Below are 729,106 nucleotides of genomic sequence, written 5' to 3'. Positions count from 1 at the left end.
TCAACTCACCATCGGTTGAAAACGGCCGAGTATTGTAGCGCCCCAAACCCAAGTTATCCACACAAGTATTGCATGCCGAGCCTCTGTGGATAACCCTCTGGTTTTTTATGCCAGAGCTCTCTGGACGAACTGGGGAAAAGAGCTGAAATAATGAAAGACGGCATTTTATACACCTATTTTTCACAGCTAGACTACTGCTTAAGAACCGTTTATCCACAGATTTTTTATTATTGCAAAACTATGAATATAAACGTATTTAAATGGTTATCCACAATTTCTATCCCCACTATTAATAACAGTAGTAAAAAAGATTAAAACAATAACTGTTAAAGGTACGATGTTGTGATCTGACATGAACATACCCGTTCATCGCAGCTACATATCCGAGGCTTTCTCAAGCCCTTTGAGGGATCTCCAGACAAAAAAATTGCACCAGGCGTACTAAAGCTCTACAATTTCCGGTCTTGAATTAGCGGCTCCCGGAACAGTTTCTTGCTGATCCGGGCTCCTGAAATCGACGTTCCGTCCTAAAACCACCTGGGAATAACGAGTTATGAAACGCACTTTTCAACCTAGCGTTCTCAAGCGCAAGCGTACGCATGGCTTCCGTGCACGTATGGCAACCAAAAATGGCCGTGCCATCATCACGCGCCGTCGTGCCAAAGGCCGCAAGCGTCTGAGCGCCTGAATCCGGATTGCGTGTGCTCCGTCAAGGCTATCCCCGGTGTTTACGACTGCTTAATGCTGGGGATTTTAGTCACGTTTTTGAACGCGCTGACCTGAAGGTTCACGGCAAAGGCATGATGGCTCTTGCTCGTTGGAACACACTCGGCCACCCTCGACTCGGCTTAGTGGTCAGTAAAAAAAATGTGAAGCTTGCCGTACAACGCAACCGTTTCAAACGCCTCGTGAGAGAGTCCATCAGACTGCGCCAGCATCAGTTTCCGACACTTGATATTGTCGTACTGGCAAGACGCGGCGTACACGATCTCGATAACGATACGTTACATCGTCAGCTACATGGCATGTGGAAACGGCTGCAACGTGAAGCGAAACAGCATGAGTGCATGGTTTCAACAGCATCAGAAAGTACTCAACGTGACGCTTGACGATACTACGCCGCCGCTCGACCTCGGCCTGCCGTTTGGCAGGCTTTTGTGTGTCATAGGTCGAGTAAAAAAGCATTGCGCCATTAGCATGTTCACCACCCAGCGGGCAGAACCCTCATGGACGTAAAACGACTTATCCTCGTGATTCCATTGGCCGTATTGGCCTATTTACTGATTGTTCAATGGAATCAGGACTACGGTCAGCCAATAGATACTCCGTCCTCCACCGAAGTCACACAGCGTAATACGCTGACTTCGCAAGAGGCTCAGGATGATGGCGGCTTGGCTATTCCGTCGAGTGCTTCTCAGAATGCTGACATTGAAGAAGGGATGTCAGCGGATGAAAGCACGACCAGCAGCCGTGACTTTATTGCTGTCACCACCGATGTACTTGATGTGCGCATTGACCCACACGGCGGTGATATTATTTATGCGGCATTACCCCAGCATAAATTTAGCCTGAATTCTGAACGCAATTATGTCCTGCTAGCGGATAATGAAAGCCTCAGCTACGTCGCACGCTCCGGCTTGCAGCTTAATGATCAGGCCAACCGGATTGTTTTCACGCCGGAAAACACGGAGTATCTGCTGGGTGAAAATGATGAACAGGTCGTTGTAAATCTGACAGCTGATGTTGATGGTGTTGAGATTACTAAACGCCTGACATTTAAGCGCAACAGCTATGCGGTTAGTGTTGATTATTACGTGACGAATAACGGCGAGTCTCCCGTTAGTGCACGTTTTATCGGGCAGCTGGTGCGCGATAACAGTGAAGACCCTTCTAGTGGCGTGGCCATGGGCATGAATTCCTATCTGGGCGCTGCCTTCTCAACGCCTGAATCGCGTTACGAAAAAATCGATTTTAGCGATATCCAGGAAAGCAAATTCTCCAGCCGCGAAGCGGAAGGTGGCTGGATTGCGATTATCCAGCACTATTTTGCTTCTGCCTGGGCACCGCCTCAGAATCAGCAGAACCTGTATTACGCCACCACCGATTCTCGCGGCCGTAATGTGGCGGCCGTCGCAGGCCCCACTCAGCAGATAGCACCCGGTAATGAAGCCAACCTGACCGCTACGCTATATATGGGTCCCAAGGTTCAGGACTACATGGAACAAGTAGCGCCGAACCTGGAACTGACCGTGGACTACGGCTGGCTATGGTTTATTGCTAACCCGTTATTCTGGTTGCTCGACAAGATTCATGACATCGTCGGTAACTGGGGCTGGTCAATTGTCCTGCTGACAGTGCTGGTTAAGATTGTCCTGTTCCCGCTCTCGGCCAAGGCGTATAAGTCAATGGCCCGTATGCGTAAACTCGGCCCGGAAATGCAGCGTCTTAAAGAGATGTATGGCGATGATCGCCAGAAAATGTCTCAAGAGATGATGAAGTTCTATCAGAAAGAGAAGATTAATCCGCTTGGCGGCTGTCTTCCGATTTTGATACAGATGCCTGTCTTCATCGCACTTTACTGGATGTTGCTGGAGTCGGTTGAGCTGCGCCATGCGCCGTTTATGTTCTGGATTCAGGATCTCTCGGTGAAGGATCCCTACTTCATTCTGCCGATTCTGATGGGCGCTTCGATGTTTGTTCAGCAGATGCTGAACCCGACACCGCCGGACCCGATGCAGGCCAAGATCATGAAGATGCTGCCCATTATCTTCACGTTCTTCTTCCTGTGGTTCCCGGCAGGTCTGGTCATTTACTGGGTCGTGAACAACATCATTTCGGTGGCGCAGCAATACTACATTACGCGCCAGATCGAGAATGATCCGAGCATCGGTAAAGGCAAACTCACCAAGTAGGCTACCTCGCCTGAACTATCTGCCTTGAAGGTCGATGGTTAAACCACCCAGACCCCCGCTTCGTGCGGGGGTCTGGCGTTTCAGGGCGGATAAATTCACAATATGACCACTCACCAACGGGGGCACCATGGCCGAATCACTTTACACACTGGACACCATTGCGGCACTGGCGACCCCACCGGGGCGCGGTGGCGTGGGTATTATTCGTCTCTCCGGGCCGGATAGCGCACGCATCGCAAGCTGCATGCTTGGCCACTGCCCTGCGCCCAGGCAGGCGCACTACGGTCCTTTTCACGGGCAGACAGAAGTTATCGATGAAGGGATTGCCCTGTATTTTGCCGGACCGCACTCTTTCACCGGTGAAGACGTGCTGGAACTACAGGGTCATGGTGGCCCGGTCATCATGGATCTTTTACTTGAGCGTAGCCTGCAGCTCGGCGCCCGGCTCGCGCGTCCTGGCGAGTTCTCCGAACGTGCCTTTCTCAATGACAAGCTCGACCTGGCCCAGGCAGAAGCGATTGCTGACCTGATTGATGCCACCTCCCGACATGCCGCCGAAAACGCTGTCCGTTCATTGCAGGGGGAATTTTCCAGGGTCGTGCATGCGCTTGTCCAACGCTTGATTGAACTGCGTGTATACGTTGAAGCCGCGATCGACTTTCCTGAAGAAGAAATTGATTTTCTCGCCGATGGCCATGTCGCTACCCACTTGCAGGAAGTGACAGACGCACTTGAAAACGTTCGTAAAGCCGCTGGGCAAGGTGCCCTGATGCGAGAGGGCATGAACGTTGTGATTGCTGGGCGACCCAATGCGGGCAAGTCGAGTCTGCTTAACGCCCTGACCGAACAGGATACCGCGATTGTTACCGACATTGCCGGTACCACCCGCGATGTGCTGCGCGAGCATATCCATCTGGATGGAATGCCACTGCATATCATTGATACAGCGGGGCTGCGTGACACGCCCGATGCCGTGGAAAAAATTGGCGTTGCACGCGCCTGGGCGGAAATAGAAAAAGCCGACCGAGTGCTGCTTTTGGTCGATGCTTCCACTACAGACGCCGTCGACCCCTTGGCGATATGGCCGGAGTTTGTTGAGCGCTTGCCAGAGCGTTCCCGGCTAACGCTGGTCCGTAATAAAATTGATACCAGCCAGGAACCTGCAGGCATTGACTTATCCACACCCCAACCAACGCTCAGGCTATCAGCCAAGACCGGAATGGGTGTGGATAACCTAAAACAGCACCTGAAAGATATCATGGGATATTCGGCTACCACCGAAGGACGCTTTTCTGCGCGCCGTCGCCACCTAGATGCACTGGATCGCGCCCGTGATGCCTTATCGACAGGTCAGGCGCAACTTAAAGGGTATGGGGCGGGGGAACTGCTGGCCGAAGATTTACGTGAAGCACAGCAAGCCCTCGGAGAGATTACCGGTGAGTTCAGTGCAGATGATCTTCTAGGCGAAATTTTTGGCAGCTTCTGTATCGGGAAATAACCCCTACTCTTCGACCAACCATTCACCATGGTACTGACATTGCTTCCCTAGTAGAGGCGTAATCTCCGCCATGGCACGTGCCAGTTGTTCATCCAGGCCCCATGGCGGATTAATCACTAACATCCCGCTACCGTACATGCCGTGGCTGTCTTCACTGGGAGTACGCAGTTTAAGCTCATTACGCCAGATCTTCCCGATGCGGCTGTTTTTCAAACCGGTTAACAGCGTGTGGTGGTGCCCAGCAGGGAGTAGTGGATACCAAATCAGCATGACAGCGTGGCGAGCTTTTGCCAGGCAGTACAGGGTCGTTTCCAGCACCTCCTGGTACTCCGCTTTACGCTCATAACTGGGGTCTATTAACACGCACAAACGTGGCGTTGCCACCGGCAAACGTCCGCTTAATCCTGTCAGCCCGTCTGCGTAAATACGCTGCGCCTGAGCGGGAAGCGCCTGCGTATTCAAGTGTTCGTGCTCACCAGGGTGAAGCTCAAACAATGTAAGGCGGTCTTGCTCACGTAGAGACTGTGAAAGCCACCAGGGAGATCCAGGATAGTGAGTGAGCTCGGCGGCACATGGCTGGGCCGTTTCCAGCGTATTGAGCCAGCGGCTTAACAAGGAATCTGTCACATCTTGCCGAGCCTGCCAAAGAGGCCAGATACCGTCGCGGTACTCTTGCAACCGCTGTGTCTCTTTGACGGCCAGTGGATACATGCCTCTTCCGGCGTGGGTATCGATATATGTAATGGCCGATTTTTTACGTAATAAATAATCCGACACAGCGTAAAGTGATAGATGCTTCTGCACATCGGCAAAATTACCGGCATGGTAAGCGTGTTGGTAGGAGAGCATGATTTTCCCTTTGAGCGTGGACAAACAGGCCACCAATGAAAAACCCGCTACTCAGGTAGCGGGTAACGTTGCTGTTCTGCCATGAGGCCAATTCAGCCGCTTTTTCAATTCAATAGCCTCAGTTCCACAACTATTTCCAAATGGTATCAGGGCTGTTGATAGTTACGTGCCGCATCCGTTGGTGTCAGTGTAATCTCGACACGGCGGTTCTGAGCGCGCCCCTGGTCATTATCATTACTGGCAACGGGCTGAGTTTCACCATATCCACGCATGTTAAGGCGCCCGGACGACACGCCGTTCTGACTCAGGTAGTTACCGACGGCTTGCGCACGGCGTTCGGAAAGGCGCTGATTGTAGCTGTCGTCACCCGTGCTGTCGGTATGGCCCGCAACATTCACCCGAGTATCGGTGTAGTTACGCAAGACATTAGCGACTTCATTGAGGGAGGAGCGCGCCTGTGTGGTCAGATCGCTTGAATCAAAACCAAAGGTGATGCTGCTGGGCATGTTCAGCACGATATCATCACCGCGACGATCGATTTCGATGCGCGAACCCTGAAGGTTCTGGCGTAGCTGTTCTTCCTGGCGGTCCATATAGGCCCCAATGCCCGCCCCGGCAGCAGCACCAACGGCAGCCCCGATCAGCGCACGGTCACGACGACTGGTGCTACCATCGCCAGAAAGCGCACCGGCGGCAGCGCCAATAGCCGCACCAATGCCGCCCCCGGTTGCCGTGCTGGAACGTTGCGTATTGCCGCCATAAGGGTCAGAGGCACAGCCGGCGACTAATAGTGCCGCGGCCAATGGGGTCAGTAGTCGATTGAAACGCATCTAATACTCCTAAATTCTAGTGAGCGTGGTCGTGGCCATGCGGATTACCAGAACATGGACAAATTAAAGGTCACTGATCTCTGCCAGTAACTCGTTCAAGAATAGTAGACCTTGAGGAGAGGCTCGAAGCCTTTCCGGCGATTCCTCTAAAAGTCCTTTTTTCGTAGCACTTTCAAGCGATACCTTCAGCACTTCAATCGGCTGGCCGGTATGCGTTCGCCAGGTTGACATTGGAACGCCATCCGTCAGACGTAAGGCGTTCATGGCAAACTCAAGGGGCAGTTCCTGCGTTTCCACGGCCCGCTTACCCGCCAGAAAACCACGAATGTCATCAACGCGACGCAAATAAGCATCCGGTTGGCGGGTTTTCCAGCGTCGTTCAATGGCTAAGTCGCCATCACGGGTAAGGCGACTTAGCTTACCGTGGGCACCGGCACCAATACCGAGATAATCGCCAAATTGCCAGTAGTTGATATTATGGCGACTGGCTCGCTCTGGCTGTGCATAAGCGGATATTTCATAGCGATGGTAGCCAGCGCGTTGAAGATGCTCATGTCCTAGATCCTGGATATCCCACAAAGTTTCTTCATGAGGCAAGGTCGGCGGGTGAGAGTGGAAAGCGGTATTGGGTTCAAGGGTCAACTGATACCAGGAAAGGTGCTCAGGTGATAGCGCCAACGCTTGCTCGATATCGGCCAAGGCGTCGTCAGGTGTCTGCTTGGGTAAACCGTGCATCAAGTCGATATTGAGGTTATCGAAGCCTGCCGTACGCGCCTGTTCAACGGCCTTGATCGCCTCTTCGCTGCCATGGATACGCCCTAACGCTGAAAGCTGTTCCGCCTGAAAACTCTGCACTCCCAGGGAAAGGCGATTAATACCGGCATCACGATACCCCTGAAAGCGGCTTTGTTCTGTTGTGCCTGGATTCGCTTCCAGCGTGATTTCAATGTCAGCGGCAAACGGCAGACGGGCCTCAATCGATTGCAGCAGCGTTTGATAAAAACGCGGAGAAAGAAGACTGGGTGTGCCGCCGCCGATAAAGATCGATGTCAAAGCACGCTCACTCACTAGCGGCAGATCATGTTCCAGGTCCTGTAACAGCGCTTCAAGGTAAGCGTCTTCTGGAAGCTCACGCTGATGAGGCTCATGCGAATTAAAGTCACAATAAGGGCACTTACGCACACACCAGGGCGTGTGAATATAAAGCGATAAGGGCGGTAACTGAGATGACCGTTCAGGCATGTACCACCCGTAACGTATCCACCAATGTCTGTAACGCACGTCCACGGTGGCTCAAACGGTTTTTACTCTCGGCAGGTAACTCAGCCGCGCTCATCCCCTGTTCAGGTAACCAGAAAAGCGGGTCATAGCCAAAGCCACCTTCACCGCGTGGAAGAGCCAGTATTTCCCCCTCCCAGCTGCGCTGAACAATCAACGGAACGGGGTCCTCTGGATGACGTAAATACACTAGCACACACCAGTAACGGCCGCTGCGCAACCCTTCTTCATAATGGCTAAGTGCCTCAAGAAGCTTGGCATTATTACGCTCATCACTCTTCGGCTCGCCCGCATACCGGGCGGAATAAATGCCCGGCGCGCCGTTCAGGGCATCCACTTCCAGTCCTGAATCATCCGCCAAGGCCGGTAACCCACTGGCCTGACTGGCCGCTCGCGCCTTGATCAACGCATTTTCCACAAAGGTCAGGCCAGTTTCCGGCACATCCTCTACACCAAAATCCGCCTGTGGCTGCACATTGATACCCAAAGGGGCAAGCAGTTGATTGAACTCACGCAGCTTGCCTGCGTTACCGCTGGCAAGCACAAGGGATTTGTCTGTCGTCATTGAAGTCTCCTGACATTTCATTACATACGTTGAGTAAAAATGAATTTCTGACAAAAATAATAATAAATATTAATAGCTTATAAAAAGTTAACTAAAAAATGCTATTTATATTCCAATACAGTTAGTAACAAATATTTACGTTTTGTAGTTTTTGACTAACACTGATTTAACTATTCACTCACCCTTTATTGGTAAGAGGTGCTAATAATGACACAACCGAATACGCGAGGGACTGTCTATCTCGTTACCGAAAAAAGTCCCCAAACTCAATTGTTTGTTGACTATCTCGGGGATAAGACAGGTTGCTGCGTACGCACGCAATCACCGTCTGCATCGCTGAAATCAGCCCCGGCAGGTAACGCATTAATACTGATTGATAGTGACCATACTGATATCGATGCCTTGGTCGAATGGCAGGAAAAACTGCCTTCCGACTTGGCGAGCGTGCCCATCGCCGCCCTCAATATCCATGATATCAACCACGCCCTGGAAACGCTTGCTTGCGCACAGCTGAAAGGCGTGTTCTATCGAAACGAGAGCCTTGATGTTATCTGTAAAGGCATTCACGCACTACTGGACGGTGAGCTGTGGATGTCACGCGAGCTGATGGCCCGCCTGATCCTGTTTTACCGCAAATATCAAAGCAATGCGTTTCGCCCCGCCTGCGGTCTGACCAATCGTGAAATGGAGATTATCACCTTACTCAGTGCTGGCGCTTCGAATCAGCAGATTGCCGAGAAACTTTTTGTTAGCGAACACACCGTCAAGTCTCACCTGTACAACATTTTCCGCAAAATAAACGTACACAACCGTATTCAGGCGCTCAATTGGATTCAGCAAAACCTTGGGCCAATCCTGCCCAATATTGATACCGCTCGCAGCTTGAAACACCAGCATATTTCATGACGGTCTCACGAGAGAGGAGCGGTTATGAGTCTATTACGTATTACCGCCTTATTGGCACTGACGACAGCGTTTATTGTGCCAGTTGCATGGGCACAAACCTTCGTTGCTGACGATGGCGTCACAGTGCAGGAGCAGGAGCAGGCCGATGTGAATGCCATTAACCAGCTGGAAAGTCCTGACGGGCCAGCTTTACAGCACCAGCCCAATGGTAGCAGTGAGCTAACGGGTGTCATGGTCGATCGCACAATCACGATGGCAGGAAAAACCTTCTACCGTGCCTTTAGCCAACGGGCCATGGATAACCGCATTATTGGTAACGCCACGATCACCATTCTTGAACGGCCCGATGCCCGCTGGGGCAGTCAGGTATGGATCACGGAAGGCAACCGAATGTATTTCCGTACACAGCTCTCCCCCAGGATCAACGAAGCGGACCGTGTTGCTGGGGAAGCCGTGCAAATTGTCGAAGAGGCGCTTTTGCGTCATCAGCTGACATCCGCCATCACCTCAGAGAAAGACTTGGGAAGAGAGGAGCTTTTCTAATGAAACCATTTGCCCACCTAAACCCTAGACAATGTGCGGCTATTGCCATCTTGATGGCCGCACCGGCGCTTGCCTCTGCAGGTGAGCTTGTTTATCAACCCATCAACCCATCATTTGGGGGTGACCCCTTTGTAGGTAGCTATCTGATTGGCAAGGCGCAGGCGCAGGATACGAACACCGACCCTAATGCTCGCCGCGCGCAACCAACATCCGCCACGGAACGCCTAATTCAAAGCCTGGAGAGCCGTCTTATCTCGCAATTGATTTCCGATGTCAGCCGGGGAGAAGTCCAGGAAGGCAGTTTTGACAGCGATGAGTTTGGCGTGGTGGTCAGCGATTCCAGCGGTGAGTTGGTTGTCAGAGTTGTCGACAAGGTGACAGGTGGTGTCACTGAAATCAGCGTTGGCGGCTTATTCAACCCTTGATTCAGATTGATTATCCAACCCTAAAACGCACGAAAATTAAAAAAATCAATAACCCATAAAATAGCGGATATATCAGGGGATCATCATGAAAATAATAGCGACCTTTCTCATGGTTGGCTTGCTGAGCGGTTGCGCCGGTATGGTCGCCAACTCGGAAAATCTGGAAGGCACCGAAGCAACGCTCACCCCTAGAGGGGCAACGTATCAGGATCTTGTTTCACTGCCACAACCTGCGGGGAAAATTTTTGTCTCGGTGTACGATTTCCGTGACCAGACCGGCCAATATCGACCGGCCCCTGCCAGTACATTTTCAACAGCGGTCACACAAGGCGCGGCAGCGATGCTCACCGGGGCACTGTCGGAATCAGGTTGGTTTATTCCGCTTGAACGCGTCGGGCTTCAGAACCTGTTAACCGAACGACGCATCATACGCGCAGAATTTGAGCGCTTCGGGCGGCCCGATACGCTTCCCTCTCTACGTTCGGCTTCCGTAATGCTGGAAGGCGGCATTATTGCTTTTGAATCCAACGTGCGTACGGGGGGGGCTGGCGCTGAGTATTTTGGTATAGGGGCGTCGGGGCAGTATCAGGTGGATCAGGTGACGGTGAATCTTCGTGCGGTTGAAATCTCCTCCGGAGAAATACTCGCTAATGTCACCACCACCAAGACCATCTACTCCAAGGAACTGCGAGCAGGCGTTTATCGCTTTATCGACTTTCGGCGGCTGTTAGAAGCAGAAGCCGGTATTACCACCAATGAGCCGGTGCAAATGGCGGTGATGGCGGCGATTGAATCGGCCGTCATTCACTTGATAGCGCGTGGGGTAGAAAACCGCCTGTGGAATTTAGCGCCTGGCGTCAATATTCAGGAAACACTCCTGGGAAGCTACCTGGATGCACCTATTCCCATGCTCTAACCAGTCTCATGTTGTACCCAGTCCGATGCTGTAAAAGGATTGCACTTTAAAAGCACGTAATCTGTAAGAATATCTAGAAATTTATATATGAAAAAATGGCGACCATGTATTCCATGGTCGCTTTTTTATCTCTGATGAAAAAACTAATACTTAAGCAACTATAAAAACCACCATAAATATAAATAAAAAAGTAAATATATCATCGCAATCATAACAAAACTTCTGATAGCGCTATTTTTAAAATCGCCCACACTCAACTCATGAAACACAAATTGATACATAACGTTTCAAAAGGACACCGTCATGGAACCGAACAATCATAAAAACAAAAGCAGGTCAGCTATTAAGGCAAAAAATATTGCCTTAATTTTAGCTGCGACGCTCTTTGCTGCAGCGGTTTCTGTCACTGTCAATGCTAGCCAGGGAGATGATATTGAAGGTCAGATTATTCAATATTCACAGAGTGCTGATAATGTCAGTATTATCCAACAAATTGGCAATTATAATAAAGCACAGGTTATTCAGTCGCATTCGGAACTTGGAAATATTGCTGATATTTATCAAAACGGTAACAATAATCAAGCCAGCATTCATCAAAGTAACGACAACAATATTGGCATTATATTTCAAGAGGGTAATAAACATAACGCTGAAATTACCCAGATAGGTGGATACGAAGGTAAAAAAGTTACTATAGAACAATTTGGCTTTGGCAGTGATATTTCATTTACTCAATTAGAATTAGGTAGTGGTCCAGACAGCATTAGCATCAAACAAGACAACCCACCGGGCTTTACGCGATCACTATCGATAACAGCTGGGCAGTATTCTTTTACTTCTCAGTCTCAGTGAACCACCAACGCAAGTCGATCGAAACCAAAGGGGAACAACAATGAAAACTCAAATGACAGCTATTGCAGCCGCTATTGCACTCTCCAGTAACATGGCTATGGCACAAACTACTGTTACATCTCCCAACAACTTGGATTATATTGGTGCTCAATCATCACCTCCCAGCTATGGTGTTGATAACAATAATAGCACTTTGGACGAAGGTGCATGGGGTTCTCCCGGCTTACCCTCACGTGGTACATTCACCGCTACCAACGGCATCAATAGTTTTGATGTCGAACTCGGTGCAATGGACGACAGTGGTGCAGCCGATGGCGAAAACGACAGCTTGATTGATCAAACAACACAATCGGGGGGAGCTGCTTTAGGCAATTCAGCCAGTGTGGTACAGATTAATGGTGATGAAAACGAGTCCAATGTAATTCAAAACCAGCAGGGTCAAGGAGACGCCTTAGAGGCTGAGGTTGTTCAAGATGGTAACAAAAACCGCTCAGATATCGATCAGGATCTAAGCCATGGTGCTATCGCCAAAGTCAAGCAAATAGGTAATGAAAACCTATCGCGCATTGATCAGCTCGGCGCTGATAGCAATGGTGCCGACGTATCTCAATCTGGCAATAGCCATCGCTCCATAATCGAACAAGGAACAAACCCAGGTGGCGCTCAAAATAATAATGCCTTCGTTTCACAAACCAACATGGAAAATCAAAGCTTTGTTCGTCAACAGTGGGACAACAACTACACCAGTGTTACTCAAAACGGCTCCAACGGCATGAGCCAAATCTGGCAACAGAGTGATGGTAACAAAGCTGTACTGATGGACACTGGCATGTACAACGAATCTTATATCCGTCAAGGTGATGCTGGCACCAGTGATTTAAACGAAGCCAATGTTACTCAGAGCGGAGCAAACAACAACTCTTACGTCTCTCAGTTAGTAGGTGATTCCAACGAAGCTGATGTGAATCAGCAGGGCAACGATGGTATGTCTAATATCTTCCAGGATGGTAGTAGCAACAAAGCAGATGTAATGCAAAGCAGTGATGGTGATATCTCTTGGGTAATCCAAGATGGTAATGATAAGTACGCAAAAGTTCAACAGGTCGGAAGTGGCGCCGATGGAGAATTCAACGAGTCATATATTTTACAGACCGGAAGTGGCGCACATACTGCTAATGTGTACCAGGACCACAACCCAAGCGGCGGCTGGAACAATGTTTCAACTATTACACAGCTTGGGTCAACAATTGGTAATGCTGTCGTCAATCAAAATGGCGCAGGTAACCAAGCTTCTACTATCCAGTACTAAGCTTAGGTTGCTTGATGCTCTTTTAAATCGCCCCTTCGGGGGCGGTTTTGTTGTTCTGAAACCATCATTTTATTTAACGGAGATATTTAACGTACTCCCTTTGCCTTGCGTTGAAGAGCGCGAGCGGTTTCCCCCTTTATTAACCGATACCTCGAGCCGTCCTTCGCTTAACGATTGAATTCTCCCTTGAATGGCATCCCCTTCATACACGTAGTGCGCTGGTGCCTGTCCATTTTCCTGATACGTTTGTGTATCGCCCTCGCGAGTCACTTGCCACTGCGCATTAAACGCCATGCCTGGTGTGCCAGTGATCTCAATCTGAATCTGCCCCATTGTTTCTTCCTTTACTGGTGCTGCGCCAAGCGGCAGCGATACCAATAAACCCGCGCCAATTAGCCAAGCGTTGATGTGTTTCATGTGCCCCCCAACGTAAAAAAGCCGCCCTGAACAGGCGGCTCTTTCAGTATAGCGCTCATTTGTAACATCACGTTACAGAGAGGCGATAATATTACATGGTGGCAAAGGCTTTTTCAGCCGCATCAAGCGTCAGTTGAATGTCTTCTGCGCTGTGCGCACTAGACATAAAGCCAGCTTCGAAAGCTGACGGTGCCAGATAGACCCCATGGTCCAACATGGCGCTAAAGAAACGACGGAAGGCATCCGGGTCACAGGCGGTTGCTTGCGCGAAGTTATCCACCCGCGATTGCGCAGTGAAAAACATCCCGAACATCCCGCCGGATGACTGGGTAATCAGTGCAACCCGGGCGGCATCCGCACGTTCCTGAAGGCCTTGGCAAAGCGTATCCACGCGTTGGGTCAGCGCATCATGGAACCCTGGCACCTGCAACTTGTTCAATAAGGTCACACCGGCCGCCATGGCCAGCGGGTTACCGGAAAGCGTTCCTGCATGGTAAATCGGCCCGAGCGGGGAGATGTTTTCCATGATATCGCGTTTACCACCAAACGCCCCGACCGGCATGCCGCCGCCAACAATCTTGCCAAGGCAGGTGAGATCCGGTGTAACACCATAGCGCGCCTGGGCACCACCCAGTGCAATCCGGAACCCGGTCATGACCTCATCAAAAATCAGCACGCTGTTATGCTCATTGCACACCTGGCGCAAGGTTTCCAGAAACCCTGGCTGGGGAGGGATGCAGTTCATGTTGCCTGCCACAGGCTCAACGATGATACAGGCGATCTGGTCACCGATTTCCTCAAAGCAGGCTTCGACACCATCGGGATCATTGAAGGAAAGCGTGATGGTATGTTCGGCCAATGCCGCCGGTACGCCTGGCGAGCTTGGCTCACCGTGCGTCAGGGCACCCGACCCCGCTTTGACCAGCAGAGAATCAGAGTGGCCGTGGTAGTTACCTTCGAATTTGACGATCTTATCGCGCCCCGTGTAGCCACGCGCCAGGCGAATGGCTGACATGGTGGCTTCGGTGCCGGAGCTTGTCATGCGCACCATTTCCATGCTCGGAATGATCTCGCAGATCAGGTCCGCCATGGTGGTTTCTATTTCGGTGGGCGTCCCGAAAGAAAGGCCATTATCCAGCCGGGCACGTACGGCGGCGAGAACATCCTGATCCGCATGACCAGTGATCATCGGGCCCCAGGAGCCGACGTAGTCCACGTAACGGTTGCCTTCAACATCAAACAGATAGGAACCCTGGGCACGTTCCATGAAAACCGGCGGGCGATGCATCCCCTTGAATGCACGTACCGGCGAGTTGACGCCGCCAGGAATATGGCGGCTGGCCCGTTCAAACAATTCTGCAGACGTAGTCATGGCGTCTTCTTCCTTATATCTCTTGGTCGGATCGAATCTAAATCAAAACTTGAATAACAAACCTGAATCAACAAAAACCGGACACTAATCCAACTGAGTCGAATCAAAAAAGTGGGCATTAAAAAAGCGATGAGGCAACGCTTGGCCCAGCGCAGGGTAATACCCATGAGACAAACTCTGCCAGGTAAAGTGCTGAGCCTGCTCACAGGCTGTCAGTAAGCGCTCACCTACCGCCAACCGGGCGGCCAGTGACGCTGCCAGCGTACAGCCGGAACCGTGAAACTGCGCTGGCAGGCGTGGCCACTGCCATTGGCGCGTGGTATCCGGGGTGTGCAAGGTATGCACTACCTTCTGTCGGTCGCTTTCCGGCAGCGGGGTGTCAGTGGCGGTGACTAACACCGCTCCACAACCTCGCTCCATCAGTGAAACCACGCGTGCCGTATCATTCGTGGAAGACGTTATGGTCGGGGTCAGACGTGCCAGCTCATTCCGATTAGGCGTCAGAACATCGACAAAAGGCAGTAAGTCATCCACATACTGTTGGCATAATCCGGCTGTGGATAACTCAGTTCCACCACCGGCTTTCAACACCGGGTCTGCCACCACCGGAATCCCCGGAAAACGACGTAGCACCTGAACAACAGCATCCAGAACGGCCAAGTCCGCGATTAACCCAAGCTTAATCGCGGCAACCGGCAGAGATTCCAACGCCGCCACCATGTCGAGAACGCTCTTGGCGTTTACCGGCAACACCTGCTGGACGTCCTGACAATTCTGCACAGTTAACGCCGTGGGCACTGTAACCGCCCAGCCACCGCTCGCCGCGATGGCTTCACTGTCCGCTATGATACCGGCACCGCCAGTAGGGTCATGGCCTGCCAGCACCAACACAACCGGAGGTAAAGAGCGTGACATCAGAAAGGTTTAAGCACAGCAAGAATAATGATGATGATCAATGCAATGACCGGTGCTTCGTTAAACCAACGGAAAAACACATGACTTTTTGTGCAGCGATCCTGAGCCAGTTGCTTCAGGTAAATCAGACAAACGTGATGATACGCCACTAACAGAACCACCAGTAACAGCTTGGCGTGCATCCAGCCCTGACTTAACCAGCTGGGCGTGAGAAATAGCATCCAGACACCAAAGATCAATACCACGATCATGGAAGGCGTCATGATACCGCGGTACAGCTTACGCTCCATGACCTTGAAGGTTTCGATACTGGTGGTTTCGCCCTTGTCGCGTGCCAGTGCGTGGTAGACATACAATCGCGGCAGATAAAACATGGCGGCAAACCAGGTTACCATTGCTATCAGATGAATCGCTTTCGCCCATAGATACATGTGAATTCCTCAAGGGTTGGGTCGCAGGTCAATGCCTGATACGTCAGTACACAAAAATGGCTGCCAGTATGGCATTGGGTATGCAGTAATCAACGCTATTTTACGTTGTTGCTACCTTTCTTTTGACTGCGGATCCGTATATTGATAGTACCGTTCGATAGCCCCCCGAGTAATGATACCTGAGATACGACGCTGTCTGGGACGATAACCATGAACAACATATAGGGCACCCAGCGCATTATTCTGAAGGCTTAAAAACGCTTCCGAAAGGGTTGCCTGCAAGGCAATGGGCGCCATTTCCAGGCGCTGGGCAGGAATTTCAAGGAGATCGATTTTCTCCTGTTCTTCAGTGACAGGGGCATCTTTCGCTTCCTGTTCTATCAGCCAGCGGGCCAGTTCGGCCGCTTTCAACGCCAGTACCGGCTTTTCCTTTCTGGAACGTTCAATCACCAGCCAGACAGGATTGCTTTCCAGCAGTTTACGCGCTTCATCGGGGGTGATCATTCGTTCTGTTCGTACCAGATTGCGTTCCATCACCGCTGGCACGGATACTCTCGACAGCGCTTGCATCAATGGCTGCTGCAAAGGGTGCATCCCATAGCGCAGGGTGCTGATAAAAAAACCTTCACAACCGGTGAGATGCCGTGATGTCAGGCAGGCCACAACAACAGCCAGCATGCCAGGCAACATGATATTCGGCGTATGAGTTAGCTCCAGCAGGGCCATTAAGGCCGCCAGCGGGGCTTGCAGCACAGCTCCCATCATGGCGGCCATACCCAGCATGGCAAAAATACTTGGGTCGGCGGCTTTATCGGGCCATAACCACATCCCCACAAGACCGCAAAGTGTCCCCATTGCCGCGCCAATCACCAGCACCGGGCCGATGATGCCAATCGGTATCCCACCTGCCACCGTCAATGAAGTCAGCACTAACTTAAGTACCACCAACGCCACTAATACCGAAATCGATAGCTGATTATTCAGCGCTGCCGCGACACTATCGTAACCAATTCCCTGTACTTCAGGAAAAAACCAGGCAGCAGCGCCTGTCAGTACCGCCACGGTGCCCAGCCGCCACCACAGTGGTTGCTGCTGCACCCACTGGCTACGTGAAATATGGATAAAAATACCGGCAAGAAAGCCGATCATCAGCCCCATGACCACAATCCAGGGCAGATTAAAGAAAGAGTCCAGCGCCACTTCAGGAATACTGAATGCCGGTGCACTGCCGTAGACAAGCTGCGCAACCAGAGCGCCCATGGTAGAGGCCAGTATCACTGGCATGAAACTCATCAGGGTGTATTCCATCATCACCACTTCCATGGCAAAGATGACGCCCGCAATCGGGGTGTTAAAAGAGGCAGAAATACCTGCAGCGGTTCCACAGGCCACCAGCACACGCAGGCTATTATTGGGCAACCGCATTTTGAGCCCCAAACCACTGGACGCGGCCGCTCCCAGATGAATGGCAGGCCCTTCCCGCCCGGCAGAAAGCCCCCCGAGCACAGACACTACCCCCACCCACCATTGATTCAGCCAGTTACGTAACGGAAAATGACCTTGATGATACGTTAATCGCTCAATCACATGACCCACGCCCAGTTTGCGGGCGGTAACTTTCTGGCGATAGAGAAAAACGCCCACCAGCGTTACTGCCACCGACGGTAATAAGGCCCGTAACCAGGGCGACAGTGTCTCAAACGCTTCCGGGTTGCCGTCAGGCATGAAAAGTCGCGCCCCGGTTTCCAGCAGCAACCGAAAACCCACCATTAACGCACCGGTAATCAGGCCGGATGCCAACCCCAGCACGCATAGCTGAGGCAGGGCATCAACATTGGCCAATTGTCGCCGAAAATTTTCAAGGCTGAAGTTCGCCCGAGAAAAACGTGCCACGCGCACTTTCCTTGTTATTGAATAACTGGCTATAGATAAAGAGTTGTTGATAACTGGCTGTCGGCATATCCAGCAAAAGAGCAAACGCCTCGGCTTGCTAGGGTCTGTTGACGTTTCATTCACGGCCGCGCTGGTGTCAGTTTTTATTCGGGGCAAGGCAGGAGGAGAGACGTTTGGTCACTCCAAATGAACGACGACTAACGCCGCAGCGGATAAAAACTGACCCAGCCCTTCGGGTTGCGCTTCAAAATGCACCATACTGCGTTGCGAAACTTGAGAAGGGAACCACCCTTAACGGCGTTCCGCGCCTTGTCTGGCACATTTTGATGCAGCAACGCGGTTCGTGATGAAACGTCAACAGACCCTAAGAACACCTGTTCTCTTGTAGCGACGCCTCTATCTCATCCATGCTCTTGTGTATCATAGTCTTTATAATGAGAACATACGTCTTTCACTACCAAGACCTGAAACGGCAAGGAGCAGATTGTGATTAAAGTGGGCATTGTGGGTGGTACCGGATATACCGGCGTTGAGCTTTTAAGACTATTGTCGCAACATCCCGATGTTAGCGTCGAGGCCATTACGTCACGTTCTGAAGCGGGTGTAAAAGTCGTGGATATGTACCCGAACATGCGTGGGCACTACGATACGTTAACCTTCAGCGAACCTAACGCAGACCAGTTGGGCGCCATGGATGCGGTATTTTTCGCCACGCCACATGGCGTCGCCCATGCGTTGGCCGGTGAATTGCTCGATAAGGGCACTCGCGTGATTGATCTTTCCGCCGATTTTCGTCTCCGCGATGCTGACGAATGGAGCCATTGGTACAACCAGCCCCACGGCGCGCCGGCATTACTCAGCGAAGCTGTCTACGGGCTGCCTGAAATGCACCGTGAGGCTATCCGCCAGGCCCGTTTAGTGGCGGTTCCCGGCTGTTACCCCACGGCCGTTCAACTCGGCTACCTGCCGCTGCTGGAAGCTGGCCTGATTGATCCACAACAGTTAATTGCCGACTGTAAATCCGGCGTGACCGGTGCAGGCCGGGGTGCCAAGGTAGGTTCACTGTTGGCCGAGGCCAGCGAGTCCATGAAAGCCTATGGTGCAAGCGGCCATCGGCATCTGCCGGAAATCCGCCAGGGTTTGGGCGATATCCATGGTCAGGCGGTGAATCTGACCTTTGTGCCCCATCTGACGCCAATGATTCGTGGCATTCATGCCACTTTATACAGCCAGTTGACGGCAGAACCAGAAGCGCTACAGGCACTTTTTGAAGCGCGTTACGCCAATGAACCCTTTGTGGATGTCATGCCCGCCGGTAGCCATCCGGAAACACGCAGTGTCAAAGGGATCAATACCTGCCGGATCGCCGTGCATCGACCAGAAAACAGCAACACCGTCGTCGTACTGTCAGTTATTGATAACCTGGTCAAAGGAGCTTCGGGGCAAGCCATCCAGAACCTCAATCTGATGTTTGGGTTTCCAGAAACACGTGGGCTTGAAGCCCCCGCTTTGATGCCCTGATAACGGCTCGGCAAAATATCTTTCCCAGTAAAAGTTGACCCTTTTACTGGGAATTATTCATAATAATATCTAATCCTCGAACGTCCGCTCACGGGAGGTATCCATGAGCAGTGCAGAATCCTTTGTTCCCACACCTTTGCTTCTTTCCAGCAGTGCCCGCACACGCATCAAGGCACTCATGGCAGAAGAAGATAATCCTGACCTCAAACTGCGTGTTTATGTTACCGGTGGTGGCTGTTCGGGCTTTCAGTATGGCTTTGATTTTGCCAATGATATTGCCGATGACGATACTGTCATTGAGTTTGGCGATGCGACCCTGGTAGTTGATCCACTCTCTTATCAATATCTGGTGGGATCAACCGTCGATTTTGAAGAAGGGCTCGCGGGTGCCCGCTTTCGGATCCAGAATCCGAATGCCACGACCACCTGCGGCTGTGGTGCCTCCTTCATGGTGTAAATTTTTGCTGACCACAGTATTGAGACACTCCGACTGACGGATTTCCGCATCAGGCGCTCGCCAGCTGACGGTACTGCGTGCACTTAGCGTTTACGCTATTCATTCCCCGTGACTTGACGCCATGGCGGTTTCTCGCCAAGGTTAAAAAGGTTAACAAAAGCCCAACGCACCAATTTATCAAGTCCAATTTATCAAGTGCTTATGCTGATAACTTTCGGCTCGGGTACAAGAAACGGGGAAACACATGAAAAAAACAGTCGCTTTCAACCTCTCTGAAACATTGTCTAAAAGCCTGATGGCCAGTGCCATTGCATTGGGCCTGGGTGGCTCAACACTGGCAATGGCTCAGGACATGCCTGTCGTCAATGTGGCCACCGATCCAAGCTTTGTTCCTTTCGAAATGATGGATACTGAAACCGGTGAAATGGTCGGTTTCGATATGGATATCATTAACGAAATTGCCGATCGTGCCGGTTTTGAAGTCAACCTGACGACGATGGAATTTGCGGGCATCATTCCCGCCGTGCAAACCGGCAGCCAGGAAATTGCCATTGCCGGCATTACCATCACTGATGAACGCGCTGAAATCGTTAACTTTTCCGACCCTTACTACGATTCCGGTCTGCGCATCATCGTTCGCGCTGACAATGACACCGTAGAAACCGTTGAAGATCTGGAAGGCATGTCGATCGCCACCAAGATCGGCTCGACAAGCTACGACTTCCTGCAGGAACAGTTCGGCGATGACGCTGACATCACGCCCTATCCCGGCACATCGGATATGTATATGGCCCTGCTTGGGCGTAACGTCGATGCCGCTTTCTACGACGCCCCTAACGTCGGCTACTTCTCCCAGACCCGTGGCGAAGGTCGCACCAAGGTAGTAGGCCCTCTCTACGAAGGTCAGCAGTACGGTATTGTCTTTAACAGCAACAGCGAATGGGTAGAACCGGCCAACGAAGCGCTGGCGTCCATGCGTGAAGACGGCACCTACGATGAGATCTACACGAAGTGGTTTGGTGAAACGCCCAACGAAGAATAATACGAGATAGCAGACGCAACCGGGGCCGGGGACATTCACTCGGCCCTGTGTCGTTTCAGGGTCTCTTTTCCTAAGGTCACTTCTCAGGAGATCACACGTGGATAGTACATTTGAGTTTGATTGGAGTGCCGCGCTCGGCTCGATCCCCCATCTGTTACCGGGGGTCCCATGGACATTACTGATTTCTTTCGGTGGCCTGGCATTCGGTTTCTTTATCGGTATCTTTTTTGGTCTGTTACGTATCAGCCCCATCCGCTGGCTACGTTGGCCTGCCATCGTGTATATCGAAGTATTTCGCGGCACCCCCATTCTGGTGCAGGTGCTCTTCATCTTTTACGGCCTTCCCCAGCTGCTGGGTAGCCCCATTAATGCGCTGACGGCAGGTATTGCGGCTATTGCGGTCAATTCCGGCGCTTACATCTCCGAAATCGTGCGTGGCGGTGTTCAATCCATGGAGCGCGGTCAACGTGAGGCGTCTCTTTCCCTTGGGCTGTCAAGAACCCAGGCATTTCGTTACGTCATCTGGCCTCAAGCCTTCCGGCGCATGATTCCTTCCCTGGGCAATCAGGGCATTATCAGCATCAAAGACACGTCCCTGTTCTCTGTCATCGGGGTAGGCGAACTGGTGCGTCAGGGGCAGATTTACATTGCTACCACCTTTACCGCAATGGAAGTGTATCTGATGGTGGCCATGCTCTATCTCATCATCACCTGGTCGCTCTCAATCTTACTGCGCCAACTGGAGCGCAGAGGCCTCGCGGGACAATAAGGACGCAGACATGAATGATACGACGCAGCCCATCGTCACCATGCAGCAGTTGAACAAACATTTTGGCAGCCTGCATGTACTCAAAAATATTGATATGAAGATTGTTCCCGGTGAAGTGGTGGTGGTTATCGGTGCCAGCGGCTCAGGTAAATCCACGCTGATCCGCTGTATCAATGGCCTGGAAGAATTTCAGACGGGAAGCCTCACCGTCGATGGTCATGAGCTGATGCCTTTTGGAAAAAGTACCAAGGCACTCCAGCAGATCCGCACCGAAGTCGGCATGGTATTTCAACAGTTCAATCTCTTTCCGCATCTCAGCGTACTCGACAACATTACCCTTGCACCAATGAAAGTGCGTGGCTGGAGCCGTGAAGACGCCGAAGAAACGGCCAGTAAGCTGCTGGAACGCGTGGGTATTGCCGACCAGGCAGAGAAGTCACCAACACAGCTCTCAGGCGGCCAGCAGCAGCGTGTGGCCCTGGCCCGCGCCCTGGCCATGGAACCACGTCTGATGCTGTTTGATGAGCCTACCTCGGCCCTTGACCCCGAGATGATCGGTGAGGTGCTTGATGCCATGCGCGAACTTGCCAAAGAAGGCATGACCATGGTGATTGTGACCCATGAAATGGGCTTTGCACGTGAAGTCGCGGATCGTGTGATCTATATCCATCAAGGGGAAATTACTGAACAGGGGCCACCGGAAAAGCTGTTTGATACGCCTCAACATGAACGCACTCAATCTTTCCTGGCTCGCGTCTTGAAGCACTGATTTTCGGAGCACTGATTCTTGAAGTAATGATTATAAAAGTACTGACGTTAGGGTCTGTTGACGTTTCATTCACGGCCGCGCTGGTGTCAGTTTTTATTCGGGGCAAGGCAGGAGGAGAGACGTTTGGTAACTCCAAATGAACGACGACTAACGCCGCAGCGGATAAAAACTGACCCAGCCCTTCGGGTTGCGCCTCAAAATGCACCATACTGCGTTGCGAAACTTGAGAAGGGAACCACCCTTAACGGCGTTCCGCGCCTTGTCTGGCACATTTTGATGCAGCAACGCGGTTCGTGATGAAACGTCAACAGACCCTAATAAAATCAGCGTTCTTTAATGCCCCTTGAAAGACGAAAAACCTGCCAAAAAACGCCTTATTTTTTCGCCTGTCCCCGTGACAGGCTTTTTTTGCCTGTGGATAATTATTTTTTACCTACTCGCTTGCCTCATCGCATACGCCTCTCTCACAGTGCTTATCGCCAATCCGGTAAAAAATACTGACATGTTCACAGCTGCGGTAACAACTCATGTATCCACCGGTGGACAAGCAGTGCTCAACTCGTGCTGTGGGTAACTTGCTATTCCATCCACAGGCTCAGCACCGCTTGTACGCACTTGCTACGCATGCCATCAACATGTTTTTCAACAATTTAAATCACTGAATAATATAGAATAAATTCACTTTTCCACGGTTTTTATCCACACCAGTAGTAACAACATTTACAGAAGTTCTTTTATTTAATCTTTATATTGTTATTAAAAGTAGCGTGAGATAGATAATCGGTATGTGGAAAAAACTGACGGTTACCCACAGGAGGTTTATACTGGCCAGCCAGATAACACCGACCTGACAGATATCACTTGTCACGTCGCCAAATATTCAAGATGAGGTGTCATGAATCATCCCGACCGCTTTGACGTGATTGTCATCGGCGGTGGCCATGCGGGAACCGAAGCCGCATTGGCCTCTGCTCGTATGGGCTGTCAAACCCTGTTGCTTACCCACAACGTTGAAACACTGGGACAAATGTCCTGTAACCCAGCGATTGGTGGCATCGGCAAAAGCCATCTGGTCAAGGAAATTGATGCCCTTGGCGGAGCAATGGGGCTGGCAACTGATCTTGGTGGCATTCAGTTTCGTGTACTCAACGCCAGTAAGGGGCCAGCAGTTCGCGCCACTCGTGCCCAGGCAGACCGCATCCGCTACAAAGCGGCAATTCGTGGCATGTTGGAAAACCAGCCTAACCTGACGATTTTTCAGCAGGCGGCAGGTGATCTGATTGTGGATAACCAAACGGGTGATAATGGCACCGTACGCGGTGTGGTAACTGAAACCGGCATCCGTTTTCATGCTGAATCCGTCGTGTTATGTACAGGCACTTTTTTAGGTGGTGTCATGCATATCGGCTTGGATCAAAGCCGCGGAGGGCGTGCTGGTGATCCGCCTTCCAATGCGCTTGCGGAGCGTTTGCGTGCTTTACCCTTACGGGTTGACCGGTTAAAAACGGGTACACCACCCCGTATTGATGCTAAAACCGTCGACTTTACCCAGCTTGAAGAACAGCCAGGCGATTGCCCAACGCCAGTGATGTCGTATCTGGGTAACCGGGAAATGCACCCCCGTCAGGTCAGTTGCCATATCGCGCAAACCAACACCCAAACGCACGACCTGATTCTGGCAAACCTTGACCGTTCACCCATGTATTCAGGCACCATTGAAGGGATTGGGCCACGTTACTGTCCTTCCATTGAAGACAAAGTGCACCGCTTTGCGGATAAGTCCAGCCACCAGATTTTTATTGAACCGGAAGGGCTGGATACTCACGAGCTATATCCCAATGGTATTTCGACGTCACTTCCTTTTGATGTCCAACTCCAGGTTGTTCGCTCGATAAAAGGGCTTGAAAACGCACATATCACCCGGCCGGGTTACGCCATTGAGTATGATTTTTTCGATCCTCGGGATCTTAAGCACTCGCTGGAAACAAAATTTATCCACAGCCTGTTTTTTGCCGGGCAGATCAATGGCACAACAGGCTATGAAGAAGCCGGTGCTCAAGGCCTGCTGGCAGGACTCAATGCTGCCAGGCGTGCCAAAGGCCTGGATGCCTGGTGGCCGCGTCGTGACGAAGCCTACCTGGGCGTGCTGGTCGATGACCTGATTACTCTGGGGACCAAAGAGCCCTATCGCATGTTTACCTCGCGTGCTGAATATCGCTTGTTGCTGCGTGAAGACAATGCCGACTTGCGCCTGACGGAAACCGGACACCAACTTGGTCTGGTTGATGAAACGCGCTGGCAGATTTTCAGCCATAAACGTGAAGCAATCGAACGCGAAACCAGTCGTCTGAATGCTACCTGGGTGCAACCTGGAACGCCGGCGGCGGAACAGTTAGCAGGCAAGCTCGAACGTCCACTGAGCCGAGAGTATCGGTTAACGGATCTGCTCAAGCGGCCTGAGCTGGTTTACACAGATATCGCTGAGCTTCCCGGGATAGATGGTCAGCCAGTAAATGACGTCACGGTGGCTGAACAGGTTCAGATTCAGGCCAAGTACCAGGGGTATATTGATCGCCAGCAAGATGAAATTAATAAACTCAAACGCCACGAATATACCCTGCTTCCCGCTGAGTTGGATTATCGGCAGGTAGAAGGTTTATCCAATGAAATTCGTCAGAAACTGATCGAAACGCGCCCGCAGACCCTTGGGCAGGCCGCGCGGATTTCTGGTGTGACACCGGCAGCCGTCTCAATTCTTCTGATTCATCTGAAAAAGCGTCGTCTTATTGAGAACAGTGAGGTAGCAGCGGGATGAATGTGCAACAGACGCTGATAAACACCCTGCCTGCAGATGCTCAAAAGCGGCTTGAAGATGGCCTCTCGACACTCAAGCTGAAAACAACGGCCCAGCAGCGTGAACAGCTACTGGGCTTGTTGGCGCTATTGCACAAGTGGAACCGGGCTTATAACCTCACGGCTGTGCGTGATCTTAATGAGATGATATCCCGTCATCTGCTGGACAGCGCATCTGTTGCGCCTTTTGTCAGAGGCCCGCGATTGCTTGATGTGGGGGCAGGTCCTGGGTTTCCCGGGCTGGTGCTGGCCATTCTCGATCCATCGCTGATGGTCACCCTGGTGGATAGCAACGGTAAAAAAGTGCGCTTCCAGCGTCAGGCAGTGATGGAGCTTGGCCTTCAGAACGTGACGCCAGTTCAAACTCGCGTTGAGCAATTTGCCGCTGGCACATTCGATCAGGTCATTTCACGAGCCTTTGCAAGCCTGGCCGATTTTATCGCTTTGACGCGCAAATTACCGTCTGCAGAAGGTGAGTGGCTGGCAATGAAAGGCCCTGGCGCGGATGATGAGCTCAACGCACTGCCTGACGACATTGCCCTTAAAACACGCCATTTATTGAACGTACCTTATGATGCTGCTCAGCGGCAGTTACTGATCCTGACCCAAAAGGAGTTGTGTAAGTGAGCCAGATCATTGCCCTGACTAACCAGAAAGGCGGCGTAGGTAAAACCACATCGGCCGTGAATCTGGCTGCAAGTCTCGCTACCCTGGGACGCCGTACCCTGCTTGTCGATCTGGATCCGCAAGGCCACGCCAGTATGGGCAGTGGTATTGACAAGCATGCGTTGGAAGTCAGCGTGTTGGACGTGCTGATCGGCGATGCGCAGGCAAAAGACGTCATTGTCAGTGGCCTTCCTGCAGGATTTGATGTGCTGCCGGGTAATGGTGACCTGACGGCGGCAGAAGTCGAACTCCTGGATAGCAATGAACCCCAGAGTCGTCTAGCAATAGCGCTCAAAGATGTAGCTGATGGCTATGACGTGGTGCTGATCGACTGCCCACCGTCACTCAACATGCTGACCGTCAACGCGCTGACGGCCGCCGATGGTGTGCTTATTCCGTTACAGTGCGAATTTTATGCCCTTGAGGGATTATCGGCCCTGCTGGATACCGTTGAGCAGATCAAGGTAAGCGTCAATCCGAATCTCGCCGTTTCTGGTATTCTGCGTACCATGTACGATAAACGAACCAGCCTGACCCGCGAAGTCGATAAGCAATTGCGTGATTTCTTTGGCGATACGCTGCTAAAGGCGACAATTCCACGTAACATCAAGGTCGCAGAAGCACCGAGCCACGGTATGCCGGTTACCAAATATGCGCGTTTATCGCGAGGTAGTCAGGCCTACAGGGTGTTGGCAAAAGAATTGATCAAGCGACTATCGTTGTAATCAATGATCGCTGTAACGAATCACTCTATGACGCAGTTAATCAATTTGTTGATCAACGAGGGAAAGCAATGACGCAAAAACGTGCGTTGGGACGTGGCCTGGATGCCCTGATTGGCGCTGGCGCTCGGCGTCGTGAAAGCCTGGATATCATCCCAAACGAGACGGTTCCCATACTGGAGCATGATGAGGCGCAAACATCCGACGCCTCAAAAGATGCCTCTGGTGTGGCGGGAGAGCGTCTTGAGCGTCTGCCTCTTGGTCAACTGATCCGCGGAAAGTATCAGCCACGGCGTGACATTCAGCCGGAAGCGCTCGAAGAGCTGGCGGATTCGATTCGCGCACAGGGCGTCATGCAGCCAATCGTTGTTCGCCCCATGGGCGAGGCACGTTACGAGATCATAGCGGGTGAACGGCGCTGGCGGGCCGCTCAACTGGCTGAGCTGGATGTGATTCCTGCTGTGATCCGGGATGTCAGTGATGACACTGCGCTGGCATTGGCGCTGATTGAAAATATTCAGCGTGAAAACCTTAATGCTGTGGAAGAAGCCATGGCACTCAAGCGTCTGGGTGACGAATTCGAACTGACCCAGCAGCAGATTGCCGACGCCGTCGGTAAGTCGCGTACACAGGTGGCCAACCTGCTGCGCCTGCTGGCACTCGACCCGGAAGTACAAACCTTGCTGGAGCGCGGCGATCTGGACATGGGCCATGCCCGTGCTTTGCTCTCACTGGAGCCGGCCCAACAACGCCAGGTAGCGCAGGAAGTGGTCAATAATGACCTGACAGTGCGTGCCACAGAGGCGCTGGTCAAGAAACGTCAGACCCAGAGTGAGCCTGCGCGCGCCCAAAGCCGACAGGCGCAATCTCCAGATGTGGCGCGTCTGGAAACACGTTTGAGTGAGCGCTTGGGGGCACCTGTTTCCATCCAGCACGGCCAGAAAGGCAAAGGCAAGCTCACGATTCGTTATACCAGCCTTGAAGAACTCGACGGCATTCTTGAGCATATTCAATAAAATTAGGATTATCATTGGGGAAGGCCAGAAATGTTGCCGATTTTTCCACCTTTGGTCGCAAGTTATCCGTCAAGTGAGTAAAAAGCGGTCCACTCTGGTTGAAGGGGCGATAGCGCTTCCCTATAATCGCGCAAGATTTGTGCAAATTGTGGTCATCACACTGGCGTGATGAGAGTGAACCTGGATCGCGGACCACAATCATGATGCAACGACAATTTAGAAAAGAAGTTCAACGTCGCCAATCCTATGTGTATCGATTGGCTGCTGCACAAGTCGGCACTACGTTAATTTTTGTACTTCTGGCTTATATGGCATCAGGGGTACCGGGGATTGCTTCCGCCCTGCTGGGGTGTATGGTGGCGCTAATACCACATATAGTTTTCGTTGCGCGCTCTGGTGTACTTAGCTATCGGTTAGGCGCTTCACAAAGCGCCAGACGCTTGTTGGGCGCAGAAATGGGTAAGTTTGGTTTGACGGCGGTTCTGTTCATTATGGTGTTCATCATAGTGCCTCCTTCAAACCCCGCTTTATTCTTTAGTGCTTATGTAGCGGTCGTTCTGACGCATTGGCTCGCACCCTGGCTGATGCCCAGGCATCGCTCAATTGATTGAGGTAACCGTTCTATGGCAGCAGGAAACGAAGTCTCGTCGACTTACTATATCCAGCACCACTTGCAGAACCTGACGTTCGGCAAGCACCCTGAAAACGGCTGGTCACTGGCAAGTTCAGCAGAAGAAGCTCGTGAAATGGGTTTCTGGGCAATTCACCTTGATACCATGGGCTGGTCAATTGCCATGGGGCTTCTGTTTATCTGGCTTTTCCGTAAAGCGGGTAAAGTGGCAACGACAGGTGTTCCTGGTGGTTTGCAGAACGCTGTTGAAATGGTCGTGGAGTTTATTGAAAACCTGACCCGCGCTACCTTCCATGGCAGAAATCCGGTTATTGCGCCCTTGGCGTTGACATTATTTGTCTGGATTCTGTTGATGAATACCCTGAAGATCATTCCGGTCGATTACTTCCCTGAGCTGTTTATGCGGCTTGGTGTCGACTATATGAAAATTGTTCCGACCACAGACCCGAATGCTACCTTAGGGATGGCATTAGGCGTTTTCTGTCTGATTATTTACTACAGCATCAAGGTTAAAGGCATCGGTGGTTTTGCTAAGGAGCTGTCGCTGACACCTTTCAACCATTGGGCGTTGATTCCTTTCAACCTTGTGCTGGAAATCATTGGACTACTGGTTAAACCACTGGGCCTTGGGCTTCGTCTATTCGGTAACATGTTTGCCGGGGAAGTCATCTTCATTCTGATTGCTTTGCTGCCATTCTGGGCAATCTGGTTACTTGATGTTCCATGGGCAATCTTCCATATTCTGGTGGTGACACTGCAGGCCTTCATCTTTACTACCTTATCGGTTGTCTATCTGAGCGCCGCACACGAGCACCATTAAACGAGCAACGCAAACGTTTTCATTAACCCCTAACCTTAATCAAACCTTGAAATCAGGAGTATCATCATGGAAATGGTTTATCTTTCTGCTGCTATCATCATCGGCCTGGGCGCTCTGGCAACCGGTATCGGCTTTGCGCTTCTGGGTGGCAAGCTGCTTGAATCCACTGCCCGTCAGCCGGAAATGGGTGATCAGCTGCAGACCAAGACCTTCATTATGGCGGGTCTGCTGGATGCGGTTCCGATGATTGGTGTTGGTATTGCCATGTACCTGATCTTCGTTGTTGCCGGTTAATTGATGACATGGCCGAGCGGATAACCCGCTCGGTTTTGTTTCACTCCGGTCGCCACGAAACTGTCAGAGGTACATCCCTGTGAATATCAACATGACGCTTATCGGGCAGACGATTGCCTTCGCGATCTTTGTCTGGTTTTGCACAAAGTACGTGTGGCCGCCCATCAGCACAGCGCTCCATGAGCGCCAGAAAAAAATTGCTGATGGTCTGGACGCGGCAAGCCGTGCTTCCCGCGATCTTGAACTGGCGCAGGAACAGGCCGCTCAAACTCTGCGTGAAAGCAAAGAGCAGGCTTCCCAGATTCTGGAACAGGCGAACAAGCGTTCTGCCCAGATTGTTGAAGAAGCTCGCGAACATGCACGTACTGAAGGCGAACGTATAGTCGCCAGTGCCCGTGCTGAAATCGAGCAGGAAACACAACGCGCAAAAGAAGAGTTGCGTGAACAGGTTTCTCATCTCGCGATTATTGGTGCTGAGCGTATTCTGGAAAGCTCTGTCGACGAACAAGCGCACCGCAAGTTGCTTGATGAGCTTGCTGCTGAACTGTAAGGAGGTGAAACATGGCGGAACTACTCACCGTCGCTCGTCCTTACGCTAAGGCGGCGTTTGAATATGCACGTGACAATAGCGCGCTGGATACCTGGTCTGAGGCGCTTGGCTTTCTGGGACAGGCCGTGGTGAATGAAGAAGTTCGCCATTTCCTGAGCAGCCCGAAGCTTGAAAACGCGCAGAAAGTCTCTCTGTTGGTGAGTGTGTTACCCAGCCAGCCGGACGAGGCTTTTGAACGCTTTCTTGCCAATCTGGCACGCCGGAACCGACTTGTTGCGCTGAAGGCTATCGCTGAGCAGTTTGAAAAACTGCGCGCCGAACACGAACAGCGTATCGACGTAACTGTGACGTCAGCCTTTAAGCTCGACAGCAAGCAGAAAACCAAGCTGAAAAACGCGCTTAAAAAACGTCTCAATCGCGAAATCTCTATTACCACTCTAGTGGATAAATCGCTGATTGGCGGCGTTGTCCTACGTGCCGGTGATACCGTTATTGACGGTTCGGTACGTGGACGACTTAACCGCCTTTCTGAAGCGCTGACCACTTGAGTCTGAGGGACATGGCATGCAGCAACTGAATCCTTCCGAGATCAGCGACATCATCAAGCAGCGAATTGCAAAGCTTGACGTCGCATCTGAAGCCCGTAATCAGGGCACCATTGTGGGTGTCTCCGACGGTATCGTGAAAGTTCACGGCCTCGAAGACGCCATGTTTGGTGAAATGATTGAATTTCCCGGCAGTATTTTCGGCATGGTACTTAACCTGGAGCGTGACTCCGTAGGTGCCGTTGTACTGGGCGATTACCTGCAGCTTGAAGAAGGCATGACCGTACAGTGTACCGGTCGTATTCTTGAAGTGCCGGTAGGTCCTGAACTGATTGGCCGCGTTGTCGATGCATTGGGTAACCCGATCGACGGCAAAGGCGAAATTAACGCCAAAATGACTGACGCTGTTGAAAAAGTTGCGCCAGGCGTTATCACCCGTCAATCCGTTGATGAGCCGATTCAAACCGGTCTTAAGTCTATCGACGCCATGGTGCCGATCGGCCGTGGTCAGCGTGAGCTGATCATTGGTGATCGCCAGATCGGTAAATCCGCCATTGCCATTGATGCCATCATCAACCAGAAAGGCAAGGGCGTGACCTGTGTCTACGTTGCCATTGGTCAGAAGCAATCGACCATTGCTAACGTTGTGCGCAAGCTTGAAGAGCACGGTGCGATGGAACATACCATCATCGTCGCTGCTGGCGCTGCGGATCCTGCTCCAATGCAGTTCCTGGCCGCCTACTCTGGCTGCACCATGGGCGAATATTTCCGTGACCGCGGCGAAGACGCGCTGATTGTTTACGATGACCTGTCCAAACAGGCCGTTGCTTATCGTCAGGTATCGCTGCTGTTGCGTCGTCCGCCGGGTCGTGAAGCGTATCCGGGTGACGTCTTTTATCTCCACTCCCGTCTGCTGGAGCGCGCTGCGCGCGTTAATGTCGATTACGTTGAGAAGTTCACCAATGGGGAAGTGAAAGGTAAAACCGGCTCCTTGACCGCGCTACCGATCATTGAAACCCAGGGTGGTGACGTATCCGCCTTCGTTCCGACCAACGTGATCTCAATCACCGATGGTCAGATTTTCCTTGAGACCAACCTGTTTAACTCCGGTATTCGTCCGGCGATTAACGCGGGTCTTTCGGTATCCCGCGTAGGTGGTTCAGCACAAACCACAATCATCAAGAAATTGGGTGGTGGTGTGCGTCTGGCGCTGGCTCAGTACCGTGAGCTGGCAGCGTTCTCTCAGTTTGCCTCTGATCTTGACGAAGCCACGCGTAAGCAGTTGGAACATGGTCAGCGGGTCACTGAGTTGATGAAGCAGAAGCAATACTCACCGATGTCTGTCGCCGATATGGCACTGTCACTGTATGCCGCTAACGAAGGGCATATGGACGACGTGGAAGTTAGCAAAGTACTGGATTTTGAAAGTGCCTTGCACGACTACATGAAGTCAGAGCATGCTGATCTGCTTGACAAAATCAACCAGACGGGCGACTACAACGACGAGATCAAGAGCGGCTTGAAGTCGGGTCTCGAACAGTTCAAGGCGACTCAGACCTGGTAAAGCGTCTGGCTCATCCGTGTGGATGGGCCAGCTTCCTTTTCTGAGAGCCACGAACGAAAGGTAGATCGCTATGGCAGCTGCAAAAGAGATACGCACCCAGATCGGGAGCATTAAAAATACGCAGAAGATCACCAGCGCCATGGAAATGGTGGCTGCATCGAAAATGCGTAAAGCACAAGATCTGATGAAGGCTAGCCAGCCTTACGCCAAGCAGATCCGTAACGTGGTGGCCCATATTGCCGATGCGAATCCTGAGTACAAGCACGACTACATGGTCGAGCGAGACGAAGTGAAACGTGTTGGTTATATCGTGGTCTCCACCGATCGCGGCCTCTGCGGTGGTTTGAACGTTAACCTGTTCAAATCTGTACTGAAAGACGCTGCAAAATGGCGCAACCAGGGGGCAGAACTTGAGTTCTGTGCGCTAGGAAGCAAGGCCGGCAGCTTCTTCAAGAAGTACGGTGGCAAGCTGGTGGCAGCCAAGAGTGGCCTGGGCGAATCGCCCACGGTCGAGAACTTGATTGGTAGCGTCACGGTCATGCTCGAAGCGTATGATTCAGGACGTCTTGACCGCTTGTTCGTGGTGCATAACGAATTCGTTAACACCATGACGCAAAAGCCGGTAACACGTCAGCTTCTTCCGCTTTCCACTGATATTGGTGGTAACGAGCAGGACGACGAAAACGCCCGTCCCGGAAGTTGGGACTACCTGTATGAACCAGATGCAAAGGCGTTACTTGATAACCTGCTGGTTCGATTCATCGAATCTCAGGTCTATCAGGCAGTCGTGGAAAACGGTGCTTGTGAGCAGGCGGCACGCATGATTGCAATGAAGAGCGCCACCGACAACGCGGGCGACCTGATCGACGATCTGGAAATGGTTTATAACAAGGCCCGTCAGGCCGCCATTACCCAGGAAATTTCTGAAATCGTCGGCGGCGCCGCTGCCGTATAACGCCTTGGAAGCTGCCTGGCATAGGCGCTTCCAGCAAAAGGTTTCATTTGCAGGTTTTTGAGAGGAACCAAGATGAGCGGACGTATCGTACAAATCATCGGCGCGGTGATTGACGTAGAGTTTCCGCGGGACTCAGTGCCCAAGGTCTACGACGCGCTGAACGTTTCGGGATCCGAGACGGTTTTAGAAGTCCAGCAGCAGCTGGGTGATGGCGTGGTTCGTACCATTGCCATGGGCTCTACCGAAGGGCTCAAGCGTGGTATCGAAGCCACCAACACAGGCGCAGCAATTTCTGTTCCTGTTGGCAAGGCAACGCTGGGCCGCATCATGAACGTGCTCGGTCAGCCGATTGATGAAGCGGGCGACATCGGTGAAGAAGAGCGTATGCCGATTCACCGTAAAGCGCCTGGCTACGCGGATCAGGCAGCATCTGAAGAGCTGCTGGAAACCGGTATCAAGGTTATCGATCTGGTTTGCCCCTTTGCCAAAGGTGGTAAGGTCGGTCTGTTCGGCGGCGCCGGTGTGGGTAAAACCGTTAACATGATGGAGCTTATCCGTAACATCGCGACCGAGCACAGTGGTTACTCGGTTTTCGCAGGTGTGGGTGAGCGTACCCGTGAAGGTAACGACTTCTATCATGAAATGACCGAATCCAACGTTATCGATAAGGTATCGCTGGTTTATGGTCAGATGAACGAGCCGCCCGGCAACCGCCTGCGTGTAGCGCTGACGGGCCTGACGATTGCGGAAAAATTCCGTGATGAAGGCCGTGATGTTCTGCTGTTCGTCGATAACATCTATCGTTACACCCTGGCGGGGACCGAAGTATCGGCCCTGCTGGGTCGTATGCCATCGGCAGTAGGCTATCAGCCGACGCTGGCAGAAGAGATGGGTGTTCTGCAGGAACGTATCACGTCCACCAAGACAGGCTCCATCACGTCTGTTCAGGCCGTCTACGTACCCGCGGATGACTTGACTGACCCGTCTCCGGCGACGACCTTCTCGCACCTGGACGCAACGGTCGTACTGGCGCGTTCCATTGCTGAGCTGGGTATCTATCCGGCCATCGATCCGCTGGATTCCACCTCACGTCAGCTGGATCCGCTGGTTGTTGGTGAAGAGCACTACGACATAGCACGTGGCGTTCAGGGCGTTCTGCAGCGTTACAAAGAGCTGAAGGATATCATCGCGATTCTGGGTATGGATGAGCTGTCTGATGAAGACAAGCTGGCCGTTTCCCGTGCGCGTAAGATTCAGCGCTTCCTGTCGCAGCCGTTCTTCGTGGCAGAGGTATTCACTGGTTCGCCCGGCAAATACGTATCGCTGAAAGACACGATTCGCGGCTTCCAGGGCATCTTGAACGGTGATTACGACGAGCTACCGGAGCAGGCCTTCTACATGGTCGGCACCATCGAAGAAGCTGTCGAAAAAGCCAACGAGATGCAGAAGTAATCCCGTTCACTAGGGGGATTCGCTATGGCGAATAGCTTCACTTGCAATATCGTCAGTGCCGAAGCATCCATCTTCTCAGGTTCCGTTGAGCAGGTGATTGCATCCGGTGTGATGGGCGACCTCGGCATTTTGCCGGGGCACGCCCCACTGCTGACTGAGCTTCAGCCGGGCCCGATTCGTGTCATCTTTGATGGTGGCAAAGAAGATAACTTCTTTGTGACCGGTGGTTTCATGGAAGTGCAGCCAGATGTCGTGACTATTCTGGCAGATTCGGCCTCTCGTGCTTCGGACCTCAGTGAAGCAGCGGCGGAAGAGGCGCGTCAGCAGGCATTGCGCGATATGAATGATCAATCTGCTGATCTGGATTATACGCGAGCTGCCGCCGAGCTGGCTGAAGCCGTTGCCCAATTGCGTACTATCCAGCAATTGCGTAAAAAGGCAGGCAAAGGGTAAGCCATTTTTTGGTGTGACCTGATGCGGTAATACACGCCCTTTAATCCCTTTACCGGGTTTAAAGGGCGTTTTTGTGTGTCTGTTACTATGGTGCCAATGACTGGCATGAAAATGATGGGTATGAAGATGATAATCAGCTTTGAAATCTTGAGCATTGTGGCATAAGGCCCGCTTCTCACTTTGCTGATAAGTGGTGCTCAGCGTCTGCTGTCCCACCCTCACCTGATGGCCTTTCCAGTGCGTCCTCAACGTTCGCGGTAGTCATGCTTTATTGCTTAAGCTCGCCAGGGCTTCTTTCACCGGGATGGCAGAGCATCCTGAAATGAACGTGCATGGCGAAAGATAATCCTGGATTTAGACGAACGTAAGAAAATTCTCAATAAAATATAGCGAAATTCTTACAGTTGGTATCCGTTTTTTTTGCTAAAGTTAAAAAAAGTAACTTTAGCTGCTGTAATAGAAAGTAAATATTAGCCATGTAAATATTAATTTATTTTAAATTTTATTTATTTAATATATGGAATGCTCATTTAAAGCGGAAAATTCGATGTTTATATTAAAAAGAAAGAGATTTTTTAATAAGCAAAACCTTGGTTTTACGATAATTGAATTATTGTTGGTGTCAGCGATTATTGGCATTCTTGCAGTTATTACAATTCCATATTATTTAGACTACACGCAAAAGGTAACTAATCGCGCATGCCTAACAAATGCACAATCTCTTGCTAATATTGTGAGAATGGAATCAATAATTATTAATAATTCAGGGAGTAATATATCGCCAAATGAAGTCCTGCCTGGTTGGGGTGAGGTTTGTGAGACGTTAGTCGTTGATAACTCCGGCACGGTTAATTGGGCGGCAAATGATTCAGGTGGATTAGGTGATTCAGGTATTATAATTACTGATTTTGATTCATATGTTGAGGCTAATCCTACTGCTACAGGACTTTCCAGCGAGGACATTACAGAAATTGACACAGAATCTCCTCAAAACAAGCCCGGATGGGTCATGAGAGTGCTTAAAAATTTTTTTCTGAATGAAAATTAGAAAATGGAAAGTGAGTTTTAAAATCACCAAGTAGTTGCTGAAGTTGCCTCTCCCACTCCCACTCCCACTCCCACTCCCCCAATGTCAGGATGGGTGTCACACCCTCTGATATGCTTTCTTAGATATTGTTCAGAGTGCCGAAGAAGAGACACTCATGCCTCGTTTTTCAGATGAATGCCGAGTGATCCTGCCCAGTAACAGTGGACGCCTCAAGAATGTAATACGCTACGATGAGGTGAATCATGACAGTTGCTTGCGTTCCAACTGCTCGTACAAAATCTGGTAGGGTAGCGACAAAAAAGGAGGTTTATTATGTCGCTGGATGATAAAAATTTACAGTCGTTCAAGGATGAAATCGTTCAGGCATTGGCTGATCAGACGCTGGACAAGGAAGCTATTGCTGAGCGTTTAAGCGAGGTGCGCTCTGCTGATATCGGCGAAATGCTTGATGTCATGGTTGAGGACGATGACGCCATATCTGCGGCCATCAGTGTGCTTGATGCACTTTCGCCAGAGCGGGCCGCGAATGTGCTCGGCTATCTCGATGGAGATAACCAGCTTGAAATAGTCGGTGGGCTTCAGGACGGCAAGGTACTGACGCTGCTTGAAGAAATGGGCTCAGATGAACGTGCTGACCTGTTTAACCTGCTGGATGAAGACCGTCGTGAAGCCCTGCTCAGGCGAATGGCGCACCGTGAACGGGAAGAACTCAAGCGTCTGGCCAGTTATGAAGAAGGAACGGCGGGCGCCATCATGACCTCTGACTATGTCGCCATAGCCAGTGGCATGACGGTGTCTCAGGCGATGATGCGAGTGCGTCAGACAGCGCCTGATGCAGAAACGGTTTACCAGCTGTATGTGCTGTCGAAAAATGGGCAACTGATCGGCACCATGTCGCTCAGGCAGCTGATGGTAGCGCGTCCTGGTGCGATGGTAGACGACATCATGATCAAGGATGTGATCAGTACACCGGTGGACGAAGAACAGGAAGAAGTGGCGAGGATTGTGGCCCGCTATGACCTGCTAGCCTTGCCGGTGATTGATGCCGATAACCGCATGGTCGGTATTGTCACCCACGATGACGCCATGGACGTTGCTGAATCGGAAGCCACGGAGGATTTCCATAAAGGGATGTCTATCGGTGCGCTGGAAGGCGGCGTTAGCCGAGTACCGCTTTGGAGTCTGTATCGCAAACGGGTGTTCTGGCTGGTTTTACTGGTATTTGCCAACCTGTTTTCCGGTGCCGGGATCGCCTATTTTGAAGATATCATTGCCGCTCAGGTGGCGCTGGTCTTCTTTTTACCGCTGTTGATCGGTTCTGGCGGCAACGCCGGTGCGCAGGCGGCTACCTTGATGGTGCGCGGTATGGCAACCGGTGATGTGGGCGTTAAAGACTGGGGAAAAATGCTCGGCCGGGAACTCTTGGTGGCTGGTTCTCTGGGGCTTACCATGGCCCTTGCCGTTGCCCCCATTGGGGTTTTACGCGGAGGTGAGGCCGTTGCAGTGGTGGTAGCGCTGAGTATGGTGATCATCGTTTTATTTGGCAGCTTGATGGGAATGTGCCTGCCCTTTGTGCTGGAGCGTTTCAAGGTTGACCCTGCCACCGCGTCAGCACCACTGGTTACCACTCTGATTGATGCGTCGGGTGTGCTGATCTATTTCAGCATTGCATCGGCCATTCTGAACACAGTGGTAATTCCCTAACCTGTTAATGAGATGCGCTGCTTGCCGCGCGGGTGATAAACAGGATTTCCACGTTTCCCAGCCATTCCACATCGCTGGCCATCGCTTTTAGCTGGCTGGCAAGGCACTGCGGAGGTTGCTGGACGGTGCCGCCAACAACCAGAGATACCGATATCTTGCCGTCCAGATAGTGAAGCTGAAGTTCGGTCAGCGTGCGCCATACCGGATGCTTGTACCAGCGTTCATTCAGCGTGGCTTCTACTTCCGGGCGTAACGGCAGGCCAGGCAGTCGGCTTGGGTCACCCTGGCCTGCATCATCTTCCGGGTCGATATGAAAAATGACATCGGTTAACGCCGGGAACTGGTCACGCAAACGGCGGCTCACCTCGTTGCCGATCTCGTGGGCTTCAGAGACACTGACTTTGGGGCCCACGACAACATGCAGGTCGACCATAGCCCAGCCCGCTGATTGGCGGGTACGCAGATCATGCACGCTATCCACGCCGGGAACGGTGCAGGCGACGTCGTGCATCTGTTGCTGGGCATCGGTGGGCAGCGCGGTATCCACCAGCTCACGGGCAGACTCCCAGAGTAAATCCCAGCCAACTTTGCCGACCAGTAAGCCCACAATTACGGCTGCCACGGCGTCCAGCCAACCCAGCCCGAACTGCGCCCCGACCAAAGCGACCAACACAACAGCGGTGGAAAGCGCATCACTGCGTGAATGCCAGGCATTGGCCTCAAGCAGTTTGGATTGCACCCGTTTGGCCACTTTCATGGTGTAGCGGAAAATCCATTCTTTACCCACGAGCGCCAACGCGGTGATGGCGATGGCCATCAATCCGGGGGCATTGATCTGGGTGCCACTCAGTAGGCGCTGAATGCTCGACCAGGCAATACCCCCGGCAACAAAGATCAGCACACTGCCTAATAGCAGCGTCGTCAGGGTTTCGATACGGCCATGGCCATAATGGTGATCTTTATCCGGCCCCTGGCGTCCATAATGAATCGCGGCGAGAACAAAACCGTCAGTTACCAGGTCAGACAGGGAGTGAATGCCATCTGCGACCAACGCTGCTGATCCGACCAACAGGCCGACGATAACCTTGACGGCACTTAATACGGCATCCAGCCAGGCGCCCACGATAGTGACGCGCTTGGCTTCGCGGCTCTGAATATCGTGATCCTGGGAAGAAAAATCAGCGTTGGACGACATACGTCACCTTGTAGGCTGAGAGGCGATGGAGGCCGCATTGTAGCGCACTGTCTCTCAAACCTCATGCTTGAAATAGATAGGCCGCTAAAGGCGGGAACGGACAATTTTAGCGAGGGCGTGTATCCTTGGGCGCTATCTGTCCTGTAAGGCAAATACTTCACTGGATGGTGCATAAGCCCCGGGGCATTATCAACCTTAAGGTTTCCATTATACAGGCAAGGTTTCAATGGATTGGTTACAGATTACGTTATTGGCAATAGTCCAGGGATTGACAGAATTTCTGCCGATCTCAAGTTCCGCACATCTGATTCTGGTACCGGTACTGACCACTTGGGAAGATCAGGGGCTCGCCTTTGATGTGGCACTGCATTTGGGCAGCCTCTCGGCTGTGGTGATATATTTTCGGCGCGAAATTTTTTCCATGATCGAGAGTAGCTTAAAGGCCCTGCGTGGCAAAGGAGTGGATCGGGACGCCATGTTGGCGCTGTGGGTGACGCTTGCCACGTTACCGGTGTGTGCCATTGGTTTTGTTCTGCATGATGTTATCTCAGGCTATATGCGTTCTACCCTGATTATCAGTCTTAGCCTGATCGTGTTTGGTCTGTTGCTGGGCTATGCCGACTGGAAACAGCGGGGTACACGCAGTGAATACCAGCTTGGTCTTAAAGACGCTGTGATCATTGGGTTTGCTCAGGCGCTGGCGTTGATCCCCGGTACCTCACGCTCGGGGATCACTATTACCGCCGCGCTGATGCTGGGAATGAACCGCGAGGCCGCCGCACGATTCTCCTTTCTGTTGTCGATTCCGGTGATTGTACTCGCTGGAGGACTGGAGGCGATAAACCTCGCAGGTCAGCCGGAGGCCATGGACTGGAATGCCATGATCATGGGGACCTTGCTATCCGGTATCAGCGCCTATGTGTGTATTCATTTCTTTCTTGCCTTCATTCGTAAGATAGGGATGCAGCCATTTGTGATCTATCGTGTGTTATTTGGGGTCTGGTTACTGTGGTTTTTCCACTTTTAACCCCGCGGATCTGATGTAAGGAAACTAAAATGAAGGTGAATACGCGTTTACTAAAATTTTCGGGGGTACTGTTTATTGCCCTCGGCGGATTAGTGGGATGTTCAGAAAATGATCGACCGCTGGACTCCCCGGTCCACTTTGAAGGCAGTATTTTTGGCACATTTTACCAGGTTACCATTGTTGACCCTCTAACCCAGGGCGAAGCGAATACCTTGGAAGAAGGATTTTTGGCAGAGCTTGACGATGTGGATCATGCAATGTCGACTTACCGAGATGATTCGGAACTCATGGCGTTCAATGAGGCGCCGCTCAACGAATGGCAGCCGCTTTCCAATGAGTTGATTGACGTTCTGGCGATTAGCCGTTCGGTGTCGGAGGCAAGTCATGGCGCCTTTGATATCACCGTGGGTGACTTGGTCAACTTATGGAGTTTTGGCCCCGAAGCACGCCCTGAAGAAGTGCCTTCAGACGCCGAGCTAGAAGCGCGAATGGCCACCATTGGCTATGATGCGGTTGAAGTGGATACCCAGCGTATGCAGGCGCAGCGCGTTCGCGATGTCTTTGCTGATCTCTCGGGTGTCGCCAAGGGGCATGGGACTGACCGTGTGGGTGCGTATCTTGATCAGCAAGGAATCGAAAATTATCTGGTCAATATTGGTGGTGAACTGTTGGCTCTTGGCCACCGAAACCTGGAAGAACAAACGCCGTGGCGTGTGGGGATTGAGGTACCACGTAATGGCGTGCCGGAAGCCCAGCATGTGATACCCCTTGAGAATATGTCGGTCGCAACCTCGGGTAATTATCGCAACTACTTTGAAGTCGATGGAGAACGTTTTTCCCATACTATCGACCCGCGTACTGGTCGGCCAGTGAAGCATCAGTTAGCGTCGGTTTCGGTATTCCACCCCTCGAATACCTGGGCAGACGCTTGGTCCACGGCTATTTCGGTAGCGGGTAGCGAGGAGGGCATGCAGCTGGCGATAGAAAATGATCTTAATGTACTGTTGTTGATTCGCGAGGATGACCAATGGAAAAGCCTCGCCAGCCCCGGATTCGCAGCGACTTTCGGTGAAACCCTGTTGGATGAGCTAGCTATTGACGTGGCGCTGCCGGCGCCCGATGTCACTGACGCCCAAACGGAGAAATAAGATGCTCAACGAGCTTGATGTCGTAATTCTTGCCGCCGGCAAAGGCACACGTATGCGTTCGCAAACCCCTAAGGTGTTACACACCCTGGCGGGTAAACCGATGGTCAACCACGTGCTGGAAACCGCGCAGTTACTCAATCCGCAACGTACGCATGTGGTGATTGGCCACGGTGCCGAACAGCTGCGTGATGCACTGAACGACTGTGCGGTATCGTTTGCCGTGCAGGAAGAGCAGAAAGGTACCGGCCATGCCGTGGCTCAGGCGCAATCCAAATTAGGTAGCGGCCATGTGCTGGTGCTGTATGGCGATGTGCCCATGATTCGCCGGGAGTCACTGACGGCGCTTCTCAGCCAGGTGAATGAGCAGAACATGGGGTTACTGACCGTGACGCTGGAAGACCCTTCCGGCTACGGACGTATTGTGCGCAATAACGCTGGAGAGGCAGTCGCTATCGTTGAGCAGAAAGATGCCAGTGACGAGCAGCTGGCCATCACCGAGTGCAACACTGGCATCATGGCGATGACCAGTGCGCAGCTTAAGCGTTGGCTGCCTCAGCTTTCGGCGGAAAATGCCCAGGGTGAGTACTATTTGACTGATGTGATCGCCATGGCAGCCAACGAAGGCATCAAAGTATGTACGGCCCAACCCGCCAGTGCGGTTGAAGTGGAAGGTGTCAATAACCGTTCACAGATGGCTCGCTTGGAGCGCGCGTATCAGCGGCAGAAAGCGGAAGCTTTAATGGCGCAGGGCGTTGCGCTGGCCGACCCGGCTCGCATTGATGTGCGTGGTACCCTGACCTGTGGGCACGATGTGTTTATCGATGTGGGCTGCGTATTTGAAGGTGACGTAACGCTGGGTGAAGGCGTGCAGATTGGCCCTTACTGTGTGATTAGAAACAGCACCATTGGCGCTGAAAGCGTGATTGACAGCCATAGTGTCATCGACACAACGGTAGCCGCTGGGTTAAACCAAGTTGGCCCCTTTGCACGGCTACGCCCCGGTACACGCCTGGCGGTAAAAGCCAAGGTTGGCAATTTTGTGGAAACCAAAAATGCCGATGTGGGGGAAGGCAGTAAGATCAATCATTTAAGCTATGTTGGCGATGCGCATTTAGGGCGTGATGTGAATGTTGGTGCGGGCACCATCACCTGCAATTACGATGGTGTTAACAAGCATCTCACCACGATTGACGATAACGCTTTCATCGGCTCGAATACCGCCCTGGTGGCGCCGGTGACCGTCGGAAAGGGGGCAACGGTGGGTGCCGGGTCAACGATTGCCAAGGATGTTACTGATAACGCCCTGGCAGTGACCCGCAGCCGTCAGCTGGAAAAGCTGGATTGGCCGCGCCCGGTTAAAAAAGCCAAATAAATCGGCAATTGGCGGCGTCAGTTCTCCACATAAAAATGCCCTGGCGGTTAGATATATGTCCTACCGTCAGGGCAATATGCGAGCATACCAATCAGTATTGCCGTTAAATCTGCCTACCTATTAACGCGTACCGAGCCCGGAAAGCGGCGAGAGAATATCCTTCCACACCTTTTCTTCCAAATGCGGCAACTGACTTTTCTCCAACTCAGTCAGGCCGTACCCATCCGGGTTTCTTAGAACGTCATCGAACTTGACGATACGGCAGTCGTAGCGACTACTGTTAAGCTTCTCATTTACTATATAGATAGGTAGGGCCTGAAGGTTCGTCAGCTCGAGCCTGGGTTCTTCGAATGCAGTGTGTGATGTAAACCTTTTAATATCGAATTTCACAATATAAGCAAGCTTTGAATTGCGGCTTTCCGGGTGATAGCTGACGAAGTCACCTAATGCGTAGACTACCAACGCATCCTGCTGGCCTTTACGCGGAACAAGCTCTGCTGGCTGGCTGACATGGGCGTGATTGCCAAGAATGGTATCAACGCCGCAGTCAATCACCTTATGGGCGGCCTCCCTGATATTGACGTGAGGGTACATCTCGAACTCCCACCCCCAGTGGCAGTAAGCAATAATCCATTCTGCACCCTTCGCTTTCGCCGCTGCCACCTGCTTTTTGATCAGCGAATAATCGGGGGCTGGGTCAGCATCGTTAAAGCGAACGACATTCACCAGATAGGGTCTGTCGGCGGGAATAAATTTTTCGTAGCCATTGAGGTCGAAGGTGTACGCCAGCAAGGCGACTTTGACGCCGCCTTTATCTACTACGACAACATCATCCTGCTCGGCTTGGCTCTTGGCGGTGCCCGAATAGTAGGCCCCCGAGTTTTCAAGAACCTCCAGTGTTTTCTCTACTCCGCTGACACACCAGTCCATGGCGTGGTTGGTTGCCGTGCTGAAGTAGTTGATTTTCGCTTCATAGCGGAATTTATCAAACATCTCCTGGGAGGTATTCATGCGAGCCGGTTGACCAGGCGCTTGCACGCGCCCCACGGGACTACTCTTATCAACGGTGGATTCCAGGTTGGCGCTGACAATGTCGGCGGTACTGTAGAAATCGGTTATTTCATCAAACAGGTGTGGCGTGTTTTCCGGCGTCAGAACGTCGACGGCAAGCAGGTCTCCCGCGCATGAAACAGAGACATGTGAATTGACGCCTTCTAGATCTTTGATCGTCGGATAGTCAGGAACCTGAGACGCAAAGAAGTCCTCTAGCGCTGACCCTTTCTCGGCTACTTCAAGCTGATTGAACCAGTAGCGGTAAAGCCACTTAAGTTTCTGGAAGGGATTGCCCGAAATATCGTACACACCCGTTTCAGGCTGCGGGTAATGGAATTCGTCGTAGAAAATATAGCTTGTCAGGAGAAGCGTCTGTCTAGCGATGTCGCGGAGAGTGGGGGGGACTCCAAACCCAGGGTCCAGAGGAAATTTATCAAGCAGATTCTCTCCATTTAATGCCTCAGGGTCAGCCAGTACTGGCTGAAGCATTGCCAAGACCTGCATGGGGCCCATTGCTACAATCCACTCACATAACGCACGAAAATATTTCTCCTCTTCAGAGCTGATGGTTTCGGGCATCTCCAGTTCGCCACTTGCTACGCCTTGCAGTGTTGCGGTTACCTCTTCTTTACTTTCCTCAAGGTAATTCTTAAGCATCAGCAGGATTTCTTTAATGTCTTCTTCATTGTCTTTATATTTTTTATATATTTCATGTGCTTTCATCACAACATCCTTTGTTGCTTTAGAGTTTTTTCACAGGTGAGCAGCCGTTCTAAATGAACGTGGATGTGCTTATCTAAAGGGCTATTGCGTGAGGAGCCCACGCCGAGTCAGTTCTGTCACTTCCCTGGCCTGCTCCAGTACTTGCTGCTTCCACTCAGTGGTATCGATGTAGAACGCATCGCGCAGCTGGCGCTTGATCCTCAAACGTTGGGCATCCTCGACGCCGGGGTGATTCTGCAACCATTGGTCGGCGCGTAGTGCCTTGAGCACGGCGGGGCCGGGTTTGGTGCCATACTCCAGCGTCATCCCGTTGTATTCAGCCTGTGGGCACTCCTCCATCACGGCCAAGTCCAGGGTGCCGTTGAGTACAGCGGATGAAGAGCTGCCATCCACACTGGTGGTGACTTCATCACCCCACCAGCGACGCGCCCGCGCGATATCGTCGGGGGTGTTGCGCCCTTTATAGATGCGTTCCCCCACTCCGCAGGGGCCAAGTCCGGTGTGCACATCAATCCAACCAATGCGCTGGCAGTGCCCACCCAGGCGGCGCAGAATCTGGCGCACCTGTTGATTGCTCCAGGTGGCTTCGGTGCCAGCGAAGAACAGGCCGTCAGGATGACTGTGTTGGCCGCGGGTGATGGCTGTCTGTAGTGCTTTCTTGCCGTGACGCAATGCATAGCCCACCAGGCCAAGGGTGCTTAACAGGGTGGGAGGTTGCTGCTGCGGGAGAAGTAATGAAGCAATGGAGCGGTAATCGGGGTTGTCGGGCAGCGGTTGGCCAAAGTCAATAAAGTTACGGTTGAGATCGACATTGTCTTCATTGACCCGGCGCAGCCAGGAAAAGCCGTAGGGGTTGATCGCATGCAGAAAAAGTACGGCCAGATCCTGATGACGACAGCGCTCCATCCAGTCGCTGTTGCGCAGATGGTCTACCTGAATGGCCGAGCCGCAGAAGCCCTCTACCCCATGAACACCACTGCTCAGTACCAGCAGGTTAGCGGCTGTCGGTGACCCTGATAGCGCCACATCAAGGGCCAGTTGCTCGCCCTCGCTACCAGTTAATGGATGAGGATGAGACTCAACCTCCAGGCCTGCGTCCGCGCAAGCATTGAGAAACTTTTGCCGCGCCGCCGTGTAGCTTTGTGAGAAGCTGGATACGTCCATCAAGGGGTTCCTGTTAATAAATGGTGGCAAGTTGAAATCACTTGATCAAGCCTGGCGGGCAGACGGTGATTCGATGGGAGAAGGCGTGTTGTCATTAAGCTCACGGCGGCTGCGTTCGGGGTCGATCAAGGCGAGACCGATTAAGGTGAAGGCCAGAAGGAGAATGCCGAATAACCCGATGGCCATTTCGAAACCAGCCGCCAGATCACCGTTCTGCCAGCTGATCGCCTGGCCGACTACGAGTGGGGCAAGCATGCCGGAACTGGTCAGCAGGGCGATATGAATGGCGAGCATGCTGCCGCGCTGCCGGGCCGGGACGATGAAAGCGACAATGCTGAAGCCAAAGGCTGACAGCAGGTTAAGCAGGATGCTTCCAGTAAGAAACAGCCCTAGCGTGACGGCCAGGCTGGTTGCCGTATAACCCATGGTGATATAGGCAGCAGCAGCGATCAGGCAGGCCACTAGCGGTGGAATCACCATGGCATTACGCACGCTGGCGCCGCGTTTCAAGGCGCGTTGCGACAGGCTGGAAACCAGTAAATTAATGAAGATCACGCCTAAGGTAGTGGCCAGCACCAGGTAACCGGATTGCAGAGGTGTCATCCCCAGGCCTCTCTGTAGGTAGGTTGGCAACCAGCTATAGAGCAGCGCGTTGGGCAGGTAGCTGCAGAAAGCGACCATGGTGATACATATAAAGGTACGATTGAGCAGCAGTTGGCGGTAGGGAAGGGCGGGAATGATGCCACCATCAGAATCTGTTGCATCGTCATGCTGGCCTTCACGGCCATACAGTTGCCACAGTACCAGCCAGATAAGGCCGATACCGGCGATAATGAAATACCCCGTGCGCCAGCCGTATTGCTCAATAATGGGAGGCAGCGCAAGCGCACCCGCGATGGCGCCAAGCATAATGGCAACCTGAATCAGCGCTGCGGGCAGTACCCGTTCGCGTGGTACGTACCATTTGAAGCAGGCGTGCTGAGTCACCGCTGTGCTGGGGCCACAGCCGATACCTAGCAGCATTCGGCTGGCAAGAAGGGTGAAAAAACTGGTGGAGAGCGCCGCGAGCAACTGAGCCGTCATGGATACAACCGACATCCCGGTGAGTATCCAGCGGCTCGACATACGGTTGGCAAGAAACCCCACCACGACGCCAGAGATCGAATAGAGGAAAAAGAACGCGCTACTGATCAAGCCAAACTGTTCAGGTGTCAGTTCCAGTTCGTCGATAATCTGAGGGCCAGCAAACGCGAAGATAGTTTTTTCCAACACGGTAATAGTGACCACTGCCATCAGTAGTGCAACGATCAGTAAGCGCCGTTTATCGGAAGTAGGGTGCATGATTATGGCCTTTTTATAGTGTTGGTTAGCAGTGTCTGGTATTAGAAGCGAACGCCGACACTGGCCTGGAACATGCTTCGGTCTGCGACGAGGTTGTAATCACCACCGCCGGTTCTCAGATAGCTGATATCAAAGAGGTAATGTTCCTGAAAGACCCCTTCCAATCCGAAGATGGCTCCGTAGCGACCTTCGGAAAAGACTCTGTCGTAGGAATACCCTTTAACGTCATAACCAAGTGATAACGACGGGGTCAGGTTGAGAGCTGGCAATACATTGGTATATTCGCTGGCCAGCTTGAAACGGGTTCCCCAGGAAAACGGCGTGTCAAACCCCTCCACGGCACACTTTTCGGCGGAGCCTGTGCACGCCGCATAGCTGTCATGGGCGGCGGTACCGAAGCCGGGTCGCCCATAACGGCGCTCGTCGGTGCTGGGCAGGCCATGCACGTATTTCATGCCCACTTCTGCCGACAGTTTCATTTCGCCGCCTAATACGTTCCCCAATGGGTGGCTGGCGCCGAGGTTAAGCTGGCTGACGCGGAAACGATCGTAACCGGGGGCGACATAGCCCGTCGGGGTGCTGGCGAGCTCGCCCAGAGGGCCGGTGCCACTGAGCAGGCCGGTGACGAAATCTGACCCGTTCCAGGCAATGGGTTGGTTCGGGCGAACGCTATATTCCGCATAAATCCCCGTACCCGCCGGAAGCCGCGTTTTGAAGTTAACGGCAACCATATCGATGTCGGTCGGGAAGGCGCGCTCGTAAACGGCCGAGATGCCGGTGGGTTCCGCCTGCCCCAGGTTGGCAGCGGCGGGCGTCAGTACCCCAGGTCCTGTGCGAACGACGTGGGTGAGTGGGTTTCGGCTGGTGTAATTGGCGTAATAAAGGCCGAATAGCCCGACGTCTTCCCATAAATAATGCAGGCCGATACCGAACTGATTGTCATCCGGGTAACGGTCTGGGCCACGTGTCACATGATCCAGAGGGTTGGTAATGGCCTGACCGTCAGTGGTACGAATTCGCTGACCTGCGAGCGCGCTTAATACGCTTCCGTTAAGCGTTAATTTATCGCAGCCGGGTTGGGCGTAATCGCTGGTCGAGAGGAAGGTGCCGCAGCCAGGTAGGACATCAGGACGGAAATCAAACTGCGTGAAAGCATCAACTTTCAGGTTGTCGGTCAGGGTCAGTTTGGCATAAAGCGATGGCATCGCGATGGTACGGGCTTCAGCAATTGAGCTTGATCGGCGTACGGCGGCGATATCAAAGGCGTTGACGGTATGCAGGCCACCCGCGATGGTGGTGGGCGTTACCCAAGGAATCGACTGGTTGCCAAGGCGGACATGAAGATCATGGCCTGCCGGTTGGAAGTCACTGTAGACATACGCATCATCGATGACCGCATTGGAAAACCGTCCCAGAGAGACGAACCCATCGTCGCTGAGAGGCTCGCCCGAACGATACCCGTTGTTGACGCTACCATGGGGAACATCATTGTGCTTTTGTGCGTAGTCATACCAGCCCTTTGCACTCACCAGAACACCGACATTACCGTGACTAAGGTCGGCTTGCAGATAAGCATCCGCTGATGTCGATACCGCGTCGCCGCGTTCGTAATTGAGGTTACCGTCACTGACGATACCCATGCCATTTTCAGGACTTGAAAGACGTTGGCTTGGGTTATCCGCTCGCCGAATGGTGCCTATAGATAGCGCTCCCTTCACGTTCAGGCGCGTATCGTCCTGCTGCCATTCGATACCCTCACCCAGCCCGGACTCAAGATCGCCGAAAACCAGTTCTCCGGCAATGACCGGTGCCGCCATACCTGCGCTGAGTAACGAGGAAGTCAGCCCGACGACGACCGGTTTGCTGACCATTTCCCACGTGTTATTTATTTTAGTTTTCACTGATAATCACCTTTCTAATATTTATCTCAGGTGATTTCAGTCTAGCGCTGAAGTTGCTATGTTGATGAGGCAAATGCCGACAGCAATAAAGCTGATATCGCCAAAAAAAATTACTGTTTTGTATCGCTTCAAGCCCGATGAAAACGCTGTTTGTCTATTTTTTATAGAATCCATGGTGTTTCTGCGCCGCCTGTTGATATGGCGTGCCTGGAAAAGAAAGCATAAAAGTGAAATGTTAAATAAAAGCCTATATCGCCAATAATAAAGCCAATATCGCCAGGAGAGCCCATGAGCGTTCGCATTGATTTATTACACGGCCCACACAACCTGGATGGCACACTGTTTAGCGTCATCGATATTTTGCGTTCGTTTAACAATCTCTGGCAGTTGCGTCATCCGGATAAACGGGGGGCTTTTTTTCACTGGCGCCTGATTGATGCGATGGGCAATGAGTTACCGATTCCGGATTGGTTGTCGACGATGCAATCACCGGCGCGTGGGCGTAAAACACTTCCCCCTTCGCAAACCGCACTCTTTGTGCCGGGCGTACAGATGAAAAGCGTGCCGGACATGAATCGCGTGCTGGATCAATGTAGCGCCGAGATGACTTGCATTGCGCGTTATCACTCTCAAGGGCGTGTCATCGCAGCTAGCTTTAATGGGGCAGTGATGCTCGCGCGGGCCGGGGTGCTGGATGGCCGACGCGCCACAGTCACCTGGATGATTGCCAACTGGTTTGCGTCTCACTTTCCAGACGTGCAGTTGGCGATGGAAGGTCCGGTTGTTGTTGACGGTCCGATATATACGGCGGGTGCCCCAGCGGCGATCTTCGATCTGATGGTAGAGTTGATTCGTCATTTTGCCGGGGAAGAGCTGGCGCAGATTGCGACCAATGGGTTGCTTTATAACCCGTTACGCTTTGAGCATTCCAGCCTGCATGCCGCTGGTATTTCGATGAAAACCCGCGACAGCGTGGTGTTCCGGGCCAAGCATTGGCTACTAAAACATATCCAGACGCCCTACAGTCTGGAGCGGGTCGCCGACGAGGTGGCAGCCAGCCCGCGCACTCTCCTACGCCATTTTAAAGAGGTAGAAGGAATGACACCTCTTGATTATCTGCATCGGCTGCGGGTTGAACGAGCCAAACAGCTACTGGAAGTCACTAATATTGACCTGACGGAAGTGATGGAATATTGCGGTTATCAGGATGCCAGTGCTTTTCGGCGCCTGTTTCGGCGTGCGACAGGCGTGACACCCTCGGAATACCGTCGCCGATATACGATGCGGATATCCCGCCGTTGGTGGCGGGCCGACGAGTCCAGGCCCGATGAAAGTGCGGATGATCTGATTAAAGATCTGGATATTGATCCTGCCGATAAATTGTGACGCTGGCCCTCTGGATCTCACCGCTTCATTGGCGGGTATTGCCTCTGTTGCCATCTTTGTTCTTGCTTATGCCTTGTTCATGAGTGAAGAACTGACTCACATGCGTAAATCCAAGCCTGTACTGGTGGCTGCCGGGCTTATCTGGACCTTGGTGGCGTGGGTCTATGTACAGGCAGGGATGCCCCATGAAGCAGAAACGGCCTTTAAGGAAACGCTGCTTGAGTACACTGAGCTGCTGCTGTTCCTGCTGGTGGCAATGACTTACATCAATGCCATGGAAGAGCGCCAGCTATTTTATTAGGCTATGCGGCCAGTATTGTGACTCACCTGTGGATTAATGCGGCACTGTTCTAACGCGGCTTTTTAGCTGGTGTAATACATTGGCGTAACAAAAAACGCCCCTTATCCGAGTTGATAAGGGGCGTTTTCACGTTCGGTTTCTGATGGCTTTATCCATCAGTGCGCCCGCCTGTGGCGTCGAGAGATATGGCTTATGCGTTATAAATCGTGTCCGGTAATGACCTTACAGATATCCGAGAAACTACGCGCCGTCGGGACGCTAGAAGACGCTACTTTCATAGTCGTCTTGTTACCCATGGCGTTTTGAATATCGGTGGCGGAAATAATCCCACGCACGCTTAACGTTTGATCGGCTTGATGTTCGGTGATTAACAGGTGCTGTTCCGCAAAGCTCTCCATGCAAAGCACCAGGTCTTCGATGGTTAATGAAACCAGTTGCTCAAGCGGCATTGCACTCAGCTTCTGCCATGGCGTCATGATCATCTCAGCGGTCACTTCGGCGCGATCAAGATTGCGCTGTTGCATTGCCAGGTTAATCAGCCGGGTACCGATAACCTCTTTGGCGGTGAGCACGCCAATGCAGTGATCCGTCTTGTCGAGAATAAAGAGCAGACGGATGCCACTATGGCGCATTTTCAAGTGGGCTTCATCAACCGGTGTTTCAGCATAAATCGATTGAGGCTTGACCTTGGAAAAGTCGGTCAGTACGGACAGCGCCGGACTTTCCAGGGTTAACGACCTCGCTTCTGGCGTGGTTAAACGCGGCGTTTCACCAAGGTGGATAAGCGGTTTGGGTGAGTGGACAATCATATTCATTCGGGGAATCTCCGTTATGTGAACAGACAGGTCGTTAAACGCTTGCCTGCCTCGTACTTTCACACTTGCACGGAATTCTTATGGGAACCTTAAGAGAAGGTTTATGGCTTCTTTTTATGTGGCTGGCGCTGTGACAAGGCATTCCGTAAAAAGGAGGCCCGTACGCGCAGTCCACCGTCCGGCGCATCATCAAGTTGCAGGTCGCCTTGATGACGTTTTACAAGGCGTTCGACGATCGACAGCCCCAAGCCTGCGCCAGCGTTAGGCCCTGCACGTTGAAAACGCTCCGTGACGCGACTGCGTTGATCGGCGGTAATGCCGGGGCCTTGATCATCCACGATCACCACGACACCTTGAGGCGATGCCTGAAGCATGACGGTGATAGTGCTTTCTTCAGGCGAGTGTTGAATGGCATTGCCGACCAGATTCTGCACGAGGGTTTCGATCGCACCCGGTTCTTCCTCGATTTCCCAATCTGCCAAATCGTCAGCGTCCAACAGCAGTTGCTGGTGATGTTCTGCTGCTAGTGGCAAGAGCTTCGCCAGGGTTTCGCGGGTTTCATGCAACACATCGGAATGGCGGTATTCGGGTAACGGTTCTTCTTCAGGGTCCAGGCGTGCCAGGGTTAATAGCTGCGAGACTAACCGGGTTGAGCGAGCAACGCCGCTACGCAAATAATGCAATGCCTCTTCCCGGTCCTCGGCATTATCGGCGGTCAGTGCGTTTTGCGCGTGTAAATCAAGCACGGCCAGGGGCGTTCGTAGTTCATGGGCGGCATCCGCAATAAAACGTTTTTCCCTGACACGCAGTTGGCGTAGCCGCTCCAGAAGGCGGTTGAGCGCCCCCGAAATCGTATCCAGTTCCTGAGGCAGAGGATGCAGCGTGAGCGGCTTTAAGTTGTGAGGGTCACGGCCCCGGATCTGCTCGGCCATGCGTGATAGCGGCGCTAATCCCCAGCCGATGGACCACCACAGCAATAATGACAGTAACGGTAGACCAATGAGATCCGGCAGTAAGGTACGTAAGGCAACGGCACGGATCAGTTCATCGCGTACGTCTTCTCGTTCGCCGACCACCACGCGTTTATTCGTGTCGGTAACCTCCAGCAGGTAGATACGCCAATCGATCTGGTCGACGGTGAGCGTTGAGTAACCCGCTGGCTGTTGATCAAGCGGTATTTCAGGCGCATTTGCCGAACGCAACAGAAGGCGGTCGCCTTCCCAAAGCTGAAAGGCCAGTTTGCTTTCATATCGATGGCCTGCAAAGCGGTTACCGGATTCCTCGGTACCTAGCAGCGCACCCTCTACGCTATTCAATAAAAGAGAACGATCACTATCGGGCAGTGGTGCCTCTAGTAGCCCTTCCAGCAAGCGGGCATTCTGTGCAAGGCTGGCATCATGAAGCTCTTCAATTTCGTGGGCGGCATAGCGATAGCTGATAAATCCGATGACTAGCATGCTGGCGCCGAACACCAGCAGTGCAAGCCCCAGGGTACGTTGACGAATGGAACTCATACGTTGGGCCTGCTCGGCTTATCCATGACATAGCCTATGCCCCGTACCGTGCGAATGACGTCAGGAAACAGTTTGCGACGTAAATGATGGATATGCACTTCGATGGCGTTACTCTCGATATCTTCTTCCCAGCCGTAAACCAGACGGTTCAGAGTGTCGCGGGTGAATACGCGCCCGGGGTGGCTCATGAACTCCTGCAGCAGGGTAATCTCGCGTCGTGAAAGCGTAATGACCTGATCCTGATAGCTGACGTTCAGCGTCTGCGGGTCCAGGCTAATTCCCCGGTAACTCAGCAGGCTACTGGTTTGTCCCTGGCTGCGGCGTAGCAAGGCTCTTAGACGCGCCTTTAATTCGGCGACTTCAAATGGCTTGGTCAGGTAGTCATCGGCGCCTGCATCCAGCCCTTCGATCCGGTTATCAACTGCGTCACGCGCCGTCAGCACCAGAATAGGTATCTGGCTGCCGTGGCGTCTGACCGCTTTCAGTACCTCCATGCCATCCAGTCGGGGTAATCCGAGGTCAAGTATCACCGCATCAAACGGCTCGTTCTCTTTCAGCGCATTGAGCGCCGTCGCACCGTCGCCCAGATGATCCACGGTATAGTGCTCAGGTTTTAACGCCAGGCGAATACCTGACGCGAGACTGGGATCATCTTCTACCAGCAAAATGCGCATAGGGTTCCTTGTTGTTTAAGCGCTGATATTAGCGGACGAATCTCATCATGACGCCCACTGTCAGCGAGGTTACTGCCTGGTTTCTGCCAATAATCGTTTCTGTCAATCATCGCCCTGGAAGTAAAGACTGTCGATCCCTTCGGAATTAATGGTCAGCGAGAAACTTCGATCCCCATCGTATTTCCTGATACGTTGGCTGGAATGATGTAACGAAAATGTGTTGTCAAGTGCGGGCATTTTTGGCAGTAATGGTAAGATGGTTGGCATGTCGGATTGAATTGCCGCGTTTAGTAGCATTTTCTTAGTCTTGGCGTTCTCGGTATACTAGTGTCATGCGCATATCTTGGCGTCCCGGCTGCCTGTGATTGGTGATAGCGCTGCCGCACGCAGGGGGTAAGCACAAACGTTTTATGACAATACTCAAGAGGTGGTGAGAGTGAAATTTAAGCTGATCATGAGCGGGCTGGCAGCCCTCAGCGTTATGGCGGGCACATCCAGTGTCTATGCCCAGGATGCTGCACGTGACGCCGTCGCTGAGCGCCTGGCGCCGGTAGGACAACTCTGTTTACAAGGCCAGGAATGTGGTACCGCGTCGGCGCCGCCGGCCAGCAGCGATAGTGGCGGTGGCGACATTGATGGTGAAGGCATTTACAACAACGTCTGTATGGCGTGCCATGAAACGGGCGCGGCAGGCGCACCGATCCGAGGTGACGAAGAAGCCTGGGCAACGCGAACCGAGCAAGGGTTTGCCACACTGCTGGATCACTCGATCAACGGTATTGGTGCAATGCCGGCGCGTGGCGGTAACCCCAACCTGTCTGACGAAGAAATGGAAGCAGCGACCAAGTATATGGTTGAGCCTGTCATGGATGTGTCTGACGTAGGCAGTGCCGCCAGTGAAGAAGACGCGGCACCTGCGGCAGAAGAAACAGCTGCCACAGACGAAGGTGAAGCAGCAAGTACAGAAGAAGCCATGGCATCTTCTGCTGAAGAAGGTGAAGGCGCTGCACAAGACGACATGGCCGTTGCGTCTGAAGAAGCGTCAGCAGGTGCTCAGGAAGCAGAAGCCGCAACTGCCAGCACGGATAGCGGGCTGGATGGTGAAGCGCTTTACAGCAGCCTTGGCTGTGTGGCCTGCCATGCAAATGGCGTTGCTGGTGCACCGCTGATTGGTGATGCAGAAGCCTGGGCGCCGCGTATCGAGCAGGGTACTGACGCGCTGTATCAGAGCGTCTTCAATGGCAAGGGTGCGATGCCTCCACGCGGTGCCAGCCAAGGGTCTGATGAAGAAATCATGGCCGTTGTTGATTACATGGTGTCTCAAGCAGAGTAATCGGTGACGTTGAAATAATATCCACAGGTGGGTGGCTTACACTCCCTGTGGATATCTTTTGCCTATGATTTTGTTTCTTCAGCCCAGCAGCGAGCGAATGCCTGCCAAGGCATCTTTGCCACGTGCCTGCTTTTTCTCCGGGTCTTCTTTATCCGCGCGGCCTTCCCATTCCAGGTCTTCCGCGGGCAGTTCATCCAGAAAGCGGCTGGGCTGGCAGTCCATCAGCTCGCCATAGGCTTTGCGCTGGCGAGCCAGGGTCAATGTCAAGGTGCGACGCGCGCGGGTGATGCCGACATAAGCCAGGCGGCGCTCCTCTTCCACCGTTCCCATTTCAATGGCGTTGCGGTGGGGCAGCAAATCTTCTTCCAGACCCATCAGATACACATGAGGGAACTCCAGCCCCTTTGAGGCGTGCATGGTCAAAAGCTGCACGCGGTCGGAGTCATCTTCTTCCGCCTGCTGTTCCAGAATATCGCGCAGCACCAGGCGGGATATTGCCGCTTCGACGCTGTCGGTTTCGGTGGCGGTGGAATCCGCATCGTCTTCCGGTTCGCGGTTAAGCGATTTTTCCAGCTGGTCGATCAGAATCCACACGTTGGCCATGCGCCGTTCGGCAATGGTCGGGGCACTGGCGTTCTGGTAGAGCCACGCTTCGTAGTCCATATCGCGCAACATATCGCGAATCGCTGCAATGGCGTCGCCTTTATCCATCCGCTGACGTACGCCATCGATAAAGTGGGTAAAGCGTGAAAGCCGTTCCACGGCACGGGTAGGCAGTGTTTGCTCCAAGCCTAACTCGTGACAGGCAGCAAACAGCGAAATGGAGCGCTCAGTGGCATAGTTGGCGAGTTTTTCCAGTGTACTCGGGCCAATCTCCCGACGTGGTACGTTCACAATGCGCAGAAAGGCATTGTCATCGGCAGGATTGATCAGCAACCGCAGGTAGGCCATGGCGTCCTTGATCTCGTTACGCGAGAAAAACGAGGTCCCGCCGGACAGCTTGTAGGGAATCTGATAGTGCTGCAGCTTGAGTTCCAACAGGCGAGCCTGGAAGTTACCCCGATACAACACGGCAAAATCCCGCCATTCGGCTTTTTCCTTGATGCGCCGAGTGAGCATTTCACTGGCCACTCGTTCGGCTTCGGCTTCTTCATGGCGGTTGACGACAACGCGAATGGAGGCGCCATCTCCCATGTCCGACCACAGGGTTTTTTCATACACGTGAGGGTTATTGGCGATCAGCGTATTGGCAGCGCGCAGAATCGTCCCCGTAGAGCGGTAGTTCTGCTCCAGCTTGATGACTTTTAAACGCGGGAAGTCTTCGCCCAGGGTGATCAGGTTTTCCGGCCGTGCGCCGCGCCAGGCATAAATGGACTGATCATCGTCGCCCACCACGGTGAAAGTGGCCCGTTCCGCCATTAACAGTTTTACCAGTAGATACTGGGAAACGTTGGTGTCCTGATACTCATCCACCAGCATGTAATGAATCTTGCGCCGCCAGCGGGCCAGTGCTTCCGGGTCGCGTTGTAAAAGAACCACCGGCAGCAGAATCAGGTCATCAAAATCCACCGCATTGTAGGCTTTCAGGTGGCGCACATAGGCTTCATACACCCGAGCGGCAAAATGCTCATCATCATCGGCTGCCAACGACAGGGCGTCGCTGGGCAACACCAGATCGTTTTTCCACTGGGAAATTTTGCCCTGAACCGCGTTGATCTGTTCAGCGTCGACCTGGGCATCCTTGTTCATCAAATCGCGCAGCAGCGCCTTGGCATCTTCCGGATCAAAGAGTGAAAAGCCCGGTTTGTAGCCCAGGGATTTCAGCTCGCCGCGAATAATCGTCAGCCCCAAGGTATGAAAAGTCGACACCGTCAGCCCATGGCCTTCCTTGCCCTGCAGCATTTTGCCGACGCGTTCCTTCATTTCGCGGGCGGCCTTATTGGTAAAGGTCACCGCTGCAATTTTGCGCGCGCTCATGCCGCATTCCTGAACCAGATAGGCAATTTTGGTGGTAATGACGCTGGTTTTACCCGATCCTGCGCCCGCCAGCACCAGGCAGGGGCCGTCGATATAGCGCACCGCTTCCTGCTGGCGTGGGTTCAGGTTTCGCAAGCGTTGGGCAATCGCGGGGTTCATGGCAGAATGCATCCTTTACATGTGGAAGGCGAACTAATGTCTGGAAGAACCAATGTCTGGAAGAACTAATGTTTGAAATTGCGCTGTTCGAGCCAAAAATGGCGCCTAACACCGGTAATATTATGCGCCTGGCGGCTAACAATGGCTGTCGTCTCCACCTGATCGAGCCGTTAGGGTTTGATCTGGAGGAGAAAAAGTTACGCCGCGCAGGGCTTGATTACCGTGATCTGGCCAACGTCACCCGGCACGCCAACATTACGGCGTTTGTGTCGGCAATGCAGGGGAAAACCCTGTGGGCGTTGACGACACGAGGCACACGCTACTATTCCGAGGCGTCTTTTGGCGCGGGTGATGTGTTGCTGTTTGGCTCGGAAACGGGCGGTCTTTCTGAACAGGCGCATGCCCTGATAGCGCCGGAGCAGAAATTACTTATCCCCATGCAGCCTAATAATCGTAGCCTTAACCTGTCCAATGCGGTAGCGCTGGTCAGCTACGAAGCATGGCGCCAGCGAGGCTTTGCCGGCGCCGTACCATCAACATGAACGATCAACATGAACCGTCAAGCTTGAAAAATGCTTATTTAACGCCATATTTGGCGCGATAAGCGCGAATGGCCTCAGCATGGGCTAGCATCTCGGGCCCCGCCTGCTCTTCCAGATAGGCAAGTACCTGTGCCAAAGTAACAATACTGACGACTGGCATGCCAAAGGTTGCTTCAACTTCCTGAATGGCACTCTGCTCGCCCTGGCCTCGTTCCTGGCGGTCAAGCGCGATGATAACGCCACCCGCGCGGGCACCACTGTGTTCAATGAGGGTCATCACCTCGCGAATGGCGGTGCCAGCGGTAATCACATCGTCGATAATCATGATATTACCGGTGAGTGGCGCGCCGACAGTATTACCGCCTTCCCCGTGGGTTTTGGCTTCCTTACGGTTAAAGGCGTAAGGCATATCAATGTCATGGTGGTCGGCAAGCGCTGCGGCGGTAACGGCTGCCAGCGGAATACCTTTATAGGCAGGGCCAAACAAGACATCGGCGCTCAGGCCGCTATCGACAATCGCCTGAGCGTAAAAGCGCCCAAGTTTGGCCAGTGCACGGCCGCTCTGAAACAGGCCAGCATTGAAAAAATAAGGGCTAACGCGACCCGACTTAAGCGTGAATTCGCCAAATTTGAGCACGCCCTGCTCAATGGCAAAAGCGATAAAATCGCGTTGATAGGGTTGTAAAGAGGCTGTCACTGTTATCCTCATGATTTTTTGTATGGGATTTACTCAAACGTCGAAACGTCGGGTATCATACAGCAGCGACGCTAAAGGGACGATCTATGAAAATTGCCAGCATCAATGTCAATGGTATTCGTGATGCCGTCGATCGTGGCTTCCTGGACTGGCTGGCTCAGCAGGATGCCGACGTGGTCTGCGTGCAGAACATCAAAGCGAAAAGTTTCGAATTAAGCGACCATATTCTCTATCCGGAAGGCTATGAAGGCTACTTTCTGGATGCCGAGGAGGATGGTTTTGCCGGTGTGGCACTTTATTGCCGCAAAATTCCCAAGGCGATCATGTATGGCCTCGGGTTTCCTCAGTGTGATCATGAAGGGCGCTTTCTGCAGGCGGATTATGACCGTTTCAGCATTGCCACTTTTTTGATGCCTGATGGCAGTGATCAAAAGGCCAAACAGGCGTTCATGGAGCAGTATCAGGAATACCTGAGCAAAATGGCCCGTAAACGCCGTGAATATATTATCTGTGGCACCTGGCATGTGGCGCATAAAACCATCGATCTGGCTAACTGGTCAGATAACCAGCTGACTTCCGGTTTCCGACCGGAAGAGCGCGCCTGGATGGATCAGGTGCTTGGCCCAACCGGGTTTATCGACACCTTCCGCGAAATTAATCGTGATGCGGGAGAATATACCTGGTGGCCGAAGCTTAATCAGGACGTGCCGCGCGAACGTCAGGAAGGCTGGCGGATCGATTATCAGCTGGTCGGCCCTAATTTCCGTCGCCATGTCGTGGATGCGTGGATTGATTACGAGGCGACGTTCTCTGAGTTTGCTCCGCTGATCGTTGAGTACGACCTGGCGCTGTAAACGACTTGCCCGCGTCGCTAGAAGCTAGAGTAATCAGCAAAGAGTCATCAGCAAAAGGCCAGCATCAAGCTGGCCTTTTGTGTTCCATCATCTCGCTATTTATTCACCACGCCACTTACTACTCACTATTCGCAGATTCCAAGTGCTTCGCGTTGATGGGCGCGCAGTTCCTCGCCGGCTTTTTCTGCCAGGTCCAGCATCGCATTTAGCTCGGCCCGGTTAAACGCACCGGCTTCTGCCGTGCCTTGCACTTCAATCAGTTCGCCGCTTTCGGTCATTACCACGTTCAGGTCGGTGTCGGCTTTGCTGTCTTCCGGGTAATCCAGATCCAGTACCGGGACGCCTCTATAAATGCCAACGGAAATGGCACTGACCATCTGTTTGAAAGGGTCGCCTTTAATCTTCTTCTCGCGCTGCAGGTAGCGAATGGCATCCACCAGTGCGACACAGCCACCGGTAATCGATGCCGTGCGAGTGCCGCCATCGGCCTGGATCACATCGCAATCTACCGTAATGGTGAACTCGCCGAGTTTTTTTAAATTCACTGCCGCGCGCAGGCTGCGACCAATCAAACGCTGAATTTCCAGTGTACGGCCCCCTTGCTTACCACGCGTCGCTTCACGGCCACTGCGGGTATGGGTGGCGCGGGGTAGCATGCCATACTCCGCCGTGATCCAGCCCTGATTCTTGCCGCGCAGCCAGCGTGGCACGCCCGCCTCCACGCTGGCATTACACAGAACCTTGGTATTGCCAAATTCCACCAGAACCGAGCCTTCGGCATGGCAGGTGTAATCACGGGTCAAACGAATCTCACGGAGCTGGTCGGCTTCGCGGCCACTGGGGCGAACAACATCAGGACGCATAGCTTCTCTCATCGTCTGGGGTAAAAATCAGATAACAAACACTGCAAAATAACTGCCCGATATTGTACACGTCTGCCACCGTAAGGCGTGCGATATCAGTTAGACTGACCGAAAAGATCGTCCTTACAGGAGCCAATATGGCCAACCCGCTTCACGTTCATAGCATGACGGCCTTTGCGCGCACCGAACAGGCCGCCCCGTTTGGTACGCTGCAGGTAGAAATTCGCTCGGTGAACCAGCGTTATCTAGAGCCACATTTCCGCCTGCCCGATGCCTTGCGTGAACTGGAGCCGGTGCTACGCGACGCTCTGCGCACGCGCCTGGCAAGAGGCAAAGTCGAGTGTAGTCTGCGTTTTGAAGCCACCGAAGCCAGTCAGGCTCCCGCGGTTAACCGCCAACAGCTGACGGCCATCGCCGATGCTCTGGCAGCCATTCAGGAGCAGGTGCCCAGCGCCGTGCCGCCTACCACGCTGGCGCTGCTTAACCAGCCGGGTGTGATGGAAACCCAGCATCTTGACCAGGATGCCATCAAAACGGCGGCTAAAGCACTATTTGACCAGGCACTGGATGAGTTGGTCGACGCCCGTGCGCGCGAAGGCGAGAAGCTTGCTGGGATGATCACCTCTCGCTTGGCGGCCGTCAGTCAGCAGGTGGCTATCGTGCGCAATCTGTTGCCGCAGATTCTAGAGCGCCAGCGCGCCCAGCTGCTGGAACGCCTGGACGTTGCTAAAACCGACCTTGACCCGCAGCGCCTGGAAGCTGAGCTAGTCCTGGTCGCGCAAAAAGCCGATGTAGACGAAGAGCTCGACCGTCTAACGGCCCATGTAGAAGAAGTCAGCCGTCAACTCGCCCAAAAAGGCCCTAAAGGTCGCCGCCTGGATTTTCTGATGCAGGAGCTCAACCGCGAAGCCAACACGCTCTCTTCAAAATCCGTCGTCGCGGATACCACCCGCTGCGCCGTAGAACTGAAAGTGCTGATTGAGCAGATGCGTGAGCAGATTCAGAATATTGAGTGAAGTCAACGGTTGTCTGCTTAGATATATAAAATATTGTTTTTAATTAATTTAATGTCAGTTGTTGCCTACGCTTGTCTATCAAAATCTAGCTTAAGCCACCGGTAATGTTGAGCGCTGGAGCTAATCGTGCCGACCCTGGCTTGGACGCGGCAGGTCGACACCATTAGCTGGTTATACCAGAACAGCTTTTGGGCGCCTTCGTCATCTTCGAGGTAACGTAGGTTGGCGTAGCGCCGTAACTGATCAATTCCTTGCGCCAAGGCATCGGCAATATAGGGCGACTTACACTCAATCACCGCCAGCGGTTCAGCCGTTTACGGCATTCAGTCTCCGGTAATCGGGCACCTGCCTTCAGCATGCTGTCTAATGCATCGGCGAGCTGTTGCGTCGATAGCAATGCGTGGCGTTCCAGCTCATCCAAAATCCACAGCACACCCCGCACCTCAAGCTGGCCTTGTTGCCCGGATTTGCGCAGCGCACCGTCACCGGTTAATAGCGGCCAGCGCCTCTCCCTGGCCAGAAAATAGCAGGACACATCGGCCAGAGAAGAGTTACCCAGGGTCTGGCGAAGTTCAAAAAGCGACACCACCTCATCGCCACTTAAGCCTTCTATCGTCAGCCCCAGATCCGTCAACTGCTGGCCGGGTGGCTGCCTTAACTCACGCCATACAAAATCCGTGGTAACAAAGTGATGGGGTAGTTCAAAAACGGTTGCCAGCAGGCCACTACGATGAAGATCAATCCAAATATTGGTATCAGAGACAAGTATTTTCGCTGACATGTGCACCGCCACCTGTCTGTCCGTTGGCCATTACCTCCTGGATATCCCCCAGGCCGGTATTGAGTAATTCCGCTGCCCGTGAGGGGGTCACTAACCCTTCTGCAAGTGCCCGATAAACCAGCTGCCGCAGGCGGTAAGAAGTCTCTGAGGGTAATGGGTTAGGCTCACTGGTGCGGTAGCCCTGCATTGACCAGTATTTGGCAGTGCTTTGATAGACGTTCGGGGTGATGATATTCAGGTCATGCAGGCGCCGTAGAATCGCCTGAATGGAAATGCCCCACTCCTGTTTGGCCAGCAAAAACTCATCAAATAGCACACGCTTGCGGTGCTCGCCGAAAATGGCGCGCACCTGGCTGGCAGGAAACAGAAAGGCACCGGCAAAGCGGTGGCAGTTGTTTTCCTCTTCCCGAGTGCCGTGAATGGCTTCGGGCATAGCCATCACTAGATGGCCCAGTTCATGGGCGAGATTAAAGCGTTGGCGTTCACCGGGGCGGTCAGTGTTGCTCACAATCACCGCATCCGCGCCCTCATTGACCAGCGCACACAGGCCGTCAAACTTTTGGTGGGCGTGCAGGCCCACGACCTTTATGTCGTTTTCTTCCAGGGTCTCGGTCAGGTTAGCAATCGGGTTTAGCCCCAGGTTCCAGGCATGGCGTAACGCCTCTGCCGCCTGCTCAATCTCTTCTGCGCTAGATACTGCAAAACGGCGATGCCATTGGGTAAAGCCACGGCTACGTGGCTCAGTCTCGAACACGCTTTCCGCCGCTAAATAGCGTTCAAGGTGTTCGCGTACCTGCTCTTTCACAGCTTCCTGCTGGCGTTTGCCAAAGGCGGAGTGCTTGCGGAAATCTACCGCCCCTAATGCCACGGAGTCAGGCCGGAAAAAATACTCAGGGCTTACCCCCAGCACATCGGCGAGCTGGATTAAGCGAGTGGAGTTGGGCGCGTCCTTGCCCTGCTCATATTTGGACAGAGCCTGCTTGGTAATGTCCCCCAGCTGGTCGGCCACCTGCTGCAGAGTCATGTTCTTGAGGACACGCGCACGATGCAAACGATCATGCAGCATGGGGCACCTTAGTGACGAGAAATTGAGTTGACAATTATGGTTTAAAATATAGTTCTGTCAACTCATGTAGAAGATCATTTGGGAGAGAAAAATCAGGCTTCTGCTAGATCGTGGGTATCAACCTTGACGCGGATTTTTCCGGTGAGTAGGTCTTGCATCAGGGCTTTCTTTAATAAAGTCAATTGCTTGACTTTATACACCTTGTTACTGATTTCGTTATCCAGTGCGGTTAGCAAGCCACACGGCCAGCAGGTGGACACTATGCGCTTATCCGTGCTGGCAGTTTGCAGATTACGACGAGTGTCATCACGATGGGTAGGAGCCCATCCATTCGTGACGTTGGTTTTAGGCGTTCGTTGGCTGAAATTAACAAAAGGTTGGAAAGGTAGCAACCTGACCTATTTCGCCCTTGTGCATCGCCTCTTGGACCTAGTCAAAATGCACTACATGCCCTGATACTGCCTCATACGTCGAAATGAACGGAAAGTGATCACAGCAGTCCTGTTGGAATAGCAGTTGCAGTGTCATATAGCGATCCAAAGGCAGGTTTTCATTTTTTCAAGGATGTGAGCCAGCTCTGGCAGTATTACGATGAGGTAGGTAACGGGCTTGAAGATATTGCCTATCCAGCCCTGCGTGATAGGATGCGTCGCGCTGAAAAGGGTGATCAAAACGAAGGCGGAAGTGAGTGACATGAGAACAGGTACAGACAATAAAAAACCCGCGCGATCTGAGCGTGACTGTCGTAACAGACATAGGCTTGGCGGGTATGTTAAATGAAACTCTAGAGGCCTCATGCTAGATATGCAAGGCATCATGTTTCTGCAAGGCGCTCTGCCATGACCCTATCTTATGAAAACCTGGACCCAGGTTTGACTTGCTGAGTAAGCTTTATACTCGGCTAGAATTATCAATCAATGTGAAAAAGATATTGGACAATATCAGGCCTTGCTTAGTTTGGTGCTTAAAAAGAGCCTATATATCGCTCTTCAATGTTTTATCATTTTCACCCCGTAATCAAGGGGATTGACGATGCCTTCCAGCTTGCCAATTTGTGACAGGTCCTGTTCCTTGATAACACTGTTGATATTAGCATCTGGAAAACGTAAGTTCTTGACCACATTGACTTGACACGGCATGCCTTTACCGTTGATATCCATCACCCAGGCAAGGAAACCGCCTGAAAACTTAGCTAGGCTGCCAATTGGGTACAGGCCATATATCTGAATATATGCCACTAATACCGCTTTGTCGTAGGCGGCGCCTGCCTCATGAATTTTGCGATAGGCATCAATGGGCGAGTAAGGCGGAACACCGTTACGAACATTCAGCCGCTTGTTAATGGCCTTTATGACTGAAATCAGCCGTACCAAGTCGGAAAGCTGGTTGTCGCTTTTGCCTGCAGGGTAACCCGTTCCATCCAGGCGCTCGTTGGCATTCTCAATCACATCGCGACAGGTTGGGCTGGGCTCCCAGCCAAGTTCATCAAGTTTTGCGAGCAACGCTACCACATGGCCGCTAAGTATGGCCTTCTGAGTAGGGTTCATTTTGATCTTGAGCGATGGCAACGCCGGGCCAACCAGCAAAGGCTTGCCCATGGTATGTAACAAGGCGCCGAGTATGGCTTCGCGAACGCGGGGGTCATGAGGGTCGCGGATCAGCAGGATGTCGGCTAGCTGACCGGCGACCTGCACGGCATGCCTTACCCAGTCAGATTCATCGTTTAAAAACGACAGCGCATACAGAAAGGTCTTGCGATCCTGCTCTACGAGGTAGCGCAGGGTATCAACGCAATCGTAGAAAATTTCGGTGGGAAACTGCTGGCGGGTTTTAATATACATCAACCCCACTTGAAGCTGGTGAGCCAAGTCCAGCATGCCGCGTTCCATGGGTGACTGGCGAGCGCGCTTGTCACGCTCGAGAGTTTCGCGTTGTTGGATCTTCTTCTCCTTGGCGCCGGGAATAAACAACGTTGAATGATAGGCGACCTTATCATTCGTACCGGTGCGGTAAGCGACTTCTCTTTCTGCCTCATTCACATAGTGGAATAGCACTTCGGTTTGCGCTGTCGATAAGTTGATGAACTCCATACCAACGGCTGCATACCCATTGTTGCCGAAAGGGCGTATGTGGCGGATATAGCCTTGCGCAAAAAAGCTATCACCGTTGGGAAATTCCAGCGTTATCCCCGGTATCGGCTGGTCAACATCAAGCGCGAGACTGTCAGCCAGTTCAACATCGACCATGCAGCCGCCAACCGACAAGTTGCGCAGCCTGCCAGGTACATTGAGCTCATGCAGGTACACTTCGATGCCTACGCGTGCCAGCATGCCAAGAATAAAAGGAATGCGTACCGCGCCTCGTTTTTCTTGAACAAATACTGAATCAGGCAACTGGCATTCGAGGCGATACAGTGTGCTGTCGGTTTTCAGCAGTTTGACCGGCACATTGCTGAGGCTGTAAGTTTCACGCTCACTACCGTGTGGCCCTTTTAGCGCTTCCAGGTCGAAGCCCAGACTGTCATGGGTGATATAGCGCTCAATATTTTCCCCAGCGTATTCCACCTTCAGGACCATGTGCCCGCTGATGGTGTTAAGCTCAGCCACTTCCGCTTTCAAAGCATAAGACATGTCTTTGCAATACACAGACAGAACATAGGAATGCTGAATCAGCGAGCGGATGATGGTCGCTGAAGGATTTTCGTAAGATGCAGGAGCTACCATCGAAAGTACCTCGGTTATACGCCTATTTTAAGTTATAGGTCTTATCTATATCGGGTATAAATTTTTGCTATCTACCCCAGTAGACTATATACACTTTAATTAGCAGGGCAATTATTACGTTTGTAATGTTTTGTGCGGGTTGCAAGCTGAGGTAACGCGACGTTGCTTGCTTCATGCAAGCGGTGCTTTATTTGTAAACGGTGCTTTATTCCTGACAGATAACGATTAATTATAATAGACCCGAAGGGGGGCGTATTTGGAAAACGAACTGTCATTACTGAACTCGAGTCAATTCGCTCCATACTTGAATCTCATAATGAAGAATTACAGCGACTGACCATGACGATGGGACATGAGGCCAGAAGCGGTCCACTTACTGGCCTATCCAACCGACGTTACTTTGATATTGCCCTTCAAGAGCTGCTTTCCTCGAAGCTGAGAGGTCGGGATTTTGCCGGACGCATTGGTGGAGACGAGTGTTCCTTACTGATGCCGGATGCCTCAATTGACGAGTCAATCAGCGCTCTGGAGCGATTGCGCCAAGCTGTTGAAATATATCGCTGGCAGCCTGTGCCGATTACTGTCAGCTTAGGTGTCACGAGCTACCTGACAGGGGATACTCGCGAGAGCCTCATAACGCGAGCTGATGCCGCCAAGCATCAGGGGCGTAATCTCGTTGCTAAGGGATGAAAAAGGAGCTTGCTATGCAAGCCAGAATGGCTGAGCTGAGTTCACGAGAAGCGACTGAGCTGCCTTATCGGATACGCGATGTGGCGATGGATGTCGGTTTGCTGATGGTCGCTACCGTCTTCATTCTGCTGGGCGCAACGGGGCTCCTTGGACATCTCGCGAGTATTGCTTATCCTTTAAGCGGGTTAATGGTGGCCGATGCGGCCTTGACCGGTTTTCTAGCGGGTCTGTGCTTGCTCGGCTGGTTGTTGCATCGTCGCTGGATCATCTATCTGGCGGCTGCACCCTTGGCGCTTATCACGCTTTATACCCTGTTGCACAATGTCCTGTCAGGCGGGGCCTGGGTAGGAACATCGTTGGTAACAGGCGGGCCAAGAATTCTATCGGCGGCAGCGTTTCTCCTTTTTCTGGTCGCTGTTTGCACAGCGCTGGGCATGAAACAGGCCTGGCAGCGGTTATTGTGGGCTGGGAGTGGAGCCCTGGCGCTGGGCGCGGGTAGCCTTTCTCTGATTTTGTTGTTGTTTCCCGCTAGTCGCCTTGGCTGGGCCGAAGGCTTTGCTTCAGCGCCCATTCTTGCCACGCTTTATGCGTTGCTTGGGGGCTTTGCCTTCGTCGGCGCTGCCTGGCGCGGCAGTCGTCAGTTGCTTCCCCTGGGTTGGCTGACGCAGTTCGCGGCTGTGTTTGGTGTGATGGTGAGTTGTTTGGCCTGGTACACCCTAAGCTGGAGCGCCCAGAGCAATATGCAACGTCAGGCCGCCACCTTATTGGATAACGCCGAGCACAACGCACGCCACGCCATGCAGGAACAACTGGAATTCATTCAACGCCTGGCCTGGCGGCAAGGACTGAACACTACCCTGAACGAATCGATCCGCTGGGAGCATGATGTTCAGACCTACTTCCAGCACACGCCATATCTAAAGACCGTTGCATTAATTGGCCCGACAGGGGAACTTGAGGCGCTGCGAAGATCAACTGAGCGCGATCAGGAAAGCCACTTGGCCGCGGAAGATTATGCGACCCTCAGTGATGTAATATTCTCTGAATGGCCAGAAATCTGGGCGTTTATGTTGGATAGTAAGCCGAGTACAGTACTGCTGATTTCTTCATTAGGTAACAACACTGATGGGCAGCTGGTCGCCGAGCTGGATCTGGCGGACTTGCTCAGACGTGAACTTAATGTGCCATTGAGCCTATTCAAGCTCACCGTTGGTGAAGGCGCACCTTATTTATCCTTAAGGCAGCCGGGAAGAGCTATCGACGACACCCCCCTTCGCCCTTTACCGCACTTGGAAGAGCGTCATGTTGGTCTGCCTGGCGGTGCCCGTTTAACGTTTAACGTTTATATGGACTCGGTGTCAGGCATGCTGCAAGCAAGTATCATGCCCGCTGGTTTTGCGATTGCAGGCCTGATACTTAGCTATCTGTTAGCACTAAGCCTGGGGTTGGTGAGGCTGATTCTCCAGCGCTCACGCGAGTTGCTGGTGGCTCGAAAGCAGCTTGAGGCACAGTATGATATCGAGCAGCGCTATCGTTCGCTTTATCTCTATCATCCTGATGGTGTCATATCGATAGACCGCGAAGGCCGGATCGTCTCCGCGAACGATGCCTGCAGCAGGATTACTGGGCGCTTAAACGATGAAATGCTGGGTAAGCATTTTACTGCGCTCCTGCAATCTCAGGATATCCAACATTTGCAGGCGCTCTATGTCGCCACCTTGGCTGGCCAGCCAAGCCGGGTAGAGTTGCAGATAAGGCATCAAGAAGGGCATCTGAAGTTTCTAGACCTGACCACCATGCCGATTATTGTCGATGGCGTAACGCAAGGTGTTTTCGGTATTGCGAAAGACATCACCCATCAACACGAGCAAGCCGCCCAGCTGGCCTACCAGGCCACGCATGACCTTCTGACCGGTCTGCCTAACCATAGTGTCTTTGATGACCGCCTGAACGCAGCATTTGCAAATGCGCAACAGACTGGAAAATTGCTGGTGGTCATGCACCTTGACCTGGATGGGTTTAGAACGGTCAATGATGGGTTAGGCCATCACATTGGTGATCAGTTGCTGATAGAGGTGGCCAGTCGGTTGCATCACATAATCGGGTCGTACGGGACGTTGGTGCGCCTGACGGGCGATGAGTTTGCGTTGTTATTTGCCGGGCTCGACGATAGTGAAGCAGGCATTGTCATGGCAGAGAGGCTGCTGAATTCGCTGCTAGCGCCTTTTCAGATAGAAGGCAAATCTGTCCATATCAGTGCAAGCATTGGCATCGCATGTAACAGCGAGAACGTCGAGCACGCGAACGAACTGATGCAGCAAGCTGATATTGCCATGGGGGAGGCAAAGCAACAGGGCCGTAATATCTGGCAATGGTATCAGGGCGATGTGCAACGAATGACCAGACAGTCGGTGCTGTTGCGACATGACCTGCATAAAGCGCTGAAAGATAACCAGTTTGAGATCTACTACCAACCCATTGTTGATGCGGGGAGCGGCCGGGTCCGGGGTCTGGAGGCTCTGATTCGCTGGCATCATCCTGAAAAGGGGATGATTTCGCCGGGTATGTTTATTCCCCTGGCTGAGCAGACTGGGCAGATCATTCCATTAGGGCGCTGGATTCTGCATCGTGTCTGCCAGGATGTCGCTTTCATGCAAACCCAAAAAAGCTTTGAAGCGTCAGTCGCCATCAATATCTCATCGTTACAGTTCCGGCGAGCCGGGTTCCTGGAGGATATGCAGCAGGCCCTTGATGCATCAGGTATAGCTCCTGAACTGCTGGAAATTGAGGTGACCGAAAGCGTACTGCTGGACGGTGCCGAGCAGGCGATTGATCTGATCAACCGGCTAAAGGTGATGGGAATCAAGGTCGCGCTTGATGATTTTGGCACGGGGTTTTCCAGTCTCAGCTATTTGCGCGACCTGCCGATTCATAAGGTTAAGCTGGATCGTGCTTTCATCAAGGACATCACCACCGATACACGTAATGCAGCTATCGTGCAGGGCATTATTACCATGGCGCATCACCTGAACTTGGTCGTTGTCGCCGAAGGTATCGAAAACCACGATCAACAGCAGGACCTGGTCCGTCGTGATTGTGATCTGCTGCAAGGTTTTCTTTTCGCCAGGCCTATGCCCAGAGAAGCCGTTCTTGCACTGCCAGAGGAGCTGCCTGTATCTAAAGCATGATGTCAGTCGACAACAAGACGACAGAAACGCTGCGATCAACGGCGCGTGATCGGCTTGCATTAGCCGCCATGCCTGAGTGGGGGATTGATTTGAGCAGATTCAGAATATTGAGGTGATAATAGTGTCATATAACACCAGTAGAGTCTGGTGTCTTTGCTTGCGTTGATAGGCCTCTACGCGAGGTAGTCTTGCAAAGTGGCCCTACCCCCTGTAAGGGCGTTTCTGTTATGCTGCTGCGCATTACTATCTGGCTTGACGTTTCTTGTATTCAACGGTGACCTCTTCATGGCAAAGCAACAGGAAGCAACGGATCTGCAGCGCGCTTTAAAAGCCTGCAAAGGTTCGTTTGTATCAGTAGGATTTTTCAGCATGTTTGTGAACCTGCTGATGCTGGTTCCCCCCATGTATATGCTGCAGGTATATGATCGCGTTCTGACCACCCAGAGCGTTGACACCCTCCTGATGCTGACGCTGGTCGTGGTATTCTTTTTCTTTGTAATGGGTGGGCTAGAGCTGGTGCGTTCGCGCATGCTGGTTCGCGTCGGTAATCGTCTGGATACGACGATCAATGAACGCCTGTATGGTGCGATGTTTCGTCGTAGCCTGATGGTTCCGGGAGCCCAAAGCGCTCAGCCGCTGAGTGATCTTACCAGTCTGCGTCAGTTTCTGACCGGTAATGGCCTGTTTGCATTTTTTGATGCGCCCTGGGTACCTATTTACCTGGGTGTTCTGTTCCTCTTTCACCCCTGGTTAGGGGTCTTTGCCACGTGTGCGGGGATTATTTTGCTGGTGTTGGCGATTGCCAATGAAAAATCCACCAAGAAACTCTTGGCTGAAGCCAGTGGTGAACAGATTCAGGCACAAAATCTGGCGAACTCGAATTTGCGTAATGCCGAGGTACTGCATGCCATGGGGATGTTGCCAGGCATTATGGGGCGCTGGTCAAAGCGGCACCATGAATACCTTTCAAAGCAGTCTCAGGCCAGTGACCGTGCTGGCGTATTGACCAACGCTTCTAAAGTTCTGCGTCTGCTGTTCCAGTCGCTGATTCTCGGGCTTGGTGCTTTTCTGGTGCTTCAGGGCGATATGACGCCCGGTATGATGATTGCCGGTTCGATCATCATGGGGCGCGCGCTGGCGCCGATTGACCAGATGATTGGCGGCTGGAAAGGCTTTGTGAATGCCCGTGGTGCCTATGAACGCCTCAATGAGTTGCTGAATCAGATTCCTGCTGAAGAAAAACGCATGTCGTTGCCTTCCCCGCGGGGTGATATCAGTCTGGAAAATGTTGCAGCTGCCCCTCCCGGTGTGCGTATGGCGACGATTCGCGGCATTAACTTCACGGTCGACAAAGGCGAGCATATTGGCATCATTGGACCTAGTGCAGCGGGCAAATCGACCCTGGCGCGGGTGCTACTCGGAATCTGGCCATCTCAGGTCGGCGATGTGCGCCTGGATGGCGGTGTGATCACTCAGTATAACCGGGATGAACTTGGCCCTCATATCGGCTATCTGCCTCAGGATATCGAGCTGTTTGACGGCACAGTTAGTGAAAACATTGCCCGCTTCGGCGAGGTTGATGCACACAAGGTAGTGGAAGCGGCCAGAAAAGCGGGCGTTCATGAAATGATTCTGGAACTGCCCAATGGTTATGACACCGTAATTTCTTCTACCAGCGGCGCGCTTTCAGGCGGGCAGCGCCAGCGTGTCGGCTTGGCTCGGGCGGTTTATGGCAACCCCGTTCTGGTCGTGCTGGATGAACCCAACGCCAATCTGGATGATGCCGGTGAACGCGCACTGGCCAAGGCGATTCAGCAGCTTAAGGAAGAAGGTACGACCTTGTTCGTTATTAGTCATCGCACCAGTGTCCTGAAAAACATGGATAAGCTGCTGGTGATGAAGGACGGTCAGGTCAGCATGTTTGGCCCTCGTGATGAAGTATTGGCACAGTTCGCCAAGAAGTCACGGGCGCAATTGAGTCAGAACGCCGCGCGTCTTTCTGCCATTTCTGGCGGCCGTGGCGAGGAGAAGTAACATGAGTAGCAAGTCTAATGTTCCGGCAACCTCTGAAATCGATATTACTCCGAAGGAGCCGGCAACGCTGGAGGGGGAAGCCAGTGAAGCGCTACCTACCAGTGATAAAGGCTACCGACGGTTGGGCTTTGCCATTTTGCTGGTTGCATTTGGTGGCTTTGGTGCCTGGGCAGTAACGGCGTCGCTTGCCGTGGCGGTGGTCGCACCGGGCAATGTGTCGATAGAGTCCTTCAAGCGTACGGTTCAGCACCTGGAAGGCGGTATCGTCAAGCAATTGCTGGTTCAGGATGGTGACCGTGTTGAAGCGGGCGATACCCTGGTGGTGCTGAGTGATACGCAAGTCAGTTCGCAGCTTGAAATTGCCCGTTCACAATATCTGATCAATCGTGCCATGGAAGCACGCCTGCTGGCTGAGCAGGAAAAAGCCGATACCATGACGGTGCCGGACGATCTGAAAAATGTAGATGATCCGCGTGTGAAACAGGTGCTGGCCGTTCAGCAAAGCCTTTTCATGGCACGTCGGCAATCACTTGACAGTACGCTGGAAGCCCTGGATGAGCAGATCGTGCAGATGCGTCAGCAGATTTCCGGCCTGGAAGAGCGTATTCGCGTTAATACCCAACGGGTAGCGTCTCTGCGCGCTGAAGCGGAAGATTTCCGTTCACTGTACCGTGAAGGGTTAGGTGATAATCAGCGTATTCGCGAACTTGAGCGCCAGATCCTTGAATACGAGGGAAACAGCTCGGAGTATCGCTCCAATATTGCCCAGCTGCGTTCACAGATCAGCGAAAACCGCCTTGAACGCGAGGTGCAGCAGCAGGAATTCAACAAAGAAGTGGGTGAACAGCTGCGCCAGGCACAAACACAGATTGCTGAAGCTCAGGAGCAGATGATCTCGCTGCAGGACCAGGTATCACGTACCGATATCATTGCGCCGGTATCCGGCACCGTGGTGGGCATGCAAGTGCATACGGTTGGCGCGGTCATCCGCAGTGGTGATGTCATCATGGATATTGTGCCGTCCAATGATGGCTTTGTGGTGGAAGCTCGTGTACCGACCCGGGATATCGATAATATTTATATTGGCCAGTTTGCGGAAATCCGCTTTAGCGCCTTCAATCAGCGTCTGACGGATTCGGTTGATGGCGAAGTGATTCATGTCAGTGCTGATTCTTTCGAGGATGAATCCACCGGCCAGCAGTATTACCGGGCCCGGGTGCGTGTCACCGATGATGGACGTGAAAGCATGGCCGAGCAGATGCAATTGCTTTCCGGGATGCCGGCTGAAGTCATGATTCGTACGGGTGAGCGCACCTTTGCAAGTTATATTGCCAAGCCGATTACCGACATGCTGGCTCGCGCCATTCGGGAGGATTAATGAAGCGCTTATGGACGACTTTTTCGTGGGTAGCACTGACGCCGCTGGCATTGGCCGTGGCAATGGCTTCTCATGCTCAGGAACCCGCAGCAGTCCCTGCTGGCGATGAAGCGCTGGCAGAACTTTCTGCCCTTGATAACAATCTGGCTGCCAATGAGCGCGGCTTGCCTTCGTTGCTGGCACTGTTTTCCCGTGCCCGTGACAACGATGCCGAGCTGACGCGTCAGCGTTATGAGCTGGAGGCTACCGAGGAAGAGCGCCCGATGGCGCGTTCTCAGCTGTTGCCGCAGATTAGCGCCAGTGGCGGCTATTTATGGCAGGATTCCACCAATGTTCAGACTGACCCGGATGGGTTTGGTCTGGATCAACCGGCGTCACGTCCGGGGCAGTTCGATGAACACTACTGGCGCCTGCAGCTTCAGCAGCCGCTGTTCAGTCTGGAGCGCTGGCGTGGGCTGGAAGTGGCGGATGCCCAGATCAGTGCGGCTGAGTTGCAACTAGCCGTCGTTGAGCGCGATCTTGCACTCAGTGTCAGCGAAGCCTATGTGCAGGCTTATCTTTCTTCCCAGCGTCTGGGGCTACTGGAATCTCAGCAGGCCTCGTTGGAGCTGCAGTTACGCCAGGCAAGTCGCGCTTATGACCTGGGTATCGGAAATCGCGTTGATTTGCTGGAAGCCCAGTCTAGGCTTGATCAGGCGATCGCTGACGCTGTTGAAGCAGAAAACGAACTGGATAACGCTTTAAGTGAGCTTGAACGTCTGACCGGCATTCGCCCGGCAATGCGTGGCCTGGCGGTGGGTGATTTGACGGATGTGTCCCTGACTCAGGAATGGAGCGCAGAAAGCGACTGGGTGGAAAAAATCAGTCAGAACGTTTCTGTGCAGCTGGCCGGCAGAGAGCAGCGGATTGGCGAAGCCAATACAAGTGTGCGCCGCGCGGGTCACTATCCGGAAGTCAATCTCAGCTTGAGCTATAGCGATCGCGACAGCGAAGATGAATTACGCACCAGCGAAGACTACACCGCTAATGTGGAAGTCAGCGTGCCGCTTTTCAGTGGTGGCCACACCAGTGCCAGCGTGCGTCAGGGTGAAAAACGCATCGAGGCGAGTAAGGCGGCGGTCGATCACGAGCGCAACCTGGCGATCCAGGAAGTGCGTACCCGTCTGCGAGCGCTCAACGGTGGTATTCGCCGCATGGAAGCGCTGCAACAGGCGATTGAATCGAGCGAGTTGTTTCTGAATGCAGCAGAACGTGGCGAGCAACTGGGCCTGCGTGATCTGGTTGATGTGCTGGATGCCCGTGCCAGCCTGTTTGATCAGCGTATCAAGTTTGTCGATACGCTGGGCAACTACGCACTTGACCGGCTCAGGCTTTATTCGGCGGCCGGCGAACTTGATGGTGAGGACCTCGTCGAAGCCATGCAACTGCTGATTTCAATGACGGCCAATGTCACCTCTGAACTGCAGCTGACAGCGGAATAACGCGCCATGGTGGCTGGCAAAACGTCGCAACACAGCGACTGGTTACGTCGTGCCATGCACATCCTGGATGTATCGGTTGCGCTGGTCAGTGCCTGTGTTGTCATTTGGCTGATGCCGCAGGCCAGCGGCAGTAGCGATTACCTCTTTCTTATCCTGATCGGTAGCCTTCTCTTTCCGGCCGCTGGCGAATTCCTGGGGCTGTATCAGCCCTGGCGAGGGCGTAGCCTCTATAACATGCTGGGCGTTTATACCCTGACATGGGCGGTGACGATTACGCTGTTGAGCCTGTTATTGACCATTCTGCAAAGCGTTCACCTGTATTCCCGCCTGTGGATGGGCAGTGCCGCATTGGCGGTATTATTGGTCGGCATTGTGACGCGTGTTGGGTTGTATCTCTATCTGCGCCACATGCGCGCGGCAGGGCGAAACCAGAAGCGGGTTCTGCTCATTGGCCACGAAGACAATCTGGCCTTGTTGGAGCGTAAGGTCATTGATACCCCGCATGCCGGTTATATCGTTTCCAGGCGTTATATCGATAGCGCAAATAAGCCGTTTCTGGTTGAGATCCGTCGTCTGGCCCAGGCGAGCATTTTTCAACGCGACTTCGATGAGGTCTGGCTGGGGTATCCGCTGGCCGATGGTGGGCGGGTGCGTCAGTTGATGGCGCTGCTGGCAGGTGTCCCGGTCACGGTGCGATACTTTCCGGAACAACCCGATATCCGCCTGCTTAATCACCGTATTACCCAGCTGGCTGGGCTGTACTCACTTGAATTGAATTATACGCCGCTGACCGGCCCGATGCGGGTGCTTAAAGTGTTGGAAGACCGGGTGCTTGGGTTGCTGCTGTTTATCGCCTTTATGCCCGTTATGCTAGCGGTTGCGCTGACGATACGCTGTAAAATGGGTGGGCCGGTGCTCTTCAAGCAGGAGCGCCATGGGCTTGATGGCAAGCGATTCAAGATCTATAAGTTCCGCACCATGACGCTGCATCAAAGCAAGCACACTCAGCAAGCCATTCATAACGACCCGCGTGTTACCCCGCTGGGGGCTTTTCTTCGCCGTACCAGCCTGGATGAATTGCCGCAGCTATATAATGTATTGCAGGGACGTATGTCGCTGGTAGGGCCGCGCCCCCATGCCATGGATCATAACGATCATTACAAAGATCACATTGATATTTACATGCAGCGCCACCGGGTCAAGCCAGGCATGACCGGGTGGGCGCAAGTGAACGGGCTGCGGGGTATTGCGGACGATGTGGCCCTGATGCAGAAACGTGTTGAGTACGATCTTTATTACATCGAAAACTGGACACTAAGTTTCGATCTTAAAATTCTGGCCATGACGCTTACCCGTGGTTTCGTCAACCATCAACCCTAAGTGCGTTATTCACGACCATAGTCATCGCTGTAACGGATGATATCGTCTTCCCCCAGGTAAGAACCTGTCTGCACTTCAATCAGCTTTAGAGGAATCACGCCAGGGTTTTCCAGCCGATGAACGGTGCCTAGCGGAATATAGGTCGATTCGTCTTCGGAAAGCAGGAAGCTGTGCAGTGACTCAATGTCTCCATGGCCCTTGCCCTGGGTGACCTGCGCGGTGCCTTCCACCACCACCCAATGTTCCGCCCGATGATGATGCATCTGCAGTGATAGCTTGGCGCCTGGTTTAACGACAATTTCTTTGACCTGAAAACTATCGGTGAGCGCCAGCGTGCGGTAGTAGCCCCAAGGGCGATACACCTGCTGATGATTTTTTGACTCGGTGCGTCCGGCAGCCTTCAATGCTTCGACAATTTTTTTGGTGTCTTGCGCCTGATGGCGGTCAGCCACCAGTACCGCATCCTCGGTTTCAACAATGATCAGATTGTTGACACCGACGGCAGTTACCAGGCGTGATTCACTATGAATCAGACTGCCATGGGTGTTGTGAAGCATTACATCGCCATGGGTCGCATTATCGTCATACTCGCCGGGAGTGGCTTTAAGTTCATGCAGGGCATCCCAGGCACCGATATCGCTCCAGCCCGGATTGACCGGGACCACTGCCACATTGCGCACTTTTTCCATGATAGCGTAATCGATGGAATCGCTCGGGCAGGCGGCAAAAGCCGCTTCATCAACGCGGATAAAGTCCATATCTTCACTGCGTAAAGCAAAAGCGCGCTCTGTTGCTTTTAGAATATCCGGCGCGTGTTCACGCAGGGCATTCAGGTAATCGCGAGCCTTGAACAGAAAAATACCGCTGTTCCACAGGTAATCACCGCTGGCAAGGTACTCGGCGGCGCGTTCAGCATCCGGCTTTTCAACAAAGGCGACGACGTCAAAGCCCTGGCCGCAGTCTGCTCCGCGTTTGATGTAGCCATAACCGGTATGCGCCCGCTGCGGCGTGATGCCGAAAGTGACCAGCTTGCCACTCGCGGCCAGAGTGCGACCTTTTTCTACCGCCTGCCTGAAGGCATCTTCATCCTTGATAACATGGTCTGCCGGCATCACCAGCATTTCCGCCTCAGGGTCCGTTTGAAGTGCCGCAGCGGCCGCCAGGGCAATCGCGGGAGCGGTATTGCGGCCGCAAGGCTCAAGGATGATCTGCGCCTCCTGGAAACCGATCTGATGCAACTGCTCGGCAACCAGAAAACGGTGGGTCTCATTACAGATGACCAACGGTGGCTGTGCGTTTTCGAGGTGCCTGACCCGTAAGGCGGCCTCCTGAAGCAGGCTTTGGTCATCAAGATGCAGGTTAAGAAACTGCTTGGGATATTCTTCACGTGATACAGGCCACAAACGTGAGCCCGAGCCGCCGGATAGGATTACCGGTATGATCATGCTGCCCTCGAAAACTGGTTGACGATGTTCTTATTGACGACGTTTTTATTGACGTAGTTAGTAAGCGGTTATTTAAAAGCGTTCGTTATGACGCATTAATTAGCATTAGCAGGATGATACGCGATCTCGCTTGTGTTGGGGAGCAATCCGCCAAGCTTCTCTGGTTTGTCTTGTGAATGTCACGGGTTGATGTAATCCATGCGGATGATGTTTCACTGACCCGCTATCGAGCAAAAAGTGTACCCCGAGCCTGACAGCAGGCTTGGGATTTTTTTATGAAGCTGTGTTTGTTCTGTTGGCTGGAGCCAACGCCATGCTTGCTTTAAGCTATAACGCTTTATTCCGCTCGACATGGAAAGCAGGTCATCATGCAAGAAGTCCCTAAATCGCACTTTCAGCACCTGCGTGTCGCTCTTGTGCATGACTGGCTGGTGGTCAACGGTGGTGCTGAAAAAGTGCTCAAAGGGTTGGCGGAGGTCTTTCCCCAGGCAGAAATTTTTACCCTGGTACATACGTTGGCTGATGACGCCGCGCCCTGGCTGAACCGGCACCGCATCCATACCAGTGGTTTGCAGCGCTTGCCTATGGTGAGTCGTTTTTATCGTCATTGCCTACCGTTGATGCCTTACGCTATTGAGCAGTTTGATCTGCGCGGCTTTGATCTGGTGATTTCATCCAGTCACGCAGTAGCCAAAGGCGTTATTACGCATCCTGGCCAGGCACATCTGTGTTATTGCCACACACCAATGCGCTACGCCTGGGATATGAAAGAAACCTATCTGGAAGACGCGGGATTTCGCGTACCCGGTATGGAGGCTTACGTACGTAAAACCCTCAAGCGCCTACGTCAATGGGATTACTTTACGGCCACTCAGGTGGATGCCTTCATGGCCAACTCCCACAATGTTGCCCAGCGTATCGCCAAGTATTATCGTCGTGACGCTGATGTGCTTTATCCGCCGGTGGATACCGAAAGCTTTGCTCTGCATGCCGGGCCGCGAGAGGCGTATTATCTGGCAGCTTCCCGATTGGTGCCTTATAAACGCATGGATCTGATTGTTCAGACGTTTGCTCAGGACCCGCAGAAACGTACGCTGAAAGTGGTGGGCGATGGACCGGAGTTCAAACGTCTTGCGCAGCTGGCAGAAGGCCATGAGCATATTGAGCTGCTGGGTTACCTGCAGGGAGAAAAGCTACACGATCTTATGCAGCGTGCTAGGGCTTTTGTGTTCGCTGCTGACGAAGATTTCGGTATTGTGCCTCTGGAAGCCCAGGCATGTGGCACGCCAGTGGTCGCATATGGCCATGGCGGCGCGCTGGAAACGGTCAAGGGTCTGGAGCATCACGAGGAAGCGACCGGTGTGCATTTTGGCCAGCAAACAGTCGCCAGCCTGGGAGATGCCATTGAGACCTTCGAGGCGCATGATTTTTCACCGTCCGTCTGTCGTCATCACGCCGAACAGTTCAGTGATGCCTGCTTTGCCCAAGGGTTGATCCGTCTAGTGGATGAAAAACTCACTGCAACGTCGAAAGAACACCACTGAAACGACGCGAATTGATGTCTCGAAAGGCTTCCCCGAAACCACAAGGAGTGACGCGTGATCAAGGCTGCCATCAAACGGCGACTGCGCCCCATCGTCAAACTGTTGATCCGCTATCCGCGACTCAGGCGTCTGGGTCAGCGTTTGTTGACCCCTTTTCCGAGACTCAAAGGCTGGGTTATCCGCCTGGTTCAGGCCGGACAGTACAGCGCAATGGCCGCACCCAACCGTATCGAAGGCTATGGCGAGCGACAGCAGCAGTTGATGAATGGACTCGAACAGCGCAGGAAGCCATCGACCCATGAATAACGTCATGCTTTATATTGCCGATCGCCGTCACGCCTCGTCACTCTCCGAGGAAGAAGATTGGTTGGCTGCATTGTCGGATGCCCTCGCGCAGGAGGGGCAGGCCGATATCGCGGCTGCTCACGTTTTGTTACTCGGGTTTGATCACGCGGCATTAATTGCCTGTCACCGGCATCTGTATGATCTTGGGATTGCTCCCGCGCGGTGTCACACGCTGCTGCCGGATCAGGAGCAGGTGCTAGCTGCCGTGAGTGACACCCTGGTGGATATTGTCGTGCAGCATATGGTGAAAGCACTGGCGCCGGCAGGAATAGTGAACATTGCCAACGGCGATACAATGGCCTTGTCAGCGCCAACCCCTTCATCGAATGATGCTGACAAACCGACCTTGGCCTTTGTCTCTCCCTTGCCCCCACAAGCGACAGGCATTGCCAGCTACAGTGCTGAGCTGTTGCCCTATCTGGCCGCACATTTCACCTTGACGCTGGTGGTCGACCAGCCTGAGCTGGACCCGGCGCTGCGCCAGGCGTACGCCTGTATGGATCCGGATGCGTTCAGCCAGCGGGCCAGCGAGTTTGATTATCTCCTGTATCAGGTGGGGAATTCGCTCTACCACGCCTACCAGTTTGGTTTATTGCAACAGCACCCGGGGATTGTGGTGTTGCACGATTACTTTTTGTTTGATGCTGTCTGGTGGCTGAATGAAAGCGGGTTGAAACCTGATGCCCTGACGCAGCAGCTGTATGAAGACCACGGTTATCCCGCCTTGCTTGCCCATGCCGACGCGGCACAAAACGGGCGTGGTGCTGAACAATACCCTGTCAATGGCTTGGTGACACGCCAGGCGGGTGGCTTGATCTATCATTCTGAGTTTGCCCGCTCATTGGCTGAACACTGGCAGCATGGGCATTTAGCGCCGACGTACCTGATTCCGCACCTGCGTCAACTTCCTGTCCCTTTTGACAAGCAGGTGGCACGCCAGTCATTGGGAATCCGTGCCGATGAGCGGGTCATTGCCAGCTTCGGTGGGATCAACCCCAAAAAGCTTACCCACCTGCTGCTGGAGGCATTTCTCGGTGATACTGATGAGCAGGCTCCACCACCGGTTGTCCGTGCAACGGATCGCCCCGTGCGTCTGGTGCTGGTCGGTGCCCAGCACAGTGGCGACTATGGTCATGCACTGACACGCTACCTCAAGCGTCATCCTTTTGGGCATCAAGTGACCGTCACCGGCTATGCCTCCCGCGAAACCTACCAGCAATGGTTGCAGGCCGCTGATATTGCCGTGCAGTTGCGCACGCATTCCCGGGGGGAAACCTCCGGGGCCATTTTTGATGCCATGGCGTATGGCGTTGCGGTCGTTGCCAATGCGCACGGCAGTAGCGCGGAGCTTCCTGAACACAGCCACTGGCAATTGGCCGATGAGCCAGAAACACAGTTATTGGCGTCGTTGCGCCAGGCACTGTGTCAGCTGTGCGCCGACGATGACGAGCGCGAGCAGCTCGGGCAGGCCGGGCGTGATTATGTTGCCACCATGCTGGCGCCAGAACGGGTGGCCGAGCAATATCGCCATGCCATTGTGGAAGCCCCCCTGAAAGCATCGCGCTATCGGTACGAACGGTTTCTCGATCAGCTGGCGGCCCATGCACCATTAACTACCGCGCTGCAAAAGCCGGAAACCGCCAAACAGCTGACGCAGGTGTTGAGCGAGGTCGATGTCACGCCGGATGAAAATGCGCCCCGATTACTGTTCGACGTCAGTACCATCGCCTGGGAAGACCTGAAAACGGGCATTGAGCGGGTTACACGGCGGATTGCTGATCACCTCTTGCGCCATCCACCTGCAGGCTGGCGGGTGGAGTTGATTCGCTGGGGCGGCGATGACTTTTATCTGGCGCGTGGCTTTGCCAGTGAGCAGCTGGGCCTGACACCGCCTGGGCCGGATATGCCCGTGGAAGCGCGCCCAGGAGATCGCTACGTGACCCTGGAGTGGGCTCCCCCGTTACTCAAACAGGCAGGCCATGTGATGCGCCGAATGCGCGCCAATGGCGTACGCTTTTATTTTACCGTTCACGATCTGCTGCCTTTATCGCTTCCTGAGTGTTTTCCCGAGCATATACCGGCCACCATGGACGAATGGTTTGCGTCGATCAGTGAGCTGGCCGATGGTATTACCTGTGTTTCCCGCCATGTCGCTGACGTGGTTGAGGCTGAGCTGGACCAGCGGGACCTGGATGAAAGGCATCGCCCCTGGGTTCAGCCTTTTCATCTGGGCGCGGATTTTCAGTCGCCGATGCGCAGCGCCGATGAGGCGTTAAGCAAAAGCGAGGAGCAGTGGCTTCAACCGCTTGAACACTGCCAGGGGCCTATCCTGTTAATGGTCGGCACGATTGAGCCGCGTAAAGGACATCGCCAGGTACTGGATGCCATAGAGCAGTGCTGGGCTGACAATGCGGCTATCAATCTGGTGATTGTCGGCAAGCAGGGCTGGCAGGTAGATGATCTGATTCGACGGATCAAACAGCACCCACGCCGAAACCGTCAGCTTTTCTGGGCACAGGGAGCCAGTGATACGCTGCTTGAGACACTTTATCAGCGCAGCCATGTACTGGTAGCCGCTTCTTACGGAGAAGGCTTTGGCCTGCCGTTGATCGAAGCAGCTCATCACGGCATTGCGATTCTTGCCCGGGATATTCCGGTCTTTCGTGAAGTAGCGGGCGAGTACGCGACGTATTTCCAGGCGGATACGCCGCAAGCACTGGCTCAGGCGTTGCAAGGCTGGGCGCGTGACTGGGAGTCCGGCCGTGTTGTCTCGTCTGAAGGCATGCCATGCCAGGGTTGGCAGCAGAGCAGCGAGCAATGGCTAGCGGCGTTGTTAAGTGATCATTACCCGTCATCAAATTCACCCATTTAAGGAGCCGTACCCATGGCATTGTCTGGTAACAGCGAGCCGCAATCGGCACTGAAACAACGGGTGCATCAGGGAATGAGCTGGTGGCGTCAGCATTTACCGTTAATTATTCTGCTAACGCGTCAGGAGTTGATAGATCGCCATAAAGGGTCGGTGCTGGGGCGGCTCTGGACGTTGCTCTCACCCTTGATCAATATCCTGGTGTTCGTGCTGATCTTTTCGGCCATCATGGGGGCACGTCTTGAAGGCTTTGGTGCTGAAGTCGAGCGATTTACCTACAGTATCTATCTGATCAGCGGGATTCTCGCCTGGACGGCGTTTGCCAAGAGCCTGAGCGCGATTACCAACCTGTTTATCGAGCGGGCCGGGATGATCACCAAGATCAACACCTCCCTGGCAGCGTTGCCACTCTCGGTGTTACTGGCGGAAATTGTCGTGTATCTCATCAGTATGGGGTTTTTCGCGATATTTCTGCTCATGATCGGCTTCCCCATCGACTGGCACTGGTTGATGATTCCCGTGATATTGGCCCTGCAATTGAGCTTTACCTATGCGCTGGGGTTCTCGCTCGCCATTCTGGCGGTCTACCTGAAAGATATCCGTGAAGGTGTCGCAGTACTTCTGCCAGTGTGGTTCTGGCTAACGCCGATTGTGTACGTTGACGATATTATTCCCAGCTGGGCGATGGGGCTGATCAGCCTCAATCCGATGTTTCAGTTTATTGATGCCTACCGCGAGTTGATTCTGTATCAACGCCTGCCAGGCATCGCGGGGCTGGCGACCATGCTGGTGGTAACCCTTGGGTTATTGTACGTCGCCTTCTGGTTGCTCAAACGCACCGAACGTGACCTGCGTGATTCGCTTTGATGGCGCCACTGCGCGTGTTATTAACGTTCAGCGCATCAGGAGATGACAGTGATAGTTGTTAAAAATCTGCATAAATCCTTCAAGCTATTTGCCTCACCACGGGAACGCCTGAAGGAAGCGCTGACGGGAAAAAGTCATCATTCCCAGCATGTTGCACTGGATAACATCAGCTTTGAAGTTGCTCCAGGTGAAGTGCTGGGTGTGCTGGGGCGTAATGGTGCGGGGAAATCCACCCTTCTAAAGCTCCTCACCGGTGTGCTGATGCCCGATGCGGGCACGCTGCAGATTGATGGTCGAGTGACCGGGTTACTGGAACTGGGTACCGGATTCAACCCGGAGCTCAGCGGCATTGATAACATCACCATCAATGCGCTGATGTTGGGAATGAACCACTCGGATATCGAGCATCATCGAGAGGCGATTATCGATTTCTGCGAGTTGGGTGAGTATATCCATGAGCCGCTACGCACCTATTCTTCCGGCATGGTCATGCGGCTTGGGTTTGCGATCGCCATTCACGCCGATCCGGCCTGTTTTCTGGTTGACGAAGCGCTCTCTGTTGGCGATGGCTACTTCCAGCAAAAATGCATTCAGCGCATTCGTCAGTTCAAACAGGAAGGCGGTGCGATTCTGTTTGTCTCCCACGACCTCAATGCGGTGAAGGTGTTATGTGACCGAGCGATTGTGCTGGAAGGCGGTTGCCTGATTCATGATGGTGACCCGGAAGGTGCGGTTAATCATTATAATCGCATCATGGCGGAGCAGGCTGAGGGCGATGATCTGCGCGACGGAGAAGCGGGCGCTTTCGGCACCCAGGAAGTTGTCGTGACGGATTGTCATATTCAGGGCCAGGATAGCGAAAGCCCAATGATCGCCAGTGGTGAAGTTCTCGAGATCCACCTGCACCTGAAAGCCAACGCTACGCTTGATGATATCGCCTTGGGGGTATTGCTGCGTGACCGTTATGGGCAGGATGTGTTTGGCCAGAATACCCACCAGCATAAGCAGACATTCAGTATGCAGGAAGGCGAAGAGCGGGATGTCGTCGTACGTATCAAGGCAGACATCGCACCCGGCAAGTACACTCTTTCAGCGGCGCTGCATTCCAGTGATCATCATCTGGATGACTGCTATTGGTGGCATGACAGCCTGGATACCTTTGAAGTTGCCGGTTATCGCTACAGCAAGTTTTCGGGTTTCTGTCGGCTGGATTGCACGTTTGAGATGGGATCTTCGGCATGACTGACCCGGAATTCGGCATGGATGCTTTGATTACGCGCCTCAAAGACCAGGCCGCCTTAGTTGATGCGCAGGACTCACTGGCGATCAAACGCTGGTTAACGCTATGGCAGACGCGACTGGCACCTATCTTGGACGAGTCATATCACCGGCTTTATGAGCCGCAGGCACCGCGACTGGCGGAGTTATTGAGTGCGCATCTTGAGGATGACCTTTTTGTCGAGCGTGCTTACCGGTTTTTGGTCGGACGCTCCTCGGACCAGCAAGGCGCTATCTATTATCGGCAGCTGGCGGCCCGTGAAGGACGGGTCGCGATGCTGATTGCCCTGTTGCAGTCCAACGAAGCGCAAGCCTATATCCAACAGCAGGGCCTGCAGTTGCCAGGCAGCCTGCGTCGACTGGAGCGTGGCTATCGGTGCCTGGTTGCTCTGCCAGGTGTTCGTCGCATCGGGCTCATAGCGTGGCGAGAGTTTGCGGGCCTGCTGTGGCGCAGCTACGAACAGCGCTGGCGAGAAGAGGCCGAGTATTACGACATTCTTGCCCACTACGGCAAGCGCCAAAAGGAGCATCAAGCGCTTGCCATGACGCTGGCGGAAATAGCAGATATTCAGCAGCATATCGTGGAACAGCTTAATGCTGCATCGCGTGACTCTTCCTCACAGCCTGTCGAATGGCTAAGCGTTGACCAGGCCGCTGCTATGGCAGAAATGCTGAAAAACGCTGAGAAAGCGTTAAGCGGCAAAGAAAAGGAGGCACCATGAAAATTCTGGTGACGGCGAATCACACGCCTTTTATTGCCGGTGGTGCCAATTACCATATTGAAGGCTTGGTCGCCGCGTTGCGGCGTTACGGTCATCAGGTGGAATGCCTGCGCCTGCCATTTCATTATGAAGAAGCGCAGATTGAACGCCAGATGGCGTTTGCTGAGACGCTGGAACTTAGCTCCCCGAATGATGTTGAGGTTGATCGTGTGATCAGCCTGCAATTTCCTACCTATGGCGTGCAGCACCCAGAACATGTTATCTGGTTGATGCACCAGCATCGCGTTTGCTATGAACTTTACGATCCTGCCTTGGCCAGCCCTGCCCTGGCGGCGTTAAAACCCCAGGTAGAAGCGTTTGATCAGCACCATCTTGGTCGTGCCAAGCAGCTGTTTGCCAACTCGCCCCGCGTTGCTGAGCGTCTGAAATACCATAACGACGTGACTGCAGAACCCCTTTACCACCCGCCTTATCAGGCCGAGCAGTTTACCTGTGGCGATGATTGGGGGTATGTGTTCTACCCAAGCCGCCTGGAGCCACTGAAACGCCAGTCGTTGCTGATAGAGGCGATGGCATTGACCCAGACCCCCGTGACCTTGCTGCTCACTGGCGACGGCAGCCAGCGCCATCTGCTCGAAGCGCAGATCGAACGTTTGCAGTTGGGGAACCGGGTGCGCCTGTTAGGACATATTTCCGAACAGGAAAAGCATACGCTGTATGCCCATGCGCTGGCCGTAGCATTCCCCACCTTTGATGAAGACTATGGCTATGTGACGTTAGAAGCGATGCTGGCATCCAAACCGGTGATTACCTGTACCGACAGTGGCGGCCCCACTGCCTTCGTGGAACATGCCGTGACTGGCTGGCAGTGTGACCCCACATCACAGGCATTGGCCGCTGCTTTGGATAGCGCCTATGCCAACCGTAATCAGGCAAAGCGCATGGGGAGGCAGGGTCGTGAGGCTTATCACGCCGCGCAGATCTCCTGGCATCAGGTTGTCACAAAACTCATGTATTAAAGAGGCGCTCAACCAATAAAAATGGCAGCGCCAGATATGTCATCAATTATTTTAACAATTGAAGCGTTTTGAAAGTTAACTGAAATCAGTGTCAAGCTTGAAAATTACCCTGCAGGTCAGGGAATTGTGAAAAAACGGCTTTCTTCTCAAGTGGCCCCTTGACCTGAATAGACAACTAATTAGAGTGATTAGCCAGCATTGATAGATAAATGTCAGCCATCAGAAAGGTATAAATGCATGCGAAGCGCACATGCTTGTTGCATCTTTGCCCAAGGTGGCTTTATAGTGATGTTATCGATCAGTGTTCGAAAACTGACTTAGCGCGATGTTGAAAAATCATGACGGTGACTCATGAAAATTTAACCTAGTAATTCGTACACATTCGATGCACTGCATTTTAATTACTGCCGTGCGTCAATAAATGGTTTTATAGCGTGCCGTGCGTACGCTAAATGTCACTGCTGACATTGACTTGGCTTTATGCGTGACATTACATTAGGCGAGTTCCACTAGGTTAAAGTAGTGCAGGTGTATCGGCTTCAGGCTTGGCCTGTTCGCTGAAAACCGCATTACGGTGAGGAACCCAACGAATACCTTGAGCGCTCAAGGTTGATAAGTGCCACCCGGTTTGGTGGTATCTTTCTTAAGCAAGGAGACTATAGTCCCATGGCAACACAAGAAAATTTGAATCTAGCTCAACAACTGTATGTCGCTTATTACGGCCGTCCTGCTGACGCCGCCGGCCTACAGTTCTGGGCAGAAGAAATCGAAGCCAACGGCATTGACGCCGCTATCAGCGCTTTTGGTAACTCTGCTGAGTACACAGAGCGCTTTGGCGATATGGGTAACGAAGCGCTGGTTAACGGCATTTATCAGCAAGCGTTTGGTCGCGATGCTGATGCTGGCGGCCTGGCTTTTTACACCGAGAAACTGGAAAGCGGTGAGCTGGACCTGGCAAACATTGCCCTGACCATCGTTCAGAACGCAACCGATACCGATGCACAAGACGCTTCTACGCTGGCAGCTAAAGTGGCTGCAGCTGATATGTACACCGAAGCTGCGGGTGAAGCTCATTCAGGTAACGCTGCTGACGAATATGCAGCTAACTTCTTGTCGACAGTAGATGTTGATACTGACCTTGATGCCGTGTCCATCAGTAGCGTTATTGCTGGTATTCCTTCTGGATCGGAAGAGCCGGAAGAGCCGGAAGAGCCTGCTACACCGGGTGAAACCATTCAGCACACAGCAAACGCTGATATGGTTGAAGGTACTGCCAACGACGATACCTTCGAAGCTCCGATCACCACCATCAATTTCGCTAACGGCAATACACTGAATTCTGGTGATATGCTTGACGGCGGCGCTGGTAATGACACTCTGAACGCTCAGTTGGTTGACGATGCTTTCGTTACCGGCTTCTCAGGTGCTGTTCGTCCGTCTACCGAAAACGTAGAAAACGTTGTTGTTAACGCCATTGAGACTGGAACAAACGGTTTTAGTACCTTTGCAGACAGCACGGTTACACTGAATGCTGCTGACATGTACGACCTGGTCAACGTATGGTCTAAAGACAGCAACGCGAACCTGGTGATTCAGGATGTCACCACCAAGACCAGTGATGGCGGTGTGCGTAACACTGACTCGCTGACGTTCCGCATGGACCACACGTCCAATGCTAACTCTGGTAACAGCAACCAGTCAGATATGACCGTCTATTTTGACGAAAACTATCTGCTGTCTGGTTCAGAGACTGAGTTCAACATCGAGCTGCGTATCGTTAATACGCTTGAACTGGCACAGAGCGATGATCCGCTGGATGGCTTCAGTGGCGTTGTTTTCTCTGTTGGTGACCAGGAAGTTAACGTAGATATTGAAGGTTCAGACACCTACCAGGATGTTGCGAATGCTATCAATGCTGAGCTGAACGAGCAGGGCATTTCCGGTGTTTCAGCAACTGTAATGCCTGAGCGTACAGCTGTTTTTACTGATGACATTGAAGGCTTCTCTCAAGGTCAGGTAGCTGGTAGTTACAGCCCGGTACAGCTGGTCAGCACAACAGAAGCCCTGTCTACAGGTCCGATCGAGCTGAACAGTAATATCGAAAACTTTGACGGTTTGAACACCTGGGTTCAGGGTGGCGAACTGACAACTGACAACCCGATCACTACCAACGTCGAGCTTTACAAAGCTGGCCGTGGTGATAACGGTGGTGATTTCTACGTTGGTGGTAAAGCTGGCGGCAGCATTGAAGTCTTCAACGTTGCTGTTCTGGGCGCTGATCATAAGCCTAGTGACATCGGCTGGTTGAACACTGGTCAGAATGAAGGCGGCATGGACACCGTCAAAATCTTCACTCATGAAGATTTTGTTGATGGTGAGACTCACGCTGACCTGACGATCCGCAACGGCTTTGATAACGATGCTGGTTTGGTGTCTACCGTTAACGCTGATGATTTCCTTGGCGAGTTCCTGACCATCGGTAACGTAGACCGTGTTGAGAACGTTGCTAATTTCTCTGCAACTGGCGGCGGCAATGTTGCTTACTTTGCTGATTACGCTACAACGTTGGATCACACCATCACCACAGGTGACGGCAATGACATGATCGACGTTATGCTGAGCAACACGGCGTTTGACTCTGGTTCTGAAACTTCCAAGACGTCTGTTGACATCACCTCTACTGGCGGTGATAACACAGTGATGTTGTCTTCGTCTGATGCTGAAAATGTCTTTAACCCTGTCGTTAATCTTGCGACTGTAACAACAGGTGCTGGTAAAGATGTCATCACAGGTGGCGGCAACAGCCTGATGGTTGAGTCCGGCGGTAATAACGATATTATCTACGCCGAAAACACTGGTATGAAAACCATGGCTGTTCTTGCAGCGCCTGTGGAAAGCGATGCCTTCTTTAACAGCGAAGGTGGCGTTAGCCTAGTTGAATTGCTTGACAATCGTGAAGTAACGGTTACGTTGCAGTTCCCGGGTGATCACGGCGCGGTTGACTCATACAACAACGGCATTGAGCGTACGGTAAAAGTGAATGCTCGTGAAGGTGTTATCACTGATGAGCGTGACCTTTACCAGGCTGTCGCTGATCTGATCAACGAAGACCGTGTGTTCAGCAGCTTAGCCACAGCAACTGTCACCAGTGAAGGTAATCTGGAAGTTAACTACCTGGTCGACGGTGAGACCGTTGCTGGTGATGAACTGGTTCAGATTGAAACTCGCGACGCTGATGATATTGAAAGCAACGACTTCAACAACAACCTGGTTAACGCACTGCGTGAAAAGTACAGCGACTCCACCATTGGCGCTGGCGACTTGGCGAGTGCCTACAGCGATGCTTCTGCCAAAGCCGCTGTAATGCTAGGTGATGAAGGTACTAACTCCTCTACTGGCGGTGTAAATACTGTTAATGCCGGTACTGGTAATGACGTTATCGTTCTGAGCTCTAACGACGATACGACTGATACCGTTGTGATTGACGCTGGTACTGACTTCGTCCGTAACACCATCGCTCACTTCAACGATGGCGACAATGGCGATGTGTTGGACTTCACTGCCTTCCTGGACAATGAAGCGTCTGCATCCGGCTCTACGGCGTCTCGTGACCGTGTTGCTACTGAGCTTGATCTGAAAGCCAACGGTGTTCACATCATCGATTTCGATGATCTGACGTCCAATACCACTAACTTCAATAACCTGACGGAAGCCCAAGTGGCTAACGGTATTGCTGACTTTGGTACTGGTGACATTGTCGGCAACGAAGCAAAAGCTATTGTCATGGTCGAAGGCGGCAACAGCGGTGTGTACAACGTCTACGAAGTGACAAGCGATGGTGATGACAACCAAGCTAGCCTGGTAGGCGTTATGGACTTTGGTGAGACTCAAGACTTCACCCTTGATAACTTTGCTTAAGTTGTCGCTTACTGAGGTAATTGCCTTAGGTAATCACTTCAGCTGAACGAAGATAGACCAATGAAACCCTCGGCCTAGGTCGAGGGTTTTTTTTCCTTTAAAAAATATTAACTTAAGCTCTATTATAGATGGCAGGTACTGTAAATGAGCCGGTAAAGAGGACATCATGACCCGATATGAACCGCTCCGCAGCAGCCAGCACGCGTCTGCAGGTTTTCAGCGAGCAAGGGATTACTCCCATGCTGCCCAAGACCGGGTAGCGCCCGTACTGATTGATGAGCTTGCATACCTGATACCCTATATGCCATTGGGCTTTGTGGGTGATTCAGAAGAAGCCTCAAGCTATAAACTGGTTGCAATACAAGGACTAGATGCTGCTGTTAACCTTTATGTGCACCCAGCAAGCCAAAAATGGTTGACCGGTTATACGCCTGCTTTTTATCGCGCTTATCCTTTTGCGCTAGGGGTTGATGAGAGCGCAAAAAGGCACGTATTGTGTTTTGATGTACTGAGTGGTTTGCTGCGTGAATCTGCTGGCCCGCAAGACACCGCATTTTTCGATGATCAAGGGAATCCAACCCAGGCGGTAAAAGATACGTTGGAGTTCCTTAACAACCGTGAAGTGGGTCTTAAGCGAACGAATCAGGCTGTTGAGGTTCTGAATCGACATAGTCTGCTTGAGCCATGGCCTATTACTATCCAAAAAGATAAAGGTAAAACGGATGTTAAAGGGCTTAGAAGAATCAATAGTAAGAAACTATTGGATCTGACCTCCGAGGCGTTGGCAGAGCTGAATGCCTGTGGCGCACTACAAATTGCCTATGCCCAGTTATTCAGCATGCCGCAGCTCAAACATCTGCAAAAACTGGCGCAATTGCATGGCACGGTCGAACCCTCTTTGGAAAGCGGTGAGCTTGATTCCTTTTTTGATAATGATGAAGACGACGATCTCACCTTCAATTTTGATGATTGATCCTGAATATACGATTCAACCCATTCACACCTCTATTTAACAAGGAGCCTTTCATGGCCGAAAAGAACGAAACCCAAGTCCTCACTATCGACGGTACTGAATATAACGTTGCTGATCTTTCTGAAAATGCTCGTAATCAGGTGATGAACCTGCGCGTGGCCGACCAGGAAATCAGCCGCTTGAATCAGCAGCTGGCGATTGTTCAGACAGCACGCATTGCCTACGCCAATGCGCTGAACGATGAGCTACCCAAGAAAGAAACGCACTGATCCAATGGTATCATTTGGTTAGATCGCTAACGCCGCCCAGTGCGGCGTTTTTTATGCGACAGTGGGCAAAGAAAGAAGCCATTTGCCGAGCTGAGAGTGGCGTCCACAGACGTTGTCGTGCCTAACCCTGAATATATAATTTCTAGCGAGCACCTTTTCCTTCAAGCCCTTCGGTCAAAAAAACTTTTGTTTAAGGGCGTGCAAGTCTCTTTGAGATAATCTATATTAACTAATGTAGATGGATCTTATGGGATTATTGGAGGGAAGAATATGACGCGCTATATAGCTGAAGAGAGCAGTACATACCCTTATGCGGCGATGACCTATGTGGAGGCCATTTTCCCTGATGGGTCTATTGTCTATGGCTCTGGGGCCTTGGTAGGCCCTAACGATATCCTCACTGCAGCGCATCTGGTGTTTGACTCTGCGCGTGGCGGACAAGCCAGTGAGGTGACTGTGATTCCAGGGTGCGATGGCAGCCGCTATCCATTTGATACATTTAAGGGAGCAAGCCTAGACTACCACGCCCTTGATTTGGAGGAGCCAAATTTCATCCTTCAGTCCGAAAGCCAGCATGATATGGCGTTGATTGGGCTTGAGTATGCCATTGGCGATACTCTTGGCTGGTTTGAGTTGGCTGCGTTTTCGGAACAGGCTGACTACAACGTTACCGGTTATCCTGGCGAGTATTACGGCGCTAATGGCCCCCGCCTGATTGAGTCGAGTGGCACGACCAGTGCGCATCATTATTATGATCTCATCATGTTGGAAGACTTTGAGATAAGCCGAGGCAGTAGTGGTAGCCCCGTCTGGTTAGAAAATGACGGCGCGCTTGAGTTGGCGGGTGTTGTGTCGACCCAGCGTTGGGCCGCTTTGGTAGACGCCAGCCAGAATCAACTGCAAGCCTGGATTAATGGCAATGACGGCTTGATCAAAGCATCAATGCCAGATCTCGATACGGCGGACGCCTCCGAAGATATGGCTGACGTTAGTATGTCTTCACATTCGATGAGTCCAGAACGACAGCCCGAACCCGAGCCCGAGCCCGAGCCAGAGCCAGAGCCAGAGCCAGAGCCAGAGCCAGAGCCAGAGCCAGAGCCAGAGCCAGAGCCAGAGCCGACACCTGACCCAAAACGCGAGCCAGAACCGGATGTCCGGCCCGCGACTGAACCGACCCCTGAAGCAGAGGTTGAACCGGCGCTTGAACCCGGCATCATGGAAACGTTTGTGGCGCAACTTAAAGCCAATGGCTGGGATTGGCCTGATGAGCTGAGTCGTGAGCTGGAAAAGACCGATACCTTGCTGGATTTTCCAGATTTGAAGGATACAGTCGACCCAATAGTTCGCCTGTATACAGGCATGTTGGGCCGCCCTGCTGACAAGCAAGGGCTTGAATACTGGGTCAAGCAGCTTAATGCAGGCAGTCGCCTGGATGAGCTTGCCAGGGACTTTGTTTCCTCCGCAGAATTTTCCTCAGTGGTTAATCAGTTCGGTGGCGGTGATGGCGGCTTTATTGATGCTCTTTATCACAACGTACTTGATCGTACGCCAGACAGTCAGGGTCGCGTTTATTGGCTGAATAGCCTGCTTAACAGCGGCAGTGCTGACGATAAAGCTGAAATAGTGCTTTCCTTCACCAACTCGGAAGAATATGTGCAAGCAAGCTATCCGCTTGTTCAAGGCACCAAACTGCTCACCTGGGGGGTTAACCTTGAGCGTATGAATCCAGATGCATTAGGTTTTAGTCGTAGCGGTGTTTCTGCTTTTGAAGAACCGCTTGCTGAGTCGGTTGTGCGTCTGTATCTCGGTGTTCTTGATCGTGAGCCTGATCAACAGGGGCTTGAATACTGGATCGAAGCGGGTGAGCAGGAAGGTGGGTTGGAAACGCTGGCGAACACTTTTCTGAATAGTGACGAGTTTCTGGGGGATGAGCCGCAGCTTTCAGTTGATAGGGTGCTTGACACGCTTTATCGGCAGGTTCTGGAACGCAAATCTGATGCATCGGGCAAGCGCTATTGGCAGGATAAATTTGAGCAGGAAGACATGGCGCTTGGCGACTTGGTGTTAGCGTTTACTGAATCCTCCGAGTTTCAGCACAACAGTCAGTCTGCGGTGGATAACTATCTTAAGAATAACTATCTTCAGGATAACCTTCAGGTGGATCTGGCAGGCGTGGAGACAGATTTGGCGTCTTATTTACTTGGATAATAACCTCTAAGCGTCAAACTACCTTCGGCTTTGAATACGAGGGTAGTTTGACGTGTCTCTAATAAGCTCCAAAATACCCGAAAATGTTGACGTTGATCGGCCAATGGCACTGAAGTTTAGCTGCTAAAATTAACGTTTTGTAACCTTCTGGGTTGAAAACGTTCTATGACACGTTACATTGGCGAAGAGAGCAGTGAATTTCCAAATGCTGCCATGGCTTATATCGAAGCCAGCTTTCCAGATGGTACACGCATTTATGGCTCCGGCACATTGGTGGGTCGTAACGACATTCTGACGGCTGCCCATTTGGTTTATGACCTGGCCAAAGGTGGGCAGGCCACCAGCATCTCAATTGCGTTGGGCCGTGATGCCAGCTCACGCCCTTTTGGCACGGTCAATGGAGAGCGCCTGGATTATTTTACGCTAACCCCGCGTGATGATGGCTTTTTATCAAAATCAGAAAGCGAGACAGACCTCGCCTTGATTGGGATTGCCGAGCCCTTGGGCGATACCATTGGTTGGCTGGGGTTAGATGGCCTGACGGCGGGTGAAACGTATCAGGTGACGGGGTATCCGAGTGATTATCGCGACAGCAGTGGCCCACGTCTGATCGAAGGAAGCGGCTTGGTTGTTCGTGACCCAGTGTATGATGTGGTTTCGTTGGATAACTTCGAAATCAGTGCTGGCAGCAGCGGCAGCCCTGTCTGGAGCATGTCAGGAGATAATCCACAGGTCGTTGGTGTTGTATCCACCAAAAGCTGGGCAACCTTGGTGGAAGCACAATATGCGACACTACAGTCATGGATTACGGGCAACGATAGTTTGATTGTTCCTTTTGATGAGCCCGAACCAGCGCCTGAACCCGAACCAGCGCCTGAGCCCGAACCAGCGCCTGAGCCCGAACCTGAGCCTGAGCCCGAACCTGAGCCTGAGCCTGAGCCTGAGCCTGAGCCTGAGCCCGAACCTGAGCCCGAACCTGAGCCTGAGCCTGAGCCCGAACCTGAGCCTGAGCCCGAACCTGAGCCCGAGCCTACACCACCTCCGCCCAGCGTTGATCCTGAGCAAGCGACTCTTAACGCCTTTGTCAATCTACTGGAAGATCATGGTTGGAACTGGCCCGATACACTCTCGATAGAATTGGCCAATACCGAGACATTGTTGCGTTTTCCAGATCTAAACGAGACGCTGGATCCGGTGATCCGTCTATATACAGGAATGTTAGGCCGTGCGGCAGATAAAGAGGGCCTTGAGTATTGGGTAACGCAGCTGAACACTGGCAATAGCTTGTATGACCTGTCGAATGGGTTTGTGGCCTCCTCAGAGTTTTCCTCATTAGTGGATCAGCTGGGAGGCGGAAACAGCGGCTTTATTGATGCGCTGTATCAAAACGTGTTGGGCCGCAGGGCTGATGGTGAGGGGCGGGTCTACTGGTTGAATACGATGTTAAATGACACGGCGGATAAAGCAGAAATCGCGCTGTCGTTTACAGATTCCAAGGAGTATGTCGCATCAAGCTACCCCCTGGTACAGGGTTCCAAGCTGCTCACCTGGGGGGTTAACCTGAAAGACATGAACCCCGGCGAACTTGGCTTCGAAAGCGGCATTTCTGCTGAAGAGCAGCAATTAGCGGCATCCATTGTGCGTCTTTATACCGGTGTGCTGGACCGAACACCCGACCGGGACGGTTTTGAGTACTGGCTGGAAGCTGGCCAGCAGGAAGATGGTTTGGTCACGTTGGCTGAAAACTTTCTACGCAGTGACGAATTCCTGGGTAGTGCCACCGAGCCAACCGCAGATCAGGTACTGGATACACTCTATCGCCAGGTGCTGGAACGTGCTCCGGACCCCGAAGGTGAGCAGTATTGGCAGGACAGACTGCAGGACGATAGTGTCGGGCTTGGAGATCTGGTGTTGGCGTTCACGGAATCCCGCGAATATCAGCAAAACAGCCAAACCAGGGTAGATAACTACTTGCAGGACAACGTCGAGAATGGACTCGTTGGCGTTACAACTGATCTGGACAGCTATTTGTTTGGATAGGAGGTTATCTGGTTAATCATGCTCTGTTTAACCGCTGGCTTAAATGAGGGATAACATCTCTTGAAAGGGTGTTATCCTTCTTTTTTGCTCGCATATTCAGTGTGTCGCGGTCATCAATACACTTCTCGCTATTGATGCAAACTTATCATAAAACCAAGGTGTAACATGCGTATAGTACTGATTCTGGCGGTTTCGCTTGCGTTAACCGGATGTATTAATGTGCCTTTTGTACCGCTTATCTAAGCAATTTTTCTGATCGGACTCTGACCGGGATGCGGGTTGCGCAGATGCGCGCGCTGCGCAACGCAAACGGTATTTGCTGGCTTGGTGATCGTGCCCGTTGTTACATGGTTTCTCCTTCTCCCTGTGCTACAGTCGGGCGCGTGGGTATGAGACAATATGCCCTTTAATAGTGCAGCAGCGTGGATCATTGTTTTGCTGTGCATGTCGGCCGCTTTATGTTCCTTCGCCAATAGGAAAGCGCTTCATGTCCCAAGGTACGCTTTTTGTTATTTCTGCCCCATCGGGTGCCGGCAAAACCAGCCTGGTGCGCGAACTGATCGAAAGTCTTGATGGCATTCAGGTTTCTGTTTCACATACCACCCGTGCCCGGCGCGAAGGCGAAGTGGATGGTGTGAACTACCACTTTACGGACGTGGACAACTTTGAAGCCATGATTCAACAGGGCGATTTTTTCGAGTATGCCCGTGTGTTTGATCATTACTATGGGACATCCCGCCAATCGGTTCAGGTGCTGCTGGATGCCGGTCAGGATGTGATTCTGGAAATTGACTGGCAGGGCGCGCGTCAGGTTCGCGAACAAGCCAGTGAAGCTGTTTCCATTTTCATCATGCCACCTTCCCGCTATGAGCTGGAGCGGCGTCTGGCCAGTCGGGGCACGGACGAACATGCCGTGATTGCTCGACGCATGCGTGATGCCGTGAGCGAAATGTCGCATTACGACGAATATAACTACCTGGTCGTCAATGATGACTTTACGACGGCCCTGGAGGAGTTGAAGTCATTGGTGATCAGCCGACGCCTGACACTGGCCTCAATGCGTGATCGGCACGCACCATTGTTGGCCGCGCTCTTGTCACAGCAACCCGGCGTCGAGTAATCTATCGGGTTCTGGATATCTTTTTATTCTATTTGGGTTGGTTAGCGCTGATATCGACGCGATATTACGCTGGCTGACTCGCCGCCGTTATTACAGGAAGGCGCTTTATTTATGGCACGAGTGACTGTTGAAGATTGTCTGGATCACGTTGAAAACCGCTTCAAACTGGTGATGATTTCTACCCAGCGAGCCCGTCAGCTAGCACGTGGTTCTCGTGAAGCCCATCTCCCTTGGGAAAACGACAAACCCACCGTATTAGCGCTGCGCGAAATTGCTGCCGGCCTGGTGGATCACAGCGTATTGGATGAGCCTGTCGAGGCAGCGCCACGACGCCAGGCCGTTGACACCAGCGTTTCTACTGACGACTGATAGCGATGTGAGGCGCGTTGCATGTTTACGATTGATGACCTGGCGGACCGCCTTGGGGGCTATTTACCCTCAGACGAAATTCAGCAGGTTAAACGCGCCTTCTATTACGCTGAGCAAGCCCACGACGGCCAGCGTCGCCGTTCAGGCGAAGCCTATGTTACCCACCCGCTAGCGGTCGCCAATATCCTGGCTAACATGCACATGGACCATCAAAGCCTGATGGCTGCCATGCTGCATGATGTAATTGAAGATACCGGTGTTGATAAGCCTGCGCTGGAAGCTCAATTTGGTACACCGGTTGCCGAGCTGGTAGACGGTGTTTCCAAACTGACCCAGATTACCTTCGAAGATAAAGCCGTTGCCCAGGCGGAAAACTTCCAGAAAATGGTGTTGGCGATGTCGCGGGATATCCGCGTGATTATCGTCAAACTGGCGGATCGCCTGCATAACATGCGCACCCTGGGTGCACTGAGACCTGATAAAAAGCGTCGTATTGCGCGTGAAACGTTGGAAATCTATGCCCGTATTGCGGGGCGTCTGGGCATTAATACCATTCGCGTGGAGCTGGAAGACCTGTCTTTTCAGGCGATCTACCCGATGCGCGCCGAGCGTATCAAGCAGGCCGTCTCCAATGCTCGCGGACATCGCCGGAGTGCCATGCGGGAGATTCAGGCAGCCTTGCAGCAAAGCCTGGATGATGAAACGCTAAACAGTACCGTGATGGGGCGACAAAAACATTTATTGTCGATCTATCGCAAAATGCGCGATCAGCGCAAACCCTTCGCAGAAATCATGGATGTGTTTGGGTTCCGGATTGTGACTGAGGACGTGGCCACCTGTTATCGCATACTGGGTGTCGTACACAATCTCTACAAACCTGTCCCGGGGCGCTTTAAAGATTATATTGCGATTCCCAAGGCAAATGGCTACCAGAGTTTGCACACCACGCTGTTTGGCCCCCGAGGTATGCCTATTGAAGTGCAGATTCGTACTCGGGAAATGGAAGCCATGGCGAATAACGGCATTGCCGCGCACTGGCTTTACAAAGCTGGCCAAACGGCGCATCCGATTGCCGAGGGGAGCCGCGCCCGCGCTCGCGCCTGGGTGAAGGGGCTATTGGAAATGCAGCGCCATGCAGGGGATTCACTTGAATTCATCGAGCATGTCAAAAACGATCTTTTCCCTGACGATATCTATGTGTTCACGCCAAAAGGCGACATCATGGAGTTGCCACAGGGCGCAACCGTGATTGATTTTGCCTATTTTGTACACACCGATATTGGTAACCACTGCATTGCCTGTCGGATTGACCGTAAGCTGGCGCCGCTCTCGACTCGACTGGAAAGTGGTCAGACACTTGAAATCATTACGGCACCCGCTGCACGCCCAAATGCCGCCTGGATGAATTTTGTCACGACGGCCAAGGCGCGCTCTGCTATCCGCCATGCGCTCAAGCATCAGCAGCAAACGGAAGCCATCCAGCTTGGGCGGCGCTTACTGAATAAATCATTATCTGTCTTCGAACTGAGTCTGGAAGAGCTGGATGACGGCGTGATTGAGCGCGTGTTGAAGGAGCTGGATGTTCGCGACCAGGATACGTTGCTTGAGTCTATCGGGTTAGGAGAGCGGGTAGGCCATGCCGTGGCACGGCGATGCGTGGACCTTGCCGAAGGCGAGAGCCTTCCCGCTCATCAGGCGTTGAATGGCGAACCGGTGATCATCAACGGCAGTGAAGGCATGGTGACCAGCTTTGCCCGCTGTTGTCACCCGTTGCCGGGTGATGCGATTATCGGTCATCTTTCCATGGGCAAAGGGCTGGTCGTGCATCGCGCCGAGTGCAGGAACATCATTGATAAGCATGACCCGGATAAATTGTTCAGCCTTGAATGGTCCACAAGCATTGAAGAAGATTTTCCGGTTGCGCTGCGCCTTGAAATCGAAAGTCGTCGCGGTCTGGTCGCAGAACTGGCCGGGCTGGTCACTGACGCGGGCGCCAATATCGAGCGTATTGACATTGAAGAACGCGATGCCCGCCTCTCTACGGTGAATCTGACGCTGGCGGTAAAGGGGCGTGTTCACCTGGCAAGCATCATCAAACGTCTTCGCAATCTCCCCAACGTGAGCAAAATTACCCGCTTGGGCAAGTAAGTCTTTTTTCCTGTTTTATTAAATCCCTCAAAATCCTTTAAGGAGTGCTCAATATGAGCAATAAAGCCGTTATTAATACCGAAAAAGCGCCCGCCGCGATTGGCCCCTACTCTCAGGCCGTAAAAGCGGGCAACACCGTGTATATGTCCGGCCAGATTCCGTTAAATCCGGAAACCATGGAAATTGTTTCTGACGACTTTGAAGCGCAGGCACGCCAGGTATTTACTAACCTGCAGGCCGTCTGTGAAGAAGCGGCGGGTTCGCTACAGGATATCGTCAAGCTGAACCTTTATCTGGTTGATCTTGGCAACTTCGCCATCGTCAACCAGGTGATGGAAGAGTACTTCACTGCCCCTTATCCGGCCCGCGCAGCGGTCGGTGTCAAGGCGCTGCCCAAGGGTGCCCAGGTAGAAGCTGAAGCCGTGATGATCGTTGGCGACTGAGCACGCTGATCAAGGCGCTGGCTGAGTCGCGTCCAGAAAGCCACCTTCTTTCAACACTTGCTGATAGCCTTCGCGATAGCTTGGGTAACGGAAGGTGTAGCCGCTGGCCAGCAGGCGTGTATTGTCACAACGCTTGCTGGTCCGGCGACGCAAAGGCGACTGCATGGTTTCCGTGGCTTCGACCTTTAACTGTTCCGCTAACCACATCATTACGTTATGCAGGGTTGCAGGTTCACAGTCGCTGCCGAGATAGACCTCCTCGACCGGCTGACCTTGCGCGTCACATTCGATCAGATGTTTCAGTATGCCCGCGCAGTCGTCGCGGTGAATGCGGTTGGAGTACATCATCGGTGTGATCGCGGCGACGCGGCCCTCCGCAACCTGGCGAATCAAACGGTCCCGTCCAGGTCCGTAAATGCCTGAAAAACGTAAAACCGTGCCGGGCAGTGTGTGATCAAGCAACGCCTGTTCGGCTTCATGCATCAATATTCCGGAGAAACTGGTCGAATCCGTGGGGCTTTGCTCGTTGACGACTTCGCCTTCCTGCTGCCCATGGACGCTGGTTGAGGACACAAAGAAGACCCGTTTAGGGGGCGTCTTGTGCTGTTCAAGAACGTTGAGAACGGCTTTTAGACCATCGGGATAGGCACTGCGGTAAGCACTCTCCTCAAAACGGTCCGCACTGACCGTATAGATGACGTAATCTGCCTGAGGAAGGGCTTCGGCGCTGCCGGTGAGAGTGTTCAGGTCAAGTGCCAACGGCTCAATGCCGCTGCCCTGTAAGGCCTCTGTTCGGCGGCGCGCGCCGATGACATGATGGCCTTCGGCGAGCAGTTCACGCCCAAGGGCGATGCCGATGTCTCCACAGCCGATAATCAGTACGCGTAATCCCATCTTGCTCACTCCTGCGATAAAGTATCCCTATTAGCGACCGCTTCCCTCCATTAGAATGATACGAAGGTTGGCGGGCGTTGGCCGGTCGGCCAGTAATAGACGTTGTCGCGCGGGTGACGACGACACACCAGTGACTGCCACGAGAGGATGCCACGGCGCCGCTATGACTCTAACAGAACTGCGTTATATCGTAACCCTTGCTCAGGAACGACATTTTGGTCGTGCTGCCGAGCGCTGTCATGTATCTCAGCCAACGCTGTCAGTGGCGGTCAAAAAGCTGGAAGAAGAGCTAGAAGTCGCACTGTTCGAGCGCTCCAAGTCGACGGTTCAAGTCACTCCGCTAGGCGAAAAAATCGTTGCCCAGGCGCAGCGGGTGTTGGAACAGAGCGGTCAGATTTTTTCGATGGCCAGTGCCGGGAAAGACCAGCTCGCCAACCCGTTGCGAATCGGGGCGATTTATACCATCGGGCCTTATCTGTTTCCTCACCTGGTGCCTGCGCTGGCCGAGGCCGTGCCGCAAATGCCGCTGTACATTGAGGAAGGGTTAACCGGTACCTTGCGTGCCAAGCTGCGTAGCGGTGAACTGGATGTGATTATCGTGGCGCTGCCGTTCAATGAAACGGATGTCGTGACGCGAGCCATCTATGAAGAACATTTTGAGGTGCTGATGCCAGCCAGCCATCCCTGGGTTGAGCGTCAGACAATCGAGAAAGAAGACCTGCTCGGTGAGCGGCTTTTGCTGCTGGGTGAAGGGCACTGTTTTCGCGACCAGATTCTGGAAGCCTGCCCGGCGATTACGCATCAGCTGAATAACCCGAATAATACTCTGATTGCAGAAGGCGGGTCGCTGGAAACCATCCGCCATATGGTGGCTTCCCGGCTGGGCATCACCGTATTGCCACAATCCGCCCTGGGAACGGACGCCTACGAACATAAATTACTGGTTAGCCGTCCCTTTGCGCCACCCGCGCCCGCCCGAACCGTCGCCATTGCCTGGCGAGCAAGCTTCCCGCGCCCGAAAGCGATTGATGCTTTGATCAATGCCATTGCGCAATGCCGTAAACCTCTATGTAAGCCTGGTACCGTGGGTGAGCCCGGCACCGTGGGTGAGCCTGGTACCACGGGTGATACGGGTAAAGAGATCGTCTCATGAATGCGCTACAAGCCCCGGTGACGGCGCTCAAGGGGGTTGGCGAGGCGCTGGCGCTGAAGCTTTCGCGGCTGGGTATTGAGCGGGTCAGTGATCTTTTGTTCCACCTTCCCTTGCGCTATCAGGATCGCACACGCTTAACGCCAATTGGCAGTCTGCGTGCGGGGCAGGAAGCCGTCATCGAGGGGGAAGTAACCGCCAGTGATGTGGTGAAAGGGCGACGGCGTAGCCTGCTTATCCGCCTGCGCGATGGCAGCGGCATTCTCAGCCTGCGTTTTTTCCATTTTGCGCCTGCCCAGCAGCAGCAACTCCACCCAGGCGTCACGGTGCGTGCGTTTGGCGAGGCGCGCGCCGGGGCGACAGGGCTGGAAATCTATCACCCGGAATACCGTCTGACCAGCGCGGGGGCCGCGCCGGTTGAAGAGTATTTCACCCCGATTTATCCCACCACGGAAGGGCTGAATCAGGCTCGCTTGCGTGCCCTGACCCAGCAGGCGTTGAGTCAGCTGGATAGCACGCCTGAGGCCTTGCCGGATGTGATTCCTGAGTCGCTACTGGCACGCTTCAATCTGCCGGGCCTGCATGCCAGCCTGCACTTATTGCATCAACCTCCACCGGATATCAACCTGGAACAGCTGGCAATGGGCCAGCATCCCGCCACGCGTCGACTGGCGCTGGAAGAACTGCTGGCTCATCAGCTCAGCCTGCGTGAAGTACGTTTGCGTATTCAGGCGGATGGTGCCCCGGCGCTACCCACCGGACGCAATCTGCAGATGCGCTTTTTGGCTCAGTTACCTTTTGCGCTGACTGGGGCGCAAGGCCGGGTGATTGAAGAAATCGGCCTGGATCTGGCGCGTTCAGCCCCTATGTTGCGCCTGGTGCAGGGCGATGTTGGCTCCGGCAAGACTGTCGTAGCCGCCATGGCGGCGCTCTCTGCGCTTTCCGGTGAGTGCCAGGCAGCCATGATGGCCCCCACCGAGCTGCTCGCTGAGCAGCACTATCAAGCCTTTAAGGCGTGGTTCGAGCCCCTGGGTATTGAGGTGGCCTGGCTGTCCGGCAAGCTCAAAGGCAAGGCGCGGCTGGATACCAAGGCTGCCATTGCGGATGGGCGAGCCCGTATGGTGGTGGGCACCCACGCCCTGTTTCAGGACGATGTGCACTTTCAGCGCCTGGGGCTGGCGATTATTGACGAACAACACCGCTTTGGCGTTCATCAGCGCCTGGCGCTGCGTGAAAAAGGCGAAGCGGGCGGAGGATTGACGCCGCACCAGCTGATCATGACGGCCACGCCCATTCCACGCACCCTGGCGATGAGCGCTTACGCCGACCTGGATGTGTCCGTCATTGACGAGCTGCCGCCGGGGCGAACGCCGGTCAAGACGGTCGTGGTCTCTGACGAGCGCCGCCCCGAAGTTGTAACGCGTATCCGCACCGCCTGTGGCGATGGCCGTCAGGCCTACTGGGTATGCACCCTGATTGAAGAATCGGAAGTGTTGCAATGCCAGGCGGCGGAAGTTACCCGTGACGAGTTGACCGAGGCGCTGCCGGAGCTGGCCGTCGGGTTAGTGCACGGGCGCATGAAAGCTGCCGAAAAGGCCGAGGTCATGGCGGCTTTCAAGCAGGGGGAATTGGATCTGCTGGTCGCGACCACAGTGATCGAAGTAGGCGTTGATGTGCCCAATGCCAGCCTGATGATCATTGAAAACCCCGAACGCCTGGGGCTTTCCCAGCTACATCAGCTACGTGGCCGAGTGGGCCGTGGCAATACCGAAAGCTTTTGTGTCTTGCTTTACCATTCGCCGTTATCGAAAAGTGCCCGCGAACGATTGGGGGTGATGCGCGATACCAATGATGGCTTTCGGATTGCCGAGAAAGACCTGCAGATTCGCGGGCCAGGTGAAGTGCTGGGCACGCGTCAGACGGGGTTGGCACAGATGAAAGTCGCTGACCTGGAGCGCGATGGTGATCTGCTTGACCGGGTCAGCGCCCTGGCGCGCACGCTCCAGCAGGAGCCACAGATCACCGCGGTGCTGGTACGCCGCTGGCTAGGCGAAGCGGCGGGACGTTACGGCCAGGTGTAACAGCCCGTTGTCCAGATATAGTGGCTCAGTCGCTGGTATTGGACGACCTGGCGGTGGTCAGTCGGTTGGCCGCATCCGCCAGTGGCGGCAGTTGCGAGGCAATCAGCCGGAGCTGGCTTTGCATCGGCCGGTAGACGTTGCCGGTAGTGTTGTTACGTGTCATGTCGTGATTGGTCGTGTCAGCCGGGTCGTTTTCGTCTTCTAAATGATCCAGCAGCCTTGCGATATCATCATCAATCGCGCTGCAAGGCTGTCCCTGTTCCAGCTGTTCGGCAATATAGCCCATCAGTGTACTGATGCGCTTGGCCACGGGGATCAAGGCGGTATCATCCTCGCCCTTTTCCAGTTGGTGGCGGTGAGCGCCGAGCGCAGATAAATGGCTAAGCAGGATGTTCGATAATAATAGAAAACGCAGCCCGCTATCCGCGTCCTGACGTCGGTAGTAGCCGGGTTCATGCAGCATATTGTTGACCTGAGTGGAGTAGGCCGCATCGCTGTTATGTGCGTTGCGCCGGGCCAGCCGATAGGTCAGGTCATCCTGTTTGCCAGTGGCATATTGTTGGATGATTTCATCCAGATAACGACGATGGCTGAGCATGACCTTAGCGGCGGTGCGGTAGAGCTTACGCCCTTGCCAGTCGGGAAAGATGAAAAAGATCGCCAAGGCGGCAATGAAGGCGCCAAGCAGCGTATCGAAAAGGCGTGGCCAGATCAGGTCGAAGCCGTCACCGACCTGATTGAACCCGCAGAGCACCAGTAAGGTGATGGAAGCGGTGGCCACCAGATAATGCCGTTCACGCGTGGCGAAAAACGCCACCCCAGCACCTACCGCGACCATGCTCTGGATGACAGGCTGAGGGAACAGGCTGATCAGTGCCCAGCCGACAATCAGCCCCAGCACGGTGCCGATAATGCGTTTGAACACAAAGCGCTGCGTGGTGGCAAAGTTGGGGCGGCAGACAAACAGCGTGGTCAATAAAATCCAGAAGCCCTGTTCTGGGTCCAGCCACTGCAGCAGCATATAACCACTGACCAGGGCGATCGCCAGACGTATCGCATGGCGAAAGGTTGGCGAGCCCAGGGTCAGGTTCAAGCGGATGCGTTGCCAGGCGTCTCCCAGGCTACCTGGGGAGCGATCAAGCAGGCTAGTGTCCTGGCGCGGCTGGTTGGCATCCGGGTTGTGGGCGCTGGCAATCTGCTTTTCGAGTACGGTGAGATTATCGGCCAGGGCATTGAGTGGCTGCATCAACGCCCGCCATTCGGGTTTGTCGCGGTCGCGCAGGTTATCGATGGATGCGCGTAGGTCCGCCAGGGCTTCTTCGCTTTGGCGATGGTCAAACGCCCGGTTAAGCAGTAATGACTTGGCCAGTTGCCGACAGGCAAGCCCCTGCTGGTCAAGAAGTCGCTGGCAGCGAAACAATACGTCGTGATGGAAAAAGGTTTCTGTCAGGGCGCTATAAGGGTAATGAGTCGAACTGGCCCGTTCGTGGATGTCCTGGGCAATAAAATAGATTTGCAGGTATCGGTTCAGTTTACGGCTGCCGCGCTGGCTTTCCATCCGTCTTAACAGCATTTCCTTGGCCTGGTTCAGGGCGTCAACTACCACGCCGTTCTGGCGTGCCAGGGCCATGCGGCGTGCTTCAATATCCACACCGCGCACGGGCTCGAACAAGGCAGACTTGAGCATCAGATACTTGCCGAGAGCCTTGTATAATCGCGCCATGCTGATTTTGACGGGCTGGCGGGAAAACAGCGCGCACCAGACCACCGAAATCAGCCCGTACCAGGCGGCACCTGCCAACAACAGCATCTGGCGCAGGGTAACGTCATCATCCACGCCGCCGTGCTGTTCAATGTTGATCATTGAGTAGAGCGACAGAATCAGCGTTGCAGAGGCTATCGTGGCGTAACGCTGGCCAATGGCTCCCAGCATGATCAGGCCGAACGTCGCGCCTGCAAGCCAAAGTGCCATCAGCCATGGCCAGGGGAAGATCCAGCGGATAATCCATGAGACAAGCGCAAAGCAGGCCAAGGTGACGGCCAGGGCGAGTAGCCGTCCTTGCCAGCTGTCATCGGTTTCGGCGAGGGCGCTGGCAATAATGCCCAAAAACAGCGGGATAACCAGACTGATATCGCCCCATACCGACATCAGGACGAGCGCCCCGCTGAAGGCGACAAAGACCCTCAGGCTGTAAGCAAACTTATCCAGTGTCCAAAGGCGGCGCAATGACAGGGAAATTCGCATGGGACGCTATGATGCACTCCATAATCAGGATGTTGGTGTTGCCAAACATCTACGTGGCCACAAACCCGCATCGTTTTAAACGAAAGGAGTACAGTATAGAGGGGACGGGAGCCAATCGCCACGCCGCCGACATTGCGGCGGCGCGGCGGGTTTGTTCAAAACGCGAACGGCTGGAATAAAAACTTACAGGTGTTTGAGTAACGATTGCAGCTTGGTCATATCGGCAGAATCACCCACAAGACGCACCTTATCGTTCATCATGCCATCCAGAAATGCTTGCTGAGTCGGCTTTTTTAAAACTGCCAGAGCCGTTTCTGCATCTTCAAAGCGCAGTTCCAGATCCAGGTCGACAGGTAGACCCGTACCGGAGGTGATGCCATCTGGCGACATGCGGTAGTAACGTGAAATGCTGAGATCTTCGGTTGCTACCCCCCAGTCTAACCGGCGCATGTGTTCAAGCTTTTCGCGAAAACGGGGCTTGCGACGCAAGGCGCGTTTCAGCAGCACGCTCAATAGCCATAGCACCAGTTTGAGTTTCATCAGGAAACGGCATCCTTGAGCGCTTTGCCTGGCTTGAACGCCACATTTTTGCTGGCAGGAATCTGCAGAGGGGCACCGGTCTGCGGGTTTTTGCCGGTACGCGCGGCACGTTCGCGTACGGTAAAGGTGCCAAAGCCGATCAGGGCAACATCTTCACCTTTGGCAACGCTGTTGGTGATTTCATCCAGCATGATGTTCAGAACCTGGCCTGCTTTTTCTTTTGACATGTCGGCATTCTGGGCAATCGCAGCGGCGAGTTCGGGCTTGCGCATTATTTATCTCCAATAAAGTCGTTAAAAAGACACGTTAAACGGTAGTTGAATTTGGCCGCGAAAAACAGCGGTCAAGTGTCATATTGTGTTTCTGTGGACCTCAACATTTTATCAACGCTAGCCTAGCAGCGCGGGCGCCGCTCTGGAAAGCGCCACTTTCTGACGCACACAGCTTCCTGTCAACGCAAAACCCACCAGGTTGCCGCGCTCATCTTCCGCCAATGCGGTGATGTTATGGCCGTCTGCGTCGATTTTCCAGTGAGCAGGCGTTGCTTGCGGCGGGTAAGCCACTACCGGTAGCAAGGGGGTTTTGACCACCACTGGCCAGGCACCGAAACTGACAGAGGTGGGCGTGCCGCTCAGGGTGTTGGCGAGGGCCTGGGCGCTGGCCTGCAAGGGTTGTACATACATGGCGTTAACGCCTTCAATGCAGGCGACATCACCCAGTGCGTAAATGTCGGGATGGGTGGTTTGCAGGGTTCGGTCAACCGTAATACCGCTGGCTGAAACGCTCAGGCCTGCTGTTTCGGCAAGCTTGGTGCGCGGTACCAGGCCCGTGGCCAGCAAAACAACATCAGCCTCGATTGAGCCGGGTACGGTTTTGCTGTCGGACATTGCGGGTGCCAGAGAAAGGCGCACGGTTTGCGTGTCAGCGCAGGTGATCGACTGAAGCCTTTGCCCCAGTGCCAGCTCAATGCCCGCTGTGTGGAAGGCATCCGCCAGCGCTGCCCCCAGGGTCTCAGGCAGCAGGCGTGGCAAGAGGGTGTTTTCCGGCGCCATCAGGGTGACCGAGTGGCCGCCAGCGTGAAGGTCGTTGGCAAACTCACAGCCCACCAGGCCTGCCCCAATAATCGCGATACGCGATGGCGTTGTGCCAAGTGTCGCATGGAAGCGGCGGTAATCGTCGAGATCATTGATGGTCACGCAGCGCGAAGCGCAGGTGTCTGGTACGTCAAACGGAATACGAGGCGCAGCGCCGGTCGCCAGCACCAGGGTCTGGTAGCGGTAGTGACTGGAAATGTTATCACCCATTGTCAGCTGCAGCTGGTGGGCTTCGGGGTCAATGGCGGTGACGTGGGCGCCCGCCAGCACTTCGGCATTCAGCGCTTCTGCCAGGGCATTGGCATCACGCTGAGCGAGCTGGTCGGGAGCCAGTTTTTTGGCAAAGCCGGTTGAGAGCAACGGTTTTGTGTATTCGTCACCGCGATCGCTGCTGATCAGGGTGATTGATCGCGTATCGCCTGTGCGGCGTAAGGCTCGGGCAAGGCCAATGCCCGCCATACCGGTGCCTACAATAACTAAATCGGCGTAGGGGGTAGACATGATGTTTCCTTCTGAAGGGGATTCACTCTGGCGCTATCGAGCCCACAGGTCGTATACAGCGTCATGTTACACTAGCGAATTTAAGGTGGGGCCTATCAATGCGATTGATAACCTCATGAAATGTGTGTCTGAAAGGACGGAGCCTTGAACGCAACGCTCGTGAAAGACCCTCGTTTGCCATCGGCGTCAATGACGCATCTGCCAGGTCACCGGCACCTGGAACAGCAACCTTCCTGCTGGATTCCCGCGCGGGCGGCGCTCCCTGCCATGACACCCTTCTGGTGGTCCTGGGTCGCGTCAACGGATTCGCTGACGGCGCGGTTGATTGCCGCTGGCGACCCGCGGCGCTTCAGTGTGCGCTTGCTGCACCAGGGCATTGGCTTCCCCTATGTGGATGAAGCTGCGGCACTCAGCCTGCCGCCAAGACGGTATGCCTGGCTGCGGGAGGTGGCTCTGTGTCTTGATGACACCCCCTGGGTGGTCGCGCGCTCGGTAGCACCGCTGGCCGAACTGCGTGGCCAGCGCCTGGAGCGCCTGGGGGAGCGTTCACTTGGCAGCTGGTTGTTCCAGCAGCCGGATTTACGCCGCGGGCCGATTGAGGTCACCCGCCAGATGCCCCGCTTTGTCGCGGCCTCGAGTCGATGGGGGCGGCGTTCGTGTTTCCGTCATGGGGGGCTGTCGCTGTTGGTGCAGGAATACTTTTTGACCTCCATGGCGGATGCACTGGAGCCGTCTTCGCGCTAGGCTACGCTTACTAGCGCCTTTTTGATGGAGTCAGCATGGATCGTTCGCTTCTGCGGCCCAGCGGGTTTGCCCGTGTGCCGGATTTTCTTCACCTTACTCGCCTGGATAGGCCCATTGGCACCTGGTTGTTGATGTGGCCGACGTTGTGGGCGCTGTGGCTGGCAACGGAAGGTGTGCCTGAGCGTTCGCTGTTATTGATTTTTGTGGCTGGCGTTTACGCCATGCGCGCCGCGGGCTGTGTGGTAAATGATTACGCTGACCGCCATTTCGATGGTCATGTGAAACGCACGAAAAACCGTCCGCTGGCGAATGGGCGAATCAGTGAGCGTGAAGCCCAATGGCTGTTTGTCGGCCTGGTTGCAGTGGCCTTTGTGCTGGTGCTGTTCACCAACCTGTTCACTATTCTGCTGTCGTTGGGCGGTGTGGTGCTGGCGTTTATCTATCCGTTCATGAAGCGCTATACGCATTTCCCCCAGGTGGTATTGGGGGCGGCATTTTCCTGGGCAATTCCCATGGCCTGTGGCGCCGTGCTGGGTTATGTGCCGCTGGAAGGCTGGCTGCTGTTTGGCGCTAATCTGCTGTGGACAGTGGCCTATGACACCGAATATGCCATGGTAGATCGCGACGATGATCTGAAAATCGGCATTAAATCCACGGCGGTCCTGTTCGGGCAGGCGGATCGTCTGATGATTGGCCTGCTTCAGATAGCCACACTCGGGCTTCTGGCGGCGGTAGGCTGGCGCTTAGCGTTGGGAGGTTTCTTCTGGCTGGGACTCGTCGCCATGGCCGCCACCTTTGTCCATCAGCAGGTGTTGATTCGTGGCCGTGAGCGCGACGCCTGCTTTCAGGCGTTTCTCAATAATCACTGGTCAGGGCTGTTGATATTTGCCGGTATTGCTTTGAGTCTGTGGCCATCAGCCGCTTAAAACAGGCCGTGATGTGGGCTTTGTCACGTAAATGTCATCAAGTCATGGTGTGATCGTCATGGAAATGTCTTGTTCAACACCTTGAGGCTTTGGAATGACCGCCAAGACCGTTTTGATTGTCGATGATGAAGCGCCGATTCGTGAAATGATCGCGGTGGCGCTGGAAATGGCTGACTATCGTGTGCTTGAAGCGGACAACGCCCAGGATGCGCATGCCATGGTGGTGGATCACCAGCCGGACCTGCTGCTGCTTGACTGGATGATGCCCGGCACCAGCGGTATAGAGTTGGCACGGCGGCTGAAACGTGAGGAAACCACGTCGGATCTCCCGATCATCATGCTGACCGCGAAAGGCGAGGAAGATAACAAGATTCAGGGGCTGGAAGCGGGGGCTGACGATTACATCACCAAGCCCTTTTCGCCCCGCGAGCTTGTTGCTCGTCTGAAAGCGGTTTTGCGTCGTACCACACCGCGCGGCGTCGAAGATCCGATTGAAATTGACGGTCTGCTTCTGGATCCGGTGGGGCATCGGGTCAGTGCCTATGGCAAGGCGGTTGACATGGGGCCTACCGAGTACCGTCTGCTACAGTTTTTCATGACCCACCAGGAACGGGCTTATACCCGTAGCCAGCTGCTGGATCAGGTCTGGGGAGGTAATGTGTACGTTGAGGAGCGCACCGTTGATGTGCATATCCGCCGTTTACGCAAGGCGCTGATCGATCATCATCATTTGATCCAGACAGTGCGTGGAACGGGCTATCGCTTCTCCGCTCGGGGGTAATTGTGCGTCTGTGGAGCGGTGAAGTATGGCGTTTACTCTGGCTATGTGCGCTGGGCACCGTTCTGGGTGCCATTGCGGGCAGTGCTGGCTTGGGTCTGGCATTTGGTCTGGCTTGCTGTCTTGGTTACCATCTCACTCAGTTACGTGCTCTGTACCGCTGGCTGACTCGCCACCCTCACGATGAGCCGCCAGCAGCCCCTGGCTTATGGGGCGAGCTGTTTGATCGCCTTTACCGTTACCAGAAAAGCCAGCGCATTACCCAGAACCGTTTGCGCGCCACCCTTGGGCGAATTCAGGAATCCTCGGAAGCCATGCGTGATAGCGTGGTGATGCTTGACCGTCACGGCGATCTTGAGTGGTGGAACAGCGCCGCCGGCCAGATGCTGGGTCTGAAGACGGCCCAGGATCGTGGCCAGCATATTACCAACCTCCTGCGCGACCCGCGTTTTATCAGCTACTTCAATGCCAAGCAATATGGTGAACCCTTGACGCTGACGTCTCCCATTGATGAGCGACGCATTCTGCAGTATCAGATCACCCTTTATGGTGATGATGAACGGTTGGTCATGGCACGTGATATTACCCGGCTTCACCGCCTGGAGCAGATGCGCCGTGATTTTGTCGCCAATGTGTCCCACGAGTTACGTACACCTCTCACCGTGCTGGCGGGCTATCTGGAAACCTATGCGGATCTGGCCGACCAGCTGCCGCCTCGCCTCGCCCGTAGTATCGGTCAGATGGAGGCGCAGACCACCCGCATGCAGAATCTGGTCAATGACCTCTTGTTGCTCTCACGTCTGGAAATTGACCAGGGTGGCGATGACCATTGCCCGATTGATCTGGCGCTGCTATTGAGAAAGGTCAGAGATGATGCCCTTGCGCTCTCCAAAGGCCAGCACGATATCTCTGTCACGATCGCAAGCGATGCGCAGTTGATTGGCAGCGAACAGGAGCTGCGCAGCGCCGTTTCCAATCTGGTGTTTAATGCCGTGCGTTACACGCCAGCGGGCAGCGATATTGCCCTGAGCTGGACGCTCGGTGAACAGGGGGCCTGCATTGCGGTGGAAGATAACGGGGATGGCATTGATCCGGTACATATCCCGCGCCTGACAGAGCGTTTCTACCGGGTCGATAAAGGGCGGAGTACCGCGACGGGCGGCACAGGGCTGGGGCTTGCGATCGTCAAACACGTACTGCTGCGTCACGATGGCAAGCTAACCATTGATTCGCGCCCGGGGGAAGGTGCGCGGTTTTCCTGCCACTTTCCCACGGCAAGGCTGGTGGTGCCGGTCACTGAAGAAGTGACCAGCGAGACGTAAACCAGACGTTCAGCGATCAGCCGAGGCTTGTCGCGGTTGGCGATAATGCGCATCCCACATCAGTACTGCCCCCGCCACGGCGCCTGGCAGCAGGAACAGGTTAGCCAGCGGTATCAGCGTTAATACCATCACCAGCCCCCCATAACTTAGGCTATGCCACCAACGCCCTGAAAGACGCGAACGCATGTCGGCAAAGCTGACCTTGTTATTATCCATCGGATAATCCAGGTAGGTGATGGCCATCATCCAGGCAGAAAATACTCCCCATAGAATCGGTGCCAGAAGATTTAATACAGGTATCCAGCTGATCACAAACAGCACTGCCACCCGTGGCAGAAGGTATCCCAGCTTGATCATTTCACGCTTGAGGGTATCCACTGCGGTGCGGGTCAGGCCGCGGTCATCGATGGGTTCCTTTCCGGTGGCCTTGACTTCCACTTTGGCGGCCAGAAAACCGTAAAAAGGGGCCGCAATCAGGTGAGTGACCAGCGTAAAGGAAAAAAATATCACCGCGATCAGGCTGATCAAAAACACTGGCCAGATCAGCCAGGACAGCCACTCCAGCCAGCTTGGAACCTGGCTCATCCAATAGGCCATCCAGCCGTCAAAGCGCTGCCATACAAGGCTGATCAAGCCAGCGTAGACAATGAAGTTGACCAGAATCGGAAAGAAAATATAACGCCGCAGGCCGGGCTGATAAACCCAGCGCGTGCCTTGGGTGATAGCCGTCAAGGCATTGATCATGAAAGGTTCCTCATGAAGATTTGCTCACAAAAAAACGGGCCGCAGGAATAATGCGACCCGTTATTGTACGGCTTTTGTTCAGCAAGTGCTGAGGTCAACGATGCTCAGCAAAGCATCAGGGCTTTTTATTCAGCACTGTCTGTTCAAGGGAACTTGGATCCGCATGGCGAATATCCAGCCCTTTGACCAGATACACCACATGTTCCGCCAGGTTATCGGCATGATCACCCACCCGCTCCAACGCACGCAACACCCACATCACGCTGAGGACCGAGGAGATCGAGCGGGCATCTTCGGCCATAAAGGTGATCAGGGAACGCATGGCGCTGCTGTACTCACCATCGACCAGTTCGTCTTCACGGACGACTTCAATGGCCAGCTCAAGATCAAAACGGGCAAACGACGTCAGCGCATCGCGTAACATCTTACGCACATGTTCACTGATATGACGTACTTCCACCATGCCACGTATGACGTTATTACTTTCGCTTAACGTGATGGCATTACGCGCAATTTTACTGGCTTCATCGCCGATTCTTTCAAGATCCGACGAGGCGCGAATCACCGCCAGCACCAGGCGCAGGTCGGATGCCGCAGGCTGGCGCCGGGCCAGTACGCGGGTGCACTCATCGTCGATCTGCATCTGCATATCGTTAACCTGGCGGTCGTTATCGCGGACCTTGGCGGCCAGCTTGCTATCGCCATCCAGCAATGCGGCCACGGCATCGTGAACCTGCTTTTCCACCAGGCCGCCCATGGCCATCAAGTGAGTTTTCAGTTCTTCGAGTTCCTGATTGAACTGGCGAGAGATGTGTTGGCTATGGCTTTCGCTATTAATTTCCATAAAGCGCTCCTGATGCGACTGCATGGTGATGAACAATGGGTTGTCGGGATTGCCGTATCCGGTCACCGATGTCCTTGTCAGTTGATGCGCCCGGTAATGTAATTTTCCGTAAGACGCAAACGTGGGTTGGTAAATAACTGGTCGGTTGGACCGTATTCAATGAGTTCGCCTTTGCTGAGAAACGCGGTGAAATCGGAAACCCGCGCCGCCTGTTGCATATTATGGGTGACCAGTATCAGGGTCAGTTGTGACTTCAGGTTGCGTATCAATTCTTCAATCTTCAGTGTTGAAATCGGATCCAATGCGGAGGCCGGTTCATCGAGCAGCAGAATATCGGGCTGAACGGCCAGCGTGCGGGCAATCACCAGACGCTGCTGCTGGCCGCCGGAGAGCTGCCACGCGGATTGATGCAGGCGGTCTTTTACTTCATCCCACAGGGCGGCAGACGTCAGCGCCCACTCGATAATGTCGTCCCGTTTGCGTTTGCTCAGCCGCCCTTGCAAACGCAGCCCAAACGCCACGTTTTCATAAATCGACATCGGGAACGGGTTCGGCGTCTGGAAAACCATACCCACCCGTCGGCGTAGTTCGGACACATCGATGTCAGGGGAATAGATATCAACGTCCTCCACCCTGATACTGCCCTGATGGGTGGCATCATCATTCAGGTCATGCAAACGATTGATGGCACGCAACAAAGACGACTTGCCGCACCCCGAAGGGCCGATAAAGGCCGTGACACGATGGCGCGGTATCTCCAGCGTCAGCTCATGCAGCGCTGTCTTGCCCGCATAGGCAAGACTGAAATCCTTGATGCTCACGCTACTTTTCCCGGCACCGGTGGGTGTCAAAGGCGTAGCGGTGGACGAATAGTGCGGCGCTAACATGGCTGTCCTCGCTGACGACGTAAATAATGACGCAGAAATATGGCAGTTAGGTTAAGCAACAGAACAATGGCAACAAGTAATAGTGCTGTCGCGTAGACCAGCGGAATCGCCATCTGTACATCGTCGCCGTGAAACGCGGTATCAAACAGATGATAGCCGAGGTGCATAAATTTGCGTTCCAGGTGCAGGTACGGGAACTCACCGTCCAGCGGTATCTGCGGTGCCAGTTTGGCAACGCCGACCAGCATCAGGGGAGCGACTTCACCGGCAGCGCGAGCCACGGCCAGGATAACCGCCGTTAGCATGGCGGGCATGGCCATTGGCAGCACAATGCGGGTCAGGGTTTCCAGCCGGGTAGCACCAAGAGCCAGAGCGCCTTCGCGCTGCGCATAGGGAATTCGCGCCAGGCCTTCTTCCGTTGCCACGATGACCACGGGGAGTGTCAGTAATGCCAGGGTCAGTGAGGCCCACAGCAGACCGCCTGTACCAAAGGTAGGAGACGGCAGGGTGTCATCGAAGAACCACTGGTCGACTGAACTGCCAATACCATAAACGAACACACCCAGGCCGAAGACGCCATAAACAATCGAGGGCACGCCTGCCAGGTTGCGTACCCCGATTCTGACCAGCCGGGTAAAACGGCCCTGGTGGGCAATTTCGTTAAGGTAAATGGCGGCCAATACGCCGAAAGGCATGACAATGACCGACATCACGATCACCATCAATACGGTGCCGAAAATTGCTGGCCACACGCCACCACCAGTATTCGCCGCACGTGGCCCTTCACTCAGAAATTGCCAGACGCCCTGCGACCAGTAGCGGGTTTTTTCAAGCCAGGACATGGCGTTAGGACGTTGCGCGCGATGAATGTTGTTCAGTGGTTGCTGTATCTCCTGTCCGCTGGCGCTTTCCAGCGTCAGGGTGGCTTGCGGACGGTCTGATTCGGGCAATGACAGGGCGGTGTTCAGGGCGCGCCAGGCCGCTTCACTTTCCAGGCGCTGGCCAGCCTCCTCATAGCTCGCTAAAAAACCAATGAAGTCTCCCCAGGGCGTGCGCTGCAGGCGTACCAGCTCCGAGGGTGTCTGACGGGAGACAATGGTGTCCACGTTGACCCAGCGCCAGCGCGCATCGTCGAGGTCACGGTTCCCGGTGAAGTAGAGCTGCTCCTTGCCTGCCTGATTCGGCAGTGGAGCGTCGCGCACGATTTCCCCGGCAACCACTTCGCCCGTCGTCAGTGTGGCTACTTCCAGCGTGGCTGGCCAGAAATGGCCCAGACCGCGCGTGAGCAGCAGGGTCAGCAGTAGCCCGAGCACCAGAAGCGACAGGGCAACACTGGCGGCACACAGCCAGGGCATCAGTCGGCTCATCCGCCACCTCCCATGCGTTTCAGGCGGGTACGTAGCCTCAGACGCACCGTTTCAGCCAGAGTATTGACCAGAAAGGTAAAGCCAAATAACAGCAAGGCGGCAAAGATCAGCATGTGGTAAGTGCTGCTGCCAGGGGAAGCTTCCGGCAATTCTATTGCAATGGCCGCCGCCATGGAGCGCATGCCTTCAAACGGACTCGCGCTGAGCAACGCCGTATTGCCACTGGCCATCAGAACGATCATGGTTTCGCCCACGGCGCGTCCGGCACCGATCATGACAGCAGAAAAGATGCCTGGCCCCGCCGCAGGCAGCGCCACTTTCCATAAGGCCTGCCAGCGGTCGGCACCAAGTGCTTGAGCCCCTTCAAGTAGTGACGTCGGGACATCCGAAAGAGCATCTTCGGCGAGTGCGTAAACGCTGGGAATCACTGCAAAGCCCATGGCAGCACCGACAATCAAAGCGTTACGAGTGGCGTAATCAATGCCCAGCTGCTGGTCGAGAAAACGACGCAGATCGACACCCAGTAAGGCTTGCTCGGCTAACGGCGCCGCCCATAAGACGAACAGGATCATCACAGCGAACCACGGAATCAGCCAGATCCAGGCGTGCCCAAAAGGCAAACGCTGGCGCCAACGCTTTTGCACAAGGTGCCATAGCAGCCCTGCCAACAGGGCGCTGATGGGTAGCCAGACAAGCAGCGCCAATGAGCTTGTCAGGTGGCGTTCCACCCAAGGGGCCAGAATCAGCCCGGCGATAAAGCCGATGACAACGCCAGGGATGGCTTCCATCATTTCCAATAGAGGCTTTATGCGTGTGCGCTGGCGCGCAGACATGTAAAGCGCGGTGTAAATGGCGGCACCCAGGGCGATAGGTAGTGCAAATAGCATGGCGGCCAGGGCGGCTTTCAGGGTTCCCCATGCCAAGGGAGAAAGCGAACGGATAAGCGACGTATCGTTTTGGGTCAGTAACGGAATGCTTTCCCACAGCAAAAAGACCCCAATCGCCAGGATAGCGGCCAGCACGGCGAAGGCGCCGACGGTAATCATTGCCGTAGCGAGACGGTCCAGCCGTTGGCGTTGCGGGCGGGTCGCAGTTAATAGCCGTGGTGGCTGATTCATGATAATGACATGGCGCGGGATAATGTCGCAGGAAGCGTAAGACGCAAACGTGATGTTGTTGAATAATCCATAGCGTAAGTCTTTTTTGTGACATTTAGATGACAGTTGATAGCCTGGCTAAAAGCTACCCGGTTATAAACGCCTGTTTTTAGTGGACCCGTTTTTAGTGAACCTGTTGTTGATGAAACTGTTGTTAATGAAACTGTTGTTGTTGAACCTGCTGACGCATCTGCTGGCGCACCGTTTCCGAGAGCGGTACAAACCCGGCCGCACGAGCAATCTGTTGGCCCTCAGGCGAGAAAATAAGCGCTAGTAACGCCCTTTCGGCCGACGGTAGCGCCTCTCCAGGGGGGGCGTTAACGTACAGATACAGGTAGCGGGAGAAAGGGTAAGCACCTGTTTGGATGGCATCTTCACTGGGCGCAATCAGCTTGCCATCGGCGTCAATCAGGCTAACCGCCTTAACACTGGGGGTCAGATGATGGTAGCCCGCGTAGCCCATGGCACCGGGCGATTCGCCGACCGCTGCGACGACGGCAGAAGCGCCGGGATGCTGACTCATTGAGCGAAATTCACCGTCACACAGAGCCAGCTGCTGAAACAGGCCGTAGGTGCCGGATGCCGTATTGCGGCCATGCAGCGCAATGGCGCCAAAAGGCCAGTCAGCAGTGGCATCCAGCGCTTCCCAGCGGGTAATGGGTATGCTCGCGCCGCACTCACGTGAAGACGAAAAGAGGGCGTCGACCTGCTGGCGCCTGAGCTCGCTGAGCGGGTTGTGGCGGTGGACAATAACCACCAATGCATCCCGCGCTACCTTGAGTTCCCGCGGTGGGTAACCATAACGCTCTATAAAGGTCTGACGTTCTTCCTGCGTCATCTGGCGTGACATTGGCCCTAATCGTGCGGTACCAGCCGTCAGCGCCGAAGGCGCATTAGCAGAACCACTGGCCTGAAACTGGATCGCCACGTCCGGATACTGACGCCTCAGGGCTTCACCCCAGCGCAGCACCAGGCCGGCCATGGTGTCTGAGCCAACGGCTCCCAACGTTCCGCTGACCGATGCGTTGGCAAATGATACGCCTGGCAGTAGCATCGACAACACGCAAAGAAGCGCGATGCCCCAGGACCGACGGGCAGATGGTAAAGATACAGTGCAGCGGTTCAAACGTAAGCCCTCATGTGGTTAACTGCCGCCATGTTATTGCAATGCACAACGATTTTCGCCTGAATACGTATTGAATGGCGGTTACGACAGTAAAACGGTTTATCAGGCACTACGCCAAAACAATAACCCTAAAAAGCGATTTTATTATGACTCTTTTGGATAACGAAGCAGATGATATTCCCGCGCCGAATGGTCAGCTGACCTTGAAATTACTGGCGTCGCGCCAGGATACGAATTTTTATGGCGATATTACGGGGGGCTGGCTGGTCAATCAGATGGACCAGGCGGCTGAGCTTGCCGCAGGTCGTGAAGCGGGAGGCCGCACCGCGACCGTTGCCATTGAAGCCATGGATTTTTTAAGCCCGGTTCGGGTCGGGTCGATGGTCAGTGTGTTTACCCAGGTGCGCGAGATTGGTCATAGCTCACTCAAGATTGATGTTGAAGTCTGGGTGCGGCCGCCCCATGGCCAGCGCCTTGATGAACGTCAGAAAGTTACTGAAGCGCGCTTCGTCATGGTGGCTCTGGATGATAATGGGCGTATCCGCTCAGTGCACGATACAATCTAACGTTTATCTGGAATTCAGTGCTTGTCTGAAACTCAGCGCTTGCCTGAAACGCCTCCCCTGAACAGAAAACGCCACCGCGGTTAGCGGCGGCGTTTACTCCATGCAAGGGATCAGATCCCCACACGCTCACGGTTTTTCAGGTAGGTGAACTCACCGCTATCCGTGACAGGGCGCACAAGCTCCTGGAACGCACGGTAGGAATCGTAGATTTTCTTGGATTCCGGATCGCTTTCGGTCTGCTCGCGAATCACCTCATTCGAGGATTCGTACAGCGCCTGCATGACATCTTCAGGGAAAGAACGCAGCTTGACATCATGCTCATTGACCAGGGTGTCGAGCGCCTGTGCATTGCGGTATGTAAATTCGCTGATCATCGACAGGTTGGAGGCGCGAGCGGCTTCTTCAACGACCGCCTTAAGGTCGTCCGGCAGCGCGTTCCAGGCATCCAGGTTGACGGTGCCTTCCAGGATGGCGCTGGGCTCGTTCCAGGCTGACGTATAGTAGTATTCCGCCACCTGATGCAGGCCAAAGGCCAGGTCATTGTAGGGGCTGACCCAGTCAGCGGCATCCAGCGCACCGGTTTGCATGGCCGTAAAAATTTCTCCGCCAGGAATTGTCACCGTGGTCACACCGATGCGGTTCATGGCTTCCCCGGCAAGGCCCGGCAGGCGAAGTTTTACGCCCTGAAGATCTTCCAGCGAATTGATTTCTTTTTTGAACCAGCCACCAGGCTGTGTGGTGGTATTGCCCACCGGGAACGGCTTGAGGTTGTGCTTGGCGTAAAGTTCATCCCACAACTCCTGGCCACCACCGTAGTAAAGCCAGGCATTGGTTTCCTGAGTATTCATACCAAAGGGAACCGCAGTGAAGAACTGTGATGCTGCGACCTTGCCGCGCCAGTAGTAGGACGCTGAATGGCCCATCTCAGCCGTGCCTGCGGCTACCGCATCAAATACTTCCAGTGCAGGTACCAGCTCACCCGCCCCGTGCACGCGGATGCGCATCCGTCCACCGGAAAGTGCCTCGATGCGTGCGGCGAACTCGTTAGCGCCAGTGCCCAGAGCCGGAAAGTTTTTTGGCCATGAGGTCACCATGTTCCAGGTGATGGTTTCCTGAGCATTGGCGGTTGAAATGAAAGGTGCGGCGGCAACACCCGCGGCACCCAGGCCAGCGGTTTTAAGAAAGTGACGGCGTTGCATAGTGAACTGAACTCCAATAATTTTGGTTTTTATAAAAATGCGCTGTGCGCGGTGTCCACCACTGAGTATGCGCTAAGCAGGTTTTGGAGGGCAAGCCGGGGGTTTTCTGTGCAAGCTATTGTCGTTCTGTGATCGCCGAAGTTTCTGAAGATCAAAGGGAAATCGAGAAATTAAGAAAAAACTAACATACAAGAGGGTTCATACCATCGGGGGGCTTTTGTGTATCAGATTCCAGAGTATGTCCACAGGTAATGTATTTGCCCCTGTTTGGCGGTAACACGCCACAACGAGTTGAGGGCCGCCAAGTAAATCAATTAACGATATGAGTTTACCTGATATCAGATCTTCCTCAATCAAACCGCTCGGCAGCCAGCTGATACCCAGGCCCGCCAACGTCAGTTCGCGTATCCCGATAGTAAAAGAAGTTTCACATATAAGCTCGATATCATAGCGTCGCTGAAGATTGAAAAGATATGGGCTTGCCAGAATACTGCCCATAAAACTATCAGCACTGTACCCGATCAGTGGCAAGTAAGCCTGATTCTCAAGGTTGAATAAAGGACGGCCCAGGCGATTTGATGCACAGACAGGAATTAATTGTTCTGTTCCCAGAGGAACGCGCTCCACTTCCCCTTTATCAAAGCTTAGCTGCGCGCCTTCCAATTCGCTGCACAGTAATAAATCAGCTTCGCCTCGTTGAAAATTACGGATGCATTCACTGCGATCAGAAGAACGCACTTGCAGGCGAGCGTCAGGCGCATTATGACGAAAATAACGCAAAAGCCGCGGTAAATAACTCACCGTCAGCGTGTGTTGGGTTGTCAGAATTGCGCGGGGGCCATGTAGGGCGTCCGCCCTAATGCGGCTACGCATCGCATAGAGGTGTGCCAACCAGTCTCGCATAGACCCTTCATAGGCTTTTGCATGGGCTGTCAGTGTCAATCGTGATGAGTGTCGATCAACCAGTTCAACCCCTAACCATTCTTCCAGTTGTTTTATACGTCTTGAAAATGCTGGCTGGGTGACATGCCTTAGTTCGGCGGCTTGAGAAAAGGTGCCCGCATCAATAAGAGCAAGAAAGTCTTCTATCCACTCAATTTTCATATGTAAGTTCTGGAATAGTGGTTAGTTTCAGGGTTTATTTCCTCGTATGCAAAAAATTAATCAAGACTAAGGATCTTGGCATTGGTTCACATTATGGGCAACTACTAATCTTCGAGAAGACCGGCTGGTGATGAACAAGCGTTCACAGTCCTATTGAATCGGTCACTTAGAGAGCACGCTTATGCAAACAACGACTCGCCTGGAGGCTCATATGCATCTATCCCGCTTTCCCCGTGTCCGGTTGGGCCACATGCCGACGCCTCTTGAACCGATGGATAACCTGAGCCGCCTGTTAGGAGGCCCAAGGCTGTGGATCAAACGCGATGATTGCACAGGTTTATCCACTGGCGGTAATAAAACACGTAAATTGGAATTTCTGATGGCGGATGCCATCGATAAAGGCGCTGATACGATTATTACACAAGGGGCAACGCAGTCTAACCATGCTCGCCAGACGGTGGCTGCTGCCTGCAAACTGGGCCTTGAATGCCATATTTTGCTGGAAGATCGAACAGGAAGTGACGATACCGCCTATAATTATAACGGTAACGTTTTTCTGGATCAGTTGCATGGCGCCACTGTCAGTAAGCGCCCTGGTGGTGCGGATATGGCGGCAGAAATGGAAACTTTGGCAAGTGAATTGAAAGCCAAAGGCAAGTCGCCCTACATCATTCCTGGCGGTGGCTCCAACGAAATCGGGGCTCTCGGTTACGTCAACGCCGCGCTTGAACTTCTTGCTCAAGCAAATGAAATGGGCCTTCAAGTCGATCATCTGGTGCATGCCACCGGTAGTGCAGGGACTCAAGCAGGTCTTGTGACGGGATTAGCGGCCTGCAACTCAGGTATTCCCGTTCTGGGGATTGGCGTCCGTGCGCCGAAAGATAAGCAGGAAGCCAATGTTTTCGCTCTGGCTCAGAAAACAGAAGCGAAGCTTGGTTTGTCTGGCGTCGTCTCTCGGGAAGATGTCGTTGCTAACTGTGATTATGTGGGTGACGGCTATGGCATCCCGACTGAAAGCATGGTGGAGGCAGTCACTTTACTGGCGCGTCATGAAGGCATTCTGCTGGACCCCGTTTACTCCGGTAAGGGCATGGCAGGCCTGATTGATCTGATTCGCCAGGGGCATTTCAAGAAAGATGAAAATATTGTCTTTTTACATACTGGTGGCAGTGTGGCGCTGTTTGGGTATCCCGAAGCGTTTGATTTTCCTGATTATAAGGGGTGATTAATATTTAACATTAAAAATTAGCATGTGAGTTTTTTAGAGAAGTTGTTTAAAAGCACTAATAAAAAATAACTATTAAATAATCATAGCACGCCGCCTAAAAAGTTCTATATAAACTAAGTTGGTTTTTATAGTGCGTAGGGAGTTTTTGGCAATGGATGTCAGATTTACAAAAACAGAAAGAGGTGTTGAAATGAAAAAAATCAGTAAAAAAACGAGCAATTATTCAGCTTCCGCTATTGCGTGCCTGTTATGCTTGACTGCAGTGCCAGCCTCCGCCCAAACAGCAATAAAAATTGCTCACCCCAATGTGCCGGATCACCCCATGGGGCAGGCATTCACCTATTTCGAAGAGCTTGTTGAAAGCCGGAGTAATGGTGAGTTTGAAGTTGATGTCTATCACAGTAGTCAATTCGGCAACTTTGATAGCGTTGTCCAGGGCTTGCAAACGGGGATGCTTCAAATGGGGTCTGCTTCCACCCCTAACCTGGCACCTTTTTCAAATGATTTCCTGATCTTTGATATGCCCTTCCTGTTCCCCAGTTATGAAGCGGCAGACATGATAACGGATGGGCCAATTGGCCGAACCGCCGCTCAGGCACTTTCTGAAACTGGCATTATCGGTTTGGGATATATTGACATAGGCTTTCGCCATATTTTCAACAATCAGCGTACTGTTGAAACCATATCGGATCTTGATGGGCTTAAAATCCGTTCAACGCCCAGTGATGCGCATATAGCAACGTTGGAGTCGTTAGGAATTAACCCTACACCGATTTCATGGAATGAAGTTTACACTGCTCTGCAACAAGGAACCGTCGATGGTATTGATATCGATTTGAACCTTGCCTGGTTTAATAATTTCCATGAAGTGAATAAAAACTTAACACTGGTTAGAAGTCTATATAGCCCACATCTGGTTATGATTAGCCAGAATTTCTATGAATCGCTTGATTCAAGTGATCAGATCATGATTGCAGAAGCCTTTGCTGAAATGAAACTTTATCAGCGTGAATTGATTCGTCAGAACGAGGAAATGATTCTCGAGGAGATGGAGAAAGCAGGCGTCAATATCGTAGAACTTAGCGAAGAAGAGCGTGCCGAATGGGCTGCCGCTACCGCGGGTGTCTACGATCAATTTGAGGAAGTAGTAGGTGCTGAGCTCATAGAGCGCGCTCGTGCCACCATGGCTGAATAAGATAAAGCTGCAATACGGCAGGAGCCTAAGGCTTCCTGCCGTATTTTTACAGTATTGAGTCTCATTAGGGGGCAATATGAAACTATTGCGCTTTATCGATCGGTTTGAAGAAATCCTGGCATCTTTGAGCCTTGCTTTTATGGTTGTACTTATCAGTTTTCAGGTGTTTTTTCGTTACGTTTTGGGAAACTCTCTGGGCTGGTCAGAAGAGCTTAGCCGCTACTTGCTTATCTGGGCTGTTTATATAGGTTGTAGCTTTGCCGCAAAAGAAGATCGCCATCTAGAAGTAACCTTTATTCGTTCGCTCCTGGGGCCACGCGGCAAGCGATTTATTATATCGCTTTCCTACATTGTCACCCTTGCTTTCTGTGGTTTTTGCGTTATTTGGGGCATAGAAATGCTTAACTTCCTTGAGCGTACAGGCCAGCGCACACAGACACTCGGTGTAAGTATTTATTGGGTCTATCTCTCCTTGCCGGTGGGTATGGCTTTGATGGGAATACGTATATTGCAGAGGTTGTGGCTTGTTGCTATCAAGGGGCAACTGCCCGACACCAATCTTATAGATAAAACACCCTAGGGGAATTATATGGACTTTACAGTTGTTATGATAGCAATAACACTATTGGTTCTTCTGGTGTTAAGTGTTCCCATTGGCGTTGCCTTGGGAATGACTGTCGTTGTTGGTATTTTTGCAAGTAATATCCCGGTTACTTTTCTCGCTCAACGACTGATTACATCACTGGATTCCTTTCCTCTGTTAGCGGTTCCCTTTTTCATCATGGCGGGAGAAATCATGCAAAAGGGCAGCATGGCAAAGCGTTTGCTGACATTTTCCCGTTGCCTGGTGGGACATATTACCGGTGGTTTGGCGCAGGTCTCGGTGTTGACCAGTCTGTTTTTTGGCGCATTGAGCGGCTCATCCCCCGCAACAGTGGCGGCTATTGGTGGGGTGATGATCCCAACCATGAAAAAAGAAGGGTATAGCAGTTCTTATGCTGCAGCGGTTAATACGTCTGCTGGGTGTCTCGGTGTGATGATTCCCCCCAGTATTCCCTTGATTATTTATGGCACAACCGCTGGCGTGTCGGTGGGTGATTTATTTATTGCAGGTATCCTGCCTGGTATTTTTGTTGCTGGCGTTCTTATGCTCATTTCTTATGTAATGGCGCGTTATCAAGGGCATGGTATTAAAGGAAACCGCCCCCCATTACGTGAAACCATGCAGGCTTTCAAGGAAGCCATTCACGCACTGATGGTGCCCGTTATCGTACTCGGTGGTATCTACGGTGGCATTATGACACCCACCGAAGCAGGTGTCGTTGCTGTTGTTTATGCACTTCTGGCGGAAGCTTTTCTGCTGCGTTCTTTGACGTTGGGCCATCTCTGGCAGGTATTGCGTGGCACCGCCCTGACCACTGCAACTATTTTTCTTCTCATTGCCACAGCCTCCGCTCTGGGGCAGTTGTTACTGTTCAATAATGTACCCAGCCAGATAGTCTCGTTGTTAACGGGGATTTCTGAAAACAAGTATATCCTTATGCTGCTCATTATATTACTAATGCTGATACTGGGAACCTTTATGGATGCATTGGCTAATATTCTTATATTAACACCACTGCTTTTGCCAGTTGCCAAACAAGCAGGCTTTGATCCGATACATTTCGGGATTGTCATGATTGTCAGTGTTGCTATCGGTTTTCTTACACCTCCTGTTGGTGTGAACCTTTTTGTTGGCTGTAATATTGCCAATATCAGTATTGAAAGATTAAGTATCGCTGTTCTTCCTTTTCTTGGGGCACTGATCTTTGCTCTGCTGGTATTAGCTTTTGTGCCGCAGTTAAGTCTGATTCTACTGGGCCGATAAACTGCCTACTTACACAATAGGTTGAGTAAAATGACAACTTTACCTGATGATCCGTTAAAAAAAGGACTGATTGATTTTGCCAGGCGGTTGCGTTCAGGGCATACGTCGGCCAGAGCCGTGACAGAAGCGTATCTTTCACGTATCGAGAGCCTGAATCCAACGTTCGATGCCTATATCCATGTGGATGCTGATCAGGCTCTTAAAACGGCAACTGCCCTGGATAGCTTGCTCTCAGCAGGTGTTGATCTAGGGCCACTAATGGGCGTGCCAGTCGCCGTCAAGGATCTGTTTGCGGTTGCAGGTATGCCGGTAAAAGCAGGCTCAAACCTGGATTTAAATGATTGCATTGGCTCTGAAGGGCCCTTTATCAAATCACTTAGGCAGGCGGGTTGCGTATTTCTTGGCAAAACAAGAAGCATAGAATTTGCGGCGGGTGCACAGAATCTGATTCATCCGACGCCCTGGAACCCTTGTGACATGAGCACACCCAGAACGCCGGGGGGATCCAGCCATGGTTCTGCAGTGGCGGTTGCCGTAGGACTGTGCGGCTTTGCTATCGGCTCGGATACAGGAGGGTCAGTCAGACAGCCAGCGGCCTTGTGCGGCATTGTGGGGTTGAAAACCTCATATGGCATCTGGTCGACGGAAGGGGTGTTTCCTCTCTGCCCCTCCATGGATACCGTGGGGCTGTTAACTGCCAGTGCTGAGGATGCTTCAACCGTATACACGGCGCTAGTAGATGATAAGGCGGCCTCTGCCGTAAAACTGGCTGGAGTTAGACTTGGCGTACCTGAACCGGAATGCCTTGACGCTATGGATACTGACGTTTCCGATAGGTTCGAATTATCTCTCCACTACCTGAAAGCCGCTGGCGTTGAGCTTGTTCCAATAACATGGCCAACAGAACAGGAACAACAGGATATCAAGGCAATTTATGCGGGTATGGTGCCAGCAGATCTTTTGACTACCTTAGGGCGAGAGCGTTTTCAGAGCCAGCGACATGCCATTGATCCTGTTGCGGTTCAGCGCCTTGAAGGTGGTGTGGAGTTAACTGCTACGGAGTACATTCGTTTACAGCGTATGCAAAAACGGCTGGCTGAGCTTGCTCATGATCGAATGCAGGGGCTCGATGGTATTGTAGGGCCAACTACGCCCCTGACACCTCAGCCAGTGAAAAACGTTAGCAAAAGTGTTTCGGCAGCCTCAGATTTTGTTGTGCGCAGCCTGAGCTACACCCGAGCGGCAAATGTCTATGATATGTGCGCAATCACAATACCAATACCAGGTGATCCAGGGAGTATGCCAGTGGGGTTGCAGATTACATGTGCACATCAGGAAGAAAATAAACTCTTGAGTCTTGCAAACTCTGTTTCGCATCTTTTCAGAAACTTGCCGTAGTCGGTTGGCGACCTATGATTGTAATGGCTCAGGCAGCGTAAGGCAGCGGGGGTGAAAATTACCGAAAGCAGTGCCGCAAAGTAGAGCGGCACGTGTTTCAAATACTTTTTCAGATGATTTTTCAGATACTTTTCAGGCGCATTCAAGACGGTGTCTGGGTATCTACTTACTGCCCGCTTTCCATTGAAAGCCAAAACCATAATGCTCATCAGCTGGCTTGTGGCTACTAAAGTAACTTACCTCTTTGGAGATGCTCAAATCGCCATTTTTGTTTTCCAGCATCGCGATCACACAGAAATTTTCGTTTCGGCCGCTGGCATCCATATGGATTTCAATTTCCGGCTGATCAGGCGCTTTAATTGATACCTGACCATTGGTTGCAGCCCAGTTCGCGGCGCCCTGGTAAATGAATGCAAACACCATGACGCGCTTGATCTCGCTCCATTGCTTGCCATTGATATAGAGGTTTTCCCCCTGATTCACAGAGCCCGTGCGATCATCCCCATCAAGAAAGATGTAAGGCGGTTGTTCCAGATTACCAAAGTGCTGTCCTAATGCCTGAACAATCCCCTTGGAGCCGTCCTTAAACTCAAACATGCAGCCAAGATCAAGGTCGATGCCGCCCTGCTTGCCCATCAGCGAACCCAATAAGCCCTTTTTGCCGGAACCTGCGCTCTGGTTCCAGTTAAGGTTAATATGGATTTTCCCGAAGGAGCTGGACTTTTTCTCCAGCGAAATGGTGTCGCCTTTCTTGTCCAGAGTAATCTTACTGAGGCTGACAGCAGGTTTTTCCTGAGGCTTTTCCTGAGCTTTAGAGGGCGTAGGCGCCGCTGACGGTGCAGGGCTCGGGGGAGGTGTCTGGGGAGTCGCAGCTTGATCAGGCGACCCCTCGACGTCAACGCCAAAGTGCTCAGCAAGGGGTGCCATACCGCCTGCAAAGCCCTGATCAACGGCTTTGATCTTCCAATCACCATTACGACGATACAGCTCGCAGACAATCAAGGATTTCTCGGGGCGTCCCGCGCCCTGGCCACTAAAATCAAATTGATCCGTATCGCCGGTAAGCTCAAAGCGGTAACCGTTCGATAACGCTGACAATCCCGGGTCAGCGGTCAGCACAAAGGCGATACGTTCGAGGTGGCTGGGTACTTTGCCAAGATCAACGGTAAAAGTGGCACCCTCTTTCTGAACCAAGGCGCCAGAGGGATGGGATGGCTGGTTAAAGAAAATGAAATCATCATCACTCGACACCTTTCCCGTGTTAGCCAGCAGAATGGCGGAGGCGTCGAGGCTTACGTCCTGCACATTACCGACAATCAGGCGAAAGGTGAGTTTTTCATTATCAAGTTTCGCGTTTTGCCCTGCGATCAGCGTAGTGGCCATGGAGTTATTCCTTGGTTCGTCGATTGGCATCTGATAGAGAAGAACGTTGATGCGAAAGCTGGCATCATGGTGCGAATTCTTCAGATCTGAATATGCTGCTACCCTAGCACTAAGTTAACAGGAGATTATAGATGAAACGCTTTGGATACGTCCTGATTGGAGTGATTGTCATCGCTATCGGCGCTGCCCTGCATTATGCCTTGCCACAGGTCGACGTGGTGCGCCTGATCGGCACTGACGTCAAGCGGGTTGATACCCAGGAAACCCCCACGGATGATCAATCCAGTGGGTCCGTCAGCACAACGGATGTGTATTTTGTGCTGACGGAAACCGAGCAGGGAGAGCCGCGCAACTACCGCAATGAAGATGCGATTATCTTCGGCAAGTTCGATAGCTCCAACCTGCATACCCGCGCCCGGTCGATCGCCCAGAACGAAGAAAATCTGGTAGCTGTTCGGCATTACGGCTGGCGCCTGCCACTGTTCTCGATGTTCCCGAACGCTGTCAAAATCTGGCAGGTTGAGCCGGGTTATCGTCACTTGCCACTGTTTAACATCGTCTTTCTGACGCTTCTGGCAGCCGGTATTGGCTACGTAGCGTGGCGTGCCCGCCGTGCCCTGTCTGCCCGCCGCGAGGCGAACGAGGCCGCCCGGATTGAACGCGAAGCGCAGGCAGAACGTGAGCGTATGGCCAGCCGTAACAATGATGAAAGCCAGCGCGCCCGCGATGAGTTTCTGTCTGATGATAATTCTTCGTCATGACAGAGTATCAGCTGGATACAGGCACTTTGACGCTTGCCGTTGACGACCATGGTAGAGACAGCAGGGGCGAGAAGCTTTTTCGGATCGCCGAGCGCCAGAATCCCAAGCGCGCTTTTCTGTTTGTGTCGACCGTGCTGGGCCGCCATATACCGGTCGCCACTGCCCGCCATCGTGCCGCTCTGGATCAGCTGGCCGAGAAGCTGCTTGAGTCGTTGGGAAGCGGGCCGGTACTGGTGATGAGCTATGCGGAAACCGCGGTTGGCCTGGGGTTGGGTGTCTTTGATGGTCTGTGCCGCAAACGTCCGGGGCTTGCGGCGGGATACCTGCCTACGACCCGCTTGTGCCCGGAAGGCGCGCGGCCCTGGTTGAACACCCGTGAAGAGCACTCACATGCGGTTGACCATATGGTATTGCGGCCACGGGAAGGTGTGCTTCCAGATGCTGGTGAGGTCACCCTGGTCCTCGTGGATGACGAAACAACCACCGGCAATACCTTTAAAGGGCTTGCCGAGGCGCTGCATCAGGCTGGCCTCGCGGTGTCGCACATCGTACTGGTCACGTTGACTGACTGGTCAGATAAAGGTTGTGTAACGGCTGTTGAAGAAGCGCTGCCGGGGGTTTCCGTCAGTGCGGTCGCGCTTCTGTCGGGGCGCTATGCCTGGTCATCTACCTCAGGCGTGCAAGCGCGTAAGCTTCCGCCGGGGTGCCCGGCGGGCTGTCCGCCCTGGGCACCGGACCCCAGGGCGACCTTCGGCGTGCCAAGAGCCGGGCTCAGCGCACATGCCATGGCAACGGACAAACTGGCCTGGGCCGACTATATCGACCGTGAACTGTGCCCTTTGCTCACTCCAAGGTCGCGAGTGCTGGTGATCGGCACCGGTGAGCATGTCTGGCACCCGTTTCTGGCCGCTGAACAGCTGGAACGCCACGGCCATGCGGCAAGCTTTATTTCTACCACCCGCTCACCGGTGCTGCCTGGGGCGGTGATCCAGCATCAGATAACGTTTCCCGATCATTATGGTATCGGCATCACCATGTACCTCAACAATGTTGACCCCGAAGAGTGGGACGAGATGATTGTGTTCACGGAAACAGGGCTTTCCGGTATTCCTGAGGCGCTGAAGGCGGCCCTGGGCCGATGCTGGGTTGTTGATGGAGTTCAGCAGATACACCTTATCAATGAAGGTGACATTTCATGATGGCACGCCACGCTTCGCTACCCGGCCAGCTTGAGAGTGGCCAGCGCCCGGTGCTTTTTACTGACCTTGACGATACCTTGTTCCAGACAGCGCGCAAAATGGTTGAACCTGTGTGTGAATCACGTCTCGCGGCAGAAGCCACCAACGGTCATCATTCCTACATGACGGCTTCCCAGGCAGCGATGACCACCTGGCTATTGAAGGCTACTTGCCTGGTGCCGGTGACGGCGCGCTCGACAGAAGCGCTCTCGCGGTGTCGAATCCCGTTTGACAGCTGGAAAATTGCGTCTAACGGCGCGGTGATTCTTGACCCTGATGGCAAGGCCGAGTTGGATTGGTCACAACACATAAGCCGCCTTTCAGGTGATTTTGAGGCTGGCCTTGAGGCGCTGAACACCGAGACATACAAACTCAACCCAGCGGGGCGTTTTCGGCACTGGATCGTGCGCGAGCAGGGGTGCCCCATCTATTTCTGCGTTAAATCCAATGGCGAGGAAACCTGGCTGGATGACCTTGAAGGGAGGCTGCGCGCCCTGGCAGGCGAGGACTTTGTCTACCATCGTAATGGGAATAACCTGAGCTTTACGCCCCAAGGCATTTCGAAGCGAGCGGCCGTGACCTATCTTATCGATATACGCCCGGAAATTCGGCACGGTATCATCCTGGCCATGGGGGATAGCCTGACAGATCTGCCGTTCATGAGGCTGGCCAATATGATGATGATGCCGCCAGCGTCGCAGGTCGCCAGCGCGATTGGCAAGGAGTAAGCATGCCAGAATCCCGTCAAGCTCTTCAGCACAGCTATGCCCCTGAAGACGTCACCTTTCTGCTTACCCCGATCCGTATCGCGCCGACCGATATTGCCGAAAAGGAGCGTCTGATCCAGGCCGGGCAAGCGCACTACTCTGAAATGATCTCGGAAGAACGTCGGCCGGATGCCCGCTATCTGGCGATTTACGAACAGGCGCTTGAACGCCATCTGGCCAGGATTGCCGATGATATTGCCCGCATTGCTCTGCGGATTCGCCAGGATATCTCCACGGGTGAGCTGTCCCCGTCGCTTTCGTTGTGCTCATTGGTGCGCGCTGGCATTCCCTATGGAGTGCTACTGCGGCGCGCTCTGGCGCATTTGGGAGTTGATGTCGTTCATTACGGCGTCTCCATCATTCGTGACCGCGGTCTTGATGCGGCGGCGATGGCCCACGTGTGCGCCGAACGGCCTGATGCCGATATTCTGTTCGTTGACGGCTGGACCGGCAAGGGCGCGATCTCAGGCGAGCTGACTGAGGCCTGGCAGGCGCTCTCTGGCCAGTCGCCGCGTCTTGTTGTGCTGGCGGACCCATCGGGCCACGCCTGGTTGTCAGGCTCCCATGACGACTGGCTGATCCCAAGTGGCATTCTGGGGGCCAACGTGTCCGGTCTCATCAGCCGTTCGATTCTGCGCCCTGACCTGGTCGCGCCGGGTGATTTCCATGCGGCCATGACGGTGGATCACCTTGCTGACATCGACTATTCCTGCACCTTTGTGGATCGGGTCATGGCGGGATTTGACGCCGTGCTGGCGCAGGCGACGCCTGCCGAGCGCGACCCGGCGCTGCGCGAGCGCCACCAGCGGCAGGCCGCCGAGTGTGTCAAGGCGATTGCCACGCGTCACGGCGTCGATAACCTCAACCGGGTCAAGCCTGGCATCGCAGAAGCCACGCGAGCGGTTTTGCGTCGCCGACCACGCAAAGTTTATCTGCGCGATGCAGAGGATCCGGATCTGGCGGCGCTTGTGCACCTATGTCAGCAGGATGGCATTGAAACACAAGTGAATCCTGATCTGACCGGCCCCTTCCGAGCCATTACTCTCATTGAGAAGGTGTCCTGATATGCACCGCTTTGATGCCTACTCACTGGGTGCCACCCTTTACATGCCGGTGCTGCATCCTCGGGTTGCTGATATTCTCCATGGCCGAGTACCGCCACCTGCCGCGTCGATCGTCTTGTGCTTTGAGGATGCACTGGCCGTTGGTGACGTTGCTGATGGCCTCCGGCGTTTTGACCAGCTGATGAAACATCTTCCTGAACACTTGCCGGTGCGTACTTTTTTGCGCCCCCGTGACAGGAATATGGCGCTTGAGCTGTGCGCACGGGCAGCAGGAACGGCGATTGAAGGGCTGGTCGCTCCCAAGGTCGTTCCGACAACATTGCCCGACTGGCTGGCGCTGACGCGAGAGGCTGGGCTTAACGTCATGCCGACGCTTGAGAGTGCCTGCTTCTTTGATCCCGGCAAGATAGGTGCCATACGCGATATTCTTGATGATCATCCAGACGATGCGGCTCGGCTCGCCGCCATTCGCCTGGGAGGCAACGACCTGTTGTCAACGTTGGCATTACGGCGTGAACGTGGCGTCACCTCCTGGGAAGGCCCACTTGGCTGGGTTCTCTCCATGGCCAGTAGTATTTTGATTGCAGCAGGCTACCCGGTCGCCGCCCCGGTCTATGACGTGATTGATGACCTTGAAACCTTGCGACGCGAAACGTTGCGTGACGTCGCTGCCGGGTTCATTTCAAAAACGGTCATTCATCCGGCTCAAACGCCAGTGATCAACCGTGCCTTTCAGGTATCGAGAGACGATGTTAAACATGCACAAGCGGCGTTGGATACTGACGCTCAGGCGGTTTTCAAGCTGGGCGGGGTGATGTGCGAACCTGCGACCCATTGCGCCTGGGCAAGGCGCACGATGGCGCGTAAGGAGATATTCGGGGTTGTTGGCGAGCCGACTAACGTTGCTACACTAGAAAAGATGGCTTTAAAACTCTGAACTCTACCCCCATTATCTTTACTAATTGACTATAAATTCAATGCGCATCACGTCGTCATTGAATCCATTGAACCAGCATCAGGAGCGCCATCACCATGGCAATTTCACTCAGCAAGGGCCAGACCATTTCTCTGGCCAAGAACAACGAATCAAGCTTGAGTAACGTCCTTATGGGGCTGGGTTGGGACCCGGTTAAGAAAAAAAGCGGCGGATTTCTGTCTTCACTGCTCGGCGGTGGCGGGGGAGGCGATATTGATCTTGATGCCAGCGTGATCATGCTGGACTCAGCCAAGCAACCGGTTGACACCGTAAGCTTCGGCCAACTGGTGTCAAAGGATGGCGCGGTTCGTCACGGCGGCGATAACCTGACCGGTGAAGGCGACGGCGACGATGAAGTTATCTATGTGAAACTGACAGAATTGCCTGCGAACGTTGTGCACCTTGTGTTTACGGTCAACAGCTTTCGCGGCCAGACCTTCAACGAGGTGGAAAATGCTTTCTGCCGTCTTGTAGATGAAGTCAAAAAAGAAGAGTTATGCCGCTATACCCTGACTGATCAAGGTGGCCATACTGGTGTCATCATGGCCTCAATGAGCAAAGGATCAGATGGCTGGAGCATGACCGCCCACGGTAAGCCATGCTCAGGACGCACCGTCAAGGATCTTGCTCAGGATGCTGTATCCGTCATCTGATCACAGGCCTTGAGGCTATATAACGACTCGACAGGAGAAGCAAAATGCCTATGAACTGGCTGAAAGATAACATCACCAAAGCGCGCGAAAACCTCACTGCTGAGGTCGCGAAATTCAAAAACCGGACGTTCATGGAAGCCGTTGTTGCTGGCTGTGCGCTGGTCGCCGCTGCTGACGGTACGGTGGATGCCTCCGAAAAGCAGAAGATGACGGCTTTTCTGGAACGCTCCGACGAAATGAAGCATTTCGATATCCGCGAGGTGATTGAGGTATTCAACAAAACGGTTGGCGATTTCGAGTTTGACCAGGCAATCGGCAAAGCCAATGCCTTGAAAACGGTCGCTAAGGTCCGTGATAAAGATGACCAGGCAAGAATGGTAGTGCGCGTTGTGTGCGCCATTGGTGCCGCCGACGGTGATTTTGATGCCGATGAAAGAGCCGTAGTGCGGGAAATCGCTCAGGAACTTGGCCTCAAGCCTGAAGAGTTTGATCTTTAAACGTCTCTTCCTCGGGCAGCAATAGGTTTAACGGCTGCCCGTTAGGCACTGTTTTTAAAGTGCTATTTTTAAAGTACTGTCTTTAAAGTACTGTCTTTAAATCACCGTCTGTAACCCACTGTCTAGAACAGACAGTCTGCAACGGACAGTGTGTCACGAACGGTCTATTACGTAGCGACCTGTCTTCAACCGACATCAATTTCAGGAATTTTCTCAGGAACCCGCATGCACGAGTTAAGTACTTACCAACTTTCCCTTATTGCACTTGGTGCCATTGCCTTTGGCGTCTGGCTGCTGATCAAGGGAGGGGACTGGACGGTTGATAATGCAGTCACAGTGGCAGGACGCTTGGGGTTATCCAAGCTATTTATTGCGGCCACTGTGGTGGCCTTTGGCACCTCCGCGCCGGAGCTTTTCACCTCGGTTAACGCCAACATTTCGGGGTTTCCCGGGATCTCGGTAGGTAATGTCATCGGTTCCAACATTGCCAACGTCTTCATGGTCATTGCGGTATCAGCGTTGATTGCACCGGTTGTGTTCAGACGTGCGGATGTGCGGCTTGACACTATCGTGATGCTGGTTGCCACCGCCGGGATGGTCGCCGCGATTCTCGCCGGTATTCTGCCCGTTTGGGGTGGTCTGGTGATGTTTGTTGCGCTTATCGGCTATGTTTTCTATCAGTACAAAGCCAGTAAGCTCGATGTCGATGAAGTCGAAGAGCATGATGCGGGCGGTCGCTATCCAGGCTTGATGCTGCTGGCTGGTATCCTGACCCTGCTGGTCGGGTCTGAGGTGCTGGTTCAGGGGGCCGTAGCCGGTGGGCTTGCCCTTAACGTTCCCGAAGCCGTCATTGGTATGACGATGATCGCTTTCGGCACCTCCCTGCCTGAGCTGACGGCTTGCGTTGCGGCCGCGCGCAAGGGGCACAACGATATGATCGTTGGCGGCATTATCGGCAGCAATATCTTCAATATTTTTTCGGTCATGGCTATTTCTGCCATCGTCAGACCCCTGTTGATTGATCCGCGCTTTGCCTCCCTGGATCTGGTCGCAGTGGTTGTGGTAACCCTTGTCTTTGCCGCCTTTCTGCTCTTTGTGGGTAAGATTGGACGTATCGCGGGCGCGGTAATGGCGTTTTGCTATGTAGCCTTTATTGTGGCGCAGTACACGGTGGCGGACAGCTTTGTCGCTATCGCCCCCTGATCTGCGGCTCATGATGATTCATACCTGGAAACATGCACGTTAAGCACGCAAGTTAAGAAAGTCACAGCACACGAAAGGAGACACGCATATGGCACTATCGCTTTCCAAGGGTGGCAACATCTCGCTGTCCAAGTCCGACCCTGGGCTCAAGAATATCCTGATTGGGCTTGGCTGGGACGAGCGTGCGACCTCCGGCAATGATTTCGACCTTGATGCCTCGGTCTTTATGGTCAACAGTGAAAGCAAGGTGCGTAGCGACGCTGATTTCATCTTTTACGGCCAGCTCAAGTCGGCCGATGGTTCTGTTGTGCATACGGGTGATAACCGCACTGGCGAAGGCGAGGGCGATGACGAGGCCATCGAAGTCAATCTTGACGGGGTGCCTGCTGATATCCAACGGTTGGTCGTCACGGTAACCATCCATGAAGCAGACAACCGTAAGCAGAACTTTGGCATGGTGCAGAACGCCTTTATCCGGGTCGTCAATAACGATACCAGTAATGAAATCGTCCGCTATGATTTGAGTGAAGACTATTCCACTGAAACCGCGCTGGAATTTGGCGAAGTTTATCGGCACAACGGCGAGTGGAAATTCCGCGCCGTTGGTCAGGGTTATGCGGGTGGTTTGCTGGCCATGTGCCAGCGTTACGGTATCAACGCCACAGCGTAATGACTTGACGCAATAACCTCACGCCTGGCGTTGGAATCAGCCAGGCGCTTTACGATTCAATCTAAAAACAGGAGTCAGATATATGGCAGTTTCTCTATCCAAAGGCGGTAACGTATCCCTTAGCAAAGAAGCCCCCGGGCTGAAAAACGTGGTCGTCGGCCTCGGGTGGGACCCACGGGTCACCGACGGTCAGGAGTTTGACCTTGACGCCTCGGTCTTCCTGTGTGGCGAGGATGGCAAAGTGCGTGCTGACACGGACTTTGTTTTCTATAACAACAAGGTCGGTGGTGATGGCTCGGTTGAGCATCAGGGTGATAACAAGACCGGTGAAGGTGAAGGTGACGATGAACAGGTCAAAATTGATCTTTCAAGTGTTCCCGCTGATGTGAAAAAACTCGCCTTCGCTGTCACCATCCACGAAGCTGAGAGCCGCAAACAGAACTTCGGCATGGTATCCAATGCCTTTATGCGCGTTGTGAATGGCGATGACGGCAAAGAACTGGCCCGTTATGACCTTAGCGAAGACTACAGCATTGAAACCGCCATGATCTTTGGCGAGGTGTATCGCCACGGTGATGAGTGGAAATTCAAGGCGATTGGCCAGGGCTTTGGCGGCGGTCTTCACCCGCTGGCAAGTTCTTTTGGGGTGAACGTCTAGTATTTGAACGTCCGCTCAGATTATCTGAATCAAAACGGGGTCTGCCATGCAGGCCCCGTTTTCTGTGTCGTGATGGATAAAACTCTTACAACGGCGTCAGCTTGGCAAAGCCGAGGACCAGCCATTTGACCCCTTCGCCTTCGAAGCTGACCTGAACCCGGGCGCGTGGGCCTTCCCCTTCGGCATTAAGAATGATGCCCTCTCCAAACACTGGGTGTTCAACGCCTTGCCCAACATGCAGGCTGGGTATATCACCGCTGCTTTCGATGCTTTGCTGGGTCAGGCCACCGCGTGAGGCCGTGACCGGCCGTGAGACCTGACCGCGCATGCGAACCTCTTCCAATAGGTGAGGCGGCAACTCTCGCAGAAAGCGCGATGGGCGCGGGAAGATTTCCTTGCCATGCATGCGGCGGGTTTCGGCGTGAGTCAGGTAGAGCTTGTGCATGGCGCGGGTGACGCCGACATAGCAAAGCCTGCGCTCTTCCTCAAGCCGCCCAGGCTCTTCCAGCGACATCTTGTGGGGGAACAGGCCTTCCTCTACGCCCGCAATGAATACCACGGGAAACTCGAGCCCTTTGGCAGAATGCAGTGTCATCAGCTGGACGCTGTCTTCAAACTCTTCGGCTTCGTGGTCGCCAGCGTTGAGGGCGGCCTCAGACAAAAAGGCTTCCAGTGCTGCCATACCTTCACCGGCTTCCGGGGTTTCGAAGACATCGCCTTGGGTGAAGGCGCGGGCGGCGGTTACCAGCTCTTCCAGGTTTTCTACCCGTGCCTGACCTTTTTCACCGCGCTCACTTTTGTGGTGCTCAATTAGCCCGGTGTGGGCGATGACGTGATCCATGATTTCATGCAGAGCGAGGCCGGAGGCGTCGTTGTCGAGCTGCTCGATCAGGTTGGCAAAGGCCTGAACGGCATTGCCTGCACGGCCTTTCAGAGTGGCATCCTGAAGGCTGTCATGGAGTGCCTGCCATAGCGAAATCTGCTGTTCACGGGCACGCTGACGAACGATTTCGACCGTGCGCGTGCCGATGCCACGAGTGGGCACGTTGATGACGCGTTCCAGGGAGGCGTCGTCATCGCGATTCAACAAAAGACGCAGATAGGCCAGTGCATTCTTGATTTCCAGCCGTTCGTAGAAGCGGTGTCCGCCGTAAATGCGATACGGCACGCCTTGCCGGATCAAGGTTTCTTCAAGCAGACGGGACTGGGCATTGGAGCGATATAGAATCGCGATCTCGCTACGTTGCCTACCGTTATCAACCTGTTCTTTAAGGGTATCAACGATAAAGCGCGCTTCTTCCAGGTCATTGAAGCCGGCGTAAATCGAGATCGGCTCGCCCTCGGCGCCGTCGGTCCACAGGCTTTTACCCATGCGGTCACTGTTATGGCTGATCAGGGCGTTGGCCGCTTCGAGGATGGCACTGGTCGAACGATAGTTCTGTTCCAGGCGCACCGTTTTGACCTGAGGAAATTCCTGCTCGAAGCGGCGAATGTTCTCAATTTTGGCACCGCGCCAGCCATAGATGGACTGATCATCATCGCCGACGATGGTCATTGGTACCTGCATGCCCGTGATCAGCTTGAGCCAGGCGTACTGCAAAGTGTTGGTATCCTGAAACTCATCGACCAGTACATGGCCAAAGCGCTCGCGGTAGTGGGCGAGCAGAGCAGGGTTGTCGCGCAGAAGCTCCAGGCTTCTGAGCAGCAGTTCGCCAAAATCGACCAGGCCGCCACGGTCACAGGTCAGCTGGTAGCGTTCGTATAGCTCGACCATCTGGCCCATGTAAGCGTCGCCCGCCACATCGACCTGATGGGCACGCAGCCCTTCTTCCTTGCAACCCGAGATAAACCCTTGCACCTGGCGGGGGGGGAAGCGTTCATCGTCGATTGAGTAATCTTTCAGCAAGCGTTTGACCAGGCGTAGCTGGTCGTCAGAATCGATAATCTGGAAGTGTTGTGGCAGCCGTGCATCCTGCCAGTGCGTGCGAAGCAGACGGTGGGCGATAGAGTGAAAAGTGCCAACCCAGACGTGGCGCAGGGAAATGCCCAGCAGCGCCTCAAGACGGGTGCGCATTTCGCGGGCCGCCTTGTTGGTAAAGGTGACCGCCAGCAGCGCATAGGGCGAGAGACCTTCCGCCTGCATTAGCCAGGCAATGCGGTGCACCAGCACACGGGTTTTGCCTGACCCGGCACCCGCCAGTACCAGGGAATTGCCTTGCGGGGCGCTGACCGCCTCGCGTTGATCCGTATTAAGCTGATCGAGAATCGCCGTCACGTCGTCCATAGAAGCCATTGCAGGGGTCGAAAATGAGCCTGCAGTCTATCATAAGGGCGGTGGACTGTAGCGCTGTGTCAGCCGCATTGATGTGCTTATGGGTCTTCAGAGAAGCGCAGCGGGTTCAAGCTCTTTTTCACCGCCTTGAGCTGTTCGGCAAGCCGCGGGCCACGGGTCTTGGCAACGCCCACCGCCAGCACGTCCACCAGCACCAGATGGGCAATGCGTGAACTCATTGGCGTATAGATTTCGGTATCTTCATGCACATCGATATACAGCGGCAAGGAGACCTCTTTGGAAAGCGGGGAGTCACTCGGGCACAGGCCGATTACCGTTGCACCGGCTTCGCGGGCCAGGCGCACGCTGGCCACCAATGCTTTGGTGCGGCCGGTCTGAGAGATGGCAACGACCACATCGCCTTCTTTGAGCGTCACGGCCGACATGTTTTGCATGTGCGGGTCCGCGTAGGCAGAAGTGGAAATCTGCAGGCGAAAGAACTTGTGTTGGGCATCAAAGGCCACGGCACCGGACGCACCAAAGCCGTAAAACTCGACGCGGTTGGCCATTGCCAAGGCATTTACCGCACGGCCTAACGCATCATTATCGAGGCGGTCACGCACCGAAAGCAGGGTGCCCACCGTGGAATCGAAAATACTGTGGGAAAACTCTGCCACTGAATCGCTATCGCTCATGGAGAACTGAGCAAACTGGCTACCCGTGGCCAGCATTTGGGCCAGCTGCAGCTTGAAATCCTGAAAACCATTGCAACCGAGTGCCCGGCAAAAGCGGACCACGGTAGGTTCACTGACTTTTGCTTCCGTCGCCAGGTCGACGATGCGCATATGAATGACTTCGTCAGGATTACGCAGCACAAAGCGCGCCACTTTCTGTTCGGAGCGGCGGAAGTGCTCCATACGGCGTCTCATTTCATCGAACAGGGCGCGGCTCACATTCAGCTCCTTTGGTGGTTAACAATTGTATCTTCGGCAACGTTTGTCTTGGGTTTTTAAAATGCGAATGATATTTCGCTATCTTAGAACGCTTGTAGACGCGATATTTTTTGACAGCAATAAGGCATTAAAAGAGCGTCAGTATGACTGATTTCAGGTCCAAAAAGGCGACTTTACCCTGCATGGGTTAGGCGTCGTTTAATCAACGTTAGTCAGTTTTTGCTGAAAGCTTCATCATTTTGTCAACTAGGTTATAGTAATAATTGAAGTGCCGCACTGCATCATGCTGTAGGCGTCATGGATAGTAACTGGCGTGGCAGGTGCAGGTGGACGTAGGCATTTCCACCTGGAGGAACGTCGATTATGCGAAACATCGAACGAGTCACCTCGGTCAAGAGCGAATTGCTCGATATTTTCATGAGTATGGAAGTGAGTGAACACGCAGAAAGGCGGCGTGCGTCTGCTCAGCGTAGCCTGCGTGCCCGGCGTGGCATAGAGCTGCATCGCGAATTTCAGCAACTCACTCAGGAAATCTCAGACTTGCCGGAAAACGAGCCGGAACTGCACTGAGACTCACCCGCTGCGAAGAAGTAGGAGAGTGAGTAAGCGAGTGATCCTACCAACAAAAACGCCCTGCCATTTGGCAGGGCGCAGAGAGGTATTCGCCTCAGCTGATCAGATAAAACCAGCGATAAACACCAGGACAACACCAATCGGTGCGACATAGCGCGCCACGATATTCCAGATGCTGATGCCCGTTGAGGAAAGCGCCAGTTCTTCTTCAACACTTTGGCGCTTCAGGCACCAGGCGACGAAGACAACAGCGCCCAGGCCTGTTAGCGGCAGCAGGATCTTGGCGGTAAAGGTATCAAGCAGGTCGAAAATATTCAGCCCGAAGAACAGTACGTCCGACCAGAGGTTGAATGACAGCAGTGCCGCTACCCCGAGTAACCAGACCGCCAGGCCGCTGATGATTGTCGCGGTCAGGCGTGGCAGTGAAGTGCGCTCTTCAAGCATTTCCACTGTGGGTTCCAGCAGGGAAATGGCGGATGTCAGTGCGGCAAATGTCAGCAGCAGGAAGAACATCAGCCCCAGTACGACACCGCCTGTCATGTTGCCAAAGGCAATCGGCAGCGTGACAAAGATCAACCCTGGGCCTTCGCCCGCGCTCAAGCCGTTAGCAAAGACGATCGGGAAAATCGCCAGCCCCGCCAGCAAGGCAATTGAGGTGTCAATCAGAATAACCGTGCGTGCCGTGCTCAATAAGTTGACGTCTTCACCGAGATAAGAGCCATAAGCCATCATGATGCCCATGCCTAGCGACAGGGTGAAAAATGCCTGGCCCATGGCCGCCAATACGACGCCACCGTCCAGAGCGCTCCAGTCCGGGCTGAACATGAAGGACAGGGTTTCACCAAAATAACCGGTGGTCATGCCGTAGCCAACAAGAATCAGCATCAGGATGACCAGCGCTGGCATCATTGAACGCACCGCGCTTTCAATGCCTTTGGTCACACCGCGTGCGACGATGCCGATGACCAGAAGCATGAAGATGCTATGCCAAAACAGTAGCATCCCGGGACTGGCCAACATGTTACTGAAGATGGCGCTGATGCTGTCAGCATCCTGACCGCTAAAGGTGCCGGTTACCGAGCTCAGCGTGTAATTAAGTGACCAACCGCCAATCACGCTATAAAACGATAGAATCAAGAAGCCCGCTAATACACCACTGAACCCGACGAGTGCCCAGGATTTTGATACACCGCTTTGTTTCGCCAGTTGGACCATACTATCGATAGGGTTTTGTTGGCCGCGTCGACCGATCATCCACTCTGAGAGGAGAATGGGCACACCCACGAGGGCGACACATGCCAGATAGACCAGTACGAACGCAGCCCCACCGCTTTCGCCGACAAGATAGGAAAAACGCCAGATATTGCCCAAGCCAACTGCAGAGCCTGCAGCCGCTAGCACAAAGGTCATCTTGGATGACCATTGCGCGTGCGCAAGTTTCGCCATACATCACCTGTTTAGTTGTTAGTTTACGCTTAGCTGTTAGTTACGTTTCGTTGTTAGTTAACATTTCGTTGCTAGCTTAAAGCGCTACGCTGAATGCTGAACATCTTGTCGGGAAATGTCGACAGCGACCGTCGAATAATCATTATTTCCCGATCATAACGGGCAATTTATCCGATCAACGCCGTGTATGCCAGTGATCCGGCCTAAAAAGAGTGTCTAGAAAAGAGAAGCTTGCTTTTCGTCTGCAAAAGCAGGCAGAGGGGGAAGCGCCGTCTGTGTTGCTAATTGTTGATAGAGGTCGCGCGCCAGGCTTGGAACGTGGCGATTATCCGCAGTATGCACAAATAAGAAAGGGGTTTTCCCCTGATTTATCCACAGGCTAAGCTGTTTTTTCCATGCGCTGAAATAATGTGTATTTATTGTCTTGTCAAGATGCCCAATAAAGCGTATGACCGGCTGATCTGCCGTGGAAAGCACGTGTAGTGGGAGTTTGGGCTTTTCCTGCTGGGCATGAGCGAGGCTTGGGTCATCCTTCGCGGAGGTGGAGAAAAGTGGACGAACATCCAGCATAACGCGGTTGACAGAAAAAGTTATCAACAATTGGTTGAGGCTCCGTTCCGCCAGGCCCTTGTGGAAAAATTCCGGGTGACGGACTTCCACTGCACAGGGTAAATGGGTTGGCCAAATGTTAAGTAGCGCTTCGAGGCGAGGAAGTTCCTGTGGGCCAAAATCACGCGGGAGTTGAATCATGGTGGGGCCGAGACGGCTATGCAGTGGTGTCAGCGCATCCAGAAACGCCAGCGCAGCCTGGGGTTCTGTCAGGCGTTGTTCATGGGTGATGCTGGCCGGTAACTTGAAGCAGAAGCGAAAGGCTTCGGGTGCCTGGCGTGCCCAGGCATCTAACGTTGCAGCGGAAGGTGCACCGCTGTAAAACGTCGTGTTTCCTTCAACAGTGGAAAAAACCGCCGCATAGTCACTCAATAAATCTGACTTGGCATGTTGAGGATAGAGGCTGCCGCGCCAGTCATGATTGGCCCACATCGGCAGGCCCAGGTACAAAGGTAGCGTCATGGTGTGATCAATTCAGCCGTTAATAGCCGGCTACTATAGCATCGAGTGCATAGCATTGAGTGCCTGACGTGAAAGTGGATGTTGAGGTATCGTCGAGAGGTGTTGGTAAAGGTGCTGAGGTCTTGAATGAGGTTAGGGAGTAGTCAGTGAATATGACAGCGGTGATTGGCGTCATGCTGGGCGGTGCGCTGGGCGGCATGTTGCGGATGTGGGTCGGTAATAGAGTGACGCATTATCTGGGGGGGCGTTTTCCCTGGGGAACCCTGGTGATCAATCTGTCATCGGCACTGCTGCTGGGGGCGGCTTTTGGCGTTTGGAGCGTGCAGGGGAGCACGCCCGATACCCTTGGCTGGAGCATTCTCACCGCGGGTCTGTTAGGCGGATATTCCACGGTGTCATCGCTGAGCCTGCAGGTGTTAACCCTGTGGCAGCAACGCCGGATGTCTGCGGTTTGCTATCTTCTGGCCAGCGTGACAGGCGGGATTGTCCTGGTAGCCGCTGGCCATGCCGTGGTTCAGGCAATGGTGGCATCATGAGCGGAGTATTGATCTATGCCAGCGTAGGCATGGGAAGCGCACTGGGCGCGGGGTTGAGGTATGTGATTACGCTGGGTGCCCTGGCAGCATTTGGTCCCTTGTTTCCCTGGGCGACTCTGGGTGTGAATATCCTGGGTTCGGCGTTGATTGTCGGATTATCTTGCCATGCACAGAATGTTCCGCAGGGGCATTTTGCTCGTTGGCATGGGTTTTGGGTGACAGGATTGTGTGGCGGTTTTACCACGTTCTCGCTGTTTAGCCTGGAAGTGTGGTGGCTTTGGCACAATGGGATGCCTTGGCTGGCTGCCGCGTATCTGGGGGCCAGTGTTAGTGGTTGGTTACTGGCAGCAGGCTGGGTGCATCATGTAATGATGGCGCAAAGAAAACGGGTGCCATAAAGGCACCCGACGCTGATAGGCGAAAAACGTTAATTCGATTCTCAGGCAGATTTACTGTCCTGCTCTACAATCACTTTACCCTCACCCTCTGGTTGCTTGGGTTGGGGTAAGGAAGGTAATGATTTAGCAAGCATTTCTACGCTGTGGCGATAGTAGAGCTGGCTCTTGTCGTGCTCACCAAGGCTTGCAAACAAACGGGCAAGCTCAGCGCATACCACCCCGTTGGGGCGCTGGCGTTGGCTGGCTTCAAAATATTCCTGTGCTTTTTCCCATTTGCCAGTGCGTAGTGAAAGGCGACCGCAGGTTAACAGCAACTCGGAGTCATTAGGCCGTTCCTGCAGCCATTTTTCTGCTTTGGCTAACTGGCGTGCGGCATCCACGTTCAGTAGGCCATAGCGAGTGACAAGACGGGCATCCCAGTGATTGTCCAGTGAATGGTTCAGCAGACGCTCGGCAATGACTTCCTCATTAGCCTGAATCAGTGCTTCACAATACAGAACAATCAATTCGGTATTACCGCGTAGGTAATCCGGCATGTCTGCCCACAGGCTACGTACTTCCTCGATATCACTGGGGTTATGGACTTCGAAAAGAATGATCTCGCGGTAAGCGCGGTATTCCAGCTGTTCGCGCTCGGTCTGGGAAATCAGATTCTTCGCCGCCAGGCGAGGAACCAGGCGACGCAGGCCTTCCCAGTCATTAACGCTCAGATGCACCTGCTTGAGCAGCTTGAGCACCTGAGGATGATTGGCCATCTTCTTGTCGAGGCGATTAAGAATCGCAAGCGCCTCTTCAGGCTGCTGGCGATCAATCATCAACTGAGCCTGCATCAGACCAATGGCCGTATCGGCACCGTCGGTGGTGAGTTGCGCCTGGTTCAGGTGCTCCTGTGATTTGTCGTAATTACCCTGGTAATGAGCAGCGAGGGCAGCCGACAAATAGTTGACCAACGGCGTGCTGGAATCATCCGCGGCACGTACCAGTGTTTTCTCGGCTTTTTTCCACTGACCATCAGTGAGTGCCACTAGACCACGTACGGTGCGTTTCATGGCGCGGCGGTTGCGGCCACGGCTGTTCCAGGTGCGAAAGCGTCCGACAGGTCGAATCAGACCCGTCAGCAGGCGTAAGGCAAAGTGCAACACAACAAACGCGGCAAGCAGTAAGACGAGACCGAACCAGAAAGACGTTTGAATCGACGTATCACCGACGCGTATCAGCCAGTAACCAGGCACTGACATCATCAGGTGCCCAAAAAAGGCACCGACGGCCAGACCGGCGACAATGAGGAGAACGAGTTTTCTCATGCCTCACCTCCGCGCGACTCAAAGCGGTTCTCGATAAACTCCGCCAGCGCCTGCTGTGAGCGGCTGATGTCCGGCAGTTCAGGGGTGACATTGGTTTGCTTGATCTCTTCAAGACGCGCGATAACGCCCTGGGTTTCGCTACGTGACGTGTCGTAGTAGCGGTTCAGCAGACCGAGTGCCTTGTCGATGCTGGCTTCAAAGAGTTCCTGCTCTTCCTTGAGAACCGCCAGCTGAGACTGTTCCAGAATCAGGCGCAGGCTCTGGCGCAGGTAGGACTCCTGCTCGGGCGTGATGAGCGTTTCCATGGCTTCATCATGGTCGCGAACGACGACCAGATCCTTAAGCTCTGAACCGAAGCGAGCCAGCTGGCGCTGGAAGGTGCCGGTGGGCGGCTCTTCGATACTGGAAGCGACTGCCTGCTCTTCGACTTCCTGGGCGAGCCGCAGCGAGGCGATGCGTTCCTGTTGAGCGTTCAGGGCCAGATAGATACCCGTGCGGTCAACGCGCGGAACGGCATCCAGTGCGGCCAGTTCACTGGCAATTTCACGACGCACCGAGGTCAGTGCCGGGTTGTTGGCGCTGACCAGCACGTTATCCGCCGTGCGTAGAAGGGCAGCAGCACCTTCCACGTCACGCTCCAGCTGGAGGCGCTGATTGGCCAGGCGCAGCAAGTAAGCTGCTTCGGCATGCAGCCATTCGCGCTCGTCGGCATCCTGCTCCTGAGATAGCTGTGCAAGGACTTGGTCAAGCGTGCCATTCACATCAGAGCGGTAGGCCGAAAATGCTTCCTGCATCTGGCTTGTCGTATTTTCAAGCGCCTGATTACGCTGAGCTTCACCGCTTTCCAGACGCTCGTTAAGGGCGGCGATATCTTCCTGAGTGGCACTGTTGCCAACCTGCTGGGCAAGCTCATCCAGGTGTTGCTGTTGACTCTCCAGGCGCAGCCAGCCTTGCCAGGTGATTAATGCCAGGGCAACCGCCAGAACAAGCACCAGCACAATCGCGAAGACGCCGCTTTTACTGCCACCACCTTTATTGCTACCACCTTGAGCTGGGGCGGCTGTAGGCGGTGGCGTTTGACTGCCACCTGATGACGCCGGTGTGCTGGCCGTGCTGCTACTTTTTGCGCCATCACCCGATTTGCTGGTGTCAGGTTTGCTGATATCAGGTTTGCTGGTGTCAGACTTGTTAGCGTCGGAGGCGGTGTTTCCAGCTTTGCTGGCTTCTGCTTTACCCGTCGTCCTGGAGGAGGTGTTGCTTCCTCCTTTATGACCACGGCTGTTCCCGCGGCGCTGTTGGTTGTTGTCAGCCGCCGTCGTTGATGACGCCGTTTGCTGAGCGTCGTCATTCAAAGCATCGGCGGACGTCTTTTGTGCGTCGTCCTGATCGTTTGTTTGTTTGCTCATCTGTCGCTAGCCCTTGTTAAGTTCCTTGATCGACATCGGCACCCGGTGGATTGCAGGTGCGAGTCAACGCGGCTGTCAGTGCAGCCGGAGTTGCTCCTGTTGCCACCGTTGTGGCACGAAACCCTAATCCTGCCGCTAGTGTAGCCAAACGGTGACTGGAAACGATTAGCGGTTGGTTCAAGGCTGCCTGATTTACCCATCTTGCCAGATGTTGCAGCAATTCGCCGCTGGTAACGATCAACGCCAGATAATTTCCTGACGTCAGCCGCGCAATACCTGCGACATCCGGCGGACGGTAAATGCGTTGATAAACCGCCGCGCGGGTCACTCGAGCGCCGCGTTCACGCAGAGTATCGGCCAATAAATCACGCCCTCCTTTGCCTGCGACAATCAGTATCTTCTGTTGATCAACGCGCTGCAATGATGGCAGTGCAAGTAACGCCTCACTGGTGTCTTCATCATGTGCGGCTTCCGGCAGGTGAACCCGCACGCCGAGCTGCTGATATAAGACACTGGCGGTACCCCGTCCAACGCTGTAGTAATCAATGCCCACCGGCAGTTGTGGCCAATACCGATCGAGTGACTGTTCCAGGCACTCGGCAGCAAACGGGCTGATCACAATCACTTTCTGAAACTGATCAAAGTCCAGCCACAGCGAACGTAGCGCGGCATCTTCCGGCTCTGGCTGTAAGGTTAATACCTCCAGCGGCTCAACCGCGAACCCGTGATGGGTGAGCGTATTGGCGAGTTTTTCGCCACGCTCACCAGGACGAGTGATCAGCACAGGTGCCATCACGGTGCGCCGTAAACCTCAGCGAGAATATCGCCGGCACCCTGCTCCAGCAGTTCTTCGGCAACGCGCATGCCCAATGCTTCCGGTTCATGCATGGAGCCTTTACCGTCCGCACGCAGTACTTCGGTGCCTTCGGGGTTGCCAACCAGGCCACGTAACCAAAGGGTCTCAGTGGCTTTGTCGAGTATTGCATGACCGCCAATCGGCACCTGACAGCCACCTTCCAGACGGGTGTTCATGGCGCGTTCGGCGCGGACCCGCGTGGCGGTATCCGGGTCATCCAGAGGCGCCAGCAGTGAAATTAGCTCAGGGTCGTGAAGCCGGCACTCGATGCCCAGCGCCCCCTGGCCGCACGCAGGCAGGCAGATTTCCGGCGGCAGGGCCTGGGCAATGCGTGCTTCCAGACCCAGCCGCATAAGGCCGGAGGTGGCAAGGATGATGGCATCGAATTCACCGTTATCCAGCTTGCCCAAGCGAGTTTGAACGTTGCCGCGCAAATTGAGAATTTCCAGATCCGGACGCCGCTCTCTCAGTTGTAAACCCCGGCGCAGGCTTGCAGTGCCAACGCGTGCACCCTGCGGTAGCTCATCAACGTTCTGATAGTGATTGGAGACAAAGGCATCAGTGGGATCGGCACCGTCCAGAATGACCGACAGCCCAAGACCCTCGGGAAAATGCATGGGGACATCTTTCATCGAGTGAACGGCAATATCCGCGCGTCCATCCAGCATTGCTTCTTCCAACTCCTTGACGAACAAACCTTTTCCACCAATTTTGGATAGCGGTGTATCAAGGATCTTATCGCCTTTCGTAGAAAGCGCCACCAGCTCGACATCAAGGCCCGGGTTCGCCGCCATCAGGCGGTCACGTACATACTCAGCCTGCCACAGGGCCAACTGGCTTTTGCGTGTGGCGATACGTAGCTTGGTGATGGGTTGCACGTTATTCTCCCTTGCCGCCATAACGGCTTATAAAAACAATAATAGCGCTAATCATAAAGCACTCGAAAGCCAAGGAAAAATCCGGTTGTCAGACATGCCGCTGATCAAGGTGACTCTGGTACACTTTCCGGCAACGATTATTTCAATATTTACGCAGGGTATAGCTGTCATGAGCCAAACAACCAATCAATCCTGGGGCGGTCGCTTCAGTGAACCTACTGATGCCTTTGTCGAGCGTTTCACCGCCTCCGTCACGTTTGATCAGCGTCTTGCCCATCAGGATATTCGCGGCTCTATCGCCCATGCCACCATGCTGGCGCGAATCGGCGTTCTCACCGATGAAGAGCGTGATACCATCGTTGATGGGTTGCATGAAATTCAAACGGAAATTGATAACGGTGAGTTTGAATGGTCAGTGCCGCTGGAAGATGTGCACATGAACATTGAAGCGCGGCTGACTGACAAGATCGGCATTGTTGGCAAAAAGCTACACACCGGCCGCTCACGCAACGATCAGGTGGCCACGGATATTCGCCTTTTCATGCGCGATGCCGTCGATGTGATTGAAGTGGAGCTGATTCGTCTACGCGAAGGGTTGGTCGAGCTGGCGGATCGTGAAGCCGACACCATTATGCCGGGCTTTACTCACCTGCAAACCGCCCAGCCAGTGACGTTTGGTCACCATTTGCTGGCCTGGCAGGAAATGCTGGCGCGTGACCACGAGCGCCTGCTGGATTGCCGCAAACGCATTAATGTGTTGCCGCTTGGGGCGGCCGCGTTAGCAGGTACTACCTATCCCATTGATCGCCACATCACGGCAGAGCTTCTAGGTTTCACGCGCCCTGCGGAAAATTCGCTGGACGCGGTGTCGGATCGCGATTTTGCGATTGAATTCACCAGTGTCTCCAGCATTCTTTTAATGCACCTTTCACGCATGAGTGAAGAGTTGGTGCTGTGGACCAGTGCCCAGTTCGATTTTATCGATCTGCCGGATCGTTTCTGCACTGGCTCGTCCATTATGCCGCAGAAGAAAAACCCCGATGTGCCGGAGCTGGTGCGTGGCAAGACAGGTCGTGTGTATGGCCACCTGATCAGCCTGCTGACACTGATGAAATCCCAGCCGCTGGCATACAACAAGGACAACCAGGAAGACAAGGAACCTTTGTTCGATGCGGTGGATACGGTGCGCGACTGCCTGAAAGCGTTTGCTGATATGATCCCGGCCATTGAGCCTAAAAAGGCCACCATGTTTGAAGCAGCGCGCAAAGGCTTTTCCACGGCAACGGACCTGGCAGACTATCTGGTGCGCAAAGGGGTCGCGTTCCGTGATGCCCACGAAATTGTTGGCCAGTCGGTGGCGTACGGGCTTAAGGAAGAAAAAGATTTATCGGAAATGAGCCTGGAAGAACTGCAACAGTTTTCCTTGACGATTGAAGCGGATGTCTTTGAGGTGCTGACGCTGGAAGGCTCGGTTGCGGCACGTAACCACATTGGTGGCACCGCGCCGGACCAAGTGCGCGCGGCGGCACAGCGCGCCCGTGAAGCACTTCATACGCTCAAGGATGCCCTATGAAAACACGCTTCGTATCACTGCGCTTTTTATCACCGCGCTTTGCCGGTGTGTTGCTGACAGGTTTGCTGATAGCACTATCGCTGGCGGGATGTGGACAGAAAGGGCCACTGTATTTACCTGACGAGGATGTGTCTGAAACGGATGTGTCTGAAACAGATGTACCTGAAACAGATGTGCCCGATACGCCCGCCGCTGAGCAGGAGGAATAATGGATCATTTTAACTATCGCGATGGTGTGCTGTACGCTGAAGACGTGCCGTTGTCGCGGATTGCAGCCGAACACGGCACACCCTGCTACGTGTATTCCAAAGCCACGCTGGCACGTCATTTTCGCGCTTATACCGAAGCGCTGGGCAGCCATCCACATCTGATCTGCTATGCCGTCAAAGCCAATTCCAACCTGGCGGTGCTGGGGTTGCTGGCGAGGTTGGGCGCCGGATTTGATATTGTCTCGGTTGGCGAGCTTGAACGGGTGCTTAAAGCCGGTGGCGACCCCGCCAAAGTGGTATTTTCCGGTGTGGCCAAGCAGGCGGGCGAGATGGCCCGTGCGCTGGAAGTGGGTATCAAATGCTTTAATGTGGAATCTCGCCCTGAGCTTGAACGCTTGAACGCGGTGGCCGGTGAGCTTGGCAAAGTGGCGCCGGTATCCCTGCGCGTCAACCCGGACGTGGATGCAGGCACGCACCCCTATATTTCCACCGGTCTGAAAGACAACAAGTTCGGTATTCCGGTGGAAGATGCGTTCAGCGTGTATCAGCTGGCAGCCAGCCTGCCACATCTGAATGTCGTCGGTATGGACTGCCACATCGGCTCACAGCTGACCGAAACCGCGCCGTTTATGGACGCTCTTGAGCGCCTGCTCGTGTTGATGGACCGCCTGCGTGGGCAGGGTATCGAGCTTGAACACCTGGATCTTGGCGGCGGACTAGGCGTGCCTTACCGCGATGAAAAACCCCCGCAGCCGTTTGATTATGCCAGCCAGCTGTTGTCCCGCCTATCCCGCTGGAAAGGCGAAGAAAACCTCATGCTGCTGTTCGAGCCGGGACGTTCCATTGCGGCCAATGCGGGCGTGATGCTGACTCGCGTCGAGTTTCTCAAGCCAGGCGAAACCAAGAACTTTGCGATTGTCGATGCGGCGATGAATGACCTGATTCGCCCGTCGCTGTATCAGGCCTGGCAGGCAATCGTGCCGGTCGATACGCGTGAAGCCCGGGAAGCCGCGCTTTACGATGTGGTCGGTCCGGTCTGTGAGACCAGCGATTTTCTGGGTAAAGACCGTGAATTGGCGATTGCCCAGGGCGACCTTCTGGCCGTTAGGTCCGCGGGCGCCTATGGCTTTGTCATGGCCTCCAACTATAACAGCCGCCCGCGCCCGGCCGAGCTGATGGTAGATGGTGATGTCTGTCATGTGGTACGCACCCGCGAACGGCTGGAAAGCCTGTGGGCGGGTGAATCGCTATTGCCGGGTGGTATTGGAGAAGGCTGATGCTGTTACACTTCACGAAAATGCACGGCCTGGGCAATGATTTTGTCATGGTGGATCTGGTGACCCAACGGGCGCGCATGACCGCCGCACAGATCAGCCAGCTGGCAGATCGTCGCTTCGGTATTGGCTTCGATCAGTTATTGATCGTTGAACCGCCACGCGATCCCACCATGGATTTCCGTTACCGTATCTTCAATGCTGATGGCAGCGAAGTAGAAAACTGTGGCAACGGCGCACGCTGTTTTGCCCGTTTCGTGCGTGACCAGCGGCTGACCCATAAACGCGAGATTCATGTTGAAACCGCCGGCGGGCCACTGGTCCTTAAGGTTCAGCACGATGGTCTGGTGCGCGTTGACATGGGGCGTCCGCGGTTTACCCCTTCCGCCTTGCCGTTTGATGCGCCGGGGGATCAGCCACTGCACCCGTTGGAAGTAGGTGATGACACCCTATCCGTCAGCGTCGTATCCATGGGCAACCCGCATGCCGTGCTGCAGGTGGATGATGTGCAGGATGCCCCGGTGGAACGGCTCGGGCCTGCCATTGAGGCGCATCCACGTTTCCCCAGAAAAGTGAATGTGGGGTTTATGCAGGTGGTCTCACCTAACCGGATCCGTTTGCGTGTGTTTGAACGGGGGTGCGGGGAAACTCTGGCGTGTGGAACCGGCGCCTGTGCCGCCGTTGCCAGCGGGATTCGTCAAGGATTATTGAAAAGCCCGGTGACGGTAGAGCTATCGGGGGGAGAGCTGACCATTGAATGGCCTGATCCTGAAGCCGCATTGATCATGGTTGGGCCTGCTACCCGCGTATTTGATGGCCGTGTTGTATTGAACTGAGCTGCCCCGACGATGACAGAAATGGACTGAAATGGAGAACGGTGATGTCTCAAGCCCCTGAGCCACGCAAGACGCTTGACCCGGAACAGGTAGCGTTCTGGTTGGCCCGTCATCCCGATTTTTTTGTGGGTCGGGAAGGCCTGTTGCAGCAGCTCAAAGTGCCGCACCCCAACCTTGATGGTGCGGCGGTTTCGCTGCTGGAACGGCTGGTGCTGGATCTACGCAGCCGTGCGGATACGGCCGAAGGGCGGTTGGAGCAGTTGCTGGAGACTGCCCGGCATACGGAAACTCAATACCGTCGGCTGCGTGAAACCCTGCTGGCATTAGTGGAGGCGCAGGACCGCGACATGTTGGCACAGGCATTGGCAACGCAGATGAGCGAACGCTTTGCCACGCCCGCGTTGTCGCTCTGGTGTCCGTCCGCGTTAAGCGATGAAGAGCCGACACCGCCGCAGCCGCCGCGCCATGTGCTGGATCAGCGTGCCAGTGCGCGACTGGCGGCGTTGCTGGATGGCCGCACCAGCCGCTGTGCCAAGCTGGGTGTCAGTGACTGGAAATGTCTGTTACCCCATGTATCACCGCCCAAAAAGGCAGGTTCCTGTGCGGTCACCCGGTTAAGTGCCGGGGAACCCATGGGCTACCTGTTGTTGGCAAGCCCCGACCCGGAGCAGTATCGCGCCAGCATGGATACGCTGTTCACTGAGTATCTGGGTGATATCACGGCACGTCTGCTAGTGCGCCTTGGGCCGGGGGCCTAAGCGATCTGTCATCCACAGGAGATCACGTGACGGTACTGAGTGAACAGATCAGACAGTTTCTGGAGGTGCTGGCCCAACATGCCAGCGCTGCCACGCTGGATGCTTACCGACGTGATCTGGCCGCGCTGGATGCCTTTGCTGATGCCCGTGGTATTACGGATGCCGCACAGCTGGATATCGCTGCGTTACGCGCGTTTCTCTCCAGTGAACGCAGCCGTGGGCTGGCACCCCGCAGCCTGGCCCGTCGCCGCGCCGCGTTATCGCGTTTCGCCGATGACTGCGTCACGCGTGGCATTCTGGCAGATAACCCGGTCAAACTGCTGCGCACTCCCAAGCAGCCCAGCCATCTACCGCGCCCACTGGATGTCGATGTGTTGGCGCATTTTCTCGACACGCCCCACGATGAAACGCCATTGGCCTATCGCGATCAGGCCATGCTGGAACTGCTTTACTCCAGCGGCCTGCGTCTGGCGGAATTGGCCGCGCTGGACATCAGTGACCTTGAGAAGCAGCGTGTGCGGGTGATGGGAAAGGGCGCAAAGCCTCGCCAGATGCCGGTAGGGCGCCGTGCCCAGCAGGCATTGGTAGCCTGGCAGCAAGTCAGGCCCGAGTTGGCAGTGGCGGGTGAAAATGCCCTGTTTGTCGGCCAGCGAGGTCGTCGCCTGGGGCACCGGGCCATTCAGAAACGCCTGGCCCAGCTCGCAATCGCACGAGGGCTACCGGAACACCTGCACCCACACCGGCTGCGCCATTCCTTTGCCAGTCATCTGCTCGAATCCAGCCAGGATCTGCGGGCCGTGCAGGAGTTATTGGGTCACGCCAATCTATCGACCACCCAAGTTTACACACGGCTTGACTGGCAGCACCTGGCGGCCAGTTATGACGCAGCGCATCCACGTGCTCGACGCCGTACCAATGCCACAGATTCACCGCCTGAGACTTGATAATGCTGGAAGCGATTACGTTTGACCTGGATGACACCCTCTGGGATAACCACGGCGTGATGGCGCTGACCGAAGAGGGCCACTACCGCTGGTTACTGGACAGCCTGGGTGCCTGGTTAGCGGCGCGTCATGCTCCGCCACTGGGCGTGAGTTATGCTGCGGGTCTGGCAGATTACCTAAAGCGTCGCCAACAGCTGGCAGAAGCCGTGCCAGAACGTCGCGGTGACTTCACCTGGCTGCGCCTGCGGGCACTGGAAGCCCAGCTGGAAGCGAACGGCATTGCGCGCAGCACGGCTTTAATGTGGGCAGCCGCTGCCATGAACGAATTCCATCGTCTTCGGGTTCAGGTGACTCCTCACCCGGAAGTCGAGCCGTTATTAACCACGCTGCGTCAACGCTATCGCCTGGCGGCCATTACCAATGGCAATATACATTTAAAGCGCCAGCCGCTGGCAGGTTACTTCCCTGTTGCCATTGCTGCCGGTGAGTTGCTTGCCCCCAAACCTGACCCCAAGCCGTTTCTGACGGCGCTTGCACGGCTTGGGGTGGCGCCTGAACAGGCCCTGCATGTGGGTGACTCGTGGGAGGAAGATGTGTTGCCCGCTCAGCGCCTGGGCATGCGCGCGGTGTGGATCAGTGAGCGTGATGATCAGGCCTTGCCAAAGCGCGTTGAACGTATTGCCCATGTGAAGGAGTTGGCCGAGCTCCTGAACTGGATTGAAAAACGCGCGTGATAGCCGACGGGCTAAGGGGTATGATTCATTTAGCGGACAGATTCAGCGGACAGGATGCACAGCTGGCGAGATAGTTATCAAAATAGTTATTCAAGACAGTTATTCAAGACAGTTATTCAAGATAGGCATCAAGCGTTATCGGGCAGTGCCAGCCACTGGTCAAGGCGTTTTGCAAGCGGGGCAAGGCCGTCTTTCTTCAGTGCCGAAAATAGCTGAACAGAGACCAGGTCTTCCCATTCGTGAAGCTGAGAACGCACTTTTTGCAGAGACGCATTGGCGGGCCCTTTTTTTAATTTATCGGCCTTGGTAAGCAGAATATGCACCGGCATGTTACGTTGGTCAGCAAAACCCAGCATCATCTGGTCGAACTCGGTAAGCGGATGGCGTACATCCATCAGTAGCACCAGACCGCGTAGGCTGTTACGTCCGCGCAGGTAATCGGAGAGGTGGCGTTGCCATTCCAGCTTGACGGCTTCAGGGACCTTGGCGTATCCATAACCCGGTAAGTCAACCAGCCGCTGAGTGGTGTTGTTCATCAGGCCGAAATAGTTGATCAACTGGGTACGCCCTGGCGTGCGTGAGGTTCGAGCCAACGCTTTTTGCTGGGTAAGTGCATTGATCGCACTGGATTTCCCAGCGTTTGAGCGCCCGGCAAACGCGACCTCTGCGCCACTGTCATCAGGGCATTTTGCAAGGGTCGGCGCGCTTGTCAAAAAGCGGGACGTGGTATAATTGAGTGCTGGAAAAGAAGCGGGTGATTCAGTCATCGGTGACATCCTGGCGAAAACAGAGCGCTGAAAAGCGCTATGAAGCGTAACATAAGCACGAAAAATACCCCTAAAGCAGGTCAGGACTTGCATTCCCGCCGCTGGGGTGATTCGTTATAATACGGTTTGTTTATATCTGCGACCTGGGGCGCTAGTGTACCATCGCGTTCTAACCGTCAGCGACAATTCACTTGGTGCGTTGTTTGCGGCAGGCAGAGCTGACCCTGGTAATTTGCTGAACCTGGGCAGCGCCCGGGATGCGTACCAGTCACCAACTAACGGCATAGTGGAATAGCAATGAGAAAGTTACTGGCAGGCCTAGCAATTACCATGGGTGCCGTTGGCACCGTTCAAGCTCAATCACAGGAATTACAGATCAACGCAGACCCGAATGCGGGTCGCGAACTGGCAACCAGCTGTGCCGCGTGTCATGGCCAGGAAGGTATCAGTATGGTTGGTGCCTTCCCTAATCAGGCGGGGCAGCAGATGTCCTATCTGGCCAAGCAGATCATGGACATTCGTGACGGTCGTCGTGAAGTGGCACAGATGGCGGGCCAGGTCGATGACTATTCTGACCAGGATGCCTGGGATGTCGCGGCGTATTTCGCCAATATGGACCCGAATATCGGGCAGGCCGAAGACGACGCCGAACTGCTGGCGCGTGGTGAAACTCTCTACCGTGCTGGCGACATGGGCAAAGGCATTCCAGCGTGTACGGCATGTCATTCCCCGACTGGCCAAGGCATCGGTACAGCGGTATATCCCGCGCTTTCCGGCCAGCATGCCGAGTACACTGTTTCGACACTGCAGGATTTTGCGGCAGGCGAGCGTCACAACGATCCTAATGCCATCATGCGTGATATCGCGTCGAAAATGAGCGATCGTGACATGGAAGCGGTCGCCAACTATGTACTGGGCTTGCACTGATTTTCATTAAGTCAGATTTATCAGATTTAATGGCACCGGCTCAGCGTGAGACGATGAGAGGCTGCTGATTGCAAAGGCAAACGGCAAATGAACCATAAGGCGGCGTGGGCGGTCTTATGGTTCACTCGTTTATGAGTTATGGGTTTATCTGCTGAGTGGAGAATATAAATGATGTTAAAAGCGCTGATGATAGCGGCGGCGGGTCTGGCCTTTTCAACGGCTGCCAATGCTCAGGAACTGGTTGAAGGGCAGCATTACGAACGCCTGGAAACCCCTGTAGAAACCGTGGTGGAAGACGGTCAGATTGAAGTCACCGAAGCGTTCTGGTTCGGCTGCCCGCATTGTTACCGCCTGCAGTCATCCGTTGATCAATGGTATGAAACACTGGAAGACGATGTCAGCATTGTCAAAATGCCTGCAACCATGGGTGGCGACTGGAACACCCATGCCACGGCATTCTATGCGGCCCAGCAACTGGGTATTGAAGATGAACTGCATGCCGATTTCTTCCATGCTGTGCACGAAGACGGTCAGACACTGACCGATACCGATGATATCGCGGCGTTTTTTGCTGACTATGGTGTCAGTGAAGAAGAAGCGCGTGACGCATTAACCTCTTTTGGCGTGCGCAGTGACGTCAGCCGTGCTCATAGCCGCATGCGTGATATGAAGCTGATGGGCGTGCCAGCGCTGATCATTGACGGCCAGTATCTGATCTCGCCCAGCAGTGCGGGCAGCCTGGCCAATATGCCGCAGATTGCTGATGCGTTAATCACGCGTATTCGTGAAGACCGTACCGAGTAACAGGATAGTCCAGGGCCTGTGTCTCGGCCGTGAAAAAACGTTAATAGGCCCGAACACGATCTGAATGGAGTGCTTGCTGATGAACCCACCGGATGCCCGGTCACCGTCGCTTGCCGATGGCCACCTGCGTCTGCTGACGTTCAATCTGCAGGTGGGTATTCAGACATCTGCCTATCACCACTATCTGACACGCAGTTGGCAGCACGTCCTGCCACATCCTGAGCGCAACCAACGTCTTGAAATTATCAGTGATGTGCTGGGGCGTTTTGATGTGGTGGGTCTGCAGGAAGTTGACGGTGGCAGTTTTCGCTCCGGCCGCGTCAATCAGGTTACCTACCTGGCCGAGCGTGCCGGTTTTCCTCACCATTTTCAGCAGCTTAACCGTAACCTGGGGAAAATTGCCCAGCACAGTAACGGCCTGCTTTCCCGTCTGAAACCGTCGCATATTGAAGAACATCGCCTGCCGGGCGCACTGCCGGGGCGTGGTGCCATTCATGCGCGTTTTGGAGACGGGCCTGATGCGCTGCATATATTTATCGCGCACCTGGCGCTGAGTCATCGTGGTCGGGTACGTCAGTTCAACTACCTGAGCGACCTGATCAAACCGTTGCGCCATGTGGTCGTCATGGGAGATCTGAACTGTACGCCTGAGCAGATTCACGCCCACGCGCGTTTCAGCGAATCCCTTCCGCTGCATCCGGTAAAACCTTTACTGAGCTATCCTTCCTGGCAGCCTCGCCGGGCGCTGGATCATATTCTTTTGTCGCGTAGCCTGGAAGCGGTTGATGTACAGGTGCTCGACCACCTCTTTTCAGATCATTTACCCCTGGCGATTGACCTCCCTCTGCCGGACGCATGTCTTGCCACACTGCGTGGTGCTTATCCCGCTAAAGTATGAGGTAAACGTCGAAATCACGTGAGAAATACCATGAAGACGGCACTGCATTGTTAAGGCAGATGCGGTATTGTCTGTTGCGCGGTTTTTTCCCCAGACGCTGGCTACGAGACACTTCCCATGTCGCAGACTTCACAACTCCCCCCTTTGATCAGTGCATTGGATCGCGCTTCAGAGTGGTTCGGGCGAACCCTGGCCTGGCTCATCATTCTGATGATGCTGGTCCAGTTTGCTATTGTGCTATTACGCTACATCTTTTCGGTCAACAGCGTGTTCATGCAGGAAACGGTGATGTACATGCATGCGGCCGTTTTTATGCTCGCGGCGGCCTATACCCTGCGCCACGACGGGCACGTTCGCGTTGATATCTTTTATCGCAAGATGGCGCCACGCGGTCAGGCGCTGGTCAATCTGTTTGGTATTCTGCTTCTGATGATGCCAGTCATGGTGTTTATCATCACTTCCAGCATGGGTTACGTCAGTAGCTCGTGGCGCATTCTGGAAGGCTCGCCCGACTACGGTGGTATTCCCGGTGTTTTTCTGCTGAAAAGCCTGATTCCTCTGTTTGCCCTGCTGATGCTGGTGCAAGGCGTGATTGAGCTGATTCGTAATTTTTATATTCTGACCGGGCGTATCGTGCCGCCTTCTACAGGCGAAGAGCATCTTGAGGAGCGTGTCTGATGATGGAATTTATGCCGCTCGTTCTGTTTGCTGTCATCTGTATTGTCCTGATGTTCGGCTTTCCCGTGGCGTTTTCGCTGTCGGGCACAGCGCTATTGTTCGCCGGTCTAGGCATGGGGCTTGAGTCCATTGGGGTTGATGCCAACTTTGATGGCGGCTACCTCGCTGCTTTGCCCAACCGGCTCTACGGCATCATGACCAACACCACCCTACTGGCGGTGCCGTTATTTGTGTTGATGGGGGTGCTGCTGGAAAAGTCAAAAGTCGCTGAAACCCTGCTGGATGCCATGGCGCTGCTCTTTGGTTCGCTGCGTGGTGGCCTGGGTATTTCCGTTACGCTGGTGGGCATGTTGATGGCCGCTTCCACCGGCATTGTCGGGGCAACCGTGGTGACCATGGGGTTGATGTCGCTACCGACGATGCTGAAGCGCAACTATTCCATGTCGTTGGCCACCGGAACCATCTGCGCCACGGGAACCCTGGGCCAGATCATTCCGCCGTCCATTGCACTGGTGCTGTTGGGTGATGTTTTATCGTCTGCCTATCAGCAGGCGCAGCTGGATATGGGGATCTTCAGCCCGAAAACCGTTTCGGTGGGTGACCTGTTCATGGGTGCGCTGGTGCCCGGATTAATCCTTGTCGTACTTTATATGCTGTATATCGCCTTCATTGCCTGGCTTCGCCCGCACCTTGCTCCGCCGGCGGACCGTCAGGAGCTGATGGAAGAGCTGGGTCATACCTCAGGTATCGGTTGGCTGCTGTTGAAAGGCTTGGTACCGCCGGTTGTGCTGATTGTGGCCGTATTGGGCTCGATCCTGACCGGCTTTGCCACGCCAACGGAAGCCTCTGCGGTGGGGGCCTTCGGTGCCCTGGTATTGGCGCTGGCCTATCGGCAGCTGGACTTGGCCACCTTGAGGGACGTTCTGCGCTCGACGGCCCATGTTACTACCATGGTGTTCATGATTCTGATTGGCGCGGCGCTCTTTTCGCTGGTATTCCGCGCCTATGGCGGTGAACATCTGGTGACTGAGCTCTTCGAAGGCATGCCGGGCGGTGTCGTCGGCGCCACCATTATCGTCATGCTGGTGATTTTCCTGCTGGGCTTTATTCTTGATTTCATCGAAATCACTTTTGTCGTGGTGCCGATAGTCGGGCCAATACTTCTTGCTATGGGGCTTGATCCCATCTGGCTGGGTATCATGATTGCGATCAACCTTCAGACCTCATTTCTGACACCGCCTTTTGGTTTCGCGCTGTTTTATCTGCGAGGTGTTGCGCCGCCTTCGGTACCGACATCGGCCATTTACCGTGGGGTGATTCCGTTTATCCTCATTCAGTTGGGCATGTTGCTGATGCTGGCGCTCTACCCGGGCTTGGCCACCTGGCTGCCAAGTCAATTTGGTTAAATCGGATGGACCAAACCAAGCGATTCCTCGCAGGCGAGCCACGTCGCTGTGCCTGCGAGGGTTGATGAAAGGTTTAAGTTGATGAAAAGGTTAAAAAGCTTTACTGAGTCGGGTATTGCACTATTGGGCATTACCCATTAAAAGTTAACAGTGGATTTTCACGCCGTCGCGTTGCGGTGGCGTTATTTCAACCTGAAAACAGTAATAAAAAGGGGTTCGTATGCAGCTTAAAACGTTGACCGCAGCAGTTGCCATGACAACGGCAATGTCGGCCGGCATGCTGGTAGTATCCAGCCTGGATAATCAGGCTCAGGCGCAGGAAACCTTCAGCTGGAAGATGGTGACCTCATGGCCGAAAAACTTTCCAGGTGTTGGCCAGGGGCCGGAACGTCTGGCCGAACTGGTCGAGACAATGTCGGATGGCCGTTTGACCATTGAAGTCTTCGGTGCCGGGCAGCTGGTACCCGGGTTTGAGGTCTTTGATGCCGTATCCGAGGGCACCGCCGAACTTGGTCACTCTGCTTCCTATTACTGGAAAGGCAAGGCGCCCGAAGCACAGTTCTTTGCGGCAGTGCCGTTTGGCATGAATGCCCAGGAAATGAACGCCTGGCTGCACTTTGGCGGCGGCATGGAACTGTGGAACGAAGTTTATGAGCCGTTTGGGGTCGATGTCATGGTCGCTGGTGCTTCCGGCGTTCAGATGGGCGGCTGGTACAACAAGGAAATCAACTCTCTTGAAGATCTTGATGGCCTGAAAATGCGTATGCCGGGTCTGGGCGGCGAAGTGATGAGCCGCATGGGCGTTGCCATCGTTAATATGCCGGGCGGTGAAATCTTCACGTCGCTGCAATCCGGTGCCATTGATGCCACCGAGTGGATTGGTCCATACAACGATCTGGCATTCGGCCTTCACCAGGCGGCAGATTACTACTACTATCCGGGCTGGCACGAGCCGACGGTGATGTTTGAAACCATCGTCAACGAAGAAGCGCTGGCCGAGTTGCCTGCCGACTTGCAAGCTATCCTGACGACGGCAGTGCGTGATATCAACGCCAACGTGTTGGATGAGTACACCGCGCGTAATAACGATGCACTGGAAACTCTGGTCAACGAGCATGAGGTTGAACTGCGGCGTATTCCTGACGAAGTACTGGCTCAGGCGCGTGAGCATTCAGAAGATGTCGTGGCTGAGCTGGCGGAATCCAGCGACCTGGCAACGCGGATCCATGAATCCTATCGTGCTTTCCAGGATAAAGTAGAAAACTATCATGCCATTTCCGAGCAGGCGTACTACAACGCCCGTAATCCGGAAAGTGATACCACCGAGTAAACACATCGGTGAGTCATGACGGCTGCCTTCGGGTGGCCGTTTTTGTGTCTGCACCGTTTTTATCTGCGTCGTTTTTATCAGCATCGTTTTTTCTCTGCAATGTGCCCCTGGCCTGGGTATGCTGGCCAGCACAATGGAACGTGAACAGGACCGTTTATGGCAATCAAGCAAGCTTCCCCATCAGTGAAAAATGTTTTAACCATCGCCGGGTCGGACCCTTCGGGTGGCGCGGGTATTCAAGCAGATATCAAAACCTTTTCCGCCCTTGGCACCTATGCCACCAGTGTTATTACGGCGTTAACCGCGCAAAACACCCAGGGCGTACGAGACGTTTTTCCGGTTCCGGCAACGTTTATAAGTGAGCAACTGGAAACCTTGCTGGATGATGTTGAACTCGACGCGGTAAAAATCGGCATGGTGGCCAGTCGTGACGTTGCCGAGGTCATTGCTGATGCGCTTTCTCAACATCGCCCGCGCTGGGTCGTGTTGGACCCGGTAATGGTCGCCAAAAGCGGTGATGTGCTGGTCGATGATGCCGGTATTCAGGCGGTGCGGGATATTCTTGTGCCATTGGCCGACGTCATCACCCCTAACCTGCCTGAAGCGGCAGTGCTGCTCGGCTGCGATACGCCCACGTCAGTGGATGAGATGGAAGCCATCTTGCCTGCATTGACGCGTCTGGGGGCACCTTACGTGATTCTCAAGGGTGGGCACTTACAAGGCGCTGATTGCCCCGACCTGCTGGCGACGCCTCAGGGCCACACCTGGTTACCGGCGCCACGTATTAATACGCAGAACCTGCATGGCACCGGGTGCACGCTGTCGTCAGCGGTGATGGCCTGCCTGGCTAAAAAGCCCGAAGATGCACCCGTGGAAGAAGCAATTCGCACGGCCAAGCAGTGGCTTCATGCCGCGCTTGAAGCCAGTGTTCGTCTAGAGGTCGGCAAGGGGCGCGGGCCTGTTCACCATTTCCATGAATGGTGGTAGTTCGGGTGAGTCGAAGTCGTGAATAGTGAGTGGTGAGTGGTGAGTGGTGAGTTGTAGGGTGGATTCCCGGCGTCATCCGCCATTCACACAGCTCGCTTCAAATAATGAAATTCAGGGCGGATGAACGACGCAATCCACCGTTTCCTCGGTGATTGTACGAAACATGAAAGGCACCGCTTGGGATTGAACAGGTGTAGGCTATGCGGAACTTATACGCTGAATAATGGTAGGTATAAGAGTCTTTCATTATCATCGGTGGAGGTTTTATGTGGATTCATAAAGGTTTTGCAGCTGTACTGACAGTCGGGCTGCTTCTGGCTACAACCGCTGTCGCACAGGCACAAACCGTTACCGAAAACGGTGAATCGTTTAGCCGTACGGTGGATGCGTATGGACAGCGCTATGAGTTGATTGGCAGCGGTGTATTCAAGTACATGATCTGGACAGCCTACGCAGGCGCCTACTATCAAGTTGAAGGCGAAACAGACCCCAAGCCGTTGGATGACATACCACGTCGACTGGAGCTGGCTTACTTTCATGCCATCGAGGCTGAAGACTTTGCTGAAGCCACTCGCGAAACGCTGGAAAAAAACCTGACACTGTACGAATTTAATCAGGTCAGAGACGATGTTGAGTTCATCAATGACAGCTACCGTAGCGTGTCGCCCGGTGACCGCTATATATTGAGCTGGGACGGTAGCCAACTGCGTCTCGCCCTGAATGATGAGGTCGTGTATACCGGTGATAGCGCCGAGGCGGCCAGTGCCATGTTCGGTATCTGGTTGGGAGAACGTCCGTTAGGCGAGGGGTTTCGAGATGCGCTGCTGGGGCAGCGTTAGGCGCGTTTTGCTGTCACGTAACGTGCCGTGGGCAGCCAGACAATGAGGAAATATGAAAGCATTAATTCAGCGGGTTAGCCGGGCCAGCGTTGAAGTGGACGAGCAGACCGTGGGACGTATCGGCCGTGGTTTGCTCGTACTGGTAGGCGTAGAAAAAAACGACACCGACGCACAAGCGGATAAACTGCTACACAAGTTACTGCATTACCGTGTCTTCAGTGATGCACAAGGTAAAATGAACCTGAATGTACAGCAGGCAGAGGGCGAGCTACTGCTGGTTTCCCAGTTCACCCTGGCGGCAGATACCCATAAAGGGCTGCGGCCGAGTTTTTCCAGTGCCGCCTCGCCGGAAGAAGGCGAGCGGCTGTTCAACTATCTGGTGGCCCAGGCAAAGCTAACCTCTACGCCTATCGCCACTGGTGAGTTTGGCGCTGACATGCAGGTTGCGCTGATCAACGACGGGCCGGTCACCTTTCTGCTGGAAAGTTAAGACGCGTCACTGTTTTCAGCTTCCAGCATGGCGGCTTCCATGGCTTCAAGCTCTTCCTCTGCGGCTAGCCAGCGCTGTTCGGCGTCGTCCAGGCGCGCTTTAATTGCAGCCTGTTTGGCCAGCACATCGGTCAGTTCCGCCTTGCGGCTGGCGTCGGTGTAAAGCTCTGGGTCAGCCAGTTGTTCCTCAAGTGCTGTCAGCGCTTTCTGCTCCTGCTCCATGGCGTTCTCGGCCTTGTCACGGGTCTTCTTCATTGGCCTGAGTTTTTCACGCATTTCAGCGGCGGCCTTACGTGCGGCTTTGCGGGCGTCACGGCTATCACCGCTGGCCTGCTGGTCTTGCCGGTCACTTTTGTCGCTTCGTGCATCGCGTCGTTGAGATTCCAGGCGCTCTTTCAGCCACTGGCGGTAATCCTCCAGATCACCGTCGAAAGGTTCGACCCGGTTATCCGCCACACGCCAGAATTCATCTACGCTGGCACGCAGCAGGTGACGGTCGTGGGATACCAGAATCACCGTGCCTTCAAAACTTGCCAGCGCTTCGGTGAGCGCTTCACGCATTTCTAGATCAAGGTGGTTGGTCGGCTCATCAAGCAGCAGAAGGTTAGGTTTCTTCCAGGCCACCAGGGCCAGTGCCAGGCGGGCTTTTTCGCCACCGGAGAAGGTGGCAACTTCGCCAAAGGCATCATCGCCAGCAAAACCGAAGCCGCCCAGAAAATTACGGATTTCCTGATCGCTGGCAGTCGGTGATAGGCGTTGTACATGGACAAAAGGGGTCGTGGTGATATCCAGGCTTTCCAGCTGATGCTGGGCAAAGTAGCCGATGGCCAGATGCTCACCCGGTGTGCGTTTGCCTGCCAGCAGCGGTAACTGGCCGATCAGGCTCTTGATCAGGGTGGATTTGCCTGCGCCGTTAGGGCCGAGTAGCCCGATTCGGCTTCCCGGCAACAAGGTCACGTTAACGTTATCCAGCTGAACGATATTGCCGTCGTTGCTCTGATACCCCAGCTGCGCCTGATCGAGCACCAGCAGAGGGTGCGAGGTTTTGTCGGCAGCCGGGAGGCGGAAGTGGAAGGGGGAATCTACGTGAGCAACGGCGATTTCGCCCATGCGTTCAAGCATCTTGACGCGGCTTTGCGCCTGACGGGCCTTGTTGGCCTGGGCTTTGAAGCGATTGATAAAGCGCTCAATCTCCTCACGCCGGGCTTGTTGTTTGGCGGCCTCGGCCTGCTGGAGCGCGAGTTTTTCAGACCTTGTGCGTTCAAAGCGCGAATAGTTGCCCCGATAGAGTTCTACACTCTGATGGTGCATATGCACAATGTGGTCACAAACGGCATCCAGAAAGTCACGGTCGTGAGAAATCAGCAGCAGGGTGCCGGGGTAGCGGGTCAGCCACTGCTCCAGCCACAGCAAGGCATCCAGGTCCAGGTGGTTGGTGGGCTCATCAAGTAGTAACAAATCGGAAGGCATAAACAGCGTGCGGGCGAGATTGATACGCATACGCCAGCCGCCGGAAAAATCCGATAGCGGGCGCTTCAGGTCCGCCTGCACAAAGCCCAGGCCCACCAGCAACTGAGCCGCGCGGGATTCCGCCCGATAGCCGTCGAGCGTCTCGATCAGGCCGTGGAGCTCCGCTTCCCGGTGGGCGGCACCGGAAGCTTGTGCGGCGGCCAGGTCGGCTTCTGCCTGGCGCAAGGCAAGGTCGCCATCCAGCACGTAATCGATAATGGCACGGTCGAGGGCTTCGACTTCCTGAGCCATGTGAGCAATGCGCTGGTTGCCACTTATTTCGATTTCGCCTTGATCGACGCCTAGCTCGCCAAGTAAAAGTTTGAACAGGCTGGATTTTCCTGTCCCATTGGCGCCAATAATGCCGGCTTTAACGCCATCATTGAGCGTGAGGTCAGCGTTATCGAGTAGCCGTTGTGTGCCGCGTTGCAGCGCGACCTGGCGCAGTGCGATCATGCGTTCTCCCGTAAAGAGGTTAGCGATTCATGGGCAATTCTACCCGATTGACAGCACTTCAGCAGGATTCCCTTTGGGACTTTGCACAGCGCTTTTATGCGTTGCCTGATGTAGAAGCGGCATGTCTGCGCCTGCAAAATGAAGATGGCGTGGATGTCTGTGAACTATTATTGCATTGTTGGTTGCTGATTTATGGCGTTAAGGCTAAACCGCAAGCGTTAGCCATTGAATGCCTTGAAAGAAGACGTTGGCAGGGCGAAGTGACAGCGGTGTTGCGCCAGTTGCGACAGGGGCTAAAAGACGATGCAGAGCGCGCTGGTGCTGAATCTGGGGTGGCAGAGCTGCGTGGAGTGATTAAAAAAGCGGAGTTACTGGCTGAACGTGAAAACCTTCAACGCTGGCAGCAGTGGGGGCAGTGCCATGAAAATGTGCTTGAAATGCTGCCCAGTAAACAACGAAGCCTGCAAGAAGTCGTGAATTTGCTGAAGTTAAGTATTTTTTCGCCGCAGATCGATCACATTGAGTGTGAAGGGGGTCAGGTCTCTGATGAGGTCGAAAATGCCTGGATCATGATTGTCTACCGGCTTGACCCCTTGATTCGAGCGCGCTAGCCTGAAAATCATTGGTTTTTAATTAATTGCAGTTTTGTCCGATGATATTCAGCGATAGGTTGTCGATTCAATAATTGTGAATAAACAATCAATAGGGTGCTACATTTGTTGATATCAGCGGAACGAGCGACAGTAACCTGACCAAAATCTTGTTGTTGGTTCATCAAGTATCAAGGCAGGTTCATGTGCAGGTAGATAGCGCACACCACTGGAATGGGGAATAACGCATGAAGGCAACTAAGTCTGTTACTACCAAGCTACTCACGACGGCAAGCGTCAGTGCCTTATTAATAGGGCTTTCGGGTGGTGCGTCTGCGGACAATTGGCGTTACGCCCACGAAGAATATGAAGGTGATGTTCAGGACGTCTTTGCTCACGCCTTCAAAGATTACATTGAAGATAATTCTGATCATTCCGTACAGGTATATCGTTTCGGTGAGCTCGGTGAGTCTGACGACATCATGGAGCAGACGCAGAATGGTATTCTGCAGTTTGTAAACCAGTCGCCTGGTTTCACTGGTTCACTGATTCCTGAAGCGCAGATTTTCTTTGTGCCTTATCTGTTGCCGACCGATGAAGAAACCGTTGTTAAGTTCTTCAACGAAAGTAAAGCCATCCACGAGATGTTCCCGGAACTCTACGCTGAACAGGGACTAGAGCTTCTCAAGATGTATCCGGAAGGTGAAATGGTCGTGACAACCGACGAGCCGATCAGCTCGCCGGAAGACATGAACAACAAGAAAATCCGTACCATGACTAACCCCCTGTTGTCGGAAACCTACGACGCCTTTGGCGCCACGCCGACACCACTACCCTGGGGTGAAGTCTATGGTGGCCTGCAGACCGGCATCATCGACGGTCAGGAAAACCCGATTTTCTGGATCGAGTCAGGCGGGCTGTATGAAGTGTCTCCGCACCTGACGTTTACCGGCCATGGCTGGTTTACTACAGCCATGATGGCCAACCAGGACTTCTACGAAGGCCTTTCCGAGGAAGAGCAGCAGCTGGTGCAGGATGCTTCAGAGCATGCCTATGATCACACCATTGAACACATCCTGGGGCTGGCTGACGAAGCGCTCGCCAAGATTCAGGAAGCCTCTGATGAAGTCACGGTAACGCGTCTTTCTGAAGAGCAGATCCAGGCATTCCGTGAGCGTGCGCCTCAGGTAGAAGAAGCCTTTATTGAAATGACCGGTGAGAGCGGTAAAGAGCTTCTGGATCAGTTCAAAGCTGACCTTGAAGCTGTTTCCAACGATTGATTCTATCGGAGTGATTTTGCCAACGCAGTACTGAATAAAGGGGCAGCACAAGCTGCCCCTTTTTGGTTCACGCAAGCATGGTGAACCATGTGAGAAGAAAAACAGTGCAGCGAAAACAGCGTGGTGAAAAGGAGTCTGGCGATGACTGAAGAAGAAGCCGAAAAAAATTATCGTTCTGGTTTGCCGGGGTTTCTCGGGGTACTTGATACCTTTATCAGCAAGCTGGAGGCGGCAATTCTGGCGTTGGGTGTCTTGTTGATGGCGCTTAATACGGTCACCAACGTGATTGCCCGGTTTGTGTTTGGTAACAGCATCATGTTTTCAGGCGAACTCAACCGCATTCTGATTATCATGATTACGTTTGCAGGCATTGGCTATGCCGCTCGCCATGGGCGTCATATTCGTATGTCAGCTATCTATGATGCACTGCCTGTCGGTGGGCGTAAGGTGTTGATGATCTTTATTGCCCTGTTCACCTCTCTGGTGATGTTTTTCCTCTGCTACTACTCGGTTTTTTATATTATTGATCTGCAAAGTAAAGGTCGTGTACTGCCGTCTCTGCAGCTACCTATCTGGATCATTTATGTCTGGGTGCCGCTGGGCTTTTTGATTACGGGTATTCAATACCTTCTGACAGCCATCAAAAACCTGACAACCCGTGACGTATATCTTTCGACTGGCGTTGTGGATGGCTACAAGGATACGGAAACTGAAGTCTGACGCAGGGGTCTGCACCAAAGGGGAAACACTATGACAACGATAATGGTCGTCACCATGATAGGCCTGCTGCTGCTAGGCTTTCCCATGATGATTCCACTGGTTACCGCTGCGGTAATCGGTTTCTATATGATGTTCAATGGCCTCGGCCAGATGGAGACGTTGATCCAGCAGATGATGGCGGGGATTCGTCCAGCGTCGCTGATTGCGGTACCCATGTTTATTCTGGCGGCGGATATCATGACACGCGGGCAATCCGCCAATCGCCTGATCGAGATGGTAATGTCGTTTATCGGCCACGTGAAAGGTGGTTTGGCCGTCAGTACGGCAGCTTCCTGTACGCTATTTGGCGCGGTTTCTGGCTCCACCCAGGCAACCGTGGTGGCGGTTGGTTCGCCGTTGCGCCCGAAAATGCTGAAAGCCGGTTATTCCGACTCGTTTACGTTGGCGCTGATCATCAACGCCAGTGACATTGCCTTTTTGATTCCGCCGAGCATCGGCATGATTATTTACGGGGTGATTTCCGGTACGTCCATCGGCGAGCTGTTTATTGCCGGTATCGGGCCAGGCCTGATGATTTTGATGATGTTCTCTGCCTACTGTATCACCTATGCCATCATCAAAGGCGTTCCCACCGAGCCCAAATGTACCTGGCGTGACCGTGCCAAAGCGGTGCAAATGGCGCTTTGGCCATTAGGTTTTCCGGTCATCATCGTCGGTGGTATCTATGGCGGTATTTTCAGCCCTACGGAAGCGGCGGCGGCCTGCGTACTGTATGCCATTCTGCTGGAGTTCGTGGTCTTCCGCTCGCTGAAGATAAACGATATTTATGCCATTGCGAAATCCACCGGTTTGATCACGGCGGTGGTCTTTATCCTGGTAGCAGTAGGTAATGGCTTCTCGTGGATTATCTCGTTTGCACAGATCCCGCAGGCCATTCTTGAGGCCGTCGGGGTTAATGAGGCTGGCCCCACGGGCGTATTGATCGCGATCTGTATTGCCTTCTTCGTGGCCTGTATGTTCGTGGACCCTATCGTGGTCATTCTGGTGCTAACGCCCATCTTTACACCGGCGATTGAAGCAACGGGCCTTGATCCTGTGCTGGTGGGTATTCTGATCACGCTGCAGGTGGCGATAGGGTCGGCAACACCGCCCTTCGGGTGTGATATTTTCACGGCTATTGCGATCTTCAAACGGCCTTACTGGGATGTGATCAAAGGTACGCCGCCGTTTATTTTCATGCTGATTACAGCGGCTGCGCTACTGATCATGTTCCCACAGATTGCACTGTTCCTGCGTGATGTTGCCTTCCGCTAAGCCGTTAACCGCCAAAAGGAGACAGGCTAATGTTCAACCGTATTCTTATCCCGGTAGACGGCTCCAAAGGCGCCTTGAAAGCGTTGGAAAAAGCAGTGGGGTTGCACAAGCTGACCGGCGCCGAGATGTATTTTTTGTGCGTTTTCAAGCATCACAGCCTGCTGGAAGCATCGCTTTCCATGGTGCGCCCCAATAGGCTGGATATCCCGGATGATGCGCTGAAAGAATACGCCACCGAAATTGCTGTGTATGCCAAGTCCCATGCTGTTGAGCTGGGCGTTGATGGCAGCCTGGTACGTGCTTTTGTCAAAGGTGGCCGGCCATCGCGTACCATCGTGCGTTTTGCACGCAAGCGGGAGTGCGATTTGATCGTGATCGGTGCTCAAGGGACGAACGGCGAGAAAAACCTGCTGCTGGGGAGTGTTTCCCAGCGCGTTGCCGGTGCGGCACATTGTCCGACCCTGGTCGTGTAATCGCCCCAACTTTTGGGACTAACCGTTGTCGTAAATAACACCCGCGGCCTCAGGAAGATGCACCCTGAGGCCGCGGGTGTTACGCTTTAAGACACTTTTTAGGTAGATAACGGTTAAGATAGATCTCTTTTTAGACAGACGTATTGATATATTCTGTTAACTACCATTTTTGATGTAAGGAACGCCATGAAAACGTTTTTTTCTACTGCACTGCTAAGTACTTTACTGGTTGCCCCGTTTGCCGCTGCCGCGCCTGAAACTGACGAAGAGCGCCTGGCTTACAGCCTGGGGGTAACGTTGGGGGAAAGCATGCAGGCAGATATTGCCGACCTTGATGTTGATACCTTCACGTCTGCGATGCGTGATGTGTTTGAAGGCAATGAACTGGCGCTAAGCGATGATGAAATGGCTCAGGCATTGGCAAGCTTCCAGGAACAGGCAATGGCCGAGCGTGAAGCAGAGACGGCGGCAGTTGCACAAGCCAATCGCGAGCAGGGCACGGAGTTTCTTGAAGAAAATGCCGAGCGCGAAGAAGTCGATGTCACTGACTCTGGCTTGCAGTATGAAGTTCTTGAATCCGGTGATGGCGCAACGCCAAGCGCGGAAGATACTGTCGAAGTTCATTATGAAGGCACGCTTCTGGATGGCACTGTGTTTGATAGTTCCATTGAGCGTGGTGAACCAGTGAGCTTCCGTGCAGATCAGGTTATCGAAGGCTGGCAGGAAGCGCTGCAAATGATGAGCGTTGGTGACACCTGGATGCTCTACATTCCCTCTGATCTTGCCTATGGCGAGCGTGGCCAGGGGCCGATCGGGCCGAATGAAGTACTGACCTTCCGCGTTGAACTTCTCGGCATCGAGTAACCACATCATGTTGAAAACCACCGGTAACGCCCCCTCAGCAGCAACCTGGCTTTTGTTAAGTGCCGCCCTTGCCAGCTACTCGCTGCCTGCGGCGGCTCAGGAGGATGAATCCGCGCCGGGTGCATTACCTGCCGTCAGTGCGGCGGAAACAGATGTCAGTGTGGTTGGGGTGTCCTCGGGTGGTTACATGGCCATGCAGCTGGCGGTTGCCTGGCCCGAGCGTTTTGCCGGTGTCGGCGTGCTGGCGGCAGGGCCCTGGAGCTGTGCTCAGGGCTCGCTCAGTCTGGCGCTGAATCAGTGCATGATGACGCGCCGTGGGCTGCCGTCGATTGATGCGCTGAATACCCGTTGGGCCAACTATCGCGAACAGGGTCAGGTAGGCAGTGAAAGCGCCCGCAGCGCATTGCGTGCCTATGTCTGGCACGGTGAAAGCGATAGCGTGGTTGACCCGGCACTAGGTGACCTGCTGGCCGAGCAGCTGCAGCAGTGGCTGGCAGATGAGGAACAACTCAAGGTGGCGCGCAGCCCTGAAACAGGTCACGGTTGGCCAGTGAAGCTGATGAATAATGCGGTGGCACTCTCACAGCCGTTAGGTGATTGCCAGTCGGGTGGCGGTAGCCACCTGCTGGCGTGTGAGGAAAATATTGCCGCCGATATGCTGAACTGGCTGCACCCTGATGCTGACTCGTCAACCTTGTCCTCCGCCGCCAGTGGTGAGCTGCTTGCCTTTGATCAGAGCGATTTCGATGCCAAGGGGCTGGCAGATAGTGGTTATGTGTATCTGCCAGAAGGCTGCCAGGATGGCAGTTGCGAAGTGACGATTGCCTTGCACGGTTGTCAGATGAACGCTGAGCAGGTGGGTGACACCTTTGTACGTGACACCGGCCTGAATGAGTGGGCTGACCAGCACGGGCGAATCATTGTCTATCCTCAGGCTGAAAGTACCTTAGCCAACCCGCAAGGGTGCTGGGACTGGTGGGGATTTGCGGAAAGTAGCTGGCAGCTTAACCCGCTGCATGACACTCGCCAGGGTTCTCAGGTGAGCGCTCTGATGGCGATGTTGACACGCCTGCAATCTTCCGCCGCCGAGACGGAAACCGATTAACTGCCCAGCGTGGCTTTTAATGCGCTGACCAGCGGTGCCGCGTTGGGGGCATACAGAACGCGTTCAAGAATCCTGCCGTCACGATCGACCACATAAAGCGATGAACTGTGGTCGATGGTGTATTCCATTGCTGAACTTTCTGCGTCGACCCGCCGCCATATCACGCCATAACGCTCAGCCAGCGCTTCCAGCTGCTGCTGAGAGCCGGTGGCGCCAACAAAACTATCGCCAAAAAAGCCCATATATTCTTTCAAGCGTTCCAGGCTGTCGCGTTCAGGGTCCACGGAAATCATCAGTGGCACCACGCGTGCGCGCTGTTCTTCCGTCAGCTCAGCAAGCGCCTGCTTTTTAATCGCCTGATTCATTGGGCAGACATCCGGACAATAGGTATAGCCGAAGGACACCACGGCGACCTGATCCTGTTCCAGCTGGGTCAGGGAAAAGTCTCCGCGTGTCGATGGCAGCTCAATGGGGCCGCCCGTCAACCCGTTGTTCTCCTGTTGAGCGGAAGCATTAGGGTTGAAAACATAGTGGTTAAGGCCAAAAGCACCGACAGCCACCAGAATCAACACAAATACACCGCTGCTAATCAGCAGTGTAAAGCGGCGGGAAAACCTCTGTGACATAACATCAGCTCCGGATAACATCGAAATCGAACCAGCTGCCCACACGACCATTGGGTGTATCAAGAATAACCCGGGCACGCCATGGCATCACGGATAATGTACAAACGCCTAATTGCCCTTGTCCATGAAAGTGACCATCCTGAGCCTTTGCCAGCGAAAAGCGATTGATCCCCATATCCATGCTGCGACCAATGAAGTCAACGTCGACAGCGCTAACCTCCATGCCTTGGGTGGTGACGGTGAGAGGGAGAATTTCAAGCGACTCGATACGCCCGTCAACATTTATCGAAAATGTCAGAGAGCCTGTATCCGCAAGGCTTACCGAGCAGGCTTCTGTATGCAGGTCGCATTCGGCTGAAGGCGGGTACCAGGTGATATCGCCATCACTGCGTAGCCAATGGGAAAACGCATACCAGCTTAGGGCGGCCAGCGCGATGCCTGTCACCAGGATAAGCACCTTGAGCACCGGAAACGGTTCGGCATTCGCCGTTTTTGAAGATGTGTTCATGGCAGGATCATCGTGACATCAAGCGTGGAATGGAAGTTACTCTTTTTTGAATGGTAACAGTAAACGATAAGACATCCCTGTGCTGGGATGTCGCAGGTGAGGAGAGTCACATGCAAGGGGTAGCGGGTCAAAGTATTACTGGGGCACTGGGCCCTTTGTTCCTGCTGATTCTGTTTGGTGCCGTGTTGAGTTATCGACGTTGGCCGGGAAGCGAGTTCTGGTCGCAGCTTGAACGCGTCATCTATTACGTGCTGTTTCCCGCGATGCTGGTGGGCACCTTGGCGACAGCTGATGTAGCGGCGGTACCGGTTGGCCGCCTGGCAATTACCCTGCTGGGGACGATCAGCCTCCTGGCGCTGCTGTTATGGCGGGTACGTGGCTGGATGCAGCTGGAAGCCGCTGCCTTTACCTCTGTCTTCCAGGGGGCGCTGCGCTTTAACACTTATGTGGGGGTGGCCGGAGCAGCCGCATTGCACGGCAGTGCGGGCGCCACCACAGCGGCGGTAGCAGTGGCCTTAATGGTGCCGGTGGTCAATGTGCTGTGTGTGGCCAGCTTCGTAGCAGCGGGAACACTGGGAAAAGCGAGCCTGCGCAAAAGTATTGCGGCGCTGGTGCAAAACCCGTTAATCCTGGGGTGTCTGGTTGGCATCGGGCTGAATGTGAGCGGTATCGGCCTGCCTGGCTGGAGCGAAGACAGCGTTACCTTGCTGGGGCGCGCCGCCTTGCCGTTGGGCCTGGTTGCCGTTGGTGTTGCATTGCGTCCGGCAGCCTTGCTACGCCTGGACCGTGGCGTGATGGTGACCAATGGCATCAAACTGTTGCTGCTACCCGCCTTGGTGCTTGTGCTGGCCTGGTTGGTTGGGCTGGATAACGTCACCCGGGATGTCGCATTGCTGTTTGCGGCATTACCCACAGCGACGTCGGCTTACATTCTGTCTCGTCAGCTAGGCGGTGATGCCGAGCTGATGGCCGCGATCATTACCGGTCAAACGCTGTTTGCCATGCTCACGCTCCCATTATGGTTGCAGCTGATAGCGGGGTAGAAGGGTCGGTAATCAAACGGTAAATAAAAGATATTCGCATTACTATTGACGGGGTAAATGAGAATGATTATATTGTGATGGTCAGCGTTTGATGAGCCGCTGGCAACCATGACACCCACAAGGTTAAGTGTCATTACACCTTATCCTGTCATGGTTTCTCCCTCTCATTGCTAGTCACGGTCTTTTTGCCGCCTCCTCTGGGGGCGGCCTTCTTTTTTTATACCCTTCATACGCGCTTGTCTCGTTATTAGACGAGGTAGATGATGCACGTCTTCAGCGTATTTATTTCTTTATCCATGCGGCCCTGTTTACAGTGTTTATTGCAAAGCACTTTGGAAAACGACCTGGTTAACGTCAAACAACGGGAGAGAACGTGATGCGTATTGCTGTATTCAGCGCCAAAGCCTACGACGAGACATTCCTGAATCGTGCTAATGCGACCAGAAACCACGATTTAAACTTTTTTGACGTACACCTGAACGCCGACACGGCTGCGCTGGCGCAAGGGTTTGATGGCGTATGCGCGTTTGTTAACGATCGCCTGGACGCTGACGTGCTGAATATCCTGCATGCGGGGGGAGTGCGTCTGGTGGCGTTGCGTTCGGCGGGTTTTAATCACGTCGACCTGACGGCTGCTGAGCGTCTCGGCATCACCGTGGTTCGGGTGCCTGCCTACTCGCCCCACGCGGTGGCCGAGCATGCGGTGGCACTGATTCTGAGTCTCAATCGGATGACATTCCGGGCTCATAGCCGGGTACGCGATGGTAACTTTTCGCTGGATGGCTTATTGGGCTTTGATCTTTACGGTAAAACCGTCGGGGTGGTCGGCACCGGGCAAATCGGGCTGATTTTTGCCGATATCATGCACGGTTTTGGCTGCCGCATTCTGGCGAGCGACCCGTTCAGAAGCGCGGATGCCAAAGCCTTTGTTGAATATGTGCCGCTGGAAACGCTCTACGCCGAGGCGGATATTATTTCGCTACATTGCCCGCTGACGCCTGAGACCGATCACCTGATTGATGGCGAAGCGATTGCCCGGATGAAACCCGGCGTGATGCTGATCAATACCGGGCGTGGGCGGGTAGTGGATACTCAGGCGGTCATTGGTGGCTTGAAAAGTGGCCACATTGGCTATTTGGGCCTTGATGTGTATGAAGAGGAAGAACAGCTTTTTTTCGAAGACCTGTCGTATAAAGTGATCGACGATGACCAGTTTATGCGCCTGACGACCTTTCATAATGTCTTGATTACCGGGCATCAGGCATTTTTCACCCATGAGGCATTGAGCAACATTGCAGAAACCACGTTGGGCAATATTGACGCCTTTGAAAGCGGCAGCGGCACGATGCACAGAGTGGTTATCGATCAATCTTAATCCTGAATGTTGCCATGCTTCAGCGGTTCAGCAGGCTTATTCTTCCCGGCGGTAAATCAGGTCCCATACGCCATGGCCGAGCTTTTCGCCACGGGCCTCAAATTTGGTCAGTGGGCGAAATTCCGGGCGTGGTACATAGGGCGCTGTCTCCGGGTCTGCGGTATTGGTGTAACCGGGGGCGGCTTCCATCACCTCGGCCATCCACTCGGCGTAGGCTTCCCAATCAGTTGCCATATGAAAGGTGCCGCCGGGTTGTAAGCGCGTGCGAATCAGCTCGACAAACGCGGGCTGCACAATACGCCGCTTGTGGTGTTTCTTCTTCGGCCACGGGTCGGGGAAAAACAGCTGCAGGGTGGTCAGCGAGCCTTCCGGCAGGCACTGTTCAAGCACGGCCAGTGCATCTTCGCGATAAACGCGCAGGTTGGTCAGGCCGCGCTTATCCACTTCATCCAGCAACTTGCCGACACCGGGGGCGTGCACTTCGATGCCGATGAAATCAGTGTCCGGATGGCGTTCGGCCTGCTCGATCAGCGAGTTGCCCATGCCAAAGCCAATTTCAACAACGCGAGGCGCCTTCCGGCCAAACAGGGCGTTCAGGTCCTGGCAGCCATCGGCAATCGTCAGGCCCAGGCGCGGCCAGACCTCTTCCAGGCCACGTGTCTGTGCGGGCGTCATACGACCGGCACGAATCACATAGCTTTTGATGCCGCGTCGGTGTAACGGCGCATCGGCATTTTCAGGGCCAGTGGTGGCCTCAGGGGAATGTTGGGAATCTGTCATAGTGTTTCTTGCATCGAGTCTCTTGAATCAAGCATTTAGCCGTTAATACGGCCTGCAAAGGGGGACGATGGGTCAGCGCTTTGGCGACGCGGCATACGGCCGGCCAGAAAGGCCTCGCGACCCGCCTGAACCGCCAGTTTCATGGCCCGGGCCATGCGTAGCGGCTCACGGGCATGAGCGATGGCGGTGTTCAGCAGCACGCCATCGCAGCCCAGCTCCATGGCCATGGCGGCATCCGAGGCGGTGCCGATACCCGCATCGACCAGCACGGGCACGTGACTCTGCTCGATAATCAGGCGGACATTATGCGGATTCTGAATGCCGTGGCCGGAGCCGATCAGCGAGCCTAGCGGCATGATGGCGCAGCAGCCCATGGCTTCCAGTTCGCGTGCCACAATGGGGTCATCGCTGGTGTACACCATGACGTCAAAGCCATCTGCCAGTAGCGTTTCGGCGGCTTTCAGCGTCTCAACCACATTGGGGTAGAGCGTATGATCGTCGCCCAGCACTTCCAGCTTGACCAGGTTGTGGCCATCGAGGAGTTCTCGAGCCAGCCGACAGGTGCGCACGGCATCCTTGGCTGTATAGCAGCCTGCCGTGTTGGGCAGCAGGGTATAGCGCTGTGGCGAGATCGCATCCAGCAGGTTGGGGGCGTCTGCTTCCTGCCCCAGATTGGTGCGGCGTACGGCAAAGGTCACAACGTCAGCGCCGCTTTCGGCAATGGCAGCCCCGGTTTCGTCGAAATCCTTGTACTTGCCGGTGCCAACGAGTAGGCGAGAAGAGAATTCCCGACCCGCAATCGTCAGCGGCGTGTCTGGGTGAAGCGGGTTATTAGCAAGGGTCATGCGAGCATCCTGTGAATAAGCCTTGTGAGTGAGCCCTGTCAATGAGCCGAAATGTGTCAGCTGCGTGAGGCGATGTCAGGTGTTCCGTTAGCCGCCGCCAATGGCATGCACCACTTCCACCTGATCCCCATCGCTGAGCAGCGTCTGGGCAAGCTGGCTTCTGGGAACGATTTCTTCGTTGACTTCGACAGCGATGCGTCGCCCCGTGAGGCCCAACTGTTCAATCAGTTGGGCCACATAAGTACCTGCTTCCAGCGCGTGGTCGTCACCATTAAGGCGGATGCTGATCATGGTCATGGAGAGCCTACTGCCTTGGTCGTTGATATCATAAGTGACAGATCGATGCGGCCTATTGTAGCGGCTTAACGGCCTGCAGACAGCCATTAACCGATGACAATAGATCACGAAGTAACCAGAACAGTGAACAACAGGAGATCAGTATGCTGCAAATCCATCGCGGGGCCTGGTGCGGTGTGGCGCTTTCAGGCGCATTGATGGTCATGCTTGGCGCCTACGCCGCCCATGGGCTATCGGCCCGAGTCAGCGCTGAGCTGGTCAGCGCCGTGGAAACCGGCGTGCGTTATCAGGCCTGGCATACCCTGGCCATCATGGTGGTGCTGGTATGGCGTAGCGTTCAGCCGTTGGCTGGCCAGCGCTGGGTAATAGCGTTATGGGCACTGGGCATGCTGTGTTTTTCAGGTTCGCTATATCTGATGGCGCTAGCCGGCCTGAGCCTCGGTATTGTGACACCTATCGGTGGCGTGCTGCTGATGGCTGGCTGGTTGGGCTTAGCCGCCACGGCTTTGCTAAGCCCGACTTAATGCAAGTCGCTTAAAAAAGTTCTTAAAAAAAGTTCTTAAAAAAGTGGTTAAAACATAAGTTTAACCCCGGCAACGACCCCAGTGTCTTCCGTGCTATCGCCACTAGCTCGGGAGAAATCTGCTGTGTCGCCGTACTCTTTCTGCCAATAAGCACCGACGTAGGGGGCGAAGCGGCGGGTGACTTCATAGCCTAGCCGCAGGCCAGCACGAACCGAGTTAAGCCCTTCGCCCACACCAAATTCTTCAACCTCGCTAGCGGCCACGGCAATTTCGGTGCGCGGCTGTAGGTAGAGCCGTTGAGTAAGGCGCAGATCGTATTCGCCTTCAAAACTGGCGGCGACATCGCCATCCTCACTCACTTGTATAGCAACGTCGGTTTCAATGCCGTAAGGCATCACGCCTTGCAGACCCACCACACCATAGATGCGTTCGGCGTGATCATTGGAGAACACACCGCCTTGGTAACCGATACCCCCCTGTAACTCCCAGAAATCAGCGACTAGGCGGCTATAGAGGAGTTCCAGGGACTCAAACTCAGCATCTTCGCCGTCGCCCTGGACATTTTCGCCTTCTGATTTCAGGTAAACGCGGTTGATATCGCCGCCGTACCAGCCCTGAAAGTCCCATACCACAGCCTCTTGGCCTTTATCGGGCACGCTATATTCAAGCCGGTCGAACAGGGCCATGCCCATGTTGTGTTCCTCGGTGGGCGCTGGCCAATGATCTGGCGCTGCATAGCCATCTTCGGCTTGAGCAGCGGTAGCAGCGACCATGCCGAGGGCGGCGCTGGCGAGGGTTAAGTAGCGCTTGGTTTTCATGCTGTCTCCTTAAGAAACCTGAACAACGCGGAACATACCGGCATCCATGTGATAGAGAAGGTGGCAGTGGAACGCCCAGCTGCCCTCTGCGTCTGCGGTGATCAGTGCAGACACACGCTCGCCGGGCTTCACATTTAGGGTGTGTTTGCGCGGAATCAATTCACCCTGGCCGTTTTCCAGCTCCATCCACATGCCGTGGAGGTGAATGGGGTGCTCCATCATGGTGTCGTTGACGAGGATGAGGCGCAGCCGCTCATCTTTCATAAAATGAATGGGGCCGGTCACCTCGCTAAATTTCTTGCCGTCGAACGACCACATATAACGTTCCATGTTGCCGGTCAGGTGCAGTTCAAGCTCACGGCCTGGTTCGCGGCGGTCTGGCCATGGTGTGAAGGCTTTAAGGTCGCGGTAGACTAAGACGCGTCGTTCGTCGGGGTCGATGCCGATGCCCGCTTGGTCGTAGCGAGAGCCGGGCTGGGCTTCACCAGCAAGTAGCATGCCATTTGCGCCGATTTTCGCCTGTTCCCCGGACATGCCGCCCATACTAGAGTGATCCATTCCCGCCATACTGGAATGGTCCATGCCTTGCATATTCGACATGCCTGAGTGATCCATTCCCGCCATGCTGGAATGATCCATGCCATCCATATTCGACATGCCAGAATGATCCATTTCCTCCATGCTGGAATGATCCATACCATCCATATTCGACATCCCTGAGTGGTCCACCCCCGCCATACTGGAATGATCCATGCCGCCCATGCCGTGGGCAGCCATGGCTTCCATGCCGCGATCGGCAATTTGACGTCGTTCAGGGATTTCAGCCTGCATGCCTTCTCGTGGAGCCAGAGTGGCGCGGGCATAGCCGCTGCGATCCATCGCTTCTGCGAAGATGGTGTATGCCCGGTCATCTTCGGGTGAAACAAGCACATCGTAGGTTTCAGCCACGCCAATACGAAACTCATCCACGGGAACCGGCTGCACCGGTTGGCCATCGGCGGACACCACGGTCATCTTCAATCCGGGTATGCGAACATCGAAGAATGACATGGCCGAACCGTTAATCACACGTAGTCGTATCCGCTCTCCAGCTTTGAACAGCGCATTCCAGTTTTCCTGTGGAGAGTGGCCGTTGAGCAGGTAGGTATAAGTACTACCCGTGACATCGGCGATATCCCGCGAACTCATGCGCATTTGGGCCCACATACCGCGCATTTCGGCGGTTTGTGAGAAACCCTTATCGCGAACATCAGCGAAGAAGTCAGCAATCGTACGCTCTTGGAAGTTGTAATAGCCTTCCATGGTTTTCAGATTACGGAACACCGACATTGGGTCTTCAAAGGTCCAGTCGGTAAGCAGTAGCACGTGCTCACGGTCGTAGCGGAAAGGCTCGCGCTTGGCAGCGTCGATAATCAACGGCCCTGCATGGCCAAGCTGTTCCTGCATACCTGAGTGGCTGTGGTACCAGTAGGTACCGTTCTGACGAACAGGGAAGCGGTAAGTAAAGGTTTCACCTGGTGCGATACCTGCAAAGCTGACGCCAGGCACGCCATCCATTTCCGGTGGCAGGATTAGGCCATGCCAGTGGATAGAAGTGGGTTCATCAAGCAGGTTGGTCACACGCAGTACGGCATCCTGCCCCTCCTGCAAGCGAATCATCGGGCCCGGGCTGGTGCCGTTGATGGTAATGGGCATCGCATCCTGACCATCAATGGGGTGTGATTCACGGCGAATGGCTAGCGATACCTCGGGGCCCTCTTCGATGCCCTGAGCATAGACATTGGTGCGCCCCCAGGGGGTTGCCCAGGCGGGAGTTAATCCCATTGCCGCAGCGGAGCCTAACCCTAAGGCAACGCCGCCTTTTAGAACCTGCCGACGAGAAAGTGGGTGAGAAATGATACTTGAGCGTGCCATGTGCAACTCCCATCAATGATGAATAGCGTTATCTTGATGGAAGAAGCTGAATCAGAGCTGAATAATGATTAATTGGTCCATTCGTTCGCTAAAGGCAAAGCAATTGTGACGCGCAAGCCACCCAGTGGGCTTCGTTCAAACTGAGAGCGCCCAGAGTAGCGAGAGATTAACTGGGCAAGAATCGAGAGGCCTAAGCCGTAACCGGGACGGCGTTCATCCAGCCGTGTGCCACGTTCACTCAGTCGCGAGAGATCCTCTTCAGCAACGCCGAGGCCGTCATCATCAATGGTTAGCATGAGTGTGGTAGCGGAGACGGTAATGTCGCAATTAACGCACCTACTCGCCCACTTTCCAGCGTTATCAAGCACAATGCCTAATATTTCAGAAAAGTCGTGGGCTTCAATCGGCACTTGGTCTTTCTCGCTTGCCGAGAGGGTTAGTTGAAACATACGTTCAGGGTAAAGGCCACGGAACATCTCTATCAGCCGTGAGCTATCTCGCGTGATGTTGGCCATTCGCCCTGCGTTAGGGCCTGCAATACGAGAACGGCGTAACTCAGCATCCAGTTGGGCATTAATGTCCTCAATACGGCTGAGTAGCTTGTGGCGTCGGGTTTCATCAATAGGTCGGTTGCCGCGTAGGACTTGGGTAACCGCTGCCAGCGGGGTTTTCAATGCATGAGAAAGGTTGGCAACTGATTCCCGCGAGCGCTGCAGGCGAAGATCAATGTCATCCATAAACCAGTTCAGCTGGTCAACTAACTCATCCAGTTCGGCAGGGGCGACTAATGAAAGGCGATCGCGCTGGCCCGCTCGCAATGATTCAAGCTGTTGACGCAGTTGCCAAAGTGGCGTGAGCCCACGGTTGACCGCCAACATGTTAAGTATGATGAGCATCACCAAAAGCACGGCGGCAATGCCACCTACCCACCAGTGCAAGGTCGCAAGTCCTGCTTCAACCTGAGAAAAATCTTCTCCCACCAGCAGCACACCGCGAGTGCCTTGCCATTCAAAATGGCGGCGGTAAACCAGTAAGTGCTGATTGTCATGTTTAACGTCTAACAGCGCATCGCCGTTTTCTTCCAGCAGCGGTGCCAGCTGCTGCCATTGCAGATTGGAGGCGCTCACCGAGCCGTTAAGGCGCAGCACGTATAAATGATGGAAGACTTGATAGCCTTGGCTAACCGAGTCAAGAGCGGCAGGCACGGCAGCCTCACCTTGTTCAAGCTGCGTGACGGCATGGTCGGCTTCGCGCTGAAGACGCTCACCCAAGAAATCCCGAGCAAGGTTCTGTAACAATACCCCATGCATTAACCAGGTAATTATCACCACTAATAGCGCCACACCACCCAGCCATGCGAGTAGTCGAATACGTAAACTGCGCCGATCAATGTGAAGCAAAGAAATACCCCTGGCCGCGGCGAGTTTGAATCACCGATTTACCGAGATAACGGCGCAGACGAGCGACATAGACTTCGACCAAGTTGGGCGCGGCGGCATCCTGCTCCAAGGCATAGAGCTGCTCTAGCAGCTGCTCTTTCGAGTGGATGCGATCCGGATGCAGCATTAAGTAGCGGAGTAGCCGAAACTCAGTCGCCGTTAGCGAACGCCACGCTTCTCCTTCTTGGCACACTCGTTGGCCTGCTCCATCCAGCGATACGCCGTTAAGCGTAATCACCTGAGATAACTGACCGGACTGCCTGCGAAGGAGAGCCTTCAGGCGGGCCATTAGCTCGGCTTCATGGAAGGGTTTTGTCAGGTAGTCATCAGCCCCTGTTTCAAGACCAATGACTTTATCTTCCCAGGTGTCGCGCGCCGTCAGGATTAAAATAGGGGTGTCGCGTTTTTGCCTGCGCCATTGGGCGAGCAGATCCAGCCCCGAGCCATCGGGCAAACCGACGTCTAAAATAGCCAGCTCGTAATGCTCAGTTGCCATAAGCGACTTGGCCGCTTTCACTGAAGCGGCCAAATCAACCAGGTAACCGTTGTCCTTTAGGCTCTCTGCCAAGCTCTCTGCTATTAAGTCATCATCTTCAAGTAACAACAGTTTCATGGGCAAACATCAGGTTAGAGAGAAAAATTGCCGTACATGCCGGACTCGTAATGACCGGGGATGTTGCAGGCATACTCTAGCTCGTTAGCATTATCAGGGACACTCCATAGCAGAGTCCCTGTCTCACCAGGCGCAATGGTGACGCCTGCCATGCTCATGTTGGCCATGTCGTGACCGCCGCCGTGTGACATATCCGACATGTCATGGCTTTCGCCATTCGCCATATCCAGCATCATTTGACGATGCTCTTCTTGGGCTTCTTTGCTACCAATCACAAATTCATGTTCTAAATTGCCGGTATTGGTAATTTCAAATCTAACAACTTCTCCAGCCGCCATTTCTAACGCTTCAGGATCGAACCACATATCGCCAGCTTCAAGGCTGATCGTGCGATCAACGTCAGCGTCGGTTAGGCCACTATCGCCACCGCCATGGCCGGGTGCAGCCCATGTAGCGCTTGTTACCAAACTTAGTGTAAGAGCAAACAAAGACGTTACTAACATGTTTTTGCGCATGGTTATTTACCTCAGAGGTGATTGTCACCTGTTCTTTATACGGTGTTAACCTGAAACGAGCCTGAACCCAACGGGAAAAACAAGCGGTGCCACCGCTTCAATCGTCAGCCAAGGGCGACAATACGTGTCACCAGGGTACGCAAATCACCAAAAAAGCCGCCGCTACGTGCTGGTCTTGTCGGGTCTGAAGTGATGGCGATGGACAGCTGCTGGTCTGGAACCACCACCAGCATCTGGCCGCCATAGCCACGGGCATAGGCCGCCTGCTGGCCAGCAAAGCGGGTAAGAAACCAGCCATAGCCGTATTGATCTCCCGAAAAGCGTGAGCGGCCACGGGGCTGCCAGGAGGTGTCAATCCATGCCTTGCTGACCAGTTGGTGTTCCTGTGTGCGCCTATCAGCCAGTACCCTATTGCCGATTTTTGCCAGCCCCAGCGGGCTAACCGGCATTTCGTTGCCCCCCATGTAATAGCCTTGAGGGTCGGTGACCCAGGGGGGGATAGTAATCCCCAGTGGGCTACCCAGCCAGTTGTTAGCCAGCCGGTGGAGATCTTTGCCACTGGCTCTGGCCAGGATAACGCCCAACAGGTGCCAGCTGCCGGTGGAGTAAATAAAACGCCCGCCGGGCTCATCCACCAGAGGGCGTGTCAGCACGTAGTCAACCCAGTCAGAACTGGCGACCCAGGCGCTGTAATTGGCTCCCGAGGTGCTTTCAAGGCCAGTTTGCATGCTGAGCAGGTGGCCAATTGTCAGGGCGTCACGGGCATCTCCGGTCAAGGGTCGCCCAAGAAGCGGTAAGACCCGCTGGTCGGTGCCTTCCAGAACCCCCCGTTCAATGGCGATGCCGGTCATTAGTGCCAGCAGTGTCTTGGAGGCCGATTTGATATTGGCAGGCTGTGTCATTGAAGGGCCGCGAAAGGCGTCAGCGAACAGCGGTTCTCCATGACGGTGAATCACCAGCGCATGAAGCTGTTCAAGGCGCCGGGCGTCATCGGCCACCTTGCCCAGGGTATCCTGCGCCCATGCCTGGCCGCCCAGCCAGGGCAGGGTAACCAGAGCGGCGGCGCCGCCAAGAAGTTGGCGTCGTGTCAGGTTGGCCATGTGATGACTCCCGGTAGGGTAATGTATCTGACCTGTCAGACACCTTGAACCGGTGAAGGTTTATCCGGCAGTGCGTAGCTCGCGGTAATGTGCGCGACGGGCTTTTGTTCATCGCTGACCGAGAAGATCTGCACCTCACCGACGGCCAGCCGCCGCCCGAGCTTGATTAACCGGGCGCGGGCGATAATGTCATGATCGCCTGATGCGGCGCGCAGGAAGTGGCAGTTCAGGTCACTGGTTACCGCCATGGGCTCAGGGCCGATCTGGGCCAGAATCGCCACATACAGCGCCACATCGGAAAACCCCATCATGGTCGGGCCAGACACCCTTGGGCCAGGGCGCAAGTGCTCGTTGCCGATGGTCAGACGTAAGGTGGCCGTCATATCACCGACGCATTCAATTCGCCCCATCCGCTGGGGAAAAACCTCATCCAGAAAGTGCTCTATCTGTTCCGCTGTCATCACAGTCATTGTTGTTTTCCTTGAGTGATGAAATACCATTAGGGGTGGGTGTTAATAACCGTTAACGTTAACGTCAACCAAGCATAAATAAAAACGCCCCAAGGTGCGAGCCTTGGGGCGTTGTCTTTCTTACGGCGATTACTTGGCCTTGTGAACCTGACGCCATTCGTGAAGCAGTGGCTCCGTATAGCCAGAAGGCTGCTCACGCCCTTTGAAGATAAGGTCCGAGGCCGCCTTGAAGGCCGTGGATGCCTCGAAATCAGCGCTCATGGCGGTGTAAGTCGGATCCCCCGCATTCTGCTCGTCCACCACCTTGGCCATGCGCTTGAGGGTGTCTTCCACGCGTGGCGCATCAACGATGCCGTGGTGTAACCAGTTGGCGATATGCTGGCTGGAGATGCGCAGCGTCGCGCGGTCTTCCATCAGGCCGACGTTATGAATATCCGGCACTTTTGAACAGCCAACGCCATGCTCCACCCAGCGCACGACATAGCCCAGAATGCCCTGGCAGTTGTTGTCCAGCTCCTGCTGAATCTCGTCTTCAGACCAGTTGGCGTTCTGTGCCACCGGCACGGTTAACAGGTCATCCAGGTAGTCTGGCTCGCCGTGGGTTTCCAGCTCGCGCTGAACATCTGTCACGTTGACCTGATGATAGTGCAACGCGTGCAGGGTGGCGGCGGTGGGAGACGGTACCCAGGCGGTGTTGGCACCGGCTTTCGGGTGACCGATTTTCTGCTCCAGCATGTTATGCATCAGGTCCGGCATTGCCCACATGCCTTTGCCGATCTGGGCACGGCCACGCAGGCCACAGGCCAAACCGACCTGGACATTGTTTTTCTCGTAGGCACTAATCCAGGCAGCGCTTTTCATGTCGCCTTTGCGCACCATGGGACCCGCTTCCATGGCGGTGTGCATTTCGTCGCCGGTGCGGTCAAGGAAGCCTGTGTTGATAAACACCACGCGGGAGGCCGCTTGTGCAATACACGCTTTAAGGTTGACCGTGGTGCGGCGCTCTTCGTCCATAATGCCCATTTTCAGGGTGTCACGACGCATACCCAGGATATCTTCCACGCGGCCAAACAGCTCGTTGGCAAATGCCACCTCAGCAGGCCCGTGCATTTTCGGCTTAACGATGTACACAGAACCGGTACGCGAATTGCGGGGCTGGTCAGCGTCTTTTTTCAGATCGTGCAAGGCCAACAGAGACGTGACCACTGCATCCAGAATGCCTTCCGGCAGCTCGTTACCGTCTGCGTCCAGAATCGCCGGTGTTGTCATCAGGTGCCCCACGTTGCGCACAAACATCAGCGAACGGCCGGGCAACGTCACGCTGTTGCCATCGGTGGTTTGCCAGGTGCGATCAGCGTGCAGCGAGCGGGTTTGAGTTTTGCCGCCTTTTTCGATCTGTTCCTGCAGGTCGCCTTTCATCAAGCCGAGCCAGTTGCTGTATACCCCGACTTTATCTTCAGAATCGACGGCGGCCACGGAGTCTTCACAATCCATGATGGCGGTCAGCGCGGCTTCCATCACTACATCTTTGACGTTAGCCGGGTCGGTCTTGCCGATCGGGTGAGCGTCATCAATCTGAATTTCCAGATGCAGACCGTTGTTGGCCAGCAGAATCGTGTCCGGTGCGCTGGCGTCGCCATTAAAGCCAATCAATTTACCGGAATCTTTGAGGCCGGTTTCGCGGCCACCCTGGAGAGTAACAATCAAGTGTTCATCACGAATCGCATACTTGATGGCATCCCGGTGTGAGCCGGTTGCCAGTGGAGCTGCCCGGTCAAGCACGCCACGTGCATAGGCGATCACTTTCTCACCACGTTTCGGGTTGAAAAGGGCACTTTTTTCAGCGCCATCGGCTTCTGAAATCACATCGGTGCCGTAGAGGGCATCGTAAAGGCTGCCCCAGCGGGCATTGGCCGCATTCAACGCGTAGCGCGCATTACTCACCGGAACGACCAGCTGAGGGCCTGCCTGAACGGCAATTTCACGGTCGACGTTTTCCGTGGTGGTCTTGACGCTGGCGGGGGCGCTGGCCAGATAACCGATTTCCTTCAGAAAGCGGCGATAAGCGGCCATATCGCTAACCGGGCCAGGGTGTTCGCGATGCCAGGCATCCAGCTTTTCCTGAAGCGTGTCACGTTCTTCGAGTAATACGCGGTTTTTTGGGGTCAAATCGTGAAACAGGGCATCGACACCTGCCCAAAAGGCCTCAGCATCAACGTCCGTGCCAGGTAATGCCTGCTCGTTGATAAAACGATCCAGGTCAGCGGCCACCTGTAAACGATGTCGCGTGATACGCTCGCTCATGAAATATCTCCTGTCTGTCAGGTTGTTGTGGCGAGCGGCAGGTGCCGGCCACGGAATGCATAAGGGTTCAATACGACAAGGCGTTTCAATGCTTTTTCAATATTGAAATGTATTTTATGGAAAATAATTCCATAACAGTGTTGTCATGTAAACAGCGTAGACAGTAAAGCACTGCCATGCTCGACCAAAAGATAAGTCAGTATAGATGTTTTCACGTGATTCCCGCGGTGGCTCGGCAAGGAGAGTGAGCATGCATTCAGAGGATTTTCAGCACCTGCCTGGCGTTTTTGCCAGCCCGCCGGATGAGCCAGCGCTCAAGCCGTTGCACCCGGGAAGTGTATTGACCCAAGCGGTTGAGGGGTATTTCATTCACTACGGTCTGGACACCCTGCTGGCCGACACTAGCCTGGTGCACGCAGGCTTCATCGAGACGGGGCGTTTTTCGTTGTGGTGCCAGGTGTGGAGCCCACCCGAACCGCTGGGAACTGCCTTTGTGACGCATGGCTACTTTGATCACATGGGGCTTTACCGGCATCTGCTGGAACGCCTTTTGGCAAAAGGCTGGCGCGTGGTGCTATGGGACTTGCCGGGGCATGGGCTTTCCAGTGGGCCGCGAGCGGCGATCGAAGATTTTGAAGACTATCAGCATTGCCTGAGCACCTTGCAAACGCGACTGCGTGCCGAATCACTGGCCCCTGGCCCCTGGCTGGGTATCGGTCAGAGCACCGGTGCCTCCATTCTGGCCACCGACGCCCTCATTCAGGGAAACCCTTCGCCCTGGGCGGGGCTGGTGCTCCTGGCGCCGTTGGTAAGACCCTGGGGCTGGACGCAATCAAGCTGGCTGCACTGGGTCGCCAGCCCGTTTATCAAGGAGATTCCGCGTAAGTATCGCGCCAACTCAACCGATGAAGCCTTTGCGTTATTTCTGCGTGAGCATGACCCGCTTCAGCCGGATAAAATCAGTGTTGGCTGGGTGAGTGCCATGCGCCGCTGGATGCCTAGGCTTCTGGCGTATGCGCCGGTCTCTGTTCCCACCCTGATTCTGCAGGGTGAGCAGGACCTGACGGTCGACTGGGAATGGAACCTCGGCGTGCTGGCGGAAAAATTCCCCGAGGCCGAGATTCACTGCCATCCTGAGGCGCGGCATCACCTGGTCAACGAAGCGGAGCCAATACGCCAGGTATTGTTTGATAGGCTGGATACGTTCATCGACCAGCTTTCATCATCGGTGACGGAACACTCGCATGAATGAAGGCAATTCAAGCGACTTGGTGTCGACGTGCTTCTTCCAGATCGTAGGCGTTTTGTAGGCGTAGCCAATAGCCCTCACTGGTACCTAGAACCTTGGCTAAACGCAAATCAGTGTCAGCAGTAATCGCGCGACGACCAAGCGTAATCTCACCGATTCGCGTGGCTGGCACCCCCATTTTGCTGGCTAATGCATTCTTGCTTAGCCCCATCGGCTGCATGAAATCCTCATACAATATTTCGCCAGGATGGATGTTAGGAAGTTTGGCCATAGTTGATCTCTCAGTGGTAATCAATGATTTCATTGCTAACCCCCCTTCAACAACCTGTCCAGTTGGCGGTAGCCGATGGCTTCGATCAGGTGTGGTTGCGTGGGTTTAGGCTCGCCCTGCAGATCCGCCAGGGTTAGCGCGACCCGCAGCACCCGGTGGTAGGCACGGGCGGAGAGTTTGAGCTTTTCCAGTACACCGGCAAGCCAGGCGCGTTCTTCATCGTTGAGGTCACAGGCGGCTTCCAGGGCTTTACCGCTGAGCTGACTGTTGAGTGCTCCGCGCGCCATTTGTCGTTCGCGGGCGGCCATCACGCGCTGGCGCACGGCGGCAGACGATTCGCCTTCGGTTTGCGCCGTGAGCTGTTCCGGTGGCAGCGCGGGGACCTCGACCTGCAGGTCGATACGGTCAAGCAGCGGGCCGGAAAGCCGCGCCTGATAGCGCTGAATCTGGGAGGCGGTGCATTGGCAGCGCTGTCGCGGGTCGCCAAGGTGCCCGCAGGGGCAAGGGTTCATAGCGGCTACCAATTGAAACTGGGCAGGATAACGGCGCTCGTGATTGGCGCGGGATAAATGTATCTCGCCAGTTTCCAGCGGCTGGCGAAGTACTTCCAGTACATGGCGTGAAAACTCGGGTAGCTCATCAAGAAACAGAACCCCCTTGTGAGCCAGGGAAATCTCGCCGGGCTTGGGTTTTGAGCCACCCCCGACCAATGCTGCTGCGCTGGCGCTGTGATGAGGTTGGCGAAACGGGCGTTGCCCCCAATGTTCATCCAGCGCCATGCCACAGACGGAACGCACCGCCGCGACGGCAAGGGCGTCTTCGTCGGAAAGCGGGGGCAGAATGCCGGGCAAGCGGCTGGCCAGCATGGTTTTACCGGTGCCGGGTGGGCCAGCAAACAGCAGGTTATGGCCACCGGCGGCGGCAACTTCTAGCGCCCGGCGAGCCTGTTGTTGGCCACGCACATCGGCAAGGTCGTCCATGGGGGCCTTGGCTTCAGGTGGTGCGGCCAGATGATGCGGGGCGATGGGTTGTTGACCGAGCAGGTGAGCAACCACGTCCCACAGCGTATCGGCGGGCAGCACTTTCAGCGAATCCCCCGCCAGGGCGGCTTCGTCAGCGCAGGCGCGGGGCACGATCAGTGCATTGCCAGCCGCTTTGGTGGCCAGCGCAAAGGGCAGAACGCCCATGACGCTTCGCAGTTTGCCATCCAGTGCCAGCTCGCCGGTACATTCCATGCCTTCCAGGGCTTCGACCGGGATCTGGCCGGACGCCGCCAGAATGCCAAGGGCAATCGGCAGATCGAACCGGCCACCTTCCTTGGGAAGGTCAGCAGGGGCAAGGTTCAGGGTAATGCGTCGGGTATTGGGAAAGTCGAAGCCTGCATTCACCAGGGCGCTGCGCACGCGTTCGCGGCTTTCCTTGACGGCCGCTTCCGGCAGGCCCACCAGCGTCAGCCCCGGCAAGCCGTTGGCGAGGTGAACTTCAACATGTACCGGTGGCGCTTCCAGCCCCAACCCAGCCCGTGTGGCGACAATCGCTAATGTCATGGCGCTCCCTCGCTCCATTTTTTATGCCGAAACCTCACCCTACGTTATCTTTGGCATGAAAAAATAGCGCCCTGTCTGTTTGGAAACGCTAGTTAATAATCTGGGCGGCTGTTTGGCGGCGGTGTTTGCGATGCCAGCGCGGTAACCAGTTCCCGGGCAAAACGTTGCGCGGAAGGCAGTGCCCCAAAGCTCCACACCGGCGGCAGGCGCAGCAGGTTGGCGTTTTTGACGCTGGGCAGGTGTTGCCATAGACCGCTTTCCGCCAGCGCGTCTTCTACGCCGATTGGCAATGGGTCAACAATAACCAGGGTTGCTTCGGGGTAACGGGCGAGCGCTTCGATACCGGATAGCGAAAACCCCCAGGCGTTGGTGGGCTGGTCCCAGGCGTTAGTCAGGTCAAGCTGTTCAAGCACAGCGTTATAGAGGCTGTTATCGCCAAAAACACGCACATGGCGGGCATCCATAAACTGCACCATCAATAGCGGCGCAGTATCAGGGCGCTGTTGGCGTAGCGTGCTCATCAGAGCGTGTGTGTCGTTGATCAGCTGTTCTGCCTGAGGTTGGCGCTTGGTTAATTCCCCCAGCTGACGGGTCAGGGTTTGCATTTCTTGCCAGGTATCGGTGCCGGGCGAATAGAGGGCGAACGAGGTGACGGGAGCAATTCGCTCCAGACGCGGCGTCAAGCTGGCGAACATGGGGGAAATCAGCGTTTGCGATGGCGGTGATTGCGCCATCAGTTCGACGTTAGGCTGAGTCCGCAGGCCGAGATCCGTCACGCTGGCGGGGATGCGTGGCTCGCCTACCCATTGATGGTAGTCACTCTGTTGGGCGATACCATTCACTGGCGCGTCAATCGCCAGCAGCGTCTCAGCGATGGTCCAGTCGACTGTCGCCCACTGTGCCTTGGCGTTCGAAAAGGGCAGCAGGCAAATGGCGAATAAACCGCAACGTGCCAGTAAAGAGAGCAGCGACAGGTGGCGCATGGTGGTGAGAGGTCATCCGGAAAATAAGCGTTATATTTAAACGGTAATGCGTATTGTTTGCAAGTTTGGGTTTACAAGACTGAGGACAGGAAAAATGCCCAGGCGCTAAGCCCGGGCATCGCGGTTTTCAGGGCGACCTAGAAACGGTAGTGCACGCTGGCCGTAATGCCGCGTTCGGCACCAAAGTAGCAGTATTCCAGGGAGTTACACGAGGCGACGTAGGCTTTATCCAGGGCGTTATGGAGATTCAGGCGGGTCTCTACGCCGTTCATACCTGCCTCGCTCCAATCGTAGCCCAGCGTGGCATCCACCAGGGTGTAGTCGGGTACGGTTTCGGTGTTGGCTCGGTCGGCGGCAATGTCAGCGTAGTGACGCACGCCAACGCCAACATCCACGCCGCTTAACCACCCCTGATTCACTGTGTATTGGCCCCATAACTGTACCTGATGACGCGGTGAATAGATGGCATTGTTGCCTTGGTTGCCGTCGTCGCTTTTGGCGTAAGTAATATCGGTAAAGCTGTAACCGGCCTGCAAGGAAAGTGATTTGGTTAGCTGGGTTTGTGCCTCAAGCTCTAGCCCTTGGGATTTTATTTCACCCACCGCGCGATAAGGATCTGATGGCTGCTCCTTGGTGGCAACGTTTTCCTGGCTGATATGATAAAGCGCTGCGCTGAACTGATTGGCGCTGCCGTCAGGCTGGAATTTGATGCCGGTTTCCCATTGCTCGCCCTCCATGGGGGCCAGCAGATCACCGCTTTCATCCACGAAGCTGGTGGGTGTAAAGGCCGTCGAGTAGCTGGCATAGGGGGCAACGCCGTTATCGAACAGGTAAACCGCCCCGGCGCGGCCACTGAACTGGGTAGCGCTTAGCGAGCTGGTATCGCCGCTATCGCGGTTGGTGTTGTCGATATTGACCCAATCGTAGCGGCCGCCCAGGGTGAAGCGCCAGTTATCCACGGCGATCTGATCCTGTAGGTAGACGCCGGTCTGGTCAATTTCATGGCGTTCCCGCAGTGGATCGTAGAATTCAATGGGGTCGCTGCCATAGACAGGCGAAAAGGCATTGAGCGGCTGAAAATACCCTGAAGGCCATGACACCGTGTTGTCGCGCTGTTGGTAATCCACCCCAAACAGCAGTGTGTGCTGCATCGCGCCGCTGTCGAGGTTGGCTTCGAGCTGGTTGTCGAGGGTCCAGGCATCCAGTGACTCATTACTGCCAGCATAGTAACGAGTGAGCTCATCCGAGGTGGGTGACGTCCAGCCATAACCGTATACCTGGTTCAGGGTGACATCCGAGTTCAGGTAGCGGAGTAACTGGCGGCCAGTGACCTGTTCGTTAAAGCGATGTTCCAGCGAGTAGCCCAGCATACGCTGGGTGCGCTCGTAGGCATCGTAATCGTCTTCCCCATCGTAAAAGTTATTGCTGATTTTGCGCCCGTTGCGCGCTACCACGGCGCCTTCATAGGGAACGCCAGAGTGGTAGCCGCCTTCTGGTTCATCCTGCAGGTAGGCGTCTACAGTTAGGCTGGTGTCATCGGTTATGTCCCAGGTGAGGCGCGGTGCGATGGCATAGCGCTGCTCTTCGGCGGGGCCAAACTGAGTGTCGGCAGCGCTAGCAATGCCGGTTAAGCGGAAAGCCAGCCGCTGTTCCTCACCGATGGGGCCGGTGAGGTCAAAGGCGGCACTGCGCTGTCGATTATTGCCGACCCGGAAACGTAGCTCGCCATTCGGTTCAAATTCAGGGCGTTTGCTGTTCAGTGCAACGACACCCCCCGGTGATGCGCGGCCATAGAGCACCGAGGCGGGGCCGCGTACCACTTCAATACTGTCTAGAAACCAGGGGTCGATGCGCATACTGCTATGCGAGTTGGCATCGCCCATGACTTTCAGGCCATCCAGAAAGGTGTTGCTCAGGCTGCCATCGGAAAAGCCGCGAAGCACCAGGTAATCGAAGCGGTTTGAGGCACCTATCTGATTGCTGTAAACCCCTGGCGTGTAGTCAGTGGCGCGCTGAACAGTGCTCACGCCACGCTGGTCCATCTGCTCACGGGTAATGGTCGAAACACTTTGGGGCGTTTCGATGAACGGCGTAGTGACTTTGGTCGCGGCCTGCTGGGCGGTGACCGTTACGGTGTTTAATGACGTGACGCCTTCGTTAGCTGACACCGGGGAAACCACCAATCCCGCGATAACGGCGGCACTGAGAGGCGAACGTAAAAAGCGACGATGTGAAGCATGCATAAGGCGAATACCCGAAAGAAGAAGCCATGAAAAATAAGTAATGAGAATTATTACGTTTAATCGCTGTAAAGAGGTATGCGCGATGACAAAGGTGTTATGCGTCGTGCCAGACATGAGCTTCAAAAGGAACTTGTTACCGCGAAGTTCCCGCTAGCGGCGCTTGTGAAACTCATGAGGTGTCATACCAAAGGCCCGTTTAAAAGCCGTGGCAAAGTTGGATGCATGGCGATAGCCACAGGCATGCGCGGTCTGCTGAACGCTGTAACCTTTATGCAGATACGCCTGCGCACGTGTCAGGCGGCAGCGTCGCAGGTAATCAAAAATCGAGCAGCCGTAGCAGTGGTGAAACTTGGCGCGCAGGCTGCTGGCACTCATGGCGGCATCCCGCGCGAGGTGTTCCAGCTGGTAATCCTGAGAGGGATGATGCTCGATCTGCTGACGTACCTGTTCCAGTCGTTGGTAGTCGCGCTGGGAGAGCTTCGCAGGAAGGCTCGCCGCTTTTTTCTCATGGCAGGGGTCAAGCTGGGTGTCAGGCAGGCCGTGCGCAAGCAGCTGCAGCGCCAGGCCTTGCCACAACAGGCGCTGGCGCTCGGCTGGCCAGTCCGATGCCAGCGCTGTCTCCAGGCTATGGTGAAGAGAAGGCGGCACTTTCCAGGTATGCAGCAGAGGGGCTGGCGCCACCAGATGGATCGAAGGCGAGGAGAGGGGGCCGTTGCCTGCTGACATCGATACATTAAGGATACGCAGGCGTTGCGGTGCGGGTTGAAACGCCTTGAGCCCGGTCTGTTCATTGAAATGTGCGCTGAAGGCGTCTCCGGCCCCTAACTGAAATGATTGGCGGCCGAGCCCCACCTGAATATGGCCTTCAAGGATCACGCTGAGAAACCAGGGAACAGTACGCCGTGAGGTAGAGGCGTAAGCGTGCAGGACATCCAGATCAGAATGTGTCACTCGCAAGGAAGGATCAATCTCTACGTCCATCACCCGTCCCTGGGCAATGCACGGCCCGGATAGAAACCGCTCGGCATCGGGAAAGTGGTAATCAATCCCGTAGCGTTGCCCAAGGGCCTGCAGATCATGGGTGGTGAGCGGTATGCGAGCTGTCGCCTCTACCATCGGTTGCATCCCTTGGGCATCAATTAATCAGCCATTTAATACGCCATCGACCAGTTCATTCAGAGTGTCAGAGAGTATCATAAAAAATGTTAAATTTAATGATATTGATTCGTATTTATTTTCCCGCGTTTATTGATTGAGCACGGCCTTCATCATGCATTGATATTCGCTGCGCTAACGAATCAGTGCAGCGAATAATCGTTGAGTGTTTATCGTGGACCGCGCTTTATTGCGGCTTATCCGTATTCTTGTCTTTCTGCTCTGTTTCCGGCTCTGTTTCCGGCTCTGGCTCATGCTGAACAGGTGCCGGAGGGGCTTCTGCTTCAACAGGCGTTGTGGTCGGTGTCGTGGATGCCTCCACGGCAGCCTCTAAGCTTGCCACCTGTTTTTCCAGTGCTTCAACGCGGGCGCGAGTGCGCTGCAAGACATCCATCAAAATATCGAAGTCTTCCCGTGATACAAGCTCCAGACGGTCGAAAGCACCCCGGACCACCTGTTGCACACCTTTCTGAATATCTTCGGGGGCCTGCGAGGCATTCTGCAGGCGTTCACCGATCTGTTGTGCCAGTTGGCCGATACGGTCGTGGGGCATCATAGTCGTCTCCTTTTGGGTTAGCGCTCTGGTAAGGATACGCAACACAGCGGCAACGCGCATGCGCCAAAGCCTTTTTGGCCAAAAAATAGCGTAGTCCCATCCATGCCTTTTAATGATGCAGCGCCGTAAATCGCTTGCTCTTTTTTGGTGCATCAACCGAGGTTGTGCTGGCTATAAGACTTTCAGAGATTACGAAAGAAAGTACATAATCGTAATAAAATACTGTTTTTAAAAGTAAAAAAATAAAGTTGGCACGTTATGCGCATTGTAGAGGGCAAGCACCTGGTTCGGGCAGTGGCTGCTGCTTACACCAACATCTGTTAACGACGCAAGGGAGATCCGGGATGAAACTCATCACCGCCATCATCAAACCGTTCAAGCTCGACGACGTGCGCGAAGCGTTGGCTGACAACGGTGTTCAAGGCATTACCGTGACCGAAGTGAAAGGTTTTGGTCGTCAGAAAGGGCATACCGAGCTTTATCGTGGTGCTGAATATGTGGTGGATTTTCTACCCAAGGTGAAAGTGGAAGTCGCCGTTGATGATTCACGCCTGGAGAGCGTGCTGGATGCTATCTGCAGTGCGGCCAACAGCGGCAAGATCGGTGACGGCAAAGTCTTCGTTACACCGCTGGAAGACGTGATCCGTATTCGTACCGGCGAGCGCGGCGGCGACGCTGTGTAAGCCTGCTTCCACCCCCTTGATTCTAGCCTGATGGAGAAAATCCTATGAACGAGTTAGCTGAGCTGAGTTATGCGCTCGATACCTTCTACTTTTTGATTTGCGGTATTCTGGTCATGTGGATGGCCGCTGGTTTCTCGATGCTGGAAGCTGGCCTTGTTCGTTCCAAGAACACCGCTGAAATCCTGACCAAGAACGTGGCTCTGTTTGCGATTGCCTGCACCATGTATCTGCTGGTGGGCTACTACCTGATGTACTCCAGTTCGGCAGGCGGTTTCATTCCCAACCTGGGCTTCCTTCTGGGTGATGAAAACAGCGCTGCTGCCGTGACGGCGGGTGGTGATGATGCGCCTTACTATTCCATGCGTTCGGACTTCTTCTTCCAGGTCGTCTTTGTGGCGACTGCCATGTCGATCGTTTCCGGTGCCGTGGCAGAGCGTATGAAGCTGTGGGCCTTCCTGGCTTTCGCTGTGGTGATGACGGCGGTTATCTACCCGGTGTCTGGCTACTGGACCTGGGGCGGTGGCTGGATCAGTGCAATCGGTTTCTCCGATTATGCCGGTTCGGGCATTGTCCACATGGCCGGTGCGGCGGCTGCGCTTGCCGGTGTTCTGGTACTTGGCCCACGTAAAGGCAAGTATGGCAAGGATGGCTCGATCCGTGCCATTCCCGGCGCCAACCTGCCACTGGCAACCCTGGGTACCTTTATCCTGTGGATGGGCTGGTTCGGCTTTAACGGTGGCTCGGAGCTGAAAATGTCGGATATCGGCTCCGCCAACGCGGTAGCACAGGTAATGGTCAACACCAATGCGGCGGCTGCCGGTGGTGTGATTGCTGCCCTGGTTCTGGCGAAACTCTGGTTCCGCAAAGCGGATTTGACCATGGCGCTTAACGGCGGTCTGGCAGGTCTGGTCGCGATTACCGCTGGGCCTTCAGCGCCCACGGCGGTAGGCGCGATGCTGATTGGTATGGTGGGCGGCCTCCTGGTCATTGTCTCTATCGTGACGCTCGACAAGCTCAAGCTGGATGACCCGGTCGGTGCGATTTCCGTCCACGGTGTGGTGGGTATCTGGGGCTGTCTGGCCGTGCCGCTGACCAATGCGGATGCGACGTTCGGCGCGCAGATCATCGGAATGGCAGGCATCTTTGCCTGGGTCTTCCTCGCCAGCCTGATTGTCTGGCTGATTCTTAAAGCGGTGATGGGTATCCGCGTCACCGAAGAAGAAGAGTACGAAGGCGTTGATATCACGGAATGCGGTATGGAAGCTTACCCAGAGTTCAGTATTGCCAATAAATAAATGACTCTGCTGTAACCGCTTCACCTGGCCTCCCTTCTTGGGGGGCCTTTTTGTATCGGCAGAGTTTCCTTAAGTGAATCAGCTTTTCATTATCCGTGGGTGGCAGTGTATGCTAAAGGGCATCTCAGGCAGGCGGTTGATGCCGTCTGCGCTGGCGCAGATACTGACATGCTGGCATGGTTCGGCTGACACTGTTTAGCTGACACCGTTCGGCTGGTATAGCTCGATTGAGCAGACTTTCCATTTTGTATTGAGGACGCCGCCATGAAACTTATCTCTGCGATTATCAAGCCGTTCAAGCTTGATGACGTGCGCGAATCGCTCTCCGACATCGGTGTGCAGGGGATTACCGTCACTGAAGTGAAAGGCTTTGGTCGTCAGAAAGGCCACACGGAACTTTATCGTGGTGCCGAATATGTGGTGGATTTCCTGCCCAAGGTAAAACTGGAAGTGGCCGTGGATGACGACATGGCCGAGCAGGTCATCGAGGCCATCACCCAGGTCGCGAATACCGGCAAGATCGGTGACGGCAAGATTTTTGTCATGCCGCTGGAACAGGTTATCCGTATCCGTACCGGTGAAACGGGCAAAGACGCGGTTTAGGTTTGTTAACTGTGAATAGTGAGTGGTGAATGGTAAGAAAAAAAATTAGTAAATTGTTGAACTGTAAACAGTAACCAGCAAAAAGCCCCTGTGGATCATCTCCAGCAGGGGCTTTGTATTAGTGATGTAGTGATTATAGCGACTAGGGTTTTCTACTCATTTCTCACTTCTCACTACTCACTTTTCCACAAAAGCACGCTCAATGACGTAGTCACCCGGCTCACCCATACGCGGTGAGATATTCAGGCCGAGTTCGTCGAGAAGTGCGCTGGTATCGTCAAGCATGGCGGGGCTACCGCAAATCATGGCGCGATCCTGACGAGGGTCGATCGCTGGTAGGCCGGTATCTGCAAACAGCTTGCCGGAGCGTATATGGTCGGTCAGGCGCCCCATGGTATGAAATTCTTCGCGGGTAACCGTCGGGTAATACACCAGTTTTTCGGCGATTTCTTCACCCAGGTACTCATGGGCAGGCAAATCATGGGTAATGAAATCAGCGTAGGCCAGTTCTGATACCTCCCTTACTCCATGCACCAGCACGATTTTTTCGAAGCGCTCATAGGCTTCCGGATCGAGAATCAGGCTCATGAAAGGGGCAAGGCCGGTGCCAGTGGAGAGCAGATAGAGGTTGCGCCCAGGCAGAAGGTCATCTGTGACAAGAGTGCCTGTGGGTTTGCGGCTGACCATGATTTTATCGCCGACTTTCAGGTGCTGCAGGCGCGAGGTGAGCGGGCCATCCGGCACCTTGATGCTGAAAAACTCGAGATGATCTTCGTAGTTGGGGCTGGCGATGGAGTAAGCGCGCATCAACGGCTTGCCGTCGACTTCCAGGCCGATCATGACAAATTGCCCATTTTTGAAGCGCAGACTGCGCTCGCGCGTGGTGCGGAAGCTGAACAGAGTGTCGTTCCAGTGATGAACGCTGAGAACTTCTTCGAGGGCGAATTTACTCATGGTGTCTCCGGTGAAAGCGTTAAAAGGGGCGCCGTTATGCGTAAATTGAATAAAAGATCGATTTAGTGTTGCTTCTTAGTCTAAGAAAACGTCTTATATCTGTTAAGTCAATAATAGTGATAACGCTTATTCAGTATATAGATATAGGTCATTTTTTATGCACTTTACCTTGCGTCAGTTAGAGGTTTTTGTCGCGGTGGCCCAACATGAGAGCGTCTCCCATGCCGCTCGTGTGCTGTCACTCTCGCAATCTGCCACCAGTACCGCCTTGGCGGAACTGGAGCGCCAGTTTGACTGCCAGCTGCTGGACCGCCTGGGAAAACGCTTAAAACTCAATGCTCTGGGGTTTCAGCTGCTACCCAAGGCGGTAGCACTGTTGGACCGTGGTGAGGAAATTGAAGGCTTGCTGCGTGGGCAGAAGGGGGTAGGTACGCTGGAAGTCGGTGCGACGCTGACCATCGGCAATTACCTGGCAACGCTGCTGATCAGTGACTTTATGCAGCGGTTTCCCGGTAGCCGAGCACGTCTGGCGGTACGTAATACCCGGCATATTATTGAGGGTGTTCGCCAGCACTCGCTGGATATCGGGTTGATTGAAGGGCCGTGCGACGATGAGGACATTATCAGCCAGCCATGGGTCGATGATGAGCTGTGTGTGTTCTGCTCGCCACGCCACCCTTTGGCCGGACGCGACAGGCTGGAACTGGAAGAACTGTTACGCGAGGATTGGATTATGCGTGAAGAAGGTTCCGGTACACGCTTGACGCTGGAGCAGGCGGCGCGCCATCGTCGCAGCCGTTTTAATACCTTGCTGGAGCTTGAGCATACCGAAGGTATCAAGCGGGCGGTGGAATCCGGTTTGGGTATTGGCTGCGTGTCGCGGCTGGCGCTGCGTGACGCGTTTCGCCGCGGCAGCCTGGTGCCCTTACCCACGCCGGACTTGGATCTGAAGCGCCAGTTCACGTTTATCTGGCATCGTCATAAGTACCTGGCTCCTGGCGTGCGTGAATTCCTGCGCCTTTGCCGGGAAATGACCGATGGCGCTCAGCGAAGCGATGACATCGCCCTGCCGCCGATTCCGTAAGTGTTCCTGAAGGGCGGCAGAGCGCGGTTTTCACTAAGAGCACTAAGCCCACTAAGAGCACTAATGCCCACTAAGGCAGGCGGCGTTGACCGTTGCCGCTTTCCAGCGCTTTCGTGTGTTTCTGAGCCTTTTCTAACGCTTGCCCTTGAGACTGCCCTTGATATTGCTCTGGAGAAAGCTTGAAGTTGCCGATGATATTTGTCAGATACATGGCCTGCTCTTTTAGCTGCTCTGCAGCGGTGGTGGATTCTTCTACCATGGCGGCATTTTCCTGAGTCATGCGGTCGAGTTCGGCCACGGCCACATTAACCTGACCAATACCATCGCTCTGCTCGCCCGTTGCGGCGGTGATCTCGCCCAGCACATCGCTGACCTGGGTTATGTGGCGAACGATATCCTGCATGGTCTCGCCGGCATGTCGCACCAGAGTGGTGCCATTTTCCACGTTGCTTTGTGACGTTTCGATCAGTCGCTTGATGTCGTTTGAGGCATCGGTACTGCGGCTGGCCAGTTTGCGGACTTCATCGGCCACCACGGCAAATCCTCGCCCATGCTCTCCTGCCCGCGCGGCTTCAACCGACGCATTCAGGGCTAGCAGATTGGTCTGGAAAGCAATGCCATCCATCAGGCTGACAATATCACCGATCTGGTTGGATGAAGCGGCGATGTCTTCCATGGTCGTCACCACTTCGGCCACCGCCTGCCCGCCGCGCTCAGCGACCTGGGAAGCTGAATGCGACAGCTGGTTCGCTTCTCGTGCAGAGGCTGCCGTATGTTCCACCGTACTGGTAATTTCTTCCATGGAGGCAGAGGTCTGCTGCAGGCTGGAGGCGGCATTTTCCGTCCGGCGTGAAAGATCCCTACCGCCAGTGGCGATTTCCGTTGCCGCCGTATTGACCGACTCACTGCTTTGGCGCACATCCAGCAGAATCGCCTGAATTTTTTCGGCGAACGCGTTGAACTGCTGGGCGACGGCGGCACTTTCATCACGCCCATGAACGGGCAAACGCTGGGTAAGGTCGCCATGGCCTGAGGCGATTTCTTCCATGCGGTTGGCCAGCCGTTTCAGGGGGCGGGCAATACGTCCACCAATCCACCACAGGGCTGCCATGCCAATGGCGGCAAGCAGCAGGCCAATCAGGGTCATGCCTAAGGTGTTTTGCTGCTTCTGTTCGCTGAGGACGCTCTGCAGGTCGTTCAACTCGGCCAGAGCTACTGATTCGGGCAACTGCAGCACCAACACCCAGGTAGTGGCGTTATCATCGCCCAGAGCAATCGGCTGGAAGCGTTGTAGCATGCCATCTGCAACGCTGCTATGGAGACGATTCTGTGCGGACGCTTCTTCAATACCGGCTAGCAGGGTGCTGCTGAGCGACTCTCCTGCTGGCAGGCCCAGGCCGTTTTCACCGGCAGTGTCAGCCACCAGCCCCCCTTGCCCGGCGACCAGCGCCATCCGTCCTGCACCGTCGTAAAGCGCTTGGTTGGCATCGGTTAACAGCGTCTGGATAAAGCTGAGAGACAGATCGGCCCCCGCGATCCCGCGAAATTCGCCATCGACCAGTATGGGGGCATTGAACGAGGTAACGAGATGCGTCGTGCCGCCAAAATCATAGGCGGCAGGATCGACAATACAGGCTGATAGCGTTTCACGCGGGCACAGATAATATTCCCCCTGGCGGACACCGTTGTCGAGTCGCGTCTCACTTTCTATGTCGTCACCAAGCGGCAGTAGCGCTAGCGAACCATCATCGTCACGATACCACCAGGGCATAAAGCGGCCGCTTTCATTATGGCCGTAACGCTCATCACCGGCGTAGCGCGCATCATCGCCAAAAGCATCAGGCTCCCAGCCGATATACGCATCCAGCAGTGACGGGTTGTCGGCCAGTGTCTGGCGTACCAGGTTCGATAACTGGCGACGGCTCAGAAAAAGCGCCCGCTGACCTTCCGAATCTTCCTTACCCATCAAGGCGTTGGTCGTAGCCAGCTGCTTGGCCAGTGTCATGGCCTGATCCAGTTCTCGTTGAATGCGCGCGCCCTCTGCGTCGGCAATGGCATCCAGGCGAGCACTCAGCGCATCTTCCATGAGCTCACGAGTGTGCTCTTCCACCGTTTGCTGGGTGCGAGCAGCGGCAAGCAGGTTGTACACCACCAGCGCTGCCACAATCGCCAGTAGACAAGGGCCTGCCAGTGCCACGACGAAAGAGCGTAACGAGCGAAAATGCATAGGGGTCATTCCTCAGGTAAGACGGCGACGTTGGTCAGATGTCTGATAAGGGGCTTGCAGCGTCGGCGTGGCCGCTTGAGACAGCTTGAAACTGCTGATCGTCCCCGCCAGGTGTTCGGATTGTTCTTTCAGCTGTTCTGCGGCAGTGGTGGATTCTTCCACCATGGCAGCGTTTTCCTGAGTCATGCGGTCCAGTTCGGCCACCGCGATATTGACTTGATGGATGCCGTCGCTCTGTTCGCTGGTCGCGGCGTTGATTTCCTCAAGCACATCGGTCACACGAGTGATGTGCGCGACGATGTCTTCCATGGTGACACCGGCATTGCGCACCAGCGTTGTGCCGTTATTCACCCGGGTCTGGGAATCTTCAATCAGCTTCTGGATATCGTTGGCGGCTTCGCTGCTGCGCCCGGCCAGTTTGCGCACTTCATCAGCCACCACTGCAAAGCCACGGCCATGCTCGCCTGCGCGAGCCGCTTCCACCGAGGCGTTGAGTGCCAGGAGGTTAGTTTGAAATGAAATGCTGTTCATTAACGTGACGATTTCACCAATCTTGTCGGAGGCCTGGGTGATGCCTTCCATGGTTGTCACGACATTGGCCACAACCTTGCCGCCCTCGTTTGCCACTTCGGAGGCGGTTTGCGAGAGTTTGTTGGCTTCCTGGGCAGAGGCGGCAGTGTGTTGAACCGTGCTGGTAATCTGCTCAATAGAAGCGGAAGTTTGCTGCAGGCTGGAAGCGGCGTTATCCGTGCGGCGTGACAGATCCTGCCCGCCCATGGCAATTTCGTTGGCCGCATGATGCACCGCCTCGCTACTTTCGCGGACATCCATCAGAACGGCTTCCATTTTGCCAACGAAACGATTGAATGCGTTGGCAATCTGGGCGACTTCGTCATTGCCATCTTCCGGTAGTCGCTGGGTCAGGTCGCCTTCGCCTGAGGCAATGTTGTCCATGGCGTTACGTACGCCAAGCAAGCGGCGAAGTAGCAGTGACAGCAGTAAACCAAAGACCACGGCGGTGATGCCGGCGACAACCAGCAGCGTGATGATTGACGTTGTTGCAATGGCTCGCAGGCCTGCGGTGGCCTCGCTTTCGTCAAGCGCGACTATCAACTGCCAGCCGCTACTGCCACCAACGGCACTCCCCATGAGACGCATGCTGCTGTTCTGCAGCTCAAGCATCTGAGGCTCGTCGGCTTGAATAATCTGTGTCAGGCGCTCATTGGTCAGATCGCTGCTCAATACGGAGGAAGGCTCAAGCGTTAGCTCGGCGTCAGGGTGCGCCACGAGAGTGCCGTCTTCGGTTGTCAGAAAACCAAAACTCGAGGGGGTTGGTGCAATACTGTCCACAATGCCGATAACATCCTGGATCGTAATGTCCGCGCCGATGACGGCGGCAAGCTGTCCATTACGGTAAAACGGGCGGGCAAAGGTAACAACCAAACGACCTGTCTGAGCATCAACATAAGGGGCGGTGATAATGGTGTCTTCTGCCTGGGTAGCATCCTGATACCAGGGCCGTTGGCGTGGGTCGTAATCGCTGGGTGGCTGCCAGTCATCGGAGAAAAAGGCTTCCGAGGTAGAAGGGTAGGCAATGTAGGCCGTCATGAAACTGCCGGAATCCGCGAGTTGGCGAAGTGCACTCAACGGGTCATCGCTCACTACGGCTTCTTCCATGCTGGCCAGCATGGAATAGCGGGCATTGAACCATTCATTAATCGCCTGGGTATTGCCGTTAACCACAGCACTCAGGTTACGGCTTACCTGTTGGTCATTGTGGTGTTTAACGGTGCTATAACTGGCAATGCCGTTAATGATCAGCGCTAATATGATGGCCGTGAGGGCGGCCAACAGGATACGGACTTTCAAAGATGCAAACATGAACGTTCTCAGGGTATAAAGGGAATGTTAGCGCTGCGGAAACGCTGCGCAGCAATTCAATAAATGAACCCTATCGGCACGTGCCGTAAAATCTTAAATAATTGTAAACTTTATCTTTTGGCAGCTTTACGCTGAATATGCCATTCAACGCATAAAAGGAGATCCCGTTTGTCGCTATCGGTGACGTTTTCATGCGCTACATGGCGCAACCGCTATCTCTTGATGCGTCACGGCCACAGTCAAGCGAACGAACAAGGGCTGATTATCAGTTCGCCAGCACGTGGGCTGACTGATTTCGGCTTATCAGCGCTGGGCGAAGAGCAACTATCGGCCGTTGTTGGGCGGTGGCGGTGGCCTACCCCGACGAAGGTGATCCATTCTGACTTTCTGCGTACTACCCAAACGGCACAAAGAGTCGCCAGTGCATTTGGCTTGACACCGCAAAAAGAGACGGGCTTACGAGAGCGCGACTTTGGTGAACTTGAAGGTCAGGCGGATCGCTACTACCCCCATATCTGGGCGCTGGATGCCCAGAATGCTGACCACCAACAGCATCAGGTAGAGACCGTAAGTCGCGTTGCCAGGCGTATGTGTGCCGTGATCGAGAGGGCAGAGCGCGAATGTGACGGTGAAACAGTGCTGCTGGTCAGCCACGGTGATCCGTTACAGATACTACTCACGGCGCTCGCCAATAAGCCGCTGACGCATCACCGTGAACAGCCCGCCCTGGCGCCGGCCAGTATTACCCTGCTGGCGGCGACGTTACACCAATGAAAATGCGGTACATCAATATCGCTGTGCTAGGCTATTTATAACTAATCCTACAAGTGATAACTAAGCCTATAAGGTAGTCAGCCCATGCCAGCTCCTTTAACGCCAGAGGTTTCTAAGCTACTGGATGCACTGGCCTCTGGCAGTACGGCGTTGCTGCAGCGCCGCTTCTGGAGCCATGGGGTTAACCAGCTGATGGCCGCGCTGGGTGAAGCTTCCGGTGTCAGCCGCGTGTGGATTTTCCAGATGCTGGAGCGTTCGTCGCATGGCATTTTGCAGGACTACGTTTTCGAATGGGCATCCAGGCCTGAATACCGTCAGCTAACCCAGCGGCGCTTCCGTTTTTTCACCACGATTATCGATGACAGCGAATATGCCGATATGGTGGCACGTCGCCAGCGTGGTGGTGCGCATACCTGCATTGTCTCGCAGTTGTCACCGGGTTCACTTCGCGACAATCTCGAAAGTCAGCAGATTCGCTCTATGGTGACAGTGCCTATCATGGTGAACGGCAAATGGTGGGGCACCTTGGGCTTTGATGATTGCGAGCGCGAGGTTAATTGGCTGGGGCCAGGTTTACAGGCGTTAGTTGTAGCGGCTGAACTGATTGCCTCTACCATTTATCGGCATCAGTTGACTAGTCACAAGCGCCAGGTCGCTTTGCTGGAGCGAGTGGCAGGTTGCGGTGCCTGGGAGATAGACCCTGGCACCCATGCGACCTGGTGCTCATCGGTACTGCTTAAATCGCTGGGCTACCCAGATGATTATGCCTCACTGCGACTCAGGCGATTGCTGGCTCACGTTCTGCCTGACGATCGGGCAGACCTGCGGTGCTTGCTGCGGTTGGGGCTGACTTGCGGACAGTCGAACTGCCGGATTGATGTCCGATTAAAAACCTTGCAGGGAGACGTCCTCTGGTATGAGCTGGTGATGGAAGCACATTACGCACCAGACGGTCGCCTGACCGGTTTGGCTGGGTTGGCCATTGATATCAGCCAGCGCAAGCAGAGCGAAGTGCAAGCCAGCGTAGCAGCAGAAATGGACGAGCTGACGGGTGTGTTAAATCGCCGGGGGATGTTTCGTCACCTTACGCACCTGTTTGAGCACAGCCATGCAGGGCAGCATTTTCTGTTGCTGCTGGATATCGATTATTTCAAGCTGATCAATGACCGCTACGGCCATCCCGCGGGTGATGCGTTGCTGGTCAATCTGACCAAACGTCTGCAGGCTGAATTGCGTCCAGACGACTGCCTGGTTCGCCTGGGCGGTGAAGAGTTTGCAGTGATTGCGGCGGATCTCAGCAAAGCGCAGGCATTGGCGCTGGGCGAAAGGCTGCGTTGTAGTATTGCCGATGATGTTTTTTTACTGGAGGCCATGCCGGAAATTCTGGGCACGCTGAGCAGACGTAACGTGCGGGTGCCGATGACCATCAGCCTGGGAATTACCGAGTTAAGCGCGCCTGACCTTTGTGCGGGGCAACAGGCAGCGCCTATGCAGGAACGAATACGTTACTGCCAATCCATGGCGGTCGCACAGGCGGACCAGGCGCTTTATGCGGCCAAAGAAGCTGGCCGCAATCAGGTAATGGCCTATTGGCAGTGGGTTAGTGTCCCAGAATCTGACTAAGGAACAGCTGAGTACGCTCAGACTGTGGGTTGTTGAAGAAGGGCTCGGGCGCGTTTTCTTCAATAATCTGGCCCTGGTCCATGAAAATTACCCGGTCGGCGACAGTTTTGGCAAAGCCCATCTCATGGGTAACGCACAGCATGGTCATGCCTTCTTCCGCCAGCTCAACCATGACATCCAGCACTTCCTTGATCATTTCCGGGTCAAGGGCCGATGTCGGTTCGTCAAACAGCATGACCTCCGGGTGCATGCACAGTGAGCGGGCAATCGCCACACGCTGTTGCTGACCGCCGGAAAGCTGGCCAGGGTACTTAAGCGCCTGCTCGGCAATGCGTACCCGTTCGAGATACTGCATAGCGAGTTCTTCGGCTTCACGGCGTGGTTTTTTCTGCACCCACATCGGCGCTATGCAGCAGTTTTCCAGCACGCTCAAATGAGGGAAAAGGTTAAAGTGCTGAAACACCATGCCCACGCTACGGCGAATCTGCTCGATGCGCTTCACATCCTGGGTCAGTGGCACGCCACCCACCGTAATATCGCCTTGCTGGTGCTCTTCCAGATGATTGATGCAGCGGATCATGGTGGATTTGCCGGAGCCGGATGGCCCACAGATCACGATGCGTTCGCCGCGTTTTACTTCCAGGTTAATATCCCGCAGAACGTGAAAGTCACCGAACCATTTATTGACGTCATGCATTTCGACCATCAGGTCTGCGTTGTCGATCGCTGCTTGTGCCATAGCGATATCCACCTTGTTTAATAAACTGTTTTTTATAAATGTTTCTTTTATAAGCTATTTTTCGCGAACGCCGCTTCTTAAAGCGACGTTCGCTATCAGGTCAATCCATGCTTACCGTTAATTTTGGTGACCCGTATGCAGTTTGCGCTCAAGGTACTGGCTATAGCGCGACATGCTGAAACAGAAGATCCAGAACATGAAGGCGGCAAAAACGTAGCCTTCCAGCGAGAACCCAAGCCAGCGGGAATCGGAAAGCGCCGCCTGGACAATGCCGAGCAGGTCAAACAGACCGATGATCATCACCAGGGTGGTGTCCTTGAACAGCGAGATGAAGGTATTCACGATGCCGGGAATCATCATCTTCAATGCCTGGGGCAGCACAATCAGGCCCATGCGTTTCCAGTAAGTCATCCCCAATGCGGCGGCCGCTTCTTCCTGGCCTTTGGGGATGGCCTGCAAACCGCCACGAATGACTTCTGCCATATAGGCACTCTGAAACAGGGTGATGCCGATCAGTGCCCGCACCAGGCGGTCGATATTCATATTCCCCGGCAGGAATAACGGCAGCATGACAGAGGCCATGAACAGAATGGTAATGAGTGGCACGCCGCGCCAGAACTCAATGAACACCACACAGAAGCTTTTCACGATCGGCATCTGTGATCGGCGCCCCAGCGCCAGCATGATGCCAATCGGCAAGGCAGCGACCATCCCCACGGTGGCCAGCAGCAGGGTCAGCATCAAACCGCCCCACTGGTTGGTCGGCACAACGGGCAGGTTGAAATAGCCACCGTGAAGTAATACGAAGGCGATGACGGGAAACGCCAGTAGGGCAAAGATGGCGACCCAGCGTTTCAAGGGCAAACGCGGAATCGCAAGCCAGGCGATCAGGCCGAAAAGACCGGCAAAGATGATATTGGCTCGCCAGGTTTCCTCACTCGGGTAAAGGCCATAAATAAACTGGCTGAGGCGGGCGTTGACAAACACCCAGCAGGCACCTTCGCGGGAGCAGTCATCACGGGAGGTCCCGATCCAGTCAGCGTTAATAAACGCCCACTGTATGGCGGGGACAAACAGCAAATACACCAGATAGAGCCCTATCAGGGTAAACAGCGAATTGATCGGGCCATTGAACAGGTTGGCACGCAGCCAGGCGACCAGGCCAATGGTACTCTTCGGCGCTGCCCGTTCAGGGATCATGTCACGATTATGAATCATTTTGTTATCCTCACCGGGCCTAGCGTTCGACCAGCGCCACGCGGGCGTTGAACCAGTTCATGAACATCGATACCAGCAGACTGATGGTGAGATACACCGCCATCGTCATGGCAATGACTTCGATGGCTTGCCCTGTCTGGTTGAGCGTTGTGCCCGCAAAGACAGAGACCAGGTCGGGGTAACCAATTGCGGTGGCCAGCGACGAGTTTTTGATCAGGTTGAGATACTGGCTGGTCAGCGGCGGAATGATGACTCGCATTGCCTGCGGAATGATGATCAGTTTCAGAATCAGATTGCGCGGCAGGCTCAGTGCCTGGGCCGCTTCTGTCTGGCCGTGAGCAATGGCCTGAATACCCGAGCGGACAATTTCAGCAATAAACGAGGCGGTATAGATCGACAGAGCCAGCCACAGGGCGAGGAACTCAGGGATCACGGTAATACCACCGCGGAAATTAAAGCCAGTCAGCTCCGGCATTTCCCAGGTAACGGGCACGCCAGTGGCTACCAGCACCAATAGCGGCAGGCCAAAAATCAGTACCAGGGACATCCAGCCGACGGGGAGTCGCTTGCCGGTCGCTTCATGACGGCGTTTGTTCCATATGATCAGCGCGATACTGGCCACAATGGCGATAAGGAAAGTGACTGGAATCAAACCAAAGCCAGATTCAAACAATGGCTGAGGTAAATACAACCCGCGGACATTAAGAAAAATTGCTTCACCAAAGGCCATGCTGTCACGGGCGCTTGGCAAGGTACGCAAGACGGCAAAGTACCAGAAGAAAATTTGCAGCAGCAGCGGAATATTTCGGAATGTTTCGATATAGACGTTGGCCAGCTTTGCAATCAGCCAGTTGGGCGATAGCCGGGCAATGCCCACAGTGAACCCGATAAGGGTTGCCGCCAGCACGCCGAGGCCACCGACCAGCAGTGTGTTCAGCAGGCCGACCAGAAAGGTTTTGCCGTAAGTACTCTGAGACGTATAGTCAACAAGGGTTTGAACAATCCCAAACCCGGCGGTATTACTCAGGAAACCAAACCCGGTCGTGATACCACGGTTGGATAAGTTGTCCTGAGTATTACCAATGATATAGAGCAGAAAAGCGGCAACCGCCGCAATCAGCAGGATCTGAAAGATAAGTGCCCGCTTGGCTCGGTCTCGCCAGAACGGTGGCTTTTGGCCAGCCGGGCGAGGGGTAGATTTTACAGACATGGGTGGCGTCTCCGTAAATCACAAACTCAATCAAGAGACCCGCCTTGCGGCGGGCCTGGGTTCATACGAGACGCTTAGCGGATGGGAGGTGCGTACTGTAAGCCACCTTCTGTCCACAGCGCGTTGACGCCACGTTCAATTTGCAGCGGAGAACCCATACCGACGTTACGGTCGTATATTTCAGCGTAGTTGCCTACCTGACTGATAATGTTGTAGGCCCAGTCAGCTTCCAGCCCCATGCCTTCGCCGTAGTTGCCGTCCTGGCCAAGCAGGCGAACGATATTGGGGTTTTCAGATTCCGTCATCTCTTCCACGTTCTCGCTGTTAAGGCCAAGCTCTTCAGCGTTCAGCAGAGCAAACAGCGACCATTTCACAACGTTGAACCATTCGTCATCACCCTGGCGCACGGATGGGCCCAGCGGTTCCTTGGAGATAACATCGCTCAGAATCACGGAGGCATCCGGGTCATCCAGCTGAATACGCAGGGCAGCCAGCTGTGAAGTGTCAGAGGTCAGCACATCACAGCGTCCGGCCTGATAGCCGCCAACGGTCTGTTCGGAAGTATCGAAAACGATGGGGTCGAATCCCATGTCATTGGCACGGAAGTAATCGGCCAGATTCAGCTCGGTGGTGGTGCCCGCCTGAATACAGATCGCGGCGCCGTCGAGTTCAGAGGCGCTGGAAATGCCCAAATCACGGCTGACCATAAAGCCCTGGCCGTCATAGAAGCTGACGCCAGCAAAGTTGATGCCCAGCGTGGTATCGCGGGTAGTGGTCCAGGTGGTGTTGCGCGACAGTATATCCACTTCGCCGGATTGCAGCGCCGTGAAGCGTTCAACGGCATTCAGGGAAACGTACTCAACCGCATCGGCGTCGCCCAGCACGGCTGCCGCCACGGCGCGACAGACATCCACATCCAGCCCTTGCCAGTTACCCTCATCATCGGGCGCTGAGAAACCGGGCAAGCCGTCGCTCACACCGCAGCGAAGCGCGCCACGTTCTTTGGTATCTTCCAGTGTCGTTGCATGGGCACCGGAAATACTGGCAAGCGTCAGTGCGCCTGTGGAAATCGCGAGAACCAGGTTTTTCTTATTCAGCATGTGATTTCACCTTAAAGGTTTATGTTGTTTTGTTTAAAGCATGCCAAGGCATGTGACTAAAACCTAGCAATAAAAGTGCCATCAAGGGTATGGTTCTGAATTCAGCGTTTTTCAACGCAAAATATCCTGCAGGATGGGGCCTATTGCTCTTTGAACAGGCAAAAACAGATCGCTGATTCACCAAAAAGGTGCATCGAGAGAACAGAAAGGGGGCGGGAGGCGAGTCAATACGGCATGTTCGAGTGAGCGACATGCGTTGGCACACTAGCGCAATGCCAGCGTGCCAGGCTGTTATCTATCGTTGAATCAGCGAATCGGGGGCGCGTACATGATGCCGCCATCAGACCAAAGTGCATTCAAACCACGGGCCACATTGAAGTCAGATTCCATCCCGATGGTGCGATCGTAAATTTCCGCGTAATTTCCCACCTGGCTGATAATGTTATAAGCCCAGTTAGCTTCCAGCCCCATTCCTTCACCATAGTTGCCGTCCTGGCCAAGCAGACGAATGACATTGGGATTCTCTGACGTGAGCATGTCATCGACATTGGCGCGGGTGATGCCCAGCTCCTCGGCGTTAATCATGGCGAAAAGCGACCATTTGACGATGTTGAACCATTGATCATCGCCCTGGAGAACGGCGGGGCCGAGGGGTTCCTTGGAGATGACTTCGGGTAATACGACCGCCATCGAGGGGTCAGACAGCTGCATGCGCTGAGCATAAAGCTGTGAAGCATCAGAGCTTAAAACGTCACAGCGGCCCGCTTCAAAACCGGCAATGGACTGCTCCGGGGAGTCAAACACCACGGCATCGTATGTCATTTCGTGAAGGTTGAAGTAATCCGCCAGATTCAGCTCGCTGGTGGTGCCGGACTGCGTACATACGGCTGCACCATCAAGCTCTTTGGCGCTTTTTACACCCAGGTCACTGGCCACCATGAAGGCTTGGCCGTCATAGTAAGTCACACCGGTGAAGTTCAGCCCCAGCGTCGTATCACGGCTGGAGGTCCAGGTCGTGGTGCGCGAGAGTAAGTCAACTTCACCGGCTTGCAAGGCAGTAAAACGCTCAACGGAATTCAGCGGTACAAAGTTGACTTTGCTGGCGTCGCCAAGAGCGGCGGCGGCAACCGCGCGACATACCTCGGTATCCAGGCCCTGGTATTCATCGTTACTATCCAGTGATGAGAAACCGGGTTGAGCCGCATTGACCCCACAGCGCACGCTATCGCGCTCCTGCACCGTTTCCAGCGTGCTGGCCGTGGCCAGCATGGGCACCAGCATACTGATTCCTGCTCCCAACCAACGAACGATTTTCATTTGTTATTCCTTATTGCGAAGAGTCAACCGATATCAGCCTATAAAGAGGCCGGACAATGCCCGGCCCTGGCGATGCGTATCTGTGTTCAGTCGAAGGCGTTACGCATGAACGGCGGCAGTGCCAGCGCACCACGGTGAGCATCGTCTGTGTAGTACTGTAGCGGCATTTCGTGCTCGGCGGCGGCTTGTTCGCGGAAATCTTCCACATTCAGGCCTTTACCTGCCAGAGTGACGCTCCACCAGCCAGAAGGATACACCGGCTGTGGGAAAGGCAGGGTTGCGACACTATCGAAACCCGCTTCGCGCATATCGTGACGCAGTTCGCGGATGATCGAGCCGCTGTGGTAAAGCGGAGACTCGCTCTGCTGGACCATGACACCGCCGCTTTTCAGAATGCGGTGGCAGCGCCTCAGAAAATCGGTCTTGAACAGCCCTTCGGCGGGGCCGACCGGGTCGGTGGAATCGATGATCAGAACATCAATGCTCTCATCAGCCGCCTCATCCACCCACTTGACGCCGTCGGCAAACAGCAGCTCGGCCCTGGGGTCGCCATTGGCCTCTACCAGCGCAGGAAAGAAGCGTTCAGAGGCTTTGGTGACTTCTTCATCGATATCGATCTGGGTCACTTTTTCAACGCCTGGATGGCGCAGCACTTCTTTCAGGGTGCCGCAGTCGCCGCCGCCAATAATCACCACCCGCTTAGGGTCCTGGTGAGTGAAGAGCGCCGGGTGGGCAATCATTTCGTGATACAGGAAATTGTCGCGATCCGTCAGCATCACACAGCCATCCAGCACCAACAGGTTGCCAAACGTCTCGGTCGCATACACTTCAAGGTGCTGGTAAGGGCTCTGTACATCAAGCAGTTTCTCGCGGATTTTCAGTGAGAAAGCACTGCCGTGATGATCAAAGATTTCCGTAAACCACTGAGTGTCTTCGAGCTGGCTCATTGAACACTGATCTCCCGATGATATTGAGGGCTAAGCTCGTGAAGCGCCTCCATAAAGGCGGTCACGTTGTCCGGGTTGGTGAACTGGCTGATGCCGTGGCCCAGGTTGAACACATGGCCAGGGCCGTGGCCATAGCTTTCCAGCACCCGTGCCACTTCGGCCCGAATGGCGGAAGGACGAGCGAACAGCACGTTCGGATCAAGATTGCCTTGCAGCGCGACCTTATGGCCCACCCGTGCGCGGGCGTCTGAAAGCTCGGTGGACCAGTCCAGCCCAAGCGCATCGGCACCCGCGCAGGCAATGTCTTCCAACCACTGGCCGCCATTTTTGGTAAACAGAATGACTGGCACACGGCGACCGTCATGATCGCGGATCAGCCCGGCAACAATCTGTTCCATATAGCGCAGCGAGAACTCACGATAGGCCGGTGTGGAAAGCGTGCCACCCCAGGTATCGAAGATCTGCACGGCCTGGGCGCCTGCGCGAATCTGCGCATTCAGGTAATCGGTGACGGCATAAGCCAGCTTGTCGAGCAGCTGATGCATGGCATCCGGTGTGTCATACAGCATGGCTTTAACGTGGCGGAAATCCTTGCTGGAGCTGCCTTCGACCATGTAGGTCGCCAGCGTCCAGGGGCTGCCGGAAAAGCCAATCAGCGGAACACTGCCGTTAAGTTCGCGGCGGATGGTCGACACCGCGTTCATCACATAATCAAGGTCGCGCTCGGCATCGGGCACTTTCAGCGCGTCGACTTCGGCAGGGGTGCGCACGGTTTTCCTGAATTTCGGGCCTTCGCCGGTCACGAAATACAGCCCCAGGTCCATGGCATCCGGGATGGTCAGAATATCGGAAAACAGAATGGCGGCGTCCAGCGGGTAGCGCTCCAGCGGCTGCATGGTGACTTCACAGGCCAGATCCTGATTGCGGCATAGATCCATAAAACTGCCCGCATCGGCACGGCTGGCGCGGTATTCCGGCAGGTAGCGGCCGGCCTGACGCATCATCCAGACGGGGGTACGGTCGACGGGCTGGCGGGCCAGGGCGCGCAGGAAACGGTCATTCTTTAACGCTGACGTCATAAACAGGACTCTTGGAAAAGTAAACAGTGACGCAATTATAGGGTAGCAAGGCCGCCAGATGATATGGCCAGAGGATGGCGAATGCGCGGCAAAGGCAGTAACTTCCTGATAAAATGCTAGTCAACTTTGACACGCTTGGCCTGAACGGGTGTGCTGACACCGAGGTAACCTGTGACGATTCGCTTTATTGCTGCTTCCCGTCTGCCCACACCGTGGGCAACTTTTACCATGCACGGCTTCGAAGATGATGCCACCGGTAAAGATCACATTGCCCTGACGCTGGGCGATGTGGCTGGCGACCCGCCTGTATTAGGGCGCGTTCACTCTGAATGTCTGACCGGCGATGCGCTGTTTTCCATGCGCTGCGACTGCGGTTATCAGCTGCAGGAAGCGCTCAAGCGTATTGCGGCGGAAGGGCGGGGTGTTCTGTTGTATCTCCGCCAGGAAGGGCGTGGCATTGGCCTGCTTAACAAAATTCGCGCCTACCACCTGCAGGATGAAGGCGCGGATACGGTAGAAGCCAATGAACGCCTGGGCTTCGGCGCGGATATGCGCCGCTACGATCTATGCGTCCCGATGCTTGATCACCTGGGCATCACCGCCCTCAAGTTGATGACCAACAACCCCCGCAAAGTGGATGCGCTGACCCGCGATGGCGTCAACGTCGTCGAACGCCTGCCGATTACCACCGGGCTGAACCCACACAACGAGCACTACCTGACCACCAAGGCAGGCAAGCTCGGCCACATGATGGCGCTCGAAGACTTCCAGCACGCCAGCGACGTGGATATCGAGCGCAAACCTTAAGGCCGGTGATGCCCGCCAGGAGATGCCCGTCAAAATAAGGTGTCAGGCGACATCATAAAGCAGCTGTGTTGACTGAGGGTTGTTCCAGCCTACCAGGTCAAAATCATCCTCAAACAGGGTCGCCAGTGGCACATCCGACACTAGGCTGGTGGTTTCGGACAACAGGAAGCCGCCATCATCGCCGTTCGGATCGAAGAGGCTGAAAGTAGGCAGATTGTCGGCAAAGTCTGAGGTAATGCCGGCATCAAAGCGCAACAGCCCAGTGAACAGATCCATATCCAGTCCTAGCGTCGAAAGATTGCTGAAGACAGCTTCCATGTCCACATCGACCATGAAGTCGATCAGACCGTCGGCGTTGCCGTCAACGTCCGCGTCGAAACCACTCAACTCCCCGACAGTGATGGAATCGCCCAGGGAGAATCCGTTAATCGTTGAGCCATCTTCCAGCATGGCCATCAACGGAAGGTCCATGACCTCCAGTTCGAATTCCTGAATCGCCTTGAGCGTGGTGATGAGGTTGACTGTAAAAAGATCCCAATCATATTCAAGTGATATCAGGTTCAGGGATGCGCCCGCGACATCAATAGTGAGCCCTTCGCTGCCGGAATCGCCGAACTGGATGGGGACGCCTGTGGCCGACTGGATAATTTGCGACACCACAGCATCAACATCAATATCCAGCACGGCAACATCATCCTCGCCTTCGCTAGTGAGGGTATTTGATCCGGGTGGGTCAAGTTCGCCGGTTGTTTCGATCACAGGGAAGTTGAGATCAAGCGTTGCCAGTCTCCCCAAATCAATCGAGGTTTCCAGGTCATCCTCGGCATTGAAGTCAAAAATATTGAAACCAGGCTCACCCAGACTGCCCTCAAAACCGGTAATGCCTCCAGTATCAAAGTTGAACAGGTTAAGGGTGGAGGATCCCAGCAGGACATCAAGCCGGGTGTCGAGGTCAAAGACGAAATCCATGCCAAAATTGACATTGGGGCTCATGGTGGTGAAATTGGCGCCGCCATCCAGTGAGTAGATGCTGTCGATCTGGAAGGTGTCACTGGCTTCCACCTGGCGTGGGAACTGAAAGCGGATATCCACGGGAATCTCGCTGTCCACCTCGCCGGAGTTGAAATAGAAATACGGCTGAAGCCCTACCCTGGCATCCAGATAGCCGCTGGTGCCTACCCTTGGCGTGGTAATGGAATCCGGCAGGTCAATATCCGCCTCGCAGTCGGCGCCGAACCAGCTGCCAATTTCGCAGCCTAGATCGGCGAAGGCCTGGGCTATGACCTCGATCCCTTCAAAGATGCCATCGAGCACATCCCCGGAAAAAGTGTAGCTGGGGATAATGGTGGCATCCAGACTGAGGTTGCCGGTATCAAAGCCCAGAAAAGGAAGGTCCGGCTGAAGAATAAGAGCCTCACCGGTACCGAACATCGACTGGTTTTCGGTCTGGAAAAGCAGTTGATCTGTCACCTGTAAAGGAGCATCGTCGGAACCGTTAACGGTTATCGTGACGGTTTTTGGGGCGGAGGTATCGCTCTCTTCAGGAGCGGTTGGGCTGGTGCCTACGCCCGAATCATCGATGGCCACATAATCAAAGGTGACGTCACGCGACTCACCCTCATCCAGAAACTGGAAATTATCGCGCGGATTAAAGGTGAAGGTGCCATTACCGTTGTTGACCACCTCACCATACTGGTTGCCAAAGGCGTCCGTGGGTGCGGAGATGATCGCATAGCTCAGGGTGTCGCCAATATCGATATCGCTGGCCAGAAAGGAGCCGGTTACACCATCGCCGATCAGAGATGGGTCGCGCGGATCAAAGGCGTCATCTTCATCTACCGAGAACGCAAGGTTCTGGGCAATCGGCTGGTCGTTCTGGCCATCAATGGTGATTTCGACGGCAGCTGAGGCCAGGTTGCCTTCCTGGGATTGCGTCTGATAGGCAAAGCGGTAGGTACGAATGGCATCATGTCCAAGCCGGTCAATATCCGCACCATCCGCTTCAAAGGATGCAACGCCGTCTTCTGAGACGGTCAAGGTGCCAAGTTCAAGGCCATCGATCACCACCAGTCGCTGGAAACCATCGTCTTCCAGAGCGAGGAGTCCGTCTGCATCTTCGACGGCGATCACGGTTTTACGGGTGCCATCGGCAAGAATGCCGTTGCTGTCGTTAACCAGCAGATCAAGGGTATTGCTGGAATTTTCATCGACCTCGAAGGCATCGTTTCTTGCCACGCCGCTGGTCATACCTACGATTTTCTCACTGCCGGACCGGTGATCGGTATCGCCGACAGAGGTATAACGCAGACCAAGATCAGCCAGATCAAGGCTGTCCAATGATAGCGCCATACTGTCAGAGGAAAGAATGAAACTGGCGGAAGAAACATCATCCTTGCCCATGCCTGGTGTGCCAAAGGCGACACCGACGTCAAATTTTCCGGTCTGCTTCACGGCAGACCCCTTCATGTTGACGTCTCCCCGGACACTGTCGACCTTTCCCTCCGCTATCCGGCTTGACGTCAGTAACTCCTCACTACCGTCAATACCTGTCACGGCAAGCTGCGCCTGACTGGCATCCAGATCATTCAGGTCAAAAAAGAAACCCCGTAAATCCCCCAGTAGACCGGAACCCAGAACAGTCAGGTCGAGCCGCAGTGTGCCGTCATTCTGTTCGGTGATTTCCACTCGTGTGTTAACGGGACCTGAAACAATAAAGGAGGTGGAGCGTGACAGATAATCGCTGCCGTCATGATGTGTTGTCATTGTTATACCCTCAGAATCAGCAAGCAGAGCCAATAGGTTAAAAACGGTGAGTATCCATCCCTAAAATGCTACTGACTGCGTCAGGTCCTTTAACGTCTGGGATTTACGCGCTGGCCCAATGGCTAATAATTAGCCAATCTGGTAGAGGTAAGTGTGAGCCTTCATCATCTGCTAAGGCGGGCCAGTGGTGAGTTCCAGATTAAGATTAGACGAAGCGGGTCAGGCTGCCAGTGTTATTTTTACTTTCGGTAACATTTTGGCGTGTAAAACTTTACAAGAGCAACGTCACTGTCGTGTGGAAACGTTTTTTGTAGGCGTTACTAATTTCGCTGGTTGGGTCTGGGCCACTTTTCGCGCATGCTTTTATCCAGCAGATTTTTATCTGCCAGTTTATCCGGGTGATTCTGGCTTATCAGGCGTTGATAGGTTTTCTTGAGCTCGATATCTGGTCGAGTGAGGCTATACCGCCACAACGGCGGCAAGTACCTGTATGGCTAAAACTCCACCAGATCAAGACGCCGCGTCTGCTGCGGCCTGTTCTTTTTGCATGGCGCGCGCAATGGCTGGTCGCTGCATGTGCTGCTTGCGGTAGGTGTTCAGGGGCTCGGGCAGGCGATGTTTCATGCTGGTTGCCCATGACAGGGTCTGGGCCAGGAACAGATCTGCCAGCGTGAAGGTGTCGCCGACCAGCACTTCCTGACCATGAAAGCGTCGCTCAAGGGCGAGCAGGGCGCGCTGGAATTCCCAGGCGGCCGTCGGCAGAACGGCTGGTACACGCTTTTCACGGGGCAGGGCAAAGGTATGTTTGGCCTGAAACCACAGCGGCTGTTCAATTTCAGTGACGATAAAGCTTAACCATTGGTCCACCTGTGCCCGCTCTTTGGCATCGGTTGGCAGCAGGCTGCCATTACCGTATTGCTCCGCCAGATAACGGCATATAGGCGCGGATTCAAATAGCGTCAACTCGCCGTCTTCCAATACCGGCACTTTGCCATCCGGATGGCGGGCCAGGTGCTCAGCGGACTGGCCTTCGCCTTTTTCCAGTGCTATATGTTGGCAACGGTAGTCCTGGCCGAGTTCTTCAAGTGTCCAGGTGGCCCGCAGCGAGCGAGATTTCGGATAGGTATAGAGTGTGATCATATCCATTCCTTTTGCTTTGCAATGGTGATGTTTTCATCGCCGGGATGATCCTGAAGAGAATACAGTTTAGCTATCGCGTGCAGCGCGAATACGCTCATAGGCGTTACCGATCTCGCTGGTGCGGGCCTGGGCCACTTCACGCATGCTTTCCGGCAGGCCTTTGCCGGCCAGTTTATCCGGGTGGTTCTGGCTCATCAGGCGTCGATAGGCTTTCTTGATCTCGGCATCGCTTGCCTCGTCCGATACACCAAGCACCTGATAGGCATCTTTCAGCGCTTCTTCGCTGGCTCCCTGGGAGTTGGCAGCGGCACCGTGGAGCATGGCTTCAATCTGGCGTACTTCAGCGTCGCTGCAGCCAACGCCTCGGGCAACGCGGAGGATCATGTCGTGCTCGGCAGGGTGAAGCTCGCCGTCGGCGGCAATCGCCGTCAACTGCACTTGCAGGAAGACCTGACGCAATGTCGGCTGTCGCTGGGTCAGGCGGTTAACGTTGGCCAGCTCTGCTTCCAGATCAAAATCATCCGCGCGGCCACGCTCAAAGGCTGCCTTGGCTTTAGCGCGGGCCGCGCCCTGCAGGCGCATCTGGTCGAAGAGTTTTTCGGCGACACTCAGCTCCCCTTCGGACACGTGGCCGTCGGCCTGGCACAAGCAGCCCATGACCGAAAAAATCGATTCCAGAAAGCCTTCCTGAATCTTCATGCGTGCGGCGTTCAGGCGGCGGCCAATATATCGCCCCAACCCCCAGCCCAGCCCGGCACCGATCAGCAGGCCAATAAAGCCACCAAAGGCCAGACCAATCAGGCCAAATATAATAATCAGAAATAACATGACACTCTCAACTGTCTAAAAGATAAAAATTTACGCCAATCGAGCGCGGATAGCGCGTTCGATGCCTTCAGCATTCAGGCCGCAGTCGCGGATCAGCTCGGCTGGCGTGCCGTGTTCCACAAATGCGTCCGGTAGGCCGAGGTTGAGCACCTCTATCTGAACCCCTTCGGCGGCGAGTAGTTCATTGACGGCGCTGCCTGCACCACCTGCCACCACATTCTCTTCCAGTGTGACGAGAAGTTCATGCTCATCAGCGGCATGCAGAACGGCATCACGGTCCAGCGGTTTCACGCAGCGCATATTGATATGGGTGGCATCCAGGCGTTCGGCGACGTCGGCAGCGGCGGTATTGAGGCTGCCGAAGGCGAGTATCGCAATGCGCGTACCGTCGGTCTGGCTGATGCGGCGAACGTGCGCTTCACCAATGGGGATTGGGTCAAGGTGCGCGGGGATGTCACTACCAGGCCCTGTGCCACGTGGGTAACGCACTGCCGCAGGTCCTGGGTGGTGGTAGGCTGCGCTGAGCATGGCGCGGCATTCGGCTTCATCGGCCGGTGTCAGAAGGACCATGCCGGGTACGCAGCGCAGGTAGGAAATATCCAGGCTGCCATGGTGAGTCGGGCCGTCTTCACCGACCAGCCCTGCCCGGTCAATGGCGAAGGTCACGTCAAGGTGCTGAACCGCCACATCGTGAATCAGCTGATCGTAACCACGCTGCAGGAAGGTGGAGTAAATCGCCACAATCGGTTTCATACCCTCGCAGGCCATGCCCGCCGCCAGGGTGACCGCATGCTGCTCGGCAATGGCCACATCAAAATAGCGCTGCGGGTATTCCTGTGAAAAACGAATCAGGTCGGAGCCTTCACGCATGGCAGGGGTGATTCCCATCAGGCGAGGGTCAACGGCGGCCATATCACACAGCCAGTCACCGAAAACGTTGCAGTATTTGCGCGGTGCCGGTTGTGACGGTGGGCGACGCTGGGTCTTGGCAGCATCGGGGCGTTCAAGCTTGGTAATCGCGTGGTAGCCGATGGGGTCGGCTTCCGCTGCCAGAAACCCTTTACCTTTACAGGTTTTGATATGCAGAAACTGTGGGCCGTCCAGGTCGCGCAGGTTTTCAAGTACCTGAGTAAGCGCATCGAGGTCATGGCCATCAATGGGGCCGACATAGTGAAAGCCCATTTCTTCAAACAGGGTGGCGGGGCTGACCATGCCTTTCATGTGTTCTTCGGTGCGGCGTGCCAGCTCCAGTGCACCCGGCAGGTGCGAAAGCACTTTTTTGCTTTCTTCACGCATCTTGAGATAGGGCTTGCTGGATAGCACGCGAGCAAGATAGGTGGCGATGCCGCCTACGTTCTCGGAAATCGACATTTCGTTGTCGTTGAGAATCACCAGCAGATTGGCGTCCACGTGGCCTGCGTGAGCCAGGGCTTCAAAGGCCATGCCAGCGGTGAGTGCGCCATCGCCAATAATGGCGCAGACGCGGCGCGGTGTCTGCTGGGTCTTGGCGGCCAGGGCCATGCCTAGCGCGGCGGAAATGGAGGTGCTGGAGTGGCCGACGCCAAAAGTGTCGTATTCGGATTCCGCACGGCGTGGAAAGGCGGCCAGCCCTTCATGCTGGCGAATACTGGTCATGGCTTCGCGGCGGCCAGTCAGGATTTTGTGCGGATAGGCTTGATGGCCGACATCCCACACCAGCCGGTCTTCGGGCGTGTGGAAGGCGTGATGCAAGGCAACGGTTAGTTCCACGACGCCCAGGCCAGCGCCAAAGTGACCGCCGGAAACACCGACGCTGTACAGCAGGTAAGCGCGCAGCTCATCAGCCAGCTGGTTGAGCTGCTGAAGGTTCATGGCCCGCAAGGCAGCGGGATGATCAAAGGAGTCGAGCAGCGGCGTGGCCGGGCGCTCGCGGGGAATCTCATCAAACAGCTTCATGGGCACTCTTTCATCGATACGCTTTCATGGGGTCGCGTCATGGGGCGTTTTTTCGCCGCCATCCTGATAACGGTTGCTGCCTTCAATGGTCGCGCTCGATCATATAATAGGCAAGTTCCGCCAGTGGGGTGGCGGCATCACCCAGTGGTGCCAGCGCAGCCACCGCCTCGTCAATCAGCTGGCGGGCTTTTTCCTGTGCCCCGGCAAGCCCAAGCAGGCCGGGATAGGTGGGCTTGGCGCGGGCGGCATCGGCGCCGGAAATCTTGCCCAGGGTGGCCGTGTCACCGGTTACATCCAGGATGTCATCGTGAATCTGAAAGGCCAGCCCGATGCACCGAGCGTAAAGGCTTAAGGCTGTCAGACGCGGGTCGCTGGCGTCGACGGCCGTCAACCCGCCCAGGCGCACGGCGGCATCAATCAGGGCGCCGGTTTTGTGCGCGTGCATATGCGCCATGGCGGCGACATCCGGGTGCCCACCGACGGCTTCAAGATCAAGCACCTGACCGGCTACCATACCCTCACGTCCGGCGGCATGTGCAAGCGTGTGCACCAGCGCCCCCAGGCGCGGGTGTGGCTGACGGGCGAGCACTTCGAAGGCCAGCGCCTGCAATGCATCTCCGGCAAGAATCGCCGTGGCGTTGTCGTAGGCTTTGTGCACGGTAGGTTGGCCTCGGCGCAGGTCGTCATCGTCCATGTCCGGCAGGTCATCGTGAATCAGCGAGTAGGCATGAATCAACTCGATTGCGGCGGCAGGCGCATCCAGGGTGTCGTCGTCAGCCCCCAGAGCGCGGCCTGCCAGATAGACCAGCAACGGGCGCAAGCGTTTGCCGCCCACCAGAAGCCCGTGACGCATTGCCGCATCCAGCCGTGGTGCGGTGGCGTCGCGGGACTCAAACAGCGCGTTCAATGTTGCGTCAACGCGTTTCTGGCTGGCGGCGCGCAAGGTATCAAGAGATGGCTCAGTGGCTACCATGGCGGGGCATCCTTATAGGGCGTGTCGCGTTCCGGGGCGCTTTCCGCAGGTGCCTGTTCCGCAGGCGCGTTCTCAACAGAGCTGTCAGGCGGGTCGAACGGCGTTACCGCAGGGCGCCCCTGATTGTCTTCGCTAAGCGCTCGGACTTTCAGCTCGGCGGTATCCAGACGTTGCTGAGCTTCACGTGTCAGGCGAATGCCCTGCTCGAAGGCGGTCAGCGAATCCTCCAGCGACAGCGCGCCTGATTCCAGTCGCTCGACGAGGCTTTCCAGCTGCTCAACCGTGGCAGCAAAATCTTGTGAAGAAGCGTTTTGGTCACTCATGGCCAACCTACCGTATCTGCCTGACTCTTATCGGCGTTTGATAAACACCGTCGATTTACGTTGGCCACAGTATACACTGAGGAACCCAGGGTGCGTCTGCCCACCATGACATCAATATGTGGGGTTTTCATGCTCACGGCGTAGACTTTTCATCCAATGCGTGTCATTTGCTCCCGGTGGGTGTGCTAATATATTTGCCTTTCATGAACCGAACCACGGCGCGAGCCGCTGACCAAGAGGTTGATTCAGCCATGGCCAAAACGTCCCTGGAAAAAGGCAAGATCAAGATCCTGCTGCTCGAGGGCGTCCACCAGACTGCGGTGGACAATTTCCAAAACGCGGGTTACAGCAACATTGAGCACCTGCCGACATCGCTGGATGAAGAGGCGTTGATCGAGAAGGTTCGCGATGTGCACTTCATCGGCATTCGCTCCCGGACTCAGCTCAACGAGCGGGTATTCGCGGCGGCGGAAAAGCTGGTGGCGGTGGGTTGCTTCTGTATCGGCACCAATCAGGTCGATCTTCAGGCAGCCCTAAAGCGTGGTATTGCGGTGTTCAACGCACCGTACTCCAATACCCGCTCAGTGGCCGAGCTGGTGCTGGCGGAAGCCATCATGTTGCTGCGCGGTATCCCTGAGAAAAATGCACGTGCCCACCAGGGCGGTTGGCTGAAGTCTGCCAAAAACTCACACGAGGCGCGTGGCAAAACTCTGGGGATTGTCGGTTATGGCAATATCGGGGCTCAGCTTTCGGTCTTGGCGGAATCCCTTGGTTTCAACGTCATCTATTTCGATGTAGTCAACAAGCTGGGGATGGGTAACGCCAACCAGGTCGCCACGCTGAAGGAGCTGCTTGGCCGCTCTGATGTGGTCAGCCTGCACGTGCCGGATTTGCCGTCGACGCGCTGGATGATTGGTGCCAAGGAAATCGCTGCTATCAAGCAGGGGGCTGTCTTTATTAATGCTTCGCGTGGCAGCGTCGTGGAAATCGAATCCCTGGCGGAAGCCATTAAGGCCGGTAAACTCAACGGTGCAGCGGTTGACGTCTTCCCGGTTGAACCCAAGGGCAATGAAGAAGAGTTTCAAAGCCCGCTGCGTGGCCTGGAAAATGTCATCCTGACCCCGCACATTGGTGGTTCTACGCTGGAAGCGCAGGAAAATATTGGTATCGAAGTCTCTGAGAAACTGATCACTTACTCGGATAACGGCACGACCGTCACCTCGGTCAACTTCCCCGAAGTGGCGCTGCCCGCACATCCTGACAAACACCGTCTGTTGCATATTCACGATAACGTGCCGGGTGTGCTGTCACAGATCAACCGTGTGCTGTCGGAAAACGACATCAATATTTCCGGCCAGTACCTGCAGACCAATGACAAGGTCGGCTATGTGGTCATTGATGTTGATAAAGCCTACGGCCCTCAGGCGCTGGAAGCCTTGAAGCAGGTCGATCACACCCTGAAACTGCGTGCGCTGTATTCCTCGCAAACCAGCTAGTCTATTAATAAGATAGCGTGTATAAAAACGGCCCAAATCAGGGCCGTTTTTATTGCAAGGACGCCTGGGATGGCATCTAGCCCTTTGATTGAGTGAATCACGACTTGCTGATGGGTATTCTTTTCCATGAAGATTTTCACCATCCTGCTTAACGAGGTGCACCATGCTGCTTGCGTTAATTGCCATTATTGTCGGTGTTGTTCTCTTGGTCTGGAGCGCTGATCGCTTCGTCGAAGGTTCTGCGGTGACGGCCAGCCACTTTGGAATGCCTCCTTTGCTGATTGGTATGGTCGTGGTGGGGTTTGGTACCTCTGCGCCAGAGATGGTGGTATCAGCGTTGGCGGCTGCTCAGGGCAACCCGGGCCTGGCGCTTGGCAATGCCTATGGGTCTAATATTACGAATATTGCCCTGATTCTGGGGATCACCGCTCTGATAAGCCCGATTGTGGTTCACTCTCAGGTGCTGCGTAAGGAGCTGCCGTTACTCACGTTGATCACTTTTTTGACGTTCTGGCTTCTGTGGGATGGTCTGCTGACGTTTGTCGACGCCTTAATACTGATGGCCGCTTTTATTGGTTTGATTAGCTGGTCGATTTACCAGGGCATGAGACAGAAAAAAGATGCGTTAGCGACGGAAGTTCAAACCGAAATCAACAGCCAGAAAATGACGGTCAAAAAAGCCATCTTCTGGCTGGGTGTTGGGCTCGTCTTACTGATAATCAGTTCTCGCATACTGGTTTGGGGAGCAGTGGACCTAGCGACGACCTTTGGCGTGAGTGATTTGGTTATTGGCCTGACGGTTGTCGCCATTGGCACTTCTTTGCCGGAACTCGCCTCTTCGGTGATTGCCGCCCGCAAAGGGGAGCATGATCTGGCGCTAGGTAATATCCTGGGGTCCAATCTGTTCAACACGCTTGCGGTGGTCGGTATTGCCGGGCTGATATCGCCGATGGCGGTCGCGCCCGAGGTGCTTAGCCGAGACCTTGTCGTGATGACAGCGTTGACATTATCGCTGTTTGTCCTTGGGTATGGCTTCCGTGGGCCTGGTCGTATCAATCGCATAGAAGGTGGGGCACTGCTCGCCTGTTTTATCGGTTATACGGCTTACCTCATCATGACGACATTTTAAATGAATGGTGCAGATGAGACAGGTGCGCCATAGGCTCTGCTTGCGTTAAACTGCGCGACTTTCATCATCCGGAGCGCCCTTTACGCGGGCGAACATCAGGAGCTTTCATGACCGCTTCAAACCTGCCCGATCGCGGGGCTTCACACGCATCACCGCCTATTGTGGTGGCGGCGATGTATAAATTTGTCACCCTGGACAACGTCGCGGCACTGCGCGAACCGCTGCATCAGGCAATGCTGGCGAATGATGTCAAAGGAACCTTGCTGCTGGCCAACGAGGGCATCAATGGCACGGTTGCGGGCAGCCGTGAGGGCATTGATGCCCTGCTGGCATGGCTGAGTGATGACCCGCGCCTGGCGGATATCGCCCATAATCCGGCGTTCTATAAAGAGTCCTTTTGCGACGTGCCGCCGTTTTACCGCACCAAGGTCAAACTGAAAAAAGAGATCGTGACCCTGGGTGTGCCCGGTATCGACCCTAACGACACCGTGGGCACTTACGTGGAGCCGGAAGACTGGAACGCCGTTATCAGCGACCCCGAGGTGCTGGTGATTGATACCCGCAACGATTACGAAGTGGGCATCGGCAGTTTTGAAGGGGCGATTGACCCGAAAACCGCAAGCTTCCGTGAGTTCCCTGACTATGTGCGGGAGCATTACGACCCTGAAAAGCACAAGAAGGTCGCCATGTTCTGCACTGGCGGCATTCGTTGTGAAAAAGCCTCCAGCTTTATGCTCAAGGAAGGCTTTGAAAACGTCTACCACCTGAAAGGCGGCGTGCTCAGCTACCTTGAGAAAGTCCCTGAGGAAGATTCCTTGTGGCGTGGCGACTGTTTTGTGTTCGATAACCGCGTTACGGTGCGTCATGATCTCAGCGAAGGCGACTACACCCTGTGCCACGCCTGCCGTCAACCGCTCTCGGTTGAGGATCGCGCCAGCGCCGCGTTTGAGCTGGGTATCAGCTGCCCTCACTGTATTGACACCTTACCCGAGAAAACCCGCGAGGCAGCGCGTGCCCGCCAACGCCAGATTGATCTGGCCAAAGCGCGCGGTGAACCACATCCCATCGGGCGTGATCTGAGCAAAAAGACCCGCCGCAAGTCTTGAAAGGGGCTGTCCTGAGAACCGTCTAAGGCTTGGTGCCCGCCTTTCGTCGTAGACGGCTCGCAGAGCTGAATGAAAGCGCTAGACTGGCAGCTTCATCCACCGTCTCATTGACTGTCTCATTTACCGTTTCAATTACTGTCTCATTTACTATCCGCTGATGGAGTATCGCCTGATGACAACAACGACAACAACAACGCCCCCAACCTCCGCGAGCAGTGCGGCTCAGAATGCCCCTGTGCTGCGTGATGACCACAATGGGGTCACTACCCTGACCCTGAATACCCCGAAAAGCTTTAACGCGCTTTCCGAAGAGATGCTCACCGCCCTGCAAAGCGCCCTGGACGCCATCGCCGAAGATGACAGCGTGCGCTGCGTCGTGCTGGCCGCAGAAGGCAAGGCGTTCTGTGCTGGCCATGATCTCAAGCAGATGCGCGCCAACCCCGACAAGGCCTACTACCAGACGCTGTTTGCGCGCTGCGGCCAAGTGATGCAGTCGCTGGTTAATCTGCCGGTGCCGGTGATTGCCAAAGTGCAGGGCGTTGCCACGGCAGCAGGCTGTCAGCTGGTGGCCAGCTGTGACCTGGCCGTCGCGGCGCAAAGTACACGCTTTGCGGTTTCCGGCATTAACGTTGGCCTGTTTTGCTCAACGCCAGCCGTGGCGCTATCACGCAATGTGGCGCGTAAGCGGGCGATGGAAATGCTTTTGACTGGCGATTTCATCGACGCCGACACCGCTCTGGACTGGGGGCTGATTAACCGGGTGGCCGATGACGCCAGTCTGGATGATGCCGTGGCAGAATTAACCGACAAGATCTGTGCGAAAAGCGCGGTTGCGGTGCGAACCGGTAAAGCCATGTTTGCCCGTCAGCTTGCCATGCCGCTTGATGATGCCTATGACTTCGCCGGTGAAACCATGGCCTGCAACATGCTGGCAGAGGATGTGGCAGAAGGCATTGACGCCTTTATTGCCAAACGTCCTCCCGAATGGAAGCATCGCTAAACGCTCACACGCGCGACGGCGCTGAATGGAAGGTATTTCCGCAAACGCGACAGCCCCAGGGGAGCGCGGTATTCTGTTGGCATGACGACCTGCTCAAAACAGGGCAGGTAAGTGACGTGAAATCCGCGAGCGCTGGCCGTTAAGTGAGAACACGAGTGGAAAACTGGGTGAAGGAGGCAGCGGAGTGAGTGACGTAAAGCGCAGAACGGCGGGTCGGCCAGCAGGTACCAATAAAGCGGGCAGCAGCGGTCACAGCCAGTCTCTGGTGCGTGGCTTGAAGCTTCTTGAATATCTGTCGTTAAGCCCTGGCGGGTTAGCGCTTTCCGAACTGGCGGAAATGGCCGAGCTGGCACCTTCCACAACCCATCGGCTGTTACAGGCATTGCAGAGTCAGGGGTTTGTTAGCCAGGAAAATGAACAGGGGTTATGGCGCATCGGCGTCAAAACCTTTCGCATTGGCAATAGCTTTCTGGAGGCGCGTGATGTCGTTGCTCAGAGCCGACCTTTTCTGCGCCGCTTAACCGCAGAAAGTGGAGAGACCGCCAACCTGGGGATTCGCGATGGCGCCACCGCTGTGTTTCTGGCCCAGCATGAATCGCCGCAGATGATGCGCATGATCACCCGGCTGGGGGCCAGAGCACCGCTGCACGCCTCAGGCGTGGGCAAGGCGCTGCTGGCCTGGATGGTGGAAGATGACCGTAAGCAGCTGCTGGAGCACCACGAACTGGCCCAGGTGACGGCCAATACCCTGGCGACGCCACCTGCGTTACAGCAGGAAATAGCGCGAATCCGTACCCAGGGGTTTGCCTGTGACCGTGAAGAGCATGCGATTGGCCTGCATTGCGTGGCCGCCTGCATCCATGATCAGCACGGCCAGCCACTGGCTGCCATTTCGGTATCCGGGCCGGTGGCACGCATTCCTGAGCCTCGGTTGCCCGCCTTGGGTGAACTGGTCAAAACCACCGCAGCGGAAATCACCGCTCAGCTGGGTGGGCAGGTGCCAGCGTCAGCATGATGACGGTCAATATCAGGCGGCAATGCTGAGGGCGCCATGCTAAGCCTGTTTTTTGTTGCCCTGGCGAGTGCCACTCTGCTGCCGGGAGGCTCTGAAATCTGGCTGGCGCGGTTGTGGTGCCTGGGGGAATCCCCACTCTGGTTATGGGGGGTGGCCACCCTTGGCAATACCATAGGTAGTCTGATTAATGTCTGGCTGGGCCGTTATGCACGACGTTTTCAACAGCGTCGCTGGTTTCCCGCCAGCCCCGAACAGTTGGCAGCCGCAGAACGTTGGTACCATCGGCTCGGAGAGGTCAGCCTGTTGATGTCCTGGGTGCCGATCATCGGTGACCCACTGACAGTGCTTGCCGGGGTTTTCCGGCTACCCTGGTGGCGAGCATTTTTATGGATTTTGCTCGCTAAAGGCGGCCGTTATGCGGTAGTGCTGGTATTGGCGCATCATTGGCTGGCACCGCTATGCTAATGTATTTCAACGGCGCCTAACGCGAACTTCAAAATCGATCATGTTAGGCTAAAGCGTAAAATTCCATGACGAATGAGGTAGTCGAGTGACGCCATTAAGACTCTTGCCCTGGCTGGGCATCTGGCTGTTGACGATTTTCACTCTGATGACAACACCAGTGCTGGCGCAAACGGCAGATGAAGCCGGTACGGGCGATCAAGCTTCCTACAGCACCATGGCGGATCTGCTTGAAAACGAGCAGTCACGTCAGGCGTTGATTGATGTGTTGCGCGGTCAGGCGGCGAATATGCCGCAAGACGTTCAGGCCGCCGCTGCTAAAGGCAGTGAGATGACGCCTGAAGAGGTGTCGCTACCTCGCCAGCTTGCCGAAATGACCAGTGGTATCGTCGGCGACGTTGGTAGTCAACTGGAACAGACACTAGTGATTATTACCGGACTTCTCAGCCCGGGTAGTGCCAGCGCGTTTGATTCGTCAGCCTTTATGTCAGCGGCCATTAACCTTGGGTTGGTGGTGCTGGCCACGTTTGTGTTGTTCATGGTATTTCGACTGGTGTGTCGTCCACTGTTCAACAAGCTGAGCCTCTGGTCGCTGCAGGGCTATGGCCTTACCCCCGTCTTGCGGTTGATCGTGTGTGTGATTGTGGCGGCTGTTATCGACGTGCTGATCGTGGCGCTTTCCTACGTGGGCGGCAATCTGATTGCCACCTTTGCCGTTGGGGAAACCGGCGGGCTTTCTACCCGAGCCTCCCTGTTCCTCAATGCGTTTATGGTGATTGAACTGATCAAGGCAGCCGTTCGCATGCTGTTCTCTTCACGTTATGAAGGGCTGCGGCTATTGCCGATTTCCGCCGAGGAAGCCTCTTACTGGAACCGCTGGCTGGCGCGCCTGGTAGGCCTGGTGGGCTATGGGTTGATGGTTGCTGTACCGCTGGTCAACTACTATCTGGCGCCGACCCTGGGGCAGGCCCTGGGCACGCTGATCATGGTGTTGGCATTCATTTATGCGGTGGCTGTGATTCTCAGAAACCGCGTGCGCCTGCGCGATAATCTCAACGTCATTGCCCGTAATTCCAGCTTTACTGCCAGCCGCGTCACGCTACAACTCTTTGCCCGCACCTGGCACCTGTTCGCGCTACTGTACTTCCTGATGGTGTTCGTACTGACGTTAACCCGTCCCGCGGATGCCCTACCCTTTGTGCTTTTTGCCACGCTGCAAACCCTGGCGGCCGTGGTGGCAGGCATACTGGTTTCCTCTTTCCTGACCCAAACCATTGGGCGGCGCATCACATTATCCAGTGATCTGCGCCAGAAACTGCCGTTACTGGAAAAGCGTCTGAACAGCTACGTCCCCAACGCACTCCGCGTGCTGCGTACGATTATCGCGATTGGGGTCATCATGGTGGTACTGGATGCCTGGGGCGCGTTTGATCTGCCTAACTGGTATGCCTCGGAAAGTGGCGCCAATCTGGTCAGTAAGCTGATCAATGTTGCGTTTATCCTGATTCTGGCGGTAGCGGCCTGGCTGGGGCTCGCCAGCCTGATTGAGCACAAGCTGAATCCGGATACGGGTAGCGGTGAGCCGTCGGCGCGTGCCAAAACGCTGCTTAGCCTGTTCCGTAATGCACTGGCAATTGCCATGGTGACCATCACCAGCATGATTCTGCTGTCGGAAATCGGCATTAATATTGGCCCATTGATTGCCGGTGCCGGTGTGCTGGGTCTGGCCATCGGTTTTGGTGCTCAGAAACTGGTGCAGGATGTGATCACCGGTATCTTCATTCAGGTCGAGAACGCCATGAATACCGGTGATGTGGTCACCGTTGGTGGCGTTACCGGTACCGCGGAGAAACTCAGCATTCGCTCGGTGGGAATTCGGGATCTTCACGGCACCTACCATATCGTGCCGTTTTCCAGCGTGGATACCGTGTCCAACTATATGCGTGAGTACGGTAATCACATTGGCGAGTACAGCATCGCTTATCGTGAAAGCATCGATGAGGCAGTGGAACAACTGCATCTGGCCTTTAATGATCTGAAAGCCAGTGAAGACCACGGCTTCAAATTGCTGGCACCGCTGGATGTGGCGGGGGTGATCGCGCTGGCTGACAGCTCGGTGAATATCCGTGTGATCATCAAAACCACGCCGGGGGATCAGTGGGCGGTAGGTCGTGCCTATAACCGTCTGGTCAAACTGCGCTTTGATCAGGCCGGTATCGAAATTCCGTTCCCGCATACCACCATGTACTTTGGGGAAGACAAAGCGGGCGCTTCACCGGCGGCCAACATCCGTATTCTGGATGCCATGCCGGATAATAAGGCACTGGATGTGCGCCGTGACGATCCGAGGCAAGGTGTTCAGACAATTTCTGATCCGGACAGCACCAACCCCACAGGTGATGACGTGTAATTTCCGCGTCATGCCCTGCAAACAGCATGTTAAAACAACAATGCCGCCCAAAAGGGCGGCATTGTTGTTTTGAAATGTTGTTTTAACATGTTGCTTTAAAAGCCTTTGTCTTGGCCACGGCCTTCCATTCGTCGAGGCCGTGGCAAGACAGGGCATTTAGTCTCTAAGGCCTTCCAGTTCAGGGGCCTGACTCGGGCGTACAATCTTGATTTTCTCTCTCATCAGCGCCTTCATCAGCGAAAACACCATAGCGAATACCATGATGAAGATCGGTAGACCAATGACGGTGATAACCTGCTGTAGCGCCACCAGACCAGCATCACCGGCCAGCACGATCAGCATGGCAGCCACCGCGCCTTCTGAAACGCCCCAGAATACCCGCTGATGGATCGGGCCTGGTTCAACATCACCCGTGCATAACAGGTCGATGACCAGCGAGGCCGAATCCGAAGACGTCGCAAAGAAGATCGCAACGATCACAACAGCCAGGCCTTGAATCAGTGTGGCGGCCGGGAAATTCTCAAAGAACGCGAACATCGCCAGTGGCACGCTTTCCATCACCGCAGCGGTCATCATGCCGGCCTGATCACCCAGTTGGGCACGCGCCGCTTCACCGATACCGTCGATCTCCATGGCAGACCAGCCGAAGATGGCGAACCACACCAGCGTAAAGGCAGACGGTGCAAATAAGACGCCGAGTACGAACTCACGGATGGTACGACCCTTGGAAATACGTGCCACGAACAGGCCGATAAAGGGTGACCAGGTAACTGTCCACGCCCAGTAGAAAACCGTCCAGTTACCCTGCCAGCCCCAGCTGCCGTCTTCACGGGTATATTGCGCCAGCGTATCGTTCCAGAACGATAGCGGCACGATGTTGGATACATAAATACCCAGGGTTTCGATGATGCCGCGAAGCAGAAATACTGTAGAACCGGCAAACAGCACAAATAGCATCAACCCCACTGCCATACCGATGTTGAGGTTGGAAAGCAGCTTGACGCCCTTATCCAGCCCGCCGGCAATGGATGCAACGGCCACGGCGGTGAGTACGGTAATGATCAACACCTTGCTGGTGACGCTATCAGCAACGCCGAACAGTTCGCTAAGCCCGGCGTTGATCTGTGAGGTGCCAAGACCAATGGAAACTGCCACACCAAACAGCGTACCCAGCACCGCAAATATATCGATGGTTTTACCGATAGGGCCGTAAATACGGTCTTTGAGCAGCGGATAAAACACCGAACTAACCCGAACCGGCAGATCATAGCGGTAGATAAAGTAAGCAAACGCCAGCCCAGGCAGGGTAAAGATCGTCCAGGTATGCAGGCCAAGATGATAGAGCGAGAAGCCCATGGCTTCACGAGCGGCTTCGACCGAGTGAGGCGTAATATCGCCATGCGGCGGGTTGGCAAAGTGAAAAATTGGCTCTGCCACGCCCCAGAACATCAGCACTGTGCCGATCCCCCCGGCAAACAGCATGGTGAACCAGGAAATATTGCCGTACTCTGGACGGTCATCTTCGCCCCCCAGGCGGATATTGCCGTAACGGCTCAATGCTATCCAAAGCAGAAACACTAACCAGAAACTGACGCCGAAGATGAAGAACCAGCCAAGGTTGGTGACGACCCAGGTACGTCCATTGGCAAAAATATCGCCGATCGTCTCGGGGGCGACTACCAGTGCTACCAGAAACAGCACCATCAGTCCGGCGGAGGTAAAGAAAATCGTGGGGTCTGTGCGCAGCCCCAGCGAACGCGCGAGTTTATCCATGCAAAATTCCTTTTTATTGTTGGAATCATTGAGTAAACCAGGAAAGTGCCAGCGAAAAGCCGACGGCTTGAGTTGAGTTTACAGATAATCTTTTTGTGCAAGGAAGCGGGGTAGTGTGACCTTTGGTTAAATCAAACGGGAAAGTCATGATTCGCCAGGATGGACTGATCAGGTGCACCAAAAACGCCCAGCGATAGGGCGGGCGTAAGGGAGAATGGGCCAAAAAAGAGCGTATCAGTCTGGGACGTATCAGCCTGGATAGTTCTCCGAATGACGGCCTTCAAGGTTGATGGATTCGCCGCCGTCCACAAACAGAATCTGGCCGACCACAAACGCGTTATCGAGCAGGTAATGCAATGCTTGCACGAGGTGTTCAGGAGCGCCTTGCTGATTGGCTGGAATACCCTCAATGCGCCACTGTATATAGTCACTGGTGCGCTGCGAGGCAGGTAGTACTACCCCAGGCGCAATGCCGTTGATGCGCAGTTGCGGGGCGAACTCCAGCGCTGCCATTCGCGTCATGTCTGCCAGGCTCTTTTTTGAGAGCAGGTAGGCGGCGTAGGGGTATTGGTGATACGTCACCTTGTTATCAATAATGTTAACGACCCGGCCTTGATCGACGGCCCCAGCAAAATGGCGGGTCAGCAGCAGCGGCGTAAACATATTGACGCGAAACTGGGTCTCCAGCATCGCAAGATCGGTCTGCGCGATGGGGGCAGGCTCATAGGCGGAGGCGCTATTGACCAGTACACCCAGTTGAGGGAAGCGGGCTTTAACACGGCGGATCAGCTCACCCAGATCGTCCTCAGCGGCATCGCTGAGGAAGTTGCAGGTAAAGACTTCACAATTGCGGCCTAGCTCGCGAATCCCCTTTGCCACCTCATCAGCCTCCTGGCGGGAGCTGTTAACGTGCAAAGCGATATCATAACCTGCGCTGGCCAGCGCTTCAGCAAAATGACGGCCAAGACGCGTGGCACCGCCGGTAATCAGTGCTGCCTGTGGGTTCATGACTTTTTTCCTCTGGTCAAAGCGTTGTTAGTCAAGCATCGTTGAGCGATAAAATCTGCGCTTACTTTCAGCGTGAGGAAAGCGTTTGTCAATAAGTTGTACAGTACTTGCACAAAAGGCAGAAGGCGTTAATCTAACGGTAATTCACAATTTTCAAGGATGTTGACCATGCTGCAAGCGCCCGCAAAGGTGGACCCCGAACTGCATGAATGCGTGATTTCGATTGGCTCCAACATTGATCCTGAGCACCACTACGCCCGTGCCATCGAGATTCTGGAAGCGGAATGTGATCTGTTGGCGCGAACGGCACCTATTCTTACCACGCCGGTAGGCTTTCAGGCTCAGCCGGATTTTCTCAACAGCGCCGTACTGATACGCACCGGGCTAAATCAGGCCGATTTCAAAGCCTATCTGAAGCAGGTAGAAGATCGCCTTGGGCGTGTGCGCGGGCCGATCAAGTCAGGGCCTCGCACCATGGATCTGGATATTGTTGCCTGGGATGGGCATGTGGTGGATGAGGGATATCACCAGCATGATTATGTGCGTGAACCAGTGGATGCACTGCTGGCTGAGGCAGGCCGTGAGCTTATTGATTCATGAAACGTAAACGATACTGATACCCCTAACTAAGTAGGACAATAACAGCAGCACAATACCAGCGGGGCAATAACGTCAGGAGATAGCAAAAACATTTAAGACACCCTCCGTAGCGGCCGATATAGAGTATGAAGCCCACAATGGGCGAGATGGCGTTTTTGCCGAGGAACGTGTCTATGATGGTTCTTAACACGAACCTCATGTCGCTGATTGCTCAAAACAATCTGCGTGCCAGCCAGCAGGATATGCAGACGGCCATGGAACGTCTTTCATCAGGCTTGCGTATTAATAGCGCCAAGGATGACCCCGCCGGTCAGGCGATTGCCAACCGCATGGAAAGCCAGATTCGTGGTATGAACCAGGCGATGCGCAACACTCAGGATGGTATTTCACTCGCTCAAGTGGCTGAAGGCTCTCTCGATCAGGTTAACGAGAACTTACAGCGTATCCGCCAGCTTAGTGTTCAAGCTGCCAATGGCACCAATTCCTCATCTGACCTGCGCTCCATTCAGGATGAAATCGATCTGCGCCTGGAAGAAATTGACCGCTTATCAAGCCAGAGCAACTTCAATGGCGTCAATCTGTTGGCTGATGATCGTGATGTGTCTATTCAGGTTGGCGCTAACGATGGCGACGTGATCAATATCGCGTTGAAAAAAACGAACATTGATACATTAGGGCTGGGCAACTTCAGCGTGCTGGATGACGGTAGTGCCACTGCTAACCCTCTGAGTACTCTGGATGACGCAATCAGTCAGGTGGATCGCCAGCGCAGTTCCCTTGGAGCGGTACAGAATCGTTTCGATAGCGTGATTGAAGGGCTGAATAGCAGCGTTATTAACCTCTCCTCGGCGCAGTCGCGAATTCAGGATGCTGACTACGCACGCGAAGTATCTAACTTGATAAGCGCTCAGATTCGCCAGCAGGTAGGGATCGCCATTCTGGCCCAGGCGAACCAGCAGCCGCAAATGATCCTGCGGCTGCTGGGGCTTTAAATCAACGATTTACTCGATGATGCCCTGTTCACGGGCCATCGCGTAGGCGGCCTGCGGGCCTTTCCAGAGTGACGGCAGAATAATCAACGACACCGGAATGGCGGTGATGACGATAAACTGCTGTAACACACCGATCTGGCCTGCGCCCATATAGAGCAGTATCGCCGCCATCAGCGCCATGGCAATTCCCCAGAAGGCACGCAGTAGCGAATTGGGTTGATCATGGCCAGCGCTGACCATGGCAATGGCATAGCTCATAGAATCCCCCGTGGTGGCCACAAAGATCGTGGTCAACAGCAGAATCGCCAGTGCCATCAGGGTGCCACCCGGCAGGGCCTGAGCGACGGTAAGAGTCGCCACATCAAACTGGAAGTTATTGAGTGCCTCGGTCAGGTCGATCACGCCGGTCAGCTGGTAATAAATGCCGGAGCCGCCCAGCAGGGTGAACCAGACCGTGGTGGCAATCGGTGCCATGATTGCCACCGCCAGAATCATTTCGCGCACCGAGCGCCCGCGTGAAATCCGCGCCACAAAAATCGCCATCAGCGGCGCGTAACCAATAAACCAGGCAAAGAAGAATACCGTCCACCACTGCATCCACCAGGCCGGTGCTGTATCCGCTGTCATGGTCGCCATGGTGAAGAACTCACTGATATAAGCGCCCATGCTGGCGGCATAGGTGTTAACCAGAAACAGGGTCGGGCCAAAGATAAAAATCACGGCACCAATAGCCAATGCCAGAAACACATTGAAGCGGCTCAGCATCTGAATGCCTTTGTGAACACCACTCAATGAAGACGCCACATAAACCGTTGCCAACAAGGCCAGAATGATTAACTGGCCGATATAGCCTTCCGGCAGGCCGAACAGTTCATGCAAACCAAAACTGACCTGAGTCGCCAGAAAGCCGATGGGGCCGACGGTACCGGCGACCAAGGCAATGACGCAGCAGGCATCGACAACACCGCCCAGCGGCCCTTGCATTAAACGCTTGCCGAGCACCGGGTACAGCAGGGTGCGCGGCTGCAGCGGCTGGCCTTTCACATAGTGCGCATGCGCCAGTACGACTGCTGTCAGCGAGCCAAGTACCGCCCAGGCCAGAAAGCCCCAGTGCATGAACGACTGCGCCAACGCGCCACTCACGGCTTCCGCGGTGCCCGCTTCTGTATCAAAGGCAGGCGGTGTGACCACAAAGTGATAAACCGGCTCACCGGCAGCAAAAAACACGCCACCCCCGGCCAGCAGAGTACAAAGAATAATCGACAACCACTTGAAGGTGCTCATTTCCGGCGTATCAAGGTTGCCAATTTTTGCCTTGGCGGCAGGCGTTAACGCCAGGCCAACGGCAATGAAAAAGGTCGCAATCAGCAGCAGCTGAAAGTAGGTGCCCAGGGTCAGCGCGGTCCAGGCAAAGCCGCTACCGATACTGTTGGCCACCAGGTCAATATCCAACAGGGAAAGCAGTACGAACGCGGCGATAAAGCCAACGCTCAGTATCAGCACAATCGGGTCACCCAGCGCACGTAAGCCACCAGGCTGAGGGTTTTCGTCAGAAGAATGAGGCATCAAGGCCACCGTTTAGGTTGGTTTATTTAAAGCAGGGGAGTTGAAAGCGATAACGTTTTCGAGGTGTCTTGAAAAAGACAAAGAGCGGGCAACAACTTGGCTGACACAGCTAAATTGTTAAAACACGCGTTAACAATTGATACGAAAAAGCGTGTAAAAAAAAGCGCCATTCAATGAATGGCGCCTGATCTGGCGCCACTATAACAACGACATAGACGTAAGTCGAGGCAGCGATGCCAATATCACCACCAAAATGCCAAAATCGGTTCTCGGATTCTGACGTTACCTCTTGCCCTTATCCCCCCGACCAGCCCATCAGCATGGGCACGTAAACCACCAATAGCAGCACACCGATCAGCCCGAGAAGATACGGAATGATGGCGCGGGTGATCTGCTCCAGCGGCAGCCGCGTGACCGACGAGGCGACATACAGATTGATCGCCACCGGCGGGGTGATCATGCCAACCGCCAGCCCCATCACAATGATCAGCCCGAAGTGGATCGGGTCGATGCCCAGCTGGAGAATCAGCGGCAGCAGCACCGGCGTCAGAATGATCAGCGCACTGGCGGTTTCGATAAAGACGCCAGTGAGCAGGATGACGCCGACAATCAGCAGCATGATGATGTAAGGATTATCAGACAGCGACAGCACCGCCTGGGCAATCGCGCCGGGCACCTGCCAGCTGGAAAGCGTCCAGCTCAGCACCGCTGACATGGCAATCACCAGCATAATCACTGAGGTGGTGATCGCCGAGCGGATCAGCACATGGTAAATCGCCTTTGGCGTCAGGTCGCGATAGACGAACAGCGACACCATCAAGGCATAGTTGACTGCAACCACTGCCGCTTCCGATGGCGTAAAAATCCCTGAGAAAATGCCACCGAGAATAATCACCGGCGTCATCAGCCCCCAGCTGGCGTCCTTGAGCGTGCGCCAGATAGTTGCTAACGACAGCGCCGTGCCATGCGGATACTGGCGTTTATAGGCCTGCACAATGGCAATCGCCATCAACCCCAGCCCCATCGCCACACCGGGAATAAAACCGTTCAAAAACAGCTTGGAAACCGACTGCTGGGCAATTACCGCGTAGATGATCATTGGCACCGAAGGCGGAATGACGACACCGATCGTGCCGCTGGCAGCAATCAGGCTGGCGGCGGAGGCCGGATCGTACCCCTTGCGTCTGAGTTCCGGCACCAAGCTGGAACCAACGGCCGCCGTGGTGGCGGCGCCGGAGCCGGAAATCGCGGCGAAGAACATCCCTGCCATCACCGAGACAATCGACAACCCGCCGCGCATAAAGCCCACCAGCGCATCCGCAAAGTTGACCAGCTTTTCACTCACCTTGCCTTGCGCCATCAGGTCACCGGCGAGGATAAACATCGGCACCGCCACCAGCGCAAAGGAGTTGATGCCCTGGAACATCTGCTGGGTCACCACCATCAGCGGTACGCCGGATTGATACAGGGCATACAGGGTGCTGGCGCCAATCGCAAAAGCAATCGGTATGCCCATCAACATAAACAGGAAAAACAGCCCAAACAGTACCAACGTCATGGGGTGTCCTCCTGCGCGAACTGGGGCTCGCCATGTATCAGCGTTTCCAGCATATCCACCAGGGTGTACCAGGCCATGATGGCGGCACACACCGGCATGACGGCGTAGATATAGGTCATCGAAATGCGTAGCGACGCGGATTTCTGGAAACTCTGCACCTGCATATAGCGATAACCGATCACCATCAGCGCGATCAGCAGAGCCAGCACGATGCCCAACGCGGCTAGCCGAACAAAGCGGCGGGCACTAATTGGCAGGGCGTCCACGGCAAACGTCACGGCAATATGACGCCCGCGTTGAAAGGCCAGGGTGCCTGCCAGAAAGGTCATCCACACCAGCAGAAAACGCGCCACTTCCTCTGTCCAGCCAACGGCGGTAAACAGAACGCGGGAGACGATTTGTAACGTGATGACGCCAATCAACGCCGCCATGCAAGCAAAAACAGCGGGCTGGATGATGGCATCCAGCCCGCGTTCAATGCGTTGCAACAGCGTTAATAGCGGCTGTGCCTTCGCTATCACTGCTGAATGGCCTCCTGAATACGCGGCAGGTAATCACCAAACTGCTCGCCGTATTTTTCGTATACCGGGGCGACGGCTTCCTGGAAAGCACTCAGGTCAGGCGAATCGTTGATCTGCATACCGGCTTCGCGCAGTGCCGCCAGCTGGTCAGCTTCCATTTCAGCGTTCATCTGACGTTCGTACTCGGCAGCTTCCTGGGCAGCGTCTTCAATCACGGATTGAGCAGCGTCCTGTAGTTGGTTCCAGACCGGCATGCCCATCACAAAGATCGCTGGTGCGTAGGTGTGGCGGGAAAGGGTCATGTAATTCTGGGTTTCGTTCAGCTTGAACGAGTGAATGACGTTGACCGGGTTTTCCTGGCCATCAATGGTGCCTTGCTGCATGGCGGTGAGTGCTTCGGTCCAGGCCATGGGAATGGCATTGGCGCCCAGCTCACGGAAAGTATCGGTGTACACCGGATTTTCCATCACGCGAATGCGCAGACCATCGATATCTTCTGGCGTATTAATCGCCCGCTCGCTGTTGGTCAGGTTACGAAAGCCCCGCTCGGCATAGGCCAGACCTTTCAGGTTAACCTCGGAAAGCTTGTCGAGCAGCTCCTGGCCAATCGGGCCATCGAGCACCTCGTAGGCCGCTTCATTGGACGGAAACAGGAAGGGCAGCTCAAACACCGCCATCTCTTCCACAAAGTTGGCCACCGGGCCATTGGTAATCACGCCCATATCCACGGTGCCGATCTGCATACCTTCCAGCAGGGTACGCTCGTCACCTAGCGAAGCGTTGGGGTAGATTTCAATATCCACCTTGCCTTCGGTACGTGCTTCCACCAGCTCTTCAAACTTCAGCGCCGCAATATGAAAGCCATCCTGTTCGTTCACTACATGCGCCAGGCGCAGCGTGACCGGGTCCATCTCGTCAAATTCAGCCGCGTTGGCGGTGCCAACGACAGCCAGTGAAACGGAAAGTGCCAGCGTGTTCAGTGCCAATGTTTTCATTATAGGAGTCTCTTGGTTTGGGACTGTTTGGTACATGATGCACTAAGATGATTTAACGCTCTGAAAGAATGCACCAGGCACTGCCGCAATGGCAATACATCCACCGCACAACTGGACACCATCTACTCACACAGGTAGCATACGCAACCACTGTGCGCCCATAGCTCAGTTGGATAGAGTATCGGCCTCCGAAGCCGAGGGTCGCAGGTTCGAATCCTGCTGGGCGCGCCAATGATTTCAAGGGCTTACGTTAATTCGTAAGCCCTTATTTTTTGGTTGTGACCATCCTGTGACCAAATCGTGACCACAGTTTCAAAACACACCGTCTCTTTGGTTTGCTTCTTGCTGACCATTGGCCGCTATTAGTCACACGCTTGGTCACATGTTGCCCAGGCCGATCAGCTACAAAGCGACTGGGGCAAAAACGGCACCAAACGCCTCGCCGCCCACACCGTCATCGGCGCACTAACGGGTGGTACGGGAGGTGCCACAGGCGCTGCCGTCGGCACCCTCAGCGCCCCGGCGGTTGCCAACGCCCTGAAAACGCAGGCCTTGATGACGCCTTCACCGACGGCCTCACGGCCCTGGCCAGCACCGCCGCCGGTGCGGCCACGGGCGGCACCCAGGGTGGCGCAATGGCCTTCAATCTCGATGCCAATAACCGCCAGCTACACAGCTTCGAGCAATCACTGGCGGAACAGCTGGCCGAGGGCAGCGAGTACACGCCTGAACAGATCGCCGATGCCCTTAGAGCCATGCATAACGATGAGCTGGAAGAAAGCCCCGGCTCCAACCTTATCGTCGACTTACAGGACGAAGATGCCGTTGATGACACCTACTTCGATTATGGCGGCGACTGGATTGCCACACCCGGTGAAGACGGCACGACGAGCTATCTGGTTCAGATGATACCGGAGAACACCTCACCGGAACTGATCAACTACATCATCGAACAGACTGGCGGGGAAGGTTCGCCGTATCGGGCATGGGAACCGTCCACCTCATCGGCCTATCCACCGCGTGAGCAGGCAGTGCAATATCCCTATGGCATCGCCCAGGCGGCAGGCCTCCCTTATAACCTGAACGATACGGACACCAGGACATTAGCACAGATGAAAGAGGATCAGGACACCTTCAGCCGCGGCATGGCCAGCATGGCGGCTATTCCCGTGATGGCACCCTACACGGCTGCCACCTTGACGGCCCGCGGCACGGCCGGGCTCTTTGCCACCGGGGCGGGCTTCGATACGGCTGGCCAGATGGTGCAAGGCGGTGAGTATCGCCCAGGCCAATCACTGGCGGCGGGCAGTACGGCGTTAGTGTACGGGCCGCTGGCCGGGCGGAATCCCTTGCGCAACGCCGCCGTGGGCGGCGCGGGAGGAGCTTCACTGACCTCAGCGACCAACTGGCTTTATGATGAGGATAAGTCGATACTGGATGGAGTGACATTAGGTGCGGTAACTGCCGGGGTGGGTACAGGAATGGGTGGTATCGTCAGGAGGCAAGGGCATGTTTTGCCAGATAGGGTAACCGTGCCATTTTCCCAGACCCCTATCAGCGTCTCTTTGCCTACTGCGGGTTCTATCTCTAAGGGTGTTGAGACCTCAATCAGCAACTTGCCATCGTTTATCCCATTGCCTGATTCAGATGATGGGGAGAAGCAGTAATGAAACTGGAGAAGGGGTATCTTAAATGGTCGTCATTCGCTAAGCGAAACGGTGAGCTCTTTGCTTATGGTTTGGTTGGTTTTCTGTTCCTTTGGAATGCCGTGGGTTTATTGGAGTGGATACACGAACTATTGGGTTGGGAAGCACGAGATTATACCCCAGGTGAACAACGGAAGTACCGTTTTTATGCGATGGGATTTGTGGGTATGTATATCGTTGGCACTGTTCTTATGCTGATCAACATGTGGCATTACAGGAAACATCCACCGGAGGATTACCGTGATTAATAGATGCTGCACCCAAAACTTTCTACTGACGAGTTACGCCAGGAAATAACACTCTCAACCGACGCAGCAACACGGACGTTGCTGCATTGACTCACAGGGAAGGCAGAGGGTTGTCTTGCCTGGCGGTAGCGTGGTGATAAAGGGCTCACGCCTCTGCAGTGCGCTGCTGATTATCGCCCGCCATGGTATTCTGGCGCGATACGATTAACAGGGACACGTTATGGCGACTCACCACCACGACACCGGCTATAAGGAACTGTTCAGTCACCCCGAGTTTGTTCAGCAACTGATGGAAGGCTTCGCCCCCGCAGAGATCGCGGGGTTAATGAACTTCACGACGCTCAAGAAGCACAATGGCCATTACATCACGCCGCTGTTCGAGGAAAAAATCGAAGACGTGGTGTGGTCGGTGGACGTGACCTGGGAAGGTACGACGCAGCCGGTGTTTCTATACATTCTGTTGGAGTTTCAGTCAGCGGTTGACCGCAGCATGCCGATTCGGCTGATGCACTATGTGGCCTGCTTTTACAGCGAGCTGCTCAAACAGAAGGTCATCACGCCCAGCCAAGGCCTGCCACCGGTGTTTCCGGTGGTGTTGTATAACGGCTCCAAACCCTGGACAGCGCCGCTGGATATCTACGACATGGTACAGCCGGAACCGCCGGGATTCCTACAGGTCTATCAACCCCACTTGCGCTATTATCTGATTGACGAAGGGCGCTATACTGATGAAGAGCTGGGCTTGCGCCAGACACCGCTCAGCGGTGTGTTCGGCGTAGAAAACGCCGGGGAAAGTTGGGAAGCGCTACAGAACGCCGTAGATCGGGTAGTGGCAATTATTCAGGCCGACCCCAACAAGGCGCGCACCGACCGGATCATCACCCGCTGGCTCAAGCGGCACCTGTACCGGCTGGGCGCCGAGGTCAATCTGGGGCGGCTCGACAGCCTGATGGAGGACAAAGACATGCTGGCAGAGAATTTGGAAAACCTGGTCAAGAAAGAACGCCTGGAAGGACGTCAAGAAGGCGAGCAGTTTGGTATTCAGAAAGGACGTTTGGTTGAAGCACGCGAGGTAGTACGCACCCAGCTCACTTTCAAATTTGGTGAGGTACCTGACTGGGTAGAGGTGCAGCTTGTGCAAGCCGACCATGACCAGCTGAAAGGTTGGATGCGCGATGTGCTATTCGCCAATCGTCTGGATGATATGTTCAAGCGCTAGCATCCTTCAGCCTGCAAGGTATCGACCGGGCGGCTGGCAACCTCACCGCTGCCGAGCTGCATAACATCGGCAGTGGCGTGACTCAGCTCACGGCAGGCAGCGATATCAACCTGGACACTTTGGAGGTTGGCCAACGCCACGAACTCAACTGGGATGCCAACAACTACCACCACCAAAGCAGCAGTGAAGAGATCGGCAGTGTGATCACCGGCGGTGGCGCCATTAACCTCACCGCCGGGCAGGATATTAACCTGCGCGCCGCCACCGTTGATGCCCAGGGGGCGCTGGCCCTGAACGCCATTGGCGGTGATATCACCCTGGAAGCCGGACAGCGAACCGAGAGCCTGGCCGAAGGGCGGCAAACCCGTAGCAGCGGGTTGTTCTCCAGTCGCACCCGTACCACGCGCACCCGCAATGCCAGCACCCAGGCACTGGCCACCGAGCTTGGCGGCCAGACGGTCAGCCTTATCAGTGGGGAAGACATCCGCGTCAGCGGGGCCAATATCGTCGCTGACCAGGATCTGGGTATGCATGCCGGGGGCAATCTCACGCTGGATGCCGAACAAAACATCCTGAGCAACAGCCACTTCAACCGCAGCAAAAAAAGTGGCCTGTTCAGCGGTGGGTTAGGCATTAACCTCGGCAGCCAACGGCAGATGACCGATGCGACGAATACCGCCACCTTCGTTGCCCCCACCACCGTGGGCAGCATCGGCGGCAACGTCACCCTCACCGCGGGTGACACCTACACCCAGATCGGTTCTGACGTGCTGGCCCCCAGCGGCGATATCCTGATCAGGGCTAACACCGTCAATATCCTGGAAGGCCGCGAGACCAGCAGCCGCCGGACCGAACAGCGCTTCAAACAAGGCGGCCTGAGTCTCTCCCTCAGCAACCCCGTGATGGACAGCGCCCAAGGCATCAAGGGCCAGGTTGACGCGGCAAGCAATACCGACAGCCCGCGTATGCAAGCCCTGGCAGCGGCCAACACCGCCCTGGCAGTGAAGGATATTCAGCAGCAGATAACAAACGGCAACGCCACCGACCTCAGCCTCAACATCAGCCTGGGTTCCAGCCAAAGCCGCAGCAACAGTCAAGCGAGCAGCAACACCGCCCGCGGCTCGACGATCACCGCCGGTGGCAATCTCGCTATCCATGCGCTTGGTCAGGGCGAGGGCGAAGGCAACATCACCGTACAAGGCAGCCAGCTGGACGCCGGTGATACGCTCCAACTCAACGCCGCCGAGGATATCCACCTGCTGGCCAGTGCCGATGGTGTCTCCCAGCACGACAGCCACAACAGCAGCAGTGGCAGTATTGGCCTGGGGTTCAGCACGAGTGGCATTGCCCTCAACCTGGACGCCAGCCGCGCCCAAGGCCACGGCAACGGTGACAGCACCTTCTACAACAACACCCAGGTTAGCGCAGGCAATCAGGTCATCCTCACCAGCGGCGGTGACACCGCCCTTAAAGGCGCGGTGGTCAGCGCCCCCAAAATCGCCACCCAAATCGGCGGCGACCTGACCATTGAAAGCCTGCAGGACACCTCGGTCCACCACGAACGCCACGCCAGCAGCGGCTTCGGTGCCAGCATTCCGCTGACCGGCGGTCAAGCCTCTCTCAACCTTGACCTAAGCCGCACGAAGGTTGATAGCGACTTCCAAAGCGTCAACCAACAAAGCGGCCTACGCGCTGGCGACGGCGGCTTCCAGGTCAACGTGGGTGGCACCACCACCCTCGATGGCGGTGTCATCACCAGCACCCAAACCGCGATTGATGAAGACCGCAACACCTTCACCACTGCCGGACAAAGTGCCAGCGACGCCCTGGAAAGCGGCGCGCTTACCCTCACCGACCTCGACAACCGCGCCACCTATGAAGCAGAAAGCCTCAGCATTGGCCTCAGCAGTGGTGGAAGCGGCACCGGCACCGGCCTCTCCGGCATCGGCACCGGCCGCGACGACGGTGAAGCCAGTAGCACCGCCATTGCTGCCATCAGCGGCCTGGCAGGCAATCAAGACGCCCGCACCGGCGATGAAGAAAGCGGCATTGCGCCGATCTTCGATGCGGATAACGTCAGAAAAGACGTGCAGGCCCAGGCCACGATTACCCAGGAGTTTGGGTCAAAAGCGAGTCAAGAATGGGGGGATTATGCCAGCCAGCAGGAAGCTCAGCTATGGCGTGAGGCACAAAATGCCCGTGATCCTGACACCAAGGCGATGTTGGAAGCAGAAGCATCACGCTGGGCGGAAGGCGGCGCTTACCGTAGCTCGGGTCATACGCTTATCGGCCTGGCGGGTGGCGGTGTAGACGGTGCCAGCGGCGCACTTACCAGCGCGACGCTGATGCCGGAAGTAGAGCGCCTCACGGATGACATGAGTCTCCCGAACGGCGTTAGAAAAGGGCTGGAATCGCTCACCGCCACCCTGGCGGGTGCCGCCGTGGGCAACACCAGCGGCGGCGCGATGGCCTTCAATCTCGATGCCAATAATCGTCAGCTGCATAGCTTTGAGCAATCATTGGCGGAACAGCTGGCCGAGGGCAGCGAGTACACGCCTGAACAGATCGCCGATGCCCTTAGAGCCATGCATAACGATGAGCTGGAAGAAAGCCCCGGCTCCAACCTTATCGTCGACTTACAGGACGAAGATGCCGTTGATGACACCTACTTCGATTATGGCGGCGACTGGATTGCCACACCCGGTGAAGACGGCACGACGAGCTATCTGGTTCAGATGATACCGGAGAACACCTCACCGGAACTGATCAACTACATCATCGAACAGACTGGCGGGGAAGGTTCGCCGTATCGGGCATGGGAACCGTCCACCTCATCGGCCTATCCACCGCGTGAGCAAGCAATGCAATATCCCTATGGCATCGCCCAGGCGGCAGGCCTCCCTTATAACCTGAACGATACGGACACCAGGACATTAGCACAGATGAAAGAGGATCAGGACACCTTCAGCCGCGGCATGGCCAGCATGGCGGCTATTCCCGTGATGGCACCCTACACGGCTGCCACCTTGACGGCCCGCGGCACGGCCGGGCTCTTTGCCACCGGGGCGGGCTTCGATACGGCTGGCCAGATGGTGCAAGGCGGTGAGTATCGCCCAGGCCAATCACTGGCGGCGGGCAGTACGGCGTTAGTGTACGGGCCGCTGGCCGGGCGGAATCCCTTGCGCAACGCCGCCGTGGGCAGCGCGGCAGGGGGTTCACTGACCTCAGCGACTAACTGGCTTTATGATGAGGATAAGTCGGTACCGCTAAGTACTGTCTTGGGTGCGGGAACAGCTGGGGGAGGTACAGTGCTGGGTGAGTTTATAAAGCGAGACTCCAGTCGGTTAGCCTCACCCTATCTGCAGATGCCGGCTGCCTTCGGTGTCTCATTGCCCAATAAAGATGCCGTCTCGAAAGCAACTGAAACGACCATCAGCAATTTGCCATCATTTATTTCCTTGCCAGATGCCAATGACAAGGAGGGGCGGTAATGCAGAGCAATGATGAGTATTTCAAATGGTCATCATTTGCCAAGCGGCAGGCCAAGTTGACATTGGTTGTCGCGACTTTAGTTCTATTTCTATGGAACAGCGTGGCTATTGGAGAGTGGGCTTATGCGTTGTTCGGTGGTGAGTTAAGAGGCTATGGCCCACCTCAACAACGCTGGCATCGTGTCTTGGCGATGGGATTTGTGGGCATGTATATCTATGGCACGGTTCTTGGCATCATCAATATGTGGCGCTATCGAAAATACCCAGAGCTTTACGATGATAAATAGGCACTACCCCTTGAATCAGTTGCCGTGCCACGCCAAGCAATAACACTCCCAACCGACGCAGCAACACGGACGTTGCTGCATTGACTCACAGGGAAGGTAGAGGGTTGTCTTGCCTGGCGGTAGCGTGGTGATAAAGGCCTCACGCCTCTGCAGTGCGCTGCTGATTATCGCCCGCCATGGTATTCTGGCGCGATACGATTAACAGGGACACGTTATGGCGACTCACCACCACGACACCGGCTACAAGGAACTGTTCAGCCACCCCTAGTTCGTTCAGCAACTGATGGAAGGCTTCGCCCCCGCAGAGATCGCGGGGTTAATGAACTTCACGACGCTCAAGAAACACAATGGCCATTACATCACGCCGCTGTTCGAGGAAAAAATCGAAGACGTGGTGTGGTCGGTGGACATTACCTGGCAAGGCACGACGCAGCCGGTGTTTCTGTATATTCTGTTGGAGTTTCAATCAGCGGTTGACCGCAGCATGCCGATTCGGCTGATGCACTATGTGGCCTGCTTTTACAGCGAGCTGCTCAAGCAGAAGGTCATCACGCCCAGCCAGGGCCTGCCACCGGTGTTTCCGGTGGTGCTGTATAACGGCTCCAAACCCTGGACAGCGCCGCTGGATATCTACGACATGGTACAGCCGGAACCGCCGGGATTCCTGCAGGTCTATCAACCCCACTTGCGCTATTATCTGATTGACGAAGGGCGCTACACTGACGAAGAGCTGGGCCTGCGCCAGACACCGCTCAGCGGTGTGTTCGGGGTAGAAAACGCCGGGGAAAGTTGGGAAGCGCTGCAGAATGCTGTAGATCGGGTAGTAGCGATTATTCAGGCCGACCCCAACAAGGCGCGCACCGACCGGATCATCACCCGCTGGCTCAAGCGGCACCTGTACCGGCTGGGCGCCGAGGTCAATCTGGGGCGGCTCGACAGCCTGATGGAGGACAAAGACATGCTGGCAGAGAATTTAGAAAACCTGGTCAAGAAAGAACGCTTGGAAGGACGTCAGGAAGGACGTCAGGAAGGGCGGCAAGAAGGGCGGCAGGAAGGGCGCTTGGTTGAAGCACGCGAGGTGGTACGCACCCAACTCACGTTTAAGTTTGGTGAGGTGCCTGACTGGGTAGAGGTACAGCTCGCCCAAGCCGACCATGACCAGCTGAAAGGTTGGATGCGCGATGTACTGTTCGCCAATCGTCTGGGTGATATGTTCAAGCGCTAGCATCTTTCAGCCTGCAAGGTCGACCGGGCGGCTGGCAACCTCACCGCTGCCGAGCTGCATAATATCGGCAGTGGCGTGACTCAGCTCACGGCAGGCAGCGATATCAACCTGGACACTTTGGAGGTTGGCCAACGCCACGAACTCAACTGGGATGCCAACAACTACCACCACCAAAGCAGCAGTGAAGAGATCGGCAGTGTGATCACCGGCGGCGGGGCGGTAAGCCTCACCGCCGGGCAGGATATTAACCTGCGCGCCGCCAGCGTTGATGCTCAGGGGGCGTTGGCCCTGAGTGCCATTGGCGGCAACATCACCCTGGAAGCTGGGCAGCGTACCGAGAGCCTGGCCGAAGGGCACCAAACCCGTAGCAGCGGGTTGTTCTCCAGTCGCACCCGTACCACGCGCACCCGCAATGCCAGCACCCAGGCACTGGCCACCGAGCTTGGCGGCCAGACGGTCAGCCTTATCAGTGGGGAAGACATCCGCGTCAGCGGGGCCAATATCGTCGCTGACCAGGATCTGGGTATGCATGCCGGGGGCAATCTCACGCTGGATGCCGAACAAAACATCCTGAGCAACAGCCACTTCAACCGCAGCAAAAAAAGTGGCCTGTTCAGCGGTGGGTTAGGCATTAACCTCGGCAGCCAACGGCAGATGACCGATGCGACGAATACCGCCACCTTCGTTGCCCCCACCACCGTGGGCAGCATCGGCGGCAACGTCACCCTCACCGCGGGTGACACCTACACCCAGATCGGTTCTGACGTGCTGGCCCCCAGCGGCGATATCCTGATCAGGGCTAACACCGTCAATATCCTGGAAGGCCGCGAGACCAGCAGCCGCCGGACGGAACAGCGCTTCAAACAAAGCGGCCTGAGCCTCTCCCTCAGCAACCCCGTGATGGACAGCGCCCAGGGCATCAAGGGCCAGGTTGACGCGGCAAGCAATACCGACAACCCGCGGATGCAAGCCCTGGCAGCGGCCAACACCGCCCTGGCAGTGAAGGATATTCAGCAGCAGATAACAAACGGCAACGCCACCGACCTCAGCCTCAACATCAGCCTGGGTTCCAGCCAACGCCGCAGCAACAGTCAAGCGAGCAGCAACACCGCCCGCGGCTCGACGATCACCGCCGGTGGCAATCTCGCCATTCATGCACTGGGCTTGAGAGAGGGCAAAGGAGAGGGCGAAGGCAACATCACCGTACAAGGCAGCCAGCTGGACGCCGGTGATACGCTCCAACTCAACGCCGCCGAGGATATCCACCTGCTGGCCAGTGCCGATGGCGTCTCCCAGCGCGATAGCCACAACAGCAGCAGTGGCAGTATTGGCCTGGGCATCGGCACGAATGGCATTGCCCTCAACCTGGATGCCAGCCGCGCCAAGGGTCACGGCAACGGTGACAGCACCTTCTACAACAACACCCAGGTTAGCGCAGGCAATCAGGTCATCCTCACCAGCGGCGGCGACACCGCCATCAAAGGCGCGGTGGTCAGCGCCCCCAACATCGCCACCCACATCGGCGGCGACCTGACCATTGAAAGCCTGCAGGACACCTCGGTCCATAACGAACGCCACTCAAACAGCGGCTTCGGTGCCAGCATTCCGCTGACCGGCGGTCAAGCCTCTCTCAACCTTGACCTAAGCCGCACGAAGGTTGATAGCGACTTCCAGAGCGTCAACCAGCAAAGCGGCCTACGCGCTGGCGACGGCGGCTTCCAGGTCAACGTGGGAGGCACCACCACCCTCGATGGCGGTGCCATCACCAGCACCCAAACCGCGATTGATGAAGACCGCAACACCTTCACCACCGCCGGACAAAGCGCCAGCGATGCCCTGAAAAGCGGCGCGCTTACCCTCACCGACCTCGACAACCGCGCCACTTTCGATGCGGAAAGCATTAGCATTGGCCTCAGCAGTGGTGGAAATAGTGGTGGAAATAGTAGCGGAGAAAGGAGCACCGGCCTCTCCGGCATCGGCACCGGCCAAGACGACGGCGACGCCAGCAGCACCGCCATTGCTGCCATCAGCGGCCTGGCAGGCAATCAAGACGCCCGCACCGGCGATGCAGAAAGCGGCATAGCCCCGATCTTCGATGCCGATAACGCCAGAAAAGACGTGCAGGCCCAGGCCACCATTACCCAGGAATTTGGGTCAAAGGCCAGTCAACTGGTCGGTAATATCGCCCAGACCAGGATCGAAGAAGCGCAACTCAAACGCCTGCAAGCCGACGCAGCCCAAGCCGCAGGCGACAGCGAACGTGCCGCACAGCTCAATGCCCAGGCCGATCAGCTACAAAGCGACTGGGGTGAAAACGGCACCAAACGCCTCGCGGCTCACACTGCCATCGGCGCACTGACGGGTGGTACGGGAGGTGCCACAGGCGCTGCCGTCGGCACCCTCAGCGCCCCGGCAGTTGCCAGCGCCCTAAAAAACGCCGGCCTTGACGACACCCTCACCGACGGCCTCACGGCCATGGTCAGCACCGCCGCCGGTGCAGCCACCGGTGGTAGCCGGGGTGGCGCTGCGGCGTTTAATGAGGTAATGAATAATTATCTGACCACGCGGGCTTTGAATGAAGAGCTGGAGCGTTTACGGACAGAAAGTTACGCAGGTCTCAGCGAAGAGCAGAAGCGCGAAGTGATTGAACACCATTTGTTAAACGTGCTGCAGGAAGATGCCCTTGTGCGTGAATGCTCGGTAATGGGAGGCGAGTGCAGTGAAGCGTACAAGCTAAGCCAGACTGAGACTTTTGGGTCTAGAGCGCCCAATCCACTTGACGTGATCACCGCAACATTTGAAAGATTATACGATCCAGGTGTTCGTAAAGAACTCGGTGCTAAGCTGACGGATCAACTGATTGCCCGCCAGCTGAACGACTATGTGGCGGCCCTGCAGGGGGTTGAATGGACGCTTGATCCAGCTAATATTGCACGGGCAGAACAGGCACAACAAATTCTGAGGCAACATCGTATGAGCCCTGACATGATCAGCGCACTATTCCCGTCCGCGATGTCCGGGTTTACGCAAGATCCAGCAAAAGCAGATGGGTTGCGATTGCAGGGAGCTCTTCGTAATGACATTAGCTTACCAGCGGCTTCAGCCGCCTTGGGTGCACCACCATTCATTGCAGCTGGTGCTGCGGCTCCCGCGCTTGTGAATCACCTCAGCCTGATGGGTGTAAGTAAATTAACGGCGGTGTCGCCTGGGGCGGCTGCGGTAGTGACTAACCCCAAGGTCCAGCAGGGAGTAATTGATTTTATTGATAGTGCTTTGCCAGGGACTCCTTCTCCAAATAAATCTGGGGTGGGAGGCTATATTTTTGGGAAAGAATTAAGCCCAGAGGAGTTGGGGCGATGAAAAATAATAAAAGGAACGGTAGAGAAAATCTTTGCCTTGGAACTTTGTTGACGGTTTTAGGTGTAAGTGTGCTGATAAGCGGTGAAATAAAAGGTATGACATTAGGAAACGAGCGAGTAATCCCAGGTGGGATAGCTCTAGTCGTTGGTGGGTGGATTTTAAGTTCTTATATATTTAAGTTTTTTAATAAAAAATGAGGGTGTTCAAAAGTCTGTGTCACGTAGACTCGCTCACGCCAGGAAATAACACTCTCAACCGACGCAGCAACACGGACGTTGCTGCATTGACGTGCAGGGAAGGCAGAGGGTTGTCTTGCCCGTCGGTAGCGTGGTGATAAGGGCTTACGCCTCTGCAGTGCGCTGCTGATTATTACCCGCCATGGTATTCTGGCGCGATACGATTAACAGGGACACGTTATGGCGACTCACCACCACGATACCGGCTACAAGGAACTGTTCAGCCACCCCGAGTTCGTTCAGCAACTGATGGAGGGCTTTGCACCTGTCGAGATTACCGGTTTAATGGACTTCACCACTCTTGAGAAAAGAAACGGCCATTACATCACGCCGCTGTTCGAGGAAAAAATCGAAGACGTGGTGTGGTCGGTGGACGTGACCCGGGAAGGCACAACGCAGCCGGTGTTTCTTTACATACTGCTTGAGTTCCAATCAGCGGTTGACCGCAGCATGCCGATTCGGCTGATGCACTATGTGGCCTGCTTCTATAGCGACTTGCTCAAGCAGAAGGTCATCACGCCCAGCCAGGGCCTGCCACCGGTGTTTCCGGTGGTGCTGTATAACGGCTCCAAACCCTGGACAGCGCCGCTGGATATCTACGACATGGTGCAGCCGGAACCGCCGGGATTTCTGCAGGTCTATCAACCCCACTTGCGCTATTATCTGATTGACGAAGGGCGCTATACTGATAAAGAACTGGGCCTGCGCCAGACACCGCTCAGCGGTGTGTTCGGGGTAGAAAACGCCGGAGAAAGTTGGGAAGCGCTACAGAACGCCGTAGATCGGGTAGTGGCGATTATTCAGGCCGACCCCAACAAGGCGCGCACCGACCGGATTATTACCCGCTGGCTCAAGCGGCACCTGTACCGGCTGGGCGCCGAGGTCAATCTGGGACGGCTCGACAGCCTGATGGAGGACAAAGACATGCTGGCAGAAAATTTAGAAAACCTGGTCAAGAAAGAACGCCTGGAAGGACGTCAGGAAGGGCGTCAGGAAGGGCGGCAAGAAGGACGTCAAGAAGGACGTCAAGAAGGGCGTTTAGCTGAAGCACGCGAGGTGGTACGCACCCAACTCACGTTTAAGTTTGGTGAGGTACCTGACTGGGTGGAGGCACAGCTTGTGCAAGCCGACCATGATCAACTAAAAGGCTGGATGCGTGACGTGCTATTCGCCAATTGTCTGGATGATATGTTCAAGCGCTGAGCCGTTGTAAGCTTTACCGCATTACGATAAAGGTGCCAGCGTCTCTATCTCAAAGGCGACGATCTGCCGTTCAACGCTGGAAAACTCCACACCGACCAGGTGAATGGGCTTGCCGCTGGCGCGGTGCTTATCGGCGTAGCCTTTGGCCTTGATCTGCGCTAGCGCGTTGCCTTCGGGCAGCTGCTCCACGACTTTGAACTCAAATAAGTAAATATGCCCGCCGAAGTCAACGCTCATATCCACCTTCCCCCGGTGGCTGGCATCCTCCACCGTGACGCCCACGCCAAGGGCGGCAAAATGGCTGTAGAAGACGCTGGCATAATGCCCTTCATATTTGGCAATTGGATTGTTGCGATACCAGTCATGAGGAAGGCCAGCGAAGAGTGCTTTCAGGTGAGCTTCCAGCGCACGGATGTCATGGCGTTGCAGAACACGCAACAGCGTTAAACGTTCTTTGGTAGGCTCTTGTACGCCCAGGGCAGGTAATAGTACCTGATTAAGGCTGGTGGCCACTTCATGATTGGGGTAGCCAAGCGTATAGAGCCAATAACCCGTCATGGGCTCTTCTATTGAATGCACGGTGAGATAGCCGGTCTGGAACAGCAAGGCTTCGGTGGCAATGTGGTCAACATCGAAGCGTCCCAGCAGTTCAGCTTCTGTCTGTAACTGGTTGAGTGCTGGCGTAAACACGCCGCGCTGTTTCAGGACATCCACCAGAAAAGTCGGCGTGGCAGTTTCGAACCAATAGGGGCTGAATTTGCGCTCTTCCAGAAGCAGAAGCACATCGAAGGGGTTATAAACCGCTGTGACTTCCCGCCCGCCCCAACGGTAGCCGTTATACCAGCGGCGGATCTCTTCGCGGTCAAGGCCGGGGAGCTCTGGCGCAAACACCGTATCAATATCGTCATCGGTATAACCGCAAATGGCGGCATAGTTGGGTGAGAGGGTAATGTCTCTGAGGTTGTTAAGCCCTGAAAACAGGCTGACCTTGCTGAATTTGGAGACGCCCGTCAGTAGCACAAAATGCAGGTGCGGGTCGGCATCCTTGAGCACGCTGTAGAGGTTTTTTAGCCCCTCGCGCAGTTCGCGGGCCAGTTCAGGGTTGAGCAGATTATCCAGAATCGGCTTGTCGTATTCGTCGATCAGTACGACAACGCGTTGGCCATGGTCACGGTGAGCATTTTCAAGCAGGCTGGCAAAGTCGTCGGCAATCCTTTCGGGTGGCGCTGAATCAATACCCAGATGGTGGCGCTGTTGCTGCAGTTGGTAGCGAATATTCGCGTCCAGATCCCCGCGGCTGCTGACCACACCGTTGGAGAAGCTGATGCGCACCACAGGATATTCGGTGTGCCAATCCCACTTGTCGTGGATATAAAGCCCTTCAAACAGCGCCTCACGGCCTTCGAACAGGCAGCCCAGGGTATCCAGCAGCAGGCTTTTACCAAACCGCCGTGGGCGGGAGAGAAAGTAGTATTTGTTCTGATTGATCAGCGTTTCAATAAACGGCGTTTTATCGACGTAGTAATAGCCATCTTCGCGAATATCCGAGAAGGTCTGAATCCCGATGGGGAGCTTGCGACGCTGAATAGATGGCATACGGGCCTCCCGGAATGCAGGGCAGAGAAACGGCTGATAATTTAATGAATACCAGTTTAACATGCCGTTGAATGGAGGGAATGAATAAGGTTTTTTACCAGTGTCTGACGAAGCCAGAGAGCGCTGCAATAAGAGGCCGAGGGTCAAAAGTGTCCAAAAAAGGGACATTTGAAAATCACGCTTGTGCCAGCCTGGCGGATCAAAACGTAGATGTATCGGTGTTAAGCGGTGTGCCAAAAAAGCGCAGCGCTTACATTGCTGTGTACTTAAGTGTCTGTTATTATTGATCCAATGAGCATGCACGACGCTGAGCAGCCAATACTTTTTCGCTGCTCAGCTAGCCAAAAAATGGCCTCCGAAGCCGAGGGTCGCAGGTTCGAATCCTGCTGGGCGCGCCAATGATTTCAAGGGCTTACGTTAATTCGTAGGCCCTTGTTTTTTGGCTGTGTCAAATCTGTGTCATCCTCGTGCCAAGTTAAGCGCGAAAGACATTTTCTAGGGAAAGAGGGCTATTGACCTCTAGCCATTTTGTGGCACAAGGTTTGACACAACATTTGTCAGTGCACTCCCATTCATTCAGCCAGCTGCCAGGCAGCAATGACCTAATCCGCTGGATAGCGAGCTGGCTGGTTTCGGCCAATAGCTGACTTTCAGGTGATGCTGATATAACGCCTAAGGCTAACCTGAGATATTTTTATGCAAAAATTTAACCGATTCGAGCTGAAAACCGAGTGTTGTGAATCCCTCTTAAACGCATTGCTAAGCGAATTCTGCCCACTGATGTTTGACCAAAAAATTAGGTATGACCTCTCTACCATAACCACCGTAATTCTTAGCGGTTCGGTTCCACCAATGGCTTGTTGGGTGGGGAGCTACAGCATACTCTAAGCCCAATTTCTTGACCACACCAGCGCCTAAACCACCTGCTTTCGAGGAGCAAAAAACAACTAGTTCAGGTTGAAGAGTTTGTATGACGTCTGTTACTACATTTTCAGAAATTAACCTATCTAAAGCACTAACATGAATACTTCCACCCTGCCTTTCAGCGGGTCTTTGAAAGTAGTTCATAAAAGCTAAATGATTGAATATTTCCGCTGAATTTGAGTAACCAAAGAATTTTTTATTAATTTCATTAGCTACGTTTCGATATATCCAATGAGATTTATTAGGGAAATTTTTTGAAATATTGTTTTTTATTATACCAGCAGTATTAATCCAAGACTTCTCAGTTTCGGTAAGCTTATCTTGAGTATTGGCGTACCAGTGCTCATTACTATTTTCAACGTTAGATGCTTTTGGCAAGTAATGACTCTCTCCTATTACTAGGAGCTTTTTGGCGTTCTTTTCAACAAACTTTGCACCCACCCAAGGCTGAAGATTTGGATAACTTTTATAATGTCTGTTTGAATACATTTTCACCTCAATTCGACTAACAGTTATTAATCTGCAAATTATAGTATAGGTTAAGCGCGCATTATAACTTTGTTAAAAGTTAAACTCTGATTCTATAATACCTATACCCAAGTATTCTAGTTTCGCCCAGAAGCAGGCATTGAGAATGTTCTGGTTCATAACGCCAAGCTAAGCGGTGCGACATCAGGAGCTTACGCTTGATCACCATGTTAGATTTTTTTAATATCAAAAACATACAAAGCGACCGGCAACAAAAATAAAATGAGATAAGGAAGCCAAAAGATGATTCTTTTGATTGCTAACAACCTGAGCAGCCCGGGAAAAGTTGGTGTATCTACATCTGTTCCAATACTTTCTGGGAAAGTCGGATGGTCATCGTTTGCGATGAAATCATTCAAGGTTCGTTCGATAGCAATGGATTTCTCAATATACTGATCTTGCAACCTTCTATAGCCTGACTCGAGAAAAAAGAAAAGGACACATACGACAGAAGCAAGAACATATAATAGAGGTGCTGCAGAATTATATGTATACGCGATTAATGCAGATGTCATTGCGAAACATATCGATCTAATTTTCCATGCACTTTCACCCATTCCTTTGGCCAGTCCCTGATATACCTCCCAAGCCTTAAGCGCTATATCTTTATTTTTTTCAGTCACCTCGAAGTGCCTCCAGGAATTGCGCTACATCATTTTTTAAAAATTTTATTATTTCATCTGCATGATCCCGATAATCTTTGCTAAATAGCAGATCTTGGTTCTTGAGCATTTTTTTTAGAGCTTTAACGGCAGTTGAGTCGCTTGATTGTGAGTTAACTTTTTGCCTAAAAACCATCCTGTTAGTGCAAGGCTCATCAAAAATTTTCACGCTCAATTCATCTAGCATTTTGTCGAAAGTTACCTGCAACTGCTTTCGCCTTGCTCCAGAACAATATGATTTTGGCTCACTGACTGCGGCCAAAAGCTTTATCTTTGTTGGATCAGATATCATGCTCTATCCTTGCTATTTGGTCGTTCAGTCGATATTTCCATTCTAGTGCGGAATCTTTAAACTCTTTCATTAAAGCAGGTGTGATAGGTGTTGCTCGCTCAAATACAGCATTTGCTTTGATTAATGTTTTCGCATCAAGATCAGATAAACCACACCCTGCCATTAATGCAGCAGCCTTCTCAAAATCATATTGTCCCACTGAGGCCATTCTAAATATTCCTATATTCTTTAGGCATTTGAAGATATTTGAAAGGTATGGAACAGGCGAGTGTTCGTATTCAGGATATGCTGCGATATAAGTTAATACTTGAACGTATTCTTCTATAGAATCACGAAAATCATCTGAAACAGTGAAGCTCTTTTTTAGCTTATTCCATTGCTGGATATCACCTTCGAGTAACTGTCCTTCCATAAATGCGTGATATAGAAAAAGCGATCCTTCATCGAGAAGTTTATTAAACGAATAAAACTCATAGTCTACATATGATATGGGAAGACTGTAATCTATATTTTCTGGCCTCTTGACTTTTCTTTTATGGCCTATTCGTAACACATCAATGTCGCTACCACACCCACCTGTGCCTCGCGCGAATGACCCGATTAATAATGTGAACTGCATTTCATTCATACCCGAAACCTAACCGCCAAGCTGTGCGGCGCAGAACAAGCGCAGCGTAGTTAGCGTCCGAACGAACGTTTTTTTAGGCATTAGACATCACTCCTCTTTACCTAATTTTTCGATCTTCTTCTTTTCTTCGAGAGCTTTGCGCTTAAAATAAAGCCCCATCCATGTTTCGCCACCCCGCAGAAAGAGAGCTAGCAGACTAGACACTGGGGCAGCGAACAAAATCACCACAAGGAAGAGTTCATCTTTACTAGGAGCTCCTTCGGTGGCAAACAGATAAACCACCATCACGACCAAAACCAGGTTCAGACTTATTGCAATCCACTTCATGTTACACCCTTTTTCCTAACAGGTATTATACCGCGAGCTTGATATTCCACTTGTGCGCGCAGGCGCATTCAATAATGTACAGTCGCATGCTCACCCACCTCTTATCTTATTGAAAAACAAAAAAAATAAAGTATATCTCGGCTATGTAGCACCGATCATCGCGCCGGCTGCATAACACGGCTGAATCAGCATGCCGCTTTTGCCCGGAATGACCGCTCAGGGTCGAAATCAGCCTTTCCTCCACAACGCCCTCCTACATTCAGCCACTGAGCTTCAGCCTAGCACAGGATGCTTAAATTGACTGAGTATCGTTAGCTTGTGGAATAAATGCCACCCTGCCAGACAAGCAGGATGCTGCCATGGAAAAGAAGGCCATTAGCTTTGCACCAAGTTTCTTCTAGGCACTTGGTCTAATCGGATAAGGGCAATGTGTGGCAACCGGGCAGTGTGTTTGACGTAGTGATCACAACAGTTCGTAACGGTATTCCCAGCAGATAATAGCTACATGAAGGAGATTAAGCGCACAAGCTTTTTGGTGGAAGCCAAGCGGGAGAAAAAAGTGGGAGACTAAAAAAATGCCCCAGTCTTATCGGCGACTGAGGCGCTGGTACGGCACAAAACGTTTGTTATATAGGACCAATAAAAAACCCCTAAGCAATGTTACTGCGTGGCAGTCTCACCGATAGGGGCCGTGTTGATATCAACCATAGCTCCCTTATGAGTTACTATCAATGAGTTTTATATGCCCATATAGGATAAAGGAACCGTGATGGCTATCGAACAAGGCATCTGGAAACTCGCAGGCAGCAAAGGTGAGTTGCCACAGAAGCTACGCCCGGCCGGGCTGGCGGATGAAAGCGTGCTGGAAGAGCAGATCATGCAAGATGTCTCGATCCTTAACCAGGGTTGGCTGTTGATCGGTCGTCAGGTTCGTACTGTTTTCGACAAGTTTATTGACCTGCTTGCGATTGATGCCAACGGCACGGTGATCATCATTGAGCTCAAGCGCGATAAGACGCCACGAGATGTGGTGTCTCAGGCGATTGATTATGCCTCCTGGGTGGTGACGCTGGCGGACTATCAGCTGATTGATATTTATCAGCAGTTTGCCGAGCGCTATTCACGCCCACACGTCACACTGGGGGAAGCCTTTGAGGCCAAGTTCGGTATCTCGCTAGACGGTGTCACGCTCAATGAAAACCATCAGATGGTCGTGGTGGCTACGCAATTAGATGCCAGCAGCGAACGGATTATTAACTACCTGAATGCGCATGCGCAGCTTTCTATCAATGCCATGTTTTTTTCAGCATTTGAAGATAATGGTAACCGTTACCTCAGCCGTGCCTGGATGATTGACCCGGACGAGCCGGTTCAGCCCATGACAAAAAAAGCCAAAAGCGAGCCATGGAACGGCGAGTTTTACGCGTCTTTCGGTGATGACCGCCCCTGGGCGTTGGCGCGTCAGTACGGTTTTATTGCCGGTGGTGGTGTCGTTTGGTATTCCAAGACCCTGGCCATGCTGTCAGAGGGCGATCGGGTTTGGGTTAATATTCCCAAAACAGGCTATGTTGGAGTTGGTGAAGTGATAGGGGAGCGTTGTCGCGCCGACCAACATGAAGTGGAGACCGAGCAAGGGTATCAGCGGCTGGTTGATATGCTCAGTCAGCAAGATTACCCACACCTTTTTGCCAATAATGATGACGAAACCGCCGAATATCTGGTGCCGGTACGCTGGCTGCACACTGTCAGTCGTGAAGCAGCTTTCAGCGAGGTGGGGTTATTTGGCAATCAGAATACCGTTTGCAAGCCCACTACACCTAAGTGGTCACATACGGTAGAACGCCTTAAACAAGTCTGGTGTTGGGAGGGGGATAGCGTTTGATTAATGCGTCACCGTCTCCACCTCAAACGCGACGATCTGCCGTTCAACACTGGAAAACTCCACACCCACCAGGTGAATCGGCTTGCCACTTGTAAGGTATTTGTCGGCGTAGCCTTTAGCCTTGATCTGTTCCAGCGCCTTGCCTTCTGGCAGCTGCTCAACGACCTTGAATTCAAACACATAGATATGCCCGCCAAAGTCGACGCTCATATCCACCTTGCCGTGGCTGCTGGCATCCTCCACCGTGACGCCCACGCCAAGGGCGGCAAAGTGGCTGTAGAAAACGCTGGCATAATGGCCTTCGTAACGAGCAATCGGGTTGTTGCGATACCAGTCGTGGGGTAAGCCCGCATAGAGGGCTTTCAGGTGTGCTTCCAAGCCCACCAGATCATGCTGACGCAATACCGTAAACAGGGTACGGCGTTGTTTTGGAATGTCGTCAACACCCAGCGAAGGCAGCAGCGCCTGGTTCAGGCTGGTTTCCACTTCCTGGTTAGGAAACCCCAGGGTGTACTGGCGATAGCCCACGATAGGCTCTTCGATATTCTTGATCGTTAGATAACCGGCCTGAAACAGCAGGGCATCCGAGCTGATGGCATCGACATCAAATTGGCTGAGCAGCTCGTATTCCGTTTCCCAGTGTTCTAACTGGGGAGTAAACACGCCGCGTTCTTTCAGCAGGTTAACCAGAAACGTTGGCGTGGCAGTTTCGAACCAATAGGGGCTGAATTTGCGCTCTTCCAGCAGAAGCAGCACATCGAAGGGGTTATAAACCGCTGTGACTTCCCGCCCGCCCCAACGGTAGCCGTTATACCAGCGGCGGATGTCTTCCCGATCAAGGCCGGGGAGCTCCGCTGCAAACACCGTATCAATATCGTGATCGGTATAACCGCAGATGGCGGCATAGTCGGAAGAAAGGGTGATGTCCCTAAAGTTATTAAGCCCCGAAAACAGGCTGACCTTGCTGAATTTGGAAACGCCCGTCAGCAGCACGAAATGCAGGTGTGGGTCGGCGTCCTTGAGCACGCTGTATAGGTTCTTCAGCCCCTCGCGCAGTTCGCGGGCTAACTCAACATTGAGCAGGTTATCCAGAATTGGCTTGTCGTATTCGTCGATGAGTACCACCACCCGTTGGCCTGCCTGGGCATGGGCCTGGCGAATCAAGGTTTCAAACTCGCCGGCAATATCAGTGTCATGGTCAAGCGTCAGCCCGAGCCGTTCACGTTCGGTGCGCAGCTGCTCGCGGATGCGTACATCAAGCTCCTTACGGCTTTGCAACACGCCACTGCCAAAACTGATGCGCACCACAGGGTTGCGGGTTTGCCAGTCCCACTTGTCGTGAATATAAAGCCCGTCAAACAGGGTTTCACGGCCTTCGAACAGGCAGCCCAGGGTATCCAGCAGCAGGCTTTTACCAAACCGGCGAGGACGGGAGAGGAAGTAATAACCGCCCGTTTCTGCGATGTTGTGAATCAAGGACGTTTTATCGACGTAGTAATAATGGCCTTTGCGTAACTTTTCGAAGGACTGGATGCCAATGGGTAATGTCTGACGGTGCGTGGCTGGCATACAGGCCTCCCAGAATGCAGTGCAGAAAACGGCGGATGATGCGATGGACGTCAGTCTAACATGCCGCTGAATCAAGAGGATGAATAAAGCGTTTCACCCATATCTGACGAAGCCAGAGGGCGCTGCGGTCGGTGGTCGAGGGTTGCTGGTTTAAATCCTGCTATTACCCAATTCAAAAGAGATACGTTCGGCTGTGGCCTTTAACTGTACTTTGAGGTCGTCGATATGGGCATCGCTGTTCATCATGGCGTCGGGGCCTGAGATATTGATCGCCGCGACAACCTGCCCCTGGTAGTCCTTGAGCCCGGTGGCGATGGCCGTGGCATGATCGGAGCGATGCATCACCCACCCGGTGTCACGGTCATTGGCAATCGTGTGTTTGAGTTCCGGCAATGTCCGCGGTGCGGGGGCAGGGTAGCCGTCCAGGCGCACGTGGTGGTAAAGCGCGTCGAGTTCGCTTTCATCCAGCGCAGTGAGGAGAACGCGCCCCATGGCGCAACTGTGGCAGGCGATACGGGTGCCCACCGGAATGTTCACCGACAGCCGCTGAGACGCAAACGAGCGGTAGATATACACCGCATCCTGGCCTTCTCGCACACTGAGGTGGCAGGACATGGATACCCGGTTGCGCAGGGCATTCAAATGCGGCATGACGATATCGACAATATCGCGGCTGGCCAGATAGCTGAAGCCGTGGGAGATCACCTGAGGGCCGAGTTGATAGGTATTCTTGGCCACTTTTTCGAGGTAGTGCATCTCGGTCAGGGTGGTCACAATACGGTAGATCGACGAGGTGCTGACCTCCAGCGCATCCGCAAAATCCTGAGTCGTCAGAATGCGCTGTTGGCTGTTGAACAACTCAAGGATTCTGAGACCCCGGTAAAGCGCGGGCACCGTATAATCGTTGTCTTTGCTGGAAGGTTTCGCCATACGTGATAAGGCCTTGCTGAAAGGGGTCGATGTATAACGGCCTGGGGTGGCAGGCACCGCCAGGCCATCAGAACGCATTATCCGTCAAGATGCCGTGTTCATAAATACCGTGCTCATAAATACCGCGTTGATAAACACCGCCTATTTATCAGGCGCCATGTTTCCTGCCAGTGCGTATCACTCGTTAAGCGCGTGTTGTAACGCCTTGATGCTCAGCGATTTTCCGCCGAATTCCTGCATGGCATCCAGAAGCACCGGCCAGAAATAACGGGCCGCGGCGCTATCGACGAGTAAATACAGGCAGGTAAGCTCCGTCTGGCTGGCGTTGATGACGATGGCATTGGCCCTTGCCACCGACGTCTGTGCGACCTGGCCGGGGGCGAAGGCCGCAGGGCTCAGGTCAACGCCACACAGTTTGGCCATGACGTTGCTCGCATGGGTTCCCGTCAGGGCCAGCCAGGCATGGGTATCCTGGCGAGGCAGGAGATAGACACCCGCCTGAATGGTTGGCCAGGTGGCTTCTTGTTGGCTGATCCGCTGTTCCTGGTCGTTGAGACTGCCAAGCAGCAGATACTCGCTGGCAGAAAGTCGGGCGACCATGCTGCCATCCGGCTGACGCGTCGCCTGGTTTGGCGCCTCAGGCAGCTGATAATCCTGTTCGTTAAGGAAGCTGGCGGCATGACTGCCGCGCACCCCAAGGCGGGCCAACGCTGATATATCCACCAGCGCACAATGCGCCGCTGCGGTGAGGTCAGCGTCAAGGGCTGTGTTGTCCCCGCCATCAACGGCATAGCCGTTCAGCGCCTGCCATCCCTCGGCACGGGCAGCGTCAGCCTGATGCAGGTGATAAAGCGGCGTACGTTTGGGCGTGAGTGTGTCGTTCAGGGTCGCCATGACTTACATCTCCTGTCGGCTGTTGTTGGCATCGTAGAAAGGCAGCTTGACGACCTCGGCGCTGACGTCAGTCCCCCCTTCGACGCGGATCGTGATCCGGCTGCCGGGGGTGGCCTTGTCCGCCCCGGCATAGGCCAGGCCGATAATGGCGTTCTGGGTGGTTGAATACTCACAGGACGTGACGTTGCCGGTGATATCCGTGCCGTCGAGCACCAGATGCCCTTCCAGCGGTTTGGCACTGTCGGCGGGCAGTTGAAAGCCGACAAGACGCCGCTTGGCGGGCTGTTTGTCGAGGATATCCACCGCACGGCGACCGACGAAAAACGGCTTCTTGCGGTTAACCGCCCAGCTCATGCCGATCTCGCCGGGATGGCTCATGCCGTCGGTGTCCTGGCCGATGATGACATGGCCCTTTTCAAGGCGCAGCAGGCGCTGTGCTTCTACACCGAAGGGGCGAATGCCAAATGCCTGACCGGCTTCCATCAGCAAATCCCACAGGTATTCGCCATGGCGCGCCGGCACGTGCAGCTCATAGCTCAGCTCACCCACAAACCCGGTACGCATCAGGCGAGCCGGTGCATCGCCAGCATAACCTTCGCGCAGTTCCAGGTAGGGAAGCGCCTGGGCGGAAAGGTCGACACCCGTGCATACGGTTTCCAGTACCTGGCGTGACAAGGGGCCGGCGATATTCACCGCAGCAAAGGCAGACGTGACATTGGCGATATCCACGTCAAGACGCCACTGCGCATTCCACTGCAGCATGCCTTGAAACACGCGGCCGACACCGCTGGTGGTGGCGGTTACGTAAAAATGATCGTCAGCGAGGCGACAGGAAACCCCGTCATCAATGACCACCCCCTGTTCGTTGGTCATGGCCGCGTAGCGCGTCCGCCCGACCGGCTGCTTGAGAAAGCCGAACGTAAAAATACGGTTGATGAATTCCGCTGCGTCTGGCCCGCGGATTTCAAGGCCACCCAGGGTCGAAACATCAATCAGACCAACCTGCTCGCGGACATGCCGGGCTTCTTCCTGCATGCACTGATGACGGTCAAGGCGGCCATCGGCGCTGGGATAAAACGCCGGGCGCTGCCAGTCACCGGCCGGCATCATGACGGCGCCCAGTTCCACGTGACGCTGTTGCATGGTAGTGACCCGGAAAGGGTCAAAGCTGCGCCCGGCAAGGTGCGCCAGGGTTTCGGCCGTAAACGGCGGGCGTGCGGTGGTCACCCCGGTTTCACTGACCGAACGCTGGGTGGCATCGGCCACCAGACGTGCGGTAGGAAGTGCCGAGTGGCGGCCTTGTGACGGCCCCATGCCAACGGTGGAGAAGCGCTTGACCAGCTGGACATCGCGGTAGCCGTGACGGGTGGCGTTGATGATATCGCGGATCTGCAGGTCTTCGTCAAAGTCGACGAATTCCTTGCCTTTGGGGTGGGCAAAAATCGGCCAGGGGAAGTTTACCTGCCTGACGGGCTGCCCGGTGGGAGATACGTCGGGCGTTGGCAAGCCAAGATTCAAAAGCGCCTGAGCGGCGGCGTAGGCACCGTCCTGCAGTACCTGGTCAAGGTCGTGTAAACCGTTGACCGAGCCTGCCACATGCAGGTGTTCCGGCAGATTGGAAAGCGAAAATTCGGCAACATCGTCGTTGTAGGTCAGCTTGCCGCCAGCCTGACACAGCAGCTGATACACGGGCATGTAGCCTGCGCTCATGCACAGCAGGTCGCAGTCCAGGGTTACGCTGTCTTTGCCCACTTCACCGCGTTGGGTAATGCGGCGGATATCAACACCGTTAACGCGGTGCATTTTCTTGTCGCACAGCGCTTCGAAAACGGTGTGCTCCAGATGCAGGGAGATACCGCGCTGCTGAATTGCCTGGCGTAGCTGGCTGTCGGTTGGCCCAGCGCGCATATCCACCAGGGCCGCCACGTCAACGCCCTGGTCATGCAGGTCGAGGGCTGCCAGATAGCCGTCATCATTGCCGGTTAACACAACGGCCCGCTTGCCTGGGCGCACCGCATAATGGCGCATCAGGCGTTGTGCGGCACTGGCCAGCATGACGCCCGGCAAATCGTTGTTGCGGAAGATGACCGGCTGATCAAAGGCCCCGGCGGTGACGACGCATTCCTTGGCGCGCACCTTGTACATCCGCTTGCCTTGAATGACCGGCAGATAGTTGTCAGTGAACCAGCCGTTGCAGGTGGCGTTGCAAAGCACCTGGATATTGGCGTGTGCTTCCACGGCAGGCACCAGTTCGTCGCGCAACGCCGTGCCGCGCTCACCCTGTTCATCAAAGCGGGCGTAGGTCAGCGCGCCACCCAGCAAGGGTTCCTGCTCAACCAGCAATACCTGGGCGCCGCCGTCTGCGGCCGTCAAGGCGGCTTTAAGCCCGGCGGGGCCACTGCCCACCACGACCACGTCTTTGAACAGGTAGGCCTTGTCGTGATAATCACCCGTTGCCTTGAGGTCAAAGCGACCCAGCCCTGCTTTCTTGCGAATCAGGGGTTCCCAATACTTCCAGACCCCCTTGGGTTTGTAAAAAGAACGGTAATAGAATCCCACCGGCATGAACTTCGAAAACTTGCCCAGTTTCATGTCGCTGTCGCGATCCAGGCTACCGTTGTAGTTCTGCCCCATAACGCTCAAGTCATCATGGATGGGGTAGGTGTCCGCTAGAACATTCGGCTCATCGGGGAGTTGCACCAGCGTATTGGCATCTTGCCCGGCCATGGTCAAGGGGCCGCGCGGGCGGTGGTACTTGAACGAGCGAGACAGCAGGTAACGGCCATTGGCCGCCAGCGTACTGGCAATGGAGTCTCCGCAAAAACCGTGATGGGTCTGCCCTTCAAATGTCATGCTGATGGGCTGTTGACGGTCAATATAGAGCCCCATTGGGTCGGGAAGGCGGTTATCCCTCGTCTGTGCATTGCCTGACGGTTGAGCGCGGTTCATTGGGGTGTCTCCTCAGAGGAAAACTCGACACGTTCCTGGAATACTTCCCTGGGGTCGAACGTACGCAGTATTTCATCGGTAACGGTATGGCGTTCGGCAAGGAACCAGTAACTGGAGGCGACGTGCATCCACCACTCGGTAATAACACCGGCGGTGTTGTCGCTATAAAACACATAGTGGGCCCATTCCCGGTCGCTGCATTGACCGGGCATCGGTTTGAGTTCCCCGCCATAGATGAATTCGCTGATATTGCGTGGCCCGTTGAGTGGGCAGTTCATGACTTTCATTGAGCGTGCCTTCACATAGTCGCTTAGACGGTGGCTGAGACGGTGGCTGACATAAACGGCTGACGTTAATGACTGGCCGCTGTCGCGCCCATTTCATTGACTTGCTGGAAATTGGCAAACCGTTCCAGGCGGAATGGCTGAATCAGCTCAGGCACTTTTCCGCCGTTGGCCACCAGCTCTGCCATGGTCTTGCCGCAGATCGGCGTTGACTTGAAGCCCCAGGTGCCCCAGCCAGCGTCCAGGTAGTAATTTTCAACCGGGCTTTCCCCCATGATGGGGCTGTAATCCGGGGTCATATCGGTAATCCCGCCCCATTGGCGCATCAATTTGGCCTTGGCCAGAAACGGGAACATCTCGATACCACTGGCAATCAGGCTTTCCTTCATTTCCAGCGTAGAGCGCGTGTTATACAGCGGGTAGGGGTCGGAGCCGCCCCCGAACACCACTTCGCCACGGCTGGTCTGCTGAACATAGCAATGCAGGGCGGAAGAGCTGACCAGCGGGTCCAGGAAGGGTTTGACCGGCTGGGTGACCATCGCCTGAAGCGGGTAGCTGATGATGGGAAGGCGGAAACCGGCTTTTTTGGCCAGGATCGAGCTGTGCCCGGCAACCGCTTGCACGGCGCAACCGCATTGGATGGTGCCGCGATTGGTCTTCACGCCGGTAATGCGCCCGCCCTCAATGATCAGCTCCTGCACTTCGGTTAGCTGATGAATTTCAACGCCACGCTTGGCGGCTTCCTTGGCATAGCCCCAGGCCACGGCATCATGGCGCGCTGTGGCGCCGTCGCGATGCCACAAACCGGCCAGAACCGGCAAGTGCCCCGGGTCGAGGTTAAGCGTTGGCACCAGCTCGCTGATCTGCTGACGGTCGATCATTTCGGTGCGTCCGCCGAAATGCTTGTTGACCTCTGCGCGCTGGCGGAAGGCGCGCACCGTGGCATCGGTATGTGCCAGGGTTAACTGACCGCGCTCGGAATACATGATATTGAAGTCAAATTCGTTCGAGAGGTTCTGGAACAGCTTGACCGATTCGCTATAGAACTTGACCCCTTCCGAGGTCAGGTAGTTGGAGCGGATAACGGCGGTATTGCGCGCCGTGTTGCCACCCCCAAGATAAGCCTTTTCAAGCACGGCCACCTTGGTGATGTTGTGGTATTTGGCCAGATAATAGGCGATGGCCAGCCCGTGGCCGCCGCCACCGATAATCACCACATCGTAGGAGGGCTTGAGCTCTTTGGGAGGAGGCAAGTCCACTTCGACGGGATACTCCGAGGACAAACCGTATTTCAATAATCCAAAAGGCATGACAACGCCCTCCTGTGGTATATCAGATAAGTGCTGGCTGAGCCGCTTTGTGGTGTTGCTGAAGCCGGGTGGCGACCACCGTGTTCTGCATCAGATACGCGATGGTCATCGGGCCGACGCCGCCGGGTACCGGGGTGATCGCGCTGGCCACCTGGCTGGCGCTGGCAAAGTCCACATCCCCGACAAGGCGGGTCTTTTTCTCGCCGTTGACCGACGCTTCAATGCGGTTAATGCCCACATCAATCACCACCGCGCCGGGCTTGAGCCAGTCGGCATTGATCATCTTCGGACGACCGACCGCTGCAATGAGAATATCCGCCTGGCGCGCGATGGCTTCGGTGTTGACACTGCGAGAATGCAGCATCGTGACTGAGCAGTTGGCCTGGAGCAGCAGGGCTGCCATGGGCTTGCCGACGATATTGGAACGCCCGACAACCACGGCATGCTTGCCGCTCAGGTCGCCGCAGGTTTCCTGCAGAAGACGCAGACAGCCGGTAGGCGTGCAGGGAGCCAGCACGTCAGCGCCCTGTGCCAGCCCTCCCACGTTTTCACGATGAAACCCGTCGACGTCCTTGAGCGGCGAGATCGCCTGAATCACGGCGTCCTCGCTGATGGTGTCGGGAAGCGGCAGCTGAACCAGGATGCCGTTGATGTCAGGGTCCTGGTTAAGCTTGTCGATCAGTGCCAGCAGTTCGGCCTGGGTCAGGGAGGGATCAAAGCGGTACTCAAGCGAACGGATCCCGACCGCTTCGGCTTTACGGATTTTGTTGCGCACATATACCTGGCTGGCAGGGTCTTCACCGATCAACACGACAGCAAGGCCCGGTGTGATGCCTTCGGCTTCCAGTTGCGCCACGCTGTCGGCCACTTCAACCAGTACCCGCTCGGCCCAGGCCTTGCCGTCAATCAAGGCGGCAGATGTCTGCGTTGTGAGGGTCATTGGAAAATCACCGTTTTGTTCTGATCAAGGAAAATACGGTGTTCCAGGTGATACTTGACCGCACGGGAAAGTGCGATGGTTTCCGTGTTACGTCCCACGGCGACCAGGTCTTCAGGGCGATAGGTATGATTAACGCGCTGAACTTCCTGATCAATGATCGGGCCTTCATCAAGGTCAGACGTAACATAGTGCGCGGTGGCACCAATCAGTTTGACGCCTCGGGTATGTGCCTGATGGTAAGGCTTGGCCCCCTTGAACCCCGGCAGGAAAGAGTGGTGAATATTGATGGCACGCCCGGCCAGCTGGCGGCAAAGGTTGTCAGACAGAATCTGCATATAACGCGCCAGCACGACAAGTTCGGTACCGGTCTCTTCGATGATATCCATCAGCGCGGCTTCCTGCTTGGCCTTGGTCTCTTTGGTGACCGGCAGGTAGACAAAGCGAATGCCTTCGCGCTCGGCCATGGGGCGAAGGTCGCGATGGTTCGAGACGATGGCAGTGATTTCCATATCCAGCTCGCCTTGCGCCTGGCGATACATCAAATCGCTCAGGCAGTGATCGAACTTGCTGACCATCAGTAAAACGCGCATGGGTTTGGAGCTGCTGTAAATCTGCCACTCCATCTCAAAGTCCTTTGCGATGTCGGCAAATTCATCACGCAATGTCTCGATATCCGCACTCACACCTTCATTGAAGCGAAACCTGGCACGCAGAAAGAAGTTTTGCAGCTCTTCATCATCGTATTGGGCCAGTTCACTGATATAGCAGTCATGCTCGCTCAAAAACGATGTCACCGCCGAGATGATGCCGGATGTAGCGGGGCAAGAAACGCAGATGATGTAACTGTCACCAGAAACCTTCATTTTATTTCCTATATAAATTTTAATGTTTAAATATAAATAAAAAACAGGAATTTTATGTATTTAGAGGAAAAAATATCGCTATGTAATATATTGACTTCATATTTGGCTTTTGTCGATATGAGGTTTCCCTTTTTTTGATTGTCTTATATCGTTTTGGTTATAAGCGGCTGTTATATTGTGTGTTTCCTGTTCGGCATGGGGTTGATCAATCCGCTGGGAACGGTGATCGCGTTGCAGACTTTCAAACGGATGGAGCGCACTCTATGGCGGCACTTTGCCGGTTGACCGGCGCACGGAGACAAACATGATCCCCCTGACTCACAGCATTCTTGATACCGCAGTTGTCGTGGTCGCGACTTGCGACGCCGTCACCGCGAAGGGCACACGTACACTGAAAAGGTCCATACAATGAGCGTTCAAGACTTTCACTACTACGAGCCTGCCAAGGGCCACGGGCTGAGCCATAACCCGTTCAATGCGCTGGTGGCCCCGCGGCCCATCGGCTGGATTTCGTCACGCGATGCACAGGGGCGGGCCAACCTCGCGCCCTACAGCTTCTTCAACGCGTTCAATTACGATCCACCTATCATCGGCTTTTCTTCGATCGCCTGGAAAGACAGCGTTAAAAACGCATCGGAAACCCGCGAGTTCACCTGGAACCTGGTCACCCGCGAACTGGGGGATCAGATGAACCTGACCTCGGCACCGCTTCCGCATGGCGAAGACGAGTTTTCGTTTGCCGGCCTCACGGCCGTGGCGGGTCGCAAGGTTAACGTCCCGCGAGTGGGCGAAAGCCGCGTGGCGATGGAATGCAAGGTGATCGACATCGTGCAGTTTCGAAACATCGAAGGCGAAAAGGTAGGGGGCTGGCTTGTGCTGGGCGAGGTGGTGGCCGTGTACATCGACAAGACACTTCTGAAGGATGGCGTTTATCAGACAGCCGAGGCCTTTCCGATCATGCGTTCCGGCGGAAAGAGGGATTATGTACAGGTTTCGCCAGACAATGTCTTTCAGATCTCACGGCCCACGGGCGCCGGCAGCCCGTCGTCATACGGCAAGGGATAGCAACATCCGAAAAAACTCCACACGAACCGATTTAAGGCAATGGCGATTACATCGGTCGATTAGCTCGAAGGTATTCCTCACAGTCCTCGGCCAAAAGCGGCTTAGCGTATAAAAAACCTTGCCCTGCGTCACAACCCAACGCTTGGAGGTGAGCCTCTTGCTCTTTGGTTTCAATTCCTTCGGCCAGGACAACCAGCCCCAGACTGTGTCCCATCTGGATAATCGCGTTAGTAATCGCTCCACTCTGCGGGTCGTTCAGCAGCCCCTGAGTAAATGATTGATCTATCTTTAAGCGGTGGAGTGGAAGATGCATCAAGTAATTCAGGCTTGAATAGCCAGTCCCAAAGTCGTCTATGGCGAGAGTGACGCCTAATTCACGAAGCGTATTGAGCTTATGCAGAACCTGGTCAATGCCCTGCATGACAACACCTTCCGTCACCTCCAGTTCCAGTAAACCGGGCTGTAAACCTGTGCGAGAAAGTACCTCGCTTATATGGTGACAAAAATTAACCTGACGGAATTGATGCGCTGAAATATTGACGGCAATAGAGCCATTGGTTAAACCCTGAGATACCCAGTAAGCGTGCTGGTGACAGGCCGCTTCCAGCACCCAGTTGCCAATGGGGGCAATTAGGCCGCAATTTTCTGCGATTGGAATAAACTGGCTTGGGGGAATAAGCCCGCGAGAAGGGTGCCGCCATCGAACTAATGCCTCCATACCGAGAACATGGCCAGTACCGAGATCACGTTGAGGCTGATACATTAAAAACAGCTCGTTACGTTCGATAGCACGATGTAAATCGCTTTCAAGGGTTAAGCGTTCCAGCGCCTGCATGTTCATTTCAGGGGCATAAAACTGATACCGATTACGCCCCAACTGCTTTGCAACATACATGGCTGCATCAGCATTTCGCATCAGGGTTTCAGCATTTTCCCCATCGTGTGGGAAACATGCTATTCCAATACTGATACCCAGGATAATTTCAGTCTCTTCCAGAATAAAGGGAGAGGTAATGACAGCGAGAAGTTTTTCTGCAATAAGAGCGGCATCCTGTTCATTCTTAATGCCGGTTAACGCCACAATAAACTCATCGCCCCCTTGTCGGCTTACGGTGTCTTCGGTGCGAACACAATTCGTTAGCCGCTTTGCAACTTCCTGAAGTAACTGGTCGCCCATGGCATGCCCGAAAACGTCATTTACATGCTTGAACAAATCCAGGTCTAGAAAAAGTAGCGCGACTTGCTGGTTATGTCGGTGGGCATACGAAAGAGCTACGGTGAGTCGATCGGTTAGAAGTGAACGATTTGGCAAATCTGTGAGCGGATCATGCAAAGCCATGTGGCTAAGCTGTTCATTTATCCGGTGGTGTTCGGCCGCAGCACTCAGGATGTTGGCAACGCCTTCCAGGAAACTGGCGTCATCAGAGGAGAAGTGGCGAATCGTAGCGGAATAGGCGCCCAGCACGCCGACAGGCTTTTTCAATCCTCCAACTAACACATCGACACCGCTGACAATGCCATGGGAAGTGAGTAACTCAGACCGGATAAACCGTGACTCTTCACGGTAATCATCAATGATGAGGGGGTCGTGTGAGTCAAAGGCACGATACGCATGCGTTTGTTTTTGGGGGTCTATCATCTGTTGGCCGACCCAACCTGGTTTCCAGCCGATACCTGCTTTCAAGATCAACGATTCATGCGTTTCTTCCAAAAGCAGGATGTTGCTAAACGTCACACCCAAGCCCTGAGCAATTGTCGACACCGCTTCCTCATAAACCTCGTCAAGGCTTGCGGCAGACAACGCAAGCCGACCAAGAGCCGCGACCAGTAATTGTTGATATGCCCTTGTCTGTAGTGCTAGTTCAGCGTGTTTCCGATCAGAAATATCCTGGATCGTGCCAAAAAAGCCGGTGACTTCACCACGATCATTTTTTCTTGGCACGGCGACGACTTGAACATACGTTTCTTTGTCGCTATCTACCTTTGTACGGAGATCAAACTTTTGCATTAGTCCTGATGTAGCGCCCGCCCCCATCATTTTTTTAAAAACAACAACACTTTCAGCATCGAAAAGCATTGTGCTTTCGTGGAAGGTTTGGGGCGGGCCTAGACGGGAGTCTCTCCCCAATAGTTGATAGACGACGGGTGACCAGGTGGTTTTTTCGGTAACAGAGTTATATTCCCAATCCCCGATTTTACCAATGCGTTGGGCCTTATCTAAACGCTCTTGGGTGCGTTTCAGGTCGTCAATATCCGTGCATGTGCCGAACCACTTTACGATATTGCCCTCAGCATCGCGCACGGGTACGGCTCTGCCGAGCATCCAGTGATAAACCCCATCCCACCGACGTAGCCGGTATTCAATCTCATAGGGTTCGCCGCTGCTCGTTGCTTTAAGCCACCGTTCAGCCGCAAAGTCTCGATCTTCAGGGTGGAAGGGTGGATTCCAGCCAAATCCAAGGCTTTCTTCAAGCGTCAACCCGGTATAATCCAGCCAGGATTGATTAAAGTCGATATGCCAGCCGTCGGGGCGAGTCACCCAGACAATTTGTGGCATGGTTTCGACCAAGGTTCTAAATTCCGCCTCGCTCGTGCGCAATGCAGCCTGGATTCGGTTTAGCTCTGTATCATCATCGGCCGTTCCCTGCCCGGGTAGTCGGTCGTTAAACATACGGCTGTTTAACCATTCTCATTGCCTTTAATAGTTAACTCTGGTGAAACATACTGCACCAAAGTAAGGTGAAAAACACCATAGTATGACGACTCCATACATAACTAAGTTTAGAAAAAAAATGGGTTTGTTCGGTAACCAGAACACGGTTTTTAAACCCGCTGCACCACCGTGGTCGCATACGGATCCTTTTGAATAAAGGCGGCGGGTTATCTAACTCCCGCGAATGTAAACTCTGACGTCTTCAGCAGATTGGCCACAAGGGGGTGGTGATGGAAATCCCGCATCAGCGGTTGATTTACTTCCAATTAACGGTTGAGACCGGTTCAATCAGGGCGGCGGCATCGCGGTTGGGCATCGCAGCCTCGGCGGTGAGCCGTCAGATTGGCCTGCTGGAAACCGCACTGGATGCCACGCTGCTGGAACGGCGAAGGGATGGCGTACGCCCAACGCCGGTAGGCGATATGCTGCTTGATTATTGCCAGAGCCGTGCATTGCTTGACCGCCAGTTCAGTGATGATCTCGATGCTTATCAGCGCCTCGAAACCGGGCAGATCACGCTGTCTATTGGTGAAGGCTTTGTCGGTGATGTGATCGATCATCCGCTGCGTGAGTTCACCGAGGCGCATCGTGGTGTGCGTCTGGAAGTGGATACTGGCAGTACCCAGGAAATTATAGCGTCAGTGGTCAATGATGAGGCCCATATTGGCTTGATGTATCACGAGCAGGTACACCCGCATCTGCGTTTCTGGTGCTCAACGCGTCAGCCGCTGGTGCTGCTGATGTCACCTTGTCATACCCTGGCGAGAGATAGTGAGCCGCTGACGATTGAGCAGTTGGCGGCACATCCCATGGCGCTTTGGCACCCAGGGCATGGGGTTCGGTCACTGGTCGATTCGGCGTTTCGTGAGGCGGGTTACCGGCCTGTGGTCGGTATTCAGACGGGGTCGCTGGAAGTACTCAAGCATTCTGCCCGCGCGTCGCTTTGCGTCACCTTATTGCCGCGCTTTGCTGCTGCCAAGGAGCTGGAGGATGGCTCCCTGGTGGCGCGGCATGTCGTCGGGCGACGCTTTAGTGAAGCGAATGCCCATATGGTGACACGCGTTGGCCGACGTATGCCGCGGGCATCACTGCAGCTGCTTCGCCACCTCCAGCGTTGGATGAGTGCATTTCGCTGCGATGAACCGTGCGCCAAGGGTTAATCTAAGCGTTTCCGTATCCTATGGCAGCACTCGCCTCAGGGGCGGTTTCCACCCAGACACTGCGCGTTGTTGTGTATTCACGCAGCCCATCCAGCCCGCTGGACCGGCCATAGCCACTGTTGCCAAAGCCGCCGAAGGGCGACATCACATTGATGCTTTTGTAGCCGTTGACCCACACCGTGCCAGCACGCAACTGGTGGGCGACCCGCAGGGCCTTGCCAGTGTCCTGGCTCCATACGGCGGCAGCCAGCCCAAAGGCGGTGCCGTTGGCCAGTTCGATCGCTTCCTGTTCATCTGCGAAGGTCATCACTACCAGCACAGGGCCGAACACCTCTTCCTGGGCGATGGCCATATCAGGGCGCACCTTGGTGAGAATAGTGGGGGCAAGAAAGTTGCCTTGAGCGGTGTCATCCGGCAAACCATCAGGGGCGCTCCCCCCGGTCAGCAGCTCGGCGCCTTCGGCCAGGGCGGCGTCAATAAGCTGGCGAACGCGCTGGTACTGGGGAGCATTCTGTAGTGGCCCCATGCGTGTGTTGTCGTCCCCCGGCAGGCCAACCTCAATGGTTGAGGCAGCACTGGCCAGGCGTTGGCAGAAGGCGTCTTCCAGATCCTGTTGCAGCAGCAGTCGAGAGCCTGCCACGCAACTTTGCCCTGCAGCGGCAAAGATGGCTGCCTGGGCCCCGGCAACGGCATCTTTCAGCATGGCATCGTTAAAGACGATATTGGCAGATTTACCGCCCAGCTCCAGCACGCTGGGGACGAGACGGCGTGCCCCGGCTTCAGCGATCAAGCGGCCGGTCTCGGGGGAGCCGACGAACACCAGTTTTGCGATGTCCGGATGCCCGGTCAAAGCGCTGCCGGTGGTCTGGCCAAGGCCGTTGACAATGCCAATAAGCCCTGGCGGAAAGCTTCCACTGCGCTCCAGCAGCATGGCCAGTAACACCGAGGTTAGCGGGGTAAGCTCGGAGGGTTTGAGTACCGCCGCATTACCGGCGGCCAATGCCGGTGCGAGTTGCCAGCCGCAGGTAAACATCGGTGCATTCCAGGGGGTGATCTGGCCGACGACGCCATAGGGCACGCGCTGCACATAATTGAGATGAGAGCTGGGCACGTCGATGACCTCGCCGTGCTGTTTGTCACACCAGCCAGCGTAATATTCGAACATTTCGCGGACTTTACCGACCTCGCCGCGACAGTCGCGAATAGGCTTTCCGGCAATCAGGCTCTCCAGCCTGGCCAGGTTTTCCTCATGGCCTTCCAACCCGCGTGAGGCGGCATACATACGCCGACCTCGTTCACTGGCGCTGAGCGATAGCCACGCTTGTTGGGCCGTCTTGCCCGCTTCAACGGCGCGCTTGACCAGGGCGCCACCGGCGTCCTGATAGTGCAACAGCGGCTGATTAGTGACCGGGTCCTGCAGGGTAATGGTGTCGCCTTCCCCTGCCAGTAGCTGGCCTGACACCCAGTTACTGCGTGGCTTCTGGGGGTTCATCTCGTAGACATCAAGAAGCTTGGCCAGTTGGTCGCGTGCCTGTTGGTTGAGATCGTTCATGCTGGCTTTTCCCCTGGGCGAGTAGCGTCGAGCAGATGCTGGGTAATCCGGTTGAAGTCGGCGGTATCTTCGAGGCCTAGATCTTCGTTGTGCCAGGCATCACGGATGTTGTCGAGCAAGCCGTGATCGAGACCAAGCGTGTGTGCGGTCTGGTGGGCGAGGCGCAGGTCCTTGCGCATCAGGCCCAGACTAAAGCCGGAATCAAAGTGCTGGTTAAGAATCCAGCGGGGGAAATTGATTTCGCTGACGGCGCTGCGACCAGAGCCGCTATTGATCCCCTGAAGGCAGGCGGCGGGGTCAACGCCCGCCCGCTGCGCCATGGCGACGGCCTCAGCTGTAGTCAGCAAATGGGCCGCGCACAGATAGTTATTAGCGAGCTTGACCACATGGCCGCTGCCCGCTTCGCCGACATGAGTGATCGTCTTGGTCATGGCCTCCAGCATTGGGCGGGCATGCTCCAGCGTCTGAGGCTCTCCGCCGATTAGCATGCCGAGCTGCCCGGCATGCGCGCCACTTGGGCCGCCGCTGACCGGAGCATCCAGCCACTTAAGCCCCGCGGCAATGACCTTGGCAGCAAGCTGGCGCGATTCGACAGGGTCGCTGGTAGAAGCATCGATGATCAGGCTCCCTTGCGGCGCCTTGCTAAGAAGGCCAGGTGTGTTTTCGAGGACGTCTCTGACATGGGCGGACGTGGGTAGCGACAGCAGATAGACATCGCTTGCGTTAAGGGGCTCATTCAGGGACGTTTTCAAGGACTCGGGCGACATGGTGGTAATGCCTTCTTCACCAAGCAGAGTGCAAGCGTCAGGGTTGATATCGGTGCCTTGCACCTCGAAGCCAGCGTTGTGCAGGGTCAGCGCCATACCGCGCCCCATGTTACCCAAGCCGATGACGGTAACGGATTTGATCACGTCGGTCTCCTTGTTATGAATTGTCATGAGGGTGGGCCAGAAGCGTCTGGACCAGCTGGACCCAGTAGCTCACACCAATGGGAGAAAGGGCGTCGTTGAAGTCGTAGTGAGGGTTGTGCAAGGCGGCGCTATTTTCGCCGTTACCCAGCCAGATGTAGGCCCCTGGGCATTCGCACAGCATAAATGCGAAGTCTTCCGACGCCATGCTCGGCGGCTGGTCACGGTGGACATGAGTGATATGCGGCATGGCCTCAAGGACTTCAGCACAGCGCTGGGCGTGTTCAGGTGTGTTAAACGTTGCCGGATAACGTGGCTGGTAGTCGAGGTCGGCGTCCAGTTCATGAAACTGTGCCAACGCCGCGACGGCCTGTTTGAAGCGCTCAGCCAGATGCTTGCGCAGCGGTTCATCGAAGCAGCGCAGTGTGCCACGCAGTTCCAGGCTCTCCGGGATAACATTAAAGGCATCACCGGCATGGATCTGAGTAACGCTGAGAACCGCTGTCTGGTGCGCAGACGTTTCCCGGCTGATCAATCCCTGCAGTTGGGTCACCAGTTGTGATGCCGCCAGGATGACATCGGTGCCAAGGTGCGGCATGGCCGCGTGGCAACCGTTCCCTTTGAGGGTCAAGGTAAACACATCAAAGGCGGCCATCACGGCAGTGTCATGCACAGCGGCTTCACCGACGGCAAGCCCTGGCCAGTTGTGAACGCCATAGATGGCCTGCATGGGGAAGCGCTCAAACAGGCCTTCCTCCACCATCATGCGTCCGCCGCCTTCGCTCTCCTCGGCGGGCTGAAAGATAAAATGGACGCGACCAGCGAAATCTGGCTGGGAGGCGAGTTGGCAGGCAGCGCCCAGCAACATGGTGGTGTGGCCGTCATGGCCACACGCATGCATCTTGCCGGGAATGCTGGACGCATGGGCCGAGTCACTGATCTCCTGTATATCCAGAGCGTCAATGTCTGCGCGCAGGCCGATGCTGGGCCCTTCTCCCAGATTGCCATCAAGGGTGGCGACGACCCCCGTGCCGCCGCCCAGGCCGGTCGTTACCTCAAGTCCGGCGTCACGCAGGATCTCAGTGATCCTGCGGCTTGTCCGGTGCTCCTCGAAAGCAGTTTCCGGGTGTTGGTGAAAGTCGTGACGCCACTGGCGCAACGTTTCGAGATTGGGCTTAACGTCTGTCATGGCATGAGTCCTCATTGGCGATGGCTCACAGCAGAAGGTTGGCGATCAATGCCGACGAGATGAAGGTGCCGGTGAACACCAGCAGCGCCAGGATTACCAGCTTCCAGCCAGCATGACGGAACATTTTCAGCTCACGGCTGGTCAGCGCAAGGCCTGCATAGGCGAGTACCGGTGTCACAATGGCCAGGAAGTTGACCGCGCCCAGTTGCTCGACCAGCCAGCCATTGCCAGGGAACCAGGGCAGGGTGAAAATGATACTGACCAGCGATACCCAGGCAACGCCCGGGAGATAAAACGGTGCAAAGCGAGTGACGACCAGGCCGATCATGGTCATGGCATACAGAATCAACATGCCTGGCAGAGCTTCGATCAGGCCAGCGCCATTAATCGTGTTGGCAACCCAGGCCACGGCACAGGCAGCGGCCATGACAATCGCGGTCTTACCGAGGTTCTGCTCGGGGCGTGGTTCGGTGGGAATATCGTCGTCATCCGCGATATCAGCAGTGTTGACCTGTGCACCGACTGGCTTTGCCGAGCGCTTGCCAGTCAGCAGGGTGTAAAGCTTTTCCGCAATGGGCAGTGCCACAAAAAGCGTCAGATACAGACCGGTTGCATAAGTCATCAGGTTGCTGGCGCCCGAGAAGGCAAGGAGCTCCTCGCGCATTTCCGGCAGCGTTTCAGCAATGGCGGCAGAGCAGGCAGCCACCATGCTTCCGCTGCCGACGCCACAAGCCATTGCCAAGGCGCGCGGGTCGAAAATATCCAGCGATGTCAGGTAGCCAGCCATCAGTGCAAACCACAAGGTACCGAACATGGTGCCGACGACATAGGTGCCCATCACGCCGATGCCTTCTGGTCCTTTAAGACCATACTTGTCAGAAATCACGGCAATATTGGGTTCGCGGGCAATCGAGTAGGTAGCGCCGATAGCCTCACGTCCCATCTTGAACACCAGCACGGCAACCGGTAAAGCGATCAACATGGTACCGAGATTACCAAGCTCCTGGAGAACCAGGGCAGGGCCAGCTTCGATTAAATCCTGAATGGCAGGTCCAATGGTAGAACCAAAGCGGGCGATAAAGGGCATGATTGAGAGCAGGATAAGAGGGCCTGCCGCCTCACTGATGCGCGCCGGAAAGATCTTGCCCGCTGTGCGCGTTACGTTAGGGTTGAGAATCACGCCGATAACAAAGGCATAAAAGAGAGGCAGCAGCAGTAAGGTGCCAGGCCCCATCGGGATTTGCCGAATACCAATGAATTCAGAAAGCAAGGAGATAGCGATGACCAGCGCATGCAGGCGCCAGTCGAGCAGCGTTGATAGAGGCATGGTTTGTCCTTTCGAGTCTGATTGTGATTGTTGGTATGCCTGCGATGTACGCTATTGAGTATTGTGAAGCCCCCTGAGCTAATGAAAGCCAGCAGGTGTTCTTATTTTTAGATCATGGAGGCGTCGGGACGAACAAAGGGCAGGGTACGCTGTATTATTTCCTTTCGTAGTTAAGTAGTTAAGTAGTTAAGTAGTTAAGTAGTTAAGTAGTCATAGTTTCAGGAAATACAGACGCAGATAACATTTAATCAGTTTTACTTTTTTTAATAAATCCTGTGCTCAGCTGATGACGGTGTGAGAAACTCATATACATGAGCATTAGGCTTTCTAAACCATCGCGAACCGTTGTTACTGAGTAAGAAGGGGTTATGCCGGTACTTAACGATAAGATATTCCACCAGGCGATTGATCAGTACGGTGCCGTGCTTATCACGACAGCTGAGATGAACGCGCCTGGCCCGGAAATCGTCTACGTCAACTCGGCGTTCTGTGAACAAACCGGTTATACAGAAGCGGAGCTACTTGGCCAGACACCCAAGATACTCCAGGGGCCGGAAACCGACCCAGCCGTGCTGGATCGGCTGCGTACCGCCCTTACTCAGGGCAATGGTTTTTTCGATGGACAAACGGTCAATTATCGTAAGGACGGCAGCCCCTATCGCGTGCGCTGGAGCATCCGTCCAATTCGCGACGAGCGGGGTAAGGTCACTCATTACATATCCTTGCAGAACCGCATTACCGATATCAATGTCACCCACGATGAGCTTACGCGCCAAACCCACTTACTGAAAATGGCCGAGAAAACGGCCCGGTTTGGCGGCTGGCTTGTCGATCTGGAAACCGGTTGCATCGAATGGTCCAATGTCATCGCCGATATCCATGGCATGCCGCATGATTATTCACCTTCTTTTAGTCAAGCCATTGCCTTCTATATCCCTGAGCATCGCGAGCGAATCCGTGAGCGCTTCACCCTCTGTGCCGAACAGGGTATTCCCTACGACGAGGAGCTGCAGGTTGTGGCGGCCAATGGGTGTCGCGTTTGGGTGCGCACATTAGGAGAACCCATACGTGATGGCAATCAACGCATCATCGGCGTACGGGGCTCCTTGCAAGATGTGACACAGCGCCGTGAACGGGAACAGGAACTACGCAAGTTAGCGCATATTACCGAGCAAAGCCCGGTCCCCATCTCGGTGACGGATACTGAAGGTCACATCGAGTACGTGAACCCTGCCTTCGAGCAATTGTCAGGGCGCTCGCGCGAAACGCTACTGGGTAATAAGCATTCACTTATTCAGAGTGGCCATACACAGGACTCAACCTACCGCGATCTCTGGCAGACCATTACTGCTGGACGCGTCTGGTCAGGCGAAATACAAAACCATCGCCAAGACGGCTCCCCGTACTGGGAGCATGAAATCATTTCACCGCTGACCGATGATCTTGGAAAAATAGCCCACTATGTTGCGATCAAGCAGGATATTACCGCTATCAAACAAGCGGAGCGGGAACTTAGCCGTATGGCCTTTGAGGACCCATTAACTAAGCTCTATTCCCGTGTTGGGTTCATTCAGGAACTGCAACGCCACCTGGATAAAGAAATCTGGCAATCGTCAAGCATGGTGATAATGGTTAACATTGCTGGCCAACGAGATATCAACGACGCTTACGGCTACGACGTGGGAGATAAGCTGCTGATTGAGTTCAGCAATAGGCTATTAAAATACGTTAACAAGCAGGGAATTGCCGGTCGCATCGGTGGTGATGAATTTACGCTTTTCTTAACGCCTGCCTCGAATAACACGTTAGACGTTAATCTCGATCAGCTGATCGATTCACTGACGGTGCCGTTTAAACTGAAGGGAGTCTCCATTGAGCTTTCGGTTCACTTGGGCTACACACGTCTTGATGCTCCTCAACGCACGGCTCAGGATCTCCTGCGGGAGGCGGAGCTTGCGCTATCCCATCATCGCAAGACATTGACGGTGCCCTGGGTGGCTTACGACTATCACCTTAAGGAAGCGACTCAGTTACGTATTCAGCTGACCCGTGAGCTACGTCAGGCGCTGGAAGAAGATCAGTTCGAGCTGCATTTTCAGCCCAAGGTCGAACTCAGCACCGGAAGACTTGTTGCCTGCGAGGCGTTAATCCGCTGGAACCACCCCGAGCGGGGAATGATCCCACCGGGGATGTTTATCCCTGTCGCCGAGCAGAGCCAGTTGATCGCGCCAATCGGTGACTGGGTACTGCGTCGTGCCTGTCAGCATTTGCGCGAATGGCGTGATAACGGTCTCGCACCGGTATGTGTAGCGGTCAATGTGTCAGTGATACAGTTTCAGATGGGGGATTTCGCCAGTCGCGTCCAGACCGTCCTCAAGCATTCTGGCGTGTCGCCGGGGGAGCTGTCGCTGGAGATCACCGAAAGTGTTTTCAGCGACGCGTCCGACGCGCTACTCATGCAGATGTCTGCCCTGCGTGATATGGGCGTTCGGCTCTCGTTGGACGACTTTGGTACGGGCTATTCATCGCTACTCTACCTTCAGCAGTATCCCATTGATGAGATCAAGATCGATCAAGGCTTTGTATCTCGTCTTCTCGATGACGCCTTCAGTCACCAGCTTGTCGAAACGGTCATCACGCTTGCGCAGCTGCTGAACGCGGATGTCATCGCGGAAGGCATCGAGTCGGCCGCAGTCAGTAACGAATTAGTCGCGATGGGCTGCTGTTTCGGGCAGGGGTACTTCTACAGCATGCCACTGGAAGCAGAAGATTTTCGCTGGTTGCTGGAACAGCGTAGCCGTCTCCCGCTCAATGCCGACGCTATAGATAAAGCGGTAGGTAAAAAAGGAACACACTATGAACGAGACTGATACACCGCTGCAAAAGCATGAAACTGGCATCGCAGGGTTGGATCATGCCACCCAGGGTGGGCTGCCGGCAGGTCAGGCGACGCTGATTCTCGGCCAGGCCGCAGCGGGTAAAACCGTGCTAAGCCTGCAGGTGCTGGCGCGTGCCATTGAGCATGGCGGGGGCGGCGTGTTCGTGACATTCGAAGAGTCACCGAAACAGGTAGCGCGTGACGCGCTTTCGTTTGGCTGGGGGAAATCTCTGCTTGAGTCGAAGCGCTGGCAACTGATTGATGCCCGCCCGCGTTTTGGGGTTGAAGTGGCCGGGGAGTTCGATATCGAGGGCCTGCTGAGTGTTGTGGCAGCGGCCATCGAACAGACCGGTGCGACCTGGGTTGTTTTCGATGGTATTGACCAGCTGCTGCAGTACCAGCCGAACCCGAGGGTCGCGGTCGACCAGATTCGCCGAATCAACGAGCACTGCGAGAACCGTGGCTGGACCTTGCTGTTGACCGGCAAGGCGACCGGCGACAGCATGGCGCCGGCCCGCCTTGAAGGTATTGAGTTTCTGCTCTCGGCGACGCTTGTGCTGTCGGCACGGATTGTTAACCAGCAGCTGAATCGCGCCGTGCGCATCGCCAAGTTTCGGGGCTCAGGGCATGTAACGAGTGAACTGCCCATGGTCATCGACGCCGAGGGCATCCAACTGCCCTATCATGAGGCGTTACCCCCTGTTGAGGTGTCAGCCAGTAATGAACGCCTCAGTACCGGCATCGAGCAGCTGGACAGCCTGCTTGGTGGTGGCATCTATCGAGGGTCGAGTCTGCTGGTTTCTGGCCGACCGGGCACCGCCAAGAGTACCCTGGCGGGTAGCTTCGCACTGGCCGCCGCGCAGCGCGGTGAACGCACATTATACGTCAGCTTCGATGAGCTTGAGGGGGCGTATGTGCGCAACCTGATTTCGGTTGGAATTGATCTGCGCGCGCCTATCGAAGCCGGGCTTATTCGTTTCCTCAGCTTGTCTGCTTTTGCCTCTCAGGTGACCGAGCACTTTCTGGCGTTGCGCCGTGCGCTAGATGCCTTTTCGCCTGACTGTCTGGTTATTGATCCGATTTCCGCGCTGCTAAAGGCTGGGGCCGTCGAAGGGGCAAATATGACGACCGAGCGCCTGATTGACCTGGCACGCCGCCGCGGTATTACCACCGTACTCACTTCGCTAAGTGGTGTGGAAGACCCGGAGGGTGAGGCGACGCAGGGCCAGGTCTCGACCCTCGCTGACAGCTGGATCGTGCTCGACTACAACGTACGGGCTGGTGAACGAAATCGCTCGCTTTCGATCGTCAAGTCGCGCGGCACGGCTCACTCCAATCAGCAGCGTGAGCTGGTGCTGTCGGCGTCGGGCATCACCCTCGCCGATGTGTACGAGCATGGGACTGAAGTGCTCATGGGCACCGCACGAGAGGCCAGGAAGATTGAAGAACAGGAGGAAGAACACCGCCGGGAACGGGAACGTCAGCAGCGTCGAACGGAGATAGAGCGGCGACTTGAGCAGGTCGATCAGGAACGCCAGCGCCTCACCAATGAACTAGAGCAGGAGATCGTTGAGTCAACGGAAACAGATTACCAGGAAGGTGTTTACCGCGAACAGATCAGACAGCAACGCGCCCCCTTGCGTGAAAACTCGACCCTGCATGGCGATGACGATGCTCACAACGATAAAGGAGACCCACAATGAGCTTCCCTCATCAAGCGGGAGAATCGTCAATGCCGCTGTTGACGCTTTTTGTGACTGGCACCGCCCCGCGCTCGCAACGAGCACGCGCCAACCTTGCCCAGATGCTTAAACATATTGGGCGCAGCGACATCCAGCCTTATGAGATTGACCTGCTGGAACAGCCCGGGAAGGGCATCACTTACTCTGTGTTTGCGACGCCTTCTCTGGTGAAGGCGAGTGAAACCGGCGAGGTCTCCGTGCTCTACGGTGATCTTGCCGACGAGGAGCATCTGTATCGTTTCCTGGCTGATTTGGAGCGCAGCGCGTAATCAAAGAAAAGCACTCAACGCGTACTGGTCCGTGGCAATGCCACATCAGATGTCTTGATCGGGATAGATGTTTCACGAAAGCTTATGCACGGGTAGTAATGTTGTGGCTGAGCTTTTTTTAAATGGCTGGAGTCATTGGTCGAAGTCGTTCATATAACAGAGATAAAAATCGTGCGAAATAACCAACCCGTGACACAGAAAGAGTATGTGCTTGGTGATGACCAGATCCTCATCTCACGTACAAACCTTAAGGGTCAAATTACCTATGTGAACCCCGCTTTTGTCGCTGTCAGTGGCTTTAAACGAGAAGAACTGATGGGTTCACACCACAACATTGTCCGTCATCCGGATATGCCACAAGACGCTTACAAGGATTTTTGGGACACGATTCAGAAGGGAGATATCTGGCGTGGAGTGATTAAAAATCGCCGCAAAAATGGCGATCACTACTGGGTGGAGTCGAACGCGACGCCCATTATCGAGAACGGTCAGGTCTGTGGCTATGCCTCCATGCGTATCAAACCCTCGCCTGAGCAGATCAGGACCGCTGAGAGGGTCTATGCCATGATCCGGGAAGGACGTCGAGGCTATTGTCTTGATCAGGGAACCATTTGTCGTTCCGGGCTGTTCGGTTGGCTGGGCAAGCTGAACCTGCGCAGCATCAAGGCGAGAATCACAGTATTTATTGTTGTCGCCACGCTGATGGCGGCTCTCAGCGGAGGGATCAGTATCGCTGGGGAGATGGGTGGCATCGACAAGGCTCTGCTGATTCCTGTCGAGATCGGGGCGCTTGCCATTGGGCTAATCGTGCTGGTTCTCCTTGGCGTGACTACCGCGCGGGCGCTGACCCGCCCGCTTGATGAAGCCAGACGCTTTACCCTGCAGATCGCCTCGGGCAACCTCGGTGCGACACCGCCTGTCGTGTTACGCAGCGATGAGATCGGACGTGTTCAGGCCGCGCTCGATATCATGCGCAAAAGCCTTGGAAGCATTGTCGGGGATGTGCGTGACGGCGTTGACCAGGTCACACCATCGGTCAAGGACATCGCCGCAGGTAATGACGATCTCTCCAGCCGTACTGAGCAGCAGGCCGCTTCTCTCCAACAGACGGCGGCGAGCATGGAGGAAATCACGACGACAGTGAAGCACAATACCGACAATGCTCGCCAGGTGACCCAGCTCGCCTCGCAGAATGCCGATCGCAGCCGTGATTCAGGCGAGATGATGCATCGCGTAGTCAACACCATGGATGAGATCACCGAGGGTTCTCGGAAAATAGCCGAGATCGTCGGGCTGATTGACTCCATCGCCTTTCAGACCAATATCCTCGCGCTCAACGCCTCGGTAGAAGCGGCACGGGCCGGCGAACATGGTCGCGGGTTTGCCGTGGTGGCTCAGGAAGTCCGCAACCTTGCCACGCGCAGTGCCGATGCAGCGAAGGAGATCCGCGGACTCATTAACCAATCCACCCACCAGATTAATGACGGCGCTGAGCTTGTCCGCAAGGCGCAGGCCACGCTGACGGAAACCGTTGACGCGGCCATTCGGGTCAACGACCTGATGGGTGAGATCACATCAGCGTCCGAGGAGCAGAGCGACGGCATTAGTCAGGTCAATGATGCGGTCACGCAGATGGATCAGGTCACCCAGCAAAATGCCGCTCGGGTGCAGGCAAGTGCTCACGCTGCGAGCGAACTTGACGCGCAAACGGTCATGCTGAACGAGGCAATCCAGGCATTCCGGGAACCTGGCGCTGGGGCCGAGGAAATTCCTCGCAAAGGTCAGTCCCTCCCGCCTGCATCACAGAATAATAAGATGACAGTTCAGCACGATGGATCGGCGCCGAGCAACATCAAAGGGTGAGTGATCCAGCGTGCCTCTTGGTTAGCCTGCTTTTAGTGGTACTATCCTGAATATTTGCATCGTGTTATTTACGTTCCGCGAATGAAGGTGGCTGAAGCAATGTTAGGATTCCTGCAGGGCTTTTCCTATGGTCTTTTTATGACCTGCTTGCCCTGGCTGTTGATAGGGCTCTTCAACCCTCGCCTGGCGCTGCCGCTGGTCGCGCCTAACCGGCTTCAGGTGATTCTGCGCTATTGCCTGATTGTCCCTTTCATCAGCATGCTGCTGTGGTTGACCTCGTTGTGGGGCGGTTTCAGCCCCAGTCTGGTGGGTTGGCTGGCGGGGATTGTTGCTATCCCGGTGGCACTGCCGGTTGAGCGAACTCTGAGAGGTTGGCTGGCCCGCCGTCGTGCGCGCCGTCAAAAGGCGGAGATCGACGCTAAAGCGCACCAGCGGCGTGCCGAGCAGGAGCGCAAGGCGCATGAGGCGGGCATTCTGGTGCTTGACCCGGCAGCGCCTCCCGAAGGTGCCGACGACCTGGTGCTGGCTATGTGCCGAGCCAAACAGCGCCTGCTGGACGTGAACCGCCCGGATCTGGCCATCCTTCCCGACCGCCTCTATAGCCGCTATCGCCACGTGATGGAGGTGCTGAGTGGCCGATTCCAGCGTGGCGAGTTGGCCTATGAGCGCTCGCAAGGCCTGGTTACGCAGGTGTGCCTCGGGTCGGTGGATACGCTGACCACCATGGCCTCCCAGGCGCGCGGCGTGGTCAGTGTGGATGGCAATTACGTGCGTGACCGCCTTGCTCGGGAAAGTCAGCGCCTGGGCGATGAAGAGCGGGCGGCCCTGATGCGGCGTCTGGATCTGCTCGGAGAGACCGAAAAGCGCTTGAAAGAGCTTTCCGCTCAGGTTGAATCGGCCCTGACCGTGCTCGACGACACGGCTGTTTCCATGGCGCGGATTGAGACCGCTCGCCCTCAGGCTTCGGTTACTACGGAGAAGGCACTGGAAGACCTGCGCCGTTTTGTCGAGGGCGCTGACCGCTATGCGCGTAAGGATTGATCCGTTGGCCGGAGCTTATGTGCTGTCAGAACAGTGCCTGGGACGGTTTGCAAAAACGATTTTCAAGACCGGTTTTAAAAAGAACAGTGGAGAAGCCCATGACTCAGCCATCCGATGACAAAAGTCGTCTTTCCCTGCCGCCGGTCGAGGAGATCGCCGACGCGATCTCCTCCGATGATCCCGGTGCCGATCCTGAGCTTGAGGCCATGGCCGACCGTTTTGTCACGGAGATTCTGGCCGAGGGTGACGAGGCGTCGGTGGTTAGCCAACGCCGCGCGGTCGATGAAATGGGGCTTGAACTGCAGCAGCAGGCTGCCCATCGCAGTGCCATGCTACAGACGCCACTGCGCCAGCTGGCGCATCAAGGTGATGAAGGCGGACCGGTCGCCAAGGCGCTGACTGACCTGCGCGGGCGCATGGAAGGCCTCGACCCTTCCCGCCATCGTCTGGCACCAAGTGTTCTGGATCGCGTGATGGCGATTATTCCCGGTCTGGATAGCCGACTGCAGCGCTATTTTCGTAAATTCGAGAATGCTCAACAGGCGCTGGATGCGATTATCGACGAGCTGGAAGGCGGTCGCGACATGTTACACCGTGACAACCTCACCCTGAATGACGACCAGCAAGCCCTGAGAGACATTCTGGCGCAACTGAACCGCCAGATTACCCTGGGCCGCCTGATTGATCGTCGCCTGCAAGACGACATCGCCGCGCGTGATGCCGAGGATCCACGGCGTCACTTTCTGGAAGAAGAAATGCTCTTCCCCCTCCGTCAGCGCATCGTTGACCTCCAGCAGCAACTGGCGGTGAGCCAGCAGGGCGTGCTGGCGCTGGAAGTGATCATTCGCAACAACCGGGAACTGATGCGCGGCGTGGACAGGGCGATTAACGTTACCGTTTCGGCGCTGACGGTTGCCGTCACCGTGGCCATGGGCATGGCCAATCAGCGTCTGGTGCTGGACCGCATTGAAGCCCTTAATACCACAACCTCACAGATGATTGGCGGCACCGCCAAGGCGCTGCGTCAGCAGGGAGTGGATATCCAGAAACGGGCGTCCTCAGCGATGCTCGACATGCAGGTGCTGGAAGACGCTTTTGGTGAGGTGATGGGGGCCATTGATGACCTATCGACCTACCGTCAGGAAGCGCTGCCCCGGCTGGATGAGCAGATTGACCGCATGGCGGCGTTGTCCCAAAAGGGCAGCGCTTCCATCGAGCGCCTTCGTGAAGGCAGTGAATCGCGCCTGAAGGATGGCCATTTTGACCAGCCCGCGTCCGGCAATACACGTAAATAACCGACGCCCGTCTTCCTGGGCGCGCTTATTTGAAACGCGAGGACGCATCCCGGAAGGCTTTTTGCATCAGCTCCCAGGAGTCTTCCATTCCTTCGCGAACCGAGTCCCAAGCCGCTGAGCTGGCATTCTGCAGCTCCTCCAGCCGCTGTTCGGTTTCGGCCTGGCGTTGCTTGAGTCGCTCAATATCTTCCTTATATTTTTCCCTAGCGTCATCGCTCGCCTGATGGGCCTTGGCAGTCAGCTTGTCGATCTCGGCATTCCACTCGTCAAGCCTGGCTTTCATGTCTTCAATAAAGTCGTCGCGCTGGCTCATGGCAATAGCTCCCTGATGATGTCGGGTAAGACAGAGTTTATTACTTGTCAGTCGATGCGTCAGGAAATTTTCAGCAGCGTGTAGGGCGCCTCACAGGCATGCCGTTCGTCACGTTCGTCAACGCTGCCGAGGCCAAAGTGCCGGTCGTTGTCATAGGCAACAAACAGGCGGTCATGATCCAGCACGGCAAGACCTTCGGCTTTATGCTCAAACTCAAGCGGCTGCCCGGTTGGCGTGGTCACCAGCGTTGGGCGCTGGCCCGCCCGGAAATCACTCAGGCTGACCTCCCACAGGTACCCGCCGATACGTTGTTCACCACCTTCTTTAACTTCGAAGCTGTTCAGCAGGTAAAGGCGCGCATGGTAGGGGTCATATTCCAGGCTCGACAGGCCGCAATCGTAACGTACCGCCGGGTGGCTGCCCGGGTCGAAGGCATAGTGCTCACGCATTTTATCAATGAACACCAGATTACCACTTGCGCTGACTTCATAGTGCGCACCGACGATACGGCTCACATAGGCAAAGTCATCATGCGCCTGCCCCTGTTCACGGATACCGAATAGCAAGAGACCATCGCCGCGCTCGCCGGGGATCGCCGCGAGCCCTTCGATTTTGTAGTAGGGAAAGCCAATCGCCTGATCAAGTTTGGTGCGAAGCTCCAGGGAGCCTTCAACGCCATCCCGCGGGTCGGGGTCCACTACCTGTACCTTTTCCGGTTCGCCCAGCGGCCAGATCAGCAAGTGGTTGTAATCGTTGAGCGCATGGGTTTCATCGTCGATACGGTCAAAGCCGGTCGTGGCCAGCACGTGGCGGGCATCTGCGGTGAGGGATATATCCTCGTACTTGACGGCCTGCTTGATCAGCGGCGTTGTGAAGTATTCCAGCTGGCTGTCGTCAGGCCCTTGTTCGGTCATAGGGATGGCAAAGACTGCCGAACGTTCCTCGCCGGGAACCGGCTTGTCGCTGGCCAGAATCAGCCGTTTGCCGTCAAAGAGTACGGCGGATACCTCGGCATTAACCAGCTTGCCCTGCTCATCGCGCAGCCCGGCGGGAAAACAGTGGATGGTACCTTGCTGCAGGATGGTCGCGTGCGTCATGGTGAGCCCTCACAACTGCCAAAAAAATCAAGCTTACTAGACAGACCCAGGAGTCGCACGTCGAATGTCTCAAAGGGGGTCTCTGATCACCCTTTGCTGTTTGCCACCATTCGTTTCAGCAGCAGAGGAAGGAGTAACACCAGTAGCGTGATTCGCAGGAGGTGATGGGTGGTGACAAAGGCGGGGTCGATGCCCAGGCTGAGTGCGACCAGGCTCAGTTCCGGTGCGCCGCCTGGCATGTAGGCGAGCAGGGCGGCGGCCGCAGAATACCCGGTTAGCAGATGCCCGACCCAGGCAGCGAGAATGGCGAGCGCCAGTAACACCAGTGCCTGAATAATCGCCATCAGCAGGGCAGTGCCCACCTCGCCAAGCCGCGCGCCAGTAAAGCGTACCCCGACGGAAATGCCGATCATCACCTGCGCGAATGCAATGATCACAGGGGGTACGGCGGCATGCGTAAGGCCTGAGAAGTGCAGGGCCGCCGACACCAGAGCCGGGCCAAACAGCAGCGGGCTGGGTAGCCGAAGGTACTTGCCCAGCCACATGCCACCGATACCCGCCGCCGTCAGCCAGAGAATATCGGCGGGAGCCGGTAGCCATAGCCACTGTGATAAGGCTGGCGTGGCGCTGCCCACATCCACATGGCCGATAAACTGCAATACAGGAGGAATGGCGATAAGCAACACCAGGATGCGCACGGCGTGGGTAATGCCAATGATCCGTATATCGGCACCTGAAGAAAGCGCCATTCCCGTGACGGTAGACACCCCGCCAGGCACGCCGGAATACAGGGCCGTTTCCCAGGAATGACCGGCGATACGGTGCGAGAACCACACCGAGAAGGTCATCATCACCGCCGTGGCTATCAGCATGATGGCCAGACTGGCGCCCCAGAGCGTGAGGTCGCCGGTCATCTCTGGCGTGAAGGCCGAGCCAAGCATGACCCCGATCACCACCAGTACCCCTTTGCGTCCCTTGTTTGGCGCTTTTAATGAAACGCCTGCCAGAGAGACAACCGTGGTCGCGATCATGGCACCCAGCAGCCAGGGGAGGGGAAGTGCTAGCCAGTAGGCCAGCCCGCCGCCGATAAGGCCAAGGGCCAGGGTGGCAACCAGTGTTAGCATCCGTGCTGTCGGTATCATTTTGCAACTCACATGATGTTAGTTAAAGCGCCGTCGCTAGTTAACATTGTACGGCGCAGAGGCTGCTCGACCTAAAACGGAATCAGGCTGCCTTAGTGGCTATCCAGGCGGAAGCAGTTCAGTTGCAGCGGGCTAAGCGAACTTCTATAGTTAAGAGCCGAATGAAAACCGGTTTTTATCGTGGCCGGTGAATGTAACATTTCACCGATAAGCGACTTCGCTGTTATCGTCTGTAGGCGAAGCACCCGCCACTGCCGAAAAGCTGAGAGCCACTAGGTGGTTCGTCTCTTTTCTGATTGGCAGACATACCCATAAAAACGACAATTTATCGTCCGCTTTGTATGACTGGACGCATGCCAAGGAGCTATCAATGTTACTGACCCACCGGCGATTTACTCGTGCCCTACTGGTATCGGCAACCGCTGTTCTGATGGGCGCTGCCGCGCTTTCAGCGCAGGCGGAAACCCGCGTCACCTATAAATCCGCTTCTGCGGGTACCGCATATTATCAGATGGGCGTTGAGCTTTCTGAGGCGATCAAGGCAGGCACTGATGGTGAGGTGGTGCTGACACTTGAAGAAAGCCAGGGTTCTGTTCAGAACGTAATGGAAGTGGTGGCACGCCAGGGTAACTATGTTTTCACCACACCTCCCGCGCTGGTCACCAGTGCGGCGGCGGGCGAGGGCCCCTTTGCTGAGCGCCCCAATCCACGTTTTGAAGAGATTCGTGGCCTGTTCCCCATTCCGGCGATCACCATGCACTTTGTATTGGCCAGTGATGAAGGGGTTGTGGGGCTGGACGCGCTGGAAGACACCCATATCCTGATTGGTCGAGGTACCTTTGGTGCCCGCGAGGCTGAGCGCTACCTTAAGCTCTTTGAGATGTCTGACAAGGTGCGCGTGGCCAATGCGGAAATCGGCAGTGGCCCGGATGCACTCAAAAATGGCCAGATCGACGCCTTTGTGACGGCCAGCTCCTTCCCGACACCTAATGTCATTGAAATTGCGGCCAGCATGCCGATCAGTCTGGTCAGCCTGACGGATGAGCAGATCGAGAAGACCGGCGCCGCTCGCCAGACCATTCCGGCCGGAAGCTACTCGGGCATCGAGCAGGATGTCCAGACAACCTCGCTTCCCGTGATTGCATATACGACCACCGATATGGACGATGAAACGGCGTATACGCTGACCCGTACGTTCTGGGAGCGTCGCGATGCCATGGCGGAAGAAACGCCCTGGTGGGGCGGCATCACCCACGACATGATTGCCAATATCACCGGTAAGCTGCACCCCGGCGCCGTCCGCTATTATGACGAAGCAGGTATCGAAATCCCTGATCGTCTGCGCTAAAGCTACCAGGTGCGTTCCCCGGCCAGTGGGTTGCCGACTGGCCGGGATGACCTCTTAATGACAGCCTACCTGTTTCGTCATCCAGACACGTTCTCTGGGGCATGCGATAAGGTGCTCTCAGGCATTTTCCCTTTATCTCTCTCAATGTTGCGACTTCCCCATGCTGTCATCTGATTCTCGCTTGCATCCTGTCTGGGTGGTGCTGGGTACCGTCAGTGTCATTTTCCATATCGGGCTGATTTTCTATGGGCTAACACCGGCGCTGATCAGTCGTCCTATCCATATGGCGCTGGCGCTGCCATGGATTCTGATTTTTGCGGCGCGCACGCCTTTCGAGCGCCTGAGTGGCTGGATACTCACCCTGTTGGGCGTCGCCGCCTGTGGCTATATCGCCTTGAATGCCTCAATGCTGGCCAATCAGTACGGCTTCATCTACGGCAACCTGCAGATGGTGATGGGTGTTTTCCTTATTTTTCTTGCACTTGAGGCCGCGCGTCGAGCCATTGGGTGGCCATTACCTTTGGTGGCGCTGATCGCCCTGGCGTACGCGGTTTTTGGCGAATATATTCCGGGCCAGTTTGGCCACCCAGGGTTGCCCATGCAGAGTTTCGTGGGAACGCTGACCATCGCGGAAGGTGGGTTATGGGGCAAACTGACCGGCGTAAGCGTCGGTGTGGTCGCCATCTTCGTGATTTTTGGTGCCGTACTGAACGCCGGTGAAGCGGGCCGTGGTTTCATGAACATGGCCAGCGCTTGTGCCGGAAGGTTGATCGGTGGGGCGGCCAAGGTCTCGGTGATTTCATCAGCCCTGATGGGATCGATTTCAGGATCAGCTTCCGCGAACGTGGCGTCGACCGGGGCGATTACGATTCCAACGATGACTCGGCTTGGTTACCCCAAATCGCTCGCGGGGGCGGTCGAAGCGGTCGCCTCATCCGGCGGGCAGATCATGCCGCCACTGATGGGGGCCGGTGCCTTTGTGATGGTGGAGCTGACGGGCACGCCTTATACCCAGATCATGGCCGCCGCCTTGTTGCCAGCCATTCTGTATTTTGTGACGGTCTGGGTTGGCATCAATGCTTACGCGACCCGGCATGACCTGCGCCCCATCGACGCCAGTGAGCAGCCCAGCGGCAAGGAAATATGGATAACGTCGCTGTTCTTCGCCGTGCCTTTCGTGATTCTGCTGGAACGGATTTTTCTGGGCGGCTACACGCCCCAATATGCCGCCAGTGTTGCGGTATTCGCTGGCATGTTGCTGCTGTTTTTTGATGTCACACTGACGTTCTCGCTGAGTGGCTTTGCCTTGCGTCTGGCGAATGCGATGGTCACGGCAGGCAAGCAGATCGCCATGATCGGTGCCATTATCATCTGCGCTTCGCTGGTGATTGGGGTGCTGTCGCTGACGGGCCTGGGCGTTAAAATCACCTCCGGTATTCTCTCCTTATCAGGCGAGATGCTGTGGCCAGCCCTGTTATTGACGGCGCTGGCGTGTCTGGTGCTGGGCATGGAAGTCCCCACCACGGCGGCTTATGTCATCTGTGTTTCTGTTGCAGGCCCTGCACTGACAGCGTTGGGGCTGGAGCCATTGTTAGCGCATCTGTTTGTCTTCTGGTTTGCGTTACTCTCGACCATTACGCCACCGGTCTGTGGTGGGGTTTTTATTGCGGCTGGCATGGTGGGTGAGAACTGGCTGAAGGTGGCCCTTAAAGCCATGTCACTGGGCATTGGCCTGTATATCATTCCGCTGGCGATGGTCGCCAACCCTGACATCATTCGCCTGGCCGATGATCCCGGCTGGGCATTATTCGAGGCTGCCAAAATTGCGATTGGCCTGACGGCTATCTCGTTTGGTGTCATCGCTCGGCGACGCGCATGGCTGAGAGCCCTGCTGGTCATTGCAGGCGCCCTGGCCATTTTTGCTTTCTAATCTCCGTGCTTGGCGAAAAATATAGCGGCTGATGGGTTCAGTAAACGTTGGGCGCTGTCATGGGCAGAGGGGTACGGCCAAATACCGCCCAGATATCCAGGGCAGGCCCAAGAGCCTCTACCAGCCGAAGCGCGTCAGGATGGGCATCGAGTGTTTCCTGAGCACAGATGCCCGCCTCGAATTCCCCCGCCAGCAAACTGTCAGCGACGCTGACAATCGTGGGTTTTTCCATCAGCTCAGCATAACCGGAGAGGTCAGTGTAGTGGCGGGTGGCTGGCTGTAACCCCAGCGTGCGCGGTGCGTTAACCTCGGCGCGAGCCAGAATCGCTAATGGCTTGCTACCCGCAATAAATGCATCCACCGGAAACAGCCGATGCATGTAGCGGCCCACGCACTCGCTATGCTGAGGGTGCGCCGTACATTGCAGTACATGATCGACTTCGCCAGCCAGCAGAGCCTCGAAAGCCTTCTCAAAGTCTGGCATGAGCACGATATCGCCGGTATCCGGCGCATGTGCCTGTAGATAACGGCCCGCGACCAGTGCGTGGTTACTGGAAGCAGGGCCAAGGGTAGCGATGCGCATCATTCAACCTGTATGACATGGCGGGCAAGAACTTCCTGATTAGCAACATCGAGGAAGCGTATCTCATAACGGCCTGGCGAATCTGGCAGAGTGAGTGAAATTGGCGCGTCACCTTCAACACGGACCGCGGTGATCCACGTAAAGATGGCCTGACCCTCTTGAGCCAGCGTAATACGTTGATCGGTGCTTTCGCGTGATGTGCTCCAGCCTACCTCAATATCTGTGCCAGCTGCGGCTCTGTCAGGGGCTTGGAGCGTTGCACCATTCTGCAAAGGAGCATCCTCGTCGAGCACTTCAATTGCCTGACGCGCTAAGGTGCGCCCCCCTTCGTTGAGCACATAGCGGATTTCGTAAATCCCTGACGCGTCCGGCGCGCGCAACTCGTCTTCACTGTTATCACGAACGCGGATATGGTTGTCGCGGCTGCCTTCGTCGGAGCCCATGGGCACGATAGTGACGTAGTCGCCAGCGGAGACCGCCCCTGTCCAGCTTATTTTGATGGAATCGCCAGCCCGAATGTTGTCTGGCGCGGTCAGAGTAACCTCCGGCTCGGTGACTTCGATGGTCTGCGTGGCAAGTGTACGCCCCCCTTCGTTGAGCACATAACGCACTTCGTAAAGCCCGATGGTGCCAGGGGCGCGCAAAGTATCCTCGCTCCTGTCGCGAACGCGAATATGGTTGTCGCGGCTGCCTTCGTCGGCCCCCATTGGCACGATGGTGACGTAGTCACCAGCGGAAACGGCATTCGTCCAGGAGATATCAAAGGCGGCCCCGGCCAGTGTTATGTCTGGCGCGGTCAGGGTGACCTCCGGCTCGGTGACTTCGATGGTCTGCGTGGCAAGCGTACGCCCCCCTTCGTTGAGCACATAACGCACTTCGTAAAGCCCGGTGGTGCCAGGGGCGCGCAAGGTATCCTCGCTTCTGTCGCGAATGCGGATATGGTTGTCGCGGCTGCCTTCGTCGGCCCCCATGGGCACGATGGTGACGTAATCGCCAGCGGAAACGGCATTCGTCCAGGAGATATCAAAGGCGGCGCCGGCCAGTGCTGTGTCGGGCGCGGTCAGGGTGACCTCCGGCTCGGTGACTTCGATGGTCTGCGTGGCAAGCGTACGCCCCCCTTCGTTGAGCACATAACGCACTTCGTAAAGCCCGGTGGTGCCAGGGGCGCGCAAGGTATCCTCGCTTCTGTCGCGAACGCGAATGTGATTGTCTCGGCTGCCTTCGTCGGCCCCCATTGGCACGATGGTGACGTAATCGCCAGCGGAAACGGCATTCGTCCAGGAGATATCAAAGGCGGCCCCGGCCAGTGTTGTATCCGGCGCGGTCAGGGTGACCTCTGGTTCGGTGACTTCGATGGTCTGCGTGGCAAGCGTGCGCCCCCCTTCATTGAGCACATAACGCACTTCATAAAGCCCGACGGTGCCAGGGGCGCGCAAAGTATCCTCGTTTCTATCGCGAACGCGGATATGGTTGTCTCGGCTGCCTTCGTCGGCCCCCATGGGCACGATGGTGACGTAATCGCCAGCGGAAACGGCATTTGTCCAGGAGATATCAAAGGCGGCGCCAGCGAGTGTTGTGTCTGGCGCGGTCAGGGTGACTGAATAGTCTGGCTCTGGCTCTGGCTCTGGCTCTGGCTCTGGCTCTGGCTCTGGCTCTGGCTCTGGCGCAACGACTGCCGAGCCGACAGCGGTCAGTGCATCGCCCAGTTCATCGGCGTTACCCGCTGAGAGATATTGGCCACCCGTTTTTTCGGCAATGCAGGAGAGGGCGCTGGCATCGGTATCACCAAGGCCAAAACTGACAACGTGGGCGGTGAACCCAACCCCTCGCGTCTCAAGCGTTTCCGCCAGCGCACAGGGGTCGCGATTGCAGCTTTCCAGGCCATCTGAAATCAGAATGACGGTTGCAGGTGTGTCAGTGTAGGACAACGACGTCGCGGCCTGCTCAATCGCGCCCGTCAGCGGGGTTTTGCCTGTTGGCGTGATGCCGCCAATCCGGTCAAGTATCTGGGCGCGTGTCTCTGCTCCAGGAGCCACCAGGGTTTCGATGTCGGAGCAGTCGCCCTGGCGGCGATGGCCGTAGGCCATCAGCCCGACGTGCCGCTGCTGGGTCCAGTCGCCCAACAGGTTCTCCATCACATCTCGGGCGATCTCAATCTTGGCGACGCCATTAATCTGGCCCCACATCGAATTTGAGCCATCGAACACGATCATGACATTTTCATCGGTCGCAGCCGAGGCTGGCGCTGTGCAGGCCAAGCCGCCCAATAGCGACAACGCCATTGTTTGCAAGAGCGTCTTTTTCATTTCCTCATCCTTCGCTTGTCATGGGCCGCGCCTGATAGGCAGTCGTGTCTATGCGATGGCCCTTTATCAAGATGCATGTAAAAGAAGAGTCGGTATATAAAAGCGTAATAGATATTAACGTGAAAACCAGGCCGTATTACGACTAATGAGACGGGAAGAAAACGCTGTAGGGCCTTTTTAGTGCATTGTCAGTGTTGTGCCATGAGCGATGCACCATGAAAAGGCAGTGCTTGAATGATCGACATGAAAATGGGGCGATGAATGCGCTATCCATGTTTTATAACATTCTGAATTAAAACAATATTAAGAGTTTTTGGCCATTATGGCGCGCTCCTTGCTCATTCTCTGGGACTTTGTCGGCATTCACTTGTTGAATGCATCATTTCAAGGCCCTGAATCAGGGGCAAGGAGCTTTTCATGTCTTTATCGATCCTGGCGTCACTGAACGTTTCTGCAACGAACCGCCCGCAGCGTCAATGGGCTTCTGGGGTGGGCCGTTACCTGAATAGCAAACTGTCCATGACCCTCCTGGCCACTGCGATTGCCGCGACCAGCACCCAGGCTATCGCCCAGGATGACGATCCCATCAAGGTCGGTATCCTGCATTCTCTCTCCGGCACCATGGCGATCAGTGAAACGGTTCTTAAAGACACCGTCGAGATGCTTATTGAGCAGCAGAACGACGCGGGTGGCTTGCTTGGCCGCCAACTTGAAGCCGTGGTTGTCGACCCCGCCTCTAACTGGCCGCTATTTGCCGAGCGCGCTCGAGAGCTGCTGGCGCAGGAAGAAGTCGACGTGATCTTCGGTAACTGGACCTCCGTTTCCCGTAAAGCAGTCCTGCCGGTGGTTGAAGAGCTTAACGGCCTACTGTTCTACCCGGTGCAATACGAAGGTGAAGAGTCTTCTGAAAACGTCTTCTATACCGGTGCTGCGCCTAACCAGCAGGCGATTCCAGCGGTTGAGTACTTGATCAATCAGGTAGGCATCGAGCGCTTTGCGCTGGTGGGTACCGATTATGTGTATCCGCGCACTACCAACCGCATCCTCGAAGCCTTCCTCAAAGATGAGCATGGCATCGCTGATGAAGACATCATGATCAACTACACGCCGTTTGGTCATTCAGATTGGCAGAACATCGTGGCTGAAATACGCCGCTTTGGTGAAGAGGGTAAGCCGACTGCGGTGATCTCAACGGTGAACGGCGACGCCAACGTGCCGTTTTATACCGAACTCTCTAACCAGGGCATTGACGCTGCTGATATCCCGGTTGTCGCCTTCTCCGTGGGCGAGCAGGAACTCACCGGTATTGATACCGGCCCGCTGGTCGGCCACCTGGCCGCCTGGAACTACTTCATGAGCGTCGATACTGATGAAAACTATGATTTCATCGACGCCTGGATCGAATACACCGGCGATGAAATGGCGGTCACCAACGACCCCATGGAAGCACACTACATTGGCTTTAATATGTGGGCTGAAGCCGTGCGTAAAGCGGGTACGACTGACGTGGATACGGTGAAAGACGCGATCATTGGTGTCACCGTGCCTAACCTGACCGGTGGTTATGCGGCCATGATGCCGAACCACCACATCACCAAGCCCGTGTTGATCGGTGAAATTCAGGACAACGGCCAGTTCGATATCGTCTGGCAGACGCCTTCTACGGTGGCGGGCGATGCATGGTCTGACTACTTGCCTGGCTCACGTGACTTGATTGCCGATTGGCGCAAGCCCATGGAGTGCGGCAACTTCAACGTGGTGAACGGCTCGTGTGGCGGTAGCACCGCAGCAGAAGAAGCCGAAGCGGCCCTCGCCGAGTAATCGTTCTTTCTGAATGACACTTCCTTGCCGCGTCGCGCACTTTACTCAAGCGCGGCGCGGTAAGGAGCACGCGACTTCTCCCCTTTTTTGTTAACTAAAGGAAGAACCCCATGAGGCGTTTTCTTTCCTTAGGGTTACTGTGTCTGCTGTTGTTAAGCGTCACAGTCAACGCCCAGGCACAAACAAGCGCCGGTGCCGATGCTGATGACGCAGCGGCACTTGAGCTGCTGGAAGCGCTGGACGTGCGTTCCTATCCTGCCAAAGGCGAAGCGATCATTGCTATTCTGCAAAGCGATGACGAGCGTGCCCGTGATTGGCTGCAGTCATTATTGGATGGCCGTTTGCAGCGCGCTGATGATGGCCGTTTCGTGGTGGTGCTCGACAACCAGGGACGCGACTGGCCTGTTGCGGATGCGTTAACCGGTGAACCGCTGGGTGAGATGTCCCGCCGAGACCTGGATCGTATTGGTATAAATAACAACCTGCGCAATCAGCTGCGTAGCGCTATCGCCGTGGTGGATCTTTACTCGCCCAATGTAGAACGTCGCCGCACCTCGGCCACCAGACTATTGGGAGAGGTCAACGAAGAGCTGGCCGCACCAATTAATGAACTGATCGCTGAAGAAGACGATGCCCAGGTAAAGCGCCGGCTTACCCAGGCGTTGGCCATTTACCAGGTTGAAAATGGCGAACTGGAAGGCGTTGAAACGCTAAAAGGCAGTTTGCATCCGCGTGTTCGAGTCGCACTTGGCCGAGCAGCGAATAGCGATGACCCCATTATTGCCGATGCCGCCAATCAAGCGCTGGTCAGCATTGAGCAAAATATCAAGATAAACCGTGGCCTGGAAACGCTCTACTTCGGGCTTTCGCTTGGCTCTGTGTTGGTGCTGGCGGCGATTGGCCTTGCCATCACCTTTGGTGTGATGGGTGTGATCAATATGGCTCACGGCGAGCTGATCATGCTGGGCGCCTATACCACCTGGATGATGCAGCAATTGTTGCCCGGCCAGCCGGGGCTGGCACTGGTTCTATCGATTCCGGCAGGCTTTATGGTGGCCGCGCTAGCCGGTGTGGCGATTGAGCGCGGTGTCATTCAGTTCCTCAAAGGCCGCCCGCTGGAAACCCTGTTGGCAACCTTCGGTATCAGCCTGATTCTGCAGCAGTTGGTGCGAACGCTAATTTCACCGCTGAATCGCACGGTAATAACACCAGAATGGATGAGCGGCTCGTTAGTCATTAACGACGCTTTGTCACTGACCCTCAACCGTATGTTTGTACTCGGTTTTGCGCTCGTGGTGTTTGCCGCATTGATGCTGATCATGCGCCGCACGCGCCTGGGGCTTGAAGTGCGCGCAGTGACCCAAAACCGCGCCATGGCACGCTCCATGGGCATTCGCGCCACGCGGGTCGATATCATGACCTTCGCGTTAGGTTCCGGCGTGGCAGGCCTGGCAGGCGTTGCGTTATCGCAGCTTACCAACGTCGGCCCTAACCTGGGCCAGAACTACATCATTGATTCCTTCATGGTCGTTGTTTTCGGCGGCGTGGGTAACCTGTGGGGCACCCTGGTGGCGGGGCTTTCCCTGGGCATCATCAACCAGGTGCTGGAACCCTGGGCCGGTGCCGTGCTGGCCAAGATTATCGTCCTGGTATTCATCATCCTGTTTATTCAAAAACGCCCGCGTGGACTCTTCCCGCAGAAGGGCCGGGCTGCGGAGGGCTAACCCATGATGACGCAATCATCTTCAAGCCAGTTTTGGCTAACCCGCCCGTTTGGCGAACGGGCCACCCAGATATTCCTTGGCGTGCTGTTTGCCGCGCTGCTGCTGGTGACAGTGCTTCACCTGGCGGTGCCGCAAGGTCATCCGCTGCACGTGAACGCCTATACCGTCAACCTGTTCGGTAAATACTTAAGCTACGCGCTGCTGGCCGTGGCGGTGGATCTGGTATGGGGGTATCTGGGCATTCTTAGCCTGGGCCACGGGGCGTTTTTTGCCATTGGCGGCTATGCCATGGGCATGTACCTGATGCGCCAAATTGGTGATCGCGGCACCTACGGCGACCCCATACTGCCGGATTTTATGGTGTTCCTCAGCTGGGATAGCCTCCCCTGGTACTGGCTCGGGTTTGATATGGCCTGGTTTGCGTTTGCCATGGTGCTGCTGGCGCCGGGGTTGCTGGCATTGGTGTTCGGCTTTTTGGCGTTTCGCTCGCGGGTGACGGGGGTGTATCTGTCGATTATTACCCAGGCGCTGACGTTTGCCTTGATGCTGGCGTTCTTCCGCAATGAGATGGGCTTTGGTGGCAACAACGGGCTGACTGATTTCCGCGAACTGCTGGGTTTCAACCTGCGCAGTAACGACACCCGCCTGGGGCTGTTCATTGCCACCGGCGTGGCACTGGCGCTGGGCTATATCCTGTGTCGGGCGATTGTCACCAGCAAGTTAGGCCGGGTGTGTGTGGCAACTCGTGACGCCGAGGCCCGTACGCGTTTTATCGGCTACCGGGTCGAGCGCTTCCAGCTGTTTGTGTTCGTGGTGTCCGCCATGCTGGCGGGCCTGGCTGGCGCGCTTTATGTGCCCCAGGTGGGCATTATCAATCCCAGCGAGTTCTCGCCGATTTTCTCGATTGAAATTGTTCTTTGGGTAGCGCTGGGCGGCCGCGCCACGCTCTATGGGGCGGTCATCGGAGCGATTTTGGTCAACTACGCCAAAACCATTTTCACTGGCGTGATGCCCGATGCCTGGCTGTTTGCCCTGGGGGCGATGTTTGTTCTGGTCACCGTGTTTCTACCCAAAGGCGTGGCGGGACTATTGCTTCACCTAAAACGCCGCAAAAAATCCGATACCTCGCCCAAGGAGGCTACCGCATGAGCTTGTTGCAATCGCTAACCGCGCGGGATCGGGTGTTTGACTTTATGGCCCCGCAGGCATCACCGGTCGATGTGCGCCATGGCCCGATTCTGTATATGGAAGATGTTTCAGTGAGCTTCGATGGCTTCAAGGCGATCAATAACCTGAACCTGACCATTGATGACGGCGAATTGCGCTGCATTATCGGCCCCAACGGGGCCGGTAAAACCACCATGATGGACATCATCACCGGCAAAACGCGCCCCAACCAGGGCAGCGTATGGTTTGGCAGTCGCCATAATCTTCTGCAGATGAATGAACCGGATATCGCCAGCCTGGGGATCGGGCGTAAATTCCAAAAGCCTACGGTATTTGAAGCGCTGAGCGTGTTTGAAAACCTGGAGCTGGCGATGGCCGCTGACAAGCGAATTCTGCCCACACTGACGGCCCGCATGACCGGTGAGATCAAAGATCGCATTGATGAAGTGGTGGAAACCATCGGCCTGACCGAGCTGCGCTTTCAGCCGGCAGGAATTCTCTCCCACGGCCAGAAACAGTGGCTGGAAATTGGCATGCTGTTAATGCAGCGTCCGCGCCTGTTATTGGTGGATGAACCGGTGGCCGGGATGACCGAGCAGGAAATGGAGCGCACTGCAGAGCTTTTAACGGGCCTGGCGGGTAAACAGTCGGTAGTGGTGGTCGAACACGACATGGGCTTTGTACGTTCCATTGCCCGTAAAGTGACGGTCTTGCACCAAGGCAGCGTGCTGGCGGAAGGCAGTATGGATCAGGTTTCAAGTGACCCCAGTGTCGTTGAGGTGTATCTGGGTGCGGATGACGAGGAGGCGGCCTAATGCTGGCGATTGAAAAGCTCAACCAGTTCTACGGAGAAAGCCACACCTTGTGGGACTTGGATCTCGATGTGCCGGAAGGCCAGTGTACCTGCGTGATGGGCCGCAACGGCGTGGGTAAAACCACCTTGATGAAGTCCATTATGGGGGAAGTGGCCGTAAAAAGCGGCCAGCTTCGCTATCACAGCGGCAAAGACGGCGAGATTGAGCTGACCAAAAAAGCCGTTGAAGCACGTTCGCGGTTGGGGATTGGCTTTGTGCCCCAGGGGCGGCAGATTTTTCCGCTGCTCACCGTGGAAGAAAACCTGCGTACCGGCCTGGCAGCGCGCGGTGATGGTCTGAAAAAAATTCCTGAGCGCGTCTATGAGCTGTTTCCCGTGCTCAAAGAGATGAAGCATCGCCGTGGCGGTGATTTATCCGGCGGGCAACAGCAGCAGCTCGCCATCGGTCGTGCGCTGGTGATCGAGCCCAAACTTTTGATTCTCGACGAGCCGGGGGAAGGCATTCAGCCCAATATCGTCGCGCAGATCGGTCAGGTGATTCGCCAGCTGATCAAAGAAGATGGCCTCACGGTACTGCTGGTCGAGCAAAAGCTGCCCTTTGCCCGCAAATACGCTGACCGCTTTGTGATTATGGATCGCGGCCGCCCGGTCGCCAAAGGCGAGATCGCCGAGCTATCCAACGAGCTGATCAAGCAGCACCTGACCGTTTAAGTTATCCACACCCGGTTCAAAGCCTCGGGTCGGGCTGGAAGGGCAGCGCCTCTGCCGTGGTGATGATCTGATCAAACAAGGGATGTGCGGGGTTGAGCATGTAATTGAATTCTCTTGGCACGACCACGCTAGGAATGGCCAGGGCTAAACTCTGGCCGGAATCTAGCCAGCCGTCGCCCAGCTCGGCAGTTTCTGCCGGGGCTGGCGCTTCCCGCCAGTTGTCCGGTAGATCGGCTTCCCCAACACTTAGAATGCTATCGGCTGGCAAGGTCAGGCGCAGCAGCGCATACGCATTGAGCAGCTGATAACTTTCCAGATGCACCATAATTTCAAGCAGCGCCAGCGACTCGGCGCTTGCCACATACACACAGGCGTTACCTGGGCTATTCCAGCGCCCGCCATAAAGGCGTGCGCCTTCGCCATCGAAAGCATTGTCCTGATACTTGCGCTTGATCAAGCGATAAGCCTTGACCTCACTCACGTAGCGACCCCGTGCTCCAGCCGCCCAATCAGGTTCAGCACCGTTTGATACTCGGCCGAGGTGGCGCTCATTTCAACAGGCTTTCGCCCACCCAGCCCGATATTGGGTTTCAGCAGCCAGGCGCGGGCGCCTTCCGCATCATTCTCGAACAGGTCCAGCGCCGCCTTGAAAAGCTCGGCAAAGCGATACAGCCGATCGCTTTCCGCCATCTTGAAGCGCCCCGATTTAGCGCGGCGGCTCAGCGTGGCAGAGGGAATGTCCACGTAGCGCGCCAGTGCCTTCTGCTCAATTCCCGACACTTTGGCCAACCGAGGATAAACACGGTAATCCACGCCTTGATGCAGCAGCTCATGCAACTTACGGCCTCTGGCAGGCAGGCCGATCTGCTGCCAGAAACCTGATGCCAAGGCTTTAGGCGGCTGGTATTGAGTGAAGTGGATATCCATAGCATTTTCTCATTTGATATTTCAATGAACTATCAAATGGTATACCTCTCGGCTGCTCGGACGTCAAGTGAGATGAGCGATAAGGAAGACATTCAGGAATTGCCCTACCGAGAGGCTGATCCTCTTGAGCCAGTCTTTCTTTGGAGTAAACTAATTATAAATTAGTAAAGGAAAGGGATATGGCTCGGGATAATTTCAAGAAAAGAGACATCACCAAGCTGAGCCAACGGGTTGCTTTACGTTGCTCTAATCCTGACTGCCGTGTGCCTACAGCTGCACCAGGGGAAACAGAACTGGGTGTTAATAGTATTGGGGTTGCTGCACATATACATGCAGCCTCTCCAGGTGGGCCACGTTATGACCCCTCAATGACATCGCTAGAGCGGGGGGCTATATCTAATGCGATATGGCTATGTTCCAACTGCTCGATAATTATTGATCGTGATGAAGCCCGTTACACAGCGAAATTACTCAAAGAATGGAAGGCAAAAGCTGAGAAAACAGCAATTAGGGAACAAGGCACAAAGCTGCCTTCCCAAGAAGATGCAATAAATTTAACAACAATGGCTTTGACTGGTCATCCTCAAAAGCTTTTAACAAAAGCAATATCAAATGTCCACACGGCAACTGCCAGAGCGATAGAGAACTCCGATCCAAGGTTTGAAGTCACAACTCACTTCAAGGATGGACGAACTATTTTCGAGTATCGTGCAAAAGAAGATGTCTCTTTCAATTTTGAAGTAAAGGGTGAGGAAGGTGTAGAAATTCTGAGGAAAATGTTTGAAGAAGGGCAAGATGCTAAGTTGCCAGCAAAATATTTTGATACAAAAGGCTTCAGTTTTCCTGGTGTCTCGCCAGATAAGCCAGAGTATGTCGAAATAAGAAAAGATGGTGTGGAAGCTATACATAGAATATGGTTAATAGATCCAGAGACCAAAGTAACAGGGCAGTTTAATGATGTTCATGGGAAGGCATATTTTGGGACAAAAGCTATGCGGTTTAAAGGAGTTGCTTGCTCAGGGCTTTTTGCATTTAGCTACACTCGGCCGATATTAAATACAGGAGAGAATTCCAGTTTCAATATTTCGATAAATTTTGCCCTTTGGGAAGGGAAGGATGTAAGAAAATTACCGTATTTTAATAAAATTAAGGAGTTTTTCGATAGTGTGTTTTACGGTGCAGAGCTACATACATCCTTAGAAATAGATGGTGATACTGCTTTCAAAGCAAATACAGAAAAAATGAGTAAAGAACCTGAGTTTAGTAATGTTGATAGTGTTCTCGTTTTTATAGATAAAGTAAGGGTAATTTCTGAAAAGTTAAACCACGAGATATTATATAAACAAAATTGTTTTCATTCAGAAGAGGAAGTTTTAGAAATTTACGATGCGGCAAGTATTCTGTCGGGTGTACTTGTTAGTCATGAGGAGCCTTTAGAGGATAATTCAAAAATCAGTATAATATTGGATTGTGAAGGTCCTGAAGCTATAGACAAGATGAAGATAGGGTCTTCAATAGATTTAAGGATAGAAGAGGATGGGGGAGTGCTGAAAATTTTTGATGAAGAAGTATCGTTGCCTGATAAAGTTACATATATAAGGTCTGTTTATTTAGATCCATTAGATGATTTGAAGAAAGTTCAAAAAGGTAGTGAGGTTACCTTTGAGTGCCTTCCTGCTAAAGGGCATAAAATTGAATATAAGTATAAGTTAAATGAGTAAAGATTATGGTGTGATGTTGCATAAACTTTGGCTCTTCGACGCTGGGTGTGGAATTCGCCCCCTGAGCTGATTATGCTGCTATCTAAAAATGGCTATCCGCCGGTAACCCATGCCGAAGTTTATCGGGATGTGTTTGAGCAGGCGGAAAACTTCAAACAGCACCGCCTCTAACCTCCGTTGCGCAAAGCCTTAGCGCAACGGGGGCGGCTCTACGGGGGCCTCGCGGGCACGGCGGCGTTTCATGTGCTGGGTGATCACGCCGTAGCGGGGGCCGGCGAGGAAGGCGAGTATCAGGAAAACGCCGGTCATTACCGCCATCATGCCGCCGATAGACACGTTCAGGTAGACGGCGAGGTAGTAGCCGGAAATGCTGGCGGCAATCGAGATGAGCGCGCCGATGATAAACATCATCCACAGGCGGTCGGTGAGCAGGTAGGCGGCTGAAGCAGGCACAATGGCAAAGGCGATAAACAGCACCGCACCGACCGCATCAAAAGCTGCAACGGCAGTGGAGCTGGTGAGCATCAGTAGCACGTAGAACAGGATGGTTGGCATAAAACCAAAGGTTTTTGCCAGCGCCGGGTCGAAGGTGGCAAGTTTCAGCTCTTTGTAGAACAGGCCGATAAACGCGTAGTTAAGCAGCGTCATGATGCTCATCGAGACGAGCGCCTGGGGGATGGGCAGGCCAAACAGGTCGATGGTATCCAGCCAGACGAAACCGATCTCGCCAAGCAGGACGGTGTGGGTATCGATATGCACATCCTGGGCGTAGACATTGAGCAACAGCACGCCGATGGAGAACAGCGCGGGGAAAACCAGACCGATGGCGGCATCCTGTTTTACCCGCTTGGTGTTGGCCAGTGCCTCGGTGAGAAACACGGTCAATAGCCCGGTCAATGCGGCACCTACCAGCTGGACGGGCCCGCTCTGCTGTTTTGTCAGCAACCAGACAATCACGATGCCAAAGACAATCGAGTGGCTAATCGCATCAGTGAGCATACTGTTGCCGCGCAGCACGAGGAAGGTACCCACCGCCGAGGAGGCGATGCCTACCATGGCGCCTACCAGGATAATGGGCAGGGCTGTGTTGGTCAGTAATTCAGCGATCATGTCGCGACCTCCTCAAAGGTGGCGACCACCTGTTTCGCCGCTTTTTCTCCCCGCGACGTTAACGACCATCCGCTGCCACCGTCAGGAGAGCGTACAAGGTAACCCTGGCGTTTAAGTTTGCCCAACACCCTGCGCGCGCCGAAGGTTGCGCGATAGTGTCGGGAGGCGGAAGGATGCTTGTAAAGTGCGTAGAGCAGTTGCTGCTTTTGCAGCGCTTCTTTTTGGCGGTAATGCTTGATGGTGCCCCAGAGCAGGCCACGGCCGGGCGCTAGCGCCAGCGAGATGAGTACAATCGCCGTTGCGGTAAGAATCACCAGCGGGCCAGTTGCCAGGCCGCGGGATAAAGTACTGATGGTGGCCCCGGAAACACCACTGACAATACCGATGCCAGCGGCAATCACCAGCATTCCTCCCAGATGACGGCTCCACTGCCGGGCCGCCGCTGCCGGTGCCACGATCATGGCGGCCATTAATATCACCCCGACCATTTGCAGGCCGACCACGACGGCGAGCGCCACCATGCAGGTAAGCACGGCTTCGATGGCGGTGGTGGGCATGCCGAGCGTGCGGGCGAACTGCGTATCAAAAGTGACCAGCTTGGCCTGTTTCCAGAAGACGGCGAGCAGCGTGAGTGTGACAAGGGTGATACTGCCCATTATCCATAGATCGGAACGCAGCGTTGCGGCGGCCTGGCCAAACAGAAACGCTTCAAGCCCCCCTTGGGAGGCGTTGTTGGTGCCCTGGATATAGGTCAGCAGTACGATGCCGATGGCAAAGAAAATGCTTAGGCAGATCCCGAGCGCCGCATCGGTTTTCAGGCGGCTTTTACGGGTCAGTAACAGCATCGTCAACGCGGCTAGCGAGCCGGTGACCAGCGAGCCAATGATAACGCCGCCGATATCGCGGCTGCCGGTGATGATGAAACTTAAACACACGCCGGGCAGTGCCGCGTGAGAGATGGCGTCGCCGAGCAGGCTTTGACGGCGTAACACCGCAAAACAGCCCAGTGGACCGCTGATCAGCCCTAGCAGAGAGGCACCGATCACCACGTTTTGAAAAGTGTAGTCAGACAGAAGGTCGAGCCACTGCATCAGTTATTTCACCTTGGAAGCAGCGAACATCAGGGAGTCGCTATCGTTCAACAGGGCAATCTGGCCACCGTACGCCTGACGAAGATGATCGATATTAAACACGTCTTCGGCCTTGCCGCTGGCAATCACGCGAACGTTAAGCAGAAGCAGCCAGTCGAAGTAGTTGCGTACGGTTTGCAGGTCATGATGGACAACAATCAGCGTTTTCCCCGCATCGCGCAGGCGACGCAGAATGTCGATAATGGCTCGCTCCGTGGTGGCATCAACCCCGGCCATGGGCTCGTCCAGAAAGTACACATCGGCCTGTTGCACCAGCGCGCGGGCCAGAAATACCCGCTGCTGCTGGCCGCCGGAAAGCTGGCTGATCTGGCGGCCAGCGTAGTCGCTCATTCCCACCATCTCCAGGGCTTCCAGTGACGCCTGACGCTCCTTGCGCCCAGGCCGCCGGAACCACCCCAGGCGACCATAGAGGCCCATGGTGACGACATCCAGCGCGGTGGTAGGGAAATCCCAGTCGACGCTGGAGCGCTGTGGAACATAGCCAACGCGCCTACGCTGCGAGGCGTAGGAGCGTCCATGCACCATGACCTCACCGGAAAGCGACGGCACAAGCCCCAGCAGACTTTTGATCAGCGTACTCTTACCCGCCCCATTCGGACCGACAATGCCTGCCATCACGCCAGTAGGGATATCCAGATTAATATCCCAGAGGACGGGCTGGTTATGATAGCTGACGGTCAGGTTTTGAATACTGAGCGCCGTGTCGGTCGTCATGGGTGTCGCCATTGTTGCGGTGCCTTATCTTAGTGAGTGAGCTTCCACTCGCTGGCCCAATCGTTCATTTCATCGGGAAGCGGTGCCAGCGTACCACCAAGCGCTTCGACAATATGCTGGGTGTTGCGGTAGATCATGCCCATATAAGTGCCATCGACCGTATCCGGGTCGCCCATGGCATCGGAGTAGAGTTCACCGCCGATTTTAACATCCTGGCCACGTTGTTTAGCGGCATCGATCACTGCCTGAACCGTGCGCGGGTTGATGGTGCTCTCGATGAAAAGCGCCGGAACCGCTCGGTCCACCACAATATCTGTCATGTTGCGAATATCAGCAATACCCGTTTCGGTTTCCGTGCTAATGCCCTGTATGCCTTCCACGTCGATATCGTAGGCGCGGCCAAAGTAGCCAAAGGCATCGTGAGCGGTGACCAGAATGCGTTGCTCATCGGGAATGCTGGCAATACTGTCTTTGACCCATTCATGCAGGGCAAGCAACTGAGCCTGATAGCGCTGGGTATTCGCGTCAAACGTCGCGGCGCAGTCGGGGCGCGCTTCACTCAATGCTGCGTTGAGCGTGGGCAGTGTTTGCGACCATAAGGAAACATCCATCCACAGATGGGGGTCAATGCCGTAAACATCCTGCGAGGTAATCAGCGACGCGGGGTCAATCGAGGCGGGGGCCACGGCAAGCGTTGGTGTGCGCTCGGAGAACCTTGCCAGTACGTCACCTAGCTGGCCTTCCAGCGAATAGCCTGAGTAAAAAATCTGCTCGGCATTTCGCAGTGTCGCCACATCGCTGGCGCTTGCCTGATAAAGGTGCGGGTCGACTCCCGGCCCCATCAAGGCGTCAACGTTAACGCATTCACCGCCAATCTCCTGGGCAATGTCGGCAATCATCCCAATGGTTGTGACCACATTAAGCGGTGTCTCGTCGGCGGAGGCGAAATTGCCTAGTGGAAGTAGGCTTGCCAGAGCGATTGCGTATCTTGTTGCCATGATTCCCCCCAGCCGGAATACCAGCTTAAGCGTTAGGTTGCGTCAAATTGAGTTTAGGGTCGATGAGCGTTTGGCCTATGAATGATGAGCCATATAATGAAATGAAATTTATTTGCATTGGGCAAGAAGTATAGCCTTGGCTAAGTTTCTGGCGTTCTGTGTGGAATGTCAAGCCATCCGTCGTATCTTCCAGATTGCCCCGGCCAGCTGGCTGAGTGGGAGAAATGTATATGTGTGCAATCTTGGTGCATTAAGCCTCTGGGCTGTCTTTTTTTGGTGCAAAAAAGTGTAGTGATGATGTTTTTTTTATTTTACACATGAGCTCCGTCAACATTCTCCCCCATTCTGGCGCATTCCTTGCACTTAAAAATGACAGGCTTATTAATAGGAAGTAAATGCGCTCATGATTCTGTGTGAACTTGCGACACCTGCCGCTGGCTCAGGTCACCGTTTTGATGGCGAGCGCCACTGGGCGGCATCTCTGGCACTGCGGTTCGCTAATCGTGACAGCACTACGCGGCTGGTGCAGGCACGCCATCAGGGGCCGCTTCGGGTACAGCGTCCGTTTTACCCGGAAGGCAGCACTGAAGCCTGCCATGTTTACGTGCTGCACCCGCCCGGTGGATTAGTCAGCGGCGATGCGCTGACCATACGCGCCAACATCGAGCGCGATGCCCATGCACTGCTCACCACGCCTGCGGCCAACAAGCTTTATAAAGCCGACAGCCAGGGCGTGGCCTGGAACCAGTATAGCGAACTTAACGTAGAAGATGGCGGCACCCTTGAATGGCTGCCCCAGGAAACGATCGCTTTCGATGGCTCCAAAGGCAGCCAACGCACCCATATTGCGCTACATGGCAGCGCCCGCTGCCTGGGCTGGGAAATCATGGCGCTGGGTCGCCCGGCCAGTGAACTGCCCTACGTGTCAGGCCGTATTGAACAGCATTTTCGCCTGACGCTGGACGGTAAACCGCTGTGGCTGGAGCGCCAACCGTTGGACCCTGCTCACCCGCGTTTTATTGGCCGCTGGGGGCAGGGTGGCGCCACGGTGCAGGCGACGTTATGGGCGGTCGGCCTGGACGATGCCGGTGCGGCGATTGATGAATTACGCGAGGCGCTGCCAGACAACCCACGTTGGGCGGTGACCGTTCGCCACGGCGTACTGCTGCTTCGCTACCTTGGAAACTCCCGAAATGAAGCCTGGGCGCTGTGTGAACAGGCCTGGCACCTGCTGCGCCCGCGCTGGATTGAACGCGAGGCCCACACACCGCGCATATGGTTAACCTGATTCGATGTTCACCTGATTCGATGCTTAGCTGGAGACATGCCCCATGGAACTGACCCCAAGAGACAAAGACAAGCTGCTGCTGTTTTCTGCCGCCCAGCTTGCTGAACGCCGCAAAGCACGCGGCCTGAAACTCAACTATCCCGAAGCCGTCGCGCTGATCAGCTTTGAAATCATTGAAGGTGCCCGGGATGGCAGAAGCGTCGCTGATTTAATGAGCTACGGCCGTGAAATCCTCAGTCGTGATGACGTGATGGAGGGCGTATCGGAAATGGTGGATGAAGTGCAGGTAGAGGCCACGTTCCCGGACGGAACGAAGCTTGTGACCGTTCACGCCCCCATTAACTAATTATCAACAACCAGGAGATCATCATGATTCCCGGCCCAATGTTTTCAGGACCAATGATTCCAGGACAGTATCAGTTAAAAGACGGTGATATTGAGCTTTGCGTGGGCCGCGAACGGATTAGCGTCGAAGTGGCCAACACCGGCGACCGCCCCATTCAGATCGGCTCCCACTACCACTTTGCGGAAGCCAACCCTGCCTTGGTGTTTGATCGCAGCAAAGCCCGTGGCTTTCGCCTGGACGTGGCAGCGGGCACCGCGATTCGCTTTGAGCCTGGTCAGACCCGCGAAGTTACGCTGATTCCGTTTGTTGGCAAGCGCGAAATTTACGGTTTCCGCGGCGAAGTGATGGGCGCGCTCGATGGAGGTAAACAATGAAGCCGGTTAACAAGATCAGTCGTCAGGCCTACGCCGATATGTATGGCCCGACAGTGGGCGACCGCGTGCGCCTGGGCGATACCGAACTGTGGATAGAAGTCGAAAAAGACGCCACCCATTATGGCGACGAGGTGAAGTTTGGCGGCGGCAAGGTGATCCGCGATGGCATGGGACAAAGCCAGCGCCTTGATGCCACGGTAATGGATACGGTGATTACCAATGCGCTGATTTTAGACTGGTGGGGCATTGTTAAAGCCGATGTGGGCCTGAAAAACGGGCGCATTGCGGCGATTGGCAAGGCAGGTAACCCCGACACCCAGCCTGATGTGGAGATTGTGATTGGCCCCGGCACGGAAATCATTGCGGGAGAAGGCAAGATTCTCACCGCCGGTGCTCTGGATGCGCATATCCACTTTGTCTGCCCCCAGTTGGTTGAAGAAGCGCTGATGAGCGGCATTACCACCATGCTGGGGGGTGGCACCGGGCCTGCCACCGGCACCAATGCCACGACCTGCACCCCTGGCGAATGGCATATCGGCAAGATGTTGCAGGCCGTGGATGATATGCCAATGAACATCGGTTTTATGGGCAAAGGTAATGCCAGCCTGCCAGACGCCTTGGAAGCGCAGCTGGAAGCGGGTGCCATGGGCCTGAAGCTGCATGAAGACTGGGGAACGACCCCGGCGGCGATTGATAACTGCCTGGGCGTGGCCGAGCGTTATGACGTCCAGGTCGCCATTCACACCGACACCCTCAACGAATCGGGTTTTGTGGAAGATACCCTGGCGGCGTTTAAAGAGCGCGGCATTCACACCTATCACACCGAGGGGGCAGGCGGTGGCCACGCGCCGGATATCATCACCGCCTGCTCAAAAGCGTACGTGCTGCCGTCTTCCACTAACCCGACGCGGCCTTATACGGTGAATACCATCGACGAACACCTGGATATGTTGATGGTCTGCCACCACCTGGACCCCAACATCCCTGAAGACGTGGCCTTTGCCGACTCACGTATTCGCCGGGAAACCATCGCCGCCGAAGATATTCTCCACGACCTGGGCGTGATCTCGATGATTGCCTCGGACTCGCAGGCTATGGGCCGAGTGGGGGAGTCGATCTGCAGAACCTGGCAAACCGCCCACAAGATGAAGGTGCAACGTGGCCTGTTGCCGGAAGATGAGGCGCTGGGTGCCGATAACTTCCGTGCCAGGCGCTACATCGCCAAGTACACCATCAATCAGGCGTTGACCCACGGCATTGCCCACGAAGTCGGCTCGGTAGAAGTGGGCAAAATGGCCGATCTGGTGCTCTGGAAACCCGCGTTTTTCGGGACCAAACCGGCGATGATTATTAAAGGCGGCATGATTGCAGCAGCACCGATGGGCGACCCTAATGCGTCTATTCCCACGCCACAGCCAGTCCACTACCGCTATATGTTTGGTGCCTTTGGGCGCGCGGCTAGCCAGACCCGGCTCAGCTTTGTCAGCCAGGCGGCGATTGATGCGGGTATCAAAGAGCGCCTTGGTCTGCAAAGCCCTTTGGCGGCCTGTAAAAACGTCCGTGGCGTGCGCAAGACCGACATGAAACTCAACGACGCCTGCCCGGAACTCACCGTTGACCCGCAAACCTATGAAGTGCGCTGCGATGGTGAGTTGCTCACCTGCGAGCCTGCCACTGAACTGCCGCTGGCGCAGCGCTACCACTTGTTCTGATAAAGGAGCCCTCATGCTGAAACTGATAGAACGTTTAGGGCCGGTGGAAGAAAGTGCTGCCAGTGACACGCTAACGCTGCCCTTTGAACTGCGTATTCGTGGGCGATTAAAAGCGGACAGCGATAGCGGCCAGGCGCTGGGCCTGTTTCTCGACCGTGGCCCGGTGCTGCGCGACGGTGAAGGCCTGAAAGCGGAAAGCGGCGAAATAATACGTATACGTGCTGCCATCGAACCGGTGGTGACGGCACGGGTTAGCTCTGGCTTACCTCTGGCCCGGCTGGCGTACCATCTTGGCAACCGCCATGTGCAGCTGGCGCTGGGTGAGGATGCTGATGGCGGCTGGGTGCGTTTTCCGCCGGATCATGTGTTGGAAGAGCTGGCAGAATTGCTGGGGGCTACGCTTGAACACCACAACGCCACCTTCGACCCGGAGCCAGGCGCCTATAACCAGGTAGGCGGCGGGCATTCAAACGGCCATTCCCATGGGCATTCACACGGCCATGAGCACACTCATGACCACGACCAAACGCATAACCACGACCACAACCATTCACACGAGCATCACCATGCCCACTGATTCGACCGCATTGGAAAACCAGCGTGATGATCTGGCTCTGCTGGGGCTGATGCAGCTGGTCAGCCCTGCGCTGCCGATTGGTGCCTTTGCGTTTTCCCAAGGGCTGGAAAGCGCCTTTGAGCTGGGCTGGGTAAGTGATGAGCAAAGCCTGGCGGAGTGGCTTTCTGGTGTACTCGAAGATGGCCTGACCTGTTGTGAACTGCCGTTGATTGCGCGCATGTACAGCGCCTTTGAACTCGCCGACTGCGATGCGATAGCCCAGTGGGATGAATGGCTGGCCGCCACCCGGGAAACCGCTGAATTGGCCGCCGAGGATAGCCGCTTGGGTGCTTCGCTCAAGCGCCTGCTAGGCAGCCTGGATTTATTACCCGATGAGGACTTGCTACCGGCTCAGGCTGGCTATGTGACGCTCTTTAGCTACGCCGCCCATAGACGTGGCGTGTCCAAACGTCAGGCACTTTTAGGGTTTGGCTGGGCGTGGCTGGAAAACCAGCTGGCGGTGGCTTGCAAAGCGCTGCCCCTGGGGCACACCGCTGCCCAACGGGTGATTGAACAACTGCGCAAAGAGCTGGTGGCCGCCATCGATCAGGCCCTATTGCTCGACGATGATGAACTTGGCCCCGTACTGCCCGGCGTGGCGCTGGCAAGCGCTCTGCACGAAACCCAATATTCGCGTTTGTTTAGAAGTTAATCGAACGAGTTAATCGAATAAGTTAATCGGATGTTTCTTAATCAACAAACAACGTTTTAGGAGAGAGATATGTCGCACTGTTTACGCGTTGGGGTCGGTGGTCCGGTGGGCTCCGGTAAAACCGCGCTGCTCAAGCAGCTTTGTTCGTCGCTACGCGATTACTACGATATCGCCGTGGTGACCAATGACATCTACACCCGCGAAGACGCTGATTTTCTGCTCAAGCATGATGCGTTGCCCGCCGACCGTATCCTCGGTGTGGAAACCGGCGGCTGCCCGCATACCGCTATCCGCGAAGATGCCTCAATGAACCTTGCGGCCATCGACGAGCTTCACGCCCGCCACCCGAAACTGGAGCTGGTGCTGGTGGAATCCGGTGGCGACAACCTTTCTGCGACCTTCAGCCCCGAGCTTTCTGATCTCACGCTTTACGTGATCGACGTGTCTGCCGGCGACAAGATTCCCCGTAAAGGTGGGCCGGGCATTACCAAGTCAGACCTGTTGATTATCAACAAGATTGATATTGCCGAGCAGGTACACGCCTCGCTTGACGTAATGGCGCGCGATTCAAAGAAGATGCGCGGTGAGCGGCCCTTTGTGTTTACCAACCTCTACGATGGCGTCGGTCTTGAAGAGATCATCCGCTTCATTCTCGATAAAGGCATGTTGGACGAGCGCCGCCCAGTTGCCGTCAGCGCCTAGTGCTATTTTTCAGGAGAAAAACCATGACATTAACGTACAAGTTCCTCAAAAACGCTCTCACGGCAAGCGGTGTTGTCACCTTGCTGTTGATGAACACTGCGCAGGCGCATCCGGGGCACGCCCCAACAGAAGTCCACAGCCATCTAGGCAGCCCGGTCATGTGGCTGATGCTAGGGGTTGCAGCCTTGGGTATTGCGGCTGGTGTTTTTTACGGGCGTAAGCTGTGGCGTCAATCTCGGCTGACTGACACGAAAGTACAGCGCGACGTGAAATAGACGTGAAATAAAGGCTTAACGGAGTGGCATGACCGTTTACCGTCATGCCACCCAGGCGTCTTTCTGGGGAAGTTCTCTAATCAACAAACCGGGTAATATGCTCGACGAAACGTCTTACCTTGGCGAGTTCCCCTAAATGTTCAGGGTAAACAAGGTAGTAAGCACTTTCGCTGAGCAACCGATAGGGCCAGGCGAGTATTAACCGGCCACCTTCCAGCTCTTCATCGATGATAAAGCGAGGAACCAGCGCGACGCCGCCACCAGCCATGGCGGTTCGCACCAGCATGGGAAAGGTCTCAAAGCGCGTGCCATGATAGCTGCGATCCGTAATGATCGCCTGGTTGGCAAACCAGTGATGCCAGGCGTCCGGGCGCGTCGACAGGTGAAGAAGTGGCAAGCGGGTTAAATCATCGACACTTTGAATCGGGTGCTGAGCCAGTAATTCTGGCGATGCCACCGCGACCATATCCTCATCAATCAGCTTATGACAAGCAAGGCTTGGCCAACTGCCATGCCCATAAAACAGCGCAATATCAATGTCCTGCTGTTCAAGATCGAAATCTTTGACACGGTCATGAAACTCCAGGCTAATGCCCGGGTTCGCCGACAGAAAAGAGGGCAGTTTGTTTGCCAGCCATCGACTGCCGAAGCTGGGTAGCGTCGCGATTTTGAGCACTTCGCTATTGCCACTGTAGGTCATGATCGCTTGCGTCGACATCTCAAGCTGGCTGAGTACTTTACGCACGTCACTTAAAAAAATGGCGCCTTCCGGGGTCAGCAGAAGGCTTCGTCGTACGCGACGAAACAACTTATGCTGCAGCGTGGTTTCAAGATGCGCCACCTGTTTACTGACGGCACTTTGCGTGAGATTCAGCTCATCCGCTGCCCGAGTAAAGCTCATATGGCGTGCAGCCGCTTCAAAGCACTGCATCGCCGATGTGGAAGGAAGATTACGTGATGCCAATCCAGGCGCTCCTTATCCAGTGTCAGGCGCGTCGAGAAGACGGAATCGCCCAAATCGAGAGAATCAAGATCATACTATTCCCCTAAGTACCGCACTTTGCACAATAAGCTCAAGAATTATTCAACTTATACATTCCCTTTTGGAATGCATTGGGCGTTTTTTTTCGTTTGTGATCTGTCGGATGAACCTGTTTGATAGAACAGTACACGGCTATTTCAGGAGCGTTTTCGACGATGGAACTTTCCAACGTCAGTAGTGCATTAGGCATTCTTCATCCCGTTTGTATTACTAAAGGGCGTAATGCAGAGGTATGGGATGAGGCAGGGCAGCGTTATATCGACTTTATTGGCGGTATTGGTGTGCTTAACCTGGGGCATGGCCATCCAGCGGTGGTTGAGGCTGTTAAGGCGCAGGTCGATACTCTTATGCATTCAGCCTTTAACGCATTGCCTCACCGTGGCTATCTTTCTGTCGTAGAGCGCCTTGACCAGTTTGTGCCGGTTTCTTATCCGCTGGGATGCATGCTGACGAACAGTGGGGCAGAAGCGACAGAAAATGCGCTGAAAGTGGCCCGTGGCGTTACGGGTCGTCAAGGTGTGATTGCTTTTGACGATGCTTTTCATGGCCGCACCTTGGCCGCGCTCAATTTGAACGGCAAGGTTAAGCCCTATAAAGCCGGTTTAGGTGCGCTGCCTGGCCCGGTTTATCACGTGCCGTTTCCTGGACATGACAGTGGGGTATCCGCCGAACAGTCGCTAGCTGCTTTAGAGCGTGTATTTGACGTCGAGATTGCCCCTAGCGAAGTCGCTTGTGTGGTTGTTGAGCCCATTCAGGGAGAAGGCGGTTTTCGCTTACTTTGCCCTCAGTTTGCCAGAGAGCTGCGGGCAATCTGCGATAAACACGGTATTTTGTTGATTTGTGATGAAATCCAATCAGGTTTCGGCCGAACCGGTAAGCGTTTCGGTTTCACTCACCTCGGCATTGAGCCCGACCTGATTTTATTAGGAAAAAGTATTGCCTCAGGTCTTCCGCTTGCCGCCCTGGTAGGCCGTAAAGAGCTAATGGATGCCTTGCCCAAAGGCGCATTAGGAGGCACCTATTCAGGTAATGCAGTGGCTTGCGCAGCCGCATTGGCGGTGATGAATATCATGCAGGACGAAGCGTTAAGTGAATGGGGTAATGCCCAGGAAGCGGCGGTTGTGAGTGCTTACCAACGTTGGAAAGCCAGCGAGCGGTTCCCCATGCTAGGGGCCATGACGGGTGTTGGCGCTATGCGCGGCATCGTCTTTGAAGACACTGAAAACGCCACGGGGGCGGAACACTTAGCCAATCTGTTGGTAGCCGGTCGTGATGCCGGTGTCTTATTAATGCCCAGTGGTCGCAAACGAAATGTCTTGCGCTTATTACCGCCGTTGACCACTGAGCCAGATGTCATGGCAGAAGGGCTAGGCCTCATCGAGCAGGCGTTGGAGACGCTCAAGGCATGATCGCGATGGTCAATTCCAACAGGACTATGCCAACCGCACGGTGCTAGCCACCAGCTAGTCCTGCCGCCGCCAGGTGAAACGCTACTCAGCGCAAACTTTACTGCACCCGCTTCAGGCGCTACTGGCGCAATTTAAATCGGTATCTCATCTTTATCCCAACAATAGACAAGACAAGAGAGTGTAATTAAATGACTCAAACAGATCTTCTTTCAACCAATGATGTTCGTGACCGCTTCTCCAAGGCGATGTCGGCCATGTATCAAGCTGAAGTGCCGCAGTACGGCACGCTACTTGAACTTGTTGACCGCGTTAACCAGGAAACGCTGAGTCAGCGGCCTGAACTGCATCGTCGCCTGGAAGCACAGGGTGAATTAGTACGTTTGAGCGTAGAGCGTCACGGGGCCATTCGCGTGGGAACCGCTGCAGAGCTTTCCATGCTGCGCCGTCTGTTTGCTGTTATGGGCATGTATCCGGTGGGTTATTACGATCTTTCAGAAGCGGGTGTACCGGTTCACTCAACCGCCTTCCGGCCTATCGACGATGACGCATTGGCGATGAACCCTTTCCGCGTGTTTACCTCGCTATTACGTTTAGAACTCATTGAAAGTGAGGCGCTGCGTCAGCGTTCAGAAGAGATTCTGGCCAGGCGCGATATCTTTACCCCAGGGGCGCGTGAACTTATCGAGCGTCATGAAACACAGGGTGGATTAACCAGCGAAGAGGCCGATCAGTTCGTCAAAGAAGCCCTGGAAACTTTCCGTTGGCACCAGGATGCGACGGTCGATCTGGATACCTATCAGGCGCTGCATGATGAGCACCGCTTGATTGCTGATGTGGTGTGCTTCCGAGGGCCGCATATTAATCACCTGACGCCGCGCACCCTGGATATCGACGAAGTGCAGCGTCGCATGCCAGAGATGGGTATGAACCCCAAAGCCGTCATTGAAGGGCCGCCACGTCGTGAGTGTCCGATTCTGCTGCGCCAGACCAGCTTTAAAGCGTTAGAAGAGTCGACTCGCTTTGCTGGTGATGCCCAAGGTACCCACACCGCTCGCTTTGGTGAAATTGAGCAGCGCGGTGTGGCACTAACGCCGAAAGGCCGCGCGCTTTACGACGAGTTGCTGAATGAAGGGCGCAAGCAAACCGCCGGGTTGGATAACGACGCCCACCAGACGGTCATGAATAACGTTTTTGCCAGGTTCCCTGATAACGACGAAACCATGCGCCGTGAGGCGTTAGCGTATTTTCACTATCACCTGACCGAGAAAGGGCAGGCCGCTAAAGGCGTTGACACTGCCGATATGGATACGCTGATCGCGCAGGGGCTGGTGGAAGCACAACCGATTACCTATGAAGACTTCCTACCAGTCAGTGCGGCGGGTATCTTCCAGTCGAACCTTGGCGGCACTGAGAGCGAAGCGTATGCCGGTAACGCAAATCGGGATGCCTTTGAAGAAGCCTTGGGTGCCCAGGTGACTGATGAGTTGTCTCTTTACGCAGCGCGTGAAAACGCCTCCAGGAACAAGGTGTTGGCAAGCCTATAAAGTTAATGCCTCGCTAGTAGAATCTACAAGGCCTCTATCTGACTCACTTGTAAACAGAAGGGGCCTGCCGTGCGGTCGGCAATCAAAAAACCAATTTGAGTAAGACCGGAAGGATGAAGCGAGGGGGCATCTGTCAGCAAGGTGCCTCTTCGTACCGCTTCAAAGTTCTCCCATGGCAAATATAATGTTTCCCAGCCATCATGGGTCGGGGTGAACCTCACGCGATACGCGCTGGCATCGTTAAGCTGAGTGCTTTTTACGCGCAGTTGGTAAGTGCGACCATCGCCGCATACGCGCAAGCTGATACCGCGTGCTTTTGTCAGCGTGGTTTCGAAATCATCAGGTTGGCGACGAACAGAGGCAAATCCGCCGCCGTTTTCCAATGACACATCCCCCTGAAAGCATCCTATGCCATTGGCGACGCTAAACCCGCTATGGGAAATACCTCCCATTACCCCGTCATCGACTGAAAACCAATGCGCCTGTTCATTCACACCCTGAAATGTCAGTGCCATACACGCTCCTTTGTTAGTTCCTCGGTAATCCCCTATTTTTAGAGGGCTTTAAAAATACTCTTTTCTGACGGAATATTAGCTGTCTAATGGCGTCGAGTTGAACACTGAAGTGGATGCCTTGTGTTAACCAAACGTTAGAGGATGTGTTGGACATAAGAGTGATTATGATGAAACCTTGCATAAGGTAAAAAAAGTGAATTTCTATTTTCAAGGTAAACCATTGGATAGCATCACGGTTTTCACGAAACGGTTCATCAGAATGGTTTACTGGAATGGCGCGAACCGTTAACGAGCCCCGTGAAAAGAGGCTTTCATCTCAAAATTTCGTGTAGTTAAATGTAAAATAGTATAACAAGCGGCAGCTGTCCGGCCCTTTTCAGCATGATTGTCGACAATAATAACGTTCGAGCCGACATGTCGACGCTGCCTTCCGAGTCGCAAAAGGGAATCCATTATGAACGAAGCAAAGCTTCACCTGCATACCGCCGTCAGCGACCTCCGGGCGCGTATTCGCGCTAACTACGATGCCGCCGAAATCGATGTGCTCCGTGAACTCGTTGAGCGTATCAAACTGTCGGAAGACGATCGCCAGAAAGTGGCCGCCGTCGGCGCAAAATATGTTGAGCGCGTGCGTAAAGAACGATCTCCTTCGATGATGGAGGCGTTTTTGGCTGAGTACGGGCTATCAACCGCTGAAGGCGTTGGTTTGATGTGCTTGGCGGAAGCACTTCTAAGGGTTCCCGATGCGGAAACCATTGATGATCTGATCCATGACAAAATTGAGCCATCCGACTGGGGTGCCCACCTGGGTAAATCATCGTCGTCGATGGTTAATGCGTCGACCTGGGCATTGATGCTTACCGGTAAAGTACTGGACGATGACCCCAAGGGGCCGACCCGGGCCTTGCGCGGCCTGGTGCGCCGTATGGGCGAACCGGTGGTGCGCAAGGCAGTTGGCCAGTCGATGAAGATTCTGGGTCGCCAGTTCGTACTTGGTCAGACCATCGAGGAGGGCATGAAAAATGCCCGTGAACTCGAAAAACAGGGTTACACCTATTCCTATGACATGCTTGGCGAAGCGGCGCGTACTGACGAGGATGCCGTTCGTTATCATGACGCCTATGCCAAGGCGATCACGGCCATTGCCAGACAGGCCAAGGGCGACGTGCGTGGCAGCCCCGGTATCTCGGTAAAACTCTCGGCACTGCATCCGCGTTATGAATATACCCACCGAGAAACGGTGATGGCAGAGCTTTTGCCGCGTGCCAAGGAACTGGTACGGCAGGCAGCTAAGGCCAATATCGGGTTCAATATTGATGCGGAAGAACAGGACCGGCTGGACCTTTCGCTGGATATCATTGAAGCCTTGATGGCGGATGACAGCCTGGATGGATGGGATGGCTTCGGGGTCGTCGTACAGGCCTATGGGCGTCGCGCAGCCCCGATGATCGAGACGCTTTACGCGCTGGCCGAGCGTTACGACCGCAAAATCATGGTGCGGCTGGTGAAAGGCGCTTATTGGGATACCGAAATCAAAATCTCCCAGGAGATGGGCGTTAAAACCTTCCCTGTATTCACCCGCAAGGTGAATACGGATGTCAGCTACATGGCCTGCGCGCAAATGCTGCTTGACCGCCGTGATCGCATCTACCCGCAGTTCGCAACCCACAACGCCCACACCTGCGCTGCTGTTGTGGCCATGGGAGGCGACGATAAGGACAGCTACGAATTCCAGCGCCTGCATGGTATGGGGGAGTCGCTGCATCATATCGTCAAGGAATCGGAAGGCACGCATTGTCGTTTGTATGCGCCGGTCGGCGCGCACCGCGATTTGTTGGCCTATCTGGTTCGCCGCTTGCTGGAAAACGGTGCGAACTCCTCGTTCGTCAACCAGGTAGTGGATAGTTCGATTCCTCCAAGCGAGGTCTCGAAAGACCCGGTGACAGGCTTCCAGCAGCTGGGTGACGATGTCTCCAGCCCCCAGATTCGTCAGCCAAGCGAGCTGTTTGCGCCTGATCGTCCCAACTCCAGGGGCTACCGGATCAATGAGCCTGCCTCAATCCTGCCGTTGCTGGAGGCGCGTGAGACGTTTGCCGACACGACCTGGACCGCAGGCCCGATGCTGGCTGGCAACCCAGCGCCCAAGGGAGAAGCCCGCGATGCCCTATCGCCGGCGGATACGTCCCGCGTGGTGGGTCAGGTACATGATGCAACGCCGGAAGAAGTCATGACCGCTATCGACGCTGCCGAAGAAGGCTTCCGTGAGTGGTCGGCCCGTCCGGTATCAGAGCGCGCCAACGTCCTGCGCCGCACCGCCGACCTCTATGAGGAGCACATTGCTGAACTGACCGTCATCACCACCCGTGAAGCGGGCAAGATGATGTTTGATGGCATTGCCGAGGTGCGTGAAGCGGTGGATTTCCTGCGCTATTACGCCAACGAATGCGAGCGCCTGGAGACAGAAGAACCTGGCAGTGCACGGGGTATCTTTGTCTGCATCAGCCCCTGGAACTTTCCGCTGGCCATCTTCACCGGCCAGATTGCCGCCGCGCTGGCAGCCGGTAATGCCGTGCTTGCCAAGCCTGCCGAGCAAACGTCGCTGATCGCCGCGCGCGCGGTTGATATGATGCGTGAGGCGGGTCTACCGGAAGCGGCGTTACAACTGCTGCCCGGCGACGGACCGACAGTCGGTGGACCGCTGACCAGCGATCCGCGCATTGCGGGCGTCTGTTTTACCGGCTCGACCCCGGTAGCGCAGATTATCCACAAGGCGTTGGCAGAAAACGCTGGCCCGGATGCCGTGCTGATCGCCGAGACAGGCGGTCTGAATGCCATGATCGTCGACTCCACCGCGCTCACCGAGCAAGCGGTGCGCGACATTCTGATTTCTTCCTTCCAGTCGGCCGGTCAGCGCTGCTCTGCACTGCGCATGCTCTATGTCCAGGAAGAAGCGCGTGAGCGCCTGCTGACGATGCTGGATGGTGCCATGGATGCGCTGACCATTGGCGACCCGTGGAACACGGATACCGATGTTTCACCTGTCATTGACGCTGACGCTCAGACCGAGATCAGCGAGTATGTGGCCGCGAAGCAGAAAGCAGGCAAGGTATTGAAGACGCTGCCAGCACCCGAGGTGGGTACCTTCGTGACGCCTGCCGTGGTGGAAGTGAACGGTATCGAAGATATGGAGCGTGAAATCTTTGGCCCCGTTCTGCATGTCGCGACCTTCAAGGCGCGGGATATCGACAAAGTGGTCGACGATATCAACAACAGAGGCTACGGGCTGACGTTTGGCCTGCATACCCGGATTGATGACCGAGTTCAGCAGATCGTTGAGCGTATTCACGTGGGCAATATTTACGTTAACCGTAACCAGATCGGTGCCATCGTTGGCTCCCAGCCTTTCGGCGGCGAAGGCCTGTCAGGCACTGGCCCCAAGGCGGGTGGCCCGCTCTATCTGACCCGTTTCCGGCGTACTGCCAAGGCTGAGGAGCACAAAGCGCCAACAGGCAATGACGTGACCCTGGGCGACCTTCAGTCAGCCCTTGATAAGCTGGATTCCCGCAGCTGGGCTGCCCGTCGCGACAGAGTCGAAGTGCTGCGCAAGACGCTGTCCGGTAAAGGGGGAGTCGTACGCAAGGCGCTGGCTGAAACGGCAGCGTTGGATATGACCCCACAGACGCTGCCAGGGCCAACCGGCGAAAGTAACCGTCTGGCGATGTACCCGAAAGGCCCCGTATTATGCCTCGGGCCGACCCTGGATATTGCCATTGCCCAGGCAGTGCAGGCGTTAGGGGCGGGTTCTCCTGTGGTAGTCGCCGTGCCAGGCGCTGTAGAAGCGGTGAAACCGCTGCTTGATGCTGGCGCACCCGTGAAGGGACTGGATGGCATCATCCCGGCAGATACCCTGGTAACCGTCAAAGGTATCGAGAGTGTCGCCGCCGCCGGTGCCAGCGACTGGACCCGCGAGTTGCGCATTGCGCTTGCCAAGCGTGATGGTGCTATCGTTCCGCTTGAAACTCAGGTAATTTCACCAGAACGTTATGTGGTGGAACGTCACCTGTGTATCGACACCACTGCTGCCGGTGGTAATGCCAGCCTGTTGGCAACGGCCGAATAGCGCAACTGCTAACCGGTAACACATCCGCTGGCAACAATGGCCCCGAAGCGCCCTAGGTGTTTCGGGGCCATTTGTCTATCAGGCCTCTGCGTAAAGGATAACGATAAGCCATGGCTCGAACCCCCACATTACTGAGTGCTGCCCTCCTTCTGCTTCCCCGGTTGGCTCACTTTGTCTGGCGTGTGCTGCGCCATTTCCTTAAAAGCCGTGGCATCCTGCTTGCTGGCGGAGTGGGCTACAATATTCTGCTTTCCATTGTGCCTTTGTTTGCGGTGCTGGTAGTGCTGTTGGCTCAGCTGGTTGATGAACAGCATCTGCTGAATGTCCTGGCGGTTCAGGCGCGCCATTTGGCTCCTGCCCATGCGGAAGTTCTGCTGGATGCTGTGCGTGGCCTGCTGGATTCCGGTGACGTCATCGGCATTCTGAGCTTTCCCATGCTGCTACTGTTCAGCTCCTTTGCCTTTCGTATGCTTGAAGACGCCCTGGCAATTATCTTCCATGCCCCCGAAGCCCCCCATATAAAGCGCAGCGCCTGGGTATCCGTCATGTTGCCTTATGCCTTCATGCTGGTGTTGGGGGCAGGGTTAATGGTGCTGACACTGGTGGTTACTTTAGCCAGCTCTCTGAATACACTGGTGATGGCGATTTTCGAGCGTGAGCTGCCACTAGCGGCCCTTTCTGAGCCGGTTCTTAACCTGACCAGTTTTGTTGGGGTATTTCTGTTGTTCAGTGCGATCTACAAGGTGCTGCCCGTCGTTCGTATCGCCTTACGCCGTGCGGTGGTGGGCGGCTTTGTGGCGGCGTTATTATGGGAAGGGGTGCGGCTATTACTGGTTTACTATTTTGCCAATCTTTCATTTGTCAGCGTTATCTACGGCTCGCTGGCAACCTTGGTGATCGTTCTTCTCAGCCTTGAAGTGGGCGCGATTATCGTGCTGCTGGGGGCCCAGGTGATTGCGGAGCTGGAACGCAATTCGCGTCTGGGGTTGCCGTGGTATGTCGACCCGGATATCGACCCGGGTCGTCCTTACAAGGGGCGCTGATTGATCACCCCCTGCTGGATATGGCTGTTACTCGTCCGGTGAGGCAGGTGCTGGTGGTACTGATGATTGCGCATAATAAACAGTTTTGCGCGCTTCCTGGCGGCAGTCGAACAGCTCGCCATCGGCATTGGTATGGCATCTCTGACGTGAGATCCAGTTGTCGTACTGATCCAGCACATAATCCGTAAAGACAGTATCTTCTGCTGGCAAACCCGCTTCCTGAGCGTAATGCATGGTTTTCAGCCCATTCTCATCGAAGCGAATGATATCGGTTGAAGTGATCTGTTTGTTGATATAACCGAAAATGACCTGCTCTTTTAGCTGTCCGTTGGGATGAAAATCATAGGTTATCAGCTGTGTCTTATGGGTAGCGACAGGGGGCTCAGTTGGGGTTTCGCTTGAGCCTTCGCTTGCTGCTGTCGCCTGCTGAACGGGTTCGGCAGGTAAAATTTCGTCGAAGCGACTCAGGCGGCCTTTGGCATAGAAGGTACGCGTTTGTCGTGTATCAGCTGCGTTGCCTGAAAACGTCGGATCATCGGAAACCCGCATACCCTGCTGGGTATCACGAAAGCGCAGACGTGACGGGTGAATCTCGCCGTTGTGGTCGATGGAAACCGATGCCAGTTCATTGCCATGGGCATCGTGACGGTAAAAGGTTTCCAGTGTTTCATCGCCGCTGAGGCTTTCCCGCAGGCGGCGACCGGGGTGATGCGCGTTTTCTTCGTAGGCAAAAAACTCTACCCGATCCAGGCCTGGCTGTTCATGGCGTGTTAACCGCCCGGCAGGATCAAAGTCAAAGGTCTCTATTAGATGTTCATTCGTACACTGGTCTTCACAGTCACGAAAATACTGGACCTGTTGAATGGGGCCCTGGTAATTCCCCTTGGGAAACAGTGCCTTGTCATTTTTCAGTGGGCCTTCAAGCAGCTTTGCAGAGGGATGGGCCTCTGGCGGTACCGGAATACCTGTCGGCGAGACAGAAGACGCACAGCCGCTGAAAAACAGGCTGGCAAAGACAATAGCGGGGACAAAGGTGCAAGGAAACGGGCGGCGTGTCTTCATGATGAATCAGTCTCTTCGGTCGTCAATGAGGCGGCCAAGCCGAATAACGGGCCATCGCCTGAAGGCAGAAATCTGGTACTGGAAAACCATGCAGTGCGACTCATTGTTTAATCTGGTTAATGATTAACCTGATACAAAGCGTGTTTTTTTGACACTTTTATTAATAATTGCATGGTGTTATTACTGATTATAAAGCATTAAACGTTTGTTTTATTACGTTGGTCTTGTTAACTTTTATTGCTTGTGATGAAAGTTAACGTTTTGTTTACAAAAGACTAACTAAAAAGATAGTTTCTCCATCTAGAGATGCTGATGGTGAATTTTTAGAGACCCGTAAGTTTTTAAAAGCAGTTTTTAAAAATTTATAGTTAACAGAATGTTAATTAAAGACGAAGAGTTTTAGAGATAGCCGCGTTATTAATTTAGAAGTCGGTGATTTTTATCAATAACGCTTTCAGTCCGTCGGCATATACTAGGGTCTGTTGACGTTTCATCACGAACCGCGTTGCTGCATCAAAATGTGCCAGACAAGGCGCGGAACGCCGTTAAGGGTGGTTCCCTTCTCAAGTTTCGCAACGCAGTATGGTGCATTTTGAAGCGCAACCCGAAGGGCTGGGTCAGTTTTTATCCGCTGCGGCGTTAGTCGTCGTTCATTTGGAGTTACCAAACGTCTCTCCTCCTGCCTTGCCCCGAATAAAAACTGACACCAGCGCGGCCGTGAATGAAACGTCAACAGACCCTAATGAAAACGAATAGCGGCAAGGTTTTTCATTGCTCATATCGGAGGTTATTGAGACGATGAGAACCATTGCCAGTATGTAAAACCTACAAAAAGTGGAGTGCTCGGTATGAGGCCTTTGTCTAACATGGGATTTGCCCTGTTTGGGGCGGCGCTGGTGGCCATCAGTTACGGGCTTGCGCGTTTTGCATTTGGCTTGTTTGTACCGTCTATCAGCACCGAGCTGGAACTGACCGCCTATGTGGTTGGTATTATCGGGGCTTTGCCGTTCATCAGCTTTGTATTGGCAACAATCGTCGCTCCACTTGCGGCTGACCGGCTGGGCGCTCGTAATGTCGCCGTACTTTCGGGCGTACTCGGGGCGGTTGGCATGACGCTGATCAGCCAGGCGTCTGATGCTCTGATGCTCGGCTTCGGTGTGTTTGTCTGTGGTGTCTGCACCGGCCTGATGATGCCTGCATTGACTGCCGCGATGCAGGCCTTGGTGAGCCGCTCCATGCATGGCCGTGTCAGCTCGATCATGAATGCCGGTACCAGTATCGGGATTATCGTGGCAGTGCCAACGGTTATCTTCCTTTTTAATGCCTGGCGTATTACTTATGTTTCTTTTGCCGTTCTGACAGGCATCGGTGTATTGGCTGCCTGGTATTTCATTCCGTCGGTGTCACGGGTATTGCCAGCTAACGCAGCGCCGCCACCACCGCTTACCCGCTCACAGCAGTCGCGCCTCATCCGGCTGTCCCTGTTTGCTTTTGCCATGGGGTTTGTGTCTGCACCGTACTGGCTTTTTGCTCCAGATCTGGCAGTGACACTCGGCGGTCTGTCGTCCAGCCATACGGGGTGGATATGGTTTGCCGTCGGTCTTGCCGGTCTCGGTGGGGCGGTTGTGAGTGATCTGGCCGACCGTAACAATCCACCGATTACCCAAGCCTTAATGTTGATGATGCTGTCGGCAAGCCTGGTGTTGTTGGCTGCCAGCCCAAGCCAGCTGGGGCTAGCGATGTTTTCTGCGCTGATATTCGGGCTGGCATACATGAGTTTGACAGGACTCTATCTGATGACCGGTATTCGCCTGTTGCCGGGCCGTTTATCGGTGGGGCCGGTGTTACCCTTCATGGCTTGTGCACTGGGTCAGGCAGCCGGGTCTCCAGTTGTCGGTGTGCTGGTGGATGGCTTCGGGTATGCCTACGCGTTTTCGGTGTTCGCGGCGACCGGTATTGTGGTGGCGATTCTATCGCCGATTTATCCGGGCCATATCGATTACTGGGCTGACTGGGCAGAAGAAACCACGGAAGATGATACCCAGCTTCCGCCAGCGGCTGAAGAAACAGGTCTTCAGGCAGCATACGACCACCAATTGGTGGATGAAGATGGCGAACCGCTTCCCGACCCTGAGCCAGATCCTGAACCAGAAGCAGAACCAGAAGCAGACTCTGAAGATGCTCGGTCTGAAGAGGAAAAGAAAGATGACGTGTCCCGTTAACGCGGGGTTCGCGTTGTGCTGTCCCAGGCTCCCTGGCAGTAACAGTTGGCTTGGACTGATGGGCAGGCAGGTAAGGCTAGGTAAGAAGACACTGAGCGAGATGCTTGGCTGTCGGAATGCTTGGCTTGGTTGTTGAGATGCTAGGTTGTCGAGATGCTAGGTTGTCGAGATGCTAGGTTGTCGAGACGCTAGGTCTAAGAACCTGGAAAAGCGTCGTAACAGAAGATAAAGGCAACAGAAAATAAAGGCGCCTCAGCAAGTGAGGCGCCTGATGCGTGTTACTCAGGTATTACGGAATCGCGATCCGCATTGATCCTTGAAACAGCGCGTTCACGTGCGGCTTCAAATTCTTCAATGAAGACTTCGCCTTCTTCGCCGTAGTTTTCCAGATACCAGTCACGTACCGGTTCTGCCAGGGCGCGGAACTCTTCCATTTCCTCAGCGGTTGGCGTGTAGATTTCACCGCCTGCTTCCGCCCAGATACGATAGGCTTCAAGCTCCTTGCGTGGCTGAACGCCGAACTGAACGACCGACATCATGGCGGCGCCATCCGCAACAACGCGTTGCTGCTCAGGTGTCAGAGATTCGAACTTGTTGTTACCCATCAACCACATGGAAGACATATAGGCATGGTTATCCAGCGTCATGTACTTGATGACTTCCTGAAAGTTCATGTTGGTAACGTCAGAAATGGAGTTAAGGGTGCCGTCAACAACCCCCGTCTGCAGACCGGTGTAAACTTCCAGCCAAGGCAGCGGAGTGGGGGAAGCGTTCATTTCTTCCACCATGATCTGCTGAATCTGTGACTCGATGGTACGAAAGCGTAGGCCTTCTGCGTCAGCAGGTGAGCGGACTTCACGTTCGCCGTTAACGATATTGCGCCAACCGCCTGCCTGCGTCATTGCCATCAAACGGATGTTATCGTCGCTGGCGTCAAGAATTTCATCACGCAGGAAACCGGTGAATTCAGGATCCGTCAGCATCGTCATCGCGGCCCGGTCGTCAGGGAAGGCATAGGGAATATCCAGCCCTTGGATAGGCGGATAAATGGCAGCAACGCCACCCGCTGTTGCCGTGAAGAGGTCAACGACACCTGCCTGCATGGCTTCAAAACATTCGTTGGCAGAACCGCAAAGTTGGGCGCCGACGAAAATATTGACGTTAACTTCTCCGCCTGTGCGGCTTTCCACATAGTTTTTAAACACTTGCGCGGCATCGTATTCCTGGTCTTCTTCGTTAGCCAGAAAAACCAGGTTGAGGTCGGTGGCTTGAGCAATGCCAGCGGTGCTTAAAGTTGCCCCTAGCATCAGTGTTGTGAGCGTTTTTTTAGCGTGCTTCATCATCATTTTCATTATTCTCCTGGAATGAAGTAGGACTATCCGGCATATCCGAACAAGCGTGGCAGTGTCAGAATAAGCTCCGGTATGTAGACGAGGGCGAAGAGAATGGCAATCTCCACCAGGAACAGTGGCAACATCTCCCAGGCGATCTTTTCGATGCGCTCTTTGCTGATGCTACTCACTACGAAAAGCACCAATCCCATCGGTGGGGTGATAAGCCCCATGATCAGAGTGATGCTCATAACTACTGCAAAATGAATTGGGTCGACACCGATACCTACCATGACAGGGGCAAGAATGGGCCCGAGGATCAGAATGGCAGGTCCCGCATCCATCATCGTTCCAACGGCCAGCAAAAAGGCAACCACAAGGAAGAACAGCATGTGCGGATTATCGGTAATCGAAAGAATGTAGGTGCTCACCAACTGGGGCGTGCCTTTCAGGCTGACCAGGGAGGCAAAGGCAACCGCTGAGCCTACGAGCAGCAGGATAACCGCCGAGTTGATAGCTGCGCGGCCAAAAATCCTGGGCAGGTCATAAAACTTGATTTCACGGGTAACGAACATGCCAAGGATTAGCGCATAGAACGCTGCGACCGCAGCCCCTTCTGTCGGTGTAAAAATACCCCCCACGATACCGCCGATAAGAATGACCGGCATGAGCAGCGGCCAGAACGACACAATAAAAGCATGCCCTTTTTCCCGCCAGGTCGCTTTGATGGAGGGTTCAGGGAATTCCTTGAACCTCGCCATGATAGCGATGGTGATCATCAGGCCAATGCCGATCAGCAAGCCAGGTACCACGCCACCGGCAAACATGTCCGCCACGGACACCTGCATGATAAAGGCATACAGAATGAAGATGCCGCTGGGAGGAATAATGCTGGCAATGACGGCAGATGCGGCGGTGATTGCTGCTGAAAAACGATTGGTATAGCCGGAATCCTTCATCGCTGGAATCATGACCGACCCCATGGCAGAGGCGTCTGCGACGGCTGAGCCGGAGCCGCCTGCCAGCATGAGTGATGAAATCACCGATACTTGTCCCAGTCCCGCGCGGCGATGGCCGATAAGGGTTTCTGCAAACCGTACAATACGTGTCGTAATGCCACCGGCTGTCATCAGTTCGCCAGCCAGGATAAAAAACGGCAGTGCCATCAGGGGAAAACTATTAATCCCGGCAAACAGGCGTTGAAACAGCATGTTCAGGAAGATCGGTTTGCCTTCCAGGATAAGACTGACGCCCGGTGCAAATAGCATCAGAAATACGATTGGCATTCCTACGAACAACAGGAATAAAAAAATCCACAAATAGGCGAATGTCATGATTTACACCTTGGTGTTGTCGTTATTATGCAATTGATGCCCAGTCAATGAGGCATTTGGGTAAAAAAGTATCAGGGTAAGGCGTAACACTCGCTCAATAGAACATAGCGCTGTGAGCCCGAAACTTAAGGGAAGAATGGCGTAAACGAACGACATGCTGATGCCGAGGGAGAGGCTCTGTGTCGTTGCGCCCCGTTCAATCAGTCCAAACCCCAGCTTTATGCACCAGAAGGCGACCACCAGTATGCAAACTTCAAGAACTAACTGAAGCAGTCGCCATGGCATGGTGTGTTTGAACCAGTTGACGGCCAGCTCAAGACTTGCATTGAGACCCTGACGATGGGCAGCCGGAAAAAACAGGAACGCCATCCAAATCATCATGTAGCGGGAAAGTTCTTCGGTCCATACAAAGCTACTGCCGAGGACATACCGAAAGAAAACGTGAAGGACCATCATCGTCAGCATGCAACCCAGCAGCAGGGTGGCTGCATATCCTGCATACCGAGTGGAAAACGCATTAAAGCGATCCAAACGAACAATAAATTTTTGCATAGGCGGCTCCAGCAAGACATTCGTGCCTGCGACGATAATCCTGCATTTATTATTGGATAGTTATGAAGCGTCGGTTTCGCAGCGCTGCGAAAAATACTAGAATGGCAATGTATAGCTGTCAATGAAATGGGCAGATGACGGGTTAGACATAAGTCTTAAAAAGATATTCTTTCCCGGATAAAATTACCATTTTTAACATTTACACTTCTTGTATATAACAATTCACGAATATTTCGCTAGCTATTGACACCTTTTTTTCAACTGCTTTATATTTTTCATAGCGCTACGAAATAAAGAATTTTTCTGGCAGGAGAGTCGTCTTTCCTGCATCACCGAAAGGTAAATAAAATGGATAAACAGCGACGCAAGACTGAAGAGCTACGAAGTCAGCGCTGGTACGACTCTCAGGATATGCGAGGGTTTGCACACCGTCAGCGTACCCAACAGATGGGCTTGCGCCGCGAAGAGTTCATGGGTAAGCCGGTGGTCGGCATCATCAACACCTGGAGTGACCTCAGCCCTTGCCATGCTCACTTGAGAGATCGTGCTGATGCAGTGAAAAGGGCCGTGTGGGCAGGCGGGGGTTATCCCGTTGAGTTGCCCGCCTTGTCGCTTGGTGAAGTGCTGGTGAAGCCGACGACGATGCTGTATCGCAACTTTCTGGCGATGGAAGCAGAGGAGCTGCTGCGCAGTCATCCCATCGACGGCGTGGTGTTGCTGGGTGGGTGTGACAAAACTACGCCTGCATTGCTGATGGGGGCTATCAGCATGAATATCCCCGCCATTTTCTGCTCGGCGGGCCCTATGCTTAACGGCAAATGGAAAGGTAAAACCTTAGGGGCCGGAACGCATACCCGTAAATATTGGGATGAGCTGCGAAGCGGCAATATTTCGCAGGAGGACTGGATCGATCTTGAGTCGCGAATGACTCGCTCAAATGGTACCTGTAATACCATGGGAACAGCCTCTACCATGACGTCGATTGTTGATGCTATGGGGCTGACACTGCCAGGTGCCTCCAGTATTCCCGCGTCTGATTCGGCTCACATTCGCATGGCCTCCAGCTGCGGTAGTCGCATTGTTGAAATGATCTGGGAAGACCTCAAACCTTCCGACATTCTCACCCAGGCCAACTTCTTCAACGGTGCTAAATGTTATATGGCGCTGGGTGGCTCCACCAATGCGGCGATCCACCTGATTGCGCTTGCCCGGCGGGCAAATGTCGAGCTCACTCTGGATGACCTGGATGCCGTCGCACGGGATATTCCGGTGCTGACGAATATCTTCCCCTCGGGGGAGTATCTGATGGAAGACTTCTACTATGCAGGCGGTCTTCCTGCGTTGCTGACCCAGCTTGTTGACCACCTTGATCTCACCGCGAAAAGCATAAGTGGTCGCACGCTTGGGGACGATTTAGAGGGCGCTGAACGCTACAACGACGACGTTATCCGGTCATTGGATAACCCGGTTTGTGAAGGGGCTGCCCTGGCGGTGTTGCGTGGCAACCTGGCGCCCCGTGGGGCGGTGATCAAGCCAAGCTCAGCCGACCCGAAACTGGTCAGACATCGCGGTCGCGCCATCGTGTTCGAAAATCACGCCGATATGGTGGCGCGCATTGATGATCCTGAGCTGGACGTCAGTGCCGACAGCGTACTGGTGCTACGCCAGGCTGGCCCAAAAGGCGCGCCAGGCATGCCGGAATGGGGTGCCTTGCCTATCCCCAAAAAGCTTCTTGCTCAGGGCGTGCGAGACATGGTGCGTCTTTCCGATGCACGTATGAGCGGCACCCATTACGGCACTTGCGTGTTGCATATTGCACCGGAATCGGCGGTGGGCGGGCCTCTCGCCCTGGTGTGTGATGGCGATGAAATTGAACTTGATGTGGCTGCCCGCCGCCTCGAACTGCTGGTCGATGAAGCCGAGCTTGAGGCCAGGCGTCAGCGTTGGCAGGCACCCAGTCCGCGTATTGATCGCGGTTATACCGCGCTTTTCCAAGAGCATGTGACTCAAGCTGATCTGGGCTGCGATTTTGATATTTTGCAGGGCGGTCAGAACCAAGAAGAGCCGGAAATTTTCTAAGGAGAACAATAAGATGACAGCGCTTCCCAAAAACCGTTTCAAACAGTGGTTACGCGATCCTGCCAAGGTGCCGGTAGGAACCTGGCTAATGACGGCCAGCCCCAATGTGGCGGAAGCCATTGGCTATGCCGGGTTTGATTATCTGGTGCTCGATATGGAGCACGTGCCGGTCGATGTGCCTCAGGCGATCGCTATCATGCAGGCGGTGGCGGGAACGCCAGCGGAGCTGGTGGTTCGGCTTCCCTGGAACGATCCGGTCATGGTGAAGCGCGTACTGGACAGTGGCGCCCAAAGCTTGATGTTCCCTTACATACAAAACGCTGAAGAAGCGGCGCAGGCCGTCAGCTCAACCCGTTACCCAGGTAAGGGAAGCCGCGGTGTTGCTGCGGTACACCGGGGTAGCCGCTATGGCACCGTGGCAGATTATTTACAGCGTGCTGAAGAAGAAATTGCTGTGATTCTGCAGCTGGAAACCCCGGAAGCCGTGGCTGCCATGCCGGAGATTGCGGCGGTGGAGCATATTGATGGCCTCTTTATCGGTCCAGGCGATCTTTCGGCGGCCATGGGTCGCATTGGTGATATCCGTCACCCTGACGTTCAGGCGGCGATTTCCTCGGCAGTCGCGGAAAGCCAGCGTCTGGGGCTGCCTTGCGGCATTGTTGGCGCAGAACCGGAGTTAGTGGGCAGCTATCGCGATCAGGGGTTTGGCTTTGTGGCCGTTGGCTCCGATATGAGCTTGATGATGTCGCGTGCCAAAGAGTATGTGGCAGCGCTGAAAGGTCAGGTGGCTGATACGTCAGACAGCGGCGTCTATTGATATGCAGCCGCTACGCCACGGTGATCTGGAAGCAAGTCTGTTACCCGGTTGTGGCGGCGCCTTTATGTCCTTGCGCTGGAAAGGACAGGACCTGCTCAGACCGCTTCCCTCCGGTTGCCATGACTTGCCTGAGGGGCCAAGGCGCAGTGGGGGATATGTACTCGCGCCTTATTCAAACCGCATCGCCGATGCCAGCTTTGCATGGCAGGGCGATACGGTTCAGCTACAACGCAATTTCGGCAACCACCCCCACAGCCTGCACGGATTTGCCTGGCAGCGGGCCTGGGAGTGGCAGCGTGACGAACCGCGTGAAGGCGATAGTGCCACTCTTGTATTGCCGCATTTACCCGATGCTGACTGGCCGTGGCATTGCAAGGTCACTCAGCAGGTGTCTCTTGGCCCGAACGGCCTCAGCCTGACGCTGCACCTTGATAATCTCGACACTCGCCCGATGCCTGCGGGGTTGGGGTGGCATCCGTATTTTCAGCGTACGCCAAAGGTGCAGCTTAAGTTCAACGCAGCATCGATCTGGCTCAATGACGACAGGCAACTTCCCTTGCATCAGGTTACCCCGCCTGAGGAATGGAATTTTCGTCAGTTGCGGCCGCTTGAGTGGCCAGGGCTGGATAACTGTTTTGCCGGTTGGTCACGGCAGGCAGAGATCTACTGGCCGGAATATCGGTTGCGTCTCACGCTTGTTGTCTCTGAAGCGCTTCGCCACTTAGTGGTTTTTACACCGGAAAATCAGGACTTTTTTGCGCTTGAACCCGTCAGCCATGCCAATGCCGCTTTAAACAGCGACACGCCCCAGCTGCATGGCATGCAGACTCTGGCCCCAGGAGAGCGTTTCTCCTGCCACTTGCAACTGAACCTCGAGGAAGATCATGGTTGATGCCAGCTTACAGAGCATTTTTTCCGCTCAGGCCGCACTAGGCGAATGCCCTCTCTGGGCGGAAGATGAGCAAGCGCTTTATTGGGTGGATATTGAAGCGCCTAGCCTGAATCGTTTTGACCCGCTTAGCGGGGAAAACGTCAGCTGGTCATTACCTGAAAACATTGGTTGTGTCGGGCGTCGCGAAAGCGGAGGCTTCATTGCGGGCCTGCGCTCGGGCCTATGGTTGCTTAATGATCAGGCGGAGTTAACCGAGTGTCTGGCTCGCCCGGTGGCGGATACCTCCATCAGCCGCTTTAACGATGGGCGCGTTGACCCCTGGGGACGTTTCTGGGCAGGCACCATTCACGAGCCCCGGGATAAGCCCTCAGCCTCGCTGTTTCGAGTCGATGCGGACCATACCTGCCAGCGCTTGGCAGGCGATATCAAAGTCTCCAATGGGGTGGCCTTCAGCCCCGATCGGCGCTGGGCCTATCACTCTGATACACCCAATCATGTGATCTACCGTTATCCGCTGGACCCTGACAGTGGCGACATCACTGGGCCGCGTGAAGTATTTCACCAGTTCCCATTTGGCAACGGCCGCCCTGATGGTGCCGCAGTGGATGTTGACGGCTATTACTGGACGGCGCTTTATGAAGGTGGACGCATTGCGCGCCTGTCATCTACCGGTGAGATCGTTGCGGAATATACCGTACCTGCCAGGTGCCCGACGATGTGTGCGTTTGGCGGGCCAGATCTGAAAACCCTTTACGTTACGTCAGCGCGCCACGGCCGACCCGCCGATGAACTCGACGCTTACCCTGAATCCGGCAACCTTTTCGCCATGCGCGTTGATGTCGCAGGGCAAAGTGAACCCAGGTTTCGTGGTTAAAGCGCGCGCGTTAATTAACAAACAACGATTTTGAGGAATGCAGCCATGCTGAAATTACACGATGCCACTTTGCAGCGTAACGCGTGTTTTGTGGGTGGAGAATGGATTGGAGCTGATAACAACCAGTTTGATGACGTGACCAACCCCGCCGACGGAAGCGTGCTGGGTCAGGTGCCGCGCCTGGGTGAGGCCGAAACGTTGCGAGCCATTGACGCGGCTGAAAACGCCATGCCGGCATGGCAGGCACGTTCTGCTAAAGAGCGTGGCGCACTGCTGCGTCGCTGGCACGATTTACTACTTGAGCATCAGGAAGACCTGGCAATACTGATGACGGCTGAGCAGGGTAAGCCCTTGGCAGAGTCGCGTGGCGAGATCGGCTTTTCCGCGAGCTTTTTTGAATGGTTTGCCGAAGAAGGTCGGCGTGCTTACGGCGACATCATTCCCAGCCCCCAGAGCGACCGCCGCCTGCTGGTGATTAAACAGCCGGTTGGTGTGTGCGCGGCGATTACCCCCTGGAACTTCCCGGCGGCGATGATTGCCCGTAAAGCGGGGCCTGCCCTTGCCGCTGGCTGCACCATTGTGATCAAACCGGCGGGGCTAACGCCTTACTCGGCACTGGCGATGGCACTGTTGGCCCAGCGTGCTGGTATTCCTGACGGTGTGGTCAACGTGGTAACCGGTGATGCCAGCGCGATTGGCCGCGCGATGACCGAAAGCCCGAAGGTCCGCAAGCTGACGTTTACAGGCTCTACCGGCGTCGGAAAAATGTTGCTTCGTCAGTGTGCTGATTCGGTTAAGAAAGTGTCGATGGAGCTGGGCGGCAACGCGCCCTTTATCGTCTTTGACGACGCTGACCTGGAAAAAGCGATAGAAGGCGTCATGCAGGCCAAGTTCCGTAACGCGGGCCAGACGTGTGTTTGCGCCAACCGTATTTTCGTTCAAGCGGGTATCCATGATGCGTTTGCCGCACGATTGGCCGAAGAAGTGGCCAAGCTGAAGGTAGGCAATGGTGCCGACGAAGGCATTCAGGTCGGCCCGATGATTGATGCCGCTGCCGCTGACAAAGTAATGGAACAGCTTAATGACGCCGTTGCAAAAGGCGCAACGCTGTTGCATGGCGGCGAACGTCGTGGCGTTAACTTCCTGACGCCTGCGGTGATTACGGGTGCGACAGCGGAGATGGACTGCTTCAACGAAGAGACCTTCGGCCCCTTGGCGCCGGTGTTCCGCTTTCAGGAAGAAGCCGAGGTCATCCGCCTGGCAAACGCGACGGAATATGGTCTCGCCGCTTACTGCTATACGCGTGATCTAGGTCGCGCCTGGCGCCTGTCTGAAGCCCTTGATTATGGCATGGTGGGAATTAACAACGGCCACGTTTCAACCTGTGAAGCCCCGTTCGGCGGTGTGAAACAGTCAGGTCTTGGTCGCGAAGGGGCGCGTCAGGGAATCGAGGACTATCTCGAAACCAAGTACATCAATATGGCGATTGAGTGAGGCAATTCATGAACGATTACCGTGATGTTACTTACCATTCGCTTAAGGAGAAGCGCGTCATTATCTCAGGTGGCGCGTCTGGAATTGGCGCTGAACTGGTCAAGGCATTTATTGCGCAAGGTGCCCATGTCGCTTTTCTGGATATTGACCGTGAGGCAGGGGAGGCGCTAGTGGCCGAGCAAGGCGACAAAGCGAGCTTTTATGCCTGTGATGTGCGTGATATTGCGCAATTGCAGTCTGTGATTGCGCGTATTGAGTCGGCCCAGGGGCCGACTCAGATATTGCTTAATAATGCCGGCCTGGATGATCGACACGCGATTGAAGATTTAACCCCGGAATACTGGGATAACTGTCAGGCCATTAACCTGCGCCATCATGTGTTTGCCATTCAGGCGGTACTGCCGTCCATGAAAGCGGCAGGCCAGGGAGCGGTCATTAATCTGGGCTCCATTTCCTGGATGCGTGGGCGGCCTGGAATGGCGGGCTACACGGCGGCGAAAGCAGCCATTAATGGTTTGACGCGTACGCTGGCACAGGAAGTCGGAATGCATGGCGTGAGAGTGAACTCTCTGGTGCCAGGCGCTATTCTGACAGAGCGACAGGCACGTTTATGGCTGACACCGGAAGTCAATCAGCGTTTTTTAGACCAACAGGCTCTGAAATTTCGTCTTGAAGCAGACGATGTCGCACGCATGGCCCTTTTTCTGGGCTCCGACGAGAGCCGTGGCTGTACCGGCCAGAACTTTATTGTTGATGCCGGCCTAACACTGAACTAACGATTACTTCGTCCGACTCTAGCCCTGGAACCCCATTATGCAAGTCACCCTGCAACATGATCGGCTTCACATCACGCAGAATGATCATGACCTTCTTTTGCACACCCCAGAGTCACCGGCGTTTTTTATTGGCTGTGGTCATGAAAAAATCGACATGCATCACGGTAATTTCGAGATTGACGACTTTCTTGAAAGCCGGGAAGCGCTCCGCCATTTAACGATCGCCGACGACCAGGGGGGCGTACGTCTGGAGCTTCGTCGTTACCCTCAGGACGAGCTTCAACTGGTTTTCAAGCTGGTTGAGCTGGAAGACGGTGTTCAGCTTGAGCGTGACTGGGTAGCTCCCCATGTGAATCGCTTCTGGATGCGTTTAGCCGCAGAGGAAAAAGAGTACGTCTGGGGATGTGGCGAGCAGATGTCATACTTCAATCTGCGTGGCCGGAACTTTCCGTTATGGACGTCCGAACCGGGTGTTGGACGTGACAAAAAAACCACCATCACGTTTGAAGCGGATTTAGTCAATGGCGGTGGTGGCGACTACTACCACACCAACTATCCTCAACCGACGTTCATTTCGTCTCGGCGCTATTTCTGCCACTTTGAAACCAGCGACTATGCGGACTTTGATTTCCGTCGCGAGCCATTCCACGAACTTCATGCCTGGGGCGTGCCATCGGCAATTACGCTGCGCGATGCCCCCACCTTTATTGAACTAGTGGAAAAAATCAGCGCGACCTTTGGTCGTCAGCCGCCCCTGCCAGAGTGGATTCATAACGGTGTTATTCTGGGGCTCAAGCGCGGCGAGGCCCATGCACGTCAAAAACTTGCAGAAGCACTCAACCACGACATGGCGGTGTCAGCGTTATGGTGCGAAGACTGGGCAGGTATTCGAGAAACCAGCTTTGGCACCCGGCTGTTCTGGGATTGGCGCGGGAATCCTGAGCGCTATCCGCAGCTTGAAGAACTGATCGCCGAGCTGAATGAGCGTGGCGTGCATTTCCTCAGCTATGTGAACCCCTATGTGTGTGTTGATGGCAGCCTGTTCCCCGAAGCGGAAGCGGCGGGCTATCTGGCAACCGACAAAAACGGCCAAACTGCCATCATTGATTTTGGGGAATTTGATTGCGGGATTGTCGATTTCACTAACGATGCAGCCTGCCAGTGGTATAAAGACGTCATCATCAAACGGGAAATGCTGGATATCGGTATCCGTGGCTGGATGGCTGATTTCGGGGAATACCTGCCCATTGACGTCCATTTGAGCAACGGCGTGCCAGCGATGCAGGAGCACAACCGTTGGCCGACACGCTGGGCAAAAGTGAACGCCGAAGGTATTGCCGAAGCGGGTTTGACGGATGAAGCGACTTTCTTTATGCGCGCCGGTTACACGGGCGTACAGGCGCATTGCCCTCTATTGTGGGCGGGTGATCAGTCGGTGGATTTTTCACGCCACGATGGGCTGAATACCGTCATTTGTGCGGCGCTTTCTTCGGGCTTGATGGGTAATGCGTTTCATCATAGTGATATCGGCGGCTATACCAGCCTGTTTGGTAACACCCGTGATGCTGAGCTGCATATGCGCTGGGCTGAAATGGCGGCCTTTACGCCGGTGATGCGCACACACGAATCCAACCGCCCTGTTGCCAATGTCCAGTGGTTTAACGACTCAGCCGTGGCCGAACATCTGGCGCATATGAGCCGGATTTACGTGGCGTTGGGGCCTTATCTCAAACAGTACGTTGCACAAGGCAGCGAACGTGGCATCCCTATGCAGCGCGCTTTATTCCTGCATTTTGAAAATGATCCCAACTGTTACGATATTCAGGATCAGTACCTGCTTGGGCCGGACTTACTGGTTGCACCGGTGCATCAGGCAGGGCGTCAGGACTGGTCTGCCTATTTGCCTAAAGACGCTGAGTGGGTCCACCTCTGGAGCGGTGAGCGCTATGTGGGCGGACAGCATGTCACCGTGGCCGCTCCGATTGGCAAGCCACCGGTATTCTATCGCCATGACAGTGACTGGGTGAGCCTCTTTGGCTCGTTGGCAGGCTTTGTCTGATGGGAGCAGTAGAAACCTTAGTGCTGTTATGTTGGGTGGCTGTTGCGATATACGCCCAGACAATTACCGGGTTTGCCTTTGGTTTGCTGATGATGGGGGGTGTGGTACTGACAGGGTTGATACCGATTTCCTTGGTGGCCATCCTGATCAGTATCCTCAGCTTTTTTAATGCTGTCATGGCGCTGTATCGCAAGATGGGCAATATCGACCGTGAGATTGTGTTGCTGTGTTCATTGAGCGCTGCTGTCACCCTGGTCGTCGGGGTCTGGGTGTTGGATGTGCTGAGTGGGGACTATGTACATTGGCTGCAGCTGATTCTCGGCGTGGCCATTCTGCTCAGCAGTCTGACGTTGATCTTGCGCCCCTTGCCCAGCCGTTATCGGGCTAGCCGGGCTTCGTTTCTTTTCTTTGGTAGTTTGTCCGGCCTGATGGGTGGCATGTTTGCTTCATCAGGGCCGCCACTGGTGTTTCATTTCTACCGCCAACCCCTTGGCCTGAAAGTCATCCGTGACAGTCTGCTACTGATTTTCGCCATTAATGGACTGCAACGTCTGGTATTAGTGGGACTTCAGGGCAAGCTGAATATGCAGATTTTCTGGCTGGCAGCAATGTCCATGCCGGTGGTGATTGTATTTACCTGGCTAGGGCGACGCTATCCGCCACGCTTGTCAGGGTCGAACCTGAGGCGGGTAGCATTTGTATTGCTGTTCCTGTCTGGTGCAAGTCTTTGTATATCAGCACTGTTAGCTGCTTTGTGACAGACGTTAAATCGTGATAGCAGCCCCGTTGTAAGGCTCAGGCAATGTAATGTTCCGGCTTCGGCCTTGAGTCAAACAACGGGGGTCGTGGCCCGCAGGCTGCTTTCGCGGAGTAATAATTCAAACCCGAGATCCAGCTGTTTATCCTGGGGCTGCCCCTGAATACGTCTCAGGACGCACCGGGCGACCTGTTCACCAATTTCTTCGCGGGGGAGTCGAACGGTCGACAGCGGTGGAAGCGTGCAGTTGCTGAAATCCATATCCCCAAAGCCAATCATGGCAATATCATCGGGCACCTTAATGCCTCGGCGATGTGTTTCATTCAAGGCGCCGAGTGCCAGCATGTCGTTGGAAAAAATAATGCCATCTGTCTGCGGGTAGTCGGCTAACAGTTCTGAAAATGCCTGGTTGGCGGCTTCCGCCATACGTTTTGAATCGCAATCAATAATACGCGTGTAGCCGGTGCCCAGCATCTCCTGGAGTGCCTCTTCACTGCTGATACAGCGCTGTCTGGCGCGTTCATCGACACTTAACCGCGTGCCAATAAAAGCGATATGCTGACAACCGGTCTCGACCAGGTGACGCGCCTGTGCACGGCCTACGTCCTGATGAGAAAACCCCACCAGCGTATCCAGAGGGTTGGAACCTAATTCCCACATTTCTACAACGGGAACATCGGAGTTGCTTAACAGGCGTCGAGTTTCACGGTTGTGGTTTAACCCTGTCAGGATAATAGCGCTAGGAGACCAGGACAAAAAAGTACGCACTACCGCCGCTTCTTCCGTCAGCGAGTAATCGCTATGACCTAACAGAAGCTGATAACCCTGTGCACTTAACGTTTTCTGCATGGTGTTAACCGTGGAGGCAAAAATCGCATTCACCATGGATGGCACAACGACGCCGATCACCCGTGTCCGTGCGGCGGCCAGTGCGCCAGCCATCAGATTGGGAACATAGCCCAGCGTATCAATTGCGTTCTGAATACGCTGGCCAAGCGGCGCTGACACCTCGTCAGGTTTGCGTAAATACAGCGATACCGTACTTGAAGAGACATCAGCAAGTTTGGCCACGTCATTCATCGTGACACGCTGGGTTGAGCGTCTGGCACGTGATTTTTGAGACATGGAAAAGGCTCCGGCTATAGTAATGAAATGACTGACCAGGGCGATCAATCCAGTGCCCCCATCCTTGGATGCACGAATATAGCATATTCCGCTGGGAGGCTTAGGGCCTGCTGACACCACACGGTTAGCGATGAAGTATCAAAAACTCAGGATAAGGTAAATAAACATAAAAAAGCCCCATGGGAAATCCCATGGGGAAACAGGTCATCACATGCAAAGTAAGCCAGTACCTAACTCATTTAGTACCTAGCTCATTCAGTACTTAACTAAGCCAATACCCAACTAAGCCAGTACCAAGGAGTGCGAGCAAATCAAACAACATCAGAACCAGGTTTCAGCCTGTACGCCGAAGCTCCATTGGCCACCCATGAATCTGTCGCTGCCGAAAGCATCGCCGCTGTCGTAGCTATTCAGCTCCTGATCCCAGTCCGTGTAGGACGCAAACAGGCGTACTTCAGGGCGTTTCCAGAAACCTCCGACGTTCGGCTTGAACGTTGGGGCAATGGTTGCTTTGGCAAAGTTACCGCTAACCGCATTACGGCCCTTGTAGCCGTTCGGATCAAGATCCATGTATTGATAGCTGAGCTCGTACTGCATTTCGAAGTTTTGAGTCAGCTCATTGGCCAAGCGAGCGTTCAACGAAGCCCAGTTATATTTGTCACCGCTATTAAAGCGGTCTTCGCTGGTTTCAGCCAGTACGGACGGCGCAATACGCCACTTTGGTGCGAAGTAGGTAGTGCCGTATGCCGCGAGGCGCGTGGATTGCGCATCTTCGGTCAAGTCACCGTTCGAGCCGATACGCTTTGCTTCGGCACCCATTCCCTGGCCGTGAATCAATGCCAGTTTGAAGTTGCCTTCCGACATGCCGAAGAAAGACTTTCCGTGGTAGGCAATCATACCGTGGGCGCCGCTATCAGCGGCGGTGTCCGGGCTTTCCAACACACGCTCGTCATTATCGTTGGCGGAAATGGCGTTGACCATGAACTGCCAGTTGCCGACGTAGTTATTGCTGGTCAGGATTAGGCTGTCGGTATCGCCGGTGCCGGTATCGTTCACGTCGTTAACCGGGAAATCATTGAAACTGCGCCCATAAAGGGAGAGATTGGTCTTCCAGTTATCGCTCAGCTGAACGTCGTAGACACCCGCGCCGGTACCGGCGAGGAAGACCACGTCCGAATCTATCCAGTGGATATCGAAGTTATTGCGGTCAAGACGCTTACCCGCCCAGATCGCGGCATTTTCGAACGCGCCGGTAAAGCTGGGAAGGTTATCCAATTCAACAAATACCTGGCGCACATTTAGGCTGGATTCGGAAGCCGTCCAGTCATTACTGGTGGTGACAGAGTCCGCGATACTCACCTGAAACAGTGAGCGGGCACCGTTTTCCAGTTGTTTGCGGTAGCTGAACTTGGCGTGAACATAGGTGTCCGGCTCGTTGCCGAGGCGGCCGACAGCACCGCCCAGAGGTCCGGCTGGCGTCACATATGGGCCGCCGCTGGCGCTTTTGCCCTGGTCGTTGAGCAGAAGGCCGGAGCGTGCGTAGCCGCTCATTGACAGTCCTTCATCGCCTGACGCGCGACGTTCCAGTTCAGCGATACGCTCTTCCGTCTCGGCAGCTGGCGTGCTTTGAGATTGCTGAGCGGCGAGTTCGGCGCGAGTCGCTTGAAGCTGGCGTTCCAGCTCTGCCAGGCGGGCTTCAATCGCAGGGTCGGCGTTTGCCTGTGTGGCAAACATGGCCATTGAGATCGCGGCGGTAATGGGGATTATTTTAAAAGGAGCTTTCATTATCAATCCTATGCTGGGCGGCTTTTGTTTTAAATAAGTTGTTGGCAATGCCAAGCCTTGGCCTTCGTAGCGCTACGAAAGATACCTAAATCGTAGCGCTACGAAATATGATTGATATTAATCTTTAGTATATGTTGCGATGGTGTGAAAAATTCGTTTTCTAAATCAGTTAGTTATGTTTGAAATAAATTGTTAAATCGATTGGGGTGGATGGATGCCAACGGCATCGTGTCGGGTTTTATAGGCAGAATGGCGTGCCTGGCAGCGAAAGCATGCTGCCGAGACCCGCGCTACTCAAGCAGAAAATTACCCGGTGAATCCGTATCAATGGCGTCTGCGTCGCCGGAATCATCCTTGAGCGTGACGCCGGAAAGCTGGCGCTTGAGTGATTCCCTGACTAACCACATAAGCCGTTCACAGGCATCAGCAGGCGGGGTTCCGGCGGGGCGGACATTCGAGATACAGTTGCGTGCCGCGTCGGTCAGCCCTACCCGGGGTTGGTAGGTGTAATAAATCCCCAGGCTGTCCGGTGAGCTTAGCCCAGGGCGCTCTCCCACCAGCAGGATCACCAGGCGGCTTTCCAACAGTTCGCCGACTTCATCGCCGACGGCGACGCGTCCTTGTTCCACCAGGCAGACGGGGTGACGGGTCAGACCTTGACTGGCTAGCCCCTGGTCAATCAATACCGCCAGTTTCGCCGCGTGACGCTGCACGGCGGTGGAAGAAAGCCCGTCGGCAATCACGATCACCGCATCGGCCGCTGAGTGGGCGTCGCGCTGCTGTTTCAAACAGGCAGCAGCGTCGCCATTCAGGCGGCGCCCCTTGTCCGGGCGTTGCAGGTAGGTAATACGGTCGTGTGCCTGGCTATGCAGATGAAGCGTCGCAAGGCCGCTGTCTTCCAGTTCTCGCAGTAAGGCGTGGGTGTCCAGAGGGATGTGCACCGCATCGCGCGCGCGGGCGTGAGCCTCCTGGAAGTCCAGGTGCGCCTCGGTCGGCAGGCTGATACCGGTGCGCCCCAGGCCAATACGGGCATCGGTATAGCGGCGCAGGCTGGCCCAGGCGTTGGCGGTGACCAGCGTATTGTCATGCGCGTCGTTTTGATCCACTGTCATGGTAGCCTCACAGTTTGTGATCAAGGTGGGCGAAGGGCGTCGGTAAGCCTGAACCGACGTCCAGCCGGTGGTTGGCATCAAAAATGCCCATGCGCTTAAGCCAGTCGGCAAATTCCGGTGCCGGAGGCTTGTTCAGCACCTCGCGCAGGTAGAGCGCATCATGAAAAGACGTGGTCTGGTAGTTAAGCATGATGTCGTCGGAACCCGGAATCCCCATGATGAAGTTGATACCGGCAACGCCGAGCTGAGTCAGCAGCATATCCATGTCGTCCTGGTCGGCTTCGGCATGGTTGGTGTAGCAGATGTCGCAGCCCATGGGGACGCCAAGTAGCTTGCCGCAGAAGTGGTCTTCAAGCCCCGCCCGGATGATCTGCTTGCCATCGTAAAGGTATTCGGGGCCGATAAAGCCGACCACAGTGTTAACCAGTAGCGGGTCAAACCGCCTTGCGACAGCGTAGGCGCGCGTTTCGCAGGTCTGCTGATCGACCCCATGGTGGGCATTGGCCGAGAGCGCGCTGCCTTGGCCGGTTTCAAAATACATGACGTTGTTACCCACCGTTCCACGGCCCAGTTCCAGCGCGGCGCGATGGGCTTCATCCAGAATTGACAGATTGATGCCAAAGCTATCATTTGCCGCCTGAGTACCGGCAATCGACTGGAACACCAGGTCCACCGGCGCGCCACGTTTCATGGCTTCAAGGTGCGTGGTGACATGGGTCAGCACGCAGGACTGGGTGGGGATTTCGTAGCGCTGAATCACATCATCCAGCAAATGCATCAGGCGCGTGACAGCGTGGGTATTATCGGTCGCCGGATTGATGCCGATCACCGCATCGCCGTTGGCATACATCAGGCCATCCAGCAAGCTGGCCGCCACGCCAGCGGGGTCGTCTGTCGGGTGGTTGGGTTGCAGTCGCGTTGACATCCTGCCGCGCAGCCCGAGGGTATTGCGAAAGCGGGTTACCACTTCGGTTTTCTGGGCAACCAGAATCAGATCCTGGATGCGCATGATTTTGGCAACCGCAGCGACCATTTCCGGCGTCAGACCCGCTGCCAGGGCGCTTAGTGATGAACTGTTGGCCTGTTCCGAGAGTAGCCAGTTGCGAAAGTCACCCACCGTCAGGTGGGCGACCGGCGCAAACGCGCTGGCATCGTGGCTATCCATGATCAGCCGAGTGACTTCATCCTCTTCATACGGAATGACCGCCTCGTTGAGGAACTGTTTAAGCGGCACCTCGGCCAGGCAGCGCTGGGCGGCAATCCGCTCGGTGGCGTTAGCGGCGGCGACACCGGCCAGGCAGTCGCCCGAGCGTAACGGCGTGGCCTTGGCCAGCAGGGTTTTCAGGTCAGTGAAAGTGTAGCGTGTTTGCCCGATATCAGTGGTGTAGCGCATAGGATTACCCTGAAGTGGCCTTGATCGCGTGTTCCAGCGTCTCGATAAAGAGGTCAATTTCCTGGCGTTGAATACACAGCGGGGGGCGAAGCTTTAACGTACTGCCCGATTTTCCCGCTGCGCCAATCAGCACGCCATTGTGTTTGAGGGTGTTGATAACCCGAGTGGTACGAGAGGCATCCGGTTGGCCGTTTCGATCGGGATCGCACAGGTCCAGCCCGATAAACAGCCCCGCGCCACGGACATCACTGATCACCTCGTAGTGCGTCTTGAGGTCATTCAGCTGTGCCTTGAGATACTTACCCTGATATTGGGCATTGGCGATCAGCTGCTCATCCTCCAGCACATCAAGTACCGCCATGCCTGCCGCGACAGCGACAGTGGAGCCACCAAAGGTGTTGAAGTAGCCGATGTCGGCATTGAGTGCGGCCAATAACGCATCCCGTGTCACCAGACCCGCCATCGGAAAACCATTGCCCATTGGCTTGCCCATGGTCACGATATCCGGTGTGACCTGATGACGGCTGAATCCCCACATGCCAGCCCCCGTGCGGCCAAAGCCGGGCTGGACTTCGTCGGCAATCAGCAAACTTCCATTGGCCTGAAGCCATGTCACCGCAGGGGCCAGGAAACCGGCGGGGTCAGCATAGATACCGTCACTGGAAAAAATCGAATCGACCAGTAACGCCGCACAGCTGTAGCCGCGCGCGGCAAGGTGTTTAACACCCGCCTGCACCTGCTCAAGAAACCACTGTGCCGGGTCGGCGGCGGTCAGCATGTCGGAAAGCGCGATAACGTGGACGTAATCCGGGGGCGTGCCGGTTTTGTATGATGACGGGGACACGTCGGTAACAGCGGTGGTATTGCCGTGATAGGCCGCTTCGCTGACGATAATGCCGTGCTTGCCTGTCCACTGGCGCGCCAGACGCAGGGCCATATCGTTGCTCTCACTGCCGGTACAGGTCAGTATCAGGCGTTCCAGCGGATCAGGAAGGGTTGCCAGCAAGCGGTCGGCGTAATGGTGAATACCTTCGTGAAGGTAGCGGGTATGGGTGTTCAGTGTCGCCATCTGTCTGGCCACCGCCTGCACGATGTGGGGGTGGCAATGCCCAACTGACGGCACGTTATTGTACATGTCCAGGTAGCGACGCCCCTGGTTGTCGTCCAGCCAGACACCTTCGCCTTTGACGATGTGCAAAGGCTCTTCGTAAAACAGCATGGACGTGGGGCCGACGGTTTCAAGGCGCTTGCGAACCATCGCCCTCAGCGCTGGATCAGCGTGATCCAGATGCTCAAAGCGAAACGCGTTCTGGTCGAGAATGCCGCGAATATCGTTCACGCTAATATCCTTTTGATCAACGGAGAAAGCTGTTTGTGTCGCTCAGGCCCTGTTATTCAGGCCCTCGCGTGCAGATACTGGCGAGCCAGCTCGGCGGTACCCTGAATGTAGCCCGGCGCCAGCGCCTGGGCTGTCGGTGTTTCGGCGTGGGTTGCCAGCCAGGCACTGAGCATGATGCGGCGGATCATGATGAAGGTATCCAGCGCGGCGATATCTTCCTCATCGAAACGGGCGATGGTCCGGTAGCCACGAATCCAGGCATCGCGCAGCTGGGGAATCATCGGGTCGAGCTCATGAAAGCTGATTGCTGCAGCGAAATCGTAGGCGTACCAGCAGAAACCGCTGTCGTCGAAGTCAATGACGGCCAGCTGGTCGTCATTGACCAGGAGATTGGCCAGGCGCAAATCGGCATGTACCAGGCTATAGCGGTCTTCCTGATGGCCATAGGCATCAATGGCGAGGTGGACACGTTCAATCGCCTGATGAATGACGGCTTCATCCTTGGCGGTAATGCCCGGTGCCTGGCGCCAATCGCCCCACAGCCCGTCGGGGGCAATCATGGTGTCAAGATGCCAGCGCTTGCGCGCAAACCAGTCGGGGCGCTGCCAGGTTCGGCTGTGCTCATGCAGAGAGGCCGTCACCGCGCCGAGTTTTTCAAACCAGTCAGGTAGTGCTTCGCCGACGCCTGGCTCACTGCCGCTGACATGCTCAAACGCGACCGCATGAAAATCACGGCCATCAATGGCCATTTTGATCACCGGGCTGCCAGTCACAGTGGTGATCGGCGAGGGCGTATTCACGCAGCCTGACGCACGCAGGTCCTGAATCCATGCCAGCTCGGATTCAATCTCCCGCCGGTCGTGATAATCGGGACGATGAACGCGGATGATGCGCTTGTGGTCCGTTTTTGGGTCGTGGGAGACGAACGTGGCATTTTCTGACGTCGTCAGCAGTTCAATTCGGGTATCGGCGGGCATTTGCCAATAATCAAGGGATTGGCAAATGCCCGTCTTGAGATTATCAACCAGGGTTTGTGTGTACATCTGACATCCTCTCCTACGATTTGGGACCCTCAGCGCCATCACTGGACGGCGCTGAGGGACGAAGGTGTCGTGACAATGTTCAGGTCCGCGGGGCATTGGGTTGCAGGGGGCTATCAGGGGTTTCCTGAAGTGCTTCCATTTCCTCAACGGCATGCTCGGCATCTAGGATCAGCGCCAGTTCTTCATCCGCTGACTGGGCGACCAGATGGTGCTTGGCGTAGGCAAAGAAGTACACCGCACCAATGGCGAACAGCACAATGGTGTAGTTAAAGGCGCGGGGATCGAAGGCATAGACGCCGGTCATGGCGACGAGGGAAAGCACCAGCGCAAGAGACGAGGTCACCATGCCGCCAGGGGTTTTATAGGGGCGTTCCAGCTCCGGGCGACGCAGGCGAAGCAGGATATGGCTGAGTGCCATTAGGGCATAGGAAATGGTGGCGCCCACCACGGCCATGCCCAGAATCAGATCGCCTTCACCGGTCAGTGAGACCAGAAAACCGAAAACCCCAGGGGCAACTAATGCCCAGGTCGGTGCTTTGCGTTTGCTGGTCAGCGATAGCACTTTGGGTAAATAACCTGCCCGTGACAGAGCAAATACCAAACGGCTATAGCCGTAAATGACCGAGAAGAAAGACGCAATCAGCCCGGCAAGGCCCAGTACGTTGATGGCCGTGGCCAGGCCACTGTTACCGGTGGTTTTCAGCGCATCGACAAGCGGAACGCCGCTGGCGGCAATCACATCAGCCCCTGCCGCACCGGCCAGCAAGAACACCACCAGGGTGGCAGTGAACAGCAGGAAGATCATTGCCGCAATAATCCCCTTGGGCATATCACGGGCCGGGTCGCGAGCTTCTTCCGCCGCGAGTGGCACCCCTTCAACGGCCAGAAACAGCCACATGGCAAAGGGTAGCGCCGCCCATACGCCGTACCAGCCGAAGGGTAGCCAGGTGCTACTACCGGCTTCTTCGGTGGCGGCAATCGTGAACAGGTTGGCGGTGCTGAAATCGCCAATCAAAACAACGGCTGTGGCCAGAATCGCGATCACGGCGAGACCGCTGATAACCATCATGGCTTTCAGCGCTTCGCCAACACCGGCGAGATGGATGCCGATAAAGATGGCGTAGAACAGCGCATAGACCCAGGGGCCGTTAATCCCCAGCAGCTCTTCAACAGCGGCACCGATAAAGATCACGATGGCCGCTGGTGCCAAGGCATATTCAATCAGTACCGCCAGCCCCGTCAGATACCCACCGGCCTGGCCCATGGTTTGCCGGGCAAAACTGTAACCGCCACCGGCTGCGGGAATCGCGGCTGACATTTCCGCCAGCGAGAGCACCAAGGCAAAGTACATGGTGGCCATCAAAACGGCGGCAATTAAAAAACCACCCCAGCCAGCTTCCGCCAGCCCGAAGTTCCAACCGGCAAAGTTGCCGGAAATGACATAAGACACCCCAAGGCCTGCGAGCAGAACCCAGCCAGCGGTACCTTTCTTTAACTGGCGCTTGGCCAGGTACTCCTTATCGATTGCGTTTGCCATGAGCATTCTCCAGGTCAAGGTCGCGAATTGTTGTGCGTTGATCGATTCCTTTGTACTGCGATTAGAAAATGGCGCGTTGGGCAGTGAAAAGGGAACGGAAATTGCTAGCTCCTTGAGGGTAGAGAGCTTGGTTCGATGCGGGTTATCGAATTTTGGCAAAAGTACACAAAGAGGGGGAGTCCACCGTGTATAAGGCTTTACAGGCGAAAAAAACAACGCCCATACTGGTGCAAAACAACAATAAAGAGGAAAAAATGCACCCGAACGAACCACGATGCGACCAGGTCGCGCCGCGACGGCGTGTCTGCGTTTCGCACGAAGTGAATGAACAGGCGTTTAACCTGACCAACTGGGCCCAGGAGTACAACCAGTGCAGCGCAGGGCGCTTTGAAGGGCGTGTGGATGAGTGTCACTTTGAGGGGGTTCAGATCATCAATGAATACACCAACCAGATGCTCTACCAGCAATGCATCACCTGGTCAGATTCCTTCTGGATCGGGATTCCCACCCAGCGTGAACAGTTTCGCATCAATGGTCAGGGGATAGAGCAGGACGACGTGCTTTGGCGACTTGGCGACCATTCCTTTGAGCTGATGACACCCTCAGACTGCCATATTCTCAGCATTCTGATTCGTCGTGATGAGCTGTTCGCATTGGCCGAGCGGGAAGGCATCAGTGTTGAGCACCTTGCTGAATCTGCAACACCCTGTCTGAAAAGCAATACACAGCAAGTTGATACACTGGCGTTACTGGTCAGGCAGATTCTGACGGCGTCCGGTGATGCCATGGATACGGAAATCCACAAGGACATGCTGTTACAGGAGCTTCTTGGCCTGCTCGACAGCGGGACGCTCAATTCGGCAAAAGCCCCCAGCTACCTACACCGTCGTGCCGTGGTTGACCGCGTATGGGACTACCTCAAGGCATCGGGCGATAGTCCGGTGACCATTGCCGCGTTATGTGACATTGCCTGTGTCAGCCGACGAACCCTACAGTACAGCTTCGAAAGTATTCTGGGGATCAGCCCTGTGCAGTTCCTGCGGGCTACACGACTGAACCGCGTGCGGCGCCAGCTGTTAGCGCATGGCGATATTTCCATTGCCGATGCAGCGTCGAGTCAGGGGTTTTATCACCTTAGCCAGTTTTCCCTGGATTATAAACGGCTGTTCTGTGAGCGTCCTTCCGACACGCTGAAACGGCGGTTACATTAGCTATTCTTAAGAACTATCCTTGAGTGGGTTAATGATAATTAACAGTCGGTCGCGCGACTGCTTGTTAAAGTCGTTTAGGGAAAGTTTTTTAATAATAACAATAAGCTGTCAGAAAACAGTCTGATTCATGAAATGACATTCGTGTGCTTTCCCAAAACGACAGAAGTGATAACAACAGCGACAAAAAAGGAGCGCCATTCATGAGTGATACCAAGTTTTCCCAGCAGGGCATGTCTTTTCGTGAAAGTGTTGAGCATATGGTCGATAACGCGATTGGCATTATGGATATGGAAAAAGGGGTAGGTGAAGCGCTTAAAATCTGCCAGAGCGTTGTGCAGGTATCGTTTCCTGTGGATATCGACGGCAATGTGGAAATGTTTACTGGCTGGCGAGCCACCCATAGTGATCACCGTCTACCTTCCAAAGGCGGTATCCGCTTTGCGATGATGGTCGACCAGGATGAAGTCGAAGCGCTGGCTGCCCTGATGACCTATAAATGCGCGATTGTGGATGTTCCCTTTGGTGGTTCGAAAGGCGGTTTGGTCATCGATCCGCGCAAGTACACGGCCAAACAGCTGGAAACCATTACCCGGCGTTTCGCACGTGAACTGATCAACAAAGGCTATCTGAGCCCAGCAGTTAACGTGCCTGCCCCCGATATGGGAACCGGCCCGCGGGAAATGAGCTGGATGGTGGATACCTACCGTCAGATGTTCCCGAACGATATCAACTACATGGGCGCCCTGACTGGCAAGCCCGTTGAGCATGGTGGCGTGCGCGGGCGTAACGAGGCCACCGGTCGCGGGGTGCAATATGCACTGCGTGAACTCTTCAGACACCCGGACGAAATCAAACGCTGTGGTTTATCCGGCACCCTGGCGGGCAAGCGGGTGGTTGTTCAGGGGCTGGGTAACGTGGGCTATCATGCGGCACATTTCCTGCAAACCGAGGATGACTGTCTTATCACTGCAATTATTGAGCGTGATGGGGCGATCATCGATGAAAGCGGCCTCGATGTTAACGCCGTCCACCAATACGTTGCTGAAAATGGCGGGGTGAAAGGCTTCCCTGGGGCAGAATACCGTGAAGACGGCAGCAGTGTGCTGGAGATGGCCTGCGATATCCTGATCCCTGCTGCTCTCGAAGGCGTGATTACGGTACACAACGCCCATAATATTCAGGCGCCACTGATTGCAGAAGCGGCGAACGGCCCGGTCACTTTTGAAGCTGACCAGATTCTCCAAAAGCGCGGTATCGAAATCATTCCAGATGCCTACTGCAACGCCGGTGGTGTTGTCGTTTCCTACTTCGAGTGGATCCGTAACCTTAACCATGTGCGTTTCGGGCGACTCGACAAGCGTTTTCACGAAGCGCGCGGCGAGCATATTATCCAGGCCATTGAGGAATCAACCGGGCAAAAAGTGCCTAAGCACCTGGCAGATGAGCTGGGGCGTGGTGCCGATGAGTTTGATCTGGTGCGTTCCGGTCTGGATGACAGTATGCGCCTGGCCTTCCAGGAAATTATCCGCACCCGTAATGAAAACCCCAAGGTGAATGACTACCGCATGGCGGCTTACGTGATTGCAATTGAAAAAGTCGCTCGCCACTATCGCGATATCGGGGTTTAACCTGGATAGATGATTGTCTGACCTCCGCCCGGGCATCGAACCCGGGCGATTTCATAGAGCCTCTTAAAAGCACTCATTAATCCTCCAGTCGTTGTTGGTCAGGGCGACGCCACCCTGGGCCGTCACCAGCACGGTATCGCTGATGCCAATGCCCCAGTGGCCAGGCATGCGTAGGCAAATCGGCAGGTGAAAGACCATGTTCTCCTCGAAGGGGCGCATCTGGCCACGGGCGATGTAGCCCGTGCCTTCTACCCAGCTGGGCGGAAATTGCGCCCCTACCGCATAGCCAAATACGCCGGAAAAAAACAGCTGGCTGGCATGGGGTGCCAGCACGGCATCCGCGGCTTTTGCTGCGTCGTCAAAGGTGTTGCCGGGGCGCATGGCGTGGATGAGCGCCTCGAAAATACCCCGGCAGATATCCCTGACGGCCTGCATTTCGGTGCTGGCGCGGCCCGCCACGGCGGTGCGCATTATGGGGGCGGTGTAACGCTGATAGGCTGAGCCAAATTCCAGAAACACCGGGTCGCCTGCGGCAATCGGGGTGCGCTTGTGATTAACGTGAATGATGCTGATGCGATGCCCGCTGGTGACGATGGGCTGCAGGCTCATAAACTCGCTGCCTTCGGCGATCAGTGCCCGAGCGCCTTCGGCGGCGATGTCGTTATCCGTCATACCTGGCGCAATAATTGCCTCTGCCGCCGCCAGGCCAGCGGCCGTAATACGGGCGCTTTCGCGTAGACAATCCAGCTCCCGTTCCCGCTTCACCAGCCGCTGGCCGTCGAGTATCTCCCCGCCATCCGGATGAAAACGCTCACTCCCCAGGCGTTCCTGGAGTGGCTGAATGACACCAAAACGCAGCCCCGCGCTAAACGCATCCAGCCCGATGGCGTGGTAAGGCGCAAGCACATCCGCCAGCGGTGCAATCACTTCGTCGATACCTTCCCAGCGGTAACCGATAATCTCGTCTACCGTGGCGGTCACCACCGCCGGGCCGGTTTCTATCGAGGGCACCTGTAAGATGACTTGCTCGGGAGTGACCACCAGGGCGGTGTGTACCGAGACTTCAAAGGTGTGATAGCCGGTCAGGTAGAAAATATCCGCCGGGTCGGTGAGCAGTAAAGCGTCCCGACCCGCCGCTTGCATCAAGCGGCGAGTGTGAGTCAGGCGGGCGGCAAACTCTTCGGCGGGAAACGGCAATTCAGACCCTTGCAGCTGCTGGGCAAGGGCATGGCGATAAGCGTGAAAATCCATAGAGTCTCCTGGGCAGTGCGGGTGAGCCATTGCCTTGGAGTCTAGCGCTAAAGCCGCTGAGCTGCCTGCCCATTCACGACACGCTTCTTAACGACCGTTTTTAAAGACAGCTTTCAACGACCGTTTTTAAAGATCTGGATCAATACTCAGCATGTTTGCTGAGCTGTTCCAGCAAGTAGCCATACATGGCATCCGCCGCGGGAGAAAGGCTTTGTCTGGAACGTCGCAGCAGGCCAATTCGGCGTTTTAGGTGCGGCGTGGCCAGAGGGATAAACCGCAGCCGCTCGTGCTCTTCCTGAAAGGCCAGGCGGGGCAGGGTCGTCACGCCGATGCCCGCTTCCAGCATGGCCGTGAGCGAAATCATATTGGAAATATACAGGGTGCTATGGGTGAGAAGCTCCGCTGCTGGCGAGCCCTCCAACATGCGTGAGGTGCCATTGCGAATCAGCGTATAAGGCTTTAGCGCTCGCCAATGCAGGGCCTCCTGGTGAGCCAGTGGATGATCATTGCGGCATACCACGCCAATATCGTCTTGCAACAGCGCATCGAAACAGAGGGTGTCATCGGGTATCCAGAGACTGGTGATGCCGAGTTCAACTTCGCCTTTCAGCACCATCTCGTTAACCCGCTCGGAATGGCCGTCCTGCAGGCTGATATCGATACCCGGATAAGCGTCGAGAAACCCGGCAAGAAGCGTCGGCATCAGGCGGCTGGCCACCGATGGCACCGCTGCAATATCCACTCGTCCGCGCTGCTGGCGGGCAATCGCCAGGGCATCGCGGCATACCCGGTCATGATGCGCCACCAATTCGCGAAATCGAGGTTCGCACCACTGGCCAAAGGGAGTTAGTTGAGCTTTTCCGCTGCCTTTTTCAAACAGCGGCTGGCCAAGGCGCTCTTCCAGATCACGCACGGCCATGGAAACGGCAGGCTGGCTGCGGTGTAGCTGCTTGGCAGCGGCGTGGAAGCCGCCTGTATCGAGAATGGCCAAGACATAGCGCAGGGGGGCCAATTTCAGTTCGGGAAGCATGGTGAGGATTCCAGTCTGCTTAGGGGCTTTTGACGTTTCATCACGAACCGTCAACAGACCCTAGATTAATCAGTTTTTCTCGCTGGTTTTTGGCAGGTTTTCCGGTCGGTATTGCTGGTAAATTTTTTTGGTAAGTTTTTCTGATCATTTTATCTGAATTATTGATTGTTCTTATATTGTTGCCTTATTTAGCATGTGGTCAACCTTAAGTTTTAACCCTGTTACTAAAAAACCCTAATGGAGATATCTATGTCATCCCCTCACGCGCTTTACATCAATGGTCAATGGGTCGATGGCGATAGTCATATCACCAATAGCAATCCTTCAGACCTGAATGATGTGATTGGCGATTATGCTCAAGCCAGCCCGGCCCAGGTAGAAGAAGCCATCAAGGCGGCACGCAACGGTCAGAAAGAATGGGCGAAAAGTGGCCTGGAACAGCGCTATGGCATCCTGATGGCGATTGGCGACGAGCTGATGGCCCGCAAGGAAGAACTGGGCCGTCTGTTATCCCGCGAGGAAGGCAAGCCGCTGGCGGAAGGCATGGGGGAAGTGGGGCGTTCGGCGCAATTCTTCCACTACTATGCCGCCGAAGTGCTGCGCCAGATTGATGAGCGGGTCGATTCCGTTCGCCCAGGCGTGGAAGTTGATACCCGCCGCGAGCCGGTGGGCGTCGTCGGCATTATCAGCCCCTGGAATTTCCCCATGGCGACCGCGGTGTGGAAGATCGCTCCAGCACTGGCCTTTGGTAACGCGGTGATTTTCAAGCCTGCCAACCTGGTACCGGCGAGTGCCTGGGCGTTGACCGAGATCATCAGCCGTCAGGCACTGCCTGCGGGTACTTTCAACCTACTGATGGGCAGCGGCGGCAGCGTTGGCGAAGCGCTGATCACAAGCCCTGCCATCGGCGCGCTAAGCTTCACCGGCTCTCTGGAAGTCGGTCGCCGCGTGGCCGCTGCCACCGCCGGTAATCTGGTCAAGTGCCAGCTGGAAATGGGCTCCAAGAACGCCCTGATCGTGGCGGAAGATGCCGATCTTGACTTGGCCGTGGAAGCTGCCTTCAACGGCGCTTATTCCGGTACCGGGCAGAAATGCACCGCGTCTTCGCGCCTGATCGTACATGCCGCCGTGCATGACGCCTTTGTCGAAAAACTGACGGCGCGGTTGGCGAAAGCCAAGGTCGGCCCGGCGCTGGAAGAAGGCGTGCAGATCGGCCCGGTGGCGGATGCCCGCCAGCTGGATTCCAACCTGAGCTGGATCGAGCGTGGCCAGGCCGATGGCGCGACGCTGGCCTTCGGTGGCGAGCGGGTCGAGTGTGCCAGCGAAGGTTACTTCATGGCCCCAGCGCTGCTTGTCGATACCACCAATGACATGGCCATCAACCGAGAAGAAGTCTTCGGCCCGATTGCCTGTGTCATCAAGGTGGCGGACATGGACGAAGCGATTGCCATGCTCAACGACACCAACTTCGGTTTGACCGCTGGCATCATTACCGACTCCCTGGCGCTGGCCAACCGCTTCAAGGCAGAAGCCGAAACCGGCTGTGTGATGGTCAACCTGCCGACTGCGGGCACCGACTATCACGTGCCCTTTGGTGGCCGCAAAGACTCAAGCTTTGGCCCGCGTGAACAAGGGCGCTATGCGCGTGAGTTCTACACCGTGGTCAAGACCTGCTACGTCAAAGCGTAAGGAGCGGGGTATGTCCAAACAGATGCTGACCGTGGATGGGTTGCAGTACTCCAACTGGTCCCGGGAAATTTTTGAACAGATGCGCGAGGGCGGTGTGGACGCCGTCCACGCCACCCTGGTCTACCATGAAACCTTGCGTGAGACGTTGACGCGCATCGGTGAATGGAACCGTCGCTTCGAGGCCCATAGCGACCTGATTATGCCGGTGCATGCAACGGGCGATATTCAGCGCGCTCGTGAGGCAGGCAAGGTGGGCATCTTTTTCGGTGCCCAGAACTGCTCGCCAATCGAAGACGACATCGACATGGTGGCGGTGTTGCGCCAGCTGGGCCTGCTGATTATGCAGCTGACCTATAACAACCAGAGTCTGCTGGCCTGTGGCTGTTATGAAAGCGAAGACAGCGGAATTACCCGGTTTGGCCGCCAGGTGATTCGCGAGATGAACCGGGTTGGCATGGTGATCGACATGTCTCACAGCAGCGAGCGCTCGACCCTGGAAGCCATCGAGATTTCCGAGCGTCCGGTGATCATTTCCCACGCCAACCCAAGTTTCTTCCACGACGCCAAGCGTAACAAGTCCGACAAAGTGCTCAAGGCGATTGCCGAAAATGACGGCTTGCTGGGTTTTTCAGCTTACCCGTTCCACTTGAAAAATGGCCCTGACTGCACGCTGGAAGATTACTGCGACATGATTGCCCGCACGGTCGACATGATGGGCATTGAGCACGTCGGGCTGGGAACGGATCTGTGCCAGAACCAGCCAACCTCTGTACTGGAATGGATGCGCAATGGCCGCTGGTCGAAAGAGATGGATTACGGCGAAGGTAGCGCCAATAACGCAGGCTGGCCAAAACCGCTGGCATGGCTACGCGATAGCCGCGACTTCCCCAATCTGATTGAGGGGTTGCGCGCCAAAGGCTTCGCTGAGCAGGAAGTCGCCCGCATTATGGGGCGCAACTGGGTGGAATTGCTGGAACGCACCACCACCCCGATGAGCTGACCCCAAGGGTCAATCACTTTATGTATTACCAACAATAATCAACAACGAGGTGTCCCCCATGAGTTCATCCCAGGACAAGGAAGCGGCCTCTGGGCTTGGCAAGTTCGGCGATCCAGTCGTACTCGTGCTGAGTGGCGGTTTTGTGGTTCTTTTTGTACTGCTCTCACTGATTAATATTGACGGCGTGGCCAGTGTCATTTCCACCGGGTTTGCCTGGACGGCGGCCGTGCTGGGGTCGTATTTCCAGCTGTTTTTGCTGCTGACCTTCTTTATTGCGATTGGTCTGGCGATTTCACCAGCGGCCAGCGCCAAGATCGGAGGGCTGAACAAGCCGGAGCTGAGCACCTTCAAGTGGCTGTCCATCATCATGTGTACCTTGCTGGCTGGCGGTGGTGTGTTCTTTGCCGCCGGTGAGCCGGTCTATCACTTTGTGGTGACGCCGCCCGCCTTTGATACCGAAGCCGGTACGGTGGAAGCCATTGCCAGTGCGCTGGCGCAGTCATTCATGCACTGGGGCTTTCTGGCCTGGGCGGTACTTGGCTCGCTGACGGCCATCGTGCTGGCCTACTGGCACTATGACCGTGGCCTGCCACTGCAGCCGCGTACCTTGCTGACCCCGGTGCTGGGTGAGCGTTTGATGCGTGGTTGGTTAGGCGGCGTGGTGGATGCCTGCTGTGTGATTGCCGTGGTAGCGGGCACCGTTGGCCCTATCGGTTTTCTGGCCACCCAGGTCAGCTTTGGCCTGCATGAGCTGTTCGGCATCAGCGAAGGTTACATGACGCAGTTGGTGATTCTGATCGGCCTGGGCGCAGTCTATGTGACCTCGGCGGCCACCGGTATTCATAAAGGCATTCAGATCCTGAGCCGCTTTAACGTCTTTCTGGCGCTGGCAATTGCGGCAGTGATCTTTATCTTCGGGCCGACGCTATTTTTCACCAATGCCTATCTGCAAGGTTTTGGCCAGTACATCACCTCGTTCTTCGCCATGGCCACCGTGACCTCGGAAACCGCGCCGGGCTGGTGGATGCAGTGGTGGACGGTGTTCTTCTTTGCCTGGTTTATCGGTTATGGCCCGCTGATGGCGATTTTCGTGGCGCGTATCTCGCGTGGTCGCACGATTCGCGAGATGATTCTTGCCGTTGCTGTCATGGCGCCGATTGCCACCACCGTATGGTTTACCCTGCTCGGCGGGTCCGGTATCTATTACCAGATGAGCGGCGCCATTGATCTGGCAGAAGCGCTGAATAACTTCCAGTTTGATGTGGCGACTCTGACGGTGGCTCAGGCGCTGCCGGGCGGTGCCTTTATGGCCCTGGCGATCCTGGTGCTGACCACTATCTTCGTGGCGACCACGGGTGACTCCATGAGCTATGCGATTGCCGTGGTATGTACCGGCCACGATGAACCGCATACCGCTGTGAGGGTTTTCTGGGGTATCACCATGGCGCTGATGGCAGCCATTCTGCTTTACATGGGGTCCGGGCAGATTGGTGTGTTGCAGCAGTTTATTGTGATTACGGCCATTCCTGTCTCCCTGGTGTTGTTGCCATCGCTGTGGCTAGGGCCAAAAGCGGCGTATGCGATGGCTCGCGAACAGGGGCTGACAACGCGTAAGAAGGTCATTGTTCATGAATAACCGTGATTGGGCGCTGGGAACACTGGCGCCTCTCACCCTGCGGTCTGCTGATGACGTCATGCAACTGGAGCGTCTGGGAAGCCTGCATGCATGCCGATTGAGTTTTGTGCGCACCTTGATGCGCCAGATGGGACGTCAGCGCTGGCAGGTCAGCCGGGAGCGTTTTGACCTGGATGAAAACGGCTTTGGTACGGCCATCTATCGCTTGCAGACGCCTTATGGCCGTTATCATGGCGTGATGTTTGCCCAGCCGCTGGATGATGCGCAGCGCTCGGATCGTGTAATTGCTGAAGCCTGGGATGTCACCTTTGGCCTGGTAGAAGGTGACGTGGATGATAGTCTGCTCGAGCAAATGGCGGCTAATGTGCCCCTGCAGGAGGCGGGGCGTCAGCATCCACGCCTTCTGGTCATGTCGCGAGCCAACAAAAGTCTGCGCAACTTCGCGCATTTTGTTGAGGCCCTGGCCAATGGACAACAGCCAGATCCCGCCTGGCTGACTCGGGTGGGCTATCTGTATCGCACCACGGCGGTCTATGGGAACGGTAAATTCGGGATTGCGGATTTTGCCCGTCTGCACGAAAACCCGGATTTTCGTCGCCCCTTCTCTGCACAGATGGCCGGTGTTTATCTGCTCAGGCATTTTTCCATTGAGCAGGTCGAACATCTGGCTCGCTGTCAGGCCCCGGATACGGCCTGCGAACTGGCTACCGAGCTGCGTCGCTATCTGGGCATCGGTAACTCGACCGGCCTTGGCATGGCCCCCTTTCTGATCAACCATCCCCAGCTGATTGCCCAGTGGGTTCACCAGCGGGAAACCGCTCTGGCGCTGGCCCAGCGTCAGGTACCCTGCGAAGAAGATCGCAAACGCCTGATTACGCTGACCCGGCGCGCTCAGCAGCATCTGGCTGAAACGGTGACCGAAGACGCCGAGCAGAGCGCACGCAATGCGGAAACCGTGGCGAGCCTGCCGGGTATATTGGCCTGGCTGGAATATGCACCACTGGAAGAAGATCTGTGGACCCAGCTGGTCGCCTGGAGCGAGCGGACGCTGTCGCTGGAAGCGCAGGAATTGATCAATACGCTGCTAATTGAGCTGTATCCGGATCATGTCGACCCGCTGGAAGACCAGATGGGAGTGACCGAGAATCTTGACCTGACGCCTGATATGCCACTGATTCATCTGCGCCTGCTAATAGAAACCCACTATAACTGGGCGTTGGAACACGACTATACCAGCCGTGAAGGTAGCTATTGGTTCTGGTACCGCTCAGCAGAGAAGGAAGAGCCCCGTCTTGGCGTTCGCCATGAAGAACCTGGCGCTGAGAAGGAAATGCTGATTGCCATGGGGCCAAGAGTGGCCCACAGCCACGCGGCCATCTGTGAATTTCTTGAAGAAACGCCGCGTGCCAAGGTCGTTGATTTTCTGCTCGCCAAGCCTCGTCATAAAGAAATTATCCGCCGTGTGCAGACGCTGGTGAAAGATACCTATGGCGATATTCACGCCAACCTCTGGCATCAGGACATGAAACCCATGCAGCTGCTGCGCACCAAGCTGGCGTTTTTCGGTGCCAGCCGGTTTGATCCCAAATCTGATCGCTGGGTGCGTATTACCATGTTTCAGGGGGCGCCACTGGTAGAAGAGCTTAACGCCGAGCCGGAAGATCTGAGCGATTTTGACAACTGGAGCTTTCCACTACAGCCCCAGCTGGAAAATGGTGTCATTGAACCTTCCGTGCTTTCGCCTCATGCGCAAGCATCAGCCTCATCCTTACACCCTCAACCTGCTCGTGGAGAAATGTTATGAAAGTCTCCTTCAATGAGCTACAGGGATTGTGCCGTAAAGCCTTTACCGGGATTGGTTTTGAAGACGGTGATGCCGCTGATGCCGCCGACATGGTGGCCTGGATGCAGTGTCATGGCTTTAATGCTGTCGACCAGCTTAGCCGTGGGCTGGACTTTTTGCTGGAGGAAGATCCGGAAGCGCTTCCCCGGATCATTTATCAGGACGGCGACCTGGCCGTGTTGGATGGCCAAGGTCAGAGCGTGTTGCGCAGTATCAGCCTGGCCACGGAGCTGGGCTTTGCCAAGGCGCGGGCTCGCGGGCTTTCGGTCGTCAAGATCCGCCGCTGCCACAATCGTCAGCTGATCATGGGGTATCTCTCACGCCTCGCCGGGCGAGGCATCAACATTACCGCCTTCTGGCGTAATGCTCAGTCACCACTGACCGAGCAGGTCGTCGGCTTTCGCGCGGGCCACCCCACGCCGGAAGTGCGTATTTATTCGGTCCGCGATGTGCCGGAAGAAAATGAGCCCAACGACGGTATCACCCTGGTGATGGCCAATCACGTGGAACTGCTGCCCTCCCTGGACGATGATCACGACCTGGACCTGCTGGCGCTGCATTCCGAATCTGACCTGATGGCCTGCCGCAAGCGCTCGCTTCAGGAAGGGATTGAAGTGGATGAAGCTATCTGGAAACGCCTGAAAATCTTGGCGCATCGTATTCTGGTCGAGTCTTCTGATGCTTCCCGAGGCGGTGCCGGTGCAGGCGTCAACGATAATGACTGAAAATCATAAGCTGCCATGTCAGGCAAAATAACCCGGTAATTACAACTCACCATGATGAGGTAGGCATGCAGGTTACTCTCGACGATATTGAAAAAGCCACCCACCGCGCGTTAACGGCCCACGGTGCTCAGCAGGTTTCTGCTTCTGCTGTCGCTCAAGCTGTGCGGCGGGCGGAGGCCATGGGCAATGTGATCTGTGGCCTGTATTACCTGGAAAGCTATTGCCTACAATTATCATCCGGGCGAGTCAAAGGCGATGTGGAACCGGTTATCAGTAAACCCCGGCCAGCGTCTGTGCTGGCAGATGCCTGTTACGGTTTTGCCCAGCCGGCCTTTGCCGAGGCGCTGCCGATAGCGGTAGCCGCAGCGCAGGAGCAGGGTCTGGCCATGCTGGCCGTTCGCCACGCACACACCTGCACCTCGCTTGGGTACTTCACCGAGCAGATTGCTGCCCATGGCCTGATCGGCCTTGGCTTTACTAATGCCTCTCCGATAGTGGCGCCACCGGGTGGAACAAAAGCGGCAATTGGTACCAACCCGATTGCCCTGAGCGTACCAGGGCGCAATGTCGGTGACCCGCTGCGCCTGCATTTCGACTTTTCAACCTCAGCGGTGGCGCTTGGAAAAATCACGATGGCCAAGGCGGCAGGCGAGCCGATTCCTGAAGGCTGGGCCATTGACGCAGAGGGTAACCCGACAACTGATCCTGAAGCCGCGCTTGGCGGTTCTCTGGTGAGTGCTGGCGGCTATAAAGGCTGGGGCTTTGGCCTGTTGGCAGAACTGCTGGCGGCAGGGATTGCAGGAGGCGTGAATTCACTGGATGTAAAAGCACTCAAGGCACCTGAAGGCGCCCCTCACGACCTGGGGCAATGCTACTTGCTGCTTGATCCTGGTACCTTTGGTGATCATTTCGATGAGCGCTTTGCACGTCTGGCAGAGGCCGTAGACGAACAGCCAAATGCCCGTCTACCGGGTGCTGTGCGGGAAGAAAAATCATTGATTGACGTGCCTGATGCTCTCTGGAACCGCGTGATGGCGTTATCCAACGCCTGAGTGAGGCCGGGCCACCGATACCGATCACCAACCAGGTGACTTGATGGCTGGTCAGGCCCTGGCATCAACCGGGACCCGACCGGCGAATCCCGATGGTTCTTCCCGCCATGGCGGGACGCTCGGCAGGGCGGGGAAGAGCATCAATAGCCGGTTGAATCGCATCAGGAAACGGCGCTGGCTTTACTGTCGTAGTGTCCATGCCCATTAACATCTGTTCGCTGCTGGCAAGCCGCTCGTTATTGTCGTTGTACATCTCAAAAAACACATGCAGGCGTTTGCTGTCGCTATCCAGTAGCGACATGGAAACGGATAGCGGCTGCCCCTGATGCGTTTCTCGCTGATAGCACAGATGGGTTTCCAGCGTATAAATCGTGTATCCATAATGCGCACGCCCGTTAACATCCAGGCCAATGTGATCCATCAGGGCTTCTACGGCCAGTGAAAAAACGCGGGCATACTCGGCATCATTCATATGGCCGTTGTAATCCACCCACTCAGCGGCCACCTGGGTGTTTAAGATAATCATTCTGGCTCTCCCTGGCATTTAACCCTGTTCTGCGCTTCGCAGGATAGCGTCCAATGCGGCCTGATACCCTTGAGTGCCCAGCCCGGCAATCACACCGTTAGCGCGCAGAGAAACGTAGGAATGATGGCGAAACGCTTCACGCTGATGAACATTGGAAATATGCACCTCAATCACGGTCCCTTCGAAAGCGTTAAGCGCATCCAGAATCGCCACTGACGTATGGGTGTAAGCCGCCGGATTGATGATAATGGCGTAGGTGCCATCCGTGCGGGCTGTCTGAATGGCATCAATCAAGACACCTTCATGGTTGCTTTGATGGCAGTTCAGTTCCCAGTCTGCCAGCACGGCTTTTTCACGCAGGTCGTTGTTTACATCATCAAGCGTTTCATGGCCATAGATGTCAGGTTCCCGACTGCCCAGCAGATTCAGATTAGGACCGTGAAGCACCAGAATTTTGCGGCTGATATGAGTGTTAGGCATAGGATGCTCTAAATAAAAGGTTAATGAACGATCATTCTAAGTGGATGAGCTCGGCATCGCCAATCAACAAAAACGCCCCGGTGGAATTCCACTCGGGGCGTCATACCTGCTTCAGCTGTCGCTGTTTAGCCAGTCGTCCGTTTAGCTGAACAGAGCAAAGCTGTTCGCGTTCAGGAACATATGAACAATGATGCCAGCGATGTAGCCCAACATAATGATCGGCGTCCAGCGCAGGTGACCCATAAAGGTGTAGGCCCCGCGCGCCTGGCCCATCACCGCAACACCGGCTGCAGAGCCAATCGAGAGCAGGCTACCGCCGGTACCCGCCGTCAGGGTAATCAACAGCCACTGGCCGTGGGACATGTCCGGTTCCATGGTCAGCACGGCAAACATCACCGGGATGTTATCGATCAACGCCGAAATAACGCCGAGGGTGATGTTGGCGCCGGTGGCGTTCCAGCCAAGATAAAGGGTCTCGGAAAGCATGGCCAGATAACCCATAAAGCCCAAACCGCCAACGCACATCACCACCCCGTAGAAGAACAGCAGGGTATCCCACTCGGCTCGCGCCACGCGGTTGAAGACGTCAAACGGCACCACGCCACCGAGGTTTTCCAGTTTCTTGTGATCACCCCGGCGGCTATAGCGCTCGCGCTTGCGCTCCAGTGAGCGCGGCAGGCTCTGGCGCAGGTAGTAGCCGAAGAACTGCAGGTAACCAAGGCCTGTCATCATGCCAAGTACCGGCGGCAGGTGCAGCAGGGTGTGGCACAGTACAGCGGTGGTAATGGTCAGCAGAAACAGTAAAACAATCCGCTTTGCGCCGCGCTTGAGCCACACATCTTCGTAAACGCTTTCCGGCTTGGCATCCTTGATAAAGAAGCTCATGACAATGGCGGGCACAAGGAAGTTGACCAGCGATGGCAGGAACAGGATAAAGAACTCCTGAAATTCGACCATACCGGCCTGCCAGACCATCAGCGTGGTGATATCCCCAAACGGGCTGAAGGCACCTCCCGCGTTAGCGGCCACCACAATATTTACACACGCCAGGTTGATAAAGCGCTTGTCGCCTTCAGCCACCTTGGTGACCACGGCACACATCAACAGAGCGGTGGTCAGGTTATCGGCAATCGGCGAGAGCACAAAGGCCAGGCCGCCGGTCAGCCAGAACAGCTTGCGATAGCTGAAGCCTTTACGCAGCATCCAGGAGCGAAGGGCATCAAATACCTTACGCTCTTCCATGGCATTGATATACGTCATGGCCACCAGCAGGAACAGCATCAGCTCGGTGAACTCCAGAAGCGTCACGCGAAAGGCGTTCTCGGAATCTGCCGACATTCCGTTCTGGACATACACCCAGCCGATGAGGCTCCAGATGATACCTGCAGCAACCAATACAGGCTTGGACTTGCGCATGTGGATCTTTTCTTCAGCGATGACCAGCATGTAGGCGATGACAAAAATCGCAATGGCGAAAAAGCCCACGGCTGTATTGGTCATATCCAGCGTGCCGGTTGCCGCCAGGGCGGCTGGGCTAAAAAACAACAGCCCTGAGAAGGCGACAAACGCCCACAAAAAAAGCCAGCGGCGATCGCTTCGCGGCTGGCTGGGAGGTTCGTTCAAGGGTCTCATAGTGAATTTATCCTTATCTTCGTCTAAGGGGTGGAGGACAGGGTGGCAAAAAGCCGCATTAGTTTACCAGCCTGTGTTGCGATGCAATACGTAAAAAAAACGAATGAAATTAAGCGATAGACGAATAACTGTGTCTTTTTTTTGTAAGGTAGTCTTATAGGGAATGGTAACTTTGCAATAACAGGTTTTGATAGAGGAATTACCTGGCACAGCAAAAGCCGTCACTGCCAGCATCTCACAGCGTAATGCCGTGTGTAGGGCCGTGTGTAGGGCCGTGTGTTGGTGACTTTATGCTTGCATTTTGTTACATAACGATACCGCGAAATCCTAAAGTTAGAAATCTTCCCGCCGAGAGTTTAAGGTAACAGTATTAAATAATGTGTCGTGCTAAAAAGCGTGCCGTATGAAAAGCATCTGCTATTGGCTTCGTCGACACAAACACCAGCGTTGATCTGTTGATAGGTGGTATCACCAGGTCGTGGTAGCAAAGCTGCCGCAGAGCAACGCAAAGGATGGGTTTTGCTATGTCTATTTCATCACTGGGTATCGGGTCTGGGCTTGACCTGAATGGCTTGCTGGATCAGCTGCGTGACGCTGAGCGTGAAAAGCTGCAGCCAATTCAGCAGCGGCTGGATTCCGAGCAGACACGTATTTCTGCCTATGGGCAATTGGAAGGCGCCCTGTCAGCGTTTCAGTCAGCGGCTGACGCACTTGGCGATACTGCGCTGTATGAAAGCCTTTCCACCAATACCAGCGGCGAGGCGGTGAGCGCGGCAGCAGATGACACCGCCATGCCGGGCAGCTATTCCGTTAATGTAGATTCTCTTGCTACGCGCGGTACCCTGGCGTCTCAAGGGGTAACGCAAGCAGCTGATGAAGCGATTTCCGGTACAGCTGAACAGACCATGGCGTTTACCTTCGGTAACGGGGATACCTCCGAGGTCACGATTGCTGCCAACAGCTCGCTGGAAGATATCCGCGACGCCATCAATGCGGATGCCGACGCGGGCGTTAATGCTTCCGTGATTAACGACGGCGAAAACTATCGGCTGGCGCTTAGCTCTCGGGAAACAGGTGCTGATGCCTCCATTGAAGGCTTTACCTTTACAGGGTTAACAGAGGATGCTGACGCCGCCCAGTCAGGCACAGATGCCAGCCTGAACGTGAACGGTGTGCCCATCACCAGCGCCAATAACCAGGTGGAAGGCGCGATCCAGGGCGTCACGCTTAACCTGCAGAGCGAAGGCGCCAGCACGGTGGCCGTTGAGCAGAACACCCTTGCGGTACGCGAAGCGGTCACCGGGTTTGTTGATGCCTACAACACCATGAAAGGCACCATTGGCGAGCTGACGGCGTTCAACTCGGAAACCGGCCAGGCGGGTGAGCTTAACGGCGACAGCACGGTTCGCATTGTTGAATCCCGTTTGCGCAGCGAGTTGAGCGGTGGTGTTGCCGGTGAAGAAGGCGGCTTCTCAATGCTTAGTGATATCGGTATTTCACTGGAGCTGGATGGCACTCTGTCGATTGACCAGGATAAGCTTGATAACGTGATCGCCAATGATCAGCAAGCGCTATCCGATTTCTTCGCCGGTAATGAAACGACCACCGGGTTGGCCGAGCAGCTGAACGACAGCGTTGGCCAGCTACTCAGCAGCAATGGCTCCGTGCAGGGGGCGATCAACGGGTCTGAAAGCCGTATTGAATCGCTGGGCAGTCGCTACACCAATATGGAGCAGCAGGTTGAGCGTACCATTGACCGCTACCGCACTCAGTTTGGTCAACTCGATGGCATGATTGCGCAAATGAACCAGACCAGCAGCTACCTGACTCAGCAGTTTGCTTCACTGGATGCGCAGCTGGGGCGCGACTGACCTCAAACAGTGACAAACCCGTTTAGCGCTAAAGCCCGCCCCTGAAATCAGGCGGGCTTTTTTGTGAGTTACGCTTCTTTATCGAACCTGTTGTTTCGTTGGTGCTTTTTCTAAAAAATAATTATTTGGGTTCCAGCTGGGCTTCAAAAACGTTTCAGAAACGTCTCAAAAGCGCTTAAAGCGAAAATAAAGGCTAAAGTTGATGTCTTCTCTGCCGATAATATTTCAGTAGTTAAAAAACCAAACGTAACCAATCTGCCAAACACCGGTGCTGTGAACGACACCAGCGCCAGCCCACTGCATTGATTCTGTTGTCACCAGGCGCTGGGCAATACGTGTTGGGTTTAAGCCAGGCACACTGAGGAGACACCCAGTATGGCGACAATAACCTCTCTAGGTATTGGCTCAGGCCTCGACCTCAGCGGTCTGCTTGACCAGCTCAATGACGCAGAACGCGGCAAGCTGACACCGATTGTCCGTCAGCAGGAGCAGCAGGAAGCCAAAATTTCTGCCTACGGCAAAATTCAGTCATCGCTGAATAGCTTGAACGATGCGGTGGATGCGCTCAGCAAGCCCAAACTGTATCAGAGCCTTTCTGCCAGCGTGCGTGGTGACGAAATCACCGCCACCACGGATGCCACCGCGCTGCCGGGTAGTTACCGGGTTGAGGTCTCTCAGCTTGCTACGGCAGGGACGCTGGCGTCCAGCGGTGTAGAGTTCAGCGATACTGCCCTGGCGTTGGATGGTGCTACTAAGCTGCGTCTTGAATTTACTGACACCAGCAAAAATATTGATGTGGATATCGCGGCGGACAGCAGCCTTGAAGATATTCGCGATGCCATTAACGCTACGGAAAATAGCGGTGTCAGCGCGAGTATTATCTTTGATGGCAGTAACCACCGTTTGGCACTTAGCTCCAGTGACACCGGCCAGGCGGCTTCGATCAGCGGTTTCAGTTTCCTGGATGCTGCTGCTGATCCTGTTGTTACCCAGCCCTTTACGGCTGAGGTTGTCAACGGCGGCCAGAATGCTGATCTAACGGTTAACGGCGTGACCATCACCAGCGCCAATAACCAGATTGAAGGCGCGATTCAAGGCGTGACTCTGGATCTCAACGCACTCAATATCGGGGAAGGCGAAACCGCCAGCAGCACGGTCAACGTTGAGCGCAATACGCTAAAAATCCGTGAGGCCGTCGGGGATTTCGTTGAGGCCTTTAATGACCTGAAAGGCACCATTGGTACGCTGACCAGCTTTAGCGGCGACCGGGAAACCGCCGGTGAGCTGGTTGGCGATAGTGTGGTACGTACCATTGAAGGGCGTTTGCGTAGTGTGCTGGGTGGCGGTGTGGCAGGGGGTGAATTTTCCACCCTCAGCCAACTGGGTATTACCCTGCAGCGTGATGGCACTCTGGAAATGGACGACGACACCATCAGCAATCTGGCCAAGAACCAGCCTGATGCATTGAGTGACTTCTTCGCAGGCACCGACGGCAACAGCGGCCTGGGCGATTTGCTCAGCACAACGATCGAACAGCTGACTAACAGCAACGGCACCTTGGGCAGCGCCATCAGCGGTGCGGAAAACCGCATTGAAAGCCTCAATGCGCGTTACGAACGTGCCGAACTAAGTATCGAGCGGACAATTTCCCGTTACCGCACCCAGTTCGGCCAGCTGGACTCAATGATCGCCCAGATGAACCAGACCAGCACCTACCTCACCCAGCAGTTCGATGCCCTCGACTCAGCGCTGGGCCGCAAGAAGTAACCCTTCCCAGACTGGCGGGAGAGGAGGTTCACTCGCCGGTTCATTATTGCCGACCTGATGCTGTGAGTGTGTGTGGCAACCCCTTCATTTACCACGGCACACTGCGCCGCCCAGTCTGAAACTCCACTACTTTCTGGTAAATCTCCCGCGCTCGGGCGAGGGCATCCTTCTCCATATCATCCAACGTTACCTCACGGTTGCCGTTGCCGCCCTGGCTTTGCAGCAACTGATGCACATTGGCGCGGTAGCGCTCCAGCAGGTGATCTAGGTTAGCGTGAATCATCTGCATTTCCAGCATCAGCTTGCGCTGCATTTCGCGGTAGCGCAGCAGGTCTTGCGGGCGGTTGGCGTTATCAATCAGCGTTTCCAGAGTGGTATTCACCAGAGTGCGTGCCCGCTCAAGGCGAGGGAGGATGGTAAACACCACGTCATAAAGCTGAACGGGAGATGCGTAGATCTGCATGGAAGTCATGAAACGGCCAGTACCCAGCGAAAAGAGCCCACAGTGTACCTTTGAGCCATCATCCAGCAAGCGCCTGCCACCAACTTTTAATAGCCGTTACCAACCGTTACATCTTTTTTTACGATTATGCTAAAGGTTTCTCCTGACAGGCCGTAATTATTAATAACGGCACACAATGTGGCCGAAAAGCAGGCCTCAACGGCCAGTGTAACTGTAAAGGAGAATCACCATGTCTGTGATCAACACTAACATCACTTCCATGATCGGCCAGCAAAACCTGCGCGAATCACAAAATGCGCTGCAAACCTCCATGGAGCGTCTGTCTTCAGGCCTGCGCATCAACAGTGCCAAGGATGATGCGGCCGGTCAGGCCATCGCCAATCGTATGTCATCTCAGATTACCGGTCTGGGACAAGCGCAGCGTAACGCCAACGACGGTATCTCGATTTCCCAAACCGCCGAAGGTGCGCTTAACCAAGTGAACGATAACTTGCAGCGTGTTCGTGAATTAACAGTGCAGGCACAGAACGGAACTAACTCTCAGGATGATCTTCAGTCGATTCAAGACGAGATCACACAGCGTATGAACGAAATTGATCGGATTTCTGAAGAGACGGATTTTAACGGAACGAAAGTGCTTGCTTCCGACCAAGGAATTTCTATTCAAGTGGGCGCTAATGATAACGAAACTATTTCGGTAAATTTGGAGCAAATTGATAAGACCACACTGGGTTTAGCAAACTTTGATGTAACTTCGAGTCAGTCATTGGAGCCTGAGCTTGGTGAGCAGGTTGGTTATAATGATGCAGTTGGCGAGATTTATGAAGTTATCGACAAGGATACCGGTGAAGCAAGAACCGATGTTTTTGGCTCAAAGAATGACGACGGCACCATTACAGCCGTAAAAGTAGCTGCTACAGCCAACGCAACTAACCAAGGTTATGAAGCTGTAACTTATCAGGATGGAACCAACACAGGAATTACCGCAACCCTTCAATATGAAGCGAATGATGCTGCAAATGATGACTTTTCACGCGGTGATTTGAAAATTGTTGGCGAAAATGGTGATGGTGTTACTGTAGAAGTAGAGACTCTTGCTTCTGCTTCTACTGATGGTACAGATATTGATTTGAGCGGAGCTAATGTTGGTGAAGGCGCAATTGCTGATCTCGCAAAAGGTGGGCTTGAGCAGCTTGATAGCGCACTTGCCCAGGTTGATAGCCTGCGTTCTGAATTAGGTGCGGTGCAAAACCGCTTTGAATCTGCCATCACTAACTTAAGCACCAACGAGACTAACCTCTCAGCTGCACGGTCACGTATTGAAGATGCTGATTATGCAATGGAAGTGGCAGACATGACCAAGAACCAGATTCTGCAGCAGGCGGGTACTTCGGTACTGGCACAGGCGAACCAGCTGCCGCAGAACGTTTTGTCTCTGCTGGGTTAATCTGAGGCTTGAGATTGATAGAGATTTTTCTCTATCACTGAGAAGCATACGAAACCGGCTCCCTTTTGGGGCCGGTTTTTGTTTGAGGTGAACATGACCGATGACGAACGCCAGCATGTGATCAATGAGTTACAAAAGGTCATTGACGATACCCAAGCCACCCTCAGCCGCTTTGAAGCCACCGGCATGGATCATGAGATGCGTAAGGACTATGACAAGCTGCTGGGGATACTGGATGACGCAGTGAAGCAGCAGCGTGAGCATACCCAGGTGATGTTGGATAGCACTACAGATTGAGTCGCTAGTCGTAAAGAAAAATAATTTTTTGTAATCTGGTAAAGTTTTCTTAGCTGATGCCGATAAAATAGATAAGCCAGTTCACGGAAGAGATTCGACTCCATGCCAATGATCAATACCAATCTGACTTCACTCACTACCCAGCAAAGCTTGCGACAAAATCAGTCATCCCTTTCTACCAGCATGGAGCGGCTGTCATCTGGGCTGCGCGTTAATAGCGCGAAGGATGATGCGGCAGGCCAGGCGATTGGTAATCGCTTCCAGGCTCAGCGTATTGGTCTCAATCAAGGCGCGCGGAATGCCAATGACGGGATATCTCTATCCCAGACCGCCCATGATGTACTGAACGGCATGAACGAGAAACTGCAGCGCATCCGTGAACTGGCGGTTCAGGGGCTAAATGGCACGAATCAGACGCGTGATAGCGATTCTATCCAAGCTGAGATCAATCAGAACTTGATGGAAATCGACCGTTTGGCTGCTACTTCTGAGTATAACGGTATCCCTTTGATGACAGGTCAGGCTGGAAATGTTCCGTTACAGGTGGGGGCCAATGATGGCCAGCAAATTGGGGTAGATTTAAATCCACCTGGCTTTAGTGTAGAGGCGTTGGGGCTAGAAGGGTTAAACATTGCAGGTATCGATGGAGACGTTACTGAGCGGGATGCGCTGCGCGGTGTGGCACGTGACATCCGCCTTGATGACCCGTCAACCATTGGTCCAACATTCGCACCAGGCACCCAGCAGCCTCTCTACTATTCAGATGCCTTTGGCTATTATACAAGCGATGGGAGTGACGGTTTTTCGCATGTATCTGTCAATGCGTCACATAACACATCAACAGATACCAGCCAGGTATCGATAACCAATCCGCAACCTATATTTTCCAGTGCCATGATGACGGATCCAGAGCCCCTGCCTGACCTGCCGTCTAATCAGCGATTTATTGAAAAAGATAATACTTATTATCTTGAAGAGCGCTTGCCTGATGGCACTTTAAGTTATCGTGAAACGGGTTTTGCTCTTAGTTATGAAGAAGCTATGGGAACAGGTGCCTTTGAGCCTTCCTCTACGGTTGCCGCTGGTACCTATGCAAACGTCAGTGATGGCTTTACGTTTAACGGTGAAAGTTACAGTCAGGCAAGCGCTGAAGATATTGCGTTTTTATCTTCAACGGGCAGCACTCTTAATCCTGCATCATTAACCCAGAATGCTGATGGTAATCTTTATATCCAGACAGAAGTAAGTGGTCAGGATCGTTTTTTTGCGCTCGATGATGTTACAGCTAATGATCGACTGGTGTTTACACAGGAAGCAAGTGCTATTGAAGTAAATTCTGGCGATACATTTACAGAAGTGACAGGTGACTTTACATATGGAGTTAATAGTTATTCTACTAGTGGCGTAGAACTCGAGTTTACAGATCCAACCGGTACACTGGTTCAAGATCAAAATGACGACTTTTTTGTGAGGACTGGAAGCTCCACGAGCGATTATGATTTTTTTGTGCTTACCGGTGTTACTTCTGAGAGAGACCTTGTCTTGGAAGCTGGGCCACAAGGATTTGCTGGCGCAGACTTTTCTTCACAACCGACGCTAATTGATCCCGAGGTTCCTGCCGTAGATTTTTCTTCACTTGATGCCAGCAATATTACTTTTAATCCTAAAAATAACAATTTAGACGGGTTAACAGACCTTACGGTTGTCCAGCGTGAGTCAGATGGGCAATGGATAATCCGTGGTCAGCAACCCGATGGCAGCCAGGCATATCTGGAAGCAGATTTTGAGCTGAAAGTAGATGCCAATGGCGAAGCGACTGAGGCGGTAATAACAGCCACACAAGAAGTGGCGGATGTGCTGGGTACGGCGAGCCACGAACAGGAAAAAGTCAGTGGATATTCGGAAATCACTATCGACCCGCGTAATGTGACCGTCGAATATACGGATGCTCAAGGGCAAACGTTTGAAGACGTTCTACAGCAAAACGAAGATGGTAATTACTATTTTTCGTTGCCTGGTGAAAGCTCTTTGCGAGGTGGTTACAAAACCGCAACGCTGGTTGACCTGGAAGGCACCAGCGAGATTTTATTACGCACCGAGAACGGCGGCAGTGAGGTTGTCGTTTATTATCCCAGCAACGTCAGTATGGGTACGAATTTCAGTACGGTGGCCCTTACTGACGCTGACGGTTTTAATGATGACGGCGTACCGCATACGCGCTTACAGATTCGTGAGAATGGTGAAGATTTTCGACTGCGTGTCCCGCGCAATCCGCTTGCAGCATTAGATCGTGCTATCGGCATGGTGGATGCGAAGCGTAGCCATCTGGGCGCTGTGGAAAACCGTCTGGAATCCGCCATCAGCAATAATGAAACCACCGCTATTAATTTGGCTAGCGCTGAATCTCGCATTATGGATGCGGATTACGCTCAGGAAACCGCTAAGATGTTGCGTTCGCAGATTATTCAGCAGGCGGGGAATAGCATGCTGGCACAGGCTAATGTGATACCGGAATCGGTGTTGGCATTGCTTGGATAATTATGATGCCGCCATCCGCCAAATCGTCAGGTTATTATGCAACAGTGCCACCGCTAACTTGGATTCCCGATAACCCACTCGGGAATGACGGTGTTGAGCGGCATGACGCTTAGGCTAAACTCCCGCATAAAGGTCAGGCCGCGAGTCTCTTCATGGGCGCTGAGTTCGCGGATATGGTTCATGGCACTCCTGGTCATTTTAATGCTTGAACATTTCGTCGAGACTGTCGGCAAATAGAATATCTCGTAACCAACCTTTCAGTTGATTTCGATCCGCTTGCTCAATTCTGGTTTCCACCCAACCAGGGACTTCACCAAACTTTAACTCAACTTGACTGCGGAGTGTCTCGCTTGATTCTTCTCGACGAGCATCGTTCAAAAATGAGACTTCGTCCCGTAACGCCCGCTCTCGAACAAACGCTAGACGGCGCGTCTCTTCATCGGCGCTAAGCTCGCGGATACGACTCATCGCTTTTTGGGAAGACTTAGTGTTTGAAAAGTTCATCAAGGCTGTTGACACTCAGTATTTCATCCGTCCAGGTTTCTAGCTGCCCAGTATCAGCCCGCTCCAACTTTTCACCAACCCACGCGGGTAATTCACCAAAACGTTTTCTCAGAAGACGTTGCAGAACGCGACGCTCTCCCGTCATTTCACCTTCTCGCTTTGCATCGTTCAGCAACGACACCTCGTCCCGCAGCGCTCGTTCACGCACAAAGGCAAGACGGCGCGTCTCTTCATCGGCGCTAAGCTCGCGGATACGACTCATCGCACGTTTAACCGGTTCATGAGCAACATTGGCCATCGTTAATTCCTCCTGCCAGTGTTTGAAGAAGGTGATCCAGGCGCGCAACGGGCCTTCTGGCAAGCCTAAGCGATCCGCTTTGTTGAGTTCGATCAGGTTCATCTGCAAAATGTTCCCCAGTGAAATATGGGGATGGCGCTCATCGCGCATCTCGAAGCGCCACACGGCTTGCTCGCGTTCTGTCGCGGTTTCTGTAAATAGATCGAAGTCCAACAAGTGTAAGCCTACCGAAGCGCGCAGCTCCTGGTAGTTTTCACCTGCGCTTAGCTGGCTGCCTAGGGTTCGGGCTAGGTAAAAGAGACCACGCTTGTGCCAAGCCCCATAGCGCCGCACCTGTATTTCCACATTGTAGCAGTTGTTGTCTTCATCACGCGCCAATACATCGAGGATGATGTATTTGCCGGTGAGTTCACTGGGTTCGATGTTGGGGTTAATGATTTCTACCGAAGCGATATCTGGCAAAAAGGATACGCCTATGTTCACCAGATAGCTGGCGTAGGTGTGGCAACCGTGGATCATCGGGCATAGGTCAAACTGGATTCCCGATAACCCCGTTCGGGAATGACGGTGTTGTGGTCAGGCGGAAACGATGGTGCCGGTGCAGTGGGGCAGGGCATTCGGACTAATGTGACCCATCGCCGTTTTTGAACTATTCTGACCATTAAGTATGCATCTGCCAGGGAAGGCTTTATGACGATGACGCTGCTTGACCCTACCAATGATTACGTTTTCAAACGTCTGTTTGCAGAAAGACCTGATCTGCTGGTGGCTTTGATTAATGATCTGCGCCCGGATTTACCGGCGATCACCACGGTCGATATCACTAACCCCAATATTGAGCCGAGTGAATTGTCAGGTAAGTACATCATTCTGGATGTGCTCGCCCGCGATAACTCAGGTCACTGCTATAATGTTGAAATACAGGTACGCCGTTACGATGCTTGGCACAAACGTGGGCTTTTCTATCTGGCCAGCCTGCTAAGCAAGCAGCTAAGCGCCGGGGAGGATTACCAGGCACTGAATGCGGCGGTCGGAATTCATCTGCTGGATTTTGATCTGTTTGTTGGCACGGAAAGTGAGCAACAGCAAGCCATCTGGCGGTTTGAGATGCGCGATGCCACTCAGCCGCATATATCGCTTGGGAACCTGTTGCAGATGAACCTGATCGAATTGAAGAAAGCTGACCGTCTAGGCATGTCTGAAAGGCCCTTGCGGGCCTGGGTTAATTTTCTGGAGCACTGGAAAGAGGGGCTGGCAATGGTAGACACAAGCTACGAACCGGTAAACAAAGCCATGGAACGTCTGAAAGAACTCAGCGCTGATGAAGAAACCCGGCGGCTGGCCTTTGTGCGCGAACGCGCTCTGCGCGATGAAATTTCCTTTATTAAAGATGCTGAACGCCGAGGGCGTGAGGAAGGGCGTGAGGAAGGGCGTGAAACCGTCGCCCGTAACCTGATTGCCATGCAGGTGCTTGACGACAAACAGATTGCTTCAGCCTCTGGTCTGCAGGAAGCCGACATAAAGCGCCTGCGTAATGAAAACAGGCACTGATACAAGGCGCTAATTGCCGCCGGTGGCGGAAATGACGCCTTTTCTCAGCTGTCATTCCCGCATGCCCTTAGCGGGAATCCATTGTGATTCAGGCAACTGTGAATCATCGGGCATAGATCAAACTGGATTCCCGATAACCCCACTCGGGAATGACGGTGTGGTGCTTTGCTTTGATATCCAGGCATGTACGGCGCAGGTGGTTCGTGTTTCAAACCCATGGTTTTCATACAGCCTCTGGGCTGGGGTGTTGCGCTGATCTACCGCTAATATGACCTCTTTCATCCCGGCTTCTTTTGCTTTGCGTAGTGCCTCGTTGACCACTTGCCTCCCTAGGCCATGCCCACGCCAGGTGGGCGCCAGCCCCATATACATAAGTTCCCAGTTATTGGCTTCTGGATGCGGGGCGAGTAGCAGTAATCCGGCATCTTCTTTCTGGTAGCGAACCAGGTACCATTGTTCAGGGGCATGAATGTCTTGGCGATAGAATCCCTGCAGAGCTTCCTGGGTGGTCAAAACTCCCTGGAGTTCGGGGCAATCCAGCGAGCTGCGCTCGATTTGGCGAAATATCGCCTCCAGGCGTTCAGGGGCTGCCTCTTTTACGTGAACAAACTCAGCATGGGTTACGGTGGCGTTCGGTATTGCCTGGGTGGTGGCGCTCATATAGTTCAGGGTCACCACTTGAGCAAAGCCGCTTTCTTCAAGCAGGGCAGCGGTGGCAGGGTCATCATGTGCAATAACGGTTTTGACGACCTTCAGGTTTTGCTGGCTTGCCCAGCCAATGGCGGCGTTCAGTAACTCTGGCGCAGCGTTACATTCCATGTGCGGCAGCCATAGGTTGGCTTCTTTACTTGAGAGCACTTCTACCCAGGTGGCGCCAGAGAGCGCCTGTTTGCCATCTGGCTTGATAAGCAGCCCTTGCCAGTCAGCGTCTGGACGTTCAAGCATCAGGTCAATAGCTTGCGCCAACCCGCTCTGGCTTTTGGGGTCATGGGCGGCGTCTAAACTCAATATCGCTTCACGCCGTAAAGTTGAGGGGCAGGAGATAACGCCATCATCAACGCTTACTGGGTGGTCAGAAAACGTACGTCTCATAGAGTTGCGCCAAAAAATCATTAATCGACACAGTTTTGCCTATTTGCTGATCTGAATAAACCCCGCGATGACGATGATGGAAGGTTAAACGGGTCGATAGCTTCGCCCGTGTGTCAATTTGGCATACAGGGGCGTGACCGCAGCATTTTGGCTGGATTCATGCTTAGCCTGTCCTCTCTGCCTTGCACCTGCGTATCTCTCTCTATATGATCGAGTGGTTAAAATAATCAACAATCAGGTGATAGGAGAGTGGCGAATGCAGCCTCAAACATCCTCTGGCCATGTGGCCTCTTACTATGCGGCGTCGGCGAATGCAGCACCAGAAAGGCCAGCGCTTAGCGGTGATATCGAGTGCGATATTTGCGTGGTGGGGGCCGGGTTTACCGGCATCTCGGCGGCGCTGCATCTGGCGGAGCGTGGCCATAATGTCGTGGTGCTGGAAAGTGTGGCGATTGGCTTTGGAGCCTCTGGGCGAAACGGTGGGCAAATCGTCAACAGCTATAGCCGTGACATGGATGTTATCGAAAAGCAGAACGGCGCTGAAGCCGCTCGGGCACTGGGCGCAATGGCATTTGAGGGCAACCGGATTATTCGTCAGCGGATTGCTCAGTATGACATCAACTGCGATCTCAAAGAGGGCAACCTGTTCGCTGCCTGTAATGCAAAACAGTGGGAAGGGTTGAAGGAACAAAAAGCATTGTGGGAGCGCTACGGCCATCATGAGCTGGAGTTGCTGGAAGGCGATGAGGTCAAGCGTGAAATTGACAGTGAGCGCTATGTAGGCGCGCTGGTGGATCACTCGGGTGGTCACCTGCATCCGCTTAATCTGGTGTTGGGTCAAGCCGCCGCGTTTGAGTCGTTAGGTGGCAAGATTTTTGAACACTCGCCGGTCACGCGGCTGGAACATGGTGAGCCAGTCACGCTGCATACGGCCAACGGGCGGGTGACCGCGAATCGCGTCGTGATGGCGGGTAATGCGTACCTACAAGGCTTGTTACCCAAGCTGGAAAGCAAGGCGATGCCATGTGGCACCCAGATTATTACCACTGAGCCACTGTCTGATGAGGTGGCCGCGCGGTTGTTGCCCAACAATAAAGCAGTAGAGGACTGTAATTATCTGCTGGATTATTATCGTCTGACGGCGGATAACCGCCTGCTGTATGGCGGCGGGGTCAACTATGGCGGGCAGGCGTCTGCCAGCATTGAAGCGGCCATTCGGCCTAAAATGCTGAGTACCTTTCCAGAGCTGAACGATGTACGTGTTGATTATGCCTGGAGCGGTAACTTCCTGCTGACGCTTAATCGCTTGCCGCAGTTCGGGCGCATCAATCGCAATGTCTATTATGCGCAAGGGTATTCCGGCCACGGAGTGACGTGTTCGCACCTTGCGGGCAAACTGGTGGCGGAAACCATTAGCGGTGAAGAAGAACGCTTTGAAGCGTTTGCGCAGATTTCACATCTGCCTATGCCGGGTGGGCGGTTGTTGCGCGTGCCACTTTCCGCCATGGGGGCGTGGTTCTATGCCATGCGGGATCGGCTGGCGGTCTAGTGTTTAGTACATAGCTAGGGTGGTTGTGCCGTTAGGCGAGCGAGGAGCCAATGTGAGAAATGGCGGATTGCGTCGTGAATCCGCCATTTAAATATTCGCTATGGGGGATTTAGTCGATGGCGGATTACGCCGGGAATCCTCCCTACGGGTACCGAGCCTCAATGGAAGATGGCGATTGTGCCGGAAATTCATCGGCTCGCACAACGAATACAGCAAAAGAGAGGCAGTAGAAGCCTCTCTTTTTTGATCAAATGCTTTTATCAATACCTGCAAGCTTACACGTGGCGCAGGTACCAGTCGTATTCCATGGCGCTGACTTCGCGCATGGCTTCGGCGCGTTCGGCGTGGCGGTTGGCGATGAAAACGTGGATAAAATCTTCGCCGAGCTGTTCACCAAGAACGGGGCTGTTGGCGAGTAAGTGCAGGGCGTGGGTCCAGCTGTTGGTCAGCTGAGGATCGACCTGTTCATAGGCGTTGCCGATGATGGCGTCAGAGGGCTGGCGTTCTTTGATCAGGCCATGGTGGATCGATGCCAGTACGGTAGCCAGCAGTAGGTAAGGGTTAACATCGGCGCCTGCCACGCGATGTTCCACACGCCGTGCTTCTTTCGGCCCGGCGGGAACGCGCACTGCGACCGAGCGATTGTCATAGCCCCAGGTGGGCGCCATGGGCACGTAGAGCCCCTGCTGAAAGCGCCGGAACGAGTTGAGGTTGGGGGCGAGTAGTGCCATGGAGTCTGGCATCAGTTCCAGCAACCCGCCAACCGCATGCTGAAGCGCGATACTTTCCAGCGGGTCGTCACCGTTTTCGGAAAAGATATTCTGGCCGTTTTCATCCAGCAAACTGACATGAACATGGGTGCCGCTTCCGGCTTCCTGGCCGTATGGCTTGGCCATGAAGGTGGCTTCAAAACCGTGCTGCAAAGCGACCCCTTTAATCAGCCGCTTGAGCAGTACGGAATGATCGCAGGCGCGCAGGGCATCATCGGTGTGAATCAGGTTGGCTTCAAACTGACCGGGCGCGCATTCCTTCAGCACGGTATCCAGCGGCAGCCCCTGCGCCTGGGCGGCACTTTGCAGGTCATCAATAAACTCGGCGTACTCGTCCAGCTCCAGCACGGAATATAACTGGCTTTGGGTGGCACGTTCACCACTACAGGGCGATTTCGGTGGCTGGATCAAATTGCCTTCACAGCGTTGCCGGTCAACCAGATAGAACTCCAGCTCCAGTGCAACCACCGGCGTTAAGCCCAGCATGGAAAGCTGGCCGAGAATGCGTTGCAGAATCTGGCGCGGATCGGCAAAAAATGGCGTGCCGTCCATTTCTTCCATGGTCATCAATACCTGGCCGTAGTGCTTGTTATTCAACCAGGGAACGGCGTGGAGCGTGCCGGGAATCGCGCGGCATAGCCTGTCGCCATCACCGCTGGAAAGCCCCAGCCCGGTTTCTTCGACGGTGTTGCCGTTGATATCCAGTGCAAAGACGGATGCCGGCAGGTAGATGCCTTTTTCGAACACCTTGCCAAGATTGTCGACGGGAATGCGCTTGCCACGGATGACGCCATTCAGGTCGCTGATCAACAGATCAATGCTGGTGATGTCGGGATGACGATCCTGAAAGGCTAAAGCTTCGTTGTGAGCGTGTTGGGCGGAAGACATACGTTAACCCTTGTTTTTGTACAGTGTTGGTTATGAATTGTTGGTTATGGAGCCGCTGCTTATGAAGCGTTGGCTATCTATCGCTGGCGCTGAACCATTGGTAGTGATTTTGATAACAGTATCCTTGCCTCGCCTGACGCATGTGTCAAATATTTAATAACAAAAATAGCGTGTTTTTTTGGCGAAAATTTCATATTGAATTTTTATTTTCATTTTTAACAATGACTTATAAGTTATTTTTGTAAAAATTACGGTTTAGGCTTGGAAATTAAAACAAGCCGCGCTATGTTGAGTGCATCGTTGAATAAAACATAACAACCGACAAAGTGTATTTATCATGCAAGCCATTAATTCTTCACGGCCTGATTTTTCACGGCTCGATTCCTCGCGGCCTGATTCCTCGCGGCCTGATTCCTCACGGCCCGGCCCTTCAAGACCGATGGTAGGTGTTATTGCCTGTTGCCGGAACGTGGAAGGCCACCCCGCTCAGATGGTGACGGATAAGTTTCTGCAGGCGCTTTACCACTACGGCATTACGCCGGTGATTCTTCCTGTGCTGGCGGCCGATATGCTGACGCCTGAAGCACGTGCCGAGCAGGCTGCTGCTCTGTTGGGCCGCCTGGATGGGTTGATGCTGACCGGCAGCTACACCAACGTTTCGCCGGACCGCTATGGCGCTGAGCGAGCCCCGGAAAACACCCGCGATGATCGTCGCCGCGATGATGAAGCGCTTAGCTGGGTGCATGAGGCCGTGCGCCAGGGGTTGCCTTTATTGGGCATTTGCCGCGGTTTTCAGGAAATGAATGTGGCCTTGGGTGGCACGCTGCATCAAGCCGTGCAGACGCTGCCGGGCATGCTGGATCACCGCGAACCGCCGGCAGATGACATGGCGGGACATTACGCGCCTTCGCATACAGTGACACTTCGCCCGGAGGGTGTGTTGGCAGCGCTGTATAGCGGTGAGTATCTTGAGGTGAATTCACTCCATCAGCAGGGGATTGACCAACTGGCACCCGGCCTTGAAGCCGAAGCCTGGGCGCCGGATGGGCTGGTCGAAGCGGTTTCCGTACGCGATGCTTCTGCCTTTGCGTTGGCGGTGCAGTGGCATCCGGAATGGCGCCCCAAAGAACACCCCTTCTACGACGCCATTTTTCAGGGCTTTGCCATGGCATGTCGCCAGCATTGCGTCCCCCGTGACACCTCACTAGCCGCTTGCTGAAAGCGTGTCCAACGATCTGATCAGGAGCTGAGTTATGCAAACCCAGGATTATCAAGCGCTGGACCGCCAGCACCATCTTCACCCGTTTACCGATTTTAAATCGCTGGGCGAAGAGGGCTCGCGCATCATTACCCACGCCGACGGCGTTTATATTCATGACAGCGAGGGCAACCGTATTCTTGACGGGATGGCCGGGCTTTGGTGCGTCAACCTGGGTTACGGGCGTCAGGAACTGGTCGATGCGGCTACCGAGCAGATGCAGCAATTGCCGTACTACAATAACTTTTTCAAAACCACCCATCCTCCCGCCGTGAAACTGGCCGCCAAGCTGAGTGAGTTGGCACCCGAACATATCAATCATGTGTTCTTCACGGGCTCCGGTTCTGAGGCCAACGATACGGTACTGCGCATGGTGCGCCGGTATTGGGCGATCAAGGGTAAGCCGGAAAAGCAGTGGATCATTTCACGTGAAAATGGCTATCACGGTTCTACCGTTGCAGGCATGAGCCTGGGCGGTATGGCGCCGATGCATGATCAGGGCGGGCCCTGCGTGCCGGGAATTGCGCATATCTGCCAACCGTACTGGTTCGGTGAAGGGCGCGATATGAGTCAGGAAGCGTTTGGCAGGCAGTGTGCCCAGGCATTGGAAGACAGGATTCTGGCGCTGGGGGAAGACAAAGTGGCCGCCTTTATCGCCGAACCCGTTCAGGGGGCTGGGGGAGCGATCATTCCGCCAGACAGCTATTGGCCTGCAGTAAAAGAGGTGCTGGCCAGGTACGACATCCTGCTGATTGCCGACGAAGTGATATGCGGTTTCGGCCGTCTGGGCGATTGGTTTGGCAGCACGCATTATGGATTAAAACCTGACCTGATGCCGATTGCCAAAGGCTTGTCATCAGGCTATCTGCCGATTGGCGGCGTGCTGGTTGGCGACCGCGTGGCGGATACGCTGATTGACGATGGCGGCGAGTTCTTCCATGGCTTTACCTATTCCGGTCACCCGGCCTGTGCGGCTGTCGCGCTGAAGAACCTGGAGCTATTGGAAAGTGAAGGCGTGGTAGAGAAGGTGCGGGATGAGCTTGGGCCGTATCTGGCCAAGCGCTGGCAGGAACTGGCAGAACACCCGATTGTGGGTGAAGCCCGCTCACTGGGCTTGATTGGTGCGCTGGAGCTGGTGGCCAACAAGACAACGGGGGAGAGGTTCGAAAAATCGCTCTCTGCGGGCAATCTATGCAGGGATCTGTGCTTTGAAAGCGGCCTGGTCATGCGCTCGGTTGGCGACACCATGGTGATGTCGCCGCCTTTGATCATCACGCGCAGCGAAATCGACGAGCTGGTGAGTAAAGCACGTTTAGCCCTGGACAAAACCGCCGAACAGCTGGCGGTCACACCGACGATGGAGAGTGCTTGATGACGACGGATAACCCAAAAAACCTGGCCGATTGGCAGGTGCTAGCCGCGACACTGAGCTTTGAAACACGCGCCTTTGTGGATGGTGAGTTTGTACCCGCCATCAGTGGCGACACCCTGACCAGCATTAACCCGGCCACGGGGGAAACCCTGGCTGAAGTGGCCAGCTGTGATGCGATGGATGCCGAGCGGGCGACGCAAGCAGCGCGCGCTGCCTTCGAAGGTGGTGCCTGGTCGCGTTGCCATCCAAGCAAGCGTAAGCGTGTGTTACTGCGTCTGGCCGAGCTGGTCAACACGCACCGCAACGAACTGGCGCTGCTGGATACGTTGGACATGGGGAAACCGATTTCCAGCTCGCTGGGTGATCTGGCGGGAACGGTGGCCTGCTTGCGCTATCAGGCCGAATGTATCGATAAGCTTTACGGTGAAGTCGCGCCGACCGGTGAAAACGCATTGGGGTTGGTGTTACGTGAGCCGATGGGGGTTGTCGCTGCCATTGTGCCGTGGAATTTCCCGCTGATGATGACCTCATGGAAAATCGCACCGGCGCTGGCGGCGGGTAACAGCGTCATTCTCAAACCGTCGGAAAAATCGCCGCTGTCTGCGCTGCGCCTGGCGCAACTGGCCCAGGAAGCGGGTATTCCCAAGGGTGTCTTTCAGGTGCTGCCAGGCTTTGGTCACACCGTGGGTAAGGCTCTTGCGCTTTCCATGCAGGTCGATTGTCTGGCCTTTACCGGTTCCACCGGCGTGGGTAAACAGCTGATGCAGTACGCTGGCCAGTCCAACCTTAAACGCGTGTTTCTTGAATGTGGCGGCAAAAGTCCCAACATCGTGTTCGCTGATTGCCAGCAGCTGGATGATGTGGCGCAAAGCGCTGCCGAGGCGATTTTCCATAATCAGGGCGAAGTCTGCATTGCCGGTTCGCGCCTGCTGGTGGAAAACAGCATTCGTGAGGACTTTGTCGCTCGCGTAGTGAAAGCCGCCGAACAGATGCAGCCCGGCGACCCCCTCGACCCCAATAGCTTTATGGGCGCCATGGTAGATGAGACACAGTACCAGCGGGTGCTTGACTACATCCGCCAGGGGGTAAGCGAAGGCGCCACCCTGAAAATGGGCGGCGAACCCAGTACCTCCAAGGGGTACTTTCTGTCACCCACGGTATTTGATGACGTGACCCCCGAGATGTGTATTGGCCGCGAGGAAATTTTCGGGCCGGTACTCAGTGTTTTCGGGTTCGACACGGAAGAGCAGGCGATTGCACTGGCCAATGACAGCGACTACGGCTTGGCCGCAGGCGTGTGGAGTCAGGGAGTTGACCGCATCATGCGGGTTTCCCGGCGCCTGCAGTCCGGCCAGGTCTTCGTGAATAACTGGGCCGGTGTTGACCAGACAGTGCCCTTTGGTGGCGTGAAGCAGTCGGGCAATGGGCGCGATAAATCGTTTCACGCGCAGGAAAAATACTGCGAAGTGAAAACCGTTTGGATGTCGCTGAACGTGTAATCCACCAAGGCGTGTGGCCAGGAAGCGCTTCCTGAACCCACGCTTTGTTCCTTTGATGCATTGATATCGCCAGGTGTTGCAGCAAACGCAGCGACGCCTGGCAGTAGACGCCCCATGCCTGAAGGTCGAGGCCTGAAAGCCCAAGTCTGAAAACTCATATCTGAAAGTCCGGGCCTGAAAACCTGTTGAACGACAACGGCGCTAATAACGATTTCAAAAACGAGCAACACGATGAGCTTCACAACGGTAATTCAAACCGTTGATAAACAACTTCAATAACAAGCAAATGCTGAGTGAGGACCTTATGTCAACTGACAACACGGCTAAAGAAGATCAGGAAACACCCCGCCCAAGCCTTAAGGCAACCATGATTCCGATTCTGTTCATGGTGGCGTCTTTAGGCGTATTTATCGGCTATTTCGGAACCGACCCGCATTTACCCTTATTTCTGAGTGCTATCGTTGCGACCGGTGTGGCCATTGCGACCGGCAGCCGCTGGAAACAACTTGAAGCGGGAATGATGCGCTCCATTGGCCTGACCATTCAGGCGATCGTGATTCTGCTGATTATCGGCACCATCATCGGCTACTGGATTGCCGGTGGAATTGTGCCGACCATGATCTATTACGGCCTGGGCATTCTGACGCCGGATTACTTTCTGGTCGCGGCCTGTCTGATCTGCTGCCTTGTTTCGCTGGCGGGCGGTAACGCCTGGACGGCAGCAGGTACCATCGGTATCGCCTTGATGGGGGTCGGGGAAGGTCTGGGTCTTAACTCGGGCATGGTGGCCGGTGCGGTGATTTCCGGCGTCTATTTTGGCGACAAGATTTCGCCACTTTCCGAAACCACCAACATGGCATCTGGTGTCGTCGGTGTCGACCTGTTCGAACATATTCGTTATATGCTCTACACCACGGTGCCTGCAATTGCGGTGTCTCTGGTGCTTTACACCATTATCGGCTTTAACATGACGCCGTCTGGCGATGGCGCGATGCAGGTGGCTGAGCTGCAGAACAGCTTGAACGACTTGTTTATCATCAGCCCGTTTCTGCTGCTGGTGCCAGCCGCGGTGATTGTCATGATGGTCAAGAAAGTGCCCGCGATTCCGGCGCTTGCGGTTGGTTCGTTAATGGGGATTATCTGCGCGATTGTGATTCAGGGAGTCCCGCTGGAGGACAGCTTCACTATTTTCGTAGAAGGCTACGCCGTCAACACGGGTAATGTCACCGTTGATGATCTACTGACCAATGGTGGCGTTAGCGCCATGATGTGGACCGTTTCACTGATTATCATTGCGATGTGTTTTGGCGGGATTCTTGAGTCTGCCGGGTTCTTCCGCACCATCGTCGAAAGCCTGCTTAAGCTGGCCAAGACCACCGGCAGCCTGATTGCGACCACGGTAGCAACGGCGATGACGGCGAATGTGGTGGGTTGCGACCAATACCTGAGCATTATTCTGCCTGCCCGCATGTATGCTGGCGAGTACAAGCGTCGCTCGCTCAAACTGAAAAACCTGTCCCGCACGGTAGAAGATGCTGGCACCATGACATCACCGCTGGTGCCCTGGAATACCTGTGGCGCCTTCATGTTTGCCACCCTGGGGGTCAGCGCCTTCAGCTATGCGCCCTATGCCTTCCTGGCATTGTTAAGCCCGCTGTTTGCGCTTCTTTATGGCTTTACCGGTTTCCGGATTGCCTATGAAGATGAGGTAGACACCGAGGAAACCAACCCCGGGCTGGTAGCTGCCAAAGCCTGATTTGTTATCTCTATTGAAAATCTCCAGATTGAGAGCTTGCCCCACCGTTTATGTCCCACCACGGTGGGGCTTTTTTTGCGCTATGATAAGCCCCGCTTTATTCTTGGACAGCAGTCTTTATAAAGCCCCTCGTTTGTCACACTAATCGGGAGTTAATCAGGCATGACGGATGACGTAGGTGCGCGGCTGCGCTCCTTGCGCAAGCTGCGTGGCATTTCGCAGCGTGAGCTGGCAAAGCAGTGTGGGGTCACCCACTCCAGTTTGTCGCTGATTGAACAGGGAAAAGTAAGCCCGTCTGTCAGCTCTCTAAAGAAAATTCTTAACGCTTTTGCGATCAGCGTTGGGGATTTTTTTACGATGGATCTCGATAATCAGGAGCAGATTTTCTATTCGCCTGATGAGTTGGTGGATATTGGTTCCGGTGATATTACGTTGCAACTGGTGGGCGCCAACCGGCCGAATCGGGGGCTGGCGTTTTTGATTGAACATTACCCACCGGGAACGGATACCGGTAATGAAATGATTTCTCATTACGGCGAAGAAGCCGGTGTCGTACTTGAGGGGGAAATCGAACTGACGGTGGGCTCCTCTGTGCGGCAGCTGGGGCCAGGCGAGTCGTATTACTTCAAAACCAGTATTCCTCACCGCTTTCGTAACATCGGCGAGGCCGAGTGCAAGATTGTCAGCTGCGCAACGCCAGGCAAAGCCTTCTGACCTAAAAGCACGCCGGTCATGGCCAGCCTCAGGCGGTGAATATCAGACATTATTTCAGTTTTTTCTGTATCGGCCGATAACCGTTAATATCGCTGTCTGTAAATCGGTAAATCGGTAAATCGGTAAATGTGTAAGTATAGAGAGCGTAATATCTCTTGTGCGCGGGTCATCATCAATGGGGAATAACGCTTAATCTATGTGGCCAACTGTTTCTTTGAATCGCCCGCTGATATGGGTGGCGCTGATTGCACTGCCTGCCTGCATCTGGGTGCCGGATGCACTGCTGCGCATGGTGGCAGCGAGCGCTGTGGCCCTGGGTGTTGGTGATGCCTGGCGTCAGGTGCGTCATCAACGCGAACAGATGCGCCTTTCGCAGGATGTCGTGACCCTGACGGCTGATGCGGTGGCCATCAGCGATGCCAAAAATCGCGTGCTGGCGGTTAACCCGGCATTCACCGAAATTACCGGGTTTGAAAGCCATGAGATGGTGGGGCTGAAACTGGAAACCCTGGCCGCACCGCGCCACGATAAAGCCTTTTACCAAACCTTCTGGAGCACTTTGCAGAGCACCGGGCGCTGGGAAGGCGAAATGTGGAACCGCCGTAAACACGGTGATGAATATCCTGAATGGCTGAAAGTGCGTGCGGTCACCAACAAGCGCGGTGAAATTACTCACTACATCAGTCTGTTTACTGACATTTCCGCCCAGAAAGCCCGTGAGCAGGATCTGCGCCGCATTGGTTACGAAGACCCGCTGACTGGCTTGCCGAATCGTCGTCGCCTGCATGATTTAATGGCGTCGCGGCTGCGTCATTTGCGTGCCGGAGAAAGCCTGGATATCGCCCTGATGGATATCGATGGCTTAAAAGTCATCAACGATGCCCTAGGCGTTGAGCAAGGGGACCGCTTGCTGGCGCGTTTTGCCCAACGCCTTGCCAGCCACGTTGCAGGCAGCGTTGTCGGCCGTCTCGGCGGTGATGAATTCATGATTATCCGCACCACTACTTTTGATGATCACGACGCGTGGATTGCCGGGCTGCGTGATCACATGAGCCGCCCGTTTGAAATCAAGGAGCAGTCCCTGCGGTTAGGGCTAACCATTGGCAGCTGTCGTGCGCCTGAAGATGGCAAGGATTCCGGGGTGCTGTTTCAGCGTCTTGAATCCGCCATGTATAACGCTAAACGCCTGGGGCGAAACAACAGCATGCGTTTTCGTCCTGCGCTGGATAAGCAGGACAACCCCCAGTTGGCGATGGTCAGCGATTTGCGCGCGGCGCTGGTGTCAGGTGACCAGCTTGAGCTGCATTATCAGACCCAGCACCATCCTGCGACCGGCGAATTGATCGGTATGGAGGCGTTACTACGCTGGCGCCACCCTCGCGACGGCATGATCTCTCCGGGCGACTTTATTCCCCTGGCTGAGCGACACGGGTTAATGTCCGAGCTGGGCAGCTGGGTGATCGAGAAAGCCTGTGCACAGCAGGCGCATTGGCAGAACAGCGCGATGCCCAAGGTGACCGTGTGGATCAATATTTCAGCGCTACAGCTCTTTCACGGTGACCTGGAAAGCCAGCTGGTAAGTAGCTTGCAGCGCTATGCTTTAAAAGCCTCGCAGTTGGGCCTTGAGCTGACCGAGTCGGTGCTTCTGGATGAGCGTGCCGGGGATATGGGCCCGCGTCTGCAATCGCTGCGTGAACAGGGCTTTCCCATTGCCATTGATGACTTTGGAACGGGCTATTCATCGCTGGCTTATCTCAAGCGCTTGCCGGTGGACAAGGTTAAGCTGGATCGCGCCTTTATTCGGGAGCTGCCCGAAAGTACCGTCGATGCGGCCATTGTCAAAGCTGTGCTGGCCATGGCAGAGGGGATGGGGCTTGATGTGATTGCCGAAGGGGTAGAAACCCTAGAGCAATGCCGTTTTCTTGTTGATATCGGCTGTGATGCGGTTCAAGGGTTCTATTTTGCCCGCCCATTGCCTGCCGTAGAGCTGGAAGCACAATGGGTAAGTAACAACGTGACCGGCAGCAGTAACGGCAAGATAGCACCGGTCGTTGCCCACCAGCCTTCATAGATGAAATCGCTAACCCGTTAATCCGCTAATGCTCTATGCTCCACCAGCCCAAGCCGCGTCGCGTTGCGGGCTAGCAGGTAGCATAAGGTCCCCCAGATCAGGGCTTGAACAGGGAGCAGCCAAGGCGCCAGAGGAACATCGGCGAGCAGACCTCCTCCATAATAGGAAAGCGGCCCACTGATCGCGCCGCCGACGGCCGCCAGCCATGGAAAGCGCCACAACCATGCCAGTGAATGCCTGAGCAAGGTGGCAAATAGTGGCCACAGCATCCATAGCCACAGCGGCAGCAGCCCCAATATCTGAGTATGGCTGCTGAAATCAAAACCACCCAGCAGCGCCAGGCTACCGTCCAGCACCAGGCCAAGTGCGGCAAATCCAGCCAGCAAACGCCATTCTCCGGCACTGGCAATAAAACGCAGATGCCCACCGATCAGCAGCAGGCCAGTGGCCAGCGCGACCCAGGAACCGCCCAGCACACACAGTAACCAGCCTGCCTCGAAACCGATAATATTAAACAGCAGCTTAGGCCATCGTGGTGTCGTCGCCATGTTTAGAGTGCACCGGTTAACGGCGTCGGTTTGGCCTGTGGCTTGGCCAGCACCAGGTGGCAGGTGCCGATTGAACGCTCGATGAAGCCACCTTCGCAATAACACAGGTAATAGCGCCACATACGGATAAAGCGTTCGTCGTACCCTTGGGAACGCACGGTTTCCAGACTGGCCTCAAAGCGATGACGCCACTCGCGCAGTGTGCGGGCGTAATGCTGGCCAATTTCATCCAGCGCCACCATGTTGAGCGATGTCTTGCGCATCACGCTGGACAGCATGGCATGGTGGGAGGGCAGAAAGCCGCCAGGGAAGATGTAGCGCTTGATAAAGTCCATATCCCGCTTGGCCGACTCAAAACGCTGATCACGAATCGTGATGGCCTGCAGCATGGCCTGGCCTTCATTGTTCAGCAGGCTGTCAATCTTGGCCAGGTAGGTATCCAGATACTGGTGGCCCACCGCCTCAATCATTTCAACGGAGATCACCCGGTCATAGGTGCCCGACAATTCACGATAATCCTGCTTGAGCAGGGTGATCTGCTGTTCCAGACCTTCTTCTTTGACACGGGCGGCGGTATGGGCGTACTGCTCTTCCGAAATGGTCGTGGTCGTCACCCGGCAGCCACGCGTCTTGGCGGCGTGAATCGCAAGCCCGCCCCAGCCAGTGCCAATTTCCAGCAGGTGATGGTGCGGCTGAACGTCGAGCTTTTCGAGCATCAGGTCAAGTTTGTACGTCGAGGCTTCTTCCAGGCTTGCGTCCGGGTGCGGGAAGACCGCGCTGGAATACATCCAGTGAGCCTGATCCAGAAACGTGGAAAACAGGTCATTACCAATGTCGTAGTGGGCGGCAATATTGCGTTTTGATCCTGAGACACTATTGCGCTGAAAGCGATAGGCCAGGTTAAGCAGCCAGCGGGTAAATCGTGCGCTGCCGTTTTCCATCTGGCTGTTGACCTGATCCAGGTTGATCGCAAATAGCCGTATCAGCGCCACCAGATCGTCGGCATCCCAGTCTTGGTCCATGTAGGATTCTGCCGCGCCCACGGTGCCGCCAAAGGCCAGACGTTTCCAGGCACGTGGATGGCGAACCACTACGGTGACCTGAAGCGGCCCGCCCTGGCCAAGGTGGTGGGAATGAGTGCCATCAATCAGGGTGATCTTCCCACCCTGCATGGCATCCAACTGCTTGATTAAACGTGGCTTAAGCCAACGCGTCAGACGGTCAGCGGCTGGCATTTGCGGTACGTCATCGTGTGCCTTGGTAGACTCGGACGGAGCCGTCAGGGACGCAGTCGAAACAATATTGTTGGTGGCTGAACGTGACGATTGCAAACGAGTCATTGCGGCGTCTCCTTGCGTTGCGGATGGTCAAAAATCGGTACGCGTTTGAGCCAGAGGCGCAACGCTTCGAAATGGATGCCGGCCACGGTTTTCAGGCTTATAAAGGGCTGACGGGCAAGTGTCGAGAGCAGTACACGGCGGGTCGCGGGTGCGGCTTCCAGCATCAGGGTGGCATCAAACTGGCGTTTTGGCGCATCGGGTGCCGGATCGTCATGCCAGTTCTCCATGTGCAACAGGAGCTTGTCGTTGGGCGTATTGAAGCGCCAGCGATAGGTCATGTTCATGGGGTTGAACGGCGAGACGTGCATATCCTTGGCAAACATTGCGCCATGGCTGTGGCGATCAGGACTCACACGACAGGCGTAAGCGGTGCGTTCCCGCCAGGGCATGTTAGTGACTTCACCCAGCACGGCAGTCAACTGGTCGTGCTGGTCAAAGGCGTAGTACAGCGAAATCGGGTTAAACACACTGCCCAGGGTGCGCAACTGGGTGAGAATGCAAATTCGCCCTTTAGGCGCTTCGCCGAGCTGACGGGCCAGTTCCTGACGTACGGCTTCCTTGAGTGGCAGGTCAGTGGGGGCCAGATAGTCTTCACGACGAAAGCAGGCCAGCGCCCGGCGGCGAGCACTAAAGCCGGGCACGTTATCAAACAGCGTCGGCAGCTCATCCAGGTCCAGGTAGGCCATCCATACCTGGTAGCTGAAATGGTGCTCACGCGGCGTAAAGCGGCGGTGGCGTAGGGTGCCACGATAGATGCGCGAACGAACCGGGGAAGCAGTCATGCTGGTTGAAGCCTTCATCCTAACCCCTCGCCGACGGTTGATGACGGCATCAGGTCATGAGCGGGCAAGGCGTCCGGTGGCGTGGGAGGCGCGGCGGCTTCATCGCAGCCCAGGGCTCTCGCTACCCGCAGCGCGCTCCATACCCCATCCTCGTGAAAGCCGTTACGCCAATAGGCGCCGCAGAAATGGGTGCGATTCACACCTGAAATATCCGCGTGGCGTTGCTGAGCGGCATAGCCAGCCAGGGTGAACTGCGGATGCGCATAGGTAAAACGCCCGAGTATTTTGTCCGGGTCGATGCTGTCAGTGTCATTCAGGGTGACACAGAAGGTCGTGTCGGATGTCAGGCACTGAAGAATATTCATATCGTAGGTGACCGAAACCCGCTCTCCGGCATCACGTTGATCAAGCCGGTAATTCCAGCTGGCCCAGGCGCGGCGGCGGCGCGGCAGCAAACGCGTATCGGTGTGTAGCACCACGTCGTTATCCTGATACGCCATGGCGCCGAGTACATTGCGCTCGGCGTCGCTGGCATCACTTAACATGGCCAGCGCCTGGTCACTATGGCAAGCCAACACTACTTGATCAAAACGTTCGTCGCCGTCAGCGGTGGTCAAGGTCACACCGGCGGTGTCACGCTGAATCGCGGTGACGGGAGTGTTCAAACGAATGCGCGAGGCGTAGGGAGCCGTCAGGGCCGGGATATATTGTCGTGATCCGCCAATCAGGGTGTACCACTGGGGGCGGTGATTGACCGAAAGCAGCCCATGGTTGCGGAAGAAACGCACAAAAAAGGTCAACGGAAACCCACGCAGATCACTGATACTGGCCGACCAGATGGCAGCGCCCATGGGCAGCAGGTAGCGGCGTTGAAAGGCATCGTCGTAGCCCTGCTGGTCGAGGTATTCACCTAACGTCATGGCCTCTGGCAGGCGCTCACTGTCAAGGTCTCGGGTTGCCTCTCGGTTAAAACGCATGATGTTGCGCAGTAGCCGGTAAAACGCCGGGCGCAGCAGGTTTCGGCGCTGGGCAAACAGTGACCCCAGCGTATGGCCGTTATATTCGAAGTCTATTTCGGTTTCGTGTACCGAAAAGCTCATCTCGGTAGGCTGAGCGGGGACACCCAGGGTTTCCAGCAGGCGCTGAAAATGTGGATAGGTCCAGTCATTGAAGACAATGAAACCGGTATCAATCGCGTAGTTTTCCGGCCCGCTCTTGCCTGGGATCTCCACGTCGATAGTGGCCGTATGGCCGCCCAGGCGCCCGCTGGATTCAAACAGCGTCACTTCGTGCTGCGCGGAAAGATACCAGGCAGCGGACATGCCGCTGATGCCGCTGCCGATGACGGCAATGCGTTGAGAAGCCTGAAGAGATGACGTCGCGGTCATGACGACTCTCCTTGCGAACGGGTCATACGCAGACCAATGGCATGGCGTAGGCGGGGAGGCAGAATACCGAGCAGCTTAACCATATAGGTAAAGCGACGCGGAAAGTGAACATCCAGCTTGCCTTTGGCAAGGCCGTCAAGCAGGGCGCTGGCAGCCTTTTCTGCGCTAATCCGCATAGGCATCGGAAAGTCGTTCTGATCGGTGAGCGGTGTTTTGACAAAGCCGGGATGGATCAGGCTGACGCGGATACCTTCCTGATCCAGCCCCAGGCGTAACGACTCAAGAAAATAACTGATCGCCGCTTTGGAGGCGCCGTAGGCTTCGGCTCTGGGAAGCGGAAGATAAGCAGAAGCACTTGAGGTTGCCGCGAGCAGCACATTACGGCCTTCCTTACGTGCGGTGCGCAGCAGCGGCAGTGCAGCTTCTACGCAATAAAGTGTGCCGTAAAGGTTGGCGTCAAATACGCGCTTGACCAGTTCCATATCAAAATGACGGGCGTCCAGGTACTCGCAGGTACCGGCATTCAAGATGACGATATCCAGCGCGCCAAGAGTGAATTCAATCTGTTGGGCCGCGGCCAGAACGGCCTCGTGGTCACTGATATCCAAGGGAAGCGCAATGGCGTTAGAGCGTCCGCCACAAAAAGTCGCCAGCTTTTCGGCGTTGCGTGCGCTGAGCACCACCTGATGGCCTTCATCCAATAGTTGATTGGCAACGGCTTCACCAATACCAGATGTCGCACCGGTCAACCAGATGCGTTGTGAGGTTGGCCATCGGCTCATTGCTCTCTCCTTAATGGCGCGGTGTGGTTATCCCGCGCGGTGTTTCAGTAAGCGTATCAGGCGACCAAGAACAGGCACGTTCTCATATAGCATGGCACCGGCATCAAAATAATCCCGATGCCGCTTCACCCGGCCATCATCGGCAAAGGTCAGGTGCGAACAGCCTTCGACACTAATGCACTTACCCCCGGCCAGTTTGGGGTGGGCAAAATGCATGGTCCAGGTAACAAAGGCGTTTTCACCCTGGCGAAAACGCTGATGATAATGGAACCGGCATTCGCTGACGTTTGCGTACATGCCTGCAAAATAACGCTCTAACACCTCCCGGCCTTCAACGCTGTGAAGCGGGTCGCTGAAAATAATGTCCTCAGTATATACCTCGTATAGCTTTCCTGTACAGGTATTGTCCAGCTTGTTGAAGAAAGCGCAGAATGCATCCAACGCCGTGTCCTGTGACATGACGGGCTCCTGACAGTGAGAGAAGATAGCAATCGTTAAAACGCAAAGCCTTCGCGCCCCTTCAGTCTTTCAGCGCTTTGAAGGCATCCAGCGCACGCTGGCGAGCCATCTTGTGTTCAACGATGGGCTGCGGATAGTCGAGCTGGGTGGATAGATCCCTGGGTGGGGCATGACGCGCTTTGGCAGGTAGCGAGGCCAGCTCTGGCAGCCACTGGGCAATAAACGCCCCGTCCGGATCAAAGCGGGTAGACTGGGTCGTTGGATTGAAAATCCGAAAATACGGCGCAGCATCGGTGCCGGTTGAAGCTGCCCATTGCCAGCCGCCGTTGTTGGCGCCGAACTCACCATCAATCAGGTGCTGCATGAAAAAGGCTTCGCCATGCCGCCAGTCAATCAGAAGGTGTTTGGTCAGAAACATGGCCGTAATCATGCGCAGGCGGTTATGCATCCAGCCAGTGGCCACCAGCTGACGCATGGCGGCGTCAACAATCGGGTAACCGGTACGCCCTTCGCACCAGGCCGCAAAGCCGGCTTCATCGTCACGCCATGCTAGGTGGCGGGTATGCGCCTGAAAAGGCTGGTGGCGACACACCTGGGGAAAGCCAACCGCCACGTGCTGATAGAACTCCCGCCAGATCAGTTCGCTGACCCAGGTCGTCAGCCCTACATCGCCATCCGCCAGGCTGCCGCCGTTTTCGCTTAATACGGCCTGCATGCATTGTCGCCAGGAAATCATCCCGAGGGCCAGATAAGGCGATAGCTCGCTGGTGCCGCGCACGCCAGGAATATCACGCTGCGCTTGATAATAACGGCCACGAAAACGCAGAAAACGCTCAAGGTTGTCCGCTGCCGCATTTTCACCGGCAGGCCACTGGCGGCCATCAATGGTGTGAGTGAGGTCTTCCGGCAAAGCAGGTTGTGGGTCGCTTTGGATATCCAGCGGTGCCTGAGGCGCCGGGGTCTCCCGCAGTGCCAGCTGTTCAGGCTGAATATTTTTATGCCAGGCTTTTGAAAACGGCGTAAAAACACCGTAGTAATCACCCTTGCCGGTCAGCAGCGTGCCGGGGGCAAAGGCAACAGCGTCGTGGTAGCCGTGAACGCCAAGCCCTGCGGCATGGAAACGCTCAGACACAGCCCGGTCGCGGCGCTGTTCGTTGAGGGGGTACTCATAATTGAAATGCAGCGCCTGGGCACCAACCTGCTCAGCCACCTCAAGCAGCGCTTGTGGTGCCTGCTCAAAGGTGCCGATATCGCGGTGCAACAGCGGAATGTTCAGCCCTGCCAAGGCATCTTGCAGGGCCTCTACGCCGCGAGCCCAGAAATCCAGCTTGTTGGCGCCATGGTCATGTGACTGCCATTGCTCGATGCTGCGCAGAAACACAGCGACGACTGGCCCTTTGGCAGCGGCAGCGGCCAGTGCAGTGTTATCGTGAATACGACAATCGCTACGAAACCAAACCAACTGCAGCGCCATGGTGTCTCCTGTCTAAAATCGTGTTCAAGGCGTGGTCTAGAGACTGGTATGACCTAGAGAACGCCGGATTCGCGCAATAACGGGCGCAGGCGTGAGATGGCCTGAGGGAGGTCGTTGCCCAGAAGGTGCACATCACCGCTGGTAAAAGCATTTTCTCTCAGACTGGCGACGTTGCCACACACACCTATCGGCACATTCAGGCTTTTCGCTGCCTGAGGTAGGGCATGCTGAATATAGTCATCGCTTTCTGCCTGGCCGCTCGACAGTAACACCATGGAGGCGTGCAGGCGTGACACTGCCTGGGGCAGATCCTCAAGTGGCAGGTTGCGGTCGAGTAACAGCACGCGATAGCCGTGCTCGCTGGCGACCAGCGCTACCATCAGAATCCATAATGGGCCAGGGTCATCAGGCATGCTGTTGAGCAAAATCAGCGGGCCGCGAGTTGCCTGATTGGCGTGATGAAGACGGATACCGATCTGGTTGCGCAAAAACGCTTCCAGCGTGCGGCGTACCAGAGCATCCGGTTTTGTCGCCCACTTGGTTTCCAGGTTCATGATCACGGGTTGCCAAAGCTCATTAATGGCCACGCTGAGCGGGTAAAGCGCCAGGCTTTGGTGATAGAGCGGGTCAAGCCTGGCCATATCCAGTGCTTCTATCGTGCCCTGTAGCTGCTGGCGCTGGCTTTCCCAGTCGCCGCTGGCAGGTGTCGGCGGCTCGACGGTTTCCGGCTGATCCAGCAGGTCAACGACTTGGCTAACGGGTACGCCACGGTTTAGCCATTGCAGGATGCGCTCAATGCGGCTGATATCATCCTGGGCATAAAGACGATGGCCTTTTGGTGTTCGCTGTGGGCGAATGAGCCCGTAACGGCGCTCCCAGGCACGCAGGGTGACCGAGTTCACACCCGTCAGTCGGGAAACTTCCCGGATGGGATAAAGCGGCGTATCGGGTGGGTGGGTCGCCTTGTTGCTCATGGGCGCCATTGCCTCTTGGTTATCTTTTGCAAAATGCACGGTGTGTTTGATTCAGGCTGGTTTCAGCTCTCAACGCGGTTGATTCGTAACGCAAAAAATCGACGCGTATTATACATGCTTTCTTTGTACAACTTGTTGCCTTCAGGTACAACCTCTCATTCCGCACACATTAATTTGCGCCTCAATTCACACGACTTGAGTCAGCAGAAAGTGCCCTAGCCGATGCCCTGACAGCCAGGCATCTTCAACGCGACCACCGCTCAGGCTGTCACCACACAACGCAATTCCTTCCTTGCTGTAGGCAAATCCTTGTGACGGAACATCGTTATGTTCATCAGGCTGGGAGTAAAGCCAGCGGTGAGCGCCGCTATCCAGCAGGTCAGGCAGTGCCAGGGGAGCAGGATAAAGGCTTTTCAGCACATCAATAAGCTGCTGCGTTACCGCTTCTGGTGTGGCTTCCAGGTGAGTCTCACTCCAATCAAGCGTGGCAAGCAGGCTCAGGCTTTCTGGCTGATTCTCTCTACCGGGCTTTGTCTGATTGCGTGATATTAGCCGTAATATGGGATGGTCGACCCGTGCCATCTGCCAATTGGTGTCGACGTCGGGAAGGGTGGGTAATGGTGCTGAAAATACCGCCCAACCAGCCCAGCAACTACGTTGAGCAAGGCGCTGGGTAAGCTCAAAAAGATGATTGTCCCAGGGTTGTACCAGAGTGGCGGCCTGGGGCGGCGGTGCGCTGATAACCACCTGTGTATAGGGTCCATGCAGCTGAGTGTCATCGCCTTCAAGCCACCAGCCGTCAACTTTCCTGATCAGCGCTGTAATGCGTGTTGTCAGGTGAATGGGGACCTGTTGTGCGCCGAGTGTATCGGCCAGATGGCGAGTGATTGCACTCATTTGTGGTGCGCCGGTGTAGCGATGTTGACCATCGTGGCAAGCCTGCCAGCCAATAGGGTTCGCCTGGTAAACCTGCTGCGGCCATTGGCTGACACAACCGGCGGCCCGCCAGCGAGAAACCTCTGCGTCAAACGCATCGTCGCGCACCGTAAACGCTTGAACGCCCAGATCAAGCGTGGCATCAGGACGGCGCTTGCTCGACATTCTCCCACCGGGGCCTCTGGCTTTATCAAATAGCGTGACGTTTTCTCCCGCACTGGCAAGCACTTGGGCACAAGCCAGCCCTGAAAGCCCCGCGCCGATAACCGCTGTGTGAGAAACCGTCATGTAACGTATCCTTGAAGGCAACGGTTTTTTATCGCCGTTGATAATGATATGAGTGGGATGCTTTTATGAGTAACTACAATTGTAGCAGGGTGGTATAGGTGTTGTACAATCAGGTGTGGCAAAGTGTGGCTATATCGTTTTGGCAATGACAGAACTCAGGTAAAACCAGGTTTATAAGAATTCAGGTCACAGGCGTCCCCGAGAGGAGAGAACAAGATGCGTATATTGATAACCGGCGGAAGCGGCTTTGTCGGCCAGCGGCTTTGCGAGCGACTGGCCGCACAAGGGCATTCGCTGCAGGTTGTGTCGAGAACACCGCAGAAGGTCCGTTCACGTTTACCTAAAGATTGCGATATTCGCGAAAGTGCTCAGGCGTTTTTGGATTCGCCGCCGGAGGCCTTGATCAATCTGGCAGGGGAGTCCATTGCTGCCAAGCGCTGGAGCGACGCACAGAAAGACGAGCTGATTTCATCGCGGCTGAAGGCAACCCAGCAGCTGGTCAAACTGTGCGAGCAGCTCAAGGAGAACGGTCAGCCGCTTCCACACACGCTGATTTCTGCCTCTGCCATGGGGTATTACGGGGATCAGGGCGACCATAAAGTCACTGAGGAAACATCGCCTAATGATGAATTTGCTCATCGCTTATGCGCCGACTGGGAAGCTGCAGCAGGTAAGGTAGAAGCGCTGGGCGTGAGGGTAGCCATCTTGCGTATTGGCCTGGTGCTGGATGCCGGAGGCGGTAGCCTGCAAAAAATGTTGCCGCCGTTCAAACTGGGGCTGGGTGGGCGTTTTGGCGATGGTAAGCAGTTTATGCCATGGATTCACCGTGATGATCTGGTGGCCGCCATGCTGTTTCTGTTAGATGACATGACGTTGAAAGGACCCTTTAATGGCAGTGCCCCTCATCCGGTGACCAACGCTGAATTCACCCGTACCCTGGCCAAGGCACTCAATCGCCCGGCGATCTTTCCGGTGCCGGGGGCGGTATTGAAACTCGGCTTGGGTGAAATGTCTCAGCTGTTACTCACCGGCGCTGATATGCGCCCGGAACGTCTTGAAGCTGCCGGATTTATCTTCCAGTATCCCACGCTTGATAAAGCCCTGGAGGCGATTGTCAGTAAGTGACGGGTAAATTGTGAGGCGTGAGGCGTGAGGCGTGAGTTGTGAATCGTCACCTGTAGGGTGTATTCCCGGCGTCATCCGCCATGCATACCGCTCGCTGCAAACGATAAAACTCAAGGCGGATGAACGACGTAATCCACCGTTTCCTCGATGATGGCACGGAATGGCGGGTTGCGCCGTGAATCCGCTGTGGTACACGTGCCCTGATTGAGGTTAGTGGCAGCGGATCACGTCGGGAACCCGCCCTACGCCAAGGGTGTATCTCAAGAATGTATTTGGTTTGTATGAAGCTGGTGAATCGTGTGGAAAGCCCCTTCCCTGGGGCTTTTGCATGCGCCGTTATTTCTTCGGGTCGGCGGTGATCACGACGCGCACCGCATCCAGGCGTAAGCGGGTGGCTTCGATGGCATCACTGAGAGCCTGGCGTTCCTGGCGGATAGCGTCTATCTCGGCGTCACGCACGGTCGGGTTATGTTCCGCCAAGGCGGTCAGGCGGGCCAGTTCACTGTCCAGTTGGCGACGCATACGGGTTTCCGCGGCTTCAACAATGCTCGGCAGTTCACGGTCGGCTTCCCCTTCCCCCTGAAGCAGCAGTTCGCGTAGTTGGTCATGGCGGCTTTTAATCAACTCGCGCGCCATCGATTTATTGATTTTCCGGACGTTCTTGCTCAACCCGGTAAAAGAAATCTTGCTGGTCAGGTTGGCACCGGATTCATCCAGCAGAACGCGGATCGCCGTGGGCGGTAAAAAGCGATTAAGATGCAGCCGCTTCGGCGCCGGGCAGTGGGTTCTGAAAATCAGCTCGACCATCAGACGGCCGCTGGGCAGCGCCGGGTGGGGCAGCAGTGCCAGGGCGGTGTTGCCCATGGCGCCATCGATAATACGGCCCATCATTTCGCGCAGCAGTGGGTGTTCCCAGGAGAGGCGCTGTACGTCGTCACGGGCCAGTGCCACATCGCGGCGATATGTGGCGGTAAAACCCTCTTCGCCTTTGACCAGCCCTGGCAGGCCATCCAGCATGTGCTGGCTAGGCTGCAGCAGCATCAAATCCTTGCCGAGTTCCTGGCTTTCTACGCCGAAAATATCCAGCGCGCGCTCCATGTAGCGGGGCAAGGCAGTGTCTTCATCCAGCTCGCTCACGGCATCAATGACATCGTTGGCGCGGGCAGGCCGACAGGCGTTGAGCTCCAGTAAACGATTGCGTCCTGCATCCCGTTCGGCCAGCTGGGTCGTAAACTGGGTATGGGTTTCGTCGATGATTTCTTCCAGCGTTTCGTCATCAAGCAGGGCATCTGCCAGAGCGTCACCAAAGGCTTCAAACAGGTCACTGCCGATGCCGGTGGGCGCGCTGAACGCATCCATGCCTTCGTGATACCAGCGCAGCAGGCGCTCACCGGGGCTGCCTTCAAACGTTGGTACGTGGATTTCAATGGCGTGCTGCTGGCCGATGCGGTCCAGCCGCCCGATGCGCTGTTCCAGCTGATCCGGGTGCTGGGGGAGATCAAACATCACCAGATGGCGACAGAACTGGAAGTTGCGTCCTTCCGAGCCGATTTCCGAGCAGACCAGGACCTGGCAGCCGTCTTCGTCATCAGCAAAGGCGGCAGCGGCGCGGTCGCGTTCAATCAGCGTCAGGTCTTCGTGGAACACCGGTGCGTGATAGCCGCCCAGCACACGCAACCCTTCGGCAATGCCTTCGGCGGTTTCGCGGTGATGGGCAATGACCAGGACTTTCTCAAGAACCTTAGCGTTGGCAAAGCCTTCTTCACTGTCGTCGCTGAGCTTCTCCAGCAGCCAGTTGATCCGCGGGTCAATGTGCCACCAGTCTTCGGCATTGAGCGGATCATTAGACATCTCGCGGTACATGGCATCCGGGTAGATCAGTACATCCGGGTGATCCATGCCGGTTTCGATCAGCAATTCGTCGAGGTAGTCCTCGTCACGCTCAAGGCGGCGGACCACCCGACGGTAGGCCGATGGCAAGGCCAGTGGCACAAGGTGCAGGCGGCGTTCAGGGAAGCCCCCGACATGGCGGCGGCTGTTGCGGAACATGACGCGCCCCGTGCCATGGCGATCGAGCAGGGCGTCGCGTAGCTGGTGGCGTGCGGCTTCCTGCTGATCTTCGTTGGCTTCCGGGTGCATCAGGGTAGCGAGCAATGCCTGGCTGTCACGGTCGTCGGCGACGGCATCTACCGCCGCGCGGGCGCTGGTATCCGCGGGCAGAGCGTCAAGCGCATCAATGGCGGATGCGACGTCAATGTAGTGGCGCTCTTCTTCCTTGAAACGGGCCAGGTCGTGGTAGCGTTCGGGGTCGAGCAGGCGAAGACGGGCAAAGTGACTTTCCAGCCCCATCTGTTCGGGCGTGGCGGTCAGCAGCAGCAAACCCTCGATATTCGCGGCCAACTGCTCAACACACAGGTAACCTGGGCCGCTGCCCTCTGCGCTCCAGTCCAGGTGGTGCGCTTCATCGACAATCAGTATGTCGAAATGGCTTTGGTTAGCCTGTTGCTGGCGGGCGGGGTTGGCAAACAGCCAGCCTTGACTGGCGAGAATCAGCTGGCCGCTTTCGAACGGGTTCTCGCTGCCGTGGGCCTGGCTTTGCTGTTCATCGAGCAGCGTCACGTTCAGGGAGAAGCGCCGCAGTAACTCGACCAGCCATTGGTGGGTCAGGCTATCGGGCACCAGAATCAGCGCCCGCTCGGCACGCCCGACGAGCAGCAGTCGGTGCAGGATCAGCCCTGCTTCGATGGTCTTGCCCAGGCCGACTTCATCGGCCAGCAGTACGCGTGGTGCATGGCGATTTGCCACTTCATCGGCGATGTAGAGCTGATGGGGGATCAGGTCGATACGCGGGCCGGAGAAGCCCAGGGCGCTATGCTGCTCAATGCGCTGATAGTGATGCAGGGTGCGAAAACGCAGATCGAACCAGTCGTTGCGGTCAACCTGACCGGTGAGCAGACGGTCGCGGGCCTGGTCAAAGCGCATGGTGTCGGCAAGCTTGGCCTCGGAAAGCTCGCGCCGCTCACCGTTGTCGTCTTCGCCGATGTAGGTAATCAGGCCATTATTCTGCTGGCTTTCATCGACCAGCATCTGCCAGCCGTCAGCGGCAATGACACGGTCGCCGCTGCCGAATTGCACCCGTGTTAACGGGGCTTGCCGCGTATTATAGGTGCGGGTTTCCTGGCTGGCACTGAACAGAATGGTGACGCTACGGGAGTCGCAGTTAAGTACGGTACCAAGGCCAAGTTCGGCCTCTCCGTCGCTAATCCAGCGCTGGCCTGGAGAAAAATCGCTCATGTTGCCTCAACGGGTGATGAAAACGGGTCAAAGCCGTCGGCGGGGTAACCGACGGAGGAGTCAGGGCGGGGGATTCTAACGCAAAGCCGGTGGCGGCCCAACAAGGATAACAAGGGTTACCGTGTTAGTTTTCCAGCCATTGATCCAATTGAGCACGTGTCAGCTCGCCGACATGCTGTTCAATCATGCGGCCCTGGCGGTCAAACAGCAGGGTCGTCGGAAGCCCCGGGGTTTCGAAGGCGACCATTAACTGCTGGCGGGGATCCCGTAAGGCATAGCGAAAAGTCAGTGACTGTTCATCAAGATAGCGTACTACGGGAAGCAGGTCTTCGCCCTGGTTGGCGATCACCACATGGACATTTTCGCGGGTGGCAACCTCTTCCAGTAGCGGCATCTCCCGCAGGCAGGGCGGGCACCAGGTGGCCCACAGGTTGATAATGACGCGATGCTCGCCATCGGCCAGCGAGGGAAGATAAACGTCATTGCCTTCGATATCCTGCAGCGTCAGCTCAGGGATCGGCTGAGACGATAGGCCGCCACCCAGCGGGGAAAAAACCACCAGCGCTAGCCAAAGGCCCGAGGCGCCGATCAGCATCAGGATGGCGGCGATCATGTCCTGCAGGTGATGGCGCAGTGCCCAAACGCTCCACACGATGCCTCCCAGCAAGCCGAATAAGCCTTCATAGCCGGGTTTCCACACCATGAGGGCGTCAAGCGGCGCGCCTGCGTAGCTGTCAAGGTTCATCAGTACATGCCCTAGCCGAGCGCTGATCAACCATACCAGCATCAAGCCGGTGAACCAGCGCTGCTGTTCGTGGCTGGAACGCTTCAGTAGCCAGCGGGTTGCCAGCATCAGCACAAGGGCGCAGGCAAACGCATAAAGGCGCGGTAAAGACAGCAAAAAAGGGCCGAGGGCGATGGCGTTCATAATTTTTTCCAAATAATCGTTACAATGTGTACACAGTATGTTCGGTTGCCGTTCCATCGAGAGCAGCAAAACCCTATCACGCAATTCTTCTTATGCGGAGAGATTATGGCTCAGCAACCCTTTGATATGTTGAGAGCGCTAGCGATTGGTTCGCAGGCGATTGGCCTGATGCTGATCATCACTCTGGAGACGGCGCTTGGCGATAACGCACGGCTGTGGCAGGGCGTCACGCTGGCCTTGATGGTAACGGCGGCGCTGTGCATTGCCCTGGTGCGCCTGTACCGGCGCAATAAGCAGCGTAAGCAGCGTACCAAGCTTCTCGATGAGCATCACGAGGAGGATGACGCGTGACACGCATGGAACGAGTAAAAGTGACCACTGGGCTGTTTCTTGGCCCATTGCTGGCCGTGCTGTTGTTATTGATGAATGCGCCGGAGGGGGTTCCATCATCGGCCTGGAGTGTAGTGGCACTAACCGTCTGGATGGCCGTGTGGTGGATTTTAGAGCCTGTTCCCATGGCCGTGACGGCGTTATTGCCGGTGGCGTTGCTGCCGCTTCTGGGCGTGGGAGATATCAGTGCGGCGGCAGCGCCTTATGCCAACCCGCTAATTTTCCTGTTCCTGGGTGGTTTCATGCTGGCCGAAGCCATTCAGCGCTGGAATCTGCATCGGCGTATTGCGTTGGGCGTGCTGTCACTGGCAGGTAAACGGCCGGATACGCTGGTGGCCGGATTTATGGCAGCGACGGCATTTCTGAGTATGTGGGTGAGTAATACCGCCACTGCCGCTCTGATGGTACCCATCGGTATTTCCGTCCTGGCGCTTCTGGAACGCAATGACGAGCTGAACAGCACACAGCAGCGGGCAGTCGGGCTGTGTTTGCTGTTAGGCATCGCGCTGGCGGCCAATATCGGCGGTATGGGCACCTTGATCGGCACGCCACCGAATGCGCTGCTGGCAGGCTTTATCGGCGATAATTACGGTATCAGAATTGGCTTTGCGCAATGGATGCTGGTCGCGGTTCCCCCGGCGGCGCTGATGCTGGTAGCTGCCTGGTGGTTGCTGACCTACCGGCTCTACCCGGTGCCTCACACGCCGTTACGTGGCATCAGCGCCATGCTCACCCAGCAGGCGGAAGACCTGGGGCGCATGAGTGGCCCGGAAAAGCGCGTGGCGCTGGTATTTGCTCTGGTTGCCCTGGCCTGGATCACCCGTCCTCTGCTTGAGCAGTGGAGCGGGCTGACGCTAAGCGATGGCGGTATCGCGGTGATGGGGGCGCTATTGCTGTTTATGGTGCCCGCGCGCTGGCGTCAGCGCCAGTTTCTGCTTGACTGGGATAGTGCCAAGAATCTGCCCTGGGGCGTGTTGCTTCTGGTGGGTGGCGGGCTGAGCCTGGGCACTGCCATCGACAGCTCCGGATTAGCAGGCGTGGTCGCCAATGGTCTTGCGGTGTTCGGCAGCTGGCCCACCTGGGCGATGATTCTGATGGTCGTCGTGATCGTGATGTCGATGAGCCACGTGACCAGCAACAGTGCCACGGCCGCGGCGATACTCCCGCTGACGGCGGCCTTGACCGTCAGCCTGGATGCCAGCCCACTGTTGTTGGCGGTGCCGGTGGCCATGGCCGCCTCCTGCGCGTTCATGCTGCCAGTGGCGACACCGCCGAACGCGGTGGTGTTTGCCAGTGGCAAGGTCAGCGTGCTGGATATGCTGCGCGCTGGGGCGGTCATGAGCCTGATTGCAGTCGTGGTCATTTGTGTTGCCATGTTTGCGCTGGCGATGCCGATTCTTGGGTTTGGTTGGGCTGCTTAGAAGTCAGCATAGAGACAAGCGTTTGAAATGCGTTCAGTAACGTTAAAAAAGACAGTTGTGTTTTGGCGTGTTTACTTCCAGATTTAAAGTGAATGCTGATATTAAGATAAACACTTGAGCTTGACACTTGAGCTTAAAACAGGAGCATCAAACAACATGATAAACAAACGCTTACTTGCAAGTGCCGTCGCCGCATCAACGCTGGCGCTGGCAGGTGTTGCCAATGCTGAAGTGAAAGTTGGCTTTCTGGGAGGGTTCACCGGCGGTATCGAAAGCCTGACACCGCCCATTTTTGATGGCGCGCGTCTCGCGGTTGAACAGGTCAATGCTCAGGGCGGGCTGCTGGGTGGCCAGGAACTGGTGATGCCAACCGGCGACACTACCTGTTCGGATGCATCTGCTGCTTCTAACGCTGCCGACCGTATGGTGAATACTGAGCAGGTTACTGCCATTGTTGGCGCCCTGTGTACCGGTGCGACGATAGCAGCGGCTAACAACGCGGCGGTACCCGGCGGTGTTTTGATGGTTTCCCCAGCATCCACAGCCCCAGCCGTGACGGCTATCGATGATAATGACCTGGTTTTCCGTACCGTGCCTTCCGACGCCTTCCAGGGCGAAATGCTGGCCAAACTGCTGCTCGAAAAAGGCATTGATTACGTTGCGGTGACCTACGTCAACAACGACTATGGCAGCGGTCTGTCTGATGCCTTTACCACAGCCTTTGAAGGGGGTGGCGGTGAGGTGGCTGCAAGCCTTGGTCATGAAGATAACCGCGCAGACTATCGCTCGGAACTGGGCTCACTCTCCGTCAGCGGCGCAGAAACCCTTGTGGTGCTGGCCTATGCCGACACGTCAGGCCAGACAGTGCTTCGCCAGGCCTATGAAGGTGGTATGTTTACCCAGTATGTCGGGGCTGACGGCATGGTGGGTGACAGCCTGATTGAAGCGATTGGCGCGGATATACTGGATGGCATGATCGCCACTCGCCCCGGTAGCCCGGATCTGCCAGGCTCTGAGATTTTCAATAGTGCAGCCGAAGAGGCCGGCTATGACCCAAGCTCAGTCTTTGCGGCGCAAGCCTATGACGCGGCTTTCCTGATTGCACTGGCCATCGAACAGAACGGCAGTGCCGAGCGTGAAGGGCTATCCGAAGCGCTGCGCAGCGTTTCCAGCGCACCGGGTGAAGTGATTCTGCCGGGAGAATGGGAAAAAGCCGTTGAGCTGATTGCCGCTGGCACCGAAATCAACTACGAAGGCGCTTCCGGCACCCATGAGTTTGATGAAAACGGTGATGTACCGGGTGTCGTGATAGAAATGGTGGTGGAAGACGGTACTTTCACCAACAAAGGGTTTGTGGATCTGTAACTTGTCACAGGCCGACGGCAGTCGGCCTCTTTGTTCTGAACTTTCAACCGCTCAGGTTTAATCGCCTGGGCGGTTTTTTGTGGCTACCAATGAAAAAGCCTCCCCGCAGGGAGGCTAGAGGCTTAAGCTTACTGCCTGGCTATCAGCCGTGATGGGCGACTTTCTCCGGTAACAGACCCTTGGGAGCAAAGCGCAGCACCAGGGTGATTAATAGGCCGATGACTAGTACCCGTGCCTGCAATGCCCTGCTGCTCATATTGCCTGGGGCGTCCCAGCCGAAGGCGCTTTCGCCTGCGCTAACAAATAGATCCATCAGGAACAGCGCCAACGGTTCTGACATCAGCCAGATGATATAAACCGCCACTGCCCCAAATATCGTACCCAGGTTGTTGCCAGGGCCACCTAGAATCACCATGACCAGCACCAGAAAGGTATGATTCAGAGGCAGGTAGCCGTTAGGGTCGAACAGGCTGTTAAACGTGGCCAGCATGCCGCCACCCAGCCCCATCAGAATGCACCCCAGCACAAAGATTTCCAGCCGCCGCCGATTGATATCTTTGCCCATGGCCGCAGAAGAAATCTCGTTATCGCGAATGGCGCGCACCATTCTTCCCCAGGGGGCATGGTAGGCGCGGTGCAGCAGGAAAAAGATAATCGCGATGACCACCGCGGTAATCGAAAGATACACCGCTCGCGCCAGGGTAAAGCCTAACTCGGCGGGACCGGGAGTGGGCCAGGGGAGCGGCGAGACGGTGGCGGTGCCTCGGGTGAGCCAGTCGGAGTTTTTCAGAAACGCCTTGATGATTTCGGCAATGCCCAAGGTGGCAATGGCCAGATAATCGCTGCGTAAGCCCAGGCAGACATGGCCGATAAAATAGCCGACCACGCCAGCGAGCGCGCCACCGACGATCCAGCCAGACCAGGCGGGCAGCCCGAAGCCACCGATGAACCCGGCGCTGTTCTCGATCTGCTCGGTCACCCCACGCAGTAAACTGATAACAACTAGATACAGCACCACAGCGAGCAGAATCGTGATCGCGGTGCGCAGCTTTTTTGGTACACCGATACGATCAAGTCGCGAAGCAGCGAAGACAACCAGGACAGCGGCAGCACCATAAAGCAGAACGCGGCTAAGTTCCCAGGGTAACGGCGTACTCCAGAAATCTTGATTCACCGGCACACTGAACAGCATGGCACAGAAGCCACCCAGCGCCACAAAGCCCATGACACCCGCATTAAACTGTCCCGCGTAACCCCATTGAATGGTCAGACCGAGGGCCAGAATGGCATAGCAGGCGGCTTCCACCATCATGCGCGTGCTGTAAGCCGCGCCCATCATCGCGTAGACGCCTAGAATGGCCGCCAGCAAAAGGCAGAAAAGCACCACTTCGCGCAGCGGGAAACGTCGTGCTGCGCTTGCATCCCGTGGTGTATAGGAAGCATCCCGTTTGGAGGGTGTGCTGTTGGTCGTCATTAGATCACCTTACCCTTGAAGAGCCCTGTTGGGCGCCACACCAAAATGGCGACGAGAATGAAAAACGGCACCACAATCTTGTATTCACTGCTGACAAACGCCAGGTTGCTGGGGAGTTCCAGCCAGACTGGCAGGCTGTCATGGAAAGGGCGCAGCAGGATATTCCAGTTAAACACCGCCAGGGTTTCGGCAAAGCCAACCACAAAGCCACCGGCTATAGCGCCATAAGGGTGCCCTACACCACCGACGATGGCAGCGGCAAAAATCGGCAATAAGATAAAGAAGCTGAGATCCGGTTTGAACGTTACATCAAGGGAGAGCAATGTGCCTGCAATGGCCGCCAGACCACCGGCAATTACCCAGGTCACTGCCACGATCATCTGGGTGTTGATACCCGATGCCTGAGCCAGCTCGGGGTTATCCGACATGGCACGCATTGCCTTGCCAATCCGAGAGCGGTTGAGAAACAGATGCAGCGCGATAACCGCCACCAGGGTCAGGATGAACAGGTAAATCTGCGGCTCAGTGATGACAATCGGCGCTCGGACGTTTTCAAAGGGCAGGGCAAAGCGGAAGATTTCCTTGCGATCGTCGACGTAGAGACTCTGCCCGCCAGTGCCCGAGAATAGGCGAATCAACCCCTGCAGCATCAGGGTAACGCCCAATGAAGCGATCACCAGAACGATGGGCTTGACCCCATGGGCCCGCAGCGGCCTATAGAAGGCTTTGTCGATCCCGACGGCAAGCGCGGCGGTTAGCACCATGGCCAGCGGCAGCATGATCAGCGCCGTTGGCACGCCTAGACTTGCGCCTGCTGCCGGAAACACGCTGGTGAGCAACAGCACCATGAAGGCGCCGAAGGTCATCATGTCAGCATGGGCAAAGTGGGCGAAACGCATGATGCTGAAGATCAGGGTGACGCCAACGGCTCCGATGGCATAGATGGAGCCGGTCACACTGCCGGAAATAATCACGTTATTGATAAAAAAGACCAGTTCGTTCACGCGTGTCTCTCCCGGGCTAGCCGCCCAAAAAGCTTTTGGCGACTTCGGGGTTGGCAAGTAAAGCCTCCCCGGTATCCGTAAAGCGGTTTTGGCCGGCGGCCAGTACAAAACCTTTGTCGGCAATCGCCAGAGCCTGTTTGGCATTCTGTTCGACCATGAGAATGCCGACGCCTGCGGCGTTGATTTTTTTGACGCGGTCAAAAATTTCGTTCATGTAAAGCGGTGATAGGCCTGCCGTGGGTTCATCAAGCAGCAGTAGGGTAGGCTCAGCCATCAGTGCCCGGCCCATAGCGACCATCTGGCGCTGGCCGCCGGAGAGCTCACCCGCCGGTTGGCGACGCTTTTCCTTCAAAGGCGGAAAAAACTCGTAAACCTGCGCGAGCATGCGTTTCACGTTAGCCGGTTTCAGAAAAGCGCCCATCTCCAGGTTTTCCTCAACGGACAAGCTGGGGAAGACGTTTTTTTCCTGGGGCACAAACCCCATGCCACGCTGAACGAGCTTGTTAGGCGCCAGATTCTGAATAGGTTCTCCATGCAATAGGATATCGCCCTGATTAACATTCAGAAGACCAAAAATAGCTTTCAGCATGGTCGATTTGCCTGCCCCGTTAGGGCCGACAATCACACCGACTTCATCGGCTTCCAGCGTCATGTTGACCCCATTAAGGATGTTCATGCTGCCGTAGCCACCGTACACATCCCGTGCTTCCAATAATGGCATGGTCTGGAACTCTCACCTTGTATAATAAACGTCATCTGAAAAGCGATGATCCGCGAAATGCTAGGCGGCGCTGCCGCCAAAGTAAGCTTCAATCACCTCAGGGTTGTTCTGTACCTCTTCGATACTGCCTTCCATCATCACACTACCTTGAGCCAGGACAATGACCGGATCGCACAAGCGAGCGATCATCTCCATGTCGTGCTCAATCACCAGGAAGGTATAACCCATTTCACGGTTCAGGCGTTCGATATTGCCCATCAGGTCGCCGAGCAGGGTGCGGTTGACCCCCGCTGCAATTTCATCAAGTAACACCACCTTGGCGTCGGTCATCATGGTGCGGCCGAGCTCCAGGAGTTTTTTCTGACCGCCGGAAAGATTACCCGCCAGTTCGTTGCGAACGTGGTGAAGCCCGACAAAATCGATCACTTCCAGTGCCCGGCGCTGCACTTCAGCTTCATGGGAACGCACGACCCCGGGTTTGAACCAGGCGGTAAACAGATTTTCACCGGGCTGATCAGATGGCACCATCATCAGGTTTTCAAGTGCACTCATGTGACTGAATTCATGGGCAATCTGAAAGGTGCGCAGTAATCCCTTATGAAAACGCTGGTCTGCGCTAAGCGCGCTGATATCTTCACCGTCGAGGCGTATCAGACCACTATCCGGTGTCAGTGAACCGGCAATCAGGTTGAACAGTGTCGATTTACCCGCCCCATTGGGGCCTATCATGCCAGTGACAGACCCTTTAGCGACCTCAATCGAACAATCATTAATGACATGCAGGCCACCAAAGGCCTTGTTGACGTGTTGCACTTCAATTAGTGGTGTCATGGAAGGTCCCAGGGTCTTCTCGCCTGTTTAAGTGGCGAAAAATATCAAGCGTATGTATTAAAATTGGCGTGTTACACAATTTGTAACCCCAATCTGTAAACTAGTCTGTAAAAACAGTCTGTAAACCAGAGATTGACGCTCCAATACGTCATTTAACCGCTTACTTTGCGCCAGTTTGGCCAACCTTTCTAGCCATCTAGCGTTTAGGTTGCGTTAAGGGAAGTATTTTGCGAATAGGATGAATTGCAGTTCAAAAAAAACCCGCACAGAAAAGTGCGGGTTTTATCCAGAAGGTTCCATCAACGGATATGTTGAGAAAACGCTTGGGCGCGTGGCTTAACTCTTGCTGGCGCGTTTACGTTCGTTCTCTGTCAGGTGCTTCTTGCGCAGACGGATATGGCTTGGCGTGACTTCGACCAGCTCATCGGAATCCAGGAATTCGATGGCTTGCTCAAGAGTGAACTTGATCGGCGGCGTCAACACGATGTTTTCATCGTTACCCGTTGAGCGCATGTTGTCGAGTTTCTTGCCCTTGGTCGGGTTAACCACCATATCGTTGGCGCGGTTGTTAATCCCGATGAGCATGCCCTCGTAAACTTCCGTAGCGTGATCGATAATCAGCTTGCCGCGTTCCTGCAGGGCGTACAGCGCATAAGCCAGCGCCTTGCCACCGACCATGGAAACCAGCACGCCGTTACGACGCTCAATGGAGGCTTCGGGTTTTAGTGCGCCGTAATGGTCAAAACGGCTGGTCAGGATGCCGGTGCCCGAGGTCAGGGTCAGGAACTGGCCACGGAAGCCAATCAGGCCGCGAGCAGGAATGATAAAGTCCAGACGTACACGTCCCTTACCATCCGGGTTCATGTTAGTCATTTCGCCCTTGCGGTAGCCCAGCTCTTCCATGATGGCGCCCTGGTGCTGCTCTTCACAGTCGATGATGACTTCTTCGTAAGGCTCCTGTTTAACCCCATCAATTTCCTTGATGATAACTTCCGGGCGACCCACCGCCAGCTCGAAACCTTCGCGACGCATGGTTTCAATCAGTACGGAAAGATGCAGCTCACCACGTCCGGAAACCTTGAATTTTTCCGGCGTTTCGCCCTGTTCAACGCGCAGGGCAACGTTGTGAATCAGTTCCTGCTCCAGACGATCCTTGATATTACGGCTAGTCACGAACTTGCCTTCTTTACCTGCAAATGGCGAGTCATTGACCTGGAACGTCATGGATACCGTCGGTTCGTCAACCGATAGCGGCGGAAGGGCTTCTACAGCGGCCGGATCGCACAAGGTATCGGAAATGGCCAGGTCTTCAATGCCGGTAACGCAGATGATGTCGCCTGCTGTGGCTTCGTCAGTCTGTACCCGGTCGAGACCCATGTGGGTCATGACCTGCCCGATCTTGCCTTTACGCGTCTTGCCCTCTTTGGTCACCACGACGATCTGCTGGCTGGGTTTAATGCTGCCGCGAGAAACACGGCCCAGGCCGATAACGCCCACATAGCTGTTGTAATCCAGAGCGGAGATCTGCATCTGGAACGGGCCGTCAGCTTCGACTTTGGGTGGCTCGACAATATCAACAATCGACTTGAACATGGGGTCCATGTTGTCAGCCAGTTCTTCAGGGTCCATGCCCGCAATGCCGTTAAGTGCCGAGCAGTAGATAATCGGAAAGTCGAGCTGCTCGTCAGAGGCGCCGAGGTTGTCGAACAGATCAAAAATCTGATCAATAACCCAGTCAGGACGTGCGCCCGGGCGGTCAATCTTGTTGACCACGACGATAGGTTTCAGACCTTGCGCGAAGGCTTTTTGAGTCACGAAACGCGTTTGCGGCATAGGGCCGTCAACGGCGTCGACCAGCAGCAGTACCGAATCCACCATGGACATAACCCGCTCGACCTCACCGCCGAAGTCGGCGTGTCCAGGCGTGTCTACGATGTTGATGTGGTAATCCTTGCCATTACCGTCCTGCCATTGAATAGCGGTGTTTTTGGCCAGAATGGTAATGCCACGCTCTTTTTCCTGGTCATTGGAATCCATGATCCGCTCTTGGCCTTCGGCCTTGCGGTCCAGAGTGCCGGATTGACTCAGAAGTTTATCAACCAGGGTAGTTTTACCGTGGTCAACGTGGGCGATAATGGCAATGTTACGGAGATTCTCGATCACGACGCGATCCTGCTAGAAAAATAGGGCAGCATTATAGGGGGTCGGAGCGGTCTACTACCAGTACTGTATTTAAGTCTGTATTAAAGTGCTGTAGCGAATAGTCGTACGTGGTTGTGTTTTCGCTGGCTCATTGCATCCGGTAAGATAAGGTTTTTCCCGGCTTGGGCGACACTATGACCATCGGTAATCTGATGCGTTTATTAAGCGACGGAAGTGTACATTCCGGCGAACAATTGGGTAACGCTCTGGGTATCTCGCGAGCGGCTGTGTGGAAACAGCTGAAAAAACTTGAAGCGATGGGCGTTGCAGTCGAAGCAGTGAAAGGGCGAGGGTATCGTCTTGAGCAGCCGATTGAGCCGCTTGATGGCGCCGCGATTGTGGCGCATCTTCCTGCGCAAGCCCGTCATTTGCTGTCGCGCCTGCTGGTGGAGGATCAGCTGGTGTCCAGTAATGCGCTTTTACGTGAGCGCTTTCAGCAGGGCGCGGGCCACGGCGAAGTATGTCTGGCTGAATCGCAGACGGCTGGGCGTGGCCGTCGTGGACGTGCCTGGGTCACCCCCTGGGGGCAAAGTCTGTTGCTGTCAGTAGGCTGGCGCTTTGAGAGTGGTGTTGCCGCATTGGAAGGGCTAAGCCTGGCAGTAGGCGTGGTGGTGGCTCAGATGTTGGAGGCGCAGGGGGCGCATGCCAAGCTTAAATGGCCCAATGATGTCCTGCTCCTGAACCAGAATGATGAGCTTGGAAAGTTGGCAGGTATTCTGATTGAGGTCACCGGCGATGCGGCTGGCCCCTGCGAGGTCGTCATTGGTATTGGCATGAACCTATGCCTGCCGCAGGCAATGCGAGACGCAATTGATCAGCCAGTAACCACGCTTAAGGAAATATGCCCGGATATTGGTCGTAATCAGCTGGCAGCAGATATGATCGCAGGGCTGTTAACAATGCTTTCGACCTTCGAAACGCAAGGCTTCAGTGCCTGGCAGGCGGGATGGAATCAGCGTCATGCTTTTGCCAATCTGCCTATTAATGTTTTGCAGGGCTCGCAGAGTATTGAAGCGATAGCTGGGGAGGCGGATGCCAACGGTAATCTGTGGGTCAGTGACGAAAACGGTCATTCGCGGCGCCTTGCAGGTGGTGAAATCAGCATACGTAGGCGCCTATGATACTTGATCTTGATATTGGCAATACGTTGTCCAAGTGGCGATTGAAAGACGTCGAAAGCAGTGAGATTCGTTCGAGAGGTGCGGTCTGGACCCGGGAAGAGTGGCGCCCGGGTGCCGATATTCCAGACCTTGATGTCGTTGAGGCCGTGCGCATTTCCAGTGTCGCACGTAAGGCAGTATTGGATGATACGGTTAAGCTATTGCGCAACCGTGTGCCAAACGTATTTGTGGCGCGCTCAACCCATGAGGCGCTAGGCGTAGTGAACGGCTATGAAGAGCCAGAGCGATTGGGTGTGGATCGCTGGATGGGAGCGCTGGCGGGTTACCAGTTGGCAGGAGGCTGCTGTGCCGTGGATTGCGGAAGTGCCATTACCGTCGATTTTGTCCTGCCCGGTGGCTATCATCTTGGGGGATATATCATTCCCGGTCTCAGGTTGATGAAAGAGAGTCTCAAACTGGGGACACGTAATGTCGCTATTGATCCGGAAAGCGAGGCAGCTGAGCTCCTTGAGCCAGGTAGGCGGACGGTAGAGGCTGTTAACCACGGTATTTATATGGCCGCTGTGAGTGCGATTAATCGTATCTATAGCGAGGTGTGTGACCAGCAGAGTGTGGCATTGCCGATGCTACTGACCGGTGGCGATGCTCGTGTTGTGTCGCGCGGCGTGCAGGTGCCGCATGCCGTATGGCCTGATATGGTGTATGGAGGTCTTGAAGCAAGCTTTCCGCTAACCTCTGCCGAGCGCACGGGGAAAATGTCGGGTGCACCAGAAGTGCCAGGCCCTGTTTCATTGGAAAAAATACGTGCCGCGCTTGCATTTTCCATGTTGCTTTGACACAATGCTGCGCGTTCCGAAGCGATACATTGCTTACAGCCAGTATCGTCAGTCAAAACGCTTTAGCTTGTTGTTAGTGATAAATAAAAAAGCTAAACAGCTTGACAATATATCGGAATAAGGCAGAATATGCCGCCATGCTGGAGAGGTTCCCGAGTGGCCAAAGGGAGCAGACTGTAAATCTGCCGCGAAAGCTTCGAAGGTTCGAATCCTTCCCTCTCCACCAGATTTTATTAAGACAATGTTGTCACGGGTGTTACGCTAAGCCTTCTGGCATCTTTGTTAAGCGGGTGTAGTTCAATGGTAGAACCTCAGCCTTCCAAGCTGATGGTGCGGGTTCGATTCCCGCCACCCGCTCCATTGTTTTTGTGCAATGTGTAGTTTTGTGCAGTATGCTCATGTAGCTCAGGGGTAGAGCACACCCTTGGTAAGGGTGAGGTCGACGGTTCAATTCCGTCCATGAGCTCCATAATCCGAAAAAGCGAGCCACGCTCGCTTTTTTTTTCACTGCTTTCAGCGAATCTGTAAAATGATGACCTGAAGGTAGGGGAAGGGGTTGTCAAGTGGTGAGTCCTTCGCTATGATGGCGCCCCCAATCAGGCAGCGTTATTTGTCTGTCTGTGATACAGGCCAGTAGCTCAATTGGCAGAGCAGCGGTCTCCAAAACCGCAGGTTGGGGGTTCGATTCCCTCCTGGCCTGCCAGCTTTCCCCAAGTTGGCGTGCCTCTCAAGAATTCCTTTATCGTTCGCTGCACCCTGAGGAGTCTCGTTTTATGAAGCCTAGTTCTGTAAAGCATGGCGCTGAGGTGCAACAGTCGCGTCATGACGGGCTCAAATGGGCAGTGGTCGTAGCGCTTTTGTTGGTAGCCGTTGTAGGTAATACCTTTTTTGCTGATGTGGCGCTGCTTTATCGTGTCATAGGTGTTGTGGTGTTCTGTGTAGCTGCCGGCGCCATGGCGCTGATGACGGCAAAAGGTAAAAGCCTTGTGGTATTGGCTCAAGAAGCCAAAAAAGAAATTCAACGCGTCGTGTGGCCGACCCGCCCTGAGACTATTCAAACCACCGCTATCGTGCTGGTGGCTGTTCTCGTGGTTGGTCTGGTGTTGTGGTTGATTGACACGCTTCTCAGCTGGGCGATGTCCGGCGTTATCGGTTAGGAGTTTTCATGTCCAAGCGTTGGTACGTTGTACACGCCTATTCCGGCTTCGAAAAGCATGTCATGCGCTCATTGCTTGAGCGTGTAAAAATATATGGCATGGAAGATCGCTTCGGCGAGATTCTGGTGCCGACAGAAGAAGTTGTTGAAGTTCGTGATGGTAAGCGCCGCAAGAGTGAGCGCAAATTCTATCCCGGTTACGTTCTCGTTGAGATGGAAATGGCTGACGAGACATGGCACCTGGTGAATGAAACGCCAAGGGTGATGGGGTTTATTGGCGGTACGAAAGAAAAGCCTGCGCCGATTACCACGCGTGAAGCTGATGCCATTCTGCATCGTGTTAAAGATGGAGTGGATAAGCCGCGTCCGAAGACAATGTTTGAGCCTGGTCAGTCGGTTCGCGTTGTTGAGGGTCCGTTTGCTGATTTCAATGGTGTAGTGGAAGAGGTTAATTACGAGAAAAGTCGCCTGCATGTCAGCGTGCTGATTTTTGGTCGTTCAACACCGGTAGAGCTTGAGTTTTCTCAGGTTGAAAAAGAGTAATTGTTACGTTTTCTTCGTCAGTCGACTTTTGTCGGCTGGCGTTCGATGTTTGTAAGGCATTTTTGTGTTGTTTTTATTGGCTGGCTTCGCCAGTTAATCGTCACCGGGGAGCCGCAAGGCGCTATTACCCAATTGGAGTAAATTATGGCCAAGAAAGTACAGGCTTACATCAAACTGCAGGTTGCTGCAGGTAAAGCCAATCCAAGTCCGCCCGTCGGCCCTGCGCTGGGTCAGCACGGCGTGAATATCATGGAATTCTGTAAAGCGTTCAACGCCGAGACTCAGAATATTGAGCCTGGTCTGCCAACGCCTGTTGTGATCACTGTTTACTCTGATCGCAGTTTCACCTTCATCACCAAAACGCCGCCTGCTGCTGTGCTGCTCAAGAAGGCAGTCGGCATCAAGTCCGGTTCTGGTGAGCCGAACAAGAAGAAGGTGGGTACTGTCACTCGCGAACAGCTCGAAGAAATCGCTAAGACGAAAGAGCCTGATATGACGGCTGCTGATCTTGATGCCGCTGTGCGTACCATCGCGGGCAGCGCTCGTAGCATGGGCCTAAATGTGGAGGGTCTGTAATCATGGCTAAACTTTCAAAGCGCGCGACGCTGATTCGTGAAAAAGTCGATTCCAACAAGGCTTACAGTGTTGATGAAGCGGTAGCGCTGCTCGCCGAGCTGTCTACGGTCAAGTTCAAAGAGTCTGTTGACGTTGCGATTAACCTAGGTGTTGATCCGCGTAAATCTGACCAGGTGGTTCGCGGTGCTACCGTTATGCCTAATGGTACCGGTAAAGACGTGCGTGTTGCTGTCTTTACTCAGGGTGCAAACGCCGACGCTGCTAAAGAGGCCGGTGCTGACATCGTGGGTATGGAAGAGCTGGCTGAACAGGTAAAGAAAGGTGTGATGGACTTTGACGTCGTCATCGCCTCGCCAGACGCCATGCGCGTTGTGGGTCAGCTGGGCCAGATCCTGGGTCCGCGCGGCCTGATGCCGAACCCTAAAGTTGGCACGGTAACACCTGATGTTGCCACTGCTGTGAAAAATGCTAAAGCCGGTCAGGTGCGTTTCCGTACTGACAAGAACGGTATTATTCACACGACAGTTGGTAAAGTAGATTTCGATGCAGATGCTATTAAAGGCAACATCGAAGCGCTCATCGGCGATCTGAAAAAGCTCAAGCCGAGCGCTTCCAAAGGCATCTACTTAAAGAAAATGACGCTGTCCACGACAATGGGTCCCGGCCTGACTGTCGATCACTCGGCTTACGTATAAATCGAGTGTCTCCCTGTTACGGGAGTGCGTGACGGTAGTAAAGAGCAAGAACTTTGCGGTCCCTGCATTTGATTGAAGAGCATGTCTGATGTGGGGCGCCGTCAAAGACCGCAGGCGTTGCGTTTGATGCGTGACTTAATGAGTAAAATCACCTGCGCAGATGGTGTTGCCGCCAGTTGGTAAAAGCTTATTAGCCAAGCCATTCTCTGGTGAGCACCATCCCTTAGGCTTTCGGCGTCGTGAACTGGAATAACTTCAGTTCTAATGAACCGAAAGAGATGGTAACCACCGGAACCTGCTTTAAGGTTTCGGCACGAAGGAGTGATCACTGTGCCACTAGCACTTGAAGGCAAGAAAGCGATTGTTGCCGAAGTCAGTGAAGCGGCTAAAGACGCTCTCTCCGTCGTAGTTGCCGATTCTCGTGGCGTTACGGTCAGCAAAATGACCGATCTGCGTAAGCAGGCGCGTGAGAATGGCGTCCAGGTACGTGTTGTTCGTAACACGCTGGCACGTCGTGCCCTCGAAGGTACTCAATGGGAGTGCCTGGTCGAGAGCTTCGTCGGTCCTACTTTGTTGGCATTCTCTACGGAACATCCGGGCGCTGCTGCTCGTCTGTTCAAAGAGTTCGCGAAGAAAGATCAGAACTTCGAAGTGAAAGCACTGGCCTACGAAGGTGAGCTGATCCCGGCTGCTGACATCGACCGTCTGGCAACGTTGCCGACTTACGACGAAGCAATTGCCAAACTGATGTCGGTAATGAAAGAAGCTTCCGCTGGCAAGCTGGTTCGTACTCTGGCCGCTCTACGCGACCAGAAGCAGGAAGAAGCGGCATAAGCCACTTTTTCTTTTGCTGGCAGCATTAGCTGCCTGATACGAGCAATGAATCCTGAGTCATCGGGCTACCGAGACTCCCGCAAAGTTAGGAATGAAACAATGGCACTGACCAAAGACGATATCATCAACGCCGTCGCTGAAATGTCTGTGATGGAAGTTGTAGAACTGATCGAAGCAATGGAAGAGAAATTCGGTGTTTCTGCAGCAGCCGCTGTCGTTGCCGGCCCTGGTGGCGGTGGCGAAGAAGTCGCTGAAGAGCAGACTGAATTTGACCTGGTTCTGACGGCTGCTGGTGACAAGAAAGTTAACGTCATCAAAGCGGTTCGTGAACTGACAGGTCTTGGCCTGAAGGAAGCTAAAGGTGCCGTTGACGGCGCTCCGGCGACCATCAAAGAAGGCATGTCCAAGGACGATGCTGAAGAAGCCAAGAAGAAGCTGGAAGAAGCGGGCGCAAGCGTCGAGCTCAAGTAACTTGTGGCTCGATGGCTTTCGCGCTGCGTAAGCTTCCGCGGCTGGTGGCGGGAAAATCCCGCTGCCGGCCTTTTTCTGCTGCAACAGCGATGCAGCTGTTGCAGTAGACGCGTTCGTGACTCGATGATATGTAATCACTACCTGTTGTCATTACAACGCAACGAATTCTAGATTTTTGACGGCGAGCTACCCTTTTTAGGAGCTTGCTGTCTGCGTCTGAAACGCCCGCGGGGCAGATGACCACGCATCGGTCACCCATGGTGAACAAGCTGGGGAATACAGATGGCTTACTCATATACTGAGAAAAAACGCATCCGCAAGGATTTTGGCAAACTGCCCCAAGTAATGGATGTGCCTTACTTGTTGGCCATCCAGCTTGATTCCTATTACGGTTTTCTCCAGCAAGACCGCTCGCCTGACGAGCGGCACGAAGTGGGCTTGCACGCGGCGTTCAAGTCTGTGTTTCCGATTGAGAGCTTCTCAGGAAACGCAGCGCTGGAGTATGTCAGCTACCGCTTTGGCACGCCGGCGTTTGATGTCAAGGAGTGTCAGCTTCGCGGCGTGACATACTCCGCACCGCTCCGTGTCAAAGTTCGTTTGATTATCTATGATCGTGATTCGTCAAATAAAGCGATCAAGGATATCAAGGAGCAGGAAGTCTACATGGGGGAAATCCCCCTGATGACAGAAAACGGTACCTTTGTCATTAATGGTACTGAGCGGGTTATTGTTTCCCAGCTCCACCGCTCGCCCGGTGTGTTTTTCGATCATGATAAAGGCAAAAGCCACTCTTCAGGCAAGCTGCTCTATTCTGCGCGGGTCATTCCTTACCGTGGTTCCTGGCTCGACTTCGAATTCGATCCCAAAGATAACGTCTTTGTACGTATCGACCGCCGTCGAAAGCTACCGGCGTCAGTATTGATGCGTGCGCTGGGAATGAGCACTGAAGAGATCCTTGGCGAATTCTTTGAAACCAGCCAGTTCCACATTGAGAAGTCCGGCTTTTCTGTGAAGCTGGTGCCGTCTCGTCTGCGCGGTGAAACAGCGACATTCGATATTAAGGATGCTGACGGCAGTACGATTGTTGAAGAAGGCCGCCGCATTACCCAGAAGCACATCCGTCAGCTGGAGAAATCCGGACTGGAACGTCTGGATGTGCCAATGGAATACCTGTTTGGCAAAACACTGGCAAAAGACCAGGTGGATGCCAAGACCGGTGAATTGATTGTTGCCTGTAATACCGAAATCACGCCTGAAGTGCTGGAGGCGATGGCTCAGAGCGGTATCACCGATATTGAAACGCTCTACACCAATGATCTGGACTGTGGTTCGTTCATTTCCGACACCTTGAAGTTGGATACGACAGGGTCGGCGCTGGAAGCACTGGTAGAAATTTACCGCATGATGCGCCCGGGTGAGCCGCCCACCAAGGATGCCGCTGAAACGCTGTTCAATAACCTGTTCTTCTCTGAAGATCGTTATGACCTTTCCAACGTTGGGCGCATGAAGTTTAACCGTCGCCTGCGTCGTGAAGGAGACACCGGTTCCGGCGTGTTGGATAAGACAGATATCCTCGACGTGCTGCGTGAGCTGATCAATATCCGTAACGGCTTTGGTGACGTTGATGATATCGATCACCTGGGTAACCGCCGTATTCGCTGCGTTGGCGAAATGGCGGAAAACCAGTTCCGTGTCGGCCTGGTTCGTGTAGAGCGCGCGGTTAAAGAGCGCCTTTCCATGGCAGAAAGCGAAGGCCTGATGCCGCAGGATCTGATCAACGCCAAGCCGGTAGCGGCAGCGGTGAAAGAATTCTTCGGTTCCAGCCAGCTATCTCAGTTTATGGACCAGAACAATCCGCTTTCTGAGGTAACTCACAAGCGTCGTGTCTCTGCACTCGGCCCAGGCGGTTTGACCCGTGAGCGTGCCGGCTTTGAAGTGCGCGACGTACACGCCACGCACTATGGTCGTCTGTGCCCGATTGAGACACCGGAAGGCCCGAACATCGGCTTGATAAACTCGTTGGCGACTTACAGTCATACCAACAGCTACGGTTTCCTCGAAACGCCTTATCGTAAGGTTAATGCCGGTCAGGTAACGGACGATATCGTGCATCTATCGGCGATTGAAGAGGGTGACTTTGTTATCGCTCAGGCGTCGGCCGGTGTGGATGAAACCAACAAGCTGAGTGATGACCTGGTTCAGGTGCGTCACCGTGGGGAAACTACCTTCATGCGTCCTGAGCAGGTCACGCTGATGGACGTTTCACCACGCCAGGTGGTTTCCGTGGCGGCGGCATTGATTCCGTTCCTTGAGCACGATGATGCTAACCGCGCCCTGATGGGTGCGAACATGCAGCGTCAGGCGGTGCCCACCCTGCGTGCTGACAAGCCGCTTGTCGGTACTGGTATGGAGCGCTTCGTTGCACGTGACTCGGGCGTCTGCGCCGTCGCACGGCGTGGTGGTGTGATTGATTCTGTTGATGCGCGCCGCGTTGTGGTTCGTGTTAACGAAGACGAGATTATCGGTGGTGAAGCGGGCGTAGATATCTACAACCTCACCAAGTACACCCGTTCCAACCAGAACACCTGTATGAATCAGCGCCCGATTGTGCGTCCAGGTGATGATGTGGCGCGTGGTGATATCCTGGCAGATGGCCCGTCCATCGATATGGGTGATCTGGCGCTTGGTCAGAACATGCGCATCGCCTTTATGCCGTGGAACGGTTACAACTTCGAAGATTCCATCCTGCTTTCCGAGCGGGTGGCGCTGGAAGACCGCTTCACCACTATCCACATTCAGGAACTGACCTGTGTTTCCCGGGATACCAAACTGGGCCCGGAAGACATCACGGCGGATATTCCGAATGTGGGTGAGTCGGCGCTTTCCAAGCTGGACGAAGCCGGTGTGGTTTATATCGGTGCTGAAGTTGGCCCCGGCGATATTCTGGTCGGCAAGGTAACGCCAAAAGGCGAAACCCAGCTGACGCCGGAAGAAAAGCTGCTGCGTGCCATCTTCGGTGAAAAAGCGTCGGATGTTAAAGATACGTCCCTTCGTGCCCCCACCGGCATGAAAGGCACGGTCATTGACGTTCAGGTGTTCACCCGTGACGGCGTAGAGAAAGACGCCCGCGCCATTGCCATCGAGCAGATGCAGCTGGACGAAGTGCGTAAGGATCTTCAGGAAACTTACCGCATTGCTGAAGACGCCACCTTTGAACGTCTGCAGCGCACCCTGGAAGGTCAGGTGGTTAACGGCGGCCCTAACCTTAAGAAAGGTGATGTGCTCGATAACGCCTACCTTGACGAATTGCCGCGCCAACAGTGGTTCAAACTGCGCATGCAGGATGAAGCCTACAACGAACTGCTGGCACAGGCTGATGAACAGCTGGAAAACCGTCGCAAGGAAATGGACGAGCGCTTTGAAGACAAGAAGCGCAAGCTGACCCAGGGTGATGATCTGGCACCGGGCGTTCTTAAAATCGTCAAGATTTACATGGCCGTCAAACGTCGCATCCAGCCAGGCGACAAAATGGCCGGGCGCCACGGTAACAAAGGTGTTATCTCGGCCATCATGCCGATCGAAGACATGCCGTTTGATGATAACGGTGAGCCGGTCGATGTGGTGCTGAACCCGCTGGGTGTACCGTCGCGGATGAACGTTGGTCAGATCCTGGAAACCCACCTGGGTATGGCAGCTCGTGGCCTGGGCATGAAAATTGATGCCATGCTGCGTGATGCACGGGATCAGCAGGTGTCGGAAATTCGCGATTTCCTCGGCGAAATCTACAACACGCCGGGAACCCGCGTCGAAGACATCAGCTCACTGACCGATGAGGAAGTGATCGCGCTGGCGAAGAACCTCAAAGGCGGGGTGCCGATGGCGACACCGGTCTTTGATGGTGCGCAGGAGCATGAGATCAAGCACCTGTTACGTCTGGCGGGCATTCCTGACTCTGGTCAGATGGCGCTTTATGATGGCCGTACCGGCGAGGCGTTCGATCGCCCGGTAACCGTCGGCTATATGTACATGCTGAAGTTGAACCACTTGGTAGACGACAAGATGCACGCACGTTCTACCGGCTCTTACTCACTGGTTACCCAGCAGCCATTGGGCGGTAAGGCGCAGTTCGGTGGTCAGCGTTTCGGTGAGATGGAAGTATGGGCATTGGAAGCTTACGGTGCTGCGTACACCTTGCAGGAAATGCTCACCGTCAAATCGGACGACGTCGAAGGCCGCACCAAGATGTACAAGAACATCGTGGATGGCGACCACACCATGCAGGCAGGCATGCCGGAATCCTTCAATGTACTGGTGAAGGAAATCCGCTCGCTGGGCATCGATATCGAGTTAGAGAGCTAGGAGCTGTCCAATGAAAGATTTGGTAAAAGTCCTCAAGTCGCAGTCTCAGACTGAAGAGTTTGACGCGATCAAGATTACCCTGGCATCGCCGGACATGATTCGCTCCTGGTCTTTCGGCGAGGTGAAGAAGCCCGAGACCATCAACTACCGTACCTTTAAGCCGGAGCGGGATGGTCTGTTCTGTGCGAAGATTTTTGGCCCGGTCAAGGATTACGAGTGTCTGTGCGGCAAGTACAAGCGCATGAAGCACCGTGGCATCATCTGTGAAAAGTGTGGTGTTGAAGTCACGAAAGCCGCCGTGCGCCGTGAGCGCATGGGGCACATAGAGCTGGCGTCTCCGGTCGCGCACATCTGGTTCCTGAAGTCGCTGCCATCGCGTATCGGCATGTTCCTCGATATGACCCTGCGTGATATCGAGCGCGTGCTGTACTTCGAAAGCTTCGTCGTCATCGATCCAGGTATGACCACGCTGGAGCGTGGTCAGCTGCTCAACGACGAACAGTATTTTGAAGCGCTGGAAGAATTCGGCGACGATTTCGATGCGCGTATGGGTGCCGAAGCGGTTCAGGAGCTGCTCAAAGATATCGATCTGGAAGAAGAGATTAATCATCTGCGTGAAGAAATTCCGCAGACGAACTCGGAAACCAAGATCAAGAAGCTTTCCAAGCGCCTCAAGCTGCTCGAAGCTTTTTACCACTCCGGTAATGCGCCGGCGTGGATGGTCATGGAAGTGCTGCCCGTGCTGCCGCCGGATCTGCGTCCGCTGGTACCGCTGGATGGTGGTCGCTTTGCGACCTCTGATCTTAACGACCTTTATCGTCGTGTGATCAACCGTAACAACCGCCTGAAGCGTCTGCTTGATCTTAATGCGCCGGATATCATCGTGCGCAACGAGAAGCGTATGCTTCAGGAAGCCGTTGACGCATTGCTGGATAACGGCCGCCGTGGCCGTGCCATTACAGGTTCCAACAAGCGCCCGCTGAAATCCCTGGCCGATATGATCAAGGGTAAGCAGGGTCGTTTCCGTCAGAACCTGTTGGGTAAGCGTGTCGACTACTCAGGCCGTTCGGTGATTACCGTTGGTCCGACGCTGCGCCTTCACCAGTGTGGTCTGCCGAAGAAAATGGCGCTTGAGCTGTTCAAGCCGTTCATCTACTCCAAGCTGCAGTCGCTGGGCTATGCCTCAACGATCAAAGCTGCCAAGAAGATGGTTGAGCGTGAATTGCCGGAAGTGTGGGACATCCTGGCCGATGTTATCCGCGAGCACCCGGTACTGCTGAACCGTGCGCCAACGCTTCACCGTCTGGGTATCCAAGCGTTTGAGCCGCTGCTGATCGAAGGTAAGGCGATCCAGCTGCATCCGCTGGTGTGCGCCGCCTACAACGCCGACTTTGACGGTGACCAGATGGCGGTACACGTACCGCTGACCCTGGAAGCCCAGCTTGAAGCGCGTGCGCTGATGATGGCCACCAATAACGTGCTGTCGCCAGCCAACGGCGAACCGATCATCGTGCCGTCACAAGACGTTGTTCTGGGTCTGTATTACATGACCCGTGAAAAGATCAACGCCAAAGGCGAGGGCATGGTGTTCTCTGACCTCAATGAGGTGGAGCGTGCGTTTGGAACGCAGTCTGTTTCGTTGCATTCCCGCGTGAAAGTGCGTCTGGACGAAGTAGATGTCGAAGAGGAAACCGGTGAGCGTAGTTTCCATCGCCGCATCTACGACACAACCGTTGGCCGTGCGCTGCTTTTCCGCATTTTGCCAGAGGGCGTGCCGTTTTCATTGATTGACCAGTCGATGAAGAAGAAAGCGATCTCCAACCTGATCAATGAAGTATATCGTCGTGCAGGTCTTAAACCGACGGTCATTTTCGCTGACCAGCTGATGTACACCGGTTTCCGGCTGGCGACTTGGTCAGGCGCTTCCATCGGGGTTAACGACTTCGTTATTCCTGACGAAAAAGCCGCCATCGTCGATGCGGCTGAAGCGGAAGTTAAAGAAATCGAAGACCAGTTTTCTTCTGGCCTGGTGACTGCCGGTGAGAAGTACAACAAGGTTATCGATATCTGGTCCAAGGCCAACGATAAAGTCGCCAAGGCGATGATGAACGGTATCGAAAAAGAGACCGTTATTGATCGCGATGGCAACGAAGTTGAGCAGGATTCTTTCAACAGCGTCTTTATCATGGCTGATTCCGGCGCGCGTGGTTCTGCCGCACAGATTCGTCAGCTGGCGGGTATGCGTGGCCTGATGGCCAAACCGGATGGTTCGATCATTGAAACGCCGATCGTCGCCAACTTCCGTGAAGGCCTGAACGTACTGCAGTACTTCATTTCGACCCACGGTGCACGTAAAGGTCTGGCGGATACCGCTCTGAAAACAGCGAACTCCGGTTATCTGACGCGTCGCCTTGTTGACGTGGCCCAGGATCTGGTTATTACCGAGACTGATTGCGGCACGGACAGAGGTTTGACGTTACACCCGGTAATCGAGGGCGGCGATATCATTGTGCCGCTGTCGCAGCGTGTTCTGGGTCGTGTCGTTGCGCAGGATGTTATCGATCCTGCCAGTGATGATGTCCTGATCTCGCGTGGCACTTTGCTGGATGAAAAGTGGTGTGCCGAGCTCGATACCATGGGCGTCGACGAGATCATTGTTCGCTCTACTATTACCTGTAGTACAGCACACGGCGTGTGTGCGTCCTGCTACGGGCGTGATCTGGCACGTGGCCATCAGGTCAACATCGGTGAGTCTGTCGGTGTCATCGCCGCACAGTCCATCGGTGAGCCGGGTACTCAGCTGACCATGCGTACCTTCCACATTGGGGGCGCGGCATCGCGTTCTTCTGCGGTAGACAGCGTACAGGTCAAGCACGGTGGCAAGGTTCGTTTGCATAACATCAAGCACGTAGAGCGCAACGATAATAAACTGGTCGTGGTATCCCGTTCCAGTGCGCTGGCGGTTGCTGACGATCATGGTCGTGAGCGCGAGTACTACAAGCTACCTTATGGTGCTGAACTCTCTGTTCGTGATGGTGATGTCGTTGATGCCGGTACGATTGTTGCCAAGTGGGACCCCCACACGCATCCAATCATCGCCGAAGTGGAAGGTCAGGCCCAGTTCCTGGATCTCGACGAAGGTGTGACCATGCACCGTACGGTTGATGAAATGACAGGGCTTTCATCGATTGAGGTCATTGAGTCAGCCGCACGTCCCATGGCAGGTCGTGACAAGCGCCCGATGATCATGCTGAAGGATACCGCTGGCGAATACGTGGCCGTCTCTGGCGTCAATACGCCGGTACAGTACTTGCTGCCGGGTAACGCCATTATCTCGGTGGATGATGGTGCAACGATTGGCGTGGGTGAAGTGGTTGCGCGTATTCCGGTCGAAGCCTCGGGTAACAAGGATATTACCGGTGGTCTGCCACGCGTAGCGGACCTGTTCGAAGCACGTAAGCCGAAAGAATCTGCCATCCTCGCTGAAATCAGCGGTGTGATCAGTTTCGGTAAAGAAACCAAAGGCAAGCGTCGTCTGGCAATTACGCCTGACGAAGGCGATCCGTTCGAAATGCTGATCCCTAAATGGCGTCAGATCGCCGTATTCGAAGGCGAGAAAGTCGACAAGGGTGAAGTGATCTCGGATGGACCCAGCAATCCGCATGATATTCTGCGCTTGCTTGGCGTTAGTGAACTGGCTAAATACATTACCGCGGAAGTGCAAGAGGTTTACCGCTTGCAGGGTGTTGGCATCAACGATAAGCACATCGAAGTTATCGTACGTCAGATGCTGCGTAAGGTTGAAATTGCCGACTCCGGCGATTCCGACTTTATCAACGGTGACCAGGCAGAGTTGGTGCGGGTGCTTGAGCAAAATGCACGCCTGGAAAAAGAAGGCAAGTTCCCGGCCAAGTATCATCGTTTATTGCTGGGTATCACAAAAGCAAGTCTGGCAACCGAGTCGTTTATCTCAGCGGCTTCGTTCCAGGAAACCACGCGCGTGCTGACAGAAGCCGCCGTGACAGGCAAGCGCGATTATCTGCGTGGCCTGAAAGAGAACGTGGTGGTGGGACGTTTGATCCCGGCCGGTACCGGCTTGACCCACCATGCCGAGCGTCGTCGCAAGCGCGAAGATGTTGAGCGTCTGTTCAATCCGTCGGCTTCTGAAGTCGAACAGGAATTGGGTGCTCAGCTAACTGCGCTGGATTCAGACGAAGAGCTCTAAACTGGTTATGCCTGGGGAGGCGTCAAATAGCCGAGACGACTTGACGTTACCCAGGCACAACGATTAGAATGCGCAGCCTTTAACAGTGGGGCCGGTTTATCCGCGTCCCACTGCAAGGCAAGGCAACCATTGGAGTCAGCTACAGACTATGGCAACGATTAATCAGCTCGTGCGCAAGCCGCGCAAGCGCCCAGTCACGAAAAGTGACGTGCCGGCGCTTCAGGCATGCCCGCAAAAACGTGGTGTTTGCACCCGCGTATACACAACTACCCCGAAGAAGCCTAACTCGGCCCTGCGTAAGGTTTGCCGTGTGCGCCTGACCAACGGTTTCGAGGTGTCTTCGTACATCGGTGGTGAAGGTCACAATCTTCAGGAGCACTCAGTGGTCCTGATTCGTGGCGGTCGTGTAAAGGATTTGCCAGGTGTGCGTTATCACACCGTTCGCGGTGCTCTGGATACCTCTGGTGTACAGAACCGTAAGCAGGGCCGTTCCAAGTACGGCACCAAGCGTCCGAAGAAGTAATCGACAGCAGCTGCGTCTGCTTCGATAGATATAGTCGCTTTAATTAACAAAAGCGAAAACAGAATTTTGTTGGTCTGATAAGAGTAAGGTCGAGCGGCTGCTAGTGGTGAGTCTCGAGTTTACCTGAAGGATCCTTAATAGAGGGCTTATCATGCCTAGAAGAAGAGTTGTAGCAAAGCGCGAGATTCTGCCGGATCCCAAGTTCGGAAGTGAGCGCCTAGCGAAATTCATGAACCACCTGATGTTCGGCGGTAAGAAGTCTGTAGCTGAGCGTATCGTCTATGGTGCGTTAGACAAGGTTGCCGAACGCAGCAAAGAAGAGCCGCTGGAAATCTTCGACAAGGCGCTGGAAACTATTCAGCCAATGGTCGAAGTTAAATCGCGCCGCGTGGGTGGTGCGACCTATCAGGTGCCGGTAGAAGTTCGTCCGTCTCGTCGTCAAGCGCTGGCAATGCGCTGGCTGGTTGATGCGGCGCGTCGTCGCGGTGAGAAAACCATGGTGCTGCGTCTGGCTGGTGAAATGCTGGATGCCGCAGAAGGTAAAGGTTCTGCGGTCAAGAAGCGTGAAGACGTGCACCGTATGGCTGAGGCCAACAAAGCATTCTCTCACTATCGTTTCTAAGCTCGTTGCGTAGATCAGAATTGTGTTACATATGCTTGCAAAGCCGCTATCCCTTCGATAGCGGCCTTGGCATAGAAAATACAGAACTATCTGCCTTTCGGGCATCGCCAACCAACGGGGGTTTCCACCGTGGCACGCAAGACACCATTAAATCGTTACCGTAACATTGGTATCGTCGCGCACGTTGACGCGGGTAAAACCACGACAACGGAACGCGTGCTTTTTTACACCGGCCTTTCTCATAAGGTAGGTGAGGTTCATGACGGCGCTGCCACCATGGACTGGATGGAGCAGGAGCAGGAGCGTGGTATTACGATCACGTCAGCTGCAACGACCTGTTTCTGGCAGGGTATGGATAAGCAGTTCCCTGAGCACCGTATCAATATCATCGATACGCCTGGGCACGTTGACTTCACTATCGAAGTTGAGCGTTCTCTGCGTGTTCTCGATGGTGCAGTCGTTGTTCTGTGTGGCTCATCAGGCGTTCAGCCGCAGACTGAAACGGTCTGGCGTCAGGCTAACAAGTATGAAGTTCCGCGCATGGTCTTCGTCAACAAGATGGACCGTACCGGCGCTGATTTTTTCATGGTTGTTGATCAGCTGAAAGAGCGCCTGGGAGCTAAAGCCGTGCCGATCCAGATTAACTGGGGCACGGAAGAAGACTTCAAGGGCGTTGTTGACCTTATTCAGATGAAGGCCATCCTGTGGGATGAAACGAGTCTGGGTATGAACTACGAGCTCGTCGATATTCCTGCTGAACTGCAGGAAACGGCAGAGAAGTATCGTGAAGAAATGGTAGAGGCCGCTGCCGAAGGTACTGATGAGTTGATGGACAAGTACCTGGAAGGCGGTGAGCTAACCGTTGAAGAGATCAAGGCAGGGTTGCGTGCGCGTACTTTGGCCAATGATATCGTTCTGGTGACGTGTGGTTCTGCTTTCAAGAACAAAGGCGTTCAAGCCGTTCTGGATGGCGTCATCGAGTACATGCCGTCGCCGACAGAAGTTAAGGCGATCGAGGGTGAGCTTGACGATAAAGACGGTACCGTCGATACGCGTGAAGCTGACGACAGTGCACCCTTTGCCGCGCTGGCTTTCAAGATCGCGACGGATCCCTTTGTGGGCACTCTGACGTTTATCCGTGTTTACTCGGGTGTTTTGAACTCGGGTGATGGCGTCTATAACTCAGTCAAGAGCAAGAAAGAGCGTGTCGGTCGTATCGTTCAGATGCACGCCAACTCGCGCGAAGAAATCAAGGAAGTGCGTGCTGGGGATATCGCGGCATGTATCGGTCTTAAAGACGTCACAACGGGTGATACTCTGTGTGATATCAATAATAAGATCGTCCTTGAGCGTATGGAATTCCCGGATCCGGTTATCTCGGTAGCCGTTGAGCCGAAGTCCAAAGCCGATCAGGAAAAAATGGGTGTGGCACTGGGCAAGCTGGCTCAGGAAGATCCGTCCTTCCAGGTGAAAACCGACGAAGAGACAGGTCAGACCATCATCTCCGGTATGGGTGAGTTGCACCTTGATATTCTTGTTGACCGCATGCGTCGCGAGTTTAAGGTGGAAGCCAACATCGGTAAGCCTCAGGTCGCCTACCGTGAAACGATTCGCGGCAGCGTTGAGCAGGAAGGCAAGTTTGTACGTCAGTCGGGTGGTCGCGGTCAGTATGGTCACGTCGTCATGCGTATCGAGCCGCTGACCTATGAAGAGAAAGGCGAAGGAGATGATGAAATCTTCTTCAAGTTTAACTCTGAAATCGTGGGTGGTGTGGTTCCCAAGGAATACATTCCTGCGGTAGAGAAAGGTGCTTTTGAGCAGCTGCAAAATGGTGTTATCGCGGGTTACCCGATGATTGACGTCAAGGTAACGCTGTTTGATGGTTCCTATCATGACGTGGACTCTAACGAGACTGCGTTCAAGATTGCCTCTTCCATGGCAGTCAAAGAAGGCGCCAGGAAGGCTAAGGCCGTGCTGCTGGAGCCGGTGATGAAGGTCGAGGTCGTGACTCCCGAAGAGTTTATGGGTGACGTCATGGGCGACCTGAACCGTCGTCGCGGCTTAGTGCAGGGCATGGATGACTCATCTTCCGGTAAAGTCATCCGCGCAACGGTCCCGTTGGGTGAGATGTTCGGTTATGCAACCGACTTGCGCTCACAGACTCAGGGCCGTGCGAGCTACTCCATGGAGTTCGCGAAGTACGAGGAGGCGCCCTCCAGCGTCGTAGAAGCCGTCATCAACCAAAACGGTTAACCGTTAGCTAATAAAGAGGTTATAGCAGTGGCTAAGGAAAAATTTGAACGTTCCAAACCGCATATCAACGTTGGCACCATCGGTCACGTTGACCACGGTAAAACAACACTGACAGCGGCTCTTACCCGTGTATCTGCTGAAGTATTCGGCGGTGACTGGCGCGAGTTTGACACCATCGATAATGCGCCGGAAGAGCGTGAGCGCGGTATTACTATCGCCACCTCTCACGTTGAGTACCAGTCAGAAGTTCGCCATTACGCGCACGTTGACTGCCCGGGGCACGCTGACTATGTCAAGAACATGATCACCGGTGCTGCGCAGATGGACGGCGCGATCCTGGTGTGTTCTGCCGCTGACGGGCCGATGCCGCAAACGCGTGAGCACATCCTGCTGTCTCGTCAGGTTGGCGTACCCTTCATCGTAGTGTTCCTGAACAAAGCGGACATGGTCGATGACGAAGAGCTGCTTGAGCTGGTCGAAATGGAAGTTCGTGAACTTCTCGACGAGTACGACTTCCCGGGCGACGACACGCCGATCATCACAGGTTCTGCGCTGATGGCGCTGAACGGTGAAGATGAGAACGGCATGGGTACTACCGCTGTTGCTAATCTGATCAAAGCTCTGGATGAGTACATTCCTGAGCCGGAGCGTGCGATCGATCAGCCGTTCCTGATGCCGATCGAAGACGTTTTCTCTATCTCTGGTCGCGGTACAGTTGTTACCGGTCGTGTAGAGCGCGGTATCATCAACCCAGGTAGCGAAGTTGAAATTGTCGGTATCCGCGATACTGTCAAGACTATCGTTACCGGTGTTGAAATGTTCCGTAAGCTGCTCGACGAAGGTCGTGCGGGTGAGAACGTTGGCGCCCTGCTGCGTGGTACCAAGCGTGATGACGTCGAGCGTGGTCAGGTTCTGGCTAAGCCGGGCACCATCAACCCGCACACTACCTTCGAAGCAGAAGTTTACGTACTGTCCAAAGAAGAAGGTGGTCGTCACACGCCTTTCTTCAAGGGCTATCGTCCGCAGTTCTACTTCCGTACCACTGATGTAACGGGTACTTGTGAGCTGCCGGAAGGTGTTGAGATGGTCATGCCGGGCGACAACGTGAAAATGGTTGTTACCCTGATCGCGCCGATCGCGATGGATGACGGTCTGCGTTTCGCTATTCGTGAAGGTGGTCGTACTGTTGGTGCTGGCGTTGTTGCCAAAATCATTAAGTAAGTAGACCCCTGAAGTACCCAAGGGGGCTCTTGCAGAGCCCCCTTTTCTGCGCAGTATAAGCAAATGTTTGACATGCGCTTTCGCTGTGCCTATAATGCGCATCCTTTGAATGCGTGGGTAGACGGCTCGCGCCGTCGACATCCATTGGAGTTTAGGGCTAATGCAGAACCAGAAGATTCGCATTCGGTTGAAAGCGTTCGACCATCGCCTGATCGATCAGTCTACTGCGGAGATTGTTGAAACCGCAAAACGTACTGGCGCTCAGGTTCGTGGTCCCATTCCGCTTCCGACCAACCGCGAGCGTTATACGATACTGATCTCACCGCACGTCAACAAAGACGCGCGTGACCAGTACGAGATTCGTACCCATAAGCGTGTGCTCGACATCGTTGAGCCTACTGAGAAAACAGTTGATGCCTTGATGAAGCTTGATCTCGCCGCTGGCGTAGACGTGCAAATCAAACTCGACTAATTACACTAGACACTCGCGACCCAGCGCTTTCGCTAAGCGTTAAAGTAAATAGTTATCAGCGAAAGCAGCAGTCGCCGCGCCGTGAGGCGCCACACAATGTGCTAGTGGAATGCTCTGGAAAGGGCAGCCATAGCGGGTGACAGCCCCGTACACTATAGGAGAACTGAGAATGACTATCGGTTTGGTCGGTACTAAGGCCGGGATGACCCGCGTCTTTACCGAAGACGGTGCATCTGTGCCCGTAACCGTTATTGAAGTTGATCCTAACCGCGTTACTCGCGTTAAGTCAGTTGAAACTGATGGTTACGCAGCGGTTCAGGTAACAACTGGCTCTCGTAAAGCCAAACACCTCACCAAGGCGCAAGCAGGGCAGTTTGCCAAGGCGGGTGTTGAGGCTGGTCGTTCCTTGATGGAGTTTCGTCTTGAAGAAGGCGAGCAAGCTCCTGAAGTGGGCGGCGAACTCACCGTATCCCTCTTTGAAGCTGGTCAGATGATTGACGTGACCGGTACCTCTAAGGGTAAGGGCTTCCAAGGTGCTGTTAAGCGTTGGAATTTCCGTACCCAAGACATGACTCATGGTAACTCTCTGTCGCATCGTGCGCCGGGTTCCATTGGTATGTGTCAGACCCCCGGACGTGTATTCAAAGGCAAGAAAATGGCCGGTCAGATGGGCAACGTCCGCTGTACTGTTCAGAGCCTTGAAGTCGTACGCGTTGATGCCGAGCGTAACTTGCTGCTCATCAAGGGTGCTGTACCGGGCGCAACCGGCAGCGACGTTATTGTACGCAGCGCCGTCAAAGCTGGCTGAAGGGGAGTTTACCAATGAATCTGAATCTTGCTGCAGGTGCGGGTACCGTTGAAGTAGCCGACGCCACATTTGGCAAAGAATTCAATGAGGCGCTGGTTCACCAGGTGGTCACTGCTTATCTGGCTAGTGGTCGTCAAGGGACTCGCGCTCAGAAGAATCGCTCTGACGTTCGTGGCGGTGGTAAAAAGCCATGGCGTCAAAAAGGTACTGGCCGTGCACGTGCCGGCACCATTCGTTCTCCGCTGTGGCGCAGCGGTGGTGTGACTTTCGCGGCGCGTCCCCAGGACCACAGCCAGAAAGTTAACCGTAAAATGTACCGCGCTGCGATGCGCTCCATTCTGTCTGAACTCGTTCGTCAAGAGCGTCTGGTGGCAGTTGATGAGTTTGTCGTTGATGCGCCCAAGACCAAGCAGGTCGCTGCCAAACTGAAAGAGCTGGAGCTTGAAAAAGTTCTGATCGTCACCGAAGAGATTGACGAAAAGCTCTATCTGGCTGCGCGCAACCTTCCACATGTTGATGTGATTGATGTTGCTGCCGCTGACCCGGTGAGTCTAGTTGCCTTTGATAAGGTGCTGGTCACCGTCTCCGCCCTGCGCAAATTTGAGGAGAAGCTGGCATGAACCAGGAACGCGTATTCAAGGTTCTGCTCGGACCGCACGTGACCGAGAAGGCCGCGATGGCAGCTGAGCGTAATCAGTACGTTTTCAAGGTGGCGAGCGACGCTACCAAGCCTGAGATCAAAAAAGCCGTTGAGGCGCTGTTCGGCAAGAAAGTCGATAGCGTTCAAGCGCTTAATGTCAAAGGCAAGACGAAGCGTACCGCAAATGGCGTTGGCATGCGTAAAGGGTATCGCAAAGCGTATGTCACCCTGGCCGCGGGCGAAACGCTCGAAGACTTCTCTGGCGCCGAATAAGGGCAGGAGTACGGATAATGGCAATCGTCAAGACCAAACCCACATCCGCCGGTCGTCGCCACGTCGTTAAGATTGTTGGCGAGACGCTTTACAAGGGCCGTGCTTATGCACCGCTGTTGGAAAAGCAGTCCAAGTCCGGTGGGCGTAATAACTACGGTCGCATCACTACCCGCCATGTGGGCGGTGGTCACCGTCATCACTATCGGTTGATCGACTTCAAGCGTACCAAAGATGGCATTCCTGCTACCGTTGAGCGCCTGGAACACGATCCGAACCGCAGTGCGCACATTGCACTGCTGAAGTACGCTGATGGTGAGCGTCGTTACATCATTGCACCGAAAGGTGTCAGCGCGGGTGACGTGCTGGAATCTGGTGTTAACGCGCCCATCAGGAAAGGCAATGCTTTGCCGCTGCGCAACATTCCGCTTGGTTCTACCGTTCACGGTATCGAATTGAAGCCGGGTAAAGGCGCGCAGATTGCTCGCAGTGCTGGTACTAGCGCCCAGCTGGTTGCGCGTGAAGGCAATTATGCCACCTTGCGTCTTCGTTCTGGCGAAATGCGCAAAGTGTTGGCGGAATGCCGTGCAACCCTAGGTGAAGTGAGTAACTCTGAGCACAGCCTGCGTCAACTTGGCAAGGCCGGTGCGAAGCGCTGGAGAGGCGTGCGTCCCACCGTTCGCGGTGTTGCGATGAACCCGGTTGACCACCCACATGGTGGTGGTGAAGGCCGCACCAGTGGTGGTCGTCATCCGGTCACGCCGTGGGGTGTCCCGACTAAGGGTCATAAGACGCGTAAGAACAAGCGCACCGACAAACTGATCATTCGTCGCCGTAAGGCTCGGTGATTGAACTTGCCAAGAAATTAAGAGGTAACGGCTGTGCCACGTTCACTAAAGAAAGGTCCCTTTATTGACCTTCATCTTTTGAAGAAGGTAGAGGTTGCAGTGGAAAAGAACGACCGTAAACCGATCAAGACCTGGTCGCGTCGTTCGATGATTCTACCAAATATGGTAGGTCTGACCATTGCAGTACATAACGGTCGCCAACACGTCCCGGTGCATGTTTCCGAGGAAATGGTTGGCCACAAGCTAGGCGAATTCGCTGCCACCCGCACTTACCGTGGGCACGTAGCGGACAAAAAAGCCAAACGGTAAGCCAGAGAGGATTGAGAGATGGAAGTCACAGCTAAGTTGCGTGGCGCTCGTTTATCCGCCCAGAAGGCCCGTTTGGTGGCTGACCAGGTGCGCGGTAAACCGGTCGCCGAGGCGCTCGACCTGCTGACCTTCTCACCGAAGAAGGCTGCCAAACTGGTCAAGAAAGTGCTTCAGTCCGCCATTGCAAACGCGGAAGAAAATAACGGCATGGATATCGACGAGCTGCGTGTATCGACCATCTGCGTCGATGAGGGCATGACGCTCAAGCGTATCAAGCCGCGTGCCAAAGGGCGTGCGGATCGTATCTTGAAGCGCACCTGTCACATCACCGTCAAGGTAGCCGAGAAGTAGGAGTCGACCAGATGGGTCAGAAAGTCAATCCAACAGGCATTCGACTGGGCATCGTCAAAGACCATGCTTCTGTCTGGTATGCCGAGCGCGGCGCCTATGCCGATAAGCTCAATAATGATCTCGCAGTGCGTAGCTTCCTGGAAGAGCGTCTCAAAAACGCCTCCGTAAGCCGCATTCACATCGAGCGTCCAGCTAATAACGCCCGTATTACCATTCACACCGCCCGTCCGGGTATCGTGATTGGCAAGAAAGGTGAAGATGTTGATCGTCTCCGTCGTGATCTCGGCGAGATGATGGGCGTCCCGGTCCATGTGAACATCGAAGAAGTTCGCAAACCGGAACTGGATGCCAAACTGGTAGCTGCTAACGTTGCTGGCCAGCTCGAACGCCGTGTTATGTTCCGTCGCGCCATGAAGCGTGCGGTACAGAACGCAATGCGTCTCGGTGCTGGTGGTATCAAGATTCAGCTGTCAGGTCGTTTGGGTGGTGCTGAAATCGCACGTACTGAATGGTACCGCGAAGGTCGCGTTCCGCTGCACACGTTGCGTGCGGATATCGACTACGCCACTTACGAAGCTCACACCACCTACGGCGTCATCGGCGTCAAAGTGTGGATCTTCAAGGGTGAAATCCTCGGCGGTATTGAGGAAGTTCGTGCCAAGGCTAAACAACAGCCTGCCGGCAACGCGCCCAAGAAGAAAGGTTCCAGGTAAGGGGAGAGCGAGTCGATGTTACAGCCCAAGCGTTTAAAATTCCGTAAGGTGCAGAAAGGTCGTAATCGCGGCCTGGCACATCGCGGAAGCAAGATTAGCTTCGGGGAATATGGCCTCAAGGCTACCGGTCGCGGCCGCATCACTGCGCGCCAGATCGAAGCCGGTCGTCGTGCGATCACACGTCACGTTAAACGTGGCGGTAAGATCTGGATCCGCGTATTCCCTGATAAGCCGATCTCCAAAAAGCCACTCGAAGTTCGTATGGGTAAGGGTAAAGGTTCAGTCGAGTATTGGGTCGCCCAGATCCAGCCGGGTCGGGTCCTATACGAGATTGAAGGTGTGTCAGAAGAGCTCGCGCGTGAAGCGTTTGAGCTGGCCGCCCAGAAAATGCCCGTATCCACCACCTTTGCGAAACGGACGGTGATGTGATGAAAGCCCAGGAAATTCGTGAAAAGTCAGTCGGCGAGCTTCAAGAGCAGCTCCTCGAACTCCTCCGCGAGCAGTTTAACCTGCGCATGCAGAAGGCCACTGGCCAACTGAGCCAGACTCATCTGCTCAAGCAGGTCCGTCGGGATATTGCCCGCGTGAAGACTATGCTCAACGAGAAGGCAGGTGACTGAGATGGCCGAAGAAAAGAAAGCCCGTACACTCACCGGTAAAGTGGTGAGTGACAAGATGGAAAAATCCATCGTCGTAATGATCGAGCGTCGTGAGCGTCACCCGATCTACGGAAAATACGTCAAGCGCTCCACCAAGCTGCACGCCCATGATGAGACAAATCAGGCTAAGGCTGGCGACACGGTCTCTATCCAAGAGTGCCGTCCGCTGTCCAAAAATAAAGCCTGGACCCTCATCGAGGTGGTTGAGCAGGCTAAAGGTTAATTGCCTGCGCCTGTTCAATCAGTGCAGTCAGATTAGGTTTGGAGAAAACCGATGATTCAGACTCAGACAATGCTGGATGTCGCTGACAACAGCGGAGCGCGCCGGGTGCAATGCATCAAGGTGTTAGGTGGTTCACACCGCCGCTACGCTCGCGTTGGTGACGTCATCAAAGTATCAGTAAAAGAGGCAATCCCTCGTGGCAAGGTCAAAAAAGGCCAGGTCATGAAAGCGGTTGTCGTACGCACCAAGAGCGGCGTCCGTCGTCCAGACGGTTCGCTGATCCGTTTCGACGGGAATGCGGCGGTTCTGTTGAATAATACCAACGAACAGCCGGTCGGGACCCGTATTTTCGGGCCGGTCACTCGTGAACTTCGTAATGAAAAGTTCATGAAGATCATTTCCTTGGCGCCTGAAGTGCTGTAAGGAGCGAGGCGGATATGCAAAAGATCAAACGTGACGATGAAGTCATCGTCATCGCCGGGAAGGATAAAGGCAAACGTGGCACGGTCAAACGCGTTCTAGAAGAACGTTTTGTGGTGTCCGGTGTGAATATGATTAAACGTCACACCAAGCCAAATCCCATGGCGGGAAATCAGGGCGGTATCGTTGAGCGTGAGGCTCCGATTCACGCGTCCAACGTAGCCATCTTCAATTCGGAGACCGGTAAGGCGGATCGCGTCGGGTTCCAAGTCCAGGAAGACGGTACCAAGGTACGTATCTACAAGTCGACGCAGACGCAGATCGACGCCTAACGTGAGTCGGGTAGCAAAATGGCGAACTTGAAAGAACGTTATCAAAACGAGGTTGTAGCTAAGCTGAAAGAAGAGTTCAGCTACGCCAACGTAATGCAGGTGCCCCGGATCACGAAAGTGACCCTTAATATGGGTATCGGCGAAGCGGTCAGCGATAAAAAGCTGATCGATAATGCCATCGGTGACCTGGAGAAGCTCTCCGGTCAAAAGCCGCTGGTGACCAAAGCACGTAAGTCCATCGCGGGCTTCAAGGTGCGTGAAGGTTGGCCGATCGGCATCAAGGTCACACTGCGCAGTGAGCGTATGTGGGATTTTCTTGACCGTCTGGTAAACATCGCGATTCCACGCGTGCGTGACTTCCGTGGTCTCAACCCGAAGTCTTTTGACGGTCGTGGCAATTACTCAATGGGTGTGCGTGAGCAGATCATCTTCCCTGAGATCGAGTATGATAAGATCGATCGCGTTCGGGGATTGGACGTCACAATCACCACTACCGCCAACACCGATGAGGAAGGCCGTGCGCTACTGCGTGCGTTGAACTTCCCCTTCAAAAAATAAGGGTTGGATCATGGCAAAGAAAAGCATGGTAGAGCGTGAGCTCAAGCGCACAAACCTGGTAGCGAAATATGCTGCCAAGCGTGCTGAACTCAAGGCGATCATCCAGGACGTTAACGCTTCCGACGAAGAGCGCTTCGACGCGCAGCTTAAGCTGCAGCAACTGCCGCGCGATTCAAGCCCGGTACGTCAGCGTAATCGCTGTCGCGTTACCGGCCGTCCGCACGGTTTCTATAACAAGTTCGGCCTCGGCCGTAACAAGCTGCGTGAAGCCGCCATGCGTGGCGACGTCCCTGGTCTTAAAAAGTCCAGCTGGTAAGTGCCACGTAGAATCATCAGGAGCGCACATTAAATGAGCATGCAAGACACTCTGGCGGATATGTTTACCCGTATCCGCAATGCGCAGATGGCCACCAAGGAGACGGCTACCATGCCGTCTTCCAAGTTGAAAGTGGAAGTGGCCCGCGTGCTGAAAGAAGAGGGCTACATCACTGATTACTCAGTGGCTGAGAGCGTCAAGCCCGAATTGACCGTCACTCTCAAGTACTTTGAGGGTAAGCCGGTTATCGATCATATCCAGCGGGTTTCCAAGCCGTCTCTGCGTCAGTACAAAGGCAAAGACAACCTGCCTAAGGTCGCCGATGGTCTGGGTATCGCGATTGTCACCACATCCAATGGTGTCATGACCGATCGTGCCGCGCGCCAAGCGGGTGTCGGTGGCGAAGTCATCTGCACCGTATTCTAGGAGGCTGGAATGTCCCGCATAGCGAAATATCCGGTTAAACTGCCCGCAGGCGTTGAGGTTAAAATCGACGCTGGTCAAGTGACCGTTAAAGGAGGCCAAGGTACGCTTTCCATGCAGATTCACAACGATGTTGTGGTTGCGCAGGAAGACGGCCAGATGACCTTCGCGCCGAGTGAATCGGCAAAAAGCTGGGCAATGGCTGGCACAACTCGTGCTTTAGTCCAGAACCTGGTCACGGGCGTATCCGAGGGTTTCACAAAAACTCTCGAAATTGTTGGCGTCGGTTATCGTGCCCAAGTAAAGGGCAAGACGCTCAATCTTTCACTGGGCTTCTCGCACCCGGTCGACTACGAACTGCCTGAAGGTGTCTCAGCGGAAACGCCGAAGAACACCGTTGTCGTGCTGAAAAGCGCGGACAAGCAGCAGCTCGGTCAGTGCGCCGCGGAAATCCGCGCCTTCCGTCCCCCTGAGCCGTATAAAGGCAAGGGTGTTCGGTACGCCGACGAGCAGGTGCGTCGCAAAGAAGCCAAGAAGAAGTAAGGCAGGGTTATGAACGCGAAGAAAGAATCTCGTCTCCGTCGTGCCCGCCGTGCTCGCGCCAAGATCCGCGAGCTAGGCGCGTTCCGCCTGTGCGTCAATCGTACCCCACGTCACATCTATGCGCAGATTATCTCGCCGGATGGTGGCAAAGTGCTGGCCAGTGCATCTACGCTGGACAAAGCGCTTCGAGAGGGTGCAACCGGTAATACAGAGGCTGCCACGAAAGTCGGCGCCCTGATTGCCGAACGCGCAAAAGAAGCAGGCATCACCCAGGTGGCCTTTGATCGTGCTGGCTTTATGTACCACGGCCGCGTCAAGGCGCTGGCCGACGCCGCACGTGAAGGCGGCCTGGAATTCTAAAGGGTTTTACGATGGCGAAGAACGAACAGCAAAACGGCGATCTGCAAGAAAAACTCGTGCAGGTCAACCGTGTCGCCAAGGTGGTCAAAGGTGGTCGTATTTTCGGCTTTACCGCGCTGACCGTCGTTGGTGATGGTAAAGGTCGTGTCGGCTTTGGTCGTGGTAAGGCACGTGAAGTGCCAGTTGCCATTCAGAAGGCGATGGAACAAGCACGTCGCAATATGGTCAAGGTAAACCTGGCTGGTCATACGTTGCAGTATCCTGTGAAAGCCCGTCACGGTGCTTCCAAGGTTTACATGCAGCCGGCCTCCGAAGGTACCGGTATCATCGCAGGCGGCGCTATGCGCTCAGTACTTGAGCTAGCAGGCGTCCACGATGTTCTGGCCAAGTGCTACGGTTCTACCAACCCGGTCAACGTTGTACGCGCAACCGTTAATGGTCTCGCATCAATGAAAGCACCGGAAGACGTGGCTGCCAAGCGCGGTCTGTCTGTCGAAGCGATCACGGGGTGAATACCATGGCAGCAACGATCAAGGTTACCCAGGTCCGCAGCACCATCGGCATCCTGCCCAAGCATAAAGCTACTATGAAAGGCTTGGGCCTGCGTCGCATCGGTCACACGGTTGAGCTGGAAGACACCCCCGCCGTACGCGGCATGATCCACAAGGTAACTTACCTTGTGCGCGTTGAGGGAGAGTAATCCATGAAACTCAATACTCTGAGCCCGGCACCGGGTTCAAAGCAGGCTGAAAAGCGTGTTGGTCGTGGTATCGGTTCCGGTCTGGGTAAGACCGGTGGCCGTGGCCACAAAGGCCAGAAGTCACGCAGTGGCGGTAGCGTCAAGCCAGGTTTCGAAGGCGGTCAAATGCCGTTGCAGCGTCGTCTGCCGAAATTCGGTTTCACGTCTGCCAAGTCGATGGTATCTGAGGAAGTTCGTGTGGCTGAGCTGGCAAAAGTTGCCGGCGATGAAGTGACACTGCAAACACTGAAAGATGCCAACGTACTGAAGGACTCTACGCGTCATGCGAAGATTATCCTGTCAGGCGATCTCAACAAAGCGGTTACCGTTCGCGGCATCAAGTGCACCAAGGGTGCGCGAGCTGCTATCGAAGCCGCTGGCGGCAAGGTAGAGGACTAAATGGCCAAGTCAGGAACTATGCCGGCGATGGGGAGCGGTCTGAGTGAACTATGGGCGCGTCTGCGCTTCGTGCTCCTCGCCATTGTGGTTTACCGTATCGGTGCCCACATTCCCGTACCCGGTATCAATCCTGACCAGCTTGCTGCCTTGTTCAGGGAGCAACAGGGTACCATTCTGGGCATGTTCAACATGTTCTCGGGTGGCGCCCTGGAGCGCATGAGTGTCCTCGCGCTGGGTATAATGCCCTATATTTCTGCGTCGATTATCATGCAGCTGATGTCCGCGGTTTCACCTCACCTTGAGCAGCTCAAGAAAGAGGGTGAATCCGGCCGCCGCAAGATCAGCCAGTACACCCGCTACGGCACGGTGATACTGGCCTTTATTCAAGCCACCGGTATGTCGGTTGGCTTGGCTAGCCAGGGCATTGCTTACAGCGCTGACTTCAGCTTTTATTTCACTGCCGTCGTGACTTTTGTCTCGGGCGCAGTATTTATGATGTGGCTGGGTGAGCAAATTACCGAGAAAGGGATTGGTAACGGTATTTCGTTGCTGATCTTTGCCGGTATTGTGGCCGCACTTCCAGGTGCTGTCGGGCAGGCATTCGAGCTTGCGCGTAACGAAGGGGCCTGGAATGTGTTGCCGCTGTTGGCTCTGTCTGCGTTAGGTATTGCCACTGTGGCGTTTGTGGTATTCATTGAGCGTGGTCAACGCCGCCTCAAGGTGAACTATCCACGTCGCCAAGTGGGAAACAAGATGTATGCGGGCCAAAGCAGTTATCTGCCCCTGAAAGTGAATATGGCTGGGGTTATTCCTGCGATCTTTGCTTCCAGTATTCTGCTGTTTCCGGCGTCGATCGGTCAGTGGGTGGGGGCAGGTGAAGGCATGGAGTGGTTGCAACGTGCTTCACAGGCGTTAGGACCAGGCCAACCGCTTTATATCTTGCTTTTCGCGGCGGCAGTGGTATTCTTCTGCTTCTTTTACACAGCGCTGGTCTTTAACCCGAAAGATGTGGCTGACAATCTGAAAAAGTCAGGTGCGTTCTTGCCGGGTATTCGTCCAGGCGAGCAAACTGCTCGCTACATAGATAAAGTCATGACACGTCTGACTTTATTCGGTGCACTGTACATCACCGCAGTTTCCCTGATGCCCCAGTTTTTGATTGTGGCCTGGAATGTTCCGTTTTTCTTTGGCGGTACATCCCTGTTGATTGTCGTAGTAGTTGTTATGGATTTCATGGCTCAGGTCCAATCGCATCTGATGTCTAATCAGTACGATTCGGTAATGAAGAAATCCAATCTGAAAGGCTACGGCAGTGGCGGAATCATGCGCTGAGGCGATGTTCAACGCTTTAATACCCGTGAGGGAAGCCCCTCGGCAATAATTGTCGAGGGCGCACCGCGAGCCGGTTTTTGGAGAAAGATCGATGAAAGTTCGAGCTTCCGTAAAGAAAATGTGCCGTAACTGCAAGATTATCCGTCGCAATGGCGCTGTACGCGTTATTTGTACGGAGCCACGGCACAAGCAGCGTCAGGGTTAATTCTGACCTGAAACATGTTGGCGTAAAAAGTCCTCTGTGACATCGCTTGGTGCATGATTTGCATTTTAGTATTTATAGAGGTATTCTGTTGCGCCTTTTAAAGATGAACAAACGAGCAAGCCGCTCAAACTTCGGAGTAAGCTGATGGCCCGTATTGCAGGCGTCAATATCCCGGATAACAAGCATGCGGCGATCTCGCTGACCTACATCTTCGGTATTGGCCGTACCCGTGCTGAGCACATCTGTGCCGCATCTGGTATCGCGCTGACAACCAAAATTCAGGACCTTTCCAGTGAAGAGCTGGATACCGTTCGTTCTGAAGTTGGTAAATATACCGTAGAAGGCGACCTTCGCCGTGATGTTACGCTGAATATCAAGCGTCTCATGGACTTAGGTTGCTATCGTGGTCTGCGTCATCGTCGTAGTCTTCCGCTGCGTGGTCAGCGTACTAAGACTAACGCGCGTACCCGTAAGGGCCCGCGTAAGCCGATCCGCAAATAACACGCACGTTCTGGCGTAAAGACAGGAATAGACATCAACATGGCTAACCCGCGTAGTAACCGTAAAAAGGTTAAAAAGCAGGTAGTGGACGCCGTAGCGCATATCCACGCCTCTTTTAACAACACGATCGTGACGATCACAGACCGCCAGGGCAATGCTCTGTCATGGGCAACTGCCGGTGGTTCGGGTTTTCGTGGTTCTCGCAAGAGCACCCCGTTCGCTGCTCAAGTAGCAAGTGAACGTGCAGCAACTGCTGCAGCCGAGTATGGTGTGAAAAACGTCGACGTGCTGGTCAAAGGCCCAGGTCCTGGCCGTGAATCTGCCGTGCGCGCGCTTAACGCCGCCGGCTTCCGCGTGCAAAGCATCACTGACGCGACGCCCATTCCCCACAATGGCTGCCGTCCGCCGAAGAAACGCCGCGTTTAAGGAGAAAGATTCATGGCTCGTTATATTGGACCGAAGTGCAAATTGTCTCGTCGTGAAGGCACAGACCTCTTTTTGAAGAGTGGTGTGACTCCCTTCGAGAAAAAGTGTAAATCCGAGCAGATCCCGGGTGTACACGGCCAGCGTCGTCAGCGTCTTTCCGACTACGGCTTGCAGCTTCGCGAGAAGCAGAAAGTACGCCGTATGTATGGCGTACTCGAAAAGCAGTTCCGCAACTACTACAAAGAAGCCGCTCGCCTGAAAGGTGCGACTGGTGAAGTTTTGTTGCAGTTGCTTGAATCCCGACTGGATAACGTCGTCTACCGCATGGGCTTTGGCTCGACCCGCTCAGAAGCACGTCAGCTGGTCAGCCACAAAGCGATTGCAGTGAACGGCAAAACCGTCAACGTGGCTTCCTATCAGGTTAAGCCAGGTGACGTGGTTTCCGTTCGCGAAAAGGCGAAGAACCAAGCTCGTATTCAAAGCGCAATGTCCTTAGCGGCAAACCGTGGCGATGTGACTTGGATCGAAACAGACGCCAAGAAGATGGAAGGCACTTTCAAGGCTCTGCCTGAACGCGGTGACCTGTCTGCCGACATCAACGAAAATCTGATCGTCGAGCTGTACTCGAAGTAAGTCTTGACTGGCTTCTTCATGTCCGGGCGTGGTGCTTAACCCGCCCGGTTATTCTGGATATTAGTCGATTGACGTTTCCAGAGTGCTCAGAATCCGTTTGGCAGCCTGAAAGGTGTTCTTATGCAGCGTTCAGTGACAGAGTTTCTCCGTCCTCGTGATATCAAGGTCGAAGAAATTAGCGCACATCATGCCAAGATCGTTCTCGAACCATTCGAGCGCGGTTTTGGTCACACTCTTGGTAATGCACTGCGTCGCATTCTGCTTTCGTCCATGCCCGGCGCCGCCGTGGTTGAGGCTGAAATCGCAGGTGTCGAGCACGAATACAGTGCCATCGAAGGGGTGCAGGAGGATGTAATTGAAATCCTTCTGAACTTGAAAGATGTTGCGATCAAGATGCACAGCCGCGATGAGGCGGTGCTCTCGCTGAACAAGCAGGGCCCAGCCGTCGTCACCGCAGGCGACATTGCACTTGATCACAGCGTTGAAATCGTCAACCCGGATCACGTCATTGCGCACGTAAACGAAGGTGCCGAGCTGAAGATTCAGCTTAAAGTGGCACTGGGGCGCGGCTATGAGCCAGCTGATGTGCGAGGTTCTGATGATGAATCGCGTACTATTGGCCGCCTGCAGCTGGATGCTACCTTCAGCCCTGTGCGTCGTGTTTCTTATGCCGTTGAAGCAGCCCGTGTCGAGCAGCGTACTGACCTCGATAAGCTGATTATCGATCTGGAAACAGACGGCACCCTGGATCCAGAAGAGGCAATCCGCCGCAGTGCGACCATCCTGCAAGAGCAGCTGGCCGCCTTCGTCGACCTTGAAGCTGATAAAGAGCAAGAAGTCGAAGAAGAAGAGGATCACGTTGATCCGATTCTACTGCGCCCCGTAGACGATCTTGAGCTGACTGTTCGCAGCGCGAACTGCCTGAAGGCCGAGAATATTTACTACATTGGTGATTTGATTCAGCGTACAGAAGTTGAGCTGCTCAAAACCCCCAATCTCGGCAAGAAATCCTTGAATGAAATCAAGGACGTACTGGCAGCACGTGGCTTATCCCTTGGCATGCGGTTAGAAAACTGGCCGCCAGCAAGCCTGAAGGACGATAAGGCCTCCGCGTGAGCGTCAACTTGAGTCCCAGTTTGGTAAGGAATCACAACCATGCGTCATCGTAAGAGTGGTCGTCATTTAAATCGCACCAGCTCGCACCGCCAGGCAATGTTCAAAAACATGTCTGTGTCCCTGGTCGAGCACGAAGTGATTAAGACAACCCTGCCTAAAGCTAAAGAACTGCGTCGTGTCATTGAGCCGCTGATCACTTTAGCCAAGCAGGATAGCGTTGCTAACCGTCGTTTGGCATTCTCCCGCACACGCTCGAAAGAAGCTGTCGGCAAACTCTTTAATGAGTTGGGCCCACGCTACTCCGAGCGTCCTGGAGGTTATGTGCGTATTCTCAAGTGCGGTTTCCGCACAGGTGATAACGCACCGATGGCATACGTTGAGTTAGTCGATCGCCCGATCGTTGAAGATATCGCCGTAGAAGATTAATTTTTGTCTCGGTGCTTCATGTCGGTAAAACCGGCTTGATACTTCTGGCATAATGCCAGCTGTTATCAGGCCGGTTTTTTTTATTTTTACCCTTTCGCTTGAGCGATATCACACAACTGATGTTTTTTTGCTTGATTTTGGTTGGTGTCAAATAGCAAGCTGGCCATAATGATTAAAACAGGCCCTAAACACTGTGGCGCTCCGGCCATCAGTAACGAGATAGTGTCATGAACAAGGAATTTATCGAGGCTTAAGCATGCAGACTGTGAAACGCTCTATCGTCCAGCACAGTGCCATCTATCGAACAGCCGCTTTTATTGCGCTGACGTTACTGATGTTATTGACACTTGCGGTACCCTACTCCGCCCAGGCGAACCCTCGTTATGCAGGGATGATGATCGACCTGGAATCAGGGGAAGTTCTTTACGCAGAGAATGTTGATGAGCGTCGTTATCCCGCATCGCTGGTTAAAATGATGACGCTTTATATGGCGTTCGAGGCGCTTGAGAGCGGTCGCCTTTCGCTAAATCAGCCATTGCCGGTTTCCAGTCAGGCCGCCGCAAAGCCTGCCGTGAAACTTTGGTTGCCCGCGGGTAGCACCATTACGGTTGATGAGGCGATTCGCGCACTGGCTGTGCGCTCTGCCAACGACGTAGCGGCCGTTGTCGCAGAAGCGTTAGGCGGTTCAGAAAGCATGTTTGCGTTGCAGATGACGGAGCGAGCCCGTGAACTTGGTCTGACATCCACCACCTTCAAAAATGCCTCTGGCTTGCCTGACAGCGGGCAGGTAACCACCGCCCGTGACATGATGAGTCTGGCGGTGCATGTGATACAGGATTTTCCGCAGTACTATCACTATTTTTCGCTTAAATCGTTTACCTATAAAGGTAAAACGCACACAAGCCATAACCGCCTGGTCACTAATTACCCTGGTGTTGATGGTTTGAAAACCGGCTTTATTCGTGCCTCGGGCTTCAATGTCGCCACGACCGCTGTGCGAGGCAATCGTCGTCTGGTGGGTATTGTCATGGGTGGATTCACCGGACAGTCGCGTAATGATCATATGGCTGACTTGCTGGACCGCGGTTTCATGCGTGCTGGCCTTCGTGACCGAGGCAACTGGTTAGCCAATGCGGAGTTCTCGCGGGAATATATGCACTTCGATGGTCGGCCACCGGTTTACACTCAGCCCACCTATACCGCTTCCCGTCCAGCAAACAGGGTTTCTGCTGGTTCTGTGTCAAGCGGCTCGGCGTCAAGTGCTTCAGCTTCAAATGCCTCACTTCCAAGTACGCCAGCGTTCAACAACGCTCAGAATGGTAGTTCCCAGAATACGCAAGTACGCAACGTTGCGGTACGCGAGGTGATTGAGCCGGCGCCGCCTGTGACCCCGGCACCTGCGCCTTCCCCGTCCGTGACGCCTGCGCCGCCCGCACCAACGACCGCGATGCATCGTTCATCCGACTGGGGTATCCAGCTGGGGGCTTTTAGTCAGGAAAACGATGCTCATCGTCTGGCTTCTCAGGCTGCACAGCGTTTAAGCACGGACGTTAATGGTCTCGTGAAAGTAGAAGCGGTTCCTGGTCAGGCGTCGCTGTTTCGCTCCCGTTTAGTCTCCCTTGAGGAGCAGCAAGCGTACCGAGCGTGCCAGAAGCTTCGTTCACAGGGCATGGACTGCATGGTTGTCAACGCCAGCCTGTAAACCTGCAGAATGACGTAAAGCCCCCGCAAGGATGACCTTGCGGGGGCTTTTTGGTTGTATGTTTCTGCATTATTGTTAGGATTTATTAATAGGGCTGTTCTTTTGAGCAGCTTTTTTTGATGGTTTTAATTTATCGGCCCTTGCCAATTAACCGCTATCTACCACCGTTCAGAGAGGGAGACATGCATGACATCATCACTTAAAGGTATTGTTTTCATGTGTGTTGGTGTGCTCTTTCTGGCGCTGGGGGATGCGGTATCCAAATGGCTGGGGGAAACCTATTCACCCTTGCAGATCGTTTTTTTTCGTACGCTGGTGTCGTTACCGCTGATTGCCGTGCTTGCTTATTTTGCAGGTGGGCTGCGCAAGTTAAAAACGCGGCGGCCACGGGTCCATCTGCTACGTGGCCTGATCTATACCGGCACCATGGGGTTTTTTGTTTGGGGGTTAACCCTGTTGCCACTGGCAGAAGCAACGGCCATTGCGTTTGTCGCGCCGATGTTTGTGACCTTGCTTTCGGTGCCTTTACTGGGTGAGCGTATTGACCTTCCCGTCTTGGTTGCCTCGTTGATTGGTTTCGTCGGCGTTGTAATCGTGGTCCGTCCGGGCGGAGACGCCTTCCAAGTCGGTGCTTTGATCATGGTGGCGGCCGCCGTCTGTTATGCCTTGATGATGATTACCGCACGCCGTTACGGCGGGCGGGAGCATCTCTGGGCCATGTTGTTCTATATGACGCTGGTGCCGATGCTACTGACCGCCATGACCTTACCTTGGGTCTGGAAAACGCCCCTCTCTGAACACTGGCTAGGTTTTCTGGCCTCGGGCGTGTTGGGGATAGGGGCAACGGCTTTTATTACCGTTGCGTTTCGGTATACGCCAGCAGCGATTGCGGCACCCTTTGATTATACCGCCATGGTTTGGGCGGTTTTGCTGGGTTGGTGGTTCTGGGGAGAACTGCCCGATATCTGGGTGCTGGTGGGAAGTGTGCTGATTATTGGTAGCGGTCTGGCCATTGCTTACCACGACCGCCGTACAAGCCTTAAGCGTCGGCCCACCGCCTAGCCAGTTCGTTCGCGCTATCGCGGGGGGAGCGTTGGCCGCAGATAGCGGATATGACGGCTATCCCAGCGGCACCACTGCGTTTTGCGTGTTCAATATGGGCGGCTTTCAACCCGCCAATGGCAACACCTGGCAGTTGGCTCGCCGCCGTCAAGGCGGCCAATCCATCAAAACCAATCGGAGGTTCATGGTCGCCTTTACTGGGTGTGGCAAAGACGGGCCCAAAGCCGAAATAATCCAGCTGACTGACAGGGGCGCTGGCAAGCTGCGCCAGGGTATTCACTGAAAGCCCGAGAATCGCCTCTGGGCCAAGCACTTGACGAGCCCGTTCAATCGCTGCATCGCTTTGCCCGACATGAAGGCCATCTGCCTGGCTTGCCAGAGCGACCTCAAGGCGGTCATTAATAATCAAAGGAACATGACTGCCAGCAAGCAGGCTTTTCAGTCGCTTTGCCTGCGCTGTCATGGCCTGGTCGGTGGCGTATTTGTCACGTAACTGGACGATACTGACCCCTCCGGCGACAGCTTCTTCTACCGTGCGCTCTAGCCCTTTGGCAGCACACAGCGTGGCATCCGTCACCAGATACACCGAAAGATCAAACGGCATCAATCATCTCCCATGTTAACCGGGTATCCAGGTCTTGCGGGGAAAGCTGGTACAGGGCATCCAGAAACGCAGGCGCAAAGCTGCCGGGCCCACCGGCCGTGCTACCTGCTTGTTGGCCTGCCAGCGCAAAACAGCCAAAGGCAGCGGCAGTGGCGGTCAAAGGGGTGGAAGGTGCAGCGCCAATAAACGCAGCCACCGTTGCACTGAGAGCGCAACCCAGCGTGGTAACGCGAGGCATTAAGGCGTGCCCACCGTGAATGCGTATCGATTGCTGTCCGTCGGTGATGATATCGGTTTCACCACTGACCGCCACAATGCAGTGCTGCTGGCGTGCCAGTTGACAGGCGGCGGTGTGAGCCTCCTCTACGCTGGCGGTACTATCAGCGCCACGCCCAGGGTTGGCAATACCATTGAGGCTGAGAATTTCTGAGGCATTACCGCGAATGGCACTCGGCTTTAATGCTAACAGCTCAGCGCACAGTGCTTGTCGGTAAGCGGTGGCGCCCACGGCCACAGGGTCTAATACCCACGGCGTGTCGTCTTCATGCGCCGTACGGGCTGCCAGACGCATACTGTGCGCCCAAGGGGTGGAGATCGTGCCAATGTTAATGGAAAGAGCCGCCGATAGACGCACAAACTCCACGACCTCTTCCTGTTCGTGCAACATGGCCGGTGAGGCACCAAGAGCAAGTAACACATTGGCGCTGCTGTTCATCGCCACATAATTGGTCATGCAGTGGGTCAACGGCGTGAGTTGTCGCAAAGCGGCCAGATGCTGACCAAGCGAAGATGCCGATGAAGGCATTGATGAAAATATTGATGGAGATGGTGGCGAGGGTATTGTCATGACATCCTCCCGGCTGGGAGGCAGTGAGGCAGAGAAGCCCCACGACTCCCTACGCCGGCATTATCCGGTTCAGGTGCTTGAGGGTGCGTCTCAGCTTGAGGATCAGGCTTACAAAGCCTCACAAGCGCCCCTGTCGTTTTCAGAAGCGCCATCCTAGCGAATTATTTACCGAAAGGCGATGCGTGTACCGTAGGTCAGCATTTCATCCGGGGTCATCGCTCGGCCGGGTGTGCCAATCATTTCATCCCCGCATTGATCGGCGAAGGTAAGCACGCCGTGGTGAAAACCTAATTGGCTTAGCTTATCGCGGATTTCACCGGTGCCAAGAAACGAGCACACACGCCCCTCATTATCGCTTAAGTTGGAAACACCGTTAGCATGGTGAAAGCGCACGGTGTAGATGCCATCCATTGATTCCACTTCCACGATGGGGGAAAAACCATTATGAACTGCGCGAGATAACTCGCGATAGCTGAGGCGGTCGCCAAGCTGATAATCAATACTCGTCATGATCAACTCCTGATAACAGGCTGATACGGCTGAAAGGGATTTTTGTATAGCCTTTGGATAATAAGTGTAGAGTAATTATTAAATTCTTCCAGCGCATTCTTCGAAAAAACGAAAACCTTTACAGGCGAGGCCATCAAATGCTTCGTTGTGGTTAGCGTGCAGCGTCCAGGGCATGTTGCTGCAGCAGTTTTAAGGGAATCACATCCAGCGCTTTTTCATGTGTTGCGCTGAGAATGATGGGCGGTGCCAGGCCGACATCAGCGGCTTCTTTCCAGCGACTGGCACACAAGCACCAACGGTCGCCTGGCATAAGGCCCGGAAAGCCAAATTCAGGACGAGATGTCACAAGATCATTCCCCTGGGCGCGCGAATAGGCCAGAAACTCTTCCGTGACCATGGCGCATACCGCATGAACGCCCTGGTCCTCAACGCCGACGCGACAAAAACCATCGCGATAAAATCCAGTAACAGGCTCGTGGCAGCAAGGTGTCAGTGGCTCACCTAAAACATTGCGATCTCGTGACATACTAGTATCTCCTCAAAAGGGGCGGGGTCGCCCGTTGCGTGTATCAGCGCTCAGCCTGCATACTGGCCTGAAGGTCCTATCGGCTTAAAACAGGTGCTTAAAAACAGGTACTTAAAAACAGGCATTTGAAAACAGCAAGCCGTCACCATCAGAAAACGTGTGACGGTCTTGAATATGACGGTCTTGAATATGACGGTCCTGAATATGACGGTCTTGAATATATTGTACATGGAATGACTTTTGTACAAATCATGGCGACTAACCAAGGAGACTCAACGATGGCATTTAGTGGCGAGCACCACCCAGGCGTGACGGCACCCCCTGAGGAAACCCAGGGCTTTCGACTCAACCATACAATGTTGCGCATCAAGGATCCCGCGCGCGCACTGGCCTTTTATTCCCAGGTGTTTGGCATGCAGGTTCTGCGCCGGTTGGATTTTGAGGAAATGCAGTTTTCTCTCTACTTTCTGTCCAACGTGGAAGATAGCGATAGCGTGCCCGAAGACGCCTCGGCTCGAACGGCCTGGACATTCAGTCAGAAAGGGTTGCTGGAGTTGACGCATAACTGGGGAACCGAAGACCAGCAGGATTTTGCCTATCATGATGGTAATGCCGAACCTCAGGGCTTTGGCCATATCTGCTTTTGCGTTCCCAACCTGGAAGCCGCTCAGGCATGGTTTGACGAACACGATGTCACCTTCGTTAAGCGCGCCGATCAGGGCAAAATGCAGGATGTTATTTTCATCAAGGACACGGATGGCTACTGGATTGAAGTGATTCAGGCCGACCGCATGGCCGGTAAAGGAGACTAAGCATGGCGCATCTGCTGTTCCGGCTGCGTCATGTCACAGAGGAAGAAGCCCTCGAAGTTCGCCAACTATTGGAAGAACAGGGGTTTGACACCTACGAAACCCAGGCAGGTTTTTTTCGCCTGGGCGTAGAGGCTATCTGGTTGCGTGATAATCGCGAGAAGGAGAGGGCACAAGCGGTGCTTGCCGATTATCAGGCCAAGCGGTTTGAGCGCGTGCGCCGGGAACACCAGGATGCGCTGGCCAATGGCGAAGCGCCGACCCTCTGGCGCCGCCTGGTTGCCCACCCGCTTCAGGTGGCTCTGGTCATCCTGGCCGTGGCCATGATCATACTCCTGACGCTCCTACCCTTTATTGGTCTGGTGAATTGATAAAGGCCAGATGACCGCGTTTCAGATATAGCTGCGCGCCGTGAGGGCCGGCTTCCAGCGTCGGTGCCGCGCCGATAGGATAGCGACACCAGCTGCCTGCCGCGTACTCCTGACCATCACACAGCAGCGTTCCCTCCAGCACAAAAAGTTCTAAACCACCCCGCAACGGCGGATAAGCGACCGTGGTATTAGCGTCCCAGCGTTCCAGGCTGATCCGTTCAGAGCCATAGCCCTCTGAACTATAGGTGTGCAGCATTTTGTACGTAATACCAGGGCGTCTATCAGGTTGCCAGGGGAGGCGATGCGCCGGGACGGCCAGCTGAAGGATGTCGTCGGGATGAAACTGGTGCAGCTTTACCAGAATCAACGCACCTTCTTCGCCGATGTGTGGCGTGTGACCTGTGCCGATTGGGTTGCGCAGATAGCAACCCGCAGGGTAACGGCCGTGTTCATCGGCAAATACCCCCTCCAGGACTAATATTTCTTCGCCGCCATCATGAGTATGGCGGCTGAACTGGCTGTTCGGCGCATAGCGAACCAGGCTTGTCGCTCGGGCAACTTCATCGCCAATACGGTCCAGCATCATCCTTTCTACGCCAGCACTGGGAGAATCGACCCATTGATATTCTTCCGGGATAACAGAGACAAAATGGCTAAAATCGGCGTTTACACGCATGGCATGGGCTCTTGCATTAGGGGAGTGGCAGGGTTGCGGCCAAGTCTCTCCGTCTCGAGCGTAGAATGCAATCCAAAAAAAATACCGCCCGTAGGCGGTATTCAATCGTTTACATTCTTGATCAGTGGTCATGACCATGATCATCGTGGTCAGCCTGTTCCGCCCCAGCAAGCGCTGAGTGCAATACCTTGGCGTTATGACGCATCATGCCCAGATACGTGTTGGCATCGCCTTCACTGGCCAATGCATCGGCATACAGGGTGCCCGCAATCGGCAGGCCGGTCTCTTCGGCGAGCTGGTTGATGATCGCCTGATTGGTCATGTTTTCATGAAACAGTGCCTGGACGTTTTCCTGTTCGATCACATCCACCAGTGCCGCCATGCTGGCCCCGCTGGGGTCTGCTTCGGTGGAAAGCCCCACGGGCGATAGGAAGTTGACGCCGTAAGCACTGGAAAAATAACCAAAGGAATCATGACCCGTAATCACGCTGGCAGAGGCAGGGATATCACTCAGGATATCGCGAATCTCACTGTCCACTGCGGCTATCTCGGCCAAATAGCGTTCCGCGTTGGCCTGATAGCTTTGCGCATTTGCGCTGTCGGCTTCCATCAATCCATCACGAATATTGGCCACGTAGACCTGTGCCTGCTGCAGATCCTGCCAGGCGTGAGGGTCATCATCACCGTGAGCGTGTTCGCTGTGATCGGCTTCTTCGTGACCGTGTTCGTCATGGCCATGTTCGTCGTGGCCGTGCTCGTCATGATCGGGCTCGTCGTGATCGTGCTCGTCGTGACCGTGTTCGTCGTGACCGTGTTCGTCGTGGCCGTGCTCGTCATGATCGGGTTCGTCGTGACCGTGTTCATCGTGGCCATGTTCATCGTGACCGGATTCGTCATGGCCAGCCTCGCCCAAGGCGCGTGGCTGAAGGCCGTTTGTGGCGGTAACCAGCGCCCCGTGGTAATCACTGGATTCGATCAGGCGCTCCATCCAGCCCTCAAACAGCAAGCCGTTAAAGACCACCAAGTCGGCTCCTGCCAATGCACGGGCATCGCCTGGGCTTGGCGAGTACATATGGGTGTCACTGTCAGAGCCGACCAATGAGGTCACCTCGACGTGCTCGCCACCCACGTTTTTGACCATATCCGCCAGAATCGAAAAGCTGGTGACCACCTGAACCCGCTCGTTGGCGATCGCTGCTGGAAGCGCCAGCATGGCAGAAACGCCCACCAGCCAGCGTGAAGAAGAGGAAAGCGACATACTGTGCTCCTTAAAAAAACAATAACAGACCGTTATGACGACTGTTCAAGCGCCAGCGGCGTTGTCTTTCGCCGTAGCTTGGCGGCCAAGCTGTGATAGCGGCCGAACAGTGCCGACAATAGATACCCCAGCCCGGCCAGCAAGATAATGCTTGGCCCAGACGGCGTATCCAGATGAAACGAAAGCAAGAGCCCACCGGTGCTGGAAACCATCGCCAACACCACCGCAATGCCAATCAGGCCTTCCAGCCGCTTGCTCCAGAACCGTGCGGCGGTGGCGGGCAGCATCATCAACCCCACGGCCATCAAGGTGCCCAGGGTTTGAAACCCCGCCGTCAGGTTGAGTACCAGCAAGCCCAGAAAAACACTATGTACCCAGCCACTGCGGCGGCTTTGCCCGCGCAGAAACAGCGGGTCCAGACACTCCACCACCAAGGCGCGGAAAATAATTGCCAGGATAATCACAATCAGCGTACTGATAGAGGCAATCAGCAATAACGCCGTAGAGTTGACCGCCAGAATTGAGCCGAACAATACATGGGTCAGATCCACGCTGCTGCCACCCATGGAAATCAGCATGACCCCAGCCGCCAGTGAAATAATAAAGAAGCTCGCCATAGCCGCATCTTCCCGCTGGCCGCCCATTTTCGACACGGCCCCGGCAAGTAACGCCACCATCACCCCGAACAGCACGCCGCCAACACTCATCACCGGCAGCGAAAACCCTGCCAGCAGAAAGCCGATGGCAACACCGGGCAGAATCGCATGGGCCATCGCATCGCCAATCAGGCTCATGCCGCGCAACACCAGAAACACCCCAAGTGGCGGCGCGGCCAGTGACAGTGCCAGGCCGCCGACTACCGCTCGGCGCATAAAGCCATAATCAAAGGGCGCCACGAACCATGCATCAAGAAGTGCTAGCATGACGCTCTCCCAAGGTAAACGGCACAACCTTTGCCGGGGCATGCGAGTGGTTCAACGCGCTCGGCGCAACCCAGCGGCCATGGCCGCCACTCAGCATCAGCACTTCATCCGCCAGGCGGCTCAGGTGATCCATATCATGCAGCACAACCACGATGGTGGCGCCGTCATCGGCCATCTGGCGCAGGATAGGGATCAAAACATTCACCGTATCGCTATCCACGTTGGCAAACGGCTCATCGAGCAGTAATAGCTCGGCTTCCTGCATCAGGGTGCGGCCAATCAATGCCCGCTGGCGCTGGCCGCCAGAAAGCTCGCCCAATGGCCGATGCGCCAAATCGGAAATGCCCAAGCGGGCCATGATGTCGCGACCCTTGCGGTAATGCGCCGCGCAATACCCTGTCAGTGCCCCGTGGCTTGGCCAGCTACCGGTCATCACCAGCTCTTCCACACTCATCGGAAAAGTCAGGTCTAACGCCAACTGCTGGGGCAGCCACGCACGGCGGGCGTTATCCACATTGCAGAGCACCTTGCCGCTGGTCGGGCGAAGCTCGCCCATAATCGCCTGAATCAACGTGCTTTTACCGGCCCCGTTCGCGCCGATAAGCGCCGTAATGGCCCCTGGCTTTATGTCGCCATCCACATGCTCAAGCACCGTGCGCCCACCCTGGGCCAGATGAAGATCCTGCAACTGCAGTCGTGAAAGAGAAGGCTCACTCATAACGGCCACCCGCTGGCCCAAACCACCAAGGCCCACAGCGCCAGCAGCGGCAATGCCACCAGGCTCAACCGCTTCACGGCAGACAGCGACATCAGCGAAAAATGACAAGGACCTTCCCTATTATGGTGATGCGTATGCTCACTCATTGAGTGCCCTCGCTTACGAATAAATAAGTTATAACATAACAGTTGATGAAGCAAAAAAGAGGGCGACATTTTACGCGCTCCAACGGTGCTGACAATGCCAGAGGAGCGATTAGACGCATTTTAGTGACGCGATGTTTAGTAACGCCACACAGCACCGATCTGCTGAGGCGAGACCAACAGCGCGTACTCACCCTCCAGAGTGACAGAGCCAACGGAAACGCTAGCCGGCTGAAACTGGTTGATCGCGTTGGAAGCCTGGTTGGGCTGTGTCCATATCTGCAGCTCATTAACCAGCATCCCGGTGGCAAAATTCACCGCACCATCCCGCTCGCGGCCATCCGCCGCAATAACGGCCCCGGCGATGCTATTCACCACCAGCGAGCTGATGCGCGCATCAACGCCACGGCGCGCCCGTTCGGCTCTGGCCAGCTGTAAACCCAATGCCTGCACGTCGCTTAATTCACCCTGTGCCTTCAACCGCTGATACTCAGCCAACGCCGCCTGGTGCGGCTGCCGATCCGTCAGCATGCCGCCTAACGCCAACGCTGATTTGACCACGCCCACGCGCGAATCAAAGCGGTCATCGCGGCTACTCGCTTCGCTGGACTGATACGCATCAAAGGCAAGACTTGCCGCATAAATGCCTGTCCATCCCGTTTGCCACCACGCCGCATGACGAGCCCCATCTTCAAACACCTGGTTGTAAGTCGCCCAATCAGAAGGCGTTTGCGCCTTTGCCACCTGAAAAGGCAGAACCAATAACGCCAGGGCAGACACCGCCAGCACACGAATCATCGACATAACGCATCCCCCAACATGGAAAAAAGTCACGCCAAGCCTAGCACGTTGCGCCTCACGAGATAGCCTGCCAACAGGTGACCTAAGTATGACGAAGGTCAATAGCGTTGCAGGGTTAAGGGTGGTTAGATGGAAGGAAAACAATGGCGCAGGGAGGCAACGATGATTTATTACCGCTACTGGGGAAAAGCGCAGGCTACGGGAGGCGCCGTCGAGTGCCATTTATTGCCGTATCACAACCTGGATGTTGCAGCAGTAGGTTGGCTGTTGCTTTCGCCTGATAAACCCCTGACTCAACGTCTTGCCGCACAGCTTGATCTCTCACCTGAAAGACTTCGCCATTTACTGGTTTTTTGGCTTGGCCTTCACGACATCGGTAAATTTTCCCGAGCCTTTCAAGGGCTTTTTCAAGCGACCTCAAATATAAAACTGGTTCCTGCCGCTGCACAGTATGTTTATACCGAGCGCCACGACCGCTTAGGCGCCGTAATCTGGGAAGCTAAATTGCCTCAGTGGCTCCAGGACGGCACATTGCAATGGCCTTTTGAGATAAGTCGTACTCAGCGCAAAGCAATTCGCAATGCATTTTCTGTTCTTGCGGTACCCTTCTTTGGGCATCACGGTCAGCCAGTGAGTGCGGACGGTATTGCGCCTGAGATATTTTTCTGTCGGGACGAACACATTGATGATACGGAGGCAACGCGTCAGTTTATTGCCGATTGGGCCAGCGTTGTTCCGCCAAAGTGGCCAATTGAACAACTATGTTCTGAACAGTGGGTATATGCCCTGCAGACGCTAAGCTGGTCAATCGCAGGCTGGGCAACCTTAAGTGATTGGTTGGGCTCGAACCAGGATCACTTTCCCTATCTTCAAGAGGAGATTCCTCTCGCCGACTATTGGCAAATTGCATTACAAAACGCTGAAAAAGCGCTGCAAGAAACAGGGTTTAGCAACGTTTCCAAACCGTTACCTTACGCTGGCATGGCAGATTGGTTTGGCAAGCAGTCCGTCACACCGACACCCTTACAGCACGCCGCCGAGACAGTAAGCATCACGGACGGGCCGCAGCTGTTTATCTTGGAAGATGTCACTGGGTCAGGAAAAACCGAGGCCGCCTGTATTCTTACGCAACGCTTATTAGCGGCAGGCCACGGCGATGGGCTCTATTTTGCGCTGCCTACTATGGCAACTTCCAATGCCATGTATTCACGGCTGGGTAATTTGCATCGTCGATTTTATACCGCTGATTCATCGCCCTCTTTTGTTTTGGCCCACGGCGCACGGGATTTAAATGAGGATTTTATGGCTGCTGTTGCCTCACCTCAGCCTGCTGATTTGAATTACACCGTTAGCGAACTGTCGGCCACAAGTCGCTGCAACCAATGGCTAGCGGATTCGCGTAAAAAAGCGCTTCTGGCAGAAGTGGGGGTTGGCACCATTGACCAAGCCTTGATGGCAATTTTGCCATTTCGTCATCAGTCGCTGCGCTTGTACGGGCTGGCGCGAAAGGTGTTAGTAATTGATGAGGTTCACGCCTACGACAATTACATGCAAACACTGCTTAGCCAATTGCTGGCCTACCATGCCCGGCAGGGTGGTAGCGCTATTCTGCTAACCGCCACGCTTCCCCGTGCTATGCGCAGTGCTCTGATGGCTGCCTGGCAAACGGGGCTTGGGCAGTCAGAAACTAAACCACAGAAAGATCACTTCCCATTGATGACCCATGTAAGTGAAGGTCAGCCCCTGGAGTTGCCGCTAGCATCGCGTTCAGAAGTTTCTAGAAGCGTAGAGGTTGATTGGCTAACCGAAGAAGAGCAGGCGATTGATACGGTAATGGAGTCAGTCGATGCAGGTGAGTGTATCGCCTGGGTGCGCAATACTGTTGATGACGCCATTCGTGCGTTCGAGACTATCGCCGCCCGCCACCCTCAGCCCGAACGCTGCCTGCTGTTTCACAGCCGCTTTGCCATGATCGATAGGCAGCGCATTGAGTCCCAAGTCATTGAACGCTTAAGCAAAGATTCGACGCCTGAAATACGCAAGGGCCAAGTGTTGATCAGTACCCAGGTATTTCAGGAGTCTCTCGACTGCGATGTCGATGTGATGATCAGTGATATTGCCCCCATTGATTTGCTTATCCAGCGAGCTGGGCGTTTGCAGCGCCATCAACGTGGAGAGCGCTGCCTGCCACGTCTGTTGTTGCTAGCGCCGCCATGGATGGATGAGCCTGACGAGCAATGGCTCAAGCGAACGCTGCCGGGTACTCAGGCGGTTTATCGAGATACATCCCTCTGCTGGCTAACCCAAGGGGTATTGCGCCGTCTGGAAGCGATACGCATGCCTGAAGAGGCGAGGGATCTCATTGAAGGTGTTTACGGCCAGGTTTCTGACGATATTCCTGATGCGCTGCAGACAGCTCGTTACGAGCAGAAAGGATTGCAGAGAACGGCTGGCTCGATAGCGAACTTCAACGCACTCAACCTTGAGGAAGGCTACGTAAAAACCGACCAATGGCAGGAAGAGCAAGAGATAGGGACACGCTTGATGGATGAACCTACAATCAATGTCGTGTTGCTGTCACTCTCCGAGGATGACGAGCTAGCGCTATGGGCGGGAGAGAGCCGCCATACGGATATGCTCAGCCAAGTAAAATTACGCCAAAGCCAAGCCGCCAAGTTGGCAGCGCTGCCGAGCCGCTATGAAAGTCATTGGCTTGCCCTTCAAGGGCGCTATAAAGCACTGAAGTATACCCAGCCTTGGCTGCCGGGTGATGACGCTGCTTGCGACTACGATACCCAATGGGGAGTTAGGTTGGGGAGTAAGGAGTAAACGTCATGAGGCGTTCAATGTTCGCTAGGCTGAAAGCTAATGGCTTCTTCGAAGCTATAAAGACACTGCTCGGGAAAATCTTGAGGCTCGCGGTCTGTTTCGATGGCGGCCGCACGACGAGCATCTTCATAAGCTTCATTCATCAAATCAGGCAGCGATGCTTTCAAGCTGGGATTGTCTTTCAGCAGACGATTCACTTTGCTTTGCGCATCTTCAATCGTCAGCCGCCAGCTGCGCGAGCGCCTATCCGGCTGGTGATCCCATTTCAGCAGGTGCATCAGCAAGCGGGCCAGCTGGCTAATCAAGGCGCGTCGCTCGCTTTTTCCCATGCTTTCAATCTCCTCAGCGAGATGCTCAAGGTCCAGACTGTCGAGTTTTCCCGCCCGCAGCAGCCCCGCCTGTTCAAGTGCCCAGGCGTAGGCATCCTGCTCATAGTGAATCGCCATTGCTCTGACCCTCTTGGCCTGTTTGCTGATAATAGAAGTACCTTTAAGCCTCAAGCTATCGCTGCTAGTGATCGACTCAGTAAAGCCCCCGCAAGTGCGGGGAACGGATCTCGGCTGCTTGTTCAGTCAGCCTAGTTTACGGCTCATCCCCATTCGTATGAGGAGCTAAAAACTTAATTGTGCACCGTGAGTTTGTTTATGCCTAGTGCGCTGTCTTGATAAGTATGCCTGGTTTGCTTAACTTGTTTAGTCAGGCTTGTTTACTTGATAATATTTTTGAGTGATTCTATGCTTTTCCTCACTACCTTGATGGGGGACTACTGCATATGCCCGGCTGGATAAAAGGCTTTTTTGACAGATTGGGTGAGTGGGATTGGATCAGCATTGCTGAGCGTCTGGCATGGCTGCTCTTTTTAAAGCTAATTAAGCGAATTGCTCACATGCTGGGCAGGAGGTGAGGATATGAACATGATCTGTGGTGACCCTTGGTTGCCGTTTCTCCACCGCAGCGGCGAGGTCAAATACCGCCCCCTCTCAGCGTTAGCTGATCCAGATGTAATTAATCTCGCCCTGCCGCGGGCGGATTTTCAAGGAGCGGCCTACCAGTTCCTGATAGGCCTGCTACAAACAGCACTTCCGCCAAAAACTCACGATGACTGGCTGGATTTGTTAATGGAGCCTCCCAGTGTTGACGACTTGGATAAAGCGTTCGCCCCTTTCAGTAGTGCTTTTGAACTGGACGGTGATGGCCCTCGCTTTATGCAGGATCTTGACCCGCTGGAAGATGTAAAAAACGCCACGGTCAGCGGTTTATTGATTGATGCCCCCGGCGCTAATGGCATCAAAAACAACACCGACTTCTTCGTGAAACGTGGTCGCGTTGAGGTGATGTGTGACGCCTGTGCGGCCATAGCGCTGTACACCATGCAGATTAACGCGCCTGCGGGTGGTGCCGGTATCCGCGTGGGTCTGCGTGGCGGTGGCCCACTAACAACGCTGGTGATGCCGGAGTTGTCAGATGCCAGCCTATGGGAGCGGCTATGGCTAAACGTCATTACGCAGAAAGAAACCACACAAAAAGGTCAGCATTGGTCGACGCCACATCCAGAAGAACCTTCACTATTTTTCTGGATGGCTAATACGCGGGTAAGCGATAAAAAAGGCACCGAAGTGCTGCCTGAAGACACTCACCCCCTGCACGCTTACTGGTCAATGCCGCGCCGCTTCCGGCTGCTATTTGAAGAAACAGATGAATGTCCGTGTGATATTTGTGGACGAAAAACGCAACGGGTCGTGCGTGAATTACGCGCTAAAAAACAGGGGGCAAATTACGACGGTCCATGGCTCCACCCGCTAACACCCTATCGACGTGATCCCAAAAAGCCCAATGAATTGCCGCTTTCCAGTAAAGGCCAGCCAGGTGGGCTTGGCTATCGGCACTGGTCAGGCTTTGTGCTGAATGATGAAGAAAGCAGTGGTGCAATCGCGGCAGCGGTGCTGAAAAGCTACATCCAAAAACAAAAGCTAGTGTCACAAGAGCGAGCGCATGGCGAAGACATCCAGGCATTGCTGAGAGAGGCGCGTTTATGGGTGTTTGGCTACGACATGGACAACATGAAACCGCGCGGTTGGTACAGCATCGAAATGCCACTTGTGGAAATTCCACAAGGTCAGCAGGAAAGGCTCCGCACCTGGGTTCACCAGTTGACAGAGCTTTCGCGCAATATTGCCTGGATGGTACGTACCCAAGTCAAAAACGCTTGGTTTTCGAGGCCATCAGATGCCAAAGGCGATATAAGCGCCATTGATAACCAATTTTACGATGTAACCCAGCCTGAGTTTTTTAAAGCATTGCTGGCCCTTCAGCAGGTGCTGCAACAAGACTCGCCGCCACCGCATATTCCTCCCGACATTGCCGAACGTTGGTACTTAGCCCTTAAGCGTGAAGCTATGCGTGTATTCGAAGACTTGGCACTAAGCGGTGCCCAGGAAAGCATGGACCTTGAGCGTGCCACCGCTGCCCATCGGCAGCTGCAGAGCTTTCTTGGCGGCAAGAGTAAAGGTAGCAAAGTGGTGAGTGACTTTATCCAACAGGGTGATTTTGACCCCTCCGCGCAGGCCAAGCGTAATGCGGCCTCTGCTGCATCCACGACAGGAGACGCCTGATGAGTGACGTGTTAACGCTGGAAACACCCGAGAAAGAAGATGTATTGACCGAGGCGGAGAAAAAGGCACTCGTTGCTTTGAAACGGGATGAAGCCGCTGCCTTACGCCGTTGGTGGCAGCGGTTGACGCTACCGCCACAGGCTTTGAAAGCATTGACCCCTCAACCACCACTGCCCCGTGGTGTGCGAGCGGTACTGCGCCGCTGTGATAGCGCGGAGGTCGCGATGCTAACCCAAGGTTTTCGTGAGCTATGGGCGATGCTGCCGGAAGCGACGAAGCAAGCGAATTATCGCGATGAAAAGCTACAGGTGTGGTCATGCATCGCGCTAATAGCTGCGGAGTTGCGCGAAGAAAAGAAGAGTGCGTCGTTAGCCTCACGCCTTGGCCAACAAAAAGAGAAAACCGGCAAGCCCTTGATGAGCGAGCTGCGTTTTCAACAGTTACTTTCCTGCCAAACGCCGGAAGAATTTATTCAGCGCTTACGTCGCGCGCTGGCGCTTGCGGATAAGAAGGATGTCAGTGTCGTACTGCTAGCCAGTGTTATCTCACTCTGGTGGCAGGAGCATCGTGGGCGTTTGTCTGCCAAGCCTACCCAGCGGCTTGGATTCGTACTGGCAAATGACTATTTCGCGGCAACGTCTCGCTATAGCCATCGCAGCGACTGATTTTTACGACTGACTATCACCCTTTCTAGCGTCATATGGAAATCAATAACGGAGTTATCTATGAGCCACTTTATTCAACTGCACCTGCTGACCTCTTATCCGCCCGCCAACCTAAACCGTGATGATTTAGGCCGCCCCAAAACTGCCTTGATGGGTGGTGCTAAGCGTCTACGTGTTTCTTCTCAAAGCCTGAAACGCACCTGGCGTACGTCTGCATTGTTTGAAGAAGCCCTGGCAGGACATGTGGGGACGCGCACCAAGCGTTTAGGCAAAGAAGCTTACGATCAGTTAATCGACAAAGACGTTGACCAAAAAACCGCCGCTGCCAGTGCAGAAAAAATCGCCGGTGTGTTTGGCAAGCTGCGTAAAGTAGAAAAAGGTGAGCCTAAGGAGTTTGAAATTGAGCAGCTTGTACACGTTGGCCTTGAAGAGCGCCAAGCGATTAGTGAATTAGTGGAAATATTGGCGAAAGAAAAGCGCGAGCCAAACGATGATGAGTTAAAGCTTTTACGCCACAAACCTGCCGCCGCCGATGTGGCGCTGTTTGGCCGTATGCTGGCTGCCGTTCCTGAATATAACGTAGACGCCGCCTGCCAGGTTGCACACGCTATCACCGTACATGCTGCCGAAGTGGAAGATGATTATTTTACGGCGGTAGACGACTTGAACAGCGGTGATAAAGATCGTGGCGCGGCGCATATAGGGGATTCTGGCTTTGGTGCCGGGCTGTTCTATCTTTACATCTGCATTGACCGCCAGCAGTTGGTTGAAAATCTCCAAGGCAATAACGAGCTAGCCGACCAAGCGATTGCGGCCCTGGTGGAAGCTGCTGTCAAAATGTCGCCCAAAGGCAAACAGAACAGCTTTGGTTCCCGCGCCCATGCGAGCTACGTGCTGGCGGAAAAGGGCAATCAGCAGCCGCGCTCACTCTCCACCGCTTACCTGCGGCCCATCACGGGGCAGGATCAAGCGCTTGATGCGATCAGGTGTCTGGAGCGCCAAGCACAAGCCTTTGATGATGCCTATGAAGCAGGTGCCGATAGCCGCTTTGTCACCAGCGCTGAGCCTGACTATGAAGCGCCGCAGTTAAAAGGCGATATTAAGAAAGGCAGCCTGACCGAACTGATCGCTTTCTTAAAAACCGACCAGTAAGGAGGCGGCATGACCGACTATCTTATTTTTCGGCTCTATGCGCCGCTGGCGAGTTGGGGAGAAGCGGCCGTTGGTGAAACGCGCCCTACAGCTACCTACCCTGGTAAAGGTGCCATACTTGGGTTGCTCGGTGCTGCGTTGGGTATTCGCCGCGATGACGATGAAGGCCAAACGCAACTGCGTGAAAGCATTGCCATGGGCGTCAAACAGTCCACCCCCGGTATGCTAATGCGCGACTACCACACGGTGCAGATGCCTGCCACGCAATCAAAAGTGAGCTATCACACCCGCAAAGAAGAGCTAAGCGGGCCACGCGATGCGCTGAAAACAATACTTTCCAGTCGTGACTATCGTTGTGATGGTCTCTGGACAGTGGCCGTCTGGCTAACGCCTGCGGCAACCCTGACACTCGCCGAGCTTGAGCAGGCATTGAAAACGCCTCATTACCCGCTTTATCTTGGGCGAAAATCTTGCCCGCCCTCTGCACCACTTGCACCTCAATTGCGGCAATGCCACACACTGAAAGAAGCCCTTGATGTGGCGTTTCCCGCTATCGCGTTCAACTGTCGCGAAGACAAAACGGTGCTTCGCTTCCCCGATGAAGCCTTCTATGCCTGGGAAGGTGAGGCCAGTACGTTAGATGGCAATGACCAAGCCGCAGAGTACAACGACGTGTGGGATCTACCACTGAACCGTCGTCGTTGGCAGTTTGGCCCCCGGCTAGAGTTTCGCCGGGCCATAGCAGCCGAGGAGGCGCGCTAATGTATCTCTCACGCATACGTGTTGACCTGAACGGACTTTCCCGCGAAAAGCTGTTTGATGTGATGAATGCCGAAGCCTATACGGCTCATCAGCTTTTATGGCAGCTATTCCCCGACTACGAAGGACCAAGGCCATTTATTTTTCGGCAAGAACTGGAAGAAGCTGAGGAGGGCAGAGGACCCAAAGGGCTACCTCTGTTCTACATTCTTTCAGATCGTGAACCCTCATCAGTGCCAGGATTGCTGACCGCAGAGAGCAAACCCTATGCACCAGAGCTCAAAGCGGGCGAGACGCTAGCCTTTCGCCTGCGCGCTAACCCCACGATGGCACTTTCGGTGCCCGGAAAACGCGGCCAGCGTGCCGATGTGTTGATGGCGGCCAAAAAGCCATTTTCGCCGGGGCAGCGCACAAGCCAAGCCTGTGTTGATGCAATGAACAGTAAAGCCCGTGAGTGGCTTGAAAGCCGTGCTGAAACTTGGGGCTTTCGCTTGCCGGTGACGCCAGAACTAGGTGCTTACCGTCAGCATGTGCTGAATAAAGGCAGCGGAAAGCCGGTTCAGTTCTCTACCGTGGATTACGAAGGGTTATTGGAAGTCACCGAACCAGGAAAACTCATTGAAACCATGGCCCATGGTATCGGGCGAGCCAAAGCATTTGGCGGTGGTTTGCTACTACTGCGCCGACCTTAGGAGGCTAGCATGGGCTTTATTCCGCTAAAGCCCATCCCCGAAAAAGACCGTATGTCGATGATCTTTATCGGGATGGGGCAAATAGATGTGCGCGACGGTGCCTTTGTTGTTATTGATGAAGTCAATGGCGAGCGGATGCACATCCCGGTGGGATCAGTGGCGTGCCTGCTGCTTGAACCAGGCACACGGGTTTCTCATGCCGCTATTAAGTTGGCTGCCACGGTAGGCACGCTATTGATTTGGGTGGGTGATGCAGGCGTAAGGCTTTATAGCGCTGGCCAGCCCGGTGGTGCGCGATCAGATAAATTGTTGTACCAAGCGCAGCTGGCGCTGGACGAAAAGCTGCGCTTAAAAGTGGTTCGCAAGATGTTTGAGCTGCGTTTTGGGGAAGAGCCGCCATCACGTCGTAGCATTGAGCAACTGCGTGGTATGGAAGGCGCAAGAGTGCGCAAAACCTATCAACTGTTAGCCAAACAATATGGGGTGAAATGGAATGGGCGACGTTACGATCCCAAGCAGTGGGATGCCTCTGATGTCGCTAACCAATGTCTATCAGCAGCAACCGCCTGCTTATACGGGATTACCGAAGCGGCTATTCTAGCGGCGGGCTACGCTCCTGCGATTGGGTATCTGCACACCGGCAAGCCGTTGAGCTTTGTGTACGATATTGCTGATATTGTTAAATTTGAAACGGTAGTGCCAGCGGCTTTTCGAGTTGCAGCCCGCAATCCACCCATGCCTGAAAGAGAAGTTCGTATCGCCTGCCGCGATGCATTCAAGCAATCCCGAATACTCCAGCGCTTAATCCCCATGATCGAAGATGTGCTTGCCGCTGGCGATATTCAGCCGCCACCGCCAGCACCCGATTCAGTTCCACCTGCTATTCCAGAGCCACCTTCAGTTGGCGATGCTGGGCATAGGAGCGGATAAATGGCGATGCTTGTAGTGATTACAGAAGCTGTACCACCTCGCCTGCGCGGCAGGTTAGCCGTGTGGCTCCTGGAAATTAGAGCCGGTGTTTACGTTGGCGATGTGAGTCGGCGCATCCGAGAAATGGTTTGGGAGCAAGTGGAAGCCCTGGCAGAAGATGGCAATGTCGCCATGGCCTGGGCCAGTAACCATGAATCTGGCTTTGAATTTCAGACTTACGGAGAAAACCGTCGAGAACCGGTTGATCACGACGGGTTACGTTTGGTGCGCTTTTTACCGCCACAAGTTAACTAACTGATTTAACTAGATCTTTAATAATTTAATGTGGTTAAAAAGCAAGCAAAATAGCTGGTGGATTTTTTATCTGCTATTTTCTTCTTGTAGATCAACTGTCTACAGCTAGTCCGATCCCCGCACCGGCGGGGATGAACCGTAATGCGGCAATGACCTTGCCAGTAATGGTTTCCGATCCCCGCACCGGCGGGGATGAACCGTGATAGTGATGCGGGACTACTCCGATATTCTCCCGATCCCCGCACCGGCGGGGATGAACCGTCAACGTTGACGACCTCAAAGCAGTGGCCACGCCGATCCCCGCACCGGCGGGGATGAACCGGTTGACGGCTCGCTTAATCTGACCGACGACGACCGATCCCCGCACCGGCGGGGATGAACCGCATAATCAACCTCGCCTACTGCGTTTACATAACCGATCCCCGCACCGGCGGGGATGAACCGCTGAATTGGCTGGTGGACTACGCAATGGATGGCCGATCCCCGCACCGGCGGGGATGAACCGAGTGGATGTACCGCTATCACCTGGATGGTAGACCGATCCCCGCACCGGCGGGGATGAACCGATAATTCTACTTGGGCGCTCTTTAGTCTTGAGCCGATCCCCGCACCGGCGGGGATGAACCGCTTAACGTTCCTGCCCTACGCCGCAACACAGGCCGATCCCCGCACCGGCGGGGATGAACCGAGATTCAGGATAAGGGCAAGACGGCACCGCGCCCGATCCCCGCACCGGCGGGGATGAACCGCCATCTGCTACGTTTACGCATAAGGGGAAAATCCGATCCCCGCACCGGCGGGGATGAACCGGCCGGGAGATGGCATAAAATAATTGCATTTATCCGATCCCCGCACCGGCGGGGATGAACCGGTATTAGGATTGCCGTTGCAAAGCACCGAGATCCGATCCCCGCACCGGCGGGGATGAACCGCTCGCACAGGAACACGAACGGGAAATCCTGAGCCCGATCCCCGCACCGGCGGGGATGAACCGGTGTTTGCGTAGGCTTGCCTTCGAGCGTTGAGCCGATCCCCGCACCGGCGGGGATGAACCGCTAATTGACGCCTAGGCAGATGAATACTGTCACCGATCCCCGCACCGGCGGGGATGAACCGGTGAGGCTGATAACCCGGCTGTGCAGGCAGCTCCGATCCCCGCACCGGCGGGGATGAACCGGATTTGAGCAGCCCGGGCGGTAAAGACTTGAACCGATCCCCGCACCGGCGGGGATGAACCGCCCGAGAGTTCAGCAAGAAACGCATCGACAGGCCGATCCCCGCACCGGCGGGGATGAACCGATTTCACGGCGGTCATGGATCGCCTACACGCACCGATCCCCGCACCGGCGGGGATGAACCGCGCTTCCGTAGATGACTGGCAAACGATGGATGCCGATCCCCGCACCGGCGGGGATGAACCGCCCTCAATCAAACCCAGCAGCAAAGGCGCGCCCCGATCCCCGCACCGGCGGGGATGAACCGGAAACCCCGTGGCAAATGATCTAACGCTTAGCCCGATCCCCGCACCGGCGGGGATGAACCGCATGACATTGGGCGCATTGGCCTCCATCCAATCCGATCCCCGCACAGGCGGGGATGAACCGGTCTCAACGGCTATCTCAGGCGTGATGCCGTTCCGATCCCCGCACAGGCGGGGATGAACCGCTCTGCATGCAGGCTAGCGGGCTTGTCACTATCCGATCCCCGCACAGGCGGGGATGAACCCACAGACAAAAGTAGACATTAAGCAGAATCACCCCGATCCCCGCACAGGCGGGGATGAACCTATTAACTAGCCATAAACGCTTAGTTTTCTTCTCCCTTTTCCTTCTCTTGCCATCTTTCCAGGCTGCGTTTGTTATCGGGCAGTCGCACTATGTGGCCAAGGGCGAGGCCGTGAAACTGCTTGTGACGTTTGCCATGGGCGTCGATGAGTGCAACCACTGTCCCGATGCTGACGGCGTCGTCTTCCATATAGGCTTCCACTTCGACGCGCACGGTGCAGCTTTGGTAGCGGGCGGAAAGTATCTCGCCGGGGTAGGGGGCGTCGGTGTTGAGTCCGGTAACGCTGTCGTTGCCGGGGGCATCCCATTCAATGTGCTTATGCATGATAATTTTCCTTTGCCGATGTGTTGGGTGACTGTCTATGTCAGGTGCTGGGTGTGTTCGTCTATGGGATGACTGCGTCGAGTAAGGATGTCAGTGCATCAGGCGGTTACGTTGAGTCTAGTGGGCAGATGCTTGGGTCATCAAGTTCTGCTTGTTTTATGATTGCTCTGTTTTGGTGCATGTTAAGTGTTTCGTGTATTTTTATGGTGCATAACGAGGCGATTGAAACGCTGATTGGTCAATAGTTAATGAATGAGAAACGTTTTTGCGCTTTTATATGGCATATAATTATTTAAAAGTCAGATATAAGCTATTCAAAAACATGGGTTTATGATTTTTTACACTTTATTGGTGCATGGTTGGCACGCTATCTGCATTATTCATGGCAGCGGCTAATGTCATAGGCAGAGGACGCCTGGGCATGCTAAAACAGTAGCCGATTTAACCTTGCATCACGTTTTGTCCACCATGATGAATGGCGTGCAACCCGGATGCTCAGATACATTCAGTTTTGTTTACACCGGAGATCACCATGTCAGCCAAGACGATCGCACTCATCGAAGAACACGACATCAAATGGGTAGACCTGCGTTTTACCGATACTCGCGGTAAAGAGCAGCACGTGACGATTCCCGCCCGTGACGTTGATGAAGAGTTTTTCGAAAACGGCCAGATGTTTGATGGTTCTTCCATTGAAGGCTGGAAAGGAATCAATGAGTCCGACATGATCCTGCGCCCTGAAGACGGCACTGGTTTCCTGGACCCCTTCACTGAAGACGCTACCCTGGTACTGCGTTGCGATATCATCGAGCCTGCTACCATGCAGGGTTATGACCGCGACCCGCGCTCTATTGCCAAGCGCGCCGAAGCCTACCTGCAGTCAACTGGCCTTGGCGATACCGCCTTCTTTGGCCCGGAGCCAGAGTTCTTCATCTTTGATGAAGTGCATTGGAAAGCCGATATCGAAGGCGCGATGTACAAGATTTCCTCGGAAGAGGGTGCCTGGGCCACGGATCGTACTATCGAAGGCGGCAACCTGGCACACCGTCCGCGCGTGAAAGGTGGTTACTTCCCGGTTCCGCCGGTAGATAGCTTCCACGATATCCGTGGCGCCATGTGTAACACGCTGGAAGCCATCGGCCAGACGGTTGAAGTGCATCACCACGAAGTGGCGAACGCCGGTCAGAACGAAATCGGCATCAAGTTCAACACCTTGGTGAAGAAAGCTGACGAAGTGCAGGAAATGAAGTATGTCATCCACAACGTGGCGCATGCTTACGGCAAAACAGCGACCTTCATGCCGAAGCCGCTGGTAGGTGATAACGGTTCAGGCATGCACGTCCACCAGTCGTTCTGGAAAGATGGCCAGAACCAGTTCGCCGGTGATGAATACGCGGGTCTGTCTGAAATGGCGCTGTATTACATTGGCGGCATCATCAAGCACGCGCGTTCGCTCAACGCTTTCACTAACTCGTCTACCAACTCTTACAAGCGTCTGGTGCCGGGTTTTGAAGCGCCGGTTATGCTGGCCTACAGCGCACGTAACCGTTCGGCGTCTATCCGTATTCCGTACACTGCAAGCCCGAAAGGCAAGCGTGTGGAACTGCGTTTCCCTGACCCGACCGCTAACCCGTACCTGTGCTTCTCAGCAATGCTGATGGCTGGTATCGACGGTATCAAGAACAAGATCCACCCTGGCGATGCCATGGACAAGAACCTGTATGACCTGCCGCCGGAAGAAGGCAAGGCCGTACCGACCGTGGCTCATAGCCTGGATCAGGCACTGGAAGCGCTTGACGCTGACCGCGCCTTCCTGACCGAAGGTGGCGTGTTCACTGACGACATGATCGATGCCTTCATCGAACTCAAGATGGAAGAAGTTGAGCGTCTGCGCATGGCAACTCACCCGATCGAGTTTGATATGTACTACAGCTGCTAAGTTCTTAACAGACATAGCGCTTTAAGCTGATAGATGAGCAGCACCTTATCAGCTGCTACCATCACTCCAGAGGTGATGTGAGTAAAACCCCGCTTCGGCGGGGTTTTTTGCTTAAAGGGGGCAGGGGATGGCATTCAGAATCTGGCCGAGAGTCGCCATGTTGGCGTTGATGCTGTGGTTGGCCACACCGCTGGCCGCGCAGACCGTGTATCGCGTGGTGGATGAACAGGGACGTGTCACCTTCACCGATAACCCCGATCAGGGCGGAGAAGCGGTTGAGCTGGCGCCGCTACAGAGTGTTTCCGCGTCACCGGCGGCGTCTTCCCGTACCCGTCCCAGCGCCCGCCCCAGTTCGCCGGGGCAGCCCTTCATGCCGTATGACCGGTTTGAGATTGCTTACCCTCGGCCTGAGGCCCGTGTGGACACAACCACTCAGGTGGAAGTGGCCGTCAGCCCTGCCTTGCGTGAGGACCATCAGATGCGTTTGCGCCTTAATGGTGAGGTCAGCCAGACCGCGTTGCACAGTGATGCGTTCTGGCTGGCTAACCTTCCGGCGGGCGTGCATCAGTTGCAGGCAGAGTTACTCGATGCCCAGGGGCGGGTGCGCCATCAAACATCAAGCGTGCGCATTCATGTTGCACCATAATGGTGCTTTAAGAGGCTGTTCGCGGCGCTATCACCGGTTCTGGCAGTGCATGAAGGCGTTTTGCTTAGCCTGATGCGCTGCCGTGTTTGCTGCCAGCGCCATGTTGGCGCGTTTTTTGCAGCCCCAACATCATGCCATTCGATCACAGGAAGGGATATGTATCAGCGCTTGCTTGAACACCTCACGACAGCCGTCCTGCTGCTTGACGGCGAGCTGAAGGTGCGATGGATGAATCCGGCGGCAGAAGCCTTGCTGGCCGTCAGCGTCAGCCGAGTATTGGGGGCGCGGCTGGATGGCTTTCTGGGCGGCGAGGAGGGAATCGAGGGCGTATTGATAAAGGCGCGCGATGCGTTTCATCCCTATACGCAGCGGGAAGCGCGGATTACGCCGGTTAACGGCGAGTCGCTGACGGTGGATTATACGGTCACGCCGTTATCGGCCAATGAGCTGCTGCTGGAAATTGAGCCTCGCGACCGCTTGATGCAGATTTCCCGCGAGGAAGCGCTGACCACGCGCCAGGAGACCATCAAGGTGCTGGCACGTGGCCTGGCTCACGAAGTCAAAAACCCGCTGGGCGGTATTCGCGGCGCGGCTCAGTTGCTTGAGCGTGATCTGGCGGACCCGGCGCTCAAGGAGTTCACCCATATCATTGTTGAAGAGGTGGATCGCTTGCGCGACCTGGTGGATTCCATGCTTGGGCCGAACCGTATCGTCAAGCATGAGCCGGTCAGTATTCATAAAGTGCTGGAGCGGGTGCGTGCGCTACTGATCGCCGAGCACCCTGAGGTACGCATTGAGCGCGACTATGACCCCAGCCTGCCTGACCTTTGCGGCGATGAAGCCCAGATGATTCAGGCCATTCTCAACGTGGCACGTAATGCGGTACAGGCGATGACGGATGCCCAGACACAGAACCCTGAACTGGTGCTGCGCACTCGGGCGCGGCGCCAGTTTACGCTGGGGGCTGAGCGTCATCGGCTGGTGTGTGATGTCGGGATTATCGATAACGGCCCGGGCATTCCCGAGACGCTGCAGGAAACGCTGTTCTTTCCGATGGTCTCCGGGCGGGCGGAAGGTAGCGGGCTGGGGCTTTCAATTGCGCAGTCGATTCTCCATCAGCATCAAGGGCTCATCGAGTGCGATTCACGGCCGGGGCGCACCGAGTTTCGTTTGCTGATTCCTCTTTTTGTGAATGACGCCGTTTGTCCATGACGGTGCTTAAGGATTCGCTTGTAGCTTTGTTTATAGATTCATTTTTAGATTTGTTTGTTGATTTCACCGGAGAAGCACCATGACTGAAGTTCACTCGACCGATGTTGCTCGTGTGGTGATTGTGGACGACGACCGCGCCATTCGCTGGGTGTTGGAGCGTGCTCTGGCGCAGCCCGACCTTGAGGTGGAGTGTATTGAGCGTGCCGACACGGTGCTGGAACGCCTGATTGCCGAACCACCCGATGTGTTGGTGACGGACATCCGCATGCCGGGTATTGGCGGGCTGGACCTGATGGCAAGAATTCGTGAGGCGCACCCGGATTTACCGGTGATTGTCATGACGGCACATTCCGATCTTGATAGCGCGGTGGCGTCTTACCAGGGGGGCGCCTTTGAGTACCTGCCCAAACCCTTTGATGTTGATGAAGCGCTGGCGCTGGTGCGTCGGGCCGTTGCCCATGCGCGGGAGCGTCAGCGGCCAGTCAGCGTACCGGAAGGCTTGAATGCGGAAATTATCGGTGAAGCACCGGCCATGCAAGAGGTGTTTCGCGCCATCGGGCGCTTGTCGCATTCGCACATTACTGTGTTGATCAATGGTGAGTCCGGCACTGGTAAAGAGCGGGTAGCGCAGGCGCTGCACCAACATAGCCCGCGTTCGGGAAAGCCGTTCATTGCCTTGAACATGGCGGCGATTCCGCGAGATCTGATTGAGTCGGAACTGTTTGGGCATGAAAAAGGTGCCTTTACCGGGGCCACTTCCCAGCGTCAGGGGCGTTTTGAGCAGGCCAACGGTGGCACCCTGTTTCTGGATGAGATTGGCGATATGCCCGCCGAAACCCAGACGCGGCTTCTGCGCGTGTTAGCGGATGGTGAGTTCTACCGCGTGGGCGGGCATACCCCGGTGAAGGTCAATGTGCGGATTATTGCAGCCACCCACCAGAACCTCGAGTCACTGGTCGATGAAGGGCGCTTTCGCGAAGATTTGTTCCATCGTCTCAACGTCATTCGCATCCACTTGCCGCGTCTATCGGAGCGGCGTGAGGACATCCCCCGCCTGACCCGCCATTTTCTGGCCGAGGCGGCCAAGGAGCTGGCGACCGATATCAAGGTATTAACGCCGGAATCGGAAACCCATCTGACGCATCTTGCCTGGCCGGGAAATGTGCGCCAGCTGGAAAATATCTGCCGCTGGCTGACGGTGATGGCGTCCGGGCGGGAAATTCTGGTCGAAGACCTGCCGCCGGAATTGCGTGCAGAAAGCAACCTGGAGGGTGCGCTGAGCGGTGACTGGCGCAGTGCGTTTCGCAGCTGGGCGGATCAGGCGCTGGCAGAAGGGCATACTCACCTGCTGGAAGAGGCCGTGCCCGACTTTGAGCGGATTCTGATCGAAACCGCGCTCAAGCATACCGGCGGGCGTAAAGGCGAAGCGGCCGAACTGCTGGGGTGGGGGCGCAATACACTGACGCGCAAACTCAAAACCTTGTTGCCTGCGCTGGCAGATGACGGTTAGCCCTGGCCAGCCAGTACCAGAAAGTCAGTACCAGAAAGTCAGTTCTGGAAGGCTGGTACTGGAAAGTCAGTCCTGACGTGGGTGATTTTAGTTGGCTTTATCACCCGCGTTTCTCTCTTTTCTATGACCTGCGTCATAGCGTATGACGTAAAAGCGGAGTAGCGTAAACGGCCTTTCTAAATTATTAACTAACAATAATCCTTTTAAGGGCCACATTATCATGCCGACGCGCCATGAGCGCCGCCGTGAGTCGGGATTAGCCAAACCGGCTGACTCCTCCTGGGTGGCCAGTACCTATAGCTCGCTAAGAGACACGCTGACCAACCGTTATCACAGCCGTGATTTTGTCTTCGCCCATGCGTATTACATGCGCAGCCGCGTGATAGCGATGGGGGTCATTTTTTTGGTGATGTCGCCGGTGTGGCTGCTGGTGGATCGCTGGATGCTGCCCGATGCCTTGTGGGTGACAACCCTGATGGGCCGTTGTGTGATGATGCTCGGCTTTGCCGTGGTGGTGTGGTGGGCCTGGTGCAACGAAGACAATATCCGCCGCATTCGCTTCAGTGCTGGCGCTTTGCTGGCCATGCCTGCCCTGTTTTATGTGCTGATACTGAGCATTGTTCCTGAAGCCAGCGTTCCTGAAGCCAGTGTTCTTGAAGCCAACGTTCTTGAAAGCAGCGTTCTTGAAGACAGTATTCTTGAAGGCAATAACACGGTGCTGGCTGGGTATGGTTTTATCCCGTTTTTGCTGGTGGCGGTGTTGAGTGTCTTTCCTTTTACGCTGGTGGAATCGTTAGTGGCCGGTTTGCTGCTGCAAGCGCTGCTGGTGTTTGCCCAGCAGGTGAGTGGCAGCTGGATGACGCCTGCCGGGCTTGAGGCTCAATGGCTAATGACCTCGCTGATGGCGGTGACACTGACGGCCAATCACTTCCAGCTGAGCCTGTTGTTGCGGCTTTATCGCCAGGCAACCCACGACCCTCTCACCGGGCTACTCAACCGGGGAGCGCTGGAACTCAGGCTGGCAGACATTGAGCGAGAAGAAGCCCGCAGTGGCGAGTCAATTCCTTATGCGTTATTGATGATGGATATCGATCACTTCAAACGCGTCAACGATACCTATGGCCACTCCGTCGGCGATAAAGTCCTGCGTGAATTTGCCCGCCTGATGGCGCTGCAGGTTCGCTCGGGGGATTTCGTGGCCCGCTATGGCGGTGAAGAGTTTGTGGTGGTGCTGCTGGACATCAGTGCCACCGATGCGGCGGTTATTGCCGAGCGGATACGCGATGCCATCGAACACGCCACCCTGTTTGATCACGACGGCAACCGGGTGCCGATTACGACCAGCATTGGTGTGGCCTGCCCTGAATCGTCGCAACAAAGCGAACAGACCCTGAGGCGGGCCGATGAACGGCTGTACCGTGCCAAGGAAAGCGGGCGTAATTGTGTCGTGAGTGGTGCTTAGGCCTAGTCAAAGGTGTGGCGCAAGTCAGGCGCTGTCTTCCAGTTGCCGCGCTGGGTGCCGTCCTGGGTAAGCACCACATAGCTGGCGCTACCCCAGTGACGCAGGCCCCGCATCAGGCGCATGGCATCTTCGGGCGTTGCCGCGCTGATGATGCCCAGCTGGGTGCCGGGTTGACGCCAGAGTCGGCTCGCCGAGCTCTGGGCGGGTTCACTTGTCGGCAATCGGGCGGGGGCGTCCAGGGGGTGATCGTCCCACCACTGATCAATGTCATCCGGCGTGCCAATAACCCAAAGCGGTGTTGATGTGATGTCATCCGGCGGGCTGGATAGCGCAGTGGCCTCTTGGGGAAGGGGCAGTTCACTGTGCTCACCCAGGCGTAGCCAACGGGTGTCAGGGTCAAGGGTCAGATCGCGCAGAGTGGCGGGTGCATTGGGCAACTGGCGCAGAACCTGATAGTTCGGGTCGACATATAGCTGCTCAGGGCGCTGAGTCACGGTGAGCGTAAAGGTATGAGAGCGACCTTCAAGACTTAGCCAATGGCGTTCCGTTTGGCCGTCTTGGTAATGGATGTCTACCGGGATACGCAGCGGCCAGGTCAGCGTTTCAGGAGGGCGGCTCTCTTCGTGATGTTGATGGCTGTGTTGGCCAAGGGTAATTGAAAGGTTGAATCTGCCGTCATTTTCTCCCAGCTGGACTTCGTCAAGGGTCACTCTGGGGCGTCCGGGCTGTTCTACCCAGGCGTGAAAAAAATCGTCCAACGCCTGGCCGGATGAAGCTTCAAAAGCGCTTTGCAGGTCGTTCCAGTCAGCTTGCCCGTAACGGTGCCGCTCGATCAGCTTCCTCAGCCCAGCGTTAAAGTCCTGCGTACCGATTTGCTGCTCAAGCATGTAAAACAGCATGGCGCCATGTTGATAGCCGATCAGGCGGTCCTGGGGTTGGCGCTGGTAACCAAACTCACTCAAGGCCAGGTGGCTGACATCAGGCAGGGCGTTAAGGTCGGTCAGCCAGCGTTGGCGCAGGGCGTGCGCTTCACCTGAAAGTGCTTCCATGGTGTAGTCAGCGAGGTAGGTCGTCAGGGCCTCACTCCAGTTACCCTGGCCGGGCGCGGCCTGAACAGCCGTGCCCCACCAGCCGTGCATCAGTTCGTGGGGAAGCGACGTATGCGGGATAAACGGCAGCGCAATCACCTGCTCACCCAGTAAGGTAAAGCCAGCAAAGGCAAAGCCGATGGGGCGTGCTGAAGCGGCAATGGTGAAACTTGAATAAGGATATGCCCCCAGACGTTGCTGAAACACCTGAAGGGCGCGCACGGTGGCATCCAGATAGGTCGTGGCGAAAGACGCGCTAAGTGCCTTCGGAAACAGGGTGCGCAGCGTGACGCCTTGAGCCTCGCGGGTGCTGGCTTGCCAGTTACCAGCCGCCAGTGACAGCTGGCGCGCTTCAGGGTGAGCAAAACGGGTCTGACGTTTCTCGCCCTGAGTCGTGGTCTCCTGCCAGTTGCCGCTCACCACGCTTTCCATGCGCTCAGGTGTTGTAATGCTGACGTTTGCCACATAAGGGGCTGGGTCATCAATTTGTGGGTACCAGTCCAGCTGGGCGGGGAGCCAGAGGTTATCTGCAGACCAGTAGCCTCCGCCCGGCAACCTTGAAGCCAGCTGTCCTTCCCAGCTCAAGGTTAAAGCGCTTGGCGTATCCGGAGCGCTCAAGCGGTAGTGGCTTGGTTGAGTCTCTTCCCAGTCAAGCAATGCGTCTTCCTGCTTGACCTGCTTAAGCGTGAGGCCGGGGGCAAGCGTGAAGGCTAACGGCGCACGGGCGATGTCATCAGGCAGGTTCAGCCTCATGGTCCCGGTGATCAGGCGCTGTTCGGGGTGCAAGGTCACCTCGATGGATTTTTCGAGGCCATTTTCAGGCTCGAGCGCTAGCGCCGTACTCACCCATAAACCCAAGCCGCACAGCAGAGCCAACAGCCTCATTCCGTCACCTCAACGGTCAGTAGTCGGAAAACGCACCAGTATTTCCTGAGATTTGCCACTGCGCAGAATGTCCAGCGGCAGCAAGGTGCCTGGCACCTGGCGGTTGATGATCGCAATTAACTCAGCGGGTTGCCGGGTCACAAGGCCAGCGGCTTGAGCGACCACATCGCCTTCCTGCAAGCCTGCCCTGGTGGCCAGTGAACCCTCTGCCACGGCGACGATAAGAACGCCGTCGGGGTGAGCTTCAATCTGAACGCCAAGCCGTGGTGGCGGTGTCTGAATGCCTTCTTCCTCGGCCAGCAGGTAAATCCCTTCGGCAACGCTTTCGTCGGGTGGCTCGCAGCCTTCGTCAAGGGTCATCGGCACCATTGTCATGGTGTTGGTCACGCCCATGGCGGCAAGCTGGTAGGGCACGCCGTCGCCATAGGCCAGGTGACCAACGCCCATCAGCCCGACGGCCAGGGTGCCGTCGGCTGCGGCATCTGCCAGGCCGTCTGCCATGGCCACATCCCAGGCCAGCTGGGCGTTCAGGAAGGTTTCAAAGGCGGCATCATCGGCCCCCATGGCATGGTGCTGAAACGTTTCCCGCAGGCGCTGCTGATAGGCGTCACTGGCCATGGTCGGGGCGGGAATGCCATAGCGCTCTTCGGCGGGAATGGCGTCGAACCCTTGTGTGGCCAGCTGGCGGCGAAGGGAGGGCTGAATGTTGAGTGCCAACAGCGGTATTTGCTGCATGCGGGCAAAGTGCAGAATAGGCAGATACAGTTCAGGGTCGAATCCCCAGGCGTCGTGCCACTGGCTTTGTTGCAGAAACTCGCCTTCAGACAGCTCACCCGCCACCCAGGCATCCAGCGCGGGTTGGGCTTCACGCGGGAGCATTTCCAGCCCGATAACCATATCATCACGATGCGCGGCAAGGCCTGCCAGGGTGTGCAGTTGCCAACGGTGGTGGCTGACCCGGTCATGGTATTCGCCCATCAGCACCACATCATGCTCTGCAGCCTGTTCAAGCAGATAAGGAGCCGCCACCGGAGAATTCGCTTGCCACCACTGGCCAGCGCGTGCGCATTGAGCGCTGTCATCCGCCAGGGTGGCAGGCGTTGCGGTGACGCTTATCACGCAAAACAGCAGGGCAGTACAGTGGCGTCGGTGGAAGCAGAGCATGGCGAATCTCAGGATTTCAATTTGTTAATTTCGGCCAGTAACGCATTGGCTTCTTCGGTCAGGGTGGCGTTGGCACGCATATCACCATTACGCGAAGCCAGCATCGCTTCTTCGAGTTTCTTTTCGTAGTCCTTCTGCAACTTCTTGACCGGGTCTTTCTTGAATAAACCGAACATAAAACACCTCCTATCATGTGTACACTATTTGTAGAGGTTTTGTTTGCTCATGTCTAACATTATTGTCGCTTTTTACCGTTTTATTGAGCGTCGTCAGTCAGACACTGACGCATAAAGACATCAAAGTCGCTGAGGATTGTCGACATGCTGGCATGCAGGCGGTGGTCATCATTGATCATACGCAGAGACAGGCGCTGGCGCCGGGCGATTTCGATTACCGGATCAGGGGGAACAACATCGTCCTGCCAGCCATGAATGATATGCGCGTGACGGGCCTGCAGCGTGGGTGAGGTCTGTGGATAGTCAGGCAGGCCAAGCGCGGGGGCAATCATGAAACAACCACGGGTAGCAAACCGCGAGCTGACCATGGCGCTCAGCCAGCCGCCCAGGCTGGAACCTGCCATCACCCAGCATCCCGGCGTTTCGCTGCGTGCCTCCAGGGTTTGATAAAGATGCTCCAGCCGCACCCTGGGGTCGGGCATGTCGCGGTAATCCATGACCACGGCCTCGCAGTCGTCGAAGGTTTCGACGATGCCCTTAAGCGCCTGCATCTTCAACGCGTTTGGGCCGCTTTCAAGCCCGTGAGAGAGATAAACGGTCAACATCGTATTACCTTTAATATTAATAACAATGAAGGGTAAAAATTAAACAAAGTAACCCCCGGCGTGCCGCCGCTGTATGCCTGAAGGCGCTATGTTATAAGGGTAGCCCACATTGCTGGCAGCGTTTTGTCAGCATCCAGTTCTGCAGGTGAAACGTTATGTCTCAGCAGCCATCAGGCGATCCCCAAACCTCCTCTCCGGCAAAACCGCTTAGCGATGTGCGCTTGAATATCAGCGGTATTCGAGCCACGCTAGGAGCCAGAGGTCGCCTGGTAGAACCCACCATCACCTGCAAGGTGACGATTAGCGGTGATATTCCTCGCGCCGGGACGCTGCATCAACGCCTGCGGCCACTTGTGCCTACGCTGTGGCCGAGCCAGCCGATTCTTGAAGCGCCGCCTGAAGTCTGGCCTCAGCACTTCAACGTAGTGAAATACGATCCCTCAAGCAACGATACGTCCGGCAATGCCACGCTCTCAGAAGCGCTTTGGGCATTGGGTGAGTGGCTGATTGCGTTGACCGTTGCCCTGCAACGCACGGCTTATGATTCTACGTTCCAGGGTCAGGTGCTGTCAGTGGATAAAAACAGCGTATCGCTGGCCTTGCCCTGGGCCAGGCTGCATACCGCTCAGGATGCGCTGCGTTGGGCAGGGAAGCACCTGATTGCGTGGTCATCCTATAGTGAATCGGCTGAGCCGCGCGCCTGGCATGGCGACTTCAAGGAATGGCTGAAAAAAGCCCAGCGCGGCGGGAATAATATTCTCACCCAGGGCTTTATCATGGCAGCACGCCAACGCCAGCTGCCGGTCACACGTCTTTCGCCGGATGCATTCCAGCTTGGCTGGGGCAGCGCGCAAATGCACTGGGAAGGGTCCTGCTGCCAGGACACCATGGTGGCTGGCCGGATTGCCAACTATAAGCATTTATCGACCCAGCGGCTTGAGCAGGTCAGCATTCCGGTACCCAAAACCCATGTTGTCACCACTCAGGAAGCCGCTGAAAAAGCCGCCGAAACACTCGGCTTCCCTGTGGTGGTCAAGCCTTTGAACAATGACCGTGGCGAAGGGGTCTTTTCCAACCTGAACAGCCAGGTCGAGCTGGTCAGTGCCTTCAAGAAAGCCATTGAGTTCAGTCAGAACATTATTGTTCAACAGCATGTGCAAGGGGAAGATTACCGCCTGCTGGTGGTCAACGGGAAATGCCTGGTTGCCACGCGTCGTGACCCAGCTGCGGTTATCGGTGATGGCCAGCACTGCATCAGAGAACTGATCGACATTGCCAATCAGGACCCTCGGCGTGGCGACTCCCATCGCAGCTATTTGATGAAGCTTTCACTGGATGAGATTGCGTTAGAGGTGCTGGAGCAGCAAGGCATTAACCCGGACAGCATTCCGGCGGCGGGGGATAAAGTGTATCTGCGTCAGATCGCCAACTTTTCTACCGGCGGCACCGTGGAAGATGTCACCGACAGAGTGCACCCGGACAATGCCTTGCTGGCGGTGCGGGCAGCCCGCGCCATTGGCCTGAACATTGCGGGGGTGGATCTGCTGATTTCCGATATCGAACGTTCCTGGCGCGAGATGAACGGGCATATTATTGAAGTCAACGGTGGCCCCGGTCTGCGTCTGCACTGGCTGGGTAACCCAACGCGTGACCTCAATGGGGAGATTCTTTACCAGTGCCTGGGTGAACGGCAGCTGAGAATACCCACCGCCGCGGTTCTTGGCGTGATGCATGACGAGGGGGAAAATCCGGCGACTCGCGTGTGCCGTATGCTTCATCATCTTGCCGCCGCTAATGACGGCTGTCCGGGCACCACCACGTCTCAGGGGGTCATCATCGGTGGTGAGCAGATCAGCACCAAAAGTTCGGTTTCCTCCGGCAAGGTACCGGCGGCGCTATGTGATGCCACGGTAGACCGTGCTTTCTTTGAGCTCTGGCCAACCCTGCTGGATAAATATGGCCACTTCTGTGATCGCTATGACGTCCTGGCCCTTTATGAGGCCGATGAGCAGCCGCTTAATCATCTTGTGCCGGAATGTCTGACGCGTGCTGGCCATACGCTGGTCATCAATGCGGATTCCGACAAGGTGCTGGCGCTGTGTCAGCAGGTACCGGCGGGCTGCCAGTCACTGCTGGTGTCCATGCAGGCGGATAACCCGGCGTTGGTGGCGCATCTTGCGAAAGGAGGCGAGGCGCTGACGCTTACTCAGCACCAGGGCGCACGCTGGATTGTGGCTTGCCACGGCAGCAGGGTTCAGCCCTTGCTGTCAGCCAATGTGCTGCGTTATCTGATTGATTCAGTGGGTGAAGATGGCCTTCGTGAAGCCATGTTTGCACTGGCGATCGCGCATGCTCAGGGCGTGCGCTGGGAAAATTTGATCATGCCGATGGTGTCGTTCCCGCTGGATGTGCTGTTAACCCAGCAGCGCCAGGCTTAACAGCGCAAACCCATAGCCCATGGCAGCGCCAGCGACCACATCGCTGGCGTAGTGAAGGCCAAGCCCGACCCGCGAGATGGCAATCAGTACCGCGAGTGGCACAACAATCGGCAGCAGCCACGGCGTATGGGCCGCAACGAACAGGGTAAACATGACGGCGTGCATGGTGTGACCGCTGGGAAAGCTATAGCGGTCTCGCGCAGGTTCGCTGCACAAAATGCCGCCGCAGTAGGTAATAAAAGGGCGTTCACGGCACAGGCGCGTTTTTACAAAGCGGTAGACCACAACAGCAATTAATGCCGTTACGGTGTACTGCATGACCCGGAAGCCGCCGTTGGGCTGTAGCCAGGGTTGGGCCAGGATCAACGCCACCCAGACAGGCCAATCCCCCAGTCGGCTGGCGGCCTGTAAGGTAAGCCGCCAGGGCCGGTAGGAGGAAAGGCGGGCAATGCGTTGGCAGAACTGCCATTCGAGTATGTCGAGGCGATCAAACACGCCAAGAAGCCGAGGTCGCATGATAAGTCTCCAATGTCTGATAAAGGTAGTTGACCAGCTGCCGGGCAATGTCGGGCCAGCTCTGTTTGAGGGCTCGGCAGCGTGCCAGACGGCCATAGCGGGCATAGTCGGCCGGGTGCTGGCAAAGTGAAACCGCTGCCTGACAGAACCCGTCGGCATCGTGGGCAGGTACACAGAGTCCGTTAATCTGATGGTTGATCAAAATTGCGCTGGCGGCCTGCTGATAAGCCACCACCGCCAGCCCGCTTGCCATGGCTTCCGTCACGACGTTGCCCCAGGTTTCTGATAATGACGGAAACACAAAGATATCGGCGCTGGCGTAGTAGCGTGCCAGCGTCTCCTGAGCAATAAAGCCGGTAAAGTGGGCCTCAGGCAGCGCTTGTTCCAATGACTGGCGAGCCGGGCCATCACCGACGACCACAAAGGCCATATCTGGGCGGACATTGTGCATCGCCTGATAGGCTTCCTGAAGCAACGTCAGGTTCTTCTCGGCGGCCAGCCTGCCGACATACAGCGCGACGGGTTGGTGGTCATTCACCCCCCATTGCTGGCGGAGTGCCGGGTCGCGTTGATCGGGAGAAAACTGCTGGCTATCAATCCCCCGGGAAAGCACTTCAACACGGCGGATACCGCTTTTTCGCAGGGCGCTTGCCTGCATTTCCGTCGGCACCAGCGTCAATGCGCAGGCGTTATGGAAATAGCGCAGGTAGCGACGCGTGATACGGGTGAGAAGCCTCAGGCCGTAGTCCTGGCAGTAGTGATCAAAGTTCGTATGCCAACCCGCTATCAGCGGGATATTCAATTGCCGTGCCGCCTGGCGTGCGGCCCAGCCCAGCGGGCCTTGAGTGGCAAGATAAATAACATCCGGCCGATGACGCTGCATGAAACGGCGCAGTCTGCGCGGCGTGGCCAGGCCTATCTGCACGTCACGATAACCCGGTAGTGCGAAGGGTTTGACCTGTTCTTCTGCGCAGATGATTGACGAGAGCACGCGATGGTTCTGGAGAGACGAGCACCGGGAATACGGCCGGATCAGGTCGATGGTAACGCCCTGCTGGTCAAGTTCCCGGCTTAACCGGGCCAGTGTGTGGGCAACGCCATTGATTTCCGGCACCCAGGTTTCACTGACAATACATAGCCTCATGCTCGTCGCTCTGATCGTTAGATTACTTTCAGCTTGGGGGAAGGCGATGACATGTCCACGACACTGATGTGAACAATCAGTGACAAATTATTAATTTGATCAGCGCTTACGCCTGATTTTATGCAGCCACTCAGTTGTGTTCAAAAAGGTGTCATTTTTATGATTTCTGTATGAATTTACTTTGTGAATATTTTTTTGGGAAATTTAAGATTACTGCAATAAAGACCCATTAGTTTTGATCCTGCGAATAAATACTAACGGTTTTTGGCTTGCGACATAAATGACCTGACTGATTAAGAGAGAGGGTTTAGCAGGAGGATGGTTAGGCCGATCTTTATATTTTCAGGAAGTGTGCAGGCGTAATTCAATAATCATTAACTGATGGGATCAGACATGTTCAAGAAACGTACATTAGCACTCGCAACCGCTGGCCTTCTGGGAGCGTCTGCCGCCCAGGCAGCGGTTGTTTATGATCAGGATGGCACGTCGCTGGATATCTATGGCCGTATTGCCATGGGTGTTGAAGGCGGCGGTGTCGAGGCGGGTACCGATAACAGCGAGGAATTCCGCAACTTCGGTTCACGTCTGCGGGTAACCGGCAGCCAGCAGATCAGTTCTGACCTGCGTGCCTTTGCTCGGGTTGAATGGCGCTTTACGGGGGATGAGCGCAACCAGTCTTCCGGCTTTGATGAAGTTCGTAACAGTTACCTCGGCCTGGAAAGCCAGCAGTTTGGTACCGTGATGGCGGGCAACTATGACAGTTTCTATGACGGTTACGTCATGTCGCCGTTCGATGTCTACGTTGAGCGAGGCTATGAGTTCGCCGGGGGTGGTACTCAGTCGCGTGGTGACTCTATCGGTTATAAAACGCCTGATATGAATGGGTTCCAGGTCGTGCTGTCAGGCAAGCATTACTCGGTACGTGGCCTGCCGGAAGACCAGGCGCCGGGTGACGGTAATGTCATCGCTCTGCAGGGTGGCGCTGTGTATGCCACTGGCCCGGTGCGCCTGGCACTGGGGTTTGTTGACGACAAGGCACGCGGTGGCGGTAATGAAGAAGTCCGCTATGGTACAACAGCGACGTTCGATGTCAGTGACGAGTTCTCTGTGCGTCTGGGGTATGAAACCCGTGATGACAATGACCTTCGTGGCGGCGGTTTTGATCGTACGGGGCTGGGGGCAAGCGTCGGCCTTGATGCCTGGACTTTCCACGCGGATGTCTACGATATCGACCCCGAAGGCAGCGCCGATAGCCGCACTGCCTTTGCCGCAGCCGCACACTATGATGTCACAGGCGATTTTGATGTCTTCCTGGAAATCAATGACGCCGATGAAGATTCACTCAGCGATGTCAATGAAGATCTGTACTATGCACTGGGCGCCCGTTACCACTTCTAATCCCGTTACCACTTCTAATGTTTCAGAAGTGCGCGGGTTTTAGAAGTGCGTGGGATGAAGATAGTGTTATAACGCGTTCAACGGAAGGCCCTTGAGGTGGCTGTGCCCATCTTGAGGGTTGTCTGTAAGAATTGTGAGTTGTGAGTTGTGAGTTGTGAGTTGTGAGTTGTTATTTGGAATTGTGAGTTAAGCGCCCGGTTTTGTTTCGATTGTTTTTATTGCCGATAAAAATTACTTTATCGGCTTTTTTTACCTATAAAAAATGCAAGAAACACTCCCGTCATGTGGTAAATTTATTTATGTAAATAATAGTTAATAGGCGTTTTTGAAAATTCGCCTTGAAAATAACATTTTGAATCATATGTCCTGTACAGGGTTATTGATGTAGCTGATAAGCCTGAATTCAAACCGTAAGGGGTGAACCATATGTCACACAGCGTTGTTATTACCGGTGCCAATCGCGGCGTCGGCCTGGCATTAGCGGATCAGTATCATCAGGCCGGTTGGCGTGTCATCGGCGTTTGCCGTGAGTCGTCAGACGCTTTGCAGGCGGTCGCGGAGCGGGTGATTGACGGTATTGATGTCACACAGGCAGAGAGCGTGACGGCGCTGGCCAAAGCCTTGGAAGGGGAGTCGTTGGATCTGCTGATAAATAATGCCGGGCTTTTACAGGATGAGTCCCTGGGCAGCATTGATTTCGACAGTATTCGCACTCAGATGGAAATCAACGCCTACGCGCCGCTTCGGGTCAGTGAAGCCCTGGTGCCATTGATGCAAAAGGGCAGTAAGATCGCCAATATCACCAGCCGTATGGGCTCGATTGCCGATAATGATTCCGGCGGCCGCTACGGCTATCGGGCGTCCAAGGCGGCACTCAATGCGTTTGGCAAATCCCTGGCGATGGACCTTAAGCCGCGTGGCATTGCCGTGGCGCAGTTGCATCCGGGCTATGTCAAAACCCGCATGGTCAACTTCGGCGGTATGATTTCACCGGAGGAAGCAGCCTCCGGCATCATCGCGAGGATTGACGCCCTCACTCTCGATAATACCGGCGGCTTCTGGCACTCCAATGGTGAAGAACTGCCCTGGTAAGCTTCCTTGGTCAACAACTCAGCCGCCGGTGCGCTTGCCGGTGGCGCTATTGAACGGATGCAAGGCATCGCGGGCAATATAGAACGTGAGTTTATCGCCTTCACTGACCGGCGGCTGTCCGGAGGTACGGATCACCGTCGGCTGTTCGCTATCGGCAAGTTGAACATACAGATGGCTTTCCGCACCGGCCGCCTCAAACAGCACGAGAGTGGCTTCCACCTCCAGATGTGGCGCTTCCGGTGGTTCCAGCAGCATGTCATCCGGGCGCATGCCGACGGTATCGGTGCCTTCCGGCAGGTCGTGTAACAGCGCCCCGCTGCCTTGGTCATGCAAATAATTCAGCGGCAGCATGTTCATGGCGGGGGAGCCAATAAACCCGGCGACAAACATGCTGGCCGGGCGGGCGTAAATCTCCATCGGCGTGCCGACCTGCTCAATCTGCCCGGCGTTGAGCACGACCAGGCGGTCGCCTAGCGTCATGGCTTCGAGCTGGTCGTGGGTCACGTAAAGGCTGGTGGTTTTCAGGCGGCGTTGCAGCTGTTTGATTTCTACCCGCATCTGTACACGCAGCTTGGCATCCAGGTTGGAGAGCGGTTCATCGAACAGGAAAGCCGCCGGGTCCCGCACCAGAGCGCGGCCCATCGCCACCCGCTGGCGCTGCCCGCCGGAAAGCTGGCGCGGCTTGCGCTGCAGGAAGTCTTCGATTTCCAGCATCTTGGCGGCCGTCTGCACGCGCCCTTCAATCTGGTCTTTCTTGAAGCCGCGGTTCTTCAACCCGTAAGCCAGGTTGTTATAGACCGTCATGTGCGGGTAGAGCGCATAGTTCTGGAATACCATGGCAATGTCGCGCTCGGCCGGTTCCAGATTGTTGACGACCCGGTCGCCGATTTTCAGGGTGCCATCGGTAATGCTTTCAAGCCCTGCGACCATCCGCAGTAGCGTGGACTTGCCGCAGCCCGAGGGGCCAACCAGCACCACAAACTCGCCATCTTGAATGGCAAGGTCAATGCCTTTGACGGCATCGACGTTACCGCTGTAGGTCTTCTTGAGCCCTTCCAAGGTAATACTGGCCATACTTATTTCTCCGTCTCGGTCAGGCCTTTCACAAACAAGCGCTGCATGAACAGGATGACTAATACTGGGGGTAAGGCGGCCAGTACCACGGCGGCCATGATCAGGTGCCACTGAGGGTTTTCCTCGGACGTCATGCGCTGAATGCCCATCACGATGGTGTAGTAGTCCGGGTCAGTGGTGATCAGCAGGGGCCACAGGTACTGGTTCCAGCCGTAGATAAACATGATCACAAATAACGCGGCTATATTGGTGATCGAGAGGGGCATCAGAATGTCCTTGAAAAACTTCAAGGGGCCGGCGCCATCAACGCGGGCGGCTTCAAGCATTTCTTCCGGTACCGTCATGAAAAACTGACGGAACAGAAACGTCGCTGTCGCTGAGGCAATCAAGGGAATCGACAGCCCGGCAAAACTGTTGAGCATGCTGAGATCCGCCACCACCTGATAGGTGGGAATAATGCGCACTTCCACCGGTAGCATCAGCGTGACGAAAATCAGCCAGAAAAAGAACATCCGGAAGCGAAAGCGGAAATACACAATCGCAAAGGCGGATAGCAGTGAAATGCTCAGTTTGCCGAGGGTAATCGCCATGGCCATCACAAAACTGTTCCATAGCATCTGGCCAGCTGGTGGGGCACCGGCCCGTGAGAGGCCTGTGCTCCACATGGCTTTGTAGTTTTCCCAGCCGTGGGAGCCAGGCAACATCGGCAGGCTGCCACGCAACAAGTCTCCCGGTGCCTGAGTCGAGGCCACAATGGCGATGTACACGGGGAAGACGACCAGGGCAACGCCACTGATCAGCAACAGGTGCGCAAAGAAATTAGCCCAGGGGCGATTCTCAACCATAATGATGCTCCGGGAGGAGGAATAGACGGGTAGGCGTTGTCAATGGCATCAGTAATTCACCCTGCGTTCTATAAAGCGGAACTGCACAATGGTGAGGGCAACCACAATGGCCATCAGAATCACTGACTGAGCAGCGGAGGAGCCCAGGTTCAACCCCACAAACCCATCGGCATAGACCTTGTAGACCAGCGTATTGGTGGCCTGTGAGGGCCCACCTTCGGTGGTGGCATGGATAATGCCGAAGGTGTCGAACATGGCGTAAACCACATTGACGACCATCAGGAAAAAGGTGGTGGGTGTGAGCAGCGGAAACACGATGGTCCAGAAGCGCTTGATGGGGCTGGCACCGTCAATGGCAGCGGCTTCGATCAATGACTGCGGTATGGATTGCAGGCCAGCCAGGAAAAACAGGAAATTATAGGAAATCTGTTTCCAGGCAGCCGCAAAGACCACCAGCATCATGGCATCCGCCCCGGAGGTTCGGTGATTCCAGTCATAGCCTATGGCGTCGAGTACATAAGGGATAATGCCGATGGATGGATGAAAGATGAACCACCACAGCACCCCGGCAATGGCTGGCGCAATGGCATAGGGCCAGACCAGCAGTGTCGTGTAGGTGCTGCGCGAACGGATCATGCGGTTAACCGTGCTGGCCATCAGCAACGCCACCGACATTGAGAGCAGCGTGGTGCCAATGGCAAACACCGCCGTGACCGACAGTGAATTGAGGTAGGCGCCATCACGGAACAGGTTGGTGAAGTTCTCAAAGCCGACAAAGGTGCTGCGCAGGCCAAAGGCATCTTCCCGTAACAAGGATTGATACATGGCCTGGCCCGCAGGCCAGATAAAGAAGATCAGGGTGATAATGACCTGAGGCGCTAGCAGGGCATAAGGTAGCCAGCGGCCAGGAAACGTCATGCGTTTGGTTTGCATGGGCGACTCTTTTTTATTTCAGCACGGACGGGTCTTGGGCTTTGTCTGAAACGTTAGACCCACCGCGCCTGATCATCAGCGTGATGGATGAAAATAGCAAAACCACCGCCCGGCCAAAGCCGGGCGGTGGTTGTGAAGGCGATACTTACTGGTTGGCAGCTTCGAAATCGCGTAACAGCTGATTACCGCGTTCAACGGCAGCGTCAGCCGCTTCCTGGCCGGATTTTTCACCGGTCATCACGGCTTCCATTTCTTCGGAGATCGCGTCGCGGATCTGTACGAAGTTGCCAAAACGTAGCCCTTTTGAGTTTTGGGTTGGCTCGTTCAGCGTCATCTGTTCGAGAGAAACATCAGCCCCCGGATTTTCCGCGTAATACCCCTGCTCTTCGCTCAAGTCCCAGGCGGCCTGGGTAATTGGCAGATAGCCGGTCTGCTGGTGCCACTCGGCCTGGACTTCCGGCTGGGAGAGGTAATCGAAGAAGGCGGCAACGCCTGCGTATTCCTCATCGGTGTGGCCTTGCAGGGTCCACAGGGTGGCGCCGCCGATAATAGAATTCTGCGGAGCGCCATCAATATCGTCGTAGTAAGGCTGCATGCCGTAGCCGACTTCAAATTCAGCGTTGGCCGCGACATCCGCACGGGAGGCGGAGGAACCAAAGAAAATGGCGCAATCCTCAGAATAGAACATGGGTTCGGAATCAGGGCCGGAGCCTGGGCCACCCCATTGGAAAACGCCGCTTTCCTGCCAGGTACTCAGGTTTTCCCAGTGGCGGGCGACATGCTCATTATTAAAGGTAAGCTCTGTTTCCAGACCGCCAAAACCATTCTCAAGTGTGCCCAGTGGCAGGTTATGCCAGGCCGAGAAGTTTTCCAGCATGACCCAGCTGGGCCAGGACGTGGTGAAACCGCAGGAGGCCGCGCCGGATTCCAGCAGCTGCGTGCCCATTTCTTCCATTTCCTGCCAGGTGGTCGGCGGCTGGTCCGGGTCGAGGCCAGCGGCTTCGAACATGTCGCGGTTGTAGTACATGATCGGTGTGGAAGAGTTGAACGGGAATGACAGCATGTTGCCGTCCGTATCGGTGTAATAACCGACCACGGCAGGCAGGAAGGCGCTCTGATCAAACCCACGGCCATGGTCTTCCATGAGCTGGTAAGCCGGGTAGATGGCACCGTCGGCACTCATCATGGTGCCGGTGCCGACTTCGAATACCTGCAGAATGTGCGGCTGCTCACCGGCACGGAAGGCGGCGATCGCGCCGGTCATGGTCTCGGTATAGGTGCCGCGGTAGCTGGGCACCACACGGTAGTCATCCTGGGAGGCGTTGAAGTCTTCCGTCATGCCTACGAGGATTTCCCCTAGCTGGCCACCCATGGCGTGCCACCAGGTCACTTCGGTAGCGGCCTGGGCAGAGAGGCTGAAGCTGGCACTCATGACGCCCAGCGCGAGGGCGTGAAACTTGAAGCGTGACATGACGTCTCCTTGAGAATAGCGTGCTGTTTTTTTAATTTAACTTCGTAATAACAGTAATTAATATAGATGACATTTCTGTGAATGCCAGATGAAGTGCCTGTGACAATACAATGTGTAGCAGACGACATGTAGCAGACGGTATATGACGATGGTATGTAAAGATGGTATTTGAAGACGGTATTTGGTCAACAGCCCCTGAGCCGTGTAGCCTTGGCAAGAGGCATGATGCCAGCAACCTGATAGGTGAATGATGCAAGAGGCCATAACACTTCTGGCGCGTCTGGTCGCGTTCGATACCACGTCGAGTGAATCCAATCTGGCGCTGATCGAGTTTGTCGAAGCGTATCTGGAAGAGTTTGGGGTGGAAAGCGAGCGGGTGATGAGCCCTTGTGGCAAGAAAGCCAATCTGATTGCGCGGATTGGGCCAGACGCGCCCGGCGGCGTCATGCTGTCAGGCCACACCGATGTCGTGCCAGTGACGGGCCAGCCGTGGTCAAGCGAACCGTTCACCTTGCGCGATGGTGACGACGGTCGGCTTTACGGACGTGGTACCTGCGACATGAAAGGCTTTATCGCCTGTGCGCTGGCCATGGTGCCCGAGTGGTCGCGGGCGGTGTTAAAGCAGCCGATCTATTTCGGTTTCTCGTATGATGAAGAAATTGGCTGCGTTGGCGCACCGGATCTGATTCGGCGCTTTCATACCCATTATTCCACCACCGCCCATGTCATTGTCGGCGAACCAACCAGTATGCAGCCCGTGGTCGCTCAGAAGGGGGCGACGAACCTGCGTACGACGGTGATTGGTAAGGAAGCCCATAGCAGCCAGGTTAATCAGGGTACCTCAGCGATTCACGTTGCCGCCAGGCTGGTGACCTTTATTGAAGATACCATGGCGACACTGGTCGAGGAGGGCCGCGTCGATAACGCCTTTAATGTGCCGCATACCAGCTTGCACGTCGGCAAGATCAAGGGCGGTACGGCGATCAACATCATGGCGCGTGAATGTCAGTTCGAGTGGGAAATCCGCCATTTGCCAACCGACACCTTTGACGAAATCTATGCGCGTTTTGAAGCCTATTGCCAGACGTTAACGGCAGAGTTGCGTGATAAAGGCAAATACCTTGAGATTGCCACCGAGCCGCTTAACGTCACCGTGCCGGGCCTTGCTGATCACGATAATGAGCACGTGTTGCGTTTAGCCAGCGAGCATCTACCGGATACCTGCTGCCAGCATGCGGTTGCTTACGCCACGGAAGCTGGGCAGTTCCAGCAGGCCGGATTGCAGACCATTATTCTTGGCCCGGGTAGCATTGCCCAGGCGCATCAGCCGGATGAGTATATTGACAGGAGTGAGCTGGAAGCCTGTGTGGCCTTCATGCGCCGGATGGGCCGCGCGCTTGAAGTCTCGTACGGCGGTTAGCGACACAAAAAACCCCACACGCATGAGCGGGTGGGGCATCGAATCATACCACTTCTAATACGCCGACTTTCAACGAAAAAGGTTGGTCAAAAAAGTGATCAAAAAACCCTTTATGTAGAAGGTTGCTCTTCGTAAAGTTCAGCCTTGGCATGGCGCATAACATCTTCACACGCTTGCTGGTGGGCCAGCTGAATCAACAGCTGCTGAGTCACTTCAAACCCTTTACCCAGACAAGTATCCACTTCATCCTGGCTAACTGCCGGTGTTACGTTGTAGGCTACTTTCAACGTACGGCCGCCGCGATCCAGCCGGTCGGCCATGCCCCGCAGTCGCCACGCCACTCTCTCTTTCCAGTTTGCCGATTCTTCCGCGCCTTCGTTTACGCTAAACGTGCACTGCCATTCCGGTTTAAAGACCTTCATAGGAGAACCTCCATTGCATGTTGGAAAGATGATCGATCGTGATGCTTACCTCGTGTGTCTGCTATTCTTGCCAAGCTACTATACCTAACTATTTACTAATACCGAAACAAAACATATATCAAGCATGAAAATGACATAAGTAAATAACCCATGACACCTTCCACACCAGTGACTTGCCCCTGTGGCAGTGGCGCTATGTTCGTCTCCTGCTGCCACCCCTATCATCTTGGCAGAGCGACCCCCGCGACGCCAGAAGCGCTGATGCGTTCTCGTTACAGCGCCTTTGCGCTCCAGCTAGCGGAGTATCTGCTGGCAACGTGGCATGCCAGTACTCGACCGGCGACGCTGGCACCTGACCCTTTGACTCAATGGAAAGCGCTGACCATTGTGGCAGCACCACCGGCAACGGATGAGACGGGCATCGTGCATTTTATGGCGTATTTTCGCGAGCAGAACCGCTGGCAGGTGCTGGAGGAGCAGTCACGCTTTGTGCGGGAAGACGGGCGCTGGTGGTATGTCGATGGCGTGCCCACAGTGGAACGCCTGAAGCCAGGTCGAAACGACCGTTGTCTGTGTGGCAGTGGTCGCAAAATCAAACAGTGTTGCGGCGAATGACTCTCCGTTATGCCACTTGATACCCACCAGGGCGAAGCCGAAACCTCGCCAGTGGACACCAGCAGCCAATGGTGCCTTTACCTGTTGGAATGCCAACGCGGTACCTATGTTGGCATCACCAATAACCTGGCAAAGCGTTATAAAGCGCATTGCGCTGGAAAAGGCGCCCGCTACACCCGTGCCAACCCACCGCTGGCATTATTGGGCGCGCAGCCGTTTGAGAGTCGTGCTGAGGCAAGCCGTGCGGAATATGCGCTGAAAAAGTGTACCGCCCAGCAAAAGCGAGCCTGGGCCAGAACCTGGCCAGTGGTTCCTGAAAAGTAAGCCTTGTTGCTGGCTTGATGACCGCCATCGGTCAACTTCCTGTGCTGTTCCTTGACGCCGCCTTGGGTTGGAACTTACGGGGGAGGCGAAGACAGTCGCAAGAACAGGCGTTTCATCGTTAAATACGTTACGATAGCGTGTTGATATTTTATCGTTGGCTCATGTGCAATGGCACGGCCGTGCATTCAAGGGAGAGATAGAGGTGGCTGTTTACGGCGGCATACAGGCGCGGGAGCTTGATTACTGGCTCAATGCGCTCATCAACGCAGCGTATGACCGGCGCTGCCCGCTGGCCAATATTCATGGCAGTCACCCGCGTGCCCGCACGGCGCGCCAGGATCTTCTTGATATGGCCAACAACTATCGCAGTAACCGCCAGGGTTCCGAGGCCACCGCCATGGCGCTGGGGCGTTGGTGCCAGATTTATCTGACTGAGTCCGAATGGTACCAGTTGACGGGGGATCGCCCGGGGGCTGGCGAAACACCGTCTGAATGGCTGGTTCGCCATCACGTCGGGTAATCATTTCAGATCGCTAACAACACCGATTTTTGTCGTTAATCGGCGGCAGGCATTACGAGAAGGAGAAAATCCGCCATGCCTTTTGTTCCTCAGTTTTCGGATGGCCAGCCATTTACTCATATGCTGGGCAAAATTGTCTGCGTGGGTCGCAATTACGCGGATCATGCCAAGGAACTGAACAACCCCGTACCGTCTGCTCCCATACTGTTCATCAAGCCATCGACCAGTGCGATAAGCTTTGATGCGCCGCTGGAGCCGCCTTTCTCACGCGGTGAGGTTCACTATGAAGCGGAACTGGCGCTGCTGATAGGGGAGACTCTGACCGATGCGACGCAGGATGAAGCCGAACGTGCGATTGTGGGGATTGGAATGGCGCTGGATCTGACGCTGCGTGATGTTCAGACCCAGCTCAAGGAGCAGGGTCATCCGTGGGAGGTTTCCAAGGGTTTCGACGGGGCTTGCCCACTTTCCGGATTCTTGCCGCTAAGCCGGGTGCCTAACTGGAACGCATTGGCGTTTCGCCTGGAAATTAACGGCGAAGAGTGCCAGTACGGGGAAGGGGCCGATATGCTGTTCCCGATTCCTACCCTGGTCGCGGAAATGAGTCGCCATTTTACGCTGGAACCAGGCGATGTGATTCTGACCGGCACGCCAGCCGGGGTCGGTGAACTGCCGCGTGGCGCTCAGCTGCGTATGACCCTGACCGGCGGGCTGGAAGTGACGGCCAGCGTCATCGAATAAGCGGTTTGTTTGAACGCTTACTCCAGGTAGGTGTAGCCACTCAGACCATCGCGCAGGCTGGTAGCAAAATGGGCCTGCTCGTGGTCTGATAGCTGGCTGGCTGCCAGCTGTGCCATCAAGCGGGCCTGAAGCTCATCAGCGTCAAAGTTGACGTAGGAAAGCACATCCGCCACGCGATCGCCTGCCAGCGGATTGGAAAGCACCCAGTGGCCTTCTTTATCCAGCGCGGCATCCACGGAATCGGTATCACCGAACAGGTTATGCAGGTCGCCAAGAATTTCCTGATAGGCACCCACTAGAAAAAAGCCAAGCCAGCGTTCGTCATCACTGGTCCACTCGGGTAGCGGTAACGTACTTTCCACGCCCTGACCATCCACGTAGCTGTCAATGCGTCCGTCGGAATCGCAGGTAATATCCTGAATCACGGCGCGTCGATCAGGCGTCTGGTCGAGCCCCGTCAATGGCAGCACGGGAAAAATCTGCTCGATCCCCCACACGTCCGGCACCGACTGAAACAGTGAGAAATTCACAAACAGCTTATCGGCGAGCTTTTCCGCCAGTTCGTCCTGAATATCACGATGCGCCCGGTTGCGGCTGTCCAGTTGGGTACGCAGGCGACCGCAGGCGGCAGTATAAACGCGCTCACCCTCGGCCCGAGCAGACATGTTACATAGCCCAAGGACAAAGCGTTCCTGTAGCTCACTGATGGCCTGCAGCAGGTCATGCCATGCCTCAACCAGCACGCGGGGTTCCTGAAAGGTTTCCAGCTGGTCGAGGACCCGCCACAGCGCTTCCAGCTGCGGGTCCTGGTGTTCCGGGCGAGACGGTGGCGTGGTGTCGATGCGTTCTTCATCAATCACATTGGTGATCAGTACCGCGTGATGAGCGGTCAGCGCCCGACCAGATTCACTGATCAGGTGAGGCTGCGGCAAGTCGGTTTCCTGACACAGTTGAGCAAAGGCGTTGACCACGTTGCGGGCATATTCGGCCATGGAGTAATTGGCCGAACAGAAGCTGCGCGAACGCGTGCCTTCGTAATCAACGCCCAGCCCGCCGCCGACATCCACGCTATCAATCGGGGCGCCAAGCTCAATCAGGCTCTGATAAAAGCGCGCGCATTCACGCAAACCGCGCTGAATATCGCGGATATTGGCAATCTGTGAGCCGAGGTGGAAATGGACCAGCTGCAGGCTGGCCAGGGCGTCCTGTTCGCGCAATGTGTCGATGACCTGGAGAATCTGGCTCGCCGTCAGGCCAAACTTGGATTTCTCACCGCCGGTGTTCTGCCATTTGCCTTTACCCACTGACGCGAGCCGGGCGCGTAGGCCAATGCGTGGTTTGACGCCTATAGCGTGAGCTTCTTCAAGCACCTGCGTCAGCTCGGAAAGCTTTTCAATGACAAGGTACACCCGGTGACCGAGTTTTTCGCCGAGTAGTGCCAGGCGAATATACTCACGGTCTTTATAGCCGTTACACACAATCAACGAAGACGTGCGGTCGGAAAGGGCCAGCACCGCGAGTAACTCTGGCTTGCTGCCGGCCTCCAGACCCACGCGGCCGTTACCGCGTTCGGCAGTGGCCAGAATCTCTTCAACCACGCGACGCTGCTGATTCACCTTGATCGGATAGACCGCCGTGTAGCCAGCCTGATAATCAACATCGCTCATGGCGCGGTCGAAGGCGCCGCACAGCTGTTCCACACGATCGTGAAGAATATCGCTGAAGCGCACGAGCACTGGCAGGCGTAGCCCGGCATCTAGCAGTTGGTGAACCAGCCCTTTGAGCGGCAGAGCCGGGCCAGGAGTTTCATGGCCGAGCGGTCGCACCAGAGCTTGCCCCTGGTCGTCGACATCAAAGTAGCCGCTGCCCCACTGATCGATATTCCAGGTGCGCCGTGCGCGCTGGGCCGGGGTGCTGGCGGACGCCATATGGCTCATGAATTTGCCTCAGGAAACGCTAGCGCATCGTGAGCAATGCGCGTTTTCAGAATAATACCAAAACGCTCCGGGTCATGTGGCGTCAGGTCATGAGCGGGTGGGTCAACGTAAACCACCAGCAGCCGCGATAACCAGTAACGCAGGGCGGTCATTCGCAGCATCACCGGCCAGACCGCGCGTTCTTCCACGCTGATGGGGCGGCGTGCCTGATAAGCGCTGAGGATCGCCTCGTAACGTTCCTGATTAAGCTGGCCATTTTCATCAGAGGCCCAGTCGTTAATCACAATCGCCAGATCAAACAGCAGATCGCCGGTACAGCCGTTGTAGAAATCGATAATGCCGCCAAGCCGGTCACCGTCAAACAGGGTGTTGTCGCGAAACAGATCGCCATGCAGCGCACCCTGAGGTAACTCGGCGTGCTGACTGAAAACGGTTTCGTAATCGTCGATTTCGTCTTTTATCAGCGTCTGGTCAGCAGGGCTGATATAGGCCAGCACCTTGTGATGCATCGCCTGTAGCCAGTGCAGATCGCGCGGATTATGGCGGTGCCCATGAAAATGCTGAGAAACGGCGTGCAGTCGTCCAAGCGTATCGCCCAAGACCTGACACTGGGTCAGGTTGGGCGCCTCTGGATGACGGCCGGGCAGGCGCGGAAACAGCAGGGCCGGTTTGCCCGCCAGGCTATGCAGCGCCACACCTTTACGGTCATGCACCGGGCCGGGGACCGGCAGGCGGTGCTCGTCCAGGTAGTCCAGCAGATCCACAAAGAAAGGCAACTCTTCATGCTCGCCCTGCTCGAACAGGGTAAGCACTAGTTGGCGGTGATCCGTGGTGACAAAAAATGTCGAATTTTCGGTGCCGCCCGCGACCCCTTCCAGGATTTGCAGGTGGCCAACGTCGAACTTTTCCAGAAACGCTGCGACCTGTGCGTCGCTTAGCGGAGTAAATACAGCCATGAGAGCCTCGCCCAGGTTGCCAAGGCCAACATTGTAGCGGTTTGATGCGTGAGTTGGCAGCATTCAAACATGTGATTATTCGCCGTGGGACCGTGAAAGGTGTGTTTCCGTTCGGCACTTCCTGCTGAGCGCGTTATCATGGTCGCCTTTATTTTCAGCAGGTGGATTTCTGGTTATGGCTCGCGCTCCGATTGTGCTTGTGGATGGCTCTTCCTATTTATATCGCGCCTTTCACGCGTTACCGCCACTGACAACCTCTCAGGGGCAGCCAACGGGGGCTGTCAAAGGCGTGCTGAATATGCTCAAGCGCCTGATCAAGGACTACCCGGACAGCCCCATGGCGGTGGTTTTTGATGCACCGGGAAAAACCTTCCGTGATGAGCTCTACAGCGACTACAAGGCTCATCGCCCGCCGATGCCCGATGATCTACGCAGCCAGATCCGGCCGCTGCATGCCTGTGTCAAAGCCTTGGGCTTACCGCTTCTGTGCGTTGAAGGCGTCGAGGCGGATGACGTGATCGGCACGCTGGCCTATCACGCGACCGAAGCCGGGCGCGATGCGGTGATCTCCACGGGTGACAAGGATATGGCGCAGCTGGTCAATGCGCACATCACCCTGGTCAACACCATGAAAGACGAAACCCTGGATGAACCCGGTGTGGAAGCCAAGTTTGGCCTGCCGCCAGCGCTGATTATCGATTACCTCGCCTTGATGGGCGATAAGGTTGATAACATCCCAGGTGTGCCGGGGGTTGGCGAGAAAACCGCAATTGGCCTGTTGCAGGGCATGGGTGGTGGGCTGGAGACGATTTACGCCGACCTTGAACGGGTAAAAACGCTGACCTTCCGTGGTGCGAAAACCCTGCCCAAAAAGCTTGAGGAACATCGCGAACAGGCTTTTCTTTCCTACCAGTTGGCTACCATCAAGACCGACTGTGAGTTGCCCGTCGGCCTGGACGACCTGGATATCGCCCAGCCCGATCAGCAGCAGCTGGCGGAGCTCTACCGCGAAATGGAATTCAAGCAGTGGCTGAACGAACTGCTGAACGGCCAGGACAGTGCAGTGGTGGCAGCTGCCGATCAGGCGGATTCATCACCTGACAATCAAGAATTGCCAACGCCTGCAGCAGAGCGCCGTGATCAGGTGATTACCGAGCAGGCTGACTTTGAAGCACTGCTGGCCCGGCTGAACAAGGCGTCGTCCTTCTGCGTCGATCTGGAAACCACCAGCCTGAATTATATGGAGGCTGAAATTGTCGGTGTCGGGCTGGCGCTGGAAGCGGGTGAAGCGATGTATATTCCGCTGGCCCACGACTATCTAGATGCCCCGGCACAACTTGACCGCAACAGCGTACTGACGGCGCTGAAGCCGCTGCTGGAAGCCCCGGATAAGGTCAAAATCGGCCAGAACCTCAAGTACGATATGTCGGTGCTGGCCAATGTCGGGATTACGCTGGCAAGCCCCTTGGCGGATACCATGCTGGCGTCCTATGTTCTTAATGCCACGGCCACGCGCCACGACATGGATTCGCTGGCGCTGAAATACCTGGGCGAAGCCACCACGTCGTTCGAGGACATTGCTGGCAAAGGGGCCAAACAGCTCACCTTCAATCAGATAGCGCTGGAACAGGCGGTGCCCTATGCCTGTGAAGATGTCGACATTACCTTGCGCCTGCAGGCGGCATTACGTCCTATGGTCGAAGCCGAAGGCCAGCTAGCCGAGGTGCTGGACGAGCTGGAACTGCCCCTGGTGCCGGTGCTGTCACGCATCGAGCGCAATGGCGTGGCGCTGGATGCCGAGCGCCTGCATGCCCACAGCCAGCAACTTGAGCAGCGTATTCACGCATTGGAAAAGCAGGCCTTTGAACTGGCCGGGCGTGAGTTCAACCTGGGCTCGCCCAAGCAGCTGGGCGAAATCCTGTTCGAGGAACAGAAAATCCCCGTGCTCAAGAAAACGCCCAAAGGCGCACCCTCCACGGCAGAAGCCGTGCTGGAAGAGCTGGCGCTGGATTACCCGCTGCCCAAGGTCATCATGCAGCACCGCGGTCTTGCCAAGCTGAAATCAACCTATACCGATAAGCTGCCCCGTCTGATCAACCCGCGAACGGGCCGCGTGCATACCAGTTACCACCAGGCCGTGACGGCCACGGGGCGGCTGTCGTCATCCGACCCCAACCTGCAGAATATTCCTATCCGTAGCGAAGAAGGCCGCAAGATTCGTCAGGCGTTTATCGCCCGCCCAGGCTACCGCATTGTGGCCGCCGACTACTCGCAGATCGAGCTGCGTATCATGGCCCATCTATCCGAAGATAAAGGGCTGCTGACCGCCTTTGCCGACGGCAAGGATATCCACACCGCCACTGCCGCAGAAGTCTTTGGCACGCCGCTGGAGAAAGTGACAAGCGATCAGCGGCGCAGTGCCAAGGCGATCAATTTCGGGCTGATCTACGGCATGAGTGCCTGGGGGCTCTCGCGCCAGCTGCATATCGAACGTGGCCAGGCGCAGACCTATATCGATCGCTACTTCGACCGTTATCCGGGCGTGGCCCGCTACATGGAACGTATTCGCGCCCAGGCAGCGGACGATGGTTTTGTTGAAACCGTTTTCGGTCGGCGCCTGTATCTTCCCGAGATCCACTCGCAGAATCATAACCGTCGCCAGGGCGCTGAACGCACCGCGATCAACGCGCCGATGCAGGGCACGGCAGCCGATATCATCAAGCGGGCGATGATTGACGTGGATGCCTGGCTGGCAGAAGGGGAGTTCGATGCCCTGATGGTCATGCAGGTACACGATGAGCTGGTATTTGAAGTGGCGGATCGTCAGGTTGAAGCCTTTATCCCCCAGATTCAGCAGCGTATGCAGGCCGCCGCCAGCCTTAGCGTGCCGCTGACCATTGAAGCGGAAAGTGGTGCCAACTGGGACGAAGCACACTGATCCGGTGTTCTGGCCTGAGCGCGTGCCCTGGGCCGTACAGCGCGAGGGTTACAGCGTGGAGAGCAGCAGATGGGTGCCGGTAATGCCCAGAATCAGGTAGGTGATCAGGGTGAAAATGGCCTGGCTGATATACCGGAACAGGTACTGGCCGATAACGATGCCGATAATGGCAACCGGGGCCAGCGACACGGCGGTTAGCCAGATATCAAGGCGGGTGCTGCCGCTTGCGACCTGTAACAGCAGGCTGGCAGCGTACACAAATAGGCCAAATGCCAGGGTTGTGCTGCGCAGTGCCGCCTTATCCATCTGGGTGCCCGAAAAATAAAGCAACAAGGGTGGGCCCGGCATTCCCAGGCTGGTGGTTAATATCCCCGATATACCGCCAGCGGCATGATCCTTTATCACGCTTTGCTGGGTTCTGATCTTGAAGAGCAGTAAGGCGGTTAGAAATAGAATCAGCAGGCTGATGATCAGGGTCAGGTAGTAAGGGTCCAGATACAGAAACACCAAAAGCCCCAGAGGCGCTCCCACCAGGCAGCCCTTGAGCATCCGGGCCAACAGGGGTTTATTGATGGTATGCCCGATTCTGGGCACCATGATTAACGAAATCAGCAGCGATAATATGATATTGATCTGTATCGCGGTGTGTGCGTCAAACACCAGTAGCAGGAAGGGCGTGGCTATCACGGAGAAACCGAACCCGGTAGCGGCCTGAAGTGATGCGGCAAACAGCACAATAATTGAGGCCAGATACCAGGTATCCATTAGTTTCTCCTGAAATTTTTTGTTGTTTTGGTCGAAACAACCATAATGCCAGATTCAGAACGTGACTGCGCAAACAAAACCGCCCGCAGCCGATGGCTGCGGGCGGTTTGACTACCTGAAAGCGTTTATCTGACGCTCAGGTGTTAATTAACGCCAGCCGACGCGATCAAAGATCTTCACGGCTTCCGGGTTGTTCTCACCCAGTACGCTGATGTTGAGGTCGTCTTACTTGATATAACAGAATGTTGCAATTACCCTGTTTACATCTAATTCAGTTCACTCACTGGAGTATACGTATGGATGTCGAACATCACGATCTGGCCCATGAATTTCCCGAGCTGAAGGAACGTATCCATGAGTTAAAGACGCATGACAATCACTTCCAAAGGCAGTTCGAACGTTACGACTTGGTTACCAAAGAGATTGAGCGTCTGGAAAAGGAGGGTTTGCCAGTCTCGGATTCCGCGATTGAGGAGAAGAAAAAGGAACGCCTCGTATTGAAGGACGAGCTTCATCAAATGCTTACGGCCTAGGGAAGTGGTATAGCCCGCTGAACAATCAGACTGGAAGAGGGGAACAGACCCTAACAAAAAAACCGCCCGCAGCCTGTGGCTGCGGGCGGTTTTGACTACCTGAGAGAGCTTACCGAAACTCAGGTATTAATTAACGCCAGCCGACGCGATCAAAGATCTTCACGGCTTCCGGGTTGTTCTCACCCAGTACGCTGATGTTGAGGTCGTCTTTCTTGAAGTTGCCCCAGGATTCCAGTACCGGGGTCTTCTTGACGCCAGCCACAGCGGGGAACTCATAGTTGCCTTGGGCAAACATTTCCTGAGCTTCATCGGATGCCAGGAATTCAAGCAGACGAATGCCGTTTTCCGGGTTCTGCGAGTTGGCGACCAGGCCAGCACCGCCGACATTGACGTGGGTGCCGCGTCCTTCCTGATTGGGGAAGATGATACCGACTTTGCGCGCTGCTTCACGGTCAGCGTCATCATCGGAATGCAGCAAACGCACATAGTAGTAGTGGTTGCCAACGGCCAGATCACATTCGCCACTGGCGACACCACGGATCTGGTCGGTGTCACCGCCTTCCGGGTCACGCGCCATGTTATTCACAACGCCTTCTGCCCATTCCTGAGCGCCTTCTTCGCCGTGATGCTCAATCAAAGAGGCCAGCAGTGACTGGTTGTAGATGTTGTTGGATGAGCGAATACATACCTGGCCTTCGAACTGCGGGTCAGCAAGGTCTTCGTAGGAGCTGATCTGGCTGGGGTCGAAGTTTTCACGGTTGTAGTAGATCACGCGGGTACGTTGGCTGAAACCAAACCATTTGCCTTCCGGGTGACGCATGCTTTCCGGCAGACGCTCGTTCAATACTTCGGAGTCAACGCTCTGGAAAATACCTTCCTGCTCGGCGCGCCATAGGCGGCCAGCATCAACGGTCATCATGATGTCCGCTGGGCTTGCGATCCCTTCTCGCTGAATACGCTCAATCAGCTGGTCAGAATCCCCTTCAATGACATTAACTTCAATCCCGGTTTCATCAGTGAAGGCTTGATAAAGGGCTTCGTCAGAATCGTAGTGACGCGCCGAATAAACATTCACTTCATCTGCCAGTGCCTGGCCAGCAAAAGCACTGCCTAATACGACGGCAGCCAAAGGGGCGGCGACACGTACATTTTTTGTGCGAACAATTTTCATCTGTCAGTTTCCTCATTTCGATGAACGGTGTAGCGATTAAAGATATATTTTCAAGCTTGGTTGATAATTAATGATAATAAGTTGCATTAGCAGTGCTGATAATTTAAGCCTCTTCTGCCTCCTTCGTCAAGTTAATGAGAAGGAAAATCATCTACTGTTTTCTGTTCGGCGATCCACGTGCTGCCTTACTCCCCCGCGATAAGCCGTAGTATGCTGCGATTAGTATGCTGCGATAGAGCAGGTGCATTCTGCCCCGATAAAAAATAGAATGAGAATAACTTTCAGTTTTACTACGTTCTATTAGCGATTCAACTCGATGGCGGAGAATCATGACGGCAACAGTGAAAGCAGCAGACGTCGCTGCGCCGACACATGCACTGGCGCTGCACAACGTGCGCCACTCTTTTGATGGCAACAACGTTGTCAAAGGTGTGGATCTTGAAATCAAACCCGGCGAGGTCGTATGTCTTTTAGGACCTTCGGGCTGTGGGAAAACGACCTTACTGCGCATTGCAGCAGGGCTGGAAACGTTACAGGAAGGTAGTGTCGAGCTTGATGGTCAGGTCATTGCGCGGCCTGGCATGCGTCACTTGCCGCCTGAAAAACGCAGTGTTGGGCTGGCTTTTCAGGACTCCGCGCTTTTCCCTCATCTGAGTGTGGCGGAAAATGTGATGTTTGGCCTGAAAAGTCTACCTTCTGCCCGTCGCCGTTCCCGCGCTGTGGAGCTGCTGGAACAGCTGGGAATGGCCAGCTACGCCGACGTTTATCCGCATATGTTATCAGGCGGTCAACAACAGCGCGTGGCGTTGGCCCGTGCAATGGCCCCCAGCCCGCAACTGATGCTGCTGGATGAGCCGTTTTCCAGCCTGGATGCACGTCTGCGTGACCAGATCCGTGACGATACCCTCCACGTTTTGAAAAAAGTGGGCACGGCCACCTTGCTGGTGACCCACGACCCTGAAGAAGCCATGTTCATGGCCGACCGTATTGCCTTGATGCGCGATGGCGAAATCATTCAGACAGGCACGCCGCGAGAGCTTTACTGTGCGCCGAGCGATCCCTTTGTGGTGACTTTCTTCGGTGAGGTTAACGAACTCGAAGGCGTGGTCAAAGACGGCAAGGTAGCAACGCCTGTGGGCGATGTGGAAGCCGGCGACATACCGGATGGCAGCTTGGCCAAGGTGATGATTCGCCCTGAAGCATTGCGCATTGCGACGCGGGATTTACCTGCTAAGGCGCATGACCATAGCCATGTCATCATGGCCAAACTGCTGGGGCGCACCAGCCTGATTCACTTGTGCGCCCATGGCAGTAGCGGTAATGAGGCGCACCTGCATGCGCGGGTTTCCGGGTTGTTTCTGCCGGAGGAAGGTCAGCCGGTAGATATCAGCCTTGATCTCTCTCAGGTGTTTGTCTTTCCCCACTGACTCGTCTGAGTCACTTCCCGATGCGCTCGCCGTTAATGGCCACTACCGGGGCGAGCGCGCCGCATGGCAATGCTCAGCAGAATGACCGGAATGATGCCCACGATGACAATCGCCAGCGAGGCCGTAGAGGCTTCTGCCAGGCGCTCATCAGCCGCAAGGTTATGCGCCCGAACGGCGAGAGTATCGAAGTTGAACGGGCGTAGGATAATCGTGGCCGGGAGCTCCTTCATGACATCCACGAAGACCAGAATACCTGCCGCCAGCAGGCTACTGCGCATCAGCGGAGTGTGGATATGCCGCAAGGTACCGCCGGCTGTCTGGCCCAGGGTGCGTGAGGCCGCATCCATGCTGGGAGTTACCTTGCCCAGGCTGGCTTCAACGGCATTGAACGAGACGGCCAGAAAGCGCACCACATAGGCGTAGACCAGAATAAACGCTGACCCGCTGAAAATAAGCCCGACGATGACGCCGTAGGTATCCCGGGTCCACAGGTTGATGGTGTTATCCAGCCAGGCAAAGGGTATCAGAATGCCGACGGCCACCACCGAGCCGGGAATGGCGTACCCCATAGCAGCAATCCGCGAACTGAAACGTGCGAAAGGGGTGTTGTGAATGCGCACGCCATAGCTCAGCAGCATGGCCAGGCCCACGGCCAGCAAGGCGGCAATGGTCGCCAGCGACAGGCTGTTAAACGCGAAACTGAAGAAACGTGTGCCAAACAGGCTATCACCTTCAGTGATGGCCATTTCAAGCAGAATGCCGCTGGGTAACAGAAAGCCGATCAGTACCGGTAATAGGCAAAGTGCGACGGCACCCGCCGAGCGCCAGCCATGGAGCACATATTCCGGCAGCTGTTGGTAGCGGTTAGTGGTGTGGAAGTAACGACGTTTGCCCCGCGACCAGCGCTCAAGTAACACGAAAACAATCACGAAGGCCAGCAGGCAGGCGGCCAGCTGTGCGGCCGCAATAGGCTCGCCAAGGCCGAACCAGGTGCGGTAAATACCCGTGGTGAAGGTATCGACGCCAAAAAACTGTACGGCACCAAACTCGTTGAGGGTTTCCATTAATACCAGTGACACGCCGCCCACCAGGGCCGGCCGTGACAGCGGGACGGCTACGCTGGTAAACAGGTGCCAGGGGCCGCGCCCCAGGGTACGCCCCACATCCAGTACGCAAACGGACTGCTCCAGAAAAGACGCTCGCGCCAGCAGGTAAACGTAAGGGTAAAGCACCAGGGTGATCAGGGTTGCCGCCCCGCCCAGTGAGCGAATGTTGGGAAAGAAATAGTCACCGTGCTCCCAGCCAAAGGTGTCGCGCAGCAGGCTTTGCAGAGGGCCAGCAAACTGCAGAAAATCCGTATAGGCATAGGCGATGACGTAGGTGGGCACTGCCAGTGGCAGCAATAACGCCCATTCAAAGAGTCGTTTTCCAGGGAAACGGCACATTACCACCAGCCAGGCCGTGCCGGTGCCGATGACTAAGGTGCCAGTGCCGACAATCAACACCAGCCAGAAGGTGTTGGTCAGGTAGCGGGGGAGTACGGTACTGGCCAGGTGCTGCCAGATGTCACCCGCTGGCATGAAGATATGCGCAAGGATGACAACGACAGGCAGGGCAACCACCAGAGCGATAAGAAAAAGGGTCACTGACCAGACGTTAATGTGATTAGTGAAGCGGCGGGTCAGGCCGGCAAGCCCGCGACTGGCAGAATGCGACAAGTGAACCCCTCCTGTTGGAAGCCGGTGTTAACGTGTAATGAAGTGGGTCGCTGATGCGATTCGATGGACGATGTGCAATGAATTATCTGATGCGAATCGTAACGCTTTTAAGTCGTAACGGAGCCAGATAGTACCACCTGAGCGTCCGTTGTGCATGACTTCGCCTCCTCAGAAAAGCCACCGCCTGCGGTCAAACAGCGCAGGCGGTGGCTAACAGGGGGTTGCTGGAGAAGACGTTGATTAGCCAAGCAGAATAGCGGGGAGTCCGGTAATCAAGCCTGGGAAAACGGCCATCAACAGGCAGGCGAAGAGAATAATCGCCACGAAGGGAATGACCGCTTTATACAGGTCGACGATTTCCACGCCGGGAGGCGCAACGCCCTTGAGGTAAAACAGCGCGTAGCCAAAAGGTGGCGTCAAGAATGACGTCTGCAGCACGACGGCGACCATGACGACGAACCAAAGCACATCAATACCCATGGTCTCAACGATGGGCAGCATGATCGGGAAGCTAAGGAGAACGATGCCCGTCCAGTCGAGGAACATGCCCAGAATGAATACCAGAAACAGCATTAATATCAGAGCACCGACCGTGCCACCTGGCATGGAAAGCACCAGTTCCCTGATCACATCCATCCCGCCGCCGATCGAGAAAACACCGGTAAAGGCAGTCGCACCGACCAATACCAGCATGACCATGGTGGTGGTTTTACTGGCGGAAATCAGCGTATGAAAGCAAGTGGATAACTTGCGATCCCCGAAGATCATGAACAGCAGGAAGGCAATAAACACGCCAATGGCGGAGGCTTCAGTCGCCGTGGCGATCCCGGTGAAAAGGGCACCCAACACGCCAAGAATCAATGACATGGGCGGAACCACATACTTGGCGAGCATAATCAGCAGCTCTTTTGTGCTGACTTCGGCACGCTCTTCCGCAGGCACTTTCGGGCCATAGGACGGTTTGAGAAAGCAGAGGATCAGCACGTAAAGCGCATACATGGCACCCAGCATTAGCCCAGGCACCAGTGCACCCGCAAAGAGTGCGCCGACAGATACCGGTGAATAGCTGGCCATCAGGATTAGCATGATGCTGGGAGGAATCAGAATGCCCAAACAGCCGCTTGCCATGATCACGCCGGTACTGAGCTCTTTGTTGTAGCCGTATTTCAGCATGGGAGCGAGAGCAATCATGCCCATCACCGCAATTGAGGCACCGACAATGCCGGTGGTCGCGGCCAGCAGGACAGACACAATAACGACCGTCAGTGCCAGACCGCCGCGCAGATTGGCCAGCAGTAGACGCATGGCGTCAAACATCTTCTCTGTCACGCCAGAGTCGTTGAGAAAACGCGCCATCAGAATAAACAGGGGAATGGCAACCAGCACATAATTGTCCATGGCGTTGCCGTAAACATTATTGATGATGATGCCTAGCGTGTTCACACCCGGGCCCAAAAAAGCACCGATAACTGCAACACCGCCTAGTACAAACGCTAAGGGGTGCCCCATGAACAAGCCTACCAGTAGGCCGCTGAACATCATCAGCGTCAGCATTTCTGCACTCATGCCGTTGTCTCCTCACGTAACTCGATAATGGCACGTAGCACGATGGCAATGGCTTGTAACAGGATCAGCACCGCCGCCACGACAATCACCCCTTTCACGGGGTAAACCGGAATCGACACCATGCCGTAGGTGGTTTCGCCGCGGCTGATGGAGCGTTCGAAAAAGCTCCAGCCGTAAGTCAGCAGCAGCCAGATGAACGGCACGAAGAAAATGGCGTAACCGATAATCTCGAGTAGCGCCTGTTTTTTACGGGTTAAAAGGCGCTTGAGTACGTCGACTTCTACATGGGCGTGATGGCGCAAGCCATAGGCGGCCATCAGCATGAAGTGGGCACCAAAGAGCATTTTGGTCACGTCAAAGGCCCAGTCACTGGGGCGTCCAACGAAAAACCGCATGGCGATGTCGTACAGGACAATGATGGTAATGACCGCGACAAGTGGCGCGATAATTCGCCCAAGGAGCTCATTGAGGGCATCAATGGCTTTTGCGATCGCAAGCATCTGGGGAGATCTCCAAGGTGGTAGCAACGGTTATGGCATGGGTCGCAATACGACCGCCCCGGAGTCCTCCGGGGCGGTTGCCCTAAGGGTTACAGGCAGGCTTCGATTTCTTCAAGCGAGGGCAGGTTGTCGATCTGACGGCTCATGTTGAACGGTACGGTAACATCGCGCCAGTTAGCGTAGTTCTCCATGTAGCTGATCATGGAATGATAGACCTTGGCATGCATCGGGTCTTCACAGGCGCCGCGCAGAATCACTTCGTTGGTGGCGTTCTGGATTTCTGCCAGGTCATCCGCCGATAGCGTGCTGATTTCGACACCGTCTTCCTGGAATTTTATCGTGGCATCGGTCGAGGTACGCTCAGACCAGGAAAGAGACCAGGCCATGGTTGCTTCAGAGGCAATTTTCAGAATGTCCTGAGTCTCTTCGGAAAGCTCATCCCAGGCATCTTTGTTGATCATGACGCCAAAAACGCTGGCTGACTGGTGCCAACCCGGCGTCGACCAGTAATCAGCCACTTCCGAGAAACCTGCATTGTAATCAACGCCTGGCGTGGAGAATTCGCCCGCATCGATCACGCCGCGCTCAATGGCCTGATAGACTTCGCCGCCAGCCAGCGTGACCTGTGAGCCGCCCAGAATTTCCAGTACACGGCCCTGGTCACGGCCGGAGAGGCGCAGACGCTTGCCTTCCAGATCCGCGATGCTTTCGATAGGTGTATTACCCATGAAGCCAGATTCGTTGTTGGTAATACCGTAAGGCAGGTAGACCATGTTGTATTTGCCGTACACTTCCTGGTAGAGCTCAAAGCCACCCCATTGCTGAATCCAGTTCAGGTAATCAACGCCGTTGAACAGGCTGGTGGTGGTGGCCAGAGGCGAGAATGCCGGGCTGCGGCCTGCCCAGTAGCCAGGCCAGTCGCCAGCGGCCTGAATGGCGCCGGTTTCGGTGGCATCAAAGACTTCGGTGCCAGGCATCAAGGTGCCGCCTGCGCGGAAGTTGATCTGCAGATCATCTCCCGCGAGTTTGTTGACCATTTCAACCCAGTGCTGGTCAATTTTGATCAGATCAAGGTTGTCCGGCCAGGTGGTCGTCATTGTCCACTGCTGTTGCGCATGGGCCGTTGTAGAAAGCGCTGCCATGGCGATGCCTGCAGCCAGGCCAGAGACGGTAAATTTGATCATTTTGGACATTGTTAACTTCCCATTCGTGTTGGCGTTGTGGATATTGTTTTAAGAAATAGCCGAGTGTGCCCCAGGTGCTATGTACTAGAAACGGTGCATCAGATACATAGCTCAAGGCATTGCACATCGACCGACAAGCTGCCTATAGCAGGGAAATACAACTGCTATGAGATTACAAGTTAACGTTAACGTAAAGTAATTTTTCGTGATCAGCTGACCTGGGGCAAATTGCCATCTGTTAACCTGCCTTAAAGGTCAACTGACAGTCGCAACCTATCACATGGCGTATAGGGACGAGTCACGGCTTTAAGTGAAACGCAATCGCCTGGATGAAGCACTGTTACATGCTGTTCATAGTTTTTTATTGATAAATCATGGTGTTGTGCTGTGGATTTGTGTATGAGAAAAGTCTGACAAAACGTCCTTCAGCGTTGAAAAAGTCAGCGGACGTCCACCAAAGTTGTATGTCGATCACCGTGGTTGAGAGGTTTTGTATGCCCAGTCAGGAAGCTGGAATGCCAGTGTTACGTGCACTTCTGGTTCACCGTCAACGGCTTGAACGTCGTCGTTGGCGGCAGTGGTTGTGGCTGAAGGGCGGTAATCTGCACGCCAGGGCGCTGTCACTCTGGCAATCCGGAAATTGGGCATCGCCACTGTGGGTCGGTTGTGAGGCTCCGTGTCAGCCCGCCATTCAGGCGGCTCAGGCGCGGACCCGGCTAGGGCTGGAGCATCAGCTGATCATTGTCGATGCCAGCCAAGATGGCTTTGATCCGGATGCCATCGGCGCCCTTGCTGGCACCCTGATGTCAGGCGGGCTCTTTGTCGTGCTGACACCGGATGACTGGGGAGCGGAGCCGGATGCCGATTACCGCAGGATCGCTGATTATCCCTATGCGACCCAAACGCTGAGTACGCATTATCTGACCAGGCTGCGAAGGCTGCTGACTGACAGTGCCGAGGTGGTGCGCTGGGATGACGACGCGCACGTTACGCTACCGCGTCTGAAAGGCATGCCATCCCGCACGAAAGTTCCCGACGACAGTGACTGCAAGACCACTGACCAGGCGGACGTTGTCGCCGCGCTGGTCGCTCTGAAACGACGACGCCCCTTAGTGATTACCGCCGATCGGGGGCGGGGTAAAACGGCAGCACTGGGTATTGCCTGTGCGCGGTTATTGGCCAGCGGCGTGACCACCCTGTGTGTGACTGCACCACGACCAATGGCCGTGCAACCCTTGTTTGAGCGCCTGGCGCGTTTTTTTCCGGACGCCGAATGGCGCTCTGCCCACTGGTTGCAGCTTGCCAGCGGGCAGAGCGTGCGCTTTATCGCGCCGGATGCGCTGACTACGGATGTCAACGCGGGTGAGCAGGGCGGCGATGGTAGCTATCTGTTTGTGGATGAAGCCGCCGCGATACCCGCCGCGCTGCTTGGCCGCTGGTTAAGGGCGTTTCCGCGCATCGCTTTTGCCACCACGGTGCACGGTTACGAAGGGTCAGGGCGTGGTTTTGCGTTACGTTTTCGTGAACAGTTGATACGCCATGCCCCGCAGTGGCGCGAGATGACGCTTGAAACGCCCGTGCGCTGGGGAGCCGGCGACCCGCTGGAGACCACGCTGAATGATTTGCTGCTGCTCAAGGCCGAGCTGCCATCCTGTTCAACCAGTGCTACGCTTGAGACGCTAGATCGGGCAGCTTTGGGGCGTGATGAACCCGCCCTGAATGCCTTGTTTGGTCTTCTGGTGCAATCCCACTATCGCACCACACCCAGCGATGTTCGCCAGCTGCTTGATGGCCCTGCCACTCACATTATTGTGCAAGGCGAACGCACGGCGCCTCGCGGTGTTGTGGTGGCGCGTGATGAAGGCGGCTTTCCGAAAGTCTTGGCGGAACAGGTGGCTAGAGGCGAGCGTCGTCCGCAGGGGCACCTGATGGCTCAGTCGCTGGCGGCACACGCTGGCTGCCGTGACGCTCTGATGGCCAGATGGCGCCGGGTAACCCGTATCGCCACTCACCCCCATGTGCGCCGCGAAGGCGTTGGTAGCACTCTGCTGCGAGCGGCTATCGAGCAGGCCCGCCAGGATGGCTGTGATCTATGCGGCGCCACCTTTGGGGCCCAGGCCGGTTTGCTGGCGTTCTGGCAGGCAGCAGGGTTTACGCCGGTCAGGCTGGGTATTTCCCGGGACACAACAACAGGGGAATACGCAATGATGGTGGCGACCGCCTTAACGCCAGAAGGTGAGCGGGTGCTGAACGCATTACGCCAACGCTTTCACGTAAGCCTCCTGCCCCTGCTGGCGTTTGAACTGAGAGAGCTGCCCACTGATGTTGTCGTACCCCTGCTGATGGAAAGCCCCGCCATGCGGCTTGAAAATCATCATCTTCAGGATGCCCGGGATGTCGCCTTCGCCAACCGCGACCCGCGTCTGGCACGCGGCGCGTTACAGGCCCTCGTCATTCACGCCGCTCAGCAACCAGACAGCCAGCGCGTCGCCCCGGCCTTGGAGACAGTCGCAGGCTTTGCGCTGCAAAATCATACGCTTGCCAGCAGCCATAAGGCCTCGGTTGCGGCGCTGCGTGTGGCGGTCACGGAATTGTTAAATTTCCCTGAACTTAGTGATGGCGTGTAAAGTGTGGCGATTAATCTCACGCCCGATTTTATACATTGGCTTTATGAATGAGCTTTATAAATAAGCTTTTATAAATGAGTATGTAATGAACGAACATCTTGAAACGTTAAACCCCGCGCCGGTATGGCGTCATTTCCGTACCCTATGCAACACGCCGCGTCCTTCCGGGGAAGAGGCAGCACTTGTCGCCATCCTGGAAGCCTGGGCAGACTCGCTGGGCCTGGCCCATGACCGCGACAGCTTCGGCAATCTGCGGATTATCAAACCCGCTTCGCCTGGCTGCGAGCAGGCCCCCGGTGTCATTCTGCAGGGTCACCTGGATATGGTGGCGCAGGCCAACAGCGGGCATGAACATGATTTCAGCCGCGACCCGATCAGCACCTATGTCAGCGAGGGCTGGCTGCAAGCCGATGGCACAACGCTGGGGGCCGACAATGGCCTCGGCGTCGCTGCCATACTGGCGGTGTTGGAAGACCCAGCGCTGGTTCACGGACCATTGGAAGCGCTGTTTACTCTGGAAGAAGAAACCTCCATGGGCGGTGCGCTGAACCTTGCCCCAGGTTGGCTGCAAGGCCAGCGGCTGATCAACCTGGACAGTGAAGAGCGCGGTGATGTGTATATCGGCTGTGCCGGTGGCAGTGATGTCGTCGTGGATGCGCAGCTGCCCAGCGCCGCCATGCAGGAGCACGAATGCGGGCTGGTAGTGTCGATCACCGGGCTGAAAGGTGGCCACTCTGGGATGGATATTCACCAGCCGCTGGGCAATGCCAACCGCCTGATGATGCGCGTATTGCGCCGTCTGGATGGCCGGGGTGCGCGCTTGCAGCATTACCACGGCGGAACCCTGCGCAATGCCATTCCCCGTGAAGCGTTCGCTACCCTGGTGTTACCCGCTGATGAGCTGGACGACGCCATTCAACAGATCGCCGAGCTTGAACAGGTTTTCAAACGTGAACTGGGCAGTGCGGATGCTGGCATCAAGCTTGACGCCAAACCGACGGCCATTGAAGGCGATGCGCTGACTCACGATGCCAGCGCCATGTTAACGGCAACTCTGCACGCCGCCCCCTGCGGAGTGGAAAAAATGAGTGCCGATGTGCCGGGCGTAGTGGAAACCTCCAATAACCTCGGCGTTGTGCAGCTGGAAAACGGTCGTTTTCATCTTTGCGCCTTGGTGCGCTCACTGCATGACAGTGCGGTGGCCGCCATGGTCGACCGCTTTCAGGCCCTGTTTGGACTGATGGGCGCCCGTGCCAAAGCGGAAAACAGCTACCCCGGTTGGGTGCCCAACCCCAACGGCCAGATGATGGCGCTGTTCAACGCCCAGCATCAAGCGCTTCTGGGCCATGAGCCGCACGTCAAAGTCATTCACGCCGGGCTTGAATGCGGCATTATCGGCAGTAAATACCCGCATTTGGATATGGTCTCCTTCGGCCCCTCCATCCGTGGTGCCCACTCACCGGATGAACGTGTTGAGCTGGACTCTGTGGTGGAATTCTGGGAACTGCTGAAAAGGTTGCTGGCAGCCGCGGCACGGGGGTAATTCAACCAGGGGTCAAGCTGTTGCTGTTGGTGTCCTGTTATTTGTCGCGCGGTGAATATTATTGAAGCCGCCGAGCAAGCAGCCCAGCAAACCATCGAACAGCTTAACCGTTTTTGGCCAGACGCCGCATAAACTCACCGTCTAAACCAGAACGACCAAGCCCGCCTATTTGGCGGGCTTACTTATACAAAGCCATGCTTTCGTTCCACGAGGTGAAATAAAAATTCTGCAAGTGATGTAAGTTGATTGGAACTCGCTGCACGACCTTCCCAAGCAGATTGTTCAACACTTACTAGGGTCTGTTGACGTTTCATTCACGGCCGCGCTGGTGTCAGTTTTTATTCGGGGCAAGGCAGGAGGAGAGACGTTTGTAACTCCAAATGAACGACGACTAACGCCGCAGCGGATAAAAACTGACCCAGCCCTTCGGGTTGCGCTTCAAAATGCACCATACTGCGTTGCGAAACTTGAGAAGGGAACCACCCTTACCTGCGTTCCGAGCCTTGTCTGGCACATTTTGATGCAGCAACGCGGTTCGTGATGAAACGTCAACAGACCCTAAACCTGTGCGAATAAGACCATTTTGAATGGCTGATAGCATTTCAGGGTTTAAATTTAGATCATCACAACAGTCAGTTACGAAAGCTCCCCTTGCATGAAAAGGATCTGCCCTACCATCCCCTTCAAAAAGGTCATGTTTCTTCATCATCAATATTACATTTAGCTCAGTTTTTGTTGTGCTTGAGAGGGCTGTTACCGCCATTTGTGAAAAATCAGGGTTTAAATCAACCTCTTCAGATTTAAAGCCCCCAATCATTACATCGGCCAGATAGTCAATGACCTCCTGGCTTGAACAAACCTCCGCTGCTCGCTGAACGCGCATCACAAAAGCTATGCGATGATGAGTCTTCATCAAATCATTTCTGCTTATGCCTGCTGATTGTGCTTTAGCGAGTATTCGATTTATTCTCCAGTCGTCAAGAAATGTACAAACCATTTTCCCTAAATTGGTTGCAGCACTTACCTCGTAAGTCATCATCTATCTCCTGAAGTAATCAAAAAGCCTACAAGCTAGCATTGCTTTACTGTCCCCCGCACAACGCAAGCCGCTACCCTGCTCGCGCGTATGCCGATCAGCATAAAAGTTCTTTCGAGAAAAACCTTTACCCGCTTAATCCTGCGCAGGAGACATGCATGTCTGACCGCTTACACGGCGTGAACGTCGTTGAAATCAATCAGGGCACAACTATCCTGACACCAGGGGCCGCAGTGGCGTGAAGCAGACTTATACTTTGATTTTTCAAAGGCTCGTCAGGTCGTCAGACTCGATGATGATAGATTAGTATAGTGTTCTGGCAACTACCCATGTTGCTGGTATTCAAAGGAGTTTGGCGATGGCGCCTGAGAAAAACAGGGAAGCGCAGGTTGATCTCAGCCCCCGGCTGGTGTCTGAGATCCGTGAGTTGGTTGCCACTGCCCGGCAGCAGGTGGTGCAAACGGTTAACAGCACCATGGTGCTGACCTATTGGCAGATTGGCCGCTTGATTGTGGAAGACGAGCAGCATGGCGAATCCCGTGCGGCTTACGGTAAACAGCAGCTGAAACGGCTCTCTGGCGAACTGACCCTCGAATTTGGCAAGGGCTTTGATGTCACTAACTTACGTAATATGCGCCGGTTCTATGAGTCGTTTCCAAAACGAGACGCACTGCGTCCCGAATTGAGCTGGACGCATTATCGTATTCTGCTGCGGGTTGATAACCTTCAGACCAGAGAGTGGTATATGGCTGAAGCGGCAAGCCAGCATTGGAGCAGTCGAGCACTGGAACGCCAGATCAGCGCGCTGTATTACGAGCGGCTGCTGAGCAGCCAGGATCGTAAAGCGGTAGAGCAGGAGGCCGAGACGCTTACCCGCCCGTTAGCCCAGCAGGACGCCCGGCACTACCTGCGTGACCCTTATGTTCTGGATTTTCTTGACCTACCCGCCGAGCGCTATCTGGAAGCGGATCTTGAACGAGGCCTGATCGATAACCTGCAGAGCTTTCTGCTGGAGCTGGGCAAAGGGTTTGCCTTTGTTGCCCGCCAGCAGCGCCTCACCACCGAAGACCAAGACTTCTATATTGACCTGGTCTTTTACAACTTCAAGCTCAAGTGCTTTCTTCTTGTAGACCTCAAGCTGGGCAAGCTTACCCATCAGGATGTAGGGCAGATGGATAGCTATATCCGCATCTACGATCAGCATTACAAAGAGCCAGACGACAACCCCACTATCGGCCTTATCCTTTGCAGCCAGAAGAGCGAAGCGGTGGTGAAGTACTCGGTACTGACCGACAGCGCACAGATGTTTGCCGCTAAATATCACCCTTATTTGCCGACGGAAGAAGAACTGCGCCGCGAGTTGGAGCGTGAACGGGACCTGGTACAGCAGCAGATTGAACAGGCGAAGGCGTCTGGAGCGGAGCATGATTGAAAAAGTGGTCGATAGAGCAAGTATCGGCATCTCGACATAGTTTCATAAGCTCCCCGTGGTGTCCGCCCGCCTGATGATGCTTGGCAGTAGTCTGAATAGCCGGGAGTAAATAAAGGCTGGCAGGTCCGTTTTTCTTTTCTTTATGTCTTCTTTATCCATTCTTTATCTTCATGCAGTGAAGAAATAACCAGTTTGGTCATTTCTTCACTGCCGTCACGTTGTGCGAAAACAATGCCTGCCCGTAAGCTTCTTTCCCAGGCTTGCAAAGCCTGCAGGCTAAAAACAATTACTAAAAAAACGCTAGGAGAAGCGCTATGTTCATGAAAACTACAATTGCTGCCTCAGTATTGATGCTGTCCGCCACCAGTGTGATGGCAGAAAGCACTTACCGAATCGGTATCACCCAGAACAACGTCGGTGTTGACAGTTACCAGACTACCTATGAAAGCGCCTTTGAGCAGGCGGCTGCCGACCAGGGGAATGTTGAGGTCGTGGTGCTGGATGCCGGCGGTGATGTTGCGCGTCAGATCGGTCAGGTGCGTAACCTGATTCAGCAGCAGATGGATGCCATCATCATCTGGCCAACCAACGGGCAGGCGGTCATTCCAGCTATTCGCCAGGCGCATGGTGCGGGCATTCCGGTGATAGTGACAAACTCAAAAATCGCGGAAGCGGGGCTAGAGTTCATTTCCGCCTTTTCTGGCCCGGATAACGTCCAGCAGGGTATTTCGTCTGCCGAAATGATGTGTGACGCCCTGGGCGGTGAAGGTAAGGTCGTGCAGATATCTGGTCAACCGGGTTATACCACGGCCATGGAACGTGCCACGGGGTTTGAAGAACGTCTTCCGGAAGTTTGTCCTGATGTTGAGCTAGTGGAAACTCAGCCTGGCAACTGGAACCGTGAGCGGGCCCAGCGGGTGATGGAAGACTTCCTGACCAAATATGATGACATCGATGGTGTCTATTCCGGCGATGACAATATGGGAGTAGGTGCTCTTAACGCTGCGAAAGGCGCTGGCCGAGCGGATGAAATCATCTTTATTGGCGCGACCAATTTTGCGGTTGGCTATGACGCCATTAAGCGTGGTGAGTACTACGGCTCTATCTACCAGTCGCCAGTTGATGATGCGGAAGCGGCGCTGCAGACAGCCCTGGATGTATTGGCAGGGGAAGATGTGCCGAAGATGAACTTCTTCGAGACGCCTAAAATCACTGCTGAAAACCTTGAAGAGTTCGATCGTCCGGTTTTCTGATGGCAAATCGTGTTGCCTGCCAGCGCCTTGATAGGGGCTGGCAGGCAGCGCCTGCCTAATACAGAAATTCCTGCACGGGAGTGCACGGTTAGCTGCTGTGATATGTCGATTTGATCATAGCGGTTACTGGTGCCTGCCAAGGTAACTCCATACGGGTGAATAAAATGGCTTCTGCAGATCAACCTAAATCCGGCCTGCCTGGCGTAAAGCTCAGCAAGGCGGGCGTGATGAGCTTTCTGTCAGCTCAGGGGATTCTAATCTTTTTCCTGCTTGGCATGGTGGCGTTTTCGCTTTTTTCTGAGCAGTTTCTTTCCCAGTCGAACATCATGACCGTGATTCGGCAGGCCTCTATTATCGGGATTATCGCTATCGGGGTCACCGTGGTGATCATTGGCGGTAACCTGGACCTTTCCGTCGGGTCAATGCTGTCGTTTTCCACCGTTCTGGTGGTGGACCTGCATGACAAGATCGGTCCCACCAATGCAATTTTATTGATGTTTGCCTTTACCTTGATGATCGGGGCAGTCAATGGGTTTCTGATCGGTTTTCTGCGCCTTAACTCTCTGATTGTGACGCTGGCTATGCTATCGGCGATTCAGGGGCTTGTGCTGATCTATAGCGGTGGCCAGAACGTCGATATCGCCAATCAGGAAGGTACCTGGTTTGCTTTCTTCGGGCGAGGTTATGTTGCTGGTATTGCAGTGCCCATCCTGTTGTTCGGGTTATTGGCCATTGTGGTACAGATCGTTATGTCACGTACCGGATACGGTCGACGCATCTTTGCGGTTGGCGGCAACCCCATGGCGGCTGTCTACTCCGGTATTCGCAAAAACTGGTGTGTTTTCAGCACCTATCTGATCTCTGCCTTTTGTGTGGCGTGTGCGGCGCTAGTGCTTGGTTCACGGGTAATGGGTTCCCAGAACAACGTCGGCCAAGGCTACGAGTTGCTGGTGCTGGCCGGGATTATCCTCGGTGGAACCAGCTTGCTGGGCGGTGCGGGCAGTATCTGGAAGACAGTGATTGGCGTACTGATCCTGGGGTTCATTCAGAACGGACTGCTGCTGATGGGTTACCCCTATTACATCCAGTGGATCGTGACCTGGGTGATTATCATCCTGGCCGTATGGCTGGATCTTGCTAACAAGCGTAAAAGCTTGTTCACGACCCACTCATAACGCGGAGGAATGAAACATGACATCAATGATTAAAGGGTTCTTCCGTGGCAGAACGAAGCTCCAGCCCATCTGGATTTTCGTCATTGTTATCTTCATCTTTTTCAGCTTCATGTCAGAGTATTTTCTGTCGTGGGGCAACATCACCAACATTCTGGTGCAAACCTCGACAATAGGGCTGATTGCGCTGGGTATGACGCTGGTGATGATCAACGGCAATATTGATCTATCAGTCGGCGCGATTCTGGGGTTGGCGGCTTCACTGGCAGTGGGGTTGCAGGAAATCAGCATGACGCTGGCGATTGCGGCCGCCCTGGGCGCTGGCATATTGCTTGGGGCGATCAATGGTCTGATTGTCTGGAAAACCGGGGTTAACGCCTTCATCGTGACACTTGGCGCCATGTTGGGGATTCGCGGGCTACTTTTCGTGTATACCGATGAGCAGTCGTTCTACGCCTCAAACTTTGCCTTTTCCGATTTTGGCATGAGCTCAATTGGGCCAATGCCGGTGCTCGCCATCATCTTTCTGGTTTGTGTCTTCATCATGCACCTTGTGCTGACGCGTACTAGCCATGGCCGCAACACTTTTGCAGTGGGGGGCAATCCTGAAGCCTCGATTGATGCAGGGATTCGTCTTGGCCGCCACATGATGATCAATTTCATTATCGTGGGCTTTTTTGCAGCGCTGGCGGGTGTGCTGTTGTCGAGTCAAATGGGCGCGGCAACGCCGAACCTGGGGCGTGACTACGAACTCTGGGTGATTACGGCGGTGGTGCTGGGTGGCACCAAACTGGCCGGTGGCTACGGCAGCATTATCGGTACTTTAGGGGGTGTGCTGGCTATCGGGATCCTGCGTAATGGCATGAACCTGATGCAGGTGCCCGCCTTTTACGTGCTGGTGGTGCTCGGCGTTATCCTCATCTCGGTTCTGATCATCGACAAAAAGGTCAATGTACCCTCATCCAAGGAGGTGCGGATATGAATGCGCCTACTCAATCACGTCGGCCGATTGATGCTGCGCCGATACTTGAGCTTAAAGGTATTACCAAGCGCTTTCCTGGTGTCGTGGCCCTTAACGATGTGGACTTTGACGTTCGCCCCGGTGAAGTCCATGCCTTGCTGGGGGAAAACGGTGCCGGTAAGTCCACCCTGATGAAGGTGTTGGCGGGTAAGCACCAGGCCAATGAAGGCAAGATCTTTCTTGGTGGCGAGGAAATGAACTTCGAAAACCCCAAGCACGCCAAGCGGGCAGGGGTTGTGCTGATCCATCAGGAGCAGTCGTTGGTTCCTGAAATGACGGTCGCTGAAAATATTTTTCTCGGCAGTCTGCCGAGAAAACCGTTCAACCGCGTCAATTGGCGCAAGCTGCGCGAAGATACCAACAAGATTCTTGAGACGCTCAAGTGCGGCTTTCAACACGATGATCTGGTGGGGTCGCTGTCGATTGCCAAGAAACAGATGGTTGAGATTGGCCGTGCACTGGCGTTTACCCCCCAGGTGGTAATTTTTGACGAGCCCACGGCATCGCTTACTGACCACGAAAAACCGGTGCTTTATGACGTGATCAACTCGCTGTGCGAGCAGGGGGTGGGGATTGTTTATATCTCCCACCGTATGGACGAGATATTTCATTTGTCGCATCGCATTTCGGTGTTGCGCGATGGCGAATACACCGGGACGGTCAATACCGCAGATACCAACGAAGACGAAATCACCCGGATGATGATTGGCCGCAGTCTGGAGCTTGATCATGCCAGCAAACCCAGTGATTTCGGCGACAACCTGCTGGAAGTGCGCAACCTCTCAGTCAAGCGTGTCTTCAGCGATGTCAGCTTCAATGTTCGTAAAGGTGAAATTGTCGGCATGTATGGCCTGGTGGGCGCTGGGCGCTCGGAAGTGGCGGAAACGATCTTCGGGCTGCGCACGCCTTCTGGTGGCGAAGTCGTCCTGGACGGCGAGGTAGTGAAGTTCCGTAATTCCCATGATGCGGTTGCCAGTGGTGTCGCTCTGGTCCCTGAGGATCGTAAGGATCAAGGGCTGATTCTGGGCATGAACTGTCGCGACAACATGACCATGGCAAGCCTCACCAGCGTATCGTCCATGGGGTTTATGCAGGGTGCGAAAGAGCGCGTTGTCTATGACAAATATCACCAGGCGATGAAGATCAAGACCCCCAGCTGGCGCCAGAAAGTTGGCAACCTGAGCGGCGGTAACCAGCAGAAGATTGTTATCGGGAAGTGGCTGCATACCCATCCCAAGCTGTTGATTCTGGATGAACCGACGCGCGGTATTGATGTGGGCTCCAAGTCGGAGATTCATACTCTGGTAAAAGATCTGGCGAAATCCGGCTATGCGGTGCTGGTGATTTCTTCCGAAATGCCGGAAGTGCTGGGGCTGAGTAATCGCATTATTGCCATGTATGACGGCCGCGTGACCGCTGAGTTTGATGGTGACAACGTCAGCGAAGACGAGCTGGTTCAGGCCATTACCGGAATGGGTAAGCAGGCACAGGCAAGTTAGCCTGCCTTGTTGCGATAGATGCGCTCCGCTCCTCCTCTCCACAAGAGGGAGCGCATACCTACCACTTCAAACGTATAAGGAAAGTTCCATGCAACCTTTTGTTTACAATGGCCTGCCATCCCGTGTGGTCTTTGGCCAGGGAACCCTGTCACGTCTAAGTGAAGAACTTGAACTGCTTGGCTGTTCACGTGCCCTGGTACTGTCGACGCCGCAACAGCAACAGCAGGCTCAGGAAGTATTAAAGCAGCTGGGGGACAAAGGCATTGATGTCTATGCCCAGGCGGCCATGCATACCCCGGTGGATATCACGGAAGACGCTTTGCAGCAGGTAAAGTCGCTTGACGTGGATTGCACCGTTGCCATCGGTGGTGGTTCAACCATCGGGCTGGGTAAGGCGATTGCCCTGCGCACTGGCCTGCCTCAGATCGTGATTCCAACGACCTATGCTGGCTCGGAAATGACCCCGATCCTGGGCGAGACCCGAGACGGAGAGAAAACCACCCAGCGTACCCTGGACGTTCTGCCCGAAACCGTGATCTATGATGTCGACCTTACGCTGACCTTGCCCGCAGGAATGTCGGGAACCAGTGGCATCAACGCCATCGCCCATGCTGTCGAGGCGCTTTATGCCCGTGATGGAAATCCGGTCATTGCGTTGATGGCAGAAGAAGGGATTGCCGCTCTGGGAAGAAGTCTGCCGGTGATTGCCGACGACCTTACCAATATCGAGGCGCGGGCTGATGCCCTTTATGGCGCCTGGTTATGCGGTGCCTGCCTTGGTTCGGTGGGTATGTCATTGCATCACAAGCTGTGCCATACCCTGGGCGGTTCTTTCAATCTACCTCATGCAGAAACGCATACGATCGTGCTGCCCTATGCGGTGGCCTACAACGCCCCGGCTGCGCCTGATGCCATGGCACGTATCAGCCGTGCGCTAGGCTGCGAAGATGCCGCCACTGGTCTTTACGATCTGGGGCGTGCGGTCGGTGCGCCAAGCGCGCTTTCTGAACTCGGGTTCAGCGTGGAAGACGTGGAGCGAGCCACTGAGATTGCTACCCGTAACCCTTACTGGAACCCAAGGGAAGTGGAAGCCAATGGGATCCGCCGTCTGTTAAGTGATGCCCAATCAGGGAAACGGCCACAGACAGATAACGGGGGTGAGCAATGAAGTCGCTTTTTATCAACGCCAGCGTTGTCACCATGGACCCGCAGTTGGGTGAGCTGAGCGACGGCCAGGTACTGGTTGAGGGTGACCGTATTGCTGCCGTGGGCCATGACCTGACAGATGACCCCAAAGCACAGGACGCCGAGGTCATTGACTGTGGTGGCGGTATCCTCATTCCCGGCTTGGTGAACGCGCACATGCACACCTGGCAGACCGGCCTACGTGGCGTTGCTGCCAACTGGACGCTGCTGGAATATTTCCGCCACGTGCACCGTGGGCTGGCGGCGCTGTTCACCCCGAACGACATCTATATTGCGACCCGCATGGGCGCGATGAATCAATTGAACTGCGGTACCACCACCCTAGGGGACTGGTGCCACAACAATCCGACGCCTGAGCACACAGACGCTGCTGTGCGAGGATTGAAGGAGTCGGGAATTCGCGCCCTCTTCATGCACGGCTCGCCCAAGCCCGACCCCAAGCCCGGTCAGCCACACTTTAGTGAAATTCCTCACCCGCGTCATGAAATCGAGCGTTTGCTGGCCGGTGAACTGTCTGAGCCGGAAGGCCTTGTCACTCTGGGGATGGCGATTCTTGGTCCTCACTATTCGACGCTGGATGTCACCCTGCAGGATTTTGCCCTGGCCAAGGAGTTTGGCCTGGTCGCCTCCATGCACCAGGGCGGCGGTGAAGCCGTAGCCCCCGGCGCCTGGGACGAAGTGGAAGCCCGTGGTCTGCTGGGCCCGGATATCAATATTGTGCATGGCCAGAGCCTGGACGATGGACAGATGTCCCGTTTCTGCGCCAGCGGCGTGACGTTTTCGGTAGCACCGGAAAACGAGATGACTCAGGGCCACGGATTTCCCGTGACCGGGCTGGTGCGCCAGCACGGCGGCGTGGTCTCGCTGGGGGTGGATCTTGAGTCAGTGCTGTCCGGCGATATGTTCAGTGTCGCCCGTGCCGCGCTGGGGATGCAGCGTTCTCTGGATAACGATGCCTCGCGCCGTGAGCAGGGCAAGATCCCTGATACCTCGACGATCACCACCCGCGAAGCGTTGGGCTGGATCACCCTGGATGGCGCGAAAGCCCTGGGGCTTGATGACCGTATCGGCAGCCTGACGCCAGGCAAACAGGCGGATCTGGTGCTGCTGGATAGCAACCAGCTGAACATGCAGCCGGTTAATGAGCTTGTTTCCACGGTTGTTATGCAGACCAGCCTTGCCAACGTCGACAGCGTCATGGTGGCAGGGCAGTTCAAAAAACGCGGTGGCCAGCTGTTGAGCGAAACCCGGCAGGGTATTGCTGAGCTTGCCAGGTCTGGCCACCGAATTCACGCCGAACTACTGGCGCGTGAAGCGCAATCCACACAGGAGTCAAAGTAAATGTCCCATTCACATGCCAACGTTGCTTGGGTAGGACTGGGTAAGCTTGGCTTACCCATGGCCACCAGGATTATTCAGGCAGGGACTGCCGTTCAGGGGTTTGATCTTTCGGCGCAGCGTCTGGCGCTCGCCGAAGAAGTCGGCATTACTCCTCATCAATCGCTTGCCAGCGCCGTGGCCGATTGTGATCTGGTGTTTGTCTCCATTCCCGACGACCGGGCACTGATCAGTCTGTGCCTTGATTCGGGTGAGCTGGTTCGCCATATGACGCCCGGCAGCATTCTGATCGAGACCAGTACGGTGAGTGTTGAAGCCTCCGCGCGAGTGGCCGAGGCGGCGAAAGCTCATGGCATTGCGTATTTGCGTAGCCCCGTGTCAGGCAACCCGGTGGCGGCAGAGGCAGGCACGCTGTCGGCGATGGTGTCTGGCCCACGCGATGCACTGGAAAAGGCAAAACCCGTGTTTGACGCCTTTACCAAAGCCCAGTATTGGCTGGGCGAAGAAGAGCAGGCACGTGTGGCCAAACTGGCAATCAACCTGATGATTGCCGTGAGTGCCGGGATGATGAGTGAGGCTCTGACGCTGGCGCGTAAAGGCAACATCGAATGGGATGCCATGCTGGAACTGATTTCCGACAGTGCGGTGGGTTCGCCCATGGTGAAGTACAAGGTGCCGCCACTGTTAGAGCGCGATTTCACCTCGACGTTTTCCTCCGCCCAGATGGCCAAGGACCTTGATCTGATACTCGACTGTGCTCATGGCTCAGGCGTATCGACACCACTGGCCGCACAAATGCGCGAAGCCTACACCGCGCTTATCGCCACCGGGCATGGCGATGATGACTATATCGCCACGGTGCATCATACCGAGCGTCTTTCAGGGCTGGGTGAGCCTTCATCGGCAGGGCATGGAGGACAGAAAAATGCGTAATTTAACCACCGACAATATCACCCAGGCGGTGATTGATGAGTTTGCAGGCTGTGAAGATGAGCGGCTGAAAACGCTGCTCAATGGTCTGGTAAAACACCTGCATGCCTATCTGCGCGAGGTGGAGCCCACTGAGAAAGAGTGGACCCAGGCAATTGAATTTCTCACCCGTGCGGGTCAAATGTGCGATGACGAACGCCAGGAATTCATCCTGCTGTCTGATACCCTCGGCGTAACCATGCTGGTGGATGCCATTAACCACGCAAGCAGCGACCCGAAAATTACCGAAAGTACGGTGTTAGGGCCTTTTTACGTGGCTGACCCACCTGAGTCGAAGCAAGGAGAGGCGATTGACTGGGGCGTGGAAGGGGAGCCGCTGCTGGTGGAAGGCTATGTGCATGATGCCCAGGGAGCGCCCCTGGCCAATGTCACCATTGATGTCTGGCAGTCCGATAGTGAAGGCTTCTATGATGTCCAGAAGCCGGAACTGGAAGGCGCTTCTTTGCGTGCCCGTTTCAAGACGGATGATCAAGGTTATTACGCCTTCTGGACGATCACGCCCGCCCCTTACCCGATTCCCACTGACGGGCCGGTTGGCAAAATGCTCGAAATTACCGGCCGTCATCCTTACCGACCCGCCCATGTACATTTCATGTTGATGGCGCCGGGATATGAAACCCTGGTCACCCAGATTTTTGCCGAAGATGATCCTTATCTGGATTCTGATGCGGTATTTGGCGTGAAAGACTCCCTGGTCAAGGAATTTTCCTTGCAGCCGGCAGGCCAGGCGCCTAACGGCCAGAAGGTAGAAACGCCTTACCGCTATTTTAATTATGACTTTGGCCTGAAAGCGTCCTGAGGGCCGCTATCTGAAACGTCCGGCTCCTATTGAGCCATTTTATACCAAGAGAGGAAACGACATGAGCAAGATTGATCAAGCCGCAATGGCAACGTTATTTACCGAAGCACGCACCTGTTATGCCTGGCAGGACCGTGAAGTCAGCGAAGAAACCTTGCGCGAACTTTATGAAGTGATGCGCTTTGGCCCCACGTCCATGAACTGCCAGCCAGCGCGGATTATTTTTCTGACCACTGACGAAGCCAAAGAGCGTCTGAAGCCTGCGCTGTTACCTGGCAATCAGGAAAAGGCGATGAAAGCGCCTGTGGTTGCTGTAATAGGTTTCGACACTGAGTTTTATGAGCACCTGCCGCGCATGTTTGCCCATAACAAGGATGCCAAGTCGCTGTTCGAAGGTAAGCCGGATTTCATTCACTCGACAGCGTTTCGCAATAGCTCCATTCAGGGCGGCTATTTCATTTTAGCGGCACGCGCGCTCGGCCTGGGCACTGGCCCCATGTCCGGCTTCAATAACGCCGCCGTCGATGAAGAATTCTTCCCGGATGGTAAGGTGAAGAGCAACTTCCTGTGTAACTTAGGCTACGGCGATACCAGCGCCCTGTTCCCACGCGGTGACCGCTTCGCCTTTGAGGAAGTCTGCCAGATTCTGTGAGCCGTTTCAGGTAGCGTGTGACAGAATCAAGTATTCGAAAGGGGCCGTGCATGTCATGGCCCCTTTTTTTCATCCGTAGATTGCGGTCTGTAAAAGAGACGTGTCATGACTGTTGATTGGTTATTCGTTCTGCTGATGGTTGTCGCCGTGCTGCTGACCGGTATTTCCAAGTCAGGCTTTGCCGGTGGTGTTGGGGTCGTTGCTGTGCCGTTGATCTCGCTCAAGGCAAGCCCGACCTTTGCCGTGGCGGTCATGCTTCCGCTGCTGATTGTGATGGATGTTTTTAGTCTGAAAGCATGGTGGCGGCAGCGGGTGGACCATTTATTGTTGCTTATGTTTCCGCCCGCGATATTGGGTGTTGCCGTCGGTTATTTTACCTATGGCTGGTTTGATGAAGCGCTGCTTAAATTAGTACTGGGTGTTTTTTCCGTGCTGTTTGGCCTATGGGGCTTGTTCAAACCGCTGCGTGGAAAGCTTTTGCCGGGCTGGGTCGGGCGTTTGTGTGGTGGGGTGGCGGGGTTCACCAGTTTTATTGCCCATGCAGGCGGTCCACCGCTCAATTTTTATCTGCTGCAATGCCAGCTGACGAAGCAGCAGTTTTTAGGAACGGCCGTTGTCTTTCTGGCCATTACCAATCTGGTAAAGCTGGTTCCCTATACTCTGCTTGGCTTGGTGAATATCGATAACCTGACGATAGCGCTATTACTGATGCCAGTGGCTTGGCTGGGGGTCAGGTTAGGGCTGGTGATTCAGAAACGCATTGATGGTGAGCTGTTTTTCCGGGTTATTCTTTGCCTGCTGATCTTACTGGGTATCCGGCTGATCATGGACGGTTTAGGCTGACACTTACACGCTTTAAGCCCTGGCCTATAGTTAAAAGTGCTCATTACTAGGGTCTGTTGACGTTTCGTTCACGGCCGCGCTGGTGTCAGTTTTTATTCGGGGCAAGGCAGGAGGAGAGACGTTTGGTAACTCCAAATGAACGACGACTAACGCCGCAGCGGATAAAAACTGACCCAGCCCTTCGGGTTGCGCTTCAAAATGCACCATACTGCGTTGCGAAACTTGAGAAGGGAACCACCCTTAACGGCGTTCCGCGCCTTGTCTGGCACATTTTGATGCAGCAACGCGGTTCGTGATGAAACGTCAACAGACCCTAATTTGCCAGCCTGGTGGTTTTATAATGCTTGGGAGCTGTTATGAGAGACGGTCATGCTGAGGTTGATGAGGTGAATCCGGAAGGACCTTACGATACGTTATCGTCCATGCCAGCCTCGAAAATATCCAATACAGAGTTGGCTCGATTTCTTGATTTCATTGAAAAGTTTGAAGATGAAACCGAGGGTACGCTTTCCATGTCGCTGGGCTATCGTGAGCTGCGGATGCTGCTGCACGTGATGCGTAACCATCTCGCGGGTCGATTAACCACTCCAACCTCACTGGCTGATGCGTCTGGTTTGACTTATGGGACGGCAAAGCGCGGCATTGAAAGTATTATGCAGCGCGGTCTTCTTATTTCGCGCCCACGCACCAAGTCGGGTAAAACCGTCTCGCTGCATCCTTCCACGCAAATGATTCAGGAGTGGGAGCGCTATGCGGAGCGTATCAAGGGGCTCCTCGGGCCCTTGTTCGGGCTGGATCCGGCATCGGAAACGGCCAGCAAGATCTTCCTGGGGGCGTCTTCGTCGGAGCAGGTGATATCGACCCCGGCCGTACTGTCTGCACGGCTTGAACTGAAGGGCGGGCTACGTGTATTAGCCCACGCTGATCCAACGTTTATGGCCATGCACAACCTGAAGCGTCAGTTGGAGTCGATCTTTGGGCTCGAGATTCGCAACAAGGCACGGTCCATTGACAACCTGTTGGATGACATCCTCGATAATGCCCGTTTGGCAAAATCACGCTACGACATTGTCGCCTGTGACCTGCCCTGGTTTGGTGAGTTAGCCGCCAATGGTGTGCTGATGCCGCTCGACGCGTTAATCCAGCGCGACAATTATGACCTTGCGGACTTCCATCCCATGGCGATCCAGAGCTCAGGCTATGCTGGCCGTCAGTACGGTATCCCGGTGCAGACCACACCGGAATTACTCTGCTATCGTCAGGATGTTTTCGACGCGGCACAGCTAACGCCGCCTACCACCACGGAATCCCTGGTGAAAGTGGCCAGACAGTTACATGACCCGGCCAAAGGGCATTACGGCATCGCCTGGAATGCGGCAAGAGGCACGCCACTTGGGCATACCTTCAGTTTTCTGATGGCAAAGTTCGGTCAGCCACTGCTTAATTTACCGAGCGGCCCGGGCGGTTATGACTTTCAGCAAGCCACGGGTGAACAGTTGCGCCCGATGTTTCAGTCTGATGCTGCTTACAGAGCCTGTGAATATATGCTGGATATACTCAAATATTCACCCCCCAATATTCTCAGTATGTCCTGGTACGAACGCGCTCAGTCGTATGCGTCGGGTGAAACCAGTATGGCCTATTGCTATACGCTGCTGGCCCCGTTGTTCGAGCTGGACCGGCAATCACCTGCCTATGGCAATACAGGCTACCTTTCTCATCCGGTGGGCAACCATGGGCGTCCCATCACCCCCATCGGCGGTTATGCACTCGCCATTCCCGCTAACCTGGCTCCCGAACGTGTTGAGGCCGTGTGGACGGCGCTCCGGCATTTGACGTCCGCTAATATGTCTAAACTTTACATGTTGAACGGCAGTCTGGTGACGCCTCGTTTCAGTGTCAGTCAGGACCCTGAAGTATCGGCATTATCGCCGTTGATCAGGATTGTCGATGACATGGCAAAAAAGGATGTGTTGCAGGCCTGGCCGCGTCCGCCTGTGCCTGGGATTACAGAACTCATCAGCATCGCGGGGAACGAGATATTCGAAGTGCTGGATGGACGGCGCTCGATCAAGAAAGCGCTTTCTATTGCTCAAGAGCGGGCGGATAAAGTGATGCGCGAGAAAGGGCATTATTAGACAGTGAGGAGTGAGGAGTGCTCCAAAAGGCCACGGACACTCACGGATGACACGGACGAAAACTAAAATGGATTCCCGCTAAGGGCATGCGGGAATGACAGTTTGGCGGGGCCGCCCCCGTCATTCCCGAATGATAGTTACTGCATGATCATGCCGCCATCAATCATCAAAAGCTGACCTGTCATGTAGTCTGACTCCTGGCTTGCCAGAAAAGAAGCCGTGCCGACCACATCTTCAGGATAGGAATAACGCTTCATCAGAATCATCTTCTCAGCAAGTTGGTCCATGGACTGACCCTGCTTCTCGAATTTACCGATGCTGACCAGATCCTTGTCCAGCTGCTCCCACAACTCGGTGCGTACCACGCCCGGACCATAGCCATTGACGGTAATGTTGTGATCCACCAGCGCCTTGGCGCCACCGTTGATCATGGCGAGTACTGCATGCTTGCTGCAGGAGTAGGGCACCACATCATCAAACGCCTGACGCGAAAGAATCGAGCCGACATTGAGGATCTTGTAAGGGCCGTTTTCCTTACCCTGGTCAATCATCTGCCTGGCAGCTTCCTGCATGCCGAGTAAGCAGCCCAAGGCGTTAACGTCCATGATCTGATGCCAGTTTTCTTCTGTGATATCCATGAACATCAGAGGCTTGTTGATACCCGCGTTGTTAACCATGACATTCAGGCTGCCAAAAGCATCAACGGTGGCTTTCACAGCAGCCTTGACTTCAGCGCGGTCGGTGACGTTGAGCTTGACTGCAATGGCGTCACCACCATTGGCCTTGATACGTGCCGCTACTTCTTCACACCCTTCAAGGTTGATGTCAGCCACGCATACTTTCGCGCCCTGAGCCGCGTAATGTTCGGCAACGGCGGCACCCATGCCACGTGCAGCGCCTGTAATCAGGCAGTTTTTACCTTTGAGTCGAGTCTTGTCCATGAGGTCACCTTGGAAGTCTTGTTGTTAAGTCACTCCATGTACTGCGCCAGCGAAATTGGGCGCATGGAGCCGGCGTTAGTTAGCATTAACAAGGAAAAAATCAATGGCCAGTGCGTACCGAACGTCAGTTTTGCAAATGGCAGGAAGCGTTTCCTTGTGTTCGCCTATTCTGTGCACGTCTCATGGGCAATAACAGGTTGGTCTGGCGCAAATATGACCAGATTGGATTTTTTGCTGGCGCTGGCGTGGGTAGGCCTTGTGGAAGTGTTTGAATCACACACTCACCGATTGGCGAATGAGTTGGGCTTTCTCCAACAGTAACGGTCGGTAGGTTTCCAGCAGGGTAGTCATGTCCACTCGGGCAGCATTGGTGCTGATGTTGATCGCGCCAATCAGTTTTTCATGGGTATCAAATACCGGCACTGCTATCGAGCGCAGGCCGGAATCCAGCTCCTGATCCGTAATCGCATAACCCTGTTCACGGGCTTGCTGAATTGCCGCTCTCAGTGATTCGTGATCGGTAATCGTCTTTTCGGTATGGCGCGCCAACGTGAGCTGGTTCAGGTAGCTGTCAAGCTCGCTATCCGTCAGCTGTGCCAGCAATACCCGGCCCATAGAGGTGTAGGCGGCGGGTAGGCGAGTGCCGACAGAAAGCGTGATCGCCATTAAACGATGCGGCGCAGCTGAGCGGGCCAGATAGATCACCTCATCACCATCAAGCACCCCAAGCGATGAAGACTCGCCACACTGACGGGTAATGTCTTCCAGATACTGCTGGATAACGCCACGGTAATTATTCGATGCCAGATACGAATAGCCCAGCTGCAGCACCTTGGGGGTCAGCTCGAAGTAGCGTTGCTGTTTACGCACATACCCAAGCGCATGGAGCGTCAGTAAAAACCGCCGTGCCTTGGCTCGGTTCATTCCTATCCGTTCGGCCACTTCACTGAGCGTCATTCTCGGGTGCGCCTCGTCAAACGCCATCACGACGTCCAATCCGCTGGCTAACGCCGCAACAAAATCACGATCGGTAGGTTTTAAAGCATCTTCCTGTGGGGCATGGCTCATGGGAATCTCGGCGATATTGATGTGAATACGAGGGGTGAAAATAACATTGTGTTCGAATGGCGAACAATAGGAGGCATTGTCTGTTAATAAAGCCAAGCGGTAAATCGGAGTTGACTTGTGAAACTTAGAGGGCTAATTTGTTCGTATGTAGAATCTATGTTCGCATAACGAATAAAGCCTTTTAGTAAGACGCGTCTTTGAGATTTGCTAAAGACTCGTCAACAAGGCAATCACCAGCGAAGAGGCACCTATCATGGCCGAGTTTCTCAGCTTGCATGACGCGGTAGCGCGCTACGTCGAAGACGGCGCCACTGTCGCCATGGAAGGCTTTACTCATCTGATTCCGTTTGCGGCGGGTCACGAAGTCATCCGCCAGAAAAAGCGCGATTTGACCCTTATCCGCATGACCCCCGATATCATCTATGACCAGTTGATCGGTGCGGGCTGTGCCAGGAAAGTGATTTTTTCCTGGGGCGGTAACCCGGGGGTGGGGTCTCTGCACCGCTTACGCGATGCGGTGGAGAAAGGCTGGCCGCAAAAAATCGAGATTCTGGAGCACAGCCATGCGGCGATGGCCTGCGCCTTTGAAGCAGGTGCGGCAGGGCTGCCTCTGGCCGTGCTGCGCGGCTATGTCGGCAGCGAATTGCCCAGTGTGAATGATCAGATCAAATTCATTGAGTGCCCGTTCAGCGGTGAACGTCTGGCAGCCGTGCCCTCAGTGCGCCCGGACGTGTCGATCATTCACGCCCAGCGGGCAGATCGTCAGGGTAATGTGTTGGTGGAAGGCATTGTCGGTGTACAGAAAGAGGCCGTGCTGGCCGCCAAATACAGCATTGTCACGGTAGAAGAGATCGTTGATGACCTGAAGGCTCATCCCAATGCCTGCGTGATTCCCGGTTGGGCGATCAGTGCGGTTGCCGTGGCTGAAAAGGGGGCGCTGCCTTCATACACCCACGGCTATTACGGGCGCAGTAACCGCTTCTATAAAGAGTGGGATGCGATTGCGCGTGACCGCGACACCTTTACTCAATGGATTGAGGAGAACGTTTTTAAAAATCAGGCAGAGGAGAAAGCCCAATGAGTCTTGAATACACCTCTTCTGAAATGATGACCGTGACTGCTGCCCGCGCGCTGGAAAATGGCATGACCTGCTTTGTGGGTATTGGGCTGCCGTCTGAAGCTGCCAATCTGGCGCGCCTGACCCATGCCCCTGAGGTCGTGCTGATTTATGAGTCCGGCACGCTGCAAACCAAGCCCGACATTCTGCCGCTCTCGATTGGTGACGGCGAGCTGTGCGAATCCGCATTGACCACGGTGGCCGTGCCGGAGATGTTCCGCTACTGGCTTCAGGGTGGAAAAGTTAATGTGGGCTTCTTAGGCACCGCACAGATCGACCGCTTTGCTAATCTCAACACAACCCTCATTGGTGACTACAAAGCGCCCAAGGTTCGCCTGCCGGGCGGGGGTGGCGCGCCTGAAATTGCCACCAATGCCGGTGAAGTCTTCATTACCCTCAAGCACTCCAAGCGTGCCTTCGTGAAGGATGTTGATTTCATCACCACGCTCGGGTTTGGCCGTGATGGCAAAGGGCGCGACAAGGTTCCCAATATTGGCAAAGGCCCCACTCGCGTCATTACGGACTTGTGTGTGATGAACCCCGACCCCGATACCAAAGAGCTGGTCGTGGTATCGCTGCATCCTGGTGTCACGCGAGATGACGTGATAGAGGCGACTGGCTGGGACATTCGCTTTGCCGAACAGCTTGAAAGCACGCCGGAGCCGAGCGCCAATGAGCTTGATATCCTGCGCGAACTGAAAGCACGTACCGAGCGTGCCCACGCGGGCGAATAAGGAGTTCTGTATGACTGATGTCTATTTATGCCACCCTCGCCGTACCGCCATTGGCCGCTTCGGTGGCACCCTGGCCAGCGTACGCCCCGATGATTTTGCTGCGACGATCTTTAAAGCCGTGCTGGCACAAGCGCCGGAACTCGACCCTGCCGCCATTGATGAAGTCTTTATGGGCTGTGCCAATCAGGCCGGTGAAGATAACCGCAACGTGGCACGCATGTCGTCGCTGCTGGCAGGTATCCCGGTCACAGTGCCAGGCACTACCATGAATCGCCTGTGCGGCTCAGGTATGGACGCGGTAGGCACGGCGTTTCGTGCCGTTAAGACCGGTGAGATGTCGTTGGCGCTGGCGGGGGGTGTCGAGTCCATGTCTCGGGCCCCTTACGTGATGGGCAAGGCGGATAGTGCCTTTACTCGCGGTCAGAAAATCGAAGACACCACCATTGGCTGGCGCTTGATTAATCCGTTGATGAAAAAAGCCCATGGCGTTGATTCCATGCCGGAAACGGCTGAAAACGTCGCCGAGCAGTTCAGCATCTCCCGGGAAGATCAGGATGCCTTCGCGCTGAATTCCCAGCAGAAAGCCGCCGCTGCACAAAAAGCGGGCCGCTTCGCCCTGGAAATCACCGCGATTGAGATTCCCCGCCGCAAGCAGGCACCGCTGATTTTCGATCAGGATGAGCACCTTCGCGAAACCACCCTGGAAAAGCTGGCGGGTTTACCCACACCCTTCCGTAACGGCGGCAGCGTGACCGCAGGCAATGCCTCCGGCGTTAACGATGGCGCGGCGGCGATGCTGGTGGCCAGTGAAGACGCGGTAAAACAGCACGGCCTGACGCCGATGGCAAAGATTATCGGCATGGCTACCGCGGGGGTTGAACCGCGCATTATGGGTTACGGCCCAGTGCCAGCGGTGCAGAAGTTGCTCAAGCGCACTGGTTTCAGTATGGACGATATCGATGTGTTCGAGTTTAACGAGGCCTTCGCTGCTCAGGCGCTTGCCTGCATGCGTGACCTTGGCCTCAAGGATGACGACCCCAGAGTGAACCCCAACGGCGGTGCCATTGCCCTAGGCCACCCCTTGGGTATGTCAGGCGCACGGCTACTGATGACCGCCGCCCATGAGCTACACAATACGGGCAAGCGCTATGCGCTATGCACCATGTGTGTGGGGGTTGGGCAGGGCGTTGCGACGCTCATCGAAAGAGTTACAGACTGAGCGTCAACTAACACGAACATGGTAGCCTGAGAGACATTGCTTGGTTAAACAGTACTTAGTTAAACAGTGCTTGGTTATGCAGCACTGATTAGACAGTTATCCTGGAGCCCGATATGCAGATTAGACGTTCCGAAGACCGCGGTAAGGGCAATCATGGTTGGTTGCGCTCCTTTCATACCTTTTCCTTTGCCAACTATATGGACCCGGCGCATATGGGGTTTCGCGCCCTGCGTGTGATCAATGAAGACAGGGTCACGCCGGGAAATGGGTTCGGCGCGCACCCACACCGCGACATGGAGATCATCTCCTATGTGCTGGAAGGGGAAATAGAGCACCGTGACAACATGGGCAATGGAGCCATCGCGCGCCCAGGTGATGTTCAGCGGATGTCCGCAGGCACAGGCGTGGTGCACAGCGAATTCAACCATTCCAATGAGAACGGCCTGCATTTCCTGCAGATATGGATTGAGCCTGCCAAGCTGGGTATTCCGCCAAGCTACGAGCAAAAAGCGTTTCCGTTGGCAAGCCGCACGTCTCAATGGCGGCTGGTGGTGTCTCAGGATGGCAGGCTCGACTCGGTAAGCATCAACCAGGATGTCAATCTCTACGCGGGCCTGTTTAAAAAAGGCGACAGTATGACGCCGCCACCCACGCGCCACGCCTGGTTGCACCTGGTGAAAGGTAGCCTGGAAGTGAACGGCACCTTGCTGAATACTGGCGACGCCGCCTCTTTTTCACCGGATGAAGCCATTCAGGTAACCTGTCCGGATCAGGCCGACGTGCTGCTGTTTGATCTGGCCTGAACGCCAGGAACCCAGCGCGAATCTACTGAAAGTGTCAGCCTGGAAAGACAAAACCGCCGCAGCGCTTTAAGCGCTGCGGCGGTTTTATTAGTATACAGCCAGCAGATTGTAGAGCTTATTAGCTCAGTCCGTTATTTACTGAGCCGGTTATTTACTAAGATAAGCACCCAGCATCCAGACGGTCTTTTCCTGCTCGCGGATATAATCGCCTGCCTGTGCGGCTGTACCTTCATCATCGGCATCAGACGCCAGCGCCAGCAGTTCGCGCTGTAGTTCGATCAGCGTTTGATAGCCTTCCAATACGCCTTTAACGCATGCCGAGCCTTCGCTAACATTCTTATCTTCCTTGATGCTGGAAAGCGTCAGGTAATCTGTATAAGCATGTACCGGCTGATGCCCCAGGGTCAGGATACGCTCGGCGACTTCGTCCACCTTGGTCAGCAGGTCGGTGTAGAGCTCTTCGAATTTTTCATGCAGCTGAAAGAAGTCGCTGCCCTTCACGTTCCAGTGGTAACCACGCACATTCATGTAAAAAATCTGGTAGTTGGCCAGCAGGTCGTTGAGCTTCTCGGCCAGCTGGCTGGCGCTGCCTGAGTGTAGGCCAATGCTGTTAGTATCAGTCATGGTGTTTCCTTGTTGGTTAGACATCGTCAATAAAACGGCACGATGAGCAATGGGTCAGTAGCGTAATGCTTTTGCCATGCAGTAGGAAACAAGGATTGCCTAAGGTGGCGATAGCGTAAACGCATCAATGCCCAACGTTGCCTTATACTTTTAACGTGATGGCATAAGGCCGCGCTTTCAAGGGCGTGCGGCCCATAGCCGCAGCAGGCTTTGGCAACGGGCTTCCAGTAAGGCGCCCGTGTGAGCCATGGCATCTGCCAGCGTGGCGGGGCCTTCAACCAATGCGAAGGCAGCGGTAACACCGTGTTGATACGCGGCTTGCCAACCGTCACCCAGACTACCTGTCAGCACGATGACCGGTTTACCGGCATGGTGGGCTGCCCGGGCCACACCGATGGGGGTTTTGCCCGCCATGCTCTGGCCATCCAGGCGACCCTCACCGGTAATCACCAGGTCCGCCCACGCCAGATGAGCGCTCATGCCTGCCTGATCCATGATCAGCTCAATGCCGGGCCTTAGCGTTGCCTTTAGAAAGACGTGTGCCGCAAAGCCCATTCCACCTGCGGCACCTGCGCCTGGTAAGTCGCGTTTGTCGCTGCCCAGCGTTTGAGCCGTGATCTCTGCAAATCGCGCCAGCGACTGATCCAGCTGCGTGACCTGTTGCGGTGAAGCGCCTTTCTGGGGGCCGAATACGGCGCTGGCCCCGCTTGGCCCCAGCAAGGGGTTGTCGACATCCACGGCCGCTTCGATCGTGATATTGGTCAGGCGTGAATCGAGGCCGCTCAGGTCGAGGGTGGCGAGCTGAGCAAGGGCAGCACCACCGGCAGGTAGCGGCTGACCCTGTGCATCCAGCAAGCGGGCACCTAGCGCGCAGAGCATACCGGCACCCGCATCGTTGGTGGCACTCCCACCCAGCAGCAGGAGCAGGTTCTGTGCTCCTTCATCAAGCGCGGCGAGCAGCAACTCGCCGACGCCGAAAGTGGAGGTGGATAACGCATCGCGTTCTGTCAGGCTAAGTTGCTGAAGCCCACAGGCTTCTGCCAGCTCAATATAGGCGGTGCGCTGTGCTTCAAGCCATCCCCAGGTGGCGTTAACAGAGCGCCCCAGGGCATCCTGTACCCGTGTTTCCTTTCGCTGTGCCCCGGTGGCTGCGATCAGTGCCTCCAGGCTGCCCTCACCACCATCCGCCATTGGGCAACAGATGATATCAGCCTGCGGCACTGCCAGCCGGACGCCACGGGCCATGGCCTGTGCAGCGCGTTCAGCGCTTAGCGACTCTTTATAGCTATCAGGACAGACTAGGATGTGCATGTAAAACTCCCTGATCATATTGAGGCACGATTCATCAATCACAGTGTCTGAAAACAGTGTCGAAAAACAGTGTCGAAAAACAGTGTCTAAAAACGATGCCTAAAAACAATGCCTGAAAGTAACGCGCATATTCGCAGGGAGATCAACCCGGTTCACTCACCGGGCGTTGACAAGGAAGAGATTATGAAACGTTTCGTGTTTATCAGTTTTACCCTACTGGCGCTGGCCGGTTGCCAGACGCCCCCTGACTTACGCTCGCAAGCAGAATCACCACCTGCTAAGGAATGTCATTTTGCTTACGCGGCACAGTCGACAAGCGTTGAACAGATGATGCGCCAAAGTGTTAACGTTCTGGATGAGCTGGGGTTTACCCTACGCAGCGCCGATGGAAGCCTTGGCATTATCAGTGCGCGTCGGGATCGCCCGCTGCGCGACTATGACGATGGCTTTGATACCCGTGGATTGTTAGGTGGGTTGAGTATGTTTGGTGGTTTTGGCGGTGGCGGTAGCAGCACTTTCGGACTGGGCATCGGCACGCGATTGGGAAGTGAGCGTGGCGGTGTTGCTCGGGAAGTCGAAGATGTCACTCTGGTGGTGGATGAAACCAGCGTACGTATCGCTCGGGATATTCGCCGGTTTGATGGTCGAGGAAATCTGCGTGAAGCCTATAGCGCTAGTGACGCAGATTTCTGCCATCCGTTACAACAGGCGCTAATGCGCTGAATATTTTCTCCTGAAGGTTTTCACTGAGCGTTTTTGCAGATCGTTTTTCGCAGAGTGTTTTTCACAGAGCGTTTTTCAAAGAACGTTAAAGACTGCCAAGGTAACATCGTGCGGCAGCTACTTGGGCTAATTTCAACCGGGCGAACTTCAATAAGGCGTTGTCACATGCATTGGAAAAAAACACAGATCACCTGTCTGATGGTGTTAGCCAGCGTTTTGTTGATGGGGGCACCTGCTGTATCGGCGCATCCGCATGGCTGGATTGATCTAAGCGTCAAGGTCATCAGTGATGATCAGGGCAGAGTGATAGCGCTGGAACAAAGCTGGCGGATGGACCCTTTCTATAGCTTGGTGGTGATGGAAGAGTTAGGCCAGGTGAAAGATGCCACCCTGGAGGAAGGGCTTGCGCAGTTAGGGCAGGAAATCCGCGATAATCTGACGCCCATGCACTATTTTACGGAAATGTTCCTTGACGGTGAGCCTCTGGCATTGGGCGAGGTCACCGAGTACACCACGCGGACCCGTGATGATCGTCTGATCTTTATGTTCCGGTTGCCGCTCGCCAGGCCGCAGCCGGTGGCTGATGCCGTGCTGACTTATCAGGTATTTGACCCTACCTACTACCTCGAGGTCGTCCATGAAGCCGACACGCAGCAACGCATTGACGAGAATGCGCTGATACTTCAAGGAGTGGCCGACTGTAGCTCTAGCGTGCAGAAAGCTGACCCGGACCCGGAGGTTGTCATGCGTGCGGCATTGCTGGATAAAGATGAACAGGGTGAACCAGGCCTGGGGCGCTACTTTGCCGAAACCGGTCAGATCGACTGTCGCTAATTTCTGGCAGTCTTTTGTTATGATATAACGCATTGCACATTGCTCTGTTGGGAATTCGCATGCCGGTTACTTCTCGCTCGCTCGTCATCATTGCCCTGCTGGTTGTTATCAGCAGTCTGTTGGCTTACGGCCTTTCAAGCGACGCCTTTCAGGGGCTCAGTTATCAGCTGCTGGCCTGGCAGCGCGACCTGCATCGTTCTCTGACGCTCGCTATTACGGAGCTGGCAAAGGCTCCAACGGCAACCACCTGGGGCGTTTTAGTCGGTGTGAGCTTTGGTTATGGGGTCTTTCATGCGGCAGGGCCGGGACATGGAAAAGCCGTACTTTCTACTTACCTTGCGTCACACGGCGGCGGGTTGCACCGGGCGTTGGGGCTGTCGTTTGCGGCGGCTCTGCTGCAGGGCGTTACCGCTATTGCGTTGGTGGTGGTGCTGGTCTACGCCCTGGGTTGGGTCACCCGGCAAGCCATGGGCAGTGTTACCACAGTGGAGCATGTCAGCTTCTTGCTGGTCGCGACACTGGGCGGCTGGCTATGCTGGCGAGCGGCAGGGCAATTACGCGCGGCTTATCGTCCGCCGTTAAGCAATGCTGATCACGACCATCACGACCATCACGACCATCACGACCATCACGACCATCACAGCTGCTGTCATGGTGCCCATCATATTGAGCCAGAACAGGCACTGGACAAGCGCACGGCTCTGATGACGGTATTAGCCATTGGTATGCGCCCTTGCAGTGGCGCCGTGCTGATGGTGGGAGCTGCCAGCCTTCTGGGGAATGTCATGCTGGGCGTGGCAGCAGTGCTGGCCATGTCGCTGGGGACGGGGCTGACCGTCTCCATGCTGGCGCTGGCGACCATTTTTGCCCGCGACTGGGCCAAGCGGCGCCTGGCGGGCCAGCAACGTCAGTTAGGGCAGCGGATTGCCGCCTGGCTGGCGCTGGCCGGTGGCGCTGTGATTGTCGTATTAGGGCTTTCACTTTTCGCCACCAGCGCTACGCAACCGATAGGGTCGCCGCTGTTGAACGAGCCTTCACGCAGTGCCAATCCGTTAACTGGCCAGTAAATGCCACAGCTGTTAAGTGGCCAGCTCCAGCCCTTCTATTTCCGCTAACAGCTTGGCACGAACCCTGGCCTGCTGATCAGGCGTATAGGGTTCTGCAGTTCCATTACCCCAGACAGGGCTTGGCCAGGCCGCATCGTCCTGGCGGCGAACGACAATATGCATATGCAACTGGCTGACAACATTGCCCAGGGTGGCAATGTTGATCTTATCGCCTTCGAAGGCGTCCTTCATGGCAGCGCCCAGTGCCGTTGTTTCACGCCACAACTGCTGCTGATCTTCGGGACTTAAGTCGAACACTTCGCTGGCGCCAGGTTGGCGGGGTACCAGAATAACCCAGATAAAACGTGTGTCATTCATCAATAGCACACGGCAAAGCGGTAGCTCGGTAACAGGGATCGTGTCCGCTTCAAGACGTTCATCCAATGCGATATCGTTCATCCTGACTCCTTGGTTGCTGGGCTTTAAGTGCCATTAGCATAATAGTCTCTGGCTGCAAATCCTCACAGGCTCTATGATGCAGGTAAGTGTTTTATTCTGTTGTGGTGCAAAAAATCCGCAACAGAATAAATCGTTCACTGAAAGGAGAATATGCAATGCAACGCTTAATGACCAAAAAAGTGCTGATCGCAAGTGCCCTGGCGTTATGGTTACTGGGCACTTTGAGTGGCTGTAATACCGTTTCAGGCGTAGGTAAGGATGTTCAGGAAGGCGGGCGTGCACTGGAAGACGCTGCCGACTAAAGGAAGGTTAACCCGTCGCTGTCTACATCGTGGTAGCAGCGACGGGGTTAATTGGCCTATCCGTTACTGGCGGGCATGATGCTCCCGGTGGGTTTGGGCCTCTTCCTGCTCTGCCTGTTTGCGCAATTTCTTGCGTAGTTCAGCTTTTTCAAAACGCAGTTTCTGCGCGGGTGTTTCCAGGGTCAGTGGTGGCACGCGGGCAGGCTTGCCCGCGCTATCCACGGCGACCATGCTGAGGTAGCAGCTGTTGGTGTGACGAATCACCTTGTTGCGAATATCTTCAGCGACAACTTTTACCCCAATTTCCATCGATGAACGCCCAACATGGTTGACGCAGGCCAGAAACGTCACCAGCTCGCCAACATGAATCGGCTGCTTGAACAGCACCTGATCCACCGACAGTGTGACGACGTAGTGGCCGGAATAGCGGCTGGCACACGCATAGGCGACTTCATCGAGTTTCTTCAGAATCGCGCCGCCATGAACTTTGCCGCTGAAGTTGGCCATGTCCGGTGTCATTAATACCGTCATGGAAAGGTCGCGCTGCCCGGATAGTGACTGGCTTTGCTCAGGCTGTTGGGTCGACATATCAGCGGCTCCTTCAGAACCACACCAGGCCGATCGAAATGATGGCGCCGGTAATAAAGAGTTGAATCAGGCAAAAGCCCATAATGTCCTTGGCTTTTAACCCGGCAATCGCCAGCACTGGCAGCGCCCAGAAAGGTTGTAGCAGGTTGGTCCAGGCATCTCCCCAGGCAACCGCCATGGCGATGCGTGGAATATCCGCTCCTAGCGCTTCAGCGGCTGGTAGCATCACGGGTGCCTGAACGGCCCATTGGCCACCGCCGGAAGGCACAAACAGGTTCACAATGCCCGCACTCAAAAATGTCCAGAAAGGCAGGGACGTTTCGGTCGCAAAAGATACCAGCCATTCCGACATGCTGGTGGCCAGGCCTGACTGAATCATGATCGCCATGATGCCAGCGTAGAATGGGAACTGGATCACAATGCCTGCGCCGCCTTTGATGGCTTCATTCAGGCTGGTCAATAAGCTCCGCGGTGTACGATGCAGGACAATCGCCAGGAACAGGAACAGAAAGTTGACGACGTTCAGGTTCAGGCCACCGTTGCGCAGGATAAAGTGATCAAGCAGAAACAGCAGGCCAGGAATACCTACCAACCATGCCAGAATAACGCTGTTTTCGAGACGTTCTGCCGGGCGCGTCAGGCGTACCCGCTGATCATCAGTGTCATCTCCCAGCATTTTGGGGTCGACGTAAACGCTGTCTTTCTCATCGGGCAGCATCATCCGGTTGACCAGCGGGATGGCAATGAACATGCACACCACGATGGCCAGGTTGAAAAAGGCAAATATGGTCGAGCCAGTGCCGATCACGCCAATCTGGTCGGCGGAAAAATGCCCTTCGGTGGCAATGGTTAGGGGCACTGAGCCCGCCAGACCGCTATGCCAGACCACAAAGCCTGAGTAGGCGCTGGCGACAAGCAGGCGATAGTCGACGCGAATCAGCTTAGCCAGCTCCTTGGCGAAAAGAGCACCGACGACCAGGCCAAACCCCCAGTTAATCCAGCTGGCCGCCAGGGAAACGTAAGTCACCAGCAAAATGGCGCTTCCTGGACTCTTGGCCACATTGGCGAGCTTTTGCAGTAGGCGTTTTACCGGCGGGGAGCTGGCCAGCATAAAGCCCGTCACCAGTACCAGCAGCATCTGCATGGAGAATGTCAGCAGGTTCCAGAACCCATCCCCCCACATGCGCATTACCGCCAATGGCGTTTGGCGCTCGACCGCAATAGCGGCGACGGCGGCAATGATGGTGAGGATCAGAACGAAAATATAGGGGTCAGGCAGATAACGTTCGACCAGCTTGACGGCGGGTCTTGAAATCATTTTCAGCATGGAAGGCTCGCTTTTCGTTATTAGAGACTGTTCGCTATTAAAGGCTTTTCGTTATGAGATGCTAGGCGTTAAGCGGCTTTGTGTCTGTATTAAGTCGTTGTTAATAATCAATCTTGCGTTAACGTTAATCAAGTACTTCTGGTCGTTCCATGTTGCTGGATCCATATTTCCTTCAGTCGCACCAACGAGTCAACCGATAATGACGATAGTAGGCCATCAACACGCCAGAGCGCACCAGCGTAAACAGGGTAAAAGCCAACCACAGGCCGTGATTGTGCCAGGCCCCTAATTGCTGGGATAGCCACCAGGCAGGCAGGTAGACGGCGAGGCCGATAAAGATACTGTTACGCATTTCCTTGACGGCGGTGGTGCCAATAAAAACGCCATCCAGCAGGTAGCTCCAGACCGCCAGCAGTGGCATCACGACCATCCAGGGTAGGTAAACGGCAGCGGTAGCACGGACGTCAGGCAAGCCCGTTAGCAGCGCGATCAACGCATTGCCGCCCAGCGCAAATGCCAACGACGCCGCCAGGGCTGTCCAGAAGGAAAAACGTGCGGCGGCTTTTACGGTGGTTGCAAACGCTGACCAGTCACGTTTGCCAAAAGCGCGTCCTACCAGCGATTCGGTGGCATGGGCGAACCCATCAAGTGCATAGCTGACCAGCATGATGAATTGTAACAGCACGGCATTGGCGGCCAGTATCGTATCGCCCTGCTGCGCGCCCTGAGCGGTGAAAAACGCCATGGCAAAGAGTAACCCCAGGGTGCGGACAAACAGGTGAGCATTGACCTGGAACAGGGCGTAATAGGCACTTAATACGAGCAGTTGATGACGCAGGAAGTGTCCGTCCAGCCGTTTGAGTTGGCGTACCACCAGCACAACGCCCAGCAACAGCGCGGAATAATCGGCTAGCACGCTGGCCCACGCGACGCCATCACTGGTCATGCCCAGCCCGACCACAAACCCTATATCCAATACAATATTGACGCTGTTGGTAAGCACCAGAATCATCAGTGTGACGCGTGAATTCTGCTGGCCGAGAAACCAGCCCAGAATGGCATAGTTGGCGAGTACGGCAGGCGCTGAAAAAATCCGGATATTGGCGTATTCACGCGCCAGCGGGGTGGCTGTGTCACTGCCGTCCAGCAACCATAACCCAAGCGAAATCAGCGGTGTGGCAAACACAATTAACAGTGTGCCGATCACCAGCGCCATGATCAGCGACTGACCCAGCAGGTTGCGCACTTCGCTGGCGCTATCCCGTCCAACGGCTTGTGCGGTCAGCCCTGTCGTCCCCATGCGCAGAAAACCGAATCCCCAATACAGAAAACTGAACAGGGTAGCCCCGAGAGTGACCGATGCGAGGTAGCGAGAGTCTGGCAGGTGGCCAACGACCGCCGTATCCACCAGCCCCAGCAGTGGGACGGTGATGTTGGAAAGTATGATGGGCCACGCCAGTGCCCAGATGCGCTGGCGTGGTGGAGCAGATGAACGGGTTGTCACGTCAAGGCAGGCTTAGTGATAGTCAGGAACGGCAGATAAACGCATCACAATCGCTTATTTATCGGTGATGCGATGATACTTTTCCGTCAGTTCATCATGGGTTTCACGCCGCTCCGGGTCGAGGGGGATACAGTCGACCGGGCACACCTGTTGGCACTGGGGCTCATTGTAATGGCCCACACATTCGGTACACAGGTTCGGGTCAATCACATAGATCTCTTCACCTGCGGAAATGGCGTCGTTGGGGCATTCCGGCTCACAGACATCGCAGTTGATGCACTCATCAGTAATCATCAGGGCCATGGGGTTACCTCGCGTAGGGTGCTATCACTCACCTTTACAGTGAAAGATACCTGAGTGTTTTACTCAACAATAGCATGATGGTCAACTATTGTAGTGCTTATGTGAAGCGCTTATGAAAAGTACTCATGCAACGCCCGTGCGACCTGAGGATGCACCATAGGGGAAATATCGCCCCCAAGTCGGGCGATTTCACGCACCATCGTGGAAGAAATATACGAGTTTTCCACGGCGGGTGTGAGGAAAACGCTTTCCAGCTCCGGGTTCTGAGCGCGATTCATATTAGCCAGCTGCAGCTCATATTCAAAATCCGATACGGCTCTTAACCCACGCAGAATAATGGTGGCTTTCTGCTCGTACATCATGGTTGTCAGCAGCGAGGAGAAGCCGATAACGTCTACGTTTGGAAATTCCGCGCACACGGTTTCAGCCAGCATCTTGCGCGTTGCCAGATCAAACGTAGGGCGTTTGCCGGGGCTTTCCGCTACGGCTATCACCACCTTGTCAAACATGCGCGCGCCGCGCTCAATCAAATCCAGATGACCATTGGTGATGGGGTCGAAAGTGCCGGGGTAGACAGCGATATTCATCACAATTCCTCGTCATCCTGTGGCGTGTCCGTTAGCTGGCCGAACGGGTTGTTCACGCTGAGTGAAACCGCTTTATGGTAGCCCGGAATCGTAATGTGGTCGGCGTGAATGTCCAGCTCAGGGCCTTCCAGTACCTGCTCGCCAAACTGATAACGGGGTTGGTAGTGGCCGTTGTCCGCTTGACTCAGGTAGCTGGCAGCGGCGTCTCTGACGCTTTCGCGGCGCGCTTTCCAGGCGTTGATGGCCGCCTTGCCGTGGCGCTGAGTCAGCAAACGCTCAGTCACTCCGGGGGAAAGCACCACGCCGGTAGCGTTATTGCCACCAAAGCCCTTGGCGTTGATGAAGGCAGCATCGGCCTGAAACGCCTGACTGGCCTGAGAAAATAGCAGGCGGTCAGCGTAAACATCGTCAGCCACTGCATCGAGAGTGGGGATGCCGGGCACTAGGTCATGGGCGAAGCTGCCCAGTGCACTCATCAACTGGTCACCGGCGGCAGACCCCTGTGAATGTCCGACAAACGCCTTGATAGCCGCCACCGGCCAGCGGGTAATGCCGTTGGCACGTGCAATTTCATCAAATACGTGGGATTCGGTGATACGGTTCTTGGGCGTACTGGTGCCATGGGCATGCAGGTAAGTGCGCTGTTGTAGGGCCTGTTCGCCCAGCATGCTACGCACCAGGGAGGCTGCTTTGCCCAGGGTAATATAGTTACCGATGCCCGGCGCGGAGATAGAGCGCTTGAAACCGTCTGCATTCACGAATACATCAGGCACAGCCGCAAGAATATCGGCACCGGTCTCAAGTGCCAGGCTGTCGTCCATCAGCATTACGAACTGGCTGGACTCTGCCATGGTGAAGCCGCAATTGCGCGCAAAAGGGCGGCAGGCGCGTTGATAGTCCGCATCACCCAGCAGGCTGACGGCATCCAGTGCCTTCAGGCTTTCGTCGTCGGCAAGGGCGCCCATGGCGCGAAAGCCTTCAATAATTTCCGGCGTGATGGGAGCGTCAGCCGTGCCGACCATGACAACGCGACGCCGACCGGCGCGGATATCATCAATGCCCAGGCGCAGGTTATACAGAAAACTGGCGCAAGCACCCAGCGCGGCACCGGTGCCGCCGACGCTGCCCAGCACATAGGCATTGAGGAAATCGGCTGGCATCTGGCCATAGCCCAGCGGCATCTGCTTGGAGCTAACCCGCTGGCCGCTCACCAGACTTTTGAGTAGCCCGCCCCAGCCTTCATCGTCCAGCTGGCCAATCGAGTTACCGGCATAAACGGCGATCTGGTCGGGGTCCAGCTGCTGGCGCAGGGTTTCCCATACAAAGCCGCTGGCACCCAGGCAGTCGCTGGCGCTGAAAACCGCCATGGAAAGGCCACGCGGATGGTGAACGCTGCGGTAAAGGGCGGCAGGGTCAAACCCACTGGGTAGCTGCCCGGCGGCGCGCACACGTGGCGTCTGGGCATCCGGCAGCAACACATTGAAATCACCGGCCGGTACGCTGACTTCAACACGTCGCGAGTCAAGCTCGCGTATCTGCCAGTGTTCAGGAATATGTTCTGGCAGCTCGCGGCGTCGGAGTTCAAAGCGCAGCGGTGTGTCGAGTTTCAGCGCTGCACGACGATTGGCAGGCATTCCAGGGGTATTGAAGCGCGGGTCTTCGTTGCGGCGGATCAGGGTGCGCCTGAGTACCGTATCGCGCAGCGTTTCATCCGCTGATGCAGTAGCGGATGTATCGAGGCGCATTAGGGTGGCCAGGCTATGAAGTGTCTGGCGTTGCTGCTCAGCAGGGAGTGCATCAAGCACGGTGCGGCGAAAGGCCTGATGGCCCGAGGTTCTGCCGGCGGGATTGATGCCGCCCATGCCGACAATCACCGGTAAGTGTGACAAGCCGGGTTCCTCGTGGTGCGGTTGTGGTTAAAGACAGCGTTACGAAGTCGCCAAAACATAGTTAAGAACCAAAATATAGTTAAAACCAAGACGTGGTTAAAAGCCTAAAATGTGGTTTAAAACCATAGCAGACAACGGGTCTTGTTGTGGAACCTTGTAGACGCGTCATTATTTACTGGGTAATGATCATAGCACCGGGTATGCAATGGCGTCATGCTGGATGCTTAACAGACTGGTAGAATCTTTATCTTTTTCGCAACAAGTTGGGCGGTAGAGTCATGCAGCAACGTTCTCGGGCAGTGTTCTCTAATCAGACGGGGCCCCATGATGACCTTAGTCGGCGTGTCGCGAGGGCGCTGGAGCATCCGTTGCGCAAACCCATCGCTGAACATACCCGGACGGCGTTCGAACAGGCCGCGCAGTGGCTGAATCATCAGGCACGCCCTCTGATTCTGGATGCCGGTTGCGGTGTCGGAATTTCTACGCGCAAGCTGGCGTTAGCGTTTCCTGATCATGCGGTGATCGGGGTCGATCGCAGCGAGGATCGTCTGGGGAGGGATCATGGCGCCGTGCCGGAAAATGCCTGCTTGGTGAGGGCGGATCTGGTAGATTTCTGGCGATTGGCAGTGGATGCTGGGTGGGCGCCCAAGCGCCATTACCTGTTGTACCCTAACCCTTACCCTAAGGCGTCCCGGTTGAAAATGCGCTGGCATGGACACCCCGTATTGCCCGCGTTACTGGCACTCGGTGGACAGTTGGAGCTGCGTTCCAACTGGTCTGTGTATATTGAAGAGTTTGCTCAAGCCGTCGCTCAGGTCACCGGGCAGCAGGCGCATATCGAAGCCTATGACCCTCAAGGTGAGTACCTGACCCCTTTTGAAGCGAAATACGCACAAAGTGGCCAAACGCTGTGGCGTTTGGCCGTGACACTGGAATCTCTATGACATTTATTTATCTCGTGCTTGCGGTTGTGGCGGAAGTGATCGCCACCAGTGCTTTGAAATCCTCTTTAGGTTTCACCCGGTTATGGCCCAGTCTGCTGGTGCTCGTTGGTTACGGCGTCGCTTTTTATCTGCTGGGGCTGGCGCTGCGTACCTTACCTGTCGGGTTAGCCTATGCCATTTGGGCCGGGTTGGGTATTGTGCTGGTCACGCTTGTCGGTATGGTGGTGTTCGGTGAGCGTCCTGACCTGCCTGGTGTGCTGGGCATCGCGCTGATTGTCGCTGGCGTCGTGGTCCTTCAGGTGTTTTCAAAGATGAGCGTGCATTGACCGCAAGAAGCAATCAGACGCATGAATATCAGGCATACAGATAGTAAAGTAGAGGATAAGCAATAACATGGAGATGGATATGCTCGGCAAGCAGTGGCGACACTCCCTATCACACAAAGGCATCGGCTGTGTGCTTTCCTTTGCTGTTGCGTGTATGGCAATAATGACGAGCCCTCTGGCGATGGCGGATTTTTCCCGCCTAGGCCAGTTGCAGCAGAAAGGTTTTGTTATCAGTGCCGAAGCGCGATTGCTTGATGGTTCCAAGACCACCCTTGGCAGCATTAATCCCCAGGAGTTGCGCTCCCCCGCATCGGTAACAAAAGCCTATCTGGCGGCAGCGGCCTTAAGCCGCTTTGGCCCGCAGCATCGTTTCACCTCGCGTCTGGTGAGCCTCGCTGAAATGAATAGCAATGGCGTCCTGCCGGGCGATCTTATCTTTGATGGCGGTGGTGACCCGGGCCTGACCAGTGAGGATCTATGGCGGTTGGTGCAGCGTCTTCGCCAGGCTGGTGTGCGTGAGATTCGTGGTGGGCTGGTGGTCAATCAATGGCGCTTTGGGCCGGTAGAATGCCTGACGACTGACCGTTGCAATGCTCGCACTCGAGTTGGCAACAGTTATAGCGCACCGCTGTCGTCGGCTGGCGTCAACTTTGGCAGCTGGTGCGTGAATGTCGCCCCCGCCAATTCAGCGGGGCAGTCGGCCACTATCACCCATTGCGATGGCCCTACCTCGATGACGCGCATCGAAAATAATGTCACTACAAAGCCGGATAACAGCGGTACTGAGCTGAGCGCTGTGCGGGTGACAGATGCGGCGGGCGATGTCATGCGCATCAGTGGGCAGATTTCGACCAACGCCATGGCACGCGACATTTATCGTGGCGCCAGCGACAGTGCGCAGCAAACCGCCCAGACGCTGAATGCCATGCTTATCCAGGCGGGCATTACGCTGACGGACGCGCCCCGAGTTAGCGCGGAGCGCCCGCCGCAATGGGCGAATACACTGGCAGCAGTGGATGGCAAGCCGCTGCAGGAACTGCTGCTGCGTACCATGAATTACTCCAATAATTACATGGCTGATGTGATGGCGCTCAACCTGGTGGAAACGCCCCGCGCGCAATTACGTCAGGCCGGGCAGGCACTGGAAGCCTTCGCCGCCAGCCTGCCGGGCCACGGCCCAGCGACTTTTGAAAGTGGTAGCGGCCTGACCACCAGCAATCGTACCAGCGCTCACGGTGTAAACGTGATGCTGGAGTCAATGTTTCATGAAACAGCGCTTTTTCCAAGCTTTGTGGCCGCTTTTCAGTCACCCGTCAATGGCGTCATGCGTTTTATCCGGCGTGGATCCGATACCTTTCAGAACAATGTCATGATAAAAACCGGCACCTTGAACCAACCGTTTGCGGTGCGTGCGGCGGCGGGTTACTTCCGTACGTCAAGCGGTCGCTGGGGTGTTTTTAGTGTCATGGTGAATGGTAATGCCAACACCCCGTATTTAAGCTGGTCGGATGTACTGACACCGCTTACGCAAGACCTTGACGGTATGATTCTAAGGAATTAATGCGGCGCGACTGCCCGCGGGTAAAATGAGGAAAGGCGATGAAACCCAGCCATACAGGCTTGAAACACTTAAAAAATTCAACACGTTACTCGCTAAAAGGGTTGAAAGCCGCCTTTCATCACGAAGCTGCGTTTCGTCAGGAAGTTGTACTGACTTTGGTGCTGCTCCCGCTTGCCTGGTGGGTGGCGGATGACCCGGTTAGCTGGCTGATTCTGATTGGCAGCTGCTTTCTGGTGTTGATCACGGAATTGCTGAATAGCGCCATCGAAAGCGTTGTGGATCGGATTGGGCCTGAGAAGCATGAGCTCTCCGGGCGCGCCAAGGATATCGGTTCGGCAGCGGTGATGCTGGCACTGCTACTGGCAGGGTTGGCCTGGGGGCTGCTTGGCTGGCAGAAATTTTTCGGGTAATCGCGAACGCGATCTGAGAGGGATAAGATGCAACTGGATGATGCCTGTTTCGCACTGGATTTACTGCCGGTGCCTTTGCAACAGCCTGCTGAGCAAGCACGAACGCGCTTGAATGAAGCCTTGTCGCAAGCTGACAACGTTGCGTCAATGACGGGCCAGGAGCCGCCTTCCGAGAGTTGGGCAGGCCTTTCGGCCGAGCGCCGGGCGGCATTGTTACGGGTCATCACGATTTCCACCTTTGCTCTTGATACCCTGGTGCGCACGCCTTCACTACTGCTGGAGCTGGACATCGCTGGTGAGTTGGACAGCACGCCAGACCGTGAGACCCAGGCAAGCTGGCTTGCCGAGCGCCTGGCAGAGGCTGATGACGAAGCGGCAATGCATCAGGCGATTCGGCGCTTTCGGCGTGGGCGGATGCTGGGCATTGTCTGGCGGGATCTTAATCGCCCGGCAGGTTACACCATGTGGGACACGGCAGCGGCGGTGACCATGCTCGCAGAACTCTGCCTGGAAGCAGCACTTGGCTGGCTGGAAACCTTTCTGGCACCGCGCTGGGGTTATCCCGCCTTGCGGGATGACGGTAGCGAGCAGCGGCTGGTAGTGCTGGGAATGGGCAAGCTGGGGGCGGGTGAGCTTAACCTGTCATCAGATATCGACCTGATTTTTGCTTTTCCTGAAAATGGTGATACGACCGGTGGGCGCAAGTCGCTGGAACATCAGGAATATTTTACCAAACTGGGGCAGAAGCTGATTGCGTCGCTGGATGCGATGACCGCCGATGGCTTTGCTTTCCGAGTGGATATGCGCCTGCGCCCGCTGGGCGATGGTGGCCCACTGGTGGGCAGCTTTGCTGCGCTTTCGGCCTATTATCAGGACCAGGGCCGCGAATGGGAGCGCTATGCCATGCTTAAGGCGCGCCCGGTAGCCGGTGAACTGGATGCAGGTAATGAGCTGCTGGCCAGTCTGCGCCCTTTTGTGTATCGCAAATATCTGGATTTCGGCGCGATTGAATCGCTACGCGAACTCAAAGCGATGATCAACCGTGAAGTGAAACGTAAAGGGATCGAAAGCAATATCAAGCTTGGCCCGGGTGGCATTCGTGAAGTGGAGTTCGTGGTTCAGGCGTTTCAGCTGATTCGCGGTGGGCGGGACACCGAACTTCAGGTGACATCGCTGCGAACTGCGCTCAAACGCTTGCCGGATCTGGGGCTGCTGCCTCAGGACGTGGTTAACGAGCTGCTGCCGGATTATGCGTTTCTGCGTGATCTGGAACACATTTTACAGGGGTTGGAAGACCGCCAGACTCAGCGTCTGCCGGATGATAACCTCGACCGCGAAAGGGTTGCGCTGGCGCTGGGCAGCGAGGACTGGCCTGCCGTGATGGCACTGCTTGATGAAGTCCGCGCCAGGGTGCGACGCCATTTTGATGCGGTTATTGCAGACCCCGAAGAGGATGTCGACACCGCTAACGACAGCCAAAGCCAGGCGTTGGAACAGTGGCGTCTGCTGTGGCGGGGCGAGCTTGACGAGGAGGTTGCTGAAGCCAATCTGAGCCAGGCGGGATTTGCCCAGCCGGCTGAAGCCTTCAAACGCCTGCAGCGGCTGTATCACTCACGCCAGGTCCAGAGTATGCAGCGCATCGGTTTTGAACGCCTGGACGCACTGATGCCGTTGTTACTGGATGCGTTAGCCCAGAGTGACAGCCCGGATACGGCCCTACCTCGGGTGCAGCCATTGCTGGAGGCCGTACTGCGGCGCACCGCCTATCTGGCGTTGCTACGCGAAAATCCCCATGCGCTTGAACACCTGATGCGGCTGTGCTCCGGCAGCCCCTGGATTGCCGAACATCTGGCTCGCTACCCGATTCTGCTCGATGAGCTGTTAACCCCTGAGTCGCTCTACACGCCCGCCGATAAAGCCCGCCTGAGCGATGAGTTGCGCCAGACCCTCAACCGCATTCCCGAGGATGATGAAGAGGCGCTGCTGGAAGCGCTGCGTGTCTTCAAACATGCCCAGACCTTGCACGTGGCGGCCTCGGATATTGCCGGCACGCGCCACTTGATGAAAGTCAGCGATTACCTGACCTATATCGCCGAAGTGATTTTGGAAGCGGTACTGGCCATGGCCTGGAAGCACCTGACCCGCAAACATGGCACACCGCCAGGAATGCGCCAGGAAAGCCCCGACTTCCTGATCGTTGGCTACGGCAAGCTGGGCGGTATCGAACTGGGCTACAGCTCGGACCTGGATCTGGTGTTTCTTCACGACAGCGATGGCAAGGGCGCCACCGACGGGCCGCGGTCAATTGATACGCCGGTGTTTTTTACTCGCCTGGGGCAGCGCATTATTCATCTGCTAACGGCCATCACACCGGCGGGTAGCCTGTATGAAGTGGATATGCGCCTGCGCCCGTCGGGCAATGCGGGGCTACTGGTGACGTCGCTGGAGGCTTTTGCGGATTACCAGCGCGATAATGCCTGGACCTGGGAGCATCAGGCGCTGGTGCGCGCCCGAGTTGTTGCGGGCAGCGAACGCCTGGCCGGTAAATTCAATGCGCTGCGCGGCGCTATTCTGGCTCAGCCCCGCGATCGGGAAACGTTGCGTGATGACGTGGTGAAAATGCGCCACAAGATGCGCGACCATCTGGCCAGTAAAAAAGCCGATACCTTTAACCTCAAGCAGGATGCGGGGGGTATGGTCGATATCGAGTTTCTCTGCCAGTACGCCGTACTGGCCTTCGCCGATCAAACCCCTGCATTGCTCACCTACAGCGATAATATGCGTATTCTTGAAACGCTGGAGGAGAACGACTACTTGAGCAAAGAGGAGGCGACCCGTCTGCGCGACACCTATCTGGCGTATCGCAGCAAAACACATCGGGCAGCCCTGACGGGAGAAAAAGCCGAACTTGACGGTGAGGCGTTCCTATCGGAACGGGAAGCCGTCAGCCAGTTGTGGGAGCGCTTCCTGGGGGGAGAAAGCTAATTGCTGCAGCACATTCTGGCGACCTTGCTGCCGGTGTTTCTGATTGCCGGGTGCGGAGCGGCGTATGGCCGCTTTCGTACCCCGGATATCCGTAGCCTTAATACGCTCAATATGGAGCTGTTTGTGCCGCTTCTGGTGTTTGCCGTTCTGGCTGACCGGCAGGCACCGTTGGCGGATTACGCCTGGCTGGCAATGGCGGCCGCCTGCGTGGTGCTTGGGTCGGGGCTGGTGTTATGGCCGTTGGTGAAATGGCTGAAGCTGGATGTTAAGACCTTCTTGCCCCCCATGATGTTCAATAATTCCGGCAACATGGGCGTGCCATTAATTGTCCTGGCCTTTGGCGAGGAAGCACTGCCCGCGGCAGTGGTCGTATTTATTATTGAAATGCTGCTGCATTTTTCGGTCGGGCTTTACATGCTGGACCCGCGCACTTCACTATGGCGCCTTTTGCGTATGCCCATCGTCTTTGCCAGCGTGCTTGGGCTTGGGGTCAACGTCACAGGAGTGCCGCTGCCAGGCTGGCTGCTGGAGGCCATGCATATGCTGGGAGGCGTGTGTATTCCCCTGATGCTGTTTGCCCTTGGCGTACGACTTCTGGAGATTGATTTCAGCGACTGGCGCACGGGCATGCTAGGCGCTGTGCTTTGCCCACTATCCGGGCTGGTAATTGCCTTACCCCTTATGTGGCTCTTGCCTCTAGCACCACTACAACTAGCCGTTTTGCTCGTATTTGCGGCCTTGCCGCCGGCAGTGCTTAATTATCTGGTCGCCGAACAGTACAAGCTGTCGCCGCATCACGTGGCGTCGCTGGTACTGATTGGTAACCTGGGCAGTCTGGTGGTGATGCCGCTGACGTTGGCTGCCGCCTTTGCCTGGTTTTACTCACCTGTATAGCGCCTGCCACCCGTATAACACCTGTGTGACGCCCAAGTGACAGCCTGTCATGGATTACAGTTTGTCATGGATTAGCGGTTTGAAGGGTCGTCTTTGACTTCGTAACTGCCCTCAAGTGCCCCTTGGGGAGGCTGGTTAGCCGAATGCGTCTGTCCGCTTCCGGTGCCGATATCCTGTGCCTGCTGAGCGCGCATTTCCTCCATCCGCTGATTCATTTTACGGCGTAAAAATGGCATCAAAGCCCAGCCAATCAGCATAAAGATCAAGCCCAGAACAACGGCCACTATCATCAGTGCGCCCACCGCCAGCCATGTAAAGAACAGTTTTATGCTGCTCACCAGGCCGGTCGGGCGTGTCTGTGCGGCACGGGCGCGCCATTGATTGGCCGCTTGCCAGGCAGCATTACGTTGGTCACGATTGGTATTTGGCATTCGAGCCTCCCTGTGAAGGTGTATGCTGCATTGGAACATAAACCCAGGCGCAAGTTCACAGTAATTAACCACGCCATGAACTCCAGGAACAGTTGGCGTTTTTGCGGCCATTGCAGGGTTACGTTGGGGCAGCGACGGCGCTACCGTTTACTTTTATCTTGTATATGATGGTGGCGTGCTGGTACGGGAAGGGTGTGCTGACCGCATCCACGCATGAGCTATCAATAAAAGCGAGGTAACCCATGATGCGGCAAGCTCGGCGAGGTGCCACGCGCAAAAAGCAGGGATCGAATGCCTTTGATCGCTGGTTGAACCTGGCCGTCACTATTGCTGTCAGCGTGGCGTTACTGGTGGGGCTATCGGCGGTGTTGGCTCACTGGCTTTTATAAAACGACTCTTATAAAAGGCTCTATAAAACCAAAAGGCACTTTGATGACGTCTGAATCTTCTTGCGTGACTGAGCCAATGCCAAGCAGCCGTTTCGCCTCTCGACGCGAAATTTTTGGCTGGGCAATGTTCGACTTTGCCAACCAGGCTTTCACACTGCTGATTATTACGGTGGTATTTGGCGAGCTTTTTACCACTGTGATTGTCGGAGATCGCGGTGATAACTTTCGTCTGGCAAATCTCCTATGGAGCCTGGCGCTGGCGACGAGTTTTTTGCTGGTCGTGTTAAGCGCCCCCCTGTGCGGGGCAATAATGGACTACCGCGCCGAGAAAAAGCGTTTCCTGTTCGTCAGTTATCTCGCCACCGTGGTGGCCACTGCGCTGCTTTACTTTGTCGAGCCGGGTTATGTGTGGTTGGGAATGGCGCTGATTATCGCGTCCAATTACGCCTATTCCATGGGGGAGTCGTTTATTGCCGCTTTTCTCCCTTCACTGGGGCCGCCTGAATCCCTGGGTAAAATCTCCGGCTTTGGTTGGGCGCTAGGGTATATTGGCGGGCTGTGCGCGGCAGGGTTCACCCTGATGGTGCTGGGTGAGGCAAGTGCTGATAACTTTGAACGCATCCGTTGGGTCGGGCCGTTTGCGGCAGGTTTCTTCCTTTTTGCGGCTATCCCGACGTTTGTGTGGCTGAAAGAACGTGGTCAGCCACAACCGGTAGTGAATAACTTTCGGCAGATTGCCTGGCAGCGCGTCTCAACGACGTTTCGCGAGTTACACCGCTTTCAGGATCTTAGCCGGTTCCTGGTTTCACTGCTGTTTTCGATGGCCGGGGTGTACATCATCATTGCCTTTGCATTTATCTACGGTGCCCAGGTGATCGGTTGGGATGAAAGCGTTCGCAACATCATGTTTATCATTGTTCAGATAACGGCGGCGCTGGGAGCGGTGGGCCTGGGCTGGGTGCAGGATCAGCTGGGTGCCAAGCGAACCTATCAGATCACCCTGGTGTTGTGGGTGACCGCCATTATCGCCATCTGGGCGACACCGGAGGTCACAATGTTAGTGAATACGTGGTTTGACCTGCAGTGGCAGGCCCAGTACGTCTTTCTGGTGGTAGGGTGTCTGGCGGGGTTAAGCCTGGGCTCGAGTCAATCGGCCAGTCGTGCTCTGGTGGGGCTGTTTTCGCCGCTTTCCAAATCCGCAGAATTTTTCGGTTTCTGGGGGCTGGCGAACAAGCTGGCAGGGGTGCTGGGTATCGTCATGCTAGGCACCTTGCAAGCCGTGGTAGGGCTGCAGGGCGCTATTCTGCTATGTGCCGTGTTTTTTATATTGGCCATTGTGATCTGCCTGGGGGTTAATGAAACCCGTGGACGTGACGTTGCGCGTCAGTGGTGCGGTGATTCAGATTAATCACCGGTGCTTCTGGCATCGCTTCAGGAGAGGTGAAATGGGCCAGCGTGAACGTGGCAGTGGTTTGGTAATGATGCTGTTGTTCTGGGTGCTACTGATGGCCGTAGGTACCTGGTGGGTCTACGGTGGCTGGAAAGCCATGTGGCACCCTAACACGCATATTATTCAGACCGCAGAATCGGGAAAGCCTCTGGTGCTGAAGCGCAATCGTGCCGGGCACTTTGAGGCCCCCGGCTTTATCAATGGCAAACCGGTGACATTTTTGCTGGATACTGGCGCGACCTATGTGGCGGTGCCTGCCAATCTAGCCGAAGACCTGGGGCTGGAGCCCGGCCGTAGCGCCTGGTTCAATACCGCGAATGGCCGTGTTGAAGGTGCATTGACTCACCTGGATGAGGTGCGCCTTGGCGCAATCCGGGTGACCGATGTGCAAGGTTCTATCAGCCCGAAAAGTGAGCAAGACGTGGTATTACTGGGAATGAGTTTTCTTGGATTGCTGAATATTGAGATGCAGCAGGGTGAGATGATGCTTCGTTCACCCAAGCCAACCACTGAGCCATAAACCTGCGTTGACGCAAGAGGTGCAAAATGGGAATTGAAGTAGGCGGACTATTAGGTTTGATCTGGTTGATCATTCTGATCTGGGCGATTGTCAAAGTTGCCAAAAGCCCAGCGGGCGCTGTATCCAAACTGTTGTGGATACTGGTGTTGCTTTTCTTCCCGCTGGTGGGGCTGATTGCCTGGCTATTACTTGGGCCAAAAGGCTAACTGTCCAGGCTGATGTTTTACCAGACACATGCATTGCGACCAATGGAAGGCGAGTCTCATGACTTGCCTTTCTGCGTTATTGATCGTTGCTATCTTCTTTGGGAGGCGTTTTGTAGTGCCCAGGGATTTTCAGGCGTTCACCGTTGGGTAAATCATAAACCTGGGTGGGTACATAAACGCGTTTGATAACGCTTTTGGGGGAGCTGTCAGACATGAAGTTCTCCTTTTTTGATACGGTCACTTTCACTGTAGAGGTAGTGAGCATGCTAATCAAGGTGCTTCAATCTCATTAAAATCGACAAAAAGGGCCCTAACGGGTGGATAAAAGCAGGCGAAAACCCTGTTTTCAGGTATCCTGACACAATGTAAACGCACGTTTCTTAGTAGCGAATGACAGAAACGTGAAAGATTTGAGTGGAGTGTAAAATACGCATGGTCGACCATCTAGAAAAGCAGTTTGAGGCACTGGGAAAACAGGAGCCAAACGTACCGGACCATCCAGACCAGGACCACATATTGATCATTGAAGATGATCAACGTCTGGCTGAGTTGACACGCAACTACCTGGAAGCCAATGGGTTTCAGGTGTCGCTTGAAGTGGATGGTTCAAAAGGCGTGGATCGTATCCTGACGCTACAACCTGACATGGTCATTCTGGATCTAATGCTGCCCGGTGAAGACGGATTGTCGATCTGTCGACGTGTACGACCGAATTTTTCCGGTCCCATCATGATGATGACGGCACGTACCGACGATCTGGATCAGGTGCTAGGCCTGGAAATGGGAGCGGATGATTATGTGGCCAAACCCGTTCAGCCACGAGTGTTGCTGGCACGAATGCGTGCCCTTTTGCGTCGCGCCGACCAACCCACGCCGATGGGCGAGGTGCGTCTGCGCTTTGATAACCTCGAAATCGATAGCGCCACCCGTGAAGCCTGGCTGTTAGGTGAACGCATCGACCTGACCAGCGCCGAATTTGATTTGCTGTGGCTGCTGGCAAGCAACGCAGGCAAGGTGCTTACCCGTGAAGAAATCTTCACCCAGCTGCGCGGCATTAAATACGATGGTCAGGATCGCTCGATTGATGTTCGCGTGTCGCGGATAAGGCCCAAGGTTGGTGATGACCCCAATCAGCCGCATCGCATCAAAACCGTGCGCAGTAAAGGCTATCTGTTTGTTAAAGATAGTTAGTTAAAAATAGTTAGTTAAAGATGGTTGTTTAAAATAGTTGTTTAAAAATAGTTAGTTAAAGCAGCCAGTCATTAATCAGCGGGCTTTTAACCATCAAGCGCTGCCGGTCAAGTGAGGTGAGGTGAGGATGCTATGCGCCGGGTATTGAACCGCAGCCCCTTCCTGCGTTTTTACCTGTTATTAGGGCTGACGCTACTGGGGATTTTCCTGATTGCCCTGACGGGGCGGCTGCTGATTGAGACGGTTCGTCATGATGATTACCGGGAACAGCTTGCCCACTTTCCCATGGCGGTGCTGGTCGCTGAACTTGCTCCGTTACCGCCTGGTGAGCGAGAGCAACGCCTGCCCGCTCTGCGCCAGCACTTTGGTGATGCCATCTCACTGAACCTGATGTCCCTTGATGAAGCGGATCTTGGTTATTTTGACAGGATGCGGCTGACGCGTGGCGGTCGGGTGATAGAATCCTCTCCCTGGCGTTTGTGTCAACGCCTCAATGAATCCTCCCGGTTGCTGTGTATCGAGTTTGATGAGTGGCACGAACAGCAGTGGATGGCCAGTGTAGCGCTGGCTGCCGCTGATCTGGCGGAGATGCCATCAGCTCAGCAACCGGCGCGACTCAAGGCACTGTCGAGTGAACACTGGCCATTGCGCCTGTTTGATCAGCTTCCCGGCGACCTTTCCCTTCAGCAACGTCAGGCACTGGCCAGCGGTCAGGTCATCACCCGCCTTGAGGGCGAACAGCTGCGTGTGACCTTTCTAGCCGCTTTGCCTGATGGGCCCTCCGGGGCACCGAGATGGCTAAAAGTTGGCCCGGTTGTCCAGGGCGACTTCCTGCCACTGTATCTTCATTTGCCTCTTCTATTGGGCGTCATGATCGTACTGTCGCTGGTGATCTATCTGATCATGCGCAATATCGAAGCCCGTATGGCACGCCTTGAGCAGGCGGCAACCCGGATTGCCAGCGGCCGCCTGGAAACCCGGGTAAAAGTGGAAAACGGTGACTTTCTGGGGCGTCTGGGCATGGCCTTCAATGGTATGGCAAACCAGGTTCAGTCCCTGCTGCGAGGCCAGCAGGAGATGATTCGCGCCGTTTCCCACGAGCTGCGTACGCCCGTTGCCCGAATTCGCTTTGCCGTCCAGATGGTCGAAGACATGACCGACCAGCCCGCCATTCGCCGTCAATTACAAGGCATTGATGACGATATCTCAGAGCTGGATCAGCTGGTAGACGAAATTCTCACCTATGCACGGCTTGGTGGTGATACCGTGAATGGCGCCGAAATGGAAACCTCATTAGTGGATTGTCGAAGCATGGTCGAGCGCGTTCTGGATACGTTAGCGCCGCTGCATGAATCGATGACCTTGATCCTGTTGCCAGGCCCGGAAATTGAACTGCTCGCCGAGCCGCGTTATTTGCAGCGCGCGCTGCAAAACCTGGTGAGTAATGCCTGTCGGCATGGATGTTCCCGCGTCGAGGTGCGTTTATGGGATGAGCCACGTCTGGTACGCATAGACGTTGAGGATGACGGGCCTGGGGTGCCGGAAGAATCCCGTGCAGAGGTCTTTAAACCCTTTACGCGTCTGGATGACAGTCGTGCCCGTAGCTCCGGCGGTTATGGTCTGGGACTGTCGATTGTACAGAAGGTCATGGCCGGGCATCGTGGCAGCGCCACGGTCGATACCAGCCCCTCTCTGGGAGGGGCGCGCTTTACCCTGCTGATTCCTCGTCGCGAGTCGCCGGTTTAATGCCGGTCAACACGGCAAAGGATGTCTCTTTTGCGGTGCGTAAAAAGTCCTGCATCCAGGGCGCCTCTCGGTTCTCTTCGCGAATGGCGGCATACAGCGTGCTCCAGATGCCGTTCTCCCCCAGCTTGACTGCGCTGACGTAATCGCGCTGCAGATACTCGGTCAACGCCCAGTTGGGCAATGCACAGACCCCGCGTCCACTCGCCACCAGCTGCATCATCATGATCGTGAGCTCAGCGGTGCGGATCTCCTTTGGGCGTACATGGGCCGGCGTTAAAAACTGACTGAAGACATCCAGCCGGGAATGCTCAACCGGATAGGTGATCAGTGTTTCTTCAGCCAGTGCCTGGGGCGTAATAAACGGGCGACCCGCAAAGGGGTGTTGGCGTGACACCGCCAGCAACCCTTCATACCGGAATAACGGCGCGTAATGTACCCCTTCCAATGGCTGAGGGTCAGCGGTGATCACTAGGTCAAGCTGCTCTCTGGCGAGGGCGGGCAAGGGGTCGAAATGATGACCGCTGGGAATGTCAATTTCCACCTCTGGCCAATGATCCCGAAAGTAATCGACCGTCGGCATCAACCATTGAAAACAGCTGTGGCACTCGATGGCCATGTGTAACCGGCCCTGTTCGGTGCCTGCCAGACGCGCCAGGTCTCTCTCTGCTTTACGCACCTCAGGTAAAATTTCATCCGCTAGCGCCAGCAGGCGCAACCCCGCTCGGGTAAATTCCACCGGGCGCGTTTTACGCACAAACAGGGGGCCATCGACGCGGCTTTCCAGGTCTTTCAGCTGATGGGAAAGCGCCGACTGAGTCAGATGAACCCGTTCGGCCGCTTCCACTAATGAACCGGTTTCACGCAGGGCGAGTAAGGTGCGCAAATGGCGTAATTCAATCATGTTGAGAATTTTTCATAGTTATCATTAAAAACTTTAGTTTGATTCACCTTGGTGGGGTAAGCAGACTATGCGAAATCATTCACGTTGGAAGGTTTCATCATGACAGTTTCTCATATTCTCGGCTATCCCCGCATTGGTGCTAAACGCGAACTAAAAAAAGCGACAGAAGCGTATTGGCAAGGGGAAATATCAAGGCAGGCACTGGAAGCGGCGGGAAAAGAGCTAAGGCTCTCTCATTGGCAGACCCAGCAAAAAGCGGGCCTTGATGTTGTCAGTGTTGGTGATTTTGCCTTCTACGACCAGGTGCTTAATGTTTCCGTCACGCTGGGGGCGATACCGGCACGTTTTAACGCCCAGCAGGAAGTGGATGCTGGCAGCGTGGATCTCGACACGGCCTTTCGCATGGCCCGTGGCCGTGCCCCCAGCGGTGAGCCAGCCGCTGCCTGTGAAATGACCAAGTATTTCGACACTAACTACCACTACCTGGTCCCTGAGCTGCATGAGGGGCAAACGTTTACGCTGGCATCTGAGCGTCTGTTTGATGAAGTGGATGAAGCCTTGCAGGCAGGCTTTACGCCGAAAGTGACGCTGACGGGGCCGCTGACCTGGTTATGGTTAGGTAAAGCCAAAGGCAGTGAGTTTGAGCGCCTGAGCCTGCTGGATAGCGTGCTGGATGTGTATAGCGAAATACTGACGCGTTTCGCTGCTCAGGGCGTTGAGTGGGTACAGCTTGATGAACCAGCGTTGGTGCAGGATCTGCCGCTGGCCTGGCAGCAGGCGTATGAGCGTGCCTACCATCGCCTGCAGTCAGCGCCAGTGAAATTACTGGTGGCCACGTATTTTGGCGCCTTGGGCGATAATCTCTCATTAGCCACACGCCTGCCTGTGGCCGGTTTGCATATTGATGCCGTGCGCGCCCCCGAACAGATAGAAAGCGTTATCGATCGCTTAAGCCCCCATCAGGTGTTGTCGGTTGGTGTGGTGGATGGCCGCAATGTCTGGCGAGCAGATCTGGCGGCTCTGCGTGAACGTCTGCTACCGCTAAAAGTACGTCTCGGTCAGCGGCTATGGCTGGCGCCCAGCTGTTCGCTGCTGCACGTGCCCGTAGACCTTGCTCAGGAAACCGAGCTGGATAGTGAACTGGCAGGCTGGCTGGCGTTTGCCCGCCAGAAACTTGATGAGGTTGTCACCCTGGCTCGGCTGACCGACAACCGGGCAATACCTAGGGATGAGCAACGGGTGAGCGATGCAACCCGCGCACTGGATGCGCGTCGGGAATCACTCCGTATTCACCAGCCAGCCGTGAGTGCTCGCTTGTCGGCGATGACGGCTCAGGATAGCCAGCGACAATCGCCGTATGCGGCTCGTGCCGAGGCGCAGCGAGAGGGGCTCGCACTGCCGTTATTTCCGACCACAACGATTGGGTCTTTTCCACAGACCGGCGAAATACGTGCAGCGCGTCGTGCGTTTAAAGCTGGCGAGCTGCGCCAGGCCGATTATGAAGCGCGCATGCGTGAAGAAATTGCCTACGTTGTGGAACGCCAGAAAGCCCTGGGGCTGGATGTGCCGGTGCACGGTGAAGCTGAGCGTAACGATATGGTGGAATACTTTGGTGAACAGCTGGAGGGCTTTGCCTTTACGCGTTTCGGCTGGGTACAGAGTTATGGCTCCCGCTGTGTCAAACCGCCGATTATTTTTGGTGATATTTCGCGCCCGGTGCCTATGACGGTTCGCTGGACGGCGTACGCGCAGTCGCTGACCGATAAACCCATGAAGGGCATGCTGACCGGGCCTGTAACCATTCTGCAGTGGTCGTTCGTGCGTGATGACCAGCCCCGGGCGACGACCTGCCGCCAGATTGCCCTGGCGTTGCGTGACGAAGTGCTGGATCTGGAAAAGGCGGGCATTCAGGTCATTCAGATTGACGAGCCCGCGCTTCGTGAAGGCTTACCGCTTCGCCGGCATGAATGGCAGACTTATCTGGATTGGGCGGTGGAGAGCTTCCGGTTAAGTGCAGCTGGCGTGGCGGACAGCACTCAGGTTCATACGCATATGTGTTATTCGGAGTTCAACGACATCATTGCTGCCATCGCGGCGCTGGATGCTGATGTGATCACGATTGAAACTTCACGTTCCGATATGGAGTTGTTGGACGCCTTCCAGGATTTTGCGTATCCGAATGACATTGGCCCAGGGGTTTATGATATTCACACGCCGAATATTCCTGAGGTGGCGTGGATGGTGGATCTGATGGAAAAAGCGCTTGAAAAAATCCCGGCCGAACGGCTTTGGGTGAACCCTGATTGTGGTCTGAAAACGCGGGGTTGGGCAGAAGTCGAGCCAGCCTTGGCTAACATGGTTGAAGCGGCGAACCAGCTGCGCCATCGATACGCCTGAGTTTTCGAATAACGATATTTTGGCTTTAACAGCATTAACGCCCCCTCGACGCATGTGCGTCGAGGGGGCGTCGGTTTTAATCCACTAACTTTTGGACGCGTAGGCGTAGAGCAGGGTTTCCTGTGCGCTGATCGGCGCGCCTTCACCGTGATCCTGAAGCTGGTAGGTACCATCTGACTGCAGCAGCCAGCTTTGGCAGTTATCCACCAGGTAGGTTTCAAGGTCCTTGCGCACACGGGTCGCGAGTTTTTTATCCAGCAGCGGGAAACAGGTTTCCACCCGGTGGAACATATTGCGGGCCATGAAATCGGCGCTTGAACACCAGACTTCTGACTTACCATCATTGTGGAAATAGAAAACCCGTGTATGTTCCAGAAAACGGCCAATAATCGAGCGGACACGGATGTTCTCCGAGACCCCTTCAATGCCCGGTTTCAGACAGCACATGCCGCGAATGATCAGGTCACACTCCACGCCAGCCTGAGAGGCGCGATAGAGGGATTTGATCAGCTTCGGTTCGGTAAGCGAGTTGCACTTGATGATGATATGCGAGCGTTTACCTTTGCGGGCATTCTGCGCCTCCCGCTCAATCATCGCGGTGAGCCCTTCATGCAGGGTGAAGGGGGCATGCAGCAACGTCTCGATGCGCCTTGCCCGACCCATGCCGGAAAGCTGCTGGAAAACGCGATGCACATCGGCACACAGGGCTTCATTGGCAGTCAGCAGGCTGTAATCCGTATACAGCTTGGCGGTTTTGGAGTGATAGTTGCCGGTGCCGAGATGAGCGTAGTGGCGCAAGGACCCTTTCTCACGCCGCACGATATGCATCATCTTAGCATGCGTTTTGTAGGCCATCACGCCATAGATCACGATGGCACCGGCTTCCTGCAGGCGCGAGGCCAGCTGCAGGTTATCTGCTTCATCAAAGCGTGCGCGTAGCTCAATGACCACGGTCACTTCTTTGCCCTGTCTGGCCGCATCCACCAGAGCGCCCACAATCGGCGAGTCTGCGCCGGTACGATAGAGCGTCTGTTTAATCGCCAGCACATCAGGGTCGCGCGCAGCTTCGCTCAGCAGGTCTTCAATCGGGGTGAACGACTGGAAGGGATGATGAAGCAGAATGTCACTTTTGCGAATGGCGTTAAACAGGCTGCCCGCCTTGAGGGCTTTGGGTATGCCTGGTGTATACGGCCGATAAAGCAGTTCTGGCCGGTCAACGTCGCCGAGGACCGCCATCATGCGGGTCAGATTGACGGGGCCAGCAACACGATAGAGGTCTTCCTGGTCCAGGTTGAACTGGCGCAACAGGAAGTCGATCAGGTCTTGCGGGCAATTGTCGGCCACTTCCAGGCGAACGCCACTGCCATAACGACGGGCCAGCAGCTCGCCGCGCAATGCTGATGCTAGGTCGGAGACTTCCTCAGGATCGACGGTCATATCAGCATTGCGGGTCAGGCGGAACTGGTAGCAGCCGCGAACCCGCATGCCGGGGAACAGCTCTTCGGCATGGGCGTGGATCATCGATGAGAGAAACACATATTCCGAGTAGCCCTCTTCGCATAGCTCCTTGGGCAGGGCCATCAGGCGCGGCAATGAGCGTGGTGCCGGTAGAATGGCCATGCCGCCAGCGCGGCCAAAGGCATCTTTACCTTCCAGCTCGACTATGAAGTTGAGGCTTTTATTGACCAGCCTTGGAAACGGGTGGGAAGGATCCAGCCCGATGGGGCTGATCACCGGCATGATCTCGTCGTTGAACATTGCCCGCACCCAGGATTTCTGGTCATCGGTCCATTGGCCGCGGCGACGGAAACGCAGGCCCAGCGCTTCCAGTGCAGGTAGCAGGGTGTCATTCAGAATCTGATACTGGCGGGTAATCTGTTCATGGGCGATCTGCGAAATTTCGCTCAGCACCGCCTTGGGTAGGCGGCCATCCGCGCCGGTTGAATCATCACCGAGGGCAATCTGATGCTTCAGGCCAGCGACGCGGATCTCGAAAAACTCATCCATATTGGACGAGAAAATCAGCAGGAACATCAGCCGGTTGAGCAGCGGGTGCGCATCATCCAATGCCTGCTCAAGCACGCGGATATTAAACTGCAGATGGGAAAGTTCGCGGTTGAAATACAGCTGAGTATCATCCAGGTCTGTTTCCAGCTGGTTTTCCCGTGCCTGAACGCCCGTAGGCGTACGGTTGATCCGCAGGGGCGGTGTTTCGCTGTCACCTGCTCCTGTGTCGGCACCTGCCTGACGTTGTTTATCTTCACCGGATGTATCCATCACCGCTCCTGAGTCATCAAAATTATCTTTTTTACTAATACTATTATGGACGAAAAAGATGACAAAGGAGTGTCACTAAAAGGTCATCTTTTTTCCGACATTGAGCAGCGGTGAAACATTGATGTCAGCAAGCGGTCATGTTGACTTCTCAGTTTTGTGCGTTTAGCAGACGAGCGGCGTCCATGGCGAAATAGGTCAGGATGCCGTCGGCACCGGCGCGCTTGAAACACATCAATGACTCAAGAATCACACTGTCGGCGTCTAGCCAGCCGTTATCAAACGCAGCGCGATGCATCGCGTATTCACCGCTGACCTGATAGGCAAAGGTGGGCACCTGAAGCTCGCTTTTGACCCGGCGCACGACATCCAGGTAGGGCATGCCTGGCTTGACCATCACCATGTCAGCGCCTTCGGCAATATCCATGGCCACTTCATGAATGGCTTCATCACTGTTGGCCGGGTCCATCTGATAGGTGCGCTTATCGGCGTTGCCGAGATTCGATGCCGAGCCGACCGCGTCACGAAAGGGGCCATAGTACTTGGACGCGTACTTGGCGCTATACGCCATAATGCGCACGTTATGCAGATGTTCCTGCTCAAGTATCTGGCGGATGGCACCGATACGGCCATCCATCATGTCAGACGGTGCGACCACATCTGCGCCGGCTTCAGCGTGGGAAAGAGCCTGCTTAAGAAGGGTGTCAACCGTGCGGTCATTCTGTACATAGCCTCGCTCATCCAGGATGCCGTCCTGACCGTGGCTGGTGTAAGGGTCAAGCGCCACATCGGTAATAATACCCAGCGCTGGCAGGGCTTCTTTCAGGGCGCGCACACTGCGCTGGACCAGGCCATTAGCGTTGTAAGCTTCTTCTGCCAGCTCACTTTTCTGCTCTGGCCCGATCACAGGGAATAGCGCCAGCGCTGGAATGCCCAGTGCGTAGGCCTCACGAGCCTGCTCAATTAACAGGTCAATGGACAGACGTTCAACGCCGGGCATGGAGGCAACGGCTTCGCGTTGATTGTCACCTTCCAGTACGAAAACCGGCAAAATCAGGTCGCTGGGAGTGAGTGTCGATTCCTGCATCAAGCGACGGGAGAAATCATCGCGGCGCATGCGGCGCATCCGGGTGGCAGGGAAGTGACGGGGAGCAGGTGTGTTCAACGGCTTTCTCCAGACAATCGCGTAAGTGGGTGCCCGATAGGCGTCGTGTGAGTATATCAGTCTTGCTCAGTAGCGAAAGCAGGCTTGTGGCTGACATATAAACTGCCTAGAGTGAAGGGCTGTTTATTTGGCTCTTCATGAGGATGGAACTATGACCAAGCAGGTAGCGGTGATATTAGCAGGGTGCGGTGTGTATGACGGCTCTGAAATTTATGAAACCACATTGACCTTATTGCGACTGGATCAACTGGGCATTGGTTATCACTGTTTCGCGCCGGATATGGCTCAACATCACGTGATCAATCATATCACCCAGGATGAGGTCGAAGGCAGCACGCGCAATGTACTGGAAGAGTCAGCCCGGCTGGCACGAGGAGACATCAGCCCCTTAGACGAGCTGGATGCTGGTGAATTTGATGCGGTGATTGTCCCGGGCGGCTTCGGGGTGGCGAAAAACCTGTCGGATTTTGCCCTTAAAGGTGACGATATGCAGGTGCTGGAGCCGCTTAAAGAGGCGTTGCAAGCGTTCCGGGAAGACGCTAAGCCGATAGGTTTGATGTGCATTTCCCCCGTGATGGTACCGCGCCTGCTGGGAGAAGGTGTCGCTGTAACGGTCGGGCATGACCCCGGCGTTGCAGGGGCGATCAGTGCGATGGGCGGCCTTCACCGCAGCTGCGGTGTCGAAGATATCGTCGTGGATTTTGAAAACCGTGTCGTGACCACACCGGCCTACATGCTTGCGACCCGCATCAGTGAAGCGGCCACCGGTATTTTCAAACTGGTCGAGCGGATTGACGACATGATGGGCTGATTAGCCACGCTATTTATTAAAAACATGTCCTCACCAACGCTTGTCTTCACCAAAACTTGTTTTCACTAGGGTCTGTTGACGTTTCATCGCGAACCGCGTTGCCGCATCAAAATGTGCCAGACAAGGCGCGGAACGCCGTTAAGGGTGGTTCCCTTCTCAAGTTTCGCAACGCAGTATGGTGCATTTTGAGGCGCAACCCGAAGGGCTGGGTCAGTTTTTATCCGCTGCTGCGTTAGTCGTCGTTCATTTGGAGTTACCAAACGTCTCTCCTCCTGCCTTGCCCCGAATAAAAACTGACACCAGCGCGGCCGTGAATGAAACGTCAACAGACCCTAACGTTTGTCTTCATAAAAGGCTTATTTTCATCAACGCTTGGCCCCATCAAAAAACCTCCGTCCTTAAGCAAAGTGGGCGGAGGTTTTTTATTGACGACTTGTCAGTCAGCGTGAGCAGGGTAGCCGGTATGTTACTGGGTGCTGTCAGATTCGCCTTCCTCGGCGTTTTTTGCTGCAGCGCGGCGGTTGCGCACCAGTCGCCCGAACAACAGACCGACTTCATATAACAGGTACATGGGGACGGCGAGCAGGCTTTGTGATACCACATCGGGCGGTGTCAGTAACATGCCGACGACAAAACAGCCGAGGATGATATATGGGCGCTTTTTCGAGAGGCTTTCCACGGTGGTCGCGCCACTGAACACCAGCAGGAAAGTCGCAATAGGAATTTCAAAGGCCACGCCAAAGGCGAAGAAAAGCTTGAGTACGAAGTTCAGGTACTGATTGATATCGGTCATTACCTGAATGTCAGCCGGGCCTGTCTGAGTGAAAAAAGCAAACAGCAGGGGGAATACGATGTAATAGGCAAAGGCGGCACCCGCATAAAAAAGCCCGACACTGGAGACCAGTAGCGGAATCGCCAGGGCTTTTTCATTATCGTAAAGCCCGGGGGCCACAAACGACCAGGCCTGATGGAGGATAAAAGGCACTGCGGCAAAGACGGCCACCACCAGGGTTAATTTGAACGGTGCCAGAAAGGGAGAGGCCACTTCGGTGGCAATCATCTGCGAACCGGGCGGCAGCAATGCCATCAGCGGTTGTGCTACGAAGGTGTAGATGTCATTGGCAAACGGGTACAGGCCAAGAAAAATCACCAGAACGACCACAACAGCACGCATCAGACGTGAGCGGAGTTCAATCAGGTGTTCAATCAGTGGAGCCTGCGCCTGTTTAGCCTGCTGCTCCTGGGAGTCGCCGCTGCTCATCGAGGGTTGTGATCCTTTTGCAAATCAGTCTTTTGAGAATCAGCCTTTTGAGAAGATGCCTCTTGTGTGATTGAACTGGCGCTCTGTTCGGCGCTTTCACGCACGGTGTTCAGGGCGTCGTCAATACGCGCGGAGGCATCGGCAAGTCGCTGCTCAGCCTGATGTTCGGATGACTGACTTTTGGCAGCATCGGACGGCTCGGCAACGCTTTCAACGTCCAGCTTGGCTTTCTTCAGGCTATCATCCAGTTTTTTCTGCTGCTCATTGAGCTTCTGGCGTAGCTCTTCTGTTTCAAGCTGAGCGCTGATTTCGCGCTGCATCCCGGATACCGTACGCTTTATCTTGCCGACCCATAGCCCGGCAGTACGCGCTGCACGGGGCAGGCGTTCAGGGCCGAGTACCAGTAAACCCACTACGGCGATGATCAAGAGTTCAAGAAAACCGATATCCAGCATGGGTTATTTGCGCTCTTCGCTATGGTCTGTCTGCTTTTCCTGCGCCTGAACATCGTAAGTGTTGCCACTTTCCTCATGGCTGACTTTGGCTTGCGGTTCGTCAGCCTCCTTCTTGTCGCCTTCTTTTTCCTCTTCATGGATGGCTTTCTTGAAGCCTTTCACGGCGCCGCCAAGGTCGGTGCCCACATTGCGTAGCTTCTTGGTGCCGAAAATCAGGATGATGATCCCCAGAACAATCAGCAGTTGCCAAATACTGATACCACCTAACATATGCGCGTCCTCATGAGTGTTTGCGGCAAGTAAATCGTATGCGTTGGCAGACGATCATCAGGCCTTGTTGCGTGAAGCTTTTTCGTCGTGGCCCGAGACCCCGAAACGGTGTGCCAGTTCATCCAGTACGGCTTGATGATCCAATCCCAGGTGAGAAAGCATAACCAAGCTATGAAACCACAAATCTGCGGTTTCGGCGATAACCGCCTGTTGTTGATGCTCATCACCCTGTTCGGCATCTTTGGCAGCCAATAATGTCTCGGTGGCTTCCTCGCCGACTTTTTCCAGTATCTTGTTTAGTCCCTTGTGATGCAAGGAGGCAACGTAGGAATCGTCCGGTGCGGCATGGCGACGTTGCTTGAGGACGGCGAATAGCGCATCCAGTACGGTGTCATCCACGGCAGGGGGGCGCGTGTTCGTCATGAGGGGGCCTTTTGTTGCATGTCGAATCGTACCTTTAAGAGTACTTTAAGTAAGAGTACCTTAAGCAAGAGTGACTTGAATAAGTTTGCCTTTCGAAGATTGCATCTTGGTGATGCGGCCAACGAGGGCAAAATGGTTAAGGTAACCGCGTACATTATTGCCACACCAGTAACAACAGCCCGATAGCGGCAGCGGCGAGCACTGGCCATTCCTGCACGCTGACCCATTGGCTGAGTGGCTGCCAGGCAACGGCCGTGGCGATCAGCAGCAGGCCAAGCTTGAGCCGGTAGTGGCGTCGACCCTGGCGGGTCAGTGTCTGGCGAATCGCGCTGATCGCATTGGCTTGCTGATGACGCTGGCGATGCTCCTGCTCCATCCGGCTGAGGGCGTGATGGGCCAGGACAGGCAGCTCCGGAAGCTGGTGCGATAGCTCCGGTGCCTGGCGTTTAAGTGAATCCCATAGCCCGCGCACCCCTGCCCGTTCTTTCATCCAGCGTTCCAGGAATGGCTTGGCCGTGCTCCAGAGATCCAAGTCGGGGTAAAGCTGGCGCCCAAGCCCTTCGATATTAAGGAGCGTTTTCTGCAGCAACACCAGCTGTGGCTGCACTTCCATATTGAAACGCCGCGCGGTCTGAAACAGCCCGAGTAACACCTGGCCAAACGAGATATCTTTCAGCGGTTTTTCCAGAATGGGCTCGCACACAGTACGGATGGCCGCGGCAAACTCATTGGCACGGGTGTTTTCCCCCACCCAGCCGGATTCGATATGCAGGGCGGCAACTTCGTAATAGTCCTGATGGAAAAAGGCCAGCAGGTTACGCGCCAAATAGTCCTGATCTTCCCGGGTCAGACTTCCCACAATGCCGCAATCGATGGCGATATATTGAGGGTCGTCAGGGTCGTCGCAGTTAACGAAGATGTTGCCTGGGTGCATGTCGGCATGAAAAAAATTATCGCGGAATACCTGGGTAAAGAAGATTTCCACACCGCGTTCCGCGAGTTTTTTCAGGTTGGTACCGCGTGCACGAAGAGTGTCCAGATCCGCGACAGGAACGCCGCGGATACGCTCTTGCACCATGGCATGACGTCGAGTGTAAGGCCAGTGGATGGCGGGCACATAAAGGAGCGGAGAATCCTTGAAATTACGTTTTAGCTGGGAGGTGTTAGCCGCTTCCTTGTAAAGGTCCAGCTCATCGAAGAGCGTGGCTTCGTAATCGCGGATGACCTCGACCGGCCGCAGGCGACGGGCTTCCGGTACATAGCTCAATAATTTGGCGAGCTGATACATCAGTGCCATGTCCTGGCGCATCACACGATCGATGCCGGGGCGGATGATTTTGACCACCACATCATCGCCGTTGTGCAGCCGGGCGGCATGTACCTGTGCAATAGAGGCGGAGGCCAGCGGGGTACGCTCGAAGCTGGCAAAGGCCTCAACAAGCGACATACCGAGTTCTTTCTCGACTCTTTCCACGGCAGCATCGGCGGGGAAGGGGGGAACCTGGTCCTGCAGTCGTTTGAGTTCGTCGGCGATATCTTCCGGCAGCAGATCTCGCCGGGTTGAAAGCATCTGGCCGAACTTGACGAAAATAGGCCCGAGCGCTTCGAGCGCCAGCCTGAGCCGTTCGCTGCGCGTTCGCTCGCCTAAGGGGAATAGCTTAAGCGGTGAAACGCTAAGCAGCAGGCGAAGCCACCAGGGCAGGCGGTCCATAGGGATCAGGGTGTCGAGTCGGTAGCGGGCAATCACCCAACCAATGCGCAAAAGGCGCAAGCTCATGATCCAGAGTCCCCTTCTTGTGATAAACGTTGAGTCAAGCGTCGGTGCAGCCGGTTAAGGCGAGCCTCGAGGCGATCCGTCGACACTTCCAACTCGCTGAGATGGTCGCGCAGCACATCGCGTTGCTGACGTCCGGGAAGCAGTTTGGCTTCTTCAAACACGTACTCGGAAACGTCGGCCATCAGCTCATCTCTGGCACGCAGCCCCCAGCGGGCAGCGCGACGCAGCCCTTCGGCGAGAGAGTGGGCCGGAATGTCACCCAGCCAGCGGGCGAGTTCGCCTTCCCAGTCGATATCCAGGTCCGTCAGCAGTTCCTGAGTGGCTTCGAGCAGCTGAATGCGTCCGCGCACCGAGAGTTTGCCTTCAAACATCAGGCGTTCAACGGAGCTGCCGCTGACCCATTCCGACAGGGTTTCCGGTGACAGTTCTACCACAGCGTCTGCGCTGGTCTCGTCAACGTCTTCGGCGCGTAACAGATCAATGCCTGCCGGGTGGAACACCATCAGCAAAGCCAGATTCGGCTGTTCAATACGAACGAGCAGACGGCTACCCGCCAGCGCTTCAAGACGCCCCGGGGACGCAGGGTCTCGGGCCAGAAGCCCGTTGAGAGTGCGCTCACAGCCCGCCAGAAGCAGGGCAGGGGTTAACAGCATACCCACCTCGCTGTTGTGGCCGTGGGGGAAGACGGTGGTGTAATCGTGATGGATGAAATGTTCATAACGGCCTTGATCATAGCTTGATGCCGCGATGAAGAGCGACAATACCACCGGTCAGGTTGGTATATTCGACGCGTTCCAGCCCTGCCGCTTCCATCATCGATTTGAGCACTTCCTGACCCGGATGCATACGGATGGATTCTGCCAGATAACGATAGCTTTCTGCGTCGCCTGCGATCATCTGTCCCATTCTGGGCAGTAGCCGGAAAGAATATTCATCATACGCTTTGGACAGTAACGGATTGCCCGGTTTGGAAAATTCCAGCACCAGCAGACGTCCACCAGGCTTGAGAACTCGCTGCATGGATCGCAGTGCGGCCTCTTTATCGGTGACGTTACGCAGCCCAAAGGCAATGGTAATGCAGTCAAAACTGTTGTCTGGAAAGGGCAGGCATTCGGCATTGGCCTGGACATATTCCACATTACCACCGACACCGTTGTCGATCAGCTTATCACGCCCGACGCGCAGCATGGAGGCATTGATGTCGGCGAGGACGACCTTGCCGCGTGGGCCAACCATGTGTGAAAACTTGAGGGTCAGATCACCAGTGCCACCGGCAATATCAAGGACCTGATGACCCGGACGAACGCCGGAGCGCTCCAGTGTCAGACGTTTCCAGAGACGATGAATGCCCATCGACATCAAGTCATTCATGACATCGTAGCGGGAGGCAACGGAGTGGAAAACATCCGCCACGCGAGACGCTTTCTCGTCGACGGGGACTTCCTGGTAACCGAAATGCGTGGTCTGCTTGTCGGTGGGGCTCATGAGCGGGCGGCTCCCGAATTCGAGACAGTGAAGGCCAGCCTGACGGTGTGTCAATGCTCGGCTGCAACCGTCGTTAAAAAGTTGCCGCTATTGTAGCCTTCTCAGGCCTGACTTGTCTGCGCTTGCAGGTGCTTACAGCTGTTTGATTTCGATACCGAGCGGTTCGCGTGAGGCGCCCGCTTCTTCGATACGCTGCAAATAGTCGCGCCAGTAAGTGGCTTGGTGAGTGGCCAGGTCATACAGATAGTTCCACGTGAACAGGCCGCTGTCATGGCCATCATCGAAATGCACCTTGAGTGCATAATTACCCGCCTGGGTAATATTTTGCAGGCCGACAAGCTTTTTGCCGACTTGGAGTACTGCCGAATCGCCACCATGGCCACGCACCTCGGCCGAAGGCGAGTAAACACGCAATAACTCAATCGGCAGTCGAAAACTGTCGCCGTTGGCGTAGCCAAGTTCGAGTTCGCGTACCTGGCGGTGGTAGTGAACGCGGGAGGGGATGGGAGCGCTCATGGGATGCCTCATGAAAGGGTGAAAATCGGGTTATCAGGCACAATACGCCGACAGCAAGCGGCCACGCAACCGCTGGGTTTGCGTGGCCGCTGATGCTGGCTGGCGATCCTGCTGCCTTAACCGGACGTTGCGTTACAGAATATAACGGGAAAGGTCTTCGTCCACCGCCAGTTCGCCCAGTTGAGCGTTGACGTATTCGGCATCAATCACCAGCGGGCCATCCATGTCACCGCCCTTGAACGAGGCTTCTTCCAGCAGGCGCTCCATGACCGTGTGAAGACGACGGGCGCCGATGTTTTCGGTGCCTTCGTTGACCTGCCAGGAGATTTCCGCAATGCGTTCGATGCCATCCGGCGTGAACTCGATATCCAGCCCGTCGGTGGCCAGCAGCGCCTGATATTGCCGGGTCAACGAGGCCGAAGGCTCGGTCAGGATGCGTTTGAAATCACTGGGTGTCAGGGCATCCAGCTCAACGCGGATCGGTAAGCGACCCTGCAGCTCGGGGATCAGGTCTGACGGACGCGACAGGTGGAAAGCACCCGAGGCGATAAACAGAATGTGATCCGTTTTGACCATGCCGTACTTGGTCGAGACGGTAGAGCCTTCGATCAGCGGAAGCAGATCGCGCTGGACGCCTTCGCGGGATACTTCGCCACCGCTGGACTGACCGCTGCCCTTGGCAACCTTGTCAATTTCATCGAGGAAGACGATACCGTGCTGCTCCACCGCTTCAACGGCGCGGGTTTTAATGTCTTCTTCGTTGACCAGTTTGCCGGCTTCTTCGTCGCGCAGCAGGCTGAAGGCATCCTTGACCATGATGCGGCGGTTTTCACGCTTCTGCTGGCCCATGTTGGAAAACAGGCTTTGCAGCTGGTTGGTCATCTCTTCCATGCCCGGCGGGGTCATGATGTCGACGCTTTGGCCCTGATGGGAAAGCTCAATATCGATTTCTTTCTCATCAAGCTGGCCTTCACGCAGTTTCTTGCGAAACGACTGACGCGTGGCATTTTCTTCGCGGGGCTTGTCTTCCTGCCCGCGGGGTGGAGGCAGTAGGGCATCAAGAATGCGGTCTTCTGCGGCATCGGCCGCGCGATGGGCCACCTCTTCCTTGGCGTGTTCGCGCACCATCTTGATCGCGGCTTCCATCAGGTCACGAATGATGGACTCTACATCGCGGCCGACATAGCCAACTTCGGTGAACTTGGTGGCTTCGACCTTGATGAAAGGTGCCCTGGCCAGTTTCGCCAGACGGCGGGCAATTTCGGTCTTGCCGACACCGGTCGGGCCAATCATCAGAATATTCTTCGGCGTGACCTCGCTGCGCAGGTCAGTTTCCAGCTGCATGCGGCGCCAGCGGTTGCGCAGGGCAATGGCGACGGCGCGTTTGGCATCTTTCTGGCCGATAATGTACTGGTCCAGCGCGTGGACAATCTCGCGGGGAGTCATCTGTGTCATGGTTTATAGCTCTTCCATGGTGATGTGATGGTTGGTGAACACGCAGATATCACCGGCAATTTCGAGTGACTTTTCAGTGATTTCACGAGCCGAAAGATCGGTGTTCTCCAAAAGCGCCCGGGCGCTGGAAAGCGCGTAGTTGCCGCCAGAGCCAATGGCAATGATGCCGCGTTCAGGCTCAACCACATCACCGTTACCGGTAATGATCAGCGAGGCGCTATGGTCGGCCACTGCCAGCAAGGCTTCCAGCCGGCGCAGGGCGCGATCGGTGCGCCAGTCCTTGGCGAGTTCGACCGCCGCCTTGGTCAGGTGCCCCTGGTATTTTTCCAGCTGCGCCTCAAAACGCTCGAAAAGCGTAAAGGCATCAGCGGTACCCCCGGCAAAACCTGCCAACACCTTGCCGCGATAAAGGCGGCGAACCTTGCTGGCGTTTCCTTTCATTACGGTGTTGCCAAGAGATACCTGGCCATCGCCAGCCAGCGCTACCTGATTGCCGCGACGCACAGAAACAATCGTAGTCATGGAGTGAGCTCCTTGTGGGAGGCGTGCTCCCGATGACGGTTCGGCTGCTAAAGCAGCCGCTAAAAAAAAGCAGTTCACAACAAAGTGCGGGCGGTTGATAGAAAATCAACCGCCCGCGAGCAAGTGTCTGTGAGATTTTGACGGAAAACGCTAGTTCTGAAGCTGAATCAGCAGTGGCTCAATGCCCTGGGTGTTCATCAGGTCTTGGGCGCGATTAAGTTCGCGAGGGTCGTCGTAAGGGCCGACCTGAACGCGGTGCCAAGTATTGCCATTGGCCTGAACCTTGCTGATATGAGCCAGCAGGCTTAGATTTTTCAGCCGATCACGCATTCTGCCTGCATCGGTTTCGGAGCGGAAAGAGGCCGCTTGCAGCATGTAACGTGCCTGCTCGGCCTGAGCGGCTGGCGCTTCAGGCTGTGATGTTGCCGTATTCTGCTCGGTGTTCTCGGCGCTGTTCTCGGTATTGTTAGCGGCAATCAGTTCAGCAATCGGGTCATCGTCACTGACCGGCGTGGACGAGGCGATGGGCTCGTCAGGCATGGCTGACTGTTCATCCTCGGTCAGCTGGCCGGACGTGTCAGATGCGTTGCTCGCCACCTCTTCCGCTGGTGTTGCGGCGGGGGCGGGCTCAGGCTGTACGACCGTTGAGGGCACTACACCGCCGGGCGCAATGACTTCGGTTTCCGGCAGCAAGGTGTAAAACTCAAAGGTTGGCATGGAGGCTTCATCGTCCTCCGCAGCCCCCTCGGCAGCAGAATCATCGCGCTGTTCCCTGGAGATTACCGTGGCTTCAGGGCCAGATGCGGGGTCGTCCTGCCAGGGAGCCGTGCCGTTCTGGTAATGCGCCAGGAAAAAGCCCACGACGAGCCCCCCAAGCGCCCATAGCCAGCCTGGCATCGGGGCACGGGACGTTTTCGTCGCTTTATTGCGCTGCGTTGTAGCTCCGCGGCGGGGCGTTTTCTGGCTTGAACTTACCATTAATTACATCTCCTCTGGCGCACTGACACCCATCAGGTCGAGGCCATTGCGCAGTACCTGGCGGGTGGCGAGACCCAGGGCCAGGCGTGTATTACGCAGGGTGTCATCGTCTACCATGACTTTGACGGCGTTGTAACACGTGTGGAAATCACCCGCGAGAGCAAGCAGATACTGTGCAATTTGCTGGGGCTCACGATTTCTGGCTGCCACTTCGACTACGTCCGGGAAGCGTGCCAGACGGTTCAGTACGGCCTTTTCCTGATCGCTGTCGAGCAATGCCAGGTTGGCCAGGGCCATGTCGTGATCAAACGGCTGTTTGGCTGCCTCAGCTTTGCGCATCATGCTGCACACGCGTGCATGCGCATATTGGACATAGTAAACCGGATTTTCGTTCGACTGAGAACGGGCAAGATCAATATCAAATGTTAACTGGGAGTCTGCGCGGCGTGCCGCGAGGAAAAACCGCGTGGCATCGCGGCCGACTTCATCAATCAGATCCCGAACGGTGACGTAGCTGCCAGCCCGCTTGGACAGTTTCACCTCAACGCCTGAACGGGTCACCATCACCATCTGGTGCAGAACGTAATCCGGCCAGCCTTTGGGAATGCCGACTTCCAGCGCCTGAAGCCCGGCGCGAACGCGGGTTACCGTAGAGTGGTGATCAGCGCCCTGTTCGTTGATGACCGTCTTGAAGCCGCGCTGCCATTTGTCGAGGTGATAGGCCACATCCGGCAGGAAGTAGGTAAATCCGCCGTCACGTTTGCGCATGACGCGGTCCTTGTCATCACCAAACGCGGTGGTGCGCAGCCACATGGCACCGTCTTCTTCATAGGTATGGCCATTGTTGACCAGTTGCTCGACGGTGGCATCCACCTTGCCGTGCTGGTACAGCGAGGACTCCAGAAAATAGACATCGAACTCAACGCCAAACGCTTTCAGATCGAGATCCTGCTCGCGGCGCAGCCAGGCCACCGCAAAGGTCTGGATGGCGTCAAGATCGTCCGGGTCAGCTTTAGCAGTGACTTCACGGTCATCGGCGCTGACGGTTTTGCCTGCCAGGTAATCTTTTGCTACGTCGATAATATAATCGCCACGGTAACCGTCTTCCGGCCAGCCGCTGTCGTCGGGTGTCAGCCCTTTGACCCGGGCATGAACGGAGCGCGCCAGGTTGCTGATCTGTGCGCCTGCATCGTTGTAGTAAAACTCGCGGGTGACATCATAGCCGGTGGCTTCCAAAAGGCGGCACAGGCAGTCGCCAATGGCGGCGCCACGGCCATGGCCTACGTGCAACGGCCCGGTCGGGTTGGCAGACACAAATTCCACCTGCACTTTCTGACCCTGGCCAACCATACTGCGGCCAAAGGTGTCACCGCAGTCAAGCACTTGCGCCACAACCTGGGCGGCGGCGTCGGTGGCGGCAAAAAAGTTGATAAAGCCGGGGCCTGCGATCTCGGTTTTCTGCACGGCATCGCTGGCGGGGAGCGCCTGTACAATCGCGTCGGCCAGGTCGCGGGGCTTCATGCCCGCTGGCTTGGCCAGCATCAGCGCCAGATTGGTGGCATAGTCGCCGTGAGCTTTGTCTTTCGTGGGGTCAACCTTGACCGTCGGTTGAATATCCTGAGGAAGCACGCCCTGATGCTTGAGCGCATCAATGGCGCCTTCAAGCAGGGTAATAATGGTGTCTTTCATAACATGGGTATCCAGTAACGTCGGTGGCGGCGTGCGCGTGCGCATCGTAAAACGGCGTATTATCGACGATTGCGGGCGACTTTCAAACAGCAAGATTCCCTAACTCAGCGTTTGAGGGTCGATATCCAGCGACCAGCGAACGCGGCGGGCATCCCGGCTGCTTTCCAGCCAATGAACCAGCGCGCTGGCGGCCTGATGCAAATGGCTGCGTTTATCGGCGTTCAGCATGACGTGCAGATGGTAGCGATTCTGGCGACGCTCCATCGGCGCAGGAATCGGCCCCAGGCAGCGTGCCTGGCAGTCGTGAGTCTCCAGCCAGGTACGCAGATGCTGGGCTGACGCCTGGGCCAGTGCCATGGCGGCGTCGGCCTGCGGGCTTTCGATCCGCAGTAACGCCATAAAGCTGAAAGGTGGCAAATGGGCGCTACGCCGTTCGGCAAGCAGGTGGCGTGCCAGTGTGCCATAGCCGTGTTCCGCCAGCTGGTTAAGGTTCGGGTCATCGGCATGCAGTGTCTGCACCAGAACACGGCCCGGGTCGGCGGCCCGCCCTGCGCGCCCGGCGACTTGCTCAAGCAGCTGGGCGCTATGCTCCAGCGCGCGAAAATCGGCGGCATACAGGCCGCCATCCGCGTTGATTACCACAACGAGGGTAACGTGTGGCAGGTGATGCCCCTTGGCCAGCATCTGAGTGCCTACCAGCAGGCAGGGTTCGCCGCGTGATACCTCTTTCATGATCTGTTCGAAGCTGTCTTTACGTCGAGTGCTGTCACGGTCGATGCGGTGGACGGTTGTTTTGGGAAATAACCCCTGCAAGGTTTCTTCCGTGCGTTCCGTGCCACTGCCCAGTGCCCGCAGATCCCCGCTGCCGCATTCCGGGCAGGCAGGCGGCAAGGCGCGTCGTGCATCGCAATGGTGGCAGGCCAGCAGCGAAGGTTGACGATGCAGGGTCATGCGCGCATCGCATTGGTGGCACTCCGCCACCCAGCCGCAGGCATGGCAGGCCAGTGTCGGAGCAAACCCACGGCGGTTGATGAAGATCAGTACCTGCTTGCCCGCGCCAAGCGAATTTTTGATGGCTTTGACGGTGCCCGGCAGCAAGCCGCCACGGCAAGGCTGATGGCGTAAGTCGACCAGCTCCAGGCGGGCAGGCGCATGACGGCTGGCGCGCTGGGTGAGCGATAGATGGCGGTAAGAACCATCGAGGGCGCGCTGCAGGCTCTCCAGCGACGGCGTGGCGCTGCCTAGCAGGATCGGAATGCGATGGTGATGCGCGCGTGCCACGGCAAGGTCTCGGGCGTGGTAACGCAATCCGTCATGCTGTTTATAGGAGCCATCGTGCTCTTCGTCGACGATGATCACACCCGGCCGCGCCAAGGGTGTGAAAATCGCCGAACGGGTGCCGATGATAATCGGCGCGCGACCGCTGGCCGCTGCTTCCCAGGCGTCCATGCGTTCCGCGTCTGTCAGGCCTGAGTGCAGGGCAAGCACCGGCACGTTAAAACGCTGGCGAAAACGCGCCAGGGTTTGCGGCGTCAGGCCGATTTCAGGAATCAGCACGAGTGCCTGCTGACCTTTGCTGACCACGGCATCAATCAACTGCAGGTAAACTTCGGTTTTGCCGCTGCCAGTGACGCCTTCCAGCAGGCAGGGGTGAAAGTCGTCGAGCTTTTCATGCAGGACGGATAACGCCGTTGCCTGCTCGCGATTAAGGGGCAGTGCCGGGTTGGCCAGCGGCTGACGGGTAGGAGTGGGAGCCGCAGCCAGGGCGACATCGAAAGATTCAATCAGAGCTTTTTGGGCTAGCCGGTTCAGGGTGTCCTGAGTAAACCCGTGAGCGGTAACAACACGGCGAGCCAGGCCCTGTGGATGCTGGCCAAGCAACTCCCATAACTCAGCCTGACGCCTGGCGCGGCCAAAGTCGGGCGTTGATGGCGCTGAGGGGCTGTGTTTCCAGAATGTTTGAGTCCGGCCCGCCATTGGGTGGCCCTGACGAAGGCGAGCGGGCATGGCATTGGCCAGCGTATCGCCCAGGCCGTGCTGATAATAGCGTGCGGTAAAACGGCACAGCCATAGCCAGTCAGCGGGCAAGGGCGTTTCATCCAGAGCGTCATGAACACAGCGTAACTGTGCGTCTGGCACCTCGCTGTGGCTGGCGAGTTCTACGATGACGCCTACCACGTCACGACGCCCAAACGGAACGCTGACTCGCAGCCCAACCTGCCAGCCATCCACAGGCGGTCTGGCGGATGGCCGATAGTCGAACAGACGGCGAAGCGGTGAAGGCAATGCCACCCGCAGCACAGATACTGATAAAAGAGTGGAACGCGGCAATTGGCCTCCGGCGTCAGGTTTGCTAGAATGCGCGGCTGCTTTGAGCCAATGGGCTCAAGCGGCTTAACCGGTTAATCGATTTCAAACCCGTATGCGGTGCCTGGCAAATGATCAGGTGGCGGCATACAGCTTCGCGAGGCTTAAGATGAGACAAGGTATTCACCCGAATTACAACACGGTAACGGCAAGCTGTTCTTGCGGTGCCACGTTCCAGGTCGGTTCGACTTCAGGTCACGACTTCTCTCTGGATGTGTGCTCTAACTGCCACCCGTTCTATACGGGCAAGCAGAAGCAGGCAACCACCGGTGGCCGTGTAGAGCGCTTCAACAAGCGTTTCGGCGCTGCAGTAAAACGCGGTTAATTGACGCGTTATTAAGTCAATACAAGGTGTTTGATCGCGATAGACACATTGCGCTCTTATTATCTTGCAAAACCCTCGGCAATCGCCGGGGGTTTTTTTATAAAAAACTGGCTGAGCCTGAGCATGCTAAGCATAAAATCTACGAAATAATACGTAAAATTTGCGAAAGTGAAGCAAAATCGATTAAAACGAGCGTTTTGTGTTTGAAGCTGTAGTTGAGGCGTTAACGTTTTTTGTATATTCTGCAGCGCTCTGTTCCTAAAATAACACCCTGCTTTTTTTACCTCTTTTTCTCGTGCGCTTTATTTTAGCGTCCCTCTTGATGACCGCGTTTATCAGCGCTTGATTGTGATTGTTGATACTTTATTTTTAACGCCCAACCGGACCCAAACCATGACGGAAGCATTTAAACAGGCGGCTTTGGATTATCACGCTAAACCCATTCCCGGAAAACTGTCGGTCGAGTTGACTAAGCCCGCATCGACAGCGCGGGATCTTGCGTTGGCTTACAGCCCTGGTGTGGCCGAGCCTGTGCGTGAAATCGCCCGTGACCCTGAAAATGTTTTCCGTTACACGGGGAAAGGTAACCTGGTGGCGGTTATCTCTGATGGCAGTGCGATTCTTGGGTTAGGTAACCTGGGGCCGCTGGCCAGCAAGCCGGTGATGGAAGGCAAGGGCGTTTTGTTCAAGCGCTTTGCTGGTATTAATTCCGTCGATGTTGAAGTCGAATCGGAAAGCCCGAAGGCTTTTATTGATACTGTCGCGCGGATTGCCAGCACCTGGGGCGGGATTAATCTTGAGGATATCAAGGCACCGGAGTGTTTCGAGATTGAGAAAGCGCTGATTGAGCGTTGCGCTGTTCCTGTTTTTCATGATGATCAGCACGGCACCGCGATTGTTACAGCAGCAGGTATGCTCAATGCGCTGGATATTGCTGGTAAGTCGATTGAAAACGTCAAGATCGTCTGCATGGGTGCCGGAGCTGCCGCCATTGCGTGTATGCGGTTGCTGATTTCCTGTGGCGCTAGCAAAGATAATCTGGTCATGCTGGACCGTCGCGGCGTCATTCACACTGATCGTGAAGGCATCAACGAGTACAAGGCTGAATTTGCCCGTGGTACCGCGATGCGTACGTTAGACGATGCCGTCGATGGCGCGGATGTCTTTATCGGGCTTTCCGGTCCTGGGTTGCTGTCTGCCGAGCAGGTTAAAACCATGGCGCCTGATCCGGTGATTTTTGCCTGCACCAATCCAGACCCGGAAATTCATCCCGAGGTAGCCCGCGAAGCGCGCCCGGATGTGATCATGGCAACCGGCCGTTCGGATTACCCCAATCAGGTGAATAACGTGCTTGGTTTCCCGTTCATTTTCCGTGGGGCGCTGGATGTCCGTGCCACGCGAATCAATGAATCGATGAAACTGGCCGCGGTGCATGCCTTGAAAGATCTGGCCCGCGAGCCGGTGCCACAAGCCGTGCTGGATGCCTACGAGCGTGATTCCATGAGCTTTGGGCGTGATTATATTATTCCGACACCCGTGGATGTGCGACTGCTGGGCAAAGTGTCATCTGCCGTCGCTCAGGCGGCGGTAGATTCCGGCGTCGCGCGCAAGCCATACCCTGCGCATTATCCGCTTGAAAGCGTTAACGATGTTTACGGTGTTTGATTGACGCTATCTGATTAGCGCTGTCTGCTCCGCGTTTATCACCATGAAAGCCTGCAACGCCCGCTTATAACGCGGGCGTTTGCATGGTGAGCTGACGCACTGATGAACGCCGGTTCAGCGGATCGGTGCGTCATGCAGGCGCATCAGGCCTTCCTGAGCGGTAGAGGCCACCAGGGCCCCTTGGCGATTATAGATATGGCCACGGGCAAGACCACGACCACCTCCCGCCCAGGGGGAGTCAGTGACGTACAGAAGCCAGTCGTCCAGGCGAGCATCCTGGTGCAGCCAGATAGCATGGTCGAGGCTGGCAATCTGCAGTTTAGGGTCCGTGTAGGTGACCTTGTGGGGGATCAGCCCTGTGGTCAGTAGATTGAAGTCCGAGACATAGGACAGCAAATGGCGATGCAGCGCGGCGTCATCGGGGAGTTTACCTGCCAGTCGAAACCATAAGCACTGATGTGCCGGGGCTTGTTCCGCTTCGCTGCGCGAGAGATGGATAAACTCGCTGGGATGACCTTTGAAGCGGCTGTGCCTGGCCTCTCCGCTGGATAATAACGATTCAGGCGAGGGCACCTCCGGCATGGGACTATAATGCGTCATCAAGGTTGGTTCAGGCGTTTGAAATGAGGCGCTGCAGAAGAAAATCGGCCGACCTTTCTGAATCGCTGTGACGCGCCGTGTGGTAAAGCTGCCGCCATCACGCACGTTATCGACCTGATAGACGACCGGACGGTGTGGGTCGCCGGGGCGCAGAAAATAGCCATGCTGAGAGTGAGGCCTACGGTCGTCAGGTACCGTCAGGCTGGCAGCCGCGAGCGCTTGTCCGAGCACTTGCCCACCGTACAGTTGCGGAAAGCCTAGATCCTGGCTCTGGCCGCGAAACAGGGTGTCTTCCAGCGGTTCCAGAACCAACAGGTTGGCGAGTGTGTCGAGTGCCTCCTGAGAGGAGGCAGTCTCTTGAGGGATATCGGTCATTGTAGCGTATCCTGTAGGGCATCTCTTTTAGGGCGAAAGGTAATGCGTCCTGTCACTATCATACGATTGTTTGCCTACCATAGCGGAGTATTGTGCCATGCGCAGCGATGAATTTTACATGCACCGTGCGCTGGATCAGGCGCATCTGGCGTTTAGCGACGGAGAAGTGCCGGTGGGGGCGGTCGTGGTTTCCGCTGATGGGGAAATAATAGCGGCGGCGTATAACGCACCCATTACCGGCTGTGACCCCTGCGCTCATGCTGAGATTCTGGCCCTGCGAGCCGCTGGAGAGGCGGCAGGTAATTACCGGTTGGACGGCGCAACACTGTTTGTGACCCTTGAGCCCTGCATGATGTGTGCAGGGGCCATGGTGCACGCGCGCATTGCCCGGCTGGTGTATGCCGCCGCCGAACCGCGCGCCGGTATGGTGGAATCAAAAGCCAATCTGCTGGCACAGCCCTGGTTCAATCACCAGGTCGCGGTGACTGGCGGCGTGCTGGCAGCATCGTCGAAACGCCTGTTAAAGCGCTTTTTCAGTGAAAAACGCCGCCCTCTTCAGGGAGAGTAGTCAGTGAGAGTCATCAGGGGGGATAATAAGCGCTTTCTACCCGATTTCGGCCGTTTTCCTTGGCACGGTATAACGCCTCGTCAGCTAGCTGTACCAGGCGCGGCAAGACAAGTTCGCCCGCTTGCAAAGTGATAACGCCGGCGCTTAGCGTTAACGGCTTACCATCAGCGTGGAGTAGCTTGGTTGCCTGAAGGCGCTGGCGAAGCTGTTCAGCGATGGTTTTTGCCTGATCATGATCAACGCCAGGTAACAGACTAATAAACTCTTCACCGCCATAGCGGGCAAATATGCCCCGTTCGCCAACCACATCGACCCCGAGCCGGGCCGTTGCAATCAGGTAGTCATCGCCAACAAGGTGCCCGAGTTGGTCGTTAACGTGCTTGAAATTATCAATATCACACATTATCAGGCTAAAAGGACGACGGTCCTGTTGGGAATGGATCTGTTCAAGGACATGACGACGGTTGGCGATACCGGTGAGGTCATCGTGATGTGCCAGCCATTCTATTTCCCGCTGTAGACGCCCACGTTTTTCAATTTCTGACTGTAGGGTATGGTTATTAAAACGTACGTTACGATTCTGTTCACCGAGCTGCCGGAACGTATAAACCACCAGATACAGCAGGTAAGCGAGGATCAGGCCAATACCCAGGCCGATGGAAGGTAGGCGGGGTAAATGGGTCAGCAGATAGTCCCGGCGTGGCTGGAATGTCAGCGTGAGAGGTGATTCGGCTAAGGAAAGAGCGTAGCGATGCTGCCAGGGGCCGGGGTGGGTGAGGTCACCAAAACTGGCCAGCACATGACTGTTTTCATGCCAGCGCACCTGGCCATGTGCTGGGTCCAGTTCAGCAAACAGCGTGTCTGCCAGCATGGGGATGCTAATCGCCATGGCCGCAGCCCCCACCAGTCTGCCATTGGCTTGTCTGACGGGCCAGTAAGTCACAATGCCGGGGACTCCCTGAAGAAGCTCAATGACTTCGGTGCTTGCCGTGCGTGCCCCTTCCAGAGCAGGCTCCAGAGCACCCCTTCCACTGGGTTGTACCTGATACAGACGTTGCCCCTGTGCTGCCAGGTTGAGCGAGGTGGGTGGGTAGACATGCTGGATGCGGCTGGTGGTGTCGATAAACGCAATATTCAGAAAATAACGGAAATCAGCGTGATAGACCGACGCTTGTTGGGTCCATTGCACATCGTTTGGCGGGCTGTCGAGCAGTGTCCAGAAATGCGCAAAACGTCGCATGGCCTGACGTTGTGCCACGATTTCCTGGGTGAGTTGTATCGCCAGGCGCTGGCCTTCTTCAGCACTCATGGCGTGCAGCGATTTTTCGGCCTGGCGGTGCTGTTGTTGCCAAAGAAGTAGCGTGACCACTACCAGCAGAGCGGCCGGCCATAGCGCATAGGAGAGATGCCGTTTGCGTTGCCAGTCGGGTTTGGCCTGGACGTATTGCCAGGCCAGTAGCAAGCCGATGCTCGCCAGAGTAGGCAAGCCGCTGGTGTAATGTAAAAGGGGGGTGTTAATTAACGGAAATAGTATATCAATCAGTTGCATCGCTAATAGACATAGCGTTGCCGTGAGCAGAAGTGGCGCGCCAATATGAACCTGACTACGCAACACAAGACTCAGAGCCAATAGTTGCATGCAAAGGGTCGTCAGCAGTGGAGCACGCCAGTTGTCTACGCTTGTGTCGGTGATCAATGGCGGGCTCAGCCGTTGCCATTGAACGGTGTTGACCCAGGCTTCCGGCGTGATATAGCTCAAGGTGCCGGGCAGCAAAAGCACAATCACCAGAGCAGCAATCGACTGAGACGTTAGAGCGCAGCGAAATTTTATTGCCCAGTGAGCAAGCATCAGAACGAGCAGAACAACGCCAGCAAAGCGTGGATGCGAAAAAACGTCTGCGATAACCACGGCGCTTGCAAGCGCGAGAAGCCAGGTGGATCGATGAAAAATCGCAGGCATCATGATGAGCTGACCCTAATCAGTCGATGGAGACAGTCCGGTGTCCGGGATGGGGCCGTCGTTGGCCAATGTCTGTTCCAGCTGGAAAAACTGTTGCCGACTGCGTTCAACGTAATTCAGCATCTCATAATAACGGCGGATGTTGCGTACATAAATCACTGGCTCGCCGCCGCGGGCGTAACCATGGCGGGTCTTGCTGTACCACTCTCGGTATTGAAGCAGAGGAAGTGATTCTCTCACATCTTGCCAGAGATCCGGATTTCCACCGCGCATTTCAGTAATTTTACGCGCATCGTAAAGATGGCCAAGCCCTACATTGTAAGATGCCATGGCCATGTACAGGCGGTCTTCACCGGTAATGCTCTCTGGAAGGCGATCCATCACACTGCGCAGGTAGCGTGCGCCGCCATCAATGCTTTGTACCGGGTCACGGCGATTGCTGACGTCCATTTCCTGAGCAGTGGCATTGGTCAGCATCATCAACCCGCGCACGCCAGTAGGGGAAACCGCGTCTCTGTCCCAGTGAGATTCCTGATAGCCCACTGCCGCCAGCAGCTTCCAGTCAAAGTCGGTTTCCTGGGCAGCCTGTTTGAAATGCTCGGTATATTGCGGCAAGCGAGAATCCAGGTGGGACAGAAAGGTGCGCGTACCTACGTATTCAAGATAATCATCGTGACCGAAATGGCGCGTTACCAGAGTGTCGAGTTCTCCGCTGTCATGAAGGGATTGAAGAAACGCATTCGCGGCATCAATCAGATTCAATCCTTGGCCACTGGGCAGTGCCCAGACCATGGATAATGGCTCTCCCAGCAGAAACCCCCGCTCTACATCAGGAAAGAACAGCCGGTTAACACGGAACTGGTGATCAAAAATGATGGCGGCATCCAGGGTTTCATTCTGGATGCGGGCGAGAAGGTCGGCGACCTCAAGATCACGTGACGCCTGCCAGTCAAGCGCCGGATGGGTTTGCTGTAACTGGTTTAACATGCTCGACAGCCCTGAACTGCTGAGCGTACCAACGTTCAGATCAGCCAGGTCGGCGACGGAATCAATACCGTTTAACCCACGCCGATAGACCACCAGTGGCTGCATTTCAATGATCGGGCGGGTGTAATGAATGCCTGGGGTCGGTGGTGTCAGCGGCAGGCCAGCAGCGCCAATGTCGCCTCGTGCGCGGACGGCTGGCAGGATGCTCTCCAGGTGATGGCCGGCATCAAGGTTCAGGCTCACGTCAAGGTGTGCTGCGAAGCGTCGCATCAGTTCATATTCGAAGCCGGTTGGGCCGCGTCGCCCTTCATAGTAAGTCGTAGGCGAAGTGCGAGTATGAAAAGTGATAAAATCACGGCTTTGAACAAGTGTAAGATGCTCGCCTTGAGGTGCCGTGGATAACGTCGGTATTATCACCAACAGCAAAGCACCCGCCAGTGCAAGGCACAGGCGGCTCAGGGTGTTAATGAGCTGTGGTTTGGACGTTAGCATGGCAGTTTTCGTGTCTCTGTCATAAGACCACGATACCCAGCCATCAGCAGGCTGTCACCTTGTTGATTTCGTGTGGCCCATGCTTTCCAGTATCATAGCGCCAAATGCCGCATCGCGGTGTCACTGTTTCCTGCTTGAAACTTCTGCTCTAGAGGCTCCCAGATATGCTCGAACTGCGCGGCACGCCAGCCCTTTCCGCTTTCCGACACGCCCGTTTATTGGCCACGCTTCAGGAAAGCGTGCCAGAAGTGGAGGCGTTATCGGCGGACTATGTTCATTTTGTTGACCATCGCGCTGAGCTTTCGCCCGCTACCCGCGAGCGTCTGACAGCATTGCTGGATTACGGGACGGATCCGTCTTCAGCCAGTCAACCAGCGCCGGCGGACGGAGCGCAGCGTTTTCTGGTAGTGCCGCGTATCGGCACTCAGTCACCCTGGTCGTCCAAGGCAACGGATATTGCTCATAACTGTGGCCTTGCGGACGTTGCCCGCATTGAGCGCGGTATTGATTATCGGATTACTTTTCGCGCTGCCCCCGATGAAGCGGCCTTTCATGCATTAATCGCGCTGCTGCATGACCGTATGACCGAAACCGTGTTGCAGGATGCCTCCGATGCCGCCTTGCTGTTTGCTCAGCATGAACCGGCGCCACTTGGCAAGGTGGATATTCTGGACGGTGGCCGTGAGGCGTTGGCTACTGCCAATGTCGAGCTGGGTCTGGCGCTTGCCGAGGATGAGATCGACTATCTGGTCGACGCCTTCCGCGAGCTTGACCGCAACCCGACCGACGTTGAACTGATGATGTTCGCCCAGGCCAACTCGGAGCATTGCCGCCACAAGATTTTCAATGCCGACTGGGTGATCGACGGGGAAGAACAGCCTTACTCGCTGTTCAAGATGATCAAGAATACCTTTGCCACTTCGCCGGATAATGTTCTGTCGGCTTACAGCGATAACGCGGCCGTGATCAAGGGCAGTCATGCCGGACGCTTCTTTCCAACGCCTCTGACCGGCGCTGATAATGAGCAGGCAGAGTACGCTGCGCATCAGGAGCCGATCCACATTCTGATGAAAGTGGAAACTCACAACCACCCGACCGCGATTGCGCCTTTCCCCGGCGCCGCGACGGGTTCCGGTGGTGAAATTCGCGATGAGGGCGCAACCGGCATCGGCGGCAAACCCAAGGCTGGGCTGTCAGGCTTTACGGTTTCCAACCTGCGTATTCCTGAGTTTGTTCAGCCCTGGGAAGCCTTCGACTACGGTAAACCCGAACGCATGCAGTCGGCGCTTTCCATCATGCTTGAAGGCCCGATTGGCGGGGCCGCCTTCAATAACGAATTTGGCCGCCCTAACCTGACCGGTTACTTCCGCACCTACGAGCAGGAATCGCTCAACGAAGGCGGGATCGAGCGTCGCGGTTTCCATAAGCCGATCATGCTGGCGGGTGGCTACGGCAATATTCGCGCCCAGCACGTTCAGAAGGGCGATATTCCGGTTGGCGGTAAGCTGATTGTGATGGGCGGTCCGGCCATGCTGATCGGCCTGGGCGGTGGGGCAGCGTCTTCCATGGCCTCAGGTGCTTCCAGCGCTGATCTGGACTTTGCCTCGGTACAGCGAGAAAACCCGGAAATCGAGCGTCGCGCTCAGGAAGTGATTGACCGCTGCTGGGCGCTGGGCGACCACAACCCCATTCGTTTTATTCATGACGTAGGGGCGGGCGGGCTTTCCAACGCCTTGCCTGAACTGGTCAAAGATGGCGGTCGCGGCGGTCTGTTTGATATTCGCGCCGTGCCCAACGCCGAACCGGGCATGAGCCCGCTGGAAATCTGGTGCAACGAAGCCCAGGAACGCTATGTGCTGGCCGTGGCCGCAGAAGATCTCGATACCTTCGATGCCCTTTGTCAGCGTGAGCGTTGCCCTTATGCGGTCGTGGGCGAAGCGCTTGAACAGCACCATCTGGAAGTCCGTGACGGCCACTTCGATAGCCAGCCGGTCGATTTGCCCATGAGCGTGCTGTTCGGTAAAGCGCCAAAAATGCAGCGTGAATTCAAGCGTCAGACGCCAGCGTTATCCGGCGTGATGCTGGATAACCTGGACCTGCGCGAAGCCATGGATCGCGTGCTGCGCCTGCCAACCGTGGCCTCCAAAAGCTTTTTGATCACCATTGGCGACCGCTCGATTACCGGTCAGGTCGCACGTGATCAGATGGTTGGCCTCTGGCAGGTGCCCGTGGCCGATGTGGCGGTGACAACAGCAAGTTTTGATACGCACACAGGTGAAGCCATGGCCATGGGCGAACGTCCGCCTGTTGCCTTGATCAACCCGGCGGCCAGCGCCCGCCTGGCAGTGGCGGAAGCGATTACCAACCTGGCGGCCGCGCCGATTGCCAAGCTCGGGGATATCAAGCTTTCTGCCAACTGGATGAGTGCTGCCAATCACGCGGGGGAAAACCAGGCGCTGTATGACGCGGTTTACGCGGTGGGTATGGAGCTTTGCCCGGCGCTGGGTATCGCCATTCCGGTGGGTAAGGATTCCATGTCGATGCGCACCGCCTGGGAAGGCACCAACGCGAAAGGCGAGAGCGAAGAAAAAAGCGTCACATCGCCGCTTGCATTGGTCGTCACCGGATTTGCCCCGGTCACCGATGCCATGGCCACGCTGACGCCGGAAATCAACCTGGAGCAGGAAGAATCCGACCTGATTCTGATTGACCTGGGTAACGGCCAGAACCGCATCGGCGGTTCGGCATTGTCGCAGGTTTACGGGCAAGTGGGTAACGAATGCCCGGACGTGGATGACCCGGAAGACATCAAGGCATTTTTTGAAGTCATTCAGGGACTCAACCGGGATGGCAAGCTCCTTGCCTACCACGACCGCAGTGACGGCGGCCTGCTGGTCACGCTGCTGGAAATGGCCTTTGCTGCCCATGCCGGGCTGGAAATCAAACTGGACTGGCTGATTGACGAGCCGGTTGAAGCGTTCAATGCGCTGTTTGCCGAAGAGCTTGGGGCGGTGATTCAGGTGAACCGTGCGGATACCGAAGCGGTATTGACCCAGTTCGCCATGGCAGGCATCGAAACCTGTGGCGTCATTGCCCGCCCGCGTTACGACGATCAGGTCCGCGTGACCCTGTTTGAAGAGCCGTTGCTGGAAACCACCCGCCAGCTGGCCCAGCGCACCTGGTCGGAAACCAGCTACCGCATGCAGGCACTGCGTGATAATCCTGAATGCGCGAAAAATGAGTTTGATAACCTGCTGGATGTGCGAGACCCCGGTTTATCCGCAACGCCCACCTTTGATGTCAACGACGATATCAGCGCGCCCTTTATCAATACGACGCGGCCTGCCATGGCCGTGCTGCGCGAGCAGGGCGTTAACGGCCAGGTAGAAATGGCCTGGGCCTTTGATAAAGCCGGCTTCAAAGCGGTGGATGTTCACATGAGTGATATCCTCGCTGGCCGGGTGTCGCTGGAAGACTTTAACGGTCTGGTTGCCTGTGGCGGCTTCTCTTACGGAGATGTGCTCGGTGCGGGGGGCGGCTGGGCAAAATCGGTGCTGTTCAACGAGCGAGCCCGTGAGCAGTTCGCGGCGTTTTTCCAGCGTGATGACAGCTTCGCCCTCGGGGTATGTAACGGCTGCCAGATGCTTTCACAGATCAAGACACTGATTCCGGGGGCAGAAGACTGGCCCGAGTTCGTGCGTAACGAATCCGAGCAGTTTGAAGCCCGGGTCGCCATGGCCCGGGTTGAGAAAAGTCCCTCGATTCTGCTGGCGGGTATGGAAGGTTCACGCCTGCCGATTGCCGTGGCCCATGGGGAAGGCCGTGCTGCTTTCCGCGACGCCGCACACCTGCGCCGCATGCAGTCCAGCAGTCAAATCGCGCTGCGCTACGTTGATAATTACGGCCAGGTCACCACCCGCTATCCGGCCAACCCCAATGGCTCGCCTGCAGGGATTACCGGCCTGACCACACCGGATGGCCGCGTGACGATCATGATGCCGCACCCGGAGCGGGTCACCCGCGCCGTCACCAACTCCTGGCGCCCGGCTGAATGGACGGAAGACGGCGCCTGGTTGCGCCTGTTCCGCAATGCACGGGTCTGGCTCGGTTAATCCATGCCTGCCAGCCACCACCATAAGGCGACCCAAGGGTCGCCTTTATTGTCATCCCCGCCAGCCCTTCGCCCCTACCAGCGCGAGGCGGTTGAGCGCGTGGTGACGCATTTTCGCGGCGGAAGCGACCCGGCGGTAGTCGTGCTGCCGACCGGTAGCGGAAAATCCCTGGTGATTGCCGAGCTGGCGCGGATTGCCCGTGGGCGCGTGCTGGTGCTGGCCCATGTGCGCGAACTGGTCGAGCAGAACCATGCCAAATATGAGGCTTATGGCCTTGCGGCGGACATCTTCAGCGCCGGTTTGAAGCGCAAGGAAGCCGGGCGTCAGGTGGTGTTTGGTTCGGTGCAGTCGGTGGTCCGCAATCTGGAAAGCTTTAGTGATGCACGGTTTACCTTGCTGGTGATTGATGAATGCCACCGGGTATCGCCCAGTGAAGATGCCAGCTATCGCCAGGTGATTACGCATCTGCAACAGCATAACCCGCAGCTAAAGATTCTCGGCCTGACCGCCACACCTTACCGCCTGGGGCAGGGGTTTATCTATTATCGCCACCACCACGGTATGGTGCGTGGTGATGAAGACAGCTTTTTCCGCGATTGCGTGTTTGAGCAGCCGCTGCGGCTGATGGTCAAACAGGGGTATCTGGCGCCCCCGGTGCGTCGCGACATGGCGGTGGCGCATTATGATTTTTCCGCATTGACGCCGGGCGCCAGCGGCGCGTTTCGCGAAGAGGAAATCAACCGTGTGGTGGCTGGCAACCGGGCGACACCCCAGATTATCGCCGATATCATCCAGCACGCTGAAGACCGCCGTGGGGTGATGATCTTTGCCGCCACGGTGGCTCACGGCGAAGAAATTCTCGGCTACCTGCCCAAGGATCAGGCGGCCCTGATTACCGGTGCCACCGAGTCGCAGGCGCGTACTCAGCGGATTGAGGCCTTCAAGGCGCAACAGCTAAAATATCTGGTCAACGTGGCAGTGCTGACGACCGGCTTTGATGCGCCCCATGTGGACCTGATCGCGATCCTGCGCCCCACGGAGTCGGTTAGCCTGTATCAGCAGATTGTGGGGCGTGGGCTGCGCTTGTCTGCGGATAAAAGCGACTGCCTGATTCTTGATTACGCCGGTAACCCCTGGGATGTTTACGCGCCGGAGGTGGGGTCGCCAAAGCCTGACAGCGACAGTGAACCTGTACAGGTAGAATGCCCGGCTTGCGGGCACGCTAACCTGTTCTGGGGGAAGCGCGACGGCGAAGTGGTGATCGAGCATTTTGGTCGCCGTTGCCAGGGGCTGGTGGACGCTGACAACGAGGGTGTGACAGCGAAGGCCGCTAAACAACAGTGCGAATTTCGTTTCCGCTTTAAAGTGTGCGGCGACTGTGGCGCGGAAAATGATATTGCCGCCCGGCGTTGTCATGGCTGCCAGCAGTTACTGGTGGATGCCGATGACAAGCTCAAGGACGCCCTGAAACTCAAAGATGCCCGCGTTCTGCGAGTCAGCGGCATGCAACTTGAGGCCACCATTAACGGGCGCGGGCTGCCACGCTTGAAAGTCACCTATCATGACGAAGACGGTGCCACTCTGGCCGAATGGTTTGCGCTGGAAACCCAGGCGCAACGCCGAGCGTTTTATGCCGCTTTTCTGCGCGACCACTTGCGGGCACCGGCATCTGGCTGGCAACCGATGACGCCCGACGAGGTCATAGGGGAACAACAGCGCCTGCGGGCCCCGGATTTTGTTGTCGGGCGCAAGGTCGGGCGGCACTTCCAGATTCGCGATAAACTGTTTGATTATCAGGGACGCTATCGCAAGGCGACAGAGGCGCAGTAACCTAAGCAAGCAAGTGGTTATCCTGAAAAACGCACCATCATCATTCATCCACCTTAGAGCCAACAGACGACTATGGACGCGACGCAGGAAGCGGCGGCAGAGCAGCAGGTGTCACAGGCCGTGGCGCGTCTGTTTGATGAACCGATTACCCAGATGCCGGAGGATCTGTATATTCCTCCCGAAGCGCTGCGCGTGTTTCTCGAAGCCTTTGAAGGGCCGCTGGATCTTCTTCTGTACCTGATTCGCCGCCAGAACCTGGATATTCTGACCATCAACGTCGCCACGATCACCCATCAGTATATCGAATATGTTGAGCTGATGAAGGCCATGGAAATCGAGCTGGCCGGTGAATACCTACTGATGGCGGCGATGCTGGCCGAGATCAAATCGCGCACCCTGCTGCCGCGCCCGCCCAAAGAAGAAGACGACGAAGGCGAAGATCCGCGCGCCGAGTTGATTCGCCGCCTGCAGGAGTACGAGCGACTCAAGGAAGCGGCGGAATCGCTGGATACGCTGCCGCGCATGGGCCGCGACTGGTTCAGCGTGCATGCGGGGCTGCCGCCACTGGAATCACGGGTCATTCACCCGGAGGTGGAACTGGATGAGCTGCTGGGCGCCTTGACGGAGCTTCTCAAGCGCGCTGATCTGGCTCAGGCGCATAATATCAGCCGTGAAGTGCTTTCCACGCGCGAGCGCATGTTGGCGATCATGGATCAACTGCAGCAGGCGCCCCGCCGCTACACGCCCTTCGAATCCTTGTTCCAGCTGGAAGAAGGGCGTGCAGGTGTCGTGGTGACGTTCATGGCCATTCTTGAACTGGCCAAGGAAGCCATGATCGAGATTGTGCAGAATGCGCCGTTATCACCGATTCATGTTCGCGCCCGCCACCAGCAGGATGACGCTTTTGATGAGGAGCCTGCATGAGTGACGCCACCACAACACTGGATGATATTATTGAAGCGGCGCTACTGGCCGCCGGTGAACCGCTGGCGCTGGAGCGTCTGGAAAGCCTTTTTCGTGAGGCGGAGTGTCCGCCCCGCGCTGATTTCAAGCAGTCGCTTTCACGCCTGGGGGAAAGACACGCCAGCGGCGCTCTTGAGCTTCTTGAAACCGCCTCAGGCTACCAGCTGCGCATTCGTCCGTGGCTATCGCCCTGGGTATCACGGCTATGGGACGAGCGTCCGCAGCGCTATTCTCGAGCACTGCTTGAAACCCTGGCGCTGATTGCCTATCGCCAGCCGGTGACCCGTGGTGATATCGAAGAGGTGCGCGGGGTTGCGGTCAGCAGTACCATTATGCGTACCTTGATGGAGCGCGGCTGGATTCGTATCGTAGGCCATCGTGATGTGCCTGGGCGTCCGGCGGTATTTGCCACCACGCGCAGCTTTCTGGATGATTTTGGTCTCAAAACCCTTGATGCCTTGCCACCCATGCATGCGCTGGTTGCCGAAGGTGAAGACGCGCCTGACGAGCGCTTTATGGACGTTTTGACCAGCGCTGGCCTGGAAGAGCCTGATGAGCACGGTACGTCTGACGGGTACGAGAGTGATTCAGTTAACGACGCGCGTCATTCAGATAGTGAAAATGCGGCGCTGGACGGCGACGCAAAAACGGTGCAGGATGCGCCCCCCGAGACGGCCGATGAGGCCGACCCACACGCCGAGACGGCGTTAACCCAACCGCTTAGCTTTGCTGACCTGGAAGCACGGCTTGCGGCCCGTGAGCAGCCTTCATCACAGGATGATGGGGCCACGGAGAAAGACATAAAGAGGTCAGATGACCATGAGTCAGAATCAGAACACTAATGCCCCCAGCGGTGAAAAGCTGCAGAAAGTCCTGGCCCGTGCCGGGTTAGGTTCACGGCGCGAAATGGAAAAAGCCATCAGCGATGGCCGTGTGCGCGTCAATAACCGTGTGGCCACCCTGGGTGACCGTATCGAAACTCAGGATAGGGTTACTTTTGATGAACGGCCGGTGACGCTCGTGGCAGAAGAAGAAGTGCCACGCCGTGTCATCATGTACAACAAGCCAGAAGGCGAACTGTGTACCCGCAAAGACCCGGAAGGGCGACGCACTGTCTTTGATCGCTTGCCGCGCCTGAAAGGCGAGCGTTGGATCGCGATCGGGCGTCTGGATATCAATACCAGTGGCCTGCTGCTGTTTACCACGGATGGTGAATTAGCCAACCGGCTGATGCATCCGTCTACCCAGGTGGAACGCGAATACGCCGTTCGCGTGATGGGCGAAGTGAAAAAAGAACATATCGTGGCGATGGTAGACGGCGTCATGCTCGAAGATGGCCCGGCACGCTTTACCGACGTACAGGAGTTCGGTGGAGAGGGAATCAACACCTGGTTCCATGTGGTGATTCTGGAAGGCCGTAACCGTGAAGTGCGCCGCCTCTGGGAGTCCCAGGCCCTCACGGTTAGCCGTCTGAAACGCGTACGCTATGGCAATATCTTTCTGGATAAACGCGCCAAGGCCGGTGAATGGGTCGAGCTTTCCCAGGCAGAAGTGGATGACCTGGCGACCTTGTCAGGGCTTGAGTCGCGCAAAGTGCCAGAATTGACGCCGGATGAGAAAAACCGCTGGAGCCGTGACAAGAACAAGCGTCGTCCGGTGCAAGCAATGCGTAAGCCCAAACGCCATTAAGCCGTTAAACATTGTTGTCAGTGACGGTCGTTTAAGACATTAAAGAGAAAAAGTACTTGCGAAAGTCGGGCGCTATCCGTACTATATGCATCCGTTCGGGGGGTCGTTAGCTCAGTTGGTAGAGCAGTTGACTTTTAATCAATTGGTCGTAGGTTCGAATCCTACACGACCCACCACTCGAACCCGCTAAGGGTCGTTAGCTCAGTTGGTAGAGCAGTTGACTTTTAATCAATTGGTCGTAGGTTCGAATCCTACACGACCCACCAGATATAGGGTTCAAGAGTTCCCAAAAGACTCTTAAACCCAGCAATCAAGCGCCTTAGGGCGCTTTTTTGTTGTCTTCAATTTGGCCTGTCAGAACCTGGAGACGGGCAATGACTTCCAGCAGAAATTGAGGAGAGTGCTGATATTAGTCCATTATTCAGTATTGCCCACTGATGTTATTGGAAATATTCGCGAGAATCTCTCAGATGTTAACCCACCTGATAGGCTGGTGTTCTTCTTGCCAATCTGTTTTGGGTGAGTTGACGGCTAATATCTTGATCTGCCAGTTGACGGTTTTTCCCGCTAACGGGTGGTTCCCATCGAGGAGAGCGCCTCGTTCAGTTAGCGCTACTACTTTTAATGAAAATTTCCCTTGTTGGCCGCCTGGAGTCAATGTCATGCCGACGTGGAGCTCTTTCCCAGCTGGCAGATTCTCACGTACCGCTTCAAAAACAAGTTCAGGGCGATGATGACCGTAAGCCTGCTCGGGTGTGAGCGTCACGTTAAGCTCGTCCCCTTCTTGATGTCCTGATATTGCGGTCTCTAGCGCCGCGATCATCTGTCCAGCACCGTGTATATAGCGTAGCGGGGTTTCCGGTGTGGATGCGGCAAGCGTATCGCCGTTGGCATCGGTTAGCGTATATGCAGCGATAACTTCGCAGTGTGGGTGTATGGAATTCATGGTTACACAGGTCTCAGCGTCGATTTGCTTGATAATGTCATAAATCTGCCAAGCCACCAGTTAAGGTTGACTGAGTTGTCGAATATGACTCGCTATTGCCACGCCTTGATATTGGAACCAGGTGGCTTCATGGCTGCATTGTTATCGCTGTTTTGGCAGCGAGAGCAAAGGCTCATGTGGTCAGCGCTGACACCTGCCTCCTGAAGGCGTTTACGCATTTCGGCAAGGACAGGGGAGCTTTCAAAAGATGAGCCACAGCTGCGACAAATTAGCTGTTCTTTGGGGGCGTCGCTGGTTTCAAATGTATGCACTTGCGCCATTGATAGATCGCTGCCAAGTGTCTCTTTTGCAACGGACGTGTTTGCAAAGGACTGAGCTGCATACGGCGCTAAGATATTCAGATCATTTGTTAACTGAGACTGGATCAGTTCAATCAATAAGCGCCAGGGTTGGGTAATGGTATCGCCAGAAGCAGCAACCACTTTACGCCGAATGCCTTCAAGGGCAGGTAAGCTGAAATCGCGTAGCATAGTCGCTGCATCGCTAATGGCCGCTATGTTGTGTGCGTTGTGCTGCTCAGATTCGGCAATTTCGCTAAACACCCAGGCAAGCCACTGCAGGTTAAGCGATAGATGATCTGGGAGTTCATGAAAGTGACTATCTCGCTCCAACCCATACTTCCGATAAAGCATTTCCATTGCTTGTACACTTCGCGCCATTAAGCTGCCGTCCAGGTAGGCACCAAGATTTAAGGGTGCCGGAGCAGGCGGCGCAAGAAAAAGCTTACTGTAACCGAGCAGTAGCTGCTGGGTACCTGTCAAGGCGTTAAAAGCATGCTCAAGAGCGTCAATCTGCTCAGCTTCAAGCGTAGGCAGCACATTTGAGAGCTGTCGCAAATCCTCGATAAGTGGGCCTTGCATCTCAGCGAGTGTGATATTGGCAAAATGGCATTGAGTCGCTCGAGCCATGCACATAGCAAACTCTGCGTGGGGTATCAGGTCAGGAAAGGTTGTTGACTTCATTATAGTAAAGGGCAGCTTATTAAAAATAAGCTGCCTCTTCTCCCGTGTTTATTGCGATGAACGATTTATGCCGTGGCTTCTATGGGTTTTCGCGGCGTTGTGTGATCAATCATTTGGCTTGGCATATCACCTAAATTTAAAAACTTTTCACCTAGCAGGTAAATCACAAAGCACAACGCAAAGCCGATAAAGGTCAATGACCACTCCGTTGCAGAGGGCGTGTAACTAATGAGATCAGGTATCCATGTGCCCTTGAAAAGGGGGACTACCTGACCACCCACCACAAAGTAGAGCCGTTCTGCAAACATAGCGACTGTCACTAGCAATGCAGCAACTACTTGTATACCCATGCTGTTGCGTAGTTTGCTAAGCAAGATAACAAAAGGCAGCAAAAGACCAATCAGCAATGCGGCAATGTATACACCTGACTTAAATAAGTAATCGGTCCATACAACGTTAATTTCAGGATTATTGCTATATAAGCCGGTGATGGCTCGGACGGCGATGAGCAAAAGCGTAACCCCCACGCATGCTGCAAATAATTTGGGAAGCGGGCCTGTTAAAAGTGCCTGCAGTGGAGCGGGCATACGTGTCTGTTTGAAGGCATAAGCTAAGTACGTTAGAAGCACCAATATTGCGACAGCGGTGGTGATACCGGTGACATAGAAGTAAACGGGCATAAGTGGATCAAACCAAAAAGGACGCATGCTCATCATGCCAAAGATTAGCGCTAGGTTACCGCTAGCCAGTAGAACACCAACAAACGACGCAATACCTACCTGTTTTGCTGTTTTACTATCCCAGTGGCCACCTTGAAGTTTGCTGAATTTCCATAGCAAAAACAGTAAGTCGAGTGCGTAGAAGGCCCCCATCCAGAACATGGCGGATTGCACCTGCAGGTTTGCAGGTATGACCCACAACATACGGAACACGTGGCCAAGCTCTAGTGCTAGTACGATCATTCCTGATATGAGCAGTGCAAAGGCCAGGAATACGCAACGTTTCGCGATCGGGTAATACTGCTTAAAACCGAATACTAACGGTAAAGATGCAATTAGCCCCAGACCAGATGATCCGAGTGCAAAAAAAACATAAGTAGCAATGGGTTGGCCCCAGGGTAGAGCAGAGCTTGTATTGAATGATGTATGGCCATTCGCGATGATTTGAGAAAATGCATAACCCAAGCTAATCAGTAGCACTGCCATTGCAATGACTAAAAGCCCCCATCCTAGTGGGCCTTGGAGGGCATTTTTGTGTTGTTGTGTGGTCATGCGTCATTCTCCCTGTCTGCAGGTGTAAAGGCAGGTACGCCCGCGCCAGCGCCCAGGTAATAGACCTGCGGTTTATTACCGGTATGGTCCTTAAGGCGCACACCGTGCTTGTCACCAATTAGCTGGTTAACGTGGCTTTCCGGATTATCAAGATCGCCAAAATAACGCGCTTTAGGTGCGCAGGTGCGCACGCAAGCAGGAACGTATTCTTTAACGTCAGGATTATCCTCATCAAGATCCGCGGTTCCTTCAGGCGCGTTTTTTACCTTGTGGTAGCAGAAAGTACATTTGGACACTACACCTTTTGGCTGGATACCAATGCCACGACGCCAGTCTTCATCAGGACTCTGGTAGGGAGGACTCCATAACTGGGCGTTTTCACCTGGAAAAACGTCGCGGATATCTGGTTCAATCAGTGGTTTTTCATCAGCATAAAAGCGCACGCCGTAGGGGCAGGCAATCATGCAGTATTTGCAACCAATGCATTTGTTCCAGTCAACAAAGACAATGCCGCCTGCATCAGGATCTTTATAGGTTGCGCGAGTTGGACATACATGTACGCAAGAGGGGTTTTCACACTGCATACATGGCCGCGGTAGCCATTTCATTTGGCCGCTCGGATATTCGCCAGCGTTGTAAAAGAGAACGTCCTGCCAGGTTTCTCCTGGTAGCGTATTGTTCTCCATCGAGCACGCGGTGGTACATGCTTGGCAGCCAGTACACTTATCCAGGTCGATGACCATTCCCCACTTTGCCATAGTCGTTCTCCTCTTAATCTATTCGGTCAGGGTTATTGTTATCAGGCGCGCTCAAGCGTTACCTTGCCGGTGTAATAGCTTGCCAGGCCGGAGATGGGATCTGACTGGTTGGTGGTGATTTCGCTGGAATTGCCCGGGCCTCGGTTTTTAGCCCAACGCCCTTGCGCCCAATGGCCATACTCAAAGGGAAGTACCAAAGTGTCCGGTCGGTGCGCGGCGACAAAACGGCATTCGGCCTCGATGCTGCCGATGTCGGAAGTAATGCGTACACGATCACCGTTACGGATGCCGCGATCTTTTGCGGTTTGTGGGTGGACTTCTAAATAAACCGTATTGCGGCCACCCACAATGGGCTGGTGAATCATCATCTGCTGGGGAATATTGGCACCACGCCCTTCAGCGTGTAGCGGTGTTTTAGGCGTAATAAAATGCAGGTCGCCATCACCGCCGCTGTATCTCGGCTCAACCCACTGAACCAATCCAACACGCTCACTTGGGATGCCCATTTCACGCTCAATATAAGCGGCATGTTGTTCCAGGTAGCCTGAACGTACTTCAAATTTTCCAGATGGCGTCTTGAAGAGGTGTTCTTGCACCTCCGCTTCACTTAACTGGCGGCTATAGCGTTGGCCATCCCATTCATAGAATTCACCACGGATCTGGCGCCACTTATAAGGTTTCTTGTACCACACGCCTTTCTCTTTCCAACTCTCAAAGCTATCAACGCCGTTGTCACCAGGGTCGTCTGCAAAGCCGGCGGCCAGGTGACGAACCACATTTTCAATACTCCCCAGCGCGTGATAATAATCTGCCGTAGGTCCCTCAATACGTTTACCCAGCTCGATAATAACGTCGCCGTACATTTTCGTGTCGTGGATCGGCTCAATGGCAGGAACGCGCAGAGCCGCCATCGGCCATCCTTCAAAGGGATAAGTGGGAATGTCTTGCAGACGTTCCAGGTAGGTGCTGTCTGGAAGCACAATATCCGCGTACATAGCGGTTTCACCCGGGAAGGGTGATGTGTCGATAATAAAAACGTCTTTAAGGGCTTCTTCCCAAACTTTTGGGTTGGGTGCCGACCAGATAGGATTGGTGTAGAAGAACATCGCCGTGTCGATTTTATAGGGGTCGCCTGCGAGGTGGTTGGGCGCAACCTCCTGCATCATGTTGTCCACCATGGGCCAGCGATCAGTGCCTTTCATATCGATGCGCGGCTGTTCTTTCCACGCGCCGTTGCGGGCATAATCATCAAGGTAATTATTAGCGTCAGCAGGCAGCGCGCCATAGGAAGGCCCTTGCTGATAACCCAGGCCGCCTTCAGCAAATAGTGAACCCACTAACGCATTCAAGCTATGAATCGCCATACCGTTGTAGGTGCCGTTGAAGTGACCGGTAGCGCCACGTTCAAACAGGGCGACGGCAGGCCGCGTCGAGCCAAATTCAATCGCGGTTTTGCGTATGTCATTGGCACTGATGCCAGTAACTTCTTCTGCCCATTCGGGGGTGCGATCGATTAGTTCTTCATTCCACCAGTCGGCAATGCCATGCACCCATTTTTCATTGAAGCTGGCAGCAGCAATACGCTGCCCGGGAATAAATCGCATATTAGGGTTTCTGAAATCTCCGACAAACTCACGATCCCAGAGCCCTTCACTTAAAATGACATGGGCAACGGCTAAGGCAAACGCGCCGTCGGTGCCTGGTTTGATATAAAGCGCCCGATCTGATGCCGCCATAGTGGGACTCATGCGTACGTCAACGGTAGTAACGCGCGTCTTGGGGCTTTTACTACGCATTTCCCCCCACATTTGCATAACGTTGTTATAGGGGCGGAAAGCTTCAAGAAAGCTAGCCCCTATAATGAGCAAATAGTTGGTGTTGCGGTAATCGTAGGAGTTATAAGACTTGTTGCCATCGGTTGCGTGCTTGGCTTTTTTAGATCCATCCGCACACATGGATGAGTGGCCGATGGCCGCATTGGGTGTGCCGTATAGCTTCCCAAAGTCACCTTGCATTCCAGCGTCAGAAGCGCCCCATCCACGACCATAAAACATCGAAAAACGATGTGACTCCCCTCTGCGGCGAAGGTCGTTCAAACGACCGGCGACAGTATCCAGTGCTTCATCCCAAGAGATCGGAACAAACCCTGGGTCTTCATCGCGGCCTTTATTAGGGTTGGTACGCTTCATCGGGCCTTTGAAACGGTCAGGATCGTAAAGAAAATAGCTACCCAAATGCCCTTTAGGGCAGAGTTTGCCATTCGCGATAGGGTTACCGGTATCGCCATATATGGCATGCACGCGGCCATCGGTTGTGTAAACGTCGATACCACATCGAGCAGGGCATTGCGCGCAAACGTTTTTGGTAATAGTGGTTTCGCTCCGCGGTGCTTGTGCCTCACTCACTGCGCTAAACCCTTTTAACCCGGTAATACCTGTAGCGACGGCCCCGGCAGAAGCCCCCACAGCCGCTGACGATTGCAAAAATCGCCGCCGGTTAACTAGCGTTTCAAATAATTTCATGGAGTCTCCCTCGGGGTATGGCTCGCTCTATTAGTGCGAGTCTTGTCAGAAAGCCACCGGCGCTTAAGGATAAGTAGCTGGCAACGTGTAATCATTACTGGAAAAGATCATGAAAGCTTTCCTGCATAAGCGTGGCTTCACGTAGGCATGCGGAGCAGGTCAGCATTGAGTTTTCATTATTTGATGTGTTGCATTGTTGAAATAGACGACCGCATGAGTGACAGGTCGCATGTTCCGATTGACGAAGAATTATGTTGTTGCCGTTGCCGCCGTAGGAAGTCGTTAGTGCTTTTTCTGGGCAGGCGGATTCGCAGTGACCACAGCTGATACATTCTGATGGATTAAAAACCAGTGCACCGTCATCCTCTGTTAAGGCCTGGGTTGGGCACACTTTTGAGCAAACGCCATGGGCAACACATGCGTCATTATCAAGCATTAAGTTTAAATAGGAGGGCGATGCGTGGGATCCAAGTGTTTGTGCCGCGTTTGCTTGACGTTGCAAACGCCTGGCTTTGGGCGCTGCGTCATCCAAAGAAACATTTGGTAAGCTTACTTCAGGTCGCCCAAGTAACAGGTCTCGACGACTTATCGCGCTGCGCGGTGGTTGGTAGGGGCTTTGTGCGGCAACATTGTCAAGGCGACAAATCAAACGTGCACTCGCCAGCCAGTCATCGTTCGGCTCGATGGGCGCTGCGTCACAACCCCTGCAATTATCAGGAATATGGAGCGTCACAATGTTGGGAAGGGCGTTCGCGCCAAGCTCTGCTAAAACATCCTCGCCAAGAGAACGAAGGCAGTGTATACGATGCCCGTTGTTGTCTTGGTTCACGGCGCGATGGCAGGTTAAATCCAGTATTTGATGTGCCGCTTGTTTAGACATCAGTGCAGTGACTTTTGCACTAAAAATAGCCTCGGAAGGACAGGCAGGTACACATTGTGAACAGCCGTGGCAGTTGTCGCTGATAGTAAGTGTGAGTTCGCCACTGTTCTCAATATCTTGAAAATCAATCGCGCCAACAGGGCAGGCATTTACACATTTATCACAGGCAAGCGGGTGAGGTGGTAATTGCATGCAGCGAGAAGATAGCCAGCCCAAATCAGCATCACGAAAACCGATGCTAGTCGTTTGCTTGACGTGTGTGGTATCTGAATATTTCATACGTATTGACCACCACAGAAAAATACATTTTGTTGTTATGGTTGCTAGTGTGTGTAATTACATTCACTTTGGCATATGTATAGGTTTGCAGCCATCTACGTTAGTCGAGCTTTACTCTGTAATGTGTGGAATTTTGATCTGCGTCAATTTTATAGATAGCTGCATATTCTCTGAACTGGTGGGAGACGCAATAATGGCAGTATTGGTCGAGGCAACAGCGATTCTTGTTCGAGGTTCAGCAATAGAGGAAAAGGTCGCTGGGGGATGGGGAGCTTTTAAGGCGGCTTTGCCTAAATGTAACGTTAGTTCAGACGATGAATTGGTAAGTATCAGCTTGATTGAACCGGCTGAGGTGCGTCAGTTGGCGGATAAACTTGCCGCGCTTGGGCTAGGGTTTACGTGGGATGGGCATTTTGAAGATATCGCTTTCGCGGATCAGAAACGTGGGCTCATCACGCAATGTGACTGGTTGGTATTCGAGACAGTTAATATTGGTATTGGTGGTACACCGCCAGAAGTTGCTATCTGCCGCTTGGCAAATAGCCACAGCCATGAATTACGAGTGCCTGAAGGGTGGCGATATCAAGGATCATTGACTGAACAGTTTGGTAGCTGATAGCGCCACAGGTTGGCTTCTTAACAGCGTGTTTTACAAATCAATAAATTGGCTTACTTAGAAGCGCTGCAAGCATGTCGTTTGGAAGTATCCATTTGCAGGGCTCGGCCACGCAAACGTAGTCGCCACATGGCGGCTGATAAAATGAGCGGCAACATCATGAAAGTAAAACAGAAATTAAAACAATGAAAACGACAGAGATGACAATGATGGTTTCAATTTCATTCTGTGATGTTGCTGGTAAAACAACAGGTAGGTTGAGTAAGTGCCTTATGCGTTTAACGTTGGTGAGAAATATCCTGCTTTTCATGGTGTTATTTTTGACAAGTGGGTTTCAAGTGCATGGCCAGCAACGGCCGCCACTTGTTGCAGCAGCATCGGATCTGCAGTTTGCGCTGACTGAGGCTGCCGCGCTTTTCGAGCAGCAGACGGGCCATTCATTGCGGCTTAATTTTGGCTCTTCCGGTAACTTCCGGCGCCAGATTGCCCAGGGCGCGCCGTTTGAACTCTACCTGTCCGCCGATGAATCTTATGTGTTGGCACTGCATCAAGAAGGCCATGTGCAGGATGAAGGTGTTATCTATGCGATTGGTCGCCTTGCCTGGCTACAGAGCCCCGGTATGTCTGAGCTCGATGAAGATAACCCGTTGGGCGCCGTAGAGCAGGCGCTGGCCGCTCATCAGGCGGGTGAGCGCCAGCGGATTGCCCTGGCCAACCCGCAACATGCCCCTTATGGCGTCGCTGCCATGGAGGCACTTGAGCATGCCGGGCTGTGGGAGGCGACGGCTGATTTGCATATTCTTGGCGAGAATGTTTCCCAGGCTGCTCAATATGCACTTGCTGATGACGTCAGCGGTGGTCTGGTCGCCTATTCTCTGGCACTTGCCCCTGCACTTGAAAAGCGCAGTGAGTACCTGCTTATACCAGAGGATTGGCACAACCCGCTACGCCAGCGCATGGTGCTGACCCATCAGGCCGGCGAGGTGGCCGAGCAGTTCTATCAATGGCTTCAGCAGGATACCGGGCGGACGCTATTGAGTGACTATGGTTTTGTTGTGCCGCAATGATGGCGCACTGTAAAGATGGCGTACTGTGATGATAGATTGGGCCGCACTGTCTGTTTCTTTACGCTTGGCCGTGCTGACCTGCCTGATTCTGCTGCCGTTGGGCATCTGGGTAGGGCGATCATTGGCCTATGCGCGTTTTCGTGGCAAGGGGCTGTGTGAAGCCCTGGTGGCCCTGCCGCTGGTGTTGCCGCCGACGGTGTTGGGCTTTTACCTGCTGGTGGCGTTCAGCCGTGATGCGCCCTTTGGTGCCCTGTGGGTCAGTATATTTGGCAGCGGTCTGAACTTCACCTTTAGTGGGATTCTGTTGGCCTCGCTGGTAGCCAACCTGCCGTTTGCCATTCAACCGATTCAGCGTGCCTTTGAAAGTATTCCCGCCAATTTACGAGAAGCTGCCTGGTGCAGTGGCCTCTCTCCCTGGCAAACCTTGTGGCGGATCGAGCTGCCGCTGGTGTGGCCAGGCGTGCTGTCAGCGTTTGCGCTGACCTTTGCGCATACCCTGGGTGAGTTTGGGGTTGTCCTGATGGTAGGTGGTTCCATTGATGCTGAAACGCGCACCCTAGCGATTGCCATTTATGACCGCATGCAGGCATTTGACGAGGCAGCCGCTGCCCTGATGTCCGCTGTACTGTTAAGCGTTTCGTTTATCACCATTGGTGTGGTGTACGGCCTGGCCGGACGGCGCAGGAGGGTGCATGGCTGAATTGTCGCTACAGCTCGCCCAATCGGGGCCGATTCCCTTGCAGGCCGAATTTGCCTGTCAGAGTGGCGAACTGCTGGCGCTGGTCGGGCCTTCCGGGAGCGGGAAGACAACGCTGCTGCGTGCCATCGCAGGCCTCTACCAGCCTGCTGAAGGGATGATCCGCTGCAACGGCTGCGTATGGTTCGATGCGCATCTCAAGTATTCGCTTTCCCCTCAGCGTCGGCGGGTCGGCATTGTCTTTCAGGATTACGCACTTTTCCCGCATTTAACCGCGCGCGATAATGTCGCTGTCCCGCTACGCCATCTTCCCAAACCGGCGCGTACCCACCATGCCGAAGACTGGCTTGCCCGGGTGAAACTGGAGGGGCTGGGCAGCCGTTTTCCGCATGAACTGTCGGGCGGTCAACGTCAGCGGGTGGCCCTGGCAAGAGCCCTGGCCCGTGAACCACAAGTTTTGCTGCTGGATGAACCCTTTGCAGCGGTTGATCAGGTAACCCGGCGTCGCTTGCAGCGAGAGCTGGCATTATTGCGCCAACAGATCGATATACCGATTGTGCTGGTAACCCACGACCTCAACGAAGCTGCTGCCCTGGCAGACAATATCTGCGTGCTGCATAACGGCAAAAGCCTGCAAACCGGGCCTCCTGATAAGATATTCCGTCGCCCGGTGTCTGCAAGTGTCGCAAGACTGCTCGACCGTCAAAATGTCTTTCAGGCGACGTTAGCGGAAAACCATGGGCAGCGTTATCTGCTATGGGGAGGTATTGCGCTTGAAGTGGATGCCTTGTTGCAAGCGCAGCTCGACACCTGCGCTATTGGCGATAACGTTACCTGGTATCTTCCTCCTTCCGATATTGTGTTGCATCGCCGTGACCGGCCTTCCAGGGGCGAACGTGAAAATCCTGTGGCAGCAACGGTGAGTGAAGTCGTCGTGCTGGGTGGGATGACCTCAGTGGCATTGCGGGTCGCGCATGGTGATACGCTGCGTTTTGATGTGAGCACTCACGCGGCCCGTCGCAATCAACTTTCACTGGGCACTTTGGTCAATGTGTCGCTGCTTTCATCAGGTATTCATGTCATGGGTCTGTAATAAGAAGCTTCGCTTTGCTCCCTATAAATACGTGAAATAACGTCAGGTAAAAGCGTTTTGAATGATTTTTCGTGAAGAGAAGAGCGGGTACAGGTTAAGCTCCCTTATGTATGCGGCAGGCGCCAACTGAAATTAAGCTTACAACCCAAGAGGTACCGCACATGGCTCCCTTTCTTTTACGGATACCGATAGTGCTCGCCTTCATCGTCAGCGTTTTGACGATGTCCGTCCAGGCGGCTGAGACCACGCCAAGTACACTCTCTCCGTCACAGGATGAAACGCCTATTCTTACACTGTACGGCCTGGAGGAGCGCCGCGCGCTCAGTCGCGCTGATATCGAATCCTTGCCGCTTTATGAAACTACCCTGAAACATTTCGAGGGTTCCCAAGGGAGTTTTGCAGGCGTATGGCTTGAGGATTTAATGGCGGCTGAGGGAATTGCTGAGACAGCAACTTTGCGGTTTATCGCTCATGACGATTACACTACTTTTATTACGCCCGATGACCGTCAAGCACGAGATTACCTATTGGCGACACGGCTGGATGGTGAGCCTCTGACGTTGGAAAAGCTAGGACCCAGCCTGTTGATGATTCCGGCTGAAGCCGAAGCTGTTGAGTCGGGTAAGGCGAGTATGATGGATTGGATTTGGTCAATTCGGAATATTTCCATTCAATGAAGCTATATTTCAACCGGGTATTCGCTTGGCAAATAATTCTGGGGGTTGTCTTGCTGGGGAGCATAGGCATTGCGGTAACCGCGCTTTACATGTTTCAGGCACGCCAGCACTTGGGAACCAACTATACATTCCTCGCCGCTCAGATCGTCAGGCCACAGTCACATGCCATTTTGCTTCGCCATACCCTGTATGCGTTGCGTGAGCGCCCGCAAGATGCTGTGCTGAATGATCGGCTTGACAATTTGCTGTGGCGAATCCCCAAGCATATTGATGTCGTTAGTTTCAGCTTGAGTGCCAGTCAGCTAGGCAGAGAGAATTATGCACCGTCGGTTAATCGTCTTGCCGACGTAAAAGATGCGCTTTTTGAACTGCAGTTGGCCAGTCAGCCGAATTCCGGAGTATCTTATAATGAGCTGCTCGACTTGGGTTTTGCGATTGAAAACGACTTGGCGCAAGCCTATAGCGATCTTAGCGATCTTGTTCATTCAGAGGCTGGTAAGCAGCGCATCATTATGGAGCGCCTGGCCCTTGTGATTGGCGTGCTGATCTTTGTCATTCTGTTACTGCTATTGGGGCTGCTGTTGGCTCTTCTGCGTCTCAATCGTGAGCATGAGAGAGTCACCAGACTCAGTCTGGCTGACGAACTCACTGGGCTTGGTAATCGACGCTATCTACTTGATTTCATGAATAACTTGCATCATGAAAACCTGAGAGACGGGGCGGTCTTGAGTCTGGCACTGCTTGATATTGATCATTTTAAGCAGGTGAACGACAGTTTTGGTCATCCGGCGGGGGATCGTATTCTTCAGGTGTTCGCAGAAGCGCTGATGTCGGTATCCCGCAAGGGCGATATCGTGGCGCGTCTGGGCGGGGAGGAGTTCTGCGTGCTCATGCCTGATACGGGTGCTGATGGTGCCTGGGAGCTTGCCGAGCGAATACGCCAGCGTATTGCCACGCTATCGCAGCAACAGCTTGGCATACCCACGTCGGTAACTGTCAGCCTAGGGTTGGCTACCGAGCGTCGTGACAATGTTTCTTTTGAACGCCTGTACTCCCGCGCAGATAGAGCCCTTTACCAAGCGAAAACCCAGGGACGCAACCGTGTTGAAGTGGGCTAATTCGCCATCTTTCAGCCGACACTGAGCCGTTAACGCCTTTTGAATCATGAGTGTGTGACGTAATAATGACATTGTGCTTGCACAGAAGCGCATTTTACGACCAGAATAAGATAATATAGTCTGCAAGTATTGAATTGATCAGTATTGAATTAATGGCAGGGCAGCGCGATAGACGCAATGGCTTGCCGCCCGGGCACGCTGGATGTGGATCACATTCAACGTGATTGGCTTTAACAGGGGGATTCCCTGTTTGTCACAGTGGTAGACACGATGACGATTATGACTTCTCAAGCGGCATTGGATACTTCGCTACCCAGTGCCTACTGCCCTACGCGAATTCCTGCAGAAGACCAGACGCGGGTTGCTGAAATCAAGCAACTGCTTAAAGCGCACAATGCCGTACTGGTCGCGCATTACTACACCGACGATGCCATTCAGCAGTTGGCAGAAGAAACCGGTGGCTGCGTAGCTGACTCACTGGAAATGGCACGCTTTGGCGCGCGTCACGATGCCACCACCCTGGTAGTGGCGGGGGTGCGCTTCATGGGCGAAACGGCGAAAATTCTTTCGCCTGAAAAGCGTGTTCTGATGCCCACGCTGGAAGCCACCTGCTCATTGGATGTGGGGTGCCCGGCGGACGAGTTCAGCGCTTTCTGCGATCAACACTCTGACCGAACAGTGGTTGTCTATGCCAATACATCAGCGGCAGTCAAAGCGCGCGCTGACTGGGTGGTGACATCGTCCATCGCTGTCGAGGTGATTGAACACCTGCAGGCCAAAGGGGAGAAAATTCTCTGGGCACCTGACAAGCATCTGGGCGGCTATATCCAGAAGAAAACAGGGGCCGATATGTTGATGTGGGACGGTGCCTGTATTGTGCATGAAGAGTTCAAGGCCAAGGGGATTGAAGACCTGAAGCGTCTCCACCCGGACGCTGCTGTCCTGGTGCACCCTGAATCGCCTGAGTCCGTGGTTAAGTTGGCGGATGTCGCCGGTTCCACCTCACAATTGATCAAGGCTGCAAAAACGCTGCCCAACGACAAGATGATCGTGGCGACGGATCGCGGTATCTTCTTCAAAATGCAACAGGCCGTACCCGACAAAGCCCTGTTCGAAGCGCCCACTGCGGGTAATGGTGCCACCTGCCGTAGTTGCGCCCATTGCCCCTGGATGGCGATGAATGCGCTGGATAATCTGGCAGGCGCTCTGCGTGAAGGTAGCGGCGAAGTGTTGGTGGGTGAAACGCTTCGTCAGCAGGCACTGAAACCCCTGGAACGCATGCTGAATTTCAACGTCTGACCACGTCGCCCTGAAACGTTTTTAAAGCACTTGCCAAGGCCACCCACCAAGGGTGGCCTTGTTTGTTTTTATAAAAGTCGTTCTAAAAAGTCGTTCTGTAAGGGGCGCTCTAAAAGAGTCGTTTTGTCAGGGAGTCGCTGAAGCGTGCGGCTAAAACTTTTCCAGCGCTTCGCGATAGCTGATAAACGCTTCTCGGCGTTGCTCGATTCTAGCCAGCACATTTCGATCACCTTCCTGTTCCGCGGCATCACGGGCGATGGCCAGTTGCTGAATGCCTCGGTCAATACGGCCCGTCAATTGCAGGTATTCAGCGCGTGCCAGATGGCCCCAGCCGTTACGGCCACTGCGACCAGCAGCATCAGCCAGCAGATTAAAACCGTAAGGCATATCCGGATGGCTCGCCGTAATATCGCGCAGCTGCGCAAAGGCAGCCTCGGGGTCTCGCTGTAGCTCGGCTTCGGCGATGATCAGGCGTGCAGGCAGGTAGTCAGGTATCAGGCGCAATATCCGCTGGCTGCGTGACACGGCATCTTCATAGCGACGCGCCTCAAAGGCAACACTCGCCGCTGATGCTGAGAGCGCCGTAAAGTCGGGATGCTTGCGAGCCAGGCGGTCCAGTGTCTGCAACGCCTGATCCGTTTGATCGTTGTGTGCCATGATCAAGGCTTCAAGATACGCCACCGCATCCGGGTCCACGGTGGTTTCCTTTAGGCGGGTCAAGGCATTTTGAGGGTTTTGGGTGTGAATATGCAGTAAAGCACGGCTACGCATCATGGCGTAGAGGAGGTTGTTCTCACGCAAGTCGCTGACGTTAAGCTGAGCCGCACGGGTCTGAGTGTCGCTCAAGCGATTATCAGTGATGGGGTGCGAGAGCAGGAATTCAGGCGGCGTGCCGCCCTGTAAGCGTGCCATGTGAAGCATCGAACGGAACATCCTGACCATTGACTGTGGGTCGTAGCCAGCTGCCGCCAGGGTTTGTAATCCAACCCGGTCGGCTTCTTCTTCAAAGCGCCGTGAGTAGGCCAGCTGATCCTGAATCACGGCGGCCTGCGAGCCCATGGCTGCTGCCATGCCCGCTTCTCCGGCGCCACTGGCCGCCAGCAGCAACCCTGCCAGCATACCTGCCATGGCGGGAATTTGAGTTTGTTCGGCGCGCGCGCTGCCGCGTGCATAGTGACGTTGTGAGAGGTGCCCCATCTCATGAGCAAGGACAGAAGCAAAGGCGCCTTCATCTTCGGCAAACGCAAAAAGCCCGGTGTTCACCCCGATAATGCCACCCGGCACGGCAAACGCATTCAATGATGGGCTATCGACCATGATGGTTAGCGTGTCTAGCCCGCCGATCTGACTGTGAGGTGCCAGACGAGCCATCAGGCGATCAAGATAGTAGTGAGTAATCGGATCCTGCCATTCGGGTACCCGGGCACGAAACTGGCGCAACCAGGCATGCCCTAGTCGAACCTCTTCATTGCTCACGATATCGGTACTTGAGCGCAAGGTCGGCAGCCGATAATCCGTCTGCGCAAGACTACCAGCACTGGCCAGTAATGTGCTGGCAGTCAGAGAAAGGATGCACAACCAGCGAGTGCTATGGCGACAGAAAAGTGGCATGGCGTCCTCTTGCATGAGCATGAATCGCGGTGAAAAAATAAAAATGCATTGGCGAAGCGATGGGTGTTTCCTTGCACTGTGACATTGATTCAAGGGGGGAAGTGCCGTTAAATCGCAAGCTTCATCCATAATCATGACGGCGTTGGGGCATGGCAACACGATTATCATCTTCCCTCAATAGAGTGAAGGACGTTATGCCATCACCACGTGTACAACGTGTTTATGCCACAATAGCGAAATATTGCAGCCGTGTGAGGGGGAGACATGTCCGAACAGCCGAAAACCGAACCAATGGGGAATCTATCGCCGGATGCCATGCTGGATGCCTGCGGGTTGCACTGTCCGTTACCACTACTGAAAGCCAAGCAGGCACTGGCCAGCCTTGGCGCAGGGCAGCTTTTGGAAGTGCGGTCGACAGATGCGGGGTCGTGGCGTGATATGGCATCTTTCACCGAACAGAGTGATCACACGCTGGAGGCGCGTGAGCAGCGTGAAGATATTTACTATTACTGGATTCGCAAGGCCGGGAGCCGCGCTACATGACCATGCGTACTATCATAAAAGGCTGGGTTGAACGTTACCTTTCCGATGAAGAAGCACTGACACTTCTGCTGGTGCTGGTGGCCGGATTTGCCGTCGTTATCTGGCTGGGGAGAATGTTGGCCCCGTTTCTCACCGCATTGGTGGTGGCCTTTCTGTTACAGGGCGCTGTGAGTGCTCTCACGCGTCGGCGAGTGCCACATCTGATCGCAGTGGTGGTCGTGTTCCTGGCGTTTATCAGCGCACTGCTGACCCTGGCGTTTATTCTGATGCCATTGATCTGGAACCAGATGGTCGGGCTTGTGCAGGAAACACCCCGTATGTTTGCCAGTGGTCAGAGTTGGCTGGATGAGCTGCAGGCACGTTATCCTAACCTGATCACCCCCGATCAGATGCAGAACTGGATCGGGGTTGCCAGCCGCGAAATCAGCCAGTTAGGGCAGCGCGCCCTCACGCTTTCGCTGGCGTCGCTGGGCAACATCATGGCGCTGATCATTTATCTGGTGCTGGTGCCGATCCTGGTCTTCTTTATGCTCAAGGATCGCGAGGTGCTGGTGGGATTTACGCTGTCTCTGTTGCCACAGAAACGTAAATTGCTGACACGTATCTGGGAAGAAATGGATGCGCAGATTGCTAACTATATTCGTGGCAAGTTTATCGAAATCATGATTGTCGGCAGCGTGGCGTTTTTCACCTTTGCATTTTTTGGTCTGCCTTATTCGGCGCTACTGGCTGTGCTGGTCGGCTTTTCCGTTCTCGTGCCCTATATTGGCGCCGCGGTAGCGACGTTGCCAGTGGCAGCGGTTGCAGGCTTTCATTTTGGTATCAGTGATCAGTTTGCTTACGTATTGATTGCCTATGGGGTTATTCAGGCATTGGATGGCAACGTGCTGGTGCCGGTGCTGTTTTCGGAAGCCGTTAACCTGCATCCCGTCTCGATCATTGTGGCAGTGTTGTTTTTTGGAGGAATCTGGGGATTCTGGGGAATCTTCTTTGCTATTCCACTGGCCACCTTACTCAAGGCGTTGGTTTTTGCATGGCCACGTGGACTTCATGAACGCGAGGCGGCCCGAGCAGTAGAATCTGAATCAGCAAACCCTCAGCTCTGATCCTGAATGATATCCGGTGGTGGACAATCGTCGTGACTTACCACCGGATGTCAATTTCCCTCTCTTCTTCTGTCTTATCGTTACTTCCTGGCATCAAGCGCTTGAGCGGCAGCCAGCACTTCATCTACGTGGCCGGGCACTTTCACGCCACGCCATTCCTCGGCAAGGTTGCCCTCCCGATCAATCAGAAAAGTGCTACGTTCAATACCCTGATGTTCTTTGCCATACATCTTTTTGAGTTTGATGACATCAAATAGCTGACAGACCGTTTCATCCTTATCGGATATCAGGTCGAAATTGAAGTCCTGCTTGGCTTTGAAGTTTTCCTGGGCGCGAATGCCATCGCGGGAAACGCCGATGATCACTGTATCGGCGGCGTCAAACTGTTCCTTGCGGTCACGGAAATCACCGCCTTCGGTAGTGCAGCCCGGCGTACTTGCCTTGGGATAAAAATAAACCACAACCTGCTGACCACGCAGCTCGGAAAGTGTCATGGTTTTATCGCCGGTTGCCTGTGCAGAAAAATCGCTGACTGGCTGATTCAGAGTGACGCTCATGATGGACTCCTGGTGGGCATGTAAATATTGACAACCACCAGACTAAATCACTGCAGGGCAAGGGGGAATAGCCAGCATCATTCCCGTGAAGGCGAGAATCGATGTAGAATAGCCGATACGCCATGGTGTCGTTACAATGGAACGATTTGGTTGAGACGGTTCAAAGAACAGTTCAAAGAACAGTTCAAAGAACAACACCCCGTCACGTGTGACGCACATATCATTTTTGCAGCTGAGGAATAAACGGATGATCACAGGCAGCATCGTCGCCCTTGCGACGCCGATGAAAGTCAATGGCGACATCGATTGGGAGGCGCTTCGTCGTCTGGTGAACTTTCATCTCGACAACGGCACTGACGCGATTGTGGCGGCAGGGACGACAGGCGAACCCACGACCATGTCGTTTGCCGAGCACTTTGACGTCATTCGCAGCGTGGTAGAGGAAGTTAACGGCCGGATTCCTGTCATTGCCGGAACCGGTGCCAATGCGACTTCCGAAGCAGTCGAACTGGCGCGCTATGCCGGTGAGGTTGGCGCAGATTACTGTCTGTCCGTGTGCCCGTATTACAATAAACCGACCCAGGAAGGCTTATACCAGCACTTCAAGGCGGTGGCTGAAGGCAGCAAACTGCCCGTTATTCTGTATAACGTGCCGGGGCGTACGGTGGCGGATCTTTATAATGAAACCGTGCTGCGTCTAGCTGACGTCGATAATATCATTGGTCTGAAAGACGCTACCGGCAACCTTGAACGTGCCGAAGATCTGATCGCTCGCCTCAAGGGCAGTGATTTCATGCTTTATTCCGGTGATGACGCGACTGCCTGTGACTTCATGCTGATGGGTGGGCATGGCGACATTTCGGTGACCGCCAACGTCGCCCCTAAAGCGATGCATGAGCTATGTTTGGCCGCTGTTAACGGTGATGCTGACAAAGCCCACCAGCTCAATACGCGTTTAATGCCACTGCACACCAATCTGGGGATTGAATCCAATCCGATTCCTGTTAAATGGGCGCTGAATCGAATGGGCTACGCAGACAAAGGTATTCGTTTGCCATTAACCTGGCTGTCCGAGAAATATCACGCCACAGTGAATGAAGCCATGCAGCTGGCTGGCGTCGTCGAAGAATGAACAAGTGACACAATCTTCAGATAAACAGCGATCCTGGCATGTTTTACGCCAGCCAGTGCTGGAGTGTGTCCGGTCCTTACTGTTAAACGTTAAGGTGGCATGATGAGTTCTGTGCTTGAAAAACGTGCGCTTAGATGGATACCGCTGGCACTGGCAACCGCTATGGTTGTGTCAGGCTGCGCGCGCGATGGTTTCTACCATGACCGTAATCTGGATTACGCCGATATCGAGCCGGGTGAACCGTTGATGCTCCCGGATACGCGTGACGTTCGACGCTACGGTGATGCACTGCCAATCCCCCGCGCCGGAAGTGTTGGTTCATCAGATGGGCCAGCGGAGGTGCGTCCACCACAGGCCATGCGAGTCGGCGGCAGCATGGAGGCGGAGTATGTCGAGCGTCGTGAAGTGGGCGATCAGACTTGGCTGGTTGTCGATGCCGCGCCTGCTGACGTCTGGCCTCAGCTTGAAGGTTTTGTGCGTAGCCGTGGTTTGAATGTCACGGCATTTGATGCCGCTCGTGGCCGCATCGATACGGATCAGGGTCAGTTCACTCTACAGCGTGCGTTACGCTCGGGCAGCAGTGAAGTGCGCTGTGAGCAAGGGGGCCGGGTTTCGGAAGGCTGCCTCGAGGCGCTGCAGAGCTATCTTGATGGCCGCAGTGCTACTGCCAGTGCGGCCTCCTGGCAGGCGCAGCGGATTGATGAAGGTGAGTCCTTAGCTTTCCGTCAGCAAAATGAAAACTGGGAGGTAGTCATTCCTCAGCCGGTTGATCGCGTATGGGCTGAAATCAATCATTTCATTCAGCAGGATTTTACCGTTGAAAATGAGCGTAACCTGCTTGCGGCCAATGCGGATGATTATACGTTTCTGGTTAACTATATGACGTTGAGCGAGCGTAACCGTAATCCGTTGCAAATCGTATTCAGTGCGGATGTTCGTCAGATGTCACAGGAAATCCGCTTAGCACTGGAGAGTCGCGGCGACCAGACCGTGTTGCGAGCCGTTAATGAAAGCGAACGGGCATTTACACCTGATGACCAACGTGAGCTGCTGGAGCGCATTGCGGGCTATCTACGCTAGTTCGTAACGCTCTGTGATATGACGGTTCATTGAGTGATTTAACCGATACATCAAGATTCCTCGCCCTTTGGAGCCTCCATGGAAAAGCGTCAAGAGCTATATGCCGGTAAGGCAAAATCCGTTTATACCACTGATGACCCTGATCTTCTGGTCATGCATTTTCGTGATGATACCAGTGCCTATAATGGCCTCAAAAAAGAGGCGTTGGCACGTAAAGGCATGGTTAACAATGTTTTTAATGCCTTCATCATGGCGCGTCTGGAAGAGGCGGGTATTTCCACTCACTTTGAAAAACGCCTGTCCGAGACAGAAAGCCTGGTCAAACGGATGGAAATGATTCCTGTGGAGTGCGTAATACGCAACATCGCTGCCGGTAGTCTGGTAAAACGTCTCGGGGTAGAAGAGGGCATGGCACTGACACCGCCGACCTTCGAGCTGTTTTTGAAAAACGATGCACAGGGCGACCCGATGATCAATGAGTCGCTGGCAGAGACATTCGGCTGGGCGACGCCAGAGCAGTTAAGTAAAATGAAGGACCTGACATTTAAGGTCAATCATGTGCTCAAGCAGTTATTTGCTGAAGGCGACATGCTTCTGGTTGATTACAAACTGGAATTTGGTCTTTTCAAGGGGCAGATTATTCTGGGCGATGAATTCTCTCCGGACGGTTGCCGACTATGGGATGCAAAAACTCGGGAGAAAATGGATAAAGACCGTTTCCGCCAAGGGTTAGGCGGAGTTATTGAAGCGTATGAAGAAGTGGGTAAACGTCTGGGGATACACTTTCCAACCTAACCCGTCATCAGAAAGCAAAACACCCCCTTGATCACCATGCGATGATCAAGGGGGTGTTTGCGTCTGGTGCGGGTCAAGGATCAGCTCTCACCGCAACCGCTTGTTTAATCTTCCTTGGTCTCTGCTTCCGGTTCGTCAATCGTCTGTAAGCGATAGCCATAGCCGTAGACAGATACCAGGTTCCAACCATGTTCCGACGTCAGCTTGAGCTTTTTGCGTACCCGGTGAATATGGACATCCAGTGTCCGTGTGTTGGGATCATTGCTACGTCCCCACACGTATTCATATAAATAAGAGCGTGACAGGGGGCTACCCAGCTGGTTGAGAAGCAAGAATGCCAGACGGAACTCCTGCCGTGTCAGGGCAACTTCCTCGCCATCCACATAAGCAACTTCACGGTTGGAGTTGAGCTTGATACGCCCGAACTCTAGTTCACTCTGTTGCGCCGTTGCAGAGGTGCGCAGGGAGCGTCGGCGTGTTGCTGCGTAAGCTCTCGCGGCCAGCTCACGTGGGCGAAAGGGCTTACTGATAAAGTCATCCGCGCCGGCATTGAGCGCTTCGATAATATCGCTTTCTTCCTGGCGCTGGGTCACTATTACAACCGCAGGTAGTGCTTCCAGATATTTTTTCATCCAGTCCAGCAGCCCTATGCCAGTACCGTCAGGCAGGTGCCAATCCAGAAACACCAGATCAAAAGTCTCTCGACTGGCAATGCGGATAAAGGCTTTGCCGGATTCGAACGACGTGATGTTGGCTTTGATGCCTCTTTCTTCAAAACCATCGAGCAGCGCTTTGTTAATGCGCTCAAGCACCACGGTGTCATCCTCTACAACTGCAATGCGCATAGGGTTATTTCCAAGTCAGTCTGATGAAAGCTGTATGTATCTTATCGTATCGCACGCCATTACAGGCAGCATGCATTAAAACACTCGTTCTTTTCTTCTCACCCCAGAGTATAGACCAGATTATAGGCGGTTAAACAGCTCATGTCTGACTACAGTGAGCGAGCTATGTTCCTTATGACAAGTAAGTGTCCTAGTAGTTGTGCTTTTGGTTAATTGTTTTTAATGATTTCCGGCATTAACGGCTGATGGTGCTCGTGAGCATAGAGTCTATTTAATCTCGGTTAGACTATCGGATTTCAACGGATAAGCTCTCCAGAGCTGTAAATGTATACATATCAGAAGAGCTTCTTACATAGCTGGCTAACTACTTGGGTTTGTTACTTCATTTCACTCATTTTCGACAACATACACGTTTCATTCTTTTCTCGCCACTGTTCCGATTTTTCAGTTCAACGCTCCCTCTTAACGTTAACGATGAGCATGCTTAGTAAAAGAAATATGTGTCATTTTTATTTTTTTCTTTTATTAACAATGTTTTAAGTGTTTTTCTCTCTTCTTGTGGCTGCCTGAGGCGATTTTTCGGGCCATGATCCTTCCATCTGTTTTACATTGTTTAAAAATTTGGCATCTTTTTTAAGGGTGTGCTAATTTTCTAACAATAATTGTAAATTATTATATCTTAAGAAGTTGTTTAGGCTTCGACTATCCACTTTCTTGCGTGATTTTACTGACGCTGGTGGGCCAGAGAGTCAGATGCGCCACGGAGATAAAAGCAATGAACAATATTTTTCGTCTTGTCTGGAATCGCACCTTGGGTCGTCTGGTTGTGACATCAGAAGCTGCTCGTTCGCGTAGCAAATCCTCGGTTACCGAAATAGAGGTTGGCGTTACCCCAGTGGTTGTGCCGTGGTCAGTTAAGTGCTGCGTACCCCCTTCTAGTAGCTGGCTGCCTCGGCTCGCCTTTATCGTTAGCGCGGTCGCCGCTACTTCTGGGTCATTGACGGCACAAGCTTTTGAGCTGAACGGAGGGGATGACTGTAATGGTAATGCGTCGCGTCATGCTATTGGCCAGGGATCAACGGCCTGTGCCGCTTTCGCAATAGCCTTTGGCAGTAATGCAAATGCGTCTGCAGCTGACACAATTGCCATAGGCAGAGGCTCGCAAGCCACTTTGGAAGGTGGTGTTGCGATAGGTGCTCAAGCGACCTACGAGGCGATAAACGGCATCGCAATTGGCTCAGGTGCAACGGCGTCAACTGGCGGCGTCTTTGCGCATATCCGCCAGGATGCTAATGGGGTTCTGGAAGCGACGATTGATGGCGTGGGTAACCCCGCAATGGCGATCGGTGGTGGTGCCAATGCGGCTTTTGGGGCGTCGGCATTAGGCCCCAATAGCACAGCCAGTGGTGGCAACTCCATGGCCTTTGGTGGTCAGTCTAAAGCTACTGAAGCCTCCGCTTTAGCATTTGGCCCGGCGGCTTATGCAACAGGGCTTCGCTCCACTGCCATCGGCTACCAGAGTGCCGCAGCAGCGACATACAGCATGGCCTTTGGTCCTGCATCAACCGCGACCGGCGAATATTCTCTGGCGTTTGGCGCCTCAGCGTCAGCCAGTGGGGAGGGGGCGTTGGCGATAGGTAGTTTCTCCAATAATGCTCAGGAGCTTGTTGATAATACCCAGGCTAAGGGGGATGACTCGATCGCGTTTGGTACCTCGGCTCAGGCAACCAGGATAAGTGCATTGGCCATTGGTACCAGGAGTTTTTCAGACGGACTAAGTGCACTGGCGATTGGTGAAGACGCCGAAGCTACCGCTAACAATGCTATTGCTATTGGTGGTGATGCTATCGCACGAGACATCGTCGTATCAGTTGATGCATTAGACGGCGCTAGTAACCCAAATGGATATACATTGGGTGATGATTTACCAACGACTGCTGTGGGAGCAGGTTCACAAGCCATTGCAGGGACGGCTATTGGGCACGATGCCGTAGCAGGCCAGGATATAGGGGCAACTACGAATACTGGGACTGCTATAGGTGCCGGCGCACAGGCGATCGGTAATGTTTCAATCGCTATTTCTCCGGCTGCTTATGCACCTGCCATTGCAGCAGGGCGTGGTGCCATTGCTCAGGGTTTTGATGCCCGCGCAAGTGGGAATGATACGATTGCAATAGGTAGCTTAGCTGAAGCTTCTGCCGAAAACGCTATTGCGATGGGGATTGATGCTGAAGCGTCTGCTACCAATGCCATTGCTATGGGTAAAGGGGCGATTGCTTCAGGCGCACAAAGCATAAGTATTGGTTTCGAAAATGAGGTGTCCGGAGTAGGATCAGGTGCCATTGGTGACCCTAATATTATTACGGGTACAGGTAGTTATGCCCTGGGTAACGACAACACCATTGATGCAGATAATGCCGGCGCCTTTGGTAATGACAATACTCTGACAGCAGCGGCAGATGGCAGTCGTGTTGTGGGTAATACTAATACGGTTAGCAGTATAGATGCTTTAGCCTTAGGTAATCGCAATACGGCTTCCGGTGAAGGGGCTGTCGTCATTGGGCGAGATTCCATCGCAAGCGGCCTGCAATCTTTTGCGGCGGGTGATCAAGCCGAAGCCACAGGGCAGGATGCACTGGCAATTGGTACAGCATCAGATTCACTCGGTTTAAGCTCAACGGCCTTTGGCCGTGGCGCATGGGCGTTAGATGATTATTCAGCCGCTTTTGGTGCCGAAACCACGGCTACTGGTATTCAATCCACTGCTATAGGTAGTTTTTCTGAAGCTACACTGGATCAGAGCGTCGCATTAGGCTCTGGTTCAATAGCGGATACCGCTGCAGGTATCAATGGCTACATTCCTTTTGGCGCGACAGCGGCTGATACCACCGCTATCAATAATACGATAGCAACCCGCGCGGCGGTTGATGTGGGAAGCCGTCAGATTACCAGTGTAGCCGCCGGTACTGAGGATGATGATGCCGTCAACGTCAGTCAGCTGATTGCTGCACAGTCTGACGTTGCTGCGGGCACGAATATTGCCGATGTGACGGCAAGCGAAAATCCCGATGGTGGAACCATCTACACCGTCAATGCGAATGGCGCGAGTGTCAGTGCTGGAGACGGGGTGGATGTCACGCCCGCTGGCCCGGATGCCAACAACGTCACCGATTATGAAGTGGCGCTTAACCAGGCCACCAAGGACAGCTTGACGCTGGCCGACACCTCGCTGCAGGAAGTGGTGACCCAGGTTGACGGCACGGATGTTAAAACCCTGACGAAAGGGGATAACAACGCCAACTTCGTCTCAGGCAAGAACATTGCGCTCAGTGATGACGGAGCAGACGGCATTGAAGTCGCCACCCTGGACAACGTCATTTTTACCGATGTACAGACCAACACCCTGACCGCAGGGCCGGTCAGCATTGACGCGGCGGGCATGGATGCCGGTAACACCACCATCAGCAATGTTGCCGATGGGGTGAATCCGCAGGATGCGGTCAACCTGAGCCAGCTGGATACTGCCGCTGCCGCCTCAAAGACCGAAGTCACCGGCGGTACCAATATCGCCAGCGTGAATAAGACCACCGGCGCAGATGGCCAGGACATCTACGAAATCGACGCCGATGGGGCGAGTGTCAGTGCCGGAGACGGAGTGGATGTCACCCCCGCTGGCCCGGATGCCAACAACGTCACCGATTATGAAGTGGCGCTTAACCAGGCCACCAAGGACAGCCTGACGCTGGCCGACACCTCGCTGCAGGAAGTGATCACCCAGGTTGACGGTGTCGACGTTAAAACGATCGACCAGAACGATAACGTCGCCAATTTTATCAGCGGCCAGAACATTGAACTGAGCGACGACGGCGGCGCGATTGAAATTGCCACTAGCGCCGATCTTATCGCTGACAGCCTGACGATCAACAACGGCCCCACCCTCAATGACAACGGCATTGATATGGGTGGCGATACCATCACCAATCTGGGCGACCCTGTGAATGGGGGGGATGCGGTTAATCTTGATTACTTTGATGAAAACCGCACTCGTTACTACAGCGTCAACGACAATGGCACCATCCAAGGCAATTATGATAACGACGGTGCTACAGGTGTTAACGCACTAGCCGCAGGCACTAATGCTACAGCAGCTAGTGACAATTCAGTGGCGATGGGTAACGGTGCCACAACGCAAACATTCGGGCCTGGGCAAGTCGCTATTGGCGACAATGCCACGACCTTTGGCCAAGGTGAAGTTGCCATTGGTAGTAATACTCAAACTAATGGCTCAGGCAATGTGGCTATCGGTGATGGCGCTAAAACCTCGACATTCGGCGGGATAAACGGCGTTGCACTGGGTAAAGGTGCTGATGTATCCAGCGATGGTAGTGTTGCACTGGGCTCTGGCTCAATTGCAGATGGTAGCACGCTTGGAACAGCGGCCTACCAGCCTCTGGATATTGATGGCAACCCGATTGCCGTCGCAGCACCTACAGCGGATAGTGAAGCTTCAGTAGGTAGCGCCGGTGACGAGCGCCGTATCACCAACGTTGCCGCTGGTGCAACTGATACCGATGCGGTCAACGTGAGCCAGCTGAAGGCAGTCAATGAGCAGGCGACAACGCCGCTGACCTTTGCGGGTGATGCGGGCACGGGCTTTGATCGCAAGCTGGGTGAGCAGGTCAATATCGTCGGTGGTGCCGATGCCAGTGGCAATACCAATATCACCACCCAAGGAGATGGCACGGATACGCTCGAAATCGTCATGACCGACCAGCCGCAGTTTGGCGATATCACGGTCAATACCGGCGGTGGGGCGACCATCAATGAGCTGAGTAATCTCACGTTCGACCCGAACAACTTCACCTCTGGCCAGGCGGCAACGGAAGATCAGCTCAAGCTGGTCAGCGATGTGGCCAATACCGGCTGGGATGTGCAGACCAATGGCGATGCATCTTCAAATGTCGCACCGGGAGATACGGTACAGTTCCTCAATGGTCAGAACATCGAGATTACCCGCAACGACAAGGACATTACCGTTGCCACGGCCGACAACGTTATCTTCACCGATGTACAGACCGACACCCTGACGGCAGGCCCGGTCAGCATTGACGCGGCGGGCATTGATGCGGGCAACACCTCCATCTCCAATGTAGCGCCCGGCGCCCTTGGCACTGATGCGGTCAACGTGGATCAGCTGGATGCTGCGGCGGCGGCCTCGAAGACCGAGGTCACCGGCGGCACCAATATCGCCAGCGTGAATCAAACCACCGGCGCAGATGGCCAGGACATCTACGAAATCGACGCCAATGGGGCGAGTGTCAGTGCCGGAGACGGTGTGGATGTCACGCCCGCTGGCCCGGATGCCAACAATGTCACCGACTACGCAGTGGCCCTGAATCAGGCCACTAAAGATAGCTTGGGCCTGGCCGACACGTCGTTGCAGGAAGTTGTCACCCAGATTGACGGCACAGCGGTCAAGACGATTGATCAGAACGACAACGTTGCCAATTTCGTCACTGGCCAGAATATCGCGTTAAGCGATGACGGGGCGGGTGGCATCGAGATTGCCACAGTGGATTCTCCACAGTTCGGTAATGTGACGATTAACACCGCGAATGGCGACACCATCAACAACCTGAGCAACACCACCTTTGATCCGGATAACTTCACTTCCGGCCAGGCTGCCAGTGAGGATCAGCTCAAGCAGGTGAGCGATATTGCCAATACGGGTTGGGATGTACAGACCAACGGCGACGCGGCCACCAATGTGGCTCCCGGTGACACGGTCCAGTTCCTGGATGGTAAAAACATTGATATCACTCGTAACGGCACGGATATCACGGTCGCCACGGCGGATGATGTAAACTTCGACAGTATCAACATCACCAACGGCCCGACGTTAAACGATAACGGCATTGATATGGGCGGCGATACCATCACCAACCTGGGAGATCCGATCAACAATACTGATGCTGCGAACAGACAGTATGTCGATGATAATCGTGTTCGCTACTATAGCGTTAATGATGTACCCACGAATCAAGCCAACTTTAATAATGACGGTGCCACGGGTGCCAATGCCATGGCAGCCGGTGTGGCAGCCAGTGCCACCGAAGACAATGCCACTGCCGTGGGTACATCTGCCGCCGCTACCGGTTCTGGCTCAACCGCCATTGGCTATGCATCCAAGGCGCAGGGCGCCAACAGTTTTGCCTTAGGTGAAAATGCCACCTCTGCTGCCGAAAACAGTCTGGCCATGGGAGCGGATTCTACCGCCAATACCCGTTTTTCAACGGCAATTGGTCGTGCCACTAATGCTCAGGGGCAAGGGTCCATCGCGCTGGGAGGAGGGACCGCTGCCGATGCAGCGAATGCTACCGGCACCGGTGCCATTGCTATTGGGGGTTATGGTGCTGCAGGTAGAGGTGGTGCGAACGCCAATCAGAACTACGCCGTTGCTTTGGGTAGTGGTGCACAAGCCGCTGCCAGCGAAGGTGATGTTGCCTTGGGTAGCGGTTCGCAAACCGCCGCTGCCTCGCCGGTGTCTCAAGCGACAGTTGGCAGCACGACGTATGGTGGCTTTGCTGGTAGTGCTCCCACCAGCGTTGTCAGCGTGGGAAGTGCTGGGGCTGAACGACAAATCACCAATGTTGCTGCCGGGCGTATCACAAACACCAGTACGGATGCTATCAACGGCAGTCAGCTGTTCAGTGTGATTGATACCGGTTTCAATATCGCCGCTGATAACGGGGCAGATGACACCGTTAGACTCGGGGAAACCGTCAACTATACCAACGATGACGGTAACCTGGTTGCCACGGTGCGCGACAACGAAATTGTGTATGACCTGGCGGATACGATTGATGTTGACACTATCAATATCACCAATGGCCCGACGCTGAACGACAGCGGCATCGATATGGGTGGCGATACCATCACCAACCTGGGCGACCCCGTTAATCAAGGGGATGCCCTCAATCTCAGATACTTTGACGAAAACCGCACCCGCTATTACAGCGTTAATGACGGTGGCACCATCGGTAGTAACTTCAACAACGACGGCGCGACCGGCCTGAACGCGATTGCCAGTGGCGTGGATGCCAGTGCCAGCGGTGATGGCGCGGTGGCCATGGGCTTTGGGGCGAGTGCGCCGATTCGTGACAGCCTCGCGCTTGGCAGCGGCTCAGTGGTGGACCGTGCTCTGGCCCCGGATTCCGGCTTTATTCCGGCGGGCTCGGCCACCATCGAATTCAACACCACGGATAAAGAGCTGCTAGGCGCGATCTCGGTGGGTGATAACGACTCCTACCGCCAGATCACCAACGTCGCTGATGGTACCCAGGCGCAGGACGCCGTCACCGTCCGCCAGCTGCAAGGCGCGGTGGGGTCGGTCGTGGAATCCGGCACCAAATACTTCCGGGCCAACTCCACCCAGCCGGATGCCGCGGCAGTGGGCGAAGACAGCATTGCGGTAGGCCCGACCACGGTCACCAATGGCGACAATGGCATCGGCATGGGTAACGGCGCGATTGTCGGCCAGATGGCCCCCGGCGGTACCGCGATTGGTAACAATGCCGAAGTGCTGCTTTCCGATGGCATGGCGCTGGGTACCAATGCCCGTTCCGAAGCGCAGCAGGGCATTGCTCTGGGTGCCGGTGCCACGGTGAGTCACGACCAGAGCGTGGCGCTGGGCAGTAACAGCACCACTGAGGAAGCGGTTGGCACCAGTAGCGTCACTATCGCCGGTGACACTTACACCTTCGCAGGCACCACGCCGGACAGCACCGTAAGTGTGGGCAGTGCGGGCAATGAACGTACGCTGACGAATGTGGCAGCAGGCCGCGTGAACGAAACCAGCACTGATGCGATTAACGGCAGTCAGTTATTTGCCTCCAATCAAGCGATTGAAGAAGTCAGCAAAGTGGCCAACACAGGCTGGAATGTTCAGGCCAACGGCGATACCGCCACCAACGTGGCCCCTGGCGATACGGTTCAGTTCCTTGATGGCAAGAATATCGCTATCACTCGTAACGGCACGGATATCACGGTTGCCACGGCGGATGATGTGGACTTCGATAGCGTTACCATCACCAACGGCCCGACGCTGAACGATAACGGCATCGATATGGGCGGCGATACCATCACCAACCTCGGTGACCCGGTCAACAACACCGATGCCGCCAACAAGCAGTATGTCGACCAGACCGAAACCGACCTGATCAACCTCGGCATGAGTTTCACCGGCAATGACGCCACGGCAGGCGATGTTCAGCGCAATCTCGGGGAAACCCTGGCGATTACCGGTGAGGCCACCGCCGCTGGCACCTACAGCGGCACCAACCTGCGGACGGTGACAGACCCGGCCAGTGGTGCCATCAAGCTGGAGATGGCAGATTCGCCGCAGTTCGGCAACGTGACCATTAACGAAGGTGGCGGCGACACCATCAACAACCTGAGCAACACGACGTTTGATCCGGATAACTTCACTTCCGGCCAGGCCGCCAGTGAAGATCAGCTCAAGCAGGTGAGCGATATCGCCAACACGGGTTGGGATGTACAGACCAACGGCGACGTGGCCACCAATGTGGCCCCCGGCGATACCGTCCAGTTCCTGGATGGTAAGAACGTTGATATCACTCGTAACGGCACGGATATCACGGTCGCCACGGCGGATGATGTGGATTTTGATAGCGTCACCATCACCAACGGCCCGACACTGAACGATAACGGCATCAATATGAACGGCGACACCATTACCAACCTGGGTGATCCGGTCAACAACACTGATGCCGCCAACAAGCAGTATGTCGACCAGACCGAAACCGATCTGATCAACCTCGGCATGAGTTTTACCGGCAATGACGCCACGGCAGGCGATGTTCAGCGCAATCTCGGGGAAACCCTGGCGATTACCGGTGAGGCCACCGCCGCTGGCACCTACAGCGGCACCAACCTGCGGACGGTGACAGACCCGGCCAGTGGTGCCATCAAGCTGGAAATGGCAGATTCGCCACAGTTCGGCAACGTGACCATTAACGAAGGTGGTGGTGACACCATCAACAACCTGAGCAACACCACCTTTGATCCGGATAACTTCACTTCCGGCCAGGCCGCCAGTGAAGATCAGCTCAAGCAGGTGAGCGATATCGCCAACACGGGTTGGGATGTACAGACCAACGGCGACGTGGCCACCAATGTGGCCCCCGGCGATACCGTCCAGTTCCTGGATGGCAAGAACGTTGATATCACTCGCAATGGCACGGATATCACGGTCGCCACGGCGGATGATGTGGACTTCGATAGCGTCAACATCACCGACGGCCCGACGCTGAACGACAACGGCATCGATATGGACGGCGACACCATCACCAACCTGGGCGATCCCGTTAATGAAGGGGATGCCCTTAATCTCAGGTACTTCGACGCCAACCGGACCCGCTACTACAGCGTTAATGACGGCGGCACCATCGGTGGCAACTTCAACAACGACGGCGCCACGGGCCTGAACGCCATTGCCAGTGGCGTGGATGCCATTGCCAGTGGTGATGGCGCGGTGGCCATGGGCTTTGGGGCGAGTGCCCCGATTCGCGATAGCCTGGCGCTAGGCAGCGGCTCAGTGGTGGACCGTGCTCTGGCGCCGGTGAGCGGTTTTATTCCTGCCAATGGCGCGACGATTGAATTCAATACTACGGATAAAGAGCTGCTAGGCGCGATCTCGGTGGGCGATAACGACTCCTACCGTCAGATCACTAATGTGGCCGATGGTACCCAGGCGCAGGACGCCGTCACCGTTCGCCAGCTCCAAGGCGCGGTGGGGTCGGTCGTGGAATCCGGCACCAAATACTTCCGTGCCAACTCCACCCAGCCGGATTCGGCAGCGGTGGGCGAAGACAGCATTGCAGTCGGCCCGACCACGGTCACCAATGGCGACAACGGCATCGGCATGGGTAACGGCGCGATTGTCGGCCAGATGGCCCCCGGCGGTACCGCGATTGGTAACAATGCCGAAGTGCTGCTTTCCGACGGCATGGCGCTGGGCACCAATGCCCGCTCCGAAGCGCAGCAGGGTATTGCCCTGGGCGCCGGTGCCACGGTCAGCCACGACCAGAGCGTGGCGCTGGGCAGTAACAGCACCACTGACGAAGCGGTGGGTACCGCAGATGTCACGCTGGCAGGCACGACCTACAATTTTGCCGGTACCACGCCGGACAGCACCGTGAGTGTGGGCAGCGCAGGCAATGAACGCACGCTGACCAACGTGGCAGCAGGTCGCGTGAGCGAAACCAGCACCGATGCGATTAACGGCAGCCAGTTATTTGCCTCCAATCAAGCCATTGAAGAAGTCAGTAAAGTGGCCAACACGGGCTGGAATGTTCAGGCCAACGGCGATACCGCCACCAATGTCGCCCCTGGAGATACCGTCCAGTTCCTGGATGGCAGCAACGTCGAAATTACCCGCAATGGTGCGGATATCAGCGTGGCCATGGTGGATTCTCCACAGTTCGGTAATGTAACGATTAATACCGCTGGCAACGACACCATCAACAACCTGAGCAACACCACCTTTGATCCGGATAACTTCACTTCCGGCCAGGCCGCCAGTGAAGATCAGCTCAAACAAGTAAGCGATGTTGCCAACGCAGGCTGGAATCTGACTGCCAATGGCGAAGCCACAGGCGAAAACATCGCCCCCGGCGAAACCGTTGACTTCACCGAGGGTGACAATATTGCCATCACGCGGACGGGTAACAGTATCGAAGTGGCGACGACACCAACCCTGACGGCCGACAGCCTTACCATTAACGGTGGCCCAGTGATCAATAACGCTGGTATCAATATGGGCGGCAATGTCATCACCAATCTGGGTGATGGTGTTGCTGATGGCGATGCCGTCAATGTCAGTCAATTAAAAGCGGCTGAAACGGAAGTGGCGGCGGGTACCAATGTTGCCAACGTAGTGGAAACTACTGGTACGGATGGCCAGAGCATTTATACAGTTAACGCTGATGGTACTACGGTAAGCGCAGGTTCAAACGCGGTGGCAATCACGCCAACAGGTCCTGATGGCAACAACGTTACCGACTATGCGGTAGACCTCAGCCAAGATAGCAAAGACAGCCTGATTCTGGCGGATACTGCGCTGCAGGAAGTTGTCACCCAGATTGACGGCACAGCGGTCAAGACGATTGACCAGAACGACAACGTCGCCAATTTCGTGACCGGCCAGAATATCGCGTTAAGCGATGACGGGGCGGGCGGTATTGAGATTGCCACAGTGGATTCCCCACAGTTCGGTAATGTAACGGTTAATACCGCTGGCAACGACACCATCAATAACCTGAGCAACACGACGTTTGACCCGGATAACTTCACTTCCGGCCAGGCCGCCAGTGAAGATCAGCTCAAACAGGTGAGCGATATCGCCAACACCGGCTGGGATGTACAGACCAATGGCGACGTGGCCACCAATGTGGCCCCCGGCGATACCGTCCAGTTCCTGGATGGCAAGAACGTTGATATTACTCGCAATGGCACGGATATCACGGTCGCCACGGCGGATGATGTGGACTTCGATAGCGTCACCATCACCAATGGCCCGACGCTGAACGACAGCGGCATCGATATGGGCGGCGATACCATCACCAGCCTGGGCGATCCTGTTAATGAAGGGGATGCCCTCAACCTTAGATACTTCGATGCCAACCGCACCCGCTACTATAGCGTTAATGACGGCGGCATCATCGGTGGCAACTTCAACAACGATGGCGCGACCGGCCTGAACGCGATTGCCAGTGGGGTTAACGTCACGGCCAGCGGTGATGGCGCGGTGGCCATGGGCTTTGGTGCCAGTGCGCCGATTCGCGATAGCCTCGCGCTCGGTAGCGGCTCAGTGGTAGACCGTGCATTGGCACCGGTGAGCGGTTTTATTCCTGCCAATGGCGCGACGATTGAATTCAACACCACGGATAAAGAGCTGCTCGGCGCGATCTCGGTGGGCGATAACGACTCCTACCGTCAGATCACCAACGTCGCGGATGGTACCGAGGCGCAGGACGCCGTGACGGTTCGCCAGTTGCAAGGCGCGGTGGGGTCGGTCGTGGAATCCGGCACCAAATACTTCCGCGCCAACTCCACCCAGCCGGATGCCGCAGCAGTGGGCGAAGACAGCATTGCGGTCGGGCCGACCACGGTCACCAATGGCGACAACGGCATCGGCATGGGTAACGGCGCGATTGTCGGCCAGATGGCCCCCGGCGGTACCGCGATTGGTAATAATGCCGAAGTGCTGCTTTCCGACGGCATGGCGCTGGGCACCAATGCCCGTTCTGAAGCGCAGCAGGGCATTGCCCTGGGCGCTGGTGCCACGGTGAGTCACGACCAGAGCGTAGCGCTGGGCAGTAACAGCACCACTGAAGAAGCGGTGGGCACCAGTGACGTCACCATCGCCGGTGACACCTACACCTTCGCAGGTACCACACCTGACAGCACCGTGAGTGTGGGCAGCGCAGGTAATGAACGCACGCTGACCAACGTGGCAGCAGGCCGCGTGAGCGAAACCAGCACTGATGCGATTAACGGCAGCCAGTTATTTGCCTCCAACCAGGCCATTGAAGAAGTCAGCAAAGTGGCCAACACGGGTTGGAATGTTCAGGCCAACGGCGATACCGCCACCAACGTGGCCCCTGGGGATACGGTTCAGTTCCTGGATGGCAGTAATGTCGAAATTACCCGCAATGGTGCGGATATCAGCGTGGCCATGGTGGCATCTCCGCAGTTCGGCAACGTAACGGTTAATACCGCTGGCAACGACACCATCAATAACCTGAGCAACACGACGTTTGACCCAGATAACTTCACTTCCGGCCAGGCCGCTAGTGAAGATCAGCTCAAACAAGTAAGCGATGTTGCCAACGCAGGCTGGAATCTGACCGCCAACGGCGAAGCCACAGGCGAAAACATCGCCCCCGGCGAAACCGCTGACTTCACCGAGGGCGACAATATTGCCATCACGCGGACGGGCAACAGTATCGAAGTGGCGACGACACCAACCCTGACGGCCGACAGCCTTACCATTAACGGTGGCCCAGTGATCAATAACGCTGGCATCAATATGAATGGCGACACCATCACCAACCTGGGTGATCCGGTCAACAACACCGATGCCGCCAACAAGCAGTATGTCGACCAGGCCGAAATCGACCTGATCAACCTGGGCATGAGTTTCACCGGCAATGATGCCACGGCAGGCGATGTTCAGCGCAATCTCGGGGAAACCCTGGCGATTACCGGTGAGGCCACCGCCGCTGGCACCTACAGTGGCACTAACCTGCGGACGGTGACAGACCCGGCCAGCGGCGCGATTAAACTGGAAATGGCAGATTCGCCGCAGTTCGGCAACGTGACCATTAACGAAGGTGGCGGCGACACCATCAACAACCTGAGCAACACGACGTTTGATCCGGATAACTTCACTTCCGGCCAGGCGGCCAGTGAAGATCAGCTCAAACAGGTGAGCGATATCGCCAACACGGGCTGGGATGTACAGACCAATGGCGACGTGGCCACCAATGTGGCCCCCGGCGATACCGTCCAGTTCCTGGATGGTAAAAACATTGATATCACTCGCAATGGCACGGATATCACGGTCGCCACGGCGGATGATGTGGACTTCGATAGCGTCACCATCACCAACGGCCCGTCGCTGAACGACAACGGCATCAATATGGGCGGCGACACCATCACCAGCCTGGGCGATCCTGTTAATGAAGGGGATGCCCTCAACCTTAGATACTTCGATGCCAACCGCACCCGCTACTATAGCGTTAATGACGGCGGCATCATCGGTGGCAACTTCAACAACGATGGCGCGACCGGCCTGAACGCGATTGCCAGTGGCGTGGATGCCAGTGCCAGTGGTAATGGCGCGGTGGCGATGGGCTTTGGGGCGAGTGCGCCGATTCGTGACAGTCTGGCGCTAGGTAGTGGCTCAGTGGTGGATCGTGCCTTGGCACCCGTGAGTGGTTTTATTCCTGCCAATGGCGCGACGATTGAATTCAACACCACGGATAAAGAGCTGCTCGGTGCGATCTCGGTGGGCGATAACGACTCCTACCGTCAGATCACTAATGTGGCCGATGGTACCCAGGCGCAGGACGCTGTCACCGTTCGCCAGCTGCAAGGCGCGGTGGGGTCGGTCGTGGAATCCGGCACCAAATACTTCCGCGCCAACTCCACCCAGCCGGATGCCGCGGCAGTGGGCGAAGACAGTATTGCAGTCGGGCCGACCACGGTCACCAATGGCGACAACGGCATCGGCATGGGTAACGGCGCGATTGTGGGCCAGATGGCCCCCGGCGGTACCGCGATTGGTAACAATGCCGAAGTGCTGCTTTCCGACGGCATGGCGCTGGGTACCAATGCCCGTTCCGAAGCGCAGCAGGGCATTGCACTGGGCGCCGGTGCCACAGTGAGTCATGATCAGAGTGTGGCGCTGGGCAGTAACAGCACCACTGACGAAGCGGTGGGTACCGCAGATATTACTCTGGCAGGCACGACCTACAATTTTGCAGGCACCACGCCGGACAGCACCGTGAGTGTGGGCAGTGCAGGCAATGAACGTACGCTGACCAACGTGGCAGCAGGTCGAGTAAGCGAAACCAGCACCGATGCGATTAACGGCAGCCAGTTATTTGCCTCTAACCAGGCCATTGAAGAAGTCAGCAAAGTAGCCAACACGGGCTGGAACTTGAGCACGCAGGATCAAAGTGCAGAAAATATAGCGCCGAACGGTGAAGTCAATCTGCGCAATGAGGATGGCAACCTGAGCATTACTCAAGCAACCTCGAATGGCCGTGAGGAGGTGACGTTTGCACTGGCCAGCGATATTACGATTGATAACAGCCTGACAGTGGGCGCTGATGGCCCCGAAATCAGTGAAACCGGCATCACCAATCTGGCACCTGGGGAAATTTCCGAGCAAAGCACGGACGCCATCAATGGCTCTCAACTCTATGAAACCAACGAATGGTTGCAGAACCTGGATAACAGCGTGACCAATATTGTGGGCGATGTAGCCAACGGTCAGGGAATTCGCTACGTGCGTACCAACGATGATGGCTTACCACTAAGTGATGCCTTTGCTCAGGCGCAAGGCTCGACAGCCGTGGGCTATGAGGCAGAAGCCAGTGCCGACCGTTCTCTGGCTCTAGGGTATCAGGCGATGGCGGCCCACCAGGGGAGTATCGCATTGGGTGAGGGTGCCCGCACAGATGAAGCCGTAGGAACGGCAACCATTGAGATTGGTGGAGAAACCTATACCTTTGCCGGTATCAGCCCATTGGCCACGGTCAGCGTAGGCAGCCCTGGGGCTGAGCGCACGATGACCAACGTCGCGGCAGGGCGTATTAACGCCAATAGCACCGATGCAATAAATGGCAGCCAGCTGTACATCACCAATCAGGTGTTGGAAGGGCTGAATAACCGCGTAAACAGCATTGAAACCAATGTTGCCGATATTAATACACAGATTGAGGAAGGGGATATCTTGGCAGGCGGCGAAGGTATCCAATACAACAAAAACGACGATGGTGAGACAGATCCCAGTTCTATCACCCTGGAAGGTGATGGTGGTACGACAATCACCAATGTGGCGAACGGTAAACTATCACCGGATAGTTCCGATGCTGTGACAGGCGGACAGCTTTATCAAACCAATACCCAGACAGCGTCTAATACGACCAATATCGCCAGTAACAGCGATAAAATCGCCGGTAATACCACTCAGATTGCAGGCAATTCGGTGAAAATAGACGAAAATGCGGGCAATATCGCCAGCAATACAGCCCAGATTAATACCAATACCGACAGTATTGCCGATCTTGGCGAAACGGTAGATAAAGGCCTTAATTTTGGCGCCGATGAAGGCGACGTCGTAAATCGCCAACTGGGTGATACTGTCGCGATCACTGGTGATGACAACATTACCACCCGTACCACAGGAGATGGTGTTCAGGTCACTCTTAACAATGAGCTGGCTGTTGACAGTATTACGACGGGAAACACGACTATGGATAACAGTGGTGTCCGGATAGAAGGCGGCCCGAGCATGACTCAGGGCGGTATCGATATGAATGGCACTCGGTTGTCTAATCTTGCTCCCGGTGAAGCGGATGGTGATGCCGTTAACATGAGCCAGATGCGTGCTCTAGGTCAGCAATTCCAGGGGGAAATTAATAACGTCAACAACCGCCTGGATAGCGTGGAACGTGATGCTAACGCAGGCACCGCAAGTGCTCTGGCCGCCAGTTCCGTGCCTCAGGCATGGCGCTCAGGAGAGAGCATGATTGCGGTGGGGGCTGGTACCTATGGTGGAGAATCTGCGGTTTCCGTAGGGGTTTCCCGTCTTTCCGATAACGGCCGCTGGATTATTCAAGGCAAGGTCACCGGAGACTCGCAGAATAACTTCGGTGCAGGCGTGGGGGCCGGTTGGCACTGGTAGACAACCCCGCCTTTTCACACCTATCAGGTAAACCCATCGCTTAACGCGGCCTTTATTGGCCGCTTACCACAGTAAACAGAAGCCAGCCCGTCTCCGACGGTGCTGGCTTTTTTTGCGCATGTCTAAATCACCTTGCTACTCACACCTCACACCTCACACCTCTCATTAAGCCGCCTCTTTATATTGTTAAATATCGTAACAAAATGAAAGCAATGTGTTTTTAATAATATATTACAAATAAGAACCCAGTGAATTAGGGTTTTATTATTAACAATAGTTTCATGCGATTGTGGATGTTTTGCTTAAGTGTCATGAATGACAGTAAGAAAAATTCAGCGGCGGGAAAACGCAACCGAACGCATAAAAATCAGCGATTTCCTGACGGCTAAATCACCAGTTTATCGGTAGTGGGTGCCTATCCTGCGGCCGCTTTGTTAAAGCAAGGGAGTGACTGCCATGAATAATGTATTTCGTCTGATCTGGAACCGTACCTTGGGTCGCATGGTCGTGGCATCAGAGGCTGCTCGCTCCCTGCACAAAGCGGGTAGTGGCAGTACACAGGTAGGGCAGGTGCCAGAAGTGTCAAAACGGATATCCGCGAACATTTTTTTGCGTCCCGTAACGTTGGGGGTCGCATTGGCGTGTGCAGCAATGCTCTCACCGCTGAGTATTTCGGATGTCGAAGCGAGAGCATTTGCTTCGCCTACTAACAATGTTAATGGTTGTACATCTGCAGGAGCAGGTGGCACGGTTGGTAACATTGCGACTCCTAATACAGATTCGCTTCCAATAGATGGCAGCGGTACCTACTCAACCGTGGCGGGTTGTAATGCCAATGGTAACAACCAGACGGGTGCTACTGTTTACGGAACGTTCAGCGAAGTTACCGGTAGAGGCGGGGCTGCATTCGGTTTTAATGCTCGAGCTGTTCAATGGGCAACAGCGATTGGTCTGGAAAGTCGTGCGATTGGTGAAGCGAGCACCGCCTTGGGCTTTGGTAGTAAAGCAACAGAAGCCTCATCGGTAGCGATTGGTGCTCAATCGGAAACAATCGCGGAAAACGGCATCGCGATTGGTGGAGATGCAACGGCGGGAGGTAGTGGCATCTTTGGGCTTATCCGCAAAGATACTAACGGGGTTCTGGAAGCGACGATTAAAGACGTGCCTAACCCCGCCATGGCGATTGGTGGTGGCTCCAATGCGTTTGATGGGGCGATAGCGCTTGGTCCCAATAGTAATGCCAGCGCCATCAACTCCATGGCCTTTGGTGGTCAGTCTGTCGCTAGTGACTTCGCTGCTTTGGCGTTTGGCCCGGCGGCTTACGCAACGGGGCTTCGTTCCACTGCCATCGGCTACCAGAGTGCCGCAGCAGCGACATACAGCATGGCCTTTGGTCCTGCATCAACCGCGACCGGCGAATACTCGCTGGCCTTTGGCAGCTCTGCCTTTGCCGAAGGTGAACGAGCGCTGGCGATTGGTAGTTACTCCTCCAATGCTCAGGAGGTTAATGATAATACCAAGGCCTCGGGGGATGACTCGATTGCGTTTGGTACCTCGGCTCAGGCCTTGGGTAATAGCGCCGTCGCGATCGGCGAAAGTGCCAAGGCTCAGGGTGAGATGTTTGACGCAGGAAGGCTATTGAATGGTAGCAACCCCAATGGCTATGCAGATGGAGATGATTACCCCACTACGGCAGTGGGTGCAGGGGCGCTTGCCGAAAGTGGTACTGCTATAGGATTTGATACGGTTGCCGGTGAACCAGATGGTGCTGGAGGCATAACGACTGGTACGGCGGTGGGTGCCGGTGCGCAGGCGCTGGGCAACTTCTCGATAGCGCTATCGTCGGGTGCCAATGCACCCGCAATTGCTTCAGGTCGCGGTTCTATTGCACAAGGTTTCGATGCGAAAGCGCAAGGCAATGACTCTGTTGCCATGGGTACCCTGACAAAAGCCGAGGGTGATTACTCGGTTGCATTGGGGCTTAATGCCAAAGCCACTAAAGAAAATGCGGTTGCCATGGGTATTAATGCCGACGCATCAGGAGTTGACTCTGTTGCCATGGGTACCGGCGCGATAGCCTCTGGCGAACAGAGCATCAGCATCGGCTATAAAAATGACGTCAGCGGCGATAACTCAGGCGCATTCGGTGACCCGAATACAATCACCGGCACAGGCTCTTACGCGCTAGGTAATGACAACACCATTGAGGCTGACGAGGCTGGCACCTTTGGTAACGGCAATATCCTGGCTGCAACAGCCACCAACAGCCGCATCATCGGTAACGGCAACAATGTGGACGTGTCTGATGCTTTTGTGATGGGTAATGGCGCGGATGTTACTGTCGCTGAAGGTGTCGCCCTGGGTAACGATTCCGTGTCTGCTACAGGTGCCGGCATTCAAGGCTACAACCCAACCACCAGTGCGGCTGATGGACTGGATGCAGAAATAGCAGCGACTGAAAGCACCACGGGTGCTGTTGCTGTGGGTGATGCTGGAAACAGCGTATTCCGTCAGATTACCGGTGTAGCAGCGGGTACTCAGGATAGTGATGCCGTCAACGTTGCTCAGCTAAAAGCCTCAGAAACGCACTACTACAGCGTTAACGCTGATCCGGCTGTTCAGGGTAACTATGAAAATGACGGCGCCACCGGTATCAATGCCCTGGCAGCAGGTACCAATGCTTCAGCTACGGGAGATTCGGGAGTGGCTGTTGGTGATGGTGCCTTTGCTGGTGTTACGTTTGCTAGTAAAGATGCTTTGGATAATGTCAGTAACCCGAATGGTTACGAGATAGATGATAACCTTGCGAATACAGCCGTAGGTAGCGGGGCAACAGCTAACTCTGGAACCGCAATTGGTTTCGACGCTGTGGCAGGCGGGCCAGGAGCCGCCCCCGGCGAAGTGAACACAGGCACCGCGGTCGGTAGTGGGGCGCAAGCCGTTGGGAATGTTTCTATTGCTATCTCCCCTGCTGCGTATGCGCCCGCTGTTGCTGAAGCGCGTGGTTCCATTGCGATGGGGTATGATGCGCGCGCGATAAGCAACGATTCGATTGCTCTTGGCAGCTTAGCCGAGGCAAGTGGGGAGAGCGCTATAGCATTAGGGTTGCTTTCTGATGCACAAACAGCCAACTCTCTTGCTCTGGGTGCAAACTCGGTTGCTAATACAGCCGCAGGGGTCTCTGGGTATAACCCTGTTACAGGTGCCGCCGATGACTTGGATCCTGATATTGCTGCCACCAATAGTACCCTCGGAGCCGTATCGGTAGGCGATGCTGCCAATAACGAGTTCCGTCAGATCACCAGTGTTGCCGCCGGAACCGAAGACAGTGATGCCGTTAATGTCAGCCAGTTGAAAGCGCTGAGTAATAATCCGCTGACCTTTGCGGGTGATGCGGGCACGGACTTTGATCGCAAACTGGGTGAGCAAGTCAATATCGTCGGTGGTGCCGATGCCAGCGGCAATACCAATATCACCACCCAGGGAGATGGCACGGATACGCTCGAAATCGTCATGACCGACCAACCGCAGTTTGGTGATATCACGGTCAATACCGGCGGTGCGGCAACCATCAATGAACTGAGTAATCTCACCTTCGATCCGAATAACTTCATCTCTGGCCAGGCGGCAACGGAAGATCAGCTTAAGCAGGTAAATGACCTTGCGGCAACCGGCTGGGATATTCAGGCCAATGGTGATGTGCCATCGAATGTCGCGCCCGGTGACACGGTAGAATTCCTCGATGGCCAGAACATCGAGATTACCCGCAACGACAAGGAAATCACGGTCGCCACGCTGGACAACGTCACCTTTACCGATGTGCAGACCGACACCCTGACCGCAGGGCCGGTCAGCATTGACGCGGCGGGTATTGATGCCGGTAACACTACCATCTCCAATGTCGCGCCCGGTGTTGCGGGTACTGATGCGGTCAACGTTGATCAGCTGGAAGACACGGCGGCGGCGTCAAAGACCGAAGTCACCGGCGGCACCAATATCGCCAGCGTGGATAAAACCACCGGTGCCGATGGCCAGGATATCTACGAAGTCAACGCCGATGGGGCGAGTGTTAGTGCCGGAGACGGGGTAGATGTCACGCCCGCTGGTCCGGATGCCAACAACGTCACCGACTACGAAGTGGCGCTGAATAAGGCCACCAAGGACAGCCTGACGCTGGCCGATACCTCGCTGCAGAAAGTCGTGACCCAGGTTGATGGTACGGATGTTAAAACCCTGACGAAGGGGGATGACAACGCCAACTTCGTCTCAGGCAAGAACATTGCGCTCAGTGATGACGGGGCGGGCGGCATTGAAGTCGCCACGCTGGACAATGTCACCTTTACCGACGTGCAAACCGACACACTGACCGCAGGCCCAATCAGCATTGACGCGGCGGGCATGGATGCTGGTAACACCACCATCTCCAATGTCGCGCCCGGTGTCGCGGGAACTGATGCGGTCAACGTTGATCAGCTGGATACTGCCGCCGCCGCCTCGAAGACCGAAGTGGTAGCAGGAACCAACACCACGGTAGATCAGGCAGCGGGGGCGGACGGCCAGGACGTCTATACCGTTAATGCCAATGACACCACGGTTACCGCTGGCGATGGCATTACCGTGATGGATACGGATCTCGGCGGCAATATCACCGACTACGAAGTGGCGCTGAATCAGGCCACCAAGGACAGCCTGACACTGGCCGACACGTCGCTGCAGAAAGTCGTGACCCAAGTTGACGGTACGGATGTTAAAACCCTGACGAAGGGGGATGACAACGCCAACTTCGTCTCAGGCAAGAACATTGCGCTCAGTGACGACGGGGCAGGCGGCATTGAAGTCGCCACGCTGGACAACGTCACCTTCACCGATGTGCAGACCGACACTCTGACAGCAGGCCCGGTCAGCATTGACGCGGCGGGTATTGATGCCGGTAACACCACCATCAGTAATGTTGCGCCCGGTGTTGCGGGTACTGATGCGGTCAACGTTGATCAACTGGAAGACACGGCGGCGGCCTCGAAGACCGAAGTGGTAGCAGGCACCAACACCACGGTGGATCAGGCAGCGGGGGCGGACGGTCAGGCCGTCTATACCGTTAATGCCAATGACACTACGGTTACCGCTGGCGACGGCGTTACCGTGATGAATACGGATCTCGGCGGCAACGTCACCGATTACGAAGTGGCGCTGAACCAGGCCACCAAAGACAGCCTGACGCTGGCCGATACCTCGCTGCAGAAAGTCGTGACCCAGGTTGACGGTACGGATGTTAAAACCCTGACGAAGGGGGATGACAACGCCAACTTCGTCTCAGGCAAGAACATTGCGCTCAGTGACGACGGGGCGGGCGGCATTGAAGTCGCCACGCTGGACAACGTCACCTTCACCGATGTGCAGACCGACACCCTGACGGCAGGCCCGGTCAGCATTGACGCGGCGGGCATGGATGCAGGCAACACCACCATCTCTAATGTTGCGCCCGGTGTTGCGGGTACTGATGCGGTCAACGTTGATCAGCTGGAAGACACGGCGGCGGCGTCGAAGACCGAAGTCACCGGCGGCACCAATATCGCCAACGTGGATAAAACCACCGGTGCCGATGGCCAGGATATCTACGAAGTCAACGCCGATGGGGCGAGTGTTAGCGCCGGAGACGGTGTGGTTGTCACGACCGCTGATCCGGATGCTAACAACGTCACCGACTACGAAGTGGCGCTGAATAAGGCCACGAAGGACAGCCTGACACTAGCCGATACGTCGCTTCAGGAAGTCGTTACCCAGATTGACGGCATCGAGGTTAAGACCCTCGATGAGAACGATAATGTGGCCAACTTCAAGACGGGCCAGAATATCGAGCTGATCGATAACAACGGCTCAATCGAAGTCGCCACGCTGGACAATGTCACCTTTACTGATGTGAAGACCGACACCCTGACCGCAGGGCCGGTCAGCATTGATGCGGCGGGCATGGATGCAGGCAACACCACCATCTCTAATGTTGCGCCCGGTGTCGCAGGTACTGATGCGGTCAACGTGGATCAGTTGGAAGACACGGCAGCGGCCTCAAAGACCGAAGTCACCGGCGGCACCAATATCGCCAGCGTGGATAAAACCACCGGTGCCGATGGCCAGGATATCTACGAAGTCAACGCCGATGGGGCGAGTGTTAGCGCCGGAGACGGTGTGGTTGTCACGACCGCTGATCCGGATGCCAACAACGTCACCGACTACGAAGTGGCGCTGAATAAGGCCACGAAGGACAGCCTGACACTAGCCGATACGTCGCTTCAGGAAGTCGTTACCCAGATTGACGGCATCGAGGTTAAGACCCTCGATGAGAACGATAATGTGGCCAACTTCAAGACGGGCCAGAATATCGAGCTGATCGATAACAACGGCTCAATCGAAGTCGCCACGCTGGACAATGTCACCTTTACTGATGTGAAGACCGACACCCTGACCGCAGGGCCGGTCAGCATTGATGCGGCGGGCATGGATGCAGGCAACACCACCATCTCTAATGTTGCGCCCGGTGTTGCGGGTACTGATGCGGTCAACGTTGATCAGCTGGAAGACACGGCGGCGGCGTCGAAGACCGAAGTCACCGGCGGCACCAATATCGCCAACGTGGATAAAACCACCGGTGCCGATGGCCAGGATATCTACGAAATCAACGCCGATGGGGCGAGTGTTAGCGCCGGAGACGGGGTGGATGTCTCCGCCGCCGGTCCGGATGTCAACAACGTCACCGACTACGAAGTGGCGCTGAATAAGGCCACCAAGGACAGCCTGACGCTGGCCGATACCTCGCTGCAGAAAGTCGTGACCCAGGTTGACGGTACGGATGTTAAGACCCTGACGAAGGGGGATGACAACGCCAACTTCGTCTCAGGCAAGAACATTGCGCTCAGTGACGACGGGGCGGGCGGCATTGAAGTCGCCACGCTGGATAACGTCACCTTCACCGATGTGCAGACCGACACCCTGACCGCAGGGCCGGTCAGCATTGATGCGGCGGGCATGGATGCAGGCAACACCACTATCAGTAATGTTGCCGATGGGGTGAATCCGCAGGACGCCGTCAACCTGAGCCAGCTGGAAGACACGGCGGCGGCGTCGAAGACCGAAGTTACCGGGGGCACCAATATCGCCAGCGTGGATAAAACCACCGGCGCAGATGGCCAGGACATCTACGACATCAACGCCGATGGGGCGAGTGTTAGTGCCGGAGACGGGGTAGATGTCACGCCCGCTGGTCCGGATGCCAACAACGTCACCGACTACGAAGTGGCGCTGAATAAGGCCACCAAGGACAGCCTGACGCTGGCCGATACCTCGCTGCAGAAAGTCGTGACCCAGGTTGATGGTACGGATGTTAAAACCCTGACGAAGGGGGATGACAACGCCAACTTCGTCTCAGGCAAGAACATTGCGCTCAGTGATGACGGGGCGGGCGGCATTGAAGTCGCCACGCTGGACAATGTCACCTTTACCGATGTGCAGACCGACACCCTGACGGCCGGGCCGGTTAGCATCGACGCCTCAGGTATTGATGCCGGTAACACCACTATCAGCAATGTCGCGCCCGGTGTCGCAGGTACTGATGCGGTCAACGTGGATCAGTTGGAAGACACGGCAGCGGCCTCAAAGACCGAAGTCACCGGCGGCACCAATATCGCCAGCGTGGGTAAAACCACCGGCGCAGATGGCCAGGACATCTACGAAGTCAACGCCAACGGGGCGAGTGTCAGTGCCGGAGATGGAGTAGATGTTACCGCCGCCGCACCGGATGCCAACAACGTCACCGACTACGAAGTGGCGCTGAATCAGGCCACCAAAGACAGCCTGACGCTGGCCGATACATCGCTGCAGACGGTTATCACCCAGATTGACGGCACCGAGGTCAAGACCCTCGATGAGAACGATAATGTGGCCAACTTCAAGATGGGCCAGAATATCGAGCTGATCGATAACAACGGCTCAATCGAAGTCGCCACGCTGGACAACGTCACCTTTACCGACGTGCAGACCGACACCCTGACCGCAGGCCCGGTCAGCATTGATGCCGCGGGCATGGATGCAGGCAACACCACTATTTCCAATGTCGCGCCCGGTGTTGCGGGTACCGATGCAGTTAACCTTGATCAGCTGGAAGACACGGCGGCGGCCTCGAAGACCGAAGTCACCGGCGGCACCAATATCGCCAGCGTGGATAAAACCACCGGTGCTGATGGCCAGGATATCTACGAAGTCAACGCCGATGGGGCGAGTGTTAGCGCCGGAGACGGTGTGGTTGTCACGACCGCTGATACGGATGCTAACAACGTCACCGACTACGAAGTGGCGCTGAACCAGGCCACCAAAGACAGCCTGACACTGGCCGACACTTCGCTGCAGGAAGTGATCACCCAGGTTGACGGTGTGGATGTTAAAACCCTGACGCAGGGGGATAACAACGCCAACTTCGTCTCGGGCAAGAACATTGCGCTCAGTGACGACGGGGCGGGTGGTATTGAGATTGCCACAGTGGATTCCCCACAGTTCGGTAATGTGACGATCAACACCGCGAATGGCGACACCATCAACAGTCTAAGCAATACCACCTTTGATCCTAATAACTTCACTTCCGGCCAGGCTGCCAGTGAAGATCAGCTTAAGCAGGTGAGTGATATTGCCAATACGGGTTGGGATGTACAGACCAACGGCGACGCGGCCACCAGTGTGGCTCCCGGTGACACGGTCCAGTTCCTGGATGGCAAGAATATCGCTATCACTCGTAACGACACGGATATCACGGTCGCCACGGCGGATGATGTGAACTTCGACAGTATCAATATCACCAACGGCCCGACGCTGAACGATAACGGCATCGATATGGGTGGGGATACCATCACCAACCTGGGAGATCCGATCAACAATACGGATGCTGCGAACAAACAGTATGTCGATGATAATCGTGTTCGCTACTATAGCGTTAATGATGTACCCACGAATCAAGCCAACTTTAATAACGACGGTGCCACCGGTGACAATGCCATGGCAGCGGGTATCGCCGCGAGTGCCACCGAAGAAAATGCTACCGCCATTGGTACCTCTGCCGTTGCATCTGGCACAGGGTCAGCAGCGATTGGTTATGCGGCCAACGCCCAGGGCGCGAACAGCTTCGCTCTGGGGGAAACCTCAAATGCCATCGGCGAAAACAGCTTGGCACTGGGCGCGGATTCCACTGCGGGCACCCGCTACACCACTGCCCTTGGCCGCGGTACAGGCGCTTCTGGTCAAGGGGCTATTGCCTTGGGCGGCGGCACCGCAACAGATGCTGCTAATGCCAACGGCACGGGCGCCATTGCCATTGGTGGCTATGGGGCACCAGGCACAGGAGGCGCTAAAGCCAACAACAGCTATGCGGTTGCCTTGGGTAGCGGTGCCCAGGCAGGTGCCAGCGAAGGCGATGTAGCCCTGGGTAGCGGCTCACAAACCGCCACGGCTAACCCGGTTGCCAGCGCCACGGTTGGCACCACCACCTATGGCGGCTTTGCGGGTACCAACCCCACCAGCGTGGTGAGCGTAGGCAGTGCCGGTGCAGAGCGCCAGATCACCAACGTCGCCGCAGGCCGCATCACCAATACCAGCACCGATGCCATCAACGGCAGCCAGCTGTTCAGCGTGGTGGACACCGGCTTCAACCTCTCCGCTGATAACGGCACAGACGACACCGTCAAGCTGGGCGAAACCGTCAACTACACCAACGACGATACCAATCTGGTCGCCACGGTGCGCAACAACGAAATCGTCTACGATCTGGCCAGCAGCATTAATGTCGATACCGTCAATGTCACTGATGGCCCGACGCTGAACAACGATGGTATCAACATGAATGGCGATACCATCACCAACGTCGGTGCGCCACAGAATGGTGGTGATGCCATTAATCTTGATTATTTCGATGAAAATCGTGCGCGTTATTACAGTGTCGATGATGGCGGAACGCAAAGAGGTAACTTCAACAATGACGGAGCGAGCCAGCCCTTTGCACTCGCTGCGGGCACCAACGCAACAGCGTCGGCGGTAAGAGCGACTGCCGTAGGCGACAGTAATGATGCCTCAGCAGACAACGCCACGGCGATGGGGTCCCGAAACACGGCGTCAGCAATCAATGCCACAGCCGTAGGTACCCGAAACACGGCTGAAGGAACTAACTCAATCGCCCTGGGTGTTAACAACAACACAAATAGCAATTTCCAGATAGCCATCGGTGGTAATAATGTCCTGGGTGCGGGTACGCCTGAGGATTCTTTTACCGCTATTGCGATTGGTCGTGAAAATAAGTTGCAGGCACAGAATACGACGGTTATTGGCCAAAAGAACGCGGTCGCAGGTCGCTTCTCTTCTGCTTTTGGTTTCGAAAACGAAATTAATAACGAACTCTCAACGGCATTTGGTATAGAGAACGTAGTTGATGGCCGCCTAGCACAAGCTTTTGGCTTTAACAATGAAGTGTCTGGTAATGGTGCCAGGGTTTTCGGTGTTCGAAATGTGGTCTCTGGTGAGGGCTCAAATGTAGTTGGTACCGATAACGAAGTGAGTGGAGAATACTCATCAGTGATTGGTACTGGCAACAATATCAGTGTTGATGATGCCTTTGTGCTGGGTAACTTTGCTGATGTTAGTGAGGTTGGCGGCGTTGCCATTGGCACCGCTTCAAAAGCCAATACAGGGGCTGGTCGTTCTGGTTATAACCCGCTGACAGACGCCGCCGATGACAACGATCCGGGCATTACGGCCACCAAATCAACGTTTGGCGCCGTTGCCGTTGGCGATGAAGACATTGGCTTATATCGTCAGGTAACCGGTGTCGCCGCAGGCACGGACGATAGCGACGCCGTCAACGTTGCGCAACTGAAGGCAGTCAATCAACAAGCTACCACGCCAATGACCTTTGCTGGCGACAACGCAGGCGTGCCCAATGATGTCGACCGCAAGCTGGGCCAAACGCTGAATATCACTGGCGGCGCCACCGGCACCCTGACCACTGGCAATATCGGTGTAGAAGCCAACGGCACCGATACGCTGGCCATCAAACTGGCCGAAAACGTTGACCTGGGCACCAATGGCAGCGTCAAGATGGGTGATACCACGGTCAATAACGACGGTCTGACCATCACCGGCGGCCCGAGCATCACCGCCACAGGCGGTATTGATGCCGGTGGCCAGCAAATCACCGGGGTGGACGCCGGTGTTGCCGGTACGGATGCCGTCAATGTGACTCAGCTTGGCCAGTTAGAAACCAACCTGACCCTGCTGGGCATGGACTTTGGCGCCGACAGCGGCACTGACGTCCACCGGGATCTGGGCCAGAAGCTGGATGTAGTCGGTGGCGCGGATGCCAGCGGCAACACCAATATCAGCACCGTTGCGAATGGCGCTGATACGCTTGAAATCGTCATGACCGACCAGCCGCAGTTTGGCAATGTGCTCGTCAACAGCAGCGGCAATGGCACCATCACCGGGCTGACCAACACGGATCTTAGCGACCCGACGTTTGGCATATCAACGCGCGCCGCGACAGAAGAGCAGCTGGCGATCGTCAATGCCCAGGCCAACAACCCGCTCACCTTTGCGGGTGATAATGCTGGACCTCTGAACGTTGACCGCAAGCTAGGCGAGACGCTGAATATCACCGGCGGCGCCACCGGCACCCTGACCACCGGCAATATCGGTGTGGAAGCCGACGGCACGGATACGCTGGAAATCAAACTGGCCAGCAAGCTCAGTGATCTGGAAGAAGTTGCGATTACCGGCGGCCCGACCATCAACAACACCGGCATCGACATGGACGGTGACAAGATCACCGGCCTGGCGGCGGGCGATATTGCCCCCGGCAGCACCGATGCGGTGAACGGCAGCCAGCTTGATCAGGTAGAAACCGACCTGACCGCGCTGGGCATGGACTTTGGTGCCGACAGCGGGACTGACGTCCACCGGGATCTGGGCCAGAAGCTGGATGTAGTCGGTGGCGCGGATGCCAGCGGCAACACCAACATCAGCACCGTCGCGAATGGCAATGGCACAGAGACGCTTGAAATCGTCATGACGGACCAGCCGCAGTTTGGCGATGTGCTCGTCAACAGCAGCGGCAATGGCACCATCACCGGGCTGACCAATACGGATCTTAGCGACCCGACGTTTGGCATATCAACGCGCGCCGCGACAGAAGAGCAGCTGGCTATCGTCAATGCCCAGGCCAACAACCCGCTCACCTTTGCGGGTGATAATGCTGGACCTCTGAACGTTGACCGCAAGCTAGGCGAGACGCTGAATATCACCGGCGGCGCCACCGGCACCCTGACCACCGGCAATATCGGTGTGGAAGCCGACGGCACGGATACGCTGGAAATCAAACTGGCCAGCAAGCTCAGTGATCTGGAAGAAGTTGCGATTACCGGCGGCCCGACCATCAACAATACCGGCATCGATATGGGCGGTGACAAGATCACCAATCTGGGCGATGGCGATGTGAATGCGTCCAGCACCGATGCCGTCAACGGCAGTCAGTTGTTCAGCGTGGTGGACACCGGCTTCAAGATCACCGCCGATAACCAGAACCTGGGTGGCCCAACCGACGACACCGTCAAACTGGGTGAGACTGTCAACTACACCAGTACTGATGGCAACATCGTCACCACCGTGGCTGACAACGAAATCGACTTTGGCCTCGCCGACGTTATCAATGTTGGCACGACCAGCCCTGTCACAATTGACGGCGACAACGGCACCATCGACGGCCTGACCAACACCACCTTCGACCCGAATAGCACTTACACGGGTGGGCAAGCGGCAACGCAGGAGCAGCTGAAGAGTGTCAGCGATGTCGCGGGTAGCGGCTGGAACCTTCAGGCCAACGACGATGTTGATGTCAAAAACATCGGCCCTGGCGACACAGCGATCTTCGAGGAAGGCAAGAATATCGCGATTGATCGTGCCGGTAACAAGATAACGGTCGCCACCCAGGACCAGGTTGAGTTCACTCAGGTAACACTTGGCGATGCCACCAATAACACCGTTCTCACCAGCACGGCTGATGGCCTGGACGTAGGCGGCGACACAATCACCAACGTGGGTGCAGGTGACCTGACGGCGACCTCAACGGACGCGGTCAACGGCAGCCAGCTGTTCGCCACCAATGAAAACGTTGCGGATAACGCCGACGAGATCGGCAAGGGCATCAACTTTGGCGACGGGGCAACGTCGAACAACTACGCGCTAGGCAGCACCCTGAATGTCAACGGGGATGCCAACGTCACCTCAACGACCACAACAGACGGTGTTCAGCTGGGCCTCGCCGACGTTATCAATGTGGGCACAACCAGTCCTGTCAAAATTGACGGCGACAACGGCACCATCGACGGGCTGACCAACACCACCTTCGACCCGAATAGCACGTACACGGGTGGGCAAGCGGCAACGCAGGAGCAGCTGAAGAGTGTCAGCGATGTCGCGGGTAGCGGCTGGAACCTTCAGGCCAATGACGATGTTGATGTCAAAAACATCGGCCCTGGCGATACAGCGATCTTCGAGGAAGGCAAGAATATCGCGATTGATCGTTCTGGTAACAAGATAACGGTCGCCACCCAGGACCAGGTTGAGTTCACTCAGGTAACACTTGGCGATGCCACCAATAACACCGTTCTCACCAGCACGGCTGATGGCCTGGACGTAGGCGGCGACACAATCACCAACGTGGGTGCAGGTGACCTGACGGCGACCTCAACGGACGCGGTCAACGGCAGCCAGCTGTTCGCCACCAATGAAAACGTTGCGGATAACGCCACCAATATTGCCACTAACGCCACCGAGATCGGCAAGGGCATCAACTTTGGTGATGGGGCAACGTCGAACAACTACGCGCTAGGCAGCACCCTGAATGTCAACGGGGATGCCAACGTCACTTCAACGACCACAACAGACGGTGTCCAGCTGGGCCTCGCCGACGTTATCAATGTTGGCACGACCAGCCCTGTCACAATTGACGGCGACAACGGCACCATCGACGGCCTGACCAACACCACCTTCGACCCGAATAGCACTTACACGGGTGGGCAAGCGGCAACGCAGGAGCAGCTGAAGAGTGTCAGCGATGTCGCGGGTAGCGGCTGGAACCTTCAGGCCAACGACGATGTTGATGTCAAAAACATCGGCCCTGGCGATACAGCGATCTTCGAGGAAGGCAAGAATATCGCGATTGATCGTGCCGGTAACAAGATAACGGTCGCCACCCAGGACCAGGTTGAGTTCAACAAGGTAACCATTGTTGACGCCACTGATCCTGCTAACAGCACTGCTATCACCAGTACAGCTAATGGCCTGGACGTAGGCGGCGACACGATCACCAACGTGGGTGCAGGTGACCTGAACGCGACTTCAACGGACGCGGTCAACGGCAGTCAGCTTTTCGCCACCAATGAAAACGTTGCTGATAACGCCACCAATATCGCCACTAACGCCACCGAGATCGGCAAGGGCATCAACTTTGGCGACGGGGCAACGTCGAACAACTACGCGCTAGGCAGCACCCTGAATGTCAACGGGGATGCCAACGTCACTTCAACCACCACAACAGACGGTGTCCAGCTGGGCCTCGCCGACGTTATCAATGTGGGCACAACCAGCCCAGTCAAAATTGACGGCGACAACGGCACCATCGACGGCCTGACCAACACCACCTTCGACCCGAATAGCACGTACACGGGTGGACAGGCGGCAACGCAAGAGCAGTTGAAGAGTGTCAGCGATGTCGCGGGTAGCGGCTGGAACCTTCAGGCCAACGACGATGTTGATGTCAAAAACATCGGCCCTGGCGACACAGCGATCTTCGAGGAAGGCAAGAATATCGCGATTGATCGTTCTGGTAACAAGATAACGGTCGCCACCCAGGACCAGGTTGAGTTCACTCAGGTAACACTTGGCGATGCCACCAATAACACCGTTCTCACCAGCACGGCTGATGGCCTGGACGTAGGCGGCGACACAATTACCAACGTGGGTGCAGGTGACCTGAACGCGACCTCAACGGACGCGGTCAACGGCAGCCAGCTGTTCGCCACCAATGAAAACGTTGCGGATAACGCCACCAATATTGCCACTAACGCCACCGAGATCGGCAAGGGCATCAACTTTGGTGATGGGGCAACGTCGAACAACTACGCGCTAGGCAGCACCCTGAATGTCAACGGGGATGCCAACGTCACTTCAACGACCACAACAGACGGTGTCCAGCTGGGCCTCGCCGACGTTATCAATGTTGGCACGACCAGCCCTGTCACAATTGACGGCGACAACGGCACCATCGACGGCCTGACCAACACCACCTTCGACCCGAATAGCACTTACACGGGTGGGCAAGCGGCAACGCAGGAGCAGCTGAAGAGTGTCAGCGATGTCGCGGGTAGCGGCTGGAACCTTCAGGCCAACGACGATGTTGATGTCAAAAACATCGGCCCTGGCGATACAGCGATCTTCGAGGAAGGCAAGAATATCGCGATTGATCGTGCCGGTAACAAGATAACGGTCGCCACCCAGGACCAGGTTGAGTTCAACAAGGTAACCATTGTTGACGCCACTGATCCTGCTAACAGCACTGCTATCACCAGTACAGCTAATGGCCTGGACGTAGGCGGCGACACGATCACCAACGTGGGTGCAGGTGACCTGAACGCGACTTCAACGGACGCGGTCAACGGCAGTCAGCTGTTCGCCACCAATGAAAACGTTGCTGATAACGCCGACGAGATCGGCAAGGGCATCAACTTTGGCGACGGGGCAACGTCGAACAACTACGCGCTAGGCAGCACCCTGAATGTCAACGGGGATGCCAACGTCACTTCAACCACCACAACAGACGGTGTCCAGCTGGGCCTCGCCGACGTTATCAATGTGGGCACAACCAGCCCAGTCAAAATTGACGGCGACAACGGCACCATCGACGGCCTGACCAACACCACCTTCGACCCGAATAGCACGTACACGGGTGGACAGGCGGCAACGCAGGAGCAGTTGAAGAGTGTCAGCGATGTCGCGGGTAGCGGCTGGGATGTCCAGGTCAATGGTATCGCGGCAGATAATGTCGCCCCGGGCGAGACCGTTCAGTTTATTGATGATAAGAACATCGCCATCACCCGCGAGAACAACAAAGTCATCGGTATTGCCACCGAAGACGAAGTCGAGTTCACTCAGGTAACACTTGGCGATGCCACCAATAACACCGTTCTCACCAGCACAGCTAATGGCCTGGACGTAGGCGGCGATAAGATCACCAACGTCGCTGCAGGCGCTGTAAACGGCACCAGCACAGACGCCATCAACGGCAGCCAGTTGTTTGGCTCGGTTGGTTCGATCAGCACCGTGATCGGCGGTAATGCCACGGTGGATGGAGATGGCAACATCACCACCAGCGACGTGGGCGGCACTGGCAAAAACACGATTGACGAGGCCATTGCCTCCGCCAACACTGCTGCCAATGCGGGCTGGAATGTATTCACCAGCCAGGAAACGGGTATCAATAATAGTAACGTTGGCCCGAGCGGCAATGTCGACTTTATCAGCGGTGATAACAACCTGGCGATTTCTCACAGCCGCAATGACGCGGGTGATACCACCCTCGACTACCGTCTGGCGGATAACGTCACTGTTAGCGAAAGCTTAACCGTTGGGCCCGTGCTGACTGATGCCGCATCAGGAACCATCAGTGGGCTGAATAACACCACGCTGGATGATGATGACTTTGGTAAAGCAGGCCGCGCAGCCACCGAAGAGCAGCTACAGGTTGCAAGCGCAGCCTCAAAGACCGAAGTCACCGGCGGCACCAATATCGCCAGCGTGGATAAAACCACCGGCGCAGATGGCCAGGATATCTACGACATCAACGCCGACGGGGCGAGTGTTAGCGCCGGAGACGGGGTGGATGTCACCGCCGCCGCACCGGATGCCAACAACGTCACCGACTACGAAGTGGCGCTGAACCAGGCCACCAAGGACAGCCTGATCAAGGCCGACACGTCGCTGCAGAACCTTACGAGCGATGACTCCAACCTGACGGTGGGTGAGAAGGATGACGATGGCAATATCGTACTGGACTTCGCCGATGCGCCGACCTTCGCAGGCACGGTAACAGCACCGGAGTTTGTGGCTAATGGCGATAATCCAATCACCATCAGCGGCAGCACAGGCACCATCACTGGGCTTGCCAACACGGACCTTACAGACCCGACGTTCGCCACTGAAGGCCGCGCCGCCACGGAAGAGCAGCTTCAGCAGGTCAACACCGCCGCCAATGCTGGCTGGAACCTGTCAGGCTCTGGGGAAGATGAGGTTAATGTCAGCCCTGACGGCAACGTTGACTTTCAAGGTGATGCCAACATCAGCGTGGCCCAGAGCGGCGCGGATGATGACGGCGTGATCGAAATCACTCTGGCCAGCAAGTTGAGCGGTCTTGAAGAAGTTGCCATTACCGATGGCCCTACGATTAATAACGCTGGCATCGACATGGGCGATAAATCGATCAACAACCTGGGGAGTGGCCTGAACGGTACGCCGATTGATGAAGTGGAGGGAGATGCGCTAGGAAACGCCATCAACGCCGGTGACTTGCAGAATGTGACCAGTGTGATTGATGAAAACGTCGCCGCTGCCAAAACCGAGGTGGAAGCGGGTAGCAATATGACCGTAACCGACAGTGTTGGTGAGGAAGGTCAGACTATTTACACCGTGGCCACTGCCGACGAAGTCAGCTTCACCCAGCTGGAGGTTGGCAGCGTCAGTATGAATGCCGGTAACGTCGATGAAAACGGCAATACCATCTTAAGCGGTGTCGGCGCAGGGGATATCTCCGAAGGCAGCACAGACGCCATCAACGGCGGCCAGCTCCATCAGCTGGCGGGGGATGTCAACAATGAAGCCGGTGGCCTCGGTATTCGCTACGTGCGCACCAGTGATGGAGAGGAAGAGCTCAGTGATGCCTTTGCCATCGGTGAGGGCTCCACGGCGGTTGGCTATGAAGCACAGGCCGATGGTGACAAAGCCCTGGCGCTTGGCTACAGAGCCATGGCACGACATCAGGGCAGCGTCGCCCTCGGCGCCAATGCCAGCACCCTGGCGGCAGATGAAGAAGTTGAGCGCACCCCATCCATCACCATTGGTGAGGAAACCTACCAGTTCGCAGGCGCTGGAAACGGGGTGGTATCGACGGTTAGCGTGGGTAGCGCCGGGGCGGAACGCACCATCAGCAATGTAGCCGCAGGCCGTATTAGTGAGACAAGCACCGATGCCATCAACGGCAGCCAGCTGTATGCCGCTACCCAGTACATGGAAGCACTGGATGGCCGCCTCACCAAGGTAGAAGGTGACCTGGGTGATATCAGCGAAACCGTGGTCGGTGACTTGCCGTCAACAGGCGATGCTGCTGTCACCTACGATACGGATGCGGAGGGTAATGTCGATAAAGGCAGTGTGACGCTGGAAGGCGATGGCGGCACTCAGATAAGCAACGTCGCGCCTGGCGATGTCGCGCCGGGTAGCTCGGATGCCGTTAACGGTGGACAGCTAAACGATACGAATCAGGACGTAGCGGATAACACCACTAACATCGCAGGCAACACCACCAACATTGCAGGCAACACCAGCCAGATTGCCGACAACACCGGTGATATTGCCGATAACCGCACGCGGATTGACGGCAACACCAAAGATATCGGCACCAACCGCGATAACATCGCAGAGGTGAGCGATACCGTGGATCAAGGTCTGAACTTTGGTGCGGACCAGGGTGAACCGGTTAACCGCCAGTTGGGCGATACCGTGGCCATCACTGGTGACGAAAACATCACCACTCAAACGACGGGTGATGGTGTGCAGGTGATGCTCAACCGCGAGCTTGATGTGGATAGCGTCACCGCAGGCAATACTACCGTAAGCAATGAAGGCGTCCGCATTCAGGATGGCCCGAGCATGACTCAGAATGGGTTTGATGCCAATGGAACTCGAGTCACCAACGTTGCGCCTGGCGAGAACCCTGGGGATGCCGTCAACGTTGGCCAGATGAACGCCCTTGGTCAGCGCTTTGCCCAGGAAATTGGCGATGTGCATAACCGTATCGACGATGTAGCGCGTGACGCCAGTGCGGGTATCGCCTCGGTTGCGGCCATGGGCAACGCGCCCTACGTGCCAGGCAAGCTGACCTACCACGTGGGCGGTGGCCATCACAACGGTGAAAGTGCCGTAGGTGTCAACTTCCGCCGTACCGCTGATAACGGCCGCTGGAGCTTGAACGCCGGTGTTGCCGGTTCACGCGCAGGGGCCACCATTGGCGTCGGTATCTCGGGTGTCATCGACTAACCATCAGGCGGTTAATTAACCCAGGCTGCCGGGCATTCACGCCCGGCAGCAGGCACAAAACAGGGAACGACCATGACACATCTACGCACATTACTGGCACTGGGCCTTGTCACCGCGCTGGCGGGCTGCGCCTCATCAGCGCCTTCCAACACATCTACCAACGAGGAAGATATCCGCTTTCCCGATCTCGACAGCACCTATCTGGAAACCGGTGATTTCATCGACCCGGACAGCGTACTGCGCATCGCCCAGGGGCAGCACAAGGACCAGGTGCGCCGCCTGCTCAATCACCCGCACTTCAGCGAAGGCATTTTTAACGTCCGCGAGTGGGATTACGCCTTCAACTTCTACACCGGCGAAGGCAACGCCTACCTCACCTGCCAGTACAAGCTCAAGTTTGATGGTGATAACCGGGTAGACAGCACCCACTGGCGCAACCCCGAATGCCCCGCATTGCTGGTACCCATCGCCGTCGTGGAAGAAGATAACCTGCAAACCCTCACGCTCTCCGGCGATGTGCTGTTTGACTTTGACAGTGCAGAACTCACCCTGGAAGGCCAGCGGGCCATTGACCGCTTGGCCAGCCAGATGCAGCAGCAGTTCACCAACCCCGCCATGAACATTTTCGGTTACACCGACCGCTTTGGGGCAGAGCAATACAACATTGATCTCTCTTACCAGCGGGCGATGGCGGTTAAACAGCAACTCATCAGCCATGGTCTGCTATCCAACCGCATCGCCACCGCAGGCCGCGGTGCCGCTAACCCTGTTGTCCAGTGTGAAGGTGCTGCGACGCCTGCGGTAAAAGAATGCCTGAAGCCCAATCGCCGGGTTGAAATCGAGGTGACCGGCCAGCGCCGTTAGCCATCTCCGCTACAACGCCTACCACCCTTCAAGACCCAAACCGCCCGCTTGCCTCAGGTAAGCGGGCGGTTTGGGTTTAATTCTCCACTCTGCTCCCATGAGATAAAAAACAGCGTTCTATAATGTAAACAAATATAACTCGAGCTGTAACAATCTCGCTGCCTTGAAATATCGTTAAACAACGATGACTAGGATAAATGTTAATTTTTGGCCTTTTTATTTAACAGTTATGTTTTTATGAGAGGTAAAGCTTTTTTTAAAGGGCAATAGGGATATATATAAAAATAAAAACAAGAGCATATGTTAAATTAAAAATAACAATAATTTTTTTGAATAAAAATAGTTGAGAAAAATGTCTTCTGCTAGATAAGCCTCCATATGTTCAATCACCTTATTTAATCTGTAAGATATGAACGTAAGTAACTGACAATAATCGCTATCTGCGAACCTCTCAAGGTAGCGCTGCGGCAGCCCTTGCCTACCTCCTGCCGGTTATATTTTGATTTTCTAATTTTAAGGGTGTTAATTCATTTTTTGTAACAAACGCGTGCGTTACAAACGAATAAATTAACAATCTTGTTCATTGCTATTTCATCAATATGAACAAAGTTTAAGCGCTGTTGCTAGGCGTTAAGTAAGTCTAGAGAATGCGCCTCAGTTGAAAGTCATTGATACGCCAGCCTGAACTTTGTTGTCGAGACAAGTTGCTGAGACGAATGGAAGCGGGGTCAGCACTTCTACCTATTTAAGGTGGTTGCGTTGGCCCTTACGCGTATGGCTTTCGGCATTTAAACGGAGGTTTCGGGAAATCGTTAAGGAAAAACGCAGCGGCACTGTTGCCGCAGAAAGCCAGCGCAGGCGCGTAAAGCGCTCGCTCTAGGTGACGCAATCTGAATTAAGTAAGCAAAGCAACGGCCTGGCATTACCTTCAATCAAGGCACCCGCCAGCCAACCTTTAAAGCATGTGCAACAGGGTGGCGATACCCCTGTCACCCTGATATAGCAAGTGGAGCTAGAGAATGAACAACGTTTTTCGTCTGATTTGGAATCGTACCTTAGGTAGGCTGGTGGTGGCCTCTGAAGCGGCCCGCAGCAATGATAAATCTGCCACACAGCAAGGGGTGGTCGGCCAGTTGCCGACGCCGGAAGCCGCCGTTTCCGGCGTGCCAGCTCTGCTGCGCCCAGCGGTTGTTGCCGTGGCACTGGCGGTTGGTTCCATGGTGTTGGTTGCGCCGGAGGCCCGGGCGGGTGGTTTATGGGGTGCCGATCCCTGTGCTGATAATAACGATACAAGGGTTGCTGTAGGCCAAAATGCCCAAGCCTGTCATGATGGTGGAGTTGCAATAGGGAATAATTCACTTGCTACCGACGGTTTTATTCCTGTGGGTAGCATAGATTTTAGAACGGGCTTGCCAAATACTCTTTACCCAGCCGGCACTTTGATAAAGAGTACTGCTATAGGTGATGGTGCACGTGCAGTCGCAGGTACGGCTATCGGGCAGGGGGCTATTGCAGGTTCTACCGATGGGATTGTTCGTGTAGGTACGGCAATTGGTCATGGAGCTCGGGCGACTGGTGCTAGTTCGATTGCGCTTTCTTCAGGTTTAACTAACCCTGCGTTGGCAACAGGTGATAACTCATTCGCCGCCGGGGTGGGGGCATGGGGAACTGGTTTTAATAGTGTGGCGTTAGGAGCACTGGCCACAGCTCAGGGAGATAACTCAATTGCGCAGGGTACGGGGGCGGAAGCTTTCGGCGAACGTTCCATTGCTATGGGTACTGAGGCAGTAGCCAAGCGGCATGACAATATTTCTATTGGTACTGAAGCTTTCACGAACAACATAAAGTCAGCTGTGCCTGATGCTATTGGCCTTGATGGTGGGTCACAGATCGCTATCGGTACTAAGGCTAAAACAGATACAGCTGGTTCTATTGCCGTTGGTTACGAGGCTGAAACAGGTGTTGATCAGAACTTTGGTATCGCTCTGGGCGCTTACGCTAAAGGTACAGGCAACAGTGGAATTGCGGTGGGCCGCCGCGCGACTGCTTCAGGTCAAAATTCAATTTCAACAGGTATAAATTCAGAAGCCTCTGCTCGGAATTCCATAGCATCGGGTAATAAGTCAAAAGCAACTACCGAAAGTGCCATCGCCATTGGTACCAATACGGAAGCTTCTGCTCTAAACGCGTTTGCTATGGGTACCGGTGCTAAAGCCACCGGTGATAACGCCATGGCACTTGGCGCGGGCAGCTGGGCGACAGGCTCGGTTGCGATGGGTAATGACGCTGCTAACCCCACCCGTGCAGCCAATGGCGGCACCGCAGTAGGTGATGGTGCACAGGCGACCTGGAATTTTGATGGTAACCCGGACGATGGTCCCAATACCTTTGAGATTGCGGGCTCGGCTTATGGTGAAAGTGCATTAGCCAACAATTCAGGTGCCACGGCGCTGGGTACCAACGCCAACGCTGAGGGTGTCCGCTCGGTTGCCGTTGGTGAAGGCGCGGTTGCCAGAGAGAGTTTGTTTTCAAAAGAGCTGCTTGGTAACGGCTCTAAGAAAGACGATTATAATGTAGACGATCCACTGTCGACTACGGCCCTAGGGGCTGGCGCAATTGCAACAAGCGGTACAGCTCTGGGATTTGACGCAATTGCTGGCGCTCCAGATGGAAAAGGGGGGGTAACTACTGGAACTGCAGTTGGAGCTGGGGCACAGGCGCTGGGCAATGTCTCTATTGCCATTTCGGGAGGGCCTCATGGCCCTGCGATTGCCTCAGGTCGCGGCTCTATTGCGCAAGGTTTCGATGCGCGAGCGAATGCTAATGATGCAATAGCAATTGGTAGTTTTGCAGAGGCTAAGGGTGTGAATTCAGTTGCCCTAGGTTATGACACCAACGCATCAGGGTTAGACGCTATTGCTATTGGTACAAGTGGCGTTGCCTCTGGCGAGAAAAGTATCAGCGTTGGTTATGCCAACAAGGTAAGCGGCAAGGGCTCCGGCGCTTTTGGTGACCCAACCACCATCACCGGCGATGGTTCTTACTCTGTTGGTAACGACAATACGATCGATGCCGACGAGGCTGGCACCTTTGGTAATCGTAATACCGTAACAGCCGCCGCAACACGCGGTCGTGTAGTGGGTAATGATAATACGGTCAGCGGCGCTGATGCATTTGCGGTGGGTAATAACAATACCGCCTCCGGTGAGGCCTCTATCGTTTTGGGGCGAGATTCCACTTCAAGCGGCCTGCAGTCTTTTGCAGCAGGTCATAATGCTGAGGCGACAGGGCAAGATGCAGTGGCATTGGGCTCTGCGACTCAGTCACTTGGCCTCAGCTCTACTGCTGTTGGCCGTGGTGCCTGGGCACTGGCTGACGATTCGCTGGCTTCCGGCAGCGAGAGTACAGCGCGTGAAAATTTATCTACTGCCATTGGTGCCTTTTCTGATGCCACGCTGGAAGGTAGCGTGGCTTTAGGTTCCAATTCTGTAGCCGACACAGCAGCAGGTATAGCAGGTTATGTGCCTTTCGGTGCAACGGCTGCTGATTCTACCAATATTGCAGGTACGGTTGCCGAGCGCGCTGCCGTTGATGTCGGTAGCCGTCAGATCACCAGTGTGGCGGCGGGTACTGAGCTGGATGACGCGGTTAACGTCAGCCAGCTGGTTGCCGCTCAATCCAAGGTAGAAGCCGGTACCAATGTCGCCGATGTGGCAGTGACCGAGAACCCGAACGGTGGCACTATTTACACCGTTAATGCTAACGGCACCACGGTCAGCGCAGGCTCCACGGCGGTTGCTGTGACGCCGACAGGCCCGGATGCCAGCAACATCACTGACTACGCCGTTGATATTAGCCAGGACACTAAAGACGATATTGCCAATGCCAACAAAGGCTGGGATGTCAAAGTCAACGGCGAAGCGGCTGATAACGTCGCGCCGGGCGAAGAAGTCCAGTTTGTAGATGGCCAGAACATTGCCATTACGCGTGATGGCGACCAGGTCATCAAGGTCGCGACTACCCCAGACCTGACCGCTGATAGCCTGACCATCAACAACGGTGGCCCGGTGATTAACGATGCCGGTATCAACATGGGTGACAACAAGATCACCAACCTGGCAGATGGTGAGGTGAGCAATACGTCGACTGACGCGGTTAACGGCAGCCAGCTGTTTGCGACGAATGAAAATGTCACTAACAACACTACCAATATCACCAAGAATGCTGGTGACATTGCCGGTAATACCACTAATATCACCAACAACACCGATGCTATTGATAAAGGCATCAATTTTGGTGATGGCGCTACCGCTAATAACTACGCGCTAGGCGACACCCTTAATGTTAAAGGTGATGCCAACGTTACCTCTACCACCACGGCAGACGGTGTGCAGCTTGCCCTGGCGGACGTTATCAATGTTGGTTCGACTAATCCTGTCACTATTGACGGCGATGCCGGTACGGTAAGTGGCCTGACCAACAAAACCTTTGACCCGAACAACTTCACCTCTGGCCAGGCAGCGTCTGAAGATCAGCTCAAGCAAGTGAGCGATGTGGCCAACGCAGGTTGGGACCTGACGGCCAACGGTGAAGCGACAGGCGAAAACATCGCGCCAGGCGAAACTGCTGACTTTACCCAAGGCCAGAACATCGCCATCACGCGCACCGGCAACAGCATTGAAGTGGCCACTGCCGATGATGTGACGTTCAATAGCGTAACCAGTACTACGGTCAACAGCGATACCATCAACGTGACAGATGGCCCGACCATCAATAACAACGGCATCAACATGAATGGTGATTCAATCACCAATCTGGCGGATGGCGTTGCCGATGGTGATGCGGTCAATGTCAGCCAGCTCAAAGCGGCTGAAACCGAAGTGGATGCCGGTACCAATGTTGCCAATGTGGTAGAAACCACCGGCGCAGATGGCCAGAGCGTCTATACCGTTAATGCTAACGGCACCACTGTCAGCGCAGGCTCCACGGCGGTTGCTGTGACGCCGACAGGCCCGGATGCTAACAACATCACTGACTACGCCGTTGATATTAGCCAAGACACTAAAGACGATATTGCCAATGCCAACAAAGGCTGGGATGTCAAAGTCAACGGCGAAGCGGCTGATAACGTTGCGCCTGGCGAAGAAGTCCAGTTTGTCGATGGCCAGAATATTGCTATTACCCGTGATGGCGACCAGGTCATCAAGGTCGCGACCACCCCAGACCTGACCGCTGATAGCCTGACCATCAACAACGGTGGCCCGGTGATTAACGATGCCGGTATCGACATGGGTGACAACAAGATCACCAACCTGGCAGATGGTGAGGTGAGCAATACGTCGACTGACGCGGTTAACGGCAGCCAGCTGTTTGCGACGAATGAAAATGTCACTAACAACACTACCAACATCACCAAAAATGCTGGTGACATTGCCGGTAATACCACCAATATCACCAACAACACCACCGAGATCAGCAAAGGCTTCAATATTGCTGCTGACAACGGTACAGATGACAACGTTCAGCTGGGTGAAACGGTTGCTTACACCAGCACTGACAACAACGTTGTTACTACCGTATCTGACAACCAGATCGACCTTGCTTTAGCCGACGTTATCAAGGTTGGTTCGACTAATCGTGTCACTATTGACGGCGATGCAGGCACGATTGGTGGCCTGACCAACAAAACCTTTGATCCGAACAGCTTCACTTCTGGCCAGGCAGCGTCTGAAGATCAGCTCAAGCAAGTGAGTGATGTGGCCAATGCTGGTTGGGATGTTCAGGTTAATACGGACACTATCGACAACGTCGCGCCAAGCGAGAAAGTCCAGTTTGTCGATGGCCAGAACATTGCGATTACGCGCGATGGCGACCAGATCATCAAAGTGGCCACAGCAGACGATGTCGAGTTCACCAATGTCACCACGGAAAACCTGCAGGTTAATGAAAACCTGACGGTTGACGGTGACACGGTTCTCAACGAGAACCTGACCGTGGCGGGCGACACCACCATCAACGAGAACCTGATGGTAGACGGCGACACCTACCTGGGTGATAGCTTCGAAATCGTCAACAACGAAGCCTTCTACGATGGCCCGATCAATCAGGGCGACTCCATCGTTAACAAGGACTACGTAGACGGTAAAGAAACCCATTACTACAGCGTTAAAGACAATGGCACTGTTCAAGGTAACTACAACAACGACGGTGCTACGGGTGGTAACGCTCTAGCGGCGGGTACCAATGCTCAAGCTGAGGGCAACTCCTCTGTTGCTGTAGGTGATGGTGCCCGCACAGCGAGTGTTGGTGAAGAACAGGTAGCTGTCGGTGCTGGTGCTCTGGCAGGTGGTAACAAATCCATTGCTATTGGCTCTGGCGCGCAAGCCGCAACTGATTTCTTTGATGGTGGTGTAGAAGCTGTTGCCATTGGTAACGGCGCTTCAGCACAAGGCACCAAAAATGTCGCCTTAGGTTCTGGCTCTGTTGCCGATGGCAGTACGCTAGGCACGGCCGCCTATCAACCCGTTGATGCCGATGGCAACCCGATTGCTGTGGCAGCACCTACAGCGGACAGCGAAGTTTCAGTAGGTAGCGCCGGTGACGAGCGCCGCATTACTAACGTTGCCGCTGGTGCAACGGATACTGACGCGGTCAACGTCAGCCAGCTGAAGGCAGTAAACGAAGTTGCTAGCCAAGGCTGGGATGTAAAAGTCAATGGCGAAGCGGCTGATAACGTTGCGCCGGGCGAAGAAGTCCAGTTTATCGATGGCCAGAACATCGCCATTACGCGTGATGGCGACCAGATCATTAAAGTCGCCACTGCCGATGATGTTGAGTTCACCAACGTCACTACTGAGAATCTACAGGTCAATGAAAACCTGACGGTTGACGGCGACACGGTTCTGAACGAGAACCTGACCGTTGCGGGCGACACCACCATCAACGAGAACCTGACGGTGGAAGGTGACACCAAGCTGGGTGACAACTTCGAAATCGTCAATAACGAAGCCTTCTACAACAACGAAGAAGTCGCTACGGTTGGCGATGGCCTGACCTTTGAAGGTAACCAGGGCGACACCTTCAAGAGCCTGGGTGAAACGCTGAGCATTACCGGTGAACTAGCCAATACAGACGCGGCGAGTGGTGAGAACCTGCGTGTTGACGTCGAAGACGGCAAGATGAACCTGGTGATGTCCAAGAACCTGACGGATCTGGAAAGCGTCACCGTTGGCGATACCTTCATCGACGACAGCAGCGTTACGACCGAAAACGTCACGGTCAACGAAACGCTCAACGTGGCGGGTAACACCACCATCAACGAAGGCGGTATTTCCACCACCGAAAACCTGACCGTAGACGGCGACACCTACTTGGGTGAGAGCTTCTCCGTCGTCAACAACGAAGCGATCTACAACGTCGAGCCTGACGAGATCACCAACGACTACCAGGTGGTCAACAAGAAGTACGTCACACAGGCTGGTGATGACCTGATTGAAAATAACCCGCTGACCTTCATGGGCGATACCGGCACCGAGTTTGATCGCAAGCTGGGTGAAACCACCAACGTGGTAGGCGGTGCGACGGGTGAACTGACCGAAGGCAACATCGGTGTGGTCGCGGACGGCGAAGACACCCTGACCATCCAGCTGGCCGAGAACCTCGACCTGGGTGAGAACGGTAGCCTGACCATCAACGAAACCTTCATGGATGGTGACAGCATCACCACCAACAACGTCACGGTTAACGAAAACCTGACGGTTGAAGGTGACACGGTTCTGAACGAGAACCTGACGGTGGCGGGTAACACCACCATCAATGAAAACCTGATCGTTGAAGGTGACACCAAGCTGGGTGACAACTTCGAAATCGTCAATAACGAAGCCTTCTACAACAACGAAGAAGTCGCGACGGTTGGCGATGGCCTGACCTTTGAAGGTAACCAGGGCGACACCTTCAAGAGCCTGGGTGAAACGCTGAGCATTACCGGTGAACTGGCCAATACAGACGCGGCCAGCGGTGAGAACCTGCGTGTTGACGTCGAAGACGGCAAGATGAACCTGGTGATGTCCAAGAACCTGACGGATATTGAAAGCGTCACCGTTGGCGATACCTTCATCGACGACAGCAGCGTCACTACCGAAAACGTCACGGTCAACGAAACGCTCAACGTGGCGGGTAACACCACCATCAACGAAGGCGGTATCGAAACCAACAACGTGACGGTAAACGAAGACCTGAGCGTTGCGGGTAACACCGTGATGGAAGGTGACCTGAACGTTGAAGGCGACACCTATCTGGGTGAGAGCTTCTCCGTCGTCAACAACGAAGCGATCTACAACGTCGAGCCTGACGAGATCACCAACGATTACCAGGTGGTCAACAAGAAGTACGTCACGCAGGCTGGTGATGACCTGATTGAAAATAACCCGCTGACCTTCATGGGCGATACCGGCACCGAGTTTGATCGCAAGCTGGGCGAAACCACCAACGTGGTAGGCGGTGCGACGGGTGAACTGACCGAAGGCAACATCGGTGTGGTCGCGGACGGCGAAGACACCCTGACCATCCAGCTGGCCGAGAACCTCGACCTGGGTGAGAACGGTAGCCTGACCATCAACGAAACCTTCATGGATGGTGACAGCATCACCACCAACAACGTCACGGTTAACGAAAACCTGACGGTTGAAGGTGACACGGTTCTGAACGAGAACCTGACGGTGGCGGGTAACACCACCATCAATGAAAACCTGACGGTGGAAGGTGACACCAAGCTGGGTGACAACTTCGAAATCGTCAATAACGAAGCCTTCTACAACAACGAAGAAGTCGCGACGGTTGGCGATGGCCTGACCTTTGAAGGTAACCAGGGCGACACCTTCAAGAGCCTGGGTGAAACGCTGAGCATTACCGGTGAACTGGCCAATACAGACGCGGCCAGCGGTGAGAACCTGCGTGTTGACGTCGAAGACGGCAAGATGAACCTGGTGATGTCCAAGAACCTGACGGATCTTGAAAGCGTCACCGTTGGCGATACCTTCATCGACGACAGCAGCGTCACTACCGAAAACGTCACGGTCAACGAAACGCTCAACGTGGCGGGTAACACCACCATCAACGAAGGCGGTATCGAAACCAACAACGTGACGGTAAACGAAGACCTGAGCGTTGCGGGTAACACCGTGATGGAAGGTGACCTGAACGTTGAAGGCGACACCTATCTGGGTGAGAGCTTCTCCGTCGTCAACAACGAAGCGATCTACAACGTCGAGCCTGACGAGATCACCAACGACTACCAAGTGGTCAACAAGAAGTACGTCACGCAGGCTGGTGATGACCTGATTGAAAATAACCCGCTGACCTTCATGGGTGATACTGGCACCGAGTTTGATCGCAAGCTGGGTGAAACCACCAACGTGGTAGGCGGTGCGACGGGTGAACTGACTGAAGGCAACATCGGTGTGGTCGCGGACGGCGAAGACACCCTGACCATCCAGCTGGCCGAGAACCTCGACCTGGGTGAGAACGGTAGCCTGACCATCAACGAAACCTTCATGGACGGTGACAGCATCACCACCAACAACGTCACGGTTAACGAAAACCTGACGGTGGAAGGCGACACGGTTCTGAACGAGAACCTGACGGTTGCGGGTGACACTGTCATCAACGAAAACCTGACGGTGGAAGGTGACACCAAGCTGGGTGACAACTTCGAAATCGTCAATAACGAAGCCTTCTACAACAACGAAGAAGTCGCTACGGTTGGCGATGGCCTGACCTTTGAAGGTAACCAGGGCGACACCTTCAAGAGCCTGGGTGAAACGCTGAGCATTACCGGTGAACTGGCCAATACAGACGCGGCCAGCGGTGAGAACCTGCGTGTTGACGTCGAAGACGGCAAGATGAACCTGGTGATGTCCAAGAACCTGACGGATCTTGAAAGCGTCACCGTTGGCGATACCTTCATCGACGACAGCAGCGTCACTACCGAAAACGTTACGGTCAACGAAACGCTCAACGTGGCGGGTAACACCACCATCAATGAAGGCGGTATCGAAACCAACAACGTGACGGTGAATGAAGACCTGAGCGTTGCGGGTAACACCGTGATGGAAGGTGACCTGAACGTTGAAGGCGACACCTATCTGGGTGAGAACTTCTCCGTCGTCAACAACGAAGCGATCTACAACGTCGAGCCTGACGAGATCACCAACGATTACCAGGTGGTCAACAAGAAGTACGTCACGCAGGCTGGTGATGACCTGATTGAAAATAACCCGCTGACCTTCATGGGCGATACCGGCACCGAGTTTGATCGCAAGCTGGGCGAAACCACCAACGTGGTAGGCGGTGCGACGGGTGAACTGACCGAAGGCAACATCGGTGTGGTCGCGGACGGCGAAGACACCCTGACCATCCAGCTGGCCGAGAACCTCGACCTGGGTGAGAACGGTAGCCTGACCATCAACGAAACCTTCATGGACGGTGACAGCATCACCACCAACAACGTCACGGTTAACGAGAACCTGACGGTGGAAGGCGATACGGTTCTGAATGAGAACCTGACCGTTGCGGGTAACACCACCATCAATGAAAACCTGACGGTGGAAGGCGACACCAAGCTGGGTGACAACTTCGAAATCGTCAATAACGAAGCCTTCTACAACAACGAAGAAGTCGCTACGGTTGGCGATGGCCTGACCTTTGAAGGTAACCAGGGCGACACCTTCAAGAGCCTGGGTGAAACGCTGAGCATTACCGGTGAACTGGCCAATACAGACGCGGCCAGCGGTGAGAACCTGCGTGTTGACGTCGAAGACGGCAAGATGAACCTGGTGATGTCCAAGAACCTGACGGATATTGAAAGCGTCACCGTTGGCGATACCTTCATCGACGACAGCAGCGTCACTACCGAAAACGTCACGGTTAACGAAACGCTCAACGTGGCGGGTAACACCACCATCAACGAAGGCGGTATCGAAACCAACAACGTGACGGTAAACGAAGACCTGAGCGTTGCGGGTAACACCGTGATGGAAGGTGACCTGAACGTTGAAGGCGACACCTATCTGGGTGAGAGCTTCTCCGTCGTCAACAACGAAGCGATCTACAACGTCGAGCCTGACGAGATCACCAACGACTACCAGGTGGTCAACAAGAAGTACGTCACGCAGGCTGGTGATGACCTGATTGAAAATAACCCGCTGACCTTCATGGGCGATACCGGCACCGAGTTTGATCGCAAGCTGGGTGAAACCACCAACGTGGTAGGCGGTGCGACGGGTGAACTGACCGAAGGCAACATCGGTGTGGTTGCCGATGGCGAAGACACCCTGACCATCCAGCTGGCCGAGAACCTCGACCTGGGTGAGAACGGTAGCCTGACCATCAACGAAACCTTCATGGATGGTGACAGCATCACCACCAACAACGTCACGGTGAATGAAAACCTGACGGTTGAAGGTGACACCTTCCTGAATGAAGACTTGACGGTTGCTGGCAACACCACCATCAACGAAAACCTGACGGTGGAAGGCGACACCAGGCTGGGTGACAACTTCGAAATCGTCAACAATGAAGCCTTCTACAACAACGAAGAAGTCGCTACGGTTGGCGATGGCCTGACCTTCGAAGGTAACCAGGGCGATACCTTCAAGAGCCTGGGTGAAACGCTGAGCATTACCGGTGAACTGGCCAATACAGACGCGGCCAGCGGTGAGAACCTGCGTGTTGACGTCGAAGACGGCAAGATGAACCTGGTGATGTCCAAGAACCTGACGGATCTGGAAAGCGTCACCGTTGGCGATACCTTTATCGACGATAGCAGCGTCACTACCGAAAACGTCACGGTCAACGAAACGCTCAACGTGGCGGGTAACACCACCATCAACGAAGGCGGTATCGAAACCAACAACGTCACGGTGAATGAAAACCTGACGGTTGAAGGTGACACCTTCCTGAATGAAGACTTGACGGTTGCAGGCAACACCACCATCAACGAAAACCTGACGGTGGAAGGCGACACCAAGCTGGGTGACAACTTCGAAATCGTCAATAACGAAGCCTTCTACAACAACGAAGAAGTCGCTACGGTTGGCGATGGCCTGACCTTTGAAGGTAACCAGGGCGACACCTTCAAGAGCCTGGGTGAAACGCTGAGCATTACCGGTGAACTAGCCAATACAGACGCGGCCAGCGGTGAGAACCTGCGTGTTGACGTCGAAGACGGCAAGATGAACCTGGTGATGTCCAAGAACCTGACGGATCTTGAAAGCGTCACCGTTGGCGATACCTTTATCGACGACAGCAGCGTCACTACCGAAAACGTCACGGTTAACGAAACGCTCAACGTGGCGGGTAACACCACCATCAACGAAGGCGGTATCGAAACCAACAACGTCACGGTGAATGAAAACCTGACCGTTGAAGGCGATACCTTCCTGAATGAAGACCTGACGGTGGCGGGCAACACCACCATCAATGAAAACCTGACGGTGGAAGGCGATACGCAACTGGGTGAGAACTTCTTTGTTACCAACAACGAAGTGACTTACAACGTTGAGCCGGACCAGATCACCGAAGACTATCAGGTCGTCAACAAGAAGTTTGTTGATAACTCGGTTACCGAGCTTGGCGATACGCCGCTGAACTTTGCGGGTAACACCGGTGAAACCATCGAGAAAACGCTGGGTGAAACCCTGATGATCTCCGGTGAGCTGGCGGAAGACGCTGCGGCATCAGGCGACAACCTGCGTGTTGACAGTGAAGACGGCCAGCTGAACGTTGTGATGTCCGAGAACCTGACGGGTCTGGAAAGCGTCACCGTTGGCGATACCTTCATCGACGACAGCAGCGTCACTACCGAAAACGTTACGGTCAACGAAACGCTCAACGTGGCGGGTAACACCACCATCAACGAAGGCGGTATCACCACTGAAAACCTGACGGTTAACGGCGACACGGTTCTGAACGAGAACCTGACGGTTGAAGGCGATACCTTCCTGAATGAAGACCTGACGGTGGCGGGCAACACCACCATCAACGAAAACCTGACGGTGGAAGGTGATACGCAACTGGGTGAGAACTTCTTTGTTACCAACAACGAAGTGACTTACAACGTTGAGCCTGAAGATATCACTAACGAGTATCAGGTCACCAACAAGAAGTACGTTGACAACTCTGTCACAGAGCTTGCCGACACGCCGTTGACCTTTATGGGTGATACCGGCACCGAGTTTGATCGCAAGCTGGGTGAAACCACCAACGTGGTGGGCGGTGCGACAGGTGAACTGACCGAAGGCAACATCGGTGTTGTTGCCGATGGCGAAGACACGCTGACCATCCAACTGGCCGAGAACCTCGACCTGGGTGAGAACGGCAGCGTTGTGATGGGTGATACCACCGTTAACAACGACGGCCTGACCGTTGGCGATACTGTCGTTAATGGCGACAGCGTCACTACCGAAAACGTCACAGTCAACGAAAGCCTCAACGTGGCGGGTAACACCACCATCAACGAAGGCGGTATCGAAACCACCAACGTCACGGTTAACGAGAACCTGACGGTTGAAGGCGATACCTTCCTGAATGAAGACCTGACGGTTGCCGGTGACACCACCATCAACGAAAACCTGACGGTGGAAGGCACAACACAGCTGGGTGATAACTTCTTCGTTAACAACGAAGGTAACGTTACCTATGAAGGGGATATCACCGAAGGCAACCACATCACCAACAAGACCTACGTTGACGGTGTGGGTGAAAGCCTGACCACCGAAGGCATGAACTTCGTGGGTAACGATGGTGACGTGATCCACAAGGACCTGGGTGAAACCCTGGGGGTTGTGGGTGGCATGACCGACCTGTCAGAAGGCGCCGCCTCGGCGGATAACATCCGCACGATGCGCAATGCTGATGGCGATCTGGAAATCCAGCTGTCCAACAACCTGACGGGTCTGGAAAGCGTCGAATCGACCACGGTCAACGTGACCGAAGAACTGACGGTGGCGAACAACACCACCATTAATGAAGGCGGTATCGAAACCAACAACGTCACGGTTAACGAGAACCTGACGGTTGAAGGCGATACCTTCCTGAATGAAGACCTGACGGTTGCCGGTGACACCACCATCAACGAGAACCTGACGGTTGAAGGCGATACCTTCCTGAATGAAGACCTGACGGTTGCCGGTGACACCACCATCAACGAAAACCTGACGGTGGAAGGCGAGACGCGCCTGGGTGACAACTTCGTCGTCAACAACGACGGTGATGTGATCTACAACGTTGAGCCTGAGGAAATCACCAACGATTACCAGGTCACCAACAAGAAGTACGTTGATAACTCGGTTACCGAGCTTGGCGATACGCCGCTGACCTTCATTGGTGATAGCGGCCAGACCGACCGTAAGCTGGGTGAAGAGCTGAACATTGTCGGAAGTAACGGCAACATCACCACGGATGTGACCGCTGACGATCGTCTGGAAATCGCCATGAGCGATGACCTGAATCTAGACAGCGTGACCATCAACAACGGTGGCCCGGTGATCAACGAAAGCGGCATGACGGTGGGTGACACTACTGTTAATGGCGACAGCGTGACCACCAACAACGTCACGGTGAACGAAGACCTTAGCGTGGCGGGTAACACCGTGATGGAAGGTGACCTGACGGTTGAAGGTGACACCGTGTTGGGTAACACCAACATCGCCAACGACACTCTGGTCGTGAACGAAGGTGCTCTCACAGTAGCCGAGAACACCACGGTCAACATGGGTGGCAACCAGATCACCAATGTAGATGAAGGTACAGAAGGCGATCACGCGGTTAACCTAGACCAGCTGAAGAAGTCAGAAACTGATCTGGTCAACAAAGGTTTCAGCATCACCGCTGATAACAGCAGCCTGACGGATCAGACGCTTACTGAAGACAACGTCAAGCTGGGCGAGACAGTCGATTACACCAGCACTGATGGCAACATCGTTACCACCTTTGGTGATAACGAAATCGACTTCGGTCTGGGCAGCGACCTGGCTATCGGTGATAACGACGAGCCGGGCACTATCACCATCGTAGGTAAGAATGGCGTAGACGGTAAGGATGGTATTGCCCTGAACGGCAAGGACGGCACGATCGGTCTCGCGGGTCCGGCTGGCCCCAGCGGCATGGAAGGCCTGACGACTATCTCGATTCAGGATGGTACACCAGGCGTTAATGGCGTTGATGGCGAAACACGCATTGTCTACACCGATCCGGAAGGCAACAATCAGGAAGTCGCCACGCTGGAAGACGGCCTGAAGTTTGTTGGCGATGACGGCGAAGTGGTTACCCGTAAGCTGAACGAAACGCTGGGTCTGACTGGCGGTGCGGACGAGGCGGCACTGACCGACAACAACATCGGCATCACCAAAAATGGTGACGGCGGCCTCAAGGTGCAACTGGCCGAGAATGTTGACCTGGGCGAAGACGGCAGCGTTGTGATGGGTGATACCACTGTCAACAACAATGGTCTGACCATCGTGGGTGGCCCGACCATCAACAACAACGGCATCGATATGGGCGGCCTGGATGATGCAGGCAACCCGACCAACAAGATCACCAACCTGGCACCGGGTGAAAATGGCACTGATGCAGTCAACGTTGATCAGCTGAAAGATGTCGAGACGGTTGCCAACGCGGGTTGGAACGTCGAAACCACGGACGCTGATGCGACAGTCAGCAATGTTGCGCCAAGCAAGAATGTTGACTTCGTTAGCTCTGACGACAACGTCGCTATCTCGCACACGCAAGATGCGGATGGCAATACCGAAATCGACTTTGCTCTGGGCAACGACCTCAGCATCGGCGAAGCCGGTCCTGCTGGCACTGATGGCACCATTGGTGTTAACGGCAAGGACGGCTCCAGCGTTGTGCTTAACGGTAAGGACGGCACCATCGGCCTGACCGGCCCGGCGGGTGAGAATGGCACCATTGGCATCAATGGCACAGACGGCACGCCAGGTCTTGATGGTACAGACGGCACTCGTCTTGTGATTGACGACAAAGAAGTCGCCACGCTGGATGACGGCCTGAAGTTTGTCGGCGACGACGGCGAGGTGGTCGAGCGCAAGCTGAACGAAACCCTCGGCTTGACCGGCGGTGCAGATGAAAATGCACTCACCGACAACAACATCGGCATCACGAAGAATGGCGACGGTGGTCTGAAGGTGCAGCTGGCCGAGGACATCGATCTGGGTGACGACGGTAGCGTTGTGATGGGTAATACCACTGTCAAAAACGATGGTTTGACTATCGTGGGTGGCCCGACTATTAACAACAACGGTATTGATATGGGTGGCCTCGACACTAACGGCGAGCCAACCAACAAGATCACCAACCTGGCGCCGGGCACTGACGGCACTGATGCGGTCAATAAAGATCAGTTGGATAGTATCAATGCAATTGCCAACGCTGGCTGGAACGTTCAGACCACAGATGACACCGAAACGGTGAGCAATGTGGCGCCGAGCAAGAACGTTGATTTTGTCAGCAGCGACGGCAACGTAGCCATTACGCATACTCAGGATGCCAATGGCGATACTGATGTCGACTACCGTCTGTCTAATGATATCAAGCTGGGTGGCAACCTGACGGTTGATAATGGCGTGACCAAGCTGGGTGATAACTTCACCGTTGAAGGTGATCAGGTCATTTACGAAATTGCGCCTGATCAGATCATCAAAGGCAGCCAAGTAGTCAACAAGGACTACGTTGACCAGATTGTCAGTGGCGGTGACTTTGATACACGCTACGTCAACACCAATGATGATGGCCTAACGGAAAGCGATTCGTTTGCCAATGGCCAGGGTTCCACCGCAGTTGGCTATGAAGCGACGGCAGAAGGCGATAACTCGCTGGCATTGGGCTACGAAGCAATGGCTCAGCATCAGGGTAGCGTCGCGCTGGGTGCAAACGCTCAGGTAGGTGATACAGAGATTGCCAATATTGCCAACGATGTTCGCAGTGCAGGCAATGCGCACTTTATCGACCTGGGCGCTGATGACAGCGAGCAGCGTTATGACTTCGCTGGCATCAACCCGGTCTCTACCGTCAGCGTGGGTAGTGCGGGTAACGAGCGTACTATCGCGAATGTTGCGGCAGGGCGTATCACGGCTGACAGCACGGATGCCATCAACGGCAGCCAGCTGTACGCGGCAATGGACTTCATGAATGACCTGGATGGCCGCTTGACGATCGTAGAAGGTAATGAAAGCGATCAAACCGCGGGTGGTACATTGCCTGGCGGTAGCACGGACGGCGTCGTTAAGTATGACCGCAATGACGATAACAGCATCGATTACGATAATGTCACGCTGGAAGGCGGTGCAAATGGTACGACCATTACCAATGTGGCCGATGGCGAGATTGCCGATGATAGCTCTGATGCCATCAACGGTAGCCAGCTGAACGACACAAATCAGGATGTGGCGAACAACACCACCAACATTGCTGACAACAGCCAGCGCATTACCAACAACGAAGGTGATATTGCTGACAACAGCCAGCGTATCACCAACAACGAAGGTGATATTGCTGACAACAGCCAGCGTATTACTACCAACGAAAACAGCATCGGCGATATCAATGAAACGCTGGATAAAGGCCTGAACTTCGGTGCCGATGAAGGCGATGCCGTCAACGCGCAGTTGGGTGATACCGTCGCCATTACCGGTGACGAAAACATCACGACAAAGACCACGGATGACGGGGTTCAGGTAACACTAAACCGTGATCTGGATGTTGATAGCGTGACAACAGGCGGCACCACCATCAACGACAATGGTTTGACCATCGAAGATGGGCCGAGTGTGACGCGTGATGGTATCGACGCGGGTGGTCAGGTGATCACCAATGTTGCACCCGGTGTAGAAGAGGGCGATGCTGTAAACGTTGGCCAGATGAACGATTTGGGGCAGCGCTTCCAGAACGAGATCAACAACGTGAATGGCCGTATCGATGGTGTTGAGAAAAACGCCTACGCTGGTGCAGCCAGTGCAATTGCAGCTAGCTCTGTTCCTCAGGCATGGAAGTCTGGCGAAAGCATGGTCTCTGTAGGTGCCGGTACTTACGGTGGAGAATCAGCAGTATCGGTAGGCGTTTCGCGCCTATCGGATAATGGCCGCTGGATCATCCAAGGTAAGGTAACAGGTGATTCTCAGGGTAAATTTGGTGCAGGCGTCGGCGCTGGCTGGCACTGGTAAGGGATAACGGGAGCATATAATGCAGACTAACCCAATGTTGAAGGCGGCCCTCGGGGCCGCCGGTATCGCGGCAATGATGACGTTGGCGGGCTGTGCAAGTCCGCCTAACACAGATCGCACCGATATCACTGATGCCGGTGATGGATTTCCGGCATTGAACGATAAGTGGTACGACGGCGGTAAGTTCGTTGAACCAAATGATGTCCTGCGTATCGGGGAAGGCCAAAGCAAACATCAGGTCCGTCAGCTACTGGGCGACCCGCACTTTAGCGAAGGCTTCTTTGGTGTGCGCGAGTGGGATTACGTTTTCAATCTTTATACCGGTCAGGGCAATGACTATTTGACCTGCCAGTATAAAGTAGAGTTTGACGACGACATGGCGCTGGAAAGTACCCGCTGGCGCGATCCTCAGTGCCCGGCGCTGCTGGCACCCATTGAAGTCGAAGAAGTGGCTGATGATAAAGTCATGACGTTGTCGGGTGATGTCCTGTTTGACTTTGATAGCGATAAGCTGACGTTGGAAGGTCGCCGGGCGTTAGATCGTGTCGCACAACAGACGCTGGTCGATTTTGCGGTTCCAGGGTTGATGATCGCTGGTTACACAGACCGTTTCGGCAGCGATGATTACAACCTGCGCTTGTCGCAGTCGCGAGCAGATACTGTTGCCGGTTATTTATCCGGTCAAGGTATCATGCGTCGCAACATCGATACGATGGGGCGTGGAGAGGCAGACCCGGTAGTCGAGTGCCCCGGCACACGTGCAACGGCAGCAGTTACGGAATGCCTGCGGCCTAACCGTCGCGTTGAGATTACCGTCACTGAACTACAGCGGTAACAGATAGCGATATAGCAGGGCGTTTGGCAGCAGTCGCTGTCAGGTGTCCTGTTTTTTTAAAGCTATTGATTTAACGCTATTCTCGCAAAGCTGTTGTTTTAAAACATTAAATTAGCAGCTGTTAAGTTACTAAAGTTATTAGTCTTTGTTGCTAAAAAGCACTTTTGAGCAAAACTTGCGGGATCTATTCTGGTCAACTATTTGCTAGGGAACACCGCGCTTCCAGCGTCAATTAGCAGACCAATTACTTATTGGCTGATTTCCAGCCAGTTTGGACTTTCAGACAGGAGCATTACCATGAGATTTTTTGGCTATTTCGCAACCTTCGTTCTCGCTGTGGTTGCAGCCGTTGGGCTTTCTATTGTCAGCATGAATGCGCTGGCGGAACAGGATGCCGGAAAAGACGCAGCGCGTGTTGATCAGGGGTCTGTGTGTGTCGCCTCAAGCGATGAGCAGGCACTGGATTGCCCGGAAGGTGGTCTGTTTATGGCGCGTTTGGCGATTAGCGATGTGGATGTGCAAAATCCGCTGATTCTAGAAAGTCGCCTGCTTAACACCATGGCACTTTACTGTGATTCTAACCACGAAATTCATCACACCCAGACGGGCGTGCTGTGCGTGTTAACGCATGAGCGCATCAATGCTGATGCCCAGGAAGAAGCCGCAGCAGCAGAAGCTGATGTAGAAGCTGCAGTGGAAGCCGAAGCCACCGAAGAAAGTGCAACGTCTACTCAGGAATAAATAGCATCTGCCTGTTGTTTCTGGCAGGCAGTGCTTGTTCTGGCGTACACCACGTATTTACTGTGAATTGATAACTCGCTATTTTTCTCATGGAAAAGGAAGTTGTTTGAATGAGCAAGCCACGCACCACACGTCGTAAAAGCACCAAAGCAGAAACCGCAGAAACAGCGGCGACTACGAACACTGATACACAGAGCGAGAATAACGTGACTGAAACGACGAAAAAGCAGGAAGCCGTTGCGGTTGGAGAAAACGATCAAAAACCAACCATTACCATTGATGGCAAAGAATATACGCTTGAAAGCCTTGGTCAGAAAGGTCGCGAGCAGTTACAAAACCTGCGCGTGACAGATCAGGAAATGCAGCGTCTTCAGGATCAAATGGCCATCACCCAGACGGCTCGTAACACCTATGCACGCATCCTGGCGGAAGTCGTCCAGGACATTACGCCGGTTAAATAATTAACCGCAGGCGGCTCTTGGTGAAGGCTTATACCAGGAGCCGCCATGTTGGCGTTCGACGTATCGTAAACTTGGCCAGCAATCATTTGCTGTACCTTTGGAGGGCCATCTTATGAAAACTACACGCTGGCTGGGCATGATCATTCTTGGTATTTCCTTCGCTTTACCTGGGAGTCACGCTTTTGCTGATTACGATAAAGGCCTGGATGAGTATCAGCGCGGTAACTTTGCGTCAGCCGTACATGAGTGGCGGACCGCTGCCGAACGTGGAGACGGCGAGTCCCAGTTTGCTCTAGGCATGATGTTCGAGCGAGGCCAGGGTGTTGGTAAGGATATGAACGAAGCCTATAAATGGTATCGTCTGGCGGCTGATAACGATGAAGTGGATGCCCAGGTGCGTCTGGCAGAGCTTTTCCTACGTGAAGAAATCGAAGGCAAGGGGCCTGCAGACGCGGTGGAATGGCTGCAACTCGCGGCAGAAGCTGAGGATGTCCCCGCTCAGTTCCAGCTTGGGTTGATGTATCTTGAGGGCATGGGTGTAGAAGAAGACCCTGCGCTGGCAGCTCGCTGGTTCTCTCTGGCGGCAGAACAGGGTCATGTGCCTGCTCAGAACAATATCGGCAGCCTTTACGAAAATGGGCGCGGTGTTGAACAAAGCTTTACGCGTGCTTTCGAGTGGTATGAGCGTGCGGCCAAACAGAATGACCCCTTTGCCATGAATAACCTGGGCGCCATGTATGCGCGAGGCAGCGGCGTTGAGCGTAACCATGCATGGGCAGTATTCTGGTTCGCGAATGCCGTACGGGGTGGGAATGAACTGGCGCTTGAGAACATCAAGGTCAGCCGCGAATATCTGGATACGAAACAAATCGCTGCGGGCCGAGTGAACATTCGTGCAGGCAATGGTACCGATCATGAAAGAATTGCTCAGCTTGAGCGTGGTGTTACTGTTTATGTGCTGGGAAGCACAGACGGCTGGAGTCAGATTCATTTTGATGGCGAGCAGGGTGCGATGCTGGGCTGGGTTGCCAATACATTGATTGAATAATACTGAACCAGACGAAAACGATGTGCCTTGTGGACGACTTTGTGGCAGCGATATTCATAGGTGATAACCATGTTTATCAGTTTGGTATTTATTAGTTTACATTTATTTACTTGGTGGTGTACTCTTCTGACAGACAGGCGATCGATAGTAATACGCCCTCGGTATATGGCCACCATGGGGTAATCATGAAGAAAAAATATCATAAAGCCATTCGCGAAACGCTCCCGATCTTATCCTCGTGCACTTCTCGCAGTTCGCTTGGTCAGCGGCTGTTAGCCTCCATCGCAGCGTTGCTATTGTCAGCTTCGCCAGCCCTCATGGCCGATGACACCAGACACCCACCAGAGCATCCTGCTCAATCAGACCCAGGTCGACCAGAGGTTCACCGTGTTGTGCCTGGCGATACCCTTTGGGGTATTGCTGAGCGCTACTTCGATAATCCTTTCGAGTGGTACTTTCTGCAACAAGCCAACACGATTAATGAACCAACTCTTTTGCAGCCGGACACCGTTGTTGACCTTGCCCTGAAAGACGCTTTTCCTCTCTCAGTGCTCTATCTCTATGGTGATGCCTGGCGAGTCGAAGAGGGGGAAAAGGTATTGCTTGAGCAGGGTGTTGTCGTGAATGAAGGTGATACGCTGGAAACTGGCCGAGGTGCGTCGCTAACGCTGGAAATGAGCGATGGTGCAAGAGCCGTGGTGCCATCCAATTCACGTGTAATGGTTCATCGCGATGGAGAAAGAGGTATCCGTCTTACCCTTGAAGCCGGTGGTGTCGAATCACAGGTGCCTTCCCGTCATAATAAAAGTCGACCCTACAATATTGAAACCAGAAGTGGTGTTCTTGGTGTGCGCGGAACGCGTTTCTCGGTGAGTTATGCAGACGATGCGACACTTTCTTCTGTATATGAAGGTCGGGTCGCTGTTCAGGATCAGCAGCTTGGAGAGCGGGCACAGGTTTCTGCAGGTCAGGGGACACGCGTCTCCCGTGACGGCGATATTGATGTTGTTGGCTTACTGATGCCGCCTGATATTCTGGATGCCGAGCCCCTGGCAGGCGGAGATTTAGCCGTTAGGGTACGGTCAATGAGATTGGCCGATGGTTATCAGGCACAGTTGACTCGAGATGCACAGGCGCTGGATTTAGTGGCAGAACAGCGTAGTTCTGATCCTCAGTTTACGTTTTCTTCTGTCCCGTCAGGTGATTACTATCTGCGCGTTGCGGCTGTCGGTTACGAGGGCATCGTGGGTAACTATGCCCAGCTGCCGGTTCAGCATGTCATGGAAGGTGTTTCCGTTAGTCGTGAAGGTGAAATATGGCGTTTCAACTGGACGCGTCAGGCAGAAATTTCTTACACACTGGAGTTGGCGGTGGATGCCGCCTTCGAGAAAGTCTTGATCAGTTATCCGCCGGTAACCACAGGGGTGTTAAACGTACGAAACGTACCTCAAGGGAGAGTTTTCTGGCGAGTGGTCAGGCTTGACGCCCAGGGCAATGTTGCCAGCGTAATTGACAGTGGGCGACTGGATGACTCAGGGCAATAAGGAGCCTTCCGGGTTTCGTATCACCGAGGCGCTACACCGGCGCTTTGTTATCAGCTGGTGGGCAATGGTCAGTCTTTTGCTGCCCATTGCCTTTTTTATCTATAGTGTTTCTCCACTACTTTCCGATAATTACCTCTACGATACCTGGCTGTCATCTAAGTCGTCGCCGCCCTCCCAGGATGTCCTGATTGTTGAAATTGATGAGCCGAGCCTGCAATGGCTTGGCCGATGGCCATGGCCACGCGAGGTTCATGCTCGTTTGATTGAAAAGCTTGAGGCTGCCGGGGCATCCGCTATTGTATTGGATATTCTGCTGACAGAGCCCAGCCGGGAGCCAGAACAGGATGCCCGCCTGGTGCAGGCGATGACCTCTCACGGGAACGTGTATTTACCGCTTGCTCTGTTACCTGAACGCGCTTCTGGCGCGCCTTTCCGTGATACCTTGATGCCTGCGCCGGCACTATTGGAGGCGGCACGCTCAATCGGTCATATTAATATTTCACTGGACAGGGATGGCGTTGCGCGTGAGGTCGTACTGCGAGAATCACGTGATGGCCAGGATTGGCCGCAGTTGATGGCAAGTGTCGCCGGGATTGATACCCGCACGTTAAGCAAAAAGCCGGTACGTATTCCCTACCGTGGCTGGCCGAATCATTATCCTTCCGTGTCTTATTATGATGTGTTGGAAAATCGTCTGCCGGATGCATTTCTGGAGGGGCGGATTGTGCTGGTGGGAATGACGGCGCTTGGCATGGGTGATCGTTACAATATGTCGCTACTCTCACGAGATCTGATGCCTGGCGTTGAGGTACACGCCCACCTGTTGGATGCACTGCGAGATGGCAATCTTATCCATAAGACGAATCCCATGCTTGGGGCATTGCTGGCGGGACTCCCGATACTGCTGTTGATGCTGCTCGTCTGGTGGTTGCGTTTTCGCTATATGCTATTGATTGTATTGGCGATCTCAGTAGGTTCTGTCTCTGCTTCGCTCATCGCCTTGAATCTGGGGTGGTGGTGGCCGCCGTCTGCCAGCCTGATAGCGCTGGGGTTAGCCTTTGTGGTCATTCTCTGGCGTAGTCAGGCAACGCTGCTTTCCTGGTTCGAGCAGGAATTGAAGCTTCTTTATCGTGAGTCCCCTATCCTGCCTTATCAGCAGGAGCAGGCGAGGCTGAGTGAAGGTGGCAAGCTTTATCAGCAGTTGCAGTCGCTGGAGTTTGCCTTGACCCGTCTGGTGCAGGGGCGACGTTTCATCCTTGATGTGATGCATTCACTACCGCTGCCGATTTTTATCCTTAATGAAGATGGCACCGTTTTGCTTGCCAATAGCAAGGCAACCACGCTTAAGGATCGGGAAGGTAGTAATTCGCCTTTAATCCATATTTCAAGCCTGCCGGAACGCGTGTCGTTTGAAGACTCTCAAGGCTTTTCGACGGTGTGGCCGCCAGAAATGTTTAGCAGTGATGAGACACTGAAGACTGTCTCAGGCGGTTTGTGCATGGACGGTGAAGGCAGTACCTATCGGCTGGAAATGGGGCGCCTAACCACGCCGACGAGCCTTGTCGGAGGTGGTTGGTTGGTGTGGTTAGTGGATCTGACCAGTGAGGTGGCTATCGAAGCCCAGCGCTCAAGTATGTTGAGTTTTCTTTCCCATGATATGAAAGCACCACAGACCCGTGCGCTGGCTCTGATTGATGCGCAACGGGAGTCGGAAAATGCCCAACCGACAACACGGTTTTACGAACAGCTTGAGCAAAGCCTGAGAGCGAGCCTGGGTATGATTAACGACTTTATTGGTCTTACCCGGGCGAAATCCTTTGTCTTTGAGCGTGATTTTCTATTGTTGGAAGACTTGGCGATGGAAGTGCTCGATCAGGTGCGCCCGTTGGCACGTTCAAAGCAGATACAAGTCGTCAGTGAGTTCAACGATGAAGATGGTGCCCCTGTTCTTGGCGATAAAGGTTATCTGGCACGCGCGGTCTTTAATCTGGTGGAAAATGCGGTGAAGTATGGCCGTGAGCAGGGCGAAGTTAAGGTATGCGTGAATGCCAATGTTGAGTGGGTGACCCTGGACGTTGTGGATAACGGGGTGGGCATTGCCGCTGATGAAATCGACAGGGTTTTTGAGGATTATCACCGCAGTGACGGTGACAATGTGGCGAAAGGGCACGGTCTGGGATTAGCCTTGGTAAAAGCGGTTGCCGAGAAACACGGTGGTAGTGTGACCTGTAAAAGCGAGTTGGGGAAAGGCAGTCGGTTCACTCTCACACTGCCTGCCTGCCCACCGGATTAACGGCTAACGCGTTAGCGGTTCGATCTCACTGACATGCATGCTGACGTTGCCATCACCCGTGGATTGTGTATAGAAGCGCACATTAACATCGCGTAATGGTACGCCGTAAATCCGGTGATTTTCAAAAGTGTGGTAAGCCGGGCGAGGGTCCTGGCTAATCACCTGACGGATCAGTTTTTCCAGTTCCTCTCCGTCTTCACGGCCCTTCAACACCTTCTCAGCCGCTGAGGAAAAACTGACGGCCAGTGTAGTGGGCGGTTCTGGTGCGAACCCTGCGCTGGCATCAGCGCTTGCGTCGGCCCAGGGCAGGTAAGGCTTGATATCGACGACTGGCGTACCGCTGACAAAATCGCCTCCTTTAAAATGTAACCGTACTCCTTGATGGGTATCGACTCGCTCAAGCGCGACCAGGGATAGACCCAGACGGTTAGGGCGATGGGTGCTACGACTGGCAAATACGCCGACTTTTTTGTTACCGCCCAGGCGCGGTGGGCGAATCAAAGGCGTCCAGCGTTCAGGGCTTTGATGAAAGATAAAACTGATCCATAAATGGCTGAACGCATCCAGTTCGCGTACGCAAAGTGGGTCGTTGAAAGGGGCGACCAGGGTCAGCGTAGCATTAGCTGCCGTGGCCAGACCGGGTTGACGCGGAACCCCGAATTTTTCTGGGTAATCGCTCTCGATATAACCTATCGGTGAGAACGTGAATGACGAGGGCGTTGCTGAGTTGTGTGACATGGTTTCACGTATGGCAAGAAGGCTTGCTCTGGATGAGGTTGATGTGTTGAGCCAGCCTTTTTTTAAAACGCCGACTTGCATTATTGGCAGCCAATGGCTTATCTATATAGAGTAACGGTTTAAACGTAATTTTAATCGTTGATCTTAACGCTTTTTGGAGACGCCAGTATGACAGACGTGTTGGCATCGCCTCCGTCGGCAGCCACATCACGCATCATGTATCGGCAAGCATTGATGCGTGATGCAGCGGATCAGGCAGAAGTTTTCTATCATGCCGTCATGCAGGGCGCCGCAGGGCACTACTCGTTGGCGCAGCGCCGTGCCTGGGCCAACGTACTCCCCCGTGAAGCCTGTGCCTGGGCCGCACGCCACCTGCTCTATACAACGCTGGTGGCTACCTGTGATGGCCGTTGCGTCGGATTTCTGGAGCTTAATGGCCAGGCAGGCCGAGTGGAAACCCTGTATGTGTGGCCGTCGCTTGGCGGGCGCGGTATCGGTACCACCTTGTTGATCCACGCGGAACGTCTGCTGTTGGAAGACGGCCATGGTGCGATTGAAATTGAAGCCAGTGAAATGCTCCATGAACGACTTGAACGGCGTGGCTGGTCAACTCTGGGTGAAGAATGGGTGGAACGCGGCGGTGAATCATTGAAACGTTACCGTTTGCGTAAACAGCTTAAAGCCGTGGAAACCTGAGAGCCTACTTCAAAATGGATTCCCGCTAAAGGCACGCGGGAATGACAGAACGGCGGACATGCGGGAGTGGCCATCCAATATGGCGGTTCATCCTTCGCTGTAGGTTTCCGTTATCCGCATGGACAGGTCGATGGCCTTGATGTCCTTGGTGAGTGCGCCGCTGGAGATACAGTTAACCCCGGTTTCAGCGATGGTCCTAAGCGTGGTGTCATTAACGTTGCCGGAGGCTTCAAGCGTGGCACGCCCCGCATTGCGCCTGACGGCTTCGCGCAGCTCATCAAGCGAGAAATTGTCCAGCATGATGGTGTCAGCACCTGCTGCAAGTGCCTGATCCAGCTCTTCAAAGGTTTCCACTTCCACTTCCAATGGCAGGTCGCTTGCCAGTTTGCGGGCTTCCTCAACGGCAGCGGCAATGCCTCCACAGGCTGCAATGTGATTCTCCTTGATGAGAAATGCGTCCCAAAGTCCAATGCGATGATTGTGGCCACCCCCACAGGTGACAGCGTATTTTTGCGCCAGTCGCATATTCGGTAAGGTTTTACGTGTATCAAGCAGCCGCACATCCGTGCCATCCAGCAGGTCTACGTAACGGCGTGTGGCCGTTGCCGTGGCTGAAAGGGTCTGCAGTACGTTAAGGGCAGCACGCTCCCCGGTCAGCAGGCTGCGCGCAGGGCCTTCAAGTGTCAGAAAACACTGACCTTCTTCAAGTTTATCGCCATCGGCTGCCTGCCAGCTAAGGATGACGCGGCTATCCAGGCGACGAAATATTTCATCTACCCAGGCTACACCGCATAAAACGGCGGGTTCACGAGTAATAACGCTAGCATTAGCCCATTGTGATTCCGGGATCAGCTGCGCGGTCATGTCGGCCGGGCCAACATCTTCAGTAATCAAATGAGCGGCGCTGGCGCGGATCTCTTCAGCAAGAGCGGTGTAATAATGCATGGTAAGGTCACTTCCCCGAATGTTATTCATCAACTGGCGTGTCGACACAGTATAGTGAAATAGTATAGTTAATTATTATAGGGAATCAGAGGGCGCAGCGTCATGATCGTGTCAAAAAAGGCAGGAGTCTGAACAACATGCAGGAATTAATAGACCCATCAATAGACCCATCAGTTGAGCGATCGGTTGATAAGGGAGCACCGGATCGCTGGGTGTGTTCACCCAACGCTGACGAGCGTCCTGATGGCGAGGTGTCCTTGATAGTGTTACATGCGATCAGTTTGCCCCCTGGGGAGTTTGGCGGTGGTGCCATCGAAGCGCTTTTTACCAATCAACTGATACCTGAGGCGCATCCTTATTTTTCGGAAATTGCTGACTTGCGGGTGTCAGCGCATTTTTTGATTCGTCGTGATGGGGAATGTGTGCAGTTTGTTGAAACCCCGCGCCGAGCATGGCATGCGGGGCGTTCGCGCTGGTGGGATGCACGTGCTGATAAGTGGCGTCAGGCGCTGAATGACTGTTCTATTGGCATTGAACTGGAAGGGGATGACAGCACGCCGTTTACCAAAGCGCAGTACCTTAGATTGACGACACTGATTGATGGCCTGTTGGAGCGCTACCCCGAGATTGATCGCACGCGTATTACCAGCCATGCACACGTGGCTCCATTAAGAAAAACCGACCCTGGGCCCGCGTTTGATTGGGCTTATTTGTTTCAACAGCTTACCCACTTGCCAGATGGCAATTCGAAATAAAACACTTGTAATAAAACGGTAGTTTAACTACATAAAAATGGAGTCATCACAATGGCTTCTGTCGAAAATGGTGTCATGCTGCAGTGCAGTAGATTGTTTTCGATAGGATTTTACTGTATCTCAGAATTGGCAGCGTGCTGACTTTGCGGTATCTTCTGTTGTATAAAAAACTCATTATGATGTTGTTTTGTAGCTTTACTACATCCTGCGTTTTACGTGTACTTAACACTTTGAAGCTAAACGAAGCTCATTCCTGGCCCTGTCGGGGCAGGGGGTGATCTGAACGCAAGGCAATTTTTCCCTTAGCCGATGGCATTGCCGTGGGCAGGGCCAATACTGAGCTGCTGGGGTAGCGGTGTCATACGACGTCGTCAATGCCTGGGCGGTTCGGGCCCCATCATGGTTTGCGGGGCCTTTGTTATTTATCGTCATTCGGAGAGACCTTTATGAGTCTGGAGACAAGAGAAGATCTCGATCCGCTCGAAACCACGGAATGGCTGGATTCCCTGGAATCGGTACTGGATCGCGAGGGTGAAGAACGCGCCCGCCACCTGATGACTCGCCTGGCGGATCGCATGCGTCGGGATGGCATGAAGGTGCCTTTTTCGGTGACGACCCCGCACCGCAATACCATTCCGGTTCACCGCGAAGCCCCAATGCCCGGCGACCTGTTCATGGAGCGTCGTATTCGCTCAATGGTGCGTTACAACGCTATCGCGCAGGTCATTCGCAATAACCGGGCCAAGCCGGGGCTGGGTGGTCATATCGCCAGCTTCATGTCTTCGGCAACCCTTTATGACGTAGGTTTTAACCACTTCTTCCGTGGTCCTGAAGGCGACTTTGATGGTGATCTGGTTTATATCCAGGGACACGTGGCGCCAGGTGTCTATGCACGTGCGTACTTGTTGGGTCGCCTGACAGAAGAGCAGATGGATCGTTTCCGCCAGGAAGTGGATGGCGACGGCCTGTCCTCCTATCCACACCCCTGGCTGATGCCGGATTTCTGGCAGTTCCCGACGGTATCCATGGGGCTTGGCCCGATCATGGCCATTTATCAGGCCCACGTGATGAAATATCTGCACTCACGTGAAATGAAAGACATGCAGGATCGCAAAATCTGGTGCTTCATGGGTGACGGTGAGTGTGACGAGCCGGAATCCCTGGGGGCAATCTCGCTGGCAGGGCGAGAAAATCTCGATAACCTGATTTTCGTCATCAACTGCAACCTTCAACGTCTTGACGGCCCGGTACGTGGTAACTCGCGTATTATCGATGAACTGGAAGGCGTCTTCCGCGGTGCCGGGTGGAATGTGGTCAAGGTGGTATGGGGACGTCACTGGGATCCACTGTTCGAGAAAGACAAGAAAGGCATTCTGCAGAAACGCATGGATGAAGCGGTTGACGGCGAGTATCAGAACTATAAAGCCAATGGCGGCGCTTATACCCGTGAGCACTTCTTCGGCAAGTATCCTGAAACGGAAGAAATGGTCAAAGACCTTTCCGATGATGATATCTGGAAGCTTAACCGTGGTGGTCATGATCCGTTCAAGGTTTATGCTGCTTATCACGAGGCTGTTAATACTTCCAACGGAAAGCCGACGGTGATTCTTGCGCATACCATCAAAGGCTATGGCATGGGTAGCGGCGATGGCGAGGCTGCCAATGAAGCCCACCAGGTCAAGAGCATGGAGCATGAAGCGCTGAAAACGTTCCGTGACCGCTTTGGTATTCCGCTGAGCGACGAAGAGCTCAAGGAAGTTCCCTACTACAAGCCGAGCGACGACTCCCCAGAACTCAAGTATATGCACCTGCAACGTGAGCGCCTGGGCGGCTTCTTGCCTCAGCGTCGGCACGATTTTGAACCGTTGCCAATTCCTGGGCTGGATGACAAAGCCTTTGCCTCGCAGATGGGTGGCTCCAAAGGCCGTGAAGTGTCCACTACCATGGCCTTTGTTCGTGTCCTTAATGGTCTGGTCAAGGACAAGAACCTAGGTAGCCGTGTTGTGCCGATTATTCCTGATGAGGCACGTACCTTCGGTATGGAGGGGATGTTCCGTCAACTGGGGATCTATACCTCGGAAGGTCAGAAATATGAGCCGGTCGATAAAGGCCAGATCATGTTCTACCGCGAGGACAAGAAAGGGCAGATTCTCGAAGAAGGGATTTCCGAGGCAGGAGCCATGTCGGCCTGGATTGCGGCGGCAACTTCCTATGCGAACCACAGCCTACCACTGCTGCCTTTCTATGTTTATTACTCCATGTTTGGCTTCCAGCGGATAGGTGATCTGGCTTGGGCTGCCGGTGACATGCAGGCGCGTGGCTTTATGATCGGGGGAACTGCCGGGCGCACCACGCTTAACGGTGAAGGTCTGCAGCACCAGGATGGCCACAGTCTGATTCAGGCATCGACGATTCCTAACTGCAGAAGCTATGACCCGACTTACGCCCATGAAGTTGCCGTCATTATGCAGGATGGCTTGAAGCGCATGTTCGTCGACAAGGAAAGCTGCTTCTACTATCTGACGGTGATGAACGAGAATTATGAGCATCCAGCGCTTGATGAAGTGCCTGCTGATGACATTGTCAAGGGTATGTATCTGTTACGTGAAACCCAGGGCGACAAAGGCCGTGTTCAGCTGCTTGGCTCGGGCACTATCCTGCGCGAAGTGGAAGCAGGTGCGGAACTTCTGGAGAAAGATTGGGGAATTGCCGCCGATATCTGGAGCGTACCCAGCTTCAATGAGCTACGTCGGGAAGCGCTACTTATTGATCGCGAGGCCTTCCTGAACCCGGACAAAGAAGCGCCCAAGCCGCATATCACCCAATGTCTGGAAGGTCGCGATGGCCCTGCTATTGCTGCCACCGACTATATGAAGCTTTATGCCGACCAGGTGCGTGCCTGGGTACCCACTGACTACAGCGTACTGGGTACGGATGGCTTTGGCCGTTCTGATACACGTGAGAAGCTGCGTTACTTCTTCGAGGTGGATCGCTACTTCGTCGTGGTAGCAGCCTTGAAAGCGTTGGCCGATCGCGGCGATATCAAGCGCGCCCAAGTGGGCGAAGCGTTGAAGAAGTACGGTATCGACCCAAACAAGCCTAACCCGCTGACCAGCTGATCCGCAGACCGGCGGGAGTTTCCCGCCGGCTCGATCCGATTGTAAAGGAGCGCGACCTTGAGTAGCGAAATCATCAAAGTCCCCGACATCGGCGGTGACACCGATGTTGAAATCATCGAGATTGCGGTGTCGGAAGGCGATGTCATTGAAGCGGAAGACACCCTGATCACCCTGGAATCTGACAAAGCCAGTATGGATGTACCTGCCCCGAAAGGCGGCAAGGTCATCAAGGTACTGGTGAAAGAAGGCGATACGGTCTCGGAGGGTGACGATATCGTCGAGATTGAAGCAGAAGGCAGCGGTGACGCCAGTGACGCGTCCGCGCAAGCGTCTGAAGCTGAATCAACGAACAGCGCAGCGCAGGATGCGCCTGCGAAACAGCCGTCATCTCAGCCTGCACCGAAAAAAGCCAGCGGCGGCAAGCAGACAGTCGATATTAAAGTGCCGGACCTGGGCGGTTCAGACAACGTTGAAATCATTGAAGTGGCCGTGAGTGCTGGCGATGACGTCAACGCTGAAGACACCTTGATCACCCTTGAGTCTGATAAAGCCTCGATGGATGTGCCCAGCCCGCATGGCGGTAAGATCGTTGCGCTGACCGTCAAAGAAGGCGATACCGTCTCGGAAGGTGATGTCATCGGCCAGATGGAAATTGCTGGCGAAGGCGGTGACGACAACGACGACACGCCGGAACAAACGACAGCCAGTCAAGGCACTAGCGAGCCGCAAGAAGCGCCCGCTGAAGAAGACGTCGGTAGCGATGAGCCCGAGCGCAAAGAGATCCGAGTACCGGATCTGTCAGGTTCTGCGGATGTGCCGATTATTGAAATTGGCGTTTCGGCAGGTGACGAGATTAACGAAGAAGATCCGTTGATCACATTAGAGTCTGACAAAGCCTCAATGGATGTGCCTAGCCCTTACAAAGGCAAGCTCTTGGAGCTTACCGTGAAGGAGGGGGACACCGTCTCTGAAGGCGATGTGATCGGCTATATCGAAGTGGCCGGGTCGGGCGGCGCTAAAAAAGCGGCACCGAAGCAGGCCGCGCCTGAAAAAGCGTCGTCGAGTGCGAGTCAGTCAAGCGCTAAACCGGCGGCGTCACCCCAGGGGACCCCGAGCCCAGAAGCGCAAATGGCTTCTCATAAGCCTCGCGATGGCAAGCTGGTTCATGCAGGCCCTGCGGTGCGCATGCTGGCGCGTGAGCTGGGGGTGGATCTGGCGCTGGTTCAACCCACTGGCCCCAAAGATCGTGTGCTGAAAGAAGACATTCAGAACTACGTCAAGCAGGCGCTGGCGAATCCGCCGAGCGCCAAGTCGAGTGCTGCCCCGGCTGCAGCGGCAGGTGGTGCCGGTATTCCGCCGATTCCAGAAGTCGACTTCAGCCAGTTCGGCGAGGTGGAAGAAAAGCCGATGGGACGCCTGCTTAAGATGGGGGCGACCAACCTTCATCGTAGCTGGCTCAACGTGCCGCACGTGACGCAGTTTGACGAAGCCGATATCACCGAGCTTGAAGCCTTCCGTAAGGCGATGAAAGCCGAAGTTGAAGCACAGGGTGCCAAGCTGACGCCGTTGCCGTTTATGGTCAAAGCCTGTGCCTTTGCGCTGCGTAAATTCCCCCAGTTCAATGTCAGCCTGAAGGGCGACGGCGACACCATGGTGTGGAAAAACTACGTACACATCGGCATCGCCGTGGATACGCCTGATGGCTTAATGGTGCCTGTGGTACGCAATGCCGACCAAAAGTCGCTGGTTGAGATTGCCAAGGAAATGGCAGAACTTGGCAAGAAAGCCCAAACCAAGAAGCTCAAGCGCGATGAGATGACCGGTGGTTGCTTTACCATCACCAGCCTTGGCTCGATTGGGGGTACTGCGTTTACGCCAATTGTTAACGCGCCGGAAGTAGCGATCCTGGGTGTGTCGAAAGCGCAGATGAAACCGGTGTGGGATGGCAGTGCTTTCCAGCCGCGTTTGATGATGCCGCTTTCGCTGTCTTATGACCACCGAGCGATTAACGGTGCGGATGCGGCTCGTTTTACGGCTTTCCTGGCGGATCTGTTAACCGATATCCGTCGTTTATTGCTGTAAGGTAAACATTACGTTGATCGATACAACGGCGCCGTCAGGCGCCGTTTTTCGTCCATGCGACCTGAGTGATTGGTTGACGAGGATAAGTGGCAAAATAATAGTGTCATTCCCTGTCAGGCGACCAAAGTGCAATCTTGCGGTAATATTCTGTTTCAAAAGAATAAAATCGTGCCTTTCCTGCAAATGAGGCTTTTGGTGAGTTGTGTCACCCGAGCGTCACAGGTATTGTCGGGAACTTATTTTTTCACAATTGTTATTTTCTAGATCGATAATAAAGGAGCAGTGCCATGCGTTTGATCCTGTTAGGCGCCCCAGGCGCAGGCAAGGGGACTCAGGCTCAATTTATCTGCGAGCAGTATAATATTCCGCAGATTTCTACAGGTGACATGCTGCGAGCGGCTATCAAGAACGGTAGCGAGTTAGGGCTTAAAGTAAAGGAGATCATGAACACAGGAGGTCTGGTCTCTGACGATATCATTATCGATCTGGTCAAAGAACGTATCAGCCAGCCGGATTGTGAAAACGGTTTCCTGTTTGATGGCTTTCCGCGCACGATTCCTCAGGCAGATGCCATGAAAGAGGCGAACGTCAAGCTTGATCATGTCATGGAAATTGCCGTGCCGGATGAAGAAATTGTGAATCGCCTGGCGGGGCGTCGGGTTCACCCGGCCTCTGGCCGCGTTTATCACGTGGAGTACAATCCGCCTAAAGAAGCCGGTAAGGATGATGTTACCGGCGAAGCGCTGATTCAACGGGATGATGACCAAGAAGGGACGGTACGCAACCGTCTGGCGGTCTACCATGATCAGACAGCTCCCCTGGTCGATTATTATCAGCAGTGGGCGAAAGAAGATCCGTCCGCCGCGCCGACCTATCATCGTGTAGAAGGCGTGGGTAGCGTTGATGACATTACGCGTCAGGTAAAAGAAGCATTGGCAAAGTAAGACCCACTCGCTCTCTGCGACTTTTTAATGGCCCGCCTTGTGCGGGCCATCGTCGTATGGATATGGCAGCGGTATAATCCCCATATTGTTTTGATATTGCCGTATAGATCTGCCTTTTTCACTTCTTATCAAGAGTGGCTTTGCCATGTCGTTATTTTTGCTGGCGCTGGACGCTTCCTCCAGCGCCTGTTCAGCCGCTTTGCTGCGTCGAGACGCTGAACAGACAACCTGCCTTGCGCGGTTTGAAATGACCCCGCGTGCCCACACACGTCGCTTGATGCCGATGGTTAATGAGGTATTGGCGGAAGCGGGCGTTCAGCCAACCCAGCTGGATGCGGTGGCTTTCGGGCGTGGCCCTGGCTCATTTACCGGGCTGCGCATTGCCGCTGGCACCGCGCAAGGCCTGGCCTACGGCCTCAACCGCCCTTTAATCGGGGTGTCCACGCTTGCCGCGCTTGCCTTGCAGGCCCATCGCCGCTTCCATCTGCAGCATCTGGTGACAGCGCTGGATGCACGCATGGGTGAGGTCTACATCGCTAGCTGGCGCTGCGTCAAGGACAAGCTGACGCTGGTCAGTGATGAAGCCGTATTGGCGCCTGAGCGTTTTCGTTTACCCGCTGATGAGGTGGAATGGGTGGGCGTAGGCTCCGGTTTCACGCGCTGGCCCGATTTTTCGGCCGAAGTGCAGGCCTCTATGTTGCAGCACCTGGAGGACCTTGAGCCGCGTGCCGAGGAGATGGCCTGGTTGGCCGCGCGTGATTTCGATGCCGGATTAGGGCAAGAGGCGTATCGGGTGCAGCCGGTCTATCTGCGTAATGACGTGGCATGGAAAAAACCGGCATGAACCTGGAAACGCTGATCCTGCCAGCTGGTCTGGCGCTGGAATTACGCGAGGACGGCGTGGTATTGGCAGGGGATGAAACGCGTTACGGCAAACCGCTACGCGTGGATTTCACCGCGGGAAAAGTCGCTCATCGGCGTCGCTTTGGTGGCGGGCGAGGGCAGTTGATTGCCAAAGCATGTGGGCTGGCACGCGGTGTGACGCCCAGCATTGTCGATGCCACCGCCGGGCTTGGGAGAGATGCCTTTGTGCTGGCGAGCCTGGGAGCGCCGGTATTGATGATTGAGCGTGTGCCTGCCATTGCCGCCTTGCTGGAAGACGGTTTACGGCGAGCAGCGCAATGCCCGGAAACCGCAGAGATTGCCGCTAGAATGCAACTGCGTTCAGGGGATGCGGCACAAGCGCTGGATACTCTTGTTGCCAGTGCAGCGTTTGTGCCGCAGGTGATCCATCTCGACCCGATGTTCCCACATCGCGAAAAATCAGCGTTGGTCAAAAAAGAGATGCGCCTGTTTCGGGAACTGGCTGGTGACGATAATGATGCGCCAAGGCTTCTGGCAATGGCGCTGGCAACGGCTACCCATCGAGTGGTTGTCAAACGGCCACGTAAAGCACCGCCGATTGAGGGGCCTGCACCACATCACGTACTGGAAGGCAAAACCAGCCGTTATGATCTATATGTTCACCGCTCATTGAAAGCCGCCGAGTAATATACCCACAACACCGCGGTTAGCGGCGTGGGCGCTTGGTGCGCGGCTTGGGTTTGGGCGTTTCCGGCGGAACGCGGTAATTGAGATACAGATCCAGCACCAGTTCAGGCAGCTGGGTTACCAGAGCCTCCTGACGCTCGATATCGCCCGCTAGCTCGGCCATGTCCGGTTCGTCTTCAAAGAGTCCGGAAAGCAGCATGAAAGGCAGCAGCAGAGTGGCCGCTGCTTCTTCATCTTCTGCAAACCAGGCGCTTTCATCACAGAAGACACCTTCCATGAAGCCTGCGCACCAATCGCCGATGGGCGTTTCTTCCGGCGCTACACCGCCCAACGTGAGTTCGAACGGGAGTTCAGGCAAGCCGCCCTGTTCCAGAACAGCCATGGCATTCAGGCGCAAGCTGGAAAGAAGACCAATCATGTCATCACGTTCGGCATTATCATGATAACGGGGTTCGCCCTGGAAAAGTTCTGCCAGCCATTGAGTGGCAGGAAGTTCACTCGGCGCCACCGCCAGCGCTACCATGAAGCCATGTGCGGAAATCAGGTCCAACGCATCTTCATCAACTTTGTCGGAGTCGAGAAACTCATCGAGACGATCAAGGTCCTCGTCTTCCAACAGAGGTTGCGGCGGCAGGGATTGTGATGAATCATCAGAGCGCGTTGACATACAAGGCCTCACGGGTCATTGGCGTTACAGGATAGATTATGGACAGTTTATCATTAAACCCGGTGGCACCTCTGCCTGCCTGGCCAAGAGATCGGCTGGCCGAACTTAGCCCAATCGAGCTTGAGCATGCGGCGCGAGAGCGAGTGAAGCAGGCATGGCAACGGTGCCTGGAAGTCTGTCCGGTATTGCCGTGCCCAGGCGTATGGTTTGACCTGAGAGGCGCCGGGGCTGGGCAGGCGAACCTGAGGCGAGGAGGGTTACGCTTTAATCCGGTGTTACTGGCAGAAAACCGAGAGGCGTTTTTCGAAGAGGTGATTCCCCATGAAATGGCACATTGGCTGGTTTTTCACCTGCAGGATGGGCTGAAAATGAAACCTCATGGGCGTGAATGGCAGACAGTGATGCGCCAACTGTTTGGTTTATCTCCCCGAGTGACACACCGCTTTGATATTGGGCAAGCGCAGCGCCGACCCTATCGCTATCAATGCGCATGCCAACAACATGCGTTTACCCCGCAGCGTCATGCCCAGGTACGCCGGGGACGGCGCTATCGTTGTCGAATCTGTGCTCAGACCTTGGTCTATTGTGGTCAGGAATCGTCGGAAAAATAAACATAACTTACTGTTATTTAAGAATAAAATGTTAATACCAATGTCTAAAGGGAAGGCGGCTCCTTGAGGTTTATGCTAGTCGCACACTATTGATGTCGAAATAGCCAAATACTACAAGCCGACAGCATTCTCAAAAGCTGCTTTCTTATGTAACGTTTGCTGTGATGCGTTGTTCAAAAACTGCGTTATAGAAAATAGCTAACAACAGAAAGTGCATTTTCACGGACAGGGGTAATTACATGAGCGAACATCAGAAGGTCTATCCGGTACGCGATTCTATCGCCGCCAATGCGTGGGCCGATGAAAAAACGTATCAGGCCATGTATCAGCAGTCAGTTGATGACCCGGAAGGCTTCTGGGCCGAGCAGGCAAAACGCCTGGATTGGATCAAAACGCCCACCAGGATCAAGAATACGTCTTATGACCGTAAGAACGTAGATATCCGCTGGTATGAAGATGGCCAGCTTAATGTTGCGGCCAACTGCCTGGATCGTCATCTGGAAACCCGCGCTGACCAGACGGCTATTATCTGGGAAGGCGATGATCCGGCGGACTCAAAGTATATTACCTATCGTGAGCTTTACGAGCGCACCAATCAGGTAGCTAATGCGCTAAAAGAACTCGGCATCAAAAAAGGCGACACCGTTACGCTGTATATGCCGATGATTCCTGAAGCGGCCATGGCCATGCTGGCCTGTGCCCGTATCGGCGCGGTTCACTCTGTTGTTTTCGGCGGCTTCTCACCGGATGCGGTGGCTCAACGTGTCATCGGCGCAGATTCCAGACTGGTCATCACCGCTGATGAATCCGTGCGTGGTGGCAAGCAGGTACCGTTGAAGGATAACGTCGATGCCGCATTGACCCGTGATGGCACCGATGTCTGCCAGAACGTACTGGTCGTCAAGCGCACCGGTGGCGACGTCGAGTGGAAAGAAGGCCGTGATCTGTGGTTCGACGAACTGGTTGATAAACAATCCACCGAGTGTGACGCCGAAGCCATGGATGCGGAAGATCCGCTATTCATCCTGTACACCTCCGGGTCGACTGGCGCGCCGAAAGGTCTTAAGCATACAACGGGCGGTTACCTGACCTATGCGTCGATGACCCATCAGTACGTATTTGATTACCAGGAAGGTGAAATCTATTGGTGTACGGCGGATGTCGGCTGGGTCACCGGCCATAGCTATATTGTTTACGGGCCGTTGGCCAACGGCGCAACGACGCTGATGTTTGAAGGCGTACCAAGCTACCCGACGCATGGGCGAATGGGGGATATTGTCGATAAACACTCGGTCAATATTCTGTATACCGCGCCAACGGCTGTGCGTGCCTTAATGGCTCACGGTGACAATGTGATGGATTCCAGCAAGCGTAATAGCCTGCGTCTTCTGGGGTCGGTGGGCGAGCCAATCAACCCGGAAGCCTGGGAGTGGTTTTATCGCGTCATCGGCAATGAAAAATGCCCGATCGTGGATACCTGGTGGCAGACCGAAACGGGGGGCATCATGATTTCTCCGTTGCCGGGTGCAACACCGCTGAAGCCGGGCTCTGCTACTGTGCCTTTCTTTGGCGTGCAGCCAGCGTTGGTGGACAACGAAGGCAATCTTCTCGAAGGGGCTGCAGAAGGCAATCTGGTAATCCTCGATGCCTGGCCAGGTCAGGCGCGTTCTATCTGGGGCGATCATGATCGCTTTGTACAGACCTACTTCTCGACCTATGACGGCATGTACTTTACCGGTGACGGTTGCCGCCGCGATGAAGACGGTTATTACTGGATCACGGGGCGTGTCGATGACGTCCTGAACGTCTCTGGCCACCGTATGGGTACCGCCGAGATTGAATCCTCTCTGGTGGCGCATGATGCCGTCGCTGAAGCAGCAGTGGTTGGCTTCCCGCATGATATCAAAGGGCAGGGCATTTATATTTATGTCACTCTCAATGATAACGTTGAACCTACTGACGAGCTGAAGAAAGAGCTCACTAAATGGGTGCGCAAGGATATCGGGCCGATTGCTTCACCGGATGTTATTCAGTGGGCGCCTGGTTTGCCTAAAACCCGCTCCGGCAAGATCATGCGTCGTATCCTTCGCAAAATTGCTGCCAATGAATGTGATGGCCTTGGCGATACCAGTACCTTGGCGGATCCAAGCGTCGTGGATGAGCTGATTGAGCATCGTGCGGTCAAATAATCGCGCTAGACTGCCAGGGTAACGGTAGGCATTGTGTTCCGCTGACCTGCTTTCAGTGCCTTCTCACCCTGTGCCGGTATCGTAACCGGCACAGGGTTTTTGTATGGCTCGCTCTTATGATCTGGTTTTTATGAACGATCCCCGCATGGCAGTATTCCCCATAAACGTGCATTAGTATGATCTTGAGCAATAGTTGGCTGATTTCTTACCGGAAATGTGACAATTTGTTCAAGTGACGCTTGGGAATGGATAACGCCATGGGGTACCATGCCAACACCGAATAAGCTTAGCGTCGCGGCAGCACGCTACTAACGCTGCTTAAGGAACCGGAGGAATATCCATGGCCATAGCCCATAAATTCATTGTTGCGGACGATCATCCCCTGTTTCGCGCGGCGCTGACCCAAGCGTTGCGCCAGCTGGCCCCGCAGGCGGACATCGTTGAAGCCGACACCATGGAAGCCACCTCGGAAGTGGTCAATCGCCACCCTGACGCTGACCTGATTCTTCTGGATCTGCACATGCCAGGTGCGCATGGTTTCTCCGGCCTGATTCAGTTGCGCGGCCATATGCCCGATATCCCGGTGGCGGTAGTGTCCGGCAGTGACGAACCCTACGTGGTACGCCGGGCAATTGATTACGGTGCCTCCGGCTTTATTCCCAAATCCTCTTCACTGCAGCTGATTGCTGAAGCGGTTGGCGAAATACTCGACGGCGAAGTATGGTTGCCAGAGTCGCTGGCGGGTGTTCTGGATGAAAGCAGTGAAGAGGAAACCAAGTTTGCCGAAGCGATTGCCTCGCTGACGCCGCAGCAGTTTCGTGTGCTCAATATGTTGACCGAAGGGCTGCTCAACAAGCAGATTGCCTACGAGTTAAGCGTTTCGGAAGCGACCATTAAAGCTCACGTAACGGCTATTTTGCGCAAACTAGGCGTGCACTCGCGCACCCAGGCGGTCATTGCCGCCCAGAAACTGGAAGTGGAACCGCCGAAAGTGTCTTCCTGAATGGTGAATGGTGAATGGTGTGGGTGGAACGGCTTACGACTCACTATTCACGCCTCACAAACTCAAACCTCACCTCCGGCTCGGCTGGCCTGCAGCGTGCGCGTCAACAGCGCTCGAAGGGCCGCCGGACGTACCGGTTTAAGTAATAGCTGGTAACCGCTGCGTTTGATTTCCTCAGCCACTTCTTCTGTGCGGTCAGCTGTAATGACAATGCCTGGCACCGCTCCTTCCAGTCGTTCGCTCAATGCTTCCAGGGCCATCAGCCCGGTGACTTCGTTGTCCAGATGATAGTCGGCCAGGATGGCATCCGGGTCGCCATCCATGTTGCGCAGAATCGATTTTGCACCGCCGATACTGGTCGCCGTAAACACTTCACAGCCCCAGCCGCTCAGCATGGCGGTCATGCCTTCCAGAATCAGCGTTTCATTGTCGATACAGACAATGCGTGTGCCCGCCAGTTTGTTGCTGGCGCGACGTGCTCTGGGTTCCTGCTCAATACTGCTTTGTTCACGCGCGGGCACGATGGGAACACTGACGGAAAAGACGGTGCCAAGCCCTTCCCAGGAGCGCACCTTGATCGGATGGTCAAGAACGCGGCTCATACGGTCAGCAATTGAAAGCCCGAGCCCTAGGCCTTTTTCACTTTCTTTATGCCGCGAGACCTGATCAAGACGGCGAAACTCCTGAAAAATTTCCGAGAGTTTGGATTCAGGAATGCCGGGGCCGCTGTCCCACACTTCAATGCTTAGTCGCCCATTGCGTCGACGACAGCCCAGTAATACACGGCCTTGCTGCGTATAGCGTAAGGCATTGGAAAGAAAGTTCTGCACAATGCGCCGCAGCATTTGAGGGTCAGAGTCGACCCACTGCTGAGTTGGCACTACGTCAAGGTCCAGCCCACGATCATCGGCCATGACGTCAAATTCCGCGCGTAGCGGCTGAAAAATATCGGCCAGGGCAAAGTGATTGCGGCGCGGCGTCAGGGCGCCAGCATCCAGCTTGGAGATGTCGAGCAGGGTGCCCAGAAGCTCTTCAGCAGCCTGTAACGAGTTATCGATATGATGGATGATCCGCTGGGTGTTGTCATCGTGTTGGCCTTGCAGCAGGGCAGAAGTGAACAGCCGCGCGGCATTGAGCGGCTGGAGCAGATCGTGGCTGGCTGCGGCAAGAAAGCGGGTTTTAGAAGCGTTAGCATCCTCAGCCAGCTGCTTGGCCTGACGTAACGCCTGCTCGGCTTCGGCGCGAACCTGGTTTTCCTGACGCAGCGCGGCATTGGCCTCGGAAAGCGCCTGAGTCCTTTCGCGAACTCTCACTTCGAGAGTTTCGTTGGTTTCCTTAAGCGCAATTTCCGCCTGGCGGCGCTCGGTAATATCCTGATAAAGCGCAAAAAAACCTAATATAGCCTGGCTGTCGCCAAAGTGCGGGGTGTAGGTCACCAGCATGTACCGCATGGTGTCATTAAACCTTAATGACACTTCAAAGCTGACACGTTCTCCGTTTAGAGCACGGGCTATCCAGGGCGCGCGTTCTTCCGCTTGGCGAACGGAGAGCACTTCGTCATTGCGTTTACCAATGACGGCATTGCGATCAATCCCGAACGCCTGCTCGTAGGCGCGGTTGGTAAACAGATAACGACATTCTTTATCGAAATAGGCGATAAGAGCGGGCACGTTATCCGTGTAAATCCGGATATTGTTTTCTGAGCGGATCAACGCCTCTTCAATGCGCTTTTGCTGGGTAATATCCTGATAGGTATACACAAAGCCGCCGCCGGGCATAGGGTTGCCCTGGACTTCCAGTACGCTGCCATCCTGGCGGTAACGCACGTAGCGGTGGGGTTGGCCATCGCGAATGTTGTCCAGCAGCAGCTGGACATGCTCTTCCGGGTCGCCCGGGCCGTATTCGCCGTTGTGAGCGTTGTAACGGAAGATGCGATCAATCGGTGCACCCACGCGGATCAGGTGGTCAGGGAAGCGGAAAAGCTCCAGATAACGCTGGTTCCACACCACTAGCCGCAGATTCTGGTCGACCACGCTGATGCCCTGATTGATGTTCTCGATGGTGGCTTGAAGCAGGGCACGGTTGAACTCAAGGACCTGAGAGGCTTCATCGACAATGGAAATGACATCAGAGATGCCGATGCCCCGTCCTTGCAGGGCAGAGTTGACGACGATGCGTGCCGAAGAAGCGCCAAGTACCGAGGCTAGAAAGCGCTCGGTAAACTGGATGATGTCAATGGAGGCGCGGGTGCTGTCTTCCAGTGGTTTGCCGGTACGCCGCGCGTAGTCATCAAAGGCTCGGGCTACCTGGTTAGCGCCCAGAAAGCGCTCACACAAAACCTTGAGGTCGCCGACAGTGGTAGCGCCCGTCCAGGGGCGGTTGACGGATGTCTGGCGGGTTTCCACGCTGTCGACGAACAGGGATGCCTGAATTCGCTCGACCACGCGCTGCGAGGTCACTTGCGAAACAAAGATATAGCAGAACAGGTTGACCCCGAGCGACAGCATGACCCCATGGGTAAACGCATCGCTCAGGTTAAGCCCGAAGAGCGCGGTGGGTGACAGCCAGCCAAGGTCAAGGGGACCGCCGCCAAGCCAGTGTGCAGGCAGGACGCCGGCATTAATCATGGCGGGCATCAAGAGGCTATAGGCCCAGATCAGAAAGCCGGCATTCATCCCGACAATGACCCCGAGACGATTGCCACGCTTCCAGTACAAACCGCCGATCAACGCCGGTGCAAACTGAGCGGCCGCCGCAAACGAGAGCATACCGATTGAGGCCAGCGAGGTGAATTCGGCAATCAGCTGATAGAAACCATAGGCCATGGCCAGCACGGCAACGATGGTCAGGCGGCGCGCGCGCAGCACCAGGCGGCCGTAATCGCGGGCTTTGGTATCGAACCAGCGCAGGCGGAACAGTGCCGGGATGACAATCTCATTAGAGATCATGATCGATACGGCAACCGCCGCTACGATGACCATCCCCGTTGATGCGGAGAACCCGCCGATAAAGGTCAACAGTGTTAACCAGTCATGGCCCGACGCCATGGACAGGAAAAGCACATAGGTATCTGCTTCGATCCCGCTGTCACCAAACATCCATAAGCCGGCCGCCGCTAACGGAACAACAAAAAAGGCGATGGCGACCAGATAAAGCGGGAACAGCCAGCGGGCTTTGCGTGCGTCGTCGCCGTGGGTGTTTTCGACCACGGCAACATGGAACTGGCGGGGTAAGCAAAGAATGGCCAGCATGGCGAGCAACGTCTGCGCCCAGAACCCCTGGCCAAAATCCTGGTTGGCTAACTGACGCTGCAGCTGCAGTTGGCTTTCGGCAAACGTCATAAGTTCGCCCAGACCATCAAACATGCCCCAGGTCACCACAGCGCCGAGCACCAGAAATGCCACCAGTTTGATCAATGATTCAAATGCTACCGCATGAATCAGCCCTTCGTGGTGTTCGGTGGCATCGGTGTGGCGGGTGCCAAAAATGATCGCAAACACGGCCATGACGACAGCAACATAAAAGGCGGTGTCCGCAAATAAAGGCGCTCGGGTGACGTCACTGGCATCCGTCAGCACACTGAAGGAAGTGGAAACCGCTTTCAGCTGCAGCGCAATGTAAGGCAAGGTGCCAAACAGGGCGACCAGGCTGGCAAACGCCGCCAGCGACTGGGCTTTCCCATAGCGGGAAGCAATAAAGTCGGCGATAGAGGTGACATTCTGGTGCTTGGCCACACGAATCATTTTGGCGAGCACGGGCCAGAACAGCAGAAAGGTCAGAATGGGTCCGATAAAGATACTGGCAAACGACCAGCCCGCTGTTGCCGCCTGCCCAACCGCGCCGTAGAACGTCCACGAGGTGCAGTAGATCGCCAGCGCCAAACTATAGATGATGGGACGTCGACGGCTGGCGCCGTGCGTGCGAGCCCGCCGGTCGCCATACCAGGCAATGCCGAACAGTATCGCAATATAGGTCAGCGATACGGCAATCAGGAGTCCGCCGTGAAACATGTAAATTCCCCGCAAGCGCCAGAGACAGCCACTTGGCTGTGTTGATCAGGTTCATGGCCAGCAACAGGCTGGCACGCAAGGGCTTATTCTAGGGGAAATCAGTGGCAGCGTCAGCGCATGCCGGTGTGTCAGGGTGCGCCTGCATCAACGGTCCGTTGAGCACACTGCCTTGTAGGTGCCAGCACCCTCGCGCAGAACCTGGCTGGCCTGAGTGTCGGGCTCACCACTGTCAGCTTTGACGGGCACCAGTTCACGAGACTCACAGTTGAGCAGGTAACGCTGTGGTGTCACCGCATCAGTATAGTGGCGCTCAAAATGGTAAAGCATGAACGCTGCCACGCGAGCCGGTGTCTCGGTAATGTTGATACTTTCCCGGTCGACAACGGTGAATTTGGTCGTCATCGGGAAAGCAAAGGTCCACGGGCGCCAGACGGCGCTGCTGGTCTGGCTGGAGACAACCTCAGCCGCTTCCGGGAGTTGCTGCTGTTTGTGATCAAACCAGGTGTATTCCGTATAGACCTGATAACCCAGCATGCCCAGGCCAGCAAAGACAGGAATGATCCACTTGGGGAGACGTTTACCACTTAACGTGCGGAGAAAGAGGCCAATCCCTGCGGCGGCAAGTCCGGCAAACACGGCGGCGATTAAATGCCAAATCATGATAGGGCGATCCTTGAATTGAGAGGCGTTGGGCGTTTGCTAGGCCATTATGCCAAAACATTGAGTTGCCTGGGCTTTCTAAACGGCATCGGGCCTCCCAGAGGGAAGCCCGATTCGAGATCAATCCGAGCGTTATGCGTGCACCACGCCCGGTATTGATGGTGACGGGGTCACTAGTATGAATCAGTGATCCACTGCACCGCCAGCCCCTTTCGGATAGCGAACGCTTTCCACCAGGTCCTGGATTTCTTGCGGAGGTTCTTCAGTGGCGTTAGCCACAATGAAGGCCACGGCGAAGTTGAGCATTGCACCGATCGCACCGAAGGACAGTGGTGAGATACCAAAGATCCAGTTATCCGGTGTATTGGGCAGCATGTTGGTTTCCGGAATGAAGAACCAGCCCAGGTAAGTGAAGATATACACAAGGGTGGCAATCAGACCGGTGAGCATGCCCGCCACAGCGCCTTTATTGTTGATGCGCTTGGAGAAGATACCCATCATCAGTGCCGGGAACAGCGATGCCCCTGCGATACCGAAGGCTAGGGCGACCGTCTGCGCAGCAAACCCGGGTGGGTTGAGACCCAGATAGGTAGCCAACAGGATGGCACCCCCCATGGAAATACGCGCTGCCAACATCTCGCCTTTCTCACTGATATTCGGATTGATCATGGTTTTGATCAAATCGTGACTGATCGCCGACGAAATGGCCAACAACAGCCCCGCTGCTGTGGACAATGCTGCGGCAATACCCCCCGCTGCGATCAAACCGATGACCCAGGCAGGCAAGTTGGCAATTTCAGGGTTGGCGAGTACCAGAATGTCATTATTGACGGTCAGCTCGTTACCGTTCCAACCGCGTTCCTGTGCTGTTGCAGCGAAGTCTTCGTTACCTTCGTTGTAGATCTGCACGCGGCCATCGTTATTCTTGTCTTCAAACGCGATCAGTCCTGTTTCTTCCCAGGTGCGAATCCACTGAGGGCGTTCTTCGTAGACAAGGGCATCAGCCGCTGCGGCGTCATAGTCTTCCACCTGACCTGCCATTGCCGGATAGACAGTGGTCGCCAGGTTCAGGCGCGCCATGGAACCCACCGCAGGCGCAGTGAGGTAAAGCAGGGCGATGAACACCAATGCCCAACCGGCTGACCAGCGTGCATCAGCGACCTTGGGAACCGTGAAGAAGCGAATGATAACGTGGGGCAGGCCTGCGGTACCGACCATCAACGACAGGGTGAACAGCACCATGTTGAGCTTGTTATCCACATCCGCCGTATAGTCACGGAAGCCAAGTGCATTGACAACATCATCCAGTTTAGTCAGCAGCGGGATACCGGACTCAGTATGGGTGCTGAACATGCCGAACATCGGAATCGGGTTGCCCGTCAGCTGCATGGCGATAAACACCGCCGGAATGGTGTAGGCAATAATCAGTACGATGTACTGGGCAACCTGGGTATACGTAATGCCTTTCATGCCGCCGAAAACGGCGTAAAGGAAGACAATCAGCGCGGCAATCCAGATACCCCAGGTATTGGAGACTTCAAGGAAACGCGAGAAGGCAACGCCCGCACCGGTCATCTGACCGATAACATAGGTCACCGACGCGACAATCAGACAGATAACCGCGACGAGACGTGCGGTACGGCTGTAGAAACGGTCGCCGATAAAGTCAGGCACCGTGAACTTGCCGAACTTGCGCAGGTAAGGGGCCAGCAACATCGCCAGAATGACGTAGCCACCGGTCCACCCCATCAGGAAGGTAGAGTTGGCGTAGCCGCCAGAGGCAAGAAGGCCTGCCATGGAAATAAACGAAGCAGCTGACATCCAGTCAGCGGCGGTTGCCATGCCGTTGGTAATCGGGTGAACACCACCACCAGCGACATAGAAATCTTTTGTTGAGCCGGCACGAGCCCATATCGCGATGCCGATATAAAGGGCGAATGAGGCGCCAACAAACAGAAGGTTAATAGCAAACTGACTCATAATGGCTTACTCCCCCAGGCCATATTTTTCGTCGAGCTTGTTCATCTTCCAGGCATAGAAGAAGATCAGCACGATGAAAGTAAGAATAGAACCTTGCTGGGCGAACCAGAAGCCAAGATCCGTCCCTCCTACCGGAATCCCCGCCAACAGCGGGCGAAACAGGATGGCGCAGCCATATGAAACGAAAGCCCAGACAACGAGACATCCTATGATGGTACGGACGTTCGCTTTCCAGTATTCAGCAGCATTAGATTTATCGTCTGCCATAGTGTTGCTCTCCACTTGTGATTTTTAGGCTTGGAAAGTTAACCCTTAGTGTTAGACCCATCAGGGCAATCGCACGCTTGGGTGTCACTCAACGTGATATCTAACCTTACTGATTTTCCGGAAAACGCTGACCAGTTATACGCTGTTGTTCGTCGTTAGCGGGAAAATCAGGTTGTTTTATCATGTGACGTTAGTAATGAAGAAAGTGGGTAACGTGCGATCACCCTGAGTGACTCGCTAAGCATAGTGGGCAAAAATGCATGAAAATAAATCCCATACTTTGGTATCAAAGAAAGTATAGCTTCCGTTAGTTTTTTTTAAAACGTTGATTTTTTTATATTTTATTGTGTTTTTTGGCGTTTTTAGAGGAGGTTTTCAGGCTATAGGACAATAGTCTAGAAAGCCGAAGAAGGCCGCTTTTGACGTCTTTTAGAGCGGTTGGTAGCTCGATTAAGTGTTTTCCTGAATCTGAGCATGGGCTTTTTTGAGAACTTTTTTAAGAACTTTGTTGAAAGCTCTGTTGGTCTGCTTGAGCTACCCTTAAGTGTCAGGTGGGATGGCGGGTAATACTTTGGTTTTATTAGTCGTGGTGTTATTAACTTTGGTATGATTAACTTTAGTTTTATCCACTTAAGGATTAATACTTTGTGTTAATTGATACGTGTTTCTTTGGGGTTTTTAACAATTCTTTGGCTGCAACGAAAGGCGCATAGAGTAAGGTATAACTCCGATAGACTTGCTTATAAGACCCTAAAGTCGGTATACCCATAGTCAACAGGCCCTGGAAGAAAAAGTGGTGATGTATGTCAACCAATACTGGCGTTGATGATGGTTTAACAGGCGTTTGGCCTGATGCCTTCAGTGACGTTTCATACGCCAACCAATGAGGTGGCCCACATGGTCGAAGTGGATCTGACACAACCCCCGTTTACGATGCTGGATGAGGCCGGGCGTGACCATGTGCGCAGAGGTTTGGACATGGCGTATTACGACCGTGGGGAAACCATTCTGGAAATGGGGCAGACGGGCGAGTATGTGTTTCTGATTCACAAGGGGGAAGTGGCGGAAGTGGATCCTACGCTACCTTCTTCGACGTCGCGGATCGGTCATTACACCGCAGGTGATCTGTTTGGTGCGATCAGTATTCTGAATGGTAAAAGTCGTTACCGTTTTACGGCTGAGCAGGAGTGTCTGTGTTACCTCTTACCGAAAGGCCTGTTTCAGCAACTGTGTCGCGACTACCCTGACTTTGGCGACTTCTTTCGCCAGACGTTGGCGCACAAAGCGCGCCTGCTGACAGAAAAGCGTGCCGAAGGTGGCGTCACTATGGCCGGGTTCATGTTGGCGCAGGCAAAGGAGTGTATGCGCGAACCGGTGATGATGCAGGCAGATACCGATATTACCGACGCCGTTAAACAGCTTAATGATCGCCATGCGGATAGCGTGCTGGTGATGCATGATGGCAAACCCGGTATGGTGACCAAAACCGATCTGCTCAATGCCCTGGTCATGGATGGGCTGCCCCAGAGCAGTCCAGTGGTGGATATTGCGCACTTTTCGCTGGTGACCGTTGCCCCGGCTCAGTACCTGTTTGAAGCCCTGGTATTAATGACACGCCATAAAGTTTCCCGAGTGGTGGTCATGGAAGGTGACGCGGTTAAAGGCGTCGTTGAGCTGACCGACGTGCTGAGCTACTTCTCAAGTCGCAGTTATGTGGTCAGCCTTCAAGTGGAACAGGCCAATGACCTGGAAACGCTGGCGGCCGCCAGTCAGCGCACGCCTGAGCTGGTTAACGCCCTGATGGCTCAGGGTGTAAAACTGCGTTTCGCCATGGACTTGCTGGCCGCCTTGAATGGGCGGATTATCAGCAAGGCGTGGCAGTTCACGATAGATGAGCGTTTTCATGGGGATAGCTGTCTGATGGTGATGGGCAGCGAAGGGCGCGGCGAACAGATCCTGAAAACCGATCAGGATAATGGCCTGATTCTGGATGATGCGCTCGAATGGCCGCATGTCAGTGACGACATGCAGCGCCTGACCGAGACGCTGATCAAACTGGGGTACCCGCCTTGCCCTGGCAACATCATGGTTTCCAATCCTGAGTGGGTGGGCACGGTGAGCCAATGGCGACGGCGGATTGCAAAGTGGGTCGATGCGCGTGATGGCGATAGCCTGATGAAACTGGCCATCATGCTGGATGCCCATGCGGTAGCAGGTAACCCGGCCCTGCTTGATCAGGTGCGCGATACCCTGTTTGATCTTGGCACCCGGGATGAGTTGTTACTTTCCTACTTTGCCCGCACGGCGCTGCGGTTTTCCACTCCCTTGACCCTGTTTGGCTCCCTTAAGAAGCCCCAACACGGAATTGATATAAAAAAAGGCGGGATTTTTCCTATTGTACATGGGGTGCGCACTATGGCGTTGGAGCGCCGGATTCTTGCCACCTCGACCCTTGAGCGTCTTGATGCGTTGGTGGAAGACGGCCGCTTGAAGCGCCGTTTTGCTGATGATCTGGGGGAGGCGTTGGCACTGTTTACTGAATTACGCCTGAAACAGCAACTCGATGAAGAAACATCGAATGACAGCAAACGTTCAGACCGCGTGGTGGTGCAGGAGCTTTCGTCGCTTGAGAGAGATTTACTGCGTGAAGCGTTACACATCGTCAAGGATTTCAAACAGCGTCTTTCGCATCGTTATCATCTGGAGTATTCGTGAGCAGCATGGCACTGATTGACCGCCACGTGAGCTTATTCAATGGCTCGCTGCGTACCTTGCTGCGCCGGGAAAGTGATCGCCGCCGTCATATCCATTCCCCCTTTCATTGGCTGTTTCAGCCCTATATGGGAGAGGAAATGGTTGCCTTAGCCTGCCATCAAGGGGCGGGCGGTGTGGTAACGCTCGCTATTTTACCGTTTACGCCTCAGCGGTTGAAAATCAGCGAAGCGCAGGTCGTGACGTTGTTACCTGCGGCTGACGCCGACAGAGACACCTCTCACAGCACAGCGACGCAGCGTCAGCATGGCTTGCTGCACTCGCCACAAACGTCATTGATTCGTGATGCAAGCAGTCTAGAAACTCTGGTTTGTGCATTGGGAAATCGTCCTTTGCTGGGATGGTCTCTGCCAGAGCAGTTAACTGTTTTCAACAAAGCATTGCGTAAGCATCTAGGCTTTACCTTGCCCAATGCGCAGATAGATCTTGCCCATCACTATCAGCGCATGCTGCGCCGCCGCCAGCCCCATCTTGAAGCGCCCAAACAACTGAGTACGGCGGCAAGACACTGGAAAATTCCCTTGTCAGACCTCAACAGCGTACTGGATCAAGCGATGGCAAGTGCACTGCTCTATCTTAAATTACAGCGTCTGACACAGTAGAGCTGGCGTTAGAGCTGGCGTCGGCTGGATCTGCGCTGAAATGCCTCCACACCTGGATAAGACCGCCCGAATATAACGATTCGTTGTCTTGTTGTGTGTTTTTCAGCCTCAGCAGTCGTTAAAATAAGCTGTTAGAATGCACCGTTTGAAAAGCTGCCGACTTCCTCTCTGCTGCACTACGACTGTTTGGGCCCGTGTTTATGTCAACGTCTACGTCTCTATCATCAGCCACACCATTTGTTGATCACTTCGACCCGGTGAAGACCCCACTGTCTGACTCACAGGCAGATAAGACGCATCCATCGGGTGTCAGCGTGGCGGATGCCCGGCAGAAGCGTGAATTCAATAAACTCCAAAAGCGCCTACGTCGCGACGTTGGTAATGCCATCATTGATTACCGGATGATTGAAGAAGGCGATAAGGTGATGGTTTGCCTGTCTGGTGGGAAAGACAGTTACACCATGCTGGAGATATTGCGCAATTTACAGCGTAATGCGCCCGTGAATTTTTCGCTCGTGGCGGTCAATCTCGACCAGAAACAGCCAGGCTTTCCTGAACATGTTCTGCCTGAGTATCTTGATCAACTGGGTGTCGATTACCACATTCTTGAACGTGACACCTATTCCGTGGTCAAGGAAAAAACGCCGGAAGGTAAGACGACCTGCGCACTGTGCTCGCGGCTACGGCGTGGTTCTCTGTATGGCTTTGCCGAGGAAATTGGCGCGACCAAGGTGGCGTTGGGGCACCATCGTGAAGATATTCTGGAAACCCTGTTTCTGAACATGTTTTTCGGCGGTACGCTTAAATCCATGCCGCCGAAGCTATTGTCTGATGACGGCAAGAATATCGTGATCCGGCCATTGGCTTACTGCAAAGAAGCCGATATTGCCGAGTTCGCCCGCCTGATGGAATTTCCGATCATTCCCTGCAACCTGTGTGGCTCCCAACCCAATATGCAGCGCCAGACAGTCAAGGCAATGCTTGCTGAATGGGATAAAAAACACCCGGGGCGGCTGGAAAGCATGTTCAAGGCGGTGACTAACGTTGCGCCTTCGCAGCTGGCTGACCGGCAGCTGTTCGACTTCGAGGGTCTGGAAGCCAGGCAGGCTGACATGATGGCCGACCGTATCCGCACCGTTAACCTTGATGGCGCTTAATATCGGTAGCTGAGTCAGTAGCCGGGCCTGGAGGCTGATGGTGAAAACAGCGCTGCATTGGTATTAGGGTCTGTTGACGTTTCATCACGAACCGCGTTGCTGCATCAAAATGTGCCAGACAAGGCGCGGAACGCAGGTAAGGGTGGTTCCCTTCTCAAGTTTCGCAACGCAGTATGGTGCATTTTGAAGCGCAACCCGAAGGGCTGGGTCAGTTTTTATCCGCTGCGGCGTTAGTCGTCGTTCATTTGGAGTTACCAAACGTCTCTCCTCCTGCCTTGCCCCGAATAAAAACTGACACCAGCGCGGCCGTGAATGAAACGTCAACAGACCCTAGCTTGCGTCTTCGACAGCTTCTTCTGCCAGGTTCAGCAACAGCGGCATGTCCAGGATATTAACTTCACGTCCTGAGACCGCAACGACGCCCTGGCTTTGAAAACGACTGACAATCCGACTGACCGTCTCAACCGCCAGACCCAGATAGTTGCCGATATCCGCCCGCGACATCGAAAGTCTGAAACTGTACGGTGAATAGCCACGCCGACGGAAACGGTCAGACAGCGTGATCAGAAAGGTGGCCAGGCGCTGATCGGCGGTCTTGCGCGAAAGTAGCCGCATCATGCGTCGGTCATCACGTAGTTCTTTGCTCATGCTGCGGTAAAGCTGCCCGCGCAGTTCCGGCAATTCTTCAGACAGCAGATCCAGACGGTCAAAGGGGATCTCACACACCGTGGTGGTTTCCAGTGCCACCACGCTACCCGGGTAATGTTCCTCATCAATGCCATCCAGCCCGACCAGCTCACTGGGCAGGTAGAAATTGGTTAGCTGATCGCTACCACTGCCTTCCGTAGTGAGCTGTTTAAGGCTTCCGGAACGAACGGCAAACACGCTGGTAAAGCTGTCTCCCTGACGAAACAGCGGCTCGCCTTTTTTCAACGGTGCGCGGCGACGGATGATGGCATCAAACTGACTCATATCGTCCAGCTCAAGTGCCAGTGGCAGGCACAGCGAACTCAGGCTGCATGTCTGGCAGCGTGTTTCATTCAGCCGGACCCGCTGACGACTGTTTAATTCCGGCATGTGTTACTCCGTTAAAAAATGATAATCCATTATGCGAGCAAGAGCACATCGCCGACAAGCGTGTTAAACAATCCTCGAATAGCGTTGGGTGGTATCGCCGGGCAGGTGAGCATCAAATGCCATGGCCAGGTGGCGAATCAGTAGGCGTCCGATAGGCGTGGCGCGCAAGATGCTACCTTCTTGTTCAATCAGACCGTCGCGTAGCGGACCCTGTAAACGTTCCAGTGTATCGGCGAAGTAACGCGGTGCATCAATATTCCAGCGCTTGCCAACCGCCGCCAGATCAATCTGCATGTCACACATCATGCGCTCAATGACGTCGCGGCGGATCAGGTCGTCCGTGCTTAATCGCAAGCCTTTGACAGTGGCCAGCTGGCCTTGATCAAGTGCCTGTTCGTAGCTAGCCAGATCCGTCGGGTTCTGGGCATAGACATCGTTGACGCGAGAAATCGCTGAAACGCCCAGTCCCACCAGGTCGCATTGGGCATGGCTGGAATAGCCCTGAAAGTTGCGTTGCAGCGTACCGTCACGCTGCGCAACGGCCAGGCTGTCATCGGGGCGTGCGAAGTGGTCCATGCCGATATGCACATAGCCAGCGCCGGTCAGCATATCGATCGTGGTATGCAGAATATCGAGCTTTTCTTCAGCGCTGGGTAAGTCGTTTTCATTGATGCGCCGCTGAGGGGGGAAACGCTGAGGCATATGGGCATAGTTGAACACTGACAGGCGCGCTGGATTAAGATCAATGACCTGACGCAAGGTGTCGGCAAAGCCTGCCTGGGTCTGGTGGGGTAGGCCGTAAATCAGATCCAGGTTCAGGGAGCGAAAACCTAAACGGTGTGCTTCTTCCATGAGTGTTTCGGTCAATACTCGAGGCTGGCGTCGATTAATGGCTTTTTGCACCACAGGGTCAAGGTCCTGCACGCCAAGACTGATGCGGTTAAAGCCTAGAGACTGCAGGTGGCGCAGGGTGAAGACATCGGCTTCGCGAGGGTCAATCTCAATGGCGTAGTCACGGTCTGGCGCTGATGACAGCCCAAAACGTGCATCAAGACGATCAATCACATCGCTCATCTGGCTCAGGGTTAAAAACGTGGGAGTACCGCCGCCCCAGTGCAGCTGTTCAACATTGCGCGTGGTATCAAGGTGGCGCGCCGTCAGCACCATTTCACGGTCAAGCCGGGATAGGTAAGGCTCGGCAAGTGCGGTGTTTTTCGTTGCTATCTTGTTGCAGGCGCAATAAAAGCAGATTTTTCGGCAGAAAGGGACATGCACGTAAAGCGATAACGGACGCTGGGTGGCATTACTGCGCTCTAAGGCCGCGGTAAAGTCGTCAGCTCCAAACTGGTCATGAAACGATAGAGCTGTTGGGTAGGAAGTGTAGCGTGGTCCGCTTTTGTCATAACGGCGTAACAGTTCTTCATCCCATGCGGCGTGACTTGGCGCCGCCCTGTCAGTGGTAGAAGAAGCAGCGAGATCATGAACGGCCATGAAGAGACTCCAGAACTGAGTGATGACACAGAAACAGGTCTCATCCTAACGCTCGCCAGACATGCAGTAGTTGAGCTACATCAAAGAACGTACGCAAAGAACGTGCTCAAAGAACATACTCAAAGAACTTAGCCAAAGACGATGCTGAATAGTTGCCAGAGAGCAAAAGCAATAATACTTAATGCCGCAACAGTGCGTGTAGCCGGGTGGCGAATCAAGCCGCTGAACTGGCGTGCCGCAATACCGGTAGCAAGCAACGCTGGCAGTGTGCCCAGGCCAAAAGCGCCCATCAATAACGCGCCTTTTAGCGGGTCGGCAATGGCCAGGCTCCAGGCCAGCATTGAGTAGACTAGCCCGCAGGGCAACCAACCCCATACGGCACCAAGCGCGAAAGCCTGGGGAAGTTTGACGACGGGCATCAGGCGTCTTCCATAGGGTTCAATATGCTTCCAGACGCGCCTGCCCACGGCTTCGATCCTGAGCAAGCCTTTCCACCAGTTAGCAATATACAGTGCCATCAGAATCAGCATGATGGCAGCGAATGCCTGCAGCAGTTTTCCCGCGCTGGGGGAGAGTGATAGCAGGGTGCCGAGAGCGGCGACAATGGCTCCGGCAATCATGTAGCTCAGAATGCGGCCCAGATTGTAGCTCAGTAAAAGCCCGCCGAGCCGGGCAGGCTGGCGCATGCTGGGCGGTACCGCGAAGGTGAGAGCACTCATGATGCCGCCGCACATCCCGATGCAGTGGGCACCGCCCATCAACCCGAAAATAAAGGCGGCAAACAGCGGCGGGAGTTCAAGACCGGTAGGATTCATGGTGTGTTAGCGGTCACTGTCATCAGAAGGCTTTCGGGCAGAGGCCCGTTCGGTGGCATTGCGTGCGCGTTTTTGCTGGCGGCGTTCGCGTTCTTCGGGTAACAGGTCGTTTTCATCCTCATCGAAAAGAATGCGATGAGCAGGCCCTTCCAGGTCATCGAACTGGTCATTTTTGACCGCCCAGAAAAACGCCCAGACCGCCAGCCCTAAAAGAATCAGCGATAACGGAATTAGCAGATATAAAATGCTCATGCAGATACCGGTTTAGAGATGGGCGGAGAGCTGGGCGCGGGTCGACGGCTTTTCCAGCGGCTCAGCCGTAGTGCGTTGCCTACAACGACCAGCGAGCTGAAAGACATGCCAAGCGCTGCCAGCCAGGGGGGAACCAGGCCAAACGCCGCCAAAGGCAGAGCGGTGACGTTATAGCACACTGACCAGATCATGTTCTGACGCATGATACGCCGGGTTGCCCGTGATATGTCAACGGCATCGGCAATGCGTATCAGGCGTGGGTTGAGCAGTACGGCATCGGCGCGAGTCCGGGCAAGGTCCGTGGCCGTGTTCATGGCAATTGCGACATCCGCACCGGCTAGTACCGGTACGTCATTGATACCGTCGCCGACCATGACGACGCATTCGCCTTTTTTCTGTAAAGCCTGCAGGTGAGCCAGTTTACCTTCAGGGCTGGCGCCAGCGTGCCAGGTATCGATCCCGAGCTGTTCCGCCAGTTCTTTTACCGTGGCGGTCGTGTCGCCGGAAAGCAGCTCCACCGCTATACCATTCGCTTTCAGGGCAGTAATGGTGTCAGCTGCATCATCGCGAACGCCATCATATAAACGGAACCAGGCGCGAGGAGTACCCTCTTCACTGAGTAACAGCCATTGGCCCTGTCCGGGCGGCGCGGGGGCGTGATGACAGGCAAATGCTGGCTTGCCGAGACGCCACAGACGGTCATCCAGGTAACCTTCAAGCCCTTGGCCGGTAATGCTACGCAGACCACTCGCCCGCAGGGTGGCATCCCGATAAGGACGAAATGCCTGTGCAATGGGGTGTTCTGAACGTGACTCCAGGGCAGCGGCAATGGCTTTGGCCTGCTCCGTGTCGAGGGTGTCGGTACATAAGCGTGTTTCGGTCAACTGCATTTCACCCCGGGTCAGGGTGCCGGTTTTATCGAAAATCACCCGAGTGGCGCTGGAAAGTGACTCCAGCGCATCCGCACGGGTAATCAGAACCCCGCGTTTACGCAGCTGACCGTGGCCGGCGGTCAGGGCGGTCGGTGTTGCCAGTGCGAGCGCACAAGGGCAGGTGACCACCAGTACAGAAAGCATGACCCACAGCACGCGCGAAGGGTCGATCCACCACCAGATGGCGGTCACGCAAACGGTTACCAGCAGCAGGCGAAGTACAAACAGGTGGGCCATCCGTGCGGCCATCTGCGCTAGTCGCGGACGGCTGGCAAACGCGCGGTCGGTCAGGTCGACGATGCTGGAAACGCGGGCATTGTTACCGGCATGGGTAACACGCATGATCAAGGGGTTTTCCATGTTCTGGCTGCCGCCGACAATGCGTTCACCGACTTGACGTGTCACCGGCAGATACTCGCCGGTCAGCATGGATTCATCCAGGCTGGAGTCACCGTCTTCAATAATCCCGTCAGCCGGAACGCCATGGCCGGGCTTGATCAGCACGCGATCACCTTCCTGAAGCTCGCTGGCGGGCAGGATACGTTCGCTGCCGTCATCTTCTAGGCGGGTGGCAGACACAGGCAGTACACTGCTAAGCGCATTACCACTCTGGCCGTTGCGACGCCGTGCGCGGGCTTCGATATAGCGACTGAAAAGCAGAAAAAAGGTGAACATGGCCACCGAATCAAAATACACCTCGCCGACATTAAATATCACCGCATAGGCGCTCGCCGCATAAGCACAGCCGATAGCCAGCGACACGGGCACATCCATGCCGAGTACGCCAGCCTTGATATCACGTAGGGCATTTTGAAAAAAAGGCAGCGCAGAGAAAAACACCACTGGGGTGGCGAGGGCAAACGATAACCAGTGAAACAGCACGTAAAAGTCTTCCGACATGCCCTCTGCCCCGGACACGTAAATCGGAATTGAAAACATCATGACCTGCATCATGCCCACGGCAGCGATGATCAGGCGTCGCACATTCATGCGCTCTTCCTTTTGCAGGCGTAACTGTGCCTGGTCGGGCTCGTAGGGTTGCGCGGTGTAGCCAATGGCCGCCAGTTCTGCAAGCAACTGAGAAAGCTGAATAAGCGCTGGGTCCCAGCTGATGCGCACACGGTGATGGGTCAGGTTGACTGCGCTGCTGGTCACGCCTTCAAGGGCATTAAGACGGTGTTCAATGAGCCACGCACAGGCCGCACAGGTGATGCCATCGACCGCGAGAGTGGCGCGAACGTGGCCATCATCGCCATCCGGGTGGACGAATTTGGCCTGCAAGCCAGGGTCATCAAAGACCTGCCATGTGTCGGCATTGGCTGCCTGACGTTCATCCGGGCGTTCCGGGAGTTCCGTGCGGTAACGATAGTAGCTTTCAAGCCCACCATCGATAATTGCATGGGCGACGGCTTCACAACCTGGGCAGCACAGAGGGTGGGAGGTGTCGTCTATCTTGATATACCACGGTGCCCCAAGGGGCACCGGGTTGCCGCAGTGATAACAGGGAGTGGACGCCGTTGCGTCCGGGGTGCGTGTGGTCATGCGTCTGCGGCCTAAATGCCGGGAACAAGAGTAATATCGCGGTCGCTGTCTTCCGGGAAGCGTATTTCACCCGTGAGCCGCCATTCTGCCTCTTCGCCTTCTTCCGGTTGAAGTTGTAGATACCAGCGATACTGCAGCGGCTCTTCCAGCGTGGTGACATAGCGGCCGTCACGCACATGGTTTAGCATCAACTCACGGTCAAAGTGACTGTCAGTCGGAAAGATGAGCGCCAGATGAAGCTGCTCTGGCTGGCGCTCTCCTTCCAGGTCAATAACGACATCGCCGGAAACATTATCGACGCGCAGTGCTGCAGAAAGCCCTAGCTGGCTGGCATGCTCTTGCTTGGCAAGCTGCTCGTTAATGGCCAGGCCCTTCTTATAATAATCCGCCGTCACGGAACCATCGTAATAGCGCACTGAAAAGAACAGAAACACCATGCTGAAAATCACAGACGATAGCAGAAGGCTGAGCATGAACCATGGCCAGAACTGCTTATACCAGGGCGTTTCCGCTGTCGGAGGAGACATAGGGCAATTTACCTCTTGATGTTGCCGATAAAGCGTGCGTCACGATCCATCTGAATGCTGGCATCGTTGTCCGCTGCAATGGATAACACAATATCGTGACTGGGCTGCGAAATCGCCTCCGCTGGCGCAGTAACGGTCACTACCTCTAACCGCGATTCACCTGCGGGAACAGTGATCTCTGTCTGGTCCAGACGAATACCTTCAAGGCCCGAAACCCCGAGTGTGTAACGGTGATCCTGTTGATCAAGATTCCGGATCGATAAGGTGTAAACGTTACTGATGCGGCCATCCTGAGTCATCTGATAAAGCTGGGTGCGCTCACGCTCGGCATCAAAATTGAGCGGTAGGCGATCGTTCACGGCCCAGGCGAAAGCGCCGATCATGACCAGCAGGGCAGCCAGATAGCCAGCCAAACGGGGGCGGATAATGTGGGTCGGTTTGTCTTCCAACGCATTTTCAGTGGTATAGCGTATAAGACCACGGGGGTAGCCCATCTTATCCATGACACTGTCACAGGCATCAATACAGGCCGCACAGGTAATGCACTCATATTGCAGCCCATCGCGGATATCAATTCCGGTTGGGCAGACCTGTACACACAGATCACAATCGATGCAATCGCCGTGACCAGCGGCACGAGCTTCTTCGTGACTGAGGTTACGCTTACGCCGTCCGCGCGGCTCGCCGCGGTTCGTGTCATAGGAAACAATCAGAGTATCACGGTCAAACATGACAGATTGGAAGCGGGCATAAGGACACATGTAAATGCATACCTGCTCGCGAAGCCAGCCAGCATTGAGGTAGGTAAATACAGTAAAGAAACCTACCCAGAAGTAAGACCAGCCGTGGGCCTGAAGCGTTGCAAGGTCAGGCATCAGGTCACGAATGGGGGTGAAATAGCCAACAAAGGTGGCGCCTGTTGCAAAAGCAATCAATAGCCAGGCGATATGCTTAAGTGTTTTACGGCGTAATTTTTCACCATTCATCGGCTGACTGTCGAGCTTGATACGCTTGTTGCGCGGGCCTTCGATGCGGTGCTCAAGCCAGATAAACAGGAAGGTCCAAACGCTTTGCGGGCATGTGTAGCCGCACCAGACGCGCCCGGCAAACACCGTAATAAAAAATAACCCGAAGGCACAGATAATCAATAACCACGAGAGCAGGATAAATTCCTGTGGATAAAAGGTGCCAAAGAAGATATGAAATTCGCGGCTAGGCAGGTCAAACCAGATGGCTGGTCTGTCGCCAATATTGATCCACGGTAATAAAAAGAAAGCCAGCATCAACCCCCAGTTGGCACTGCGTCTGAGCTTTTGAAAAAAACCCTTAATTTCGCGCACATAAATATGTTTACGCTGGGCATACATTTCTTGAGTGACGTCTTTAGCGGGTATCTTTTCCATGGCAATATCGCAGCTCAAAGAGGCGGGAAGATAATTTCCGCCCGAAATGGCGGAAGTGCTTAGCATCAGCTTAATGTGTCGGTGGTGATTTAATGTGTCGGTAACAGTTTAATGTATTGATAGTCAAAAAAGGGTGCGGTTTCAAGCCGCACCCTTTTATATCAGCAACTTAATGCGTGAATTTCACGATTAGTCGTCATCGCTGAGGCTATAGACATACGCTGCCACCAGATGAACGCGTTCTTCACCGATGTAAGCCGCCTGGGCCGGCATGTGCCCATTACGACCATTACGCAATGTCTGACGGATAGAGTCGGCAACGGATTGCCCCTGTGCCAGATACAGCCAGGTGTTATCAGTCAGGTTGGGAGCACCGAGGGCGATGTTACCGGTGCCTTGCGGCGTGTGGCAGGCTGCACAGACCGACATGTAGGTGCTTTCTCCTTTTGCCGCCCGTTCAGTATCGTGTTCCGTACCAGACAGCGAGAGAACATACTGGGTCAGGTTTTCGATATTCTCATCACCTAGTTGCTGCCAGGCTGGCATCAGGCCGTTACGACCATTATTCAGCGTCATGACAATGTTCTCGGGCGCGCCGCCGTACAACCAGTCATCATCGGTCAGGTTAGGGAAGCCGTAGCCACCTTGGGCGTTTGAGCCGTGGCAAACCGCACAGTTGTTGAGATAAATGCGCTCAGCAACCTGCATCGCCTCAGCATCTTTGGCCAATTCAGGAATCGGGACTTCCTGATACTGGGCAAAAATGGGCGTGAAACGTTCTTCGGCCTGTGCGACTTCTTCTTCCCACTGCTCTTCCTGTGACCAGCCCAGCACCCCACCAAAATTGCCAAGCCCCGGATACAGAACCAGATATCCCAGCGCGAAAATGACGGTACCGACGAAAAGCTGGAACCACCATTTAGGCAAGGCATTGTCGTATTCCTCAATGCCGTCTGCCGCATGGCCTGTGGTCTCGACATTGCCTTCAGCATCCGGCTGCTTATCGGTACGCCGGTTGGCAAAAAGTAGCCAGGCGCTGAGGGCAATGGTGCCGAGTGTAATAATGATGATCCAGGCGCTCCAGAACTCAGGTAAAGAGTCGCCCCATAAGTTATTCATGTGTTTTTATCTCCCCTATCATGTCGGGAATCGGCGTCAGCCTGAGATGAAGCAGATTTGCCACTGTAGGGTGACTTATCCTGGTCTTCATCTGCGAAAGGCAGGTTGGCTGCTTCGTCGAAATCTGGCTTGCGCCGTTTGGAATAGGCCCACCAGACAAGTCCCAAAAAGGCAATCAGCAGTACCAGCGTAATAAGCCCGCGAAACGTTCCAATATCCATAACTTAACGATTGCCTTTGATCGCTGTGCCAAGCTGCTGTAAGTAAGCAACCAGGGCAGTGATTTCCTGAGTACCACGTACCTCAGCCGTTGCGTTGGCGATCTGCTCGTCGGTGTAAGGAACTCCCAGGCTTTTGAGTGCGCTCATCTTGGCCGGCGTGTCCTCGCCGTCAAGTGTGTTGGCAAACAGCCACGGGTAAGCAGGCATAACGGATTCCGGCACTACATCACGGGGGTTGTACAGGTGAGCACGGTGCCAGTCATCGCTATAACGGCCACCGACACGAGCCAGATCAGGCCCGGTACGTTTGGATCCCCACAGGAAATTGTGCTCATACACCTGCTCGCCAGCAACGTTGTAAGGCCCGTAACGCTCGGTTTCGGCGCGGAAAGGGCGCACCATCTGAGAGTGACAGCCAACACAGCCTTCACGGCGGTAGATGTTACGGCCTTCCAGCTCCAGTGCAGAGAGAGGCTCCAGCCCATCAACCGGCTCGGTGGTCTGTTTCTGGAAGAACAGCGGAACGACCTCAGCCAAGCCGCCGAAACTGATGACAACCAGAATCAGGACGGCAAGCAGGCCAACGTTTTTTTCAATAATATCGTGTTTCATTGGTCTCAACTTCCCCGATTAAGCGGCTTGTGGCGCTGGCTGCTGGCTGACAGCTTCGCGACGTTTAACCGTCTGGTAGACATTGAAGGCCATGATCAGCATACCGGTGACCCAGAACAGACCACCAATCAGGCGCACAAAGTAGCCGGGTGCACTGGCTTCAACGGACTCCACGAAGGTATACATCAGCGTGCCGTCCGGGTTGATGGCGCGCCACATCAGGCCTTGCAGAATGCCGTTCACCCACATGGAGGCGATGTACAGCACGGTACCGATGGTTGCCAGCCAGAAGTGTACGGCGATCAGGTTGACGGAATGCATTTCTGTCCGGCCGAAGACGCGCGGAATCAAGTGATACATGGAGCCAATGGTGATCATGGCTACCCAGCCAAGCGCGCCAGAGTGAACGTGACCGATGGTCCAGTCGGTGTAGTGCGACAGAGCGTTAACGGTTTTGATCGCCATCATCGGGCCTTCAAAGGTCGACATGCCGTAGAAGGACAGGGCAACCACCAGAAAGCGCAGAGTCGGGTCAGTGCGCAGCTTATGCCAGGCGCCAGACAGGGTCATCATACCGTTGATCATGCCGCCCCAGGAGGGGGCCAGGAGGATGATGGACATTACCATGCCGAGTGACTGTGCCCAGTTCGGCAGCGCTGTGTAATGCAGGTGGTGCGGTCCCGCCCACATGTACACCATGATCAGCGCCCAAAAGTGAACGATTGACAGACGGTAAGAATAAACCGGGCGCTCAGCCTGTTTTGGCACAAAGTAATACATCATGCCAAGGAAGCCAGCGGTCAGGAAAAAGCCAACAGCGTTATGCCCGTACCACCACTGCACCATTGCATCGATCGTGCCAGCATAGATGGATGTGGAGTACATGGGGGTAACCGGAATAGCGGCGTTGTTAACGATGTGCAGAACGGCGACCGTCAGAATAAACGCAGCAAAGAACCAGTTCGCCACATAGATATGCGAGGTCTTACGCTTCTTGATGGTCATCAGGAAGACCAGCGCATACGTTATCCACACAACGGCGATCAGGATGTTGATCGGCCACTCCAGCTCGGCATATTCCTTGGTTGTGGTATAGCCCAACGGAAGTGTCACGACGGCAGAAACAATGACCGCCTGCCAGCCCCAGAACGTAAAGGCAGCGAGTTTGTCAGAAAAAAGGCGCGTCTGACAGGTTCGCTGTACTACGTAATATGAAGTGGCAAAAAGCGCCGAACCGCCAAAGGCGAAGATAACGGCATTGGTATGAAGAGGACGCAGGCGCCCAAAGCTAGTCCAAGGTAAGCCAAGGTTCAGTTCCGGCCATACCAGCTGTGAAGCAAGGATGACGCCAAGCGTCATGCCTACAATGCCCCACACAACAGTCATGATCGCGAACTGCCGAACTACCTTGTAGTTGTAGGTCGGGTGTTCTAGTGCTGTGTTCATTTCATGTTCCCATCGAACGCGGTTAGGGGGGTAACCCAGTGCTATTCTGCCTAGGTGCGGCCGCCCGCTTGATGACGCAGGTCAAGATCCATTGAAGATTTTAACGCAGCTAGCGCTTAAGCTGAACACGCCAATTGTTTAAGCGGATAAATGAGAGTGAATCCCATTACATATTATGCGCAGCAGGACTACGTAGAAGTAAACGCTAAGTTATTGCTGAAAAGCGTGTGTGAAGGCGCTTGCGGACGCTTTTATGTGCCGGATCATGTCGCCATGACGCTGCAGGGCACCGGCGAAAAAGGCCGTTTACTCTTTGTTCACGGTGCTGGTAGCGGTCAGGATTCTTTCTTTATGCGGCAATTTGCCACATCCATGGCAGGGTATGGTATCCAATTGATGACGCTCGATTTTGCCTACATGCGTAAAATGAATATTGAAGGGCGGCGTCGGCCACCTCCCAGGGTCGAACGGTTGGTGGAGGAATTGAAGTATTGGTATGAGCTGATAGCGGCTGAGAGTGATTCACCCCTTTGGATTGGCGGTAAGTCGATGGGCGGCCGGGTCGCCAGTATGTTAGCGGCACAACAACACGTAGCTGGTGTGATTATCAGCGGTTATCCATTTCATCCACCGCGCTCACCTGATAAATTACGGCTGGCTCATTGGTCAGCCGTCTCAGCGCCGTCTCTTATCCTTCAGGGAGAGCGAGATCCGTTCGGGCGGCCCCATGAAGTGGAAACCTATGTGTTACCCGGTAACGTACAGGTTGAATGGTTGCCAACCGGTGATCATGATTTCAAACCCTTGCGTTCCTCCGGGCTGGATCAGTGCGGACTGATCCAGCAGGCAGCTCAAAAAGCCGCGCAGTTCATGCAGGTTGGCGGTCTGAGCGATGGAAGGGTGGCGGCAATGCCCGGATAATTTCGAATTAAAGTAAAAAGTTGCCGAAACATAGTTGACTTCCCCCCGGGGTTAGGTAGAATGCAGCGCCACGTGACCAGCGGGTGGTTAGCTCAGTTGGGAGAGCACCAGCCTTACAAGCTGGGGGTCACTGGTTCGAACCCAGTACCACCCACCACGCCCTGAATTGGCGTTATTGAATCACGTGAAAAGCAGCATCGCAGTAACAGGCATCAATATTTGATGATATGCGGACCGGTAGTTCAGTTGGTTAGAATGCCGGCCTGTCACGCCGGAGGTCGCGAGTTCGAGTCTCGTCCGGTCCGCCAACATCAGATTTAATTGCTTGACGTTATCGTTAAGTGGACCGGTAGTTCAGTTGGTTAGAATGCCGGCCTGTCACGCCGGAGGTCGCGAGTTCGAGTCTCGTCCGGTCCGCCACGATAACTTTATTAAGTTGATAGAAAAACGTTGTAAGACCCGGGTGGTTAGCTCAGTTGGGAGAGCACCAGCCTTACAAGCTGGGGGTCACTGGTTCGAACCCAGTACCACCCACCATTCGTCAAGCGAGATAGACGAATGATGTGTACAAGACGTATGTAGTAGAGGACGGTAGAAAACGCTTATATGCGGACCGGTAGTTCAGTTGGTTAGAATGCCGGCCTGTCACGCCGGAGGTCGCGAGTTCGAGTCTCGTCCGGTCCGCCACTAAGCTCCCAGCATTGCTGGAAAGATTCCTGAAGCCCCGAACCATTGGTTCGGGGCTTCTTCGTATGCGCCTGAACTATTTAATTGATTCAGGCGCGATTGATGGGGCAGAGGTTATTGGTAATCGTTATTGGTAATGAGCGGCGCGGGACATCTTGCCGATGCCTGGGTTGAAACGGTTAGTCGGGTCGAGTTGACGGTAGAATTCAGCCAGGTCCTTTTTCGCCGGATACAGATGCCCGACATTGTGTTCCGCCGGATATTCGGCGCCCCGCTGATCAAGGATCTTCAGCATCGCTTTTTTCAACGCCTCGACATCGGCACCACGGCGGAAAATGTAATCCTGGTGAAAGACATGACAAAAGAAGTGGCCGTAATAAAGCCGATGAACAATATCTTTTGAGATGCTTTCGGGTAGTTGCTCAAACCATTCCTGGTCGTTGCGAGAAAGGGCGATATCGAGGGCCAGAATGTCTTCGACATCTTTGTGGTGGATGGTGCGATAACGCACGGCAGCCCCGGCGGCCGCAAATCGGTGGAGCATGGCCCGTTCACCTTCATCAGCGGTGCAACGAAACCAGGCGTCATGATCAAAACATTGATCCAGAAAGCGCTCGGTTTCTTCTGTCATGTCACCGTTGACACGGATAATCAGGTGGTGCTCGTAGGCATCCCGCCAGGTATCAAGCCGCTTGGGTAGCGGGGACGGCAGCAAGCGAGAGATGGCCTGTAACGCGTGGTCGGTGAAGGGGGCTGGTAATAAAGGTAATTTGCGACAGAGGGCATCAATGCGATTTTTGAGCCTGAATGCCTTGGGCAGGCGCTGAGTGCCGAGCCACTTGATCAGCAGGAAGCTGTCTTTGCCATAACGTTTGGCAACATCGAACAGTTCGCGGTGCAGGTATTCCGTGGTAATCGGCAGGCGTGAAGCTTCGCGCAAAAAGCGGAAACGAAAATCGGCAAGCTCTTGTGTGTTGTTGGTGCCCACATAATAGGTGGTGACATCTTTCTCCTGCTCGAACGTATCCAAACGCACAGCGAATACCACCACTTTACCTGCGCTACCAGAGGCGCCAAACAGCAGACGCGGATCATTGTTGTAACGTGCCGCGCCTGATTGGTCAGCGCCACGAATGATCGTCTGATAGTCGTCGTCAGAGGCTTTTCCGGTATCGTGACGAATGCTGTCTTCAGGAAAGCCGCCGCGTTCAACGCGCGGTAAGATCTCTTCCGGCGTATCGCCAAGATCAATCCCCAGTTCGTTAATCAGCTCAAGTTCGTCGTTTTCGTTCACTCGGGCATAGAGGGCGAGCTCTGTATAAGCGGGTCCGCGTCGGCACAGCGCACCGCCAGAGTTGTTGCACACCCCGCCCACCACGGTGGCACCGATGGAAGTGGAGCCAATCACAGAATGCGGTTCGCGGCCCAGCGGCGCGAGCTGCTGGCTCAGTTCGAACAGGGTCGCACCGGGGAGAGCAACTACCTGTTTGCCTTCCTGCAGAAAATGCAGACCTTTGAGGCGCATGGTGCTGAGAATGACCACAGGACGTTCATAATCGTCCTTAGGCGTTGATCCTTCGGTCAGCCCGGTGTTGGCGGCCTGTGGAATGATCACTGCATCATGCTGATGACAGGCTTTGAGTGTTTCCCAGAGAGCCAACAAGCTAGCGGGGTAGACCACGGCGGCAGCTTCGCCATAACCAGAGCGGTAACCGGTTTCATGAGGGCGTCTGGTCGCGGCATCGGTGATGACATTGTCCTGTCCTGCTGCCGCAGAGAGGGCACTGATGAGTGAAGAAATTGGCATAACATGCTCCTTGAAAAAGGCATCAACGTTCGCCGGAGGTATTCCGGCGAACGAAGTGGTGAGATTTGAACGTTATCCGCCCAGCACCCGCATCAGAGGATCGGTTATGCTAATCACATAGAAACCGATCAGCGCAATCACGCCACTCACAACAAGGTAGTACAGCGTTGGCAGTATGGTTTTGCGAATCGTGGTTCCTTCGCGACCCAGCAGGCCAACAGTGGCTGAAGCTGCCACTACATTATGAATGGCAATCATATTACCCGCGGCTGCCCCGACAGCCTGCAAGGCGACCATAAAGGCCGTAGAAAGTCCGAGCTGGTTAGCTATATTGAACTGGAAGTCCGAAAGCATCAGGTTAGACACCGTATTGGAGCCCGCGATAAAAGCGCCCAGCGCGCCAACAGCAGGAGCAAAGAAGGGGTAAGCGCCGCCAAAGCTATCCGCCACCAACTGCGCCATGGCCACTGGCATGGATACCAGGTCGGCATCGTTGACGCCTGAGTTGATCAGAATGCGCACCATCGGGATGGTGAAAATCAATACGAAACCTGCTCCCAGAAGAGTCTTGGAAGAATCGGTAAAGGCATCTTTCAGCTCGCCGAGCTTCATGCGATGCAGCAATGCCGTGATCAGCACGACTAACAGTAGAATGCCACCGGGTAAATAAAGTGGCTGAATACTGCCACCGATACCTTCGCCGAGAATATCGCTCCACCCAAAGGCAAAGGACGTCAGCGCGTTTTTCAGAGGTTCAATCACCCGCGAGGCTACCAGGAAAATGGCCAGCAGGACGTAAGGCACCCACCCCATTAAGGTCGAGACAGGCGCTTTCCCGGCGATGTCATCCATTTTGATTTCAAGCTTGCCGATCCACTCGTCAGGCCAGGAGGTGGATTCGGGGAAATCCCAGGTATCTTTAGGAATCAGGAAGCCACGACGTGCCGCTGGTACCACAATCGCCAGGCCGACCATCGCGCCGATCATTGACGGGAACTCCGGGCCTAGAAACACGCCTGCCAGCATATAAGGCACAACGAAGGCAACGCCGGCAAAGAGAGCAAACGGGATGATCGAAAGACCTTCCTTCCAGGAGCGATTCGCGCCGAAGAAGCGAACCATGATGATCACCATCAGTAACGGCATCATCACGCCGACAATGCCATGAACAATAGCCACTTCGCTGACAATCAGGCGGAAGTATTCCATCCAGGTGGCATCGCCAGTGGCAAGCGTCGCCGTAATGCCTTCACGATCAATACCGCCAGTGACGCCAACCACAATGGGAGTGCCCACTGCGCCAAACGACACTGGTGTGGATTGAATCATCATACCGACAACCACAGCCGCCAAGGCCGGGAAACCCAGCGCCACTAATAAAGGGGCTGCGACGGCCGCGGGTGTACCAAAACCTGAAGCACCCTCAATGAAGCAACCAAACAGCCAGGCAACAATAATGGCCTGGACGCGGCGGTCGGGGCTAATCCCCGAGAAGCCCTTGCGGATGGCCGTAATGCCGCCTGAATGTTTCAAGGTATTCAGCAGCAGAATGGCACCGAAAATTATCCACAGAATGGAGACCGTTAAAATCAGTCCCTGTAAGGTGGATGCCAGCACGCGCGAGAATGTCATGTCCCAGGCGAGTAGCCCGATCAGTGCGGTTACCACAAAAACAATTGGCATGGCCGTTTTGGCCGCCATTCGTAATCCGATTAACAGTACACCCGCCAGTACCAGTGGCACGAACGCAAGCAGTGCAAGTGTTGTTTCATTCATGGGAGAAATATCCTCTTGTTATTAATGAGGTGCTTCGACATTGGTTAGGCCGGAAGGCAGTAACCGTAGCGGTTGAAAGATACGGAGTTGGCGAAGGAATGGCTATAACTGGGAAATTGGTAAGACCAATATTGGGGCGCGTATTTAGGGCGTTTAACGGGTTAAGAAATGCTTAAAATATTGTTTCTCAATAGGAAGTGTTTGACTCTAATACTAGGCTGAGTGCAGTAAATATTAGACTAATAGACAGTTTTTAATCACAAAACATGAGGAATAAACCATGTCACGCATTCTCTTTGACTTATATGGCCGTGATGAGACATTGCGTTTTTCACCCTATTGTTGGCGCGTACGCATGGCGCTGGCCCATAAAGGCCTGGATGTCGAACTTAAGCCCTGGCGTTTTCAGGAGAAGCAGGCGATTGCCTTCGCCAACACCGATAAAGTTCCTGTTCTGTGTGATGGGGAGAATATTGTCGCGGACAGCTTTGCCATCATGGGTTACCTCGACAAGGCCTATCCGGAGACTCCCGCCGTCTTGGGTAGCGGTGCAAGCTATCAGCGTGCGCTGTTTTTCAGTCATTTTGTGGATCGTCAGGTGTCGCCAGCCCTGTTTCGGATTGTGGCACTGGATCTGCTGGCCGCCATCCACCCTGACGACCATGATTATTTCCGCACTACCCGTGAAGCCCGCTTTGGCTGCACGCTGGAAGAATTCCATTCACCGGAGCAAGGGCAGGCAGCATTGCATAAAGCGCTTGCGCCGGTTCGGGAAGTGCTACGCAGTAGCCCCTTTCTGGACGGTGAGGCGCCAGCCGGTGCCGACTATCTGCTGTTTGGCAGCGTGATGTGGGCGCATGTGGTATCGCGTCAAGCGCCAGTCATCGAAGAACCCTACGTGGCTGAGTGGTTTGAACGTATGCGCGCCGTTCACAATGGACTTGCCAATCAAGCGGTTACGGTGCGTGATTTGCAGGAAGGCTAAATGACACAGCGGGTAATAAAATAAAATGTTGCACTGCACAAAATTGACTGCTAGCTTAATAGATAGCAGAGGCCACTGCATGAACATTGCAGCGTAGAGATTGATTATGACCGGAGGGTTGTTGCTCATCGCTGCTCATTCATTGCCCATTTTTTAATAACGTTTTAGACAAACGATCAAAAACGTTGCGGAGGAAGTATGAATAAAGCTACCGAAAAGACGACCCAACAAGTTGAATCAATCTTTGTCGCACCGATGCGTGCTTATACAGTCAAAACGCTTGACTACTATGACCAGGTGATAAGTGCCCAGATTGATGCGGCACGTGCCTACACGGATTTTTCAGTTGCACAGATGCGTACCTGGCTGGATGTCAAAGATGCTGAAAGCATGAAGGAAGCCGTGCAAAGTCAGCAGAAAGCAGCAACTGACCTGATGGAACGCTTTAAAGGTGATGCAGAGAAAATTGGTGCCTTAAGCCAGAGCTTCCTGCAGGATGGCCAGAAAATGGCTGAAGATAACCTTAAAAGCGTCACTGACGCCACCCAGAAAGCCGCCACTAAATGATCTGATACGTTGGCGCTAAACGGCGCCAACCGACTTGCAAGACCCATGTCCCGCTGGAAAGCATTTGCTTCCAGCGGGATTTTTTATACTGGGATAAACGCTATATGGAAAGTATAAGCGCCTGGCGGGTAACATAGGGTCCTTGTACAGGAGACTGATATGCAGGGCGTTCCAGAATCGTTGGTGGTGGGCAAGCAAAGTGACAATCGTCATGAAGCTATTTATCGGTCAATCAGTGATGCCATTATTGAGCACCGCCTCAAGCCAGGCGCGCGCTTGCGTGAAGATGCTCTGGCTGATGTTTTCCGCATCAGCCGCACGGGGATCCGTAAAATCCTGCAACGCCTGGCGTTAGAGCAACTGGTTACGATTGCGCCCAATCGTGGCGCCCGAGTGACACGCCCAACGGCAAACGAGGCAAAAGACATTTTTGATGCCCGGCAACTGGTGGAATGTGGCTTGATGCCAGATGTGGCGCGCAATATGCGCGCCAGCGAAGCAGCGGAGTTGCGCGCTATGGCTACGCAAGAGCGCAATGCCCTTCGCTCGGGAGAGCAGAGCGTTGCCATTCGCCTTTCCGCCGACTTTCATGTGCGTTTGGCACAGCTGTCAGGCAATGATGTCCTGGCCGATTTTGTCGAGCGCTTGTGCTCACGTTCATCGCTGATTCTGGCGGTCTACGGCAATGCGGGGCACCTTGGCTGCGAGTCGCATGATCACGATGAATTAATAAAATTTCTGGAAGAAGGTAACGGAGAGCGTGCCAGGTTGTTTATGAGCCGCCACCTGAAATCGATTGAATCATCGCTTTCGATGATTGAAGAAGATAGCAGTGTACCGGACCTGCATCAGGTTTTTGGTGGGTAGTCAGCGTTTCGCACTCTAACCCAAGTATATAAAAGCCCAGGCAAATTTTGCCTGGGCTTTTGCGTTGCTTAACCACTCCCGCTATTAAATCAGTTAAATCAGTTCCCAGAAGTTGGCACAGTCTTAAACTGCCGCATCAGAAAGAAGTAGAACAGTCCGCCCAGCCCTGCGCCTAACAACCAGCCATAGCCGCCAAGACCAGACAGTGCGGGCACGATGACGGTGGAAAGTGAGAAAAGTGCTGCACCCCCAAATGCGATCAAGGCACGGGTATTCCAGCCATTTACATAGTAGTAAGCGCCGCCTGGAGCAGAGGAGAACAGTTCCTGCATATCGAGCTGCTGGTGTTTGATCAGGTAATAGTCAACCACAATAATGCCGTAGAAAGGCGCGACAATGGCACCAAGCGCATTGACGAAGCCTGGCACGCCAATCTGGCTGATCACCGAAATCCACAGTGCCCCGACAAAAAAGGCAATCACAGCGGTAATCAATCCCCCCATCTTGAAGCTGATCTTGCTGGGGAACAGGTTGGCCAGATCATAAGCAGGCGGGATAAAGTTAGCGACCAGATTGATGCCCACGGTGGCCGCAAAGAAGGTCAGTGCAGCGACAATGGTCAACGGCAATGAATCGACACGTTCAACAATATCGGCCGGGTTGGTCAGTGCATCCCCGAACAGAACCAGCGTACCGGCAGTGATGATCAGCGCAATAAATGAGAAGAACGCCACATTAAGCGGCAGCCCCAGCAAGTTCCCCAGCTTCATCTGGCGCTCGGTTTTAACAAAGCGAGTGAAATCACCAAAGTTGATCACGACGGCGGCAAAATAGGCCACCATAGTGCCGACAATGGCCATGAAGGCACCTATGCTGCTGCCTTGCTCACTGTTATTACTGAAGATGCTGCTGACGGCGGGTAGCAGTTCACTGCCTGCCTGAAACCAGACAATGATCATGAGTGCCACCATGACCACATACACCAGCGGGCCTGCCCAATTTAGAAAATGCTTAATGCGTTCAATGCCTTGCCAGAAAATCGCAATCTGGAACAGCCAGACAATCACGAAGGATAGCCATGCCACGCCAGAGAGGCCAAGAAAGGTACTGTCGTCACCTGCCCCAAACAGCGCCGTGATCAGCAAGGCCACGGCGGTAGAGGCAAAGTAGGTCTGCACGCCGTACCAGAAGATACCCACGATGGCGCGCAGCAGGGCGGGCAGGTTAGCGCCGCGAACTCCCATGCTGGCGCGCACCATGACGGGAAAGGGAATGCCGTATTTGACGCTGGGTTTACCGGTCAGGTTGACCAGAAACATCACGATTATCCCGGCCAGGATGATGGCAGCCATGACGGCCCAGCCGTTCAATCCGTAGGAAAGAAACAGCGAGGCTGCCAAAGTGTAGCCAAACAGGCTTTGGATATCGTTTGACCACACGTTGAAGATTTCAAACGCTCCCCAGGTGCGGTCCTTAGGCTTTAAAGGCGCCAGGTCTTTATTATAAAGCGTTGGATCAATCTGCTTTATATCGAGGTTGTTGCCAGACGAGGGTTTATTCATTTTCAGGCATCTCTCTATCAGTCATGAGTGCTTGCTTTGTATATGGCAAGCTCGGTGCATATTTACTGGGTAAACCGCTGGCAGGGTGCCCAGGATTTCATGAGTAAATAGTAGGTAAGACCAGCGGGGATCAGGCTGGCGTACCAGGAGACTGACGAAAAGATCAGTGCTGCGACGATACCAACGGCGGTAGCGATCAGTGCTGCCATGTTGACGCCTTTATAAGGGCCTTGTTCGTCATAAAGTTTGTCGAGATCCAGCGTGCGTTTGCGAATCAGATAGTAGTCGACAACCAGAATGGCAAAGATAGGGCCCAGGAAGGCAGAGTAGGTTTGCACAAAGAGCTGTAAGCCTGCGGCGGAATCGGGTTGAACCAGCTTCCAGGGGAAGGTGGCAAACGCCAGCAAACCGACAATGATGGTCGAGGTGGTGAATTTCAGCTTGAAAACGTCCATCAGGATATAGGTCGGCGGAACCACGTTGTTCAGTACGTTGGTGGTAACCTGCGCAAAGGCGATGAATAGCAGGGTTGTCATCAGCAATGGCGTATTGTCCACGGCGTTGGCGAACACCTGGATAGGATCAGCCGTCCCGGTGGCTTCCGATATCATGTAGCCAATCAACCCCATGAATAGGGTGCAAGGCAGAATCGACATGGCGTAGATAGTGGTCAA

610 protein-coding genes, 12 tRNA genes, 2 pseudogenes, 1 CRISPR repeat array and 1 riboswitch (1 of these 626 running past the window's edge) are annotated in these 729,106 nt (G+C 54.9%); of the genes and pseudogenes, 367 read left to right on the top strand and 257 right to left on the bottom strand.

What is annotated here, in order from left to right:
• The first annotated feature begins 553 nt into the window (after positions 1-553).
• The 4 genes from rpmH (at position 554) to mnmE (ending at position 4,410) form a co-directional block, all read left to right on the top strand.
• On the top strand, positions 554-688 hold the full coding sequence (gene rpmH / locus ACU6TU_RS17070; protein WP_100820372.1) for a 50S ribosomal protein L34: 135 nt from the start codon (positions 554-556) through the stop codon (positions 686-688).
• Positions 689-701: 13 nt separating this feature from the next.
• Positions 702-1,109: a ribonuclease P protein component gene (gene rnpA / locus ACU6TU_RS17065; protein WP_447142561.1), complete on the top strand. Its 408-nt coding sequence runs from the start codon at positions 702-704 to the stop codon at positions 1,107-1,109.
• Positions 1,110-1,226: 117 nt separating this feature from the next.
• Positions 1,227-2,912 carry a membrane protein insertase YidC gene (yidC, locus tag ACU6TU_RS17060; RefSeq protein ID WP_447142560.1) on the top strand — a complete coding sequence of 562 codons (1,686 nt, stop codon included), beginning with the start codon at positions 1,227-1,229 and terminating at the stop codon, positions 2,910-2,912.
• A 127-nt stretch (positions 2,913-3,039) separates the two neighbouring features.
• Complete coding sequence (gene mnmE / locus ACU6TU_RS17055; protein WP_447142559.1) at positions 3,040-4,410, top strand: tRNA uridine-5-carboxymethylaminomethyl(34) synthesis GTPase MnmE; 1,371 nt, start codon at positions 3,040-3,042, stop codon at positions 4,408-4,410.
• 3 nt (positions 4,411-4,413) lie between these two features.
• Here the strand turns inward: mnmE and ACU6TU_RS17050 are convergent, their stop codons facing one another.
• From ACU6TU_RS17050 to rdgB, 4 genes are all read right to left on the bottom strand, one after another.
• Positions 4,414-5,259 (bottom strand): 23S rRNA (adenine(2030)-N(6))-methyltransferase RlmJ, encoded by an 846-nt coding sequence (locus ACU6TU_RS17050; protein ID WP_447144287.1) that lies wholly within the window; start codon positions 5,257-5,259, stop codon positions 4,414-4,416.
• Positions 5,260-5,405: 146 nt separating this feature from the next.
• Positions 5,406-6,089: an OmpA family protein gene (locus ACU6TU_RS17045; RefSeq protein ID WP_447142558.1), complete on the bottom strand. Its 684-nt coding sequence runs from the start codon at positions 6,087-6,089 to the stop codon at positions 5,406-5,408.
• Positions 6,090-6,152: 63 nt separating this feature from the next.
• Complete coding sequence (gene hemW / locus ACU6TU_RS17040; protein ID WP_447142557.1) at positions 6,153-7,331, bottom strand: radical SAM family heme chaperone HemW; 1,179 nt, start codon at positions 7,329-7,331, stop codon at positions 6,153-6,155.
• Positions 7,324-7,932 carry an RdgB/HAM1 family non-canonical purine NTP pyrophosphatase gene (gene rdgB, locus ACU6TU_RS17035; RefSeq protein ID WP_447142556.1) on the bottom strand — a complete coding sequence of 203 codons (609 nt, stop codon included), beginning with the start codon at positions 7,930-7,932 and terminating at the stop codon, positions 7,324-7,326. Before rdgB ends, hemW begins: the two co-directional genes overlap by 8 nt.
• 207 nt (positions 7,933-8,139) lie before the next feature.
• On the opposite strand from rdgB, the gene ACU6TU_RS17030 reads away from it, so the two are divergent.
• The 6 genes from ACU6TU_RS17030 to ACU6TU_RS17005 all read left to right on the top strand — a co-directional run bounded on the left by ACU6TU_RS17030 (position 8,140) and on the right by ACU6TU_RS17005 (position 12,883).
• Positions 8,140-8,838, top strand: a complete 699-nt coding sequence (locus ACU6TU_RS17030; protein ID WP_447142555.1) for a LuxR C-terminal-related transcriptional regulator — start codon at positions 8,140-8,142, stop codon at positions 8,836-8,838.
• Between the two features lie 24 nt (positions 8,839-8,862).
• Positions 8,863-9,381 carry a CsgE family curli-type amyloid fiber assembly protein gene (locus ACU6TU_RS17025; protein WP_447142554.1) on the top strand — a complete coding sequence of 173 codons (519 nt, stop codon included), beginning with the start codon at positions 8,863-8,865 and terminating at the stop codon, positions 9,379-9,381.
• A gap of 53 nt (positions 9,382-9,434) precedes the next feature.
• On the top strand, positions 9,435-9,806 hold the full coding sequence (locus ACU6TU_RS17020) for a curli assembly protein CsgF (protein WP_447144286.1): 372 nt from the start codon (positions 9,435-9,437) through the stop codon (positions 9,804-9,806).
• An 85-nt stretch (positions 9,807-9,891) separates the two neighbouring features.
• Positions 9,892-10,722, top strand: a complete 831-nt coding sequence (locus tag ACU6TU_RS17015) for a CsgG/HfaB family protein (protein ID WP_447142553.1) — start codon at positions 9,892-9,894, stop codon at positions 10,720-10,722.
• A gap of 303 nt (positions 10,723-11,025) precedes the next feature.
• Complete coding sequence (locus tag ACU6TU_RS17010; protein ID WP_447142552.1) at positions 11,026-11,574, top strand: hypothetical protein; 549 nt, start codon at positions 11,026-11,028, stop codon at positions 11,572-11,574.
• Between the two features lie 40 nt (positions 11,575-11,614).
• Positions 11,615-12,883: a hypothetical protein gene (locus tag ACU6TU_RS17005; RefSeq protein ID WP_447142551.1), complete on the top strand. Its 1,269-nt coding sequence runs from the start codon at positions 11,615-11,617 to the stop codon at positions 12,881-12,883.
• Positions 12,884-12,952: 69 nt separating this feature from the next.
• On the opposite strand, the gene ACU6TU_RS17000 is transcribed toward ACU6TU_RS17005, so the two are convergent.
• The 5 genes from ACU6TU_RS17000 to ACU6TU_RS16980 all read right to left on the bottom strand — a co-directional run bounded on the left by ACU6TU_RS17000 (position 12,953) and on the right by ACU6TU_RS16980 (position 17,911).
• Positions 12,953-13,300, bottom strand: a complete 348-nt coding sequence (locus tag ACU6TU_RS17000) for a hypothetical protein (RefSeq protein ID WP_447142550.1) — start codon at positions 13,298-13,300, stop codon at positions 12,953-12,955.
• A gap of 91 nt (positions 13,301-13,391) precedes the next feature.
• Positions 13,392-14,672, bottom strand: coding sequence for a glutamate-1-semialdehyde 2,1-aminomutase (gene hemL, locus ACU6TU_RS16995; protein WP_447142549.1), 1,281 nt, complete (start codon positions 14,670-14,672; stop codon positions 13,392-13,394).
• Positions 14,673-14,756: 84 nt separating this feature from the next.
• A complete protein-coding gene (thiD, locus tag ACU6TU_RS16990) occupies positions 14,757-15,587 on the bottom strand; it encodes a bifunctional hydroxymethylpyrimidine kinase/phosphomethylpyrimidine kinase (protein WP_447142548.1) in 831 nt (276 codons plus the stop codon).
• Entirely contained in the window at positions 15,587-16,018 is a 432-nt protein-coding gene (gene hemJ, locus ACU6TU_RS16985; RefSeq protein ID WP_447142547.1) for a protoporphyrinogen oxidase HemJ, read from the bottom strand. Before hemJ ends, thiD (ACU6TU_RS16990) begins: the two co-directional genes overlap by 1 nt.
• Positions 16,019-16,129: 111 nt before the next feature.
• Entirely contained in the window at positions 16,130-17,911 is a 1,782-nt protein-coding gene (locus tag ACU6TU_RS16980) for a chloride channel protein (RefSeq protein ID WP_447142546.1), read from the bottom strand.
• Between the two features lie 486 nt (positions 17,912-18,397).
• Between ACU6TU_RS16980 and argC the strand changes: the two genes are divergently transcribed.
• From argC to mgtE, 20 genes are all read left to right on the top strand, one after another.
• Positions 18,398-19,432: an N-acetyl-gamma-glutamyl-phosphate reductase gene (gene argC / locus ACU6TU_RS16975; protein WP_447142545.1), complete on the top strand. Its 1,035-nt coding sequence runs from the start codon at positions 18,398-18,400 to the stop codon at positions 19,430-19,432.
• 103 nt (positions 19,433-19,535) lie between these two features.
• Entirely contained in the window at positions 19,536-19,889 is a 354-nt protein-coding gene (gene erpA, locus ACU6TU_RS16970; protein WP_447142544.1) for an iron-sulfur cluster insertion protein ErpA, read from the top strand.
• Positions 19,890-20,184: 295 nt separating this feature from the next.
• A complete protein-coding gene (locus ACU6TU_RS16965) occupies positions 20,185-20,931 on the top strand; it encodes a transporter substrate-binding domain-containing protein (protein ID WP_447144285.1) in 747 nt (248 codons plus the stop codon).
• Positions 20,932-21,028: 97 nt separating this feature from the next.
• A complete protein-coding gene (locus tag ACU6TU_RS16960) occupies positions 21,029-21,700 on the top strand; it encodes an amino acid ABC transporter permease (RefSeq protein ID WP_447142543.1) in 672 nt (223 codons plus the stop codon).
• Between the two features lie 10 nt (positions 21,701-21,710).
• Positions 21,711-22,469, top strand: a complete 759-nt coding sequence (locus ACU6TU_RS16955) for an amino acid ABC transporter ATP-binding protein (RefSeq protein ID WP_447142542.1) — start codon at positions 21,711-21,713, stop codon at positions 22,467-22,469.
• An 895-nt stretch (positions 22,470-23,364) separates the two neighbouring features.
• Positions 23,365-25,284, top strand: a complete 1,920-nt coding sequence (gene mnmG / locus ACU6TU_RS16950) for a tRNA uridine-5-carboxymethylaminomethyl(34) synthesis enzyme MnmG (protein WP_447142541.1) — start codon at positions 23,365-23,367, stop codon at positions 25,282-25,284.
• Positions 25,281-25,949 carry a 16S rRNA (guanine(527)-N(7))-methyltransferase RsmG gene (gene rsmG, locus ACU6TU_RS16945; RefSeq protein WP_447142540.1) on the top strand — a complete coding sequence of 223 codons (669 nt, stop codon included), beginning with the start codon at positions 25,281-25,283 and terminating at the stop codon, positions 25,947-25,949. Before mnmG ends, rsmG begins: the two co-directional genes overlap by 4 nt.
• On the top strand, positions 25,946-26,713 hold the full coding sequence (locus tag ACU6TU_RS16940) for a ParA family protein (protein ID WP_447142539.1): 768 nt from the start codon (positions 25,946-25,948) through the stop codon (positions 26,711-26,713). Before rsmG ends, ACU6TU_RS16940 begins: the two co-directional genes overlap by 4 nt.
• Before the next feature lie 68 nt (positions 26,714-26,781).
• Positions 26,782-27,726, top strand: coding sequence for a ParB/RepB/Spo0J family partition protein (locus tag ACU6TU_RS16935; RefSeq protein WP_447142538.1), 945 nt, complete (start codon positions 26,782-26,784; stop codon positions 27,724-27,726).
• Between the two features lie 200 nt (positions 27,727-27,926).
• Complete coding sequence (locus ACU6TU_RS16930; RefSeq protein ID WP_447142537.1) at positions 27,927-28,337, top strand: ATP synthase subunit I; 411 nt, start codon at positions 27,927-27,929, stop codon at positions 28,335-28,337.
• 12 nt (positions 28,338-28,349) lie between these two features.
• Positions 28,350-29,177 carry a F0F1 ATP synthase subunit A gene (atpB, locus tag ACU6TU_RS16925; RefSeq protein ID WP_447142536.1) on the top strand — a complete coding sequence of 276 codons (828 nt, stop codon included), beginning with the start codon at positions 28,350-28,352 and terminating at the stop codon, positions 29,175-29,177.
• Between the two features lie 66 nt (positions 29,178-29,243).
• A complete protein-coding gene (gene atpE, locus ACU6TU_RS16920; RefSeq protein WP_089701275.1) occupies positions 29,244-29,471 on the top strand; it encodes a F0F1 ATP synthase subunit C in 228 nt (75 codons plus the stop codon).
• A 79-nt stretch (positions 29,472-29,550) separates the two neighbouring features.
• Positions 29,551-30,021 (top strand): F0F1 ATP synthase subunit B, encoded by a 471-nt coding sequence (locus ACU6TU_RS16915; RefSeq protein ID WP_447142535.1) that lies wholly within the window; start codon positions 29,551-29,553, stop codon positions 30,019-30,021.
• 11 nt (positions 30,022-30,032) lie between these two features.
• Entirely contained in the window at positions 30,033-30,569 is a 537-nt protein-coding gene (locus ACU6TU_RS16910; protein ID WP_447142534.1) for a F0F1 ATP synthase subunit delta, read from the top strand.
• A gap of 16 nt (positions 30,570-30,585) precedes the next feature.
• Entirely contained in the window at positions 30,586-32,130 is a 1,545-nt protein-coding gene (gene atpA / locus ACU6TU_RS16905) for a F0F1 ATP synthase subunit alpha (protein ID WP_447142533.1), read from the top strand.
• A gap of 70 nt (positions 32,131-32,200) precedes the next feature.
• Entirely contained in the window at positions 32,201-33,085 is an 885-nt protein-coding gene (gene atpG, locus ACU6TU_RS16900; protein WP_447142532.1) for a F0F1 ATP synthase subunit gamma, read from the top strand.
• 72 nt (positions 33,086-33,157) lie between these two features.
• Entirely contained in the window at positions 33,158-34,537 is a 1,380-nt protein-coding gene (gene atpD, locus ACU6TU_RS16895; protein WP_447142531.1) for a F0F1 ATP synthase subunit beta, read from the top strand.
• A 24-nt stretch (positions 34,538-34,561) separates the two neighbouring features.
• The gene (locus ACU6TU_RS16890; RefSeq protein WP_447142530.1) at positions 34,562-34,990 is read left to right on the top strand and encodes a F0F1 ATP synthase subunit epsilon; all 429 of its coding nucleotides are present in this window, start codon (positions 34,562-34,564) and stop codon (positions 34,988-34,990) included.
• Positions 34,991-35,537: 547 nt separating this feature from the next.
• Positions 35,538-36,038 (top strand): type IV pilin protein, encoded by a 501-nt coding sequence (locus ACU6TU_RS16885; protein WP_447142529.1) that lies wholly within the window; start codon positions 35,538-35,540, stop codon positions 36,036-36,038.
• A 312-nt stretch (positions 36,039-36,350) separates the two neighbouring features.
• A complete protein-coding gene (gene mgtE, locus ACU6TU_RS16880) occupies positions 36,351-37,742 on the top strand; it encodes a magnesium transporter (RefSeq protein ID WP_447142528.1) in 1,392 nt (463 codons plus the stop codon).
• Between the two features lie 4 nt (positions 37,743-37,746).
• On the opposite strand, the gene ACU6TU_RS16875 is transcribed toward mgtE, so the two are convergent.
• On the bottom strand, positions 37,747-38,937 hold the full coding sequence (locus ACU6TU_RS16875) for a cation diffusion facilitator family transporter (protein ID WP_447142527.1): 1,191 nt from the start codon (positions 38,935-38,937) through the stop codon (positions 37,747-37,749).
• A gap of 226 nt (positions 38,938-39,163) precedes the next feature.
• Here ACU6TU_RS16875 and ACU6TU_RS16870 point away from each other — a divergent pair, with 226 nt between their 5' ends.
• The 3 genes from ACU6TU_RS16870 to glmU are packed head-to-tail and all read left to right on the top strand — an operon-like array spanning position 39,164 to position 42,484.
• The gene (locus ACU6TU_RS16870; RefSeq protein ID WP_447142526.1) at positions 39,164-39,964 is read left to right on the top strand and encodes an undecaprenyl-diphosphate phosphatase; all 801 of its coding nucleotides are present in this window, start codon (positions 39,164-39,166) and stop codon (positions 39,962-39,964) included.
• 29 nt (positions 39,965-39,993) lie between these two features.
• Positions 39,994-41,112: an FAD:protein FMN transferase gene (locus ACU6TU_RS16865; protein WP_447142525.1), complete on the top strand. Its 1,119-nt coding sequence runs from the start codon at positions 39,994-39,996 to the stop codon at positions 41,110-41,112.
• 1 nt (position 41,113) lies between these two features.
• Positions 41,114-42,484 (top strand): bifunctional UDP-N-acetylglucosamine diphosphorylase/glucosamine-1-phosphate N-acetyltransferase GlmU, encoded by a 1,371-nt coding sequence (glmU, locus tag ACU6TU_RS16860; RefSeq protein ID WP_447142524.1) that lies wholly within the window; start codon positions 41,114-41,116, stop codon positions 42,482-42,484.
• 120 nt (positions 42,485-42,604) lie between these two features.
• Here the strand turns inward: glmU and ACU6TU_RS16855 are convergent, their stop codons facing one another.
• From ACU6TU_RS16855 to ACU6TU_RS16840, 4 genes are all read right to left on the bottom strand, one after another.
• Complete coding sequence (locus ACU6TU_RS16855) at positions 42,605-44,260, bottom strand: CapA family protein (RefSeq protein WP_447142523.1); 1,656 nt, start codon at positions 44,258-44,260, stop codon at positions 42,605-42,607.
• 81 nt (positions 44,261-44,341) lie between these two features.
• Entirely contained in the window at positions 44,342-45,424 is a 1,083-nt protein-coding gene (locus tag ACU6TU_RS16850; RefSeq protein WP_447142522.1) for a M14 family metallopeptidase, read from the bottom strand.
• Positions 45,425-45,469: 45 nt separating this feature from the next.
• Positions 45,470-46,765, bottom strand: a complete 1,296-nt coding sequence (locus tag ACU6TU_RS16845; RefSeq protein ID WP_447142521.1) for an MFS transporter — start codon at positions 46,763-46,765, stop codon at positions 45,470-45,472.
• A 41-nt stretch (positions 46,766-46,806) separates the two neighbouring features.
• The gene (locus ACU6TU_RS16840) at positions 46,807-48,666 is read right to left on the bottom strand and encodes a DUF1302 domain-containing protein (RefSeq protein ID WP_447142520.1); all 1,860 of its coding nucleotides are present in this window, start codon (positions 48,664-48,666) and stop codon (positions 46,807-46,809) included.
• A 288-nt stretch (positions 48,667-48,954) separates the two neighbouring features.
• Here ACU6TU_RS16840 and ACU6TU_RS16835 point away from each other — a divergent pair, with 288 nt between their 5' ends.
• Both ACU6TU_RS16835 and nhaD (ACU6TU_RS16830) read left to right on the top strand, forming a co-directional pair.
• Complete coding sequence (locus tag ACU6TU_RS16835) at positions 48,955-50,052, top strand: GlxA family transcriptional regulator (RefSeq protein ID WP_447142519.1); 1,098 nt, start codon at positions 48,955-48,957, stop codon at positions 50,050-50,052.
• Positions 50,036-50,347 (top strand): annotated as a pseudogene (gene nhaD, locus ACU6TU_RS16830) (sodium:proton antiporter NhaD); the annotation flags it as partial. The gene ACU6TU_RS16835 and the pseudogene nhaD (ACU6TU_RS16830), both read left to right, overlap by 17 nt.
• Before the next feature lie 203 nt (positions 50,348-50,550).
• On the opposite strand, the gene ACU6TU_RS16825 reads toward nhaD (ACU6TU_RS16830), so the two are convergent.
• From ACU6TU_RS16825 to ACU6TU_RS16815, 3 genes are all read right to left on the bottom strand, one after another.
• Positions 50,551-51,168, bottom strand: a complete 618-nt coding sequence (locus ACU6TU_RS16825; protein ID WP_447142518.1) for a CBS domain-containing protein — start codon at positions 51,166-51,168, stop codon at positions 50,551-50,553.
• Positions 51,169-51,269: 101 nt separating this feature from the next.
• Positions 51,270-52,682 (bottom strand): ATP-binding protein, encoded by a 1,413-nt coding sequence (locus ACU6TU_RS16820; RefSeq protein ID WP_447142517.1) that lies wholly within the window; start codon positions 52,680-52,682, stop codon positions 51,270-51,272.
• On the bottom strand, positions 52,679-53,356 hold the full coding sequence (locus tag ACU6TU_RS16815) for a response regulator transcription factor (protein ID WP_447142516.1): 678 nt from the start codon (positions 53,354-53,356) through the stop codon (positions 52,679-52,681). The genes ACU6TU_RS16820 and ACU6TU_RS16815 overlap by 4 nt, the downstream gene beginning before the upstream one ends.
• A 436-nt stretch (positions 53,357-53,792) precedes the next feature.
• Here ACU6TU_RS16815 and ACU6TU_RS16810 point away from each other — a divergent pair, with 436 nt between their 5' ends.
• Positions 53,793-54,689, top strand: a complete 897-nt coding sequence (locus ACU6TU_RS16810; protein ID WP_447142515.1) for a c-type cytochrome — start codon at positions 53,793-53,795, stop codon at positions 54,687-54,689.
• A gap of 78 nt (positions 54,690-54,767) precedes the next feature.
• Here the strand turns inward: ACU6TU_RS16810 and rep are convergent, their stop codons facing one another.
• On the bottom strand, positions 54,768-56,825 hold the full coding sequence (gene rep, locus ACU6TU_RS16805; RefSeq protein ID WP_447142514.1) for a DNA helicase Rep: 2,058 nt from the start codon (positions 56,823-56,825) through the stop codon (positions 54,768-54,770).
• Positions 56,826-56,893: 68 nt separating this feature from the next.
• Here rep and ACU6TU_RS16800 point away from each other — a divergent pair, with 68 nt between their 5' ends.
• Entirely contained in the window at positions 56,894-57,367 is a 474-nt protein-coding gene (locus ACU6TU_RS16800; RefSeq protein ID WP_447142513.1) for a tRNA (cytidine(34)-2'-O)-methyltransferase, read from the top strand.
• A 34-nt stretch (positions 57,368-57,401) separates the two neighbouring features.
• Here the strand turns inward: ACU6TU_RS16800 and pyrE are convergent, their stop codons facing one another.
• Positions 57,402-58,064 (bottom strand): orotate phosphoribosyltransferase, encoded by a 663-nt coding sequence (gene pyrE, locus ACU6TU_RS16795; protein ID WP_447142512.1) that lies wholly within the window; start codon positions 58,062-58,064, stop codon positions 57,402-57,404.
• A gap of 86 nt (positions 58,065-58,150) precedes the next feature.
• On the opposite strand from pyrE, the gene ACU6TU_RS16790 reads away from it, so the two are divergent.
• Positions 58,151-58,918 carry an exodeoxyribonuclease III gene (locus ACU6TU_RS16790; protein WP_447142511.1) on the top strand — a complete coding sequence of 256 codons (768 nt, stop codon included), beginning with the start codon at positions 58,151-58,153 and terminating at the stop codon, positions 58,916-58,918.
• Between the two features lie 125 nt (positions 58,919-59,043).
• Here the strand turns inward: ACU6TU_RS16790 and rph are convergent, their stop codons facing one another.
• Positions 59,044-59,781: a ribonuclease PH gene (rph, locus tag ACU6TU_RS16785; RefSeq protein WP_447142510.1), complete on the bottom strand. Its 738-nt coding sequence runs from the start codon at positions 59,779-59,781 to the stop codon at positions 59,044-59,046.
• Positions 59,782-59,918: 137 nt separating this feature from the next.
• On the opposite strand from rph, the gene ACU6TU_RS16780 reads away from it, so the two are divergent.
• Complete coding sequence (locus ACU6TU_RS16780; RefSeq protein ID WP_447142509.1) at positions 59,919-60,797, top strand: YicC/YloC family endoribonuclease; 879 nt, start codon at positions 59,919-59,921, stop codon at positions 60,795-60,797.
• 65 nt (positions 60,798-60,862) lie between these two features.
• Here the strand turns inward: ACU6TU_RS16780 and ACU6TU_RS16775 are convergent, their stop codons facing one another.
• The 4 genes from ACU6TU_RS16775 to ACU6TU_RS16760 all read right to left on the bottom strand — a co-directional run bounded on the left by ACU6TU_RS16775 (position 60,863) and on the right by ACU6TU_RS16760 (position 62,904).
• Entirely contained in the window at positions 60,863-61,093 is a 231-nt protein-coding gene (locus ACU6TU_RS16775; protein ID WP_447142508.1) for a type I restriction endonuclease, read from the bottom strand.
• Positions 61,090-61,578: a hypothetical protein gene (locus ACU6TU_RS16770; RefSeq protein ID WP_447142507.1), complete on the bottom strand. Its 489-nt coding sequence runs from the start codon at positions 61,576-61,578 to the stop codon at positions 61,090-61,092. The genes ACU6TU_RS16775 and ACU6TU_RS16770 overlap by 4 nt, the downstream gene beginning before the upstream one ends.
• Positions 61,553-62,644 (bottom strand): helix-turn-helix domain-containing protein, encoded by a 1,092-nt coding sequence (locus tag ACU6TU_RS16765; protein ID WP_447142506.1) that lies wholly within the window; start codon positions 62,642-62,644, stop codon positions 61,553-61,555. Before ACU6TU_RS16765 ends, ACU6TU_RS16770 begins: the two co-directional genes overlap by 26 nt.
• Before the next feature lie 92 nt (positions 62,645-62,736).
• Entirely contained in the window at positions 62,737-62,904 is a 168-nt protein-coding gene (locus ACU6TU_RS16760; protein ID WP_447142505.1) for a restriction endonuclease subunit S, read from the bottom strand.
• A gap of 261 nt (positions 62,905-63,165) precedes the next feature.
• Between ACU6TU_RS16760 and ACU6TU_RS16755 the strand changes: the two genes are divergently transcribed.
• Positions 63,166-63,336: a hypothetical protein gene (locus ACU6TU_RS16755; RefSeq protein WP_447142504.1), complete on the top strand. Its 171-nt coding sequence runs from the start codon at positions 63,166-63,168 to the stop codon at positions 63,334-63,336.
• Positions 63,337-63,633: 297 nt separating this feature from the next.
• On the opposite strand, the gene ACU6TU_RS16750 is transcribed toward ACU6TU_RS16755, so the two are convergent.
• On the bottom strand, positions 63,634-65,367 hold the full coding sequence (locus ACU6TU_RS16750; RefSeq protein WP_447142503.1) for a PilZ domain-containing protein: 1,734 nt from the start codon (positions 65,365-65,367) through the stop codon (positions 63,634-63,636).
• A gap of 339 nt (positions 65,368-65,706) precedes the next feature.
• On the opposite strand from ACU6TU_RS16750, the gene ACU6TU_RS16745 reads away from it, so the two are divergent.
• The 6 genes from ACU6TU_RS16745 (at position 65,707) to ACU6TU_RS16720 (ending at position 75,518) form a co-directional block, all read left to right on the top strand.
• Entirely contained in the window at positions 65,707-66,057 is a 351-nt protein-coding gene (locus ACU6TU_RS16745) for a GGDEF domain-containing protein (protein WP_447142502.1), read from the top strand.
• 14 nt (positions 66,058-66,071) lie between these two features.
• On the top strand, positions 66,072-69,245 hold the full coding sequence (locus ACU6TU_RS16740; RefSeq protein ID WP_447142501.1) for an EAL domain-containing protein: 3,174 nt from the start codon (positions 66,072-66,074) through the stop codon (positions 69,243-69,245).
• A gap of 285 nt (positions 69,246-69,530) precedes the next feature.
• The gene (locus tag ACU6TU_RS16735) at positions 69,531-71,279 is read left to right on the top strand and encodes a type I secretion system permease/ATPase (protein WP_447142500.1); all 1,749 of its coding nucleotides are present in this window, start codon (positions 69,531-69,533) and stop codon (positions 71,277-71,279) included.
• 1 nt (position 71,280) lies between these two features.
• A complete protein-coding gene (locus ACU6TU_RS16730) occupies positions 71,281-72,657 on the top strand; it encodes an HlyD family type I secretion periplasmic adaptor subunit (protein ID WP_447142499.1) in 1,377 nt (458 codons plus the stop codon).
• The gene (locus tag ACU6TU_RS16725; protein ID WP_447142498.1) at positions 72,657-74,138 is read left to right on the top strand and encodes a TolC family outer membrane protein; all 1,482 of its coding nucleotides are present in this window, start codon (positions 72,657-72,659) and stop codon (positions 74,136-74,138) included. The genes ACU6TU_RS16730 and ACU6TU_RS16725 overlap by 1 nt, the downstream gene beginning before the upstream one ends.
• 6 nt (positions 74,139-74,144) lie before the next feature.
• Positions 74,145-75,518: an undecaprenyl-phosphate glucose phosphotransferase gene (locus ACU6TU_RS16720; protein WP_447142497.1), complete on the top strand. Its 1,374-nt coding sequence runs from the start codon at positions 74,145-74,147 to the stop codon at positions 75,516-75,518.
• 5 nt (positions 75,519-75,523) lie between these two features.
• Here the strand turns inward: ACU6TU_RS16720 and ACU6TU_RS16715 are convergent, their stop codons facing one another.
• Positions 75,524-76,963: a mannose-1-phosphate guanylyltransferase/mannose-6-phosphate isomerase gene (locus ACU6TU_RS16715; RefSeq protein ID WP_447142496.1), complete on the bottom strand. Its 1,440-nt coding sequence runs from the start codon at positions 76,961-76,963 to the stop codon at positions 75,524-75,526.
• A 368-nt stretch (positions 76,964-77,331) separates the two neighbouring features.
• Between ACU6TU_RS16715 and ACU6TU_RS16710 the strand changes: the two genes are divergently transcribed.
• From ACU6TU_RS16710 to ACU6TU_RS16635, 16 genes are all read left to right on the top strand, one after another.
• Positions 77,332-78,507, top strand: a complete 1,176-nt coding sequence (locus ACU6TU_RS16710) for a glycosyltransferase (protein ID WP_447142495.1) — start codon at positions 77,332-77,334, stop codon at positions 78,505-78,507.
• A gap of 54 nt (positions 78,508-78,561) precedes the next feature.
• Positions 78,562-78,813 (top strand): hypothetical protein, encoded by a 252-nt coding sequence (locus ACU6TU_RS16705; RefSeq protein WP_447142494.1) that lies wholly within the window; start codon positions 78,562-78,564, stop codon positions 78,811-78,813.
• The gene (locus ACU6TU_RS16700; protein WP_447142493.1) at positions 78,806-81,724 is read left to right on the top strand and encodes a glycosyltransferase; all 2,919 of its coding nucleotides are present in this window, start codon (positions 78,806-78,808) and stop codon (positions 81,722-81,724) included. The genes ACU6TU_RS16705 and ACU6TU_RS16700 overlap by 8 nt, the downstream gene beginning before the upstream one ends.
• 12 nt (positions 81,725-81,736) lie before the next feature.
• Positions 81,737-82,588, top strand: coding sequence for an ABC transporter permease (locus ACU6TU_RS16695; RefSeq protein ID WP_447142492.1), 852 nt, complete (start codon positions 81,737-81,739; stop codon positions 82,586-82,588).
• A 48-nt stretch (positions 82,589-82,636) separates the two neighbouring features.
• Positions 82,637-83,830 carry an ABC transporter ATP-binding protein gene (locus ACU6TU_RS16690; protein WP_447142491.1) on the top strand — a complete coding sequence of 398 codons (1,194 nt, stop codon included), beginning with the start codon at positions 82,637-82,639 and terminating at the stop codon, positions 83,828-83,830.
• Positions 83,827-84,588, top strand: coding sequence for a DUF4214 domain-containing protein (locus ACU6TU_RS16685; protein WP_447142490.1), 762 nt, complete (start codon positions 83,827-83,829; stop codon positions 84,586-84,588). The genes ACU6TU_RS16690 and ACU6TU_RS16685 overlap by 4 nt, the downstream gene beginning before the upstream one ends.
• Positions 84,585-85,607: a glycosyltransferase family 4 protein gene (locus tag ACU6TU_RS16680; protein ID WP_447142489.1), complete on the top strand. Its 1,023-nt coding sequence runs from the start codon at positions 84,585-84,587 to the stop codon at positions 85,605-85,607. Before ACU6TU_RS16685 ends, ACU6TU_RS16680 begins: the two co-directional genes overlap by 4 nt.
• Before the next feature lie 666 nt (positions 85,608-86,273).
• Positions 86,274-89,525, top strand: a complete 3,252-nt coding sequence (locus ACU6TU_RS16675; RefSeq protein ID WP_447142488.1) for a DUF4214 domain-containing protein — start codon at positions 86,274-86,276, stop codon at positions 89,523-89,525.
• 166 nt (positions 89,526-89,691) lie between these two features.
• The gene (locus ACU6TU_RS16670; protein WP_447142487.1) at positions 89,692-90,498 is read left to right on the top strand and encodes a SapC family protein; all 807 of its coding nucleotides are present in this window, start codon (positions 89,692-89,694) and stop codon (positions 90,496-90,498) included.
• Between the two features lie 53 nt (positions 90,499-90,551).
• Positions 90,552-90,767, top strand: a complete 216-nt coding sequence (locus tag ACU6TU_RS16665) for a DUF6447 family protein (protein ID WP_447142486.1) — start codon at positions 90,552-90,554, stop codon at positions 90,765-90,767.
• A 270-nt stretch (positions 90,768-91,037) separates the two neighbouring features.
• Complete coding sequence (locus ACU6TU_RS16660; RefSeq protein WP_447142485.1) at positions 91,038-92,975, top strand: DUF4214 domain-containing protein; 1,938 nt, start codon at positions 91,038-91,040, stop codon at positions 92,973-92,975.
• Positions 92,976-93,140: 165 nt separating this feature from the next.
• Positions 93,141-95,015 carry a DUF4214 domain-containing protein gene (locus tag ACU6TU_RS16655; protein WP_447142484.1) on the top strand — a complete coding sequence of 625 codons (1,875 nt, stop codon included), beginning with the start codon at positions 93,141-93,143 and terminating at the stop codon, positions 95,013-95,015.
• Between the two features lie 487 nt (positions 95,016-95,502).
• Complete coding sequence (gmk, locus tag ACU6TU_RS16650; protein WP_447142483.1) at positions 95,503-96,135, top strand: guanylate kinase; 633 nt, start codon at positions 95,503-95,505, stop codon at positions 96,133-96,135.
• Positions 96,136-96,246: 111 nt separating this feature from the next.
• Positions 96,247-96,504, top strand: coding sequence for a DNA-directed RNA polymerase subunit omega (rpoZ, locus tag ACU6TU_RS16645; RefSeq protein WP_447142482.1), 258 nt, complete (start codon positions 96,247-96,249; stop codon positions 96,502-96,504).
• 21 nt (positions 96,505-96,525) lie between these two features.
• Positions 96,526-98,652, top strand: a complete 2,127-nt coding sequence (locus tag ACU6TU_RS16640) for a RelA/SpoT family protein (RefSeq protein WP_447142481.1) — start codon at positions 96,526-96,528, stop codon at positions 98,650-98,652.
• A gap of 53 nt (positions 98,653-98,705) precedes the next feature.
• On the top strand, positions 98,706-99,095 hold the full coding sequence (locus tag ACU6TU_RS16635; RefSeq protein ID WP_447142480.1) for a RidA family protein: 390 nt from the start codon (positions 98,706-98,708) through the stop codon (positions 99,093-99,095).
• Between the two features lie 9 nt (positions 99,096-99,104).
• Here the strand turns inward: ACU6TU_RS16635 and ACU6TU_RS16630 are convergent, their stop codons facing one another.
• Complete coding sequence (locus tag ACU6TU_RS16630; RefSeq protein WP_447142479.1) at positions 99,105-99,989, bottom strand: SDR family oxidoreductase; 885 nt, start codon at positions 99,987-99,989, stop codon at positions 99,105-99,107.
• A 163-nt stretch (positions 99,990-100,152) separates the two neighbouring features.
• On the opposite strand from ACU6TU_RS16630, the gene ACU6TU_RS16625 reads away from it, so the two are divergent.
• On the top strand, positions 100,153-101,142 hold the full coding sequence (locus ACU6TU_RS16625; protein WP_447142478.1) for a LysR substrate-binding domain-containing protein: 990 nt from the start codon (positions 100,153-100,155) through the stop codon (positions 101,140-101,142).
• Positions 101,139-103,220, top strand: a complete 2,082-nt coding sequence (gene recG, locus ACU6TU_RS16620) for an ATP-dependent DNA helicase RecG (protein WP_447142477.1) — start codon at positions 101,139-101,141, stop codon at positions 103,218-103,220. The genes ACU6TU_RS16625 and recG overlap by 4 nt, the downstream gene beginning before the upstream one ends.
• A gap of 25 nt (positions 103,221-103,245) precedes the next feature.
• Here the strand turns inward: recG and yccS are convergent, their stop codons facing one another.
• The 4 genes from yccS to ACU6TU_RS16600 all read right to left on the bottom strand — a co-directional run bounded on the left by yccS (position 103,246) and on the right by ACU6TU_RS16600 (position 107,600).
• Positions 103,246-105,465, bottom strand: a complete 2,220-nt coding sequence (yccS, locus tag ACU6TU_RS16615; protein WP_447142476.1) for a YccS family putative transporter — start codon at positions 105,463-105,465, stop codon at positions 103,246-103,248.
• Positions 105,466-105,648: 183 nt separating this feature from the next.
• Entirely contained in the window at positions 105,649-106,005 is a 357-nt protein-coding gene (locus tag ACU6TU_RS16610) for a hypothetical protein (RefSeq protein WP_447142475.1), read from the bottom strand.
• Positions 106,005-106,277, bottom strand: coding sequence for an HU family DNA-binding protein (locus tag ACU6TU_RS16605; protein WP_447142474.1), 273 nt, complete (start codon positions 106,275-106,277; stop codon positions 106,005-106,007). Before ACU6TU_RS16605 ends, ACU6TU_RS16610 begins: the two co-directional genes overlap by 1 nt.
• Before the next feature lie 117 nt (positions 106,278-106,394).
• Entirely contained in the window at positions 106,395-107,600 is a 1,206-nt protein-coding gene (locus ACU6TU_RS16600) for an NAD(P)/FAD-dependent oxidoreductase (protein ID WP_447142473.1), read from the bottom strand.
• 189 nt (positions 107,601-107,789) lie between these two features.
• On the opposite strand from ACU6TU_RS16600, the gene ACU6TU_RS16595 reads away from it, so the two are divergent.
• The 4 genes from ACU6TU_RS16595 to phoR all read left to right on the top strand — a co-directional run bounded on the left by ACU6TU_RS16595 (position 107,790) and on the right by phoR (position 111,370).
• Entirely contained in the window at positions 107,790-108,344 is a 555-nt protein-coding gene (locus ACU6TU_RS16595) for a chorismate--pyruvate lyase family protein (RefSeq protein ID WP_447144284.1), read from the top strand.
• A gap of 35 nt (positions 108,345-108,379) precedes the next feature.
• Positions 108,380-109,270, top strand: a complete 891-nt coding sequence (gene ubiA / locus ACU6TU_RS16590; protein ID WP_447142472.1) for a 4-hydroxybenzoate octaprenyltransferase — start codon at positions 108,380-108,382, stop codon at positions 109,268-109,270.
• Between the two features lie 94 nt (positions 109,271-109,364).
• On the top strand, positions 109,365-110,051 hold the full coding sequence (phoB, locus tag ACU6TU_RS16585) for a phosphate regulon transcriptional regulator PhoB (protein ID WP_447142471.1): 687 nt from the start codon (positions 109,365-109,367) through the stop codon (positions 110,049-110,051).
• A gap of 2 nt (positions 110,052-110,053) precedes the next feature.
• Entirely contained in the window at positions 110,054-111,370 is a 1,317-nt protein-coding gene (gene phoR / locus ACU6TU_RS16580) for a phosphate regulon sensor histidine kinase PhoR (protein WP_447142470.1), read from the top strand.
• Positions 111,371-111,379: 9 nt separating this feature from the next.
• On the opposite strand, the gene cysZ is transcribed toward phoR, so the two are convergent.
• The 6 genes from cysZ to ACU6TU_RS16550 form a co-directional block, all read right to left on the bottom strand.
• Positions 111,380-112,114 carry a sulfate transporter CysZ gene (gene cysZ / locus ACU6TU_RS16575; protein ID WP_447142469.1) on the bottom strand — a complete coding sequence of 245 codons (735 nt, stop codon included), beginning with the start codon at positions 112,112-112,114 and terminating at the stop codon, positions 111,380-111,382.
• A gap of 115 nt (positions 112,115-112,229) precedes the next feature.
• Entirely contained in the window at positions 112,230-112,958 is a 729-nt protein-coding gene (gene phoU, locus ACU6TU_RS16570; protein WP_447142468.1) for a phosphate signaling complex protein PhoU, read from the bottom strand.
• A 77-nt stretch (positions 112,959-113,035) separates the two neighbouring features.
• On the bottom strand, positions 113,036-113,845 hold the full coding sequence (pstB, locus tag ACU6TU_RS16565) for a phosphate ABC transporter ATP-binding protein PstB (protein ID WP_447142467.1): 810 nt from the start codon (positions 113,843-113,845) through the stop codon (positions 113,036-113,038).
• Positions 113,839-115,212, bottom strand: coding sequence for a phosphate ABC transporter permease PstA (gene pstA / locus ACU6TU_RS16560; RefSeq protein ID WP_447142466.1), 1,374 nt, complete (start codon positions 115,210-115,212; stop codon positions 113,839-113,841). The genes pstB and pstA overlap by 7 nt, the downstream gene beginning before the upstream one ends.
• A complete protein-coding gene (locus tag ACU6TU_RS16555) occupies positions 115,209-116,330 on the bottom strand; it encodes an ABC transporter permease subunit (RefSeq protein WP_447142465.1) in 1,122 nt (373 codons plus the stop codon). Before ACU6TU_RS16555 ends, pstA begins: the two co-directional genes overlap by 4 nt.
• Positions 116,331-116,523: 193 nt before the next feature.
• Positions 116,524-117,423, bottom strand: a complete 900-nt coding sequence (locus ACU6TU_RS16550) for a PstS family phosphate ABC transporter substrate-binding protein (protein WP_447142464.1) — start codon at positions 117,421-117,423, stop codon at positions 116,524-116,526.
• 218 nt (positions 117,424-117,641) lie between these two features.
• On the opposite strand from ACU6TU_RS16550, the gene ACU6TU_RS16545 reads away from it, so the two are divergent.
• Complete coding sequence (locus tag ACU6TU_RS16545; RefSeq protein ID WP_447142463.1) at positions 117,642-118,061, top strand: acyl-CoA thioesterase; 420 nt, start codon at positions 117,642-117,644, stop codon at positions 118,059-118,061.
• 110 nt (positions 118,062-118,171) lie between these two features.
• On the opposite strand, the gene ACU6TU_RS16540 is transcribed toward ACU6TU_RS16545, so the two are convergent.
• Together ACU6TU_RS16540 and ACU6TU_RS16535 are read right to left on the bottom strand one after the other, a co-directional pair.
• Entirely contained in the window at positions 118,172-119,260 is a 1,089-nt protein-coding gene (locus ACU6TU_RS16540; RefSeq protein WP_447142462.1) for a TRAP transporter substrate-binding protein, read from the bottom strand.
• A 198-nt stretch (positions 119,261-119,458) separates the two neighbouring features.
• Entirely contained in the window at positions 119,459-120,364 is a 906-nt protein-coding gene (locus ACU6TU_RS16535; protein WP_447142461.1) for a LysR substrate-binding domain-containing protein, read from the bottom strand.
• Between the two features lie 181 nt (positions 120,365-120,545).
• Here ACU6TU_RS16535 and ACU6TU_RS16530 point away from each other — a divergent pair, with 181 nt between their 5' ends.
• The 5 genes from ACU6TU_RS16530 (at position 120,546) to ACU6TU_RS16510 (ending at position 126,052) form a co-directional block, all read left to right on the top strand.
• Positions 120,546-121,589, top strand: a complete 1,044-nt coding sequence (locus ACU6TU_RS16530; RefSeq protein WP_447142460.1) for a D-cysteine desulfhydrase — start codon at positions 120,546-120,548, stop codon at positions 121,587-121,589.
• Between the two features lie 154 nt (positions 121,590-121,743).
• A complete protein-coding gene (locus ACU6TU_RS16525; protein WP_447142459.1) occupies positions 121,744-122,787 on the top strand; it encodes a TRAP transporter substrate-binding protein in 1,044 nt (347 codons plus the stop codon).
• A gap of 76 nt (positions 122,788-122,863) precedes the next feature.
• Positions 122,864-123,367 carry a TRAP transporter small permease gene (locus ACU6TU_RS16520; RefSeq protein ID WP_447142458.1) on the top strand — a complete coding sequence of 168 codons (504 nt, stop codon included), beginning with the start codon at positions 122,864-122,866 and terminating at the stop codon, positions 123,365-123,367.
• Between the two features lie 9 nt (positions 123,368-123,376).
• Positions 123,377-124,654: a TRAP transporter large permease gene (locus tag ACU6TU_RS16515; protein ID WP_447142457.1), complete on the top strand. Its 1,278-nt coding sequence runs from the start codon at positions 123,377-123,379 to the stop codon at positions 124,652-124,654.
• A 30-nt stretch (positions 124,655-124,684) separates the two neighbouring features.
• Positions 124,685-126,052 carry an amidase gene (locus tag ACU6TU_RS16510; RefSeq protein ID WP_447142456.1) on the top strand — a complete coding sequence of 456 codons (1,368 nt, stop codon included), beginning with the start codon at positions 124,685-124,687 and terminating at the stop codon, positions 126,050-126,052.
• A 162-nt stretch (positions 126,053-126,214) separates the two neighbouring features.
• On the opposite strand, the gene ACU6TU_RS16505 is transcribed toward ACU6TU_RS16510, so the two are convergent.
• Complete coding sequence (locus tag ACU6TU_RS16505) at positions 126,215-127,435, bottom strand: TerD family protein (RefSeq protein ID WP_447142455.1); 1,221 nt, start codon at positions 127,433-127,435, stop codon at positions 126,215-126,217.
• 131 nt (positions 127,436-127,566) lie between these two features.
• On the opposite strand from ACU6TU_RS16505, the gene ACU6TU_RS16500 reads away from it, so the two are divergent.
• The 10 genes from ACU6TU_RS16500 (at position 127,567) to ACU6TU_RS16455 (ending at position 135,922) form a co-directional block, all read left to right on the top strand.
• Entirely contained in the window at positions 127,567-128,196 is a 630-nt protein-coding gene (locus tag ACU6TU_RS16500; RefSeq protein WP_447142454.1) for a DUF1523 family protein, read from the top strand.
• On the top strand, positions 128,193-129,395 hold the full coding sequence (locus tag ACU6TU_RS16495) for a phosphoribosyltransferase domain-containing protein (RefSeq protein ID WP_447142453.1): 1,203 nt from the start codon (positions 128,193-128,195) through the stop codon (positions 129,393-129,395). The genes ACU6TU_RS16500 and ACU6TU_RS16495 overlap by 4 nt, the downstream gene beginning before the upstream one ends.
• Positions 129,392-130,162 (top strand): HAD hydrolase family protein, encoded by a 771-nt coding sequence (locus tag ACU6TU_RS16490; protein ID WP_447142452.1) that lies wholly within the window; start codon positions 129,392-129,394, stop codon positions 130,160-130,162. Before ACU6TU_RS16495 ends, ACU6TU_RS16490 begins: the two co-directional genes overlap by 4 nt.
• 2 nt (positions 130,163-130,164) lie before the next feature.
• Positions 130,165-131,265 carry a cysteine protease StiP domain-containing protein gene (locus ACU6TU_RS16485; protein ID WP_447142451.1) on the top strand — a complete coding sequence of 367 codons (1,101 nt, stop codon included), beginning with the start codon at positions 130,165-130,167 and terminating at the stop codon, positions 131,263-131,265.
• A gap of 1 nt (position 131,266) precedes the next feature.
• The gene (locus ACU6TU_RS16480) at positions 131,267-132,202 is read left to right on the top strand and encodes an HpcH/HpaI aldolase/citrate lyase family protein (protein ID WP_447142450.1); all 936 of its coding nucleotides are present in this window, start codon (positions 131,267-131,269) and stop codon (positions 132,200-132,202) included.
• A gap of 95 nt (positions 132,203-132,297) precedes the next feature.
• Positions 132,298-132,894 (top strand): TerD family protein, encoded by a 597-nt coding sequence (locus ACU6TU_RS16475; RefSeq protein WP_447142449.1) that lies wholly within the window; start codon positions 132,298-132,300, stop codon positions 132,892-132,894.
• A gap of 44 nt (positions 132,895-132,938) precedes the next feature.
• Positions 132,939-133,391, top strand: coding sequence for a tellurite resistance TerB family protein (locus tag ACU6TU_RS16470; RefSeq protein WP_447142448.1), 453 nt, complete (start codon positions 132,939-132,941; stop codon positions 133,389-133,391).
• A gap of 225 nt (positions 133,392-133,616) precedes the next feature.
• Positions 133,617-134,594: a calcium/sodium antiporter gene (locus ACU6TU_RS16465; protein ID WP_447142447.1), complete on the top strand. Its 978-nt coding sequence runs from the start codon at positions 133,617-133,619 to the stop codon at positions 134,592-134,594.
• A gap of 88 nt (positions 134,595-134,682) precedes the next feature.
• Complete coding sequence (locus tag ACU6TU_RS16460; RefSeq protein ID WP_447142446.1) at positions 134,683-135,264, top strand: TerD family protein; 582 nt, start codon at positions 134,683-134,685, stop codon at positions 135,262-135,264.
• A gap of 82 nt (positions 135,265-135,346) precedes the next feature.
• Positions 135,347-135,922: a TerD family protein gene (locus tag ACU6TU_RS16455; RefSeq protein WP_447142445.1), complete on the top strand. Its 576-nt coding sequence runs from the start codon at positions 135,347-135,349 to the stop codon at positions 135,920-135,922.
• 85 nt (positions 135,923-136,007) lie between these two features.
• Here ACU6TU_RS16455 and uvrD read toward each other — a convergent pair whose 3' ends face one another.
• Positions 136,008-138,206, bottom strand: a complete 2,199-nt coding sequence (gene uvrD, locus ACU6TU_RS16450; protein ID WP_447142444.1) for a DNA helicase II — start codon at positions 138,204-138,206, stop codon at positions 136,008-136,010.
• Between the two features lie 86 nt (positions 138,207-138,292).
• Positions 138,293-139,147: a transcriptional regulator HexR gene (gene hexR / locus ACU6TU_RS16445; RefSeq protein WP_447142443.1), complete on the bottom strand. Its 855-nt coding sequence runs from the start codon at positions 139,145-139,147 to the stop codon at positions 138,293-138,295.
• Between the two features lie 363 nt (positions 139,148-139,510).
• Between hexR and ACU6TU_RS16440 the strand changes: the two genes are divergently transcribed.
• Complete coding sequence (locus ACU6TU_RS16440; protein ID WP_447142442.1) at positions 139,511-139,717, top strand: PA3496 family putative envelope integrity protein; 207 nt, start codon at positions 139,511-139,513, stop codon at positions 139,715-139,717.
• Between the two features lie 105 nt (positions 139,718-139,822).
• Here ACU6TU_RS16440 and ACU6TU_RS16435 read toward each other — a convergent pair whose 3' ends face one another.
• Together ACU6TU_RS16435 and ACU6TU_RS16430 are read right to left on the bottom strand one after the other, a co-directional pair.
• A complete protein-coding gene (locus ACU6TU_RS16435) occupies positions 139,823-141,166 on the bottom strand; it encodes a sodium-dependent transporter (RefSeq protein WP_447142441.1) in 1,344 nt (447 codons plus the stop codon).
• A 216-nt stretch (positions 141,167-141,382) separates the two neighbouring features.
• The gene (locus ACU6TU_RS16430; protein WP_447142440.1) at positions 141,383-142,237 is read right to left on the bottom strand and encodes a DUF72 domain-containing protein; all 855 of its coding nucleotides are present in this window, start codon (positions 142,235-142,237) and stop codon (positions 141,383-141,385) included.
• Positions 142,238-142,389: 152 nt separating this feature from the next.
• On the opposite strand from ACU6TU_RS16430, the gene ACU6TU_RS16425 reads away from it, so the two are divergent.
• Together ACU6TU_RS16425 and ACU6TU_RS16420 are read left to right on the top strand one after the other, a co-directional pair.
• Positions 142,390-142,773, top strand: coding sequence for a fluoride efflux transporter FluC (locus ACU6TU_RS16425; protein WP_447144283.1), 384 nt, complete (start codon positions 142,390-142,392; stop codon positions 142,771-142,773).
• The gene (locus ACU6TU_RS16420; RefSeq protein ID WP_447142439.1) at positions 142,770-143,171 is read left to right on the top strand and encodes a fluoride efflux transporter FluC; all 402 of its coding nucleotides are present in this window, start codon (positions 142,770-142,772) and stop codon (positions 143,169-143,171) included. The genes ACU6TU_RS16425 and ACU6TU_RS16420 overlap by 4 nt, the downstream gene beginning before the upstream one ends.
• A gap of 41 nt (positions 143,172-143,212) precedes the next feature.
• Here the strand turns inward: ACU6TU_RS16420 and ACU6TU_RS16415 are convergent, their stop codons facing one another.
• From ACU6TU_RS16415 to hemC, 4 genes are read right to left on the bottom strand one after another with little or no spacing between them, the layout of a single operon-like run.
• Positions 143,213-144,475: a heme biosynthesis HemY N-terminal domain-containing protein gene (locus ACU6TU_RS16415; RefSeq protein ID WP_447142438.1), complete on the bottom strand. Its 1,263-nt coding sequence runs from the start codon at positions 144,473-144,475 to the stop codon at positions 143,213-143,215.
• Positions 144,472-145,881, bottom strand: coding sequence for a uroporphyrinogen-III C-methyltransferase (locus ACU6TU_RS16410; protein ID WP_447142437.1), 1,410 nt, complete (start codon positions 145,879-145,881; stop codon positions 144,472-144,474). The genes ACU6TU_RS16415 and ACU6TU_RS16410 overlap by 4 nt, the downstream gene beginning before the upstream one ends.
• A 16-nt stretch (positions 145,882-145,897) precedes the next feature.
• Positions 145,898-146,677, bottom strand: coding sequence for a uroporphyrinogen-III synthase (locus tag ACU6TU_RS16405; protein WP_447142436.1), 780 nt, complete (start codon positions 146,675-146,677; stop codon positions 145,898-145,900).
• Positions 146,674-147,615: a hydroxymethylbilane synthase gene (hemC, locus tag ACU6TU_RS16400; protein WP_447142435.1), complete on the bottom strand. Its 942-nt coding sequence runs from the start codon at positions 147,613-147,615 to the stop codon at positions 146,674-146,676. The genes ACU6TU_RS16405 and hemC overlap by 4 nt, the downstream gene beginning before the upstream one ends.
• Before the next feature lie 169 nt (positions 147,616-147,784).
• On the opposite strand from hemC, the gene argH reads away from it, so the two are divergent.
• The 7 genes from argH to ACU6TU_RS16365 are packed head-to-tail and all read left to right on the top strand — an operon-like array spanning position 147,785 to position 153,943.
• Positions 147,785-149,188, top strand: coding sequence for an argininosuccinate lyase (argH, locus tag ACU6TU_RS16395; RefSeq protein WP_447142434.1), 1,404 nt, complete (start codon positions 147,785-147,787; stop codon positions 149,186-149,188).
• On the top strand, positions 149,185-149,397 hold the full coding sequence (gene lptM, locus ACU6TU_RS16390) for an LPS translocon maturation chaperone LptM (RefSeq protein WP_447142433.1): 213 nt from the start codon (positions 149,185-149,187) through the stop codon (positions 149,395-149,397). The genes argH and lptM overlap by 4 nt, the downstream gene beginning before the upstream one ends.
• Positions 149,397-150,674 (top strand): diaminopimelate decarboxylase, encoded by a 1,278-nt coding sequence (gene lysA / locus ACU6TU_RS16385; RefSeq protein ID WP_447142432.1) that lies wholly within the window; start codon positions 149,397-149,399, stop codon positions 150,672-150,674. Before lptM ends, lysA begins: the two co-directional genes overlap by 1 nt.
• A complete protein-coding gene (dapF, locus tag ACU6TU_RS16380) occupies positions 150,674-151,507 on the top strand; it encodes a diaminopimelate epimerase (protein WP_447142431.1) in 834 nt (277 codons plus the stop codon). The genes lysA and dapF overlap by 1 nt, the downstream gene beginning before the upstream one ends.
• Positions 151,508-151,551: 44 nt before the next feature.
• Positions 151,552-152,265, top strand: coding sequence for a DUF484 family protein (locus ACU6TU_RS16375; protein WP_447142430.1), 714 nt, complete (start codon positions 151,552-151,554; stop codon positions 152,263-152,265).
• A gap of 35 nt (positions 152,266-152,300) precedes the next feature.
• Positions 152,301-153,209, top strand: coding sequence for a tyrosine recombinase XerC (locus ACU6TU_RS16370; RefSeq protein WP_447144282.1), 909 nt, complete (start codon positions 152,301-152,303; stop codon positions 153,207-153,209).
• Complete coding sequence (locus ACU6TU_RS16365; RefSeq protein WP_447142429.1) at positions 153,206-153,943, top strand: HAD family hydrolase; 738 nt, start codon at positions 153,206-153,208, stop codon at positions 153,941-153,943. Before ACU6TU_RS16370 ends, ACU6TU_RS16365 begins: the two co-directional genes overlap by 4 nt.
• Before the next feature lie 128 nt (positions 153,944-154,071).
• On the opposite strand, the gene yihA is transcribed toward ACU6TU_RS16365, so the two are convergent.
• Complete coding sequence (gene yihA / locus ACU6TU_RS16360; protein ID WP_447142428.1) at positions 154,072-154,710, bottom strand: ribosome biogenesis GTP-binding protein YihA/YsxC; 639 nt, start codon at positions 154,708-154,710, stop codon at positions 154,072-154,074.
• A 297-nt stretch (positions 154,711-155,007) separates the two neighbouring features.
• On the opposite strand from yihA, the gene ACU6TU_RS16355 reads away from it, so the two are divergent.
• The 9 genes from ACU6TU_RS16355 to dtd all read left to right on the top strand — a co-directional run bounded on the left by ACU6TU_RS16355 (position 155,008) and on the right by dtd (position 163,069).
• A complete protein-coding gene (locus ACU6TU_RS16355) occupies positions 155,008-155,637 on the top strand; it encodes a c-type cytochrome (protein ID WP_447142427.1) in 630 nt (209 codons plus the stop codon).
• Positions 155,638-155,808: 171 nt separating this feature from the next.
• Positions 155,809-156,441 carry a thiol:disulfide interchange protein DsbA/DsbL gene (locus ACU6TU_RS16350; RefSeq protein WP_447144281.1) on the top strand — a complete coding sequence of 211 codons (633 nt, stop codon included), beginning with the start codon at positions 155,809-155,811 and terminating at the stop codon, positions 156,439-156,441.
• Positions 156,442-156,520: 79 nt separating this feature from the next.
• Positions 156,521-157,339, top strand: coding sequence for an endonuclease/exonuclease/phosphatase family protein (locus tag ACU6TU_RS16345; RefSeq protein ID WP_447142426.1), 819 nt, complete (start codon positions 156,521-156,523; stop codon positions 157,337-157,339).
• Between the two features lie 117 nt (positions 157,340-157,456).
• Positions 157,457-158,017: a TRAP transporter small permease subunit gene (locus tag ACU6TU_RS16340; protein WP_447142425.1), complete on the top strand. Its 561-nt coding sequence runs from the start codon at positions 157,457-157,459 to the stop codon at positions 158,015-158,017.
• On the top strand, positions 158,017-159,423 hold the full coding sequence (locus tag ACU6TU_RS16335; protein WP_447142424.1) for a TRAP transporter large permease: 1,407 nt from the start codon (positions 158,017-158,019) through the stop codon (positions 159,421-159,423). The genes ACU6TU_RS16340 and ACU6TU_RS16335 overlap by 1 nt, the downstream gene beginning before the upstream one ends.
• Before the next feature lie 220 nt (positions 159,424-159,643).
• Positions 159,644-160,753, top strand: a complete 1,110-nt coding sequence (locus tag ACU6TU_RS16330) for a TRAP transporter substrate-binding protein (protein ID WP_447142423.1) — start codon at positions 159,644-159,646, stop codon at positions 160,751-160,753.
• Positions 160,754-160,909: 156 nt separating this feature from the next.
• Positions 160,910-161,740, top strand: coding sequence for a bifunctional hydroxymethylpyrimidine kinase/phosphomethylpyrimidine kinase (gene thiD / locus ACU6TU_RS16325; RefSeq protein ID WP_447142422.1), 831 nt, complete (start codon positions 160,910-160,912; stop codon positions 161,738-161,740).
• Positions 161,741-162,006: 266 nt separating this feature from the next.
• Positions 162,007-162,579: a chalcone isomerase family protein gene (locus ACU6TU_RS16320; RefSeq protein ID WP_447142421.1), complete on the top strand. Its 573-nt coding sequence runs from the start codon at positions 162,007-162,009 to the stop codon at positions 162,577-162,579.
• A 52-nt stretch (positions 162,580-162,631) separates the two neighbouring features.
• On the top strand, positions 162,632-163,069 hold the full coding sequence (gene dtd, locus ACU6TU_RS16315) for a D-aminoacyl-tRNA deacylase (protein WP_447142420.1): 438 nt from the start codon (positions 162,632-162,634) through the stop codon (positions 163,067-163,069).
• On the opposite strand, the gene ACU6TU_RS16310 is transcribed toward dtd, so the two are convergent.
• Positions 163,066-165,033: an ATP-binding cassette domain-containing protein gene (locus ACU6TU_RS16310; protein WP_447142419.1), complete on the bottom strand. Its 1,968-nt coding sequence runs from the start codon at positions 165,031-165,033 to the stop codon at positions 163,066-163,068. The genes dtd and ACU6TU_RS16310 overlap by 4 nt on opposite strands.
• A gap of 29 nt (positions 165,034-165,062) precedes the next feature.
• Between ACU6TU_RS16310 and ACU6TU_RS16305 the strand changes: the two genes are divergently transcribed.
• The 7 genes from ACU6TU_RS16305 to ACU6TU_RS16275 all read left to right on the top strand — a co-directional run bounded on the left by ACU6TU_RS16305 (position 165,063) and on the right by ACU6TU_RS16275 (position 171,379).
• Positions 165,063-165,644: a TIGR02444 family protein gene (locus tag ACU6TU_RS16305; RefSeq protein WP_447142418.1), complete on the top strand. Its 582-nt coding sequence runs from the start codon at positions 165,063-165,065 to the stop codon at positions 165,642-165,644.
• A gap of 227 nt (positions 165,645-165,871) precedes the next feature.
• Positions 165,872-166,903 (top strand): TRAP transporter substrate-binding protein, encoded by a 1,032-nt coding sequence (locus tag ACU6TU_RS16300; RefSeq protein WP_447142417.1) that lies wholly within the window; start codon positions 165,872-165,874, stop codon positions 166,901-166,903.
• A 141-nt stretch (positions 166,904-167,044) separates the two neighbouring features.
• Positions 167,045-167,623, top strand: a complete 579-nt coding sequence (locus tag ACU6TU_RS16295) for a TRAP transporter small permease (protein ID WP_447142416.1) — start codon at positions 167,045-167,047, stop codon at positions 167,621-167,623.
• 30 nt (positions 167,624-167,653) lie between these two features.
• Positions 167,654-168,937, top strand: a complete 1,284-nt coding sequence (locus ACU6TU_RS16290; protein ID WP_447142415.1) for a TRAP transporter large permease — start codon at positions 167,654-167,656, stop codon at positions 168,935-168,937.
• Positions 168,938-168,966: 29 nt separating this feature from the next.
• Complete coding sequence (locus tag ACU6TU_RS16285) at positions 168,967-169,410, top strand: universal stress protein (protein ID WP_447142414.1); 444 nt, start codon at positions 168,967-168,969, stop codon at positions 169,408-169,410.
• A gap of 186 nt (positions 169,411-169,596) precedes the next feature.
• Positions 169,597-170,274, top strand: coding sequence for an FKBP-type peptidyl-prolyl cis-trans isomerase (locus ACU6TU_RS16280; RefSeq protein ID WP_447142413.1), 678 nt, complete (start codon positions 169,597-169,599; stop codon positions 170,272-170,274).
• A gap of 7 nt (positions 170,275-170,281) precedes the next feature.
• On the top strand, positions 170,282-171,379 hold the full coding sequence (locus ACU6TU_RS16275; protein ID WP_447142412.1) for a PHB depolymerase family esterase: 1,098 nt from the start codon (positions 170,282-170,284) through the stop codon (positions 171,377-171,379).
• Here the strand turns inward: ACU6TU_RS16275 and ACU6TU_RS16270 are convergent.
• Positions 171,376-172,005 (bottom strand): SCO family protein, encoded by a 630-nt coding sequence (locus ACU6TU_RS16270; protein WP_447142411.1) that lies wholly within the window; start codon positions 172,003-172,005, stop codon positions 171,376-171,378. The genes ACU6TU_RS16275 and ACU6TU_RS16270 overlap by 4 nt on opposite strands.
• A 4-nt stretch (positions 172,006-172,009) precedes the next feature.
• A complete protein-coding gene (locus tag ACU6TU_RS16265; protein ID WP_447142410.1) occupies positions 172,010-172,513 on the bottom strand; it encodes a hypothetical protein in 504 nt (167 codons plus the stop codon).
• 110 nt (positions 172,514-172,623) lie between these two features.
• Here ACU6TU_RS16265 and ACU6TU_RS16260 point away from each other — a divergent pair, with 110 nt between their 5' ends.
• Positions 172,624-173,556: an AEC family transporter gene (locus tag ACU6TU_RS16260; RefSeq protein ID WP_447142409.1), complete on the top strand. Its 933-nt coding sequence runs from the start codon at positions 172,624-172,626 to the stop codon at positions 173,554-173,556.
• Positions 173,557-173,932: 376 nt separating this feature from the next.
• The gene (locus tag ACU6TU_RS16255) at positions 173,933-174,931 is read left to right on the top strand and encodes a 2-hydroxyacid dehydrogenase (protein ID WP_447144280.1); all 999 of its coding nucleotides are present in this window, start codon (positions 173,933-173,935) and stop codon (positions 174,929-174,931) included.
• Positions 174,932-174,967: 36 nt separating this feature from the next.
• Here ACU6TU_RS16255 and trmB (ACU6TU_RS16250) read toward each other — a convergent pair whose 3' ends face one another.
• The 3 genes from trmB (ACU6TU_RS16250) to thiS form a co-directional block, all read right to left on the bottom strand.
• On the bottom strand, positions 174,968-175,711 hold the full coding sequence (gene trmB, locus ACU6TU_RS16250; protein ID WP_447142408.1) for a tRNA (guanosine(46)-N7)-methyltransferase TrmB: 744 nt from the start codon (positions 175,709-175,711) through the stop codon (positions 174,968-174,970).
• 35 nt (positions 175,712-175,746) lie between these two features.
• Positions 175,747-176,556: a thiazole synthase gene (locus ACU6TU_RS16245; RefSeq protein WP_447142407.1), complete on the bottom strand. Its 810-nt coding sequence runs from the start codon at positions 176,554-176,556 to the stop codon at positions 175,747-175,749.
• 87 nt (positions 176,557-176,643) lie between these two features.
• Entirely contained in the window at positions 176,644-176,853 is a 210-nt protein-coding gene (thiS, locus tag ACU6TU_RS16240; RefSeq protein WP_447142406.1) for a sulfur carrier protein ThiS, read from the bottom strand.
• Positions 176,854-176,996: 143 nt separating this feature from the next.
• Here thiS and ACU6TU_RS16235 point away from each other — a divergent pair, with 143 nt between their 5' ends.
• Positions 176,997-177,377, top strand: coding sequence for a DUF423 domain-containing protein (locus tag ACU6TU_RS16235; protein ID WP_447142405.1), 381 nt, complete (start codon positions 176,997-176,999; stop codon positions 177,375-177,377).
• A 47-nt stretch (positions 177,378-177,424) separates the two neighbouring features.
• Here the strand turns inward: ACU6TU_RS16235 and ACU6TU_RS16230 are convergent, their stop codons facing one another.
• The 8 genes from ACU6TU_RS16230 to ACU6TU_RS16195 form a co-directional block, all read right to left on the bottom strand.
• Positions 177,425-178,195, bottom strand: coding sequence for a copper resistance protein B (locus tag ACU6TU_RS16230; protein ID WP_447142404.1), 771 nt, complete (start codon positions 178,193-178,195; stop codon positions 177,425-177,427).
• A gap of 9 nt (positions 178,196-178,204) precedes the next feature.
• The gene (locus ACU6TU_RS16225) at positions 178,205-180,109 is read right to left on the bottom strand and encodes a copper resistance system multicopper oxidase (protein WP_447142403.1); all 1,905 of its coding nucleotides are present in this window, start codon (positions 180,107-180,109) and stop codon (positions 178,205-178,207) included.
• Positions 180,110-180,177: 68 nt separating this feature from the next.
• On the bottom strand, positions 180,178-181,509 hold the full coding sequence (locus ACU6TU_RS16220; RefSeq protein ID WP_447142402.1) for an ATP-binding protein: 1,332 nt from the start codon (positions 181,507-181,509) through the stop codon (positions 180,178-180,180).
• Positions 181,496-182,161 (bottom strand): response regulator transcription factor, encoded by a 666-nt coding sequence (locus ACU6TU_RS16215; protein ID WP_447142401.1) that lies wholly within the window; start codon positions 182,159-182,161, stop codon positions 181,496-181,498. Before ACU6TU_RS16215 ends, ACU6TU_RS16220 begins: the two co-directional genes overlap by 14 nt.
• Positions 182,162-182,175: 14 nt before the next feature.
• Positions 182,176-182,664: a cupredoxin domain-containing protein gene (locus tag ACU6TU_RS16210; RefSeq protein ID WP_447142400.1), complete on the bottom strand. Its 489-nt coding sequence runs from the start codon at positions 182,662-182,664 to the stop codon at positions 182,176-182,178.
• Positions 182,665-182,780: 116 nt separating this feature from the next.
• The gene (locus tag ACU6TU_RS16205; protein WP_447142399.1) at positions 182,781-183,776 is read right to left on the bottom strand and encodes a serine hydrolase domain-containing protein; all 996 of its coding nucleotides are present in this window, start codon (positions 183,774-183,776) and stop codon (positions 182,781-182,783) included.
• A 35-nt stretch (positions 183,777-183,811) separates the two neighbouring features.
• Positions 183,812-184,246 carry a PaaI family thioesterase gene (locus ACU6TU_RS16200; RefSeq protein ID WP_447142398.1) on the bottom strand — a complete coding sequence of 145 codons (435 nt, stop codon included), beginning with the start codon at positions 184,244-184,246 and terminating at the stop codon, positions 183,812-183,814.
• A gap of 129 nt (positions 184,247-184,375) precedes the next feature.
• The gene (locus tag ACU6TU_RS16195; RefSeq protein ID WP_447142397.1) at positions 184,376-186,550 is read right to left on the bottom strand and encodes a malate synthase G; all 2,175 of its coding nucleotides are present in this window, start codon (positions 186,548-186,550) and stop codon (positions 184,376-184,378) included.
• 250 nt (positions 186,551-186,800) lie between these two features.
• Here ACU6TU_RS16195 and ACU6TU_RS16190 point away from each other — a divergent pair, with 250 nt between their 5' ends.
• A complete protein-coding gene (locus ACU6TU_RS16190; protein ID WP_447142396.1) occupies positions 186,801-187,802 on the top strand; it encodes an alpha/beta hydrolase in 1,002 nt (333 codons plus the stop codon).
• Between the two features lie 7 nt (positions 187,803-187,809).
• On the opposite strand, the gene ACU6TU_RS16185 is transcribed toward ACU6TU_RS16190, so the two are convergent.
• The 6 genes from ACU6TU_RS16185 to ACU6TU_RS16160 all read right to left on the bottom strand — a co-directional run bounded on the left by ACU6TU_RS16185 (position 187,810) and on the right by ACU6TU_RS16160 (position 194,554).
• On the bottom strand, positions 187,810-188,070 hold the full coding sequence (locus tag ACU6TU_RS16185) for a HigA family addiction module antitoxin (RefSeq protein ID WP_447142395.1): 261 nt from the start codon (positions 188,068-188,070) through the stop codon (positions 187,810-187,812).
• A 35-nt stretch (positions 188,071-188,105) separates the two neighbouring features.
• Positions 188,106-189,617, bottom strand: coding sequence for a YifB family Mg chelatase-like AAA ATPase (locus tag ACU6TU_RS16180; RefSeq protein ID WP_447142394.1), 1,512 nt, complete (start codon positions 189,615-189,617; stop codon positions 188,106-188,108).
• A gap of 92 nt (positions 189,618-189,709) precedes the next feature.
• A complete protein-coding gene (locus ACU6TU_RS16175) occupies positions 189,710-190,600 on the bottom strand; it encodes an ABC transporter substrate-binding protein (protein WP_447142393.1) in 891 nt (296 codons plus the stop codon).
• A 137-nt stretch (positions 190,601-190,737) separates the two neighbouring features.
• Entirely contained in the window at positions 190,738-192,843 is a 2,106-nt protein-coding gene (locus ACU6TU_RS16170; RefSeq protein WP_447142392.1) for a TonB-dependent siderophore receptor, read from the bottom strand.
• 150 nt (positions 192,844-192,993) lie between these two features.
• Positions 192,994-193,959, bottom strand: coding sequence for a helix-turn-helix transcriptional regulator (locus ACU6TU_RS16165; RefSeq protein WP_447142391.1), 966 nt, complete (start codon positions 193,957-193,959; stop codon positions 192,994-192,996).
• Between the two features lie 226 nt (positions 193,960-194,185).
• Positions 194,186-194,554, bottom strand: a complete 369-nt coding sequence (locus ACU6TU_RS16160) for an accessory factor UbiK family protein (RefSeq protein ID WP_447142390.1) — start codon at positions 194,552-194,554, stop codon at positions 194,186-194,188.
• A 344-nt stretch (positions 194,555-194,898) separates the two neighbouring features.
• On the opposite strand from ACU6TU_RS16160, the gene ACU6TU_RS16155 reads away from it, so the two are divergent.
• The 3 genes from ACU6TU_RS16155 (at position 194,899) to glnK (ending at position 197,135) form a co-directional block, all read left to right on the top strand.
• Complete coding sequence (locus ACU6TU_RS16155; RefSeq protein ID WP_100820528.1) at positions 194,899-195,237, top strand: P-II family nitrogen regulator; 339 nt, start codon at positions 194,899-194,901, stop codon at positions 195,235-195,237.
• Between the two features lie 44 nt (positions 195,238-195,281).
• Positions 195,282-196,532, top strand: a complete 1,251-nt coding sequence (locus ACU6TU_RS16150; protein ID WP_447142389.1) for an ammonium transporter — start codon at positions 195,282-195,284, stop codon at positions 196,530-196,532.
• 264 nt (positions 196,533-196,796) lie between these two features.
• Positions 196,797-197,135, top strand: a complete 339-nt coding sequence (glnK, locus tag ACU6TU_RS16145) for a P-II family nitrogen regulator (protein WP_100820530.1) — start codon at positions 196,797-196,799, stop codon at positions 197,133-197,135.
• Between the two features lie 177 nt (positions 197,136-197,312).
• Here the strand turns inward: glnK and ACU6TU_RS16140 are convergent, their stop codons facing one another.
• Positions 197,313-198,089 (bottom strand): ferredoxin--NADP reductase, encoded by a 777-nt coding sequence (locus tag ACU6TU_RS16140; RefSeq protein ID WP_447142388.1) that lies wholly within the window; start codon positions 198,087-198,089, stop codon positions 197,313-197,315.
• A 157-nt stretch (positions 198,090-198,246) separates the two neighbouring features.
• On the opposite strand from ACU6TU_RS16140, the gene ACU6TU_RS16135 reads away from it, so the two are divergent.
• Entirely contained in the window at positions 198,247-199,173 is a 927-nt protein-coding gene (locus ACU6TU_RS16135; protein WP_447142387.1) for a LysR family transcriptional regulator, read from the top strand.
• Positions 199,174-199,243: 70 nt separating this feature from the next.
• Here the strand turns inward: ACU6TU_RS16135 and ACU6TU_RS16130 are convergent, their stop codons facing one another.
• Together ACU6TU_RS16130 and ACU6TU_RS16125 are read right to left on the bottom strand one after the other, a co-directional pair.
• Positions 199,244-201,400, bottom strand: a complete 2,157-nt coding sequence (locus ACU6TU_RS16130; protein WP_447142386.1) for a methyl-accepting chemotaxis protein — start codon at positions 201,398-201,400, stop codon at positions 199,244-199,246.
• Positions 201,401-201,412: 12 nt separating this feature from the next.
• Entirely contained in the window at positions 201,413-203,281 is a 1,869-nt protein-coding gene (locus ACU6TU_RS16125; RefSeq protein ID WP_447142385.1) for a methyl-accepting chemotaxis protein, read from the bottom strand.
• A gap of 222 nt (positions 203,282-203,503) precedes the next feature.
• Here ACU6TU_RS16125 and ACU6TU_RS16120 point away from each other — a divergent pair, with 222 nt between their 5' ends.
• Positions 203,504-204,055 carry a histidine phosphatase family protein gene (locus ACU6TU_RS16120; protein ID WP_447144279.1) on the top strand — a complete coding sequence of 184 codons (552 nt, stop codon included), beginning with the start codon at positions 203,504-203,506 and terminating at the stop codon, positions 204,053-204,055.
• An 84-nt stretch (positions 204,056-204,139) separates the two neighbouring features.
• Positions 204,140-205,678, top strand: coding sequence for a diguanylate cyclase domain-containing protein (locus ACU6TU_RS16115; RefSeq protein WP_447142384.1), 1,539 nt, complete (start codon positions 204,140-204,142; stop codon positions 205,676-205,678).
• Here ACU6TU_RS16115 and ACU6TU_RS16110 read toward each other — a convergent pair.
• The 7 genes from ACU6TU_RS16110 to hemE form a co-directional block, all read right to left on the bottom strand.
• Positions 205,656-206,384: an amino acid ABC transporter ATP-binding protein gene (locus tag ACU6TU_RS16110; RefSeq protein ID WP_447144278.1), complete on the bottom strand. Its 729-nt coding sequence runs from the start codon at positions 206,382-206,384 to the stop codon at positions 205,656-205,658. The genes ACU6TU_RS16115 and ACU6TU_RS16110 overlap by 23 nt on opposite strands.
• Before the next feature lie 150 nt (positions 206,385-206,534).
• Entirely contained in the window at positions 206,535-207,635 is a 1,101-nt protein-coding gene (locus tag ACU6TU_RS16105; RefSeq protein WP_447142383.1) for an amino acid ABC transporter permease, read from the bottom strand.
• Positions 207,636-207,654: 19 nt separating this feature from the next.
• On the bottom strand, positions 207,655-208,845 hold the full coding sequence (locus ACU6TU_RS16100; RefSeq protein WP_447142382.1) for an amino acid ABC transporter permease: 1,191 nt from the start codon (positions 208,843-208,845) through the stop codon (positions 207,655-207,657).
• A 74-nt stretch (positions 208,846-208,919) separates the two neighbouring features.
• Complete coding sequence (locus ACU6TU_RS16095; protein WP_447142381.1) at positions 208,920-209,945, bottom strand: amino acid ABC transporter substrate-binding protein; 1,026 nt, start codon at positions 209,943-209,945, stop codon at positions 208,920-208,922.
• A 306-nt stretch (positions 209,946-210,251) separates the two neighbouring features.
• Positions 210,252-211,262: an amino acid ABC transporter substrate-binding protein gene (locus ACU6TU_RS16090; protein ID WP_447142380.1), complete on the bottom strand. Its 1,011-nt coding sequence runs from the start codon at positions 211,260-211,262 to the stop codon at positions 210,252-210,254.
• A gap of 86 nt (positions 211,263-211,348) precedes the next feature.
• Positions 211,349-212,209: a polyamine aminopropyltransferase gene (speE, locus tag ACU6TU_RS16085; RefSeq protein ID WP_447142379.1), complete on the bottom strand. Its 861-nt coding sequence runs from the start codon at positions 212,207-212,209 to the stop codon at positions 211,349-211,351.
• A complete protein-coding gene (gene hemE, locus ACU6TU_RS16080; RefSeq protein WP_447142378.1) occupies positions 212,206-213,288 on the bottom strand; it encodes a uroporphyrinogen decarboxylase in 1,083 nt (360 codons plus the stop codon). The genes speE and hemE overlap by 4 nt, the downstream gene beginning before the upstream one ends.
• A 171-nt stretch (positions 213,289-213,459) precedes the next feature.
• Between hemE and ribA the strand changes: the two genes are divergently transcribed.
• Positions 213,460-214,095, top strand: a complete 636-nt coding sequence (gene ribA / locus ACU6TU_RS16075) for a GTP cyclohydrolase II (RefSeq protein ID WP_447142377.1) — start codon at positions 213,460-213,462, stop codon at positions 214,093-214,095.
• 42 nt (positions 214,096-214,137) lie between these two features.
• Here the strand turns inward: ribA and ACU6TU_RS16070 are convergent, their stop codons facing one another.
• From ACU6TU_RS16070 to ACU6TU_RS16045, 6 genes are all read right to left on the bottom strand, one after another.
• Positions 214,138-216,858 (bottom strand): VCBS domain-containing protein, encoded by a 2,721-nt coding sequence (locus tag ACU6TU_RS16070; protein WP_447142376.1) that lies wholly within the window; start codon positions 216,856-216,858, stop codon positions 214,138-214,140.
• A 510-nt stretch (positions 216,859-217,368) separates the two neighbouring features.
• Positions 217,369-217,998, bottom strand: coding sequence for a glutathione S-transferase family protein (locus ACU6TU_RS16065; protein WP_447142375.1), 630 nt, complete (start codon positions 217,996-217,998; stop codon positions 217,369-217,371).
• Positions 217,999-218,064: 66 nt separating this feature from the next.
• Positions 218,065-218,826 carry a co-chaperone DjlA gene (gene djlA / locus ACU6TU_RS16060; RefSeq protein WP_447142374.1) on the bottom strand — a complete coding sequence of 254 codons (762 nt, stop codon included), beginning with the start codon at positions 218,824-218,826 and terminating at the stop codon, positions 218,065-218,067.
• Between the two features lie 30 nt (positions 218,827-218,856).
• On the bottom strand, positions 218,857-220,761 hold the full coding sequence (gene dxs / locus ACU6TU_RS16055; RefSeq protein ID WP_447142373.1) for a 1-deoxy-D-xylulose-5-phosphate synthase: 1,905 nt from the start codon (positions 220,759-220,761) through the stop codon (positions 218,857-218,859).
• A gap of 82 nt (positions 220,762-220,843) precedes the next feature.
• On the bottom strand, positions 220,844-221,734 hold the full coding sequence (locus ACU6TU_RS16050; protein WP_447142372.1) for a farnesyl diphosphate synthase: 891 nt from the start codon (positions 221,732-221,734) through the stop codon (positions 220,844-220,846).
• Positions 221,728-222,057, bottom strand: coding sequence for an exodeoxyribonuclease VII small subunit (locus ACU6TU_RS16045; protein ID WP_447142371.1), 330 nt, complete (start codon positions 222,055-222,057; stop codon positions 221,728-221,730). Before ACU6TU_RS16045 ends, ACU6TU_RS16050 begins: the two co-directional genes overlap by 7 nt.
• A 251-nt stretch (positions 222,058-222,308) precedes the next feature.
• Here ACU6TU_RS16045 and serA point away from each other — a divergent pair, with 251 nt between their 5' ends.
• The 7 genes from serA to ybiO all read left to right on the top strand — a co-directional run bounded on the left by serA (position 222,309) and on the right by ybiO (position 230,675).
• Entirely contained in the window at positions 222,309-223,553 is a 1,245-nt protein-coding gene (serA, locus tag ACU6TU_RS16040; protein WP_447142370.1) for a phosphoglycerate dehydrogenase, read from the top strand.
• Positions 223,554-223,716: 163 nt separating this feature from the next.
• Positions 223,717-224,682, top strand: coding sequence for a calcium/sodium antiporter (locus tag ACU6TU_RS16035; RefSeq protein ID WP_447142369.1), 966 nt, complete (start codon positions 223,717-223,719; stop codon positions 224,680-224,682).
• A gap of 107 nt (positions 224,683-224,789) precedes the next feature.
• Positions 224,790-225,788, top strand: a complete 999-nt coding sequence (gene trhO, locus ACU6TU_RS16030) for an oxygen-dependent tRNA uridine(34) hydroxylase TrhO (RefSeq protein ID WP_447142368.1) — start codon at positions 224,790-224,792, stop codon at positions 225,786-225,788.
• A gap of 172 nt (positions 225,789-225,960) precedes the next feature.
• Positions 225,961-226,788, top strand: coding sequence for an enoyl-CoA hydratase (locus ACU6TU_RS16025; RefSeq protein WP_447142367.1), 828 nt, complete (start codon positions 225,961-225,963; stop codon positions 226,786-226,788).
• 184 nt (positions 226,789-226,972) lie between these two features.
• On the top strand, positions 226,973-227,803 hold the full coding sequence (locus ACU6TU_RS16020) for an IclR family transcriptional regulator (RefSeq protein ID WP_447142366.1): 831 nt from the start codon (positions 226,973-226,975) through the stop codon (positions 227,801-227,803).
• Between the two features lie 36 nt (positions 227,804-227,839).
• On the top strand, positions 227,840-228,268 hold the full coding sequence (locus ACU6TU_RS16015; RefSeq protein WP_447142365.1) for a YqaA family protein: 429 nt from the start codon (positions 227,840-227,842) through the stop codon (positions 228,266-228,268).
• A gap of 85 nt (positions 228,269-228,353) precedes the next feature.
• A complete protein-coding gene (gene ybiO, locus ACU6TU_RS16010; protein WP_447142364.1) occupies positions 228,354-230,675 on the top strand; it encodes a mechanosensitive channel protein in 2,322 nt (773 codons plus the stop codon).
• A 156-nt stretch (positions 230,676-230,831) separates the two neighbouring features.
• Here ybiO and ACU6TU_RS16005 read toward each other — a convergent pair whose 3' ends face one another.
• The gene (locus ACU6TU_RS16005) at positions 230,832-232,448 is read right to left on the bottom strand and encodes a BCCT family transporter (protein WP_447142363.1); all 1,617 of its coding nucleotides are present in this window, start codon (positions 232,446-232,448) and stop codon (positions 230,832-230,834) included.
• A 249-nt stretch (positions 232,449-232,697) separates the two neighbouring features.
• Positions 232,698-233,456, bottom strand: a complete 759-nt coding sequence (locus ACU6TU_RS16000; protein ID WP_447142362.1) for an SDR family oxidoreductase — start codon at positions 233,454-233,456, stop codon at positions 232,698-232,700.
• Between the two features lie 168 nt (positions 233,457-233,624).
• Between ACU6TU_RS16000 and folK the strand changes: the two genes are divergently transcribed.
• Together folK and ACU6TU_RS15990 are read left to right on the top strand one after the other, a co-directional pair.
• A complete protein-coding gene (gene folK, locus ACU6TU_RS15995; RefSeq protein WP_447142361.1) occupies positions 233,625-234,056 on the top strand; it encodes a 2-amino-4-hydroxy-6-hydroxymethyldihydropteridine diphosphokinase in 432 nt (143 codons plus the stop codon).
• Between the two features lie 173 nt (positions 234,057-234,229).
• Positions 234,230-235,048, top strand: a complete 819-nt coding sequence (locus ACU6TU_RS15990) for a flagellin N-terminal helical domain-containing protein (protein WP_447142360.1) — start codon at positions 234,230-234,232, stop codon at positions 235,046-235,048.
• Between the two features lie 9 nt (positions 235,049-235,057).
• Here ACU6TU_RS15990 and ACU6TU_RS15985 read toward each other — a convergent pair whose 3' ends face one another.
• The 4 genes from ACU6TU_RS15985 to ACU6TU_RS15970 form a co-directional block, all read right to left on the bottom strand.
• Positions 235,058-236,614 carry a BCCT family transporter gene (locus tag ACU6TU_RS15985; RefSeq protein ID WP_447142359.1) on the bottom strand — a complete coding sequence of 519 codons (1,557 nt, stop codon included), beginning with the start codon at positions 236,612-236,614 and terminating at the stop codon, positions 235,058-235,060.
• 295 nt (positions 236,615-236,909) lie between these two features.
• On the bottom strand, positions 236,910-238,172 hold the full coding sequence (locus ACU6TU_RS15980) for a TRAP transporter large permease (protein ID WP_447142358.1): 1,263 nt from the start codon (positions 238,170-238,172) through the stop codon (positions 236,910-236,912).
• The gene (locus ACU6TU_RS15975; RefSeq protein WP_447144277.1) at positions 238,169-238,690 is read right to left on the bottom strand and encodes a TRAP transporter small permease; all 522 of its coding nucleotides are present in this window, start codon (positions 238,688-238,690) and stop codon (positions 238,169-238,171) included. Before ACU6TU_RS15975 ends, ACU6TU_RS15980 begins: the two co-directional genes overlap by 4 nt.
• Entirely contained in the window at positions 238,690-239,688 is a 999-nt protein-coding gene (locus ACU6TU_RS15970) for a TRAP transporter substrate-binding protein (RefSeq protein WP_447142357.1), read from the bottom strand. The genes ACU6TU_RS15975 and ACU6TU_RS15970 overlap by 1 nt, the downstream gene beginning before the upstream one ends.
• A 154-nt stretch (positions 239,689-239,842) precedes the next feature.
• Between ACU6TU_RS15970 and ACU6TU_RS15965 the strand changes: the two genes are divergently transcribed.
• The 6 genes from ACU6TU_RS15965 (at position 239,843) to ACU6TU_RS15940 (ending at position 246,639) form a co-directional block, all read left to right on the top strand.
• Positions 239,843-239,919 (top strand) — tRNA-Arg (locus tag ACU6TU_RS15965).
• Between the two features lie 404 nt (positions 239,920-240,323).
• Complete coding sequence (locus tag ACU6TU_RS15960) at positions 240,324-241,355, top strand: hypothetical protein (RefSeq protein WP_447142356.1); 1,032 nt, start codon at positions 240,324-240,326, stop codon at positions 241,353-241,355.
• On the top strand, positions 241,355-241,642 hold the full coding sequence (locus ACU6TU_RS15955) for a hypothetical protein (RefSeq protein ID WP_447142355.1): 288 nt from the start codon (positions 241,355-241,357) through the stop codon (positions 241,640-241,642). Before ACU6TU_RS15960 ends, ACU6TU_RS15955 begins: the two co-directional genes overlap by 1 nt.
• Positions 241,643-241,862: 220 nt before the next feature.
• A complete protein-coding gene (locus ACU6TU_RS15950) occupies positions 241,863-242,861 on the top strand; it encodes an Rpn family recombination-promoting nuclease/putative transposase (RefSeq protein ID WP_447142354.1) in 999 nt (332 codons plus the stop codon).
• A gap of 77 nt (positions 242,862-242,938) precedes the next feature.
• Positions 242,939-246,352, top strand: a complete 3,414-nt coding sequence (locus ACU6TU_RS15945; protein ID WP_447142353.1) for a hemagglutinin repeat-containing protein — start codon at positions 242,939-242,941, stop codon at positions 246,350-246,352.
• Positions 246,352-246,639 carry a hypothetical protein gene (locus tag ACU6TU_RS15940; protein ID WP_447142352.1) on the top strand — a complete coding sequence of 96 codons (288 nt, stop codon included), beginning with the start codon at positions 246,352-246,354 and terminating at the stop codon, positions 246,637-246,639. Before ACU6TU_RS15945 ends, ACU6TU_RS15940 begins: the two co-directional genes overlap by 1 nt.
• A 139-nt stretch (positions 246,640-246,778) precedes the next feature.
• On the opposite strand, the gene ACU6TU_RS15935 is transcribed toward ACU6TU_RS15940, so the two are convergent.
• Positions 246,779-246,901, bottom strand: coding sequence for a hypothetical protein (locus tag ACU6TU_RS15935; protein WP_447142351.1), 123 nt, complete (start codon positions 246,899-246,901; stop codon positions 246,779-246,781).
• Between the two features lie 21 nt (positions 246,902-246,922).
• Between ACU6TU_RS15935 and ACU6TU_RS15930 the strand changes: the two genes are divergently transcribed.
• From ACU6TU_RS15930 to ACU6TU_RS15915, 4 genes are all read left to right on the top strand, one after another.
• Positions 246,923-247,864, top strand: a complete 942-nt coding sequence (locus ACU6TU_RS15930; RefSeq protein WP_447142350.1) for an Rpn family recombination-promoting nuclease/putative transposase — start codon at positions 246,923-246,925, stop codon at positions 247,862-247,864.
• A 75-nt stretch (positions 247,865-247,939) separates the two neighbouring features.
• On the top strand, positions 247,940-251,224 hold the full coding sequence (locus ACU6TU_RS15925; RefSeq protein WP_447142349.1) for a hemagglutinin repeat-containing protein: 3,285 nt from the start codon (positions 247,940-247,942) through the stop codon (positions 251,222-251,224).
• Complete coding sequence (locus tag ACU6TU_RS15920; protein WP_447142348.1) at positions 251,221-251,421, top strand: hypothetical protein; 201 nt, start codon at positions 251,221-251,223, stop codon at positions 251,419-251,421. Before ACU6TU_RS15925 ends, ACU6TU_RS15920 begins: the two co-directional genes overlap by 4 nt.
• A 219-nt stretch (positions 251,422-251,640) precedes the next feature.
• The gene (locus ACU6TU_RS15915) at positions 251,641-252,663 is read left to right on the top strand and encodes an Rpn family recombination-promoting nuclease/putative transposase (RefSeq protein WP_447142347.1); all 1,023 of its coding nucleotides are present in this window, start codon (positions 251,641-251,643) and stop codon (positions 252,661-252,663) included.
• Positions 252,664-252,684: 21 nt separating this feature from the next.
• Here the strand turns inward: ACU6TU_RS15915 and ACU6TU_RS15910 are convergent, their stop codons facing one another.
• The 6 genes from ACU6TU_RS15910 to ACU6TU_RS15885 form a co-directional block, all read right to left on the bottom strand.
• Positions 252,685-254,259, bottom strand: coding sequence for an ATP-binding protein (locus tag ACU6TU_RS15910; RefSeq protein ID WP_447142346.1), 1,575 nt, complete (start codon positions 254,257-254,259; stop codon positions 252,685-252,687).
• A 759-nt stretch (positions 254,260-255,018) separates the two neighbouring features.
• Entirely contained in the window at positions 255,019-255,672 is a 654-nt protein-coding gene (locus ACU6TU_RS15905) for a hypothetical protein (protein ID WP_447142345.1), read from the bottom strand.
• Positions 255,673-255,881: 209 nt separating this feature from the next.
• On the bottom strand, positions 255,882-256,334 hold the full coding sequence (locus ACU6TU_RS15900) for a hypothetical protein (RefSeq protein ID WP_447142344.1): 453 nt from the start codon (positions 256,332-256,334) through the stop codon (positions 255,882-255,884).
• Complete coding sequence (locus tag ACU6TU_RS15895) at positions 256,327-256,665, bottom strand: hypothetical protein (protein ID WP_447142343.1); 339 nt, start codon at positions 256,663-256,665, stop codon at positions 256,327-256,329. The genes ACU6TU_RS15900 and ACU6TU_RS15895 overlap by 8 nt, the downstream gene beginning before the upstream one ends.
• The gene (locus ACU6TU_RS15890; protein ID WP_447142342.1) at positions 256,655-257,293 is read right to left on the bottom strand and encodes a hypothetical protein; all 639 of its coding nucleotides are present in this window, start codon (positions 257,291-257,293) and stop codon (positions 256,655-256,657) included. Before ACU6TU_RS15890 ends, ACU6TU_RS15895 begins: the two co-directional genes overlap by 11 nt.
• A gap of 87 nt (positions 257,294-257,380) precedes the next feature.
• The gene (locus ACU6TU_RS15885; protein WP_447142341.1) at positions 257,381-257,620 is read right to left on the bottom strand and encodes a hypothetical protein; all 240 of its coding nucleotides are present in this window, start codon (positions 257,618-257,620) and stop codon (positions 257,381-257,383) included.
• Between the two features lie 769 nt (positions 257,621-258,389).
• Here ACU6TU_RS15885 and ACU6TU_RS15880 point away from each other — a divergent pair.
• Entirely contained in the window at positions 258,390-259,502 is a 1,113-nt protein-coding gene (locus ACU6TU_RS15880) for an endonuclease NucS domain-containing protein (RefSeq protein WP_447142340.1), read from the top strand.
• Here ACU6TU_RS15880 and ACU6TU_RS15875 read toward each other — a convergent pair whose 3' ends face one another.
• The 8 genes from ACU6TU_RS15875 to purU all read right to left on the bottom strand — a co-directional run bounded on the left by ACU6TU_RS15875 (position 259,503) and on the right by purU (position 269,241).
• The gene (locus ACU6TU_RS15875; RefSeq protein WP_447142339.1) at positions 259,503-261,071 is read right to left on the bottom strand and encodes an ATP-binding protein; all 1,569 of its coding nucleotides are present in this window, start codon (positions 261,069-261,071) and stop codon (positions 259,503-259,505) included. It abuts the gene before it with no gap.
• A 150-nt stretch (positions 261,072-261,221) separates the two neighbouring features.
• Positions 261,222-262,079, bottom strand: coding sequence for an IclR family transcriptional regulator (locus ACU6TU_RS15870; RefSeq protein WP_447142338.1), 858 nt, complete (start codon positions 262,077-262,079; stop codon positions 261,222-261,224).
• A gap of 99 nt (positions 262,080-262,178) precedes the next feature.
• On the bottom strand, positions 262,179-262,895 hold the full coding sequence (locus ACU6TU_RS15865; protein WP_447142337.1) for a hypothetical protein: 717 nt from the start codon (positions 262,893-262,895) through the stop codon (positions 262,179-262,181).
• 3 nt (positions 262,896-262,898) lie between these two features.
• The gene (locus ACU6TU_RS15860) at positions 262,899-265,844 is read right to left on the bottom strand and encodes a 2Fe-2S iron-sulfur cluster-binding protein (RefSeq protein WP_447142336.1); all 2,946 of its coding nucleotides are present in this window, start codon (positions 265,842-265,844) and stop codon (positions 262,899-262,901) included.
• Entirely contained in the window at positions 265,841-266,131 is a 291-nt protein-coding gene (locus ACU6TU_RS15855) for a sarcosine oxidase subunit delta (protein WP_447142335.1), read from the bottom strand. The genes ACU6TU_RS15860 and ACU6TU_RS15855 overlap by 4 nt, the downstream gene beginning before the upstream one ends.
• A 65-nt stretch (positions 266,132-266,196) precedes the next feature.
• Complete coding sequence (locus tag ACU6TU_RS15850) at positions 266,197-267,438, bottom strand: FAD-dependent oxidoreductase (RefSeq protein WP_447142334.1); 1,242 nt, start codon at positions 267,436-267,438, stop codon at positions 266,197-266,199.
• A gap of 22 nt (positions 267,439-267,460) precedes the next feature.
• Entirely contained in the window at positions 267,461-268,378 is a 918-nt protein-coding gene (folD, locus tag ACU6TU_RS15845) for a bifunctional methylenetetrahydrofolate dehydrogenase/methenyltetrahydrofolate cyclohydrolase FolD (RefSeq protein WP_447142333.1), read from the bottom strand.
• Positions 268,375-269,241 (bottom strand): formyltetrahydrofolate deformylase, encoded by an 867-nt coding sequence (gene purU / locus ACU6TU_RS15840; protein WP_447142332.1) that lies wholly within the window; start codon positions 269,239-269,241, stop codon positions 268,375-268,377. Before purU ends, folD begins: the two co-directional genes overlap by 4 nt.
• Before the next feature lie 408 nt (positions 269,242-269,649).
• On the opposite strand from purU, the gene ACU6TU_RS15835 reads away from it, so the two are divergent.
• Positions 269,650-270,306: a flavin reductase family protein gene (locus ACU6TU_RS15835; RefSeq protein ID WP_447142331.1), complete on the top strand. Its 657-nt coding sequence runs from the start codon at positions 269,650-269,652 to the stop codon at positions 270,304-270,306.
• A gap of 46 nt (positions 270,307-270,352) precedes the next feature.
• Here the strand turns inward: ACU6TU_RS15835 and ACU6TU_RS15830 are convergent, their stop codons facing one another.
• A complete protein-coding gene (locus ACU6TU_RS15830; protein ID WP_447142330.1) occupies positions 270,353-272,977 on the bottom strand; it encodes a sensor domain-containing protein in 2,625 nt (874 codons plus the stop codon).
• 272 nt (positions 272,978-273,249) lie between these two features.
• On the opposite strand from ACU6TU_RS15830, the gene ACU6TU_RS15825 reads away from it, so the two are divergent.
• Positions 273,250-274,179, top strand: coding sequence for a LysR family transcriptional regulator (locus tag ACU6TU_RS15825; protein ID WP_447142329.1), 930 nt, complete (start codon positions 273,250-273,252; stop codon positions 274,177-274,179).
• A 1-nt stretch (position 274,180) separates the two neighbouring features.
• Here ACU6TU_RS15825 and ACU6TU_RS15820 read toward each other — a convergent pair whose 3' ends face one another.
• From ACU6TU_RS15820 to ACU6TU_RS15805, 4 genes are read right to left on the bottom strand one after another with little or no spacing between them, the layout of a single operon-like run.
• Positions 274,181-275,731: an aldehyde dehydrogenase family protein gene (locus ACU6TU_RS15820; RefSeq protein ID WP_447142328.1), complete on the bottom strand. Its 1,551-nt coding sequence runs from the start codon at positions 275,729-275,731 to the stop codon at positions 274,181-274,183.
• Positions 275,728-276,642 (bottom strand): NAD(P)-dependent oxidoreductase, encoded by a 915-nt coding sequence (locus ACU6TU_RS15815; RefSeq protein ID WP_447142327.1) that lies wholly within the window; start codon positions 276,640-276,642, stop codon positions 275,728-275,730. Before ACU6TU_RS15815 ends, ACU6TU_RS15820 begins: the two co-directional genes overlap by 4 nt.
• A gap of 13 nt (positions 276,643-276,655) precedes the next feature.
• Positions 276,656-277,828 carry an amidohydrolase gene (locus ACU6TU_RS15810; RefSeq protein WP_447142326.1) on the bottom strand — a complete coding sequence of 391 codons (1,173 nt, stop codon included), beginning with the start codon at positions 277,826-277,828 and terminating at the stop codon, positions 276,656-276,658.
• Positions 277,829-277,853: 25 nt separating this feature from the next.
• Positions 277,854-279,155 carry a DUF3100 domain-containing protein gene (locus ACU6TU_RS15805; RefSeq protein ID WP_447142325.1) on the bottom strand — a complete coding sequence of 434 codons (1,302 nt, stop codon included), beginning with the start codon at positions 279,153-279,155 and terminating at the stop codon, positions 277,854-277,856.
• Positions 279,156-279,523: 368 nt separating this feature from the next.
• On the opposite strand from ACU6TU_RS15805, the gene ACU6TU_RS15800 reads away from it, so the two are divergent.
• The 6 genes from ACU6TU_RS15800 to ACU6TU_RS15775 all read left to right on the top strand — a co-directional run bounded on the left by ACU6TU_RS15800 (position 279,524) and on the right by ACU6TU_RS15775 (position 288,243).
• A complete protein-coding gene (locus tag ACU6TU_RS15800; RefSeq protein WP_447142324.1) occupies positions 279,524-282,025 on the top strand; it encodes a sensor domain-containing protein in 2,502 nt (833 codons plus the stop codon).
• Positions 282,012-283,736: a circadian clock protein KaiC gene (gene kaiC, locus ACU6TU_RS15795; protein ID WP_447142323.1), complete on the top strand. Its 1,725-nt coding sequence runs from the start codon at positions 282,012-282,014 to the stop codon at positions 283,734-283,736. Before ACU6TU_RS15800 ends, kaiC begins: the two co-directional genes overlap by 14 nt.
• Complete coding sequence (locus ACU6TU_RS15790; RefSeq protein WP_447142322.1) at positions 283,733-284,044, top strand: circadian clock KaiB family protein; 312 nt, start codon at positions 283,733-283,735, stop codon at positions 284,042-284,044. Before kaiC ends, ACU6TU_RS15790 begins: the two co-directional genes overlap by 4 nt.
• Positions 284,045-284,179: 135 nt before the next feature.
• Positions 284,180-285,907 (top strand): methyl-accepting chemotaxis protein, encoded by a 1,728-nt coding sequence (locus ACU6TU_RS15785; protein ID WP_447142321.1) that lies wholly within the window; start codon positions 284,180-284,182, stop codon positions 285,905-285,907.
• Between the two features lie 99 nt (positions 285,908-286,006).
• Entirely contained in the window at positions 286,007-286,948 is a 942-nt protein-coding gene (locus ACU6TU_RS15780) for a cobyrinic acid a,c-diamide synthase (RefSeq protein WP_447142320.1), read from the top strand.
• A gap of 98 nt (positions 286,949-287,046) precedes the next feature.
• Complete coding sequence (locus ACU6TU_RS15775) at positions 287,047-288,243, top strand: toxic anion resistance protein (protein ID WP_447142319.1); 1,197 nt, start codon at positions 287,047-287,049, stop codon at positions 288,241-288,243.
• 25 nt (positions 288,244-288,268) lie between these two features.
• On the opposite strand, the gene ACU6TU_RS15770 is transcribed toward ACU6TU_RS15775, so the two are convergent.
• The 3 genes from ACU6TU_RS15770 to ACU6TU_RS15760 form a co-directional block, all read right to left on the bottom strand.
• A complete protein-coding gene (locus ACU6TU_RS15770; RefSeq protein WP_447142318.1) occupies positions 288,269-288,556 on the bottom strand; it encodes a hypothetical protein in 288 nt (95 codons plus the stop codon).
• A 59-nt stretch (positions 288,557-288,615) separates the two neighbouring features.
• Entirely contained in the window at positions 288,616-289,653 is a 1,038-nt protein-coding gene (locus ACU6TU_RS15765) for a hypothetical protein (RefSeq protein ID WP_447142317.1), read from the bottom strand.
• 86 nt (positions 289,654-289,739) lie between these two features.
• Positions 289,740-290,795 carry an AbrB family transcriptional regulator gene (locus tag ACU6TU_RS15760; RefSeq protein WP_447142316.1) on the bottom strand — a complete coding sequence of 352 codons (1,056 nt, stop codon included), beginning with the start codon at positions 290,793-290,795 and terminating at the stop codon, positions 289,740-289,742.
• Between the two features lie 370 nt (positions 290,796-291,165).
• Here ACU6TU_RS15760 and ACU6TU_RS15755 point away from each other — a divergent pair, with 370 nt between their 5' ends.
• Both ACU6TU_RS15755 and ACU6TU_RS15750 read left to right on the top strand, forming a co-directional pair.
• Positions 291,166-292,143, top strand: coding sequence for a TAXI family TRAP transporter solute-binding subunit (locus ACU6TU_RS15755; RefSeq protein WP_447142315.1), 978 nt, complete (start codon positions 291,166-291,168; stop codon positions 292,141-292,143).
• Between the two features lie 160 nt (positions 292,144-292,303).
• Positions 292,304-294,073 (top strand): TRAP transporter permease, encoded by a 1,770-nt coding sequence (locus tag ACU6TU_RS15750; RefSeq protein WP_447142314.1) that lies wholly within the window; start codon positions 292,304-292,306, stop codon positions 294,071-294,073.
• 37 nt (positions 294,074-294,110) lie between these two features.
• On the opposite strand, the gene ACU6TU_RS15745 is transcribed toward ACU6TU_RS15750, so the two are convergent.
• Both ACU6TU_RS15745 and ACU6TU_RS15740 read right to left on the bottom strand, forming a co-directional pair.
• Positions 294,111-294,656, bottom strand: a complete 546-nt coding sequence (locus tag ACU6TU_RS15745) for a hypothetical protein (protein WP_447142313.1) — start codon at positions 294,654-294,656, stop codon at positions 294,111-294,113.
• Positions 294,656-296,962 (bottom strand): VWA domain-containing protein, encoded by a 2,307-nt coding sequence (locus tag ACU6TU_RS15740; RefSeq protein ID WP_447142312.1) that lies wholly within the window; start codon positions 296,960-296,962, stop codon positions 294,656-294,658. Before ACU6TU_RS15740 ends, ACU6TU_RS15745 begins: the two co-directional genes overlap by 1 nt.
• A gap of 519 nt (positions 296,963-297,481) precedes the next feature.
• Here ACU6TU_RS15740 and urtA point away from each other — a divergent pair.
• From urtA to urtE, 5 genes are all read left to right on the top strand, one after another.
• Positions 297,482-298,783, top strand: a complete 1,302-nt coding sequence (gene urtA / locus ACU6TU_RS15735; RefSeq protein WP_447144276.1) for an urea ABC transporter substrate-binding protein — start codon at positions 297,482-297,484, stop codon at positions 298,781-298,783.
• 110 nt (positions 298,784-298,893) lie between these two features.
• On the top strand, positions 298,894-300,507 hold the full coding sequence (urtB, locus tag ACU6TU_RS15730; RefSeq protein WP_447142311.1) for an urea ABC transporter permease subunit UrtB: 1,614 nt from the start codon (positions 298,894-298,896) through the stop codon (positions 300,505-300,507).
• Between the two features lie 3 nt (positions 300,508-300,510).
• Positions 300,511-301,656, top strand: coding sequence for an urea ABC transporter permease subunit UrtC (urtC, locus tag ACU6TU_RS15725; protein ID WP_447142310.1), 1,146 nt, complete (start codon positions 300,511-300,513; stop codon positions 301,654-301,656).
• Positions 301,653-302,489, top strand: coding sequence for an urea ABC transporter ATP-binding protein UrtD (urtD, locus tag ACU6TU_RS15720; RefSeq protein WP_447142309.1), 837 nt, complete (start codon positions 301,653-301,655; stop codon positions 302,487-302,489). The genes urtC and urtD overlap by 4 nt, the downstream gene beginning before the upstream one ends.
• Positions 302,489-303,199: an urea ABC transporter ATP-binding subunit UrtE gene (gene urtE, locus ACU6TU_RS15715; protein WP_447142308.1), complete on the top strand. Its 711-nt coding sequence runs from the start codon at positions 302,489-302,491 to the stop codon at positions 303,197-303,199. The genes urtD and urtE overlap by 1 nt, the downstream gene beginning before the upstream one ends.
• 16 nt (positions 303,200-303,215) lie before the next feature.
• Here urtE and ACU6TU_RS15710 read toward each other — a convergent pair whose 3' ends face one another.
• Positions 303,216-303,680: an RES family NAD+ phosphorylase gene (locus tag ACU6TU_RS15710; protein ID WP_447142307.1), complete on the bottom strand. Its 465-nt coding sequence runs from the start codon at positions 303,678-303,680 to the stop codon at positions 303,216-303,218.
• Positions 303,677-304,126, bottom strand: a complete 450-nt coding sequence (parS, locus tag ACU6TU_RS15705) for a type II RES/Xre toxin-antitoxin system antitoxin (RefSeq protein WP_447142306.1) — start codon at positions 304,124-304,126, stop codon at positions 303,677-303,679. The genes ACU6TU_RS15710 and parS overlap by 4 nt, the downstream gene beginning before the upstream one ends.
• Positions 304,127-304,305: 179 nt before the next feature.
• Here parS and ACU6TU_RS15700 point away from each other — a divergent pair, with 179 nt between their 5' ends.
• The gene (locus ACU6TU_RS15700) at positions 304,306-305,847 is read left to right on the top strand and encodes a hypothetical protein (RefSeq protein WP_447142305.1); all 1,542 of its coding nucleotides are present in this window, start codon (positions 304,306-304,308) and stop codon (positions 305,845-305,847) included.
• Between the two features lie 189 nt (positions 305,848-306,036).
• On the opposite strand, the gene ACU6TU_RS15695 is transcribed toward ACU6TU_RS15700, so the two are convergent.
• Genes ACU6TU_RS15695 through ACU6TU_RS15680 form a run of 4 tightly spaced genes read right to left on the bottom strand, consistent with a single transcriptional unit; the run spans position 306,037 to position 309,820 of the window.
• Positions 306,037-306,957, bottom strand: a complete 921-nt coding sequence (locus ACU6TU_RS15695) for a metal ABC transporter permease (protein ID WP_447142304.1) — start codon at positions 306,955-306,957, stop codon at positions 306,037-306,039.
• Positions 306,954-308,048 carry an iron chelate uptake ABC transporter family permease subunit gene (locus tag ACU6TU_RS15690; RefSeq protein ID WP_447142303.1) on the bottom strand — a complete coding sequence of 365 codons (1,095 nt, stop codon included), beginning with the start codon at positions 308,046-308,048 and terminating at the stop codon, positions 306,954-306,956. The genes ACU6TU_RS15695 and ACU6TU_RS15690 overlap by 4 nt, the downstream gene beginning before the upstream one ends.
• A gap of 3 nt (positions 308,049-308,051) precedes the next feature.
• Positions 308,052-308,822 carry a metal ABC transporter ATP-binding protein gene (locus ACU6TU_RS15685; protein ID WP_447142302.1) on the bottom strand — a complete coding sequence of 257 codons (771 nt, stop codon included), beginning with the start codon at positions 308,820-308,822 and terminating at the stop codon, positions 308,052-308,054.
• 29 nt (positions 308,823-308,851) lie between these two features.
• A complete protein-coding gene (locus ACU6TU_RS15680; protein WP_447142301.1) occupies positions 308,852-309,820 on the bottom strand; it encodes a metal ABC transporter solute-binding protein, Zn/Mn family in 969 nt (322 codons plus the stop codon).
• A 403-nt stretch (positions 309,821-310,223) separates the two neighbouring features.
• Between ACU6TU_RS15680 and ACU6TU_RS15675 the strand changes: the two genes are divergently transcribed.
• From ACU6TU_RS15675 to ACU6TU_RS15640, 8 genes are all read left to right on the top strand, one after another.
• Entirely contained in the window at positions 310,224-311,108 is an 885-nt protein-coding gene (locus tag ACU6TU_RS15675) for an urease accessory protein UreD (RefSeq protein ID WP_447142300.1), read from the top strand.
• A gap of 43 nt (positions 311,109-311,151) precedes the next feature.
• Positions 311,152-311,454 (top strand): urease subunit gamma, encoded by a 303-nt coding sequence (locus tag ACU6TU_RS15670; protein WP_447142299.1) that lies wholly within the window; start codon positions 311,152-311,154, stop codon positions 311,452-311,454.
• A 53-nt stretch (positions 311,455-311,507) separates the two neighbouring features.
• A complete protein-coding gene (locus ACU6TU_RS15665) occupies positions 311,508-311,828 on the top strand; it encodes an urease subunit beta (protein WP_447144275.1) in 321 nt (106 codons plus the stop codon).
• On the top strand, positions 311,825-313,540 hold the full coding sequence (ureC, locus tag ACU6TU_RS15660) for an urease subunit alpha (protein ID WP_447142298.1): 1,716 nt from the start codon (positions 311,825-311,827) through the stop codon (positions 313,538-313,540). Before ACU6TU_RS15665 ends, ureC begins: the two co-directional genes overlap by 4 nt.
• Positions 313,541-313,553: 13 nt before the next feature.
• Positions 313,554-314,117: an urease accessory protein UreE gene (ureE, locus tag ACU6TU_RS15655; protein ID WP_447142297.1), complete on the top strand. Its 564-nt coding sequence runs from the start codon at positions 313,554-313,556 to the stop codon at positions 314,115-314,117.
• Positions 314,107-314,808, top strand: a complete 702-nt coding sequence (locus ACU6TU_RS15650; protein ID WP_447142296.1) for an urease accessory protein UreF — start codon at positions 314,107-314,109, stop codon at positions 314,806-314,808. The genes ureE and ACU6TU_RS15650 overlap by 11 nt, the downstream gene beginning before the upstream one ends.
• 69 nt (positions 314,809-314,877) lie before the next feature.
• Positions 314,878-315,510 (top strand): urease accessory protein UreG, encoded by a 633-nt coding sequence (ureG, locus tag ACU6TU_RS15645; RefSeq protein WP_447142295.1) that lies wholly within the window; start codon positions 314,878-314,880, stop codon positions 315,508-315,510.
• A gap of 23 nt (positions 315,511-315,533) precedes the next feature.
• Positions 315,534-315,785, top strand: coding sequence for a hypothetical protein (locus ACU6TU_RS15640; protein WP_447142294.1), 252 nt, complete (start codon positions 315,534-315,536; stop codon positions 315,783-315,785).
• A 76-nt stretch (positions 315,786-315,861) separates the two neighbouring features.
• On the opposite strand, the gene ACU6TU_RS15635 is transcribed toward ACU6TU_RS15640, so the two are convergent.
• On the bottom strand, positions 315,862-316,749 hold the full coding sequence (locus tag ACU6TU_RS15635; RefSeq protein ID WP_447142293.1) for a LysR substrate-binding domain-containing protein: 888 nt from the start codon (positions 316,747-316,749) through the stop codon (positions 315,862-315,864).
• A gap of 233 nt (positions 316,750-316,982) precedes the next feature.
• Between ACU6TU_RS15635 and ACU6TU_RS15630 the strand changes: the two genes are divergently transcribed.
• On the top strand, positions 316,983-318,236 hold the full coding sequence (locus ACU6TU_RS15630; RefSeq protein WP_447142292.1) for a 2-aminoadipate transaminase: 1,254 nt from the start codon (positions 316,983-316,985) through the stop codon (positions 318,234-318,236).
• Positions 318,237-318,424: 188 nt separating this feature from the next.
• Entirely contained in the window at positions 318,425-319,780 is a 1,356-nt protein-coding gene (gene hglS, locus ACU6TU_RS15625) for a 2-oxoadipate dioxygenase/decarboxylase HglS (RefSeq protein ID WP_447142291.1), read from the top strand.
• Between the two features lie 23 nt (positions 319,781-319,803).
• Here the strand turns inward: hglS and ACU6TU_RS15620 are convergent, their stop codons facing one another.
• Positions 319,804-320,295 (bottom strand): CIA30 family protein, encoded by a 492-nt coding sequence (locus tag ACU6TU_RS15620; protein ID WP_447142290.1) that lies wholly within the window; start codon positions 320,293-320,295, stop codon positions 319,804-319,806.
• Positions 320,296-320,749: 454 nt separating this feature from the next.
• Between ACU6TU_RS15620 and putA the strand changes: the two genes are divergently transcribed.
• Positions 320,750-324,415 (top strand): bifunctional proline dehydrogenase/L-glutamate gamma-semialdehyde dehydrogenase PutA, encoded by a 3,666-nt coding sequence (gene putA / locus ACU6TU_RS15615; RefSeq protein WP_447142289.1) that lies wholly within the window; start codon positions 320,750-320,752, stop codon positions 324,413-324,415.
• Positions 324,416-324,525: 110 nt separating this feature from the next.
• Entirely contained in the window at positions 324,526-325,458 is a 933-nt protein-coding gene (locus ACU6TU_RS15610; protein ID WP_447142288.1) for a YihY/virulence factor BrkB family protein, read from the top strand.
• A 27-nt stretch (positions 325,459-325,485) separates the two neighbouring features.
• On the opposite strand, the gene ACU6TU_RS15605 is transcribed toward ACU6TU_RS15610, so the two are convergent.
• Positions 325,486-326,520, bottom strand: coding sequence for a hypothetical protein (locus ACU6TU_RS15605; protein WP_447142287.1), 1,035 nt, complete (start codon positions 326,518-326,520; stop codon positions 325,486-325,488).
• 848 nt (positions 326,521-327,368) lie between these two features.
• Here ACU6TU_RS15605 and ACU6TU_RS15600 point away from each other — a divergent pair.
• Entirely contained in the window at positions 327,369-328,742 is a 1,374-nt protein-coding gene (locus ACU6TU_RS15600) for an MFS transporter (protein WP_447142286.1), read from the top strand.
• Positions 328,743-329,020: 278 nt separating this feature from the next.
• On the opposite strand, the gene ACU6TU_RS15595 is transcribed toward ACU6TU_RS15600, so the two are convergent.
• The 3 genes from ACU6TU_RS15595 to ACU6TU_RS15585 are packed head-to-tail and all read right to left on the bottom strand — an operon-like array spanning position 329,021 to position 331,959.
• Complete coding sequence (locus ACU6TU_RS15595; protein ID WP_447142285.1) at positions 329,021-330,094, bottom strand: TRAP transporter substrate-binding protein; 1,074 nt, start codon at positions 330,092-330,094, stop codon at positions 329,021-329,023.
• Between the two features lie 23 nt (positions 330,095-330,117).
• A complete protein-coding gene (locus ACU6TU_RS15590) occupies positions 330,118-331,407 on the bottom strand; it encodes a TRAP transporter large permease (protein ID WP_447142284.1) in 1,290 nt (429 codons plus the stop codon).
• Between the two features lie 3 nt (positions 331,408-331,410).
• The gene (locus ACU6TU_RS15585; RefSeq protein ID WP_447142283.1) at positions 331,411-331,959 is read right to left on the bottom strand and encodes a TRAP transporter small permease; all 549 of its coding nucleotides are present in this window, start codon (positions 331,957-331,959) and stop codon (positions 331,411-331,413) included.
• Positions 331,960-332,307: 348 nt separating this feature from the next.
• Between ACU6TU_RS15585 and araD the strand changes: the two genes are divergently transcribed.
• From araD to ACU6TU_RS15545, 8 genes are read left to right on the top strand one after another with little or no spacing between them, the layout of a single operon-like run.
• On the top strand, positions 332,308-334,038 hold the full coding sequence (araD, locus tag ACU6TU_RS15580; RefSeq protein ID WP_447142282.1) for an L-arabinonate dehydratase: 1,731 nt from the start codon (positions 332,308-332,310) through the stop codon (positions 334,036-334,038).
• A 13-nt stretch (positions 334,039-334,051) separates the two neighbouring features.
• Entirely contained in the window at positions 334,052-334,855 is an 804-nt protein-coding gene (locus tag ACU6TU_RS15575) for an HpcH/HpaI aldolase family protein (RefSeq protein ID WP_447142281.1), read from the top strand.
• Position 334,856: 1 nt separating this feature from the next.
• Complete coding sequence (locus tag ACU6TU_RS15570) at positions 334,857-335,747, top strand: aldose 1-epimerase (protein ID WP_447142280.1); 891 nt, start codon at positions 334,857-334,859, stop codon at positions 335,745-335,747.
• Positions 335,740-336,621 (top strand): SMP-30/gluconolactonase/LRE family protein, encoded by an 882-nt coding sequence (locus ACU6TU_RS15565; RefSeq protein ID WP_447142279.1) that lies wholly within the window; start codon positions 335,740-335,742, stop codon positions 336,619-336,621. The genes ACU6TU_RS15570 and ACU6TU_RS15565 overlap by 8 nt, the downstream gene beginning before the upstream one ends.
• A 45-nt stretch (positions 336,622-336,666) precedes the next feature.
• Positions 336,667-338,115: an NAD-dependent succinate-semialdehyde dehydrogenase gene (locus ACU6TU_RS15560; RefSeq protein WP_447142278.1), complete on the top strand. Its 1,449-nt coding sequence runs from the start codon at positions 336,667-336,669 to the stop codon at positions 338,113-338,115.
• A gap of 8 nt (positions 338,116-338,123) precedes the next feature.
• Positions 338,124-338,891: an SDR family NAD(P)-dependent oxidoreductase gene (locus ACU6TU_RS15555; RefSeq protein ID WP_447142277.1), complete on the top strand. Its 768-nt coding sequence runs from the start codon at positions 338,124-338,126 to the stop codon at positions 338,889-338,891.
• A gap of 37 nt (positions 338,892-338,928) precedes the next feature.
• Positions 338,929-340,950 (top strand): alpha-glucosidase, encoded by a 2,022-nt coding sequence (locus ACU6TU_RS15550; RefSeq protein ID WP_447142276.1) that lies wholly within the window; start codon positions 338,929-338,931, stop codon positions 340,948-340,950.
• Positions 340,950-341,708: a TSUP family transporter gene (locus ACU6TU_RS15545; protein ID WP_447142275.1), complete on the top strand. Its 759-nt coding sequence runs from the start codon at positions 340,950-340,952 to the stop codon at positions 341,706-341,708. Before ACU6TU_RS15550 ends, ACU6TU_RS15545 begins: the two co-directional genes overlap by 1 nt.
• Positions 341,709-341,779: 71 nt before the next feature.
• Here the strand turns inward: ACU6TU_RS15545 and ACU6TU_RS15540 are convergent, their stop codons facing one another.
• The 7 genes from ACU6TU_RS15540 to eat all read right to left on the bottom strand — a co-directional run bounded on the left by ACU6TU_RS15540 (position 341,780) and on the right by eat (position 351,041).
• The gene (locus tag ACU6TU_RS15540; protein WP_447142274.1) at positions 341,780-342,832 is read right to left on the bottom strand and encodes a LacI family DNA-binding transcriptional regulator; all 1,053 of its coding nucleotides are present in this window, start codon (positions 342,830-342,832) and stop codon (positions 341,780-341,782) included.
• Between the two features lie 321 nt (positions 342,833-343,153).
• A complete protein-coding gene (locus ACU6TU_RS15535) occupies positions 343,154-344,617 on the bottom strand; it encodes a carbohydrate porin (protein WP_447142273.1) in 1,464 nt (487 codons plus the stop codon).
• 290 nt (positions 344,618-344,907) lie between these two features.
• On the bottom strand, positions 344,908-345,729 hold the full coding sequence (eutC, locus tag ACU6TU_RS15530) for an ethanolamine ammonia-lyase subunit EutC (RefSeq protein WP_447142272.1): 822 nt from the start codon (positions 345,727-345,729) through the stop codon (positions 344,908-344,910).
• Positions 345,730-345,736: 7 nt separating this feature from the next.
• On the bottom strand, positions 345,737-347,122 hold the full coding sequence (locus tag ACU6TU_RS15525; RefSeq protein ID WP_447142271.1) for an ethanolamine ammonia-lyase subunit EutB: 1,386 nt from the start codon (positions 347,120-347,122) through the stop codon (positions 345,737-345,739).
• Between the two features lie 4 nt (positions 347,123-347,126).
• A complete protein-coding gene (locus ACU6TU_RS15520) occupies positions 347,127-348,461 on the bottom strand; it encodes an aspartate aminotransferase family protein (RefSeq protein WP_447142270.1) in 1,335 nt (444 codons plus the stop codon).
• A gap of 56 nt (positions 348,462-348,517) precedes the next feature.
• A complete protein-coding gene (locus tag ACU6TU_RS15515; protein WP_447142269.1) occupies positions 348,518-349,504 on the bottom strand; it encodes a phosphotransferase enzyme family protein in 987 nt (328 codons plus the stop codon).
• 79 nt (positions 349,505-349,583) lie between these two features.
• The gene (gene eat / locus ACU6TU_RS15510) at positions 349,584-351,041 is read right to left on the bottom strand and encodes an ethanolamine permease (protein WP_447142268.1); all 1,458 of its coding nucleotides are present in this window, start codon (positions 351,039-351,041) and stop codon (positions 349,584-349,586) included.
• 254 nt (positions 351,042-351,295) lie between these two features.
• On the opposite strand from eat, the gene ACU6TU_RS15505 reads away from it, so the two are divergent.
• Entirely contained in the window at positions 351,296-352,252 is a 957-nt protein-coding gene (locus ACU6TU_RS15505) for a helix-turn-helix domain-containing protein (RefSeq protein WP_447142267.1), read from the top strand.
• 200 nt (positions 352,253-352,452) lie between these two features.
• Positions 352,453-353,880: a Glu/Leu/Phe/Val family dehydrogenase gene (locus tag ACU6TU_RS15500; protein ID WP_447142266.1), complete on the top strand. Its 1,428-nt coding sequence runs from the start codon at positions 352,453-352,455 to the stop codon at positions 353,878-353,880.
• A gap of 63 nt (positions 353,881-353,943) precedes the next feature.
• Here the strand turns inward: ACU6TU_RS15500 and ACU6TU_RS15495 are convergent, their stop codons facing one another.
• Entirely contained in the window at positions 353,944-355,131 is a 1,188-nt protein-coding gene (locus ACU6TU_RS15495; RefSeq protein ID WP_447142265.1) for a M24 family metallopeptidase, read from the bottom strand.
• A 139-nt stretch (positions 355,132-355,270) separates the two neighbouring features.
• Positions 355,271-356,161, bottom strand: a complete 891-nt coding sequence (locus ACU6TU_RS15490) for a LysR family transcriptional regulator (protein ID WP_447142264.1) — start codon at positions 356,159-356,161, stop codon at positions 355,271-355,273.
• A 249-nt stretch (positions 356,162-356,410) separates the two neighbouring features.
• On the opposite strand from ACU6TU_RS15490, the gene ACU6TU_RS15485 reads away from it, so the two are divergent.
• From ACU6TU_RS15485 to ACU6TU_RS15460, 6 genes are all read left to right on the top strand, one after another.
• A complete protein-coding gene (locus tag ACU6TU_RS15485; RefSeq protein ID WP_447142263.1) occupies positions 356,411-357,850 on the top strand; it encodes an aldehyde dehydrogenase family protein in 1,440 nt (479 codons plus the stop codon).
• Positions 357,851-357,860: 10 nt separating this feature from the next.
• The gene (locus tag ACU6TU_RS15480; protein WP_447142262.1) at positions 357,861-358,850 is read left to right on the top strand and encodes a dipeptidase; all 990 of its coding nucleotides are present in this window, start codon (positions 357,861-357,863) and stop codon (positions 358,848-358,850) included.
• 58 nt (positions 358,851-358,908) lie between these two features.
• Positions 358,909-360,486 carry a BCCT family transporter gene (locus ACU6TU_RS15475; RefSeq protein WP_447142261.1) on the top strand — a complete coding sequence of 526 codons (1,578 nt, stop codon included), beginning with the start codon at positions 358,909-358,911 and terminating at the stop codon, positions 360,484-360,486.
• Positions 360,479-362,290, top strand: coding sequence for a hypothetical protein (locus ACU6TU_RS15470; RefSeq protein WP_447142260.1), 1,812 nt, complete (start codon positions 360,479-360,481; stop codon positions 362,288-362,290). Before ACU6TU_RS15475 ends, ACU6TU_RS15470 begins: the two co-directional genes overlap by 8 nt.
• Positions 362,287-363,054, top strand: coding sequence for a DUF3726 domain-containing protein (locus tag ACU6TU_RS15465; protein ID WP_447142259.1), 768 nt, complete (start codon positions 362,287-362,289; stop codon positions 363,052-363,054). Before ACU6TU_RS15470 ends, ACU6TU_RS15465 begins: the two co-directional genes overlap by 4 nt.
• 65 nt (positions 363,055-363,119) lie before the next feature.
• Positions 363,120-364,106: an Ldh family oxidoreductase gene (locus tag ACU6TU_RS15460; RefSeq protein WP_447142258.1), complete on the top strand. Its 987-nt coding sequence runs from the start codon at positions 363,120-363,122 to the stop codon at positions 364,104-364,106.
• A gap of 64 nt (positions 364,107-364,170) precedes the next feature.
• Here ACU6TU_RS15460 and ACU6TU_RS15455 read toward each other — a convergent pair whose 3' ends face one another.
• From ACU6TU_RS15455 to nhaD (ACU6TU_RS15445), 3 genes are all read right to left on the bottom strand, one after another.
• Complete coding sequence (locus ACU6TU_RS15455) at positions 364,171-364,632, bottom strand: thioesterase family protein (protein WP_447142257.1); 462 nt, start codon at positions 364,630-364,632, stop codon at positions 364,171-364,173.
• A gap of 18 nt (positions 364,633-364,650) precedes the next feature.
• Positions 364,651-365,112: a type II 3-dehydroquinate dehydratase gene (aroQ, locus tag ACU6TU_RS15450; protein ID WP_447142256.1), complete on the bottom strand. Its 462-nt coding sequence runs from the start codon at positions 365,110-365,112 to the stop codon at positions 364,651-364,653.
• 141 nt (positions 365,113-365,253) lie between these two features.
• On the bottom strand, positions 365,254-366,744 hold the full coding sequence (gene nhaD / locus ACU6TU_RS15445; protein ID WP_447142255.1) for a sodium:proton antiporter NhaD: 1,491 nt from the start codon (positions 366,742-366,744) through the stop codon (positions 365,254-365,256).
• Positions 366,745-367,268: 524 nt separating this feature from the next.
• On the opposite strand from nhaD (ACU6TU_RS15445), the gene fliD (ACU6TU_RS15440) reads away from it, so the two are divergent.
• Both fliD (ACU6TU_RS15440) and fliD (ACU6TU_RS15435) read left to right on the top strand, forming a co-directional pair.
• Positions 367,269-368,615 carry a flagellar filament capping protein FliD gene (gene fliD / locus ACU6TU_RS15440; RefSeq protein WP_447142254.1) on the top strand — a complete coding sequence of 449 codons (1,347 nt, stop codon included), beginning with the start codon at positions 367,269-367,271 and terminating at the stop codon, positions 368,613-368,615.
• Between the two features lie 375 nt (positions 368,616-368,990).
• Complete coding sequence (fliD, locus tag ACU6TU_RS15435; protein WP_447142253.1) at positions 368,991-370,382, top strand: flagellar filament capping protein FliD; 1,392 nt, start codon at positions 368,991-368,993, stop codon at positions 370,380-370,382.
• A gap of 88 nt (positions 370,383-370,470) precedes the next feature.
• On the opposite strand, the gene ACU6TU_RS15430 is transcribed toward fliD (ACU6TU_RS15435), so the two are convergent.
• Entirely contained in the window at positions 370,471-370,854 is a 384-nt protein-coding gene (locus ACU6TU_RS15430; RefSeq protein ID WP_447142252.1) for a hypothetical protein, read from the bottom strand.
• A gap of 220 nt (positions 370,855-371,074) precedes the next feature.
• Here ACU6TU_RS15430 and ACU6TU_RS15425 point away from each other — a divergent pair, with 220 nt between their 5' ends.
• The 3 genes from ACU6TU_RS15425 (at position 371,075) to ACU6TU_RS15415 (ending at position 375,127) form a co-directional block, all read left to right on the top strand.
• Entirely contained in the window at positions 371,075-372,292 is a 1,218-nt protein-coding gene (locus ACU6TU_RS15425; RefSeq protein ID WP_447142251.1) for a FliC/FljB family flagellin, read from the top strand.
• A gap of 93 nt (positions 372,293-372,385) precedes the next feature.
• The gene (locus ACU6TU_RS15420; protein WP_447142250.1) at positions 372,386-372,589 is read left to right on the top strand and encodes a hypothetical protein; all 204 of its coding nucleotides are present in this window, start codon (positions 372,386-372,388) and stop codon (positions 372,587-372,589) included.
• A gap of 102 nt (positions 372,590-372,691) precedes the next feature.
• Positions 372,692-375,127, top strand: a complete 2,436-nt coding sequence (locus tag ACU6TU_RS15415; RefSeq protein WP_447142249.1) for a flagellin N-terminal helical domain-containing protein — start codon at positions 372,692-372,694, stop codon at positions 375,125-375,127.
• 53 nt (positions 375,128-375,180) lie between these two features.
• On the opposite strand, the gene ACU6TU_RS15410 is transcribed toward ACU6TU_RS15415, so the two are convergent.
• The 3 genes from ACU6TU_RS15410 to ACU6TU_RS15400 are packed head-to-tail and all read right to left on the bottom strand — an operon-like array spanning position 375,181 to position 376,391.
• Entirely contained in the window at positions 375,181-375,309 is a 129-nt protein-coding gene (locus ACU6TU_RS15410) for a hypothetical protein (protein ID WP_447142248.1), read from the bottom strand.
• A 16-nt stretch (positions 375,310-375,325) separates the two neighbouring features.
• A complete protein-coding gene (locus ACU6TU_RS15405) occupies positions 375,326-375,631 on the bottom strand; it encodes a hypothetical protein (RefSeq protein WP_447142247.1) in 306 nt (101 codons plus the stop codon).
• The gene (locus ACU6TU_RS15400; RefSeq protein WP_447142246.1) at positions 375,612-376,391 is read right to left on the bottom strand and encodes an Rpn family recombination-promoting nuclease/putative transposase; all 780 of its coding nucleotides are present in this window, start codon (positions 376,389-376,391) and stop codon (positions 375,612-375,614) included. Before ACU6TU_RS15400 ends, ACU6TU_RS15405 begins: the two co-directional genes overlap by 20 nt.
• 228 nt (positions 376,392-376,619) lie before the next feature.
• Between ACU6TU_RS15400 and ACU6TU_RS15395 the strand changes: the two genes are divergently transcribed.
• Positions 376,620-377,480: an Rpn family recombination-promoting nuclease/putative transposase gene (locus ACU6TU_RS15395; protein ID WP_447142245.1), complete on the top strand. Its 861-nt coding sequence runs from the start codon at positions 376,620-376,622 to the stop codon at positions 377,478-377,480.
• A gap of 117 nt (positions 377,481-377,597) precedes the next feature.
• Here ACU6TU_RS15395 and ACU6TU_RS15390 read toward each other — a convergent pair whose 3' ends face one another.
• Positions 377,598-378,572 (bottom strand): GNAT family N-acetyltransferase, encoded by a 975-nt coding sequence (locus ACU6TU_RS15390; protein ID WP_447142244.1) that lies wholly within the window; start codon positions 378,570-378,572, stop codon positions 377,598-377,600.
• A 256-nt stretch (positions 378,573-378,828) separates the two neighbouring features.
• Between ACU6TU_RS15390 and ACU6TU_RS15385 the strand changes: the two genes are divergently transcribed.
• Positions 378,829-380,121: an NAD(P)/FAD-dependent oxidoreductase gene (locus ACU6TU_RS15385; protein WP_447142243.1), complete on the top strand. Its 1,293-nt coding sequence runs from the start codon at positions 378,829-378,831 to the stop codon at positions 380,119-380,121.
• Positions 380,122-380,396: 275 nt separating this feature from the next.
• Here the strand turns inward: ACU6TU_RS15385 and ACU6TU_RS15380 are convergent, their stop codons facing one another.
• Positions 380,397-381,779 (bottom strand): glutamine synthetase family protein, encoded by a 1,383-nt coding sequence (locus ACU6TU_RS15380; protein WP_447142242.1) that lies wholly within the window; start codon positions 381,777-381,779, stop codon positions 380,397-380,399.
• A 337-nt stretch (positions 381,780-382,116) separates the two neighbouring features.
• Between ACU6TU_RS15380 and ACU6TU_RS15375 the strand changes: the two genes are divergently transcribed.
• The 6 genes from ACU6TU_RS15375 (at position 382,117) to ACU6TU_RS15350 (ending at position 390,449) form a co-directional block, all read left to right on the top strand.
• Positions 382,117-382,998, top strand: a complete 882-nt coding sequence (locus ACU6TU_RS15375) for a gamma-glutamyl-gamma-aminobutyrate hydrolase family protein (protein WP_447142241.1) — start codon at positions 382,117-382,119, stop codon at positions 382,996-382,998.
• A 34-nt stretch (positions 382,999-383,032) separates the two neighbouring features.
• Positions 383,033-384,409 (top strand): aspartate aminotransferase family protein, encoded by a 1,377-nt coding sequence (locus ACU6TU_RS15370; RefSeq protein ID WP_447142240.1) that lies wholly within the window; start codon positions 383,033-383,035, stop codon positions 384,407-384,409.
• Positions 384,409-385,908 carry an aldehyde dehydrogenase gene (locus tag ACU6TU_RS15365; protein ID WP_447142239.1) on the top strand — a complete coding sequence of 500 codons (1,500 nt, stop codon included), beginning with the start codon at positions 384,409-384,411 and terminating at the stop codon, positions 385,906-385,908. Before ACU6TU_RS15370 ends, ACU6TU_RS15365 begins: the two co-directional genes overlap by 1 nt.
• A 304-nt stretch (positions 385,909-386,212) precedes the next feature.
• Complete coding sequence (gene nhaC, locus ACU6TU_RS15360; protein ID WP_447142238.1) at positions 386,213-387,664, top strand: Na+/H+ antiporter NhaC; 1,452 nt, start codon at positions 386,213-386,215, stop codon at positions 387,662-387,664.
• Positions 387,665-387,826: 162 nt separating this feature from the next.
• On the top strand, positions 387,827-388,378 hold the full coding sequence (locus tag ACU6TU_RS15355) for a cupin domain-containing protein (protein WP_447142237.1): 552 nt from the start codon (positions 387,827-387,829) through the stop codon (positions 388,376-388,378).
• A 196-nt stretch (positions 388,379-388,574) separates the two neighbouring features.
• Positions 388,575-390,449 (top strand): putative bifunctional diguanylate cyclase/phosphodiesterase, encoded by a 1,875-nt coding sequence (locus tag ACU6TU_RS15350; RefSeq protein ID WP_447142236.1) that lies wholly within the window; start codon positions 388,575-388,577, stop codon positions 390,447-390,449.
• Between the two features lie 17 nt (positions 390,450-390,466).
• Here ACU6TU_RS15350 and ACU6TU_RS15345 read toward each other — a convergent pair whose 3' ends face one another.
• From ACU6TU_RS15345 to ACU6TU_RS15305, 9 genes are all read right to left on the bottom strand, one after another.
• Complete coding sequence (locus ACU6TU_RS15345) at positions 390,467-390,997, bottom strand: DUF2878 domain-containing protein (protein ID WP_447142235.1); 531 nt, start codon at positions 390,995-390,997, stop codon at positions 390,467-390,469.
• Between the two features lie 2 nt (positions 390,998-390,999).
• Complete coding sequence (locus ACU6TU_RS15340) at positions 391,000-392,232, bottom strand: class I SAM-dependent methyltransferase (RefSeq protein WP_447144274.1); 1,233 nt, start codon at positions 392,230-392,232, stop codon at positions 391,000-391,002.
• Between the two features lie 101 nt (positions 392,233-392,333).
• The gene (locus tag ACU6TU_RS15335) at positions 392,334-393,119 is read right to left on the bottom strand and encodes a DUF1365 domain-containing protein (RefSeq protein ID WP_447144273.1); all 786 of its coding nucleotides are present in this window, start codon (positions 393,117-393,119) and stop codon (positions 392,334-392,336) included.
• A gap of 14 nt (positions 393,120-393,133) precedes the next feature.
• On the bottom strand, positions 393,134-394,507 hold the full coding sequence (locus tag ACU6TU_RS15330; RefSeq protein WP_447142234.1) for an NAD(P)/FAD-dependent oxidoreductase: 1,374 nt from the start codon (positions 394,505-394,507) through the stop codon (positions 393,134-393,136).
• Positions 394,504-395,289: an SDR family NAD(P)-dependent oxidoreductase gene (locus ACU6TU_RS15325; protein ID WP_447142233.1), complete on the bottom strand. Its 786-nt coding sequence runs from the start codon at positions 395,287-395,289 to the stop codon at positions 394,504-394,506. Before ACU6TU_RS15325 ends, ACU6TU_RS15330 begins: the two co-directional genes overlap by 4 nt.
• 27 nt (positions 395,290-395,316) lie before the next feature.
• Positions 395,317-395,748: a nuclear transport factor 2 family protein gene (locus ACU6TU_RS15320; RefSeq protein WP_447142232.1), complete on the bottom strand. Its 432-nt coding sequence runs from the start codon at positions 395,746-395,748 to the stop codon at positions 395,317-395,319.
• A 61-nt stretch (positions 395,749-395,809) separates the two neighbouring features.
• A complete protein-coding gene (gene phrB / locus ACU6TU_RS15315; protein WP_447142231.1) occupies positions 395,810-397,222 on the bottom strand; it encodes a deoxyribodipyrimidine photo-lyase in 1,413 nt (470 codons plus the stop codon).
• Positions 397,223-397,275: 53 nt separating this feature from the next.
• Positions 397,276-398,196: a MerR family transcriptional regulator gene (locus ACU6TU_RS15310; RefSeq protein WP_447142230.1), complete on the bottom strand. Its 921-nt coding sequence runs from the start codon at positions 398,194-398,196 to the stop codon at positions 397,276-397,278.
• Between the two features lie 186 nt (positions 398,197-398,382).
• Positions 398,383-399,420 (bottom strand): NAD(P)/FAD-dependent oxidoreductase, encoded by a 1,038-nt coding sequence (locus ACU6TU_RS15305; protein WP_447142229.1) that lies wholly within the window; start codon positions 399,418-399,420, stop codon positions 398,383-398,385.
• A gap of 216 nt (positions 399,421-399,636) precedes the next feature.
• On the opposite strand from ACU6TU_RS15305, the gene ACU6TU_RS15300 reads away from it, so the two are divergent.
• A complete protein-coding gene (locus ACU6TU_RS15300) occupies positions 399,637-400,545 on the top strand; it encodes a TIGR01777 family oxidoreductase (RefSeq protein WP_447142228.1) in 909 nt (302 codons plus the stop codon).
• 336 nt (positions 400,546-400,881) lie between these two features.
• Here ACU6TU_RS15300 and rapA read toward each other — a convergent pair whose 3' ends face one another.
• Both rapA and ACU6TU_RS15290 read right to left on the bottom strand, forming a co-directional pair.
• Positions 400,882-403,839 (bottom strand): RNA polymerase-associated protein RapA, encoded by a 2,958-nt coding sequence (gene rapA, locus ACU6TU_RS15295; protein ID WP_447142227.1) that lies wholly within the window; start codon positions 403,837-403,839, stop codon positions 400,882-400,884.
• 124 nt (positions 403,840-403,963) lie between these two features.
• Positions 403,964-404,767: a redoxin family protein gene (locus ACU6TU_RS15290; protein ID WP_447142226.1), complete on the bottom strand. Its 804-nt coding sequence runs from the start codon at positions 404,765-404,767 to the stop codon at positions 403,964-403,966.
• Between the two features lie 105 nt (positions 404,768-404,872).
• On the opposite strand from ACU6TU_RS15290, the gene ACU6TU_RS15285 reads away from it, so the two are divergent.
• The 3 genes from ACU6TU_RS15285 to ACU6TU_RS15275 all read left to right on the top strand — a co-directional run bounded on the left by ACU6TU_RS15285 (position 404,873) and on the right by ACU6TU_RS15275 (position 407,943).
• A complete protein-coding gene (locus ACU6TU_RS15285) occupies positions 404,873-405,118 on the top strand; it encodes a hypothetical protein (RefSeq protein ID WP_447142225.1) in 246 nt (81 codons plus the stop codon).
• A 5-nt stretch (positions 405,119-405,123) separates the two neighbouring features.
• Positions 405,124-406,578: an SLC13 family permease gene (locus ACU6TU_RS15280; RefSeq protein WP_447144272.1), complete on the top strand. Its 1,455-nt coding sequence runs from the start codon at positions 405,124-405,126 to the stop codon at positions 406,576-406,578.
• A 156-nt stretch (positions 406,579-406,734) separates the two neighbouring features.
• The gene (locus ACU6TU_RS15275) at positions 406,735-407,943 is read left to right on the top strand and encodes an ABC transporter substrate-binding protein (protein WP_447142224.1); all 1,209 of its coding nucleotides are present in this window, start codon (positions 406,735-406,737) and stop codon (positions 407,941-407,943) included.
• A 142-nt stretch (positions 407,944-408,085) separates the two neighbouring features.
• Here ACU6TU_RS15275 and ACU6TU_RS15270 read toward each other — a convergent pair whose 3' ends face one another.
• The 5 genes from ACU6TU_RS15270 to typA form a co-directional block, all read right to left on the bottom strand.
• Positions 408,086-409,417, bottom strand: coding sequence for a branched-chain amino acid ABC transporter permease (locus ACU6TU_RS15270; RefSeq protein WP_447142223.1), 1,332 nt, complete (start codon positions 409,415-409,417; stop codon positions 408,086-408,088).
• Positions 409,417-410,421, bottom strand: a complete 1,005-nt coding sequence (locus ACU6TU_RS15265) for a branched-chain amino acid ABC transporter permease (protein ID WP_447142222.1) — start codon at positions 410,419-410,421, stop codon at positions 409,417-409,419. The genes ACU6TU_RS15270 and ACU6TU_RS15265 overlap by 1 nt, the downstream gene beginning before the upstream one ends.
• A 16-nt stretch (positions 410,422-410,437) precedes the next feature.
• Positions 410,438-411,142: an ABC transporter ATP-binding protein gene (locus tag ACU6TU_RS15260; protein ID WP_447142221.1), complete on the bottom strand. Its 705-nt coding sequence runs from the start codon at positions 411,140-411,142 to the stop codon at positions 410,438-410,440.
• A 60-nt stretch (positions 411,143-411,202) separates the two neighbouring features.
• Entirely contained in the window at positions 411,203-411,973 is a 771-nt protein-coding gene (locus tag ACU6TU_RS15255; protein ID WP_447142220.1) for an ABC transporter ATP-binding protein, read from the bottom strand.
• Between the two features lie 336 nt (positions 411,974-412,309).
• Positions 412,310-414,136 (bottom strand): translational GTPase TypA, encoded by a 1,827-nt coding sequence (gene typA / locus ACU6TU_RS15250; RefSeq protein ID WP_447142219.1) that lies wholly within the window; start codon positions 414,134-414,136, stop codon positions 412,310-412,312.
• Positions 414,137-414,309: 173 nt separating this feature from the next.
• Here typA and ACU6TU_RS15245 point away from each other — a divergent pair, with 173 nt between their 5' ends.
• The 48 genes from ACU6TU_RS15245 (at position 414,310) to ACU6TU_RS15010 (ending at position 450,396) form a co-directional block, all read left to right on the top strand.
• The gene (locus ACU6TU_RS15245; RefSeq protein ID WP_447142218.1) at positions 414,310-415,296 is read left to right on the top strand and encodes a biotin--[acetyl-CoA-carboxylase] ligase; all 987 of its coding nucleotides are present in this window, start codon (positions 414,310-414,312) and stop codon (positions 415,294-415,296) included.
• Positions 415,293-416,132, top strand: a complete 840-nt coding sequence (locus ACU6TU_RS15240; RefSeq protein ID WP_447142217.1) for a type III pantothenate kinase — start codon at positions 415,293-415,295, stop codon at positions 416,130-416,132. Before ACU6TU_RS15245 ends, ACU6TU_RS15240 begins: the two co-directional genes overlap by 4 nt.
• 142 nt (positions 416,133-416,274) lie before the next feature.
• Positions 416,275-416,358, top strand: a tRNA-Tyr gene (locus ACU6TU_RS15235).
• A 60-nt stretch (positions 416,359-416,418) separates the two neighbouring features.
• Positions 416,419-416,492 (top strand) — tRNA-Gly (locus ACU6TU_RS15230).
• Positions 416,493-416,526: 34 nt separating this feature from the next.
• A tRNA-Thr gene (locus ACU6TU_RS15225) sits at positions 416,527-416,601 on the top strand.
• A gap of 158 nt (positions 416,602-416,759) precedes the next feature.
• A tRNA-Trp gene (locus tag ACU6TU_RS15220) sits at positions 416,760-416,835 on the top strand.
• A gap of 70 nt (positions 416,836-416,905) precedes the next feature.
• Positions 416,906-417,289, top strand: a complete 384-nt coding sequence (secE, locus tag ACU6TU_RS15215) for a preprotein translocase subunit SecE (RefSeq protein ID WP_447142216.1) — start codon at positions 416,906-416,908, stop codon at positions 417,287-417,289.
• 8 nt (positions 417,290-417,297) lie between these two features.
• A complete protein-coding gene (nusG, locus tag ACU6TU_RS15210) occupies positions 417,298-417,831 on the top strand; it encodes a transcription termination/antitermination protein NusG (RefSeq protein WP_447142215.1) in 534 nt (177 codons plus the stop codon).
• Between the two features lie 144 nt (positions 417,832-417,975).
• Complete coding sequence (rplK, locus tag ACU6TU_RS15205) at positions 417,976-418,407, top strand: 50S ribosomal protein L11 (RefSeq protein ID WP_100820722.1); 432 nt, start codon at positions 417,976-417,978, stop codon at positions 418,405-418,407.
• 2 nt (positions 418,408-418,409) lie between these two features.
• Positions 418,410-419,102: a 50S ribosomal protein L1 gene (gene rplA / locus ACU6TU_RS15200; RefSeq protein ID WP_447142214.1), complete on the top strand. Its 693-nt coding sequence runs from the start codon at positions 418,410-418,412 to the stop codon at positions 419,100-419,102.
• A gap of 330 nt (positions 419,103-419,432) precedes the next feature.
• The gene (gene rplJ / locus ACU6TU_RS15195) at positions 419,433-419,936 is read left to right on the top strand and encodes a 50S ribosomal protein L10 (protein WP_447142213.1); all 504 of its coding nucleotides are present in this window, start codon (positions 419,433-419,435) and stop codon (positions 419,934-419,936) included.
• Positions 419,937-420,035: 99 nt separating this feature from the next.
• A complete protein-coding gene (gene rplL / locus ACU6TU_RS15190; protein WP_447142212.1) occupies positions 420,036-420,407 on the top strand; it encodes a 50S ribosomal protein L7/L12 in 372 nt (123 codons plus the stop codon).
• Positions 420,408-420,689: 282 nt separating this feature from the next.
• Positions 420,690-424,766 (top strand): DNA-directed RNA polymerase subunit beta, encoded by a 4,077-nt coding sequence (rpoB, locus tag ACU6TU_RS15185; RefSeq protein ID WP_447142211.1) that lies wholly within the window; start codon positions 420,690-420,692, stop codon positions 424,764-424,766.
• 10 nt (positions 424,767-424,776) lie between these two features.
• Positions 424,777-428,991, top strand: a complete 4,215-nt coding sequence (gene rpoC, locus ACU6TU_RS15180; RefSeq protein ID WP_447142210.1) for a DNA-directed RNA polymerase subunit beta' — start codon at positions 424,777-424,779, stop codon at positions 428,989-428,991.
• 148 nt (positions 428,992-429,139) lie between these two features.
• A complete protein-coding gene (rpsL, locus tag ACU6TU_RS15175; RefSeq protein WP_447142209.1) occupies positions 429,140-429,514 on the top strand; it encodes a 30S ribosomal protein S12 in 375 nt (124 codons plus the stop codon).
• Positions 429,515-429,665: 151 nt separating this feature from the next.
• On the top strand, positions 429,666-430,136 hold the full coding sequence (gene rpsG / locus ACU6TU_RS15170) for a 30S ribosomal protein S7 (protein ID WP_447142208.1): 471 nt from the start codon (positions 429,666-429,668) through the stop codon (positions 430,134-430,136).
• A 129-nt stretch (positions 430,137-430,265) separates the two neighbouring features.
• Positions 430,266-432,389 carry an elongation factor G gene (gene fusA, locus ACU6TU_RS15165; RefSeq protein ID WP_447142207.1) on the top strand — a complete coding sequence of 708 codons (2,124 nt, stop codon included), beginning with the start codon at positions 430,266-430,268 and terminating at the stop codon, positions 432,387-432,389.
• Positions 432,390-432,416: 27 nt separating this feature from the next.
• The gene (gene tuf, locus ACU6TU_RS15160; protein ID WP_447142206.1) at positions 432,417-433,610 is read left to right on the top strand and encodes an elongation factor Tu; all 1,194 of its coding nucleotides are present in this window, start codon (positions 432,417-432,419) and stop codon (positions 433,608-433,610) included.
• Positions 433,611-433,770: 160 nt separating this feature from the next.
• Entirely contained in the window at positions 433,771-434,082 is a 312-nt protein-coding gene (rpsJ, locus tag ACU6TU_RS15155; RefSeq protein ID WP_009098983.1) for a 30S ribosomal protein S10, read from the top strand.
• A gap of 169 nt (positions 434,083-434,251) precedes the next feature.
• Positions 434,252-434,890 carry a 50S ribosomal protein L3 gene (gene rplC / locus ACU6TU_RS15150; protein ID WP_447142205.1) on the top strand — a complete coding sequence of 213 codons (639 nt, stop codon included), beginning with the start codon at positions 434,252-434,254 and terminating at the stop codon, positions 434,888-434,890.
• Between the two features lie 14 nt (positions 434,891-434,904).
• Positions 434,905-435,510, top strand: coding sequence for a 50S ribosomal protein L4 (gene rplD / locus ACU6TU_RS15145; protein ID WP_447142204.1), 606 nt, complete (start codon positions 434,905-434,907; stop codon positions 435,508-435,510).
• Entirely contained in the window at positions 435,507-435,803 is a 297-nt protein-coding gene (rplW, locus tag ACU6TU_RS15140; RefSeq protein ID WP_100820733.1) for a 50S ribosomal protein L23, read from the top strand. The genes rplD and rplW overlap by 4 nt, the downstream gene beginning before the upstream one ends.
• 17 nt (positions 435,804-435,820) lie before the next feature.
• Positions 435,821-436,648 carry a 50S ribosomal protein L2 gene (gene rplB, locus ACU6TU_RS15135; RefSeq protein WP_290822969.1) on the top strand — a complete coding sequence of 276 codons (828 nt, stop codon included), beginning with the start codon at positions 435,821-435,823 and terminating at the stop codon, positions 436,646-436,648.
• Positions 436,649-436,681: 33 nt separating this feature from the next.
• Positions 436,682-436,957, top strand: coding sequence for a 30S ribosomal protein S19 (gene rpsS, locus ACU6TU_RS15130; protein WP_100820735.1), 276 nt, complete (start codon positions 436,682-436,684; stop codon positions 436,955-436,957).
• Positions 436,958-436,975: 18 nt separating this feature from the next.
• A complete protein-coding gene (rplV, locus tag ACU6TU_RS15125) occupies positions 436,976-437,308 on the top strand; it encodes a 50S ribosomal protein L22 (protein ID WP_010626471.1) in 333 nt (110 codons plus the stop codon).
• 11 nt (positions 437,309-437,319) lie between these two features.
• Positions 437,320-438,021 (top strand): 30S ribosomal protein S3, encoded by a 702-nt coding sequence (rpsC, locus tag ACU6TU_RS15120; RefSeq protein WP_447142203.1) that lies wholly within the window; start codon positions 437,320-437,322, stop codon positions 438,019-438,021.
• 15 nt (positions 438,022-438,036) lie between these two features.
• Complete coding sequence (gene rplP, locus ACU6TU_RS15115) at positions 438,037-438,450, top strand: 50S ribosomal protein L16 (RefSeq protein WP_075880584.1); 414 nt, start codon at positions 438,037-438,039, stop codon at positions 438,448-438,450.
• Positions 438,450-438,641 carry a 50S ribosomal protein L29 gene (gene rpmC / locus ACU6TU_RS15110; RefSeq protein WP_009098999.1) on the top strand — a complete coding sequence of 64 codons (192 nt, stop codon included), beginning with the start codon at positions 438,450-438,452 and terminating at the stop codon, positions 438,639-438,641. Before rplP ends, rpmC begins: the two co-directional genes overlap by 1 nt.
• 1 nt (position 438,642) lies before the next feature.
• Positions 438,643-438,903, top strand: a complete 261-nt coding sequence (rpsQ, locus tag ACU6TU_RS15105; protein WP_447142202.1) for a 30S ribosomal protein S17 — start codon at positions 438,643-438,645, stop codon at positions 438,901-438,903.
• Between the two features lie 51 nt (positions 438,904-438,954).
• On the top strand, positions 438,955-439,326 hold the full coding sequence (rplN, locus tag ACU6TU_RS15100; RefSeq protein ID WP_100820738.1) for a 50S ribosomal protein L14: 372 nt from the start codon (positions 438,955-438,957) through the stop codon (positions 439,324-439,326).
• Between the two features lie 14 nt (positions 439,327-439,340).
• Positions 439,341-439,655 (top strand): 50S ribosomal protein L24, encoded by a 315-nt coding sequence (gene rplX / locus ACU6TU_RS15095; RefSeq protein WP_100820739.1) that lies wholly within the window; start codon positions 439,341-439,343, stop codon positions 439,653-439,655.
• 18 nt (positions 439,656-439,673) lie between these two features.
• The gene (rplE, locus tag ACU6TU_RS15090) at positions 439,674-440,213 is read left to right on the top strand and encodes a 50S ribosomal protein L5 (protein WP_447142201.1); all 540 of its coding nucleotides are present in this window, start codon (positions 439,674-439,676) and stop codon (positions 440,211-440,213) included.
• Between the two features lie 10 nt (positions 440,214-440,223).
• A complete protein-coding gene (gene rpsN / locus ACU6TU_RS15085; RefSeq protein WP_100820741.1) occupies positions 440,224-440,529 on the top strand; it encodes a 30S ribosomal protein S14 in 306 nt (101 codons plus the stop codon).
• A 33-nt stretch (positions 440,530-440,562) separates the two neighbouring features.
• Complete coding sequence (gene rpsH, locus ACU6TU_RS15080) at positions 440,563-440,955, top strand: 30S ribosomal protein S8 (RefSeq protein WP_447142200.1); 393 nt, start codon at positions 440,563-440,565, stop codon at positions 440,953-440,955.
• A gap of 9 nt (positions 440,956-440,964) precedes the next feature.
• A complete protein-coding gene (gene rplF / locus ACU6TU_RS15075; protein ID WP_447142199.1) occupies positions 440,965-441,495 on the top strand; it encodes a 50S ribosomal protein L6 in 531 nt (176 codons plus the stop codon).
• Positions 441,496-441,504: 9 nt separating this feature from the next.
• Positions 441,505-441,855 (top strand): 50S ribosomal protein L18, encoded by a 351-nt coding sequence (gene rplR, locus ACU6TU_RS15070; protein ID WP_100820744.1) that lies wholly within the window; start codon positions 441,505-441,507, stop codon positions 441,853-441,855.
• 11 nt (positions 441,856-441,866) lie between these two features.
• Positions 441,867-442,367, top strand: coding sequence for a 30S ribosomal protein S5 (gene rpsE, locus ACU6TU_RS15065; RefSeq protein ID WP_100820745.1), 501 nt, complete (start codon positions 441,867-441,869; stop codon positions 442,365-442,367).
• Positions 442,368-442,372: 5 nt separating this feature from the next.
• A complete protein-coding gene (gene rpmD, locus ACU6TU_RS15060; protein WP_100820746.1) occupies positions 442,373-442,555 on the top strand; it encodes a 50S ribosomal protein L30 in 183 nt (60 codons plus the stop codon).
• Between the two features lie 3 nt (positions 442,556-442,558).
• Positions 442,559-442,993, top strand: coding sequence for a 50S ribosomal protein L15 (gene rplO, locus ACU6TU_RS15055; RefSeq protein WP_447142198.1), 435 nt, complete (start codon positions 442,559-442,561; stop codon positions 442,991-442,993).
• Positions 442,994-444,325 (top strand): preprotein translocase subunit SecY, encoded by a 1,332-nt coding sequence (gene secY / locus ACU6TU_RS15050; protein WP_447142197.1) that lies wholly within the window; start codon positions 442,994-442,996, stop codon positions 444,323-444,325.
• Between the two features lie 91 nt (positions 444,326-444,416).
• Entirely contained in the window at positions 444,417-444,530 is a 114-nt protein-coding gene (gene rpmJ / locus ACU6TU_RS15045) for a 50S ribosomal protein L36 (protein WP_031384759.1), read from the top strand.
• A 144-nt stretch (positions 444,531-444,674) separates the two neighbouring features.
• A complete protein-coding gene (gene rpsM / locus ACU6TU_RS15040) occupies positions 444,675-445,031 on the top strand; it encodes a 30S ribosomal protein S13 (RefSeq protein ID WP_447142196.1) in 357 nt (118 codons plus the stop codon).
• Between the two features lie 39 nt (positions 445,032-445,070).
• On the top strand, positions 445,071-445,457 hold the full coding sequence (gene rpsK, locus ACU6TU_RS15035; RefSeq protein ID WP_009723883.1) for a 30S ribosomal protein S11: 387 nt from the start codon (positions 445,071-445,073) through the stop codon (positions 445,455-445,457).
• A gap of 12 nt (positions 445,458-445,469) precedes the next feature.
• Complete coding sequence (gene rpsD, locus ACU6TU_RS15030) at positions 445,470-446,090, top strand: 30S ribosomal protein S4 (RefSeq protein WP_447142195.1); 621 nt, start codon at positions 445,470-445,472, stop codon at positions 446,088-446,090.
• A gap of 120 nt (positions 446,091-446,210) precedes the next feature.
• On the top strand, positions 446,211-447,206 hold the full coding sequence (locus tag ACU6TU_RS15025) for a DNA-directed RNA polymerase subunit alpha (protein WP_447142194.1): 996 nt from the start codon (positions 446,211-446,213) through the stop codon (positions 447,204-447,206).
• A 39-nt stretch (positions 447,207-447,245) separates the two neighbouring features.
• Positions 447,246-447,632: a 50S ribosomal protein L17 gene (gene rplQ / locus ACU6TU_RS15020; protein WP_100820752.1), complete on the top strand. Its 387-nt coding sequence runs from the start codon at positions 447,246-447,248 to the stop codon at positions 447,630-447,632.
• A gap of 256 nt (positions 447,633-447,888) precedes the next feature.
• Positions 447,889-449,334 (top strand): D-alanyl-D-alanine carboxypeptidase, encoded by a 1,446-nt coding sequence (locus ACU6TU_RS15015; RefSeq protein WP_447142193.1) that lies wholly within the window; start codon positions 447,889-447,891, stop codon positions 449,332-449,334.
• A gap of 186 nt (positions 449,335-449,520) precedes the next feature.
• Positions 449,521-450,396 carry a DMT family transporter gene (locus tag ACU6TU_RS15010; RefSeq protein WP_447142192.1) on the top strand — a complete coding sequence of 292 codons (876 nt, stop codon included), beginning with the start codon at positions 449,521-449,523 and terminating at the stop codon, positions 450,394-450,396.
• Here ACU6TU_RS15010 and thiE read toward each other — a convergent pair.
• From thiE to ACU6TU_RS14990, 4 genes are all read right to left on the bottom strand, one after another.
• Positions 450,374-451,000, bottom strand: a complete 627-nt coding sequence (gene thiE, locus ACU6TU_RS15005; RefSeq protein ID WP_447142191.1) for a thiamine phosphate synthase — start codon at positions 450,998-451,000, stop codon at positions 450,374-450,376. The genes ACU6TU_RS15010 and thiE overlap by 23 nt on opposite strands.
• Complete coding sequence (thiM, locus tag ACU6TU_RS15000; protein ID WP_447142190.1) at positions 450,990-451,847, bottom strand: hydroxyethylthiazole kinase; 858 nt, start codon at positions 451,845-451,847, stop codon at positions 450,990-450,992. The genes thiE and thiM overlap by 11 nt, the downstream gene beginning before the upstream one ends.
• Before the next feature lie 29 nt (positions 451,848-451,876).
• Positions 451,877-451,989: riboswitch (TPP riboswitch) on the bottom strand.
• A gap of 23 nt (positions 451,990-452,012) precedes the next feature.
• Complete coding sequence (locus ACU6TU_RS14995) at positions 452,013-452,357, bottom strand: DUF6482 family protein (protein ID WP_447142189.1); 345 nt, start codon at positions 452,355-452,357, stop codon at positions 452,013-452,015.
• Positions 452,358-452,508: 151 nt separating this feature from the next.
• Positions 452,509-452,883 carry a DUF2237 family protein gene (locus ACU6TU_RS14990; RefSeq protein ID WP_447142188.1) on the bottom strand — a complete coding sequence of 125 codons (375 nt, stop codon included), beginning with the start codon at positions 452,881-452,883 and terminating at the stop codon, positions 452,509-452,511.
• Positions 452,884-453,161: 278 nt separating this feature from the next.
• On the opposite strand from ACU6TU_RS14990, the gene gloA reads away from it, so the two are divergent.
• Together gloA and ACU6TU_RS14980 are read left to right on the top strand one after the other, a co-directional pair.
• Positions 453,162-453,695, top strand: a complete 534-nt coding sequence (gloA, locus tag ACU6TU_RS14985; RefSeq protein WP_447142187.1) for a lactoylglutathione lyase — start codon at positions 453,162-453,164, stop codon at positions 453,693-453,695.
• Between the two features lie 2 nt (positions 453,696-453,697).
• On the top strand, positions 453,698-454,063 hold the full coding sequence (locus tag ACU6TU_RS14980; protein WP_447142186.1) for a DUF6164 family protein: 366 nt from the start codon (positions 453,698-453,700) through the stop codon (positions 454,061-454,063).
• Here the strand turns inward: ACU6TU_RS14980 and ACU6TU_RS14975 are convergent.
• The 5 genes from ACU6TU_RS14975 to ACU6TU_RS14955 all read right to left on the bottom strand — a co-directional run bounded on the left by ACU6TU_RS14975 (position 454,044) and on the right by ACU6TU_RS14955 (position 458,579).
• Positions 454,044-454,739: a cupin domain-containing protein gene (locus ACU6TU_RS14975; RefSeq protein ID WP_447142185.1), complete on the bottom strand. Its 696-nt coding sequence runs from the start codon at positions 454,737-454,739 to the stop codon at positions 454,044-454,046. The genes ACU6TU_RS14980 and ACU6TU_RS14975 overlap by 20 nt on opposite strands.
• Before the next feature lie 121 nt (positions 454,740-454,860).
• Positions 454,861-455,997 (bottom strand): metal ABC transporter solute-binding protein, Zn/Mn family, encoded by a 1,137-nt coding sequence (locus ACU6TU_RS14970; RefSeq protein WP_447142184.1) that lies wholly within the window; start codon positions 455,995-455,997, stop codon positions 454,861-454,863.
• A 32-nt stretch (positions 455,998-456,029) separates the two neighbouring features.
• Positions 456,030-456,920: a metal ABC transporter permease gene (locus tag ACU6TU_RS14965; protein ID WP_447142183.1), complete on the bottom strand. Its 891-nt coding sequence runs from the start codon at positions 456,918-456,920 to the stop codon at positions 456,030-456,032.
• Positions 456,904-457,638: a metal ABC transporter ATP-binding protein gene (locus tag ACU6TU_RS14960; protein WP_447144271.1), complete on the bottom strand. Its 735-nt coding sequence runs from the start codon at positions 457,636-457,638 to the stop codon at positions 456,904-456,906. Before ACU6TU_RS14960 ends, ACU6TU_RS14965 begins: the two co-directional genes overlap by 17 nt.
• Before the next feature lie 281 nt (positions 457,639-457,919).
• On the bottom strand, positions 457,920-458,579 hold the full coding sequence (locus ACU6TU_RS14955; protein WP_447144270.1) for a hypothetical protein: 660 nt from the start codon (positions 458,577-458,579) through the stop codon (positions 457,920-457,922).
• Positions 458,580-458,744: 165 nt separating this feature from the next.
• On the opposite strand from ACU6TU_RS14955, the gene cas3 reads away from it, so the two are divergent.
• Positions 458,745-461,411, top strand: a complete 2,667-nt coding sequence (gene cas3, locus ACU6TU_RS14950; protein WP_447142182.1) for a CRISPR-associated helicase Cas3' — start codon at positions 458,745-458,747, stop codon at positions 461,409-461,411.
• 14 nt (positions 461,412-461,425) lie between these two features.
• Here cas3 and ACU6TU_RS14945 read toward each other — a convergent pair whose 3' ends face one another.
• Positions 461,426-461,857 (bottom strand): DUF29 domain-containing protein, encoded by a 432-nt coding sequence (locus ACU6TU_RS14945; RefSeq protein ID WP_447142181.1) that lies wholly within the window; start codon positions 461,855-461,857, stop codon positions 461,426-461,428.
• A gap of 462 nt (positions 461,858-462,319) precedes the next feature.
• Between ACU6TU_RS14945 and casA the strand changes: the two genes are divergently transcribed.
• The 7 genes from casA to cas2e are packed head-to-tail and all read left to right on the top strand — an operon-like array spanning position 462,320 to position 468,515.
• Complete coding sequence (gene casA / locus ACU6TU_RS14940; RefSeq protein WP_447142180.1) at positions 462,320-464,023, top strand: type I-E CRISPR-associated protein Cse1/CasA; 1,704 nt, start codon at positions 462,320-462,322, stop codon at positions 464,021-464,023.
• A complete protein-coding gene (gene casB, locus ACU6TU_RS14935; RefSeq protein WP_447142179.1) occupies positions 464,023-464,688 on the top strand; it encodes a type I-E CRISPR-associated protein Cse2/CasB in 666 nt (221 codons plus the stop codon). The genes casA and casB overlap by 1 nt, the downstream gene beginning before the upstream one ends.
• Before the next feature lie 60 nt (positions 464,689-464,748).
• A complete protein-coding gene (gene cas7e / locus ACU6TU_RS14930; RefSeq protein ID WP_447142178.1) occupies positions 464,749-465,840 on the top strand; it encodes a type I-E CRISPR-associated protein Cas7/Cse4/CasC in 1,092 nt (363 codons plus the stop codon).
• Between the two features lie 9 nt (positions 465,841-465,849).
• Positions 465,850-466,602 (top strand): type I-E CRISPR-associated protein Cas5/CasD, encoded by a 753-nt coding sequence (cas5e, locus tag ACU6TU_RS14925; protein ID WP_447142177.1) that lies wholly within the window; start codon positions 465,850-465,852, stop codon positions 466,600-466,602.
• A complete protein-coding gene (cas6e, locus tag ACU6TU_RS14920; protein ID WP_447142176.1) occupies positions 466,602-467,291 on the top strand; it encodes a type I-E CRISPR-associated protein Cas6/Cse3/CasE in 690 nt (229 codons plus the stop codon). The genes cas5e and cas6e overlap by 1 nt, the downstream gene beginning before the upstream one ends.
• Positions 467,292-467,300: 9 nt before the next feature.
• Positions 467,301-468,221 (top strand): type I-E CRISPR-associated endonuclease Cas1e, encoded by a 921-nt coding sequence (gene cas1e / locus ACU6TU_RS14915; protein WP_447142175.1) that lies wholly within the window; start codon positions 467,301-467,303, stop codon positions 468,219-468,221.
• A complete protein-coding gene (gene cas2e, locus ACU6TU_RS14910; RefSeq protein WP_447142174.1) occupies positions 468,222-468,515 on the top strand; it encodes a type I-E CRISPR-associated endoribonuclease Cas2e in 294 nt (97 codons plus the stop codon). It abuts the gene before it with no gap.
• A gap of 110 nt (positions 468,516-468,625) precedes the next feature.
• Positions 468,626-470,302: a CRISPR direct-repeat array (repeat unit 29 nt; unit sequence CCGATCCCCGCACCGGCGGGGATGAACCG).
• A gap of 19 nt (positions 470,303-470,321) precedes the next feature.
• Here cas2e and ACU6TU_RS14905 read toward each other — a convergent pair.
• Positions 470,322-470,624 (bottom strand): hypothetical protein, encoded by a 303-nt coding sequence (locus ACU6TU_RS14905; protein ID WP_447142173.1) that lies wholly within the window; start codon positions 470,622-470,624, stop codon positions 470,322-470,324.
• 532 nt (positions 470,625-471,156) lie between these two features.
• Here ACU6TU_RS14905 and glnA point away from each other — a divergent pair.
• From glnA to ACU6TU_RS14880, 5 genes are all read left to right on the top strand, one after another.
• On the top strand, positions 471,157-472,563 hold the full coding sequence (gene glnA / locus ACU6TU_RS14900) for a glutamate--ammonia ligase (RefSeq protein WP_447142172.1): 1,407 nt from the start codon (positions 471,157-471,159) through the stop codon (positions 472,561-472,563).
• Positions 472,564-472,690: 127 nt separating this feature from the next.
• Entirely contained in the window at positions 472,691-473,209 is a 519-nt protein-coding gene (locus ACU6TU_RS14895; protein WP_447142171.1) for a DUF4124 domain-containing protein, read from the top strand.
• A gap of 156 nt (positions 473,210-473,365) precedes the next feature.
• Positions 473,366-474,421 (top strand): nitrogen regulation protein NR(II), encoded by a 1,056-nt coding sequence (gene glnL, locus ACU6TU_RS14890; RefSeq protein WP_447142170.1) that lies wholly within the window; start codon positions 473,366-473,368, stop codon positions 474,419-474,421.
• Positions 474,422-474,500: 79 nt separating this feature from the next.
• Entirely contained in the window at positions 474,501-475,931 is a 1,431-nt protein-coding gene (gene ntrC / locus ACU6TU_RS14885; RefSeq protein WP_447142169.1) for a nitrogen regulation protein NR(I), read from the top strand.
• Between the two features lie 220 nt (positions 475,932-476,151).
• Entirely contained in the window at positions 476,152-477,393 is a 1,242-nt protein-coding gene (locus tag ACU6TU_RS14880; protein ID WP_447142168.1) for a diguanylate cyclase, read from the top strand.
• Between the two features lie 2 nt (positions 477,394-477,395).
• Here the strand turns inward: ACU6TU_RS14880 and ACU6TU_RS14875 are convergent, their stop codons facing one another.
• The 4 genes from ACU6TU_RS14875 to ACU6TU_RS14860 form a co-directional block, all read right to left on the bottom strand.
• Positions 477,396-479,366, bottom strand: a complete 1,971-nt coding sequence (locus ACU6TU_RS14875) for a M1 family metallopeptidase (RefSeq protein WP_447142167.1) — start codon at positions 479,364-479,366, stop codon at positions 477,396-477,398.
• 9 nt (positions 479,367-479,375) lie between these two features.
• Positions 479,376-480,530: a ChaN family lipoprotein gene (locus ACU6TU_RS14870; RefSeq protein ID WP_447142166.1), complete on the bottom strand. Its 1,155-nt coding sequence runs from the start codon at positions 480,528-480,530 to the stop codon at positions 479,376-479,378.
• An 8-nt stretch (positions 480,531-480,538) separates the two neighbouring features.
• Positions 480,539-480,706 carry a DUF6435 family protein gene (locus ACU6TU_RS14865; RefSeq protein ID WP_447142165.1) on the bottom strand — a complete coding sequence of 56 codons (168 nt, stop codon included), beginning with the start codon at positions 480,704-480,706 and terminating at the stop codon, positions 480,539-480,541.
• Positions 480,707-480,786: 80 nt separating this feature from the next.
• On the bottom strand, positions 480,787-481,311 hold the full coding sequence (locus tag ACU6TU_RS14860) for a YqiA/YcfP family alpha/beta fold hydrolase (RefSeq protein ID WP_447142164.1): 525 nt from the start codon (positions 481,309-481,311) through the stop codon (positions 480,787-480,789).
• Positions 481,312-481,466: 155 nt separating this feature from the next.
• Here ACU6TU_RS14860 and ACU6TU_RS14855 point away from each other — a divergent pair, with 155 nt between their 5' ends.
• Entirely contained in the window at positions 481,467-483,749 is a 2,283-nt protein-coding gene (locus tag ACU6TU_RS14855) for an ATP-grasp domain-containing protein (protein ID WP_447142163.1), read from the top strand.
• On the opposite strand, the gene ACU6TU_RS14850 is transcribed toward ACU6TU_RS14855, so the two are convergent.
• Both ACU6TU_RS14850 and ACU6TU_RS14845 read right to left on the bottom strand, forming a co-directional pair.
• Entirely contained in the window at positions 483,726-484,265 is a 540-nt protein-coding gene (locus ACU6TU_RS14850; protein WP_447142162.1) for a phosphatase PAP2 family protein, read from the bottom strand. The two genes, ACU6TU_RS14855 and ACU6TU_RS14850, sit on opposite strands and share 24 nt — an antisense overlap.
• Positions 484,237-485,409: a glycosyltransferase family 4 protein gene (locus tag ACU6TU_RS14845; protein WP_447142161.1), complete on the bottom strand. Its 1,173-nt coding sequence runs from the start codon at positions 485,407-485,409 to the stop codon at positions 484,237-484,239. Before ACU6TU_RS14845 ends, ACU6TU_RS14850 begins: the two co-directional genes overlap by 29 nt.
• Before the next feature lie 393 nt (positions 485,410-485,802).
• Between ACU6TU_RS14845 and ACU6TU_RS14840 the strand changes: the two genes are divergently transcribed.
• Both ACU6TU_RS14840 and ACU6TU_RS14835 read left to right on the top strand, forming a co-directional pair.
• Entirely contained in the window at positions 485,803-486,807 is a 1,005-nt protein-coding gene (locus ACU6TU_RS14840; protein ID WP_447142160.1) for a porin, read from the top strand.
• Positions 486,808-487,233: 426 nt separating this feature from the next.
• Complete coding sequence (locus tag ACU6TU_RS14835) at positions 487,234-487,899, top strand: SDR family oxidoreductase (RefSeq protein WP_447142159.1); 666 nt, start codon at positions 487,234-487,236, stop codon at positions 487,897-487,899.
• An 18-nt stretch (positions 487,900-487,917) separates the two neighbouring features.
• On the opposite strand, the gene ACU6TU_RS14830 is transcribed toward ACU6TU_RS14835, so the two are convergent.
• From ACU6TU_RS14830 to ugpB, 4 genes are all read right to left on the bottom strand, one after another.
• Positions 487,918-488,973 carry a sn-glycerol-3-phosphate import ATP-binding protein UgpC gene (locus ACU6TU_RS14830; protein WP_447142158.1) on the bottom strand — a complete coding sequence of 352 codons (1,056 nt, stop codon included), beginning with the start codon at positions 488,971-488,973 and terminating at the stop codon, positions 487,918-487,920.
• A gap of 2 nt (positions 488,974-488,975) precedes the next feature.
• The gene (gene ugpE / locus ACU6TU_RS14825; RefSeq protein WP_447142157.1) at positions 488,976-489,818 is read right to left on the bottom strand and encodes a sn-glycerol-3-phosphate ABC transporter permease UgpE; all 843 of its coding nucleotides are present in this window, start codon (positions 489,816-489,818) and stop codon (positions 488,976-488,978) included.
• A gap of 48 nt (positions 489,819-489,866) precedes the next feature.
• Positions 489,867-490,751, bottom strand: a complete 885-nt coding sequence (ugpA, locus tag ACU6TU_RS14820; RefSeq protein ID WP_447142156.1) for a sn-glycerol-3-phosphate ABC transporter permease UgpA — start codon at positions 490,749-490,751, stop codon at positions 489,867-489,869.
• Positions 490,752-490,896: 145 nt separating this feature from the next.
• Positions 490,897-492,222: a sn-glycerol-3-phosphate ABC transporter substrate-binding protein UgpB gene (gene ugpB / locus ACU6TU_RS14815; protein ID WP_447142155.1), complete on the bottom strand. Its 1,326-nt coding sequence runs from the start codon at positions 492,220-492,222 to the stop codon at positions 490,897-490,899.
• A gap of 250 nt (positions 492,223-492,472) precedes the next feature.
• Between ugpB and argE the strand changes: the two genes are divergently transcribed.
• Positions 492,473-493,642 (top strand): acetylornithine deacetylase, encoded by a 1,170-nt coding sequence (gene argE, locus ACU6TU_RS14810; RefSeq protein WP_447144269.1) that lies wholly within the window; start codon positions 492,473-492,475, stop codon positions 493,640-493,642.
• Between the two features lie 110 nt (positions 493,643-493,752).
• On the opposite strand, the gene ACU6TU_RS14805 is transcribed toward argE, so the two are convergent.
• Positions 493,753-494,064 (bottom strand): hypothetical protein, encoded by a 312-nt coding sequence (locus tag ACU6TU_RS14805; RefSeq protein WP_447142154.1) that lies wholly within the window; start codon positions 494,062-494,064, stop codon positions 493,753-493,755.
• A 150-nt stretch (positions 494,065-494,214) separates the two neighbouring features.
• Between ACU6TU_RS14805 and ACU6TU_RS14800 the strand changes: the two genes are divergently transcribed.
• The 4 genes from ACU6TU_RS14800 to ACU6TU_RS14785 all read left to right on the top strand — a co-directional run bounded on the left by ACU6TU_RS14800 (position 494,215) and on the right by ACU6TU_RS14785 (position 496,264).
• A complete protein-coding gene (locus ACU6TU_RS14800) occupies positions 494,215-494,679 on the top strand; it encodes a YchJ family protein (RefSeq protein WP_447142153.1) in 465 nt (154 codons plus the stop codon).
• 9 nt (positions 494,680-494,688) lie between these two features.
• Positions 494,689-495,003: a GIY-YIG nuclease family protein gene (locus ACU6TU_RS14795; protein WP_447142152.1), complete on the top strand. Its 315-nt coding sequence runs from the start codon at positions 494,689-494,691 to the stop codon at positions 495,001-495,003.
• A 202-nt stretch (positions 495,004-495,205) separates the two neighbouring features.
• Positions 495,206-495,523, top strand: coding sequence for a hypothetical protein (locus ACU6TU_RS14790; protein ID WP_447142151.1), 318 nt, complete (start codon positions 495,206-495,208; stop codon positions 495,521-495,523).
• A 75-nt stretch (positions 495,524-495,598) separates the two neighbouring features.
• Positions 495,599-496,264: a fumarylacetoacetate hydrolase family protein gene (locus ACU6TU_RS14785; RefSeq protein ID WP_447142150.1), complete on the top strand. Its 666-nt coding sequence runs from the start codon at positions 495,599-495,601 to the stop codon at positions 496,262-496,264.
• 17 nt (positions 496,265-496,281) lie between these two features.
• Here ACU6TU_RS14785 and speA read toward each other — a convergent pair whose 3' ends face one another.
• Together speA and ACU6TU_RS14775 are read right to left on the bottom strand one after the other, a co-directional pair.
• The gene (speA, locus tag ACU6TU_RS14780; protein ID WP_447142149.1) at positions 496,282-498,201 is read right to left on the bottom strand and encodes a biosynthetic arginine decarboxylase; all 1,920 of its coding nucleotides are present in this window, start codon (positions 498,199-498,201) and stop codon (positions 496,282-496,284) included.
• Entirely contained in the window at positions 498,198-499,157 is a 960-nt protein-coding gene (locus ACU6TU_RS14775) for a homoserine kinase (protein WP_447142148.1), read from the bottom strand. Before ACU6TU_RS14775 ends, speA begins: the two co-directional genes overlap by 4 nt.
• 175 nt (positions 499,158-499,332) lie before the next feature.
• Here ACU6TU_RS14775 and polA point away from each other — a divergent pair, with 175 nt between their 5' ends.
• A complete protein-coding gene (gene polA / locus ACU6TU_RS14770; RefSeq protein ID WP_447142147.1) occupies positions 499,333-502,095 on the top strand; it encodes a DNA polymerase I in 2,763 nt (920 codons plus the stop codon).
• Between the two features lie 48 nt (positions 502,096-502,143).
• Here polA and ACU6TU_RS14765 read toward each other — a convergent pair whose 3' ends face one another.
• Positions 502,144-502,860, bottom strand: coding sequence for a sulfite exporter TauE/SafE family protein (locus ACU6TU_RS14765; protein ID WP_447142146.1), 717 nt, complete (start codon positions 502,858-502,860; stop codon positions 502,144-502,146).
• Positions 502,861-503,156: 296 nt separating this feature from the next.
• Between ACU6TU_RS14765 and ACU6TU_RS14760 the strand changes: the two genes are divergently transcribed.
• Complete coding sequence (locus tag ACU6TU_RS14760; RefSeq protein ID WP_447142145.1) at positions 503,157-503,393, top strand: YdcH family protein; 237 nt, start codon at positions 503,157-503,159, stop codon at positions 503,391-503,393.
• A 130-nt stretch (positions 503,394-503,523) separates the two neighbouring features.
• Here the strand turns inward: ACU6TU_RS14760 and ACU6TU_RS14755 are convergent, their stop codons facing one another.
• Positions 503,524-504,564 (bottom strand): Fe(3+) ABC transporter substrate-binding protein, encoded by a 1,041-nt coding sequence (locus ACU6TU_RS14755; RefSeq protein WP_447142144.1) that lies wholly within the window; start codon positions 504,562-504,564, stop codon positions 503,524-503,526.
• A gap of 329 nt (positions 504,565-504,893) precedes the next feature.
• On the opposite strand from ACU6TU_RS14755, the gene ACU6TU_RS14750 reads away from it, so the two are divergent.
• Complete coding sequence (locus tag ACU6TU_RS14750) at positions 504,894-505,991, top strand: ABC transporter ATP-binding protein (RefSeq protein WP_447142143.1); 1,098 nt, start codon at positions 504,894-504,896, stop codon at positions 505,989-505,991.
• Positions 505,992-506,023: 32 nt separating this feature from the next.
• On the opposite strand, the gene ACU6TU_RS14745 is transcribed toward ACU6TU_RS14750, so the two are convergent.
• The 4 genes from ACU6TU_RS14745 to dctP form a co-directional block, all read right to left on the bottom strand.
• Complete coding sequence (locus tag ACU6TU_RS14745; protein WP_447142142.1) at positions 506,024-507,709, bottom strand: ABC transporter permease; 1,686 nt, start codon at positions 507,707-507,709, stop codon at positions 506,024-506,026.
• Between the two features lie 240 nt (positions 507,710-507,949).
• The gene (locus ACU6TU_RS14740) at positions 507,950-509,275 is read right to left on the bottom strand and encodes a TRAP transporter large permease (protein ID WP_447142141.1); all 1,326 of its coding nucleotides are present in this window, start codon (positions 509,273-509,275) and stop codon (positions 507,950-507,952) included.
• A complete protein-coding gene (locus tag ACU6TU_RS14735; protein ID WP_447142140.1) occupies positions 509,272-509,775 on the bottom strand; it encodes a TRAP transporter small permease subunit in 504 nt (167 codons plus the stop codon). Before ACU6TU_RS14735 ends, ACU6TU_RS14740 begins: the two co-directional genes overlap by 4 nt.
• 89 nt (positions 509,776-509,864) lie before the next feature.
• Positions 509,865-510,968, bottom strand: coding sequence for a TRAP transporter substrate-binding protein DctP (dctP, locus tag ACU6TU_RS14730; RefSeq protein WP_447142139.1), 1,104 nt, complete (start codon positions 510,966-510,968; stop codon positions 509,865-509,867).
• 506 nt (positions 510,969-511,474) lie between these two features.
• Between dctP and ACU6TU_RS14725 the strand changes: the two genes are divergently transcribed.
• Together ACU6TU_RS14725 and pepD are read left to right on the top strand one after the other, a co-directional pair.
• Positions 511,475-513,586 carry a tRNA(Met) cytidine acetyltransferase TmcA gene (locus tag ACU6TU_RS14725; protein WP_447142138.1) on the top strand — a complete coding sequence of 704 codons (2,112 nt, stop codon included), beginning with the start codon at positions 511,475-511,477 and terminating at the stop codon, positions 513,584-513,586.
• A gap of 85 nt (positions 513,587-513,671) precedes the next feature.
• Positions 513,672-515,129, top strand: a complete 1,458-nt coding sequence (gene pepD / locus ACU6TU_RS14720) for a beta-Ala-His dipeptidase (protein ID WP_447142137.1) — start codon at positions 513,672-513,674, stop codon at positions 515,127-515,129.
• A 391-nt stretch (positions 515,130-515,520) separates the two neighbouring features.
• Here the strand turns inward: pepD and ACU6TU_RS14715 are convergent, their stop codons facing one another.
• The gene (locus tag ACU6TU_RS14715; protein WP_447142136.1) at positions 515,521-516,168 is read right to left on the bottom strand and encodes a hypothetical protein; all 648 of its coding nucleotides are present in this window, start codon (positions 516,166-516,168) and stop codon (positions 515,521-515,523) included.
• 355 nt (positions 516,169-516,523) lie between these two features.
• Between ACU6TU_RS14715 and ACU6TU_RS14710 the strand changes: the two genes are divergently transcribed.
• The 12 genes from ACU6TU_RS14710 to ACU6TU_RS14655 all read left to right on the top strand — a co-directional run bounded on the left by ACU6TU_RS14710 (position 516,524) and on the right by ACU6TU_RS14655 (position 530,508).
• Positions 516,524-517,597, top strand: coding sequence for a PDDEXK nuclease domain-containing protein (locus ACU6TU_RS14710; RefSeq protein ID WP_447142135.1), 1,074 nt, complete (start codon positions 516,524-516,526; stop codon positions 517,595-517,597).
• 320 nt (positions 517,598-517,917) lie between these two features.
• On the top strand, positions 517,918-518,850 hold the full coding sequence (locus ACU6TU_RS14705) for a sugar ABC transporter substrate-binding protein (RefSeq protein ID WP_447142134.1): 933 nt from the start codon (positions 517,918-517,920) through the stop codon (positions 518,848-518,850).
• A 164-nt stretch (positions 518,851-519,014) separates the two neighbouring features.
• Positions 519,015-520,025 carry an ABC transporter permease gene (locus ACU6TU_RS14700; protein WP_447142133.1) on the top strand — a complete coding sequence of 337 codons (1,011 nt, stop codon included), beginning with the start codon at positions 519,015-519,017 and terminating at the stop codon, positions 520,023-520,025.
• Positions 520,026-520,041: 16 nt separating this feature from the next.
• Entirely contained in the window at positions 520,042-521,004 is a 963-nt protein-coding gene (locus tag ACU6TU_RS14695) for an ABC transporter permease (RefSeq protein WP_447142132.1), read from the top strand.
• The gene (locus ACU6TU_RS14690) at positions 521,001-522,542 is read left to right on the top strand and encodes a sugar ABC transporter ATP-binding protein (protein ID WP_447142131.1); all 1,542 of its coding nucleotides are present in this window, start codon (positions 521,001-521,003) and stop codon (positions 522,540-522,542) included. The genes ACU6TU_RS14695 and ACU6TU_RS14690 overlap by 4 nt, the downstream gene beginning before the upstream one ends.
• 88 nt (positions 522,543-522,630) lie before the next feature.
• On the top strand, positions 522,631-523,710 hold the full coding sequence (locus ACU6TU_RS14685) for a maleylacetate reductase (RefSeq protein WP_447142130.1): 1,080 nt from the start codon (positions 522,631-522,633) through the stop codon (positions 523,708-523,710).
• Positions 523,707-525,089 carry an amidohydrolase family protein gene (locus tag ACU6TU_RS14680; protein ID WP_447142129.1) on the top strand — a complete coding sequence of 461 codons (1,383 nt, stop codon included), beginning with the start codon at positions 523,707-523,709 and terminating at the stop codon, positions 525,087-525,089. The genes ACU6TU_RS14685 and ACU6TU_RS14680 overlap by 4 nt, the downstream gene beginning before the upstream one ends.
• Positions 525,090-526,019: an NAD(P)-dependent oxidoreductase gene (locus tag ACU6TU_RS14675; protein ID WP_447142128.1), complete on the top strand. Its 930-nt coding sequence runs from the start codon at positions 525,090-525,092 to the stop codon at positions 526,017-526,019.
• Complete coding sequence (locus tag ACU6TU_RS14670; RefSeq protein WP_447142127.1) at positions 526,012-526,875, top strand: intradiol ring-cleavage dioxygenase; 864 nt, start codon at positions 526,012-526,014, stop codon at positions 526,873-526,875. Before ACU6TU_RS14675 ends, ACU6TU_RS14670 begins: the two co-directional genes overlap by 8 nt.
• A gap of 61 nt (positions 526,876-526,936) precedes the next feature.
• The gene (locus ACU6TU_RS14665) at positions 526,937-527,527 is read left to right on the top strand and encodes a malonic semialdehyde reductase (RefSeq protein WP_447142126.1); all 591 of its coding nucleotides are present in this window, start codon (positions 526,937-526,939) and stop codon (positions 527,525-527,527) included.
• 105 nt (positions 527,528-527,632) lie between these two features.
• Complete coding sequence (locus ACU6TU_RS14660; RefSeq protein ID WP_447142125.1) at positions 527,633-528,370, top strand: sulfite exporter TauE/SafE family protein; 738 nt, start codon at positions 527,633-527,635, stop codon at positions 528,368-528,370.
• A gap of 356 nt (positions 528,371-528,726) precedes the next feature.
• Complete coding sequence (locus tag ACU6TU_RS14655) at positions 528,727-530,508, top strand: ABC transporter substrate-binding protein (RefSeq protein WP_447142124.1); 1,782 nt, start codon at positions 528,727-528,729, stop codon at positions 530,506-530,508.
• Positions 530,509-530,645: 137 nt separating this feature from the next.
• Here the strand turns inward: ACU6TU_RS14655 and ACU6TU_RS14650 are convergent, their stop codons facing one another.
• Both ACU6TU_RS14650 and ACU6TU_RS14645 read right to left on the bottom strand, forming a co-directional pair.
• A complete protein-coding gene (locus ACU6TU_RS14650; RefSeq protein ID WP_447142123.1) occupies positions 530,646-531,449 on the bottom strand; it encodes an SDR family NAD(P)-dependent oxidoreductase in 804 nt (267 codons plus the stop codon).
• Positions 531,450-531,722: 273 nt separating this feature from the next.
• Positions 531,723-532,517 carry an IclR family transcriptional regulator domain-containing protein gene (locus ACU6TU_RS14645; RefSeq protein WP_447142122.1) on the bottom strand — a complete coding sequence of 265 codons (795 nt, stop codon included), beginning with the start codon at positions 532,515-532,517 and terminating at the stop codon, positions 531,723-531,725.
• A gap of 253 nt (positions 532,518-532,770) precedes the next feature.
• Between ACU6TU_RS14645 and ACU6TU_RS14640 the strand changes: the two genes are divergently transcribed.
• The 4 genes from ACU6TU_RS14640 (at position 532,771) to ACU6TU_RS14625 (ending at position 536,390) form a co-directional block, all read left to right on the top strand.
• Positions 532,771-533,598, top strand: coding sequence for a CoA transferase subunit A (locus tag ACU6TU_RS14640; RefSeq protein WP_447142121.1), 828 nt, complete (start codon positions 532,771-532,773; stop codon positions 533,596-533,598).
• Positions 533,595-534,368, top strand: coding sequence for a CoA-transferase subunit beta (locus ACU6TU_RS14635; protein ID WP_447142120.1), 774 nt, complete (start codon positions 533,595-533,597; stop codon positions 534,366-534,368). The genes ACU6TU_RS14640 and ACU6TU_RS14635 overlap by 4 nt, the downstream gene beginning before the upstream one ends.
• Positions 534,369-534,378: 10 nt before the next feature.
• On the top strand, positions 534,379-535,587 hold the full coding sequence (pcaF, locus tag ACU6TU_RS14630; RefSeq protein WP_447142119.1) for a 3-oxoadipyl-CoA thiolase: 1,209 nt from the start codon (positions 534,379-534,381) through the stop codon (positions 535,585-535,587).
• Between the two features lie 113 nt (positions 535,588-535,700).
• Positions 535,701-536,390 carry a pirin family protein gene (locus ACU6TU_RS14625; protein ID WP_447142118.1) on the top strand — a complete coding sequence of 230 codons (690 nt, stop codon included), beginning with the start codon at positions 535,701-535,703 and terminating at the stop codon, positions 536,388-536,390.
• Between the two features lie 147 nt (positions 536,391-536,537).
• On the opposite strand, the gene ACU6TU_RS14620 is transcribed toward ACU6TU_RS14625, so the two are convergent.
• Complete coding sequence (locus tag ACU6TU_RS14620) at positions 536,538-537,014, bottom strand: Dps family protein (RefSeq protein WP_447142117.1); 477 nt, start codon at positions 537,012-537,014, stop codon at positions 536,538-536,540.
• A gap of 177 nt (positions 537,015-537,191) precedes the next feature.
• Positions 537,192-538,325: a glycerate kinase gene (locus tag ACU6TU_RS14615; protein WP_447142116.1), complete on the bottom strand. Its 1,134-nt coding sequence runs from the start codon at positions 538,323-538,325 to the stop codon at positions 537,192-537,194.
• A gap of 183 nt (positions 538,326-538,508) precedes the next feature.
• Here ACU6TU_RS14615 and ACU6TU_RS14610 point away from each other — a divergent pair, with 183 nt between their 5' ends.
• The 3 genes from ACU6TU_RS14610 (at position 538,509) to ACU6TU_RS14600 (ending at position 540,949) form a co-directional block, all read left to right on the top strand.
• Positions 538,509-539,048, top strand: a complete 540-nt coding sequence (locus ACU6TU_RS14610; RefSeq protein ID WP_447142115.1) for a hypothetical protein — start codon at positions 538,509-538,511, stop codon at positions 539,046-539,048.
• Positions 539,049-539,213: 165 nt separating this feature from the next.
• Positions 539,214-539,882: a DUF1007 family protein gene (locus tag ACU6TU_RS14605; RefSeq protein ID WP_447142114.1), complete on the top strand. Its 669-nt coding sequence runs from the start codon at positions 539,214-539,216 to the stop codon at positions 539,880-539,882.
• A gap of 59 nt (positions 539,883-539,941) precedes the next feature.
• Positions 539,942-540,949, top strand: a complete 1,008-nt coding sequence (locus ACU6TU_RS14600; RefSeq protein ID WP_447142113.1) for a nickel/cobalt transporter — start codon at positions 539,942-539,944, stop codon at positions 540,947-540,949.
• Positions 540,950-540,961: 12 nt separating this feature from the next.
• Here the strand turns inward: ACU6TU_RS14600 and ACU6TU_RS14595 are convergent, their stop codons facing one another.
• Positions 540,962-541,387 carry an HIT domain-containing protein gene (locus ACU6TU_RS14595; protein ID WP_447142112.1) on the bottom strand — a complete coding sequence of 142 codons (426 nt, stop codon included), beginning with the start codon at positions 541,385-541,387 and terminating at the stop codon, positions 540,962-540,964.
• Between the two features lie 155 nt (positions 541,388-541,542).
• Here ACU6TU_RS14595 and ACU6TU_RS14590 point away from each other — a divergent pair, with 155 nt between their 5' ends.
• Complete coding sequence (locus tag ACU6TU_RS14590; RefSeq protein WP_447142111.1) at positions 541,543-541,689, top strand: entericidin A/B family lipoprotein; 147 nt, start codon at positions 541,543-541,545, stop codon at positions 541,687-541,689.
• A 63-nt stretch (positions 541,690-541,752) separates the two neighbouring features.
• Here the strand turns inward: ACU6TU_RS14590 and ACU6TU_RS14585 are convergent, their stop codons facing one another.
• The 6 genes from ACU6TU_RS14585 to ACU6TU_RS14560 all read right to left on the bottom strand — a co-directional run bounded on the left by ACU6TU_RS14585 (position 541,753) and on the right by ACU6TU_RS14560 (position 547,860).
• Positions 541,753-542,277 carry an acyl-CoA thioesterase gene (locus ACU6TU_RS14585; RefSeq protein WP_447142110.1) on the bottom strand — a complete coding sequence of 175 codons (525 nt, stop codon included), beginning with the start codon at positions 542,275-542,277 and terminating at the stop codon, positions 541,753-541,755.
• A 13-nt stretch (positions 542,278-542,290) separates the two neighbouring features.
• Entirely contained in the window at positions 542,291-543,604 is a 1,314-nt protein-coding gene (locus tag ACU6TU_RS14580; protein ID WP_447142109.1) for a short-chain fatty acid transporter, read from the bottom strand.
• A 172-nt stretch (positions 543,605-543,776) separates the two neighbouring features.
• Positions 543,777-545,108 carry an MATE family efflux transporter gene (locus ACU6TU_RS14575; RefSeq protein ID WP_447142108.1) on the bottom strand — a complete coding sequence of 444 codons (1,332 nt, stop codon included), beginning with the start codon at positions 545,106-545,108 and terminating at the stop codon, positions 543,777-543,779.
• A gap of 54 nt (positions 545,109-545,162) precedes the next feature.
• Complete coding sequence (locus ACU6TU_RS14570) at positions 545,163-545,411, bottom strand: YfhL family 4Fe-4S dicluster ferredoxin (protein WP_447142107.1); 249 nt, start codon at positions 545,409-545,411, stop codon at positions 545,163-545,165.
• 110 nt (positions 545,412-545,521) lie between these two features.
• Entirely contained in the window at positions 545,522-545,998 is a 477-nt protein-coding gene (gene coaD / locus ACU6TU_RS14565; protein WP_447142106.1) for a pantetheine-phosphate adenylyltransferase, read from the bottom strand.
• Positions 545,998-547,860: a beta-ketoacyl synthase gene (locus ACU6TU_RS14560; protein WP_447144268.1), complete on the bottom strand. Its 1,863-nt coding sequence runs from the start codon at positions 547,858-547,860 to the stop codon at positions 545,998-546,000. The genes coaD and ACU6TU_RS14560 overlap by 1 nt, the downstream gene beginning before the upstream one ends.
• Before the next feature lie 305 nt (positions 547,861-548,165).
• Here ACU6TU_RS14560 and trmB (ACU6TU_RS14555) point away from each other — a divergent pair, with 305 nt between their 5' ends.
• The 6 genes from trmB (ACU6TU_RS14555) to ACU6TU_RS14530 all read left to right on the top strand — a co-directional run bounded on the left by trmB (ACU6TU_RS14555) (position 548,166) and on the right by ACU6TU_RS14530 (position 555,007).
• Complete coding sequence (gene trmB, locus ACU6TU_RS14555) at positions 548,166-548,831, top strand: tRNA (guanine(46)-N(7))-methyltransferase TrmB (protein ID WP_447142105.1); 666 nt, start codon at positions 548,166-548,168, stop codon at positions 548,829-548,831.
• Positions 548,828-549,157, top strand: coding sequence for a DMT family transporter (locus ACU6TU_RS14550; RefSeq protein WP_447142104.1), 330 nt, complete (start codon positions 548,828-548,830; stop codon positions 549,155-549,157). Before trmB (ACU6TU_RS14555) ends, ACU6TU_RS14550 begins: the two co-directional genes overlap by 4 nt.
• A 154-nt stretch (positions 549,158-549,311) precedes the next feature.
• A complete protein-coding gene (dacB, locus tag ACU6TU_RS14545; RefSeq protein ID WP_447144267.1) occupies positions 549,312-550,718 on the top strand; it encodes a D-alanyl-D-alanine carboxypeptidase/D-alanyl-D-alanine endopeptidase in 1,407 nt (468 codons plus the stop codon).
• Between the two features lie 38 nt (positions 550,719-550,756).
• Positions 550,757-551,128: a diacylglycerol kinase gene (locus ACU6TU_RS14540; protein WP_447142103.1), complete on the top strand. Its 372-nt coding sequence runs from the start codon at positions 550,757-550,759 to the stop codon at positions 551,126-551,128.
• A gap of 27 nt (positions 551,129-551,155) precedes the next feature.
• Positions 551,156-554,113 carry a bifunctional [glutamate--ammonia ligase]-adenylyl-L-tyrosine phosphorylase/[glutamate--ammonia-ligase] adenylyltransferase gene (gene glnE, locus ACU6TU_RS14535; RefSeq protein WP_447142102.1) on the top strand — a complete coding sequence of 986 codons (2,958 nt, stop codon included), beginning with the start codon at positions 551,156-551,158 and terminating at the stop codon, positions 554,111-554,113.
• Entirely contained in the window at positions 554,114-555,007 is an 894-nt protein-coding gene (locus ACU6TU_RS14530; protein WP_447142101.1) for an AEC family transporter, read from the top strand.
• A 71-nt stretch (positions 555,008-555,078) separates the two neighbouring features.
• Here the strand turns inward: ACU6TU_RS14530 and ACU6TU_RS14525 are convergent, their stop codons facing one another.
• On the bottom strand, positions 555,079-555,438 hold the full coding sequence (locus ACU6TU_RS14525; protein ID WP_447142100.1) for a hypothetical protein: 360 nt from the start codon (positions 555,436-555,438) through the stop codon (positions 555,079-555,081).
• Between the two features lie 242 nt (positions 555,439-555,680).
• On the opposite strand from ACU6TU_RS14525, the gene ACU6TU_RS14520 reads away from it, so the two are divergent.
• From ACU6TU_RS14520 to ACU6TU_RS14505, 4 genes are read left to right on the top strand one after another with little or no spacing between them, the layout of a single operon-like run.
• The gene (locus ACU6TU_RS14520) at positions 555,681-555,827 is read left to right on the top strand and encodes a hypothetical protein (protein ID WP_447142099.1); all 147 of its coding nucleotides are present in this window, start codon (positions 555,681-555,683) and stop codon (positions 555,825-555,827) included.
• A gap of 43 nt (positions 555,828-555,870) precedes the next feature.
• A complete protein-coding gene (locus ACU6TU_RS14515; RefSeq protein WP_447142098.1) occupies positions 555,871-557,235 on the top strand; it encodes an MFS transporter in 1,365 nt (454 codons plus the stop codon).
• A 37-nt stretch (positions 557,236-557,272) separates the two neighbouring features.
• Positions 557,273-557,797 (top strand): retropepsin-like aspartic protease family protein, encoded by a 525-nt coding sequence (locus ACU6TU_RS14510; protein ID WP_447142097.1) that lies wholly within the window; start codon positions 557,273-557,275, stop codon positions 557,795-557,797.
• Positions 557,798-557,823: 26 nt separating this feature from the next.
• On the top strand, positions 557,824-558,003 hold the full coding sequence (locus tag ACU6TU_RS14505) for a PLDc N-terminal domain-containing protein (RefSeq protein WP_100820855.1): 180 nt from the start codon (positions 557,824-557,826) through the stop codon (positions 558,001-558,003).
• A 76-nt stretch (positions 558,004-558,079) separates the two neighbouring features.
• Here ACU6TU_RS14505 and ACU6TU_RS14500 read toward each other — a convergent pair whose 3' ends face one another.
• On the bottom strand, positions 558,080-558,217 hold the full coding sequence (locus ACU6TU_RS14500; RefSeq protein WP_447142096.1) for a hypothetical protein: 138 nt from the start codon (positions 558,215-558,217) through the stop codon (positions 558,080-558,082).
• Positions 558,218-558,435: 218 nt separating this feature from the next.
• Between ACU6TU_RS14500 and ACU6TU_RS14495 the strand changes: the two genes are divergently transcribed.
• Entirely contained in the window at positions 558,436-559,194 is a 759-nt protein-coding gene (locus ACU6TU_RS14495; RefSeq protein WP_447142095.1) for a winged helix-turn-helix domain-containing protein, read from the top strand.
• Between the two features lie 132 nt (positions 559,195-559,326).
• Positions 559,327-560,940, top strand: coding sequence for an ATP-binding protein (locus ACU6TU_RS14490; RefSeq protein WP_447142094.1), 1,614 nt, complete (start codon positions 559,327-559,329; stop codon positions 560,938-560,940).
• Here ACU6TU_RS14490 and ACU6TU_RS14485 read toward each other — a convergent pair.
• Positions 560,903-561,841 carry a LysR family transcriptional regulator gene (locus tag ACU6TU_RS14485; protein WP_447142093.1) on the bottom strand — a complete coding sequence of 313 codons (939 nt, stop codon included), beginning with the start codon at positions 561,839-561,841 and terminating at the stop codon, positions 560,903-560,905. The genes ACU6TU_RS14490 and ACU6TU_RS14485 overlap by 38 nt on opposite strands.
• A gap of 99 nt (positions 561,842-561,940) precedes the next feature.
• Between ACU6TU_RS14485 and metE the strand changes: the two genes are divergently transcribed.
• On the top strand, positions 561,941-564,238 hold the full coding sequence (metE, locus tag ACU6TU_RS14480; RefSeq protein WP_447142092.1) for a 5-methyltetrahydropteroyltriglutamate--homocysteine S-methyltransferase: 2,298 nt from the start codon (positions 561,941-561,943) through the stop codon (positions 564,236-564,238).
• 84 nt (positions 564,239-564,322) lie between these two features.
• Here the strand turns inward: metE and ppk1 are convergent, their stop codons facing one another.
• Both ppk1 and hemB read right to left on the bottom strand, forming a co-directional pair.
• Positions 564,323-566,515, bottom strand: coding sequence for a polyphosphate kinase 1 (ppk1, locus tag ACU6TU_RS14475; protein WP_447142091.1), 2,193 nt, complete (start codon positions 566,513-566,515; stop codon positions 564,323-564,325).
• 148 nt (positions 566,516-566,663) lie between these two features.
• On the bottom strand, positions 566,664-567,677 hold the full coding sequence (hemB, locus tag ACU6TU_RS14470) for a porphobilinogen synthase (protein WP_447142090.1): 1,014 nt from the start codon (positions 567,675-567,677) through the stop codon (positions 566,664-566,666).
• A gap of 151 nt (positions 567,678-567,828) precedes the next feature.
• Between hemB and elbB the strand changes: the two genes are divergently transcribed.
• A complete protein-coding gene (gene elbB / locus ACU6TU_RS14465) occupies positions 567,829-568,488 on the top strand; it encodes an isoprenoid biosynthesis glyoxalase ElbB (protein WP_447142089.1) in 660 nt (219 codons plus the stop codon).
• Between the two features lie 466 nt (positions 568,489-568,954).
• Here elbB and tatC read toward each other — a convergent pair whose 3' ends face one another.
• The 13 genes from tatC to ACU6TU_RS14400 form a co-directional block, all read right to left on the bottom strand.
• Positions 568,955-569,749: a twin-arginine translocase subunit TatC gene (gene tatC, locus ACU6TU_RS14460; RefSeq protein WP_447142088.1), complete on the bottom strand. Its 795-nt coding sequence runs from the start codon at positions 569,747-569,749 to the stop codon at positions 568,955-568,957.
• Complete coding sequence (gene tatB / locus ACU6TU_RS14455; protein WP_447142087.1) at positions 569,746-570,204, bottom strand: Sec-independent protein translocase protein TatB; 459 nt, start codon at positions 570,202-570,204, stop codon at positions 569,746-569,748. Before tatB ends, tatC begins: the two co-directional genes overlap by 4 nt.
• Positions 570,205-570,207: 3 nt before the next feature.
• A complete protein-coding gene (gene tatA / locus ACU6TU_RS14450) occupies positions 570,208-570,474 on the bottom strand; it encodes a Sec-independent protein translocase subunit TatA (protein WP_447142086.1) in 267 nt (88 codons plus the stop codon).
• A 57-nt stretch (positions 570,475-570,531) separates the two neighbouring features.
• On the bottom strand, positions 570,532-570,897 hold the full coding sequence (locus ACU6TU_RS14445) for a phosphoribosyl-ATP diphosphatase (RefSeq protein ID WP_447142085.1): 366 nt from the start codon (positions 570,895-570,897) through the stop codon (positions 570,532-570,534).
• Between the two features lie 154 nt (positions 570,898-571,051).
• On the bottom strand, positions 571,052-572,674 hold the full coding sequence (gene ubiB, locus ACU6TU_RS14440) for a ubiquinone biosynthesis regulatory protein kinase UbiB (RefSeq protein ID WP_447142084.1): 1,623 nt from the start codon (positions 572,672-572,674) through the stop codon (positions 571,052-571,054).
• Positions 572,671-573,327 carry a ubiquinone biosynthesis accessory factor UbiJ gene (locus ACU6TU_RS14435; RefSeq protein WP_447144266.1) on the bottom strand — a complete coding sequence of 219 codons (657 nt, stop codon included), beginning with the start codon at positions 573,325-573,327 and terminating at the stop codon, positions 572,671-572,673. Before ACU6TU_RS14435 ends, ubiB begins: the two co-directional genes overlap by 4 nt.
• A 76-nt stretch (positions 573,328-573,403) precedes the next feature.
• A complete protein-coding gene (ubiE, locus tag ACU6TU_RS14430; protein WP_447142083.1) occupies positions 573,404-574,159 on the bottom strand; it encodes a bifunctional demethylmenaquinone methyltransferase/2-methoxy-6-polyprenyl-1,4-benzoquinol methylase UbiE in 756 nt (251 codons plus the stop codon).
• A gap of 132 nt (positions 574,160-574,291) precedes the next feature.
• On the bottom strand, positions 574,292-574,675 hold the full coding sequence (locus ACU6TU_RS14425; protein ID WP_447142082.1) for a gamma-butyrobetaine hydroxylase-like domain-containing protein: 384 nt from the start codon (positions 574,673-574,675) through the stop codon (positions 574,292-574,294).
• 132 nt (positions 574,676-574,807) lie between these two features.
• The gene (gene hslU / locus ACU6TU_RS14420) at positions 574,808-576,130 is read right to left on the bottom strand and encodes an ATP-dependent protease ATPase subunit HslU (protein WP_447142081.1); all 1,323 of its coding nucleotides are present in this window, start codon (positions 576,128-576,130) and stop codon (positions 574,808-574,810) included.
• A gap of 3 nt (positions 576,131-576,133) precedes the next feature.
• Entirely contained in the window at positions 576,134-576,652 is a 519-nt protein-coding gene (gene hslV, locus ACU6TU_RS14415; RefSeq protein WP_447142080.1) for an ATP-dependent protease subunit HslV, read from the bottom strand.
• Between the two features lie 150 nt (positions 576,653-576,802).
• Complete coding sequence (locus tag ACU6TU_RS14410; protein ID WP_447142079.1) at positions 576,803-577,630, bottom strand: SPOR domain-containing protein; 828 nt, start codon at positions 577,628-577,630, stop codon at positions 576,803-576,805.
• A gap of 3 nt (positions 577,631-577,633) precedes the next feature.
• Positions 577,634-579,319, bottom strand: a complete 1,686-nt coding sequence (argS, locus tag ACU6TU_RS14405) for an arginine--tRNA ligase (protein ID WP_447144265.1) — start codon at positions 579,317-579,319, stop codon at positions 577,634-577,636.
• A 99-nt stretch (positions 579,320-579,418) separates the two neighbouring features.
• Positions 579,419-581,650 (bottom strand): primosomal protein N', encoded by a 2,232-nt coding sequence (locus ACU6TU_RS14400; protein WP_447142078.1) that lies wholly within the window; start codon positions 581,648-581,650, stop codon positions 579,419-579,421.
• A gap of 145 nt (positions 581,651-581,795) precedes the next feature.
• Here ACU6TU_RS14400 and rpmE point away from each other — a divergent pair, with 145 nt between their 5' ends.
• Entirely contained in the window at positions 581,796-582,011 is a 216-nt protein-coding gene (gene rpmE, locus ACU6TU_RS14395) for a 50S ribosomal protein L31 (RefSeq protein ID WP_100820874.1), read from the top strand.
• 393 nt (positions 582,012-582,404) lie between these two features.
• On the top strand, positions 582,405-583,676 hold the full coding sequence (locus ACU6TU_RS14390) for a malic enzyme-like NAD(P)-binding protein (RefSeq protein ID WP_447142077.1): 1,272 nt from the start codon (positions 582,405-582,407) through the stop codon (positions 583,674-583,676).
• A gap of 114 nt (positions 583,677-583,790) precedes the next feature.
• On the opposite strand, the gene ACU6TU_RS14385 is transcribed toward ACU6TU_RS14390, so the two are convergent.
• Positions 583,791-584,651, bottom strand: a complete 861-nt coding sequence (locus tag ACU6TU_RS14385) for an acyl-CoA thioesterase (RefSeq protein ID WP_447142076.1) — start codon at positions 584,649-584,651, stop codon at positions 583,791-583,793.
• Positions 584,652-584,748: 97 nt separating this feature from the next.
• Here ACU6TU_RS14385 and tadA point away from each other — a divergent pair, with 97 nt between their 5' ends.
• A complete protein-coding gene (tadA, locus tag ACU6TU_RS14380) occupies positions 584,749-585,219 on the top strand; it encodes a tRNA adenosine(34) deaminase TadA (protein WP_447142075.1) in 471 nt (156 codons plus the stop codon).
• 13 nt (positions 585,220-585,232) lie between these two features.
• Here the strand turns inward: tadA and ACU6TU_RS14375 are convergent, their stop codons facing one another.
• Both ACU6TU_RS14375 and mltF read right to left on the bottom strand, forming a co-directional pair.
• On the bottom strand, positions 585,233-587,182 hold the full coding sequence (locus tag ACU6TU_RS14375) for a diguanylate cyclase domain-containing protein (RefSeq protein ID WP_447142074.1): 1,950 nt from the start codon (positions 587,180-587,182) through the stop codon (positions 585,233-585,235).
• A gap of 12 nt (positions 587,183-587,194) precedes the next feature.
• Complete coding sequence (gene mltF / locus ACU6TU_RS14370) at positions 587,195-588,658, bottom strand: membrane-bound lytic murein transglycosylase MltF (protein WP_447142073.1); 1,464 nt, start codon at positions 588,656-588,658, stop codon at positions 587,195-587,197.
• Positions 588,659-588,822: 164 nt separating this feature from the next.
• On the opposite strand from mltF, the gene purL reads away from it, so the two are divergent.
• The 7 genes from purL to ACU6TU_RS14335 all read left to right on the top strand — a co-directional run bounded on the left by purL (position 588,823) and on the right by ACU6TU_RS14335 (position 597,518).
• The gene (purL, locus tag ACU6TU_RS14365) at positions 588,823-592,770 is read left to right on the top strand and encodes a phosphoribosylformylglycinamidine synthase (RefSeq protein ID WP_447142072.1); all 3,948 of its coding nucleotides are present in this window, start codon (positions 588,823-588,825) and stop codon (positions 592,768-592,770) included.
• Positions 592,771-592,773: 3 nt separating this feature from the next.
• A complete protein-coding gene (locus ACU6TU_RS14360; protein WP_447142071.1) occupies positions 592,774-594,600 on the top strand; it encodes a DEAD/DEAH box helicase in 1,827 nt (608 codons plus the stop codon).
• A 72-nt stretch (positions 594,601-594,672) separates the two neighbouring features.
• Positions 594,673-595,524: a segregation and condensation protein A gene (locus tag ACU6TU_RS14355; RefSeq protein WP_447142070.1), complete on the top strand. Its 852-nt coding sequence runs from the start codon at positions 594,673-594,675 to the stop codon at positions 595,522-595,524.
• Positions 595,521-596,405, top strand: coding sequence for an SMC-Scp complex subunit ScpB (gene scpB, locus ACU6TU_RS14350; RefSeq protein WP_447142069.1), 885 nt, complete (start codon positions 595,521-595,523; stop codon positions 596,403-596,405). The genes ACU6TU_RS14355 and scpB overlap by 4 nt, the downstream gene beginning before the upstream one ends.
• A complete protein-coding gene (rluB, locus tag ACU6TU_RS14345; protein ID WP_447142068.1) occupies positions 596,383-597,252 on the top strand; it encodes a 23S rRNA pseudouridine(2605) synthase RluB in 870 nt (289 codons plus the stop codon). Before scpB ends, rluB begins: the two co-directional genes overlap by 23 nt.
• A 100-nt stretch (positions 597,253-597,352) precedes the next feature.
• Positions 597,353-597,428 (top strand) — tRNA-Lys (locus ACU6TU_RS14340).
• 14 nt (positions 597,429-597,442) lie between these two features.
• A tRNA-Lys gene (locus ACU6TU_RS14335) sits at positions 597,443-597,518 on the top strand.
• A 200-nt stretch (positions 597,519-597,718) separates the two neighbouring features.
• Here ACU6TU_RS14335 and ACU6TU_RS14330 read toward each other — a convergent pair.
• From ACU6TU_RS14330 to ACU6TU_RS14300, 7 genes and pseudogenes are all read right to left on the bottom strand, one after another.
• Positions 597,719-598,198, bottom strand: coding sequence for an FKBP-type peptidyl-prolyl cis-trans isomerase (locus ACU6TU_RS14330; protein WP_447142067.1), 480 nt, complete (start codon positions 598,196-598,198; stop codon positions 597,719-597,721).
• Between the two features lie 92 nt (positions 598,199-598,290).
• Positions 598,291-599,166 carry a molecular chaperone TorD family protein gene (locus ACU6TU_RS14325; protein ID WP_447142066.1) on the bottom strand — a complete coding sequence of 292 codons (876 nt, stop codon included), beginning with the start codon at positions 599,164-599,166 and terminating at the stop codon, positions 598,291-598,293.
• Positions 599,167-599,285: 119 nt separating this feature from the next.
• The gene (nrfD, locus tag ACU6TU_RS14320) at positions 599,286-600,491 is read right to left on the bottom strand and encodes an NrfD/PsrC family molybdoenzyme membrane anchor subunit (protein WP_447142065.1); all 1,206 of its coding nucleotides are present in this window, start codon (positions 600,489-600,491) and stop codon (positions 599,286-599,288) included.
• On the bottom strand, positions 600,488-601,177 hold the full coding sequence (locus ACU6TU_RS14315; protein WP_447144264.1) for a 4Fe-4S dicluster domain-containing protein: 690 nt from the start codon (positions 601,175-601,177) through the stop codon (positions 600,488-600,490). Before ACU6TU_RS14315 ends, nrfD begins: the two co-directional genes overlap by 4 nt.
• Before the next feature lie 3 nt (positions 601,178-601,180).
• A pseudogene (locus ACU6TU_RS14310) lies at positions 601,181-601,249 on the bottom strand (4Fe-4S binding protein); the annotation flags it as partial.
• 41 nt (positions 601,250-601,290) lie between these two features.
• Entirely contained in the window at positions 601,291-603,771 is a 2,481-nt protein-coding gene (locus ACU6TU_RS14305) for a molybdopterin-dependent oxidoreductase (protein ID WP_447142064.1), read from the bottom strand.
• A 94-nt stretch (positions 603,772-603,865) separates the two neighbouring features.
• Positions 603,866-604,930 carry a 4Fe-4S binding protein gene (locus tag ACU6TU_RS14300; protein ID WP_447142063.1) on the bottom strand — a complete coding sequence of 355 codons (1,065 nt, stop codon included), beginning with the start codon at positions 604,928-604,930 and terminating at the stop codon, positions 603,866-603,868.
• Positions 604,931-605,123: 193 nt separating this feature from the next.
• Here ACU6TU_RS14300 and ACU6TU_RS14295 point away from each other — a divergent pair, with 193 nt between their 5' ends.
• The 7 genes from ACU6TU_RS14295 to nadA all read left to right on the top strand — a co-directional run bounded on the left by ACU6TU_RS14295 (position 605,124) and on the right by nadA (position 611,497).
• Entirely contained in the window at positions 605,124-605,546 is a 423-nt protein-coding gene (locus ACU6TU_RS14295) for a hypothetical protein (RefSeq protein ID WP_447142062.1), read from the top strand.
• 311 nt (positions 605,547-605,857) lie between these two features.
• On the top strand, positions 605,858-606,613 hold the full coding sequence (gene modA / locus ACU6TU_RS14290) for a molybdate ABC transporter substrate-binding protein (protein ID WP_447144263.1): 756 nt from the start codon (positions 605,858-605,860) through the stop codon (positions 606,611-606,613).
• 28 nt (positions 606,614-606,641) lie between these two features.
• Positions 606,642-607,313 carry a molybdate ABC transporter permease subunit gene (gene modB, locus ACU6TU_RS14285; RefSeq protein WP_447142061.1) on the top strand — a complete coding sequence of 224 codons (672 nt, stop codon included), beginning with the start codon at positions 606,642-606,644 and terminating at the stop codon, positions 607,311-607,313.
• Positions 607,306-608,403 (top strand): ABC transporter ATP-binding protein, encoded by a 1,098-nt coding sequence (locus tag ACU6TU_RS14280; RefSeq protein WP_447142060.1) that lies wholly within the window; start codon positions 607,306-607,308, stop codon positions 608,401-608,403. The genes modB and ACU6TU_RS14280 overlap by 8 nt, the downstream gene beginning before the upstream one ends.
• Before the next feature lie 161 nt (positions 608,404-608,564).
• Positions 608,565-609,080, top strand: coding sequence for a hypothetical protein (locus ACU6TU_RS14275; protein WP_447142059.1), 516 nt, complete (start codon positions 608,565-608,567; stop codon positions 609,078-609,080).
• Entirely contained in the window at positions 609,077-610,198 is a 1,122-nt protein-coding gene (locus ACU6TU_RS14270) for a diguanylate cyclase (protein WP_447142058.1), read from the top strand. The genes ACU6TU_RS14275 and ACU6TU_RS14270 overlap by 4 nt, the downstream gene beginning before the upstream one ends.
• A gap of 270 nt (positions 610,199-610,468) precedes the next feature.
• Positions 610,469-611,497, top strand: a complete 1,029-nt coding sequence (nadA, locus tag ACU6TU_RS14265; RefSeq protein WP_447142057.1) for a quinolinate synthase NadA — start codon at positions 610,469-610,471, stop codon at positions 611,495-611,497.
• A 150-nt stretch (positions 611,498-611,647) separates the two neighbouring features.
• On the opposite strand, the gene ACU6TU_RS14260 is transcribed toward nadA, so the two are convergent.
• Complete coding sequence (locus tag ACU6TU_RS14260) at positions 611,648-613,108, bottom strand: M48 family metalloprotease (protein WP_447142056.1); 1,461 nt, start codon at positions 613,106-613,108, stop codon at positions 611,648-611,650.
• Between the two features lie 264 nt (positions 613,109-613,372).
• Between ACU6TU_RS14260 and ACU6TU_RS14255 the strand changes: the two genes are divergently transcribed.
• Together ACU6TU_RS14255 and ACU6TU_RS14250 are read left to right on the top strand one after the other, a co-directional pair.
• Positions 613,373-613,651 carry a sulfurtransferase TusA family protein gene (locus ACU6TU_RS14255; protein ID WP_447142055.1) on the top strand — a complete coding sequence of 93 codons (279 nt, stop codon included), beginning with the start codon at positions 613,373-613,375 and terminating at the stop codon, positions 613,649-613,651.
• Positions 613,648-614,757, top strand: coding sequence for an AI-2E family transporter (locus tag ACU6TU_RS14250; protein ID WP_447142054.1), 1,110 nt, complete (start codon positions 613,648-613,650; stop codon positions 614,755-614,757). Before ACU6TU_RS14255 ends, ACU6TU_RS14250 begins: the two co-directional genes overlap by 4 nt.
• 80 nt (positions 614,758-614,837) lie before the next feature.
• Here the strand turns inward: ACU6TU_RS14250 and ACU6TU_RS14245 are convergent, their stop codons facing one another.
• Entirely contained in the window at positions 614,838-615,314 is a 477-nt protein-coding gene (locus ACU6TU_RS14245) for a peroxiredoxin (protein ID WP_447142053.1), read from the bottom strand.
• A 247-nt stretch (positions 615,315-615,561) separates the two neighbouring features.
• Here ACU6TU_RS14245 and dapA point away from each other — a divergent pair, with 247 nt between their 5' ends.
• The 3 genes from dapA (at position 615,562) to purC (ending at position 618,321) form a co-directional block, all read left to right on the top strand.
• A complete protein-coding gene (dapA, locus tag ACU6TU_RS14240) occupies positions 615,562-616,446 on the top strand; it encodes a 4-hydroxy-tetrahydrodipicolinate synthase (protein ID WP_447142052.1) in 885 nt (294 codons plus the stop codon).
• 102 nt (positions 616,447-616,548) lie between these two features.
• On the top strand, positions 616,549-617,526 hold the full coding sequence (locus ACU6TU_RS14235) for a lipoprotein, NlpB (RefSeq protein WP_447142051.1): 978 nt from the start codon (positions 616,549-616,551) through the stop codon (positions 617,524-617,526).
• Positions 617,527-617,604: 78 nt separating this feature from the next.
• Positions 617,605-618,321: a phosphoribosylaminoimidazolesuccinocarboxamide synthase gene (gene purC / locus ACU6TU_RS14230; RefSeq protein ID WP_447142050.1), complete on the top strand. Its 717-nt coding sequence runs from the start codon at positions 617,605-617,607 to the stop codon at positions 618,319-618,321.
• Positions 618,322-618,425: 104 nt separating this feature from the next.
• Here purC and ACU6TU_RS14225 read toward each other — a convergent pair whose 3' ends face one another.
• Positions 618,426-619,166 (bottom strand): response regulator transcription factor, encoded by a 741-nt coding sequence (locus ACU6TU_RS14225; protein ID WP_447142049.1) that lies wholly within the window; start codon positions 619,164-619,166, stop codon positions 618,426-618,428.
• Between the two features lie 775 nt (positions 619,167-619,941).
• Between ACU6TU_RS14225 and ACU6TU_RS14220 the strand changes: the two genes are divergently transcribed.
• The 10 genes from ACU6TU_RS14220 to ACU6TU_RS14175 all read left to right on the top strand — a co-directional run bounded on the left by ACU6TU_RS14220 (position 619,942) and on the right by ACU6TU_RS14175 (position 681,075).
• On the top strand, positions 619,942-635,664 hold the full coding sequence (locus tag ACU6TU_RS14220; RefSeq protein WP_447142048.1) for a YadA-like family protein: 15,723 nt from the start codon (positions 619,942-619,944) through the stop codon (positions 635,662-635,664).
• Positions 635,665-636,120: 456 nt separating this feature from the next.
• Positions 636,121-655,053 (top strand): ESPR-type extended signal peptide-containing protein, encoded by an 18,933-nt coding sequence (locus ACU6TU_RS14215; RefSeq protein ID WP_447142047.1) that lies wholly within the window; start codon positions 636,121-636,123, stop codon positions 655,051-655,053.
• Between the two features lie 72 nt (positions 655,054-655,125).
• Entirely contained in the window at positions 655,126-655,917 is a 792-nt protein-coding gene (locus ACU6TU_RS14210) for an OmpA family protein (protein ID WP_447142046.1), read from the top strand.
• A 1,019-nt stretch (positions 655,918-656,936) separates the two neighbouring features.
• A complete protein-coding gene (locus ACU6TU_RS14205) occupies positions 656,937-674,153 on the top strand; it encodes a YadA-like family protein (RefSeq protein ID WP_447142045.1) in 17,217 nt (5,738 codons plus the stop codon).
• Between the two features lie 19 nt (positions 674,154-674,172).
• Entirely contained in the window at positions 674,173-674,988 is an 816-nt protein-coding gene (locus ACU6TU_RS14200; RefSeq protein ID WP_447142044.1) for an OmpA family protein, read from the top strand.
• A 297-nt stretch (positions 674,989-675,285) separates the two neighbouring features.
• A complete protein-coding gene (locus ACU6TU_RS14195; RefSeq protein WP_447142043.1) occupies positions 675,286-675,729 on the top strand; it encodes a hypothetical protein in 444 nt (147 codons plus the stop codon).
• A gap of 110 nt (positions 675,730-675,839) precedes the next feature.
• Positions 675,840-676,190 carry a DUF6447 family protein gene (locus ACU6TU_RS14190; protein ID WP_447142042.1) on the top strand — a complete coding sequence of 117 codons (351 nt, stop codon included), beginning with the start codon at positions 675,840-675,842 and terminating at the stop codon, positions 676,188-676,190.
• 112 nt (positions 676,191-676,302) lie between these two features.
• Complete coding sequence (locus tag ACU6TU_RS14185) at positions 676,303-677,238, top strand: SH3 domain-containing protein (protein ID WP_447142041.1); 936 nt, start codon at positions 676,303-676,305, stop codon at positions 677,236-677,238.
• A gap of 185 nt (positions 677,239-677,423) precedes the next feature.
• Complete coding sequence (locus ACU6TU_RS14180; protein WP_447142040.1) at positions 677,424-678,782, top strand: FecR domain-containing protein; 1,359 nt, start codon at positions 677,424-677,426, stop codon at positions 678,780-678,782.
• A complete protein-coding gene (locus tag ACU6TU_RS14175; RefSeq protein ID WP_447142039.1) occupies positions 678,766-681,075 on the top strand; it encodes a CHASE2 domain-containing protein in 2,310 nt (769 codons plus the stop codon). The genes ACU6TU_RS14180 and ACU6TU_RS14175 overlap by 17 nt, the downstream gene beginning before the upstream one ends.
• Before the next feature lie 3 nt (positions 681,076-681,078).
• Here the strand turns inward: ACU6TU_RS14175 and tsaA are convergent, their stop codons facing one another.
• Positions 681,079-681,813 (bottom strand): tRNA (N6-threonylcarbamoyladenosine(37)-N6)-methyltransferase TrmO, encoded by a 735-nt coding sequence (gene tsaA / locus ACU6TU_RS14170; protein WP_447142038.1) that lies wholly within the window; start codon positions 681,811-681,813, stop codon positions 681,079-681,081.
• 168 nt (positions 681,814-681,981) lie between these two features.
• Between tsaA and ACU6TU_RS14165 the strand changes: the two genes are divergently transcribed.
• Complete coding sequence (locus ACU6TU_RS14165; RefSeq protein ID WP_447142037.1) at positions 681,982-682,509, top strand: GNAT family N-acetyltransferase; 528 nt, start codon at positions 681,982-681,984, stop codon at positions 682,507-682,509.
• 87 nt (positions 682,510-682,596) lie between these two features.
• Here the strand turns inward: ACU6TU_RS14165 and nadC are convergent, their stop codons facing one another.
• Positions 682,597-683,454 carry a carboxylating nicotinate-nucleotide diphosphorylase gene (gene nadC, locus ACU6TU_RS14160; RefSeq protein ID WP_447142036.1) on the bottom strand — a complete coding sequence of 286 codons (858 nt, stop codon included), beginning with the start codon at positions 683,452-683,454 and terminating at the stop codon, positions 682,597-682,599.
• Positions 683,455-683,591: 137 nt separating this feature from the next.
• On the opposite strand from nadC, the gene ampD reads away from it, so the two are divergent.
• The 6 genes from ampD (at position 683,592) to ACU6TU_RS14130 (ending at position 691,905) form a co-directional block, all read left to right on the top strand.
• The gene (ampD, locus tag ACU6TU_RS14155; protein WP_447142035.1) at positions 683,592-684,209 is read left to right on the top strand and encodes a 1,6-anhydro-N-acetylmuramyl-L-alanine amidase AmpD; all 618 of its coding nucleotides are present in this window, start codon (positions 683,592-683,594) and stop codon (positions 684,207-684,209) included.
• 446 nt (positions 684,210-684,655) lie between these two features.
• The gene (gene aceE / locus ACU6TU_RS14150) at positions 684,656-687,328 is read left to right on the top strand and encodes a pyruvate dehydrogenase (acetyl-transferring), homodimeric type (protein ID WP_447142034.1); all 2,673 of its coding nucleotides are present in this window, start codon (positions 684,656-684,658) and stop codon (positions 687,326-687,328) included.
• A gap of 57 nt (positions 687,329-687,385) precedes the next feature.
• Positions 687,386-689,410: a pyruvate dehydrogenase complex dihydrolipoyllysine-residue acetyltransferase gene (aceF, locus tag ACU6TU_RS14145; protein WP_447142033.1), complete on the top strand. Its 2,025-nt coding sequence runs from the start codon at positions 687,386-687,388 to the stop codon at positions 689,408-689,410.
• A gap of 287 nt (positions 689,411-689,697) precedes the next feature.
• Entirely contained in the window at positions 689,698-690,354 is a 657-nt protein-coding gene (adk, locus tag ACU6TU_RS14140; protein WP_447142032.1) for an adenylate kinase, read from the top strand.
• Positions 690,355-690,499: 145 nt separating this feature from the next.
• Complete coding sequence (tsaB, locus tag ACU6TU_RS14135; RefSeq protein ID WP_447142031.1) at positions 690,500-691,198, top strand: tRNA (adenosine(37)-N6)-threonylcarbamoyltransferase complex dimerization subunit type 1 TsaB; 699 nt, start codon at positions 690,500-690,502, stop codon at positions 691,196-691,198.
• Positions 691,180-691,905, top strand: a complete 726-nt coding sequence (locus ACU6TU_RS14130; RefSeq protein ID WP_447142030.1) for a class I SAM-dependent methyltransferase — start codon at positions 691,180-691,182, stop codon at positions 691,903-691,905. The genes tsaB and ACU6TU_RS14130 overlap by 19 nt, the downstream gene beginning before the upstream one ends.
• Positions 691,906-691,924: 19 nt before the next feature.
• Here the strand turns inward: ACU6TU_RS14130 and ACU6TU_RS14125 are convergent, their stop codons facing one another.
• A complete protein-coding gene (locus ACU6TU_RS14125) occupies positions 691,925-692,572 on the bottom strand; it encodes a YecA/YgfB family protein (protein WP_447142029.1) in 648 nt (215 codons plus the stop codon).
• 38 nt (positions 692,573-692,610) lie between these two features.
• Here ACU6TU_RS14125 and ACU6TU_RS14120 point away from each other — a divergent pair, with 38 nt between their 5' ends.
• The 3 genes from ACU6TU_RS14120 (at position 692,611) to ACU6TU_RS14110 (ending at position 696,375) form a co-directional block, all read left to right on the top strand.
• A complete protein-coding gene (locus tag ACU6TU_RS14120; RefSeq protein WP_447142028.1) occupies positions 692,611-693,183 on the top strand; it encodes a SprT family zinc-dependent metalloprotease in 573 nt (190 codons plus the stop codon).
• Between the two features lie 239 nt (positions 693,184-693,422).
• Positions 693,423-695,372: an acetate--CoA ligase gene (gene acs, locus ACU6TU_RS14115; RefSeq protein WP_447142027.1), complete on the top strand. Its 1,950-nt coding sequence runs from the start codon at positions 693,423-693,425 to the stop codon at positions 695,370-695,372.
• Positions 695,373-695,712: 340 nt separating this feature from the next.
• Complete coding sequence (locus ACU6TU_RS14110; RefSeq protein WP_447142026.1) at positions 695,713-696,375, top strand: LuxR C-terminal-related transcriptional regulator; 663 nt, start codon at positions 695,713-695,715, stop codon at positions 696,373-696,375.
• A 62-nt stretch (positions 696,376-696,437) separates the two neighbouring features.
• Here the strand turns inward: ACU6TU_RS14110 and ACU6TU_RS14105 are convergent, their stop codons facing one another.
• The 4 genes from ACU6TU_RS14105 to ACU6TU_RS14090 all read right to left on the bottom strand — a co-directional run bounded on the left by ACU6TU_RS14105 (position 696,438) and on the right by ACU6TU_RS14090 (position 703,292).
• The gene (locus ACU6TU_RS14105; RefSeq protein WP_447142025.1) at positions 696,438-700,385 is read right to left on the bottom strand and encodes a hybrid sensor histidine kinase/response regulator; all 3,948 of its coding nucleotides are present in this window, start codon (positions 700,383-700,385) and stop codon (positions 696,438-696,440) included.
• A 144-nt stretch (positions 700,386-700,529) separates the two neighbouring features.
• Entirely contained in the window at positions 700,530-701,045 is a 516-nt protein-coding gene (locus ACU6TU_RS14100) for a hypothetical protein (RefSeq protein WP_447142024.1), read from the bottom strand.
• 183 nt (positions 701,046-701,228) lie between these two features.
• Positions 701,229-703,025 (bottom strand): sodium:solute symporter family protein, encoded by a 1,797-nt coding sequence (locus ACU6TU_RS14095; RefSeq protein WP_447142023.1) that lies wholly within the window; start codon positions 703,023-703,025, stop codon positions 701,229-701,231.
• A gap of 6 nt (positions 703,026-703,031) precedes the next feature.
• The gene (locus tag ACU6TU_RS14090; protein WP_309654414.1) at positions 703,032-703,292 is read right to left on the bottom strand and encodes a DUF4212 domain-containing protein; all 261 of its coding nucleotides are present in this window, start codon (positions 703,290-703,292) and stop codon (positions 703,032-703,034) included.
• Between the two features lie 897 nt (positions 703,293-704,189).
• On the opposite strand from ACU6TU_RS14090, the gene ACU6TU_RS14085 reads away from it, so the two are divergent.
• From ACU6TU_RS14085 to ttcA, 3 genes are all read left to right on the top strand, one after another.
• Complete coding sequence (locus ACU6TU_RS14085) at positions 704,190-706,007, top strand: DUF294 nucleotidyltransferase-like domain-containing protein (RefSeq protein WP_447144262.1); 1,818 nt, start codon at positions 704,190-704,192, stop codon at positions 706,005-706,007.
• Positions 706,004-706,666, top strand: a complete 663-nt coding sequence (locus tag ACU6TU_RS14080; RefSeq protein ID WP_447142022.1) for a DNA polymerase III subunit epsilon — start codon at positions 706,004-706,006, stop codon at positions 706,664-706,666. The genes ACU6TU_RS14085 and ACU6TU_RS14080 overlap by 4 nt, the downstream gene beginning before the upstream one ends.
• Before the next feature lie 200 nt (positions 706,667-706,866).
• Positions 706,867-707,823: a tRNA 2-thiocytidine(32) synthetase TtcA gene (gene ttcA, locus ACU6TU_RS14075; protein WP_447142021.1), complete on the top strand. Its 957-nt coding sequence runs from the start codon at positions 706,867-706,869 to the stop codon at positions 707,821-707,823.
• Positions 707,824-708,153: 330 nt separating this feature from the next.
• Here the strand turns inward: ttcA and fnr are convergent, their stop codons facing one another.
• The 11 genes from fnr to ccoN all read right to left on the bottom strand — a co-directional run bounded on the left by fnr (position 708,154) and on the right by ccoN (position 719,260).
• Positions 708,154-708,900 (bottom strand): fumarate/nitrate reduction transcriptional regulator Fnr, encoded by a 747-nt coding sequence (fnr, locus tag ACU6TU_RS14070; protein WP_447142020.1) that lies wholly within the window; start codon positions 708,898-708,900, stop codon positions 708,154-708,156.
• Positions 708,901-708,963: 63 nt separating this feature from the next.
• On the bottom strand, positions 708,964-710,391 hold the full coding sequence (gene hemN / locus ACU6TU_RS14065) for an oxygen-independent coproporphyrinogen III oxidase (protein WP_447142019.1): 1,428 nt from the start codon (positions 710,389-710,391) through the stop codon (positions 708,964-708,966).
• 128 nt (positions 710,392-710,519) lie between these two features.
• On the bottom strand, positions 710,520-711,206 hold the full coding sequence (locus tag ACU6TU_RS14060) for a sulfite exporter TauE/SafE family protein (protein WP_447142018.1): 687 nt from the start codon (positions 711,204-711,206) through the stop codon (positions 710,520-710,522).
• A 6-nt stretch (positions 711,207-711,212) separates the two neighbouring features.
• A complete protein-coding gene (gene ccoS, locus ACU6TU_RS14055) occupies positions 711,213-711,458 on the bottom strand; it encodes a cbb3-type cytochrome oxidase assembly protein CcoS (protein ID WP_447142017.1) in 246 nt (81 codons plus the stop codon).
• Complete coding sequence (locus ACU6TU_RS14050; RefSeq protein ID WP_447142016.1) at positions 711,455-713,932, bottom strand: heavy metal translocating P-type ATPase; 2,478 nt, start codon at positions 713,930-713,932, stop codon at positions 711,455-711,457. The genes ccoS and ACU6TU_RS14050 overlap by 4 nt, the downstream gene beginning before the upstream one ends.
• An 11-nt stretch (positions 713,933-713,943) precedes the next feature.
• Positions 713,944-714,459, bottom strand: coding sequence for a FixH family protein (locus tag ACU6TU_RS14045; protein WP_100820955.1), 516 nt, complete (start codon positions 714,457-714,459; stop codon positions 713,944-713,946).
• Positions 714,460-714,467: 8 nt separating this feature from the next.
• Positions 714,468-715,862, bottom strand: a complete 1,395-nt coding sequence (gene ccoG / locus ACU6TU_RS14040) for a cytochrome c oxidase accessory protein CcoG (RefSeq protein WP_447142015.1) — start codon at positions 715,860-715,862, stop codon at positions 714,468-714,470.
• Between the two features lie 189 nt (positions 715,863-716,051).
• On the bottom strand, positions 716,052-716,981 hold the full coding sequence (gene ccoP / locus ACU6TU_RS14035; protein ID WP_447142014.1) for a cytochrome-c oxidase, cbb3-type subunit III: 930 nt from the start codon (positions 716,979-716,981) through the stop codon (positions 716,052-716,054).
• Entirely contained in the window at positions 716,978-717,202 is a 225-nt protein-coding gene (locus ACU6TU_RS14030; protein WP_447142013.1) for a cbb3-type cytochrome oxidase subunit 3, read from the bottom strand. Before ACU6TU_RS14030 ends, ccoP begins: the two co-directional genes overlap by 4 nt.
• A 3-nt stretch (positions 717,203-717,205) precedes the next feature.
• Complete coding sequence (ccoO, locus tag ACU6TU_RS14025; protein WP_447142012.1) at positions 717,206-717,814, bottom strand: cytochrome-c oxidase, cbb3-type subunit II; 609 nt, start codon at positions 717,812-717,814, stop codon at positions 717,206-717,208.
• Between the two features lie 18 nt (positions 717,815-717,832).
• The gene (gene ccoN / locus ACU6TU_RS14020) at positions 717,833-719,260 is read right to left on the bottom strand and encodes a cytochrome-c oxidase, cbb3-type subunit I (protein WP_447142011.1); all 1,428 of its coding nucleotides are present in this window, start codon (positions 719,258-719,260) and stop codon (positions 717,833-717,835) included.
• A 156-nt stretch (positions 719,261-719,416) separates the two neighbouring features.
• On the opposite strand from ccoN, the gene ACU6TU_RS14015 reads away from it, so the two are divergent.
• The 6 genes from ACU6TU_RS14015 (at position 719,417) to ACU6TU_RS13990 (ending at position 720,868) form a co-directional block, all read left to right on the top strand.
• A complete protein-coding gene (locus tag ACU6TU_RS14015) occupies positions 719,417-720,181 on the top strand; it encodes an alpha/beta fold hydrolase (RefSeq protein ID WP_447142010.1) in 765 nt (254 codons plus the stop codon).
• Between the two features lie 81 nt (positions 720,182-720,262).
• A tRNA-Val gene (locus tag ACU6TU_RS14010) sits at positions 720,263-720,338 on the top strand.
• Positions 720,339-720,412: 74 nt separating this feature from the next.
• Positions 720,413-720,489: transfer RNA gene (locus tag ACU6TU_RS14005), tRNA-Asp, on the top strand.
• 35 nt (positions 720,490-720,524) lie between these two features.
• Positions 720,525-720,601, top strand: a tRNA-Asp gene (locus ACU6TU_RS14000).
• A 41-nt stretch (positions 720,602-720,642) separates the two neighbouring features.
• A tRNA-Val gene (locus tag ACU6TU_RS13995) sits at positions 720,643-720,718 on the top strand.
• A 73-nt stretch (positions 720,719-720,791) separates the two neighbouring features.
• Positions 720,792-720,868, top strand: a tRNA-Asp gene (locus ACU6TU_RS13990).
• 127 nt (positions 720,869-720,995) lie between these two features.
• Here ACU6TU_RS13990 and dld read toward each other — a convergent pair.
• Positions 720,996-722,675, bottom strand: coding sequence for a D-lactate dehydrogenase (gene dld, locus ACU6TU_RS13985; protein WP_447142009.1), 1,680 nt, complete (start codon positions 722,673-722,675; stop codon positions 720,996-720,998).
• Between the two features lie 72 nt (positions 722,676-722,747).
• Complete coding sequence (locus tag ACU6TU_RS13980; protein ID WP_447142008.1) at positions 722,748-724,451, bottom strand: L-lactate permease; 1,704 nt, start codon at positions 724,449-724,451, stop codon at positions 722,748-722,750.
• Between the two features lie 280 nt (positions 724,452-724,731).
• On the opposite strand from ACU6TU_RS13980, the gene ACU6TU_RS13975 reads away from it, so the two are divergent.
• From ACU6TU_RS13975 to ACU6TU_RS13965, 3 genes are all read left to right on the top strand, one after another.
• A complete protein-coding gene (locus ACU6TU_RS13975) occupies positions 724,732-725,436 on the top strand; it encodes a glutathione S-transferase N-terminal domain-containing protein (RefSeq protein ID WP_447142007.1) in 705 nt (234 codons plus the stop codon).
• A gap of 198 nt (positions 725,437-725,634) precedes the next feature.
• Positions 725,635-726,003 (top strand): phasin family protein, encoded by a 369-nt coding sequence (locus tag ACU6TU_RS13970; protein WP_447142006.1) that lies wholly within the window; start codon positions 725,635-725,637, stop codon positions 726,001-726,003.
• 159 nt (positions 726,004-726,162) lie between these two features.
• Positions 726,163-726,870: a GntR family transcriptional regulator gene (locus ACU6TU_RS13965; protein ID WP_447142005.1), complete on the top strand. Its 708-nt coding sequence runs from the start codon at positions 726,163-726,165 to the stop codon at positions 726,868-726,870.
• 98 nt (positions 726,871-726,968) lie between these two features.
• Here ACU6TU_RS13965 and ACU6TU_RS13960 read toward each other — a convergent pair whose 3' ends face one another.
• Positions 726,969-728,432, bottom strand: a complete 1,464-nt coding sequence (locus ACU6TU_RS13960) for an NCS1 family nucleobase:cation symporter-1 (protein ID WP_447142004.1) — start codon at positions 728,430-728,432, stop codon at positions 726,969-726,971.
• 62 nt (positions 728,433-728,494) lie between these two features.
• Positions 728,495-729,106: the 3' end of an NCS1 family transporter gene (locus tag ACU6TU_RS13955; RefSeq protein ID WP_447142003.1), read on the bottom strand. The gene runs 765 nt beyond the window's last position; the window shows 612 of its 1,377 coding nt (coding positions 766-1,377); its start codon lies off the right edge, out of view — the gene reads right to left on this strand; it ends in the stop codon at positions 728,495-728,497.

Source organism: Halomonas sp. LS-001 (assembly GCF_052983955.1).
This window is presented reverse-complemented; position numbering and strand designations above follow the sequence as displayed.

Bases quoted from the DNA above. Each gene is read 5' to 3' on its own strand.
- urtC (WP_447142310.1), top strand. From the start codon at position 300,511: ATGATGACGCAATCATCTTCAAGCCAGTTTTGGCTAACCCGCCCGTTT.
- ACU6TU_RS14945 (WP_447142181.1), bottom strand. From the start codon at position 461,857: ATGGCGATTCACTATGAGCAGGATGCCTACGCCTGGGCACTTGAACAG.
- ACU6TU_RS14315 (WP_447144264.1), bottom strand. From the start codon at position 601,177: ATGGAGAACAATACGCTACCAGGAGAAACCTGGCAGGACGTTCTCTTT.
- ACU6TU_RS14855 (WP_447142163.1), top strand. From the start codon at position 481,467: ATGTCTCAGCAGCCATCAGGCGATCCCCAAACCTCCTCTCCGGCAAAA.
- ACU6TU_RS14635 (WP_447142120.1), top strand. From the start codon at position 533,595: ATGAGTCTTGAATACACCTCTTCTGAAATGATGACCGTGACTGCTGCC.
- ACU6TU_RS16725 (WP_447142498.1), top strand. From the start codon at position 72,657: ATGAAGCGCTTATGGACGACTTTTTCGTGGGTAGCACTGACGCCGCTG.
- ACU6TU_RS14775 (WP_447142148.1), bottom strand. From the start codon at position 499,157: ATGGCTGTATTTACTCCGCTAAGCGACGCACAGGTCGCAGCGTTTCTG.
- rph (WP_447142510.1), bottom strand. From the start codon at position 59,781: ATGCGTCCTGATGTTGTTCGCCCCAGTGGCCGCGAAGCCGACCAGCTC.
- ACU6TU_RS14660 (WP_447142125.1), top strand. From the start codon at position 527,633: ATGACTGTTGATTGGTTATTCGTTCTGCTGATGGTTGTCGCCGTGCTG.
- rplK (WP_100820722.1), top strand. From the start codon at position 417,976: ATGGCCAAGAAAGTACAGGCTTACATCAAACTGCAGGTTGCTGCAGGT.
- ACU6TU_RS14525 (WP_447142100.1), bottom strand. From the start codon at position 555,438: ATGCCAAATACCAATCGTGACCAACGTAATGCTGCCTGGCAAGCGGCC.
- ureE (WP_447142297.1), top strand. From the start codon at position 313,554: ATGCTGAAACTGATAGAACGTTTAGGGCCGGTGGAAGAAAGTGCTGCC.
- ACU6TU_RS15505 (WP_447142267.1), top strand. From the start codon at position 351,296: ATGCACCCGAACGAACCACGATGCGACCAGGTCGCGCCGCGACGGCGT.
- fliD (WP_447142253.1), top strand. From the start codon at position 368,991: ATGGCGACAATAACCTCTCTAGGTATTGGCTCAGGCCTCGACCTCAGC.
- ACU6TU_RS14360 (WP_447142071.1), top strand. From the start codon at position 592,774: ATGCCTGCCAGCCACCACCATAAGGCGACCCAAGGGTCGCCTTTATTG.
- ACU6TU_RS17050 (WP_447144287.1), bottom strand. From the start codon at position 5,259: ATGCTCTCCTACCAACACGCTTACCATGCCGGTAATTTTGCCGATGTG.
- ACU6TU_RS15700 (WP_447142305.1), top strand. From the start codon at position 304,306: ATGGCTCGGGATAATTTCAAGAAAAGAGACATCACCAAGCTGAGCCAA.
- secY (WP_447142197.1), top strand. From the start codon at position 442,994: ATGGCCAAGTCAGGAACTATGCCGGCGATGGGGAGCGGTCTGAGTGAA.
- ACU6TU_RS16815 (WP_447142516.1), bottom strand. From the start codon at position 53,356: ATGCGCATTTTGCTGGTAGAAGATGATCCCAGTCTCGCGTCAGGTATT.
- rplE (WP_447142201.1), top strand. From the start codon at position 439,674: ATGGCGAACTTGAAAGAACGTTATCAAAACGAGGTTGTAGCTAAGCTG.
- rpsG (WP_447142208.1), top strand. From the start codon at position 429,666: ATGCCTAGAAGAAGAGTTGTAGCAAAGCGCGAGATTCTGCCGGATCCC.
- dxs (WP_447142373.1), bottom strand. From the start codon at position 220,761: ATGAAGCTGTTTGATGAGATTCCCCGCGAGCGCCCGGCCACGCCGCTG.
- ACU6TU_RS14425 (WP_447142082.1), bottom strand. From the start codon at position 574,675: ATGAGCGCTCCCATCCCCTCCCGCGTTCACTACCACCGCCAGGTACGC.
- ACU6TU_RS14765 (WP_447142146.1), bottom strand. From the start codon at position 502,860: ATGGATACCTGGTATCTGGCCTCAATTATTGTGCTGTTTGCCGCATCA.
- elbB (WP_447142089.1), top strand. From the start codon at position 567,829: ATGACCAAGCAGGTAGCGGTGATATTAGCAGGGTGCGGTGTGTATGAC.
- casA (WP_447142180.1), top strand. From the start codon at position 462,320: ATGAACATGATCTGTGGTGACCCTTGGTTGCCGTTTCTCCACCGCAGC.
- ACU6TU_RS16520 (WP_447142458.1), top strand. From the start codon at position 122,864: ATGAAACTATTGCGCTTTATCGATCGGTTTGAAGAAATCCTGGCATCT.
- uvrD (WP_447142444.1), bottom strand. From the start codon at position 138,206: ATGGACGACGTGACGGCGATTCTCGATCAGCTTAATACGGATCAACGC.
- phoB (WP_447142471.1), top strand. From the start codon at position 109,365: ATGACCGCCAAGACCGTTTTGATTGTCGATGATGAAGCGCCGATTCGT.
- ACU6TU_RS16270 (WP_447142411.1), bottom strand. From the start codon at position 172,005: ATGTCACAGAGGTTTTCCCGCCGCTTTACACTGCTGATTAGCAGCGGT.
- ACU6TU_RS14215 (WP_447142047.1), top strand. From the start codon at position 636,121: ATGAATAATGTATTTCGTCTGATCTGGAACCGTACCTTGGGTCGCATG.
- ACU6TU_RS16475 (WP_447142449.1), top strand. From the start codon at position 132,298: ATGGCAATTTCACTCAGCAAGGGCCAGACCATTTCTCTGGCCAAGAAC.
- ACU6TU_RS16345 (WP_447142426.1), top strand. From the start codon at position 156,521: ATGAACCCACCGGATGCCCGGTCACCGTCGCTTGCCGATGGCCACCTG.
- rpoZ (WP_447142482.1), top strand. From the start codon at position 96,247: ATGGCACGAGTGACTGTTGAAGATTGTCTGGATCACGTTGAAAACCGC.
- rpmD (WP_100820746.1), top strand. From the start codon at position 442,373: ATGGCAGCAACGATCAAGGTTACCCAGGTCCGCAGCACCATCGGCATC.
- ACU6TU_RS14725 (WP_447142138.1), top strand. From the start codon at position 511,475: ATGCCAGTGTTACGTGCACTTCTGGTTCACCGTCAACGGCTTGAACGT.
- ACU6TU_RS14435 (WP_447144266.1), bottom strand. From the start codon at position 573,327: ATGCTGTTAACCCCTGCCCTGCTTCTGGCGGGCTGTGAGCGCACTCTC.
- ACU6TU_RS15955 (WP_447142355.1), top strand. From the start codon at position 241,355: ATGAAACTGGAGAAGGGGTATCTTAAATGGTCGTCATTCGCTAAGCGA.
- ACU6TU_RS15590 (WP_447142284.1), bottom strand. From the start codon at position 331,407: ATGACATTCGCCTATTTGTGGATTTTTTTATTCCTGTTGTTCGTAGGA.
- yccS (WP_447142476.1), bottom strand. From the start codon at position 105,465: ATGCGAATTTCCCTGTCATTGCGCCGCCTTTGGACACTGGATAAGTTT.
- ACU6TU_RS16135 (WP_447142387.1), top strand. From the start codon at position 198,247: ATGCACTTTACCTTGCGTCAGTTAGAGGTTTTTGTCGCGGTGGCCCAA.
- atpE (WP_089701275.1), top strand. From the start codon at position 29,244: ATGGAAATGGTTTATCTTTCTGCTGCTATCATCATCGGCCTGGGCGCT.
- nusG (WP_447142215.1), top strand. From the start codon at position 417,298: ATGTCCAAGCGTTGGTACGTTGTACACGCCTATTCCGGCTTCGAAAAG.
- rpmC (WP_009098999.1), top strand. From the start codon at position 438,450: ATGAAAGCCCAGGAAATTCGTGAAAAGTCAGTCGGCGAGCTTCAAGAG.
- ACU6TU_RS14830 (WP_447142158.1), bottom strand. From the start codon at position 488,973: ATGGCCAGTATTACCTTGGAAGGGCTCAAGAAGACCTACAGCGGTAAC.
- ACU6TU_RS16105 (WP_447142383.1), bottom strand. From the start codon at position 207,635: ATGATTCATAATCGTGACATGATCCCTGAACGGGCAGCGCCGAAGAGT.
- ACU6TU_RS14975 (WP_447142185.1), bottom strand. From the start codon at position 454,739: ATGCGTGTAAACGCCGATTTTAGCCATTTTGTCTCTGTTATCCCGGAA.
- polA (WP_447142147.1), top strand. From the start codon at position 499,333: ATGGCTCGCGCTCCGATTGTGCTTGTGGATGGCTCTTCCTATTTATAT.
- ACU6TU_RS15280 (WP_447144272.1), top strand. From the start codon at position 405,124: ATGGAACGAGTAAAAGTGACCACTGGGCTGTTTCTTGGCCCATTGCTG.
- ACU6TU_RS15695 (WP_447142304.1), bottom strand. From the start codon at position 306,957: ATGATCGCTGAATTACTGACCAACACAGCCCTGCCCATTATCCTGGTA.
- yihA (WP_447142428.1), bottom strand. From the start codon at position 154,710: ATGACTGAATCACCCGCTTCTTTTCCAGCACTCAATTATACCACGTCC.
- ACU6TU_RS14850 (WP_447142162.1), bottom strand. From the start codon at position 484,265: ATGCGACCTCGGCTTCTTGGCGTGTTTGATCGCCTCGACATACTCGAA.
- ccoG (WP_447142015.1), bottom strand. From the start codon at position 715,862: ATGGAAAAGATACCCGCTAAAGACGTCACTCAAGAAATGTATGCCCAG.
- ACU6TU_RS16470 (WP_447142448.1), top strand. From the start codon at position 132,939: ATGCCTATGAACTGGCTGAAAGATAACATCACCAAAGCGCGCGAAAAC.
- ACU6TU_RS14645 (WP_447142122.1), bottom strand. From the start codon at position 532,517: ATGAGCCATGCCCCACAGGAAGATGCTTTAAAACCTACCGATCGTGAT.
- fliD (WP_447142254.1), top strand. From the start codon at position 367,269: ATGTCTATTTCATCACTGGGTATCGGGTCTGGGCTTGACCTGAATGGC.
- metE (WP_447142092.1), top strand. From the start codon at position 561,941: ATGACAGTTTCTCATATTCTCGGCTATCCCCGCATTGGTGCTAAACGC.
- ACU6TU_RS16665 (WP_447142486.1), top strand. From the start codon at position 90,552: ATGGCCGAAAAGAACGAAACCCAAGTCCTCACTATCGACGGTACTGAA.
- thiS (WP_447142406.1), bottom strand. From the start codon at position 176,853: ATGACCATGATCAGCATCCGCCTTAATGGTGACGACCACGCGCTGGAA.
- ccoO (WP_447142012.1), bottom strand. From the start codon at position 717,814: ATGAAACACGATATTATTGAAAAAAACGTTGGCCTGCTTGCCGTCCTG.
- ACU6TU_RS15420 (WP_447142250.1), top strand. From the start codon at position 372,386: ATGACCGATGACGAACGCCAGCATGTGATCAATGAGTTACAAAAGGTC.
- ACU6TU_RS15820 (WP_447142328.1), bottom strand. From the start codon at position 275,731: ATGAACGATCTCAACCAACAGGCACGCGACCAACTGGCCAAGCTTCTT.
- ACU6TU_RS17015 (WP_447142553.1), top strand. From the start codon at position 9,892: ATGAAAATAATAGCGACCTTTCTCATGGTTGGCTTGCTGAGCGGTTGC.
- ACU6TU_RS14785 (WP_447142150.1), top strand. From the start codon at position 495,599: ATGCCTTTTGTTCCTCAGTTTTCGGATGGCCAGCCATTTACTCATATG.
- ACU6TU_RS17045 (WP_447142558.1), bottom strand. From the start codon at position 6,089: ATGCGTTTCAATCGACTACTGACCCCATTGGCCGCGGCACTATTAGTC.
- ACU6TU_RS15750 (WP_447142314.1), top strand. From the start codon at position 292,304: ATGCTGTCATCTGATTCTCGCTTGCATCCTGTCTGGGTGGTGCTGGGT.
- argH (WP_447142434.1), top strand. From the start codon at position 147,785: ATGAGCCAAACAACCAATCAATCCTGGGGCGGTCGCTTCAGTGAACCT.
- ACU6TU_RS15475 (WP_447142261.1), top strand. From the start codon at position 358,909: ATGAGTTCATCCCAGGACAAGGAAGCGGCCTCTGGGCTTGGCAAGTTC.
- ACU6TU_RS16930 (WP_447142537.1), top strand. From the start codon at position 27,927: ATGATGCAACGACAATTTAGAAAAGAAGTTCAACGTCGCCAATCCTAT.
- ACU6TU_RS16845 (WP_447142521.1), bottom strand. From the start codon at position 46,765: ATGCACCCTACTTCCGATAAACGGCGCTTACTGATCGTTGCACTACTG.
- hslU (WP_447142081.1), bottom strand. From the start codon at position 576,130: ATGACACAGATGACTCCCCGCGAGATTGTCCACGCGCTGGACCAGTAC.
- ACU6TU_RS14120 (WP_447142028.1), top strand. From the start codon at position 692,611: ATGGACAGTTTATCATTAAACCCGGTGGCACCTCTGCCTGCCTGGCCA.
- ACU6TU_RS17000 (WP_447142550.1), bottom strand. From the start codon at position 13,300: ATGAAACACATCAACGCTTGGCTAATTGGCGCGGGTTTATTGGTATCG.
- ureG (WP_447142295.1), top strand. From the start codon at position 314,878: ATGTCGCACTGTTTACGCGTTGGGGTCGGTGGTCCGGTGGGCTCCGGT.
- ACU6TU_RS15880 (WP_447142340.1), top strand. From the start codon at position 258,390: ATGGCTATCGAACAAGGCATCTGGAAACTCGCAGGCAGCAAAGGTGAG.
- speA (WP_447142149.1), bottom strand. From the start codon at position 498,201: ATGAGCCATATGGCGTCCGCCAGCACCCCGGCCCAGCGCGCACGGCGC.
- serA (WP_447142370.1), top strand. From the start codon at position 222,309: ATGGCCAAAACGTCCCTGGAAAAAGGCAAGATCAAGATCCTGCTGCTC.
- ACU6TU_RS14270 (WP_447142058.1), top strand. From the start codon at position 609,077: ATGAAGCTATATTTCAACCGGGTATTCGCTTGGCAAATAATTCTGGGG.
- ACU6TU_RS15270 (WP_447142223.1), bottom strand. From the start codon at position 409,417: ATGACGACCAACAGCACACCCTCCAAACGGGATGCTTCCTATACACCA.
- phoU (WP_447142468.1), bottom strand. From the start codon at position 112,958: ATGGAAATTAATAGCGAAAGCCATAGCCAACACATCTCTCGCCAGTTC.
- ACU6TU_RS14305 (WP_447142064.1), bottom strand. From the start codon at position 603,771: ATGAAATTATTTGAAACGCTAGTTAACCGGCGGCGATTTTTGCAATCG.
- ACU6TU_RS15540 (WP_447142274.1), bottom strand. From the start codon at position 342,832: ATGTCTCAAAAATCACGTGCCAGACGCTCAACCCAGCGTGTCACGATG.
- ACU6TU_RS15285 (WP_447142225.1), top strand. From the start codon at position 404,873: ATGGCTCAGCAACCCTTTGATATGTTGAGAGCGCTAGCGATTGGTTCG.
- ACU6TU_RS16735 (WP_447142500.1), top strand. From the start codon at position 69,531: ATGGCAAAGCAACAGGAAGCAACGGATCTGCAGCGCGCTTTAAAAGCC.
- ACU6TU_RS15755 (WP_447142315.1), top strand. From the start codon at position 291,166: ATGTTACTGACCCACCGGCGATTTACTCGTGCCCTACTGGTATCGGCA.
- ACU6TU_RS14570 (WP_447142107.1), bottom strand. From the start codon at position 545,411: ATGGCCCTGATGATTACTGATGAGTGCATCAACTGCGATGTCTGTGAG.
- mgtE (WP_447142528.1), top strand. From the start codon at position 36,351: ATGTCGCTGGATGATAAAAATTTACAGTCGTTCAAGGATGAAATCGTT.
- ACU6TU_RS14355 (WP_447142070.1), top strand. From the start codon at position 594,673: ATGGACGCGACGCAGGAAGCGGCGGCAGAGCAGCAGGTGTCACAGGCC.
- ACU6TU_RS14105 (WP_447142025.1), bottom strand. From the start codon at position 700,385: ATGTTTCACGGCGGACTCCTGATTGCCGTATCGCTGACCTATATTGCG.
- ACU6TU_RS16480 (WP_447142450.1), top strand. From the start codon at position 131,267: ATGCACCGCTTTGATGCCTACTCACTGGGTGCCACCCTTTACATGCCG.
- ACU6TU_RS14760 (WP_447142145.1), top strand. From the start codon at position 503,157: ATGGATGTCGAACATCACGATCTGGCCCATGAATTTCCCGAGCTGAAG.
- ACU6TU_RS16180 (WP_447142394.1), bottom strand. From the start codon at position 189,617: ATGACATTAGCGATTGTCGCCACACGGGCTGGGTTGGGGCTGGAAGCG.
- ACU6TU_RS16670 (WP_447142487.1), top strand. From the start codon at position 89,692: ATGACCCGATATGAACCGCTCCGCAGCAGCCAGCACGCGTCTGCAGGT.
- ACU6TU_RS14200 (WP_447142044.1), top strand. From the start codon at position 674,173: ATGCAGACTAACCCAATGTTGAAGGCGGCCCTCGGGGCCGCCGGTATC.
- ACU6TU_RS14510 (WP_447142097.1), top strand. From the start codon at position 557,273: ATGGGCCAGCGTGAACGTGGCAGTGGTTTGGTAATGATGCTGTTGTTC.
- ACU6TU_RS14840 (WP_447142160.1), top strand. From the start codon at position 485,803: ATGTTCAAGAAACGTACATTAGCACTCGCAACCGCTGGCCTTCTGGGA.
- ACU6TU_RS16160 (WP_447142390.1), bottom strand. From the start codon at position 194,554: ATGATGCCCCACGACCGTATCGGCCAACTGGCACAACAGATCGGTGAA.
- aroQ (WP_447142256.1), bottom strand. From the start codon at position 365,112: ATGCCTAACACTCATATCAGCCGCAAAATTCTGGTGCTTCACGGTCCT.
- erpA (WP_447142544.1), top strand. From the start codon at position 19,536: ATGAGCAGTGCAGAATCCTTTGTTCCCACACCTTTGCTTCTTTCCAGC.
- ACU6TU_RS14695 (WP_447142132.1), top strand. From the start codon at position 520,042: ATGACATCAATGATTAAAGGGTTCTTCCGTGGCAGAACGAAGCTCCAG.
- kaiC (WP_447142323.1), top strand. From the start codon at position 282,012: ATGAACGAGACTGATACACCGCTGCAAAAGCATGAAACTGGCATCGCA.
- ACU6TU_RS15430 (WP_447142252.1), bottom strand. From the start codon at position 370,854: ATGACTTCCATGCAGATCTACGCATCTCCCGTTCAGCTTTATGACGTG.
- ACU6TU_RS15500 (WP_447142266.1), top strand. From the start codon at position 352,453: ATGAGTGATACCAAGTTTTCCCAGCAGGGCATGTCTTTTCGTGAAAGT.
- ureC (WP_447142298.1), top strand. From the start codon at position 311,825: ATGAAGCCGGTTAACAAGATCAGTCGTCAGGCCTACGCCGATATGTAT.
- parS (WP_447142306.1), bottom strand. From the start codon at position 304,126: ATGGATATCCACTTCACTCAATACCAGCCGCCTAAAGCCTTGGCATCA.
- ACU6TU_RS15390 (WP_447142244.1), bottom strand. From the start codon at position 378,572: ATGAGACGTACGTTTTCTGACCACCCAGTAAGCGTTGATGATGGCGTT.
- ACU6TU_RS15980 (WP_447142358.1), bottom strand. From the start codon at position 238,172: ATGACGTTGGTACTGTTTGGGCTGTTTTTCCTGTTTATGTTGATGGGC.
- ACU6TU_RS16770 (WP_447142507.1), bottom strand. From the start codon at position 61,578: ATGTCAGCGAAAATACTTGTCTCTGATACCAATATTTGGATTGATCTT.
- ACU6TU_RS14710 (WP_447142135.1), top strand. From the start codon at position 516,524: ATGGCGCCTGAGAAAAACAGGGAAGCGCAGGTTGATCTCAGCCCCCGG.
- ACU6TU_RS14125 (WP_447142029.1), bottom strand. From the start codon at position 692,572: ATGTCAACGCGCTCTGATGATTCATCACAATCCCTGCCGCCGCAACCT.
- rpsH (WP_447142200.1), top strand. From the start codon at position 440,563: ATGAGCATGCAAGACACTCTGGCGGATATGTTTACCCGTATCCGCAAT.
- ACU6TU_RS16790 (WP_447142511.1), top strand. From the start codon at position 58,151: ATGAAAATTGCCAGCATCAATGTCAATGGTATTCGTGATGCCGTCGAT.
- ACU6TU_RS15465 (WP_447142259.1), top strand. From the start codon at position 362,287: ATGAAAGTCTCCTTCAATGAGCTACAGGGATTGTGCCGTAAAGCCTTT.
- ACU6TU_RS15490 (WP_447142264.1), bottom strand. From the start codon at position 356,161: ATGCTTCCCGAACTGAAATTGGCCCCCCTGCGCTATGTCTTGGCCATT.
- ACU6TU_RS15565 (WP_447142279.1), top strand. From the start codon at position 335,740: ATGGTTGATGCCAGCTTACAGAGCATTTTTTCCGCTCAGGCCGCACTA.
- ACU6TU_RS16825 (WP_447142518.1), bottom strand. From the start codon at position 51,168: ATGAATATGATTGTCCACTCACCCAAACCGCTTATCCACCTTGGTGAA.
- ACU6TU_RS14130 (WP_447142030.1), top strand. From the start codon at position 691,180: ATGGAAAAAACCGGCATGAACCTGGAAACGCTGATCCTGCCAGCTGGT.
- ACU6TU_RS14255 (WP_447142055.1), top strand. From the start codon at position 613,373: ATGTCCGAACAGCCGAAAACCGAACCAATGGGGAATCTATCGCCGGAT.
- ACU6TU_RS15970 (WP_447142357.1), bottom strand. From the start codon at position 239,688: ATGAAAACATTGGCACTGAACACGCTGGCACTTTCCGTTTCACTGGCT.
- ACU6TU_RS16350 (WP_447144281.1), top strand. From the start codon at position 155,809: ATGTTAAAAGCGCTGATGATAGCGGCGGCGGGTCTGGCCTTTTCAACG.
- ACU6TU_RS16230 (WP_447142404.1), bottom strand. From the start codon at position 178,195: ATGAAAACCAAGCGCTACTTAACCCTCGCCAGCGCCGCCCTCGGCATG.
- urtD (WP_447142309.1), top strand. From the start codon at position 301,653: ATGAGCTTGTTGCAATCGCTAACCGCGCGGGATCGGGTGTTTGACTTT.
- ACU6TU_RS14490 (WP_447142094.1), top strand. From the start codon at position 559,327: ATGCGCCGGGTATTGAACCGCAGCCCCTTCCTGCGTTTTTACCTGTTA.
- ACU6TU_RS16420 (WP_447142439.1), top strand. From the start codon at position 142,770: ATGAGCGGAGTATTGATCTATGCCAGCGTAGGCATGGGAAGCGCACTG.
- ACU6TU_RS15330 (WP_447142234.1), bottom strand. From the start codon at position 394,507: ATGACCGCGACGTCATCTCTTCAGGCTTCTCAACGCATTGCCGTCATC.
- ccoP (WP_447142014.1), bottom strand. From the start codon at position 716,981: ATGAATAACTTATGGGGCGACTCTTTACCTGAGTTCTGGAGCGCCTGG.
- ACU6TU_RS14300 (WP_447142063.1), bottom strand. From the start codon at position 604,930: ATGAAATATTCAGATACCACACACGTCAAGCAAACGACTAGCATCGGT.
- pepD (WP_447142137.1), top strand. From the start codon at position 513,672: ATGAACGAACATCTTGAAACGTTAAACCCCGCGCCGGTATGGCGTCAT.
- ACU6TU_RS16285 (WP_447142414.1), top strand. From the start codon at position 168,967: ATGTTCAACCGTATTCTTATCCCGGTAGACGGCTCCAAAGGCGCCTTG.
- ACU6TU_RS16715 (WP_447142496.1), bottom strand. From the start codon at position 76,963: ATGATCATACCGGTAATCCTATCCGGCGGCTCGGGCTCACGTTTGTGG.
- rpsL (WP_447142209.1), top strand. From the start codon at position 429,140: ATGGCAACGATTAATCAGCTCGTGCGCAAGCCGCGCAAGCGCCCAGTC.
- ACU6TU_RS16495 (WP_447142453.1), top strand. From the start codon at position 128,193: ATGACAGAGTATCAGCTGGATACAGGCACTTTGACGCTTGCCGTTGAC.
- ACU6TU_RS14700 (WP_447142133.1), top strand. From the start codon at position 519,015: ATGGCTTCTGCAGATCAACCTAAATCCGGCCTGCCTGGCGTAAAGCTC.
- ACU6TU_RS16170 (WP_447142392.1), bottom strand. From the start codon at position 192,843: ATGCATGCTTCACATCGTCGCTTTTTACGTTCGCCTCTCAGTGCCGCC.
- ACU6TU_RS15460 (WP_447142258.1), top strand. From the start codon at position 363,120: ATGCAGGTTACTCTCGACGATATTGAAAAAGCCACCCACCGCGCGTTA.
- ACU6TU_RS17005 (WP_447142551.1), top strand. From the start codon at position 11,615: ATGAAAACTCAAATGACAGCTATTGCAGCCGCTATTGCACTCTCCAGT.
- pstB (WP_447142467.1), bottom strand. From the start codon at position 113,845: ATGTTAGCGCCGCACTATTCGTCCACCGCTACGCCTTTGACACCCACC.
- ACU6TU_RS15875 (WP_447142339.1), bottom strand. From the start codon at position 261,071: ATGCCAGCCACGCACCGTCAGACATTACCCATTGGCATCCAGTCCTTC.
- ACU6TU_RS16275 (WP_447142412.1), top strand. From the start codon at position 170,282: ATGTTGAAAACCACCGGTAACGCCCCCTCAGCAGCAACCTGGCTTTTG.
- ACU6TU_RS15675 (WP_447142300.1), top strand. From the start codon at position 310,224: ATGATTCTGTGTGAACTTGCGACACCTGCCGCTGGCTCAGGTCACCGT.
- ACU6TU_RS15920 (WP_447142348.1), top strand. From the start codon at position 251,221: ATGAAAAATAATAAAAGGAACGGTAGAGAAAATCTTTGCCTTGGAACT.
- ACU6TU_RS14090 (WP_309654414.1), bottom strand. From the start codon at position 703,292: ATGGCAGACGATAAATCTAATGCTGCTGAATACTGGAAAGCGAACGTC.
- ACU6TU_RS16410 (WP_447142437.1), bottom strand. From the start codon at position 145,881: ATGAGCAAACAAACAAACGATCAGGACGACGCACAAAAGACGTCCGCC.
- ACU6TU_RS14250 (WP_447142054.1), top strand. From the start codon at position 613,648: ATGACCATGCGTACTATCATAAAAGGCTGGGTTGAACGTTACCTTTCC.
- ACU6TU_RS15550 (WP_447142276.1), top strand. From the start codon at position 338,929: ATGCAAGTCACCCTGCAACATGATCGGCTTCACATCACGCAGAATGAT.
- glnK (WP_100820530.1), top strand. From the start codon at position 196,797: ATGAAACTTATCTCTGCGATTATCAAGCCGTTCAAGCTTGATGACGTG.
- ACU6TU_RS15770 (WP_447142318.1), bottom strand. From the start codon at position 288,556: ATGAGCCAGCGCGACGACTTTATTGAAGACATGAAAGCCAGGCTTGAC.
- ACU6TU_RS16525 (WP_447142459.1), top strand. From the start codon at position 121,744: ATGGATGTCAGATTTACAAAAACAGAAAGAGGTGTTGAAATGAAAAAA.
- ACU6TU_RS16555 (WP_447142465.1), bottom strand. From the start codon at position 116,330: ATGAATCAGCCACCACGGCTATTAACTGCGACCCGCCCGCAACGCCAA.
- ACU6TU_RS14755 (WP_447142144.1), bottom strand. From the start codon at position 504,564: ATGAAAATTGTTCGCACAAAAAATGTACGTGTCGCCGCCCCTTTGGCT.
- ACU6TU_RS14870 (WP_447142166.1), bottom strand. From the start codon at position 480,530: ATGCTCTGCTTCCACCGACGCCACTGTACTGCCCTGCTGTTTTGCGTG.
- ACU6TU_RS15595 (WP_447142285.1), bottom strand. From the start codon at position 330,094: ATGAAAATGATGATGAAGCACGCTAAAAAAACGCTCACAACACTGATG.
- ACU6TU_RS14640 (WP_447142121.1), top strand. From the start codon at position 532,771: ATGGCCGAGTTTCTCAGCTTGCATGACGCGGTAGCGCGCTACGTCGAA.
- ACU6TU_RS15025 (WP_447142194.1), top strand. From the start codon at position 446,211: ATGCAGCGTTCAGTGACAGAGTTTCTCCGTCCTCGTGATATCAAGGTC.
- urtB (WP_447142311.1), top strand. From the start codon at position 298,894: ATGAGGCGTTTTCTTTCCTTAGGGTTACTGTGTCTGCTGTTGTTAAGC.
- yidC (WP_447142560.1), top strand. From the start codon at position 1,227: ATGGACGTAAAACGACTTATCCTCGTGATTCCATTGGCCGTATTGGCC.
- argS (WP_447144265.1), bottom strand. From the start codon at position 579,319: ATGAAAGACACCATTATTACCCTGCTTGAAGGCGCCATTGATGCGCTC.
- tadA (WP_447142075.1), top strand. From the start codon at position 584,749: ATGCGCAGCGATGAATTTTACATGCACCGTGCGCTGGATCAGGCGCAT.
- ACU6TU_RS15690 (WP_447142303.1), bottom strand. From the start codon at position 308,048: ATGCAGTGGCTCGACCTTCTGTCTGACTACACTTTTCAAAACGTGGTG.
- ACU6TU_RS14280 (WP_447142060.1), top strand. From the start codon at position 607,306: ATGGCTGAATTGTCGCTACAGCTCGCCCAATCGGGGCCGATTCCCTTG.
- urtE (WP_447142308.1), top strand. From the start codon at position 302,489: ATGCTGGCGATTGAAAAGCTCAACCAGTTCTACGGAGAAAGCCACACC.
- ACU6TU_RS15810 (WP_447142326.1), bottom strand. From the start codon at position 277,828: ATGACAGACGTTAAGCCCAATCTCGAAACGTTGCGCCAGTGGCGTCAC.
- ACU6TU_RS15365 (WP_447142239.1), top strand. From the start codon at position 384,409: ATGACGACGGATAACCCAAAAAACCTGGCCGATTGGCAGGTGCTAGCC.
- ACU6TU_RS16595 (WP_447144284.1), top strand. From the start codon at position 107,790: ATGACGCATCTGCCAGGTCACCGGCACCTGGAACAGCAACCTTCCTGC.
- ACU6TU_RS16490 (WP_447142452.1), top strand. From the start codon at position 129,392: ATGATGGCACGCCACGCTTCGCTACCCGGCCAGCTTGAGAGTGGCCAG.
- ACU6TU_RS14165 (WP_447142037.1), top strand. From the start codon at position 681,982: ATGACAGACGTGTTGGCATCGCCTCCGTCGGCAGCCACATCACGCATC.
- ACU6TU_RS16225 (WP_447142403.1), bottom strand. From the start codon at position 180,109: ATGGCACGCTCAAGTATCATTTCTCACCCACTTTCTCGTCGGCAGGTT.
- hemJ (WP_447142547.1), bottom strand. From the start codon at position 16,018: ATGTATCTATGGGCGAAAGCGATTCATCTGATAGCAATGGTAACCTGG.
- coaD (WP_447142106.1), bottom strand. From the start codon at position 545,998: ATGAATATCGCTGTCTACCCCGGCACTTTCGACCCCATCACCAATGGT.
- ACU6TU_RS15405 (WP_447142247.1), bottom strand. From the start codon at position 375,631: ATGAACTTTTCAAACACTAAGTCTTCCCAAAAAGCGATGAGTCGTATC.
- ACU6TU_RS16780 (WP_447142509.1), top strand. From the start codon at position 59,919: ATGGCCAACCCGCTTCACGTTCATAGCATGACGGCCTTTGCGCGCACC.
- ACU6TU_RS15760 (WP_447142316.1), bottom strand. From the start codon at position 290,795: ATGATACCGACAGCACGGATGCTAACACTGGTTGCCACCCTGGCCCTT.
- ACU6TU_RS16255 (WP_447144280.1), top strand. From the start codon at position 173,933: ATGCGTATTGCTGTATTCAGCGCCAAAGCCTACGACGAGACATTCCTG.
- eutC (WP_447142272.1), bottom strand. From the start codon at position 345,729: ATGACAGTGGATCAAAACGACGCGCATGACAATACGCTGGTCACCGCC.
- thiD (WP_447142548.1), bottom strand. From the start codon at position 15,587: ATGTCACGCTCTTTACCTCCGGTTGTGTTGGTGCTGGCAGGCCATGAC.
- ACU6TU_RS15780 (WP_447142320.1), top strand. From the start codon at position 286,007: ATGTTAGGATTCCTGCAGGGCTTTTCCTATGGTCTTTTTATGACCTGC.
- ACU6TU_RS16500 (WP_447142454.1), top strand. From the start codon at position 127,567: ATGAAACGCTTTGGATACGTCCTGATTGGAGTGATTGTCATCGCTATC.
- nadA (WP_447142057.1), top strand. From the start codon at position 610,469: ATGACGATTATGACTTCTCAAGCGGCATTGGATACTTCGCTACCCAGT.
- ACU6TU_RS14715 (WP_447142136.1), bottom strand. From the start codon at position 516,168: ATGATGACTTACGAGGTAAGTGCTGCAACCAATTTAGGGAAAATGGTT.
- cysZ (WP_447142469.1), bottom strand. From the start codon at position 112,114: ATGATCAATGCCTTGACGGCTATCACCCAAGGCACGCGCTGGGTTTAT.
- dapF (WP_447142431.1), top strand. From the start codon at position 150,674: ATGCTGTTACACTTCACGAAAATGCACGGCCTGGGCAATGATTTTGTC.
- ACU6TU_RS15745 (WP_447142313.1), bottom strand. From the start codon at position 294,656: ATGCGCATCGCTACCCTTGGCCCTGCTTCCAGTAACCACGCACTGGTC.
- ACU6TU_RS17025 (WP_447142554.1), top strand. From the start codon at position 8,863: ATGAGTCTATTACGTATTACCGCCTTATTGGCACTGACGACAGCGTTT.
- ACU6TU_RS16015 (WP_447142365.1), top strand. From the start codon at position 227,840: ATGCTAAGCCTGTTTTTTGTTGCCCTGGCGAGTGCCACTCTGCTGCCG.
- ACU6TU_RS16695 (WP_447142492.1), top strand. From the start codon at position 81,737: ATGGCATTGTCTGGTAACAGCGAGCCGCAATCGGCACTGAAACAACGG.
- casB (WP_447142179.1), top strand. From the start codon at position 464,023: ATGAGTGACGTGTTAACGCTGGAAACACCCGAGAAAGAAGATGTATTG.
- djlA (WP_447142374.1), bottom strand. From the start codon at position 218,826: ATGTTATTTCTGATTATTATATTTGGCCTGATTGGTCTGGCCTTTGGT.
- ACU6TU_RS14045 (WP_100820955.1), bottom strand. From the start codon at position 714,459: ATGTCTCCTCCGACAGCGGAAACGCCCTGGTATAAGCAGTTCTGGCCA.
- dacB (WP_447144267.1), top strand. From the start codon at position 549,312: ATGGCAATAATGACGAGCCCTCTGGCGATGGCGGATTTTTCCCGCCTA.
- rplD (WP_447142204.1), top strand. From the start codon at position 434,905: ATGAATCTGAATCTTGCTGCAGGTGCGGGTACCGTTGAAGTAGCCGAC.
- ACU6TU_RS15370 (WP_447142240.1), top strand. From the start codon at position 383,033: ATGCAAACCCAGGATTATCAAGCGCTGGACCGCCAGCACCATCTTCAC.
- ACU6TU_RS15740 (WP_447142312.1), bottom strand. From the start codon at position 296,962: ATGAAAAAGACGCTCTTGCAAACAATGGCGTTGTCGCTATTGGGCGGC.
- ACU6TU_RS15985 (WP_447142359.1), bottom strand. From the start codon at position 236,614: ATGCCTCATTCTTCTGACGAAAACCCTCAGCCTGGTGGCTTACGTGCG.
- ACU6TU_RS14205 (WP_447142045.1), top strand. From the start codon at position 656,937: ATGAACAACGTTTTTCGTCTGATTTGGAATCGTACCTTAGGTAGGCTG.
- ACU6TU_RS16885 (WP_447142529.1), top strand. From the start codon at position 35,538: ATGTTTATATTAAAAAGAAAGAGATTTTTTAATAAGCAAAACCTTGGT.
- ACU6TU_RS14585 (WP_447142110.1), bottom strand. From the start codon at position 542,277: ATGTCGACCCAACAGCCTGAGCAAAGCCAGTCACTATCCGGGCAGCGC.
- ACU6TU_RS14605 (WP_447142114.1), top strand. From the start codon at position 539,214: ATGCATTGGAAAAAAACACAGATCACCTGTCTGATGGTGTTAGCCAGC.
- ACU6TU_RS15570 (WP_447142280.1), top strand. From the start codon at position 334,857: ATGCAGCCGCTACGCCACGGTGATCTGGAAGCAAGTCTGTTACCCGGT.
- ACU6TU_RS16535 (WP_447142461.1), bottom strand. From the start codon at position 120,364: ATGAAAATTGAGTGGATAGAAGACTTTCTTGCTCTTATTGATGCGGGC.
- thiM (WP_447142190.1), bottom strand. From the start codon at position 451,847: ATGACAATACCCTCGCCACCATCTCCATCAATATTTTCATCAATGCCT.
- ACU6TU_RS15410 (WP_447142248.1), bottom strand. From the start codon at position 375,309: ATGAACCATATCCGCGAACTCAGCGCCCATGAAGAGACTCGCGGCCTG.
- secE (WP_447142216.1), top strand. From the start codon at position 416,906: ATGAAGCCTAGTTCTGTAAAGCATGGCGCTGAGGTGCAACAGTCGCGT.
- rplQ (WP_100820752.1), top strand. From the start codon at position 447,246: ATGCGTCATCGTAAGAGTGGTCGTCATTTAAATCGCACCAGCTCGCAC.
- ACU6TU_RS14690 (WP_447142131.1), top strand. From the start codon at position 521,001: ATGAATGCGCCTACTCAATCACGTCGGCCGATTGATGCTGCGCCGATA.
- dctP (WP_447142139.1), bottom strand. From the start codon at position 510,968: ATGTCCAAAATGATCAAATTTACCGTCTCTGGCCTGGCTGCAGGCATC.
- ACU6TU_RS16330 (WP_447142423.1), top strand. From the start codon at position 159,644: ATGCAGCTTAAAACGTTGACCGCAGCAGTTGCCATGACAACGGCAATG.
- ACU6TU_RS14665 (WP_447142126.1), top strand. From the start codon at position 526,937: ATGAGCAAGATTGATCAAGCCGCAATGGCAACGTTATTTACCGAAGCA.
- ACU6TU_RS16335 (WP_447142424.1), top strand. From the start codon at position 158,017: ATGATGGAATTTATGCCGCTCGTTCTGTTTGCTGTCATCTGTATTGTC.
- ACU6TU_RS15895 (WP_447142343.1), bottom strand. From the start codon at position 256,665: ATGATATCTGATCCAACAAAGATAAAGCTTTTGGCCGCAGTCAGTGAG.
- ACU6TU_RS16685 (WP_447142490.1), top strand. From the start codon at position 83,827: ATGACTGACCCGGAATTCGGCATGGATGCTTTGATTACGCGCCTCAAA.
- ACU6TU_RS15605 (WP_447142287.1), bottom strand. From the start codon at position 326,520: ATGAAGACACGCCGCCCGTTTCCTTGCACCTTTGTCCCCGCTATTGTC.
- ACU6TU_RS16710 (WP_447142495.1), top strand. From the start codon at position 77,332: ATGCAAGAAGTCCCTAAATCGCACTTTCAGCACCTGCGTGTCGCTCTT.
- ACU6TU_RS16280 (WP_447142413.1), top strand. From the start codon at position 169,597: ATGAAAACGTTTTTTTCTACTGCACTGCTAAGTACTTTACTGGTTGCC.
- ACU6TU_RS16465 (WP_447142447.1), top strand. From the start codon at position 133,617: ATGCACGAGTTAAGTACTTACCAACTTTCCCTTATTGCACTTGGTGCC.
- ACU6TU_RS16660 (WP_447142485.1), top strand. From the start codon at position 91,038: ATGACGCGCTATATAGCTGAAGAGAGCAGTACATACCCTTATGCGGCG.
- ACU6TU_RS16890 (WP_447142530.1), top strand. From the start codon at position 34,562: ATGGCGAATAGCTTCACTTGCAATATCGTCAGTGCCGAAGCATCCATC.
- atpG (WP_447142532.1), top strand. From the start codon at position 32,201: ATGGCAGCTGCAAAAGAGATACGCACCCAGATCGGGAGCATTAAAAAT.
- ACU6TU_RS14990 (WP_447142188.1), bottom strand. From the start codon at position 452,883: ATGTCACGAGATCGCAATGTTTTAGGTGAGCCACTGACACCTTGCTGC.
- ACU6TU_RS15825 (WP_447142329.1), top strand. From the start codon at position 273,250: ATGGAAATCCCGCATCAGCGGTTGATTTACTTCCAATTAACGGTTGAG.
- ACU6TU_RS16610 (WP_447142475.1), bottom strand. From the start codon at position 106,005: ATGAAACTCAAACTGGTGCTATGGCTATTGAGCGTGCTGCTGAAACGC.
- ACU6TU_RS16195 (WP_447142397.1), bottom strand. From the start codon at position 186,550: ATGAGCGAGCGTATCACGCGACATCGTTTACAGGTGGCCGCTGACCTG.
- ACU6TU_RS15340 (WP_447144274.1), bottom strand. From the start codon at position 392,232: ATGCCAGCCGCTGACCGTCTGACGCGTTGGCTTAAGCCACGTTTAATC.
- ACU6TU_RS16505 (WP_447142455.1), bottom strand. From the start codon at position 127,435: ATGGCCACTACGCTGATCGCAGGGCAAAACGCGAAACTTGATAATGAA.
- ACU6TU_RS14860 (WP_447142164.1), bottom strand. From the start codon at position 481,311: ATGTTGACCGTTTATCTCTCTCACGGGCTTGAAAGCGGCCCAAACGCG.
- ACU6TU_RS16025 (WP_447142367.1), top strand. From the start codon at position 225,961: ATGACAACAACGACAACAACAACGCCCCCAACCTCCGCGAGCAGTGCG.
- ACU6TU_RS16865 (WP_447142525.1), top strand. From the start codon at position 39,994: ATGAAGGTGAATACGCGTTTACTAAAATTTTCGGGGGTACTGTTTATT.
- ubiA (WP_447142472.1), top strand. From the start codon at position 108,380: ATGGATCGTTCGCTTCTGCGGCCCAGCGGGTTTGCCCGTGTGCCGGAT.
- rdgB (WP_447142556.1), bottom strand. From the start codon at position 7,932: ATGACGACAGACAAATCCCTTGTGCTTGCCAGCGGTAACGCAGGCAAG.
- pcaF (WP_447142119.1), top strand. From the start codon at position 534,379: ATGACTGATGTCTATTTATGCCACCCTCGCCGTACCGCCATTGGCCGC.
- ACU6TU_RS16440 (WP_447142442.1), top strand. From the start codon at position 139,511: ATGCGAAACATCGAACGAGTCACCTCGGTCAAGAGCGAATTGCTCGAT.
- ACU6TU_RS16740 (WP_447142501.1), top strand. From the start codon at position 66,072: ATGCAAGCCAGAATGGCTGAGCTGAGTTCACGAGAAGCGACTGAGCTG.
- ACU6TU_RS16515 (WP_447142457.1), top strand. From the start codon at position 123,377: ATGGACTTTACAGTTGTTATGATAGCAATAACACTATTGGTTCTTCTG.
- ACU6TU_RS16320 (WP_447142421.1), top strand. From the start codon at position 162,007: ATGTGGATTCATAAAGGTTTTGCAGCTGTACTGACAGTCGGGCTGCTT.
- purU (WP_447142332.1), bottom strand. From the start codon at position 269,241: ATGAAGGTTTCTGGTGACAGTTACATCATCTGCGTTTCTTGCCCCGCT.
- ACU6TU_RS15255 (WP_447142220.1), bottom strand. From the start codon at position 411,973: ATGACACCACTAATTGAAGTGCAACACGTCAACAAGGCCTTTGGTGGC.
- ACU6TU_RS15335 (WP_447144273.1), bottom strand. From the start codon at position 393,119: ATGACTGCTTCCCCGGTTCGTTCGCGCATCTATCGTGGCACCCTACGC.
- ACU6TU_RS15300 (WP_447142228.1), top strand. From the start codon at position 399,637: ATGCGTATATTGATAACCGGCGGAAGCGGCTTTGTCGGCCAGCGGCTT.
- ACU6TU_RS15630 (WP_447142292.1), top strand. From the start codon at position 316,983: ATGGAACTTTCCAACGTCAGTAGTGCATTAGGCATTCTTCATCCCGTT.
- ACU6TU_RS15940 (WP_447142352.1), top strand. From the start codon at position 246,352: ATGCAGAGCAATGATGAGTATTTCAAATGGTCATCATTTGCCAAGCGG.
- ACU6TU_RS15765 (WP_447142317.1), bottom strand. From the start codon at position 289,653: ATGACGCACGCGACCATCCTGCAGCAAGGTACCATCCACTGTTTTCCC.
- ACU6TU_RS15680 (WP_447142301.1), bottom strand. From the start codon at position 309,820: ATGGCAACAAGATACGCAATCGCTCTGGCAAGCCTACTTCCACTAGGC.
- ACU6TU_RS14540 (WP_447142103.1), top strand. From the start codon at position 550,757: ATGAAACCCAGCCATACAGGCTTGAAACACTTAAAAAATTCAACACGT.
- ACU6TU_RS16165 (WP_447142391.1), bottom strand. From the start codon at position 193,959: ATGGTAGAGGCGACAGCTCGCATACCGCTCACCACCCATGATCTGCAG.
- rplX (WP_100820739.1), top strand. From the start codon at position 439,341: ATGCAAAAGATCAAACGTGACGATGAAGTCATCGTCATCGCCGGGAAG.
- ACU6TU_RS16125 (WP_447142385.1), bottom strand. From the start codon at position 203,281: ATGTTTGCATCTTTGAAAGTCCGTATCCTGTTGGCCGCCCTCACGGCC.
- ACU6TU_RS15960 (WP_447142356.1), top strand. From the start codon at position 240,324: ATGGCCTTCAATCTCGATGCCAATAACCGCCAGCTACACAGCTTCGAG.
- ACU6TU_RS16310 (WP_447142419.1), bottom strand. From the start codon at position 165,033: ATGATCGCACTGCGCCAGGTCGCGCTGCAACGCGGCACACAACGGCTA.
- rplC (WP_447142205.1), top strand. From the start codon at position 434,252: ATGACTATCGGTTTGGTCGGTACTAAGGCCGGGATGACCCGCGTCTTT.
- argE (WP_447144269.1), top strand. From the start codon at position 492,473: ATGCAAGAGGCCATAACACTTCTGGCGCGTCTGGTCGCGTTCGATACC.
- ACU6TU_RS14245 (WP_447142053.1), bottom strand. From the start codon at position 615,314: ATGAGCGTCACTCTGAATCAGCCAGTCAGCGATTTTTCTGCACAGGCA.
- ACU6TU_RS14235 (WP_447142051.1), top strand. From the start codon at position 616,549: ATGAGTTCTGTGCTTGAAAAACGTGCGCTTAGATGGATACCGCTGGCA.
- ACU6TU_RS14655 (WP_447142124.1), top strand. From the start codon at position 528,727: ATGAGAGACGGTCATGCTGAGGTTGATGAGGTGAATCCGGAAGGACCT.
- rplF (WP_447142199.1), top strand. From the start codon at position 440,965: ATGTCCCGCATAGCGAAATATCCGGTTAAACTGCCCGCAGGCGTTGAG.
- ACU6TU_RS16415 (WP_447142438.1), bottom strand. From the start codon at position 144,475: ATGAGAAAACTCGTTCTCCTCATTGTCGCCGGTCTGGCCGTCGGTGCC.
- ACU6TU_RS15640 (WP_447142294.1), top strand. From the start codon at position 315,534: ATGACATTAACGTACAAGTTCCTCAAAAACGCTCTCACGGCAAGCGGT.
- ACU6TU_RS14980 (WP_447142186.1), top strand. From the start codon at position 453,698: ATGGCGCATCTGCTGTTCCGGCTGCGTCATGTCACAGAGGAAGAAGCC.
- ACU6TU_RS14735 (WP_447142140.1), bottom strand. From the start codon at position 509,775: ATGCTTGCGATCGCAAAAGCCATTGATGCCCTCAATGAGCTCCTTGGG.
- ACU6TU_RS15830 (WP_447142330.1), bottom strand. From the start codon at position 272,977: ATGTTTAACGACCGACTACCCGGGCAGGGAACGGCCGATGATGATACA.
- ACU6TU_RS16765 (WP_447142506.1), bottom strand. From the start codon at position 62,644: ATGCTGCATGATCGTTTGCATCGTGCGCGTGTCCTCAAGAACATGACT.
- ACU6TU_RS14195 (WP_447142043.1), top strand. From the start codon at position 675,286: ATGAGATTTTTTGGCTATTTCGCAACCTTCGTTCTCGCTGTGGTTGCA.
- ACU6TU_RS15015 (WP_447142193.1), top strand. From the start codon at position 447,889: ATGCAGACTGTGAAACGCTCTATCGTCCAGCACAGTGCCATCTATCGA.
- aceE (WP_447142034.1), top strand. From the start codon at position 684,656: ATGAGTCTGGAGACAAGAGAAGATCTCGATCCGCTCGAAACCACGGAA.
- ACU6TU_RS16155 (WP_100820528.1), top strand. From the start codon at position 194,899: ATGAAACTCATCACCGCCATCATCAAACCGTTCAAGCTCGACGACGTG.
- ACU6TU_RS16175 (WP_447142393.1), bottom strand. From the start codon at position 190,600: ATGCGCCACCTGTCGCTGCTCTCTTTACTGGCACGTTGCGGTTTATTC.
- ACU6TU_RS16820 (WP_447142517.1), bottom strand. From the start codon at position 52,682: ATGAGTTCCATTCGTCAACGTACCCTGGGGCTTGCACTGCTGGTGTTC.
- glmU (WP_447142524.1), top strand. From the start codon at position 41,114: ATGCTCAACGAGCTTGATGTCGTAATTCTTGCCGCCGGCAAAGGCACA.
- nhaD (WP_447142255.1), bottom strand. From the start codon at position 366,744: ATGAGACCCTTGAACGAACCTCCCAGCCAGCCGCGAAGCGATCGCCGC.
- ACU6TU_RS14330 (WP_447142067.1), bottom strand. From the start codon at position 598,198: ATGAATTCCATACACCCACACTGCGAAGTTATCGCTGCATATACGCTA.
- ACU6TU_RS16050 (WP_447142372.1), bottom strand. From the start codon at position 221,734: ATGGTAGCCACTGAGCCATCTCTTGATACCTTGCGCGCCGCCAGCCAG.
- ACU6TU_RS14185 (WP_447142041.1), top strand. From the start codon at position 676,303: ATGAAAACTACACGCTGGCTGGGCATGATCATTCTTGGTATTTCCTTC.
- trmB (WP_447142105.1), top strand. From the start codon at position 548,166: ATGCAGCAACGTTCTCGGGCAGTGTTCTCTAATCAGACGGGGCCCCAT.
- ACU6TU_RS16305 (WP_447142418.1), top strand. From the start codon at position 165,063: ATGGGCAATTCTACCCGATTGACAGCACTTCAGCAGGATTCCCTTTGG.
- ACU6TU_RS14795 (WP_447142152.1), top strand. From the start codon at position 494,689: ATGCCACTTGATACCCACCAGGGCGAAGCCGAAACCTCGCCAGTGGAC.
- ACU6TU_RS16110 (WP_447144278.1), bottom strand. From the start codon at position 206,384: ATGGTCGAAATGCATGACGTCAATAAATGGTTCGGTGACTTTCACGTT.
- ACU6TU_RS16850 (WP_447142522.1), bottom strand. From the start codon at position 45,424: ATGGACGTATCCAGCTTCTCACAAAGCTACACGGCGGCGCGGCAAAAG.
- ACU6TU_RS16435 (WP_447142441.1), bottom strand. From the start codon at position 141,166: ATGGCGAAACTTGCGCACGCGCAATGGTCATCCAAGATGACCTTTGTG.
- ccoN (WP_447142011.1), bottom strand. From the start codon at position 719,260: ATGAACACAGCACTAGAACACCCGACCTACAACTACAAGGTAGTTCGG.
- ACU6TU_RS16200 (WP_447142398.1), bottom strand. From the start codon at position 184,246: ATGACTGTGATGACAGCGGAACAGATAGAGCACTTTCTGGATGAGGTT.
- rpmE (WP_100820874.1), top strand. From the start codon at position 581,796: ATGAGACAAGGTATTCACCCGAATTACAACACGGTAACGGCAAGCTGT.
- ACU6TU_RS17020 (WP_447144286.1), top strand. From the start codon at position 9,435: ATGGCCGCACCGGCGCTTGCCTCTGCAGGTGAGCTTGTTTATCAACCC.
- rpmH (WP_100820372.1), top strand. From the start codon at position 554: ATGAAACGCACTTTTCAACCTAGCGTTCTCAAGCGCAAGCGTACGCAT.
- gmk (WP_447142483.1), top strand. From the start codon at position 95,503: ATGTCCCAAGGTACGCTTTTTGTTATTTCTGCCCCATCGGGTGCCGGC.
- ACU6TU_RS14190 (WP_447142042.1), top strand. From the start codon at position 675,840: ATGAGCAAGCCACGCACCACACGTCGTAAAAGCACCAAAGCAGAAACC.
- rpsM (WP_447142196.1), top strand. From the start codon at position 444,675: ATGGCCCGTATTGCAGGCGTCAATATCCCGGATAACAAGCATGCGGCG.
- urtA (WP_447144276.1), top strand. From the start codon at position 297,482: ATGACCCTCCTGGCCACTGCGATTGCCGCGACCAGCACCCAGGCTATC.
- ACU6TU_RS16150 (WP_447142389.1), top strand. From the start codon at position 195,282: ATGAACGAGTTAGCTGAGCTGAGTTATGCGCTCGATACCTTCTACTTT.
- ACU6TU_RS16000 (WP_447142362.1), bottom strand. From the start codon at position 233,456: ATGAACCCACAGGCAGCACTGATTACCGGCGGTGCCACGCGTCTTGGC.
- ACU6TU_RS14590 (WP_447142111.1), top strand. From the start codon at position 541,543: ATGCAACGCTTAATGACCAAAAAAGTGCTGATCGCAAGTGCCCTGGCG.
- ACU6TU_RS14670 (WP_447142127.1), top strand. From the start codon at position 526,012: ATGCGTAATTTAACCACCGACAATATCACCCAGGCGGTGATTGATGAG.
- ACU6TU_RS14495 (WP_447142095.1), top strand. From the start codon at position 558,436: ATGGTCGACCATCTAGAAAAGCAGTTTGAGGCACTGGGAAAACAGGAG.
- ACU6TU_RS15310 (WP_447142230.1), bottom strand. From the start codon at position 398,196: ATGAGCAACAAGGCGACCCACCCACCCGATACGCCGCTTTATCCCATC.
- rpmJ (WP_031384759.1), top strand. From the start codon at position 444,417: ATGAAAGTTCGAGCTTCCGTAAAGAAAATGTGCCGTAACTGCAAGATT.
- ACU6TU_RS16530 (WP_447142460.1), top strand. From the start codon at position 120,546: ATGCAAACAACGACTCGCCTGGAGGCTCATATGCATCTATCCCGCTTT.
- hemW (WP_447142557.1), bottom strand. From the start codon at position 7,331: ATGCCTGAACGGTCATCTCAGTTACCGCCCTTATCGCTTTATATTCAC.
- ACU6TU_RS16005 (WP_447142363.1), bottom strand. From the start codon at position 232,448: ATGGATAAACTCGCGCGTTCGCTGGGGCTGCGCACAGACCCCACGATT.
- rpsN (WP_100820741.1), top strand. From the start codon at position 440,224: ATGGCAAAGAAAAGCATGGTAGAGCGTGAGCTCAAGCGCACAAACCTG.
- dtd (WP_447142420.1), top strand. From the start codon at position 162,632: ATGAAAGCATTAATTCAGCGGGTTAGCCGGGCCAGCGTTGAAGTGGAC.
- ACU6TU_RS16855 (WP_447142523.1), bottom strand. From the start codon at position 44,260: ATGAAAGCACATGAAATATATAAAAAATATAAAGACAATGAAGAAGAC.
- ACU6TU_RS15260 (WP_447142221.1), bottom strand. From the start codon at position 411,142: ATGCCATTATTGGAAGCACGGGATGTGTACGGTGGCTACGGCAGCATG.
- ACU6TU_RS14595 (WP_447142112.1), bottom strand. From the start codon at position 541,387: ATGAACGATATCGCATTGGATGAACGTCTTGAAGCGGACACGATCCCT.
- ACU6TU_RS15855 (WP_447142335.1), bottom strand. From the start codon at position 266,131: ATGAAAGTCATGAACTGCCCACTCAACGGGCCACGCAATATCAGCGAA.
- ACU6TU_RS16510 (WP_447142456.1), top strand. From the start codon at position 124,685: ATGACAACTTTACCTGATGATCCGTTAAAAAAAGGACTGATTGATTTT.
- nhaC (WP_447142238.1), top strand. From the start codon at position 386,213: ATGTCAACTGACAACACGGCTAAAGAAGATCAGGAAACACCCCGCCCA.
- ACU6TU_RS15535 (WP_447142273.1), bottom strand. From the start codon at position 344,617: ATGAAAGCTCCTTTTAAAATAATCCCCATTACCGCCGCGATCTCAATG.
- ACU6TU_RS16140 (WP_447142388.1), bottom strand. From the start codon at position 198,089: ATGAGTAAATTCGCCCTCGAAGAAGTTCTCAGCGTTCATCACTGGAAC.
- hslV (WP_447142080.1), bottom strand. From the start codon at position 576,652: ATGACTACGATTGTTTCTGTGCGTCGCGGCAATCAGGTAGCGCTGGCT.
- tatA (WP_447142086.1), bottom strand. From the start codon at position 570,474: ATGTTAGGTGGTATCAGTATTTGGCAACTGCTGATTGTTCTGGGGATC.
- atpA (WP_447142533.1), top strand. From the start codon at position 30,586: ATGCAGCAACTGAATCCTTCCGAGATCAGCGACATCATCAAGCAGCGA.
- ACU6TU_RS14625 (WP_447142118.1), top strand. From the start codon at position 535,701: ATGCAGATTAGACGTTCCGAAGACCGCGGTAAGGGCAATCATGGTTGG.
- ACU6TU_RS16425 (WP_447144283.1), top strand. From the start codon at position 142,390: ATGACAGCGGTGATTGGCGTCATGCTGGGCGGTGCGCTGGGCGGCATG.
- cas2e (WP_447142174.1), top strand. From the start codon at position 468,222: ATGGCGATGCTTGTAGTGATTACAGAAGCTGTACCACCTCGCCTGCGC.
- cas3 (WP_447142182.1), top strand. From the start codon at position 458,745: ATGATTTATTACCGCTACTGGGGAAAAGCGCAGGCTACGGGAGGCGCC.
- ACU6TU_RS14295 (WP_447142062.1), top strand. From the start codon at position 605,124: ATGGCAGTATTGGTCGAGGCAACAGCGATTCTTGTTCGAGGTTCAGCA.
- ACU6TU_RS14030 (WP_447142013.1), bottom strand. From the start codon at position 717,202: ATGGATATTGGAACGTTTCGCGGGCTTATTACGCTGGTACTGCTGATT.
- ACU6TU_RS16550 (WP_447142464.1), bottom strand. From the start codon at position 117,423: ATGCTACTGCCAGGCGTATCATTTGCCAACGCATCGGTCAGCGGAACG.
- atpB (WP_447142536.1), top strand. From the start codon at position 28,350: ATGGCAGCAGGAAACGAAGTCTCGTCGACTTACTATATCCAGCACCAC.
- adk (WP_447142032.1), top strand. From the start codon at position 689,698: ATGCGTTTGATCCTGTTAGGCGCCCCAGGCGCAGGCAAGGGGACTCAG.
- ACU6TU_RS14100 (WP_447142024.1), bottom strand. From the start codon at position 701,045: ATGATTTGGCATTTAATCGCCGCCGTGTTTGCCGGACTTGCCGCCGCA.
- ACU6TU_RS16800 (WP_447142513.1), top strand. From the start codon at position 56,894: ATGTTTGAAATTGCGCTGTTCGAGCCAAAAATGGCGCCTAACACCGGT.
- ACU6TU_RS16260 (WP_447142409.1), top strand. From the start codon at position 172,624: ATGCAAGGGGTAGCGGGTCAAAGTATTACTGGGGCACTGGGCCCTTTG.
- purL (WP_447142072.1), top strand. From the start codon at position 588,823: ATGCTCGAACTGCGCGGCACGCCAGCCCTTTCCGCTTTCCGACACGCC.
- rpsC (WP_447142203.1), top strand. From the start codon at position 437,320: ATGGGTCAGAAAGTCAATCCAACAGGCATTCGACTGGGCATCGTCAAA.
- ACU6TU_RS14805 (WP_447142154.1), bottom strand. From the start codon at position 494,064: ATGAAGGTCTTTAAACCGGAATGGCAGTGCACGTTTAGCGTAAACGAA.
- ACU6TU_RS14970 (WP_447142184.1), bottom strand. From the start codon at position 455,997: ATGTCGCTTTCCTCTTCTTCACGCTGGCTGGTGGGCGTTTCTGCCATG.
- ACU6TU_RS16600 (WP_447142473.1), bottom strand. From the start codon at position 107,600: ATGTCTACCCCCTACGCCGATTTAGTTATTGTAGGCACCGGTATGGCG.
- ACU6TU_RS16640 (WP_447142481.1), top strand. From the start codon at position 96,526: ATGTTTACGATTGATGACCTGGCGGACCGCCTTGGGGGCTATTTACCC.
- rpsJ (WP_009098983.1), top strand. From the start codon at position 433,771: ATGCAGAACCAGAAGATTCGCATTCGGTTGAAAGCGTTCGACCATCGC.
- ACU6TU_RS15555 (WP_447142277.1), top strand. From the start codon at position 338,124: ATGAACGATTACCGTGATGTTACTTACCATTCGCTTAAGGAGAAGCGC.
- ACU6TU_RS15480 (WP_447142262.1), top strand. From the start codon at position 357,861: ATGTCCAAACAGATGCTGACCGTGGATGGGTTGCAGTACTCCAACTGG.
- ACU6TU_RS15395 (WP_447142245.1), top strand. From the start codon at position 376,620: ATGACGATGACGCTGCTTGACCCTACCAATGATTACGTTTTCAAACGT.
- hglS (WP_447142291.1), top strand. From the start codon at position 318,425: ATGACTCAAACAGATCTTCTTTCAACCAATGATGTTCGTGACCGCTTC.
- ugpA (WP_447142156.1), bottom strand. From the start codon at position 490,751: ATGCAAACCAAACGCATGACGTTTCCTGGCCGCTGGCTACCTTATGCC.
- ACU6TU_RS16745 (WP_447142502.1), top strand. From the start codon at position 65,707: ATGACGATGGGACATGAGGCCAGAAGCGGTCCACTTACTGGCCTATCC.
- ACU6TU_RS13965 (WP_447142005.1), top strand. From the start codon at position 726,163: ATGCAGGGCGTTCCAGAATCGTTGGTGGTGGGCAAGCAAAGTGACAAT.
- ACU6TU_RS15850 (WP_447142334.1), bottom strand. From the start codon at position 267,438: ATGCCTTTTGGATTATTGAAATACGGTTTGTCCTCGGAGTATCCCGTC.
- ACU6TU_RS15870 (WP_447142338.1), bottom strand. From the start codon at position 262,079: ATGCGTTCTGATGGCCTGGCGGTGCCTGCCACCCCAGGCCGTTATACA.
- thiD (WP_447142422.1), top strand. From the start codon at position 160,910: ATGGCAATCAAGCAAGCTTCCCCATCAGTGAAAAATGTTTTAACCATC.
- ACU6TU_RS13970 (WP_447142006.1), top strand. From the start codon at position 725,635: ATGAATAAAGCTACCGAAAAGACGACCCAACAAGTTGAATCAATCTTT.
- ACU6TU_RS14610 (WP_447142115.1), top strand. From the start codon at position 538,509: ATGAAACGTTTCGTGTTTATCAGTTTTACCCTACTGGCGCTGGCCGGT.
- tatB (WP_447142087.1), bottom strand. From the start codon at position 570,204: ATGCTGGATATCGGTTTTCTTGAACTCTTGATCATCGCCGTAGTGGGT.
- rplA (WP_447142214.1), top strand. From the start codon at position 418,410: ATGGCTAAACTTTCAAAGCGCGCGACGCTGATTCGTGAAAAAGTCGAT.
- atpD (WP_447142531.1), top strand. From the start codon at position 33,158: ATGAGCGGACGTATCGTACAAATCATCGGCGCGGTGATTGACGTAGAG.
- ACU6TU_RS16935 (WP_447142538.1), top strand. From the start codon at position 26,782: ATGACGCAAAAACGTGCGTTGGGACGTGGCCTGGATGCCCTGATTGGC.
- ACU6TU_RS14485 (WP_447142093.1), bottom strand. From the start codon at position 561,841: ATGATTGAATTACGCCATTTGCGCACCTTACTCGCCCTGCGTGAAACC.
- ACU6TU_RS13960 (WP_447142004.1), bottom strand. From the start codon at position 728,432: ATGAATAAACCCTCGTCTGGCAACAACCTCGATATAAAGCAGATTGAT.
- ttcA (WP_447142021.1), top strand. From the start codon at position 706,867: ATGTCAACGTCTACGTCTCTATCATCAGCCACACCATTTGTTGATCAC.
- ACU6TU_RS16265 (WP_447142410.1), bottom strand. From the start codon at position 172,513: ATGAACACATCTTCAAAAACGGCGAATGCCGAACCGTTTCCGGTGCTC.
- folD (WP_447142333.1), bottom strand. From the start codon at position 268,378: ATGACCCTCACAACGCAGACATCTGCCGCCTTGATTGACGGCAAGGCC.
- ACU6TU_RS14880 (WP_447142168.1), top strand. From the start codon at position 476,152: ATGCCGACGCGCCATGAGCGCCGCCGTGAGTCGGGATTAGCCAAACCG.
- ACU6TU_RS15305 (WP_447142229.1), bottom strand. From the start codon at position 399,420: ATGACGGTTTCTCACACAGCGGTTATCGGCGCGGGGCTTTCAGGGCTG.
- ACU6TU_RS16340 (WP_447142425.1), top strand. From the start codon at position 157,457: ATGTCGCAGACTTCACAACTCCCCCCTTTGATCAGTGCATTGGATCGC.
- ACU6TU_RS14995 (WP_447142189.1), bottom strand. From the start codon at position 452,357: ATGACGAGTATTGATTATCAGCTTGGCGACCGCCTCAGCTATCGCGAG.
- ACU6TU_RS16545 (WP_447142463.1), top strand. From the start codon at position 117,642: ATGACTCTTTTGGATAACGAAGCAGATGATATTCCCGCGCCGAATGGT.
- ACU6TU_RS15860 (WP_447142336.1), bottom strand. From the start codon at position 265,844: ATGAACCGCGCTCAACCGTCAGGCAATGCACAGACGAGGGATAACCGC.
- phrB (WP_447142231.1), bottom strand. From the start codon at position 397,222: ATGGCGCTGCAGTTGGTTTGGTTTCGTAGCGATTGTCGTATTCACGAT.
- rpsQ (WP_447142202.1), top strand. From the start codon at position 438,643: ATGGCCGAAGAAAAGAAAGCCCGTACACTCACCGGTAAAGTGGTGAGT.
- ACU6TU_RS15375 (WP_447142241.1), top strand. From the start codon at position 382,117: ATGCAAGCCATTAATTCTTCACGGCCTGATTTTTCACGGCTCGATTCC.
- ACU6TU_RS16870 (WP_447142526.1), top strand. From the start codon at position 39,164: ATGGATTGGTTACAGATTACGTTATTGGCAATAGTCCAGGGATTGACA.
- ACU6TU_RS15670 (WP_447142299.1), top strand. From the start codon at position 311,152: ATGGAACTGACCCCAAGAGACAAAGACAAGCTGCTGCTGTTTTCTGCC.
- cas6e (WP_447142176.1), top strand. From the start codon at position 466,602: ATGTATCTCTCACGCATACGTGTTGACCTGAACGGACTTTCCCGCGAA.
- ACU6TU_RS16045 (WP_447142371.1), bottom strand. From the start codon at position 222,057: ATGAGTGACCAAAACGCTTCTTCACAAGATTTTGCTGCCACGGTTGAG.
- rpsK (WP_009723883.1), top strand. From the start codon at position 445,071: ATGGCTAACCCGCGTAGTAACCGTAAAAAGGTTAAAAAGCAGGTAGTG.
- ACU6TU_RS15990 (WP_447142360.1), top strand. From the start codon at position 234,230: ATGATGGTTCTTAACACGAACCTCATGTCGCTGATTGCTCAAAACAAT.
- ACU6TU_RS15455 (WP_447142257.1), bottom strand. From the start codon at position 364,632: ATGATTATCTTAAACACCCAGGTGGCCGCTGAGTGGGTGGATTACAAC.
- ACU6TU_RS16430 (WP_447142440.1), bottom strand. From the start codon at position 142,237: ATGACGCTACCTTTGTACCTGGGCCTGCCGATGTGGGCCAATCATGAC.
- rplB (WP_290822969.1), top strand. From the start codon at position 435,821: ATGGCAATCGTCAAGACCAAACCCACATCCGCCGGTCGTCGCCACGTC.
- fnr (WP_447142020.1), bottom strand. From the start codon at position 708,900: ATGCCGGAATTAAACAGTCGTCAGCGGGTCCGGCTGAATGAAACACGC.
- ntrC (WP_447142169.1), top strand. From the start codon at position 474,501: ATGACTGAAGTTCACTCGACCGATGTTGCTCGTGTGGTGATTGTGGAC.
- rplL (WP_447142212.1), top strand. From the start codon at position 420,036: ATGGCACTGACCAAAGACGATATCATCAACGCCGTCGCTGAAATGTCT.
- ACU6TU_RS14685 (WP_447142130.1), top strand. From the start codon at position 522,631: ATGCAACCTTTTGTTTACAATGGCCTGCCATCCCGTGTGGTCTTTGGC.
- ACU6TU_RS15380 (WP_447142242.1), bottom strand. From the start codon at position 381,779: ATGTCTTCCGCCCAACACGCTCACAACGAAGCTTTAGCCTTTCAGGAT.
- ACU6TU_RS15665 (WP_447144275.1), top strand. From the start codon at position 311,508: ATGATTCCAGGACAGTATCAGTTAAAAGACGGTGATATTGAGCTTTGC.
- ACU6TU_RS14615 (WP_447142116.1), bottom strand. From the start codon at position 538,325: ATGCACATCCTAGTCTGTCCTGATAGCTATAAAGAGTCGCTAAGCGCT.
- rplW (WP_100820733.1), top strand. From the start codon at position 435,507: ATGAACCAGGAACGCGTATTCAAGGTTCTGCTCGGACCGCACGTGACC.
- ACU6TU_RS16955 (WP_447142542.1), top strand. From the start codon at position 21,711: ATGAATGATACGACGCAGCCCATCGTCACCATGCAGCAGTTGAACAAA.
- rapA (WP_447142227.1), bottom strand. From the start codon at position 403,839: ATGAGCGATTTTTCTCCAGGCCAGCGCTGGATTAGCGACGGAGAGGCC.
- rplO (WP_447142198.1), top strand. From the start codon at position 442,559: ATGAAACTCAATACTCTGAGCCCGGCACCGGGTTCAAAGCAGGCTGAA.
- purC (WP_447142050.1), top strand. From the start codon at position 617,605: ATGGAAAAGCGTCAAGAGCTATATGCCGGTAAGGCAAAATCCGTTTAT.
- ACU6TU_RS14675 (WP_447142128.1), top strand. From the start codon at position 525,090: ATGTCCCATTCACATGCCAACGTTGCTTGGGTAGGACTGGGTAAGCTT.
- ACU6TU_RS15650 (WP_447142296.1), top strand. From the start codon at position 314,107: ATGCCCACTGATTCGACCGCATTGGAAAACCAGCGTGATGATCTGGCT.
- ACU6TU_RS15915 (WP_447142347.1), top strand. From the start codon at position 251,641: ATGGCGACTCACCACCACGATACCGGCTACAAGGAACTGTTCAGCCAC.
- dld (WP_447142009.1), bottom strand. From the start codon at position 722,675: ATGCCAATTTCTTCACTCATCAGTGCCCTCTCTGCGGCAGCAGGACAG.
- ACU6TU_RS15775 (WP_447142319.1), top strand. From the start codon at position 287,047: ATGACTCAGCCATCCGATGACAAAAGTCGTCTTTCCCTGCCGCCGGTC.
- ACU6TU_RS16245 (WP_447142407.1), bottom strand. From the start codon at position 176,556: ATGACCCTTGCTAATAACCCGCTTCACCCAGACACGCCGCTGACGATT.
- ACU6TU_RS14845 (WP_447142161.1), bottom strand. From the start codon at position 485,409: ATGAGGCTATGTATTGTCAGTGAAACCTGGGTGCCGGAAATCAATGGC.
- ACU6TU_RS13975 (WP_447142007.1), top strand. From the start codon at position 724,732: ATGTCACGCATTCTCTTTGACTTATATGGCCGTGATGAGACATTGCGT.
- ACU6TU_RS17030 (WP_447142555.1), top strand. From the start codon at position 8,140: ATGACACAACCGAATACGCGAGGGACTGTCTATCTCGTTACCGAAAAA.
- ACU6TU_RS16065 (WP_447142375.1), bottom strand. From the start codon at position 217,998: ATGATCACACTCTATACCTATCCGAAATCTCGCTCGCTGCGGGCCACC.
- ACU6TU_RS15545 (WP_447142275.1), top strand. From the start codon at position 340,950: ATGGGAGCAGTAGAAACCTTAGTGCTGTTATGTTGGGTGGCTGTTGCG.
- ACU6TU_RS16965 (WP_447144285.1), top strand. From the start codon at position 20,185: ATGGCCAGTGCCATTGCATTGGGCCTGGGTGGCTCAACACTGGCAATG.
- ACU6TU_RS16190 (WP_447142396.1), top strand. From the start codon at position 186,801: ATGCATTCAGAGGATTTTCAGCACCTGCCTGGCGTTTTTGCCAGCCCG.
- ACU6TU_RS14965 (WP_447142183.1), bottom strand. From the start codon at position 456,920: ATGCTAGCACTTCTTGATGCATGGTTCGTGGCGCCCTTTGATTATGGC.
- rpsE (WP_100820745.1), top strand. From the start codon at position 441,867: ATGGCGAAGAACGAACAGCAAAACGGCGATCTGCAAGAAAAACTCGTG.
- glnL (WP_447142170.1), top strand. From the start codon at position 473,366: ATGTATCAGCGCTTGCTTGAACACCTCACGACAGCCGTCCTGCTGCTT.
- ACU6TU_RS16750 (WP_447142503.1), bottom strand. From the start codon at position 65,367: ATGGTAGCTCCTGCATCTTACGAAAATCCTTCAGCGACCATCATCCGC.
- ACU6TU_RS14600 (WP_447142113.1), top strand. From the start codon at position 539,942: ATGCCGGTTACTTCTCGCTCGCTCGTCATCATTGCCCTGCTGGTTGTT.
- ACU6TU_RS15425 (WP_447142251.1), top strand. From the start codon at position 371,075: ATGTCTGTGATCAACACTAACATCACTTCCATGATCGGCCAGCAAAAC.
- ugpE (WP_447142157.1), bottom strand. From the start codon at position 489,818: ATGGTTGAGAATCGCCCCTGGGCTAATTTCTTTGCGCACCTGTTGCTG.
- ACU6TU_RS14050 (WP_447142016.1), bottom strand. From the start codon at position 713,932: ATGACCACACGCACCCCGGACGCAACGGCGTCCACTCCCTGTTATCAC.
- ACU6TU_RS14060 (WP_447142018.1), bottom strand. From the start codon at position 711,206: ATGAATCCTACCGGTCTTGAACTCCCGCCGCTGTTTGCCGCCTTTATT.
- ACU6TU_RS15325 (WP_447142233.1), bottom strand. From the start codon at position 395,289: ATGAGCCGATGGCCAACCTCACAACGCATCTGGTTGACCGGTGCGACA.
- ACU6TU_RS16235 (WP_447142405.1), top strand. From the start codon at position 176,997: ATGCTGCAAATCCATCGCGGGGCCTGGTGCGGTGTGGCGCTTTCAGGC.
- ACU6TU_RS16635 (WP_447142480.1), top strand. From the start codon at position 98,706: ATGAGCAATAAAGCCGTTATTAATACCGAAAAAGCGCCCGCCGCGATT.
- folK (WP_447142361.1), top strand. From the start codon at position 233,625: ATGCTGCAAGCGCCCGCAAAGGTGGACCCCGAACTGCATGAATGCGTG.
- ACU6TU_RS15800 (WP_447142324.1), top strand. From the start codon at position 279,524: ATGCCGGTACTTAACGATAAGATATTCCACCAGGCGATTGATCAGTAC.
- cas5e (WP_447142177.1), top strand. From the start codon at position 465,850: ATGACCGACTATCTTATTTTTCGGCTCTATGCGCCGCTGGCGAGTTGG.
- ACU6TU_RS14960 (WP_447144271.1), bottom strand. From the start codon at position 457,638: ATGAGTGAGCCTTCTCTTTCACGACTGCAGTTGCAGGATCTTCATCTG.
- ACU6TU_RS15470 (WP_447142260.1), top strand. From the start codon at position 360,479: ATGAATAACCGTGATTGGGCGCTGGGAACACTGGCGCCTCTCACCCTG.
- ACU6TU_RS16070 (WP_447142376.1), bottom strand. From the start codon at position 216,858: ATGACAACACATCATGACGGCAGCGATTATCTGTCACGCTCCACCTCC.
- ACU6TU_RS14445 (WP_447142085.1), bottom strand. From the start codon at position 570,897: ATGACGAACACGCGCCCCCCTGCCGTGGATGACACCGTACTGGATGCG.
- ACU6TU_RS14520 (WP_447142099.1), top strand. From the start codon at position 555,681: ATGATGCGGCAAGCTCGGCGAGGTGCCACGCGCAAAAAGCAGGGATCG.
- ppk1 (WP_447142091.1), bottom strand. From the start codon at position 566,515: ATGGATACATCCGGTGAAGATAAACAACGTCAGGCAGGTGCCGACACA.
- ubiE (WP_447142083.1), bottom strand. From the start codon at position 574,159: ATGAGCCCCACCGACAAGCAGACCACGCATTTCGGTTACCAGGAAGTC.
- ACU6TU_RS15790 (WP_447142322.1), top strand. From the start codon at position 283,733: ATGAGCTTCCCTCATCAAGCGGGAGAATCGTCAATGCCGCTGTTGACG.
- ACU6TU_RS14875 (WP_447142167.1), bottom strand. From the start codon at position 479,366: ATGAGGCTGTTGGCTCTGCTGTGCGGCTTGGGTTTATGGGTGAGTACG.
- ACU6TU_RS14180 (WP_447142040.1), top strand. From the start codon at position 677,424: ATGAAGAAAAAATATCATAAAGCCATTCGCGAAACGCTCCCGATCTTA.
- ACU6TU_RS15345 (WP_447142235.1), bottom strand. From the start codon at position 390,997: ATGGCGACGACACCACGATGGCCTAAGCTGCTGTTTAATATTATCGGT.
- ACU6TU_RS15525 (WP_447142271.1), bottom strand. From the start codon at position 347,122: ATGCGCTACACCACTGATATCGGGCAAACACGCTACACTTTCACTGAC.
- ACU6TU_RS16730 (WP_447142499.1), top strand. From the start codon at position 71,281: ATGAGTAGCAAGTCTAATGTTCCGGCAACCTCTGAAATCGATATTACT.
- tsaB (WP_447142031.1), top strand. From the start codon at position 690,500: ATGTCGTTATTTTTGCTGGCGCTGGACGCTTCCTCCAGCGCCTGTTCA.
- ACU6TU_RS14500 (WP_447142096.1), bottom strand. From the start codon at position 558,217: ATGTCTGACAGCTCCCCCAAAAGCGTTATCAAACGCGTTTATGTACCC.
- ACU6TU_RS15350 (WP_447142236.1), top strand. From the start codon at position 388,575: ATGTGGCCAACTGTTTCTTTGAATCGCCCGCTGATATGGGTGGCGCTG.
- ACU6TU_RS14505 (WP_100820855.1), top strand. From the start codon at position 557,824: ATGGGAATTGAAGTAGGCGGACTATTAGGTTTGATCTGGTTGATCATT.
- ACU6TU_RS16210 (WP_447142400.1), bottom strand. From the start codon at position 182,664: ATGTTAGTAACGTCTTTGTTTGCTCTTACACTAAGTTTGGTAACAAGC.
- ACU6TU_RS14895 (WP_447142171.1), top strand. From the start codon at position 472,691: ATGGCATTCAGAATCTGGCCGAGAGTCGCCATGTTGGCGTTGATGCTG.
- ACU6TU_RS16115 (WP_447142384.1), top strand. From the start codon at position 204,140: ATGCCAGCTCCTTTAACGCCAGAGGTTTCTAAGCTACTGGATGCACTG.
- ACU6TU_RS16185 (WP_447142395.1), bottom strand. From the start codon at position 188,070: ATGGCCAAACTTCCTAACATCCATCCTGGCGAAATATTGTATGAGGAT.
- ACU6TU_RS14580 (WP_447142109.1), bottom strand. From the start codon at position 543,604: ATGCTGAAAATGATTTCAAGACCCGCCGTCAAGCTGGTCGAACGTTAT.
- rplP (WP_075880584.1), top strand. From the start codon at position 438,037: ATGTTACAGCCCAAGCGTTTAAAATTCCGTAAGGTGCAGAAAGGTCGT.
- ACU6TU_RS16375 (WP_447142430.1), top strand. From the start codon at position 151,552: ATGTCTCAAGCCCCTGAGCCACGCAAGACGCTTGACCCGGAACAGGTA.
- ACU6TU_RS16215 (WP_447142401.1), bottom strand. From the start codon at position 182,161: ATGAAACTGTTGTTACTTGAAGATGATGACTTAATAGCAGAGAGCTTG.
- ACU6TU_RS16605 (WP_447142474.1), bottom strand. From the start codon at position 106,277: ATGCGCAAGCCCGAACTCGCCGCTGCGATTGCCCAGAATGCCGACATG.
- araD (WP_447142282.1), top strand. From the start codon at position 332,308: ATGGATAAACAGCGACGCAAGACTGAAGAGCTACGAAGTCAGCGCTGG.
- ampD (WP_447142035.1), top strand. From the start codon at position 683,592: ATGCAGGAATTAATAGACCCATCAATAGACCCATCAGTTGAGCGATCG.
- ACU6TU_RS15240 (WP_447142217.1), top strand. From the start codon at position 415,293: ATGATACTTGATCTTGATATTGGCAATACGTTGTCCAAGTGGCGATTG.
- ACU6TU_RS16295 (WP_447142416.1), top strand. From the start codon at position 167,045: ATGACTGAAGAAGAAGCCGAAAAAAATTATCGTTCTGGTTTGCCGGGG.
- ACU6TU_RS15805 (WP_447142325.1), bottom strand. From the start codon at position 279,155: ATGCCTCTATCAACGCTGCTCGACTGGCGCCTGCATGCGCTGGTCATC.
- ACU6TU_RS15930 (WP_447142350.1), top strand. From the start codon at position 246,923: ATGGAAGGCTTCGCCCCCGCAGAGATCGCGGGGTTAATGAACTTCACG.
- rplN (WP_100820738.1), top strand. From the start codon at position 438,955: ATGATTCAGACTCAGACAATGCTGGATGTCGCTGACAACAGCGGAGCG.
- ACU6TU_RS15320 (WP_447142232.1), bottom strand. From the start codon at position 395,748: ATGTCACAGGACACGGCGTTGGATGCATTCTGCGCTTTCTTCAACAAG.
- ACU6TU_RS14905 (WP_447142173.1), bottom strand. From the start codon at position 470,624: ATGCATAAGCACATTGAATGGGATGCCCCCGGCAACGACAGCGTTACC.
- mltF (WP_447142073.1), bottom strand. From the start codon at position 588,658: ATGCTAACGTCCAAACCACAGCTCATTAACACCCTGAGCCGCCTGTGC.
- ACU6TU_RS14390 (WP_447142077.1), top strand. From the start codon at position 582,405: ATGACGGAAGCATTTAAACAGGCGGCTTTGGATTATCACGCTAAACCC.
- nrfD (WP_447142065.1), bottom strand. From the start codon at position 600,491: ATGACCACACAACAACACAAAAATGCCCTCCAAGGCCCACTAGGATGG.
- ACU6TU_RS14740 (WP_447142141.1), bottom strand. From the start codon at position 509,275: ATGAGTGCAGAAATGCTGACGCTGATGATGTTCAGCGGCCTACTGGTA.
- hemL (WP_447142549.1), bottom strand. From the start codon at position 14,672: ATGACTACGTCTGCAGAATTGTTTGAACGGGCCAGCCGCCATATTCCT.
- ACU6TU_RS16630 (WP_447142479.1), bottom strand. From the start codon at position 99,989: ATGGGATTACGCGTACTGATTATCGGCTGTGGAGACATCGGCATCGCC.
- ACU6TU_RS15885 (WP_447142341.1), bottom strand. From the start codon at position 257,620: ATGAAGTGGATTGCAATAAGTCTGAACCTGGTTTTGGTCGTGATGGTG.
- ACU6TU_RS15515 (WP_447142269.1), bottom strand. From the start codon at position 349,504: ATGTACACACAAACCCTGGTTGATAATCTCAAGACGGGCATTTGCCAA.
- eat (WP_447142268.1), bottom strand. From the start codon at position 351,041: ATGGCAAACGCAATCGATAAGGAGTACCTGGCCAAGCGCCAGTTAAAG.
- ACU6TU_RS15560 (WP_447142278.1), top strand. From the start codon at position 336,667: ATGCTGAAATTACACGATGCCACTTTGCAGCGTAACGCGTGTTTTGTG.
- ACU6TU_RS16090 (WP_447142380.1), bottom strand. From the start codon at position 211,262: ATGAAAATCGTTCGTTGGTTGGGAGCAGGAATCAGTATGCTGGTGCCC.
- scpB (WP_447142069.1), top strand. From the start codon at position 595,521: ATGAGTGACGCCACCACAACACTGGATGATATTATTGAAGCGGCGCTA.
- ACU6TU_RS16875 (WP_447142527.1), bottom strand. From the start codon at position 38,937: ATGTCGTCCAACGCTGATTTTTCTTCCCAGGATCACGATATTCAGAGC.
- ccoS (WP_447142017.1), bottom strand. From the start codon at position 711,458: ATGAGCATTTTATATCTGCTAATTCCGTTATCGCTGATTCTTTTAGGG.
- ACU6TU_RS16035 (WP_447142369.1), top strand. From the start codon at position 223,717: ATGCTGCTTGCGTTAATTGCCATTATTGTCGGTGTTGTTCTCTTGGTC.
- ACU6TU_RS15245 (WP_447142218.1), top strand. From the start codon at position 414,310: ATGACCATCGGTAATCTGATGCGTTTATTAAGCGACGGAAGTGTACAT.
- ACU6TU_RS14175 (WP_447142039.1), top strand. From the start codon at position 678,766: ATGACTCAGGGCAATAAGGAGCCTTCCGGGTTTCGTATCACCGAGGCG.
- ACU6TU_RS15485 (WP_447142263.1), top strand. From the start codon at position 356,411: ATGTCATCCCCTCACGCGCTTTACATCAATGGTCAATGGGTCGATGGC.
- thiE (WP_447142191.1), bottom strand. From the start codon at position 451,000: ATGCCGTTTGATCTTTCGGTGTATCTGGTGACGGATGCCACGCTGTGT.
- ACU6TU_RS16455 (WP_447142445.1), top strand. From the start codon at position 135,347: ATGGCAGTTTCTCTATCCAAAGGCGGTAACGTATCCCTTAGCAAAGAA.
- ACU6TU_RS15685 (WP_447142302.1), bottom strand. From the start codon at position 308,822: ATGACGACCGACACGGCGCTCAGTATTCAAAACCTGACCGTCAGCTAT.
- trhO (WP_447142368.1), top strand. From the start codon at position 224,790: ATGACCGCTTCAAACCTGCCCGATCGCGGGGCTTCACACGCATCACCG.
- ACU6TU_RS16675 (WP_447142488.1), top strand. From the start codon at position 86,274: ATGGCAACACAAGAAAATTTGAATCTAGCTCAACAACTGTATGTCGCT.
- ACU6TU_RS15950 (WP_447142354.1), top strand. From the start codon at position 241,863: ATGGCGACTCACCACCACGACACCGGCTATAAGGAACTGTTCAGTCAC.
- tsaA (WP_447142038.1), bottom strand. From the start codon at position 681,813: ATGTCACACAACTCAGCAACGCCCTCGTCATTCACGTTCTCACCGATA.
- ACU6TU_RS15890 (WP_447142342.1), bottom strand. From the start codon at position 257,293: ATGAATGAAATGCAGTTCACATTATTAATCGGGTCATTCGCGCGAGGC.
- rplR (WP_100820744.1), top strand. From the start codon at position 441,505: ATGAACGCGAAGAAAGAATCTCGTCTCCGTCGTGCCCGCCGTGCTCGC.
- ACU6TU_RS14220 (WP_447142048.1), top strand. From the start codon at position 619,942: ATGAACAATATTTTTCGTCTTGTCTGGAATCGCACCTTGGGTCGTCTG.
- ACU6TU_RS16540 (WP_447142462.1), bottom strand. From the start codon at position 119,260: ATGCAACGCCGTCACTTTCTTAAAACCGCTGGCCTGGGTGCCGCGGGT.
- ACU6TU_RS14260 (WP_447142056.1), bottom strand. From the start codon at position 613,108: ATGCCACTTTTCTGTCGCCATAGCACTCGCTGGTTGTGCATCCTTTCT.
- ACU6TU_RS14680 (WP_447142129.1), top strand. From the start codon at position 523,707: ATGAAGTCGCTTTTTATCAACGCCAGCGTTGTCACCATGGACCCGCAG.
- ACU6TU_RS14955 (WP_447144270.1), bottom strand. From the start codon at position 458,579: ATGATTCGTGTGCTGGCGGTGTCTGCCCTGGCGTTATTGGTTCTGCCT.
- glnE (WP_447142102.1), top strand. From the start codon at position 551,156: ATGCAACTGGATGATGCCTGTTTCGCACTGGATTTACTGCCGGTGCCT.
- ACU6TU_RS14210 (WP_447142046.1), top strand. From the start codon at position 655,126: ATGACACATCTACGCACATTACTGGCACTGGGCCTTGTCACCGCGCTG.
- ACU6TU_RS15905 (WP_447142345.1), bottom strand. From the start codon at position 255,672: ATGTATTCAAACAGACATTATAAAAGTTATCCAAATCTTCAGCCTTGG.
- rep (WP_447142514.1), bottom strand. From the start codon at position 56,825: ATGAACCCCGCGATTGCCCAACGCTTGCGAAACCTGAACCCACGCCAG.
- mnmG (WP_447142541.1), top strand. From the start codon at position 23,365: ATGAATCATCCCGACCGCTTTGACGTGATTGTCATCGGCGGTGGCCAT.
- ACU6TU_RS16655 (WP_447142484.1), top strand. From the start codon at position 93,141: ATGACACGTTACATTGGCGAAGAGAGCAGTGAATTTCCAAATGCTGCC.
- ACU6TU_RS15865 (WP_447142337.1), bottom strand. From the start codon at position 262,895: ATGGCGACCCTGAACGACACACTCACGCCCAAACGTACGCCGCTTTAT.
- ACU6TU_RS15620 (WP_447142290.1), bottom strand. From the start codon at position 320,295: ATGGCACTGACATTTCAGGGTGTGAATGAACAGGCGCATTGGTTTTCA.
- ACU6TU_RS16205 (WP_447142399.1), bottom strand. From the start codon at position 183,776: ATGGCCAACCTGACACGACGCCAACTTCTTGGCGGCGCCGCCGCTCTG.
- rpoB (WP_447142211.1), top strand. From the start codon at position 420,690: ATGGCTTACTCATATACTGAGAAAAAACGCATCCGCAAGGATTTTGGC.
- rsmG (WP_447142540.1), top strand. From the start codon at position 25,281: ATGAATGTGCAACAGACGCTGATAAACACCCTGCCTGCAGATGCTCAA.
- ACU6TU_RS16100 (WP_447142382.1), bottom strand. From the start codon at position 208,845: ATGTCTGTAAAATCTACCCCTCGCCCGGCTGGCCAAAAGCCACCGTTC.
- ACU6TU_RS15355 (WP_447142237.1), top strand. From the start codon at position 387,827: ATGACGGATGACGTAGGTGCGCGGCTGCGCTCCTTGCGCAAGCTGCGT.
- ACU6TU_RS15385 (WP_447142243.1), top strand. From the start codon at position 378,829: ATGCAGCCTCAAACATCCTCTGGCCATGTGGCCTCTTACTATGCGGCG.
- modB (WP_447142061.1), top strand. From the start codon at position 606,642: ATGATAGATTGGGCCGCACTGTCTGTTTCTTTACGCTTGGCCGTGCTG.
- ACU6TU_RS16720 (WP_447142497.1), top strand. From the start codon at position 74,145: ATGGTGGCTGGCAAAACGTCGCAACACAGCGACTGGTTACGTCGTGCC.
- hemN (WP_447142019.1), bottom strand. From the start codon at position 710,391: ATGGCCGTTCATGATCTCGCTGCTTCTTCTACCACTGACAGGGCGGCG.
- lysA (WP_447142432.1), top strand. From the start codon at position 149,397: ATGGATCATTTTAACTATCGCGATGGTGTGCTGTACGCTGAAGACGTG.
- ACU6TU_RS16355 (WP_447142427.1), top strand. From the start codon at position 155,008: ATGAGAAAGTTACTGGCAGGCCTAGCAATTACCATGGGTGCCGTTGGC.
- ACU6TU_RS14325 (WP_447142066.1), bottom strand. From the start codon at position 599,166: ATGGCTCGAGCGACTCAATGCCATTTTGCCAATATCACACTCGCTGAG.
- dapA (WP_447142052.1), top strand. From the start codon at position 615,562: ATGATCACAGGCAGCATCGTCGCCCTTGCGACGCCGATGAAAGTCAAT.
- ACU6TU_RS14750 (WP_447142143.1), top strand. From the start codon at position 504,894: ATGACGGCAACAGTGAAAGCAGCAGACGTCGCTGCGCCGACACATGCA.
- rpoC (WP_447142210.1), top strand. From the start codon at position 424,777: ATGAAAGATTTGGTAAAAGTCCTCAAGTCGCAGTCTCAGACTGAAGAG.
- lptM (WP_447142433.1), top strand. From the start codon at position 149,185: ATGAAAACACGCTTCGTATCACTGCGCTTTTTATCACCGCGCTTTGCC.
- ubiB (WP_447142084.1), bottom strand. From the start codon at position 572,674: ATGAGCTTGCGCCTTTTGCGCATTGGTTGGGTGATTGCCCGCTACCGA.
- gloA (WP_447142187.1), top strand. From the start codon at position 453,162: ATGGCATTTAGTGGCGAGCACCACCCAGGCGTGACGGCACCCCCTGAG.
- ACU6TU_RS14560 (WP_447144268.1), bottom strand. From the start codon at position 547,860: ATGGGCGGCATCAATCCCGCCGGCAGAACCTCGGGCCATCAGGCCTTT.
- ACU6TU_RS14385 (WP_447142076.1), bottom strand. From the start codon at position 584,651: ATGACCGATATCCCTCAAGAGACTGCCTCCTCTCAGGAGGCACTCGAC.
- ACU6TU_RS14835 (WP_447142159.1), top strand. From the start codon at position 487,234: ATGTCACACAGCGTTGTTATTACCGGTGCCAATCGCGGCGTCGGCCTG.
- rplV (WP_010626471.1), top strand. From the start codon at position 436,976: ATGGAAGTCACAGCTAAGTTGCGTGGCGCTCGTTTATCCGCCCAGAAG.
- acs (WP_447142027.1), top strand. From the start codon at position 693,423: ATGAGCGAACATCAGAAGGTCTATCCGGTACGCGATTCTATCGCCGCC.
- ACU6TU_RS16835 (WP_447142519.1), top strand. From the start codon at position 48,955: ATGAGCGTTCGCATTGATTTATTACACGGCCCACACAACCTGGATGGC.
- rluB (WP_447142068.1), top strand. From the start codon at position 596,383: ATGAGTCAGAATCAGAACACTAATGCCCCCAGCGGTGAAAAGCTGCAG.
- ACU6TU_RS15585 (WP_447142283.1), bottom strand. From the start codon at position 331,959: ATGCAAAAATTTATTGTTCGTTTGGATCGCTTTAATGCGTTTTCCACT.
- ACU6TU_RS16300 (WP_447142417.1), top strand. From the start codon at position 165,872: ATGAAGGCAACTAAGTCTGTTACTACCAAGCTACTCACGACGGCAAGC.
- pstA (WP_447142466.1), bottom strand. From the start codon at position 115,212: ATGAGCCGACTGATGCCCTGGCTGTGTGCCGCCAGTGTTGCCCTGTCG.
- ACU6TU_RS14550 (WP_447142104.1), top strand. From the start codon at position 548,828: ATGACATTTATTTATCTCGTGCTTGCGGTTGTGGCGGAAGTGATCGCC.
- ACU6TU_RS16120 (WP_447144279.1), top strand. From the start codon at position 203,504: ATGCGTCACGGCCACAGTCAAGCGAACGAACAAGGGCTGATTATCAGT.
- ACU6TU_RS16290 (WP_447142415.1), top strand. From the start codon at position 167,654: ATGACAACGATAATGGTCGTCACCATGATAGGCCTGCTGCTGCTAGGC.
- ACU6TU_RS15415 (WP_447142249.1), top strand. From the start codon at position 372,692: ATGCCAATGATCAATACCAATCTGACTTCACTCACTACCCAGCAAAGC.
- ACU6TU_RS13980 (WP_447142008.1), bottom strand. From the start codon at position 724,451: ATGAATGAAACAACACTTGCACTGCTTGCGTTCGTGCCACTGGTACTG.
- ACU6TU_RS14650 (WP_447142123.1), bottom strand. From the start codon at position 531,449: ATGGACAAGACTCGACTCAAAGGTAAAAACTGCCTGATTACAGGCGCT.
- tatC (WP_447142088.1), bottom strand. From the start codon at position 569,749: ATGAGCAGCGGCGACTCCCAGGAGCAGCAGGCTAAACAGGCGCAGGCT.
- ACU6TU_RS14800 (WP_447142153.1), top strand. From the start codon at position 494,215: ATGACACCTTCCACACCAGTGACTTGCCCCTGTGGCAGTGGCGCTATG.
- ACU6TU_RS15835 (WP_447142331.1), top strand. From the start codon at position 269,650: ATGAGCGTTCAAGACTTTCACTACTACGAGCCTGCCAAGGGCCACGGG.
- putA (WP_447142289.1), top strand. From the start codon at position 320,750: ATGAACGAAGCAAAGCTTCACCTGCATACCGCCGTCAGCGACCTCCGG.
- rpsD (WP_447142195.1), top strand. From the start codon at position 445,470: ATGGCTCGTTATATTGGACCGAAGTGCAAATTGTCTCGTCGTGAAGGC.
- cas1e (WP_447142175.1), top strand. From the start codon at position 467,301: ATGGGCTTTATTCCGCTAAAGCCCATCCCCGAAAAAGACCGTATGTCG.
- mnmE (WP_447142559.1), top strand. From the start codon at position 3,040: ATGGCCGAATCACTTTACACACTGGACACCATTGCGGCACTGGCGACC.
- glnA (WP_447142172.1), top strand. From the start codon at position 471,157: ATGTCAGCCAAGACGATCGCACTCATCGAAGAACACGACATCAAATGG.
- ACU6TU_RS16095 (WP_447142381.1), bottom strand. From the start codon at position 209,945: ATGCTGAATAAGAAAAACCTGGTTCTCGCGATTTCCACAGGCGCACTG.
- ACU6TU_RS14085 (WP_447144262.1), top strand. From the start codon at position 704,190: ATGGTCGAAGTGGATCTGACACAACCCCCGTTTACGATGCTGGATGAG.
- ACU6TU_RS14375 (WP_447142074.1), bottom strand. From the start codon at position 587,182: ATGATGCCTGCGATTTTTCATCGATCCACCTGGCTTCTCGCGCTTGCA.
- nadC (WP_447142036.1), bottom strand. From the start codon at position 683,454: ATGCATTATTACACCGCTCTTGCTGAAGAGATCCGCGCCAGCGCCGCT.
- ACU6TU_RS14275 (WP_447142059.1), top strand. From the start codon at position 608,565: ATGGCTCCCTTTCTTTTACGGATACCGATAGTGCTCGCCTTCATCGTC.
- ACU6TU_RS14865 (WP_447142165.1), bottom strand. From the start codon at position 480,706: ATGTTCGGTTTATTCAAGAAAGACCCGGTCAAGAAGTTGCAGAAGGAC.
- speE (WP_447142379.1), bottom strand. From the start codon at position 212,209: ATGAGCCAGCTCGAAGACACTCAGTGGTTTACGGAAATCTTTGATCAT.
- ACU6TU_RS14225 (WP_447142049.1), bottom strand. From the start codon at position 619,166: ATGCGCATTGCAGTTGTAGAGGATGACACCGTGGTGCTTGAGCGCATT.
- ACU6TU_RS14620 (WP_447142117.1), bottom strand. From the start codon at position 537,014: ATGACTGATACTAACAGCATTGGCCTACACTCAGGCAGCGCCAGCCAG.
- ACU6TU_RS16910 (WP_447142534.1), top strand. From the start codon at position 30,033: ATGGCGGAACTACTCACCGTCGCTCGTCCTTACGCTAAGGCGGCGTTT.
- ACU6TU_RS16700 (WP_447142493.1), top strand. From the start codon at position 78,806: ATGAATAACGTCATGCTTTATATTGCCGATCGCCGTCACGCCTCGTCA.
- ACU6TU_RS15495 (WP_447142265.1), bottom strand. From the start codon at position 355,131: ATGGATTTTCACGCTTATCGCCATGCCCTTGCCCAGCAGCTGCAAGGG.
- trmB (WP_447142408.1), bottom strand. From the start codon at position 175,711: ATGACAGATTCCCAACATTCCCCTGAGGCCACCACTGGCCCTGAAAAT.
- ACU6TU_RS14515 (WP_447142098.1), top strand. From the start codon at position 555,871: ATGACGTCTGAATCTTCTTGCGTGACTGAGCCAATGCCAAGCAGCCGT.
- cas7e (WP_447142178.1), top strand. From the start codon at position 464,749: ATGAGCCACTTTATTCAACTGCACCTGCTGACCTCTTATCCGCCCGCC.
- ACU6TU_RS14110 (WP_447142026.1), top strand. From the start codon at position 695,713: ATGGCCATAGCCCATAAATTCATTGTTGCGGACGATCATCCCCTGTTT.
- ACU6TU_RS15575 (WP_447142281.1), top strand. From the start codon at position 334,052: ATGACAGCGCTTCCCAAAAACCGTTTCAAACAGTGGTTACGCGATCCT.
- ACU6TU_RS15275 (WP_447142224.1), top strand. From the start codon at position 406,735: ATGATAAACAAACGCTTACTTGCAAGTGCCGTCGCCGCATCAACGCTG.
- ACU6TU_RS15600 (WP_447142286.1), top strand. From the start codon at position 327,369: ATGAGGCCTTTGTCTAACATGGGATTTGCCCTGTTTGGGGCGGCGCTG.
- ACU6TU_RS16625 (WP_447142478.1), top strand. From the start codon at position 100,153: ATGACTCTAACAGAACTGCGTTATATCGTAACCCTTGCTCAGGAACGA.
- hemE (WP_447142378.1), bottom strand. From the start codon at position 213,288: ATGACGTCAGCGTTAAAGAATGACCGTTTCCTGCGCGCCCTGGCCCGC.
- recG (WP_447142477.1), top strand. From the start codon at position 101,139: ATGAATGCGCTACAAGCCCCGGTGACGGCGCTCAAGGGGGTTGGCGAG.
- ACU6TU_RS16680 (WP_447142489.1), top strand. From the start codon at position 84,585: ATGAAAATTCTGGTGACGGCGAATCACACGCCTTTTATTGCCGGTGGT.
- ACU6TU_RS15290 (WP_447142226.1), bottom strand. From the start codon at position 404,767: ATGAACGCCATCGCCCTCGGCCCTTTTTTGCTGTCTTTACCGCGCCTT.
- ACU6TU_RS16460 (WP_447142446.1), top strand. From the start codon at position 134,683: ATGGCACTATCGCTTTCCAAGGGTGGCAACATCTCGCTGTCCAAGTCC.
- ACU6TU_RS15610 (WP_447142288.1), top strand. From the start codon at position 324,526: ATGGCTCGAACCCCCACATTACTGAGTGCTGCCCTCCTTCTGCTTCCC.
- ACU6TU_RS14705 (WP_447142134.1), top strand. From the start codon at position 517,918: ATGAAAACTACAATTGCTGCCTCAGTATTGATGCTGTCCGCCACCAGT.
- ACU6TU_RS15010 (WP_447142192.1), top strand. From the start codon at position 449,521: ATGACATCATCACTTAAAGGTATTGTTTTCATGTGTGTTGGTGTGCTC.
- ACU6TU_RS15910 (WP_447142346.1), bottom strand. From the start codon at position 254,259: ATGCCATCTATTCAGCGTCGCAAGCTCCCCATCGGGATTCAGACCTTC.
- ACU6TU_RS16130 (WP_447142386.1), bottom strand. From the start codon at position 201,400: ATGCATTTTCGCTCGTTACGCTCTTTCGTCGTGGCACTGGCAGGCCCT.
- ACU6TU_RS16485 (WP_447142451.1), top strand. From the start codon at position 130,165: ATGCCAGAATCCCGTCAAGCTCTTCAGCACAGCTATGCCCCTGAAGAC.
- ugpB (WP_447142155.1), bottom strand. From the start codon at position 492,222: ATGTCACGCTTCAAGTTTCACGCCCTCGCGCTGGGCGTCATGAGTGCC.
- ACU6TU_RS17010 (WP_447142552.1), top strand. From the start codon at position 11,026: ATGGAACCGAACAATCATAAAAACAAAAGCAGGTCAGCTATTAAGGCA.
- ACU6TU_RS14410 (WP_447142079.1), bottom strand. From the start codon at position 577,630: ATGGTAAGTTCAAGCCAGAAAACGCCCCGCCGCGGAGCTACAACGCAG.
- ACU6TU_RS14095 (WP_447142023.1), bottom strand. From the start codon at position 703,025: ATGAGTCAGTTTGCTATTAACCTTCTGTTTGTTGGCGCCTCATTCGCC.